The sequence below is a fragment of the Dermatophilaceae bacterium Soc4.6 genome (genome assembly GCA_039889245.1).
GTDB lineage: Bacteria > Actinomycetota > Actinomycetes > Actinomycetales > Dermatophilaceae > Lapillicoccus.
Genome location: JAZGVH010000002.1, coordinates 3,655,884 through 4,578,629, shown reverse-complemented (window position 1 = coordinate 4,578,629; position 922,746 = coordinate 3,655,884). Strand labels below are relative to the sequence as shown.

Sequence of the window (922,746 nt, the reverse complement as noted above, 5' to 3'; positions counted from 1 at the left end):
TGGCGCTCGGCCAGGATCCCGCCTTTGACTCTGCAGGCGGAGGCGTTCCCAGTGACCCGGCGCGGCGACCAGGTGCTGCGCAACGGGCTGCCCTTCGACCTCGGCCCCCGGGACCTGCGCAGGGTGGTGCAGCGCGACGCGGGCGCACGGCGCCTCGAGGTCGAGGGGGTGCAGCTGCGCACGAGCACCGGATGGTCACCCTTCGGCCCGGGTTCGGTCACGGCCTCCCGCGAGGCGGCGCTGATGGCGTCCTCGAGCCACGGTGCGGGTGCCGCGCGGGGCAGCGCGACCTTACCGCTGGCCGTCCACCAGTGCTGGTTGCTCGTCCTGCCCAACGGAAGCGGGGATGCAGCGCAGATCGTCGTCTTCGTCGGGCCCGATCCCGCCGGCGACGTCCGTCAGCGGGTCGCCCAAGACATCCGCGAGCGCGCTCCCCAGCAGTGGCAGGCCCTGGTGACCGAGGACGCCACGGACGACTGGACAGGGACCGGCCCCGGTGGTCCCGGTGACGCCGGGGACCACCCCTGGGCCGACTCCGACCACCCCACCCCGACCCTCCCCACCGTGGTCGGCAGCGGTGCCCCCACCGGGACCGCGGACCAACCACCCGACTTCTCCAGCTTCTCGTGGGACGAGGACACCTGAGTCCCTCTGAGAGCCACCGCCATCCCCGCTGACCGTTCGATGACCTGATCTCACCCAGCACGAGGAGCTCGACCCATGCGCAAGATCCTTTTCGTCGGTTGCGGCGGTACGGGCGGAGCGATCCTGGCCTACCTCATGGACCAGCTGCGCTCCGATCTCGGCCAGCACGAAGTCGGCGACCTCCCGGGTGGGTGGCAGTTCGTGCAGATCGACGTCCCGCAGAACCCCGACCCAGTAGCACCCTCGCTCGGCACGATCGTCGACCAGGGTGGTCGCTACGTCTCCTGCGCCCCCAGTGCTACCGGTTATCCCCTGGTCGACGCCGGGGTATCCCAGCAGCTCCAGAACAGTGGCGGGCTCGGGGCCATCGGCACCTGGGCTCCGGACCGGCCGGAGGCCGTGCAGGTGCCCGTACAGGACGGGGCCGGGCAGTACCGCGCCATCGGCCGGGTGCTCACACTCTCCCGCATCACCCAGCTGAACCGCGAGCTCGAGGCGGCATGGGGGCGGCTGTCGACAACAGAGGCGACGGCGTCGATGCACCGCGCCGCACGGGCCATGCCGGCCCTCGGACCCTACGCCGAGAACGACACCCCGTTGGTGCTCGTGGTCAGCTCGATGGCCGGCGGGTCGGGCGCGTCCATGGCCCTCGACGTCGGTAGGCTGCTGTCGCGGGTCCGTGGCGTCGACGCCAACCTCGTGGCGGTCTTCATGGCCAGCGCCGACGTCTTCGAGAGCCTGCCGGAGCAGAGCCGTCAGGGTGTCCGGCCCAACGCGCTCGCCATGTTCGGAGAGATCATCGCCAGCCAGTCGGCTGCTGCGGGCGACGACGACGCCGATGTCCTGGGCCGGCTCGGTTTCGGGCAGCTAAGCTTTCCCGCCCGACCCTTCGCGCGAGTCTTCCCCATCGGGCGCAACGTCGGTCTGGCGGGCTCGGCGGTGAGGTTCGGGGACGGTACGCCCGGGGCGGTCTACCGGGGGACCGGGCGGGCCCTCGCCGCCCTCGTGTCAAGCGCCTCGGCACTCGACGGGTTCGTGTCCTACGACCTCGGCAACCCCCAGCCGGTCGCCACACGCCGCGAGCTCTTCGCCTGGGGTCAGACGCCCGAGGACACCCAATGGGGGTCGTTCGGATTCGGCTCCCTGTCAATGGGACGGGACCGTTACGCGGAGTACTCCGCGCAGCGGATCGCCCGAACCGCTGTCGACCACCTCCTCGGTGGGCACCTGCAACCCACGAGCCGGGCCGGTGGCCCCGAGCAGGCCCGGGCCCTCGTCGACTCGCAGTGGGGGGTCGTCTGTCAGCGCCTCGGTCTCCCGAGCGGCACCTCACCCGATCTCAGCAGCGAGGTCAAGGCGATGGTGCAGGCGCTGATGGCCCAGGACGACGCCTTGAAAATGGGTGCAGCGGCCGTGGAGTCACAGCTGGTTGGGCACCTTCCCTTGTTTGCGGGGAAGACCCAGGCGAGTGACATCGTGGCCGCCGTGCAGGCGGCGCTGACCGGGTCGAGGCTCGGCCTGCGCGACGAGGTCCAACGCGCTGCCTACGCTCTGGTCCACACCTGGGTCGACGGGTTCGTCCAGCGGGTCGAGTCGACCTCGGAGGACGCCGTCGCCACCCACGGGATGCCCTACGCGCGCACCCTGCTCGAGCGGCTGCGCGAGCACCTCGACTCCTTCGTCGCACCGTCGCTCGAGAGCCTGGGTCGTGGTGCCGGAGCGCCCGTCACCGTGCCGCCAAAGGTTCAGGACCTGCTGGCCCGGCTGCGGGGTGAGGTTGTCAACACCGCGCCGGTCGTCAACGACGTGGTGGCGGAGTACGTCACGCACGCCCGTAACGAGATCCGCCGCGAGTGGTGCGCGCTCGCGGCACCGGTGCTGCGTTCCATGCTCAGTGGGGTTGTCGACCGGCTGGTGCTCGCCCTGTCCGAGTCGATGGCCCTGCTCGAGAACGCCCGCACCGATGAGACCGCCTTCCTCGGGATCGCCCGCATCGAGACGGACGTCTACCGCATGTGGCCGTCCGACGACGACCAGGCCGTGGCCGACCGGTGGGCCGAGGCGACCAACGAGGTCCTCGTCACGCCGTCGAGCGCCTTCATGGCGCAGTACGAGCACGACCTGACCACCTCGTTGGGCACGTCGACGGCCGGGGACGCCCCAGAGCGACGGCGCGCGGTGGTGAGGTCCGTGATCCGGGGAACCTGGCCGACCACCGGGAGCACGCTGCCACCCGGCGGACTGCTCACCCGACTAGCCAATTGGCGCACGCGCGAACTGCCCGTCAACCTGGAGGGAGCACCTACGGTGCCGCAGGTCGCATCGTACGACCTCGCGGTGCGGCCGTCCCAGCTCGTCGCCCGGGCCCGGACCTACGTCAAGCGGCCCGACGCCTCGTTCCACAGTTACACCATGCTGTCGCTGCGTGAGTACGCCAAGGGGGGCGACATATTCGAGGCCGGACGCCCGGCGCGCCAGCAGGACCTGCTGCTGAAGTTCCGGCAGGCGCTGGCGATGGCGCTGCCGCTTATCAGCGTCGACGCAACTGCGGTGCAGACCCTCCACGCCTCGACAGGGGTCCGCTTCCGATACAAGTTCTCCGAGGTGCCCTTCAAGGACCTTCCGGAGCTCGAGACCGGCCTAGTCCGCGTCCTCGTGGACGACTCCCGGACTCACCCCGACAGCCAGGCCAACCTAGAACGCGCACTCGACGGCTCGGACGTCACCCGGCTCGACGTCTTCGGCTCCTACGAGAACTTCGCGCCCCTCGTCTTCGACGGCGTTCTGCGCCCCATCGTGGCCCAGTGGAATGCCTCGGACTTCGGTGCGCGCCAGCAGTTTTGGCGCCTGCGTAGGACACGGAGGCTACCGGCGTGCCTACCAATGGGGCAGTCGGAGCGGCGCTCAATGGTGGCCGGCTGGTTCCTAGGGCAAATGATCGGGCGGGTGACCATCCCGGCACCCCCCTACGACCAGCCCGTGCGGATCTGGGACGAGTCGACCTCGCAGTGGCTCGCCTTCCCCCACCCGCTGCTCACCCCGCCCGAGCGGTTCAAGGCCCTATACGACTGGCTGCCCGCCGTGCTGGAGTCGTCGTTGCTGGCGGTGGCGCGCTTCGGCGACAACCCCGTCGGCAGCTCGATGCGGCCCTACCAGACCCTTCGGCGGCTCTACGATGGCGGACCGGCCGAGCCGGCCAACAACGCCAGCGGCATGTTCCGACTCGCGGCGCAGGACCTGCTGGCGTCTTGGCTCGTGTCGGGGCAGACCGCGCAGGGCGGATTGTCCAGGATCCGTGGGGTGACGCCTGCGAGTACCCCGGACGAGCGCTCCGAGGCGTCGATCGCCTGGCTGGCCACGATCGAATCTACAGCCGAGGGCTACCAAGGCGGTGCCTCCAGCCTCGTCAACCGCGAGCAGGCCGGACGCATCCCCATGTTCGCCGACCTCGCGGAAGACGTCCTCTGGGCCTGTCAGACCCTCGTCCCCATGCTCAAGCCCCCGACGAGCGAGGTGGCCGACGATGTCTTCTGACCTGGTCGTCGTGCTCGTCCCGCCCGCTGGGGCACTGCAGGCCGTCGTCGGCCACCTCGCCGACTGGTGCGCCGCTGGGGTCCTCGGAGAGTTCGTGGTGACCTCGAGTGCCCCGGGCACCGGGCTGGCTGGCACCTTGGGCGCCTCGTGGGTTATCGGGCCGCAGGGACGTACCCCCGTCCGGCTGTCGAGCCACCTCGCCGACCGCGACCCCGGGCGGGTGCGCGTCGTGCTGCTCAGCAGTCCACTGGGCGGTGTCCCTAGCGTGACAGCCGCGTCCGCCCTGACCCTCGTGAGCCTCCTGCGGGAAGCCTCCTCGGCGAGAATAGTGCAGATGAACCTCATCCTGGTGCGGGGTCTGGCCAATTCCGCTCCTCTGGTGCTCGAGGGCTGGCACAACGTGCTCGTCTCGCCTGAACACGGCCGCACCCCCGAGGCCGCGCGGGAGGACCTGCCCGACTACTCGACCCCCGACGACCTCGCCCGCTACGCCACCCCCACGGTCGCCGCGCTTGCGGGACTCGTGCTCGACATCCCGAGCTCCCCGCTCGACGACCTGGTCGCTCCTCCGGGCAACCAGGTGCGGACGGCCCGCAGCTACCTGACGACCCTGGACGCCGGCGAGGTCGAGGAGTTGCTGCGGGACGGCACCGTGAACCTCGGGGGGGTCTTCCCTGCTCCATACGTCGGCACGGCCGGCTCCACCCACGTGGAGAGCACCTCGCTGGCCACGTCCGATATGGCAGAGAAACTGTGGTCGCGGTGGGGGCCCAAGTTGCTGCGTCCTCGCAGCAGGCCCCAGGAGGAGCCACTGCGGGAGGTGAAGGTCCTCGAGGCCCTGCGCATGCTGTTCTCATTCCTCGCCGCCGCTCTCCGGGGTGCGCCCGGGGCATGGTGGCGACGCACCGTGGCTGTCGGCAAGGCCCGGGTCGCGAGCCGGGTCAGCGACCTCGTCTTCGGCAATGCCTCGGCTTACCGCGCCATCATGCCCGGCCAGGCGTACATCCGCAGGGCGCCAGCAGACTGGCAGACCCAGCTACACGAGCTGGGCCAGCTCGGGTCGGTCTTGACGTCGCAGACCACCGGGCACGACGTGCACATCGACCTGTCCTCCCTGTGGAAGGACCTCGCCGAGGGGTGCTTCACGCTGTGTGACGGGCTGGAACGCGACTCGCTCATGCCGCCTTTGGTCATCGGTGAGCAGATCGCGGTGCTGACGCGAGCCTCCGACTGCATGGGCTCGGGGATCGAGGGCTTCGAACTCCCCGCGGGCGGGGTGTCCGTCCGTCTGGGTGAAATAGCGTTGGCCCCATCCGACTACCTCGGAGCGATCGGCCTGCACGAGCAGCTGGGTTATCTCGACCACGACGAGGACCTAGGGCCCGAAGTCGGGTCCGTCGCGCGATCCCTGCAGGCGTGGATGAAGGCGCGCAACCAGACCTTCGGCTTCCAGGTGGCCCGCCGCATCGGGCACGACTACGGCAGGTGCGTCGAAGAGATCCAGGAGTATCTCGGCATCCTGCGGGACGTCGGCACGCACGAGGACGAGGCCCCTGCGTCACAGCGGTCGCTGGCCGCGCGACTGCTGGTCGTGCTCGGGATCACTGTCGCGAGTGTGGTGACCGTTGGCGTCCTCGTCGGCATGGCGATCATCGGCTGGCTCCTGGCCACGGCCCTCGCCGTCGTCCTCGTGGGGGGGTGGCTTATGGCGAGCCTAATTGTCTTCATGTCGAGCCAGAGAGAGCTCTTCCAGCTCCTGCACCGGCGGCGGGCAGCCGCGTCGCGGGCCGAGCTCGCGCAGGCCAACCTGCTCGACGCCGTCACCGATGCCCGCAACCTCGGCGACTGCTACCGGATGTACCTCACCTGGGCCCGAATCCTCGGTGCCTTCCTCGCCGACCCCCTCGCCTCCGGTGCGCACATACGCACCGCCCGTAAGGCGGTGGCCGATCCCCTGCCGCTCTCGGTGCGCTTCGCGCACGCCGTCCCCGACGGGCTACGCGTGGCCAAGGTTGGGCACGTCCTGAAGCAGGGGGCCTTCGAGGCGGGATGGCTGACCTCCGCCTGGGAGAGCTGCCTCAAGCAGGAGGTCGACGACCTCGGGGCCCGTGGGGTCTCGCTGGGGGGCGACCCTCAGCGGCTCTTCCATGCCCGGGTCCCCGACGACTCCCTGGTGAGGGCGGTGGCGGACGCTCTCGACGCCGACGGCGTGGCCACCTCTGGGTCCAGCGTGCTGTGGGCCTCGATCCTCGGCCGGGTGACACGCGACGACCGGCTGCTGGCGGACCTGGTCGGAGAGGTCAAAGTGTCGGGGCGGCGGATCCCGCTGAGCACCTATCGCGTCGCGCAGGAACCCTCGGACGCGCAATACCTGTCCGGCACGCCCTTCTCCCCCACCGGCCGCAACAAAGGATTGCACAAGGTCGCTCAGTCGTGGGAGCGGGTGACCCCTCGTGGTCTGGGCTGGGTGCAGCTCATGGTGCAGTTCTCGGTCGGAGGCTCCGGCGACGACCTCGCGACGATGGGACCCGTCAGCGTGCCGCCCGAGCCGACACCGCCGGCGCAGCCCCCGCCGGAGTCGGTGCCCCAGCGCCACCCCGGGGTCTCGCATGTTACTGGCGAATACCTGCCCACCCCCGATCCCTCCCAGGTTTGGTGAGCAGATGAGTCAGCTGGACGACATACAACGGCTGAAGGCGATCCTAGGCGCCTGGTCGCAGCGCAGCGACGCGACGGGGGACTCCCCTCCGTCCCCTGCCGAGCTCGAGGCCGTGGCCGAGGCGATGGCAGTGGCCCCGGGTGGCTCACCGGAACTCGAGCGCTGGCGCCCGGTGCTCGAGTTCTACGTCACACAGGTCAAGCTGGGGGTCACCGACATCCCCGAGCGCCTCCCGCCGCGGGTGCTTCTGCGGGTGTCCCCCCTGATGGCGGATGGCAGCGTCCGGCAGCCCCCGGTGGCCGAGTCGTCAGGCGGTCGGCCCGCCAGCACCCCGGCCGATCCGGCCCCGCTGCTCGACCGGCTCAAGCAGTGGCAGGACGCGAAGGCGGCGGCCGGCTACGGCGACATCGGACGCCTCCCAGACCGAGCGCTCATCGACATGAAGGGCGCCCTCGAGCGCAGCCGCGGCGTCGACAACGCCAAGCTGAGCCGCAAGCTGCCAGAGGTCGTATACCCGTTCCTCGCTGAGCTGCGCGCCTTGGCCGGTGTCGGCGCGTCCGCGGAGCCGCCCGCCGCCCCTGCGGACGCTCTCACCGCCGACGGGTTCCTTGCGACGTCGGCGGCGGACGTCGCAAGTAACCCAACCGACGGGAGCGCTGCCGGGCAGAGCCCGACCGAGCCGGATCCATCCGAGGCGAGCCGGCCCCAGCCTGGCCAGCCCGCGCCCGCCCAGCCGACCGTCTCCACCCGCGACCTCGCGTTCGCTGCCTACCTCGGTGACGTGCCGGTGGCCCCAAGCATCCCGGTGGCCTTCGACATGGGCGAGGGAGTCGTCCGGTCGAGCTGGTCACCCTTGAGCCCGGCGTCTGGGGTGGTGATCTACCGGGTTGTCTGTCGCGACGACTACCCGCCCTTCACCCCGGAGAACGCGCGTCTAGTGGATGTGACCACAGACCCGACCGCGGTCGACGTCGAGCCCCAGGAGTCGATCCTGCGCCATCTCCAGGTCTGGGTGAACGAGGGGCCGGACGCGCAGTCCGCGGCGTCTTCCCAGCCCCGGCTTCATGCCGCGGGTGTCGTGGTGCAGCCCCTTACCGGTTACTCCGTGAACGAGGACGGCAACCGAGTGATCGGGCACTGGTCGGCTCCTGCAGGGGCCGCTCGGGTGCGGGTGTACCGCATCCCCGCGCGCCTGAGACCCACGGTGACTGTCGCGACGCTGGCGCGGTACCTGATCGGTGCCCAGACCGACCACCTCGGCGGCTTCGTCGATGACGATGCCGCCCCGGGCGAGTCATACGTCTACCGGCTGCAGGTGGTGGCCGAGGCCGACGGCCAGGAGCACGTCGGGCCTGCCCACGACGTGGTAGTGACGCCCCGAGCGGTGCTCACCCCCGTCGAGGACCTGGTGGTCCTCGACTCGGCGGATGGCCGGATCGACCTGGCATGGACCGCGCCGCCCGTTGGTGAGGTCAAGATCTACCGAAGCCCCAAGGGCCCGGCGGCCGGCTCGGAGCACCGCGTGCTGAAGGCGGAGGCGCTGGGCGGTGTCGGTCTGCAGAGCGACATGGAGGTCCGCCACCCCGCAGACGCGGCGCACGGCTCCCGCCGGGTCCGGTGGACGGGGGTCGCCTGGCCCTTGGATCTGGCGCGCATGGTGCTGACGCCGGTGACCGCGCTCGGCGACGAGCGGATGATCGGCACGAGTCGCAGTGCTGTCCGCGTCCCCGCGGTCACTGACCTCAGGCTCATCGAACGGGTGACCGACCAGACCGTGACCTTCCCCTGGCCGACCGGAGCCACTGCGGTCTTCCTCTACCGGGGCAGCCACGGCGGCGACCCGGTCCAGACCGCCCAAAGTAAGCCGATCGAGGAGGTCACGATCGAGCGCTACCGGCGGTTAGGTGGGGTCCACCTCGCCCTGCGACCGGAGGACGACTGCAGGATCGTCGCGACTGCCGTGAGCTTCGACAACGGCCAGCGCCAGGTCAGCAGTCCCACCTGGGTGGACCGCCTGAGCCTGGTGATCATCCGCTACAGCTGCTCGATCAAGAAGCGGTTGATGATGAAGCCCAGCCACGCCCTGGTGAAGGTCTGGTCCGAGGTGCCCGTGCAGGGTGCGCCAGCTTTCTTGTGCATCCACAACCCGGTGCGGATGCCGCTGCATGCTGGCGACGGGCAGGCCCTGCCGGTCCGGCTGCACGCCAGCCAAGACACCCCTGCCAGCACGACCTTCAAGCCGGCGGGCCTCGTCGGAGAGGCCGCGACGCTGGAGTGGCGGGTCGACCTCGGGCCCCTCGGGGGGGGGCCTCTCGGGTGCCTGAGGGTCTTCCCGCAGTTCGACCCGCATCACGAGGTCACCCGCCTCGCGCGCGTAGTGGTGCTCGACCCCCCGGTCGAACAACTGCGACTGGGGAACTGGTGATGCAGGGTCCCAGCGGTGGGGCTGTCGCCGCCGGGCAGCCGACGGTCGAGGGTGGGCGCGACGTCGCCCCGATTGCTCAGCTGGGCTACAGCTCGAGCCTGCGAGGCTACGGTGTTACGACCTCCACGGGAGATCTGTCCGAGCAGGAGCGCACCGCCGTCCTGTCGGCGGTGGTGGCTCAAGTGGACTTTGGGGTTGCCCTGCCGGACTTCCCCACCCCAGCGGAGGTGGCGGCGATCCCCGCCCGGCTGGTGTTCGCCGCCCTGCCTCAACCCGACGACGGCCGAGGGCCGAGCCGCCCGGTGTGGTGGCACACGGCCCCGGCTGGCCGGGACGAGAGCGGTCGCCCCGGCAACGTCTTCGTGCACATCGTGGTTGGGCCGCCGCTGACCGGGTCGATGCGCCCCGTCCAGCTCTGGGGGGCACGGTGGTGGGCCCGTCCGTTCGGCGCCGACGCGGTCGCCGCGACAACCCTGCCTCTCGGCCCCCTGCCGGTGGGGCCGACCAACCGCAAAGGAGCCGTCCAATTCCTCCTCGACCCTTCGGCGTGGCGCCTCGACGTCATCGGGGTCGTCCTCGACGCGGTCGTGACGGCTCAACGCAACCGCGACCGGGCCACCGTCGTCCTCGGTGTTGCTGACACCCATGACGCGGCACAGTGGGTGGCCGCCCTGTCGTTCCTGCTGCCACCCACCACCGCCGCCCACTGGTGCTGGTCGTTGCGGGAGCGGGCATCGGAGGTGCCCCGCGCCAGGAGCCGCCAGCTCGACCTCGTCTGCGTCCCTCTTGTCGAGCTCGACCTGGTGGATCGGACCCCCCAGCTCGTCGTGCTGACCACCGACGAGGACGACTACACCCTCGGGACAGCCCCCGTCGACCACGTCGGTCCGGGCGGCCAGCAGATCCCCTCCACCCCCTTCAGTGAGCTGACCTCGGTGTTGCTCTCGCTGGGTGGGGACGTCGACGGGGTGTTGGCGCTCGCCGACAAGATCGCGGCCTCGGTAGGCCGGGTGCCCGCCCCCTGGTGGCCGCTGGCCGCCGCGATGGCCCAATACGGCGAGACCTATGCCGTGGTCGCGCCCACCCTGCTGAAGGTCCTGTCGACGTCGCCACCGGAGTTCGTCGCTGACCAAGCTCGCTGGGCTCCGGTAGTTGCTCTCCTCGAAAGATCGACGCGCCGGCCCGCAGCCGATCTGTGGCCAATGGTGGAGACCACCGGCGGTGCCTTCGCCGAGCTGATGTGGAAGCGCTACATCCTGGCCGCACTCGACGACGATGAGTGGCTTCGCCGACCGCAGGGGTCCCCTTCGGGGGCGCACATCCGGCAGCTGTCGTCGCACGTCGAGCTCGACGCCTTGGTCACCCACCGCGTGGGGCTCATCCGGCGCGACAAGGGTGAGGACGAGTTGGTCCGGGCCCTGCGGCTGCTCGACTTCGCGATGACGGAGGGCTGGTCCGGTCGGCTCAGCGACCTGCCCGACGACGTCGAGATCCTGGTCGAAACGCAGCTGGCCGACATTACGCACCGGCCCGACCTGCGAGCCCGCCTCAGCGGCCTCTCCGCCACCCTCATGCGCGACCTCGTACGGCGGGTCGTCGGCAACGTCGTGGGCCGCCAGCCCGATGCCTCGTCGCTCGACCCGGAGGTGCTCGCGTGGTTCTACCCAGATCGTGCGTTGCCCGACGATCGGACCTGGACGGTGCTCGACGCCAGGTACGCACGCCACCTTCTGAGCGAGGGGTCGTCGACAGACCGACGGCAGGTGCAGTCGGCGGCCCTGGGGGCGATGGCGCGCACGCCGCTCATGGATGCCGATGTGCCGGTCGTGACCCTGACTCGACTGGCCTTCTGGGACGGGCCGGCTACGTGGCGGACCCTCGCTGCCCTGCCGGCTACCGTCCTCGGCGCCCTGGACGAGCGGGTGGTCGTCTCTGCCCTCACGGCTGTGGATGCGGCCGCGGACCTCATGACCGTGGAGATGGCCGACTTCCTCGAGATGGTCGTCGCCCTCGCCTACAACAGCTCCTTCAGTACCCGGGTGGGCCTGCATTCGGCCCACAAAGATAACCGGATGAGGGCCGCGACCTGCCTGCGGGTCATCGGCCTGAAGCGCTGGGGTGGGGGAACCATGGCGTCGGGTGCTGTGCGGCTCTTGGACACAGCGTACGAGCTAACTCTCGACGGTTACGCCTTCAGCGATCTCATCGTCGGTGAGATCCGTGCGGCGGACACCGTGGCCGCCTGGACCGCCGCACCGCTCCCCCGGGCGGTTGCGACTGCTGGTGCCTTCACCGCCGAGCCGCGAGGGTTGGAGCGCACCTTCGACCGTATGGTCGAGTACATGGTCGAGGCCCAGAGGCTTGTCCGCTTCGACCCCAGCGTGTTGGCCTGCGCGATCGTCACCGCGACGGCGCTCACAACGGGCCCCCGGGCGGGACTCGCGACCCCAGCGGATGTCGCCCTGGAGCGGGCCTTCGGAGCTGACCCATTGGCTGGGCAACTGGCCCATGAGCTCGCGAGGTGGTGGGCGCGCACCCACAAGGAGGACCGGGTGCAGGTGAGGTTGGCCCTGGTGCGCCGGATGGCCATGTCATTGCCGCTGGCCGACAAGGACCAGTTGGACGCTTTGGCCAAGGATGTCGTGGAATGCGTCCGGCAGCTCGCCGGCGAGAAGAAGGGACTCTGGTGACGACGTATGAGCTGACCCGCGACCAAGGGTCGGTGACGCTGTCGAGCGACCGAATCATGGTGCACCTCGATTTGCCGACCACCGGGTGGCACCTCGAGGTGAGGACGGTGCCGTCCTCGGCCGCCTTCCCCGCCCCGCGCCTTCTGGGCGGCCAGTGGCTCCTGCAGAACCCCGCGGCATACGCCATCGACCGCGCCTCGCTGCACGTCGTCAGCGACGGCGTCCCGTTCGCTGCCGGCGTGGAGTGTCGGCCGACGCTGGACGTCGGGGCCACCGGAGCGGGTCCGGCCGTCCGGTTGCCCGCGGTCGACCTCTCGGGCATCCGCTCGGCGATCTTGGTCACCCTCGCCGTCGATGGCGGCGGACCTCACCCCCAGCTCACCGTCGCGCTCCCCGAGGGGCAGGTGGCTCCTACGGACCCCTCGCTGTCGGCCGCCGCCCGGCATGCACTCGCGGAGGTGAGGTCCCGCCTCGACTCCCAGGTCGTCGACGCGTCGGAAAACCTCAACCTGACCGTCTGCGTCGATGCCTCTGCCTCAATGCTGCCGGTGGCCCAAGGGGGAGATCTCGAGGCCCTGGTGAACGCGCTGCACGGGATGTCGCACGTGCTCTCGTGGGGCAAGTCGTTCCGGGTGGGCCTCGTCGATCTCGACGTCACCTGGCTGGGCAGCGGCGCGCCGGGTAGCAGCCCCGGGGCGGCAGTGGCGCAGGAACTTTTGGCCCGGCCCGCCTTTATCGGGGGCCGTCTGGGCCACGAGCAGCTGGTCGCCAACTCCGTCGTCGACAACACGATGACCTACGTGGTGACGGACTCCGTGCCGGCTGATGCCGAGCAGATCGCCCGGTCCGGTGAGGTCGAGGGTGAGGCCCGGCACCTCGTGCTCATGAGCGCCGGTCACGACGATGAGGCCCTGACCGCCGCACTCGGCATGCCGGTTAGTGTCTGGCGGCCGGGTCTCGGGCCTGACGACGCCGACTATCGGAAGACCATCTATGGCCTGCTGCGATCGTGCTTCGATCCGCGGTCCGACTACGCGAAGAGGCTCCTGACATGACGGCGTGCCCATGCTGCTTCCAGGAGCAGAACGACACCTACCGCCGCTGGCAGTGCGACACCCCGAGCTGTCAGAAGCCCGACGAGGTCGCCCAGGCCTGGCTGGGGCCGAAGGCGACGGTGGGTGGCTCCGTCGACTGGGTGCGGGACCCGGCCGTGAAGGCCGCAGCACCCGAGCGCACAGGGTGCCCGACGTGCGGGAGGTCCGCCGGGCCCGCCTGCCCCTACTGCCATTTCCTGTTCCCTCCTTCGTGGCTCGGGTCCACTACCGTCACCGTCGCCATGGCCGGCGCTCGTAACACCGGCAAAAGCGTCTACGTAGGGGTTCTCATCCGCTTCCTGACCGATCTGGTCGGTCGGCACGGCTCGTCGTTCAGCTGGGCGCACCCACTCTCGGCCCGTAATTACCGAGAGACCTACGAGAAGGCGCTCTTCGCCGTCACCGACGCCTTGGGCGAGCCGGTGGAGCCGACGATCATGGGCGCCACTCCGCGAGCGAGCACCGAGTCTTACCAACGCTTTCCGCTCATCATGAACCTCGGGACCCTCGCCCGGCAGCGCACCCACCTGATCCTGCGCGACGTGGCCGGCGAGGACCTGGAAAAGTTCGCTGGCGGCACCCCGGAAGACGCGAACCTGACGTTCTTCGCCTCCGCCGACCTCGTGGTCTATCTTTTCGACCCCCTCACCGTGCCCTATGTCGCGGGGGCCCTGGAGGGGTTGATCCCCCGCCAGATGCAACAGGGCGTGGCCGATCCCGCGCAGGTCCTCGGCACCGTGCTGAGCCTGGTTCAGGCCGGTCGTCCGCGGCTGGCCGTCGTCATGTCGAAGTTCGACGCCGTGCAACAACTGCGGCGCGTGCCCGACACCACCCTCGGCCGAATTATGATCCCGCCCGGGTCGGCCATGGTGCGCAGCCCCGCGCTCACCGGCTCCTACGATGAGCAGGACGCGCAGCTGCTGCACGAGGAGATCCGCGGGCTGTTGCACGAGGTGGAGGCCGACCAGCTCGTCCGGCTGGCGGCGCACTACCGCCACCGCTTCATAGGCCTCTCGTCGCTTGGGGACTTTCCCTTGGGTGAGCGTCTCTCTCCCTACGGCATCTCGCCCTACCGGGTCCTCGACCCACTGCTGTGGATCCTCGCCGAGAAGCGTCTAATCCCGACCGTCTGACCCCTCCAAACACCATACGCACCGCACCTCTCACGCAAAGGACCACAAACCATGGCCATCTCCCTCGCCAAGGGCGCCTCGATGTCCCTCACCAAGGCCGCCGGACCCGTTCCTCTCGACGTGGTGCAGGTGCGCCTTGGGTGGGCGCCGGCCGACGGCGACCAGGACTTCGACCTAGACGCGTCGATGTTGCTGCTCGACCCGCTGGGACGGGTGGGTAACCCCGACGACTTCGTCTTCTATAACAACCTCAGCCACGACTCCGGGTCGGTGGTCCACGCCGGTGACAACCTCGTGGGTGGCGGCGCAGACGACGAGGTCATCGTCGTGACCCTCAACCACGTGCCGACTCGGGTCGACCGGGCGCTCGTGCTCGTGACCATCCACGAGGCGGCCACGAGGGGGCAGCACTTCGGTCAGGTCGACGACGCATACATCCGGGTGGTCAACATGGCGAACGAGCAGGAGCTGGCGCGTTTCGACCTCACCCAGGGAGCGGCAGGAGAGGACTGCCTTGCCTTCGGCGAACTCTACCGTGACGGGGAGGAGTGGGGGTTCGCGGCTGTCGGTGAATACCACAGGGGTGGGCTCGCCGCTGCCCTTGCTAGTTACGGCCTCGCCGCCAGCTGAGCCTTCATTTACCACCGACAGGGACTTCTGGGGCTGTCAATGCCGTCTTCTCACGGGAAAAGTCCCTCGTACGTGAACGGTTGGACTGGAGTGCACGTCGACCAGCGAGCCGCGGTGGGCAGCGCGTCACGGTCCGGGTCAAGGACCTGCTGATGTATGGGCGCTGGTACGCCGCCGCGGCCAGCGTCGTCGTCGAGCTTGAACCGGGTGGGTCCCGCGAGGTGCTCGCCGGAGCCTGAGACCCGCTCATCACACCTACTCGCGGCAGCCGGACGCATTCCTGTCCGACCTGTCGCTGAACCGGAACCCGGCCAGTCGTCGTACCCCCCCGCTGCAGGTCCGGGTCAACGGCGCCGGGTTCCTCATGTCGGGCCCGCCAGCTCGACCCGGGCCCTGTACTCCTGCACGCCGCGATCGCGCTCGACGGCGGGCCCACCCCGGCCGGGACGCGGGTGCTCGAGGCGCTCGCCGTGGCGAACCCCGACCGGCCTGCAAGGCATCGCGGCGGTCCGGGCCGCAGCCGTGTCGCGGGTGCCGGGCCACCACCCCGGCGTTGGTGCTCGCCCGGGCGGCCCACCTTGTGCCCATCTGGCGTTCCCGCCACCAAGGCCAGGATCAGCGCGAGCACGACCAGCGTCGGCCCCCGACGTGAGGGTGCTTCGGCTGGAGTCAGGTGGGTCGCAGCCCTCGGCTTCGACGTCATTGCGGCCGCCCCCTTGGCGGCAACGGTCTCATCGGCCCGGACAGGGGCCTTGCCAACGCCCGGGCAGCGCAGCCGTTTGCTGTCGGGATGCTGGGGAACGTCGCGCTGGCCGTTATCGCCCAGCTCGGCGTACACCTCGCGGCTGGAGACCGGGCACCGATGAATGGCCCTGACGGGAAGGTACACGGGTCAACCCCTCCCCCACTGGGAAAGGATCCCAAGGCCACGACCGGGCGGGTCTCACGACCGCCCTGAGGAAATCTGAATGGCCATCGACAAACCGGCCGATTTGTCGCCAAGTGCGCGGGGTCGCCGGTAGCCGATCTCGCCCCTGCGGTGGCGTGTTGCGGCTGGTCTCCAGCACGAGACGCACCGCTCGAGCTTTCAGCTCGACATCGATCAACTTGGGCATGTGCTCACCCTCCGGACTTAAACAGGAGCGGCATCAGACCTGGGGCGATTCATGGTGCGCCGGTTCTGGGATGGCCCGTTTCATGCGCCCATCGCCGACCCCTGTCATGGTCTCTCCGGCTCAGTCGCCACACGAAGCCTAGAAGACGCACGGCGAGCCGCACCCGCGATGGCGGGCGGCGCCGGGGCGCTGAACCCCTGACGGCGTCACCACTAATGAGCTGGAGAAGATCCACGCGACGGGGTCCCACGACGGCCCGTACAAGACCCTGGCCGACGTCGAGTACGCCACCGTCGGCTGGGTAGCCTGGTACAACGAACGCCGACTGCACACTCGATGGGTTAAGCTCCCCAGGTCGAGTACGAGACCGCCCACTACGCTGCCCTCAACCCCTAGGCACTGACCCGACGTCGAAGCCCTTGGCCCAGATCTGGGAGATGGGCAAACTGCCTAATCAGCCGCTGAAGGGTTCACGCGGGGGCCGCAGTCTGCCGGAGCTGGATCACCTTGGGTGGTCGGCGCCCAAGGTGTTAGCCGTGCACCCGTGGCCAAGAACCTCAGTATTCGATCGTGCTCGTCTTGGATCGCGGTCTTCAGTTTCGATTCAACCTCGCGCTCTTGTCCGGCCACGCACGGCATGCGGTAGCCGATCGTCCATCGCACCCCCGGAGCCTGCCGAACGAAGTCGTGCAATGTTTGGGGTCTGTTCGGGCTCGAGCGCCATTCCAGGGTGATGTGTCGCTCGTGGTCCACGGACGTCACTTCCAACACCGCGGCGACCACGAGGTCGTCGGTGGGCTGGATGACGCAGAGGCGCGACCCGAAGGCGGGGTACGCCGGTGCGTCAGGAACGGAAAGGACGGCCGAAACCTCATGCTCACCCAACATGAAGCTGTGCGGATTCGTCACCAACTGCCACACTTCCTCCAACGGGTAAGGCAGGTAAGCGCTGACGGCTACCTCCACCCGCCCCAGGCGGCCTTGTCGCCTGTCCCACCGAGCTTCCAACCGTCGCATCGAACTCACATCGACATTTTGTCGTATTTGAGTAGTGATCGCTACCAGTGCGGGTCTGTCCGATTAACGGTGTAACTGGCGTTCATGGTTAGAGGCTCTCGGCTGCTGGCAGGCGGTCGGCGAAGGTGACGGCAAAGGCGTTCAGGGCCGGCTTCCACCGCATGCCCCATCGTGCCTGCCCGGTGCCCTTGGGGTCGAGGGACCGGGTGACGTGTGTGAGCAGGTACAGCGTCTTCAGCGCCGCCTGCTCGGTCGGGAAGTGGCCCTTGGTCGTCACGGCCCGCCGGTAGCGGGCGTTGAGCGACTCGATCGCGTTCGTCGAGCACAGCACCTTGCGGATCTCGACGTCGTAGTCGAGGAACGGCGTGAACTCTTCCCACGCGGCTCGCCACAGCTTCGGGATCGCGGGGTAGGGCTTGCCCCACTTCTCCTCGAAGTAGTCCAACGCCTCCGCGGCGGCAGCAGCGGTGGGCGCGGTGTAGATCGGCTTGAGGTCGATCGCGAGCTGCGGCCAGTACCGCTTCGAGGCGTACCGGAACGTGCCCCGGATGAGGTGGATGATGCAGGCTTGGACCGTGGCCTGCGGGAACACCGCGTTCACGGAGTCGGGCAGCCCCTTCAGCCCGTCACAGACAACGAAGAAGACGTCCCGCACCCCGCGGTTCTTCAGGTCGGCCAGGACGCTCATCCAGAACTTCGCGGACTCCCCACCGCCGTGCCCGGCCCACAGCCCGAGGACGTCCCTCTTTCCGTCGAGATCGACGCCGATCGCGGCGTAGAACGGCTGGTTGCCGACCTGACCGTCCCGGACTTTGACATAGATCGCGTCGATGAACACCGCGGCGTACACGGGCAGCAGGGGCCGTGAGCACCACGACTGCATGTCCTCGAGCACGCGGTCGGTGATCCGCGAGACGGTGTCCTTCGAGACCGATGCCCCGTAGACCTCGGCGAAGTGGGCGCTGATCTCACCGGTGGTCAATCCCTTGGCGTACAACGACAGGACGACCTTGTCGACGTCGGTCAGGCGGCGTTGCCGCTTGGCGACGATCACCGGTTCGAACGTGCCCTCGCGGTCGCGGGGCACGTCGATCTCAACCTCCCCGGCGGCGTCGGTCAGGACCGTCTTGGAGCGTTTCCCGTTCCGGGAGTTGCCGTGGTTACGGCCATCGACAGCGTGCTTGTCGTAGCCGAGGTGCTCGTTCATCTCCTCGTCCAGGGCCGTCTCGAGGACGGTCTTCGTCAGGGCCTTGAGCAGCCCGCCCGGGCCGGTCAAGGCGACGCCGCGATTGCGGGCGGCGTTGACCAGCTCGCGGGCCGCGGCCAGTTCCTGCGACGGCGAGGTGCTCTTCCTCGCCGCATCCTTGGGTGGGCTCACGTCCACCAGTGTCTCGGCCGAGCCGCCCATGGTGGGGCCCTCGCTCGTGTTCATCATCTCGGTCATCATCAGACCCTTCTCGCTGACTCCGTCAGCGCGCTGGGCCAGTTACACCGTTCGTCGGACAGTCCCACCGGTGCCCCCCACGACGACGCGCGCTGGCTGACTGGCTGGGGTAAATGCATGGGGAGGGCTTCCGGCGCGACGGTGGGTAGAGGGCCGCGGCGCAAGGCGCCAGTGCCGAAGTTGCCGCGCAGCTGCGCCAGCTGGTGACGGCCAGTGACGAGGACATTCGTGCCGGGCCTGCGCGGACACGGTGGTGTCGTCGAGGGTCACGACCGTCGCGGATGACGAGCCGGTCCCTTAGGTCGATGGCGTGCGACGCAAGGGCCTGCGAGAGGCACTCCACAAACGGGATGCTGTCACCCGGGTGTCCTCGTAGCCGAGGAGGACGGCCTTGTCCGGCCTCCCGCGCAGCAGTGCCGGCACCAGCGACTCGCCCAAGAGGTGCGCGCCATGGGCCGAAGTGCCGTCGGGGAGGTCGACCCTGGCGGTGAGGCCGAGCCAGTCCTCAAGACGACCTTCGACAAGACGTCGATCATGGCCACCATCGAGCAGGGCTTCGGGGCCGCCGCGGTTGCAACCCGCGACGCGTCGGTCTTTGACCTAAGCAGCACGCTCACCGCGGCCGGCGTCTCCCTGCCGTACTCCCCTGCGCTCAGGGCTGGTCACCGCAGCCGCGGTGGCAGCCCGGGGCGCCGCCGGCCTCGACAGGACCAGTCTGATCGGTCCGGGGTCATCCCTCTCGACCTGGAGTACGAGAATGGTTCTCATGAGCGGTTTCGCGGTCGACCTTCCCCGGGTCTCGGGGCGCCACCGGAACCACGCCCTGGCCTCCTCGCGACGGGCGCGGCGATCCGGCTCGTGACGGAGGGAAAGACCTACCAGCAGGTAGCCGACCAGATGGGCTTCAGCAACCGGGGCCCCGTGCATCGTCTGGTGCGAACGGCCCTCGAGAACGAGACCGTCGGCTCGGTCTCCGAGCTGCGCCGGCTCGAGGGTGACCGCCTCGACGCCCTGCTGCGCAGCGTGTGGGATCGGGCGATCGCTGGGGACCTCAACGCCGTCAGGGTAGCCACTGGTGTCGTCATGGCCAGGGTCAAGCTCTTTGGACTCGAAGCTGCGGAGGTCCAGCCGACGGCCGGGCGCACGGTAGTGCTACCGCCGGAGGAGCGTGTCGCCCTGCGGCTCGGCTGAAGTTGCCTACATCGCCGGTCCCGATAGCCACCTCCGGCGTTCGGTGCACCGACGGACCGGGCGTTGTTATCCAGCCGAGTCGACGCCCTGGCCGTTGACGTCCCCCGGCGCGACGTTCCCGCGTGCATGGCTCGAAGTCGCAGTTGAGGCGAGCTCATCATGTTGGGGATCGACGGGATCGACGAGCCGACGTACGGTGGCAGTGTCAATCGGCTCGCCCTCTCAGGCGCGCTCCTCGCTCGCGGCGCTGTAGCCCCAATCCTCCTGTCCTTCTGCGGGTTCTCACCCTGCAGCGCCCGCACGGACGCGCCCTAGGGCCGCGAACGGGTCCGGGCGGCGCCGCACCCGGACCCGGCCTGGCGACCATTGCGTGGGCTCGGAGGGAGTCGCGGTCCTTGCCGAGGTGGCGCCGCGACAACCTCGAGACTCCTCGACGCTGCACCCCCTACTCGGTCTGCGTCACGCCCCCGTACCTTCACCGATGCTAGCGTCCGGTCCGACCCCTATTCCTGCGAGTAGCCCACGACGTCCGCCACCAGATGGGCCGCGCCTGGTGAGGTGTTCTTCAACGCCACCTGGCCGTTCGGACCAACAGGCACCAGGACGAGGTTGGCGACTGTCTGACCGGCGACGAAGTTGAGGTTCGACGACGGGGGGGTACTGGACCCGTCCGGGTACACCGTGATGTACCCCGCCTGTGCGGCCGCGGTAACGGTCACGTTCAGCAGCACGGCAGACACGCCGGTCGCGGGCAGCCCACCTCGGCCCAGGACGGACAGGTGCACGGTGCCGTTCCCGGGAACGGCACCGACGGCGGCACCGGTCCCGAACCGCGTGTCCAACAGTCGCGCCGGGACCAGGGCGGTCGCCGCCCCGGGCGTCGTCGCAGCGCCCGCCATCACCCATCCGGCGACGTCCGCGATCACGTGCGTGGTGCCGGGGGAGCTGTTGAACAGAACCACGCGCCCGTCGGCGCCCACGGGCACGACGACCAGGTTCGCGACCGCGGCTGCCCGGCCGAAGTTGAGGTTCGACGCCTGCGGTCGCGACGCGCCAGACGGGTACACCGTCAGGTAGCCCCCGGCCTGAGCGCCGACGACAGTCACGTTGAGCACCACTGCAGAGGCCCCGTTCGCCGGGACGGGCCCTTGGCCGAGCACGGGCAGGCTGACCCCGGTCGACGGCGCCAACGGGGCCGCGCCCGGGCCTGATCGCGTGTCGAGCAGTCGTGTCGGGCGTACCGGGGTCACCGCCCCTGGCGTGGTGGCGTTTCCGGCGACGACGTACCCGCTGATGTCCGCGACGACGTGCACGGTGCCGGCCCCGCCGTTGGTGATTGCGATCTTCCCGTCGGCACCGACCGCCACCATGGCGAGGTTGGGAACCGTCTGGTGCGCCGAGAAGTTCAGCGTCGACGCGGTGGGCCGTGCCGTGCCGGACGGGTAGGCCACGAGGTAGCCCGAGGTAGTCGAGCTGGTCGCGGTCAGGTTCACCACGACCGCCGACACCCCGCTCGGGGGAAGGCCACCCCGGCCGAGGACCTGCAGGGCCACGGTCCCGCCAGCCGCGAGCGGGCCGGCCGTGGCACCGTTCCCGGTGCGGGTATCGAGCACCCGTGACGGAGTCACACCCACGATCGCGCCGGCGGCCACGGTGACGTTCTTGCAGCCGAGCGAGCTGGTCGCCGGGCCGGCCCCGAGGTTGACGGCGGTCACACACACCTGGTGCGTGCCGGTCGTCAACTGGACCCGGCTGCTGTAGCCGTAGCCCGCGCCGCGGTGGAACACCGCATCGACGTCGGGACGCGGCAACGCGGCCATGTCACTGCGCCCGGGGGCGCCGTCGACCGCCACCTGGACCGTGACTGGCGACATGGAGTTCGGGTCCATGACCCACCCGCTGGCGACCGCGCCACCGGGGACCTCCGTAAGGCCTTCGTAGTTCCCGAACGGGCCACAGGCCAGGTGGTCGCAGTTGTCGATGGCCCAGTCGTCGACGACCACGACGGGTTGGCCACCGCCGTACGGGGCCCAGGAGTTGACGTAGTAGGCGTGGCCGCCGGACACGACCCGGAAGACACGTCCCGTCGTTGCTCCGGAAAGGAACACATCGTTGGGTACGGACCGCAGGTGGACGTAGTTGCCGAACTCCCACGGGTCGAGCGAGGTCGTGGCGACCGAGGCGCCTGCCCCGAACGGGCCGTACGTCGAGACGTACAGCGGGGCTCCTCCCGCGATCCGGTATACCCGCCCGTCCGCGGTGTTCGAAACGAAGGTCCCGTCCGCAGGCAGTGCGCGCAGATGCGACCAGGGCCCACCGCCCCCGGCATTGTCCACGGAGGCCTGGTCGATGGTGACGTACGGCTGGACCCCTCCGAAGCTCGACCAGGTCGAGACCGCTTCGGGGGCGCCTCCGGCGGCCCGGTAGACACCGCCAGCCGTGGTGTTGAGGAAGGTCCCGTCGCGGGGGTAGGCGGGCATCGCGTTGAGCTGGGCCTGCGAAATGTGCGTGACCGGCTGGGAACCACCGAACCCGTTCCACGAGGAGACGTACACCGGTGCACCGCCCGCCATTCGGTACACCTCCCCCGTCTCGTTCACCAAAACGAACGCACCGTCGCCGACCCCCTGCCCGGGCGGGCTGACGTTGATGTACAGGTAGGCGTCGGCGCGCTTGTTGTACGTGATGCTGTAGGTGCCGGTCCCGCCATAGTTGTACTGCTCGACGTTCGCGCTCCCGTCACCGTTCACGCTCGCCACGACGGCGACGTGGCCGAACCCGGCCCCCACCTCGGTTCCCCACCAGGCCACGGCCCCCACGACCGGAACCGTCCCCACCCCGTACCCGCTGTTGATGGCGCCCTGTCTCCACCCGCGGGCATTCCCGTCTGCGCCGGGGAAGGCCAAGGACCCCCATGTGATCCCCAACCGCCACGCCACGAAGTCCGTGCAGTTGCGGTAAGCGAAGAGCCGCGGCGACATGTCAGTTCCGCCCTTACACCAGGAGTAGAGGCCGCCGCACGCCACGGCGTCCTTATCGGGGTAGTCGTCGACGCCGATGGTGCCGCTGAGCGGTCGGACCGCGGATAGCACCGAGGTCGAGACACCGCCCGACACCGCGAGCGGAGCAGGTGCCTTCGGCCGGGCAGCGGATGCGCTGGTGGTGGTTGTCGCGGTGCGCGTCGTCGGGGCAGCGTGCGCCGTCCCGGCCAGACCTGGCGACGCGCCCAGGCCCGCAGTGGCAATCAGAGCGACGACGGCGACAAATCCGCGTGTCAGAAACGAGCTCAACGGTTCCCCCACATTTCACGCCGGCGAGCGGCCGGGTGGCGCCCACCCTAGGGCTGCGTCGCTCACAAGTGGAACGTTTCGCGTGACGCTGCTCGGAAACCGTATCCGTGTAACGGACAAGTCTACCCAACACGGCACTGGCAAGTCCGTGGGCGTACTCGCGCAAACGAGCCGTCCGCGACAGCGCGACCGTAGCTGCTGGCGAGGTTGCTGCGGCTCATCAAGGTGTTGGGTTCTCCGATCCCAGGACATCTCGATCTGGGCTGGCCGTTGCCTGAACTGCGGTGCGTGCCGAGCCCGCAGCGACGCGTGCGCGATGCCGATCTCGTCGAGCACGCGCACGGAGTCGGCCTTGCTCGTGGGCTCGATGATCCGGGCCAGCACCAGCTGCTGGCAGGCCCCGTCGTCGACGACGTCGAACCCGAGCCGCTGGTAAACCGTCGTCAGGACCTGCCGCAGTAGCGCTGACCGCTTCGCGGTGATGACCCCTGGCCGCCGGTCCGCGGGGTGCTCGGGCAGGGGCAGGTCCAAGACGTCCTGCCCGGGGCGCAGCCGGCGCTCGGCTTCAGCTATAAGTGCGGCCAGCTCAACGCCTGGCACAACCTGCGGGCCGCTGCGACCGCCCCCACCTTGAGCACGGCGCCCCGACGGCACCGAGGAAGCACCCCACGTGGAAGATCCGGACAGACCGGCGAGTCCTCCACGCCCTCACGCCGTCACGCCTACATGCCCTACGTCGGCCCTACATCACCCGGTAACAAGGCCCGGACGGTCCCGCCAAAACAGGCCTGGTGGATTCAGGCTGAACTTGACTAAATTCCGATGCGCTGGCACACGGTGCGAAATGGCCGGATATGATTTAGAACAACCTATAGGAGTCTTGAGAGATGCTGAAGCCGGATCCCGTTGATTTATCGATACAGGTCACTCCATCGGGCGCGATTTGACATCTGGCGAACCCTAGGTCGACAACGGTTCCGTACTGCGCCTGCTTGTAGTGCGGCGTCCCCGGCCGAGGGAAGATGGTAAAGACGTCGCCTTGACAGGGGGTCACGGAAGCTTTGCTCCCTGAACCAATCTCGGCCATATTGCCTGGTTCCCCAACTAAACACGGACCATCCGGAGCCGACCACGTTGACTCTATGACCCGGCAAACCACGAGGTCCCCCGGCAAGGAATGAGTATCGGGGTAAGCGGCCATAATGGCGCGGTTCCTGTTCATGCACTCAATATTCCCGGATGGTGATACAAACGCGTATGACTCACTGGTCTTGGGAGTCGTGGTCCCCGTCGTAGTGTGAGACGGGGACGCGGGGGCACCTGGCTTCTTCTGCTGAACAGCGGGAGCTATTGGGAAACTTATCTCCTGCTTGAGGTAAAAGGTGACCCCATTCCATTGGTAGTTGAACCACAAATGGAGCGACGGTGCCTCGGCGAGGGGTTTGGCGGGGTCGTTTGCGATTCCCTGAACGATCAGTTCGTTCTGGTCGGTTACAGCGTAGGAGAGTTCTCGAAGATCAATGGTCTCCTGTAAGTGGCTGGCCGGCACGATACCTAGCAATCGTGGCCGACCGATGGGTGACGCCCCGTCATAGACGGCGACCCGAATGTTGTGGCCGGCGGAAGTGTCGGTAGGGCAGGTACCCACGAGCATGATTTCAGGCTCGCCATCTCCAGTGACGTCGCGGGTTTGACTCCGATTGAGGACCATTTGATTCCAAGTCTCGCCCGTAGCGGGCGCGCACCCGAGATCTGTACGCCCAACGGACGTCCAGTCGACGCCTTCAAACGGATTGCCAAAGCGTCGAGAGGAAAGGTCCGGAAACCTTCCCGCGTCGCTAGCATTGGAACAGTTGGCTTGGTCATGCCAGCACGAAAGCATTCGCTGAGCAAAAGCGTATTGGCCCAGTGTGTTAGGGTGCATGCTTCCGCTAACTGCTTTGTAATCGGTATATGAGTTTCGGAGTCGAAATCGGTTAACCCACCGCGTTGTCGCGGTGCTCGTTACAGCATCTGGGTCGCCAGGACCGCTGTCGGCACACAGACCATGATCACCGGCGGAGCCCACCTTGGCAGATTCTTCTTCGAAAGCGTCGCTCATGTCAACAAAGTCGACATGAGCGACGTCCGCTGCCTCTCGAAGAGAGGCATCGAGTTCATCCACCAGTGCGTTCACCCCATCCCGATCGGCCTGATTAATTGTAGCTAGGCCAACTCCGATCCCGCACGTTCGCCCACTACGTTGCAGGGGGAACAGGCGCGGGTAGGAAGTAAGTATCACTCGAGATTGGGGGGCCTTTGCGGTGATGTCCCGAAGGAGGCTATCTAGTCCGAATGTACCAGGACGCAAGTTTGCAGTGATTTGCTTTCTTGCATCGGCGGATTTCCACGCGCAGAGGTCGGACAATTTGGGGAGGCCATGGATGAACGTCCTTAGCGCCGGACTGAGTATTGGCTCTGCGTCGGCTCCGGCATTGCGTGCGATGCAATACATCACGACTGTAGCGAAGTCGACGTTGTTTCCTCCGAACCCGATCGTGACGAGCTTGGTGTCAAGAGGAAAGGGCTGATCCCGCTGGGCGTTGGATGCCCCGTACTGTATAGGCGTGTTATCAAAGGTGTCTCTAAAGTAACTCTCCGTCTTCGCGCCGCTGCACGCTCGGAAATCAAGTGAGAAGCTGAGTGCGGAGGCCATAATCACCGGGTAAGCGTGGGGGCTACGATGACAGCTGTTGTGGCCGAATTCGTTATTGTAGTCTGTTGGAACGTAGAATCCGGAACTCGGAACCCAGCCTCCTCCTGAGACTTTGTACACGTTATTAAGAGGATCGCCCTCACCGGCGGAGTAACTGTCCCCGAAAGAAACCATAGTCCCTGCCGTCCCGGTGGGGAACCCGGGGGCTTGGGCAAGTCCTGGATTGGGGCACTTGGCACTGATGCTGCCTGTCGGGCAGTGCCGGGACTGCCAGTTATCGTTGACTAAGGCGGCGGGGGTCATGGCGTCCGGCAAGACGCCAGCAGCGTAAGCAGCAGCCGGGATAGCCAGTGCAGTGGCAAGAGCCCCAGCCAGCAACAGTCTTGATCGCATGCGTCCAATGGTATAAGGCTGCCTAGCGGCCTGGGTGTCTATGAGCCCCTTGATTTGCCTGGCAGCCCAGAACCTTGAGTTGAGCCCTCAACACGAGGGTCGGGACGACGACGTGGCCGTGCCGAAGCTGCGGAAGGGCTCGTACTTCCCAGACTGACTCCTGCAACGTCCGCGCCGCTCCGAGGCCGCGCTGACCTCGGTGGTGGCGACGTGTTACCCGCTCGGGGTCAGCACCCGCCGGATGGACAAGTTGGTCCAGTCCCTCGGGATCACCGGCCTGTCCAAGTCGCAGGTCCTGACTCGTGCCACTTAGGTATTCGGGCGGCTTCCCGAAGACGTCTGTGCTGGTCAGGGGGTTGGACGTCTCTTCGTTGACACACCCCGCCGCTGGGTGAAGTCGGTCCGGTGGTGTTCGTCAAGAAGGTCCCCGGCCGCTCGGGCAGCACGAAGGTGCAGGTCGCGGAGCGGCGGGCCGGGCGTCACGTAGCGCTCGAGCACGTCGGGACCGCCCGGTCCGATGCCGAGCTGGCCGTGCTCATGGCCGAGGCCCGCCGGCGGCTCCGCCCCGGGCAGGACGCACTGGACCTGGCGCTGCCGGAGCGCCCGCGGACGGCCGGCCGGGGGTCATCACCGCGAAGCGCTCAGCGCTACTGCCGCAGTTCCTGACGATGGTTTACGACCGGCTGGGTTTCGACGTCATCCGCGACGCCGCGTTCCAGCAACTGGTGCTCGCCCGATCATCTGGCCTACGAGCGAGGCCGACTCCGTGCGGGTCCTCGACGAGATCGGGATCCACACCTCCACACCCAGCCGGACTTCGTGTCAACCGGTCTCCTCGGCGATCTCGCGCAGGCAGGCCGCCCCGGGCTCCTCACCCGCCTCGACGCCACCACCAACCGGGAACCAGAACTGCCGCTGGCCGTGCTCGCTGCCACGCAGCAGAAGGAGTCGGTCTGACTCGTCGAGCAGCAGCACCTTCACCGCCTGACACACCGGACCCACCCGCGGCGATTCCGGCCGTCGTCTCTGCCATAGCCCCTCCTGTCCCAGTCCGCCCGAGCGTGCGTCCGCTCGCTTATTGACATGAGATCGTGCCGTGCCCTCGACGGGGTCTAAGGGAGGCACACCTGGCGCGGTTAGTGCAGACGCGGAGGACCGTCGCCCGTGCAACCGAAAGTGTCGGCCATGCGCCTGAATTCACCGGTCCGGCTGTAGGACGTGATTACACCGCAATTAGAGCGGGGGGTCCGCCGGGCGACTGGCGGTCGCGGCCTCGACCGGCACACCTGACGTCATGAGCATTCACCCCCGAGTCAGCGGCGACCGTTCGACAACCGGGCCCGGTCGGAGGCCCGCGTGTACGACCCGCCCGCGCCCACCGCCACGAAGGCCGCCGCGACCTCGCGCGCATGGGGAAGCCTTAGGTGCGGGAGGTTACGGATCCCGCGTGCTGGTAGACCGGGCCGGGACTTCGCTGCTCCCCGGGGAGGCTCTCCCCGACCTCGCGTGCTGGCTCACTCAACCCTGATCCACCGACGGTGATTTCTGGGGCTCTCGCTGATGTTGGCGGCCGGTGATCTCTTGATCCTGAGCGGGAAGGCGTGGGGCAGCCGCCGGTCTGTCCGGCTCTTACACGTTGGGCGTTCCTTGGGGCCAATGGGCCGGGGTGGTCAAGGTGTCGTGGCGGTGTGTCTCGTACCGGGTCTGATGGAGGCTCTCATTCCACCGAAGGATGAGAGTCATGGCAGCACCCAGGAAGTACCCGGAGGAGCTTCGGGAGCGGGCGATCAGGATGGCCGTCGATCTGCGGCGTGAGCCCGAGACCCGTCGGGGCGCGCTGCGCCGGGTCGGCGAGCAGCTCGGGATCAACCCCGAGACCCTGAGGAACTGGGTCACCCAGGTCGAGGTCGACGACGGGCATCGACCCGGGACGACCACGGCCGAGGCAAAACGCATCGCCGAGCTCGAACGGGAGAACCGCGAGCTGCGAAGGGCCAACGAAATCCTCAAGACGGCATCGGCGTTTTTCGCCGCGGTGGAGCTCGACCGCCGACTGAAGTGACCACCGCGGTGCTCGTCGCCTACATCGACGAGCACCGCAGCCGGTTCGGGGTCGAGCCGATCTGTGAGGTCCTGACGGAAGCTGGGACCAAGATCGCCCCGAGCACGTACTACGCCGCGAAGACCAGGCCAGCCTCGGCCAGGTCCGTGTCGGACGCGGCCACGACCGAGGTCATCCGGACCGTGCATGAGCAGAACTACGGCGTGTACGGCGTCCGCAAAGTTCACGCCGAACTGCAGCGTCAGGGCCACCGCGTGGCCAGGTGCACGGTCCACCGGCTGATGAAAGCCGCCGGCCTGCGGGGGATCTCCCGGGCGAAGGGGCCACGCACCACGATCCCCGGGACCGGGCCGGAGACCCGCCCCGACCTGCTCGACCGCAACTTCACCGCACCGGCGCCGAACCGGGTCTGGGTCGCCGACATCACGTACTGCCGCACGTTCTCCGGGTGGGTGTACGCCGCGTTCGTCGTTGACGTGTTCTCCCGCCGCGTCGTCGGCTGGCAGCTGTCGAAGAACCTGCGCACCGACCTCGCTCTCGACGCCCTCGAGATGGGGCTGTGGACCCGACGGCACGCCGGCCACGACACCGCCGGCGTCATTGCCCACTCCGACAAAGGAGTTCAGTACGTCGCCGTGAGATACACCCAGCGCCTGGCCGAGGCCGGCGCCGTCGCGTCCGTCGGCTCGACCGGCGACAGCTACGACAACGCCCTCGCTGAGGCGTTCATTATCTGGAGCCCTCCGGAGGGTGTGTCCGACGTAGCTCACGAGGCCGATCCGGTGCGTCAGCGACACGTTATCTGGAGCATGTCTTCGACGTCCCCCACGTGGCTGGCGGGTCGGAGTAGAAGAGTAGGTATCCGGCTGGAAGCCGGTGCAGGCCGACCTCGAGGTGGCGGTGCTGGTGAAGGCGCAACGGGTGCTCATGCCGGTGACGGGGGTGGAGTCGTGGACCGTCGTCGACGACGACTTCGGTCCGGTCGAGGCGGCGGAGCGGTACCTGGCGTTCCTGTCCTCGATCGAGCGGTCGCCGAACACGGTGCGGGCGTACGCGCACAGTCTGGCGTTGTGGCTCGAGTTCCTCGCCTTGAGACGCGTCGACTGGGCCAGCGCCGGAGTCGAGGACGTCTCACGGTTCGTGTCGTGGCTGCGGGCACCGGCCGCGAACGTCATCGTGCTGGATGCTGCAACGGCCCGCCGCAGCGAGGCCACCGTCAACCGTCACCTGGCGGGCGTGTTCGGCTTCTATGACTTCCACGCCCGCACGGGTGTGGCCCTGGCTGAGTCGTTGGTCGCGTGGCGCCGTGTACCGAGGGGGTCGTTCAAGCCGTTCCTGCACCATGTCACCAAGGGACGCCCGATCGCGACCAGACCCGTCAAGCTCAAGGCACCGAGGCGGCTGCCGTCCACGCTGAGCGTTGAGGAGGTCGCGGTGATCCTCGGCGCCTGCACGCGGCTGCGAGACAGGTTCCTGCTCGCGCTGCTGGCCGAGACCGGGATCAGGGTGGGTCAAGCGCTCGGGCTGCGCCACAGCGATCTGATCTCTCGTCGGTGCGAGCTGCGGATCGTGCCGCGTGACGACAACGCCAACGGCGCCCGCGCCAAGACCAAAACCGTTGCCGTGCTGCCCGTTTCAGCGCCGCTGGTGCGCCTGTACAGCGAGTACATGCACACCGAATACGGCGACCTGGACAGCGACTACGTCTTCGTCAACCTGTTCGCGGCACCGGTCGGGCGACCCCTGCGGTACGACGCGGTCGCGAAGCTCGTGGCCCGCCTGCGGGCCGGGACCGGGATCGAGTTCAGCCCCCACATGCTGCGCCATACCCGGGCGACGGAGCTGATCCGGGCCGGTGTCCCGATCGAGATCGTCTCGAACATGCTGACCCACCGCTCGGTCGTGACCACGAGCGAAACGTACGTCCATCTCGGTGTCGAGGACGTGCGGGCCGAGCTCGTCCGCGCGGGATTCTGGGTCGAGCGGCCAGCCACTCGCCCGGTCCTGCAGGCGGACCCGTCATGACCATCGCGCTGCACGCCAACCGGGCTGGCGCGCTGAGCCTGCTGGACAAGCTGGGAGCGGCTGTCCGACCGGAGTTCGCGGTCGACCTGATCCACATCGATCCCACCCACCCCGTCTTCGCGCGCGGGCAGTGCCGCGTCACCGACTGCGAACGCGGCGCCTGGACCAAGTTGCTGTGCAACAGCCACTACGGACGGTGGGTCCACGAGGGCCGCCACGACCTGGACCTGTTCGCGGCCACGACCGGCCCGGTGGTCGGCGGTCACAGCGACCGGATCGACGCGTTCGATCTTCGCGGGTTGCCGTTGCAGCTGCGGTTGGAGGTGGCCTACTCCATTCAGATCCGCCACGATCATCGAACGATCCGCCTCGTCCCGATGATGATCAACCGCCTCGTGAGGCTGGTCAGTACCGCCAGGGTCGACTCGCTGCTGGACCACGGGCTGGAGCGCTGGACCTTGCTGGCCCTCGAGCACGGCCTGACCGACACCGGTGGCCGGGCGATGGGCCAGCTGCGTTTCGCGTGGCGGCAGGTGCTCGACCTGGACGAGGGCATCGACGCCGAGGCCGAGTTCGCTCGAGACACCTGGCGGGCAGCCGCACTCGGGGCGCGACCGTCGCCGAAGAAGGTCCCACCCATTCGGTTCGACCACATCCCACAACCGTGGCTGCGTGAGGCGATCAAGCGAGCCTGCCGCTACCGGCTCGGCGCCGGTAAAGCGTTCGGATCGGTCAGCATCGACGAGCGTGCCCTGCGCTGGTTCGCCGGGTTCCTGCATCACCATCACCCGGACGTCGATGATGCCAGCGGGATCAGCCGGCAGGTCCTGGAGCACTACCTGTCCTGGCTCACCGCGGCGCCGCAGTTGTCGGGCAACACGACGAACACCTACCTGGTCATCCTGCGCAGCTTCCTGCAGGCCTGCCACCGCCACGACTGGATGCCCGGCCTCTCCGGTCACGCCGCGCTGTACCTGGACGAGCTGCCACCGCGGCCGCGTCCCCTGCCACGGTTCATCCCCGAGTTCGTGATGGCCCAGCTCGAGGACCCCAACAACCTCGCCCTGCTCCCCGACGAGACCACCCGACACCTGCTGATCCTCATCCAGGAGACCGGCCTACGCGCCAATGACGCCTGCCTGCTCGAGTACAACCCCGTCATCGTCGACAGCGCCGGCTGGCCCTGCCTGAAGTACGTCAACCACAAGATGTCCACCGAGCAGCTCGTCCCGCTGTCGCAGCGGGCCGCCGACGCCGTCCGCGCCCAACAACTGCACCTGAGCAGCCGCTGGCCAGCCGGATGCCCGAAGCTGTTTCCCTCGCCTCACGCCAATCCCGATGGGGCCCAACCATTCTCCTACGCCACCCTGCGCCAGCGCCTAGCCGACTGGCAGGAGAAGATCAGTCTCCACGACGAAGCCGGCCAGGCCGTGTCCGTCACCGCGCACCAGTACCGTCACACCCTCGGGACCCGGTTGATCAACGCCGGTGTGCCGCAGCACGTCGTTCAGAAGATGCTCGGCCACGCCTCACCCCAGATGACCGCCCGGTACGCCACGATCCACGACGCCACCGTCCGCGCGGCCTTCGACGACTACCAGCAGCGGCGCGTGGACATCCACGGTGACCGCCTCCCGTTCGACCCCCACGGTCCCAGCGCCGACGCCGAGTGGATCAAGCACAACCTCGCCCGGGTGCAGGCCAGCCTGCCGAACGGCTACTGCGGACGACCACCGCAGCAGGACTGCCCACACCCCAACGCCTGCCTGACCTGCCCGGACTTCCAAACCACCACGACGTTCCTGCCGATCCACCGGCGCCAACACGACGACACCCTCGAACTGATCGACCTGGCCGAGCACCGCGGCAACCACCGGCTGGCCGACAACCACCGCAAGGTCGCCGACAACCTCACGAGGATCATCTCCGCGCTGGAAACCCTCGAGACCCTCGGGATCCATGACGCCCCAGCCGGACAGGACACCCCCGATGCGCGCTGACAACACCACAGCCCTCACTGCCGCGAGCCGGCACCGAGCCGAATCGGCTCGGGAGCGGGCCCGCGCGGCCATCCATACCCTCGACCACGCTGGCACCCCCATCACCTACGCCGCCGTCGCTCACACCGCCGGCGTCTCGCGGACCCTGCTCTATCGCGATCCCCAGCTCCGCGAGCAAATCAACCGGCTTCGAGCTCCCGCCACCCGCAGCCCCCGTCAACCCGCAGCCCAACGGATGAGCCAAGCCTCCCGCGACGAACAGCTGACCACCCTCCGCCAGGAACTCCACACCCTGCGAGCAGAGAACCACGCGCTCCGCCTGCAACTCGCCACCCGCATCGGGCAGGACCGCACCGCCGGCCGCGACGCCCCCGTCAGCGACATGTAGCCGACGCAGACATGCAGGTCACCGGCCACATCCGACCAAGTGCTCCAGATAACGTTCAACTCTCTCTTCAAGGCCGAGCTCGTCCGGAACAAGGGCCCCTGGGCCGGGATCGACGACCTCGAGATCGCGACCGCCGAGTACATCGACTGGTTCAACCACCGCCGCCTCCACGGCGAGATCGGCACCATCCCACCCGTCGAGTACGAGAACACCTACTACGCTCAGAACCCCGCCACGAGAACGGTCGAGGCGTCAGTTACGAGCCTCCACTAGACCCGGTACGAGACAGTGGCCCAGAGGTTGTCCCAGGCGGACGCCCAGGGCCAGATCGTCGGCAGGTGCAAGGTGAGCCGGCGGGCCGAGGACGCGATCCGGGCGGGGACCGCGACGAGCTGGGTCCGCAGGGTGGCCCACCGGGCTTTCGCGAGACGGGCCGAGGCGGCGGCGCCGGCCGCGCGCAGCAGGTTGAACGCGAGGCAGGCCAGGGCGAGCCAAGCAGCGTTGGCGAGGAACTTCCCCGACGGGGCGTGGGCCAGGGCCCCGCTCTTCAGCTCGGCGATGACCTGCTCGACGATGGCGTGGTCGCGGTGCGTCTCGTCCGCCGCGACCGTCTTGAGGGTGCAGTTGGTGACGAACCTGTGGTGGCGCCACATCGTCAACAGCTCGTCTTGACCGGCCGCCGAGGCGGTGGCGTTGAGGCGTTGGACCCGGCGCACGACGAGCCGGCAGGTGATGTGCCGCTTCATGGCCTGGGAGGTGAACGCGGTGAAGGTGGTCTCGGCAACCTGCGCTTCGGAGATCCACCGCTGCTGGTCCTCGTCCCAGATCGCGCGGGAGTACTCCCGACTCGTGCCACCGGGGTACGTCAGCCGGCGGGCAGGTTGAGGTCGTGAAGGATGGCTTCGGCGGTGTCGGTGAGGGGGTCCTGGGCGAGGTGCTCGTGGCCAGCGATGCGGACGGTGATCTCCTGTAGCGGGCGGAGGGTCCTCACGATCTTGCGAATGCTCAGGCCGGTCGCGTCCTGCAGGTAGCGGGCAACCGCCAGGGCGGCGAACACGATGGTCAGGTGGGCCTCGATCGCGTCGCGGGTGTGGTGGAAGATTGGCCGGGCCCGCAGGTCGGTCTTGCTCATCCGGAATGACGCCTCGACGTGCCACAACTCGTGATAGCTGGCTAAGACCTCGGTCGCGGGCATGAGGGTAGCGGGGATGTTCGTGACGTAGCCCTTGAGCCCGACCAGGCGCCGGGCCCGGGCCAGGGCGGCCTCGTCGAGGGTGCGGGCGCCGTTCTCCACCTGCACGAACCGCGGGGTCCGGGCGCTCTGCTCGCCCGCAATGACGGCCTTGGCCTTGTTCTCCTGCAGGGTGAGGGTCGCGCTGTCGCGGACGGCCCGCTTACGCAAGTACGCCCATACCGCCCGCCACGAGGTGGAGTGCACGGCTGGGTCCCACACCGGCTCGGCCCGTTTCTTCTCGTCGTTGCTCGCCCGAGCCTTCTGCGTGGAGACCCCCGGGGTGATGGTGTCGACGACCTGCCCGTCAACGAACGTGTCGCCGTACCAGCGGAAATGCGATGACAGGTCGTTCGGTGCCTTGACCACACGGGAGCCGACGATGAACCGCAGCCCGGCCTCGTGCAGCTCCTTGAGGTTGCCCGCGGACAACATCCCGGCGTCGGCGACGACGACCATGTCCGCGAGGCTGTGGCGGGCCTTGAAGGCCTTGACCATCGGGATGATCGTTGTGGTATCGGCTCGGTTGCCCTCGTAGCAGCCGATCTCGAGGGGGAACCCGGCCCGGTCGACGATGAGCCCGACGACGACCTGCGGGTCGACTCGGCGTTCCTTGGAGAACCCGACCTTGCGCAGGTCGTCCTCCTTCTCGGCCTCGAAGTAGAGCGTCGTGACGTCGTAGAGACACAACGACACGTCGCCGCTGGCCGCGGCATGGGTGAAGCAGGCCGTCGCGATCCGGGACCGATAGTCCTCGGTGCCCGAGCGGGCGAGAAAGCGGACATGGTCCGCAGCGACGCGTGCGCGATGCCGATCTCGTCGAGCACGCGCACGGAGTCGGCCTTGCTCGTGGGCTCGATGATCCGGGCCAGCACCAGCTGCTGGAAGGCCCCGTCGTCGACGACGTCGAACCCGAGCCGCTGGTAAACCGTCGTCAGGACCTGCCGCAGTAGCGCTGACCGCTTCGCGGTGATGACCCCTGGCCGGCGGTCCGCGGGGTGCTCGGGCAGGGGCAGGTCCAAGACGTCCTGCCCGGGGCGGAGCCGGCGCTCGGCTTCAGCTATCAGTGCGGCCAGCTCGGCGTCGGATCGGGCTGTACCGACGTGCTCGAGGATGACGTTTCGCCCGTCGCGGCGCTCCGCCAACTGGACTTTCGTGGCACCCGAGCGGCTAGCCGACGTCCGGATGAACACCACGACCCGACCCTACCGACGAGCGGGGTACGTCACCCAGCCCGGCCACAAGCCGCTGACCAGCACAAACGTCAGCCGGAGCCCCGATCCGCCATCAAGTGGCACGAGTCAGGTTGCACGCACAGGCGTTTCCTGTCCAGCCTCCTCGTTCTTAAACAAGGTTCGTCGCTCACCACCCCAGGCCCCGCAGGGCGGAACCAGGGCGCTCAAGGCTTCTATTTGAAGTCGGGGACGTTAACCCGCCTGCTGTAGTTCATGAATCTTTGAGATGGCCCTCCGGGTCCGCCCTATGTCTCTCTCTGCTTGATTCTTCTCTGCCCCCGCCAGGGAACCGAAAGTTTGTTCTAGGTCTCTCAGCGCCTTGGCTAGTAATGCCTCAGCAGATGCCCTGGCCGCCTTGGTGGCCGCTTTGTTGCGACGTTTTTGCGTCGCGGCGCCCGCTAAACCAAAAACCGCTGATGCCGCAACTACCGCGAGCCCGGCGATCGCAAATGGTCCACCTAACCCCCCGAGCGCAGGCAGGTTGGCCACTGTGCCACCAGCCTGGATAACATTCAATCCCGCACCTGCGGTCCCACCTGCTAGAGCTCCACTGTCAAAACTTTGGAAACAGGCTCCTGAAAGAACAAGGTCCACTAGGTTCCCTTGTTGCGCCTGCCACTTGTCGTCGGCCCTCCGGCCTCTCGGACGGTATCGTTGCGCTGCACGCACGGTCAGCAAAATCACAAAAAACGCTACCACCGCGATGGTAAGGCTTAGGGCTGTGCTCTCAGCCTCTCCTAGAGGCGAATGGAACCGCTTGGCTGCGACCATGATCAGTAGGATGACCGTCAACCAGCACAGTCGCAGCCACCGACTGCGGTCTATATGCAACCGTCGCTCCGCTGTGTCCAAGACCTGTGTCCGAGCCATGTGCGCCATCGTTCCATGGGGGTGAGTTTTATGCGAGCCCGTGCCGACCCCGGGCTAGGGTCGATGCCACAGCGTCAAGTGAGGGTAGGCAGGGCTCGGTTCAGGGAACACCCACGTACTAGGTCCTAGACGAAAGAAAGCGGTCAAGAGTCTTTCTCGGGTCTCAGGGCGCCAGCAACATCACGCCTTGACCCCGGCCACGTCCCGGGTGCCCAGGTAACAGTGAACAAGGACAGCGGACACCTGACCGACCTGGACACCGGGCTCTGGGACCTGCGATCTCTGGTCGCGGCCGCACGCTGACCCCTCGCCGCGCGGCCGCAGTGGTCAAGGACCACCCCGGTCCTCGCCGTCGTCCGCCAACCAAAGCACGACGTCCTCCGGGCTGTCGACTGCGTCATCGGCTGGTCGACCCGCCTCCGACCAGAGGACGAACACCACGCGATCCTGGCGGGCGCTGATCACGCTGATCACGCTGATCACCGCGTCCGTGAACGTCTCCCAGCCGTGTCCAGCGTGCGAGGCGGACTCGCCCCTGCCCACCGTCAGCGTCGTGTTCAGCAGGAGCACGCTCTGGCGTGCCCAGCCGAGCAACAGCACTCGGGAAGAGCCGCGTAACTCGCAGTACAGCCCGGGGGTGTGGCGCACATCCGCGCCCCGCCCCCGGGTGCCAGCCGTCTCAAAAACGAACGAATTCGAGACGCCCGCCGGTGGTCCGCCTCGCAGGGCCTCTCGCCGTTCACATCTTGTGGCCGAAATCAATGTCCCAGAAGGAGCGCCACCCATGAGTATTGAGAAGCCCACTGACCACACCCTGCTCGGCTACGCCCGCGTGTCAACCCTTGAACAGCATGAAGCACTTCAGGTCGACGCGCTTCGCTTAGCCGGCTGCGTCCGGGTCTTTACCGACAAAGCGTCCGGCAAACTTGAGCACCGCCCGGCGCTCGACGCCCTTCTCGACCAGCTGCGCCCGGGGGACACCGTCGCGGTCTGGCGACTCGACCGGCTCGGGCGCAGCCTGCGCCACCTCATCGGCATCGTTCAGGCACTCGAGACCCGTGGCGTCGCCTTCCGTAGCCTTACCGAGAGCATCGACACTTCGACGCCCGGCGGCAGGCTCATCTTCCACGTCTTCGGAGCTCTCGCCGAGTTCGAGAAGGACCTCATCCGGGAGCGAACCATGGCAGGGCTTACCGCGGCCCGAGCCCGCGGGCGTACCGGCGGCCGGCCTACCGTGTGGACTCCAGAGAAGGTCATGCTCGCCCGGCAGATGTACGACAGCCGGGAACACGACGTTGCCACCATCGCACGCGTCATTGGAGTGAGCCGAGCCTCGGTGTACCGAGCGCTCAGTATCCCGGAAAAGGAGGTGACACCTGTCCCTCCACCTCTCGGCCTCAAGGTCTAGGGTGATGACTCGTATCACGAGCAGCAGTAGGCCACCCTCTCCGAGGCTTAGGCCAACTCGCCGCGTCCGAGATCGGGCGAACCCGGGGGGGCAACCCCGAACCGTGGCCGAGCGCTAGTTGTACCCGGCCATGAGGTTGGTGGCGGGCGCGCCTGCTTGACGTGAGGAGAACCCCCGGGTGGGGTGTGGCTTGTCTAAGGCCCACATCCATCCGGAGGTTCTCGTGTCTCACGGTAGTGCCCGCCTGACCGTCCACGGCCGCAGGTTGATCGTCGAGCGCCACCAGCAAGGGTGGCGTCAGGCCCACATCGCGGCCGCGATGGGCGTCTCGCGCAAGTGCGTCAAGACCTGGATCGATCGGTACGCCACGGAGGGAGACCGTGGCCTGGCCGACCGCTCGTCACGGCCGCACTCGATGCCCACCCGCACCAGCGAGACGGTCGAGGCCACGGTCACCGCCCTGCGGGCTGAGCGACGCGTGGGCCGCGACCAGATCGCCCACGAGCTGGGCTTGGCCCCGCGGACCGTCTCGCGGATCCTGCGCCGACAGGGCGTGCCCCGGCCCGCTGAGTGCGACCCGATGACCGGGGCCGTGATCCGGGCCTCGCGGGCCACGACCCGACGCTACGAGCACCCCTACGCCGGGTCCCTGGTCCGCGGTGATGCCGCTCACCGAAAGTCCCCAGGGTTGCTCAGCGAATGTCCTCACCCTGTGGCGGTGTTGAGGTTAGCCGATGGTGGGGCTGGTGGGGGTGTCGATGAGGTCGGTGATCGCGACGGGTTCGGCGCAGTGGGGGCAGGTCCCGCCGAGGCCGATGCGGGTGCAGGGTTGGTTGCAGTCGTGGCACCACTGCTGTCCGTGGTAGCGGGTCTCGCAGCTGGGGCAGGAGTAGATCGTGACGTCGCGGCGGCGGATCTGTTGGGGGACAGCGGGTTCGGTCGTGAGGGTGGTGCGGGTGTGCCGGCGTGACCAGGCGGTCTTGCGGCAGTTGTCGGTGCAGTACCGCTGGCGTCCGGTCGGGGTGAACGGGCTCCAGCACACCGGGCACTGTGCCCGGCTCGGTCGTGCGGGCAGGGTGGGCGGGGTCGTCGTGCTGTCGTCGTCGCACGGGCTCTCCGGGCTGCCGGGGGTGCCGGGGGTGGGGTCAGCCATGGTGGGCTGCTGCGGTGCGCAGGGTGTGGGTGCGGGCGTGGTGGTCGCGCAGGCGGTAGGAGTCGCCGCTGATGTCGAGGACGACGGAGCGGTGCAGGAGCCGGTCGAGCAGGGCGGCCGCGACGGTGGTGTCGCCGAGGATCTCTCCCCAGGAGGTGATGGGCCGGTTCGTCGTCACGATCGTGGAGGTCTTGGTGTATCGCTGCGCGATGACCTGGAACAGCGCGGACGCGCCCTCCGCAGGAAGCGGGAGGTATCCCAGCTCATCGATCACCAGGAGGGTGGGGCCGGCGAAGAACCGCATCGTCGTGGCCCAGCGGCCCTCGATCGCGGCGCGGTGGCAGCGGGCGGCGAGGTCCGCAGCGGTCGTGACGTATACGCGGTACCCGTCTTCCGCGGCTTGGCGGGCGAGGCCGACCGCGAGGTGCGTTTTCCCGACCCCACCCGTTATCAGGGGGTCAGGCTTGTAGTGGTCATGTTCTTGCAGGTCAGGACGTTGTTGCGATCGATGCGACGAGTCGGGCGGTGGCGGGGGCGCTGGTGAGGGTGTGGCCTCGGCGGGCGAGCTCTCGGCGTAGGTCGAGGTTCTCCCCGTGGGCTTGTTCGAGGGCGGCGCGTAGAGCACGGACTTCCTGACGGTGCCGCTGTTTCAGGGCGGTGATCTGAGCGGTCAGGGCGAGTACGAGGGTGCTCTCGACGTCTGCTGGCGCGGTTGGGGTGCGCGACGGGGGGCGGCTCTGCTCGCGGAGCCGTTCGATGCGGCCGCGGAGTTCGGGGTGGTTGTAGAGGAAGGCGTGGGAGACGCCGGCCTCGCGTTGGACGGCCTGGAAGGTGATGGCCTCGCCGCGTTTGATCAGGGCGCGGAGGGCTTGCTCGGCGGCCGTGGTCTTCGCTGCGGACTTGGCCTTGGCCGCGGCGGTCAGCGCGGCGACGCGTTGGTCACGGTTCGCGGTCACGGGGTGCTCCTTCGGTGGCGGGTGAGGTCGAGGGTGAGCGGGACCGGTCCACCCGGCGGCGTGCCGCAGCCGCCGCCGTGCACGGCTCGGTCGGGGTGGTCGTCGATAAGGCTGAGCAGCCGGGTCAGCGCGGCCTGTTCCGCGCGTCGCTGGGCGAGCCAGATGTTGTCCTCGGGCATGGGGCGTCCGTACTTGTCCTGGAAGGCTGCGGTGCTGCGGGCGATCAGCTGGTCGGTCTCGACCAGCTGACGTGCCAGGGCGGTGTGGTGGGTCTGGTCGGTGACGAAGACCGAGCAGGTCAGACAGGCGTTGCCCTTGTCGCAGGACTGCAGCGGCGGCAGCAGGCACCAGCCGTGTGGCAGGACCCGGTCGGCGCGCTCGAACAGGTGCAGGCTGTCGTAGTCCTCGGAGGAGAACTGCACGCGGGTGCCGTCGGCCTTGAGTTTGGCGGTGGCCAGGAACGCCTGTTCGGCGTGTTCCTGGCGTTGGGCGATGTAGTGCATCGACATGGTCGGGGTGGCGTGGCCGGCGTATCGCTGCAGTACGTGGATCGGCAGCCCAAGCTCGGCGAGCCGGGTCAGCTTGGTGTGCCGGAACCGGTGGGTGTTGCTGAGGTTGACCGCTCGGCCCTTGCTGTCGGTGATCCGAGCCACGTCGCTCAGTTCGCGCAGCATCCAGTTGTAGGTGCCCGACGGGTAGGGCTTGTCGCCGCGGCGGTTGCCGGTGCGCTGGACGAACAGGAACCGCGGCCGCAGTTCGGGGAAGGACTGCCGGACCCAGCGTTGCTGTTCCTCGATGATCTCGGCGACCTCGCGGTCGACGAGGATGCTGTCCGGGGCGATGTCGATCTTGCTTTGGGCGTACCGGAAACGCACGACCTCCTGGCCCGCGGCGTCCTGCGCGGTGGGGGCCGGAAGCTCTGACAGGCAGTCGAACTCGCAGGTGCGGACCTCGCTGGCGCGTCGACCCGTGAGGACCTGCAGCAAGATCATCCGCATCGCCTGCGGGTCGTCCAGCCCGCGGGCAAGCACCTGCTGGCCGTCACCGCGGGTGATGGTCATCTGCTCGTCGCGCGGCAGGCCGAGCAGTGGCAAACCGGCGATGATCTGGGCCATGGCGCGGTCGTCGACGTAGTGGCGGTCGTTGACGGTGGAGGTGTGCGGGATCCGAGTGACCTGACGAAACCAGCTGGCCGCGTGAGTGTCGGTGACGTGCTGCCAGGGCCCGGCGCCGAGGACGCCGCGGGCCTCGCGGGGGTTCGCGGCGACGAACGCGAGCAGTTCCGCGACTGCTCGCAGGTCGTCGTTGACCTGGCGCGGCTGGACCGGTTTGCCGTAGTAGCGTCGGTCGGTCTGACGGGTCATCCGGTTGGTCGGGTCCGCGGTCCAGCGGCGGAACGCGGCAGCGTGCTCGGGCGCCGCGGCCGGGTCGCCGAGGATGTCGCGAGGGTCCTCGAAGGTCACCGAGAGCCAGTTGTCGAAGCGGCGCAGGGACTTGAGCCGTTCCTGGCTGATCGTGGTCCAGCGCAGGACGCCGGACTCCAGCTGGGTGCCCAGGTGCCACTTGACCGCCTCACGCAGCCAGGGCTGGGCGAGGTGCCCGGGTGAGCAGCCGTAGTTCCCCAACGGCTCCCGCCCGGTCAGCGGGATCCGCGGGTCGCAGCGTGGCTGCCAGTCGTCCAGGGTCCACCACGGCCCGTCGTGGCAGCGGGCCAGCAGCGCCAGCCGAGCGAACCCGAACACCACCCGCAGCCGGGCCCGGCTGCCCTGGGGTGGCAGCCGGTTCCATCGGACCGCGTAGAACCAGCCCTGCAACGCCGAGGCGGCGTCCCAGTCCATGGCGCGGATCGAGCCGGGGAAGGGATGGTTGTCCCGGATGGCGCGGCGCAGGATGTTGGCGAGCTGGTTGACCGCCAGCACCGAGGAGCGGGTGCCGTCGGTGGCCTGCCAGTGCGCCATCCACGCCAGCTCGGCGGGGTACGGGTCGGGCAGCCCGCTCAGGTCGATCCTGCGGTCACCGTTCTCGGTCACGGCGGCCCAGTTCTCGATGTCCGGGCCGATGACCGGCCCACGCCACGCCTCCGGGAGCTGCTGCCACAGCCGCCACACCGGGTCGGAGCCGCCGGCCAGGACAAGGTCGGTGCGCTTGTCGGTCATCGGGTCACCTGCCAGTCGGCTACGTAGGAGGTCCACGTCGCGGCGGCACGCAGGGCCTCGTCCTCACGCACCCACCCGTAGAGGTCGAGGGTGGTTTGCACGTGGGCGTGACCCAGGCGTCGGGAGACGACCCATTCGGGGGTGCCGGCCAGCAGCAGTGCGGTGGCGTGGCTGTGCCGGAACCAGTGCGGGGTCCAGCCCGGCGGGCCAATACCTTTGTTGCGTAACGAGGTGGTCTTGTCCCGCACGGTGCCCTCGCGTAACGCGGCCAGCAGCGGCGGCCGCTGCAAGTTGACGAAGAGCGCCGAGTCCGCGGACACCGTCAGGCCGAGCGTCGCGGCGTGGCAGGCCAGATGGGTCAGGTAGTCGGCGAACAGCCGCTCGAGGTCATGGCCGACATAGATCCGGCGAGGGCGCATCATCTTCACCCGCGCACCGTTCGGGTTGTCCTCGCGGGGAACGACCTCGACGTAGGGGGTGTCGCCGCGGCCCATCACGAAGTCGCGGATCCGCATACCCAGCAGCTCACCCAGTCGCATCCCGGTCTCCGCGAGCATCGCGAACACGAGCCGATCTCGCAGGTTCCCCACCCACTCCCCGCTCACCGGGTCCACCGCGGCACAGGAATCGAGGATCTCTTGGATCTGCTGCGGCAGCAGCAGCGGCGGGCGGTCGCCTCGCCGACTCCGTCGCACCCGCACCAGCGAGGAGGGCCCGGGCCTTGTGCGCTGGTCCAGATGCGCCAACAGTCCCCGTGCCGGGGCCTGTCGCGGCGCACCGCGCAGCAGCCTTTGCGCGACCTTCACCCCGAAGACCGCATGCTGCCACCGGTAGAACGAGATCACCGCCGCCAGGCGCGCCTCGAGCGTCTCCGGTGACGGCGCCTCGGTTGGCTCCACGATGGCGTGCTCGACGCGGCGGCCGTTGCGCAACCAGGACAGGAAACCCGAGACCGTCGGCACGCCGACGTCCTGCCACTGCTCGGCCTCGCCGCGCTGCTCCAGGAACGACCACCACTGAGCCATCGAGGTGGCGTAGCTGCGCACCGTGTTAGGCGACCACAACAGCCGGTGCGCCTCCAGCCACTCCTCGACCGGACCCACCGTCCGGTAGGCCTCATCGACCACGGTCCACGTCCGACGCCCATCCGAGGGCCGAACCGCCACACTGATTGCCACAGTTGTCGTTCCATCTCGTCGAAGAACTCCCGCTGATAGCGGAGCAACGACAATGACAAAAGGACCGACAGCAACTCGTCAGCGACGTACCTGCGGGCGGGTCAACTCCCCCTGATAACGGCGGGGCCGATCATCAGCACGTTCGTCGCGGACTCGAGGTAGCGGCCGGTCGCGAGGTCCGCGATGAGGTGCGGGTCGATCCCGGACGCGGCGTCGTAGTCGAAGTCGGCCAGCGTCGCCGGGGTCGGGAGGCACGCGAACCGCAACCGTCCGGTCAGCCGGCGGGCCGCGGTTGCGTTGACCTCGATCGCGAGGAGCCGTTCCAACGTGGCGGTCACGGACAGGCCCTGCGCGGTGGCGTCGTCGAGGACCGCGGGCAGGTGCTCGGCGGCGTCGACGAGCTTGAGCGTTGCCAGGTGGGCCCGCAGCTGTTGGTACACGCTGGCCGGGGCGGCCGTGCCTACCTCCGGCGGCGTGTCCTCGCTCGTCGGTGTGCGCGGTCCTCGAGGACCTCGAGGGGCTGGGGTCGATCTCGGTGTGGTCATGGCTGGTCCGTCTCTTTCACGAGGTGGGTGCTCGGGTTGGTGGTCGGGTCGGGTGTGGTGAGGGTGTTGCGGCCGTGGGCCGCGGCCGCGTAGCGGCCGAGGTCGATCACGACCTGCCCGTCGTCGGCCGTGGCGGTTCCGCTTCTGCTGGGCGTAGGGGTGGGGCCGAGGTTGTTGCGGGCGCGGAGGTGGGCGGCTTCGGCGAGGGCGGTCGGGCTCGGTGGTCGGCGTTCCTTGCGCCGGTGGGGTGGTTCGGTGGTGAACGCGGACAACACGGACGCGGTCAGGGCGGCGACGTGCCCGTCGTCACGGACGGTGGCCCCAGCCCCGGACGGGGCGATCACGTGCCGGGCGATGACGGTAGGGACGGGGCTGATCCGTCCGGGGCCGGGCGTAGCGGCTGTGGCAATGTCGAGGTGGGGGCTGCCGAGGCGGGTGTGGACAGTGACGGTCGTGCCGTGCAGGTGCGGGGGGACGGAGTACCGGTTGCCCCGGTAGGAGACCAGCGCCTGCGCGGACACGACCCGGTCCACCGTCAGGGCCGCGGGGAACGGGGGCGGTAACGGCGCCAACGGTTCCCGTTTCGCGGAGACCGCGACCGAGGACCGTCCGTCCTTCGTCGCTCGGAGGCGGGTGTCACCGCGGGTGGCGCACCACGTATCGAGCCGGGCCTGCGCTTCCTCGATGCTGACGTCGTCAGGCAAGGTCCGCCAGAACCGTTGCGCAGCAACATGGTTGGCCTTCTCGACCACGCCCTTGCGGTTCCCATGGCGAGGGGGGCAGAGGCGGACGGTTACGCCGTAGTGCTTCGCGACGGCCGCGAATGTCGCGGTGACCCGTTTGGTCTCGGGGCTGACCACGGTCGCCATCCGGTCGAACCGCCAGTCCTTCGTGAGCCCGCCGAGGGCGCCGGCGATGTGGTGCAGGCCCTCGATCAGGTGGGCCTGGTCTTCGGACTCGCACAACAGCCCCCGCCACCGGCCGGAGTGACTGAGGGCGCCGACGAGCAGGTGGGCTTCCTTGCCCCAGCCCCAGTGCGCAGGTGGGTCGGGCAGCTCGACCCAGTCCCACTGCGTCTCCTCACCCGGCGGGTGCTCGATGACCGCGACCGGCCGGCCCTTCGTCGGCGCGCACGGCTCACACACCGGACGCAGCCCCCGAACCCGGACGGCCCGGGTCATCGTGGGGTACGACCGGTCGTAGCCGAGGTCGAGGAGCTCGTCGTACAGGGCCGAGGCCCACAGGTGCGGGTCATCAGCCAGGCGTTGCCGAACGTACGCGGTGTAGGGCTCGAACGGGTCGGGCTGTTGGCTGCTGCTGCGGGCCCGGACCCCGGCCTCCCGCCCGGCGAGGTAGGCGCGGATGGTCTTCCGGTCGCGGCCGAGGTGGCGGGCGATCGCGGAGATCGTCCACCCCTGGCGGTGGAGTGCGTGCACGTCGATGTCGTCCTCCCGTGTGAGCATGAGCGGAGGGGCTCCTTCGGGCTGGTAGGTGGTCAGAGACCACCAGCCTCGAAGGAGTCCCGCCCTCGGTGGCGAAGCCACACGGGTGGGGACTTTCAATGAGCAGGTCTGAGGACTTTCAGATGAGCGCCATCAACGTTGACGTCAAGAAGCTCGGCCGGATCCCTGACGGTGGAGGGTGGCGCGTCCACGGCCGCCGCGAAGAGGTCCGCGGGCGAGGCAACGAGTACGACTACATCCACTCCTGCGTCGACGATTACTCCCGACTGGCGTACAGCGAGGTCCTGCCCGACGAGAAAGGCATCACCGCCGCGCGCTTCCTCACCCGTGTCGCCGCCTACTTCACCCGTGCCGGCATCACCCGGATCGAGCGGGTCCTTAGCGACAACGCTCTGGCCTACCGCCGCTCCCAGGACTTCGCTGACGCCGTCACCGCGCTCGGCGCCCGCCAGAAGTTCATCAAGCCCCACTGCCCCTGGCAGAACGGCAAAGTCGAACGGTTCAACCGCACCCTCGCCACCGAGTGGGCCTACCGCCAGGCCTACACCTCCAACACCGCCCGAGCTGACGCCCTTGCCCCATGGCTCGAGACCTACAACACTCGACGACGTCACACCGCCCTCGGCGGGCTCCCCCTGATTAGCCGTCTGTCACCAACGTGATGGCCGGGTACAGCTAGTGAGACGAAGCAGACCGGCGCTACTGGCGTGACCTCCGCACCGCCCTTGCCCCGGCACCGCCCTCGGAGTCCTCCAGGCCGTCAACAGTTACGACCACCACGAGAGCCTGTCCTGGGTGGCACCCGATCCAATGGCGACTTGCTCGGCACCATCACCGGTGCGTACACCACCACCCTCGACCGCGACACCGTCGCCGCTTGCCTCCTGACCCAGGCTGCTTGATCTCGCCCCCTCCCGCCGACACCGGCGGGAGGGGGCCATAGGTCTGCGTTTGGGGGTGCGCCGACCATCCGGAGCTCACGCTCGGGCCCCCATCGGGCCGATCGGTGATGTTGGCGCAGCCGGCGTCCCCGAACCCTGACACAACTTGTCCGAACTGCGCTTTTTGCCATCAGATGCAACCCCTACCCGGGTACGCATGGCCTTGCTAAGGTGCAGGCCCCAGGTTTCGGAATGCTCCAATTAGCCATGAGGTCGCCATGACGTCCGTCCGTCGGTTCTTAGTTGCAACCCTTCTAACATTGGTTGTCTTGGCCCAAGGCATCCTCGACGCTCTCAATCGTGCAAACGCGGACGAAACCCAAGCAATTACCATAGAACAGATCCTTCAGCCCAGAACCGTTTCGCAGCTGATTAAGGATGCTGAAGCGACGCCATCTCGCCCTAATGACTATTTTGTGAGTTGGACGGCAAAATCAGATCAGACCGAACACGTGTTCACACTCGAGCCTGGTGCTACCGCGGCCAGAGGTGCAGGGGCCTCATCCGTTTACCCCGGGCATGTCCCGGCCACTGATCACTGGCAGGGAATCTCGTGGATTGCCGTTCACTACCGCGACTTCAAAGTTCCAGGCTGGAAGGACGAAGAGAGGAATAAATACCGGGCCGCAGCGCAAATAGCCATCTGGGCGCTCGCTGCTTCGTCTACAACCTCGCCCACATGGGGCATTGACGACATCTCGGCGTATGCCAAGACGCTATATCTGCAAGCCGCAGACTCGGAAAATGGCCCGCCGGATAGTAGTTACTACGCTGTCGAAACCGGAAAATTGGATGTCACGCATGGAGACAGCTTTTTCGACGGTGAGAGTCTGAGACTTCGGGTCCTGCTCCCTGACGGACAGTCGCTTCCGGGCCAGTTCCTCACCGTGTCTGATGCAGATGGTCATCCGTACACGTGGGGCAAGACTAATCGAGATGGGTCTCTCCGTGTCGACGTCCCGTGGTCGCTACAGGGACCCCTCAAGATCGAATGGGTGTCAACCATGCAGTCTGGCACCATAATGCAAACGGGTACCAGCCACTTAGTTACGACACAGGCAATGACCATCCAAGACCATCGCGACGTGCCGCACACCGACCCAGGCGCACAGGGGAAGGGTCTTCAAGTGTGGACAGGGGCCAGCCGACAGTTGTCGGGTAGTTTTGGCATGTTTATTCTCGGCGGATATGTCCTACTTTCCCTCCTCGCTCTTGTACTAACAAAGGCGGTCTCTGACCGAGTGGCGAATGGAGGATGGGTTTGGCTAATTTCCGGACTAGTCGCCGTTCTCGTCACTCTGGGTGGGGGCACCGCCCTCGCCCGTAAGCATCAAGACCAGAACTTTCGACCTCAGACGAGTACCGCCCTCCCTAGTTCAACGAACCCTGACCGGGCCCAAGTTGTCTCTGTCTCAAGCACAAGTGCTTTCGACCCGAGCCATCAAGCAGGGTGCGCTACCGACGGCAAAGCTACGACTGCATGGGTTTCAGGTCGTGGCCAAGGGATCGATCAGGTGCTAGACATCAAGCTGTCTCAGCCGGCCGCCATCGCTTCAATCAGCATTGTGCCAGGATATGCGAGCCTTCCCGACGCGTTTCCCAACAACGGCTATCCCTTGCGACTGCAGGTATTGTCCACCGCCGGAGACTACCTAGAGTGGTCCACTAGCAAGAGGCCCAACGCTCCCGACGCCATGCCCGGGGAGGAGCTGACCTTTCCAAATCCGAGCGTCACCGATGACCTTCTAGTCCGAGTAGTGGGCCAAGAACAGAACACATTTAGTTACGCAATATCTGAGGTCACCTTATACTTGGCGCTGCCTGGACAGGGGATTCAATCAGTACCAACAAAAGCTGGCGGTGATTCATCGCTGGGTTGTATCTAGGCCCCCGCCGATGAGCAGCATCCGTAGGCGGTGGTTGTCCTTGTTGCGGAAGCCGTGGGCGACGCGGCAGTGGAGCTCGTGAGCCCCTTGACGGCTTCGGTGCCGCCGTTGTTGGTGCGGCCGACGGTGAAGTACGCCAGGAACGGTGCGCGCCACTGTCTCAACGTCCGGCCGAGGCGGGGGATCTCGGGATCGGGCACAAGGGGAACGAGGCCAGGACGTGCTCGGCGATCCGTCGCCCCTGGGTCAGGTCCTTGCGGCGGAACGCAGAGTGCAGCTCCACGGGGGCGACCCACGCGACGAGGACCTCCACGTGGGCCTCGTGGGCGTCGATCGCGGGCACGATCCGGCCCGTTGCCGCTCGGTCAACCGCTCGACCCCGCAGCGGAGGGCCAGCCTGATTCCGTACAACGGGTCACCCTTACGCCCACGGGGGCCGAGGGTCTGCTGCTGCACACGACGGCAGACCCAGTCGAGGCCTGCCCGCCGAGCTTGACAATGTGGAATGCATCGACGACAGCGACCGCGTCCTCAAGTTCGTCCTCGATGGCGTTCATGTACCCCCTGGAACGGGTCGAGCGTCGCCACCTTCACCTTGGTTGGGCTGGCGGCTGCCGGCACTTGAGGTCGATCACCAGGTGGGAAAACCATTCGGCGTATCCATCGACCAGTGCGGTCTCGGCGGCTAAGCGGGCCCGCCGTGCGCGGTCCAGCGAGTCAGGCACGTCGTGCGGCAACTCGTCCCAGGCCGGGGCTCTGCCAAGGGGATCCTGCAGCACCGCCAGAGCAAGGGTTTTCGTCTAGGACGCGGACTTCACGATCTTCCGTCGGCCTCGTTGTGATCGATTGCCACGGCCCGACCGGCGACCACCGGCCCGTCGTCGCCGGCGGTCGTCGCCTCGCCGCCCAACCATGCGACGCACGCGCGACCTTTGCGGTCTCCTGTGGTCGACCATCTGCCGAAAGCGGTCCAGCAGCAATCGGGTCGCGGCGTCGGAGGCGGCAGGCTTGCTACTTAAACGTGCATTGGTCAGCTCGAAGACCTCCTCGCAGGTCACCACCCGCTCCCGCGCGGGCACTGCCGCCGCCAAGCAGTTGAGCATCGTGGTCTTGCCGGCCTGCGTGCCTCCGGCGACGAGCACGTTGAGGCCCGACACCACCGCCGCCTCGAGGAAGGTCGCTGCCTGCCGGGTCAGGGTGCCGAGCCGCACGAGGTCGTCGAGGTGGTCGGCCTTGACGACGAACTTGCGGATGTTGACGTGCCAGTGCTCGTGGGTGATGTCGGGATCACCACGTGCAGCCGCGACCCGTCCGGCAGCATGGCGTCGACGAAGGGCGAGCTCAGGTCGACGCGCCGCCCCGAGCTGCGCAGCATCCGCTCGACGAGGTCACGCACCTCGCCGTCGGTGAGGATCGTCGTCGTCAGCTCGCTCACCCCGCCGCGCGCGACGAACACCTGCGACGGGGCGTTGATCCAGATCAACGATCGGCTACCACATAGAGTGGTCACGTGAGGACAGCGATATACACCCGCATCAGCCGTGACGAGGCGGGCGACGGCCTCGGCGTCCAGCGTCAGGAGGCTGACTGTCGTGCGCTGTGCAAGCGCCGCGGCTGGACCGTCACCGGCGTCTTCACCGATAACGACACGTCCGCCTACTCCGGCCGCAAACGCCCGCGCTACACCGCCCTGAGCGATGCCATCTCGCGGGGCGCCGTCGACGTCGTGGTGGCGTGGGCTCCCGAGCGACTGCACCGCTCACCACGCGAGCTCGAGGACTTCCTGGAGCTCCTCGAACGCAGTGGGTGTGTCGTGGAGACAGTCAAGGCGGGCGCATGGGATGTCTCAACCAGTCATGGCCGACTGGTAGCCCGCATGCTGGGGGCGGTTAGCCGGGCCGAAAGCGAACGGACCGGGGAGAGGGTCAGTCGCGCTCACCAGCAGGCCAAGGCCAACGGGCGTTGGCGTGGGCCTATCCCCTTTGGGATGCGGGCGTCCAACGTGCCGGGCCTCCCCGAGTCCGACCCTCAGCAGGCCTTGGTGGTTGTTGACATTCTCACCCGTGTCCGACGCGGTGACGCGTTGACCAAGATTGCCAGCGACCTCAACGTCCAAGGCGTCCTCCCCCGCCGCGGAAAGGCTTGGACCCACTCCGGGATCGCCCGCCTCATCGCCTGCCCGGCTCTCGGCGGTCTCGTTGACGTGGACGGCGAGCTCCACGAGGCTGCGTTCGAGGGCGTCGTGGCCCCCGAGGACTGGCGTAGTGCGCGAGCCGCCGTCCGCCGTCGCCCTCGCAGTGAGTGGTCACGCCCTCGCGACTCCCTGAGCCTCCTGGGCGGCATTCTGACCTGCGACGAGCACGGGACCACCTGTTTTGCCGGGTCCACGGGACCGACGCGGACCTACGGGTCTGTCGTGCCAGGGCGCTGCTTCGTGAGCATGAGCCGCCGTGCCGCCGACGCCATCGTGACGAACCTTGTGATCGAGCGCCTGCGACTGCCCGACGCAGCCGAGCTGTTCCGCCCCCACACCAATGGGGACGCGCTAGATCGACAGATCGCCGAGCATCGACAACGCCGCGAGGAAATTGCCGACCTCCTGGCCGAGGGCCTCCTCAGCGCCGCCACCGCCCGGCCTCGGCTGGCCGACATCGCGGAGGCACTCGGCGAGCTGGAGTCACGCCGCTCCCCCACCCTCATCTCTGCCGAGGACCTCATCGACCCCGCCGCAGCGTGGGAGACCTGGACGACCACCCAGCGCCGGGAAGTCATCCGAATCCTGTTCAGCCGACTTGCGATCCGCCACGTCGGCCACAAGAACGGGCCACGGGCGGTCCCCTCCCGCCTCGTCCTTCGATGGAGCACGGAGCCTGGTGCTGAGGTCGGCGAGAACGTCACGTCTTAGGAGGGGTTCTGGCTGACGAACCCACGATTGGTGCACACGTGAACCGGCGTTCCGGGTGAGCGGGAGCGACGGCCGCGGCGGTCTCGCAACCCTGAGGTCTCTCGACGTCAAGACGGCATGTCCCGTGACCCGAGCGGACTCCTTGACACGAGTGTCAAAGGAGCGGTTGAGTCGGTGTCATTAGTTCTGCTGAAGCGCGTCTCGACGCTGACGGAAGCACGGAACGTGCGTCACGCCCAAATCCCTTCGTTAGCAGGCTTGGCGGGAAGCGAGCAGTCATGGGACGTCTAGTTGAGATGTTGGCCCGCGGGGGGCGTGCCGCCGCGGTCGCCGCATTGGCAATGACCGTCTCCCTGGGACTGTCCCTGGGCCCAGCGTCGGCGGTATCAGCAGCCATGGAATCTGGCGCGGGTGCGACGGTCCTTACTGGCGGGGGCCCCTGGATAAAAGTAACGGCCGGGGTGGGTTTTCACACCTGCGGGATCCAGTCCGACCACACCCTGTGGTGTTGGGGGTACAACCTCTACGGGCAGCTCGGGGTCGGGGACACCGTCAACCGGGACGTGCCGACCCAGGTCGGGACCGCCACCACCTGGGCCAGCGTGACCGCCGGATACTACTACACCTGCGGGATCCGGACCGACCACACCCTGTGGTGCTGGGGGAACAATCTCACTGGGCAGCTCGGGGTCGGGGACACCGTCAACCGGGACGTGCCGTCCCAGGTCGGGACCGCCACCACCTGGGCCAGCGTGACCGCCGGGTCTTCCCACTCGTGCGGGATCCGGACCGACCACACCCTGTGGTGCTGGGGGAACAATCTCACTGGGCAGCTCGGGGTCGGGGACACCGTCAACCGGGACGTGCCGACCCAGGTCGGGACCGCCACCACCTGGGCCAGCGTGACCGCCGGGACTTTCCACTCGTGCGGGATCCGCAAGAGTCACAGACTCTGGTGCTGGGGGAATAATTTTCCATGGGGGCAGCTCGGTCTGGGGGACCCACAGTCACCCCGCCGCTTATTGCCGCAACAGGTTGGGACCGCCACCACCTGGGCCAGCGTGAACGCCGGGGACTCCCACACCTGCGGGATCCAGTCCGACTACACCCTGTGGTGTTGGGGGTACAACCCTGACGGGGAGCTCGGGGTCGGGGACACCACCCCCCGGGATGTGCCCACCCAGGTCGGGACCGCCACTACCTGGGCCAGCGTGACCGCCGGGTACTCCTACACCTGCGGGATCCGGACCCACCACACCCTGTGGTGTTGGGGGTTCAATCACGAGGGGCAGCTCGGGGTCGGGGACACCATTAGGAGGTACAGTCCTATCCGCGTCGGGTGACATAGGTCGGCCCCACCCACCCTCGCCACGAAGGCTCCCATGGCCAGGTCTCCGATCTATGTCTCCGTGTTCCTCTGACGACTTGAGCCAGACGAGCTTCGCGGAGACGTTGGCGAGGTCGGTGGTGTTGGCGGCGAGGGCGGCGTAGGCCGAGGAGCCGTGGGTGGCGACGGCGAGGGATGCCAAGTCGCCCGGTCCGGGGGACGCGACTGTCCTTGGGTTAGATTGCGTCTTGACCCCACTGAATATGCGGAGGAGGATCCTCACCTCTGCTCGTGGGCTACCCCAGAGCGACGTCAGCGCACGCCCGGGTCGGTCGGACCCGGGTTGTCGGTGATTGCCGCCCTCCCTGTGAACGCGATGAGGAATCGAGGACTCATGGGACGTTTGGGCACAATTGAATCGCCCCAGGTTTGATGCCGCTCCTGTTTGAGTCCAGGAGGATGAGCACATGCCCAAGTTGATCGATCCCGAGCTGAAGGCTCGAGCGGTACGTCTGGAGCTGGAACACCGAGCCGAGTACCCCACGCTGACTGCTGCCCTGGACGCGGTGGCCCGGCAGGTCGGTGTCGGCAAGGAGAGCCTGCGCCGGTGGGCGGCCCAGGCTGACGTTGACACCGGCCGCCGCGACGGCGTGACCAGCGAGGAGCTGGACGAGATCCGCAAGCTCAAGGCCGAGAACCGGCGCTTGCGCGAGGACGTCGCTGTCCTCAAGGCCGCGACGAGTTTCTTCGTGGGGAAACTCGACCCCCGCAACCGCTGATCATGGGATTCATCGACACCCTGCGCAGCGAGGGCCACGCGGTCGAGTCGGTCTGTCGGGTCCTGCGCGAGCAGGGCTGCCAGGTCGCCACGCGGACCTACCGGGCGTGGCGCCGAGCCCGGCCTGCAGCCCGGACCTTGAGCGACGCCGTCGTCGTCGACGTCGTGCGGGACCTTGCGTGGACCATCGACGCGCGGGGCCGCCGGAAGCTGGCCCGAGAGGGGTTGTACGGGCGGCGGAAGATGACCGCGATGGTCCGTCGCAGCGGCCACCCCGACGCGAGCCCGGGGTCGGTCGACCGGGCCATGAAAGTGTTAGGCCTCAGCGGTGTTCGCCGCGGCCGGGCCCTGCGGACCACGATCCCCAGCAAGGACGGGACCCGTGCGGGCGACCTGCTCAACCGGGACTTCACCGCGGCCGCACCGAACCGCGCCTGGGTCACCGACTTCACCTACTGCCGCACCTGGGCCGGGTTCGTGTACGTCGCGTTCATCGTCGACGTCTTCTCCCAACGCATCGTCGCGTGGCACGCCTCGACGTCGAAGCAGACCGACCTGGTCATGACCCCGCTGCGGATGGCATTGTGGCAGCGCGACCGTGACGGCCATCCTGTCCCTCGACCTGTCGCTCAGGGTGAGGGCCTGATCCACCACTCGGACGCCGGGTCGCAGTACACGTCGCTGAAGCTGACCGAGCACCTCGCGCTCGAGGACATCTGACCCTCGATCGGCAGCGTCGGCGACGCCTACGATAACGCGCTCATGGAGTGCATCAACGGCCTGTACAAGACCGAGTGCATCCGCACGACCGTGTTCCACGACGGCCCGTACAAGACCATCGCCGACGTCGAGTACGCCACCGCCGGCTGCGTCGCCTGGTACAACTACAGGCGCCTGCACAGCTCGCTTGGCTACATCACCCCGATCGAGTACGAGGCCGCCCACTACGCTGCCCTCAAGCTCGAGCCGCAGCCCGTATGAGAGCGGCAGAGAACCTAGGGCGATTCAAAGTGCTCTAACGATCGAAGTCTTCGGACATCCCGGGTGGCTCGCGGCTTTGGGGGGTCACCGGTGCGTTCGTCGGGGATTGACGGTGGGGGTGGGCAGGGGTTGACTGTAGGGCGCAGCGGGGCCCTAACGGGGCGGAGGTCGATGTGGACGTTACCCGGGGTGCTGGTCCGCGGCGCGGGCCCCGACGGAACGCCCAGCACTGGGTGCTGGTGTTCGTAATGGCGCTGGGGCTGGCGGTGACTGCTGTCCTCCCTACAGGCGAGGCGGTGGCCACCGGGACGCTGGACTCGACGAGCGCCTCACCGATTGTCCCGTCGACCGTCAGCCCGGCCGTTCGGGCCGTGACCGACTGGCCGCAGTTCCAGGGCAACTCGGGGCACACCGGTGTTGCCGGTCCGGATGCCACTCTCACCCCGTCGGCCCTGAAGAGCATGAAGCCGGTGTGGTACCAATCGGTTGATGCTCCCAGCGAGTATGACGCTCCGGTCGTAGCCGATGGGATGGTCTACTCCGCGACCAGGGGAGGTGTCGTTGCCTTCCGGGTCACCGACGGCGCCCTCGTCTGGCAGGCCCATCTGACCGACCCAATCTCCAACCAAGACGCATACTCGGTGACTACTCCGGCGGTAAACAAGGGCGTCGTGGTCGTGGCCGGCTTCGCCTACATCGGGCGACGGCCACACGGGCTGGTCTTCGGGGTTGACGCACTGACGGGTGCGGTCAAGTGGCGCAGGGCGTTACCCCATCCGGTCTTCACGGCGCCCACGGTCGTCCACGACGCCGCCCTCGTCATGGCCTTCGGCGGCCCGTTGTTCAAGCTTCGCCTGGGCACCGGGACTCTGCTGTGGACCGCCGACGTGGCCGCCGGCACCGAGGTGGCGGGGTCGTCCGCACCGGTCGTCGACGGAGACAGGGTCGTTGTCGCGGTCCCTGCCGGCCCGCTCGGTGGCGTCGCCCACCTGACCGCTGTCGACCTGCACACCGGCGCCAACGTCTGGGCCGTGCCGCTGTGCTCAGGCCCCTCCGAGGGAGAGGACAAGCCGCTCGTTGCTCGCAACGGGGTGATCTACACAGGTTGTTTCAACGGGGACTTCCGTGCCGTCAAGGCTCGCACCGGGGTCACACTGTGGCAGACGAACATCGCACCGACCCTCGGCTACTGGCCCTTCGTCGTCACCCCCACCCGCCTGATCGCGCAGACCCCCCGGGTGACTGCCCTGGACCGCGCCACCGGCGCCGTCGCGTGGCGAGACCCGCCGAGCACTCCCGTCATGTACGACGTCGCCCCGGTGGTGGTCGGGGACACCGCGATCATCGCCGACGCCACCGGTCTGACCCTGCGATCCGTGGTTGACGGGTCGGGCCTCGGCAGGCTGCCGCTGGGGGACTTCCCTGGGCACCGGGCTGTCGCCGAGGGCCACATCTTGGTCGCCGTACCCTCCGCCAGCTCTGTCTCCCGGACGCTTATCGCGTTCGCCCCCGCTCGTTGACCAGGGCGGAGGGGGGATGGGGAACGGCCGGAGGCAGGGGCGCACGCTATCAGCTCGTCGCTGATCTCCAAGGGCCCGTTGCAAACTACCTGAGCCACTCGGCGCTGCCCAGCCGAACTCGCCCGCAGCTTCGATAGGAGCGGCCCCGCATCCGGTTGAGCCCCGCCGCATTGGGAGCCAGCAGCGCGACTCAGTCGGGTCTGAAAGGAAGACTCCACCGTGACCGTTAGATGTGCCTGTCGTCACCGCCGCCGCCGTCGTCACGCTCGACGATGGGTTTCGTCGAGTTCTCTGGCCCCACCTGCCGTCAGGCGGATTCCAGTCAACGTCGCAACTCCAACGGTGAGTGGAGGTTGCGGTGGAGGAAGCGGTGGAACTAGGACGGCGTCCGAGGCGGCGTCGTCCAGGGGGTGGGGCGACGGACAAGCAGGCACAGTTCGTCCGGTTGATCGAGCAGGGCGTCAGCAACTCCGAGGCGTGCCGCATCGTCGGAATCAACCGCCGGACCGGGACACGCTGGCGGTTTGGGCGCACGATCGCGGACACGGCCGGCCTGCCGGTGCACTATCCCCCCGTGACCATCCCGAGAGCACCCCACGTGCGGCACCCGAGGTACCTGTCCGCTGCGGAGCGGCTGACCATCGCCGACCTGCACCGGGAGGGGAGGAGACTGTGCGAGATCGCCACGGTGATCGGGCGCAGCACGTCCACGATCAGCCGTGAGTTGCGCCGCAACGCGGACCCGGCGACGGGCCGGTACCTGCCCGCCACCGCGGACAAGCTGGCCACCGCCCGGGTCGCCCGTCCCCGCCAGCGGCGGGTCGCTGAGGATGCCGAGCTGCATGCCGTGGTCGTCGAGCTGTTAGGCAAGCGGTGGAGCCCGCAGCAGGTCGCGCACGAGCTGCGGGCGCGGTTCCCCGACCAGCGGTCACGGCAGCTGTGCACCGAGACCCTCTACCAGGCCATCTACGACGTGAGCGTCGAGGTGACCCGCCCGGCGAAACGGCGTCGGCGTCGGCGCCGTCGGCGGATCCTTGGGCTGGAGCGTCGGGGCCGGCTGACGGGGATGACGATGATCGCTGACCGCCCGACGGAGGTCGAGGACCGGGTGCAGGTTGGGCACTGGGAAGGTGACTGCATCATGGGCGCCGGGAACCGGTCAGCCATCGGCACGCTCGTCGAGCGGCGCACCCGGTTCCTCCTGCTGATCCACGTCCCGCTCGAGCAGCCCACCGCCCAGGCCATCCGCGACGGGATCTGCGCGGCCATGGCCGAGCTGCCAGCTCAGCTGCGGCGGTCGGTGACCTGGGACCAGGGCAAGGAGATGGCGCTGCACGCTCAGGTCACCGCGACCATCGGCATCGACATCTACTTCTGCGACGCCCACTCCCCGTGGCAGCGCGGCACCAACGAAAACACCAACGGCCTGCTGCGTGACTACTTCCCCAAGAGCACCGACCTCGGCCCCGTCACGGTCGACGACCTTGCCCGCGTCGCCGACGAGATCAACCACCGACCCCGCAAGACCCTCGACTGGGCCCGACCAGCCGACCTGCTTCACGACGCCATCCACGCTGTCGTCCTCGGCGACGGGACCCAGGCCGTGGTCGTCGCGCAAGCGCCCGGGCGCACCAGCGTCTAGCCCCAGAAGATCGCCGTCGGATCGAGGTCGACCTCCGTCAAGAGCTCCTCCAGCTGCCGCGTGGGCGGCACGAGGTCGTACGCGTGGAAGCGCAGATTCCGGTCGCGCCAGTACAACGACCATCGACCCGTGCTCTGGGTGTACCGCAACCGAGCAAGCGGGTGCCGCGTCCACTCCGTGCTGTCGCCCGCCCACGGGGCTCGGCACTCCACGACTGTCAGGTGCCGCGGTGCCACGTCGACCTCGATCCGCACCTGGTCACGCACCCGGTCGGGCACCCGGGCCCGACACCACCGCTGCACCCGCGCAACGTCCAGCTCCGGCACCGTCATCCCGCTAGTCTGCGACCATCACGTTGCGACGTTGACTGGAATCCGCCGGGGGTCAGTGGGACACCGCGTCCAGCACCCCGCACACCCAGCACCCGGAATGGTTGATCCACTCGTCCGTCGGATACCCGCGTGGGAAATCCCTTCGGCTCGACTCCCGGGTCGACCAGGGCCAGGGCGAGAGCGTCGTGGGCGTTTGCCGCGGCCCTGTCGATCTTGCGGCACGGTCGGGCGTGTAGGACGCCCCGCCCCGGGCGGTGCGGCGGCTTACCTAAGGAGGAGCTCGGCGCCTCCGGGGGGTCGATGGGGACGGAGCGGAACTGGCCCCAGCTGACAGGCCGAGTCGGCTGCACTTGCCCCCGACCCGGGACTGGGCGGGTCATCGGCGGCTGACTGAGTCCCGCTGGGTGGTGGGCTTCGAGGTGGTCCTCGATGCCTACTGACCGCTGGTGATCGCGGCTGGTTCAGTATGGCTGGCGGGGACGCGGTCTGGATAGAGCATGGCCATGGAGGCGTCGGAGAGGTAGCGCCGCTCGTCGGTCTGCCATTCGTCATGGGTGTCGGCCAGTACTGCGCCGGTGAGGCGGATCACGGCGGCCTCGTTGGGAAAGATGCGGACAACGCGGGAGCGTCGTTTGATCTCTTTGTTCAGACGTTCGAGGGGGTTGGTCGACCAGATCTTCTGCCAGTGCGCCCGCGGGAACGTGCTGAACGCCAGGACCTCGGCCTTGCTGTCGTCCATCAGCGGCCCGATCTTGGGGAACCGGGTGGCGAGCTGGTCTCGGACCTGGTCCCACGTGGTGGCCATCGCGGCCCCGTCGGGTTGGGCGAAGATGGTGCGGAACACCGCAGCGACCATCTCGACCTGTCCTTTGCGGACGTGGGCGAGCAGGTTGCGGGCGAAGTGGACCCGGCACCGCTGGTGCGAGACCCCCTGGAAGCTGGGCTTGAGGGCGGCGACGAGGCCGGAGTGCTGGTCGGAGATGACCAGCCGCACCCCGGCCAGGCCGCGCTTCTTCAACCCGGTCAGGAAGGCCCGCCAGAACACCTCGTCCTCGCTGTCGCCGACGTCGAGGCCGAGGACCTCGCGGCGGCCGTCGGCGGTGACCCCGGTCGCGACGACCACGGCCTTCGACACGACCTGCCCGCCCGCGCCGGGCTGGGACCGCACGTGCAGGTACGTCGCATCCAAGTAGACGTAGGGGAACGCGGTGTGGTCGAGGCGGCGGGTGCGGAACGCGCCGACGGCTTCGTCGAGGCCGACGCAGATCCTCGAGACCTCGGACTTGGAGATCCCGGACGCACCGTGCGCGACGACGAGATCGTCGACGGCGCGGGTGGAGACTCCGTGGACGTAGGCCTCCATCACGACGGCGTACAGCGCCTGGTCGATCCGGCGCCGGGGCTCGAGGATGGAGGGGAAGAACGACCCGGCCCGCAGCTTCGGGATCCCGAGCTGGACGTCGCCGGCCTTGGTGGTCAGCATCCTCGGGCGGTGCCCGTTGCGTTCGGTGGTGCGGCCTTCGGTGCGTTCGTAGCGGCCGGCGCCGATGACCTCGGCCGCTTCGGCTTCGATCAGTTCCTGCAGGACCAGGCGCACGGATTCACGGATCAGGTCGACGCCGTCACCGGCGCGGAAGGCGTCCACCAAGTCGGACACGGCAGACGCAGGACTTGGCCATCGGTGAGCTCCTCGGGTAAGTACTTGGCGGTACACACCGAAGATCTCGCCGATGGCCGCCCTCATCCTGAAGGCGCACCGCCAGCCCTCAAACCCCACCACCCCACGGGACTCTGACCGGCGGCTTCGCCGAACGCGTTGACCAGATGCGCTGCGGGGGCATACCGCTCCCGCCGGCCCTGCTCGCGCGCGGCGAGGCCGAACCCGATCAGCAGGTGCGGCTTGCCCCGTGCCCTCGAGCCTTTACGCGTGTTCGGGAGGAATGGGCACTGGACCGCGGGTCGGGTGAAGAGTTTACTGGGACGACTCGGAGAACCCCGTGCTGCGATGCGGGGGCAGGGGCGAGGGGTCGGTCGCGGCGGCGGCCCTTGTGGGTGGTCCAATCCGTCGTGGGAGCGAGGACGACATGCTGCGTCGGGAATTTATACACAGCTGGGGGGCGCGGGCCCGCGCGGCGTCGGTCCTAGCGGTGCTTACGCGAACGGTGACAGCGGTGACCGTGATGGTGCTGGCGTCGTCGATGATGGCCTCGGCGGCGGGGAATACAACCACGACGGGGAGAACGCCCTCGGCGGCACCGGCCGCCGCCAGTAGTTCGTGGCTCAGTGTCGGCGCCGGCGGTCAACACACCTGCGGCATCCGCACCGACCGCACCCTGTGGTGCTGGGGGTGGAACTCGAACGGTGCCCTCGGGGTGGGCGACACACTCGACCGCAACGTTCCGACTCAGGTCGGCACGGCCCGAACCTGGGCCAGCATCACGGGCGGGTCGTACTCGACGGACCACGCCTGTGGGCTGCGTACCGACCACTCCCTGTGGTGCTGGGGAGGGAACGGCTCCGGTCAGCTGGGGCTGGGCGACACCCGGGACAGGCCGGTCCCGGCCCGGGTCGGGACGGCCACGTGGGAACGGGTCACCGCGGGCGACAACCACACGTGCGGTATCCGCACCGACCACACCCTGTGGTGCTGGGGACGGAACATCTACGGGCAGCTCGGAGTCAAGGACCAGTTCGACCGGAGTGTGCCGGTTCAGGTCGGCGTCGGAGCGTCCTGGGCGACCGTCACCGCCGGACTCTGGCAGACCTGCGCCATCCGCACCGGTCAACTGTGGTGCTGGGGAGGCAACTTCGCTGGGCAGCTCGGGCTCGGTGACACCCACCGGCGTCTGGCCCCGGTCCGGGTAGACAAGACCGCGACGTGGGCGTCCGTCGACGCCGGCGGCTTCTTCACCTGCGGAACCCGCACCGACCGCACCCTGTGGTGCTGGGGCGACAACCAGGCCGGACAGATCGGGGTCGGCCCCCCCACGCCACCCTTCCATGTGCTGCTGCCGACCGTAGTTCGGGCGGCCGCGGCCTGGGCCAGCGTCGACGGCGGCGGCTTCTTCACCTGCGGGATCCGTACCAACGCCACCCTGTGGTGCTGGGGCGACAACCAGGCCGGGCAGCTCGGGGCCGGCGACATCCTGGACCGGAGCGTGCCCACGCAGGTCGGCACCACGTCCGACTGGTCCAGAATCAGCGGCGGGCACCCACACGTATGCGGGATCCGCGTAGACGCCAGCCTCTGGTGCTGGGGGTCCAACCAGTTCGGCCAGCTCGGACTGGGGGACAACACCGACCGCGGCGTACCCACCAAGGTCACCGGTTAGTTGTGTCACCGGCTACGTGTACTACCCGGGAGGTTGCCCACCAGGGTGTTCGGACGCCACCCCTAGCTCCCGACCTGCTCCGCGGCGGTACGGCTCATTTAGACCGCCGGTGATGCACCAGCCACCCCGAAAGCGGGCGTGAGGTCCGTTGACACCCGTGTCTGTGGAGCGGGACAGTGGTCAGCGCCGATCCCGGATCGGGACGCCTCGAAACTAGTGGCGCCGGGGTCCGTGACGTGCAGGCGGGAATAGCCGCGACTTCATCGTTCGGCTGACCTGGCGAGAAGCGAGGAATCATGAACCTGTTTGGCGCAAGCTGGTGCAAGCGGGTAGGAGCCACGACGGTCCCCTCGGTGGTCGCGTTCATCGCGGCTGCGGTGCTGGCGGTGACGGGCCCTCCCGCCATGACCCTGACCGCCGTAGCCGCCGGCCCGGTCGCGTTGGACGTCGGTCCCATCTCGACGCCGGCCGACGCCCGCGGCGGGCCGTGGGTCAGCGTGTCCGCAGGGATGTTCCACACGTGCGGGGTCCGCACTGACCACAGTCTGCGGTGTTGGGGGATCAACATCGACGGGGAGCTAGGAATCGGGAAACCACCGTCCATCAAGCGGGTCGTGCCCAGCCAGGTGGGTGCCAGCGCGAACTGGGCCAGCGTCTCTGCGGGATCCGACCACACGTGCGCCATCCGCACGGACCGCTCCCTGTGGTGCTGGGGGTTCAACACCGCCGGGCAGCTGGGATTGGGCCGGCGGCCCTTTGAGGTCGACGTGCCGATACAGGTCGATACGGCCGCCTGGGCCGGTGTCTCCGCCGGCGGTGGCCACACCTGTGGGGTGCGCACCGACCACACCCTGTGGTGCTGGGGGCTCAACAACGACGGCCAGCTCGGCTCGGGAGGGTCCCGAATCGTCACCAAATGGGTCCCGACCCAAGTCGGAACCGGCCGGATCTGGGCCAGCGTCTCCTCGGGCACCTTCGCCACGTGTGGCCTTCGACTGGACCACACCCTGTGGTGCTGGGGGAACAACGACCACGGCCAGCTCGGGCTGGGCGACACCACTAAGCGCCAGTTCCCCCACCAGGTGGGCACGCTGACCAGTTGGGAGCGCCTCGACGTCAGCGGCGGCGGCGTCTGCGCGATCCGCGCCGACGCGACCCTGTGGTGCTGGGGGGCCAACCCGTACGGGCAGCTGGGCCAGGGGGACCTGATCGACCACGCCGTGCCGACCCAGGTCGGGACCGCCACCTGGTCCGATGTCGCCTCAGGGTTGTTCCACACGTGCGGGATCCGCACTAACGACACCCTGTGGTGCTGGGGCCTCAACGACTTTGGGGCACTCGGGGTCGGCGACACCATCGACCGGGGCGTGCCGACCAAGGTCGGGACCGAGGACGACTGGGCCGACGTCTCGGTGTATGGCGAGTACGGGTGCGCCACCAGCCGCAGCGGCAGCCTGTGGTGCTGGGGACTGAACAACCCGTTCGGTCAGCTCGGGACCGGGGACACCCGCAACCGCCACCGGCCCGTGCGCGTCGGCTGACCCAAGCCCCGCCCAGGTGCTCACCGAAGGGAGGGAGGGCTATACGTGCTGCCGGCTTCCTCCCCGGCGCGGGCCAAGGCCCTCCGGAGGTGCGCCGACGGATCCCGGGCTCCGCCAAAACCGACGAGCCCGTTGACGGCACCGCCGCCGTCCTCACCCAGATCATTGATACCCCCGCCAGCAAGGAGTTCACAGACTGGGGGCGATGACCCGCCCCGAGCAGACCCCCGGCAGACCGGCCCACCGGGTCTCCCGGGGACAACTGAACCAGGCCTAAGGAGGACGACCGATGCGGCATGCCCTACAGAGCGGTCTGATGGGTCCGGGGTCATTCCTCTCGACCTGGAGTAAGGAAGAATAGTGCTTATGAGTGCCGTCACAGTTGACCTTCCCCGGGTCTCAGGCCGACACCGAAACCGTGCCTTGGCCTCCGTGCGCCGAGCGCAGGCGATTCAGCTAGTGACTGCAGGCCACACCTACAGCAGGTCGCCGACCGGATGGGCTACAGCAACCGCGGCACGGTCCACCGACTAGTCCGCAACGCCATGGAGAAGGAGACAGCCGACTCCGTCTCCGAGCTGCGCTGGCTCGAGAGTGACCACCTCGACGCGCTGCTGCGCGGCGTCTGGGATCAGGCGATGGCTGGGGACATCGCTGCGGTCAGGACGGCCACGAGCATCGTCATGGCGCGGGTCAAGCTCTTCGGGCTCAACGCCACCGAGGTCCAACCGACGGTTACTGGGCGGACCGTGGTGCTGCCCGAGGAGCGCGCGGCCCTCGCGCTCGACTGAGGTGCTTGTCTGTTCGGCGTCGGTGACGGGGTCGGCCAGCCACCGGTAGTAGGGCTGAGGGTGATCTTCAAGACCCGGCACGTCACCGCCACGGGCACCCTCACGGGGGCGCCCGGCGCGGCCAGCTCACGGGCGAGCGGGTACCTCTGTAATGGTTCCGGCTGGCCTGTGGCCGGCTGCGAGGCTGGAGCCTCGGCCGACGGCAGTGACCCAGGCGTACCTCTGACCCACGTGATGTGGTGTCTTGAAAATGACCCGTCCTGTCCTCGCGGTGAGTGCGGGCGAGGGCGCCGCCGGGGCGCTCGACCGGGTCTGTCGTCTCTCGCGCGGGGTCCTCGCCGACGAGCTCGCCGCCTGCCTGGCCGATGCCCGCGCCGGGGCCAGCCTGCCCGTGGCCCTGCAGGGTCTGGCCGACCGCACCGGCCTGGCCAGCCTGGCGCGGTTCGTCGACGGCATGGTCGTCGCCGTCGAGCGGGGGACGCCCCTCGCCGAGGTCCTGCGCGCCCAGGCCCAGGACGTGCGCGAGGCCGGCCGGCGTCAGGTCATGGAGGAGGGAGGCCGCAAGGAGATCGCCATAATGATGGCAAGCGTCCACATTTACCTGTTTTAAAGCAGGATCCGGCTCTCAGGGGCGGAAGTGAGGCCAGGTCGGCACGTACTCGACAGCGCCGGTAGGGGCTGGACCCAATGCCCTGCGCGCGCCACGCTGTTGATCTCTGCGCAGCACGAGTCGGGCGCATAACATAGTATCCCGAACCATAAGATGGGTTCGGTACCTATACTGGGCTAAACTAAGGTAGTTACTCCAGATGGAGCGTTGATCTTCTGAAAGAGGGCTGATTGCGAGCCACTGGTTCAAGAATGCTGATATCCTCAGAGAAGTCGGAAGCAAAAATATCGAAGTAAATTCCAAATAATCGTCGCACCACTGAGAGCAAGTTTATGAAAAGGTGGACCATGGTAGCGTGACCTGCGTCCAGGTCTGCACGTTCGTCGACGTCGCCGCGAGGAAGCCTCGCAGCTGCCCGACGGCGCCGGTCCCGGTGAGCACCTGCGTGCCGATCTGGCGGGCGTAGTCGGCCGCGAGGTCCTCGAGGATGACCCGGTCAAAGGCCGTCCCGGACTGGTCGAGCAGTTGCTGCGACACGACCTGCTTGCCACCGATCGTGACGACCCCGGACGACAGCGCCGCGGTCGTGAGGTCGGTCTGCGACAGCGCGGTGTTTTGCGTCGACTGCGCGGCTGTCGTCGTGCCCGTCAGGACCCTCGGGAGGTTCACGGACGCCCCGCCGTCGGGCAGGTCGGCCCGGTGGAACAGGTCCGCGGTCACGCGACCCGGCCGCGCCAGCTTGATGAACTCGTCGACCAGCCACGCCGGCGGAGCGAACTCGCCACCCGACCCACCGGTGCCGCCCGTGTTGCCCAGGGCCCGCGACTCGAGGCGGTTCTCGGCGTTGTTGCGCCGCAGCTGGTCCATCGCGTGGAAGTCGCCCTGCTGGGCGTGCCGCAGGTCGCGAAAGAAGCTGGGCGAGGTCTCCCCGCCGTGGTACGTCTCCCCGCCCGAGACATGAAAGCGCGCGCTAATGCACGACCCGAGGTCATCTCCCACGGCCACCGTAGCGACCACCACCTGTCACCAGGAGGCCCTCCAAGTCATGCAAGCCTGAAAACGCCGACGCTCGAGCCGACGAGCCTCAGGACCTGGCTGACGCCGGCCGACGGTGGGGTGGTGTCGATGGCTTCGTTGAGCGCACCGGGTACCGATGGCGGGCGTGGTCCAGCACCTCGGCGCCTTACAAGGCACAGGTCGCCTTGGCTGCCGCCGATGCCCTTATCGTCCACAGCTTGTCCAGCCTCGACGACGTGCGCCAAGCGCTCAGCGAACGCGAGATGCAGGAGGGCTCGGGTATGAAGAGAGCGTGGGTCAGTCTGCCCGGGCAGCGCAGCGGCATCACGTGGAACTACTTCCTGATGCTCGCGGGGATCCCCGGTGTTAAGGCCGATCGGATGATCATCGGGTACACGAACCGAGCCCTCGGACGGAGCGTAACGGCCAAGGAGGCGGGCTCGCTCGTCGGGGTGGTAGCGGACCAGCTGGGCGTGTCGCGGACCCTGCTGGACCATGCCATCTGGCGGTTGGAGTCTGGTCGGCCGGTGTTCCTCGACCCGGGCTACGTCGCGAAATCCTGACTGCACACGCTGGCTGCTGTCCCCGTCAGCTTGCCCGCCACGTCTTTGTCTCCCAGTCTCGAGCGGCGAGGATCTCGCGGGTTCGATCTGACAGTTCGGGCGGGGCGTCGTCGTCGTCCGCGCGGTTGCAGGTCTCGTCGCGAAGGATCCTGGCGGCCTCGTGGTGGAGCCCCTCAGCGGTCGCGACCGCCGCGAGGTCCATTCGAGGGATCTCCTCGTCTGGAGCCGCTGCGGCGGCGGTCTCGGCGGCTAGTCGCGCCAGCTGACAGTCACCGGCTTGGAGACTCGAGGTGGTCACGAGGTGGGCGACGTCGACGACGGCGCAGAGCATGTGGTGGTCGAGGCGGTCGCCTTCGTAGAGCCAGTTCCACCCGCCCGGGCGCAGCTGGTCGAAGGGGCGTCCCCGCACCAGTGACAGTGCGTGGCGCAGGTCGTCGATCCCGTCCGGTCCTCGGGTCGTTCCTCGGAGCCGGAGCCGGCGGAAGAGGTCAACGTCGACGAGCAGGTCGAGGACCTGGTAGACGCTGACGCCACGGTCCCGGGCAGCCGGGGTTCGTCGAGCGTCGGGGACGTGGGGTTCTCCCGTGCGGGGGTTCACGCCGAGCCACTCGCGGACCCGGTTGACGTAGTCGCGGGCTTTCGTGGGGCTGACGTCGAACTGGTCCGTGACCTCGTCCGGTGTCGCCCCGTGAGGTCGGGTGGCCAGGAAGGCTAGCACCTCCGTCAGGTAGGCCAGTTGCTTCGTCGGGGCCTCGCCAGCCGCCCGCGCCCACACCGGACCGAGCAGCGCCAGTCGCGGTAGCGGGCAGTCGTCGTCCCACCACATCGCCAGGTCGTCGTCGAGGCTCGGGTCGACGTCCGCCACGGCGTCCCGCACGCGTTCTGGGACCCTGGGAGCGAGGATCTCGAGGTCGCGTTCGGTGGTCGCCCCTGCGTGGAGGTAGTCCTCGTCCGCCTTGTCCAGCACCGACACCGCCGGCTCGTCGTCCTCCCCGTCGGTGCCGGCGTTGGGCTGGGTCTCCCCGCCAGCTGCATCAGCCGACGCGTCGTGTCGCCCGCGGTGGTGCTCGGCGCGCAGTGCCCCGGCGTCGTCCGCCCAGCCCCGCCACCCGTCGCTGGCATCTGCACTGGCCGGCATGGGCTCGTCCTCCACCTCGTGGCTTTGGGCCAGGAGGGCGGCGCAGCCTTGGGCCTCGTCGCTGGTCAGCCCGACCGCGACCAGGTCGAGGCCGGCATGGGGCAGGCTGATCCGCCCGTCCGGTGTGGCCTGCAGCGTCAGCCCCGGGCTTGGGTCAGCGTCTCCGAGCAGGACGACGGAGGTGCCGGTCTGACCGGCGTGCTGGTCGAGGACGTCCAGCAACTGGGAGAGCTGGTCGCCTCGGTATGCCCCCGGACCGGCGGGGGCAGCGTCGTCCTCGTTGGCGTCGTCGGCGTCGTCGGCGTCGTCGGCGTCGTCGGCGTCGTCGGCGTCGTCGGCGTCGTTTGACTCGTTGGTGTCACTGATACGTGATCGGTCGATGAGCAGCAGGCGCGCCGGCCACGGATCAGCCCCGCTCTGGTAGGCCCGGGCGGTGCTGAGGTCGACACCGGCGTCGGTACTGCGCTCGACCAACGTCCGTGCAGCGGTGAGGGTCGCGCCGGCCGGGTCCTGCGATCCGGACGAGGATCCGTCTGGCTGCCGGACGCGGGGGGCGGTGCGGATGTGGATCCTGTCGGTGTTCATGAGGGCGACGTCGTGGGCGACCCCGACGAGGTCGACGTGGACGCGGTGAGACCACGGGTTGCAGGCGATCTCCGCCACCAGGTAGCGCGCGAAGTCCCGTCCGTAGGTGGGGTCGCCCGTGATGGTGAAGGCGAGGTCCTCCAGGTTGAGCAGCCAGACGTGTCCGTCGTCGCCCGTACCGATCGTCACGAGGAGCGGGTAGGGCGCTGGCTGGTCCCTCACGACCGGCCCTACTGCTTCGAGGACGGCGTGCTGCCAACCCTGCTGGTCGTGCTGGTCGTACTGGTCGTCCTGGTCGCGCCGGTCCTGTTCGTCGAGAGGGAGTGTCCAGTGCGTCTGATCGATGCCGACTTCCCACGGGTGGGTGAGGCGAGCTGGAGCGGTCAGGTGGAGGGTGAGGCGGTCGTGGGCCAGTTCGACGGCGGCGAGCTGTGGCATGGGTGTCTGCTTGTGGGCGGCGCGTGCGGCGAGGCGGCGCAGGATGTCGTCGAGGAGCTCGATGTCGCCGCTGCTCGTGCCGCCGACGGCGGCCAGGGTCTTCTCGACCGGAGCCAGCAGTGGGTCCGGGGTGGCGATGGTGCGTCCGGGACGTCGCATCCGGAACTGGGTACGCCGTCGTCGGCGCAGCAGCAGCAGCATCGCCCCGGCAAGGAGGGCTCCCCCACCGGTCAGACCGGTCAGCACCCAGGAGGGGTGTCCCGTCTGATCCTGGTGAGCGGTGTCCGCCCAGTACCCCTCCGCGCGTGGAGAGGCGGCAGTTCGCGCTTGGCTGGGGCTCGCCGTTGCCGACGCCGCGGACGACTGCGAGGGCTGCGCCGCCTCACGTTGTCCGCGGCCAGTGTTTGGGGCTGGTGCTGACCCCTGAAGGGGGTCGGTGACGGGAGGAGCGGCACTTCGCGGTGCCCTTTGCGGTGGCTGTGTCACCTTGGTGGGTGCGACCGCCGTCGGTGCCGCACCCACCTCAGGGGGCGGGATGGTCAGTTCCCACCCGGGCTGGATTAGGTCGGGATCGCGCAGGTGCTGTCCGTCGGGTTGGAGGGTGCCCTGGGAGGCAGTGAAGATCTCGGGGTAGCGGTCGGCCCGACCGAGCTCCTCCAGCGCGATCTGCGACATGGTGTCACCGGGGTGGACGGTGACCTCGTGCCTCTCGCCGAGCGGGGGCCCGTTCCGTGTCGTCGCACGCACGGGGGGAAGTCGCAGGACCTCGCCCACCCGGAGGAACCCGGGGTTAGGTCCGACCACGTCCTCGTTGAGCTGGACGATCTCGTGATACCTGGCGCCGGCACCAAGGTGGTGTTCAGCGATCGACCAGAGCGTCTCGCCGGGCACAACGGTATGCAGACCCTGCCTGGCTACCGGGGTCCGCGCTGACTCAGCGTCAGCCCCCGCGGTGCGCGTCAAGGTCGGGTGCGCGGCTGCGGTCACAGCAGGTGGGGCGCCTGTCTGTAGGGACGCGCGGACGGGAACGTCGTTACCCGAGGTCGGCATGGATAGGGGGTGGAGGGGGGCAGCGAACAGGAGGATGGCTGCTCCGACGAGGCCGTGGGCGGCGGCTTGCGGTAGGTGCAGACCCGGCAGGGGCGGGGCGTGCACTCCGCGTAGACGAGCCACGATCTCGGCGGCGATCGCGCCGGTCAGGAACAGCCAGGCCGCCCACGCCACGATAGTGAGCGCGGCCAGGGCAAGGGTGCCGTCGTCGGGGCTGGTCATCGCCGACCGGACCTGCGCCAGGGTCGGCAGACTGTGCGGCACCGGCGTCGACCCGACCGCGAACAGCGTCACGGGCAACCCCACGACAAGGGCCAGGATCATCACGCACGCCCCGAGGCCGGTCAGCCGCTCTTGCCAGGTCTGGCGGGTCGGCTGGGCAGGGCCGGTGCGCATGGTCATCGGGCTGCCCCGTCGACGGAACGGGTGATGGTGGCTTCGGCGTGGCCGGTGACGGTGAGCTGGGTGATCCCGATGATGCTGAGGAACTTCGTCGGGTAGACCGCGGTGGTGTCCACGACGACGGTCGTGCCACCGGTCACGCGGGCGGTCCCTGTCAGGTCCGCGGCGGCCAGGTAGGTCCGGGCGACCCGGACGGCGGCGGCCGGGTCGGCCCTGACGCCGAGCCCGCGGATGGCGGGTGCGGGTTGCAGCTGCTGGCCTCCGGCGCGGGCGGCCTGCCGGGCGATGTCCCGGGCGTGTTGCTGCGTGAAGACCTGGCCGCTGAGGTCGACGGCCATCCCGACCAGGATGATCATGACAAGACCACCGGTCGCGACCCAGATGCTGATGGACCCGCCTTCCCTGCCTCCGGCGACTCGCTTGCGTGACGTGCCACCTCCCGCCCGCAGGCCGCCCTCCCTGCGGCACAGTGCGACTGGAGGACTGGGTGTCTGATCAGCCAGCCGGTGATCCGGTGTGGTGGATTCCTGGTACAGCATCGATTTACCGCTCTCGGTAGGTGTCCAGCGGTGATGACATGGTCGCGGTGACGGTGCGGGTGCCGGGGACACCGGGCAGGGCCAGGTCGGCGAGGTCGACGACACAGCTGACGGTCGCCCCCACGCTGGCGGGCGTACCGACGGGGGCGGCGAAGCCGCTGGTGACGATGGTGACGCTGGTGCTGCGGCAACTGAGGCCCTGGTTGGACAGAGCGGTCGCGGCGGCCGTTCTGGCGGCGCCTGCGGCGGGGCCGGCGCTGCGGGAGATGGACGCGGCGCGTGCGGCGTCGTTGGCCGCTGATTCGACGGCCTGGGTGGCGATCGCGACGCGTCCGGCGAAGATGATGAGGCTGACGAAGAGCAGGAACGCAGGGACACCGATGACGGCCTCCACCGCCGCCGATCCTTCCTCGGGATCCGCGCGGCGGAGCCACCACATCCGTGCCCAAACAAGCAACGGAATCGGCCACGACGGCGCAGAGGACAGGGCGGACCGGGCGGCCGTCACTGGGTGATCCGTTCGACCGAGACGCTCGCGCTCTGGGTGACGATGAGTGACCAGCCGGGGATGACGCTGAGCGACACCCCGGTGACGGTCACGGTGGCGGTGGTGGCGCTGCGGCTGGTGGTGACCTGGGGGGCCTCGAGGACGTCGGCGCCGCCGGCGTCGGCGATGAAGCTGTAGGCGTCCTGCGCCCCCGCCGGTGCGGTACCAGTCAGGCCGGCTGCGGTGCGGGCTCCTTCCTGAGCTGCCGCCATGGCCACGGTCCGCGCGTGGTAGACCAGCGCGCCTTGCATGCCGAGGAACATGACCGAGAAGAGGGCAGGCATCAGCACGACGAGCTGGATCGAGGCCGAGCCGTGGTCTCGTCGACGCGCGACCATGTCACCCCGCTCAGGAACCGGGGTGAGGGTGGGGGCGGTCGTCGAGGTCATGATCGCGTCGATGGATTGGGGCGGGCTACTTGATCTGGGCGGACTTGGTGGTGACGTAGTTGGTGATGGCGACCACGACGATGCCGACGATGGCGATGACGGCGACGGCCCAGACGACCTGCTCGATGGTCACCGACCCGCGGTCGGTGCGGGCGAGCGTCTTGCGGCGCTCCAGCAGTTGCTCTTCGAGGCTCTGGGTGGCGTGGATGCCGAGGACGTGGAGTGTGGCACTGAGGTGGTACATGATCTTGTCCCTCGAGTTCTGTGACGGGTGTTGTAGCTGGGTGGCTAGCCGGGCCGGCCGCTGAACGGCGCCGTACGGCTGGGTTGCTCAGGTGGCACCTCCGATGACGCGCAGCAGGGCGGGGGCGACGAGGATGGCCAGGAAGATGACGCCGAGCAGGCTCATGGGGATCGACATCTTCTCCCCGATCTCGTTGGCCCTGGCCTTCTCGGCGGTAAGCATGGCGGTGCGCATACTGGCGGAGCGGGCACGCAGGGTCCGGTAGATCTGGGCGCCTTCCTCCCCGGACAGGCGCATGATGTCGGCCAGGTCGTCGAGCTCGGGCAGGCCGAGCTCGTCAGCGAGGCCGTGCAACGCGTCCCACGGGGTCAGCCCCGACCAGCGGGTCCGGGCCAGCTCCTCCCCCAGCCGGCGGAACACCCACGAGTCCCCAACGGCGGCGGCGACCTCCATGGCCTGACGGGGACCGGCGCCAGAGTTGCGTTCCAGGGCAACGAAGTCGATGTAGGCACCGAGGGCGCGACCGAACTCGGCGCGAGCCTTCGTCGCATCGTCGCGCACGTTATAGTCCGGCAGGAAGAACATCACCCCCGCGAGTACGACGGTGGCCCCGACCGGGATGTAGAGCGGCAGGTGCGCCCCGATCAGGGCGAAGAACGTCGTCAGCAGCGGCGGGATGACCAGACCCAGCGACGCGAACAGCAGCTTCTCGCCGTAGTACCGGCTGATCGGGATCCGCAGGATGGCCAGCTCCCGGGTCGGCGTGACCCCCCAGGCTCCGGCGGGCAGGGTCGTCATCCCCCACCGCCCCAACCGGTCTCGCACGTCGGAGCCACCGACCCCGGCACGGGCGGCGTCGTCCGTCCGGCGTCGGGTGTGCTGCGGGGACAGTCGTTCCAGGGCGTCGGCGAGGTCAGGGTCGACGGGTGCCAGGTGCCAGACCAGCAGCGCCGCGGCGAGACCGATCAGGGCCCCTGCGGCCAGTGCCAGCTGCAGTCCGGTGACCATCACGTCTCCACCGGCCAGGTCATCGGGCTGCGTCCTTCGCGGCGGCCCCGATGAACCGGGGCAACGGGGCACCGGTGGCCATGTGCCGCATCCACAGCAGCGTCGCGACGTACAGGCCGAGCAGCAGCACGAGCAGGAGCTGCCCGATGGGGGACCCGTACGGGGCGATGTAGTCGCCGGTCAGGGCCAGGACCGCCAGGACCGAGACAGTAATGAGGGTGACCCAGCGGGCGGTCGAGCGGGGCTTGGCCCGGTCGGACTCGATCTCGCGGCGGGCGCGGACGTCGGCGGCGACGGACTCGGCCAGGGCCTCCAGGACGCTGGCCACCCCGGCGCCGCGGCGGCGCGCACCAAGGATGAGGTTGCCCGCGATCAGATCACCCGTAGCGTCGTCGAGCTCGTCCGCGAAGACCCTCAGCGCGTCCTCCGTGGCCCACCGCGCCCGCAACCGGGACGCCAGCCGCGTCACCTCCGGGCGGATCGCCTCCGGCGTCGAACGTAACGTCGAGATCAGCGCCTGCTCGAGACCGACGCCAGCGGTCAGGATCCCCGACAGGGAACGGGTCCACTCCTCCATCGCCTCCAGCCGGGTGATCTGACCCGCCGACGCCGGCGCGGAGAGCAGGACGGGCAGCCCCGCCAATGCCGCCGGCACCACGAGGATCGCCACCAGCCACCCGGTCAGGACCGCGACCAGCAGCCCCACCGCGACACCTGCCACCACCAGCACGCGGGTCCGGCGGCTCACCGTCATGACCCGGCCGATGCCCGGGAAGGCACCGCGTCCGGTTCGCGGTAGCCGACCCATCGGCCCAGCAGGGTTGTCAGAGCGGATAGGTCGCAGTGACGTCGCCGCGCCGAGCAGGCCGGCGACAACGAGTGCACCGGCCAGGGCAGGGATCACGGCGGTCATGACGCGGCCTCGCTGGCGCCGTAGAACTCCTGCAGGGCAAAGCCCCACCGTTGCAGGTCCCGGTACTCGTCGGGCAGCACCCCAGGTACGGCGACCCGCGTCCCGGGGGTGGTGCGGAAGACGTGCTGGACGGCGTAGCCCTTCTCGCGTTCCCCGGGGGTGACGGTGATGATCTCGGCGACCCACCGGTCGCGTTGGGCGGTGCCGTCGGGCAGGGGGGTGGTCTCGAGGTGCACGTGGACGATGACGTCGATGCTGGCGGCGATCGCGCGTACCGCGTAGTCGTGGGTGATCTGCGGGCCGGCTTCCATGGCGCAGGTGACGAGCTTGCCGATCGCGGCCTCAGCATTCGGGGCGTGGGTGGTCGAGATCGACCCGGCACCGGACTCCATCGCCTTGAGCATGGCCAAGACCTCGGGACCGCGGACCTCCCCGACGATCTGGCGGGACAGGTCGAACCGGAACGAGTCGAACAGGGCCTGGCTCAGGGTGAACTCCCCCGCCTGCGACCCGTCGGCGGCCCGCTCACCCGACCCGGGGCGGGCTTCCCACGCGAAAACGTACGGGTGCTGGTCCTTCAGCTCGTGCAGGTGCAGCTCGTACTCGGTCTCGAACGTGCCGATGACTTCGTGCCGGGGGATCTCCGCGCACAGCGCCCGCACCAACGTGGTCTTTCCCGCGCTCTGCGCACCGGAGACGACGATGCTGCGCCGGGCCTTGACCGCCGCCGACAGGAACGACGCCGCCAGCTCCGACACGGTGCCCCGGTCCACCAGGTCGGTCAGAGTGACCTGCCGCAGCTGGTGGCGTCGGATGACGACCGAGGGGCGGGGGGTGACCCAGGCCGCGGCCGCGAGCCGCGCGCCGCCATCGAGGCGCAGGTGCAGTCGCGGCTGCGCCTGCGAGAAGGGTCGGGCGTTGACCTCGGACCGGGACGCGAGGAACACGAGGAAGTCGATGAGCTCCTGGTCCGAGTCCGCGACCGCCGGCCCCGGCAGCAGGCGGCCATCGCTGAGCTCTAGGACCACACAGTCGCACCCGAAGATCAGGATGTTCTCCACCCGGTCGTCGTCGACCAGCGGCTGCAGACGGCCCAGCCCGAACAAGGCGTCGTCGACCGCCCGGGCCAGCGCGTCCTGCTCAGCCAGCGACCACGTGTCCTGCCCCGAGCTGACCCGCTCGTCGTGCTCCGCGCGCAGCAGGTCGAAGATGATCGCCCGACCGCGTTCCCGCTGCGCCGCAGGAGGCAGGTGCGCCCGGTCCTCCCCCATCCCCAAGCTCAACCGGTCCGACGCCAACTGACGCAACGCGGCCACCAGTCCCCAGTCGAGCTCGCCGGCCACGGTGTCTCTGAGCAGGCCAGCCTGTCGGGGTAGTCGCGGTCGGCCGTGGGCTGAGGGTGTATCGTTAGGAACGCTGCCCCGTACGGTGTCGCGCGTCGCGCCCGGGGGGTGGGTGTTCGGGGCGGTCATCGAGAACGATCCCCGCACCCGCCCGGGTCGTCGGGGCGTCCCCGGCTGGGGAGTGAGCGCGAACAGGGGCAGGGAGGTCGGGTCGCCGGGGTCAGGCCGGGCGGCCTGGCCGGAGGCGAGGTCGCTGCTCATGCCAGTCCCCCCGCGCTTCCCGCACCGACGGCCGCCAGCTGCTCGCGGTTGGCGGCGGCAGCAGCCTGGACCGCGGTACTCGCCGCAGTCAGGCTGCGCACCAGCGCAGACGAGCCGAACCGGCGGGGAGCCGTCGCCCCCCTCGCGAAGACGGCGGCCGCGTCCGGGTCCCACGGCAGCGAGGCGGTCACGGGGATCTGGAGGACCTTGCGCACCTCCCCGGCCGAGTAGGGCCGACCCTCCCCCACCAGCAGCAGTGACAACGCCGACACCCCACCAACCCGCTCGAACCCGGTCCGCAGCGTCTCGGCCCACGACCGCGCCCCCGCCAGGGACACCAGGTCGGACCGGGCCACGAGCAACGCCACGTCAGCGGCATACAGCAAGGGCTGCGGGCTGCCGACCAACCCGAGCCGTCCCGCGTCGACGATGACGTCCTGCCCGGTGTCCTCGAGCGCGGCGAGCTCCGCAGCCAGCGGCTCCCACAGCCCGGACAGCCCGCGAGCCTGTCCGTGGGCCCGTGTCCCGGGTAGGAGGGACACCGTCGAGACGTCCTCCCCGGACGGCCCGGGAATCCTGATGACCGCGGCGGCGATGGCCGCAGTGAGGTGGCCGTCGCGTGCGGCCAGGGCCAGGTCGACGAGGGAGTCGGTGGGGGCGGACTGCGCCCGCAGGTAGCCCGCGAAGATGGCCGAGCCACCGGTGGGGTCGGCGTCCACCAGCAGCACCGGGCGGGGCCAGGCCAGGGCCAGACCCAACGCTGTCGAGGTCACCCCCGGTGACCCGGAGGCGGAGCAGAGCACGATCACGGCCATGACGTCATCGCCTCACCGTTCGCGGCTGTCGAGGATGAGGGCCACCTTGCCCGTGGCCGAGCGGGCGGCCAGCTCCGCCGCCCGCTCCTGAGGCACCTCGACCGACACGACGGTCTGGTCGCTCTGCCCGTCGGGGTAGACACCGACCACGGTCGCCGGGATCGTCGCGGGGGGCTCTGACCCGACGTCGCCCTGCTGACCGGGGGTCGCCACGACCCGCACCCGGTCGCCAGCGACCAGCGCCTCACCGGGCAGAAGCGACGCAGGAAGGGATACCCCGACCACCGACATGCCCTGACCCGGAAGGACCGTTGCGATGACGTCGTCGCTGGTGACCAGGGACCCGGCCGCCATGTCCAAGGCCGCCCGTCGGCCCACGAGACCGGCGAGCTGGCTGCCCGGGATCGGCTTCAGTGCCGGGTCGACCCCGACCTGCACGGTCATGACGTCGGCTTGGCTGATGGTCTGTCCGCGGGTGATGGTCTGGCGGGCAGCGACCACCTCGTGCGTCGTGCTCGTCGACGTCCATGCCCACACCCCCAGCAAGGCGCCCAGACACACCGCGGCCACCGACGCCACCATCAAGACGGGACGACGCCGAAGCCGAGGCGCAGGCGCCACGGACAATGTCGCCTCGCTCATGCCGTCCTCGGTAGCCGGCCGGCCGAGGCGTCGTCCCGCACGCCAGGAGCTCGAGGATCCCCCGGGAGAAGCGGTGCTCGCCTTCGAGGGTGGGCGCGTGGGCGGGTGAGACCCGGACGTGGCGGACGCCGCTGATGCTGCTGAGGTCGTTGTGGTGGTGGCCATGCCGGTATGCACCCTTCGGGGGTCAGCCGTTGAGCACCTGGGCTTCACCCATGGTGATGGTGGTTGTCGCGGTGAAGGCCAGCGGGATGGTCCCCGTCTGGCCGATGCCAGTCCAGGTCACGACCCAGTAGGTCGTAGCCCGGACCGCGTAGGTCCCCTGCTTCGTGTACGTGTGCCCGCACGTCGGCGACGGTTGCCTGCCGTACACGTCGGCGTACGGGGTGCCGGGGCCGCGACAGGTGACCGTGGCTCCGTCGCCCATCGTCCAGACCGTCCGATCCGCCGTCGCCGAAGCGGTGACCGTGAACCCTCCGGCGCTCGCTGTTCGGGTGAGGGGGCCCAGGCTCTGCGCGTCTGGTGCGGCCGCCCACATCCACGTCGGGAGCCCGATGATCCCGACCCTGCCCGGGCGCGGCTCGGGGACGATCCCGATCGCGATGGCGTGCAGCCGCATTGACGCGACCGCTCGTGTCGCGAGGACGCGGGGGTCGGGAGGAGCTGCCGGCCCCGGCGGCGGCGTCGCAGCCCAGAAGTACGTGACGATCTGACCGCCAGGCGACGCCACCGGTGGCGCACACGCATAGACCGTGCCGTCAACGTGGCCACCCCAGATCGGGTCGGTCTTCGCCGGCTGCGGGCTCATCGCCGAGACATAGCACTGGCGGCCGTTGGACCAGTACCCCGAGGCCGAGGTGCATGGCACCTTGGTAGCCGCGCCCGACCAGCGCGACACGCACTTGGCTGGACTGTTGCCGACCGGCTTGGTCGGCCCACCAGTCCCGCCGCCTCCCCCAGCGCCACCCCCGCCGCCGGGGTCGGTGACGACGATCTGGCACGTGCCGCTGACCGGGTCGAGGACAGAGGGAGGGGTACACACCACCGGGGTGTCTGCCATGGCGGCCCCGTACGGGAGACACGCGACACTGAGCACGACAGCGGCCACAAGCCGCCTCGGCGTCAGCATGAACCAGACGCCTTGTCGCGCGTCACGTAGAACTTCGAGTCACTCCCCTGGACGACGGAATACTGGTAGCGAATCCGAGGGGATCGGTCTGCGGGTACGACCGACTTCCCCTTGCTGTCAACCAGATCCGTGCCACTAACGTCGATGCAGGCCTCCACATCGAACGTTGAGGCACCTGTTCTCCTGGCGACAGCTGTCGCAACCTTGGTTGCGCCGATCTGCCTCAGGCTCTTGACCCGTCGCTGCACGATGAGCTGTTGCCACGTCTGGAACGCGGGGTCGCGGGCGACCTTGGCCAACGCAGCAAGGTCGCTGTTCGGTTCAGCGCTGAGAGCGTCGAGGGAGGTCCAGAAGGAGGAGACAGCTGCCTCAGCCGAGCTAAGGGCGGCGGTAGCAGGACCTGTCGTCGTGGTGGTCGAGGAGGGGACAGAAGTCGTGGGGGTCGAGGGTGAGGCACTGGAGGGCTGCGTCGTCGACGTCGTTGCAGACGGGGTAGGCGTGCTCGAGCACGCCACCAGGCTCGGCAGCATCAAGCCGCCGGCCGCAGTGACGACGGCAGCCGTCATGAGAGCTTGTTTGCCAGCCACGTTTTATCCCCTCCCTTCTACTTGCCTAAAGCCCCAGTGGCAGGCCCAGGGGGACAGCGGCATCGCAGATCGGTTTTTTAACACTAGCCCAGAACACCCAACAGAGGTAGCCCAAGCTCCTACGAACCCAGCGGGTGTCGTTGCGGTGATGCGGCTACGAGGCACGGCGCCCTCCCGGGTGCTCGAATCCGCTGCCACTCAATGGCAGGGCAGATCGCGGCTACGGTGCAGGGGATCAGGCCGATGGGTTCCTAGCGCTGACCCATCCCGGAGGCAGACGCTCCCGGGCGCAGTACGGGAAAGGATAGCCATGGGCATGCCGCGCGTCATCCCCCATCACAGGGACAAGCCGCACGCTCCCCTTCGCCTGGCGGTCGTGACCGGTGCCGGCGGCGGTATCGGGCAGGCCCTTGCTCTCCAGCTGGCGCGAGCGGGCACCTCCCTCGCCCTGCTCGACGTCGACGATGGGTCCTTGTCCGAGACTGCGGCCCTTTGCGCGGGCCACGGCGTCGACATCAGCAGCTGGGTGGTCGATGTTGCCGACCACAAGGCGGTGGCCGAAACCGGAGGACAGATCTTGTCATCGCAGGGCGCCCCCGACGGCTTGTTCAACCTCGCCGGCCTCATCCACGTGGGCCAGCTCGGGGACACCAACATCGCTGACATCCAGCGAGTCGTCGCCGTCGACCTCATCGGCACGATCTCCTGCTGCCAGGTCTTTCTCCCCGACCTCCAGAGCCACCCCTCCGCCCAGATCGTCAACGTATCCAGTGCCTTCGGCCTTGTCGGCGTCGCTGGCTATAGCGCCTACAACGCGGCCAAGTTCGCCGTCCGCGGCTTCACCGAGGCCCTCCAGCAAGAGGTCACCGACCGTGTGACGGTGAGCTGCGTGATCCTCGGAGGGGTGCGCACCGGCATCATGCGCAACGGTCTCTACGCACACCCGACGGACGCCACCGCGATCGAGCACCAGTTCGACAGCCGCATTGCACGCACCTCCGCCGGAGACGCCGCAGCGGCCATCCTCCGGGGCTCAACCCAAGGCCGCCGCAGGATCGTCATCGGCGCAGACGCCCACGCAGCGGATCTCGTGTCACGCCTCTTGGCCGGCAGGTACCAGTTCCTCACCGAGCGTCTGGGGCTGGCTCGGCCCTAGAATCAGCGCGTACAACGAGGTACGAGACGAGGTCGGGGAGATGGCAGACCAGTGGCTGCTCATTGAGACGTTCGGCGGCGACAACGCGCCCAGCGTCATCGGGGTCGGGACCGCCCCTAAACGGATGGTACCCCTGCGCACCGTCCTCAGCCGTGGGCGGTTCCTCACCGCGGTCGAGGAGGCTGTCGCCGACACCATGGCCACCGGCCAGCAAGCAGATCACACCACCCGCGACGGTCAGCACCACGTCGTATGCGAACCACTGATCTCCTTCCGCGGCCACGTGCACGGGGTCTGGGTCTGGACCGGTGGTCTCAACCAAGAACCGCCACCCCGTGACCTCGCCGGGGCCTGGCACTTCAACCTCACTACCGACACCATCGGCGGTAGCGACGGACTGCTCGACCTATATGGAGTCCCGCCGGACCGGCGGCAAACCGAACGCGCGACTGCCGAAGCCTTCACCCGACTCATCCCCAACATCGACGACGCCCAGGCCATGGCGTTGCTCGTCCGGTCCCGACCCGGCGACGAGCACCAAGCTGTGTGGGCTATCCGCCGCGACGATGCTGAGATGCGCGCCGGCCACCTCTCTTGCCGAGCGATCCTCGAGACCCCCAACGGGAACCCTGAGGTCGTCCTGCGAGGAATTACCCATGACATCGGACCCGCGGACGCCACCCCCGCAGCTCCTCCCCCGGCCATCCTCGAACATCGGGTCCTCGAGAGCATCGCCCGACCCGGGGAGCACCGCGCCCTGGTCAACCTCAGCACCCTACGCATCCTGCGGTGGATCGACGGCCCTCTCCCCGATCTGCACTGGACTCACGACCCGGCCCGGCTAGACCCTCGGTGGATCCACCCTCACGACCAACCCGCTGCTCAGCAACTGTCGGACTCCTTGCGCACCGGGCGGACTACCGGTCACCTGCGGCTCGCTCGGATGCCTGACGGCTGGCTCGACGTCGACATCATCGCCAACATCGTCCTACTCGACCAGCACACAACCGCCGGGCTGTTCACCTTCAGCCTCGGGGCGCAGCCCTGATAGCTGCGCTCACCTCGTCAGCGCTCACCCCAAGCACCTCCCCCAGCTCGGCCAACGCCGCCCGAGGGGGCAGGTGCTGGACGCCGCCCCCCTCCCAGCGCTGATAGGTCGTCACCGACACGTGCGCGGCCTTGGCGACGCTTGCGGCAGACTTCCCCACTAGCAGTCGGAGGCGTCGCAGGTCCGGGACGCCAGTGAGGGGGGTCAGAAGATCTATCGGCTGCACGTCGAGTACCGCTGCCAGCCGGTGCAAAGCCTCTGGGCGGGGCACGGCCGCCCCGCACTCCCACTTCGACACCCGGTCTCCACCGGCAACCCCCACCAGGCGTGCCAACTCCTGTTGCGTCAACCCAGCAGCGATTCGTGAGTCACGGATCGCAGCGGGGTCCACTAGGTAGTCCGGCGTCACCGAGACACGCCAAGCACGAGGGCTGAACAGAGGTCACGCGCATCCACCTGCGCTCCAGCGACGGGGCCGGGCCGCTGGCCTCGCGCAGCGCGAGCAGCAAGACCGTCCGCCCCGAAGAAGCAGCACGCGCAAGCGGCGGAGTCGAGGCGTTCCCAGTTGTACTGAACGGGGGGTCTGATCCACGGCACCGGTTGCGGTCGCCAAGAAGGTGCCCCCCCAAGAGTCCGGCGGACGGCGAATGCCCGGACAGTACGCCTCGACACCCACGGCACCGAACCCTCCATCGCCCGCCTCCTCCGGGGCTCGCTCCCGGGTCGCACAACCACCATGCCCGGCATTGTGCCGGACCAAGGGCGGCCGGAGTGCGCGAGCCGCCGCAGCGCCACCCACTCGAGGCGGTGGCACGGCCACGGCACGAATGGTGTGGCCCACCCGCCCACGTCGCGCTCCCGCGAGTAGCTGTCCGGGGGCTCGGATCCGACAGCCGCGTACCCCTGCGTCACTTCGCCCAGTTTGACGCACCGCCGAGACGCGGCAGTCCGCTACGCGCGCGTCGAACGCAGACTCTCCAGGCCGCCGCGACCGGGGTCCGCCACCCTGCAAGACCAGGGACACTGCGTGCCACCCGTGCGTCCTCTTGCTGAAGCCAGCCCTCGGCGGCACGCTTGTCGCTCTTAGACTTTTTCACGGCACCTTCGAAGCGACGAGTCTTGGCTTCATCTGCCCGGCCTTTCGCCTCTTCCAACTGTTGTCTTGAGAAATTCCATACTGTCAGTTAAGGACAATCCCCATGCGCGTCAATGGTGCGGTACCATCGCTCCCAGCATCAGGACAGACTCGGGAGGTTGATTGTGGATTTCACCACTCAAGAGGCAATGCTTGTATCCGCCGCAATCGGGGCAGGATTTAGCCAGGTCACCAATCTCGTCACTGGCAGATTCAACAAGCGAGGGAGGCGGTGGGATGGTGGACTTGGCGTAGCCCTTAAGGAAATTGAGCAACACTGCCAAAACACGGAACGCTCCTTGTATCAACCTTTCTTGGCCTTTGATGGGAGTCCACCGCAGGTAAGCATGCCTTCCAATCAGGCGTGCCAGGAGATTCGCTTAAACATCAAGGGGCGAGTGGCAAACAATCTTTACGCTTACCAAGATGCAATCATCAATTATAACAATACATCTTTCGTTCAAGGTATCGCCGGTAGCGGCGGGCGGTGGAATAAAATGCAGACAGAAGCGATTGTTCGCTTGCGGTCTCAGGCAGAGCAACTCGGGAAAGCGATTCGCGATCTGTACCCTAAGTACTGACTTAGACTGGTGGTGTCAGTACTTCGACCCGGCGCGTCAATGGTGGGGTACCATGCGGCATGAAGAAGTGCGGGTATGCGTGGGCAGTCGTGTATATGGGGCCCTATGAGGTGGACGCAGATCGCAAGACTGACGCGTATCTCCGCACAGGAGACGAGACCCTCACCAAGTCTCACAGAGGATCGGGAGGCGTTCCTGAGATCGAATTCTTGAATATGATTGGTAGCGATGGGTGGAAAGTTATCGCAATCGAAGATAAGAAAGTCATGAAGAGCGGGGCGCTGAAGACACGATATCTTTGCCGAAGGCGCGTTGAACAACGGCCTTAGAGGCTTGGTCCCGAAAGGCCACCCGGCGCATCTGGCAGGCCGGTGATATCCGGCTCTTCACAGTTGAGGGTGTAGGTCCCTTGCCTTGGTGGCTCGGCGCGTCGGTCCCGGGGTAGGTGTCGAGGTCTTCCGATGATCTGGGTTGAGACGGTGGCTTGAAGAATTTCCATCTCAGCCCCTCGGGCCACACCCGTCCCACACGCCACGCCGGTCACACACCCGCAAACCCGCTGGTCACAGCCCTACTTACCGACCTTTTCAGTGCCCTGTTCCTTGGGGGCGCCGTCGTGCTTGGCGCTGATCCCTCACGGGCGGGGCACAGTCTGGACGTCTCATCTGCTACAGGGCGCGTTCCCGCTGCCGCAAGGAGATGAGGTCCTAGATGCCCTACGGCACGCATCGCGATGGCATGCTAGTTTCATCTCATACGGAATCCCGGGCCGGGCACTCACCGTCGGCTCCGGGGCCAGCAACTTCACCGCACGATTGAGCAGCCGCCTCCCTTGGAGGGCTGGCGGCGCGTGGCGGGGCTGGCATGTCGAAGGTCCGGTGACTGACCCATGGCACGCCCACGCGACCGGCCCCCTGATGCGGCCGAATCCGGCCACTGGTATGTACTGGTTCGTGCCGCAGTGACGGTCGGGCTGATCTGCATGGCCGCTCTGTCCCAGGGTGCCCGCAGCGCCCCTCCTGCACGGGCGTTCGGGACCTACGGGGGTGCCCAGCAGCATGTGCACGAGCACATCACTCGGGCCGCTCTCCAATGCCCCGATCGCGTCCCATCGGACACGGAGTGTTTGGACCCGTTGTCCATGACCCAGCTCGCCGGCTCCAACGCAGAGCTGCCCGCTTTCGGGGAGCTTGGCGCAGTCGGTTGGGCCGACTTTCACGAGGTCGTCGGGCACCCGGAGGCCCACTGCGACGACGCAGACTACCTCGCCGCGGTGGCGGCGCAGCATACGCGAGCCGCTGCCACAACCAACTTGAGCAACTGCATCCAACACATGCGGTCCCTTTTCACCCAGGCCGTCGCGGAGGCACCGGGGATGCTCGACTCGAAGGGCCACGTGATCGCCGCACAGGTCGACCCTCATGAACGGTGCGCGAGCCGCTTCGGCGGCGGCGGGGCCTCAGCGAAGTGCCGCACACTGCTGGCCTTCGGCCGCGCGCTGCACGGCGTCGAAGACTTCTACTCGCACAGCAACTGGACTGACCAGGCTGATCCTCCGTACAGCGCCGCCAACCCCCCAGGCCTGGACCAACCTGCGCCGGCCCGGCCGCTGCTCGACCTCAGCGCCACCGGCAAGATCCCGTCCTTCCCCCAGGACTTGTCGACCGGGTGCTACACCATCTTCCCGGACCAGACACCGCTGATTGGGTGCCGAGGGCGCGTGGTCCACGCGAACATCGCCAAGGACAACGGCGCGGTCGACCCCCGCTCCGGCGCGGCGACCGGCCCAACCTTTCCGCGCGGCTGCGGGCCGATGACCGACCACTCCGTACCACCTGCCTGCGGCCTTCCGACATCGTCCGGTGCCAACTTCAAGCGGGCCGTCCAAGGGGCCATCATCGACGTCACGCAGCAGTGGGCAGATCTGCGGCGGGCCCTCGTGCAGGCATACCCCAAGACGGGTAGCCTGCTCGCCTGCGTGATCTCCCACGACGAGCCACAGACCACCTGCCGACCTCCGCATCTGCTCTACCGCGCGGTCGTTCACGGTTCTTACAACTGCAGCGGGCGTTGTGACGACTTCAGCGCCACCGCCGTGCACCACTATCAGGACCGGTGGGCCTTCGACATCTCCGCGGACGTCCCACTGTCCAGCCTTCCGCGCTCCCCGGACGTCGCGTCGGCAACGGGTCACGCCCCTGTGGGCCGCACCACTCTCGTGGGGTTCGAGCCACCTTCTGGCGCGATATCGGACACATACGTGAACGCCCATGTCTCGGGACCCTCTGACCCTGAGTGCCTGTCCGACGTTGATGACGGCCATGACGAGGGAACGTTTGCACGGATTTCCCCGGGCCCGTTCGACGTCGTGGGCCTCGACGCCGTCGGACCTCCAGATGGCCCACCCACGGACTTAGACCTGGTCTACAACATGCTGGACCATCTAGACCCCTCACCCGTTCGGGACCTGTGGTCTACCCGGTTCACAGCGACCGGGCCCCCGCACTGCACGGGCACAATTGTCGTGGATGACAACTCGGAGTTCCTTGCGTACAGCCTTGCAACTGCGACCGACGGCCAAGAGTCCGACGTCTACGGTGGTGGACGCGAGTTGACGGGGTGGACGGTCACTCCGGACGCCCTGGACAACGTCTACGCCCACCGGACCATCAGCTACTCAGGCAGCCCCCGAGCGGGCTACAACGTCACCGTCAGAATCGACTACCAAGTCGTCACCGACGACTCCTGCGTAAGTCCGGGCGTCCCGCCTGCCCCCCTGGTCACATGCTCGTAAGGGTGGGCCCAGCCCAGACGGCCGCCGGTCGTGCGGCCGCGCGCGCGGCCTTCGCCGCCTTTGCCGCGTTTGCCGCGTTTGCCGCGTTTGCCGCGTTTGCCGCGTTTGCCGCGTTTGCCGCGTTTGCCGCGTTTGCCGCGTTTGCCCTGAGCATGGCCGGGTGCACGGGCACCTCGACCAACCCCAACCCGACGACCTCCACCAGAGACCAGCGCGAAGCGGTAGCTGCCATCGTGCGGCAGTGGCACCTCACGATGGCGTCCGCGGACCCCACCACTTCGTGCCAGTTCCTCACCGACCAAGGCCAGGAGGAGCTGGTCGAGGCTACGGGCACCTCGACGTGTGCTGCGGCCGTCACCGAGCTGCGTACCACCTTCGCGGCGGCCGACCTGGCCGCCTACACGGCCGTGACCGTCAGCGCGTCCCCGATCCAGGTGCTCCCCGACGGCGCGATCGTGCCCGCAGGCAGCATCACCTACCCGCCGGGAGGCCAGCCGTGGCTCGAGCTCACAGCCGGCGTGACGCTAGTTGCAACTAGTGGGGCTTGGAAGATTCAGTCCGTCGTCGTCGCAGACGAACACTGACCGCGACAGCTTCAGGACAAACCGCCTGGTGGTCATACGCGTGAGCTAACCAGGCAAGGTGAGTGTCTATGAGCCCGGCTGCCCCCCACGCTGATTGCGGTGTGACTACGAACGCCCCAACGACCGACGGAGGCCAGACCTGCAGCCAAGGAGACTCACTTGGCAGCACGGGCACAGGAGACTGGGAGGACATCGTCGCAGTGACGGGCCTGGAGGAACTACGTCGCCGCATCGACGAGGACCCTGAATCGCCCCAGGTTTGACGCCGCTCCTGTTTGAGTCCAGGAGGATGAGCACATGCCCAAGTTGATCGATCCCGAGCTGAAGGCTCGAGCGGTGCGTCTGGTGCTGGAGCACCGGAACGAGTACCCCACGCTGACGGCTGCCCTAGCGCGCCCCCATCCACTCCTGCAAGGCGGGCGATCTCCTCGTGGAGGTCGCGGGTCGCGGGTGACGACGTGCCGGCGACTGGATCACAAGGGGGTGTCCCGTCGTCGGCGTCGAGAATGTCAACGGCGGGTGAAGATTGATCTGATATCGACGGTTGAAATCTAACCAGCCGGTCTGGTTGGTCATGGTTGGTCGTCGCCGTGCTGGGTGGCGGGGATGCGGCCGAGGTCGCGGTTCTTGAGGCGGTAGGAGTCGCCTTTGAGGGCGATGACGTCGGCGTGGTGGACGAGGCGGTCGATCATGGCGGCGGCCACGACGTCGTCGCCGAAGACCTCGCCCCAGCGGCTGAAGGGCTTGTTCGAGGTGACGATGAGTGAGGCTCGCTCGTACCTGGAGGAGACGAGCTAGAAGAACAGGTTCGCGGCTTCGGGTTCGAACGGGATGTATCCGACCTCGTCGATGACCGGCAAGGGGTAGCGACCCAGGCGGCGCAGTTCGTCCTGGAGGCGTCCGTCGTGGTGGGCGCCGGCATGGCGGTCGACCCATTCGGACGCGGTGGCGTGCAGGACCCGGTGCCCGGCCTGGCAGGCGCGGATCGCGATCCCGGTCGCGAGGTGGGTCTTCCCGGTTCCGGGTGTTATCAGGGGGAGTTGACCCGCCCGCAGGTACGTCGCTGACGAGTTGCTGTCGGTCCTTTTGTCATTGTCGTTGCTCCGCTATCAGCGGGAGTTCTTCGACGAGATGGAACGACAACTGTGGCAATCAGTGTGGCGGTTCGGCCCTCGGATGGGCGTCGGACGTGGACCGTGGTCGATGAGGCCTACCGGACGGTGGGTCCGGTCGAGGAGTGGCTGGAGGCGCACCGGCTGTTGTGGTCGCCTAACACGGTGCGCAGCTACGCCACCTCGATGGCTCAGTGGTGGTCGTTCCTGGAGCAGCGCGGCGAGGCCGAGCAGTGGCAGGACGTCGGCGTGCCGACGGTCTCGGGTTTCCTGTCCTGGTTGCGCAACGGCCGCCGCGTCGAGCACGCCATCGTGGAGCCAACCGAGGCGCCGTCACCGGAGACGCTCGAGGCGCGCCTGGCGGCGGTGATCTCGTTCTACCGGTGGCAGCATGCGGTCTTCGGGGTGAAGGTCGCGCAAAGGCTGCTGCGCGGTGCGCCGCGACAGGCCCCGGCACGGGGACTGTTGGCGCATCTGGACCAGCGCACAAGGCCCGGGCCCTCCTCGCTGGTGCGGGTGCGACGGAGTCGGCGAGGCGACCGCCCGCCGCTGCTGCTGCCGCAGCAGATCCAAGAGATCCTCGATTCCTGTGCCGCGGTGGACCCGGTGAGCGGGGAGTGGGTGGGGAACCTGCGAGATCGGCTCGTGTTCGCGATGCTCGCGGAGACCGGGATGCGACTGGGTGAGCTGCTGGGTATGCGGATCCGCGACTTCGTGATGGGCCGCGGCGACACCCCCTACGTCGAGGTCGTTCCCCGCGAGGACAACCCGAACGGTGCGCGGGTGAAGATGATGCGCCCTCGCCGGATCTATGTCGGCCATGACCTCGAGCGGCTGTTCGCCGACTACCTGACCCATCTGGCCTGCCACGCCGCGACGCTCGGCCTGACGGTGTCCGCGGACTCGGCGCTCTTCGTCAACTTGCAGCGGCCGCCGCTGCTGGCCGCGTTACGCGAGGGCACCGTGCGGGACAAGACCACCTCGTTACGCAACAAAGGTATTGGCCCGCCGGGCTGGACCCCGCACTGGTTCCGGCACAGCCACGCCACCGCACTGCTGCTGGCCGGCACCCCCGAATGGGTCGTCTCCCGACGCCTGGGTCACGCCCACGTGCAAACCACCCTCGACCTCTACGGGTGGGTGCGTGAGGACGAGGCCCTGCGTGCCGCCGCGACGTGGACCTCCTACGTAGCCGACTGGCAGGTGACCCGATGACCGACAAGCGCACCGACCTTGTCCTGGCCGGCGGCTCCGACCCGGTGTGGCGGCTGTGGCAGCAGCTCCCGGAGGCGTGGCGTGGGCCGGTCATCGGCCCGGACATCGAGAACTGGGCCGCCGTGACCGAGAACGGTGACCGCAGGATCGACCTGAGCGGGCTGCCCGACCCGTACCCCGCCGAGCTGGCGTGGATGGCGCACTGGCAGGCCACCGACGGCACCCGCTCCTCGGTGCTGGCGGTCAACCAGCTCGCCAACATCCTGCGCCGCGCCATCCGGGACAACCATCCCTTCCCCGGCTCGATCCGCGCCATGGACTGGGACGCCGCCTCGGCGTTGCAGGGCTGGTTCTACGCGGTCCGATGGAACCGGCTGCCACCCCAGGGCAGCCGGGCCCGGCTGCGGGTGGTGTTCGGGTTCGCTCGGCTGGCGCTGCTGGCCCGCTGCCACGACGGGCCGTGGTGGACCCTGGACGACTGGCAGCCACGCTGCGACCCGCGGATCCCGCTGACCGGGCGGGAGCCGTTGGGGAACTACGGCTGCTCACCCGGGCACCTCGCCCAGCCCTGGCTGCGTGAGGCGGTCAAGTGGCACCTGGGCACCCAGCTGGAGTCCGGCGTCCTGCGCTGGACCACGATCAGCCAGGAACGGCTCAAGTCCCTGCGCCGCTTCGACAACTGGCTCTCGGTGACCTTCGAGGACCCTCGCGACATCCTCGGCGACCCGGCCGCGGCGCCCGAGCACGCTGCCGCGTTCCGCCGCTGGACCGCGGACCCGACCAACCGGATGACCCGTCAGACCGACCGACGCTACTACGGCAAACCGGTCCAGCCGCGCCAGGTCAACGACGACCTGCGAGCAGTCGCGGAACTGCTCGCGTTCGTCGCCGCGAACCCCCGCGAGGCCCGCGGCGTCCTCGGCGCCGGGCCCTGGCAGCACGTCACCGACACTCACGCGGCCAGCTGGTTTCGTCAGGTCACTCGGATCCCGCACACCTCCACCGTCAACGACCGCCACTACGTCGACGACCGCGCCATGGCCCAGATCATCGCCGGTTTGCCACTGCTCGGCCTGCCGCGCGACGAGCAGATGACCATCACCCGCGGTGACGGCCAGCAGGTGCTTGCCCGCGGGCTGGACGACCCGCAGGCGATGCGGATGATCTTGCTGCAGGTCCTCACGGGTCGACGCGCCAGCGAGGTCCGCACCTGCGAGTTCGACTGCCTGTCAGAGCTTCCGGCCCCCACCGCGCAGGACGCCGCGGGCCAGGAGGTCGTGCGTTTCCGGTACGCCCAAAGCAAGATCGACATCGCCCCGGACAGCATCCTCGTCGACCGCGAGGTCGCCGAGATCATCGAGGAACAGCAACGCTGGGTCCGGCAGTCCTTCCCCGAACTGCGGCCGCGGTTCCTGTTCGTCCAGCGCACCGGCAACCGCCGCGGCGACAAGCCCTACCCGTCGGGCACCTACAACTGGATGCTGCGCGAACTGAGCGACGTGGCTCGGATCACCGACAGCAAGGGCCGAGCGGTCAACCTCAGCAACACCCACCGGTTCCGGCACACCAAGCTGACCCGGCTCGCCGAGCTTGGGCTGCCGATCCACGTACTGCAGCGATACGCCGGCCACGCCACCCCGACCATGTCGATGCACTACATCGCCCAACGCCAGGAACACGCCGAACAGGCGTTCCTGGCCACCGCCAAACTCAAGGCCGACGGCACCCGCGTGCAGTTCTCCTCCGAGGACTACGACAGCCTGCACCTGTTCGAGCGCGCCGACCGGGTCCTGCCACACGGCTGGTGCCTGCTGCCGCCGCTGCAGTCCTGCGACAAGGGCAACGCCTGTCTGACCTGCTCGGTCTTCGTCACCGACCAGACCCACCACACCGCCCTGGCACGTCAGCTGGTCGAGACCGACCAGCTGATCGCCCGCAGCACCGCAGCCTTCCAGGACAAGTACGGACGCCCCATGCCCGAGGACAACATCTGGCTCGCCCAGCGACGCGCGGAACAGGCCGCGCTGACCCGGCTGCTCAGCCTTATCGACGACCACCCCGACCGAGCCGTGCACGGCGGCGGCTGCGGCACGCCGCCGGGTGGACCGGTCCCGCTCACCCTCGACCTCACCCGCCACCGAAGGAGCACCCCGTGACCGCGAACCGTGACCAACGCGTCGCCGCGCTGACCGCCGCGGCCAAGGCCAAGTCCGCAGCGAAGACCACGGCCGCCGAGCAAGCCCTCCGCGCCCTGATCAAACGCGGCGAGGCCATCACCTTCCAGGCCGTCCAACGCGAGGCCGGCGTCTCCCACGCCTTCCTCTACAACCACCCCGAACTCCGCGGCCGCATCGAACGGCTCCGCGAGCAGAGCCGCCCCCCGTCGCGCACCCCAACCGCGCCAGCAGACGTCGAGAGCACCCTCGTACTCGCCCTGACCGCTCAGATCACCGCCCTGAAACAGCGGCACCGTCAGGAAGTCCGTGCTCTACGCGCCGCCCTCGAACAAGCCCACGGGGAGAACCTCGACCTACGCCGAGAGCTCGCCCGCCGAGGCCACACCCTCACCAGCGCCCCCGCCACCGCCCGACTCGTCGCATCGATCGCAACAACGTCCTGACCTGCAAGAACATGACCACTACAAGCCTGACCCCCTGATAACGGCGGGGCCGAGGAAGACGACGTTCTCTTTACCGGTGATGAAGTCGAGGGTGCCGAGGTGGGCGATGACGTCACGTTTCAGTCCGCGGGCATAGTCGAAGTCGAAGTCCTCCAATGACTTTTGTGAGGGGAACCGGGCCGCTCGGATCCGCCCTTCGCCGCCGTGGGCGTCGCGGGCCGACACCTCCCGCTGAAGGCAGGCGGTGAGGAACTCCTCGTGCGACCACAGCTCGGCGCGGGCCCGCTCGGCCAGCCGCGGTACCGCTTCACGCAGGGTAGGAGCCTTCAGGGCACGGGTCAGGAACACCAACTCGGCGCTGACGTCACGCCCGGCGTTGCTGGCACCGGCAGCTGCCGGCGAGGTGGTGGAATCGAGGGTCGCGTCTGCTCTCGTCCGTGGCGGCATCAGGCCACGTCCTCACCAGTGAGCCCGAACGCGGAATCGTAGGCGGCAAGGTCACGCTCCTCGACCTCGTCGCTCAGCTCAGGTGCCGGTCGGTGAGCGGCACGGTGAGCGAGCTCGAGCGCGGCCCGGTGGTGCACGGGATCGGTCAGGGTCTGGTGTCGGGCCCAGCACCGCTCGTGGACGCCCACCGTGCGCCCGGCGGCGGTGATCACGACAGCGCCCAGGTCCGCGGACACCTCGACCCGCCGGCCGACAGCGGCCGGGTCGACCGAGTAGTCATTGGCGTCGATCCGGACGTAATGATCCCGCGGGAGCCGGACCTGGGCCCGCCACCCAATCAGTGGAGCTACCGGCGGCAGCGCCAGCATCCCTGCCTGGTCGGCTTCCCACCGCTGGGTGGGTGCGCACCCGATCCGTCGGACCACGCGCGTGTTCGCCAGGGTCAGCCACTGACTCAGCTGGGTGTTGAAGTCGCCCGGCCCGGTGAAGGCTCGCCCGGGTAGGAACGAGGTCTCGAGGTAGCCGTTCGCGCGTTCCACGATGCCCTTGGCCTCCGGGTCACGAGATCGGCACTGGTGGACCCCGATACCCAAGGTCCCACGGAACGCCTCGAACTCGTCGGTCAGCTTCGGCTTCCCCGCCCGCCACGACCCCACGGCGGACTCGTTGTCCAACACCAGCTCCCGCGGCACCGCACCGACCCGTTGCAGCAGCAGCCAGTGCCCCGCGATCAGGTCCGGGCCCTGACGCGTCGGGATCATCACCGCGAACAACATCCGCGAGTACCCAGCCGCCATCACCAACACCGGCGGCCGCCCGACCTGCCCGAAGCCCAGTGGCACGTCGACCGGCGGGAACCACAAGTCGCACTGCATCCGCTGACCCGGCAGGTACACCGTGCGCGAGGCCGGGTCCGGCGGCAGGTACACCGGCCGCAGCTCCCGCACCCGGTCCTTCAACACTGTCAGCGACCGATCCCACCCGATCCGTTGCGCGATCACTGTGGCCGGCATCGTGGGCGTCGCCTGCAGCAACTCCCGGATCGCCAGCTCGAACGCGTCCACAGCCGACCCCGTCACCGGCCGCTCGTACTTCGGCGGATGGTCGCTGGCCAACGCCTTCTTCACCGTGTTCCTCGCGACGCCCAACCGGCGTGCCACAGCTGCGATCGGCAACCCCTCGCCCTGATACAACCGACGGATCTCGGCCCAGTCCTCCACACTGATCACCCTCCACAGGGTCACGCCAGGTGGTCAGATTTCACCCGTCGACACTGATCAGTTTTCACCCGTCGCTGACACCTCCCACTCCGCCGCGTGAGCGGCCGTCCCACACCGCCGCGAGAGCGGCCGTCCCACACCGCCGCGAGAGCGGCCGTCCCACACCGCCGCGAGAGCGGCCGTCCCACACCGCCGCGAGAGCGGCCGTCCCACACCGCCGCGAGAGCGGCCGTCCCACACCGCCGCGAGAGCGGCCGTCCCACACCGCCGCGAGAGCGGCCTCACCACACCGCCGCGCAAGCGGCCGCCCCCATCGCCGCTCGGGCAAGGCCCCTGCTGCAGATCAACCGTTTGCCGCAGCACCCCTCGGGAACCTCAACGCGCGGGGAGATGCGTGACAGAACTACCGCCGCCCTCAAGGTCAACGACTACTACAGCCCGCACCATCGCGTCCCACAGCGGTTCGGCGGGCCTGATGAGGTCCTTCCCCGCCAGGCCGACCCCACGCCACGTGCAGACACGAGGTCCGCGACCGACGCGTGATCGAGCTCGAGGAGCGGTGTCGATCGGGCCCCTCATCGGCTTAGGGACCCGACGCGACGATCCGTCGGACCTCGGCGAGGTCGAGGTCGAACGGGCCGATACGCGTCAGCACCCAAGAGGCGCCGCGGTCCACCCACGTGGCGGGGTCCTGGTCGGGCTGAAGGGCGACCACCACCTCGAAGCCCGGAGGCGGGTCGTGCTCGGCAAGAGCAGCGGTTACCTCGTCAAGGTCATCGGGACCGTCCAGGCCGATGACGAAAAAGCCGTCATGCTTCACGGCCCGGCGCAGCGGCGCCTGGTTGCCGAACCGGCCTGCCAGCCAGACCGGCACAGCAGGAGCCGGGCGGAAGCGGACATCTCGAGCGGCGTAGTGAGCTCCTTCGTAGTCGACGGGGCTTCCGGTCATCAGCGCGGTGAGGACCTCGAGCCCCTCGTCGAGCATCCGGCCGCGCACCATCGGATCTGCTTGGTCGCCGAACGCACTGAACTCTTCGACCCCGTCGTCACCCAGCCCCAGGCCGAGGACGAACCGGCCACTCGAGAGTACCGACAGGCTGGATGCCTGCCGGGCCAGGACCTGGGGTCGGCGCCGCGCCAGCGGGGTCACCATCGGGCCAAACAGCAACCGCTCGGTCCGCATCGCGACGGCCGCGCAACAGGTCCACGCGTCGGCGATCGCGGCGACCCGCTCGCCGTACTGCAGGTGGTCCCAGACGAAGAATCCGTCCCAGCCGGCCGCCTCGGCTTCCCGGGCCAGGTCGCCGACCACCCGCGGGTCAGCCAGGGGATCAAAGGGTGCGACGAAGAGCCCGCGGCGCGTGGTCATGCCACCATCATGCCGATCGCGCAAGGGGGACAAGAGAAGAGTCGTGCCCCGCAGGCCCCGCAGGCCCCGCAGGCCCCGCAGGCCCCGCAGGCCCCGCAGGCCCCGCCTGCCGTGACCACGCGCCACGGCGCCACGTCCTACCGCCGTGTAAGCGGCTGTCCCACACCGCCGCGGAGGGGACCAGTCCCCTCCGCCGCATGCGGACGGGGACGGATCCATCCAACGATCCTCTGCACCTCAAGCAAGCGCCACTGCGCTTCCGAGCGAGCGCGACCGGCGGCTCCAGGGGCCGAGCCTTGTCGGCCCATACCTCGGTGGTGTCTCCCCCGCTGGACCCTGGCGTCCTGTCCGGAGGGTGTTGAACCTTGCCCCGGCGTCTTGACCATCAGCGGTCACTACCGAGGCATTAGCTGGTGAAGGAAGGGGCCACCAACGATGGCAAACACCGCGAGACGAAGCTATGAATCGATCGCCCAGGCCGCCGACCGGATTGGCGTCAGCCAGCGGACACTCCGACGGCGCATTGCTGACGGGAGCCTCCGCGCCTACAGGCTCGGACCGCGCATCATCCGCCTGAACGCCACTGAGGTGGACGACCTGATGGTCCCTGTTCGCTGAGCCTGAACTCAGTCCGGCCTTCGCCAGGAGGCGGCCGTTCGCCCGGCCAACACATCCGTTGAGGAGGGTGACCGGCCCGTCTGGTGGCGCCGAGCCGTGCATGCCAGTGACAAGGCGTTGCGCGAGAAGGTACGGCTGCTACTCGGCCCAGGTGTTCGGGTGGAGCCCATCGTGATAGCCCCTGTCTGGGAGTCCTCACGATGGCGGCCGTCGACCCGCGCAGAACCATCCCGGTGGCCGATGGCCACAGCCCCTCCTTGCTGCTGGCCGGAACGCGAGGAGGTCGCGACGGCTCCCGCCCGTGCACGGCAGCCGGGACGTCGCCTCCGACACTCACTTTCTATCCAGCCCCAAGAGAACACCCGCCGGCCTAGCTCCGTCGTAGCGATGTCTTGGGTGCTCCGCTGATGCGACAGGTCCTTCCATCCGACACGTATCCGACACGGCGAGAGCAAGACAAAGGCCCCTGCCCCGCGTTTCCGCAGGTCAGGGGCCGTGTCGTGCTGGTGGGCGATACTGGGTTTGAACCAGTGACCTCTTCCGTGTCAAGGAAGCGCGCTACCACTGCGCCAATCGCCCTCGGCGGGAGCCCGGGGGCTCCCTGAGTGAGAGGTGGAGACGGGATTTGAACCCGTGTACGCGGCTTTGCAGGCCGCTGCCTCGCCTCTCGGCCACTCCACCGTGTGAGGCTTCTAACCTCCGAGCGGACGACCGGGCTCGAACCGGCGACCTCAACCTTGGCAAGGTTGCGCTCTACCAACTGAGCTACGTCCGCGTGCGCATCGTTTGGTGTGCTGCTTGCTCGATGCGTTGTGAACACTAGCCGATTCGTGGGGGGTTTCCCAAACCGGCGTGGTCGGCGTGGCGCCCCTCAGGAGGCCGACCGGCCGGCGCCTGCGGTGCCGGCCGACGAGGGCTGCTCCTCCCACCGGGGGTCGACGAACTGCCGCTCCTCGGCGAGCACCTCCCGCACCGTCGGGTCGACGCCCTCGGCCCGCGGGGGGACCACCCGCGCCCTGCGCGCCAACGCGGCGAGGCGACGCTCGGAGAAGGCCGTGCGCAGTCGAGCCACGAGGCGTGCCCTCGCGCTCTCGTGGGTCTCGACGGGCCAGACCACCCGCGTCGCCGCGTTCAGGCCCGCCCCGATCAGCACCGCGATGGCGAGGGCGTAGAGCCAGATGAGCACGACGATCGGCGCCGACAGCGGGCCGTAGATCGAGGTCCCGCCCAGCGATGCGTCCACCGACGCTCGCACCACGAAGGACGCCAGCGACCAGATGACCAGGGCGAGCACCGCCCCGGGCACGTCGCGCCACCAGGGAGCCCGCATCGGGGTCGCGATGTGGAAGAGGGTCGTGAGCACCGCGACCGTCGCGAGGACCACGACGGGCCAGTAGAGCAGCCCCACGGCACGGGCCCCCTCGGGCAGCCACGAGTCGATGAGCGACGGACCGAGCAGCAGCAGAGGGAAGATCAGCACCCCGACGAGCATGCCCAGCAGGTAGAGCGAGAAGGACAGCGCCCGGGTGCCGACGATACCCCGCACCCCGCTCTGGCCGTACATGATCGAGATCGTGTCGACGAAGACGTTGAGGGCGCGCGAACCCGACCACAGCGACAGCAGGAAGCCGATCGACACCAGCTCGTAGCGACCGTTGCTGAAGACGTCCTGCACCGTCGGCACGAGCACCTGGCTGATGCTCTCGGCGGTGAGGAAGCGGGCGGCATACCGCTGGATGGCGTCGACGACACGGGCCACCGTGTCGGGCCCCAGCCAGCGCCCGACGTAGCCCACCCCACCGAAGAGCCCGAGCACCAGCGGCGGCAGCGAGAGCAGCATGAAGAACGCCGCCTCGGAGGCCAGCCCGGTCACCCGGTACCGCAGGCAGGCCCGCACGGTCTCGAGCACGAGGCGGGCGAGGGTCGACGCGCCACGCACCCGCTCGAGCCGACGGCTGACGCGGGCACGGAGGGTCACCCGTTCACAGTAGGCGCCCGGCCCCTACCCTCGTGGGATGCCGACCCACGAGGTGACGAACCAGGTGCCGCCCCTGACGGCCTACGACCTCTTCGGGAGCGACCCGGTGCTCACCGAGTCGCTGGCCCGCTGGGGCGACCCCGTCGACGCCGACGGCCTCCACCGCCTCGGCCGCCAGGCCGGCACCGACGAGGCGCAGCTGTGGGGCGACCAGGCCGACCGCAACCCGCCGCGACTGGTCACCCACGACCCGCGGGGTGTGCGCATCGACGAGGTCGAGTTCCACCCCGCCTGGCACGAGCTGCTCGCGGTCGCGGTCGGCCACGGACTCACCGCCGGCCCCTGGCTGCGGCCGGCGGGCACCGGGGCGCACCTGCGGCGGGCCGCCGGCTTCATGGTCTGGAGCCAGGTCGAGGCCGGGCACGGCTGCCCCGTCTCCATGACGTATGCCGCCGCCCCGGCTCTCGCCGCCGACCCCACCCTCGCGGCACGCTGGCTCCCCCTGCTCGCCTCGCGCAGCTACGACCCCGGGCTGAAGCCCGTCTCCCGCAAGTACAGCGCCCTCGCCGGCATGGGGATGACGGAGAAGCAGGGCGGCTCCGACGTGCGGGCCAACACGACCAGGGCCGTGGCGACCCCCGGCGGGCCCCTGCCGGGTGAGACCTACCGCCTCACCGGTCACAAGTGGTTCACCTCCGCCCCCATGAACGACGTCTTCCTCGTGCTCGCCCAGACCGGTGCCGGCCCGACCTGCTTCGTCGTGCCCCGGGTGCTCGACGACGCCACCCGCAACCCCTTCGCCCTGCAACGGCTCAAGGACAAGCTCGGCAACCGCAGCAACGCCTCCTCCGAGGTCGAGCTCGACGGCACCTGGGGCTCGCGCCTCGGCGACGAGGGCCGCGGGGTCCGCGCCATCATCGACATGGTCGGGGCAACCCGCCTCGACTGCGTGCTCGGGTCCGCCGCCACCATGCGCCAGGCGCTCGTGCGGGCCGTGCACCATGCCCGCCACCGGTCGGCCTTCGGGCGGCTGCTGGTCGACCAGCCGGCCATGACCAACGTGCTCGCCGACCTCGCGCTCGAGTCGGAGGCCGCCTCGCTGCTCGGCCTGCGGCTCGCCCACGCCGTCGACGAGGGCGACACCGCCTTCTCGCGCCTCGCCGTCGCCATCGGCAAGTTCTGGGTCTGCAAGCGCACCTCCCCGATGGTGGCCGAGGCGCTGGAGTGCCTGGGCGGCAACGGATACGTCGAGGAGAACCGGCTCGCCCGGCTCTATCGCGACGCCCCCCTCAACTCGGTCTGGGAGGGCTCGGGCAACGTCAACGCGCTCGACGTCGTCAGGGCGGTGTCTCGGGAACCCTTATCGGTCGAAGCCTTCTCCAAGGAAGTGACCTTGGCCCGCGGCGCCGACCCCCTCCTCGACGCGGCCATCGACGACGTCCTCGCGCGGGTGGAGGCGCTCGGCACCGCTGACGATCCCGGCGCCGTGGAGTTCGCGGCCCGGCGCCTGGTGAGCGACCTCGCCCTCACCCTGCAGGCCGCGCTCATGGTCCGGCACTCCCCCGCCCCGGTCGCTGAGGCCTTCGTCGCCAGCCGCCTGGGATCGACGCCCGGGCGCACCTTCGGCTCGCTCGGGACCGACCTCGCCGGCGTGGCGCCGCTCGTCGTCGACCGGGCCTTCGCCGGGCTCTGACCCCCGCCGCCCCCCCGCTACAGGTTGTCGACCGGTTGCCCTCGGATCTCGTCAGCCGGCTCGAAGCCGAAGACCTGGCCGTAGAACGACAGCTGCGCCTCCGTCGCCGCCCGTCGCGTCTGCGCCGCACGGAAGCCGTGCCCCTCCCCGGCGAAGATCCGCACCGCCACCGGCTTGCCCTTGGCGCGCACCGCCTCGGCCATCGAGGTCGCCTGGCCCGGGGGGACGACGGCGTCGTCCGCTCCGTGCAGGAGCAGCATGGCGCAGTCGAGCCGGTCGACGTGGTGCACGGGTGAGCGCTCGACGTAGAGCGCGCGGGCCTCGGGATAGGGCCCCACGAGCCGGTCGGCATACCGCGACTCGAACTTGTGCGTGTCACGCACCAGGGTCTCGAGGTCGCCGATCCCGTAGAGGCTGACGCCGGCGGTGAAGACGTCGCGGAAGGTGAGCGCCGCCAGCGTCGTGTAGCCGCCCGCGCTCCCCCCGGAGATTGCCGTCCGCGCCGGGTCGGCCTCACCACGCTCGGCCATCGCCCGCGCCCCGGCGCAGCAGTCGTCGACGTCGACCACCCCCCACTGCCCGCGCAGCCGGTCACGGTAGGCCCGCCCGTAGGCCGTGCTGCCGCCGTAGTTGACGTCGAGGACCGCGACGCCGCGGCTGGTCCAGTACGCGTGGTCGAGGTCGAGCGCCGGGATCGCGTGGCCCGTCGGCCCCCCGTGGGTCTGGACCACCAAGGGCGGCAGCTCCCCCGCGGGCCCGGTGAACCCGGGGTTGCGCGGCCGGTAGAGGAAGCCGTGCACGTCACGACCCCGTGGGTCCGACCAGGTCACCGCCTGCGCCTGCGGCAGGTAGGCCTGCTCGACCGGCACGTCCGCGCCCGAGCGCAGGACCGTCATCCGGCCCCCGTCCGGCTCGACCCGGACGACCGCGACGGCGTCGCGCTCCCGCCGGGCCACCATCACCACCCCGCCGCCCGACCACGACGGCCGGCTCGTGCTGACGAGCGACACCGCGACGTCGACGGCGTCGCCTCCGGGCGCCACCAGCACCAGCTGGGCTCGGGCGTCGCGCCACTCGCGCAGCAGGATCCGGCCGTCCGGCAGCTCGACCCAGGTGCGCTCACCGAGCACCCAGGCCGGGTCGGAGCAGTCGCGGTCGACGGAGTGAACCGGTGCCCCGTCGATCGTGAGGTTCCAGAAGCCGGAGCGGTCACTGGCATACATCAGCCTGCCGTCGGCCAGCCACCCGACGTCGCCGACCGACACCCCGGCGGCGCCGTCGACGACGCGTGCGTCACCGCCGTGGGCGTCACCGCACCACAGCACGGTGGAGTCCCACGGCATGTCGGGGTGCTCCCAGGTGACCCACGCCAGCTGCTCGCCGTCGGGCGACACCCGGGGGGAGGCGACGAAGTCGTGCCCGCCGACCAGGACGAGCCCGGCCGTGGGGGCGCCGTCGAGCGGGACCGCCACCAGCGTGCTGACGGCCTCACCACCGCCTCGGTGGTCCTCCCGCACGCAGACCACCCGACGCCGGGCCAGGTCGAGCTGCAGGTCGCCGTAGCGCAGCTGCCGACCGGGCAGGTCCGGCGTGAGCGCGCGGATGCCGTCGCCGTCGACCAGGTGCAGCCGACCGTCGGACGCGGTCGAGAAGACGATGACGCCGTCGCGCACGTCGTAGGCGCCCCCGCCGTACTCGTGAACCATCGTGCGGACGCCGACGTCGCCCGGCAGCACCTCCTGCGAGACGGTGCCGCGCAGGCGCACCAGCGCCTCCCGGCCGCCCTCGGTGGGCCGTTGCTCGAGCCAGTAGACGTCGCTGCCGTCGACGGTCACGTCCGACAGGCCCACCCCCGAGGTGGTGAGCAGGTCGGCCGTGATCGGGGAGACCCAGGAGCCGTAGGGCGCCGTCGTCGTCATCGCCGTCAGCTCCAGACGTCCGGCTCGACGCGGACGCTGCCACCCGACTCCGCGGCCTCGCCGATCGCGAGGCCGACCAGGTGGTCGTGACAGGCCTCGGCGAGAGGGTAGGGAGGCTCGCCCTCCCCCCGCACCCACGCGCCGGTCTGCGCGAGCAGCTGCGCCACCGCGAGGTCGTCGTCGGACAGGCGCGCACCCTCGAAGGCGTTGCGCCACACGACCCGACCGTCGAGGGAGACATGGGTCAGGTCGAGGCCCTCGTAGTTCATCCCGGTGCCGGTGCCGGCCCGCTCGAGCCGGGAGGTCATCGGGGTGACCTCGTCGGCCATGCGCACCACCGTCTCGTCCCAGATCTCGCCGGCCGATCCCCGCACGACCAGGTGGTCGGGCCGCAGCGGGTTCCACCACTGGTTGTCGGTGAAGTCGTAGCGACCCATCCGGTCGCCGCCGAAGTCGACCCAGGCGAGCGTCGTCGTCGCCGGCTTCGCCGACGTGTCGTGCGTCCACCCGGCGGGCGTGATGGGGTCGACCAGCTCGGCCGCGAACGTCTGCGCCCGCACCGTCGCCCCTTCCCGCCCGACCCCGAGGAGGCGGCGCATGAGGGCGACCGCGTGGTAGAGGTGGGTCGAGCTGACCAGCGCCGAGCTCGCGGTGCCGATGAGGCCGCTGTCCACGACCGCGAGGCGAGCAGCGTTCAGCGGCATGAGCGCATACTGCTCGGCCACCTGCACGAGCCCGCTCGCACCGACGTCGTGCCACAGCGCGCGCAGCCCCCCGGCGTCGGGCGCCGGAGGCGTCTCCGCGAGCACGGGCACACCGGCGGCGACGAGCTGGCGGGTCAGCTCGGGCGTCACCGGCCACGGCACGCTCAGCACCACGAAGTCGGGCCGGTCTGTCGCCAGCAGGGTCTCGACGTCGCGGAAGGTCGCCACGCCCCACTGCGCCTCCAGCTCGGCACCGGCCTCGGCGCGCCGGGTCACGACCCCGGTCACCTCGAAGCGGTCCGGCATGAGGTAGGCCATCCGCAGGAAGACCGACGCGCGCCAGCCGGCGCCGACGACGGCATACCGGGTGCGTGGGGGCGTCGCGGTCCCCTTGGTGCTGACCGCGGCGGGGGTGGCGCCGGCGGAGATGGAGAACACGGAGACCTCACGGGGATGGGGGGCGCGGGCCGGTCGACCCGCCGCCCACAACCCTAGGCGCCGCGGCGCGACCTCGCCGTCAGACGCGCGCTCCCCTGCTCCCCCTGCTCCCCATCGAGGATCTCGCGCACCACGTCGAGGTGGCCCGCGTGCCGGGCATACTCCTGCACGAGGTGCAGGAGCACCCGCTCGAGGCTCGCCGGCGGCTGACCGGCCCAGCGCTCGGACGGCCGGCCGAGCTCGTCGAGCCGGTGGGCCAGGACGACCTTCCTCGTCAGCTCCGCCCGATCGTCCAGCGTCTCGAGCAGGTCGCCGACGGTGAGTCCGACGGGCACGTGCCACCGGCCGTCACGCTGGTCAGCCCACGGGTCGTCGATCGCCTGGCCCTCGAATCCCCAGTCGAGCCAACGGCGTTCGACGTGGACGAGGTGGTGGACCAGCTCGAGCGGTGACCACCCCGACGGCAGGGACGAGGCCCGCGCCGTCGACTCGTCGAGGTCGGCGACCTTGCTCGAGACCACTGAGCGGAAGTAGGCGAGGTAACCGAGCAGGACCTCTCGCTGGTCAGCCACGGCGGTGGTCGGCTCGGGGAACGGCAGGGTGCCCCGCTCGCTCACGCCCGAGCCCCCCCGAGCCCGAGCACGACCGCGAGACCGAGCGCGCTGCGGGGGTCGTAGGCACCGCGCCAGAGACCGCCGTGCACGGAGCCCTCGGCCTCCTCCTGCCAGGGGGCCCGCAACGACGGGCGGGGCGAGGTGAGGTCGTGCACCAGCAAGGCAGCCATGAGGGTGTTGCTCGTCGCCGGCTCGAAGACCTCGATGCCGAAGCGGTGGGCACCGGTGTAGGCCGCCGCCAGCGCCCTGTTCTTCAGCACCGACCGGGTGCGCGTCGGCGGAGCCACGTGCAGCGAGACGGACATCCCGTCCCGGCGGGCGACCGTGGCCCTCCAGCGCTGCAGCCGTTTGGCCAGAGCGTAGTTCGGGCCCTGCTGCGGCACGACGCTGTCGTTGAGACCCGGGTCGGACCCGGGTGCGTAGTTGCGCTTCAGCAGACGACCACCACTGGCCGCGCGGAACAGCGGGCGCAGGACCCGACCGAGGCCCCCGGTGTCGTCGTAGGCGTGGGTGGCCTGCACGACCGCATCGGCGGGCACGGCGAAGACGTCGGTCGGTGTCGCCAGGAAGGCCAACGAGACGTCGTCGCCACGGCGGCGGCGCAGCTCGACGCTCAGGGCGTCGACGGCCATGGCCACCCGCAGGTTGGTGGCCCCGTCGGCGTAGACGTAGTTGCCCAGGACGAGATCGCCCTCGAGGCCGCTCATCCAGTCCGCGACAGCGGGCAGGTGGTGCAGCAGGTCGGCTCCTGCTCCCTCGGCGAGCTCGACCGCGGGGCCGGTGCCGCCGGCGACCGGCAGGGTCAGGCTGCCCGCCGACTGCTCGGCGACGCGCAGGAGCCGTCGCCACAGGTCGGGGCGGGGCAGGTCGATCCCCACGAGGTCGGCGCCCCAGTCGAGCAGGGCGCGCAGCGGGCCCATCTCGGCCCCAGCCCCGACGACCACGACGCGATGACCCTCGAGACGCAGCCGCTCCGGCTCGGCGGCCACGGTGGCCACGGCCTCGGCCGCGGACGGCTCGAGGATGCCGCGAGCGGTCCAGTCGTCGAGCTGACGAGACAGCGCCGCCCCCTCGAGCCTGGCGCCCCGCATCGGGATGCTGAGCGCGGCCCGGGGCTGCCCGCTCCCGCGGACCGTCGCGGTGCGCAGCGGGCGCTCCACGCCGCCTGGGCGCGCGACGAAGGCGTCGTCGAGCGGCGCCTCGTCCCCGTCGGGGGTCACCACCGTCATCCGCTCGTGCAGAGCGCTCAGCCCGTCGCGCGCGATGCCCACCGCGTCACCCTCCGACGGCAGGCCCGCCTCGACGAGCCGGCGGAAGTGCTCGACGTAGCCCTGACGCCAGTTCGTCTCTCGCAGAGCGGCGGCCGCCCCCACGGGGTCGACCCGGGCGAGGGCCCCCGCGACCACGGCCCGGCCCAGGGCGGAGGTGCTGCGGGGCCCACCCGGCCCGTCGCTCTCGGGTACCACCACGCCGGTCGGTGTCGTCATCGTCATCCTCCGCAGGGCAGGGGCCCGGATAGTCGGTCAGCTCTCGGCGAGCAGGGCCCGCTGCTCGTCGAGGTCGTAGCCGGCCGGCGGCCAGGGCGGGTCCATCCGCTCGAGGGCCTCGAGCAGGAGGGTCTGCACGGCATACCGGGCATACCACTTGTGGTCGGCGGGCACGACGAACCACGGGGCGTCCTTGGTCGAGCACCGGGTGAGCGCGACCTGGTAGGCCTCCATGTAGTCGTCCCAGAAGCCGCGCTCGACGAGGTCGCCGGGGTTGTACTTGTAGTACTTCTCCGGGTCGACGAGGCGGGCACCGAGACGCTCCTTCTGCTCCGCCTTCGAGATGTGCAGCATGACCTTGACGACGGTGGTGCCGTCAGCGACCAGCTCGCGCTCGAAGGCGTTGATCAGGGCGTAGCGCTCACGCCACTGCGACGGCTCGACGAGGTCGTGCACCCGCACGACGAGCACGTCCTCGTAGTGGCTGCGGTCGAAGACGCCGATCCGCCCGGGCCCGGGCAGCGCGTTGCGGATCCGCCAGAGGAAGTCGTGCTCGCGCTCCTCCTTCGACGGCGCCTTGAAGGCGGTGGCCCGCACCCCCTCGGGGTCCATCGCCCCGACGACGTGCCGCACGATGCCCCCCTTGCCGCCCGTGTCCATCCCCTGGATGACGAGCAGCAGGCGACGGGAGGCCCCGGCCGTGGACTCGGCGTGCAGACGCTCCTGCCAGGTCCCCAGCTCGGACGCGCGGTCGGCCAGCGCAGCCTTGCCGTCCTTCTTGCCCCCTGAGAAGCCGGGGGTCGAGCCGGGGTCGACGTCCTCGAGGCGGAAGCCCGTGCCCACCCTGAGCAGGTCCGCCAGCAAGGGTGCCAGCTCGATCTCGCGGTGCTTGCCCTTCGTCTTCTTGGCCATGGCCGCCATCCTGCCTCACCGGGCTGCCCCCGGGCGCCGACGCGCGGGCATACTCCCCGCATGCGTCTGCTGCTCGCCGAGCCCCCCGCCCCGACCTCTCTCCGCTCCGACGACGGCAGCGACGAGCTCGGCCAGGCTGCCCTCCTGCACCTGTATGCCGCACCGCACGGCGCGGGCGGCTGGCTGCGGGCCAATTTCGCGACGAGCCTCGACGGCGCCGTCACCGGAGCCGACGGCCTCTCCGGCACCGTCAACACCGACGCCGACCACGTCGTCTTCGAGCTGCTGAGGGCACTCTCCGACGCGGTGGTCGTGGGTGCGGGCACCGTGCGCGCAGAGGGCTACCCGCCGCTGTCCGTCGCGGCCCCGCTGGCCTCGGCCCGGGCCGCGGCGGGGGCAGCACCCGACCTGCCGCTCGTGGTCGTGACGGCCCGCGGCGAGGTGCCGCCGACGCTGCGCGGAGCCACTCAGGGCAGCGTCCTGCTGGCCACGACCTCGGCTGCCTACGGGCTCGACGAGGCGCGTGAGCTCCTGGGCGCCCAGCACGTGCTCGAGTGCGGGGCCACCGAGGTGGGGCACGACCGGCTCGTCGCCCAGCTGCACGAGCGCGGGTTGACGCGGCTGCTGGCCGAGGGTGGGCCGAGCCTTCTGTCCTCGCTGCTGCAGGCCGGTGTCGTCGACGAGCTCTGCCTGACGCTCGCGCCGCTGGTGGTCGGCGGTGGGGGCCCGCGCATCACCGCCGGGCGTGGGCTCAGCGGAGACTTCACGCCCCGGCTCCTGGTGGAGCAGGACGGCACGCTGATGGGCCGGTGGGTGCGAGCCGACCGCTGACGCAGGTGATCGGGCCGCCGTCCTCAGGGGGTCTCGAGGAACTGCTCGACCGACCGCTCCCAGCGCGCCGGGTCGAGGTTCCACTCCTTGCAGTGACGAGCGGTGTGCCAGCGCTCGAGGGTGACGAGGTCGGGCCGCACCTGCGCCAGGCTCAACGCCGGGCCGGCCGGCACGAACTCGTCGTCGACGGAGACCTGCAGGAGCAGGCGGTGGTGCAGCTCGTGGGCGCGGGCCACCCAGTTGGTGGCCGGGACGTCGACCGGGTCGTGCACCCCGAGCAGCCTCGTCGTCGAGCGCCGCCCCATCATGCTCGTGCCGGCCGCCCCGAGCATGCGCGGCAGGTGGTGCACGCGTGCGTGGTGCGACAGCACGTCGCCCCAGTCGACGACGGGTGAGTCGAGCACGACGGCCTCGACGGCCTCGCTGACGACCGAGCGGGCCAGGGTCTGCAGGATGATCGCGCCGCCCATCGACCAGCCCACGAGCACCAGCCGACGAGCGCCGTGGTCGATGGCATACCGCATCGCGGCCTCGAGGTCTCGCCACTCGCTGAGGCCGAGGGTGTAGCGACCGTCCGGCGCGGGCGGAGCACCGACGTCGTTGCGGTAGGACACGACGAGGCACGTGTAGCCGAGGCGACGCAGGGTCGGCACCGCGCGCAGGCACTCCTCGCGCTGTGCCCCGCGCCCGTGCACCAGCACGGCCCAGCGGCCGTTGGACCGCTCCGGCTCCACGAGCCACGCCGGCAGGGGACCGTCCTCGCCGGGCACGGTCACGTCGCGGTGGGCGACGCCGAGGCTGACCCGCGGGGTGTCCCAGTAGTAGTACTGGTTCCACCGGGCCGGGCCAGGGCGCAGCCGCCCGCTGTCGAGCGCCACGAGGCGGCGGACGACGGCCTGCTCGTCCTGCTCGAGCACCTCGCCGACCCGCGCATGCCCCTCACCACCGTCGAGCCAGAGGCCGTACCGGCCCGGCACCACCGTCTCGGGCGTCGCCGCGAGCGTGACGACGTCGGGACCGACGGCCAGCACCTGCACGTCGTCGGGGCGACGCTGGTCGGGGGTCAGCACGGCCCGGGCGAACCAGGCGGCGACCGCCAGGCCCCCTCCGACAGCGGCGCCGGTCAGGGCCCCGACACCGACAGCGATGGTCTGCAGGGTGCGCCGGGTCGGCGCAGTGGTCGACATGCCTCCCATCGTGACAGGCGTGCGTGGTCTGGCGGCGCAGGTGACCGATGGGGAGACAATGCCCGGGTGGACCAGCCCCTCGACCTGCCCCTGCAGCCCATGCTCGCCAAGGCCGTCGCGACGGTGCCGGCGGCCGACAGCGTGAGCGGTGGCCTCGCCTACGAGCCGAAGTGGGACGGCTTCCGCTGCCTGGTCCTGCGCGACGGCGACGAGGTCGAGCTGGCCAGCCGGGGCAGCAAGCCCCTGACCCGTTACTTCCCGGAGGTGGTGGAGCACGTGCGCCGGCTGATGCCGCCGCGGTGCGTCGTCGACTGCGAGATCGTCGTGCGCGACGGCGACCGCGGCAGCGAGCGCCTGCACTGGGAGGCGCTCTCGGCGCGCATCCACCCGGCGGAGTCACGCATCCGGATGCTATCGGCCCAGACCCCGGCCGAGCTGGTCTGCTTCGACCTGCTCGCCCTGGGCGACGAGAGCCTGCTCGACCAGCCGTTCCGGGAGCGCCGCGCCCGGCTCGAGGCGGCGTTCGCCCACCTCACGCCGAGCGACCCGGTGCACCTGACCGGACTGACGACCGACGCCGACCTCGCCCGGCAGTGGTTCGAGGCCTTCGAGGGCGCCGGCCTCGACGGGGTGGTCGCCAAGCCCCTCGCCCAGCCCTACGCACCCGGCAAGCGCACGATGCTCAAGATCAAGCACCACCGCACCGCCGACGCCGTGGTCTACGGCTACCGGCGGCACAAGAGCGGCGAGGGCGTCGGATCGCTCCTGCTCGGTCTGTACGCAGCGCCCGCCGACGGTGGGGTGCCCACGCTGCGCCCGGTCGGCGGCATCGCCGCCTTCACCCAGAAGCGCCGGCTCGAGCTCGTCGGCGAGCTGGAGCCGCTCGTGGTGCGCGGCGACGACGGGCTCCCGGTGTCGGCGCAGACCGACCGCTCCCGCTTCTCGGCAAGCAAGGACGGGTCCTTCGTGCCGCTGCGCCCCGAGCGGGTCGTCGAGGTGGCATTCGACCAGATGGAGGGGCTGCGCTTTCGCCACGCGGTGACCTTCGTGCGCTGGCGGCCCGACCGCGACCCGAACTCGTGCTGGCTCGACCAGGTGGAGCGGGCGCCGGCCTACGACCTCGCCGACGTGCTCAGCGGGGGCTGAGCGCGACGACCGCTGCGTCGTAGTCGGGCTCCTGGCCGATCTCGGGCACGAGCTGGGAGTGGATCACGGTGCCGTCGGTGTCGACGACGACGATGGCGCGGGCGAAGAGGCCGGCGAAGCCGCCGTCGGCCAGCAGCACGCCGTAGTCGTGACCGAACGACGATCGGAAGGCCGACGCCGCCACGACGTTGTCGAGCCCCTGGGCGCCGCAGAAGCGGGCCTGAGCGAAGGGCAGGTCGGCGGAGACGCAGACCACCGTGGCGTTGTCGAGGCCCGCCGCGAGCTCGTTGAACGTCTTGACGCTCGTCGCGCACACGGGCGTGTCGACGCTGGGGAAGATGTTCAGGATCGTGCGCGTGCCGGAGCTGAGGGTGACCTCGCTGAAGTCCGACCCGACGAGGGTGAACGCGGGCGCGGGGCTGCCCGGCGCCGGGAGCTCGCCGACGGTGTTGACAGGGTTGCCTCCAAGGGCGGTGGTTGCCATGCGCCATTCTTAGCACTGAGCGACGCGCCCGAGGCAGCGTCCCGCGTGGCGCGGCCCAGTTCAGCGGAAAATCGTCGGCGAGCCTCCGTTCAGGGGTTGGCAAATCTGGTATAGACAGGTAGATTTCCGGCGTACGCCCCGCAGTCGACCGACCTGGCACCCCACTCCCGCCAGCCGGTCGCCCCCCACCCAGCGGGCTCGGTGCAACCGACCCGCGGCGAGGACACGACGCATGACCTCCCCCACGCACGCCTCCCCCACGCCCCCGTTCCGACGACCCCTGCTCACCCTGGGCACGATCCTCGCCCTCGTCCTCGCGGTGGTCGTCGGCCCCCTCGCCTGGACCTCGGCCATGGCGATCACGTGGTTCAACCCCGTGTGCGCTGGCTTCGTCTCGTGCAACGCGGCCGGCCTGGGCAGCAACGGCTACGACCGGGTCTACACGACCTCGTTCTGGGGCATGTACCCCGGCCACAACTGCACCAACTACTCGGCCTACCGGCTGGTCGACAAGGGGATCGACGCGTCCTACCTCGCCGGGCAGGGCATGGCCTACCAGTGGGGCACGGTCGCCGCCAGCCACGGCGTCGTCGTCGACAGCTCGCCCCAGGTGGGCGACATCGCGTGGTTCAACCAGACGGCGGGCCTCAGCTCCAGCGGGCACGTCGCCTACGTCGAGGCGGTCGACCTCGCCGCCGGCACGGTCCGCCTCTCGGAGGACAACTACCGTGGTGACTTCGACTGGCGCAGCTACTACATCCGCGACGTCACCGGCTTCATCCACTTCGGCGGCAAGGTCAACACGCCGCCCCCACCGCCCCCACCGCCCCCCGTCGAGGGGTCCTTCGTACGCGTCACCGAGACCGGTGAGGTGGCCCGCATCGCCGGAGGCGCGCCCGTCTGGGTCTCGTCATGGACCGCTTTCGGGGGCCAGCAGCCGACCACGCCGATCAGCGCCGCCCGCTTCGCCACGCTGCCCCAGGTGCCACGTGACGGCACCTACCTGACCGCTACCAGCTCCGGCAAGGTCTACCGCGTCGTCGGCGGGGCACCGCTCTACGTCTCGACCTGGACCGCCCTCGGTGGCACCCAGCCGACCATCACGGTCGACGCCTACAGCATCGACCACGCGGGGGGCACAGGCTCCCTGGGCCACCTGCGGCCGGTGCCCGCCGACGGCACCTTCCTGCGCAACGCCGTCGACGGGAAGGCCTACACGGTCGCCGGCGGCGCACCCATCTGGGTCTCGACGTGGGCCGTCTTCGGGGGCCCGCGGGACACCACCCCGGTCGACTCCTGGGAGCTCACCAACTACGCCCACCTGCGGCGGGTGCCCGCCCCCGTCTTCCTGCGCGGCACCCCCTCGGGCCGCATCTTCGCCGTCAACGGCGGCATGCCCATCCGCGTGCTCGACTGGACACCGTATGGAGGCGTGCAACCGACCGTCACGGTCGACGACGCCGCCCTCACCGCGTGCGACCACCTCAGCTGCACCCCGGTCGGCCACCTCGACGCCGTCGCCGCCACCCCCGGCGGCGCCGCGCTCGTCGGCTGGGCCCTCGACCCCAGCACGCTCGGCCCCCTGACGATGTCCTTCGAGGCCGACGGCGTGCGGGTGGCGACCACCTCGACCGGCACCAGCCGCCTCGACGTCGACCGGATCTACCACGCCGGCGCCAACGTGGGGTTCTCGGGCTTCGCGCCCATGTCGGCCGGCACCCACAGCATCTGCGCCCGCGCCCTGGGCGTCGGCGCCGGTGGCCCCTCGACGATCCTCGGGTGCGCGACGGTCGTCGTCCCCGCGGGCTCGACCGTGCCCGTCTCGCCCAACCGCCTGCTCGACACCCGTAGCGGTGTCGGCGTGGCCACCGCCGGCCCCCGCGCCGCCGGCTCCGTCACGGTGCTGTCAGTCGCCGGTCACGGCCCCGTGCCCGCCGCAGGAGCTGGCGCCGTCGTGCTCAACGTCACGGTCACCGACGCCTCGGCCGGTGGCTACCTCACCGTCTGGCCGACCGGCTCACCGCGGCCGACCGTCTCCAACCTCAACTTCCTGCCCGGTGAGACCGTGCCCAACCTCGTCCTCGCGTCCCTCGGCACCGACGGCACGGTCTCCATCTACAACGGCTCCACAGGCACGACGCACATCGTGGCCGACGTCTCGGCCTACGTCGTCGCCGGCGACGCCCGTGCGCCGGGCTCGACCCTCGCTGGTCGACCCAGCCGCGTGCTCGACACCCGCGTGGGCCTCGGGGTCGCCCGCACCCGGGTGCCCGGCGGTGCCACCTCGACGGTCGTCGTCGCCGGGCACGGCATGGTCCCGGCCACTGGCGTGGCGGCGGTGGTCCTCAACGTCACCGCAGTCAACCCGACCTCGGCCGGCTACCTCACCGCCTTCCCGTCCGGGCAGCCGCAGCCGACCACGGCGAACGTCAACTTCCTCGCCCGTCAGACCGCATCCAACCTCGTCCTCGTGCCCGTCGGCCCGGACGGGGCGGTGACGATCTTCAACGGGTCGAGGGACTCCAGCGACGTCGTGGCCGACATCGCCGGCTTCGTGCTCGCCGGGTCGGTGGCGACCCCGGGAGCGACCTCGGCTGTCACGCCGTCGCGCCTGCTCGACACCCGCCTCGGGACCGGACCGGTCGCGGCCGCGGGCACCACGACGCTCAAGGTCACCGGCCGGGGCTCCATCCCGTCGTCGGGGGTGAGCGCCGTGGTGCTCAACGTGGCAGCCACGCAAGGGGCCCGACCGGGCTACCTCACGGTCTACGCCGGTGGCGCACGACCGACGGCCAGCAGCCTCAGCTACCGGGCCGGGCAGACGGTGTCGAACCTCGTGCTGGCCCCGGTGGCGGCTGACGGCACGGTGACGATCTACAACGGCTCGTCGGGCAGCGCCCACGTCATCGCCGACGTCGCGGGTTACGTGCGTCGCTGACGTCCGCGCAGGTAGCCGCCGTCGGAGCCGGTGTACTGCGCGTCGTCGTAGCGCTGCTTCGACGGCTGCACGCGCGGCGGCTCCCCCGGCATCTTGGGGTAGTCCGGGGGGAAGCTCAGCTCGCCGAGCCCGTCGGCGAGGTCGCGCTCCCACCACGCGAGCGCCGTCGCGAGGGTGCCCGGGTCCTGACCGATCTCGGCCCACGGGTCGGGCTCGGAGGCCACGATCGCGGGCACCGAGTGCACGGTGAAGTCGGCCACCCGCACCTCCCGCAGGCGGTCCCACGCGCACGGCATGCTCACCGGCGCCCCGGGCAGCGGGCGGGGGCTGTAGGCGGAGGCGATGGTGCGGTCGCGGCAGGCCTGGTTGTAGTCGACGAAGACCTTGTCGCCACGCTCCTCCTTCCACCAGGCGGTGGTGACCAGGTCGGGCAGGTGCCGCTCCAGCTCGCGGGCGATCGCGATGACGCCGTGGCGCACGTCGAGGAACTCGTGCTCCGGGCTGATCCGCGCGTAGACGTGCAGACCGCGGTTGCCCGAGGTCTTGACGTAGGCCACGAGGCCGGCCTCGCCGAGCACCTCGCGCAGCGCGAGGGCGGCCTCGACCACGTCGGCGAAGGGTCGCCCCGGCTGTGGGTCGAGGTCGAGGCGCAGCTCGTCGGGCCGGTCGAGCGCCTGCGGGCTGCCGGCGGGGTCGGCGGGTGCCGTGACCGGCCACGGGTGGAAGGTGACGGTGTTCATCTGGACCGCCCACACCGCGGTGGCGACCTCGTCAACGACCAGCTGCGGGTGGCTGCGGCCGGAGGGGTACGTGACGGTGACCGCACGGGCCCAGGCGGGCATCCCGCGAGGGGGGTTCTTGGCGTAGAACTCCTCGCCGCCGACCCCGGAGGGAAAGCGCTGCAGCGTGACCGGGCGGTGGCCCGCGAGCGCGAGGAAGCGGTCGCCGACCGCGACGACGTAGCGCGCGAGATCGAGCTTGGTGATGCCCTCGTCGGCCCACATGGGGCGGTCCGGGCTGGAGATCCTGACGGTGCGCGTGGAGTCCGGACCGGGGACCTCGAGCGAGGTGGCGTCGCTGGCCATGGCCCCACCCTAGGGCCGGGGGGTGGGACACCGCCCGGCCATCAAGTCCGTGCCTGGAATTTACCTGCGTAATACCTGAACCTCGCGTGAGAACTCTACGGTCACGGGGTCCCCCTGCCCCCATTCCCGGGAGTCGCTCCTCCATGTCCACTCTGCGCAGAGTCGTCGTCGCTACGACCTCGACCGCCGCCCTCGTCACCACCGGGCTGGTGGCCGTCGCGCCGCTGGCCCAGGCCGTCGACACCACCTCCCCCGTCGTCATCAGCGAGGTCTACGGCGGTGGCGGCAACACCGGCGCCCCTTACGCCAACGACTTCGTCGAGCTCTACAACACCAGCAACGCGGCCGTGTCCGTGCAGGGGTGGAGCGTGCAGTACGGGGCGGCCACCGGCACGACCTACTCCGGCAAGACCGTCCTGACCGGGTCGGTCCCGGGTCGCGGCTACTACCTCGTGCAGGAGGGTGGCGGCGCCAACGGCTCGGCCCTGCCGGCCCCCGACGCCACGGGCATGATCGGCATGAGCAGCAGCGCGGGCAAGGTCGCGCTCGTCTCCGACGGGACCACCCTCGGGTGCGGCACCAGCTGCGCCGGAGCCGCGGGCGTCGTCGACTTCGTCGGCTTCGGCGGCGCCAACGAGGCCGCCGGGTCGCCGACGCCGCTGCTGAGCAACACGCTGTCCGCCCAGCGCACGATCTCCCCCTTCGCCAACACGGCCGACAACTCGGCTGACTTCGTCGCCGACGCGCCGACACCGAAGGCGGCACCGGCCGGTGGGTCCGGCGGCACCGGCGGCACCGACTGCTCGGCGACCCCGGTCCCCGACGCGTGCGTGCCCGGGGCCACCACCATCCAGGACGTCCAGGGGAACGGTTTCCTCTCACCGCTGAAGGGCCAGTCGGTCGCCCGCGTAGCGGGCATCGTCACGGCTGTGAGCGGCGCGAGCCCACGCGGCTTCTGGATCCAGGACCCCACCCCCGACCCGGCCCGACCGTCCGCGTCCTCCGGCGTCTTCGTCTTCACCTCGAGCTCCTCCCCCCGGGTCGGCGACGCCGTGCTCGTGTCCGGCCTGGTCTCCGACTACTACACGTTGGCCAGTGGCGACACGCTCGCGAGCACTGCGAGCCTGTCCCTGACCGAGCTCACGTCCGTCACCGCCGTGACCACGGTCAGCTCCGACGACCCGATCCCGGCGGCGGTCGCCGTCGACGGCTCGGTCGTGCCCGACCTCTACGCCCCGACCACGGCCAGCGGCAACGTCGAGGAGATCACGACGCTCGACCCGACCCGTTCGGCGCTCGAGTTCTACGAGGCCCACGAAGGCATGCTCATCAGCGTCACCGACGCCGCGGTCGTCGGGCCCGGGCAGGCCCAGTACGGCGAGATCTACGTGACGACCAAGCCGGACCAGAAGCGCACCCCACGCGGAGGCACCTACCTGCCGAGCTACGCCGGACAGCCCTCCGGCCGTCTGCTCGTCAGTCCGCTCACGCGCTCCGTCCCCGCGGCCAACGTCGGTGACACCCTCACCGGCACCACCACCGGCCCGGTCGACTGGTCGCTCTTCGGGGGCTACGACCTGCGGGCGACCACGACCCCCACCGCCCAGGACAACGGCCTGCAGCCCGGCGTCGCGACCACCCCCGCCGCCGACCAGCTGACGGTCGGCACCTACAACGTGCAGAACCTCGCCCCCGTCGACCCGGCCACGAAGTACTCGCGACTCGCGAGCGGCATCGTGACCAACCTCACGTCCCCCGACGTCATCGCCGTCGAGGAGATCCAGGACAACAGCGGCGCCGACAACGACGGCACCGTCGCGGCCGACGTGACCCTCGGCAAGCTGATCTCGGCCATCACCGCCGCCGGTGGCCCGGCCTACGACTACACCGAGATCGATCCGGTCAACAACCAGGACGGGGGCCAGCCGGGAGGCAACATCCGCTCGGTCTTCCTCTATAACCCCGCCCGGGTCGGCTTCACCCCCCGGGGTGTGCCGTCGTCCACTGACGCGGTCACCGTGACCCGGGGTACCGACGGCACGCCGACCCTCTCGACCAACCCCGGTCGCGTCGACCCGACGAACGTCGCGTGGTCCAGCTCGCGCAAGCCCCTGGCCGCCGAGTTCACCTTCCAGGGCCGCACGGCGATCGTCGTCGCCAACCACTTCAACTCCAAGGGTGGCGACCAGACGGCCGACGGCCGCAGCCAGCCGCCGACGCGCTCCTCCGAGATCCAGCGCACGAAGCAGGCCGTCGTGCTCAACGCTTTCGCCAAGGACGTGCTGGGGGTCGACAGCGCGGCCAACCTGGTGCTGGCCGGTGACTTCAACGACTACCAGTTCTCAGGGCCGGTCACGACCCTGACCGACAGCGGGGCGACGCTGACCGACCTGATCAACACGCTGCCGGCGGAGGAGCGATACACCTACGTCTACAACGGCATCTCGCAGGTGCTCGACCACATCATCGTGGCCAAGGGCCTGACCGACGTGGAGTACGACGTGGTGCACCTCAACTCCGAGTTCGCCGACCAGGTCAGCGACCACGACCCGCAGGTGCTGCGGGCCCGGCTCAACGACGTGACAGCGCCCGCGACGCCCTCGGTCGCCGTGAGCCCCAAGCGCCAGAACGCCGGGCAGTACGTCACAGTCAGGGCGATCGCCTTCCCGGGCCAGGACAAGCTGTCGGTCACGCTCGACGGCGCTGGCCCGAGGGCTACGATCCGCACCAACAAGAACGGGGTCGGCGTCACCTCGTTCTTCATCCCGGTCGCCACCGCCAGGGGCGACCACACCATCGTGGTCCGCGCCACCGACGGCACGAGCGCGAGCGTCACCGTGCGGGTGCTCAGCGCCTGCCCGTCCGCGGCCCCCGGCGGCTCCCTGCTGTCGACCAGCACGGCAGGCTGCCTTACGGCCCGCTGACGAGCGGGCACACTCCGGGGCGGGGGGATGAAACCCCCCGCCTCGGCGTGTTGTGATGGGTGATGCTGTTCCGACGACGGAGGACCCCTGTGAGCGACACGACCCCTGTGACCGACCTGACCCCAGGCACCAAGACGTATGCCGTGAGCAAGACCGACGCGCAGTGGCGCGAGGAGCTCACGCCCGCCGAGTACCAGGTGCTGCGCAAGGCCGGGACCGAGCGCCCCTACGCCGGGGAGTACACCGACACCGAGACCGAGGGGGTCTACTCCTGCCGGGCGTGCGGCCACGAGCTCTTCCGCAGCGACACCAAGTTCCACTCGCACTGCGGGTGGCCGTCCTTCTACGCCCCGCTGGCCGAGGAGCGCGTGGAGTACATCGAGGACCGCTCGATGGGTAGCAAGCGGGTCGAGGTGCGGTGCGCCAACTGCGGGTCGCACCTGGGCCACGTCTTCGAGGGGGAGGGCTTCGGCACGCCCACCGACCAGCGCTACTGCATCAACTCGATCAGCATGACGCTGAACCAGAAGGCCTGACCCTCAACGGGACTCGGCTGACCCCCGGCGCCCTCGTCAGCGCAGCGCGTCGACGAGGGCGTCGACCTCGACGCGGGGGCCGGTGTAGAACGGCACCTCCTCGCGCACGTGGTTGCGCGCCTTGGAGGCCCGCAGCTCGCGCATGAGGTCGACGATGCGGTGCAGCTCGTCGGCCTCGAAGGCCAGCACCCACTCGTAGTCACCGAGCGCGAACGACGCGATGGTGTTGGCGCGCACGTCAGGGAAGTCGCGGGCCATCTGCCCGTGCTCGACGAGCATGTCGCGACGCTCCTTGTCGTCGATGAGGTACCAGTCGTAGGACCGCACGAACGGGTAGACGCAGATGTACTTCTTCGGCTCCTCGCCGGCGAGGAAGGCGGGGACGTGGCTCTTGTTGAACTCGGCCGGGCGGTGCAGCGCGGCGACCGACCACACCGGGTCGAGCAGCTCGCCCAGCCCGGTCTTGAGGAAGCGGTGGTAGGCCGACTGCAGCGCCTCGATGGTCTCGGCGTGCCACCAGACCATGAAGTCGGCGTCGGCGCGCAGACCCGCGACGTCGTAGAAGCCGCGCACGAGCACGTCCTCGCCCGCGAGCTCGTCGACCAGCGTGGTGACCTCGGCCGCCATCTGCTCGCGGTCGGCATCACCCACGGGCGCGGCGGCGGCGAACACCGACCACATGGCGTAACGAATCGTGCCGTTGATCTCGCGGACCTGGGACGGTGAGGGCTTGCGGGTGCTCATGCCCTCATTCTCGCGCCTGCGCCTCGAGCCCACGCAGGTGGGTCAGCACGTGTTGCGCGGCGGCGCGGCCCGAGCCGATGCAGGCCGGCACCCCCACCCCGTCGTAGGCGGCCCCGGCGACCGCGAGCCCCGGCACGGAGGCGACGGTGCCACGCACCGTCGCGACCCGCCCGACGTGACCCACGGCATACTGCGGCAGCGCACCCCCCCACCGCTGCAGGTGGTGGTCGACCAGCGGGGGCAGGGCGCCGCCGAGGATCATGCCGAGGTCGTCGACCACGGTGCGCACGATGTCGGCGTCGTCGCGCTGCAGCGTCGCCTCCTCTCCCGCTCGGCCGACCGAGGCCCGCAGGAGCACGAGGTCGGGGTCGAGCGCGTCGACCCACCCCCACTTGGCAAAGCTGAAGGTGGCGGCCTTGAGGGTCACCGGCTCGGTCGGCGGCACGAGGAAGCCCGAGCTGCCGGTGAGCGCCGGCGGGCCCAGCAGGTCGGCGAGGCCACGGCGCGGCACCGCGAGGGTGACGACGGCGATCGAGGCGTACGGCACCTGCGCGAGCACCGTTGCCGCCGCTGGCGCGACACCGCCCAGCAGGCGTGCGGCTGGCGCCGCCGGCACCGCGAGGACGACGGCGTCGGCGGGCAGCTGCTCGGGGGTCGTCGTCGGCCCCGACGTGACGAGCCACCCGTGCACGGCTCGCTCGAGGGACCGCACCGTGACCCCGGTGCGCACCACGACTCCCGCCGCCTCCAGTCGGTGCACGAGGTCGGCGACCATCACCCCGAGCCCGCCGCGATAACCGGCGAAGACCGGGCGCGGCGCCGATACGTCGCCGAGGGCGGCCGCTGCGGCGACGGCGGCGGTGTCGACCACCGACTCACCCCGCCGCCCAGCGGCATACAGCGCAGGTATGGAGGCCTCCAGCGACAGGTGACGGGCGTGACCGGCGTAGACGCCGGCGAGCAGCGGCTCGACCAGGCGGTCGACGACGGCGGCGCCGACCCGCTGCTCGACGAAGTCGCCGACCGACACGTCGTGCTCCAGAGGCGGCAGCGCCCGCTCGCGGCGCAGCCGCTCCACCTCGTCGGGCGTGAGCAGACCGAGCGCCGTGCCGGGGTCGGAGGGCACGCCCATGAGGGTCCGAGGAGGCAACGGGTGGTGGCGGCCCCGCGACCAGATCGTGGCGCCGGAGCCGACCGGGTGCACGACGGGACCCCAGAGCCCGGTCTCGTCCAGCAGCGCCAGGGCCTCGGGGCGGCGGGCGAGCACGGACTCGGCGCCCACGTCGAGGCGATGACCCGCGACCTCACCGGTGCGCAGCTTGCCACCCGCCACGGGTGACGCCTCGAGCACGACGACCTCGAGGGGCTCACGACGGTCACTGCCGTCCGTCGCAGCGGTGAGCTCCCAGGCCGCAGCGAGGCCGGCGATCCCTGCCCCGACGACGACGACCCTGCGCATCCGTCCACTTTCGCAGACACCGAGACCAGGTCGTGACCCGCCACCGGGGAACGACGCGCGGGGCCCGGCGTGTCCTTCCGTCACACAACTCGTTCCCCTCCAGGAGGTCTCCCGTGCACGCATCCGAGTCCCGCCGTCGGCGCCTCGTGGCCACGACCGCGTCCGTCGCCGTGGCCACGCTCTTGGCCCTCGGCGGCTGCAGCGGCAGCGGCAGCACCTCCAGCTCGGCCGACGTCGCAGCGGCCCCGGCCCCCGCCGATGTCAGGGCAGCCGCGCCCCTCGCCGACTCCGCGGTCGCCGGCGCCGGCGCGAACGCGTCGAAGAGCGGCGTCACCTCGTCAGCGCTCGCCGCGAGCACCCAGCGCCTCGTGAAGACCGCCTCGTTGCTGCTGCGGGTCGACGACGTGCTGGCCAGCGCCGTCGACGTGCGCGCCATCGCTGCCGGGGTCGGAGGTGCGGTGACCGCCGAGGATCTCGTGACCGTCGACAGCGGCTCCGACGGGTCGCCCCCGGTGGGACTGGCCACCCCGGACCCGGCGACCGAGCCGGCCAAGAAGGCGGCCTCCACGTCGGCCTCCACGTCGGCCTCCACGTCGGGCGCGACGATCTCCGGCGCCAGGACCTCGGGCACCATGACCGTCTCGGTGCCGGTCGCCCGGCTCTCGGCGACGCTCGACCAGCTCAGCCGGCTCGGCACCGTCACCCAGCGCTCGACCAGCACGCAGGACGTGACCAGCACCTACGTCGACACCACCTCGCGCATCGCGACGATGACGGCGAGCATCGACCGCGTGCGCGCCCTGATGACCAAGGCGTCGGCGATCGACCAGATCGTGTCCCTCGAGGGTGAGCTGAGCCGGCGCGAGGCCGACCTCGAGGCACTCAAGGCCCAGCTCGCCGCCCTCGACGGGCAGACCACGATGGCGACGGTCACCGTCAGCCTCGCGGCCCTCGGCTCCAGCCCGGGCACGCGGAGCGACGACGGCTCGGGCTTCCTGTCGGGCCTGCGCGCCGGGTGGTCAGGATTCGTCACCGTGGCCACCGGGCTCGCGACCGGGCTCGGGGCAGTGCTGCCGTTCGTCGCCGCCGCCGCGATCCTCGGGCTCCCGGTGGTGGCGTGGTGGCGTCGACGCCGGTCGCAGCCGGTCGAGCCTGCCGTCGTCGCGAGTGCTGGCGGCGACGAGAGCCCTCAGCCCCAGCCTCTCCTGGTCGGTGCCCCGGCCCCCGAGGGTGAGGGAGACCCGCACGAGCGGGTCTGAGGCTCGGCAGCCTCCCGCCCTCGGTTGCTGACCCGCGTCTCCTGCGGGTGCTCGACTGGCCGGTCCGGCACGTGCCCCGGGTGGGTGTTGACTCTGAGTTGCTGCACCCGACTGCGCTTCCGGAAGAGGTTGACTCTGAGTCGACCTCACCCTGAGGGCGGTCCCTGCCCGGTCGCGGCCCGACGCGGCGTCCGGAGGGCCCGGCCGACTCCGGCGTAGGGAGGGCTGGCGCGCGTCAGTCGCGCACCGAGATCTCGTGCACGAGCTCGACCACCCGGGTCAGCACCTCGGGGTCGGTGCTGGGCGGCACGCCGTGGCCGAGGTTGAAGATGTGGCCCGGAGCGAGCCGTCCCTCGGCGACGATCTCGCGGACCCGGCGCTCGATCGCCGGCCACGGCGCGAAGAGCAGCGCGGGGTCGAGGTTGCCCTGCACGGCGTAGCGGCCGTCGAGGCGGGCGAGGGCGTCGGTCAGCGACACGCGGAAGTCGACACCGACGACGTCGGCGCCCGCTGCGCCCATCGAGGCGAGCAGCTCGCCGGTGCCGACCCCGAAGTGGATCGTCGGCACGTCGAGGTCTGCCACCGCCGCGAGCGCGACCCGGGAGTGGGGCTGGACGAGGCGCTCGTAGTCGGCACGGGCGAGGGCACCGGCCCACGAGTCGAAGAGCTGCACGACGCTGGCCCCCGCACCGGCCTGCACCCGCAGGAAGGCGCCGGAGATCTGGGCGAGCCTGGCGCACAACGCGTTCCACAGGTCGGGGTCGCCGTGCATGAGGGCCTTGGTGCGCTCGTGACCCTTGCTCGGGCCACCCTCGACGAGGTAGGACGCGAGGGTGAAGGGCGCCCCGGCGAAGCCGATGAGCGGCGTCGCGCCGAGCTGTGCCACGAGCAGCTGAACCGACTGCGTGATGTCGGGCACGTGCTCGGGGGTCAGCTCGGGGAGCCGGTCGAGGTCGGCCCAGCTGCTGAAGGGCTGGGCCACCACGGGGCCGACGCCGGGCACGATGTCGAGGTCGACCCCGACGGCAGCCAGCGGCACGACGATGTCGCTGAAGAAGATCGCAGCGTCGACGCCGTGGCGGCGCACGGGCTGCAGCGTGATCTCGGTGACGAGGTCGGGTCGCCGGCAGGACTCGAGCATCGGCACGTCGGCCCGCACCGCGCGATACTCCGGCAACGACCGACCGGCCTGTCGCATGAACCAGACGGGGGTGCGGCGCACCGGAAGACGCCGGGCGGCCCGCACGAGGTCACTGTCCCGCGCAGTGGTCGCGGGTCTGGTCGGGCGGCCGGTCTCGGTGGTGTCAGCGCTCTCGCGCGCGGTGGTCGTCACGGTCTCCATCGTCCCACGCGGGCCACGCGGGGCCCGCCGGTCACCCCGCCGCGATGGCGACGACGCCGAGCAGCGACACGACCACGCCCACCGCCTGCACCCGCATCAGCCGCTCCTGCAGCACGACGCGGGCCAGCAGGATCGTCGCGACGGGATAGAGCGACGAGAGCACACCGACCACGCTCACCAGGCCCATCCCGGCGGCGATCGCGAAGAGCGCGTTCGCCCCGAGGTCGCCGAGGCCGATCGGCAGCAGCCAGGTCAGGTCGCGCGGCCGCACCCCGCCCACGCTGCGCAGCCGCGCGGCGACGGCGGCGAAGACCAGGGCGCTGGTCAGCCGCATGCCCCACAGCGTGGACACGAGCGACGTGTCGGCCCCCCGGTCGATGAGGAACAGCACCAGCCCGAACCCCACGGCCGAGACGGCGGCCAGACCGACCGGGCGGGCGGACACCCCCCCGCGCAGGTCCGGGCCGCTCGCCAGGACGGTCCCCAGCACGGCGACGGCCATCCCGGCCCACACCAGCGCACTCGGCTGGTCACCGAAGGCGACCCCCAGCAGGACGGGCACGGCCGCCCCGCTGGCGGCGATGGGCGCGACGACCCCCATCGTGCCGCTGGAGAGCGCGACGTAGAACGCGCACAGGGCGAGGGAGCCGACCAGGCCGGCCGGGACGGCATACGGGATCCAGGCCGTGCCGTGCAGGGGATGGCCGGCGAGCACGAAGACGGTCATCGCGAGCAGGCCCACGATCTGCGACGAGCCGACCACCGCGATCGCCGGCAGCCGCTTCGCACAGAGCCCGCCGAGGAAGTCACTGGTCCCCCAGACCAGCGAGGAGAGCAGGGCGAGCAGGGCTGACACCCGCCACACCGTACCGGCGTGGCGTGGGCCCCTGCTCGGCGGTGCGACCTACTCTCGTGGAGTGCGCGAACGATCGATCCCGGGTGACTCCTCACCTGACTTCGCCAGGGCGGTGGCCGCCCTGCGTGACGCGCGGCTGCGCCCCGAGGTGCGCCTGACCGAGGTGCCCGCCCCCCAGCGCATCGCGCCGTATGCCGTGGCCCTCACCGCCGAGGTCGCAGCCGGGGCCGACGACGACGAGCTCGCCTCCGGTCGCTTCGTCCTGCTGCACGACCCCTCCGCCCCTCATCCGTGGGAGGGCGAGTGGCGCATCGTCACCTTCGCCCGCGCCGAGCTCGAGCCCGAGGTCGCCACCGACCCGATGCTCGGGTCGGTGGGCTGGTCGTGGTTGGTCGACGCGCTCGAGACGCGGGGGGTCGACTACCGCAGCGAGGCCGGCACGGTGACCCGCGTCGTCTCCGAGAGCTTCGCCGGTCTCGCCGACCGCGAGCCCAGCGTCGAGATGGAGGTCCGCGCGTCGTGGACCCCCCAGGGGGGCGACGTGGGGCGGCACCTGCTCGCGTGGTCGGACCTGCTGTGCACCATCGCCGGACTGCCCCCGCTGCCCGAGGGCGTCGTCGCCCTCCCTGGCCCCCGACGCTGAGCCCGCCGCATGCGCTGGGCTTAGGGTCAGAGGATGAGCGACGACTCGGGGACCCCAGCCGCGTCGCCGGACGACGGGCCCACCCCCGTCGCAGCCGACGTCGACACCGACCCCCGCACCACCGAGGAGCCCGAGGAGCCCGCGCAGCCCGAGCGCGAGCTGGTGCCACTGCTGGCCCCCGCCGACGGGGTGCCCGACGTGGTCACGGAGGAGCGGGAGCTGCTCGAGGCAGCCGAGGCGATGGCCAGGGGCACCGGGCCCGTCGCCATCGACGCCGAGCGCGCATCCGGTCACCGCTACGGCCAGCGCGCCTACCTCGTGCAGCTGCGCCGCGAAGGGTCGGGCACCTTGCTGATCGACCCGGCTGCCCTGCCCGACCTGAGCCCGCTGGGCGAGGCCATCGGTGACGCCGAGTGGGTCCTGCACGCCGCCACCCAGGACCTGGCCTGCCTCGCCGAGATCGGCCTGCGCCCTCAGCGCCTCTTCGACACCGAGCTCGGCGCCCGCCTGGTGGGCCTGCCGCGGGTGGGCCTCGGCGCCGCCGTCGAGCACTACCTGGGCCTGTCGCTGGCCAAGGAGCACTCCGCCGTCGACTGGTCGACGCGCCCGCTGCCCGAGCCCTGGCTGCGGTATGCCGCGCTCGACGTCGAGGTGCTCGTGCAGCTGCGCGACTGCATCGCCGCCGACCTCGAGGCGCAGGGCAAGCTCGGGTGGGCGCAGGAGGAGTTCCACGCCCTGCTCGACTTCGCCGGCCCCGCTGTGCGCGTCGACCCGTGGCGGCGCACGTCGGGCATGCACAAGGTGCGCAAGCGACGCACCGTCGCCATCGTGCGCGAGCTGTGGGAGGCCCGCGAACGTCTCGCCCAGCAGCGCGACACCTCACCCGGGCGCGTGCTCAACGACGCCGTGCTCGTCGACCTCGCCCTGCTCGCCCCCACGACCCCGACCGACCTCGAGCCCAAGGAGCTGCGCCTGGCCCGCCGCAACCCCCGCCCGTGGCTCGAGGCCGTGCGCAAGGGGCTGGCCGTGCCCGAGGGGCAGCTGCCCCCGCTGACGCTGCCCGCGACCGGGCCACCGCCCCAGCGCTCGTGGGCCGACCGCGACCCGCTCGCGGCCGCGCGACTGACCCAGGCCCGCGACGAGCTGGGGGTCTTCGCCGAGGAGCACGCGGTGCCCCTGGAGAACCTCCTCACCCCCGACACGCTGCGGCGGGTGCTCTGGTCGCCACCCGCGCGGCTCGACGAGGCTGGCATCGCCGCCGCGCTCACGGCCTACGGCGCCCGGCCCTGGCAGGTCGCGGTCGCCGCACCGGTCATCGCTCGCGCCTGCGCCGCGCACGTCGGTGAGGGGCTGGCCGACCCGGCCTCCCTCCCCCACGCTGTCGACCGGGCTGGGAGGTGATGCGGGGGTGCGCGACGTGATGGTGACCGCGGGGATCCGCCTGGGCCAGTTCCTCAAGGTGGCGGACGCCGTGCAGGCCGGCGGCGAGGTGAAGGCGATGCTGGCCGACGGGCTGGTCAGCGTCAACGACCAGCCGGAGCTCAGACGAGGACGCCAGCTGGCCGACGGCGACGTCGTCACCGTCTCGGGACAGTCCCTGCGCGTCAGCATGGTTACCGGCGAGTAGCATCGGGGAGGGCCGACGCCGGCCCGCACCGAACCACGAGGAGTCACCATGCCCCGCACCCTGAGCGAGGTCGTCTTCGTCGAGGGCGTCCGCACGCCCTTCGGCAAGGCCGGCGACCGGGGCATCTACGCCCAGACGCGCGCCGACGACCTGGTCGTCAAGTGCATCCGCGAGCTGCTGCGCCGCCACCCCGAGCTGCCCACGGAGCAGGTCGCCGAGGTCGCCATCGCCGCCACGACCCAGATCGGTGACCAGGGCCTGACCCTCGGCCGCACGGCCGCCCTGCTCTCGGGCCTGCCGAACACCACCCCGGGCTACTCGATCGACCGCATGTGCGCCGGGGCGATGACTGCCGTGACCAACGTCGCGAGCGCGATCGCCTTCGGGGCCTACGACGTCGCGATCGCCGGTGGCGTCGAGCACATGGGGCGCCACCCGATGGGTGAGGGCGTCGACCCCAACCCGCGGATCATGACCGACAAGCTGGTCGACGAGTCGGCGCTCGTCATGGGCGCCACGGCCGAGAACCTGCACGACCGCTTCCCCTCGCTGACCAAGGACCGCACCGACGCCTTCGCCGTCGGCTCCCAGACCAAGCTCGCCGCCGCCTACGCCGCAGGCAAGATCCAGCCCGACCTGGTCGAGGTCGCCCTGCGCCACCAGGAGCTCGGCTGGGGTCTGGCCACGACCGACGAGCCGCCCCGACCGGGCACGACCCTGACGAGCCTGGCCGACCTCAAGACCCCGTTCCGCCCGCACGGGCGGATCACGGCCGGCAACAGCGCCGGCCTCAACGACGGCGCCACCGCCTGCATCATGGCCAGCGAGCAGGCCGCGACCGAACTGGGGCTGCCGATCGGTATGCGCCTGGTCACCTACGCGTTCGTCGGTGTCGAGCCCGAGGTCATGGGCATCGGCCCGGTGCCGGCCACCGAGAAGGCGCTGCGTACCGCCGGCCTCAGCATCGACGACATCGGGCTCTACGAGCTCAACGAGGCCTTTGCCGTCCAGGTGCTCGCCTTCCTCGACCACTTCGGCATCGCCGACGACGACCCTCGCGTCAACGAGTACGGCGGAGCCATCGCCACCGGTCACCCGCTCGCCTCCTCCGGTGTGCGCCTGATGACGCAGCTGGCCCGCCAGTTCGTCGACCACCCCGAGGTGCGCTACGGCCTGACCGCCATGTGCATCGGCATCGGCATGGGTGGCTCGGTCATCTGGGAGAACCCGCACCACGCCGACTACGTCAGCTCGGCTGGGACCGACGGGAAGGTGGCCTGAGATGACCGCGACCGCCACAGCCCCGGGCACGACCACCGGCACCCCGCCCGTGACGCCGACCGCCGCCTTCCCCCAGGAGGTCGTCACCCACACCCCCGTGCGCGACATCACCCTCCCGCGCGGCGCCGGCACCATGGCGCTGGTCACGCTCGACAACGGCTTCGACCACGCCGTGCCCAACACCTTCGGCCCGGCGACCATTTCCGGGCTCGAGGCGACGGTGCGCCACCTCGCCGCCCGCGCGCAGGCCGGTGAGATCCAGGCCGTCGGCTTCACCGGCAAGCCATTCATCTTCGCCGTCGGCGCCGACCTCAAGGCGGTCGCGGGGGCGACCTCCCGCGAGCAGGCGCTCGAGGTCGCGCACGCCGGCCACACGGCATACGGCGCGATCACGGACCTGCCGGTGCCCACCTTCGCCTTCGTCAACGGTGCCGCCATGGGCGGCGGCGTCGAGATCGCCCTGGCCTGCGACTACCGCACGATCTCGGCCGGTGTGCCCGCGATCGCGCTGCCGGAGTGCTTCCTCGGGCTGCTGCCCGGGTGGGGCGGCTGCTACCTGCTGCCGCGCCTGGTCGGGCCGGCCAACGCCCTGCAGGTCATCATCGACAACCCGCTGTCGATGAACAGGATGCTCAAGGGCCCGCAGGCGTTCGCCCTCGGCCTGGGGGACGCGATGTTCGAGGCCGCCGACTTCCTCGAGGAGTCGCTGGGGTGGGCCGCCGGCGTCGTCGCCGGGGCCACCACCGTGCAGCGGCCCGACCACACGGCCGACCAGGCCGCCTGGGACGCCGCCGTGGCCGCCGCCCGCCAGACCGTGCAGGCCAAGACCGGCGGCGTCGCGCCGGCGCCGCTGCGGGCGATCGACCTCGTCGCCGCGGCGCGCACGGCGAGTCGCGACGAGGCCTTCGCGGCTGAGGACGAGGCCCTCGCCGACCTCGTCATGGGGGACGAGCTGCGGGCCGGGCTGTATGCCTTCGACCTCGTGCAACGCCGGGCCAAGCGCCCCGCCGGCGCCCCCGACAAGGCCCTCGCGGCGAAGGTCGGCAAGGTCGGCATCGTCGGCGCCGGTCTGATGGCCAGCCAGCTGGCGCTGCTCTTCGTGCAGCGCCTCAAGGTGCCGGTCGTCATCACCGACCTCGACCAGGCGCGCGTGGACAAGGGTGTCGCCTGGGTGGGCGGCGAGCTGGAGAAGCTCGCGGCCAAGGGCCGGCTGAGCCCCGACGCCCACAACCGGCTGCGGGCGCTCGTGTCGGGCTCGACGAGCAAGGACGGCTTCGCCGACGCCGACGTCGTCATCGAGGCGGTCTTCGAGGAGATGTCGGTCAAGAAGGCTGTCTTCGCCCAGCTCGAGGAGGTCGTCCCCGACACCTGCGTGCTGATGACCAACACGAGCTCGCTGTCGATCACGGCGATGGCCGCTGACCTGCGCCACCCCGAGCGGGTGGTCGGCTTCCACTTCTTCAACCCGGTCGCGGTCATGCCGCTGGTCGAGATCGTCAGGGGCGAGCAGACCTCCGACGCCGCCCTGGCCACCGCCTTCGCCACCGGCAAGGCGCTGCGCAAGACCTGCATCCTCGTCTCCGACTCGCCGTCCTTCATCGTCAACCGGCTGCTGGGCCGCTTCATGGGCGAGGTCGCCAAGGTCGTCGACGAGGGCACGCCGCTCGAGGTCGCCGACGCGGCATTCGCCGGCCTCGCCCCGATGCCGCCCTTCGTGCTGCTCGGTCTCGTCGGCCCGGCGATCGCCCTGCACAACAACGAGACGCTGGCCGCGGCCTTCCCCGACCGCTTCTACGTCTCCGAGGGTCTGCGGCGGGTCGTCGCGGCGGGCAAGACCGGCTTCTACTCCTACGCCACCGGTGTGCCGGTGGTGGACGAGGAGGTGCGGGCCATGCTGCCTGCGCCAGAGCACCCGGTCGAGCTGAGCACCGAGCAGGTGCGCGAGCGGGTGCTGTCGGTGCTCGCCGACGAGTCGCGCCGCATGCTCGACGAGGGGGTCGTCGCCGCGCCGATGGATCTCGACCTGGCCATGATCACCGGCGCCGGCTTCCAGTTCTGGAACGGCGGGCTCACGCCGCTGCTCGACCGCACCGGCGTCGCCGAGAAGGTCACCGGGCAGCGGTTCCTGCCGGCCGGCGCGGCGAGCGTGCCCGTCTGAGCCCGCGTACAGTGGGGTGACCGAACGACGAGCGGGGCCCGCGGCGACACGCCGCCGGCCTCGTTTCGTATTATCTCATATATGAGATAGCGTGCAGGAATGACTGCGACCGCCTCCCTCACCGACACCTACCTCGTGAAGATCGGCACCCTCATCCGGGACGCCCGTCGGCACAAGGGGCTGACCCAGGCCGAGCTCGCGTCGTCGCTGCAGACCAGCCAGAGCGCCGTCGCGCGCATCGAGCAGGGCCAGCAGAACCTCACCCTCGAGATGCTCGCGCGCATCGGCGAGAGCCTCGAGGCCGAGTTCGTCTCGCTCGGCCACTCGGGCCCGCAGCACCTGCGCATCGTGGGCGGTCAGAAGCTGCACGGCAGCATCGACGTCAAGACGAGCAAGAACGCCGCCGTCGCCCTGCTCTGCGCCTCGCTGCTCAACCGCGGGCGCACGACCCTGCGCAACCTCGCCCGCATCGAGGAGGTCAACCGCATCCTCGAGGTGCTCGCCTCGATCGGCGTCAAGACCCGCTGGCTGCCCGACAGCAACGACCTCGAGATCGTGCCGCCCGCCGTGCTCGACCTCGCCGGCATCGACATCGAGGCGGCGCGCCGCACGCGCACCGTCATCATGTTCCTCGGCCCGCTGATGCACGACCTCGACGCCTTCGAGCTGCCGTATGCCGGTGGCTGCGACCTCGGCACCCGCACGGTCGAGCCGCACATGGCGGCCCTGCGCCCCTTCGGGCTCGACGTCGTCGCCACCCACGGCTTCTACGAGGCCAGCGTCGACCGCACCCGCTCGCCGCAGCGCGGCATCGTGCTCACCGAGCGCGGCGACACCGTCACCGAGAACGTGCTGATGGCCGCGGCGCGCCACGACGGCACCACCGTCATCCGCAACGCGAGCCCCAACTACATGGTGCAGGACCTGTGCTTCTTCCTGGAGAAGCTGGGCGTGCGCATCGAGGGCATCGGCAGCACCACCCTGACCGTGACGGGCGTGCCGGTCGTCGACGTCGACGTGGAGTACTCCCCCTCCGAGGACCCGATCGAGGCCATGAGCCTGCTCGCCGCGGCCGTCGTCACCGAGTCGCAGATCACCATCCGCCGCGTGCCCATCGAGTTCATGGAGATCGAGCTCGCGACCCTCGAGGGCATGGGCATGCAGTACGAGATGACCCCGGAGTACACCTCGGCCAACGGGCACACCCGCCTGGTGGACCTCACCACGGTGCCCGGCCCGCTCACCGCCCCCATCGACAAGATCCACCCGCTGCCCTTCCCCGGGCTCAACATCGACAACCTGCCGTTCTTCGCCCTCATCGGGGCCATGGCCCAGGGCACGACGATGCTGCACGACTGGGTCTACGAGAACCGCGCGATCTACCTCACGGAGCTGACCAAGGTGGGCGCCAGGGTGCAGCTGCTCGACCCGCACCGGGTGCTCATCGAGGGCCCGACCCGATGGCGCGCCGCCGAGGTCATGTGCCCCCCGGCGCTGCGTCCCGGCGTCGTCGTGCTGCTGGCGATGCTGGCCGCCCCCGGCACCTCGGTGCTGCGCAACGTCTACGTCATCAACCGCGGCTACGAAGACCTCGCCGAGCGCCTCAACGCCCTCGGCGCCACCATCGAGGTCTTCCGCGACATCTGACCCCGCGACGTCTGACCCTCCTCATACCGACTTGTTGCGGTCGGCGCCGCGAATGTGGCTCTCCGTCGGCCCAGTTCGCAGCGTCAGCCGCCACAAGCGGGTATGGGGAGGGCACCACCACACACCCCACCACGAAGGCCGTCCCGGAGGACTCCATGACCAACCGCGCCATCGCCACCGGGGTCGACGACACCACCCTGGCCGGACTGCGCCGCTGGAACCTCGGGCTCACCGTGCTGCACGCGGCCCAGGCCGCGGCCGTCCTCGCCCTGGCCGGCAGCTTTGCCATCACCGTGACCTCGTCCTACCCGGCGGGTCCCCCCGGGACGGCGGTGCCCACCCCCGAGAAGCTGGTCGACGTCTCCGTCGCAGCGGCCATCGCGGTCTTCCTCGGCCTCGCCGCCCTCGACCACCTCCTGACGGGGACCGTGCTGCGCGGGCGCTACGAGAGCGACCTCCGCCGGGGCATCAACCGCTTCCGGTGGCTGGAGTACTCCGTGAGCTCGACGATCATGGTGCTGCTCGTGTGCTTCTACTCCGGCATCACCGGCATCAGTGCCGTGATCGCCATCGCTGGCACCAACATCTCGATGATCCTGTTCGGCTGGGTGCAGGAGCTGGTCAACCCCCCGGGACGTGAGCGCACCACGATGCTGCCGTTCTGGTTCGGCTGCGTCGCCGGGGCCGCCCCGTGGATCGCCATCGCCGTCAACTTCGCCGGCTCCCCCGAGGTGCCCGGCTTCGTCTACGGCATCTTCGCGTCGCTCTTCGTCTTCTTCATGTCGTTCGCCCTCAACCAGTGGCTGCAGTACCACGGGAAGGGTCGCTGGGCGAGCTACGCCTACGGCGAGAAGGTCTACCTCGTGCTGAGCCTCGTCGCGAAGTCGGCGCTGGCCTGGCAGATCTTCGGCGGCTCGCTCGCCGGCTGAGCGACGTGGGCCGTTGAGGTGATCACGGCAGTCCGTACCGGCCTGATGGTGCTCGTCGTCGCGGCCCAGCCGGTGGCCCCGCTGCGGCTCTGCGTGGTGCCGGTGGTCGTCGCGCTGGCCGCGTCGTCGGACACGGTGGCCTGGTGGCGGTGCGCCGAGGTGGTCTGACGGGCCTCACGGCGTCGGGCACGCAGGACGGTGTCGGGGATCAGCACGACCTCGCCCGTCTCGGGGTGGGTGCGCTGCCGTGCGCGGTGCTCGCTGACCAGCACCTCCCAGTGCTGGGGGTCGAGGGTGGCGGCCACCTGCTCGGCGGTGTACCCCATGTCGGCCATGCCCTCGTGCGGCATCGAACCGGGGTCCGCGAACAGGTGCCCGACCACGAGCAGGGTCCCACCGGGGCGCACCGCCCGGGCGAGGCGGGCGAAGAGGGCGTGCCTCGGGGCCGGGACCCAGTGGAAGTACTGCGCCGACACCAGGTCGAAACGCGCGACACCGGCGTCCCAGGCGCCGAGGTCGGCCTCCTCCCAGGTGACCTCGAGGCCCTCACGACCCGCCTGGGTGGCCGCCCGGGCCAAGGCCGTCGCCGAGAGGTCGACCCCGGTCACGTCCCAGCCACGACGGGCCAGCCACAGCGCGTCGGCTCCCTCACCGCACCCGACGTCGAGGGCGGAGCCCGGCGGCAGGTCGGCCACCTCCGCCACGAGCTGCGGGTTCGGCTGCCCGCTCCAGATGTGGTCGTCGGCCCCGTATCGCTCCTCCCAGCGGGCGCGGGAGAAGAAGTCGGCCGTCGCCCTCGAGCGCTCCACCGCCCTCGTCGTGTCCTCCACGACGAGGTCGCCGTGCACCGCGGCACCCGCGAGCAGCCCCTGCCCGGCGGCGACGACGACCTGAGCCATGGGATCAGTGACGTTGCCCGCCACCCAGACCCCGGGCACCGCGGTGGCTCCCCGGGGATCGGCGGCGACGCGTCGGCCGATGACGGTCTCGCCGACGAGCAGGTCCTCGACCTCCAGCCCGAGCGACTCCAGCAGCGCCGAACGGGCCACGAACCTCGGAGCGACCACGAGCGCCTGCCGCGAGACCACGGTGCCGTCGGCCATCCGGATGCCGACCAGCGCGTCGTCCTCGACGTCCAGACCAGCGACCTCGCCCCCGACCACCCGCACCCCGAGCGCGGACAGCTGCTCGGCATCGACCGTGGTGAGCGGTGGAGCCGTGTGCAGGAACAGCGTCACGTCCGGGCTCAGCGCCCGGAAGAGCAGCGCCTGGTGGACCGCCATGGGCCCGGTGGCGAGGATGCCGATCGCCTGGTCGCGCACCTCCCAGCCATGGCAGAACGGGCAGTGCAGGACGTCACGGCCCCACCGCTGCGCGAGACCCGCCACCTCCGGCAGCTCGTCGCGCAGCCCGGTCGTCACCACGAGGCGGCGCGCAGCGACGGTCGTCGAGGGCTGCGTCCCACGGTCGACCGTCACGACGAACCCGCCACCGGTGGCCCGAGCGGCCGTGGCGGTGCCCTCGACCACCACTCCACCGTAGGCCTCGAGCTCGGCCCGACCACTCGCCAGCAGCTCGCCCGGGGCGACGCCGTCGCGCCCGAGGTAGTTGTGCACCCCGGCCGACGGAGCATTGCGGGGCTCGCCCGCGTCGACCACCACCACCGACCGCCGCGAGCGGGCCAGTGCCGTCGCTGCGCTCAGACCCGCGGCCCCGCCGCCGACCACCACCACGTCCACCTCTGTGCTGCCATTCGTCGTCATGGCGCGACCATGCACCGACACCGCCCAGGTTGACAAGTCCTGTTGCCAGAATGGCAAACTATGGTCATGGAGGACCTGGACCACGTGCTCGACGCCGTCGGACCCCGTCTCAAGGCCTTGCGACTCGACCTCGGCGCCACGCTCGCCGAGCTGTCGGCCAGCACCGGCATCTCGGTCAGCACCCTGTCGCGGCTGGAGTCCGGCGTCCGACGGCCCACCCTCGAGCTCCTCCTGCCGCTGGCCAGGGTGCACAAGGTGCCGCTCGACGAGCTCGTCGACGCGCCACCGACCGGCGACCCGCGGATCCACCCGCGTCCGGTGGTCCGCCACGGCATCACCTTCCTCGAGCTGACCAGGCGTCCCGGGGGGCTGCGGACCTACAAGATGGTGCACCCGCCGCGGTTCCCGGTGGGCGAGCCGGACCTGCGCACCCACGAGGGCTACGAGTGGCTCTTCGTGCTCTCGGGCCGGTTGCGGCTCCTGCTCGGCGAGCACGACGTCGTGCTCCTGCCCGGAGAGGTGGTCGAGTTCGACACCCGGGTGCCGCACTGGCTGGGCAACCCCTTCGACGAGCCGGCCGAGTCGCTCGCCATCTTCGGGAAGCAGGGAGAGCGGGCCCACGTCAGGTCCTCGCCACGGGTCACTCCTAGGATCGAGCCATGAGCGACATCTCCCCCGCCCCCGACCGCACGCCCTCGACCGAGCTGGCGGGCCGCACGGCCATGGTCACGGGCGCGGCATCCGGGATCGGCGAGGCGGTGGCCCGCCGCTTCGCGGCCGCTGGCGCCCGGGTCTACGCGGTCGACCTCGCGGAGGCGGCCCTGGCGCCGCTGGCCGAGCTGCCCGGGGTCACCCCGCTGGTGGCCGACCTCGCCGACCTCGACGGGCTGGCGTCGTTGCCGACCGACGTCGACATCCTCGTCAACAACGCGGGCATCCAGCACGTCAGCCCCATCGAGTCGTTCCCCCTCGAGCGGTTCGACCTCATCATCGCGCTGATGCTCCAGAGCCCGTTCCGGCTGGTCCGACAGACCCTCCCCCACATGTATGCCCAGGGCTGGGGGCGGGTGGTCAACGTCTCGAGCGCCCACGGGCTGCGCGCCAGCCCCTACAAGTCGGCCTACGTCACCGCCAAGCACGGACTCGAGGGACTGTCGAAGACCATCGCCCTCGAGGGCGGTGCGCACGGAGTCACGAGCAACTGCATCAACCCCGGCTATGTGCGAACAGCGTTGGTGGAGAAGCAGATCGCCGACCAGGCCGCGACGCACGGCATCCCGGAGTCCGAGGTCGTCGAGAAGATCATGCTGACCCGGTCCGCGGTCAAGCGGATGCTCGAGCCGTCAGAGGTCGCCGAGATGGCGCTCTTCCTGTGCGGCCCGGCCTCCGCCTCGCTGAGCGGCTCGTCGTTCTCGATGGACGGCGGCTGGACCGCCCACTGACGCTCAGGCGGAGGCGGCGTCCAGGCTGGCCGCGAGCGAGTCGGCGATGGCGTCGGGGGTCAGGCCGATGTCCTCGAGGACCTCGCCGCGGGAGGCGTGGTCGAGGAAGCGCTTGGGGATGCCGTACTGCAGCACGGGGACGCGCAGACCTGCCTGCTGCACGGCATACGCGACCTGCGACCCGACTCCCCCGATCACGAGGTTGTCCTCGAGGACGGCGACGGCACCCGCGTGGCGGGTCAGCTCGACGAGGTCGTCGCTGACCGGCAGGCACCAGCGGGGGTCGACGACGCGGATGGAGTGTCCTTGAGCGGTGAGCTTGGCGGCGACGGCCATCGCCGTGCTCGCCATCTCGCCGAGACCGACGAGGAGCAGGTCCACCGCTGCGTCGTGCGGCTCGAGCAGGACGTCGACGCTGCCGCAGGTGCGCAGCGCGGGCAGGGGCGTCGGGAGGCTCTGCTTCGAGAAGCGGATGACCGAGGGGGCGTCGTCGATGTCGACCGCCTCGTGCACCGCGGCCACGAGGGTGGCCTCGTCGCGAGGAGCGGTCAGGTGCAGCCCCGGGATCATCCCGGTCAGCGTCATGTCCCACATGCCGTTGTGGGAGGCACCGTCCGTGCCGGTCACCCCCGCCCGGTCGAGCACGACCGTGACGCCGGCCCGGTGCAGGCCGGCGTCCATCAGCAGCTGGTCGAAGGCGCGGTTGAGGAAGGTCGCGTAGATGCAGACGACGGGGTGGAACCCGCCGTAGGCCAGCCCGGCGGCCATCGTCAGGGCGTGCTGCTCGGCGATCCCGACGTCGAAGACGCGCGAGGGGAACTCCTGCGCGAAGGGTCGCAGGCCCACCGGGATGAGCATGGCCGCAGTGATGGCGACCACGTCCTCGCGCTGGCGCCCGACCTCGACCATGGTCTCGCTGAACGTGTCGGTCCAGATGCGCCCCTTGACCTGCAGCGGCAGCCCCGTCTCGGGGTTGATCTTGTCGACGGCGTGGAAACGGTCGGCCTCGTCCTCACGGGCCGGCTGGTAGCCCTTGCCCTTCTTGGTCAGCACGTGCACCAGCACCGGCCGACGGTAGGAGCGGGCCTTGCGCAGCGCGCTCTCCACCGCCTGCTCGTCGTGCCCGTCGATGGGGCCGAGGTACTTCAGCCCGAGGTCCTCGAACATCCCCTGGGGGGCGACGATGTCCTTGATCCCCTTCTTCACGCCGTGGGCGGCGCCGTACATGACGCCACCGACCACGGGCGTGCGCGACAGGACGTTCTTGCCCCAGTCGAGGAAGCTCTCGTAGCCCGCGGTGGTGCGCAGGGTGGCCAGGTGCTCGGCGAGCCCACCGGTCGTCAGGCCGTAGGAGCGCTCGTTGTCGTTGACCACGATCACCAGCGGCAGGTCCTTGTCGGCCGCGATGTTGTTGATCGCCTCCCACGCCATGCCCCCGGTCAGCGCCCCGTCACCGATGACGGCCACGGTCGTGCGGTCGAGCTCCCCGGCCAGGCGCCTCGCCCGGGCGATGCCGTCGGCCCAGGACAGCGACGTCGATGCGTGGGAGTTCTCGACCACGTCGTGCGGCGACTCGGCCCGGCTGGGGTAGCCCGCCATGCCGCCCTTCTGCCGCAGCCGGTCGAAGTCGTCGCGCCGGCCGGTCAGCAGCTTGTGCACGTAGGACTGGTGCCCGGTGTCGAAGACGATGGTGTCGCGCGGGGAGTCGAAGACCCGGTGCAGGGCGATCGTCAGCTCGACCACCCCGAGGTTGGGACCCAGGTGCCCGCCGGTCTTCGACACCGACCGGATGAGGAACTCGCGGACCTCGCGCGCGAGGCGGGGCAGCTCGTCCGGCCTCAGCGCCTTGAGGTCGTCGGGTCCGTCCAGAGAGTCGAGCAGTGCCACGTGGGGTCAAGGTCCTTTCGGGGTTCGATCAAGTCTAGGGTGCACTCCCCGTCATCACGCACAGGAGCCCAGCGATCCTTCGTAGCACGACCGACACATCCCCGAAACGCCTGCCTCCTACCTTGTGAACTCATGAGCGCCAACACCACCCGCCTGCAGGCCATCACCAACGTCCAGGCCTACGTGCCGCCGACCGTCAGCTTCGACCCGGGCGAGGAGCCCGGCGAGATCTTCGGCGAGAACGTCTTCAGCGTCACCGTCATGGCCAAGCGGCTGCCGAAGTCGGTCTACAAGTCGGTCCTGGCGACCATCGAGCAGTCCGCCCCCCTCGACCCGGCCGTGGCCGACGCCGTCGCGTCCGCCATGAAGGACTGGGCGCTGGAGAAGGGCGCCACCCACTACGCCCACGTCTTCTACCCGCTGACCGGCCTGACCGCCGAGAAGCACGACAGCTTCCTCGACCCGGTGGGGGACGGCACCGCCTTCGCGTCCTTCTCCGGCAAGACGCTGGTGCAGGGCGAGCCCGACGCCTCCTCGTTCCCCAACGGTGGCCTGCGCAACACGTTCGAGGCGCGCGGCTACACCGGGTGGGACGTGATGAGCCCGGCCTACGTGCTCGAGAACCCCAACGGCAACACGCTGTGCATCCCGACCATCTTCATCTCGATGACCGGCGAGGCGCTCGACCACAAGACCCCGCTCCTGCGCTCCCAGCAGGCGATGGCCGCCGAGGCGGAGCGGGTGCTCACGCTCTTCGGCCACACCCCCGACCGCGTCGTGTCCTTCTGCGGTCCCGAGCAGGAGTACTTCCTGATCGACAGCAACTTCTTCACGGCGCGTCCCGACCTGCTCAACGCCGGCCGCACCCTCTTCGGGGCCAAGCCGCCCAAGGGCCAGGAGTTCGACGACCACTACTTCGGCGCCATCCCCGAGCGCGTGCTCGGCTTCATGATGGACACCGAGCGCGAGCTCTTCAAGCTCGGCATCCCGGCCAAGACCCGCCACAACGAGGTCGCGCCCGGCCAGTTCGAGATCGCCCCGATGTTCGAGCGGGCCAACGTCGCGTCCGACCACCAGCAGCTGCTGATGACGACCTTCAAGTCGATCGCCCGCAAGCACGGGATGGAGTGCCTCTTCCACGAGAAGCCCTTCGAGGGCGTCAACGGCTCGGGCAAGCACGTCAACTTCTCGCTCGGCAACGAGGGCCAGGGCAACCTGCTCCTGCCCGGTGACAACCCGCACGACAACGCCCAGTTCCTCGTCTTCTGCGCCGCGATCATCCGCTCCGTGCACAAGTACGGCGGCCTGCTGCGCGCCTCCGTCGCCTCGGCGAGCAACGACCACCGCCTCGGCGCCAACGAGGCCCCGCCGGCGATCATCTCGATCTTCCTCGGCGAGCAGCTGGCCGACGTCTTCGACCAGGTCGCCAAGGGTGGCGCCACCCGCTCGAAGGAGAAGGGCACGCTGACCATCGGCGTCGACACCCTCCCCGACCTGACCAAGGACCCGGGCGACCGCAACCGCACCTCGCCCTTCGCCTTCACGGGCAACCGGTTCGAGTTCCGCGCGCCGGGCTCCATGCAGACCGTCGCCGGGCCCATGGTCGTGCTCAACACGATCATGGCCGAGGCCCTCGACCACATCGCGACCGTCCTCGAGACGTCGGTCGCCGACGGCACCGACTTCAACGAGGCGGTCCAGACGCTGCTCGCCGACATCATCTCCGAGCACGGGTCGGTCGTCTTCAACGGCAACGGCTACTCCGACGAGTGGCCGATCGAGGCCGAGCAGCGGGGCCTGAAGAACCTGCGCACCACCATCGACGCGCTGCCCGAGCTGATCAGCCCGGAGGCCATCGAGCTCTTCTCGCACTACGGCGTCTTCAGCGAGCGCGAGATGCACAGCCGCTACGAGATCGGCCTGGAGCAGTACATCCTCAGTGTCACCGTCGAGGCCAACCTCATGCTCGAGATGGGCACGACGATCATCGCGCCCTCGGCGGTCCGCTACCAGACCGAGCTGGCCACCAACGTCGCGAGCCTCAAGGCCGCCGGCGTCGAGGCCGACACCTCCGACCTCGCCGCGATCGGGGTCCCGCTGGCCCGGCTGCGCGCCGGTCTGGCCAGCCTGGCCCAGGCGATCGCCCACCCGCACTCCGACGACGCGCTGGCGACGGCGACCTTCTGCCGCGACGCCATGCTGCCGCCGATGGCGATCGTCCGTGCCGCCGCCGACACCCTCGAGGGCCTCGTCGCCGACGACCTGTGGTCGCTGCCGACCTATCAGGAGATGCTCTACATCCTCTGACCCCTGTCGCCACGACGGGCTCGGCCACCACGGCCGGGCCCGTCGACGTGCCGGCTCACAGCCGCGGGACGAAGACCTTGCCGCGCAGCGCCTCGAGCACGAGGCCGGCCGCACGCTTGGCCGCCACCAGGCGCAGCCCCTCGGCCTCGAGGTGGTGCATCACGTCGGCGAGCCCCTCGGCCGGCACGAGCCCACCGAGCTCGACCCGCACCTCGCGGTAGGCCTGCCGCATCGCGGCCACCTGCCCGTCGAGGTGACGGTCGGCGAGCCAGGCGAGGGCCACCGGGTGCCGCCGCCACCCGGCATAGGACCGGTAGTCGGGCGGGCACTGGTCGAGCAGCCAGGCCACGGCCCGGTCCTCCCACCCGGGGCTGTGGGCGGGCGGCACACCGGGGGGCCACCCGGGGGGCACGGCGGAGGACATCCCCTCAGTCTGCCCCCACACCTCGTTGTCCGGTCGGGCGGTCAGGGCCGGACACGGGTGCGCCCGGTGGCCGCGCGCGGCCCCCCGAGCTCGAGGCCCGCGACCCGGCGAGCGCAGGGCATCCGGCCCGTGGACGCACCTCGCGGTCGACTCAGGCGGTGACCAGCGACCGCAGGACGTACTGCAGGATGCCGTCGTTGCGGTAGTAGTCGGCCTCACCCGGGGTGTCGATCCGCACCACCGCGTCGAACTCGACGCTCGGCGCCCCGTCCTTCGTGGCGCTCACGTGCACCGTGCGCGGGGTCGTGCCCTCGTTGAGGGCGGTGATCCCGCTGACCGCGAAGGTCTCGGTGCCGTCGAGGCCGAGTGAGTCGGCGTTCTCGCCCGCGGGGTACTGCAGCGGCAGGACGCCCATGCCGATGAGGTTGGAGCGGTGGATGCGCTCGTAGCTCTCGGCGATGACAGCCTTGACCCCGAGCAGCCGGGTGCCCTTGGCGGCCCAGTCGCGCGAGCTGCCGGAGCCGTACTCCTTGCCCGACAGGATGACGAGCGGGACGCCCGCCTCCTGGTAGGCCGCGGAGGCGTCGAAGATGGTGCTCTGCTCGCCGCCGGCGAGCCAGTTGCGGGTGAAGCCACCCTCGACTCCGTCGAGCAGGAGGTTGCGCAGCCGGATGTTGGCGAAGGTGCCGCGGATCATGACCTCGTGGTTGCCACGGCGCGAGCCGTAGGAGTTGAAGTCCTTACGGTCGACGCCGTGCTCCCCGAGGTACGTGCCTGCGGGGCTGTCGGCCTTGATCGACCCGGCGGGGCTGATGTGGTCGGTCGTGACCGAGTCGCCCAGCTTGGCCAGGACCCGTGCACCCTCGATGTCGCCGACGGGCGTGGTCTCCATGGTCATACCGTCGAAGTACGGGGGCTTGCGCACGTAGGTCGACTCGCCGTCCCAGGCGAAGGTGTCACCCTCCGGGGTGGGCAGAGACTGCCAGCGCTCGTCGCCGGTAAAGACGTCGGCGTAGTCCTTGATGAACATGCCCTGGTTGATCGAGTCGGCGATCGTGGCCTCGACGTCGGTGGGGGCGGGCCAGATGTCCGTCAGGAAGACGTCGTTGCCGTCGCCGTCCTGCCCGAGCGGCTGGGCGTCGAAGTCGAAGTCCATCGTGCCGGCGAGGGCGTAGGCGATGACGAGGGGCGGCGACGCGAGGTAGTTCATCTTCACGTCGGGGTTGATCCGGCCCTCGAAGTTGCGGTTGCCCGAGAGCACCGAGACCACCGCGAGGTCGTTCTCGTTGATCGCGGCCGAGATCTCGTCGGAGAGCGGGCCGGAGTTGCCGATGCAGGTCGTGCAGCCGTAGCCGACCAGGAAGAAGCCGAGCTTCTCGAGGTTGGGCCACATCCCGGCCTTCTCGTAGTAGTCGGTGACGACCTTGGAGCCGGGCGCCATCGAGGTCTTGACCCAGGGGGCGACGGTGAGGCCCTTCTCGACCGCGTTCTTGGCCAGCATCGCGGCCGCCATCATCACCGACGGGTTCGAGGTGTTGGTGCAGCTGGTGATCGAGGCGATCGAGACGATGCCGTGGTCGATCTCGAAGCTGGCGCCCTCGGCCGTGGTGACGAGCACCTTCTTCGACGGACGGCCCGAGCCGTCGCCCTCGTTGGCCGGCTGGGGTCCGCCGTTGCCCTCCAGGGCACCCGAGTCGCTCGCCGGAAAGCTGGGGGCGTCCCCGGGGTCACCCTCGTCGTGCGCGACGTAGGTCGGCAGCACCTTGCGGAAGGCCGCCTTGGCGTCGGTGAGGGAGATGCGGTCCTGCGGGCGCTTCGGCCCGGCGATGGACGGCACGACGGTCGACAGGTCGAGCTCGAGCCGCTCGGAGAAGCGGGGCTCCACCGAGGCGTCGTGCCACAGGCCCTGCTCCTTAGCGTAGGCCTCCACGAGGGCGACCGAGTCGTCGGAGCGCCCCGTCAGGCGCAGGTAGTCGAGGGTGACGTCGTCGATCGGGAAGATCGCGCAGGTCGAGCCGAATTCCGGGCTCATGTTGCCGATCGTGGCGCGGTTGGCCAGCGGCACGGCCGCGACCCCCTCGCCGTAGAACTCGACGAACTTGCCGACCACGCCGTGCTTTCGCAGCATCTCGGTGATCGTGAGCACCACGTCGGTGGCGGTGGCCCCGGCCGGGATCGAGCCCGAGAGCTTGAAGCCGACGACGCGCGGGATGAGCATCGAGACGGGCTGGCCGAGCATGGCCGCCTCGGCCTCGATGCCGCCGACGCCCCAGCCGAGCACGCCGAGGCCGTTGACCATCGTCGTGTGCGAGTCGGTGCCGACGCACGAGTCGGGGTAGGCCACGCCGCCCCGCACCATGACGGTGCGGGCGAGGTGCTCGATGTTGACCTGGTGCACGATGCCGGTGCCCGGAGGGACGACCTTGAAGTCGTCGAACGCGGTCTGGCCCCAGCGCAGGAACTGGTAGCGCTCCCGGTTGCGTCCGTACTCGATCTCGACGTTGCGCTCGAAGGCGTCAGCGCGGCCGAAGACGTCGATGATCACCGAGTGGTCGATGACCATCTCGGCGGGCGAGAGCGGGTTGATCTTCGTCGCGTCGCCACCGAGCTCGACGACGGCCTCGCGCATGGTCGCGAGGTCGACGACACAGGGCACGCCGGTGAAGTCCTGCATGAGCACGCGCGCCGGGGTGAACTGGATCTCGATGTCGGGGTCGGCGGTCTCGTCCCAGCCGGCGAGGGCACGGATGTGGTCGGCCGTGATGTTGGCGCCGTCCTCGGTGCGCAGGAGGTTCTCCAGGAGGATCTTGAGGCTGTAGGGGAGGTTGCTCGCCCCCTCGAGCCCGCCCAGGCGATAGATCTCGTAGCTCTGGTCACCGACCGTGAGCTCGCCCTTGGCACCGAAGCTGTCGACCGAACCGTCCTGAACGCCCACGAGGGGCTCCCTTCATCGAGAACTATCTTGACGTCAAGATAATTCAACCACATCTGACCGCGCGCGTCACTCCCCACCCGGCGTGTCGGGGCGGAAGACCGCGATGCACTCGACGTGGTGGGTCATGGGAAAGGCGTCGAAGGCCCGCAGGGAGCGCAGGCGGTAGCCCAGCCCGGCGAGGTATGCCGTGTCGCGCGCCAGGGCAGCCGGGTCGCACGCGACGTAGGCGACGGCGCGGGGGCGGAGCGCCGCCACCGCCTCCACGACCTCGCGGCCGGCCCCGGTGCGCGGCGGGTCGAGCACCACGAGGTCAGCGGTCAGCCCCTGCTCGACCAGCGCGGCGAGGGCCTCGGCCACCTCGCCCGCCCGGACCTCGACCTGGGGCAGGTCCTGCACGTTGTCGAGCGCGTACTCGACGGCCCGGTCGTCGCCCTCGACGGCGAGGACGGCGCCCTCGGTGCCCACGGCGTCGGCCAGCGCGGTGGCGAAGAGGCCGACCCCGGCATACAGGTCGAGGGCGCGCTCGCCGGGCTGGGGGTCGAGCTCGGCCAGCAGGTGCGCGGTGAAGGTGGGCGCTGCCCCCGGGTGCACCTGCCAGAAGCCGCGGGCCGAGACCCCGAAGGAGCCCGACCAGGTGGGCGTCGCCACGTGCTGGACCACGGTCGGGACGGAGTGCTCGGGCAGGGGCACGACGACGGCGTCGACCGGCTCGTCGGCGGCGACCACGTCGACACCGGTGCACCCGGTCCAGGTCGTGCCCAGCACCCCGGAGTCGATGACGCGGCGGTCGGCGATGAGGCAGTCGTCGACCGGGATCACGTCGTGGGAGCGGTGCCCGCGCAGACCGGGACGCCCGTCGGCGCCGACGGCGAACTCCACCCGGGAGCGCCAGCGCAGACCCTGCTCCTGCTCGGCGTCGCCCGGCAGCGCCTCGACGACGACCTCGACGTCGAGGCCGGCGAGACGGTGCAGCTGCTCGCGCACGACCGTGGCCTTCAGTGCCCGCTGGTGGGCCAGGGTCACGTGCTGGAAGTCGCAGCCCCCACAGCGGCCAGGGCCGGCATACGGGCAGGGCGGGGTGACCCGCTCGGGTGACGCGTCGAGCACCTCGACCGCGTCACCGCGCAGGAAGGAGTCCTTGGCCCGGCCCTCGGTCACGAGCACGCGCACCCGCTCGCCCGGCAGCGCGTGCCGCACGAAGACGACCCGCCCCTGGTGCCGCGCGACGGCGTGGCCGCCGTGGGCGATGGGACCGACCTCGACCTCGACCGTGGTGCCGACGAGGGGGTCGGGCGGCGCACTGGGGCGCGGGGCGCCGCGGCGCTGGCCTCCCCGGCCCTGCGCCGGCCGTCTCGGCCCCGGGGGCGGAGGGGTCACGAGGGGCCCCGCCGCACGGAGCCCACGACCGGGCCGTCGAAGAACTCCTCCTGACCCTCGGAGGAGCGCAGCTGCCACGGCACGCTGGCCACCATCACCCCGGGGGTGAACAGCAGCCGGGCCTTGAGCCGCAGGGCGCTCTGGTTGTGCAGGATCTGCTCGTACCACCGGCCGAGGACGTACTCCGGGATGTAGACCACCACGACATCGCGCGGGCTGCCGCTGCGGAGCGACTTGACGTAGTCGACGATCGGGCGCGAGATCTCCCGATAGGGCGAGTCGAGCACCTTGAGCGGAACGGGGATCTCGAGCTTGGCCCACTGCACCCGCAGCGCCTGCGTGTCGTCGGAGTCGACGTCGACCGTCACGGCCTCGATGAAGGTCGGCCGGGTCGCCCTCGCGTAGGCGAGCGCGCGCATGCCCGGCTTGTGCAGCTTGGAGAGCAGCACGATCGCGTGCACGCGGCTCGGGAGCATCTGCGGCTCGTCGGGGTCGATCTCGAGCTCGTCGCGCACCCGGTCGTAGTGGCGCCGGATGCCGAGCATGAGCACGAAGAGCACGGCCATGGCGGCGATGGCGTAGCGCGCCCCCTCCATGAACTTGGTGATGAGCACGACGACGAGCACCGTGCCCGACATGAAGGCACCGAGCGCGTTGATGACGCGCGAGCGCATCATCCGGGACCGCACCTTGGGGTCGCGCTCGGTGCGCAGGTGACGGTTCCAGTGCCGGATCATGCCGCTCTGGCTGAGGGTGAAGGAGACGAACACGCCGACGATGTAGAGCTGGATGAGCGAGGTCACCGTCGCCTGGTAGGCCACGATCAGCGCCACCGCCCCGGCCGCGAGGATCAGGATGCCGTTGGAGAAGGCCAGGCGGTCACCGCGAGTGTGCAGCTGGCGCGGCAGGTAGCCGTCCTTGGCCAGGATCGAGCCGAGCACGGGGAAGCCGTTGAAGGCCGTGTTGGCGGCCAGGATCAGGATCAGCCCGGTGACGATGGAGATGAAGACGACGCCCGGGGTGAAGCCGCCGAACACGGCCTTCGACAGCTGGCCCAGGACCGGGTCCTGGATGTAGGAGTCGCCCACGGGGACGCCGTTGAGCGTCAGCTGCTCAGCCGGCTGGTCGGCGATCTTGATGCCGGTCAGGCGGCCCAGCACGATGATCGAGGTGAGCATCGTGATGGAGATGGCACCCATCAGCAGCAGGGTGGTCGCGGCGTTCTGGCTCTTGGGCTTCTTGAAGGCCGGGACCCCGTTCGAGATCGCCTCGACCCCGGTGAGGGCGGCGCAGCCGGAGGAGAAGGCCCGCAGCAGCAGGAAGGCCATCGCGACCCCGGCGACCTGCTCGTGACCCGACTCGGGCACGAGCTCGAGCCGCGCGCTCTCGGCCTGACCGAGGTGGCCCGTCGCGGCCTGCGCGAAGCCGTAGAGGGCCATGCCGATGATGCCGAGCATGAAGGCGTAGACCGGCAGGGCGAAGGCGTTGCCCGACTCGCGCACCCCGCGCAGGTTCATCGCGGTCAGGACGACCACCAGCCCGACGGCGACCGGCACCTCGTGACCGCGCAGGGCGGGCAGTGCGGTCGCGGCGTTCTGCACGCCGGACGAGATCGAGACGGCCACGGTGAGCACATAGTCGACGAGGAGGGCGCTCGCCACGGTCACCCCGGCCTTGTCGCCGAGGTTGACGGTGGCGACCTCGTAGTCACCTCCACCCGAGGGGTAGGCACGCACGTTCTGCCGGTAGGAGGCGACGACGATGGCCATGACCGCGACGACGGCGAGGGTGATCTGCCACGAGTGGGTGGTGACGAAGGCGCCACCGGCCAGCCCGAGCATGAGCATGATCTCGTCGGGCGCGTAGGCCACGGACGAGAGGGCGTCACTGGCGAAGATGGGCAGGGCGAGCCGCTTGGGCAGGAGGGTCTCGCCAAGGCGGTCGCTGCGCATGGCGCGACCGAGGAGCAGGCGCTTGAGAACGCGTCCGGAGGAGGCCACGCGCACACTGTATGCCGCGCCACCACCGCGCGTGGTGAGACCTGCGTCGGCGAGACGCCCCGGACCGTGTAGCGTTTCGCAGCGTGCACTTCGTCATCATGGGTTGCGGTCGCGTGGGCTCCACGCTGGCCAAGAGCCTGAGCAAGCGCGGGCACGACGTCGCAGTCATCGACTCCGAGCCCTCGTCCTTCCGACGACTGGGCAGCAGCTTCGAGGGGATGACGGTCACGGGTCTCGGCTTCGACCGCGACACCCTGCGCGCGGCACGGATCGACGAGGCCTACGCCTTCGCCGCCGTCTCGAGCGGTGACAACTCCAACATCCTCGCGGCCCGCGTGGCCCGCGAGACCTTCGGGGTCGAGCACGTCGTCGCCCGCATCTACGACCCCGGCCGCGCCGAGGTCTACCAGCGGCTCGGCATACCCACGGTGGCCACGGTCCGCTGGACCTCCGACCAGATGCTCCAGCGTCTGCTCCCTCAGGGCGCCGTGCCGGTGCTCACCGACCCGAGCGGTCGGGTCGTCATCGCCGAGGTCCCCCTGGCCCGCAGCTGGGTCGGGCGACGGATCAGCGAGGTGGAGTCCCTCACCGGGACCCGCATCGCCTACGTCACCCGGCTCGGCGAGGGGCTGGTCCCCGGTGCCGAGACGGTCTTCCAGGACGGTGACCTCGTGCACGTGGCGGCGGCGACGACCGACCTGCAACGCGTCGAGAAGGCCTACGACCAACCGCCGCCGCCGCACTGACCCACCGCCTCTACCCCCTTACCCATCCCACCCGAGAAGCCCCGGAGAGCAGCCATGCGCGTCGTCATCGCCGGAGCGGGGAGCGTGGGACGGTCGATCGCCCGCGAGCTGCTGCACAACGGGCACCAGGTGCTGCTGATCGACAAGGATGCCGACGACGTGGAGGCCTCGCGGGTGCCCGACGCCGCGTGGCTGCTGGCGGACGCCTGCGAGATCACGGTCCTCGAGGAGGCCCGTGTGCAGGAGTGCGACGTCGTGGTGGCCGCCACCGGTGACGACAAGGCCAACCTCGTCGTGTCGCTCCTGTCGAAGACGGAGTTCGGGGTGCCACGCACGGTCGCCCGGGTCAACAACCCCAAGAACGAGTGGATGTTCGACGAGTCGTGGGGGGTCGACGTGGCCGTCTCGACGCCGCGGCTGATGACCGCCCTCGTCGAGGAGGCGGTGAGCGTCGGCGACCTCGTGCGGATCTTCCAGTTCCAGCAGTCGAAGGCCTCGATGGTCGAGCTCACGATCCCGGCCGAGAGCCCCTACATCGGGCGCCCCATCAGCGAGGTCGCGTGGCCGGCCGACACCGTGCTGGTCGGCATCATCCGAGATGACCGACCCATCGCGCCGAGCCGGGACGACTGCGTCGAGGCCCATGACGAGCTGCTGTTCATCACCACCCCCGACGCCGAGGACGAGCTTGAGCAGCTCCTCTCCCCCGGCAACCGGCTGCCCCGCGGCGAGGAGTAGCGCCCCACACGGGAGCTCGCAGGGTCTCGTGGGGCTCAGGGAGCTGAGGACCCGCCTGGTTCGGGAGCCCGCTCGAGGGGGGTCTGACCGCGCAGGACCACCAGGCCCATGACGAGCACGGCGACGAGGTATGCCGGTGTGCCGAGGACGACCTTGGCGACGCCGAGTGCCGCGACCTGACCCCCGAGGTAGAGCGGGACCATCACGGCGAGCCGGACGACGTCGAGCGCCACGATCACCCAGCCGAGGCGCGAGGCGACGGTCACGATGCCCGGGTGCCTGCGCCACCCCAGGAACGCCTCGGTGAGCGCTTCCTCGTCGCGGGCCGCCGTGGCCCGCGACTGCTCGTCGTCGAGAGCGTCCTTGCGCGACGACGACTTGAGCCGGTCGGACGCCGCCACGAGCTCAGGGTCACCGGCGGCGATCAGGAAGCCGAAGAGCGGCCACCGGGTGAGGTTGGCGACCGTGAGCACCACGAGGGTCGCTCCGGTGCCGATCATCCCCGGGAGGAACGCGTCCTGGGCCCGACCCGACCGGATCGCGAAGAACGCCGCGATCGCCAGCACCACGGCCGAGTAGCCGATGAACCGCACGGTGTCGCGACGCACGAGACGCACCACCGCGAGCGCGGCCAGGGTCAGTCCGGAGGCCACCAGCGTCAGGCGGGTGTCGTGGGTGGCGGTCCACGCCACCACGAACACCAGGGTCGGCAGCGCCGACTCGAGGCCCCCGCGCCAGCCGCCGACGGCCAGACCGATGCGCTCGCGCAGGAGCTCCTCGACCGTCGTGTGGGAGGTCACCGCCTCCAGCCGACCGGGCGTCGGGTGCTGCTCAGCCACTCTTGGGGACGATCTCGTAGAGGGGGTTGAAGATGGTGGCGACGCCCCGGTAGTAGGACACCCGACCCGTCGCCCTCAGGGTCACGCCCGGGGTGATGCCCGCGATCTCGCGCCGCCCGAGCCAGACCAGGTGCAGGGCCCGGCTGCCGTCGTAGAGCTCGCACACCAGGGCCGGGATGTCGGTCCGGGGCCGCAGGGTGACCGAGCGAACGATCCCGCACACCCGGGCCTTCTCGCGGTTGGGAAGGTCGCAGATCGGCGTGGCGCCCACCCGCTCGGCGTCGGCTTTCAGGTCGTCGGCCTCGAGGTCCTCGATGGGCCGGGCGAGCCGATCGGCCCACCTCGACAGGATGCCCCTGCTCGGGGGTCCGCCCGTGGTGGTCGAGCGCCCCTGGACCGTGGGGTCGTGAGCCATGTCTTCGTCTCCTCAGCTCGACGTCAGCGCACTTCGGTGATCTCGGGGCCGCGCTCGAACGGCTTGAGGTCGTCGAGGTGGGGGTCCTCGACGACCTCGTCGTCGAGGGATGGCTGGTCCGGCACCGGGTCGTCCCCGGGCTCGGGCTGGATGTCCTGCGGCAGGGTCAGTGGCAGGACCTCACGGGGAGGCATGGCCTCGTCACCGCGCACGACCACCGTGTTGCGCACGAGCTCGACGAGCGGTGCCGCTGCCGCCTCGTCGATGGCAGCGGGGCCGCTGAACACCGCGCGCAGGAACCACCGCGGCCCGTCGATGCCGGCGAACCGCACCTGGGCGAAGACGGTGCGCCCGTCGACGCCCTGCTGCGGCATCCGGCAGACCAGCTCGCGGCCGAGCTCACCGCGCACGACGTCGGCGGTGCCGCCGCCGGCCGTGATGTTGTCGGCGATCTCGGTGCGGATCTCGGGCCACACAGGCAGTGTGCGAGGCGCGGCGAAGGCCTGGAGCTGCACCCCTGACTCGCCCAGCACGGCGTGCACGGAGAGCACGGTCCCCTGCGCTTCGTCGACCTCGAGGCGCAGCTGCATCCCCTCGATCGGGACGAGGCGCAGGGCGCCGAGGTCGAGACGGGCGACGGGGTCGGCGCCACCGGCCTCGGCCGCCTCGACCTCGGTCAGGTCGAAGGGTCCGCGGGCCCGGTTGAGCGGCTCCTCGTCGAGCTCGTCGAGCTCGTCGAGCCCGTCGAGCCCGTCGGCCTCGGGCAGCACGTCGACCTCCTCGGACGGGCTCACCTCGAGCTCGGACGCCGGCTCCGACCCGGAGGTCTCCGACTCCTGCAGGCCCGGGGCCTCGCTGCCGTTCTCGGTCTTGTCACGTCGTCGGAAGATTCCCACGGGTCCTTCGCCTCTTGTGTCCTCGAGTGGTGTGTGGTGCGGGTGCGGGGTCTGACGTCCCGCCGGGATCAGTCCCCCGGTGGTCCGAAGCCGCCGCTGGCGCCGTGACCAGTGTCCCCCCTGCGACTGTCGGGGAGCGAATCCTGCTCGACGAAGTCGACGCGGGCGACCATCTGCACGACCAGCTGCGCGATCCGGTCACCACGACGCACCGTGAACACCTCGTGCTGGTCGAGATTGACGAGGTTGACCATGATCTCGCCGCGGTAGCCGGCGTCGATCGTGCCGGGTGCGTTGACGATGGTGATGCCGTGCCGGGTCGCGAGACCGCTGCGCGGGTGGGTGAAGGCGGCGTACCCGGCGGGGAGGGCGATGGCCACCCCGGTGGGGACCAGCGCCCTCTCGCCCGGACCGAGGACGACGTCGACGCGGGCCCGCAGGTCTGCTCCCGCGTCACCCGGGTGGGCGTAGGCAGGGGCCGGCAGGTCGGCGTCCAGCCGCTTCAGCAGCACCCGCACCGGCGCACCGTCTGTGATGGCCGTCGGGACAGCAAGAAGGCCGGTCCCCTGCGGAACCGACCCTTGCTGAGGCGTCACGTCAGGAGGCGCAGTCGCGACAGACCATCTGGCCGCGGGACTCGCTGGCCAGCTGGCTGCGGTGGTGCACGAGGAAGCACTGGGCGCAGGTGAACTCGTCGGCCTGACGGGGAAGGACGCGGACCGAGAGCTCCTCGCCGGACAGGTCGGCGCCGGGGAGCTCGAAGCCCTCGGCGGTGTCGTTCTCCTCGACGTCCACTGCCGACGAGGACTTGTCGACGCGGCGGGCCTTGAGCTCTTCGATGGAGTCCTCGGACAGGTCGTCGTCGGTCTTGCGGGGGGCGTCGTAGTCGGTCGCCATGGGGTGTCCCTCCTGGGGTCGTGCGATGGGGTGGGTGCGGGCGCTGTGGCAGGATAGAGCAAACTGGTGCAGTTTGGGACAAAAAGCAACCTGCCGTGCTGTGGTGGAGGGTAGCGTGAACGAGTCGCTCACGTGGCTCGTGGGGTCTAACGCCGCGCCAGGCTCGTTTGTGCCCGCATCGGGGCCCCCCCTCGCGAGGCGCCCGAGTCGCACGACGTCCCTGCCTCCGGCACACGGTGAGGTCGCAAGCCCCCGTTCGACGCACGTGCCCCCTACAGTCGGGCTGTTGCGAGACGACCCCACGCGCTCCACCCGGAGCGCCCCCCTGTGACGGAGGTGCACGATGACTGAGTTCCACACCCGACTCCACGAGCGGGCCCGCGAGGCCCTGGCCGGTCTCGACCGGGCCCGGGACTGCGGCGAGGACTACACCGCCGACGTCCTCACCGGTGAGCTGGAGTCGATCCTCCGGCTCGCTGACGACCACGGGGTGCGGCTGCCCGAGCTCGACGACTTTCGCGTCAGGTCTGCGGCCTGAGCAGCCCCCACCGTCCTCTCAGCGGTCCACGACCGCCGAGAGGGCGGCGTGGACCGCCGGGTTGCCCGCCACGGTCAGGTGGGCGTCGGGGGCGCCGCCGCCCGGCCCGGTGACCACCCCGCCGGCCTCGGTGACGACCAGCCACCCGCCGGCGAGGTCCCACGGGTTGAGCCCGATCTCGAAGAACCCGTCGAGCTGACCCGCGGCCACCGCGCACAGGTCGAGCGCGGCGCTGCCGATCCGGCGGATGTCGCGGATCTCGGGCAGCACCTTCAGCAGCAGCTCGGCCTGGGTGAGGCGGCGCTCGCGGGTGTAGCCGAAGCCGGTGCCCACCAGGGCGCTCCCGAGATCGTCCACGTCACCCACGTGCAGCACGCGTGAGGTGCGCCCGTGGGCGTCTCCCCCGTCGCTGGCCGTACCGGTGGGGACCACCGAGCAGCGGGCCCCCGCCCCCTTGGTCGCGTGGTAGACGAGGCCTCGGGACGGGTCGCCCACCGCCGCCGCCAGCACCTGCCACTCCCCCGCGACCCGCGGGTCCCCGGTCACTGCGGCGATGGACACGGCGTACGCGGGGATCTCGTAGAGGTAGTTGACCGTGCCGTCGATGGGGTCGACGACCCACGTGATGCCCGAGGTGCCGACGTGATCGTCACCCTCCTCGCCGAGGACGCCGTCGTGCGGACGGGCCGCGAGCAGGCGCTCGCGGATCAGCTCCTCGGAGCGGGTGTCCATGACGGTGACGACGTCGGTCGGCGAGGACTTCGTCGCCGACGGGCCCAGCCCGGCCGGCCGCTCGTGCGTGATGAGCCGACCCGCCTCGAGCGCCACCTCGACGGCCAGGGACTCGAGCCCGTCGAGGGCGAGGAGTGCCCGCTCCGCGAGGTCGGCCGTGCGGGCGCCGAGATCGGGGTCAGCGCCGGAGGGGCTCATCAGTCGCTCCCGCACAGGGCCGGACGGGCCGTGCGCAGGTTGGGGCAGCAGCCCGGCGCGCACACCGAGGGACGCACGCCGGGGCCGCTGGGGGCCGGGCCTCCTCGCGCCTCGTCGGCGCGCTCGAGCAGCAGGTCCACCAGCCCTGCCACCCACCCGGGATCGACACCGACCGTCGGCACCCTGGTCATCGTCAGACCCAGCCGGTCGGCCGTCTCGCGAGCCTCGGTGTCGAGGTCGTAGGCCACCTCCATGTGGTCGGAGACGAAGCCGATGGGAGCCACGACCACGGTCGTGACGCCCTCCTTGGCCAGCTCCTCGAGGCGGTCGTTGACGTCGGGCTCGAGCCACGGCTGGCTCGGGGGTCCGGAGCGGGAGCAGTAGACGACCTCGGCCGGCAGGTCCCGACCCAGCTCGGAGGCAGCGCGAGCGGTGACCTCCATGGCCAGCCGGTGGTGCTGCTCCTGGTAGAGCCGGCCGTCGCCGTCACCCGGCCCGGAGGTCTCGTCCATCGCGTCGGGGATCGAGTGCGTCACGAAGAGCAGGCCCAGCTGGGCGTCGGGCACGTCGGCGTGGCTGCGCAGCGCCTCGAGCACGAGCCGGGCGTTGGGGTCGACGAACGCCGGCCGCCCGGCATACGGGCCGACCTTGTCGACGACGACGACGTGGCCCTCGTCGCGCACGGCCGTCACGGCGTCGGCGAGGTTCTCGCGGTACTGCCGGCACGACGAGTAGCACGAGTAGGCGCTGGTCGAGATGACGAGCAGACGGTGCAGGCCCCGCTGCGCCGCGGCGCGGAGGCTGTCGGCGAGGAAGGGCTCGCTGTTGCGGTTGCCCCAGAGCACGGGCAGGTGGATGTCACGGCCGGCGAGCTCGGCCTCCATCGCCGCGATGAGCGCGCGGTTCTGGTCGTTGATGGGGCTCTTGCCGCCGAAGAGGTGGTAGTGGTGTCCCACGGCCTCGAGCCGCTCGTCGGGGATGCCCCGACCGGCGGTGACTCGCCGCAGGAAGGGCATGACCTCGTCGGGGGCCTCGGGCCCGCCGAACGAGAGGAGCAGGACGGCGTCGTACGGCGCGAGGAGGTCGCTGGCGTCGGGTGCGCCCGCCGGAATGGGGTCGGTCATGGGGAAAACGCTACCCGTCCGGCCGCCAACCGGCGTGGCCGCTTCCGGCTGTGCGCTCGGGATGGCACAGTCTGGAGCAGGAACAGGCAGGATGAGCGGGCCACGACGAGGCATGACCAGCGAGCAGGAGGAGTGCGGATGCAGGACCTTCGGCTGGTGGGGGTCCACGACGACGGCACCCACCTGCTGCTCGAGGGTGCCGACGGCACCCGCCTGCGGCTGCCCCTCGACGACACCCTGCGTGCCGCCGTCCGTCAGGACCGGTCGCGGCTGGGCCAGCTGCAGATCGAGCTCGACGGGGGGCTGCGCCCGCGTGACGTGCAGGCCCTCGTGCGGGCGGGGGGGACCGCCGACGACGTCGCGGCACGCGCCGGGTGGACGGTGGAGAAGGTGCGCCGGTATGAAGGGCCGATCCTCGCCGAGCGCGCCCATGTTGCCGACCTCGCCCGGCTCGTGCGGATGCGCACCCGCAGCAGCGGCCCGGATGCGCCGACCCTGATCGCCCGGGTCGGCGAGCGCATGCGAGCGCGCGACGTCGACCCGACGACGAGCACCTGGGACTCCTGGCGGGACGCGGAGGCCGCACACTGGACCGTCGTGATGCGCTTCGTCGCCGGGGGCCGCGAGCGCCGGGCCCTCTGGTCGTTCGAGCTGTCGACCCAGACCGTCACGCCGCTCGACGACGAGGCCCGGTGGCTGACCGAGGAGGAGGCTCCGGCGGTCGCCGGGCCGATCCCCGCTCCGGCCACCCGGGTGCAGACCGCGGTCTACGACGTCGAGGCCGAGGGCGGGGTGGCTGCCGTGACGCGTCGGGCCCCCGACGTGCCCGTCGACCTCGTGACCGCGATGCGTGAGCGCAGCCAGGCCCGCGGTCGACGGACCAAGCGCGGACGGGCGCCGACGGACGTCCCGACGCCGGAGCCCCCGACCGACGCGCTACCGATCACCGGGCTGTCCTACGACCCCGAGGTGCACGGGCTGCCCCCCGCCGCCCATCCTCGCGCGGGCGAGGAGACGCCGCCGCAGGTGTCGCAGACCGACGCTGCGCCGGAGCAGCCGACTACCGAGGCGGTCGCGGAGCCCGCCGACGACCGGTCGACCGGCGGCTCCGACGCTGCGGGCGAGGAGCCCTCACCCGAGGAGTCCCCGGCCGCGCTCGCCGCTGTCGAGGAGGAGTGGCCGGCCGTCGGCGACGAGGCCGGCGACGACAGCGAGGTCGGCGACGAGGTCGTCGACGACAGCGAGGTCGGCGACGAGGTTGGCGGCGAGCAGGACGAGCCCGCTGCCCGCCCCGAGGAGCCGAAGGAGAAGCCACGCCCGAAGGCCGCGGGGCAGCCCGGCCCGGCGGCCCCGGCAGCGGCCGAGACAGCCCGACCGGCGGCGCGTCGGGGTCGACCGCAGGTGCCGTCCTGGGACGACATCATGTTCGGTTCGCGCCGCGACTGACGTCGTGCCTCACGAGGTCAGTGATGGGTCGACTGCCCCACGACGCCGGCTCGTGGTCGTCGCGCCCCTCACCCCCCTCGAGGTCGGCGACCGTTTCGCCACCCGCGACTGGCCCCTCCACGTCACGGTGGTGCCCACCTTCTTCAGCCGGGCGTCGGTGACGCAGGTCGCGACGGCGCTGGCGGCCTCCTGCGGCTCCCTCCCGGCGGTCACCGCCGTGGTGGGCGCAGACGCCCTCTTCGGTCCGCGGCAGACCGTGCCCGTCTCAGAGGTCGTCATGGACCCGGCGCTGCGAGCGGCCCACGCCGTCCTGGTCGAGGGGCTCGGAGACATCGAGCCCGAGTCGCCGGGGTTCTGGGGTGAGGGGTTCAGGGCGCACATCACCCATCGCCGGGACCACCGGCTGCACCCCGGGGACATCGTGAGGCTCACCCAGGTCACCCTCGTCGACATGGAGCCCGGACAGCCCCTCGGGATGCGCGCCGTCCTCGCGGTGAGTCCGCTCCTCACCCCGGGCCCCGCGGTCGGTGCCGAGTCCTCGCCCCGCGCACAGGGCTTCACGTGAAGGCGTGTGCGGGCCAGCGCCCGGTCCCCGCCCGCACACGGCTTCACGTGAAGGCGTGTGCGGCGCGCGCTCAGACGGGCGGCACCGCACACACGTCGAGGTCGAAGGGCAGCACGTCGGGGCTGATCGCGGCGGCCCGGGCCGCGTGCGCGGTCATCCGCCGCATGTAGTGGCGCCGGCAGAGCACCTCGTACTCCACCTGGTGGCTGGAGCGCCCGGCTCGGGCGAGATCCGTCGCCTTCGCGCCCGGGCCCCCCTCGCCGATGTCGCCGACGACGACCTGCTCGCCCTCGACGACCATCGCCCCGTCGACGACCCGCGCGTTGTGGGTGGCCCGTTGACCGCACCAGCAGAGCGCCTCCACCTGCAGCACCTGCACCCGGTCGGCGAGCTCGATGAGCCGCTTGGAGCCGGGAAAGAGCTCGGTGCGGAAGTCTGAGGTGATGCCGAAGGCGTAGACGTCGACCGACATCTCGTCGACCAGCCGGGCGAGCTGGTCGACCTGCGCCGGGGCGTAGAACTGCGCCTCGTCGCAGATCAGGTAGTCGACGCGGGCGCCCGAGCTCGCCAGGGCGACCACGGCCTCCCAGAAGTCGAGGTCGTCGTGCACCTCGCGGGCGCTCGTCTCGAGCCCCAGCCGCGACGACAGCACCGAGTTGCCAGCTCTGTCGAGCTTGGTGAAGATCAGCCCCGAGCGGCCCCGGGCCGCGTGGTTGTGGTCCATCTGCAGGGCAAGGGTCGACTTGCCGCAGTCCATGGTGCCGCTGAAGAAGACGAGCTCGGCCACCACGAGACCCTATGCGCTGCGCGCGGGCACGCGGACCAGGGGCACGGCCCGCTCGTCGGCACTGACCGAGCCGTGCAGACCGAGCAGCGCCAGCACCTCGGGCCGCATGCGGGCCGAGTGGACAACGGCGAAGTTGTCGCGCATGAGGGCGACGACGTCGCCGATGCGTGGGAGCACCTCCTCGCGGACGGCACCGAACCACCCCGCCTCGACCGCCTCGTCACGGCTGAGCACCCATGCGTGGGTAGCCAGCCGCTCGCGCCAGGTCGCGAGCACGTCAGGGGTCGCTCCGGCCTCGCAGTGGAGCTGGGGGCTGCGCGGCTCCCCACCCACGTGCCGGATGCCGCGGTGCAGCTCGGCGTCGTGCGCCAGGTCGATCCGCAGATCGTGCGGGACGTCGACCATGCCGTGGTCGGCGGTGACGTAGACCGCGGTGTCGTCGGGCACCCGCAGGGCGAGGTCACGCAGGCCCGCGTCGACGGTCTCGAGCTCGTCCCCCCACTGCCGCGACTCGCACCCGTGCACGTGGCCGACCTTGTCGAGCTCACCCCAGTAGAGGTAGACGAGTGTCCGCGGGCTGGCGCGCACCGCGGCGACGGCGGCGTCGACCCGGTCGGACAGCCCGCGGGCCGCCGTGAAGCGCCCGCCCCGCAGGGCGGCGTTGGTCAGCCCGGAGCCGTCGAAGAACCCCGGGCCCACCCTCGTGACCTCGACCCCGTGCGACTGCACCTGCTCGAAGACGGTGCGAGCGGGCTGCCAGGCGAAGGGGTCGGGGCCGTCCTCCCAGGAGAGCTCGTTGAGCAGGCGGTCCTGCCCCGGCATCATCACCTCGTAGCCCACCAGGCCGTGGGCGCCCGGAGGCAGCCCGGTGCCGAAGCTGCCCATCGACGTGGCCGTCGTCGAGGGAAAGCCGCAGTCGAGCCGGGCCGCGCGGGGCAGGTGGGAGCGCAGGAACGGTGCGTGCCCACCCCGGCGCAACAGCAGCTCGAGGCCCAGCCCGTCGACCAGGACGACGACCGCCCGGCGGGCGGGCGCGAGTGCGAAGGGGTCGCACCCGGCATACGGGCGGACGCCGAGGCTGTCGGCGACCGCCGGGAGGACGGCGCCCAGGCTGGCCCCGCCGTAGGCCGGCGGGTCGGGGACGGTGCTGCTCACCGGCCGACCGGCGAGGCGGTCATGCGGCGGCGATCGGGCCGCCGATGGACGAGGAGAGCACCCGGGCGAAGTTCAGGGCGTCGGCGAGGGCGTCGTCACCCTCGGCCGCGGCGCTGATCCGCAACGAGATGTCGTCGGAGGCGACCGTGCCCTCGAACCCGTGGTCGGAGTCGCAGTCGGGGTCTCCGCAGGTCGCGGGCACGAGGTCGAGCCGGCTGACCGCGCCCCAGCCGATCGTCAGGGTGAGCTCCTGCCCGAGCGACCCGGTGACGTAGGAGTCGGGCGACGCGACCACGTGGGTGAGCATCACGCCGCGGACGGCGTGCAGGGGCACCGTCTCGCTGGTCGCGGTCACGACCGCCCGGCCCGGCTCGTGCTCGTCGTGGTCGTCGGCGTGCGTGATCACGAGCGTCGAGCCGGTCACGGCCAGCACCGTGAGGTGGCGACGAACGGTCTCCTGGTCGAAGGTCGTCTCCTGGTAGACCAGGTGGGCCACGACCGACTCGGTGCCGAGGGCCGCCGACACGACGTCGGCGACGAGCGTCGGGTAGTAGCCGGCAGTGTCGATGGCAGAGGCCAGCGGAGCAGGGAGGCCCGCCCCGCGGGACTGAGCCGAGGGGGATGGATGCGGCGTCATGCGACACATCCTCTCAGAGCCGGTACCGACCGGTGGCGCACGACGCCCCGTGGACCGGCCAGTGCGTCGCCGACGGGCCGCTGGACCCGCGGGGCGGCTACCCTCGGCCTCGTGCCCGCGTCCGTCCTCGTCGTCGTCCCCGCCTGGAACGAGCAGGCGACCCTGCCCGACGTCCTGCGCGAGATCCGGGCCGCCCTGCCCGAGGTCGACGTGCTCGTGGTCGACGACGGCTCGACCGACGCCACGACCCGCGTCGCGCTGGCGGCGGGCGTGCCGGGGGTCAGCGTGGCCACCCTGCCGGTCAACCTCGGTGTGGGGGCCGCGTTGCGCACAGGCTTCCGTCACGCCCGCCGTCGGGGTTACTCCGTCGTGGTGCAGGTCGACGCCGACGGTCAGCACGACCCGTCGCAGGTGCCGAGGCTCCTCGCCGAGCTCGCGGCCGGCGCCGACATCGCCATCGGCGCGCGTCGCCGCGACGACGAGGCCGCCCCCGGGCACGGCCCGCGCCGCTGGGCCATGACGGTCCTGTCGGTGGTCCTGTCCAGGGTCGCGCACACCCGCCTCACCGACACCACCTCGGGGTTCCGGGCCTGCAACGTGCGGGCGATCGACCTCTTCGCCGCGTCGTTCCCCCCGGACTACCTCGGCGACACCGTCGAGGCGCTCGTCGTCGCCACCCGGGCCGGCCTGGTCGTGCGCGAGGTCGAGGTCTCGATGCGGGCCCGAGCCGGAGGCGAGCCCTCGACCGGGCCCCTGCGCTCGATGGTCTTCCTCGGCCGCGCGCTCACGGCGCTCGCCTTCTCGCTCACCCGGCCGCGGTCCACCCCGCAGGACGCGCACCCCCCCTCCGTCGAGCACCGAGCCCCCCTCGAGACCCACGAGCAGAAGGAGGTGACGCGGTGAGCCTGCGTGACGTCAGTGGCTATCCCTTCGCCATCGGTGTGTGCGTCGTGCTGCTGGTCACGCTGGCCTGGTTGCTGCGCAGCCAGCGGCTGCGCGAGAAGTACTCCGTCATCTGGGTGGTGCTGGTCCTCGGGCTGGTCTTCCTGGGCTTCGTCCCGCAGGTGACCCAGGGGCTGACCCGGCTGACCGGTGTCACGACCCCCATCAACCTCGTCTTCATCCTGGCGTCCCTCGCCCTGCTGGTCGTCTGCATCCAGCTCAGCCTCGAGCTCTCGCGGCTCGAGGAGACGACCCGTACCGTCGCCGAGGAGGTCGCGCTGCTGCGGCTCGACGTCGACCAGCGCTTCGCGGCCGGGGAGGGCCCCCACGCGACCGCACCCGGGCCCGCACCCGGGGCGCAGGGGCCGGGTGCGACGGGCACCCCGTAGCCGTCGCCGGCGGGGTCACCACCCGAGCGCCGACGCCACCGCACGCTCGAGGTAGGGCACGAGGCTCGCCACGTAGGTGGCCGACAGGTGCGACTGGTCGCGGTAGACGACCACGTGACCGATCACCGGCGGGCAGGTCGTCGCGGTGCAGTAGAACGACGTCAGGTCGACCACCTTGGCCCTCGGCACCTGCGCCGCGGCCTCCGTCTGCCCGTCGATCCCGCGCAGTGCCTGGGCCCGGGGGATGGCGCACGCGGTCGCGGCCGCCTTGCCCTCGCGGAGGATGCACGCGGTCGTGCCGGGCGTCATCGCTGGGTTGTCGAGCACGGCGACGATCGGCACGTCGGGCAGCTCGCGCCAGGCGGCGACCAGCCCGTCGACGGTGGCCGCGCGCGTCACCGCACCGGTCGCGTCGATGGCCGGGTGGTCGAGCCGGGAGTGGGTCACGATGACGGCATCGACCTTGCTCGTGCGCGCGATCTCGAGCACAGCCGACCGCCACGCCTCGCAGGCGGCAGAGAGGTCGGCCGACGGCTGCCGCTGCGCCGACGCGGTCAGGTAGCACCCGCCGGTGCCCGTGAGGTCGATGCGCCAGTTGCGCTCCTGCGCGATGCGTCGGTAGGCCCCGATGAAGGTGTTGCTGTGGGAGTCGCCGATGGCGATGAGGTGCTTCGTCCAGCCGGTGGCCGGTCCGAGCGGACACACCCTCGGCTTCCCGTCGCCGTCGCTGCCCCAGCACTCGGGCAGGTTGTCGTCGTCCTTCTCGACCGCGGCCGGGTCCGGGAGCAGGACCCCGTCGAGGCCCGCCTCGACGCAGGGCGACAGGGCCGGGTCCATCGACCGCGCGCCCAGGCAACCGGTCGGGCTGGTGAGGGCGGACCGCGCCGTCGCCAGGCTCCGCTCGTCGACGCCGGCCTGGTAGTGCGACAGACCGAGGGCGAGCACGACCACGACGCTCGTCGCGGCGGCGCACCAGAGCACGACGGCGCGTGGCCGACGGCCGCCGAGCAGCCGGGGGCCGAAGCGAATGGGCTCCTCGACGAAGCGGGTGGACACCCACGCGATCCCGATGGTCAGCGCGACCACGACCAGCTTGTCGGTCGTGGTGAGCGCCCGCCCGGTGGCTTCGGGCAGCAGGGTGAGCAGTGGCCAGTGCCACAGGTAGGCGGCGTAGGAGACCGACCCCAGCAGGGCGACCGGCGCGAGCTGCCCTACCCGGGCGAGGGTCGACCCGGCGCCGGACCACAGGGCGAGCGCGGCACCCGCGACGGGGAGGGCGGCTGCGTAGCCCGGGAACGCCGTGCCCGCCCCGTAGGCGAAGCACCCCACGACGATCGCGCCGACGCCCACCCACGGCAGCACCCGGTGCCGTCGCGCCGAGACGCCGATCGCGGCGAGCAGCGCCCCGGCCACGAACTCCCAGGCGCGGGTGAGGGTGGAGAAGTAGGCCGTGCTCGGTGTCGTCGTGGTCTGGACGACCGAGAGGACGAGCGAGGCCACTCCCACGCCCGTCAGCATCGTGATGACCGGCCCGCGGGCCGGAGACACGCCGAGGTGCCCGCGCGCTCGGTGCACCCGGCCACCCACCCAGTGAGTGAGCAGCAGGAGCAACGGAAGCCCCACGTAGAACTGCTCCTCGACCGAGAGCGACCAGAAGTGACGGGTGGGTGACTCGCCGTTGGCCGACGCCAGGTAGTCGACCGCGTCGTGGGCCAGCCGCCAGTTCTCCAGCTGGACCGCCGAGGCGACGACCTCGGAGAGGTCCTGCGCCCAGCGGTCGCGCGACGCGAAGGCCACGATGCCGGCCGTCGTGGTCAGGAGCACGAGTGCCGACGCCGGCACGAGCCGCTTCATCCGTCGGGCCCAGAACCGCAGTGGACGCAGCCGACCGGTGCGCTCGATCTCCTCGAGCAGGTGGCTGGCGATCAGGAAGCCGCTGACGACGAAGAAGACGTCGACCCCGACGTAGCCACCGGGGAGCCTGGTCGGCCAGAGGTGGTAGAGCACCACCGCCGACACCGCGAGGGCCCGCAGCGCCTGGATGTCGTGCCGGATCCCCTTCCCCGGTGGTGGCCCCCCGGGGGCCGGGCCCTGGGGCGCACGCGTCTCCTGGCTCGTCTGGGTCACCGCAAGAGTGTAGGCGTCGAGCCCACGGTCAGCCGACGGCTACGTCATGGCCCGCCGGTCGGCGTCCTTGCGCCGGGTCAGCTCCGGCCGCACGCAGATCTCGGCGTCGAGCACATCGACCCCGCCCGACCAGGCGTTGACGGGGTTGAGGTGCACCCGCTCCAGCCTGGGCAGGTGGTCGGCGAGCGCCGAGACCCGCGAGACGAGGTCCGACAGGGCGGCCCGGTGCACCGGCATCGACCCCCGGTGGCCGTGCAGCAGCGGCGCCGCGCGGACGGACGAGATGAGGTCGGAGACGTCGACGTCGGTGAGCGGGGGGATGCGGTGGGCCACGTCCCCGAGCAGCTCGGTAGGGGGGCCGGCGACCGAGAAGCTCACGACCGGGCCGAAGAGCGGGTCCTCCTGGGTCGTGAGCACGCAGATCACCCCCGGGAGGGCCATCTGCTGCACGAGCAGGTCACCGGTGGCGAACGACCCCAGGCGCAGCCGCAGCGAGTCGACCGCGGCGCGCACGGCGTCGGGGCCCTCGAGGTCGACCCGCACCCCCGTCGAGCCGGTCTGGTGGCGCAGCACGGGCGACACGGTCTTGACCACCACGGGGTAGCCGAGCCCCTCGGCCGCGACCACGGCCTCGTCGGCTGTCAGCACGCGCTGCGCCGGCCACAGCCTCACCCCGTAGGCCGCGAGCAGCTCGGTCGCCTCCGCACGGGTGAGGGTGCGACCGTCGGGGTCCTGCGTGAGGACCCCCTCCACGACCGCCGTCGCCCGCTCGTGGTCGATGCCCACGGGATCCACCAGGTGACCGCGGTCGCGGTCGCGCCACGCGGCATACCGGGTCGCGGCAGCGAGGGCGCGCACCGCGTCCTCGGGCATGCCGTAGGCGGGCACCACCCGGCGGCGCAGGCCGTCGCCGCCGTCGGGCCGGGCCTCCAGCTGCTCGGTCACGCCGTGCATCCCGAGGAAGGTGGCCAGGCAGGGCTTGGCGGAGCAGGAGGAGACGTCGCGCACTGCGGCGACGACCTGGTCGTCGACCGTCTCGAGCGGGGGGATGAAACAGGTCAGCACGCTGTCGACCTCGGCGTCGGCGAACGCGGCGGTCAGGGCGGCCGAGAAGTCCTCCGCGTGCGCTCCTGACGGCAGGGAGACCGGACCGTGGGTGACCTCCAGACCCCAGCTGAGCGCCGCCTGGGCCGAGAGCGAGCCCAAGGCGTGGGAGTTGCCGACGATGGCCACGCGGCGACCGCGCGGCAGCGGCTGGTGCTGCAGCAGCTGCGCGACGTCGAAGAGCTGGTGGACGTTCTCGGTGCGGATGACCCCGGCCTGGCGCAGCATCGCGTCGAAGGCCTCGGGCGCCACCTTGGTGGGGCGGGTGCGGTGTCCGGGCGGGGCGCTGAAGGCCGAGACGCCCGAGGAGACGACGATGACCGGCTTGGCCCTGGACAGCTGACGGGCGATGCGGGAGAACTTGCGCGGGTTGCCCATCGACTCGAGGTAGAGCCCCACGACGTCGGTGTCGTCGTCGTCGATCCAGTACTGCATGAGGTCGTTGCCCGAGACGTCGGCGCGGTTGCCGGCCGAGACGAAGACGGAGACACCGAGGCCGCGGCGGCTGGCCGAGCCGAGGACGGCGATGCCCAGGGCGCCGCTCTGGGCGAAGAGGCCGAGCGTGCCGCGCCTCGGCACGTCGGTGGCGAGCGAGGCGTTCAGGCGCACGTCGGGGTGGGTGTTGATGACGCCGAACGAGTTGGGGCCCACGACCCGCAGACCACTGGCCCGGGCTCGACGGCGGAGCGACTCCTGGAGCAGGACGCCCTCCTCGCCGCTCTCGGCGAAACCGGCCGAGGCGACCAGCAGCGTGCGCACGCCGGCCCGGGCGCAGTCGTCGACCACGTCGAGCACCTTGTCGGCCGGCACGACGACGACGGCCAGGTCGACGGGCCCGGGCACGTCACCGACCGTGGGGTAGGCCGGGACCCCGAGGATCTCGCTGGCCTCGGGGTGGACGGCATGGAGCGGCCCGGTGAAGCCGCTCCCCTGCTGCCCGATGATGTTGCGCAGGAATCGATGACCGATCGCGTTGGGGCGCCTGCTCGCTCCGATGACGGCGACCGACCGGGGGAAGAGCACCGACCTCACGCTCATCGACTCGGCGCGGTGCTCGCGCTGCAGCCGCACGAGGGTCGACTGCTCGGTCGGGCGGATGTCGAAGGAGAGGGCGATGACGCCGTCCTCGAAGGCGTGGCTGACGTCGTAGCCGGCCTCGCGGAAGACGTTGAGCATCTTGCGGTTCTGCGGGAGGACCTCCGCGGTGAAGCGCTCGACACCGACCTCCTGCGCGATCATCGCCAGGTGCTCGAGCAGCACCGAGCCGACACCTCGGCCCTGGAAGTGGTCGCTGATGTTGAAGGCGACCTCGGCTGTGTCGTGCCCCTCCTGGTCGCCGTGGTCGATCTTGTCGATGCGGTCGAAGCGACCGACACCGACGATGTCGTCACGCACCGTCGCCACCAGCGCCACCCGGTCGTGGTGGTCGACGTGGGTGAACCGGTGGACGTCGCGCGCGCTCAGCTCGCGCAGCGGCGCGAAGAAGCGCAGGTAGGTCGACTCGGGCGACTGGCGCTTGTGGAAGGTCTGCAGGGCCTGCGCGTCGTCGGGACCGATCGGCCGCACGTGCGCGACCGACCCGTCGCGCAGGACGACGTCGGCCTCCCAGGCTGCGGGATAGACCGGCACGGGCAAGGCGTCCGGCGGGTCAGGGACCATGGCGCCATCGTCGCACGAAGCACCCCGTGCCAGCATCAGTCATGGAGTTCTCACACGTCGTCCGCAGCCGTCGCATGGTCAGACGCTACGACCCGGCGCGGCCGGTGCCGCCCGAGGTGCTGCAGGCGTGCTTCGAGAACGCCGTGCGCGCCCCCAGCGCCGGGTTCAGCCAGGGCTGGGACTTCGTGCTGCTGACCGAGCCGCCCGAGCGCACCGCCTTCTGGTCGGCGACCGCCGAGGACCTCGAGCAGCCGGACCGGTGGCTGTCCGGGATGATGAGCGCCCCGGTCGTGATCCTGTGCTGCTCGCACGAGGACGCCTACCTCGACCGCTACAGCGAGCCCGACAAGGGCTGGACCGACCGCGACGACGCCCGCTGGCCGGTGCCGTACTGGCACGTCGACACCGGGATGGCCTCGCTGCTGATCCTGCTGACCGCCGTCGACCACGGCCTGGGCGGCTGCTTCTTCGGCGTCCCGCCGGAGTGCCACGACGAGGTGCACCACACCTTCGCCATCCCCCGCGACCGCACCATCGTGGGTGCGGTCACCCTGGGGTATGCCGCCCCCGGCCCCCGCAGCCCGTCGCTGCGCCGGCACCGACGCACTGCCGACGAGGTGGTCCACCGGGGACGGTTCGGGTCGACGAGGTGATGACGGCCGGGCGTGGCGGGTGCGGACCGACGGACGTCGTGCGAGAGGATGAGACGCCGTGCCGGCAGCCCAGCCCACCGAGCCCACCGAGCCGCACGCGTCCCTGACCGACCAGCACAGGAGCTCCACCGCATGGCCCGTCGCAGCACCACCCCCCCACCCGACGACAGCCCGGTGGTCGAGAAGATCATCGACATCGACGTGGGCGACGAGATGCGCACCGCGTTCCTGGAGTACTCCTACTCCGTCATCTACTCGCGCGCCCTGCCCGACGCGCGCGACGGGCTCAAGCCGGTGCAACGCCGGATCCTCTACGGCATGAACGAGCTCGGGCTGCGGCCCGAGCGCGCCCACGTCAAGAGCCAGCGCGTCATCGGTGAGGTGATGGGCAAGTACCACCCGCACGGGGACCAGGCGATCTACGACGCGCTGGTGCGGATGGCGCAGCCCTTCACGATGCGCCTGCCGCTCATCGACGGGCACGGCAACTTCGGCTCGCTCGACGACGGTCCGGCCGCGGCCCGCTACACCGAGGCGCGGATGGCCTCGGCCGCCATGCTCATGGTCGGAGGGCTCGACGAGGACACCGTCGACTTCGTCCCCAACTACGACGACACCGAGACCCAGCCCGGGGTGCTGCCGGCGGCCTACCCCAACCTGCTCGTCAACGGGGCCAGCGGGATCGCGGTCGGCATGGCCACCAACATGGCCCCGCACAACCTCGGTGAGGTCATCGGTGCCGCCCGGCACCTCATCGCCCACCCGACCTGCTCCCTGGACGACCTCATGAGGTTCGTGCCCGGCCCCGACCTGCCGGGCGGCGGGCGGATCATCGGCCTCGACGGCATCCGCGATGCCTACCTCACCGGCCGTGGAGCGTTCCGCACGCGAGCCACCGTGCGCATCGAGAACGTCACACCGCGCCGCAAGGGCATCGTGGTCACCGAGCTGCCCTACCTCGTCGGCCCCGAGAAGGTCATCGAGAAGATCAAGGACATGGTGAACGCGAAGCGCCTCCTCGGCATCTCGGACGTCAAGGACCTCACCGACCGCTCGCACGGGATGCAGCTGGTCATCGAGGTCAAGAACGGCTTCAACCCCGACGCGGTGCTCGAGCAGCTCTACAAGCTGACGCCGATGGAGGACTCCTTCAACATCAACGCGGTCGCGCTCGTCGAGGGCCAGCCGCGCACGATGGGGCTGAAGGCGCTGCTCGAGGTCTACGTCGAGTTCCGCACCGGTGTCGTGCGCCGGCGCACGGCGTACCGGCTGCGTCGGGCGCAGGAGCAGCTGCACCTGGTGGACGGGCTCCTGACCGCCATCCTCGACATCGACGAGGTCATCCAGCTCATCCGCGGATCCGACGACACGGCCACCGCGCGAACCCGCCTGATGGAGGTCTTCGACCTCGACGAGATCCAGACGAACTACATCCTCGAGCTGCAGCTGCGCCGCCTGACCAAGTTCTCCCGCATCGAGCTCGAGAAGCAGCAGGACGAGCTGCGCGCGACGATCGAGGGCCTGAGGGCGATCCTCGACGACGAGAAGCTGCTGCTGCGCACCGTCTCGTCCGAGCTGGGCGACGTGGCGAAGGCGCACGGCACGCCGCGGCGCACCGTCCTGCTCGAGTCGGCCGGCAACCCCGTCGGCGCCACCGGCCCGTCGAACGCCCTGCCCCTCGAGGTCGCCGACGACCCGTGCTGGGTGCTGCTCTCGTCGACCGGGCTGCTCGCCCGCACGACCACCGACGAGCCGTTGTCGCTCGAGGGTGGGCGCAGCAAGCACGACGTGCTCGTCGGTGCGGTCCGCACCACGGTGCGCGGCGAGGTCGGGCTCGTCACCAGCGCCGGTCGGATGATCCGCCTCTCGGCGCTCGACCTGCCGACACTGCCCCCGACCGCTGGGGCGCCCGCACTGTCCGGCGGTGCGCCGCTGGCAGCCTACGTCGACCTGCCCCGCGGCGAGGAGCCGCTCACCCTCGCGTCCGTCGACCCTGATCGCCCCGGTCTCGCGCTGGGCACGGCCCAGGGGGTCGTCAAGCGGGTCACGACCGACTACCCCAAGGCCGCGGAGTTCGAGCTGATCGGGCTGAGGCCGGGCGACCGGGTCGTGGGGGCGGCCTCGGTCGTCGACGAGTCACACGACCTCGTCTTCGTCTCCAGCGACGCCCAGCTGCTGCGCTTCGCCGCCTCGGCCGTGCGCCCGCAGGGTCGCTCTGCGGGCGGGATGGCGGGCATCAAGCTGACGACCGGGCAGCGCGTGACCTTCTTCGGCGTCGTCGACCCCGGCTCCGACCCGCTGGTCGTCACGAGCAGCGGTGCGTCGGGGGCCCTGCCGGGCACCGAGGCCGGCAGCCTCAAGGTGACGCCGTATGCCGACTACCCCGCCAAGGGTCGGGCCACCGGGGGGGTGCGCTGCCACCGCTTCCTGCGGGGCGAGGACGCGCTGGTCCTGGCCTGGGTCGGCGGCCAGCCCGCACGGGCCGCTGCGGCCAACGGGGTCGCCGTCCAGCTGCCGACCGCCGACGGTCGCCGTGATGGCTCCGGCACCCCGGCACCCGCGGTCATCCACGCCGTGAGCGGGCCGCGCTGAGCGGGGTGAGCGGGGTGGCTCACGGACGCAGCGCCCCCGATGCGTGCTCGGTCGAGTGGGACGGCGCCGAGGGCGAGACCGCCTGGGGCACAGCGGCGCCCGCGACCTTCTGGGTGGCGCTGGAGCAGAACGGCCCCTGGGGCCGCACGGCCGTCACGCAGTCGCGGATGGACCCCGGTGTCGGCCGTCGCCTGGAGCGGGGGTGCGCCGAGCGGGGCGGCCGGCTCACCCTGCTACGCGCCCCCGGGGAGCACGCCGAGCACCCGGGCGCCTCGCACCGGGTCTTCCTGGGGTGGACCGGCACGGCCAGCGCCCCGGCCTTCCTGCTGGGCACGAGCGTGTCGGACCCGTCCGATCTCGACGTCGTCGACCTCGACGCCCTGGCCCGGGGCGACCGTACAGCTGTGGTGGCCAGCCTCCCGTCACTCAGGGAGACGCCCCCGGTGCTCATCGTGTGCACGAACGGGCGGCGCGACGTCTGCTGCGCCGTGCGCGGGCGTCCCGTCGCCCTCGCCGGCCACTGGTCCCACCCCGGCCGGGTCTGGGAGTGCTCGCACACCGGTGGGCACCGCTTCTCCCCCACCGGCGTCCTGCTGCCCTGGGGACGCACCCTGGGCCGCCTCGACGACCGCCTCGTCACGGAGGCGTTGCGGGCAGCCGACGACGGCGCGCTGGCGCCCCGACTGCTGGGGCCCTGGCACGACCGCGGGAGCAGCGCCCTGCCCGCCCGCGAGCAGGTAGCGGAGTCCGCCGTCCGCGCGCTCCTCGGTGAGACTCGCCCAGCGCTGATGGAGACGACGCTCGTGGAGCCGGCTGAGACCCCGGCCGGCGTTGCTGCCCGGGTCGAGGTCGGGCACCCTGACGGGCGCCGGTGGCACGTCGACCTGCGCATCGTCGACGGCCACGCAAGACGCAACTCCTGCGGCGAGGACGCGGTCGCGGCCCGCACCTGGGGCGCGACCGTCACGAGTGCCTCAGCCGAGGAGGACTAGCCGGGCACGGGCCCTGTCGAGCGGCCGGCACACCGGTGCCGGTCAGCGACCGAGCAGCCCACCCAGGGCGCCGCCGACCCCCGACTGCTCGCCGCCGCCCGTGCCGCCGATCAGACCCCCGGGTGGCAGCTCGGAGGGCTGGACCACGACGAAGCCCTGGCCCGAGAACTCCAGGGTGAAGCGCTCCCCCGTGCTGCGGCCGATCAGGGTGCCGAAATTGAGCGAGTCGTTGCTCTTGACCGAGGTGCGCAGGCTCGAGCTCCACGCCACCGCGGCCTGCGGGTCGGCGAAGGTCGGCTGGTCGACGGTGAGCACGACCGGGATGCCGTCGGTCGTGATGGCGATGCGGCCGCGGCCGGTGAAGACGCAGTTGAAGAAGCCGGCGTTGCCGCCCGCTGCCGCGCCCCGCACCCGCTCGATGGTGTAGGAGAGCGTGGGCTCGAAGGCGAGGACGTTGGCCCCGTTGATGGTCAGCCCGTCGTTGCCGTCGAGGTCGATGAGGTGCACGTCTGCGGCGGCGTTGGCGAGGAAGAGGTCACCGCGCCCGGACACCTTCATCAGGGGGACGCCCTCCCCCGTCAGCGTCCGGCGGATGAGGTTGCCCATGCCCCCGGCCCCGAGGGCCTGGAAGCGCAGGTCGCCCTGGTAGGCGACCATCGAGCCCGATCGGGCCATGACCTCACCGGCCATCGTGACCTTGCACATCTTGGAGCCCTGCTTCTGCAGGCCCGGCTCGGACACCTCGGCGTAGCCGGGGGCGAACAGCTCGCTCTTCATGGGGGAGGCTCCTGAGGTCTGGGTCGGGGTGTGGGTCGGGGTGTGGGTCGGGGTCGAGATCGGCGCTGGGCCCGAGACGATGGCCGGGGCGGGCACCGGTGGCGGCCCGGAGGAGGGCGGGTCGTCGACCACGATGCCGAACTCCCGCGCGATCGCGGCGAGCCCGTCGTCGTAGCCCTGCCCCACCGCCCGCACCTTCCACTGCCCCTGGCGCCGGTAGACCTCGACGCAGACGACGGCCGACTCGCTGGTCAGGCCGGTGAGATCGAACCGGATCTCGTCGGAGACCGTCGTGCTGACCGGCCCGGCCGCAGCGAAGGTCGCCGGACCCGAGCCATCGAGGCTGGCCGTGACGACGACCCGGTCCACGTCGTCGGGCAGCGACCGCGTGTCGATGCGCACGACCCGTCCGTCGTAGGCCACCCCGGGCCCGGTCGGGTTGTTGAAGAAGACGAGGTCGGCGTCAGTGCGCACCGCGCCCGTCGCGCCGAGCAGCAGGGCCGACACGTCGACGGCACAGGAGGTGACCACGGTGACCACGAGGCTGTCGGAGGGGACAGGACAGTTCTCCCCACGCGCGAGACTCTTCACGACTCCACCCTAGGGGCTGGTCGCGACGCTCAACCAGTCAGCCGAGGTCGTCGCTGGCTCGCGTCAGGGCGGCCAGGTCGTCGGCGCTCAGGTGGACCGCGGCCGAGTCGACCAGCGGCTGCACCTGCGTGAGGGTGCGAGCGCTCGCGATGGGGGCACCGACCGGGTCCTGCTCGCGCAGCCAGGCCAGGGCGACGGCCGCGACGGAGGTGGCGTGGGCAGCAGCGACCTCGTCGAGCACGCGGAGCAGAGCGGTGGCCCCCGGCCGGGTCAGGTAGGCCGACGCGCTGCCCGAGCGCACCGACGTCACGTCCTGCCCCGGGCGGTACTTCCCCGTGAGGAAGCCGCTGGCGAGCGAGGAGTAGGGCAGTTGCGTGATCCCGCGCTCGCGCAGGGTCGGCACGAGGTCGGTCTCGATGCTGCGCTCGACGAGGTTCCAGAGGTTCTGCGCCACGGTGAACGGCGTGGAGCCCTGTGCCGCTGCGATGTCCAGTGCCGAGGAGAGCCGGGTCGCGGAGAAGTTGGAGGCACCGACCTCACGCACCTTGCCCGCCCTGACCAGGGCGTCGAAGGCGCTCACGTAGTCCTCCTGCGGGACCGACTCGTCGTCGCGGTGGGCGTAGTAGAGGTCGATGTGGTCGGTCTGGAGGCGCCGCAGCGAGTCGTCGACGGCCGCGGCGATGTTGGCGGCAGACAGCCCCGCACGGTCGTGCTTGCCGAAGACCTTGGTGTGCACCTGCACCCGGTCGCGGCTGCCACGGGACGTCATCCACTCACCGATGATCGTCTCGGACTCGCCCCCGCTGTTGCCCGGCACCCGCTGCATGTAGGAGTCGGCCGTGTCGATGGCCACCCCGCCGCTCTCGAGGAAGGCGTCGAGCACGGCGAAGCTGGTGTCACGGTCAGCCGTCCAGCCGAACACGTTGCCGCCGAGCACGAGGGATCCGAAGTCGAGTGAGGTCACGCTGAGAGCAACCGCCTGCGATGGCTGGCCCATTCCCCGACTGACCGCCGTGACGACGCACGCCCCGGGTCACCAGGGTTTGTCGACCGGCGGGCTCGAGGCGCCGCTCGCGTCGCGGTCCCCCTGGGCGCCCTGGGCGCGTTGCGCCTGGTTGTCCTTGGTCTGCTGGTCGAGCTGCTGCTCCTTGTCGCTGCCGGGCTGCTGGGGGTCCTGACCTGGCTGCGGGTCCTGGCCGGGCTGAGGCTGCACCGCGGCGTCGGCCTTCTGCTGGACCCGGCTCTGGGCGTCCTGCAGCTGCTGACCCGTCCCCTGCCCCGCCGGCCGGAAGCACCCGGCCGGGGCTCCGGTCGCGACCTCGGTGAGCCGGTCGTCGTAGGGCTTGGCGGCGGCCGCACCGGACGCCGACCGGGCGGCGTCGCCGAGCCTCTCGAGCGAGAGGACGAGGTTGACCCGCACCTCGCAGGCCTCGAGGCCGTCGGGGGGCGCCTGCGTCAGAGCCTGCTCGAAGCGAGCCCGCGCGGTGTCGACGTCGCCCGCCAGCACGGCGGCGTCACCCAGCGCGAAGGGTGCCTTGTGAGGCTCGAGCAGGTTGAGGAAGCCCATCCGGTCACCGGCCTGCTCGAGGCCCGTGATGCTGCCGCCGGCGTAGGCGGTCTGGGCCTGCTGGCCGGCGGCCAGCATGGTCAGCAGCTTGAGGGCGACCAGCAGCGCCGCGACGACCACCGGTGCCGACCACCCGACCAGCCGCTTGCGACGGGCGAGGCGGGCGGCCCGTGCGGGCCTCGACTCGGCATCGTCCGGCTCGCGTTTGGCGGGCCCTGCGACGGGGAGCGGAGAGGTGGTCGTCGTCATGGCTGACCTCCGGTCGGTGCTGGAGTCCTGGTCGTGGTCCTGGTCGGGGGCCGAGCGTCACGCAGTCGCACCGCTGCCAGGGTCGCGGCCAGCTCCCACGCCGCCACCAGGGCGAGGGCCAGCAGGGCCACCCAGTAGAGCTCGACCCGGCCTGCGGTGGTGCCACCGACCGATGGCACCGACGGCGTGGCGGCGACCTGCCCGAGGCGCACCGAGTCGAGGACCGGCGCGTCCTGCGGCGAGGTCCGGTGAAGGTAGGGCACCCCGAGCTGCTGGGCGATGCCCTGCAGCGCCTTCTCGTCGATCACCGACCGCGCTGGCTGACCGGTGGCGGGGTCGGTGATGTAGGCGTCCCGGCGGGTGCCCGACTCCTTCATCGGCCCGCCGGTTCTGGTGCCGTAGCCCAGCACCGCGCCGCCGCTGACGAGGTCACCGCCCATCGCGAAGGGAGCGGGCGTCGCCGAAGCCGTCTGCTCGCCGTCGCCGAGGTAGAAGACCAGTCGGGCGCGGTCCGGGTGAGCCTGCTGGTCACGCTGGAGGGCGGCGTCGAGGTCGGGGGCGGCGACCGTGATGCTCGAGCCCTGTGAGTAGGTGGAGGTCTCGACCTGCAGCACGTCCATCGCCGTCGCGAGCGCCTGCGAGTCGCTGGTGAGCGGCAGCCTGGTCACGGTCTCGTGGTCGAAGGTGAGCAGGGAGTAACGCGCTCCGGCGAGACCGGTGGCGATGGCGGCGACGTCGGACCTGACCCCGTCGAGACGTGTCCGGGCACCGTCGTAGTCCTCCGCGGCGCTCGACGAGGTCGTGTCGACGAGGAAGAAGACATCGAGGTCGGTGGCCGTGGTCGTGACCGTCCCCCCGGGCAGCCCCGGGCGCAGCGCCGCGACGAGCAGCAGCACGATGGCAGCGCTGCGTCGGAGCCGGCCCCCGAGCGGCTGGGGCGCCTCCGAGGAACCGGGCGGCCACCACACGAGCAGCCCTCCGACCGCGACGAGCAGCAGCAGGAGCGGCCAGGAGGCCACGGGCAGGAGGGTCACGGACGCCACCGGAGCCTCCGGACGAGCAGGAGCAGGCCGAGGGCGAGGGCTCCGAGGCCGATCAGCCCGGCCGGGCCGTCGGTGACCACGAGCTGCGGGGCCGAGGGGATGCGGCCGGCCTCGCGGGAGCTGACCTGGCGCAGGAGGTCGGGCACGGCTCCGAGGTCGGTGAGCGGGTAGTAGACTCCGCCCGTGGCCTTGACCACCGACGCCATCTCGGCTGCCGGCGACGAGGCCGGGCTGTCGGAGGGGTTGAGCCCGTAGACCTGGATACCGCCACGCTGGGCCAGCGCGCCGGCCTCGGGGAGGCTGAAGAGCGAGCGGCCGGCCGCTTCGTTGTCGGTGGCGAGGATGATCGACCGGGCCCGCGTGAGCTCGGGGTGGTCGAAGCTGCGGGCGCAGGTCGCGAGCCCGTCACCGATGAGCGAGCTGCCGTTGCCGTTGAGGGTGCCGGCGAAGAAGCTGTCGGTCGGGTCGAGGGTGTCGAGGGCGTCGGCCGCCCGGCTCAGCTCGGTGCGGACGAACTCGTAGTCGTCGGTGAGCGGGAAGACCGGCACCGCCGTGCTGTTGAAGATCACCAACGAGATCCGCTCGCCGCGGAAGCCGTCGGCCAGCTGCTGGAAGGTCGAGATGACCTGCGCGTCGACGTCGATCATCGACCCGGAGACGTCGAGGCACAGCACGATGTCGCGGTTCTCCTGGCTGCGGGAGACCACGGACCGGTCCTGGGGCCGGGCCGCACCGACGATCGCTGCGACCCCGAGGACGAGCGCCAGACCGGCGACGCACACGGCAGTCAGCCGCTGGCGCACGACCGCCCTGCGGAACTCCGGCAGGCGGCGCAGCAGCGCCGTGTTGGCCACGGCCACGGTGCCCCGCTCCCGACGCCGGCGCAGCAGCCACCACAGCGCCAGGGCGACGACCGCGAAACCGACGCCTGCCGGCCCGAGCACCCACGGCTGCCTCAGCTCCACCGTCGCACCGCCTCACGGGCAGCGACGGCCGCGTCGGTCACGCTCGCCGACTGCTCGGGCCCGAACTCGACCGGGTAGAGCCGGAGCACCACATCGGTCACCGGATCGAGCCGGCGGTTGCCGCTGCGGCCGAGCTCGGTGAGCGTCATCATCGGGGCGTTGACGCCTGAGGCCGCCTGCACGAACTCGCGCACCACGGTGCTGAGCTCCTGGTGCCCCGCCCGCTGGCTCACCCGCCCCTCTGTCACCTCGCGCACCACCTCGTCGATCCGGGCCAGGCAAGCGGTCTTGAGCCGGGCCAGCCGGGCGTCGGAGGCGAGCGGCGGGGGCGGCGGGGTTGGCGGAGTGGGCCGGGTCAGACGCCACACCACGACGTACCACCCGACGACGGTGAGCAGGACGGCCAGGCTGACGACCAGCCAGATCCCGGAGTAGGTCATCGGGGGGTAGAACCCGCCGTCAGCGCCCACGGCGTCGCTGCCTCTGCAGGAGTCGGAAGACCGCGCTCACCGCGTGGTCGCTGTCCCCGACCCGGGTGTGCCCGATCCCGAGGTGGTCGAGGGTGCGCTCGAGCTGGTCGCGCCGCTCCTGCACCGCCACCCCGTAGGCCGCGCGCAGACGCGCGTCGAAACGCACCTCAGGGGGCAGGAGGGCGTCGTCGAGGACGTCGTACGCGTGCTCGCCGGGACCGGCCGTGGTGGGGTCGGCATCCTCGATGACCACCCAGAGGATCTCGTGCTGGGCGAGCAGGCGGCGTACGAGCCGCTCGGTCTCACCCGTGAGGTCCTGGTCGTCGGCGACGACGACGAGCAGCATCCGCTGGCGGTAGGTGTCGGCGACGTAGCGCAGCTGGTCGACCAGCCGGCTGGCGCCGGAGTCGAGTGTCGTGCGCCCGTCGACCTCGCGCAGGAGGCGCTCGAGGTGCGCCTCCGAGCTCCTGCTCGGGTGGGGCCTGGTGCCGGTGGCATCCCCTTCGACCAGACCGACGGTGTCTCCGTGCCGCAACGCCAGGTAGCCGAGCACCCCGCAGACCATGACCGCCACCGACGACTTGGCCTCGCCGCTGGCGGCCAGGGCCGCCATGCCGCGACCGGTATCGACCACGAGGACGACCTTCTGCTTGCGGTTGGCGACGTAGCGCTTGACCAGCGGCGAGCCGTGTCGGGCCGTGGCCTTCCAGTCGATGTCACGCACCTCGTCACCCGGGACGTACTCGCGCAGGTCGTCGTAGTCGAGGCTGCGGCCGCGGAACACGGAGGAGTACTCACCGTCGAGCAGGCCCCAGGTCTTGCGATGGGCCACGATGAAGAGCTTGCTCTTCACCCGGGTCAGCAGTGCGGTCATGAGGGGCCCGGTGCCCGTCAGGGCGTGCGCACGGTGGCGACGAGGGCGTCGACGACGGACTCCACGGGGACACCCTCGGCGATCGCCTCGAAGCCCAGCACCACGCGGTGGCGCAGCACGCGGTGGGCCAGGGCCTTGACGTCGTCGGGCACGACGTGGTCACGGCCGGCCAGCATGGCCCGGGCACGGGCGGCCTGGACGAAGGCGATGCTGCCACGAGGACTGGCCCCGAACTCGATGTAGCGCGCCAGGGTGGGGTCGATGTAGAGCTCGGCGTGACGCGTGACGTAGACGATGCCGACGGCATACCGCACGATCGCCGGGTCGGCGTAGACCCGACGGGTCAGGGCCTGGAGCCGCTCGACGTCGCCGAGGGAGACCACCGGGCTCGCCGGTGTGTCGAAGACGCCGGCGTCGATCCGGTGCAGGACCTCGGCCTCCTCCTCGAGGGTGGGGTAGTCGAGGACGTCCTTGAGCATGAAGCGGTCGAGCTGCGCCTCCGGAAGGGGGTAGGTCCCCTCCTGCTCGATGGGGTTCTGGGTGGCGAGGACCAGGAAGGGCTGCGGCAGGGGGTGCATCCGCCCGCCAATCGAGGTCTGTCGCTCCTGCATCGCCTCGAGCATCGCCGACTGGGTCTTGGCGCTCGATCGGTTGATCTCGTCGAGCAGGACGAAGTTGGCGTGGACGGGGCCGAGGTGGGTCTCGAAGCTGGCCTTCCCGGCGTCGTAGACCTGGGTGCCGACGATGTCGCTGGGCAGCAGGTCGGGCGTGCACTGGATGCGGGTGAAGCTGCCCGTCACCGTGCGGGCCAGGGTCGAGGCCGCGGTCGTCTTGGCCAGGCCCGGCACCGACTCGAGCAGGATGTGGCCACCGGTCAGCAGGCCGATGAGCAGGCTCTCCTGCAGGCGCGCCTGCCCCACGACCTTGGCCCCGAACGCCTGCGAGACGGACCGCAGCGTGCGCTGGGCCCAGTCGACCTCGTCGCGTGACAGGGCCGGTCCGGCAGGTGAGGTCGCGACAGAGCCTGGAGCCGCGGACGCTGCGGGGGTCTGCTCGAGCACCGGGCCGCGCGGACCGTCGTCGTCCATGGATGTGCTCTCCCCTGCGGTCACGTGCGGTCGGGTGCCTGGTCGCGCCACGCGTGGCGACGGGTCGTCGGTCCCCCTCATCGTAAAGGGGGGTACCTGGGCGCCGGGGCGCGCCCTGAGGTCAGGCGTCGATGCGGGCGCGGTCGAGCCCGGCGGCGGAGTCGATGATGAAGTCCTTGCGGGGGCCGACCTCGTTCCCCATGAGCAGCTCGAAGACCGACTCGGCCGCCTCGGCCTCGGTGAGGGTGACCCGGCGCAGGGTGCGGTGGCGCGGGTCCATCGTCGTGTCGGCCAGCTGGTCGGCATCCATCTCGCCGAGGCCCTTGTAGCGCTGCGGCGGCTCCTTGATGCGCTTGCCGCGCTTCTCGATCGAGGCGCGCGTGCGGCGCATCTCGGCCTCGTTGTAGGTGTAGACGTAGTCGTTCTTCTTGCCCTGGTTGATGACCTCGAGCCGGTGCAGCGGCGGGATCGCGGCATAGACCCGGCCGGCATCCACGAGGGGGCGCATGTAGCGGAAGAAGAGGGTGAGCAGCAGGGTGCGGATGTGCGCGCCGTCCACGTCGGCGTCGCTCATGATGATGATCTTGCCGTAGCGGGCAGAGTCGAGGTCGAAGGACCGGCCCGACCCTGCCCCGACCACCTGGATGATCGCCGCGCACTCGGCGTTCTTGAGCATGTCGGCCACCGAGGCCTTCTGCACGTTGAGGATCTTGCCGCGGATGGGCAGCAGGGCCTGGTAGTCGCTGGAGCGGGCCAGCTTCGCGGTGCCGAGGGCGCTGTCGCCCTCGACGATGAACAGCTCCGACCGCTCGACGTCGTGGGTGCGGCAGTCGGCGAGCTTGGCCGGGAGCGACGACGACTCCAGCGCCGTCTTGCGACGCTGCGTCTCCTTGTGCATGCGCGCGCTGATGCGCGACTTCATCTCGGCGACGACCTTCTCCAGCAGGAGCCTCGAGGCTGCCTTGTCGCCCCGCTTGGGGTTGGTGATCCGCTCGGTCAGCTCCTGCTCGACCACCCGCGACACGATCGCGCGCACCGCCGAGGTGCCGAGCACCTCCTTGGTCTGGCCCTCGAACTGCGGCTCGGCCAGGCGCACCGTGACGACCGCGGTCATCCCCGCCGCGATGTCGTCCTTCTCGACCTTGTCGCTGCCGACCTTGAGCGTGCGCGAGTTGACCTCGAGCTGCTTGCGGAAGACCTTCAGCAGCGCCTGCTCGAAGCCGGCCACGTGGGTGCCGCCCTTGGGCGTGGTGATGATGTTGACGAACGACTGCATCCGGGTGTCGTAGCCGGTGCCCCAGCGGATCGCGATGTCGACGACGCACTCGCGCTCGAGCTCGGTGGGGGTCATCCTGCCGGTGGCGTCGAGGATCGGCACCGTCTCACGGAAGGTGCCAGAGCCCTGCAGGCTCCAGACGTCGGTGACGGCCGCGTCCGGAGCGAGGAACTCGACGAACTCGGCGATCCCCCCGTCGTGGTGGAACACCTCCTCGCTGGCCGCGTCGGCCCCCGGCGTGCCCGGCAGGCGGCGCTCGTCGCGGACGACGAGCTGCAGTCCCGGGATCAGGAACGACGTCTGGCGGGCGCGGTCGGCCAGCTGGTCGTAGTCGAGCTCGGAGCCGGCCTCGAAGATCTGATGGTCCGGCCAGAAGCGGATGCGGCTGCCGGTGACACCCCGCCCGGCCTTGCCGACGATGCGCAGCTCGCTCCCGGCCACGAAGGGCGCGAAGGGCGACTCCGGTGACGGCTCTCCGCCGCCGTCGTCGAAGACGCCCGGCTCGCCACGGCGAAAGCTCATGCCGTAGGTCTTGCCGGCGCGGTCGACCTCGACGTCGAGGCGCCCGGACAGGGCGTTGACGACCGAGGCGCCGACGCCGTGCAGACCGCCGGTCGCGGCATACGAGCTGCCACCGAACTTGCCGCCGGCGTGGAGCTTGGTGAAGACGACCTCGACACCGGTCAGCCCCGTGCGGGGCTCGATGTCGACCGGGATGCCGCGCCCGCGGTCGCGCACCTCGACCGAGCGGTCGGCGTAGAGCACCACGTCGATGCGCTCCCCCTGACCGGCCAGTGCCTCGTCGACCGCGTTGTCGATGACCTCCCAGAGGCAGTGCATCAGCCCCTTCTGGTCGCGCGAGCCGATGTACATCCCCGGACGCTTGCGCACCGCCTCGAGCCCCTCGAGGACCTGCAGGTGACGGGCGGTGTAGGCGCCGGTGTCGGTGGAGCGTGCGGGGGTGGACAACAGGAGAGCCTTCTTCGTCGGGGGCAGGCGTCGGACTCGGGCAGCGTATCCGGCCCCTGTGACAGCGTCGGTGAGCCACGCCATCCATCCACTGCCACTGCCACGAATGCCCTGTACGGACATCACCCGAACGGGTGGTTGGCGTACGGCAGACGGCTCGGACCGCGGTCAATGCCCCCCGGGAAGAGACTCACGTGTTTGACTGTTCGTACGGCAGACGGGTGACGCAAGCCAGCGTCACCAGGTGGACGTCATAGAGATATGACCCTCCGGATGTGGCACCACCGACCGTAGACCGCATCCGGGACCGACACAGACGAGAGAAGGCAGACGTGAACACGACTTTGGCCCCGAGCCTCAGCGCAGCGGACCGTTGCGACCGTTGCGGCGCCCAGGCCTACATTCGCGCCCGCCTCACGAGCGGCGGAGAGCTGCTCTTCTGCGCCCACCACGGGCGTCAGCACCTGCCACAGCTGCAGGAGAAGGCGAGCGAGATCCAGGACGAGAGCAACCGCCTCTCGGCCAAGGAGTCGGAGGCAGCCGCCCGCTGACGGATGCGCGCCTCGAGCCTCCTTCACGACCTCTTCCCGTGACCTCTCTCACAGCGGCGACTGCCGCGCAGTGATGTCGACGGGGCCTAGGACTGGTCGGTGTGCCCGGGTCAGAGTGTGGGTGCGAGCTCGTCGCCCCACCCCTGACCCGGGCACACTGCTGTCCAGCCTCGCCCGGGTCGGCGTGGGGCCCGGGGGGGCGAGGTCTCCGTGACGGTCACGCTCCTCGCCGCGACCCTGATGGCCGTAGGTCTGGTCGGCATCGTCGTGCCGGTGTTGCCGGGCCTCGTGCTGGTCATCGGTGGCGTGGTCGTGTGGGCCGCCCTGCACCCTGACCATCGCGCGTGGGCCGTCGTGGCGGTCGCGCTCGTGCCGTTCGTCGCTGGCATGGTGGCGAAGTACCTCGTGCCCGGGCGGCGCCTCAAGGTCGCCGGCGTCGGGCCGTGGACGCTCGGGGCGGCGGTGGTGCTCGCGGTGGGACTGGGGGTGGTGATCCCGCTCGTCGGAGTGCCGCTCGGCTTCGTCGGGGGGATCTTCGCGATCGAGGCCGTGCGTCAGCGCGACCTCGGGAAGTCGTGGCGGGTCACCCGGTCAGCCTTGGCCGCGGTCGGGATCTCGATGCTCATCGAGCTGGCCGCAGGCGGGGCCATCATCACGGCGTGGGTCAGCGGACTGCTCCTCCTGGGCACCGGCTGAGACCTGAGAAGGAAGCAGGTGGTGACTCAGGTCACCAGCTGTCGTTGCGCCGACGGTCCCAACGGGCCTCGATGCGCTGCATGAATCCCTGGCGGCCCGCGCCAGCGCGGTTCTTCCCGCCCGCTGCGGTCTTGCGCACCGTGCCGTCAGCGCCCACGGCGCCGACGACGGCCTTGCGGGTGGGCGTGAAGGCATAGGCACCTCCGGCGACCATGAGCGCGAAGCCGACAGCACCGAGCCAGATCAGCATGTTGAGCACGGAGAGGACCACGAGAGCGAGCCCGGCGACGACACCCAAGCCACCGAGAAGCATCCGCCGCTTGTTCTGGTGCAACCCGTGGTTCGTGATGTGGGTGGCAAAGCGGGGGTCCTCGGCATACAAGGCCTGCTCCATCTGCTGGAGGACCTTCTGCTCGTGTTCCGACAGCGGCACCGTCAAACCTCCCTCACCGACACTGGCCTACATCATTAAGACGTCTGGCGACCCGACAAGGTTCGCCGGAGCGCAGAGGTCTCTTACCCTCTCTTGATCACTGTAAGTCCTCGGGCGCGGCCAGCGCGACAGTGCCCCGGACTTGGTCTCGTCACACCCGGCTGCCTCACGGCGGGGGGACGGCTCGGCCCGTGCGTCCGGGAGGCACCGGAGGTCTGGAGGGTCCGGCGCGACCAGAGGGTCCGGAGCGTCCGGGCACGCCTGGCTCACGCACGAGGGCAGCCGGACGCACCGCCCCGGCCCCGAAGCGGGCGCTGGCGCGGTCGACGGCCCGGTCGGCGTCCCGCCACCCGAAGTCGGGCTCGTCGAGGGTGGCCTGGATGGGGGCGCCCGCCGCCTCGGTGAGGCCCTCCATCCGGACCCCCACGAGCCGGATCCGGGCCCGCTGCAGACCGAGCGCGTCGAAGAGGGAGCGGGCGGTGGCGTAGAGGTCGCGTGAGACGTCGGTGGGGTCGCGCAGGGTCCGCGACCTGGTGATCGTGGTGAAGTCGGCGAACCTCACCTTGACCGTGACCGTGCGCCCGACGAGACCGGCGGACCGCACCCGGGCTGCCGTCCGGTCGCTCAGCCGCAGCAGCTCGCGGTGGATGACGACGGGGTCGTCGACGTCGTGCCCGAACGTCTCGTCCGAGCCGATGCTCTTCTCGCGCTGCTGACGCACCACCGCCCGCTCGTCGCGACCCCAGGCGAGCTGGTGCAGGTGGGTGCCGGTGCCGTCACCCAGCGCGGTGCGCAGGGTCTCGACCGGAGTGTGCGCGATGTCGGCGACCGTGCGCAGCCCCAGTCGCTGCAGGACCTCCTCGGTGCGCTCACCCACTCCCCACAGGGCACCGACGGGCAGCTGGTGGAGGAAACCGAGCACCTCGGCGACGGGGACGACGATCATCCCGTCGGGCTTGGCCAGACCGGAGGCGAGCTTGGCGACGAACTTCGTGGACGCCACCCCGACGGAGCAGGTGATGCCCTGCTCGTCAGCGATGGCGTCGCGCAGCTGCTGGGCGATGTGGGCAGGGGGACCGAGCCGCCGTCGAGCTCCCGAGACCTCGAGAAACGCCTCGTCGAGGGAGAGTGGCTCGACGACGTCGGTGACCGAGTGGAAGGTCGCCATGATCGCCTCGGAGATCTGGGCGTAGCGCGTGAAGTCCGGCTGGATCACGACCGCCTGGGGGCACAGCCGCCGCGCCCGGGACATCGGCATCGCCGAGGTGACCCCGAACCGCCGGGCCTCGTAGGTCGCGGACAGCACGACCGAGCGACCCCCGCCGCCGATGATGACGGGGCGCCCCCGCAGCTCGGGCCGGTCGATGAGCGACGCCGAGGCGTAGAAGGCGTCCATGTCGACGTGCAGCACCGTGCAGCCGGTGTCGTCGGGCTCACCGTCAGCCGTGCGTCGGGGCGCCGTGAACTGTCGCCGGCTCATCGCTGCCTCCGGGGCCGCACCGCGGTGGGGCGGGCCTCAGGTCGAGCGCGCGACGGCGTGGAGGTGGGCGCCCAGGCCACCGAGGACGGCGCCGTGGTCGGGGTGGGTGGAGACGGCCTGCTCCAGCGCGAGGAAGGCCGACTGGTCGGACGGGTCGTCGAGGGCCCCCGCTGGCAGGAGGTCACCGAAGACCCGTACGCCCTGCAGCCGCTGGACGACCAGCCCGGCGTCCTCGAGGAGCCGGCGCAGGCCGGCGAGGTCGAACCGGCGCGGCAGCGGGTCGGCGGCACCCCACCGACCGTCGGCGCTGACGAGCAGCTCGAGCGCCGCCCCGACGTCACCCGCGAGCACCTTGGCCAGGACCGCGGCGAGGCGCCCCGGGACGGTGACCGAGAGATGACCGCCCGGCGCGAGCACCCCGGCGGCGGCGGTGAGGGTGGCGGCCGGGTCGTCGACGACCTCGAGGACCCCGTGACAGCACACCAGGTCGTAGGGCCCGGCGAGACGAGTGGGCTCGGTGGGCTCGGTGGGCTCGGGGCCGACGAGGGGGCTGGTGCCCACGAGCGAGTCGGCGTCGCCCTGCAGGGCGGTGACCCGGTCGGCGACCCCGGACTCGGCAGCCCGACGGGTGAGCGCGGCCAGGGCATCGGGGCTGGGGTCGAGCACGGTGACGGCGTGACCGAGCTCGGCCAGTCGCACGGCGAGACCGCCGGTGCCGCCGCCGAGGTCGAGGACCTGGAGAGGACGACCCAGTCGGGCCTGCTCACCGGTGACGAGGTCGTCGACGGCGGTCGACACCGCGTGGTTGCGCAAGGACGCCGCCCCCACACGCCCTGACGAGCGCCGTTCGTCGGCCATGAGGATCCTTCTCCGCCCTTCGCAGCATGCTGGTGGTCTGGTCGCAACACTAGTGCCCCGAGCTTCCGGGGCTGGAGTGCCACAGCTTGCGAGGAGGCAGGCCGAGCAGCCCGGTGTCGTCGGGCACGACCGAGGGATCGGACAGCTCGCGTGACGACCGGGAACCGGACCCCGCCGGCTTGATGTCGGCGTAGGGGGACTGGACGAACCCCGATGCGTGCACGAGCACTCGACGGGTGTGCACCCCGTCGACGACGTGCCCGACCCCACCGGGAGCCGTGCCGCTCGGCACCTGACGGGAGGGCGCCGAGGCGGCGGCGGCAGCAGCCGGGGCAGCAGCAGGAGCAGGAGCAGGTGAGGCTGACGTGGTGGGGATGCTGCGTGGGCCACCGCCCATGCCGCCGGCGCGACCGCGACGGCCCACACCGCCGGGTCGGACGTCGGCGTACGGGTGGTCGGCGGGGTCCGAGCCGGCCTCGTGGTCGCTCCCAGCCTCGCGGCCTCCCCCCGAGCGCGACACGGCTGCGGGGACGGGCAGCGCACGACCGTCGGCCTCCTGCGCTGCCGTGAGGGCGGCGGCACTGCGGCTCACCGCCTCCTCGTCAGCAGCGCGGAGAGACTGGTGGACGGCCTCGATCCCGCCGCGGGTCCAGGCCTCCCAGAGCCCGGACAGCTCCCAGGCTCCGGTCGCTCGGACCGAGACCCCTCGTGGGCCCGTGCGCCGCAGCACCCCCCGCACGAGGAGCATCCAGGAGTGGAAGACGGTGCTGGCGTAAGGGCCCTGGACGTCCTCGAAGAACGTGGCGTCGGCAGGCCCGGTCGCATCGTCGAGGGTGAGGAAGACCACCCGCCGCCCCGAGCGGACCGGTGGCGTCTGGGTGGCGACCTTGACCCCCGCGACCCAGACCTCACCCCGGTTACGGGCGGTGAGCAGGTCGCGCGAGCGGGTGACTCCGAGGGCGTCGAGCATCGGGACGTAGAAGTCGACGATGTGGGCGCTGGCGTCGAGCCCGAGGATGTCGAGCTCGGCCCTGACCCGCTCGGGGCCCGTCATCTCCGGCAGCCCCGAGCTGCGCTCGAGACGAGGGGTGTCGCCGAGGTCGAGCGTCAGCTGGGTGGCGTGCTGGTCGGCCGGGACCACGGGTCGGGCAGATCGGGACTGGAGGGCCGCGAGCCGGGCGACGTCCTCCCCTGCTCCTGCTCCTGCTCCTGCTCCTCCCTCCCCGTCCTCTCCTTCCTCGCGGACCCGGCTCGTCACCACGGTGCGCGCCGATGCGGACGCCGCCACGACCCGGGGCCGGGCGCGACCCGAGCCCGAGCGCGACCACCGGTCGAGCTCGGCGACGTGCAGGAGCAGGTCGCGGCGGGTCACCCGACCTCGACGCCCCGGGCCGGAGGCGATGGCCCGCTGCGGAGTGAGCGAGCCGATGCCGTAGACGGCATCGAACCCCCCGGCGAGCACAAGCCGCTCGACCGTCGGGCGGGAGACCTGGGCCCGTCGCCAGAAGTCGGCGAGGCCCGCATAGGGCTGGCCGGCCACGATGCGGGCCACCTCGGCGGCGCTGATGCCCTTGACGTCCGACAGGGACAGGCGGATGCCGTGGGCACTGCCGTCCGGCAGGTCGGGGTGCTGGCCGACGTGACCCGACGGCGTGCCGGAGAGACCGGACGGGGCATCGGGTGCGGTGCCGGGAGTGGCGCTGCCGTCGCCGTGAGGTCCGTGGTCGACCCGCTCGACGACGTAGGCACCGGTCGAGGCGTTGACGTCGAGACCGAGGACCGCGATCCCGAGGCTGCGGGCGTCATCGAGGATGAGCCTCTTGGGATACATCCCCGGGTCGTGGGTGAGCACCCCGGAGAGGAAGGCCGCCGGGTGATGGGTCTTCAGCCACGCCGACTGGTAGGTCGGGAGCGCGAACGCCGCCGCGTGCGCCTTGCAGAACCCGAACGACGCGAAGGCCTTGAGGACCTCCCAGATGCGGTCGCAGTCGGCGGGGTCGTACCCCCGGGCCAGGGCGGCCGGGCGCCACCAGGCCTCGAGCTGCTGCTGCCCCGCGGGGGACCCCATCCCCCGGCGCACCTCGTCGGCCTGGGCGAGGGTGACGCCCGTCGTCTCGGCGACGATGAGCAGCACCTGCTCGTGGAAGACGACGACACCCTCGGTCTCGCGCAGCGCCGGGATGAGCGTCGGATGGAGGAACTGCGGCTCGGCCCAGCCCTGCCGGGCGTTGAGGAACGGGACGATCATGTCGGACTTCACCGGCCCGGGACGGAAGAGGGAGATGTCGGTGATGAGGTCCTCGAAGGTCCGGGGGCCGAACTTGCCGATGAGCTCCCGCTGGCCGGGGCTCTCGATCTGGAAGCAGCCCAGGGTGTGGGCCGTGCGGATGAGTCGGAAGGTCGCCTCGTCGTCGAGAGCCACCTGGGTGCGGTCGTCGAGGTCGACCTCCACCTGCTCGACGAGGCGGACCTGCTCGACGGCGTGAGCCATCGCCGACTGCATCCGGATGCCGAGGATGTCGAGCTTGAGCAGCCCGAGGGCCTCGACGTCGTCCTTGTCGAACTGGCTCATGGGGAAGCCGGCATAGCTGGCCTCGATCGGGGTGCGGTCGAGCAGCCCGGAGTTGGACAGGACCACCCCGCACGGGTGGAGGGCGATGTGCCGGGGCAGACCGTCGAGACGCTCGACGAGGTCGAGCATCAGGTCGAGACGCGGGGCGTTCAGGCCGCTCGCACGCAGCTCGGGCAGGTCGGCGATGGCGTGGCGGACGTTGCGGGCCGAGATGTGGGGAAACGCCTTGGCCATCGCGTCGACCTCGGTGGGAGGCAGGCCCAGCGCGGCCCCGACGTCGCGGATCGCGTGACGCACCCGGTAGCTGTCCATCATCGAGACGCAGGTGACCCGCTCACCACCGAAGTGCTCGAGGACCCGCTCGTAGATCTCGGTGCGCCGGGCCGCCTCGACGTCGATGTCGATGTCGGGCAGCTGCGCCCGCAGGGGGGAGCAGAAGCGCTCCATGAGCAGTCCGTAGCGCAGCGGGTCGACCCCCGAGATGCCGAGGAGGTAGTTGACGAGCGACCCCGCGCCCGAACCCCGGGCGGCGACCCGGACCCCCATCTCGCGGATGAGGTCGACGACGATGGCGACGGTGAGGAAGTAGGTGGGATACCCCAACCCACCGATCACCTCGAGCTCGTCGGCGAGCCGGGCCTCGACACCGGCGAGCTCGGACGGGCTGCTCGTGGGGTAGCACTGACCGACGGCGGCGCGGCACCGCTGGGTGAGGACGTCCTGCGGGTCGTCAGAGGGGGCGATGCCGAGGACCGACTGCTCGGGCAGGTGCACGCTGCCGATGCCGAGGTCGAGGGCGGGGTCGAGAGCGCACTCCTGCGCCAGCTCGACCGTCGACGCGAGCAGCGCCGACGCGCCCTCCCTGGCGACCACCCCTCCGCCGCTGATGCCGGGCCCCGAGGCCTGGAGGATGTCGCAGGCCACGGCATACATCGCCGGGGTGGGACCGAGGTGGCCGGCCGTGGTCACCCGGTCGAGGTGCCGCACGTCGAGGGCGACGAGCCGACGGGCCGCGTCGAGGACGTCGACCGTCGCGGCCTCGCTGGGGTCGGCGTGCCGCACGGCGGCGGTGAGGACGACGCGGATGCCGTGCTCACGGGCCAGGGCGTAGAGACGGGCCGCGTGACCGAGGCTGGCCGGGGTGCCCTCCGGCCCGCCGTGGCACACGACCTCGATGGCCAGGGCGTCGTGCGGCAGGAGCGCCTGCCACCGAGCCAGGGCGGCCCGGGCCAGGTCGCGTCGCCGGGCCAGTGCTGCCCGGCCGACGTCGGAGTCGGGCCCGAGCAGGACGACGAGCGGGCTCGGACCTGCACCGGAGGGACCCGGGGAGCGGGCGTGCTCGGCGAGCAGGTCGGGACTCGTCACCGGCTCCCCCCGCCCACCGGCGAGGTGGGTGCGGGTGACGAGGCGGCACAGTCGCCCCCAGCCTGCTCCGGGGTCGAGACCGAGACGACGTCCGCGGGCGAGCACGGTCACCCGCGGCAGCCGGGCGTCCACGGCGGCCCCACCCCGGGTCGGGGTGCGCCCGGTCTCGCGCACCCTGGAGCCGGCCGGCGTCCGCGCAGCCGGGGGTGGCACCGCGCCTCCGGCCCGTCGTCCCCATCCCGACCCCCCAGCCCCGGTCAGGCCGGTCGTGCCGGTCAGGCCGGTCAGGCCGGCGGACCCGTCCCACATCCCTGGCCCGCCCCGGTCACGGCCTCCCGACCGGCGAGCGGGGGCCGTCACGTGCACGGCGAGGTCGACACCGAGGATCGGGGCGACTCCTGCCGCCTCGCAGGCCTGGACGAACCGCACCGCGCCGTAGAGCCCGTCACGGTCGGTGAGGGCGAGCGCCGGCTGACCCCAGGCGGCGGCCCGCTCGACGAGGGCGGCGGGGGTCGACGCGCCGTACTGCAAGGAGTAGCCCGAGGCGACGTGGAGGTGGACGAAGGTGTCGTGCACAGGGTCATCAGCCGTCCTGGCCCCGGGCAGAGGACTGCCCGAGGGAGACGGGTGCGAGGTAGTCGGGCAGCCGATCGGCCCGGAGCACCCCGAGGCTGTCCTGGACGATCTCGAGGAAGACCTCCGCCTGACGCAGCAGGTCGTCGGCCTCCCGGGCGCTGGGGGCTCCCCCGCGCTCGACGACGACCCGGCGCCGGGCCGACCCGGCGAAGAAGGTGGCCCACTCGGTCAGCTCCGGCGCGACGACCGGCAGGACCTCCCACACGCTGCGCGGACGAGAGCGACCGGTGGCCGCACTGCGGGCCGAGAGCAGAGCCGCAGCTGCCCGCAGCGCTCCGAGGTGGGCCTCGAGGTAGCGCTCGGCGCCGTCGCCGGTGCGGCACGCGAGCAGCAGGCTGCCGCGGGCTCGGTCGAGCAGCTCCAGGGTCGTCGCGGCCACGGGAGGGCGACGACCGACGTCAGCGGTCAACGTCGTCCGACCCCGCCGGGCCGCGGCGGCCCTCGGGCTCGTGTGGTGGGTGCTCATACCTGGTCCTCTTCCTCGGGGCGGTCGTTCGGGCCCGCGGCGGCTGGTGCCGGGGGGTGCCCTCACGGGCGGTGCTCGGGCGCGTCGCTCCCGGCCCTCAGTCGGCGACCCCCACGAGGCGCCAGTCACTCTCGCCGGCCCGCGACACCGCGTCGTGGACCAGGTCGAAGACCCCCGCACCCGCCGCTCGGCCGGCACTGGCCTCCACCCGCCACACCTGCTGCTCCAGGCAGGCGACGGCGATACCGGTCTCCTGACCGGGCTGGGGGTCGAGCGCGTCACGCCACCAGGCGCGTCGTTCCCGCCACCGCGAGAGGACCCGGCGCACGACGTAGAGGCGGCCGTGCCAGATGAAGGCCTGGGGAGCGAAGAGCGGCTCCTCCTCGGAGCCGGTGGGCGTGCCGGGAGGGGCACCGACCAGCTCGGCTCCCCCCGGCACCACGGTGGGCAGGATCGTCGTGGCGGACGTGCCACCGGTGGTGGTGACCACGGTGGAGCGGACCTCGATCGGGTCGTCGTACCGACGCATGGCGACATGGCCCCTTCCCGGGCTCGGTTGGGCAGCAGTAGATGGAGCCGCCGGCCCGGCCGGAGCGGGGTCGAGGCGCACCGACCGGGACCGGTCGACCGGTCACCGGCAGGTGGTCATCCGGTGACCCGGAGTCGAACACCTGTTCGATGGCCCCACGGTACATCCCCCCTCGGACAGCCTGTCAAGACGCGCTCAGAAACCTCGCGAACCACCCACCGCGACCAGCCCCCACCCGCTACCGTCGGCTCCATGACGTCACCCGAGGGCCTGGTCTCGACTGCTGCCGGCGCGCGACCCGACGTCCTCGACCACCCCGCGGTCGTCAGGGTCCGTGCGGCCATCGCCGCGCACCTGGTGACGACCACGATCGTGGTCCTCGGCGACGCCGCCCGCACGGCGCAGCAGGCGGCCGACCAGCTCGGCGTCCCGGTCGCCCAGATCGCGAACAGCCTCGTCTTCGCGGCCCGCACCGCCCCCGGGGCCTCCCCCACCCCCCTGCTCGTGCTCACCTCGGGCGCACACCGCGTCGACACCGCCAAGGTCGCCGCCGCCCTCGGCCTGGCGGAGGTCAGCCGCGCCGACGCCGAGTTCGTCTGGGCGAGCACCGGATTCGTCATCGGTGGCGTCGCCCCGGTCGGCCACCTCCATCCGGTGCGCACGGCCATCGACGTCAGTCTCTCGCGCTACGACACCATCTGGGCCGCCGCAGGTCACCCTCACGCCGTCTTCCGCACGACCTACGACGAGCTCATCCGGATGAGCGGCGGGCTCCCCACCGAGGTGGTCTGACCGGGTGGGCCGGACCGTCAGTGCGCCGCCGTGACCCCGAGGTTCTCCCACACCTGCAGCGTGGCGGGCGAGCGGTTCATGGTGATGAAGTGGATGCCCGGGGCGCCCTCGGCGAGCAGCCGCTGGGCCAGCTCGGTCGTGATCTCGACGCCCACCTGGCGCACGGCCTCGGGGTCGCCGTCGACCGCCTGCAGCCGCGCCGCCACGGCGTCGGGCACCGGCTGGCCCGACAGCTGAGTCATCCGCGCGAGCTGCTTGACGTTGGTCACCGGCATCAGCCCGGGGATGATCGGGATCTCCCGACCGCGGGCCGCCACCCGGTCGCGCAGCGCGAGGTAGGCGTCGACGGTGAAGAAGAACTGAGTGATGGCGTAGGACGCCCCGGCGTCGGCCTTGCGCACCAGCACGTCCGCGTCGTGGTCGAGGTCGAGGCTCTCGGGATGCTGGTCAGGAAAGGCCGCCACCCCCACGGTGAACGACCCGAGCGAGCGGGTGAGGGCGACCAGCTCCTCGGCGTGGTCGAGGCCGTCGGCATGACGCTCCCAGGGCTCTCCCGGGCCGCTCAGCGGGTCACCGCGCAGGGCGAGGATGTTGGAGATGCCGGCGTCCGAGAACGACCCCACGACCCCCCGCAGCTCAGAGACCGAGTGCCCGACGCAGGTGAGGTGGGCGAGCGGCAGCAGGCTGGTCTCGCGCGCGATCCGCTCGGTCACCCGCACGGTCCGGTCGCGCGTCGAGCCACCCGCGCCGTACGTCACGGAGACGAAGGAGGGACGGGTCTTCTCCAGCCGCCGGATGGTCTCCCACAGCTGGGTCTCGGCCTCGTCGGTCTTCGGGGGGAAGAACTCGAAGCTGATGCTCGGGTCGGGGCTCGCGAGCGCCACGGGGATGGATCCCCGGGTGGTCGCCGGGCGCGTGGATCCGGGCGGCGAGGTGACCGACATGGTCTCGAGCGTAGTGCCCGACGAGACGGCAGGCCGGGGTGACCGATCGGTGGCCGACCACCTCGGACGCCCGTGAGCGAGGCACCGTAGGCTGGAGGCTCGTCTCGCCGCCCTCCCGGAGGACCCCGTGATCCCGCCCGACCCGCTCGACCGGCTCGCGCTCCGCGCCCGCGTGCAGTCGTGCGTCGACATCCAGATCGCCCACCAGCGCACCGTGCTCGCCCCGGTCGGCGCCGACCTCGAGGTCCTCGTCGACGCGGTGGCGCGGCTGCTCTCCGGTGGCAAGCGCCTACGGGCCGCCTTCCTCTACTGGGGCTACCGGCTGTCCGGTGCCCCCGACTCCGACGCCCTGGTGCGGCTCGCGACCGCGATGGAGGTCTTCCAGGCGGCGGCGCTGCTGCACGACGACGTGATGGACGGCAGTGACACCCGCCGCGGTATGCCGTCGGCGCACCGCGTCTTCGCCGCGTTCCACGCCGAGCGCGGCTGGGCCGGGGCCGGTGACCGGTTCGGTGAGGCCGCAGCCATCCTCGCGGGCGACCTGTGCCTGCAGTGGACCGACGAGCTGTTCGCCACCTCGGGGCTGCCCACCGAGCACCTGACCCGGGCCCGGCCCGTCTTCGACACGATGCGCACCCAGCTGATGGGTGGGCAGTACCTCGACCTGCTGGAGTCGGCCCGCGGCTGGGACGGGCTCGACAGCGCCGGCCGGTTCGAGTCCGTGCGCACCGTGATCCGGTACAAGAGCGCGAAGTACACCATCGAGCACCCCTTGCTCATCGGCGCCACCGCGGGTGGCGTCGATGACGACACCCTCGCCGACCTCTCGCGATACGGCCTCGCGGCCGGCGAGGCGTTCCAGCTGCGCGACGACCTGCTCGGTGTCTTCGGTGACCCCGAGCGCACCGGCAAGCCCGCCGGCGACGACCTGCGCGAGGGCAAGCGCACGCTGCTGGTCGCCCATGCCCTCGAGCAGGCCGACGCCGACCAGACGGCGATCGTCGACAAGCTGCTCGGGCAGCCCGACCTCGACGCCCACGGGGTCGAGGACCTGCGCGAGGTGCTGCACGCGACCGGTGCCGTCGACGCCGTGGAGGAGACCATCACCCGCCTCACCGACGAGGCCCGCAGCGTGCTGACCAGCCTGGCCGGCCGGTCGGGCCTGGACACCGAGGCCCTGATGGTCCTCGACGACCTCGTCACGGTGAGCACCGCCCGCGAGACCTGACGTCGACCTGAGCGCTCGGCGGGTCAGCGCTGGCGCCGACCCCTTCCGCCCAGACGCACCCAGAGCACGCAGGTCGCGAGCACCAGGGCGAAGCCGAAGGCGAGGTCCTCGACCGGGGCGAAGACCAGCCGGCCGTCTCCGACGAGCGGGACGCTGCCGTTGCCGATGATGGCTGCCGGGTCGTAGGTGACGATCCTGCGCCCGGTCAGCCAGCCGTTGGTGACCAGCTGGAAGAAGACGATGATCGCGTAGGCGAACCACCACTGCCTCGTGACCACGAGCCGGGTGCGCACCACCACGAGGTCGAGGGCCAGGGCGACGACGACCCCCAGGGCGGCCGCGGCCGTGTAGGTCACCGACCCGCCTGCCCGTCGTGGCCCGACCGACGGTCGTCTCGCGTGCCCCGTCGGACGGCGCTCCCCACGCCTCCTGCCCGGAGCACGGCACCGACCGCCTCATAGGTCAGCAGACCGGCGAGGGGCACGACGACGAAGAAGGAGAGCTCCTCGAGCGGCAGCCCGAGGACCCTGAGCGGGAGCACCTGGGCGGGGTCGAAGGACCAGTGCCCCGCGGCGGTCGCCGCGACGTCCCACCCGACGAAGACCACGGCGACCGGCAGCACCGACAGCGCCACCCGCCGCACCTGGTGGGCGAGGTCGAGGTCGAAGACCCGGTGCAGCGGCAGGGTGCCGACGAGGACGAACGCGAGCATCGCGGCATACGCGAGGTGACGCATGGGGCTCTTCTTCCGCTCTGGGGCGTCAGTCGGCGATCAGAACGCGAGAAGCATCGCTCGGCGCCGCACCTCGGTCTTGTGACCGGCGACGATCGAGTCGATCGGGGCCCCGGGCACCGGCAGGGAGTCGTCGGGGGTGAAGAGCCAGCGCAGGATGTCGGCGTCGTCCATGCCTCCGTCGCCCAGCACGGTGAAGGTGCCCTTGAGCTCGGGGCGGGGGCCCTCCTCGCCGAAGAACTTGGCGGGCAGGCTCACCACCCTCCGCTCGCCCGTGCGCAGGGCGAGCACCTCACGGTCGTCCACCCACTGACGGACGCGGGCCAGGGACACGCCGTAGCGCTCGGCGACGTCGGGGACCGTGGTCCACTCCCCCACGAGCTCGGCGAGCCCGGTCTCGGGGTCGTCGGGCTGGTCGCTCGCCGAGGGCAGGTCGGAGCCGGGGGTCAGGGGTTCGTGTCTGTTCGGCACCCTCACAGAGTAGAGGCGCCGGGCATGGGACGCGTCGCTCGGGGTGAGTGTCCGACTTGTCAAGCCACCACGCCGTGGTGGGCATGCTGTATCTTCCCTTTTGACCCCAATGGTCACGTCAGCCACGCTGACCCCTCTCGCCACACCCTCCCCACACCACCCAGGAGGCCACGTGCTCCCCGCCGCACTGCCTGCCCAGCCGCCCGTCACGCTCGCTCCCGTCACCTCACCCGCGACCGCGGCCCCCACCGGTTGGCAGCACTACGCCGTGCGTGGTGGTGACACGCTCTGGGACATCGCCCACCGCACCGGCACCACGACCGGTGCGCTCGCCGTCCACAACCGACTGCCGGACGCGGGACGCCACCTGCGGGTCGGCCAGGTGCTGCTCGTGCCCGGCAGCCCGGTCGCCCGGCCCGCGACGACGACGACCGCACGGCCCGCGCCGAGCGCGCCGACCGCGACCTCGACCTACACCGTCCGTGCGGGCGACACGGTCGAGGGCATCGCCCGACGCTCGGGCGTCACCCAGACCTCGATCATCAAGGCCAACAGCCTGCGCACGCCCTACCTGATCCGCATCGGGCAGACCCTGCGCCTGCTCCGGCCGACCCCGGTGGCGCCTGCTGCCTCGACGTCCGCCAACACCTTCGCCGGGCGCACCTACCCCGCCACGACCGTCGCCGCGGCCTCGGCCGCTCGTGCCCGGCTCGCCGCCGCCGCGCAGCCCAGCCGCACCCAGATGCGCGCGATCATCAGCGCCACCGCCACCCGCTACGGCGTCGACCCCCGGCTCGCGCTCGCCATCGCCTACCAGGAGTCGGGCTGGGACCAGCGACAGGTCTCGGTCGCCAACGCCGTCGGAGCCATGCAGGTCATCCCGGACGCCGGCACCTGGGCCTCCCAGCTGGCCGGACGCCGGCTGAACCTGCTCGACGCCCACGACAACGCGACGGCTGGTGTGGTCATCCTGCGGGCCCTGACGCGGTCGGCCCACTCGCTCAACGAGGCGATCGGGGGCTACTACCAGGGCCTCGGCTCGGTGCAGAGCAGAGGCATGTACGCCGACACCAAGGGCTACGTGGCGACCGTCAAGGCCCTGATGGCGAGGTTCTGACCCCGACCGCCCCACGGGCCAGCCTGCGCGGGATCACGCCCAGACCTCTCTACACTTGCGGACATGTCCACCGGCGTGGGTCCGAGCCTTCGTGAGCCGGTCGTCGGCCGCGTGCTCGACGGCCGGTACCGCGTGCTGGAGCACATCGCCGACGGGGGGATGGCCTCGGTCTACCTCGCCCTCGACGAGCGGCTCGACCGCGAGGTCGCCGTCAAGCTGATGCGCCGCGACCTCGTCGCCGACGAGACCTTCGTGACCCGCTTCCGGCGCGAGGCCCGGTCGGCGGCGCGGCTCAGCCATCCGCACGTCGTCGCCGTGCACGACCAGGGTGAGGACCACGGCGACATGTTCCTCGTCATGGAACACGTCCCGGGCCGCACCTTGCGTGAGGTCGTGCAGACCGAGGGGCCACTCACCCCGCGGGCCGCGCTCGACCTGCTCGACCCGGTGCTGCAGGCCCTCGACGCCGCGCACGCGGCCGGGCTCATCCACCGTGACGTCAAACCCGAGAACGTCATCGTCCGCTCCGACGGCACCGTCAAGGTCGCTGACTTCGGCCTCGCGCGGGCGGTCACCGCCGCCACGACGACCAATGCCTTCGGCACGATGATGGGCACGGTCGCCTACCTCTCGCCGGAGCAGGTCGAGCGCGGCATCGCCGATGCCCGCTCCGACGTGTATGCCGCGGGTCTCGTCCTCTTCGAGGTGCTCACCGGCCGCAAGGCCTTCGACGGTGACTCCCCCATCCACATCGCCTACCAGCACGTGCACGGATCGGTGCCGGCCCCCTCGGACCTGGTCGCCACGGTCCCTCCGCAGCTCGACCAGCTCGTCGCGCTCGGCACGGCACGCGACCCCGACCAGCGACCCGCCACCGCCGGCGACTACCTCACCCAGCTGCGTCGGGCGCGGCGGTCGCTCGGGACCGACGAGCTCGACCTGCGCCCGGCGCCACGCGAGCGTGAGCGGGCAGCCGCGACCCCGACCACCGCGATGCCGGCGATCTCCCACGGAGCCACGTCCGTGCTGCCGACGGTCCCGCCGCCGGGGCGGGCGGGCGGCCGCGTGGCCGGCCCCGAGGACCCGGAGAGCGTCGGCGACCCGGACGACTCCGGCGCAGCCCGTCGTCGGCGCTGGCCCGGCATCCTCGTCGCCGTCCTCGCGGTGGTCGTCCTCGCCGGGGGCGGCGCGGGCTGGTGGTTCACCGCCGGACCGGGCGGCAAGGTCGTCGTACCCACCCTGAGCGGCCTCACCCAGCCCGCCGCCGAGCAGGCCCTGCGCTCTCGCGACCTCTCCGCGACCGTGAGCCAGACCTTCAGCGAGACGGTCGCCGCGGGCACGGTGCTCTCGAGCGACCCCAACAGCGGGACGTCGGTGGCCAAGAGCTCACGGGTGGCTCTCGTCGTCTCGCGCGGCCCCGAGCGCTATGCCGCTCCCACCCTCGTCGGCACCCCGGCGTCCGCCGTGGCCGCGGCCCTCGAGAAGGCCAACCTCAAACCCGGGTCGGCCAACCAGGTCTTCAGCGAGACGGTCGCGGCCGGCACCGTGGTCAGCCAGGACCCCGCCCCGGGCACGACGCTCAAACGGGGCGACCCCGTCACCGTGGTCGTGAGCAAGGGCCGGGAGCCGATCCCCGTCCCCGACTTCAGCGGGAAGCCGGCGGCGCAGGCGAAGGACGGCCTCGCCGCCGCGGGGTTCACCGCCGCCGAGGGCACCCCGGTCAACAGCGACACCGTGCCGTTGGGGGCCGTCGTGAGCCAGACCCCGTCGAACGGCACGCTCTACCGCGGCGACAAGGTCACGCTCGTGGTCTCCAAGGGGCCGGTGCTCATCGCGGTGCCGAAGGTGGTCGGCAAGCAGCGCGGCGCCGCGGCGGCAGAGCTGCGCGCGGCCGGTTTCCAGGTCTCCTTCAACGAGGTGCTCGGCGGGTTCTTCGGCACCGTGCGCGGGTCCGACCCCGCCGCGGGCACGATGGTGCCCAAGGGCACGACGATCACCCTGACGATCGTCTGAGCGTTCGTGCCCCTGCCCGACCGGCGCACCGGACTGCTCGCCACCGGCCTGCTGATCGGGCTCACGGCGGTCTGGGGCTCGACCTTCTTCCTCATCCGCGACCTCGTGCAGACCGTGCCCCCGCTCGACTTCCTCGCGGTGCGCTTCGACCTCGCCGCCGTGCTCATGGTCGTGGTCTTCTGGCGCCCGTTGCGGGCCCTCGGCCGGCGAGAGTGGCTGGCCGGACTCGCCCTCGGCGGTCTCTACGGCGTGGCCCAGGTGCTGCAGACCCTCGGCCTGGCCCGCACCGACGCCTCGGTCTCGGGCTTTCTCACCGGCCTGTACGTCGTGCTCACCCCCCTGCTCGGCGCGCTCCTCCTGCGGGAGCGGGTGGGTCGGGCGACCTGGGCCGCGGTGGCCCTGTCGACCGCCGGTCTCGCCGTGCTGTCGCTGCGGGGCGTGGCGATCGGCACGGGTGAGGCGCTGACCCTGGCCTGCGCCGCGGTCTACGCCCTGCACATCCTCGGGCTCGGGCGGTGGTCGACCACCGAGCACGCGACGGGGATGTCGGCGGTGCAGATGCTGGCGATCGCGCTCATCTCGACGGTCGGAGCCCTGCCCGGGGGGATCACCTGGCCGCAGGGCGCCGGGCAGTGGGGCTCGGTCGTCTACATGGCCACCGCCGCCGGCGCGCTCGCCCTCTGGGTCCAGACCTGGGCACAGGCCCGGCTCAGCGCCACCCGCGCGGCGGTCGTGATGACCCTCGAGCCGGTGTTCGCCGCCGTCTTCGCGGTGCTCCTCGGTGGTGAGTCGCTCACGGGCCGGATGCTCGTCGGAGGTGCGTTGGTCGTGGCGGCGATGTATGTCGTCGAGCTGGGTGGGCGGCATACGGAGGCGCGACCACGGGCGATCGAGGCCGAGGTGCGCCACCACGAGGTCGGCTGAGCCGCTCGCAGGTGGGGCGAGGGGAACCATCTCCCCTCGCCCCACCTGCAGCCCGTCGACCCGGCTCAGTCCTCGTCGTCGTCCTCGACCCAGTCCAGGGTCTTGGTGACGGCCTTCTTCCACATCGCGTAGGCCTTCTCCCGGTCGGCCTGCTCCATCTGGGGCTCCCAGCGCTTGTCCTCGGCCCAGTTGGTGCGGATGTCGTCCTCGCTGTCCCAGAACCCGACGGCCAGCCCGGCGGCATACGCAGCCCCCAGGGCGGTCGTCTCTGCCACGACCGGGCGGATGACCGGCACGCCGAGGATGTCGGCCTGGAACTGCATGAGCGTCTCGTTGACCACCATGCCACCGTCCACCTTGAGCTCGGTCAGGTCGACGCCGGAGTCGGCGTTCATGGCGTCGAGGACCTCTCGCGACTGGAAGGCCGTGGCCTCGAGCACCGCGCGGGCGAGGTGACCCTTGTTGACGTAGCGGGTGAGGCCGACGATGGCCCCCCGGGCGTCCGAGCGCCAGTGCGGCGCGAAAAGACCTGAGAAGGCGGGGACGAAGTAGCAGCCGCCGTTGTCGTCGACGGTCTTGGCGTGGTCCTCGATCTCCGCTGCGTCGGTGATGAGGCCGAGGTTGTCGCGCACCCACTGCACGAGCGAGCCCGAGACCGCGATGGAGCCCTCGAGCGCGTACACGGTGGGCTGGTCCCCGATCTTGTAGCAGACCGTGGTGAGCAGGCCGTTCTTCGACGGGACCTTCTCGGTGCCGGTGTTGAGCAGCATGAAGTTGCCCGTGCCGTAGGTGTTCTTCGCCTGGCCGACCTCGAGGCAGGCCTGACCGAAGGTCGCCGCCTGCTGGTCGCCGAGGATGCCGGCGATCGGCACGCCGGCGAGCACACCCCGCGGCCGCACCTCGGCGTAGACCTCGGACGACGAGCGGATCTCCGGGAGCATCGACATCGGGATGCCCATGTCGGCGGCGATGCCCTCGTCCCACGAGAGGGTGTCGAGATCCATCAGCAGGGTGCGGGAGGCGTTGGTGGGGTCGGTGACGTGCAGGCCGCCCTGCGGGCCACCGGTCATGTTCCACAGCACCCAGGTGTCCATGTTGCCGAAGACGAGGTCGCCGGCCTCGGCCCGCTCCCGCGCTCCGTCGACGTTGTCGAGGATCCAGCGCACCTTGGGCCCGGAGAAGTAGGTGGCCAGGGGAAGTCCGACCTTGTCCTTGTAGCGTTCGGCTCCCCCGCCGAGGGCCCCGAGCCGGTGGCAGATGGAGTCGGTGCGGGTGTCCTGCCAGACAATGGCGTTGTAGACCGGCTCGCCCGTGTGGCGGTCCCACACCATCGCGGTCTCGCGCTGGTTGGTGATGCCGACCGCCGCGATATCGGCGGCCTGGAGGTCGGCGTGGGCGAGGGCGCCGGCGCAGACCGACCGGGTGTTCTCCCAGATCTCGACGGGGTTGTGCTCGACCCACCCCGCCTTGGGGAAGATCTGCTCGTGCTCCTTCTGGTCGACCGCGACCACGCGGCCCTCGTGGTTGAAGATCATGCACCGGGTGGACGTGGTCCCCTGGTCGATGGCGGCGACGAACTTGTCACTCATGGGTTGTTCCCTTTCTTCACGGACGACATTGGCGTGAGGCTCCGACGACGGCCGGGTGGCCGGGTCGGTGGGCTGCTACTTGACGGAGGTGACGGCCTTGATGAGGTCGGCGGCGTCGGTGCTCTTGAACACGAGCGTGGCGATGACGGAGCCCACGATCGGGGCGGCGACAGGGATCCAGGCGTAGCCCCAGTCGGACGAACCCTTGCCCTTGATCGGCAACAGGGCGTGGGCGATGCGGGGGCCGAGGTCACGAGCGGGGTTGATGGCGTAGCCCGTGGGGCCACCGAGGGAGGCACCGATGCCGACGACGACGAGGGCGACGGCGAGCGGGCCGACCTGGGTCGGGGTCCCGCCGGCGACGAGCACCCAGAAGATGAGCACGAAGGTGGCGATGACCTCGGTGACGAAGTTCCAGACCGGATTACGGATGGATGGTGCGGTGGAGAAGACGGCCAGCTTGGTGCCTGCGTCCTCCTCCTCGTCGAAGTGGTTCTTGAAGGCCAGCCAGCACACGGCCGCCCCGATGAACGCCCCCAGGAACTCGGCGGCGAAGTAGACCAGGGCCTGGGTGGCGGAGATCGCGCCCATCATCCACTGGGAGACGGTGACGGCCGGGTTGAGGTGACCGCCGGTCGAGAAGGCGACGTAGACGCCGACGTAGACGCCGAGACCCCAGCCAAAGTTGATGAGCAGCCACCCCCCGCCGTGCCCCTTGCTCCCCTTGAGGATCGCGGTAGCCACGACCCCGCAGCCCAGCAGGAGCAGCATCGCCGTCCCCATTGTCTCGTACAGGAAGATGTGACCCAAACTGACGTCGCTCATCGAATAGTCCTCCATTGGACGGTCGGCACGGCGGCCGATGTGGGAATGTAGCGGTGGTGCGGTGGTGCGGTGGTGCGGTGGTGGTGAGGCTCAGGAGTCGGTCGAGCCCCGCTCGGCCGGGTGGTCCGCACCGACGCGGACCTCGGGTGCGCCCATCCGGGCAGCATCGGCCGTGCGGTCGTCGGGCAGGCGCTGCGACTCCCGCTCGGCCTCGACCCGGGCCCGGTAGTGCTCGACCTCGTTGACGACGGCTGCCTCGTCCCAGCCGAGGAGCGGAGCCACGAGGTCGGCGACCTCGGCAGCCGCAGCCGTCCCCCGGTCCCAGGTGTCGACCGAGATCCGGGTGCGGCGGGCCAGTATGTCGTCGAGGTGCAGCGCCCCCTCGTGGGAGACGGCGTACACCGCCTCGGCCTTGAGGTAGATCGGGGCACTCTCGAGCGGCTCGCCCAGTGTCGGGTCCTGTCGGATCAACGCCACGATCTCCTTGATCAGGCTGCCGTAGCGACCGAGCAGGTGGTTGATCCGGCCACGTGGAAGGCCCGTCTCCTCGGCCAGCCGGTCGCGGTTGTCGGACAGGGCGAGGTAGCCCTCGGCCCCCAGCAAGGGCACCCGCTGCGTGATCGACCGCCGCACCTTTCCGGGCAGCTGCTCCGCTGCAGCGTCGATGGCGTCCTCCGCCATGACGCGGTAGGTCGTGTATTTGCCTCCGGCGACGATGACGAGGCCGGGCACCGGCGCGACGACGGCGTGCTCGCGCGAGAGCTTGCTCGTCTGGTCGGACTCGCCGGCCAGCAGCGGTCGCAGGCCGGCGTAGACGCCCACGACGTCGTCACGGGTCAGCGGCTTCTGCAGCAGGGAGTTGGCGTGGTCGAGGATGTAGTCGATGTCGCTCTGGCTCGCGGCCGGGTGCGCGAGGTCGAGGTCCCACGGGGTGTCGGTGGTGCCGATGACCCAGAAGTCGTCGCTCCACGGGCAGGGGATGATGAAGAGCAGGCTCTTCTCGGTCTCGGTGATCAACCCCGTGTCCGAGTCGATGCGGTCGCGCGGCACCACCACGTGCACGCCCTTGGAGGCCGTGACCCGGAAGCTGCCCCGGCCACCGACCATCGACTGGATCTCGTCGGTCCACACGCCCGCGGCATTGACCGTCACCTTGGCCCGCACCTCCAGCTCGCGACCGCTCTCGAGGTCGACGACCGTTGCACCGACGACGCGCTCGCCCTCGCGCAGGAACCCGGTGACCCTGGTGCTCGTCGTCACCCTGGCGTCGTAGGCCGCAGCGGTGCGGGCGATCATCATCGTGTGGCGAGCGTCGTCGACCTGGCCCTCGTAGAACATGATGCCACCGTGGATGGCGCCCTTCTTGCCTCCCCGGAAGCTGTTGAGCGTCGACTTCTTCGACAGATGCTTGAGGTGGCTCGGCACTCCACGGCCGGCGCCGAGCACGTCATAGACGCCCACCCCGGCACCGACGTAGGCCCGGTCCACGAACGGCCGCTCGAGGGGGTAGATGAACCGCACCGGACGCACGAGGTGGGGGCAGAGGGTCTCGAGCATGAGCTTGCGCTCGCGCAGGGCCTCGAAGACGAGCGAGAAGTTGAGCTGCTTGAGGTAGCGCAGACCGCCGTGGATGAGCTTCGACGATCGGCTCGAGGTGCCCGAGGCGAGGTCGCGCGCCTCGACGAGGGCGACCCGCAGACCCCGGCTTGCGGCGTCGAGGGCAGCACCGGCACCGACGACCCCACCACCGATGACAAGCACGTCGAACTCGGTGCTGGCGAGGTCCACGAGGGCCTCTTGTCGCTCCTGGGGGCTGAGTGCCGTGGAGAGCAGGCTCATGAGGACTCCTCGATCGTCGTCATTGGCAGGGTCGCGAACTGCGACGACCCGAAACTAGCCGTCGACGTCCCACGCCGACAAGACCCGTCGTGCGGCATCGCCGAACGATGGCCGGCGAGACCGGGCCGACGCACTGCCGCCCCACCATGCCGGTGTGCCTGAGTCGCGGTGTAGGTACTCTGTCTGCGTGGCGGCAACGGTGCAGTCGGTGGAGCGGGCCGCGGCCGTCATGCGGTTGCTCGCCGGGGAGGATCAGCCCCTGACGCTCGGCGCGATCGCCGACGCCCTCGGCCTGGCCAAAGGCACGGCGCGCGGTCTGCTCCTCACCCTGCAGGATGTGGGCTTCGTCGAGCAGGACCGGGCGGCCGGTCCCTATCGGATCGCCCCCGGGCTGTTCGACCTCGGACGGACCCGCCTCGACCCCAACGAGCTGCGGTCCCTGGCCCTGAACTGGACCGATGCCCTCGCCGCGCGCTCGGGAGAGTCAGTGAGGCTGGCGACCTGGGAGCGTGACTGCGCGGTCGTGGCGCACCACGTCTTCGGCAACGGGCGCCGCCAGGAGTGCGTGACCACGGGGGCGGTCGTGCCGCTCCATGCCAGCGCCCTCGGCAAGGTGATCCTCGCTTACGACCCAGGGGCAGCGCGTAGCACCGTCGGGGTCGAGCTCGAGCCGCTGACCCATCGGACCATCACCGACCGCCGGGTCCTGATCCGCGAGCTGGCCAGGGTGCGAGACGCCGGGTGGGCCGTCTCGGTCGAGGAGGACGAGGTCGGCACGGCGGCCATCGCGGCACCCGTGCGCGACGCCGGCGGGCACGTCGTCGCGGCCGTCGGGGTGCAGGGTCCGTGCGAGGTGCTGTGCGACATCCGGGGTGTGCCGCGGCCGCGTCTGGTCGAGCTCGTCGTCAGCAGCGGCCGGTCGATCTCGGACGAGCTCGGGCACGGACGCTCGTGACCGAGACCTACGTCGCGGCCATCGACCAAGGCACCACCTCGACGCGCTGCATGCTCTTCGACCGCAGCGGGACGATGGTGTCGGTCAGCCAGCGCCAGCACCACCAGCGCCACCCTCATCCCGGTTGGGTGGAGCACGACGCCGCAGAGATCTGGTCGATCGTGCAGGAGGTCGTGCCGCGTGCTCTTGCTGACGCCGCGGTCCGGCCCGAGCAGGTCGTGTCGATCGGCGTCACCAACCAGCGCGAGACGACGGTCGTCTGGGACCCGGCCACGGGGCGCCCGGTCATGCCGGCGATCGTCTGGCAGGACACCCGCACAGGTGCCGTGCTGGAGGACATCGCCACCCGGATCGCGCCGGACGACGTGCTCGCCCGCACCGGCCTGCCGCTGTCGAGCTACAGCTCCGGGCCCAAGCTGCGGTGGGCCCTCCAGTCGGTGCCGGGGCTGCGGGAACGCGCCGAGGCGGGCAACCTGCTCTTCGGCACGATGGACACCTGGCTGGTGTGGAACCTCACCGGCGGAGTCCGGGGAGGGTTGCACATCACCGACGTCACCAACGCCTCGCGCACCATGCTCATGGACCTGCGGACCCTCGACTGGGACGACGGGCTACTGACGGCGCTCGAGATCCCCCGCTCGATGCTCCCGCGCATCGTCCCCACCGTGGGGGTGGTCGGGCGCACCACGGACCCGGTTCCCGGCATCGCCATCGGGGCGGTCGTCGGCGACCAGCAGGCCTCGCTCTTCGGTCACACCGCCTTCGACGTGGGGGAGGCCAAGTGCACCTTCGGCACCGGGGCCTTCCTGCTGCTCAACACGGGCAGGGACGTCGTCGCCTCCCAGCACGGCCTCATCACGACCGTCGCCTACCAGGTCGGCGACGAGCCCGTGGTCTACGCGCTGGAGGGGTCGATCGCGACGGCCGGCGCCCTTGTGCAGTGGGTGCGCGACCACCTGGGCCTGATCCGCACCGTCTCCGAGATCGAGACCCTGGCCCGCACGGTCTCCGACACCGGGGGCTGCTACCTCGTGCCGGCCTTCTCCGGGCTCTTCGCGCCGCACTGGAACCCCTCGGCACAGGGGCTCGTCGTCGGGCTCACGAGCTATGTCACCAAGGCCCACCTCGCCCGGGCGGTCCTGGAGTCGGTCGCCTGGCAGACCCGCGACATCGTCGAGGCCATGGCCGCGGACCTCGGCCAACCGGTGAGCTCACTCACGGTCGACGGCGGGATGACGACAGACAACCTGCTCATGCAGATGATCGCCGACGCGCTCGGCGTCCCGGTGGTCCGGCCGAAGACGGCCGAGACGGTCGCGCTCGGAGCGGCCTATGCCGCGGGCCTTGCCGTCGGCTACTGGCCGGATCGGCGCGTGCTGCGCAGCACCAAGCACCGGGCCGGCCAGTGGGACCCGGCGGCCGACCCGGCGGTCATCGCCCGGACGTATGCCGCGTGGGGCGACGCCGTCGGCCTCGCCGCCCGATGGGGCGACCTGCGCCGCGACCACTGACCGTCACCGGCTCGACGCGGCGTCAGGCAGGTCAGGCAGCCGGCCCCTGGCGCAGTAGTCGCGAGACCACGGCGACGGCGTGGTCGGTCGCGCTGTCGTCGACGTCGAGGTGCCAGACCAGCCGGACCGCCTTCGGCCCCACGGCGTAGAAGCGCACCCCGTGCTCCAGGGCAGCGGCGACGAGGTCCCCCGAGCCCCATCCCGCCACGGAGACGTCGACGACCAGGATGTTGGTCTCCACCGACGCGGGGTCGACGCTGCCGGGAGCGGCCTCGGCGAAGGCGGCTGCCGCGCGCCGGGCCCGGGCGTGGTCGTCGGTCAGTCGCTCGAGGTGGTGCTCGACGGCATACAGACCGGCGGCCGCGAGGATGCCGACCTGGCGCATGCCACCGCCGTAGCGCTTGCGCCAGATGCGCGCCTCGGCGACGGCGCTCACCGAGCCCACGAGCACCGATCCTGCCGGTGCCCCCAGCCCCTTGCTGAGACAGACCGAGACGGTGTCGAACTCCTGCGCGTAGTCGTCGAGCGGCACGCCGCTGGCGACGTGGGCGTTCCACAGCCGCGCGCCGTCGAGGTGCATCGAGACCCCGACAGCGCGGGTGGCCGCCCGCACCGCCCGGATCTGCTCCAGCGGCTGCACCGTGCCTCCACCGAAGTTGTGCGTGTTCTCCAGCACCACGAGCGAGGTGTCGACCTGGTAGGGACCGGAGCCGGTGATCATCAGGTCGATCGGCTGCTGCGCGTCGAGCAGCCCCCGCCGTGAGACCCAGGTGCGCGAGGTGATGCCCGAGAAGGCGGCAGCTGCCCCCAGCTCGGCGCGCACGACGTGGGCGAGCGAGTCACAGACCATCTCCTGCCCGGGCTTGACGTGCAGGCGCAGACCGAGCTGGTTGGCCATCGAGCCGGTGGGGGTGAAGAGGCCGGCCTCGTGACCGAGCAGCTCGGCGACCCGGTCCTCGAGGGCGTTGACGGTCGGGTCCTCGCCGAAGACGTCGTCGCCGACCTCGGCCTGCGCCATCGCCTGACGCATGGCCTCGGTCGGACGGGTGAGGGTGTCGGAGAGCAGGTCGGCACGCACGGCGGTGGTCACGTCTCGCAACCTACCCACGCGGGCCACCACTGCCACCTGCCGTCCGTATGCCGGGTCGCCTCCGTCCTCGCGCCGGCCCGGCGACGCGGCGGGGCAGAGCCCGGCCACGGAGGCACAAAACGGGAGGCGGGGTGTCGGTGCCACCACGTACCGTGGCCGACGTGCTGACAGTCACCCCGGTCGAGGAGCCGACCTCGCGCGTCCCCGTCCCGGGCCTCCCGACCCCGCGCCCGCTGGACCACCGCCGGCTGCGCAGCGCCGGTGCCGCGGCGGCTCTGGTCGCCGCCGGGGTCGCTGCCCTCGGTCAGGCTCTCGGCACGGCGGTGGTGGGGCGCATCGCAGCGCACCCGACCCTCGCCCTCGTGGCCACCCTGGCCCTGTGCCTTGTGGGCGGGGCGGTGCTCGACACCGTCGGACGCACCCTGTGGGCGGTGCGCGTCGACCGCGCCGAGGGGGTCCTGCGTGCCGACCTGCTCGACGCGGTCATGCGGCAGCCCCTGTCCGTCCTGACCGAGCAGTCCGTCGGTGAGGTGCTCGACCGCATCGACGACGACACCCACGAGCTGGGATCCCTCCTGAGGCAGAACGCGTGGATGGTGATCCGGCTCATGCTCTCCGCGGGCCCGCTCCTCGTCGTCGCCGGCCTGACCTTCTGGCCGGCCTGGGTCTTCCTCCCCGTGGTGACGGTGGCGGTCCTGGCCGTCATCCGACCGCTGATGGGCCCGCTCACCGACGCCAAGGTGGTCGAGGAGATCGCCTGGACCGACCACGCCGCCGTCATGGAGGAAGGGGTGGCGGCTCGCAGCGACCTGCGCACCAGCCTCGGTCAGTCGCACGTGGTGCGCCGCTGCGCCGAGCTGGCCGCCGTCGTCCACGCGCGCTTCCACGACGTCGTCGTGCTGGAGGCCCGGATCACCCGCCGCAGCGGCGGGGTCCTGCACGCGATGCTCGCCGGGGTCGCCGTCGTGGGGGTGGTCCTCGCGGTCGACGGCAAGGAGACGGTCGCCGCGCTCGTCACCCTCTTCCTCGTCACCACCACCATCGTGGGCCAGCTCAGCCAGGTGGCCCACCACCTGCCCGACCTGCAGGCCGGGATGGGGGCGCTGCTGCGGCTGCGCACGCTGCTGGCCTGCGAGACCGAGCCCGTGGGCGGCGACCCGCTCCCGCCCGGCGGGCTCTCCCTCGACCTGCGGCGCCTGCGCTTCGCCTACCCCGAGGGCGGGTTCGCCCTGCAGGACATCGACCTGTACGTGCCGCCCGGCACGACCTGCGCGCTGGTGGGGCGCAGCGGCTCGGGCAAGTCCACGCTCGCCTCGCTGATATCCCGAGCCGTCGACCCTCCGCGCGGTTCGGTGCTGCTCGGCGGGGCCGACACCCTCGACCTCGACCTGCAGCAGCTGCGGGGGGCCGTCGGCGTCGTGACCCAGCGCACCGAGATCCTCGCCGGCACCCTGGAGCAGAACATCACGCTCTTCGCCGACCTCCCCCGCGCCCGGGTCGACGACGCGGTCACCGAGCTGGGCATCGGCGACTGGGTGGCCGGCCTGCCCGACGGCCTCGACACGGTGCTCGGTCCGAGCGGCACGTCCCTCTCCGCCGGCGAGGAGCAGCTCGTCGCCTTCGCCCGGCTCCTGGTGCGCCACGTGCGCGTCGTCGTCCTCGACGAGGCCACGGCGAGGATGGACCCGGTGACCGAGTCACGGGTCGTCGCCGCGTCGCAGCGGCTGCTCTCCGGGCGCACCGGGCTGCTCGTCGCCCACCGCCTCAGCACCACGGAGCGGGCCGACCAGGTCGCCGTCCTCGCCGACGGACGCATCGTCCAGCAGGGTCCGAGGGCCGCTCTGGCAGCATCGGAGGGCCCCTTCCGCGAGCTGCTGGCCGCCTCCGACGAGGTCGCCGCGTCTGCGGCGACGACCCCGACACCCGCCCCCGGCACCAGCGATCCCCCCGGGCCGGTGCGGGTGGGCACCGCCCGTCGCCGGGGAGACCCACCGCCGGCCCTCACCGTGGGCACCGGGCCCGGTCTCGCCCGCGGCACCTGGACGGCACTGAGCATCCACCCCCGATGGGGGTGGGTCAGCGTCGCCCTCTTCAGTGCCTCCGCCCTCCTCGGGGCGTACGGCGCCGTGACCGGCTGGATCTGGGGGCACGTCGTCAGCGAGGTCGGCGCAGGCGGGCGACCGTGGCTGCTGCTGAGCCTGCTCGTGCTCGTGCTCCTCCTCGCCCCCCAGCTGCTGGCGTCGGCCATCAGCCGCTATCCGCGGTGGTGGGTGGCCGTGCTGCTCCGAGCCCGCACCAGCGTGCTCGTGGGGCAGACGGCCCAGCACCGTCTGCCTCCGACCCCGCCGGGTGAGGTCGTGGCCCGGGCCATGGACGCCGACCGCTACGCCCGCTACGCCGACCGCTGGGTCGACCTGTCGACCGGGCTGCTCATTGCCCTCGTCACCGGGATCGCCGGCCAGAGCGTCCTGGCCGGTCTCCTCCTGCTCGCGGTCATGGCCCTCACCGCCGTCGCCAGCGCCTTCGGTGCACCCGTGGCCGGACGGTCCGCAGCGGCGGCCTCGGACGCCCGAGCCCGCTTCGGTCGGTCGCTCGTGTCGGCGCTGGACTGCGTGCGCACGGTCAAGCTGGCCGCCGCCACGCGCGACGTCCACCGCCACCTCCAGCAGGTCGACAGCGGCCGCGTCGGCGCCGCCGTGCGCGAGCACCGGGTGCAGTCCGTGCTCGACGGCGTGCCGGTCGTGCTGGTCCAGGTGGCCGTCGTCGCCGCCTGGGCGGCCCACCTGGCCGGCTGGTGGAGCCTGGCCACCGCGCTGCTGGTCTCGAGCGCCGTCTCGGGCTTCGACTGGTTCGGGCGGGTCGCCGGTGCGGTCGTCACCGAGGCCCCGGGGACGCGCGCGTGGCAGCGGGCGATGACCGCACTCGCGGGCGGCGGCGACCTGATGACGCTGCCGGAGGGGGTCGACCTGGTCACCGGCGCCGCCCCCCGCCCAGCCACGGGCGTGGTCGACCGGCTCCATGACCTCGAGCTGCGGGGGCTCACCGCCATCCACGACGACGGCACGATCGGGGCCAGCGACGTCGACCTGACGCTGCGGCGCGGCGAGCTGGTGCTTCTGCTGGGTCAGATCGGGTCAGGCAAGTCGAGCCTGCTCTCCGCCCTCGCCGGTCTCGTCCCCTATCGCGGGTCACTGCGGTGGAACGGCGCCGAGGTCGACGACCCGCAGACCTTCCTGCGACCCGGGCGGGTGGCCCACGTGGCGCAGGTGCCGCGGGTGCTCTCCGGCAGCTTCGCCGCCAACATCCACCTCGACCACCCCCGTGAGGTCAGCGCGGCGGTGCGTGGAGCCCGCCTGCAGCACGACGTCGCCGAGGCTGGCGGCGTCGACGCCCGGGTCGGACACCGGGGCGTTCGGCTCTCCGGAGGTCAGGTGCAGCGGCTGGCCCTGGCCCGTGCGCTGGCCACCGACGCCGAGCTGCTCGTCGCCGACGACGTGTCGTCGGCGCTCGACGCCGTCACCGAGCTGCAGCTGTGGGACTCGATGCGCGAGCGCGGCAGCACCGTGATCGGGGCCACCACCAAGCGGGCCGCGCTCGGGCGGGCCGACCGCGTCGTCGTCCTCGTGGACGGCCGGGTCGCCGCCCAGGGGCCCTGGCGCGACCTCGAGGCCCGCTGGGGTCACCTCGCCGGCTGACCTGGCCCGGCGTCGGGCTGGACCGGGGGCAGCAGGAGCGCCTTCTGCACCTTGCCCATCGCGTTGCGCGGGAGGGCGTCGGTGAAGCGCACCTCACGGGGACGCTTGTGCGCCGACAGGGAGGCACCGACGTGGGCGACGAGATCGGCGGCCAGCGCCTCGGCGTCTGCGGGCAGCGGGACCGACGCGGCCGGCACGACCCACGCCACGATCCGCTGCCCGAGGTCGGCGTCGGGCTCACCGACGACGGCGCACTCGTGCACCGCGGGGTGGGCCAGCAGGGTGGTCTCGATCTCGCCGGCTCCCACGCGGTAGCCGCCGGTCTTGAGCAGGTCGGTGGAGGCTCGGCCGACGATGCGGTGCCAGCCACCCCCGTCGATCACCGCGACGTCACCGGTGCGGAACCAGCCGTCGGCGGTCGTCGAGGCCGCGGTGGCCTCATCGTTTCCCAGGTAACCATCATAGAGCGTGTCCCCCCGCACCTCGAGAGAACCGACCGACTCCCCGTCGTGGGGCACCTGCTCACCGTGCTCGCCCCGCAGCCGGGTCTCGACCCCGGTGACCGGCACGCCCACCCACCCGGCGCGTGGGATCGCATCCGCTCTGGTCGCGACGGTGATCAGGGTCTCGCTCATGCCGTAGCGCTCCACGACGCGGTGGCCGGTCAGCTCGTCGAGGCGCGCGTAGACCGGGGTCGGCAGGGCGGCGCTGCCCGACACCAGCAGTCGAGCCGACCGCAGGGCGACAGCGTGCTCGGGGGCCTCGGCGACCCGCGACCACACCGTCGGCACACCGAAGAAGAGCGTCGCACCGTCGGAGGCGGCCGCGGCATACGCCTGCGGGGTGGGTCGTCCGACGTGGTGCAGCCCGCCGCCCAGACGCAGGGGGCCGAGCACCCCGAGCGCGAGCCCGTGGACGTGGAAGAGCGGCAGCCCGTGAGCGAGCACGTCGGCCGATGTCCAGGCCCAGGCGTCGGCGAGCGCGTCGAGCGCTGCCGCCACCGCACGGTGCGACAGCAGGACACCCTTCGGCAGACCGGTCGTCCCGGACGTGTAGAGCACGAAGGCGGTGGTCGCCGGGTCGACCCCCACCCCGACGTGCGACCCGCGGGCGTCGAGGTCCACGGGCACCGCGGGCAGCCCACCGTCGTCGGTCGGTGCCGGGCCCAGCCACAGCTGCGCACCGGAGTCGTGCACGAGGTGCGCCCGCTCCTGCAGACCGCTGTCGGGAGGCACCGGCACCACCGTCACCCCCGCTCTCACGGCCCCAGCGACCGCGGCGACCGTCGTCATCGTCGGCTCGGCGAGCACGGCCACCCGGGTGCACCCCGACACGCTGTCGGCCACCGCGGCCGCGGCTCCGCGCAGGTCGTCGTACGACGCGACGGTGTCACCCACACGCACGCGCGTCCCACCGCCCCGCGTCAGGCCGGGCAGCAGGTCGAGGGTCACGGCACTCACCCCCGCAACCTACCCGCGCGGTCCGTGACGGTGCGGCGGAGGACGACCGAGCCCACGATCGCCCCGACGACGCTGACCACCACGGCCACCATGCCGGCAACCACCGCGAGGCCCCCCGAGGTGGCGACGCCGCCGACGAGCCGCAGGACGGGTCTGCTGCTCACCGGGCAAGGCTGTTCGGCCCGGCTGCTGCCCCGCGCGCGTCGGCTACACCTGCTCCTGCGGGCACCACCAGGTGGTGCGCCCGCCGACGGTGGCCCGCACCATCTCGGCGCCGCAGCGCGGGCAGTGCCCGTCGTGGCGGCGGTGGCGCACGATCTCGCCGGTGTGCACCCCGCCCTTGCGGATGGCGGTCCGCGTCGAGGCGCGCAGGTGCCTCCTCAGGTCGTCGAGCTCGTCGGTGGTGAGCTCGCCGCAGGGTCGCTGGGGTGACAGGTGCGACTGCCACAGCACCTCGTCGGCCAGCAGGTTGCCGATGCCGGCGATCTTGCTCTGGTCGAGCAGCCGAGCCTTGAGCGGAGCCCTCCCCTTGCCGATGCTCGCCCGGAACTGCGCGCGCGTGATCTCGGCGGCGTCGGGACCGAGCGCGTCGATGTCCGGCTCCAGGCGTACCCGCCCCAGCCGCCTGGTGTCGAGCAGCCGCATCGAGCCGCCGTCCTCGAACCACAGCGTGAAGCGGAACCACACATCCTTGGGCGGCCTGCCTCCCCGGCGCGGCCGCGACCCGACGTAGTCGCCGCCTTCCCGCACCGGCCCGCTGCGGGAGGAGTCCCCGTCGGCGTCGACGGGTGGCGCCACGAGGATCCGGCCACTCATCCCCAGGTGCACGCCCAGGCGAGGCCCCGGCCCGTCGTCGTCGGTCAGCCCCGACGTCTCGCACCACATGCTCTTGCCCCGCCGGAGGGCGGCGGTCAGCTCGCGACCCACGAGGGCGTCACGGATCTCCCCCGGGTGGTGCGGGCGGCACTCGAAGGTGTCGGTGTCGTCGACGTCGGCGATGGTGCGCTGAAGCGCCGCCTTCTCGATGACCTTGCGGGCGGACTCGACCTCGGGCAGCTCTGGCACCTCGCCATCCTCACCCGGCACGCCGGACGGCGCCGCCCTCGGGGCGGGTGAGCTGGGGGCGGGCTCAGTCGCGCCCGAGCATCTCGGCGACGAGGAAGGCCAGCTCGAGACTCTGCTGGTGGTTCAGCCGCGGGTCGCAGACCGTCTCGTAGCGGTTGGCGAGGTCGGCGTCGAGGATCTTCTCGGCTCCACCGAGGCACTCGGTGACGTCGTTGCCGGTCAGCTCGACGTGGATCCCGCCGGGAACGGTGCCCAGGGCCTGGTGCACGTCGAAGAAGCCGCGCACCTCGTCGACGACGTCGTCGAAGTTGCGCGTCTTGTAGCCGCTCACCGACTCGAACGTGTTGCCGTGCATGGGGTCGCAGATCCACGTCACCTCCGCGCCGGAGGCGGTGACGGCCTCGACGATCGGGGGGAGGGCGTCGCGCACGTTCTGGCAGCCCATCCGGGTGATGAGCGTGAGGCGCCCGGGCTCGCGGTGCGGGTCGACCTTGTCGATGATCTTGAGCAGGTCGGTCGGGTCGGCCTTGTTGGAGACCTTGATGCCGATCGGGTTGTGGATGCGCGAGACGAAGTCGATGTGCGCGCCGTCGAGGTCGCGGGTGCGCTCCCCCACCCAGACGAAGTGCGCCGACGTGTCGTAGGCGAGCCCGCTCCGCGAGTCGATGCGCGTCATCGGCCGCTCGTAGTCGAGCAAGAGCGCCTCGTGCGCGGAGAAGAACTCCGTCGTGCGCAGCTTGTCGAAGTCGGCGCCGCACGCCGCCATGAAGCGCATGGCCTTGTCGATGTCGTGGGCGAGCCGCTCGTAGCGGGAGTTCGCGGCGTTGGCGACGAAGCCCTTGTTCCAGTCGTGCACGTGCCGCAGGTCGGCGAAGCCGCCCATCGTGAACGCGCGCACGAGGTTCAGCGTCGAGCTGGCGGCGTGGTAGGCCTGCACGAGCCGCTGCGGGTCGGGTCGGCGCGCCTCCGGCGTGAAGGCGAAGTCGTTGACCATGTCACCGCGGTAGGCCGGCAGCGTGACGCCCTCACGGGTCTCGTTCCCCGAGCTGCGCGGCTTGGCGAACTGCCCGGCCATGCGCCCGATCTTGACGACCGGCACCGACGCGCCGTAGGTCAGGACGGCCGCCATCTGGAGCAGCGTCTTGATGCGGTCGCGGATGTTGTCGGCCGTGGCGTCGGCGAACGTCTCGGCGCAGTCGCCACCCTGGAGCACGAAGGCCTCTCCCCGGGCGGCCGAGGCCATCCGGGCGCGCAGCACGTCGCACTCACCGGCGAAGACCAGCGGTGGGCAGCTCGCGAGGGTGTCGACGGCCGCCCGCACGGCGTCGGCGTCGGGCCACTGCGGCTGCTGCGCCGCGACGAGCCTGCGGCCCGCCTCCTCGAGCTCGGTCCGGAAGAGCGCACTGTCCTGCTGGTTCACGAGGTGAAGTCTAGGAGCGCCGGCGAGACGGCTCCGCCGAGGTCCGTATGCCGGTCGCGCCGACGCGGCGCTAGGGTCCGACGATGACCTTCTCCATCGTGGCCCGACAGGGCTCGTCCTACGGCGTCGCCGTCGCCAGCAAGTTCCTCGCCGTCGGGTCCGTGGTGCCCCAGGTGCGCCTCGAGGTCGGGGGCGTCGCGACGCAGGCCTTCGCCAAGGTGTCCTACCGGGCGGACGTGCTGCGGCTGCTCGAGCTGGGCGTCTCCGCCACCGAGGCGGTCGAGCGGGTGACCGCTGCCGACGAGGGGCGGGCCGAGCGGCAGCTAGGCGTGGTCTCGGCGAGCGGCCAGGCCACCTTCACCGGGGCGGAATGCAACGACTGGGCCGGTGGGGTCGCCGGCGAGGTCGGCGAGGACGGCACGACCACCCGGTATGCCATCCAGGGCAACATCCTCGTGGGTGAGCAGGTCGTCACGGCGATGCAGGACGCCTTCCTCGAGGCGGCAGGCCAGCCACTGGCCCGACGGCTGGTCGCGGCCCTGCTGGCGGGCGATGCCGCGGGCGGCGACGCGAGGGGTCGGCAGTCGGCGGCGCTCGTGGTCGCCAGTCCGGGAGCGGGCTACGACCAGTCGGGTGTCGCGGTCGACCTGCGCGTCGACGACGACCCTGCGGCCCCGTCCAGGCTGGTGGAGCTGCTCGACCTCAGCGACCTCTACTTCGGGAAGCCGCAGGACCTGTGCCCGCTGGACCCCGAGCTGGCAGCCGAGGTCACGGCACGGCTCTCCGCTCTCGGCCACACGGGGGCCGGCGTCGACGAGGCCCTCGCGTCGTGGGCGGGAGTCGAGAACTACGAGCTGCTGCTCGTCCCCGGGCAGATCGACGGGCGGGTCCTGCAGAAGCTGCGCGACGCCGGGTCGGGCACCGACGTCGGCTGAGCCCCCTGGCTCAGCTCGCGGCTCGGTGGTGGGCCGGGCTCTTGCCCTCATCACCTGGGCCAGCTGGAGCACCTGGGCCACCTGAGCCACCTGGGCCACCAACGGCCTTCGCCGTGGCGAGAGGGACAGACTCGTCGGCCTCCTCGAGCGCCTCCTCGAGCTCGCGGGCCGCAGCGCCCGGCTTGGCCGCCTCCTGCAGCTCACGCGCCTTGATCCGGGCCGCCTTGAGCAGCCGGTCCTTGGCCGACGTCGCATACTCGTCGACGTACTCCTGCCCTGACAGCAGCATGAGCTCGTACATGATCTCGTCGGTGATCGAGCGCAGCACGAAGCGGTCGTTCTCCATGCCCTCGTAGCGGGAGAAGTCGAGAGGCGCGCCGATGCGGATGCCGATCCTCATGATCTTGGGCACCATCTTGCCCGTGGGCTGGGCCTTGTCGGTGCCGATCATCGCGACCGGCAGCACGGGTGCGCCGCTCTCGAGCGCCATGCGGGCGATGCCCGTGCGGCCGCGGTAGAGACGGCCGTCGGGCGAGCGGGTGCCCTCGGGGTAGATGCCGAGCAGGTCGCCGCGGCGCAGCACCTTCAGCCCGGAGCGCAGGGCGGCCTCGCTCGCCGAGCCGCCCGAGCGGTCGACCGGGACCTGCCCGACGCCCCGGAAGAAGCCAGCAGTGAGCCGGCCCTTGAGCCCGCTGCCGGTGAAGTAGTCGGACTTGGCGAGGAAGGTCATCCGCCGCGACACGTTGAGCGGCAGGAAGAAGGAGTCGGAGAAGGAGAGGTGGTTGCTCGCGAAGATCGCGGCCCCCGACTCGGGGACGTGCTCGGCACCCTCGACCCACGGTCTGAACAGGACCCGCAGGATCGGCCCGAGGATGATCCTCTTCAGCACCCAGTAGAACACTGCAGGTCCTCCGTCACTCCTGTTGGGACGAGCCGCACTCTACGGCACGGTGGGGCACTATCGGGCGCCCAGCCGCTCGTGCGACGATGTGGCTCGTGCGAGGGGCTTCGTCGTCTCGCGCGGTCCAGCGACGACTCCCCGGGAAGGCTCCTTCGTGTCCGTGATGCCCGGTGCTGAGCCGTTCAGCCACGACGGCAGCGACATCGGCGTGATCGTCAGCCACGGCTACACCGGGTCCCCCCAAGGGGTGCGCCCGTGGGCTCAGCACCTGGCCGACGCCGGCTACAGCGTGCGGCTGCCCCGCCTGCCCGGTCACGGCACGACGTGGAAGGAGCTCGCCACTACCCGCTGGCCTGACTGGTACGCCGCCCTCGACAGCGAGTTCCGTGAGCTGCACGAGACCTGCCGACACGTCTTCGTGGCCGGTCTGTCGATGGGTGGGCTGCTCGCGGCCAAGCTCGCCATCGAGCACGGGCCCCGAGTCAGTGGTCTGCTGCTGGTCAACCCCGTCTTCAAGCACGACAACAAGGCCCTGCCCCTGCTGCCGGTGCTGCGGCACCTGGTCCCCTCGCTGCCGGGCGTGGTGGGCGACATCAAGAAGACCGGCGGAGAGCCCGAGCTCGGCTACGACCGCAACCCGCTCCAGGCGATGCACTCGCAACGGCAGGCGTGGGCCGAGGTCTCGCGCGACCTGCCCGAGGTGACCCAGCCCGTGCTGCTCATGCACTCGCGGGTCGACCACGTCGTGCCGCCGCTGAGCTCTGCGTGGTTCCTGTCGAGGATCTCGAGCACCGACGTGCGGGAGGTCTGGCTCGAGGACTCCTACCACGTGGCGACCCTCGACAACGATGCCCCGCTCATCCACGAGGAGTCGGTGCGGTTCATCGAGCGTCTGAGCGCACAGGAGGGCTGACCGGTGGCTGACAAGGACGTCGACGAGCAGTTCGCCGCGATCATGGCCCACTGGCACGAGGATGCCCGCGGCCTCGACCCCTTCGGTGACCCGACCGAGGCCGCCAGCACGTCAGACGATGCGGACGACCACGCCGCCGAGCCTCCCGGAGCCGACGCCGGAGCCGAGACCGTCGAGACCGTCCAGACCACCGGCACCACCGGCACCACCGGCACCACCGGCACTGCCAACACCGTCGGCGACGTGGACGACGACAGGCCCGACCCGCTCCCCGACGCGCTGGTGACCCGCGCCTCGCCTGCGCCGGCGTCCGGGCTGGCCTGGCGACAGCACGTGCCCGAGTCCGACCAGCACGACCACTTCGTGCCCCCGCCACCGGCCCCGCTGCCCTCGTCCGACGACAAGCACTTCTGGCTGATGCTCGCGGGTCTCGTCGGTGGGCCCCTGCTGTTCCTCTACCTCATCCTGTTCAACCGTGACGGCAACGGGTGGTGGATGGTCGGCGGCATCCTCATGACCGTCGCCGGCTTCGTCCTGCTCGTCCTGCGGCAGCCTTTCGAGCGCGACCAGGACGACGACGGCGTCAGGCTCTGACCCGCGGCCTCCAGCATCGGCAGGCTGCGTACCCGCGTGCCCGTCGGCCGCGCCCAGGCGTTGGCCACCGCCGGGGCGATGGGCGGCACACCCGGCTCTCCCACCCCTCCGGGAGCAGCCGTGCTCGCCATCACCTGCACGGCGATCACCGGCATGTCGCGCATCCGCATCATGCGGTAGCGGTCGAAGTTGTCGGGTGAGGCCTGCCCCTGGGTGAAGGACATCCTCCCCCAGAGCGTGGCCGTCAGACCGTGCACGATCCCCCTGCATCTGGGCCTGCACCGTGTCGGGGTTGACCACCCCACCGCAGTCCACCGCGCACCACACCCGCTCGACCTTGACCGCACCGGCCACCGAGCTGACCTCGGCCACCTGGGCGGCGTAGGAGCCGAACGACGAGGTGATGGCGAGGCCTCTGGCCCGCCCGGCTGCGGGTGGGGTCGACCGGGCCGACATCGTCGCGACCGCCTGCAGCGCCGCAGCAGCCCGCGGCTGCGCCGCCAGCGCCCCGAGGCGGTAGGCCAGGGGGTCGATGTCCGCGGCGAGGGCGAGCTCGTCGACGGCCGACTCGACCGCGAAGCAGTTGAGCGAGTTGCCCACCGACCGCCAGAAGCCGACGGGGACCGCGGCGGGATGCCGCACGTACTCCACCAGGCGGTCGGGCAGCGTGTAGGGCAGCTCCCACCACCCGCTCGGCGACCCGGCCGCGTCGACCCCGGCGCGGATGCGGATGCTGGCCATCGGCCGGTACTGGTCGTGGGTGAAGTCCTCCTCGCGGGACCACGTCACCTTGACCGGCGCGCCCACCGCCTTCGACGCGTGGACGGCGAGCGCCACGAAGTCGGTCTCGAGCTTGCGTCCGAGCCCACCCCCGAGCAGCGTCGTGTGCACCGTCACCGCGGCGGGGGAGGGCGCAGGTGGCTGCTGCTGTCGCGGCCGCGAGGCCGGGGGCCTGGGTCGGTGCCCAGACCTCACAGCCGGTCGACGTGACGCTGGCGGTGCACACCAGCCGCTCCATCGCCGCGTGCGCCAGGTAGGGCAGGTCGTAGGTGGCATCGATCCGTCTGGTGGCGCGACCGATCGCCTTCACCGCGGCGCCGGCCGTGTCCGCGACCGCCGGTGCCCCACTGGTCATCAGGGTGGCCGCCTGCGCCGAGATGGTCTTCGAGCTGAGTGAGGCCGCACCCGCAGGAGGGTTCCACGACACCTGGAGGGCCCGCGCTGCACGCATCGCGTCCCAGGTGGTGGCGGCGACGACGACGACCGCGGCATTCGAGGGGCACGTCAGGAGACCGGTCCCCACGCCAGGTCCTTCGTTCGAGAAGGTAGGGCATTTCGACCACCGAAAACCTGGTCGGCCCGAGGTCGTGAGAAGGGGAACCCCAAGATGACGTCCGCTTGGGGTGTGCTTGAAGGTGTCCGATTCAAGCCTTCGCTTAACCGGGTGTTGACGAGTCGGTGAGGGCGCCCGAGAGTGACCACGACACCGTCGTCGAGGAGGACTCACGCATGCAGGTCCCAGCACCGTTCGAGTACGAACGAGCCACGAGCGTCGATCACGCGATCGGTCTGCTCGAGAGGCTCGGCGACGAGGCCCGGCTCGTGGCCGGCGGCCACAGTCTCATCCCGATGATGAAGCTGCGGCTCACCGACCTCGAGTACCTCATCGACATCAACGACCTGCACACCGAGCTCGGCTACGTGCGCATCAGCGCCGACGAGGTGCGGATCGGTGCGATGACCCGTCACCGCGAGCTGCTGGAGTCGGCCGAGCTGCTGGCCCTGCTGCCGATCTTCGCCGACGCCGAGAACGTCATCGCCGACCCCGTGGTCCGCAACCGCGGCACCATCGGTGGCTCGCTCTGCCAGGCCGACCCGTCCGAGGACCTCTCGGCGGTCTGCACGACGCTCGACGCCTCCTGCGTCATCCGCGGCTCGAGCGGCGAGCGGGTGGTGACGATGGAGGACTTCCACCGCGGGCCCTACGAGACCGCCGTGGGGCACGACGAGATGCTCACCGAGATCCGGATCCCGTTGCGCCCCGGCGGATCCAGCGCCTACGCCAAGGTCGAGCGGCGGGCCGGTGACTGGGCGGTCACCTCGGTCGGCAGCGCGGTCTGGATGGACGGCGACGTCATCGCCGACGCGCGCGTGGGTCTGGCGGCCGTCGGCCCCAACACCACGGGCATCCCGTCCATCTCCGAGGCGCTGCGTGGCCACACACCCTCCGAGGAGCTGTATGCGCAGGCGGGCGCCCTTGCGGCACAGGCCTGCTCACCCACCACCGACGGTCGCGGCACGGCCGACTACAAGCGCCACCTGGCCGACGAGCTCACCCGCCGCACCCTGCGGCGAGCCGTCGAGCGGATCCGCGCAGGCGCCCCGGGCGTCAACGGCAACAGCGACAGGAGCGAGTGACCATGCAGGTGTCGATGACGGTCAACGGCGAGCAGGTCACGCGCGAGATCGAGGGGCGGATGCTGCTCGTGCACTTCCTGCGCGACGAGCTGCGGCTCACCGGCACCCACTGGGGGTGCGACACCAGCAACTGCGGCACCTGCGTCGCCTGGCTCGACGGCGAGCCGGTGAAGACCTGCACGGTGCTCGCGGCGATGGCCGGCGGCCACGAGGTGCGCACGGTCGAGGGCCTCGAGCAGGACGGGGTGCTCGACCCCGTCCAGGAGGGCTTCATGCAGTGCCACGGCCTGCAGTGCGGCTTCTGCACCCCGGGCATGCTCATGACCTGCCGGGCGCTGCTCGACAAGGACCCCGACCCGAGCGAGCAGACCATCCGCGAGGCGATCTCGGGCCAGATCTGCCGGTGCACCGGCTACACCTCGATCGTGCGGTCGGTGCAGTGGGCGGCCGCCAAGGAGCGCGACAACGCTGCGCTGGCCAGCGCCGAGACCGTCGGGAGCCCGTCATGACCGTCACCGAGGACCGCCCCACCGTCGCCGAGGACCTCGCCGAGCTCGAGCGCTCCGACAACGACCACAAGCCGGTCGGATACGGCCGGATGCTGCGCAAGGAGGACCCGCGCTTCATCCGCGGCCTCGGGCAGTACTGCGACGACGTGCAGCTGCCGGGCATGCTCCACCTCGCCATCCTGCGGGCTCCACTGGCCCACGCCCGCATCCTCTCGATCGACACCAGCGCAGCCGAGGCCCACCCCAAGGTGCGGCTCGTGGTCACCGGGGCGATGCTCGCCGAGAAGGGCCTGGCGTGGATGCCGACCCTGTCCAACGACGTGCAGGCGGTGCTCGCCACCGACAAGGTGCGCTTCCAGGGCCAGGAGGTCGCGTTCGTCGTCGCCGAGGACCGCTACTCCGCCCGCGACGCCCTCGAGCTGATCGACGTGGACTACGAGGCGCTCGACCCCGTGGTCGACGTGCGCACCGCCCTCGCGCCCGAGGCCCCGGTCATCCGGGACGACCTCGAGGGCAAGACCGACAACCACTGCTTCGACTGGGAGACCGGCGACAAGGACGCCACCGAGGCGGTCTTCGCCTCCGCCGACGTCGTGACGGTGCAGGACATGGTCTACCCCCGGGTGCACCCCGCCCCGATGGAGACCTGCGGCTCCGTCGCCGACATGGACCGGGTCAGCGGCAAGCTCACCCTGTGGTCGACGACCCAGGCTCCGCACGCCCACCGCACCCTCTACGCGATCGTGGCCGGCATCCCGGAGCACAAGATCCGGGTCATCTCCCCCGACATCGGCGGCGGCTTCGGCAACAAGGTGCCGATCTACCCGGGCTACGTCTGCTCCATCGTGGCATCGCTGCTGACCGGTAAGCCCGTGAAGTGGATGGAGGACCGCAGCGAGAACCTCGTCAGCACGGGCTTCGCCCGCGACTACATCATGCGCGGCGAGATCGCGGCGACGAAGGAGGGCAAGATCCTCGCGATCCGCACCCACGTGCTGGCGGACCACGGCGCCTTCAACGGGGTGGCGTCCCCGGTGAAGTACCCCGCCGGCTTCTTCGGGGTCTTCACCGGCAGCTACGACATCGACGCGGCCTACTGCCACATGACGGCCGTCTACACCAACAAGGCGCCGGGAGGTGTCGCCTACGCCTGCTCCTTCCGCATCACCGAGGCGGTCTACCTCGTCGAGCGGCTGGTCGACTGCCTGGCCTACGACCTCGAGATGGACCCGGTGGCCCTGCGCCGCAAGAACCTCATCCAGCCCGAGCAGTTCCCCTACACGAGCAAGACCGGGTGGGTCTACGACTCGGGGGAGTACGAGCGGGCGCTCGACCTCACCCTCGAGATCGCCGGCTACGACGAGCTGCGTCGCGAGCAGGCGGAGAAGCGCGAGCGCGGCGAGCTCATGGGCATCGGCCTGTCGTTCTTCACCGAGGCGGTCGGCGCCGGCCCCCGCAAGGACATGGACATCCTCGGGCTCGGCATGGCCGACGGCTGCGAGCTGCGGGTGCACCCCACCGGCAAGGCGGTCGTGCGCCTCTCGGTCCAGAGCCAGGGCCAGGGCCACGAGACGACCTTCGCGCAGATCATCGCCGAGGAGATCGGCATCCCGCCGGAGGACATCGACGTCGTGCACGGCGACACCGACAACACGCCCTTCGGCCTCGGTACCTACGGCAGTCGCTCGACCCCGGTGTCGGGCGCCGCGGCGGCCCTCGTGGCCCGCAAGGTCCGCGACAAGGCGCGGATCATCGCCTCGGGCATGCTCGAGGTCTCGATCGCCGACCTCGACTGGGACAAGGGCTCGTTCCACGTCAAGGGCGACCCCGGCCGGTCGGTGACGATCCAGGACATCGCCATGCGCGCCCACGGCGCCGCCGACCTGCCCGACGGGATCGAAGGGGGTCTCGAGGCCCAGATCTGCTACAACCCCGAGAACCTGACCTACCCCTTCGGCGCCTACCTGTGTGTCGTCGACATCGACCCCGGCACCGCCCAGGTGAAGGTGCGGCGGTTCGTCGCCGTCGACGACTGCGGCACCCGGATCAACCCGATGATCATCGAGGGGCAGGTGCACGGCGGCCTCACCGACGGCGTCGGCATGGCCCTGATGGAGATGATCTCGTTCGACGAGAACGGCACCTGCCTCAGCGGGTCCTTCATGGACTACCTCATCCCCACGGCCCTGGAGGTGCCGCACTGGGAGACGGGCCACACCGTCACGCCGTCCCCGCACCACCCCATCGGCGCCAAGGGCGTGGGCGAGTCGGCCACGGTCGGCTCACCACCTGCGGTGGTCAACGCCGTCATCGACGCCCTCAAGCCGTATGGGGTGCGGCACGCCGACATGCCGCTCACGCCCTCGCGGGTGTGGGACGCCATGCGCGGCCAGGCCACTCCCCCGATCTAGGAGACCCCACCCGTGACCGCCGCCATCAGCGACCGCATGGACCAGCTCACCCGCGAGCGCATCCCCTTCGTGCGGGCCACCGTCGTGCGGGCGCAGGAGCCCACGTCAGCCCACGCGGGCGACCGGGCGATCGTGCTCGCCGACGGCTCGGTCGAGGGCTTCGTCGGGGGCCACTGCGCCACCGGCTCGGTCCGCACGGCCGCGCTCGACGTGCTCGCGTCGGGTGAGGGGCTGCTCCTGCGGGTGCTGCCCGACGGCGCGGCCGGCTTCCCGTCGAGCCCGGGGGCCACCGTCGTCGTCAACCCGTGCCTCTCCGGCGGGGCGCTCGAGATCTACCTCGAGCCGCAGCTGCCGCCGGCCCGGCTCCACGTCGTGGGGTCGTCGCCGGTGGCCGACGCGGTGGCCGTCATGGCGCAGGCCGTCGGGCTCGCCGTCGACCGGGCCGGTGCCGGGACCGGGGTGGCGGGGGCGACGGCGCTCGTCGTCTCGAGCCACGACGGGATGGAGGCCGCGCAGGTGCGGGCCGGCCTCGACGCCGGCGTCGGCTTCGTCGCCCTCGTCTGCAGCCGCACCCGCGGCCGGGTGCTGCTCGAGCAGCTGGGGCTGACGCCCGAGGAGCGCACCCGGGTGCACACCCACGCCGGTGTCGACATCGGGGCCCGCACCGCCCCCGAGATCGCGCTGTCGGTCGTCGCCGGCGTCGTGCGGGCGATCCGCGTCGACGGCCTGACCGCCACCCGCCCGTCGGCGCCCCCGTCGCCGACCACCGCGGTCGACCCGGTCTGCGGCATGACCGTGACCGTCGCGGCCGACACGCCGTCCGCGGTGGTGGACGGGGTGACGCAGTGGTTCTGCCACCCGGGGTGCCGTGAGACCTTCCTCGCGTCGCAGGCCTCGTGACAGACCACGGCCCGGTCCGCGACGCGGCCGACGTGCGGGCGCGGCTCGACGCGCAGGACTACCTGGCCGACGAGGGGCTGTCGACGGCGGTCTTCCTCGCGCTCGAGCTCGGGCTGCCGCTGCTGCTCGAGGGTGAGCCCGGGGTCGGGAAGACCGCGGCCGCCCAGGTGCTCGCCCGCGCCCTCGACGCCCCGCTCGTGCGCCTGCAGTGCTACGAGGGACTGACGGCCGCCGAGGCGCTCTACGACTGGAACCACCAGCGCCAGCTCATGGCCATCCGTCTCGCCGAGGTCAACCACGAGCGGCTCGCCGAGGCCGACCTCTTCGCCGAGGAGTTCCTCCAGGAGCGCCCCATCCTGCGCTGCGTCCGCTACGACGGGCCGCGCCCGCCGGTCCTGCTCATCGACGAGGTCGACCGGGCCGACGACCAGTTCGACGCCCTGCTGCTGGAGTTCCTCGGGGAGGGGTCTGTGACGGTGCCCGAGATCGGCACCTTCCGGGCCGCGCAGCCACCGGTCGTCGTCCTCACCTCCAACCGCAGCCGCGACCTGCACGACGCCCTGCGCCGTCGGTGCCTCTACCACTGGCTGGAGTACCCCGCGCCGGAGCGCGTCGTCGAGATCCTGCGCCGCACCGTGCCCACCGCATCCGGGTCGCTCATCGCGTCGGCGGCCGCCTTCGTCGGCCACGTGCGAAGCCTCGGGGTGGACAAGGCCCCCGGCATCTCCGAGGCGGTCAACTGGGTCGCGGCGCTCTCAGTGCTCGGGGTCTCCGAGCTGGTGCGTGACGACCTGGGCGACCGGGTCGGCCTCACTCTCGGTGCGCTGGCCAAGACCCCCGACGACCGCGAGCTCGTGACCGCGGCGCTGGCCGAGGGCGCCTGGTGACCCACGGCCTGGTGGCCGGTGCGACGTCCGTGCTGCACCCGGTCGACCGGGCGGCCTTCGTCACCGGCCTCGGCGCGACACTGCGCCGACGCGGTCTGCCCGTCAGTCTCGCGGCCCTCGGGACCTTCGCGCGCGCCCTCGAGGCCGCTCCCCCACGTGACGTCGGCACGCTCTACTGGTCGGCCCGCCTCACCCTCGTCACCCGGCACGACGACCTCGCCGCTTTCGACGACGTCTTCGACGCGGTCTTCCGCGACGCGGCGCTGCCCCTCGAGGGCCGCCGTCGGGCGCCGGCCGGTGCGGGCTCGCCGACCGACCGTCTCGCCAGCGTCCGGGGAGTCGACGGGCCGGAGGTCGACGGCGAGGGCCTGCCGTGGCACACGCTGCCCCCCGTGGTCGCCCCGGCCGACACCGCCGACGAGGGCCAGCTCGTGCCCGAGCGGCTGCCGAGCGCTGTCGCCGGCCTGCGCGACACCCCCTTCGACGAGCTCGACGAGGCGCAGCTGGCCCTGGTCGGCGCCTGGCTCGAGGGCGTGCTGCCCCGTTGGCCCACGCGGCCCTCGCGACGGCGTCGACCGCACCCGCGGGGTGACCGGGTGGCCCTGCGCGAGACGCTCGCCGCCTCACGCCGCACGGGGTGGGAGCCGGTCGTCCTCGTGCGCACCCGGCCGGTGCGCCGGCCGCGGCCGGTCGTCGTCATCGCCGACGTCAGCCAGTCGATGCAGCCCTACGCCACGGCCTACCTCCACCTGCTGCGTGCGCTCGCCCTCGGCGGCCGCGCCGAGGCCTTCGTCTTCTCGACCCGGCTCACCCGGGTCACGGCGGCCCTGCGCCACCGCTCCGCCGCCGAGGCCGTGACGGGAGCCACGCGACTCGTCGACGACCGGTACGGCGGCACCCACCTCGCCGCCAGTCTGCGCGCCCTCCTGCGCTCACGGCACGGCCACGCGCTGCGTGGGGCCGTCGTCGTCATCGCCTCGGACGGCTGCGACGCCGACCCCCCGCAGGCGCTGGCGCAGGTGATGCGCAGCGTGCACCGGCGCGCCCACCGCGTGGTGTGGGTCAACCCGCGGGCCGGGGTGCCCGGCTACGAGCCGCTGGTCGGGTCCATGGCCGCCGCGCTGCCCTGGTGTGACACCTTCCTGCCCGGCGACACGCTGTCGGGGCTGCAGGCGGTCATCCACGCCATCGTCACCCCCTGATCCCCCTGATCCCCTGATCCCCTGCTCCCTCGACGACGGGCCGAGCCGCAAGGGCGTCGTGGCGCCCTTCGCTCGTGCTGACGGGAATCCGACACGCAGCATCGTCGGTCGTCATGAGCCCGGAAGGGCCTGCCCGAGGTGCGCGGGACCTGCGTCGATCCCGGCTACTTCAGGATGGCGACGCCGTCGATGATAGCCGGGGCGGAGGAGACTGGGCGCAGGGTCAGGGCTCCGCTGCGGGTGGCGAAGGCTGGTAGCCAGAGGACGCGGCGCAGGCTCGTGGTCGGGGTGGTTGTGGAGAGTCGGCCGACACGGGTGGGGCCGATGTAGACGTCGACGGACCCGCACGTCGGGCAGCCCGTCACGTACAGCCCGATCTGTCGGGTCACGACGGTCGCGGAGACCAGCTGTTGGGCGCTGCCGCGGGCGATGGTCCAGGTGCCGTAGAGGTAGCCGGCGCCGGTGCCGCGGCTGCCCGTGCTGCGAAGGCTGCGGTCGTCCACCACGGAGGACGTGCAGCGCTCTGCGCTGTAGCCGCCGAGGTTGCCCGCTCTGTCACGGGCGCGGACGGAGAGGCATGCGGTCGTCCCGGCGGGGACGATGGTCGACAGGCTGGCGGTGGTGCGTCCCTGCCAGGACGGAGGGGAGACGTACCCGCCGAGGCCGGTACCGAGGGCGGCCGTGCGCACCCGGGCGTCGTAGGAGGCCAGGCCCGCTCCGCCGGCGTCCGCTCCGGTCCAGGAGACGGACAGGGTTGTGCCGAGAAGGACGGGTGGCAGCGCGGTCAGGGTGACCGTGGGTGCGGCGGTGTCGACGACCCACGCCACGGACTGGGTGCTGGTCGCTCCTGCCGGGTCCGTGACCGTGACCGTGACGGTGTGCCGGCCGGTGCCGAGCGCAGGCGTCGACCATGAGCGGCCGCAGGACACCGGCGCGCTGCTGTCGATGCGGCAGGTGGTCGACAACCCGGCAAGGGCATGGTCGGGATCGGCGACGGTGGTGACGATCACGGCTCGCGGGCCGGTCACGGCCGGCACGGCCACGGCAACGGACGGGGACGCGTTGGTGGCGACGACCCACGTGCCGGCAACGGCGAACCATGTGAAGGGATGGGAGCTGGTCGCTGCCCCTGAGGTCGCAGACCGAGGAGACCGACCTCTGGTGCGGCCAGGAGCTCCCGACCGTGGCGGAGACAGTCCCCAGCGTGGCGGGCGCGTCCCCGCCGTTGTGGATCACCCAGGAGGAGCTGGTGCTCGCGCCCAGGTCGATGCCGGGCGTTCGTGCCGGGCCCACCACGGTGACCCGGGGCAGCGGGGCCGGTGAGTTGAAGCGCAACGGGTAGTGCGAGGTCTGGCCCTGGCAGACCACGGTGAAGTCGGCGCCGAGCTGGAGGGGGAGACCGGACGCCCCGCGTCTCGTGGACGAGGCGCCCCAGGCCCGGTCAGCTCCAGAGCGTCACGTGCACCGACGGCCGGAAGCGGCCGGGAGCAGCGCCGGTGCCCTTCAACATGGCCTGGGTCGCGCGGGGAGTGGTGATGAAGCGCAGCAGCTCGGCGGCGGCCGGCAGCTGGGCGTGGGCCGGCAGCGTCTGCGCCGACCAGCGACCCCCACCCCGCAGGCCCTGCCCACCCAGGGCGACGAGTCGGCCGGCGGCGAGGTCGCTGGCCACGGCGAAGCCGAGCGCCAGCCCGACGCCATCGGTCCGCCGCATCTCCTCGAGCGCCTGCGCGTCGCTCTGGAAGATCCGCTGGTGCGCCTCGCCCACCCCGATCCGGCGCAGCAGGTCGGGGATGACCCCCATCGCGCTGGCGGCCGATGGACCCAGCAGCCATGTGAGAGAGCGCAGCTGGGACGGATGAGGGTCCTGGCCGACAAGCGGGTGACCCGGCCCCGTCACCGCGACGATCTCGTACTTGAGGAACGTCGTCACGACGAATCCCTCTGACAGCACTACGGGGTGGGGCCCGATGCCCACGTCGACGGCCCGTGACGCGAGCAGCGCGGGCAGCGCGCCACTGTCGTGCACGCTCAGCTCGAGATCGAGGTCCTTCGCCCGGTTGGCGAAGAGCCCGAGCAGGCCGGGGGCGGCGTGCTCGGCAAAGAGGGCAGTCGCAGCGACCCGCAGCATCCGCCGACCCTGCCCGGCCTGACCGACCTCACGCACGGTGCGGTCCTGCAGGCCGAGGATCTCGACCGCCCGACTGGCCAGCCGCAGACCCCCCGGGGTGAACGCGAGACCGGTTGACGCCCGCACGAAGAGCGGGTCGCCGAGCTCCTTGCGCAGCTGCGCCACGTGCAGCGACACCGCTGCCTCGCTCACCTGGAGCACCTCGGCCGCGGCCTTCACGGACCCGCACTGGACGACCGTGGCGAAGGCCCGCAACTGGGTCGGCGTCACGACTGCACCTCGACCCACACCGGGAGGTGGTCCGTCGCCGCACGCAGGTCGGCCTCGTCGAGCGCCACCGGCGACCCCGGTCGCGCGACGAGGTCGGCCGACGCGAAGACGACGTCGAGCGCCTTGTCGGGGTTGCTGGTGGGGAAGGTGAGGGCGGGCTCGCCCACCGCCACCAGGTGCCTCGCCAGCAGGGCGTATGCCGCCGAGCCCGGCTCCTCATTGAGGTCGCCGGCAACGATGGTGCGCACCGGTGCGGCGTCGGCACCGATCTCGGCGAGCAGCTGGTTCACGTGCTGAACCCGTTGGGCTGCAACAAGACTCAGATGGAGGGACACGACCGTCAGCGGGGGGTGACCGGGCAGCGCGACGGTGGCGACGGCATACCCTCGCCGTCGCACGCCGAGCCGCACAGGGAGGCGGTGGTGCGAGCTCTCGCTCACCTCGACCCGGTCGGAGGTGAAGATGGTCACCCCGCCGCTGCCCCGGTGTGCTCCGGCCCAGCGCAGGCCGCAGGCCGTCGCGAAGCGCGCCACCCGCCTCGCGGCGAGAAGCCGTCGTGGCACCTCCTGCAGGCAGAGCACGTCAGGATCGAGGGCGCGCACCACCCGTGCCGCGGCGGCAGCGTCGTCGAGCAGGTCGCGGGTGTTGTACGACGCGACCCGCAGGGTGGGACGGGCGCCGAGCCCGTCGCTCACGGCAGCTCGTCGCCTGCAGCGTCGAGGCGCGAGAGGTCGGCGGCACCGATCAGGCCGGCCTCGTTGCCCAGCTGGGCCACGACGATGCGCGCCTCGGGTCGGTAGCCGCGGCCGGTCAGCTGGCGCCGGAAGGTGTCACGGGCCGGGTCGAGCAGCAGCGGTCCGGCAGCACTGACGCCGCCACCGATGACGAACGTGCCGGGGTCGAAGGCGGCCGCGAGGTTGGCGATGCCGACACCGAGCCAGTGACCGATGTCGGCCAGCAGCTCGATCGCGGTCGGGTCGCCGGCCTGTGCTGCCGCCGTGATGAGCGGCCCGGTCAGCGCGTTGCCGTCGCCGCCGACGGAGGCCAGGAGGTCGTTGACGACTGGCGAGCGGGCGGCGATGAGACCCCGGGCCTCCCGCACCAGGGCGTTGCCGCTGGCGTACTGCTCCCAGCAGCCGCGGTTGCCGCACTCGCACCGCAGGCCGTTGGGCACCACCTGCATGTGGCCGAACTCTCCGGCGATGCCGTGGCGCCCGCGCTGCACCCGGCCGTCGATGACGATGCCGCCCCCGATACCGGTGCCGAGATTGACGATCATCAGGTGCGACTCGCCCTGGGCCGCACCGAACTTCCACTCGGCCCAGGCCGCCGCGTTGGCGTCGTTGTCGACGGTGATGGGCACGTGGACGCGCCGGTTGAGGTTGTCCTCGAGCGGTTCATGCCGCCACGACAGGTGCGGGGCGAAGACCACGGTCTTGCGGTCGGCGGCCACGAAGCCGGCCGCGCCGATGCCCACCGCCACCACCCGCTCGCGCCCGACGAGGTCGAAGAGCTCCTCGACGACGGCGACGATGGTGTCCTCCACGACATCGGGCGACATCGAGCGGTGGGGGGTGTCGCGGCGAGCCCTCGCCAGCACCGAGCCGTCGGGGGCCACCGCTCCCCCGGCGACCTTGGTGCCGCCGATGTCGATCCCGATGGCGAGGTCGGGCTGGGGGGTGCTGCTGGTCATCGTCTGCTCTCCTCTGCTTGGGTGTCGTCGTCGGGGTCGTCGGGGTCGTCGGGGTCGTCGGGGTCCTCGTGGTCCTCGGGGTCCTCGTCGAGGTCGTCCTCGGTGCCGACGACGATGTCCTCGACCTCGACGCCGTGCGGCCCGTTCGCAGCACTGTCCGCCGATCCGGGGGCAGGATGCTCGGGGCGACGGGCGGACGCGACCTCGCGCAGCATGTCGGTGAACGCTCCCGCGAGGTCGGCGAGACGGTCGACGGTCTCGGGTCGCACTGCCCTGGCGACCTCGAGCAGCTGGCAGACCGGGCACAGGTGGCAGGTGCTGGATGGTGAGGGTGGCGGCGCAGACGGAGGCGGCGACCCCGTACCAGCTGGGTCCGGAGCGCCACAGGTGTGGCAGGCCGCAGGTGTCGACGCGTCGGGTCGAGGCGCGTCGACGCCTCCCCCGAGCAGGGCGTCGAGCAGCCGCGCCGTCTCCTCGGCGACCGACCCGACAGGGGCCGGACCCGGCTCGGCGCGGTCAGCCACGGCCGACCTGAGCCCGGGAGGCCACCGGCCAGACCCGCGCGTCCGGGGTGAAGCGCACCCGCAGCGTGCCGTCCTTGACGGCGGCACTGCGCACGAGGCAGCGCGTGAGCGCCGAGGGCAGGGTGAGCACCCGACGGTGTCCGCCGACGGAGACGAGCAGCTCGCTGTCGCGGCGCTTGAGGTCGACCTCCCCGGCCTCGACCAGCGGCAGGGGCAGCGAGAGCACGAAGTCCTCGCCGACCCGGCGGACGACCATGCCGCGCCGGGAGACCGGGTCGAGCAGCGTCGCCGGCTCGTCCCCCGTGCGGGCGTCGGCCAGGGCCGCGAGCGCGTCGGGCCCCACCGGCTCGTGCGCGAGGTACGGGGTGGTCGTGAGCGGGACCCCGGCGAAGGACTCGGCCACCTGCGACAGCCCGTCGCGCTGAGCGTCGTTCCACGCCATCCGCCAGGGGTCCGGGCGCTCCCCGCCATCGGCGGTCGCATCGGGGAACACCCGGTTGACCACCACCTGGTCGACGACGAAGCCATAGAGGCTGAGCGAGGTCCAGGTGCGCCGTGACTCGGCGATCACCACGCGCTCCGGGGTGAGCACGAGGCGCACCGAGGCCTGGTCACCGGTCAGGAGGCGCTGCACCTCGCGCATCCGGGTGAGCCAGCCCCGCACCGTCTCGACGACCTCGAGGCCGGGCAACGGGATCCCGGAGGCGGCCGCCGCGGCCGGTCGCAGCGAGCGCAGGAGCCCCCGCTGGGCCGGCAGGAGCCGCTCCAGGTGCCAGGCCAGGGCCTCGGGCAGGGCCAGCAGGCGCAGGGTCTCGGCGGTCGGCGCGCAGTCGACGACGACGAGGTCCCACCGCCCTGACTCGGCACGATCACGCAGCTCGAGCAGTGCAGCGACCTCCTCGGCACCCGGGAGCGACGTGAGCTCCTCGGCGACGACGGGGTCGACGCCGACGGTGCTCAGCAGCTGCAGGAGGTAGTCCTGGACCACCCGCCACGACGCGTCGACCGCGTGCGGGGTGCTGACCTGCAGGGCATCGAGGTGCGGCTCGATGCCGACCGGTCGCCCGGCCGACCCGGTGCTGCCCAGGGTCGCCCCGAGCGCGTCGCCCAGGGAGTGGGCGGCGTCGGTCGACATCACGAGCGTCGAGATGCCGTGCCGGGCGGCCGCCACCGCGGTCGCGGCTGCCGTGGTCGTCTTCCCGACGCCACCCTTGCCGGTGTACAGGAGGATGCGCACCTAGTCGTCAGCCCTCGACGTGCTTCTTGAGCTCCTTGAGCGCGGTCTCGACGATGACCTTCTCGGCCCGGCGCTTGAGCATCCCGAGCATCGGGATGTTGAGGTCGACCGTGAGGCGGTAGGTGACCAGCGTGCCCTCCGCGCTCGCCTCGAGGGTGTAGCTGCCGTTCATCGCCTTCAGCACGGTCGCCTTGACCAGCTGCCACGAGACGACCCCGGTGCCGTCTTCCTCGACCTCCCAGGCGTAGTCGAGGACGTAGGTGTCCTTGATCACCCCGGCGTCGAGCACGAACTCGACCCGGTCGGCCCAGCCGTCACCCTCCTCGGAGAGCACCGTGACCTTCTTGACGTCGGTCGCCCATGACGGGTAGAGCGGGAAGTCGGCGATGACGTCGAGCACCTGCCCGGGGGCCGCCCCGACGTGGATCGAGGACTCGGTGCGACTGGGCATGGCGGAAGGCTACCCGCCCGGGTGGGTCGAGTCGGTGGGTGACCTCGTACACGCCGTACGGGGTGACGTCGGCTACCGGCGAGTACAGTGCCGAAGCACCACCCGCCGTCGCCCCCAGGAGAAGCACCGACCGTGCAGGACAACGTCGTCGCCCCGCTCGCCATCACCACCACCGAGGGCAACCTCGCGCTCTCCGTCGTGCGCAACGCCGTCGAGCGGCCCCACAAGGTGGTCTTCGCCCGCCGGGCCGGTGCCGGCTGGGCCGACGTCACGGCCGCGCAGTTCAAGCGCGACGTCGACGCGGTCGCCCGCGGGCTGGTCGCGGCCGGCATCGCGGTCGGAGACCGGGTCGGCCTGACGGCGCGCACCCGCTACGAGTGGACGCTGGTCGACTACGCCCTGTGGACCATCGGTGCGGTCACCGTGCCGATCTACGAGACGTCGTCCCCCGACCAGGTGGCCTGGATCCTGCAGGACTCCGGCGCGTGTGGGGTGGTCGTGGAGACCGCGGCCCATGCCGCGGCCGTCGCCGCGGGGCGCGAGGCGGTCACAGCCCTCAAGCACGTGTGGGTGCTCGACGACGGAGCCGTCGCCGACCTCACCGCCCAGGGGACGTCGGTCTCGACCGACGATCTCGAGGCGCGGCGGGGCAGCACCGACCGCACCTCGCTGGCCACCGTCATCTACACCTCCGGCACCACCGGGCGCCCGAAGGGCTGCGAGCTGACCCACGGCAACTTCAAGGACCTGGCGGAGAACGCGGTCGAGCGGCTCGGCCAGGTCGTCGACGCCGAGGGTGCCTCCACCCTGCTCTTCCTGCCGCTGGCCCACGTGTTCGCGCGCTTCATCCAGGTGCTGTGCGTGGAGTCGGCTGCCCGGATGGGCCACTCGGCCGACATCAAGACGCTGCTGCCCGACCTCGCGACCTTCCAGCCGACCTTCATCCTCGCCGTGCCGCGGGTCTTCGAGAAGGTCTACAACTCGGCGGAGCAGAGGGCCGCGGGTGATGGCAGGGGCGCCGTCTTCGCCCGGGCCACCGAGACCGCCATCGCCTGGAGCCAGGCACAGGACACCGGCGGTCCCTCCCTCGTCCTGCGAGCGACGCACACCGTCTTCGACGCACTGGTCTACCGCAAGCTGCGGGCGGCCCTCGGCGGGCACGTGCAGTACGCCGTGTCGGGCGGCGCGCCGCTCGGCACCCGGCTGGGGCACTTCTTCCGTGGGATCGGGGTCACCGTCCTCGAGGGCTACGGCCTGACCGAGACCACCGCACCGGCCACGGTCAACACCCCAGAGCGGGTCAAGATCGGCACGGTCGGCCAGCCGCTGCCGGGCGTCGGCATCCGGATCGCCGAGGACGGTGAGGTGCTCATCAAGGGCGTGAACGTCTTCACCGGCTACCACGGCAACGCCGCGGCCACGGCGGAGGCGATCCGCGACGGCTGGTTCCACTCCGGCGACCTCGGCGAGCTCGACGACGACGGCTTTCTGCGGATCACCGGTCGCAAGAAGGAGATCATCGTCACCGCCGGCGGCAAGAACGTCGCCCCCGCGGTGCTCGAGGACCGGATCCGCGCCCACCCGCTCGTGTCGCAGTGCATCGTCGTCGGCGACGGCAAGCCGTTCATCGGCGCCCTGGTCACCCTCGACGCCGAGATGCTTCCGACCTGGGCCAAGATCCACGGCAAGCCGGGTCTGACGATGGACGCCGCCCTCAAGGACCCCGAGGTGGCGGCCGAGATCGACGGCGCCGTGGCCGACGCCAACAAAGCCGTCAGCAAGGCCGAGTCGATCCGCAAGTACGTCATCCTGCCCGGCGACTTCACCGAGGAGACCGGCCACCTGACCCCCTCGCTCAAGCTCAAGCGCAACGTCGTGCTGCGCGACTACGAGGACGAGGTCGAGGCGCTCTTCACGGGCGCACGGTCCGACTGACCCCCACCCCCGCGTTCCGAACCAGGGAAACCCGTGGTTCTGGGGCCCCCAGCCTCCGGAACCACGGGTTTCCCTAGTTCGGAACGCGGGGGGTGGGTCGCTCACCGGGCCAGCGCCTGCAGGGAGGCGACCCAGTCGGCGGTGAAGGCCTGCTCCGAGACACCGAGCGCTGCCGGGAAGGCCCGAGCCGTCCGGGTGGCGGCATCGGCCGGGGCCGTGTTGGCCGTGTTGGCCGTGTCGGCCGTGTCGGCCGTGTCGGCCGTGTCGGCGACGGCGCGGTAGAAGGCGACGACCCGCGGCTCGCCGTAGCGGGCGGCCATCCGCTCGACCGCTAGCCAGGACGCCGTGTAGGCCGTGGCGATGGCGCCGGTGGCCGGGTCGAAGTCGGCATCGGAGGACAGCTGGGTCGGACCGTGACCAGCGCGCACCTGCGTCAGCAGCGCGGCGGCGATCGTGCGCGGCGGCAGGGCGACGGTGGCGTAGCCGACGTGGTCGGCGAAGCCCTCCGAGAGCCACAGCGGGACGGCCTGCGTGGTCGTCGCCCGCACGGTGACGTGGGTGAGCTCGTGGGTCACCACCTCGCGCCGACCTGCGTCGCTCAGACCGGCGAAGGCGGTGGGGTTGACGTAGACGCGGTCACCGGCGGCGACGTGGCCCGGCTCGAGCGGGCCGTCGGTCACGGCGGCCACCTGGTCGAGCCCGGCGTCGGCACTGCGGTGCAGCTGCTCGACGAGGTCGCGCGCGTCCTTCGGGGCCACCACGACGGATGGCACCGCCGTCCCCCAGACTGCGGCGATCCGCGCGTGGGCGGCGTCGGCCATCGTGAGGTAGCTGCGCAGGGTGGACTCGGGTGCGTTGCCCACGACGAGGGTCGAGGGCGACCGCAGCACCGTGAGCGGGCTGAGGTCCCAGGGCTGGGCGTCGCCCGGACCGGTGATGCCAGCCAGGCGCCACCCGACCGGGGTCCGGGTCACGACGTAGGAGGTGTCGACCGTGCGCAGGCCGTGGTCGAAGCCCGTCAGCTGGTAGGCGATCCTCACCGAGGCGACCCACGCGGTGGCGCCGTAGCGCTGACGCTGCGCCGCGTCGAGGGGTGGACCCGCCTGCAGGCTCTGCTCGCCGTACCGACCGACGGGCAGTCGGGCCATCCGGTCGAACACCGAGGACTGGTCGCTGGCGAAGGCGCTCGCCGGGTCGGCAACGGTCGCCAGCCAGGCCCGCTTGTCGTGGGTGCCCACGGCGGCGGCCCGCTGGGCCATCAGGGCCGAGGCGGCAGCCGTTCGCTCGGCCGTGTCGACGGGCTGGGACGTCTCACGACCGGCCGGTGCCGTGGCGGAGGGCTCGCCGCCCACCGAGTCGGCCGTGCCGACCGAGCCGACCGAGCCGACCGAGCCCACCGAGCCCACCGAGCACCCGGTCGCGGCACCGCTCGAGAGCAGGAGCAGCACCACCGCGACCACCAACCGGGAGGGGATCGGGCGGTGCGGGCGGAGGCACCGACCACCGGGCACGACCCCATCCCGCCCCGCTCGCCCGTGCCTCATCCGTCGATCGTAGGTCGCCGCCCCACCCGGGCTGCGCCGGACGAGGCTCAGCCGACCGCTCGCACCCCGAGGTGCCGCTCGCGCCGCGCGGTGAGCGTGGCGGCGTGCCCGGGGTCGACGAGCCCGGCGCGCACGAACATGCCGACCGCACGCCGCTCGGCGGCGTCGAGGGGCAGCTCGTCGTCGTCCCCCAGGCGACGGTCCACGACCTCGACCAGGGGTCGGGCCGGTGCCGGGCCGAGCGCCGTGACGATGCAGCCGTCACACCGGACGTAACGGACCGGGCAGGTCTGGCAGTCGATGACCATCGGGATATCGGTGCGCATGTCGCCTCCTCGTGAGGGTGGGCTCCCGGGTCGTGCCGGGGAGTCGGAGCGGTGGGGTTCCACCTGACGAGGACGCTAGGGGCGACCACCGACAGGGGTCCTGAGAGACTGCCGGTATGGAGCTCACACACACCGAGACCGTCCGCGTCGCCGCCTCTCCCGAGCAGGTGTACGCCCTTGTCACCGACATCGCCCGCACCGGCGAGTGGAGCCCGATCTGTCAGAGCTGCTGGTGGGACGAGGGTGCTCTCGTCGACGGCGCTCCCCGGGTCGGCTCGGGGTTCACCGGGCGCAACGTCACCCCCGACCGCACCTGGGAGACCCACTCGACCGTGATCGCCGCCGACCCCGGGAAGGCGTTCGCGTGGGAGGTCGGCGAGGGGCTGGTGAGCTGGGCCTACACGATGGCTCCGGTCGAGGACGCCAGCGAGCTCACCGAGCTGACCGAGTCGTGGGCGTTCCTGCCTGCCGGGCTCGAGCTGTTCCGCACGCGGTTCGGTGAGCGCGCTGAGCACGAGATCACCGTCCGGGCCGAGGCTGCTCACGCCGGGATCCCCGTCACCCTCGCGGCGATCCGGGCGGTGGCCGAGCGCGAGACCGCCTGACCCGCGGCCCGAGAGGGTCGTTCCAGGCGCGCCTGACGAGGCCTGTCGGTGGCCCGGCATACGGTCTCGGACATGAAGGCGGTCCAAGGCACGCTCGACGAGCTGGGCACGGCGTTGGCCGGTGTCACGTTCGTCGTCGTCGACCTCGAGACCACCGGCGGCAGCGCCTCCGCCTCCGCGATCACCGAGGTCGGTGCGGTCAAGGTGCGCGGTGGGCAGGTGCTCGGTGAGTTCCAGACGCTGGTCCGTCCGAGTGCGCCCATCCCGGCCTTCATCCAGGTGCTGACCGGCATCACCGACGCGATGGTCGCCGGCGCTCCCCGCATCGAGTCGGTCCTCCCGGCCTTCCTCGAGTTCGCCCGCGACACCGTGCTCGTGGCCCACAACGCGGGGTTCGACATCTCGTTCCTCAAGGCGGCCGCGGCGGGCACCGGCCACCCGTGGCCGGGGTTCCGCGTGGTCGACACGGTGCACCTGGCCCGCCAGCTGGTCAGCCGTGACGAGTGCCGTAACCACAAGCTGTCGTCGCTCGCCGTCCTGTTCGGCGCCACGACCACCCCCGACCACCGCGCCCTGCACGACGCCCGAGCGACTGTCGACGTGCTCCACGGGCTGCTGGAGCGGGTGGGCAACCTCGGGGTGCACACCCTCGAGGAGCTCTCGAGCTACACCTCCCGGGTGACGCCGGCCCAGCGTCGCAAGCGCTTCCTCGCCGACGACCTGCCCACGGCCCCGGGGGTCTACGTCTTCAAGGACGCCACCGGTCGCCCGCTCTACGTCGGCACCTCGCGCAACATCCGGGTGCGGGCCCGCACCTACTTCACCGCGTCGGAGCAGCGCACCCGCATGGCCGAGATGGTGGGGCTGGCCACCAGCATCCAACCCATCGTCTGTCCCACGACCCTCGAGGCCCAGGTGCGCGAGCTGCGCCTGATCGCCGCCCACAAGCCGCGCTACAACCGCCGCTCCACGCACCCCGAGCGCGCGGTGTGGGTCAAGCTGACCGTCGAGGTCTTCCCCCGGCTCTCCGTCGTGCGGCAGGTGCGCAACGACGGCGCCCAGTACGTCGGCCCGTTCCGCACCCGTGCCTCGGCGCAGGAGGCCGTCGCGGCCGTGCACGAGGTCATCCCCCTGCGCCAGTGCACCTCGCGCCTCAGCGCGCGCGGCGGTGGGTCGGAGTGCGTCCTGGTCGAGATGGGGCGCTGCGGGGCGCCCTGCTCGGGTCGTCAGACCGTGCAGGAGTATGCCGAGGTGGTCGCCGAGGCGGTCACGCTGCTCGCCGGCGACGCGCGACCCGCGACCTCGGCCCTGCACCAGCGGATGGCGCAGCTGTCGGAGCAGGAGCGGTTCGAGGACGCCGGAGCGGTGCGTGACCGGCTCCTGCACCTCGTGCGCGGCATGGCTCGCGCCCAGCGCATCGCACCGCTCGCCACGAGCCCCGAGCTCGTGGCCGCCCGGCGTGCCGAGCACGGCGGGTGGGAGCTGGCCTGTGTGCGGCACGGTCGGCTTGCCGGCACGGGGGTCAGCCCCCGGGGCGCCGACCCGCTGCCGTACGTCGCCAGCCTGCGCGCGACCGCCGAGGTCGTGGCGGCCCCCACCGGCCCCGTTCCCGCCGCCACGGCCGACGAGACCGAGCTGGTCCTGCGCTGGCTGGAGCAGCCCGGCACCCGCATCGTCGACATCGAGGGCACGTGGTCGTGCCCGGTCGGAGGCGCGGCAGGGATCCGGGCCCTCATGGAGCCATCGGCGCGCGGCGACCTCGTGCCCTTCGACCGCGACCCGGCACCCGTGACGCCGGCGCCGGCGCCGGCTGACCAGCCCTGGCACGCCGTAGGCTGACGACGTGATCACCGCCATCGTCCTCATCCGCTGTGACGTCGACCGCATCCCCGAGGTCGCCCAGGGCATCGCCGACCTCGACGGCGTCACCGAGGTCTACTCCGTGACCGGTGGCGCCGACCTGATCGCCATGATCCGCGTCCGCCAGCACGACGACCTGGCCGACGTCATCGCCGACCGGCTGAACAAGGTCGACGGGGTGGTGGGCACAGAGACCCACATCGCGTTCCGCACCTACTCGCAGCACGACCTGGAGGCTGCGTTCAGCCTCGGTCTCGACTGACCCGACGGTCCCGAGCGACCCGGGGGGGCCGGCGACCCCTCAGGCCCGGGTAGTGGCCACCCAGCGGTCGACGAGGCCGGCGGCGGCGCCGGAGTCGATGGCCTGCTCGGCCCGATCCATCCCCGCCCGCACGTCGGCGTGCAGGTCGTCGTCGGTGGGACCGCGGTCCGTGGCCGTCAGCGCGAGCGCTATGCCCGCGTTGAGCACCACGGCGTCACGCACGGGGCCGGTCGCCCCGGCGAACACGTCCCGCACGACCTGGGCGTTGTGAGCGGCGTCGCCACCGCGCAGGCTCTCGGTCGGGCTCGTCGCGAGACCCAGCCTCGTCGGGTCGAGGGTCACCGCACGCACCGACCCGGCGCGCACCCACCACACCGACGACGTCGTGGACAGGGTCAGCTCGTCGAGCCCGTCGTCCCCGCGGAAGACGGCTGCGTCGCGCCCGCGCTCAGCGAAGACACCGGCCACGATGGGTGCCATCCGGGGGTCGGCGACCCCGACCGCGGCATACGTCGGCTGGGCCGGGTTCGTGAGGGGTCCGAGGAAGTTGAAGGCCGTCCCGATGCCCAGGGCGCCCCGCGCCTCCGCGGCGTGCCGGAACGACGGGTGGAACACCTGCGCGAAGCAGAAGGTGATGCCGGCCTCCCCCGCCACCTGCGCGACGCGCTCGACCGGCAGCCGCAGGTCGATGCCGAGGGCCTCGAGGACGTCGGCCGAGCCCGAGGACGACGAGGCAGCCCGGTTGCCGTGCTTGACGACCGTGACCCCCGCCGCCGCCGCGACCATGGCGGCAGTGGTCGAGATGTTGACCGTGTGGCGCCGGTCTCCGCCGGTGCCCACGATGTCGAGGCTGGGGCCGGTGACCTCGATGCGGTGGGCGTGGGCCAGCATCCGGTCGGCCAGGGCGCGCATCTCCGCCACCGACTCACCCTTGACGCGCAGGGCCATCAGGAAGCCGGCAACCTGAGCCGAGCTCGCCTCGCCTCCCATGATCGTGTCCATGACCCAGGAGACGTGACGCGCGTCGAGGTCCTCGCGGGCGACCAGCGCCGTGAAGACGTCAGGCCAGGTGACGGCCTCGGCGGGCGGGGGGGTGGCCGGCGCGGGCGTCGTCATGGGGCTCAGGTGGCGCTCGGGGCCCGGCGCCCGAGCTCGGCCACGGCCCGCGACAGGGCCACAGGGTCGAGCGGGTGCGGGACGGCGAGGTCGGCCTGCGACCACGCGGCGAGCCAGCCGTCCTGGGGCCGACCGAGCAGGACGAGCACGGGTGGGCAGTCGAAGACCTCGTTTTTCAGCTGCTTGCACAGACCCAGGCCTCCGATGGGCGACGACTCACCGTCGAGCACGAGCACGTCGAGGCCACCGGCCTCGACGGCGGCCACCGCCGCGGCAGGGGTCGCGACCTCGCGCCACGACGAGATCTCGACGTCCTTCGACGGGCGCTTACCCACCCCGAGACGCACGGCGTCTCGGGTGGCCACGTCGTTGCTGAAGAGCAGGACGCGGACCTGCCGCGGGGCCGACGGACCACCTGCACCCCCGCCGGACGGGGTGGCGAGACGGGTCGAGACATCGGTCGAGGGCGTCGGTGAGACCTGCGCAGCAGCCATGCGCGCGAGCCTACCGGCCCGCGAGCGCAGGCCGGTCACCCGCCACCTCCACACGTCGCGACCCGCCGGTCCCGACCGGCCCTCCGCTCGCTGCCGATGATGTGGCGCGCCTCGCCGGGGGGCCGCGTATCGAACGGCCGGTCGACCGGGCATACTCGTCATTGTGGCGACAGCAACGGCAGCAACTTCAACCCACTCCGCCCCCGGTGGTCAGGGCGCGGTCACGAGGCCGGACATGGTCGCGGTGGGCACGATCGTGTGGCTCTCCAGCGAGCTCATGTTCTTCGCTGGTCTCTTCGCGATGTACTTCCAGATCCGCTCCCTCTCCCCCGAGCTCTGGGCGCAGCAGACCGAGAAACTGAACGTGCCCTTCGCGTCGGCCAACTGCGCCGTCCTCGTGATCTCGTCGCTCTGGTGCCAGCTCGGCGTCTGGAAGGCCGAGGCCGGCCAGGCCGCACGCACCGGCAAGCTGTGGCAGACCGGATTCATCGACGGTCTGCGCCGCGGCGGCAGCAACCGCCCCTCGTGGGGCATGCGTGAGTGGTACGTCGTCACCTACGTCTTCGGAGCCATCTTCGTCTCCGGTCAGGTCTTCGAGTACGCCGAGCTCACCAGCGAGGGCGTCACGCTCGCCTCCGACCGCTACGGCTCGGTGTTCTACATGACGACCGGGTTCCACGGCATCCACGTCACCGGTGGGCTCATCGCCTTCCTGCTGATCATCGCCCGCACCTTCACCACGAAGCGCTACAGCCACACGCAGGCCCTCGGGGCCGTCGTGACGTCTTACTACTGGCACTTCGTGGACGTGGTGTGGGTGGCCCTCTTCGCGACGATCTACCTCCTCAAGTGAGTCGCGCCACCGTGCCGTCTGCCACCGTGTCCGTCTCGACCGAACCCTCGACCACCCCTCACGTGAGGACAGCCCGTTGAACGCCATGGCCGCACGCCGCCGTCACCCCGCCGCGATCGCGATCCTCCTGCTCCTCGGTCTCCTGGCCGTCGGGGCGGCATACTCGCTCCTCGCCCCCAAGCCGGCCGAGGCGTCCGTCGCCGCCGCCGGCAACATGGCCGCGGGCAAGTCGCTCTTCCTCGCGAACTGTGCGACCTGCCACGGCATGAACGCCCAGGGCTCAGCCGCGGGACCGACCCTCGTGGGTGTCGGCGCCGCCTCGGTCGACTTCCAGGTCGGCACGGGCCGGATGCCGCTCGCCGCCCCGGGCGTGCAGGCGCAACGCAACGACGACGTCAAGTACACCCAGCAGCAGATCTCGGACATGGCGGCCTGGGTGGCCTCGCTGGGCCCCGGCCCCGCCGTCCCCGGCACGCAGTACACGAGCGGCAACGGTGCCGACGTCGCCAAGGGCGGCGAGCTGTTCCGCGTCAACTGCGCCATGTGCCACAACTACGCCGGCTCGGGCGGCGCGCTGACCCGCGGCAAGTACGCACCCTCCCTGACCAACGTCGAGGGCAGGTACGTCTACGAGGCCATGGTCAGCGGGCCGCAGTCGATGCCCGTCTTCAATGACGCGAACATCAGCCCCGAGAGCAAGAACGCGATCATCGCCTACCTCAACACGACGCAGAACGAGCAGAACGTCGGCGGGCTGACCCTCGGCAACCTCGGCCCGGTCTCCGAGGGCCTGTTCATCTGGGTCTTCGGTCTCGGTCTGATGCTCGCCTGTGCGGTGTGGCTCGGCCAGAAGGCGGCATGAGCGCCCTCACCTCACCGGCCGCAGGAGCACCCATGCGCTCCGCGTCGGCCTTTGGCACACTTGTTGGTATCCACTCGACAGGATCGACAACGGCATGAGCGACAAAGAGATCACCAGCACGACAGGCACCGAGATGGTGCGCCTCGACGACGGACACCACCTCGGGACCGGCGGCCTCCCCGAGCGCTTCGACGACCCGGGCCTGCCTCCCCACGTGCACCGCATGGCCGACGAGGACCCCAAGGCCGCTGACCGGGCCGAGCGCCAGGTCGCCACGCTCTTCGGGATCTCCATGCTGGCGACGCTGGCCTTCGTCGTGGCCTACTTCGCCATCGACAACCGCGCCTCGGTCTTCATCCCCGGGATCGGTCAGGGCAACGCGCTCAACATCGCTCTCGGCGTGACCATGGCGATCTCGCTCTTCGGCATCGGCGTCGGCGCGGTCCACTGGGCCAAGACGCTGATGCCCGACGACGAGGTCGTCGAGGAGCGCCACGCGCAGGTGTCCGACGACGCGACGCGCCAGAAGGCCGTGGGCATCATCCTCGAGGGTGGTGAGAAGGCCCAGCTCGGACGTCGTCCGCTGATCAAGGCCTCGCTCGGCGGCGCGCTGGGGCTGTTCGCCCTCCCGTTCGTCCTCCAGGTCGCCGGCTCGCTCGGCAACCCGACGAAGGCCCTCGAGGGCCTGCGCTCGACGCTGTGGGACATCCCTACGGGGGGCGAGCCCATCCGGCTCATGCGTGACCCGGAGGGCACTCCCATCAAGGCGAGCGACGTCACCATCGGCTCGGTCTTCCACGTCATGCCCGAGACCCTCAAGGACTCCGAGCACGTGCTCGAGGACAAGGGCAAGGCGGCTGTCCTGCTCATGCGGCTCGACCCCTCGCAGTTCATGCCAGGGGCAGCCGGTGAGAAGTCACAGGCTTGGGGATATCAGGGCATCATCGCCTACTCCAAGATCTGCACCCACGTCGGATGCCCGGTCGGTCTCTACGAGCAGCAGACTCACCACCTGCTCTGCCCGTGCCACCAGTCGACCTTCGATGCGACCAACGACATGAACGTCATCTTCGGTCCGGCGAAGCGTCCGCTTCCGCAGCTGAAGATCCAGGTTGACGACGCGGGATACCTCGTCGCCCCCGAAGGGTTCAAAGAGCCCGTCGGCCCGAGCTTCTGGGAGCGCTGATGACCACCACAGCTGACCGCACCTCCGCCTCCTCGCTGCGTGAGGGCGATCCTGTCCCCGCCAGCGGAGTGATGAGCGACGGTGCCCGCAAGGCCGGCGGCGTCGCCGGCTGGGTCGACGACCGCACTGGCGCCGCCAAGCTCGGCGCGTTCCTGCTGAAGAAGGTCTTCCCGGACCACTGGACCTTCATGCTCGGCGAGATCGCCATGTACTCCATGATCATCTGCCTGCTCTCGGGCACCTTCCTCACCTTCTGGTACATCCCGAGCGCCACCCTGGTCCCCTATGACGGCTCGTACCTCCCGCTCCAGGGCGTCATGGTCTCGGACGCCTACCGGTCCTCGCTCGACATCTCGTTCGACATCCGCGGTGGCCTGCTGATCCGGCAGATCCACCACTGGGCCGCGCTGATGTTCATCGTCTCGGTGACCGTCCACATGTTCCGGGTCTTCTTCACCGGCGCCTTCCGCAAGCCCCGTGAGATCAACTGGGTCATCGGCACGATCCTGTCGATGATGTCCATCGTCGAGGGCTTCGCCGGCTACTCGCTGCCCGACGACCTCCTGTCCGGCACCGGCCTTCGCGCCGCCGAGGGCTTCATGCAGTCGATCCCGATCGTCGGCAGCTACGTCGCATGGATGGTGTTCGACGGTCCCTTCCCGGGCGAGGCGATCATCCCGCGCCTCTACTCGGTCCACATCCTGCTCATCCCGGCGATCCTCGTGGGTCTCTTCACCGCCCACATCCTGCTGGTGCTGATCCACAAGCACACCCAGTACCCCGGCCCGGGTCGCACCGAGAACAACGTCGTCGGCTACCCCCTGATGCCGGTCTACATGGCCAAGGCTGGTGGCTTCTTCTTCATGGTCTTCGGCGTCATCGCCCTCATCTCGGCGCTCGTGACGATCAACCCGATCTGGGCCTACGGCCCCTACGACCCGTCCCCGGTCACCGCTGGGGCTCAGCCCGACTGGTACATGGGCTTCGCCGACGGCGCCCTGCGCCTCGTCCCGGGCTGGTTCGAGTTCGTGGCCTTCGACCGCACCTGGACCATGAACGTCTTCGTGGGCGCCATCCTGCTCATCCCCGTGCTCTACGGCATCGCCGGGGCGTACCCCTTCATCGAGTCGTGGGTCACGGGTGACAAGCGCGAGCACCACCTGCTCGACCGCCCCCGCAACGCACCGACCCGCACCGGCCTCGGCGTCATGGCGATCTCGTTCTACCTCATCCTCTTCTTCGCCAGCGGCAACGACCTCATGGCCATCAAGCTGCACATGTCGATCAACGACCTGACCCAGACCTTCCGGGTCGCCCTGCTCGTGGTGCCCCCGCTGGCCTTCTGGGTGACCAAGCGGATCTGCCTGAGCCTGCAGCGCCACGACCGCGAGACGGTCCTGCACGGTCGGGAGAGCGGCACCATCATCCGCACCCCCGAGGGCAAGTTCTTCGAGAAGCACGAGGAGCTGGATGCCTTCGAGCGCTACGTCTACGTGCAGCACGAGGCGCTCGAGCCCTACGTGCTGGAGTCGAGCGTCGACGCCAACGGCGTCGCCAGCCCGGCGGCGCGCAAGGACAGGCTGCGGGCCAAGCTGGCTCACTTCTACTACACGGACGTCGTCAACCCGGTCACCCCGACCGAGCTGGCTGCGGCGGCTCACCACGGTGACCACGAGGCCCTGCCGGCGGCTCCCGAGAAGGAGTCCACCGCTCTGCCGGCCTCGGAGTACGAGTCGGTCAAGCGTCAGCGCGAGGAGAACCTCTGATCGACGCCTGAGCCCAAATTCGCCGCTGGGGCGGTCACTCCGAAGGATGGAGTGACCGCCCCAGCGGCGTCGAGGTCGGGTGCCCGGCGTGTCTGTGGCTCCTCCCCGGTCAGGTGGACTGCAGGGCTGTCACGATCTGCGCGACCGCCCGGGGGCTGCCGGCGACGTGCCAGACCAGCCCCCGGTGGGCGATCTCGCGCGTGACGCCACCGGCGCCGAGCACGAGAGCCTGACCCGGGTGCCAGTCCCAGGGAAGGACCGAGTGCTGGGCCCAGAGCCCGATCTGCCCGGTCGACAACGTGGCCAGGTCGCAGGAGGAGGAGCCCAGCATCCTGATGGTGGCGACCGAGCGGGCCGCAGCCATCCACGGCTCGAGGATGTCGGGCTGGCTCATGGTGGTCGGGTGCAGGTACGTCGCCAGGCCACAGTCTTCGGCGTCGACGTCCGGAAGGGGCCCGACCGGTGCCCCGTCGAGGGTGGTGGGACGAGCAGGGCCGCCCACCCAGGTATGGCCGGGCACCGGCTGGTGCACAGCTCCCAGGACCACCTCCTGCCCGGCGCACAGGGCGAGGGCGCTGCACCAGTAGTCGGAGCCCGTGAAGAAGTTGTAGGTGCCGTCGACCGGGTCGATGAACCAGGTGCGCCCGGAGCGGCTCTGCCGCCGCGCGCCCTCCTCCCCCACGATGCCGTCGTCGGGCCTGGCGCGCTCCAGGGCCCGGGTCACGAAGGCCTCGGCCGCGCGATCGGCGGCCGTCACGAGGTCAGAGACGGAGGTCTTTTGCTCCGCCTGCAGGCCCTCGTCCCGCAGCCGGGCGGCGAGCCCGCCTGCGCGCGTCACCAGGATGGCGGCCAGCTCGTCGTCGGGGAGCGCAGGGTCGACGGCCTCCACCTCGGCATCGAGGTCCGGCAGGTCGTCGGCGGGTCGCGGGGCAGGAGGGGCGGCAGTGTCGTGGAGCGTCACCCCTTGAGCGTAGGCGGCTCCGCACCGCGGGCGATGCCATGGGGGCCGACGGGCGTGGCACGCTGGGCCGGTGACGGAGCCCAGTGGTCTGACGATGAGCGACGACGACTTCGAGGCGGCCGTCTCCGATGCCCTGCGCCTGATCCCCGACGAGCTGGCCGCCTTCATGACCAACGTCGCCGTCATCGTGCAGGGCGAGCCCCCGCACGAGGAGCCCGACCTGCTCGGTCTGTATGAAGGCGTTCCCCTCACCGAGCGCGACGGCTGGTGGGACGCCGGCTCGCTGCCTGATCGCATCACCATCTACCAGGGCCCGCTGCAACGCCTCTGCCGAGACCGGGAGGAGCTGCTCGACGAGATCGCCGTGACCGTGGTGCACGAGGTGGCCCACCACTTCGGCGTCGACGACGAGCGTCTGCACGAGCTCGGCTGGGGCTGAGCCTGTGTCCTCGCAGACGGAGCTGACCGAGCGTCCCTGGAGGACCCGACGCAGAACCCGGACGCCCGCCGCCTGGTGACCAGGGGCGGGCGTCTCGGGTTCGACGAGGTCGAGGTCGGATCAGTTGGCGTACTCACCCTTGAAGTGCTCGAAGGTCCACCCGCAGATGGCCACGACACCGAAGGAGACGCCGATGATGAACAGCCACCACCCGATGGCGAGACCGGCGAAGACGATGGCTGCCGAGGCCCCCAGCCACAGCGGCCACCACGAGTACGGGGTGAAGAACCCGTAGTCACCCTCCTGCTCCGAGATCAGGGCCCTGGGGTTGTCTTCCGGACGGTCGGTGAACTGGCGCGCCGTCACCCGCAGGTAGAAGGCCACGAGCAGCGCCAGCAGCGCGGTGAGCATCAGCGCGATGAACCCGACCAGGTCGTCACCGCCGTAGGACTTCTCCCACAGGTAGTAGATCGGACCGAGGGGGGCGAAGAAGATGCCGAGGTAGAGGAAGAGCTTGTATTCGACCTTCATCGGTTTACCCGCTCCTCGCCGAGGTCAGCCGACCCCATCACCCCGACCAGGGTTCCCGCGTCGGGCGCCGGACCGTCCGGGGGCGCGGCGTCCGGGTGGTGCAGGTCGAAGGCGGGACGCTCCGAGCGGATCCGCGGGATCGAGTCGAAGTTGTGCCGCGGCGGCGGGCAGGACGTCGCCCACTCGAGCGAGCCGCCGTAGCCCCACGGGTCGTCGGTCTCGACGAGGGGCGCGTAGCGCCACGTCTTCCAGACGTTGTAGAGGAACGGGAGCGTGGACGCGCCAAGGAGGAAGGCACCGACGGTGGAGATGATGTTCGCCGTCTGGAAGCCCTCGGCCGGCATGTAGTCGGCATACCGACGGGTCATGCCCTGGATCCCCAGCAGGTGCTGAATCAGGAAGGTGGTGTGGAAGCCGACGAACAGCATCCAGAAGTGGAGCTTGCCGAGCTTCTCGTCGAGCATCCGCCCGGTGAGCTTGGGCCACCAGAAGTAGAAGCCCGAGAACATCGCGAAGACGACGGTGCCGAACACGGTGTAGTGGAAGTGCGCGACCACGAAGTAGGTGTCGGACAGGTGGAAGTCAAGGGCCGGGCTCGAGAGGATGACACCGGTCAGGCCGCCGAAGAGGAAGGTGACGATGAAGCCGATCGCCCAGATCATCGGGGTCTCGAAGGTCAGGGACCCGCCCCACATGGTGCCGATCCAGTTGAAGAACTTCACGCCGGTAGGCACCGCGATCAACATCGTCATGATCGCGAAGAAGGGCAGCAGCACCTGCCCCGTCGCATACATGTGGTGGGCCCAGACCGAGATCGAGAGGGCGGCGATGGCGATGGTCGCGAAGACCAGCGTCTTGTAGCCGAAGATCGGCTTACGCGAGAAGACGGGCAGGACCTCGGAGATGATGCCGAAGAACGGCAGCGCGATGATGTAGACCTCTGGGTGGCCGAAGAACCAGAAGAGGTGCTGCCACAGCATCGCTCCCCCGGACTCGGCGTCGAAGATGTGGGCTCCGAAGCGTCGGTCGGCACCGAGGCCGAAGAGCGCGGCGGCCAGCACGGGGAAGGCGATCAGCACGAGGATCGAGGTCACGAGGACCGTCCAGGTGAAGATCGGCATCCGGAACATCGTCATCCCGGGGGCCCGCATGCAGATGATGGTCGTGATGAAGTTGACCGCGCCGAGGATCGTGCCGAAGCCACCGAGGGCCAGGCCGAAGACCCACAGGTCGCCACCGACACCGGGGCTGTAGGTGTTGTCCGAGAGCGGCGCGTAGGCGAACCAGCCGAAGGATGCCGCCCCCTGCGGGGTGAGGAAGCCGGCGCCGGCGATGAGGCCACCGAACGCATACAGCCAGAAGGCGAACATGTTCAGCCGCGGGAACGCGACGTCGGGCGCACCGATCTGCAGCGGCATGAACGCGTTGGCGAACCCGGCGAAGAGAGGCGTCGCGAAGAGCAGCAGCATGATCGTGCCGTGCATCGTGAACAGCTGGTTGTACTGCTCGGGGTTGTCGACGACCTGCAGGCCGGGGGCTGCGAGCTCGGTGCGGATGAGCAGCGCGAGCACACCGCCGATGAGGAACCAGATGAACGACGCGATGAAGTAGAGGTTGCCGATGATCTTGTGGTCGGTCGTCGTGATCCACTTGACGACCGTCTGACCCGGCAGCAGTCGCGGGCGGGCCGCGACCCGCTCACCGGTGGAGTACTCGAGCGTGGGGATCGTGGTCGTCGCCATCAGTTGCTCCCGTTGGGGCTGGGCACGAGCTGCTGGTCCTTCGGCAGGACCGGCTCGCGGTTGAGGGTGTTGGGCAGCTGACCGCTCTGCCCGGCGTCGCGCAGCTTCTGCATCTGGGTGTCGTACTCCGCAGGGGACACGACCTTGACCACGAAGAGCATCTGCGAGTGGTAGGCGCCGCAGAGCTCGGCGCACTTGCCCTGGAAGGTGCCCTGCTGGGTGGGCACGATCTGGAACCGGTTGGTCTTGCCGGGGAGCATGTCCATCTTCTGCAGGAACGCCGGCACCCAGAAGTCGTGGATGACGTCACGCGCGTTGAGCACGAACTCCACCCGCTTGCCCTCCGGGAGGAACAGCACGGGCATGGCGTTCTCAGGGACACCCGTCTTGTTGTTGAGCTGGGTCTGCACGCCCGACTCGTAGGTGTTGGCGGTGACGTAGTTGAAGTCCCAGCTCCACTGCTTGGCCACGACGTTGACGGTGACGTCGGGACGCTTCGAGACGTCGATCAACGCCGACTCGTCGCGGGCGGTGTAGTAGAAGAGCACCGCGACCATGAAGACGGGGACGACCGTGTAGAGCATCTCGATCGGCACGTTGTAGCGCAGCTGCGGCGGCAGGCCGGTGTCCTCCTTGCGGCGGCGGTAGCGCACCATCACGTAGACCGTCAGACCCCACACGAGGGCACCGACCGCGAGGGCGGCGATCCAGGTGTAGTTCCACAAGGTGGTGACCCGGGCTGTGTTGGCGGTGACCTCGCCGCCGTTCTGCCCCTGGGGCAGGTAACCGCTGGTGAAGGTGCCGTTGCCGGCGCACCCGCTCAGGAACAGCGCGCAGGCGATGGCCAGGCCCGCAAGGGTGGCTCCGCGCCTACGGCGAGAAGTTCGTTCGTCGTGCTTCCGCACCGGTGTGCACCTTCCGACTGTCACGACCTCTGTCACGCACCAGACTACCGCCCGACGGGCTTCGTGACACGGCAGGGTGGGGTTACCGTGCTCAGGTGCCGATTCCCTTCTGCCGGGACGCGATCCGGCTGGCCCGGTCGGGTCGCCCGTGACCCCGGACCACCGCGCTCGGGCGCTGCTCGACGCCACCCCCGGGCCGATGCACCCGGCCGCCCTCGAGACGCTGATGGCCGCCCTCGACTCGGGCTGGGCCGACCCGCGCAGGCTGCACCGCGAGGGACGCGCGGCCCGGCGTCTGCTCGACACCGCCCGCGAGTCGGTGGCCGCGCAGCTAGGGGTGCGTCCCCCCGAGCTCAGCTTCCTCCCCGGTGGAGCCGCAGCGCTGACGACGGGCCTCGCCGGCCTCCTGCACGCGGGTCGACGACGAGGCGCCCGGGTGGTCGCCTCGGCCGTCGAGCACTCGGCCCTCCTGGTGCCCGCGCGGGCCCTCGCGGCCGCCGCGCAGGACCCCGGACTCCTGGCCGAGGTGCCGGTCGACGCCCGCGGCTGCGTCGACCTCCCAGCCTGGGGTCGGGCCCTGAGCGAGCCCGGCACCACGGTGGCGGCGCTGCAGGTGGCCAACCAGGAGGTCGGTGCCCGCCAGCCGCTGGCGGCGGCGCGCGAGGCGGCGCGGGCACACGGCATACCGCTGCTCGTGGACGCCACCGCGGCGCTGGGTCGTGAGGCGGCACCCAGCGCCTACGACGTGCTGGTGGGAGACGCCCGCTCCTGGGGCGGTCCCGCGGGCGTGGGGGTGCTCGTCGTGCCCGAGCGCACCAGGTGGCGCCGACCTGGAGCGCCGAGCGAGCTGGAGCACGGCCGCACCGACGTCGAGCCGTTCATCCCGCTGGTGCTCGCGGCGGCCGAGGCCTGGCGGCAGTCCGCAGTCGACCTCGACGAGGAGCCGACGGCCCGCGTGCTCGTCGACCGGATCCGCAGCGCCGCCGCGGCGGTGCCCGACACCGAGGTGGTGGGCGACCCGGTCGACCGGCTCCCGCACATCACGACGTTCTCCGCCCTCTTCGTCGACGGCGAGGCCCTCGTCGACGAGCTCGACCGACGCGGCATCGCCGTGGCCTCCGGGTCGGCCTGCACCGCGAGCACCCTCGAGCCGAGCCACGTGCTGCGCGCGATGGGCGTGCTCACCCACGGCAACGTCCGCGTCACCCTCCCCCTCGCGAGCACCCTGCCGGGTGGGCACGGCGAGCGCGAGGCGGCGGTGGACAGGCTGTGTCGCGAGCTGCCCGGAGTGGTCGCCGACGTGCGCGGCCGGCTCGGCGCGGCCGGGCTGTGAGCACCACCGACCCCGACGGCGTCGTGCAGCTCGATGCCCGCGGCGAGCGCTGCCCCCTGCCGGTCATCCGGCTCGGACGACTGGCCCTCGAGCTCGGGCCGGGGGCGCTGGTGCGGCTGCTGGCGGACGACCAGGCGGCGCTCAGTGACGTGCCCGCCTTCTGCCGGATGCGGGGTCACGACCTGCTCGCGACCTCGCTCTGGGCCGGGCCACCGGTGTCACCCGACACCAGGCCCGACACCAGGCCGGACGGGCCAGCCACCGCCTACCTCGTGCGCGTCAGCGCCACGGCGCCGGCAGCGGCGCCCGGAGCGCCTCGGCGAGCAGCTCGCGGTAGCGCGACCGGGACACCTGCGTGATGCCGAGGCTCGCGAGGTGGTCGGTCCGCCACTGCACGTCGACCAGCCGTCTCTGGTCGCCGTCGGCGCCGAGCACGTCGACCAGCCCCATCAGCGCGACCTTGGACGCGTCGGTGGCCCGGTGGAACATCGACTCGCCGGCGAAGAGGCCGCCGAGGGCGACCCCGTAGAGGCCGCCGACGAGGGCACCGTCGCGACGCACCTCGATGCTGTGGGCCCACCCGAGGGCGTGCAGCCGCGCGTAGGCCCGGGCCAGGTCGGGGGTGATCCAGCGACCCTCGCGCCCCGGGTCGGCACAGCCGGCCACGACCTCGTCGAAGGCGGAGTCGACGGTGACCGCGAAGCCGCGGGCCGACCGGCGCATCGAGCGGGACACCTGCAGGTCGGGCAGCCTCAGCACCCCGCGGGGGTCCGGCGACCACCAGCCCATCGGCGGACGGCCCTGTCGCCCCAGGCCCATGGGGAACACGCCGGTCGCGTAGGCGGCGAGCAGGGTGCCCGGCTCGAGGTCGGCTCCCCTGCCGATGAGGTCCTCACCGGGCGGTGCACCGTCGAGGTCGAACGACCAGCCGGAGGGCTCGGGGACGACGGGCATCAGAGGTCTGGACGCCGTCGGGTCAGGCAGTGGTCACGGGCGCCGGCAGGACACGGCGGGGGCGATCTCGGCCGCGGCCCGGGCACCGTACGACGCCTCGAGCCGGGTGAGGAAGTCGGCCTGACCGAGGTGGTACTCCTGCGTGCCGATGGTCTCGATGACGTAGGTGGCGAGCATCGAGCCGAGCTGGGCACAGCGCTCGAGCTGCAGGTCACCGGCCAGGCCCACCAGGAAGCCGGCCCGGAAGGCGTCGCCGACCCCGGTGGGGTCGGCCTTGCGGACCTCGCGGGCGACCGGCACGTGGATGGTCTCCTCGCCCCTGCGGTGGATGGTCACGCCCTGCGCGCCGCGCGTGATGACCCGGGTGCCGACCCGGCGCTCGATCTCGGCCGCGTCCCAGCCGGTCTTCTGCTCGGTCAGGCTCGACTCGTACTCGTTGGTGAAGAGGTAGGTCGCGCCGTCGACGAGCGGGCGGATCGTCTCGCCGTCGGCGAACGCCAGCTGCTGCGACGGGTCGGCGATGAACGGGATGCCCCGGGTGCGGCACTCCTGGGTGTGGCGCAGCATGCCCTCGGGGTCGTTGGCGCCGACCAGGACCAGGTCGAGGCCCCCCACCCGGTCGGCGATCGGACCCAGCTCGATCTGCCGGGCCTCCGACATCGCCCCGGCGTAGAACGTCGCGATCTGCGCCATGTCGTTGTCGGTGGTGCACACGAAGCGCGCGGTGTGCCGGCTCTCGGAGACGTGCACCGAGTGGCAGTCGACGCCATGGCGCTCCAGCCAGGAGCGGTAGTCGGCGAAGTCGGCGCCCACCGCCCCGACGAGCACGGGCGACAGGCCGAGGTTGGCCATCCCGAACGCGATGTTCGCGGCGACGCCCCCGCGCCGGATCTCGAGGTCGTCGGCGAGGAACGAGACCGAGATCTTGTCGAGCTGCTCGACGACGAGGGAGTCGGCGAAGCGGCCCTTGAAGGTCATGAGGTGGTCGGTGGCGATGGAACCGGTCACGGCGATCTGCACCCGGCGAACCTACCCCGACCCGGGCCCGGGCACAGACACGGGCCCGGGAGCGCGTGCTCCCGGGCCCGTGCAGGCCTGCCGATCGTGCGTGGTGGTCCCTCTGACCGCGAGGGTCAGCTGAAGCTGTCACCGCAGGCGCACGAGCTGCCGGCGTTGGGGTTGTCGATGGTGAAACCCTGCTTCTCGATGGTGTCGGAGAAGTCGATCGTCGCGCCCTCGAGGTAGGGGGCACTCATCCGGTCGACGACGACCTCGACACCGTCGTAGTCCTTCACGAGGTCACCGTCGAGGCTGCGCTCGTCGAAGTAGAGCTGGTAGATCAGGCCGGAGCAGCCGCCGGGCTGCACGCCGACGCGCAGCCGCAGGTCGTCGCGGCCCTCCTGCTCGAGCAGGCTCTTGACCTTCGCGGCCGCCACATCGGTCACGAGGACCTTGTGGGTCTCCGTCTCGGTGGTCGTGGCCTGCTGGTCCTGAACGCTCATCCGAATCGTCCTTACGTCTGGCTGGTGGAGGCTTTGGGTAGTCAGTGAACCTCTGGGGCCCGGGATGTGTTCCCCCGTGCCCTGCGCCAAGGATACGTCGCCGCGGCTGGCCACCGAGCCGGTGTCGGCCGGTGTCGGCCGGAGTCGGCCGGAGTCGGCCGGAGTCGGCCGGTGTCGACTCAGCCCGGCGACCACGTCGTGGCCACGCGCGCCGACCGCGCCGACAGGGTCCCGGCCGGGTCGGCGAGCGCGGCCGGCACGTCGCGCGGTCGCTCGACCACCGCGTACGTGCCCGAGAGCCCTGCTGCCATCGCCTCACGACGGCCGACCGTCACCTGGCCGGCGAGCACGACGCAGGGCACGCCCGCCTCGAGGGCGAGCCCCGCCACCTGCGAGACCACCCGCCCCCGCAGGCTGCGCCAGCCGTAGCTGCCCTCCCCCGTCACGACGAGGTCGCAGGCCGCCACCCGGTCCCTCAGGCCGACCGCGTCGGCCACGAGGCTCGCGCCGTCGGCGAACCTGGCGCCCAGCACGTGCAGCGCCCAGCCGAGCCCGCCACCGGCGCCGGCCCCCGGAGCCTTCTCCGGACGGAGCGCGCGACCGCTGAGCAGGTCGGTGCGGGCGGGCCGCACGCGACCGACCACGGCCGCCAGGTGGCCGAACGTCGCCTCGAGCGCCTGCGCCTGCTCGGGGGTGGCCCCACGGCCCTCTGCCTCGACGGCGCTCGCGCCCTGCAGACCGAGCAGGGGCAGCTCGTGGGGGCTGGCGACGACGAGGTCGATGCCGGCGAGCCGCCGGACGACGTCGTCGAGCCCGGCCAGGTCGGCGGGCGCGACGTGCTCGAGGGCGAGACCCCCGCGACCCAGCCGCTCGGGCGCGCCCGCGCCGAGCGCCGCCAGCAGGCCGGCGCCGGCGTCGTGGGTCGCCGTGTCGGCGATGCCGACGACGATGCGCCGGGCCCCCGCCCTCAGGGCGGCGTCGACGAGGTCGCCGACACCCGCCGAGCTGAGGGTGCCGGGAGTGCGGTGGTCGTCACCGACGAGGTGGCGACCGACGGCCTGCGCCGCCTCGATGTAGGCGGTGGGCCCCGGCGCACTCGCGCCCCCTGCCCCGTCCCGTCCGCCCTCGACCAGCAGCACCGCCGCCGGCACCGGGGTGCCGAGCGGGTCACGCACGGTGAGGGCGAGCAGCTCACCACCGAGGGCGGGGCCGAGGACGTCGAGCAGGCCGCTGCCTCCGTCGGACAACGGCTGCACCTCCACGTGGTCGTGTGCGGCGCCTGCGGCCCACCCGACCCGCATCGCCTCGGCGGCTTCGGCGGCGGTCAGGGTGCCGGAGAACCGGTCGGGGGCCAGGAGGACGCGCACACCACCATCGTCCCACCCTCGGCGGTCAGGAGGGCGCGAACCCCCGGGAGGTGGCGGCCAGCCAGCGCAGCGCCTGCGGAAGCACCGACACCCACACCGCGACCCGGTGCCCGGAGTCGACGTCGACGACCGAGGTCACCGAGAGGGGCCCGCGGGCCGCACGCACGAACTGGCGCGACGTGGGATAGGAGAGCCCGTCGGCCTTGCTGGCGAAGTCCCAGATCGCCACCGGGGGTGGCTGCTGCCCGGCCAGGGCGACGAGGTCGTCGCGAGCGGCCTCGAGGCTGCGGGTGGTGAAGGGTTCGTAGCCGGGCTCGAAGCTGGGCTGGAAGTAGCCGGCCAGGACGATGGACGACCCGAAGACGTCGGGGTGGAGCATGGTCGTCAGGGCAGCGCAGTAGCCCCCGGACGAGTAGCCTGCCGTCGCCCACGACGTGCGCGACGAGCGGGCCCGCAGGCGGGTGACCACGAAGTCCGGGACGTCCTGGCCGACCCAGGTCTCCACGGCCGGCAGGCCCCTGCCCCCGTCGACGCACTCGGTGTCGCGCCCGGCGGGGAACTCGATCTGGGGCGACACCACGATCGCGTCGGCCAGCTGGTGCTGCTGGGCCATGGCGTCGAAGGTGGAGGCGAGCCCGGCGGTGTCGAGCCACGACGCCGGGGTCCCCGGATAGCCCTGGAACACCTCGATGACCGGGTAGGTGCGCGTGGCGGCACCCGGGCTGGAGTAGTCGGCCGGCAGCTGCACCAGCACGGTGCCGTGCAGCCCCGACCGGGACCCGTGGACCGTGAAGTGCTGGCGCCGCTGGCCGGGCTCGGGCAGGGGCGGACGCGTCAGGTCGGGTGGCGCGACCGGGGCCAGCCCGGGGCCGGGTGCCGTCTCGGCGAGGGCCCCGGTGGCCGTGGTGCCGCCCCGGGACACGTCCTGGCCACCGCTGTTGCCCAGGAGGTCCCTCCAGCTGGAGAAGAAGCCGTACTGGTCGTTCAGCACCACGCCGGCCAGCAGCAGCACCAGGGCACTCACCCCGATCTGCAGACCGACGCGGGCGAGCAGGCCCCGCAGGGTGCGTGCGGTGCGCGGGGCCACGAGGGCCGCTCCGATCAGCGCAGCGAGCACGAGCACGGACGTGCACACCAGCAGGGCCGGCCCGTCGAGGCTCATCCGCCAAGCGTAGGTCGCGCGCCTGCACGGTGCCTGACGGCAGCATCCGAGCGGCATACGATCGGGAGGTGAGCGCCCAGACGACCCACCCCCGCCCCTCGCTGCTGCCCCTGCTGGTCCTCGGGCAGGGCACCGACCTCGACTCGGAGCGCGGCGTCGAGTGCCCCGGTGACCTGCCACCGGCGTCGGACCCGGCCCTGGTCGAGCGCGCCCGGGCGGCCAAGGCCGCGCTGGGCGGCTCGGTCTTCGTCCTCGGCCACCACTACCAGCGCGACGAGGTCATCGAGTTCGCCGACGTCACCGGCGACAGCTTCAAGCTCGCGCAGCAGGCGGCGGCGCGACCCGACGCGCCCTACATCATCTTCTGCGGGGTGCACTTCATGGCCGAGTCGGCCGACATCCTCACCGGGCCCGGCCAGCAGGTGGTGCTGCCCGACCTGGCGGCGGGCTGCTCGATGGCCGACATGGCCGGTACGGCGCAGGTCGAGGACGCCTGGGACGACCTGGTCGACATGCTCGGCGAGGACGGCGCCGCCGCCGTCACCCCGGTGACCTACATGAACTCCTCGGCCGCGATCAAGGCCTTCACGGGGCGGCACAGTGGCACGATCTGCACCTCGAGCAACGCGGCGACCGCCCTGGCCTGGGCCTTCGACCGCACCGGCGGGAGCGGCGGCGGCGGCAAGGTCCTCTTCCTGCCCGACCAGCACCTCGGGCGCAACACCTGGGTGCGCGACCTCGGCGGCTCGCTCGACGACTGCGTCGTCTGGGACCCGCACCAGCCCCACGGCGGTCTCACCACCGCGCAAGTGCGGGCGGCGCGGATGATCCTGTGGCGCGGTCACTGCTCGGTGCACGGCCGCTTCTCCACCCAGGCCGTCGAGCAGGCGCGGCGCGAGATCCCCGACGTGAGGGTGATCGTGCACCCCGAGTGCCGCTACGAGGTGTGCGAGCTCGCCGACGAGATCGGCTCGACGGAGCGGATCATCTCGACCATCGCCGCCGCACCGGCCGGCACCTCGTGGGTCGTGGGCACCGAGCTCAACCTGGTGAACCGGCTGCGCCAGATGTTCCCCGAACAGCGAATCGCGTTCCTGGAGAAGGATGTCTGCTACTGCTCGACGATGAACCGCATCGACCTGCCGCACCTCGTGTGGGCCCTCGAGTCGCTCGTCGCGGGCCGGGTCGTCAACCGCATCGAGGTCGACCCCGACGTCGCCCACTGGGCGAAGGTCGCCCTCGACCAGATGCTCGCGCTGCCGGGACGCACCCACAGGGACTGACCCCGGGGGCGGCGGACGCGGCGCCGACCCTCGCTACTCCGTGTCGACCGACATCGTGAAGCCGCGCGAGCGCAGGCGGTCGACGAGCGCGCCACCGAGGGCCACGGCCGGGGTGAGCACTCCCCCGCCGGAGGCCCGCGGGTCGAGGGCGAGCGACAGCGTGGACTCGCCGAGCATCACCGCGGTCGCGGCGTAGCCGGGGTCGCCCTGGGCCGCGACCGTGGCGACGTAGCGCCGGCCGGTGTCGGTGGTGGTGCGGGTCTCCGTGCGGAAGCGACCGGTGCGGCGGGCCTCCTCGTCGGGGCCGTCGCCGGGCGCCGGCAGCAGCCGGTCGGCGAGGGAACGGGTCACGCCGTTCGACATCGCCGCCATCCCGAGGCCGAGGCCGGCGGTCAGGCCGTAGGCCGTGGCCCGGGCGCGGGGTCCGGTGCCGAAGGCCATGGCCTCGCGGTAGCGGAACCGCAAACCGTAGGCGTGCCCGAGCAGCGCGTCGCTTCGACGCACGATGCGGGTGTTGTAGGGCGCCATCACGAAGGGTGCCGTCCACTGGCCCGTCCGCTCGTCACGGAAGGGCACCATCAGGTCGCGGTGGGTCACGGTGTCCGGCTTCGAGGGGTCGGCGGCCCGGTCGGGGCTGAGCCCGAAGGGGTCGAGGACGACCGAGCGGCGCGTCGGGTCGGCCGCCACGGCCTCCAGCTGGGCGCGCATCGAGTCGACCGTGCCGCCGCTCACGCCGCCACGCATCCGGGTCACGAGCAGCGTCGTGTCGCCGAGCCCACCGGCGCCGTCGATGCGCGCCCGACGGTGCAGCATCCAGGCCGCCAGGTCGCTGGGCACGGAGTCGAAGCCGCAGGAGGTGACCAGCCGGGCCCCCGACAGGGCCGCGGCCTCGTGGCAGGCTTCGGCGAGGTCGCGCACGTAGAGCACCTCGCCGGTGAGGTCCGCGTAGTCGGTGCCCGCCGCGGCGCAGGCCATCGCCAACGGCAGGCCATAGCGCGCGTAGGGGCCGACCGTCGTCACGACGACGCGGGCGCTGGCCGCGAGTGCCTGCATCTCGTCGGTGCGCGAGGCGTCGGCCACGATCAGGGGCCAGCCCTGGGCGGCGGCGGGCAGCGCGTCCCGGGTGGAGGAGAGGCGCTTGCGCGAGCGGCCGGCCAGGGCGATCCGCGTCCCCGCGGGGGCGTGCTCGGCGAGGTCTGCGGCCAGGAGGCGACCCACGAAGCCCGTGGCTCCGTAGACGACGATGTCGTGCTGGCGGGGCGACGCGGTGCTGCTCATGTCGCGAACCTACCGGCCCCCACGTCAGCCTGGGTACGGAGTCTCGGCGCCCGTCAGCGCGGCATGGCACCGAGGCGGGCGAGCAGCAGCGCCTCGGCCTGGCAGACCCGCTCGAACTCGCCGAGGTGCAGCGACTCGTTGGCGCCGTGCGCACGGGCGTCGGGGTCCTCGACGCCGGTGACGAGGATGGCGGCGTCGGGGAACTTCGCGGCGAAGTGCGCGACGAAGGGGATGGAGCCGCCGACACCGATGTCGACGGGCGCGACCCCCCAGGCGTCGGCGAACGCCGCCCGGGCCTGGTCGTAGACCGGCCCCTGGGCGTCGGCGGCGAAGCCGGGTCCCTCGTCGTCGAGGGTGACCTCGAGCCGGGCCCCCCAGGGCACGTGCCGCTCGAGGTGCGCGAGCACGAGCCGGTAGGCGTCCCTGGGGTCCTCGTCGGGGGCGATGCGCACCGACACCTTCGCCGAGGCCGTCGGCACGAGCGTGTTGGAGGCGGTCTCCACGCTGGGGGCGTTGAGACCGATCGTCGTGGCCGACGGCTTGTTCCACAGCCTGGTCAGGATCGACCCCGAGCCGATCGTCTCCACCCCGTCGAGCAGGCCGCTCTCGCGACGCAGACGCTCCTCGTCGTAGTCGAGGTCGGACGCCTCCCCCGCCTTGAGGCCCTCGACGGCGACGTTGCCGTCCGCGTCGTGCAGGGTCGCGAGCAGCCGGATCAGGGCGGTGATCGCGTCGGGCACGGCCCCGCCGAACATGCCGGAGTGCACCCCGTGGTCGAGGGTGGTGACGCGGACGACGACGCGGATCATGCCGCGCAGCGTGGTGGTGAGGGCCGGCTCGCCGATGTCCCAGTTGCCCGAGTCGGCCAGCACGATGGCGTCGGCGCGCAGCCGCTCGCCGTGGCGCTCGAGGATGGTGAGCAGCGAGTCGCTGCCGACCTCCTCCTCACCCTCGACGAAGACGGTCACCCCGACGGGGAGCGACCCGTTGTGGGCACGCAGCGCGGCGACGTGCGCCATCACCCCGGCCTTGTCGTCGGCCGCGCCCCGGCCATAGAGCCGCCCCTCGCGCTCGGTCGGCTCGAACGGCGCTGTCTCCCAGTCGCGCTCGTGACCGGGAGGTTGCACGTCGTGGTGCGCGTAGAGCATCACGGTCGGCGACCCCGCTGGGCCATCGAGGTGCCCGATCACCGCTGGCGCGCCCCCCTCGCGCACGATCTCGACCTCGAGCCCCTCGGCCCGCAGCAGTTCGGCGACGGCATCGGCGCTGCGGTCGACCTGGGTCTGGTCGAACGAGGCGAGGGAGACGCTCGGGATGCGCACCAGCGCCTCGAGGTCGCCGCGCACCGCGGGCATCAGCGCGGTCACCCGCGCCTTCACGGTCGCGATCTGCTCGGGCATCAGGTGGTCAGGGGTCGTCGAGACGTCGTCACTCACGTGACCCGACACTATCGGCCCCCCGTCGTCGTCCGGCTGGTGGGGGACGGAACGGACAGGCCCGGGGGACGGCATACGCTGGGGAGGTGTTCGGTCGCAAGAAGAGCCTCAAGGAAGAGCTGGCGCAACAGCTCCAGGACGCGCGCCCCGGCGCGAAGAACCGCCCCACGCCCAAGCGGCGGGACCAGGAGGCGGCCAACCGTCGCCCGCTGGTGGTGACCGACCGCAAGGTCGCGAAGGGGGTCGACAAGGAGAAGCGGCGAGCGGCTTACGCCAAGCAGCGTCAGGCCATGGTGACCGGCGACGACTCCGGTCTGCCGGCCCGCGACAAGGGACCGGAGCGTCGCTACATCCGCGACTACATCGATGCCCGGTGGAGCATCGGCGAGATCCTGCTGCCGGTCATGCTCATCGTGCTGCTCCTGTCGCTGGTGCCGTCTGCGCCCGCCCGCTTCGCGGTCTTCGTGCTGGTCTACGGGCTGCTGGCCGCCGCCGTCGTCGACGCCGTCATCATGTGGCGCCGGATCAAGGGCCGCCTCGTCACCAAGTACGGCGCCGACAAGGTGCCGTCCGGCGGAGCCATGTACGCCATCATGCGCACCTTCCAGCTGCGTCCCACGCGGATGCCCAAGCCTCAGGTCAAGCGCGGCAGCTTCCCCTCCTGACCCGTTCACCGCCCGCCTGCGGCGAGGGTGGGCGTGGCCGTCAGCCCGGGCCCAGGTGGGCGAACGCGAGGGGACGGCGGGTCACGGCGTAGGTCGCGAAGTACAGCTTCGCCACCCGGTCGTCGTCGTCGCGCACGATCTCGAGCAGCTCGCCGCGCTCGCGACCCTCCGCCGCCCGGAAGGCGACCTCGGACTCGCGGACGAACCGGGTCTCCCCGAGGGCCCCGGCGCCGACGGAGACCATCCACAGATCACCCTCGCGCACCTCGAGGCGCAGCTCCTCCCCCTCGGACCACCAGGCCCCCAGCAGCTCGTCGAGGTCAGTGTGCCGCTGCTCTGGCACCCATGGTGCGGGGAGCTCGGGGAGGGCATCGAGCACGGCCACCACCAGGTCCCCCGCCAGGGCCAGGGCATCGGCCCGCGACGACGCGTTGGCGCTGACGACCGCCCCCGTCTTCTCCCCCCGGTGCACCCGGAGGCCGGTGAGGAAGCCCGGCATCGCGCCGCCGTGACCGACGAGGACCCGGTCGCCACGCCGTGCCATCCCGAGGCCGAGACCGTAGCCCGCAGTCCACCGGTCGGGGTCGACCATGACGAGGGGACGACACATCTGGCCGAGGGTCTCGGCCGAGAGGACAGCCGGAGCCGGGTCGGCCAGGAACGCGGCGTACCGCGCGAGGTCACCGGTGCTCGACCAGAGGCCCCCCAGGGCCGCGGTGGCCTTTAGGTCGAAGACCTGCTCCTCCTGGGCCGTGCCGGCGAAGGGGTCGACCTGGTAGCCGTAGGCCCGGTCGCGAGCGGGCCGCAGGCCGGTGCGGCCCAGCTTGAGCGGCTGGAGCAACCGCGTGGTGACGGCCTTCTCCCAGCTGGTGCCGTCCACCTGCTCGACCACCTGGCCCAGCAGGGCATAGGCGAGGTTGGAGTAGTGGAAGGCGACGTGCGGGCCGAGCACCCGCTCGGCCTCGTCGAGCTCGGCGAGCAGCCGGCGACCGTCGGGGGCCTCGAGGCTCTCCCAGAGGTAGCCCACCGGCTCGCGCTGGAGGCCCGAGGAGTGGGAGAGCATCTGGCGCACGGTGACGGGCGCGTGCTTCGTGCGCGGCAGCCACGTGCCGAGCGGCGCGTCGAGGTCGAGCTTGCCCTCGTCGCGCAGCTGCAGCACCAGCAGGGCGGTGAACGTCTTGGTGATCGAGCCGATCATGTACTGGGTGTCGTCGTTCGCCGGCCTGCCCGGCCTCCCCGGCTCGAGCCGGGCCGACCCCACGTGCGTCGACCACACGAGCTCCCCGTCGCGCACCACCCCGGCCGACACCCCGGGGGAGCGCCAGTCCCGCTGGGCCGTGCGCACTCGCCGCTCGAGGTCGCGGGTGAGGGACGCCGGAAGCACGGTCGAGGCCATGGCCCGATCGTAGGCCCGTCGTGACGGGCACCGGCCCGTCGCGAGGACCTACTCCGTGCCGTGCAGGCTCATCGGGCCGTAGACGTCGGCGCCGTCCTCGCGCAGGGTCACGGCGTCGACGCCGGAGTCGAGCAGCTGGCGCCACTCCTCACCGATCCACGACTCGGCCTCGCTCTGGGTGGGGAAGACCGCGTCGCCGCCCTCGCGCTGCACCGACAGGCCCTGCGCGTCGGTCATCTGCCAGGTCCAGTCGCTCATCGGGCCAGCGTAGACGTCGGGACGGCCGACGGCGCGGGGGCGGTGTCGGCGGTGACCCAGCCCCAGCGGTCACACGGCCGACGGGTGTCGGTCGCGGCTCGACGGTCAGGTCTGGCGCGTCTGCACCTGGACGAACGGGGGCTTCGTCACGACCGCGACCACGTCGCGACCACGCACGTCGACGACCACCTCGTCACCCACCCCGACCGAGGGCGCGAGCAGCGCCAGGGCGACGCCCTGCTTGAGGGTCGGGGAGAAGGTCCCCGAGGTCACCTCCCCGACAGGCACCCCGTCGACGGACACGCCACAGTGCGCCCGGGGGATGCCGCGGCCCGTGACGAGCAGCCCGCGCGAGACCCGCCGAGGTCCGGTCGTCTTCTCGGCGACCAGGGCGTCCCTCCCCCAGAAGGACTCCTTGGCCCACCCGACCGCCCAGCCCGCCCGGGCCTGCACCGGCGTGATGTCGAGCGAGAGGTCCTGGCCGTGGAGGGGGTAGCCCATCTCGGTCCGCAGCGTGTCGCGGGCCCCCAGCCCGCAGGGCAGCCCGCCGTATGGTGCCGCAGCCTCGAGCAGGGCGTCCCACAGCGCCGTCGCGCCCTCCCACGCCGGCAGCAGCTCGTAGCCCCGCTCCCCCGTGTATCCCGTGCGACAGACGATGAGCGGCGCGCCCTGCCAGTCGACCTCGACGAACGACATGTAGTCGTGACCGGTCGGCAGGCCCAGCGCCTCGAGCACCTCGTCGGACCTCGGCCCCTGCACCGCGATCACCCCGTAGGCGTCGTGCAGGTTGGTGACGGTGACCTCCTCGGGCAGGGCTCGCTCGACGCGTCGGACGACCTCGGCCGTGTTGGCGGCGTTGGGGATCAGGAAGACGTCGTCGTCGGAGAGGAGGTAGGCGATGAGGTCGTCGACGACGCCGCCGGTCTCGTCGCAGCACATGGTGTACTGCGCCTGACCGGGGCCGATGCGCCGCAGGTCGTTGGTGAAGAGGGCGTTCACCGCGTCGACGGCGCCCGGGCCGGAGACCCGCGCCTTGCCCAGGTGGCTGACGTCGAAGACCCCGACGGCGGTGCGCACCGCGGTGTGCTCGGCCACCACGCCACCACCAGGGTACTCGATCGGCATGTCCCACCCTCCGAAGTCGGCCATCCTGGCGCCGAGGGAGAGGTGGCGGGTGTGGAGCGGCGACGTCCGCGCGGGGACGACGGTGAGGGCAGGGGCGGTGTCCGACATGGTCTCCACGCTACTCGCGGCCCGGCGCTGCACCGGGTGGCGTGGCTAGGGTGGCCAGGACCCCTCACCGATCGAAGGACCACCGTGCCGACCCCCACCTCCTCACCGCGCCGCACCCGCCCCACGTCGACGGGCGGTGCGGCCACCGTGGGCGCCCCCGTCGACCTGAGCGTGAGCGACCGCTCCGTCTCCAGTGTCTCGACGCAGGCCCTCGTCATCGGGCTGCGTCGTGGCGAGACGGGGCCGCTCGTCACGAGTGCGGTGGACCTGGCGCCCGAGACGGTCACGCACCTGCAGGACGCTGCGCTAGAGCTCGGTGCGACGGGGCGGCTCGAGGAGCTGACCCGGCTCACCTCGGTGCCGGGCGTCGCGGCCCCCCTGGTGGTGCTCGTCGGCCTCGGCGACGACCCGCACCACGAGCCCGTACGGCGCGCCGTCGGTGCCGCGCTGCGCTCCCTGGCCGGTCGTGCCTCCGCGGCGGTGTGCGTCCCGGCCGTGGAGCTGGTGGCAGCGACCGCCGAGGGAGCCGTCCTCGGCGCCTACGCGGTGCCGCGGGTCACCCGCACCGGGTCGGTGCCCAAGGCGGTGCCGGTGATCGTGGTCCTCGCCCCTGCTGCGCGGTCGCGCGCCGTCCGGACCGCGGTGGCCCGCGCCGCGGCCGTCGGTGAGGGCGTCACCTGGTGCCGGGACCTGGTCAACGCCCCACCCAACCTGCTCTACCCCCAGACCTTCGCCGCCGAGGTGCGCGAGCGCTTCCTCGGCACCGGCGTGCGCGTGCGCGTGCTCGACGAGCGCCAGCTCGAGCGGGGGGGCTACGGCGGGATCGTGGGGGTGGGGCAGGGTTCTGCCCGTCCGCCCCGGCTCGTCGTGCTCACCTGGCGCCCCCGCGGCGCCGCGAAGGACCTCCCCACCGTCGCCCTGATCGGCAAGGGCATCACCTTCGACTCCGGTGGCCTGTCGATCAAGCCCCGCGCGAGCATGCCGGCGATGAAGAGCGACATGTCTGGTGCCGCTGCGGTAGCCGGGACGATGCTCGCGGCCGCCCGTCTGTCGGTGCCGGTCGCGGTGACCGCCTACCTCGCGCTCGCCGAGAACATGCCCGACGCCAACGCCCAACGCGCCGGAGACGTCGTCACCATGCGTGACGGCACGACGGTCGAGGTGCTCGACCCGGATGCCGAGGGACGCATGGTGCTCGCCGACGCGATGGCCCTGGCCAGCGAGAGCCACCCCGACGTCATGCTCGACGTCGCCACCCTGACCGGGGCGCAGGTCCTGGCCCTCGACCGGGTCGGCGCGGCGATGGCCAACGACGACCCCTTCCGGGAGCAGGTCTGCGCGGCGGCCGACCAGGCCGGAGAGGACCTCTGGCCGATGCCGCTGCCGGCCTACCTGCGCGCGCAGCTCGACTCGCCCTTTGCCGACATGGCCCACAAGGGCGACGCGAACGGCGGCATGCTGACCGCCGGGCTGTTCCTGCGCGAGTTCGTCGGCGTCACGAAGGCGGGCGGCCCGATCCCCTGGGCCCACCTCGACATCGCGGGACCCGCATACCACTCGGGCGGTCCCTATGGCTACACGCCCAAGGGAGGCACGGGTTTCGGCGTGCGCACCCTGATCACCCTGCTCGAGACCCTCGACGGGTCTGACGGCTGACCCCCCGGAGGGGCGGAGGCCGGCGTCAGCGGTTCCGGGAGCGGAGGCGGGTCAGCCGCCGGACTTGCGGCGGAACATCTGCTGCGCCTTGGCGGGACCGTGGGCGTCCTGGACCTTGGCCTGGTCGCCGTCGTCGGAGACGTCCTTGCCTGCGTGCGCCTGCTTCTTGTCGAGCGCGGCGCGGAACTTCGCCTTCATCTCCTCGGTGGGACCTGCGGAGGACGTGGGCTTCTTGGCCTTGCCGGACATCGAGGGCTCCTGCTGGTGTCGACGGGTGGAACGGGTCGTGGACGGGCGAGACGGTCAGCCCCGGTCCTTCTTGCGCTGGGCGCTGTTCCACTCTCGCATGCGACGGGGGTATCCGGTGAGGAGCACGTCGTAGACCGGGATGCCCAGTGACGAGGCGACCTCGAAGGCGGCCCGGCGCGAGCCGATCGCCCGTCGCGTCCACTCGCCGTCGGTCGCGATGAGGATCAGGCTCTCGGGGCTGACGTTCGTCGAGGGCTCGACGAAGGCCTCGACCCCGCGCCTGGTCTCGGCGAAGTCCTTGAGGTGGCTCTTCACCGCGGCGCGGTTCACCGCCATGTCGGGGCCGTCGGTGCGGCGAGGGTCGCCGGCCGAACGGCGGCGCAGGCGGTCGAGGAGTCCCATGACGGGAGGATATCGGAGCAGGCCCGGTGACCGCCCCGAGCGCCGCTCGGCGCGCCCCGGTGTCGATCGGTCGGTGCCCGGTGACAGGATGTCGCTCACGCCCCACGGTGCACGCGACCCGTGACCGAGGGGCTCGAGACCGATCCTGCACGAGGGAGCGCCAATGCCGGCTGACACCGAGACGACCTACGACATCGTCGTGCTGGGCGGCGGCAGCGGAGGCTACGCCTGCGCGCTGCGAGCGGTGGAGCTGGGGCTCACGGTGGCCCTCGTCGAGCAGGCCGAGCTGGGCGGGACCTGCCTGCATCGCGGCTGCATCCCGACCAAGGCGCTCCTGCACGCCGCTGAGGTCGCGGACAACGCGCGTGAGGGTGCGAGGTTCGGGGTGCGGTCGAGCGTGGACGGCATCGACATGTCGGGCGTCAACGCCTACAAGGACGGTGTCGTCGCCCGGCTCCACAAGGGACTGCAGGGGCTGGTCGCCGCGGGGGGTGTCGCCCTCGTCACCGGCCGGGGCCGGCTCGAGGCACCGGACACGGTCGCTGTCGGTGACCGGCGCCTGCACGGGCGCCACGTGGTCCTGGCCACCGGTTCCTACGCCCGCACGCTGCCGGGCCTCGAGATCACCGGGCGGGTCATGACCAGCGAGCAGGCGCTGCACCTCGACGCCGTCCCCGACCGTGTGGTCGTGCTGGGCGGTGGGGTGATCGGGGTCGAGTTCGCCTCGGTCTTCCGCTCGTTCGGCTCGGAGGTCACCGTGGTCGAGGCCCTGCCCCGGCTGGTCGCCGCCGAGGACCCTGCGGCCTCGAAGGCGCTCGAGCGGGCGTTCCGCAAGCGCGGCATCACGGTGCGGGCCGGCGTGCGCTTCGCGGGGGCCCGCCAGCACGTCGACAGCACCCACGGCGGCGAGGTGGTGACGGTGTCGCTCGAGGGGTCCGAGCCGATCGAGGCCGACCTGCTGCTCGTCGCCGTCGGGCGTGGACCCGCGACGGCCGACCTCGGCTTCGAGCAGGCGGGGGTGGCGATGGACCGCGGCTTCGTCACCACCGACGCGCGGCTGCGGACCAACGTGACCGGCGTCTACGCGGTCGGAGACATCGTGCCCGGCCTGCAGCTCGCCCACCGGGGGTTCGCCCAGGGCATCTTCGTCGCCGAGGACATCGCGGGCCTCGCGCCCGCGGTCATCGACGAGACCACCATCCCGCGGGTCACCTACAGCGACCCCGAGATCGCGTCGGTCGGGCTCACCGAGGAGGCCGCCCGCACGACCTACGGCGCCGACTGCGTCGAGGTCTACGAGTACAACCTCGGCGGCAACGGCAAGTCTCAGATCCTCGGCACGGCCGGCTTCGTCAAGCTCGTGCGCCGCACCGACGGCCCCGTCGTCGGCGTCCACATGGTCGGTGCGCGGATGGGCGAGCAGGTGGGCGAGGCGCAGCTCATCGTGTCCTGGGAAGCCTTCCCCGAGGACGTCGCTTCGCTCGTGCACGCCCACCCCACCCAGAACGAGGCCCTCGGGGAGGCCCACCTCGCCCTCGCCGGCAAACCCCTGCACGCCCATGGCTGAGCCCGCCGCGTGCGCAGCACGCGCCATGGCCGCCACGCCGCCACTGCACGGACGGTGTGGCCACGCCGACCCCATCCGTGACAGGCTCGACCACAGCATCCCCGGCATCGAGACCGTCCCGCCGGACCCCGCCCCCTGCAGCGCCAGCTGAACCCGAAGGAGACCACCCCTCATGTCTGAACGCGTGACCATGCCGGCTCTCGGTGAGTCCGTCACCGAGGGCACTGTCACCCGCTGGCTGAAGAACGTCGGCGACCAGGTTGCCGTCGACGAGCCACTCCTCGAGGTGTCCACCGACAAGGTCGACACCGAGATCCCTTCACCCGTGGCGGGCACCCTGCAGGAGATCCTCGTCCAGGAGGACGACACCGTGCCCGTCGGGGCCGACCTCGCCGTGATCGGTGACGGTGCCGCTGCGCCCAGCGACGGTGGAGCCTCGGACGCGGCTCCCGCCGCAGCGCCGCAGCAGCCCGCGCAGCCCGAGGAGCCCGAGGAGCCCGCCGCGGCACCGGCCCCCGTCGCCGACGCCCCGTCCACCGAGCAGCCCGTGGCCGCCGAGACCTCCGAGCCCGAGGCCTCGTCCGCAGCTGGCGATGCAGGGTCCGGTGACGACGGCGGTCAGACCGTCACGATGCCGGCCCTCGGCGAGTCCGTGACCGAAGGCACCGTCACCCGCTGGCTCAAGGCCGTGGGCGACGACGTCGCCGTCGACGAGCCGCTGCTCGAGGTCTCGACCGACAAGGTCGACACCGAGATCCCCTCCCCGTATGCCGGCACACTGACCAGGATCCTCGTCGAGGAGGACTCCACGGTGCCGGTCGGCGGCGACCTCGCCGTGATCGGTGGTGGCTCGGCTCCCGCTCCGGCCGCTCCGGCGGCGCAGGCAGCTCCGGCCCCCACCCCGGCCCCCGCCCCGGCCCCCGCGGCTCCCGAGCCGCAGCCCGCCGCCGCCCCGGCGCCCGCGCCCGCGCCGGCGGCGCCCGCTCCGTCGGCTCCCGCAGCACCCTCGCCCGCCGCGGACGCGCCGTCGGCGCCCGCCGAGCCGGCCGCACCCGCTGGCGACGACGCCACCTACGTCACCCCCCTCGTGCGCAAGCTCGCCACGCAGCACGGGGTCGACCTGACGTCGGTGACCGGCACCGGCATCGGGGGCCGCATCCGCAAGCAGGACGTGCTCGACGTCGCGCAGGCCGCTGAGGCCGCTCAGGCTGCCGAGACCGCTCAGGCTGCCGAGGCCGCCCGGGCCGCAGCTGCGGCTCCGGCCGCTTCCCCTGCGCCGGCTGCCGCGGTGTCTGCCCCAGTGGCCGCGGCCCCAGCCAGCGCCCGTCCGGCCTCAGCGGGCACGAGCATCTCGCCCAAGCGCGGCACGACCGAGAAGATGTCGCGGCTGCGCAAGGTCATCGCCCAGCGGATGGTCGAGTCGCTCCAGGTCTCGGCGCAGCTGACGACCGTGGTCGAGGTCGACCTCACCCGGATCGCCCGTCTGCGAGCGAGGGCGAAGGGTGAGTTCGAGGCCCGCGAGGGCGTCAAGCTCAGCTACCTGCCCTTCCTCGCCCTCGCGGCGATCGAGGCCCTCAAGGTCCACCCCGTGGTCAACGCCAGCGTCGACGGCGACGAGATCGTCTACCACGCGGGCGAGCACATCGGCGTGGCCGTCGACACCGAGAAGGGGCTGATCGTGCCCGTGGTGAGGAACGCCGGCGACCTCAACATCGCCGGGCTGGCCCGCGCCATCGCCGACCTCGCCGACCGCACCCGCACCAACCGGGTCATGCCCGACGAGCTGTCCGGTGGCACCTTCACCATCACCAACACCGGCAGCAGGGGCGCGCTGTTCGACACCCCGATCATCAACCAGCCGCAGGTCGCCATCCTCGGCACCGGCGCCCTGGTCAAGCGCCCGGTCGTGGTCACGGACGCTGAGGGTGGCGAGACCATCGCCGTGCGCTCGATGATGTATCTGGCCCTCTCCTACGACCACCGGATCGTCGACGGCGCCGACGCCGCCCGCTTCCTCGACACGATGAAGCGGCGGCTGGAAGAAGGGGACTTCCAGGCGTCGCTGTGACGCTCGGAACCGCGGTGACTCCGCGCGCCACCGCACCCGGCGGCACCCACCACAGGACGGACGAGGAACACCAGGCATGAGCGGGCAGCGCGTTGTCATCACCGGAGCCTCCGGTCTCATCGGCAGCGCGCTGTCGGCGTTCCTCGACGGACGAGGCGACGAGGTCGTGCACCTGGTCCGACGTGACGCCCAGACCGTGGGGGAGGTCTCCTGGGACCCGGCCTCCCGCCACCTCGACCCCACGGCCCTCGACGGGGTCGATGCCGTCGTGCACCTGTCCGGGGCCGGCGTCGGAGACCACCGGTGGACCCCGACCTACCAGCAGGAGATCCTGCGGTCGCGGGTGGACAGCACGACGGCGGTCGCCGAGGCGGTCGCTGCGCGCGGCGGCTCGGTGCGGCTGGTCAGCGGCGCTGCGGTCGGCATCTACGGCTCCGACCGGGGCGACGAGGTGCTCACCGAGCACAGCGAGCCGGGGCAGGGGTTCCTCGCCGACGTCGTCCGGGCGTGGGAGGCGGCCGCACAGCCCGCGGTCGACGCGGGCGCAGCGGTGGCCACCATCCGCACCGGCCTGGTCATGTCGCCGACGTCAGGTGCCTTCCAGCCGCTGGTGCGCCTCGGCAGGCTGGGTCTCGGTGGTCCCCTCGGCTCGGGCCGTCAGTGGTGGCCCTGGATCACCCTCGAGGACGAGGTGCGGGCCATCGCCCACCTGATCGACCACCCCGAGATCGTCGGTCCGGTCAACCTGGTCGGCCCTGCCCCCACCCGCCAGATCGAGATCTCTCGTGAGGTCGGGCGACAGGTCGGCCGACCGGCCGTGCTCCCCGCGCCGACCTTCGCCCTGCGTCTGGTCCTCGGCGGCTTCGCCGACGACGTGGTGGGCAGCCAGCGGGCTCTGCCCGAGGTCCTGCTCGGCAGCGGCTTCACGTTCCGGCACGCGACCCTGAGCGACGCGGTCGCCAGCCTGCTCTGACGACCGACGTCATCCGGTCGAGGCTGCCGGTGCAGGCGACTCAGCGGTGAGGGCACTCAGCCGCCAGCCCGACGCGGTGCGGGTGAGCTGGTAGCGGTAGGTCTCGCCCGTCACCCCCGGCTGGGCGGCCCGGCTCCCCTGGTCTCCCACGAGGGAGTAGCCGTCGCGAGCGACGACGGCGGCGAGCTCCATCCGGGTGTCGCTGCGTGAGCGCACCACGACGTCACGCACGCGGAACCGCAGACCCTCGTAGGACTGCGACGCCTCGACGAGTCGGGTGATCAGCGCTGAGTCGCTGGCAGAGGGAGGCGAGTCGGGGACCTCGGCCCGGTCGAGAGCGGCGGCGTCACGGGTGGAGACCGCCGCGGCCCGCGCGTCGACCAGCCCCTGGAGGAGCTCGGTCGGCGTCGCCGATCCTTGGGCCGTGGGGTCGGCGCCGACCACGCCCGGGGTGCCTGATGACGGCGTCGCCGGCACGCTGGCTTCGCCGGCGGGTGGGCGTCTGGCCAGGACGAAGACGAACCCCCCGACGAAGAGGACGATCGCGAGGACCAGCACCGCGCCCCGCCACCAGGTCGTCACCGACACCGCGCGACGAGGCAGCCCCTCGGTCGGTAGCGCGGCGTGGCGGCCGGTCGGGGGCGGTGCGGCGGGGTCGGGGCCCTGGGCGGCCTCACGACGCCGCAGAGGCGGGGCGTGCTCGAGCGTCGCCTCGCGCGCCCCGGGCAGCTCACCCCATGCTGGCCGCACGACCAGGTGGTCGCCCCACGGGTCGTTGACCGGCTCGTCGCCGGCCACCGGGACGGGCTCGGCCTCGGGAGGGTCGGCGATGACCGCCTCAGGCGAGGACGAGGGCACCACCGGGGGGGCAGGGACCGGCACCAGCTCGAGCGGGAGCGCGGGGGCCGCCCGGTAGATGCGTCCCGCACTGATCCTGGCCCGGGTCCGACGTGAGGGATCGGGCTCGAGCAGGGGCGCCAGCGCGGCACCGAAGTCGGGCCCGAGCACCTCGTCCGCCCGGGCGGCGGCATCGGGCGGGGGCACCTGACCGGTGAGGCAGAACCACCCCAGCGCGCCCAGCGACCAGGCGTCCGACGCCGGTGTCGGCAGCGACCCGAGCCCGATCTCGGGGGCGTCGAACCCGGACGGCTCGCCTCGGGGGTGGCGGTGCTGCTCACCGATCAGTCGCACGGCGTCGAAACCGGTCACGACGGGCTTTCCCTGCTGGGTGATCAGGACCCGCCCCGGGTGCAGCGCACCGTGGACCACCCCGGCGGCGTCGAGCTCGGCCAGCATCGTCGCGAGGGGGGTCAGCACCGTGGTGACCTCACCTCGAGCCAGGGGGCCGCGCTGCTGCACGAGGTCCTCGAGCGACCCGCCACCCGCGGGGTCGCGCACCAGGGCGAGCGCATCGTCGTCCAGCGTGATCACCTCACGCAGGCGCAGCAGGTGCTCACTGGTGACGCGCTGCTGCGCCGCCTCCTCGCGAGCGGCCAGCGCCCGGACGACGACGGAGGGGCGCAGGGCGGGGTCGGTGACCTCGACCGTCTCCTCGTCACCCTCCGGTGACCGGGCGGCATACAGCAGGCCGGTGCGCCCGAGGGGGCGCTCGAGCGTGTGCCCCGGCACCTCCGGTGGCGCGTCGACCATGCCTGTCCCCCTGTGGTGTCTGCCCCGTCTGCCTCGTCCCCCGACCCCGTGCCCCCTCATCCTGCCAGCCTGCCGTCCGGTCCGTGGCCGGTCATCCACAGCTGCCACGACGGCGCTCCGCCCCCCGCCCGTCGGGGGTGAGGCCAGGAGCCTGCGCACCCGGCGTAGCCTTGCCGTATGCGTTTCGAGCACCTGGGCTTCTGCCCGCAGCCGGTGGACTACACCGTGGCCTGGGAGCACCAGCGCGAGGTCCACGCCCAGGTCGCCTCCGGAGCGCTGCCCGACACGACGATCCTGCTGGAGCACCCGGCGGTCTACACCGCGGGCAAGCGCACGCAGGCCCACGAACGACCGCAGGACGGCACACCGGTCATCGACGTCGACCGTGGGGGCAAGATCACCTGGCACGGCCCGGGTCAGGTCGTCGGATACCCGGTCGTGCGGCTGCCCGCCCCCATCGACGTCGTGGCCCACGTGCGCACGCTGGAGGAGGTCATGATCCGGGTGGCCTTCGACCTCGGGGTCGTCGCCGGACGCCGCCCGGGCGACAGCGGCACCTGGGTGATCGCCGACGACCGTGGCCCCGACCGCAAGCTCGGCGCCATCGGCATCCGGGTGAGCCGACAGGTCACGATGCACGGCTTCGCGCTCAACTGCGACCCCGACCTGACGTGGGCCGACGTCATCGTGCCCTGCGGCATCGCCGACGCCGGGGTCACGTCGCTGTCGCGTGAGCTGGGCCGCGACGTCACGGTCGCCGAGGTCCTGCCCCTGCTGACCCGCCACCTCACCGCCCTGCTCGACCCGTATGCCGCCGAGGTCACCCGCCGCCGGCGACTCACCACGGGTGGCACCTCCACCCCCACCCGGACAGGAGTCCCCGCATGACCATCGCCCCCGAAGGCCGCCGTCTGCTGCGCGTCGAGGCCCGCAACAGCGAGACCCCCATCGAGCGCAAGCCCTCGTGGATCCGCACCACCGCCAAGATGGGGCCGGAATACACCGCGCTCCACTCGATGGTCAAGAGCGAGGGTCTGCACACGGTCTGCCAGGAGGCCGCCTGCCCCAACATCTTCGAGTGCTGGGAGGACAAGGAGGCGACCTTCCTCATCGGGGGTGACGTCTGCACGCGCCGGTGCGACTTCTGCGACATCGCCACCGGTCGTCCCACGACGCTCGACCTCGACGAGCCCCGGCGGGTGGCCGAGTCGGTGCGCACGATGGGTCTGCGCTACTCCACGGTGACCGGTGTCGCCCGCGACGACCAGCCCGACGGGGCGGCCGGGCTCTATGCCGAGACGATCCGCCAGATCCACGCCCTCAACCCCGGGACGGGCGTCGAGATCCTGCCGCCCGACTTCGGGGCGGTGCCCGCGCTCGTCGGCCAGGTCTTCGACGCCCGTCCGGAGGTCTTCGCCCACAACCTCGAGACCGTGCCGCGGATCTTCAAGCGGATCCGTCCGGCCTTCACCTACGACAAGTCGCTGCGCGTCCTGAGCATGGCCCGCGCAGCCGAGCTCGTCACCAAGAGCAACCTCATCCTCGGCATGGGTGAGACCGACGACGAGATCGAGGCGGCCATCCGCGACCTGCACGACGCCGGGTGCGACATCCTCACGATCACCCAGTACCTGCGGCCCTCGCCGCTGCACCACCCCATCGACCGGTGGGTCAAGCCGGAGGAGTTCGTGCACTGGTCGACGGTGGCCGACGAGATGGGCTTCAAGGGCGTGATGGCCGGTCCGCTCGTGCGCTCGTCCTACCGGGCCGGCCGCCTGTGGGCGACCGCGATGCGGCGGTGGGGACGAGAGATCCCACCGCAGCTGGCGCACCTCGCCGCCAAGGCCGACGAGCCGGCGCGGCAGGAGGCGGCCACCCTCGTGGCCCGCTCTGCGGCATCCGTCTCGTGAGTGCTCGCCGCTGACCTATCCTGACCTTCATGGCCAAGGACGCGACCCCCAAGGACACCAGCACCCCGAAGAAGCCCGGGCGCTTCGCGCAGCTGCGACAGATCTTCACCGCCGCTCGCGAGGTCGACCCGCAGATCACCTGGTGGATGCTCCTGGCCTTCGCGGTCACCGTGCTCGTCGCCGTCGGCATCGGGCTGCTCGTCGGTCACTGGGTCTACGCCCTGGTGATGGGCATCATCCTCGGCCTGCTCGCGGCCCTGATCACCATGAGCCGCCGCGCCGAGCGGGCGGCATACAAGCAGATCGAGGGCCAGCCCGGGGCGGCCGGGGCCGCCCTGACGTCGCTGCGCCGCGGGTGGTTCTTCGAGCGCGAGCCGGTGGCCGCCGACGCGCAGCGCGCGGGTGACCTCACGTCGGCGGCACTGGTCTACCGGGCGACCGGCCGGCCGGGCATCGTCCTCGTCGGCGAGGGCCCGGGTGCCCGGGTCACGCGCCTGCTCGCCGCCGAGCGCAAGCGGATCGAGCGCGTCGTGCCCGGGGTGCCCGTCACCCTGCTGCGCGTCGGCACCGCCGACGGCGACATCGCGATCACCAAGCTGGCGGGCAAGATCCAGCGCCTCAAGCCCGTGCTCAGCAAGGACGAGGTCTCGGTCGTCAACAAGCGTCTCAAGGCGCTCGGTGGCGTGCGCCCCCCGATCCCCAAGGGTGTCGACCCGCAGCGGGGCGCCCGCATGGACCGCCGGTCCACGCGGGGCCGCTGACCCGAGGTCTCAGCCCAGGAAGGGCTGGTAGGCCGGGTAGGTCGTCGCCGCGACCGGCGTCGCGGTGTGCATCGAGAACGAGCGGTAGGCCGCGGCGGCCGAGATGACGTGCACCTCCACGCGGCCCGAGCCGGTGTTGGCCATGGGCACGAACATCACGTCCGGAGCCGAGCCGGAGCCGGTCGTGGACAGCAGGAAGGTCGCGGCCGCCTGCGTGGTCAGGCCGAGCGGGAGGACCCGGTGGTCGACCCAGGAGTGGTAGCCGCTCGCGGCCGACATCCGGTGCAGCTCGGGGCTGCGTGACCCGGTGGCGGCGAAGGGGATCCAGACGAGGTCACCGGTCGACGGCACGATGAGGAAGCGCGAGGTCGCCGGGGAGGCCGACGCGGGCAGCGCGGTCGCGGCGTGCAGGACCCACGCCGTGTAGCCCGACGACGCCGAGAGGCAGTGCAGCTCGGCCTGTCGCGACCCGGTCGAGCCGGTCACCGCCAGGCAGAGGTCACCAGGGGTGCGTCCCGCGACGGCCTGGACCGTCGTGTCGGGGGCCACGGCCGGGAAGGGGGTGACCGCCCGGGTGAGCGTGCGGTAGGAGGACGACGAGGTCGCCGTGGTGACCTCGACGCGCCCCGAGGCCCCACCGCTCATGCGGACGGCGACGAGGTCGGGTCGGATGCCGTCGGAGCGCCGCCCGGGCAGGAAGCGCCACTGGCTCGCGGAGGCACCGGTGAGCGCGGTCGAGACGGACGCTGCGGCGACCCCGAAGCCGGAGGCGCCGAGCAGCGTCTGCAGCCCCACCGCTCCCCCGGTGCCGGCGGCCACGGCCCCCGTCAGGTCGGGGCGAGTCTGCGCGACGGCGAAGTAGGTCGACCGCAGCCCGAACGCCGACTGCAGGGTCGCCCCGCTGAGGGTCACCGACCCCGCGGTGCCCTGCAGGACCGCGCCGAGGACACGGCCGCCCCAGGTGCCGGCGCCGTCGCGTGAGCTGACGGTGAGCGCCTGGAAGGTGCCGATGGACGGCCAGCGCGCCTGGATGGTGCTCGCCGTCACCGACACGGTCCACGAGTTGCTCGGGTTGGCCGGGTTGACGTCCCAGGGGTCGGCGCCCGCCTGCAGGTAGGGCACGCTGCCGGCCGAGTTCCACCCACCGGTCGAGGCGCCGAACTCGGTGAACGCCGGCTGTCCGTTGTAGCGCAGGGCCTGGCCTGCTGTGGCCGCCACCGCGGCGTCGGTCGAGGCGTAGTAGGCGCGCGCCTGGAAGACCTGGCACGAGGTGGTGTCGCAGATGTCCCAGCTCGACGCCCGCGGGTGAGCCAGCCCGTAGGCCGCGTAGGACCGCGCAGCCACGGCCTGGGCCGCCAGGGCGGCACCCGGCCAGTAGGCGGGCGACTCGTGCGGCACGACCCCCCGCAGGTACTCGTCCATCGCGATGGCCGCCACCGGGACGACGGCGCCGGAGGACATGACGCCCCGGAACTCACCCTTGACCGAGCCGAACCGGTTGGCTGTCTGCGCCCACGCCGTGACCACGCCCGAGGTCGCGTTCGTGACGTTGATCTGGGGCGAGACCGGCCCGACCGTGCCGGAGTGCCCGGCTGCCGTGCTGTAGACCAGGCGCGCGTTCGTCGCGTCGGCGGGCACGACGGAGAAGACCGTGATCGGGCTGCCGTCGCTGCCCATGGTGGGCAGCGTCGCCAGACCGGCGTGCGTGGTGCCGTAGGACGCCCGCAGGCCGCTGGCCGCACCGAAGGCCATCTGACCGAGGTCGCCGCGCACGTCGACCCTGATCGTGGGGTTGCCGATCGCGGTGAGGACCGTGCCGGGGTAGTAGTGACCCACGATGGTCTGCCACGCGATCCCCTGGGACGCGGCGCCGTAGGCACCCCACTGAGACAGGCCGTGGCCGTGGCCGAAGCCCTTGCCCTGGATCGTCACGCCCGGCGACGTGGACGTCGAGACCGCTGAGACCCTCGAGACCGTCGGTGCGAGCGCCGAGGCTGCGGCGACGGCCGAGCCACCCGCCGTCGCGCTCGTGAGCCCAACGGCGGACACGGTGAGCACCAGCCCGAGGGTCCGCGTACGGGAGCGGCGGGGGAGGCGAGGGAAGACTGAATTTCCGGTCATAACACCCCAGACTGCCATATTTCGGTTGATGAGCGTACCGGCCGTATGGTCGTTCTTGCCGGTCAGGACCTCACCAGCACCGTGCTCGCGGCCCGGTCGTGAAGCCCGCGCCCGTCACGGTCCCAGATCAGGGCCGGGATCGCGAGGCAGAGCAGCACCGTGCGCACCAGCACCTGCACGATGGTGGCCCGACCCCCGCCCAGGCGCTCCAGATGGAGGCCGACCAGGCGCTGACCGATCGTGGAGCCGGTGGTGGAGACGAGCAGGAGGTACTCCACGAAAAGCACCGTCAGCGGCTTCCAGCTGCCCGCGCCGCTGGCGTAGGTGAAGCCGAGCAGCAGTCCGGCCACGAGGTTGGCGACCAGCCAGTCCACGAGGATGGCCACCAGACGGCGGCCGAAGCGGGCGATGGAGCCAGGGCCCTCGGGGGGCAGGCCCAGACGTGCGCCCGGGTCCTCGTCGGCCCGGGTACGGGCTCGCGGCCCGTCGAGCCACGACCCCACGTCTTCGCGGTCGACCACCCTCACACCTGCTTCCCGCCACCGTCGTGGTGGCGTCGTTGCTGACCTCGGCGTCTGCTCGTCGACCACGTGGTTGACGGTGGACGTGTTCTCGGTAGGGTCTCACGAGGACCCATGTACGGCCGGTTCGCCCCGTCTCACCGGCTGTCCCACACCTGGAGGTTGGATGTTCAGCAAGCCCGAAGAAGTCCTCGAGTTCATCAAGAACGAGGACGTGAAGTTCGTCGACATCCGCTTCTGTGACCTGCCGGGGGTGATGCAGCACTTCAACGTGCCGGCCAAGACGGTCGACATCGACTTCTTCAGCAACGGTCAGGCCTTCGACGGCTCGTCGATCCGTGGGTTCCAGGCCATCCACGAGTCCGACATGAAGCTCATTCCCGACGTGCGTTCGGCCTACCTCGATCCGTTCCGCGAGAACAAGACGCTCATCATGAACTTCTCGATCGTCGACCCCTTCACCGACGAGCCCTACAGCCGCGACCCCCGCAACGTCGCAGCCAAGGCCGAGGCCTACCTCAAGTCGACCGGCATCGCCGACACCGCGTACTTCGGCGCCGAGGCCGAGTTCTACATCTTCGACGACGTGCGCTTCGAGACCAAGCAGAACGCCGGCTACTACTTCATCGACTCCGTCGAGGCCGCGTGGAACACCGGTCGGGTCGAGGAGGGCGGCAACCTCGGCTACAAGACGCGCTACAAGGGCGGCTACTTCCCCGTGCCGCCGGTGGACCACTTCGCCGACATGCGCGACAAGATCTGCCTCAACCTCGACGAGGTGGGCCTGAAGGTCGAGCGCTCCCACCACGAGGTCGGCACCGCCGGTCAGCAGGAGATCAACTACCAGTTCTCCACGCTGCTGGGCTCCGGCGACGACATGATGAAGTTCAAGTACGTCGTCAAGAACACGGTGTTCGACGCCGGCAAGACCGCGACCTTCATGCCGAAGCCCCTCTTCGGCGACAACGGCTCGGGGATGCACACCCACCAGTCGCTGTGGAAGGACGGCGTGCCGCTCTTCTACTCCGAGTCGGGCTACGGCGGCCTGTCGGACCTCGCCCGGTGGTACGTCGGTGGCCTGCTCAAGCACGCCCCGTCGCTGCTGGCCTTCACCAACCCCACGGTCAACTCCTATCACCGTCTGGTGCCCGGCTACGAGGCCCCGGTCAACCTCGTCTACTCCGCGCGCAACCGCTCGGCCTGCGTCCGCATCCCGATCGCGGGCACCTCGCCCAAGGCCAAGCGCATCGAGTTCCGCATCCCCGACCCGAGCAGCAACCCGTACCTCTCCTTCGCCGCCCAGCTGATGGCCGGTCTCGATGGCATCAAGAACCGCATCGAGCCCCCGGAGCCGGTCGACAAGGACCTCTACGAGCTGCCGCCCGAGGAGCACGAGGCCATCGCGCAGGTGCCCGGCTCGCTCCCGGCCGTGCTCGACGCGCTCGAGGCCGACCACGACTACCTCCTCGAGGGTGGCGTCTTCACCCAGGACCTCATCGAGACCTGGATCGAGTGGAAGCGCCTCAACGAGGTCGACCCCATCCGCTTCCGCCCGCACCCGCACGAGTTCGAGATGTACTACGACATCTGATTTCCGGGTGCTCCCTCACCTGCGATAACCCGTCGGAACGCCGTCTGACCTGCAGTGATGTCTGTCATCACTTTGTAGCGTCAGGCGGTGTTCCGCGTTGAGGTGTGCCATTGATGTGCCATGGCATCCTGGACTGGCACTGCCCACGTCAAAGCTCCGCCACAAACGGGTCTCTGCCGTCTGCGCCGTCGGACAGAGTCAGGAAGGACGTCGTTGGCGCTGTGAGCCACGGCTTCGTGGCCACCGATGCAGCCTGGGCCTTGGTTCAGCCAGCGACTGGCCAAGGCGGCGGCCGGCAAGACCCGCTCGGAAAATGACCCCCGGCATCGACGCATGCGGTGGCTCAGCGCGCACTGTGTCTAACTTCTGCCGGAAACCATGATCGGCGTCGAGTGCGAGTTAGCCGGATCCCAAGCGCCGCTGGTGTCCTGGTTGCAACCAATGCGTGTCGGGTCGCGAAAAGGGGGGGAACCTCAGCCCTGGTGGTGGTCGCGTCCATAGGCTGCAACGATCTCCGCAGGGGTACCAGCGGTCCTGAGGTACTGCCGGTCCAGTAGGGCGGTAAGGTCTTCGACGGCGCTGCGCAGCACTGCCCCCGCCAGTCGTCGTTCATGATCAGTCGCGCCCGCGGCGTCGTCACCGAGAGCCAGCACGGCCGGCAGTGCAACGGCCAGTGAGGTTTCGTGGCCGTCGTGGAAGTAGTAGGTCAGGTTGTACTGCTGCAGGTCGACACGGACCGCCACAAGGTCGGCAGCCAGGCCGTGCAGGACCGACGGCGCCAGGTCGGCTGCCTGCGCCCCCCGCTCGGCCAGCAGGCGCAGCCGGATCGCAAGCGCCCGCCGGGTCGCCAGCGCGGGGTAGATCTGCAGGATCCAGGTCACTGAGGCGGTGAACAGCGCGAAGCCCATCAGCGCCTCGAGCGGGGTGACCAGGCGCAGCCATCCCGACACCGGCACGATGTCGCCGAAACCCAGTGTGGCGCCGACGACGAGCGACAGGTAGAGCGCATCGGCCACGACCGAGCGGCGGGCAGGGTCGAGGCCCGGGCCGTAGGAGAAGGAGCTCGGCAGGTGCGGGAGGTAGATCATCGCCCAGCCAAGAATCGTCAGCACGGCCCACGCCCCGATCACGGCCATCATGGCCAGTGGACCGGCCAGACGCATTCCCGCGGTGCCGCTTCGGCGGGCGAGGAACCATGCGAAGCGGGTAAGGGCCCGAGAGAGCTGGCCGTGGCCCGAAGGGTGAAGCAGTGTGTGGAAGACGTCGCGCAGGACCACCAGGACGACCGCCATTCCCGCCCCACCCACTACCCACGCCGTCACTTCGACGCTCCCTGTCCCCGGACTCCCACGGCCCACCACAACACGTCGCATCTGTCGCTGCCATTCCTGTAGGCGGCACCCGCGAGGCCCCAGCGTGGGCGCGCCGGAGTTGGCCCGATCATCGTCATCGCAGCTTCGACCACGAAGAGCTACGGTACTAGCCCTCCCGTGGTCCACCGAGAGCCGCGCACGGGTGGTTGTCCGCAGTGGGCGTCTTCGCGCCTGCCTGCGGCTTACTGCGCCCGGGTCGCCGCCATGCGACGGGTGTGGCACGTGGCGGCGGCGATGGCCAGGGCCAGGGCCAGGGCGAACGACATCTGCAATCCGGCCCCCACTTGGGGCCCTCATCGCCATGATCGAACTCACCCGCGGCGGACTGTGCCCGCCGCTGCCTCGACGAGCTGCCGCCACCACCGAACGCCCACGGAAGCGTCATAGGAGCCACTTTTTGTACCCATAAGCCTCCCGGATCGTGTTGCCGATATCGACGAACGCCATGCTCCCAGTCCCGGCCGACAGTCGCGGCGCTGCACCGCGAGCCCGACCAGCACTTGGGATGACATCGCGTCGAGCTGCCTCACGTGCTCGAACGTCAAAGGCGGGCGAGAATTTCCCGACCGTCGACGGGTCACTGCTGGGTGGGCTCGACGTGATCGGTCTCAATCCGTCGAACCGGCGTTCCTGACCTGGACGGATCTGTCGCGAGGTCTCCCAGGTCCCGTCATGGTTGCAACCTCTTGCTCCACGCGAGATCACCAATTACTCACCGTGGGAAGGCGGACGATGAAGGTGGCTCCGCAGCCCTTTCCCGCGCTCCGGGCGGTGATAGTCCCGTGGTGAGCTGCGATGAGGGCTCGGGTGATGGTCAGGCCGATCCCGCTGCCGCCCTGGTCGCGGGTGCGGGCGGCGTCGGCTCGATAGAACCGGTCGAAAACGTGGGCGAGAGCCTCCGGACTGATGCCTTCGCCCGTATCTGCGACGGTGATCTCGGCCCATTGTGGGTCTGGGCTCGACGTGGTCACAGTGACGGTGCCACCCGCCGGGGTGTGGCGCCAGGCGTTGTCGAGAAGGTTCCCCAGAACCTGGGCCATCCGCTGGGGGTCGGCGGAAACGAGTGGGGCGTCGACGGCAACGGTGGTGAGACGAATGCCCTTGGTGTCGAACGCGTCCTTGGCGTCGAGGGCAGCCGCCTCGACGAGCACGATCGGGTCGGTGGGGCGCAGCGATGTCTCGAGCTGGCCCTCCTCCGCCCGTGACACGGTTGTGACGTCCTGGGCGAGCCGGCCCAGCCGTCGGGTGCTCCCGCGAAGGACGGCGAAGGTTGGGTCGTCGAGCTCGCACAGCCCGTCCTCGAGGGCCTCTAGATGGGCGTCGATCGTAGCCAGCGGGGTGCGCATCTCGTGGGCCAGGTCGGCGAGCATCCTACGTCTGGTGGTCTCCACCCCTTCGAGCCGTTGCGCGAGCTGGTTGACCGTGACGGCGAGATGATCGAACTCGACGCCGAGGGCGGGGCTCGGGACCCTGGAGCCCGGCCTTCCCTCGGCGATCGCGGAGGCGGCGACGGCAACCGCGACGACCGAGCGCTGCACCCGGCGGGTGAACACCCAGGTGACGGTCAGGGCGATGACCACCGAGACGAGCAGTGCGACGGCGAGCGCGATGATCAGCGCGGAGGCGAACGCCTCCTCGACATGCCTGGCCTCAGTGGATGTGCGCCTGACCCCGGCCTCTTGAAGGTGCTCGTGGAAAATGTTGGGAGCGACGGCCGAGGCGACCAGCCACGTGGTCAAGGCCCCGCCCAGCAGGACCAGGGACTGTGCAGCCAGCAGGCGAGTGGCCAACCCCGGGGAAGGTCGTCGAGCAGCCTGCGCGTAGTCCGGGGTGGTTGGAGTCACTGGCCCGTCCCCATCCGATAGCCGATACCCCGAACGGTGCGGACAAACTTTGAGGTGGTGGCCTCGTCGTTGAGTTTGCGCCGCAGGTGACCGATGTGGACGTCGACGAGGTGCTCGTCCCCTACCCAGCCCGATCCCCATACCTGGTCGATTAGCTGGCGTCGGCTCAAGGCCATCCCGGGGTGCTCGCTCAGCGCGGCGAGCAGGTCGAACTCGGTCCGGGTCAGCGAGACAGGCTCGCCTTCGAGCCACACGTCCCGCCCCAGCAGATCCACAGACAGAGCACCGAAGGTGCGCAGCACCGGCCCGTCGTTGGCGGCGGTCCCCAGTGGCTGGGTGTGGCGCGGACGTCGCAGCAGGGCATGCACCCTGGCGACCAGCTCGCGAGGACTGAAGGGTTTGGTCATGTAGTCGTCTGCGCCCACGGACAGGCCGACCAGCTTGTCGATCTCGTCGTCGCGAGCGGTCAACATCACCACGTACGCGTCGGAGAACGTCCGCAGCTGGCGACACACCTCGATCCCGTCCAGACCCGGCAGACCGAGGTCGAGGATCACGATGTCCGGGTCGACCTCGCGGGCCGACGCGACGGCCGCCTGGCCGTCGTGCCTGAGATACACATCGAACCCCTCACGCTCGAGGTAGCTACCCAACACACCCGCCAAGGCGACCTCGTCTTCCACAACCATCGCCCGGACGCCAGTCGTGCCATTGGGCGGCCGGGCCGTCTGCTTACCGGGGACAGGTGCCATGCCGCCATCGTCGCAGCACGAACCACCCGCACCACCTCTCCCCAGGCATCTTCAGTGAACCTTCACACAAGCACCACCGACACGCCGGTACGGGCCGTGCAGGCTAAGTGAACAAGCCGATAGAAGGAGTTGGACGCCATGTGGTGGAACCACAACGGAATGGACTGGGGCGCGATGAGTGGAGGCGGATGGGTGGTCATGACCCTCCTCATGATCGCCTTCTGGGCGCTGGTCGTGGGCGGCGTGTTCGCCCTTTTCCGCAATGGCCGGCAAGTGACGTCGAAGGGAGAGTCGGACTCGGGCCCGACCGGACCAAGTGCCGAGAACGTTCTCGACGACCGGTTCGCCCGCGGGGAGATCGACGCCGAGGAATACCAAGCACGCCGCGCCCTCCTCAACGCCACCGCAGCGCTAACCACTCCACTACCGTCTCCCCCGCGCCGACTTCGCTGACCCCTGTAGCCCCGTCAGCGAAACTGACCAAGAAGGAAAAGTCTTGACGAACCTCACCCGTCGTTCCCTACTCATCGGATCCTTTGGAGTAGTCGGCACCCTGAGCGTGGCCGGTTTGGCTGGCTGCGGCCGGCCCACTACTGCAGTCGATGCAGGGTCGGCAGCCGTCCGTACCGTGGAAGCCACTCGGCGGCCCACCGGCCAGCGGGTGGTCACTGCCCAGCTCACCCCTAGGGCCACGACCATCGACCTCGGTGGCCTGAGTGTGCCGACGTGGGTCTACGGTGACAGCGTCCCAGGCCCGCTGCTGCGCGCGAATGCCGGTGACCGGTTGCAGGTGGCCGTCAGGAACACCCTTCCGGCACCGACCAGCGTGCATTGGCACGGCATCGCCCTGCGCAACGACATGGACGGCGTCCCCGGGATCACCCAGAAGCCCATCGACCCGGGGGCCGGGTTCACCTATGACTTCACGGCGTCCGACCCGGGCACGTACTTCTACCACCCGCACTCCGGGGTCCAGCTCGACCGCGGACTACACGGGGTCCTGATCATCGACGACCCCCGCGAGCCCGACCACTACGACCAGGAATGGATCGTCGTCCTCGACGACTGGATCGACGGCACCGGCACCACCCCGGACAAGGTCCTGACCAAGCTCAGGGCCACCACCAGCAGCGGTGGCATGGGCGGCATGGGCGGCATGGGCGGCATGGGCGAGACCATGCAGTCGCCGCTGCTGGGCGGGGCGGGTGACATCGCCTACCCGCATTACCTCGTCAACGGCCGGATCCCCACCAACCCGGTCACTCTGGCGGGCAAGCCCGGTCAACGGGTCCGTATCCGCCTCATCAACGCCGGCTCCGACACCGCCTTCCGGGTCGCTCTCGGCGGACACCAGATGACCGTCACCCACACCGACGGCTACCCCGTGCAGCCCGCCGTCGCCGACGCCGTGCTCATCGGCATGGGCGAGCGTTTCGATGTGCTCGTCACCCTCGCTGACGGTGTCTTCCCCCTGGTCGCGTCCGCCGAGGGCAAGACCGGTCAGGGGATGGCCGTCGTTCGCACCAGCCCCGCAGGCGCGGCGCCCGCGGCGACGGCCACCCCGTCGGAGCTCACCCGGCGGGTTCTGCTCGGCACCGATCTCCTCGCCTCAGAGCGGTCCCGACTCCCGGACCGCGCCGTCGACACCAGCCACGACCTCGTCCTGGGCGGGTCCATGACCGGCTACCGGTGGACCCTCAACGGCAAGAGCTTCCCCGACACCGCGCCATTGGAGGTCCGACAGGGAGAACGAGTCAGACTTCGTTTCACGAACCAGACCATGATGTTCCACCCCATGCACGTCCACGGTCACACGTTTGCCCTGACCGCCGGCGGGACGCGCAAGGACACGGTGATCGTCCGACCGATGCAGACGGTGGAGGTCGACCTCCAAGCCGACAACCCCGGTCAGTGGGCCACCCACTGCCACAACATCTACCACGCCGAAGCTGGCATGATGACGACCTTGTCCTACCGGGCCTGAGGCTGTGGGTGAACTGATCGCTTCCCTCATCGTGGGCTGCGTCGACCCGGTGCTTTCGTCTGCCGGAGCAGCATCCATGCCGGCACCTGATGGGGCCGGTCGGGCGCGCCTCGTCGGCTTCGATAGCGCGCCCGGAGGACGTCTGTAGGGGGCCAGGCCAGGCCCTCATCGCCCTCGCCCGCCGCCGGGTCGGCGTCCTGAGGGCCCTCCGGCGCGACAACGGCGTCTTCACCCCAGCCAAACCCGAGCCCCGAGCCGCTTGACAACGTCAGTGTGAATCCACCGACGGTGATTGCGGGGGGTCACGCCGCTGTTCTTGACCGGTGATTCCTCGGTCTTCCGCCGGGTGGCATGGCGTAGCTGCCGGTCTGTCCGGCCCCTTCCACGTCAGGGTCGTTACTCCGGGCCGGTGGGCCGGGGTGGTCAGGGCGTGCGGCGGTGGTGGTGGCCCAGAGGTTGTCCCAGGCGGCTTGCCCAGGGCCAGTTCGCCGGCACGTGCAGGGTGAGCCGGCGGGCCGATGACGTGAAGTGGGCCGGGATCGCAACGAGCTGGGTTTGCAGGGTCGCCCACCGCGCCCTCGCGAGCCGGACCGAGGCGGCCGCGCCGGCGGCGCGCAGGAGGTTGAACTCGAGACAGGCCAAGGCGAGCCAAGCGGGGTCAGCCACGAACCTACCCGACGGGGCGTGGGCCAGGGTGGCCGTTCTTGAGCTCGGCGATGACCTGCTCGACGATGGCGTGGTCGCGGTGGGTCTCGTCCGAAACGGGACTTTGCCGGAGCCCTGGGCCCGGGTGCCCCCCGGGTGCCGGGGCGACCTGGGCGATGGGCCCCTGACCACTCCTTGCCAGAGCACTGCCCTGCCCGTACGGGTGCCTCGAGAAGGTCACGCCTGACTTTGAGAGGGAGGCTCTCGCAACGAGGAGATTCGTTCATTGCGGAGGAGTTCCTCACAGATCAGGAGGCGGCCAGTTCGCAGGGAAACCCGAACAGGGGTCGAAGGTCCCTGTGTCGGCGCTGCGATGGGAGTGAGTCTGGGAGCAGGACAAACCGAGAGAAGGAGACTTGACATGTGGTGGAACGACGGAGTGGGTTGGGGCGGTATGGGCGGGGGGGGATGGGTCGTCATGGCCGTCCTCATGGTGGCCTTCTGGGCGTTGGTCATCGGCGTGATCAACTTGCTTCGCCGGGGCCAGGCGACCAACGTCTCGGACACAGCAAGGGCTACGCCACCGACTGCCGAGAGCGTGTTGGATGAGCGCTTCGCGCGCGGCGAGATCGACGCTGAGGAGTACCAGACGCGTCGAAGCGTCCTGCGCGCCACTGGGCGACGGTAACCACAGGGTGATCAATTCCTGCCCTGTGGTTGCTCCCAAACCATCGTGCGAGCGACGGCGGCAGACCCGGATACCACCCAGCAACAATACGCTTTGACATAAGACCGAGGGAGGTCGAAGCCGGTCGCCTCTCATACGAGCCCACGCGTTCTGAGATATTTCCGACAGCCCTCACGGTTACACCCCCGATTCGAAGCAAGACGTATACGTGCGGCCCTACCCGGTGTGCGCCGTCGGGAGACCACGGGTCGGCGAGGCCCACGATGAATGCGGCCCGGTCTCCGACCATTTCACCATCCGGCAGGTCGTCGCAGTCCGTTAGAGCAACATGCAGCCCGCAGCCCCATCCGCCGAGCGGACATCGGCAAGACGTCACGAACGTTCGACCGTCTTGACGTGCGAGCAGCGTCGGGTGATACACGAACCGGTGCGTGGCTTCCCCGCTGGCTGGGAAGGTGGAAAGAGGCCCGGAGGCCCCGCCGCCATGTTTGAAAGATTCGCGGGGGCATGGCTCGTTGGGTCCGACCTCAAATTTGTAGCGATAACGACGGGATTGGGGCACTGCCTCAGTCGCGAGACCCCCTGTATTCAAAGGAGCAAACAATGTGGCGTCTCATCCAGGAGAACTGGGTCGTGATCACCTTCGTGCTCGCCATGTTGGCCATGCACCTGGGTCACCGCGGTGGGCATGGTGGCGGACAGCATCGTGGTGTTGCCAGCGGATGCGGGGGTCACACCGGGCACCGGGACACACCATCAGCCGAGGAGGCGCAACCCGTCAGCCGCGCCGGCCGCACCCCAAGCCCCAGGACTTGAAACCCCAGGACTCGGGCCACCCCCGCGAAGCGCACGCGGCACTCCCCCCGTCGGCTACCCACCACCGTTGACCGCCTCGGGGTACGGGGTCCACGTCATCACGCCAACCAGACCACACGAAGGGAACACCGTCATGAGCTTGAGCAAACGCCTGGCCCTGATCTTCCGGGCGAAGGCTTCCCGGGCACTGGACCACGCCGAGGACCCGCGGGAAACGCTCGACTACTCGTACCAGAAGCAGATGGAGATGATGCAGAAGGTCCGCCGCGGTCTCGCCGATGTGGCGACCAGCCGCAAGCGGGTTGAGCTGCAGAGCCAGCAGTTGTCCACCCGCACCGACAAGCTGCAGCAGCAGGCGGTCGCCTCACTGGCTGCGGGCCGGGAGGACCTGGCCCGGGAGGCTCTGACGCGCCGGTCAGCCGCGCAGCAGCAGCAAGGCGATCTGGCCCAGCAGCAAGCCGACCTGCAAGTCCAACAGGACAAGCTCACCGCCGCCTTGTCACGGCTCCAGTCCAAGGTTGAGGCCTTCCGGACACGCAAGGAGACGATCAAGGCTAGCTACACCGCCGCCGAGGCGGAAACGCGTGTCGGTGAGGCGGTCTCGGGCATCAGCGAGGAGATGAGCGATGTCGGGCTGGCCATGCAGCGCGCCGAGGACAAGACCGCTCAGATGCAGGCCCGAGCCGGCGCGCTTGACGAGCTCATGGCCTCGGGGGCGTTGGAGGACGCCACCGGGTCGACGAAGGACGACATCCAGGTCGAGCTCGAGCGGATGTCATCGACGTCCGACGTCGAGGCCGAGCTGACACAGCTCAAGACGGCCCTGCCCCCGGGCCGGCCCGGGCCGGACGCGCTGACCCCCGAACCGGCGCAGATACAGAAGGCGACGTCATGATCGTCCGCATCCTCGGTGAGGGACAGCTGGACCTGGGCGAAGAGCACCTGGACGAACTGAACGAGCTGGACGCGGAGCTGTCGGCAGCAGTGACCGCGGGTGACGCGACGCGGTTCGAGCGTGACCTGACGCGGCTGCTGGACCGGGTACAAGCCCTGGGCCGTCCGATGCCCGACAACGACCTCAACGTGTCCGACCTGATCCTCCCCGGCCCCGACAGCAGCCTCGCCGAGGTGACCGCGCTTCTCGGTGAGGACGGGCTGATCCCCGGATGAGTAGGAGCCGGTTCGAGCCCGATCGGGGCCTGACTGCACGGATGCTGGTCACTACGTTCCTCCTCGGCCTGCTGTGGGTGGTCTTCACGGTGGCGCTCATCGTGCTCATCAAGAGCGCGGTGCTCGCCGTCGTGATTGGCGGCGGGCTCCTGTTCGCGCAGTACTGGTTCTCGGACCGGATCGCGCTGTACGCCATGCACGGCCGGATCGTGACCCCTGAGGAGGCACCAGAGCTCCACGGTGTCATCGACCGGCTCTGCGCACTGGCGGACATGCCCAAGCCCGCTGTCGCGATCGCTGACGTCGACGTGCCCAACGCCTTCGCGACGGGACGCAGCCCCGCCCGGGCCGTCGTCTGCGCGACCACCGGCCTCCTGCGCCGCCTCGACACCGAGGAGCTTGAGGGGGTGCTGGCGCACGAGCTGTCCCATGTGGCGCACCGTGACGTCGCCGTCATGACCATCGCGTCCTTCCTCGGCATCCTCGCGGGCCTGATCACCCGTTTCGGCCTGTACGCCGGCCTGTACGGCGGCACGGGCAACCACCGTGGACGCAACTCGAAGCAGGACAACACCGCGTTGGTGCTGATCGCCGTCGTCACGGTCTCGGCCGTGGTCTACGCGCTGTCGTTCCTGCTCACAAGGGCGCTGTCGCGCTACCGGGAGTTGTCCGCGGACCGGTCCGGGGCCCTACTGACCGGTCGCCCCTCTGCGCTCGCCTCGGCGCTGACCAAGGTCAGCGGTGAGATGGCTCGCATCCCCACCCGGGACCTGCGCGAGGCCGAGGCGTTCAACGCCTTCTTCTTCGCTCCGGCGCTCGCCGCAGGATTCAGCCTCACCTCGCTGTTTGCCACCCACCCCCCGCTGGACCGGCGTCTGGACCAGCTAGCCGACCTCTCCCGACAGCTCGGTCAGGTGGTGTAACCCGATGGGCTTCCTGGACTCCCTCCTGGGCCGCTCCACGCCGGCCCCACCCGACCTCGACCAGCTGTTCGCCCTCCCAGCCGCAGCGGTGACCCTCCAGAGCAGCACCCGGTTCCGCCCGACAGGTGTCGGATCGGTGTCCTTCAAGGCCGCCGAAGGCGGCGGCTTCACCGGCCTGCGCGAGCAGGTCGAGCAGCTCCTGGCGCTCGACCAGGGCAAGTACCGCAGCCAGTCCGACCGTTTCGGCTTCACCTGGCTGGTCTGCACCACCGCAGCTGACGACCTCGAGGGTCTGGTCACCGACCTCCACGCGGTCAACAGCAGCCTCGTCGACGCCGGCTTCGGCGCGGCCCTGCTCTGCACGCTCATCGCCTTCACCGACGGCACCCAAACGCTGGGCCTGGTCTACCTGTACAAGCGCGGCACCTGGTATCCCTTTGCGCCCACCGCCACCGACCGCCGCGACACCGGCCTCGAGCTGCAGATCAAGTCCGCGATCGAGCAGGACCTGCGCGTCGAGGCCGACCTCGCGCGCTGGTTCCCCATCGACAACGCCCCCGGCCTGTAAACCACGACTCCCGACCCGCGTGCGCACGGCACGGCGCTCTCATTCCCACTCAGCGAAAGGCTGCACCTCAGCGAGCCGCTGGTCGCTCGCCGTAGCCGACGTCCCACCCTGAAGCTGTTCGGACGCGGGGGAACTGCTCCCCCGCCACCTCCCTCGACGCATGTTCACCGACCTGCCGGTGAACCTGAGCGAGGTAAGATTCCTCACCGCAGTTCGGCCTCACTTAGGCCTCCGTGAGGCCGACCTCGAGGAGCCACCCGGACTGGCCCTGGGGTCACCTTTGGGTGTGGTGGCCTGGTCGATCAGGGAGAGGCACCATTGGGGGTCGGTCAGGGGGAGTAGGTGATCGGCGTGCTGGCAAGTCTCGTGCCGGACATTCGCAAGTCGTCGGGAGAGCGCGCTGGAGCGTCCGGGGACGGGAACGGGATCGCGGGCGCCGTCGGCGATGACGACCGGGGTTCCTCGCTCATCGAGGGCCTGCAGTGCGAGCGCCCATCCGCCGTCGCGGACGAGGCTGGTGAGAGAGCCGGAGAAGCTCGCCCAGGTGTGGTTGACGCCGCTGCGGGCGATCGCGACAGGAAGGTCGGGCCTGGAGACCACTGCCAGCCACGACGCGAGCCCACGGTGGCGGCACGACCAGGCGCAGACTCCCTCAGACACGGCACCCTCGCCCGCAAGGAGAGCCACGAGCGGACCCATAGCCCCCATGCGTGCGTCGGCCTCCGCGCTGGTTCGATACAGCGGCGCTCCGAACGTCACGACTGCGTGTGTCCGATCGGAGTGGGCCGCTGCCCAGCGGATTGCGAGTGCGCCGCCCATCGAGTGGCCGACCACGGTGGTTGGCTGCCGGTCCAGGTCGAGTGCGACGAGGGCGGCGTCGAGGGCGGCCACGTGTGCGGCCGTGTCGTACGGGCCGGCCATGTCCCTCGATCCGCCGAAGCCGAGCAGATCGGGCACGACGACGCGGGCCGATCGTCCCAGGTCGTCGTAAGGGGCGCCGAAGCTGTCGCCGGAGGCGATGAGCCCGTGCAGGAGCAGGATCACGGTCTCCCCCGTGCCGAAGACCCGCACTCGCAGGGGGCCGGCACGCACATCGTCACCGGCCCCGGGTGCCCAACCCCGCACCGCAACTGAGCGGCGGTGACGCACACACCACCAACCGGACAAGGCAAGGGTGACCGCCGTCAGTGACCAGGCGAGCCGGCGCCTGGAACCCAGCCTCAAAGGTCCATCTCCCACGACGGGGTGAACATTCACGATAGTCACCGCGCCTCCTGGATGCGGGTTCCCTGATCCTCGAGAGGAAAGGCGATCGGGGTGGACGAGAGGGCCGGGATCATGGGGGGTCTCCTCGGAGCGTCAGGGCGATCCGATGGGGCCCACCGGGTATGAGCATGCTGGCTTGGGCCTCGACGCACGAGGTAACGAGAGGTTCCGAGCACAGCCGCAACCCGGGCCAGACCCGACCCGACCGCAGCCTCCATTTCGAAGACGACCGCGCGTCGGCCCGGAGGCGCACACCCAGGCCTCCTCGCTGCTCTGGGCCGCTCACGTCGGCTCTGCGCTAGCGGCGGGGTACCGGGCGAGGATGGAACGAAGCTGGGCAGCGAAGCGTAGCGACTCGTCGTGGTCGCGTTGCCAGACATTGCGGCCGTAGATCACCCCGACCGCCCCAGCGTTCATCGCCTCGCGAGTGCGTGACAGCACCGTCTCGTCGTCAACCTTCATCCCGCCGGAGAACACCACGAGGGCGCGTCCGGCTGAGGCGACCACCGCCGCAACAGCCTGTTCGGTGGTGAACAGGCGGTCATAGGGCGCCTTGACGCCCTGCGTGACGGTTGGGTCGGGAAAGTTCACCTTGACGATGTCGGCGCCCAGCTCGGCCGCGGTGCGGGCCGCGTAGTCGATGGCGTAGAAGCTGTCCTGACCTCCCGCGTTGTGCACCGCGCTGCCGCGGGGGTAAGCCCAGACGATGATCGGCATCCCGTACGACTCGGCGTCCTCGCGGACTGTCCGGAACTGGGCGAAGTCCTCCGCCTGCCGGGAGGACCCGACGTAGAGGGTGTACCCGACCGCGTCGGCGCCGAGGCGGACCGCGTCGCGGACCGAGGCGTTGAGGGGCGAGAACGGGGCATCGCTCGGCGGCAGTTCGGTCCGGCCGTTGAGCTTGAGGATGAGCGGCACCTGCCCGGCGTGGTCGCCGTAGAACTTCTCGGCGTTGCCCACCTGAAGCGCGACACCGTTGAAGCGACCCTCCACAGCCAGACGCACGATGTATGCCGGGTCAGCAGCGGGGGGGTTGACGAAGAAGTCCCGAGGCCCGTGCTCCAAGCCCTGGTCGTAGGGCAGGAACATCGCGGTGCCGTTACCGAGGCCATGACCGTACAGGAGACGGTACAACCGGGTCCGCTTCCCGGTGTGTAGCCCCAGCCGCAAAGGCGATCTGAGTTCGCTCATGAGGACGCTCCCTGGTTGGGCCAGGTCCAGTCGTTGATCGCCGGGTGGTCTTCCCCGTGGGCGCGGATGTGGGAGCGGGAGGTCGACCCCGGGACCCGGGTGGCCGGAGGCGAAGTAGTGACCTGAACCGACGATGGTGAACCCCATCAGGTCGATGACGGGCCCGACCCGGGTCGGGCCGGTGGGGTCGTAACGGAACAACCCGTCGTGAGTAGCGAGAAAGAGCTTCCCGTCACCGGGGTCGCGGCCGACGGCGTGCACGTGCTGGCTCGGCAGCGATCCGGCTACGGAACTGGGGGATGTGCCGATGGGTGGAGGGGGCCCGACCGCTGCTTGCTCGGTCGACGCGCACGCCGAGAGCAGAAGGGTGACGAGGCCGCCCGCCGTACCCTGCATGAGGGTACGGCGGGATGACCCCGACGTGCGGGGTGACATGTGGTTCAGCTGCCGAGGGTGGCGAGCAGGGTGGTCATGGTGGTGATCTCCTTGCTCTGGCTGTCGATGATGCTCTGCGCGAGCTGCTTGGCCTCGGTGTTGGCACCGTCGGTGAGCTCGGTCCGGGCCATGGCCACGGCGCCCTGGTGGTGCGCCGTCATCAGCTGCAGCCACAGCTTGTCGAACGCCGCCCCGCTCGTGCCGGACAGCTGCGACATCTGCTGGTCGGACATCATCCCCCCCATCCCCCCAATGCTGCCCATGTCGGAGCCGCCGACCGTCCCGTCGCCCATGGTGCCCGAGGTGGAGGATCCCATCTGGGACATGTCCTGGGTGGGCGCGGGGACGGGCTGGCCCCAGCCGGTGAGCCAGCCTGACATCGTCTCGATCTCGGGGTCCTGGGCTGCCTTGATGGCGGTGGCCAGGTCCTTGATGCCAGGGTTGGTCGCCGTGGTGAGGGCCATCTGCGCCATCGTGACGGCTTGTCGGTGGTGCGGGATCATCCCGGCCGCGAAGGTCACGTCGGCCGGGTTGTGGGGACCGGCCGCCGCGGGTCCGACGGACGCCGAGGTCGTCGCGGGACGGCTGGCGCTGTTCATGCCGGGCATGTCCTGCCCGGGGTTCCCGGCCGAGCTGCCGCCACAGGAGGCGAGGGCGAGCGCGGTGGCCACCGTGACGACGGGCAGGGCGAGAGTGCGCATGGTGAGGTTCATGGGGTGGGTCCTTTGTCGAGTCGCTGAAGGAGGTCATGCAGGACGTGCGCGTATGCCGCCGCGGTAGATCGCCCAGAAGGGCGCGTCGCGGTCGGGCAGCCCGAGGTGGCTCAGGTGCGCAGGATGCAGAGCTTCAGCAAGGACGGACACCGGTACGCCGGCGGAGCCCGATCGCTCCGGACGTTCCCCCACGCGGGGAGGAGCCGTGCCGCGGAACCCAGACCCCGAATTCGGAAGCCCAGCATCCGGGCGATGAGCAGAACGAGGAACGGGAGGACGGCCAGGCACATCGCGGCCATCTGGTGCGACGGATCGACCCCGACCACCGCCCCCACGTCGGCCACCACCGACGTTGTCGCGTGGGCCTCGGAGGACGCGCCCATCCCGGCCATCTGCGTGGTCCCCGCCGACATCGAGTGCCCCGCCGACATCGGCCCGTGTCCGAGGCCGAGGGAGTGCATGGCGACGACCCCCACGATCAGCCCCACCACAGCGAGGAACCGCAGATGTGTCTGGCCCCCCGCAGGCCAGAGGCCGTGCCACGCCAGGCCGGACCGGCGGGTGTGGGCAGGACTCATGGGTCAAGTCTGCCACGGGTCGACGCAGTCGGTTCGCCCCCCCCCGCGGGCCCTGGGGGCAGTCGGAATGGCCCTCTTGGTCTCGGCCAGGGACGTTCGGCCCTGTCCAGGCTGGTCTGACCAGGCGATCGTGGCAGGACCGGAGGACCGTTCACCTCGAATGCTTTACCGGCCAAACCAAACGTGCAACAACGAACAACGAGGAGATCGCCATGATGTGGTGGGGAAACAGTGGTTGGGGTGCCGGCACGTGGACGGTGATGGTCCTGATGATGGTGGTCTTCTGGGGAGCGGCGATCACGGTGGGGGTCTGGGCCATCCGCCGCGCCCGTGCAGGGGTGCGGGAAGGCGGTGCGTCGATGCCGGTCGACCGAGCGGAAAGTGAGCTGGCCGAGCGCTTTGCGCGGGGAGAGATCGACGAGGCACAGTTCACGCGCACCCGGTCCATCCTGCACTCGAGTGACCCGTCGCGCCCCGACTCCGAGGTCTGACCGGCTGCCGGACGCTTGCTTTGATACCCCCAGAGGGTGTGCTTCCGTTATGAGTAGCCGTATTGACGAACCCTCCAGGCCCGGCCAGAGCGACGCGACGTCGGCGGTCGACCCGGTCTGCGGGATGACCGTGGACCCCAGCACGGCCCTGACCGTGGGCCACGACGGCATATCGAGTACTTCTGCTCGGCGGGCTGCAGAGAGAGGTTCGAGACCCCTCCCGGAACCGCTCCTGCGACTGAACCCACGATGGGTGAGGCGGCCGAGGAGGGGATGTACACGTGCCCCATGCACCCGCAGATCCAGCGGCCCGGGCCGGGCGCCTGCCCGATCTGCGGGATGGCCCTCGAGCCGATGACGGTGACCGCGGACCGTGGCCCCAACCAAGAGCTGCTCGACATGACCCGTCGTTTCTGGGTCGGTCTCGCGTTGGCTACCCCGGTGTTCTTGCTCGAGATGGGCAGCCACCTGTTCAGCGCCGTGCAGGACCTGGTCCCGGCGGCGGTCTCGACCTGGGTCCAGTTCGTCCTGGCCACCCCGGTCGTGCTGTGGGCCGGCTGGCCGTTCTTCGTTCGCGGGTGGGCCTCGGTCCGGACCCGCAACCTCAACATGTTCACCCTGATCGCGATGGGCACCGGCGTCGCCTGGGCCTACAGCGTCGTCGCCACCGTCGCGCCGGGGATCTTCCCCCCGTCGTTCCGCACGATGGGTACGGTCGACGTGTACTTCGAGGCGGCGGCGGTGATCACCGTGCTGGTCCTGCTGGGACAGGTGCTCGAGCTCCGGGCCAGAGAACAGACCTCAGGAGCGATCAAGGCCCTGCTCGACCTCACGCCCAAGACGGCTCATCCAGGCTGACCCAGCACCCGTCAAGGAGGAGAGCAGGTGAGTGACACGGTCACGGGAGCCGCTGCCTACGTCCGCAGCCGCCGGGCCGTCGCCCCGTGGTGGTGGCCGGCGCTGGTGCGCTGCCGCCTTGTGGGACCACGTCGTGGGCCTGGCCTCTTTCCCCGGCTTTGCCGAGCTGAAACGCAGCCTGCGTGAACAGCCCCAGCTGGCCGCATTCGGCGTCACCGGCGGCTCCGTCGGCGTCGATGAAGACTGGCACGGCGGCAGCCGCCGACTCAAGAAGTAGCATCACGCGACGCGTCCGCGGCGCCCGGACAGCATGGCTGGGCGCGCGGCACCTGCCGGACCGTGTCCTCTGCACTGCCCCGGGTGAGCGGTGGGTCGGCGGAGGATTGCCGCCTTGTGGTGGGCCTGCCCAGCTAGAGCAGGGAGCCGAGGTCGGATCCGAGGGTGGGGTAGGCGGCGGTGGCTGACCTCAGCCGGCGGGTGGTCAGTCCCAACTTGATGGCCACACCGAGGGTGGTGGCCAGCTCGCCGCACTCGGGTCCGAGCAGGTGGGCGCCGACGACCCGGTCACTCGCCCGGTCGATGAGGATCTTGGCGGCGTCGGTGGACCCCCCGATGCGGTAGCTGGAGTACCAGTTGCTGGTGTCGGAGTAGCGATCTCGACGTCGAGCGCCCGGTCGTTGGCCTCGGCTTCGAACAGGCCGACGCGCACCAGCTCGGGGACGGTGAAGACGGCGGGTCGGGATCCCGGTGTAGTCCGGGGTGGTGGTGCCGTTGAGCATGTTCGACGCGGCGACCTTGGCCTCGGAGACCGCGACCGGGGTCAGCGGCATCCCGGCGGTGTCTGCGGAGTCACCAGCGGCCCAGACGGAGCGGTTCGTGCTGCTCTGCAGGTGGCGTTCGACGTGCACGCCGCGCTCGCCCCACCGCACCCTGGCGGCATCGAGACCCAGGCTGTCGAGGTCGTCGATGCGGCCGGCCCCGTGGACGACGAGGTCGGTCTCGATCGTCTCGCGCCTGCCCGCTCCCTCGAGGGTGACCTGGTACGAGTCGATCCGCGAGGAGTACCTCGGCTACCGCCGGCGCGGTGACGTGCTCGCGGCCGGCTTCCCGCGCGCGTAGGGTCCGCGTCATTCCCTGCCCCCGCGGCGGGCGCTAAGGTGGTGCCCTTGCGGGACCCGACCGCCCGGCCACCACGGTCGAGGCGGGATCCTGGTCCGCACGACGGAGGCTGGCGATGAGCAGTAGCACGGTGCGGTCGGATGCTGCAGTGACGAACGAGCCGGCGTCGACGGCGTTGATGGCCAGGGCGTTCACCGCCCTGCGCATCTTCACCGGGCTGGTCTGGCTAAGCAACGGCCTGGCCAAGCTCATCGGTAAGGCGACCTACGACCTCGGCTTTCTCTCCTTCAACCTCGTCACCCGCGGGGTGGCCGAGAGCATCGCCAAGGATGCGTCGGCCAAGACCTACATCGCGCCGCTCGGGGCCTTCTACCGCGACGTCGTGCTGCCCAACTTCGGCTTCTTCGGCTGGTTCCTCACCGTGGCCGAGCTCGCCGTCGGCCTGGGGCTGGTCCTCGGGGTGCTCCCCCGCGCCGCCGCGCTCGGGGGGCTGCTGCTCATCGGCCCGGTCTACCTCATGCTGCTGCACACCAACCTCTACCTGTGGCAGTACCCCGCGGAAGACCTCTTCCCGCTGGTGCTACTGACGATCGTGCCGACCTGGGGTCGGTGGAGTCTCGCCCAACGGATCCACACCAGCCTGCCGCAACGCTGGCCCTTCTGATCGAGAGCGCCGAAGCGAGGTTGACCCGAGGTGGGGCCCTGATCTGCGGCGACGGTGTCCCGTTGGGTTCCCGATCAGCCAGCACGACCCGCCGCCGGGTTGAAGACCGGGCCCGACGACGCCTTCACAGCCGAGGCTCCGGGCGATCTTGGACCGAAAGCGGGTGCACTATGGGTTGAGGGCAAGGCTGCTTCGCCGAGCTGCCCCAGGGAACAAGTCCGCCGCGGACACTGGTGGCGCATCTGCCATGACGGTCTGGCGTTCAGCTGTGGTGAGGCGGACTCCCTATGCGCGTAGGCAACAACTCGCCGACCGAGTACGCGCACAACTCGTCGTGTGGGTTCCCGAGGTGGTGTCAACCACCCCACACTGCCGTTCCGCCGCCGAACCGTCACCGGACCCCGCCGGGGATGCACGCCACCCAATGTCCCGAGGTGAGTGAGCAGCGCCGTCCTGTCGCCGGGGGTCGATGCCGTCAGCGCACACCCGGTCGAGCGCTTGCTTCTGCTGATCGATGAGCCACCCGTCGTCGAGGAGCGATCCCCGGCCTGCTGGAATCACGGCACGGCCACAACACCCGGGCCGATGCGGCCCAACCGACTCTCGCTGGCGCTCCCGGGCCGTGAAGGTGACGACACTCACCGCGTTCTCAGGGCCCGCCCCCTGGTCGATCCTCCGGCCGTCGGTCAGGCCTCGAGCGCCCGCCGCACCCGCCGTCCGAGGACCTCGCTGAGCAGGCTCACCCCGATCGAGGCCAGCAGCAGGGTGGTCACGACGGGGAAGTCGAAGATCGAGAGGTTCTCGGCGAACAGCTGCCCGAGGCCGGCTGCCCCGACGACGCCCACCACGGCCGTGTCGCGCACGCAGATCTCGAACCGGTAGAGCGAGTAGGTGACGAGGTGCCGGGACGACGGCGGCAGCACCGCCGCGACCGCGGCGGTGGCCGGGCCGATCCCGGCGGCGCGCAGGGCGTCCCGGGGGCGACGGTCGATGCTCTCCCACGCCTCGGCCACCAGCCGGCCGAGGATCCCGCCGGTGTAGAGCCCGAGGGCCAGCGCCCCCGGCAGCACACCCGGAAAGAGCACCAGCAGGGCCAGGGCGGCCCACACCGTCGGCGGGACCGACCGCAGCACCAGCAACGTCATCCGGGCGAGGACGCGGGCCACGGCGACGGGAGCGGCGGCGCCTCGGGAACCGCGCCCCCGGTGGGCGACCGGCCGCACGCGGGTGGCGACGGGACCGACGAGCAGCGACAGGACCACGGCGGCGACCATGGCCAGGACGGCCATCGACAGGGTGTCGAGGACGGCGCCCCCGAGCTCGCCCCACCCGCCACGAGGCAAGGTCGGTGGCAGCATCTCGTGGATGAGACCGGTGGTCAGCGCGTGGGTTCGGTCGGAGAACAGGCCGCCGAGGGAGACGCCCGAGAGGACCCAGGCGGCTACCACCGCCGGCACGATCAGGGCGGCCGACCACCGCGCCCACCGGGTCGGTCCGCCCCTGTCTGCGGCGGCGACCGTGCCGGCCGTCCAGTCGGAGCAGGACGCCACGGACAGGTCGGTCCGCACCCGGGCGCTCCAGACGTCGACGAGGGCCGAGAGCACCACGATCGCGCCGACGAGGGTCCAGACCTCGTCCCAGTTGCGCGACTGCAGGCTGACCACGATCTCGCTGCCGAGCCCGCCGACACCGACGACGCCCAGCACCACGGCCGAGCGGATCGCACACTCGAAGCGGTAGAAGGAGTAGGAGAGCAGCAGCGGCGCCGCGGGCGGCAGCAGCCCGTAGGCGAGGGCCGGAACCGAACCGGCTCCCGCGGCCCGTAGGGCGCGCAGGGCGTGGTGGGGCACGTCGTCGAGGATCTCGGAGAAGACCTTCGCCGTCTGGGCGCCGAAGGGCACCGCGATGGCGAGCACCGCCACCAGGGGGTCGAGGCCGAGGACGCTGACGAACAGCAGCGCCCACACCACCTCGTGCACGGAGCGCATCGCCACGAGCAGACCGCGCACGATCAGCCGCACGGCCCGCACCGCCGGACCCGGCCGGTGGCGCCAGGTCGCGTCGCTGAGCACCAGCGCGCCCGCCGCGCCGAGGACGAGCGCAGCGGCGGTGCCGAGCGCGGCGAAGACGAGCGTCGTGCCCGCCGCGCCCACGACCACGCGCAGGAAGCCGGCGGACAGCGCCGGGTGGGCGACGGCGGACAGCAGGCGCCTCAGCACCGGCAGGCCGCCGGGGTTGACCACGGCCACCCCGGGGGCCAGGGCCCGGACGAGCGCCCAGACGACGGGGACCACGACGAGGGCGGTGCCGGCCAGCCGTCGTAGACCGACCGTGCGCCGCGACGTGCGCGGCCGCGCAGGAGCCGCCGCCTCGGGCGGGCTCCCGCCCGGGCCGGGGGTCTCGTGCAGGGTGAGACTCACCGCAGGGCGTACAGCGCGTCGAGGTCGGACTGCGTCAGCGCATCGACCGGGAGGTCGACGACCACCCGGCCCTGTTGCAGGCCGACGACCCTCGTGCAGTGCCGTCGGGCCAGGTCAGGCTGGTGCAGGCTGACGACGAGTGTGCCGTCGGCCGAGGCGGCCCCCAGCAGCCGGAGCACCTCGGACGCCCGGGAGGGGTCGAGGCTCGAGACGGGCTCGTCGGCCAGCACCACCTCGGGCTCCTGCACGAGCAGGCGGGCGATCGCCACGCGCTGGCGCTCCCCGCCCGACAGTCGTTCGGTGCGCTCGTGCACGGCCCACTCCAGACCGACCCGCTCGAGCGCCGAGTCGACGACCGCGTCGGACCGGGACAGGACCAGGGCGGTGAGCGCCCTGAGGGTGCTCCACCGGCCCAGGCGCCCCGCGTTGACGTTGTGTAGCACGCGCACCTGCTCCACGAGATCGAGGCGCTGGCTGATCGTGCCGATCCGTCGCTGGAGACGGCGCAGGGCGCCCACGGAGAGGAGGGAGAGGTCGCCACCGAGCACCTCCACCGACCCGGAGGTCGGCGACAGCGTCCCGTTGAGCAGGGCCAGCAGGGTGCTCTTGCCGGCCCCGCTCGAACCCAGGAGCGCGACCCGCTCACCCCGCTGCACGGTGAGGTCGACGCCGGTCAGGGCCGCACGGTCACCGAAGCGCCGCTCGACCCCCCGCAGCCGGATGACCGGGTCGCCCTCGCTCACGTGAGTAGTCCCAGCCCCTTCGCGACCGAGGCGAGCTTGTCGTAGTTGGAGTTCTGGGTCGTGATGAACTTCTTGGCTCCGAAGAGGTCGAGGACGACGGCGTCGTCCGGCTTCGTCGGGGTGAGCCCGAGCAGCGCGTCGGTGATCTTCTTCGTGGTGCCCGCGCCGTACTTCTGGTCGACGTCGGGCCGGATCAGCCAGTGGTAGTCGACGAAGCCGGGCGTGCGGAAGAGCGCGGTGACCGCGGACAGGTCGACCTTGCCGGCCTTCTGGGTGGCGGTCCACACCTGCTCATTGACGGCGCCGACCTCGAAGCTGCCCGAGGCCACCGCCTCGATGGTGGCGTCGTGCGACCCAGAGAAGCCCGGCTTGCCCTTGAGGGCAGACAGCTCAAGCCCCGCCTGCTGGATAAAGTACTGCGGCATGAGGCGACCGGAGGTGGAGGTCTCGCTGCCGAAGGTGAGGGAGTGGCCGGCGAGGCTCTTCAGCCCGCTGACGTCAGTGAAGGCCTTCAGTCCCGACGCGGTGTTGGCGATGAACAGGCTGTGGAAGTCGGCGTCGATGTCGCGCTGCGCGATGGCCATCGCGCCCGGCACCCGGGTGCGGGCCTGGACGCCGGTGAGGCCCCCCATCCAGGCCAGCGCGATGTCACCGACGGCGAAGGCGCGCACGACGGCAGGGTAGTCGGTGAGCGGCTCGTACGACATCGGCAGCCCGGTCGCTGCCGTGAGTCGGGAGGCGAGCGCGGGGTAGAGCCGGTTGAGCTTCTCGGGTTTGCTGTCGGGGATGGCCGACAGGGGGAGCCCGGCCCCGGCCCCGGATGCCGATCCGGACGACGTGGTGCTCGAGGTGCCGCAGGCGGCGAGCAGGGAGAGAGAGCCGGCGCCGAGCAGCAGGCTGCGGCGGTCGATGGTGGTCACGAGGTGCTCCTGGGCGGGCAGAGGGGGACGGTCGTGGAGGACGCGGTCGAGGTGGGCTTGGGGGGTGACGATCAGGCGCAGCGGAACACCTCGCGCCCGGAGCGGGTCGCGGCGTCCTGCACCGCCATCGTGTCGTTGACGACCGCGAAGACCTCGTCGATGGGCAGCGGGCTGTCGGCGATCCGCAGGTGCGGGTTGGTCACCGCAACCGGGTGCCACCAGGCCCCGTCGACGGTGATGGTGGGCTCGGGCTCGAGGGTGTCGAGCGAGACGTGCACCCCGGTGTCGGCGAAACCCTCCTGAGCCACCGGGCGGATGACCCGGTCCTCGCGGGCGATGCCCTCGGTGTCGAGGCGGGTGTGGAGCGCCTGCACCGCGCCCGGGTCCTCGTCGTACAGCGTGGCCGCGACCCGCACCCGGAAGCCGAGGGCCCGCGCCTCGCCGATGCCGGTCATCGCCTTGGCCCACGACCCCCTGCCCCGCTGCCGGTCGTGCACCTCTGCGGTGGCCGAGTCGAGGCTGACCTGCAGGGCCACAGTGCGGTCGAGCCCCTCGAGCACCTGGCGGCGGGTGCCCCGAGAGAAGACCATGGCGTTGGTCAGGATCGTGCGGTCGAGGCCCTCGGCAGCCGAAACCAGCTCACCGAGCTCGGGGTGCATGAAGGGCTCACCCCCGGTAAGGAGCAGCTCGCGGCCGCCCATGGCCCGGAACTGCGCGAAGGCCTCGCGGGCGACCTCGGGCGTCAGTCGGCGCGAGGGCGCCTTGGGTGAGGACTGGGCGCAGCAGTAGCCGCAGGCGAGGTTGCAGTCGAAGTTGGTGTAGGCCCACAGCCGCTGGCCGACAGGCGTGCGGTCACCGAGGGTGAACGCGGTGTCGCGCGTAGAGTCGACCACCTTGCGCACGCCGAACCACCAGGGGCCCCCCTCGCTCTCGACGTGCTCCTGCACCACGTCGTGGCCCACCAGCTCGGCCCACACCGGCAGGTCGACGGCGACCGAGCGCTCCTGGCTGCGCACGCCGAGCAGCTGCCCGTGCTCGAGCCGGCGCATCGCGCGGGTGATCAGCAGGAGCAGACCGCTGCCGCAGTCCATGTCGCCGCCGTCGACGAGGCGGGCCACGGGCCCCATGGGCGTGGGGGTGGGAGGGACGACGTCGATGACCATGGGCCCAAACTACGGCCGTCGGCCGGTCCGCGCCCACTCGACGCGGTGGAGAACGGCTTACAGGTTCCTGTCGTTTCGGCCCCTCGACCCCTCCTCCTCTCGCTCCAACGGGGTCCGCGGCCGCTAACGTGGGGGAATGACGAGCAACCAGGGCCCCGACAACGCGCTCTGGCGACCGACCGACGCCGACGGTCGCAAGGACTTCTGGCAGGGCGTGCACGACTCCAAGGACGTCGACGGCGTCTCCTGGTGGCAGTCGGTGCCGGGGCTGTCGCTCGGGCTCGTCAACAAGTCCGGGGTCGTCGCCCACGACCCGATCATCGACGTCGGGGCGGGGTGGTCCACCCTCGTGGACCACCTCGTGGAGAAGGGGTTCTCGGACCTCACCGCCATCGACCTGTCGCAGACAGCCCTGCAGACCGTCCGTGACCGCCTCGGCGAGGCCGGTCGACCGGTGGTCCTGAAGGTTGCCGACGTGCTCGAGCTGCGAATGGGCCGGCTGTACGCCCTCTGGCACGACCGCGCCGTCTACCACTTCCTCACCGAGCCCGACGAGCGCGAGGACTACCTCGCCTCGCTCGAGCGGTCGGTGCGCCCCGGGGGCTGGCTGGTCGTCGCGACCTTCGGGCCCGACGGCCCGACGACCTGCAGCGGGCTGCCGATCGTGCGCTACACCCACGAGGAGCTGGCGGCGCAGTTCCCCGGGTGGGAGCTGGTCGACACCAGCGGCGAGGACCACGAGACCCCGTGGGGCTCGCGGCAGCAGTTCACGGCGGTGCTGATGCGCCGGCGCCCGCCGGCGGCAGGCACCTGAGCGTCGCGGGCACGTCGTACGCTGTCAGGTTGCGCGAGCACGACCGCCGCCCCCGAGCGCACCTTGGCGGCGATGGGGGCGCAGTACGTACACCGAGTGCAGCATCGCCTTGACGGCCGGACCGACCGCGGCGTGACCGACATCAGGTTCGCCGCGTAGTGGGTGCGGGACCGCTGCCCGCTCGCACCGGGCAGCTTCGCGGCCATCGCGTCGACCATCCGGGTGTGCGCGTCGGACCCCACGAGGCGGATCCGGTTCAGGCCGCGGGCGACGAGGTCGGCGAAGAACTCCTGCCACGCCGCCCCGGTCTCGGAGGTCGCGACGCGCAGGCCGAGGACTTCTCGGTGGCCGTCGCCGTTGACGATGGTCGCGACGAGGACGACGGCGTTGACGACGCGTCCCCCCTCGCGGACCTTCATCGTGAGGGTGTCGGCGGCCAGGAACCTGGACGGGCTGGCAGTGTCGAGAGGGCGGTGGCGGAACTGCTCGACGTGCTCGTCCAGGTCGGCCCCATCCGCGAGACCTGCGTCTTGGACAGCGAGTCGATCCCATGGGTCTTGACGAGCTCGTCCATCCGCCGGGTGCTGACCCTGGCGAGGTAGCAGACCGCGACGACGGTGATCAGGGCGGTGTCGGCCCGCTTGCGGTGCTCGAGGAGCCACTCCGGGAAGTACCTCCCCTTCCGCAGCTTGGGGAGCGCGACGGCGACGGTGCCGACGCGGGTGTCGAGCTCGCGGCACCGGTATCCGTCGTTGCAATGGGCAGCGCGGTTCGCTGAGGGTCGGCCGGACTAGGTGTGCTAGCCGAGGACCGCGGAGGACTGTCTCGAGGCCGGGTACGTGGGCTGATGGACCGCTGCTCGATGGCGCAGCCAGTCGTCGAGCTGGGAGGCGGGGACGGGTCGGCAGATGAAGTACCCCTGGGCCTGGTCACAGCCCAGTCGGACCAGCTCGGCGTAGGCGTGGTGGGTCTCGACGCCTTCGGCGACCATGCGCATCCCCAGGCTGTGGGCCAGGGCGATGCTGGAAGACACCAGAGCGGCGGCTCGGACGTCGTCGGTCATCGGGAACACGAAGGACTTGTCGAGCTTGAGCTCGTCCACGGGCAGGTCGCGCAGGTAGCTGAGCGAGCTGTAGCCACTGCCGTAGTCGTCGATCGAGATCTCGACGCCTCCGCCACGCAGCCGGGTCAGGATCCTGCGGGCCCGGTCACGGTCGGCCATCAGGAAGTCCTCGGTGATCTCCAGCTGCAGCGCACTGGGCGGGACGCCTCGGGTGGCCAGCATGCCGAAGACCTCGTCGGGCAGTGCGTCGTCCACCAGGGAGCTGGCCGAGAGGTTGACCGCGATGTTGAGCTGTCGGCCCTGGTCCTGCCAGGTCGCGGCCTGGTCCAGGGCGAGCCCGAGCACGAGCCGGGTCATGGAGCGCATCAGGCCCGAGACCTCCACCAGGCCGACGAAGGCGTCGGGGTAGAGCAGGCCACGAGTGGGGTGCTCCCAGCGGATCAGCGCCTCGACGGCGTGCACTCCACCGGTCGTCAGGTCGACCTTGGGCTGGTAGTGCAAGACGAACTGACCGGTGGTGATGGCGGCCTGCAGGTCGTCGACGGTGCGCAGCCTGGCAGCCCCATCGGCGTTGTCGACGTCGTCGTAGACGTGGGGACCGAGCCCGGAGACCTTGGCCTTGTACATGGCGATGTCGGCCTTGCGCAGCAGAGCGGACAGGTCGAGGCCGTCGTCCGGGAACCGGGCGATGCCGATGCTGACGGTGGAGTGCAGGGTCAGGCTGCCCACGCCCGAGGGTCCCACCGCAGGCGTGAAGGGCTCGGCCAACGTCGCTCTGAGGTCCTCCGCGACTCCATACGCCTCGTCCGCGTCGGCGTCCTCGAGCAGGACCGCGAACTCGTCACCACCCAGCCGCGCCAGCAGGTCGCCGACGCGCAGCCGTGCGCGCAGGCGGGCTCCCACCTCGACCAGTAGCTGGTCCCCGGCGTGGTGGCCGAGGCTGTCGTTGACCTCCTTGAACTTGTCGAGGTCGAGCAGCAACAGTGCCCGGCGCCGGGCGGGCTCGGTGGTCAGCCTCGCCTGTCCGTCGGTGTACAGCCCCCGGCGGTTGCCCAACCCGGTCAAGGCGTCGTGCGTGGCCTCGTAGCCGAGCTTCTGCACCAGGCGGGCGCTCCGCAGAGCCATCGAGAGGTGGCCGGTCAGGGTTTGCAGGAGCGTCAGGTCGTCGTGGGTGAAGGTGGCCGTCTCCCCCAGCCGGTCGGTGACGCGAAGGGTTCCCCGGATGCCGCTCGAGGCCGGAAGGGCCAGCACCATCGCGTCGCGGAACCCGTGCCCGTCGAGCCAGAGCCGCAGCGCGGGATCTTTCGTGGCCCGGGTGGCCAGCAGCGACTCCTGCTCAGTCAGGGTGCGCATGACGACCCAGTCCTCCTGGTCGAACTCCTGGTGGCTGACCTCCAGGACGTCGTCCTCGGCCAGGCCCAGCACCAGCGCCGGGCCGGCGCCCGACACGATCTCGTGGCCCACGTCGGTGTCGTCGATCATCATCTGGATGGCTCCGGCTCGCAGCAGCCGCCGGATCCGGGACAGCAGCTCCTGGGCGAGGCTCTCCAGCGACTGGGCTCCGACGCCACCGGTGACGAACTCGTGGACGAGCGCGAGTGACTGGTGGCGCTGCCGGGCGGCGGCATACGTGCGGTAGCCGGAGGCGAAGACGGTCACGAGCACGGCGGCGACGAACGCCCCGAGAACTCCCTGCTCGACCAGGAGGATCAGGGCGAACGCGAACATCGTCGACGCCACGCTCAGGACCAGCGCAGGCACCATGACCTCGACCGCATCCGCCCGGCTCAGTGGGCCGTTGTGCACCCGGATCATCAGCAGCACCAGAGCGGACATCAGCTGGTCCACGCCCGCGAGGACGGCGATCAGGGTGACGGCGGTCCGTGAGTCGAGTCCCTGGCTGGAGCCGACCAGGAGGTGCGCGAGCAGGGCCCCGGCCGCCGCCTCGAAGGCGTAGGCCGCGGCGTTGTAGGCCATCTTGTCCACCGACGTCCGCTGCCAGACGAACGCCAGCACCGACGCTGCCAGACGGGTCACGACGAAGGCCGTCGGCGACAGGACGAGGACCCCGACGAGCAACGGGACGCCGCCGAGCGTGAACGTGTGCGCCTGACGCCGGAACTCCACATTGAGCTGGAAGTGCTCGGCAGCGAAGAAGCCCGCGCCCAGCGCGACCACGACGACGGCATCCGGCAGGTGGAGGGCCATGATCGGCCCGCCCCCTGACCGAACCGTCAGCATCGTCGCGCCGACAGCCAGGACGGCGCTCATGAGCCACGTGAACTGCGTGGGGCTCAAGGCGCGTTGCATCCGCCTAGGACCCGTCCGACGAAGACCACCGCGACGAGGACCAGCGTGGGGAGGACCAGCGCGACGAGGACCAGCGCGACGAGGACCAGCGCGACGAGTCCCAGTCAGCGGTGCTCCAGCGCGATGAGGACCACCGCGACGAGGACCAGCGCGACGAGGTGAGGCCGTGGGAGTCGGCTTGCCAGTCGTCACCGGTCCAGGTGCTGCCCATCCACTGACCGCCGGACCAGGCCGACGTGCTGGAGGTGGCCGCCCACCAGGCGGCTGCGTCCCAGGGGTTGCCCTGGACGTCGATCTCACCCGACAGGTCGACGCCGTCGACATCGACCAGGACGGATCCGCCTCGAGCGGCGTCGATCGACCCCTGCCCGGTGGAGGCGGGGTAGTCCTGGACGGCCGCCGCCCGCAGGGTCCTGGCCCTCGCATCCGTCCCGCTCAGCCGACCGGCAGTCTCCAGCGCCTGCCTCAGGTCGAGTGCACCGGCTCCGCTCGTGATCTCACTGGCATCCTTGACCGGGTCGGCGGAGGAGGTCAGGGCGTACTTGACCTGGTCCGGTGTCAGGCTCGGGTAGGCCTGCAGCAGCAGCGCGACCGAGCCGGAGACCACGGCGGCCGCCTCGCTGGTGCCACTGCCACGGAACAGCGTGCCGGTGACGTCGCCAGCAGGGCGTCCGGCGGGGTGGTGGACGTCGATGAAGGAGCCGGGAGCCCTGGTGGACACCATCGACGTGCCGGGTGCGACCAGGTCGACGTGCCGGGAGGCCGAGCCCACCTGAGAGAACGACGCCACCGTGGCCTTGTCGGCGCCCCAGCCGTAGAGCGTGTTGTGGTTGTCGGTGGCTCCCACCGCGATGACGTGCGGATCGATCGCCGGGTCGTTGAGCCGACCGTCGTCCGACCCGTCGTTGCCCGCCGAGGTGACGACAACGATCCCGTGCCGCCAGGCGTTCTCCGCCGCCGCCGCCAACGGGTCAGCCAGATAGTCCTGGGTGGAGCTCGTGCCGTAGGAGAGGTTGATGACGCGCACGCGGGTGCCGTCGGGCAGCACCGGGTGCTGGGTGACCCAGTCCAGGGCAGCGATGACCTCTGATACGTCGGTGCTTCCGTCCCTGTTGGCGAGCTTGATGGCCAGGAGCGCCGCGTCCGGGGCCACTCCGAGCTGTGTGCTGGCCGGCGCCTCGGACAGGGACGAGGAGGGGTCCGTCGTCCCCCGGGCGGCGATGATGCCGGCCATGAAGGTGCCGTGGCCGAAGCCGTCGCGCTGGGTCAACGGGCCGTTGGCTTCGATCGACAGGTCAGGGCCGTAGGTGACCTTGCCTGCGCCGGTCAGGCCGGCGACGCGGGCGACTCCGGAGTCGAGTAACGCGACCCCGACGCCCTGCCCGGTCAGCTGACGGCCGGCGTCGTCCTTCTTCGCCCACACCGCGCGGGCACCGATCGCCTTTCCCACCATGAACAGCGAGCCGGGGTCCTTGTCGGACGTGTTCCTCCCGGAGACGTCCTTGCTGACCGCGTCGGCCTTGGCGTCGCCCCACTCGTCACTGTTGAAGCTGCTGGTCGTATGAGCCGCTCGGACCAGCGGCTGCGCCGCCCCCTCGACCGCATCCGGGGAGCCCTGAACCGCCGGAAGACAGGTAGCCAGCCCAGCGACGGCCGCAGCGAGCGCCACCTCCCACCGGGTGGTTCGCGTGGAGTACGTCGAGTGACGTCTCAGGTTCATGACATGCCCCTGGTGGAAAGTGATAAACAGTAAATATCGGTCATAACGATTCTGTCGGGTCCCTGGTCGCTCCCCCATCGCCCGTTCGGCCGGAACGCGACGCAATCGGACAGCCCGGCTCCCGCCCCTCGAGGCCCCTGTCGATTTCGTCGTCAACCACGGTGGACGAGAGCAGCGTCAGGCCCCCAAGATCGTTGTAGACCCGCGTCGGCGGGGTTCGCCCCATGACGTTCGTCGTCGGGTGGGCCCTGGCCCAGGGCTCTCATTCACCCGACCTCGGGCTCGGCAGTGGCAAACCAACGTCACCGTGCGATCCCTCGCGCCCCCATGAGGACTCACATGACCGCCCTGCTCTTCGGCTCCATCGGCACGCTGGCCGATACCTCGGAACTTCAACGCGACGCCTTCAATGCCGCCTTCGTCGAGCACGGCCTCGACTGGCGCTGGGAGCACGACGACTACGTGGAGATGCTGCGCAGCAGCGGCGGCAGCGACCGTGTCGCGGTCTACGCGGCGCAGCGCGGGCAGGACGTCGATGTCGCCGCCGTGCACGCAACGAAGTCTCGCCTCTTCCAGGACCGGCTGGCCAGCGGGGGCGTGTCTCCGCGGGCCGGTGCGGCCGAGGCCATCGACGCCGCCCGGGCGCAGGGCGTGTCGGTCGCTCTGGTCACGACGACCGAGCCGGCCAACGTCGCCGCGCTGCTGGCCGCGCTCAGCCCCCGCATCACGGCCGAGCACTTCGACCTGATCGTCGACACCACGAGCGTGAGCGCTCCCAAGCCCGATCCGGCGGCCTACCTCTACGCCGTGAAGACCCTCGGCCAGGACGCCTCCGCGTGCGTTGCCCTCGAGGACAACGAGGGAGGCCTCGCAGCTGCCGCGGCCGCCGGGGTCACCTGCGTCGCCTTCCCCAACACCAACACCCAGAGCCACGAGTTCGCCGCGGCGGCGACCCGCGTGAGCAGTGTCGACCTCGACCAGCTCACCGCGCTCGTGACCCACGACGGACGGAGCAACTGATGACCACCACCGCGACCCCCACCGCCGGCACCGCCGGCACCGCCGGCACCGCGCCGCTGTCGACCTTCACGGCCTCGGAGCAGGGCTTCCACGTCGAGGCCTACGAGAAGGTGGAGTACAGCCTGCGCTACGTCGACGGCGTCTTCGCCGTCGACAACACCCACCTCGCCGACAGCTACCGCCAGTGGGGTCGCTGCCTCGCCGTGGTCGACGCCACCGTCGAGAGCCTCTACGGCGAGCAGATGCGCGCCTACTTCGCCCACCACGACATCGCCCTCTCGGTCTTCCCGCTCGAGCTCGACGAGCGCACCAAGACCTGGGACACGGTCGAGTCGATCGTCGACGCCTTCGCCGCCTTCGGTCTCGTGCGCAAGGAGCCGGTGCTCGTGGTCGGCGGAGGGCTGACGACCGACGTCGCCGGCTTCGCCTGCGCGTCGTTCCGCCGTTCCACCAACTACATCCGCATCCCGACCACCCTCATCGGGCTCATCGACGCCAGCGTCTCGATCAAGGTCGCCGTCAACCACGGGAAGTACAAGAACCGACTCGGCGCCTACCACGCCTCGCAGCAGGTCATCCTCGACTTCGCCTTCCTGCGCACGCTGCCGGAGGACCAGGTGCGCAACGGCATGGCCGAGCTGATCAAGATCAACACGGTCGCCGACGCGACGACCTTCGACCTCTTGGAGAAGTACGGCGAGGACCTGCTCGCCACCCGCTTCGGGCACCTCGACGGCACGCCAGAGCTGCGGGAGATCGCCCACCGGATCACGTACGACTCCATCGAGAGCATGCTCCGGCTCGAGACGCCCAACCTGCAGGAGCTCGACCTCGACCGGGTCATCGCCTTCGGTCACACCTGGAGCCCGACGCTCGAGCTGGCGCCCGAGGTCCCCTTCTTCCACGGGCACGCCATCAACATCGACATGGCCTTCTCCACGACCATCGCCGAGCAGCGCGGTCTCATCCCCGTCAGTGACCGCGACCGCATCTTCTGGCTGATGTCACGACTCGGTCTGGCTCTCGACAGCTCCTACCTCACGCCCGGGCTCGTCCACCAGGCGACCGACTCGATCCTGCAGACCCGTGACGGGCTCCTGCGCGCCGCTGTGCCGAGCCCGGTGGGCACCTGCGTGTTCCTCAACGACCTCACCCCCGACGAGCTGGAGTCGATCCTGGCCCGGCACCACGAGGTGGTGCGGTCGTATCCGCGCGGCGGCGAGGGTCTCGACATGTTCCTCGACAGCGACCGGTGACCGCCGACACCGAGGCCCCTGCCGCCCCGGCGCTGCGCCCGGTCACGCCCCTGGGGATCCTCGCCGCTCGCCTCGACGTGCTGAGATCGGTTCTCTTGCATAGCCCGTCGGCCGATCCGACCACAGCGGCCCTCCTCGACGAGTGCCGCGCACTGGCCGGTGGTCTCGACCGTTACCTCGAGGAGTGCACGACCCCGGAGTCCCCTGCCCTGGCCCGGCTCGCCCACCTGACGCGGGTGGCCGACTGGAGCGCTCCCGGCGGGGCCGGGGCGGCGCCGCTGGAGGCAGAGATGCTGTCAGGTCACGTGGAGGGCCAGCTGCTGAAGATGCTCGTCCACACCTGCCGCGCCCGTCGGGTGCTCGAGGTCGGCATGTTCACCGGCTACTCCGCGCTGGCGATGGCCGAGGCCCTCCCCCGCGACGGCGAGGTCGTCGCGTGCGAGGTCGACGCCGCCGTCGCCGACTTCGCGCAGCGCGCGTTCGCCGAGTCGAGTGCCGGTCGCAAGGTCACCGTGCGGGTCGGTGCCGCGGCCGACACCCTGCGGGACCTCGCGGCGCGGGGAGAGGTCTTCGACCTCGTCTTCGTCGACGCCGACAAGCCGGGCTACGAGGGCTACGTCGACGCCGTCCTCGACGGTGGCCTGCTCGCCGCTCACGGCCTGGTCTGCGTCGACAACACCCTCATGCAGGGACAGCCGTGGGTGGGGGGAGAGCCGACCCGCAACGGGGACGCCATCGCGCGCTTCAACGCTGCGCTGGCGGCTGACCCCCGGGTCGAGCAGGTGCTGCTCCCCCTGCGGGACGGACTCACCCTCATCCGCCGGGTCGACCGCGACCACGGTGACCGCGCCGACGACCAGGACCCCCGATGACCGAGACCGTGCTGCAGCCCCTCGGGGTGGAGGTCACCGACCTCGACCTCGCCGACCCCGCCCAGGTCACGACGGAGGCGGTGGCCCGTCTGCGCCACCTGCTGGCCGAGCACGGCGTCGTCGTCGTCCCCGGCCAGCAGCACCTCGACGACGCCGCCTTCGTCGCCGTCCTGCACGCCTTCGGCGACCTGATGCCCTCGCCCGGGGAGATCCCCGTCGACGACCTGCACGAGCTCAACGTGATCAGCAACGTCGGCCGCACCACCCCTCCCCGGAGCACGTTCCATGTCGACACCAGCTACGTCAGCCAGCCGCCCGCCTACACGGCGCTGCGCGCGGTCACCATCCCGCACGAGGGTGGTGAGACGCTCTTCAGCAACCAGTACCGCGCCCTCGAGACCCTCGACCCCCAGCTGCGTGCCCGGGTGGACGGGCGCACGATCGAGCACGTCGTCACCGGTGTCGAGCTCGGTCCGGACGACGAGGGGTCGGCTCGTCACCCGGTGGTGCGACCCCATCCGCTGTCGCACCGCGACGCGCTCTACCTCACGACGGCTGCCCGCTGCGCGGACGTGAGCGGGCTGGAGCCCGGCGAGGCACGCGAGCTGGTCGACCTGCTCCTCGAGCACTCGACCCGGCCCGACAACGTCTACCGCCACGTCTGGAGCCCGGGAGACGTCGTCATCTGGGACAACGGCTGCGTCCTGCACCGGGCCGACCACGCGGGGGTCGTGGGAGACCGGGTCATGCACCGCGGCATGGTGGCGGGCTACGGTCCCGCAGCCCCACCCGACGGCTCGTGAGCACCGCACCGCCCCGCGCGGTCGCCCGCGACTGCCTGCGGACCGTCGGGGCGCTCGGACTGCTCGGCCTGGCCCTGCCGGCGAACGTCGCCCTGACCGGTGTGGCGTTGCTGCGCAAGCGGATTCGCACGGGCGGCCAGCAGCAGAGCCCGTCGGGCCACCAGACGCCCCGCAGGACCGTGCTGGTCAGTGGCGGCAAGATGACCAAGGCCCTGCAGCTGTGTCGGTCCTTCGACGCCGCCGGCTACCGCGTCGTGCTCGTCGAGTCCACCAAGTACCGGCTCACCGGGCACCGCTTCTCGACCTCGGTCTCACGCTTTCACACGGTGCCGAGCCCGCAGGACCCGCGCTACCCCCAGGCACTGCTCGACATCGTCGTCTCCGAGCGGGTCGACGTCTACGTCCCAGTGTGCAGCCCCGCGGCCAGCTACTACGACGCCGTGGCCAAGGAGCTGTTGGCCGGACACTGCGAGGTGGTCCACGCCGACCCGGAGACCATCGAGGCACTCGACGACAAGGGCGCGTTCGCCGAGCTGGCGACGCACCTCGACCTGCCGGTGCCGCAGTCGCTCCGGGTCACCGACCCCGAGCAGGTATCGTCCTTCGACTTCGCCTCGAGCGGGCGTGACTTCATCCTCAAGAGCATCCCGTACGACCCGGTGCACCGCCTCGACCTGACCCTCCTTCCGCGCCCGACGCGGGCCTCGACGTCGGCCTTCGCGCACACCAAGCCGATGTCCCCCGAGACCCCGTGGGTCATGCAGGAGTTCGTCTCCGGCCAGGAGTACTGCACCCACGGCACGGCTCGCGCCGGCCGCCTGCAGGTCTACTGCTGCTGCGAGTCGTCGGCCTTCCAGGTCAACTACGCCAGCGTCGACGTGCCCGAGATCGAGCAGTGGGTCACCCGCTTCGTCGAGTCGACCGGCCTGACGGGGCAGTTCTCCTTCGACTTCATGAGGGCAGGCGACGGTCGGGTCTACGCCATCGAGTGCAACCCGCGCACCCACTCGGCCATCACCCTCTTCGACGGCCACCCCGACCTCGCCCCCGCCTACCTCGAGGACGGCCACCCCCTGATCCGCCCGCTGCCGACGAGCCGCCCGACCTACTGGCTCTACCACGAGCTGTGGCGGATGCTCGCGCACCCGTCGACCGCTGCCGCGCGGGCGAGGGTGGTGCGCCACGGCCGCGACGCGATCTTCGACTGGTCAGACCCTCTGCCCTTCCTCCTGGTGCACCACCTGCAGATCCCGTGGCTCCTGCTGCAGAACCTGAGACACGGCAAGGGCTGGATCCGCATCGACTTCAACATCGGCAAGCTCGTCGAGGCAGCAGGAGACTGAGGTGACCCGGCCCCTGCGCGTGCTCCACCTGACCGGCTCCTCGGTCGACGACTTCTTCGGCGACCTCTCCCGGCTCTACGCCGCTGATGCCCTCACGGCGACAGCCGACCCCGAGCGCTACGAGCAGCTGGTCGCCGTCGTCTTCCCCGACGGCCGCTGGAGCTTTCCGTCCGGCCTCGGCGACGACGCCGTCTCGCAGGCCGACCTGCTCTCCCCCGAGGCGGCGATCGCCCACCTGGGCAGCCTCGGTGTCGACGTCATGGTCCCGCAGATGTTCTGCCTGCCCGGCATGACGACCTACCGAGCCCTCTTCGACCTCCTGGGAATTCCTTACGTGGGCAACGCTCCCGACGTCATGGCCCTTGGTGCGCACAAGGCCCGCGCCCGCGCCGTCGTCGCCGCGGCAGGTGTGCCCGTCCCTCGGGGCGAGCTGCTGCGTCCTGGCGACCGGGCGAGCCTGCCTCCGCCCGTGGTCGTCAAACCGGTCGACGCCGACAACTCGCACGGCGTCTCGCTCGTGACGGCAACCGCGGGCTACGAGGCTGCTCTCGCACAGGCCTTCCTCCACTCCGACGAGGTGCTTGTCGAGGAGTTCGTCCCCCTCGGGCGTGAGGTGCGCTGCGGGATCGTCGAGCGCGACGGCGAGCTGGTCGGCCTCCCCCTGGAGGAGTATGCGGTCGACCCCGAGAGCAAGCCGATCCGCGACGCAGCCGACAAGCTGCGCAGGGGCGGTGATGGCGACCTGGAGCTCGTGGCCAAGGACGCCGAGCACGCCTGGGTCGTCGACCCCGGCGACCCCCTCACCGAGAGGGTGTGGGCGGTGGCCCGCGCGGCCCACCGGGCCCTCGGCTGCCGTGACTACAGCCTCTTCGACTTCCGGGTGGACCCCGCCGGGGATCCCTGGTTCCTCGAGGCGAGCCTCTACTGCTCGTTCGCTCGCACCAGCGTGCTGGCGGTGATGGCCCGGGCCGGCGGCACCGAGGTCGGCGAGCTGTTCGAGCACTCGGTGCGCAGCGCCCTCGACCGGTCGGGGACGACCGACATCGCCCCCTGAACAGCCGAACGCCCGGCAAGCCTCGTGGCTGTCCGGGCGACGCAGTCGTTCACGTGCGAGATCGTGGGGGGTGACGAGCGGTCGTGGCCGCTCGCTCGCGGCCCTCAGCCAGCCATCTGCCACAGCATCCGCTGGCGCTCGGCGGCCGTGGTGCCACCCCAGATGCCGTGGTTCTCCGGCACCGCGAGCGCGTGCTCGAGGCACTGGGTGATGACGGGGCAGCCAGAGCACAGCTCCTTCGCGTCACGGGTGCGGCTCACCCGGCGCTTCTGGTTCTGGTCCCGGTCGTCGGTGAAGAACTTCTCCGAGTCCATCCCGCGGCAGCGACCCTGTTCCTGCCACTCGTAGGCCTCGACACGGGCGGGGGGGAGACTGACGCTCGCTCGCATGATCATGGTGTGCACTCCTCGTTGGCGCTCATCCCGAGCGGTGGGACAACCCCCGGTGGATCCCGGGGAAGGCTGTGCCCTCAACTTAGGCAGAAGTTGTGCAAGATACAAGGTCCTTGAACAAGTTTTCGACGTGATCTATCAGTCTTCCCGCGTGAGATTTTCGGTCAAACAGAACTAAGCGCATATAACGACACCCACTTTCGTCCGTAGCGCGAGCATCTCGACCACTGAAGTTGTTCACGCTCCACGATGAGCGGACTGTACCTGCGCAACGGAGAACCCCGCGGCCGCTGATCGTCCGGCACCGGTGAGGACCATGATCATCCCCGGGATGCCGCGGTGCCGGGACCCGCCGGGCCGTCGACCCCGTAGACCCGGGACACCACGGACTCGAGCTGGCGCCGGGGCCACGTCCCACCGACCAGCAGCAGGCCACCCAGGCAGACCACGGCGCAGACGGTCACCGCGGCGGCAGGGGTGGTGTGCTCGGCCAGCCAGCCGGCCACGAGGTAGGCGGCGCCCGACACCCCCACCGACACCGAGGCCGCGAGACCGAGCAGCGTGCCGCGGCGCTCCTGGGGCACCACGAGGGTGAAGGTCGACTGCAGCGGCAACATGAAAGCCTGGAAGACCCCGCTGGCGCACCACAGCAACCAGGTCAGGGCCAGGCTCGGGTGGAACGCCGTCAGGAGCAGGGGCAGGGGCATCAGCACGGCCATCGGCAGCAGCCGCGCGTTGGCCACCCGAGGCGCCCAGCGGCTCACCACCAGGACACCGATCGCGGCCCCGGCGATGGGGGCGCTCATCAGGAGCCCTCCCCACGACCTGTCCTCACCGGCATACGGGATGGCGACGGCCTCGGGGGCGATGACCGCGAGCGTGGAGACCGCGCTCAGGGCGAGGAGCCGCACGAGCACGGGGTCCCTGCCGATGAAGCGCAGACCGGACCTGAGCGAACCCAGCACGCGCAGCCGAGGCGGCGACGACGCCGCGGTCCCGGGTCGCACCACGGCGAGCACGACGACGACCACGACCGCGAAGGTCGCGAGATCCAGGACCAGCCCCGTCGAGACCCCGACGAGACCGATCAACAGACCGCCGAGGGCCAGACCCACCGCCTGGTTGGCCTGGTCAGAGAGGGCCGCGAGGCCCATCGCCCGCACGAAGTGTCGACGATCGGGCAGCAGCTCGGCCCACATCACCTGCGCGGCCGTCGCCGCGGGCGCGCCGAGCAGCTCGAGGAGCACGAGCAGGCACAGCAGCACGAGGAGGGGCAGGCTCAGCTGCACCGCAGTGATCAGGGCGACCACCAGCACGCCACGGGCCGCCGCCGACCCCACGAGGACCGACCGGAAGTGGAAGCGGTCGACCAGGGGGCTCAGCAGGCTCCGGCCGAACACGGCCGGGAGCAGGCTGACGGCCAGGGTGGTGGCCGTCGCGAGCGGCGACTGCGTCCACGCGTAGACCACTGCCGCGACCGCGAGGCGGGCGATGTAGTCACCCCAGGTCGAGAGCGCCTGGACGAGGAACAGCAGGCCCACTCCGGGGACCGCGAAGAGCTCGGTCCACGTCGCGACCTCGGCCGTCTCGGTCCCGGACTCCGTGGAGTCCCCTTGCGTGCCCATCCCTCGTCCTTCGTTGCCTGTCGCCAACCCCCATGACCGGGTCCCGCAGCCACCGCGGCCAGATCCACCGGTGCAGCACCGGCGTGATCAGTCCGCGTAGAAGCTCGACTCCATGGCCGCCCGGCTGCGCCGGCTGATGCGCAGGTAGTCATCCTCCAACGTCGCGCCGCGTCCCGCATCTCGACCGACGATGCGCCCGACACCGTCGGCGTCACGCAGGTCGCTCGGGACGGCATCGACCGCCCGCCCCCGCCACAGCACGGAGGCGCGACGCAGCGAGGTGGCGAAGCCCCACGCCGTGCGCAGGTCGGCGGCAGTCTCGGCCGGGAGCAGACCCGCGGCCTCGGCCGCATCGAGGGCGGCCATGGTCCCCGTGACCCGCAGCGAGGGCACCCGTCCGGCATGCCGCAGCTGCAGCAGCTGCACGGTCCACTCGACGTCGGTGAGGCCGCCGAGACCCAGCTTGAGGTGGGTGCGACGGTCGGCCCCCCGCGGCAGCCGCTCGGCCTCCACTCGGGCCTTCATGAGCCGCACGTCCCGCACCCGGGCTGCGGGCAGCCCCGCCTCGGGATACCTCAGCGGGTCGACCAGGGCCATCATGTCGGCGACGAGCCCGGGGTCCCCGGCCACGGGGAGGGCTCGCAGCAGGGCCTGGAACTCCCAGGTGAGGGCCCACCGGTCGTAGTAGGCGGCATACGAGGCGAGACTGCGCACCAGCGGACCGGCCTTGCCCTCCGGGCGCAGGTCGGCATCGACACCGAGCTGGGGGTCCGGCCCCGGCTCGCCGAGCAGTCGTCGCAGCTCCTGCACCACGGTGAGGGCCCGCTTCTGCGCGACCTCGTCGGGAGTGCCGGGCCGGGGCCGGTGCACGAAGAGGACGTCGGCGTCGGAGGCGTAGCCCATCTCGCGTCCGCCGAGGCTGCCCATGCCGATGACGGCCAGCTCGGTGCCGAGCGGCTCCCCCAACGACTGCTCGACCTGGCGCACGACGGCCTCGAGACAGACCTCGAGGGTCGCCGCGGTGAGGTCGGACAGGGCGTGCCCCACCTCGACGACCCCGATCTGGCCGGTCAGCTGGGCGAAGGCGATGCGCAGCAGCTCGTGCCGGCGGATGGAACGCACGGCCGTCACCCCCACCGCAGGCTCGACCTTGCGCATCGCCGCGCTGCGCATCGTCACCACCAGCTGGTCCTGCGTGCGGGGCAGCAGGCCCCGGTCGTCACCGAGGATCGAGACGCTCTCGGGTGAGCGCACGAGCAGGTCGGCGGCATACCGGCTGCGACCGAGCACGCGGGCGAGCCGCTCGGCCGCTCGGCCCTCGTCCCGCAGCATCTTGAGATACCACGGGATGGTGCCCAGCTCGTCACTGACCCGACGGAAGGCCAGCAGCCCGGCGTCAGGATCGGCCTCGTCGGCCAGCCAGCCCAGCATGACCGGGAGCAGCGTGCGCTGGATCGCCGCGCGGCGCGACACCCCGACGCTGAGGGCCTCGAGATGACGCAGCGCGCCGGCCGGGTCGAGGAAGCCGAGGGCGAGCAGGCGACGGCCGGCCTGCTCCGGGCTGAGTGTCGAGTCGACGGTCCTCATCCGGGCGGCAGCGCCCAGCAGCGGGCGGTAGAAGAGTCGTTCGTGCAGCCGGCGCACCTCTCGGGCGCGTGACTGCCACAGGTCCACCACGGCCTTGGCGGCGTCGATGCGCAGGCCGATCGAGCGCCCCAGCCTCCGCAGGTCGGCGTCACTGGTCGGCATGAGGTGGGTGCGGCGCATGCGGTGCAGCTGGATGCGGTGCTCGAGCGTGCGCAGCAGCCGGTAGGCCTCGTCGAGGGTCGCCGCGTCGTCACGTCCGACGTAGCCGCCCTTCGCCAGCGACGCGAGCGCCTCCAGCGTCGTCGCCGACCTCAGGGTCGGGTCGGAGCGCCCGTGCACCAGCTGGAGCAGCTGCACGGCGAACTCCACGTCGCGCAGGCCGCCCCGGCCGAGCTTGAGCTGTCGACCCGCCTCGGCTGCCGGCACGTGCGCCTCGACCCGACGCCGCATCGCCCGCACGTCCTCGACGAAGTTGTCACGGCCGGACGCCTCCCAGACGAAGGGCCGGATGACCGCGAGGTAGGACTCGCCCACCTCGCGGTCCCCGGCCGACACCCAGGCCTTCAGCAGCGCCTGAAACTCCCAGGTCTTCGCCCAGCGCTCGTAGTAGGCCCGGTGGCCCGCGATGGTGCGCACCAGGGGCCCGTTCTTGCCCTCCGGCCGCAGTGCCGCGTCGACGGGCCACAGGCTCCCCTCGGCCGAGGTGGCCGAGCAGGCCCTCATCAGCGACACCGCCAGCTGGGTGCCCACCTCGATCGCCCGGGCCTCGCTGTGGCCGGCTGCCGGCTCCACGACGAAGATCACGTCGACGTCGGAGACGTAGTTGAGCTCCCCACCACCAGTCTTGCCCATCCCGATCACGGCGAGGCGTGCGGCCTCGTGGCCGGGACCGAGGTCTTCGCGGGCGATGGCCAGCGCCGCCTCGAGCGCCGCCTCGGCGAGCCACGCGAGCTGCTCGGCCACGATGGGCAGGTAGGCGACCGGGTCGCTGGAGGTGAGGTCGAGGGCGGTGATCGAGAGCAGCTGCCGCCGGTAGGCCACCCGCAGGGCGTCGTAGGCCGGCAGCTCGCCCCGGCCCCGTGGGGCCACCGCATCCTGCAGGTCGTTGCGCAGCCCCTCGGCCGTCGGCATCGAGGCCTCGGCGACCGCGCGCCAGTGCTCGGGGTGACGGGCCAGGTGGTCGACCAGCGCGGTCGACCCACCGAGCACCGCCACGAGCCGATCGCGCCCGAGACCGCGGTGACGCAGGGTCGACACCACCTGCAGCCGCTCGACGTCGTCGGCGGCGCCCGCCGGGCTCGGGGTCGCGGCCAGCGACTCGAGCAGGCGCACCAGGCCCAGGAGCGCGAGGTCGGGGTCGGCCGCCCGGCTCAGCGCCTCGACGAGCCCGTCGTCGAAGTGGTCGTCGAGGGGGTCGAGCAGGCCCGCGAGCACCGGGTCGGCCAGCAGGCGGTCAGCCCGCTCCGGCTCCGCGAAACCGAGACGGGCGAGCTGCGCGTGGCTGCTGATCCGGGGAGGCACGAGGCGTCTGGCCGCCGGGGTCAGAGACTCGGCAGGTAGCGGTCGAGCTCGAACTGCGTCACCTGGTGGCGGTAGTCGAGCCACTCCTTGCGCTTGTTGCGCAGGAAGAAGTCGAAGACGTGCTCGCCGAGGGTCTCGGCCACGAGGTCGCTCCTCTCCATGATCTCGAGCGCCCGACCGAGCGAGCTCGGCAGTGGTTGCACCCCCATGGCCAGCCGCTCGCCGTCCGTGAGGCTCCAGACGTCGTCCTCGGTCTCCGGAGGCAGCTCGTACTCGCCCTCGATGCCCTTCAGCCCGGCCGTGAGCAGCACCGCGAAGGCGAGGTAGGGGTTGCAGGCGGCGTCGAGGGAGCGCACCTCGACCCGGCTGGAGTTGCCCTTGTCGGGCTTGTACATCGGGATGCGCACCAGCGCGGAGCGGTTGTTGTGCCCCCAGGTCAGGTGGGCGGGGGCCTCTCCCCCACCCCAGAGTCGCTTGTAGGAGTTGACCCACTGGTTGGTGACGGCGGCGATCTCGGCCCCGTGTCGCAGCAGCCCGGCGATGAACTGCCGGCCCACCCGGCTCAGCTGGTAGGGGGCGCCCGCCTCGTAGAAGGCGTTGGTGTCCCCCTCGAAGAGGCTGAGGTGGGTGTGCATGCCCGAGCCGGGGTGCTCGGCGAACGGCTTCGGCATGAAGGTCGCGTAGATGCCCTGCTCGAGCGCCACCTCCTTGATCACGGTGCGGAAGGTCATGATGTTGTCAGCCGTCGACAGGGCGTCGGCGTAGCGCAGGTCGATCTCGTTCTGCCCCGGCGCGCCCTCGTGGTGGGAGAACTCGACCGAGATCCCCATCGACTCGAGCATCGTGATCGCGGCGCGGCGGAAGTCGTGGCCCATGCCGTGGGGCACGTGGTCGAAGTAACCGGCCTCGTCGACCGGCACCGGGTGACCGCCGGCCGTGTGCGGCTCCTTGAGCAGGAAGAACTCGATCTCGGGGTGGGTGTAGAAGGTGAACCCCATCTCGCCCGCCTTGGTCAGGGCGCGCTGGAGCACGTGGCGCGGGTCGGCCGACGCCGGCGACCCGTCGGGCAGCAGCAGGTCGCAGAACATCCTCGCGGTGCCCGGGTTCTCACCCCGCCACGGCAGCACCTGGAAGGTGCTCGGGTCGGGTCGCACGAGCATGTCGGCCTCGTAGACGCGGGACAGGCCCTCGATCGAGGAGCCGTCGAAGCCGATGCCCTCGGCGAACGCTCCCTCGAGCTCGGCCGGCGCGACGGCGACGGACTTGAGGGTGCCGAGCACATCGGTGAACCACAGCCGCACGAAGCGGATGTCACGCTCCTCGATGGTGCGGAGGACGAACTCTTGCTGACGGTCCATGGTGACATCGTGCCGTATGCCGCGGGCTCGCCGGCGCACAGGCGCGCCCTAGTCGCCCGTCAGCTCCAGGACGGCCCGCGCCGCGTTGTGCCCGGCGATGCCAGAGACCCCGCCGCCACGTCGGGCACCGGCACCCGCCAGGGTGATCCGCGGGTAGCGGGTCTCGCCTCCCCAGCGCCCGACCTCGTCCGGCTGCTCGGCCCACGGCCACTGCAGGGCGCGGTGGAAGATGTTGCCGCCGGGCAGGGCGAGGTCGCCCTCGAGGTCGAGGGGGCTGCGGACCTCGATGGCCGCAAGTCCGTCGGCGTCGCGCAGCAGCAGCGGCTCGAGCGGCTCGCCCAGCACGCCGTCGAGGGCCGTCATGACCGCCCGCAGGGCCTCGTCGCGACGGGTCTCGTGGTCGGGCGCGAAGACCCGGGCGGGGAAGTGGAGACCGAAGAGGGTCAGGGTCTGCGCGTCGGACTCGGCCAGCTCGGGCCCTAGGATCGATCGGTCCGACAGGGTGTGGCAGTAGATCTCGGACGGGCCGCCGGCGGGGACGACGCCCGTGGCTGCCAGGGCATACGCCTCCTGCAGCTGGGTGAAGGTCTCGGCGACGTGGAAGGTGCCGGAGAAGGCGGCCACCGGGTCGATGCGGGGGTCGGCCAGCCGGGGTAGCCGACGAAGCAGCATGTTGACCTTCAGCTGCGACCCCTCGGGCGCCGGCCCGCTCGAGACCGGCCCGGCCCCGGCGGAGGCGAGCAGCCGGTCGAGCACGGCCGGGGCCAGCCCGACCAGGACCTGCCCCCGGGTCGAGCGAGCCCGGCCCTCGTGGGTCCAGGTGACCTCGCCATCGGCCGTCACCGCGGTGACCTCGGCCCCGGTGACGATCGTGGCTCCTGCGTGGGCCGCAGCGCGGGCGAGGGCACCGCTGACGGCCCCCATCCCGCCCACGGGGACGTCCCAGTCGCCTGTGCCACCACCCACCAGGTGGTAGAGGAAGCAGGTGTTCTGGGCCAGGGAGGGGTCGTCGAGGTCGGCAAACGTCCCGATGAGCGCGTCCGAGGCGACGAGTCCCCGCACGAGGTCGTCGTCGAAGGTGGCGCGCAGCAGCTCGCCCAGCGGTCTCGTCGTGAGCGCGTCCCAGAGGTCGTCGTCACCGACGAGGTCACGCAGCTCGGCCGGCGATCGCAGAGGCTGCAGGACCGTGGGCCAGATCTGCCGGGCCAACGCCCCCATCCGAGCGTAGAAGCGTTCCCACGCCTCGAAGTCGCGGTCGTCGCCCGTGACCTCGACGAACGACGCCCTGGTCGAGGCGGGGTCGGCGGTGTCGACCAGGAGGCCGCGACGAGGGTCCGACGGGAGCGGGGTGTAGCTGGAGTAGCGGCGACGGACCAGCCGCAGATCGAGGTCGAGGTCGCGCACCAGCTGCTGCGGGAGGAGCGAGACGAGGTAGGAGTAGCGCGACAGGCGGGCGTCCAGGCCAGCAAAGGCGCGCGCCGAGACCGCAGCCCCGCCGACGTGGTCGAGGCGCTCGAGCACCAGCACGCTGCGACCTGCTCGTGCGAGGTAGGCCGCGGCGGTGAGGCCGTTGTGGCCGGCGCCGATGACGATGTCGTCGTAGGTGGTCACGAGTCACGACCCTACGACCCGGTGACGACCCGCACACCTCTCGAGATCGGTCGTGCCCCGCCAGACCCCTCGTGGCACGAGCCGCTGGTCGACAAAGACCACGAAGGGGTCTCTTTCTCAGGTCAGATCCCGACCTGACCGGAGGATCTCCTGGGCGCCACCGACGCCGGTGACGCGATGCCGGCCGAGGACTTCCACGTCCGTCCCGCGGCCCAGACCCCGCGCACGTCGATCAGCGGCCGGGTCACCGACCCCAGCAGTGGCAACACCCCGCTGGCCGGCGTCGTCGTCCACGTCACGGGCCACGACTCGGGCTACTCGAGCGACTACACCGCCGTCACCAACGGCACGGGCACCTACGTCATCCCGAACGTCTTGCCAGGCACCTACGCCAAGGTCGTCGCGAGCAAGGACGGCTACGAGCTGTCGACCAAGGCGGTCAACACCCGCAAGGCGAGCGACGGCAGCTTCACGCTGCGCCGCGACTGGGCCGCCGCCAGCGGCGGGGCCGATGTGGTCGGCTTCAACGGACCCGACTACTCGAGCTTCTCGTGCGGTCCCCGGGGCGCCATCGACCTGTCCCAGGGCAGCGGCTGGGGCTCGACCACCGGTGACGACAACGGCACCCCGACCAACGTCTTCGTGCCGAAGTACGTCACGGTCGACCTCGGCGCCACGGTCGACGTGTCGTCGTTCGCCGTCGACCCGTCGTCCACCTGTGGCGACCCCGGCAGCTCGGCCACGGGCGCCTACCGCATCGACACGTCGGTCGACGGCACCACCTGGACGACCGCCACCATGGGCACCTTCACGGCCACCGACCGCGGGCGCTACAACCAGGTGCCGGTGGCAGCGAGCGGTGTGCGCTTCGTGAAGCTCTGGATCCTGGGCAGCCAGGTGCCGAGCTTTGCCACCAGCTGTCCCTCGGGGGGCTTCGGTGGCTGCACCTACAGCGACCTCACCGAGCTCCAGGTCTTCGGGTCACCCGCCGCCTGAGGCCTGCTCGGCTCACTCGAGGCCCAGTCTGCGGGCGAGATAGGGAGCCGTCGCCCCGGCTCCGGCGACCGCGACGTCGTACGGCGTGCCGGTGGCGACGACCCTCCCCCCGGCGTCACCGCCCCCGGGGCCGAGGTCGACCACCCAGTCGGCGGTGGCCACGGTGTCGAGGTCGTGCTCGACGAGCACGACGGTGTTGCCCGCGTCGACGAGCCGATGCAGCTGCTCCAGCAGCAGCAGGACGTCGGCCGGGTGCAGTCCGGTCGTCGGCTCGTCGAGCAGGTAGAGGGTGTGCCCGCGTCGAGCCCGCTGCAGCTCCGTGGCCAGCTTGATGCGCTGTGCCTCCCCACCGCTCAGCTCGGTCGCCGGCTGCCCGAGCCGCAGGTAGCCCAACCCCACGTCGCGCAGGGTCTGCAGGCTGCGCAGCACCTGGGGAACACCGGCGAAGAAGAGCGCAGCCTCGTCGACCGACATCGCCAGCACCTCGGCGACGGAGCGCCCGCCGTAGGTCACCTCGAGGGTCTGCGGGTCGTAGCGCGCTCCGTGACAGGTGGGGCAGGGCGCGTAGGTGGCGGGCAGGAACATCAGCTCGACCGAGACGAATCCCTCGCCCTGGCAGGTGCCACACCGTCCCTCGGCGACGTTGAAGGAGAATCGCCCCGCTCCGTATCCCCGACGCCGAGCCTCGTCGGTGCTGGCGAACAGACTACGGACGGCGTCGAAGAGGCCGGTGTAGGTGGCGAGGTTGGACCGGGGGGTGCGCCCGATCGGCCGTTGGTCGACCAGGACGAGTCGCTCGAGCGACTCCATTCCCGAGACACCACCGATGTCGACTGCCGGATCGCTCTCGTCCTGCGGCTCGAGGTCGGATTCCGTTGGCTCAGCGGGATGGCGCGTCAGACCTAGGTGCCGGCGCACGACCTCGGCGAGGACCTGGGTGACCAGCGTCGACTTGCCCGACCCCGAGACGCCGGTGACCGCCGTCATCACCCGGAGGGGCACGTCGAGCGAGACGCCCACGAGGTTGTGCCGTGAGACGTCGTGCATTCGCAGCCATCCGTCGGGTGAGCGCGGGTCGTGCTGGGGGCGCGGCACCCGACCGAAGAGGTGGGCGCTGGTCGGCGACTCGTCCACGTGCTCGAGCCCCGCGACCGGCCCGGAGTAGAGCACCCGGCCCCCGCCCTCACCGGCAGCCGGCCCGATGTCGACCACCCAGTCGGCCCGCCGGACGACGTCCATGTCGTGCTCCACGACGAACAGCGTGTTGCCCGACGCCCTCAGCCGGTCGAGCACCGCGAGCAGCGGCTCCGCATCGGCCGGGTGGAGCCCGGCAGAAGGCTCGTCGAGCACGTAGACCACGCCGAAGAGACCCGAGCGCAGAGCGGTCGCGATCCGCAGTCGCTGGGCCTCGCCGGGTGAGAGCGTGGTCGAGGTGCGGCCCAGCCCGAGATAGCCGAGACCCAGGTCGACCAGCACCTCGAGCCGCGTCACGAGGTCCGAGCTGAGGACGGTGGCCGCCTCGCTCGCCCGGCTGTCTGCCGACCCACCCAGCAGGCTCGCCAGCTCGGTGAAGGGCATCGCGTTGATCTCGTCGATCGCGAGCCCTGCGTAGGTGACCTCGAGGGCCTGCCGCGTCAGCCCGCTGCCGCGGCACGGCCGACAGGGCTCGGTGCGCACGAAGCGCAACGCGCGTGCGCGCATCGTCGGGCTCCCCGAGTCGGCCAGCACGTGGTGCACGTGCTTGCGGGCGCTCCAGAAGGTCCCGTGGTAGTCGCGGCCGGTCGAGTCGTCGCGCTCGCCGCGTCGGGTGACCAGGACCGACGGCTGCTCGTCGGTGTAGAGCACCCAGTCGCGGTCCTCCCGAGAGAGCTCGCGCCACGGACGGTCGACGTCGATGCCGAGGGTGGCGACGATGCGGCGCAGGTTGGCCCCCTGCCAGGCGCCCGGCCAGGCCGCCACCGCTCCGTCACGGATGCTCAACGAGGGGTCTGGGACCAGGAGGTCCTCGGCGACGTCGTGCACGACCCCGAGGCCGTGGCACTCGGGGCAGGCGCCGACCGCCGTGTTGGGCGAGAAGGCCTCGGCCGCGAGGTGCCCCGCGCCCGGCGGGTAGGTGCCGGCCCGTGAGTAGAGCATGCGCATCAGGTTGGACAGCGTCGTGATGGTGCCGACGGTCGAGCGCGAGCTCGGCGCACCACGTCGCTGCTGCAGCGCGACAGCCGGCGGCAGCCCGGTGATCTCCCGCACGTGCGGCGCAGCCACCTGCTGCAGCAGTCGCCGTGCGTACGGGGCGACCGACTCGACGTAGCGACGCTGCGCCTCGGCATACAGCGTGCCGAAGGCCAGCGACGACTTGCCCGAACCGGACACCCCCGTGAAGGCGACGAGCGCGTCGCGCGGCAGGTCGACGTCGATGTCACGCAGGTTGTGCACGCTGGCCCCCCGCACGTGGACGAAGCCGTCGATGTGCGGAGGTGTCGGGGGAGGCATGACGGACATGATGGGCACGCTGTTCACGGGCTATTCCTACCCGTCCGGACACCAGCCCAGCCCGTCCGCACCGGTCGACCGCCCGCCGGGGCCCGCAGATAGGCTCCGGTGCATGGCACAGCTGCGGCTCGCGATGGCCCAGGTCAACCCCACGGTGGGCGACCTCGAGGGCAACGCCGCCATGATCCGCGGGCGGGTGGCCGAGGCAGCCGCAGCGGGCGCGCACCTCGTGGCCTTCCCCGAGATGGTCCTGACCGGCTACCCCGTCGAGGACCTCGCCCTGCGGTCGTCGTTCGTGCGGGCCTCTCAGCAGGCCCTGGGTGCGCTGGCCGTCGCCCTCGCCGGTGACGGCCACGGCGACCTGCCGGTCGTCGTGGGCTATCTCGACACCGCGGTCGACGCCCGCCCCTACGGCGACCGCGACCGCGATCCCAGCCGCACCCTGCCCCAGAACTGCGCCGCCGTGCTCGTGGGCGGCGAAGTCGTGGCCCGCTACGCCAAGCACCACCTGCCCAACTACGGGGTCTTCGACGAGTACCGCATCTTCGCTCCCGGCGAGACGCTCACGGTCGTGCGGGTGCGTGGGGTCGACGTGGCCATCGCGATCTGCGAGGACCTCTGGCAGGAGGGCGGTCCCGTCGCGCAGACCCGCGCGGCAGGCGCCGAGCTGCTCCTGGTGATCAACGGCTCGCCCTACGAGCGGGAGAAGAACGACACCCGGCTTCAGCTGGTGGCCCGCCGTGCGGGTGAGGCCGGCTGCGCGCTGGCCTACCTCAACACGGTCGGGGGGCAGGACGAGCTCGTCTTCGACGGTGACTCGATGGTGGTCGGCCGCGACGGTGAGCTGATCGCCCGTGGCCCGCAGTTCGTCGAGGACCTCGTCGTCGTCGACCTCGACCTCCACTCCTCGACCGTCGACGGCGAGGTGCTGCCCGCCGGCGTCGCCCACGTCGTCGTCAGCGAGGAGGCCCTCGCGCCCTACGAGCCGCTGCCCGCGCGCATCTACCCGAGGCTCGACCCGGTCGAGGAGGTCTGGCGGGCGGTCGGTCTCGGGCTCCACGACTACGTGCGCAAGAACGGCTTCGGCAAGGTGCTGCTCGGGGTCTCCGGCGGGATCGACTCGACCGTCGTGGCCACGCTCGCCGCCGACGTGCTCGGCGGCGAGAACGTCATCGGCATCAGCAACCCGAGCAAGTACTCCTCCCAGGGCAGCAAGGACGACGCACAGCAGCTGTGCGAGAACCTCGGCGCCGACTACCGCGTCGTGCCCATCGAGCCGATGGTCAGCCCCTTCGTCGAGGGCCTGGCCCTGACCGGTGTGGCCGAGGAGAACCTCCAGGCGCGGGTGCGCGGCGTCATCTGGATGGCGATCAGCAACGCCGAGGGACCGCTGGTGCTGGCCAACAGCAACAAGTCCGAGGTCTCGGTGGGCTACTCCACGATCTACGGCGACAGCGTCGGCGGCTACGCGCCGATCAAGGACGTGCCCAAGACCCTGGTCTGGGAGCTGGCGCGGTGGCGCAACCGGTATGCCGTCGAGCACGGTCAGAGCCCCCCGATCCCCGAGTCGACCATCACCAAGCCACCCTCGGCGGAGCTGCGCCCCGACCAGACCGACCAGGACTCCCTACCTCCCTACGAGGTGCTCGACGCGATCCTCGCCGGCTACGTCGGGGTGGCCCACGGCCGCGACCAGCTGATCGCCGACGGCTTCGACCCCGAGACGGTCGACCGCGTCATCCTGCTGGTCGACCGCGCCGAGTGGAAGCGACGGCAGTTCGCCCCCGGCCCCAAGATCTCACCCCTGGCCTTCGGCAAGGACCGACGGCTACCCATCACGAGCCGCTGGCGCGAGCGCGAGGACGACCATCGATGAGCGACGACGAGCAGTCCCCCTATCCCACACCGCCGGCGACCGGACGCGTGCGCCTACCGCTGCTGCAGCGCTGGAAGACCGAGGGTCGGCGGTGGGCGATGCTCACCGCCTACGACCGCTACTCGGCCGAGATCTTCGACGAGGCCGGGATCCCCGTGCTCCTGGTCGGAGACTCGGCGGCCAACACGGTGCTGGGCTACGCGAGCACCGTGCCCGTCACCAGCGACGAGCTGATTCCGCTGGTACGGGCGGTTGCTCGGTCGGCAGCCCGGGCCCTCGTGGTGGCCGACCTCCCCTTCGGGTCCTACGGGTCCACCCCTGAGCAGGGCGCCGCCACCGCCGTGCGCTTCATGAAGGAGGGGCTGGCCCACGCGGTCAAGCTCGAGGGCGGGGTCGACATGGTGCCGACCGTGCAGCTGCTCGTGCGCCTCGGGATCCCCGTCATGGCCCACCTCGGCTTCACCCCGCAGAGCGAGCACACCCTCGGCGGCTACAAGGTGCAGGGTCGCGGCTCCGGTGCCGAGCGGCTGGTCGCCGACGCCCGGGCCCTCGAGGCTGCCGGAGCCTTTGCCGTCGTCCTCGAGATGGTGCCCGCCCCCGCGGCGCAGGAGGTCACCGCCGCGCTGTCCATTCCCACGATCGGGATCGGCGCCGGCAACGGCTGCGACGCCCAGGTGCTGGTGTGGCAGGACATGGCCGGCCTCACCGGTCCTGGTGGCCCACGTTTCGTCAAGCGCTACGCCGACCTGCGGTCGACACTGCGCGACGCTGCCAGTGCGTATGCCGCCGACGTGGCGACAGGCTCCTTCCCCGGCCCCGAGCACACCTTCGACACGTAGCCGCAGGTGGGTCGCTCAGATCGTGAGGACCCGCACGGACCCGCACGGACCCGCACGGTGCGGCCTGGCTCGACGAGCACGGTGCTCACGCCGCGGCACTATCCGCCCGGGCCCTCACACAGGGAAGCCAGCCTCGGTCCTCAGCCGGCCCTGACCACCTGGAGCACCTGCCTCGCGGTGCCTTGGCCCGGATGGCCTCGACCACGGTGCCGTGGGTCGCCGCTAACGCGTCGATCCGGCGCTCTTCTGCTGGCAGACTGGTCAGGTGCACGACCTTCTCCGGCGGGTGGCCCTGGACGTCACCCCGTGGCGGTCCTCGCGCGACTTCCGGCTCCTCTTCCTGGCCGGCACCGTCTTCTACCTCGGCGGCATGGTCAGCTACGTCGCCTTGCCCTACCAGCTCTACCAGCTCACCGGCTCCAACCTCGTCGTCGGCGCGGTCGGCCTCGTCGAGCTCGTGCCCCTCGTCGTCTTCGGCCTGTGGGGCGGGGCCCTGGCCGACCACGTCGACCGTCGGACGCTGGTGCTCTCGACCGGCCTCGCTCAGGCCGTGCTGACCGCGGTCCTGGTCGTCAACGCCCTGCTGCCCCGACCCCAGGTGTGGGTGGTGTTCGTCATCGCCGCGCTGCTGTCGGCGGCCCAGTCGTTGCAGCGGCCGTCACGCGAGGCGCTGCTCCCCCGCACCGTGCGCCACGACGAGCTGACGGCCGCGGTCGCGATGTCGTCGGTCGGCATGCAGACCGGCATGCTCGTCGGTCCGGCGATCGGCGGTCTCCTCGTGGCGACGGCCGGGGTCGCGTGGTGCTTCGTGGTCGACGTCGGTGGGCTCCTCTGCGCCTGTGCGCTGTTCGCGCTGTTGCGGCCCTACCCCCCGCTCGAGGACTCGGAGCCCCCCAGCCTGCGCGGCATCCGCGAGGGCATCACCTATGCCGTCCGCCGCCCCGACCTGCTCGGTACCTACGTGATCGACCTGGTCGCGATGTTCCTCGCGCTGCCGACCGTGCTCTTTCCGGCTCTCGCGCAGGACGTGCTGCGCCAGCCCGGTCTGCTGGGACTGCTCTACTCCGTCGAGACGGTGGGCGGGCTGCTGGCGGCCCTGACCTCAGGGTGGACCACCCGGGTCCACCACCACGGCCGAGCCGTCGTCCTCGCGGCCATCGGCTGGGGGGCGGCGATCGCGCTCGCCGGCACGACTGACCACCCGGTCGTGGTGCTGCTCGGCTTCGCCCTCGGCGGTGCCTTCGACGAGCTCAGCGGCATCTTCCGCGGCACCATCTGGCACCAGACCATCCCCGACTCGATGCGTGGGCGGCTCGCCGGCATCGAGATGCTGTCCTACTCGGTTGGTCCCCTCGGCGGGCAGGTGCGCTCGGGGCTCGTGGCCGACCGCTTCGGCGTGCGTCAGTCGATCGTCTCGGGTGGGATCCTGTGCGTCGTGGGGGTGGGTGCCACCGCCGCCTGGCTACGCGGCTTCTGGTCCTACGACCAGCGCACCGACCCGTATGCCGTGCACGAGCGCCGGGTGCGTGCCGAGCACGAACCCACGGTCTCGTGAGCTGACGAGGGTCAGCCCTTGGTGCTCCCGGCAGCGCCCCACTCGCGGTCGTCGGCGTCCCACTGCTCGGTGCGCTCGCGGGCACTCTGCAGGGCACGCCCGGCGTCGTCGGCCGTGGGGTAGGGACCCATGACCTGTGCCCCCTGGCTCTTGGTCTCGTCGCTCTCGACCTCGCCGCTGTCGACGTTGTACCAGTACTGCACGCGCATCTCCTTCGTCGTGGGGGTCCCGCCTCCTAGACTCCACCGTATGCCGGTCACATACGCAAGCGTCGCCCCCGCCGACGTCTCCCCCCTGCGCCCGGTGCCACGGACGATCGCGCGTCCGGAGTATGTCGGTCGCCCCGCGCCCGCCCCCTTCACGGGTGCCGAGGTCAAGGACGCGGAGACCATCGACAAGATGCGGGCCGCCGGACGGATCGCGGCCCAGGCCATGGCGGCCGCCGCGTCGGTCATCGCCCCCGGGGTGACGACCGAGGAGATCGACCGCGTCGGTCACGAGTTCCTGCTGGACCACGGCGCCTACCCCTCCACCCTCGGCTACCGGGGCTTCCCCAAGTCGCTGTGCACCTCGGTCAACGAGGTCATCTGCCACGGCATCCCCGACGCGCGCCGGCTCGAGGACGGCGACATCGTCAACATCGACCTCACGGCCTTCGTCGACGGCGTGCACGGCGACACCGACGCGACCTATCTCTGCGGCGACGTCGACGAGGAGTCGCGACTGCTGGTCGAGCGCACCCGCGAGGCGATGATGCGTGGTATCAAGGCTGCTCGCGCAGGTCGCGAGGTCAACGTGATCGGCCGGGTCATCGAGTCCTACGCCCGGCGCTTCGGCTACGGTGTCGTGCGCGACTACACCGGGCACGGCATCGGTTCCACCTTCCACAGCGGTCTCATCATCCCGCACTACGACTCGGCCCCGGCCTACGACACCGTGATCGAGGTCGGCATGACCTTCACGGTCGAGCCCATGCTCAACCTCGGCTCACCCGACTGGGAGATGTGGGACGACGGATGGACCGTCGTGACGAAGGACCGCCGCCGCTCAGCCCAGTTCGAGCACACCCTCCTCGTGACGGAGGACGGCCCCGAGATCCTCACCCTCCCCTGATCGCCCACCCCACCCGTCGGACCCACGGCAGACAAGGCTGACCCATGAGCAGCAAGACCTCCAAGCGCGGATTCCCTCTCGGCATCGATGTCGGCGGCAGCGGCATCAAGGCTGCACCGGTCGACCTCGAGAAGGGGTCGTTCGCCGCGAAGCGCAAACGGGTGGACACCCCGCAGCCGGCCACGCCCGAGGCCGTCATCGAGGTCATCGCCCAGCTCGTCGAGCACTTCGCCGACCAGGTGGGCGATGCGCCCATCGGGGTGACCGTGCCCGCGGTCGTCACCCACGGCACCGTCCGCTCGGCGGCCAACATCGACCAGGCGTGGATCGACTTCGAGGGTGAGAAGGCGATGTCGAAGGCGCTCGGGCGCGAGGTCACCCTCGTCAACGACGCCGACGCCGCGGGCTACGGCGAGCTGCACTACGGCGCCGCCAAGAACGAGAACGGCCTGGTCATCCTCACGACCCTGGGCACTGGCATCGGCAGTGCCATCCTCTACAACAACCTGCTGGTGCCCAACAGCGAGCTCGGCCACCTCGAGATCGACGGCAAGGATGCCGAGAAGGAGGCGGCCTCGTCGGTCAAGGACCGGCTCGGTATGAGCTACGAGGACTACGCCCTGCGGCTGCAGCGCTACTACGAGGTCGTGGAGGCCCTCTTCTCCCCCGACCTCTTCGTCGTCGGGGGTGGGATCTCCAAGGACGCCGACCAGTTCCTCCACCTGCTGAGGCTGCGGACCCCGATCATCCCGGCCCTGCTGGAGAACAAGGCGGGCATCATCGGTGCGGCCAGGCTGGCGTCCGAAGCGGCCGGCACCTTCAAGCCGACGCGCCCGACCCCGCTGCACACGGTCAAGGACGACCACCGCTGACGACGCCCCGGCGACGACGTCAGACCTCGTGGGCGAGACCGTCGCCGAGGTCGAGCAGCTCGAGCCCGTCGCCGCCCCAGGTCAGGATGTGGTGCAGGTAGAGACTGCACCCGGCCGGGCTGAGCAGTGCCTGGTGGATGGGAGTGACGACCCGCGGTGCGACGCGCCGGACGAAGTCGATGGACTCGCTGACCTTGCACCACGGTCCGTTGACCGGCACGGCCAGCACGTCCACGTCGCCGGGCTCGCCGTCGTAGGCGTCGCCCGGGTGGTAGAGGCTGGGCTCGCCCGCCGCGCGCACCACGACCCCGACGTTGGTGCAGCGCAGGACGCCGTCGTGGTTGACAGCATGCCTCTCACCCACGGGGTGCAGGGTGACGTCCCCCACCGTGAGCTGCTCACCCTCGACGAGGGCACGAGCGGACGTGATTCCGTCGGCAGCGAGCAGGGCGACCGTCTCAGGGTCGGCGAGGACCACGGCACCGGGGTTGGCCCCCAGCAGCCCGCCCACCCGGTCCCGGTCGAGGTGGTCGGCGTGCTGGTGGGTCGCGATGACCGCGTCGAGACCCGTCAGCTCGTCGAAACCGGCACTGAAGGTGCCGGGGTCGATCAGCAGACGGGTCGATCCCACCTCGACGAGGAGGCAGGCGTGGCCGAGGTGGGTCAGGCGCATGGCACCACCGTAGGTCAGAAGATGCGCAGCATCGGGTCGCGGTAGGGCACGGGGGCCTTGGTGGGCGTGGGGTTCGGTGACCAGGCCGACGTGCGGCGAGGACGGAGGAAGGACGGGATGCGGACGAGGTGGCGCACGTGATCAGCTGCTTCTTGGCGATGAGGTGGTGGACGGGACCGGAGTGGACTCTTCGGGCCTCGATAGGTACAACGAATTTCGAGACGAAACCTTCCACATCGAAATAGTGTGTTGCGTCACAAGCAATCAATCCGGCCCCGCTTCATACGCTAGGGCGGGCGCGCGCGCGCCGCCCGGCGTGGTGACCTACCGTGTGGGGATGGGCCGCTGGAGCAACCTCGCACTGCTCTGGCTCGTGCCCCTCGCAGCGCTGACCGGCTTCGGGGCCTTCGTCGTCGGCGACGCCGGGGCCGTCCCCGCGGCGCTCGTGCACGGGGCCAGTGCCCTGGCCGTCCTCGCCCTGGTGCCTTGGAAGTCGACCGTCGTCCAGCGCGGGCTCCGGCGGGCCCGCCCAGGACGGGCCGGGTCCGTGGTGCTGGGAGTCGTCGTCCTGCTCGCGCTGACGACAGGCCTGCTGCACGTCCTCGGGGTGCTCGCCGACACCCTGCCCGTCACGGTGCTGCAGGCACACGTGGGGGCCGGGCTCGTCGCCGTGCTGCTGACCCTGGCCCACGCGCGAGACCGCCGGGTGCGCGTGCGACGCACCGACCTGTCCCGGCGCACCGTGTTGCGGGCGGGCGCTCTGGCCCTGGCGGGGGGCGCAGCGGCCGGCGTCGTGACGGTGGCCGGTGCCACCCTCGCCTCCGCCGGCACCCGCCGCGCGACCGGGTCCTTCCGCCTGGCCTCGAGCGACGTCGACGCGATCCCGGCCACGTCGTGGCTGCTCGACACCCCGCCGGCCCTCGACCGCGCGAGCTGGCGGGTCACCGTGGTCTCTGGCCAGAGCCGGCGGTCCTGGTCCCTGGACGAGCTGGACTCCAGTGGGCTGACCGACGACCGCGTCAGCGCCGTGCTCGACTGCACCGGCGGCTGGTGGACTGCGCAGACCTGGGGCGGAGCCCGGCTCTCACGGCTCCTGCCACCCGGGACCACCGGGACGGTGCTCGTCACGAGCGCCACCGGCTACTCGCGCAGGCTCCCCCTCACCGACGACCTGGTGCTCGCCACCTCACTCGGCGGCGAACCGCTGCGCACCGGGCACGGGGCCCCGGCGCGGCTCGTGGTCCCTGGCCGCCGCGGTCACCACTGGGTCAAGTGGGTCGTGCGCGTCGAGGTCATGCCCGGCCCGTGGTGGCTGGAGCCCGCCCTCCCCCTGCGCTGACGTCCACGCGACGCTGTCCGCTTCAGCCGACGCCGGCGGCCTGTTGTCGTCGTGCCCGCCTTTCGGCCCTGGCCACGCGCATCGCCTGGTCCGCGTCCTCCAATGCCGCCGGCAGGCCGTGCACGACGGAGGCCGAGGCCCAGCCGACCGAGCCCTCGACCTGCTCGAGCTCCAAGCAGGTGTGGAGGCGCGAGACCGTCTCGGCCGCGGCGACCTCGGTGCAGCCGCGCAGCAGGATGCCGAACTCGTCCCCGCGCAGTCTGGCCACCTCGTCGCACTCCCGCAGCACGGACAGGAGCGCCTGCGCGGCCCGGCGGACGTGGTCGCCCCCGACCTGCTGACCCGGGCGGTCGGCCGTGTCCTCCGGCCCCTCGAGCTGGACGATGGCGATGACCGTCGGGTCGGCGACGGAGGCAAAGAGCTTCGCCTCCTGCTGGAGGGTTCGCTCCCAGGCCCGTCGGTTGGGCAGCCCGGTGAGCGGGTCCGTCTCGTCCCTCACCTGGTCGGCCAGCCGCTCCGCGGCGATCTGGGCCCGCTGCCGCTCGCTGCTCAGCGACATCGTCAACAGCTGCCCCAGCAGCTCCATCACCGGTCCGGCCGCCGCGAGCGCCGCGTCGTCGGTGCGCCGCTCGGGGTCCATTCCGCAGATGGCGCCGAAGACCGTGCCATCGGGCTCGCGGATCGGCACGCCGGCGTAGGTCCCGATCGTCACCGCGTCGTTGACCCCGGCCCGCGCGTACTGCGGGACAGCCTGGGCGTCCGGGGCGATGGCGGGGGTGCGACCGGCAGCCATGTGGACGCAGTAGCTGCTCTCCCAGTCGTGGGACCCACCACGCTGCAGACCGTAGCCGTTCTCCTCCAGATACAGGTAGGTCTGGCGGTCGTTCTCGACCCGGGTCACCGCCCACAACGACAACGGCAACGTCCGATGCAGGTAGGTGAGCACCAGCGTGGACGCCTCCTCGAAGGGCGACCTCGCGCGCTGCTTCACCTCGTACATCGCCTCGTCGGAGCGGCGCAGCACTGCACTGGCGTCCTGCTCACCGCCGGACAGCGACACCCCGATGCTCACGTCGAGCCCGACATCGGCTCCCTCCAGCAGCAGAGCCGGGCTGAGCGCCTCGGCCAGCCGCGCCACGAGCACGCGTGCGTGCTCGAGGTCGACGACGCCCGGACAGCAGACGACGAACTCGTCCCCACCGAGGCGGGCGACGAGGTCACCCGGACGCAGCGCCCCCTCGAGCGCACGGGCGACCTGCACGAGCACCCGGTCGCCGGCCGCGTGACCGTAGGTGTCGTTCACGCTCTTGAACCGGTCGAGGTCGAGGAACAGCACGGCCACACCGGCGTCGCCCGGTTGCTGGAGGAGCCGGTCCAGCTCGGTGTGGAGGCGAGAGCGGTTGGGTAGCCCGGTCAGGGTGTCGTGGTGCGCCATCCGCAGGAGCTCGTCCTGCGAGGAGCGACGACCCGAGATGTCGAGCAGCTGCGCGACGACGGCCGTGGTCCCGTCCACCCCAGGTAGCGCGGACACGTGCAGCTGGGTCCACAGCCAGCCACCGTGGGGCTGGCTGTGCCTGACCTCTCCCTCCCAGCTGGCCGCGTCTCCGCAGGCGATGGCCTCGATGGCGTCCCGGACGGTCGGGGCGTCGTCCGGGTGGCACACCTCGCGCCACCGCATGCCGGAGGGGTCCAGACCCAGGAGCCGGACCATCGCCGGGTTGGGCTCGGTCAGCGACCACCCGCCGTCCACCCCCCTCACCACGACGGCCGTGCTGACCAGCGCCGAGTCACCGACGTTCTTCAGCCTGGTCAACGAGGACGCGAGCCGGGCCGAGACCTCGTCCTTGGAGAGCTGGAGCGTGGCGAGGCTCAGGCCGACGACGAAGACCAGCACGGTGAAGGCCTGCACCAGCAGCGCCCGCGTCTGCACGACCTCGACCCCGGCCAGGGTGCCGTGACCCGCGACGGTCGACACGATGGCGACGCCGGACAGCAGGAGACTCAGCGCGGCGACCCTCGGCACGCCGAGCCGGGTGCCGGCCCACACCGAGATCGCCAGAGCCAGGAACAGGATCGGCAGGTGGGTCGGATTCCAGACGAAGACGAGCAGGTAGACCCCGAGCGAGACGGCGACGCCCAGCGAGAGCTCGAGCACCCGGTCGGAGGAGAGGAGATCGGCCGCCCGGTGCGGGCCCGACATGGACAGGACGACGGCGATCACGACGAAGGTCGTGGCACCGTTGCGTCCCACGATCAGCAGCAGCATGCTCCAGAAGGGTTGGTCCAGCAGCCCGGCGGCGACGAGGGCTGAGGCCAGCCCGCTCGCCGCACCGGCCACCAGGGCCACCAGCAGCAGCCGCAGGACGTCGCCGGGCTCGCGCAGGCCCCGCTCTCGCGGCAGCAGCCGGTGCACCAACAGCATCCCGAGCACGGCGTGACCCGCGTTGATCACGGCGTAGGCCGCGCTCGCCTCCCATGGGCTACCGGTGGCCAGGTTGACGCACAACACCACGGCGCACACAGAGAGGGCCGCGAGCCCGCGCTCGGTCCGGCCCCTGGCCCAGAGCAGGAACCAGACCCCCATACCCGCGGCCGGCCACACGAGTGCGACCTGGCCGCCTGAGGGGCGGGCCGCCCGCCCGAGGTAGGTGGCGACGACGTAGAGGATGACAAACCCGACGAGCACGGCCATCCGTGCCGAACGACGCTGCGGCTGTGTCACACCAGTTCTCCGATCCGACCTCACGACTACCTCCCGTGGACTCGACATCGGCAGGCCAGAGCAGGATGTGAGGGGGATGCCTCTGCCGCCCCGGGGGTCCCCGGCGCAGCATCGAAGTCGCCACCCCGCCCCCTAGACCCTTCGCCCGTGAGCCTCGATGCTGGGTCAACGCGAGACCAGCCAAGGGTGGAGAGATGGCAGATTCCCTCATCTCGGTCGGCGGTGCGGGCTCCGAAGTGGCTGTTCGGGGGTGTACTAATTGGTATAAAACGGGCAAACTACCCGTCATGACAACCTCCCCCAGCCCCTTCGACGTCGTGGCGCTGCGCGTCGCCACCAGTCTGCTCTCCTCCGCACCGGCGCCGTTCAGGCTGCAGCGGATGAGCAGCTTTGCTCACTGGTTCCACGACGCGGACGACGACGTGCTGGTCGCGGTCGCCGTTCCCGGAGCGCCGGCTCGCGCCGCCGCCGAGGTGCTCGCGAGCGGGCTGGCCTGGCGTGGCCACCGGAGCCTGCGGCTGGTGCTGCTGCCGACGCAGGTCACCCAGCTGCGGCTGAAGCTGCCCTGGGTCGAGACCGACGTGCGGGTGTGGACGCTCGCCGAGACTCCTGGCCAGGGGTGGGACGTCACGGCCGTACCGTCGGTGACCCGGGAGCAGGCCCTCGCCGAGACCGCCCCGCGTGCACCGCGCGAGATGTCCCTGGACGGGGTCGCCCCGAGCCAGAGACGGCGCAGCCTCGCGATGGTGGCGGGTGGTGTCCTGCTCCTGGTGGTCGGACCGTGGGTCGGGTCGGCCCATGCGGGGGGGTCGACCCCGTCGGCTCCCACCGGGCTGAACGGGACGACGGGCGCGGCGTCGGTGGGGCTGGACTGGACGGCGCCGGCCTCGGCCGGGTTCACCATCGGCGAGTACCACACGCAATACTCCACGAACGGCGGGTCCTCGTGGAGCGGGAACGCCTACACGGGCACCGCCGTGACCCACCGGACGTACTCGGGCCTCACCAACGGCCAGATCTACGTCTTCCGGGTCCGCGCCGAGAACACGTCCACGGCCGGTGCATGGTCCACGGACTCGGCGCCGATGGTCCCGACCACCTCCCCCTCGCCTACGCCGACCGGCACCACGACGACGACCTCCTCGCCCACACCCACTAGCACCCTGACGCCGCCGCCTTCGTCCTGGTGGTCTCCCGCCCAGGGGACCACGTGGCAGTGGCAGCTGTCCGGCAAAGTGGACACGACGGTCTCCGTTCCGGTCTACGACATCGACGGGGACGCCAACACCGCGGCCACCGTCGCCACGCTGCACGCGGCCGGGGCCAAGGTCATCTGCTACATCGACGCGGGTGGCTGGGAGAACTACCGCAGCGACGCCGCGAGCTTCCCTGACATCGTCAAGGGCAACACGATGGCGGGGTGGCCGGACGAGCGCTGGCTCGACATCCGCCAGACGGGCATCCTCGTCCCCCTCATGGAGAAGCGGGTCCAGACCTGTGTGGCCAAGGGGTTCGACGCCATGGAGTTCGACGTCGCCGACGGGTACACCAACAAGACCGGCTTCCCGCTCACGGGGGCCGACCAGCTGACCTACAACAAGGCGCTGGCCGCGGTGGCCCACCGCTACGGGCTCGGTGCAGCCCTGAAGAACGACGCCGAGCAGGTCGTGGCCCTGCAGCCGTTCTTCGACTTCGCCATCGTCGAGCAATGCTTCCAGTACAAGGAGTGTGCGACCTACTCGCCATTCGTCGCCGCGGGCAAGGCCGTGCTCGAGACGGAGTACAAGGGCACCACGAGCTCGTTCTGCCCGACGATGAAGAGCCTCGGGTTCTCGTCGACGAAGAAGTACCTGCGTCTCGACGCGTGGCGCGAGGCCTGCTGACCGCCGCTCAGCAGGTCTGACGCCAGGGGCCCAGCTCGAGCTCCTTGCGCACGGACGACAGGCCCAGCCGTTGCGAGGTCGGGCAGAACTGCGCGGTGCTCAGGTCGTACTCCGCGTGGAAGACCGCCTTGTCGGCGTCGAGGAACGGGGCGAGGCGGTCGCACTCGTCGTACTGCACGCACTGCTCGTTGACGGCGAAGTCGTAGACGGGCTCGAGGGCGGCCACCTGGTCGAGGTCGTTCTTGAGCCCGATGGCGAGGCCCCGCTCGTGGGCCATCCGGGCCAGCATCCGGTCGTAGGTGAGCTGGTCGTCCGCGGTGAGCGGGAAGCCCGTGGTGGAGGCGTAGCCGTCGACGAGGTCGGCCTCGACGCCGTCGAAACCCTTGGCGGCGCACAGGTCCATCCGGGCGGCCATGATCGGTCCCAGCACCGAGAGCTGACGGATGTCGAGCCAGCGCTCGTCCCAGCCCGGGACGGCCGAGCCTCGGACCGACGTGGGGAAGAGCGCAGAGTCGGGGCGACCCGGCTCCCACGACCCCGCGCTGAGGTAGCAAACCACCCGTCGACCGTCCCGGTGCAGCGAGGCGACCGTCGACGCCGGGGTGTCGACGAGATCGACGTCGTACACCTGCGCGTCGACAGAGGTCTGGATCGGGCCGGACAGCTGCCACTGCCAGGTCGTGCCGCGGCGGGGTTGCCACCTCGCCGCGGTCGGGACCGAGGTGTTGCCCGGCCGGCTCGCCGACGGGGCTGCGGTGGCCGACCCGGGCGGGGCGGCTCCGAAGGGACCCCCGGTGGTCGTCGCGGTGGTTTCGACGCTGCAGGCGCTGAGGCAGGCCACGGCGGCCAGGGTCGCGACCGTGACGGTGAGGGGACCGCCTCGCCGCGGTCCCCTCACCCATCGTCTGGGGGACGCCCGACTCAGCATCCCCTGAGCCCGGTCCCCGGTCACGCGACCGTAATGACCAGGCTCTGGTTGGCGGTACCTCCCGAGCTGGTGGCTCGCAACCTCACTGTCAGGCTGCCACTGGTGCCTAAGATGCCCGAGAGGGTCGCCGTGCCGTCCGGCTGGGCCGTGAAGGTGACGTCCGAGGGCAGCCTCGACCGGAGGCTGACGGTCGGGGTGGGTGTCCCGACCGCCGTGACACCGATGGAGAACGCCGTGTTGGCCGTCACCGTCACGCTCGAGGGGGTGGTCAACGTCGGCGCCGCCTGCACGGTGAGGGTGAAAGCCTGCGTGGCGGTGCCCGCCGCGTTCGTGGCGGTCAGCGTGAGCGGGTAGGTGCCCGCCGTACCGGCGGCGGGAGTCCCCTTGATCACCGCCGACCCACCCGACCGGGGGGTGAAGGTCAGACCCTGGGGCAGCGCCCCCGTCAGGGCCACTACCGGCGCGGGGTAGCCACTCGTCTTGAGTATCGTCGTGCGCGACTTGCCGACCGTCAGCGTGGCGGTGTCCGCGCTGGTGAAGGCCGGCGGTTGCTGGACCACGATCGTCAACGACTGGGTGACCGCTCCCGCGGCGTTGGTCGCCGTCACGCTGACGGGGTATTGGCCCCCGGCGCCGGCGCCGGGTGTCCCCGACAGCGTCGCCTGCCCACCGCCGGTCGCCGAGAAGGTGAGACCCTGCGGCAGGATCCCGACCAGAGCCACCAGCGGTACGGGGCTGCCGACCGCTGTGATGGTGAACGAGCCGGGTGTCGACGTCGTGAAGGTGGCGGTCCGGGGGCTGGTGATGGACAGCTTCTCGACCACCGTCAAGGTGAACGCCTGCACCGTGGTGCCGAACTCGTTGGTCGCCGTGAAGGTGAGCGGGTAGGAGCCGCCCGTCCCCGCGGTCGGGGTACCCGTCAAGGTGGCCCGGCCGTTCCCGTTGTCGGAGAACAACATCCCGCTCGGGAGGGCGCCCGTTTCAGTGACCGTCTGGGCACCTGAGGCCACGACCGGCACGGTGGCGGCGACACCGACCTTGACGCTCGCGGAAGACGGACTGGTGAACGCCGGGACCGGGGCGGCCAGCGTGGTGCTGCCGGAGACCCAGGCCGAGGACTCGCCGCCGTAGGCGCTCCCAAAGGCGGCACCCCCGACGACCGTGGTGCCCACGGGGACGGTCACGGGCGCGGCTGCGGTGGTCGGGTTGCTGATCGTCACGAGCCCGTCCTGGACGTAGCCGCTCACGGCCGACCCGGCGGTCATCCCCGTGCTGGCCCAGGCCGACTGGTAGCCCAGCTGGGCCGCCGCCTGCGTGAGGGTGAGGTTGAGCAGAGGGGCCGAGGTCGTGTAGGCGGCCCGGTAGGTCGACAGGATCGACGACATGAGCGACAGGCCGAGGTAGTCCAGCCCCGTCAGGTTCGCCACGTGGGCGTAGAAGGGCCTCGGGTCGTTGGAGAGGATGAACCCCAGGTCGTTCGCAACGTCCGTGGGCAGGATGTAGTCGTGGAACCCCGTCGCGGGGTCGAGCGCAGCCGGGAGGCAGGTTGCGGTGGCGGGGTTGGCGTCGCAGTAGCCGCTGCCCCCGTTGGAGCTGGAGAGGTAGATCCAGTTGTACTCGTCGACCTCGTCGGCCTGGGTCGACACGTTGTAGTAGACGGCTACCGGGTGGCGGGGCACCGTCGTCGCCGAGCCGACCTGTCGTGGGGCCGGCTCACGCGAGGCGTCGGCCCCGATGGACGTGATCCCGTTGGCGGTGAGGACGGCCCCGAAGTTGGGGTTGTCGACCGGCTGCTGGGGGGTCAGGTACAGGCCCGAGTGCTCACCCGAGAGGTACTCGCTCTTGTCGAACGGCAGGCCCAGCGTGGTGCCCACCGCGATGTTGGTGGAGATCTCGCGGGAGATCGCGGCCTGCGGGACCCAGACGATGTTGCTGCCGTCCGCCGCCGGGGGCTGGCCGTCGGTGGTGACGCAGTGCCAGGGCAGCGTCGTGAAGTCCTGCTGGCAGCCCTGGAAGATGTGCTCGTAGCCGTGGTTGAGCCACCGGATGCTCGTCTTGTTGGCGACGAACGCGTTGGTGAGGGGGTCCTGGCCGTTCCAGGGGTTGCCGTTCGCGTCGAACTGCGAGTAGTAGCCGTTGAAGGGAAGCGTCGGCTGGTAGTCGTTCGCCGTCTGCCAGCTGACGAGGTGGCTGACGTCGGCCGCCGTCATCCGGATGTCGGACGCCGGCACATTGAGGGCGGCCGCGCAGTCCTCACCCGGGGTGCAGTTGTACTGGGCGTTCCAGCGGGAGTCGTAGCTGAACGCGTCGTCGAACTGCTGGCTGTAGAAGTTCCGGTTGTAGCCGAAGTGGATGCCGCGCGTCATCCAGCCGACGATGCCGTGGGCGATCATGCGGAAGTGCTGCTGGGCCGCCGAGAAGGCGCCGGTGATGACGAGCTGCTCGACCCCGTCGGCGTAGGCGCCGACCAATGTGCCGGAGGTGCCCTGACCGGGGATCGGCACCGTCACCAGGGGCGTGAAGGTCGCGCCCGCAGGCAGGGCTGGGGTCGACGTAGCCGTCAGGGGCGTCGAGAGGATCGCGTAGGTGCCTGCGGTGACGGGCACGGGCCCGTTCAGGTAGCCCCAGTTCGACGCCCGGGCGGCCGGGGTCGCCGTGGCGGTGAACCCGTCGAGGCCACCGGCCCAGGTCTGCGAGGTCTGTCCTTGGTACGAGGTCAGACCGACCTGCGGGCCGGGGGTCTCGTCGGCGTCGACCTGACGGACGCCGAACGTCGTCTCGTAGGCGCTGAGGGCCGACATCTCGGCACCGGACAGCCCGGTCACCCCCGAGGTCCAGGCTGCTCCGCTGCTCTGCGGCAGGATGACGGCCTGGTAGTTGGCCTCGGTGCCGCTGGAGAGGAAGTCGGGCGTGATCGTCGCCCGGCCAGGGTCGGCCAGGGGGACGTCGGTGTGCGGCACGCCCTCGATGTCGAGCTGGGCCACAAGGGCGTCGACCATGACGCTCCGGTCGGTGACGACGAGGACCCGCAGGTCGACGCGGTTGGTGGCCGCCTGCGCCGGTGCGGACACCACGAGCAGACCGACGCCGAGGGCGGAGGCGACGAGCACCGAGACCGTACGTCGCAGCCGCCGCCTCACGGGCCGACGGGACGTGACGAGAGCTGACATGTTGTATCCGTTCCTACGATCGTGACTTGCCGAGGGGGACGCGGGGCCGGCGTCGGACGCCGGCTCCGGTGAAGAGGGCTCCTGCGTGCTCACGCGAGACCTGCTGACGCGAGGGACCGTGCCTCACGCAGATGGCCCCAGGGGTTCGCTCCGTCGCCGGAGGTGACGTAGACCAGTGCGCCCAGCTCGCGAGCGAGGGCGTGGGCGCGCTGGTGCTGGTTGCGCGGGACGGCGTAGACCAGATGGGCGATGTCGCGCGAGCTGCGGGCCTTGACCGTGCCCGCGAGGATGCCGCTGCGGTAGGCCCGCCACGGGCCCTCGAAGGCCACGCTGATGTCGACCCCGGTCGTCGCGTCACCGTGGGCCTCGACGCCGGGGTTGGCCACGACCAGCTCGGCGCCCGTGTCGCGCAGCCAGCGCACGGCGCGGGTCGTCGGCGTGGCCGCCGTGGAGGGGAAGCGGTCGAGGAAGAACGAGCGCACGCCGTACACCTTTCGCCACCGCTCGACGTCTGCGCGCAGCAGGTCGCTTCGCCGCGCACCGTAGCCGCAGTCGACGTAGCCCGCGACCCGGACCGAACGCTCGGTAAGCCGAGCGACCCAGGTGACGTACTCGTCGTCGGGCGCGGCCTCCCCAGGCCCGTCGGCGACGTTGACGACGACGCACCTCGCCCCGGGTCCCTCGCGGTGGGCGACCTTCCACGCGCCGGGGTCGACGAGGGGGTGGACGTAGAGCGGGACGACCGCGCCGGTGATCATCGGAGCGCGTGGACGCCCACGAGGTCGCGCATCGAGTCGCAGAGGTCGCGGGTGGGGTACCAGCCGAGCAGCGAGCGGGCGCGGGTCGTGTCGGCGCACTGCCAGTCGACCGCCGCGGACCGGCTCGACGCGGGCCTGTCCTCCACGATGTCGCCGGTGAACCCGGCTGCGGCACAGAGCGAGCCCACCAGACGGCGTACGGGCACGGCCTGTCCTCGCCCGACGTTGTAGACGCCGCGCAGGTCGCCCGGGAGCAGCGCGGCGCGCACGGTGGCGGCCGCGACGTCCCGCACGTCGATGAAGTCGCGGGCAGCGTCCAGCGGCCCGAGCCGAAGGGGCCCTCCGGCGATTCTCACGCGTTCCAGCTCGGCGAGGACCCGACCGGTGAGGCTGCCGGCAGACACTCCGGGCCCGACCGGGTTGAACACCCGCAGGACGACACCCTCCACACGGCCGGCGGCCGCGGCCTTGAGCACGGTCTCGGTGCCGGCGAGCTTGGTGACGGCGTACTCGCTCACGGGGCGGGGCACGGCTGACTCGGTCACGGGAGTCCCGGGGGTGCCGGCGCCGTACTCGGCCGAGGAGCCGATGTGGACGAGCCGGGCCCCGGACCCGGACGCCGCGATGGCGCCGACCAGTGTGCCGACGAGGCCGATGTTGGCGGCGGCCATGACGTCCATCTTCCCGGAGACGGCACCGGCGCAGTTGATGACCGCGGTGGGGTCTAGCCTGCGCAGAAGCCGCTCCAGCTCGAGGTCGTCGGCCTCGACGAGGTCGGCCACCACCTCGGGATACGGAAGCCCCGAATCGGCGGACCGCGTCATGACGGTGAGCTCGACGTCGTCACGCCGCGACAGCTCGTCGAGCACGTGACGGCCCAGGAAACCGGTCCCCCCGACGACGACGACACGCTGGGCCGAGGGTCGCGAACGGGGGTGGCGGTCGATGGTGCGCTGCTTGACCGTGGGCAGGACCGAGGGCAGGAAGGCCGACCGAAGCGACTCGAAGTCCTGGTTGGCGCGGTCGTAGTCCTCGGGGCGCCCGATGTCGAGCCAGTAACCGTCGAACTGGAACGACCGCGGCGGCTCCTTCCTGTCGAGCAGGTCGAGCACGAGGTCGTCGAACCCGAACGGCAGGCCCGGCTCGTAGGCGCGCAGCGTCTCGCGCGAGAGCGCGTAGACGCCCATGCTCACCTGGAAGGGGAGCGTCGGCTTCTCCCGGAACGCCGAGATGTGGTCGTCGACGACGTCGAGCACCCCGAAGTCGACGTGGACGCGGCGGTCGAATGTCGCCACCGTGAGCGGGTCACCGGAGGTGACGTGTCCGCGCAGGAACTCGCCGAAAGGCAGGTCGGTCAGGACGTCGCCGTTCATCACGAGGAAGTGCTCGGGCAGGTCTTCGAGGATGGGCAGGAGGGGCCCGATGGTGCCGAGCGGCGCGTCCTCCTCGACGTAGTCGATCTGGAGTCCCCACCGCGAACCGTCCCCCACGAAGCTGCGGATCAGGTGACCGAAGTGCCCGATGGCCAGGGTCACGTGGGTGAACCCGTTGTGGGCGAGCTGGAGGAGGACGATCTCGAGGATCGAGTGCTCCCCGCCGATCGGCACGAGGGGCTTCGGGATCACCGTGGTGTACGGCCGCAGGCGTACGCCCCTGCCGCCCGCGAGGATGACTGCATGCATGTCGCTTCACTCTCAGATCGTGTACTGGTCGGGGCGGTAGCGGGCGAGGTTGAGCGGGTTGGTGAACCAGTCGACGGTGGCCTTGAGCCCGCTCTGGAGGGAGTGCGCAGGCTGCCAGTCGGTGGCGGTCCGCAGCTTGCTGTTGTCGCACACCAGGCGCTGGACCTCGGAGGCGTCCGGGCGGAGCCGTGACGGGTCCTGCGCCACCTCGATGTCGAGGCCCATCACCTCGGCGATGGTGAGAGCGAGGTCGCCCACCGAGATCTCCTTGCCGTTGCCGGCGTTGAAGACCTGGCCGACGACGTCGTCGGCGGGGGCGGTGCCGACCGCCATGAAGGCGGCTGCCGTATCGGCCACGAAGGTGAGGTCACGGGTCGGGGTGAGCGATCCGAGCTCGATGCGCCGACGGCCGCTGGCCAGCTGGGCCGTGATGGTCGGGATCACTGCCCGAGCCGACTGCCGGGGACCGTAGGTGTTGAACGGGCGCAGCGTCACGACCTGCGTGCCGAAGCTGAGGTGGTAGCTCTCGGCCAACTTGTCGGCGGCCACCTTGGTCGCGGCGTAGGGAGACTGGGCCTGCATCGGGTGCTCTTCGCTGATCGGCACACTGCGCGCGGTCCCATACGTCTCGCTCGTCGAGGTGTGCACGATGCGCGGCGTCTCGAGGGTGCGGGCCGCCTCCAGCACGTTCAGCGTGCCGCTGACGTTGGTGTCGACGTACGACTGGGGGGCGACGTAGGAGTAGGGGATCGCGATCAGGGCGGCGAGGTGGTAGACCACCGCGGCGCCGTCCATGAGGTCACGGACGCTGCGGGGGTCGCGCACGTCTCCCAGGACGGGCTCGACCGACGCCAGCACCTGGGGGTCCAGGGTGTCGAGCCACCCGTACGAACCGAACGAGTTGTACTGCACCATCGCGCGGACGCGGTGGCCGCGGGAGACGAGGGCCTCGACGAGGTGGGAGCCGATGAACCCCTCGGACCCGGTGACGGCGACGATCTGTGACACGTGTGTTTCCGTTCAGAGGTGGACGAGGGGGTTGCGCAGCCGGACGGCCGCGTTGGTCAGCAGGACGACGAACATCAACCCGAAGGTCACGAGGTACGCCGTCGCGGAGGCGAGCAGGGACGTCTGGGCCAGGAGCAGGTAGCTGCCGAGCGCGACGACCATGCAGCAGCCGGCCACGAGGACGCGGCCGATCGCCACGAGGGTGAGAGCGATGAAGAAGCAGGCCGCCAGGGCGGCGTAGCCGGCGACCAGCACGACCTGATCGGTCTCCGGGCGACCGCCCGAGCCGAGGAAGATCGCCAGGACGCTCAGGGCCGCGACGACGGAGAGGTAGTGGCCGATGGCGGTGGCCAGGGCCCGCCGGCTCAGCCGCGCGAACCTGTCGGGCGAGGCCACCGTGCCGAGGTCCATGTGGGTGCGGTGCATGAGCCGCTCGAGCTGGAGCTCGGCGGCCCCCATGCTGAGGACCACCGGCAGGGTGACGTACCACGAGGCCGAGGAGGCGCCACCTCGAAACAGTTCGAGGGTGCTCGGCCCGAGGCCGACCGCGGCCGCGGCGGCGACGCCGTACCCCAGGTGCGGCAGTGCGGCGAGGAGGTCAGCGCGGTCCGGCAGCCAGCGGGGTCGCGTCTGGGTGGTGCCGGAGCCCGTGAGCGCCCGGGTGCTGGTGGCGTGCAGCGCCAAGGCGAGCACCGAGAGCACGGAGAACGCCGCGATGAGACTGTGCACGCTCGCCCCCCACGGTCCGACCCCGAGCAGGAGCAGCACGCCGGCGACGCTGCCCGGCACCAACGCGGCGAGCAGCGCGAGCTCGTCACCGAACACGAGCAGCACGCCGGCCGCGACCATGTAGATCCCGATCGCGCTTCCGCTCGCCGCCGTGCCGAAGGAGGCCCCCGCGAGGCGGGTGGCGACGAGCACGACGACGGGAACGATGACCAGTCCGCACAGCAGACCCGACCGCATGATGGCACGCGCGGCGAGGTCGCCGATCCAGCCGAGGTTGCGGTGTCCCAGGAAGGAGAGGGCCTGGCTCCAGCCCCAGCCCGCTGCCAGGGCGACGATCAGCACCGTCACGGCGGGCGCGCCCCGGTCACTGACGGCTCCGAGGCCCACGATGGCGGGCAGCGCATAGATCAGCCCTCTGAGGAGGCTGAGCCATGGCCTCACCAGCGGTCGACTCGAATCGGTGGGCCGACCGGAGCCACCGCTCGGGACGGCGTCGAAGAGGGCCTCGGCGAGGGCGAACACGTCGGGGTATCCATAGGCGAGGCAGTCCCGGTCACTCATTCCCTGCGCCTCGAGGCCCGCCGCGATCTCCCAGGTGTCGACGGCCGAGGCGCAGAGCGTGTCGTGACGGCGCGAGAGCTCGGCCACGGTGTCGGCGACTCGCCGTTCGCCCCGCTGACCTCGACCGCGGGCCGAGTCCAGCCGGATGACCGAGCCGGTCAGGGCCGTGGTGCTGTCGTCGACGGCGGTCACGCGGTCAGCACCAGGGGAGTGACGATGGCGACAGGAGCCTCGGGCTCGAGAATCTCGTCGTAGATGGCGTTGAGGGCACCCATCGACTTCTCGAGCGTGAACAGCTCCAGCACCCGGGCGCGGGCCGCGGCACCCAGGCGGCTGCGCAGCTCGCCATCACGCAGCAGCGTCACGCAGGCCGCCGAGAACGCCTCGGGGTCGCGCGCAGGGACGACCAGACCGGTGTCGCCGACGGCCTCGAGAACACCGCCGACGTCCGTGCTGACCGTCGGTCGTCCGGTCGCCATGGCCTCGATGACGGTGTAGGGGAAGCCCTCGCTGATGCTCGACAGCACCACGACCTGGCCGGCCGCGTAGGCGTCCCAGGCCGATGCCGACCGGCCCTCGAAGACGACCCTCTCGGCGATCTCCAGCTCGACGGCCAGCTCCTGGCAGCGAGCGAGGTACTGCTGGCCGCCTGCCGGCGCCACCCCGAACACCCGCAGCCGGGCCTGCGGGATCTCGGAGACCGTCAGCGCGAAGGACCGGATCAATGTCTCGAGATCCTTGATCGGGTCGATGCGACCGATGAAGACCAGGGTCGGCTCGGCCGGCTCGTCGCGGGCCTGCGGGAAGTCGCCGGGGTCGACTCCGTTGTAGACGGTGACGATGGACTCGGGGTCTGCCCCCAGCCGCACCTGCCAGCGCCGGTTGTAGACGTTGCCCGGGGCGATCACGTCGGCCTCGGCGTAGAGCAGCTCGGTGATGGCCTTGGTCAACCGCAGCAGTGTGTACTTCACGGCCCAACCCAAGGTGCTCTCGCGGTAGGACAGGTAGCGCTCGCGCAGGTAGACCCCGTGTTCGCTCAGCACCACCGGTGTGTTGTTTGTCCACTTGGCCCCCAGCGCCACCAGGGCCACGAGCCCGTTCGACGTGCAGTGGACGATGTCACCGGTCACCGGAGGAAGGCTCAGGGGTCGGAGCATGTGCTCGACCATCCCCATGACGATGGCCGCCTCTCCCAGGGAGACCGAGGACCGTTGTTCGGGTCCCAGACCGGACCTGCCGAGGCGGGACGCGTCCCACACGTCCGCAACGAGGGTGACGGAGTCCGCGGACGACAGGGCGGCGCTGAGGTTCTCGGTCTGGGCGTACTCGTAGAGCGCGCGCATGGCGGTGGCGAAGTCGGAGGTGGTGGCGGTGGGCGACAGCGTCGCGGCGAGTAGTCGGCCGAAGACCTCGAGGAACCGGTCGCGCACGCGCCCCCGAGGGCCACGGGCGGTCGAGGCCCGCGACCAGATCGGGATGTCGGTCACGGACACCACGTTGCCCGGCAGGTCGAAGACGGGAAGAGCGCGCCCGTGTCCGGTCAGGGCGACGACTCGGAAGTCCCTGCCCGGCATGGCGCGGACGAGCTGGTCACACCAGACGCTGACCCCACCGTTGGCGTAGGGATAGCCGCCCTCGCTCACGAGGATCACGGACGGTCTGGGCGGGTCGGGTGCGACACTCACGCCGGAAGCTGAGTTGCGGGACCGAGGCCGGGCCCGGCTGAAGGTGCGTCGTGCGTCATGACGATGGAGCCCCTTCTGCCTCACCCGGCCACCGCTCCACGCGGGAAGCGGTGTGCGCCCGCCCGTCTGTCGACGATGGTCTCCGCGGTGGTCGCCGACGCAGGGACTGCAGACTCGGGAGACGGGGCCAAATGTGCGGGCGCGAACTGCTGCTGAACCACGACCGTGAGGTCAGGCAACTGCCAGTTGGACCGCCCCCTGCCAGGACGCGTGATCACGTCTGCAATATTTCACGAGAACAGCGCTACCGAGGCCAGTTCGAGGATTTGGGCTTTCAGAAAGCGAACTATGCCCTATTTATCACAAAAGACCGGTCGCAACACGCCATGGACGTGTGTTGGCGTTCAGTTGATGCGCCGCAACATTTTCCCTTGAGGGCCCCAGTGGGAGGACGTTCACGCTTGTGATGGGCCCTTACGCGACGCCCAGTGCCACTCGGGGTCGGCGTGGCGAGCCGGACAGCGTCGTACTGGATGCTTCCGCGAAGGCCCTGTCATGTATCAAAATGCGCATTTATGAGGATCTCACTAGCGTTCTGTCGCTTCAGGATAGGTACCACCCACATGTGGGCATTTTGATGCTCGTAAACCGATGTGGTGGTATTTGACTGATTGGTTGGCTCTCCTGACGAATGTCTAGGTTGATCAAGCGGCTCGGCGGCCTGGTAGGTCGGGTCGGTAGCCGCCTCGCGCGAGCATGGCGAGGACGATGAGGGCGTCGGGGTCCTTGAACCCGAAGGCCATCCGCATCAGGGGCCGGAACTTGGTGTTCGTCGACTCGACCAACGCGTTCGACAGGTCGTGCTCGAGCAGGTTGTCGATCGCTTGCCGGTGGCGGCGGATCGGTGCGACCCGTGCTGGCCCTTGATCCGGATGATCCTGCGGAACGCCTCCTTCAGCTCGTACGCGCGGTGCAACGGCTTGGAGGATGTCAAGTCTTCTGAATGCGTGATCTGGGTAACAGTTGATTTGGGTGGTCTCAAGGGGTTGGAGTTACGCGGTCGGGATAGATCAGGGCGATTCGACCAGGGCGTTGCGCCAGCCGTGGTCGGCGGCCGCCTTCGGCGAGTCGGCCGGGGGCCTTGCGGGCTGGACCTTCGGGGGGCCGGCTTCCTTCGCGCGTTCTCGGGCGCGCTTGTCCTCGATGGTGCGGATCGCGAGCCACAGCAGCTTGATCGCGGCCGTGTCGTTGGGGAAGTGGCCGCGATTCTTGATGATCTTGCACGGCTGATAATTTGAAGAGTCGATGCTCTGTCTTGTGGATGACCTTGCGCAGGGCCGGGGCCGAACGCGAGGAACGGGGTGAATCGGTCCCATGCGTTCTCCCAGGTCGCGACCGCGGCAGGGTGCTTCTTCCCGAGGTTGGAGTCGGCGAACGCGGCTCTGGCCGTTCTCGAGGCGAGGCCTGACTCTCCAGACGTGATGGGGTGGCAAGGAATGGACCGGCGAGTCCAGCGCCACCTCTCAGGTGTGGACTGTCAAGTCCACTGCCCCGTAGGATGCCAGGCATGTCCGCTGCTGCGACCGTGCTCACGGAGCGGGGCCGTGCGACGCGGGATCGGATCGTGGTGGCGGCGGCGACCCTGATCCACGAGCACGGGGTGGCCGGCACCAGCCTGGACGACGTCCGAGCTGCGACAGCCACCAGCAAGTCGCAGCTCTACCACTACTTCACCGACAAGTCCGCGTTGGTGCGGGCGGTGATCGAGCTGCAGGTGCAGCAGGTGCTCACCGCGCAGCAGCCCGAGCTCGCGGACGCCTACTCGATGGAGGGCCTGCGACGCTGGGGCGACCGGCTGGTCACCCTCAACGAGCAGGACGCCCGCGGCTGCCCCCTCGGCCGCTTGGCCAGCGAGCTCACCGACCGCGACCCCGCCGCCAGTGCCGCCCTGACCGCAGGGTTCACCCGCTGGCAGCACCAGCTGGCCACCGGACTCGAGACCATGCGTGGCCACGGCGCTCTCGCCCCGGACGCCGACCCCCAGACGTTGGCTCTCGGTCTGCTGGCGGCAGTGCAGGGTGGCCTGCTCCTCGCCCACGCCACCCGCTCGGTGGCCCCCCTGCAGAAAGCCCTCGACCTGGCCCTGGACTCCATCGAGGCCCGAACAGCGCCATCCGCCGCAGCCTGCACGACCACCAGCGTGGACGACTGAGACCCCACCGATGCCCTGCGCCCAACGTCCGTCCACCGCGGCGATCCGTCGTGCCGGCACCACCCAGGCTGACCCAGCACCCGTGAAGGAGGAGAGCAGGTGAGTGACACGGTCACGGGAGCCGCGGCCCACGTCCGCAGCCGCCGGGGCGTCGCCCCGTGGTGGTGGCCGGCGCTGGTGATGTTCGCGGTGGGATACGGGGCCAACCAGTTCGTCCCCCTGCTGGCGGTGTACCGCACGACGTTGGGGCTCTCCGACGCGCAGGCCACCGCGATCTTCGGTGTCTACGCCCTGGGGCTCATCCCGGGGCTGTTGCTCGCCGGCCCGGCCAGCGACCGCAGCGGTCGGCGTCCGCTGATGCTCGCCTTCGCAGCACTGTCCCTGCTCGCGACGGGGGTGCTCATCACCGGCCAGTGGGGACCCGCGGGGCTCTACGCCGGCCGGCTGCTCACCGGTGTGGTCTCCGGCGGGGCCTTCTCCGTCGGCACCGCGTGGGTCAAGGAGCTCTCCGCCAACGCCCCACCCGGTGCCGGTGCCCGCCGAGGAGCCCTTGCCCTCACCGCAGGGTTCGCCACCGGTCCCCTGATCGGCGGGCTGCTCGCCCAATGGGCACCCGCCCCCGAGCTGCTGCCGTACCTGGTGCACCTGCTGCTCGCCGCGGTGGCGTTGGCGCTGCTACCACGGGCCCCCGAAACTGTCCTGGCCCACACCCGTCTCCCCCTGACCCACACCCCGTCCCGGGCCCTGCTCGCGAGCTCGGCACGGACCCGCCGCTTCACCAGGGTCGTCGTTCCGCTGGGTCCCTGGGTGTTCGGCAGCGTCACCCTGGTGTTCACCACACTGCCCGCCCACGCCTCCGGGCCCGTCCCGGGACTCACGGTGGCCTTCCCCGGGGTGCTCGCCGCGGTTGCCCTCGCCGCGGGTATCGCTATCCAACCCCTCGGACGCCGCCTGCAAAACACCTCGATGGCCCGCGGCACCGCCGATGCCTCAGCCACCGCCCTGGCCCTCGTCACCGCCGGCTGCCTCACCGCCGCGGCCGCCACCTCCCACCCCAGCCCCGCCGCAGCCACCGGGGCAGCCCTCCTGCTCGGAACCGGTTACGGCATGGCCATCCTCTGCGGCCTGCGGGAGGTCGAACACCTCGCCCCCACCCACGAGCTCGGCAGCCTCGTCGCCCTCTTCTATTCCCTCGCCTACTCCGGCCTCGCCATCCCCTACCTGCTCGCGCTCGCCGGACCACACCTGGGCTACCCCACCGGTCTGCTCCTGCTCACCCTGCTTGCCGCACTGACTGCGGTGCTGCTCGCCGTGCAAGGCCGCCGTCACCCACTCACGACATCGAGCACATCACGGGGTACCGCCCCAGGCAGTACCTGACACCCTCCACGCCACAGTGGGTCCACAGCCGGGGACCCCCTATGCGGCTCTTCTCGGGGTCGGTGTGTGCTGCACCCAGGGGCGGGTGCCGCCTCACAACCGACGCAGCAACCCCAGCACCGCCTCCCCGATCTCGGTCGGTGAGTCCTCCGGCACGAAGTGGCTACCGGGCACGGTCACCTCGACCAGGTCGGGCCAGGACCGGGCGACCTCGCGCTGGCGCCCAACCAGGATCGACCCCGGCTCGGCGTTGACGAACGTCTTGGGCAGCCCTGGGTAGGTCCCCAGCCACTGGTCGTAGGCCGCCACGATGTCGTGGACATCGGCGGGGGTGCCCTCGATGGGGATCTCCCGAGGCCAGGTCAACGTCGGCCGACGCGACTCACCGGCCTCGGTGAAGCGGCGTCGGTAGACGGCCATCTCCGCCTCCCCCAGCTCGCGCAACACGCTGGCGGGCAGGATGCGCTCCACAAACACGTTGTCCTCCAGCACCAGCCGCTCCCCCACCCCCGACCGCATCGCCTGGAAGATGCCCGTCGCCGCGGCCGGCCAGTCGTCCCAGGTCACCGGGGTCACGATGGCCTCGGTGAACACGATCCCCACCACCCGGTCGGGGTGGCGTCGGGCCCAGTGGAAGCCCAGTGCCGAGCCCCAGTCGTGGATGACGAGGACCACCGGCCCCTCAGGTACCACGGCGTCGAACCACGCATCGAGGTGCTCGGCGTGGTCGACGAACCGGTAGGACCCCGTCGAGGACACCCCACTGTCCCCCATCCCCACCAGGTCCGGGGCCAGGCAACGGGCGTGCGGTGCCACGACACCGATGACGTTGCGCCACAGGTAGCTCGACGTGGGGTTTCCATGCAAGAACACACACACCGGCTCCGCCCCACCCGGCGCACCTGTATCCACGTACGCCATCGTCGTGCCCACCACGTCCACACGGCGCCGCTCGTAGGGATCCACCGGGTCAATGTTCGCAGCCATGCACCGAACCTAACGGGTCCGCCGCGACCAGACCCCCCACACCCACCGGCCCACCGCCCACCGCAACTGCCACGGCAGAAGCCAGCCCCCGTCCTGCAGATCGCTATGGGTCACACGGGACGGATTTGGAAACTCGTCTCGGCGGCGCGCGCCTCGTGCGCGGCGGTTTCCGCGGTGAAGGGTGAAGGGGCGGACGTTCGTCCATCGGTGCACCTCGCATGATCGCCTCCCAGGGCGCTACTACGCACAGAAGCTGGAGTGGTGCCGAGGTCATCGGGCGAACAAGGCCTTTGTCTACGCTGCCCCCGTTCGAGGCTGGACTAGGGTCCTGCTGTACGCCCGCGCAGTCAGCCACGGTCCCGAACGACGAGGAGCATGACCATGAGCAAGGATCGCAACGTCGCCGCCCAGCAGGCCTTCGGTGAGGCCGTCAACTCGGGCGACCTTGACGCCTTCGACCAACTGGTGGCCCCCGACGCGGTCGACCACGACCCCGCGCCCGGCCAATCGCCCGGCCCGAACGGCTACAAGTCCTTCTTCGGCGAGATGCGCACGGCGTTCCCCGACCTTCATGTCCAGGTCGAGCACCTCGTGGCAGATGACGAGAGCGTCGCTTTCGCCTACACGCTGACCGGCACGCACAAGGGCCTCTTCCAGGGGCACGAGCCGACCGGCAAACAGATCAGCGTCCGTGGCGTCCAGGTCAGCAAGTTCGACGACCTCGGGATGCTCGTCGAGCGCTGGGGAAGCACCGACGAGATGACGCTGATGAACCAGCTCGGCATCGGCGCCTCATGACTGCGACGTCGCCTCTGAGACCGGGCCGCGCCCTCCTGGCGGGGCTCGCGGCCGGGGCAGCAGGCACCACGGCGCTCAACGCCGTCACCTACCTCGACGTCGTGATGCGTGCTCGTGGGGCCAGCAGCACCCCCGAGGACACTGCCGTGAAACTCGCCCAGAAGCTCGGCATCGAGATTCCCGGCGACGAGGCCGAGCGAGCCAACCGCATCGCCGGTCTCGGACCCCTCATGGGGATCGCGGCAGGGCTCGGGGTGGGCGCCACGGTCGGACTCGCCCGAGCCTTTGGCTTCCGGCCGGCTCTCCCACTCGCCGGGATCCTCGCCGGCGGACTGGCCATGGTCGCGACGGACGCGCCGATGGCGGTCCTGCGTGTCTCCGATCCACGGACCTGGGCGCCGACCGACTGGTTGAGCGACGCGGTCCCGCACCTCGTCTACGGCGTGGTCACCACGGTCGTCGTGGCGGCCCTGCACCGCAGCTGACACCCGCGCGGGCACGACCCACGTCACCCACCAAACTCAGATGTTGAACGGCCACGGTGGGTCTCCCGAGGCCAGGACTTTGCTGGGGCGACATATCGCCGCGATCCGGGCGGTCGCTCACGACCTCCCGACGTGATTCCGCTTGCTCCACCACTTCACCCGACTCAAGGCCGTCGGCCGTCGGAGGCTTGCGTCTGGTCCCCGCAAACGCGGGTCAACCGCTGGTGGCCAAGTAAAAGTGGCTCACCTGGGACTGATGTGTGGGTGGATTATGCGGCGAGACGTCCGCCGATGAGGGCGTCGGCGTCCCTGAACCCGAAGGCCATCCTCATCAGGAGCCGGATCTTGGTGTCTGTGGACTCGATCAGGGCGTTGGATAGGTCGTGTTCGAGCATGTTCTCGATCGCGGTTCGGTGGCGGCGGATTTGCGGGCTAGCTCGACGAACGGGGTCAGCCTGGAGCGGGATGCCCAGGCCAGCCAGTCGTCGAGCAGGTGGGAGCCGTGGGCGCCCTTGATCCGGATGACCTTGCGGACCGCCTCCCTCAGCTCGTAGGCGCGGTGCAGCGGCTTGCTCGTGGCAGCAATCCAGGCCAGCTTCACCTGCTGGGGCTGGGTCAGGTCACCGGGGTTCTTCCACAACGCGTACCAGGCGTCGTTCCACACCTGCCGGCGGACCGCGGCCGCGCTTGTACGAGATCTCGTCGATCCCGATCCGCCGCAACCCCTGCAACGGGTCCCGACCCGCCTTCGCCTCGTCCGCGAACCGGGTGACGATCGGCTCGACCGTGCGCCACGCGATCCGCAACAGCTGACACACCGTGTACGTCGCGGTCGCGACCGCCAGCCAGGCGACGGTGTCGTCGAACGCGGTTGTGTGCCCGCGCCGTGCCGCGCCCACGGCACGTGGGCGACCACGACCCCGTGCTCCGGGCACGACACCCGTGGGGGCGTCGGCCTCCAGCCACACCGGCAGCACCCCGGCGTCCACATGCCGCCACCGGCCACGCTGACGACGCCCCGTACGCACCGAGGCGACGATGACTTTCGGTGGTCCTGAGGTGATCGTGGGTGAGCGTAGGTGTCGCCGTTCCCGGTAGCCGAGGTCCTCCACCCGATCCGACCCGAGGAACCCCGGTCGCGGAACCCGTTCAGGGGCAACCCACGTAGGGCGGTTCCAGCGCATCCTGGTTGGCGACGCAGAGCTTCGGAGGCGGCGGTCCCTGGGCTTCCGTGAGCCTGCCGAGCGGTCTATGGTCGATATATGCCTGTCTTCATGATCGAGCGCCAGTTCGCGGAGGAGTTGGAGTCCGTCGATGCGCCGGGTCTGAAGCAGATCAACGACGAGGAGCAGGTGCAGTGGCTGTACTCGTTTCTGTCCAAGGACAAGCGCAAGACCTACTGCCTGTACGAGGCGGAGTCTGCGGATGCAATCCAGGCCGCCGCGCAGCGTGCAGGGATCCCGGCCGACATGATCATCGAGGTCAGCCAGACCATCCAACCGGACGGGACGTACAGCCCACTTCAGGCAAGCCCACCCTGACCTCAGCGCGGGCCTTCCACCTGACATGACCCGAAAGCGTCACTGACCTGTGTCGACCCAGCTGTTGGCCATTGCCAGCATCGCGGCCTGCGTCCGGTTGGCCGCTCCTGTCTTGATCAGGATGCTGCGCACATGGTTCGCGGCGGTGTGCGGGCTGATGACCAGTTGCTCGGAGATGCTCTGGTTCGAGGCGCCACCCACCAGCAGGGCAAGCACCTGCAACTCCCGCGAGGTCAGTTCCGCCCTGCGCACTCCCTTGACCAGTCGAGGAGCGTGTGTGACGAGGGCCGGCTGGTCCAGTAATGCGATCACCTCGTCGACGATGGTCACCACGCGCCGATGACCTACCGGCTCCGCGAGCGCGCGGGCCCGTTCGGCAGCGGCGCGCGCCTCCACCCGGTCGGCTGTGCGCTCGCTGGCGGCCAGATGCCGGGCCCGGGCTGCGAGGGTGGTGGCCAGGTGCACCCGGGAGTCCGACCGAGCGTCCAGGGCCTCCGCCGCATCGAACAGGGGCACTGGGTCGCCCTCCCCGAGTGCTGAATCCACGCAGGCCAGGTAGCGGTCGGCGCTGCCCAGCATGGCGACGAACTGCCCGGAGGCAAGGTTCAGGCCGTGGTACTCCTGCAGCAGTGGCCGCAAACGGCGGAGAGCGACTTCGTCACCGACGAACAGGGCCGCCTCGACGAGGAAGCCCAATACCGCGGGCCACAACGCGGAGTTTCGTGCGTCGTCAGTGATGTCGACGGTCAACGCACTCAGGAGCGCGGATGCGGGTTCGGCCATCTCGAGCGCCGTGTACAGGGCCAGCAGCCCGGGCGCCCAATGCTCGTCCGGGTCCTCGTGGCCGGTGATGAAGGGGCGAACCTCCTCCAGTCGCCCAGTCTCACGTCGGACCATGAACATCTGCACACCGAAGAGCCCCTCGGTGTCGTCGCCCTCCCAGTCGCTGCTGATGCGCCGGACCTGCTCCGCGTCACGCTCAGCGCCGGCGAAGTCCCCACGCATGAATCGCATGCCGTAGCTGATCGTTGCCACCCAGAAGTCGTAGTAGGGCAGGCAGCTGCGTTCGGCGGCCCACCGCATGTCCGCGGATGCGAGGTCGATCTCCTTGCGATCGCCCAGCATGTACCCCAGGGTGCAGCGGAAGAAGCCGGCGGATCCCAGCGTCTCAGAGTCGCGCAGACGCTTGGCCAGATCCGCGAGCTCTTGGGCTCGTGCGAGCGTGATGGGAGCACGGTGGGGGCTCAGCCCGTGCCACAGACCGGCGTCGAGAACGTGGGCCAGCAGCTCGTTGTTGTCGATCTTCCGGGCCCGGGCGAGAGTCGAATCGCTGAGCTCGACGGAGTCGCGGGTCATCCCCACGAATCCGATGGCGCGACCGAGGCTGGCCAGGGCGCGAACGTATGCGGGATCATCGTGGTCCGCGTCGTAGGCGCGTAGGGCGTCGGTCAACAACGCGGCCGACGTCGCTTCACCGAAGCGCCTCCCGGCGCGCTCGTGGGCCGTCGCCGCTGCCAGCCTGGCAGCCGGGTCCGCCGTCTCTTTGGCAACCTGGCGGCTCAACTCCATTGCCGAGGTGAATCGGCCGGCGCTGACCAAGCACGGGACGGCGAGCAGTAGTGCCTCATGACGCTGGACGGGATCGTCGGTCATGTCGGCAGCCTGCTGGAAGTATTGGGCTGCCTCCTCGTGGGCCAGCGCTCGTTCGGTCAGCACGCCGGCTTGGATCAGGTAGTGACCCGCCTTGACTGACATCTCCTTACCCAGCGCGTGCGAGAAGTGGTGGGCCAGCTGTTGGGTCCCGGTTAGCCCCGGTGACGGGCGGGCCTCCAGCGCGTGGCCCGCGCGGGCGTGGAGCCGCGACCTGCGAAGTGGGGGGATCACGTCGAGGACGGCCTGTCGCGCCAGTGCGTGGGCGAACCGGTAGTCCAGCCCGCCGGGGACGGACCCGAGCAGCCCGCCATCGACCGCCCGCTCAAGGCACGCCAGAGTCGTTTCCTCATCCATCGGGGAAGCGCCGAGCAGGAGCGGGACCGGGATGCGCTCGCCCAGGACCGCGGCCAGCTCGACGATCTCGCGGCTCGACTGCTCCAACTGCCCGATCCGCGACGCGTACGCGTCGCGGATCGTCCCGGGGACTCGCGGCGATCCCGCGCCGGTAGACCACCCGGTCTCGGAGCCCAGGTCGCGGCAGATCTCATGGAGGAGGAACGGGTTCCCACCGGTCTCGTCACGCAACCGCGAGGCCAACGGCTTGGCGCGATCCGACGAAAGGTGCGCTTCCAGCCGCAGGAACTCCGTGACGTCGGCTGTGTTGAGCCCCTCCAGGTCAAGCCGATGGACCCCGGGGTTCCGGTACAGGTCCGTGATGGTTGCGACCACCGGCTCGGATCGATCGGGTGGAGTTGGTCGATGGGTGCTGACGATCAGCAGCCGGGCGTCGGTCAGGTGGTTGACCAGATAGGACAGCATCTGCAGCGTGGATCGGGTGGCCCAGTGCAGATCCTCCAGGACCAGCGCGACTGGCTGGACCGCGGCGACCCCACGCAGCGTCTCCACGACAGCGTCGTAGAGGTCCCGAGCCTGCCCGGCGCGCTCCACGGGACCGAGTTCCGGCCGGTCGAGCCCCACCAGCGACGTCAGTCGGTCTCGGACGTCGCCCTGCCACTCGGCTGCGATGACCCAATCGACAGCCGGGATCAGGGACCGGACTGGGTCCCGGAAGGGCTCGTAGGCCACAGGCGAGTCCGACAGGCAGTGCCCGACCAGGACGGCCACCCCCGCCCTGGCGAGTGCCGACGCCGCCTCGCTCACCAACCGGGACTTGCCAGCCCCGGGCTCACCGCCGACGAAGACGACCTGACGGGTACCCCTCTGGGCGGCGGCCCAGATCTCCTCGAGCGCGTCGAACTCCCCCTGTCGGCCGACGAATGCCGGCCCACTCGAACTGGCCCACCACGCTGGCAACGCAGGGGGGACCCAGGCAGACATGTCTCGACGGTAGCGGACGCCACGAACACCGGCGAGGGTCAGAGCCCAGCGGGGACTGTCCACGACTCGCAGAGGATTGACGGGCATAGGCATTTCTGATCACGCACGGACACCCACGGGCTGCCATGACGGGCACTTTTGGTCATGTGCAGGCGCTGCGCTCTCCTTAGCCTCGTTGAGGTCAACACCCACGCCCCGGTAGCCGCCCTGTCGGCCAGAAGGAGAACCCTGATGACAACCCTGGACATGCTTCGCGACGACATAGGCGGAACGGTGATCACCGCCGACGATCCGGGATACGACGAGGCGCGAGCCGTCTACAACTTCATGATCGACCGCCGACCCGAAGCTGTGGCCGTCTGCACATCGACCGACGATGTCGTCGCCGTGGTCAACTATGCCCGCGACACAGGAGCCGACCTGGCCGTGCGGGGCGGGTCTCACAGCGTGCCCGGCTTCGGCACCGCAGACCGAGCCGTCGTCGCCGACCTCTCCGGGATGCGCGAAGTCCGAGTGGACCCCGCCGCTCGCGTCGCCTATGTCCAGGGCGGCGCCACATTCAACGACGTCAACGTCGCCACGGGCGCCCACGGTCTCGCCACCCCGGGTGGGATCATCAGCACGACCGGTGTCGGCGGCCTAACGCTCGGAGGCGGCATCGGCTACCTGTCTCGGGCGTACGGGCTGAGTGTCGACAACTTGCTCTCGGTGGAGATCGTGACCGCGGACGGACAGGTCCGCATTGCCTCCGGGGAGGAGAACCCTGACCTCTTCTGGGCGACCCGGGGCGGCGGAGGCAACTTCGGAGTCGTCACCGAGTTCCGATTCCAGCTGCACCCCGTGGCCGACGTACTGGCGGGCCCGATGTTCTTCGAGCTCGCTGACGGACCGGCGGTCTTCAAGCACTACCGGGACCTGATCGCCGACGCGCCACGGCAATACGGAGGCTTCCCACTGTTCAACCAGGCGCCCCCTCTGCCGTTCATTCCCGAGGACCGGGTCGGCGAGCCGCTGTGCGCGGTGATGAACTGCTGGACCGGCGACGTGGCCGAGGGTCAGGCCCTGATCGACTCGTTCCGGCAGGTGGCCACCCCGGTGGCCGAGCACGTGGGAGTCATGCCCTTCGCGGACGTCAACGCCCTCTTCGACGGGTTGGTCCCGCGCGGGCTGCAGCACTACTGGAAAGCGGCCTTCGTCACCGAGCTCACCGACGACGCCATCGATGCCCACTTCGTGCACGGCCCGGGAGTTCCAGCCATGAACTCGACCATGCACATCTACCCGATCAACGGGGCCTGCCACGACGTCGCGGACGATGACACAGCGTTCGGGCACCGGGATGCCTCCTTCGCGACAGTGATCGCCGGCATGTGGCCCGATCCCGCCGATAACGAAGCGAACACCAAGTGGGTGAAGGACTACTACGCGGCCATCGCCCCGCACTCAGCGGCCGGTGGCTACATCAACTTCGCCGCCGCCGACGACCAAGCACGAGTCCCGGACAACTACGGCACCAACTACGAGCGGCTGCGCGAGGTGAAGCGCACGTACGACCCGCAGAACCTGTTCCACCTCAACCAGAACATCGTCCCGTAGGAAGCTCCTGCCGACTGCCCCGCCACCGATCGGGGCATTCAGCGCATGCGCCCGGCGCGCCCATCAAGTATCTGATCTCCTCGATCGGCCCAACGCCGGTGGTGCAGTCACCTACGACACCGACACCACAGAGAAGAGAAACATGTCGCAGAACCGTGCGCTGTCGGGTGCACCGCCTGGCTCAGCCCTGATCCACCGACGATGATTTCGAGCGTGTCCGATGGCGTCGTCGTCCGGTGATTTCCGGGCCTTGCCGTTGGTGGCGCCCCGACGCCACCTACCGAGATCGTGACGGCCATTGCCGAGATGGTGCCCGCAAGATACCGGGCCATGGTGGTCCTCGTGGCGTCCACAGGGATGCGCCAGGGCGAGGTGTTCGGGCTGACGGTCGACCGGATCGACTTCCTCCGCCGGACGGTGCGAGTCGACCGACAGCTCGTCGGCATCAGCGGCCACGCCCCGGCGTTGGCCCCGCCAAAGACCGACGCGAGCTATCGCACGATCCCGCTCCCCCAGGTCGCCGTCGACGCCCTCGCGACTCACCTCGCCGCCTTCCCCGTGGGGGACGAGGGGCTGGTCTTCACCGGCTCCGAGGGGCAGATGCTGCGCCGGTCCGCCTTCGGCAACGTCTGGCGTCAGGCGACCGACAGCCTCCTGATCCGGCACGGCGGGGTAAACCCGCAGGTCAGGGGCCTTGGGGTGGATGAGTCGGTCGATACGCCGGGGAGTGTTCTGGTCGTTCCGTGACCTGCGGCGATTTGCTCTTATAGGGCACCTGACCTGCAGTTTTACCGTGGATAGACGTTGCCTGTCGATGACAGTTTGTGGCCGTTCTGCGGACTTCCTGCGGACTCGGTGCGGACTAGGGGCTTGACGCCCTTGCGCGTTCGGCGTCCTGCAATCCGAGCATGACCGTGCCAGCTCCCAGCTGCGCTGGCGCCCGAGGTGCGTGCATTGACACCGGTCAGGACCCCACAGTCCACCCTGGCTCGGCCGGACCTACCCCCGCAGAATCACGACGAAGCAAACCAGTTACGACGGACCGTCATGTGTCCGTATTGAGCACGTCCCGAGGGGGACTTGCCCACTAGGGACACACGTCCTCACGGTTGACCTGAGGTGAGTTACCCGAACGGTAGCGATGCGCCCGGCTGGAGCACGGGACGGGCGGTCACACGTGATCGACCGGCGAACCCGACACTTCGCTGAGCGGTGCTGAGCTGTCCAGGCCATCAGCTGTAGGGGTCGGGCACCGTCGTCTCGTCCGCGTGGACAACGATCTCGACGTCACGCTCGAGGTATCGCCCGACGACCGGGGGCAGGCCTGCGGCGTGGGCGAAGCGGGCGTGGACCTTGGGGCAGGACAAGGGGCCACTCGGAGATGGGGTGGCGCCAGTGGACGACGACGAGGCAGCCGTCGGGCGTCGGTACATGAGCGATGCGGGCGATCAGCCGGTTGAGAGCGACGGGGCTGAGAAAGAACCCTGCCTCCGAGAGCACGAAAGATCGAAGTCACCTTCCGGCATCTCGGTCGAGACGTCACCAAGACGTAGCTCCACGTTGCGCAGGCCCTGCGTGAGGGCCGCCGCGGACACCGCCTGAACGGTGGGGTGCAGCGGTCGTCAACTCAGCCACACCCGGCAAGCCATGGGCGGTGAGGGGCCCGGAACAATCATGACCGCAGGTTCCGCTGCGACCGGTCCTCAAACACGTGGGTACTGCCGCAAGATTCCCCTGTCCCAGGTGCCGTTAGGGGGCGGGCTCGAAGCCAGCACGTCCGGCCGCTCCTGGATCCGTGAACCAGAGGTCAGGGTCACCCTGGTCGTAGCCGGAGTCGCCCGGGACGATGAAGGTCTTGGTGGACTCCCACGCCTTGACGGCGTGCCCAAGGGGCATGGCGCCATCGTCGATGGGGGCCGCCGACCCGACGCTGTAACCGCCGTCGCGGACCTCGTCCAGAGAGGACGTACGGCGACCCTCCCCCGCACGATCGAGGGCAGCGGCACCGTGGTCGCCCGACTCCTCCTCACCGTCGGCCGGCTGCCCGATGGAGGTCGCCTCCACGAGGTTGCCCTCTGCGTCCCAGACCCGCCCATCGGGCTCATCAGCCGTCCAGTCACCACGTTGACGCGACTCCTCTCCGGCGGCGATGTCATGCTTGGCCGGATCATGCTGGCGGCCGAACTCCTCGGCGGAGGCCCTTTTCGCCTCCTCGGAGTCCCCGGAGTCCCCGGAGTCCCCGGAGTCCCGAGTTTCCTCCTCGGTCTCGCGGGATCTGTCGGCCGACGCTACCGGCTCGGAAACAGCCGTCGTCGTCTCGGCCGGCCCGAGCGAGTCCTTGTCGCCCCCTGGCGTCGACTCACCGGTCATTCGGGACTCCTGCGTCTCGGTCACTGTCTTGCCCGACTGGTCCGTCACGGTGACTCCTCATGTGAACTGCGGTCAGCTCCGTTGCCTCCCACGTAGCCGAATCAATTCCCAGTCCCGCACCTCGCGAAACACCTGAACCGACGATCACGATCAAGGAACTGACCGGGGGCAAGGACGCCCCGCTCCGGGTGGTCCCACCTCACGAGGGCCTCGAGGCTGGCGCGGCGACCGTCCTCGATCCGCACGACGGGCTGGTACGACAGCCTCAGGTGGTCTTGCCCGACCGCGTCGACGAGGGCTTACCGCGTCCGGCCGTCCAGGTCGCGCTCAAGGGCGCCGTCCGACGAGAGGGTGAGGTGGCCGAGGTCCGGGTCCGCGACCACGACCCGCCCGCCACCGGCCTTCTTCGCGGTGTACATGGCCAGGTCCGCGTCCCGCACGGGGGGTGTCCAGTACGTCGTGCGTGCCGCCGAGCGCGACGCCCAGACTGGCCCGCATCCCGGCGTGTTCCTGCACCGCGCGACGGAACCGGCCCGCGACCACCGCCGCCGCGCGCAGCTGCTGTCGCGCGGTCGACGCCGGCGCCAGGTGCAGCAGCACCGCGAACTCGTCGCCTCCGAGGCGGGCGACGATGTCGTCGCGACGGGCGGTCGCCGCGAGGGCGCGGGCGACCGTCCGTAGCGTTGCACCCCCGGCGTGGTGACCCTGTCCGTTGTTGATCTCCTTGAACCCGTCGAGGTCGACGAAGACCACGGCACACCCACGGCTGAGGGCGAGCTTTACCTGTGCCTGATCAAGCGCGGTCGGGGTGTCCGGGAAAGCCGCTTCGCCGACGCGTTCGCCGGAGGCACGTTCGTGCACTACATGCTGCCGCCCTGGGCTGATCACCGCTTCCACGTGTCGGTCTCCGGCCGGGTCGAGGAGTCCTTCGTCAGCCAGGGCACGGTGGCGGACGGGGAGGGCCTGACCTCTGGACACTCCCTCAGCGGGAGGTCTACATTCATGGTCGTTGCCGTTCTCGCGGTGACGGATCGAGGGAGACGGCCATGCGCGGTCGGTCGGTCAGGGTATTCATCATCATGGGTGTAGCGGCGGTCGTCGCCGCTGTGGGCCCGGCCACCACAGGCCCGGCGGCCATCGGTGCCCCGGCGTCGAGCCCCCCACCTGGCTGGGTCCTGCATGCCCAGCGCTACGGCGGCAGCATCTCGGCCGGAGTGCGGGCCTCGCTCGACCCCGGCGTCGTCTCGGCGAAAGCGTCCGCGAAGTCGGCCGTCACGGCCACGACCGCGGGCGCGGCCGCGGGCGCGGTTAGGCTCCCGAACGTCGTCATGAACGACGACTCCTACCCACCCCTCCCGCAGAACGAGACCGCCGTCGCGGCCAGCACCAAAGACCCGATGGTCGCGGTCGCCGCCGCCAACGACTACGTCAGCGGGGGTGTGGTGGTGATGCGCACCCGCGATGGTGGCGCGCACTGGTCCAGCACCCGGATCATCCCCGAGTTCAAGCCGACCGGAGACTTCTGCAACGGCGGTGACCCCGCTGTGGCGTATAGCCGCCGCGACGGCGTCTTCTTCGTGTCCCAGCTGTGCTTCTTCCGCGAGCTTGCGCACTCAGAGGTCCAGGTGTTCGTCTCCAAGGACGATGGCGCCACCTGGACGGCCGGGCGGGAGGCGGCCCGCGCAGCCTCGACGTGGGACTACGCCACGAACACCGAGGACACGACGAACTTCTACGACAAGGAGTACATCGCGGTCGACAACACCCCGACGAGCCCGCACTACGGGCGCCTCTACGTCACGTACACCAAGTTCCACCTCCTGCCGAGCGGGTTCAGCGACTACTGCCCCATCCAGCTCGCCTACTCCGACGTCGTGCCGGCCATCAACCCCTTTCTGGCCACCTTCGCGCACGTCGCGGTGAGCCCCGACAACCCCGGAGGCAACGGCAGGGGCCCCTCGGCCAACCAGTTCAGCGTCCCCCGGGTCGAGAAGAACGGGGCCCTCGACGTCGCGTTCGTTCAGGAGGACTGCAATAGCTCTCTCGACGCCCACCTGAGGTTCCAGAAGTCCACCACCGGAGGCGCCAGCTTCCTGCCCCGATCCGTGGTCGTCGAGAAGCCGGGACAGTGGAAGGACAACCCCGACCCCGGGGACATCCTGGCCCCAACCGCGTTCCGCGCCCCCGAGACGGAGTCGCTGGCCTACAGCCCCCGTACAGGTACCCTGACCTACGTCGTGGCCAATAGCATCACCAAGCCGACCACAGGCACGAACATCTCGTACTGGCTCTCCCACGACGGGGGACTGACCTGGTCCGACGCCGCGACCCTGAGTACGGCCGCGGCCGGCGCCCCCGGTCCGGCTGCGCCCAATGACCAGTTCCTGCCCTGGGTCGACGCGACCCCTTCCGGGACGATCTATGCGATCTGGTTCGACCGGCGCCGGGACCCCGCCAACCGCAACATCGACACCTGGCAGGCCAGATCCACCAACGACGGACGCACCTGGAGCACCGCCCGTATCAGCACCGCCTCGTGGAACCCCGACCGCGGGTTCTTCACCTCCGGCGCCTTCATTGGCGACTACAACGGCCTCGCCGCCACCGACAGCGCCGTTTACCCGGTCTGGACCGACGGCCGCAACAACGCCATCAACCAGACCGGGATCGGCGAGACCGACATCGTCACCACCATCGAGACCCAATAACCTCAGGCCCGCCTGAATCGGCCTGATGGGCCTCATGGGTCAGGTAGCCCAGCGGTGGACAGGATCAGTCGTTCAGGGTGAACTCAGACCCGCTGCAGAATGTCGGCCATGACGCCGAAGAAGCCCCCTCTGTGGGCAGGACCAGAGTATGAGCCCTCGTGTCCGTCCACCAAAGGTCAAGAACGGCAGCGATCCACTGCGCCTCGGTGGACGCGACGCCGGTGGCGGACCGCACCGCTTGCTGCAACACGGTCCGGTCCAGCGGCGACCGCCCAGTGGTCACGGCTCGCTCGAGGAATCGGCTCGCTCGAGGAATCGGCGGTGCTCGACCATCGTGGACGCCGTCAACGTGCGGGCCGGTTCCTTCCCGACGTCGTGCAACGGGAGGGCGAAGTCGAGTGGCCTCGATGCGGTGCCGCACCGTCCTGGCATTCACGGCGTCCTTGTGGGGGGCGATGCACGCCACCGTGGGCGCAGTGGCGCAGCTTCGCCGGCGTGCCCTGTCTCGTACCGGGTCTGATGGAGGCTCTCATTCCACGAGGGGTGAGAGTCATGGCAGCACCGAGGAGGTACCCCGAGGAACTTCGGCAACGGGTGATCACGCTGGCCGTCGACCTGCGGCGTTACCCCGGAGACCCCTCAGGGCGCATCATGCCGGGTCGGCTAGCAGCTGGGGATCAACCCCGAGGCCCTGACGAACTGGTGACCCATGTCGAGGTCGACGACGGGCACCGGCCCTGGACGACCACGTCTGCGACGAGGACTGGAGCGCCTGTCACCTTGGCGGTCATGGAGCCAGCCCGGGTTGTGGACACCGACCGTGGCCCTGGCATCTCGGGCCCGTTCGAGTTCGTCCAGGCCTATTCGGTGCGGCCGGTTCTGCCGCTGTCGGTCCCCGGGCTCAACTTAGGTGGTGCTCCGGTCGGCCCTGCCAAGGGAGCAAGACGAAGACACCCGACACCGCCGGTGACCGCCCATCGCTGAATCGTGCGGGGAAGGGATGTCTAAACGTTCCCGAAGAACTGCTAATAAGCGTCTCGGCGAGGACGATCTACCCGATGATCCGCATGCACAGCGGGGACACCAACCAAGGGACACCCCGTGATGAACGCTTCGTCTACGACGGCGGGCCTGACGCTGCGCGTCAAGGTCCTGGGCAGCGTGGCTGCCATCGGCACGGCCGCCACCGTGGCCGGGCTGGGCACCTTTGGTGCGTTCACCAGCACCACGTCGGCCGGGCTACCCGCTACCGCGGGGACGGTCGTCATCGCGCTCGGCTCTGCCGGCACGGCCGCCAACCGGCTCACGATTGGCGCCACGGGTCTGGTCCCGGGCGACACGATGCAACGAGCGTTCCAGCTCTCCAACACCGGCAACCAGGCTTTGTCCGCCATCACCCTCAGCACCACCGCCTCGCCATCCAGCCTCCTCGACACCGACGCCACCAACGGCCTTCAGCTCGTGGTCCAGTCATGCTCCACCCCCTGGACCGAGGCCGGGACCGCTCCGGCGTACACGTACACCTGCAGTGGTACGACGACAACCGCCCTCGCCTCAAGGGCGGTCATCGGCTCTAACCTGACCCTGCCCGGCCTCAGCAGCCTGACCGCCGCCGGCACGGACAACCTCATGGCGACCCTGACGTTCCCGGCCGTCGCTGGAAACACCCTCCAGGGCCTGTCGAGCACGGTCACCTTCACCTTCACCGGGACCCAGCGCGCCGCCACCAATAAGTAGTCACGGATGACCGCGCTCACCACTACCGCGTCCGGGCAGGGCCATCGAGTCACCTGGGCGTGGGGCGCGCGCGCGACGGCCCGGTGGACAGGCAACACCGTCGCGGTGCTCGCCACGCTGGCGCTGCTGGCGCTGGGCATCGGACCGCACGTTCTCGACTACCGCACGATGGTGATGCGCACCGGGAGCATGGAGCCGGCGATCAGCCCTGGCGACGTCCTCGTCGTGCGGCCGGAGCCGGTCGCGAGTCTCAGCGCGGGTCAGATCCTGACCTTCGCCGCGCCCGTGGCGGGCAGCCCGGTGTTCTCGCATCGGGTCGTGGCCGTCCAGCGCACCGGCAGCGACACGCTCGTCACGACGAAGGGAGACGCCAACGCCGGCGCGGACCCGTGGCAGGCGCGGATCAGTGATCAGCGGGTGTGGCACGCGGTCTATGTGGTGCCGGGGGTGGGATGGGCTATCGCCGGGCTTCAGCACCCGATTGTGCGGGTCGTCAGTGGCTGGATGATCCCGGGGGTCCTCTGCCTGGAGGTGCTTCTCCGCCTGTGGCGGCGACCGCGTCATCAGCCTGGTCCAGTGGTGAGCGACGAGGTCGCCAGCTGATGTCCTGTCGACCCACCTGCTCCGTCGCCGCAGCCTCTATCACGGTGCTGTGCTGCGCCTTTGGGGTCGCGCCCGCCTTCGCCAGCATGGTCCGCACCACCAGCGCCACCGCCACGGCCTACACCAGCACCACCCTGCAGGCCCCAGGGTCTGCCTCGGCCACCTGCGCACAGGGCGGGACCACCTCGACCGCCACCGTCACCTGGACAGCCTCACCCAGTACCTTCACAACTGGGTACTCGATCACCTCGACACCGGTCTCGAGCACGAAGACCACGGCGGCGGCGACGACCACCACCACCCTCACCGGCCTCACCAAAGGCGCCAGCTACACATTCCGCGTGGTCGCCACCTACAACAACTGGACGAGCGCGGCCCGCGTGACGGCCTCAGTCGCCTGCTGACCTACCGTTCTGGGGTTGACCCCGCCTGGTGGACATCGGGTAAGCGGCTTCTGCCGCGGTGGTGAGCCCGTGCACGGAGGCTACCGGGTTGATGATGAGTGGAGTCCAGCAGAATGGTGTCCGGTGATCCGAGCGGTTGAGCGTGTCCTGCTGACGTAGGCGCGGCCACCGCTGTGATCCTTCGAGGTGCCGATCCCCGTACAGTGCTCTCGATATCCACCATGCTCAAGGAGCCTACGGCCAGGCACCCAACTCGTGGCCGGGTTCGCGGCGTGAGCACGCGCTGCGACATGCGTCCATCCGCCGCGTGTGCGGCCCTGTCATTCTGCCGCCACGAGCTTCAGTGATAAGCCAACCCAACGGCCAGCTTGAGTTCTACGTCGACGACCCGCTGCGAGACGCTGCCGCAAGCCCGGACCGGGCCTCGTCACTTTTGCCGACCGCGGGGAGGGGGTGACCTTCGCCCGGTGTTCTCCGTGTGCCGATGGGGGTGGAACAGGCCGACAGCCCAGCGGTGAGATCCTGTGATTGGCAGGACCAGACTGGTCCGTCACCGGGAGGTCAGGACCGTGCAGTTCAGCGAAGCCGTCGAGCTCGTCGGCAAGGGTATCGATACGGCGGGCGTGGGCATGATGGTCATCGGGGTATTGCTGGCCGCCGCACGCGCGGTGGTCAGCGCCCGACGTCACGTCACCGACGTGTACCGCAGATTTCGCCAGCAGCTGGGTCGGTCGATCCTGCTGGGGCTCGAGCTCCTGGTCGCCGCCGACATCATCCGCACCGTCGCCGTCACCCCCTCGCTGAGCAGCGTCCTGGTCCTGGCCCTGATCGTGGCGATCCGCACCTTCCTCAGCTTCTCTCTCGAGCTCGAGATCACTGGCCGCTGGCCGTGGCAGACCTCACCTACTGCGGCCACCACCACGTCAGGGGGGCCGAGCGCGTAGGTCCCCGCGCCGAGCCGCGAACCGTCGCGCCGTTCGTCCGGTGACGAGGCGTTCGTGGCAACCTTCGCCCGCGACGGCCGTGGCTGCAGCCCCCTGCTGCGCGCCTGCGTCCCGCGCCCGACGCCCCCCGATCGGGGCGAGGAGTACAGCCCCTCCCGGCGCAGGATCTGACCACGCTGCCCGCGGTCCGCGGCGTCCTACTCCGCCACGATGCCCGCCTTGTACTCGGCCGTAACATCCGCCGCTTGGGCCGTTCACCTCAAGGTCCCATGACCCCATCATCGCTGGCGAGATCCGCCGTCGTCATCGTCATCACGCTCCACAACTAACCGCCCTGTGCGGGGGAAGGACATCACCCGACCTGTCTCACCCGATCCTGACGCACAGGGCCCCGGGATCGCGCGTTAGGGGTGAACGGTGCCAGCGCCAAGGCTGAGCTGACTGGGACCCCTAAGCCCCCAGATGCCGGTCGCGGGCTGGCATAGTGCTGGGAGACGATGGTGGACGCAACTGGAGGGAGTGGGTAGTCATGGCCGAGCAGACCTGGACGCTTCTATCTCGCACGCCCACGCCCACTGTCACCAAAATTGTGCGAAGCCACGCCTTTCTGCGCTCCCGAGAGCGCTCGGTCACCATCATCGAAAGCTCAGATGAGCTTCGTGCCCTGGCAGACCTGGTTGACACGCTGGACCAGGCGAGCGGGCCGCTCGCAGCGATAGCAGACCGAGTCGCAGCGGCTGTCCGCTTTCTTCGTGACCAGGCCGATCGTCTCGATAATGCGGCGGCATTGACTCACAACAGCCCCCATGTGGACCATCCCATGAACAGCGACGCCCCCAGTGCAGGCGTCGCGACGCGGGAACGACTCCTTGTCGCCAGCCTTGACTATTTGGTGACCCCCGATGACCTCGTCCCAGACTTTCGAGCGGGTGGGTATGTGGATGACGTTCTCCTCCTGGCCTGGGTGTTCGGCGTCGCTGCCAAGGAACTGGCACGATACCTGGCCGACGAACCCCAGCATTGAGGAACGGTATCCCTCAGGACCGTGGCCTGACGCGAAAGCATATGAACTCGTCGCTCGGGCACATTTTCGGCACCCTCTAAGTGGTGAACGGAGATGGCGGACGCCCCATGCCCCCCCATGCCCCCACGGTACGAGACACTCGTCAGACCGCCGCCACAGCGGCCTGCCGCGGCAACACATTTGGGCACCTGATCTACTTACCGCAGCCCGATGGACATATCCGCCATATCTCGTTGCTTCACTGGGACAATTCGCGGTCGAGCCGATCCAGGAGGGCCTCCAAGGCGCTCTCGAACTCCTCTTGGGTGTGGTCCTCGGCCAGCATCGTGGCGGTCCGGGCGATCGTGGGGAAGTCCGAGACCTCGACGTCCTCGCTGGGTGGCGCGACGTCGGCGTCACCCTCGTCGAGGGGCTCTTCTGCCGGTGCGGTTGACGCGCCGCGGGTGGCCGCTTCGAGCAGGAGATGCCCGAGCAGGAAGCTGGAGAACACCCGGTACGTCTGCACGGCCTGACGGTCGCTGAAGCCACACGCGATCAGCCCCTCGAGGAGGTCCTCGACCACGCGCAGGCTTCGCAACGGCGGACGCAGCCACGGCGCCGCTGGGTGCCGGGTCGCGATGAGCGGAAAGATCGCGGAGTGGTCGATCGCGATCTGCCGTACGCAGTGAGCAGTCCACTGCAGCAGCCCCTGCCACTCGTCGGTCAACGCGGGCTGGCCGTGAAGGGGCTCGTCCGGCCGGACGTGGATCTGCTCTACCAGCGTGTCGACGATGGACTCGAGCAGGTCCTCACGTCCGGCGATGTACCGGTACAACGCCATCGCCTCCACCCCCAGGTGGGCGCCCAGCGACCTCATCGTCAGGGTGTCGAGGCCTGCGCTGTCGTCGATCATCGCGATGGCGGACTCGATGATCAGGGCGCGGGTCAGCGGCTGCTGGGACGCTGCCCTGGGCCCCGAGGCCGTCCTCGGTGTCGCGGTCGAGGCAGATGGCGTTCGTGAGGCCTTCGGGGGGATGACGTCCTGGGTGTCGGACGGGTGGTGGGAGCTCGAGTCTGTGGCCGAATGGGTGTATTGAACAAGTCCGCCCATCCTGTCTGGCCGATAGCCGGCATCGTGAATAGCATTGGGACGGGCTCACCTTCGCCGAGTCACAGCACCTCGCCACCACCCTTGGCCGTGACCTCAGCTGCGATCGGGCATCAGTTGGTCAAGCCTTCCTATTGCCAGCGCCTGCCGGCCGCCAGTCCAGATTCTCTGCTCACTGGCTTGCGCCTCGGCCACTGCCGGATCGTCGACCCCAGCCCTCGACCCCGGCGTCGCCTCACACCTTGGGCAGCTACGGCAGCGTACATCTCTGCTCTAGACCAGCCGTTGTTCCTTGGGGTGCTTGGTGGGACAGTCGAAGGGGTTACCCAGCGGGTTGGGGCAGCGAGTGTCGGCGAATGTGACCCAGATCACAACGTGTGTGGCGTGACACTTCGATCTGACCGGCATCTAACTCCCCGAGGGTCCCGGGTTGTCGTTCGCTCGTTGCGAGTTCTCACATCCCCACCCCACACACCTCAGTTTTCCTCTAAAAAGGAGTCGATCTTCGTGTCGGACACCAGCACCAGCATGAGCAAGCCGTCCACCGATGTGGCGAAGCCGCCGTCCAGCGCCGGCGGTGACCAGTCACTGGTGACCAGCCAGGGCAAGACGACGATCGCGGACACGGTGGTCTCGAAGATCGCTGGCATCGCCGCTCGTGAGGTCTCCGGTGTCCACGCTCTTGGTGGCGGCGCCGCCCGTGCTGTCGGATCCCTGATGGAGCGCATCCCCGGCGGGCGGACCAACCACAGTCAGGGTGTCTCGGTAGAGGTGGGCGAACGCCAGGCCGCTGTCGACCTGGAGCTGATCGCCGAGTACGGCGTGGCCATCGCCGACCTCGCTGCCGGTATCCGCCGCAACGTCATTGCCTCGATCGAGCGGATGACTGGCCTAGAGGTCAGCGAGGTCAACATCACCGTTCAGGACATCTACGTCGAGTCCGATGACGACCAGGACGACCCGGATGACAAGGACTCGGGCAAGGCGCCGCGGGTCCAGTGACCGACTCCCCCCGCAATGCCGCCGGAACGGATAATACGCCGGTAGGGCGTATCGCAAGCTCAAGCCTTGGTGAGCTTGCTGATGCCGTCGCGGCGGCGGCCCGGTCGGTGCCTGGGGTAGCGGACCTGCATACCGGGGTGTTCGGGGAAGTCGCGACTTATCTTCCTGGTCGGCGGGTGAACGGGGTCCGGATCCGGGAGGACGTGACCGAGGTCCACCTCACCCTTATCTGGGGTGCACCCGTCTTGCCCACTGCAGAGGAGGTCCGACGCGTCGTCGCGGCCCTGGTGACGACGCGTGTCGACATCACCGTGGAGGACGTTGTCGCCCCCCGGTCCGCCAGAGAGCCTGAGGCGTAGCGACTTTCGACCAGCTGTAGGTACCGGATCCGGATCCGCCAACCCTGGGGGGTTTGGCGGCAGAACCGGGGTTCCGCTGCACAGCCCGCAGTATCGCTATGCGTCCCCCAGTCCTGCACCCACCGTTTGTGAAGTTTCGTCTTGAAGGAGACACGATGACCACCTCGACCATTGGTTTGTTGGCCGGTCTGCTGCTCGGAATCGCCGCCGCTGTGGGCGGCTTCGGTGGCTTCCTCATTGCCCTGGTCCTCGGCGTCATTGGTTACCTCGTAGGCGGCCACTACGACGGTGAGCTGGACCTGAGCAAGCTCCTCGGGCGTCAGCGTGACTGACAGGTCCTTCGCCGCAGACCAGGCAAGAGGGGTCGTCCGGTCAGCGTTGGCCGAGCCCAGCGAGCGGGGGCGCACCGTCATCGCTCGGGCGGTGGTCGAGCACATCGCGGTCCGGGCTGCGGCCGACGTGGAGGGGGTTGAACCGGCCGGGGCTGGCCTGGAGAAGGTGTTGGGTCGTCGCTACCCCAAGGCTAATGCCGACGTCGCCGGGGGTCGTGCTGGTCTGCGTCTCGACATCGCGGTCGCGTGGCCCCATCCGCTGGCCGACGTCTGCGGGCAGGTGCGGGACACCGTCATGGCCCGTGTCGGCGAACTGACGGGGCTAAGGGTCGACACCGTCGACGTCACGGCCGCCAACGTCGTCCACCCCGCACCGGACACACCCCCCAGGAGAGTCGAATGAGCCGCACCGCACCTGGCCCGTCTGCGAACACAGTGACGATCGACGACGCCGCTGCAGCGCCCACCGCCGGGGACGTCACACTGCGGCGGGCGGACCTGAAGCCCATGGCCGCAGCGAAGACCCCGGTCGGCCCGGGCGTGATCAGTCTCGTCGGGATCGTCTTGGCGCTGCTGGTCATTGCCGCCGGCGTCGTGGGCGCCCAGACCGCCCTGGTGGCCGCGGGAGCCCTCAAGGGCCGGTCGTGGCTGACGAGTGCTGTCACGGCGGTCGACGGGCTGAGCCCGGCGCTGTGGATGCTGCCCGTCGGGATCGTGGTCGCCTTGGTCGGGCTGTGGTTGGTCCTGACCGCCGTCAAGCCCCGCCCCCGCACCGCCGTCGCGCTCCAGGCCGCCACCGGCGTGTTCCTGCGCCCACGTGACGTGGCCCGTCTCGCGGCGGCCGCCGCCGACGACGTCGACGGCGTCCGGGACGCACACGCCTCCGCCTCCCGCACCAAGGTCACCCTGCGCATCACGACCACCACCGCAGATGACACCGCCGAGCAGAACCGGGTGGCCGACGCCGTCAGAAGCGCTGTCGCCCAACGCCTGTCGGCACTCCAGAAGCCGCTACGCATCACCGTCCGCACCCAGGGCGGTCAGCGATGAGCCGCGCCACCATCATCACGAACCGGCTCGCGGCTTTCCTTGTCGGCCTCATCCTTCTCGCCCTCGGCGCAGCCGCCGCCCTGTGGTGGCAAGGAACCCTGACCACCTGGTTCCCCGCCGTCCCCGCGCAACTCCACAGCGGGCGCGTCTCTGATCTGACGAGACAGCGGTGGTGGCCGTGGGCGGTCGGGGTTGCGGGTGTTCTCCTGATCCTGCTCGGGCTGCGGTGGCTGTTCGCTCACCTCCCCAGCCGTGGCGTCAGCCAACTGAAGCTGCCCGGCTCCACCAGCCAGGGCACCCTCACGGCCGAAGTTCGACCCGTCGCGAAAGCCGCGGCCGAGTCCCTTGAGCAGACCCCCGGGATCCGATCCGCCCGCGGCAGCATCCAGGAAGGACGCGGCCAGCTCGTCGCCCGGATCAACGCGACCGTCGAGCAGCAGGCTGACCTGGCAGTCGTGGCTGCCGCCGCCGACCGGGTCTCGGCCCAGCTCGGTCAGGTCCTGCAACGCAACGACCTCGTCTGCCAGGTCAACCTAACCGTTGCCCGCCGCGACCACGCGCTCGCCCGGGTCACCTGACCCGCGAAACCATCGTGGTCACCCACGAGCGTCAACCCATCAGACACACCTGCACCAGAAAAGGAAGCATCCGTCATGAGCGCAGCAGACAAGATCAAGAACGCCGCCGAGGACCTCACGGGCAAGGCCAAGGAGGCCGCCGGCAAGGTCACCGACAACGAGCACCTGGAGACCGAGGGCCAGACCGACCAGACCAAGGCCGACGCCAAGAAGGCCGGCGAGAACGTCAGGGACGTCTTCAAGGGCTGACCTAACCTCTCCCCCGGCCCCGGCGTGACAACCGTCGGGCCCGGGTAAAGGGGATGGTGCGCGGGCGTGACCGGCTTAAGTCTGTCTCCGGGCCTTCCCGCTCTCACCACGAAAGGAGTCACCTCGTGATCTCCGGCATCATTAGCGCCATCATCGTCGGCGCTGTCATCGGCGCCCTCGGCCGCCTCCTGGTGCGAGGCAAGCAGCACATCAGCATCCTCGTCACCATCATCATCGGCATCGTCGCTGCCCTGATCGGCACCTTTATCGCCCGACTCCTTGGAGTCGCCGACACCAACGGGATCGACTGGATCAAGCTTGTCATCCAGGTCGTCCTCGCCGCCGTCGGCGTCTCCCTCTACGCCGGCCGTGGCGGCAAGATCCGCTAAACGCACCAGCCACTCGGAGCACCCGCCGGCGAGGTCGCCCTCGCCGGCGGGTACCTCCCGCCAGAACCTTCACACCGAAGTCCAGCCCACGGCTTCACTCCCCGCCTCACGCCGACACCCGTCGGCACTGCGTCCGGCTCTGACGAGCCGGCGAAGGCCGGTCGTAGTTACGCCGTCATGACCGTGACCTGTGTCGAATCGTCATGCCCTTATGCCGTTAGGCCCAAGGCCCAGCCAGGGACAGGGCTGGTCTCGTACCGTCCCACCCCTCAGGCGTTGATCCGCCACTCCATCGAAAGCGAGTTCCTCATGCAAGAAGCACTGACCAGTGCCTTGACCGCCATTGCCACCTTCGTCCCGAAGCTGGTCCTGTTCGCGGTCATCCTCATCATCGGCGTCATCGTCGCCAAGGTCCTGTCAAAGGCGGTCGCGGCGATCCTGGCGCGTGTCGGCTTCGACCGGGCCATCGAGCGAGGTGGGGTGGGCAAGGCCCTGGAGAAGAGCGAGTACGACCCCAGCGACATCCTCGCCAAGCTCGTCTACTACGCCGTCATGCTCTTCACCCTCCAGCTCGCGTTCTCCGCGTTCGGACCCAACCCGATCAGCGACCTCCTCGCGGCGATCATCGCGTTCCTGCCGCAGGTCTTCGTCGCCATCATCATCGTCGTCGTTGCCTCCGCGGTCGCGGCCGCCGCCAAGACCCTCATCCAGGGCAGCCTCGGTGGCCTGTCCTACGGCAAGACCCTGGCCAACATTGCCGCGGTCTTCATCCTTGGGCTCGGCGTCATCGCCGCCCTCAACCAGGTCGGCATCGCGACCACGGTCACCACCCCCGTCCTGATCGCCGTCCTCGCCACCCTCGCCGGTGTCCTGATCGTCGGTGTCGGCGGCGGCCTGATCAAGCCCATGCAGACCCGGTGGGAGACCTACCTGACCAAGGCCGAGGAAGAAGCCCCCAAGGTCAAGGAACAGGTCGCCAACGCCCCCAGCATCAAGGAACAGGCCGCCGCTGCCAAGGACAAGGCGCAGAACGCCTACCAGTCCGCGGACACCACGAGCAGCGACCCGTACGACCGGCAGAGCGCCGCCACCTCCTGGGACCCCACCCAGCGCTGACCACACCCCCTCGCGACCCCAGCAACTCGGGTCGTATCAGCATCACCAGCATCACCAGCACCACTCATGCCTCACCCACCGCAACGGAAGAAGTGTGCAATGAGCATCACCGAGAACCAGCTGCAGGACGTCATCGGCCAGGACGTATACAGCGCCGACGGCGCCAAGATCGGCCACGCCGGGCAGATCTTCCTCGACGACGTCACCGGCAAGCCCGAGTGGGCCACGGTCCAGACCGGCCTGTTCGGCACCAAGGAGTCGTTCGTCCCGATCGCGACCGCGGACCTGACCTCGGACGGTCTTCGGGTGCCGTTCGACAAGGACACCGTCAAGGCCGCCCCGCGGGTCGACGCGGAGGGGGGCCACCTCTCGCAGGATGAGGAGGCCGAGCTGTACCGCCACTACGGCATGGACTACAGCGACGAGCAGTCCGACTCCGGTCTGCCCGCCGCCGGCACCGCCCCCACCTCGGGGCGCGGCGACCACGACGGCGACGGCGTCTTCGACGACGTGCAGGGCCGCACCGTCGGTCAGGACACCTCGGGTCTGACCACGGACGACGCGATGACCCGCTCGGAGGAGCAGCTCAAGGTCGGTACCAAGAACGTCGCGGCCGGCAAGGCCCGCCTGCGGAAGTTCGTCGTGACCGAGCAGCAGACCGTCACCGTCCCGGTGACCCGCGAGGAGGTCCGCCTCGAGCGGGAGCCGATCTCCCAGGCCGACCAGGCCACCATGGCCAAGGCCATGGACGGGCCGGCGATCTCCGAGGAGGAGCACGAGCTCGTGCTGCACGAGGAGCAGGTCGTCGTCACCAAGGAAGCCGTCCCCGTCGAGCGGGTCAAGCTGGGCGTCGAGACTGTTACCGAGGACCAGCAGGTCACCGAAGAGGTCCGCAAGGAGCAGATCGAGTCCAGCACCGACCTCGACCGCGACCCGAAGACCGACCCTCGGCACTGACGTCGACCAGGCCCGAAACCACGTCGAACCACGCGACCGTCGTGGCCCCACATCTGTTGGCCACCGCCAAATGATGTGGGGCCACGGCCCCCTCGGATCCACCGCGGTCCTGTCACTAATCCGACTTTTTTGACGCCGACGGCAGAGTCTCTCTTGGACCTCACCAGGTTGTGCCGCTGCTCAGCCCGCTACCGGTCATCCCATCCACCCCGCTCATGCTTCCAGGAGATTCTTGTGTCGTCACGCAACACGCTCATCCGTTCGATGCACGACGTCGGGGTGGCCGCCTGGTTCGGCGGGGCCCTGATGGGGGCGGTCGCACTTAACGGCGCCACCCGTCAGGTGCGCGACGACGCCAACCCGATCGCGGTCGCCGCCTCGGGCTGGTCGCGTTGGTCCCCCGTCGCCGCCGCAGCCATCGGCACCCACCTCGTCGGGGGCCTCGGGCTGGTCCTGGCCAACCGGGACCGGGTCACGCATCAGGGGGGCGTCGGAGCCAACACCGTCCTCAAGACCGTCCTGACCGGGGCGGCGATCGCCAGCACCGCCTACTCCGGCATCCTCGGGGCCCAGCTGGCCCATGAGCCCATCGCCTCCGTCGACGCAGCGACCGTCCCGAACCCGTCTACCCCCGAGCACGTGGCCCGTTCCCAGCAGCAGCTGCGGATCCTGCAGTGGCTCACCCCGGTCCTGACCGGGGCCCTGATCGTCCTCGGGGCGCAGCACGGCGAGCAGCAGAAACCGACCGAGATCATCAAGGTCGTCGCGTCCAAGACGATCCGCCGCAGCCGTCGCTGAGCAGGACGCACCCGGTCCGCTCCGACAGCCTGTCGTCGTCGTAGCTCCCGTCACACCCCTACCCCATCCGGAAAGTAGTCCGTCGTGTCTTCCACCCCGCCGTCCGGGCAACCCTCGTCTGTGGACCCACCAGTGGGAGCCACTCGCGTCGTGGGCAAGCCCCGTCGTCGCTGGCCCGTTCTGCTCCTGCTGCTGCTTCTAATCGTGGTGGGGTTGATCTTCATTCTCTCCCGCTGCGGCAACGGCTCGGGCACCCCGTCCTCCGCACCATCCGTGCCCACTGCGGGACTCACACCGACAACGAGCGGGTCATCAGCGTCTTCCATGAGCAGGGCGAGCGCTACCTCGACGGCAGCGACCAGCCCCTCGTCAGGCACCCCAACGGCAGCGACCGGTCCAACACCAATGGGAGACGCCGGAGCCTCTGATGGCGGCTCGACCTCCGCTCCCGGTGGGTCGGCCGGCTCATCGGGGGGGTCATTGGGCGGCTCCGGAGCAGCTGGGGGCATCGTGGCAGCGGGAACGGTGACCTCCGAGGATGCCGTTGTCCTGGGGGCCACTTCCGGTTCCCCGACGACGCTGAGGACCCACCTCGGCAAGGCCGCTGTCGGGACAGCTGTGCGCGTTCAGTCGGTGCCTGCTGACGAAGGCTTCTGGGTGGGGACGTCGGTGACGGACCGGGTGTGGGTGCAGCTAATCGGTGCGGGAGAAAGTCCGTACACCGTCAAGGCTGGGGACACTCTCACCTTCTCCGGGACGGTCACCGCGCACGACGGAAAGTTCGCTTCCCAGGTCGGTGTCGACACCTCGGAGGGTGCAGCCCAATTGACGAGCCAGGCTGCGCACATCACCGTTGCCCAGAACGCGGTGCGGGTCTCAGGCTAGGGCATCGTGAACCGTCTCGCCCTGAACGCTTGTATCCCCTCATGAGCTAGACACGGCTGAAAGGTGCAATCCCCGTGATGCTGCGCAGGATGCTGTATTCGCAGCTGGTCGGTACGGTCCTGTATGGAGGCGACGGCATCCGGGTCGGACAGGTTCGTCGGGTCCTGCTGGACGAGATCACCGGCCGACCCGAATGGGTCGTGGTGTCGACGGGAGCGCTGGGAGCACGGCAGCGTCTGGTACCGATCATGACCGCCGACCTGCAGCCTGGCGGGATACGAGTGCCGTATCCCGCGGCCGTGGTGCTCGCAGCACCCCGGTTCGACCCTCGAGACGCTGCTCCCAGCCAGGGCTGCGAGGAGGAGTTGTACCGCCACTACGCCATGGACGGCACGGACGGTTTGGACGGCACGGGCAGCACGGACAGGGGACAGGAGTCTGCCTCCTTTGCCGGCTTCGACAGCAATCTCGCTGCGAGCAATGGCGTTGGGGCTTCGGCCTCGACGCTGCCCGCCCCCGACCACAGCCCGGACTCGGCGGGGTGGGATCTGGGGAAGCTGCGGAAGCTGCTTGACCTGGCCTTCGCCTACCCGCAGCACCAGCCGCCAGGGCGTACGGGCGAGACATTTCTGGTCGACGCTGCTGAGACCTCGATCGAGTCCGACGACGGAAGGGTTCCCGAATGAAGGGTTGGAGGACGTGTCGATCGTGGTAAACGGCCCGGCCGGGACGGGCGGTGAGTCCTCCCCCGGGGCAGTGGCGCGTTACGCACGGGCCCTCGGCGGCGAAGCTCACCGGACCCGGGTACGTCTGCCCGCCGAGACCCTTCCCGAGTTCCTGGACATCGCGACCGAGGGTGCGGCCATATCGGTCCGGTACCGGCTGCTTCGGGCCCCTCGGACGCGACGCCCCATCACGGACGGACTCGGAGACTACCTCTACGTGCCGCAGCGGAACGTCCCGATCCACCCTGAACCCTGATAAAACGCGCGCGCTAAATCGTGATGACCGCTGAGAGCGCCACTCGCGTCCCAAGGCCAACGCCCATCCACCCCGAACCGCACACAATGCAAGGAGTCCCATGACCACGCCACCGCCTCACCTCGCACAGCACCAGCCGGATACTCGCAGAGGAAGAAGCAAGGTCGGTGAAGGCGCACGCGCCGCCGGGGGGCGACGACGTCCCGGCTTCCACCCCGACACCGCACTGCGGGCGGGCGCCGCGGAAGCCGTCGGGACGTTCTTCTTGATCTACACCGGCACCGCAACCGCCGCCGCCGGGGCACTCGGAAAAGCGACCGCGGGGTCCCCGCCGGACTCTCTCGCCGTCGCTCTCGCGTTCGGTCTCGTCCTCGTGGCCATGGTCGGGGCCCTGGGGCAGGTCTCCGGCGCCCACCTCAACGGGGCGGTCACCATCGGACTCGCCGTCGCCGGCAAGTTTCCCTGGCGCTACGTGCCCACCTACCTGCTCTCCCAGCTCGCTGGCGCCATTGCCGGGGCCGGCGCCACCTGGCTGACCTTTGGATCCGTCGCCCGCGACCAAGCCCACCTCGGCGCCACCGTGCCCTCGGCCGGGGTCAGCGACGGCCGGGCCTTCATTGTCGAGGTACTGATCACCTTCCTCCTGGTCTTCGTGGTCACCGCCGTCGCTACCGACACCCGCGTGCCAGCGGCCCTGGCCGCACCGTCCATCGGGTTCGCCCTTGTCGCTGCCGTCCTGATCGGTGGCGGTATCACCGGCGGAGCCGTCAACCCCGATCGGGCGCTCGGGCCGGCCATCATGGCCGGCACCTACGACTCCCTGTGGCTCTACGTCGTGGCCGACATCATCGGTGGCGTCGTCGCGGCCCTGCTCTATGTCCACGGCGTCGGCATAGCCACAGCCCCCACCGTCGAGGCAGCGGACGTGAGCCATGAGACCGAGAAGGGCGACTGGTCGGATGGGGACGAGGAGACCGGCGCGGGTAACCGAAACGTTCAGTCAGCAACGCACTGACGACGGCCAGCGTCAGACCCGGTTGGGGTCATGAACCCCGCACCGGCCGACCCATACCGGCACAGCCCCCGGTGGCCACCGGCAGTCCCCACCACCATGCTTTCCTCCACCACCCTTGAAAGGGGATCAGCTCATGTGGGTGCTCGTCACTCGTCGCCTCCGCCTCCGGCTCCTCACCGCCGTCGCCTGGCCCATCCTCAGGTGGACTTTCAACCGGGCCGGCCGGCATCTCGAGCAACGCCACGGCCAGACCCGCGTCAGCCCCCTGTGCGTCAGGATGGGGTGAGATAGGCCGGGTGATGTCCTTCCCTCGCACAGGGTGGTGATTGGTGGAGCATGACGATGACGACGGCGGATCTCGCCAACGATGATGGGGTCATGGGACCTCGAGATGGGGTTCCCCACCGGCAAGACTTTCGAGACGTGGGACCCGCAGGTCTCCTCGATCCCGGCCCCGACCCAGCAGGCCCTACGGACCTGGGAGTGGGTCCACCGCCGGGAGAACCTCGTCGTGTGCGGCCCATCGGGCACGGGCAAGACGTTCCTGCTCGAGGCCCTCGGGCAGCAGGCCGTCGAGCAAGGCCTGAAGGTCGCGTGGTTCACCCTCGAGGACCTGGGGATCCTGCTGCGCCGTCACCGCGCCGACGACACCGTCACCCGCGCCATCGCCCGCGTCCTGCGAGCGGATCTCGTCGTGGTCGACGACATCGGCCTGCTCCCCGTGGCCCACGACGCCGCCGAGGGCCTGTACCGCCTCGTCGATGCCGCGTACGAGAAGCGGTCCATCGCGATCAGCTCCAACCTGCACCCGGCTTCGTTCGACGAGCTGATGCCCAAGACCCTCGCGACCGCGACCGTCGACCGGCTCCTGCACCACGCCCACATCTGTCAGACCAGCGGCGACAGCGTCCGACTGACCCAAGCCCTCGCCGGCCAGGGGGTGAACCCTTGACCTGACCCCCCTGAGCCGAGGTTGGCCAGCACTGGGCAGATCCCATGGCCACCACCGGGCACTTCTCGTGACCGTCACCGGGCAGGTCTCACGACCGCCCCTGGGCAGATCTCAATGACCCTTGACAACCTTCCTAAGGTTTGGAGTCTCCGGACATCCCGGGGCGGCTCAGCTTGGACGGCGGCGGTAACGGGTGCACACGGGCGTGACATGTCGCCGCGCCACCGACGCGTTCAGGACCCTTCGGCGCTAGTAGCCGTGAGCAACACCTGGCACCCTCGCCCCCCGCGGTCCGTAGATCGCGTCGTCGATTTTAACGACCGCCCGCCATGTCAGCTGTAGTCAGCTCAGCATCGTGTGGCCCCCGGACGGCGCGGCGCCTGGCAGGCCGCCCGGGGCGAGGTAGGTGACAGTGACAGCGTCCAGCTGGGCTGTCCGACGCGGCCGACGCGGCCGACGCGGCCGGGCGTAGGTTGGGCTGCGGCGTGGCTAGTGGCGGCAGAGAAGGTTCGGTGGGAATGTGCGGTCTGGTCCTGGCTGAGTCGAGTGGGGCGCTCGGAAAGTGGGTAAGCGCTGACCCAACATGCAGCACACCAACGAAACGAGCAGGTGACGGTGTTGACGTCCAAGCCGCGCCTGTCCGAGAACCTCCTCGCGTGCGACGGGCACGCCTCCGGGCCAGTATGTGATGACCGACGCCTACCCTCCGCGCCACCGACCCGAGTCCAGCACCATCTCTCAACTGGGGAGGTACAGGTGCCACCACAGGTTCCGACGGAGGAAGTGCTCGTTCGTGACGCGGCGTTGGGGGACACCGACGCGTTCTCTTTGATTGCGGCTCAACACGGGGCCGGCATGTTCCGGTACGCCCTACGGATGCTGGACGGGGACCTGCATGACGCGGAGGACGCTGTGCAGGAGGCCCTGATCGATGCCTGGGTCAATCTGCCGAAGTTCCGCGGTGAGTCGGCCCTAGGTACGTGGCTCTTCCGCCTCACAGCCAATCGTGTGCTGGCCTCCCGGCGACGACGCCGGCCCGTTCCCGTGGACCACTACCTCCTGAGCACCACCCCGGACGAGGGGCATCGGGGGCCAGGGGCGCAGGTGCAGCATGGTGAGCTGTGGGAGACGCTGGACCTAGCCCTTACTGAGCTGCCTTGGCGGCAACGCGCATCATGGTTACTGCGAGAGGTGGAAGGACTGAGCTACGACGACATCGCGAACATCCTGGAAACAACCCCGACCGTGGTCCGAGGTCAGCTCCACCGGGCCCGCCGGAGCCTCGCGATCCGCATGGAGCAGTGGCGATGACACCCGCTGACCCAACTCCCCCCGATTCGACTGATGTCACCAGCTCTCATTCTCCCCGTCTCACCTCTGACGTGACGCCGGATTCGCCCGCGTCTCAAAGTGCTCCTGAGACCCTGCCGGAAGGAGACTTCGCTGCCCTCGACGCTGCCGCGGCACAGCTGGCCGATCACGTAGATGCCCGATGGGTTGAGGTCGCAGATCTGGTGCTAAACCGTGCCCTGCGAGGCACGCGGCGGTCGCTACCGGTCCAAGCCCAAGGTCTCTTCGGCCCCGTCAAGGTCAGCGAACATGTCCTGACCACCTACGTGCGGGCTGCCATCGCTGATGTCCTGGCCGCGGCGCCGGTCACGATCATTGCCACCGTCGACCAGCAAAACCACTGCACCGGTTTGACCATCGGTATCGTCGTCCAGTACGGACACCCTGTTCTACCCATCGCTGACAAGATTCGCGACCGCGCGGAAACCGTCCTCCACGAAATCCTAGGCTCGGTCATCCTTACCGTCAGCGTACGAGACATGCACGTTCACGTGCACGACGTCACCACGGCGGATCCACACACCGGAAGGCCCCCAGGTGACCACTCCGTCGAGGTTCACCCAGCCTCCGCCGAGGCGAACTGAGCTGAGCGCGTCTGTACTAGCCCGTACTACCCCGGGTCTGCCGCACGAGTGGGTGACAGGTTGGGTCAGGCCACCTGAAGGGCGGGCGAGGTCACGATGGTCTCGTACTGGATGGGGGTCAACCGTCCGAGTCGGTCCTGGCGGTGGCGGCGGCGGTAGTAGGTCCGTTCGATCCAGGTCACGATCGCAGTGCGGACCATTGATGGGGTAATCAACGTCTGCCGAATCATCTGGTCGGCGCCGGAGCGCCGGAGCATCGATGACGGTGTGCCGCACGTAGCGGTCGCGGCATCGACCCGATCAGCCGGGTAGTGGGACCGTTGCAGTTTTACCGCCGTACCCGTTCTTGAGGTCGTGACCCTCGATGGTCACCGAGCCGACTGAGGAGGGGATCCGCACGTTCGTCTGCGTTCGGGTGAACGGTTGTTCTGAGGCATCGTCGTGACCGAGTGTCATCTCACCGAACACCCTGTCGCCGCTCTTCACCCGCCACCCGTCGGCATAGCGGTCTGGAGAGTCGTACGGTGAGCTCATCGTGACGTCGAAGGTCCAGGTGCCGTCCGAGGCGCGTAACGGGGACACCTTGACGACGCTCGGGAACCTCGACTGCGCAGCGGAAGCTGTCAAGCCGACGGGGGCCGGAACTGATGTCGACGCGGTCGAAGAGCAACCCCCGACAGCCAGAGCGCCGGCCGCGATGAGCACGATCACGGATAGTCGATTCATCCCGCAATCATGTCAGGCGTGGCAAGTCTCTGACCGCTGCCCATTAAGCCCGGATCCACCGACGTATGAGTGGTGACGGCGGGTCGTGACACGCGAATGCCCCTGTGGTGCAGGAGAATTGGGCTTGCGACAGTCCGAATCAACCAGTACCGAAGGGGCATCCGACAGATGCAAGCCTGCCACAACATCTCCGCCTCGTTCGATGACCCCAACCTGATCGGTGCGGCGGGTCTGGTCCCGGTCATGCGGTTGGCCGAACGGGCCGGGCTGCAGCAGCTCCTGGAGAACCGGTTGACGGTGCCCTCCCCGAACGCCGGCACCAAGGCCGGGTGCGTGGTCGCGGGCATGATCGCCGGCGCCGACTCGATCGATGACCTCGACGTGCTGCGCCACGGCGCGATGGCCAAGGTCCTGACCGGGGTGCGGGCGCCGTCAACGGTCGGGACGTTCCTGCGCGCCTTCACCTTCGGGCACGTCCGGCAGCTCGACGCGGTCTTCTCCCAGGTGCTGGCCGGGTTGACGGGTGTCGTGCCGCGGCTGCTGGCCGGGACCGAGGCCATGGCGTTTATCGACATCGACGACACGATCCGCGAGGTCCACGGCTACAAGAAGCAAGGCGTCGCGTACGGGTACTCCGGCGTCAAGGGGTTGAACGCGCAGCTCGCGGTCCTGTCCTCGCCGACCTGCGCCCCGCTCATCGCGGCCTCGCGGCTGCGGAAGGGCAACACGATCTCGGGCAAGGGCGGGTCGAAGCTGGTCGGGGACGCGATCGCGACCGCCCGCCGGGCCGGCGTTGGAGGGCAGGTCATGGTCCGAGCCGACTCCGGGTACTACCGCCGCGACCTCATCACCGCCGCGATCCGGGCCAAGGCCTGGTTCTCCGTCACCGTCCGCCGCAACTCCGCAGTCGTGAAGGCGATCGACGCCATCCCCGAGGAAGCGTGGACCACGATCAAGTACCCGAGGGCGATCTGGGATCAGGACGAGAAGCGGTGGATCTCCGAAGCGCAGGTCGCCGAGACCTGGTTCACCGCGTTCACGTCGGCCAAGAAGGCGCAGCAGGTCCCGTGCCGGCTCGTGGTCCGCCGGGTCGAGCGCCTGAACAACACGGCCGCGGCCGCGGGTCAGGACGAGCTGTTCCCGACCTGGCGTCACCACGGGTTCGTCACGAACTCGACCCTGAACGTGGTCGACGCGGACGAGACCCACCGTGACCACGCGATCGTCGAGCAGGTCATCGCCGAGCTCAAGAGCGGGGCCCTGGCCCACGCCCCGTCCGGGAAGTTCGACGCCAACGCGGCCTGGCTGGCCCTGGCGTGCCTCGCGTTCAACCTCCTGCGCGCTGCGGGCGTGGCCGCCTCGGCCCGCCACGCGAAGGCCCGATGGTCGACGCTGCGCACCCACTTGGTCACGGTCCCCGCCCGGGTCGCGTCCTCGGCCCGACGGCTGACGCTGCACCTGCCGACGAACTGGCCCTGGGCCCACGCGTGGGACAACCTCTGGGCCACCGCCACCTCCTGACCGCCCCGCCACCAGGCCCCGAGGAACGACCCCACGTGGAAGAGCCGGACACACCGGCGGCTCCACCACGCCCTCACCCCCAAAGCGAGCAATCACCCCGCTCAGCGCGTCAGCCCACGGCCCCGGAAATCAACGTCGGTGGATACGGGCTGAACGTGCTGTCACTCCCCAGCGTTCAGCACGCTGCCAGATCCCTAAACGATCACCTACGATCTAACGCCCAGGTGCCGCCCCTACAACGACAGTGGCACGTCCCTCAATTCGTCGAATGGGTCGTAGGAGAGGAGCGCAACGGGCGCCCTGCTTAGGGTGCGTCACTTCACCGCCAAGCCGCGCGCCAGTTGTGAAAAACCACCGTCTCTGGTGGTTCGGCTACGGCTGGCGCTAGCCCACGAAGGCGACCGACTAACCGACCCACACCGACTTGAGGTCGGTTATGCGAGCACACGCCAGTTCGCCCGACGCCCCAGTGGCTGCTCGGTGTCGACCACCGCATGCACCCCAACCTGACTCGGAGCTTGATCAAGCATCAGTCCTGTTCCTCAGCACGGAGCGTCGACTGCCATGCGAGCATGTGCCAGTTTGGGTCGGTCCATCCGTACACAGCCGTGTAGTACACCCGCGCCTGCCCCGCTTGGCCTCCCGCCTGAAACTCAATGTCGGCCCGGCCCGTCACGATCCCCGTCTGGCCGTGCCGCCGAATGACTGGCTCCTCGTCCTTGATTGATGTGTAGTGCACCGAACCCGAACGGAGGGCCTCGACCTCCCCTGCCTTGTTCTGAGTCGTGCCGAAAGGACTGTGGAGTGTCATGTCGTCTGCGAGGAAGGCCTCCAGCGCAACAGCGTCCCCAGCTAAGAGCGCGTTCCACCAGCGGCTGTGCGTGGCGGCCACGTCATTCGTCACGCTATTGGTCGTCTTCGTGGTGTCCATCGGGGTCCTCCTTCGAATTGTCCCGACCTGCCGTGCCATCGGCACGAACTGTAACGGCATCGTTGGTGAAAGGGAAGGTGGCACGGGCTTGTGGGTGACCGCCCAACACAGCCGGGAGTCGGCGAGCCGCTCAGGACTGCGAGTGTTGGCCGAAGCCTCGGAGCGCGTCGCGCAGAGCGGCGGCGAAGGCCTCGGGGTGACTCGCGTGCGCGGCGTGTGCACCCGGCACCTCCGTTACGGGCACTCCCAGCGCGTCCGCCAGCCACTGCGACGCCTCGTAGAAGAAGTGCAGCAGCGCGTCCGGCGGGCGGTTGTCCTGTCCAGCGAGGACGACACACGGCAGTCGGACCTGGCGCAGCGCATCGCGGGTGGGAAGATAGTCTTCGCTTTTACCCTCGACCTCGAAGAAGACGTCGACGTTGCTGACGAGGCGATCCCTTACCGACGGGTCCATGGCGTCCCAGATTTCGGCGCCGATCATCAGCCGCGCGAAGGTCTCCAGCGCCGCCTTCGGACCTCCTCGCTTCATGCCCTCGTCGAAGCTGGCATCCATGACCGCGATTGCTGCGTCCGGGTCGGACGTCACCTCAATGAAGCCCGGTTCGTGAAACACCGCACCAGTCAGCAGCTCGGGTCGACGCAACATCAGCTCGGCGAGAATGCCGCTTCCTGAGCTGATACCGAACGCTGCCGCAGGTGCCAGGTTTAACGCCTGCAGCAGTGCGGCGGCGTCGTCGGCCTGTTCCCGCGTGCTGGTGCTGGTCCAGCGTGGCGGCCGTGGACTGCGGGAGTTGCCGCGCCGGTCGTAGGTGACCACCGTGAACTCGTCGGCAAGCAGCTCGGCGACCGGGACGAGGTGGCCGCTGTCTCCAGGCGATCCTGGGATCATCAGCAACGGCGGTCCTTGGCCGCGCAGCTCGAAGAATAGCGACGTCCCGTTGACCTCTAGAAGTGTCATCGCGGCCTCCGACGGTCGATCACGCGGTCCTGCGTGGCGGATCAGGTAATAATAACGCCTCGCGCGGTCGCCGTCCACACGCAGACGGGTCTGACTGTTGCGCCGCTGATGGAGTTGACCCGCTTGTGGGGTGAGTCCCCTGTGGTGGTGTAGTTCGGGCTCCTGATCTTCCAGGCCCGTGTCTCGGTGCCGGATGTAAAGGAGCTACCGCGGAAGGATTCGTGAGAACCCGCCAAGGAACTCACAAAGGACTCTCGCGATGGCCATCGCTGACGATCGAAGAATGAACGCTTGCTACTTGGCTAGCAGGACAGTGGCCGGTGATTCCTCAGGTCTCATGGTGCGTGGCTCTCAGTAGTGCTGCACTGCGCCGACAACACTCCATGTTGAACCAAAGGAGTTCGACCTTCAATCCTGTTGTATCCCAGCCTGATCCAATCGCGCCATCTGCTCTGTGGTCATCACCAGCGTCAACGCATGCAGATTTTCCGTGATTTGCCTTGTCGTGCTTCCGCCGATGATGGGCAGAATGGATGGATTGCCCTGGCGCAACCACGCGATGACGACTTGGTTTGGTGACGACTCAGTTTCGCGCGCAACGGCACGTAAGGTGCTGAGCCGAGCCTCGCTGTCAGGTCCGAGATACTCAGTTGGAAGCGGGCGATCCGGGCGCGTGTATGCACCATTCAAGAGAATGGAGTAGGCGAGCAGGGTGACGTTGGACGTTCGGCAATAGTCCAGAAGCTGCGCATCTGCGGCGACCTGCGGGTCAAAGTCCGCATGTGGATTTGGCCTGAGATAGGTATGGCGGAACTCCAAGGCAGCGTGGCGTGTCCAACCGTGGATATCGCTCAGCAGGCCCGCCTCTGCAAGTCGCCACGTGAACCAGTTGCTTGCGCCAATGAACCGAACTTTTCCTGCTTGAACAAGGCGGTGGAAGGCTTCGAGGATCTCCTCCATAGGCGTTTGGCGATCGTCGATGTGAGCGTAGTAGAGATCAATCGCGTCCGTCTGGAGCCGTTTCAAGCTGCGTTCGCATTCCTGTTCGATTTCGGCTGCTCGCAATCCGCCCGCTGTTCCTGGGAACTGCCCTCCAATCTTGGTTCCAATGAACATTCGGGCACGATTCTGCCGGGCGGCCATCCAACTGCCAATTGTTGTCTCACTCTCCCCGCCGTGGAATCCGGGGATCCAACACGCATACACGTTGGAGGTGTCAATGAAGGTGCCACCCGCCTCGGCAAAGCAGTCTAAGAGCGCGTAAGCGACGGTGGATGAAGTTCGACTGCCGTAATAGTCTGTGCCGAGGCATGCGGCGCTTACCAATACACCGGTGTCACTCAGTGGAACGTACTGCATAGATGCGCCAACCTTTCGCCCATTCGCCTAGCCGGTCCGGGGACGGCCAAGGACTTGGCTCTCCGGGCCAGGACGCGGCGAAAACCAACGAGCGCCGGGTCTCTGCCGACCGGACGGAACCACTCCTGAAACCGGTCGATGTGGACGGACATGATGGCGGTCCGGATGCGAGATCAATCCTTCCCTTGCACCTCGGGTGACGCCCCCGCCGACCCGGACGCGAACCTCAACGTCCTCGTCAACCGGGCGCGCAAGGCCCTGCCCGGTGCGGTCGAGAAGACGGGCCGCGGCTACCGACTGGGCCCGTCGGTGGCGGTCGACGCCGAGCGCTTCGAGGACCTGGTGACCGCGGGCGACGGCGAGGCGGCTCTGCAGCTGTGGCGCGGAGACCCCCTGCCCGACGACGCCTACGAAACGTGGGCGCAGCCGGTGCGGGACCGCCTCATTCGGCTCCACCAGGACGCGCTGGAGCTCGCCGCGGTCGCCGCCCTGGCTGGCGGGTCGGTGCGGCACGCGGCGGACCTTGCCGCTCGTGCCGTCGCGCTGGCCCCGCTCCGGGAGGCGGCGCACCTGCTGCTCGTCCGGGCGCTGGCCGCCTCCGGTGACCAGGCCGCGGCGCTGGCCGCCTACGCCCGGTTGCGCACGGCGCTGGCCGAGGAGCTCGGCGTCGACCCCTCCCACGAAGCCGCCGCGGTGCTCGAGCGGCTGCTGCGCGGGAGCGCTGAGCCCGCGGTCGAGTCGGGCGCGGGCGCCTTCGTGGGCCGCGACCGCGAGCTCACCGCCCTGTGCCGCCTAGACCCGCTGACCGTGGTCGCTGGCCGATCAGGCTCGGGGAAGTCACGGCTACTGGCCGAGGTGACCACCAGGCTGCGTGAGCCGCTCGTCTGCGCCCGCGCCGTGCTCCCCGAGCGCGACGTCCCGTGGAGCCTCGCGCGCGCCCTGCTGAACGCCGCCGAACTCGACGGACTGCCGCAGCGCGCCCGGGTCGCCCTCAAGGCGCTGGTTGAGGACCACGAGCCCGTGGGCGTCGACCCGCAGAGCTGGCGCGCGCTCGTGCTGCAGGGCGCCGCGGCCCTGCTCGCCGGTCACGTCGTGGTCGTCGACGACCTGCAGTGGGCCGACGCGAGCAGCCTCGACCTGCTGCGCCTTGTCATCGATCGTGGCTCGGCCCGGGCGGTTTTGTTCGCCTACCGGCCAGAGGAGGTCCTGCGCACCTCTCCGGTGGCTGCCTTGCTCGCCGACACGGCGGAGCGGGCGAGCGCCGTCGCCGTGGACGCGCTCGACTCGCCGGCCGTGCGCCGGTTGGTCCAGCCCGACGAGGTCGCCGACGTTCTGGCGGCCGAGACCGACGGGACCCCGTTCGCCGTGCTGGCGGCCGTGCGCGCGCTCGGGGCCGTCGCCGAGGCGGACCGCTGGCTGGTAGGCGGCAGCGACCTGGTGGCGCGTGCGCGCACGGCAGCGCAAGCGGGACAGCGCCGGGCCGTGCTGATTCGGGCCGAGCGGTCGTCGGCCACGGCTCAGGAACTGCTTTCCCTGCTCGCCCTGTTGGGCCGGCCCACGCCGGCCTCACTGCTCGCCGCGGCCACCGGACAGCCGATGGCCGCGGTGCTTTCCGCCCTGGTCGACCTCTCGGGCGCGGGCCTGGTCCGCGGTGACCCGCAGGGCTTCGCGCCAGCCCACGACGTCGTGGCCGAGACGCTGCGGGACCAGCTCGACGAGGCGTCCCGCGCGCGCCTGCACGCGCTGCTGGCGCCGACCGTCACGCGGGCCGATGCGCGTGCACGGCACCTGGCCGGCTCCGGAGACGTCGCGGCCGCCTGCGCGGCCTTCGCGCACGCGGCCGACGAGCAGCTACGCGCGTTCGCCCACGACGAGGCGGCGAGCCTGGCCGACGAGGGGTTGGCGCTCGGACCCGAAGCCCCGGCGCGCCTAGCGCTACTCGAGGTCCGGGCCGAGACCCACGTCCGTCAGGGCCGGCCCGCGCTGGCGCGCGAGGACCTGCGCGCCGCGCTCGTCCTCGCGCCCGCCGCGTCGCGCGTTCTCGGCTGCTGGCCCGCCAGTCGCGGCTCGCGTCCGGGGCGGACGACATGGAGCGCGCGTCCGCCCTGGCCGAGCTGGCCCTGGCCGAGGCCGGGACCGACCCGGCAACCCGCGCCGACGGACTCTGCGCCGCAGCGCTCGTCGACATGAACAGCGACCGCTCCTCCCGCGCGGAGCAGCGCTTCTCCGAGGCCCTGCGGCTATTCGAGCAGGTGGGTAACAGCCGCGGTGTGGCCGACGTCCTCGACGGCATGGCGATGCGGCAGTTCATGGACGGCGACGTGACCGGCGCGATCGTCGCGTTCGACCGCGTCGCCGCCCTCGCCCTAGACGTCGGCGACCTGCTGCGCGCGGTGGTCCCGCGCTCTACCGGGGGTCATGCGCTCGTGTTCGCGGGCCGGGCGCTGGAGGGACTTCACCGGACGGAGGAAGCCCTGGACCTGGCCCGCTCCCTCGGGCACGCCGACGGCGAGGCCTTCGCCCTGTGGCACCGCAGCGAGGCCCTGACCGCCGTCGGGCGCCTGGACGAAGCACTCGACGACGCCGGTGCGGCGCGGGCCATCGCCGAGCGCCTCGGTCACCGCGGCTGGACCGCGACGGCGGTGCGGGCTCAGGGCCTAGCGCTGCGCGCCGGCGCCGACCTCGCGCACGCGGAGGACGCCTTCCGCACCTCCCTCGTCCTGAGCGGGCAGGTGCGGCTGTTCGCGTCCTGGGCGCACGCCCAGCTCGCGATGGTGCTCATCGACCGCGGCGCGCTCGACGAGGCCGGCACGCAGGCCGCCGCCGCGCTCGCCGAGGGGCCCGCACTCGCCCACTTCGAGGCGCGGCTCGCGGCCTGCCGGCTCGCCGCCCGCGGTCACGCCGTCGCGGGGGCGCCGGACCTGAGCGCGGCGCTCGCCACCGCCGCGACGAGCGGCCACGGCTCCTCCGCAGCCGAGCTGGCACTCCTGTAGACCTGCCCCGACAGCGCTCACCAGAGCTCCACCGCCTGGGAGTTGCTGCTTCGCCGGTAATCGTTCCTTGACTAGAACTGAGCCAGGCGGTGCACCCGACAGCGCACGGTTCTGCGACATGTTTCTCTTCTCTGTGGTGTCGGGTGTCGTAGGTGACTGCACCACCGGCGTAGGGCCGATCGAGGAGATCAGATACTTGATGGACGCGCCGGGCGCATGCGCTGAATGCCCCGATCGGTGGCGGGGCAATCGGCAGGAGCTTCCTACGGGACGATGTTCTGGTTGAGGTGGAACAGGTTCTGCGGGTCGTACGTGCGCTTCACCTCACGCAGCCGCTCGTAGTTGGTGCCGTAGTTGTCCGGGACTCGTGCTTGGTCGTCGGCGGCGGCGAAGTTGATGTAGCCACCGGCCGCTGAGTGCGGGGCGATGGCCGCGTAGTAGTCCTTCACCCACTTGGTGTTCGCCTCGTTATCGGCGGGATCGGGCCACATGCCGGCGATCACTGTCGCGAAGCAGGCATCCCGGTGCCCGAACGCTGTGTCATCGTCCACGACGTCGTGGCAGGCCCCGTTGATCGGGTAGATGTGCATGGTCGAGTTCATGGCTGGAACTCCCGGGCCGTGCACGAAGTGGGCATCGATGGCGTCATAGGCCGGCATCTCGTAGCCGGCGCCACTCGAAGATCAGCGACGAGTACAGCCCGTGCCGGCGCAGGTACGCCCCGCCCTCGGCCTTCGCGCACGCCGCTTCGTACGCAGCCAGGTGCTCACGCTTCTCGGACAGATTGAACGAGCGCCGGCGCGACGGACCACCGGCACGAGGAGAGGAACCACTCATCCCCTCATCATCGACGACCGGCACGACCGGCACGACCGGGGCGACGGACATCGAGCTGGACAGAACAGAACTACTCATCGGGTCATCGATCCTGGATCTCACCCTGCGGGGCGGACTTGCTGTGAACCACTGGACTCAACTCACCCTGACACGCAGGGATGCGGAGACGCACGTATGAACGCAGGTCGGACCCGTGATAAATGGCGGTAAGCCCCAAGAGACTGACGTATCGCTTCGTGCCGTGACGCACCGGGGTGTATGCGTACGCGAAGCCAACTTGCTGACGTGAGTCTGTTAACCAGCTCGGTGACGGGGCAGCACCAGGTTCGTTACCCGGTTGGTAGTGCCACCCCGCCTAGCGTAACTAGTCGGTGGTTTGCGCGCCCGCCCGATAGGATGGCGACTTCTTAGGATGTTTACCTGCAGGGCGACCGCAGCATGAGTCGACGGCCGGTCCCCGCGGGGACCGGCCGCCGACGTGCGGGCTGATCAGGGAATGATTTGGCTGATCCTGGTGTCCCAGTTGCCCAGGACGCCACGCGTCATCCCGCACGTGGGGTCGGCCGCGTACTGCTGATCAGTGCAGGTCTGACCGATGTACTCGTTCGCCATCCACAGGCCGGTGCCATCGAACGCGGTCGCGCCGTAGTCACCCCAGCGGGGCCGGGGGTGCACTCCATCTGCGGCAAACGCGGCGTACTCGCTGAAGCCATCCTGCGGCCCGACCCCGGCCTGAGCCAGGTGTACCGGGCTCGGGTTCAGTGACGCTGCGTCTACCGTGACGTACGCCGAGGAGGGGAAGTAGTCGGCGCCGGTCAGAGTCATCGCCAAGATGCCCTTGCCAGCATCAGTCACTCCGAACGTCGGGTATGTGACGTTGTTGCCGGCCACACCAAATTGGCCCTGCTTTACCAGAGAGGTCTTGAGCTTCCCGCTGGCGTTGTTACTTGGTTGCACAACGTAGTAGGCGACGCCGGCCTTGTCCTGACCCCCGACGTTCACTACTGTGTCCAGGGCGCCGTAGAGCTTGCCGCCCGCATAGACCGTCTGCATCATCCTGCTGTCGCTGGAGTCCAGATTGCCCTGCGGTTCCCCCAACTTGTCTCCCAGCGGGAGCGTGTTGGGTGCGGCCTGCTTCTGGTCCGACAGGGGCGGGATGCCGTATCGGTCCACGGTGACACCGTCCTGCCGCAGGCTCAGGTTGGGCGTTGCGGTGTCTAGCGAGGCGGTGTTGACGAGCGCCCAGGTATTGATCCGCTGGTCGAAGCCGTTCTTGTTGCCGGCCTCCGGAGTTGCCTGCGACGACAGGAAGTACTCGGTGCCTCCAGCCGAGCGGTCGTACTGCCCAGCCGGGCTGGTGGCCGGGGCCAGGCCGAAGCTGGGTTTTCCCTGAGCGGTCGCACCCAGGATGCGCACCGGCGCGAGTTTGCCGTCATTGGTGGGGTCGGCGAGCTGCCTCTTTGAGAAGGCGTAGAGCTCGGCCCCACCGAACGTGGTCCCGAAAAATGAGTAGGAGTTGGTCGTGATGTAGAAGCCATTAGCGTCTGCGCCGATGTGGGGGTAGTCACCGAGGTTGATGCCGTCGCTGCTGTTGCCGTCCTGGGTGACGTCGAAGGTGTAGTGCAACCAGTCCGCGTAAGCCGTTGACGGGGTGCTGGATCGGCTGACCGCGAGGTCCAGGTGGTTCTTGCCTGTAAAGTTCCCCGACTGATCGACGTCCAGGGTCAAGACCAGGTGGTAGAAGCGCTGGGTGTCCTTGTCGAAGTACGACACGGGGTCGGTCACGAACGGGCCCACTTTTCCGGTCATCCTGTCAATGGCGGAGGCGTAGCCGTAGAACCGGTTCAGACTGGTAGGACCCGATAGCACCGTCCCGGCCTTCGAGTAGGTGCTGATCGTGTCGTTGACCGACTCCAGCACTGAGGTCGGACCAACCGACAGGCCCTGATCCGGAGGCTCCACCGAGAACTGGTTGCCAAGGTCAGCGAGGTACCTCTGCTGATAGAAGTTGATCCCGTCGAAGCTCTGCGCACGTCCGGGGGACGCGCCGTCGACCACCAGCGTCGCCGTTGGGCTGGTGTGCCTCCCCCCGTGGACAGCTTTGCTGCGGTGGGTGGTGCCGCCCGAACCAGCTCCATCGCCTGGGATACCGGGCCCGAATTCTTGCGTTGCGCCAGAGCCCGAGCCTGGACTGGTCGCGCTGGCCGCGGTGGTGCTCAGTTGCGGGGCGATCAGCCCAAGCCCCATCGCTGCTGCGGCAGCCCACGCACACTTGCTTCGTCGGATCGTCACAAAGTTCTCCTCGCTGGCGGTCACCCACCAGGGCGACGCCCTGGACGGTGCCAAGATAAACACATCCACAACTCCTTTGGGAAGATCGGTGACCTGGCGTGATTCCCAGGGAACGAAGGTGGGAGCGCCGTCCACGACCCTCGCGGAGTAGGTCCGACGCACCGGGCCTGGCTGCTTGAGTGAGCAGGGGACGGCGTCGCGGTCCGCGAGGATCAGAGGACTCCTACCTCCTGAACACGAGGGCCTCGACAGAGCGACGCCCGGCACGGCGATTCCCGACTCATCGGCGCAGTAGTAGGTTGCACCGGCTCGCAGTGGGACGCTCGTCAGCGGAGCGAGCAAGATCAGGAGCGGGACGAGGCAACAACCGGTCTTGAGGTCCTTCGGGAGATGGTCGAGCGGACCAACGCCCAAAACCTTGAGGGGCATGGCGGCCTGGATGCACACGGACTACCAAAGCGAGCAGCCCTACCACCCGGCCCGCGGCGGCGGACGCGCGCAGATGAAAGCGAACTGGGGAGCGATCCTCACTGGGGTCTCCGACCTGGGCGCCGAAGTCCAAGACATCGACAGACAGCGCGCGCGCTACCAACCCGTCACCACCTGACGTCCCCGCAACCGTCCCCGCAACCGTCGCCGTCGCCGTCGCCGTCGCCGTCGCCGTCGCCGTCGCCGTCGCCGTCGCCGTCGCCGTCGCCGTCGCCGTCGCCGTCGCCGTCGCCGTCGCCGTCGCCGTCGCCGTCGCCGTCGCTACGGTTTGCCCAGCAGAATCGCAACGTGTGGCGTGGGTTCGGTTTTGTCCGATCCGTCATCGTCGGCCGCCGCCGCAGTCGGAATCCCCTACCAGGGGGTTCTTGCAACGCTGTCCGCGCCGGCTGGCGACCCTTGTTGGAGGTTTGATGAGACGCACCACGCTGACAGTTTTGGCTGCCGTTGCGGCCCCGGCCCTGATGCTGGCTGGAGGTGTGACCGCCTCAGCCCAGCCGTCGACGACCGGGACGGCTCACTCGATGCGCACCTGCGCGAAGCCAGCGGCGGGCAGCGCAGCATGCCACGCACTGGTCCGCGTCGACGCCACGGGGAAGCCTCAGGTGACCGCCACCCCGGCAGGGTTAGGCCCAGCAGACATCCAATCGGCGTATCGTCTCGCCAGCACGTCGACGCCGACCGTGGCGATCGTGGACGCCTACAACGACCCGACGGCCGAGGCCGACCTCGGTGTGTACCGCACCCAGTACGGTCTCGCGGCGTGCACGACCGCGAACGGCTGCTTCCGGAAGGTGAGCCAGACCGGCTCGACTACATCCTTGCCGCGCACCAACGCCGGCTGGGCGACGGAGATCAGCCTCGACCTTGACATGGTCTCGGCCGCCTGCCCTTCGTGCAAGATCCTCCTTGTCGAGGCCAGTTCGGCCAGCTTCAGCGACCTTGGTCTGGCCGTGAACTACGCCGCGACCCAAGGCGTGGCCGCTATCAGCAACAGCTACGGCGGCTCGGACTCAGCCGGCACCCCGGCATACGACCACCCCGGTATCGCGGTGACCGCCTCGACCGGTGACGCCGGCTACGGCATCGAGTCCCCCGCGTCGTTCGGCTCCGTCGTGGCCGTGGGCGGCACCAGCCTGAAGAGGTCGAGCACCGCCCGGGGCTGGACCGAGACCGCGTGGAGCGGCGCCGGGAGCGGCTGCTCGACGATCAACGCCAAGCCCGCGTGGCAGACGCCCGCCACCCAGTGCTCCGGCAAAGCCAACGCCGACGTCTCGGCCGTCGCCGACCCCAACACGGGCGTCGCGGTCTACGACTCGACCTCCTACCAGGGCCGGAAGGGCTGGCAGGTCTATGGCGGGACGAGCGCATCCTCGCCCATCATCGCCAGCGTCTACGCCCTCGCCGGCAACCTGTCCGGTTACCCCGCCGCGTATACGTGGAGCCACACCGGAGGCCTCAACGACGTGACCAGCGGCTCCAACGGCACCTGCCCGACGCCGGTGTGGTGCACCAGCGGCACGGGCTGGGACGGTCCGACCGGTCTCGGCACACCAGCGGGCCTGCTCTCGTTCTGACCCGAGATGGGTGCCGTATCGCACCTGGCTATCTGACCCGCCTAACCACGCCTGACCACGGTGTCCCCCTCTTTCGCACCCGCCGGAAGAGGGGGACACCCGCGTCTGGTCGGGCCAGGCTTCTGCGCGCTCGAACCGGCTCGCCGCGCCCACCTCGACCTACCTCCAGGGCCCCGGCAACGTCGCGTTTCGGCAGGTCAGCCCGGGTAGGGCGAGTAGGGCGGGGTGTTGGGCTTGATGTCGGGTGGCGGCGATGTGGAGGATGAATCCTGGCGTGCGCGTCCCGGAGGACGCGGTGTCAATGGCCAAGTGCAGGTCCCCGCTGGTGGCCAAGTGAAAGTCCCCACCCCTCGCGGTGATGCTCAGGTGATGGGGCGGCCTCCTGTCCCTCTTTTGGCGTCGCGCATGCGGTACGACTGACCGGTCGTGACCACGGGGGTGGCGTGGTGCAGGAGCCGGTCGAGGAGGCTGACGGCGGTCGTGTGCTCGGGTAGGAACCGTCCCCAGTCCTCGAACGACCAGTGCGAGGCGATGGCCAGCGAGCGGCGTTCGTAGGCGGCGACGACGAGGCGGAACAGCAGCTGCGTGCCGGTGTCGTCGAGCGGGGCGAACCCGACCTCGTCGATGAGTAGGACGTCGTGCCGCAGGAGGGTCTCGATGGTCTTGCCGACGCTGTTGTCCGCAAGGCCCCGGTACAGGGTCTCGACGAGGTCGGCGGCGGCGGCGTACTTGACCTTGTACCCGGCGTGCACTGCGACGTGCCCCAGGGCGATGAGGGTGTGCGACTTGCCGGTGCCACCCGTTATCAGGGGGTCAGGCTTGTAGTGGTCATGTTCTTGCAGGTCAGGACGTTGTTGCGATCGATGCGACGAGTCGGGCGGTGGCGGGGGCGCTGGTGAGGGTGTGGCCTCGGCGGGCGAGCTCTCGGCGTAGGTCGAGGTTCTCCCCGTGGGCTTGTTCGAGGGCGGCGCGTAGAGCACGGACTTCCTGACGGTGCCGCTGTTTCAGGGCGGTGATCTGAGCGGTCAGGGCGAGTACGAGGGTGCTCTCGACGTCTGCTGGCGCGGTTGGGGTGCGCGACGGGGGGCGGCTCTGCTCGCGGAGCCGTTCGATGCGGCCGCGGAGTTCGGGGTGGTTGTAGAGGAAGGCGTGGGAGACGCCGGCCTCGCGTTGGACGGCCTGGAAGGTGATGGCCTCGCCGCGTTTGATCAGGGCGCGGAGGGCTTGCTCGGCGGCCGTGGTCTTCGCTGCGGACTTGGCCTTGGCCGCGGCGGTCAGCGCGGCGACGCGTTGGTCACGGTTCGCGGTCACGGGGTGCTCCTTCGGTGGCGGGTGAGGTCGAGGGTGAGCGGGACCGGTCCACCCGGCGGCGTGCCGCAGCCGCCGCCGTGCACGGCTCGGTCGGGGTGGTCGTCGATAAGGCTGAGCAGCCGGGTCAGCGCGGCCTGTTCCGCGCGTCGCTGGGCGAGCCAGATGTTGTCCTCGGGCATGGGGCGTCCGTACTTGTCCTGGAAGGCTGCGGTGCTGCGGGCGATCAGCTGGTCGGTCTCGACCAGCTGACGTGCCAGGGCGGTGTGGTGGGTCTGGTCGGTGACGAAGACCGAGCAGGTCAGACAGGCGTTGCCCTTGTCGCAGGACTGCAGCGGCGGCAGCAGGCACCAGCCGTGTGGCAGGACCCGGTCGGCGCGCTCGAACAGGTGCAGGCTGTCGTAGTCCTCGGAGGAGAACTGCACGCGGGTGCCGTCGGCCTTGAGTTTGGCGGTGGCCAGGAACGCCTGTTCGGCGTGTTCCTGGCGTTGGGCGATGTAGTGCATCGACATGGTCGGGGTGGCGTGGCCGGCGTATCGCTGCAGTACGTGGATCGGCAGCCCAAGCTCGGCGAGCCGGGTCAGCTTGGTGTGCCGGAACCGGTGGGTGTTGCTGAGGTTGACCGCTCGGCCCTTGCTGTCGGTGATCCGAGCCACGTCGCTCAGTTCGCGCAGCATCCAGTTGTAGGTGCCCGACGGGTAGGGCTTGTCGCCGCGGCGGTTGCCGGTGCGCTGGACGAACAGGAACCGCGGCCGCAGTTCGGGGAAGGACTGCCGGACCCAGCGTTGCTGTTCCTCGATGATCTCGGCGACCTCGCGGTCGACGAGGATGCTGTCCGGGGCGATGTCGATCTTGCTTTGGGCGTACCGGAAACGCACGACCTCCTGGCCCGCGGCGTCCTGCGCGGTGGGGGCCGGAAGCTCTGACAGGCAGTCGAACTCGCAGGTGCGGACCTCGCTGGCGCGTCGACCCGTGAGGACCTGCAGCAAGATCATCCGCATCGCCTGCGGGTCGTCCAGCCCGCGGGCAAGCACCTGCTGGCCGTCACCGCGGGTGATGGTCATCTGCTCGTCGCGCGGCAGGCCGAGCAGTGGCAAACCGGCGATGATCTGGGCCATGGCGCGGTCGTCGACGTAGTGGCGGTCGTTGACGGTGGAGGTGTGCGGGATCCGAGTGACCTGACGAAACCAGCTGGCCGCGTGAGTGTCGGTGACGTGCTGCCAGGGCCCGGCGCCGAGGACGCCGCGGGCCTCGCGGGGGTTCGCGGCGACGAACGCGAGCAGTTCCGCGACTGCTCGCAGGTCGTCGTTGACCTGGCGCGGCTGGACCGGTTTGCCGTAGTAGCGTCGGTCGGTCTGACGGGTCATCCGGTTGGTCGGGTCCGCGGTCCAGCGGCGGAACGCGGCAGCGTGCTCGGGCGCCGCGGCCGGGTCGCCGAGGATGTCGCGAGGGTCCTCGAAGGTCACCGAGAGCCAGTTGTCGAAGCGGCGCAGGGACTTGAGCCGTTCCTGGCTGATCGTGGTCCAGCGCAGGACGCCGGACTCCAGCTGGGTGCCCAGGTGCCACTTGACCGCCTCACGCAGCCAGGGCTGGGCGAGGTGCCCGGGTGAGCAGCCGTAGTTCCCCAACGGCTCCCGCCCGGTCAGCGGGATCCGCGGGTCGCAGCGTGGCTGCCAGTCGTCCAGGGTCCACCACGGCCCGTCGTGGCAGCGGGCCAGCAGCGCCAGCCGAGCGAACCCGAACACCACCCGCAGCCGGGCCCGGCTGCCCTGGGGTGGCAGCCGGTTCCATCGGACCGCGTAGAACCAGCCCTGCAACGCCGAGGCGGCGTCCCAGTCCATGGCGCGGATCGAGCCGGGGAAGGGATGGTTGTCCCGGATGGCGCGGCGCAGGATGTTGGCGAGCTGGTTGACCGCCAGCACCGAGGAGCGGGTGCCGTCGGTGGCCTGCCAGTGCGCCATCCACGCCAGCTCGGCGGGGTACGGGTCGGGCAGCCCGCTCAGGTCGATCCTGCGGTCACCGTTCTCGGTCACGGCGGCCCAGTTCTCGATGTCCGGGCCGATGACCGGCCCACGCCACGCCTCCGGGAGCTGCTGCCACAGCCGCCACACCGGGTCGGAGCCGCCGGCCAGGACAAGGTCGGTGCGCTTGTCGGTCATCGGGTCACCTGCCAGTCGGCTACGTAGGAGGTCCACGTCGCGGCGGCACGCAGGGCCTCGTCCTCACGCACCCACCCGTAGAGGTCGAGGGTGGTTTGCACGTGGGCGTGACCCAGGCGTCGGGAGACGACCCATTCGGGGGTGCCGGCCAGCAGCAGTGCGGTGGCGTGGCTGTGCCGGAACCAGTGCGGGGTCCAGCCCGGCGGGCCAATACCTTTGTTGCGTAACGAGGTGGTCTTGTCCCGCACGGTGCCCTCGCGTAACGCGGCCAGCAGCGGCGGCCGCTGCAAGTTGACGAAGAGCGCCGAGTCCGCGGACACCGTCAGGCCGAGCGTCGCGGCGTGGCAGGCCAGATGGGTCAGGTAGTCGGCGAACAGCCGCTCGAGGTCATGGCCGACATAGATCCGGCGAGGGCGCATCATCTTCACCCGCGCACCGTTCGGGTTGTCCTCGCGGGGAACGACCTCGACGTAGGGGGTGTCGCCGCGGCCCATCACGAAGTCGCGGATCCGCATACCCAGCAGCTCACCCAGTCGCATCCCGGTCTCCGCGAGCATCGCGAACACGAGCCGATCTCGCAGGTTCCCCACCCACTCCCCGCTCACCGGGTCCACCGCGGCACAGGAATCGAGGATCTCTTGGATCTGCTGCGGCAGCAGCAGCGGCGGGCGGTCGCCTCGCCGACTCCGTCGCACCCGCACCAGCGAGGAGGGCCCGGGCCTTGTGCGCTGGTCCAGATGCGCCAACAGTCCCCGTGCCGGGGCCTGTCGCGGCGCACCGCGCAGCAGCCTTTGCGCGACCTTCACCCCGAAGACCGCATGCTGCCACCGGTAGAACGAGATCACCGCCGCCAGGCGCGCCTCGAGCGTCTCCGGTGACGGCGCCTCGGTTGGCTCCACGATGGCGTGCTCGACGCGGCGGCCGTTGCGCAACCAGGACAGGAAACCCGAGACCGTCGGCACGCCGACGTCCTGCCACTGCTCGGCCTCGCCGCGCTGCTCCAGGAACGACCACCACTGAGCCATCGAGGTGGCGTAGCTGCGCACCGTGTTAGGCGACCACAACAGCCGGTGCGCCTCCAGCCACTCCTCGACCGGACCCACCGTCCGGTAGGCCTCATCGACCACGGTCCACGTCCGACGCCCATCCGAGGGCCGAACCGCCACACTGATTGCCACAGTTGTCGTTCCATCTCGTCGAAGAACTCCCGCTGATAGCGGAGCAACGACAATGACAAAAGGACCGACAGCAACTCGTCAGCGACGTACCTGCGGGCGGGTCAACTCCCCCTGATAACCGCCGGGCCGATCAGGGCTAGGTTCTCCCGGGCCTGGATCCACTCCAACGAGGTGAGGTACGCCCACGTCGGTGGGGGGATCGAGGACGCGGCGACGTCGAACTCCTCGACGGTCTTGGTCACGGGGAACGTCGCGGCCTTGAGCCGGGCGGCGGTGTTCGAGGCGTCGCGGGAGGCGACCTCGGCCTCGATCAGGGTCCGCAGGATCCCCTCGGGTGTCCAGCGTTGGGTCTTCGCGGTCAGCAGCAGCTCGGGCGCGAGCTGGCGGATCGTCGACAGCTTGAGCCGGCGCAGACCCGCGGCGAGGTCGGCGGGCAGCTCGGGTGCGGTCTTGACGGTCACGACGACACCTCCGCTCGGACAAGAACCGTTGCTACTGTTGGGCGCGGCGGACGAGACCCGCCCGTCCACAAGTAACCACTCGCACGCCGACCAGGGCATCGCCGAGCGGACGTGTGGCTCCTTGGCCCACGCCCGTCGCGCACGTTCGACGCCGACTTCCGCTGGCCTGCGCTGGCCTGCCTCTCGTTCAACATCCTGCGCGCCGCCGGCGTGACCGCCTCCACCCGTCACGCCAAGACGAGGTGCACCACCCTGCGCACCCACCTCGTCGCGGTCCCCGTCACCGCATTCGAGCCCGCGTGCAATGCGGGCACCACGAGGCCTAATTCCATTTGGCACCTTTCGCCCTCCTCAATCCGGAGTGACACCCTGCGGCCCCTGTCAAGGCGCGAACGCAACCTGCAGGCCCGCGGGTCAAGCCACCCCCAACGGTGCTTTCGGCCTCAGGTCACAAGGGGTCACAAGGGTTGAGGGGCACCAGCGCGAACCCTTGTGCTTCCCGTCTCGCTGGACGAGGGTGTACCCCATCACTCGCTTGCCCGACAGGTGCCACGTACCCCCCGGGCCTGTCCCGGCGGCCTCGACTTGAGAGGTCCACATGAAGATAACTAGGTTCCTGGTTGCGCTCGGCGCCCTGACCGCCCTGACCGCACCCGCAACTGCGATCCCAGTAGCCGCCGTGGCTACGGTCCAGCCATTCGTCGCACGAGCGCCGGAGAGCGCCTTCCGGGCGGCCACGGCCAGCGACACCACCGGAGTCGCATGCCAGCGCCCTGCCCCGGACAATCGGATATCGACGATCCTCCACTGCTACCGTCCCGATGACCTGAGGTCGTTCTACGGCCTCGGGCCGCTGGCCACCAGCAACGACGGTGCCGGCCAGACCATCGTCGCGGTCGACGCCTACGGCAGCCCGACAGCGGCCACAGACCTAGCCTTCTTCGCCCAGACCTTCAATGGTCCTGCGCCGAGCTTCGAGACGGCTTTCCCGCTCGGCACCCCGGACTACACCCACGCCACCGGTAACGGCTCGGGGCAGTCCGGCCCCACATCCGCGGACGGGTGGGCCGGTGAGGCGAACCTTGACGTGCAATGGGCCTACGCCATGGCGCCCAAGGCGCACATCGTCCTGCTTGCCACCCCTCCCGCCGAGACCCAAGGCGTGCAAGGGCTGCCCAACCTCATGAAGGCCATCGACTGGGCCATCACGAAGTACCCGCCTGGCACTGTCTTCTCCATGTCGTTCGGCACCGACGAGCAGGCCTTCGCCTCGAGCGCCGCCGCCGCGCAGCAGTTCGCCAAGTTCGACGCCACCTTCAAACGCGGACTGGCGAAGCGCGACACCTTCTTCTCCTCCTCCGGTGACACCGGGTCGGTGGGGGTGATTCGCTCGCACCGAGCGTCAACCGCCGGAACGACACCGGAGGTGAGCTACCCGAACGTCTCCCCGTTTGTCACCTCGGTCGGCGGCACGCAGGTTCAGTCTGGCTGGACATGGAACCCCACGCAGGACAAGCCCTTCCTCGACACCGGGGCCCCCAACCCTGCCTACTGGTCATGGAACCCCGGTGGAAGCACTGAGCCGGTATGGAACGAGAGCTGGGCCGGCATCGCGACCGGCGGTGGCCTGTCCACGATCTACGGACGCCCCTCCTATCAGGACCCGGTGGCCTCGATCGTCGGTCACCAGCGGGGGGTCCCGGACGTCGCCTGGAACGCGGCCGTCAACGGCGGCGTCCTCGTCTTCCACTCCTACTTCCCCGCGATCGAAGGCAGCCCACGGTGGGGAGTCTTCGGGGGGACCTCGGCGTCATCGCCTCAGGTCGCTGCCGTCACGGCGATCGCCAACCAGGCGCGGGCGGCTGCCTCCAAGCCGCCGATCGGGGACCTCAACTCCGTGATCTACAGCCCCTCCTTCGACCGGTCAAGCGCGTTCAGCGACGTTATCCCGCACACCTACGGCACCGCCCCAAGCGGGGTGCTGCAGAACAACAGGATCTGGGACACCGCAGCAAACGGCTTCGTGACGCCCGATCCAGTACCCGGCTACCCGACCACGGCAGGTTACGACCTGACCACTGGCTGGGGAAGCCCGCACGCACCGCAGTACATCCAACAGTTGCTCGCCCACTAGAACCGCCCCACCCGGGAGGCTCGGCGCGGGTTGCCGCCGGGCCTCACCGGGGGCTGGGGTTCCTGCAGCCCACTGCAGGAACCCCTGCGACCCGTGGCTGACCGACGGGTGACTCGACCGAAACCACGGCAACCCTGCGTGGCTGAGGCAATGTGCCGTAGCCCATCCGGGCCGCCGCGCGACCGACCGCGGGTCACACCGTCCCTCAGTTCCGGAGTAGGTTCGGCATCGACAGCACCCCATAGGAGGGGCCATGGGCCTCGCGAGCACCGCCCTACGGTGGGGCAACCATGCTGTGACCGGTCTCTACCGTGGCACCGGCGGTCGGATGATGGCGTCGGTCCAGAAGACCCCCGTGCTCATCCTCACTGTGCCCGGACGCCGGTCTGCCGCTGCGGCCGTCCTCGAGGTCCAGCGAGACCCAGGCGTTGGCAATGAGCCCGGCTCACCTGTCCACCGGGGCCCGAAACCGCGCATACGGAGATAACCATCCACATCACCTTGGAGCCCACGATGACATGCGGAGCCACCCTTACCCCACTCTCCCGGCTGACGACGAGCTGCTCACCCTCACCGAGGTCGCCGCCGTCGTCCGAGCCCCCATAGCCACCCTGCGCTACTGGCGCCACCTCGGTACCGGCCCCCGCAGCTTCCGGCTCGGCCGCCGCGTCGTCTATCGAGCCAGCGACCTCCAGACCTGGATTGCCAGCCAGGACGACGCCACCGGACCACGTGCAGCAACCAGCGAACGCGGCTGACGCGCGGCGGACAAGACCCTGGTCGACGTCACCTTCCGGTCGTACCCTGCAGTCGACGCAGAGAGGTGGTCTGACATGGCACTCATCGACAAGCGTGAGGGGGACGCACGTGGCTAGCATCGCCAAGCGCCCCGACGCCACCTACCGCGCCCGCTACCGGGACAGCTCGGGCAAGGAGCACTCGAGGCACTTCACCCGCAAGGTCGACGCGCAGCGTTGGCTCGATGAGATCACGGCCTCGATCGTCACCGGCTCCTACGTCCACCCGAAGGCCGGCGACGTCACCTTCCGCGACTACGCAGAGTCTTGGCGCTCCAAGCAGGTGCACCGGCCCGGCACGGCCGACCAGGTCGAGCGGACGCTGCGACGGTGGGTCTACCCGCGACTCGGGTCGATGCCGCTGTCCGCCATCCGGCAGTCCGACGTGCAGGGCCTCGTCAGCGCCCTGAGCAAGGGCGAGCGCCCCCTCGCGCCCGCGACGGTCTCCGTGGCCTACCGGCACGTATCGACCATCTTCCGTGCCGCCGTGGCGGACAAAAGGATCCACGAGTCGCCGTGCGCGAAGGTCCGGCTCCCCCGGATCGAGCAGTCCAAGGTCGTCCCGCTCGCTACCGAGGTCGTGACGGCCATCGCCCAGGCCGTGCCCGCAAGGTACCGGGCCATGGTCGTCCTGGCGGCGTCCACGGGCATGCGCCAGGGCGAGGTGTTCGGGCTGACGGTGGACCGGATCGACTTCCTGCGCCGGACGGTGCGGGTCGACCGTCAGCTCGTCGGCATCAGTGGCCACGCCCCGGTGTTCGCCCCGCCGAAGACCGACGCCAGCTATCGCACGATTCCGCTCCCCCAGGTCGCCGTCGACGCCCTCGCGACTCACCTCGCCGCCTTCCCCGTGGGGGACAAGGGGCTGGTCTTCACCGGCTCCGAGGGGCAGATGCTGCGCCGGTCCGCCTTCGGCAACGTCTGGCGTCGGGCGACCGCGAGCGCGGGCGCCGAGGGGGTGGTCTTCCACGCATTGAGGCACTACTACGCCAGCCTCCTGATCCGGCACGGCGAGTCCGTCAAGACGGTGCAAGCACGGCTGGGGCACAAGAGCGCCACCGAGACGCTAGACACCTACAGCCACCTGTGGCCCGACTCGGACGACCGCGCGAGGGACGCTGTCGACGAGGTTCTCGGAACTCCTGCGGACCAGATGCGGACTGCGGTGGGCTCGCCGGGGTAAACCCGCAGGTCAGAGGCCTTGGGGTGGATGAGTCGGTCGATACGCCGGGTTCTGTCCCCCACCGGCGTTACCGCAGTGGTGGGGTGGCGATCATCCATCTAGGCCGGCCATTGCTGACCGGCTCGAGCGCTCTACCCGCAGGCTCGGGCGGGCCGCCCTCGAACGCCTGCTGTCTGAGCTTGCTCCAGGTGGGGTTTACCTAGCCGCCCCCGTCACCGGGGGCGCTGGTGGTCTCTTACACCACCGTTTCACCCTTACCGCGGTGCCTGCCGGCCGAAGCCAGTGGTTCACCGAGGCGGTCTGCTTTCTGTGGCACTGTCCCGCGGATCACTCCGGGTGGCTGTTGGCCACCACCTCGCCCTGTGGAGCCCGGACGTTCCTCGGCAGGTGCCCCGGCCCGAAGGCAGAGACCCTGACGCGACCGCCTGACCGACTCATCCACGCCCAGTCTAGGGGGTGGGCTCAGAGGGGTGGGCTCAGTGCTGCAGACCGTCGCTGCGGGGGTGATGGAGGTCGACGTCCGAGGGGAGCCCGTGCACGTCGACGTGACCGTCTGCGCCGATGGTGACGCGGAACGGGTGCCCCTGGAACCGGACTCCGGTGACGTCGACCTTCCCGAAGGGAGCCGTCGTCGGCGGTTGCACCCGCACCCATCCCGCCGTCGCGTCCGCCGTCAGCCCGAGGGCAACCTGCAACACGACGGCCGAGGCGGCCGAGGCCATCGCCGTCGGGCACGCCGCGCCGGGGACGAGGTGCGCGGGTCGACCATCGGCCCCCCCCGACGAAGACCTCCGGCCACTGGTGGCCGAAGGTCTCCGAGGCGTCGACGAGAGCCCGAGCCAGGAGAGCGGCCTCGTCGACGAACCCGCCGCGCACGAGGCTCCACGCGACGAGAGCCGTCTCGTCGGGCCTGACCTGCTCCGACCCACGCACCCGGATCCCCAACGGGTCGTGCAGCGCCTCGATCATGAGGTCCTCGACCACCAGCGCGGCCTCCGCCTCGTCCAGGGCACCGGTGCCGAGGGTCAGGGCCAGCGACGACCAGCTGCCGTCGAGGGGCACGCCGGTCTCGTCGAGGGCGGCGGCGAGGCGGCGCCCGGCGAGCGAGGTCGACCAGAAGTGCTCCCGCACGCGCTCGGCGAGGGCCATGGCCTCCGCCTCCAGCTCGAGAGCACCGTCGACCTGCAAGTCGTCATAGACCCGGGCGGCGACGAGCAGCGCCTCGACCGCACTCGTCTGCACCTCGAGCCGGACGCGGGCCCCGCCGTCGCTGCCTTCGTCACTGCCTCGGGGAGGGTCGACGAGGAAGCCGTCGGCGAGCTGGTGACGGATCCACGTCACCGCCAGCTGCAGGGCCGGCATCAGCTCGCGCACGCGATGGTCGGCCAGGCCCCAGAGCCTCGCCTCGCCGAGCAGACAGATCCACAGGGCGGTCACCCCGGCCACGTCGTGGGTGGGAGCGTGCGGCGATCCGTGCGCCTGCGGCAGGTGCACCTGGCGGCGGGCCAGCGCACGCAGCGTCCCGAGGGCGAGCTCGACCCCCAGGGGAAGCGTCAGCCGCGCCGCCCACAGCGCCTCACGCGCATCCAGAGCCTGGTGCCACGGGGAAGCGGCGACCGCCACGACGTCGCCGGGCTCGAGCGGGTCTCGCACCAGCAGGTGGCGCAGGTCGTCCAGTGCGTGTCCCACGACGGTCACGAGCCGGTGGTCGTCCGCGGCGATACCCACCGCCTCCCAGTCCACCCCCGACGGCCCCGGGTCGGCGACGAAGGCGCTCACCTGGCGACGCTCGGCCGTGACCGTGACGACCAGGGTGGTGGGCTCTTCGGGCCTCAGCACGACGTCGCTCTCGATCAGGGCAGCCCCGTCGTGCGCCGAGACAGCCAGCGGCGCGGGGTGCTGCGAGACCTGCACCCGGTGGCCGTCGTCGTCGAGCACCACCGCGCAGTCCCGTCCCGATGTCGTCGCCTCGGGGACGCCGTCACGGACAGGACGGTTGGCGACCAGCCCCTCTCTTACCGCAGCCGCCTCGAGCCCGTCCCCCGCCACGACGACCCGCACCCAGGTCGCCACCGTGTGCTCCGCCCGCGAGGTCAGGGTGATGTGGTCGGTCAGCAGCGCGTCGTGCGCCGTGTCGGGGCCGGCACCCAGGGTGCGGCGTCGCTCCACCTCCACGACGGGCACCCCGTCGCCGCCTGTGACGAGCGCGTACTGCGCCTGGGCACCGATGGTCTCGCTCCCCGTCGTGGCGAGCGGTCCGACGCCCACCTGCAGCTCGAGCCGGTCGAGCAGGCGGCGCCCGTCGGCATACAGCCCGTGCGCCGTGCCGGGGACGATGTCGCCCACCGGGCTCGAGACGACCGCCCTCGTCCCGTCGACGAGGGTGCCCTCCCATCCCGCAGGTGCGCCGGGCGAGGGAGCCGGAGGCGAGAGGGCAGGGTGCGGTGCAGCACTCGGGGACACGACGCGGCCTCCAGGAGGGACGATGCGATGGGGAGGTGGGGTGTGCGACGGGGCAGAACCGTCGCACACCTCGTGGCCGACCCGCCCTGGCGTCGTCGCCTTACGCGCAGACTAGGGCCTGCCGGGCCCGCGCGTGGGGCAACCCGCCAGAGCGGGTCGGTTCGTGCCGTGCCGGGGTGGGTCAGTCACCCTTGACGTTGACGATCTGCCGCAGCACGTGCCGCACCTCGACGAGGTCCGCCGCGTCGGCCATCACCTGGTCGATGTCCTTGTAGGCCATGGGGATCTCGTCGATGAAGGCATCGGTGTCGCGGTACTCGATGCCCACCATCGCCGCCTTCAGCTGCTCGCGCGTGAAGGTCGCGCGCGCCCTGGTCCGGGAGTACTCCCGCCCCGCCCCGTGCGGCGCCGAGTGCAGCGCGACCGGGTTGCCTCGGCCCGAGACGACGTATGACGCCGTGCCCATCGACCCGGGGATGAGCCCGGGCCGCCCCGCCTCCGCGTTGATCGCGCCCTTGCGCGAGACCCACACCTGCCTGCCGAAGTGCTTCTCCGACTCGGTGTAGTTGTGGTGGCAGTTGATCTCCTGGGTGCTCTCGACGTCGGCGCCCACCCACTCGGCGACGCACGAGACGACCCGGTCCATCATCTCGGCACGGTTGGCGAGCGCGTAGTCCTGCGCCCACCGCATCTGCCGGATGTAGGCCCAGAACTCGTCCGTGCCCTCGACGAGGTAGGCAAGATCCTTGTCGGGCAACGGGATCCACCACTTCGCACACAGCTCCCGTGCGACGGCGATGTGCTTCTGCGCGATCCGGTTGCCGACGCCCCGCGAGCCCGAGTGCAGGAAGAGCCAGACCCGGTCCTCCTCGTCGACCGAGACCTCGATGAAGTGGTTGCCCGAGCCGAGGGTGCCGAGCTGCAGCTCCCAGCGAGCGGCGTGCGCGCCGGGCTCGAAGCCCGCTCCCTGTGCGGCCGCGGTGAGCACCTCGAGCCTGGACCGTGTGTGCTCGAGCGTGACCGCGCGGTTGGCCGCACCGGCACTGAGGGGCACGGCCCGCTCGATGGCCTCGCGCACGGGGCGCCGGTCGCGGGGCAGGTCGTCCTGGTGCCACTGGGTGCGCACGGCGATCATGCCGCACCCGATGTCGACACCGACGGCTGCCGGCATGACGGCGCCGAGGGTGGGGATGACCGACCCGACCGTCGCGCCGAGACCGAGGTGGGCGTCGGGCATGAGGGCGAGGTGGGGGTGGATGAACGGCATCGTGGCCGTCCGCACCGCCTGCTCGCGGGTCTGCTGCTCGAGGATCGAGGCCCAGCTGAGGAGCCTCGCGTTGATCTTCTCCATGGTCCTTCCCTGTCTGGGGGTGCCCGCGGCGCCGGTGGTGCACGGGCCTGTCGTGGCCTGCAGAACCTAGGCGTCCAGCGGGCGGCGCGCCACCCGTTTAGGCTCGCCCGTATGCCGTCGCCCACCTTCCGCAAGGCTGGCTCGGCAGTGCCTCTGGGCTACTTCCCCTGGGAGGCCGCAGGACTGCGCTGGCTCGCCGACGCTCCTGGGGGCGCCGCCGTCGTGGAGGTGCTGGAGGTCGACGACGACCACCTCGAGCTCGTGCGGCTCGCGACCGTCGCCCCGACCGCGGCGGCGGCGGACGCCTTCGGGCCCCGCCTGGCAGCCACCCACCTCGCCGGTGCGCCGGCCCATGGCAGTCCCCCGCAGGGATGGCCCGGGGACGGCTGGCTGGGCCCGCTCGCCGATCCCCACCCCCTGCTCCTGCGGCCGGTCGCCACCTGGGGCGAGTTCTTCGCCGAGCAGCGCGTGCGCCCGCTGCTCGACGAAGGCGTGCGCCGCGGCGTCTACGGCACCGACGACCGCCGGCTCTTCGAGGCCCTCGCCGACCGGGCGACCGACGGCGCCTACGACACCGGAGACTCCCCGTCGCGGCTGCACGGCGACCTGTGGGCGGGCAATGCGATGTGGACCCCCGACGGCATCGTGCTGATCGACCCCGCCGCCCACGGTGGCCACCGGGAGGCCGATCTGGGCATGTTCACCCTCTTCGGGGCGCCCCACCTCGAGCGGATCCTCGCCGCCTACGACGAGGCCGCACCCCTGGCCGACGGCTGGCGCAAGCGCCTCCACCTGCACCAGGTGCACCCCCTGATGCTGCACGCGTGCCTCTTCGGCGGCTCGTTCGTCGAGCAGAGCCGAGAGGCGGCGCGCGCCTGGGTGTGACGGGGGCGTGACGGGGTGTAGACAGCAGGTTCATCGAGGTCCACCCGGCACCAGGGGCAGTCATGACGACGTACCTGATCTACTTCAACCAGCAGTGGGTGGGCGACCACACGCAGGAGTGGTTCGGCGGGCGCGGACCGCTCGCCCGCGCGGTGGTCACCGAGATGAGGCAGGCCGGGGTGCACGTCTTCTCCGGTGGGCTGGAGGAGGAAGACGGCCCGGTGTACCACGCCGACCCCACGAGCGGCACCGTGGTGGTCAGCGACGGGCCCTACGTCGAGACCACGCAGTTCCTGGGCGGGTTCGCCGTGGTCGACGTGGCCGATGACGAGGCCGCCACGATGTGGGCGGCCAAGGTCGCGCAGGCCTGTGGCTGGCCTCAGGAGGTGCGCCGCTTCAAGCCGTAGGGGTGCACCACAGCCGACGACCGTTGCCTGAGCGCGGGGGGCCCGACCCCGCCGCCGTCAGACGAGGCGGAGCGCGACCGTGCCGCTCGAGACGTCGGCGCCCTCGCACCGCACGTGCACCTCGGCGCCCGGCTCGGCACTGCCCTGCGCCTGGCCGAGGATGGCGGGGTCGCTCAGCTGCACGACGACCGCACCCTTGCGGCCCGGCTCGACGACGACCGCGGGGAAGGTCTGCCCCACGTGGGCCGACATCACCGCCGCCTCCACCGCGTCGGTGATGGCCCGCTCCACCGCCGACGCCTGGTGCCCGCCGGACCGCATGAGCTCGGGCAGCAGCGGGAGCGCCTCGCGGGCCCAGCCGGGCACCTCGGCTCCGCGGGCGAGCGCCTCGCAGACGACCAGCCCGAAGCGGTCGACCAGACGACGCAGCGGCGCGGTCACGTGGGCATACGGCGCGGCGACCGCCGCGTGCGTGCTCGGCGACGGGGGCGCCCCGTCGAAAGGCGTGTACCCCGCCCCGCGGAAGAGAGCGGTCGCCTCGTGCACGAGCGCCAGGTGCTGAGGGTTGGTGCGGTCGAGGCCGCGCAGCAGCTCGCCGTACGCCTGCCCCGACGGCCACTCGACGCCGAGCGCACCGGCCTGCCGACGAAACCGCGCCACCGCGGCCGGGTCGGGGTCGGGCATGGTGCGCAACAGTCCGAGGCCCCCGTCGAGCATGATGCCGGCCGCGGCCATGCCGGTCATCAGCGACAGCTGGGCGTTCCAGTCCTCGGCGGGCACCGGCGGCCGGAAGGAGAGCACGTAGTCGCCGTCGGCGTCCTGGCTGACCTCCTGCTCGGGCAGCGGCAGGCTCGCCCCCCCGCGACGCCGCTCGAGCTCGATGCGCCGCTGCCCCACCTCACGCAGCAGGACCAGGCGCCGGTCGTCGGTGCCGGCATCGACCGCCTCCTGCACGCGGCGGTAGTCGAGGCGGTCGGTGCTGCGCACCACCGCCCGGTAGAGGTCGGTGCGGGTGACCTCACCCTCGGCATCGAGGGCCAGGTCCCACACGAAGGCCGGACGAACGACCCCTGGGAGCAGGCTGGCCGCTCCCTCACTGAGCTGCGGAGGATGCAGAGGCGCCCGCTCGTCGGGCGCGTAGACCGTCACCGCCCGCCTGCGGGCCTCGACGTCGATGGCGCCACCGGCCATGACGAACGCCGGCACGTCGGCGATCGCGTAGCGCACCCGGAAACCCTCACCGGCCCGCTCGATGTGCAGGGCCTGGTCGAGATCCATGGAGCCCACCGGGTCGATGGTGCAGTAGGGCACGGCCGTCTCGTCGCGGTCGGGGAGGACGGCCGACGCCGCGGCCCGCTCGGCCTCCGCGAGCACCGCGGGCGGGAAGTCGCGCGGCACCCCCTGCTCCTCGCGGATGGCCCGGAAGCGTGCCACCAGCGCGCCCGCGTCGGGCAGGGCGGCCGTGGCCGCCACGGGGGTCGAGGTGCGATACCGCAGGACGCGCGAGGCCATGGACGCACTCTAGGGCCGCACGTGACCGGTCCACCCGATCGGGCTAGTGTCGGCTCGTGCTCGTCCTCCTGCCGCCCTCCGAGGGCAAGACCGCCGCACGTCGCGGCAGGCCACTCGACCTGGGTGTCCTCACCTTCCCCGAGCTCAGCGACACGCGACGGGCCGTGCTCGAGGCCGTGGCGCAGGCGAGTGCCCGACCGGACGCCCTCGACGCACTCGGGGTGCCCCCCACCCTCGCCGCCGAGGTCGAGCGCAACACCCGGCTCGAGACCTCCGCCACCGCGTCGGCCGGCAAGACCTACAGCGGTGTGCTCTACGAGGCCCTCGACCTCGCCACGCTCGACCCCGCAGCCCGACGGCGCGCCAACCGCTGGCTCCTCGTCGTCTCCGCCCTCTTCGGTGCGGTGCGTCTCGGCGACCGCATCCCCGCCTACCGGCTGTCCATGGCCGTCAACCTGCCGCCCCTCGGGCCACTCGCCTCGGTCTGGCGCGGGCCGCTCGCGCAGGTGCTGCCCGAGGCGGCCGGCCGTGGGGTCGTCGTCGACTGCCGCAGCTCGACGTATGCCGCGGCGTGGGTCCCGCAGGGCCCCCTCGCGCGCCGTTGGGTGCACGTGCGAGTGCCCGGCGCGACCCACATGGCCAAGCACACACGCGGGCTGGTGGCCCGTCACCTGGTCGAGGTCGGGCTCGACGTGCGGACCCCGCGGGGGCTGGCCGACGTCGTCGCCCGGCGCTTCGACGTGCACCTCGCCGAGCCGGCGAAGCCCGGCCAGCCCTGGGTGCTCGACGCCGTCTCGCGGAGCTAGGCGGGCCTGGGCGGTGTCGTCGACCGAGCTCGCAGATCTCGCTGCCCGGGTGCTGCCCGTGCTCGGCTTCCTCGTCGCCATCACGGTCGTCGCCGAGGCCTCCGACCTCGCCGGGGTCTTCGACGTCGCCGCCCACTGGGCGGCCCGAGCAGGGCGCCAGCGCGTCTGGGCGCTGTGGCTGCTGGTCGTGGGTCTCGCCTGCGTGTGCACGATCGTGCTCAGCCTCGACACGACCGCGGTCCTGCTCACGCCGGTGGCCGTGACCGTGGCGCGGCAGGTCGGTCTGCCGCCGCTGCCCTTCGCGATGACCACCCTGTGGCTGGCCAACACCGCCTCGCTGCTCCTGCCCGTCTCCAACCTCACCAACCTGCTCGCGCTGCACCGCCTCGGCGCCCTCGGGGTCGGGCAGGCCGGCTACCTGAGGCTCGCCTGGGCGCCCGCCCTCGCGGCGATCGCCGCCACCGTGGTGCTGCTCGCGCTGCGCCACCGTCGGGCGCTCTCCGGCACCTACACCCCACCGGCGGCTCCCGAGCCGCGCGACCGGGTGCTGCTGGTGGTCGCCGGCGCCTGCTGCCTCGCCCTCGGTCCCGCCTTCGTCGCCGGGCTCACGCCATGGGTCCCCTCGAGCATCGCGGCACTGGTCCTGGTCGTCACCCTCCTCGTCCGCGACCGCTCGCTGCTGCGCCGCATCTCGGTGCCGTGGCAGATGGTGATCGGCGTCAGCGTGCTCTTCGTCGTCGTGCAGCTTGCCCTCGACCACGGCCTCCAGGCGCTGCTCGCGTCGCTCGTCGGCACCGGCGGCGGGGCAGGAGCCCTCTTCCGCGTCGGCGCGGTGGGCGCCCTGGCCGCCAACGTCGTCAACAACCTCCCGGCCTACCTCGCGCTGGAGTCGGTCACGTCCGACGCCGCACCGCGCCTGCTGGCGCTGCTCGTCGGGGTCGACGTCGGCCCGCTGGTCACCGTCTGGGCCTCGCTCGCCACGCTGTTGTGGCGTCAGCGCTGCCGGTCAGCCGGCCTCGAGGTCAGCACGGCCTACCTCGCCCGCGAGGGCCTGCTGTGTGCCGTCGTGGCAGGAGCCGCGTCGGTCGCCGCGCTCGTCCTGCTCACCTGACCCTCCCTACCCAGCGGGTCAGACCGTCGCGAGGGCGGCCGTCACGTCGTCGACGAGGTCGCGCACGTCCTCGAGCCCCACCGAGATGCGGATGGTGCCGTCGGTGATGCCGACCGCCGCGCGGGCCGCCGGGGTGAGCCGGCGGTGGGTCGTCGTCGCCGGGTGCGTGGCCAGCGACTTGGAGTCGCCGAGGTTGTTGGAGATGTCGATGACGTGGAGGGCGTTCAGGAAGCGGAACGCCTCGTCCTTGCCCCCGTCGAGGAAGAAGGTGACGACCGTGCCTCCGCCCCCCATCTGGGCCTTGGCCAGCTCGTGCTGCGGGTGCGAGGGCAGGAAGGGGTAGAGCACCCCGGTGACCTTGGGGTGGGCCTCGAGCGCGGTGGCGAAGGTCAGCGCGCTGGCGGCCTGGCGCTCCACGCGCAGGCTCATCGTCTCGAGTCCCTTGACGAGGGTCCAGGCGTTGAAGGGCGACAGCGAGGGGCCGGTGTGGCGCATGAGGTTCTTGACCGGGCCCATCACGAAGTCGCGGGGCCCCAGCACGGCGCCACCGAGCACGCGGCCCTGCCCGTCGATGTGCTTCGTGGCGGAGTAGACGACGATGTCGGCGCCGTGCTCGAGCGGCTTGCTGAAGACGGGAGTGCCGAAGACGTTGTCGACCACGACCTGCGCGCCGGCGGCGTGCGCCAGCTGTGACACCGCCTCGAGGTCGACGAGCTCCTGCATCGGGTTGCTCGGCGTCTCGAAGAAGACCGCCGTCGTGGGCACGCTGAGGGCCTCACGCCACTGCTCGAGGTCGGACCCGTCGACGAAGACCGACTCGACCCCCCAGCGCGGCAGGATCTCGTCGAGGATGACGAAGCACGAGCCGAAGAGCGCCCGCGAGCTGACCACCCGGTCGCCCTGGCCGAGCAGGGCGCCGAGGGCCACGAAGACCGCCGACATGCCCGATGCCGTGGCGAAGCAGGCCTCGGCCCCCTCGAGCAGCCGCAGCCGCTCCTCGAACATCGAGACCGTCGGGTTGCCGTAGCGGCTGTAAACGAAGCGGTCGATGTCCTCCTTGAAGGCCGACTCGGCCTCCTCGGCGCTCGAGTAGACGAAGCCGCTCGTGAGGTAGAGCGCCTCCGACGTCTCGTCGAACCCGCTGCGGGTCAGCCCGCCACGCACAGCGAGGGTGTCGGGGCGCAGCGGGCGCGGGTCGTCGGTCACCGGGTCAGCCCTGCTTCCACGGGAGCCCCGCGACCTTCCAGCCCGCGACCGCGCGGTGACCGTGCGCGTCGTGGCCGCCCTCGAAGCCGTCGAGCACGTTGTAGGCCGGTCCCAGACCCTGGGCCGTGGCCGCCTCAGCCGCCGCCACCGAGCGGACCCCGCTGCGGCAGAGGAAGTAGACCGGCGTCCCCTCCTGCACCCCCGCCGACCGCAGCTGCTCGACGAAACCCGGGTTGCGGGCGCCGTCGGGATAGGTCGTCCACTCGATGGTCACCACCGGCCGTCCCAGGCCGCTCAGGTCGGGCACCCCGACGAACTGCCACTCGGCCCGCGTGCGCACGTCGACGAGCACCGCGTGCTCGTCGGACTCCAGCGCGTCGTAGGCGTCCTGCGGGGTGACGTCACCGGCATAGCTCATGCGCTCGACGATAGCGCCGTCGGCGAGACCGTCACGGGACGGTCCGGCTGCCGGGCGGGCACCCGGACGGGCAGGCTTCGCACGGGCAGCCTTCGGACGGGCAGCCGATCAGACGGGCAGGCCACTCTCGGGGGTGCGCACGAGGATGCGCCCGCACTCCTCGCAGCGCACGACCTCGTCGGGGGCCGCCGTGGTGATGCGTTGCAGGTCTCCGCCGTTGAGCTCGAGCCGGCACCCGCCGCAACGGCGCTGGCGCAGCTCTGCTGCCCCGACCCCGCCACTGTTGCCGCGCACCTTCTCGTAGAGCGCGAGCAGGGCCTCGTCGACCCCGGGCCGGATGGCGTCGCGCTGGCTCGCCACCTGCTCGCGCTCGCTCGCGAGCGTGCTCAGCCCGGCGTCGCGGGCGGCCTCGAGCTCGCCCAGGGTGACGGTGAGGTCGGCCCGCGAGGCCTCCAGGGCCGAGGCGCGGGCCGACAGCTCCTCGGCCTTCTCCATGATGTCGATCTCGGCGTCCTCGAGCTCGAGCTGACGCCGGGCGAGCGACTCGAGCTCGTGCTGCAGGGCCTGCAGGTCCTTCGGTGAGCCCGTGCCGGCGTCGAGCCGCGACTGGTTGCGGGCGGCACGGTCGCGCACGAGCTGCACGTCGGCCTCGGCCTTGTCGACGTCGCGCTGCACGTCGCTCACGGCGACGCGGGCGTTGGCGAGGTCCGTGTCGAGGTCGCGCCCCTTCTCCTGCAGCATCGCGATGTCCTTCAGCTGCGGCAGGGTGACCGTGGCGTGGGCGATCTGGTCGAGTCGGGTGTCGACGGCCTGCAGGTCGAGCAGCCGCTGCTGCTGGGCGGGATCGGCTTTCAGGGGGTACCTCTCAAGGTGTGGTCGCGGCGTTCGCCCCGACGACGAAGGTCCAGGGCTCCGTGCGCAGGGTGGAGACGTGGGTCTCCAACCTAGACGACTCCGGCTCACCCGCGTCCAGGGTCGCCCGCAGCCGACGCTCGGCACTGGCCAGCCAGACCCACTCGCTGGCCCAGTGGCCGGCGTCGACGAGGAACGGCCGACCGCCACGGCTCTGCTCGCGCTCCTCGAGGACGGGGTGGTGGCGCAGGTCGGCGGTGACGAAGACGTCGGCGCCCGTGGCCCGCACCTGCTCGAAGCGGTCGTCCCCCGAGCCGCCGACGACCGCGACGCGGCACACGGTCGCCTCGGGGTCGCCACTGACCCGCATGCCGCCCGCCGTCGGCGGCAGCACGCGCGCCAGGCGCTCGGCGAAGGCCCGCAGCGTGACCGGCTCGGCCAGGTCACCGACCCGGCCGAGCGCGTGCGGTCTTTCCGGGGTCGACGGGGTCAGCGGCTGTGTCTCGACGAGTCCGCAGGCCTCTGCCAGCGCGTCGCACACGCCCGGGCGGGCGAGGTCGGCACTGGTGTGCGCGCAGTAGATCGCGAGGTCGCCGAGGACGGCGCGGGTGACGGTCTCGCCCTTGGCCGTCACCGTCGCGACCGAGTGGATGCCGCGCAGCAGCAGCGGGTGGTGGGTCAGCAGCAGGTCCGCACCGGCGTCGATCGCCTCCTTCACGACGGCGAGGGTCGGGTCGACGGCGAGGTGGACCCGTCGGACTGGCTGGTCGAGGTCTCCCGTCACCAGCCCCACCCGATCCCACGACTCGGCGGTCTCCGGCGGATAGAGACGCTCGATGGCGGCGACGACGTCACGCAACGAGAAGCCCTGCAGTGGAACGCTGCTCACCGAGGCCGCCGAGCTCGGGCCGCGGTGACGGCGACGACGGCCAATGGCCAGAGCGACTGGGCGCCGGCCACGACCCGCTCGGACAGCCCGATGCGGGAGCCGCCCAGCTCCAGCCCGAACCACACGAGCAGCGCAGACAGGGTGCCCGCCGCGACCCACCCGACCCGCCGGCTCGGCAGGGCCGCGGCGGCCGGCCAGACGGCGAGCAGCACGAAGCTGGCGGTCGCCACCGGCGCGTGCACCGGCGAGGGCAGGGCGAAGACGGCGACCAGCCCGGCGCTGACTCCGCCCACCCCCAGCGTCACGCGCCCCCAGGGAGCCGCCTCGTCGAGCGACCACGCGGTGCCGACGTGCGCGAGACCGGTGAGGGCCAGCCCGGTCGTCATGATCCAGCGGTTCGGGGCGTCGACGGCGGCGAGCTCGCTGATCGTGTCGGCCACGGAGTCGAAGCCGGGCCGCTGGGCGGCGGCGAGGGTCCAGCCACCGATGAGGGCGAGGGGGGCGAGGGGGGCCGAGAGCAGGGCGAGGGACTTCACGAGCCCGAGTATGCCGCCCCGCCGCGCCCCCACCCCGGCTTCCCGACAAGGCGCTGTCGAGGCCGCACCGAGACATCCGACGGCGCAGGCGGTAGGAATGAGGGGTGGCGGGGTAACACCCGACGCAGGCACGACGACGTGCCACTCCCGCAGAACGAAGGAGCAGTCCATGAGCGAGACCCCCATCGAGGACCCGACCACCGAAGGTCCCGCCGACGGCGGAGCCGACGCAGCCGGTCACGACGGCGGCGCTGACGGCGGCGCAGGCGAGGGCCCGGCCGACGGCGGCGCCGACGCAGGCGGCCACGACGGCGGTGCCGACGGCGGCGCCGACGGCGGCGCCGACGGCGGCGCAGACGGCGGTGCGGGCGAGGGTCCGGCTGACGGCGGCGCTGACGCGGGCGGTCACGACGGCGGGGCCGACGGCGGCGCCTGAGTGAGCACACCGACCGGTGTGGGGGTGCCCGTCCACCTGGACGGGCACCCCGCTCTCTCGCGTCTCGTCACGCTCCCTGTCGACGAGTTCGCTTCTCGCGTATGGGGTCGCGAGCCTCTGCTCTCGTCGGCAGCTGAGCTCGGATGCGGGTTCGACGACCTGCTGACCCCGGCCGCCGTCGACGAGCTCGTCTCCCAGCATGGCCTCCGCACGCCCTTCCTGCGCGTCGCCAAGGGCGGCTCGACCTACGCCGACAGCCAGTTCACCGACGGCGGAGGCGTGGGTGCCGCGGTAGCCGACCAGGTGAGCGACGACAAGCTCCTGCGGCTCTTCGCCGAGGGCGCCACGATGGTGCTCCAGGGACTGCACCGCACGTGGCCCGCGATCACCGCCTTCGCGCAGCAGCTGTCGGCCGACCTCGGTCACCCCGTGCAGGCCAACGCCTACGTGACGCCGCCGCAGAGCACCGGCTTCAGCGACCACTACGACGTGCACGACGTCTTCGTGCTGCAGATCTCGGGCGAGAAGCGCTGGCGCATCCACACGCCGGTCCACGCTCTCCCCCTGCGTGACGAGCCCTGGGCCGACCACCGAGCCGCGGTCGAGACCGCTGCCGCGACCCCGCCGCTGATCGAGACGACCCTGCGGCCGGGTGACTGCCTCTACCTCCCCCGCGGCTACCTCCACGCCGCCACGGCGATGGGCGGGGTGAGCACCCACCTGACGCTCGGCGTGCACACCTGGACGGTGCGCCACGTCGCTGACGCGATGATCGAGCAGGCCGTCCGACGGGCCAGCGCCGGCTCCGTGCTGCGCCAGTCGCTCCCCCTGGGCGTCGACCTGGGCGACCCGGACGATCTCGGCGCCGCCACCGAGGCGGCCCGTGCCGAGCTGGTGCGCGCGATCGAGGCTCTCGATGCCGGCGACCTGGCGCAGGCCCTCGGCGTGCGATCTCGCCGCAGCCAGCGCGCCGCTCCGGTCGCCCCTGTGGCCCAGACGCAGGCGGCGGCCCGCGTGGGCGAGCTCGGTCGCGTGGCCCTGCGCCCTCACCTGATGGCGAAGATCCAGGTGGGCGCCGACGGCGTCACGCGCCTGGTGAGCCGGGCTGCGCCCGTCGATCTCGACGCCACCTCGGTCGTCGCGGTCCGTCGGCTGCTGGCCGAGCGCGAGGCCGTGGTGCCCGACCTCGGCACTGACCTGACCCGTCGGCTGCTGCTGGCCGGGGTGGTCACGCCCGCGTGAGCTCGGCAGCATGGCTGAGCCCGACGGGTCACCCGCACCAGCCTCCCGGCGGCCGGCTGACGAGGGCGTCATCCCGCCCCTGCCGACAGCGATCGCCTCGCGCTCGTTGATCGGCGAGAAGGTCGAACGCCGCGTCGAACCGTTGCTCGCCACGCCCGTGTCCGACGTCGACGTCCTGCTCGCCCAGGCGCTGGCGGCCGTCGTTCCCTCCGTGATGTCGATGTGGATGGTCGTCGAGGCGGCAGCTGCAGGGGGCACTGGGTCGTCGTGGTCGGGCGGTGACGACAGACCTGGCCAGCGCCCGGTCGTGCGACGTCGCCAGTCCCGCCGGCGTCACAAGCAGTACTGGGAGGGCTGCAGCACGGCGTTGGCGGCGAACCAAATGCCCGGTACGGCGGCGACAGCCCCCGCGCCGAGCAACCACGGTCTGCGCCACCGCAAGGCGAGCATCCCCCAGACCACCAGGCCGACGGCGGCGAACCCGGAGAAGGCGAGGACCATCACCCGCACGCGCGCGGTGGCGTCGGCATTGGTGCAGGCAGGCCCGGCTTCGGCCAGCACCCGGATCGTGTTGGGCTCGCCACCGGGGCGGTTGGGCTCAGCCCGGAGCGGCAGGTAGTCGGGGTAGCCGGGGGCACCGAGCTGCGCGGCGTAGTAGAAGAGGTCGTCGGCGACGTGCTCAGCGGTCTCCCAGCAGTCCCACTCCAGGTCACCGGCGCGGACCGACCAGTCGGACCCCGCGGCTGATTCCAGGGCGTCGACGGCGGCGGCAACTGCCGCGGTCACGTCGTCGGCAGACACACTCACCATCGCACCCTATGCGCGCGCGCGCGCACGCGCGCTCGGCTACGCGCACGCCTCCTGAGCTCGACCCTCACTCGGCCTCGTCGAGCCACCAGCCGGCGGTGAGGCCCGCATTCCGGCCGGGCTCGATGTAGAACTCGTGACCGAAGGCCATCGCGAAGACGGCGGGCTCCATCGCCAGCATCATGCCGACGTCGGAGGTCTGGCTCGCGTGGCACGCGAGGGCGGCCCGCTTGGTGGCCACGAGGTCGCCCAGGTCGACGTCCCAGTGGATATCGGCTTCGGGCGTGCCCACCGGGTTGCCGTCGTCGGCGGCGGCGTCCGGGTCCCAGTCGGAGTCCATCCCCGCTGCCTTGGCCATCTCGAACATGCCGCGCATCCGGTCGCGGTTCATCGTCGCCTGCAGCTCTCGGGGGCGTCGCGCCGCGAGACCCAGCGCCCGCTGGACGACGTCGTGCACCTTGACGTGGTCGGGATGGCCGTAGCCGCCGTGCCAGTCGTAGCCGATGACGACGTCGGCGTCCTCCTCGTCGAGCACTGCGGCGACGCGGGCTGCCGCCTCGTCGACGTCGGCCGCGTGGAACGAGCCGTCGGCGGAGTTCTGCTCCCACCCCGTCATCCCCGAGTCGGCGTACCCCAGCCAGACGACCCGGGCGGTGCCGGTCACCCGCGCCGACGCCTCCGCCTCGAGGCGCCGGCGCTGGACGACGGTCTCGCCCGGCGCCAGGTCGTCGGGCGCCGACCCGTGGTCACCGTTGGTCGCGTAGACCACGACCACCCGGTGCCCCTCGGCCGAGGCCCGGGCCATGGACCCGGAGGTGCCACTGGCTTCGTCGTCGGGGTGGGCGTGGACGAAGACGAGGGTGCTCACGTCGACGATCATGTCAGCCCCCACCGACATCCGGAGCCCGATCGGGGTGTGAAGTCGCATCCCTCGGGTAGGTAGAACCTCACGGCAGCAATCTTCCCGGGGGGATTGCATGTCGAGCTCCGGCGGCTTCAGCCACGAGGCCGCCGGGGCACTCACACGGCGTCGGAGAGCCAGCCCACCCCGTCGGTGAGGTCGCGGGCGGCGGGCGGCCCCTCGCTCCCCGGCTCGTAGGCGACCGGGTCGGGCATGTCGGCCAGCAGGTCGGCGGCGTGCGACCAGGCCGCCTCGAGACCGGCGCTGCTGGTGAAGAGCGAGCGGTCACCGAGCACCACGTCGTGCAGCAGCGAGACGTAGGGAGCGAGCGCGGCACCGTCGCCGACAGCGCCCAGGTCGACCGCGGTGCGGGTGACGGCCAGCTCGAGGTCGGGGCCCGGCGCCTTGACGACCAGCTGCACGTCGATGCAGCCGGTGCCCGAGAGGGAGAACTGGAGGATCGTGTGGCCGGGGGCCCGGGTGACCGGGCCGTCCTGCGGTCGCAGGAGCAGGCTCACGACCTGCTTGCTGGTGCCGAGCTGCTTGCCCGAGCGCAGCACGAAGGGCACCCCGTGCCACCGGTCGGTGTCCACCCACATCCGGACCGCGGCGAAGGTGTCGGTGCGGGAGTCGTCGGGCACGTCCTCGAGGTCGGTGTAGCCGGCATACTGCCCGAGCACGGTGTCCTCGTGCCGCAGCGGCCGGAAGGCCGCCAGCACCGACTCCCTGGCCGACTGCAGGTCAGCGGCCCCCAGGGTGGTCGGCGGCTCCATCGCGACCTCGGCGGCCACCTGGAAGAGGTGCGTGACGATCATGTCGCGGAAGGCGCCGGTCTCGTCGTAGAACACCGCGCGGTCGGCGACGTCGAGCGTCTCGGGCACGTCGATCTGCACCTGGGCCACGGCGTCGCGGCACCACGATCGGCCGATCAGCTCGTTGCCGTAGCGCAGCACGTGGAGGTTCTGTGTGGCCTCCTTGCCCAGGAAGTGGTCGATCCGGTAGACCTGCTCCTCGTCCATCACCGAGTGGACCAGCTCGTCGAGCTCGCGGAAGCTCTGCAGCGACTGCCCGTAGGGCTTCTCGTAGACCACCCGCGACCCCGTGAGGAGGTCGTGCTCGGCCAGGCCCTCGGTCACCTTGGTGAAGGCGGTCGGGGGGATCGCGAGGTAGTGGATGTAGCGCGCGTCGCCGATGTCGTCGCGGGCGTCCTTGAGCACGTCGAGCAGGCTGCCCGGGTCGGTCTTCTCGAAACCGCCACCGGCGAAGCGCAGGTGCGAGCTGAAGTCGTCCCACTCCTGGCCGTCGGGGGTGCCGCCACCGAAGTCGGTGAGCACCTGCTTGACGTGGGCGTGGAAGTCCTCGTGCGAGACGTCGCCACGGCCGTTGCCGACCAGGCGCCACTGGGCGGGCATCAGCCCGCGGGTGTGCAGCTCGTAGAAGGCGGTCAGGACCATGCGCTTGGCGAGGTCGCCGGTGGCTCCGAAGAGGACGAAGACGATCGAGTCGTTGCTGGCGGTGTCGGTGGAGGTGGTCACTCCTGATGTGTACCCCGTCCGGCTGGGTGTCGCACAGGTGGGTCCCGGGAAGCGGGTGGGGGGGCGGTGCTCTACTGGCAGCATGCGATACGTCGAGTCGGTCCCGACCACCAAGCCCTACAGCGTGATCGGCCTCGGCACGTGGCAGTTCGGCTCCAAGGAGTGGGGATACGGCGACGCCTACGCCACCGACCGCGCACGCGCGATCGTGCGCCGCGCGCTCGAGCTCGGCATCACCCTCTTCGACACCGCCGAGGTCTACGGTTTCGGGCGCAGCGAGCGCATCCTCGGTGCGGCCCTCGGCGACGATGCCGAGCGGGTCGTCGTGGCCACGAAGGTCTTCCCCGTGCTGCCCACGGCACCGGTCGTCGAGCAGCGTGCGGTCGCCAGCGCGAGCCGGCTCGGGGTGCGCCACCTCGACCTCTACCAGGTGCACCAGCCCAACCCGGTCGTCCGTGACACGACGACCATGCGTGGCATGGGCGCCCTGCAGGACGTGGGCCTCGTCGGCGAGGTGGGCGTCTCGAACTACTCCCTCGCCCGCTGGCAGGAGGCCGAGGGGGCACTGGGTCGCCGGGTGCTCAGCAACCAGGTGCAGTACAGCCTCGTCGACCGCCGCCCCGAGCGTGAGCTCGTCCCCTGGGCCCGGGCCTCGGGCCGTTTGGTCATCGCGTGGAGCCCGCTCGGCCAGGGCCTGCTCAGCGGCCGCTACGACGCCGACAACCGCCCCACCAACGGGGTGCGCCGCTACAACCCGGTCTTCCTCCCCGAGAACCTGCGCCGCGCGCAGCCGCTCGTCGACTCCCTCCGTGAGGTCGCTGCCGCCCACGACGCGACCCCGAGCCAGGTCGCCCTGGCCTGGCTCGTCCACGACCCGCACGTGATCGCCATCCCGGGCGCCTCCAGCGTCGAGCAGCTCGAGGCCAACGCCGCCGCGGCCGACCTGCGGCTGGCCGACGACGAGCACGCAGCCCTCACCCGCGCGTCCGACCGCCTGCACCTGCTCACCGGCGCTGCCACCGTGCGGCCCCTGCTGCGCCAGCTCGCGGGCCGCTGACCCGGCATCCGCGCGCCTCGGAAGGCCCTCAGTCGCCCAGGACCCGGCGCAGGTAGGTGTTGGCGAACACCAGGTCCGGGTCCAACCGGTCACGCACGGCGACGAAGTCGTCGAAGCGGGGGTAGCGCTGCGTCAGCTCGTCCGCCGCTTGGAAGTGGATCTTGCCCCAGTGGGGCCTCCCGCCCAAGGACCGCATGAGGGCATCCACGGCACGGAGGTAGGGCAGGTGGTCGTCACGCCAGAGCGGTGCACCGCAACGTAACCCGAGGCCCGACCGTAGGCCGTCGACAGCCAGACGTCGTCGGCTGCAGCCACCCGCACCTCGACGGGGAAGCTGATGCGCCACCCCTCGCGCTCGACGAGCGCCTTCAGCGCCCGCACGGCATCCGGCACCACCTCGACCGGCAGGGCGTACTCGCACTCGCGGAAGCGGACCCAGGTCGGCGACCGGCGCCTGCCACGCGAGCCCGAGCTCGGCCGCGAGCAGATCGAGCAGCTCGTGCGCCAGCGCGTGGTAGCGCGTGTACTGCTCCTCGGCGAGACCGTTGAGGTCCGGGTCCGCAGGGGGTGCTGGGTGAGCTCGAACATGCCCTGCTCGCGCCCCGGGTACAGGGGCGACGACCGTTGCCGCCAACACGGTGGGGACGTCAGGGGAGGGAGGTGTTCAGGTGAGGAGGCCGAGGAGAAAGGCTTCCTCGGCTTCTGGTTGTTCACCGGCTGCCTCGGCGAAGGACGCGAGCACGGAGGCGAGGGTGCGGCGCCGTGAGGCGGGCATCGCGTCCATCACGGTGGAGATGGCCTGCCGTCGGTGGTTCATGACCTTCGTGACGATGTCGTGCCCGGTCGGGGTCACGGTAAGCGTGAGGTAGCGCCGGTCGGCTAGGTCGTCAGTTCGTTCCACCAGTCCCGCAGTGACGAGCTTGTCGACCATTCGTGTCGCGTTCGAGGGATGAACCCCCAGATGTCGGGCGACCTCACCCAGGTTGAGGGGTCCGCGACTGGCAATCACCACGAGCATCCGGAACTGGACGAACGTCACCTGGTCCTCGACCGCGGAGATCGACTGCGCCACCACCGCCCCGAGCACCCGTGAGGCCCGCATCACCGCATCGACCTGTACCCGCTCCTCGTCCGCCCTGTCACCTGCCATCCACCGACCCCGTTCTCTTGCGTCCTCATCGTGTCGTCGTTCGCGCCACCGGTGACGCGCCACCGGGGTTGCTAGGACCCAGTATGCCGGTAATTGCGCCTACTCAACGTTTGCGCCACCTCGACCGTGGGTACTATTGTTTGCACAGCGCAACGATTGCGCTACGACCACTATGCGGGGCGGTTCTCTGGAGCGACGCCGGGGCGGTCGGACCCGATTGTTCAAGCGAAGGGAGCGACGTTGTGACATCACTGGTTCTGGCTTCCGCGGTGCACTTCGGGACCGGAGAACGGACCTTCGCCCACATCCGGGGGACGGGAGCGCGCCCTACCCCGTTGGTCTTGGGGGTGGGTAGGGCTTTCGGAGGGTGGCACTCCGTTCGTCATCTCGCGATCCTCATCGCCGAACAACCGTGAAGTGTCCGCAGCCAAGAACAGCGACACGGATAGCCACCGGCCGCCCCCCCACGACTCGACCGACGCAACGTGCCAGGCCGGCGACCAACCGCGTAACCCACCACATACGTCAGGAGTGCCCAAATGACCGCCTGCCCCGGGCACCCACTGACAACGGTCAGCCCCCCTCGGTCCCGTAAGAACGTCGCGCCGACCTCGCGTGGCAGGCAGGAGGCTGGGGTACCGGCCACCAGTACGGGCGCGTCGGGCGACCGGATCCAGGTCGTTGCTTTAGTCACCACCCAAGACCCGCCCCAGCCAACGCCAAGGAGGCACAGATGAATGCTCGCTCGGATGTCATCGACCAGCTACACACCACCCTCGCCGAGCACGAGGGATTGCGCGAGCTGCTCGAACGCTCGTTAGCCAGGACGAGGGAGCGCGCCGAAGCTGATCTTGACGACGACCTGTTCGAGGCGCTCGAGTGGCCGCGCAACCTTGCGGAGTACGAGCAGTACCTTCGCCGTTTCCTGGCGTGGATTCCCCAGGAGAGCGGCGACCAGGCCTGGAAGAAGCAGGACGGGGGCACGACGTCGTCCCGGGAGATCAGCGACCGCCTCGCCCACTTCTTCTGGCTGATCGACCAGAAGGTCGGCGAGAACAACTCTGCGATCGGCGAGAGCTACCCCGCGTTCCGGCAATGGTGCACCGCCTTCGCGCGGGAATGGGGTGACTTCCTCGACACCCCCGCGTCGTTCAGCCCCGACATCCTCGAGTCGTTCATCACCAACTCCCCCGAGTACACCGTCGAGGAGTCGATGGTCGGAGGCCGACCCAACGCCCCCAGCGGGTGGCTCACCTTCAACCAGTTCTTCGCCCGCGAGCTCAACCCCGGCCGTCGCCCCATCGCCGCGCCGGCCACCAACCTGGTCGTCACCTCGCCCGCCGACTGCAGCTTCCAGCACAGCTACGCCATCGGCGAGGACTCGCAGATCCCACCGACCACCGTCAAGGGCACCCACACCTACGGCAGCATGGACCAGCTCTTGGAGGGCAGCCGCTTCGCCGACACGTTCGCCGGGGGCACGTTCGTGCACTACATGCTGCCGCCCTGGGCCTACCACCGCTTCCATGTGCCGGTCTCCGGCCGGGTCGAGGAGTCCTTCGTCATCCAGGGCACGGTGGTGATGGAGGTTGACCTTGAGGATCACGAGCTGGTCTCCAGCGACGCCACCACGACCGGGTTCGAGTTCTCCCAGACCCGTGGGGTGCTCACCATCGACACCACCAACTCACCCGGCGGCAACCTCGGGATCGTCGCGGTGGTCCCCGTCGGCATGTCCCACGTCGGGTCCGTGGTCCTCACCGCCACGCCGGGCACCGACCTCAACAAGGGTGACGAGTTCGGCTACTTCCAGTTCGGCGGGTCCGACATCATCATCCTCTTCCAAGCCGGCGTCGTCACCGACGTCGACACCGACCCCGCACCCCGCAAGGTCGGGTCCACCGTCGTCCGCGCAGCTCCTTACAGCAACCTGACGCAGAGTGAGAGGAGCCTGCAGGACCGGTCGCCGGATGAGGAGGTCCGATGACCTCGGTACGAGATTCGACGGCCCGCGGTGCGCAGCATCGGTGGATGGGAACACCCCTGCGAGACTTTCCTTGGGTGCATCTGGGTCTTGGCCTGGTGGGCAACACCTTGTTCGTCATTGGTAGCGTGATGTTCTTCTGGGCAAACGTGAAGACCCTGGCTATCTGGCTGTTCCTGCTCGGTAGTCTTGGCATGCTCCTCGGCTCGGTAGGCGAGCTGCTGGTCCGCATCGACAAGCGACGGCGAGGAGACGACTAGTGTCGCGTGTTGTCAGACTTCCTCCGGTGGGGTGACGGTTTGACGGGGCTGATGATCTCGTCGGCGTTCTTGGTCCACGTGAACGGGTAGGCCGCTTCGTTCCACCCGTCTCAACCAGGACCCGCTGGTCGGGGTGAAGCTCAGGTGGACCCGGGGGTTTTTCACCAGCCAGGTCTTGATGTTGTCGCGCTTGTCGGAGGTCCTCCTCATGTCCAGCAGGCTCGCCCGTCACCAACGTCCGTGGTTTCAGCCCGGAACGGGCTGCCCGGAAGGGCCAAGGGGACTAGACGGTGGACAGGGGGACGGCGCCAGCGATCCTGCCCTGCACCCAGTCGTGGAACTCACCGATGTGGTGCTCGCTGGGCACGAGGACGCCGCCGGCGGCGTACACGCGCGAGCTCATGGCCGGCTGGCATCGCTCGCAGGCATCGAAGTCCTGCTGGTTCACGCGGTGGAAGAGCTCTACCGACCCGTCCACGTCCTTGCCGCTCTCGACGACGCCGGGCAGGTAGAGCCAGTCGCACTCAACCACGGTGCGGTCGGCCGACACGGGGTACATGCGGTGGAAGATCACGTGGTCGGGCACCAGGTTGATGAACACCTGCGGCTTGATCGTGATGGCGTAGTAGCGCCGGTCCTGGTCGTCGGAGAGCCCGGGGATCCGGTCGAGGCCCTCGGACCCGTCGACGGTGAAGCCCTTGATGTCGTCGCCGAACTCGGCACCGTGGCCGACGAAGTACTGGGCGGCGTAGCCGTCAGCGAACTCAGGCAGGACCTCCGTGAGCTCCGGGTGGATGGTCGCGCAGTGGTAGCACTCCATGAAGTTCTCGACGATGAGCTTCCAGTTGGCCTTGACGTCGTAGACGATGCGTCGCCCGACCGCGAGGCTGTCGACGTCATAGGCCTCGATCGACTCCAGATCGCCCAGTCGCTCGACGACGGCACGGCGAACCGTCTCGTCGAACGACGGCGGCTCCGGGGCCAGACAGACCCAGATGTAGCCCAGCCACTCCTGCACCGCGATCTTGGCCAGCCCGTACTCGACGCGGTCGATGTCGGGCATCTTGGTCAGGTTCGGTGCGGCGACGAGCTTGCCGTCGAAGTCGTAGGTCCAGGCGTGGTACGGGCACTGGAACGACCGCTGGACCTGGCCGGACTCCTCGGTGCACAGACGTGCACCGCGATGCCGGCAGACGTTGAAGTAGGCGCGCACCTCGTCTTTGCGGTTGCGGGTGAGCAGCACGCTCTCGCGGCCTACCTCGACGGTCCGGAACGAGCCCGGCCCGGTCAGGTCGCTCGAGCGGGCGGCGCAGAACCACATCGCCTCGAAGATCCGCTCCTGCTCCGCGGCGAACACGGCTTCATCCGTGTACGCGGCACCGGGAAGGGTGGCGATCAGGCTGGGAGATATCTCGGCGAGGGTCATGAGGGCTCCTTGACGACTACAGAACAACGACCACTTGTTGAGTATTATGCAACTCTAAGTACGATACGCAACAGCATGCTGCGCTGCAGCATCGCTGTCAAGAGTGTTCGCAGGAGGGGTGGCGACCGTCAGGTGGCGGCGGGCACCGGCGCCGCGGCCAGCGCCCGGCGCCATCGGGTGAAGGCCCGGGGCTGGTTCATTCCCAGCACGGCCGCGGGCTCGTCGCCGCGCCGGTAGACCGCCAGGAAGCTGCGGTCCGCGGGGTCCCCCTCCTCGACGGTCACGACGTCGCCGTTCGCGGCATGGCCGGCGAACTGGATGCGTACGTCATACTGATCGGACCAGAAGTAGGGCGGCGGGACGTCGGGGCCTGCGCTGTTCCCCGACAGCAGCGTCGTGACGGCCCGCTTGGGCCGGTCTAGAGCTCCGGCCCAGTGCTCGACCCGGTGCGGGCGAGCCAGCCGGTTGTCGTGCCACGCCGCGCAGTCACCCACCGCCACCACGCCAGCCACGCTGGTCATCCCACCGGCGTCGCAGACGACGCCGTTGCGCACGACGAGCCCTGAGCCCTGGAGCCACTCCACGTTCGGCTGCGCGCCGACGCCGACGAGCACGACGTCAGCCGGCAGGATGCGGCCGTCGTCGAGCTCGACACCGTCCACCCTCCCCGCCCCCGTGAACCGGCGGACCCCCGTGCCACACAGCAGCCTGACGCCGTGGTCGGCGTGCAGCGAACCGACCACCGCGCCCATCTGCGGGCCGAGCGGCCCCGCGAGCGGGGTGGCCATGGCTTCGACGATCGTGACGTCGAGACCGAGGGCTGACGCCGTGGAGGCGGTCTCGGCGCCGATGAAGCCCGCACCGATGACGACCAGGCGCCGTCCCGGCTCGAGCTCCGTCCGCAGGGCGAGCGCGTCGTCGAGCGTGCGCAGCGTGTGGATGCCGGCAAGCCCCCGGGAGCCGGCCAGGTCTCGCGCCCGAGCGCCCGTCGCGATGACGAGGCCGTCGACCCGTACCCGTGCGCCGTCGGCCAGGACCACGCTCCGCTCGGCCAGGTCGAGGCGGGCGGCTCGGACTCCCAGCAGCCACTCGGCCTCCAGGCCCTCATCGTCGTCCTCGAGGGCGATGTCGGCTGCGGTGACCTTGCCAGCCAAGAACTCCTTGGACAGCGGTGGGCGGTCGTACGGCCGGTGCGGCTCGTCGCCGACCACGACGATGCGGCCGTCGAAGCCCTGCGTGCGGAGCGCCCGCACGGACGAGAGCCCGGCCAGCGACCCGCCGACGACGGCGACGGTCCTCACGCCCCACCCCCCGCCCTCGGGCTCGTGACGCTCACGCCGGGCGGGAGGTTCGGCTCATCCGTGGAGAGCTCGACGAAGATGTGGCCGTCCTCAACCAGGACTCGGTGGGTCCGCACGGGCCTTTTGGCCGGAGGCGCGTCCACCCGCCCGGTACGCAGGTCGAAGCGGGAGGCGTGCAGGGGACACTCCACCTCGCAGCCTTCCAGCCACCCGTCGGCGAGCGAGGCATCCTGGTGGGTGCAGGTGTCATCGATCGCGAAGACCTCGCCGTCCTCGGTATGGAACACCGCGATGGGGGGGTCCGCCTGGACGCGCAACGCGTCCCCACGAGCCAGCGACGACAAAGGACAGACCGACAGCACGGCGACCACCTCGATGCAAATAGCACAACAGAAAGCACGATGCGCAACAGTCTGAGTCTGCAGTCATAGACTGTCAAGCGGCTCGTGGCGGTAGAACTGCGCGTGCGCCGGTGGCAGCGGGGTGTTGCCCAGGATCAGGTCGGCCGCCTTCTCAGCGATCATCATCACCGGGGCGTAGATGTTCCCGTTGGTGACATAGGGCATCACCGAGGCATCAACGACCTTCAGTCCCTGAAGGCCGTGCACGTCCATCGAGAGCGGGTCGACGACCGACCTGTCGTCCACCCCCATCCGCAGGGAGCACGACGGGTGCAGAGCGGTCTCGGCATCCTCGGCCACCCACCTCAGGATCTCTTCGTCGGTCTCGACCGAGGAGCCGGGAGAGATCTCGCCGGCATTGAAGGGGTCCATCGCCTGTTGGGTCAGGATGCTCCGCGCGACCCGCACGGCCTCGACCCACTCGCGGCGGTCCTGGTCAGTGGACAGGTAGTTGAACCGCAGGGCGGGGTGCTCTCGGGGGTCCCTGCTCTTGATCTTGACCGAGCCGACGGCATCGGAGTACATCGGGCCGACGTGGACCTGATACCCCTCCCCGCCCTCGGGCGCCGACCCGTCGTAGCGCACCGCGATCGGGAGGAAGTGGAACATGAGGTTGGGGTAGGTGACATCGTCGTTGCTGCGGACGAACCCGCCGGCCTCGAAGTGGTTGGTCGCGCCAGGACCCTTGTGCCGGAACAGCCAGTTGGCACCGATCCAGGGCTTGTAGCGGTGCTTGAGGTAGCGCTGCATGGTGACCGGCTGCTTGCAGGCGTACTGAATGTAGACCTCCAGATGGTCCTGTAGGTTCTCCCCCACTGCCGGCAGGTCGTGCACGACGTCGATGCCGAGGCGGGAGAGCTCCTGGGCGTTGCCCACCCCGGAGAGCTGCAGCAGCTGAGGCGAGTTGATCGCTCCCCCGCTCAACACCACGGTCCTGGCCCGCACCTGGGTGGGGGCACCACGTCCGCGCTGGTACTCCACCCCGACGGCGGTCGTGCCCTCGAACAGCACTCTGGTGACGAGGGCCCTCGTCACCACGTCGAGGTTGGGCCGGTGCATCACCGGGTGGAGGTAGGCGCGCGCCGCCGAGAGCCGCCGGCCGTGGCGAATGTTGCGGTCGAAACGGGCGAAACCCTCTTGGCGGTATCCGTTGACGTCGCTCGTCCGGGAGTAGCCCGCCTGCTCCGCAGCCCGGAAGAACGCCTCGAACAGCGGGCTGGTCGCCGGGCCCCGCTCGAGCGCCAGCGGGCCGTCGTGGCCGCGGAAGGGGTCGTCCGGGTCAGCAGCCAGGCAGTTCTCCATCCGATTGAAGTAGGGCAGACAGTGCGCGTAGTCCCACGTCGCCATGCCCTGGTCCGCCGCCCAGCGCTCGTAGTCCATCGGGTTGCCGCGCTGGAAGATCATCCCGTTGATGCTGCTGGAGCCGCCAAGAACCTTGCCCCTCGCGTGGTACACCCGGCGACCATTCATGTGCGGCTCGGGGTCGGACTCGTACTTCCAGTCGTAGAACCGGCTTCCGATGGGGAAGGGCAAAGCAGCCGGCATGTGGATGAACACGTCCCAGAGCGAGTCGTTACGGCCCGCCTCCAGCACCAGGACCTTGTTGGCCGGGTCGGCCGAGAGCCGGTTCGCCACGGCGCAGCCGGCTGAGCCACCTCCCACGATGACGAAGTCGTATTGAGCGGACGCCATGGTTTCCTCCGAACTGTGGACCGCGGGGCGAGCTGCGGTGCTCAAGAGAGTCGGCCGCTGGGCTATCCAGAACGTGACCCAACGGGGCCGACGGCAGGAGACGACTCTATCGGAAGTAGCGGACTACGCACCATATCTCGCGATACGCAACTACCACCATTCTCACCCTGTGGAGATCGCCAGACCCGTGGTGGCCCCGGCAGCGTGACCGGGCCGTGGCGAGATAAGGTTGCGTCATGAGCAACAAGGCGCAAGAGGGGAGCGGTGGCGTCCAGTCGGTCGACCGAGCTGTCCGCGTCCTGGAGATCCTCGCGCGGACCGGCGGTTCAGGGGTGAGCGACCTGGCCACCGAGCTGCAGGTGCACAAGTCCACGGCCTTTCGGCTGCTTGCTGCCCTGGAGGAGCGCACCCTTGTCGAGCAGAACGCCGACCGCGGCAAGTACCAGCTGGGGTTCGGGATCCTGCGCCTGGCCAGCGCGATCCCCGGCCGGCTAGATCTCGTCCGTCAGGCCACGCCGATGCTCGACGAGCTGGCGGCCCAGCTCGGGGAGACGGTCAACCTCGCGGTCATCCGGGAGCACTACGCGGTCAACGTGGCCGAGGCGTCGGGGCCACTGGCCATCTCGGCCCAGACCTGGATGGGCCAGCTCACCCCGTTGCACGCCACGTCCAGCGGTAAGGTCCTGCTGGCCCACCTCGACGGGGCTCAGCGTGACACGGTCCTCGACGCGTCGGGCCTGCCTCGGCTCACCGCCGACACGGTCACCTCCCGTGGGGTGCTCGACACGCAGCTCGAGCAGGCCTTGAGCGACGGTTACGCGAGCACGTTCGAGGAATACGAGGTCGGGCTGAACGCGGTCGCCGTTGCGGTGCGGGACCACACGGGCGGGGTGGTTGCTGCCGTGAGCGTCTCCGGGCCGGCCTTCCGGCTCACGTCGGGCCGAATGCGGGAGGTCACCGCCGCACTGCAGGTCGCGGGCAGCCAGATCAGCCGCCGGATGGGCTACCTCGGCACCTGAGTCGGGCCCTCAGTCGCTCCCGGGGAGCAGCCCGGCGGACGGCATCGGGCGCCAGCTCGTGAGCAGGTCTCTCAGCACTCCACGACGTTGACCGCCAGGCCGCCGCGGGAGCGCCGTCCCGGCCGCGTCGGTCGCCCGGACCGACATACCGTGGGGGTGGAACGGCAGCGTCTTTCGCCGGTGCAGCACGACGTCGCCCGGGCTGAAGTCGATCTCGTGCCGTCCGGCCAGTCTCAGGCGGTGCTCGGTGGCGACCCGGTCGGCCCGCGGCTGCGCGGCGGTCGGGTCCACCAGGTCGGGGCGTTGCCCTCGAGACCGAGGACGACGGCTTTGACGCTGCCGTGGCCGTGACCTGTCGCTTCCCACGAGCCGAAGAGCTCCACCTGCACCCTGGCGCACTGATGCAGCAGACCGTCGTCCACGAGCTGGTTGACGAAGGTGCACGCCGCCCGCATCGGTCCGACGGTGTGGGAGCTCGACGGACCGATGCCGATCGAGAACAGGTCGAGGACACTGATGGTCACGCGCTGGAGGCTCCGTACTCGAGGCAGGCGTCCAAGAGCCAGTCGGCGACGTAGGTCGCGAAGGACGCTCGGACGAGCAGCCAGTACGCCGGGTGGTCGCCCTCCCGGGTGACGAGAAGGATCGGTGCCTGCGCGAGGAGCACCTGGGCGCAGCTGCCGGGCGAGAACACCGTGGGGTGCAGGTCGAGGGCGCAGCCCTTGGCGAGCACCTCGCTGGCGCGCTCCCCGGTGAGCTCGACCGTGGTCCGGTGCGCCGAGAGGTCGACGACCGTGCCACCCTCGGTGCCGATCGCGTGGCGCAGCGCCTTCCCCAGGCTCTCCTGGCGTCCCTGCGGGGCGAGCACCAACCACTCGTCGGGACCGAGCCACAGCGCCGTCACCTCCCCCGCGGTGACTGACGTGTTGGCCTGTCTCGGCAGCGCCGTCCCGAGGAGGTCGGCGACAGCTCCAGCGGCTGGACCAGCCGGGTCGATCCGCAGGTTGATCTGGGTGAGGAACGGCAGCTCGGCCAGGGCGACGCCGGGTGGCGCCGCCGCCAGCTGCGTGGTCAGGTGTCCTAGCGGGCTGCGGCGCCCAGCAGACTCAGCCGTCACGACGGGCTCCTTCAGGGTCGTAGAGGACGGGTTCGGTCACGGTCACCGGCACCAGCTCGTCGGCCACCGTCGCATGCAGCGTGTGCCCGATCCGGTCGCGACCGCCCTTGACCAAGGCGAGGGCGAAGGTCCCCTCGAGCGCGGCGCTGCGGTAGCTCGACGTGACGTGCCCGACCATGGGGACCGGCGGGGGGCCGGGCTCACTGTCGACGATCAGCTGCGCCCCCTCGGGGAGCAGGACGTCGCGCTGCACCGGCAGCAGGCCGACGAGGTGCTTGCGGTCGGGACGGAGGTTGTCCGGTCGACTGAAGGAACGCTTGCCGACGAAGTCGGGCTTCTTCTTCGACACGATCCACGACATTCCCAGGTCCTGCGGCGTGACCGTGCCGTCGGTGTCTTGCCCGATGATGGGGTACCCCTTCTCGGCGCGCAGCACATGCATCGTCTCGGTGCCGTAGGGCGTGATCGCGGCGTCCGCGCCGGCGGCCAGCAGGGCCTCCCACAACGTCACCGCATCCCAGCCGCTGACGTTGACCTCGAAGGCGAGCTCGCCCGAGAAGCTGATCCGGCAGATCCGTGCGGACACCCCGGCGACCATCGCGTCGCGCCAGGTCATGAACGGGAAGGAGGCGTTGTCGACGGACAGCTCGGGTGCCACCCGGGCGAGCACCTCGCGGGACCGGGGTCCGACGAGCGCGACGGTTGCCCACTGCTCGGTCACCGAGGTCAGCCGGACGGCCAGGTGCGGCCACTCGGTCTGCAGCCACTCCTCCATCCAGTCGAGGATCTTGGCGGCGTTGCCCGTGGTGGTAGTCAGCAGGAACCGGTCCGCAGCCAGCCGCATCACCGTGCCGTCGTCGATAACCATGCCGTTCACACCGCACATCACGCCGTATCGGATGGAGCCGACCTTGAGCGAGCTCATCAGGTTGGTGTAGAGCCGGTCGAGGAGCTCACCCGCGTCACGCCCCTCGACCTCGATCTTGCCCAAGGTCGAGGCGTCCATCATGGCGACAGACTCCCTCGCCGCCCGGCACTCGCGGAGCACCGCGGCCTGCATGTCCTCACCCGGTCGGCGGAAGAACCACGGCCGCTTCCACTGCCCCACGTCCTCGAACTCTGCCCCGGCCGCCTCGTGGAGCCGGTGCAGCGTCGTGACCCGCTCGGGGTCGTGCAGGTGCCCGCGGTCACGGCCGGCGAGGGCCGCGAACGACACGGGAGTGTAGGGCGGCCGGAACGTCGTGGTGCCGAGGTCGCCGATGCCGGCGCCCAGGAACTGCGCGACCAGGCCCGAGGAGATGATTCCTGACGTCTTGCCCTGGTCATGCGCCGTGCCGATGGTGGTGTATCGCTTGACGTGCTCGACCGAGCGCAACCCTGCTCGGGTGGCCCGCAGCACATCGGCGACGGTGGCGTCCCGCTGCAGGTCGACAAACTGCGTGCGGCCGGGGTGCTGCCGGTCGGGGTCTGGGACCGACCAGAGGGTCAGAGACGGGTCCGCCGCTGTCGGCTGGGTCTCGGGGAGCTCGGTCCGCTCCGGCGCCGTGTGGCCCGTGCTCGCCAGGGCCCGCTCGGCAGCGTCGACGCCGTCGCCCAGGCAGCCGGCGAGGTCGAACGTTCCGCAGGCCGCCCCGGTGACGGTGACGTGCTCGAGGGTGCTGCTCGGCACGAAGGCTCCGAGCGTCTCGTCGTAGCAGAGTCGGCCGCCGGCCTGGCTGAACAGGTGCACCGCGGGGTTCCATCCGCCGGACACGAGCAGTACGTCGCAGCCGATACCGGTCCGCGGACCTGGCCGGTCATCGACCCAGTCGGCTACGTGGACCCGAGTCACCCGGTCCCGCCCCGAGGTGCCGGTGACCACCTGACCGGCGCGGACCGGGATCCCCCGCTCTGCGCAGCGGGCAGCCCAGTGCGCCGGGGCCTGGGGCCTGGCGTCGACGACGGCGGCGACGTGCACGCCCGCGTCAGCCAGGTCGACCGCGCTCTGGTAGGCGCTGTCGTTGGTCGTGAACACCACCGCCGTCTCGCCGCAGCGCACGCCATAGCGGTGCAGGTAGGTACGGGCACTGGCGGCCAGCATGGTGCCGGGGCGGTCGTTGTCGGCAAACACGACGGGGCGTTCGTGGGCACCCGTCGCCAGCACCACGTGCTTGGCCCGCAGCCGCCAGATCCGCTGGCGCGAGACCTCCGTGGGGGCGGCAAAGCCGAGGTGGTCGGTGCGTCGCTCGAGGGCGAGCACAAAGCCGTCGTCGTAGAAGCCGAAGGCGGTGGTGCGGGACAAGATCCGGACCTCGGGGAGGCTCCCGAGCTCGGCAACGGCGTGGGCGACCCATGCCAGGGCTGGACGCTCGTCGATGAGGTCGTCGGTGCCCAGGAGGGTCCCTCCCGGCTCAGGCTGGTCGTCGAGCAGCACGACGCGAGCGCCGGAGCGGGCTGCGGTCAGTGCGGCGGAGAGGCCGGCCGGCCCAGCGCCGACCACGAGCACGTCACAGTGCTGGTGCATCGCGTCGTACCGCGCTGGGTCCGGCTCGCTCGCCAGCCGGCCCTGGCCGGACAGCCCCCTCGCCACCAGCCCGTCATACAGCTCCACGGTCGTGGCGGTGAGCATCGGCTCGGGAAAGGGGGTCTCGATCTGGACGAGCGCGTTCGGGTCCTCGGGGCCGGCGGCCATGATGCCGCGGGGGCGGCCGTACTTGATGCTCGTCGCGACATGGTGCACGCCGTTGGCCAGGAGCGCGGAGGCCAGGGTGTCGCCCGTGTAGCCCGTGTGGTCGATTCCGTTGAAGGTGAAGTGCAGTTCCTGCGACGGGTTCACCCGACCGGTGTTGGGCAGACGGAGCCGGGCGCCACTCATGCGACCACAGCCTTCGGCTCGCCCTGGCCGTAGACCGCCAAGAACTCGTGGGTGGCAGTGTTGCGGATCGCGTTGAACCAGCGCCGGCACGACGCGCTGTGGCACCAGCGTTCTGCGAACGGGCCCTTGGGGTTGTCGCGGAAGAACACGTAGCGCGCCCACTCCTCGTCGGACAGCGCCTGCGGGTCCTCGGGGTAGGGAACGTGGGCCGCGCCGCCGTAGGTGAACTCCACCTCGTCGCGGGGTCCACACCACGGGCATGGGATGAGCTGCATCGTTCTGCTCCTGCTTGGGGCGTTGGGTGAGTGAGACTCGGCGCTCAGTGGGCCACGGCAGCGGCGCCGTGCTCGTCGACGAGCGCGCCGCTGGTGAACCGTTCGAGGGTGAACGCAGCCGTCAGCGGGTGCGACCGGCCATGGGCCAAGGTGTCGGCGAAGCACCATCCGATCCCGGGGGTGGCTTTGAACCCGCCCGTGCCCCAGCCGCAGTTGACGTAGAGGTCGTCGACCGGAGTGAGGCTGACGATCGGGGACGCGTCCGGGGTGGTGTCGACGATGCCCGCCCAGGTCCGCAGCAGGTGTGCCCTGGCGAAGACCGGGAACAGCTCCAAGGCTGCCGCCATCTGTCGCTCGATGATGTGGAAGGCGCCTCGTTGTCCGTAGCCGTTGTAGCTGTCGATGCCGGCGCCCATGACGAGCTCGCCCTTGTGCGCCTGCGAGACGTAGACGTGGACGGCGTTGGACATGACCACGGTGGGATGCACGGGCTCCAGCAGCTCGGAGACCAGGGCCTGCAGCGGGTGGGACTGGATCGGCAGCTCGAGGCCCACCATCTCGGCGAGCACCGAGGAATGCCCTGCCGCGCACAGCGCGACTCGGCCCGCGCCGATCGTTCCGCGGTTGGTGCGAACCGCCGAGACCCGACCACCGACGGTCTCGATGCCGGTGACCTCACAGTCCTGGATCAGGTCCACGCCCATCGCATCCGCGGCGCGGGCGAAACCCCAGGCGACGTAGTCGTGCTTGGCGATGCCGGCCCGCGGCTGGTACGTCGCGCCCAGCACCGGGTAGCGCACGTCTTGGGAGATGTTGACGATCGGGCACAGCTCCTTGACCTGCTGGGGGTCGACCCACTCGGCGTCGACGCCGTTGAGCCGGTTGGCGTTCACGCGACGGACGCTGTCGCGCACGTCCTGCAGGCTGTGAGCCAGGTTGAGCACCCCGCGCTGGCTGAACAAGATCGGGTAGTCCAGCTCGTCGTCGAGGGTCTCCCACAGCTTCAGCGAGTGCTCGTAGATGCCGACGCTCTCGTCCCACAGGTAGTTGGACCGGATGATCGTGGTGTTACGGGCCATGTTGCCGCCGGCCAGCCATCCCTTCTCGAGGACGGCGACATTGGTGATCCCATGGTTCTTGGCGAGGTAGTAAGCCGTCGCCAGGCCGTGGCCCCCACCGCCGATGATGACGACGTCGTAGTGCTTCTTGGGCGCCACGTTGCGCCACAGGAACGACGGGTGCTCCGGCAGGTCGGCACCTGGAGTCGACCCTGCGCCCATGTGGCTGGTGCTCAAATCGGCGGTCCGAGGCGCACTCCGGTCACGCAGGGTATCGCTGGTCGTCATGGGGAACCACCTTGTCTGACACTGTTCGACTATTAGTATACCAGTCTGTGGTCTAACGTAGGGTAAGCCACCGCACGTGGTCAAGGGCTTGCCAGGAGCCCCGCGGTTCCAGGCGGGGAGGAGAGGAAAGTGACGGTGACCAGCGCCTCGGTGACTGACGGTGACGTGACCAGCGTGGAGTCGGCGGGAGTGGGCGCTGGGCAATGGGACGGTGAGGAGAAGGTGTCCCTGGCAGAGCGGGCCTACCTCGACATCCGCGACCGCCTGGTGATGCTGGACATCCGCCCCGGGGCTCCTCTCAATGACGACCTGCTGGCTCGGGCTCTGGGCACCGGGCGGACGCCAGTGCGTGAGGCCCTCAAGCGGCTGGAGTACGAGCGGCTCGTGGTCGCCTTTCCCAGACGGGGCACCTTTGCCACGGAGGTCAACATCACCGACCTCGCCCACATCTCGGAGGTGCGTCAGCAGCTGGAGCCCTCGGCGGCCGCGAGCGCCGCGCGCCGCGCCACCGCGGCCGACCGGTCCCGACTCGCCGAGGTCCTGGGCGAGCTGGGGCAGCCGACACGGATCGACCGGCCCAGAGATGCCCTCCTGCGTCTGGACATGCGTGTGCACCGCAGCATCTACGCGACGACGCACAACCCCTATCTCGAAGACACCCTGGTCCGCTACGACAACCTCGCCACGCGGATCTGGTGCCTGTTCATCGACCGGCTTCCGGATATCGGCGGCCACGTCGCGGAGCACCGTCCCCTGTTGAGCGCCATCATCGATGGCGACGCGGCGCAGGCAGCAGAACTGACTGCTGGTCACATCCGTCACTTCGAGGAGTCCATCCGCTCATCGATCTGAAGGGGTGGGGGCCACGCCGACCCAGGTCGGCGTGCCCCTGAGCGCTAGCGGCGAAGACGCTCCATGGCCGGGTCGAACAACGGCTCGGCGGTCACCACCGCCCGCACCCGCTGGTCGAAGTACCCGATCTCGAGCTCGGTGCCGACTTCAGCGAGCTCGACCGGGAGCCAGGCGTACGCGACTGCCCTGTTGATCGTGTAGCCGTACGCGGCACTGGTGACGTACCCGACGCACCGGTCGGCGGCGTACACGGGCTCCTTGCCGAGCACCATGTCGCCAGGCTCCGGCAGGGTCAGGCAGGTGAGCCGGCGGGGGCTGGAGTCCTTGCGGGCCAGCAGTGCCTCCCGCCCGACGAAGTCGCCCTTGTCGAGCTTTACGGCGAAGCCGAGCCCGGCCTCGTAGGGGTCGTGTTCGGCGGTCATGTCGGCGCCGTAGGAGCGGTAGCCCTTCTCCAGTCGCAGGCTCGAGAAGGCGCCGCGTCCAGCCGCAATGACGCCGTGCTCCTGCCCCGCCTCCCACAGGAGGTCCCACAGTCGCTGGCCGTGCTCCGCCGTCGTGTAGATCTCCCAGCCGAGCTCCCCGACATAGGAAAGGCGCATGGCCGTGACGGGGACGGTGCCGATGTAGGCCCTCGTGGACCGGAAGTACTTCAGCGCCGCGTGGCTGAAGTCGGTGTCGGTCAACGGCTGGATGAGGTCGCGAGCCCTGGGGCCCCACAGCCCGATGCAGCAGGTGCCCGCGGTGATGTCGCGGACCTGCACGGTGCCATCAACGGGAAGGTGACGGCTGAGCCAGTCGAGGTCCCCGTTGCCGTTGGCTCCGACCTGGAACCTGTCGACGGAGAGCCGGGCTACCGTGATGTCGCTGCGGATACCGCCGTTGGGCTCGAGCAGGAGGCAGTAGGTCACGGACCCGACCGACTTGTCGACGTCTCCGGTCACCAGGCTGTTGAGGTATGCCGCGGAGCCGGGACCGGTGACCTCGAGCCGTTTGAGGGCGGTCATGTCGTACATCGCGACCAACTCGCGTGTGACCTGCGCCTCGGCGGCGACGATCGGTGACCAGTGCCTGGCCGCCCAGTCGTTCGGGACGGGGATGTCGCGGCCGGCCACGAGGCCGGCGTTGGCGGCATACCACTGCGGGCGCTCCCACCCCGAGGCCTCGAGGAACTCGGCGCCCAGCGCCTGTTGACGGGCGTAGAACGGGCTGGTCCGGATGGGCCGTGGGCTACCCGTGGGCTGTAGCGGGTGCAGGATGTCATAGACCTCCACGAAGTTCTGGCAGTCGCGGGTGAGCACGTACTCGGGCGACAGCTGGTGCTCTTCGAAGCGGTTAAGGTCGCACTCGTGCAGGTCGAAGCTCGAGCAGTAGCCGTCGACCAGCAGCTCGGCGACCGCCCGGCCGACCCCGGCGGAGTGGGTCACCCAGACCGCCTCGGCCACCCAGAAGCCGCTGACGTCCGGCGACTCCCCGATGAGCGGCATGTTGTCGGTGGTGAAGGAGAACAGTCCGTTGATGCCCTCCTCGATCTTGGCGTCGCGCGTGGAGGGCAGCAGGATCTGGGTCTGTTTCCACGCTTCTTCGAAGTCCTCCGCAGTGAACTCGAGGACCGAGGGCATCTGCGCCGACTCCCCGGGCCGCGCGATCTCCTCGGCGCGCATCGGCATCGGACGGTGGCCGTAGTAGCCGATGCCGATGGTGTCGAACCGCTCGCGGTAGTAAAGGTCCTGGTCCTGGTGGCGCAGGATCGGCAGCGTCGCCTCCCGCGCGGCGCCGGCCAGCTGGGGCACCGGGGAGGTCCAGGCGAGCTGGTGGGCGAGGGGGGTCAGCGGTAGGCGCATACCGACCTTCGCCGCAATGACCGGTCCCCAGATGCCCGCACAACACACGACGATGTCTGCGGGGATCTCGCCCTTGTCGGTGACCACGGCGGTGACCTTGCCGTCCTCGACGGTGAAGTCGAGAACCTCGTGGCGGGGAAGCAACCGGGCGCCGCGCGACGCGGCCCTCCGGGTCTGGGCATCGACCGCGTTGACCGCCTTGGCGAGCCCGTCCGTCGGGATGTGCAGTCCGGCGAGGACCACCTCGGGGTCGAGCAGGGGGTACATCGCCACGGTCTCGGCGGCACCGAGAAGGTGGGACTCGACCCCCCAGGCGGTCAGCCAGCCGTGCCGCCGTTGCAGCTCGGCGGCCCGCTCGGGGGTGGTGGCGACTTCGAGCCCACCGACCTGCAGGAAGCAGGGGCCGGCCTCGGCCTCGAGCGAGGAGAGCTTCTCGACGGTGTAGCGGGCCAGCTCGGTCATCGTCTTGGAGCCGCTGGCCTGGAAGACCAGCCCAGGGGCGTGCGAGGTCGAGCCGCCCGGAGCAGGCAAGTCCCCCTGGTCCACCACCGTCACGTCATCCCAGCCGCGAGCCGTGAGCTCGTCGACCAGCGCTGCGCCGACCACGCCGGCACCGATGATGACCACCTTGGGACCCGTCATACCAACCTCCGATTATGCGTGCTACGCAACAGCATGCGTTGTACGCAACAATATTCGTGGACGCCCGCTACGCTGTCAAGCGCTCGGCGACGCCCTGGTCATGGCAGAGGGACCGGGGCGTGGCGCGAGAGCGGGGCACGCCACGACAAGGGGAGGAAAGGGCTCAGCTTCCCAGCCACGCCTTGACCTGGCCCGGGTTGGCCTCGACCCACTTCTTGGCCGCCGCGTCGTCCGACATCCCGCCCTGGATGGACTTGGCGACCGCGTTCTGGTCGTCGTTGGTCCAGTGAAAGCCCTTGACCAGCCGGTATGCCGGGCTGCCGGACTGGGCGAACTTCGTGCTGACGACCTTGTTGAGGTTGTAGGGCGGGTAGTCGCAGCCCACCTTGGCCGGGACAGCGTCACAGCCCGTGGTGTACGGGGGCAGGTTGACCTTGACCAGCGGCACGTCGGCGAGGAACCACTGCGGAGAGTAGAAGTACCCGATCATCGGCTTCTGGGTGCTCTCCGCCATGCGGAAGCTGGTGATGAGGGCCGCCTCGGAGCCGGCGTAGACCACCTTGTAGTCGAGATTCAGATTCTTGACGAGGGCGCCGTCGTTCGTGACGAAGCCCGGGTCGCCGTCCAGTAGCTCGCCCTTGCCCCCCGACTCCGAGGTCTTGAACAGGTCGGCGTACTTGTTGAGGTTCTTCCAGTCCACGATGTCGGGGTGCTCCTTGGCTAGGAACGGCGGGACGTACCAGCCGATCACGCCGATGTTGCCGGTCTGGCCGGCATCCTGCGCCACCTTCTGCTCGGTGATGTACTTCTGAGCCAGGTCCTCGTGGCCCCAGTTCTCCAAGATCGCGTCCACCTCGCCGGTGCCGAACCCCTGCCAGGAGACCTGCTCGTCGAGGTTCTTCTTGACGACCTTGCAGCCAAGCTGATGCTCCGCGACGTAGGAGACGACAGCGGCATCGGCCCGGTAGCCGACCCAGGCGTTGACGGCCAGGTTGACGCTGCCGCACTTGCCGGATCCCCCGCTCGGGGCGGCGGTGTCCTGACCCACCTTCGCGCCGCCGCAGGCGCTGATGGAGAGGGCCATGGCGGCCACGGCGGCGAGGCCGGGAAGGATGCGGGCTCGGGTCGACGCATTGGTCGAGGTGGGGATCATGTCGGGTTGCCTTTCGATCGGCGCTGGTGTGTGGGGGGTGCTGGGGGGCCGCGAGGCTCACGGTGTGGCTAGGGGTGGCTGTGGTCAGTGCGGGCATCGGCTCGCCGGGCTACGGACTGGGTCAGCCGGTCGAGCATGAGGCCGAGCAGGACGATGGCCAGGCCAGCTGCCAGCCCCTTGCCGAAGAGGGCGTTCTGGCGAAACCCGGCCACCACGTCGTAGCCGAGCGCCCCGCCGCCGACCAGGCCGCCGACCACGACCATCGACAGCACGTAGATCAGACCCTGGTTCATAGCCAGCCCCAGTGTGCGCAGCGACAAGGGCAGCTGCACCTTGGTGATGATCTGCCAGCTGCTCGAGCCCGCCGCGGTAGCCGCCTCGATGGTGGTGGGCGACACGGCCGCGATCCCGTCGGCGATGATCTTGATGACCACTGGCGCGGCATAGACGACACCGGCGGCGATTCCCGTGAATCGGCTGGCGGCGAAGAGGGCGACGAAAGGCACCAGGTAGACGAAGGACGGCATCGTCTGGGCGGCATCCAGGGCGGGTCGGATCACCCGGTCAGCCCGCCGGCTGCGGCCCATCCACACCCCGAAGACCAACCCGAGCGCCATCACCGCGATGGTCGCGAGGAGCGTCGCGGCCAGGGTGCTCATGGCGTCGGACCACAGCCCCGTGCCCACGATCAGGAGCAGACAGGTAGCGGTGGTCAGGGCGCCCCGGATGCTGCCCGCTATCGCCGCCAGCGCGACGAGCACGAACGTGAGCAGCCACCACGGAGAATCGGTGAGCAGGCTCTGGAACGGGTTGAGGAGGTCGTTGGTGACGACGTCCTTGAAGTCGCCGGTCAGGACGCTCAGGTGCACCTGAGCCCAGTCGGTGACGGAGGTGGCGAACCCGCTGATCGGGCTCCCCAGATCAATGCCCGTCGGGAACTCCGCGGCCCAGACGTAGGTGTAGGAGAGATACAGACAGAGCGCGGTGCCCACAGCGCCGACGACCAGGCCGACCTTGCGCACCGAGGCTGCCCGTTCGCTGCCGGTGCGCCGGGCCAGTTCCACCCGGACGCTGGCCGCTGTGGTGACCCGGTCGAACACGATGGCCATGATGACGATCGAAAGTCCCGCGTTGAACGCGGTGCCGACGTCCAGTGACTGCAGTGACTGCAGCACGACCCGTCCGAGCCCCGGCGCATCGATCAGCGCGGCGATGGTGACCATCGACAGGGCGGCCATGATGGTCTGGTTGACACCGATGACGATCGTCCGCTTGGCCATCGGCAGCATCACCTTGGCCAGCATCTGAGGACGTGTGGTGCCGAGGGACCCGGCCGCCTCGACCGTCTCCGGCGGCGTCTGCCGGATGCCGTGGGCGGTGATCCTGATCACCGGGGGCGCGGCGTAGATGAGGGTGGCGATCACCGCCGAGGCCGGTCCGATGAGGAAGACGAGTGTCAGCGGAGCGAGATAGACGAAGGTCGGCATGGTCTGCATGAAGTCCAGGAGGGGGGTCACGACCCGATTGACCCGGTCGGACACCCCAGCCCAGACGCCGAGGGGTATGCCGACGACCAGGGCCACGAGGACCGCAGCAAGAGTGAGCGCGAAGGTGTCCATGCTCTCCTGCCACAGGCCCTGGAGCCCCATGAAGATGAAGCCGACGACGGCCAGCAAACCGACCTTGAGGTTGCCCAGCGCCCAGGAGCCAAAACCCAGCACGGCCACCACGCCGAGCCAGCCGGCCAACGGGACCGGCCGTCCGTACGACGGCTGCGAGACCAGGGCCGAGATGAAGAGGGTGAGGTGATCGATCACCAGGCGGATCTCATTGAAGAAGTACAGGAACAGCGGGTTGCTGTTGCGATTCGCCCCAACCGCGTCGTTCAGGTCGTTGAGCCGGGTGTGCAGGGACGTGACGTCGGCAGCGCCGAGCGTCAGGGTGTCCTGTCCGCGCAAGACGGTGAACGCAAGGAGCCAGACAAGCAGGACCCCGATCGTGATCGCACCTCGGAACGGGCGGACACCGGTGCGGACGGCGGTGATCGCCGTCATGAGTTGGCAACCACCGAGAGGATCTCGGCGTCGCCGACGACACCGAGCAGCTGTCCGTTCTCTACGACCTTGATCGGGCCGTCACACTCGAGGACTGCGCGCACCGCCTCGCGGACCACGAGGTCCGGGCCGCGCTCCGGACCGTCCAGACGGTCGTCGGGGCGCGGCGGACGCATGATCCAGCGCAACGTGAGGACGTGCGAGCGCGGCACCTCCCGGACGAAGTCGCGCACGTAGTCGTCGGCCGGGGCGGCGACGAGCTCCGCGCCGGTGCCCACCTGCACCAGCCGACCATCCCGCATGATGAGGATCCGGTCGCCGAGCTTGAGCGCCTCGGAGAGGTCGTGGGTGATGAAGACCATCGTCTTGCCGACCTCGTGGTGGAGGCGGATGACCTCGTTCTGCATGTCGCGGCGAATCAAGGGGTCGAGCGCCGAGAACGGCTCGTCGAAGAGCAGCACCTCAGGATCGCCGGCCAGCGCCCGGGCGAGACCGACGCGCTGCTGCATGCCGCCGGAGAGCTGGTCGGGGAAGGAGTTCTCGTAGCCGGACAGCCCCACGAGGTCGATGACCTCGGCGGCCCGCTTCGCGCGCTCCTTCTTTCCGGTCCCGCGGATCTCCAGACCGTAGGAGACATTGTCCACGACCCGGCGGTGTGGCAATAGGCCGAAGTGCTGGAAGACCATCGAGATCTTGTGCCGGCGCAGCTCGCGCAGCGACCGCTCGCTCGCCTCGAGGATGTCTTCGCCCTTGAACACCACCCGTCCGGCGGTGGGCTCGATGAGCCGGGTGAGGCAGCGCACGAGGGTGGACTTCCCGGAACCGGAGAGACCCATCACGACGAAGACCTCTCCCGGGGCGACGTCGAAGCTGAGGTCGCAGACGGCGGCGACGCATCCGGTGCGCTCCTTGAGCTCCCTGCGGGACAGGTCTCTCAGCTCGTCCGACCTCGGGACGTCCGCCCCCTTCGCGCCGAACACCTTCCACAGGTTCTGGACCGAGATCACGGGGTCCGTCGCTGAGACCGCAGAGGGGTCGAGGAGCTGGTCGGGGATGGCCGTTGTCACGTGGGTCTCTCCTGCGCTGGGCTCGCTGGTCGCCGACCGGGTGAACTGCGAGGGGATGCTCATCCGTCGAACCACCTTTGCGCCGTCGGGCGGATGTTCTGCCAGATGTGCTTGGTCTCGCGGTACTCGGCGAGCCCGGCCTGGCCCAGCTCACGTCCTACTCCGGACTGCTTGAACCCCCCCCACTCCGCCTGGGGGACGTAGGGGTGGTAGTCGTTGATCCACACCGTGCCGTGTCGTAGCCGCTGGGCGACCCGCTGGGCCTTGCCACCGTCCTGGGTCCACACTGCCCCAGCCAGACCGTAGGCGGTGTCGTTGGCGATGCGGACCGCGTCCGCCTCGTCGGTGAACCGCTCCACGGTGAGCACCGGTCCGAACGACTCCTCCAGGATGACCTGCATACCGGCATGGCACTCGTCGAGCACCGTGGGCCGGTAGAAGTAGCCGTCCTTGAGGTCGCCGGTGTCGGGGCGGAAGCCGCCACACCGCAGCACGGCGCCTTCGGCGACACCAGCCCTGACATATCTCGCGACCTTCTCCAGATGGGCGGCGGAGATCAGAGCCCCGGTCTCGGCCCTCTCGTCGAACGGACCACCCAGCCGGATCGTCTCGGCTCGGTGCACGATCTCGTCGACGACGAGGTCGTGCACCTCATCCTGCACGATGAGCCGGGACCCGGCTGAGCACACCTGGCCGGAGTGCAGGAACACCGCCGTGAGCGCGAAGTCGACAGCCGTCTCGAGGTCGGCGTCGGCGAAGATGATGTTGGGGTTCTTGCCTCCCAGCTCCAAGGCGACCTTCTTCACCGACGCGGCGGCAGCCGCCATGATCCAGCGGCCGGTGTCAAGACCACCGGTGAACGACACCAGGTCGACGTCAGGGTGCTCGGCCAGCGGTGCTCCCACTTTGTCACCGGCCCCGAGGACGAGGTTTCCGACGCCGGCGGGCAGGCCTGCCTCCTGCAGGCTGCGCATGAGCAGGATGGCCGTCGACGGCGCGAGCTCACTGGGCTTGAGCACGAACGTGTTGCCGGCCAGCAACGCGGGGGCGACCTTCCAGGAGGTCTGCAGCAACGGGTAGTTCCACGGGGTGATGAGGGCGCAGACGCCCACCGGCTCGTGGACCACCCGGCTGATCGCGTCGTCGCGGCCGGTGTCGATCACGCGCCCGGCGTCGGAGCCGGCGATCCCGCCGTAGTACCGGAAGCAGGCGATGACGTCGTCGATGTCGTACTCCGACTCAACCAGCCGCTTGCCCGTGTCCAGGCTCTCGGCCCGGGCGAACTCCGCCTTGTCACGCTGCAGCAGGTCGGCGGTCCGCAGCAGGAGGGCGCCGCGTTCGGCCTCGGGCAGGCGCGGCCACGGATCGTCGTCGAAGGCGCGCCGCGCCGCGCCGATCGCGCGGACTGTGTCCTCCCGAGCGCCTTCTGAGACGGTGGCGACGAGGCGCCCGTCGGCCGGACATCGGATCTCCCGGCTGTCACCGGCGATGGGCTCGACCCACTGGCCCTCCAGGTAGAGCTCTGGCACTGCGACACCCTTCCTCAGGGAATGAGGCGGAAAGAAGCTTGTTGCTTACTGCGCATCCGAATGCCTGTAGAGCAACAGAATGGTTGCGCCCACCGGCCCTGTCAAGACTTGAGGGCGCAGTCTCGCCAAACACGGTCACGGGCGGGCGCGGCACGCAGGCCCGGATGGAGAAGGTTGGGCGGCCCCTTGACCCTCGCGGACCGACCCGGCAGGCTGTTGCGTATCGCTCATCGTGTTGTGTAATACGCACAGTCTGGAGAACCTCAATGGCACCTCGTCCCGCGCCCGGCCGCGAGTACGTCCTCACCGTCACGTGTCCCGACACCCCCGGCATCGTGTATGCCGTGAGTAGCTTCCTGGTCCAGCACGGGGGGAACATCAGCCAGAGCCAGCAGTTCGACGACCGGCTTCAGGACCAGTTCTTCATGCGGGTCCAGTTCAGCGTCGACAACGGCCTCCTCACCGACCTGCGCGAGGCCTTCACCCGAGTGGCCGACGCCTTCCAGATGGCGTGGCAGATCCACGACGCCGGGACCCCGACCCGCACCCTTGTCCTCGTCTCCAGGTTCGGGCACTGCCTCAACGACCTGCTGTTCCGGTCCAGCATCGGTGCTCTCAACGTCGAGATCCCGGCGATCGTCTCCAACCACCGCGACTTCGAGAAACTCGCCGGGGCGCACGGCGTCCCGTTCCACCACATGCCGATCACCCCCGACACCAAGCAGGAGTCGGAGAGCCGTCTCCTGCAGCTCGTCGACGAGCTGGACATCGACCTCGTCGTGCTGGCCCGCTACATGCAGGTGCTGTCCAACGACCTGTGCCACAAGCTTGAGGGGCGCGTCATCAACATCCACCACTCGTTCCTTCCCAGCTTCAAGGGCTCCAAGCCCTACCACCAGGCTCACGCCCGGGGCGTGAAGCTCATCGGCGCCACGGCCCACTACGTGACCCCTGACCTGGACGAAGGGCCCATCATCGAGCAAGATGTCGCGCGCGTGGAGCACTCCCTCGAGCCCGACGACCTGGTGGCTGCCGGCCGCGACGTCGAGGTCCAGGTCCTTGCCCGGGCGGTGACCTGGCACGTCGAGCACCGGGTGCTCCAGGGACAGAACCGCACCGTGGTCTTCCGATGAGCTCCCGGCGCATCCCCCTCGTCCTCACCACCTCCGTCGCCGCACTGCGCCGCCAACCGGCCTTCGCCGACCTGTCACGCTCAAGCAGTCCCTCATGCCCAGCACCGTCAAGGCAGTCGTCGCCTTCGCCAAGCGCGCACTGGTCCAAATCGTGGAGGTCTAGGGACTGGTCGTGAGGTTCCTGGCGTACACGGGACTCAGGTGGGGAGAGGGCCGCGATCCGGGTCACGGATGTCGACCCGCTGCGACGGCGCATGCACATCGCCCGCTCGGTGACCGGGGACCACGGCCGCCTCGTCTTCGACACCACCGAGACGGATGAGGAACGCACGGTCCCGCTCCCCCGCTTCCTCGCGAACAGGTCACTGCGTCGGTCCCCGGCTAGGGTCCTGACGACCTCGTCTACGAGGGCACCCGAGGCGGAGTATCGCGTAACGGCAATTTCCACCGACGCACGTTCGGGCCGGCGGCCCGGCCCATCGGCGAGCCGGACCTCACACCGCACGGGCTCCAGCACACCGGGCGGGCTGCGGCGCAGGATTCTTGCGGTCAATCTGCGGCCAGACGGCCAACGAGGCCATTGCAGGCAAAGAGCGGAGGCCCCCTGAAACAGCCCCTGACCTGCGGTGATGTCGGTGGGCCCGGCCGGGATCGAACCGACGACAGCCGCGGTGTAAACGCGGTGCTCTACCAGCTGAGCTACAGGCCCCTCACCCGTGACGCCGGGCGCCGATCAGTGTGCCAGAGACCGCAGGTCTGCGAGCGCGACCCTGAACTCGTCGAAGTCGCGGGCGGCCCCGGTTGCGCTCGTCGCCGACCAGCGCAGGATGCCGTCGCGGTCGATGAGGAAGGTGCCTCGCAGGGCGAAGCCGTTGTCCTCGGAGAAGACGCCATAGGCGCGCGCCACCTCGCCGTGCGGCCAGAAGTCGGACAGGAGCGGGAAGAAGTAGCCCTCGATGTCGGCCCACACCCGCATCGAGTAGATCGAGTCGCAGGAGACGACCAGGACGGTGACGTCGTCGCCCTCGAAGTCCTCGAGCCGGTCCCGGATCTCGCGCAGCTCACCGGTGCAGATGCCGGAGAACGCAAAGGGCACGAAGACCAGCACGACGTTGCGGGTCCCGAGCTGGTCGTCGAGCGAGACGGGGGTGCCGTGCTGGTCCAGCAGGGTGAAGGACGGCACCCGGTCGCCGACGGCGAGCACGGCGCAGTCAGGCGCGGTGGTGGTCGCGGTCGTCATACGCCCATCCTGCCAGTCCAGCTGGGGCCTGTCAGGCCAGAAGGCGCCTTGCTGCCACCGGCACCTGGCACCCGGTGGGGCTCAGCGGCGCTGGCCCTTCGGGCTGACCAGCCGCACGGCCGACCAGGCGCTCGAGACGTTGGCGACGCCCGCGGTGTGCAGTCCGGCGGTCACGGCCGACTCCTCGATGTCGCTGGCCTGCACGAACCCATCGCGACCCGCACGGGGCGTCAGCAGCACGAGGAAGCCCTCGTCGCCGAGGTTGGTGAGGCAGTCGACCAGCTCGTCGACCAGGTCGCCGTCGCCGTCGCGGAACCACATGAGCACGGCGTCGGCGACATCGGCGTAGTCCTCGTCCTCGAGGTCGGTGGTCGTCACGTCCTCGACGGCGAAGCGCAGGTCGTTGTCGACGTCGTCGTCCCAGCCGACCTCCTGCACCACCTGGCCCGCGGCAAAACCGAGCCGCCTCAGCACAGGGTCCTGCGAGGCCGCCTCGGCGGTCGTGGTCACGGGTCTCTCCTCCTCGGGTGGTGCAGCACCCCGTCGTCGGGGCTGCTCCTCCCCACGGTAGAGGACCGCGACCCCGCAGGTCACCGTCCCGCGCCCCGAAATGGTGGCTGACCTACAGTGGGCGTCATGGGTCGCGTCACGAGCAGGGTCCGCGCGACGAGGGTCGACCTCGCCGGGGACGGTCACATCGGCGAGCGGGTCGAGACGCTCGTGGTCGAGGCGCCGATGGAGGTGCGCGTCGAGGGCGAGTCGTTCTCGGTCACCATGCGCACCCCGGGTGACGACTTCGACCTCACGATCGGCTTCCTCCTGTCGGAGGGGGTCATCACCTCTGCTGCCGACGTCCGCGCCCTGATGCACTGCCAGGACGAGGACGAGACCGGCTCCCCCACCTACAACGTCGTCGACGTCGCCTTGGCCGACGGGGTGACCCGGCCGGCTCCCGAGGACGGTCGCCGGGTGCTCACCACCAGCGCCTGCGGCGTCTGCGGTACGGCGAGCATCGACGCCGTGCGCACGACCGGCCGCTACGACGTCGCGGCCGACGAGACGTCGTACGACCCCGACGTGCTCGTGTCGCTGCCCGATGCCATGCGCGAGCACCAGAAGGTCTTCGACCGCACGGGCGGGGTGCACGCCGCCGGGCTCTTCACCGCCGACGGCGAGCTGGTGGTGCTGCGCGAGGACATCGGGCGGCACAACGCCGTCGACAAGGTCGTCGGCTGGGCCGCCCGCGAGGGTCTGCTGCCGCTCACCGGCCACGTGCTGGTGGTCAGCAGCCGGGCCAGCTTCGAGCTGACCCAGAAGGCCTACGTCGCCGGCATCCCCGCGCTCGTCGCCGTGTCGGCGCCCAGCTCGCTGGCCGTCGACCTCGCCCGTGAGGTGGGGCTCACGCTCGTCGCGTTCGTGCGCGCCGGCCGGCTGACGGCGTACGCGGGGGTGCAGCGACTGCACCTCGGGTCGCGGCAGCCCGACGCGGCGGACGGCTCGACGGGTGACACCGCGGTCTCATGGACTGGGTAGTAACAAACCCGGGTGTGACCTGCGCCGCAGCAGGGGTAGAGGATGGGCAGAGGACCTCCGCCCACCCCGCGGCGGTCGCACGCGTTCACTCGCGTCATGAGAAAGGACTGCACCCGTGGCAGGACACGAAGCCTCCGGACCCATCCTCAACGGCATCCCCACCCAGCTGCCCGACATCGACCCCGATGAGACGCAGGAGTGGCTGGAATCGCTCGACGCCGTCCTCGACGAGTCGGGCCGCACGCGCGCTCGCTACATCATGCTCAAGCTGCTGCAGCGCGCCCGGGAGATGCAGGTGGGGGTCCCGTCCCTGACGGCGACCGACTACGTCAACACCATCGGCCCCGAGCAGGAGCCGTGGTTCCCCGGTGACGAGGAGGTCGAGCGCGAGTACCGCCGCTACCTGCGCTGGAACGCCGCGATGCTCGTCCACCGCGCCCAGCGCCCCGGCGTCGGCGTCGGCGGGCACATCTCGACCTACGCGTCGGCCTCCACGCTCTACGAGGTCGGCCTCAACCACTTCTTCCGCGGCCAGGACCACCCGGGTGGCGGCGACCAGGTCTTCTTCCAGGGGCACGCCTCCCCCGGCATGTATGCCCGGGCCTTCCTCGAAGGGCGCCTCTCGGAGGACGACCTCGACGGCTTCCGCCAGGAGAAGAGCCACATCGTCGACGGCGAGATCCGCGCGCTGCCGTCCTACCCGCACCCGCGCCTCATGCCCGACTTCTGGCAGTTCCCGACGGTGTCGATGGGCATCGGGCCCATGAACGCGATCTACCAGGCGCAGTTCAACAAGTACCTCCAGGGCCGCGGCATCAAGGACACCTCGCAGCAGCACGTGTGGGCCTTCCTCGGTGACGGCGAGATGGACGAGCCCGAGTCGCGGGGGCTGCTGCAGCTCGCCGCCGGCGAGGAGCTCGACAACCTCACCTTCGTCGTCAACTGCAACCTGCAGCGGCTCGACGGCCCCGTGCGCGGCAACGGCAAGATCGTCCAGGAGCTCGAGGCGTTCTTCCGCGGCGCCGGGTGGAACGTCATCAAGGTCGTCTGGGGCCGCGGGTGGGACCCGCTGCTCGCCGGGGACCGTGACGGCGCCCTCGTGCACGTCATGAACTCCACCAGCGACGGCGACTACCAGACCATGAAGGCCAACGACGGTGGCTACGTGCGCGAGCACTTCTTCGGTCAGGACCCGCGAACGCGCAAGATGGTCGCCGACATGTCGGACGCCGACATCTGGAACCTCAAGCGCGGCGGTCACGACTACCGCAAGGTGTATGCCGCCTACAAGGCCGCCATGGAGCACACCGGCCAGCCCACGGTCATCCTCGCGAAGACCATCAAGGGCTACGGCCTGGGCAAGCACTTCGCCGGTCGCAACGCGACGCACCAGATGAAGAAGCTGACGCTGGAGGACCTCAAGGCCTTCCGCGACGAGCTGCGCATCCCCATCACCGACGAGCAGCTCGAGGCCGATCCCTATCAGCCGCCGTACTACCACCCGGGCAAGGACGACCCCGCGGTACAGTACATGCTCGAGCGCCGGGCCAAGCTCGGTGGCGGCGTGCCTCTGCGCCGGGTGCAGCACGAGTCGCTCAAGCTGCCCGGCGACGACGCCTACGCGCAGATGAAGAAGGGCTCCGGCAAGCAGGAGATCGCCACGACGATGGCGTTCGTCCGGCTGCTCAAGGACCTCATGCGCGACAAGGAGTTCGGCGCCCGCGTCGTGCCGATCATCCCCGACGAGGCGCGCACGTTCGGCATGGACTCGTTCTTCCCGACGATCAAGATCTACAACCCGCACGGGCAGAACTACACCCCGGTCGACAACGAGCTGATGCTGGCCTACCGCGAGGCGAAGAACGGCCAGATCCTGCACCTCGGCATCAACGAGGCCGGCTCGATGGCGGCCTTCACCGCCGCGGGGTCGTCCTACGCGACGCACGGCGAGCCGATGGTGCCGATCTACGTCTTCTACTCGATGTTCGGCTTCCAGCGCACCGGCGACTCGATCTGGGCGGCCACCGACCAGATGGCCCGTGGATTCCTCGTGGGCGCCACCGCGGGCCGCACGACCCTCACGGGTGAGGGCCTGCAGCACGCCGACGGCCACTCACCGCTGCTCGCCTCGACCAACCCCGGGGTCGTGTCCTACGACCCGGCGTTCGGCTACGAGATCGCGCACATCGTGCAGGACGGCCTGCGGCGCATGTACGGCGACAACCCCGAGAACGTCGTCTACTACCTCACGGTCTACAACGAGCCGATCCGTCAGCCCAAGGAGCCCGACGACGTCGACGTCGAGGGCATCGTGCGCGGCATGCACCTGCTCAAGCCGGCGGAAACCGAGGGCTGGCAGCACGAGCCTGCCCGCGCCCAGCTGCTCGCCTCGGGGGTCGGCGTCGCGTGGGCCCTCGAGGCCCAGGAGCTGCTGGCGACGGACTTCGGCGTCGCCGCCGACGTCTGGTCGGTGACGTCGTGGAGCGAGCTGCGACGCGACGGGATGGCCTGCGACGAGGCGGAGTTCCTCCACCCCGACAAGGAGGTGCCGGTCCCCTGGGTCACGCAGAAGCTCGCCGACGCGCCCGGCCCGGTGCTCGCGGTCTCCGACTACATGCGCGCCGTGCAGGACCAGATCGCGCAGTACGTGCCGGGTGACTACATGTCCCTCGGGGCCGACGGCTACGGTTTCTCCGACACCCGCGCCGCCGCCCGCCGCTTCTTCCACATCGACGGGCCATCGCTCGCCGTGCGGACGCTGCAGCAGCTGGCCAAGCGCGGCGAGGTCCCCGCCGAGTGGGCCACCAAGGCCGCCGCGATGTACCGGCTCGACGACGTCACCGCCGGCACCTCCGGCAACGCCGGCGGCGAGAGCTGAGCGACCCCGTACGACGCGTGACGCCCGGGTGAGCCACACGGCTCACCCGGGCGTCGTCGTACCCCCCACCCCCTCCTCGTCCACTTGTTGCGGTGGGCGCCGGGCATTTCGGTCCCGCAACCGGGGGTTCGCGGCGCTCGGCGCAACACGTGGGGATGGAGCGCCCCGGTGGCCTACCCCGGGAAGGGTATGTCGGCGCACGACTCCCACTCCCCCACCGTGCCGGGGATGACCATCGAGTCGGGGGCCGGGCCGATGATGCTGGCGCCCATGCGCTGGTGGGTGCGGATCCACGGGTCGATGCACAGGCCGTCGGGGCGGGTCCAGGTGCGTAGCGGGCCATCGACACCGTGGGGTAGCGGCTCTTCCAGGTCGGACGGATGGGGGCGAAGACGCGGCCGATCCCGCTCTCGCGGGCCCGGCTGACCAGCGCGGTGAGCGCCCGCTGGGCCAGACCCTGACGGTCGTGGTCCCGGTGGACGGCGGCGGCCATGAAGCTGAACGCGGTCGGAGCGCGGTCGGAGCGCGGTCGGAGCGCGGTCGGAGCGCGGTCGGAGCGCGGTCGGAGCGCGGTCGGCCTCGGGGTCCTCGACCGCTCGCACCAGCGCGTCGTCGTAGCCGCCGGGCAGGTCGAGCGCGTCGGCGTCGAAGGCGAACGGAACCCCCCAGCCGCCTGCTACCACCCGCCCCTGGCCGAGCAGCAGGACGTCGTACTGCGGGAAGTACTCGCGCACTCGAGGCAGGTACACCGGCGGGACCGGGTCGTGGAAGATGAACTCCGGCCACCGCTCCCGGAACGCGGCGCCGGCCTCCTCGTCGAGGTCCGGTCGTGAGCTCGAAGTGACGCATTCAAGAGCCATGCCCCGGACCATGGCAGAGAGACGTGCTCGCGGCCACGGGTTTACCGACGCCCCTGCGCGGCCACGGCCGGTGACCAGGACGGTGCCCCGGTGAGGCGGGCGGCTCACCGGGGCACCGAACGCGCTCCCGCAGGATCAGGCCTTCGGGGGCGTGGTGCCCCCCTTGGCGTAGAAGCTCACACAGGCCCCCTGGTTCTTGAACGTGCCAGGAGCGAAGGTCGTGGCCCACCCACCGTCCTTGCAGTCTGCTCCGGTCAGGACCCGTGGGCCGAAGTCGAAGGTCTTACTACCGATGGTGAGACCGTCGACGGCGCTGGTGAGGCCGGCGTTGCCGCTGCCCTGGTTGAAGCCGTAGCCCTCGGGCAGGATCGTGGCGTCGGGGTTGGCGGCGCTGATCGCGTCGATGTTCGGACCGTTGTTGGGGTCGAAGGCCGTCATCCCGGGGAAAGTGCGGGTAGACCACCACCTGGCCGTGGGCGCGGAGCCGTCCCACTTCTGCCACGTCCCAGGGACGAGGGCCTGCGGCTGATAGACGGGCTCGAGGATGAGCGGGGCGTACGAGTAGTCGGTTCCTGGACCGTCGGGGTCGATGAAGAGGTTGAGCGACGCCACCTGGGGGGGCATCTTCGGGTCCGCCGCGACCTGCTTGGCCCAGTAGCTGATGCTCCCCTTGACGTCGCTGAGCTTGACGCCGGCGTCCTGGCCGGTCAGCATCTGGACCTTGGCGATGACGTCGGCCGTCACGAGCTCGAGGGCGCCGGTGCCGAAACCTGCCGGGGCGCCGTACGCCGTGGTGAAGGCGTAGGAGCCGCCTGGACGAGTGTCCTGCTTGCCGGTGTTCCAGTCGACGCCGATATTGGCCTCGGTGACGGTGGCGGTGGCCGCGAACGCCGGGGCGGCGACGCCGACGGCGGCCGCGACGGCGACGAGGGGCAGGGCGAGCATGGTCGTGCGCACGGGAGTACCTCCGGGTAGTCGGATCGGGCCCGGTCGCACCCCTCGACCCCCACGCTCCACAGCGAGCGGTGGTGTCGTCGGGTCTGCTCGTGCCCTGCGCTGCTGCGCAAGCCAGAACGTAGCCGAAAGCACCGTCTTCCGTCGCTGTTTTGTGAATCTTTCACACCAGTGGGGCCTCCTTGCCGGCGAGGAAGTCCTTGCGGGCCTCGAGGCCGATGTCGGGCTGGCCGCCGAACCTGCCGTCGATGCCGGGTCTTCAGGAAGGCGACGTCCTCGGTGGGGTTCTCGGCCCGGAAGGTGCACGGCAGGACCCGGTGAGGCGGGCGGACCTGAGGCGAGCGCCGGGCCACGGACAGCTGAGCTCCTCCCCGGGCGGGGGGCCTCTGGCCGGGGCCCTAGGCTGGCCCTCGTGTCCAAGGTCCTCACTTCCCTGCCCGTCGGCGAGCGCGTCGGCATCGCCTTCTCCGGAGGGCTCGACACCTCCGTGGCCGTCGCGTGGATGCGCGACAGGGGGGCGGTGCCGTGCACCTACACCGCCGACCTCGGGCAGTACGACGAGGACGACATCGAGGGCGTCCCCGGCCGCGCGGCGGCGTACGGCGCCGAGATCTCCCGCCTGGTCGACTGCAAGCCCGCGCTCGTCGAGGAGGGCCTGTCGGCCATCGCCTGCGGCGCCTTCCACATCCGCTCGGGCGGGAAGGTCTACTTCAACACCACCCCACTGGGGCGCGTCGTGACCGGCACCCTGCTCGTGCGCGCGATGGAGCAGGACGGCGTCTCGATCTGGGGCGACGGCTCGACCTACAAGGGCAACGACATCGAGCGGTTCTACCGCTACGGCCTGCTGGCCAACCCGTCCCTGCGCATCTACAAGCCGTGGCTCGACGCCGACTTCGTCACCGAGCTCGGCGGGCGCAAGGAGATGTCGGAGTGGCTCGTCGCCCACGACCTGCCCTACCGCGACTCCACCGACAAGGCCTACTCCACCGACGCCAACATGCTCGGTGCCACCCACGAGGCCAAGACCCTGGAGCACCTCGACACCTCGCTCGAGACGGTCACGCCGATCATGGGCGTCAAGCACTGGGACGGCTCAATCGCCATCGACACCGAGGACGTGACGATCGGCTTCGAGCAGGGCCGCCCGGTCACCATCAACGGCCAGACGTATCCCACGCCAGTCGACCTCGTCCACGAGGCCAACGTCATCGGCGGCCGTCACGGCCTGGGCATGAGCGACCAGATCGAGAACCGCATCATCGAGGCCAAGAGCCGCGGCATCTACGAGGCCCCGGCCATGGCGCTGCTGTTCATCGCCTACGAGCGACTGCTCAACGCGATCCACAACGAGGACACCCTCGCCCTCTACCACCAGGACGGCCGCCGCCTGGGTCGCCTTCTCTACGAGGGCCGCTGGCTCGACCCGCAGTCGCTGATGCTGCGCGAGGCCCTGCAGCGGTGGGTCGCCTCCGCCGTCACCGGCGAGGTCGTGCTGCGCCTGCGCCGCGGAGACGACTACTCCGTCGTCGACACCCGCGGCCCCCACTTCTCCTACCACCCCGACAAGCTCTCGATGGAGCGCACCGAGGACGCCGCCTTCGGCCCCGTCGACCGCATCGGTCAGCTGACCATGCGCAACCTCGACATCGCCGACACCCGTGCCAAGCTCGAGCTGTATGCCGCTCAGGGCCAGCTCGCGGGCGGCCGCACCGCCGACCTCGTCGGCGAGCTCGAGCAGGGTCGCGCCGACTCCATCGCCGCCGGCACGACGCCGCGCGACCCGGATGCCGCCGAGGCGCTCGATGAGGCGCAGGAGCGCAGCTCGTTCGAGTCCGGCACCGACTGACCGCCCGCCCCCACGTCAGCTCCCACCCCGTGAGCCTCCCTCCAACCCTGCTGCTGCGCGCCGTGCGGATCGTGCCGGTGCGTGGGCCGCTGCCTGCCCAGGCCGGCGACGACCCCGTCGACGTGCTCGTCGAGGGCGACCGGGTCGTGGCGATCGCCCCCGACCTGCCGGCCCCCCCGGGCGCCAGGCTGCTCGACGGCGAGGGCCGGTGGCTCGTGCCGGGGCTGTGGGACCAGCACGTGCACATGACCCAGTGGGGCCGCACCGCCGGGCGCCTCGACGTCTCGGGCACGACCGGCCCGGACGGCGTGCTGGACCTGGTCGGTGACCACCTGCGCTCTGCGACAACAGGATCCGGCTCCCTCGTCGGCTACGGCTACCGCTCCGGAGGCTGGAGCGTGGCGACCTCCACGACCGCTCTCGACGCCGTCACCGGTGACCGACCGGTCGTGCTCGTCTCAGGCGACGGCCACAACGGCTGGCTCAACTCGGCTGCCCAGCGCTTCTTCGGGGTCACCCACCGCGAGGACGCCTTCGACGAGGACGACTGGTTCCACCTCTGGGGTCACCTCGACGACCTGCCCGGCTCCGGTGACGAGGCCGCGCGCGGTCTGCGGGCCGCCGTCGACGACGCCGCGTCACGGGGGGTGGTCGGCATCGTCGACATGGAGTGGGGCATCACGCCCGACCGCTGGCGGCAACGCGTGGTCGACGGTCTCGACCTGCTGAGGGTGCGCACTGCGGTCTACCGGGACTTCCTCGACGACGCGATCGCCGCGGGGCGGCGCACCGGCGACGTCGTCGCCGACACGGGCGGCCTGGTGACCATGGGCCCCCTGAAGGTCATCAGCGACGGCAGTCTCGCCACCCGTACGGCGCACTGCCACCAGCCCTACCCCGCCCGCACCGGGGAGGAGCCGCACGGCGGCGAGCACCCCGTGTCGCCCTACGGGAAGCAGAACGTCGGCCTCGCCGACCTGACCGACCTGCTGTCGGCGGCCCACCGCCACGGCCTCGAGGCCGCCGTGCACACCATCGGCGACGCGGCGGCCGAGATCGCGATCGACGCGTTCACCGCCTCCGGGGCCGCGGGCTCGATCGAGCACGCCCAGCTGGTGACCCGTGCCGTCGTGCCGCGGATGGCGGCGCTGGGCCTGCGCGCCAGCGTGCAGCCGGCCCACCTGCTGGACGACCGCGACCTCACCGAGGCGATCTGGCCTGGGCGGGAGGACCGGTGCTTCATGCTGCGCACGATGCTCGACGCGGGGGTCGAGCTAGCCCTTGGCTCCGACGCGCCCGTCGCCCGCCTCGACCCCTGGCTGGCCATGTCCGCGGCCGTGCACCGCGCCGACGGCGACGGCGACCCGTGGGTGCCGGCCGAGCAGATCACGGCCACCGAGGCACTGGCGGCCAGCGTCGACGGCGCACCGACGGTGGGAGTCGGCTCACTGGCCGACCTCGCCCTGATCGATGCCGACCCGCTCGCCGGCGACCCGGCTGCGACGTCGGCCGCGACCCTGCGTGGGATCCGGGTGGCCCTCACGGTCCTGGGCGGACGGGTGACCCACGACGCTCGGTGACACCGGCGCTCGGTGACCACCGACCCCGACCTGCGGCGCAGAGCGGGTCGCATACGGCAGGATCAGCGCCATGGTGAGCGGGTTCGGCGTCCTCTTCGTGATGGTGCTGGCTCTCGTCGTGGTGGCCGTGGTCTGGCAGTGGCGTCGTCGGGCCGAGGTGCTCCGTCAGCGCGCCGCCCTGGCTGCCGCAGCGGGCTGGGCCTTCGTCCCGAGCGACCCCTCACTTGTGGACAGCTGGCGCTGCGACCCCTTTGGCACGGGTAGGGGGAGGAAGGCGGAGAACTGCGTCTCGGGCACCTACCGCGGTGTGCCCTTCACCGCCTTCGAGTACCGCTACTTCACCGAGAGCAGCTCGACCGACGGCCAGGGCAACCGGACCACCTCGCGCCAGAACCACCGCTTCGACGTCGCCGTGCTCCGCCTGCGGGCCAACGTGCCCGACCTCGACCTGCGGCCCGAGGGCGCGCTCACTCGCCTGACCGGCGTCTTCGGCGGGAACGACGTCGACCTCGAGTGGGAGGCGTTCAACCGTGCCTACCGGCTCACCTGTGCCGACCGGAAGTTCGCCTTCGACACCTTCAGCGCCCGCACGATGGAGATGCTCGTCGCCCGAGGCCAGGTCCGTTTCTGCTTCACCGGGGGTGACGTGCTGCTCTTTCGCAAGAGCACCGGCAACGACCCGACCATCTGGGGCCCCGGCGACCCCACCACCGCGGTCGACCAGTCCACCGCCCCGCTCGACGTCGCGCTCACCGTGCTGCGCGGCATACCGGCCTTCGTCTGGCAGGACCGCGGGGGGCTGCCACCGACCCTCGCCCAGGCTCAGTGGTGAGTGCGTCAGAGATCGCTGCGGTCGTCGGTATCGCCGTGGCCGCCGTGGGGCTCGTGCTGGGGCTCTGGTGGCTCGCTGCCCACAACCGCTTCGTCCGGCAGCGGCAGCACGTCGACGAGTCGTGGCGCGACGTCGACGTCGAGCTGCGTCGGCGCCACGACCTCGTGCCGCGCCTGGTGCGGGTCGTCGAGGCCCACGCCGCCCACGAGCGGCGGCTGCTCGAGCTGCTCACCCGGGAGAGGGGAGAGCTCAGCGCCGAGGTGGCGGCCACCGCGCAGGCCTATCCAGGCCTACGAGCCGATGCCCTCTTCGTCGACCTGCAGCACCGGCTGCTCGAGACGGAGGCCCGGCTCGCCGCCGCCCGGCGGATCCACACCTCCAACGTCCAGGCCTACAACACGCGGGTGCAGTCGGTGCCGACCAACCTCGTCGCCCGCGCCGGCCGCTTCACCCACCTGAGCCTCCTGGAGCCGGAGGCGCCCGCCTGACCTGCGGGGGCCGCCCCCCGTCCGACCGCGGGCCCGCCGCGCGCCCGCCATGGGTCGAGCGGGAGGGCGATGTGCGAGCCGGTTGTCGACGTCGTACAAATAGACTGCCCCGATGACCGCTTCGCAGCGACGCCGGCTGAGCGCCGAGACGCACCGTCGCCTCGAGGGGGGCGCGACCACCCTCACCGGCTCAGCGCTGCGCCGGATGGAGAGCGACCACCCCTGGTACGTCGCACTGTCCGCCGCGGACCGGTCGTGGGTCGCGCTCGTCGTGCAGGCCGCCATCGCCTCCTTCGTCGACTGGCTGCGGGCCGACGACGAGGGCACGGCCCTGGGCGGCGCGCCCGAGGCGGCCCTGTCGGCGGTCTTCGCCGAGGCGCCCCGTGAGCTCACCCGGGCGATCAGCCTCCACCAGACGCTCCAGCTGATCAGGACGGTCGTCGACGTCGTCGAGCACGAGGTGGGGCAGGTGGCCGGCCCGACCGACGAGCAGGCCCTGCGCGAGGGGGTGCTGCGCTACTCCCGCGAGGTCGCCTTCGGCGCGGCCGAGGCGTATGCCGCCGCCGCCGAGTCCCGGGGCGCCTGGGACGCGCGGCTGGAGGCCCTGGTCGTCGACGCAGTCGTGCGGGGAGAGGCCGACGACTCGATGCAGAGCCGGGCGACGGCCCTCGGCTGGGGGTCGGTCTCGGGAGTCGCCGTGGTGGCGGGCTCCCCCGCGCCGAGTGACAGCGCCGCGGCTGCGGTCGACGCGGTGCGGCGGGCGGCGGCCCGGGCCGGCGTGGAGGCCCTCGCCGCCCTCCAGCGCCGACGCCTCGTCGTCATCCTCGGCGGCGTCGGCGGCGGCGTCGGGGACGTCGGGGACGTCGTCCGGCTCATCGACGAGCACTTCGGCGACGGCCCGGTGGTCATCGGGCCCGTCGTCCCGCACCTCTTCGCGGCCGGTAGGTCGGCCCGCGCCGCCCTCAGCGGGCTCGCCGCGGTGGCCGCCTGGCCCGACGCTCCCCGCCCGGTCACGGCCGACGACCTCCTGCCCGAGCGGGTCCTCGCCGGTGACGGCCCCGCCCGGCGCACCCTCGTCAACCGGGTCCACCACCCGCTCGAGCAGCACCCGTCGCTGGTGCGCACCGCCACGGTCTACCTCGAGACGGGGTGCCGGCTCGAGGCGACAGCCCGGCTGCTCTTCGTGCACACCAACACGGTGCGCTACCGCCTCGCGCGGATCGCCGAGGTCGTGGGATACGACCTCACGACCCCCCGAGAGGCCCTCACCGTGCAGGTCGCCCTGGCCGTCGGTCGGTTGGCCGAGCCCGAGGCACGACCCTGGCGCGCGGGTGTCGCCCGACGACCCGTCGAGACTGAGACCGACGCGCAGGACCCTACCTCCTTGGAGGAAACCTCCATACGGGGTGCGGATACTTCGTGGACTTCGACGCCGTCGTCGCCGGTCGTGACACGGCAGGCTTGAGCCGTGCTCGCCATCGTGTGCCCCGGACAGGGCTCCCAGACTCCCGGCTTCCTCGCCCCGTGGCTCGAGATCGACGGGCTGCGCGAGCGGCTGGCCGGTTGGTCGACCTCGCTCGGCACCGACCTCGTGGCCCATGGCACGACGAGCGACGCCGACACGATCAAGGACACGGCGGTGGCCCAGCCGCTGATCGTGGCCGCCGGGCTGCTGACCCTCGACGCGCTCCTTGCTGACCCCCCCGAGGGGGTCGGCGCGGCGCTCGCCTCGTCGACGGGCGTGCTCGCCGGTCACTCGGTCGGGGAGTTCACCGCCGCCGTCTGTGCCGGGGTGCTCACCGCGACCGACGCCATCGACCTGGTCGGAGTGCGCGGTCGCGCCATGGCCCAGGCCAGCGCCGTGACCCCCACCGGCATGAGCGCCGTGCTCGGGGGCGATCCCGCCGAGGTGCTCGAGGCCCTCGAGCGGCACGGGCTCACCCCGGCCAACGTCAACGGCGCCGGTCAGGTCGTCGCCGCTGGCACCACCGAGCAGCTGGCCGCCCTGGCCGCCGACCCGCCCGCCCGCGCGCGGGTGATCGCCCTGTCGGTCGCCGGCGCCTTCCACACCCACCACATGGCTCCGGCCGTCGAGGCCCTCGAGGAGGCTGCGACGCAGGTCGTGCCCTCCGAGCCGGCTGTCACCCTGCTCTCCAACGCCGACGGGGCGCCCGTCGTCACCGGGGCCGACGCGCTGGCCCGGCTGGTCAGCCAGGTCAGCAACCCGGTGCGCTGGGACCTCACCATGTCGACCATGGTGGCGATGGGTGTCACGGGCATGCTCGAGCTGGCTCCGGCAGGCACCCTCACCGGGCTGGCCAAACGGGCCATGAAGGGGGTCGAGCTGCTCGCCCTCAAGACCCCCGACGACCTCGACGCGGCCCGGGCCCTCGTCGCCGCGCACCGACCCGTGGAGGACCACCGATGAGCCAGACCCCCACCACCCCCCAGCCCAAGGGGACCGGCGTGCTCAGCGCCCTCGACGGCTCGCGCCACGCCCGCATCCTCGGGGTCGGTGGCTACCGCCCGGAGCGGGTGGTGCCCAACTCCGAGCTCGTGGGACGCATCGACTCCTCCGACGAGTGGATCCGCGAGCGCTCCGGCATCGTCAGCCGGCGGATGGCGGCCCGCGACGAGTCGGTCATCGACATGGCCGAGCACGCGGCGCGCGAGGCGCTGGCCATGGCTGGTCTCGAGCCCTCCCAGGTCGGTGCCATCGTCATCGCCACGGTCACGCACCTGCTCACCACCCCGGCCGCCGCGCCGATGCTCGCGGAGCGGCTCGGCGTGCAGTGCCCGGCCTTCGACGTGTCGGCGGCCTGCGCCGGCTACTGCTACGGCATCTCCCTCGCCAACGACATGGTGCGCGGCGGCAGCGCCGACCACGTGCTCGTCATCGGCGTCGAGAAGCTCTCCGACTTCACCGACTACGACGACCGGGGCAGCGCCTTCATCTTCGGTGACGGCGCGGGCGCGGCCGTCGTCGGCCGCTCCGACACACCCGGCATCGGTCCCACCGTGTGGGGATCCGACGGAGCGCAGTGGGAGGCCATCCGCCAGCGCGAGCCCTACCTCGACGCCGCCGGCTCCCCCGCCCCGTCACGAGCCGTGCTCACCATGGCCGGCCAGACCGTCTTCCGCTGGGCGGTCTGGGGCATGGCCCCCGTGGCCCGCAAGGCCGTCGACGCGGCGGGCATCACCCTCGACGACCTCGATGCCTTCATCCCCCACCAGGCCAACATGCGCATCATCGACGCGATGATCAAGCAGCTCAAGCTGCCCGCCGACATCCCGGTGGCCCGCGACATCGCCGAGACGGCCAACACCTCAGCCGCCTCCATCCCCCTGGCCACCGAGCGGATGATCCGTGAGGGCGAGGTGCCGCGCGGCGGGCTGGCGCTGCAGATCGGCTTCGGTGCGGGGCTGGTCTACGCCGCGCAGGTGATCGTCCTGCCGTGAGCAGGTGACCCACCGGCATACGGTGGGTGAGTTCGAGCTCCCGCGTCCCGCGGGTCATCACGGGACACCACCACACACGACGCCCTCCACCACCACGGGGGGCGCGCAACCCAAGGAGACACCACATGGCGCAGAGCGAGCAGGAGATCCTCGAGGGTCTGGCCGAGATCGTCAACGAGGAGACCGGCATCGAGACCACCGAGGTCGAGGCCGGCAAGTCCTTCACCGACGACCTCGACATCGACTCGCTGTCGATGATGACCATCGTCGTCAACGCCGAGGAGAAGTTCGGCGTGCGCATCCCCGACGACGAGGTCAAGAACCTCAAGACGGTGCAGGACGCAGTGACCTTCATCGCCGGCGCCCAGGCCTGAGCCGACAGCACCATCGATACCGGCGAGTCGCCCCCCGGTCCTGCTCGCAGGACCTCGGGGTGACTCGCCGGTACGCCGTCTGCCGCATACGCTGACGACCAGTCGCCGCCGACCCCACCCGGGGGACGGCGCCTCGACCGGTCAAGGAGCACCCCCTCATGAGCACCTCCCCCGCCGACCAGCGCATTGTCGTCACGGGCATCGGCGCCACGACACCCCTCGCGGGCAACGCCCCCGACACCTGGGCGGGCATCCTCGCCGGACGGTCGGGCATCGCGCCGATCGAGGCCGACTGGGTGAGTAAGTACGAGCTCCCCGTGACCTTCGCCGGAGAGCTGGCGGTGAAGCCCTCCGAGGTGCTGGCCAAGGTCGAGACGCGGCGGCTCGACCCCACCTCGCAGTACGCCCTCATCGCCGCCCGCGAGGCCTGGCAGGACGCGGGTGCCCCGGAGGTCGACCCCGAGCGCTTCGCGTGCGCCATCGGCTCCGGCATCGGTGGGGTCTGGACCTTGCTCGACCAGTGGGACACGTTGCGCGAGAAGGGTCCCCGGCGGGTCTACCCGCTCTCGGTGCCGATGCTGATGCCCAACGGGCCGGCCGCCACCGTCTCGCTCGACCTCGGCGCCCGCGCCGGCGCGCACACGCCCGTCAGCGCCTGCGCCTCCGGCGCCGAGGCCATGGGCCTGGGCGCGTCGATGATCCGCTCCGGTCGCGCCGACATGGTCATCTGCGGCGGCACCGAGGCGGCGATCCACGCGATGCCGGTCGCCGGCTTCGCTGCGATGCACGCCCTGTCGACCCGCAACGACGACCCGACCCGTGCATCGCGGCCCTATGACCTCGCCCGCGACGGCTTCGTGCTCGCCGAGGGCGCAGCCGTCATCGTGCTCGAGACCTACGAGCACGCCGTAGCCCGCGGCGCGACGATCTACGCCGAGCTCGCCGGCCTCGGCATGTCGTCGGACGCCTACCACGTCACCTCGCCCGAGCCCGAGGGTGCCGGTGCCCACCGTGCGATGCGCGAGGCCCTCACCCAGGCCGGGGTCGCCCCCGAGGAGCTGTCGGCGATCAACGCGCACGCGACCTCGACGCCGGTCGGTGACCTCGCTGAAGCCAAGGCCATCATGCGGGCCTTCGGTGACACGGCGTCGTCCATCCCCGTCAGCGCCACCAAGTCGATGACCGGGCACCTGCTCGGCGCGGCCGGGGCGCTCGAGGCAGTCTTCTCGATCCTGTCGGTGCGCGACCGCATCGCCCCGGCGACGATCAACATCGACGACCTCGACCCGGCGATCCCCCTCGACGTCGTGCGCGGCGAGCACCGCGTGCTCGGCGCCGACGGCGGGCCGGTCACCGTCCTCGACAACTCGTTCGGCTTCGGCGGCCACAACGTCGCCGTGCTCTTCCGCAGCGTCTGACCAGCGTCTAGCCAGCGCCTGGCCGGTCGGGTTCGGTCGGCCCGAGCCCTAGGCTGAGACGTATGCCGTTCCCCGCCAAGTTCCCCGGCGCCTGCAAGGTCTGCTCCCGCCCCATCACGGTCGGCGACCCGATCGTCAAGGGGGGTGGGGGTTACGTCCACGACGGGTGCAGCCAGGGCTCGCTCGACCTCGGCCTCGCCGAGTCCCCGGTCGTGACCGGGTCGGTGCCGACGGTCTCCGGCTCAGGCACCGGAGGGGGTCTCCGGGTGTGGACGGACGGTGCCTGCTCCGGCAACCCCGGCCCCGGTGGGTGGGGATGGGCGACGCAGGACGGCAGACAGGGCGGCGGCAGCGCCCCGCACACGACGAACCAGCGGATGGAGATCCAGGCCGCCCTCGAGGCGGTCACCACCCTGACCGAGCGCCCGATCACCGTGGTGAGCGACTCGACCTACGTCGTCAACTGCTTCCGCAACAGCTGGTGGCGCTCCTGGCTGGCCAAGGGCTGGGTCAACAGCGCCAAGAAGCCGGTGGCCAACCGCGAGCTCTGGGAGCCGCTCATCGCCGCCTTCCAGGAGGGCGGCATCTCGTTCGAGTGGGTCAAGGGCCACTCGGGCGACCCGATGAACGACCTCGTCGACCGCATCGCCGTCGAGGCCGGCAAGGCCCAGGCGTCCTGACCTCCCGATCTCCCGATCTCCCGACGTCAGCCCACCTTGTGGAGCCAGCGGACGGGAGCTCCGTCGCCGGCATACCGGAAGGGCTCGAGCTCGTCGTCCCAGGCGGCGCCGAGCACGCGGTCGATCTCGACCGCCAGGGCTGACGGGTCTCCCCCGCTGGCCCGCACCGCGTCGCGCAGCCGGTCCTCGGGCACCATGGCGTCACCGCTGGCGCTGGTGAGGGTGTGGTGGATGCCGAGGCTCGGGGTGTGCGACCAGCGCGAGCCGTCGACGCCCGGTGAGGGCTCCTCGGTCACCTCGTACCGCAGGTTGTCCCAGCCGCGCAGCCCGCTGGCGACGGTGGCGCCGACACCGGGTCTCCCGGTCCAGCTGAGCTCGGCGCGCACCAGGCGCGGACCGGCGGGCTGCGGGGTCCAGTCGAGGTGCACGCGCTGGCCCAACGCCGACTCGAGCGCCCAGACGATGTGAGGGCACAGAGCGGTGGGGGCGGAGTGGATGAAGACCACGCCCCGGGTGACGCGATCGATCGCGGCAGACATCCTGGACCTCCTTGAGTGCGAGGGACGTCTTCCCCACGAACCTGCACACCCGGTGAGACCGGCACTGACGGTGATCGAACCACGGTAGAACTCTGTCGTTGTGAGTCTCAGTGTGCACCACGTTGCTCACGGACACCACTGACCACACCGGTGGGTGTCGAGGAACAACACGGACACGTCCCCCGGACCTACAGGGTCCGGGGGACGTCGGTGCCGTGAGTGCCGCGATCGGGGCTCAGCAGCCGGAGGTCGCCGTGGGGCTGCTGACGGACGGCGCGCTCGACGAGCCGTTCCACAGGTTGCCGACGGAGGCCCAGTAGCCCACGAGCGACTTGTTGAAGGACCACGTGCGCACGAAGTTGCCACTGAAGCTGCCCTCCGCCATCGCGCCCGCCTGCACGTCGACCGTGCTGTTGAAGGCGCTGTTGCACCGCACCTGCGTCATGAAGGAGCTGGTGTCGCGCGAGGGAGTGGTGAGCTTGATGTCCTCCATACGGAAGCTGAAGGCCGCGACGCGGGCGTTGTTGGCGACGTTGTAGCTCCAGGTGTTGCCCCAGCCGGACATCTGCTCGTTGAAGGCGATGTCGACGCTGTTGACCCGGTTCTGCGTGATGAGGTTCCACGAGCTGTCCTGGTCGGTGGTGATTCCCCGCCCACCGGCGGGCAGGTCGCGCACGCGGTTGCCGACGACGACGTTGTAGTCGGAGCCGTTGCCGAGACGGATGCCCTCCTGCATGTAGTGGATCGTCGTGGAGGCGGCCACCCGGGCCACGTTGTTGCCGCTGATGACGTTGGCCCGTGAGTAGTTGGCCAGCCACAGACCCGGGCCGGTGCCGCAGGCGATGTCGGAGACGGTATTGCCCGAGATCACGCTCTCGAGTGCCATCCGACCGAAGATGCCCTTGCCGGTGATCGTGTTGTCGAGCAGCTGGATGCCCTGCGACGGGGAGATCTTGGCCCCTAGGGTGCGCATGAAGTACGCCAGCTGGCCGCGGGCCTCGAGGGCATCGCGGGCGGCCGTGCCGGGGACCGTGCGCCGGCTCGTCCAGCTGTGGTTGGTCACCGCCTTGGACTGCCAGTTCTGCACGGTGTCGGCGTTCTTCGAGGCGATGATGACGCCACCGTCGATCGTCAGCCCCTGCACCACCCAGTTGCTCGCGCCCGAGGTGAAGGCGAGCGTGCGGTCGGAGTCGGGGCCCGTGGCGCCGCAGCGGGGGTAGACGAGCGGCGCCGTCAGGACCACGTCGGCGCCGGCGGCCGCTCGCACGACGATCGGGTGCTCGCGCGTCCCGGACACGGCGGCCTGGAAGCGTCCGCTGTAGGTGCCGGCCGCGAGGACGATGTCGTCACCCGCCGCGGCCCGGGCGAGTGCGCTGACGAGCTGGCCGGTAGACGCGACGGGCACCACGCGCAGGGGCGCGCTGGCCGGGTTGGCGTAGCCGCCGGCGCCGGTGACCGCCAGGTACTCCGACGGGTCGACCACGCCGAACGTCGCGAGGGTCGCGATGGGGGCCTTGGCGGCGGTCGCGCCGACGGCCGGGGAGATGCCGAGACCAGCGAGCCCGACGGCGGTGACGGCGACCACGCCGACCACCGCTGGCAGACGGGTGGAGCGGGAGGAGCGCAGACGGGAGGTCAGGGAAGAGGTCATGTGAGGTTTCCTGTTCACGGGCGCGGAGTCGTGACGCGACCCCGGGACAGTGAGGTGGGGGCGCGCGCGAGTCAGCGGTGGGGGTCGTGGGAGGTCTCGCGGATGCGACGGGGTGAGGTACCGAGGCGAGGGCGAGCTGGCTGCTGAGAGACCGACGGAGTGGGGCACCGCCGGCGTGGAGTGGGACAGGTGGAGGACGAGTCCGATATATAGATATTAGCCGCATTTAGGGCATGGCTCATCGGTCGTTCAGTCTCATTCGGCAGACGACTGATCCCGCCGAGACCCCAAGGGTCTCGACGGGATCGGGTGTCAGGTGGGTGTCAGCAGCCGATCATGGTCGACGGGCTGCTGATCGACGGGATGCTGCTCGAGCCGTTCCACGTGTTGCCCTCGGCGGTCCAGTAGCTCGCGAGCTGCTTGTTGAACTTCCAGGTCGAGAAGGCGTTCGACGTGAACGTGGCGCCCGACAGGGCCCCGGCCTGGAAGTCCATCGGGCTGTCCACCGTGAGGTTGCAGCGGATCACGGGCTCGTAGGTGCTCGAGTCGCGCGACGGGGCGCTGAGCCCGATGTCCTCCATACGGAAGCTGAAGCCGGCGATGCGCGGGTGGAGGGCGACGTTGTAGCTCCACGTGTTGCCCCAGCCGGACTGCTGGTCGTTGAAGGCGATGTCGACGCTGTTGACCTGGTTCTGCGTGAAGAGGTTCCACGAGCTGTCCTGGTCGGTGGTGAGTCCCCGCCCACCGGCGGGGAGGTCGCGCACGCGGTTGCCGACGACGACGTTGTAGTCGGAGCCGTTGCCGAGCCGGATGCCCTCCTGCATGAAGTGGACAGCGGTCGAGGCCGCGACCCGGGCCACGAAGTTGCCGCTGATGACGTTGCCGTGCGAGTAGTTGGCCAACCACAGACCCGGACCGGTGCCGCACTCGATGTCGGTGATCTTGTTGCCGGCGATGACGTTGTAGCTGGCCAGGCGGCCGAAGATACCCTTGCGGGTGATCGTGTTGCCGAGCACCTGGAGGTCCTCCGACGGCAGCACCTGAGTGTTGAGCAGCCCGTTGAAGTAGGCCTCCTGCTCGCGCGACTTCATCGCATCGCGCTGGCCTGCACCCGGCACGGCGCGGCGCACCTCCCACGACTTGCTGTTGATGTTCTTCGCCTGCCAGTCCTGGACCGTGTTCGCGTTCTTGGACGAGATGGTCAGTCCGCCGTCGATCGCCAGGCCCTTGAGCGCCCAGTGGCTCACTCCTCCGTTGAAGGAGAAGGTGCGGTCGCCGTCGGGACCCTTCGCGCCACAGGAGGGCGCAGAGAGGTTGGCGGTCAGGGTCACCGCTGCCCAGCTGGCGGGACGGACCACGACGGGGTGCTCCAGCGTGCCCGAGACGGTGGCGCTGAACGGGCCGACGTAGGTGCCGCCGGCGAGCAGGATGTTGTCCCCCGGCCGCGCTGCCCGCAGCGCGGCGGTCAGCTCGAGCCCGGTCGTGACGTTGACGACCCGCAGCGGCGGCGTGTCGATCGACGCGTAGGCAGTGGCCCCGGTGAGGGCGAGGTAGTTGGTGGGGTCGACGGTGCCGACGGTGCCGACGGTGCCGACGGTGCCGACGGTCGCCGGGGTGCTGGCGGACGCCGTCTGGGCGGTGGCGGTCCCGAGGGCCGAGAGCCCCAGCGCCGAGAGGGTGACGACGCCAACGGCGACGCGGCGAGCGGAGGCGTGCCGAATGCGGGTGTGGGGGAGGCTCATTGCTGCAGTCCTGTTCAGGAGGACGCCGACGTGCGCGACTCACTGGTCGCGACGTCGGCGAGGGTGGGGGAGGCGGCCGACCCGGTGACGGTGGGGAGCACTGAGTCGCCTTGGGAACAAAATAGCGACAATTTTGGCAAACCGCCATAGTGCGCCTGCTCTAGGTGGTAGGCGGTGCTCCACGCTGCCAGCTCATGGAGCACCGCCCGACCTGCCCGGACCTCTCGGTGCCGACCCTCAGCCTCCCGGTGCCGACCCTCAGCAGGTGATGGTGCTGGGGCTGCTGACTCCCGTGCGTGGGGCCGTCGTCGAGGAGTTCCACGTGTCGCCCACCGTGGCCCAGTAGGCCGCGAGCCGCTTGTTGAGCATGTACGACACGAAGGCGTTGCCGGCGAAGCTTCCGTGGGCGATCGCCCCGGCCTGGAAGTCGACGGCCCCGACCGACGACGCCACCGAGCTGTTGCAGGACATCTCCACGAAGAACGAGCTGCTGTCCTCGGTCGGCGTCAGGAAGCGCCCGTCCTGCATGCGGATGCTGTACGCAGCCACCGTGGCGTTGGTGACCGAGTTGTGGGACCAGACGTTGCCCCATCCGGACTGCTGCTCGTTGAAGCCCATGTCGACGTGGTCGGCCGTGTTGTCGGTGAAGACGTTCCACGACGAGTCCTGGTCGGTCGTGAAGGCCCGGCCGCCGACGGCGAGGTCGTGCACCCGGTTGCCGGTCACGACGTTGTAGTTGGAGCCGTTGCCGAGCCGGATACCCTCCTGCATGAAGTGCTTGACGGTCGAGGCGGCGACCCTCGAGACGTCGTTGCCCGTGATGACGTTGCCGTGGCTGTAGTTCGAGAGCCAGACGGCTGGCCCGGTGCCGCAGGCGATGTCGGTGAACGTGTTTCCGGAGACGACGCCGTAGCGCGCCATGCGCCCGAAGATGCCGCGCCCCGTCAGGACGTTGTCAGTGATCTGCACGTCGGCCGACGGCAGGATCGGTTGACCGAGCAGAGCCGCGAACCAGTCGACGACACCGCCCCCGGCACCCGGGTCGCGGGTGGCGGCGCCGGGCACCGATCGGCGTGCAGCCCAGTCGTGCTGGTCGATCTTGGTCGCCTGCCACTGCTGGGTGAGGTTGGCGCCCTGGGACGACACCTTGACGCCACCGTCGACGCGCACCCCGCGCAGGACCCAGTGGCTGGCGCCGCGCTCGAAGGAGACGGTGCGGCTCTCGTCGGGCCCCTTGGCGTCGCACGCCGGGTAGGGCAGGTCGGACGTGAGGGTGACGGTCGCGCCGGCGGCAGCCCGGACGACCACCGGGTGGGCCGTCGTGCCCGAGCGGCCGACGGAGAAGGGACCGACGTAGGTGCCGGCGGCGAGGACGATGTCGTCACCCGGGAGCGCCGCCGCGAGGGCCGTGGTCAGCTGCGCGGCCGTCCCGACGGACACGCTCCGCAGGGGGACGGTGGTCGGGTCGGCGTTGCCCGTGGCACCGGTGACAGAGACCAGGCTTGCCGGGTCGACCACCTGGGTGCCGGTGCGGGCACCCGGAGCGCCGGGGGTGGTGGTGTCGGCGAGCGAGGTACCGGCGCTCAGGGCGCCGAGCGACAGGGCGAGAGCGACGGCCCCAGCCACCCGGCGGACCGGGCGAGGGGGTGCGGTGGTGGTGTCGCGAGAGGAGGGCATGCGGGAGCGGGCGTCCGTGTCCATAGGGGCAGTCCTTTGCGAACGGGCCGGGCACATCAGGGTCGTCCTGACCCCGAGCCACGGCTCGGTGAGGGTGGGGAAAGACCGGCAGAGCAGGAGTGAGGGCCTGCGCTGCCCGTGAGACCGGGGCGTCACCGCGACGGCGGGCACCCGGCGAAGGATGGTCGAGCCCTGTGTGCATCGGGGTGAGGTACCGAGGCCAGGGTGTGATTGCGGTGCTCAGACCGACGGGGTGGGGTACCGAGGGTCCGGTGTCGCCTGAGCGCTCAGGAACGACACTCCTCAGGTTAGCCCACCAGACGGGCAAAATCTATAAAAAGAATATAAAGCCTAAAGTGGGGCGACTCGGGCTTGAACCGAGGACCGACGGATTATGAGTCCGCTGCTCTGACCGGCTGAGCTACCGCCCCTGGCGGCGACCACACGGCATACGACCAGGTCGTATGCCGTGGAGCATGGCGCCGCGGAGAGCCTACCCGCCCGCGGGTGGCTCAGGAGGAGCGACGGGCGTCAGTGGTGTGACCGTCCGCCCTCCTCGTCGCGGATGCAGTGCAGCACGGCGTTGATCAGCGCGAGGTGGGTGAACGCCTGCGGGAAGTTGCCCAGGTGCTGACCGTTGTGGGGGTCGATCTCCTCGGCGTAGAGCTCGAGCGGACCGGCGAAGGAGAGCAGCTTGGCGCACAGCTTGCGGGCCCGCTCCTTCTCGCCGATCTCCGACAGGGCCGACACCAGCCAGAAGGAGCAGATGGTGAAGGAGCCCTCCTCCCCCGTGAAGCCGTCGTCGGTCTCGTCGACCTTGTAGCGCAGAACCAGCCCGTCGACCGTGAGCTCGTCGGCGATCGCGAGCACGGTGGCCCGGATCCGTGGGTCGTCCGGAGGCAGGAACCGCATCAGCGGCGCAAGCAGGAGCGAGGCGTCGAGCGCCGTGCTGCCATAGAACTGCATGAGCACTCCGCGCTCGTCGACGCCGTGCTCGAGGATGTCCTGCTTGATCTCCTCGGCTGCCTCCTCCCACAGCGCCGCCTCAGCGGACCGGCCGATCATCGAGGCGAGCTTGGCCCCGCGGTCGACGGCGACCCAGCACATGATCTTGCTCGACGTGAAGTGCTTCAGCTCGCCGCGCACCTCCCAGATGCCGGCGTCGGGCTCGCGCCAGTGCTTCAACGCGGCGCCGACCTGGTTGCCCAGGATCGGCCAGATCCGGCTGTCGAGGTGGTCGGCCGCCCGGGAGTGCAGGTAGACGCTGTCGAGCAGGGCACCCCAGACGTCGTGCTGCCTCTGCGTGCTCGCGGCGTTGCCGACGCGCACCGGGCGCGAGTTGGCGTAGCCCGGCAAGTGGTCGAGCTCGATCTCCGACAGGTCGCGCTCGCCCCCGACGCCGTACATGATCTGCAGGTCCTCGTCGCGCTCGGCGAGGTCGGCGATGAAGGAGAAGAAGTCGACGGCCTCCCAGTCGAAGCCGAGGGAGTGCATGGCCCACAGGGCGAAGGTCGCGTCGCGGATCCAGGTGTAGCGGTAGTCGTAGTTGCGCCCTCCCCCCGGGGACTCCGGCAGCGACGTCGTCGCCGCCGCCGCGATGGCGCCGGTCGGGGCGTAGGTCAGGCCCTTGAGCGTGAGGGCACTGCGCTGGAGCTGGCTGCGCCACGGGTGGTCGGGGAAGTGGCCGCGGGCCAGCCAGTGCTGCCAGTGGTGGGCCGTCCAGACCATGCGGCTGTGGGCCTCCGCATAGTCAGTCGGCGGCTCCTCGCCACCCCAGGAGAGCGCGACGTAGCGCACGTCGCCCTCCTTGAGCAGGGTGCGCGCGGTGGCCTGACCGCCCTCGAAGCCCAGCCGCATGTCGGTCGTGAGGGTGAGCTCGGGCAGCCCCCCGACCCCCGCGGTCGCCCGCGCCTGGTGGTAGCCCTCCTTGGTGTGCTCCCACCGCACGCTCTCACGGCCGTAGTCGAGCGCCGGCTCGCATTCCATGACCACCTGCACGTCGCCGGAGACGCAGCTGATCGTGCGCAGGAGCACCTGCTCGGCGTCGTAGTCGGTCGGGGTGCGGCGATGGGTGTGGGACAGCTCGTGCTCGTCGCGCCACGGCCCGATCAGCAGCGCGTCGCACACGATGATCCAGCCGCTGCCCGTGCCCCACGAGGTCTCGAGGATCATCGTGCCGGGCAGGTAGCGGCGGGCGGCGGGCACGAGCGTGTCGGCGGGGGCAATGCGGAAGCTGCCCGCGTGGCCGCCGAGGATCGCACCGAAGACGCTCGGTGAGTCGATGCGGGGCAGGCACATCCAGTCCACCGAGCCACCCGGGGCGACGAGTGCCGTGACCTCCCCGTCGGACAGGAAGCCGTAGTCGCCGATCGGCACGGTGCGGGAGCTGCCGAGGGTGACACCGTCACGACGGGAGGCGCGGGAGGCTGCGGTCATCCACCGATGATGGCGGGTCGACCCGCTGGCGGCCAGCACCCCGGGCTGAATCGTCCCTCACGATCGGGTGACAACCGGCTGGGAGAATCCCCAAAATTCACTGAGCCCGTATAGGTTGCGTCAATGACTGACGGACCCTCGCGCACGCCCATGGTGGAGATCGCCGGCGTCAACAAGCACTACGGCGACCTGCACGTCCTGCAAGACATCGACCTCACCGTCGGCAAGGGTGAGGTCGTCGTCGTCCTCGGTCCCTCCGGCTCCGGCAAGTCGACCCTGTGCCGCACGATCAACCGGCTCGAGACGTTCGAGACCGGCGCGATCTCGATCGACGGGGTGGCTCTCCCCGAGGAGGGCAAGGCGCTGGCGCAGCTGCGGGCCGACGTCGGCATGGTCTTCCAGAGCTTCAACCTGTTCGCGCACAAGACGATCCTCGAGAACGTCACCCTCGGCCCCATCAAGGTGCGCGGTCGCCAGAAGGCCGACGCCGACCAGCGAGCCGCCGAGCTGCTCGAGCGCGTCGGCATCGCCCACCAGGCCTCGAAGTACCCCGCCCAGCTCTCGGGCGGCCAGCAGCAGCGGGTCGCGATCGCCCGGAGCCTGGCCATGGACCCGAAGGTCATGCTCTTCGACGAGCCGACCTCGGCGCTCGACCCCGAGATGATCAACGAGGTCCTCGACGTGATGGTCGAGCTCGCCGGCTCGGGCATGACCATGATCGTCGTCACCCACGAGATGGGCTTCGCCCGCAAGGCCGCTGACCGCGTGGTCTTCATGGCCGACGGACAGATCGTCGAGGCCGGAGAGCCCGAGCAGTTCTTCACGCACCCGAGCAGCGACCGGGCCAAGGACTTCCTCGGCAAGATCCTCACCCACTGACCATCTTCTTCCACCAGCACCCGCCTGACACCACGAGGAGCACATCCATGAAGCTCGCCCGTATCACCCTCGCCGCGATAACGGCCCTCGGCGCGAGCGGTCTCGCTGCCTGCGGCAGCGGTTCGCCCGCCAGCACCGCCGGAGGCACCGCCGGAGGCGGCCAGACGGTCAAGGTCGGCATCAAGTTCGACCAGCCCAACATGGGGCTCAAGAGCGGCTCCACCTACGAGGGTTTCGACGTCGACGTCGCCAACTACATCGCCAAGAAGATCAACGTCACGCCCGAGTTCGTCGAGGCCATCTCCTCGCAGCGCGAGAGCCTGATCAAGACCGGTCAGGTGAAGTACATCGTCGGCACCTACTCCATCACCGACAAGCGCAAGGTCGACGTCGACTTCGCCGGCCCCTACTTCATCGCCGGCCAGGACCTGCTCGTGCGCAGCGACGACACCGCCATCACCGGGCCCGACACCCTCGCCGGCAAGAAGCTCTGCTCGGTCAAGGGCTCGACCTCAGCCTCCAACCTGCAGGCCAAGTACCCCGGCATCAACCTGCAGGAGTACAACACCTACACGCTGTGCGTCGACGCCCTGAAGGCCGGCAGCGTCGACGCGCTGACGACCGACAACACCATCCTCGCGGGGTATGCCGCGCAGGACGCGAACAAGGGCAAGCTCAAGGTCGTCGGCACGACCTTCTCCACCGAGAACTACGGCGTGGGCCTGAAGAAGGGCGACACCGCCTTCTGCAACCAGGTCAACGACGCCATCAAGGAGTTCATCTCGTCCGGCGAGTGGCAGAAGTCGGTCGACAAGTGGCTCGGCCCGGCCGGCTTCAAGCCGGGCGAGGGCAACCCGCCCACCCCCGCCGCCTGCTCCTGAGCACCACATGGGTGACCTCTTCGCCGCCTACCCGATCTTCGGGGCCTTTGGCGTCACGCTGCTGCTGACGTTCTTCTCCGCCATCGGCGCGACGATCCTCGGGGTGGTCGTGGTGATCCTGCGGGTCTCGCCCGTGCCGTTGCTGCAGAAGCTCGGGGCGCTCTACGTCAACATCTGGCGCAACACGCCGCTGACGCTGATCATCATCGCCGCCAACATCGTGATGATCGTCAACCTCGGCTTCAGCTTCAGCGAGAGCTTCAGCCGCGACAACCTCATCTGGGCGGTCATCGCGCTGTCCGTCTACCACGCGGCCTTCGTCTGCGAGGCGCTGCGCAGCGGCGTCAACACCGTCCCCGCCGGGCAGGCCGAGGCGGCCCGCTCGCTCGGCCTGACCTTCAGCCAGAGCCTCACGCTCGTGCTGCTGCCCCAGGCCATCCGGGGCGCCATCACCCCCTTGGGCAACACCCTGATCGCCCTGACGAAGAACACCACGGTGGCCACGGCCATCGGCGTGGCCGAGATCAGCGGCCTGCAGAAGACGATGATGGAAGACCGACCCGACCTCTTCGTCGTGATCGTGCTCATCGTGGCGGTCGGCTTCGTGGTCATCACCCTGCCGATGGGGTTGTTGACGAGCCACCTGTCGGCCCGGCTGGGGGTGCGGCGATGAGCGACATCGTGCTCTTCGACGCGCCGGGCCCGGTCGCGCGGGCCCGTCACCGGCTGCTGGCCGCCGTCGGCGCCGTACTGGTCCTGGCCTTCCTGGCCTTCGCGCTCTACAAGCTCGGAGAGAAGGGCAACCTCGCGGCCGACAAGTGGACGCCCTTCTTCACCGCGTCGATGTGGGTCGACTACCTCCTGCCCGGCCTAGTCAACACCCTCAAGGCGGCCGCCATCTCGGTGGTGCTCGCGGGGGCCTTCGGTCTGCTCTTCGGCATCGGTCGGATGTCGCAGATCGCCCCGGTGCGGTGGCTCTGCACGGGGGTCATCGAGCTCTTCCGGTCCATCCCCGTGCTCGTGATGATGATCGCGGCCTTCCAGTACTTCACCTACAACAACGTCTTCGTCAGTGACATCTCCCCGCTCGCCGCGGTGGTCACCGGCCTGACGCTCTACAACGGCTCGGTGATCGCCGAGCTGCTGCGCTCAGGGGTCTCCAGCCTGCCGTCCGGGCAGCGGGAGGCCGGTCTGTCGATCGGGCTGACCCCGTGGCAGACGCTGCAGCGCATCCAGCTCCCGCAGGCCATCACCGCCATGCTGCCGGCCCTGGTCGGTCAGCTGGTGGTCGTGCTCAAGGACACGGCCCTCGGCAACATCGTGCTCTATCCCGAGCTGCTGACGAACTACCAGCGGATCGGGTCCAACTGGTCGAACATCGTGCCGGCCATGATCGTCATCGCCGTGATCTACATCGGCATCAACTACACGCTGACCGTCATCGCCGGCCGGGTGGAGCAGCGCATGCGCCGCTCGCACGGTGGTGGCGGGGGCGCGGTGACCGGTGGGGCCGCCGGCCCGCCGTCGCTCGCGGTGGAGACCGCCGTGCTCGAGGCCGACGAGCCACGGCTCGGCGCTCGCTAGGGCACCAGGCGCAGAAGAAGGAGGGCGGCCCCACTCGGGGTGCCGCCCTCCTTCATGCGCTCCCCCGACTGGACTCGAACCAGTAACCTGCCGATTAACAGTCGGCTGCTCTGCCAATTGAGCTACAGGGGAATGCTGCTCGAGCGGCACAGACCGAGCCGGTGAGCCCGCTGTGGTGCGCCGGGCAACAATAGCAAAGGTCGGCCGCCGGGGAGAAAACGGCCTCCCGACCGTGCAGGCCCGCGGTTCAGCCCGGCATCCCGACCTGCTCGCGCAGCCACGCCAGGGCCACGGTGGCAGCCGCCTCGGTCTCGGCGTCCTCACGGACCCCGCGGCCGAGCACGACCTGCTCGACCAGGTCGCCGGTGGTGAGGTCCTGACGGATGACCGCCCGGCCCGTCCGGCGCCCTGCGAGGCGCAGGTCCTGGGCCAGCACGACGCTGGCCTGCACGCGCTCGCGCAGCACCTGGAGGAAGAGCGCCTCCTCACCGAGACGCCACTGGCCCGGGCGCGCCGACGACGCGGCCCAGGTGATGGTGAGCTGGCTGCTCTCGCGGGCCCAGGTGCCCCGGTCGACCTCGTGCCACGGGCGCCGCCACGTCACGGCGAGCTGTCCGTCCTCGGTGACGGCCGACGGGTCGACCAGGGCCACCGCATACGTCGTGGCGAGCAGCCAGGCACCGGTGTCGGTGTCCCGCGCGGCCGCCAGGACCTTCTCGTGCGCCTGGAGGTCGAGCGCGCCGCGCACCTGGGCGGGCAGCTCGGGGATGCCGCGGCTCGAGCCGGGCAGCAGCCGGGTCAGTCGGGTCGGCAGGGACGGGGGTGGCATGTCAGGTCTCCTCTTGGGTCTGCAGGTCGACGCGCTCGCGCTGGAGCGCCGAGAGCTCGACGCTGAGCTCGCGCGCCCGGGCCGGGTCACCCTCGCCGGAGGCATCGAGGCGCCGCAGGGCACTGAGGGCGTCGGAGATCTTGCGAGTCAGGGTCATCTCGCGCAGCCGCATGCTGAGCGAGGCGGCATACCGGCGGCTCGGCATGCCGGTGGTGCGGTCCATCGTCACCGGAAGCGGAGCAACGGCGAGCTCGGACACGAGCGCGTGCACGGCCTGGGGGGCCGCCTGGGTCACCCGGTCGGTCCAGGCTGCCGACGACAGGTCGCGCGGCAGGAGGCCGGCTCCCTCGACGCCGTCGAAGACCGCCCGGTGGGCCGGTGCCGAGAACGCCGTGGAGTCGATGCCCGCGAGGTCGTCCTGGCCGATGAGCGAGGGGAACTGCAGCACGAGCTGGAGCAGTTGGCGCTCGAGCATCACGACGGGGTCGCGCAGGTCGGGCCGGGGCACGGCGCCGGCGAGCTCGTCGGCCGAGGGCTCGAGGGTGGCCTCCGCCGGCTCACCCGACCGCTGGTCGCGGGAGTCGTCGTACGACGGCTTGACCCCGGCCTTCACGGCGCGGTTGACCTCGCCGGTCACCTGCTCGACCTCGAGCCCCAGCAGCCCGGCGAGCACGCGGGCGTACTCGGGGCGCAGGGAGTGGTCGCGGATGCTCGCGACGATGGGGGCGGCAGCCCGCATGGCCTGGATGCGGCCCTCGGCGGTCTCGAGGTCGAAGCGGCGCAGGGTGGTGCGTACGGCGAACTCGAACATCGGCACGGCGTCGTCGACGAGCCCGCGCACGGCGAGGGGTCCGTCGGACTGGCGCAGCTCACACGGGTCCTTGCCGGACGGCTCGACCGCGACGAACGACTGCGAGGCCCAGCGCTGGTCCTCACCGAACGCGCGCATGGCCGCCTTCTGGCCGGCCGCGTCGCCGTCGAAGGTAAAGACGACCCGGGCCGGGGCGAGGTCGGCCTCGTCGCGCATGATGCGGCGCAGCACCTTGATGTGGTCGAGGCCGAAGGCGGTGCCGCAGGTGGCGACGGCGGTCTCGACGCCCGACAGGTGGCAGGCCATGACGTCGGTGTAGCCCTCGACGATGACCGCGGTGCGGTCGCGGGCGACGGCCTTCTTGGCCAGGTCGAGGCCGTAGAGCACGGTGGACTTCTTGTAGATCGGCGTCTCGGAGGTGTTGAGGTACTTCGCCTCGATGCGGTCGTCCTCGAAGAGCCGACGGGCCCCGAAGCCGACCGTGTCGCCGGTGATGTCGCGGATCGGCCAGACCAGGCGGCCCCGGAAGCGGTCGTAGAGGCCCCGGGCTCCGCGGCCGGAGAGCCCGCCGGTGACGATCTCGTCGTCGGTGAAGCCCTTGCCGCGCAGGTGGCGGGTGAGGTCCTCGCCGCCGCGGGGGGCGAAGCCGACCCCGAAGAGGCGCACGGCGTCGCTGTCGAAGCCGCGCTCGCGCAGGAAGTCGCGGCCGGTGCGGGCCAGCGCGTTGGCCGGGTCGAGCAGCTGCGCGGTGTAGTAGTCCTCGGCGACGCGGTGCGCCTCGAGCAGGCGGGAGCGGCGGCCGAGCGAGCCCTCGTCGCGGGCAGGTCCACCGCCCTCCTCGTAGTGCAGCTCGATGCCGTTCTTCTGCGCGAGCCGCTCGACGGCCTCGGCGAAGGTCAGGTGCTCGACCTTCTGCACGAAGGAGATGACGTCGCCCCCCTCACCGCAGCCGAAGCAGTGGTAGGCGCCGACGGCCGGGCGCACGTTGAACGACGGCGACTTCTCGTCGTGGAAGGGGCACAGGCCCTTCATCGAGCCCGGGCCGGCCGGGCGGAGGGTCACGTGCTCACGCACGACGTCCTCGATGTTGGCGCGGTCCTTGACGACGGCGACGTCCTCCGCCTTGATCCGTCCCGCCACGAGCCGCCTCCTTCTCCTCCGTCGTCAGTCTAGGTGGCGGGTCCGGCGGCGGGCGGGCGGGCGGGCCGCATACGCCTTCACCTGAAGCCGTGTGCGCGCGATCTGGCGGCAGGCTCCCGCATCCTCCTTCACGTGCAGGCGTATGCCGTCAGGACGGGTCAGGACCAGACCCGGGCCAGCTGGATGGCGCGGCGGTCCGTGAGCGAGGCGACCTGGTCGACGACCACCCGCAGGCGCTCGTCGTCGTCGACCGAGCCCTCGAAGTCGGCGCGCAGCTCGGGGTCGAGCCGGCTGGGGTCGTCGCCGAAGGCCGCGCACAGGGCCACCACCATGTCGCGCTGCTCCTGCATCACCGAGACCCGCTCGGAGGCATTCATCACGAAGTGTGCGGCCACCGCCTTGAGCACCGAGCACTCGGCCCGCACCTCGTCCGGCACGACCAGGTCGGCGGCGTACCGGGTGAGCACCCCGTCGCCGTGCTTGGCGCGGGTGGCCTGCTCGACGATCAGCACGAAGCGCCCGACGAGCCGGCTGGTCATGTCCTTGACCGCGGCGAGATCGACCCGCGACCCGGTGAAGCTGCCCGGGACGACGCCGGTCGCCAGCAGCCGCTGCAGCGCCTCGGCGAGGAACCCGGCCTCGAGGTCGGGGGCGTAGGCAGCGCGGGCAACGTCGTGCACCACCGTCATCTCGTCGCGACTGTGCAGCACCCGCGGGTCGACGCGCCCCGAGGCGATGGCGTCCTCGACGTCGTGCACGGAGTAGGCGACGTCATCGGCCCAGTCCATGACCTCGGCCTCGAGGCACCGCGCCCCGTCGGGCACGCCGTCACGGAACCACTCGTAGACCGACAGGTCGGCCGCATACACGCCGAACTTGGGGGTGGCCGGGCTGCGCGGCCAGGGGTACTTCGTGGCCGCGTCGAGGCTGGCCCGGGTCAGGTTGAGCCCGGCCGAGCGGCCGTCGGGGTGGAAGCGCTTGGCCTCGAGCCGTGTGAGCACCCGCAGGGTCTGGGCGTTGCCCTCGAAGCCGCCGATGGTCTGCGCGACGGCCGCGAGCGCCGTCTCGCCGTTGTGGCCGAACGGCGGGTGGCCGAGGTCGTGGGCCAGGCAGGCGGTGTCGACGACGTCGGCGTCGCAGCCGAGGGCGGCCCCGAACTCGCGCCCGATCTGGGCGACCTCGAGGCTGTGGGTGAGCCGGTTGCGGGCGAAGTCGCTGCTCGTGGGCTGCACCACCTGGGTCTTGGCCGAGAGGCGGCGCAGGCTGGCGGAGTGGATCAGCCGGGCGCGGTCGCGGGCGAAGTCGTCACGGTCGGCACGCTTGTGCGCAGGGTCCTCGGAGACCCACCGCTCCTGGTCGCGCACGTCGTAGCCTGGGCGCTCCCCCGGCTCGCGTGCGCGCTCGACCCCGCTCACCCCCCGACTGTATGCCGTGGCGCCGCGACTCGTGCATGCGTCGCAACCACCGGGGCCTACGTCGCCTGAACTCGAAGATCTTCGAGCCAGAGCGAGCGGACCCGTAACCGGTCAGCGCTCCCAGCGACCCTCACGCACGCGCACCAGGTGGGCGAGCACCCCCGGGACCCATCCCTGCTGGCCGCCCATCCACCGGGCGCCGACGAGGTTGGCCGGGACCACGACGAAGTCGTCCTCGCCTCCCGCGACCGCGAGGTCGGTGCCGAACGCATCGTGCACCAGCGACCACTCGAGGTCGGTGTGCCGCACGAGGTGCTCGCCCAGACCGATCACCCACGGCTCGCGGCGGGCGTCCTCGTCAGCCCGTCGGCGCTCGGGCGTGGCGGTCCACTCGCCCATCGCCGCGTCGAAGCCGGCTCCGAGCGACGCCAGGTCGTCGACGTCGACGCCGAGGGCGTCGAGCTCGGCCAGCCCCGCGGTGACCCGGGCGACCTCGGCGTCACCGACCGGCCGCACGCGGGGCCGCATCGGGACGCTCGGGTCGTACTCCGGCCCGTCGTCCCCCTCGGCCACACCGGCTCCGTCGGCTCGACGGCCACCCTCGTCACCCGACCCACCGGCGTCACCGGCACCCTTGTCCGTGCGTGAGAACCAGCCCATCGCCTCACCCTACGACGATCGTCAGGCCCGGAGCGTGATCCTCAACAGCTTGTCTGCGTCACCGTTGGTCGTCGTGACGTAGAGCGCGCCGTCCGGTCCGACCCGGGCGGCCCGCAGCCGACCGTAGGGCCCGTTGGTCGAGGCCGGGATCGTCACGTCGGCCAGGGCCCCACCCGAGTCGAGGCGCAGCAGCAGGAGCTTGGCGCCCTTGAGCGCGGTGACCACCAGCGCCCCCTCGTAGGCGCCCCACGGGGAGCCCGTGAGGAAGGCCGCCGCGCACACCGCCTGGGTCGTCGCCCCCGACTCCCACACCGCGGGCACGGCATCGGGAAAGCGCTCGGTGTCGGTCATCGGCACGGTCTCGTCGTAGCCGCCGACGGTGCCGCCCCGGGACGGGTCCCAGCCGTAGTTGGCCCCGGCACGGATGCGGTTGACCTCGTCGTTGGAGCTCGGGCCGTGCTCGGCGGTGTAGACCACGCCAGTGCCGGGCTGGATCGCGACGCCCTGCAGGTTGCGGTGGCCGTAGCTGTAGACGTAGCGCTGCCTCTGGTCGCTGGCCGAGGCAAAGGGGTTGTCGGGCAACGGCTTCCCCGTTTCGAGGTCGAGCCGCAGCACCTTGCCACCGAGGCTCATGAGGTCCTGGGAGATCGCCCCCTGGGCGGTGTCACCGGTGCCGACCAGCAGCGCCCCGTCAGCGGCGATCGTCGGACGACAGCCCGAGTGGCGGCCGGTCGAGATCGGCAGCCCGGTCAGCAGCGCCTTCTCCCGGGCGGCGGACCGCCCGTCGGCCGACAGGCGCCAGGTCACGAGCCGGATGTCGACCGCCCGGCCGCCCTCCTGGTGGGTCTGGCAGGTGGTGAAGCGTCGGGTCGTCGCGAAGTCCGGGTGCACGACCATCCCCATGAGCCCGCCCTCGCTCTGCACGAAGAGGTCGGACAGGTCGGCCTGCACCGTCGTCGCGGTCGCCCCCTCCCGCAGCCCCGACACGAGGGCGATCCGGCCGGGCCGCTGGGTCACCAGCGCCCGGCCGTCGGGCAGGAAGCCGATGTCCCAACCGTGGGTCAGCCCCGCCGTCACCACCTCGACGTCGAGAGCCGGGGGCGCCTTCGCCGCGGCCGGTCGCGGGGCGGGGACCCTCCCGGTCGACGGCACCTGCCCCACGTCGTCGCCCCCGCCACTGCTCTGGGTGCACCCGCCCACGGCGGCCAGCCCCACGAGCAGGGCGACCCCCAGCACCCGCGCTCTCCGACGGCGACCTCGAGACGGACGGGAAGAGGAGCTCATCCCCCATCCTCACCCGCTGCCGCCTGCGCCGCAGCCACGGCCGCAGCCCGCGCGACCCACCCGGGCTGGGTGCCGTAGCGCTGGCTCGGGATGAGCCTCCCGGCCGCACAGTGGGCGAGCAGCTGAGCCATCCGCCTGTCGTTGGTGGCCGCGGTCTTGGCCGAGGTCACCCACCAGGTCGCGATCTTGCGGTAGCCGGGCGTCGCCTCGGCCCAGAACGCCGTCGCGGCTGCGTCGGCCGTGAGCTGCGCCGCATACGGCTCAGGGAGGGTGAGCTCTCCCTGCTCGAACGAGTAGATGCCGGAGCGCTCGGGCCGACGCCGCTCCCAGGCGGCGAGGCCGGCAGGCCGCATGAGCCCCTGGGCCGTGAGCCTCTCGACGAGGGCGAGGTTGACGCTCGACCAGACGCTGGTCGGCTTGCGGGGGGTCCACCGCTGGCGCACGGCCTCGTCGTCGATGCGCTGCACCTGGCTGTCGATCCACCCGAAGCACAGGGCCTCGGGCACCGCCTGCTCCCAGACCAGCCCACGGTCGGGCACGTGCTTCTTGCGCAGTCCCATCCAGAGCTCGGTCGCGCGCTCGTGGTGCTCCTCGAGCCACTCACGGAAGTCGGGCGGGCCGTCGAAGAACAGCGCTGGCCGGTCGGGTGTCCCCCCCTGCTGGCTGCCCACGACCGACCCCGACCGCTCAGCCGCCGGAGACGGACAGCTCGGCCTGGGCGACGACTGCGCGCTGGCTCTCGCTCAGCTCGCGGGAGTCGAGCCAGCCCTCGGGCAGGATGACGCGCCGCGGGCTGCCGGACCGACCCCGCTGCCCCTCCGCTCCCTCGGTGGGCCAGGGGGCATCGCGTTCGAGGGTGACGAGCAGCGCGTCGAGGTCGGCGAGGCTGTTGACGAGCGCCAGGCTGTGCCGCAGCGTCGACCCGGCGGGAAAGCCCTTGAGGTACCAGGCAATGTGCTTGCGGATGTCGCGGCAGGCCCGACCCTCGTCGTCGTAGAAGCCGGTCAGGTAGGTCGCGTGCCGCCTCAGGGTGTCGGCCACCTGGCCGAGCGTCGGGGTGACCCGCACGTCGGAGCCCGCGAAGGCGGCGGCGAGGTCGGTGAAGAGCCACGGGCGCCCCAGGCATCCGCGACCGACGACGACGCCGTCGCAGCCGGTCTCGGCCACCATGCGCAGCGCGTCCTCGGCCGACCAGATGTCGCCGTTGCCCAGCACCGGGATGCTGGTCACCGTCTGCTTGAGCCGGCGGATCGCCGACCAGTCAGCGGTGCCGGAGTAGGCCTGGGCGGCGGTGCGCCCGTGCAGCGCGACGGCGGCGACGCCCTCGGCCTCGGCCGCCAGCCCCGCGTCGAGGTAGGTCTCGTGGTCGGCGTCGATGCCGATGCGCATCTTCACCGTGACGGGCACGTCACCGCGCGCCCCCTCCTCGACGACGGCTCCGACGATGGAGCGAAAGAGGTCGCGCTTCCACGGCAGGGCCGAGCCGCCACCCTTGCGGGTCACCTTGGGCACGGGGCAGCCGAAGTTGAGGTCGATGTGGTCGGCGCGGTCCTCTGAGACCAAGATGCGGGCGGCGGCGCGGGCCGTGGCCGGGTCGACGCTGTAGAGCTGGATCGAGCGCGGGTTCTCCTGCGGGTCGTGCTCGATGAGCCGCATCGTCTCGGCTCCGCGCTCGACGAGGGCGCGGGTCGTGATCATCTCGCTGACGTAGAGCGAGGTCGCCCCGCTGGCCCCGCCGGCGGCCGAGCCCTCGCTGCCGTACTCGCGACACAGCCGGCGGAACGCGCGGTTGGTGATGCCGGCCATGGGGGCGAGCACCACGGGAGACCCGATGACGTGACGCCCGATCCTCAACGGGGGCAGGGGCCCCCGGCTCGCGGACGGGTCGACGTGAGCGTCGGCAGGAGCGGTGACGGGAGGGGTGGTGGTGGCGGTCATGGCCCCTCCATGGTGCCACGGCGCGCAGCGTCGTCAGCCACCTGCGCGATGAGCCGGGCGACGGGCTCAGGGCGGTCGAGCCCGGCGAGGTGCCCGGCACCCGGGATGCGCACGACCCGGCCGTCACGGGCGGCTCGGGCGAAGCGACCCGCGTCGATGTTCAGCTGGTCGAAGGCTCCCCCGGCGACGACCACGGGGCAGGTGACGGCCCGCAGCATCGCCGGACGGCAGCGGTCCATGACCTCCTGCCAGGCGGCCCCGGTGACGGCGAAGTAGTAGCCGCCCTCGATGATCTCGTCGAGCGTGCTGAGCCCGGCGCCGTAGAGCCGGCGCAGCACCCGGTCGTTGACCCGGGTCATCCGCTCCGGCCCCGCAGCATCGGTCACCCGCGCCACCAGCCGGTATGCCGCCGCCCCCGGCCCCACGGGCACGGCCCCGCTGCCGAGCAGCAGCAGGCCGCCGAGTCGGCGGGGGAAGGTCGCGGCGTACGCCATCGCGGCGTAGCCGCCGAGGGAGTGACCGACGAGGACGACCGGGGCCGTGGGGTCGCCGCGCTCGACCGCCTCGGCGATCGCCCCGACGGCCCGCTCGAGGGTGAACGGCTCGTCGGCGCGAGCGCCGTGACCGGGCAGGTCGGGCAGCACGAGGTCGAGGTCGGCGCCGCGCAGCAACGCCTCCTGCGGTGCCCACTGCGTGTGGGAGAGCCGGCTGCCGTGCACGAGGACGACGCGGGGCCGCGGGGCGCGCGACGGCGGGGCGATCAGAGCCAGCCGTTCTCGTCGGCGACCCGCACGGCGTCGCCCCGGTTGCGGGCGTCGGTCTTGCCGATCGCGGCCGAGAGGTGGTTGCGCACCGTGCCCTCCGAGAGGAAGACCGCGCCGGCGATGTCGGCGACGCTGCCCCCGCCGCGGGCCGCTCGCAGCACCTCGGTCTCGCGGACGGTGAGCGGCGACTCCCCGACGGCCAGGCTGTCGGCGGCCAGCACCGGATCGACGACCCGCAGGCCCGAGTGCACGCGGCGCACGGCGTCGGCGAGCTGCCGCGCGGGGGTGTCCTTGACGACGAAGCCGGAGGCTCCGGCCTGCAGGGCCCGGCGCAGGAAGCCGGGTCGGCCGAAGGTGGTCACGATGAGCACGCGCACCCCGGGGAGCGCGGCGTGCAGGGCGCGGGTGGCCTCGATGCCGTCGAGCCCGGGCATCTCCACGTCGAGCAGCGCCACGTCGGGTCGGTGCTCGATCGCGGCGGCCACGACCTCGTCGCCGCGGCCGACCTCGGCCACGACCTCGAGATCCGACTCGAGCCCGAGCAGCGTGGCGAGCGCACCGCGCACGAGCGCCTGGTCGTCGGCGAGCAGCAGGCGAATGGTCACGCGACGACCACGGACCCCGGGGCGTGGACGGTGAGCAGGAAGCCGCCTTCGGCGCCGGACTGGGTCACGAGCCGGGCGCCCTCGGCGGCCGCCCGCTCGCGCAGCCCGACGAGACCGTTGCCGACCTCACTGGCCTGGCCCGGGCAGCCGCGCCCGTCGTCGGCGACGGTGACGTGGTCGACGGCGATCGAGACGGTGCAGTGCCTGGCTCCGCTGTGCCGCACGACGTTGGTCACGCCCTCGCGCACCGTCCAGGCGAACAGCTCACGCCACTGCGTGGGCACCTCCTCGGCCGTGCCGGGGAGGGTGGCGTCGATCTCAGCGGCCTCGAGGGCGACTCTCGCCCGGGCGATCTCGCCGGGCAGCGTGAGGTCGCGGTAACCCTCGACGGTGCGCCGCACGTCGGCGAGGGCGTCGCGCGACAGCCGCTCGAGGTCGGCGAGCTCGGCCCGGGCCCGGGCGATGCCGGCGGCGTCGCCGACGTCGAGCATCCGACCGGCCAGCTCGGCCTTGACGGTGATCACGGTGAGCGAGTGACCGAGGATGTCGTGCAGGTCACGGGCCATGCGGGTACGCTCCTGCCCCACCATCAGATGCGAGTTCTCCTCCTGCGCTGCGACGAGGTCCATGCTGCGGCCGATGGCCTGCGCGATGCCCCAGACCGCGAACGACGCGAGGAAGACCGACAGCCCGATCCCCTGCGCGTCGGACCACCCGGGCACGAGGCGGGCCACGGCCTCGCTCGCCACAGCCAGCACGCCCGCCTGGCCGAGAGCGACCCACTGCGGAAAGAGGAAGATGCCGGCCACCGCGACGTAGACCACGCAGGCGATCCCGCCCGGGTGGACCAGCGCGGTGACGAGGACCGCCAGCACGCACAGGGTCGCGTAGGCGGGCACCGTCCCCGGGTGGGTCGTGGTCGACCCACGCGCCGCGACGCGGCGTCCCTGACGCCACACCAACGTGCCCAGGTAGGCGCCCACGAAGACGGCCAGCGCGACCAGCGAGAGGGCGCCTCGCACGCCGCCGAACGCGATGGCGTCCTGGGCGACGGGCACGAGGAACACCGTCCAGACGACGGCGCCGATGAGCGCCCAGCCCCGGAACCTCCCACCGAACCGGACCCCTTGGTCGCGGGCCCGCTCGGCACCCGATCCGAGGTCGACGTCGAGGTCGACCTCGGAGCGGGACCACGGCGTGGACAGCCTCATCGGGCGACCCTATCCACAGGGGCCCCGTGGTGCCTGCCCCTCGGCCTCGGCACGCTCACACCCGGTCGGTGTCGCGGCTCATCAGCAGCGCAGCCCCACCGGCGAAGACGGCGAGCCACACGGCGATGTTGAGCAGCCACCACCACTGGAAGGCGTCACCGGTGAGCGGCAGCCGGGCGAGCTTGGCGACGCCGTACATGGGGGTGAAGCGGGCGAACATCTCGAAGCCGCTGCCATCGGTGAGCGGGATGAAGACGCCTCCGCCGAAGGCGAGCAGGGCCAGACCGGGGCCGACCACCTGCATGACGTTCTCGCTGGGGAGCAGGTAGCCCACGAAGAGGCCGAAGGCGGCGAAGACGAGCGACCCGGCCCAGGCGATGAGGGCGGTCGTGACCACGATGGACGGACGGTCGACCTCGGCCCCCGTGCTGAGACCGAGCACGTAGACGACGGTGATGGCGATCAGGCCCATCAGCAGCGCGACGACCACCTTGACCACCACGTAGGCCACGGGCCGCAAGGGGGTCAGACGCAGCTGGCGGCTCCAGCCCTGGGCCCGCTCGGTGGCGACCATCGCGCCGGCACCGGTGGTGGCGATCATCGCACCGTAGAGCGCCATCGAGACCATGACGTAGGCGGTGACGTTGCCTCCGGCCGCGCGCTGGCTGCCGTAGTCCTGGCCGACGCCGAAGATGAGGAAGAAGGCGGCCGGCATGACGATGGTGAAGATCATGCTGCGCCGGTTGCGCAGGAGCCGCTTGAGCTCGATGCCGACGAGGGTGCGGTTGACGCCGCCGAAGCGGGGCACCAGGCGCTCGGTTGGGACGACGGGGGTGGTGGCGAGGTCGGTCATGCCGAGGCCTTTCCGCTGGTGGGTCCGGTGGTGGGTCCGGTGGGGTGGCTCGAGGTGAGCGCGATGAAGGCGTCCTCGATGCCGCGGGCGGCGATCTCGAGGTCGTGGGCGGCGGTGTGCGTCAACAGGTAGCGGGCGACCGCATCGGTGTCGGCGCTGTGCACGAGCACCGTGTCGCCGCGGATCTCGATGCCGTCGGCTCCCGGCACCCCGGCGAGCGACTCGGCGCTGGCACCGGGAAGCGTGGCGCGCACGGTGCGACCGGCGGCCATGGCCTTGATCTGCGACCCCGTGCCGTCGGCGACGACCTCGCCCTGTCGCACCAGGACGATCCGGTCGGCGTAGGCGTCGGCCTCCTCGAGGTAGTGGGTGGCGAAGACGACGGTCCGCCCGCGGCCGGCGTCCTCGCGGATCGCGGCCCAGAAGTCGCGCCGTCCCTCGACGTCCATCCCGGTCGTCGGCTCGTCGAGCACCAGCACGTCGGGGTCGCAGAGCAGGGCCATGGCGAAGCGCAGCCGCTGCTGCTGTCCGCCGGAGCACTTGTCGACCCGTCGACCCGCGATGTCGGTGATGCCGGCCCGGGCGAGCACGCTGTCGACGGTCGTCGTGTGGGTGAAGAGCGACCCCACCAGCTCGAGGGTCTCGCGCACGCTGATGTCCTTGAGCAGGCCCGCGGTCTGCATGACCGCGGCGACGAGCCCGTGCGCGACGGCGTCGCGGGGGCTCCGTCCGAGCACCTGGATGGTCCCCGCGGTGGGTCGCGACAGCCCGAGCAGCATGTCGATCGTCGTGGTCTTGCCGGCACCGTTGGGGCCGAGGAAGGCGACGATCTCGCCCTGCTCGACCACGAGGTCGATGCCGCGCACGGCGTCGACCGAGCCGAAGGACTTGTGCAGGCCACGGATCTCGATGGCCGGTATGGGGGCGCCCGGGGCCCGGGTGGAAGGGAGGAGTGCTGTCGTCGTCATGCCTTCACCGTCTCGCGGGGAGTCCCCCGGGACCTGCGCCGTGAGTCACGGCCCACCCGTGAGGTTTGTCAGGCTCCCGTCAGTCACGTGAGGTGGGGAGGTCGAGCCGGTGCCGCAGCAGCCCCAGCGACCGGCCCACGGCGTCGCGCCCCGTGCGCTCCTCGTCGTCGCGGACGGCCTCGAGCCGGGGCAGGTGCTCGTTGCTCCCCCACGACGGACAGCGTGCGCGCCGAGGCCACCCGCACCCGCCACGACGAGGCGCCAAGCGCCGCAACGGGATCGGGGGTGGCCCGGTCCTGCCACACGTGGAGGAGGGTGCGAGCGGCCCGCACCCGCGGCCGGCGAGCCAGCCGGGGTGGGGAGCAGACGGCTCGCCGTACGCGACCTCTTCGTCCGAGCAGGTCGGGCACCGGCCCGGTCATCCCGCCCGTGCCGCCCGACGCGCCCGAGACCCGTGGCCAGAGGGGATCAGCAGCCGATCAGGCGCTGGGCCAGGTAGCCCTCGACCTGGTCGAGGGCGACGCGCTCCTGCGCCATCGAGTCGCGCTCGCGGATCGTCACCGCCTGGTCGTCGAGCGTCTCGAAGTCGACGGTGATGCAGTAGGGCGTACCCACCTCGTCCTGGCGGCGGTAGCGCTTGCCGATGGCGCCGGCGTCGTCGAAGTCGACGTTCCAGTGCTTGCGCAGTGCCGCCGCAAGGTCCCTCGCCTTCGGCGACAGGTCGGCGTTGCGCGACAGCGGGAGCACCGCGGCCTTGATCGGCGCCAGCCGGGGGTCGAGCCGAAGACTGACCCGCTTGTCGACCCCGCCCTTGGTGTTGGGGGCCTCGTCCTCGGTGTAGGCGTCGACGAGGAAGGTCATCAGCGAGCGCGAAAGACCGGCCGCCGGCTCGATGACGTAGGGGGTGTACTTCTCACCGCTCGCCTGGTCGTAGTAGACCAGGTCGGTGCCGGAGTGCTCGCTGTGGGTCTTGAGGTCGAAGTCGGTGCGGTTGGCGATGCCCTCGAGCTCGCCCCACTCCGACCCGGCGAAGCGGAAGCGGTACTCGATGTCGACGGTGCGCTTCGAGTAGTGCGAGAGCTTCTCGGCCGGGTGCTCGAAGATGCGCAGGTTGGCGGGGTCGATGCCGAGGTCGGTGTACCAGGCCATGCGGGTGTCGATCCACTGCTGGTGCCACTGCTCGTCCTCCCCCGGCTTGACGAAGAACTCCATCTCCATCTGCTCGAACTCGCGGGTGCGGAAGATGAAGTTGCCCGGCGTGATCTCGTTGCGGAACGACTTGCCGATCTGGGCGATGCCGAACGGGGGCTTGCGACGCGAGCTGCCCATGACGTTGAGGAAGTTGAGGAAGATGCCCTGCGCCGTCTCGGGGCGCAGGTAGTGCAGGCCGCCCTCGTCCTCGACCACGCCGAGGTAGGTCTTGAGCAGGCCGGAGAACTGCTTCGGCTCGGTCCACTGACCGCGGGTGCCGCAGTTCTGGCAGACCAGCTCGGTGAGCGCGATCGTGTCGGGGTCGACCTGCTCCTGCCCGCTCTTCTTCGCCCGCTTCTCGGCCTCCGCCTCCTGGAGGTGGTCGGCCCGGAAGCGCTTGTGGCACGAGAGGCACTCGACGAGCGGGTCGCTGAAGGTCGCGACGTGGCCCGAGGCCACCCAGGTCTCGCGCGGCAGGATGATCGAGGAGTCGAGCCCCACGACGTCGTCGCGCTGGGTCACCATCGACTTCCACCACTGGCGCTTGATGTTGTCCTTGAGCTCGACGCCGAGGGGGCCGTAGTCCCAGGCCGACCGCGTCCCGCCGTAGATCTCGCCACAGGGGAAGACGAACCCCCTGCGCTTGCAGAGGCTGACAACGGTGTCGACGGTGCTGGTCTCCTTGGCCATGCGGGCAAGGCTATCTGCCGTGGCCACCGGCTTTCACCACCCGTGCGCCGCACCCGCCCACCCCAGCCCGCCCCGTACCCTTGCGCTGTGAGCCTGCCCTTCCGCTCCCGCGTCGAGCACCGGACCCATCCCCTCCTCGAGCGCCTCAACGCCGCGCCCCGGCTGATCGTGGCCCTCGTCGTGGCGGCGCTGCTCGCCGCCGGCTTCTTCGTGCCCCGGGTGGGGTTCGTCGCCACTGCGGTGGTCGTCGCCTTCGTGGGCTTCCTCGTGTGGTCGACCTGGCCGCGCTGCACGCTGCCCGAGCGGCTCCTGCGGCTGGCCGTCCTCGCCATCACCGTCGCCCTCACGATCGTCCAGGCCTTCCCCCGCGGCTGACCGCCGGAGGGCGATATTGACAATCATTCTCATCTTGGTGCAGGATCGGGACATGAGCTCAACCCGCACCCTCACCTCGCTCGCCGTCGCCACCACCCTGCTCGCCGGGGCCGTCGCCGGGTGCTCGAGGACGGCGGGTGCGGGCGGCCCGCCGGGCAGAGGGACCGTGCGGGTCGTGGCCTCCTTCTACCCCATCGAGTACGCCGTGGAGCAGATCGGCGGCAGCCTCGTGAGCGTCACGAGCCTGACCAAGCCGGGCGCCGAGCCGCACGACATCGAGCTGTCGCCGCAGGACGTCGCCTCCGTCGCCGACGCCGACCTCGTCACCTATGCCGCGGGCTTCCAGCCCGCTGTCGACGAGGCCGTCGCCCAGGAGGGCGCCGACCACGCCCTCGACGTCGCCCCCGCCGCCGACCTCACCCTCGCGGCGCCCCCCGAGGGCGGCGTGCCGGCCGCGGCCGGCGCCAAGGATCCCCACTTCTGGCTGGACCCCCAGCGGTTCGAGGCCGTCGGTCGGGAGATCGGGGCCCGGCTCGCGCAGGTCGACCCGGCGCACACGAGCGACTACGCCGCCGGCACCACACGCTTCGTCGCCGCCCTGACCGCGCTCGACGCGCAGCTCACGGCCGGCACGGCCTCCTGTGCCCGCAAGGACCTCGTCACCAGCCATGCCGCCTTCGGCTACCTCGCGCAGCGCTACGGCTTCACCCAGGTGCCGATCACCGGGCTCGACCCCGAAGTCGAGCCGTCGGGCTCGACCCTTGCCCGGATCAGCGACTTCGTGCGGTCGACGGGCGTCACGACCATCTACGCCGAGACCCTCGTCGAGCCGAAGTTCGCTGACACCATCGCCCGCACGACCGGCGCGACGGTCGCCACGCTCGACCCGATCGAGGGCATCACGACAGCCTCGAAGGGTCGCACCTACCCTGAGGTCATGCGTGCCGATCTCACCGCTCTCCGCGCCGGGCAGGGGTGCTCGTGAACGCCGCCCCCACCATCAGCCCGCATCCACCCCAGCAGCCGGGCGGCGCGAGCGTGCCGGTCCTGGCGCTGCGGGACGCCTCCTTCGGCTACGGCGACCGCGCGGTCGTCTCGCACGCCTCCCTCGAGGTTGCGCACGGCGAGGTCGTGGCGGTGCTCGGCGCCAACGGTTCGGGCAAGTCGACGCTCGTGCGGGGCGTCCTCGGCCTGATCGACCAGCTGGGGGGCGAGGTCGAGCTCTTCGGGGTGCCGCGCCGCTCGTTCCGCGAGCACACCCGGGTCGGCTACGTGCCGCAGCGGCACACGCTGTCGACCTCGGTGCGGGCCACCGCCCGCGAGATCGTGGCCACCGGACGGCTCGGCCACCAGGGCTGGTGGGGGCGCAGCTCCCGTCAGGACCGGCTGGTCATCGACCGCTCCCTCGACCTCGTCGGGCTCGCCGACCGGGCCACGACCGACGTCTCGACCCTCTCGGGCGGCCAGCAGCGACGGGTGCTCATCGCCCGGGCGCTGGCCTCCGAGCCCGAGGTCCTGATCATGGACGAGCCCACGGCGGGGGTCGACGCGGCCAACCAGCACGTCCTGGCGCAGGTGCTCGAGCGCCTGGCCGCGACCGGCGTGACCATGCTCATCGTCACGCACGAGATGGAGGCCTTCCGAGACGTGGTGACCCGGGTCGTGGTGGTCGACCTCGGGGCCCTGACGTGGCAGGGGTCCCTGGCCGACTTCACCGCGCACGCCGACGAGATCCTCCACGAGCACCACTCCCACCACCACGACGACGAGCTCGGCGCCCGCGGGCGCCGGCCCGGCCTGCCGAGCGCCGGCCCGCTCGACCCCGTGGCCCCCGGGGAGCGCCGCGAGCCCGCCGACCGCCGCAGGACGCACCGTGCTTGACCTGCTGTCCTACGACTTCATGCAGCGCGCCCTCGTGGCCGCCGTGCTCGTGGGTCTCGTCGCCCCCCTCGTGGGCATCTTCCTGATCCAGCGCAGGCTGTCGCTCATCGGCGACGGGATGGGTCACGTCGCGCTCGCCGGGGTGGCGATCGGCCTGTTCACCAGCACCTCGCCCGTGTGGGCGGCCCTCGTGCTCGCGGTCGCCGCGGCCGTGATCATCGAGCTGATCCGGGCTGGCGGCCGCACCAGCGGTGACGTCGCCCTCGCACTGATCTTCTACGGAGGCATCGCTCTCGGGGTGGTCATCATCGCGAAGGCGCCGGGAGGCACCCCCGCCAACCTCACGGCCTACCTCTTCGGCGCCATCACGACCGTGCGCCCCGACGATCTCTGGGTCTTCGCGGCGCTGGCCCTCGTCGTGCTGCTCGGCACGAGCCTGCTGCGGCCGCGGCTCTTCGCCGTCGCCAACGACGAGGAGTACGCCCGCGCCAGCGGGATGCCGGTGCTGCCGCTCAACATCACGGTCGGCGTGCTCACCGCCGTGACGGTCGTCGTCTCGATGCGCATCGTGGGGCTGCTGCTCATCAGCGCCCTGATGATCGTGCCCAACGCCGCGGCCCAGCTCTTCGCCCGCAGCTTCGCCAGCGCCATGAGATGGGCCTCGCTCATCGGCCTCGTGGCCGCCGTGGGTGGCGTCGTCGTCTCCTACGAGGCCGACACCCCCTCGGGCGGCACGATCGTGCTGCTCGCGATCGGCCTCTTCCTGCTCGTCGCAGCCGGAGTGAGCCTGCGCAGCCGGGTGCTGTCGAGGGTGCATGCGGCGGTGAGGCGCCACCCGCACGAGCACGGACTGGACTGCGGGCACCCGGCCGTCGCCCACGGCGACCACGTCGACTACCTCCACGACGGGCACCGGCACGCGCCGCACGAGGAGCACTACGACGAGCACGACGAGCGCACGCACGAGCACGAGCACGACGGCGACCGCCCGGGTGAGCCCGCACCGCAGGGCCGAGGGGGTCGCCCGTGAGCGCGCGCACGACACGTCGTCCCACCCGTCAGCAGAGTCTGGTGGCGCAGGCGCTGCTCGAGGGCCGCGAGTTCACCTCGGCCCAGGACCTGCACGCCCGCCTGCGGTCCACCGGCCACACCATCGGGCTGGCGACCGTCTACCGCACGCTCCAGGGGCTGGCCGCCGAGGGCGACGTCGACGTGCTGCGCACCGGCGACGGCGAGGCCGTCTACCGCAGCTGCAGCACCGGCCACCACCACCACCTCGTCTGCCGCCACTGCGGCCGCACCGTCGAGGTCGAGGGCCCCGCCGTCGAGCGGTGGGCCGCGTCGGTGAGCGCCGAGCACGGCTTCCGCGACGTGGAGCACACCCTCGAGATCATCGGCACCTGCTCCGACTGCGACTGACGGTCACCTCGAGCGGCGGGCCTCCAGCAGACGCAGCCAGACCTCGCTGACCGTCGGATAGCTCGGCACCGCGTGCCAGAGGTCGGCCAGGGTCACGGACCCGACGATGGCCACGGTGGCCGAGTGCAGCAGCTCGGCGCTGCCGTCACCGACGAAGGTCGCGCCGACCAGGGTGTCGCGCGACCGGTCGATCACCAGCTTGGCCCGACCGACGTAGTCGTCGCGCAGCAGGGCCGACCCGGCGACGGAGGCCATGTCGTACTCCACGGTCTCGACGTCGACGCCCGCCGCCACCGCAGCCGCCTCGGTCAGACCGACGCTGGCCACCTCGGGTGCGGTGAAGGTCACCGACGGGACGGCACGCTCGCTCGAGAGGTCGCGGTACTCCTTGCCCGCCACCCGCTCGCCGCGCGCGCGGGCCGCGATGACGGCGCCCGCGATGCGGGCCTGGTACTTGCCCATGTGGGTGAGCAGGGCGCGACCGTTGACGTCGCCCACGGCATACAGCCAGTGCCCGGGCACGCCCTCGACCTCGAGGCGGTCGTTGACCGCGACATAGCCGCGGTTGGCCGCGACGCTGTCGGCGATGCCGAGGGTCTCGAAGCCCAGGTCGGCCGTGGAGGGGGTGCGCCCCGTCGCGACGACGACCTCGTCGGCGACCACCCGGCGCCGCCCCAGCTCGAGCGTGACGCTCCCACCCGCGACGTGCCCCACGCCGCGCTCCCTCGGCTCGCGACGCGTGACGCCGGTGACCGACCGACCCGTGAGCACCGTCGCCCCGCGTGCGCGCAGCCCTGCCCGCACGAGCTCGCCCGCGAACGGCTCGGCCCGCCCGAGCAGCCGCTCCCCCGGCTCGACCAGGGTCAGCTCCTCGACCCCGAGACCCAGCAGCCAGCTCGCGGCCTCGCACGCGACGACACCCCCGCCGATCACCGCGACCCGGCGCGGCACCTCGTGCAGGTTGGTGACGTCGCGCGAGGTCCACGGCAGGGCCTCGGCCAGGCCGGGGATCGGAGGGACGGAGGCCGTCGTGCCGGTGGCGAGGATGACGGCCTCACGGGCGTGGATCGTGCGCGGCGCTCCGGCGCCCTCGACCTCGACGGTGCGTATGCCCTTGAGCCTCGCTCTCCCTCGCACCACGTCGATGCCCGCGCCCTTGGCCCACTTCACCTGGCCGGCGTCGTCGAGGTGCGAGGTGAAGGAGTCGCGCCGAGCGAGCACCGCCTTGACGTCGATCCCCCGCGAGCTGATCCGGCCGGCCAGCCCCGGCAGCCCGGTGGCGATCCGGGCGACCTCGACCGAGCGCAGCAGGGCCTTGCTGGGCATGCAGGCCCAGTAGGAGCACTCGCCGCCGACCAGCTCCGACTCGATGATGACAGCGGTGCGGGAGGTGCCCCGGATGGCGTAGTCGGCGGCGTTCTCCCCCGCCGGCCCACCACCGATCACGACGACGTCCCAGGTGTCGGGCTCGGTCTTGCGGGCGGTGTCTGCTCGAGTGGCCATGCGCCCACCGTATGACGCGGGTCAGGCCTGTGGGGTGTCGACCGCTCCGCCGTAACGGCGGTCGCGCGCGGCATACGTCTCGATGGCCTGCCACAGGTGACGGCGGTCGTAGTCGGGCCACAGGGTGTCCTGGAAGACCATCTCGGCGTATACCGACTGCCAGACAAGGAAGTTCGAGGTGCGCTGTTCCCCCGAGGAGCGCACGAAGAGGTCGACGTCGGGCATCGACGGCACGTCGAGGTGGCGCCGGATCGTCCTCTCGTCGATGGACGACGGCTTGATCCGGCCGGCCCTGACCTCCTCGGCGATGCGCTGGACGGCGTCGGCGATCTCGGCCCGGCCGCCGTAGTTGACGCAGAAGTAGAGGGTGAGGCCGGTGTTGTCCTTGGTCAGTTCCTGCGCGACCTCGAGCTCCTTGACCACGGAGCGCCACAGCCGGGGGGTGCGCCCGACCCAGTGCATGCGCACTCCCCACTCGTGCAGCTGGTCCCTCCGGCGCCGGATGACGTCGCGGTTGAACCCCATGAGGAAGCGCACCTCGTCGGGCGACCGGCGCCAGTTCTCGGTCGAGAAGGCGTAGGCCGACAGGTGCGTCACGCCGATGTCGATCGCCCCGGCCACGACGTCGAGCAGCGACGCCTCACCGGCCTCGTGGCCCTTGGTCCGGGGCAGCCCGCGGGCATTCGCCCAGCGTCCGTTGCCGTCCATGATGAGCGCGACGTGACGGGGCACGAGCTCCGGCGGGAGCACGGGCGGGGTCGCCCCGCTCGGGTGCGGGAAGGGTCGGGCGTAGGTGCGGGTCACACGGGCTCCTTGGCGGCCTCGGCGAGGTGCTGGTCGAGGGCGGGGTGGCGGTCGAGCGGGGGCTGCACCCGGCTGAGGTCGACGGCTCCCAGCCCCTCGAGCTCGAGGGTCGGGATCGCCCGCACCACGGGCACCGGGCCGTCGCGGTCGACGTGCCGCAGCGACCGCACACCCCGCTCCAGGTGCCACTGCAGGAACGCCGAGACCAGCCCACTGCCCTCGCGCCGGCTGCGCAGTGGGGTGGAGTCGGCCGTGCCCCAGTCGCCGCTGAGCAGTGAGGCCAGCAACCGCATGGTCTCGTCGGACGGGGCCGCCGACCCGGGTGTGCGGCACACGAGGCAGACGGTGCCCCCCGAGGCGATGTTGAAGCTGCGGTGCGGGCCGGGGGCACCGCACTTGGCGCAGTCGTGAAAGCTCGGAGCCCACCCGGCCACGGCGAGCGAGCGCAACAGGTAGGCGTCGAGGACCAGAGACGGGTCGTGCTCGCCGCCGGTCAGCGAGCGCAACGCCCCGGCGAGCAGCAGGTGCTGCTGAGGCGCGGGCTCGTGCTCCTCGGTGAGCCGGTCGGCGGTCTCGACCATGACGGTCGCCGCGGTGTAGGCGGTGTAGTCGCGGCAGATGGCGTCGCCGTAGGGCGCGAGGGTCTCGACCTGGGTGACCGTGTCGAGGTTGCGACCCTCGTAGCACTGCAGGTCGACGACCATGAACGGCTCGAGCCGCGCGCCGAAGCGCGAGCGGGTGCGCCGCACCCCCTTGGCCACCGCCCGGACCTTGCCCCGGCGGCGCGTGAGGAGCGTGATGATGCGGTCGGCCTCGGCGAGCTTGTGCGTCCGCAGGACGACCGCCTCGTCTCGGTAGAGCGGCACCCCACCATTCTCACCCGCGCGGGGCCGGATGCCGCGCCGACCCGCGGGGACCGGCCAGGGGAATCGGACAGGTGTTCGATGACTCGGCTACGCTCGACGCATGTCGTGGACCATGCAGGCGTCGTTGCTCGACCTCGACGACCCGTGCGAGCTGCTCCCCCTCGTCCCGGGCACCGAGCGGCGCACCCTCGGCCACGGTGCCTGGGTCGACCTGCGGAGAGGCTGGCTGCGAGGGGCCGACGGCCTCCTGGAGCAGCTGCTGGCTCAGGTGCCGTGGCGGGCCGAGCGGCGCCAGATGTACGACGCGGTGGTCGACGTGCCGCGGCTGACGGCGTTCTACGCTGCCGACGACCTCCTGCCCCATGCGACCCTGGTCGCAGCGCGTGAGCTGCTGTCGGACCACTACGAGGCCGAGCTGGGCGAGCGCTTCCGCACGGCGGGGCTCTGCCTCTACCGCGACGGACGCGACAGCGTGGCGTGGCACGGCGACCGCATCGGCCGCTCCCGGGTCGAGGACACCATGGTCGCCATCCTGTCGGTCGGCTCCTCCCGGTCCCTCCACCTGCGCCCGCGTGACGGCGTGGGCGCCACCGTGCGCCTGCCGCTCGGCCCCGGAGACCTGGTGGTGATGGGCGGCTCCTGCCAGCGCACCTGGGACCACGCAGTGCCGAAATCACGTAGCGTGTCCGGGCCGCGCATCTCGATACAGTTTCGCGTATCGGGCGTCAGGTAAGGCTCATCGCCGGGATCGTCTTGCACGGGCCCAGCCCACCATCGGCTGGGTGAGCCCTCCCCCCGGCGCGAGGTCGGCCCTGGTCGGCGAGGCGCGACACCTACCGGATCGTCTGCCGGATCAACGCCCGCACCGAGGAGATCAGCGTGGTGCGGAGCAACCACCACGCCCACGTCTACCGCCCTTGAGGGGCGCCCGGGCGTGCAGAGGTCGGCCGATCGCCTGACCATCGCGTGCCGACCGTCCTACCGCCAGATGTCCCATGGTCGTCAGTCGAGCGCCCGGGGCGCGCCCGGCACGACGCCAGTAAACGAGCAACGGCGGTGAAGTCGATGAACTCGCCCACTGACTCGGAGTTGTCGGCCTCGACGCCACGCTCGGCCACCGTGACTGAGCGGCTTCCGCCGCAGGCAGGGCCGCCCGCTCGGGTCTCTGCAGTGTCTCTCTGTAGGGATCCGGATTTCGTGTCGGAGTTCCACTTTCGTGTCGGCGGCGTGTCGGTGTTCCGGGTTTGTGTTGGTGCCAAGGACGCAGGCGGGCGAGGGCTCGACGTGCCGGCCAGTGGTATGTTTCCCGCATGGGGCACCCGTGCGGGAATCTTTTCCGGGCGGGTCTTGCAAGACACCTCTGCGGGCGCACGGCGCCCGACCTGTGGCGTTCCCGTATGGGGTTCGGCTTGCGGACAAGATCGCGTAGGGGGGCAGCGCGGGCCGTCGGCCACATGGCGCCGCGAGAGGCGAGCAGCCTACCAATCCAAGCCGGAGCCCTGGAGGACATCGTGCTCAGTTTGTCCGGCCTTGTCATTGTTACGCGCTATCCGGTGGTGAGGGTGGCGCCCCAGTAGCCGAGGATCCTGCCAAGGATGGTGTAGCCGCAGGAGCCATCGCTGAAGTAGCTCTGGTCGATCCCGATGGCGATGGCGCCACCGCTGCCGTTGGTTGCGAAGACGGGGCTGCCGCTGTCGCCCGAGCCGCAGAGGGTGCCGCTGGTGGGGCTGACCTTGACGATGCCGCACGAGTAGTCTCCGGAGACCAGGAAGCAGGTGCCGATGCTGGGGTCACTGCTGTCGATCTTGCCCAAGGACTGGCCGGTGAAGGAGCCGTTGAAGTAGACGTTGCAGTACCCGCAGGAGTATCCGAGCGACTTCACCGGGATGGAGGTGGTCGAGGTGGTGGATCCGGTGAAGATTCTTGCGGAGTAGCTGGCACCGCTGATGAGTTCGTTGTCAAGGTTGTCACTGCCGTAGCGGCGGAAGGTGACCTTGCCGAGGGAGGCGCTGCCGGTTCCGTTGTAGACGGTGTCGTTCTGGGCGAAGCAGTGGCCGGCGGTGACCATGTAGCCGACGCCGTCGCTCCCAGTGATGCGGAATCCGCTGGTGCACGCGCGTCCGTCGGTGGTGCGTTTGATGCGGCCGCCGCCGTAGAACGGGTCGCTGTCGCTCTGTCGGCCTGAGGCTGCCGTGCCCTCGGTGCCGTACTTGACGAGCACCTGGTCGGGGTAGGCGGCTTCTACAGACGGGCGGACCTGGTCGGGGGTGGGGCTGTAGACCTCGACCTTGTTGGCCAGCACGTCGACACCGGTGCCGACCAGGCCGGGCCGCTTTCCGGCGACGATCTCGTCATTGAGTGCGGTCTGCAGGGCGAGGAGCTGGGTTAACGAACGGCCCACGGCACGGGTACGCATCGTTCCTGACCCGATGGACACCAGGGCGGTGCCTGTGGCGTCGACGCCAGCAGTGCCAGCGGCGACGGCGCCGGAGGCGGCCCGGGTGAGCGCCTGGGTGGCGGCCCGGTTCGCCGTGGGACCCGCAACCACCATCACGGTGACGTCCTCGGGCCCGTTGGCGGCGATGCCCGCGTACTCGTCACCGTTGGCATGAACGAGGCTGTACAGCGCCTCGATGTTGGGCCCGGACACCGGGGTTGCTGAGGCTGTCGGGGACCCAACCGCTGTCGGCTGCATCTCGGCTACGGTCGCCAACGCTGGTGACTGGCCAAGCACACCCGCCGACACTGCGCCGACCACCAGCGCCATCGACAACTTACGTCGAATCATCACAACGGCACCCCAAGCCTTCAGTCCACGCTGACGCGCTTTGCCGTGCGGCAGGCGCCGCCACGGACATCCACCCCATCACCACGTCGAAGCAAGGATCAGGGGTGAAACAGCCGCAGCACAGGATGCTGCAGGAGACCTTCGGTATAAAGGCAGCCAGTGGCCTGCTATCGGCCGGGCAGGGTCAGAGTCGTGGCGTTGATGGTAAGCGTGGTGGCCGCGCTCTGGTCGACGACGGCCGGTACGCCCACCACCGCGGTAGCCGGGGCTGCGTCGGCGGTGCAGCCGTCTCCGCTGGGGTTGAACGCCTTGGTGGTAACGGTAATGGTGTGTGCGGTTCCTGTTACCGAGTCGGGAAGCTGTGGACAGCCGGAACTGGCCCAGGTGACGATCCGCAGCTGACTAGGTGCGCCCCATGCTGCCGTGACCCGGACCGGGCCGTCGCCGTAATCGACCGCGTCCGTCGTCGGCTCCGCAATGTCGGCTGCCTTTGCCGCCGTCCAGGTGATCACCGGCGACGGCGCCGCAGATCCCCCCGAGGCCCCGGAGCAGCCGCCGGCCCCCACGACACATCCAATCAGCACGCCCGCGCCCCACACCCTCGATGGCCGGTACCCGCCCACGACAACACCACCCTCAGTCGCGCGCTCATCGCGCTCCGGGAACAACGAGAAACTCTCATCTGCAAGGGTACGGGGCCCCAGGTCAGAACTGGGACCGAGGACACCGCAGCTCGGGGCGCCGAGCTTGGCACGGCCACGACCGAGAGACGCTCAACAGGATGCTTGGCTCTCTGCGGCTTGTGCGTGAGCAGGGTCGTGACGTCATGAGGACTGACCGAGCAGTTTGCGGCTCGTCCCGGTCGAGGATCCTTCACTAGGACACCTCAGGGCGGTGTCCAGCCTGTCGCCTATCGTGCAGCACACTCGAGGTCCCGTCATTTAAGATACGTTCGCGATACGGATCCGGTGATGGCACTTAGTGATGTCGATCCGACAGGCGCGACTAGCACGAGAGGCGAAACTCAATGCCCTAACAAGTAAATTGTTGGATCAAGCTATCTGATATTCACGGCATAGCCTTGAGAGCGCAACCCCCCAATAATAGATTCATTATTGAACCCGGCAAAGTAGTGGCGAGCATCTCGACGAGTCACAATTTGTATTCCCGCCGACCAGATAAGAAACCCGCCGCCACCATAAGATATGGATCGAATGTCTTCCCGATGGATAACTGCTTCCCGAAAGATAAGCCCTAGGTCGAAACTGAAGTTGATCACGCGTAACCGTTAAACGAACAAGAGGCCCGCTGAATTTTATTCCTCGCTTGAACCAACTGCCCACGAATGTGAGGGCTGGCTGGTTTTTGGGAGATTCCGAGGTCATCGCACGAACTGCCTTCGAACGTACTGCTTTGAATGCATCGAATACGTTGATCTTACACTGGTCCCCGTGGTTGTGTTACTGATCCCTCCGTAAGCGTTGCCTAGAGTGAGGGCTTGCTATCTTTGGGTCTCATCGTCACTGGGGGGTTGAGAGTTCGTCACGGCAGACTCCTGTACTCGCAGGTGGAAGCCAACATTACAGCCTAGAAGTCCGGCGACAACGGACAACGCCCTGCCTCGTAGGCGCTACGGGCGCCAGCTCGGGTGTCGTCCCGGTCAGGGATCCCCGAGCGGGACAAGCGCTGCCCACGCCCTGAGTGGAGTTGGGTCGCGACAGCTGTCGGTGGGGTTGCCTATGCCACGAGGTCAGAGACCGCCCGGATTGCTCCCTCGATGCCCGGCAGGGCGGAGATCTCGGTGCGCACCGCATCCAGCTTCTGAGCGATGGCAGCCGACGTGAGGACGGCGGCGACGGCGTCACGTACCTGGTCGACGTCCGCTTCGTCGGCGGTGAGCGTCATACCGAGTCCAAGTGCCTTCAAGCGATCGGCATTGAGCTGCTGATCAGCGCCCATGGGCAGGCTGACGGTGGGCAAGGCCTGGCTGAGGGCACCAAGGACCGTCCCTGAGCCGGCGTGACTGACGACGAGGTCGCACTCCGACAAGACGGCGTCCTGTCTGACGAACCGGTGCACAGCCACGTGACGCGGCAGCTGACCCAGGACGGCCGGATCGAGGTACTCTCCGGTCGCGACGATGACCCTTTCCACTTCGGGGCAAGCGGCCGCGCCCAATGATGCTGTTCGCAGGAGGTCGCCCGACTCGGTGTTAAAGATCGTCCCGAGCGTGACGAAGGCCGCTGCGCCGTCCTGTCTAACCGTGCTCCTCGGCGGCGCCTGGAGGTGGTAACCGACGACGTTGCCGGGTAGCCGGTCACTGGGGTGCCGAAACGATGCGGGGAACGGGGTCAGAGTCAGCTGTCCGTGGCGGAGCTCGGCGTTGCCGCGGGGGTCGACGTCGAAGTCCGATGACAGGCGCGCCAGGGGTTCTTGCACGAGCTCGGCGAGGATGAAGCGGCCTGCGCCGATGACGATGACGGACACGTGTGGCAGCCCGGCTGCCTCGGCCGCGACGGCAGCCCCGAAGTCGACCTCGTCATGAACGACGACATCTGGTCGCCAGGCCCGGCACAGGTCAAGGACCGCTGTCGCGCGAGAGTGACCGAGCTGAGCCACGAAGTAGTCAGCGACGACCCGCCGCTCCTTGTCGAGAGAGTGGACGACGAGGGGCGCGTGGATGGGCTTCAGGTCAGGGCCGGTTGGGGCAAACGCCAGGCCACGAGAGGTCACGTGCCCGGCGAGTGACGCAGCCGCAGTCACGAGGACCTCGTGACCAGCGCGAGCGGCCTGCTCCGCCAGAGGCAGCAACGGCTGCAGGTGCCCGTGGCCGCCCGCAGCGGTGAACAGCATGCGTCGAGTCACCCGCGCATCGTAGGGGGTCGGTCCGGTAGCCGATCCCTTCCCAAAACACCTCAGGGCGTGTCCTGCCGGTCTCCGCCCCGTGCAGCAGACTCGCCCATGGCATCAGAAGCGATCGCCGGTAAGGTACCAAACGGTCAGGGCGGCGGGGACGGTGCAGATCCAGGCGTGGCGTAGCGCCAACCCGAACAGATGTCGCCGTGCTGATCGGCGCCAGGCCTCGTGGGTGAGGAAGCCGGGCCGCAGGTAGAGCTAGAACGAGATGACGGTGAGAACGCCAGCAAACACAGCCGCGGCGCCGACGGTCCGGTAAAACGGGCTTGCGGTAGTGTTGACCACCGCCGTGACGCCGACGATGACGAGCCACACGGTCCCGCAGGCGATGAAGGCGAGGACACGCACGGCGCCCGGCTGGAGGCGGTTGAGACCAGAGGCGTCCACGACAGGCAGGCCGCGGTGACGACCGCGATGGTCCCTCGATTAGTTTCGCGGCACCTCATGATGATCGCATTTTCGGTTGGGTGCCGTGGGATGTTCGCAAGAGTTGCGGCGGCCGCTGGGCGTTCCCGCAAGCCGAACCCCTGCGGGAGCTGCGGAGGGCAACCTTGGTCCGCCGCAGTTGGCGTCCCGCTTAGCCCGTCCGGATCGGTGCCCCGGGACCGGGGCGTCCTGCGGTATGCCGCAACTGAGGATCTGGACAAGATAGTGAGAAAGCGAGCGTCTCAGCTTCTTGTCAAACCGCAGGCCAGAGCGCTGCTCCGACGACAGATCACGCGGGAGCCTACATCTCCTGACCGCCCCAGGTACCTGCGCGTACAGCAAGGCGCATGGTTGTGCGACCACGCCGTCCCCAAGACGTCGGCCGCGGTGGGACCGCGGGTGTCCGTGCAGTTCAGGGTGCAGGGCGTGCGCTGAGTTCCGACGGAGACCGCGCGCGACGACCACTCAGACGTCCCCGAGCTGGTAGCCGACACCGCGCACGGTGCGGACGACGCGGCGGTCGAGCTTGCGCCGCAGGTAGTGCACGTAGGTGTCGACCAGCCCGGGATCGCCAGCCCCGTCGAAGACCCCGGCCAGCAGCTCCTCGCGCGTGAAGACCCGCCGGGGGAAGCGGGCGAGCTGGCACAGGAAGAGATGCTCGCGCGCTGACAGCTCGACCCGGACGCCGCTGTCGCGCAGGACTTCTGGTGCCGACACCGACACCGATCCGCCAGGGATCGGCAGGCGCTCGGCCCGCTCCTCGTGCCGTCGGCGCAAGGCCCGGAGCCGGGCGAGCAGCTCCTCGATGTCGAAGGGCTTGACCAGGTAGTCCTCGGCACCGGCGTCGAGGCCCTCCACCCGGTCGCGTGCCGTGCCGAGGGCCGACAGGACGAGCACGGGGACGAAGCGGCCGCGGCGGCGCAGGCGGGACAGGAGGTCGAGGCCGTCGAGGACGGGTAGGCCACGGTCCAGGACCACGACGTCGTACTCCCTGGTCAGCCCGAGGTCGAGACCGTGTGGCCCGTCGCGGGCGACGTCGACGGCGTATCCTTCGCCTCGGAGGATCTCCTCGAGCATCAGCACCAGCTCGAGGTCGTCCTCGACGAGCAGGAGCCGAGGTGGCGGTGCCATGTCCTCCACCATAGAGCGGCGCCACCGGGGCCGTGGCCCGGGTCGCCGCCCATCGTTTCTGGGCGATTCTCAGAGCGGCACACGGGGCGGACAGGTCCGTCTCACGAGCCACCAAGGCGCACCCGCCATGGTGGGGGGACCCACCCGGCCCCGAGCCCGACCAGCGACCCGAGGACGACCCCGACATGCCGACGAACCATCCCCGCGCCCTCACCGTCACCCGGGCCATCTCACGCAGCGTCATGGCGCTCTCCCTCGCTGGAGTGGGAGCCCTCAGCACCCACCTCGCCATCGACCACACAGCCACCGTCGGCGCCTCCGCCCGGGTGAGCGCAGCGCAGGCTGCAGCCACCACTGCAGCCGCTCAGCGGGCGACGGCCCGTAGGGTGGCCGCCCAGAAGGCGGCCACTCAGGAGGCCGCAGCCAGCGAGGCCGCCGCGCTGGCGGCACAGCAGGCGGCCCAGGCCAGGTCAGCAGCCCAGCAGGCAGCCGCGGCGCAGGCCGCCACCGCAGCCCAGGCGGCCGCTGACGCAGCTGCAGCCCAGGCGGCCGCGGCGCAGGCGCAGAGCTTTTCGCCGGTCTCCCCCGTGGGTCCGGCCGCGGGTAGCGGCGGGACCACCACCAGCGGGTCCTGACCCACAGCCACGATGGACGGGTGGCACCAATGAACGAGCTGCTCTGGTACGTCTCGCGGGCCACCGGCGTGGCGAGCATCGTGCTGCTCACTCTCGTGGTCTGTCTGGGGGCTGTCGTGGCGTCGAGACGCCCACCCCGCGCCACTCGTGCCGCCGTCGTCATGGGCCTGCACCGCTCGCTCAGCCTCGGCCTGCTGGCGTTCCTCCTGACGCACGTCGCGACGGCCGTCGCGGAGACCTTCGTCTCGATCGACCTGATCTCGGCGCTCGTACCCTTCACCTCCGGATACGAGCGGGTGTGGGTGGGGCTCGGCACGATCGCGGTCGACCTGGTGGTGGCGGTCGTCGTCACCTCGGTGTGGCGACACAGGCTGCCTGAGCCGCTGTGGCGCGCCGTCCACTGGCTCAGCCTCCTGCTCTGGCCGCTGGCCGTCGTCCACGGACTGCTGCTGGGCACCGCGGACGAGCTGGGCCTGCGGCATGCGACGGTGGCCTGCGGGGTAGCAGGGCTGCTCACCCTCGCCTGGCGGGCAGCGAGCGCCGACCCCCATGCCGAGCATCGCGAGCGGATCGCCGACGGTGAGTGGCGCTGACTCGGGCCGGTGTCGCGGTCAGGCGGCCGGGAGGCTGATCGTGAAGGCAGCGCCCGCCTGACCGTCCGCGCGAGGAGCGACGCGCACCGTGCCGCCGAGCGTCTCGACGACCTCGGCGACGAGGGCCAGACCGATCCCGTGGTGGGTGCGGCTCCTGGCTGCTCCCGCCCCACCCGGCCGGTGGTGGAAGCGGGCGAAGACCAGCTGGCGCTCCTCGTCGTCGGCCCCGGGGACCCCCGGTCCGTCATCGGCGACGAGCACGACCACGCGCGCCCCCTCGCGGCGCACCTGCACGTCCACCCTGGTGGACGCGTGGTCGATCCCTCCGTCGATCAGGGCGGTGATCGCCCGACGCAGGGCCACCGGCACGGCGACCACCCTCGTGTCGGACCCCCTCGATATCGACCCGTCCGCGCCCTCCCGATCGACCGCGTCCCGGACGGTCACGACGACGTCGACACCCTGCGAGGCCGCGTGGGCCTGCGCCGACTCGCTCACCTCACGAGCGAGGTCGCCGACCCTGATGGTCTCCCACACCCGGTCGGCCTCGGGATCCGCCGCTAGCAGGAGGTCGTCGAGGATGGAGGAGAGCACGGAGACGTCGCGCACCAGGGCCTCGAGGTCGTCCCGGACCGCGACGTCCTCGCCCCCGCGCGCGTGCCGCCGCGCCAGCAGCTGGGCCCTCGTGCTCAGCAGGGTGAGCGGCGTACGCAGCTCGTGGCTCGCGTCCGCCACGAAGCGACGCTGCGCAGCGATGACGGCGACGAGGGGTCGTGCGGCGCGCCGGGCCACCACGCTGGCGACTGCCGCCGCCAGCACGGCTCCGATCCCGACGGCGAGGACGAGCGCGGCACGGAGTCGCTCCTGAGCCTCCTCGGTCTGCGTGTGGTCGACGACCGCCTGCACCACGAGACCCTCCCGACGCATCGTGCGCACCACGTAGTAACGAGCACCGGAGGTGGTGTCGACATCGATGACGCCCTGCTCGGTCGGCCCTCCAGCGGCCACCCGGTCGAGAGCGTCACGGTCGGGCAGGCCGGCCGGGATCCCGGGGGTGACCGCCAGACCGTCCGGGCCAAGCGTCACGAGGTAGGTCCCCGGCGCCGCGAGCGCCGGATCGCTGCTGCGTGCGACGGACTGGGTGAGCAGGTCGTTCGTCTCGCTGTCGGTGGCGCGCGAGAAGGCCCACGCGACCGCCAGGGCCGTGAGGGCGACGCTGGCGAGGACGAGCACCCCGGTCACCAGACCGAGCCTCCAGGTCGTGCGGCGCAGCCGGCCGCCCTCGCTCGACGACGGCCGGAGGCCTCCGGGTCTCATCCGAGCAGGATACGAGCCCGGGCCGCGCACGCTCCCACCCCTGCGCGCGGCACCTGTCCGGTCAGTGCAGGCGCACCAGGCAGGTCGGGCGCGACCAGCCGACAGCGCTCGGTGCACCGTCGACGGGGTCGAGCCGCACCACGAGATCGGACCGCTCGGCCGCCACGAGCAGCTCGCCGTCCGGACCCCACGCGAGGTCCCGCGGCCAGTGACCTCCGGCGGCCTGGAGGGTGTCCCGCCGCAGCCCTCCCCCCACCTCGACGTCGAAGACGGACACGGTGTCGTCGCCTCGGTTCGACGCCAGCACGCGGCATCCGTCCGGGCTGACGAGCAGGGCTGCGGCGAGGTTGTCGAGCTGCCGGTGCGGAGCGCGCGTGGAGACCGAGGTCAGGGGGGTGACGACCGGGCCGTCGACCCGGCAGGTCACGACGGTGGACGTCAGCTCGCTGACCACCCAGGCCGTGCGTCCGTCACCCGACACGGCGAGGTGCCGGGGACCGGAGCCAGGGGCGAAGGTGGATCGGGCGACCTCGCGGAGCCGGCCGTCCTGCGACAGCGCGTAGCCGATGACGCAGTCGAGACCGAGGTCGCACACGAGCACGTGCCCGTCGCGCGTCACCGTCACCTGATGGGCGTGCGGGCCGTCCTGCCGCTTCCGGTTGGGTCCTACCGGGCCCACGTGCTGCACGAGATCCGTTCTCGCGCCGACGGACCCGTCAGCGAGCAGCGGGTGGACGCTGACCGATCCGGACCCGTAGTTCGCCACCAGGAGGTGTCGAGCGTCGGCACTGACCGCCAGGTGACAGGGGAAGGAGCCACCGGTCTCCTGTTCGTCGCCCAGGAGGGCCCACGGGTGCTCGTCACCCGAGCCGACCCGCCACGCGGCGACCCCGCCGACCTCTCGCTCGGCCACGGCGTACACGGTCCGACCGTCGGGTGACAGGGCGACCCACGAGGGGTCGTCGGTCTCGGCGACCACCCGGGGTCGGCCCCACACACCGCTGACGAGCTCGACGACACCCAGACCCTGACCCGGGCCCTGGGTGTAGCCCCCCAGGAGGTAACGCGCTCCGGTGCCACTCATCGTCGGCGACCGCTCACGAACCGTCGCGCAGAGCCCGGTTCACCGCCGAGACGATGGCCTTGAGCGACGCGACGACGATCGAGGAGTCGAGACCCACACCCCACAGCACTCGCTCGCCGACGGCGCACTCCACGTATGCCGCCGCCCTGGCGTCGCCGCCCGACGACAGCGCGTGCTCCTGGTAGTCGAGGACCCGCACGTCGACACCGAGCGTGCCCATGGCCTCGGCGAAGGCGGCGATGGGCCCGTTGCCGGTGCCCTCCACCGTGATGGACGACCCGGCATCGACCAGCCCGACGTGCAGGGTGGTCGCCCCCTCGGACGCCGACTCGGCACGGACCGTCTGGAGCGCGAAGCGTCCCCACGACGCGGCCTGGGCGGGGAGGTACTCGTCGGAGAACTTCTGCCAGAGCGCGTCGGGGGCCACCTCGCCTCCGTCGGCGTCGGCGCCCTTCTGCACGACGGCGGAGAACTCGATCTGCAGCCGCCGCGGCAGGTCGAGCTGGTGCTCGCTCTTGAGGATGTAGGCGACGCCGCCCTTGCCGGACTGGCTGTTGACGCGGACCACGGCCTCGTAGGAGCGCCCGATGTCGTGCGGGTCGATCGGCAGGTACGGCACGCCCCAGACCAGCTCGTCGACGGACCGCCCGGTCGACGACGACTGGCGCTCCATGTCCTCGAAGCCCTTCTTGATGGCGTCCTGGTGCGAGCCGGAGAAGGCGGTGTAGACGAGGTCACCACCCCAGGGGTGGCGCTCACCCACGGGCAGCTGGTTGCAGTACTCCACGGTGCTGCGGATGCCGGCCATGTCGGAGAAGTCGATCTGGGGGTCGATCCCCTGGCTGAACAGGTTCATGCCCAGCGTGACGAGGTCGACGTTGCCCGTGCGCTCGCCGTTGCCGAAGAGGCAGCCCTCGATGCGGTCGGCCCCCGCGAGGTAGCCCAGCTCGGCCGCCGCGACCCCGGTGCCGCGGTCGTTGTGCGGGTGCAGTGACACGACGACGGACTCACGGCGGTCGAGGTGGCGCACCATCCACTCGATCGAGTCGGCGTAGACGTTGGGCGTCGCCATCTCGACCGTGGCCGGCAGGTTGATGATCATCCGGTGGTCGGGCGTCGGGTCGATGACGTCGATGACCGCGTTGCAGACGCGGACGGCGAAGTCGAGCTCGGTGCCGGTGTAGGACTCCGGGGAGTACTCGTAGTAGACGTCGGTGTCGGGGATGGTCTCCTCGAGCTTCTTGACCAGTCGTGCGCCCTGCACGGCGATGTCGACGATGCCGTCCTGGTCGAGGCCGAAGACGACGCGCCGCTGCAGCACCGAGGTCGAGTTGTAGAAGTGCACGATCGCCGCCCGGGCGCCGCGGATCGCGTCGAAGGTGCGCTCGATGAGGTGGTCACGGCACTGCGTGAGCACCTGGATCGTCACGTCCTGCGGGATGTGACCGCCGTCGATCAGCTCGCGGCAGAAGTCGAAGTCGGTCTGGCTCGCCGATGGGAAGCCGACCTCGATCTCCTTGTAGCCCATGCGGACCAGGAGCTGGAACATCCGCAGCTTGCGCTCGGCGTTCATCGGGTCGATCAGGGCCTGGTTGCCGTCGCGCAGGTCGACCGCGCACCAGCGCGGGGCCGTCGTGATCGTCCGGGTCGGCCAGGTGCGGTCGGGCAGGTCGACCGCGATCTGCTCCTGGAACGGCAGGTACTTGGCGATCGGCATGGGGCTGGGCTGCTGGGGGTGCTTCACGGTGCTCTCTCAGTTCTCGTCTGCGGGGGTGGTCCGGCCGGACACACACGACTCCGCGACGAGGGGGGCCGTGTCAGGCCTCGTCGCGGCAGCGAAGGAGGAGCAGCTCAAAACGCACGGCTCGACCATAGCACCGGGCTCACCACGGCAGGTGGGCCTCGAGCCGCCTCCCCGCGAGGGGCGCCACGTTCCACGTCGCCTGCAGCACCGAACCCGTGCCCGTCAGGCGAATCCGGTGAGGGGTCTCGATCAGGACGAGGTCGGCCTCGAAGGTCTCCGCGGTCGTCCACCCGCCCCGGCACACCACCGGCGTGGGCGGCATCGGCGACAGGGCCCGCGGGCCGCGAGCGACACCCGGAGCCGACCCCAGGCGGCCCTCGGCCCAGCGCCCCCGGCCGCACGGGACCCGCAGGGTGACGTCGCCGAGCACGAGATCGAGCAGGGTGTCACCATCGGGCGCATCGGGCGCGTCGGGCGCGCCGGGGCTGACGGTGAGCGAGGCCCCCGGGGCCAGCGGCCCATCGGGCGACCAGGACCCTGCCGGGATGGGAGAGGCATACGGCCCGGTGGGTCCGGGCTCGACGGTGAAGGTGACCGGCTGTCGCGGGGCTGCTGCGGCCTCGAGGGTGCCTGTCACGACCGGCAGGGCAAGGGCCTCTAGCCGGTCGGTGAGCTGCAACTGCGCCGCCGCCTCGCCCGCCTCGCCGGCCTCGCCGACCTGGACCGTGTCGAGACCGGGCAGGAGCACGTCCCAGAACACGTCGAGCACGGCCTGCATGTCTTCGGTGCAGCCGGTCGTGGCGATGACCAGGTCGGCCTCGGGCACCACGACGCAGAACTGGCCGAAGGCCCCGTCACCCCGGTAGCCGTGGCGTGACCGCCAGTACTGGTAGCCGTAGCCCTGCGACCAGTCGGCGTTGCCACCCGGGTCGCGGTTGTCGACGTGCCTGCCGGTGGCGAGCTCGACCCATCCGGCGGGCAGCAGCTGCTCGCCCTGCCACCTCCCCCGTTGCAGGAGCAGCTGCCCGAAGCGGGCGATGTCGTGCGTGCGCTGGTGCAGGCCCGAGAAGCCGAGAGCCCGGCCACCGGCGTCGGCGTCCCACCGACCGGGCCGGATACCCAGGGGCTCGAGGAGCCGCGGACGCAGGTAGTCGAGCAGGAACTGGCCCGAGCGCTCCTGCACGACGAGCCCGGCCACGTAGGTGCAGGCGTTGTTGTAGGCGTGCCGCGAGCCGATCGGGTCGTCGGGTCGCAGCCGCAGGAAGCCCTTCGCCACATCGTGCGGCTCGAGGGCGTAGGCACGGTCGAGGGTGTCCTCGCGGTGACCCGTCGACATCGACAGCACGTCGTGCAGGGTGAGGGCGGCCACGCGGTCGTCGAGGTCTGCCGGCACATGGTCGGGCAGCAGGTCGACGACGAGGTCGGTGAGCGAGCAGAGGCCCTCAGCGACGGCGAACGCCACCGCCGACGAGGTGAACGACTTGCTGAGGGAGTAGAGCAGGTGCACCCGGTCAGGGCTGTATGGAGCCCACCACCCTTGCGCCGCAACCGATCCGTGGCGGACCACCATCAGGCTGTGCAGCTCGAGCCCTCGGGCGTCGAGCTCGTCGAGCACGCCGAGCACCGAGGCGGCGGGGATGCCCACCGCGGCCGACGGCGAACGAGGCAGTGGCGGGGCGCTCGGATCCTGGGTCACGTCTGGCAACCTACCCGGCTCACCCGCCCCGGTTTCCTGGGCCACCTCGCTGCCCTCGTCACCTACGATGACGGCGTGACCGACTCGACCCGCAGACCCGGGCAGATGAGGGTGGGACACCGCGAGCGGGAGGCCACCGCCCAGGTGCTGAGACTCGCCGCGTCCGAAGGCCGGTTGAGCGAGATCGAGCTCGCCCAGCGCCTGGATGCCGCCGAGGCCTCGGTGACGTATGCCGACCTCGGCGCGCTGGTTGGCGACCTGCCGCCGCTGCCGCAGCCGGCCGGTGGCCTGCAGACCTATCGGCCCGGGAGGCCCGGGTCGGCTCCGGACCGCCGGCTCGTGCTGGCGGGCGGGGTCTCGAGCCACAAGCAGTGACGGGTGTGCGCAAGGGCACGGGCAGCGTGCGCACCCGGGTCGACTCCGTGCTGGCGCCGGGCCTTCCCCTGCTGCTCCTGCACGGCCAGGCGGCGATCGGGTCGGTGACGGTGCGGCGCCCCCGTCACCTCGAGCGTCGGGCCGCGGGCCGGCTGCTGAGGCAGCGCGGTGACGACGGGTCGGCGCACCGGAGCGAGCCGACCGGGTCTGTGGCCGGGGCCGAATCCCCCCAGGATGCGTCCGCGCAGGACTGGGACCGCCGCCCCTGACGGGTCGTCGACCGGTCGTGGCCCCGAGGGCCGGGGGTCCACAGCGACTCCGAAGGTGCTGGCTCTTGAGCCCTGTCGGTGGTCTGCGCCACGGTGGTGCCATGACATCACCGACTCGTCCGACGCCCCCGTGCCAGATCCTCCCGCCCTACCTGCTGGCCCGGCTGGCCGAGGCAGACGGAGACGGACTCGCCGAGAGCGTGCAGCGCACCCTGTCCCTCGACACCCGGATGCGCGACCACCGCGAGGTCGTCACCGAGCGCGGCTCCGCCGAGAACCGCCGGCTGCTGCCCGGGGCCATCACCCCCACCCGTGAGCTGCGCGCGCCCAGGCCCGCGCCGGCGCCACGGCCGGCGGCCTCCGAGGCAGCGGTGCAGCGCGAGATCCACGACGCCGGCCACGCCACCGCCCTCCCGGGCGCCCTCGTGCGGGCGGAGGGAGCGCCCCAGACCACCGACGTCTCGGCCACCGAGGCCTACGACGGTCTCGGCGACACGTGGACCCTGCTGCACTCGGCCTACGGGCGGGACTCGCTCGACGGAAAGGGTCTGCGTCTCGTGGCCACGGTCCACTACGACCAGGCCTACGACAACGCCTTCTGGGACGGTGAGCAGATGGTCTTCGGTGACGGGGACGGGGTCTACTTCAACCGCTTCACCGCCTCCGTCGACGTGATCGGTCACGAGCTCACCCACGGGTTGACGCAGTACACGGCGGGTCTGACCTACGTCGCGCAGTCGGGCGCGCTCAACGAGTCGCTCTCCGACTGCTTCGGCTCGATGGTCAAGCAGATGTCCCTCGGTCAGGACGCCGCCGACGCCGACTGGCTCATCGGCGAGGGCCTGTTCACCAGCAAGGTCAACGGCGTCGCCCTGCGCTCCATGAAGGCCCCGGGCACCGCGTACGACGACCCGCAGCTCGGCAAGGACCCGCAGCCGGCCGACATGGACGGCTACGTCGACCTGCCGCACGACAGCCAGCACGACAACGGCGGTGTGCACACCAACTCCGGCATCCCCAACCGCGCCTTCCACCTCGCCGCCACCGGCATCGGCGGACGCTCGTGGGAGGGCGCCGGACAGGTCTGGTACGACGTGCTCACCGGGGGCCGGCTGGTCAAGGACGCGACGTTCGTCGCCTTCGCGACGCTCACGGTGGACGCCGCGACGGCGCGCTTCGGCGCGGCCAGCACGCAGGCCGCCGCCGTGCAGTCGGCGTGGTCGACGGTCAAGGTGCTCTGACGCCGAGCGTGGCCGAGGGCGAGCAGCCGCCCCCGGAGGTCCGGGGGCGGCCGGCCAGGCGTCTCACGGGCCTGGCGAGCGCCGACTCAACCGATGGTCTGCAGGACCAAGGTGTCGTCGTCGAGCCGGAAGAAGGGCGAGGTCGCCCCGCCGACGATCTGCGCCTCGATGCTGAAGGTGTGTGCCCCGGCACCGAGGCCGGCGACATAGCGGTCGATCGAGTGCGCCTCGTCGGTTGAGGTGGAGTCGGAGTCGTCGAAGGCCGCGCTGGCACCGGAGCCGCCGGCCATCTCGACGCCGTCGACCAGGATGCGCACCGCGCACCACGCCGCACCGGAGCAGTAGGACTCGGCAGCGAAGCGGGCGACGACCTTGGCACCGGACGACACGCTGAAGGTCGTGGACGCCACGCTCTACCAGGTGTCGGGGACCGAGGTGCTGAAGGTGGCCAGGTCGACGAACTGACCGGCGCTGGTCGGACCGGCGGGACCCTGGGGCCCGGTGGCCCCCGTCGCCCCGTCGCCCCGGTGACCCCGGTGGTCGGTGGCGACGGCACCGACGGACGGGTCGTCCCTCGTCTGGGCCGCCGCCCCCGCGACGCCTACGCCGACACCACAATGAGTCTTCCCAGCCGTGGTGGACAGCTCCCAGGGAGCAGCTTTCTCGCGGCCACGCCTGCGTGGCAGGCTGCTGGCATGAATGACTACTCCACCCTCGGCTGGTCCGTCCACGACCGCATCCTCACCCTCACCCTCGCGCGGTCCGACCAGCTCAACGCCTTCACGGTGCAGATGGCCGACGAGCTCGTCGACGCCTACGAGCGGGCCTCCGCCGACGACGAGGTTGCTGCGGTGGTCGTCACGGGGGCTGGACGTGCGTTCTGCGCCGGGATGGACCTGCACGAGGGTCGCGACGGCAACGTCTTCGGCCTCGACGAGAGCCTGGACCCCACGCCGGCCGAGCTGGTCGACCGATTCGACGACGAGGACATCGTGCGCGGGGTCCGCGACACAGGAGGGCGGGTCTCGCTCGCGGTCTACGCCTGTCGCAAGCCGGTGATCGGAGCCATCAACGGCGCCGCCGTGGGTATCGGCGCGACGATGACCCTGCCCATGGACGTGCGGCTCGCGTCCACCACAGCCCGGATCGGCTTCGTCTTCGGCCGCCTGGGCATCGTGCCGGAGGCCGCGTCGTCGTGGTTCCTGCCCCGACTCGTCGGTATCTCCCGCGCGCTCGAGTGGACCTACTGCGCTGACCTCCTCAGCGCTGACGAGGCCCTGGCCGGGGGTCTGGTGCGCTCGGTGCACGAGCCGGACGACCTGCTCCCCGCGGCCTACGAGCTGGCCCACCGCTTCGTCGACCACCGCTCGCCCGTGGGGATCGCCCTGACGCGCCAGCTCATGTGGCGCGGCCTCGGCGCCCCGGACCCGGTCGAGGCCCACCGGGCCGACTCGCTCGCCATGCTGGCCACCTCGAGGGGCGACGGCAAGGAAGGGGTGGCGGCCTTCCTGGCCAAGCGCCCGGCGCAGTTCACGAGCCTCGCTTCCCAGCTGCCGGAGGTCTTTCCCGGCTGAGCGACGATGCTGCTGCTACCTTCAGCGACGTGCAGATCGCCGCGTTCGTCGTCGCCGCCCTGGCCGCCGTCCTCCACGTCGCCATCTGGCGGATGGAGTCGCTCACCTGGCGCCAGCCCGCGACCTGGCGGCGCTTCTCCGTCCCGAGCCAGAGCGACGCCGACACCCTCGCGTCGATGGCCTTCAACCAAGGCTTCTACAACCTCTTCCTCGCCGCCGAGGTCGCCCTGGGCATCGGCCTCGTCGCCACCGGCCACCACCGGGCGGGGTGGTCGTTGATCCTCTTCGGCTGCGCCAGCATGGTCGCTGCCGCGGTCGTGCTGCGGACCGGTGGGCGCCACTACACCCGGGCCGCGGTGACCCAGGGGACGCTGCCACTGGTCGCGATCGGGCTCGTCCTGCTCTCGAGCGTCGCGAGCTAGAAGCCGAGGCGCTGCATCTGCTTGGGGTCGCGCTGCCAGTCCTTGGCCACCTTGACGTGCAGGTCGAGGTAGACCTTCTGGCCGAGCAGGGCCTCGATGGCGGCCCGGGCGTTCGTGCCGACCTCCTTGAGGCGGGCGCCGCGCCGACCGATGATGATGGCCTTCTGGCTGTCTCGCTCGACGAAGACGTTGACCCGCACGTCGAGCATCGGGTCACCCTCTCGTCGGTCCTCGCGCGGCACCATCTCCTCGACGACCACCGCCAGCGAGTGGGGCATCTCGTCGCGCACGCCCTCGAGCGCCGCCTCGCGCACGAGCTCGGCGATCATGATCGTGTGCGGCTCGTCGGTCAGCACCCCATCGGGGTAGAGCTGCGGCGAGTGCGGCAGGTGCGACACGAGCACCTCGCGCACCACCTCGACCTGGTCCCCCCGGGTGGCGCTGCACGGCACGATGTCGTCCCACGACCCCAGCTGGTCGATGGCGATGAGGTGCTCGGCCAGCCGTCCCCGGTCGACCCGGTCGGACTTGGTGGCGAGCGCGACGACCGGCCGACGCCGGGCCTGCTGCAGCTCGGCGAGCTCGCGCGCGATGAAGGCGTCACCGGGGCCGATCTTCTGGTCCGCGGGCAGGCAGAAGCCGATGACGTCGACCTCCAGCAGGGTCTCGCGCACGAGGTCGTTGAGCCGCTCCCCCAGGAGCGTGCGCGGCCGGTGCAGACCCGGGGTGTCGACGAGGATCAGCTGCGCACCGGGGCTGGTCGTGATCCCGCGGATGGTGTGCCGCGTCGTCTGCGGCTTGCTCGAGGTGATCGCCACCTTCTGCCCCACGAGCGCGTTGGTCAGCGTCGACTTGCCGGCATTGGGCCGGCCCACCAGGCAGGCGAAGCCCGCGCGGTAGTCAGCACCCGAGGTGCCCACGGGGACGAGGTCCCCGCTGTGGTCGGCGCTGCCAGTGCTGTCGGTGCCGTGGGTGCTGTCATTGCTGTCATTGCTGTCATTGCTGTCAGTGGTCATGCGCATGCTCTCGCTCGTCGTGGCGGGCCCTGGTCCCGGTGGTGCCGGTGGTGCCGGTGGTGTGGGTGGTCCCGATGGGAGCCGCCGGCTCGAGGCGTCGCACGATGACCGAGGCCAGCCGGTGACGCCGCCCAGCCATCTTCTCGCCCACGAGCTCGATCCCGGCCACCTCGGCGCGTGAGCCGGGGATCGGCACCCGCCCGATGAGCTTGGAGAGCAGCCCGCCGACGGTGTCGACCTCATCCTCCTCGATCTCGACCTCGAAGAGGTCGGCGAGGTCGTCGATGTCCATCGTGGCGGGCACCCGGGTGCTCCCGTCGTCGAGCTCCTCGACTCCGGGGGCCTCGCGGTCGTACTCGTCAGAGATCTCGCCGACGATCTCCTCGAGGATGTCCTCGATCGTGACGATGCCCGCCGTGCCGCCGTACTCGTCGACGACGACGGCGAAGTGGGTCTGGTCGCGCTGCATCTCGCGCAGCAGGTCGTCGACCGGCTTGCTCTCGGGGACGAAGTGCACCGGCCGCATCAGCTGGTCGACGTGCTGCGAGACCGCCTCGTGGTCGGCGTTAGTGCGACGCACGACGTCCTTGAAGTAGAGCAGGCCACGCACGTCGTCGCTGTCGTCACCGACGACCGGCACGCGCGAGAACCCGGTGCGCAGGAAGAGCGACATCGCCTGACGCAGCGACTTGTCGCTGGCGATGGTGATCGTGTCGGTGCGCGGCACCATCACCTCGCGGGCCAGCGTGTCACCGAGCTCGAAGACGGAGTGGATCATCTCCCGCTCCTCGGAGTCGATCACCGACGAGTCACCGGCCTGGTCGAGCAGGTCGCGCAGCTCGGCCTCGGTCTGGAAGGGGCCGTCGCGGTAGCCCTTGCCGGGGGTGACCGCGTTGCCCAGGGCGACCAGCACCCGGGCCACGGGCCCGAGCACCGTGCGCAGCGCGACGGCGACGGGGGCGGCATACAGCGCCACGGTGTCGTAGTGCTGGCGCCCCAGCGTGCGCGGTGAGACACCGGTGATGACGAACGAGACGACCGCCATCACGGCGATCGAGATCAGCAGACCCACCGTGGTGTTGTCGACGTGGTCGAGCACGGCCACCGTGATCAGGACCGCGCTCGCCGACTCGGCGACGACCCGCAGGAAGGCCAGGACAGCGAGGTATGCGGCGGAGTCGGCGATGACGGCCATCAGCGAGGCCGCCCCGCCGCGCCCCTCGTCGAACAGCTCCTCGGCCCGCACCCGTGACATGCGGAAGATCGCCGCCTCGGAGGCGGAGATGCAGAACGCGACGACCACGGCCAGGAGCGCCAGCACGACCATCTGGGTCATCGGGTCACCGGGAGGTCGTCGGGCGACCGCGACCGGCGAGGAAGGTGAGCAGCAGCTGACGCTGCAGCTCGAACATCTCCTTCTCCTCGTCGGGCTCGGCGTGGTCGTAGCCCAGCAGGTGGAGGATGCCGTGGGTCGTGAGGAGCAGCAGCTCCTCCTCGGTCGTGTGCCCGGCCTCGCGCGCCTGCCGGGCGGCGACGCCCGGGCAGAGGACGATGTCGCCGAGCACCCCCCCCTGCGGCTCGGACTCCTCGGCCCCCGGGCGCAGCTCGTCCATGGGGAAGCTCATCACGTCGGTCGGGCCGGGGAGGTCCATCCACTGCACGTGCAGGGTCTCCATCGCGGCCTCGTCGACGAGGGTCAGGCACAGGTCGGACTGCGGGTGGACCTTCATCTGCGACAGCACGTAGGCCGACAGGGCCACCAGCTCGAGCGGGTCGACCTCGTGCTCGGTCTCGTTGAGGACGTCGATGCTCATGGGCTGCTCAGGCGCTCTCGGGGGTCAGGGAGGGGGCTCAGGAGGTGGTGGACGCGGCGGTGCGACGAACCTCGCGGGCCTGGGCCCGCTGCTCGTCCGACCGCTCGTAGGCATCGACGATGGCGCTGACCAGCCGGTGGCGCACGACGTCGGTGGAGTTCAGCTCGGCGAAGTGGACGTCGTCGACCCCGGTGAGGATGTCACGCACCTGACGCAGGCCCGACGTCGTGCCGCTCGGCAGGTCGACCTGGGTGACATCGCCCGTGACGACCATCTTGGCCCCGAACCCGAGTCGCGTGAGGAACATCTTCATCTGCTCGGCCGAGGTGTTCTGGGCCTCGTCGAGGATGATGAAGGCGTCGTTGAGGGTGCGACCGCGCATGTAGGCGAGCGGGGCCACCTCGATGGTGCCCGACGCCATCAGCCGCGCGATCGACTCCGGGTCGACCATCTCGTGCAGCGCGTCGTAGAGCGGCCGCAGGTAGGGGTCGATCTTGTCGTTGAGCGTGCCGGGCAGGAAGCCCAGCCGCTCGCCGGCCTCGACCGCCGGCCGCGTCAGGATGATCCGGTTGACCTGCTTGGCCTGCAGCGCCGCGACGGCCTTGGCCATGGCGAGGTACGTCTTGCCCGTGCCGGCAGGGCCGATGCCGAAGACGATCGTGTGGGTGTCGATGGCGTCGACGTAGTGCTTCTGGTTCAGCGTCTTGGGCCGGATGGTGCGGCCGCGGCTGCTGAGGATGTTCATCGTCAGCACATCGGCCGGTCGCTCACGGGTCTGCTCGCGCAGCATCGAGATCGAGCGCTCCACGGCGTCGCGGTTGAGGGGCTGACCGGCCTCGATGATCGTGAGCAGCTCGTCGACGAGCCGCTCGACGAGCGCGACGTCGCCGGCCTCGCCCCGCAGGTTGAGCTCGTTGCCCCGCACGTGCACGTCGAGCCGGGGGAAGGCCCGCTCGATCGTGCGCAGCAGCTCGTCGCGTGGCCCCAGCAGCGTCACCATGGCCACCACGGGCGGGATGGTGATCGAGTGCGTGGCCTCCGCGGACGCGGCCTCGGGCACGTCGGTCAGGTCGGTCGTGGTCGTCGGGAGGCCGTCGTGAGCGTCTGTCATCGTGGCCCCAGTCTACGGGGAGAGCGGCGCCCGCGGCGATCCAGATGCTGCCAGGCCCCACCTGCTGCCCGCCTCAGCCCGGAGGCCAGCCGAGGTCGCGGCCTCCGAGCACGTGGAGGTGGGCGTGGTAGACCGTCTGACCGGCTTGCGAGCCCGTGTTGGCGATGACGCGGTAGCCGTGGTCGAGCCCCTCGGCCCGGGCCACGTCGCGAGCCAGCCTCACCGCGTCGGCCAGGTCGTCGGGGTGCTCGGCGAGCTCACCGAGGTCGGCGACGTGACGGCGCGGGATCACCAGCACATGCGTCGGCGCCTGCGGGCTGAGGTCGCGAAAGGCGAGCGACAGCGCAGTCCGGCTCACCACCTCGGCGGGGACCTGCCCCTCGACGATCCGACAGAAGAGACAACCCGGGGCGATCATGGCGCCACAGTACTGCCGTCGGCTGACTCGATCTCGACGTCACCAGGGCCGGGGCTGCCACCCGTCGGGCCGGAGAGCTCGCGGCGTGTCAACCTCCAGTGTGGCTGGAGCGTCGAGAGCACATGAGACCGTTGGGTGTGGCCGAGCGCAGCGCGGCGTCTGGCGAGCGCTCGATCGGCGCCCTCCGGGCGGACGACGCCCTCACTGACCTGTATGCCGCCCACTGGGCGCCACTGGTGCGGCTGGCCTGGATGCTCGTGCACGACCAGGCGAAGGCGCAGGACGTCGTCCAGGACGTCTTCGTCGCCAGCCATCCGCGGCTCGCCGAGCTGAGGGACCGGGGCACCGCCTTGGCCTACCTGCGTCGCGGTGTCGTCAACCGGTGCACCTCCACGCACCGTCACCGCACCGTGGAGGACCGTGGCCTGCGGTCCGTCGCCAACGACCCCCGCTCCCTCGGGAGAGCACAGGTCGCCAGCGCCGAGGAGCAGGTGGTGGCGCGCAGCGACGGCGGCCGGCTCATCTCCGCCCTGCGGCTCCTGCCCGAGCGGCAGCGGCAGGTCGTCGTCCTGCGCTACTACGCGGATCTCAGCGAGCACCAGACCGCCGAGGCGCTCGGCATCACGACCGGAGCAGTCAAGTCGCATGCGCACCGCGGGCTCACCGCGTTGCGCGACGTGCTGGGAGGCACCCGATGAGCCCTGAGCCCTCTGACCTCGACGCCCTCGACGACCTCGAGGCGAGGTTGCGGCGGCATCTGCACGAGGAGTCGGAGGCGATGACGCCCGACGACCGACTGAGCGAGATCCGCGACGAGGTAGGTCGGCGACGACGACGCCCCGACTGGCTGTGGCCGGTCGCATCGGCTGCCGCCGTCGCCCTGGTGGCGGTCGGTGCCTGGGCCACAGTCGGCCGCGGGACGGCCCCCGCGCCGTCCGTCGGGGCCTCGACGACCTCCGTGCCGATGACGGCGACGCCCACACCACGCGCCGCCGGCACGCCCGCGACGACCTCGGGCGCACCGACGACAGGGCCGACGACCGTGCCGGGAAAGCCGGTGGCGGCCAGCACCCTGCCCGCGTACTTCGTCGAGCCAGTGGCTGGCGGGCAGTACGGCCTCGTGCGTGAGTTCCTGGCGGCCGACGCCGTCCCGTCCGCCGGGGCCCCCACCTACGCCTTCCGGCTGGGCACGGTCGAAGCCGCCCAGCAGGCGGCGCGCCTGTCGATGGTGGCCACGCCGAGGCACGCCACCGCGACGCCGGTCGTCGCGTGGGACCCGTCCACGACGGTGACCGTCTCGCTGCGCGCCCCCGAGATCGACGTGCTCCTGTCGCGGCCCGGCCGCACCGGCCTGACTCCGGATCAGCAGCGCCTCGCCGTGCAACAGGTGGTCTGGGCGGTCACCGCCGGGCTGCAGCAGAACGGCCCGGTGGGCATCGTCGTGGCGAGCGGCGGCCCGATCTTCGAGACGATGCCGGCCAGCGTCTACAAGCGCCCCGCGACGGACCAGGCCGGCCGGGACGTGGCTCCGATCTGGATCGACTCGCCTGCGGACGGGGTCACCGTGGCACCGACGCAGGAGCTCGCCGTCCGCGGTCAGGCCTGCACCTTCGAGGGGGTCGTCGCCTGGGTCCTCCAACGGGACGGGCAGCAGGTGCGCAGCGGGTCCACCAAGGCCTCGTCGGGGTGCCCCGTCACCGGCAGCTGGTCGGTGACCCTCGCCCCGCTGCCCGCGGGCAGCTACGTCTTCCACGCCCGTGAGCGCTCGGCGAAGGACGGCTCGGTGCGTGGCGACCAGCTGGTGCGCGTCGTCTCACGGTGAGGACGGCGAGATCCACGGGTGACCCGTGGCGTCCGCGTCGACGCGGGTTCCAGACCTCGTCGACGCGGACGCCGGGCCTCTAGCGCCAGCGGCCGAGCGCGTTGAGCACGGCGAGAGCCGCTGGTCCGGCCGTCGAGGAGCGCAGTACCTCCGGGCCCAGCCGCACCGACCGGGCGCCCACCTCGGCGAAGGCCTCGAGCTCGGCGGGGGTGATCCCACCCTCCGGACCGACGACGAGCACGACGTCGCCGGCGCTGGGCAGGGCCACCCCGGCGAGCCCGGTGGTGCCCTCCTCGTGGAGCACCAGCGCGAGGGCGGCGGCCTCTAGGCGCCGCCGCACCCCCGGCATCCGCTCCAGGGGCTCCACGACGGGCACCCGGGCCCGCCGCGACTGCTTGGCGGCGGCCGTCACGACCGCCGCCCAGCGGGCGCGGCCGCGGGCCTCCTTCTCGCCCCGCCACTGCACGATCGAGCGTTCCGCCTGCCACGGCACCACGACGTCGACCCCCAGCTCGGTGGCCGCTTCGACGGCCTGCTCGTCGCGGTCGCCCTTGGCCAGGGCCTGCACGAGCACGAGGCGCGGGCTCGGCTCGGGCACGACCTCGAGGCCGGTGAGGCGTACCGAGAGCTCGTCGCGGCTCGCGCTCACGACCTCACCGGTGCCGCGGCGCCCGGCCCCGTCGGCCACCAGCACCGTCTCGCCCACCCCGAGTCGCACGACCTGCACGGCGTGCCGGGCCTCGGGGCCGGTGAGGGCCACGACGTCACCGACGCCGGCGCTGCCCCAGGCGCCGGGGGGCAGCAGGAAGAGCCGCAGCGTCATCTCGTGCCCTCCTTCGACTCTGGTGACGGTCAGTGGGCCTTGAAGGCGTCGCGCAGCTTGCCCAGGATGCCCCCGCGCTCCTCGAGCGAGGCCAGCCGCCCCTCGGGGCGCTCCTCGCCGCGCAGCGTCGCGAGCTCGCGCAGCAGCGCCTCCTGCTCGGGCGTGACCTTGGTCGGCGTCTTGACGTCGAGGTGCACGATCAGGTCACCTCGGCCCGAGCTGCGCAGGTGCGTGACGCCGAGGGCGCGCATCGTCTGGGTGTCACCCGGCTGCGCGCCGGGGGCCACATCGAGGTCCTTCGTGCCGTCGAAGGTGCTCAGCCCCAGCTGGGTGCCGAGCGCCGCCGCCGTCATCGGCAGCTCGAGCGTGACGTGCAGGTCGTCGCCCCGGCGCACGTAGGTCTCGTGCGGAGTGACGTTGACCTCGACGTAGAGGTCACCGGCTGGGCCGGCCCCGAGGCCGACCTCGCCCTCGCCGCGCAGCTGGATGCGGGTGCCGGTGTCGACACCCGCGGGCACGCGCAGCTTGAGGGTGCGACGGGTGCGGACGCGGCCCTGGCCGGAGCACTCGAAGCACGGGTGGGCGATCGTGGTGCCGAAGCCCTGGCAGGCCGAGCACGGCCGGCTGGTCATCACCTGGCCGAGGAACGAGCGCTGCACCGACTGCACCTCACCGCGGCCCTGGCAGACCGAGCAGGTGGTGGTGCCGGTGCCCGGCTGGGCGCCCTCGCCGTCACACGTGGTGCAGGCGATCGCGGTCTCGAGCGTGACCTCCTCGTCGGCGCCGAAGACGGCGGCCGAGAGCTCGATGTCGAGCCGCACGAGGGCGTCCTGCCCGCGCTGCCGGCGCGAGCGCGGCCCGCGGGAGGTCGCGGCGCCGCCGCCGAAGAAGGCGTCCATGACGTCACTGAAGTTGAAGCCCTGACCGAAGCCGTCACCCCCGCCGCCGGCGGCGGCATACGGGTCGGCGCCCATGTCGTAGGCCTGCTTCTTGTCGGCGTCGGAGAGCACGTCGTAGGCCCGGGACAGGACCTTGAACTGCTCCTCGGCGTCGGGGCCGGGGTTGACGTCGGGGTGCAGCTTGCGCGCCTGACGACGGTAGGCACGCTTGATCTCCTCGGCCGAGGCGTCGCGCGAGACACCGAGGTCTTGGTAGTAGTCGCTCACAGGTTTGGGGATCCTTGTCGTACGAGGTGGTGGGGCTGAGGTCGAAGGTCAGGGGCCGAGCAGCTCGGAGACGTAGCGGGCCACGGCCCGCACCGACGCCATCGTCGTGGGGTAGTCCATGCGCGTGGGCCCGAGCACGCCGAGGCCGGCGACCAGCTCGGCCCCCGCGGCATACCCGGTCGAGACCATCGAGGTGGTGACGAGCCCCACGTGGGGGTTCTCGCGCCCGATCCGCACCGCGACCGCGTCGTGGTCGTGGCCGAGGGTGCCGAGCAGCTTGAGCAGCACGACGTGCTCCTCGAGCGCTTCCAGGACGGGCCCGATGCTGAGGGGGAAGTCGGTGCCGAACCGGGCGAGGTTGGAGGTGCCGGCGAGCACGACCCGCTCCTCGCGCTCCTCGGCGAGCGCCTCGTCGAGCGCGCGGGTGACCGCGCGGACGAGGTCGCGGTGGGCGGGCTCGAACTGCTCGGGGAGCGACTGGAGCCGGGCGGCGGCCTCGGTGAGGGGACGCCCGACGGCCTCGCCGTTGAGAGCCGTGCGCACGGCCGAGACGACGACCTCGCCCTGCTCACCGGTGAGCGTGACCGCCGAGTCGACGACCCGCTGCTCGACCCGGCCGGTGTTGACGATCAGCACCACCATGAGCCGCTCCGCGCCGATCGGCACGAGCTCGATGTGGCGCACGCTCGAGCGGGTGAGCGAGGGGTACTGCATCACGGCGACCTGATGGGTGAGCGTGGCCAGGAGCCGCACGGTGCGGTCGACGATGTCGTCGAGGTCGACCGCGCTCTCGAGGAAGCGACTGATCGCGGCCCTCTCGGCCCCGCTCATCGGCTTCAGGGTGCTGAGACGGTCGACGAAGAGGCGGTAGCCCGCGTCGGTCGGCACCCGGCCGGCCGACGTGTGGGGGGCGTGGATCAGCCCCTCCTCCTCGAGGATGGCCATGTCGTTGCGCACGGTCGCCGCCGACACCCCGAGGTGGTGGCGCTCGACGAGGGCGCGGCTGCCGACGGGCTCGGAGGTCGCGACGTAGTCCTGCACGATGGCGCGAAGGACGGCGAGACGGCGTTCCTCCGTCATCGATCCACCTCCTGCTGCTGGCCGCCGGGGTGCGGGCCGGCCGCACCGGCGGCTGGCACTCGCTCCATACGAGTGCCAAGTCTACGGCGTCCGCCCCCGGCGGGTCGCCACGCCGGGACGATCCCCCCGACCTAGCCTGACGACATGACCCCTCCCCCGCCTCCCGCCGCGGCCTCGGGCGGCGCCGGCCGCTACGGCGCCGACGTGCTCGCCGGCGACTGGCGCGCCCCGAAGAACGGCCGGTCGCAGGACGTGGCCGCCGAGCCCGGTGTCGTCGTCGAGGACGTCGAGACCGGCTGGTGCGGCGCGGTGGTGCGCGTCGAGAAGGCCGGGGGGGTGCACGTCGTGCACCTCGAGGACGCCCGAGGACGCCTCAAGGGCTTCCCGCTCGGCCCGGGATTCCTCATCGACGGCCGACCCGTCGTGCTGACGCCGCCGGTGGCGGCGGCCCGCGCCCGGCTCGCCGACGTCCGCCAGGCTGGGGCGCGCACGGCCAGCGGCTCGGTCGCCGTGCACGACGTGAAGGCGCGGGTCGCCAGCGGCAGCCGCATCTTCGTCGAGGGCCGTCACGACGCCGAGCTGGTGGAGAAGGTGTGGGGCGACGACCTGCGCATCGAGGGGGTCGTCGTCGAGCTGCTCGAGGGCGTCGACGACCTGAGCGCCGTCATCGCCGACTTCGAGCCGGGGCCGGGGCGGCGGATGGGGGTCCTCGTCGACCACCTCGTGCCCGGCACGAAGGAGACCCGGCTCGTGCAGGCGGCGCTGGCGCTGCCCGCGGCCCGTCATCACGTCACGGTGCTCGGGCACCCGTATGTCGACGTGTGGCAGTCGGTGCGACCCGAGCGCCTGGGCTGGACGACGTGGCCGGTCATCCCGCGCGGCACCTCGTGGAAGCACGGGATCTGCGCCGAGCTGGGTTGGGCGCACGCCACCCAGGCCGACATCGCGCGGGCGTGGAAGCAGATCCTCGGCACCGTGCGCAGCTACGCCGACCTCGAGCCCACACTGCTGCGCAGCGTCGAAGCGCTCATCGACTTCGTCACCGACCCCACCTGACTCCGTCACACGCCGAGCAGGTGGCGGACCACGGTGTCGGCGAGCAGGCGCCCCCGCAGCGTGAGGCGCACACGTCGCTGGGCGAGCGCCGCGGTGCCGTCGACCAGACCGTCGGCGATCAGGCCCGCTACGGCGGCTCGGCCGTCGGCCTCGAGGTCGTCCACCGGCAGGCCCTCGACGAGCCGCACCCCCAGCAGCACCCGCTCGTCGAGCCGCTGCTCCGGGGTGAGGGTCTCGCGCGCGGCGGCGGGTGAGGTCTGCGAGGCGAGCCGGCCGGCGTACGCCGTGGGGTGCTTGACGTTCCACCAGCGCACGCCGCCGACGTGGCTGTGGGCGCCGGGGCCGAGGCCCCACCAGTCGCCGCCGGCCCAGTAGCCGACGTTGTGGCGGCACCGGTCGGCGGGCGTGCGGGCCCAGTTGCTCACCTCGTACCACCCGTAGCCGGCCGACGTCAGCACCGTGTCGGCCAGCTCGTACTTCGTGGCCTCGTCGTCGTCGAGCGGCGCCGGGACGAGCCCGCGACGCACCTGGGCCGCGAGCTTCGTGCCCTCCTCGACGACGAGCGCGTAGGCCGAGACGTGGTCGGGCTCGAGCGTCACCGCCGCCTCGAGGCTGACGCGCCAGTCGCCCACGCTCTCGCCCGGCGTGCCGTAGATCAGGTCGAGGCTGACCGCCAGCCCGGCCTCGCGCGCCCACCCCACAGCCCGCGCGACGTTGGCCGGGTCGTGGGTGCGGTCGAGCACCCGCAGCACGTGCGGGACGGCGCTCTGCATCCCCAGGCTCACCCGGGTGAAACCGCCAGCAGCCAGCTGCGCCAACGACTCCCGCGTCACGGAGTCGGGGTTGGCCTCGGTGGTCACCTCGGCGCCGTCGGCCAGCCCCCACTGCTCCCGGATGCCGTGCAGCACCTCGACGAGGTCTGCTGCCGCCAGCAGGGTGGGCGTCCCCCCGCCCACGAAGACGGTGTCCACCGGCGGGCCCGCGTCACCCAGCACCGTTGCGGCGAGGGCGAGCTCGGCCAGCGCAGCCTCCGCGAAGGTGTCGGTGCCGGTGCCGGGCAGCGTGCCGTCACCGAGCTCGGAGAGGGTGTAGGTGTTGAAGTCGCAGTAGCCGCAGCGCACCGAGCAGAAGGGCACGTGCACGTAGACCCCGAAGGGCGCCGTCCCGAGGTGGGCGAGGGCGTCAGGGGGCAGCTCACCCGACGCGGGGGCGGGGTCGCCGTCAGGCAGGGCACTCGGCATACCGCCCATTGTCGCCCGCGGGGCGGGGTCGGGCCGACCTCGGTGGGGCGGGTCGAGCGGGTCAGCCGGTGCGCGTCGTCACGCCATCGCGTCCTCGGGTGCGCAGGGCCCACCAGGTGACCCGGGCTCCGACGTCGTCCTCCTCTCGATCCGGCGACGAACCAGGGTGACGTCACGTTGGCTGAGAGCCCCGAGGACCGCACGTCGACGCGCGGCTAGGGTCAGAGGGTGACCTCCGAGCCCCACCACCCCACCACAGCCGCCTCCCGTCTCCCGACGTGGATCGAGCTCGACGGCGTCGTCAACATGCGTGACGTCGGAGGCCTCCCGACCGACGACGGCTCGACCATCGCGCGTGGCCGGCTGATCCGCTCCGACAACCTGCAGGAGCTGCCGCCCGCGTCGGTCCGGCACCTCGTCGACGAGCTGGGGGTCACCGACGTCGTCGACCTGCGCACCTACGTCGAGGTGGCCAAGGAGGGAGACGGCCCTCTGGTGAGCCGTCCGGAGGTGACCATCCACCACCTCACGCTCTATCCGGAGGAGTCGGCCGAGACGGGTATCCCGGCCGGCGAGCGCGAGCTGCCGTGGCACCGAGACCCGCACCTCGGCGACACGGCGCGGACGGTGCGGATCGAGGCGCGCGACGACCGTGAGGGGTCGCAGAAGCACGATGCCTACTGGTCGCAGCACTACCTGGCCTACCTCACCAAGCGCCCGGACAACGTGGTGGCCGCGCTGCGCGCCATCGCCGGGTCGCCCGGTGCGGTGATCGTGCACTGCGCTGCCGGTAAGGACCGCACGGGCACCGTGATCGGGCTCGCACTCAAGCTCGCAGGCGCCACCGACGACGCGGTCGTCGCCGACTTCGAGGCCTCGGCGCAGCGGGTGCCGCAGATCCTCGCCCGGCTCGCGGGCCGCCCGGCCTACTCGGCCAACCTCGACGGCAAGACGGTGCAGCAGCAGTCACCACGGGCCGAGACGATGCGGATGATGCTGGACGTGCTCGACCGCGACCACGGCGGTGTCGAGGGGTGGCTCACCACGCAGGGGTGGACGTCCGACGAGACGGCGCTCCTGCGCGCCAAGCTGCGCGACTGAGCCCTACTTCTTGGCCTTCTCGCCGTCGTTCGACAGGGCGGAGATGAACGCCTCCTGGGGCACTTCGACACGACCGACCATCTTCATCCGCTTCTTGCCCTCCTTCTGCTTCTCGAGCAGCTTGCGCTTGCGGGTGATGTCACCGCCGTAGCACTTGGCGAGCACGTCCTTGCGGATGGCCCGGATCGTCTCCCGGGCGATGATCCGCGAACCGATGGCGGCCTGGATCGGCACCTCGAACTGCTGCCTCGGGATGAGCTCGCGCAGCTTGCCGGCCATCTGCACGCCATACGCGTAGGCCTTGTCCTTGTGCACGATGGAGCTGAAGGCGTCGACCTGCTCGCCCTGGAGCAGGATGTCGACGCGCACCAGGTCGGCCACCTGGTCGCCGTCGGGCTCGTAGTCGAAGGACGCGTAGCCGCGGGTGCGCGACTTGAGCTGGTCGAAGAAGTCGAAGACGATCTCGGCCAGCGGCAGGGTGTAGCGCATCTCGACGCGCTCCTCGGAGATGTAGTCCATGCCCCGCAACGTGCCTCGGCGCTGCTGGCACAGCTCCATGATCGCGCCGATGAACTCCGACGGGGCCAGGATGGTGCCGCGCACGACCGGCTCGTGCACCTCGATGATCTTGCCGTCGGGGTACTCGCTCGGATTGGTCACCTCGACGTGCTTGTTGCCCTCCATCGTGACGTCGTAGAAGACGCTCGGCAGGGTGGAGATGAGCTCGAGGTCGAACTCGCGCTCGAGCCGCTCGCGCACGATCTCGAGGTGGAGCATCCCGAGGAAGCCGACCCGGAAGCCGAAGCCGAGGGCCACCGACGTCTCGGGCTCGTAGACCAGCGCGGCGTCGTTGAGCTTGAGCTTGTCGAGCGCCTCGCGCAGGGCGGGGTAGTCGGAGCCGTCGATGGGATAGAGGCCCGAGAAGACCATCGGCTTGGGGTCGCGATAGCCGCCGAGGGCCTGGCTGGCCGGCTTGGCGGCGTTGGTCACGGTGTCGCCGACGCGCGACTGGCGCACGTCCTTGACCCCGGTGATGAGGTAGCCGACCTCGCCGACGCCGAGGCCCTTGCCGGGCACGGGCTCCGGCGAGATCACGCCGATCTCGAGCAGCTCGTGGGTGGCTTTCGTCGACATCATCGCGATCTTCTCGCGCGGGTTGAGGTCGCCGTCGATGACCCGCACGTAGGTGACCACGCCGCGGTAGGTGTCGTAGACCGAGTCGAAGATGATCGCCCGGGCGGGGGCGTCGGGATCACCCTTCGGCGCCGGCATCTGGCGCACGATCTGGTCGATGAGCGTGTCGACGCCGACCCCGGTCTTACCCGAGACGCGCAGGCAGTCGTCGGGCTCGCACCCGATGAGCTTGGCCAGCTCCTCGGCGAACTTCTCCGGCTGCGCCGCCGGCAGGTCGATCTTGTTGAGCACCGGCACGATCGAGAGGTCGTTCTCCATCGCGAGGTAGAGGTTGGCCAGGGTCTGCGCCTCGATCCCCTGGGCGGCGTCGACGAGCAGGACGGCCCCCTCGCAGGCAGCGAGCGAGCGGCTGACCTCATACGTGAAGTCGACGTGGCCGGGGGTGTCGATCATGTTGAGGCAGTAGGTCTCGCCCTCGAACTCCCAGGGCATGCGCACGGCCTGGCTCTTGATCGTGATGCCCCGCTCACGCTCGATGTCCATCCGGTCGAGGTACTGCGCGCGCATGTCGCGGCCGTCGACGACCCCGGTGGCCTGCAGCATGCGGTCGGCCAGCGTCGACTTGCCGTGGTCGATGTGCGCGATGATGCAGAAGTTCCGGATGAGGTCGGGCGGCGTCGCGTGCGGCAGCAGCGCGGTGCGGGCCATGGGTGACACGGTGCGGGTAACCTCGCGGAACGTCTAGGGGTCGGGCGGACTCCCCATCATTTCACGCCGTCCCGTATGCCGTGACCGCCTCACCCGGCCCCGCCCCCCGGCCCGCTCGACGCAGCGTCCAGTGCTCGCCGGGTCGTCGCCGGTTCGTCACCGGGTCGTCACTGGCAGGTGCAGGGGCCCGCGGATGGTCGTCGACCCTCGCATGGTGACGTCGCCCGCCCGGCGCAGACCCGGCATCCGCTCGGCGAGCACCCGCAGGGCCACGGTCGCCTCGAGCCGGGCCAGCGGCGCGCCGATGCAGTAGTGGATCCCGCTGGAGAAGGCCAGGTGCTCGACGCCCGGGGTGCGGGTGATGTCGAAGCGGTTCGGGTCGGCGTAGACCTCGGGGTCGCGTCCCGCGGCCGCCAGCAGCAGGACCACCCACTGGTGCTTGCGCACCGTCTGCCCGGCGAGATCGGTGTCCTCGAAGGCCACCCGACCGGTCTCCTGCACGGGCGGCAGGTAGCGCAGCGTCTCCTCGACCGTCGGGCCGGCCAGCTGGGGGTCGGCCACGAGGAGATCCCACTGGTCGGGGTGGTCGGTGAGCGCGATGACGGCGTTGCCGATGAGGTTGACCGTCGTCTCGAAGCCCGCGACCAGCAGCAGCTGGCACATCGGGGTCAGCTCCTCGGGGCGGATGCGGTCACCGCGCTCGGCCACCAGGGTGCTGACGAGGTCGTCGCGGGGCTCGCGCTCGCGCAGGTCGAACAGCGAGGAGAAGATGCGATCGAGGGAGTGGACCGCGCGCAGCACGTCGCGGGCGTGTCCGAGCGAGTTGAGCCCGTCGAGGGCGCTCGCGAGCGAGGCTCCGTACCGCTGGAAGGCCTCTTCGTGCTCGTTGGGCACCCCGAGCATCTCGGAGATGACGGCGATGGGCAGCGGCGCCGCGAGGTCGGTCACGAGGTCGAAGCTGCCCCGCCGCTCGGCCTGGTCGATGAGCTGGTGCACCGTCTTCTCGATCATCGTGTCGTAGGTGCCCATCATCTTCGGACTGAAGGCGGGCGTGGCCAGCCGGCGCAGGCGGGTGTGGTCCGGCGCGTTGAGCCCGAGGAAGCTGAGGTCGAACTCGCGGCTGATCCCGCCCTGCACGATGTCGCGCTCCGGGTCGCGCACGCCGAAGGTGCGGCTGCGCAGCACCTGGTTGCTCAGCTTGTGGCTCGTCGTGACCCAGTAGCCCGCGCGGGTGCGGGTGAGCGGCCCTTGTGCCCGGATGCCCTCGTAGACGGCATAGCGGTCGTCGCGTCCCTCCTTCAGCCGCGTCCGGGCGAGGCCGTCGCCCCGGACGCGCCCGTTGTACCACTGGCGGCCACGCTGACCGTAGAGCGTCGCGGCGAAGGCGGCCGCCTGGCGGGCCTGGGCGGCGGTGGGCAGCGAGCTCATCGGGATCTCCTGTCGGGGAACGGCAGCGGGGGGGCGGGGATCGAGGCGAGGGTGGCGCCGGCGGGGTGCGGGCCGGCGGCCCCACCGATCCCGGTGAAAAGGGTGTCGAGCACGAGGTCGGTCGCGTCGAGCCGGGCCAGGCGCCCGCCCTGCACCGACTCCCAGGCGATGTAGACCGTGGCGAGCAGCACCTGCTCGAGCCACCAGGTCGACACCTCGCGCAGCACGCCCGCACGCCGGGCGGCGCCGAGGGCGTCACCCAGCGAGTGCCAGAGGGCCTCCTGGGCGCGGCTGACGTCGTCGTCGACGTCGGGGCTGCGCGTGCGCCAGACGAAGTTGAGCTGGGGTCCGACCGGCAGCAGGGCCGTGACCAGCGCCCGCAGTCCCCCGTCGGTGTCGCCGTCGTCGCGCGCGGTGCGCCGGGCCGTGTCGACCGCCGCCTGACAGACCGTCATCGCGCGCAGCGCGACCGCCTGCTCGAGCTCGTCCCGGGTCGCGAAGAGCTTGAAGAGCGTCGTGCGACCGATGTCCGCGGCGGCCGCGATCTGGGCGAGCGACGCCCGCGGGTGCGCGACGAGGTAGCTCACGGCCACGTCGAGGAGGGCCGCCTGGCGGGCTCGCTCAGGGTCGTCCACGAGCTCGGGCGGGTCGGGCCAGGCTGCCGTCACGGGCAGAACCGTACGCTGCTGTTCGCTCACGAACAAGAGTGTTCACCCCTCCCTCCCGTATGAAGCCCCGCCCGCCTCCTCCCGGGGGCTGTCACCCCTCGGCGCTAGCGTCGAGCGCATGCTCACCACCGTCGCCGTCGGCGGCTACCGCTCCCTGCGCGAGGTCCTCGTGCCACTGCACGGTCTCGATGTCGTGACGGGGGCCAACGGCAGCGGCAAGTCGAGCCTCTACCGGGCGCTGCGGCTGCTCGCCGACTGCGGCGCCGGTCGGGTCATCGGCTCGTTGGCCCGCGAGGGTGGGCTGCAGTCGGCGCTCTGGGCCGGGCCCGCAACGCTCGGTGGCACCCGCCGCGAGGGTCATCCCGTGGAGGGCACCGTGCGCAAGGGCCCGATCAGCCTGCGCCTGGGCTTCGCGGCGTCGAGCGGCTTCGGCTATCTCGTCGACCTGGGCCTGCCGCAGATGATGCCGTCGGTGCCATCGGCCTTCGACCGCGACCCGATCGTGAAGCGCGAGGTCGTCTTCAGCGGTCCCGTCGCCCGCCCGGGAGCCGTGCTCGTCGAGCGCAAGGGACCCCTCGTGCGGATGCGCGACGGTCGCGACTGGGTGGAGCTGACCCGCGACCTGCGCACCCACGAGAGCATGCTCACCGAGCTGGCCGACCCGTCCCGCACTCCCGAGCTGCTCGAGGTGCGCGACGAGCTGCGGTCGTGGCGGTTCTACGACGGCTTCCGCACCGACCGTGACGCACCGGCCCGCACCCCCCAGGTGGGCACGCTCACGCCCGTGCTCGACCACGAGGGCGCCGACGTGGCCGCCGCCCTGCAGACCATTCACGAGATCGGCGACTCTGCGGCCCTCGACCACGCCATCGGGGACGCCTTCGACGGGGCACGGCTGAGCATCATGGTCTCGGGTGGTCGATTCGACGTCGGGCTGCTGCAGCCCGGCATGCTGCGCCGCCTCGGTGGGGCCGAGCTCAGCGACGGCACCCTGCGGTACCTCCTGCTCGTGGCCGCCCTGCTCACCCCTCGACCGCCACGCCTCATGGTGCTCAACGAGCCCGAGACGAGCCTGCACCCCGACCTGCTGCCCCCGCTCGCGCGCCTCATCCGCCAGGTGTCGGCGTCGACCCAGGTCGTCGTCGTCTCGCACGCCCCGGGGCTGATCGCCGCGCTCGAGCCCCGGCGGGACGATGACGACGACCCGGACGACGACACCTCGGGCGGGTCGTCCGAGCGAGGGGTGGCGGCCCACGGCGTCCACCTGACCAAGGACCTGGGCGAGACCCGCGTCGAGGGGCAGGGGCTGCTCACCGCCCCCGCGTGGCACTGGGGCTCGAGGTAGTGCTCAGACCGAGTCGGGGTTCCGTCGCCCGACGACCACCGAGATCCCCGCGATGCCCAGCCCCAGCACGGCGAGCCCGGCCCCGATGCGGCTCGGCCACTCGTAGCCCAGACCGGCGGCCAGCACGATGCTGCCGAGCCAGGCGCCGAGGGCGTTGGCGATGTTGAGGGTCGAGTATTTGAGGGCGGCCGCCAGCGACTGGCCGTCTCGGGCGACGTCCATCAGGCGGGTCTGCAGCAGCGGCACGAGCACCGAGGGCAGGAATCCGAGCAGCAGGGCGAAGAGGATGGCCAGCGCCTTGACGTGGACAGCGTAGCCGAAGAGCGCGAGCGCGACCGCGATCAGGCCCATCGAGACGACCATCATCCGCATGACGCCGTATCGGGCGATCCGGCCCGCCACCCACATGCCGGCGACCTGCCCGACGCCGTAGATCCCGAGGATGACGGGTACGAAGCCCAGCGGAAAGCCGGCGAGCTCGGTCATCGTCGGAGTGATGTAGGCGTAGGTGGCGAACATGCCTCCGAAGCCGACGGTGCCGAGCAGCAGCGCGAGCCAGACCTGCAGGCGGGTCAGGGCCTTGAGCTCACCGCGCATCGACTCCTCTCCGGTGGCCGGCTGGCGAGGGATCCACAGGGCGACAGCGACCATGGTCAGCGCGCCGATGACGCCGACGACCCGGTAGGGCGTCTGCCAGCCGAGCGACTGGCCGAGCACGGTCGTCAGCGGTACCCCGAGCACGTTGGCCACCCCGAGGCCGATCAGCATCATCGCGACGGCCTGGGTGCGCTTCTCCCGGGGCACGAGGCTGGCGGCGACGACCGAGCCGATGCCGAAGAAGGCGCCGTGCGGCAGGCCCGACAGGAACCGGGCGCCCATCAGCTGCCCGTAGGTGTGCGCGAAGCCCGAGGCCGAGTTGGCGACCGCGAAGAAGGCCATCAGACCCAGGAGCACGAGCTTGCGGGGGGCCTTGGCGAAGAGCACCGCGATCAGGGGTGCGCCCACCACGACCCCCACGGCATACGACGACACGTAGTGGCCGGCTGTGGGGATGTCGACGCCGGTGCCGGCTGCCACCTGGGGCAACAGACCCATCGTGACGAACTCGGTCGTGCCGATGGCGAACCCGCCGCTGGCGAGCGCGAGCAGGGCCAGTCTCACGCGGGACGGCGAGACGGGCGCCGGTGCGTCCGGCCGGTGCAGCCGGGCAGGCGTGGCCACGGTGTCGGTCATCGGTGGTGGTCCTCGGGGGTCGGTGCACAGGGGTGCGATGGGAGGCAGCAGGGGGGCCGGGTCTGCGCTGACCGAGACGGTGTCTCCATGCTAGGCGTCGTCACCGGGGGCGACCGTCCACGACGAGGCGGGCGCCACGGGCCGCCGGACGATACGGTTCCGTGCATGGTCGAGGGTTTCGCGAGCCGGATGCGTCGCAGGCTGGCGGGGATGAGCCGTCCCCCTGAGACGGTCGATGCGGTCGACGCCGAGGGGGTCAGTGCTGGGGGCAGCAGGGTCGACGAGTCCGGTCCGCACGAGGACCACCGCGGGTCACCACGCCCGCTCGCGATGCGCGCCTACCCGGGCGACTTCCCCGGGGTGCCCGCCATGCACTACGCGCCCGAGCCCGACGGCCTCCCCGACCCGGGCGAGGTGGTGTGGACCTGGGTGCCCTTCGAGGAGGACCCGAGCCTCGGCAAGGACCGTCCGGTGCTGCTCGTGGGTCTCGACGGGGACTGGCTCCTCGGGGTGATGCTCACCAGCCGCGACCACGACGCCTCGCGCGAGCGCGAGCACCGGTCAGGGCGTGAGTGGGTCGACGTCGGCACCGGGGCCTGGGACAGCCGGGGCCGTGAGAGCGAGGCCCGGACCGACCGCATCGTGCGGGTCGACCCCGACGCCATCCGTCGTGAGGGGGCCGTGCTCGACCAGCAGCGGTTCGACCTCGTGGCGGACGCGATCCGCCGCACCGCCTGACCCACGACGGTCGGCCCCGGACGCGACAAGGACGGCCACAGGGCCCGTCACCTCGTGGAGGTGACGGGCCCTGTCGGCTGAGCGCAGATCAGAGAGCAGAGGCCTTCTTGGCCATCGCCGACTTCTTGTTGGCCGCCTGGTTGGCGTGGATGACGCCCTTGGAGACGGCCTTGTCGAGCTTGGTGGAGGCAGCCTTGAGGGCTTCCTGCGCCGCAGTGGCGTCACCGGTGTCGGCGGCGTCGCGGAACTTGCGGACCCACGTGCGGAGCTCGCTCTTGACCGCCTTGTTGCGCTCGGTGCGCTTCTCGTTGGTCTTGATGCGCTTGAGCTGCGACTTGATGTTTGCCACGAAGAGTGTCCTTGGTCGTAGAGAAGAAGGTCTGAGGGAGTGAGCCGCCGAGCAGGCGGCAGAAGCGTGCTGGCGCACACGACCCCAGCGCGCACGCGAGAGCTGAGACTACCAGCGAGGAGACCGGACCCCCAAAACGCCGAGTGGGCGACGGGCCCGCACCTCGGAGCTCACCGGCTGCCCCGGGCTGCGGTGATGGCGAGGACGGCACGCTCGACCGCATAGACCGGGTCGCGGCCCCCGCCCTTGACCTCGAGATCGGCGGCGGCGACGGCCTGGATGGCGCGCCCCAGACCGGTCCCGTCCCATCCCTGCAGCGAGCGCCGCGCCCGGTCGACCTGCCAGGGCGCCATCCCCAGCTCGCGGGCGAGGTTGGCCGAGCTACCCCGACCGGCCGACCCGACGCGAACGAGCTGGCGCAGCTGCGAGGCGAGCACCGCGACGATCGGCACGGGGTCGACCCCCGTCGCGATCGCGTGCCGCAGCAGGGCCAGCGCCTCACCGCGGTCTCCCCCGACCGCCGCGTCGGCGACCTTGAAGCCGCTCGCCTCGACCTTGCCCCCGTGGTAGGTCTCGACCACGCTCTCGTCGATCAGGCCGCCGGTGTCGGCGACCAGCTGGCTGCAGGCGGACGCGAGCTCGCGCAGGTCCTTGCCGATCGCCTGCACGAGGGCCTGGACGGCCTCGCCCGTGACCTTGCGCCCCGCCCGGCGGAACTCGTGCGTGACGAACTCGGCCTTGTCTCGGTCGGACTTGACCGCCGGCGCCTCGAAGACCCGAGCGCCCTGCTTGCGCAGGGCGTCGAGCACCTTCTTGCCACGGTTGCCCGCGCGGTGGGTGACCACGAGCGTCACGTCGTCGGCCGGGGCGGCGAGATAGGCCAGCAGGTCGCTCTGCAGCTCGTCGGTCGTCTCCTCGAACCCCTCGACCACGACCGCCTTGGCGCCGCCGAAGAGAGACGGGCTGGTGTGCAGCAGCAGCTGCCCGGCCTCGTAGGTCGACGCGGTGAGCCTGATGACCTCGAGCTCGGGCAGCGTGTCACGCAGCTCGTGCAGGACGGAGGTCACGGCCCGGTCGGCGAGGACCTCCTCCGGACCGGAGACGAGGAGCAGGGCTGGCAGCGGCACGTCGTCAGCCTAGGTGGTGGCGCCGACAGCGGCCGTGCCGTCGTGGTCCTTTGGTCTCCTCGACTCCAGGCCGCCCGGTATGCCCCGGGAAGACGCCCGGACGAAGCGGACAGGTGGAGGTCGAGGAGACCACCGCTACGACCCGAAGCCGAGCGTCGCCTCGCCGAGCCGTAGCCCCAGCTGCTCGAGCCGCACTGACACGACGTCGGGCGTGAGCTCGAGGTGGTCGCACAGCTCCTCGAGGCCGACTCCGGCGTCGACCGCGTCGCGCAGCTCCTCGTCGGCCTCGGCCGTCCACGCGTGGCCCGAGGTGACCGCGGTCCGAGGTGCCGGCGCTGCCGGCGGTGGTCCGGCCACCGGCCGGTGGTCGACCGCGGGCGACGCAGCGGCTGCGGCCGGGCCCAGACCCGAGGACGAGGACGAGGACGAGGACGAGGACGCGAGCGTCCCGGTGAGCCCGCGCAGCGCGGGCTCGGCCACCGGAAGCACCGGCGCGGCGGTCTCGTCGAGCCGGCGGAGGGCGGCGATGACCATGTCCTGGTCGGTGGTCGGCCAGAAGGGGGGAAGTGAGCGCTGGAGGAAGCCGGCATACCGGGCGGTCATCATGCGCGAGTCGAGGAAGGCGACGACCCCGCGGTCGTCGCCGCGCCGCACGAGCCGCCCGGCGCCCTGGGCCAGGCGAAGCGCGGCATGGGTGGCGCTGACGGCCATGAAGCCGTTGCCTCCCCGGCGGGCGATCTCCTCCGAGCGCGCCGACGCGAGCGGGTCGTCGGGACGGGGGAAGGGGATGCGGTCGATGATGACCAGCTGGCACGAGGTGCCGGGCACGTCGACGCCCTGCCAGAGGGTGAGGGTGCCGAACAGGCACGTGGTGGCCGTGCGCGCGAAGTCGCGCACGAGCGTGGTGATCTGGTCCTCGCCCTGGCACAGGATCTCGATCGTCGTGCCGTCCTTGGTGAAGCGGGCCCGCAGCTGCTCAGCCGCCGCCTGCGCGGCGCGCATGGAGGAGAAGAGCCCGAGGGTGCGACCACCCGCGGCCCGCACGAGCGTCTCGATCTCGTCGAGCGTCTCGGGCGCGGCACCGTCGCGGCCCGGGGCGGGCAGGTGCTGCGCGACGTAGGCGATGGCCTGGCGCGGGTAGTCGAAGGGGCTGCCGACGTCGAGCCCCTGCCACGCCGGGGCTCCCTCACCGCGCAGGCCGATGGTGTCGGCGACGGCGTCGAACGTGCCACCGAGCTCGAGGGTCGCCGACGTGAGCACGACGGTGCGCTCGTGGAAGACCCTCTCCCGCACCAGCATCGCCACGCTCATCGGCGCCACGCGCAAGGTGGTGGTGCCCCGCCGCGGGTCGCGCCCGACCCACACCACGTCGAGCTCGCGCTGCTCGAGGATGCGCGCGGCGTTCTCGTTGACCTCGTCGATCGCCGCCCGCGCGACCTGCCGGGCGCCGTCGCCCTCGGCGCCGGGCTGGGGCTTGAGGTCGGACTGCACGCGTCGGGTGGTGTCGCGCACCCGCTCGAGCGCCAGCGTCAGCCCGTCGGAGAGGCCGGGCAGCCGCCCCTCGGGCAGCTGGGCGAGCACGTCCTCGAGCAGGACGCCCGCGTCCTCGACCTCGCCGACCTGGTCGGAGAGCTTGGCCGCACGACGGGCGGCCGACGTGACGATGCCTGCACTCAGCTCGTCGGTGACGGTGGAGGTCACCCGGTCGACCAGCTCGTGCGCCTCGTCGATGACCAGGACGTCGTGCTCGGGCAGCATCTGACGACCCTCGAAGGCGTCGATCGCCATGAAGGAGTGGTTGGTGACGATGACGTCGACCTCCTTCGCCGCCTCGCGCGAGCGCTCGACGAAGCACTCCGCCACCATCGGGCACTTGCTGCCGAGGCACTCGTGCGAGCTGACCGAGACCTGGCGCCAGGCCCGCTCGCTCACCCCCGGCACGAGCTCGTCCCGGTCACCCGACTCGGTCTCGTCGGCCCACGACCGCAGCCGCAGCACCTCCTCGCCCAGCCGCGACATCGCCCGGTCGACCTGGCCCACCGACAGCAACGAGTCGTCGTCGTCGGGGAAGCCGCCCTGCAGCTTGTGCGCGCACAGGTAGTTGCGTCGGCCCTTGACCAGCGCGTAGGTCGGGCGACGCCCCAGCACGGGGGCCAGCGCCTCCGCCACGCGCGGCATGTCGCGGTCGACGATCTGCGACTGCAGGGCCAGGGTCGCCGTGGCGATCACGGCCGGCTTGCCGCTCTCGACGGCGTGCTTGACCGCCGGCACCAGGTAGGCCAGTGACTTGCCCGTGCCGGTGCCGGCCTGCACCAGCAGGTGCTCACCAGTCTCGACGGCGTGCTCGACGGCCTTGGCCATCTGGGTCTGCCCGGGACGCTCGGCGCCCCCCACCCCCACGACCGCGGCGTGCATCAGGTCGTCGAGGGAGGCACTCACACGGCACAGCGTATGCCGCGCAGCCCCTTCTCCTGTCGGCCCTCCACAGGGCGCGGGCAGCCACTCCCGCGCCGGCGGGTCAGCACCGGTCAGGGGCGACCGTCGGCGACGGGCAACCCACCCTGCGGACGCCGAGCGAGGTGCACCTCGTCACCGCGCTCCCCCCCTGGCAGCTCGATCCCGTAGGGCAGCCGCCCCACCTCGTTCCAGCCCCACCGCGCGTAGAAGCGGCCGAGGCCCCGACCGCTGCGGTAGTCGGCGCACCACAGCTGGGTCTGCGGCGACCACCGGCGGGCCAGGCCGTGCATCCCCGACAGGAGCAGGCCGCCCATCCCCCGACCCTGCTCGGCGGGCTCGACCATGACCCGCCACAGCTCCAACCGGTGGGCGAACCCCGACCACGCGCCGCGCTGCCAGAACGCCGAGCCGAGCAGGCGGTCGTCGGGCGCCCGCAGCAGACCGAGCACCGCGCGACCCTCGGCGAGCAGGGCCGCGTGGCCCGCGAGGCGATCGGCGACCGCCGCCCGCGGTGCACCCGCCGAGAACCCCACGGCCCCACCCGCCTCGTTGACCCGCACCCACAGGTCGAGCACCTCAGCGAGCACCGACTCGTCGACCGAGGCCAGCGAGGTCAGGTGCGGGGCCTCGAGCACCACCGACGCCGAGTCCGGCTGGTCGTCCGGCTGGTCGTCCGGCTGGTCGGCGGGCACGTCGACCTCGACGAGGCCGGCGGCCCGAGCGGTCGCCAGCGACGCGGCGTGGTGGCTGCCGATGCGCGCCCGCACCCGCCGCGCGGGCTGCTCCTCGACCGCGGCGGCGACCACGGCGCAGACGAGGTCGCGCCCGAGGCCCTGCCCGAGGGCGTCGTACGCAAGGCGGTAGTAGAGGTTGAGCGGGCCGCGAGGGGCGGCGGCGGCTTCGCAGACCCCACCCCAGCCGACCAGGAGGCCGCTGGCCCGGTCCTCGACCGCGAGGTAGCCGAAACCGTAGGCCGCCCAGTGCGCCAGGTCAGCGTCGAGACGGTCCCGGCAGCCCTCGGCGTCGGGCATCGACGCCGGCGCGTGCGCATACGTGCGGGGGTCCGTGTGCAGTGCGGTGTAGGCCTCGAGGTCGAGCCCGGTGGGGCGGCGCAAGCGCAGGCGGGGCATCTCCTGCTCGAACGGCATCCGGCCTCAGACGTGGTCGCGCCAGCTGTGCTGGGGCGCGAAGCCCAGCACGCGGCGGGCCTTGTCGATCGACAGCAGCGTCTCGTGCTCACCCAGCTCGTGCCGCACCGCGACGCCGGGGAAGACCTCGGCGACGAGCGAGGCGCTCGAGCGGCTCATGACGGTGTCGGCGTTGGCGACGATGAAGACCTCGGCCCCGGGGGTGCTGTGCTCGAGGCTGAGCCGCACGGCCTGGGCGCCGTCGCGGGCGTCGATGTAGCCCCAGAGGTTCCACTTGCGGGTCATCGCATCGGTGTCGTACGAGGGGAACTGCGCGTAGTCCTCGACGTCCATGACGTTGGAGAAGCGCAGGCCGATCATGGACAGCTCGGGGTCCCACCGGCACAGCTGCCGGGCCAGCTCCTCCTCGAGCGTCTTGGTGAGGGAGTAGGTGCTCTCGGGGCGGGGCGGGTAGTCCTCGTCGACCGGCACGTAGGGCGGTGGGGTGTCGAAGGGCAGGCCGAGCACGGTCTCGCTCGAGGCCCAGACGATCTTCTTCAGCCCGGCCCGACGGGCGGCCGACACGACCGAGAAGGAGGCATTCATGTTGTTGGTGAAGGTCGCGTGGTCGGGCACCAGCCCGGGCGCCGGCACGGCGGCGAGGTGGACCAGCGCGTCGACGCCGTCCCACCGCTCCTCGACGCCGAGCATCGCGTCGAGCACCTGGCCGTAGTCGGTGAGGTCGACGGGCAGGTAGTCGACGTGGGCCAGCACCTCGTCCGGCAGGCCCGTCGGCCGGGCCCGGTCGAAGAGCGCGACCTCGTGGCCGTGACCCGCGAGGTCGGCGACCACCGCCCGACCCAGCTTGCCCGAACCACCGGTCACCACTACTCGCGCCATCGCGTTCCTCCTTGGTCGCCCCCGAGCTGCCGTCCTCGCCATTGCACCATCCCCCGCTCGCTCGCCCGCGGCCGGGCAGCCGCAACGACCGTCAGGCAGCCGGCGCCAGCCGCGTCCACACGCTCGTCAGCTCCACGCCGGCCCGGGCGAAGAGCTGGCTCACCGGGCAGCGCCGGGTGGTCTCCGTCTTGAGCACCTGGACCTGCTCGTCGCTGGCGTGCGTGACGACCTCGGCGGTGATCCGCACGTTCTGGAAGGTCGTCTCGCCCTCGCGGTGGACCCCGGTGGTCATCGTCGTGGGGTTGAAGTCGGCCTCGACCCGGAACGACACGTGCTCGAGCACGAGCCCGAGCTCCTTGGCGACGATCGACGCGGTGACCTGGCTGCACGACGAGAGCGAGGCCAGGGCGAAGGCCAGCGGGCTCGGGTGGGCGTCGCGCCCACCGAAGGCCGGGTAGGCGTCGGTCTCGATGGTGTAGTCGGCGCCGTCGACCGAGACGGTCTGGGCGACGCCGCTGCCACGACCGGTGACGGCGAAGGGGATGAGGGGCACGAAGATCTCCTGGGGTTTCAGCCTGCGTTCGGGAGCGGCCACCACACCGACGAGGCGCCGGACGGGGCACCTGTGGTGGCTCTGCGGTCTGAGCGAAACACGACGCCCGGGGCTGCGCCACCCTTTCTCACCCCGCGGTCACCCCCGGTGAGCCCCGGTGAGCCCCGGCGCAGATGAGGTGGGCGACGAGCGCCGTCCACCCCGTCTGGTGCGAGGCACCCAGCCCGACGCCGGTGTCGCCGTGAAAGTACTCGCTGAAGACCGGGTGCGCCGACCACAACGGGCCGTCGCCGTGGTCGCGCGGGTCGCCCGGGCGACGGCCGTCGGGTCCGGGGCGGAAGAGCGAGACGAGCCGCTCCTCGAGGTCGCACGCCACCGCGTGCAGGTCGCGCACCCTCCCCGACCCGGTGGGGTGCTCGACGGTGAGGTCGGAGCCGGACCCGGCGGCATACGTGTGGAGCGCGTCGACGAGGAGCACGTTGACGGGGAACCAGACCGGGCCGCGCCAGTTGCTGTTGCCGCCGAAGAGCCCGGTATCGGACTCGCCGGGGGCGTAGCGCAGGGTCACCTGATCGCCCGCGACGTCGACCGTCACCCCGTCGCGGTGGGCCGCCGAGAGCGACCGGATGCCGTGGGGCGAGAGGAACTCGCCCTCGTCGAGCAGTCGCGTGAGAAGTCGCACCAGGCGGTCGGGGTGGACGACCGCGAGGGTCGAGGCCCGTCCGTCACCCGCGGGCGACAGGAGGCTCTCGCACTCCCGGGCCCGGTGCCGTTGCAGCCAGCGCAGGGCGCCGGTGAAGTCGGGCAGCTCATCGGCCACCCACGCCGGCACGTTGGCCACGGCGAGGAGGGGCAGGAGCCCGACCAGGGACCGCACCCGCATCGGCTCGACCTGGCCGTCGGGCCCGACGAGGGCGTCGTAGAAGAAGCCGTCACCCTCGTGCCAGAGGTTGACCTCCATCGAGCCGAAGGAGTCGAGGGCCCGGGCGATGGCCAGGAAGCGCTCGAGGAAGGTCGTCGCGAGGTCGTCGTAGGCATGGTCGTGTCGCGCGATCTCCTGCGCGATCCGCATGAGCGACAAGCACATCGCGGCCATCCACGCGGTCGCGTCGGACTGCTCGAGCCGCCAGCCGGGCGGCACTCCCTTGGTGCGGTCGAAGGGCCCGATGTTGTCCATTCCGAGGAATCCACCCTCGAAGAGGTCGGAACCGTCGGCGTCCTTGCGGTTGACCCACCAGCTGACGTTGAGCAGCAGCTTGGACAGGACCTTCTTGAGGAAGCCGGTGTCCTGCGAGCCGTCGAGGACGTAGACCTGCCAGGCCGCCCAGGCGTGCACCGGCGGGTTGACGTCGGAGAACGACCACTCGTAGGCCGGCAGCTGCCCGTTGGGGTGCTGGGCCCACTCGCGGGTGAGCAGCAGCAGCTGCGACTTCGCGAAGGCCGGGTCGACGTGGGCCAGGGTCACCGCGTGGAAGGCGAGGTCCCACGTGGCGAACCAGGGGTACTCCCACTCGTCCGGCATCGAGATGACGTCGGCGAGAGCGAGATGACGCCACGCGGAGTTGCGACCCCAGGGCTCGCGACCGGCTCGCTGCGGCGGGGGGACCGGCCCGGCCGGGTCCCCTTCGAGCCACTGCGCCACGTCGTAGCGGTAGAGCTGTCGGCCCCAGAGCAGGCCCGCGAAGGCGCGGCGCGCGGTGAGTCGATCGGGACTCGACACCGGCTCGGGGATGACGACGTCGTAGAAGGCGTCGGCCTCGGCCCGGCGGTCGGCGACGACCGTGTCGTAGGACGCGAACGGACGGGGCGGACGCGGGCCCGCGACCAGTCGCAGGCGCACGGTCACCGACTCCCCCGGCTCGACCGAGTCCCACGACCAGTGCAGCGCTGCCTTGGTCCCTACGCCGTCGGTGGCCAGCGCCGACGGGTCACCGTGGACCACGGCACGGTCGATGGCGTCCTTGGGGTGGGCCGGCCCGCCCGGCGCACCCCACAGGCCCACCGCGTCGGTCTCGTTGTCGCACAGCAGGATCCGCGGATGCCCCTCGGCAAAAAGGGTGTATCGGCCGAGGAGACCGTGCTCGGCCTCGACCGCGCAGACGTCACCGACCTCGAGCTCGCCGGGCCCCTCGGGCTCCCGGATGGCCGCAGGCTCGAGCGACCGGATCACCGGGCGACGGTCGTCGCGCCCCCACGACCACGTGTTGCGGAACCACAGCTGCGGCAGCACGTGCAGGGGGGCTGCGTCGGGCCCGCGGTTGGTGACGGTCACGGTGACCAGCACGTCGTCGGGCGAGGCCTTGGCGTGGGTGACCTCGACGTCGAAGAACCGGTCGTCGTCGAGCACCCCGGTGTCCGTCAGCTCGTACTCCGGCTGGTCGCGGCCGCGGTGGGCGGGGTCGTTCTGGTCCAGGAGGTCGGCATACGGGAAGGCGGCCTGGGGGTAGCGGTAGAGCCACTGGCCGAAGGCGTGGGTCGGGGTCGCGTCGAGCGGCCACCAGTGCTCCTTGACGTCCTCGCCGTGGTTGCCCTGCGGGTTGGTCAGGCCGAAGAGCCGCTCCTTGAGGCGGTCGTCGTGGCCGTTCCACAGCGCGACGCCGAGGTTGAGGAAGCCGTAGCGGTCGCTGAGCCCGGCGAGCCCGTCCTCGCCCCAGCGATAGGCCCGCCGGTGGGCGTGGTCGAAGGGGAAGCTGGCCCAGGCGTCGCCGTCGGCGGAGTAGTCCTCGCGCACGGTGCCCCACTGCCGCCCGGAGACGTAGGGGCCCCAGAGCCGCCACGGGTCGGCGTCACCGGGCGACTGCGCCAGCCGGGCGTGCTCGGCAGTCGGCGGGAGCGGGCCGGACGGCCTGCTCATCGACCGGCCCGCAGGGCGCGGCCCTCGATCTCGCGCAGCGCGTCGTCGGCCACCTCGGGGCTGACCCGCCCCCGGCGACGCTGGTCGACGACGTGGTCCCGCTCGGCGCCGGCGGCCCGGCGCATCCACTCCGTCAGCAGCTCGCCGACGTCGTCTTCGTGGCCCTCGGGGTCGTGCTCGCGCAGGTCCTGGAGCGCGGTCTGGGCCGCGATGAAGCCTTCGTACTGCTCGAGCACCGCCGTGCGCACGGAGGTCGGCACGCCCTCACCGGTCTCGTCGAGCGAGTGGCGCACGAGGCGAAGGGCGGCCTCGGCGGCGCTGCGACGCAGCGCGACCAGCTCGCGCGCGGCGTCGTCGGACTTCCCGCCGACCCCGAGGCGTGCGGTGAGGGGACCGAGGGTGAGCCCCTGGAGGACGAGGGTGACGAGCACGCACGCGAGCGCGATGACCACGATCTCGTCGCGCTGCGGGAAGGTGGCGCCGGAGTCGACCACCAGGGGGACGGACAGCGCGGCGGCGACCGTGACCACCCCCCGCATCCCGGCCCAGGAGACGACCGCCGACTCGCGCCAGCCGGTGGGGACGGGGTCGTCGCGACGACGGGCCCGGACGCGCGCCAGTGCGGCGGACGGGAAGATCCACAGGGCGCGGAAGGCGATGAGGGTCACCGCGACCAGCCCGGCGTGCCACAGGGTCGTGGCGTCGAAGCTCGACCGCCCGATGACCTTGACCAGCTCGAACCCCACGAGCGCGAAGACGAGGCTGGTGATGAGGAAGTCGATGTAGGCCCACACCGACCGCCCCAGCAGCCACCCCTCGGAGGTGGTGGACGGGTGGCTGAAGGTGGTGAGCCAGAGCCCGGTCGCCAGCACCGCGAGCACCCCCGAGCCCCCGAGGTGCTCGGCCCCGACGTAGGCGGCGTAGGGCACCAGCAGGGTGATCGTGGTCTCGGCCGAGCCGTCGTGCACCCAAGCCAGCGCCCGGGTCGTGACCCAGCCGAGGATCACCCCCGCCACGAGCCCCACGCCGATCGCGAGCACCATCTCGAGCACGGTGCCCGCGACGGAGAAGCCGCCGGTCAAGGCGGCCGCGAGGGTGACCTTGAACGCCACGAGGGCCGTGGCGTCGTTGAACATGCCCTCGCCCTCGAGGATGGTGACGAGGCGCCCGGGCAGGTGCAGGCGGCGGGCCACCGACGTCGCCGCGACCGGGTCGGGGGGCGAGACGATGGCGCCGAGCACCCAGGCAGCGGTCCACGGCACGCCGAGCCCGTGGGCGACCACGGCCACGACACCGACGGTTGCCAGGGTGAGGCCGACGGCCAGCAGCAGCACCGGACCGGCGTGGTTGCGGAACTCGCGCACCGTGGTGCGCTGGGTCGCCGCGAACAGCAGTGGCGGCAGCACCACCGGCAGCACCAGCTCGGGCTGGAGGTCGAGCTGGGGCGTGAAGGGCAGGAACGCGAGCACCAGGCCGAAGACGGTCAGCAGCACCGGCTGTGGGACCCGCACCCGGTCGGCCAGCGGGGTGAGCACGACGACACCGACGACCAGGACGACGACCAGCAGCAGAACGGACATCGGGCTCGCTCAGACCCCGTATGCCGCGAGCTCGGCCTCGAGGGTCGGTGACACCTTGGCGTGCACGAAGGTGCCGTCGTCGCGGTGCTCGACGGCCAGGACCTCGGCGTCGCTGTGCAGGCGGCTGACCAGGTCGCCACGGTCGTAGGGCACGACCGCCTTGACCTCGATCTCGGGTCGGGGCAGCTCGTCGGCCACGAGCTCGAGCAGGGCGTCGATGCCCTCGCCGGTGCGCGCCGAGACGACGAGGCAGTGCTTCTCGTGGCGTCGGAGCCGGTCGAGCACCTCGGGGTCGGCGGCATCGGCCTTGTTGACGACGATGACCTCCTTGACGTCGGCCGCGCCGACGTCGGACAGCACGCCGCGCACGGCCGAGATCTGGCCTTCGGGGTCGGGGTGCGAGCCGTCGACGACGTGCAGCAGCAGGTCGGCGTCACCGACCTCCTCGAGCGTCGAGCGGAAGGCCTCGATGAGCTGCGTCGGCAGGTGCCGCACGAACCCGACGGTGTCGGCGAGGGTGTAGTCGCGCCCGTCAGCCGTCTCGGCCCGGCGGACGGTCGGGTCGAGGGTGGCGAAGAGGGAGTTCTCGACCAGGACGCCGGCGCCGGTGAGGCGGTTGAGCAGCGACGACTTGCCGGCGTTGGTGTAACCGGCGATGGCGACGCTGGGCACCGCGTGAGCGGTGCGCGATGCGCGTTTGGTGTCGCGGGTGGTCTTCATACCGGCGATCTCGCGCTTGAGCTTGGCGACGCGGGTGTTGATGCGGCGCCGGTCGAGCTCGATCTTGGTCTCACCGGGGCCACGCGAGCCCATGCCCTGACCGCCTGCGGCCTGGCCACCGGCCTGGCGAGACATCGACTCGCCCCATCCGCGCAGTCGCGGGAGGAGGTACTGCAGCTGGGCCAGCTCGACCTGGGCCTTGCCCTCGCGGCTCTTGGCGTGCTGGGCGAAGATGTCGAGGATCAGCGCGGTGCGGTCGATGACCTTGACCTTGACGACGTCTTCGAGGGCGCGCCGCTGGCCGGGGCTGAGCTCGCCGTCGCAGACCACGGTGTCGGCGCCCTCGGTGACGACGATGTCGCGCAGCTCGAGGGCCTTGCCCTTGCCGAGGTAGGTCGCCGTGTCAGGCTTCTGGCGGCGCTGCATGACGCCCTCGAGCACCGTCGAGCCGGCGGTCTCCGCGAGCGCGGCGAGCTCGCGCATGGAGTTCTCGGCGTCGTCGAGCGTGCCCTCGGTCCACACGGACGCGAGGACGACGCGCTCGAGCCGCAGCTGGCGGTACTCGACCTCGGTGACGTCCTCGAGCTCGGTCGACAGGCCGGAGACGCGACGCAGGGCGGCGCGCTCCTCACGCTCGAGCTGCTCGCCGTCGTAGAGCCCGGGGCCGGGGTCGTCACCCTCAACGAGGTGCCGGGTGTCGTCGGAGTCGGCCTCGGCACTGATGGCCGCAGCCCTGTCGGCAAGAACCTGTGATCGCTTCGTCATGTCTCCCCAAGGGTCGCATGCGGCAACGACAGGGTCGATTCCTTTATGCCGTGTCGTCCCCCACCGCCGCCCCTGGACCACGGCGCGACGCCGCTGCCCGGACGTCGGCGCGGGTCAGGCCCGGGGGTCGTGCCGGGCGAGGAACCCGCCGACGACCTCGAGGAAGGCCTCGGGCTCCTCGACGTGCGGCATGTGGCTGCAGCCGGGGAAGACGTGTGAGGTGGCTCCCGGGATCCGCTCGACGAAGGGCGCCCACACCATGGGCCGTGCCTCGTCGTGCTCGCCCGCGACCACCAGGGTCGGCACGGTGACCGCCTCGAGGCGCTCGACCACCGACCACTCGCGCAGGGAGCCCACGACAAAGAACTCACTGGGCCCGTTCATCGTGTGGTAGACCGTCGGCTCGGCCTGGATCTGGGCGAAGCTGTCGGTCACCTCCGGCGGGTTGGGGACCACGCGGCACACGTGACGGGCGTAGAAGACCTCCATCGCCTCGAGGTAGGCCGGCGAGTCGGTCGTGCCGGCCTCCTCGTGCTGCCGCAGCGTCTGCTCCACCTCGGGCGGCAGGTGGGTGCGCAGCTCCTCGGCCGCCGCCATCCACAGCGCCATCGAGGCTGGGGAGTCGCAGATGGTCAGGCTGAGGACGCCGGTGTCGTCGGAGAGCACGACCTCGGGTGCGAGCATCCCGCCCCACGACTGACCGAGCAGGTGGAAGCGCTCGATGCCGAGGTGGGCGACGAGCGCCCGCAGCTCCTGCACGAAGAGCCCGACCGTCCAGGTCTCCGGCGGTGCGTCGGGAAGGTGGGTGCTGGCCCCGCAGCCGATCTGGTCGTAGTGGACGACCGCCCGGACCGGCCGCGCCGGGTCGCTGGTGGCATCCGCCCGCGCGAGGTTGGCCATCATCAGCGTGTAGTTGTGGGCGGCGCCGGCCCCGCCGTGCAGCACCACGAGGGGCGCGGGCGCGTCGCTTCCCAGCGAGGGCAGCTCGCCGGTGACGCGGTACCAGGTGCGGCCGAGGGCGGTCTCCAGATAGCCCTCCCGGTCGGCGCCGGGAAACCTCGGGTCGACGGTGGTAGCCACGTCTGGCTCCTCAGCTCGGGGGTGGGGCCGGAACGACAGCCGTGGGGCGACACCCCGCGCGGCGTGGGGCAGGGGGGTGTCGCCCCACAGGGGAAGGAGTCAACCACCATAAAGGTCTGATGACAATACCTTTGGTCGGCTGGGCGGGACCGTCCCCGCTCCTAGACTCCCCGGATGGAGAGCCGACACCACGACGACGCGGAGCGGATGCTGGCCCCCGTGGCCCCCGCCGTGCGGGCCAGCGCGACGGCCTCGGTCGCTGACCGGCTCGTCACCGGCATCGCCATCGGCGCCTTCTCCCCCGGTGAGCGGCTACCGGCCGAGCGCGAGCTGGCGCAGCGTCTCGAGGTCAGCCGGGCCACGCTCCGGCAGGCCCTGCACCAGGTGGCGGAGCAGGGGCTCATCGAGGTGCGGCGCGGACGCGACGGTGGCAGCTTCGTCGCTGCCGTCTCGTGGGAGCGGGTCGCCCCCGAGGTCGCCCGCCGCGTGCTGCAGCACGAGCTGCCGCGGCTGGTCGACCTCTTCGACTACCGGTGCCTGGTCGAGGGCATGATCGCCCGGGCTGCCGCCGAGCGTCGCTCCGACGACGACGTCGCGCAGCTCCAGGGGGGGCTCGACCAGTTCCGCGCCGTCGGCTCGATGATCGACGCCCGCGCTGCCGACCGCCGCCTGCACGGGCTGGTCGGCGCGGCCGCACGCAACCGCCACCTGGTCGCGGAGAGCGTGCGGCTCACCACCGCTGTCACCCTCGGCTTCGGGGCCGAGCCCTACGAGCAGGAGTTCTTCGACCGGGCGCTCGCGGAGCACGAGGAGCTGGTCGGGCACCTGGTCGCCGGGCGGGTCGAGGCCGCCGGCGCCTGCGCGCAGGCGCACTTCGCCCTGACCCTGGAGGGCATGCAGGCGAGCCTGCGCAGAGCGGCAGCCTGGCCGGAAGACGACCGACCGGGCCAAGAACGACGGCCCGCTCGTGACGGTCAGGAGGGCTGACGCGGCATACTGTCGGCGCGTGAGTGACCACTACTTCTCTGCCGAGCCGGCCAGCCCCGAGCGACGACGCACCCTGAGCGTCGAGCTCGCGGGGCAGCGGGTCGAGGTCCAGACCGCCGGTGGCACCTTCTCGCCCGACCGCGTCGACATCGGCACGGGGGTGCTGCTGCACGAGGCGCCACCACCGCCGCCCCAGGGCGTGTTCCTCGACCTCGGCTGCGGCTGGGGCCCGATCGCGCTGTCGCTCGCGCTGCGCTGCCCCGCCGCCCACGTGTACGCCGTCGACGTCAACGAGCGGTCGCTGCGACTGACCCGTGACAACGCGCAGACCGTCGGCGTCGCCGACCGGGTCACCGCCGCCACCCCGCAGGCGGTGCCGGCCGACCTCACCTTCGACCTGATCTGGTCGAACCCGCCGATCCGCGTGGGCAAGGAGGCGCTGCACGAGATGCTCGAGACCTGGCTGCCGCGCCTGCGACCCGAGGGGGTGGCCCACCTCGTCGTGCAGAAGAACCTCGGCTCCGACTCGCTGCAGCGCTGGATCCGCTCGCACGACGGCGCGCTGACCGGCCTCGAGTGCGAGCGGGTGGCTCACGCCCGAGGGTTCCGGGTGCTCGAGGTGCGCTGGCGCTGACCCCCAGGGCGCGTCAGGGCTCGTCAGGGCGCGCAGTGCCCCCCGGCTGGCGGCGCGACGTCGAGCGACGGGTTGCGGTCGAAGAAGCCGAAGGGCTTGAGCTCGAAGCGCACGACGTCGACGGGCATGATTGGCCAGTCCTCGGGTCGGGTGACGTGGTGGATGCCGAAGACGTACCACAGCACGACGTCGGTGTTGCGTGTGACCCTCCCAGCCTTCACCCACTCGGGCAACCCGCGGTCGACCGTGCTCTGGTTGACGAACTCCCCACTGGGCCAACGCTGCCCGGCATCGTAGGGCGTGACCCAGACGCTGTGCGAGATGACGCCCGCCCGCTCCAGCAGCGGTGAGCCCGGGGGGAACATCGGGGGGATCGCCGCACCGGGCACGAGCTTGTAGGCGGGGTGGGTGCCGAGGCCGTTGGTCGTCTGCTCGTTGACCACCTTCCACCCGCGCTGCGTCTCCCACGACATGTCGTCGTAGCCCTCGGTCTCGATCGGGGTCTGGTCCTGGACCAGCGCGAGGCCGTAGGGGTTGTCGGGGCCGATCGGCAGCGCCCGGGTCTCGCTGCGCATGACGGTGTTGCTCGGCCCGTCGACGTCGAGGTCGAGCCGGGCGACGAGGAAGTGCTGGTGGAACGGCGCGTAGGTGCGCTCGTCGACCAGTGTGCCGTGGGGGTGCGGCTGGCCCTCGGCCACGTGGGTGACCACCATGATGCCGGTCGCCCGGACCTCGCACTCGATGTTGCCGTCCTGGTAGAACCGCCAGTAGACGAGGTACTCGTAGTTGGCGACCGTGACGTGGCACGAGACGACGAAGCGTCGCGAGCGCCGCACCTCGGCGCCGGCGTCGTGGTCGACGTGCTTCCACAGGATCGCGTCGTCCTCCTCGTGGAGGCAGACGGCGTTGCGGATCGTCGTGGGAGCGCCGTGGCTGTCGTGCAGCGTCGCGTCGAGGTAGCGGATCTCGCCGAGGCAGTCGCACCCCAGCTCGAGCGAGGTGGTCATGAAGCCCAGGCCCCACTCCCCGATGTCGAACGCGGTGCGACGGTAGTGGTCGACCGACGGGTCGCGATAGGGCACGACCATCTCGGCGAAGGACAGCTTGTTGGCGATCGAGCGCGCCCGGTCACCGTCCTGGAAGGTGATCCGGTGCAGGGTCAGGCCCTCGCGGTGGTTGAAGCCGACCCGCAGGCTCCAGCCCTGCCACTGCACGAGGTGCCCGTCGACGCTGAAGCCCGGCCCGTCGGGTTGCACGACGTCGAGGGCCGCCACGGGCGGTCGGGTCGAGCGCTGCCGGATCCGCTCGGGCACCAGCGACGGGACGTACTCGCCCATCACCTCGGGGCGCTCCGCCGCCGGCGTGTCCTCGATCTCGAGCAGCTCCATCGAGCCGAGGTCGAGCACGCAGTGCAGTCCACCGACCGGGCCGGCGTAGGGGTTGGCGCCGGCCTCGCGCTTGACCCAGCTGTCGCTCCAGCCGAGGCGACGCCCGGCATACTGCGGCGGCACGAGCGCGCCGCCGTAGGTCCACGTGTCCATGAAGACCAGGTCGAGGTCGGTGATGCCGCGGGCCGCCAGCGCCGCGATGACGTCGGGGTGCGAGCGGAGCATCGCGTCGGCCTCGGTCCACTCGTCGACCGTGACGTTGGGCTGCACCCCCTCGTGCGTCTCCCACGACTCGAGGGTGGCGACCACCTCGCCGTCGCCTGCGAGCGCGAGGACGGCCACGTGCGTCAGCGTCGAGACCCGGTCGTAGGCCACGACCCGGGCCCGTCGCAGCGGAGCCGGGACCTCACCCCTCTCGTGGGCCGCGAGCTCGGCCTTGGGCGGCTCGGGCACCTCCATCGACGTGACCCGCCATCCCACCCCGACCCCGTGCTCGCGAGCCAGCGTGGCGGTCACGGCCGTGATCTCGGCAGCGGAGATCGGGTCGAGGGGGTGCGTGCTCATGGTGCTCTCTTCGGGATCGGTGGTGGAACGGCTGTGGGCCGGCGGGAGCCGGCCGAGGCCGGCGTCAGCAGGCCGGGGGCCGGCGTCAGTAGGCCGGGGGCCGGCGTCAGTAGAGGGAGACGTGTCCGTCGGCCACGAGGACGGCCGGTCCGGCCAGCTCGACCCGGTGCCCGGGCTGCGCCGTGACGGTCAGCCGACCACCGGGGACGTCGACGGTCCAGGTGGCGGCGTCGAGGCTCTCGGCGTCGAGGGCGTCGTCCACCTGCGCCTCCCACCACCGCACGGCGAGCGCGGCCGCGGCCGCGCCGGTGCCGCACGACCGGGTCTCCCCGACCCCGCGCTCGTGCACCCGCATCGCGATGTGGCCGGGCGCGATGGCGCGCACGAACTCCACGTTGGTGCCCTCCGACGGGGTCGGGCTCACCTCGGGCGCCCGGCTCAGGTCGAGGTCGTCGAGGTCGATCTGCGGCGGCAGGACCACCACGGCGTGCGGGTTGCCCAGGTCGATCCGCAGGGCGGGCAGCTCGGGGCCGCCGTGCGGGCGGACTGTGGCGTCGAAGCCCCGACGACGCGCACCGACGGGGTCGATGACCCGCCACGGGCCGAGGTCGACGGCATACCCGTCGGTGGTGAGGGAGACGGCCTTGACGCCGCCGCGCGTCGCGATGGCGAAGGAGTCGGACTCCTCGAGGCCCTCCCGGCGCAGGTAGGCCGCGAAGACCCGCGTGCCGTTGCCGCACATCTCGGCGGGCGTGCCGTCGGCGTTGCGGTAGTCCATGAACCACCGGGCTGCCGAGGCCTGGTCGCGCACGTCCTCGTCGGCCGCGAGCGCCGTGGGCACGACGCGGATGACGCCGTCACCGCCGACTCCGCAGCGGCGGTCGGCGAGGAAGCGCACCTGCTCGGGGGTGAGGTCCAGGGCGCCGGTGGGGTCGGGCACGAGGACGAAGTCGTTCTGGGTGCCGTGGCCCTTGGTGAAGGGCAGGCTCGTGGGGATCACGGGGTCAGTCTGGCAGGGCCGATCACGGGTTCGCCGCCCTGACACCCGTGTCGGCTGCCGTGACCTCGGCCAGCGCCCGGTCGAGCAGGTCGGGCGCGTCGTGCGGCAGCCAGACCACCCGGGGGTCGGGGGTGAACCACGACTGCTGTCGGCGAGCCAGACGCCTCGTGCCCGCCGCGGTCCCGGCCCGGGCCTGCGCCCCCGTCAGGACGCCGTCGAGCTGCCCGACGGCCTGGGCGTAGCCGATGGCCCGCGACGCCGTGCGGCCCTCCCGCAGGCCCTGCCCGAGCAGCGACTCGACCTCGTCGAGCAGGCCGGCGTCCCACATGCGCTCGACCCGCGCCTCGATCCGGGCATCGAGGGTCGCTCGCTCGGCGTGCAGACCGAGGATGACCGTGGGGCGGGCGAGCTCGCGGCTCGGCAGCGTGGCCGAGAAGGGCCGACCGGTCAGCTCGATGACCTCGAGGGCCCGCACCAGGCGGCGCCCGTTGCTCGGATCGATGGCCTGGGCCGCAACGGGATCCAGCCGCACGAGCCGGTCGCGCAGCGACGCCGTGCCGTCACGCTCCAGCTCATCGCTCAGCCGGGCCCGCACGGCCGGGTCGGTCGGGGGGATCTCGAGCGTGTCGAGGGCGGCGCGGACGTAGAGCCCCGACCCGCCGACGAGGACGGGTCGTCGTCCCCTCCCCGAGATGGCGGCGACGTCGGCGCGCGCCTCCCGCTGGTAGGCCGCGACGCTGGCCTCGTCGCGCGCGTCGAGCACGTCGAGCTGGTGGTGAGGTATGCCGCGGCGCTCGGCCGTCGTCAGCTTCGCCGTCCCGATGTCCATCCCCCGGTAGAGCTGCATCGCGTCGGCTCCGACGACCTCGCCGCCGAGGCGCTCCGCGAGGTCGAGCGCGAGGTCGGACTTGCCCGTCGCGGTCGGGCCGACGACGGCGATGACGACCAGCTCGACCTGGTCGCGCCCTTCGGCAGGCTCGAGGGGGTCGAGCGGGAGCGGGGTGAACGGCATACGGGGCGCGTCGAGGTCAGACGAGACGCTGGTCGTGCTCGAGGTCGCCGTGGCCGGCGGCCACGTGGTCGCAGCCCTCGTGCTCGTCGTGCTCGTCGTGATCGTCGTGGCCGAAGGGGTCGACGTCGACGCCCGGCATCCAGGTCAGGCCCGGGGTGCCCCAGCCGTTGGCCTTGACTGCCTTCCTGGCCTTCTTGGCCCACCGGCCGTCGAGCCGGTCGACGTAGAGCTTGCCGTTGAGGTGGTCGAACTCGTGCTGCATGCAGCGGGCGAACCAGTCGGTGGCCTCGAAGTCGAGCGGCTCGCCCCAGGCGTTGAAGCCCTGCACCCGCACGTGGTCGGCGCGCACGAGGGGGAAGGACTCCCCCGGCACCGACAGGCAGCCCTCGGCGTCGTCGTCAGGGTCGGGTCGCACGTCGGGCACCCGGCCCACGGTGAGGATGGGGTTGACCACGACCCCACGGGCCGGCACGCCGTCGTCGTTGGCGAGCTCGTAGGTGAAGAGCCGCCGACCGACCCCGATCTGGGGGGCAGCGAGACCGACGCCGTGCGCGGCGTCCATGGTCTCGAACATGTCGGTCACCAGCTCGGCGAGGACCTCGTCGAAGGCCTCGACACGGGCGGCGGGGCGGTGGAGCACGGGCTCCCCGCAGATGACGACGGGACGGACGGCCATGGGACCAGTCAACCAGTCGGGGGTGCCGTGGCCCGAGCGGGGCCACGGTGGGACACCAGCGACACCCCGGCCCGGGTCACCGAGGTGTCGGGTCGGGGCGGGGGTGCCGGCACCGGTCGGCGGCGAGGGATCGTCCCGACGTGGGGCGGGCCGAGCACGCCGGCGGTGAGGGTCGACAGGCAGCCGAGGAACCCCTGGGCGTGGGCCGGGTCGAGCGCTGCGAGCACGTCGCCGTAGACGCGGCCCACCACGACGTGGGCCTGCTCGAACAGGGCGTGTCCCCGGGGGGTGACGTCGACGACCCGGGCTCTCCGGTCGCTCGGCAGGACCCGACGCCTCGCCAGCCCGGACCTCTCTAGCCCGTCGAGCGTCACGACCATCGTCGTCTTGTCGAGGCCCGCCAGCTCGGCGACCTCGACCTGGGTGCGCTCCCCCTGGGCGGCGCGCCAGAGCACGGCATAGTCGCGGGCCGAGAGGCCGAGGTCGACCAGCTCGGCGCCGACCCGGGCCGTCAGGGCGTGGGACGCCTGGCCGAGCAGTGACGCCAGATCGAGCGGGGGTGGCTCGGCGGTGTCGACCATGGGGCACAGGGTAGCCACCCCGGGGCAGTCAGTGCGTGCTGCAGCCAGGGCTCTCCGCAACGGCCGCGGGGCGACCGACCGCGGGCATCCCGAGCGAGACACCGGGCTTGGCGTGGCCCGAGGCCTGGAGAGCGGCCCACGCCTCGCCGCCGCGTGTGCTGCGCACGGCATACGGACCGCCGGTCAGGCCGGAGTCGGCGACGAGGTGGTGCGGTGCGCCGTAGGTGACGGCGACGTCGACGACGTCGCCCGGGCGCGGCTCCACGGCGCCGTCGGGCACCGCGAAATGGACCAGCCGGTTGTCTCGGGCGCGCCCGGACAGCCGTCGGGTGGCTGCGTCCTTGCGACCCTCGCCCGTCGCGACGAGGACCTCGAGGGTGCGGCCCTCGAGCGCGCGGTTGCCGGCCCAGGAGACTTCCTCCTGCACGGCGAGGAGGCGGTCGTAGCGGTCCTGGACCACCGCCTTGGGCACCTGGTCGTCCATTGTGGCCGCGGGGGTGCCGGCGCGGATGGAGTACTGGAAGGTGAAGGCGCTGCTGAACCGCGCCGCGCGCACGACATCGAGGGTCTGCTCGAAGTCGGCCTCGGTCTCGCCGGGGAAGCCGACGATGATGTCGGTGGTGATCGCGGCGTCGGGGATCTGGGCGCGGACCGTGTCGATGATGCCGAGGAACTTCTCGCTGCGATAGGACCGTCGCATCGCCTTGAGCACCGTGTCGGAGCCCGACTGCAGCGGCATGTGCAGGCTGGGCATGACGTTGGGGGTGGCCGCCATGGCGTCGATGACGTCGTCGGTGAAGGCCGCCGGGTGGGGGCTGGTGAACCGCACCCGCTCGAGACCCTCGACCTGCCCGCAGGCTCGCAGGAGCTTGCCGAACGCGAGGCGGTCACCGAACTCGACGCCGTAGGAGTTGACGTTCTGCCCGAGGAGGGTGACCTCGATGACGCCCTGGGCGACGAGGGCCTCGACCTCGGCGAGGATCTCACCCGGACGCCGGTCGACCTCCTTGCCGCGCAGGCTCGGGACGATGCAGAAGGTGCAGGTGTTGTTGCAGCCCACCGAGATCGACACCCACGCGGCGTAGGCGGAGTCACGGCGGGTCGGCAGCGTCGAGGGGAAGACCTCGAGGCTCTCCTTGATCTCGACGGCCGCCTCGTGGTTGTGGCGCGCCCGGTCGAGCAGCGCCGGCAACGAGCCGATGTTGTGGGTGCCGAAGACGACGTCGACCCACGGCGCCCGCTCGACGATGGTGCCCTGGTCCTTCTGGGCGAGGCAGCCACCGACGGCGATCTGCATGTCGGGGTTCTTCAGCTTGGCCTGCCGCAGGTGCCCCAGGTTGCCGTAGAGCTTGTTGTCGGCGTTCTCGCGCACCGCGCAGGTGTTGAAGACGACGACGTCAGCCGTCTCGGGTCGCTCACCGCGCAGCCCGTTGATGTCGACGTAGCCCGCCGTCTCGAGCAGGCCGGCGAGGCGCTCGGAGTCGTGGACGTTCATCTGGCACCCGTGGGTGCGCACGTCGTAGGTCTTCGCGGGGCTGGGCGTCGTCTGGGTGGTCTGGCTCGTCATGGCGAGTCAAGGGTATGCCGTGCGCCCGGCCGCAGGCGACGGCGCCGGCTGGTCAGGTGCGGGGGTGGACGACCCCGCAGAACCTGAGAACCGGGTTTGCCGCGTCGTGGCAACGGTCGCGAGCCAGGTGACCGCCGTCGCCGATCCCACCTGTCGGTGCGCCACCACGTGAGCAGGCCGTCTCAGTCGCGCTGATGCTCCCGTGCATCGTTGACGGCAGCGCGGACCACGGCGTAGACGACCGAGGGCGGGTAGCCCTTGCGGGCGAGCATGCCCGAGAGCCGACGCGACTGGACCTGCGGGTCGAGACCGGCCATCGTGCGCATCTTCTTCGCGGCCAGCTCCTCGGCCCGGGCCCGCTCGGACTCGGGGTCGATGGAGGCGAGCGCGTGAGCCACGAGCTCGTCGTCCACCCCCTTCTGTTGCAGCTCCTGCGCGAGGGCGCGCTTGGCCAGCCCGCGGCCGGCCTGCTTCGAGCGCACCAGCATCTCGGCGTAGGCCTGGTCGTCGACGAGCCCGACGGTCGCCATCCGGTCGAGCACGGCCGCGGCGATGTCGTCGGGGCAGTCGCGCCGGCGCAGCTTGTCCTCCAGCTGGCGACGGGAGCGTGGACCCATCGCCAGCTGGCGCAGCACCACCTGACGGGCTCCTTCGACATCGAGCGGTGTCCGGGCTGCTGACCCCAGGTCCAGATGGCCACTGGCCCCCAGCCCGGCCTCAGCCGGATCGGACAGCCCGTCGACCCATCGCTGTGCGGCCTCGGTCGCCCTGCTGTTGGGCTCGGGCAGAGGACGGCGAGCCGATCCGCTGGGCGCTCGGGCCGCCTCCTCCGCAGCCGCCAGTACCCTGCCGGCTGCGGCGAGGCGCTCCTGCTGCGACGTGACTCCCGCCACCTCGAGCTGCTCGTGCGTCATACGACGTGCCGCTTCGCTCAGAAGTCGACCGGGACGTCGGCGACCGCCGGCTTGTCGACCTGCGGCCCGATGCCGAGCTTCTCCTTGATCTTCTTCTCGATCTCGTCAGACAGGTCGGGGTTGTCCTTGAGGAACGTGCGGGCATTCTCCTTGCCCTGCCCGAGCTGGTCACCCTCGTACGTGTACCAGGCGCCGGCCTTGCGCACGAAGCCCTGCTCGACGCCCATGTCGATCAGGCCCCCCTCACGGGAGATGCCGTGGCCGTAGATGATGTCGAACTCGGCCTGCTTGAACGGTGGGGAGACCTTGTTCTTGACGACCTTGACCCGGGTGCGGTTGCCGACGGCGTCGGAGCCGTCCTTCAGCGTCTCGATGCGACGCACGTCGAGCCGGACCGAGGCGTAGAACTTCAGCGCCTTGCCACCGGTCGTGGTCTCGGGCGAGCCGAACATCACGCCGATCTTCTCGCGCAGCTGGTTGATGAAGATCGCCGTGGTGCCGGTGTTGTTGAGGGCGCCGGTGATCTTGCGCAGGGCCTGCGACATGAGGCGGGCCTGCAGGCCGACGTGACTGTCCCCCATCTCGCCCTCGATCTCGGCGCGGGGCACGAGGGCCGCCACCGAGTCGATGACGATGATGTCGATGGCGCCGGACCGGATGAGCATGTCGGCGATCTCGAGCGCCTGCTCACCCGTGTCGGGCTGGGAGACCAGCAGGGCGTCGGTGTCGACACCGAGCTTCTTCGCGTACTCCGGGTCGAGGGCGTGCTCTGCGTCGATGAAGGCGGCGATCCCGCCGGCCTTCTGGGCGCTGGCCACCGCGTGGAGGGCCACGGTGGTCTTACCGCTGGACTCCGGGCCGTAGATCTCGACGACACGCCCACGAGGGAGCCCACCGATACCGAGCGCGACGTCGAGGGCGATCGACCCCGTGGGGATCACCTCGATCGGCGGCCGGATGTCGTCACCGAGACGCATGACCGCGCCCTTGCCGTGCTGCTTCTCGATCTGACCGAGAACCGTTGCGATCGCCTGGTCACGATCGGGCGTCTTGACCGCCATGTCACACCACTTCCTGTTTGCTCGTCGGATGCCGTCCACCTGCGACCCGCTGCTCCACCCCGGTGTTGCCGGGTCGGACGGTGCTGCTGCCGAAAACGTGGCTGCGGGTCAGACGTTAGGAGACGGCACCGACAACGGTCCGAGACGACGGTGCCGCCTGTGGATCGAGGTGTCGGGCCGACCCCTTGTGGACAACCTAGCCGAACACCTGTTCGAGACCGGAGGCGACACGCACGACACGCCGACACCAGATCGGTCCCGGGTCACGCCCGGCCCCGCAGGCGGTCAGCGTCGCTTCGGCCTCTGGGGCTCCCGACCGAGACGGTGCTCCGCCGCCACGTCCATCGCGTCGCACACGGCCTCCCAGACCTCACGGGCCGGGATGCCCGCCTCGATCGCCTCGTCGACCGTGCGGTCGCCGAGGGCGAGCAGCGTGTGGTCGTGGGCGAGTGACCTGGAATACGACGACCCGAACTCGTCGTCCATCAGGGTCCAGAACACGCTCAGCCGCATTCCGCCGAGTCTGGCACGTGCCCACGAGGGGTCACGACACCGGCGCGGTGGCCCCTGTCGGTGGTGGGTGGCAGGGTTGGTCACCTGATGGCAGCTGACGTCCTCGACCGCTTCTCCCCCGCCACCTCCGCATGGTTCCGGGGGTCCTTCAGCACGCCCACCGCTGCACAGGCCGGGGCGTGGGAGGCCATCAGCTCGGGTCATCACGCACTCGTCGTGGCCCCCACGGGGTCGGGCAAGACCCTGTCGGCCTTCCTCTGGGCCATCGACCGCCTGGCCAGCACGCCCCCGCCCGAGGAGCGCCTCGAGCGCTGTCGGGTGCTCTACATCTCCCCGCTCAAGGCCCTCGCGGTCGACGTCGAGCGCAACCTGCGCAGCCCCCTCGTCGGCATCGGGCACGCCGCCGACCGCCTGGGCGAGACGATGTCGCCGATCGCCGTCGGCGTCCGGTCAGGTGACACCAGCGCCCAGGAGCGGCGGGCGATCGCGCGCACGCCCCCCGACATCCTCATCACGACTCCCGAGTCGCTGTTCCTCATGCTCACGTCCAAGGCGCGGGAGGCCCTCGCCGGGGTCGAGACGGTCATCCTCGACGAGGTCCACGCCGTCGCCGGCACCAAGCGCGGGGCCCACCTGGCGCTCAGCCTCGAGCGGCTCGACGCCCTCCTGCCCAAGCCGGCGCAGCGGGTCGGCCTGTCGGCGACCGTCCGCCCGGTCGAGGAGGTCGCCCGGTTCCTCGCGGGCGGTCGCCCGGTCGAGGTCGTCCAGCCCGAGTCGACCAAGCAGTGGGACCTCGAGGTGGTCGTCCCCCTGGCCGACATGTCGGCCCTCGGCGAGGTCGTCGAGCAGGACCTCAGCGGGCCGGCCGCCGGTCAGCAGCAGCGGGCCTCGATCTGGCCCCACGTCGAGGAGCGCATCGTCGACCTCGTCTCCCAGCACCGTTCGACGCTGGTCTTCGCCAACTCGCGCCGGCTCGCCGAGCGCCTCACCTCCCGGCTCAACGAGATCTGGGAGGGGCGGGTCGAGGAGGCGACCCTCAGTTCGTCAGACGCCGAACCGGTGTCCACCGGTCGCCGCACCCCCGCGCAGACGATGGCGCAGGCCGGGACGTCGTCCGGGGCGCCACCGCTGCTGGCCAGGGCCCACCACGGCTCGGTCAGCAAGGAGCAGCGAGCCGACATCGAGAACGCCCTCAAGGCCGGCCAGCTGCCTGCCGTCGTCGCCACCAGCAGCCTCGAGCTCGGCATCGACATGGGCGCCGTGGACCTCGTCATCCAGGTCGAGTCACCCCCGAGCGTGGCCAGCGGCCTGCAGCGCGTCGGCCGAGCGGGGCACCAGGTGGGCGCGGTCTCGCGGGGGGTCGTCTTCCCCAAGTTCCGCGGAGACCTCGTGCAGACCGCCGTCGTGGTCGAGCGGATGCGGGCTGGGAGCATCGAGGCTCTCGCCGTCACGGCCAACCCGCTCGACGTGCTCGCCCAGCAGGTCGTGGCCATGTGCGCCCTCGACGACTGGGCCGTCGACGACCTCGAGAAGCTGGTCCGCGGCGCCGCGCCCTTCGCCTCGCTGCCCCGGTCGGTGCTCGAGTCGGTGCTCGACATGCTCGCCGGACGCTACCCCTCCGACGAGTTCGCCGAGCTGCGCCCGCGCGTGGTCTGGGACCGGGTCACCGGGGTGCTCTCCGGGCGCCGAGGGGCCCAGCGCCTCGCCGTCACCTCCGGCGGCACCATCCCCGACCGCGGTCTGTACGGCGTCTTCCTCGCCGGCTCCGAGGGCGCCGGTCGGCGGGTGGGAGAGCTCGACGAGGAGATGGTCTACGAGTCGCGCATCGGTGACGTCTTCACCCTCGGCACCTCGAGCTGGCGCATCGAGGACATCACCCACGACCGCGTCCTGGTCTCCCCCGCCCCCGGCGTGCCGGGCAAGCTGCCGTTCTGGAAGGGCGACACCCTCGGCCGCCCGACCGAGCTCGGGGAGGCGGTCGGGCGCTTCGTCCGGGAGGTCGGTGGCCTGTCTCCCGAGAAGGCGCGGGAGCGGGTAGGCCGGGCCGGGCTCGACGAGTGGGCCACCGACAACCTGCTCGCCTACCTCGGCGAGCAGAAGGAGGCGACCCGCCACCTGCCGAGCGACCGGACGATCGTGGTCGAGCGCTTCCGCGACGAGCTGGGTGACTGGCGCATCGCGGTCCTCTCGCCCTACGGCGCGCCGGTTCACGCCCCATGGGCCCTGTGCGTCTCCGCGCGGATGCGCGAGCGGTTCGGGGTCGACGTGCAGGCCATGCACGGTGACGACGGCATCGTCTTCCGCCTGCCCGACCTCGAGTTCGACGAGATCACCGCCGGAGACGACGACGACCTCGGATCCGAGCGCTCGCGCCGCCGCTCCGGCTCCAAGGTGGGTGACGAGCTGATGTCGCTGATCCTGCTCGAGCCCGACGAGGTGCACGACCTCGTCACCGAGCAGATCGGTGGCTCAGCCCTCTTCGCCTCCCGTTTCCGTGAGTGCGCAGCGCGGGCCCTGCTGCTCCCGCGCCGACGCCCCGACCGGCGTCAGGCCCTGTGGCAGCAGCGTCAGCGCTCGGCCCAGCTGCTCGAGGTCGCCAGCCAGTACCCCTCCTTCCCGATCATCCTCGAGGCCGTGCGCGAGTGCGTCCAGGACGTCTTCGACGTGCCCGGTCTCACCGAGCTCATGCGCCGGATCGGGTCGCGCGAGGTGACGCTGGTCGATGTCGAGACCGCGAGCCCGTCCCCCTTCGCCCGGTCGCTGACCTTCGGCTACGTCGCGCAGTTCATCTACGAGGGAGACTCGCCCCTGGCCGAGCGTCGCGCCGCCGCGCTGTCGCTCGACCCGACGCTGCTCGCCGAGCTGCTCGGCCGCGGAGACGGCCTCTCCCTGCGCGACCTGCTCGACCCCGAGGCCGTCGCCCGCACCGAGGCCGAGCTGCAGAGGCTCGACGACAGCCGTCGTTGCCGTGACGCCGAAGACGTGGTCGACCTGCTGCGGGCGCTCGGGCCCCTCACGCACGACGCGATCCTCACCCGCTGCGAGGACGGCACCACAGCCCGCACGGTGGGCGAGTGGCTGGTCGACCTCGAGGTGACCCGCCAGCTCATCCGGGTGCGGATCGGCGGGGACGAGCGGTGGGCGGCGGTCGAGGACGCCTCCCGGCTGCGCGACGCCCTCGGCTCGTCGTTGCCCGTCGGTGTCCCCGACGTGTTCCTCCAACCGGTGCCCGACCCCCTCGGTGACCTCGTCGCCCGTTACGCCCGCACCCACGGCCCGTTCCCGGTCGCCGACGTCGCCGCCTGGCTGGGCCTGGGCACCGCTGTCGTCAGGGACGCCCTGCGTCGACTCGTCTCGACCGGGCGGCTGGTCGAGGGAGCCCTGCGCCCCGACCCCACGGGCGCGGGCGCGGGGGGTATCGACTACTGCGACGCCGGCGTCCTGCGGACCCTGCGGCGACGGTCGCTCGCGGCGCTGCGCGCCGAGGTCGAGCCGGTCACCGGCACCGACCTCGCCCGCTTCCTGCCCTCGTGGCAGGGCGTCGGCGGTCAGCTGCGGGGCCTCGAGGGCCTCGTCAGGGCGGTCGAGCAGCTCGGCGGGGCCGTCGTCCCCGCGAGCGCCCTCGAGACGCTCGTCCTGCCCGGCCGCGTCGCCGGATACGCCCCGGGCATGCTCGACGAGCTCACCTCCAGCGGTGACGTGGTCTGGCGCGGCCACGGCTCGCTCCCCGGCGACGACGGGTGGGTCTCGCTTCACGTCGCCGACCTCGCCCCGCTGACCATGCCTGCTCCGGACGAGTCACGCGAGCTCGGCGACCTGCACCACGCGGTGCTCGACGCCCTCGCCGGTGGGGGCGCCTACTTCTTCCGCTCCCTGTCCGACGCCGTGGGCAGCACCGACGACGAAGGGCTGGCTCAGGTGCTGTGGGACCTCGTCTGGTCGGGTCGCCTGACCAACGACACGCTGACGCCGCTGAGGGCCCTGCTCGGTGGCGGGCGCACCGCCCACAAGCGCCGCCAGGTCGGGCCCCGACGCGGCCGGTATGCCGGGCGCGCCGGTGCCCTCGGTGGCATGGGCGGTGCCCGGTCAGGGCTCGCCCGGCCGTCGCTGCCCGCCCGGGTCGGCCCACCGTCTGCGGCGGGTCGGTGGTCGTTGCTCCCGCCGGTCGAGCCCGACGCGACCCTCGTCGCCTACGCGACGGCCGAGGTGCTGCTCGACCGCTACGGCGTCCTCACCCGCGGCTCGGTCATGGCGGAGTCGGTGCCCGGTGGCTTCGCCGCCGTCTACCGGGTGATGGCAGCGGCCGAGGAGTCCGGCCGGGTGCGCCGGGGGTACTTCGTCGAGGGGCTCGGTGCTGCGCAGTTCGCCTCCAGCGGTGCCGTCGACCGGCTGCGGGCGCAGGCTCGCTCGATCGGTGACACCGGCCGCGAGCGAGACGAGGCGCCCGCGGTCGTCCTGGCCGCCTGCGACCCCGCGAACCCCTACGGCGCCGCCCTCACCTGGCCCGACCGCACCACGTCCCCCCTCGACCCCGACACCGGCGACGCGACGACCACCGTCACGGCCCTGAGGGCTCCCGGCGGCACCGGTGGCACCGGCAAGGCCGACAGGAGTGCCCCCCGCGGCCACCAACCAGGCCGCAAGGCCGGTTCGCTCGTCGTGCTCGTCGATGGTGACCTGGTGCTCTACGTCGAGCGCGGGGGCAAGACGCTGCTGACGTGGACCGACGAGCCGTCGGCCCTGCAACGAGCCGCGGACGCGCTGGCCCTGTCAGTCCGTGAGGGTGCGCTGGGCCGGCTCACGGTCGAGAAGACCGACGGGGCGCAGGTGCTCGGCTCCGGCCACCCGCTGGCCGACGCGCTGGCCCGCGCGGGGTTCCACGCCACGCCCCGAGGGCTCCGGTTGCGCCGATGACCGACGTCATCGCCGCCGGTCACACCGCCCTCGCCGGGGTCGGCGTGCTCCCCTGTCCTCCGGAGGGTGCGTCCCGTGCCCGAGGGTGACACCGTCTACCGCACCGCCGACCGACTCGACCGAGCGCTGCGTGGAGCACCGCTGACGATGACCGACCTGCGGTGGCCCGAGCTGTCGACGATCGACCTCGTCGGTCGGCACACGCTCGAGGTCGTGCCCCGGGGCAAGAACATCCTGCAGCGCGTCGAGGGCGGGGTCACGATCCACTCCCACCTGCGGATGGAAGGGCAGTGGCGGATCGAGCACCCTGACTCGCCCGGCGCCCGGCGCTTGGGCAACCCCCAGATCCGCGCAGTGATGGCGACCACCACCTGGACCGCGCTCGGGCTGCGCCTGGGCGACCTGCACGTCGTGCCGACCGACCAGGAGCACACGCTGGTGGGACACCTCGGGCCTGACGTGCTCGGTCCCGACTGGGACCCCGAGGAGGCCGCCCGACGCCTGCGGGCGAGCCCGATGACCATCGGCGCCGCCCTGCTCGACCAGCGCAACCTCGCCGGCGTCGGCACGATGTATGCCGCCGAGGCACTCTTCCTCGAGCGCCTCCCCCCGTGGTCACCGGCCGACGAGCTGGACCCCGAACGCGTCGCCTCGCTCGTCGCCCGCGCCCACCGCCTGCTCGACCGGGGCAAGGAGGGCGCCGTCCAGGTCACCACCGGTCGCGGCAGGCGTGGTGAGTGGCACTACGTGCACGCGCGTTCCGGCCAGCCGTGCCAGCGCTGCGGGACGACGGTCCGGGTCGCCATGATCGGCCAGGCCCCGCGCGAGCGCACGATGTTCTACTGCCCGAGCTGCCAGGGTGGGATCGGACCCAGCGACGACGGCCGGGCGCAGCGCCCCCTCGGTTCGGGTGGCGGCAAGCAGCGCACGACCTACCGCCCCCGCCGATGACCCAGCGAGGGCGCGTCGGCGATCGGTGCCCAGCACCCAACGACGTCCACGGACAAGCGGTTCAGCCGTGGGTGAGCCCAACGAGATCGACCGCGGACGCGAGGAAGCGGATCTCGTAGCGGGTCCAGCAGTCCGTGCGCATCATCCCGACGACCGCGTGGCAGTGGTCGCACGAGCGGTTCGGGCCGTCGCACCCGTCCGACCCGCAACAACCGGTGTCCCTTCCGCTGGAGCACAGGCAGCGGGTGCTGGCGGGGTGCACGACCAGTGAGCCGGCCGGCACCTCCTCCCGGGGCGACTCGGTGCGGTCTCGCGGCCCACTGACCCACACCACGACGGGCTCCGGGTCTCGGCACACGAGGCCGGCTCCGATCGTCGGCACCCCGCCGGTCGCCTCGCGGTCGAGCAGGCTCGGGGCGGCCCTGTCGACCCGGTCGCTCAGCCGGCAGCGGCACCGGCGGCAGGCCACGTGGCCCCCGGAGGTGGCCCGGCCGTCGTCCGCCGGCGGAATGCTCACCGTGGGCCCGCTGCGGTCGAACCAGCCGCCGGACGCAACGCCGTCACGCCCAGGCCGGGGGCGTCGGGCAGGGTGAGGGTCGGGCCGTCGTACGTCACTCCGCCCTCGAAGGGCGGGCGGGCCGCCCACCACGCGGCGTCGAGGTCGTTCGTGGTGGAGGTAGGCAGCGCCGCCGCCAGGCTGGCAGCCGCGCCGACCCCGATCTGGCTCTCCATCATCGTGCCCACCAGGGTGCCGAGCCCTGCTCCCGCGGCGCGCTCGAGCAGGAGGGCACCGACGGCCAGCGAGCCGCACTTGGCCAGCTTGACGTTGACCAGGTCGGCGGCGCCGAGCCGCAGGATGCGGTCGAGGTCGATCACGGAGTAGAGCGACTCGTCGGCCATGATCGGCAGGCCCACGCGGCTGCGCACCCAGGCCAGACCCTCGACGTCGTCACCGGCCACGGGCTGCTCCACCAGGTCGACGCCGAGGTCGGCCTCCTCGAGGGCTCGGATGACCTCGACGGCCTCCCCGCGGGTCCAGCCCTGGTTGGCGTCGAGGCGCACGACGACGTGGGGGCCGACCCGCTCACGCACGGCCCGCACCCGGGCCACGTCGGTCGCCGCATCGGTGCCGATCTTCATCTTCAGGGTCGAGAAGCCGTCGGCGACCCGGGCGGCGGCGGCCTCCCCGAGATCCTCCGCCGACCCGGCCGACAGGGTGACGTCGGTCGACACCAGCAGCCCGATCGGAGCAGCGCCCGCAGGTGCGGCGGCGGCATACGTCCGGGCCAGGAGCTGCGGCAGCGGCAGGCCGGCGCGCCGGGCCACGAGGTCGTGCAGGGCGGTGTCGACGGCCGCCTTGGCGCCGTGGTTGCGGGCCACGGCGCGCTGCACCGTGGCCGACACCTCACACCAGTCGTCGACGTCACGCCCGACGAGCACCGGCGCCAGCATCTGGTCGACACAGGCCTGTGCCGACGCGAGCGACTCCCCCGTGACCTGCCACACCTGCGGGGCCTCACCCCACCCGACGACCCCGTCGGAGTCGGTGACCCGCACGACCAGGGTCTCGCAGGAATCGGTGCGGCGAAGCGCCGTGACGAAGGGCGTGTGCAAGGCGACGCTGAGATGCAGACAGACGACGGAGACGACCGACGAGCCGGCCACGAGACTGCCGCTCAGGCGGCGGACGCCACCGGCGAGGCCACCGCGATCGGCAGCGGCACGGGGGCGGTCAGTGCCTCCGTCTCCGCGATGCGGGTCGACACCTCACCGAGGACCTCGGAGAGCGGAAGGCCGAGAGCGCCGCAGATGGAGGCGAGCAGCTCGGACGAGGCTTCCTTCTCTCCGCGCTCGACCTCACTGAGGTAACCGAGGGAGACTGCCGCAGAGGCCGAGACGTCACGCAGGGTGCGGCCCTGCCGGCGGCGTCCCTCGCGCAGCACGTCGCCGAGCTCGCGTCGCAGCAGGATCATGGGGCTCCTCCCTGGTCATCGGTCAGTGGTACGGGTGTGTTCCACCTTAGGCCCGACCCGGGCCCGACGCACCGGCGGGTGAGGGTCGAGGCCGAGGCTGTGACCATGATGTCGCATAACGAGCTACTGCCACCAGATAGTCCGCGACTCAGCCCTGCTGGGCGACCCAGCTGGCGTGCAGGCCGGTGTAGACGCCCTGCCGGTCGACCAGCTCGCTGTGGTGCCCGCGCTCGACGATGCGGCCGGCGTCGACGACGATCACCTCGTCGGCAGCCTGGGCCGTGGAGAGGCGGTGGGCGATCGCGATCGAGGTGCGCCCCCTGGTCAGGCTGTCGAGGGCCCGCTGGATGCGGACCTCCGTGCTGGGGTCCACGGCCGAGGTCGCCTCGTCGAGCACCAGCAGGTCGGGGTCGGCGAGATAGGCCCGGGCGAGCGCCACCAGCTGACGCTCCCCCGCAGAGAGCGACTCCCCGCGCTGCCCGACCTCGGTGTCGAGCCCCTCCGACAGCGACTCGAGCCAGCCGTCGAGCCCGAGCTCGGTCAGCGTGAGCAGCACGTCGTCGCGGCTCGCCCCGGGCGTGCCGAAGACGATGTTGTCGAGGAGGCTCGCGTCGAAGAGGAAGCCCTCCTGCGGGACGAGCACGACCCGGGCCCGCAGCGACCCGAAGCGCACCTGCCGGAGGTCGACCCCGTCGATCAGCACCCGGCCGCTGCTCGGGTCCATGAGCCGGGTGAGCAGCTTGGCGAAGGTCGACTTGCCGGAGCCGGTCTCGCCGACGATGGCCACCCGCGAGCGCGGCTCGATCTGCAGCGAGACGTCGTGCAGGACGGTGCCCCCGCCCGGGTAGGCGAAGGACACTCCGTCGAAGGCTGCGGTGATCGGTCCGCGAGGCAGGTCCACCCCGTCGGCGCCCGGGTCGGCCACGTCGGCGCGGGTGTCGATGATGCCGATGACCCGACGCCAGCCGGCCACGGCGTTCTGCATCTCGTTGAGGATCTCGGTGGCCTGCTGCACCGGGGTGGTGAAGAGGTTGACCAGGAAGAGGAACGCGAGCAGCTCGCCGAGGGAGAGGTCGCCGCGGACGGCGATGAGCGTGCCGACGACGATCACCACGGCGGTCGTCAGACCCGAGACGAGCTGCCCCGACGTGAAGGCGACGACCGCGCGGGCCTGCGCCCCGATGGCCGCCCGCCGATGGTCCTCGATCGCGGTGTCGATGCGCTGGGCGGTGCGGTCCTCGACCGCGTAGGCCCGGATCGTCGACGCCCCGACGACCGCCTCGGAGATGCCCCCGAGCATGTCGCCGACCCGCTCCCGCACCCGGGTGTAGGCCCGGCCCACGACGCCCTGGAAGGTGCGGATGATGATGAAGAGCGGGATGTAGCAGACCCAGACCACGAGGGTGAGCAGCGGGCTGTAGAAGAGCATGAGCACCGTCGCGAGCGTGAGCTGCGCGAGGTTGACCATGAGCATCAGGCCGCCGAACTGGACGAAGGCCGAGATGGTGTCGACGTCGGAGGTGACCCGCGAGACCAGGGACCCCCGGCGCTCGGTGTTCTGGGTGAGCATCGACAGGTCGTGGATGTGGCGGAAGGCTCGGATCCGCAGCGACGACAGACCGTTCTCCGAGGCGGTGAAGAGCCGCACGTTGACGAAGTAGGAGCTGACGGCCGTGACCGCCACGCCGAGCACCGCGAGCAGCACGTACCGCAGGACGACCGCCGGGTCGGGCCCACCGGTGCCCAGGATGCCGTCGTCGGTGGTGCGCTGCACCACGAAGGGGATCAGCACCCGTCCGAGGGTCGACAGCATCGCCAGGGCCAGGGTCACCCCGATACCGCGACGCAGCTCGGGTGACAGCTCGACCCCCCGCTTGAGGGTCTGCCAGGTGCCCTGCTCGCGCCCGGCCTCGATGCCGGAGTGGTCGGTCAGCGGTTGGCTGCGGACGCTCACGACTCGGCCCCCGCCCGCTCGTCGGCCCGTTCTTCGTCGGCGGCCACGGCTGCCCGCTCGGCGGCTTCGCGCGCATACGCGCTGACGAGGTGCTCGTAGCCGGCGCACCGCGCCCGCAGCTGCTCGTGGGTGCCGTGGTCGACGACTCGACCCTCCTCGACGTAGACGACGTCGTCGGCGAGGGCGATGGTCGCCATCCGGTAGGCGACGACGAGGACGGTGGTGCCGGTGCTGCTGGCTCGCAGGGCACCCAGGATCGCCTGCTCGACGCTCGGGTCGACGGCCGAGGTCGCATCGTCGAGCACGAGCAGCTGGGGGGTGCGGATGACCGCCCGGGCCAGGGCGACGCGCTGACGCTGACCCCCCGAGAGGCTGGTGCCGCGCTCGCCCACCCGGGTGTCGAGGCCCTTCCCGAGGGCGCGGACGAAGTCCTCGCCCTGGGCCACGCGCAGCGCGGCCCACACCTGCTCGTCGGAGTGGTCGAGACCGAGCGTGACGTTGCCGCGCACGGTGTCGTCGAACATGAAGGTCTGCTGCGGCACCAGCGCGGCCACGTCGGCCACGCCACCGCGCCGCACGGTGCGCAGGTCGACGTCGTCGAGCACGACGGCACCCGTGTCGGGGTCGACCAGACGCATGATGACGCTCGTGAGGGTCGACTTGCCGGAGCCGGTCGGGCCGACGATCGCCGTCGTCCCGCCCGCGCGCACGTCGAGGGTGACGCGGTCGATCGCGACGTGGCGCTCGCGCTGGCGGCTGCCCCCGTCGTCGGTCTCTCCCTCGTAGGCGTAGGTGACGTCCTCGACGAGGAGGTGGCTGGCGCCGGCGTGGGCCGGCTCGGTCGCTCCGTAGGTCATGGTGCCGCGGGCCTCGAGGACGGCCGTGACACGCTCCCAGCCGACGACGGAACGAGGCAGCTCGGCCAAGACCCAGCCGAGCGAGCGGACCGGGAAGGCGAGCAGCGAGAAGAGGTAGGCGATCTGCACGACCTCGGCCGCCGACAGGTTGCCGGTGGAGACCCGCCAGACGCCCACCATCAGCACGGCCAGGGTGCCCAGCTGCGGGATCGCCTCGATGACGGGGTCGAAGCTGCCGCGGGTGCGGCCCACCTCGATGTTGGCGTCGCGCAGCTCGTGGGTGACGACGCGGAAGCGCTCGGCCTCCTGGTCCTCGCGCCCCAGGCTCTTGACCACGAGGCCCGCCTCGAAGCTCTCGTGCGCCACCTCGGAGACCTCGGCGCGCAGCTGCTGGGCGCGGGTCGCCTTCGGTGACATCCGGCGCTGGAAGGCGATGTTGGCCAGGAAGAGCAGCGGGAAGACGGTGAAGCCGACGATGGCGAGGAAGACGTCGACGACCAGCATCTGCACACCGGCGAAGACGAGCATCACGACCACCCCGATGGCCATTGGCAGGGGGTTGAAGACGTTCCACGTCGACTCGACGTCGGCGTTCGCGTTGGACAGCAGCTGACCCGAGGGGTGGCGGTGGTGCCAGGCCAGGGGCAGCCGCAGGTACTGCCGGGTCACCTTGCGGCGGTAGCTCGCGCCGAGGTTGAACACGACGATGCCCGCGGCGACCCGGCGCACGATGACGCCCACGACGTTGAGCAGCACGACGGCCACCAGGAGCAGGGCCGCGTGGGTGAGCTGGGCGCTCGTGACCGATTTCGCCGCGACCGCGGGCGCGATGGTGTCGTTGACGACACGGCCGATGACCCAGGCCGTGCCGCCGGTCATGATGCCGTAGACCGCGCTGCCGACGACGGAGATCGCGAACCACCGCTTCTCCTCGCGGATGCCGCGGGCCAGGATGCCGAAGCCTCGACGGAGCGTGCTGGCCGTGGGGTTCGGCAAGAGGGTGGACACCGGAACAAAGCTCCATCAGTCACGGGTGGATGGGCGGCGGATCACACCCTCTCACGCACAACCGACAGGCGGGCGCGACGATTCCCCGGCCCTATGACGCCGGGGTCGCGACGAGCTGCCCCACCGGCCTCTTCCGGATCGAGGCGCACAGCGCGGCCGCGACGACGCAGAGGCAGCCCGCGGCATACCAGGCCAGGTCGTAGGTGCCGAGCTTGTCGCGCACGAGCCCGGCGAGACCGGCGGCGATGGCCGCGCCGATCTGGTGCGAGGCGAAGACCCAGCCGAAGACGACGGGTGCCCGCGCGCCGAAGGCGGTGCGGCACAGGGCCATCGTCGGCGGCACCGTGGCCACCCAGTCGAGCCCGTAGAAGAGGATGAAGGCGAACATGCTGGCGTGCACGCCGTCTCCGAAGAGCGACGGCAGGAGGAAGAGCGAGGCCCCGCGCAGCGTGTAGTAGAGCGCGAGCAGGAAGCGCGCGTCGACCCGGTCGGTGAGCCAGCCGGAGAAGATCGTGCCGACGACGTCGAAGACGCCGACGAGCGCCAGCAGCCCGGCCGCCGTCGTCTCGGCCATCCCGTGGTCGTGGGCCGCGGGGATGAAGTGGGTGCCGACGAGCCCGTTGGTCGAGGCGCCACAGACCATGAAGCTGCCGGCCAGGAGCCAGAACACGCGGTGCCGTGAGGCGTCGCGCAGCGTGGCGACCGCCGCCCGCGCCGGGTTGCCGGCCACGCGCGGCGGTACGGCGACCGGCGTCCCCTCGGGTGCCCCGTAGGCCGTGACGCCCACGTCGCTGGGATGGCTGTGGAATCGCCACAGCACCACCGGGACGACGGCCGCCGCGCCGGCTGCGGTGGCGATCGCCGCCGAGCGCCAGCCGTGGTTAACCGCCAGCCAGGCCAGCAGCGGCAGGAAGACCAGCTGCCCGGTGGCTCCGGCCGCGGTCAGCACCCCGGTGACCAGCCCGCGACGGGCGACGAACCACCGGCCGGTGACCGTCGCAACGAGGGACATCGACATGGCCCCGGTCCCGAGGCCGACGAGGACGCCCCAGCAGAGAACGAGCTGCCAGGACGCCGTCATCCAGACCGGCAGGAGCGCGCCGACGGAGACGAGCAGCAGGGCGCAGGCGACGACCCTGCGGATCCCGAGCGTCTCCATGAGCGCGGCCGAGAAGGGTGCGGTGAGCCCGAAGAGCACGAGGTTGACCGAGACCGCCCCGCCGATCACGCCGATGGGCCAGCCGAACTCGTCGTGCAGCGGGGTGATCAGCACGCCCGGGGTCGAGCGGAAGCCGGCGGCGCCGATCGCGGTCAGGAACGCGACAGCGGCGACCCACCAGGCAGGGTGGATGCGGCGGTCCCGCGAGCTGCTGCGCGGGAGGCGGGCTGAGGTCGGCGCGGTCACGACACGAGTGTGGGCCACCGCGGAGAGCCGCGGCCAGTGGCCGACGAGACAATGTGTGAAAAGATCCGGCCATGCCCACGTCGTCCGTCGAACCCCACCGGGTGGTGGTGCTCGCCCTGCGCGGGGTCGTCGCCTTCGAGCTCGGGCTCCCCCACCGCTTCCTGCGGGCCGGCGAGCTGGCCGACGAGAGCCAGGACACGACCCGGCCGCCGGCGTACGACGTGAGGATGTGCACTGTCGACGACGGGCCGGTGCTCACCTCGGCGGGCTTCGAGGCCCTGCCGACCCACGCCGGCACGGCGCTCGCGAGCGCCGACACCATCGTGGTGCCCGGCATCACCAGGGGGCGCCTGCTCCACACCGGGCGAATGCCCGACGACCTCGCGGCGCTCCTCGCCACCGCCCGGCCCGGAGTGCGCTGGGTCTCCATCTGCACCGGCGCCTGGGTGCTCGCAGCGATGGGCCTGCTCGACGGCCGGCGGGCCACGACCCACTGGGCCCACGCCGACGACTTCCGCCGCCTCTTCCCCACCGTCGACCTCGACCCCGACGTGCTGTGGGTCGACCACGGCGACGTCCTCACCTCGGCCGGCAACGCCGCCGGCATCGACCTTCTCCTGCACCTGCTGCGCACCGACCACGGCTCGGAGGTCGCCAACCGGGTGGCCCGTGGCGCCGTGGTCGCGCCGTGGCGCGACGGCGGCCAGGCGCAGTTCATCGACCAGCCGCTGCCCCCTCCGGGCGACGACGGCACCGGCCCCACCCGGGCCTGGGCCGTCGACCGGCTCGCCGAGCCCCTCGACCTCACCGCGCTCGCCACGCACGCCCGGATGAGCGTGCGCACCTTCACCCGCCGCTTCCGTGAGGAGACTGGTGAGAGCACCGGCGCGTGGCTGGCGAGGGTGCGGGTCGAGCGCGCGCGGCACCTGCTCGAGACGACCGACCTGAGCGTCGACGAGGTCGCCTCCCGCTGCGGCTACGGCACGAGCGCGTCGCTGCGCAACCAGCTCGGCGCCGCCGTGGGCTTGTCCCCTCTGGCCTACCGCCGCACCTATCGACGGACCAGCGCCTGACGTCGCGGGTGGCACCGCTCGGTCAGGTCAGGGCGATCCAGTAGCGGCGCTTGTCGTCGCGGACGTCCTCGAGCACCCCACCGTTGCCCTCGATGGTGCGGGCCGAGCCGACGTTGTCGTCGTCGCAGGTGACCAGGGCCCGCTCGAGGCCGCGGGCGCGGGCGACCTCGAGCATCGCTGCGAGGGCCGCTGTGGCCACACCCCGGCGGCGCGCGGTGGGGCGCACGGCATACCCGATGTGCCCGCCGACCTGCAGCAGGAACGGGTTGAGCTCGTGCCGCAGGCTGACGGTCCCGACCAGGCGGCCCTCGGTCTCGACCCAGCGCAGGGTCGAGGCGACGAAGCCGTCGGGCACCTGCTCCCCACGCTCCTGGGCCCGCAGCGTCTCGACCCACTGCGCGAACGCGTGCGGGTCGGCCAGCTCCGCGGCGGTCACGCCGAAGAACCCTCCGCCGTCGACGTGCCCCCCGTCGAACTCCGCCACCAGCTCGAGCCACTCCTGCTGGCGCTCGGTGCTCGGCTCGACGAGGATGACGGTCGTGGGGCTCACCGCCTCACCGTATGCCGCGTCGGCCCGCCACGCCCACGGCTTTTCGTGGGGCCGGCGGGTGACACGATGGGCTCATGACCCGCTACGCCCAGCAGGAGCGCCACGCTCTGAGCGACTCGCTGCTCGCCCTCGGCCCGGATGCGCCCACCCTCGACGACCCATGGCTCGCAAGGGATCTCGCCGCCCACATCGTGATCCGTGACGGTCGGCCGGACCTCGCGCTGGGGATGTTCGTGCCCGCCCTCAAGGGCCGGCTCGACGCCGGGATGCGCTCGTACGCCGCCCGCGACTACCCCTCGCTGGCGCAGCAGGTGCGCTCGGGCCCGCCCGCCTGGTCGCCGGTGCGGATCCCCGCGGTCGACGAGGCGGCCAACCTCGGCGAGTTCTTCATCCACCACGAGGACCTCCTGCGCGGGGCGCCCGACTTCACGCCGCGCACGATCGACGCCGGGCTGGAAGCCGCTCTCTGGAAGGGGCTGCGCACGATGTCGAGGCTCTTCCTCGGCAAGGCGCCGGTGGGCGTCGAGCTCGTCGCCCCGGGCTACGGGCACCTGGAGGCCAAGCAGGTCAGCGGCGCGGAGACGGCGATCATCACGGGTGCGCCGGGCGAGCTGATGCTCTTCGTCTCCGGGCGTCAGCGGGTGGCCGACGTCGCCCTCAGCGGCCCGCTCGCAGCTCAGGACGCGATCCGTGGGGCGGCCCTCGGGGGCTGAGGCCGCACGTCCGCCTGAAACGGCCTCAATCCTCGTCCGACCAGATCTTCGCATCACTAGCAGGTTCGTTGGTGCCTTGAGCGCTCAGCGCACGGTAACGCCCTCCGCGCGCAGCGCGTCCTTGACCTGCCCCACCGTGAGCTCGCCGAAGTGGAACACGCTCGCCGCCAGCAGGGCGTCGGCCCCGGCCGCCACGGCGGGGGCGAAGTGCTCGACCGCGCCCGCTCCCCCGCTGGCGATGACGGGCACCCGCACGGCGGCCCGCACCCGCGCGATGAGCTCGAGGTCGAAGCCGTCCTTGGTGCCGTCGGCGTCCATCGAGTTGAGCAGGATCTCGCCGGCGCCGAGCTCGGCCGCGCGTGCGCACCACTCGATCGCGTCGAGGTCGACGGGTGTGCGCCCGCCGTGCGTCGTCATGACGAAGTCGTCGGTCAGCCTCCCGTCGTCTCCCCGGCGGCGGCGCACGTCGGCGGAGAGCACGAGCACCTGCGCCCCGAAGCGGTCGGCGATCTCGGCGATCAGCTCGGGCCGCGCGATCGCGGCGGTGTTGACCCCGACCTTGTCGGCTCCGACCCGCAGCAGCCGGTCGACGTCGTCGACCGAGCGCACACCACCGCCGACGGTGAGCGGGATGAAGACCTGCTCGGCCGTTCGCGTCACGACGTCGTAGGTCGTCGCGCGGTCGCCGCTGCTCGCGGTGACGTCGAGGAAGGTGAGCTCGTCGACCCCCTGCGCGTCGTAGAGCTGGGCCAGCTCGACGGGGTCGCCTGCGTCACGCAGGTTCTCGAAGTTGACCCCCTTGACGACGCGGCCCGCGTCGACGTCGAGACAGGCGATGACCCGGGTGGCGACACTCACGGGGCAACCCTACGGGGCCCACCGCCGCCCGCTCGCCTACTCTCGCGCCATGACGTCCGACGCGCTGGGGCCGGTCCGGGCCGACCCGGCCGCCGTCGACGCCGTCGCTGCCCTCGCGGCAGCCGCAGCCCCCCGCTGCGGCTCCGTGCTCGTCATCGCCGTCGATGGTCCGAGTGGGGCCGGCAAGACGACGCTCGCCCGCGCCCTCGGTCGCCGGCTCGACGCCCGCGTGGTCCACATGGACGACATCTACCCCGGCTGGGACGGCCTGGCCGAGGCCGTGCCGCTCGTGGCCGAGCAGGTGCTGGTGCCGCTCTCGCGCGGTGACGACGCGGCCTACCGGCGGTGGGACTGGGTGCGGCACCGGTGGGCCACTCGCCCACGCGACGTGCCGTGGGTGCCGCGGCTCGTGCTCGAGGGAGTGGGCTCGAGCGTGCTGCCCGCAGGGTCGTATGCCGCCGTGCGCGTGTGGGTGGAGGCCTCCCGCGAGGTGCGCCACGCCCGGGGGATCGCGCGCGACGGCGAGGCCTACCGCCCGCACTGGGAGCGGTGGGCGGCCCAGGAGGATGCCCTCTTCGCTGCGGATGGGACGCGCGCCCGTGCCGACCTCGTGGTCTCGACCGACCGCGAGCTCCGGCCCGACGTTTGAGACACTGGATCGGTGGCGACCACCTTCACCTACTCCAACGACAGCGGCCGCCCCACCGGGCCGTTCCTGCGCACCATGGGCCGCCTCTTCCCCGGGGTGCGGGCGGTGCAGGAGCACATCGCGCCGTATGCCGCGGCCTGGGAGCGTGACAACGCCGAGGCCCTGACCCGGACCGGGCCGCTGTGGGTGGCCCTCGGCGACTCGATGACGCAGGGCATCGGCGCGAGCTCGCACCGGGGCGGATACGTCGGCCAGCTGAGCACCACCCTCGCCGACCGCGGCTGGTCGCACCGGCTGGTCAACCTGTCCTTCAACGGTGCTCGCGTGCAGGACGTGCTCGACCGGCAGCTGCCGGCGCTGCGCGAGATCACCGACGAGCAGGGTGACGCCGCGCTCGTGACCCTCATCATCGGCTCGAACGACCTCGTCGCGAAGGCCCACCGCGAGCACCTCGTCGAGCGCTTCACCCGGCTGCTCGAGCAGCTGCCCCGTGGCACCGTCGTCTCCAACCTGCCGAACCCCCGTCGCGAGGCCGTCGCCGTCGACGACCTGCTGCGCGAGGCCGACGCCCGCGGTGACATCGTGCTCGTCGACCTGCGACGTGACGGCGCCAAGAGCTGGCGGGGGCGCCTCGCGCCAGACATGTTCCACCCCAACGACCGCGGCTATGCCGACATGGCAGCCGGGGTGGAGCGCACGCTCACCCGAGCCGGTCTCCCGCGGCGATCGTGAACACCGTCTCGCGACAGCGCTTCGAGGGCCGCATCGCGGGTGTGGGCACGACGTCGGGCTCGCGGCTGGTCGTCGGGCGTTGGGAGCACACGCCGCTCGGGCCCTTTGCCGACGTCATGGTCGAGCGGGCCGACGGGCATCGCATCCTGCTCGCGCCAAGCCAGGAGGTCATCGACGTCATCGAGGCGACGTACGTCTTCGACGAGGTGCGTATGGAGCCGGTGCGGGTCACCGAGGTCAGGCGCAGCGCCGGCAGGACCTGGCGGGTGACCTCGCCCAGCCTCGACCTGTCGCTCGTCGTCGGCGGCCGCGCCCCGCTGGGCCTGCTGCTGCGGCTCGTCCCGCGGCGCATGGCCACGAGCACCCGCTGGGCCACGGCGATCAGCCCGGTCGCCGGCCTGGTGGTCCGCGGGGTGCGCACCCGCGGGGTCGCCCGCCCAGGACGACAGGAGTGGTACGGCGCGACCGACCTGCACCACGTCGTGTCGGCCCGGGGCACCCTCGACGGCCGCGACCTCGGCTCGCTCGCTCCGGTCGACCCGCCGTGTCGGTTCGGGTTCAGCTCGACGCCACGCAGCCCGTCGGTGACGCACGTCGTCACGACGATCGAGCAGCAGTCTTCTACCTGCGCGCCTCCCCCAGCGCCTGCACCAGCGCGGCCAGCCGTGACGCCTCGGCCGCCGCGCCCGGCCCGTCGGCCCGCTGGATCGCCATGACCGCGAGCTGGTCGGTGTCGTCGAGGTCGAGGGTCACCCAGGGGGCTCCGTCGCCGAACTGCACCCGCAGCACCTGCGCCCAGGTCAGGCGCCGCGTGGTCATGAGGTTGCGGACGACGATCCCCTCGCGGGTGACCAGCGCGCTGATCGTCGCGTAGCGCCAGCACATGACGGCGATCACCACCCCGAAGGCGGCGATGAGCACGGCGTCGGTGGGGGTCCGTCCGGGCAAAAGCGCCGCGATCGCGCCGAAGATGACGAGGGAGAGGACGCCGAGCGTCGTCGCCACCGCTCGCCCACGGCGCGAGCGGAAGGGCCGGAAGGGGTCAGGGGTGCCGTCGGGTCGCGGGGCTGGCTCGGTCACGTCGGTGGCGTCAGATCCGGCAGGCGGCGATGTCGGTGACGAGGATCGCTCGCGCGCCGAGGTCCCACAGCTCGTCCATCACCCGGTTGACCCCTCGCCGGGGCACCATGGCGCGCACCGCGCTCCACGCCGGGTCCTGCAGGGGTGAGACCGTGGGCGACTCGAGGCCCGGGGTGACCGAGCAGGCGGCATCGACGAGGTGCGCGGGGCAGTCGTAGTCGACCATCACGTAGGACCGGGCCGTGACCACGCCGGTCAGCCGGCGCCTGAGCACACCGAAACCGGGCGACGACGAGACCGTGCCGTTCCCGGAGCCGACGTCCTGCGCATCGCGGGCGATGAGCACGGCCTCACTGCGCAGGATGGGGTCGCCGAAGACGGCCAAGCCCTGGCTGCGCAGCGTCGCCCCGGTCTCGACGACGTCGGCGATGACATCGGCCACACCGAGGGTGATCGCCGTCTCGACGGCGCCGTCGAGACGGACGACCTCGGCGGTGATGCCGTGTCGGGCCAGGTCGGTGCGCACCAGCTCGGGATAGCTGGTCGCCACCCGCTTTCCGTCGATGTCGGCGACCTTGGCCACCTCACCCGGGCGACCGGCATACCGGAAGGTGGAGGCGCCGAAGCCGAGCGGCATGACCTCGGCGGCGGCGCTGCCGGAGTCGAGCAGCAGGTCGCGACCCGTGACGCCGGCGTCGACCGTGCCCGAGCCGACGTAGACGGCGATGTCACGCGGACGCAGGTAGAAGAACTCGACGTCGTTGTCGGTGTCGATGACCACGAGCTCCTTGCTGTCGCGGCGGGTCTTGTAGCCCGCCTCGCGCAGCATCTCGACCGCGGCCTCCGACAGCGACCCCTTGTTGGGGACGGCGATGCGCAGGGAGGCAGCCCCGGTGACGGACGTGGACACGGCGCCGGTGCTCACAGGTGGGCGTAGACGTCGTCGAGGGTCAGGTCGGTCGCGAGCATCAGCACCTGGAGGTGGTAGAGCAGCTGGCTGATCTCCTCGGCGGTGCGCTCACGCCCCTCGTGCTCGGCGGCCATCCACACCTCAGCGGCCTCCTCGACGATCTTCTTGCCGATGGCGTGGACACCGGCATCGAGCTCGGCGACGGTGCCCGACCCCGGTGGCCGCGTCGCGGCCTTCTCGCCGAGCTCGGCGAACAGCTGCTCGAAGGACTTCACAGGAGACGAGCCTACGTGGGCCCAGCGGCCGCCCGTGCCCGGTCCCACGCTGCGGACCTGTGCGGGTGGCTCGGAGCGGGAATCGCTCGGACGCCGCGCCCGATGCCTCGACGCTTCGTGCAGCCGGAAGACCACCACCGGAGAGCGTTGGCGAACAGCCGCCGTCGTCACCAGTGATCGTGACGGTGGTGTGGTGTCACGCCGGTGTTGCTGCGGCAAGCTGCCGCAGGGTGACGGCGGTCGCGACGGCAGCGGTCGCGGCCTCGTGGCCCTTGTCCTCGTGCGAGCCCTCGAGGCCGGCCCGGTCGAGCGCCTGGGCGTCGTCGTCGCAGGTGAGCAGGCCGAAGCCGACAGGCACCCCGGTGCGGACGGCCACGTCGGTCAGGCCCAGGGTGGCGGCCTGGCAGACGTAGTCGAAGTGGGGGGTGCCCCCGCGGATGACGACGCCCAGCGCCACGAGCGCGTCGTACGACGGCGCCAGCCTGGCGCAGGCGACGGGCAGCTCGAAGGCCCCCGGCACGCGCACGACCTCGACGTGTGCGACGCCGGCGTCGGCGAGTCCCCGGCGGGCCCCGTCGACCAGGCCGTCCATCACGGTCGTGTGCCACGAGGCGGCCACGACGGCCACCCGCAGCCCGGCGCCGTCGACCCGCAGGTCGGGCGCACCGCCGCCGCTCATGCGGACACCGGGCGCTGCGGCCGGGTCTCGTCGAGGAGCAGGTCGTGGCCCATCCGGTCACGCTTGGCCCGCAGGTACGCCGTGTTGTCGAGGGTCGCCGGCGTGACGAGCCGCTCGGACGAGACCGTCAGGCCCAGGTCGCGCAGGGCCGACACCTTGTCGGGGTTGTTGGTCAGCAAGCGCACGTGGTCGACCCCGAGGTCGGTGAGGATCGCAGCGCCGACCGAGTAGTCGCGCGCGTCGACGGGCAGCCCCAGCACCGTCTGGGCGTCGACCGTGTCGAGACCGGCGTCCTGGGCGGCATACGCCCGCAGCTTGTCGACGAGCCCCACCCCGCGGCCCTCGTGGCCGCGCAGGTAGACGACGGCGCCGCCGTCGCTGGCGACGCGGGCCATGGCCCGCTCGAGCTGCGGGCCGCAGTCGCAGCGCTGTGAGCCGAAGGTGTCACCGGTCAGGCACTCGGAGTGCATCCGCACGAGGGTGCCCGGCGCCGACGAGCCGGAGCCGCGAGCACCCTGCAACCCGTGCGGGCTCACGAGGGCGACGTGCTCGATGCCGGTGACGAGGTCGCGGTAGCCGATGATCCTGAACTCGCCGTGGCGGGTGGGCAGCCGGGTCTCGACGACCCGCTCGACCCGGTCGTGGCGCTGACGGTGCGCGACGAGGTCAGCGATGGTCACGACCGGCAGGCCGTGCTCAGCACCGAGGTCGAGCACGGCCTCGGCCCGCATCATCGACCCGTCGTCGTGGACGAGCTCGCCGATGGCGCCGACCGGTGCGAGACCCGCGAGCCGGGCCAGGTCGACGGCCGCCTCGGTGTGGCCGGGCCGGACCAGCACGCCGCCGTCACGCGCGCGCAGCGGCAGCACGTGCCCCGGTCGCACGAAGTCGAGCGGCGTCGCGTCGGGGTCGGCGAGCAGACGGATCGTGAGCGCACGGTCTGCGGCGCTGATGCCCGTGGTGACACCCGAGGCCGCGTCGACCGACACCGTGTAGGCCGTGCGCAGCGGGTCAGTGCTCTCGCGCACCATCGGCGGCAGGTCGAGCCGGTCGGCGATCTCGGCCGTGACCGGCGCGCACAGGTAGCCCGAGGTGTGGCGCACCGTCCAGCCCAGCCACTCGTCGGTCAGGGTCTGCGCGGCGAGGATGACGTCGCCCTCGTTCTCACGGTCGGCCGCGTCGAGCACGAGCACGGGGCGACCCGCGCGCATCGCGGCGAGCGCGTCATCAATGCTGGAGAACCGGTGGGACAAGGTGGTGCTCATGCGGTGACCTCCTGGTCGCGGTGCGTGAAGTCGTGGGCGTCGAGGTCGGGCTGCTCGGTGCGAGTGGCCTTGAGCCACACCGTGAAGCCCCAGACGACCAGCCCGCCGTAGACGACGTAGAGGATCGCCGAGGGGTAGTAGGTCGAGTGCCACAGCAGCGGCACCCCGACGAGGTCGACGCCGATCCAGGCCAGCCAGAACTCGTTCCATCCGCGGGCCATGGCGTAGGTCGCGACGATCGACCCGACGAAGATCCAGGCGTCGCACCAGTAGTACCAACGGGGGGCGGGGAAACCGGCGCCGACGGCGAAGAAGGCCTGCTGGGCCACGACCAGGCCGACCACCCAGAAGACCGCGATGCTCATCCGCTCACGGGTGGTCGCCCAGCGGGGGGTGATGACCGGGGCGCTGCTGTCGTGCGTCATCGCGCGCAGCTGGCGCCAGCGGTACCAGCCGTAGACGCTCGTGATCACGAAGAAGACCTGACGCGCGGCCTGCCCGAAGAGCGGCGGCTGCGACGAGCCCAGCGCGACCCCGAAGAAGACGGTGAAGAGCAGGACGTTGCCGACGATGCCGGCCGGCCACGCCCACACCCGACGGCGCATGCCACCGATCGCGGACAGGAAGCCGAAGAGGTTGCCGACGATCTCGCGCCAGTAGATGGGGTGGCCCGCGACGACGAGCTGGGCGTCGAACAGACGCTGCAGGAGGGTCATGCGAGGTCGCCTTCCGCTGCTGACGCGACCGGCGCGGCCGGCGTGCTGGAGCCGTCGCGAGCGCCGAGCAGGCGCTCGACGTACTTCGCGAGCACGTCGACCTCGAGGTTGACCGGGTCACCCACCTGACGTGAGCCGAGGGTGGTCAGCGCCAGGGTCGTGGGGATGAGCGAGACCTCGAGCGAGGTGCCGTCGTCGCGGTCGTGGAGCGCCGACACCGTGAGCGAGACCCCGTCGATCGTCACCGAACCCTTGACGACCACGTAGTGCGCCAGGTCGGCGGGCACGTCGATCTCGACGACCTCCCACCGGTCACCAGGGGTGCGGGCGCGGATGGCACCGACCCCGTCGACGTGGCCCTGCACGACGTGCCCACCGAAGCGGCCGTCCGCGGCCATCGCGCGCTCGAGGTTGACGCGGTCGCCGACCTGCAGGGCGCCGAGGCTGCTGCGGCGCAGCGTCTCGGCCATGACGTCGACCGCGAAGGTCTCGGCGTCGTGGTCGGTCACCGTGAGGCACACCCCGCTGACGGAGATCGACGCACCGTGCTGCGCGTCCGAGACGACCAGCGGGCCGCGCAGACGCAGCCGGGCCGAGTCCGCGCCCATCTCGAGGTCGACGACCTCACCCAGCTCTTCGACGATGCCGGTGAACATCAGTGGCGCTCCTTGGTCGGGCGGGTGGTGACGGGTCGAGCGGTGAGGCGCACGTCGGGGCCGATGACGGTGACGTCGGTGGGCTCGAGCCTCAACGCTGAGTCGATGGTGGTGATTCCGAGGTCGGCGACGGTGCGGGCGCCCGCCCCGAGAAGGACCGGAGCGACGTAGGCGACCACGTCGTCGACGAGCCCGGCCGACAGGAAGGCAGCCGCCAGCGTCGGACCTCCCTCGAGGAGCACGTGACGGATCCCTTTGTCCCACAACGTCTTCACGACGTCCTGGGGCTGGTGGGTGCGCAGGTGCAACGACGGCCCCGACCCGTCGGCGACCGCGGCACCGGGCGGCAGGTCGCGCTCCCCCACGACCACCCTCAGGGGCTGGCGGTCGCGCAGCGAGCCGTCCGGCCAGCGCGTCGTCAGGTGGGGGTCGTCGGTGAGCACCGTGCCGGTGCCGACGACGACGGCGTCGCAGGTGGAGCGCAGGTCGTGCACGTCGGCCCGCGCCTGCGGGCTCGTGATCCACCGGCTGGAGCCGTCGGCGGCGGCCGCGCGACCGTCGAGGGTCGTGGCCAGCTTCCACGTGACCACCGGGCGCCCGAGCCCCTGGGCCCGGGTCCATGTCGCGTTGAGAGCCAGGGCCTCGGCGGCCAGCACCCCGCCGATCACGGTGACCCCGCCCGCGCGCAGCACGTCGGCGCCACCACGGGCCAGTGCGGTCGGGTCGTGCTGCGCATAGACGACGCGGGTGATCCCGGCGGCGAGCAGCGCCTCGGCGCAGGGGCCAGTGCGACCCGTGTGGGAGCACGGCTCCAGGCTCACGTAGGCCGTGCCGCCCCTCACGTCGGCGCCCGCCGCCGCCGCGTCGGCGAGGGCCACGACCTCGGCGTGGGGAGTGCCCGCGCCGGCATGGGAGCCCAGTCCGACGACGGCGCCGGTGCCGTTGGTGACGACGGCACCCACCCGGGGGTTGGGGTCCGCCAACAGGCCCCGCGCGGCGAGGTCGAGTGCGCGGCGCAGCAGGACGAGGTCACGGGGGTCGCCGCTCGCGGTGGGCGTCGCGCCCGCCCCTTCGCTGTCGTCGTACGTCACTGCTGCCTCCTCCCTCGTGCTCTGCCAGATGGGGCGAGCTCCGGGAGTGGGCGCAGACGACGGCCCCGACGGCCGCCGCCACAGGCACGCGAGGTGCCGGTTGACGACGTGGTCGGTGGCCGACACTGGTGCCGACGAGACCACCACCCTGGATCGGGTGAGGACCTCAACACGCTGCCTACCATCCGGACTTTCACCGTCGGTCCTGGAGTTACACCAGGTCAACCGGCCGCTGGCTGCGGTCGGGTCGCGGACTGTCACCGCCGGTTCGGAGTTACACCGACCCCGGAGCGCGTTCTCGGCCAGTATGCCACCCGACCCGGTGCCTGAGCCGAGGATCAGCCGTGACGGCCGCCACTGGTTCATCAGCAGCCGAGCACGTCCTGGCGGGCTAGCGGTGGTAGACGTGGTGCTCGACTGCCGGCTCGTGCAGGAGGACGTGGTCGACGACCTCCCAGAACTCGCGGATCCGCGGGTGGGCCAGCGCGTCGGCTCGGCTGAGCTTGCGACCCCAGAACTCCGACTGCCCGTACGGTGCCGCGGCGTCGACCGCCGTGGCGGCCGGGTCGCGGGACCCGTCCACGGGGCCCACCCGACAGCCGAAGGTGACGTGGTCGACCGCCCCCTCGACGAACGTGCCGAAGACGACGTCGACCCAGGCCTCGGGGCCGTCGTGGTCGTGCAGGGCCGTCTTGGTCACGCAGTGGGCCGAGCCGTTCACCAGCAGGTACGACGTGACCAGCAGGTAGGGACGCCCGCACCGGTCACACGTCTGCTCGCGCACGTCGCTGTCCCCGTCGAGCTCCAGTCCCGGAAGCACCGGCGTCGAGGCCCGACGGCGCGGCCACCATCTCGCCATGGTCAGGATCTCGTCATGGTCAGGCGTGCGTGTGCCGGGCAGCGAGGGCTCGCAGGTCGTCGACGGCCGCGGCGGCGTCCTCGGCGCCGTAGACCGCCGAACCGGCGACGAAGACGTCGGCTCCGGCCTCGGCGCACTGCTCGATGGTCTGCGCGCTCACTCCCCCGTCGACCTGCACCCACACCTCGCCGCCCGACGCCCGCACCGACTCGCGCACCGCGCGCACCTTGGGCATCTGGTCGGCCATGAAGGACTGGCCGCCGAAGCCGGGCTCGACGGTCATGACCAGCACCATGTCGAGGTCTGGCAGCAGGTCGGCATACGGTGCCCACGGCGTGTTCGGCTTCAACGCCATCCCCGCCCGCGCCCCGGCAGCCCGCAGGGTGCGGGCGAGGGCGCGTGGGTCGCGGGCCACCTCGACGTGGAACGTCACCGACTGCGCCCCGGCCTCGGCGTACTCCGGGGCCCAGCGGTCGGGATCGTCGATCATCAGGTGGCAGTCGAGCGGGATGGGGGAGACCCTCAGCAGCGCCTCGACCACGGGCAGGCCGAGGGTCAGGTTGGGCACGAAGTGGTTGTCCATCACGTCGACGTGGGCCCAGTCGGCGTTGCCGATCAGCCGCAGCTGCGCCTCGAGGTTGGCGAAGTCGGCGGACAGGATGCTGGGCGAGATCTGCACCCGGCGAGCCTAGCCACCGCACGCCCCGAGCCGTGCGGTGGCTGGCTCGCGCGGGTCACATCTGCTGCGACCCGGTGGTGATGGCCTCGCGGATGCGGGCGTAGGTGCCGCACCGGCAGATGTTGCGGATGCCGTCGAGGTCGCTGTCGGCGATCGCGCGACCCTGGGCGTGCACCAGGTTGACCAGCGCCACCGCCGCCATGATCTGGCCGGGCTGGCAGTAGCCGCACTGCACGACGTCACGGTCGAGCCACGCCTGCTGCATCGGGTGCAGCGCCTGCCCGGAGGTCTGGGCGAGCCCCTCGATGGTGGTGATCTCGTCGGTCGGGGCGATGTCCTTGACCTGCACGGAGCAGGGGTTGAACGCCTTGCCGTTGATGTGGGACGTGCACGCCTTGCAGACGTTGATCCCGCAGCCGTACTTGGGGCCGGTGACCCCGAGGACGTCACGGAGCACCCAGAGCAGGCGCACCGAGTCCTCGACGTCGACGGTGACCTTCTGCCCGTTGAGCATGAAGCTGTGCTTGGCCATGATGACTCCTTTGTCGAAGCAGGGGCAGAAGGTCAGTAGGTGTACTTGAGACCGTCGGTCGGAGACGGCGGGATCGGCGGGACGAAGGGCTTGGGCACGAACGAGAGCGTGCCGTGGTTGACCGGGAACCGCGTGGGCACCGTGCCGGTGGCCCGGGCATACGCGCACGCCGTGGCCGCGACGGTCGCGGGCACACCGGCCTCGCCGGCCCCACCGGGCACCGTGCCGTTCGACGGCATGATGACGACCTTCGTCGAGAGCGGGGTGTTCCACTGACGGGTGTAGAAGTAGTTGTCCCAGCTGCCCTCGAGGAAGGCTCCGTCCTGGAGGTGGTTGCTGCTGGTGAGCGCGAGGGCGATCCCGTCGTTGATGCCGCCCTGCATCTGCGCCTCGAGACCGGTGGGGTTGACCACGAGCCCGGCGTCGACGACCAGCGTGACCTTGGTCACCCGCGGTCCGGTGACGCCGTCGCGGATCGGGCGGTTCACCGTCTTGGGGCGGCAGTCGATCTCGACGAGCACGGCCGTCGCGCCCTTGTACTCGCTGTGCACCGCGATGCCCTGGGCGGTGCCGGCTGGCATCTTCCGGCCCCACTGGCCCACCTGAGCGGCCTTGGCCAGCACCGCCTTGACCCGCTCCAGCCGCAAGAACTCCATCCGGAAGGCCAGCGGGTCCTTTCCGAGCTTCTTGGCCAGCTGGTCGATGAAGAGCTCGTTGGCGCACGCGACATCGGGTGAGTAGATCGCCCGCATGCTGCCGGTGTTGAAGGGCAGGTCGACCTCGTTGAGCAGCTGGGTGACCACGCCGAAGTTGTAGGGCAGCTCCTGGGTCAGGGTGAAGATGCTCTCCGAGAGGCCCAGGCCACCGAGGTTGGCCGGCAGGTCGGCGGCCAGCGCGGTGAGCCGCTCCCCCAGGCCGTGCGAGAAGTCGGTCTTCACGCTGGTGTGGCGCTGCTCGAAGGTGAGCACGTTGCCCGCGAGCACGGTGGCCCGGATGCGTGACGTCGCCAGCGGGTGCACGCGTCCCTCCCGGGGCTCGTCGCAGCGGTGCCACATCAGCTTGACCGGCTTGCCCATCGCCTTCGAGATCTTGGCCGCCTCGATGGCGCCGTCACCGAAGAGCTTGTGACCGAAGGACCCGCCGCCGCTCACGACGTTGACGGTGACCGCGGTCTGGGGCAGGCCGACAGCCCGAGCGATGTTGACCTGGGCCACGATCGGCGACTTCAGCCCCGCCCACACCGTGGCGCGGTCGGAGCGCACGTCGGCGATGGCGCAGTTGGGCTCCAGGGCGGCGCTGCTGCGGAACATGAACTCGAAGCGCATGTCGATGGTCTGCGTGAGGATCGGCACCGAGGGCACCAGCATGGGCAGCTCGGCCGCCTTCACCGTGGCCAGGATCGTCTCGTCCGACTGTCCCTCGACCGAGCCCGGGTTCCACTCGCACCGCGCGACCTGCACTGCGTCGATGCACTGGCCGAAGGTCTGGGCCCTGATCGCGACCCCCGTGTCGACGAGGACGACGTCGGTCACACCCGGCATGGATGTGATCTTGGCGAGGTTGAGGATGCGCTTCGGTGACCCGTTGAGCGTGGGGGCCCGGCACACCATCGTGGGGAGCGCGTCCGGCACGACCATGTCGAGGAGGAACTTCTTCTTGCCGGTCACCGCGTCGAGCGCGTCCACCCTGTTGCGGGGGCGCCCGATGATCGCGAAGGCGCTGGGGTCCTTGAGGGTGACGTCCACGGCGCGCGTGGTCGAGCTCGCGGCGGCCGTCGCGAGCTGGCCGTAGGTCAGCGAGTTGCCGAGCGCGTCGGTGACGACCCCGGCCTTGGCGGTCAGTGTCGAGACCCCGACACCCAGCTGGAGGGCCGCGGCCTCGAGCAGCGCACCCCGCGCGAGGGCCGCAGCCACGCGGATGGGGGTGAACATCGAGTTCATCGTGTTGGAGCCACCGGTGAGCTGGTTGAAGACCAGCTCGGGCCGCGCCGGGGCGAGCGTGACGTCCACCTTGCCGATGGGGATGTCGAGCTCGTCGGCGATGATCATCGCCGCGGCAGTGGTGATGCCCTGACCGACCTCGGCCCGGGGCATCGCGAAGTGGGCCACGCCCTTGGTGTCGAGCGTGATCGTGATCAGCGCCGACGTCGGCAGGGCCGAGAACGTCTCGAGGTCCTCGAGGTCGAACAGCTCGGGCACCGACGGCGGCGACGGGATCGCGGCGCCGGCCGACGAGGCGCCGGCCGACAGGTCGACCGCGACGGCGAGCGTCGTCCCGGCGAGGACGAACCCGAGGAACGAGCGGCGGCTGGTGCCGTCGGCCGGCGGTGCGCCCTGCGCCTCGCCTCGTCCCTGACGGGACCTGGATGAGATGGCGGTCATGGTGTGTACCCCTCGCGTCGTTGCGTGATCGGTCAGACCCCCTGCACCCGTGGTTCGGCGCCGTCCGAGCGACGGATGGGGCCAGACGGAGAAAACTTTCGACCGCGCCAGAGCCGGCGAGACGGAAGCACGTCACCTGTCCCGATAGCCTGAGCCCGTGCGCGCCCTCGACCTGCTGGAACACCATCCGATGGTGTCGACCACCACCGACGCCCGTGAGGCGGTGCGGCTGATGGTGGAGCGCGAGCTGCCGGCGCTCGTCGTGCGCGGGGACGCGCGGCGGCCCTACTCGGTGCTGCCCGCCCACCTGGTCATGAGCTTCATCGTGCCCGAGTACGCCAAGGACAACCCCGCGCTGGCCCGCGTCGTCGACGAGAAGACCGCCGACACCATCGCCCGGGCCCTCGATGGCCGCACGGTCGGCGACCTGCTGCCCCACCGCGACCACCTGACCGCCGTCCCGAGGGTCAACCACGACGACACCCTGCTCGAGGTCGCTGCCGTGATGGCCGGCAGCCGCAGCCCCCTGGTGGTGGTCGGCCAGGGCGACGAGATCATCGGGGTGATCACCACGCGCACGCTCCTGGGCGTGCTGTTCCCGCCGACGGACGCCCTGCCGTCGGACCCCTCGGCGGCAGACCTCACCTCGTGACCACGGTGCTGGTCGTCACCGCCTTCCTCGCCGCCTACGTCCTGATCGCCACGGAGCGCATCCACCGGGTCGCGGCTGCCCTCTGGGGCGCCGCGGCGATGGTGGTGCTGGGGGCCGCCGGGTCCCAGTCGGCGTTCTTCTCCGAGGAGACAGGCATCGACTGGAACGTCATCTTCCTGCTGCTCGGGATGATGGTCATCGTCGGCATCGTCAAGCAGACCGGGGTCTTCGAGTTCGTGGCGATCTGGGCGGCGAAGCGGGCCCGCGGGCGGCCCTTCGTCGTCATGGTCATGCTGATCGTGCTCACGGCGGTCGCCTCGGCGCTGCTCGACAACGTCACGACGGTGCTCCTGGTCGCCCCGGTCACGCTGCTCGTGTGCGAGCGGATCGGCACCCCGGTGGTGCCCTTCCTCCTCGCCGAGGCGATGGCGTCCAACATCGGCGGCACGGCCACGCTCATCGGCGACCCGCCCAACATCATCATCTCGGGCCGCTCGGGCCTGAGCTTCAACGACTTCGTCCTCAACCTCGGCCCGGTCGTCGTCGTCCTCCTGCTCGTCTTCATCGCGCTCGCCTGGCTCCTGTGGGGCCGACGGATGAGCGTCGACCCCGAGCGGGCCGCGTCCGTGATGGACCTCAACGAGCGCGAGGCGATCCAGGACAAGCGGCTGCTGGTCCAGTGCGGTGTGGTGCTCGCGCTCGTCCTCGGAGGCTTCGTGCTGCGCCCCGTCGTCGGGCTCGAGCCGTCACTGGTCGCACTGCTCGGCGCCGGGCTGCTCGTGGCGCTCTCGCGGTCAGAGCCGAGGGTCTACCTGCACGAGGTCGAGTGGTCGACGCTGGTCTTCTTCGGCGGGCTCTTCGTCATGGTCGGTGGGCTCGTCCACGTCGGGGTCGTCGAGTCGGTCGGCCAGTATGCCGCCGGCGCGGTCGGCGACAACAAGCTGCTGGCTAACTCGGTGCTGCTGCTGGGGTCGGGGGTCGTCTCGGGGATCGTCGACAACATCCCCTACGTCGCCACCATGGGTCCGATCGTCGAGCAGCTCGTCGTGGCGCCCAACAGCCTCGATCCCTCGCTGTGGTGGTCGCTGGCCCTCGGCGCCGACCTCGGTGGCAACATGACGGCGGTCGGCGCGAGCGCCAACGTCGTCATCCTCGGCATCGCTGCGCGCAACGGTGTGCCCATCAGCTTCTGGCGCTTCACCAGGGACGGTCTCGTCGTCGGCACCGTCACCCTGCTGGTCGCGTGGGGCTACGTGCTGCTGCGCTACGGCGGCTGATCCGAGCCCGAGCGCTCAGCCGGCGCGACGCAGCAGCGCCAGGAACATCCCGTCGGTTCCCTGCCGGTGGGGCCACAGCTGCACCATCGGGCCGTCACCCAGGTCGGGGACGGGGCTGCCGTCGGGGCGGGTGACGTAGGGGCGGGCGTCGACCAGCTCGACGTCGTCGCGACGCTTGAGCACGTCGCGCACCACGAAGAGCGTCTCGTTGAGGTGCGGGCTGCACGTGGCGTAGGCGACGACCCCCCCGACGCGGGTGGCGTCGAGGGCGCTGGCCAGCAGCTCGCGCTGCAGGGTCGCCAGGGCGGTCACGTCGTCGGGCACGCGGCGCCACCGGGCCTCGGGCCGGCGGCGCAGCGCGCCCAGCCCGGTGCACGGGGCATCGACCAGCACCCGGTCGTAGGTGCCGGGTGCATCGGTCCCCGCGTCGCGACCATCGGCGACCCGCACCTCGATCCGGTCTCCGCCGGGAGCCCGGAGCGCGGCCGCCAGGGTCTGGCGCACGAGCTCGGCCCGGTGCGGGCTCACCTCGTTCGCGACGAGCGAGGCCCCGCGCTGCAGGGCGAGGCCGGCGAGCAGACCTGCCTTGCCGCCAGGTCCTGCGCAGAGGTCGAGCCACCACTCCCCGCGGTGCGGCGTCGGGCCGGGGGCGGGCGCCTCCACGGGCACGGCAGCCAGCGCGAGCGCGACGAGCTGCGACCCCTCGTCCTGCACCGCCGCACGACCCTCCCGCACTGCCCGGATGCCGCCCGGGTCACCCTCGCGAAGCACCACGGCGGTGCGAGCGAGCCGACCCGGCTCCCCTCCCGCGGCGATGAGCTCGGCCGGGTCGACGAGGCCCGGACGGGCCACGAGGGTCACTCGGGCCGGCGCGTTGTCGCTGTCGAGCAGGGCGTCGAGGTCAGCGTCGACCGTGGCGGCGGTCGAGGCGCCGTGGCCCACCAGGGCGGCGCGCAGCGCACGCACCACCCACTCGGGGTGGCTCGCGCGAATGGCCCGGCGGGCCTGGGGCTCGAGGGTGTCGGGGGCGACGAGGTCGACCCACTCCTCGCGGGTGCGCTCCGACACCCGCCGCATCACGGCGTTGACGAAGCCGGCCGCTCCGGCGCCGTTGACCTGCCGCGCGAGCGCCACGGTCTCGTCGACGGCCGCGTGGATGGGCACCCGCATACCCAGCAGCTGGTGCGCCCCCAGGCGCAGCGTGTCGAGCACGTTGACGTCGATGGCCGAGAGCGCGCGCCCGGCAGCGACGGCGATCACGGCGTCGTACAGGCCGTGCATGCGGGTGGCGCCGTAGGCCAGCTCGGTGGCGAAGGCCGCGTCGCGACCGCTGATCTTCTTGTCGCGCAACACTCCTGGCAGCTCGAGGTTGGCGTAGGCGCCGTCGGACACGGCGCGCATGACGGTGTAGGCCGCGAGCCGGGGAGGGTCGGTGCGTCGGCTGCGCTCGGCGGGGACGGTCACCGAGCGCCGGACCGGTCGCGGGCCGCGACGGCCGGAGCCCGGGGCTCGGCCGGCGTCAGACATCGCCCAGCCGTTCGCCGGACTGCAGGCGCACACCGCGGGCCCAGTCGGCCGCGGGCATGGCCTTCTTGCCGTGCGCCTGCACGCCGCCCAGCGCCACCGCACCCGACCCGGTGCCGACCACGACCGACCGCTTGGTCGCCTCGACGACACCCGGGGCGGGCGCCTCGACGTCGGGCGCGAGCGCTATGGGCTGCAGCTTGAGCCGCTCACCGCGGAAGGTGGTCCAGGCGCCCGGGGCCGGGGTGCACCCCCGCACGAGCCGGTCGACCACGTGGGCGGGCAGGGCCCAGTCGACCCGGGCGTCGTCGACGCCGAGCTTGGGGGCGAGCGAGACCCCTTCGGTGGGCTGGGGCAGACCCACGAGGTCACCCGACTCGAGGCCGTCCATGGTCGCGACCAGCAGGCCGGCCCCGGCCTGCGCGAGGCGCGCCAGCAGGGCACCACTCGTGTCGTCGGCGCGGATGGTCTCGGTCATCACGCCGAGCACCGGGCCGGTGTCGAGCCCCTCCTCGATCAGGAAGGTGCTGGCCCCGGTGACCTCGTCACCGGCCATGACGGCGCGCTGCACGGGCGCAGCGCCCCGCCAGGCCGGCAGCAGCGAGAAGTGCAGGTTGACCCAGCCCAGGCGCGGGATGTCGAGCGCTGACCGGGGCACGAGGGCGCCGTAGGCGACGACGGGGCAGGCGTCGGGGGCGAGGTCGCGCAGGGCGGCCTGGAAGTCGGGGTCCCGGGGGCTGCGGGGCGTGAGCACGGGCACGCCGAGCTCGTCGGCGCGCACGCGCACCGGGGAGGGCACGAGGGTGCGGCCACGGCCGGCGGGGGCGTCGGGCCGGGTGATGATCCCGACGAGCTCGTGGGGCGACGCGGCGAGGGCGTCGAGGGCGGGCAGGGCCACCTCGGGGGTGCCGGCGAAGACGAGGCGCACTAGCGCCCCTTGCTGACGCCGAAGACGCTGCCGGAGAAGGTGCCCGCGTGCGGGCTGAACTTCACCGGGGGCGGCGTGCCACCGCCCCAGTCGCTCTCGCGGATCGCCTTCATGGCCGCCCGCCGCTGCTCGGGGTCGAGCCGGTCGACGAAGAGGACGCCGTCGAGGTGGTCGGTCTCGTGCTGGAGGGCACGGGCCAGCACGTCGCTGCCCTCGATGCGCACGGGCTCACCGTGCACGTCGAAGCCCGTGGCCACCACGCTGAGGGCCCGCCGGCAGTCGAACGTGAGGTCCGGGATGGACAGGCACCCCTCCGGGCCGAACTGCGTCTCGTCGGACAGGGTCAGCGTCGGGTTGACCAGGTGACCCACCTCGTCGTCGACCCACCAGGTGAAGACCCGCAGACCCACCCCGATCTGCGGGGCGGCCAGCCCACGGCCCGGGGCAGCGAGCATGGTGTCGGTGAGGTCGGCCACCAGCTTCTCGAGCTCGCGGTCGAAGTCGGTGACCAGGGCGGCGGGGGTGCGCAGGACCGGGTCACCGAAGAGGCGGATATCGGTGACGGACAAGAAGGTGGCTCCAAGCTCGGGGTGGACAGACCCGTCAGTCTAGGTGGCGCCCCCAGGGGTGCGCGTCGGCCGCCCTGAGGGCCGGAAACCTGCTCGACGCCCTCCCTACACTCGAGACGTGTCTCTTCCTGCGTCCCGACCCCAGCCCGGGAGCGACCTCGTCGTGCCCGCCGGGCCGGGGCTGCGGGCCGGTCTGGTGATCCCCGCCAGTGAGCTGACCGAGCGGTTCTCCCGGTCGTCCGGGCCGGGTGGGCAGGGGGTCAACACCACCGACAGCAGGGTCGAGCTGCTCTTCCGACCGGCGACGTCGACCGCGGTGCTGGCGCTGCCCGAGGCCGCCCGCCACCGACTGCTGGCCGCCCTCGCCCCCCGGCTGACCGGCGACGAGGTCGCCATCGCGGCGTCTGAGCACCGCTCGCAGCGTCGCAACCGGGCGGCCGCACGAGAGCGCCTGGTGGCCCTGCTGCGCGACGCGGCCGCTCCCCCGCCGCCCCCCCGTCGCGCGACCCGGCCCACCCTCGGCTCGCAGCGCCGCCGGCTGGCGGGCAAGAAGGCGCGGGGCCAGACCAAGGCCCGGCGGGGCACGGTCACCGGCGAGGACTGACGCGGCCGCCGGTCGCGCCGCTCAGTAGGCGGTCTCGACCGGGTCCATCCGCACGAGCACGCTGTCGGGCTCCTTGCGGGCGCTGCGCCCGGCGCGCACCGCCTGCAGGGCCCGGGCGAGCGTCGGCGCCTGCGCGCGGGTGGCGCGCAGCAGCACCTGCACGAGCGGCTCGTCGCCGTCGACGTCGGCCCCCGCCAGGTCGTAGGGAGCCCCCCGCTGGCTCCCCACGGGCGGGCGCGCCACCCGTCGGCGGAAGGGCAGCGGCCCGAGCCGCTCCACCGAGGGGTCGAGCTGGCCCTTGGCGAGGGCGGCGAGGACGGCCGCTCTGGGCCCGACGACCTGGGCCATCACCGCAGCCGGCGGCAGACCCAGGGCCGTGCGCTCGTCCAGCTCACGCGCGGCCAGCCAGGCCGGGTCCCAGCGCACGAGCGCCTCGACCGGCGGCAGGGTCGTGTGCGCCGGGACCCCGGCCAGCACCACGAGGCCGCCCTCGTCCGACCCCCGGGTGAGGGCGGCCGCGCCGGTCCAGCGCCGCAGGGCCTCCGCGGCGGCGTCGAGCGAGGCACGGTCGAGCAGGGCCCAGGCGTCGAGCAGGAGGGTCGCGGCATACCGGCCGTCGGCGACGGGCTCGGCGCCGGGGGTGGCGATGACCAGCGCCGGCTCGGGCCCCACGGCGGCGAGCACCTCACCGGAGCCGGACGTGCGCACCGGCACGCCGGGGAAGGCCCGCCCCAGCTCCTCGGCGGTGCGTCGGGCACCGATGACCCCGGTGCGGAACGCCGTGGCCTCGCAGTGCGGGCAGCGGAAGCCGGCCGGCCCGAAGGTGGCGCCGCACCACCGGCAGGTCGGCACGCCGCCGCCGCCGGGCACGCCCATCGGGCCGTGGCACCGCGGGCACCGGACCGGCTCGCGGCACTCGGCGCACGAGAGCGACGGCAGGTATCCCCGGCGAGGCACCTGCACGAGCACGGGCCCCCGCTCGAGCGCCTGCTTCGCGGTGCGCCAGGCCACCGAGGGCAGGTGGGCCCGGGCCGCCGGCCCGTCGCGCTCGACCTCGTGGTCGTCGCCCGCCACGATCACCCGCGGGGCCGCCAGGCGCACCTGCGCGGGGGCGGCCGCCACAGGGGCGAGCACGCCGTCGCGCACGAGCAGCTCGGCCTCGACGCTGCGCGAGAACCCGCCCAGGAGCAGGCCGGCGCCCGTGTGCCGGGCCCGCTCGATCAGCACGTCACGCACGTGGGGGTAGGGCGAGCGCAGCTCGGTCATCAGGTCGTCGCCGTCGTCCCACGCGGCGAGGAGCCCGAGGTCGCGCACCGGGGCGAAGGCCGCAGCACGGGTGCCCACCACGCACCGCACGTGCCCCCTGAGCAGCTTGAGCCAGGCGGTGTAGCGGGCCTGCGGCCCCTGGTCCGCGGTCAGCCGCACGTGGGCCCCTCGGCCGAGCACCTGCGTGAGTGCGGCGTCGAGCCGGTCGACGTCGCGGTGGTCGGGCACGACCACCAGGGCGCCCCGACCGGACGCGAGCGTCGCGGCCGCAGCGACCGCGAGCGCGGTCGGCCAGTCATCGGTGGGTGCGCGACCGGGCAGCGCCAGCCAGGCGGCCTTCGGGGCCTGACCCGAGGCGAGCCGCCGCAGGAACGACGCCCCCGCCGGGTAGGCGGTCCACGGACCGGGCTCGGGTGCCGCGATGGCAGGAGGCTCGACGGTCACCGGGAGCGCCTTCTCGGCGGCGGCGTGGCGTTTCGGCACCGCGAGGCGCAGCACGTCGCCCAGGGTGCCGGCCCCGCGGTCGGCCACGGCCCGCGCGGTCGCGAGCACCTCGGGCAGGAGCACCGGCTCGGGGCTGACGACCCGGCGCAGGGGGTGCAGCCGACCCTCGTGCTCGGCGTGAGCCCGCCGGACGACGACGAAGCCGTCGAGGTCGCGACCGGCGAACCGCACCCTCACCCGTGCCCCAGGCACCGCGTCGGGGTCGAGCGCGGACGGGACGCTGTAGTCGAAGACCCGGTCGAGGTGCGGCAGCCCCGTGTCGACGACGACCCCCGCGACCGGCAGCGCCTGCGCCTGCGCGACCGGGGACGCCGAAGCCTTCGTCGCCGCAGGGGCGGCGGGGGCCTCGAAGAGTCGCTCCGTCTCGGTCACGGCCCCATCCTCACAGAGCCCACCGACCGCCTCGGAGGTCGTCCCCAGCCCTCGTGGCGTCACCACCCGGGTCCGAGGAGCCCGTAGGCGGCCTCAGCCGCGCACGGCCGCCTGGAGGGCCTCGACGCGGTCGGTGCGCTCCCACGGGAACGCGCCGTCGAGGCCGGGGGCCGAGGTCCGGCCGAAGTGGCCGTAGGCCGCCGTGGCCTCGTAGATCGGGCGCAGCAGGTCGAGCTGATCGACGATCGCCCCCGGTCGCAGGTCGAAGACCGACGAGATGGCGGACTGGATCTTGTCGGTGGGGGCGGTCTCGGTGCCGAAGGTCTCGACGTAGAGCCCGACCGGCTTCGAGGCGCCGATCGCGTAGGCGACCTGGATCTCGCAGCGCGCAGCGAGGCCGGCGGCGACGACGTTCTTGGCCACCCAGCGCATCGCGTAGGCGGCGGAGCGGTCGACCTTGCTCGGGTCCTTGCCCGAGAACGCACCGCCACCGTGGCGGGCCATGCCGCCGTAGGTGTCGACGATGATCTTGCGACCGGTGAGACCGGCGTCACCCATCGGGCCGCCGATCTCGAAGCGACCGGTGGGGTTGATCAGGGTGCGGTAGCTCGACACGTCGAGGTCGGAGCCGGTGGCCTGGAGCTCGTCGAGCACCGGCGTGATGACGTGCTCGAGGATGTCGGGCTGCAGCAGCCCCTCGAGCGAGATGTCGGCGGCGTGCTGGGTCGACAGCACGACGGTGTCGAGCCGGACGGCCTTGTCGCCGTCGTAGGCGATGGTGACCTGGGTCTTGCCGTCGGGACGCAGGTAGGCGACCTCGCCGCTCTTGCGCACGGCGGTCAACCGCTCGGCCAGGCGGTGCGCGAGGTGGATCGGCAGCGGCATGAGCTCGGCCGTGTCCTGGCAGGCGTAGCCGAACATCAGGCCCTGGTCGCCAGCGCCCTGCTTGTCGAGCGGGTCGACGCCACCGGTGCGGTTCTCGTAGGCGGTGTCGACGCCCTGGGCGATGTCGGGAGACTGCTGGCCGATGGAGACCTCGACCCCGCAGGAGGCACCGTCGAAACCCTTGGTCGACGAGTCGTAGCCGATGCGCAGGACGGTGTCGCGCACGATCGTGGGGATCTCGACGTAGGCCTGGGTCGTGACCTCGCCAGCCACGTGGACCAGACCGGTGGTGACCATCGTCTCGACGGCGACCCGGCTGCCCGGGTCCTGCTCGAGCATCGCGTCGAGGATCGCGTCGCTGACCTGGTCACAGATCTTGTCGGGGTGGCCCTCGGTGACGGACTCGGACGTGAACAAGCGCGACAACGTGATCTCCTCGGGAGGTGGTGGGGTGGAGCGGCGGGACCCGGCCCGCGGACCGCGCTCGAGTCTAGTGCTGGGGCAGCAGCAGCTCGACGCCGTCCCACACGGCTGCGGCGATCTGCTGCTTGGAGGCGGGGCCGGCGACGCGGTCGGCGGGCGCCCCGGGCCCCGCCGCGAAGAGCAGGTGCACGGTGTTGTCATCGGTGCCGAAGGCGAGACCGCCGCCGACCTCGTTGACCACCAGGAGGTCGCAGCCCTTGCGGACCAGCTTGTCGCGCGCGTGGTCGAGCACCGATCCCTGCGCGTCGCCGGTCTCGGCCGCGAAGCCCACGATGACCGGGGCCGGCGAGCTGCCACGGGCCGCGACGAGCCCGGCGAGCACGTCGGGGTTGCGGACCAGCTCGATCGTGGGCGCAGACTCGTCGACCGGCCCGGGCCCTCCCACCGCGCTGCGGTCGTGGGTCTTCTTGATCTTGGCGACCGCCACGTCACGAGGTCGGAAGTCGGCCACGGCGGCCGCCATCACGACGACGTCGGCGTCGGCCGCGGCGGCGGTCACGGCCGTCTGCAGCTCGAGGGCCGTCTCGACCGTCATGACCTCGACTCCCGCGGGTGCCGCGAGTCCGGTGGCGGCGCTGACGAGGGTCACCCGCGCGCCACGAGCCAGGGCGACCTGGGCCAGGGCATAGCCCTGCTTGCCCGACGAGCGGTTGCCGAGGAATCGCACCGGGTCGAGCGGCTCACGCGTGCCTCCGGCGCTGACGACGACGTGGCGGCCCGCGAGGGCCGACTCCGGCTCGGTCGTGGGCCCGTTCGTGGCCACGTCCGAGGCCCCGGCGTCGGCGTCGACGCGGGCCGCCAGGACGTCGAGGCACGCGGCATACAGGTCCTCGGGGTCGGGCAGGCGACCGGGGCCGGTGTCGGAGCCCGTGAGCCGTCCGGCGGCGGGCTCGATGACCACCACCCCGCGGGCCCGCAGGGTCGCGACGTTGGCCACCGTGGCCGGGTGCTCCCACATCTCGGTGTGCATGGCCGGCGCGAAGACGACCGGGCAGCGGGCGGTGAGCAGGGTCGAGGTCAGCAGGTCGTCGGCCATCCCGGCTGCCGCCCGCGCCATCAGGTCGGCCGTGGCCGGGGCCACCACGACGAGGTCGGCGTGCTTGCCGATGCGCACATGGGGCACGGAGGGCACGTCACCCCAGACCTCGCTGGAGACGGGCTTTCCGGAGAGAGCCTCCCAGGTGGGGGCCCCGACGAACCGCAGGGCGGCCGCCGTCGGCACCACGGTGACGTCGTGCCCGGCCTCGGTGAAGAGGCGCAGCAGGGACGCGACCTTGTAGGCCGCGATGCCTCCACCGACGCCCAGCACGACTCGGCTGCCGCGGCCGACCCGGGCCACCCGGCCGACCTGACCGGACGGGGTGGAGGGCTCGGTCACTCCTCGACGGCCTGCGCGCTCAGCAGGTTCTGGTTGATCTCGCGCAGGGCGATCGACAGCGGCTTCTCGTGCACCTCGGTCTCGACCAGGGGCCCGACGTAGTCGAGCAGGCCCTCCTGCAGCTGGCCGTAGTACGCGTTGATCTGGCGCGCGCGCTTGGCGGAGTAGATGACGAGGGCGTACTTGCTGTCGGCCACCTCGAGCAGGTCGTCGATCGGCGGGTTGGTGATGCCGATGGGATTCGCGACGGTTCCGGACATGGGCGCTTCTCGTTTCGTCGGGTGCGGTGTGCGTCGTGGAATCAGCCCGAGGGCTGATGCGACCTCATCAATGATACGAGGTGTTCGCTGGCCCGCCGGACGTCGTCGTTGAGGACCTCCTCGTCGAACTCCGGAGCGGCCGCCAGCTCGCGCTGCGCGGTGGTCAGCCGCACCTCGCGCTCGTCGGCGGTCTCGGTGCCCCGACCGACCAGCCGGCGCACCAGCTCGTCCCACGACGGCGGCTGGAGGAAGACGAAGAGCGCGCCGGGCATCGTGTCACGCACCTGCCGGGCGCCCTGCAGGTCGATCTCGAGCAGGGCGAGGCGATCCTCCGACAGTGCGCGCTCGACCGGACCGCGGGGCGTGCCGTACTTCGCTCGCTGGTGGACCACCGCGTGCTCGAGGAACTCGCCCGCTCCCACGAGGCGGTCGAACTCCTCGTCGTCGACGAAGTGGTAGTGGACACCGTCGACCTCACCGGGGCGCGGCTGGCGTGTGGTCATCGACACCGAGAGCCAGACCTGCGGGAAGTGCGCCCGCACGTAGGCGGCGACCGTGCCCTTGCCGACCGCCGTGGGGCCGGCCAGGACGGTCAGTCGCCCGGTCACGCCGAGGGGGTGTCGAACCGGGCGATCAGGGAGGCCGCCTGGTTGGCACCGAGCCCTCGCACGCGACGCGACTCCGAGATACCGATCTCCTCCATGATCTGGCGGGCCCGCACCCGGCCCACCCCCGGCATCGACTCGAGCAGCGCACTGACCTTCATCTTGCCGATGACCTCGTCCTCGCGTCCCCGGGTGATGACCTCGGAGAGCGACCCCTGGGAGTACTTCAGCCGATTCTTCACGGTCGCCCGCTCTCGGCGGGCGATGGCCGCCTTCTCCAGCGCTGCCGTGCGCTGCTCCGGGGTGAGCGGGGGAAGGGCCACGTCGGTGTCTCCTGGTGGGTCGGCCGGGGCTCGGCAGGGGCGGTGCACCGACCAGGGTCCTGGCGATCGGCTGCCCCGAACCTACTCATCGCTCTGGAGCGGTGCAACGAGGGGTCGGGCCTCAGCGTCGGCGCCGGTGACGTCGCCACCGGGCCAGCACGACGCCGAGCGCTCCCCCGACCACGACTCCGAGCGTGAGCCCGCCCGCGAGCCGACCCGTGACCGGGCCGACGGGCGGCGCCCGGCGCAGGCCCGGTGGGCTCGGGAGTGAGGGGACGGGCAGGGGCGGGGCATCGGGGACGGAAGCGCGGAATCCGACGAGGGCAGCGGGAGCCAGGCTCGTCGACCGCGTCAGCGCCCGGCCCGGCCACCCGCTGCGTGGGCCGACGACGAGCAGCAGGGCGGGCACGAGGAGCGAACGGACGAGGAAGGCGTCGATGAGGATGCCGCACGTCATCGCGAACGCCAGCTCGCGGAACGGGGTGAGAGGGATGATGGCGAGCATCCCGAAGCTCACGGCCAGCGTCATCCCTGCGGCGGTGATGGCCCGGGAGGACTCCGGAACCGCCTTCAGCACCGCCGCTCGCAGCGGGAGGTGACGGGCTTCCTCCCAGACCCTCCCGACGCCGAAGATGTTGTAGTCCGAGCCGAGCGACACCAGGAGCACGGCGGCAGCGAAGGGTACGTAGAACGTCACGCCCTCGTGGTGGCCCAGCACCATGAAGACGAGGACCATCATCCCCAGGGACGCCGTGAGGGCGAGCACGCTGGAGGCGAGAAGGAACAGCGGGGCGACGAGGGCCCTGAGGAAGAACACGAGCAGGAGCAGGTTGACCAGGATGCCGGCGACGGCGATCCGCCCGAGGTCGCCGCCGGTCGAGCTCACCAGGCCCTCGGCGAGCGCCGTGTCACCGCCGAGGCTTACCCTCGCGCCGCTCAGACCGCTGCGGGCGGCCATCTGCGGCAGCTGGGTCCGCAGGGCGGTCAGGTCGTCGATGGCGACGGCATCCAGCGGGTCGTGGTCGAAGACGACGAGCATCCGGGCGGCGTTCCCGCTGCGGGCGAGGACGATGTTCTGCGCCTTGAGGGTGAAGTTCTGGGCGGGTCCGATGACCGCTGCCACCCCCTTGGCCTGGCCGATGAGGCTCTGGAAGGTGGCGAGCGCACCAACGTCCGACGTGACCCCCGGCTTCTCGAGGAGGATCGTCGTGGGTGAGGTGATCCCTGGGGCGAAGGCCATTCCGGCCGCGGCTGACGCGCGGCTGACGGGGTTGCTGTCCGGCAGCGAGCTCGTGAAGCCGACGCCGAGGTCGAGGCGCACGACGGGGATGGCGGCCAGACCGAGGACCCCGACGCACAGCAGCAACGAGGCCCACGCCGTGCGACGTCCCCTCAGGAGCCGCACCAGCGGCTGCTGGGGGGACGGCCTCATCCTCCGCAGGCCGGTAGAGGCCTGGGGGGATGGTGCGCTGGGCGCCCGGATCCTCATGCCGGGCCACAGGACCCTGGGTCCGAGGATGGCCAGCAGGGCCGGCACGAGGGTCACGGACACGGCGAGCCCCACGACGACCGCGAGCGCCATCGCGGGCCCGAACCCCCGGAAGAACGGCGAATTCGCCGCGAGGAGCGCGGCCGTCCCGGCTGCGACCGTGATCCCGGCGGCGAGCACGATGGGCGTGTCCGCTGCGACGGCCTCCGTCACCGCGTCGCGCCAGTCGTCGTGCTCGGGCAGCCGGGTGCGCAGAGCCGTGAGGTAGAAGATCGTGTAGTCGGTGACGACCCCGAGCAGCAGAGCCACCAGGAGCGGCTCCAGCTCGGCCGGTGCGGCGACCCCCAGCAGCCCGCCGACCGTCTCCGACAGGTGCGTCGTCGCCACGAAGGACAGACCCGATGCCAGCAGCGCGATGACCGGGGCGAGCACGGAGCGGAACGTCACACCCACCAGGAGCAGGATCGCCAGCACGGTGAGCAGCTCGAGCCGCGGCAGGTACTCGGCGACGAGGGAGGCCTGTTGCGCCCGCGCCGGGATCGAGCCCGCGACCCCCACGACGTGGTCCTGCGGACGCTCGAGGTGGGCGGCTATGTACCGTCCGGCGGCCTCCTGCTGGCGGGCGAAGCTGCTCGTCGGGTCCATGAAGAGGTAGGTGAGGACAGCGGTGTTGGTCTCCCCGCTGGTCCCGCCCAGCCGCAGGGTGTTGGTCAGCGGCAGGGCTCCCAGCAGCGGGTAGTCGGTACCTCCCCGCTGGTCGAGGGCGACCGCATCGAGCACCGACTCAGCCTGCACGTACGGCGAGAGCCCCTCCGGGTCGCGCTGGATGACAGCGGTGCGGCTGGACAGGGGATAGCCGAACTCTGCGACCGAGCGCAGCTCGGAGGCCACGGCGGGGCTGTCCAGGGGGATGATGCTGGCCAGCTCGTTACCGCCCGTCGCCACGGGTGGCGCGACGAGGAGCAGGCCGAGCCCGACCAGCCAGCCGCCGATGATCCACCAGCGGCGACGAGTGGTGAATCGGGCGTAGCGCTTGGCCAGGGGGTGCCGACTCGCGGCCTGTGGGACCCGTCGTCGGCCCCCGATGGTCACGGTCGGTCCTCAGCGTGCGCCGAGAAGGGTCTGCGCCAGTCCCAGCCGGTGCATCTCCGCACGGGCGAGGTGCTCGTGGCGACCCGCGGCGAGGTCGCCCTCGGGGTCGGCGCTCACCTCCGCGAGCCGGGCGAAATCCAGGTTGCCCACGGCACGGCGCGCGAGGTGCGCCACCGCCTGGGTGGCACGGGCGGGGTCGCGCAGGGCCGCCTTCAGGGCCCGGTTCTCGCGCCGCCTGCCTGCCCGGGCGGGGAGGTAGAGCAGCAGCACCGGCCCAGTGGGGGCCAGCGCGATGACGATGCCGGTCAGCAGAGCCAGGACGCGGATGCTGCCACCGGCCCGCGTGCCACTGTCGACGATCGAGCCCCCGGTACCGGCGACCTGGTCGCCCAGCTGTCCCGTGCGGTTGCCGATGAGCGGCAGCCCGGAAAGGTCCTGCAGGGCCTGTCCTGCGGTGCCGAGGGCGCGACCGGAGTCGACGGCGCTCTGGCTCAGGCCGGTGAGCTGCCACATCTCGTAGGCCACCACGCCGCCGATCACGACCCACAGCACGACCCAGAAGAAGACCACACCGTCCCACGCCCGACCCGCCTTCGCGTCTGCCGCCCAGCTGCGTACCGCCATCGTGTCCCGCCCCTCTTGCCCGTGGACCCTCAGCCCGGTGAACCTCGTGGTAAGAGTGTGCCCACCAGCGATGAGGGGCACACTCTCTAGACAACCACGTCTAGCGAAATCGGGAGGTTGCCGTGAGCGAGAAGTCCACGACAGGGGCAAAGTCGACAGGTGAGGGCACGGGGCGGCGATGGGGATGGCTCATCCCGGGGGTGACCTTCCTCGTCGGAATCGTGCTCGGAGGGCTCGTGGTCTTCGCGCAGCAGTCGGGGCAGGACACCGCGTCCTCCGGCGGGAGCAGCACCCCGAGCAGGAGCGTCACGGCCACCCCGACCGACTCCTCGTCCTCCTCGGCGGTGGCCGTGGTGCGGGTGCCCAAGGAGTGCCTGACCGTGGCGGACGACTCACAGGCCCTCGTCGACGTGGCCACAGGCGCCGTGACGGCCGCGCGCAACCTCGATGCCGCGGCTCTGGCCGATGCGGTGCGACAGCTGGATGCGGCCCAGAAGGCCGTCACAGCCAGCGCAGCCGCCTGCCGACAGGTGCAGGCGTCCTTGCCCACCGTCACCTCGACGGACGCGGCCACGACGACCCCCGGCGGCTGAGCCCGCAGGGCAGGGACCTGTCTGGCTCAGCCGCTCGGGCTCTCCCGCTGCTCGCTCAGGTCTCGCAGCAGGTGGGCGGTTCCGACCGCAGAGGCTCGCAGCGCGCGCAGGTCAGGACCGGCCGAGAGCACCTCCCGGCTGCTGCTGGCCAGCACCTGCGGCAGGGCTGAACCGAAGACCGCACGCAGGCTCTGGAGGCTGCCGCCCTGGGCCCCCAGTCCGGGCGCGAGCACCGGCGTGCCCGCAGCCACGAGGTCGAGACCGAGCTGGTCGACGGCCGGGCCGACGGTGGCCCCGATGACGAGGCCGACGTGGCCGAGCTCGCCGGCGGCGACCGCCTCGGCGTTGTCTGCGGCAGCGCCGTCGACGACCGACCCGGCGACGGAGAGCCCGTCACGCACTGCGTGCTGCACCTGCGGACCCTCCGGGTTGGAGGTGAGGGCGAGGACGAAGACCCCCCGGCCGGTCTGCTGTGCGAGGTCGAGGGCGGGGCGCAGCGAGCCGTAGCCGAGGTAGGGGCTGACCGTCACGGCGTCGGCGACGATCGGGGAGTCGTCTCCCAGGTAGGCCTGTGCGTAAGCGGCCATCGTCGAGCCGATGTCGCCCCGCTTGGCGTCGAGCAAGACCAGCGTGCCTGCCTCCCGCAGACCGCGGATCGCCCTCTCCAGCAGCGCGATCCCGGCTGAGCCGAAGACCTCGAAGAAGGCCGACTGGGGCTTCACGACGGCGACGTGGCCACCGAACGCCTCGACGCACGTCATGGTGAAGCGCTCGAGCCCCGACAGAGAGTAGGGCAGCCCCCAGCCCTCGACGAGCCCACGGTGGGGGTCGAGGCCTGCGCAGAGCGGGCCGCGCTCGTCCATGGCGGCCCGCAGCCGCACCCCGAACGGGGTGGGCTGCGCCGCAGGGGTCGGTGTGGTCTCGCCGGTCATCGGGTCTCCTCGGGTGGGTGGCAGCTCGCCTACGACGTGTCGGACGTCAGCTCGGGTGGGCCGCACCGACCACGTCGGTGAAGGCCACGATGCCCTTGTCCTCGAGCAGCTGCTCGAGCTCACGCAGCACGCGCACGGGCGCGGTCGGGTCGTTGAAGGTCGAGGTGCCGACCTGGACCGCACTGGCGCCGGCCGCGACGAGCTCGAGCGCGTCGTGGCCGGTGCGCACGCCGCCGACGCCGATGATCGGCGCGACGGGCAGCCGACCGGTGAGCATCGCCGAGCGCACCTGCCAGATCGCCCGCACGGCGACCGGCCGGATCGCCGGGCCCGACAGACCGCCGGTGACGCCGCCCAGGTGCGGGCGCATCGTGTCGATGTCGATGCTCATGCCGAGCAGGGTGTTGACCATCGTCAGGCCGTCGGCGCCTGCCTCGAGGCAGGCGGAGGCGATCGTGACGAGGTCGGTGACGTCGGGGCTGAGCTTGGCGAAGATCGGCACCTCGGCCGGCAGCTGGGACCGCACCAGCGACACGACGGCCGACGACGACCCGGGGTCGCAGGCGAAGACGAGGCCGCGGTTGGCGACGTTCGGGCACGAGATGTTGACCTCGACGCCCGCCACGGAGCCGAAGGAGGAGCTGTCCCGCAGCCGGCGCGCCACCTCGGCGAACTCCTCGCTGTCGGATCCGGCGATCGAGACGAGCGACCGGGCGCCCACCGACGCCAGCCAGGCCAGGTCGTCGTCGACGAAGGCGTCGATCCCCGGCCCCTGCAGGCCGATCGAGTTGAGCATCCCCGAGGGCGTCTCGGCCATGCGTGGGGTGCCGCGGCCCGATCGCGCCCCGAGCATGACCGACTTGGTCACGAAGGCCCCGAGGTCGGCGACGTCGAAGAAGCGATGCAGCTCACGGCCGTTGGCCGCGCACCCGGAGGCGGTCATGAGCGGGTTGGGCAGCCGGGCCCCGGCGAGGTCGACCGTCATCGACACCATCAGTGCCCCCCTCCCCCGGCGGCCACCGGTGCCCCGACGGCGTCGGCGGGCACGACCGCGTGACCGTCGACGAACGCGTCCCAGCGCACCCGGTCACCCCGGAACGTGGGGCCCTCGACGCACGAACGCACCATCTTGGTCGTGCCGTCGCTGCTGCGCACCGGCATCACGCAGGTCATGCAGACGCCGACCCCGCAGGCCATCGCCTCCTCGACCGCGACCTGGGCGACCGCGCCGTGGGCGGCCGCGAGCTCGCTCACCGAGCGGAGCATCGCCATCGGGCCGCAGGCGTAGACGACCTGCGCGTCGGCCCGGGCCATCACCTCGGGCAGCACGTCGCTCACCCAGCCCTTGACCCCCTGCGACCCGTCATCGGTGGTCACGGTCACGCCGTGGCTCGCCCGCTCGTCGTCCGAAGTCTGCGGGGCCCCGAAGAGCCGGTCGCGACTGGCGGCACCGAGCACGATCTCGACGCCGCACCCTCGCTCGCGCAACAGCTCGGCCAGCCAGAAGAGCGGCGCGCTGCCGTAGCCACCGCCGACGAGGACGCAGCCCACCGCCTCGGTCGGCAACGGGAAGGGCTTGCCCAGCGGCCCGATGAGGTCGACCTCCCCCTGCACCGGCACCTGCGTGAGCCACCGCGACCCCGGGCCGGCATCGGCCACGACGAGCTCGACCGTCCCGCTGCCCGAGCCGCCCTCGCGGGCGTCCGGCGTCACCCGGTGGATGGAGAAGCAGCGACGCAGCAGGGTCGCCGACGTGGGCCCGCCCACGGCGAGCGCCACGAACTGGCCGGGTCGTGCGAGGTCGGCGACCTCCGGGGCCAGGAGCGTCAGGTGCTGGTAGGCACCGACCACCCTCGAGGCCACGAGCTCGGCCCGCACGGTCGCGACACCCGATCCGGGACGGCTGGTCACGAGCCCACCCCGGCTGAGTCCCCCACGGCCTCGGTCTTCACGGCCTCGGTCTTCACGGCCTCGGTCCTCTCGGCGGCTTCCTCGGCCGCCGCGCGCACGCCGTAGAGGTCCAGGTCGCGCGCGTGCTCCTGCAGCGGCTTGACCCTCAGCACGCCGTTGCGGCGGGCCTCGATGCCCTGGACCGCGGCCCACAGCTCCTGCACCGTGGTGATGATCGGCTTGTCGGCGCTCGACGTCGCCGCCCGGATCTCGTAGCCGTCAGCCCGCTCGGCCTGACCGGTGGGCGTGTTGACGACCATCTGGATCTCGCCCGCGTTGATGAGGTCGACGATCGTGCGCTCCCCCGGCTCGAGCTCGTCGCGCTCACTGATCTTGCGCACCGGCGTCGCCTCGATCCCGTTGCGGCGCAGCACGTCTGCGGTTCCGACGGTGGCGTAGATGCGGAAGCCGAGGTCGGCCAGCCGCTTGACGGGGAAGATCATCGCGCGCTTGTGCCGGTTCGCGATCGAGACGAAGACCGACCCGCTGTCCGGCAGCCCGCCCGAGCTCATCTGGCTCTTGGCGAACGCGGTGCCGAAGTCGACGTCGATGCCCATGACCTCACCGGTGGAGCGCATCTCCGGGCCGAGCAGGCTGTCGACGACCTTGCCCTCCTTGGTGCGGAAGCGCTTGAAGGGCAGGATCGCCTCCTTGACCGACATCGGCGAGTGGGCCGGCATCCGGCCGCCGTCACCGGTCGGAGGGAGCATCCCCTCGGCCCGCAGCTCGGCGATGGTGGCGCCCAGCATCACGCGGGCGGCGGCCTTGGCGATCGGCACCCCGGTGGCCTTCGCCACGAAGGGCACCGTGCGCGACGCGCGGGGGTTGGCCTCGAGCACGTAGAGCACGTCCTGGGCCAGGGCGAACTGCACGTTCATCAGCCCACGCACGCCGATGCCCTGCGCCAGCTTGAGGCTCGACTCGCGCACCCGGTCGAGCTCGCTCGCGCCGAGGGTGACCGGCGGCAGCGTGCAGGAGCTGTCTCCGGAATGGATCCCGGCCTCCTCGATGTGCTCCATGATGCCGCCGATGTACATGTCCGTGCCGTCGTAGAGCACGTCCACGTCGATCTCGATGGCGTCGTCGAGGAAGCGGTCGACGAGCACCGGGTGCTCCGGCGACGCGACGGTCGCCCGCTCGACGTAGCCCGACAGGGTCACGTCGTCGTAGACGATCTGCATCCCGCGGCCACCGAGCACGTAGGACGGGCGCACCAGCACGGGGTAGCCGATCTCCCGGGCGACTGCCACGGCCTCCTCCGCGCTGTAGGCCGTGCCGTAGCGCGGCGCCGGGAGCCCCGCCTCGGTGAGCACCCGCCCGAAGGCGCCACGGTCCTCGGCGAGGTTGATCGCCTCGGGCGAGGTGCCGACGATCGGCACCCCCTCGTCCTTGAGCGCCTGCGCGAGACCGAGCGGCGTCTGGCCGCCGAGCTGCACGATGACGCCGGCGATGGGGCCGGCCTGCGACTCGGCGTGCACGACCTCGAGCACGTCCTCGAGCGTCAGCGGCTCGAAGTAGAGGCGGCTGCTCGTGTCGTAGTCGGTGGAGACCGTCTCGGGGTTGCAGTTGACCATGACAGTGTCAAAACCCTTGTCGCGCAACGCGAACGACGCGTGCACGCAGGAGTAGTCGAACTCGACGCCCTGGCCGATGCGGTTGGGACCCGAGCCGAGGATGATGACGGCCGGCTTCTCGCGCGGCAGCACCTCGGTCTCCTCGTCGTAGGACGAGTAGTAGTAGGGCGTGCTCGCGGCGAACTCGGCCGCGCAGGTGTCGACCGTCTTGTAGACCGGGCGCACCCCGAGGGCCCGCCGGACGCCGCGCACCACCGCCTCCGGCATCCGCCTCAGCCCCGCGATCTGGCTGTCGGAGAAGCCGTGACGCTTGGCCAGGCGCAGCAGTGCGGGCGTCAGCTCGCGCGCCGCAGCCACTTGGTCCGCGACGGCGTTGATCAGGGCCATCTGGTCGAGGAACCACGGGTCGATGCCGGTGGCCTCGTGCACCTGCTCGACGCTGGCTCCACCGCGCAGCGCCTGCTGCACGGTGACGATGCGACCGTCGGTCGGCACGCCGGACAGCTCGAGCAGCTCGGCCAGCCGCTGGGGGTCGCTCGGGGTGGGGCCGTCCCAGTGGAAGGTCGCGCCGCTGCGCTCCATCGAGCGCAGGGCCTTCTGCAGCGCCTCCGTGAAGTTGCGCCCGATGGCCATCGCCTCCCCGACCGACTTCATGGTCGTGGTGAGGGTGGCGTCGGCCGCGGGGAACTTCTCGAAGGCGAAGCGCGGAACCTTGACCACGACGTAGTCCAGGCTCGGCTCGAACGACGCCGGGGTCACCCGCGTGATGTCGTTGGGCACCTCGTCGAGGGTGTAGCCGATCGCCATCTTGGCCGCGATCTTCGCGATCGGGAATCCGGTCGCCTTCGACGCGAGGGCCGACGAGCGGGAGACGCGCGGGTTCATCTCGATGACGATGATGCGGCCGTCGTAGGGGTTGACGGCGAACTGGATGTTGCAGCCACCGGTCTCGACCCCGACCTCGCGGATGACGTCGATCGAGATGTCGCGCAGTCGCTGGTACTCGCGGTCGGTCAGGGTCAGGGCCGGGGCGACGGTGATGGAGTCACCGGTGTGCACGCCCATGGGGTCGAGGTTCTCGATCGAGCAGACGACCACGACGTTGTCCTTGTGGTCGCGCATGACCTCGAGCTCGTACTCCTTCCAGCCCTTGATCGACTCCTCGAGCAGCACCTCGGTCGTGGGGCTCGCCTGCAGCCCCTGGCCGGCCATCCTGCGCAGCTCGGTCTCGTCGTTGGCGAAGCCCGAGCCCAGCCCACCCATCGTGAAGGAGGGGCGCACCACCACCGGGTAGCCGAGCTCGTCGGCGGCCGCCAGCACCTCGTCCATCGTGTGGGTGATGAAGGAACGGGCGCTCTCGGCGCCACACCGCTGCACGACCCCCTTGAAGGCCTCGCGGTCCTCACCAAGCTGGATGGCGGCGACGTTCGCACCGATCAGCGGGCAGTTGTACTTCTCGAGGACACCGTTCTCGTGCAACGAGATCGCGCAGTTGAGGGCGGTCTGACCGCCCAGGGTGGCGAGCACCGCGTCGGGGCGCTCACGGGCGATGATCGCCTCGACGACCTCAGGGGTGATCGGCTCGACGTAGGTCGCGTCGGCGAACTCGGGGTCGGTCATGATCGTCGCCGGGTTGCTGTTGACGAGGACGACGCGGATGCCCTCCTCCTTGAGCACCCGGCAGGCCTGGGTGCCCGAGTAGTCGAACTCGCACGCCTGACCGATGACGATCGGGCCGGAGCCGATGACGAGGACGCTGCGGATGTCGTCGCGCTTGGGCATCAGGAGGCTCCCTGGGTGATGGACTGGTGCTGGGTCATGAGCTCGACGAAGCGCTCGAAGAGGTAGCCCGCGTCGTGCGGTCCCGCCGCCGCCTCCGGGTGGTACTGCACCGAGTAGGCCGGCCGGTCGAGGCACTCCAGGCCCTCGACCACGTCGTCGTTGAGGCACACGTGCGACACCCGCACCCGCCCGTATGCCGTGTCGCTCTCACGATCGGTGGGCGCCTGCACGGCGAAGCCGTGGTTGTGCGCGGTGACCTCGACCTTGCCGGTCGTGCGGTCCATCACCGGCTGGTTGATGCCACGGTGGCCGTACTTCAGCTTGTAGGTGCCGAAGCCGAGTGCGCGGCCCAGCAGCTGGTTGCCGAAGCAGATGCCGAAGAACGGCACCTGCGCGTCGAGCACCTGCCGCAGCAGCGCCACCTCGGTGTCGGCCGTGGCCGGGTCACCGGGGCCGTTGGAGAAGAAGACCCCGTCGGGCTGCACGGCCTGCACCTGCTCCCAGGTCGAGGTGGCCGGCAGCACGTGCACCTCAATCCCCCGCTGGGCCATCAGGTGCGGCGTCATCGCCTTGATCCCGAGGTCGAGCGCGGCGACGGTGAAGCGCTTCTCCCCCACCGCCGACACGACGTAGGGCTCGGCCGTGCTGACCTCGGTGGCGAGCGCCGCGCCCGACATCGGCGGCGCCTCGCGCACCCTCTCGGTGAGCGGGCCGACCGCTCCGGACGGGAGCTCCGCGGCATACGCCTCCCCGCTGAAGATGCCCACCCGCATGGCGCCGCGCTCGCGCAGGTGACGCGTGAGGGCGCGGGTGTCGATGCCGCAGATGCCGACGACGCCCTGCTCGGTCAGCTCGTCCTCGAGGGTCGAGGTCGAGCGCCAGCTCGAGGGTCGCAGCGCCGGGTCGCGCACGACGTAGCCGGCCACCCAGATCCGGCGCGACTCCATGTCGTCGGCGTTCATGCCGGTGTTGCCCACGTGCGGGGCGGTCATGACGACGACCTGGCGGTGGTAGCTGGGGTCGGTGAGCGTCTCCTGGTAGCCGGTCATGCCGGTGGAGAAGACTGCCTCGCCGACGGTCTCACCGCGGGCGCCGTAGGCCTCGCCGCGGAAGGCGCGGCCGTCCTCGAGCACGAGCACGGCCGGCTCACGGGTGGCGAGCAGGTCGAGGGGGGGATGGGCAGATGTCACAGGAGCTCCTCGGACGGGACGGGCACGGGGGTCGGGTCGGTGCGTCGACCCCGCAGCCAGGTGGAGTGCACGGCACCGGTGAGGGTGCGGCCGTGCCAGGGGTTGTTGCGTGACAACGAGACCGAGGCTCCGGCGTCGACGACGACGCTGCGGTCGGGGTCGACCAGGGTGAGGGTGGCTGGCTCCCCGACGGCGAGCGAGCCGCCGTGGCCGGCGAGCCCGGCGATGCGAGCCGGGGTCTGCGACATCACCCGGGCCACCCCGGCCCAGTCGAGCAGCCCGGTGCGCACCATCGCCTCGGCAACCACCGACAGCGCCGTCTCGAGCCCGACCATGCCGAAGGCTGCGTCGACGAAGGCGTGCTCCTTGTCGTGCCGCGCGTGGGGTGCGTGGTCGGTGGCGACCGCGTCGATCGTGCCGTCGGCGAGCGCCGCCCGCAGGGCGTCGACGTCCTCCTGCGGCCGCAGCGGTGGGTTGACCTTGAAGACCGGGTCGTAGCCGGTCAGCAGGTCGGTGGTCAGCATCAGATGGTGCGGCGTCACCTCGGCGGTCACGGCGACGCCGGCGGCCTTGGCCCACCGCAGCACCTCGACGGTGCCGGCGGTGGAGACGTGGGCGACGTGCACCCGGCTGCCGGTGTGCCGGGCGAGCATGACGTCGCGCGCGACGATGCTCTCCTCGGCGACGCCGGGCCACCCCGGCAGCCCGAGACGGCCAGAGACCTCGCCCTCGTGGCAGCAGGCCTCGCGCCCGGCGAGCGTCGGGTCCTGCGCGTGCTGGGTGACGACCCCCCCGAAGGCCTTGACGTACTCGAGCGCCCGGCGCATCACCCGGGCGTTGGCGACGCAGTGCCCGTCGTCGGAGAAGACCCGCACGCGCGCCCGCGACCGGGCCATGAGTCCGAGCTCGGCCAGCTCGTGACCCTCGAGCCCCTTGGTGACGGCTCCGACCGGCTGCACGTCGACCAGCCCGACGGCCCGACCGAGGTCGAGCACCCGCTCGGCGGCCTCGGCGGTGTCGGTGACCGGATCCGTGTTGGCCATGGCCAGCACCGCGGTGAAGCCCCCCGCGGCAGCTGCGGCTGACCCGCTGGCCACGGTCTCGGCGTCCTCGCGGCCGGGCTCGCGCAGGTGCACGTGGAGGTCCACCAGCCCGGGCAGCGCGACCAGTCCGTCGGCGTCGACCACGTCGTGCGCGCCGGTCACCGACAGGGACCCCACCTCGACGACGATGCCGTCGGCCAGGAGCAGGTCGGTCGGGGCTCCGCCGAGCAGGCGGGCCCCGCGGACGAGGGTGCGGGTCGGGCTGGGAGAGCTGGTCATGCGGAGGCCTCCTGCGAGTCTGAGCCGGCCAGCAGGTGGTAGAGCACGGCCATCCGCACGGCCACGCCCGCCGACACCTGGTCGAGCACCCTCGACTGCTGCGAGTCCGCCGCGTCGGCGGTGATCTCCAGCCCGCGGTTGATCGGCCCGGGGTGGAGCACGGCGACGTCGGGCTGCGCCTGCACGAGGCGCTCCATACGGGACCTCGTCAGGCCGTAGCCCACGGTGTACTCGCGCGGGGTGGGGAAGTATCCGCCGGACATGCGCTCGCGCTGCACGCGCAGCATCATCAGCGCGTCGACGTCACCGGCCCGCCCGCCGAGCACCGCGTCGAGGTCATACGACGTGCCGAAGCCCGCGGCCTGCGACCACGGCCCGACCCCGCTGGGCATGAGCGTCGGCGGGGCGACCACCGTCACCCGGGCCCCGAGCCGGGTGAGGGTGATGACGTTGCTGCGGAAGACCCGCGAGTGCGTGAGGTCGCCCACGATGACCACGTGGCGCCCGTCGAGCGCGTCGGCGTCGCCACCGAGGTGGTGGCGCAGCGTGTAGGCGTCGAGCAGGGCCTGCGTGGGGTGCTCGTGGGTGCCGTCACCCGCGTTGATGACGCTCGCGTCGACCCACTGGGCGACCTGATGGCAGGCGCCCGAGGCCGCGTGCCGGACGACGAGCGCGTCGACCCCCATGGCGGCGACGGTGCGCACGGTGTCGCGCAACGACTCGCCCTTGCTCGTCGAGCTGCCCTTGCCGGTGATGTTGATGGTGTCGGCCGACATCCACTTGCCCGCGATCTCGAAGGAGCTGCGGGTGCGCGTGGAGTCCTCGAAGAAGAGGTTGATGACGGTGCGGCCGCGCAGGGTCGGGATCTTCTTGACCTCGCGGCGCTGCACGTCGTGCATCGACAGCGCGGTGGTGAGGATCGCGTCGACCTCGTCCCGGTCGAGGTCGGCCGAGCTCAGCAGGTGGCGGCTCATCGCCCACCACCGCTGATCTTGACGCTGTCATCCTCGCCGTCCACCTCGGTGAGGCGCACGTGCACCCGCTCGCTGCTGGCCGTCGGGAGGTTCTTGCCGACGTGGTCGGCGCGGATCGGCAGCTCACGGTGACCCCGGTCGACGAGGACGGCGAGCCGCACCACCCGCGGGCGACCGAGCTCGGCGATCGACTCGAGCGCAGCCCGGATCGTGCGACCGGAGTAGAGCACGTCGTCGACCAGCACCACGACCTGGTCGTCGAGTCCGCCGGTCGGGATCTCGCTGCGCGCCACGGTGCGCACAGGCTGGCTGCGCAGGTCGTCGCGCTGCATCGTCACGTCGAGGGTGCCGACGGGCACCTCAGTGCCCTCGACCTGCGCCATGACCGCGACGAGCCGGCGGGCCAGCTGCACCCCCCGCGAGGGGATACCGAGCACGACGAGGCCCTCGGGTCCCTTGTTGGCCTCGAGGATCTCGTGGGCGATGCGACGCAGGGCCCGGGACACGTCACCGGAGGTCATGACGACACGTGCGTCGTCGGGGACCGGCCGCCCGACCGGGCTCGCCGATGAGGGCTGGTCAGCAGCCGACATCAGAGCCTCCTTCCCCGCCTCACAGGACGGTGATTTAAAGGATTGTCTGTACGGTCGCCCACCCTACCCGAGCGGGGGACGGGCCCCCGCCGGAGTCCGGCGGGGGCCCGTCGTGCGGGGCGGGGCTGGGCTCAGTTGTCGGCGTTGGCGACCGGGACCGCGGCGGCGCCCGGCACCTGCTGCGGCAGGAGCACCGTCTCGTCACCCGGGTAGGGCGTGGCGAAGTGGCTGGTGGAGTACCAGATGTCGCGGTTGAGCTGACCCATGTCGACCATGTCCTCGGAGTGGAAGTCCTGCTTGGCCGACCACGCGGCCCAGGCCTGCTCGACCGGGCCGGCGGTCTTCGAGACCGCCGGGTTGGTCGAGGTCAGGGGGATCTGGTTGGGTCGCGCGTCGTACGGGGTCAGGTCGGCCTGGTCGGTGAACACGTTGCGCATCGGCTCGGCCGTGAGGTCCTGCTGGTTCATCGGGGGCAGGCCGAGGATCTGCTCGATCGTGCGCATGACGTTGAGCTGGCTGTAGTAGGTGTGGTCGACCGCGCCCCGCTTGGCGTAGGGGCTGACGACGAAGGTCGGGTTGCGGTGGCCGTCCACGTGGTCGACACCGTTCTGGGTGTCGTCCTCGATGACGAAGATCGCGCTGTCCTTCCAGTACGGGCTGTGCGAGATGGTGTCGATCATCCGCCCCGTCGCGAGGTCGTTGTCGGCGACGTAGGCCGACGGCGTGATCGCGCCGGGCGAGGTACCGGCCGTGTGGTCGTCGATGACCCAGGCCAGGTTGAGCGCCGGGAGGTTCGCGTTCTTGACGTAGCGCGCGAAGTCCCGCTGGAACAGGTCGGCGCGGTACTGGTCGGGGATGTTGAGGTCGAAGTTCGGGAAGTTCGGCTTCGTCACCTGCTGGAGGGAGGGGATGTCGGTCTTGGCGGTGTAGGTGCCGATGGGGTAGGCGAGCGGGCCGGGGGTCTTGCCCTCGAGCACCCGCGAGTCGTGGTACCAGGTGGGCCAGCTGCCGGCGGTGGTGCCGTTGCCGGCCTTGTCGACGTAGGAGTCGATCTGCTCGCCCCAGTTGGTGACCGACTTGCCATGGGCCAGTGCGTTGTCCCAGATCCAGCCGGTCTTGGCGTTGCTCATCGGGTCACCGGTCTGGTACGACCGCGTGTAGTTGCCGTACATCTGCTGCATGTAGTTGTTGACGGTGGCCTGGTCGAGCCAGTGATGGCCCTCGGCCGAGTTGGTGCCGTCGGAGTAGAGGTTGTCGATGAGGGGGAACTGCCTCGCCAGTGCATGGAAGTTCGGCGTGGTCGCCCCGCCGAACTGGGCGAGTGACGGGTCGCCGTGGCCGCGCGGGTCGTCCCCGAGCACCTGGTCGTAGGTGCGGTTCTCCTTGATGATGAGGAACACGTGCTTGATCGTCGACGGGTCGCCGACGTGCAGGGGCACCGGAACCGGAGTGGCGCGGCCGCTCCCGGCGCGGTTGCGCTCGAGCAGTCCGTTCCACTGGTTGTTGGCGAAGACCTGCCTGGTGTAGGCCGCCATCTGCGCGTTGGTCGGCACCGGCACGGTCTGGACCGTGCCGACGAAGTTGTAGCCGAGGTGAGAGGTCGCCGGTCGGGTGCCGACGCCCTGGAGGTTGGTCCCGAGAGCACCCACGGATCCGAGGCCCTGCTCGCTGCCCACGACGAGACGCCCCAGCGACGCGCTCCAGGCCAGGCCGGTCGGGTAGGAGCCGGTCGGGATCAGACCCTCGAAGCTCGGCTGCGTGTAGGCCCCGGTGTACGAGTACACCGCGACCGCGTTGTCCCGCCCGAGGCTCACGGCCAGGTGCGTGGGATCGAGCATGGCCAGCCCGTTGGGCGAGGCACCACTGGGCGAGCCGGGCGCCGGGTTGGCCACGAAGGTGCGGCCGACCCGCTGCTTCACGGTGTCGATGCTCGTCACGGTGTCGTCGTCGGTGTTGGTCACCAGCACCGTGCCGCCGACGGCGAGCAGGGCGCTCGGCTGGATCCCCACCCTGAACGTCGTGACCTCGCGCCCTGCGCGGTAGTCGACCTCCGACACCGAGCCGGTGGACGGCACGGCCGAGCGGTTGTTCGTGACGATCGGCGTGCCGTAGGACAGGTCGGTGCGGTCACCCGCCGTGGCCGGACGGCCACCCTGGTTGCTGACGTAGGCCTTGCCGTCCACGACCACCACGGAATTCGGGACGTTGCCGACCGGGATCTGACGGGTCACCGTCCCCGTCTTCGTGTCGACGACCGCGAGGGTGTTGTTGGCGCTGAGGGTGACCAGCAGATCACGTCGGTTCGGCGCCCACGCCATCCCGGCGGGGACGGGTTGGCGTCCGTCGACCCCGGGCAGGGCAATCGTCGTCTGGTGCGACAGGGTGCCATCCCGGGCGACGTCGAAGCGAGCGAGCCCGTCCGGCTCCGCGGCATACAGGCTCTGACCGTCCTCGCCGTAGAGGATGCCGCCGTCGGAGATGCGGCCCGTGCCGAACTGCTGCTTCACCGCGTGAGTGACCAGGTCGAAGACGGTCACGACCCCCGTGGTCGCCCCACCGGTGTTGAGGGCGGCGGCGGTCTTGCCGTCGGGGGCGAGGGCGAGTCCGAATGGACGCCCGGCCTCCTTGATGACGTCGCCGGCTGGTGTCACGAACTGCCCCGTCTGCACGAGGTTCGACCCGTCGGGCTGGGCGCCGACGGTCTTGCTGGCAAGGGGCGTGTTTCGATCGGTCGCCGCAGCGTATGCCGCGCTGCCGCAGACCGCTACGGCCGTCGCCGCAGCAACCGTCGTGAGTGTCCTCTTACGAGCTCTGTGTGCCATGGTCCCTGTCCTTCACGTCGTCCGGGTTGACGAGTGACGACGCTAGGGACGGCGTCTGGGAAGGGCCTCCGAGGACGGCGCCTGGGGCGTGACTTCTTGGCGACGGCTGGGTGACCAGCAGGTCACCGGGCGTCCACCGCAGGGTCATGGGTGAGTCAAACCCCGAGGTCAGCCCCGGGGTGGGCCCAGCGCACCGGAGCGGGATCAGACGAGGGTCGGCTTGACCTCGGCCAGGCGGCCCAGCAGCCCGTTGACGAAGCCCGGCGAGTCGTCGGTGGAGAGCGACTTGGCCAGCTCGACGGCCTCGGAGATCGCGACCGCGTCGGGCACGTCGTCGTTCCAGACGACCTCCCAGGCCCCGATGCGCAGGATGGCGCGGTCGACGCCGGGCATCCGGTCGACCGTCCAGCCCTGGCTGTAGGTGGTCAGCAGGTCGTCGATGTCCGACCACTTGTCCACCACCCCCTCGACGATGTCGACGGTGTAGGGGGTGACGGGCGACGGCGCACCCGGCTCGATCAGGCGCGCTGCCAGCAGCTCAGTGACGTTGAGCCCGCGCTGGTCGGCCTCGAAGAGGAGGTCGAGCGCGCGCTTGCGGCTCTTGCTGCGGGCAGCCATCTCAGCTCAGATCAGTGGTGGTGGGAGGTCAGTCGTTGACGCGGCCGAGATACGACCCGTCGCGGGTGTCGACCTTGATCTTGGTGCCCTGCTCGAGGAAGAGCGGCACCGCGATCTGGGCGCCGGTCTCGAGGGTGGCGGGCTTGGTGCCACCGGTGGAGCGGTCGCCCTGCAGGCCGGGCTCGGTGTAGGAGATCTCGAGGACCACCGAGGCGGGCAGCTCGACATACAGCGGGGCGCCGTCGTGGGTCGCCACGATCGCGTTCTGGTTCTCCAGCATGTAGTCGGCGGCCGTCCCCACCACCACCGTGTTGACGTAGAGCTGCTCGAAGGTGTCCGTGTCCATGAACACGTACTCCTCGCCGTCCTTGTAGAGGTACTGCATCGTGCGCTTGTCGACGTTGGCCGTCTCGACCTTGGTGCCGGCGTTGAAGGTCTTGTCGACGACCTTGCCCGACAGCACGGCCTTGAGCTTCGTGCGGACGAAGGCCGGCCCCTTGCCGGGCTTGACGTGCTGGAACTCCACGACCGACCAGAGCTGTCCGTCGATGTTGAGGACGAGGCCGTTCTTCAGGTCGTTGGTCGACGCCACGTGAGGGACCGCTTTCGGTGTGTGCTGGCGTCGCCGCGGCTCGCACCTCGCGGGCGCGAGGGGCCGGGGACACCGGGATGCGTAGGGGCGTGGCCGGAGGCCTCGCCCGAGGAACCACGGAAGTCTACCCGCGCAGGTGCCTCGCGAAGAACTCGTCGATCCTGCCCCAGGCCACGGCCGCCGTGGCGGGCTCCGGACCCATGCCCGCGAGCCGCAGCACCGGCCGCAGGAACCACGGCCCACCCATCTCGTCGTTGAGGAAGGAGTGCCCGGCGTCGGGGTACTCGGTGACCTCGTGCTCGACCCCCACCCGGGTCAGCTCGCCGTCGAGGGTCGCCGCCGCACCACTGAGGCTGCGGTCCTTGCCCCCGTAGGAGCCGAGGACCGGACACCCGCCGGCGAGGACGTCGAACGACGCCGGCAGCCGACCGTAGTTGACCGAGCTGGCCCCGAAGCCCCGCGCCGGCGCGGCGCACAGCAGCGCGAACGCGCCGCCCATGCAGAAGCCGATCACGCCTACGGCGTCGGTCGTGTCGTCGCGCTCGAGCACCGACTGCCGGGCGGCCGCGATGTCGGCGAAGGCCCGCCCCTGACCGCTGCGCATGGCCGAGAAGGTGGACTTGAGGCACCGCATCGCCCCACCCTCGCTGAAGAGGTCGGGGACGATGACGACGTAGCCCATCTGCGCCACCCGGTCGGCCGACCGGCGCGCGTTGTCGTCGAGGCCGAAGGCCTCGTGGAGCAGCACCACGCCGGGCAGTCGCTCCGCACTGGCAGGACGGGTCACGTAGGCCGTCAGGCTCGGTGACGCGTCGGGCACCGTCGTGCGGGTCATGACCTCGATGAGCTCTCCCATGGGGTCAGCCTGCCATCCTCGGCCCAGCCGCGTGCGAGGGCTCGCCCGTTCACGGCCGCGGGTCTTCCCCCGCAGGTCCCCGGCGTCAGCTCTCGGACACCGCGGCGTAGGCGGCCTCGAGGTCGGCCGTCACCGGTCCCTCGAGACGGACCGGCCGCCCGACGTCATCGAGGACGACGAACCGCAGCAGGTCACCCCGGGCCTTCTTGTCACGGCGCATCGCGGGGAGCAGGACCGGCCAACGGTCGCCGCGGTAGGACGTGGGCAGACCCAGGCTCGTGAGCACGGCCCGGTGCCGGTCGACGACCGCGGCGTCGAGGTGGCCGGTCAGCCGGGCCAGCTCGGCGACGTAGACCATGCCCACCGCGACGGCGTCGCCGTGGCGCCAGGAGTAGCCCTCCACCTGCTCGATCGCGTGGCCGAAGGTGTGCCCGTAGTTGAGGATCTCGCGCAGCGAGGCCTCGCGCAGGTCTGCGGCCACCACCCGCGCCTTGACCCGCACGGCCCGCTCGACCAGTTCGCGCAACCGCGCCCCCTGCGGCCGCGCGGCGTCGACAGGGTCGGCCTCGACGAGGTCGAGGATCACCGGGTCGGCGATGAAGCCGCACTTGACCACCTCGGCCAGCCCGGCGGTGAGGTCGACCGCAGGCAGCGTGGCCAGCACGTCGAGGTCGCAGACCACCCCGGCCGGCGGGTGGAACGAGCCGACGAGGTTCTTGCCCTCGGGCGTGTTGATCCCGGTCTTGCCGCCCACGGCCGCGTCGACCATGGCCAGCACGGTGGTCGGCACCTGCACGACGGCGACCCCCCGCAGCCACGTGGCGGCGACGAATCCGGCGAGGTCGGTGACGGTGCCTCCACCGAGACCGATGACGGCATCGGTGCGGGTGAACCCCGCCCGGCCGAGCTGGCCCCAGAGGTCGGCCGCCACCGCGGCCGTCTTGGCCGACTCGGCGTCCGGCACCTCCGCCAGGTGCACCCGCGCTCCGGCGGCCTCCACGGCGTCGCCGAGCCGGCGGGCGAGCCCGGACAGCGGTGCCGGGTGGACCACGAGCACGCGGCTGACACCGGTGGGCAGCAGCCGGGTCACGACGGTGGGGTCATCGAGCAGCCCACGCCCGACGAGGACCTCGTAGTCGTCCCCGACCGGGATCACGGTGGGCTCGGTGGACTCGGTCATGACCCCTCCTCGTCGTCGCCAGGGGTGGCGATCAGCTGCGCCACGCTCACCGCGACCTCCGACGCGGAGCGGCCGTTCGTGTCGACCCGGTGGGTCGCTGCCGCCTCGTAGAGCGGTCGCCGCTCGTTCATCATGGCGATCCACGACCCGCGGGGGTTGATCGACAACAGGGGCCGCGAGGCGTCGAAGCCGATCCGTCTCGACGCGTCGGCGATGGTGACGTCGAGGAAGACCACGCAGTGACCCCGCAGCAGGTCGCGGACCTCGGGCTGGATCGGCGCACCGCCGCCGAGGGCGACCACGCCCCTGTGCGTCGAGAGCGCCTGCACGACCGCCTCGCGCTCGAGGGCCCGGAAGGCGGCCTCCCCGTCGTCGACGAAGATCTCGGAGACGGAGCGCCCCGACGTCGCGACCACGCGCTCGTCGGTGTCGAGGAAGGGCACGCCGAGCAGCTCGGCGAGCGCCCGGCCGGTCGTCGTCTTGCCTGCCCCGGGGGGCCCGATGACCACGGCGACCGGCGCGGTGGCTCCCGCGGTCACCACGTGCGCAGCCGCTCGGGGACGGCCGCGAGGTAGCCCTCGAGGTTGCGCCGGGTCTCGGCGACGCTGTCTCCGCCGAACTTCTCGAGGCACGCCTCGGCCAGGACCAGGGCGACCATGGCCTCGGCCACGACACCCGCAGCCGGCACGGCGCACACGTCGGAGCGCTGGTGGATGGCCTTGGCCGGCTCGTCGCTGACGGTGTCGATCGAGTCGAGGGCCCGCGGCACCGTCGAGATCGGCTTCATGGCAGCACGCACCCGCAGCACCTGCCCGGTGGACATGCCGCCCTCGGTGCCTCCGGCGCGCCCGGTGCGGCGGCGGATGGTGCCGGACTCGTCGCGCTCCATCTCGTCGTGGGCCTGCGAGCCGCGACGGGCGGCGGTGCGGAAGCCGTCTCCGACCTCGACCCCCTTGATCGCCTGGATGCCCATGAGGGCGCCGGCCAGGCGGGAGTCGAGCCGCCGGTCCCAGTGCACGTGCGAACCGAGGCCCGGTGGCACGCCGTACGCGAGGACCTCGACGACACCACCCAGGGTGTCGCCGTCCTTCTTGGCCGCCTCGACCTCGGCGACCATCGCCGCCGAGCCCTCGGCGTCGAGGCTGCGCACGGGGTTGGCGTCGAGGCGCTCGACGTCGTCGGGCGTCGGCAGGAGGGCGTCGTCGGCCACACCGGCGGCGCCGATCGCGACCGTGTGGGAGACCAGGCGGATGCCGTAGGCCTGGTGCAGGAGGCGCGCAGCGACCTCACCGAGGGCGACCCGTGCGGCCGTCTCGCGGGCCGACGCTCGCTCGAGCACGGGACGGGCCTCGTCGAAGCCGTACTTCTGCATCCCGACGAGGTCGGCGTGACCGGGCCGAGGCCGGGTGAGCGGGCGGTTGCGGGCCAGCTCCTTCTCGGCGCCGACGTCGTCGGCGGCCGCGAGGTCGTCGGCCGCGACCGGGTCGGGGCTCATCACGGTGCGCCACTTGGGCCACTCGCTGTTGCCGATGCGGATGGCCACCGGAGACCCCAGGGTCAGGCCGTGCCGCAGGCCGCCCAGGAACTCGACGGCGTCCTGCTCGAACGACATCCGGGCGCCGCGACCGAAGCCGAGACGTCGCCGGGCCAGCGCCGCACCGACGTCGGCGCTGGTCACCTGCACGCCTGCGGGCAGGCCTTCGATGACAGCCGTCAGGGCCGGGCCATGGGACTCACCGGCGGTGATCCACCGCAACTGGGACATGGGGTGGAGTCTCCCACGCACGCCCGCAGCCGCCGTCAGGCACCCGGATGCTGAAACCCCACGAGGACGGCGGCGAGCAGGCCCAGCACGATGAAGGGTCCGTAGGCGACGGACCCCTTGAGCGTCACCCGGCGCAGGACCAGCAGCACGATCGTCCCGACGCCGCTCACGAGGATGGAGAAGACCAGTCCCTGAGCGGCGAGGACCCAGCCGACGTATCCGAGCGGCAGCGCCACCAGGCCCCCCAGCGTGGCGTCACCCAGCCCCAGCCCCCCCGGCCTGATCAGCGCCAGCACCACGTAGACCAGCCACACGGCGGCCCCCGCACCGACCGCCCGCAGCGGCGCCCACCAGTCACCGGAGGTCGCGGACGCGATCGTCAGGAGCGCGAGGATCGCCGGCAGGCTCCACAGCGTCAGCCCCTCGGGCAGCCGGTGCACGTCGACGTCGATCCAGGCCAGGGCGACCCCCAGGGCACCGACGAGCAGGTATGCCGGCAGGACCGCCCCGCGCTCCAGCCCACCCACCTGCCACGTCAGCAGCGCCCACACCAGCGACACTGCGGCCGTGACGACGCCCGGGTGGGTCGGCGCCGGCCCCTGCTCGTCGTCGAGGCGGTACTCCAGCGTCGCGAGCCGACGCGAGAGCCCCCACCCCACGCCCAGCCCGGCCAGGGCGACCACCAGCACGAGCCACCAGTGCGGGTGCGGCGCGACGACCGCGGTCACCGCTCGGGCTCCGCCACAGCTGGGGTCGGGGCCGTCGCGCGTGTCGTCAGGGCGGCGTCGAGGGCCTGCCGCATGGTGTCGACGGGGGCGGGACGGCCGGTCATCAGCTCGACCTGGCGGGCGGCCTGGTGCAGCAGCATCGCCGTGCCGGGGACGGCGGCATACCCCAGCCGGCCGGCGGCCGTGGTCAGCGGCGTCGGACCGTCGGCGTAGACGACGTCGAGGACCGCTCTCCCGCCCGGTGGCAGGCGGTCGGCCCAGGCGGCGGTGGACGCGGGCGGCACCGTGCTGACGACCACGTCGACATCAGCCGGCCACTCCCCCTCGGCGACCTGCTCGACCACGAGGCCGGCGGTGCGGGCCTGGAGCAGGGTGACGGGGCGCACCTGGCCGCGCACCATGAAGGTGACGTGCCCGGCCCCGAGGGCGCTCGCCGCCGCCACCGCCGACCGGGCGGTGGCTCCGGACCCGACGACCAGGAGGCGCGCGGCCCGGTCGACCCCGGCCTCACCGAGGGCGGCCACGAGACCGTGGACGTCGGTGTTGTCACCCCACCAGGCTCCCGCTCCCCCACCTCCACCAGCAGGACGGCGCACCAGGGTGTTGACCGCGCCGGTGGCGAGCGCGATCGCGGAGACCTCTCCCGCCACCGCGAACGCGGCCTCCTTCAGTGGCATCGTGAGCGAGAGACCGACCCAGTCGTCCCCGAGCCGGCTGACGTGCTCGACGAGGCCGGCGGCCTCGACGCGCGCCGCATCGTAGGTCCAGCCCTCCAGGCCGAGCGCCGCGTAGGCCGCTCGGTGCAGCACCGGCGAGAGGGAGTGCGAGATGGGTGACCCGAGGACACCGGCGTGCCGAGCGGTCAGCACGTGCCGGGGTGGTCGGCGCACCAGCGCTGGAACTGCGCCACGTTGGCGGCGTGCTCGGACGCCGTCGTGGCGAACTTCGTCTCGCCGGTCTTCGGGTTGACCGCGACGAAGTAGAGCCAGGGTCCGTCAGCCGGGGCCTGGGCGGCCTGGATGGCCGCCGCACCCGGGTTGCTGATCGGCCCGACCGGGAGGCCGTCGCGGGCATAGGTGTTGTAGCCGTTGGAGCGGGCCCGCTCTGCGTCGGTGGTCGTCAGGGCTCGCTTCTGCACCCCATAGCTGACCGTGGAGTCGAGCTGCAGGCGCATGGGCAGCGCCAACCGGTTGTCGACCACTCGAGCGATCTTCGGCAGGTCCTCGGGGCGACGGCCCTCGGCCTGCACGATGCTGGCGATCGTCAGGACCTTCTCGGTGTCGCCCTCGGCCACCCCCAGCGACGTGAGCTGCTCGACGGTCTTGGCCACCATCGCCTGCAGCTGCTCGGCTGCCGAGGAGCCCGTGGGGAACTCGTAGGTCGCGGGGAAGAGCCAGCCCTCGACGTTGCCCTTGGCCGCCGCCGGGAGCCCCAGCCCCGCAGCGTCCTTCGCCGCCGTGACGTAGTCGGACACGGGCCGGCCCGACGCCTTGGCCAGGACGGCGAAGGTCTCGCTCTTCCACAGCCCTTCGCGGACGGTCACCCTGGGCACCGTGCGGTTGGCCGGGTCGACGAGCACCGCCAGAGCAGCCGCCGCCGTCATCTGGGAGCGCAGGGTGTATCCCCCGGGCTGGATGGAGGTGCCCTTCGGGTCGGCGGCTGCCGCCTGGGCGAACGCCTTGGCGGTCTTGACCACGCCCGCCTTCTCCAGGGTCGCCCCGATGGCGGTGGCGGTGTCACCATTGGCGACGGTCACGTCGACCGATCCGGTGCCCGGGCCGGGGTAGTCACCGCTGTCCGAGCTGAGGGTCAGCAGCGGCTTGATCTTGTCGAGGGCCACGGCCCCGGCCCCGGCCACGACGGCCAGCGCGAGCAGGAGGACGACGGCGCTCTGCAGTCGCCGACGACGAGCGGTGCGCCGGTGCCCGTTGACCTGGCGTCGCGAGCTCCAGGTCGAGGCGGGGGCCCCCGCGTCGTGACCCTGCTCCGGGGCGTCGTACAGGTCGTGCTCGTCGAGACCGTCGCCGACGTCGGGCTGGTCGAACACGTCGATGTCGTCGCGGTCGTCGTACTGGTCCTCATCGGCGGGGTGGTGATCAGGGCCCCAGGCCCGGTGCGCGGTGGGATCGGAGTCCTCCACCGGTGGCGGCGGGAGAAATCCCTGTGGCGCGTAGCGGGAGGCGGGGCCGGGCCGGTCGTAGCGGTCCTCACCGCGGACCGGGTCGAGACCACCGCGCGCGGGGTCGCGTGGGTCGCTCATCGTGTCGGGTCCTTCGTGTCCGGGGAGGGCCCGCGACCCGACGTGTCGTCCGGTCGCGATGCGCGTGTCTTGGTGCGGCGTCGACGGGTGAGGACGAGCTCCCCCGGGGGCCCGCCCGACAGCCGTTCGGCATCGAGAGCGCCCTGCAGGATGAGGACCGCTGCAGCCTGGTCGACCACGCCGCGGTGCGCTCGTCCTGCAACGCCGCTCGTCCGTAGTGTGCGGTGCGCGTCGACCGTGGTCAAGCGCTCGTCGACGAGCCGCACCGGCACCGGCGCGAGGACCAGCGCGAGCTGAGTGGCATATGCCCGGACTGTCTCGGCCGCCGGCCCCTCACCACCGGACAACGACCGCGGGAGACCCACGATCACCTCGATGGCTGCCCGCTCGAGGGCCACCTCGTGGATCCGGCGCTGGTCCCCTGCCGCCGCGAGGTCGCGAGGCACCGTCTCCACGGGCGACGCGAGCAGCCCCGTGGGGTCGCTCGCCGAGAGCCCGACCCGCACGCTCCCCACGTCCACCCCGAGCCGGACACCGTGGCGCACGGTGACCCGGCTCGCCCCCGAGGGCTCGTCAGCCCCGCTCACGCAGCGCGATCTCGACGGCCCCGAGCGCGTCCGACACCTTGGCCGGATCGGTGCCGCCACCCTGGGCGAGGTCGTCCTTCCCGCCGCCGCCACCGCCGAGGGCCGCTGCCGCGATCCTCACCAGTGCCCCCGCCTTGACACCGGCCCGGCGGGCCGGCTCGTTGGTCGCCACCACGACCACGGGTCGTCCGGAGGCCGCTGACGCCATGGCCACGACGCCCGCCCTGTCCGTACCCAGGCGCTGGCGCACGTCGAGCACCAGGGTGCGCAGGTCGTCGGCGCCGACGTCTCCGGCGTCGTGGCTGACGAAGCTGATGCCCCCGAAGTCGCGAGCCGTCGAGACGAGCCCGGCGGCCGCCGCGAGCGTGCGCTCCTGACGGGCCGCGGCGATCTCACGCTCGGCCTCCTTGAGCCGGGCCAGGATCCCGGAGATGCGCTCCGGGAGCTCCTCCGGACGGGCCTTGACGACCTCGGTGAGCTGCCCGACGATGGCGTGCTCACGGGCCAGGAACGCGTAGGCGTCGGCTCCCACGAGCGCCTCGACACGACGCACCCCGGAGCCGATGGACGCCTCGCCGAGCAGCTTGACCAGCCCGAGCTGGCTGGAGTGCAGGGCGTGCGTCCCGCCGCAGAGCTCGCGGGCCCAGTCACCCACCGACACCACGCGCACGGCATCTCCGTACTTCTCGCCGAAGAGGGCCATGGCCCCGATGTCGCGGGCCTGCTGCTGGGTCATCACCTCGGCGTGCACCGGCAGGTCGTCGAGCAGCGCTGCGTTGACCTTGGCCTCGACGTCGCGCAGCACCGACGCGGGCAGCGCCTGCTGGGCGTTGAAGTCGAAGCGGAAGCGACCCGGGGCGTTCTCGGAGCCGGCCTGGGTAGCCGTCTCGCCCAGCGCCTCGCGAATCGCCTTGTGCACCATGTGCGTTGCCGTATGGGCCCGCGAGATCGCGCGTCGCCGCTCGATGTCGACGGCGGCCTGCGCGAGGTCTCCGGCCGTCACCTCGCCGAGCACCACAGTGGCCCGGTGCACGGTCAGACCCGTGATCGGCTTCTGCACGTCGCGCACCTCGAGCACGGCCCCGCCGGCGAGCTCGATGCGCCCACCGTCCGCGAGCTGGCCACCGCCCTCGGCGTAGAACGGCGTGCGGTCGAGGACGATCTCGATGTCGTCGCCGGTCACGGCCCGCTGCACCCCGACGCCGTCGCGCACGATGCCGGCGACGTGGCCCTCGGAGACCACCTCGTCGTATCCGGTGAACTCGACCTCGCGGCCCAGTGCATCGGCGATCTCGCGGTAGACGCTGGTGTCACCGTGGGCGCTCTTCTTGGCCTTCGCGTCGGCCTTGGCCCGGTCGCGCTGCTGCGCCATCAGCGCACGGAAGCCCGGCTCGTCGACCTGCACACCCTGCTCGCCCGCCATCTCGAGCGTGAGGTCGATGGGGAAGCCGTAGGTGTCGTGGAGGGCGAACGCCTGCGCGCCGCTCAGCACGCGCACGGCGTCCGGCGCCTCCGGGGCCGCGGGCTGGCCCTTGAGCCGGCTGACGGCGGTGTCGAGGATGGTGGTGCCCGAGGCCAGCGTGCGGCGGAAGGCCTCCTCCTCGGCGTACGCGATCGACGAGATGCGACCGAAGTCGGTACGCAGCTCGGGGTAGGAGCTGCTCATCCGCTCCATGCTGACCGGCAGCAGGTGCGGCAGGCTGGGGTCGTCGTAGCCGAGCAGACGCATGGAGCGGACGGCGCGCCGCAGCATCCGCCGCAGGACGTAGCCGCGGCCCTCGTTGCCGGGGGTCACCCCGTCACCGATGAGCATCAGCGAGGTGCGCACGTGGTCGGCCACGACCCGCAGCCGCACGTCGTCGGGATGGCTGCGGGAGGCGACGTGGCTCGGGTTCGCGCCATACCGCTTGCCCGTCATCTCGGCCGCGCGGTCGAGGACCGGGCGCACCTCGTCGATCTCGTAGAGGTTGTCGACCCCCTGCAGCACGCTGGCGATGCGCTCGAGGCCCATGCCGGTGTCGACGTTCTGCGCCGGCAGCGGGCCGCGCACGTCGAAGTCGTCCTTGGCCCGGACGGCAGAGAGCTCGTACTGCATGAAGACGAGGTTCCAGATCTCCATGTAGCGGTCCTCGTCGACCGCCGGGCCGCCCTCGGTGCCGTACTGCGGGCCGCGGTCGTAGAAGATCTCGCTGCAGGGGCCACCCGGCCCGGGGATGCCCATGTGCCAGTAGTTGTCGAGCTTGCCGCGGCGCACGATGCGGTCGGCCGGCAGGTCGGTGAGCTCGCGCCAGAGCCCGGCAGCCTCGTCGTCGTCCTCGTAGACCGTGGCCCAGAGCCGGTCGGGGTCGAGCGCGTAGCCGCCCTCGGCGAGGGAGCTGGTCATCAGCTCCCAGGCATACGAGATGGCCTGCTCCTTGAAGTAGTCACCGAAGGAGAAGTTGCCGTTCATCTGGAAGAACGTGCCGTGCCGGCTGGTCTTCCCGACCTCCTCGAGGTCGGGCGTGCGCACGCACTTCTGCACCGAGGTGGCCCGGGTGAAGGGCGGGGTCTCCTGGCCCACGAAGTACGGCACGAAGGGCACCATGCCGGCAGCGACGAAGAGCAGGTTGGGGTCGTTGAACGGCAGCGGGGCACTGGGGACGACCGTGTGGCCGCGGCTCTCGAAGAAGCTGAGCCAGCGGCGCCGGATCTGCGTGGTTTCCATAGGGTTCTCCTGCCGGTGGCGCGCGGGGCGCGCCGGGTGGGGTCTCGGGCGGGCCGATCAGGGGCGGGGTGTGGGCGGGGACCCTGAGCGGGCCGGACCGACGTCCCTACCGGGCTCGGGGACCGGCCGGGTCGTCGAGCAGCGTGCGGATGCCGTCGCCGTCGGGCCGTTGCCCCTCCGGCAGGGTCTGGGTGTCGAGCCCGAGCGCGTAGCGCAGCTCCCCCTCGCGCTCGTCCATCCCCTCGCGGACGGCAGCCGCCAGCTCGCGCAGGCCCTGCGCGACCGAGGCGAGGCTGTCGGACACCCCGGCCGGGGTGTACTGCCGCACCACGCGCCGCCCACGGCGCACGACGAGGACTCCGGCCACGGCTCCGACCCCGATCCACAGCGCCCGGCTCACGTCAGTGCCTCCGGGTGCTGCGGCTGCGGGAGCGTCCGCGCACGGCATTGCGCACGCCGTAGCTGAAGGCGGCGACCTTGACGACCGGCGAGCCGAGGGTGGCCGCGAAGAGCGAGGTCAGGGCGTTGACGTTGGTCGACATCGTCGCCACGTTGGTGGTGATGGTGTCGACGCGCACGAGCTGCTCGTTGGTCGCGGTCACCGTGTTGGTCACCTCACCCAGCAGCGGCACGGCCCCGTCGGAGAGGCCCTTGACGCCGAGCCGGGCCTCCTCGAGGATCTCGCCTGCCTTGCCCACCACCCGGCCGATCCGGAAGATGAGGTAGGCGAAGGCGAGAGCGGCGATGACGCCGGCGATGTCAGCCAGGGTGACGTCGGCGAGTTTCATGGTGACACCTCGGGTGTGGAGCGCTGAACAACGAGTGGACGACGAGCGGTGATCACCCTAGCCGACCGGCGTCAGGAGGCCTCGGCGGTCAGGTCGCGACGGATCTCGGGGAAGTGGCAGGCGATGAGCTGGCCCGGGCCGCCGCCCGGTTGGGCCTGCAGCGGGGGCTCCTGCGCCGCACAGACGTCCTGGGCCTTCCAGCAGCGGGTGCGGAAGCGGCATCCGCTCGGCGGGTCGATCGGGCTCGGCGGGTCACCCTGCAGCCGGATCCGGGTGCGCGGGGGCGCCCCGCGGACCACGTTGAGGTCGGGCGCAGCCGAGAGCAGGGCCTGGGTGTAGGGGTGCTGGGGTGACTCGTAGATGTCGTGCTTGGCGCCCTGCTCGACGATCTTGCCGAGATACATCACGGCGATGGAGTCGCAGAAGTGCCGGATGACCCCCAGGTCGTGGGCGATGAAGACGAAGGACAGGCCCAGCTCGTCGCGCAGCCTCGCCAGCAGGTTCATCACCTGCGCCTGGATCGAGACGTCGAGGGCCGAGACGGGCTCGTCGGCGATGATCAGCTTCGGCTCGACCGCCAGGGCGCGGGCGATGCCGATCCGCTGACGTTGCCCCCCCGAGAACTCCGAGGGATAGCGGTTGACGTGCTCCGGGTTGAGCCCGACCAGCTCGAGCAGCTCCTGGGTGCGCTGCTTCTCGCGGCCCTTGGCCAGCCCGTGCACCTGGAGCGGGGTGCGCAGGATCGCCCCGACGGTCTGGCGCGGGTTGAGCGACGAGTAGGGGTCCTGGAAGATCATCTGGATCTCGCGCCGCAGCGGTCGCAGCTGCTTCTCCTTCAGCCGGGCGATGTCGTTGCCGCGGAAGCGGATCGCGCCGGACGTCGGGTCCTCGAGCCGCGTGATGAGCCGGCTCGTGGTCGACTTCCCGCACCCTGACTCACCCACGATGCCGAGGGTCTCGCCCTGCCGCAGCGTGAAGGTGATGTCGTCCACCGCCTTGACCGTGGCGCGCAGCATGGACAGGCCCTGTACCTCACGCACGGCGAAGTGCTTGACCAGGTGCTCGACCTCGAGCAGCGCGGGGGCGCTTGAGAGATCCCGCTGTACGGGGATGGTGGTCATGCGCGGTCCTCCTGGGCCAGGACGTGCTCGGGGTCGTCGAGGTGGCACCGCACCCGCCGTCCGTTGGGCAGGGTGCGCAGCACCGGCAGGCTGGTCACGCACCGGTCGCCGGGCACCTGGGCGCGCACGTCGCAGCGCGGGTGGAAGGAGCAGCCGCTGGGCAGGTGGACGAGGCTGGGTGGGGTGCCCCGGATGGCCTTGAGCTGCAGCACCTCCTCCGACGCGGAGGGCACGCTCTCGAGCAGGCCCATCGTGTAGGGGTGGTTGGGCTGTGAGAGCACGTCGCGGGCGCTGCCCCGCTCGACGGCACGCCCGGCGTACATGACGAGGATGTCGTCGCTGACCTCCGCGACCACTGCGAGGTCGTGCGTGATGAGGATGACCGCCGAACCGAACTCCTTCTGCAGGTCGGCGATCAGGTCGAGGATCTGGGCCTGCACGGTCACGTCGAGCGCGGTGGTGGGCTCGTCGGCCACCAACAGCTTGGGGTCGTTGACCAGCCCGAGGGCGATCATCGCCCGCTGGCGCATACCGCCGGAGAACTCGTGCGGGTACTGCGCGGCCCGGCGCTCCGGGTTGGGGATGCCCACACGGTCCAGCATCTCGACGGCCCGCTTCGCGGCGACGCCCCTCGAGACGCTGTGGTGCGCGCGGTAGGCCTCGGCGATCTGCTTGCCGACCTTGTAGAAGGGGTGGAGCGACGACTGCGGGTCCTGGAACACCATGGCCACGGTCTCGCTGCGCAGACGCCGCATCGTGTCCTCGCTGGCACCCACGATCTCCTGGCCGTCGAGCCGGATGCTCCCGCTGATCATCGACCGCTTCGGGTTGTGCAGCCCGAGCAGGGTCATCGACGAGACCGACTTGCCGGACCCCGACTCACCGACGATGGCCAGCGTGCGCCCCAGTCGCGCCTCGTAGCTGAGGTCCTGGACGGCGTTCACCGGGCCCTCGTCGCTCGGGAAGCGGACCGTGAGGTCCTCCACCCGCAGGACGACGTCACCCTCGGCCTGCGCCGTCTCGGAGGTGCGGTGCGGGGTGGTGGCGGTCACGAGAGCCTCACGCGGGGGTCGATGGCGGAGTAGAGGATGTCGACGAGGAAGTTCATCGCCACGACCACGACGGACGACAGCAGGACGCACCCCATGATGATGGGCAGGTCGTCCTGGCGCAGCGAGTCGATCGAGAGCTTGCCGACCCCGTCCAGCCCGAAGATCGACTCGGTGATCAGGGTGCCCGACAGGAGCGCCGCGAGGTCGAGCCCCAGGATCGTCAGCACCGGGCTCAGGGCCGCGCGCAGCGCGTGCCGGTAGGTCGTCGCCCGCACCGAGATCCCCTTGGAGCGCGCCGTCCGCACGTAGTCCTGCGAGAGCGTGTCGACCATCTGCGCGCGGGTGTAGCGCACGTAGGACGTCGCGGTCACGAGCCCGAGGATCAGGGCGGGGGCGAGCAGTCCGACCAGCCAGGGGCCGACCCCCTCGGAGTAGCTCGCCGCCCGGGGCAGGACCGGGTAGAGGACGGTCAGGTAGAGAGCCGACAGCAGGGCGAGGATGTAGTAGGGGATGGCCCCGAAGACCTGGGAGAACCCCACGACGAAGCGGTCGAGCCGGCTCCCCCGCCGTTGGGCGGCGTAGATGCCGGTCGTCACCCCCACGAGCAGGGTGACGAGCATGCCGAGCACGGCGAGGGCCGCCGTCGTCGGGAACCGGCTGAAGACCTCGCCCTTGACCTCCCTGTGGCTGCGGAAGGAGTAGCCCAGGCAGGGGGCCGAGCAGTGCAGGGTGTTGCCGCCGTCGATGACGTCGCGGCCGACGAGGAGGCCGCCGAAGTACTCGCTGAACTGCACCGCGACCGGGCGATCGAGGCCCATCGAGGCCCGGATCTCGACGAGCTTCTGCGGGTTGCAGCGCAGCTCACCGCACAGGGACTGGGCCGGGTCGGACGGGCCGGCGAAGAAGACCAGGAACGTCGTGACCAGCGTGACGAGGATGACGCTGAGCGCCATGGCCAGTCGTCGGACGGTGTAGAGCAGCATGGGTTCTGTTCGACCTCAGGGGAAGAAGGGGTGGCGCCCCTCGGGCCGCGACCGGTGGGTGGTCGCGGCCCGAGGGCGGGTGGCAGGACGCGTCAGGAGTCCAGCCAGATGTTGTCGAACATCGGCATGCCGTGGTTGGGGTCGTTGAGCACGTTCTTCACCTTCGTGCCGAAGGTGTCGTTGCCCTTGTCCCAGTACCACGGCAGGACGGGGAGGTAGTCCTCCATGAGCATCTTGTCGAACTTGCCCCACTCAGGGCCCTGGTCGGCGATCTTGAGCGTCGAGATCCGCGCGAGCTCGGCGTCGATCTTGGGGTCGTGCAGGTTGCCCCAGTTGGTGCCGCCGGCCGTGATCTGGGTCGAGGCCACGGTGGGCGGGAAGATCGCGTCGGCCGACGGCCAGTCGAAGCACCAGCCGCTGGCGGGCGACTGGCCCATGTTGGTCGGGGCCTTCGGGTCGGCGACGAGCTTGCGGCGCTCCTTGGCCGGGACGCCCAGGTCCTTGACCTTGAAGCCAGCCGCGACCAGCGCCGTCTTGCGGACCTGGTTGACCGTCTGGGCGATCTGGTTGTCGTTCGTGTAGTAGTAGCTGAGCTCGAACTCCTTGCCCGGGCCGAAGCCGGCCGCCGCAAGCATCTCCTTCGACTTGGTGCCGTCCCCGACGCCCGTGCCCGTCAGGTCCGGCAGGGTGTAGTCGAGCCAGCCCGGGATCTGGGGCGGGATGATGGTGTGCGCGGGCGAGGTGCTCAGCTCGGTGTTGCCGCTGGCCTTGTTGAGGGCGTCCCAGGGATAGGCCACGGCGAGGGCCTTGCGCACCTCGAGCGGGATCTTGTTGGTGTCGAGGTTGACGGCGACGGTGCACGACGACGGCCCCGAGACGAACTGGTCCTTCTTCGGGCCGGTGACCTGGTCGATGAAGGACGAGTCGATCGAGTCGATGTTGAGGCTCGTCGCGTCGATGCCGTTGCTGGCCAGGATGCCGGTCTGGGTCTTGACCTCGTCCTGCCCGAACTTGAAGTCGTAGGCGTCGACGTACTGCGTGCGGGACGGGTCGGTGGTCGCGTCCCAGTTCGGGTTCTTCTTCAGCTTCAGCTCGGAGCCCTGCGTGAAGGAGTCGATCATGTAGGGCCCGGTCGTCGGGGCCTTGTCACCGTAGGAGCGGTCCTTCGTGTCCTTGGCCTGCGGGATCGGCGAGACCTGGGTGAAGGTGCCGAAGTAGGGCAGCGTCTCCCAGGGCTTGGCCAGGTGGAAGACCACGGTGCCGTCGTCCGGCGCCTCGACCCCCTCGAAGCTGTCACCGGACTTGTAGGGACCTTGGTACTTGTCGCCGCCCTTGAGGAACTCGACCTGGTAGGTCGGGCCGGTGTCGGTGAAGGCGAAGGAGCGCTTCACGGCATACGCGATGTCCTTGGCCGACACGACGGCACCGTCGCTGTACTTGATGCCGGGCTTCAGCTTGAAGGTCCAGGTCAGTCCGTCGTCGGAGACCTGGCCGAGGTCGGTCGCGAGGTCGGGGACCAGCACCATCTTGCCGTCACGCTGGACGAACGAGGTGAGCGAGCGGTGCAGCAGCCTGGTCATGATCTGGCCGGAGTCCTGGTAGAACTGCGCGCTGGGGTCCATGTCGGCGATCGAGCTGGCGTAGGGGACGGTCAGCGTGCCGCCGTTCTTGGCGCCGTCCACGCGAGGAGCAGGTCCCTTGGCGTTGGCGTCGAGCGCGGCACTGGCCTGCTGGACGGGGCCCTGGGAGGCACTGCCCGAGGCACTGGCATCGTTGCTCGCGGGGGCGGAGCACGAGGCCACCAGCCCGACGGAGGCCACCGCTCCGGCAGCCAGGACGTGGGTCCAACGCATGTATTGCTCCTTCTCGAGGGGTTCAAGGACCCGGGGTCGTGACCGGGGCCGTGCTGCGGCGACGCGTCGTCACCGGCGGGTGTTGGGGTCGAAGGCGTCGCGGACCGACTCTCCGAGCAGGCTCAGGGCCAGGACGAGCAGCGCGATGGCGACGACCGAGGGCCAGAGGTAGAGCGGGTAGGCGGCATAGGTGTTCTGGGCGAGGGCGACGGTGCGCCCCCAGGACGCCGTCGGCTCGACCAGACCCGCTCCGAGGAAGGAGAGGGTCGCCTCGTAGGTGATGTAGGCAGGCACGGCGATCGACGCCGAGACGATGATGGGCCCGACGAGGTTGGGCAGGATCTCGCGGAAGAGGATCTGCCTGGTCGGCACCCCGATGACCTTCGCGGCCTGGACGAACTCGCGCTCGCGCAGCGAGAGCACCTCGCCCCGGATCAGCCGGGCCAGTCCGGTCCAACCGAACACGACGAGGATCACGATGAGGGTGTTGAAGCGCACGGTCGACGTCTCCTCGCTGCTGAGGATCTCCCCCCCGCCGACACGGTTGGTGACGATCGGCACGATGGCGATGACGAGGATGAGGACCGGCACGCAGAGCAGGAAGTCGATGACCCACGAGATGACCCGGTCGGCCACTCCCCCGAGGTATCCGGCGACCAGCCCGAGGACGACGCCGACCACCGTGGAGGCGACCGCCGCGATGAAGCCGATCGCGAGCGAGGGGCGCGCGCCGTAGGCCCACAGGGTGAAGAGGTCGCGACCGGTGCGGGGCTCGACACCGAACCAGTGCGAGGAGGTCGAGCCGATGACCGGCAGCGTGTTGCGGGCGGAGATCAGATCGGGGTTGAACGCGTTGAGGGTGTTGCCCGACAGCGTGGTGAGCAGGGGGGCGGCCAGGGCGACCACCACGAAGAAGACGACGATGAGCGTCGACCCGATCGCGACCTTGTCACGACGCAGCCGCTCCCAGGCGATGCGCCCCGGGGAGCGCCCGGCCCGGCGGTCGTCGCCCGGCCCGGCCCCGGGACCGCCAGGCTCCCCGCTCTGGGTGGCGAGCTGGCTTCCCTGCGACACGCGGTGCTCCGTCCTGCACGATGGCGGGCAGCTCGATCGATGAGTGAGGCCGGTCATCCGGCCCAATGGGTGGGCGCCAGACTGCCACAGCGAGGCTGGTCCCTCCGAGGGCAGATGAGCGCTCGATGTCAGATCGTTACACCGCACACACGGGCGAAACACGCCCTTCGCCGGCGTGACACACGTACGGAGGTCCTCCGACCACCGCCCGCGCAAACAGGAGATCGTGCGGTCTACTAGCGCCGCCGAAGCCGATCCTTCAACCAGACCGTTCTGGCCGCCAGTCGCTCCTCGAACCCCCGACCGGTCGGGCGGTAGTACTCCACTGCGGGCTCGGAGGCGGCCAGGTCGTCCGGGAGATACTGCTGCGCCGCCACCGCGTCGGGCTCGTCGTGGGAGTAGACGTAGCCGTCCCCGTGCCCCAGACGGGCCGCACCGGCATATCCGCTCCCCCGCAGGTGCGCGGGCACAGGGCCGCCGCGGCCGGCCCGCACATCGGCGATCGCCGCGTTGATGCCGAGGTAGGCGGCGTTGGACTTGGGCGCCAGCGCGTTGTGCACGACCGCCTGCCCCAGGATGATCCGGGCCTCGGGCATCCCGATCTGCGCGACGGCGTGCATGGCGGCCACCGCCGTTTGCAGCGCGGTGGGGTCGGCCATCCCGACGTCCTCGCTGGCCGAGATGACGATGCGCCGGGCGATGAAGCGCGGGTCCTCCCCGGCCTCCAGCATGCGCGCGAGGTAGTGCAGGGCTGCGTCGACGTCGCTGCCGCGCATCGACTTGATCAGGGCCGACGCGACGTCGTAGTGCTGGTCGCCTGCACGGTCGTAGCGGACCGCGGCCTGGGCCACGGCCTGCTCGACGTGGGCCAGGGTGATCTCCACCGGGCCGCGGCCCCCCTCCGGCGGCGCGCTCGGTGGGTGGGCGTCGAGGGCCACCCCCGCACCCGCCTCGAGCGAGGTCAGCGCCCGGCGGGCGTCACCGCCCGCCAGCCGCACCAGGTGGTCGCGCGCGTCCTCGGTCAGGGTGTGCGCCCCGGCCAGCCCGCGCTCGTCCACGAGGGCGGCCCCGAGCAGGTCGGCCACCTCGTCGTCGGCCAGCGACTCGAGCGTGACCAGCACCGAGCGCGACAGCAGCGGCGCGATGATGCTGAAGGACGGGTTCTCGGTGGTCGCCGCCACGAGGATGACGGTGCGGTTCTCCACGCCGGGCAGCAGGGCATCCTGCTGGGCCTTGGTGAAGCGGTGGATCTCGTCGAGGAACAGCACGGTCTGACGCCGGTAGAGGTCGCGGTCCCTCGCGGCCTGCTCGAGCACGACCCGCACGTCCTTTACCCCGGCCGTCACCGCCGAGAGCTCGACGAACCGACGCTCGGCCGAGGTGGCGACCAGGTGGGCCAGCGTGGTCTTCCCGGTGCCGGGCGGCCCCCAGATGATCGCCGAGAGCGGGCCGGCGCTGCCGCCGCTGCCCTCGATCAGCCGGCGCAGCGGGCTGCCCCGGCGCAGCACCGATCGCTGGCCACGCACCTCGTCGAGGGTGCGAGGACGCATCCGGACGGCCAGAGGTGGGGCCACCGGGCTCGAGGGGTCGGGACGGTCGTGCTCGTCCGCAGCGCGTGACACCGCGAAGAGGTCGGGTGCCCCGCCCGTGGCGGCGTCGTCACTCATCCTCACCAGCGTATCCACGACACGGTCGGGCGAGGTGCCACGACCCCCGGGCATGCGACCCTGTGGCGTGCTCGACGTCCCGCCGACCCGTCTGGCCCGGCTGGGTGCCGCCTCGGCCAGGCACCCGTGGCGCTTCGTCGTCGTCTGGCTGCTGCTCACGCTCGCGGCCTTCGCCGTCGCGGTGGGCGGGGTGAGCGGCCAGTCCCTCTTCGAGCGGCTCAACACCGGCGCCCCCTCCGCGCCCGGAGAGGCGACGCGCGCCGCGGACATCCTGCGAGAGCTCGACCCGCAGCTGCAGTCGCTCACCCTGCAGGTCGACGGGGCCGACCTCGCCGCGACCGCGGCCGTCACCGCCGCCACCACGGCGACCCGCGCGCTAGCCGCGACCCCCGGCGTCACCTCGGTGAGGTCGCCCCTGCTCGTGCCCGGCGGTGTGACCTCGCCGGCCGCAGCGACCCTGCTCGCGGACGGCCGTCCGACGAGCCGGGGCTTCGTCACCGTGGTCGCGTTGTCGCCCTCGGTCGACACGGGCGTCGACACCGGTGGCGACACCCTCATCCGAGAGCGCATGAGAGCCGTCGCCGCGCCGTTCGCCGGCGCGACGGCCAGGGTGAGCGGCACCCAGGACCTCATCACCGCCGTCACGTCGCAGATCGAGAAGGACCTGAGATTCGGCGAGGGCATCGCCCTGCCGCTGTCGTTCCTCGTGATGTTCGTCGTCTTCGGCGGCTTCGTGGCCGCCGGCATGCCGGTCGCCGGGGCGGTCGTCTCGATCGGTGGGGCCCTCGCGTCCCTGTGGGTCTTCTCCCACGTGATCGACCTCGACGCCAGCGTGGTCAACGTCGTCACCCTGCTCGGTCTGGGCCTGTCGATCGACTACGGCCTCCTCACGGTCAGCCGCTACCGCGAGGAGCTGACCGCGATCACTGCCGACAAGGTCGCCCGGGGCCAGGGCACCCGGCGTCTGCGCTTCACCGACGACGACATCGTCACGGCGACCGCGCGCACCGTGGCCACGGCCGGTCGCACCGTCCTGTTCTCCGGGCTCACCGTCGCCATCGCCCTCAGCGGGCTGCTCACCTTCGACGCCCAGATCATGCGCGCCATCGGGTCGGCCGGTGTCTCCGTGGTCCTGGTCGCGCTCGTGGTCGACCTGACGCTGCTCCCGGCGCTGTGCGCGCTCGGGGCCCGACGCCTGGCCGGCCGTCGTCGGGGCGTCGAGGCCTCCGGTGACACCGGGGTGTTCTCCCGCCTGGCCCATGGTGTGCAGCGCCGACCCGTCATCGTCTCCGTCGCCTCGGTCGCCGTGCTGCTGGCTCTCGCCGCACCGGCGCTGTCGATGCGGCTCACCGGCTCCACCACCCAGCTGCTGCCGGTGGGCAACCCGGCGCGCGTCTTCTTCGACGACCTCGACCGGGGCTACCCGGCCTTCCGCTCCCCCGACCTCACCGTGGTGGCCCACGCCCCGATCACCGAGGCCGAGGCCTATGCGCGCACCACCGTCAGCCGCATCAAGGGCGTGACCGGAGCCACCGCACGGGCGCTGTCACCGACGCTGACCGCGGTCTCGGTGGCCGTCTCCGACGGCCCCACCGGGCCCCTGACCGACGGCGTCATCACGAGCCTGCGCGACAACCGGCCGGCCTTCACGACCGAGGTGACCGGTCGTCAGGCGGGGCAGCGTGACTTCCTCACGGCGATGCGCGCGGGGGCTCCGTACGCCATCGCCCTGGTGGTGCTCGGCACCTTCGTGCTGCTCTTCCTCATGACCGGGTCGCTGGTGCTGCCCCTCAAGGCGCTGCTGCTCAACGTCGTCTCGTTGGGGGCCGCGCTCGGCTCGGTGGTGCTCGTCTTCCAGGACGGGCACCTCGAGGGCATCCTGCAGTTCACGTCGGTCGGGGCCGTGGAGTCGGTCATCCCGTTCCTGGCCATCGCGTTCGGCTTCGGGCTGTCGATGGACTACGAGGTGTTCCTGCTCGCCCGCGTGGCCGAGCTCTACCGGGCGGGCCACCCCAACAACGAGAGCGTGTCACTCGGGCTCCAGCGATCGGGACGCATCATCACGTCGGCAGCCCTGCTGGTCATCATCGTCTTCGGCGGGTTCGTGGCCGGGCAGCTGTTGGTCATCAAGGAGATCGGCTTCGCCCTCGTCGTCGCCGTCGCTCTCGACGCGACCCTCGTGCGGATGCTGCTCGTGCCGGCGACGATGACCCTGCTCGGCCGCTGGAACTGGTGGGCCCCGGCGCCCCTCGCACGCTGGCACGCGAGGCACGGCATCACCGAGTGACCCGCGGCAGGGGTATCAGCAGGCACCCCTGACCCTCCTTACGTGCAGATGTCGCTCCTCCCGGCGACTTACTCCACGAGAGGAACTCCCATGAACGTCCGTCCCTCCCGCCGTCTGCGCCGCCACCTCGGCGTGGCCCTCGCCGGTGCCGCCCTCGCGCTCGGTCTGGCCGCGACCGGGTCTGCCCAGGCCGCAACCGCCCCCTCCGCCGAGTCAGGCACGACGCGCGCGTCGTTGTCACCCGACGCCCTCGTCTCCCCCTCGGGCGCCGTCGTGACCCCGGCGGCGGCCCGGGCGGCCCTCAGCGCCAAGGGCGCTGTACCCCAGGGGTCGTCGCCGTCGGCGGGGCCGAGCCGTGGCCTGACCGCCACCGCCGTGTCGCCGGACCGCCTCTCACCGAGCTCGGTCATCGGCGCCGACAACCGCTTCCAGGTGACGGCGACGACGTCGTACCCCTTCTCGTCCACCGTGCTCATCGAGCGCAACGGAGCCCTGCACTGCACCGGGTGGATGATCAGCAAGGACACGATGCTCACGGCCGGCCACTGCGTGCACACCGGCGGGTCCGGCGGTTCGTGGTACTCCGGGCTGACCTTCAAGCCGGGCAGCAACGGTGGCACCGCGCCCTACGGCACCTACACCTCGCGTGGCACCTGGGCCCTCAACGGCTGGCTGAGCAGCGGGTCGTCCGACTACGACGCGGCGATCATCAAGCTGAGCAGCCCCGTCGGCAACAGCACCGGCTGGTTCGGCATGTGGTGGCAGACCGCGTCGCTCGACAACACCTTCACCCGCGTCTCTGGCTACCCCGGCGACAAGCCGTCGACCCAGTGGATGTCCTACGACAGCGTGCGCGCCTCGCAGACCTACCGGATCTTCTACGACAACGACACCATCGGCGGCGAGAGCGGCTCGCCCGTCTGGCAGTACCGCGGCAGCACCGCCGCCTACTGCGCCAACGGTCCGTGCGCCATGGCCATCCACACCAACGGCCTCGGCAGCCTCAGCTCGACCCACAACAGCGGCACCCGCATCACGCAGGCCAAGTTCACGACCTTCATGAGCATCGTCAACCTGCCCTGAGCGGAGGCTCAGCGCCCGTGTCTCTGGCAGCGACCCGGCCGCCCGGGACCCCGACGGAACGATCGGGGTCCCGGGTGGCTCTCTCCTGATGACGGGCCCGTAGGCCGGCACGACCCGCACACCCCACCCTGACCCGAAGGAGCGAGCGCCCATGACCACCAGACGACGTCACCGCCCCGGCCTCTGCGGCCGCAGGCTGACGACGACGGCCGCGATCGCCCTCGCCGCCGCATTGCTCGCAGCCTGCGGCTCGGTCCCGTATGCCGCGGACGCCGGGTCGGCGACCGCCTCGCCTGCAGGTGGGGGGGTTGCCGGGTCGACCGGCGGGAGCACGGGCGGCGATGCGAGCACCGGCAGACCGGCCTACGACGCGGCGGCTGGGCCGGACACAGCCGTCTCGTCCGTCGACCAGCCGGGGCAGGGCGAGTGGACCCCGGCCATTGCCGGGAGGGTGACCGACGGGGCGGGGAAACCCGTCAGCGGGCTGCTGGTCAGCGTCGTGAGCCACGGCGACCCGATGGTCGCCGTCCCGGAGATCGGGGTGCTGACGGGCGACGACGGTCGCTACGCCTGGCCCGCCCTGCCCCCCGGCCCGTGGGAGGTCCAGGTGACCCGCGACGGTCAGACCGCCTCGGTGACGGTCACCCTCGAGGCCGGACGCACGGCGACGGCCGACCTCGTGCTGCGCTGACCGCCCCCCAGGCGAGCGTGACGCTGCGTCGAGTGCGCCGAGGATCAGGCCGTGGGGGCAGCCGCCGGCTCCGCCTTCGGGGCCTCGGGCCTGGCGTCGACCCCGGCCTCCTTGCGCTGCTGCGCCGTGATGGGGGCCGGCGCCTGGGTCAGCGGGTCGTAGCCGCCACCCGACTTGGGGAAGGCGATGACCTCGCGGATGGAGTCCATCCCCGACAGCAGCGCGCAGATCCGGTCCCATCCGAAGGCGATCCCGCCGTGCGGCGGGGCGCCGTAGGCGAAGGCGTCGAGCAGGAAGCCGAACTTCTCCTGGGCGTCGGCCTCGCTCAGGCCCATGATGGCGAAGACCCGCTCCTGCACGTCGCGCTGGTGGATACGGATCGACCCGCCACCGATCTCGTTGCCGTTGCACACCATGTCGTAGGCGTGGGCCAGCGCCTCACCGGGCCGCACGTCGAAGGTGTCGAGGAACTCCGTCTTCGGCGAGGTGAAGGCGTGGTGCACAGCCGTCCAGGCGCCCCCGCCGACGGCGACGTCACCGGCCGCGACAGCCTCGCTGGCGGGCTCGAAGAGCGGCGCGTCGTGCACCCACAGGAAGGCCCAGGACGACTCGTCGATGAGCTCGCAGCGGCGGCCGATCTCGAGCCGCGCCGCACCGAGCAGGCCCCGGGTCGCCTTGGTCGTGCCGGCCCCGAAGAAGACGCAGTCGCCCGGGGCGGCCCCGACCTGGGCGGCCAGCCCGGCCCGCTCGCCCTCGCTGAGGTTCTTCGCCACGGGGCCGCCGAGCTCGCCGTCCTGGCCGACGAGCACGTAGGCCAGGCCCTTCGCGCCGCGCTGCTTGGCCCACTCCTGCCAGGCGTCGAGCTGCTTGCGCGGCTGGGACGCCCCACCGGGCATGACGACGGCACCGACGTACTCGGCCTGGAAGACGCGGAACGGCGTGTCGGAGAAGTACGCCGTGCAGTCGACGAGCTCCTGCCCGAAGCGCACGTCGGGCTTGTCGCTGCCGTATCGGGCCATCGCGTCGGCGTAGGTGAGCCGCGGGAAGGGCGTCGGCAGGTCGACGCCGATGAGCGTCCACAGCGCGACCGCGAGCTCCTCACCGAGGGCGAGGACGTCGTCCTCCTCGACGAAGGACATCTCGATGTCGAGCTGGGTGAACTCCGGCTGACGGTCGGCGCGGAAGTCCTCGTCGCGGTAGCAGCGCGCGATCTGGTAATAGCGCTCCATACCGGCGACCATGAGCAGCTGCTTGAACAGCTGGGGGCTCTGCGGCAGGGCGTACCACGAGCCCGGCTGCAGGCGGGCCGGCACGATGAAGTCGCGGGCGCCCTCGGGCGTCGAGCGGGTCATCGTCGGGGTCTCGATCTCGACGAAGTCGTGAGCGGCGAGCACCGTACGGGCAGCTGCGTTGACCTTCGAACGCAGGCGCAGCGCGGCGCCCTGGGCAGGGCGGCGCAGGTCGAGGTAGCGGTACTTGAGGCGTGCCTCCTCGCCGACGGTCACGTAGCTGTCGATCTGGAAGGGCAGCGGCGCGCTGGGGTTGAGCACCTCGATGTGCTCGGCGCTGACCTCGATCTCGCCAGTCGGCAGCGAGGCGTTGGCGCTGCCCTCGGGCCGCAGGCCGACGACGCCGGTGACCCGTACGCAGTACTCGTTGCGCAGGTCGTGCGCGCCACCCTGCTCGAGCACCTCGTCGCGCACGACCACCTGGGCGACGCCCGAGGCGTCGCGCAGGTCGAGGAAGGCCACCCCACCGTGATCGCGCCGGCGAGCGACCCAGCCCGCGAGCGTGACGTTCTGGCCGGAGTGGTCGGCACGCAGGGTGCCGGCCTCGATGGTGCGGAGCACGGAGGAGTCCTTCGGGGTGAGAGTCGTCGGGCCGGGCGGCCAGGGCGCCCCCTCATCCTAGGGACTGGGGTCGGGCGCCCACGAACCCGCTTCCGGTCGCCACACCTCGCAGATCTTCGACCTTCTGCGACCCGAGACGGCAATCCCGCGCCATCGCTCGTCGATCTTAGAAAGGGCGCCCGCACCACAGACCGCACAGGCGGGACGCCGCACAGCCACCTGCCGTACCTTCGCCGCATGACCACGTCAGCGCCCCGGGGGCGCCTCGCCCTCACGGCGCGTCGACGCTGGGCCGTCGTCACCGCCCTCGTGGCCGTGCTCGTGATCCTGCCGCTCGTCGTCCGCGCCTTCCCCGTCGCGGGCGCCGCGTCCCCGGCCACCGCCCTCCTCTCGCGCATCCACGCCGCAGCGCAGCACCCGTATGCCGGCTACGCCGAGACGACCGGCAGCCTCGCCCTGCCGGTGACGACGGGCCTCGGCGACGTCGCCTCGCTGCTGGGGGGCATCACGCAGCAACGGGTGTGGTGGCGCGGTGCGCAGGACTGGCGCTCCGACACCCTCAGCGCGACCGGCGAGCTCAGCGCGCGCACCTCGCCCGCCGGCACCCAGGTCTTCGACTTCGAGGACAGCGACGTGGCGCGCACGGGGCCCGACCCGGCCGGGGCGGTGCGCCTCCCCCGGGCCACCGACACGCTGCCGCCCCTGCTGGCGGACCGCCTGCTGAGCCAGGCGACACCAGCCCAGGTGACGTCTCTGCCGTCCCGACGCGTCGCCGGGCGCCCGGCCGACGGCCTGCAGCTGCTGCCGAACGAGCCGCTCAGCAGCATCGCGCGGGTCGACGTCTGGGCCGACCGGGCCTCCGGCGTCCCGCTGCTCGTCGAGGCCTACAGCCGGTCGAGCGCGGGCGCAGGCGGCGGCACGAGTGCGGTCCCGGCCATGTCGAGCACCTTCCTCGACTTCACCGACGCGACCCCGGGCCAGCAGGTCGTCGACTTCGCACCACCCCCCGGCGCCCCGGTCTTCGACCGTCGTCGTCTCGACCTCGCTCAGGCCATCGGGCGCGTGCCCGACACCGCCCTGCCCTCCAGCCTCCTCGGCTTCCCCCGTTCCGCCTCTCCGCCGGGCCTCGAGGGCATCGGGCAGTACGGCCGCGGGGTCACCCAGCTGGCCGTCGGCGAGCTGCCCGACCGGGTCGCCGGATCCCTGCGTGACCAGCTGCGCTCGGTCGTCGGCGTCACCACCCTGCCCGAGGGTGTGGCCGTGACGGTCGGCCCGATCGGTCTGCTCGTCACCGACCCGGCGGTGACCGGCCGCACCCTGCTCGTGACCGGCACCCTGACCCCTGCGGGCCTGGCTCAGGTCGCGAGGGGCCTGCGCCCGGGAGCCGCCTCGTGAGCCCCGCGGGAGCGGACACCACCGAGGTCGTCATCCGCACCAGCGCGCTCCGCAAGCAGTACGGCACCGTCGCGGCCGTGGACGGCATCGACCTGCAGGTGCACGCGGGTGACGTCTACGGCTTCCTCGGGGCCAACGGCTCGGGCAAGACGACCACCGTTCGCTGCCTGCTCGGGCTGGTGCTGGCGACCTCGGGTGAGATCGAGCTGCTGGGCGAGCCCATGCCGAGGGCGGCCGCCGGTGTGCTGCCCCGGGTCGGTGCGCTGGTCGAGGGGCCGGCGGCATACGGGCACCTGTCGGGCCGGGCCAACCTCGTGCTCCACGACGCCAGTGGCAGAGCACCGCAGGGCCCGCACGGCGGCGGCCGGCGCGACCGCAGTCGACGCGCCGGCGAGGTGCTCGAGCTGGTCGGCCTCTCGGCCGTGGGCCGGCGCCCGGTGCGCGCCTACTCCCTCGGGATGCGCCAGCGCCTCGGGCTCGCAGCCGCGCTGATGCGTCGCCCCGAGCTGCTCGTGCTCGACGAGCCGACCAACGGCCTCGACCCCCAGGGCATCCGCGAGATCCGAGAGCTGCTGCTGCGCCTCAACACCGAGGGTACGACGATCTTCCTCTCCAGCCACCTCCTCGCCGAGATCGAGCAGATGTGCACGCGCATCGGCCTGCTCGACCGCGGCCACCTCGTGCTGCAGGAGTCGCTCGCGACCCTGACGGCACCCACCGGCCGCACGATGCTCGTCACACCCGACCCGGCGGCCGCTGTCGCCCTGCTGGACGGGCAGCTCGAGCAGCGGGACGGCGAGCGCCTGCTCGTGCGTACGCCTGACCCCGCCGCGCTCAACGCGCGCCTCGTCGCCGGCGGGGTGCGGGTGAGCGAGCTCGGCCCCGAGCGCCACACCCTGGAGGACGTCATCGAGCACCGCACGCGAGCCCGCGCCGTCGACGAGGTGCCGCGATGAGGGTCGAGCTGGTCAAGCTCTTCGGTCGCCGACGCACGTGGGTGGCGCTGGTGCTGCTCAACCTGCTGCCCACCGTCGTGGCGGGTCTGCTCGCGTGGACCCGGCTCGCCCCGCGGCCCGGCACGGGCCCGGCGTTCCTGTCGGCCGTCGTCGCCGACGGGTCGCTCTTCGCCATCGCCGCGTTGGCCATCGTGCTGCCGCTCTTCCTGCCGATCTCTGTGGCGGTGGTCGCCGGTGAGGCCGTCGCGGGCGAGGCGCAGGCCGGGACGCTGCGCTACCTGCTCATCCGCCCGGTCGGGCGGACGCGCCTGCTGGTGCGCAAGCTGGTCGCCGTCGTCGCCTTCGTGCTCGCCGCCGTGGTGTCGGTGGCGGCGATCGGCTTCCTCGTCGGCCGCCTGCTGCTCGGTCCGGGCACCCTCGAGGGCGGCATGATCAGCCTCTCGGGCTCGGTCCTCACGCCCACCGACCTGGCCTGGCGCACGCTCGTGGCCGTCCTCTACGTCACCGTCTCGATGCTCGGGGTCGCCGCCCTCGGGCTGTTCCTGTCGACCCTGACGGACTCCCCCCAGACCGCCAGCCTCGGCGCCATGGCCTTTCTCATCGGCAGCTCACTGCTCCTGACCGTCGACGCGGCGCGGCCGGTGCAGCCCTACCTCCCGACCCGCTACTGGCTCTCCTTCATCGACCTCTACCGCGACCCCGTGCTGTGGTCCAACCTCGAGCGCGGGGCCGGTCTCCAGGTGGTCTACGTCGTCGTCTTCCTCGCTGCCGGGTGGGCCAACTTCACGACCCGGGACGTCACGAGCTGAGCCTGGAGCAGTCGGTCGGCCCCCAGGTGGGCGGCCGGGCGACGGCGACCGCCTCGGCGACGAGCGACTGCACCAGGCGATCGCCCGGCAGACCCCCGTGGCGCACCGTCGAGGCGGGGCAGATGCTCTGCAGCGATGGGCTGGCCACCCCCGCCAGGACGGCCGACTCGGGCGGGAGGACCACGTCGTCCGAGGTGCTCCACAACGAGACGGCGACGACGCCGGTCGGGATCGGCTCCCGCGCCAGTCGCGCGAGCACGGCGTTGCCGGGGGCCAGCTGCTGGCAGGCCGTGGGACAGGCACCGGCGACGAGGGTGCCCAGCTGGGCCAGCTGCGTCCCGGCGTGCGGCGACCCGAGCGTCACCAGCCGACGGGTGCGCGCCGCCCCGCCGTCCTCGACCACCCACAGACGGGCCACGACCCCGCCCGCGGAGTAGCCGACGAGGTCGACGGAGGAGGCCGCCGTGCGGGCGAGCGCCGCGTCGACGGCGTCCCCGAGGGCCCGCGCCTGCTCGCCCAGGTCACCGAGCGCGGAGTCGGGCAGCGAGACGACCGTGACGTCGCGCCCCCCGGCCCGCAGCGCGATGGCCAGTGGCGCGAGCGAGCGCTCCGACCCGCCGTACCCCGGCACGAGCAGGAGCGGCCCCGGCCGCGACTGGTCGACGTCGGCCGCCGGACGGCTCCGCAGCACGAGCGCGACAGCCAGGGCGACCACGAGCGCCACGACCAGCACCAGCGCGGTCAGCACGACCCGGCGACGGGCGGGAGCGAGTCCAGACAGCACCACGCCATCATGCGCGAGCCACCTGGGCGCCCGGCCGCGCCACAGCCAGGGTTGTGGCGCGGCTCACATGGGTCCATAGTCCCTTCGTGCGCCTTTCTCCCCGCGTCACGCACCGTCGCGTGACCCAGCCCCATGTCCTGATCCCTACGGTCGCTGCAGCAGCCCTTGCCGCGCTTCCCCTCCTGCCGGTGCTCCCGGCCCAGGCTGCCCCGCCCGGCCTCTCCGCGGGCGTCGCCGCCGCCGACGGCTCCCCCGGCGCGATGAGCCACTTCGGCCTCGCCCGCAAGGACTGCCTCGGCACGGCCGCAAACCGCACGTCGAAGGTCTGGTACACCGTCGCCAACGGTGTGCTCTCCGACGTCTACGCCCCGACGGTCGACAACACCAACGTCGAGACCCTGCAGCTCGCGGTGACCGACGGCTCGACCTTCACCGACCTGCAGTCGCGCGACACGACCTACACCGTGCGCACCACCGACCGGTCGGGAATGGCCTGCGAGGTCACGAGCCGGGCCAAGAGCGGTCGCTACACGCTGGTCACCGACTACGTCACCGACCCGGTGCGCGACGCCGTGGTCATGAAGGTGCGGCTGATCACCCGCGAGCCCGGGCTGCAGGTCTACGTGCGCTACGACGCGTCGGTCAACGGCAACGGCGGTGGCGGTGACGCCACCACCCAGAACGGCGGCGCCGACGACGCGGTCGTCGACGCGTCCACCACCGCGCTCGTCAGCTCCGACACCAACACCAGCAGCCAGGCGGTCAACCGCGACTACGCCGTCCCGCTCTTCGGTGCGCTCCGGGCCGACAAGCCCTTCCTCAGCGCGCAGAGCGGGTATGCCGGCACGTCCAGTGACGGCCTCACCCAGCTCGACGCCGCGCACCGGCTCACCTCCACGACGACGACCGCCCGCCAGGGCAACGTCGTCCAGACGGCCCGGCTCGACCTCTCCAGCGGCGGCACCAGCACCCTCGCCCTCGGCTACGGCACCCGCCGCAATGCCGCGATCGACGTCGCCGGGGCCAGTGCGGCGACCTCGTACGGCGACACCCGCGCCGCCTACGTCAAGACCTGGACCGACTACGACGCCGGTCTGGTCGCGCCGCCGTACCGCCTGCCGGGCCTGACGCCCGCTGCTGCCGAGCGCGCCCGTGCGGCCTACTGGCTGTCGGTCAACGTGCTCAAGGCCAGTGAGGACAAGACCTTCCCCGGGGCCGTCGCCGCGGGGCTGGGCAGCCCGTGGGGGCAGGCGGTCGAGGCCGGCACCAAGGTGGACGGCAAGCCGGTCTACTTCGGCTCCTACCGCGAGACCTTCGGCCGCGACCTCTACGAGGCCTTCACCGGCTTCCTCGCCGCCGGCGACGTCGCGACCGCGCAGGACACCACGCGATTCCTCTTCCTGCGACAGCAGCTGCCCGACGGGCGGATGCCGCGCAACAGCCTCCCCAACGGCAAGACCGCGCCCGACACCGGCGGCGACCAGCTCGACGAGACCAGCTACCCCATCCTCATGGCGCTGCTCTCGGGGCTCGACACCGACCAGGGCCTCTACCGCAACCACATCAAGAAGGCCGCCGACTTCGTCGTGAGCCACGGCCCGTCCTTCGGCTCGGAGCGGTGGGAGGAGCAGGGCGGCTACTCGCCCTCGACCATCGCCGCCGAGATCGCCGGGCTGGTCGCTGCCGCGCGCATCGCCGACACGAACGGCGACGCCGCGTCGGCGCGGGTCTACCGGGCCACGGCCGACCACTTCCAGCGCAGCATCAAGGGCTGGACGGTGACCACCACCGGCCCGTATGCCACCGGCCGCTACTTCATCCGGCTGTCGAAGACGGGCGATCCCAACGCGGGGACGACCTACAACCTCGGCAACGGCTCGGTCGACTCCGACCAGCGCGCGGTCATCGACCAGGGCTTCCTCGAGCTGACCCGGCTCGGCGCCCTGCCCGCCAACGACGCCGACGTGCGCCGCTCGCTCCAGGTCGTCGACCAGGTCATCCGCCGCGACACCCCGACCGGCACCGGCTTCTACCGCTACGGCACGGACGGCGCGGGCTCCGAGGACGGCTACGGCGACTGCTGGACGCCCGACCCGACCGACTGCCCCGTCGACGGTCAGCCGTGGCCGACCACCGGGCACGGATCGGGCCACCTCTGGCCGGTGCTCGCCGGCGAGCGGGCGGAGCAGCTGATCGGCACGGGCAACCTCCCCGCTGCCAGCAGCCTGCTGCGCACCATCGACCGCCAGAGCTCCGGTGTCGGTCTGGTGCCCGAGCAGGCCTGGGAGGACCCGGCCGTCGCGGCCTCACCCTTCGGCACCGACCCGGGTCTCGCCTCGATCGGCTTCGAGCCGGGCCGGCCCACCGGCTCTGCCGCTCCGCTCACCTGGGCCCAGGCCCAGGAGGTGCGACTCGTGCGCTCCCTCGCGGAGGGTCACCTCGTCGACCAGCCGCAAGCCGTCGCCAGCCGGTATGCCGCCGGGTCGGTGACCGCGGTCCCCGTCACCATCACCTCGCCGGTGACCAACACCCAGGTCGAGACCGCCGCGACCCAGGTGGCCGGGACGTCCTCCGCGGGCGCCACGGTGACCGTGGCGACGACGGCGACCGACGCCGGTGGGGCCACGGCCACCCGGCAGACCCGCGCCGCGCGTGACGGGTCGTGGAGCCTGACCGTGCCCACCCCGACCGGGACCAGCGTGATCACCGCGGCGGCCAGCCTGGGCTCCGGCACCGGCTACGCCCAGGTGACCGTCGTCTCGACCCTCGTGACGGGCACCGTGGTGCAGGACGTCACGGACCCGACCGGGGACGACAACGGGCCGGGCACCTACGCCTACCCGACGGCCGGCGACTTCCACCCCGGAGCCTTCGACCTCACCCGCTGGCGGGTCCTCGACAGCGGCGACCAGGTCGTGCTCCAGGCCAGCCTCGCCGACCTGTCACCGACCTTCGGGTCATCGCTCGGGGCCCAGCTGCTCGACGTCTACGTGCACACCCCCACCGGGTCGCCCACCTCGACGTCGGCCGCCTACGCCAGCCGCAACTACGAGATCGCGGCTGGTGACGCGTGGAGCCAGCGCATCGAGGTGCAGGGCTTTGCCGACCCGGTCTGGGTCGACGCCAACGGCACCTCGCTGGGCCGGCCCGGAGTCATCGCGAGCGGTCCCGCGAAGACCGTCACCATCACCCTCGACAAGGCGTCGCTCGGTGGCACCCCGGGCCCGGGGTGGTCGTTCGCGGTCGTCCTGACCGGTCAGGACGGTTTCAGCGGCGACAAGGCGCGCGGCTTCAGCCCCACGCCCGGCGGCTACTCCTTCGGCGTCTGCGCCGAGGGCGGGACGAGCCCGATCTGTGCGCTCGACCCGAACACGGTGCCCAAGGCGGTCGACGTGCTCACCCCGGCCGGGGTGAACCAGGCGGACGAGCTCGACCCGACCGCTCCACCGGTCACGGTGGCCGCGGTCCCCGTCGGCTGACCTGCGGCTGCGTCCGCGTCGCGGTGGGTAACAAACCCCCTCGACGCGGACGCAGCCGTCCGCCACCGCCAGCCCGATGCCGTAGGGAGAGCCCCGCGTGCCGGTGCCGCCTCGTGGGGTGCCGGCGTGCGATCCTCGTCGCATGACCCGCACGAAATGCGAGCTTTCTCCGCGACCTCGTCGTCGAGGCACGACGGTGCTGCGCGTCGGACTGCTGACCGTGGTCGCCCTCGCGGTGACCGCGTGCGCGCCGGCCCCCCTGTCCGGCTCGGCGCTGACCGGGGTCAGCCCCGCCGGCAGCACCTCCGGCGCGCCACCCACCTCGGGCCCGCCCGGCCCGACGGGTCCGACGGGTCCGACGCCGACCGTGCCGACCGTCCCGGCCGCGCCGGCCGGGTCGACCGAGACCCCCGGCCCGACCGTGACGACGCTACCGTCGTCGAGCGGTTCCCCCGCGGCGACGACGCGGCCGGTCCCTCCGCCGACGACCCGCTCCACCCCGGTGCTCACCGGCAGCTCGTCCCCCACCGTCGTGGACGCGACGGGTCACGTCGAGACCGCCTTCGCCACCGCCGCCGGCGGCATCGTCTGCGCGGTGTCGGCCGATGGCCCGCAGGCTCGCTGCGACCTCGAGAGCAGCACCTGGACGCCGCCGCCGACGCCCCCCGACTGCCACGGCGCCTGGGGCGCCGGCATCTCCCTCACGGCTCGCGGCGCCGAGCTCACGTGTACCACCGACACCGTGCTGGCCGACGCGGCCCGAGGCGGCGCAGGCACCTGGTGGGAGGGCCTGCCGGCCTCGAGGCTGGTCTCCCGCGCCAGTGGGCAGCAGGAGGTCACTCTCGCCACCGGTGCCGCTGTCGTCGCCGGCAGCGGCTCGTCACGCCTCACCTGCCGCAGCGACAGCACCACCGTCACCTGCACTCTCGGCTCGGGGCGCTTCAGCGTGTCGCGCCAAGCCTACTCGCTGCGCTGACGGGCAACCCGACGAGCCCGTCGGACGGCGACGGCCACCGCTCGAGCCAGCATCCAGCGCGAGCGCAGGATCGTCGGCAGGCTGCGCCAGTGCAGCGGGGTCTGGTTAGCCTCGTGCAGGCGCCGCTGCACCGATGGTCGCTCGAGGTGGGTCATCTCGCCGAGCACGTTGCCCACGACCCCCAGCCACAGGTCGTGCGACTCGTGCACGAACGCCGGGATCGGCAGTGCGACGGCCAGCACGTCACGTCGCACGCCCATGGCGCAGCCGAAGTACCACCGTGCGCCGACCATCACGAGCCCGAGGTTGAGCAGCCGCCGACCGGAGTCGCGCGCCCTCAGCGGCCACCGCGGCGGCTCGAGGGGCTCGCCCAGCACGGCCACGCTCGTGGCGACGACCCCGTGGTGACGCAACGCCCCCACCATCGCCTCGAGCCGTCCCGGCACCCACACGTCGTCCTGGTCGGCGAGCAACAGCCAGCGGCCCCGGCTCAGCGTCATCGCCCGCTCGAACGTGCGCACGCTACCGAGGTTGATCTCGTTGCGGTGCAAGGAGATCCGCGAGTCGCCCAGTGCCTGCACCCTGGCCACGGTGTCGTCGCTGCTACCGTCGTCGACCACCACCACCTCGTCGTCCGGCCCGAGCTGCGCGAGCACCGAGGCCAGCAGCTCCTCGATCCACGCGGCACCGTCGTACGACGCCAGGCACACGCTGACCGAGGCCCGGTCCACCCGTGGCGTGGTCGATCGGGACGGGTCGGCAGGAGGACTCACGGGTCCAGCATCCCGCAGTACCGGGGCGTCAGATCGGTGGCCCCTTCCCCACTTGACTCAGCGTCGTCGCGCTTGACGCATGGCCTGCCCTGAGTCAGCGACGTCGCCGTCCGCCGCTCCCAACGGGTGCGTTGTCAACCTGCGCCGGTCCTCGTGCGTCTTCCAGTGGTGGACGCGGCCGGTCGGGCAGCGCCCCCGACGAAGGAGAAGGAGCCATGAAGCGTTTTCTCAGGATGTGTACGGTGCTGGCGCTCGCGCTGGCAGCAGGGGTTCCGAGCGGTGCCGCGAGCGCGGCCACGCCGTACTGCGGGATCACCTGGGGGTCGCTCCCCCGCGCGGCGAGCGGAGCGGACGGGGTCTCGGTCACCGACGTGCGGGCAGGGAAGCACGCCTGCTACGACCGTCTCGTCATCGACGGGGCCTCCTGGGCCCGGGTGGCCTACGTGGGGCAGGTCGGGCACGACGGATCCGGAGCGCCGGTCCCGCTGCGCGGTGGCGCCTTCCTGCAGATCATCACGACCCGTTCGGACGACACGTACCGCGTGACCTACGACCCCGCCACCCCGAACGAGATCGTCGACGTGACCGGCTACCGCACCTTCCGGCAGGTGGCCTTCGCCGGCAGCTTCGAGGGCCAGACGACGCTGGGGCTGGGCGTGCGGGCGCGCCTGCCGTTCCGCGTCTTCGTGCTGGAGGCGACGGGTGTGCCACCGCGGGTCGTCATCGACGTGGCGCACCTCTGGTCGAGCTGACCCGCCGGCCGTCGGCGGCGTCTCAGCCCCGGTAGGCCGGGTGCCACGGCCACGGCGCGTCGTACGACCGCAGCGGTGCCCACTCGCGAGCCCTCGCACCCCACGCCGCCATGAGGCCGACGACCGCCCCCGAGTTGTGCACCTGACCGGCCAGCACGGCGTCGTAGGCGTCGTCGAGCGGCACCCAGCGAGCGGTGATCTCGGCCTCCTCGCCGTGCCGCTCGTAGTCGCCGTCCTCCGGCCCGACGGGCCTCACGTCGCGGGCGAGGAAGACCCGCAACGACTCCGAGACCCCACCCGGTGACGAGTAGAAGTCGAGCAGGACGTGCCACCGCCGAGCGACGAGGTCGACCTCCTCGCGCAGCTCGCGGGCGGCGGCGAGCCACGGCGCCTCCCCCGGCTCGTCGAGCAGCCCCGCGGGCAGCTCCCACTCGATGGTCCGCACCGGGTGCCGGTACTGCCGGATCAGCACGACGTGGTCGACCCCGTCGACCTCGCGCAGGGCCACGACGACGACCGCTCCGGGGTGCTCGACGTACTCCCGGGTCACCTGCCCGGCGTCGCCGAGGTCGACGACGTCGCGCTGCACGTCCCAGACCATCCCCTCGTACGCCGTGCTGCGGTCCACCACCCGCCGGTCGACGACCTCGTCGACCAGCTCCGGGCGACCACCGAGCGGGATGTCCACGCAGCCCCCTCAGACGCCGGCGTCGGCGGGCGCACCCACTGCGGCGGCCGCGGCGTCGGCCGTGTGCCGTTCCACCTCCACCAGGCGCTCGGCGCGCTGCCGGTCGAGCGCGGCCCCGACGAGCCCGGCGAAGAGCGGGTGGGCCCGGTGCGGCCGGGAGAGGAACTCCGGGTGCGCCTGGGTCGAGACGTAGTACGGGTGGACGTCGGCCGGCAGCTCGACGAACTCCACCAGCTCGCGGTCGGGCGAGAGCCCGGAGAAGACCAGCCCGGCCTCCTCGAGGCGGGCGCGGTAGGAGTTGTTGACCTCGTAGCGGTGCCGGTGGCGCTCGTGCACGAGCTCGGTGCCGTAGGCCGCGGCGACGACGCTGCCCGGAGCCAGCGCGGCGGGGTAGAGCCCCAGCCGCATCGTGCCCCCGAGGTCACCGGCGCCCTCGACGAAGGCCTTCTGCTCCTCCATGGTCGCGATGACCGGGTCGGGCGTCTCGGGGTCGAACTCCGACGACGAGGCACCCTCGATGCCAGCGACGTTGCGGGCGTACTCGATGACCATGCACTGCAGCCCGAGACAGATGCCGAGGGTCGGCACCTGACGCTCGCGGGCCCAGCGCAGCGCGCCGAGCTTGCCCTCGATGCCACGCACCCCGAAGCCGCCGGGGACGAGCACCGCGTCGACACCGCCGAGCGCGCGCTGCGCCCCAGCCTCGGTGCGGCAGTCGTCGCTCGCGACCCAGCGCACGTGCACCTTCGCGTCGTGGTGGAAGCCACCGGCGCGCATCGCCTCGGTCACCGAGAGGTAGGCGTCGGGCAGGTCGACGTACTTGCCCACCAGCGCGATCTCGACCTCGTGCTCCGGGTCGTGCACCCGTTGCAGCATGAGGTCCCAGTCGTGCCAGTCGACGTCGCGGAAGGCCAGCCCGAGCCGACGGATCACGGTGGCGTCGAGCCCCTCGCGGTGCAGCACCTTCGGGATGTCGTAGATGCTGGGGGCGTCGACGCACGCGGCCACCGAGTCGGCGTCGACGTCGCACATCAGCGAGATCTTGCGCTTGATCCCCTCGGGGATCTCGCGGTCGGCCCGCAGCACCAGCCCGTCGGGCTGGATGCCGACCTGGCGCAGCGCGGCCACCGAGTGCTGGGTCGGCTTGGTCTTCAGCTCGCCGCTCGGGGCGAGGTAAGGCACGAGCGAGACGTGCAGGAAGAAGACGCTGTCGCGGCCGATCTCGTGGCGCACCTGGCGCGCGGCCTCGAGGAAGGGCAGCGACTCGATGTCGCCGACGGTGCCACCGACCTCGGTGATGATCACGTCGGGCGCATCGGGCAGCCCGGTCGCCTCGGCCCGCATGCGCGACTTGATCTCGTTGGTGATGTGCGGGATCACCTGCACCGTGTCGCCGAGGTACTCCCCCCGACGCTCACGCGCGATGACGGCGTTGTAGATCTGCCCGGTCGTGACATTGGCCGACCCCGCGAGCTCGACGTCGAGGAAACGCTCGTAGTGCCCGATGTCGAGGTCGGTCTCGGCCCCGTCGTCGGTCACGAAGACCTCGCCGTGCTGGAACGGGTTCATCGTGCCCGGGTCCACGTTGAGGTACGGGTCGAGCTTCTGCATCGTCACCCGCAGACCCCGTTGTCGCAGGAGGTGACCGAGGCTGGAAGCCGTCAGTCCCTTGCCGAGAGAGGAGGCCACACCTCCGGTCACGAAGATGTGCTTCGTCTGGTCCACCACGGGATCTCAGTCTAGGTCATCAACCGGGGGGCCCGAGTACCACGCCCGCCACTGGCGCGCCGTGGCCGCCCCGTCGGGCCACGAGCCCGCGACCACCCGCCCCCGCGCACCCTGCGCCGCGAGCCCGTCGGGATCACGCCGGAAGTCGTCGACGAGACCGTCGAGGGCGGCCGCCAGCGCCCTCGCCGACCCGGGCCGCACGAGCCGCCCGGTCCCCTCCAGCAGCCCCGGTATGCCGCCCACCTCTGTCGCGACCACCGGCACCCCGGCCGCCATCGCCTCCTGCACGACGAGCGCCCGCGCCTCCCAGTCGCTCGTGACGACCAGGGCCGAGGCGGCACCCAGCAGGGCTGGCACGTCGTGACGCGCACCCAGGAACCGCACACCAGTGCTCTCGGCCGCCGCGCGCAGGATCGTCAGCTCGGCGGGGTCACCCGCTCCGGCGACCGCCCAGACCACATGGGCCCCGTGACGCATCAGCGCTGCGGCGTCGACGACGAGGTCGAGGCGCTTCTGCGGGGCGGCCCGAGCGACCGTCAGCACCAGCGGCCGGTCGGCTCCCGCTCCGAGACCGAGGGCCGACGCGCGGACGGCGCGCTCGGCGACGCCGATCGCCGGCTGGTCCAGCAGGGACGGCACCGAGGGGGACGGCACGGGCGCCAGCACCGAGTGGCGCGCACCGAGACGACGGGCGAGGTCGACGAGGTCGACGCTGGCGCCCGTGACGAGGTCCGCCCGTCGCAGGCCCCAGGAGGCCAGCGCGGACGCGACCCGACCGCGGAGCCCGGCACCCGTCGGTGGCGGGTTGTGCAGCGACACCACCACCCTCGCCCGGTGGCGACCCCCGAGACCGAGACCGAGCGCCACGGCGGTCGCGGCCTGCAGCCCGTGGGCGTGCACCGCGTCGGCGCCCCTCACCAGGTCGCGCAGCCGGCCTGGCCACGTAGCGAGGCTGCGCCCGTCGTCGGGCCACCACGTGAGGGCGTCGTGCCAGCCGAAGTGCCGTGCCGTCGAGGCGAGCGTCACCACCACCACCTCGACCCCCACGGCCCGCAGGTCGTCGCGCAGCTGACCGACGTGGGTGCCGATGCCCCCCGTGCTGCGCCCCAGCACCATCACGACCCTCATGACGACCCTCGCCAGGGCCCGCCCACGAGCCGCGTCACGACCCCGACCGCCGGACCTGCCGCAGCACCAGCTGAGCGGTCGGCCGGTCGACCGAGCCCATCACGACCACGAGCAGCGCGAGCGCGACCACGCCGACGACCACGGCCTGGGTGACAGCGGGGAGCAGCCCGGTGACCACCCAGACCCGGGTCAGCACCGTGCCGGCGGCGGCGGCCACGAGCGCGGCCACGAGACCGGCGGCCGTGGCTCGTCGCAGGCCGCTGAGCGCCTCGTGGCCCCACGCCCGGGCGGTCGCCGCCGCGAGCTCGAGACCCGCCAGCGTCAGACCCACCGAGCTCGCCAGCCCGAGCACCACCAGGGCCCGCCCCGGGGTCGACCCCGGGGGGACGAGCACCAGCGGCACCGACCCCGCGAGGAGCCACCCCCCGGCGACCGCGGCGCCGGCCAGCAGCGGCCGTCCCCGCACGTAGAGCGCACGGGTCAGCAGAGCGGCCACGCAGAAGGCGGGCAGGCCCGGCACGAGGGCGAGCAGGGCGTTCGGCAGCTCGACGAGGGCGCTGCGACCGCCAGCGCCCGTGCGGCCCGCGTCGAGCTCACCGAAGAAGGTGCCGAGCGGGGTGGCCACGGCGGCGAGCAGCCCGGCCCCGGCGAAGCCGAGCAGCACGGTGGCCCGCAGGGTGCGGGCGAGCACCGGGGCCACGTCGTCGGTCCGTGGCCCGGAGCGCCGCACCAGCTCGGGCGTCTCGGGCGACCCACCGCGGGCACCGGCCGCTCCGGCCATGGTGGCGAGCGCCGGGAAGGCGGAGACCGCGAGCGGCACCGCGAGCACGGCATACGGCAAGAGGTAGAGGGTCTGCACGTAGGTGCTGACGTTGAGCACGCCCGTGCCCGCCCGGCGCGTCGTCACGAGGGTGGCGAGCACGGCGTACTGCTGGGCGACCAGCGCCAGCAGCCCGGCGCCGGCGAGCGACCCGAGCCGCCGGGCCACCCCCGACGGGAAGCGGAAGGTCGGTCGCAGCCGGATGCCCAGCCGCAGCACCGGCACGACCAGCGGCAGGCTCAGCAGCACGACCCCGGCCGTGGTTCCACCGGCCAGGACCAGCACCGCCTGCGCCGGCACGTTCTCGATCGACCGAGCCCCGTCGGCGAGCCGTCCGTAGGCCGTGTAGGACCCGATGACCACGAGGCTCGACAGCAGCGGGGCGAGGGCGGCAGCGAGGAAGCGACGGTGCGACTGCAGGATGCCGCCGAGCACGATGCCGAGCCCGTAGAGCGGCACCTGGGGGGCGAAGAGGCGCAGCATCGTGGTCGCCAGGTCCCGGCTGCCGGGGCACGCCCCCTCGCCGACCAGCAACGAGGCCGCCCGGGGGGCGAGCACCACGAGCACCACGGAGCAGGGCACGAGGAGCGCGAGGGTCCACGTGAGCAGCGCCGACCCGATGCGGTCGGCCTCGGTCCGCCGTCCGCTCCCGAGTGCGCCACCGATGAGCGGGACGGCGACGGCCGCGAGCGCTCCCCCGGCCGCGACCTCGAACAGCACGTTGGGCAGCGAGTTGGCGCTCTGGTAGACGGTGCCGACGCACGTGGCCCCCACCGAGCGCGAGAACTCCAGCCAGCGACCGAAGCCGACCATCCGCGCCAGGAGGGTCACGACGGCCACCAGACCGGCCGCCGCGACGATGCCCCGTGGGCTCCGCGGGGCACTAGCGCCGTCGTTGGCGCCGTCGTTGGCGCCGTCGTTGGCGCCGTCGATGTCGCTCACGCGGGGTGCGCGGTCGGGGCGCCTCACGACCGCGACCTCACGACCCGGGTCCGACCACGGCGCTCCGGCGACGGCCCCAGGAGTCGAGCTCGCGCAGGCCGGGCGTCGACTCGATGACCCGGGTGAAGCTCACCCGCTCCGAGGCCAGCGTGAGGCCGACCAGCAAGGTCAGGGTGACGACCCGCGCACGGATGGGCAACCGGTCGACGACCGCGGCGCCGACTGCGGCGCCGAGGGCGTTGGCTCCGGCGTCACCGAGCATCCGCTCCCCTGCCAGGTCGGCGGGCAGGGCCACCAGGGCGGCGCCCGCTGCCGCGCCGGCAGTCGGGGACCCCGACGCGACCAGCGGCAGCGCCAGGGCGACGACCACCTTGAGCGCCCGGCCGGGCCGCAGGTCGAGAAGGTTGACCAGGTTGGCGGTGCCGGCGACCACCCCCACGTCGACGGCGAGCGCCGCACCGGCGGCCAGCCGCCCGGCGCCGGTGGCGAGCCCGGGCCCCTGCGCCGAGCAGGCCCGCGTCAGGGCGACGGTCGCGCCGGCCGCCGCGAGCCCCGCGATCTTGAGGGACCCAGTCGTCACCCGCCCCTGCCGCAGTGCGCTGAGGTGCCCACGCAGCCCCCTCGTGGTCGCGTCGCCCGCGAGGTCGTCGAGGGCACCGACCGCGCCCGCAAGCAGCACGGCTCCGCCACCCGCGAGGCCGCCGGTGCAGACGCTGAGCAGCCCCCAGCCCGCGTCGGCCTCGCGGGGGCCCGGTGAGGCGCGCCATGCCCCCGCCACCGCTCCGGTCACGCAGCCGACCACCACCGCCGGCCCCTCCAGCAGCGTCACCCGCCGTCCGGCGTGGTTGGTGCGGCTCCACCGGGGCGCACCGCCGGGAGGACGACGGGCGAGCACCGCGTATGCCGTGCGGGCTGCACCTGCCGCCACCAGGGTCGCCACAGCGGTGGCGACGGCCGGGGGCAGGGCGCCCCCACCTCCGGGGCCGCGGGCGGTCGTCACGTCGTCGGGGGGACGTCGGCCTTGGCGTCGGCCGAGATGCCGTAGTGGCCGGCGCGGCCGCCTTCCTGGGCGGCCAGGGCGAGCACGACGACACCGGCCCCGACGACGGAGTCGGCGTGGTCGACGCTCGACAGCGAGCCGGCCAGGCGTCCGTCGGCTCGCACCGCGGTCACCAGGTTGGTCGTCGTCTCCTGCCCCACCGCCGTCGTCGGAGCGCCTGAGCCGACCACGACGCCGCCCGTGGCGGAAGCGAGGACGCGCAGCAAGGCCGTCATCGTGGCCGTCTGCGCGGTCACCGAGGTCGTCGTGCCCGAGATGGGCCCGCCCAGCACCACCGCAAGACTCGCGGGGGCCGGGTTGTCGTTGGTGAGGTCGAGCAGCCCGGCCGAGCCCAGTGTCCTGAGAGCGGATGCCGACGCGAGCTGCCCGGTGCCCTCGCCGGACACCCTCGTCGACGACGCTGACGGCAGGCCCGGGGTGGTCGGACCGGTCCCGGAGCCCGCCGGCCGCTGCACCAGCGCCGACGTCAGCACCTGGGCGAGCAGCTCGTCGGCATCCGACGTCGGGGTCAGCCCCATCGCAGCGGCGGCGGTGGTGGCCGCGGTGAGCCGGTCCGGTGCGGACTCCGGAGCACGGAAGGCGTCCTTGAGGGTGACGACCGTGGTCACGGTGGCGCCGGCCTGCTGCAGGGCCGTCGTGGTCAGCTCGGCGAACTTGCCGGCGGCGTCGGACGAGACGAGCAGGGCGACGGTCTGTCCCTTGAGCCGACCCGAGAGCGCCGAGGACGCGACGGCGGCGGCGTAGCCCTCCTGCGCCGTGACGGTCTTCGCGTTGTCGTCGCGCTGGGTGCGCAGCGTCTCCATGTCCTGCCGCAGCTGCGAGACCTGGTCGGTCAGCTGCGTGCCGATGCCCCCCTGAAGGGGCCCGGCCCCCAGCACGATGCCGACCGCGAGCGCGACGAAGATCGAGACGATGGAGACCAGGTGGTAGCGGAAGTCGATCACGAGAACACCCCCAGGAGACGGGCCCAGACGCCGTCCCACCTGGCCCCGAGCACCTGCAGCAGCGCCTGGCCGCCGGGGGTGGCGGCGAGGGCGACGCCCAGGGCGAGGAGACCGACCAGCATCGTGGCGACCAGGGCGAGGGCCGAGATGCGTGGGCGGTAGAGCCGGCTGACGCCCTTGGCGTCGACGAGCTTGCCCCCCACCCGCAGCCGGGTCAGGAACGAGCTGGCCATGCCCGAGCGCCCCTTGTCGAGGAACTCCACCAGGGTGGCGTGCGTGCCCACCGCCACGATGAGGGTGGCGCCGCTGTCGTCGGCCAGCAGCATGGCGACGTCCTCGCTGGTGCCCGTGGCGGGGAAGACGACCGGGTCGAGACCCAGGTCGGTGACGCGCTGCAGACCGGGGGCCCGACCGTCGCGGTAGGCGTGCACGACGATCTCGGCTCCGCATCGCAGCGCCTTGTCGGAGACCGAGTCCATGTCGCCGACGATGAGGTCGGGGCGGTGGCCGTTCTCGAGCAGGGCGTCGGCGCCACCGTCGACCCCGATGATCACCGGCTTGTACTCCCGGATGTAGGACCGCAGGGCCTGGAGGTCCTCGAGGTAGTGGTAGCCGCGCACGACGATCAGGGCGTGACGTCCGTCGATCGGGGTGCGGATGTCGGGCACCCCGACCCCGTCGAGCAACAGCTCGCGCTCTCGCTTGAGGAACTCCATCGTGTTGCCCGCGAAGGCCTCGAGCTGCTCGGCCAGACCTTCGCGGGCCGCCTCGGTCTGCTCGGCGACCGAGTCGGCGCTCATCCGCGCACCGCGCGCCACCACCCTGCCGCGCACGACGAGGGTGTCGCCGTCGATCACCGCCAGGTCGCCCTCCTTGACGGCCGACATCACGGTGTCTCCGACGGCGTCGAGCAGCGGGATGCCGGCGTCGACCAGGATTCCCGGCCCCAGGTTGGGGTAGCGCCCCGAGATGGATGCGGCGGCATTGACGACGGCGGCCGGCCGGATCGCCACCAGGGCCTCCGCACTGACCTTGTCGATGTCGACGTGGTTGATGACCGCGACGTCGCCGGCGCGCAGTCGCTTGGTGAGGTTCTTGGTGCGGGCGTCCACGCGCACCGGTCCGCCCCGCTCGGAGGGCTCCGAGGGGCGTCCGCGACGCAGGCGCAACGAGATCGACATCGTGGGCCATCGTGCCACGTGCCGATGGGTCTCCTTCCCGAGGCGCGACAGAGCCGCACTGTGATCTACCCGGAGGTCCCCACGGCCTGTGTATGGTGCCGTGCCGGTCACCCCGGCGTCGTGCCCGCCCCGGCCGGGGCGGGCGGCCGGCCCGCCTTGGACGGTCTGGGCGCCCGGGCACGCCTGGTCGGCGTGGTTCCCGGTGCGGGGGCCGGGTCGACGGCCCCGGGCTCCGCCCGGGTCTGGGACGCGCGGGCGACATCGGCCTGGGCGACGAGCTCGCGGGCGTGCTCGAGGCCGGCCCCCGAGGCGGGGTCGCCGCCCATCATCCGCGACAGCTCGCGCAGCCGCTCGTCGGCGCTCACCTGCGTCACCGAGCTCGAGGTCACGCTGCCGTCGTCCTGCTTGTGGACCACGAGGTGGCGGTCGGCGAAGGCGGCGACCTGAGCGAGGTGCGTCACGACCACGACCTGCGCGGTGCGGGCCAGGACCGCCAGGCGGGCACCGACGTCGAGGGCGGCGCTGCCGCCCACCCCGGCGTCGACCTCGTCGAAGACGAACGTCGGCACGCTCTGTCCCCCGCCGGCGCCGGTGACCACCTCGAGCGCCAGCATCACGCGGGAGAGCTCTCCGCCGGAGGCCGCCTTGGCGACGCTGCGGGCGGGTGCCCCCGCGTTGGCCGCGAGGAGGATCTCCACCTCGTCGACGCCGTGCCGGCCGTATCGCACCGCCGCCGCACCACGGGACGTGGGCTCGGCCTCGAGGGCGAGGCCGTCGGGGTCGGGGTGGGTCGTCACGCTGACCTCGACCCGAGCCCGCCCCATCGCCAGGTGACCGAGCTCGGCCGTCACCTTCTGCCCGAAGTCCTCGGCGGTCGCCACCCTGGCCGCGTGGAGGGCGAGCGCCCGGGACCCGAGGTCGCGCTTCAGCACGACGGTCTGCTCCTCGAGCTCGGCCACCCGGTCGTCGGCGCCGAGGATCTCGTCGAGGCTGACCGCCGCCTCCTGGGCCCACTGCAGCACCTCGTCGACGGTGTCGCCGTAGACCCGGGTCAGCGCCGCCAGGTCGGCCCGTCGCTGCTGCACCACAGCCAGGCGGGCGGGGTCGACGTCGACGTCACCGAGGTAGGACGCGAGGTCGGCGCCGAGGTCGGTCACGAGGTAGGCCACCTCGGCGACGCGGCGCTCGAGGTCGGCGAGCGCGGCGTCGTGGGTGGCGAGCGGCGTCAGCGCCCCGCGGGTCGAGGCGAGCAGCTCGGTGACACCGGCGCTCGCGGGGGCGCCGGCATACCCGTCGTCCTCGCCGGTGAGCAGGGCGTGCGCCTGCTCGGCCGCCAGGCGCAGGCCGTCGACGTGACCGAGCCGCTCGTCCTCGGCGCGCAGCTCGACGTCCTCGCCGGGTCGGGGGTCGACGGCCTCGATCCGCTCCAGGCCGGCCCGCAGCACGTCGACCTCGCGGGCCCGGTCGCGGGCCAGGCGCCGCAGGCGGTCTCGCTCGGACGCCGCCACAGCCAGGGCATCGAAGGTCTCCTCGTAGCGCTCTCGCAGCGCGCCGAGCGCTGCGCCCCCGACGTCGTCGAGGACCTGGCGGTGCTGGTCACCCTGACGTAGACGCCACTGGTCGGCCTGCCCGTGCACCGCGACGAGCAGCTCACCGAGCTCGGCCAGCACACCGACCGGGCTGCTGCGGCCTCCGACGTGCGCCCGCGATCGGCCCTCGCGGGTGACGGTGCGAGCGAGGACCAGGTCGTCGTCGACGTCGGCCCCCGCCTCGGCCGCCCGCACGAGGGCCGGGTGCCCGGCCGGCAGGGTGACGATGCCCTCGACCAGGGCGGACGCCACCCCGCTGCGCACCAGGCCCGAGTCGGCCCGAGCCCCCAGGAGCAGGCCGAGACCCGACACCACCATGGTCTTGCCGGCACCGGTCTCGCCGGTGACGACGTTGAGGCCGGGGCTCAGCTCGAGAACAGCGTCCTCGATGACGCCGACGCCGCGGATGCGGATCTCCTGGAACACGGTCGCCAGCCTAGGGCCGACCGGCGTCAGGGCCGCGGCCGCGCCAGCCTTCGGTGGACAGGTGGAACTTCGCGACCAGCCGGTCGGTGAAGGGTGAGGCCTTGAAGCGGGCCAGCCGCACGGGCACGTCGCCGCGCCGGATGTCGATGCGGGCACCGGGGGGGAGCCCGACCTGCCGACGTCCGTCGCACCACACGACGCCGTGGGCCTCGGAGTGCGGGATGACCTCGATGGCCAGGGTCGAGCTCGGGCCCACGACGAGCGGCCGAGCGAAGAGGGCGTGGGCGCTGTTCGGCACGACCAGGATGGCCTCGACGTCGGGCCACACCACCGGTCCGCCCGCGGAGAACGCGTAGGCGGTGGACCCGGTGGGCGTCGAGACGACGACCCCGTCACAGCCCCAGGTCGACAGCGGTCGGTCGTCGATCTCGAGCGAGACCTCGAGCACCCGCTCACGGGCGGCCTTCTCGACGCTCACCTCGTTGAGGGCCCACGACCGCCACGTCGGACGACCGTCCTCGTGCACCACCACGTCGAGGGTCATGCGCTCCTCCACCGAGTAGTCACGGTCGAGGATGTGGTCGACCGTCACCCCCACCTCCTCGCGCTCGGCCTCGGCCAGGAAGCCGACGTGGCCGAGGTTCACCCCCAGCAGCGGCGCGTCCGAACCGCGCGAGCACTCCGCCCCCCGCAGGATCGTCCCGTCCCCCCCGAGGACGACGACCAGCTCGCAGCCACGGGCTGGTTCGACCGGGTCTGAGGCCGAGACAGGCCCGATGTCGATGCCGGAGAAGGACTCCTGCTCGGCTGGGGGGAGGGCGACCTCGACCCCGGCGTCCACCAGCCGCTGGACCACACCGCGGGCGATGGCGACCACCTCGGGTCGCCCGGGGTGGGCGACGAGGAGGATGCGTCGGGTCACGGTGTTCCTTCCACCTTTTCGGTGCTGTCGGGTCTATCGGTGCTGTGGGTGCTGTCGGAGCCCTCGACGAGCTCGATCAGCGAGTCGGTGTCAGTGACCACTGCGGCGTCGTCGGCACGGGGCGTCACCCAGAGTAGGTACTCCCGGTTTCCGTCCCCACCCCGGAGGGGGCTGCGCACCAGGCCGAGCACGTGCAGGCCCAGCTCCCTCGCCGCACCCACCACGGAGCGCAGCGCCCGGCGACGCTCCTGCGTGGAGCCGACGACACCCGTGCGACCGATGTTGTCCCGACCGACCTCGAACTGCGGCTTGACCAGGACGACGAGGTCGCCCTGCGGGTCGGTCTGCTCCACCATCGACGGCAGCGCGAGGCGCACCGAGATGAAGCTGAGGTCGGCCACCACGAGGTCGTAGGGTGCGCCCAGCTCGCCCGGGTGGACGTCGCGGATGTTGGTCCCCGACACCTCCTGCACGCGTGGGTCCTGCGCGATCAACGGGACGAGCTGGCCGTGACCGACGTCGAGCGCGGTCACGCCGGTCGCGCCCCGCTCGAGCAGCACCTGCGTGAAGCCCCCCGTGCTCGCGCCGACGTCGAGGCAGCGCCGGCCCTCGACCACCAGGCCCCGCGGCCCGAAGGCGTCGAGCGCGCCGAGCAGCTTGTGCGCCGCGCGACCCACCCAGTGCTCGGGCTCGTGCAGGAGAGCCACCTGCATGAGGTCCGTGACGGGTAGTGCCGGTCGGGTCGTCACGACCCCGTCGACGACGACCCCGGCCGCGTCCAGCAGCTCACGGGCCTGGCCGCGCGAGCGAGCGAGGCCGCGCCGCACCAGCTCGACGTCGAGGCGTCGCGCACCGCCCGGGGCACCGGGCGCGTTCACGCCGTCCCGAGGTCGTCCAGGCGGGCCTGGAGCTCACGGTGCGCCCGTTCGCCGGCTGCCACCTGCGCGTCCAGGTCGTCGTCCCGGGCTCCCTGCTCGAGGTCGGCGAGCGCCTGGTCGACCGCCTCGTCTCCCGTGTGCGGTGCCACCGAGACCGGCGCGGGAAAGAGCCCGTCGTCGTCACCGGGGGCCGTCTCGACGTCTGCGTCGGGGGCCTGATCCTGCTCGGTGTCCGGCGACGGCCAGTGGGCGGAGTCGTCCAGCTGGTCGCCCATCGTCACTCTCTCGAGGGGTCGGACTGCGTGACCGACGTCTTCGTGGCGGGGGTGGCCTTCGTCGGGGCAGCCTTCTTCACCGGGGCGGCCTTCTTGGCGGTGGCCGTCTTCTTCACGGGGGCGGCCTTCTTCGCGGTGGCCGTCTTCTTCACGGGGGCGGCCTTCTTCGCGGTGGCCGTCTTCTTCACGGGGGCGGCCTTCTTCGCGGTGGCCGTCTTCTTCACGGGGGCGACCCTCTTCGCGGTCGTCGCCTTCCTCGCGGGGGGCGGCGTCGTCCCGGCCGCCACCTTCGTGGCAGGGGTCGTCGTCGGCGTCCGATCCGGCGTCGCCGCAGGAACCGTCCTCCGGGCCTCTCCCCCCAGTCCGCGAGAGGCCTGCGCGCCGAGCGCGGCCACGCCGGTGCGCACGATCTCCGGAGCGGGTCTGCTGAGGGCGGCGGCGACCGCCCGCTCGACCTCGTGGCGCACCAGGGCTCTCAGGCTCTCACGGTTCGCCCGGGCGGCCTCGAGGATCTCCTCGGCCAGCGCACCCGCCTGCCCGACCGGCGCCACGGACACGACGGAGGTGCCGAGGGAGATGAGTGACTCCGCGGCATCCACCGCCCGGGCCCTGGTCACGTCACCCAGTCCGGATATCAGCTGCAGGTAGCCGCGCAGCGGCTCCAACGGGCCCAACGTCGTCATGGAGATCCCTCTCTGGATCTGCTGGGTGCCGGATGACCCGACACCGGTGAGTCGTGCAGATCCCGACACTAGCCCCCGGCGGTCGACGCCGGCAGCCCCGCCTGCGCCGCGACCGAGCGGGCCAGGGCCACGAGGCGCTGGGTCGTGTGGTCGTCCAGTGGCCCGTCGACCAGGTCGTCGATGGCGGCCTGCAGCAGGTGCAGCCCGGCGTTCAGCACCGCCAGGCTGCCGGCGACGTCGTCCTCCCTCACGCCGGCTGGCGCCGAGGTCGTTCCGGAGCGGTGGCCGACCCGGACCCGCGGCAGACCTTCCCGGTCGTGGAGCCCTTCCACGCTCCAGCCAGCGCACTCCCAGACCTGGCCTTCACGCGACACGACGGGGACCTCGAGGTCGAGTGCGCGCAGGTCGGCCGCGACATAGGTGGGACGCGGTCGACCGTCGGCCGTGACGAGAGCCTCGAGGTCGTCGACGCCGGTGAGGACCCAGAGGGAGTCGATGCCCGCCGCCATCGCCCCGAGGATGTCGGTGTCGAGCCGGTCTCCGACTCCCAGCACCACCCGGGTGCCCAACCTGTCGCAGGCCAGGTCGTAGAGGTCACCCTGGGGCTTGCCGGCCACCGACGGTGTGACCCCGCTCGCTCGTTGTACGGCAGCGACGAGCATGCCGTTGCCCGGGGCCACGCCGCGGTCGGTCGGGAGGGTGGCGTCGGTGTTGGTGGCCACCCACGGCACCCCACCTGCCACGAGGTAGCTCGCCTGGGCAAGGTCGTCGGCGGTGACGTCTGCCCCGTACCCCTGCAGCACGGCCACCGGTGGCGCCGCCGGGGAGTCTGCCTGGTCGCGCTCGCGCACCTGTCGCGGAGAGACGGGCTCGAGCCCTGCCTCCCGTAGGGCCTGCGACACACCCACGCCACCGACGGCGAGGACCGCAGACCCTCCGGGCACCACGGCGAGGAGCCGCCGTGCGCCGGCCTGTGAGCTGGTCACGACCTGTGCTGGAGCCACCTCGAGGCCGAGCCGCACCAGGTGCTCGGCGACCAGCTCGGGTGGACGCGACGCGTTGTTGGTGGCGTAGACGACCGCTGTGTCCGGGCGACCGAGGGCCTCGACCGCGTGGGCCACCGGCGCCGGTCCGCGATAGACCACCCCGTCGAGGTCACAGACGAACCCGTCGTACCGCTGGCGGAGCGTGCTCAACGACGGTCTCCACGGTCGTCGAGACCCTGCTCACCGGTCTCCTCGTCGTCGTCGCCCATGAGGTCTGTCTGGCTGATGCCGTCGAGCTCGTCGAGCCGCTCCGACGCGTCGGTCTCGAGGTCCGTATCGGAGTCGACGGCGACGGCGAACCAGCGGCGGGCCTCCTGCTCGTCACCGAGCGCGAGCACCGCCTCCGCGTAGGCGTAGGCCAGGCGCGCCGTCCAGGCCCGCACGGGCTTCGGTGTCAGCTCAGCGATCCGCAGTCCTGCCGCCGCCGCGTCGAGCTGCCCGAGATCCCGCCGGATGCCGGAGACGACGATGGCCAGCTCCACCCGTTCGTCGCGGGCGAGGGTGGACGCCTCAGGTGACTGTGCGAGGTCCAGCGCCTTCTCGTGCCGACCGAGGCCACGCTCGGCATCGACCATCAGGGGCAGGAGGTGCGACGAGCCACTCAGTCGACGGACGGTACGGAACTCGGCCAGAGCCTTGGCCCAGTCCCCCATCCGGTAGGCGACCAGCCCCATCGCCTCACGCGCCGCGGGCACTCGGCCGGCCCTGCGCACCGCCGTCTCGGCGTGCGCCTTGGCCGCCTCGATGTCTTCGTCCATCAGCAGGGCCGCCATGACCAGGTGCTGGGCGACGCCCTCCGCGTTCTCCTTGGAGAGGGTGCGCAGCTGGGTCCAGACCGAACGGTCGAGCTCCTTGCCCGTGACCCCCTCCTCGATACGCGGCTCCGGCAACCGTGGGGTCCGCGGGCCCGGTCGCTCCGCGCGATCCGTGCGCGGTCCGCGGTCGCCCTGACGGGCCCCGGCCGACGTGCCTCGACCAGTGTCTGCGCCACGCGTCTGGCCGGCGCCAGATCGATTCGCACCCGCCCGGGGTGAGTGGCCGCCGCGCTGATCGCCACGAGCACCTTGACCCTGCTCCCGACGTGGCCCACCCTCTCGAGGGGCGCCGCCACCGTATCCGTCCGCAGCCATGTTCTCTTCTCTCGTGTCGTCCTGCAGGAGCCATCCTAGGCACCGGCGTGTGGACATGCCGCTGGGGATGACGAAGCGCCCCGCTCGGATGGTGGTCCGGGCGGGGCGCTCGCTGTTTCAATGGTTGTCCGGCTGCGTCCTACTCTCCCACACCGTCACCAGTGCAGTACCATCGGCGCTGAGGGGCTTAGCTTCCGGGTTCGGAATGGGACCGGGCGTTTCCCCCTCGCTATGACAGCCGTAACTCTATGGAGATATGTGTTCACCCGACCACTCACCCCCACACAGGGGGGGCAAGGGTCAGGACCCGACCGTATCTCGGGAACTGCACAGTGGACGCGAAGCATCAAGCGACCCCCACAAGGGGTGAAGATGTAATCAAGTTATCGGCTTATTAGTACCGGTCAGCTTCATGCATTACTGCACTTCCACATCCGGCCTATCAACCCAGTAGTCTAGCTGGGAGCCTCTCGGGGCAAAGCCCCATGGAAACCTCATCTTGAAACGTGCTTCCCGCTTAGATGCTTTCAGCGGTTATCACTTCCGAACGTAGCTAATCAGCCGTGCCCTTGGCAGGACAACTGACACACCAGAGGTTCGTCCAACCCGGTCCTCTCGTACTAGGGTCAGCCTTTCTCAAGTTTCCTACGCGCACAGCGGATAGGGACCGAACTGTCTCACGACGTTCTAAACCCAGCTCGCGTACCGCTTTAATGGGCGAACAGCCCAACCCTTGGGACCTACTCCAGCCCCAGGATGCGACGAGCCGACATCGAGGTGCCAAACCATGCCGTCGATATGGACTCTTGGGCAAGATCAGCCTGTTATCCCCGGGGTACCTTTTATCCGTTGAGCGACGGCGCTTCCACAAGCCACCGCCGGATCACTAGTCCCGACTTTCGTCCCTGCTCGAGATGTCTCTCTCACAGTCAAGCTCCCTTGTGCACTTACACTCAACACCTGATTGCCGACCAGGCTGAGGGAACCTTTGGGCGCCTCCGTTACTTTTTAGGAGGCAACCGCCCCAGTTAAACTACCCACCAGGCACTGTCCCTGATCCGGATCACGGACCGAGGTTAGATATCCAGAACGACCAGAGTGGTATTTCAACGTTGACTCCACAGACACTGGCGTGCCCGCTTCACAGTCTCCCACCTATCCTACACAAGCCGTACCGAACACCAATACCAAGCTGTAGTAAAGGTCCCGGGGTCTTTCCGTCCTGCTGCGCGTAACGAGCATCTTTACTCGTAGTGCAATTTCGCCGAGTTCGTGGTTGAGACAGTGGAGAAGTCGTTACGCCATTCGTGCAGGTCGGAACTTACCCGACAAGGAATTTCGCTACCTTAGGATGGTTATAGTTACCACCGCCGTTTACTGGCGCTTAAGTTCTCAGCTTCGCCTTGCGGCTAACCGGTCCCCTTAACGTTCCAGCACCGGGCAGGCGTCAGTCCGTATACATCGTCTTGCGACTTCGCACGGACCTGTGTTTTTAGTAAACAGTCGCTTCTCCCTGGTCTCTGCGGCCATTCAGGCTAGAGCGCAAGGCTCTTCACCGTCCAGGCCCCCCTTCTCCCGAAGTTACGGGGGTATTTTGCCGAATTCCTTAACCACGATTCACTCGATCGCCTTGGTATTCTCTACCTAACCACCTGAGTCGGTTTGGGGTACGGGCGGCTCGAACCTCGCTAGAAGATTTTCTTGGCAGCATAGGATCACCCTACTTCCCGCATACGCGGTCACTATCAGGTCTCAGACTCGCAATCCAATGCAGAGGTGCGGATTTGCCTACACCTCGCCCTACACCCTTGGACGTGGACTACCATCGCCACGCGGAGGCTACCTTCCTGCGTCTCTCCATCGCTTACGTACTACCAGCTCGGGTCGTGCGCTCCGCTGACACGACTCCGAAGAGTCCCACCAGTTTCAGGCACTTAGCATCACAGGATTCTGTATGGGCGGTTCTTCGCCGGTTCCGGAATATCAACCGGATGTCCATCGACTACGCCTGTCGGCCTCGCCTTAGGTCCCGACTTACCCAGGGCAGATTAGCTTGACCCTGGAACCCTTGGTTATTCGGCGGACGGGTTTCTCGCCCGTCATTCGCTACTCATGCCTGCATTCTCACTCGTGTGGCCTCCACGGCTGGATCACTCCGCCGCTTCCCTGGCCACACGACGCTCCCCTACCCATCAACACGCTTGGACCATGGACCCTCAGGTGCCACGGCCGGGCAAAGTGTCAATGCCACAGCTTCGGTGGTGTGCTTGAGCCCCGCTACATTGTCGGCGCGGAATCACTTGACCAGTGAGCTATTACGCACTCTTTAAAGGGTGGCTGCTTCTAAGCCAACCTCCTGGTTGTCAATGCAACTCCACATCCTTTCCCACTTAGCACACGCTTAGGGACCTTAGATGGTGGTCTGGGCTGTTTCCCTCTCGACTACGGAGCTTATCCCCCGCAGTCTCACTGCCACGCTCTCACTTACCGGCATTCGGAGTTTGGCTAACGTCAGTAACCTGGTGAGGCCCATTAGCTATCCAGTAGCTCTACCTCCGGTAAGAAACACGTGACGCTGCACCTAAATGCATTTCGGGGAGAACCAGCTATCACGGAGTTTGATTGGCCTTTCACCCCTACCCACAGCTCATCCCCTCAGTTTTCAACCTAAGTGGGTTCGGTCCTCCACGCAGTCTTACCTGCGCTTCAACCTGGCCATGGGTAGATCACTCCGCTTCGGGTCTAGACCCAGCGACTCAAACGCCCTATTCGGACTCGCTTTCGCTACGGCTTCCCCACACGGGTTAACCTCGCCACTGAGCACTAACTCGCAGGCTCATTCTTCAAAAGGCACGCTGTCACCCCACAAGGAGGCTCCAACGGATTGTAGGCACACGGTTTCAGGATCTATTTCACTCCCCTCCCGGGGTACTTTTCACCTTTCCCTCACGGTACTTGTCCGCTATCGGTCACCAGGGAATATTTAGGCTTAGCGGGTGGTCCCGCCAGATTCACACGGGATTTCTCGGGCCCCGTGCTACTTGGGATGATCCTCTGGAGTCAACAAGATTTCGTCTACGGGGGTCGCACCCTCTGTGCCGGGCCTTTCAATGCCCTTCGACTATCACGATGATTTCTTACTCCATGCCAGCTCATCAGCGCCGACTGAGAAGTCCCACGACCCCGTACCTGCAACGCCTGATGGCTATCACACAGGCACGGTTTAGCCTGATCCGCTTTCGCTCGCCACTACTCACGGAATCGCGGTTGCTTTCTCTTCCTGTGGGTACTGAGATGTTTCACTTCCCCACGTTCCCTCCACTCGCCCTATATATTCAGACGAGGGTGACTGGACTTGCCTCCAGCCGGGTTTCCCCATTCGGAAATCCTCGGATCACAGTCTGGTTATCGACTCCCCGAGGCTTATCGCAGATTCCTACGTCCTTCTTCGGTTCCTGGTACCAAGGCATCCACCGTGTGCCCTTAAAAACTTGGCTACATACAATACAAGATGCTCGCGTCCACTGTGTAGTTCTCAACATACGGGCGGTACCCGTCCCTGACAGAGCGCCTCCTCCGACCCACCCCCATCGCGCACCACGTGCACCACGAAGACCTGACGAAGCGGTTCGACTCACGGGACCGGTCCAACCGGTCGTATCCGGCCTGAGAAGTCACAGCCAACACACCCCAACCCGAAGGCCAGCCGCGTGTTGCCCGATCCCTCAGGACCCAACAACGTGTCAAGCACCCACAGCCCCCCGCCCGCTTTCCACAACCCCCCACCCGGAAAAACCAGGAGAGGAGCTTGTACTCACGACACGAGACGCTCGGCGCCAACTAATCGATGTTCCACCCTTGAGCACCCACCGTGAAGCATTCGTCCACGGCCAGGCTCTGGACCGACACGCTTACGCGCCGCCGGCCAGTGCTCCTTAGAAAGGAGGTGATCCAGCCGCACCTTCCGGTACGGCTACCTTGTTACGACTTAGTCCCAATCGCCAGTCCCACCTTCGACGGCTCCCCCCTTTACAGGTTGGGCCACCGGCTTCGGGTGTTACCGACTTTCGTGACTTGACGGGCGGTGTGTACAAGGCCCGGGAACGTATTCACCGCAGCGTTGCTGATCTGCGATTACTAGCGACTCCGACTTCATGGGGTCGAGTTGCAGACCCCAATCCGAACTGAGACCGGTTTTTTGGGATTCGCTCCACCTTACGGTATCGCAGCCCTTTGTACCGGCCATTGTAGCATGCGTGAAGCCCAAGACATAAGGGGCATGATGATTTGACGTCATCCCCACCTTCCTCCGAGTTGACCCCGGCAGTCTCCTATGAGTCCCCACCATCACGTGCTGGCAACATAGAACGAGGGTTGCGCTCGTTGCGGGACTTAACCCAACATCTCACGACACGAGCTGACGACAACCATGCACCACCTGTACACCGACCTTGCGGGGCACCCATCTCTGGATGTTTCCGGCGTATGTCAAGCCTTGGTAAGGTTCTTCGCGTTGCATCGAATTAATCCGCATGCTCCGCCGCTTGTGCGGGCCCCCGTCAATTCCTTTGAGTTTTAGCCTTGCGGCCGTACTCCCCAGGCGGGGAACTTAATGCGTTAGCTGCGGCACGGACCTCGTGGAATGAGACCCACACCTAGTTCCCAACGTTTACGGCATGGACTACCAGGGTATCTAATCCTGTTCGCTCCCCATGCTTTCGCTTCTCAGCGTCAGTAATGGCCCAGAGACCTGCCTTCGCCATCGGTGTTCCTCCTGATATCTGCGCATTTCACCGCTACACCAGGAATTCCAGTCTCCCCTACCACACTCTAGTCTGCCCGTACCCACTGCAAGTCCGGGGTTGAGCCCCGGATTTTCACAGCAGACGCGACAAACCGCCTACAAGCTCTTTACGCCCAATAATTCCGGACAACGCTCGCACCCTACGTATTACCGCGGCTGCTGGCACGTAGTTAGCCGGTGCTTCTTCTGCAGGTACCGTCACTTGCGCTTCTTCCCTGCTGAAAGAGGTTTACAACCCAAAGGCCGTCATCCCTCACGCGGCGTCGCTGCATCAGGCTTGCGCCCATTGTGCAATATTCCCCACTGCTGCCTCCCGTAGGAGTCTGGGCCGTGTCTCAGTCCCAGTGTGGCCGATCGCCCTCTCAGGCCGGCTACCCGTCGTCGCCTTGGTGAGCCATTACCTCACCAACAAGCTGATAGGCCGCGAGTCCATCCCAGACCGAAAAACTTTCCACACGATAAACATGCGTCTCCGTGTCATATCCGGTATTAGCTACGGTTTCCCGAAGTTATCCCAGAGTCTGGGGCAGGTTACTCACGTGTTACTCACCCGTTCGCCACTGATCACCCCGGAGCAAGCCCCAAAGATCACCGTTCGACTTGCATGTGTTAAGCACGCCGCCAGCGTTCGTCCTGAGCCAGGATCAAACTCTCCATTGATGTTTAGCACCACACCACACAACCGAAGTCGACATGACATGGAAACTGAAACCCACTAAAGGGCCGTCACACTGACCGAGAGCAAACAACCAGCACACCGACCCGAAAGCCGGCGACAAAAGTTGTTCGACAAACAATCAAAAGAAATTCATAGCAGCACCGACCAGAAGGCCGACACCACCACGAGGTAATTGGCATCGATTTTTGACACGCTGTTGAGTTCTCAAGGATCGGACGCACACCATCCACCCACCCCACAAACCACAGGGCAAACATCCGGGACAACCACACAATCCGGTACCACCACCAACCTGCATCTTGGACAAACAAACCGCGACCCGCTCTTCAGAACGGCCGGCTCACTCGCACTTGGCTCTCGGCTGGAGTCCCTACCGTAGCAGGCCCTGGGGCCAACTCCAACCACCTCGCGGTGGCTGCTGGGAGGGTGTCAGTCCTCGACGAAAAGGAACGGCCTGCTTCGGGGGACCTGAGTCCACCCCGTGGTGTCCGTTCCTCCCTCTCGGGCTGACATCCAGAACTGTAGACGGAGGCCGCCCCCTACGCCAAATCGGGGGTGGCGGATGCAGCGTCAACGACGAGTTCTGTTGTGCCACAACGGGTCGAGCCGCCCAGACGGATCCTCAGCCCAGTCGAGCCGCAGCCAGCGCCTTGCGTCCGCGCTTGAGCAGGGCCACCCGCCCGTGGAGGAAGTCGCCGGCGCTCAGCGGCTGCTCGGGATCGGTGATCTTGACGTTGTTGAGCGACGCGCCCCCGTCAGCGATCGTCCGCCGCCCGGCGTTGCGGGAGTCCACCAGCCCCACGGCCACGAGCGCGTCGACGACGCTCGTGCCAACCGTGACCGGCGCCCCCGGCAGCTCGCCCGTCGCGTCGATCAGGGTGCTCGCGTCGAGGGCGTGCACGTCCCCCCGCCCGAACAGCGCCTCTGAGGCCGCCTGCACGGCCTGCGCGGCGCTGCTCCCGTGCACCAGGGTGGTGATGTCACCGGCAAGGGCCCGCTGGGCCTCTCTGCGGAACGGGGCGTCCTGCATCGAGCGCTCGAGCTGCGCGACCTCGTCCTCGGAGCGGTCGGAGAACACCTTGAGCAGGCCCACGACCGAGGCGTCCTCGATGTTGAGGAAGTACTGGTAGAAGGCGTACGGGCTGGTCATGTCGGCCGAGAGCCACACGGCGTTGCCCTCGGACTTGCCGAACTTCACGCCGGAGGAGTCCTCGAGCAGGGGCGTGGACAGCGCGTGCACGCTTGCGCCCTCCGCCCGGTGCACGAGGTCGACGCCTGCGGTGATGTTGCCCCACTGGTCGCTCCCCCCGGTCTGCAGCGTGCACCCGTGAGCGCGGTAGAGCTCGAGGTAGTCCATCGCCTGCAGCAGCTGGTAGCTGAACTCCGTGTAGGAGATCCCCTGCTCGCTCGCGAGCCGGGTCGCGATCGCGTCCTTCTTCACCATCTGGTTGACCCGGAAGTGCTTGCCCACGTCGCGCAGGAAGTCGATCGCCGACATGGGCGCCGTCCAGTCGAGGTTGTCCACCAGCAGGGCCGCGTTCGCCCCCTCGAAGTCGAGGAACGGCCGCACGAGGTGCGTGATGCGTACGACGCTGGCGGCCGTCTGCTCCTTGGTCTTCAGCACCCGCTCGCTGGTCGGCCTCGGATCGCCGATCAGCCCGGTCGACCCCCCGATCAGGCAGATCACCCGGTGACCGGCGCGCTGCAGGTGGCGCAGCACCACCAGCTGCACCAGGTTGCCGAAGTGCAGCGACGGTGCCGTGGGGTCGAAGCCGCAGTAGACCGTGACCGGCCCGTCGGCGAGGGCCTGGCGCAGTGCGGTCTCGTCGGTGGACTGCGCTACCAGCCCCCGCCACTGCAGCTCGTCGAGGATGGTGCTCACGGTGCTCGGACCTCCGTCGTCGGACGCGACCCCGGTGGCCACGGCTCCATCCCCCAGCCTGCCCTACCCCGGCCGGCGTGCGGCACGGGGTTTCGCCGGACGGTACGGCGACACGGTCGGCTCGCCCTCGATCCAGAAGCGCCACGGGTACGACGCCCCCTCGCCGCCGGGGCCCGACACCCCCACCCGGGGGCCGGTGCCGACGCAGACCGGCTCGCCCTGCGCACGGTGACGGATGACGAGGCCCGACCTCCGAGCGCCCAGCTCGAGACCCGAGAGGCGCCCGTCGACGGCGAGCGCGCTCGCGAGTCGGGCTGGTCCGCGGCACCAGTCACGCTCACGCACGCCGGGGCGTCGTGCGTCGGCGACGTCGTGGCCGTCGACCACCTCACCGGCGCGCAGCAGGACCGCCTCGGCCCGGCCGGCGGGGCCGGTCACGAGGTTGAGGCACCAGTGCATCCCGTAGGTGAAGTACACGTAGGCCACTCCCCCGAGGTCGAACATGGGAGCGGTGCGCGGAGTCGGCCCGCGGAAGGCGTGCGACCCCGGGTCGCCCCCCACCCCGCCGTAGGCCTCGACCTCGGTCAGGCGCACGGTCACCCCCGCGTGCGACACGGTGCACCCCAGCAGGGCCGGGGCGACGGCGAGGACCTCCTGGGTGAAGAAGCGCCGCCCGACGGCGCGGGGCATCAGGCTCCGCGGTGCAGCGGCGCCGTGAAGGCCCGGGAGGCGGCTGCGGCCTCCGCGACGCGGGCGAGCTGCTCGCGCACCCGGACGGGTGCTGTCCCGCCCAGGGAGTCACGCGACGACAGCGAGCCCTCGACGCTGAGGACGTCGCGCACAGCGGGGGTCAGGTGCGCGCTGATGGCGGCCAGGTCGTCGTCGGTCAGGTCCCACAGCTCGACTCCGCGCTCCTCGCAGGCCCTCACGCAGGCGCCGGCCAGCTCGTGCGCGACCCGGAACGGCACTCCCTCGCGCACCAGCCACTCCGCGACGTCGGTCGCGAGCGCGAACCCCTGCGGCGCCAGCGAGCTGAGGCGGTCGGTGTGGAAGGTCATGGTCGCCACCATGCCGGCGAAGGCCGGCAGCAGCACCTCGAGCGTGTCGACCGCGTCGAACACGGGCTCCTTGTCCTCCTGCAGGTCGCGGTTGTAGGCCAGCGGCAGCGCCTTGAGCGTCGTCAGCAGCCCGGCGAGGTCACCCACGAGTCGGCCGGCCTTGCCCCGGGCCAGCTCCGCGACGTCGGGGTTCTTCTTCTGCGGCATGATGCTCGACCCGGTCGAGTAGGCGTCGTCGAGGGTGACGTAGGAGAACTCCTTCGTGGCCCAGATGACGACCTCCTCGGCCAGCCGGGAGACGTCGATGGCGATCATCGCGGCGACGAAGGCGAACTCGGCGGCGACGTCTCGGCTCGCCGTCCCGTCGATGGAGTTGTCGACCGACCGCGAGAACGCGAGCTCGATGGCGACGGCCTGCGGGTCGAGCCCGAGCGAGCTGCCCGCGAGCGCGCCCGAGCCGTAGGGGGAGGCGTCGGCGCGCGCGTCCCAGTCACGCAGTCTCTCGACGTCTCGCAGCAGGGGCCAGGCGTGGGCCAGGAGGTGGTGGGCCAGCAGCACCGGCTGGGCGTGCTGCAGATGGGTGCGCCCCGGCATCGGGACGTCGACGTGGGTCGTGGCCTGCGCCACGATCGCGTCGACGACGTCGAGCACGAGCCCGGCGATGGTGCGGGCCTCGTCGCGCAGGTACATCCGCAGCAGCGTGGCGATCTGGTCGTTGCGGGAGCGACCGGCCCGCAGGCGTCCACCGACGTCGGCACCCGCCCGCTCGACGAGACCCCGCTCGAGCGCGGTGTGCACGTCCTCGTCCTCGGGCGCGGCCGTGAAGGCGCCGCTGACGACGTCTGCGTCGAGGGCGTCGAGCCCGACGAGCATCGCCGTCAGCGCCTCGTCGTCGAGCAGCCCGGCCCGGTGCAGCACGCGGGCGTGGGCGCGGGAGCCGGCCAGGTCGTGACGGGCGAGCCTCCAGTCGAAGTGGGTGCTCTTCGACAGGGCCGCGAGGGCCTGGGCCGGGCCACCGGAGAACCGTCCACCCCACAGGCTGGCGCCGGCTGCGGCGGGGGCGGGGTGCTCGTCGGTCATGACGGACGTCCTTCGTGGTGGTGGGGAGCCCGGCTGACCGGGCAGCGTCGGCTGGCTGGGTGTCATTCCGCCGCGAGGGCGAGGAGCCGCCCGGCGACGGCCTTGGCCGTCGCCGACGACGGCGTGATCACGAGGATGGTGTCGTCGCCGGCGATCGTGCCGACGACGTCCGTCACCTGGGACTGGTCCAGGCACGAGGCGAGGTAGCCCGCGGCACCGGGTGGGGTGCGCAGCACCACCTGGTTGGTGCAGGGGGACGCGCTGACCAGCAGCTCCTCCACCGCCCGACGCAGACGGGCCGGCAGCTGCTCTCCGGTCGTCCCCGTGGGGAGTGCGCCGTCGGGACCCGGCACGGCGTAGACGAGCGTGCGGCCCCGGCGTACACGCACCGCACCGAGCTCGACCAGGTCGCGCGAGAGGGTGGCCTGGGTGACGTCGACCCCCTCCGCCGCGAGCAGGGCGAGCAGGTCACCCTGCGACCGCACCTCGTGCCGACGCAGCAGCTCGACGACCCGCGACTGGCGCGTGGCGCGGGTGGTGCTCATGCCGGCTCGGCGCCGTCGAGGATGCCGGGGAGCGCGGCGAGGAAGGACGCGACCTCGTGCTCACCTAGCACCAGCGGCGGGGCCAGGCGCAGGGCATCCGGGGCCACCGCGTTGACGAGGAAACCGGCCTCGCGCGCCCGCGCCATGGCCGACGCGGCCACGGGCTCGGTCAGGGTGATCGCCAGGAGCAGCCCGCGACCACGGACCCCGGCGACCCGCGGGTGGTGCAGGGCGAGCACCCCCTGGCTGATGGCCTCACCGGTGTGCGCGGCGTGGGCCAGCAGCCCGTCGGACTCGATGGTGCGGATCGTCGCGAGCCCGGCGGCGCAGGCCAGGGGGTTGCCGCCGAAGGTGGAGCCGTGCTGCCCGCCCTCGAGCATCCCCGTCACGCGCGGGCCGTAGGTCACCAGGGCGCCGATCGGCACCCCGCCGGCGAGGCCCTTGGCCAGGGTCACGGCATCCGGGACCACGTCGGTGGCGTGATGGGCCAGCCACTGGCCGGTGCGCCCCATGCCGCACTGGATCTCGTCGAGGACGAGCAGCGCCCCAGCCTGCGTGGTGAGGTCTCGGGCCAGCCGCAGGTAGGCGGGGTCGAGGGTGATGACGCCGGCCTCGCCCTGGATCGGCTCGAGCAGGACGGCCGCCAGGTCGTCACCGAGCTCGGCGACCGTCGCACGCAGGGCGTCCGCGTCGCCGTACGGCACGTGGACGACGCCGGGGACCAGGGGCTCGAAGGGGGCTCGGTAGGCCTCCTTCCAGGTCAGCGAGAGCGCGCCCATGGTGCGCCCGTGGAAGGCGTGGTCCATCGCGATGATCCGCGAGCGCCCGGTGCGGCGCGTGAGCTTCATGGCCGCCTCGATGGCCTCGGCGCCGGAGTTGGCGAAGAAGACCCCCGACCCCTCGGGTGCACGGCACACCCGCAGCAGGGCCTCGGCCAGCTCTACCTGCGGCTCGGAGGTGAAGAAGTTGGAGATGTGCATGACCTGCGACGCCTGCTTGGTGATCGCCTCGACGAGGGCGGGGTGGCCGTGGCCGAGGGTGTTGACCGCGATGCCGCCGAGCAGGTCGAGGTAGCGCTTGCCGTCGACGTCGACGACGTAGCACCCGTCGCCGTGCGACAGCACCGTCTGCGGCACCCCGAAGACGGGCACCAGCGCGGCACGGTAGCGCGCCAGCAGCTCGTCGCTGTGGCGGGTCGGCACGTCGTGCTCGGTGGTCACGGGTTCTCCTGCGAGGCGTCGGGGTGGGGGCCGAGGTCGTGGTCGTGGTCGGGGTCGGGGTCGGGGAGCACCATGGTGCCGATCCCCTCGTCGGTGAAGACCTCGAGCAGCAACGAGTGCGGCTGACGCCCGTCGATCACGTGGGCCTGGGGCACGCCCCCACGGACGGCGCGCACGCAGGCCTCGAGCTTGGGGACCATCCCCGCGTCGACGCGGGTGAGCAGCTCGTCGGCCTCGGTGACCGACAGCTGCGACAGCAGCGAGCCGCGGTCGGGCCAGGCGGCATACACGCCCTCGACGTCAGTGAGGACGACCAGCTTGCGCGCGCCGAGGGCGACCGCGAGCGCCGAGGCCGCCGTGTCGGCGTTGACGTTGAGTACCTGGCCCTCGTGGTCGAGGTCGGGCGCGACCGTCGAGACGACGGGGATGCGGCCGGCGGCGAGGATGTCGTTGACGGCGTCGGGGTTGACCGTCTCGACGTCGCCGACGAGCCCGATGTCGATGGAGTCGCCGTGCTCGTCGACGTGGGAGCGGATGCGGGCTCCGAGCAGGCCGCCGTCCTCGCCCGAGAGGCCGACGGCGATCGGGCCGTGCTGGTTGAGCAGGCCGACGAGCTCGCGACCGACCTGGCCGGTGAGCACCATGCGCACGACCTCCATGACCTCGGGGGTGGTCACCCGCAGGCCGCCCTTGAACTCGCTCTCGAGGCCGAGGCGCGCCAGCATGGCCGCGATCTGCGGGCCGCCGCCGTGGACGACGACCGGACGCAGCCCGGCATACCGCAGGAAGGCGACGTCCTGCGCGAAGGCCCGCTTGAGGGAGTCGTCGGTCATGGCGTTGCCGCCGTACTTGACCACGACGAGCGCCCCCCGGAACTCCTCGAGCCAGGGCAGCGCCTCGACGAGGGTGAGGGCCTTGCTGGCGGCGACGCGCAGGGCGGCGGCGTCGATGGCGACGCGCAGCGCGCTCGTGTGCGTCGGCCCGGGTGCGGTGCTCATGTGCTGTAGGCCGAGTTCTCGTGGACGTACTCGTGGGTGAGGTCGTTGGTCCAGATCGTCGCCGCGGCGTCACCGGCGTGGAGGTCGACGGTGACGCGGACCTCGCGGGTGGTGAGGTCGACGAGGGTGCGGTCGGCGCCCACTCCCCCGGCCCGGCACACCGGAACGCCCTGCATGGTGACGTCGAGCGCGTCGGGCTCGAAGGTGGCGCGGGTGGTGCCCACGGCGGCGAGGACCCGTCCCCAGTTGGGGTCACCGCCGTAGACGGCGCACTTGAAGAGGTTGTTGCGGGCGACAGCCCGCGCGACCTCGAGGGCATCGGTCTCGTCGGCGGCTCCCACGACCTCGATGGCGATGTCGTGGTGGGCGCCCTCGGCGTCGCCGATGAGCTGGCGCGCGAGGTCGGCGCAGACCTCACGCACGGCGGTGTCGAGCTCGTCGGGTGTCGGGGCCACGCCACTGGCGCCCGAGGCGAGCAGCAGGACGGTGTCGTTGGTCGACATGCAGCCGTCGGCGTCGACCCGGTCGAAGGTGACGGCCGTCGCCGCCCGGAGCGCACGCTCGAGGTCCTGCGGCTGCGCGACGGCGTCGGTGGTGACCACCACGAGCATCGTCGCCAGCGCGGGAGCGAGCATGCCCGCCCCCTTGGCCATCCCGGCGACCGACCAGCCGTCACCGGTGTGGCCGGCCTGCTTGGGCACGGTGTCGGTCGTCATGATCGACCGCGCGGCGTCGGCGTGCTGCCCCGTCTCGAGGGCCGAGGCCGCCGCGTCGACGCCGGCGAGGAGCGTGTCCATGGGCAGGAGCTCACCGATGAGACCCGTGGAGCAGACGGCGACGTCGCCCGCGGACAGCCCCAGCACCCCGGCGACGTGCTCGGCGGTGCGGTGGGTGTCGAGGAACCCCTGGGCGCCCGTGCACGCGTTGGCACCACCGGAGTTGAGCACGACGGCGTCGACCCGGCCGTCGGTGACGACCTGACGGGTCCAGGTGACGGGGGCGGCCACCACGCGGTTGCTCGTGAAGACGGCAGCAGCGTGGTGCAGCGGACCGTCGTTGACCACCAGGGCGAGGTCGGGGCGACCGCTGGCCTTGAGGCCCGCGGTGACGCCTGAGGCCCGAAAGCCTTGGGGCAGTGCCACATCGGGGGCGGGGGTGACGGTGGGCAGGTCAGGGCTGTCGTAGGTGGTCACGGTGCCACTCCTGCCACCGGCAGGCCGGCCGTCTCGGGCAGCCCGAGGGCGAGGTTGGCGCACTGGACCGCCCCTCCCGCCGTGCCCTTGGTGAGGTTGTCGACGGCCGCGACGACGATGACCCGTCCGGCGCCATCGTCGACGGCCACCTGCAGCTGGACGCTGTTGCTCCCGAGGACGTCGGCCGTGCGCGGCCACTGCCCCTGCGGCAGGAGGTGGACGAAGGGCTCGTCGGCGTAGGCCGCGGCATACGCGGCCCGCACGGTCGCGGGGTCGACGGCCTCGGCGAGGCGAGCCGTGCAGGTCGCCAGGATGCCGCGGGCCATCGGGGCGAGGGTGGGGGTGAAGGACACCGAGACCGGCACCCCGGCCGCGGCGCTGAGGTTCTGGACGATCTCGGGCGTGTGGCGGTGGCCGCCCCCGACGCCGTAGGGCGACATCGAGCCCATCACCTCAGACCCCAGCAGGTGCGGCTTGAGCCCCTTGCCGGCCCCCGAGGTGCCGCTCGCGGCGACGATGACCACGTCGGCGGGATCCAGCAGGCCGGCGGCGAGGCCCGGGGCCAGGGCCAGCGAGCAGGCCGTGGGGTAGCAGCCGGGGACGGCGACCCGGCGGGCGCCGACGAGCGCGTCGCGGGCCCGACCTCCCCCTGCGAGCGGGAGCTCGGGGAGGCCGTAGGGCCACGACCCGGCATACGGGGTGTCGTAGAAGCGCAGCCAGGCCTCGGCATCGGTGAGGCGGAAGTCGGCCCCGCAGTCGATGACCACGGTGTCGTCGGGCAGCTGGGCGACGAGGGCGGTGGAGGCCCCGTGCGGCAGCGCGAGGAACACCACGTCGTGGCCTCCCAGCGTCTGCGGTGTGGTGGGCTCCAGCTCGACACCGGCCAGGGGCACGAGGTGAGGGTGGATGGTGCCGAGCAGCCGCCCGGCGGAGGAGTCGGCGGTGAGGGCGCCGATGGTGATGTCGGGGTGGCCGAGCAGGAGCCGGAGGATCTCTCCCCCGGCATACCCGCTCGCGCCTGCGACCGCTGCCGTCTTCATCTGCATGACTATACACGCTATGCGAAGTTATGCATGGCTGGCGTTTTACCCCCCTGCGTAGGGGGGTGATGTCTCGCTCGTGGGAGCGACGTCTTACCCCGGTGTCAGCGAGGTAAAACGCCGACCCGGGTCAGCGCTGCTGGGCGCCGACCGCCGCGGCCGCGGACGCCACCGCGGCGTCTCGGAACGCGTTGACCTCGTCGGTCGTCAGGGTGCGGTCCGGGGCGCGAAAGGTCATGCGGTAGGCCAGGGAGCGGCGACCCGACCCGACCTGGTCGCCCTCGTAGACGTCGAACAGCGTGACCGACTCGAGGCACTCGCCGGCCCCGCTGCGGAGCGCACTGTCGACGGCGGCGGCGGTGACCCCGGCATCGACCACGAGGGCGACGTCGGTGAGCGCGACGGGGTAGTCGGAGAACGCAGCGAACTGCGTGGTGGGCTCGCTCGCCGTCGTCAGCACGTCGACGTCGAGCTCGGCGGCACAGGTGCGGGCCGGGAGGTCGAGCGCCGCGCAGACCTGCGGGTGCAGCTCGCCGGCATGGCCGACCAGGGTGCCGTCGGCCAGGGTCAACCGCGCGCAACGCCCCGGGTGCCAGGGCGCGTGGTCACGGTCGGCCGTCACCACGACGTCGACCTTCAGGGCGGCGGCGACAGCGAGGGCGGCGTCGACCAGGTCGGACCAGTCGACGGCACGACCCGGCCCCCACCAGCCCGAGCGCTCTGCCTCACCGCACGCGAGCAGGCCGACGTGGCGGGGCTGGCGCGGCAGGGCCGCCTCGATCGCGGCGATGGTCGCGTCGTCGGGGCGAGCGGCCACACCGGGCACCGGCGCGGGCTCGGGGACGGCGGCACCGGGGCGGGTGACCAAGCCCAGCTCGAAGATCGCGAGGTCACGTCGGCCGCGGGAGACGTTGCGCCGCAACGCTTCTACCAGCGAGCCGATGACACTGGTGCGCATCAGCGGCGCCTCGTCGCTCAGCGGGTTGGCCACCCGGACGGCGTGGCGCCGGTCGTCGTCGGGCGCGAGCCCGAGCTGGTCGGAGAGCTGCTCGGACACGAAGGGATAGGTGAGCACCTCGGTGAGGCCGCGGCCCACGAGGGCCGTGGCGACCACGCGGCGCACCTTCTGGCCGTGGGTCAGGCCCCGGCCGTTGGACGGTGCGGGCACGAGCGACGGGATGCGGTCGTAGCCGTCGAGGCGCGCCACCTCCTCGGCGTAGTCGGGCCCGTCGACGAGGTCGGGGCGCCAGCTCGGCGGGGTCACCGCGACCACGCCGTCGACGGGGTCCCCCACGTCGGCGCCGAGGTCACGCAGCAGACCCACGACGCGCTCCGGCGGGTAGTCGACCCCCACGACCCGCGAGGGCAGGGCGAGGTCGAGCCCGTAGGCCACCGGCGCGGGCGTGCGGTCGACGTCGGTGACGTCGTCGCTGGCCGTGCCGCCACCGTGGGCGACCAGCAGGTCGACGACGAGCTGGGCGGCAACGGGTGCGAGCTGCGGGTCCACCCCGCGCTCGTAACGCTTGGAGGCCTCGCTGACGAGGCGGTGGCGTCGGCTGGTGCGCGCCACCGTGGTCGGGTCGAAGTGCGCGGCCTCGACCAGCACGTCGCGCGTCGCGTCGTCGATCTCGGAGGTGGCCCCGCCCATGACCCCGGCGAGGGCCAGTGGCAGGGTGCCGCCGTCGGTGACGAGCAGGTCCTCGGGGTGGAGCGTGCGCTCGACCCCGTCGAGGGTGGTGAGCCTCTCGCCTGCAGACGCCCGGCGCACCACGATGCTCCCGCGCAGCTTGGCCAGGTCGTAGGCGTGCAGGGGCTGCCCGGTCAGCAGCATGACGTAGTTGGTCACGTCGACCGCGAGCGAGATCGGGCGCATCCCCATCTGGGTGAGTCGCTTCTGCATCCAGGCCGGCGACGGCGCCTGCGGGTCGACGCCGCGTACGACCCGCGTGACGAACCGGTCGCACCCGTCGCGCCCGCCGAGCGGGGCGTCGTCGGCGAGCTCGACGGCATACCCCGTCGCAGTGGGTGCGGGGACGACGACGGAGGCCGGGTCGCGGAAGGCGCCGGGCACCGAGCCCCTTGCGTGCCAGTACTCGCGGGCGAGCCCACGCAGGGAGAAGCAGTAGCCGCGGTCGGGGGTGACATTGACCTCGACGACCTCGTCGGCGAGCCCGAGCAGGGCGATGGCGTCGTCGCCGGGCGAGGCCGCCGCGGAGGCCTCCTGCCCGAGGTAGCGCTGGAGCACGATGATGCCGGTGTGGTCGGCGCCGAGGCCGAGCTCGTCCTCGGCGCAGATCATGCCGTTGGACACGTGGCCGTAGGTCTTGCGCGCGGCGATCGCGAAGCCGCCGGGCAGCACGGCTCCGGGCAGGACGACCACGACGAGGTCACCGACCTCGAAGTTGTCGGCACCGCAGACGATCTCCTGCGGGATGCCGTCACTGGCCATCTGCCCGTGCGGGCCGACGTCGAGCGTGCACCACCGGATGACCTTGCCGTTCTTCTGCGGCTCGTCGGCGATGGTGAGCACGCGGCCGACCACGAGCGGGCCGGTGATGTCGCCGCCGTGGAGGTCCTCCTCCTCGAGACCGACGGAGACGAACGAGGCTGCCACCTCGCGGCCGGTGGCCGCGGCGGGGACGTCGACGAGCTCGCGGAGCCAGGACAGGGGGGCGCGCACGTCAGACCTCCAGGCCGAACTGCTGGGAGAAGCGGACGTCGCCCTCGACGATGTCGCGCATGTCGGTGACACCGTGCCGCAGCTGCAGCGCCCGCTCGATACCGAGTCCGAAGGCGAACCCGGAGTAGACGTCAGGGTCGATGCCGCAGGCGGTCAGCACCTTGCGGTTGACCATCCCCGACCCACCGAGCTCGATCCAGCCCGAGCCACCGCAGGTGCGGCAGGCCACGCTCGCGCCCTTGGCGTCGGTGACGCGACCGTCGCCGTGGCAGGCGAAGCAGCCGAAGTCGGTCTCCATCGAGGGCTCGGTGAAGGGGAAGTACGACGCCCGCACGCGGGTGCGCGTGTCGGGCCCGAACATCACCCGCACGAAGTGGTCGATGGCGCCGCGCAGATGGGCCATGGTCAGGCCCCGGTCGACCGCGAGCGCCTCGATCTGGTGGAAGACGGGGGTGTGCGTCGCGTCGAGCTCGTCGGTGCGGAAGACCTTGCCCGTGCCGACGACGTAGATCGGGGGTGTGCGGGTGAGCATCGTGCGGATCTGGATCGGCGACGTCTGCGTCCGCAGCACGATCCCCCCGTCGGGGGGGTCGACGAAGAACGTGTCCTGCATCTGGCGCGCCGGGTGGTCGGGGCCGATGTTGAGGGCGTCGAAGTTCATCCACTCGGACTCGACCTCAGGGCCCTCGACGACCTCCCACCCGGTGCCGACGAACGCGTCCTGCAGGCGCTCGGTCGTGAGCTCGAGGGGGTGGCGGGCGCCGAGCGCCCGCCGACCCACCGGTCGCGTGACGTCGACCGCCTCCTCGTCGAGGATGCGTCGGTCGCGCTCGGCCTCGAGCTCGGCCGTGCGAGCGGCGAGGGCCCGCCCGAGCTCGGCCTGGGCCGTGCCCACCCGCTTGCCGGCCTCTGCCTTCGCCGTCGGAGGCAGAGCCCCGATCTCGCGGCGGGCCAGCGCGACCGCCCCCTTGTCGATGTGGGCCAGCCGGGCCGCCTTCAGCGCCTCGAGGTCGCCGGCCGCGGCGAAGGCGGCGCGAGCGGCGGCGACCGCAGCGTCGAGCTGCGCAGGGTCGAGGGCAGCGACCTCGACGGGGTCGTACGGCGTGTTGGGTCCAGACATCGCTTCACTTCTCGGGCAGCTCGCAGGCAGCGTGGGCAGGCGGCCCCGAGTCTAGAGGGGGCGAGCAGGCCAGCTCGGCGACGGGTCAGGCGAGGTGCTCCGGCGGACCCGCGGGCAGCGTGAAGCGGAACCGGGCTCCCCCACCGTCGGCCCGGTCGACAGAGATGTGCCCCCCGTGGGCCTCGACGAGACCGCGGACGACGTAGAGCCCCAGGCCCGTGCTCCCGCGCCGCTGACCGTGCCAGAACCGGTTGAAGATCAACGGCAGGTGCGCCAGGGCCACCCCCTCGCCCTCGTCGGTGACCTCGACCTGCACCTGGGAGCGACCGTCGTTGGCCGCCTCGGGGGCCGGGCCGACCTGGACCCGGATCTCGCCCTCGCCGTGGCGCAGGCCGTTCTCGAGGAGGTTGGCGAGGATCTGGTTGAGCCGGTCGGGGTCGGCCCACACCTCGGGGAGCCCGTCGCGCGCCGAGACGCTGATCGGCCGGTCGGCGTACTCGTCCTGGGCGCGGAGGCGCTCGGCGTGCCGCTGCGCCATCGCGACGACGTCGACCGGCTGCGGGCGCACGTCGAGACGGCCGGCGTCGATGCGCGAGACGTCGAGCAGCTCGGTGATCAGCCGGGTCACCCGGTCGGCATCGGTCTCGATCGTCTCGATCATGAAGCGCTTCTGCTCGTCGGTGAAGCGGTCCCACCGCCGCAGCAACGTGGTCGAGAACCCCTTGACCGACGTCAGGGGCGAGCGCAGCTCGTGGGCGATGGTGGAGATCAGGGCCGCGTGGTCCTGCTCGGCCCGCTGGCGTCCCTTGGCGTCACGGATCGAGAGCATGACCAGCTCGACCGGGCCCCGGAGACCGACGCGCACGTACCGTGCCGTGACCAGCACCTCGACCCCGTCCTCGGTCCACAGGAGCTTCTCGCGGTGGCCCTTGACGATGTGCAGGGTGCCCCACGGGTCGGCGACCTCCCACCACGCCCGCCCGTCGTTGTCGCGCAGGGCGACGGCCTGCTGCAGCGGCTGGCCCATCCGGCCGGGCAGGTCGATGCCCAGGACGCGACCTGCTCGGCTGTTGGCGAAGACGAGCCTCGCCTCGCCGTCGGCGACGACCAGACCGTCGGGCAGCACCTCGGACAAGGTGGTGACGTCGGCCGGGATGCCGACGGAGACGCCGACGCCCGTGGTCTCGACCATGGGCCTGACTCTATCGAGGTCGCCCACGGCGAACGAGGTCGCACCCACCGGCAGGCAGTGACGTCGGGCACAGGCGCGTCCCCGGGGGGCGGTCGGCGACCGTGTCCCCGCGGTCAGCGACGCTGGGCCGCCGCCGAGGCGTAGAGGCACACGGTCGCGGCCATCGCGAGGTTGAGCGACTCGGCCAGGCCGTGGATCGGCACGCGAACGACGTCGTCGCACAGGTCGCGGACGGACGAGGGAAGGCCCCAGGCCTCGTTGCCGAAGAGCCAGGCGTGCGGCGGCACGAGATCGGCGTCGGGTAGGAGCAGGTCCCCCGCCCCGTCGGCGGCCAGGACCCGCAGCCCGGCCTCGCGGACGGCGACCACGACCTCCTCGACCGGGATCCCCGTCACCACCGGCAGGTGGAACAGCGAGCCCGCCGTCGAGCGGACGACCTTGGGCGCGTGCAGGTCGACGCTCTGGGTGGTGATGACCACGGCGTCGGCCCCGGCCGCGTCGGCCCCGCGCAGCACGGTGCCGGCGTTGCCGGGGTCGCGGACGCTGCTGAGGACGCACAGGAGACGCGGACGCTGCTCCAGCACCTGCGCCAGCGTCGTGGTCTCGATCCGGCACACGGCGAGCAGACCCTGCGGGGCCACCGCAGCCTGCTCGTCGCCCATGGCGGCGAGCACCTCGTCGGTGACCTCGGTGACCGGGACCCCCACGGTGAGCGCGGCGTCGATCACCGCGGCATACCGGGCGGAGGCCACCGGGGTGACGTAGAGGTCACGCACCCACGACGGCCGGTGGGTGACCGCCTCGCGGACGGACTGCGGCCCCTCTGCGAGGAACAGACCCTGCCGCTGACGCACTGCGCGCCGGGACAGAGACCGGACCGCCCTGACCCGGTCGGACCTGGTGTTGGTCAGCACGGGCAGGGAGTCCCGGAGTCGTCCCGGCGCGCGAGGCGTACGGCGAGCAGCAGCCTCAGGCTGCGCTCGAGGTCTCACCGGCGGCGGGCACGTTGGCCCGCGACAGCTCGACGAGCGCGACGAACGCCACCTCGTCGTGCACGGCGAGGTCGGCCAGGATCTTGCGGTCGACCTCGACCCCGGCGATCTTCAGCCCCTGGATGAAGCGGTTGTAGGTCATGCCGTTGGCGCGAGCCGCAGCGTTGATCCGCTGGATCCACAGGCGACGGAAGTCGCCCTTGCGGGCGCGGCGGTCACGGTAGGCATAGCCCAGCGAGTGGGTGACCTGCTCCTTCGCCTTGCGGTAGAGCCGCGAGCGCTGGCCGCGGTAGCCGCTGGCGCGCTCGAGGGTCACCCGGCGCTTCTTCTGGGCGTTGACCGCCCGTTTCACGCGTGCCACGTGAGTTCTCCTTGTCCGTCTGGTGCTTCAGGGTGCGACGTCGTGGACGTCTGCGAGGTGGGGTGCGGCCTACTTGCCGAGGAGCTTCTTGATCTTCTTCGCGTCAGGCTTGGACAGCTCGAGGTCGCCCGAGATGGAGCGCATCTTCTTGCTCGACTTGTGCTCGAGGAGGTGGCGGCCGCCGGCCTGCTCGCGCATGACCTTGCCCGTCCCCGTGAGACGGAAGCGCTTCTTGGCGCCGCTGTGGGTCTTCATCTTCGGCATGGCTGCCGATCTCCTTTGACTCGAGGTGTCGTGCTGGTCCGTCGGGCAGGGATGGTCCCCGACCGGTGGTGGTGGATGAGGTGGAAAATCAGGCGGTGGCGTCGACCGTGGCCGGGTCGGCCACGGACTCGTCGGAGACGGCGTCGTCGGGGACGGCGTCGTCGGTGACCTCGGAAGCGGTGACGTCGGAGGCGGTGACCTCGGCTGCGGTGACGTCGGCTGCGGTGAGCTCGTCGGTGGGCTCGTCCAGCACGTCGTCCTGGAGGTCGTCGCCGGAGGCCTCTCCGGTGCGGGCGTCGTCACGACGACGGCGCTCCTCGGCCTTGGCCTCGGACTTCTTGCGGGTCGGCCCGAGGACCATGATCATGTTGCGGCCGTCCTGCTTGGGCGCCGACTCGACGAAGCCGAGCTCGATGACGTCCTGGGCCAGGCGCTGCAGGAGGCGGAACCCGAGCTCCGGGCGCGACTGCTCGCGACCACGGAACATGATGGTCACCTTGACCTTGTCACCGGCCTTGAGGAACCGCTCGACGTGGCCCTTCTTGGTGCCGTAGTCGTGCGGGTCGATCTTCGGACGGAGCTTGATCTCCTTGATGACCGTGTTGATCTGGTTCTTGCGGGCGGCTCTGTCCTTCATCGCGGCTTCGTACTTGAACTTGCCGAAGTCCATGAGCTTGGCGACCGGTGGACGAGCCATGGGGGCGACCTCGACCAGGTCGAGATCAGCCTCCGCGGCCAGTCGCAGCGCGTCCTCGACGCGCACGATGCCCACCTGTTCGCCGTTGGGACCGACCAAGCGCACTTCCGGGACCCGGATGCGCTCGTTGATGCGAGGCTCGCTGATGTGGTGCTCCTTCGTGTCGGGGTGTCGTGACCAGCACGGGCTCTGAGCAACCCCTCCCACGGAAGAAGGCTCCTCGATCACCGAACGGTGCGCGAGGAGCCTCGAGGCCCTGGGGTCCACCGACGTCCCGCCCGACCCCGAGGGGACAGCCGTCCGTCGTCGCGACGACGTGACCCCGCAGGATCAGCCGCCACGTGGACCGGAACCCGCAACCGAGGTCGGCGCGGGTGGAAGCCCGAGGGCTCCTCTTGCACAGTGGGCCCGATGCTGGCACCCACTTGGTCTCCTCCAGACTACCAGTGACTCGGCCCCCGACCGAACGGCCACCCGGCGCCCCCTCCGAAGCGGACGCCGGGTGACCAGCGGGCGGTGTCAGGGCACCGCGACCGTCGTGCACCCCAGCAGGGGGTTGTGCGCCGGTTGCTGCACGGCTATCCCGTAGACGCACACGTTGCTGGCTCCCGAGCCTGCGGTGGGCACACCGCCGAGGTAGCCGGTCAGGGGTCCGGACCAGGCGAACGTCCGGGCGACGTCCGACCGGGCACCCCCGGTGGTCAGGGCCGTGAGCGTGTGGCTTCCGTTGGGGGCGAACACGTAGACGTGCACCGTCATCAGGGCCGTCGGGTTGGTGGGGTCGACCGCCCAGCCGGACACGTGCACCTGCCCTCCGGAGGCGCTGGCGCCGTCGAGGTGGCCCATGGGGCTGGGGATGTCGACGGTGCGGCACCCGATGCTGCGGTGGGCCCCGGCCCCGATGTTGATCACGTAGAGGCAGAAGGAGTGGCGCCCCGGCGTCGGTGCCATCACGGTCGAGTAGCCAGTGCCCACCCGCGTGCCGGGGTAGGCCGCGGAGACGTCAGCACGCGCTCCGCCGGTGGTGAGCCGGACGCCGGAGACCGAGCCGTCGGGCCGGTGGTCGTAGACGTCGACGTTCACGGCGTCCTGCGGTGCGCTGGGGTCGAACGCCCATCCGCTCACCGAGTACCGAACGCCGGCGGGGGTGGCGACCAGGCCGCCGCCGTCCCACGAGAGCACGGGGTTCTGGTCGGGCGCAGGGGGGTTCGCGCCGACGACGACGGTGCCCGAGGCATACGCCGTGGTCGACCCACCGGCCCGGGTGATGCGCAGGCAGAGCCAGTAGACGCCACCCCGCAGGCCCCGCGTGTTCCACACCGTGCGGTTGGTGCCGGCCGCGACAGGCACGTTCGAGGCCACCGTGGTGCCGTCGCACCCGGTGCGGTCGGTGTCGGCCACGAGAGTGGCGACTCCTCCGGGGGCGTAGGCGGCATCCGTCCAGCTGACCACGAAGTCACCGGTGGTGCGGAAGTCCGAGCGGAGCTGGACGCTGCGCAGGTACCAGCGACGCGGCCCCCGGTCCTCGTTGGGGTCCCACCGCAGGAGGGACACCCGCGCCGAGCTGTTGTAGGGGACGCTGACGGCATCGGGCTCGAGGACGAGGCTGGCGGGGCCGGCCAGGTCGGCCATGATGGTGCTCGAGCCGCTGTAGGTCAGCAGGTCGTTGGTCTGGCCCCACCCGTGGTCCGTGCGCTGCCACTGCACCCGAGCCATGGTCCCGCCGCCGGCGACGTCGCGCAGGTCGAAGGGGCCGGAGTAGGCGGAGCTGACCGTCAGGTGCCGGTAGGTCGTCCCGTCGATGCCACCGGACCCGATCCGCATCATGGCGTAGGGGTCGTTGGTGGTGTTGGTGGCGGAGAACTGCCCACCCGCCCAGCTCGCCGCCGTGGCGTTGCCGAGCGCAGCGAGGTCGGAGCTGTTGCGGAAGTCCCACGGGTCGTGGAGCACCTGGGTCGCGTAGTCGCGGTCACCGCCCTCGTTGGGCGTGAGGATGCGCGGCAGCGGCTGGCTCAGCGTCACCTGGTGCCAGGCGGCGACCGATCCCCTGCTGTCGGCGACGCCCACCTGGTAGGTGCCCGCGGGCAGCTCGCTCACGTTGATCGTGCCGGAGGTCCCCGAGACGGTGCCGAGCGAGCCCGCACCCGGCTGCGCCGACGTGACGGTCCTCCACAGGACCGAACCCGTACCGCCGCTGGGGTTGACCCACGAGACGTTGGTCCCGGACCCGGGCTGGACCACCCGCATCCAGTCGAGACGCAGGTCGATGCCCGGCGTGGACGCCAGACGCAACCCGTTGACCGAGCCGCCCCAGGCGAGGTTCCACCCGTTGTACCTCGAGGCACCGGGGGTGATGACGTAGGTGTGCCAGCCGGCCTGGAGGGTGAAGGGCATCCCCCCACCGCAGGACTGCGACACACCGCCGCCGGCGCAGTTGAACCAGAGCAGGCCCGCGGCAACGGTCGCGCTGCTGTACGCCTGGAAGGCGACCGTGCGGTAGGTGCTGGTGACCAGCTGGTTGCCATCACGGGCGCCGTCACGCCCGAGCAGCATCGACCCGCCGTACCCGCCCCAGATGGGGGAGACGTACCCGTTGCCGGAGAAGTGGACGGCGAGCGAGCCGCCGGACATCCCGATGCTCGACATGCCGAGGGCCGGCCCGGCATCGGTCAGGATGTCGGAGGCGTTGCTGTAGTCCCACGGATCGCCGAAGTGGTCGACGGCGTAGTCGTGGCCGGCGGGACCGGAGACCGGCGGGGGGGCACCGACCGCGGGCGAGGCGGACGCCGGCAGCGCGAGGGCAGGGAGAAGGACCGCGGCCAGGACGGCGACGAGGGCGGCCAGGACGACGAACGGCACCAGGGGCACCGGGGGCAGGGAGGAGTGACGTGGGGTGTGGGGGGGCATGGGGGGCTCCGGGGTTTGCGCCGCGCACCGGGGGCGTTCGGAGACCAGTGAGGTCAGAGCGGGGAGAGGTGGGGGGATGTGGGGAGGCAGAACGCACGAGCGGTGCACGGCGAACAGCAGGGTGGGAGAAATACCTTTATATCAGGATTCTTCGGTCGGATACGCGTTAGCAATCAGGAACTTCGGGCGGGGCCGACTCAGCCGGCGACGACCGCGACCGCGTGGATGACGAGACCGACCAGGCCGCCCACGATAGTGCCGTTGATGCGGATGAACTGCAGGTCCCGGCCGACGAAGAGCTCGACCCGGCGCGCGGTCTCGCGCCCGTCCCACCGGTTGATGGTCGACGAGATGACGTCGGTCAGCTCCTGTCCGTAGCGCTCGACGGCGAAGACGGCGAGGTCGGCGAGGTAGCGGTCGAACCGGTCGCGCAGGACCTCGTCCTCGCTCACCTGGGTGGCCGCGCGCACGAGCTCCTCCCGGGCCCGGGTCCGCAGCGGCCCATCCGGTTCGGCGAGCGCCGCCACCAGCGCGGATCGGAAGGCCCGCCACAGCGACAGCGCGGTCTCGACCAGCTGAGGGTGGTCGAGGACACGCAGCTTGAGGCGCTCGGCGCGCTCCATCGTCTCCTCGTCGTGCAGCAGGTCGCTCGAGAGCTGGGTCAGCAGGTCGTCGAGGGCCAGGCGTGCATGGTGGGCGGGGTCGTCGCGGATGTCGGCCACCCAGCGCAGCGCCTCGACGTGAGCCCGGTTGATGACGAAGTCGTTGACCATCTGAGGAACCCAGGTCGGCGCCCTCTCCTGCAGGATCTGGCCGAAGGCCGCCCGGTTGAGGGAGAGCCAGCGGTAGGCCTCGCCCAGGCCGAGATCGACCAGACCGTAGTGGGCCTTGTCGGCCACCACCTCGGCGAGGAGGCTGCCGGCCACCGGGCTGATCGGCTCCTGCCGCAACCGGGGCAGGACCGCCTCCTGCACGAGCTCGCTGACCGACTCGTCCTTCAGCCGGTGCAGGCCCGAGGTGAGGACCCCCGCCGCCTCGTCGACCGCCCGGCGGGCGTTGGTCGGCACGAGGAGCCACCGCGCGACGCGCGCCGCGACCTTCGCCGACAGGACCCGCTCGCGGATGATCTCCTCGCGCAGGAAGTTCTCCCCCATGAAGTCCTGCAGGCTGCGCGCGAGCATCTCCTTGCGCCTCGGGATGAGCGCGGTGTGCGGGATGGGGAGTCCGAGCGGGTGGCGGAAGAGCGCGGTCACTGCGAACCAGTCGGCCATGGCGCCGACCATCGAGGCCTCCGCGCCCTTGTGGACGAACCCGACGACCGAGGCCGGCTCCGCGTGCAGCGTGAGCAGGAAGACGACGGCGGCGGCGAGCAGCAGGGCGAGCGCGACGAGCCGCATCTGGCGCAGGCCCCGCGCCCGCTCCGCGTCGGCGACCGGGTCGGACGCGATGGCCAGACCGGGGGCGGGGCCCCCCGCACTGCTGTGGCTCACGTGGTCTCCTCGTCGTCTGGGACCCGAACCTATCCGAGGCCGGTCCGTCAACGCGCCAGCGCGCGGTAGCGTGCCCGACGTGACGATCTACCACCTGGCCGACCCCACCGAGTGGGCGCAGGCCCAGCGGGCCGGGGAGTACACCCGCTCGACCCGGGGACGCTCGCTGCAGGAGGAGGGCTTCATCCACTGCAGTGACGCCGAGCAGTGGCCGGTCGTGCGTCGCGCCTTCTACGGCGACGTCAGCGGGCCCCTGCTGCTGCTGGAGGTCGACGAGTCCGCCCTGACGAGCCCGGTGGTCCGCGAGATCGGCAACCCCGCGACCGGGGAGGTCTTCGCCCACGTCTACGGCCCGCTCGACCTGGCCGCCGTGGTCGGCACGATCGAGCTCGCTCCCCCGCACGCCTGAGGCGACACACTGCGCGTCCGCCCACCCGCGCCGCCGTAGGCTGCCGGGGTGCCGTCCGATCCGCCGCCCCCAGGAGAGCCGACGCAGGTCCTCGTCGTCGAGGACGACCCCTCCATCGCCACGATGATCACCTTGCAGCTCGAGCTCTCGGGGTACCGGGCGCACGTCGAGCGGGACGGGATCGCGGGCCTGGCGGCCGTGCGCTCGCGGCGGCCCGCCGTCGTGCTGCTGGACATCGGGCTGCCCGGTCTCGACGGCATCGAGGTGTGCCGGGCCCTGCGGGCCGAGGGGGACTGGACACCGATCCTCTTCGTCACCGCACGCGACGACGAGGTCGACCGGGTGGTCGGGCTCGAGCTGGGGGCCGACGACTACGTGACGAAGCCCTTCTCCCCGCGCGAGGTGATCGCGCGCATCGGCAGCATCCTGCGCCGGAGCAGCTTCGCCGCTCGAGACCAGGAGGAGCGCGAGGCCGACGACAGGCTCGTCCTGGGTCAGGTGCGGCTGCTGCCCCACGAGCGCCGGGTGACCGTGCGGGACGTCGACGTCCCCTTCACCGCCACCGAGTTCGACCTGCTCGCCCACCTCATGGCCACACCGGCGCGCGTCTGGACGCGCGAGCAGCTGCTCGACCAGGTCTGGGGCTCCGACACTCCCTCCGGGAGACGCACCGTCGACGTGCACGTCGCCCAGGTGCGGGCCAAGCTCGGGGACGACGACGTCATCCGCACCGTCCGCGGCGTGGGCTACTGCGCGCAACCGCCGCGCGGCGTCGCCTCGCGACAGCCGACCTGAGTGGTCACGACAGCGGCGGACGGCGCATCCCGCACCAGCCTGGCGGCCAGGATCGCGGCCCTGGCCGTCGGGGTGGCGCTGTTCACCTCGCTCGTCGGCGGGGTCATCAGCGTCAACCTGCTGCAGCGGGCCAGCGAGCAGACGGCCCGCGGTGCCCTGGCCGCCATCGCCGACGAGGCGGAGGCGACTGCCGCCACCGGTGCGAACGCCGAGGCCGGTCAGGCGAGGGCCCGCCGGGCGCTGCAGTCGCTCAACATCCAGATCGCGGTCCTGCGTGTCGTGGGCTCCGGTGCGCAGGTCCTGGTCGGCGACCCTCTGGCCCGTCGCTCGCTGACCCCCGAGCAGGTGCAGTCCGTGGCCGCCGGCAGGTCGCTCTCGTTGCGGCTCGACCGCGACGACGGTGTCGTCCTCGTCGAGGCGAGGGCGACCGAGGCGGGTGGTCTGGTGCTGGCGCAGCGCCGAGGGGACGCCACGGCGCTGAGCCGCGATGCGCTCACGCAGCTCACCTGGTCGCTCGTGGTCACCGGCGTCGTCGCGGCCGGGCTGGCGCTGCTCGTCGCGTGGCGCCTGGCCCTGCCCCTGCGCCGCACCGTCGCCGCGGCCCAGGCCCTGGCCGCCGGCCACCGCGACGTCGCCGTCCCGGAGACCGGCCCGCGTGAGGTCGCCGACGTGGCCGGTTCGGTCAACCACCTGGCGGCCGCGCTCTCCCACTCCGAGGCCCGTCAGCGGGAGTTCCTCCTCTCCGTCTCGCACGAGCTGCGCACCCCCCTCACTGCGGTCACGGGCTACGCGGAGTCCCTGGCCGACGGCGTCATCCCACCCGAGCGGCTGACCGAGGTGGGTCGGGTCATCGGCGCCGAGGCGGCCCGTCTGGAGCGGCTGGTCGCCGACCTGCTGGACCTCGCGCGCCTCGACGCGCGCGAGATGAGCATCCACCTCGTGGGCGTCGACCTGGTCACCGTCGCCGACGAGGTCGCCCGCGTCTGGCAGCAGCGCTGTGCCGCCCAGGGAGTGCCGTTCACCGTCGAGCGGCGGGCCGAGGCCCTTCCGGTCCTGGCTGACCCGCAGCGCCTGCGGCAGGCGGTCGACGGACTGCTCGAGAACGCCCTGCGGGTGACCCCGGCCGGACGTCAGATCGTCGTCTCCGTGGGGTATGCCGGGCGGCTGCCCACCGGTGCGGGCTCGAAGGGGGCGGCGGGGGCGGAGGGGCCACCGTCGGCCTCGATCGAGGTGCGGGACGGGGGCCCCGGGCTCACCGACGCCGACCTGCCGGTCGCCTTCGACCGCTCCGTGCTCTACGAGCGCTACCGGGGCATCCGGGCGGTGGGCACCGGACTCGGCCTGGCCATCGTCCAGCGCATCGTCACGCGCCTCGGAGGGGCCGTCGAGGCCGGGCACGCGCCCGAGGGTGGCGCGAGGTTCACCATCACGCTGCCCCTCAACCGCTGAGGCGCCCGGATCATCCTCGCTTCAGCTCGACGTCAGGCACCACGAACATCGCGTTTTGAACAAAGCGACAACGCGGATCGTCACAATTCGGCATCCTGTAGCCATGGGGGGACGTGACACGTGGTCGGCGACGGCGCGGTTGATGCGCCGAGCGGGCTTCGGGGCGACGGGCAGCGAGGTCGACTCCGTCGCCGGCACCGGACGCTCGAGGTGGCTCGCCGACGCCCTGGCCGCCGACCCGGCCACCGACCCCGGGTCGTTGTCGACCCCGCCACCGCTCCTCGAGCCGGTCCCCGCGCTGACGCCGGATCCCACCCGCAGCGAGCGCCGCGCGCGCAACGGCGTGCTGCGCGAGCAGCGCGACTCTCTCGCGAGCTGGTGGGTCCGCCGGATGGTCGCCACGGGGACCCCGGTCACCGAGCGTGTCACCTTCGCCTGGCACCACCTCTTCGCGACCGACGCACGCGTGGTGCGCGATGCCCGGATGATGCTGGCGCAGAACGAGACCCATCGCCGCCTGGGTTGCTCGACCTACACCGGTCTCCTGACCGCCATGGTCACCGACAGTGCGCTGCTCACCTATCTCAACGGCTCCGCCACGGCGGCCGGCCGGCGCAACGAGAACCTTGCCCGCGAGCTGCTCGAGGTCTTCTGCCTCGGCCGCCAGGCCAGCTGGACCGAGCTCGACGTGCAGGAGACGGCCCGAGCCCTCTCGGGCTGGGTCGTCGACCCAGACGGCACGACGGGCTTCACCCCGGCCTGGCACGACAGCGGTGTGAAGACCGTGCTCGGTCGCACCGGACCGCTCGACACCCACGACCTGCTCGCCACCGTCCTGGCCCACCCGGCTGCGGCGCCGCACCTCGTGGGTCGGTGGTGGACCGTGCTCGTGTCGTCGACGTCGACGGCGCCCGCCGGCGTGCAGCGCCGCGTGGCCGCGGCCTACGGACCCGGGCACGACCTCAGCGCGATGCTCACCTCGCTGCTCACCGACCCCGAGGTCGAGGCTCTACCCGCCTCGCTGGTGCGTCCTCCCGTCGACTGGCTCGTCGGGGCCGCCCGCTCGCTGCACCTGTCGCTCGACGACGACGGCGCCCGGACGGCTGTCGCCGCGCTGAGGGCGCTCGGTCAGGAGCCCTTCTCCCCGCCCAACGTCGGCGGTTGGCCCGCCGGCCGCGCCTGGCTTTCGACGGGCGCCGCCGAGACGCGGCTCACGACCGCCGGGTGGCTCGCCGGTCTGGCCGAGCTCGACGGCCTGGAGGCGACCTCACCGTCGGGACGGGTCGACGCGGTCGCCCACCTGCTCGGCCTCCCCGGCTTCTCGGACCGCACGGTCGTCGGTCTGCGCACCCTGGTCCGGGACCCCGCGGCCCTCGTCGCCGCGGCGCTGGTCTGCCCCGAGAACATGGTCGTCTGATGCCACTCCTCCCCCCTGCGGACCCCCGTCTGCCCCTCGACGGCCTCACCCGACGCATGCTGCTGCAGGCGTCGTGCGGGCTCGCGTCGGCCGGGATCATCGCGGGGGCCGCGCAGGTCGGGTGGGAGCAGGTGCTCGGCCAGGCCGAGAGCAGGCCCCTCGACGTGGGCACCCCGATCCTCGTGCTCGTGACCCTCTACGGCGGTAACGACGGGCTCAGCACGGTCGTCCCCTACGCCGACGCGGCTTATCACGACGCCCGCCCCGGTCTGGCCTTCGGCGCCGCCGAGGTCATCGCCCTCGACGAGTCTCACGGGCTCAACCCGGGCCTGTCCGGCTTGGCTGGGCAGTGGTCGACGGGGCGGCTCGCGGTGGTCCGGGGCGTGGGTCACCCGCAGCTCGAGCGCAGTCACTTCCGCGCGATCGACGTGTGGCAGACCGCCTCGCCGCAGACCCCCGTGCCTACCGGCTGGGTGGGCCGGTGGCTCGACACCCGCCGGGCGGGTCCGGACGACCCGCTGCTGGCCCTGCACGTCGGCGCCGTGCTGCCACCCCTCGCCGTCGGCGCCACCCACACGGCCGCCGCGCTGGCGGGCGCGCCCATGACCCTGCCCGACGGGACGTCCGCCAGCGCGGTGCTCGCCCACTTCGCCGCACCCGACCGCTCCGACTCCCCCGCCCTGGCCGACGTGGTGGCGTCGTATGCCGCGGCCGGGTCCGTGCGGGCGACGCTCCGCCCCCTGCACGGCGAGCTGACGGCGGGGCCGACCTTCGCCGAACAGCTCGACGTCGTCGCGCGCTGCATCCGCCTCGGGGTACCCACCCGCGTCTACTCCGTGTCGCTCTCCGGCTTCGACACCCACGCCGACGCGAAGGACTCCCAGACCACCCAGCTCACCCGGCTCGACCAGGGGCTGTCCGCCCTGCGCGATGCGCTCGCCGACCACCCACGCGCAGCCGACGTGGTCGTCATGGCCTACTCGGAGTTCGGGCGGCGCGTGCGGGCCAACACCTCGCACGGCACCGACCACGGCACGAGCGGGCCCGTGCTGATCACCGGTGATCGGGTGGTCGGCGGCTTTCACGGCGACGCGCCGTCCCTCACGGACCTCGTCGACGGCGACCTGCGCACCACGACGGACTTCCGCCGGGTCTACGGCGACGTGCTTCGTCAGGTGCTGCGCACCGACCCCGAAGCGGTGCTCGGCAGCGACCCCGAGCCCCTCGGGCTGTTCCGCACCTGACCCCCGCCAGACCTTGACCGGGCCCTGACCCTCCTCGAACACTGCGGGGTGATGCTGTCGTCCATGACCACATCGACCGACTGGGCCACCACGGCTCGGCTCCTGCGCCGGACCGGCTTCGGGGCGACCGGGAGCGAGGTCGACGCCGCCGTGCGGAGCGGCGCCGGCCGGTGGCTCGACGCGGCGCTCGCCGCCGACCCGAGCACCGACCCGGGGACGCGGTCCACCCCTGCGCCGACGCCGGCCGCGGTGCCGGCGGGAGGCAAGGACCAGACCCGGGAGCAGCGTCAGCGGCGCAACGAGGTGGTGCGCACGAACCGCGCAGCAGCGACGGGCTGGTGGCTGCGCCGGATGGCGGCGACCGGTCAGCCCTTGGTCGAGAAGGTCACCTTCGGCTGGCACAACCACTTCGCGACCGACATCCACAAGGTGCGCGACGCCCGGCTGGTGCTGGCCCAGAACGCCACCCTGCGTCGCCTCGGCAGGGCGTCGTTCACCGAGCTCGCCCGGGCCCTGGTGGTCGACCCGGCGATGCTGGTCTGGCTCGACGGGCAGAAGAGCACGGCCACGGCTCCCAACGAGAACCTCTCGCGCGAGTTCATGGAGCTGTTCACCCTGGGGCACGGCAGCGGCTACACCGAGCAGGACGTGCGCGAGGGGGCGCGGGCGCTCACGGGCTGGAAGGTCACCGCCGACGCGACGGCCACGCTCGTGGCCAGCCGCCACGACAGCAGGAGCAAGACCGTGCTCGGGCGCACCGGCGACCTCGACGCCATCGGCTTCGTCGACGCGGTGCTGGCCCAGCCGGCCTCGGCCCGTTTCGTCGCGACCCGCTGGTGGCAGCTGCTCGTCTCGCCCACCCCGCCGACGGCCGAGCAGCTGGTGCGGGTGACGGCGGCCTATGGCTCAGGTCGTGACCTGAGCGCGATGTTCCGGGCGATGCTCACCGACCCCGCCATGGCGGCGAGCACCGGCTCGCTCGTCGTGTCACCGGTCGAGTGGGCGATCGGTGCCGTGCGTGCCTTGCAGGTGCCCATGACGGACGACAAGCAGGTCAAGGCGCTGGTCTCGACTCTCAACGGGCTCGGGCAGGTGCCCTTCGCCCCTCCGAACGTCAGCGGCTGGCCGAGCGGCCAGGCGTGGCTGTCGACCGCCGCTGCCCAGACCCGTCTGCGGGCGGCGACCAGGCTCGCCGGCGCCGGTGACCTCGACGCCATCCGCTCGACCGCCCCGGGCACGCGCATCGAGGCCGTCGCGCACCTGCTGGCGATCCCCTCCCTGTCCGACCGCAGCGTCGTCGCGCTGCGGACCGTCTCCAGCGACCCGATGAAGCTCGTCGCCGCGGCGCTGGTCAGCCCCGAGTACCTGGTGAACTGATGCCCGCGATCCCCCGACTGGACCCGAAGAAGCCGCTGGACGGTCTCACCCGACGCACCCTGCTGCGGGCCTCCTGCGGCATCGCGGCAGCCGGTGTGCTCGCCGGCGCCGCGAAGGTGACGTGGGACGACGTCGTGCACCGGGCCGCCGTCGACCCGCTCGCCGCCGGCTCCGCCGTGCTCGTGCTCGTGACGATGTACGGCGGCAACGACGGCCTCAACACCGTCATCCCGTATGCCGACCCGGCCTACCAGAGCGCCCGACCCGGGCTCGCCTACGGCGCCGACGAGGTGATCCACCTCGACGAGGCCCTGGGGCTCAACCCCGGCCTCACCGGCCTCGGCCAGCTGTGGGAGGACCGGCAGCTCGCGGTCGTGCGCGGGGTCGGCTACCCCCGGCCTGATCACAGCCACTTCCGCTCGATGGACATCTGGCAGACCGCCTCACCGGACGCGCCGGTCAACACCGGCTGGATCGGCCGCTGGCTCGACACCGCCGGCGACGACCCGCTGCTGGCCCTCAACATCGGTGACGTGCTCCCGCCGCTGGCGGTCGGCACGAGTGCGACCGCGGCGGCCCTCTCGGTGGGGCGGGCGCCCGTCGGGAGCGGGCGCGAGCCTATCCTCGGGCACTTCGCGGCCAGCGACCCGAAGGACTCCGTCGCCGCCCGGCAGGTGGTCGAGTCCTACGCCGCGGTCCAGAGGGTCCAGACGACCTTCGCCCCCGTGGTCAGCGGGGCCAGCGCCGAGGCCGCCGGAGCCGGTGCCGGGGCGGAGGCCAGGGGCGCCGACGCGCTCGCCCAGCAGCTCGGCCTGGTCGCCCGGTGCATCCGGATGGGAGCGCCGACCCGCGTCTACACCGTGTCGCTCGGCGGGTTCGACACGCACGCCGACGAGAAGGGCACCCAGACCACCCAGCTGACCCTGGTGGACAAGGCGCTGTCCGGCTTCCGGACGGCGCTCGGTGACCACCCGAGGGCGAAGGACGTCGTGACCATGGCGTACACGGAGTTCGGTCGACGGGTCAGGGCCAACGCCTCACAGGGCACCGACCACGGCACGGCCGGCCCGGTGCTCGTGATGGGGACGGGAGTGACGGGCGGGTTCTACGGCGACCAGCCCTCGCTCACCGACCTCGACGACGGTGACCTCAAGGTCACCACCGACTTCCGCTCCGTCTACGCCGACGTGCTGCGGTCGGTCCTGGAGGCCGACCCTGCGCGGGTGCTGGGCGCGGACCGGGCTCCGCTGGGCCTGTTCACCTGACGTCCGTCCCGCGCGAGCCTCGCCGGGGCCGCCCACGACGAGGTCAGGTCGTGCCCGGGGCGGGCTCGAGGGCGAAGGCCAGGCCGTCGACCCGGGCCCGCAGCTCACCGTCGGTGGCGAGGCGCTCACCCACCCGCGTGGCCAGCGCCTCGACGGACGGCCCGTCGAGACCGGGCCGCAGGGCCAGGACGACGCGGAGCACGCCCTGACCGGGCGGTGAGCCGTCCTCGAGCCGCGTGGTGACGACGGCTGGCTCCGACGCGACCGCGACCGCGACCGCCTTCGCGACGAACGGGTCGGTCGACGCCGGGAGCCAGGAGGCACGCTGGGCCAGGGCCCAGACCATGCTGGGGCGCAGCTCGGTCGGTCCCTCGCTCCCCACGTCGACCAGGAGCACGTCGCAGCCCTCGGCGACCGCCGCCTGGGCGGCCCGGTCGGCGGACACGGGCACCGGGCGGGCCGACGCGTCCCAGCGTGCGAGGGCCGCAGCGGAGGTGAAGACCGGCAGCGCCCGTCGTCCGTCGGGCCCCACGATGGTGACGACCGCCATGTCGGTGCGCTTCTCGACCAGCAGCCCGGTCTCGCCGGTCTCGGTCTCTGCCGGGGCCGCGACCACCGGCACGATCCACCGGGCGGCCCGGACCAGTGCGAAGAGGGCGACATCGGTCTCGGGCGAGGGGTCGGCCCCGCGAGCCGCGAGGGACGCCAGCAGCGCTGCGTCGGCCGACCCGTCATCGTCCTCGAAGCCGGAGGGGGTGAGGTCACGGCCGGCCCAGGGCAGCCCGGCGCTGTCGGACGGGCCCGGCCGGTCGGCCCGGCTCATACCGGGGCCTGCTCGGGTCGCGGGAGGCTGGTGGCGGCACCGACGACCGCCTCGACCTCGATCTCGACCCGCATGTCAGGGTGCAGCAGACCTGCCACGACGACCATCGTCGCGACCGGTCTGACGGCGCCGAAGAGCTCGCCGTGGGCGCGGCCGATGGCCTCGCAGTCACGGCGGTGCGTGACGTAGAGGCGGGTGAGGACGACGTCGTCGAGCGTGCCCCCGAGCTCGGAGACGGCGGCCAGAGCCGTCTCCGCGGCCAGCCGCAGCTGGGCGGCCGGGTCGGAGGGGAAGTGGACGACCCCGTCGCGGGTCGAGGTGCACCCGGAGACGAGGATGCGGCTGCCGACCCGGACGGCGCGGGAGTAGCCGAACGCCTGCTCCCACGGCCCGCCAGAGCCGAGGCGGGCCTCGCTCACGGGCGACCGGCCACGTCGAGGGCGTCGGGCAGGGTGAAGCCGCCCCGGTAGAGGGCCGAGCCGACGATGGCGCCCTCGACCCCTCGGGCCACCAGATCCCGCAGCGCCCGCAGGTCCTCGAGGGTGGACACCCCGCCGGAGGCGAGGACCGGGCGGTCGGTGAACCCGCACACCTCGGCGAGCAGCTCGAGGTTCGGGCCCGCCAGCATGCCGTCCTTGCGCACGTCGGTGACGACGTAGCGGGCGCAGCCCTCGTCGTCGAGTCGCTCGAGGGTCTCCCACAGGTCGCCGCCGTCCTGGGTCCAGCCGCGAGCGGCGAGCGTGGTCCCGCGCACGTCGAGACCGACGGCGATCCGGTCGCCGTGCGCGGCGATCGCGGAGGCCGTCCAGGCGGGGTCCTCGAGGGCGGCCGTCCCGAGGTTGACCCGGCGGCACCCGGTGGCCAACGCGGTGGTCAGCGACTCCTCGTCGCGGATGCCGCCCGACAGCTCGACGAGGATGTCGAGCCGGCCCACGATCTCGTCGATGACCTCGCGGTTGCTGCCGCGGCCGAAGGCGGCGTCGAGGTCGACGAGGTGCAGCCACTCCGCGCCCTGCTCCTGCCACGCCAGCGCCGCCGCGAGCGGCTCGCCGAACTCGCCGCCCGAGCCGGCCACCCCCTGCACCAGCTGGACGGCACGGCCACCGGCGACGTCGACGGCGGGCAGCAGCTCGAGCCGGCCGGCGGCGGGAGCACCGGTCGACGAGGGGGCGGTCGGGCTGGGCTGGGTCACGATGGATGCGTCTCCTGCGAACGAGGGGGGCCGGACGGGGTGGGTGGCACGGGCTAGAGCGACCGGACCCAGTTCTCGAGGAGGTGGGCTCCGGCGTCGCCCGATTTCTCGGGGTGGAACTGCGTGGCGGTGAGCGGTCCGTTCTCGACGGCCGCCACGAAGGGGCCCCCGTGCTCGGACCAGGTGACGACCGGGGCCACCACGGCGAAGGAGCCCTCGGGGTGGAGGCTCCACTGCTGGGCGGCGTAGGAGTGCACGAAGTAGAAACGCTCGTGCTCGACACCGGCGAAGAGGCGCGAGCCGGCGCCCGCCTCCACCGTCGACCAGCCCATGTGGGGCACGACGTCAGCCGCGAGCCGGTCGACGGTGCCCGGCCACTGGCCGAGGCCTTCCCGTGGTGCGGCAGCCGGCTCGCTCGACCCCTCGAACATCACCTGCATACCGACGCAGACCCCGATCACCGGGCGGCCCCCCGACAGGCGGATGTCGATCAGGCGCGGGCCGTTGGCCCGGTGCAGCCCGGCAAGACAGGCGTGGAAGTTGCCCACTCCCGGTACGAAGAGCCCGTCCGCCTCCAGCGCCTGCTCTCGGTCGGCCGTCAGCACCACCTGCGCCCCGACCCGCTCGAGGGCCCGCACGACCGAGTGGACGTTACCGCTGCCGTAGTCGAGGACCACGACGGTGGGCGATGAGCCGCTCATGTCGACCTGCCTCCCATCTCGGCGCGCCAGGACGCGTCGTCGCTCACCATCCGCCCGAAGGCGGCGACCCCCTTGTCGGACGCCGGGACCACCCGCACCTCCGGGCCCCACGGGCCGTCCGCCGGTGCGCCCAGCAACCCGGCACCGGGAAGGTGCAGCGCGGCGAGCAGGCCCTGCAGCACCTCCAGGGGGCTCCCGACGTCGTCGTGCACGAGGTCGGCAACCGCCGCGAGAGCATCGGGGTCGTCGACCTCGGCCAGGTGCACCAGCGCCGCGAGCCGCATGGTCGGCAGGCCGCCGGGCACCACGAGCCCGGTGCCGGGGCGCCAGGCGACCCAACGCTGCACGGGCCGCCACCCGCCCGGGGTGGCGGTGAGCAGAGCCTGGTCGTGCACGACGGTCATACCGAAGCTGGGACGCAGGGCCCGCGGAACGGGGCGGCCGAGCAGCAGCCCGATCGGGTCGTCGTACGGCGCGGCGAGGGGGCTGGTCACCGCGGCGGGCAGCAGCCCGCACCACCCACGCTCGAGCGGGACCACCCGTAGGGACACGAGGCCCTTGGCCGCCCAGGCCGCCACGGTCTCGGCACCGCCGCGCACCAGCAGGAGCCCCACCGGCGGAGAGGAGCGGCGGGCGGCCGGTCCGGAGGGGGTGGTCAGGGCGTCGGACATCGGACCCGCACGCCTAGAGACTGCCCTTGGCACTGGGGACGCCGATGACCCGGGGGTCGCGCTCGACGGCCGACCGCAGGGCCCGGGCGAAGGCCTTGAACTGCGCCTCGACGATGTGGTGCGGGTCGCGGCCCGACAGCACGCGCACGTGCAGGCAGATCGCCGCGTGGTGGACGATGCTCTCGAAGACGTGCCGGGTCATCGACCCGGTGAAGTGGCCCCCGATGAGGTGGTACTGCTGGCCCTCGGGCTCCCCCTCGTGCACGAGGTACGGCCGACCGGAGACGTCGACGACAGCCTGCACGAGGCACTCGTCGAGGGGCACCGTCGCGTCGCCGAAGCGGCTGATGCCGCGCTTGTCGCCGAGCGCCTCGCGCAGTGCCTCGCCGAGCACGATCGCGACGTCCTCGACCGTGTGGTGGGCGTCGACGTGCGTGTCACCCGTGGCGCGGACGGTGAGGTCGACCAGGGAGTGCTTGGCCAGGGAGCGCAGCATGTGGTCGTAGAACGGCACCCCGGTGGAGACGTCGGACTCGCCCGTGCCGTCGAGGTCGAGGGTCAGCTCGACCGACGACTCGCTGGTCGTGCGGCTGATCGTCGCGGTGCGGGCGCCGGTCACGAGAGTGGCTCCTGAGGCTGAGTCTGGGTCTGGGTCTGGGGCTGGGGTTGGGCGCGGGTGACGCGCCGGTGGGAGTCTGGCAGATCGGCGACGGCCGCGAGGAACGCGTCGGTCTCGGTCGGTGTGCCGGCGGTGACCCGCAGGTAGCCCGGGAGCCCGACGTCACGCACCAGCACACCCCGCTCGAGCAGGGCCTGCCAGGTGGCCGGGGCGTCGTCGAGACCGCCGAAGAGCACGAAGTTGGCGTCGCTCGGCTGGGGTGGGTAGCCCAGGGCCTCGAGCTCGGTGACGATGCGGTCGCGCTGCGTCTTGATCGCCTCGACGGTGTGCAGCAGGCTCCGGACGTGGGTGAGGGCAGCGAGGGCGACCGCCTGCGTCGGGTCGGACAGGTGGTAAGGCAGGCGGACCAGACGCAGCGCGTCGAGCAGCGCGGGCGCACCGGCGAGGTAGCCCAGGCGGGCGCCGGCGAGGGCGAACGCCTTGCTCATCGTGCGGGTCACCACCAGCAGCGGGTGGTCGGCCAGGAGGCCGACCGCGCTCGGTGTGCCCGGTCGGGCGAACTCGGCGTAGGCCTCGTCGACGACCACGAGCGAGCGCGGTGCCGCATCGAGCACCGCCTCGACCACGGCGGGGTCGAGCGCCGTGCCCGTGGGGTTGTTGGGCGAGCAGAGGAACACCAGGTGGGGCTGGTGCGCCCGCACCTGCGCAGCCGCCGACTCCGGGGTCAGGTCGAAGGCGCCGGACGGCGCCCCGCGCAGGCCGTCGACCCAGGTCGTTCCCATGGTGCGCACGATGATGGGGTGCATGGAGTAGGCGGGGGTGAAGCCGAGGGCGGTGCGCCCGGCTCCGCCGAAGGCCTGCACGAGGTGCTGGAGCACCTCGTTGGAGCCGTTGGCGGCCCAGAGCTGGTCGGCGGCGAGTGCCACGCCGGTCTGGCTGGCGAGGTAGGCCGCGAGCGCCGCACGCAGGGCGAGGAACTCGCGGTCGGGGTAGCGGTTGAGGTGCACGGCGACGCCGGTCACGGCAGCCGTGATCGCCGCCACGACGTCGGCCGGCACGTCGTAGGAGTTCTCGTTCGTGTTGAGCCGCACCGCGACGTCGAGCTGCGGCGCACCGTAGGGCGTCTGACCGCGCAGGTCGTCACGCAGCAGGGCGTCGACCAGGTCGGCCGGAGACTCCCTCGTCTGCGCGCTCACGAAGCCGGGGCGGGAGCCGGGCCGGGGAGCCGGTCGCCGAACCGGGCGGTCACGGCTTCGCCGTGGGCCGGTAGGTCCTCGGACTGCGCGAGGGTGACGACGTGGTGCGCGACGTCACGCAGGGCGGCCTCGTCGTAGGTGACGACGTGGACCCCCCGCAGGAACGACTGCACCGACAGTCCGCTGCTGTGGCAGGCGCAGCCGGCGGTGGGCAGCACGTGGTTGGAGCCCGCGCAGTAGTCACCCAGGCTCACCGGAGCCCAGGGTCCGACGAAGACGGCCCCGCCGTTGCGCACGCGAGCAGCCACGCCGGCGGCGTCGCGGGTCTGGATCTCGAGGTGCTCGGCGGCATACGCGTTGACGACGGCCAGACCGGCGTCGATGTCGTCGACGAGGACGAGACGCGACTGGCGGCCACCCAGGGCCGTGGTCACCCGCTCACTGTGCTTGGTCTGCGGCACCCGTCGAGCGAGCGCCTCCTCGACCGCGTCGACCAGGGCCTCGCTGTCGGTGACGAGCACCGCTGCCGCGAGGGGGTCGTGCTCGGCCTGGCTGACCAGGTCGGCGGCGACGTGCTCGGGGTCGGCGCTGTCGTCGGCGAGGACGGCGATCTCGGTCGGACCGGCCTCGGCGTCGATGCCGATCAGACCCTTGAGCAGCCGCTTGGCCGCGGTGACGTAGATGTTGCCGGGACCGGTCACGAGCGACACGGGCTCGCAGACGACGCTCCGGTCACCCTCGGTGTCGGTGAACCCGTAGGCGAACATCGCGACCGCCTGCGCACCGCCGACGGCATAGACCTCGTCGACACCGAGCAGGGCGCACGTGGCGAGGATGGTGGGGTTGGGGTAGCCGGCGAAGACGCCGACGTTCTCCCTCTGGGGTGGGCTGGTCACGGCCAGCGAGGGGACCAGGGCCAGCTGAGCCGGCACGACGTTCATCACGACGCTGCTGGGGTAGACCGCGAGGCCGCCCGGCACATAGAGCCCGACGCGGTCGACGGGCACCCAGCGCTCGGTGACGGTGCCGCCCTCGACCACCTGCGTCGTCGTGTCGGTGCGGCGCTGGTCGGCGTGCACCAGACGAGCCCGCCGGATCGACTCCTCCAGTGCCGCCCGCAGGTCGGGGTCGAGCTGGTCGAGGGCCGCCTGGAGCACGGCAGCAGGCACCCGCAGGTGCTCGGGGCGCACCCCGTCGAAGCGCTCACCGAGGTCGCGGAGCGCGTCGGCGCCGCGATGACGCACGTCCTCGACGAGAGGCCGCACCTGCGAGAGGGCGGCCTCGACGTCGAACTCGGCACGGGGAAGGGCCTCCCGCAGGTCGCGCACCGTGAGCGGTGCACCCCGCAGGTCGAGTCTGGACATCATGGGACCAGTCTAGGCGGGGTGCGCCGACGCCTCCACGCGGCGTCCGGCGGGCAGGAGGAGGCAGTGCAGGCGCCCGTCCCGACCGGGCGTCTTACCCCGCAGTCAGCGGGGTAAGACGCCGGGGGTCAGCGGGCGCTGACGCGCACCAGCTTCCGGTTGGCGAACTCGTCCATGCCCCAGGCCCCGAGCTCTCGCCCGAAGCCGGAGCGCTTGACCCCACCGAAGGGCAGGCCGGGCAGCGTGGTGCCGTGCTCGTTGACGAAGGCCATGCCGACGTCGAGGCGCTCGGCGACCGCCTGCGCCGTGGCGGTGTCGCCGCTCCATACCGAGCCCGAGAGCCCGTAGGGAGAGCTGTTGGCGAGGGACACGGCCTCGTCGGCGTCCTTGACGCGGTAGACGACCGCGACCGGCCCGAACAGCTCCTCGGAGTAGGCGTCCATCGACGGCGTGACGTCGCCGAGCACCGTGGGCTGCACGAAGGCGCCGGGCCCCTCGATGCGCTCGCCGCCGGCGATCACGGTGGCGCCCTGGGCGACGGCGGTCTCGACCTGCTTGACCAGCCCGTCGGCGGCGGCCTGAGACGAGAGCGGGCCGATGACGGTGCCCTGGACGAGCGGGTCGCCGGGGATGATCGCAGCGAACGAGGCGGCCAGCTTGGCGACGAACTCGTCGTAGACGGCGTCGAGCACGACAATGCGCTTCGCGGCGTTGCAGGCCTGGCCGGTGTTGCTCATCCGCCCCCGGGTCGCCGCCTTGACGGTGGCGTCGAGGTCGGGCGCGTCGAGGACGATGAAGGCGTCGGACCCCCCGAGCTCGAGGACGACCTTCTTGAGGTTGCGACCGGCCACCTCGGCGACGGCCGCACCGGCACGCTCGCTGCCGGTGAGGGAGACGCCCTGCACCCGGGGGTCGGCGATCATCGTCGCCGCCTGCTCGTTGCTCGCGAAGACGTTCTGGTAGGCCTCCTGAGGCACGCCGGCGGCGAGGAAGATCTCCTGCATGACGAGAGCCGACTGGGGGGTGATGGGCGCGTGCTTGAGCAGGATCGCGTTGCCCAGCATGAGGTTCGGGGCGGCGAAGCGGGCCACCTGGTAGTGGGGGAAGTTCCACGGCATGATCCCGAGGATCGCGCCGACGGGGGTGCGGCGCACCACGGTGCTGTCGGCGCCGGGCACCTGGAGGGTCTCGTCGTCGAGCAGCCCGGGTCCGTGCTCGGCGTACCAGGCCCAGATCATCGAGCACAGCTGGAGCTCGCCCAGCGCCTCGCGCAGGGGCTTGCCCATCTCGCGCGCCATGAGCGTCGCGAGCTCCTCGGCGCGGTCGGTGTAGGCCTGCGAGATGGCGCTCAGCACAGCCGCCCGCTCGGCGACGGGCACGGCACGCCAGGCCTCGTAGCCGGTGTGTGCGGCGGCGAGCGCCTGCTCGACGCCGGCGTCGTCGAGGGTGTCGAACTCGGCGAGGGTCTCGCCGGTGGTGGGGTTTGTCGAGATGTAGAGGCTCATGGCTGCGACGCTACCCCTGCGCCGGTCCAGGCACGGGGGCGGTCAGCGCAGGACGTCGCGGGCGCACAGCTCGAGGGTGATCAGCACCGCCACCGACTGCACGAGCAGCAGGGCGGCCAGGACGACGAGCTGGACCGCGGCCGCCTGCAGCGGGGTCGCCCCGCCGAGCAGGACCCCGACGAAGGCACCCGGCAGCGTGACGATCCCGACGGTGCGCGTCTGGTCGAGGCCGGGCAGCAGGGCGAGGGCCGCGTCGTCGCGCGCGACCAGGACGCGGGCGTCGCGGGTCCCGAAGCCGATGGACAGGGCCGCCTCCACCTCACCGCGCCGACCCGAGAGGGCGTCGAGGGTGCGACGACCCGCGAGGGTCGTCGCCGTCATCGCGTTGCCGACGAGGATGCCGAGGACGGGCACCACCGACACCTCGGCCAGCGGGATGAGGCCGGAGGCCATCAGCGCCAGGCCCACCGGCACGGCCGCCGCCCACACCGGCACCGCGGCGACCCACCAGCGACCGTGCGGCACGAGGCGGCGACCCGAGGTCACCGAGGCCACGGTGAGCATGAGGGCGACGAACGCCGCGGTCAGCCACCACGACCTGAGCACGACGGTGATCAGCAGACCGACCGCCCCGAGCTGCACGGTCGCGCGCAGGGCCGCGCTCAGGTCCGTGCGGGCCGGCTGCAGCCGGCCCAGGTGGCTGACGAGCGCGGCGAGCCCGGCCAGCACGGCCACGACGGCCACCAGCCGCACGTAGCCCGAGACCCCCGAGACGTCGACCAGGGTCGCGGCGGGGACGGCGGCCGGCGTCAGGACCACCGGCTCAGCCGGTGCAGCGGTCGATCACGACCGCCCACTCCCACGCGAGCTGCCGCCAGGCGTCGTAACGTCCCGACAGGCCCGCGTGGCCTGCGGTCAGCTCGGTGCGGAAGAGCACCGGTGCGACCGCGGGGTCGCTGGTCGAGCGGTCTCGCAGACGGGCCACCCACTTGGCCGGCTCGGTGACGAAGACCCGCGTGTCGTTGATGCTCGTGGTGACGAGCACGCTGGGATAGTCCTGGGCGCGGAGGTTCTCGTAGGGCGTGTAGGCGCGCATCCGGGCATACACCTGCGGGTCGTCGACGGGGTTGCCCCACTCCTCCCACTCCCCCACCGTCAGCGGCAGGCTGGGGTCGAGGATCGTCGTGAGCGCGTCGACGAAGGGCACCTGCAGGTGGATCAGCGCGAAGCGGTCGGGAGCCGTGTTGGCCACGACTCCCATGAGCAGGCCGCCGGCCGAGCCGCCCTCTGCCGCAAGGCGACCACGAGCCACGAGCCGCTCGCCGAGGAGGTGGTCCGCACAGGCCACGAAGTCGGTGAAGGTGTGCTCCTTGTGCTGCATCTTGCCGTCGTCGTACCACCCCCGGCCCATCTCGGAGCCGCCTCGCACGTGGGCGACCGCGAAGACGAAGCCGCGGTCGAGCAGCGACAGCCGGGCCACGGAGAACCACGGGTCGAGGCTGATGCCGTAGGAGCCGTAGCCGTAGAGCATCCCCGGCGCGGTGCCGTCGAGAGGGGTGTCGCGCCGGTGGACGACACTCATCGGCACCGACGTGCCGTCGGGCGCGGTGGCCCACTCGCGGCGCTGGACGTAGTCGGCGGGGTCGTACCCCCCGAGCACCTCCTTGCGCTTGACCAGGGTCAGCGTGCCGGCCGCCACGTCGTAGTCGTAGATGCTCGACGGCGTGACCAGCGAGGTGAAGCCGATCTGCAGGACCTCGGTGGACGGGTCCGGGTTGTCGCCGGTGCCGACGGCCCGGACGGGCTCGTCGAACGCCACGTCGGTCGGGGCGCCGAAGCCGGTCGCCGTCGCACCGTCGCGCGGCAGGATGCGGACGGCCGTCTGCCCGTCGGAGCGCAGCGACACCACCACGAAGTCGCGAAAGGCCTCGACCCCCAGGACGTACTCGTCCTCGGTGCTGACGTCGAGCGGCTGCCAGGGTCCGACCGTGCCGTCGGTCACGACGGCCCGGGCGACCTCGAAGTTGAGCCGGCTGCGGTTGTGCACCAGGAGCACCTCGTCGCCCAGCGGCTCGACGTCGTACTCCACGCCCTCGACCCTCGGGGCCACGACGAGCAACGCCCCGAGCGGGTCGCCGGCATCGAGCAGGTGGTACTCGCTCGTGGTGCGCGAGCCGATGCCGATGACGACCCAGCGGTCGTCGCGCGAGACGCCGACCCCCAGGGTGAACCGCTCGTCCGCCTCCTCCAGCACGAGCACGTCGGTGTCGGCCGGGGAGCCCACCTCGTGGCGCCACACCTGGAAGGGCCGCCAGGCCTCGTCGACCCGCGTGTAGAAGAGGTGACGCGCGTCGAGCGACCACGCGACGCCGTAGCCGATCTGGGTGACCGCGTCGTCGAGCACCTCACCGGAGTCGATGTCGCGCACCCGCAGCGCGAAGCGCTCGTCGCCCTCGACGTCGACGGCGTAGGCCAGGAGCCGGCCGTCGGGTGAGACGTCGCTCGCCCCGACGGAGAAGAAGTCGTGCCCGCGGGCTTCGACGTTCTCGTCGAGGACGACCTGCTCCCCCGCGGGTGCGGCGTCGCCGTCGAGCGTGGGGCGCTCCGGGTGGGTCGCCACCGCGACCCGGCCGTGGACGGCGTACTGCTCGCCCTCGATGGTGCGGGAGTAGTACCACCACCCCCCGTGCCGGACGGGCACGCTGAGGTCGGTCTCCTTGGTGCGGGAACGGATCTCGCCGAAGACCGCCTCGGCCAGGGGACCCAGGTGGTCGGTGCGGGCGGCGGCGTAGGCGTTCTCGGCCTCGAGGTAGGCGCGCAGGTCGGGGTCGTCGCGGTCGGCCATCCAGGCGTACTCGTCGGTGACGACGTCACCATGGGTGGTGCGGGTGGACGGACGGCTGGGTGCCGTGGGCAGCTCGGACGGCTCGGTCAGCTGGGGCAGGGGGGACGGCAGGGGCGACGACACGCGTTTCACTCTAGGCGGTGGCCTTCGTCATCCCTGATCGAGCACCTGCCGCAGCTCGTCGCAGGACCACCCGCGCAGCCCCTGACGGCTGGTGAAGCGGCGCGGGGTGTGCTCGACCGGGTCGGTGAGGACCAGCCGGGCCGCGAGCAGCTGGAGGGGTGAAGTGTGGTCGTCCAGGCCAGGGGACGGGTCTGGCGGGGCGTCGCCGTAGAGGGGGTCGCCGACGATCGGCGCGCCGAGCCAGGCAAGGTGTGCCCGCAGCTGGTGCGTGCGCCCGGTGACCGGCTCGAGCCGGTAGAGACCCAGACCGTCGCGGCGACTCAGCAGCTCGACCCGGGTCTCGCTGTTGGGGCTCTCGTGCTCGACGACTCGCGTGCGCAGGCAGTCGCGCTCCTTGCGCAGGTGCACGCGCACCGTGACGGGCCGGGTCAGCCGCGGCAGCGTCGGGGCCACGGCGAGGTAGGTCTTGGTGACCAGACGCTGAGCGAAGAGCTGCTGGTAGGCCCCCCGCAGCGCGGGGTCGGCCACGAGCAGCAGCACGCCGGCCGTGAGCCGGTCGAGCCGGTGCGCGAGGGCGAGCGCCGGCATCCCGAGCTCGTGGCGGGCGCGCGCCAGGGCCGTCTGCGTCACGTGCTGCCCGCGCGGCATCGAGGCCAGGAAGGCTGGCTTGTCGAGCACGACGAGCCGGGCGTCGCGGTGGAGCACGGTGAGCGGCCCGGGGTGCACCGGCTCCGGGAGCAGCTCACGCTCGACCCACAGGACACCCCCCGGCTCGTAGGCCGTGTCGTCGGTCACCGGCCGACCGGTGCGGTCGAGCACGCGCCCCGACCGCAGCAGGCTCTCGACCCCGCCCGGCCCGAGAGGGGTCAGTCGGTCACGCAGGTGGGCGCCGACGGTCGTCCACGCTCCGGTGGCCGGAAGCACCAGGCGGGCCGCGTCGACCCCCTGCCGCTGCGGGACGGGCGACAGCGCCCGTGCTCGTCTGCGGGTCACGGCACCGCTCCCCGGTGCTCCGGGGCGGACCAGACGAGGTCGACCTCTCGCTCGAGGAAGCGACCGTAGGCGCCCGCGACCCTCTGGGTGCGACGCACGGTGGCGGCGGTGGGCGCGTGCCACGGCGTGACGGTGACGACCACCCGCGACGGGGTCAGTCGTCGGCCCCAGGTGCCGGCGACGACACCCCCGACCACGAGGGTGGGCAGGAAGATGCCGTTGCCACCGGGCACCACGAGGGCCTCCTGCACAGGGGTGAGCATCGCGGAGCGGTCCTGGTAGCCGAGGAGGTACTCGTCGAAGCCGGGCAGCAGGTGGACCTCGCCGGCAGCCTCCGGCTGCGGGGCGTCGACGTGCACGAGACGGGGCGTGCCGTCGGAGGCCTCGACCCGGAGGCAGTCACCCGCGAGGGCGACGGCCTCGCGGGTGAAGGTCAGCGTCTGGCCGGTCCAGCGCGCCAGGTCGCGCTCGGTCACCGGCCCGTGGCTACGCACGAAGCGCTGCGCCACGGTGGCCATCGCCTCCTCGCGCCCCGGGAGCCACTGCTGCGGCGCCCACTGCTCGAGCAACGCGAAGGTCGGCTCGCTGCCCTGCGGGGCCCCCTGGCAGAGCAGGCCCTCCATACAGAAGCGGGCCAGCAGGAGGTAGCCGCGCTGGCCCGTGGGGTCGACCCCGCACCCCGCGAGCACGTCGAAGAGCGTCGAGCGCCTCAGTCCCTCGTGACCGGGGGCCTCGAGCGCCCGGACCACCTCACGGCGGGCCCGGGCGAGGTCGTCGTCGCCGAGACCGAGCTGGGTGCAGCGAGCCCTGTTCGCCACCAGGGGCCGGGTCGTCAGCAGCGCGCACGTCCACGCGAGGTCGCGGCTCGCGACGAGGTGCAGTGTGCCCCGCATCGGCCACGAGCGGGTCACCGCGTGGGCCCCCCACGCCGCGAGCACCTGGGCGTGCGTGGCACCGGTGCGCACACCGACCGACCAGAGCGCCCCCGGGAGGTCCTGAGCCTGCATCGCCAGGTGACCACCGACCACGCGCGCGACCGCGCCGGCGGCATCGGCCGCCGCGTCGTCACCACCGCTGTTCGGCGGGCCGGTGACGCCCGCGACGCCCGTGACCCCCGACGACGAGAGCCGGCGTCGGCCCAGCTCGCGACGGGCCCGCAGGTCCGAGGCGGCGGGCGGGGTCATGGGAGCAGCCTGCCGCACGCACGTCGCGCGTCGCACGAAGGGTGCCGCCCCCCACGGCCGACACCCTCGCGCACGGACGGCGCACCGACGCATCGGAGCAGCCTTCGCGTCCGTCGACACTAACAGCGCCTCCCGACCCCTCAGGGGGACTCGGCGTCCGGCTCACCCTCGGGCGAGGTGCGTGCCGCGCGCACGTGGTTCATGTGACACGAACCAGCCCCTCACATCCACGCAGGTTGCTCACGACCTGGCCGGCGTCGGCAAGACCAGGCGGGATCAGGTCATCAGGCACGACGGCCCGAGCAGGGCCTTCAGGTCGCCGAAGAGCGCGGGGCCGGCACTGACCCGCAGCGTGTCGTCGAGCCGCATCAGGGTCGACCGCCCGGGCTGGGTGAGCTTGAGGTGCACCTCGGTCACCCCGGGGTGCTCGCGCAGGGTCTGGCGCAGCCGCTCGGCCAGGGCGTCGGTCGCCCGGACCAGCGGCAGGTTGAGCACGACCGGACCCCGGGGGCCCTCCTTGATGTCGGGCAGCGCGAGGTCCTGGGCGTAGATCGAGACGCTGTCGTCGCGGGCGTTGAGCTTGCCCTTGACCACGCAGACGACGTCGGTGCCGAGCATGGTCGAGAAGTTGAGGTAGGCCGACGGGAAGAAGAGGCACTCGATGGCTCCGTCGAGGTCCTCGACCGTGGCGATGGCCCAGAGGTCGCCCTTCTTGGTGCGCTTGATCTGGAGCCCCGTGATCAGGCCCGCGATGGTCACGCTGCCACCCTCGGACGGCGGGTCGTCGCCGGTCAGGGCCGCGATCGAGGTGTCGGCGTGCTGGGCCAGCAGGTGCTCGATCCCGAGGAGCGGGTGGTCGCTCACGTAGAGCCCGAGCATCTCGCGCTCGAAGGCCAGCAGCGTCGACTTCTCCCACTCCGCGAGCGGCACCGGAGGCAGCCCGTCGAAGGGGTCGGCCCCGGCACCGGAGTCGTCGTCACCGAAGCTGCCGAAGAGGCTCTCCTGACCGATCGCCTCCTGACGCTTCACCTCGACCAGGGCCTCGATGAAGGTCTCGTGCACCTCGAGCATGCCTCGGCGGCTCTCGCCCAGGCTGTCGAAGGCCCCCGACTTGATCAGGGACTCGACGGTGCGCTTGTTGCAGACGACGGCCGGCACCTTGCCGAGGAAGTCCTTGAAGGAGTAGTAGGCGCCCTTCTCGGTGCGGGTGCGGATGATCGCCTCGACGACGTTGGCGCCGACGTTGCGGACGGCCTCCATCCCGAAGCGGATGTCGGTGCCCACTGCGGCGAAGTTGCCGATCGACGAGTTGACGTCGGGGGGCAGCACCTTGATCCCCATGCGGCGGCACTCGTTGAGGTAGAGCGCGGACTTGTCCTTGTCGTCACGCACGCTCGTGAGCAGCGCGGCCATGTACTCCGCGGGGTAGTTGGCCTTGAGGTATCCGGTCCAGTACGACACCAGGCCGTAGGCGGCGGTGTGCGCCTTGTTGAAGGCGTAGTCGGAGAAGGGGACGAGCACACCCCACAGGGCCGCCACCGAGGCCTCGTTGAAGCCCTGCGCCTTCATCCCGTCGGAGAAGGGCACGTACTCCGCGTCGAGGACCGACTTCTTCTTCTTGCCCATGGCGCGACGCAGCAGGTCGGCGGTGCCGAGGGTGTAGCCCGCGAGCTTCTGGGCGATCTCCATGACCTGCTCCTGGTAGATCACCAGCCCGTAGGTCGTGCCGAGGATGGGCTCGAGGGCCGTGACCATCTCGGGCTGGAGCTTGCCCTTCAGCTGGGGGTCGAGCGGGATGAGCTCCTGCTTGCCGTTCTTGCGCAGGGCGAAGTTGGTGTGGGCGTTGACGCCCATCGGACCCGGCCGGTAGAGCGCGAGGGCGGCCGAGATGTCCTCGAAGCTGTCGGGCTGCATGAGCTTGAGCAGCGTGCGCATGCCGCCACCGTCCAGCTGGAAGACCCCGAGGGTGTCGCCCCGGCAGAGCAGCTCGTAGGTGGGCCGGTCGTCGAGGGTCTTGGTCAGGACGTCGAGGTCGATCTCCTCGTCGCGGTTGGAGCGGATGTTGTCGATGGCGTCGTCGAGGATCGTGAGGTTGCGCAGGCCCAGGAAGTCCATCTTGACCAGGCCGAGCGTCTCGCAGCTCGGGTAGTCGAACTGGGTGATGACCTGGCCGTCCTGCAGGCGGCGCATGATCGGGATGACGTCGACCAGCGGCTCGCTGCTCATGATCACCCCGGCCGCATGCACCCCCCACTGGCGCTTGAGCCCTTCGAGACCCTTGGCGGTGTCGACGACCTCGAGCGCCCCTGGCTCGACCTCGACGAGCTGGCGGAACTCGCCGCCCTCGTTGTAGCGAGGGTGCTCCGGGTCGTAGATGTCCGCGAGCGGTACGCCCTTGCCCATGACGTCAGCGGGCATGGCCTTCGTGAGCTTGTCGCCCATCGAGAAGGGATGGCCGAGCACCCGGCCGGCGTCCTTGACCGCCTGCTTGGCCTTGATGGTGCCGTAGGTGACGATCTGCGCGACCCGCTCGGCGCCGTACTTCTCCGTGACGTAGCGGATGACCTCGCCCCGGCGGCGCTCGTCGAAGTCGACGTCGAAGTCGGGCATCGAGGCCCGCTCGGGGTTGAGGAATCGCTCGAAGATCAGGCCGTGGGGCACTGGGTCGAGGTCGGTGATCCCCATGGCGTAGGCACACATCGAGCCGGCACCCGATCCACGACCCGGGCCGACCCGGATGCCGTTGTCCTTGGCCCAGTTGATGAAGTCGGCGACGACGAGGAAGTAACCGGGGTAGCCCTTGCCGACGATGATGTCGATCTCGTAGGCCGCCTGCTTGGTGGCGTAGTCGGGGACCCCGTCGGGGAAGCGGCGCACGAGGCCGGTGGTGACCTCCTTGACGAACCACGAGGTCTCGTCCTCGCCGGGAGGGCAGGGGAAGCGGGGCATGTACAGCCCCTCGCCCTCGGTGAACGACACCTCGCACATCTGCGCGACCAGCAGGGTGTTGTCGCACGCCTCGGGGAGCTCGCGCCACAGGTGGCGCATCTCCTGCGCCGACTTGAGGTAGTAGCCGTCGCCGTCGAAGGCGAACCGGTTGGGGTCCATCAGCGTCGACCCGGACTGCACGCAGAGCAGGGCGCCGTGCGCCTTGGAGTCCTCCTGCCGGGTGTAGTGCAGGTCGTTGGTGGCCAGCAGCGGCAGCCTGAGGTCCTTGGCCAGGCGCAGCAGGTCGTCGCGGACCCGGCGCTCGATGTCGTTGCCGTGGTCCATCAGCTCGCAGAAGTAGTGCTCGGCGCCGAAGATGTCGCGGAACTCGGCGGCGGCCTCCCGCGCCTTGTCGTACTGCCCGAGGCGCAGGCGCACCTGGACCTCGCCCGACGGGCACCCGGTCGTGGCGATCAGGCCCTGACCGTAGGTGCTCAGCAGCTCGCGGTCGAGCCGGGGCCACTTGGCGTAGACGGCGTCGAGGGACGCGATCGACCCCATGCGGAAGAGGTTCTTCATGCCCTCGTTGTTGCGCGCGAGGATGGTCATGTGGGTGTAGGCCCCCCCACCGGAGAGGTCGTCACCCGGGCGGGTCTTCTCGTCGCCCCACTTCTGCCGGGTCTTGTCGCTGCGGTGCGTGCCGGGCGTGACGTAGGCCTCGAGCCCGATGATCGGCTTGATGCCGTGCTTGCGGGCCTTCGACCAGAACTCGTAGGCCCCGAAGAGGTAGCCGTGGTCGGTCATCGCCACCGCCGGCATGCCCATCTCGACGGCGGCAGCCATGAGCTCGTCGATGCGGGCCGCCCCGTCGAGCATGGAGTACTCGGTGTGGTTGTGCAGGTGGACGAAGCTGGGCTCGGTGGAGGAGGCGGTGGTGGTCATCGGGCGGCTCTGGTGTCTCGGGCGGCGGCGTTCGGCATCGGGGTGATTCTAGGCCGGGGCGGTGACAGCCCACGACGGGCGGGGGCGCCGTCTCCGGTGCTCCGGCGTGTCGCCCGGCTCGGCGCCGTCAGACGGCCGAGACGACGTCGAGCGCGTGCTGCAGGTCGTCGGGATAGCTGCTCTCGTAGGTGACCCACTCACCGGAACCGGGGTGCTCGAAGCCGAGCCCCATCGCGTGCAGCCACTGCCGGTCGAGTCCGAGTCGGGCCGCCAGCGTGGGGTCGGCGCCGTAGGTCAGGTCGCCGCAGCAGGGATGGTGCAGCGCGGCGAAGTGCACCCTGATCTGGTGCGTGCGCCCGGTCTCGAGGTGGATCTCGAGCAGCGAGGCCCGACGGAAGGCCTCGAGCACCTCGTAGTGGGTGACGGCGGCCTTGCCCGACTCCATCACGGCGAACTTGTAGTCGTGGCCCGGATGACGCCCGATCGGCGCGTCGACCGTGCCCACCAGTGGGTCGGGCAGTCCCTGCACCAGCGCGTGGTACGTCTTGTCGACCGTGCGCGCCTTGAAGGCCCGCTTGAGCAGCGTGTACGCCCGCTCGCTCTTGCACACCACCATCAGGCCCGAGGTGCCGACGTCGAGGCGGCTGACGACGCCCTGACGCTCGCTGGCCCCCGAGGTCGAGATCCGGTAGCCGGCGGCCGCGAGACCGCCGAGGACGGTCGGGCCTGTCCAGCCGACGGACGGGTGGGCCGCGACCCCGACCGGCTTGTCCACCACGACGATGTCCGCGTCGTCGTGCACGATGCGCAGGCCGGGGACCGGCTCGGCGACGACCTGGACCACGCTCACCGGCGCAGACGGGATCGAGACCTCGAGCAGGTCTCCGGCGCTGACCCGGTGCGACTTGCCGACGACGGTCTGTCCCACGCTCACCTCGCCCGCCGCGGCGAGCTCGGCGGCACGCGTGCGCGACAGACCGAAGAGCCTGGCGATGGCGGCGTCGACTCGCTCGCCCTCCAGACCCTCGGGGACGAGGACCGCGCGCTCGTCAGACATCGGCGCGGGGTGCTGCGTCCGGAGCGGTGGGCTGGCCCTCGCGCCGACCGTCGACGCCGGTGCCCCGGACCGCGAGCAGGGCGATCAGGGCGGCGGCAGCGACGATGGCGATGTCGGCGACGTTGCCGATGAACCACGTGCTGTAGGCGATGAAGTCGACCACGTGACCACGGCCGACTCCGGGCTCGCGCACGAGCCGGTCGGTGAGGTTGCCGAGGGCGCCACCGAGCAGCAGGCCGAAGGCCCAGGCCCAGCCCCTGCTGCCCAGCCGGCGGCTCACCCGCACGATGACGACCAGCACGGCCATGGCGATGAGGGTGAGCACCCAGGTGCTCCCCGTGCCCAGGGAGAACGCGGCACCGGGGTTGCGGATCAGCTGCAGCTGCAGGAAGGTGCCCACGACCTGCGTCGAGTGGCCCGGGGTCAGGTGCGCGACCGCCCAGACCTTGGTCAGCTGGTCGAGGCCGTAGGCGACGACAGCGACCACCGTGAGGAGGACGACGAGATGCCGATGGCTCACGCGGCGGGCGGTGGGTGGGGTCTGGCTCATGCGCTCGGTCCTGCCGGGGGCAGGAGCGCTGCTGTCAGGATGGATCAGCGACTCTCCTGCCGGGTCTTGCAGTCCACGCACAGCGTGGCCCGTGGGGCGGCCTGGAGCCGCAGCTTGCCGATCGGCTTGCTGCACGACTCGCAGATGCCGTAGGTGCCGTCCTCGAGCCGCTCGAGGGCGTGCTCGATCTGGTCCAGCTTGTCACGCTGCCCGGCCGCGAGGGTCATCTCGTAGTCACGACCACCGATGCTCGCGCCCGCGTCGGCCTGGTCGTCGCCGGCTCCGTCGCCGGCCTCCCGCAGCAGGCCCTGCAGGTCGCGTTCGGCGATCTGCAGATCGGCCTCCGCCCGTGACCGCTCGGTCTGGAGCTCCTCGCGGAAGTCACGAAGCTCGGCGGCCGTCCACGGGCTGCGGTCGGACGGCCCGGTCGTCGCCGCCTTCCGAGCCGCGCTCGACCTCGCCGGGGTCGCCTTCGTCGCCGCGGCCGCCTTCGTGGGAGCGACCGACGTGGCCCGGGCGGAGGTCTTCGCCGGAGCGAGCTTCTTCGCCGGAGCGAGCTTCGTGGCCGGGGCCGCCTTCTTGGCCGGGGCCGCCTTCTTGGCCGGGGCTGCCTTCTTGGCCGGGGCTGCCTTGGTGGTCACCGCCGCCGCCTTCTTGGTCGCCGACGAGGACGTGGTAGCCGCGGCCGCCGTCGCCGGAGGCTTCGTCGTGCCAGCGCCCTTGCGGGCGGTCGTCGCTGCGGCCATGTCGCGGCCTCTCTGGTGAAAGGGTCCTCTGGTGCGTGGCGCTGAGGATAAGGCGCGAGCCGTGCTCCGGCCAAACCGACGCACCGTCGGGCGCTCAACCAAGGCGGGCCCGGGTCTGTGCGACCCGGGCCCGCCGTGGTGCACCACTGCGACGAGCGGTCAGCCCCGGTCGGCCGAGGCCGGCTCCTGCTCCACGGCCGTGTGGTCCAGCTCCTCGAGCTGGCCCTGCAGGTAGGACTTCAGCTGCGAACGGTAGTTGCGCTCGAAACCGCGCAGCTGGTCGATCTGCTTCTGCAGCCGGGACTTCTCGGTCTCGAGCTCACCGAGCACCGCCGCCTTGCGCTGCTGCGCCTCGGCGACCATGCCCGTGGAGCGCTCACGACCCTCGGTGATGAGCTCCTCGTGGCGGGCCGTGGCCTCGGCGATGAGCTGGTCGTGCTGGGCCTGGGCCGTGGTGAGCAGCTCGTCGTGCTGCGTCTGGGCCGTGCCCACCAGCTCGTCGTGCCGGGCCTGACCCACCGAGACCAGCTCCTCGTGCTTGGCCCGCGCAGAGCTCACCAGCTGGTCGTGCTCGACCGTCGCCTTCCCGACCAGCTCGTCGTGCCGGGCCTGGGCCGTCGCCACGAGCTCGTCGTGACGTGACTGTCCCTCGGAGATCAGGCGGGTGCGGGTGCTCTCACCCTGACCGACGTGCTCGTCGTGCAGACGCTGCGCCAGCTCGATCAGGGAGGCAGCGCTCGCTCCACCACCGGCGCCCGAGGCAACGGCGCGCATGACACCGGTGTTGCTGCCCTCTCCTGCGGGCGCTGCCGACGTGGACGCCAGCGCCTGCTGCTCGGCCGTGGCCGCGCGCTCCTGCGCCGACGCCAGCTCCTCCTGCGCCGACTCCAGCTGCTGCTGGAGCTCGGCGACCCTGGCCTCGGCGGACTGCTTCGCGGCGGTCGCCTCGCGAGCCGCGGTCTCGGCGGTCTCGAGGCGCTCCTGGACGGACTTGTCGATCGCCCCCGTGCGGTCGCGGAGCGCGGCCTCGGCGTTGCTGACCTCGGTGGTGACCCGCGACAGGCGGGCAGCGGCGTCGCGCTCCTGCGTCTCGGCACTCGCGATCCGGCCGCGGAGGTCGGCCAGCTCGGCCTGGGCCGCCTCGAGGGCCGCGGTGTCGGGGGGGGCCGGCATGGCCGTCGTCGAAGGCGTCGAGGGCGTGGAGACGCTGTCCTGGGTGCGGTCGCCGGCGGCGAGTCCCCGGCCGGCGCGGCAGTCGTTCAGCTGCTGCTTGAAGTCGTCGCGCTGTGCCACCAAGGTGCGCATCTCGGCGACGATCTCGTCGAGGAAGTCGTCGACATCGCGCTCGTCGTAGCCCTTCCGGAACTGGGTCGTCTGGAAGTGCTTGTTGAGGATCTGCTCGGGTGTGAGCGCCATGGTTCCACCTCGGTCGTCGGGCCGGTCGGGGGCAACGTTAGCGAACGGCGTGCACCACACCAACATCACGGGGCACACGACCCCGGGCGCACCGGCCGAAGAGCCGGCGAATCACAGGTTGAGCAGCACCGAGGTGATGATCATCAGCACCAGGAAGGCGAAGTCGATGCGCATCCCGCCGAAGCTCAGCGAGGGGATCACCTTGCGCAGGGCACGCAGGGGAGGGTCGGTCACCGAGTAGGCCCCCTCGGCGAGGACCAGCACGGCTCCCCGAGGTCGCCACTCGCGAGAGAGGACCTGCACCCAGTCGATGACCAACCGACCGATCAAGGCGATGAAGAAGAGGAAGACCACGGTTTTGAACAGCGACAGGACGATTCCCATGTCACCAGTGTGGGGGACAGATCTGTGGACGGGGGCGATCTGCCTCGGCAGCGTGCTCAGCTCTGGTTGAAGAAGCCCCTGGCCTGCCGGGGGACCTCGGGGCTGACCTCGCTGCTGACCTCGACGTGCGCCGGCGAGAGCAGGAAGACCTTCGACGTCACACGCTCGATCTCGCCGTGCAGACCGAAGATCAGACCAGCGGCGAAGTCGACCAGGCGCTTGGCGTCGTCGTCGGCCATGTCGGAGAGGTTCATGATCACGGGGGTGCCGGCGCGGAACGCCTCACCGATCTTCTTGGCCTCGTTGTAGGTGCGCGGGTGGATCGTCGTGATGCGCGTCAACGCGCTCACCTCCGTGTCGCGCACGACCCGGGCGACGGGGGTCTGTCGCTGCGGCAGCGACGTGACCTGGGCGCGGTGCTCCTGCTCGGGCACAGCCGCACGACCCCGGTCGTCGCCCTCCTGACGAGCGCGGTCGTCGTCGAGGTCGTCGTACCCCTCGTAACGCTCGTCCTCCTCGGCCATCCCCAGCCAGACCATCGACTTGCGCAGTACCCCAGCCATGGGTGAGCTCCCTTGAGTGTCAATCCGACGCTAGTCAGACGCTTGTCGGACGTGCGTGCCACACGTGCGTGTTGAGACCTCGTACGCGGGCCGGCTGGCCCTGCCTCGCTTGCGACGTTAGCGAACTGCCGGCCGCGAGCCGAGGATTGCGGACCCGACACGCAGGTGTGTCGCCCCATGCCGGACTGCGGTCTCGAGGTCACCGCTCATTCCGGCCGAGACGACGACGGCGTCGGGATGGGCTTCCCGGATGCCGCGTGACACCTCGGCGAGGCGCGTGAACGCCTCGTCGGGCTCGCCTTCGCGGGGCGCTACGGCCATCACCCCCGCCAGTCGCAGCGTCGGCTCCTGCGCGACGAGGTCGGCGAGCTCGGCCGCTCGCGGGGCCGCGATCCCGCCTCGCTCCCCGGGCTCGCCGGGCGCCGCCAGGTCGGGCGGCTCCAGCGAGACCTGGACCAGCACGGACTGGCACGTCTGCGCCGCCTCGGCCGCCCGGGCGAGGGCTCGCACGAGCCGGGAACGGTCGACGGTGTGGATCAGGTCGGCCCACCCGACGACCGCAGCCGCCTTGTTGGTCTGCACCTGACCGATGAAGTGGGTCGCGACCCGCTCACGGACGGAGGCGAGCAGGGGGTCCTCGAGCTTGCCCAGCGCCTCCTGGGCACGGCTCTCGCCGAGGTCGCGCACCCCGAGGTCGACGAGCAGGCGCACATCGCGGGCGGGGAAGAACTTGGTCACCACGACGAGGGTGACCTCCGACCGTGCGCGACCCGCCTCGGCGCAGGCCGCGGTGACGCGCCCCTCAACGGCGGCCAGCCCGGCCGCGAGCTCGGCGGCCCGGGCCGGCGCACCCTCTGCGGTCTCGCTCACGCCGTGGCCCCGGTGAGGGCGGGCAGGAGGCGGATGACCCCGGCATACCGACCGGTGACGCCCTCGCGCCGGTAGGAGTAGAGCTCGGGGTCCTCCCGTGAGCAGCCGGGCACCCAGGTGACCGTGACCCCGGCCGCGACCAGCTGGTCGACCACCCCGGCGGCCACGTCGACCGCCGGTGTGCCGACCCACGAGAGGGTCGACGAGACCGGGCTGCGCCGGGCCGCGTCCGCCCGCAGGGCCTCCGGGACCTCATAGCACCGACCGCAGATGGAGGGGCCCACGAGGGCCGACACGGCGGTGGCCCCCAGGTCGCGCATGGCCGAGACGGCCAGCGCGACGACGCCGTCGGTCATGCCGGGGCGGCCGGCGTGGACGGCGCCCACGACCCCGGCCCGGGCGTCGTGCAGCAGGACCGGGGTGCAGTCGGCGACGAGGGCCGCGAGGGCCAGGTCGTCGTGGGTGGTCACGATCGCATCGCACGACGGTGCCTGACCCGGCCACGGACCCTCGACGCGCTCGACCCGTGTGCCATGACACTGCTGCATCAGCACCAGTCGCTCCGGGGTCACACCGACGGCGCCGGCCACCCGGGAGCGGTTGGCGAGCACGTGACCGACGTCGTCGCCCACTCCCCCGCCGAGGTTGAGCCCGGTCCACGGCGGGAGGCTCGCGCCGCCCTCACGCGTGGTGAAGCCGGCCCACACGCCGGGCCGCTCCACCGTCGCGTCGAGCCGGAGCGCGCCCCGCCACGAGACGGCTGCAGCCTCCACCGCGGGCCGCCCCCTGCTACTTGAGGAAGTCGGGCACGTCGAGGTCGTCGGCGTCCTCGAAGGTGACCGTGCGCGGTGGGGCGGTGGGAGTCGCCGGAGCGGGCGGCTGCGACGGGGGCTGCACCGCATCCCCGCCACCGACGGGCGGCGGGGTCGAGGCGACATACGACAAGGTGGACGGCGCGGTCGCGGTCGTCGGCGGCGAGGTCACCGGGGCCGGCGGGCCGGCGGCCGGCGTGCCCGGGCGTCCCCCGGTGGAGATCGTGCCGAGCGCCCCGTCGTTGCGCTTGACCGGGCCACCCCCGTCGAACCCGGCGGCGATGACGGTGACCCGCACCTCGTCGCCGAGCGCGTCGTCGATGACCGTGCCGAAGATGATGTTGGCCTCGGGGTGGGCAGCCTCCTGCACCAGCCGCGCCGCCTCGTTGATCTCGAAGAGCCCGAGGTCGGAGCCACCGGAGATCGATAGCAGCACCCCGTGCGCACCGTCGATGCTCGCCTCGAGCAGCGGCGAGGAGATGGCCAGCTCGGCCGCCTGCACGGCGCGGTCCTCACCACGGGCCGAGCCGATGCCCATGAGCGCCGACCCGGCGCCCTGCATGACCGACTTGACGTCGGCGAAGTCGAGGTTGATCAGACCGGGGGTCGTGATCAGGTCGGTGATGCCCTGCACACCGGACAGCAGCACCTGGTCGGCCGAGCGGAAGGCGTCCATCATCGAGACGTTGCGGTCGCTGATCGACAGCAGCCGGTCGTTGGGGATGACGATGAGGGTGTCGACCTCCTCGCGCAGGCCGGCGATGCCGGCCTCGGCCTGGTTGGCGCGGCGCCGCCCCTCGAAGGTGAACGGGCGGGTGACGACACCGATGGTCAGGGCGCCGAGCTGCCGGGCGATCCGCGCCACGACGGGGGCTCCACCGGTGCCGGTGCCACCACCTTCGCCGGCGGTGACGAAGACCATGTCGGCGCCCTTGAGCACCTCCTCGATCTCCTCCTGGTGGTCCTCGGCCGCGCGTCGCCCGACCTCGGGGTCGGCCCCGGCCCCGAGGCCGCGGGTCAGCTCGCGACCCACGTCGAGCTTGACGTCGGCGTCGCTCATCAGCAGTGCCTGGGCATCGGTGTTGATGGCGATGAACTCGACGCCCTTCAGGCCGACGTCGATCATCCGGTTGATGGCGTTGACGCCACCACCCCCGATGCCGACGACCTTGATGACGGCGAGGTAGTTGTGCGGGTCTGCAGCCACAATCGGGCCCTTCCTCCGTGGCGGAGCTGGCGCACTCCTCCAGGAGTGCAGGAATCTCGGTCTGACCCGATCTCGACGGGGTCGAGGTCGAGCGGTAAAGTCTAGATGTCTACGTGAGGGTGAGCGTTGAGGGAGACCATCGGCCACCCCGTGCTCGACCGACCGTATGCCGATGCGCCCCGTGCACCAACTCCTGACACGGCGTGTCCTCGACCTGAGGTCGACATCGACGTCCCCGATGGTAGCCGTGGGGTCCGTGTGACTGGTGGGGCGGTGTCAGGTCGTCGTCGGGGTATCCGGGGCGCTGACGTCGATCGTCGTCGGCGACGTACGCAGCAGGACCTGGAGGACCGCCAGCTTCTTCGCCCCGTCGGCGAGACCACCCCAGCGCACCGTGACCCCGCCCAGGGTGAAGGTCACCAGGTCGGCGCTCGTCACGGTCACGCCGCCCACCTTCGCCCGCAGCGACGACGGGAGGATGGTCAGGACGCTGGCGGCCGCCTGCAGTCCCTCAGGGGCCGGCGTGGCGGCGCTCGAGGTGACGAGGGGGACCCCTCGCGGGACGGACGCGACCGTCGAGTAGGCCAGACCCGTGGCGTCGACGAGCTGGATCCGCGAGCTGGGCAACCGCACGGCCAGCACGGGCTGGCGGCGGGTGACGGCGACCACGATCGTGCCCGGCCAGCTCCGGCTGACCTTGACCTCGCCGACGGTCGGGATCTCGGTGACACGTGCGGCCACCGCGCCCGTGTCGACCCTTGCCAGTGGTGTCCCGGCGACGACCGCCGCGGCGGCTGTGGCAGCGGAGCGCTCGCGAGCGTCGGTCAACCCGGTGACCGTGACGGTGCGCACGGCGAAGAGCGAGCTGATGGCCAGCGCCCAGACGACCACGGCCGCCGCCACCACCAGGGCCAGGGCCGCCGCCGCCACCCGCCACGGGCGGCGGCGCACCCGTGAGGCACGGCGCTCGAAGCGTCGACGAGCCGAGTCGAGGCCGCGGGTGCGGGACACCCTGCGGGTGGCCGCTCGCCCCGGGCGGCCACGCGTTCCCAGCGTCATCGTTGCGTCTCCTCCTGATCGGGGTCCACGAGGCCCGCCAGGCCCTCGAGCACGAGCGGGCCGATGGCCGTCACGTCGCCGGCCCCGACGGTGAGCACGAGGTCGCCCGGCTCGACCAGGGCCACGACGAGGGGTGCGACCCGCTCCCACTGCGGCTCGTAGTGCACGGTGCACCCGGCCGTCGCGGCGTCGGCGACCAGCCGGCCGGAGACGCCGGGGACCGGGTCTTCGCGAGCGGCGTAGACGTCCATGACGACCACCACGTCGGCGGGAGCCAGCGCCGCCCCGAGCTCGCGGGCGAAGTCGCGGGTGCGCGAGTAGAGGTGCGGCTGGAAGACCACGACGAGCCGCCCCGGCTCACCCCGGGAGCCCGCCTCGTCGACCAGGCGGCGGCCGGTGCTGACGACAGCCGTGAGCTTGCCGGGGTTGTGGGCGTAGTCGTCGACCACCGTCACCCCGGCGGCCGCACCGCGCGGCTCGAAGCGGCGTCCGGTGCCGGCGAAGGCCGCGAGACCGGCGAGGGCGGCCTCGGCGGCCTCACCGACCCCGATCACCGCCGCACCGAAGGCGGCGGCGGCGTTGAGGACGTTGTGGTGGCCGGGCACCTGGAGCGAGAGGGGGTACGACGTGCCGTCCCACGACAGCGTGGCCCGCGAGGACAGGCCGTCGTGGTGCACGTCGGTGACCCGCAGGTCGGCGTCGGCCGACTCGCCGTAGCCGACCACACGCAGGCCCAGGGTGCGGGCGTGCTCGCCGAGGGCCCGGGCACCGGGGTCGTCGACGCAGACCACGACCAGCCCGTCGCTCGACACGGTCTCGACGAAGGCGGCATACGCCTCCCGCACGGTGGCGAGGTCGCCGTAGAAGTCGAGGTGGTCGGGCTGCACGCTGGTCACGACCGCGACGTGAGGTCGGTAGGCGAGGAACGAGCCGTCGCTCTCGTCAGCCTCGACGACGAAGACGTCCCCGGCGCCCAGGTGGGCATTGGTGCGCAGCGCCGTCAGCTCGCCACCGAGGGCGAACGACGGGTCTGACCCGTCGGCCCGCAGCGCCATGGTGAGCAGCGAGGTGGTCGTCGTCTTGCCGTTGGCGCCGGCCACCGCGACGCGACGGGAGCCGGCCATCGTGGCGGCGAGCGCCTGGGCCCGGTGCAGCACCCGGAGCCCGGCCGCGTGGGCGGCCGCCAGCTCGACGTTGGAGTCACGGATCGCCGACGAGACGACCACGGTGTCGACGCCCTCGACGACCGCGGCATCGTGCCCGACGTGCACCGACGCACCCTCCTGAACGAGGGCCGAGAGGAGCGGGGAGTCGCGCGCGTCGGACCCGCTGACGGCGACCCCGGCGGCGAGCATCAGCCGGGCCACCGCCGACATGCCTGCGCCGCCGATCGCGATCAGGTGCACGCGCCCGAGCTCACCGACCGCGGGCACGGCGGCCGTGAAGTCGAAGCGGGTGGGGGGCAGGGTCACGAGGCCCTCTCCGCGGCGGCGACGCCGCCGGCGAACGCCTCCTGGACGAGGTCGGCGAGGGCCTCGTCGGCTCCCCGCTCGCCCACCGTCGCGGCGGCGGTCGCCATCTGCGCGATCCTGGCGCGGTCGGTGGCCAGGCCGAGCAGGTCGGTCGACACCCACCGCGGTGTGAGGTCGGCGTCGTCGACCAGCAGGCCGCCCCCGACGGCGACGACGTGCTCGGCGTTGGCGCGCTGCTCACCGTTTCCGATCGGCAGCGGCACGTAGACCGCAGGCAGGCCGACGGCCGTGAGCTCGCAGACCGTGTTGGCCCCCGCGCGGCAGACGACGAGGTCGGCCGCGGCGTAGGCGAGCTCCATCCGGTCGACGTAGGGCACGACGACGTACGGCGCTCCTCCCTGGTCCGCACCCGGCACGTCGACCGTGAGCTCCTTGCCACGGCCGGTGACATGGAGCACCTGGACCCCTGCCCCGCTCAGGCTGCCCGCCTCGGCGGAGAACGCCTCGTTGAGCCGCTGGGCCCCGAGGGAGCCACCGGTGACGAGCAGGGTGGGCCACTGCGGATCGAGCCCGAGGGCGGCCATCGCCTCGAGGCGGAGGACCGAGCGGTCGAGGGTCGCGATCTCGCGCCGCAGCGGGATGCCCAGCACCCTCGCGTGGGCGAGCCGGGTGCGCGGGAAGGTGGTGGCGACGTAGCGGGTGAGCCGGGCACCGACGCGGTTGGCCAGCCCGGCGGTGGAGTTCTGCTCGTGCACGACGATCGGGATCCGGCGACGCCGGGCCGCGAGGTAGGCCGGGGTGCTGACGTAGCCCCCGAAGCCGACGACCACCTGCGCCCCGCTCTCGTCGATGGCGCGCCCGGCCGCCTCGACCGCCGCCCGCAGCGAGCCGGGCAGGCGGAGCAGGGCGGCCGTGGGGCGCCGAGGCATCGCGACCTTGGGCACGAAGCGCAGGGGGTAGCCGCGGGCGGGGACCAGCCGGGCCTCGAGGCCCGCCTCCGTGCCCAGGGCCGTCACCCGCACGTCGGGGTCTCGACGGACGAGGGCGTCGGCCAGCGCGAGCAGCGGCGAGACGTGGCCGGCACTGCCTCCGCCGGCCAGGAGCACCGAGGAGGGCCGCGAGGTCGTCATCAGCGGCGCCTGCGGCTCGGCAGGACGGAGAGGCCTGCGCGCACCAGGCTGGGACGGGCAGCGAGCATCGCGCGGGCGCCTGGCTCGGCCCGGGCGAAGGAGAGCAGCATGCCGAGGGCGGCCAGGGTCATGATCAGCGCCGACCCGCCGGACGACACCAGAGGCAGCGGCAGACCGATCACGGGGAGCAGCCCGATGACGACGCCGATGTTGATCGTGGCCTGCACCATGATCCACGCCATGACGCCGGCACTGGCGAGCCGCACGAAGTGGTCGCTCGAGCGCACCACGAGACGGTAGCAGGCCCAGGCGAGCAGACCGAAGAGCCCGAGCACGACGAGGGTGCCGGGCAGCCCGAGCTCCTCGCCGATGATGGCGAAGATGAAGTCGTTTTTGGCCTCCGGCAGCCAGCTCCACTTCTCCTTGCTCGCTCCGAGACCCACACCCCACCAGCCGCCGTCGGCGAGGGCGTAGAGGCCGTGCACCGACTGGTAGCAGGAGGCCGCCGCGTCGGAGGTGCAGCTCCCGCCCAGGAAGGCCTGGATGCGACCCATGCGGTTGCCGCTGGAGGTCACCAGCGCGAGCACCGCGAGCGACGCGACGGCAGCGGCCGCCACGAAGAAGCGACCGGGGACCCCTGCGGCATACAGCAGGGCGGCGACGATGGCGACCAGGACGAGGGTGGTGCCGAGGTCACCCCCCCGCAGGACCAGCCCGAGGGCCAGCACCACGCAGGGCACGAGGAAGGGCACGAGCACGTGGCGCAGGTCGGACAGCAGCCTGCGCTTGCGGGACAGGACGAGCGCACCGACGAGCACGAGGGCGATCTTGAGCACCTCGGAGGGCTGCATCTGCAGCGGCCCCAGCTTGATCCAGTTGCGGTTGCCGTTCACCGACACCCCGATGTGGGGGACGAAGACCAGCAGCTGCAGCAGGACCGCACCACCGAAGACCGGCCAGGCGGCGCGGCGGTACCAGGTCACCGGCACGCGCGAGGCAGCGGCCGCGATGACGAGCCCGGCCACGGCGTAGACGAGCTGCTGGCGGAAGTCGGTGTAGGCGGAGCCCCCGGCCTCCATCGAGGTGATGGTCGAGGCCGAGAGCACCATGACGAGACCGAAGACCACGAGCATGCCGGTGGTGCCGAGCAGCACGTAGTAGGTCGTCACCGGCGACTCCGCCCGCTGGCGCAGCGGGTCGCCCGACGCGGTGTCCCGCCTCGTGGCCCGGGCGGGCTCGGAGGTCCGCCGCGTGGTGGTGGTCACGAGCCACTCCCCGCTCCGGGCTCGCCGAGCGCATCGGGGCCGTCGGGGTCGTGCGGGTCGTTGCCGGAGCTGTGCAGGCGGTGGCGCTCCACGGCGGCAGCGAAGGCGTCGCCCCGGGCGCCGTAGTCACGGAACATGTCCATCGAGGCGGCGGCGGGCGCGAGCAGCACCACGTCGCCGGGGCTCGCCAGTCGGGCGGCACTCTCGACCACGAGGTCCATGACGTCGACACCCGGCATGTCCTCAGTCTCCGACGGATCGAGGTCGACCACGGGGACATTCGGTGCGTGTCGGGTCAGCGCCTCGGCGATCCGCGCGCGATCGGCGCCGATGAGCACCACGCCCCGCAGGCGTCCGGCCACCCGGGCGACGAGGTCGTCGACGTCGGCGCCCTTCAGCAGCCCGCCGGCGACCCACACCACGGACTCGAAGGCGCTCAGCGAGGCGCCGGCCGCGTGCGGGTTGGTCGCCTTGGAGTCGTCGACGTAGCGCACGCCCGCGACGCTGCCGAGCTCGGCGATGCGGTGCGGGTCGGGTCGGAAGGCCCGCAGGCCGTCGCGGACCGACAGTGGCCCGACGCCGTAGGCGCGCGCCAGCGCCGCTGCGGCCAGGGCGTTGGCGACGTAGTGGGGGGCCACGCTCGGGGCGTCGCCCTGCAGGTCGGCCAGGACGGCCAGCTCGGCGGCGGAGTTCTGGCGCTGCTCGACGAACGCCCGGTCGGCGAGCACCTCGTCGACCATGCCGAGCATCGACGGGGCGGGCACGCCGAGGGTGAAGCCGACGGCGCGGCACCCGTCGACGACCTCGGCCTCCATCACGAGCTGCTCGGTGAGCGGGTCGGCGACGTTGTAGATGCAGGCCAGGTGGGTGTGGTCGTAGATCTTGCCCTTGGCCCGCAGGTACTCCTCGAAGGAGCCGTGCCAGTCGAGGTGGTCGGGCGCGACGTTCAGGCAGGCCGACGCCACGGCCGAGACCGACCGCTGCCAGTGCAGCTGGAAGCTGCTGAGCTCGACGGCGAGCACATCGTAGGGCTCGGGGTGGAGCACCGCCTCGAGGATGGGGGTGCCGACGTTGCCGGCGCTCGTGGCCCGCAGGCCGGCCGCGCGCAGGATGGTGGCGAGCATGTTGACCGTCGTCGTCTTGCCGTTGGTGCCGGTGACCGTCAACCAGGGCGCGGCGCCCTCCTTGGCCCGCATCCGCCACGCCAGCTCGACCTCTCCCCACACGGGGATGCCGCGGGCCGCCGCCTCGAGCAGCAGGGGCTGGTCGGGTCGCCAGCCGGGCGAGGTGATGACGAGGTCGACGTCCTGGGCCGGCATCCCGGTCGTGTGCTCCTCGCCCTGGCGCACGGTCACGTCGAGGATGTCGAGGATGTGCGCCCGCTCGTCGTTGGTCCGCCGCGCGCCGGGGGGCAGCGCGTCGACCAGGGTGAGCGTCGCGCCCCGCTCGGCCAGTGCGTCGGCGGCAGCGAAGCCGCTGACCCCGAGCCCGGTCACGAGCACGCGCAACCCGGCCCAGTCGGCGTCGCGGTGGGTCAGGCCCGGCCGGGGCTCGTAGGACGGGTCGCCGACCGGGGCTCCATACGGGTCGTCACTCATCAGCTGCCCACCACCCACTCTGCGTAGAAGAGGCCGAGACCGGCGGCGGCGCACAGCCCGGCGATGATCCAGAACCTGATGACGACGGTGATCTCGTTCCACCCCAGCAGCTCGAAGTGGTGGTGCAGAGGCGCCATCCGCAGCACCCGCTTCCGGGTGAGCTTGAACGAGGTGACCTGCGCGATGACCGACAGGGCCTCGAGCACGAAGAGACCGGCGAGCACGATGACCATCAGCTCGGTGCGGGTGGTGATGGCCAGCCCGGCGATGGCGCCGCCCAGGGCCAGGGACCCCGTGTCGCCCATGAAGATCTTGGCCGGCGAGGCGTTCCACCACAGGAAGCCGAAGCAGGCGCCCATGCCTGCCGCCGCCACCACGGCGAGGTCCTGGCTGTCGCGCACCTCGTAGCACTTGATGCCCGGGGTGGACTGACAGTTCTGGTTGAAGGTCCAGATGCTGATGAGGACGTAGGCGCCGAAGACCATCGTCGAGGCACCGGTGGCGAGACCGTCGAGACCGTCGGTGAGGTTCACGCCGTTGGATGTCGCCGAGATCATGATGTTGGCCCAGATGACGAACAGCACCACCCCGCCGACCGTGCCCGCGAAGGCGAGGTTGAGGTGGGTGTCGCGCACCGTCGAGATGAACGGCGCGGCCGGAGTGCGTCCCTGCGCGTTGGGGAACTGCAGGGCAAGGAACGCGAACACCACTCCCACGAGGCCCTGCCCGAGCAGCTTCTGCTTCGAGCGCAGCCCGAGACTGCGCTGCCGGCTGATCTTGATGAAGTCGTCGAGGAATCCGATGAGCCCCAGCCCCGCGGTCAGGAACAGCACCAGCAGCCCGCTCGCACTCGGCGGCGTCAGGGTGAGCAGGTGGGAGAGGGCGTAGGCGAGGATCAGCGCGGCCAGGATGACGGCCCCACCCATCGTCGGGGTGCCGCGCTTGGTGTGGTGCGAGGTGGGCCCGTCGTCGCGGATGAACTGGCCGTAGGAGCGCCTCACCAGGAAGCGGATGAAGAGGGGCGTGCCCAGCAGGGCGATGACGAGGGCGAGCGACCCGGCGAGGAGGACGACCTTCATCCGGGCACCTCCAGCCCGACGAGGCGGTCGCCGAGCCAGCGCAGGCCGGCGTCCCGGCTCGACTTCAGCAGCACGACGTCGCCGGCGCGCAGCGACTGCAGCACCTCGTAGGCCGCGTCGACGTCGGCGACGACCTGCGTCGTCGCGGGGTCACTGCCCTCGGCGATGGCTGCGGCGCCCTCGCCGACGACCACGACCAGGTCGACGCCCAGCTCGGTGCAGAGGCGCCCGACCTGCGTGTGCGCCGATGGCGACTCCTCCCCCAGCTCGAGCATCGCACCGAGCACGGCGACCGTGCGGCGCGGTGGCGTGGTGGTGTCGGCGATCGACCGCAGCGCGCGCAGCGCCGCGGCGACGGAGTCGGGGTTCGCGTTGTAGGCGTCGTTGACCACCGTCACCCCGTCGGGGCGCTCGTGGACCTCCATGCGCCAGCGGCTGGTGCCGGTCGCCCCGGCGAGGGCGCGGACGGCATCCTGCGGGGTGAGCCCGCACTCGACCGCGGCCGCGACGACAGCGAGGGCGTTGCCGACCTGGTGGGCACCCGACACCGCGAGCGTCGTCGGGAGGCGGTGGCCCCAGCCGTGGAGGGTGAAGGTGGCGCGCCCGAGCGCGTCGAGGGTGACGTCGGTGGCGACGACGTCGGCCGGCCGGCTGACCCCGACGGTCACGACGCGGGCCGTCGTGCGTGAGGCCATGGCCGCGACCCGCGGGTCGTCGGCGTTGAGCACGGCGACGCCGTCGGGGGCGAGCGCCTCGACGAGCTCGCCCTTGGCCTGCGCGATCGCGTCTCGCGAGCCGAACTCCCCGAGGTGAGCGGTGCCGACGTTGAGCACGATCGCGACGTGCGGCGGTGCGATGCGGGTGAGGTGGGCGATGTGGCCGATCCCCCGAGCCCCCATCTCGGCCACGAGGAAGCGGGTGCGCGAGGTGACCCGGCAGACGGTGAGCGGCACGCCGACCTCACCGTTGAGCGAGCCCACCGGGGCGACGGTCTCGCCGGCGGTCGCGAGCACCTGGGCGAGCAGGTCCTTGGTGCTGGTCTTGCCGGAGGAGCCGGTGATGGCGACCGTGCGCATACCGGCCGAGGTGGCCCGGTCGTGGACCCCGCGGGCCAGGAGACCGAACGCCACCTCCGGGTCGTCCACGACGACGGCAGGCAGCTCGTCGACCGGGCGGCCGGTGAGGGCGGCCACGGCACCCAGGGCGCGGGCGGCGCCGACGTAGACGTGCCCGTCGGCGTGCTCGCCGACCCGGGCGACGTAGAGCGCCCCGGGTCCGCTCTCACGCGAGTCGGTGACCACCGCCCCGTCGACGACGAGCTGCGCGGTCGCCCCCGTGTCGGGGTGCAGCGAGCCGCCGGTGAGCGCCAGGACCTCGCGCAGGGTGAAGGAGATCATGCAGGGTCTTCCGGTCGGTAGGGCGTGCCGTCCAAGGCTGCCCGCAGGGCGTCCCGGTCGTCAAAGGGGTGGATGGTGCCCCCGATGTCCTGGCCGCTCTCGTGGCCCTTGCCGAGGACGAGGACGGTGTTGCCAGAGGGCGATTCGCCCTCGCGGGCCCGCGCCACCGCCGCCGCGATCGCGAGCGCCCGGCGCTCGAGGTTCGCGACCGTCGGGGCACGGCCGACGTGCGACGAGAGGACGGCCCGGGCGCCCTCCTCCACCTGACCCCGGATGGTGGCGGGGACCTCGGTGCGGGGGTTGTCGTCGGTGATGAACACGTCGTCGGCCCACTGGGCCGCCGCTGCCCCCATGGCGGGACGCTTGCCCCGGTCGCGGTCTCCGCCGGCGCCGAGGACGACGACGAGGCGCCCGGCGGTGGTCGGGCGCAGCGCCCGCAGGGCGGCCCCGACGGCGTCGGGGGTGTGGGCGTAGTCGACGACCGCGAGGGGGTCGCTGTCGCTCGGGGTCGTGGCCCGCACGCGCTCCATCCGCCCGGGGACCGCGGGCTCCTGCGCCATGGCCTCCTGCACGGCGGCCGGGTCGTGACCGAGGGTGATGAGGGTGACGGCGGCCATCGCGGTGTTGGTGACGTTGAAGTCGCCGGGCAGGTGGCAGGACAGGGCGAGCACGACGTCGGGACCGTGCAGGCTGAAGTCGGGCCCGTCGAGGCCGTGCACGTGCCAGTCGGCGGCGTCGCCGGGGTGGGTGGCGAGGGTGGTCACGGGCACCGCGGCGGTCCCGGCCAGACGTCGGCCCCACTCGTCGTCGACGCAGACGACCCCGCGGCGGCTGTGCGCGGGCGTGAAGAGACCGGCCTTGGCCGCGAAGTAGTGCTCCATGTCGTGGTGGTAGTCGAGGTGGTCCTGCGAGAGGTTGGTGAAGAGGGCCACGTCGAAGACGGCACCGTCGACGCGGTGCTGGGCCAAGGCGTGGCTCGAGACCTCCATGACGGCCACCGAGGTGCCGGCCTCGCGCATCAGGGCGAAGATCGCGTGCAGGTCAGGGGCTTCGGGGGTGGTCCGCGCCGACGGGAGCCGGTCGGTGCCGATGCGCGTCTCGACCGTGCCGATGAGACCGATCGACCCGCCCAGGTGGCGCAGCCCCGACTCGACGAGGTAGGCCGTCGTCGTCTTGCCGTTGGTGCCCGTGATGCCCACCAGCGCGAGGGCCTCGGTCGGTCGGCCGTAGACCTGCGCGGCCAGGTCGCCGAGCACCGCTCGCGGCTGCTCGACGAGCAGGACCGGCAGGTCGACGTCCGCCTCGCGCAGCAGCAACGCTCCGGCGAGGTCGGTGAGGACCGCGACGGCGCCCCGGTCCCTGGCCGACGCGGCGAAGACCGCACCGTGGGTGGCGAGGCCCGGCAGGGCGGCATACAGGTCGCCGGGGCGGACTGTGCGCGAGTCCAGGGTCACGCCGGTGACCACGACGGAGCCCGCCATGGACGTGGGCGGCGTGGGTGGCGTGGGGGACGCGCCCACGAGGGCCGACAGCACGTCGAGGGAGACCCCGGGGGTGCGGCGGGGGCGCGGAGACGACACGACGGCGAGGCTACTAGTTCCGCTTCGTGCCATTGAGGACCGCGGGGTCCTGGGGGTCCCAGGCCGTGTCGGACTTGAGCGGCAGGACCGGCGCGAGCTGGCCGGAGGGCGGGATCTGGTGCCGCTGCAGCAGGTAGGTCATGACCTTCTGGAAGATCGGCGCCCCCAGCTGCCCACCGAAGTGGCCCTGCAGCGGCTTCTGGAGGGTGACGCTGATGACGTACTTGGGGTCGTCTGCGGGGGCGAAGCCGATGAAGCTTGCGGTGTAGCCGCTGTAGCCGCCGACCGTGGGGTCGTAGCGGTTGGCCGTGCCGGTCTTGCCGGCCACGCGGTAGCCCTCGATCTTGGCCTTGGGCGCCGTGCCGTTCGGACCGACGACCTCCTCGAGCATCTGCGACACCTGCGTCGCCGTCTGCTGCGAGACGACCCGGGTGCCCTGCCGCTGGGGGGTGGGCGTGACGGTGCCGTCGGCGGCGGTCGTGCTCTCGATGAGGGTCGGGGGGATGCGCACGCCGCCGTTGGCGATGGTCTGGTAGACCCCTGTCGCCTGGATGGCGTTGAGTGAGTAGCCCTGACCGAAGAGCGTGGTGTATCGCTGGGTGCCGCTCCAGTCGGCGGCCTTGGCGAAGATGCCCGGCGACTCGCCGGGGTAGCCGACGCCGGACAGGGTACCGATGCCGAACTTGCGGAACGACGCCTCCATGGCAGCCGGGGCGACACCCTCCGTCGCGAGCATGGTGCCGATGTTGCTCGACTTGGCCAGCGCACCCGCGACGGTGAGGTTGAGGGTCGCGTGGTCCTCGTCGTCCCGGAAGGCCTCACCGGAGCGAGGGAGGCGGTTCGGGACGACGAGCTTGGTCTCCGGGGTGATCTTTCCCTGGTCGATCGCGGTGGCGATCGACATGACCTTGCCGGTCGAGCCCGGCTCGTAGACGTCCTCGAAGGCGTGGTTCTGCAGCTGGAACGTCGTGGCCTTGCCCGCGTGGTCGGGGTCGAAGGTGGGGTAGGACGCCACCGCCCGCAGCTTGCCCGTCTTGACCTCCTCCACGACGACGTAGCCCGACAGGGCCTTGCTGCTCGTCACCGTGTTGGCGATCGCGTTCTGGGCGAACCACTGGAGGTCGGCGTCGATGGTGAGGTTGACGTCGTGCCCCGGCGTCGCGGGCACGTTCTGCTCCAACGCGTACGGGATCATCTCGCCCCTGGAGCCGCGCTGGTAGATCTGCCGGCCGGCGGTGCCCTGCAGGACGGAGTTCTCCATCACCTCGACCCCCCCGCCGGCCCTGCCGTCCCCGAGCACGAAGCCGACGAGCGGTGCGGCCGACTGCCCCCCGGGGTAGACCCGCCTCGTGGTGAGCTCGCTGTAGACCCCGGGGATGCCGAGGGCCGAGATCGAGCGCCAGGTCAGCGGGGTCACCTCCTTGGCGATGGGGCGGTACTTCGCCGTACCGGTCAGCTGGGGCACGAGGGCGGCTGCGGTCACGCCCAGCAGGGGGGCCAGACGCTCGGCGGCGCCGACGACCCCGACGGTGACGGACTGCTTCTTCCCCGCGACCACGAGGGTGCGGGCGTAGGTCGGCAGCGCCGTCTGGTCGACCGTGACGGTGCGCCGCTCGACGCTGGAGGCCAGGACGACCCCGTTGGTGTCGCGCACCTCGCCGCGACCGGCCGGCAGCAGCACGTCGGCCAGACGCCGCTGCTGGGCCGCGTTCTGCACGCTCGAGGCGTCGAAGGCCTGCACCCGCAGCAGCTGGCCGCCGAAGACCGTGAGCACGAAGAGCCCGGAGACGAGCATGGTCCGGGCCCGACGGCGGGGGTTGGCCACCCGGGGGCGACGGGCAGTCACCTCGTCACCGCCCGACCGGGGCGGCCGCCCCGGCAGGGGTCGGGGAGGTCACGATGGTGAGCCGCGCAGCCGGGCTGGCCGGCTCGGCGCTGCCGATGATCTTGCCGTCCGAGAGGCGGAGGAAGGCCATGCTCTGTGCCGGCACGAGCCCGAGCTGCTGGGCGGCCGCCGCCAGCGAGCGGGGGGAACGCTGCTCGTCGATCGACGCGGTGAGCTGCTGCTGGGTGTCGGTGAGCGTGCCCGACGACTTCGTCAGGTCGGACAGGTCGAAGGCCCCCTGGGCGAGGCTCGTGTTGAGCAGGAGCAGGGTCACCAGACCGGCGACCATGAGCGCCACGCAGATCCCGGCGAAGGCGGCGTTCCCCGTGCGCTGGATGGCCCCCGGCACGACCCGCAGCGGGGCGGGGCGTCGCCCGGGTCGGGCCGCCGTGCGCGGTGCGGCGCGAGCGGTGGTGCGGAGTGCGGTCTGCTGGCTCATCGGGTTCCCCTGCGGGTCGGGCGGGTGGGGCGGGTCGCCGGCAGGCCAGGTCGGCCGTCGGGACGGGTCGTGCGGCGCGTGGCAGGGTGCCCACCCGCGCGGGTGCGGAGGGCGGCCCGCAGGCGCACCGAGGCGGAGCGGGGGTTGGCGGCGACCTCGGCCTCGCTCGCCTCCTCTGCGCCGCGGGTCAGCAGCTGCAGGTAGGGCGCGTGCTCGGGCAGCTCGACGGGCAGGCCGGCCGGCGTGCTGGAGGTGGCGCCCTCGGCGAGGACCTGCTTGGTCACGCGGTCCTCGAGGGAGTGGTAGCTGAGCACGGCGAGCCGGCCGCCGACGGCGAGGGCGTCGACCACCGCGGGGAGAGCACGCTCCCAGACGGCGAGCTCGCCGTTGACCTCGATGCGCAGGGCCTGGAACGTGCGCTTGGCCGGGTGTCCTCCGCTGCGCTGCGAGGCCATCGGGACGGCGCCGCGCAGGAGCTCGACCAGGCGCGCGCTCGAGGTGAAGGGCTCGGTCTCGCGCTCGCGCACGATCGCGCTGACGATGCGCTTGGCGAAGCGCTCCTCGCCGTAGTCGCGCAGGATGCGCAGCAGCTCGCCGGGCGGGTAGGTGTTGACGACCTCGGCGGCCGTGACGCCCTGCTGCTGGTCCATCCGCATGTCGAGCGGCGCGTCGACCCTGTAGGCGAAGCCGCGGTCGTCCTCGTCGAGCTGCAGCGAGCTGACGCCCAGGTCGAAGAGGCTGGCGTCGACGGCGTCGACGTGCAGGGAGGCGAGCACGTCGGTCAGCTCGTCGAAGACGGCGTGGACGAGGTCGACCCGGTCGGCGTGGGCGGCGAGCCGCTCGCCTGCCAGCGCCAGCGCCTCGTGGTCGCGGTCGACGCCGATGACCCGGGCCTGCGGGTGGGCCTCGAGCACCGCGAGCGCGTGCCCGCCCATGCCGAGCGTGCCGTCGAGGTAGACCGCACCGGGGCGCTGCAGCGCCGGACCCAGCAGCTCGACGACCCGGTCGCGCAGGACCGGCACGTGCCGGTCGGCGGGGTTGCCTCGCGTGGTCATCGGTCCTTCTCGGTGAGGGGGTGCGTATGCGTCGTGCCGGTCGGGTGTCCGGCCTCCCGGTCCCCATCCGCTCGGCCCGGCCCGGATCGGGGGAAGTCGTCCCGGGACGGTCTGAGCGGCTGGAGGCCGCGGGGTCGGTGGGTGGGGTGCGGGGGTGGGAGGGATGGGACGGCGACGCTCAGAAGAGTCCGGGGACGACCTCCTCGGACTGCTCCGCGAAGGCGGCCTCGGTGCGGCCGAGGTAGGTCTCCCAGGCCTGCGAGTCCCAGACCTCGACCCGGTTGCCGGCGCCGATGACCGTGCACTGGCGCGAGAGACCCGCATACGTGCGGAGGGTGGTGGGGATCGTGACCCGTCCCTGCTTGTCGGGCACCTCGTCAGACGCCCCGGAGAGGAAGACGCGGACGTAGTCGCGGACGGCCTTGCTGGAGGTCGGTCCCTGCTGCATCGCCGTGGCGACCCGGTCGAACTCGGCGAGGTCGTAGACGTAGAGGCAGCGCTCCTGGCCCTTGGTGACGACCAGGCCCTCGGCCAGTCGGTCGCGGAACTTCGCGGGCAGGAACAGGCGTCCCTTGTCGTCGAGCAGGGGCGTGTGGGTGCCGAGGAACACCGGTCACCTCCCCTCGTCTCGACCCGAGTGACGGCGATCCACGTTCCTCCGTCGGGCTCCACGCTACTCCACTTTCCTCCACACACAACGTCTCACGCGCAGAATGTCCCTTTCAATAGGCAGCGGACGCCGTCTTCTCGCAGGTCAGCGCCGGTGGAGTGGAGTGGTGGACCCTCGCGACGGACCGGAGCGTCCGGCGAGCCAGACCCTCCGCTCGAGGCCCCTCCGCGGGCCGGAACCGGCCGCAGACGCCCCCGACCGGTCAGAAGTGGGAACCGATGTCGGTTGTCGCTGGTTGGGTGGAGGGAAGTGGGGGAAGATCTCCGCATGCCCTCTCGGGCACCCACCGCACATCCAGCACCGGCCGCAAGGGGACGAGCGTGACGAACGTGACTGACCAGACCGTGTCGGGGACGGCGGGGACGGCGGGGACGTCCCAGCTGAGCACCCCCGAGGCGCTGGCCGAGGTGCAGCACGTCGCGCGTCTGATCAGCGAGTCGATGACCCACGTCATCGAGGGCAAGGACGCGATGGTGCGCATGGCTGTGACGGTGCTGCTCGCCGAGGGGCACCTGCTGCTCGAGGACGTGCCGGGTGTCGGCAAGACCATGCTGGCCAAGTCCCTGGCGCGCTCGATCGACTGCTCGGTCCGCCGTATCCAGTTCACGCCCGACCTGCTGCCGAGCGACATCACGGGGGTGAGCATCTTCAACCAGGACGTGCGTGACTTCGAGTTCCGCCCCGGGGCGATCTTCGCCAACGTCGTCGTCGGCGACGAGATCAACCGCGCCTCCCCCAAGACGCAGTCGGCGCTGCTGGAGTCGATGGAGGAGGGGCAGGTCACGGTCGACGGCCACACCTACGAGCTCTCCGCGCCCTTCATGGTGATGGCGACGCAGAACCCCATCGAGATGGAGGGCACCTACCCGCTGCCCGAGGCGCAGCGAGACCGGTTCATGGCCCGCATCTCGATGGGCTACCCCTCTCCGGCCGCCGAGGTCAAGATGCTCGACAACCACGCTGGCACCTCCCCCCTGCTCGACCTGTCGCCCTGCACGGACGCGGCGACGGTGGCCCGGTTGATCACCGTGGTGCGCGACGTGTGGGCGAGCGCGGCGATCCGGCAGTACGTCGTCGACATCAGCGTCGCGACCCGCGCGAGCAGCGGCCTGCGTCTCGGGGCCTCCCCCCGCGCCTCCCTGCACGTGCTGCGCGCGGCCCGGGCCGTCGCGGCCCTCGAGGGGCGCGACCACGTCCTGCCCGACGACGTCCAGGAGGTCATCCTGCCCGTGCTGTCGCACCGTCTCCTGCTCTCGGGCGAGGCCCAGCTGGCGCGACGGACCACCAACGACATCCTGCGCGAGATCGTGCGCCGGGTGCCGGTCTCGGCGCGCTGAACCACCGGGGGGTGAGCAGGTTGCGCGATGTCCTCACCACCCGCGGACAGGCCTTCGCGGCTGCCGGGGTGACGCTGTTGCTGTGCGGGTGGGGGCTGGGCTTCCCCGACATCAGCCGCGTAGGGGTCCTGCTCCTCGTGCTCCCCCTCGCGGCGGCGTTCACGGCGAGACGTCGACCGACCGACCTGCGCATCGAGCGACGCCTGCTGCCCAGCCGGGTGGCGGTCGACGAGCTGGCGACGGTCACGGTCGTCGTCGAGAACACCTCGGTGCACCGCTCCCCCCTCATGCTCGTCGAGGAGCGGCTCGACTACGTGCTGGGTGACCGACCACGGTTCCTGCTCGGGCGCATGTCCACCGGCGAGCGGCGCCAGATCGACTACGCCATCCGGTCCCACCTGCGTGGTCGGCACACGCTCGGACCGCTCACCGTGCAGGTGCGCGACGCCTTTGGCCTGACCAACCGCTTCGCCGAGGTCGGAGGAACCGACGAGGTCGTCGTGCTGCCCCGCATCCACCCCCTGACCGGCGGCACCCCTGCGGGCAGCGGTCTCGGCACGGAGGGTGAGACGCCGCACATGGTCTCCCTCCACGGAGAGGACGACCAGTCGATCCGCGAGTACCGCGACGGTGACGACCTGCGCCGCATCCACTGGCCGGCCACCGCCCGCACCGGTGACCTGATGGTCCGTCAGGAGGACCGCCCCGCCCGCCGCCGGGCCGTCATCCTGCTCGACCCCCGGGCCTCCGGCCACCAGGGCACAGGCGTCGGGTCGTCCTTCGAGTGGGCGGTCAGCGCCGTCGCCTCCCTGCTCACCCACCTCGCCGACGCAGGGTATGCCGTGCACCTCGTCAGCGCCGAGAGCATCCGCTCGGGAGTGGTGGCCTCGGTGGCCGAGCTCGACACGGCCCTCGAGATGCTGGCCGAGGCCTCGACCAGCGACGACCGGGCCCTCGACGAGCTCGTGCGCGCCGCCGGGACGGTCGCGGCCACGGGTGGCCTCGTCGTCGCAGTGCTGGCTGACCACGACGACGAGGCCTTCCGACGCGTCGCCTCCCTGCGCCAGTCGGGTGGCACCGGTCTCGCGGTCGTCCTCGACAGCGCGAGCTTCGGCGACGGGCCGGGTGCTGGTGGGGCCGGCCACGACGGTGAGGCCCGGGCGCTGGCCGAGCTGCTGCACCTCAGCGGCTGGTCGGCCGTCACGGTGCGCGCCGGCGGCTCGATGGCCTCAGCCTGGGCCGCCCTGACGACCCGCGGGCTGGTGCGCCGATGAGGTCCCGCGCCCTGGATGCCGCCCTCGCCCTGGTGGCGACGCTGTCAGCGGCGCTCGGCCTCACGACCCTGACGGTCTCCGGGTCGTGGCTGGCGCCGAGCCTGTGGTGCGGCCTGGCCGTGAGCGGGGCGGGGGTGCTCCTGCGCCGGTGGACGACCCACGACGTGCTGGTCCTGCTCGGACAGCTGGCCGTCGGCGCCGAGGCCGTGCTCCTGCTCACCGTGCCGGACAGCCTGCGGGGTGGGCTGCCCGGGTCCTGGACGGTCGAGCCCGTCGTGACGCTCACGACGGACGTCACCCAGGTGATGCAGCGGTATGCCGCACCCATCCCGACCACTACGGGCGTCATCGCCATGCTCGTCGCGGTCACCACGGTCCTCGCCCTCGTCGTCGACTACGTCGGCGTGACCCGGCAGGCGCCGGCGGTCGCCGGGCTCCCCCTCCTGGCCGTCTTCCTCACGGCCGTCGCCAACAGCGGGTCGTCGCTCGCACCGGGATACTTCCTCGTGGCCGCGCTGGCCTGGCTGCTCCTGGTCACCCGCACCACGAGCACCGCGGTGCGTCGCTGGTCGACCACGGTTGCCTCGCCGCGCACCCCGACGAACCTCGAGGACGCCGAGGTCGGCGCCCTGTCCGGACTCGGGTCGAGCGCCCGGCGGCTGGCGGTGGCGGGCCTCGCTGCCGCGGTGGTGCTGCCCGCGGTGCTCCCCCACCTGCCGACCCGGTTCGTGCTGGACGGTCTGGGGCGCAGCGACCAGGCCGTCGGTCGCGGCGGCCGGGTGGGATTCTCCTCGACGCTCGACCTGACCCGCAGCCTGCAGAGCGGATCGCTCAACCCTGTCGTCACCTACCGCACGACGGCCCCCGGCACCCCGCCTCCCCTGCGCGTCGTCGTCGCCCCGACCTATGTCGACGGCCAGTGGCGCAGCGGGCCGACCGACTTCCCCTCGCGTCGGCTCACCGCCGGGTCCCGCATCTCTCCCGACGTCTCCGTGCAGGAACGCACCGTCTCGGTGACCAGCAACTCGCTCGACGCCCCCCACGTCGCGGCCCCGCAGCCGGTGTCGACGGCCGACCTCGGCGACACCGCGTGGTCGGCCGACACCGACACGGGTGACCTGTTCGTGCGGTCCCGGCCCGCGGCCTACACCGTCAGCTACGAGGAGGTCGACGTCGCCGCCGCGCAGCTGCGGGCGGGGATCGCCGGAGGGGACTCCGGCGACACCGACCCACTGGTGAGCGGGTCGCTCGCGCTCGACCCCGGCTCGGCCTCGCAGGTGCGTGCGCTCACCGCGAAGGTCGCCGGCGCGGCGAACACTCCGTGGGACGCGGCCGTGGCCATCCAGACCTACCTTCGTGGGCCCGACTTCACCTACTCCCTGACGCTGCCGCCTCCCCCGAAGGACGCGCGGGGGGTTGTGGTCGACGACCCCGTCGTCAGCTTCCTCACGACCAGACAGGGCTACTGCGTCCAGTTCGCGACGGCGATGATCATGATGGCCCGCGCCCGCGAGATCCCAGCCCGGATGGCGATCGGCTTCCTGCCGGGGTCGGCCACGGACGGCGTCTACACCGTGCGGTCCGCGGATGCCCACGCGTGGCCGGAGCTCTACTTCGCCGGGGCCGGGTGGCTCCGGTTCGAGCCGACTCCGGCGCAGCGCACCGGCTCGGTCCCTGCCTACACCGTCCTGCCCGACGCCACCCCGGGCCCGAGCGGGGGTCGCGAACCCGGTGCGAGCGCCACGTCGACCGGGGCACCCACCTCGGGCACGGGCCGCAAGCCGCTCCCCGAGGCCGACTCCGGAGCAGTGGCCTCGCCGGCGCTCGGTGACCGCGTGCTCGGGGTGCTGACCTCACCCGTGAGCCTCGTCGTGCTGGCCCTCCTGCTCGGGCTCCTCGGGTCGCTGGTCCTGCCCCTGACCGCGCGGCTCGTCCACCGACGGCGCCGCGCTCACGCGGCCGACGCCACCGCCCTCGCGGAGGCCCAGTGGGCCGAGCTGGTCTCGCGGCTCGGTGACCTGGGTCTGCACCCACCCAGCGGCGGCACCCTGCGGGAGTGGCGGGCCCACTACGTGAAGCACGGCTACCTCGACGACGACGTCGACGCGTCGATCAGCCGGGTCGTCGCCACGGTGGAACGCACCCGCTACGCCCGGCCCGGGGTCGACGCGGTCGACCTCCACCCCGACGTCGAGGTCATCACCCAGGCGGTCTCGCAGAGCCGCCCGCTGCCGCAGCGCCTGCGCGCGTTCTTCGTCCCTGCCGCCGGTGTCGGCTGGTGGAGCGCGCACGCGGGCACGACGACCCAGCTACCGGCCCGCTGGTGGGCCGTGGTGGCGCAGCGCCTGCCCCGTCGCCGCTGAGCGCGGCTCGAAGGCAGGGCTCGCAGGACCTCCCCCGTGACCCCCTCGGAGGCGTAGCCTCAGGTCACGGAGCCGCCCGGCTCCCCATGAGGGAGCAGACCAATGGCCGACAAGTCACCGAAGAACACGATGTCGAAGAAGGCTGGCAAGTCCATCAAGGAGAAGCGGGCCGAGAAGCACGCCAAGGCCGACAAGATGGCGCACCCCAGTATCGTGCCACCCGCCCCCAAGCGAGGCTGAGCCAAGGTCGAGCGAGGCCGGCAGAGCGCGGGAGCCCTGACCACGACGAGGTGGTCGGGGCCTCCGCGGCGTCGCACTCCGCCAGGATCAGGGCGCAGGCGTAGGTTTGGCACCAGTCCCGATCACAGGAGATCCACGATGACCCAGGTCGCACCGCAGCGCACGTCACCCGAGTCGGTGGGGATGAGCGCCGGCCGCCTCGAGCGGATCGCGCCCGCCCTGCAGAAGTACGTCGACGAGCGCGGCTATGCCGGCTTCATGACGTTGGTGTCGCGCCGCGGGCAGCTCGTCCACTCCGAGTGCCTCGGGTGGCAGGACCGCGAGGCCGGCGTGCCCACGGCAGAGGACACGATCTACCGCCTGTACTCGATGACCAAGCCGATCATCTGCACCGCGCTGATGACCCTCTTCGAGGAGGGGAGGTTCCAGCTCGTCGACCCGGTCGCCAAGTGGATCCCCGCCTTCGCGGCGACGAAGATCGCCGGGCCGGGCGGGACGCTCGAGGACCAGTCGCTGCTGCGCCCGATGCAGGTCCGCGACGTGATGAGCCACACCAGCGGGCTCACCTACGACTTCCTCGAGGACTTCCCGGTCGCGGAGCAGTACCGCGAGAAGCGGATCGGCAACGACCCGACGCGCACCCTCGAGCAGTTCGTCGACGAGGTGGCCACTCTCCCGCTCGCGTTCGCGCCTGGGACGCAGTGGCACTACAGCGTCGGCATCGACGTCGCGGCCCGCCTGATCGAGGTGATCTCGGGCCAGAAGCTCGGGGAGTTCCTCTCGGAGCGCCTGTTCGGGCCGCTCGGGATGACCGACACCGGCTTCGGCGTGCCGCCGTCGGAGCGTGGCCGTCTGGCCGCGATGTACGGCCTGCCGGACATCGTGGGAAAGGACATGACGTTCACCAAGCTCGCGATGGCCTTCGCCACGGGCGACGTCGGCCGCCGGGAGGTGGACGCGACGTACCCGAGCGACACCCCGGACGTCTTCCAGCGCGGTGGCCACGGCCTGTTCGGCACCGGCTCGGACTACCTGCGGTTCGCGACCATGCTGCTCACGGGCAAGGCCGAGGACGGCACCCGCATCCTCGGCCGCAAGACGCTCGAGCTGATGCACACCAACCACCTCGCGCCGGCGCTGCTCCCGTACACCCTCGGCGGCGTGGCAGCGCCCGGCTACGGGTTCGGTCTGGGCTCCCGCGTCGCGATGGACATCGGCCAGAGCGCGCTCGCTGGCTCGGCCGGCGAGTTCGGCTGGGCCGGTGCGGCCAAGACCTACTTCTGGGTCGACCCGGTCGAGGAGGTCGTCGGCGTGCTCATGACGCAGCACATGGTCGGCTTCGACTTGCCCGAGGCCGACTTCCGCTCGGTCGTCTACCAGGCCATCGACGACTGACGTCTGGGCCGATGGGCCCGGTGCCGCGGCGGAGACGCCGTGGTAGTCGCGTTGTGGGGAGGCCTGTGCGCTGTGCTGACGTGCTGAACAAGCATGCAGGCTCGGAGCGCTGTGCCATGAATCATCCTGACCTGAGATACCGCGATGACCAAGGTTGTGTCGATCAGGGGCTGCTCCTAGATGAATGATCCGGGTCCCCTTCGCAGATCAGGGTGTAGGTCCGTCGCCCGGGTGGGTCGGCGCATCGGTCCCGCGGTCTCCCGGTGACGGGGGTTCCCCCACAGCGTCTGGAAGACCCGGGCAACGCCTCGAACCCGGCCGGGCGGTCCTTGGGTGCCGGGTCGTGGAACCCGACCGGTGGTACCGCTGCGGGTGCGAGGGTGCAGCCCGCGACACCGTGGTCCGTCGGCTGGCGCACGAACCTTCTAGGAAGACCCTGCACACCAGCAACGACCTGCTCACCGACCCCCAGCCGGAGCGGCTGATCGCGTTGGTCGCGAACCGAAAGCACATAGAGGTCGAAGCGACCCGGGGCACCTACCAGCGGATGGTCGCCGGGTACCGCACACCCGACCGCAAGCCCGGGCGTGAGCTGATGGCTGCGCTCATCGCCTCCTCGACTCGAGCACCTGCGTGGCTACGCCCTCGGGTTCCGAAACCTCACCAACCACATCGCCCGCTCCCCCTCGAGAGCGGCGGCTTCAGACCCCCACGACACGCTGCCTGGTGAAGAGCCGCATAACCCGGTGCGCGCGTGAGACGCGAGCACCCTCCGGCCATCGGTGGTCGGCACAGGCCGGATGCTGGCGGCGGCTCAGCAGACGGGCCTCTGAGCCTGGCGTTGGGGTCGTCTTGTTTTGGGGGTTGACACCCCCGTGGGTCAGTGCTTCGTTGGTCAAGGCCAGCCTTACCTAGGCGGCCCCCTTGAGGAGGTTCGATGACCACCAACATCGCGTATGGCATGTCGTTCCCGACCCGCTCCACGTCGCGCACCCGCACCCTCAGCGCCTCCGCTGCCCTCAGCCTCGTCGTGGCGGGCAGCCTCATGGCTGCCCGCCCGGCCCACGCCGCCCCACCAACCGATGCAGACGGCGCGCGCGTGACCGTCGTCGCCCGCAACCTCGACAATCCTCGCGGCCTGGCCTTCGGCTCCCACGACGACCTCTACATTGCCGAATCAGGTCACGGCGGAAGTCTGTGCCTGGGCAACGGACCGGAGGGGCCCCAGTGCGCGGGGCTGACGAGCGGGGTGAGCAAGCTGGCAGACGGGCGGCTCACCAAGGTCCTCGACGGCCTGATCTCGGTGGCATCGCCGGACGGGACCGCCGCTGGAGGCCTCTCGGCGGTGTCCACCCAGGGCAACCGCCTCTACGGGCAGATGGCGGCCAACGGCGCCGGCGTCCCACCGAACGCACCCCCGGGACCCGTCGTCCGCGCCGCCAAGGCCGAGCTGGGTCGGACGATCACCATCGATCGGCACGGCTCGTGGAGCGCGCTGGCGCCCACCGGCAACCGGGACTACGCCTGGACCAACCGCCACCAGGACCTGCAGCCCGACCAGTTCCCCGACGCGAACCCCAACGCCCTGATGACCATCGGCCGTACGCACTACGTGGCCGACGCCGGCGCCAACCTCATCGCGAAGGTCGACGACCAGGGACGGGTCTCGACGTTGACATACCTCCCGGTTCCCGCCGGGGCGGTCACGGACGCCGTCCCGACGTGCATCGCGAAGGCTCCTGACGGGTCCTTCTACGTCGGGGAGCTCCTCGGCGGGGACTACGCGCCAGGACACGCACGGGTGTGGCGCATCGCCAACGGCGTGGCGTCCGTCAAGTGGAGCGGCTTCACCGGGATCCAGGGCTGCGGCTTTGACGACTCGGGCAACTTCTACGCCACCGAGTTCCAGGCCAACGGCATGTTCGGTCCAGACCCCTCCGGTGCGCTCATCAAGGTTGCGCCGAATGGCACCCGCACTACCCTCGGGGCTGGCCAGCTGTCGTTCCCCTCGGGGTTCGCCTACGACGACGGCGCGGTCTACGTCTCCAACTGGAGCATCATGCCCGCGTCCAACGGCGGTGGTCCGACGGGCGAGGTCGTGAGAATCTCCGTCGACGACTGACGAGCCCACCTCGGGTACCGCACCGGCCGGCAGGCCAGCACGGCCTGCCGGCCGGTGCCTGCTCGACGGCACCCGACCAGATTGACCGGCTGACGGGGGCGCGTCCATCGCACACCCGATGGACCGATTGCCTCCCCGGCGCCGTCGACGGCCTCGTGGACGTTGACGGCGAGCTTCATCAGGCTGCGTTCGAGGCATCGCGAACGCCGAGGGCTGGCTCGCTGCCCGAGCCGCCGTCCGCCGTCGCCCTCGCCCTCGCAGTGCTGCTTCGTGAGCATGAGCCGCCGTGCCGCCGACGCCATCGTGACGAACCTCGTGATCGAACGCCTGCGACGGCCCCACGCAGCCGAGCTGTCCCGCCCCCACACCAACGGGGACGCGCTAGATCGACAGATCGCCGAGCATCGACAACGCCGCGAGGAAGTTGTCGAACTCCTGGCCGAGGGCCTCCTCAGTGCCGCCACCGCTCGGCCTCGGCTGGCCGGCATCGCGGAGGCACTCGGCGAGCTGGAGTCGCGCCGCTCCCCCACCCTCATCTCGGCCGAGGACCTCGTCGAAAGGGCGAGCGGGCAGAGGGGGTCAGGCGACGACCGGCTCGACGTCGCGGGTGCAGTACAGGCACACGCTGGCGTCGACGGGGATGAAGCTTTTGCAGTGGTCGCACTCGCGGTTGCCTTGTGCGCCCACGGCCTCGACGCCGGTGAGGTGCTTGATGAGCTTCACGAGCAGGAGGATGACCAGGGCCAGCAGCAAGAAGGCGATGGGTCTGTCAGGAAAGTTCCGTACTCGATCTGAGCATTTCCCCGGATCGTGGCGTGCAGGCTGTCGAAGTCGGGTGCGCCGACGAGGTCCGCCACTCGCGGCAGGATGAGGTTCTTGACCATCGGAGCGACAACGCCAGCAAAGGCGGCGCCGATGGCAATCCCGATTGCCAAGTCGAGGAGAGAGCCGCCGAACGCGAAGGCCCTGAAGTCTCTCAGCAACGTCTTCCTGCGCGACACGATACCCACGAGGACCCACGTCGGGATGCGATGTCGCAGGTCGCTGTTCCGTGAGCCGGGTAGGGGGTCCTTTCGGGTCCTGCCAAGGGCCTGCCGCCGTCGATCAATCCGGGCTGCGCTTGGACGAGCGGCCCCGCCCTGAGCAGAAGCGCCTGATATGCGAGAGCGGGCCGGCATGGGCGGTGGCGGGAGGCGTCCCCCAATTCGCCTTCACCCGCCCGCACACTCCATGAGACCCTTGCCGGCGGATGAGACGCGGTAGAGACATCGTACGCCGCGCGATATCAGAGGCGAGATGGCGCAGTCTGGTCGGCGACAGCCGCACACCGAGCGGGGTCAACAGAGCTCTTCAGGACTCGTGCACGCGGGCGAGTCACTGACCCTTGTGCCGTCGCATACCGGTGGCCTAACGGAACGTCAGGTACCCGGTCCCGATATAGCCGGACGCGTGGGCCTTCACGGTGATCTTCTCCCCCGACTTCGGGGCCGTGTCCTTGACCTCAGCGGAGCAGGTCCCGGCAGAGCTGGTGTAGCAGGGGGTCTGGTTGACCCGAAAATGTGCGTCCTTGACGTCGGAATCGCCCCAGACGACCTTGACTCCCGCCACGGGCTGCCCGCGGCCGTTCCTGACCAGCGCCGTGTAGGTCTGCGTCCCGTCCGGCACATAGTTCAGGCACGAGTTTGGGGCGAGCTGTCGCTCCGGCTGGGACTTGGGCACGTCACACGTGACTGTCACGCTCAGCACAAGGGCACTGGCTGGGAGCGCCGACCCCATCACACTCCCCATGGTCAGCGTTGTCATGAGGCAGAGAGCAAGTGGAGTGCGCATCCCTCAATCTAGAGCACCCTTCGACGTCCCACAGCCCACTCAACCAGACCGGGCTCAACCGTCCTGCTCTATCTACTCTGCCCCCGCCAACCGCTTCCTTCCGGCCCGCGGACATCGTCTACGCCAGGAAAACCACCAGCATCGTCCTGGCCGCCAGGGTGAAGATCTTCCGACTCCGAGACCGCAGGTGCACCGACGACCACGCTCCTGGGGCTTCTGCAGAAGCAGCTGTCCGGACGACTCGGCTGAGGGCAGGTGCTAGCGGCCCCTCAGATCACGTGCAGCAGGACCTTGTGGGCGGCGGCGACCTCGGCACCGCACCTCCACGCTCCTGCTGCGGCAGGGGATCTTGTGGTCGGGCGGGACGGCCTGGACCGGCGCTCACGAGCAGTGGCTCGGCCAGCAGCGGTTCGAGCTGCCCGGGTTGCAGGCCGCGTACGACACGACGCTGGAGACGGTGCTGCCGGCGACCTCGCGCCGGGCCCGGCTCGACAAGGCGATCATCGAGATGGCCCCCGAACCGCAGTGGTGGCCGACGGTGTCGCGGCTGCAGTGCCTGCGGGGGGTCTCGACGCTGACCGCGTTCGGGCTCACCGTCGAGGTCGGCGACTGGAGCCGGTTCACCGGTTCCACGATCGGGGCCTACCTCGGGCTCGTGCCGACCGAGAGCTCCAGCGGCGAGGGCCGCCGCCAGGGCTCGATCACCAAGACCGGCAACACCCACGCCCGCCGGCTGCTGGTGAGGCCGCCTGGCACCACCGGCGGCCCTACCGCCCGACCAAGGCCATGCGCGACCGCTGGGACCTGGCCCCAGCCGCCGCGCGAGCCCGCGGCCATGCCGGCAACCAGCGTCTGCACGAACGGTGGCTACGGTTCAACGACCGCAAGAAGCTCACCGTCATCGCGAACGTCGCGGTGGCGCGTGAGCTTGGGCTACGCAACCGGGGCACCGTGCATCGTCTGGTGCGGACGACCCTCGAGAACGAGACCGTCGACTCGGTCTCCAATTTGCGCCGGCTCGAGGGTGCCCGCCTCGACGCGTTGCTGCGCAGCGTCTGGGACCAGGCGATGGAGGGCGACGTTGACGCCGTCCGGGCTGCCACCGGCATCGTCATGGCGAGGGTCCGGCTCTTCGGGCTCAACGCCGCAGAGGTCCGGCCGACGGTTACTGGGCGGACGGTGGTGCTGCTGCCCGCGGAGCGCGCGGCCCTCGGACCTCGAGGGACTTCACACTGACCCGCCCGGCGGCATGCTCGGGCACAGTGGTCTTCGGCCGGCGTTCTCGGCGCCGGAGTGGACGACGTCGATGTAGCGGGCGGCGGTCTGACCGAAGGGGTGTGTGGACGTAGCAACCTGCACCGCAACAGCCAGCTTCAACGGGACGCGAGGACGGGTGTTGGACGCGGGACCTGCCGGCAGGCAGGTGAGCGCGCGCCCTGCGACCAATGATGACTCTGAGATTCGAGCCCGATTCGCGTCCCCCTGGCGGCTCATGTCCGGCGTCGTGCTGGGGCAGCTTTCGGTGGACTCCCCGTGGTGGGCCGCGGTCCCGGCGTCGCGTCGAGGAGGGCGGACTGCAGGAGTCGGTTGACCAGGTCGACGTAGTCGCGCGTCGACCAGCCGGCGCGCTCGAGGAGTGCTTCGGGGAGGTGGCCCGAGACAGCGAGCATGATGTCCCGGGCCTGCGCGGTCGAGAGCCCGGGCCGCAGCGCGCCGGTCCCGGCGAGCAGCTGCGCGTTGTGCGTCATCCGCTCCGTCCGGGACTGCTCGATGCGGTCGTAGAGGTCGCTGACCGCGGGGTCCACCACGGCCAGGGACCGGATGAGGACGAACAAGCGACCGGTCTCGGCACCGACCTCCGCCGAGAGCGCCGCCCAGGTCGCGAGCATGACGTCAGCATCCCCGCCCTGGGCGGCGCTGTCGGCTCGTTCTTCGGCTGGCCGCTCTCCCTGACCCTCCAGGGCACGCCACCAGGCCGCCTCCAGCAAACCCACCTTCCCGCCGAAGGTCTTGAAGATCGTGTCGACCGACACCTGCGCGTCCGCCGCCACCGACGCGACAGTGGTCGCGGCGTACCCGTCGGTGAGGAACCGCTGACGTGCGGCGACGACGATCCGCTCGCGGCGGAGCGCTGCCCCCTCACGACGGCCGGTCGCGTTGTACCTGCGGGCCTTGACGTGCGGTGTCGGCAAGTGGATCATCCTCCCTATCCGTTCTAGTCTACTGGAATCAAAGAGGAGCGCTCGTGTCCAACCCATCTGCCACGCCGGGCGACCTGGTCGCGCGGCTGTTCGACCGGACCAACGCCCACGACCTGGACGGGCTGGTCGCGTGCTTCGGGCCGGACTACACGTTGAGCAACCCGGTCCACCCAACCCGCGACTTCGTCGGCCCCGGTCAAGTCCGCCGAAACTGGACCGCCCTGTTCGCCGGCGTCCCGGACCTCGTCGCCGTCGCGCACCAGGTCGTCGCCGATGGCGAGCAGGTCTGGGTCGAGATGATGATGAACGGGACCCGCCGGGACGGCAAGCCCGTGCACCTGGCCGGCGTGCAGGTCTTCACGGTCCGCGGCGGCCTCATCCGCGGCTGCCGCTTTTACGTCGAGCCGGTCGAAGCAGCCGGTGTCGACGCAGACGGCGCCGTCCAACAGTCGGCGGGGCGGCCGTGATCACCCTGGTGGGGGGCACCGGGCGCCTGGGCCGACAGGTGGCCGCTGCGCTGGTGGCGCAGGGCAGAGCGGTCCGGGTGGTCTCCCGTCACGCCGGGACCGAGGGCGCGGACCCTGAGCGGGCCGTGGCTGAGCTCGTCGCGGCGGATGTCGCCGACCCGCGCCAGGCTCGCGCCGTCGTCGACGGCAGCACGGCGATCGTCGCGGCCATGACGGGCATGGACCCGCGTCGTGGCGCCGGGCCGCGGGCCGTGGACCGCGACGCGGCGATCAACCTGATCGACGCTGCCGCAGAGTTCGGCTGCCACCTCGTTCTCGTGTCCGTTGTCGGAGCCGCCCTCAACAGCCCGATCGAGCTCTTCCGGATGAAAGCGGCCGCCGAGGCACACCTGAAGGCCCGCGACCTGCCCTGGACGATCGTGCGGGCCACCGCGTTCGCCGAGACCTGGGCCGACATCATCACCGCCTCGACGGGCCGCGACGGCCGCCCCCGACTCCTCGGTCCCGCCCGGAACCCGATGAACTTCGTCCCTGTCGCCGATGTCGCCGCCACGGTCATCCGGGCCATCGACGCCGCCGCCCTTCGCGGACGATGCGTCGAGGTCGACGGGCCCGAGAACCTCTCACTGACCGACCTTGCCGCCCGTCTCACCGGCCGCCCACCCCGCCATCTACCCACCCCCTTGGTCCGAACCCTCGGCTGGGCCGCGCGCCCCCTGGCCCCCGGGCTGGCCAGGATCGCCCGCCAGGCCATCGCGATGGAACACCTCGACCTCACCCGAGATGACCACCCTCTCCAGCGTCACGGCCGGTGACGCTGACCGTCCCAAGATCTCTCAGGGCGCCCTGCAAAGGTCTCCCGCTGTGCAAGACCGCGCGTGACCGTGACAACGTCGCCCAGCCACCGGGGGTCTCCCGACGCGCAAGGATGCCCCTTCCTGTTCGGTGGCAACACGCCCGTCACTCGCGGCTCAGGACTTGCTCAGCGTTGACCGCCTTGCGCTCCTCCGCGAGCCGACCTGCCGTAAGCGGCCCTTCGCAGTTGAGCGGGCAACCAGGTCCAGCCTGGTGACCGCGCGGCGCCCGTGGCCTCGTGATCATGGCTGGTGTCAGGCCAGTTCATGATCACGAAGGTGAGGTCACGGGCGTGGTTCCGCGTTGAGCGCTGCGGTCGGGGTGTGAGGCTCCCCCAGATCTCTGGCGACATCGAACGTCGCCTGCTCGTCAACTACAGGGTCGACCCCGCGGCCCCGGCCGGGATCCTGCCTTCTCGCTTGCGGCCTCAGCTCATCGACGGGCGGGCGGTAGCTGAGGATCTGTCTCATACGTCTCGGCAGCCTGCGTCCCAAGGGACTCCCCGCGATCGTCGGCGTCACTACCGAGAATGCTGCACACCGGATCGCCGTCGAGTGGGATGGCATCGAGGGAACCCGGACGGGCGTCTTCATCCCTCGCCGCGACACCGACTCTCGGCTGACCGTTCTGCTCGGCGGACGGATCTCACGTTTCTTCGAGGATGCGACGAGGTTTCGCGCCCGGGATCGCCGAGCTGGACTGCGCCCTCGTGATGCGCAAGGTCCCCGCCATCTGGGAGTCGGTCCCGGACCTGATCGCAGCCAGCGTCTGACCTGACATTGCAACACGGCAAACCCGGACGTTGCCGGGCCTTCCCGGGCTGGCAGGCGTGCAGCAGCGCCTTGAGTTGGTCGTCGGTCACCGGCATCACCGGGTTTCACCCGCACCGGTTCGACGCCGGCGGTGTCGAGCTTGGGGGCGGTCATGCCCAGGAAGGGGTCGGTCGGCAGCTCACCCTCCTCAGCGAGCCAGGCGGTGAACCGGCTCACGGAATGCTGGCGGGCCCCGGGCTGTGGCGGGGCGGTTGGCACCGTTTATCAGCTCGGGCACCCAGGCCCGCAGGCTCCCCGTTCGAGGGGTGCGGCCCGGGCGCTGTCGCACCAGCGCAGGTAGAACCGGACCCCGCCGCCGTAGACCTTGAGCGTCTGCGGGCTCTTGCGGTCGGCCCGCAGCGACAGCAGCCACGAGGGCAGCAGGACCGTCAGATCGGGGGGCGAGGGCGCCTTGGGCATGCCGCTGCGCGGCGACCAGTGTCTGGACTGGGAGCGCTGTGCCGATCAGAACTGAAGCAGGTCAGGCGCCCCATAAGGCACCTGACCTGCATCGATGCCTCCAAGGGCGTCAGGCCGTCAGTCGAGGTAGTCGCGCAGGACCTGCGACCGGCTCGGGTGGCGCAGCTTGCTCATCGTCTTGGACTCGATCTGGCGGATCCGCTCGCGGGTCACGCCGTAGACCTTGCCGATCTCGTCGAGGGTCTTCGGCTGCCCGTCGGTCAGACCGAACCGCATCGACACGACGCCGGCTTCCCGCTCCGACAGCGTGTCGAGCACGGAGTGGAGCTGCTCCTGGAGCAGGGTGAAGCTGACGGCATCCGCAGGCACGACGGCCTCGGAGTCCTCGATGAGGTCACCGAACTCGCTGTCACCGTCCTCACCGAGGGGGGTGTGCAGCGAGATGGGCTCGCGGCCGTACTTCTGGACCTCGACGACCTTCTCGGGGGTCATGTCGAGCTCCTTGGCCAGCTCCTCCGGGGTGGGCTCGCGCCCGAGGTCCTGGAGCATCTGGCGCTGCACGCGGGCCAGCTTGTTGATGACCTCGACCATGTGCACGGGGATGCGAATGGTGCGGGCCTGGTCGGCCATGGCGCGGGTGATGGCCTGACGGATCCACCACGTGGCGTAGGTCGAGAACTTGTATCCCTTGGTGTAGTCGAACTTCTCGACTGCCCGGATGAGGCCGAGGTTGCCCTCCTGGATCAGGTCGAGGAAGAGCATCCCGCGGCCGGTGTAGCGCTTGGCCAGCGACACCACGAGTCGCAGGTTGGCCTCGAGCAGGTGGTTCTTCGCCTTCTTGCCGTCACGGGCGATCCAGTCGAGCTCACGGCCGACCTTGGAGAACTTCTCCTTGGACGTCATGGTCGACAGCTGCTCCTCGGAGAACAGGCCGGCCTCGATCCGCTTGGCCAGCTCGACCTCCTGCTCGGCGTTGAGCAGGGCCACCTTGCCGATCTGCTTGAGGTAGTCCTTGACCGGGTCGGCCGTGGCACCAGCGGTGACGACCTGCTGCGCCGGGGCGTCGTCCTCGTCGTCGTCGCGGATGACGAAGCCGGCCTCCTCGGACTCCTCCTCGGGCTTGGCCTTGGGCCTGCCCGTTCCGTCCTCGTCGTCACCGTCGTCGTCATCGGTGTCGGCAGACGAGGTCTCGGCGACCTTGCCCTTCGCTCCGGCGGACGTGGCGGCGGGAACCGGCTGGTCGGTGTCGGCCTCAGCCAGGGCCGCCTTCTTCGCTGCGGCCTTGGTCACCCTCTTCGCGGCGACCTTCTTGGCGGGCACCGGCGCCGCCTCGACAGGAGCGGCCTCGACCGCGGGAGCGGCCATGGCGACGGCCTTCTTGGCCGCGGCCTTCTTGGCTGCGGGCTTCGCCGGCGCATCGTCAGCCGGGGGCGGGCTGGCCTCGCTGTCCGTGCCGGCACCCGTGGTGCTGGTCGTCGTCGGCGCCGCCTTCTTGGCCCGGGACGTGGTCGTACGGCGGGTGGTGGTCGTCGCGACGGCGCGGTGCGCCGTCTCCTCGTCGAGGGTGACGGCGATGCCGTGGTCGTCGAGGGTGCGCAGTACCACCTTCATCCGCGCCGGAGCGATGGCGGCCGTCTCGATCGCCTCTCGCAGCTGACCCCCGGTCACGCTCCCGCGGGTCGTGCCGGAGGCGAACAGCTGCTGCAGTGCAGGGTGCCCGAACTCCTTGGGCAGCGCCGCTGCACCGTTCTTGACGTCCTGACTCCCTGGGGAGACCTTCGACACTGACACCGATTACCTTCCGGTTGCATGGCATGGAGACGACACCAGCAGGCGGCTCCCGGAGGAACACGGTGGCTGGTGACGCGGAAATGGTCCGGACAGATCCGGGAGGAGGGAATCGCTGAAGGCCAGCGCCCTGACCCGGCCCGATGACGTCAGACCCTTGCTGAGCCCTTCTCTCACCATTATAAAGCCCGCACCCCCACGGATGCTAAACAGGACCGCCCGACCGACGGGTCGGGGGCGGATGGGTCAGCTCTTGACCGCCAGCACGGGGCAGGTCGCGTCGAGCAGGATCCTCTGGGCGTTGGAGCCGAGGATGAGCTTGCCCACCGGGGTGCGTCGTCGCAGCCCGATGACGATGAGCTCGGCCTCCACGTCGTCGGCCACCTCGAGCAGGTCGTCGGCGGCGTCGCCGGAGGCGGTCATCTCGCGGGTCTCGAAACGCCGTCCGGCGGCGTCGAGCTCGGCGGTCAGGTCGGCGAGGTCGGCGGCGAAGGCTGCCGCGGTCTCGGGGTCGAAGGCCGAGCTGGCCCTGATGGTGCGCACGACGACGAGATCGGCGTCACGACGTCGACACTCCTGACCCGCTCGGCTCAGCGCGGCGCGGCCCTCCTTGGTCGGGACGTACCCCACGACGATGGTCACGTGCAGCCTCCTTGGCGGGTCCGCAGCGGGACGCGACGGGTGAGTGCGAGGAACGGCGGCAGCCGCCTCCGTCGTGACGCTACCCGAACCTGCCCCAGAAGCAACGTCGCCCCTTCCTCGACTCCCCGAGTGACCCGTCAGACGGACGGCTCCAGGTCGCCCAGCAGATCGCGCAGCACCGCCCCCACCTGCTCGACCTCGACCAGGAAGCCGTCGTGTCCGTGTCGCGAGCTGATGGTCCGCAGCTCGGCCCCCGGTATCGCCTCGGCGAGATCGGCGCTCAGCCGCACCGGATAGAGCCGGTCGCTGTCCACACCGACCACCACGGTGCGGGCGCTCACTGCAGCCAGCGCCGCCGAGTCACCGCCACGGCCTCGACCGACGTCGTGCGAGCTCATGGCCTCGGTCAGCACGACGTACGAGTTGGCGTCGAAGCGGCGCGACAGCTTGCCCGCGTGGTGGTCGAGATAGCTCTCCACCGCATACCGGCCGGCGGCTCCGAGCGGCTGCTCGCCCGGCTGTGGCTCGCGGCCGAACCGGTCGTCGAGCTCGAGGCCGCTGCGGTAGGTGACGTGGGCGATGCGTCGGGCGATCCCCAGACCCCCGTGGGGCCCGGTGCCCTCGGCGTAGTAGTCGCCGCCGCGGAAGGCGGGGTCCGCCCGGATCGCCAGGAGCTGTGGCTGCGCCCACGCGATCTGGTCCGCTGTCGCGTGGGCGGTGCTGGCGAGCACCAGCAACCCGGCCACCCGGTCGGGGAAGGTCACCGCCCACTCGAGGGCCCGCATCCCGCCCATCGAGCCGCCGAGCACGGCGGCCCAGCACCGGATGCCGAGCCGGTCGGCGACCCGAGCCTCGACGGCGACCTGGTCGCGGACCGTGACGAACGGGAACCGGCTGCCCCAGGCCCGACCGTCGCTCGTGGGCGTGGCCGGCCCGGTCGTGCCCTGGCATCCGCCGAGGACGTTGGTGGCCACCACGAACCACCGCTCGGTGTCGAGGGGCTTCCCCGGTCCGACCAGGCCGTCCCACCACCCGGGTGACGCGTGCCCCGGGCCCGCAGTCCCCACGACGTGGCTGTCCCCGGTGAGGGCGTGCTCGACGAGCACCGCGTTGTCGCCCGCCGCGTTGAGGGTGCCCCACGCCTCGTAGGCGACCTGCACCCCGGGGAGCAGGCCACCACGCTCGAGCTCGAGGTCGCCGACCTCGACGAAACGACGGTCGCCCACCGGGTGACCGGGCAGCCACGCGCCCGACGGACCGGGTCGGTCGGGCTCGGGGCCGGAAGCGGAGGGGGACTGGGACACAGACAATTCACCCCGGGTCACGGTCATCGATCGACTCCTCGTGCTAGCGCTTGCCCGACGAGACAGTCGGGCCCGGTCATCACCCGGGGCACCCCACCGCACAGGAGGGTTGCCGTCCAGCGAGCCGGGGCTTCGCGCTGGCACTCATGACCTCCCCTGACTATACCGAGAGACCACACCGCCGCGTCGTCCACACCTCCCCCCCTCGAGTCGCCCGTCCACAGCCTTTCGTCGGCCGGGTGACCGCGCCGCGCCCGGGGTCGACGATCGGCTCATGACCTCACCTGACCAGTGCCTCCCCCACCTGCCGGAGCCCCCGACCCTCCCCGGGACGATCAGCCTGCGGGGCCCGGCCGACGTCGTCGCCACCCTGCCCTATCACCTGGGCTACCAACCCACGGACTCGTTGGTGGTGATCGGGCTCCACTCGCCTCCCGGGACGCAGCGTCCATCGTCCGGTGCCCACGGCACCCAGCTCGGGTTCGTCGCCCGGATCGACCTCCCGACCAGGTTGGACGAGGTGTGGCCGACCGCCGACCACGTCGTGAGCCGGGTGCTCGCCCAGACCCCGCAGGAGGTGCTGCTCGTCGCCTACGAGAGCGGGCCGGCAGGCAGTCGCCCCTCGGGGCCCCTCTCGAGCGCGGTGCGCGACCTGCTGCGTGACGCCGGGGTCGAGGTGGCCGAGCGGCTGCTCGTGCGTGACGGTCGCTTCTGGTCGCTGGACTGCGCCGCCACCTGCTGCCCCGTCGAGGGGCTGCCGGTGCCCGACCCGGTGGAGGTGCCAGCCGTGGCGGACTACGTGCTGCTGGGGCGGTCGCCGTTGCGGCACCGGGACGAGCTCGCCGGTCTCATCGCCCCCTCGGAGGAGGATGGAGCGCAGGACGACGGACGCCGTGCCACGGTGGTCGAGCTCGGGCGCGCGTTCCAGCGCAGTGGCCCGAGAGGACCTGCCACCGGGCCGCGCCTCGTCGGGCGCTCCCGCCGCAGGCAGCTGCTGCGGGACTGGGGCCTCGAGGCGTGGCGCAGCCTCCTCACCGAGGGGTCACCCCCGTCACGTCTCGACGGGGCAGACCGGTGGTCGCCGCTCGCACCGGCACCGGCTGCCCCCGCGGGGTCGGGCCTGGCCCGTCCGCCCGACATCGGGGTGCTGCTGGCCGCCTCGCTGCGTGACGTGACCCTGCGCGACCTCGTCATCACCTGGCTGTGCCCCGGCTCGCTCGATCTCGGTCTGCTCGACCCGGATCTCGTGGCTCGGGCACAGTCCGTGCTGCCGGCCGACCCACCGCAGGAGTCGAGCGTCGTCCACCGCCTCGCAGCCCTGTGCCGTTCGGCGCCGACCGGGACGGCGGCGGCCCCGCTCACGGTGCTCGCCAACGTCGTGTGGTGGCACGGTGACGGGGCCCTGGCCAGCACCGCACTCGACCTGGCGCTGGCCGACGAGCCGGACTACCGTCTGGCGGTGCTGCTCGAGCGGATGCTCGACCTCGCCATCTCGCCTCGTCGTCAGCCGACGACGTGACCCCGCACCGTGTCGTCCGGCCGGTGGTCAGGCGCATCCTGCGGCCGACCCCACGCGTCGCGGTGGCCGGTGCCGTCGTGACCCGTCGCCGTCCGCGTCCGCTCCCAGGTCAGGAAGCCCTCGGTGTCGTGCACGAGCGTGGCCGCGAGCCACGTCACGACGATGGCGTCGTCAGCGAGCCCGAAGAGTCCGAGCAGGCCCTCAGGCACCAGGTCGACCGGTGACACGACGTAGACGGCCGCGAGCAGAAGCATGCCGAGGTGTCCACGGCTGACGCCGACGTAGTCACCCCTCGCCACCGCCTTGACCAACCGCGGGATCGCCGCGCCACGCTCAGCCACGCCGGGGGTGCCCGGCCGCAGGGCCGTGCGTAGCGCGGTCACCACGTTGCGCAGCAGACCCGTGCGCGATCGGGGTCCGGGACGGCCGGGGTGCGACGTTGCGGGCATGGTTTCTGACTCCTCGAGTGCGGGTGGGTCGTGGGTGGGCGCGGGCCGCGCACGGTTCTGCCGACGGCCGGCCTCCTTGACTCTCAACGTCGTCCTCCCCCGTGGTGATCCCCCGGGACCGGGCAGGGGGCCCTCATGTGACCCGTTCGTGACACCTCAGAGCGGCGGGAACTCACGGCGGGCGTGGTCGGCGATGCGCCTGAGCAGGTAGACGTCGAGCCCGGCACCCACCGCACCTCCGACGAGCGGGACCGCCTTGCCGAGGCGGGCCAGGGTCGAGCGCCCGACCTGCGAGACGAGCCGGAATCCGATGCCCTTGTTGACCACCATGAGCGCTGGGCCGGGCAGTCGCTGGGCGGCGAGATTCGTGAGCCGGTGACCCCCGCCCGCGACCCCCGCCTTCTTGAGCAGGTCGTCGGCGTCGGCACCGACGAGGGTGAGCAGGACCGCGGTGCGGATCTGCGGGGTCCGCAGGTCGTAGCCGCGCAGCGCTGCGATGGCGGCCACCATGCGGGTCGCCACGAGGTAGAACTCCAGCACGTTGGCCGGGAGCGCCACCGGCATGGTGACGAAGCCTCCGAGACCGGTGACGAAGCCGCCTGCCCCACCGGCCGCGAGGTGGGCTCGCACCACCTTGTCGATAGCGCTCTCGGTGTCGGCAGCCCCCCGACGGGCGGCCTGCGCGACCGTGGCCGCCCCGTCGAACGGGCGTCGCCCGTCGATGCCGGTGTCGAGCAGCCGCTCGACCAGACCCGCCGCGGCGCCGGAAAGGCCCCCGGGTGACCTGTGCCCCGCCGCCCGCTCCAGTGCCGTGCCCGGCGCCGATGCGGTGTCACCACCCTTGCTGCCGAAGATCCCCACGGTGCTGCTCCCTGTCGTCGTGGCGCCCGGTCGGACGTCGTGCTCATCCAACTGGGAGGTCTCGACGTCCGCAACTGCGCCGTTGTCGAGCGGCGGCTGGGTCGGGATGTCGCAGGGGTCGGACAGACTGGTCCCGTGATCCCCCTCCTCTGCGTCGGCGACCTGGCCGTCGTGGGCAGCGGAGCCGATGCGGTGGTGGGGTCGACCGCCGAGGTGATCGAGCTGGTCGCCGACCGCGAGCGCCTCGGTGCGACTCGCCTGCTGGTGGCTTCGGCCTCCGTCGCTCGAGCGGTGCTCACCGGGCCGGGGGTCCACGTCCCACGGTTGTGGGACGTCGCCGAGGCCCACCGGATCCTCCACGGCGGGTGGGCTGCCAGCCCGTCCCTGGCGTGGGCCGTGGCTGCCGGGCTCGATCCGGCCACCGTCCCCACCGCGGTCGGTGGCGACCTCTTCGACTTCGCCCACGCGACCCACGGCACCGACCACGGAGACGGCGATGACCCGGAGTCACCCGTGCGGGCCGACGGCCACCTGCGCCCCGACGCCTTCGACCCGAGCTGGGCCTCCACCCCCGCGCGACTCACCGCCGCAGCCGGCGCCCTCGCCGAGCTGGGCCGCCGCCAGGCGCTGCTCATCGCCGGTCTGGGCGCGCGGGCCACGAGCACTGCCCACTCCGAGTCGGCGGCGGCGCTGCTGTGCCTCGAGCTCGAGCGCGACGGGCTCCCGGTTGACCGACCGACCGCCGTGGCGCTGATCGAGGGCAGCGCCGGCCCCCGCCCCCACGACGACACCGACGCCCTGCGCATACGGCGGGCCCGTGACCGTGAGGTGCTGCGACACGCGCCCGGGCGGGAGTCGGTCGACCTGCGCAACCCCACCCAGGTCCGTGACCTCCTCACGGCGGTGGGGGTGAGCGTGCCCAACACCCGGGCTCACGTGCTCCAGCCCTTTGCCTCGACCCACCCCTTGGTCGAGGCGCTCCTGCAGTGGCGCAAGGACGAGCGGATCGCCACGACCTACGGATACCGGTGGCTCGACGAGAACGTGGGGGCGGACGACCGTCTGCGGGGAGCCTGGAGCGCCTGCGACGGTGCGGCCGGCCGGATGACGGCCCAGAACGGCCTGCACAACCTGCCCGCCCCCCTGCGCCCCGCAGTGGCCGCCCGTGCCGGGCACGTCTTCGTGCGGGCCGACCTCGGGCAGGTGGAACCTCGCGTGCTGGCGGTCGTCTCGGGCGACCGCGCCTTCGCCGAGGCCAGCGCGGCCGACGACCTCTACGCCCCGGTCGCCGCGAAGCTGCGGGTCGAGCGGTCGGTCGCCAAGATCGCCGTCCTGGCCGCGATGTACGGGCAGCGGTCCGGTGCTGCCGGTGAGGCCCTCAAGGACCTGGAGCGCGCCTACCCCGTGGCCATGAAGCTGCTCGACGACGCGTATGCCGCGGGGGTGGCGCGTCGCCCCCTGCGCACCTTCGGCGGGCGCCTGCTCCCCTTCGACCGGGTCATCCCCGGCGTCGCGTCGTCTCCATCGGGAGCCGACGGCGCTGGCGGGGCCGACGGCGCTGACACTGCTGACGGGGCCGACAGGTCGAGGGACCGGGCGGTCGACTCGGCCCGTGGTCGCTTTGCCCGCAACGCGGTGATCCAGGGGGCGGCAGCCGAGCTGTTCAAGGCGTGGGCCGCGACCGTGCGCCACGCGATCACCCCTCTCGGGGCCCAGATCGTCCTGTGCCTGCACGACGAGCTGCTGGTGCACAGCCCCGAGGCTCGCGCTGCCGAGGTGGCCGACCTGCTCGATCGGTGCCTCATCGACGCCGCGAGGCGGTGGGCGGGCGGGGACCACGTGAGGTTCGTGGCCGATACCAGCATCGTCACCCGCTGGTCGCAGGCGAAGGACTGAGCCCCCCTCTCCCCCGCCGGTCAGGCGGAGCCGTCTGCCTCGTCAGGCCCGTCGGCGCCGTCAGCCCCGTCAGCGCCGCCGACCTCCGCGAGGAAGGCCTCGAGCTCGGCGCCGATCTCGTCGGCCGAGGGCAGCTCGGAGATCTCGGTGGCGAGCAGGCTCGGCCGCTGACGCCCCTCCATGAAGGTGTCGTACTGGCGCTCCAGCGCCTCGACGACGCCCTGGACCTCGTCGGAGCCGGCGACCTCGGTGGCCAGCTGGGCGCGGTTGAGGCCCGCCGAGGCCGCGAGGTCGGCGGTGACGAGGTTGAGGCCGGTGGCGGCGATGACCGCACCGAGGCCGGCCAGGGCAGCGTCGGGGAACTCGGCCTGCCCGAGGTAGTGCGGCACGTGCACGGCGAAGCCGAGGGCGTCACGACCGGACTCACCCAGGCGCAGCTCGAGCAGCGACGACAGGCTGCCGGGCACCTGCACCGCACCGAAGACGCTCTCGTGGACGGAGATGAGCCGGGGGTCCGTCGCGTGGGCCGTCAGACCGATCGGACGGGTGTGCGGCACCGCCATCGGGATGCCGTGGACGCTGACCGTGAGGTCGACGCCGAGGACCCGGATCAGGCCGGTGACCGCCTCGACCACCCGCTCCCACTGGTAGTCGGGCTCGATCCCCGCGAGCAGCAGGAAGGGTGTGCCGTCGCGGTCGACCAGGCGGTAGAGCAGCAGGGACGGGTCGTCATAGCTCGTCCAGCGGTCACGGTCGAACGTCATGGCCGGTCGCCGCTGCCGGTAGTCGAGCAGCTGGTCGACGTCGAACGACGCGACGACGCTGTGCTCGTGCGTCTGCAGCAGGTGGTCGGTAAAGACCTGCTGGGTGCGCCCGGCGTCGACGAAACCGCCGAGCGACACCATCAGCACCGAGGCACTGGCCGCACCGGGGTGCGTGTCCGTCTCGAAGCGGTAGAGGGCGGTGGGATCCTGCACGGCGAGCCTTCTTCCTCGGTCTGCTGGGTGTCACTGGTGGTGCGCGGGGACTACCCGGCTCCACGTCCTGCTCAACGCCCGGTGGGGGCGGGTGATTCCGTGGACCTGCCCGGTCGCGTCCCGGTCACCTGCACCCAGTGTGCCGTCAGTCGCGGGTCACCGCAGCGACTGCCCGAAGGATCCGTTTGACCGAGACCGGGTGGGCCGTACCGAGACGCTGGGCAAAGAGCGAGACCCGCAGCTCCTCGACCATCCAGCCGATGGCCACGACGGGGTCACTCGCCCGCTGCGCCGGCCGCAGGACCTCGAGCAGCTGCGCGTAGGCCCGCTCGGCCACCAGCACCTCGTCGAGCGACGTCCCGTCGCGGGCGGGATCGGTGGGCGCGCGCTCCAGCCGCACGAGCACTCCCTCGAGGTAGCGGTCGAGGTCGCGCAGCCGGGTGAAGCCGGTCTCGGCCACGAACCCGGGGCGCACGAGCTCGGCCAGCTGCGACCGCACGTCGGCCACGAGGTCTCGTAGGGCTGGCGAGCGCAGGGCCTCGAGCTGGTTGACCGCCTTCAGGTGCTTGGCCAGCACGGGCTCGACCAGCCCCACGACCTGCAGGACCCGGCTGGCCGCGTGGGTGCGCACCGCGGCCAACGCTGCGTCGAAGTCGGCCTCGCTGCGCACCTCGTGCGGCACGTGCTCGGCGCTGATCGCGTCCACCGCGCACTCCAGGCAGTCGGCGAGCAGCGCCGCGACCGAGCCGTGGGGGTTGTGCCCCAGCGCGAGCTTCTGCGTGTTGGTCAGACGCGCGAGCACCTGCTTCCAGGGCGGTGACGTCCCGAGCACGAGCAGGCGTCGGACGCCGACCCGGTGCTCGGTGCGGGCCTCGGTGAGGGTCGGCAGCACCTGCAGCGAGACCGATCCGCCGTCGTCGACGAGGGCGGGGAAGCCCTGGACCGTGAGCCCACCGGACCCTGAGGTGGTCACCTCGACCGGCACGTCGCCGACCGTCCACGAGGTCAGCCCCGAGCGGGCCAGGCCGACTCCGGCCCGGGCCACCTGCTGGCGCAGCTGAGGGGCGGCAACGGCCCGGAGGGCCTCGAGGTCGGGGCCGGCCGCGATCACCCGTCCCCGAGTGTCCTCGACGGAGAAGGTGACGCGCAGATGGGCCGGCACGCGCTCGAGGTCCCAGTCGGCCTGGGCGATCATCACGCCGTGCGTCTGGCGGAGCACTCGCGGCAGGACGGTGACGAGCGGGCCGTCGGCCACCCCGAGGCCCCGCTCCCGCAGCGCCCGCACCGTGGCGGCCGCGTGCTCGGGCGCCGGCACCAGGAGCCGGCGGGTGATCTTCGGCAGGGTGCGCAGCAGGGCCGTGACCAGCTCTTCTCGCAGACCGGGCACCTGCCAGTCGAAGCCGTCGGCGCTGACCTGGTTGAGCACCTCGACGGGCACGTGCACGGTGACACCGTCCTCGGCGACCCCGGGCTCGAACTGGTAGGTCAGGGGCAGGCTGAGGTCGCCCTGCACCCAGGTCGACGGGTAGGCGTCGCGGTCGACGGAGCGGGCGCTGTCACGCACCAGCAGCTCTTCGGTAAAGTCGAGCAGCGTCGGCCGGCGACGTGACTCGCGCTTCCACCAGGTGTCGAAGTGTCGGGCCGAGACGATCGCCTCGGGCAGTCGCTCGTCGTAGAACGCCTGCACCGTCTCGTCGTCGACGACGATGTCGCGGCGCCTGGTGCGCGCCTCGAGCTCGCGCAGCCGTTCGACCAGCCGGACGTTGTCGGCGTAGAAGCGGTGCCGCGTCGTCCAGTCGCCCTCGACCAGCGCCCGCTGGATGAAGAGCCGCCGGGCCTCGACCGGGTCGACCGCGGCGTAGCCCACCGTGCGGGCGGTGACGATCGGCACGCCGTACAGGGTGACGCGCTCCGTGGCGACGGCGCTGCCGCGCCGCGACGACCAGGTGGGCTCGGAGTAGGAGCGCTTGACGAGGTGGGCACCGAGGTCCTCGGCCCAGGCCGGGTCGATGCGCGCGCAGGCGCGCGCCCACATGCGGTTGGTCTCGACGAGCTCGCCGGCCATGACGAACTGAGGCGGCTTGCGCGCAAGGGTGCTGCCGGGCGAGAGCGAGAAGTGCACGGAACGGGCGCCGAGGTAGTCGCGCTTCACCTCGTCGCGGCTGCCCACCTGGGAGAGCAGGCCCGAGAGCAGCGACTGGTGCACGGAGTCGAGGTCGGGCTCGGCGTCCTCCTCGGCCGTGCGCTGCGAGGTGTCGAAGCCCGACTGCCTGGCCGCCGCCCGCAGCTGGCTGTGCAGGTCCTGCCACTCGCGGATGCGCAGGAAGTGGAGGTACTCGGACTTGCACAGGCGACGAAAAGCGCTGCCGGACAACGACTTCTGTTGCTCCATGAGATAGGTCCACAGCCGCAGGTAGGCACCGAAGTCACTGTCGTCGACCGCGAAGCGTTTGTGCGAGGCGGCAGCCAGCTCCCGCTTGTCGAGGGGCCGCTCGCGCGGGTCCTGGATCGACAGGGCCGCGACGATGACGAGCACCTCGCGCAGGCAGCCTCGTCGGTCGGCCTCGATCACCATCCGCGCCAGGCGCGGGTCGACCGGCAGCAGGGCGATGGTGCGACCGTAGGCCGTGAGCCGGCGAGTGCGGCTCGCCGCACCGCCCTCCCCCGGCCGGTTCGAGACCTCCTCCGGCTCGATCGCCCCCAGCTCCTCGAGGAGCCGGACCCCGTCGATGACCGAGCGGGAGTCAGGGGGGTCGACGAAGGGGAAGCGGGCGACCTCACCGAGGCCCAGCGAGGTCATCTGCAGGATGACCGATGCGAGGTTGGTGCGCAGGATCTCGGGGTCGGTGAACTCCGGCCGCGAGAGGAAGTCGTCCTCGGAGTAGAGCCTAATGCAGATGCCGTCGGAGACCCTGCCGCAGCGGCCCTTGCGCTGGTCGGCGCTGGCCCGGCTGACCGCCTCGATCGGCAGGCGTTGCACCTTGGTGCGCTGGCTGTAGCGCGAGATGCGCGCCGTGCCCGTGTCGACGACGTAGCGGATACCGGGCACGGTCAGCGAGGTCTCGGCGACGTTGGTGGCCAGGACCACCCGACGGTTGACGCCCGATGGGCGCCGACCGAAGACCCGGTGCTGCTCGGCCGCAGAGAGCCGACCGAAGAGCGGGAGCACCTCGGTCATCGGCAGCGCGAGGGCCTCCAGCGCCTCGGCAGCGTCACGGATCTCCCTCTCGCCGCTGAGGAAGACGAGGATGTCGTCGTCGTCGCCGTGATGGCGCTCGGTCCACAGCTCCATCACGGCGTCGGTGATGCCGGTGGTCTGGTCGCGGTCCTGCGTCTGACGCTCCCCCGGGTCGTCCTCGTCGGCGTCGGCGGCCGGCTCGGTGGCGAGGGGACGGTAGCGGACCTCAACCGGGAAGGTGCGGCCCGACACCTCGATGACCGGCACCGGGTGTCCGGGCGTCGCGAAGTGGTCGGCGAACCGCTGCGGGTCGATGGTGGCCGAGGTGATGATCACCTTGAGGTCGGGCCGGCGCGGCAGCAGCTGCGCGAGGTAGCCGAGGATGAAGTCGATGTTGAGGCTGCGCTCGTGGGCCTCGTCGATGATGATCGTGTCGTACCGGCGCAGCTCGCGGTCGCGCTGCAGCTCGGCGAGCAGGATGCCGTCGGTCATGACCTTGACCAGGGTGTCGCCGCTGGAGTGGTCGGTGAACCGCACCTGGTAGCCGATGGCCCCACCGAGCGGCACGCCGAGCTCGTCGGCGATGCGCTCCGCGACCGACCGGGCCGCGATCCGTCGCGGCTGGGTGTGCCCGATCATGCCCTCGACCCCTCGGCCGAGCTCGAGACAGATCTTGGGGATCTGGGTGGTCTTGCCCGAGCCCGTCTCCCCCGCGACGACGACGACCTGGTGGTCGCGGATCGCGGCGGCGATGTCCTCCCGGCGGGCCGTGACCGGCAGGTCGGGGTAGGTGATGGGCGGCACCGCGGCCCGGCGTCGCTCGATCCGCTCGATCCGCTCGGCCCCGCGGCCGGTCGGTCGCCGGGCGCCGACGGGCGGGCTCGCCGGGGCCGTGCCGTCGGGCGGGGCCGCCGGCGTCCGGGGCCGGCGCCTCCCGCGGCGTCGACGCCCCGCCTCGGGCGCAGGATCGGGCGGGGCAGGCACGAGGGACGAGTCTACGTAGGGCGAGCGTCGGCACGCTCCTCGCCTCGGGGCGTCCGGCCGCCGGGGTGCACGATGCGCGCGTCAGACCTCCGGCAGGGCGTCCAGCAGGACGTCGAGGCTCGGCCACGGGTCTTCGAGCTCGGCGCCGTGGGAGAAGAGCAGGCGGGTCCCGCGGAAGGTGCGCAGCAGGTGCAGCGACTGCTCGGCCCGCCGGGCATCCGCGGTGAACTGCTCGGGGGCCCTGACGAGGACGGCGCCCACCGAGCCCAGGCAGTCACCCACGAGCAGCACGCCCCCAGCTTCGTCGAGGAGGCTCAGATGTCCCGCCGTGTGGCCCGGGGTGGCCACGGCTCGCAGCCTCCCCACCCGCTGACCGTCCACGAGGGACTGCGCCTCCGCGACCGCCTCGAGGGGGTGCGCGAGCACCGTGGCGGCCGGTGCGGCCCGACGGACGTGGTCGAGCGCACCGACGTGGTCGGGGTGGGCGTGGGTGACGACAACGTGGGAGACGTCGGACCACGAGGCGCCCGACCGGGCGAGCGCGGCGTCGAGGTCTCGCCCTGACGGGTCCATGCCGGTGTCGACGAGGACCAGGCCGGTCTCGTGCGGCGAGAGGTGAGCGCGCACCTCGAGCCGCACCGGCTCAGGACCCAGCGCACCGGCCGGGACCACGTGCTCCATGGGGATCTCGATGACGCCGCCGTCCATGACGAGACCCTACTGCCGAAGATCCGTCAGCTGACGCCCAGCGCGCAGGTCTGCGCCAGGTAGCGTCAGGCCGTCGGCCAGACGCCCCGCGCGTACTGGTCCGGCCAGCCGACGTCCTCGACCGGCACGCCGAGCTCGTGGGCAGCCCGCAGCGGCCAGGCGGGGTCGCGCAGGGCGGCCCGGGCGAGCAGGACGACGTCGGCCTCGCCGTTGGCGACGATCTTCTGGGCCTGCGCCGGCTCGGTCACGAGACCGACGGCGCCCGTTGGGACGTCGGCACCCGCCCGGACGCCCGCTGCGAGGGGCACCTGGTAGCCCGGGCCGACGGGGATGGACGCCGGGGCGTTGCCTCCCGACGAGACGTCGACGAGGTCGACCCCGTGCTCCCGCAGGTGGACCGAGAGCCGGGTGCTCTGCTCGAGGTCCCAGCCACCCTCGAGCCAGTCGGTGCCGGAGATCCGCACCAGCAGGGGCATGGAGTCGGGGATGACGGCGCGCACGGCGTCGACCGTCTCGAGCACGATGCGGGTGCGGCCCTCGAAGGACCCTCCCCACGCGTCGTCGCGGCGGTTCGACAGGGGTGAGAGGAACTGGTGCAGGAGATAGCCGTGGGCCGCGTGCAGCTCGACCGTGTCGAAGCCGGCGGCGACCGCCCGCACCGCGGCGTCGCGGAAGGCCCTCACCACCTCGGCGATCCCGTCTGCCGTCAGTGCCTCGGGCTCGGCATAGTTCGGGTAGGGGACCGCAGAGGGCCCGAGGGGCGACCAGCCGCCGTCGCCCACCGGGACGCTGCCGTGGTGCGGAGCCCAGGGTCGGTAGGTCGAGCCCTTTCGCCCCGCGTGCGCCAGCTGCGTGCCGATCAGGGCACCCTGGGCGTGGACGAAGTCGACGACCCGTGACCAGGCGCCGGCCTGCTCGTCGGTCCAGAGGCCGGCGTCCTGCGGCGAGATGCGACCCTCGGGTGTCACGGCCGCCGCCTCGGTCAGCAGGAGGGAGAAGCCTCCAGTCGCCCGGGCGCCGAGGTTGACCAGGTGCCAGTCGCCCGGCACACCGTCGACGGCGGAGTACTGGCACATCGGGGCCAACCACACCCGGTGGCGGGCGGTCAGCCCTCGCAGGGTGATCGGGTCGAAGAGGTCGGGCACGGGGGCTCCTTGGCAGGGATGACGGAACGACGGGGGGACGGGGCCGGCAGCCTGCCGATCCGTCCTCCCGCAGCAACCCCCCGCCACCGGGGGTCATTCCGTCAGCGCGAGCGGACCTCGGGCGACGAGGTCAGGCCCAGCCGGCCGATCCGCCCCGACTGCGCGGGGGACGGCTTGCTCGTGACCGCAGGGGCGAGTGGCTGGCTCGCGACGGGGCTGGTGAGGTCGAACCTCTCGAAGGAGGTGCCACCCGTGGCCAGGTCGATGGTGCGCGCGTAGACCACGTCGCCCGCGACGGTGAGAGCCGTGCCCGCCCGGCCGGTCAGCGACCTGCGCAGAACCTCGGCGCCGGTGACCGCGTCGACACCGAGCAGGTTCGAGCCGCCGCCGGAGTCGAGGGCCGCCCGGAAGACCACGCCGCCGGCGACGGCGAGGAACCCGGCTGCGTCGTTGGCACCCTGGTCGGTCTGCCACAGCAGGCGTCCCGTGGCCGGGTCGTAGGCGCGCAGCTCGGCCGCACGGTCTCCCACCGGGACGACGAGCACGCTCTGGGTGGACATCAGGTTGCGCCACGCCGGCTGCGGGAGTGTCTGCGTCCAGACCACGTCACCGGTCGTGGCCTCGAGGGCCCAGACGTCGGAGTTGACGGTGCCGACGAAGAGCCGACCCCCGATGAGGTTGGTGGCGAAGCCGTCGAGCGTCTGGCCGCTGCCCGGGCCGAGGGTGCGGGTCCAGAGCTGCGCACCGGTCGCCTCGTCGAGTGCCGCGACCTGCTCGCCCCCCGACCAGCTGATGTAGACCGTCTTGCCGTCGGTGGTGGGCGAGCTGACGAAGCCGAAGCGCGCCGAGGGTGCCGTCCACCGCCAGGCGACCGTGCCGGAGGCGAGCCTGATGGCCTCGACCGTGCGGTCACCGACGCCCACGAAGACCCGACCTCCGCGGATCGACGGCGAGGACAACGACATCTGGGCCAGGTCGTGGGTCCACAGGAGCACACCCGTCGCGGCGTCGACCGCCACCACGGCGGGAGTCGGACCATCGGCGACGGCGACCACGATGCCGTTCCAGTAGGCCGGGGTGGTCGGGAAGCCCCACCCGTAGGAAACGGACCAGACCCGGCCCCCGGTGCGGGTGGAACGGCGGTTGAGCGTGCGTCCGCCGGAGTAGACGGCATCGCCGACGACCGCGGCCGCCGAGAACTGGGTCGTCGTGGAGGCCGGTGTCGTCCACGCCGCACGCAACCCCGAGACGGTGGCCGGTGCGAGTGTCGACGGGGCCCGGTTGGAGGCCTCGTGGTAGCTGCCGCGACCACCCATCGGCCAGTCGGTGAGAGCGGCCGGCGGGCCCGGCCACACCTTGGTCGCGTTGGACGCCCACTCCGGGGTGTCGACCAGGGGTGGCGCCTGGGCCGCCGGTGCCGCCGCGTCGACCGGAGCCGCCGACACGACGGTCAACGCGACCGCGACCACCAGGCCCCACGCCTGCAGGCGATGGACCCGGCCTCGACGTCCCCCGACCTGATGCGTCCGACGACCGATCACGGCCAACCACCCTCTCCCCGAACCAGGACGACGCCGTCCGATGACCACGTGCCAGCCCTGCACGGCTCGAAGCGTAGACCCGCCGGGCAATCCGGGTAGTGGTTTTCCACAAGGCCGTGACGAACCCGTTTCGGGACGTCCGCGAGGCCCCCGCGCCGGCCTCAGCCGGCCGCCGAGGCGCCGACCGGGACGGCTGCGGCGCGGGCCGCGGCGAAGCCCAGCTCGAGGTCGGCCAGGATGTCGTCGACGTGCTCGATCCCCACTGAGAGCCGCACGAGGCCGGGGGTGACGCCCGCCGCCAGACGGTCGTCGTCACCACCTTGGCTGTGGGTCGTCGAGGCCGGGTGGATCGCCAGCGAGCGCACGTCACCGATGTTGGCCACGTGGCTGTGCAGGCGCAGTCCCTCGACGAACTTCTTGCCTGCCTCGAGGCCTCCGACGATCTCGAAGGAGAGCACGGCACCGGCCCCCGCGGGCACGTACTTCTGGGCCAGGTCGTAGGACGGGCTGTCGGGCAGGGACGCCCAGACGACCTTCTCCACCTGGTGGTGACCCTGCAGGAACGACGCCACCCGCGCGGTGTTCGCGAGGTGTCGCTCCAGACGCAGGCTGAGGGTCTCGATGCCCTGCCCGATGAGGAAGGCGTTGAAGGGGGAGATGGCGGCGCCGGTGTCACGCAGCAGCTGCACCCGTGCCTTGAGGATGAAGGACAGGTTGGCACCGAAGGCGCTCCCGACGCCGAGGTCACGCCCGTAGACCAGGCCGTGGTAGCTCTCGTCAGGGGTGTTGTAGTTCGGGAAGCGCTCGGGGTCGCGCGTGTAGTCGAACGTGCCACCGTCGACGATCACCCCGGCGACCGTCGTGCCGTGCCCACCGAGGTACTTCGTCGCGGAGTGCACGACGACGTCGGCGCCCCACTCGAGCGGCCGCAGCAGGTAGGGCGTGGCGATGGTGTTGTCGACGACGAGCGGCACCCCCACCTCGTGGGCCACGGCGGCCACGCCCTCGATGTCGAGGATCTCCGACTTGGGGTTGGCGATGGTCTCGCCGTAGAAGAGCTTGGTCGTGGGGCGGACGGCGGCTCGCCAGGAGTCGAGGGACGTGGGGTCGTCGACGAAGGTGACCTCGATCCCGTACCGGGGAAGCGTGTGCTTGAGCAGGTTGTAGGTGCCGCCGTAGAGCGAGGGGCTGGCGACGACGTGGCTGCCGGCCTCCGCGATGTTGAGGATGGCCAGCGTCTCCGCCGCCTGACCCGAGGCCAGCAGCAGCGCCCCCACCCCGCCCTCGAGCGAGCTGATCTTCTGCTCGATCGCATCCTGCGTGGGGTTCATGATGCGCGTGTAGATGTTGCCGAACTCGCTGAGGGCGAACAGGTTTGCCGCGTGGTCGGTGTCGCGGAACTGGTAGGACGTCGTCTGGTAGATCGGCAGGGCCCGGGCGCCGGTCGTCGGGTCGGGGGCCTGGCCGGCGTGGATCTGCCTGGTCTCGAAGGCCCAGGTGCTGGAGTCGGTCATGAGGATGGAGCTCCTTCGGTGTCGGTCGATATCGCCGTCACCGGTGCGGGCCCTGGCGGTCCATCGACAGGACGCGCACCGATGACGGTGCGGGAGCCGAGGCCCCGCGCTTGCCGCGAACCCGGGAGGGTGCACGGCCAGGTCTTCACCCGGGGCACCCCACCGCAGGTGGAGGGTTGCCGGTCAGCGAGCCGGGGCTTGTCGCTGACACTCATGACCTACCGCGATCGTAGGACATCGCGGGTCCACCCCGCGAGCCCCCGGTCTTGCCATGCGGACACGCGACGCCGCCGCCCGGCGGGCAGACTGTGCGCATGAGCGACCCGACCCCGCCAGCGCCGTCCCACGTCGCCGGCACCTCGGCGACGCGGCTGCACCACGGGCTCGTCATCGGCACGTTCTACCCGCCGCACGCCGGCCATCTCGCCCTCATCCGCGCCGCGCTGTCACGGTGCGACGTCGTCACGGTCGAGGTGCTCGGCGGCAGCACCGAGTCGATCGCGGTCACGCTGCGCCTGGACTGGCTGCGCGAGGAGGCGCCGACCGCGCGCATCGTCGGGGTGGTCGACGACGCCGAGATCGACTTCGAGTCGGGGGCTGCGTGGGACCACCACACCGGCGTCATCCGCAGCCTGCTCGACCCGGCCGACGGCGCCGTCGAGGGGGTCTTCACCTCCGACGCCTACGGCGAGGAGCTGGCCCGGCGGCTCGGGGCGCAGTGGGTGAGGGTCGATCCCGACCGCTCGTCCCTCACCGTCTCTAGCACCGCCGTGCGAGCCGACGTGGCGGCGCAGTGGTGGGCCCTGCCGGCACCCGTGCGCGCCTGGCTCGCGCGCCGGGTCGACGTCGTCGACCCCGACGTCGGGCGGGGCGAGCGACGGGGTCGGCTCCTCGCCGACGCTCTGGGTGTGCCGTGCGTCGTCGGCGGCGACGACGACCACGCCGTACGGCGCTCTCCCCGGCCGCTGGTCGTGCGCTGCGGGCCGCCACCGACTGGTCCCGCCGGCTCGGCGCAGGCAGCGCCGCTGACCCTGGGAGTCGACCCGGGCGAGGACGACGGCGCGTGGCTCGCGGCGTCCGTGGTCGAGGTGGCGGACCTCCTCGCTGACGGCTTCGGGCTCGTACCCTCCCTCGAGCAGCAGCAGGCGGCCGCGCGACGCGACGCGCCATCGTGAGATCGTGGGCACCGAGGTGCAGGATGGCCCCATGACCTTCCGAGTCGACGACTACCAGGCCTCTCCCTCGCGCTACGACACCGTGCCCTACCGCCGGTGCGGCAGCAGCGGCCTCGACCTCCCGGTCGTCTCGCTGGGCCTGTGGCACAACTTCGGTGACGACGTCTCGCTCGAGCAGCAGCGGGCCACCGTGCGGAGGGCCTTCGACCTCGGGGTGACGCACTTCGACTTGGCCAACAACTACGGCCCGCCCTACGGGTCGGCCGAGCGCAACTTCGGTACCATCTACGCCCAGGACCTCGCGCGCTACCGCGACGAGCTGGTCATCAGCAGCAAGGCGGGCTACGACATGTGGCCGGGCCCCTACGGGCAGGGCGGCGGATCGCGCAAGTACCTCCTCGCCTCGCTCGACCAGTCGCTGACGCGGATGGGGCTCGACTACGTCGACATCTTCTACAGCCACCGCTTCGACGAGACCACGCCGCTCGAGGAGACCATGGGCGCGCTCGACTCGGCCGTGCGGCAGGGCAAGGCGCTGTACGTCGGCATCTCGTCCTACTCGGGCCCGCGCACCGCCGAGGCGGTCGAGATCCTGCGCGCGATGGGCACGCCGCTGCTCATCCACCAGCCGTCCTACTCGATGCTCAACCGCTGGATCGAGGAGGACCTGCTCGACGTGCTCGGGGTGACGGGCACCGGCTGCATCGCCTTCTCGCCGCTGGCGCAGGGCATGCTCACCGACAAGTACCTCAAGGGTGTCCCGGCCGGGTCGCGGGCGGCCCAGGGCAAGTCCCTGTCCCCCGAACTGCTGACCGACGAGGCCCTCAAGCACGTGCGGGCCCTCAACCGGATGGCCAAGGCCCGGGGCCAGTCGCTCGCGCAGATGGCCCTGGCCTGGGCTCTGCGCGACCACCGCGTCACCTCGGTGCTCGTCGGCGCGTCGAGTGTCGCGCAGCTCGAGGACTCCGTCGGCGCCACCGCCAACCTCGACTTCACCCCCGAGGAGCTCGACAAGATCGACCGGCACGCGGTCGACGCGGGCATCAACCTGTGGAAGACCTCCTCCTCCCACTGATCCCACTGATCCCGCTGATGCCCCTGACGGCGACCGACCACCGCCTACGACGACGTCTGCCGCAGGCGGCGTCGGCCGCTTTGAGAGGAACCCGCGTGGCCACGGCCAGTAGCGACGACGAGATCTCGGCCCTGACCGCCGCAGAGCTGGGAGCCCACTACGCCGCGGCCTCCCTGTCCCCCGTCGAGGTGCTCGAGGCCCTCGAGCGGGTCGTCGACGCCCGCGAGCCGGTCGTCAACGCCTTCTCGGTGCGCACGAGCGAGAGCGCCCGGGCCGAGGCCGTCGCCAGCGAGCGACGCTGGGCCGGCGGCGAGGCGCGTGGGCCCCTCGACGGCATCCCGGTGACCATCAAGGAGAACCTCGCCCGGGCGGGCGTGCCCATGTCGGCCGGGCACGCCGCCGCCGACCCCGTCGTGCCCCGGCACGACTCCCCCGTCGCCGCCCGGATCGCCGAAGCAGGTGGCGTCGTCCTCGGGTCGACCGTGATGCCCGACTGGGGCATGCTCTCGTCGGGCGTCTCGAGCCGGCACGGCATCACCCGCAGCCCGTGGGACCCGGCGTGGACCACCGGCGGGTCGTCATCGGGTGCGGGGGCGGCGGCAGCGGCGGGCTACGGTCCGCTGCACGTCGGCACCGACATCGGAGGGTCCATCCGCCTGCCGGGCACGTGGCTCGGTCTGGCGACCCTCAAGCCGAGCGCCGGTCGCGTGCCGCTCGACACGCCGTACCTCGGGCGCGTCGCCGGACCCCTCACCCGCACGGTCGACGACGCGGCCCTGCTGCTGTCGGTCGTCTCGCGTCCCGACCCCCGTGACTGGACGGCGCTGCCGCCCACCGTCCTGCCGCTGGACGACCTCTCGCTCGACGTCTCGGCGCTGCGGGTGGGCGTCCTGCTGAACGCTGGCTGCGGAATGGCGGTCAACCCCGAGGTCGCCTCGGCGGTGGGGATGGTCGCCGACGCGTTCGCATCGGCCGGGGCGCGGATCGAGCCCATGTCGCCGTGGATGGAGCCTCACCTGCTGCACGACCTCGACCTGTTCTGGCGGGTGCGCTCGTGGGCTGACGTGGAGGCACTGCCCGCCGACGGACGCGAGCGCCTCCTGCCCTTCGTTCGTCGGTGGGCACAGGGAGGAGCCACGGCCAGCGGCACCGACGTGATCCGCTGCTACGCCTCGATCCTGGAGATCCAGCGGCGCACCGTGCAGGCGACGGAGGCCTACGACCTCGTCCTCAGCCCCGTCGCGCCCGACGCCGCCTTTCCCGCGGAGTGGCCCATGCCCTCCGGGCACGAGGACCACGGGATGGCTCACATCGGGTTCACCGCTGCCTACAACATGTCGGGCCAGCCCGCCGCCACCGTCAACTGCGGCTTCACCGCCGACGGGCGACCGATCGGCGTGCAGGTCGGGGGCCGCCGGCTCGACGACGTCGGGGTGCTCGCCGCGGCGCGCTGGTACGAGGGTGTGCGACCAGCGGTAGCCGTGCCGCAGTGGCCGCTCGGGCTCTCCGGGCCCGGCCTCAGGCGGTGACCCTGCCGGCCATGGCGAGGGGGAACGGCCGCACGACGTGCCGGGTCACGAGGAACATGCCGAGGAGCGGCACGCCCTGAGCGCGGCATGCGGCCCGCGCCTCCTCGTGCCAGGCGCGGTCGTCGTCGGTCACGAAGGGCCCGGACTCGCGCACCACCGACACGACGATGCCGATGTCGGGGGCGAGCCCGGCGGCGATCGACGCGAGCCTCGTCATGCCCATCCCGCGATCGACCGGTGTCGCCGGATGGCCGAGCTCGAGGAAGAGCGGCTGGGCGAGACGCCCATCCTGAGTGAAGAGGACCGCGATCCCACCCCGGCGTCGGTCGGCGTCGCTGACGATCAGGTCGAGCACGTCAGCGGCGAGGGCGGGGTCGTCGAGGGAGCGCAGCTCCCAGTCGGTGGGCAGGTCGTGGAAGGTCATGCCACCAGCCTGGCCCGCTCACGAGGCCCGAATCCGGTTGTCCACAGGGCAGATCAGACCAGCACGTGCCATCTGGCAGGGGGCGTGATGTCATGGAGACCATGACGATCTCTTCTTCCGACAGCCCCGCGGGCTCAGCCGAGGACGACTACGCGCCCAGCCCCGCCGAGTGGGTCCGACAGCAGGTGGCAGCCATCGAGGCGGCCGGCGACACCAACGCCGTCGACCTCAACGGGCTGCCGGTGATGGTCCTGACGATGCGGGGGGCCAAGAGCGGCAAGATCCGCAAGGTGCCGCTGATGCGGGTGGAGCACGACGGGGTCTACCTCGCCGTCGCGAGCAAAGGCGGCGCCCCCAGCGACCCGCAGTGGTATCTCAACCTCAAGGCCGACCCGGACATCGTCGTGCAGGACGGCACGGTGAAGCACGACGTGCGCGCGCGCGAGCTCGAGGGTGCCGAGCGCGAGCAGTGGTGGGAGCGCGCGGTCGCGGCGTTCGCCCCCTACGCGGAGTACCAGCAGAAGACGTCGCGCACCATCCCGGTGCTGCTCCTCGAGCCGCGCTGACCCGCAGCTAGAGTGAGGTGGTGCGACCAGCCACCGGCCCCCGGCGCGAGCTCACGGACGGCGCCGTCGTGCTGCGAGAGCGCGATGACGAGGACCCGGCGATGGTCTCCTTCGTCGTCGTCGTGGGCAGCAACGACGACTCCCAGCCCGGTCAGGCCGCGGGCGTGGTGGGCGTCCGCACCACCGACCCCGGCGTCGGCGACCTCTCGTGGGAGCTCACCGAGCCGCACCGTGGGCGCGGCTTCGGCAGCCGGGCCGTGCGCCTGCTCGTCGACTGGGCGCTGACGCACGAAGGCCAGGGCGGGCTCGGCCTGGTGAGGGTCAGGGCCAGGGTCGGCACCGGCAACGCGCCCGCCCTGCGGGTGGCGACCCGGTCGGGGCTGATGCGCGAGGGCGTCGAACGGGTGCCCCGGGGCACGGGGGTCGACCCGGCGAGCACCGAGCAGGTGCTGCTCGGTCGCCTTGCCACCGACGTGCCGCTCAGCGACCCGACGAGCTTCCGCACCCTGCTGAACTCCTTCCTGCCGCGCAAGCGGGGCATCGCCCAGATGCTCGTGCGTGACGAGGCCGGGCGCGTGCTGATGTGCCAGCTGACCTACAAGCGCGACTGGGACCTGCCGGGTGGGGTCGTCGAGGTGGGCGAGTCACCCCGGCTGGCGGTCTCTCGTGAGCTCGAGGAGGAGCTCGGCCTGACGATCGAGGCCGGCGACCTCCTGCTCACCGACTGGCTGCCCCCGTGGGGCGGCTGGGACGACGCCCTGTGCCTCGTCTTCGACGGCGGGGTTCAGCCGGGCGACGTGGTGACACGGATCGTCAAGCAGGAGCGCGAGATCCGCGACGCGCAGTTCCTCGACCCGCAGCAGGTGCGCGAGCGCGCCACCGACTTCACCGCCCGCCGCGTGGCGGCCGCCCTCGAGGGTGGCCGCGGCTACACCGAGTCCGGTCACTGACCCCTCCCCGTCGACTCGACGCTGCGTCGAGTCGACGAGGGTCAGGGGGGGTCAGGGGGGTCAGGCAGGGGGTGGGGTGGAGCTGGGCGCGAGGAGCAGGTAGGCCTGAGCCGCGAGGATGACGGCCACCGCCACCCACGACCCGGTCGGGAGGCGCACGCCGTACCTCACGTGGTCGACGACGAGCAGGGCCACCTGCAGCGCGACGATCCAGCCGAGGGTGACCAGCGCGAGCTCGGCGTACTGCAGGGCCGACGCGTAGACCCAAAAGAGGGTGAGGAACGCGACGACTCCAGTCAGGAGCGGCCTGGTGTCACCGCTGCGCGACCACTCCTTGGCGGCGACGGCGCCCACGAGGTCGAGCAGGGCGAGCGCAACCATCGCGCTGGCACCGATGACCCACGGTGGCCACGACTCCGGGGCCCTGAGCAGGGGGATGGTGGGCGCGCTGGTGGCGCTGGCGAGACGGTTGACGACGTTCACGGGGCACCTCTGGCTCGGGGTCACCCGACAGGAGGCCTCGGCCCACGCGCCTGATACCTCAGGGCCCGCCGACGTCGGCCTGACGCGCGATGGTCGCCGCGGCGCGCCGGACCGCGGCTCCGGTCGCGAGGGTCGCGTCGTCGGGCAGGATCCCGTCGAGGAAGGCGAAGCGGCGACGGACGGCCGCGGCATACGACGTCGTCGCGGGCTCGTCCCGGATGCCGTGCCACCAGTCGGCGATGTCGCCCCAGCCGGGTGCCGCGAGCGAACCACCGAACTGCTGCACGGCGAGCGACGAGCACAGGGTCGCGAAGGCCAGCCGTTCGGTCAGGGCCCAGCCGCTCAGGGTGCCGAGCACGAGCGATGCGGCGAACACGTCACCGGCGCCGGTGGGGTCGAGGGCCGGCACCCGCAGCGCCGGCACCGACGCCTCCTCCCCCGTGGTGCCGTCGATCGCGATGGCTCCACCGGGGCCGAGGGTGACCACAGCGAGCGGCACGCGGTCGGCGAGGTCGTAGAGCGCGTCGTGCGGCGTGTCGGCCCGGGTGTAGGCCATCGCCTCGACGGCGTTGGGCAGGAAGGCGTGGCAGTGGGCGAGCCGGTCGAGCACTCGGGGCGACCAGGACCCCGTGGCGTCCCAGCCGATGTCCCCGAAGACGAGCGCACCGTCGTCCGCGGCCATCTCGACCCACGAGGGGCCGTCGTCGTCGGACCCGTCGCCGAAGGCCTCGGCGAGGTCGACGAGCACGCTGCGGGTCAGGGGCGGGCGGCCGATCAGCTGGGTGGACGACATCGGGGGTGCGTGACCGTGGGTGACCATCCCGCGGTCGCGGTCGATGCTCATCGAGACCGTCACCGGCGAGTGCCAGTCGGCGATCCGCTGCGAGCGGGAGAGGTCGACCCCCTCCTGCTCCGAGAGGGTCCGCCAGCAGAAGTCGGCGTAGTCGTCGTCACCGAAGGTGGCCGCCAGGGACGTGCGCAACCCGAGCCGGCTGGAAGCGATCGCGAGGTTGGCGATGCCTCCCGGGCAGGAGCCCATCCCGTCGGCCCACACCTCGGTCCCCCCCACGGGCAGTGCGGCGAGCCCGGTGAAGATGATGTCGAGGAAGACCGTGCCCGCGAGGAGCACGTCGAACCTCGGCCCGTCGCCGGTGCGGTGCGATGCCAAGGGGTCGTATCCGCTCACCCACCCATCCTCTCGTGCCGCGGCCCGTCGCGGGGGTCACGCGTACCGCGAGCGAGGTCAGCTCCGGCGCGTCCGCCGCAACCAGAGCAGGCCGAGGACGGGGAGCACGAGCGGCACGTAGCCGTAGCCCGAGCCGAAGTGCGACCACACGGTCTTGTCGGGGAAGTCCGCGGGCGCGAGGTAGGACAGCAGGCCGACCAGCAGGACCCCGACCAGCTCGACCGAGATCGCCGCCTTGGCCACCCGCAGGGAGGTGCGGTCGTCGCGCGCGAGCGCGACCGTGGCCACGAGGTAGATGACGGCAGCGAGCGCCGAGAGCAGGTAGGCCACCGGGGCCTTGGAGAACTCCGAGATCAGCTGGTACGACGCCCTGCCCGTGGCCGCGAGCGCAAAGAGTGCGTAGAGGGCGACAAGGACGATGCCGAAGCCGCGACCCGCGGGTCGGGCGTCTCCGGCTCCGGCTCCGGCTCCGGAGGCAGCGGGGTGGGGAGCGGGGTTCGGGTCAACCATGGAGGGTCCACATCTGGGTCAGCCGGGCCAGGAAGACTGCGATCACGACGGCCGAGCCGGCGACGACGCCCATGGCCCATCGGGTCTTGTCCTTGAGCGCCAGGAGGGTCACGAAGGGGGGCACGAGCGGGAGGGTGCCCAGGTAGGCGTAGAACACGGGCGCCTCGAAGTCGCGCGTGGTGTTCAGGCCCTGCACGATCCCGACGACGACCTGGGCCACCAGGAGCACCTCGAGGGCTGCGGCCGCCAGCAGGAGACGGTCGTCGACCACGGTGTCCCGCAGCACGTGGACGAGAGCGATGACGCCGTAGAGGACGGCCACGACGAGCACCGCGACGGTGAGCCAGGACAACACCCCCTCAGGGTAGTCAGCCGCTCTCCCGACCGCTGAGCCGGCTGCCTCCCGCCAGGCGTCGGGCCAACCCGCTCGCCCGTTGGGCCGGGCGCTCGACCGCCGCTCGCACCTCCTCCGGGGTGCCGACCACCGTCACCCGTGACTGGGCCCTCGTCACCGCGGTGTAGAGCAGCTCGCGGGTGAGCAGCGGTGAGTCGGCAGGCGGCAGGATCACCGTCACCGCGTCGAACTGGCTGCCCTGGCTGCGGTGCACCGTCATGGCATACGCGGTCTCGACCTCGGCCAGACGGCTCACCGCCATCGCCCGCCCCTGCGGGGTGCCGTCAGCCACGCGAGCGACGAGGAGACCGTCCTCGCCGCGGACGACGACGCCGGTGTCGCCGTTGAACAGGCCCAGGCCGTAGTCGTTGGCCGTCACGAGGAACGGCTCGCCGGCCGTGCGCTCGGCTCCGAGCGGGCCGGCGAGGCCTTCCTCACGCAGCCAGCGCTCGACCCGGCGGTTCCAGTGCGCGACGCCGTACTCACCCACCCGGTGCGCTGTGAGGAGTCGGTGCCGTTCCAGGGCCACGAGGGCTGCGACCGGGTCGCCGGCCCGCCCCGCGCGGGCGAGCTGTCGCGCGCCGGCGAGCACCTCGGCGTCGGCGGCTCCGGGCTCGACCAGACGGGCCGCGGGTGACGCCGCGAGGGCCTCGAGGGTCGCTTCGACATCACCGTGCCGGATGGCCTGCGCGAGGTCGCCGATGGCGTCGCCGTAGCGGTGGGATCGCCCGAGCCGAGCCACGGTCGGCTCGCCCCCGAGGCTCGTCAGGGCATCGAGCCCCTCGACGAGATCGTGCAGCACGGCCCCAGCGTCGACCGAGGCGAGCTGGTCGGCGTCGCCGACCAGAACCAGACGGGCCTGTGGCCGCAGCGCCTCGAGCAGGCGAGCCATCAGGGTGAGCGAGACCATCGACGTCTCGTCGACGACCACCACGTCGTGCGGAAGCGGGTTGCCCCCGTGGTGTCTGAAGCGGGTGTGCGAGCCGGGCCGCCACCCGAGGAGCCGGTGGAGGGTCGTGGCGGAGAGCCCGTCGAGGACGGCTCGGTGGGTGGCCGGGAAGTCGGGGCGGGCGACGGCGTCGCGCAACGCCTGTGTCATCCGGGCGGCCGCCTTGCCCGTAGGAGCGGCGAGGGCCACCCGCGGGGCCCGCCCGGGCCGGGTGGCACCGAGAGGTCCGTCGACGGGTCCGACAGGGGACCCGGCGGGGGGCCCGTCGAGGTCGAGCAGGGTGCCGAGCAGCCGCGCGACCGTCGTCGTCTTGCCGGTGCCGGGGCCGCCGGTGATGACGGTGGTGCCGTGGCGGGCGGCGAGCTCGGCGGCAGCCCGCTGCTCGCGGTAGTCGGGGGCCCCGGGCTGAGCCGGGTCGGTCGCCATCGGCGAGCCGGACGGCTCGTGCGGCGACACGGCCACGGGGAAGTGCGCGTCGAGCGCCGCGCCGAGCCGAGCGGCGTCGACCGTCGGGGACGGGAGGGCACGGCGACGGCTCAGGTCGTCGTCGACCTGCACCTCCTCGCGCCAGTAGCGCTCGAGATAGACGAGGCCCGCGTCCACCCGGACCGCCCCGGCGGCCACGACGACACTGGAGGCGACGAGGTCGGTCCAGCCCTCACGGTCGGGCCAGACGGGCCCGCCACCCCTGGAGGACGACGTCGATCCCGGGCGCGTCGTGTCGGTCCCCGAGTCCGCGTCCGGCGCCTGATCGGCGACCGGGAGGTCGACCGAGCCCAGGTCGACGCAGACCGAGCCCTGGCGGACGGCACGCACCGCGAGGGCGACGGCGAGCAGCACCGCCTCCAGGCGCTCACCGGTCACCTCGCCGAGTCGGGCCGCGACGTGGACGTCGGACGCCTCGAGCACACCGGCCTCGTTCGCGGCGCGCAGCAGACCGGTGGCGCGACGCGCGAGTCGACGGTCGAAGGGGTCGCCGGCGGTCGCCGGCCCGGACGCGGGGGCGCTCACGACAGCTCTCCGTCCGGGCCCGGCGCGACCCCGTCGAGCAGGTCGGACAGCCCCTCGACCAGCGCGACGGGAGGACGCCACGAGAACACCCCGCAGGGGTGTCCGTCGACCAGGGGGGTCTGCGGACCGCACATGCCCCGCACGTAGAGGTAGAGCACGCCACCGAGGTGGTGGGCCGGGTCGTAGCCGCGGACCCGCCACCGCAGGAAGCGGTGCAGGACCACGGCGTAGAGCAGCGCCTGCAGGGGGTAGCTCGAGTGGCCCATCGCCGTCGCCAGCCGATCGGGCGCATAGTCCTGCGCATCGAGGCGGGGCGCGTCCCGGCCGACCTCGTCGAGGTCGCCCAGCCAGTTGGTCTTGTAGTCGGCCACGAGGTATCGCCCACCGACCCGCAGCACGAGGTCGAGCGAGCCGTTGAGGTAGCCGCGCAGGTCGAGCCCGTAGGCCGCGTCGTCGACGACGTCGGCGTAGGGCGCGAGCGGGTCGTCGGCGGCGAGGTGCCGGCGCATCAGCGGGGCGAGGTCCCGCAGCGTCACCGGCTGCGCCGTATGCGCGGCGTCGCGGTCGTCACCACCCGAGAGCGGGAGCTCGAAGTCGAGCTCGCACAGCCGGTCGCCCCTGCTCACCTGACGCAGCGTCGTGGCCGCCAGCGGCCCCAGCGGGGTGTCGTTGACGGCGACGAGGGCGTCGACGAGGACCGCCGGGTCGAGGGTCACGGGCCATCGCACCAGCTGCTCGCGCACGTGGTGGGCCAGCTCGGCCCGCCAGTCACCGCCGTGCTCGGTGGCTGCGGGATCCGCGTGCTCGAGCACGGCGTGGACGAGCGAGCCGAAGGTCGCCCCGACGGGTAGGTCGGCCATCGGCGAGCGCATCGTCTCCTCGTGCTCGACCGGTCTGGTCACGATCTCGGGCTCGTCGTCGCGCGGGACGCTCTCGGGCTCGCTGGTCGGGCCGAGCGGGTCCGGCACACCGGCCGACTCGGCCGCCGTGGTGAGCCCGGTGTAGGACGTGCGGGTCCACCCGTGGTCGATGTCGCGCTGGAGGGTGCGCACACCGAGCGTCGCGCCGCCTGCCCCTGCCGGTGGGGACGGGGCCACCCCGGGCCTCGCAGGCTCGACGACCGGCCCGCCCAGCGACTGCCACTCGCGAGCCCGCAGGACGACGGTGCGGTCGTCGGGGACGGCTGCCTGGTCAGGCACCTGCGCCTCCCCCGGTCCTCGGCCGAAGAGCACCCGGTGCAGCGGCGAGGCCGTGGTGTTGCGGGCGCTCGGGAACCACCAGGCGACGACCTGCGACTGGGCCCGTGTCAGGCCGACGTAGAGGACCCGCAGCTCCTCGGCGAGCTCTTCGCGGCGCACCCGCTCCACGACGTCGAGCGTCGGGTCGCCGCCGACGTCGAGGCAGCGGATGCCGTCGTCGTCGTGGTAGCGCAGGGTGCGGGGGGTGCCCCCGGCATAGAGGTCGCTCTGGCCCGGCAGGTAGACCACGGGGAACTGCAGGCCCTTGCTCACGTGGATGGTCATCACCTGCACGGCCGAGGCGTCGGAGTCGAGGCGCCGGGCCCGCTCGGAGGCGACGGCGACGTGCTCGTCGGACATCTGCTGGCGCAGCCAGCCGATGAGGCCCGGCAGACCCAGACCATCGCGTCGAACGGCCGTGTGGAGCGCTTCGCCCGCGTGCCGCAGGTCGGTCATCAGCCGCTCGCCCCCGGGGTGGGCCAGCACGCGGGAGGCCAGGCCGCCACGGGCCGAGGCCACCTCGAGGACCGCGGCCACACCCCGAGCCCGCAGGAGCACGGCCCAGTCACGCACGGTGTCGGCGACCCGGTCGGTGAGCTGCTCCCCCTCGGCGTCGAGGTCGTCGACCGTGTGGCCGAGGAACGGCGTCAGCGCGGCGGCGCGGACCCGGTTGCTGCGGTGTGGCTGCTCCATCGCCTCGAGCAGGGTGAGCCAGGCCGCCGCCGCCTCGGCGGGGCGACCGGTGGCGTCGGGACGGAAGACCGACCCGGCACCGGTGTAGACGCACCGCACCCCGACCGACTCGAGGGCCGCCTGCACGACCCGGCACTGGGCGGCGGTGCGGCAGAGGATCGCGACATCGCGCGGCAGCAGCGCCCGGTCGTCGAAGGTCGCGCCCGCGGCCAGGAGGGTCGCGACGTCGGCCGCGAGGTCCTTGGCGACCTCCTCGCGCAGCTCGGCCACCGATGCCGTCTTGCCGGGGTCGAGACCCATGGAGTAGCGGTCGAGGATCCGCAGACGGAAGGGAGCGGCGGACGGGGCCCCCCGCAGACGGCTCTCGCCGTGGGCGGCGGAGACCTCGCGGACCACGATCCGCCCGTCGCCGAGCGCGGCACCCCTGAGCACGGTCTGTAGGCCGGAGAGGAGGGCCGCGTCGCTGCGCTGGTTGGTGCCGAGCGTGCGCGACTGCGAGGCCGTGTCGGCGGCCGCGAGGTAGGTGACGATGTCGCCACCGCGGAAGGCGTAGACCGCCTGCTTCGGGTCACCGATCAGCACCATCGTCGCGTGGCCGCTGAAGGCCCGGTCGAGCACCTGCCACTGCACCGGGTCGGTGTCCTGGAACTCGTCGACGAGCACCACGTGCCATCGCTCGCGCATCCGCTGCCGGGCCGGGGCCTGCTCGTCGGCGAGCGCGTCGGCAAGCTGGCTGAGCAGGTCGTCGTAGCCGAGCACCCCGAGCCGTCGCTTGCGGCGGTCGATCTCGGCGCGCACCCGCCGGGCGAACGCGACGCGCGCTCCGACGGGGGTCGCCGGGTCGGCCTGCGCGGGCTCGAGCCGGGCCTGCGGGTCGCTGACGACCTCACGGGCGAGGGTGAGCGCCTCCCCCCTCGTGAGCGACCGGGCCCCCGCCGGTTCACCCGCAGCACGACCGGGACCCGCCGTGTGGTCGGCGAGGACGAGGTCGTCGACCACCTCCACGAGCAGGTCGTCGAGATCGTCGACCAGGCGGGCATGCGCATCGGTGTCGCCGGCGATGCCGAGCCCGTCGAGCACCTGGTGGCAGAACTGGTGGGTCGTGGCGATCGTGGCGGAGTCGACGTCGGCCAGCGCGGTGCGCAGACGGCGCAGCCGCAGGTCGAGCTGCTCGTCGTCACCCTCGAGCAGGACAGGCAGCAGCGGCCGTATGCCGCGGGGCAGGGCCTCGGGCAACAGCGCTCGCCGGTCGGGCGCGGACAGCACCCGCGAGGCCTCGACGAGCTGCTCGCGCACCCGCTGGCGCAGCTCCTGGCTGGCCGCCCGACCGAAGGTGACGACGAGCATCTGCCCGAGCAGGCAGTGCCCGTCGGCGACGTAGCGGGTGACGAGCGAGGCGATCGTCCACGTCTTGCCGGTGCCGGCACTGGCCTCGAGCAGCGTCGTGCCCGTGGTGGGCAGGCCGTCGGTGATGTCGAAGGTCGGCAGGTCGAGCGGAGGGTGGGCCGTCACAGCAACCACGTCCGCTCGTGCCGCAGCAGGGGCTCCCACAGGCGGACGGCGAGACGTCCGAGTCGTGAGGGCTGGTCGTTCCATCGCTCGTCGAGACCGGCGGCCCCGGCCCCGGCGTTCTTGACGTCGTCGAAGGGCAAGCGTGACCCGTGCACGAGCACGTGCGCCGCGTCGTCCTGCTCGCCCGGCACCATCGCGTCAGCCGCGGTCTCCCACTCTCGCCTGGCGCCGTACTCCGCGGGACGCCGTCTGACGGCGGCCTCGGCCCAGGCCGCGGAGGTCTTGACGGCCATCGGCAGCGGCTCTCGCATCGCGCGGTCACGCAGGTCGACCAGCTCGACCAGCACGTCGAGGGCGTCCTGCGGCGCGCGCAGCTCGCTGGCCTGGGGGCGTTGGTCCCGCCCTCCGCGCCACCCGACGGTGGCGACGGTCCACGGCTGCTCGGGATGGGTGACCGCGACGGCCAGCAGGTCGAGCCAGGAGGCCAGTCGGTGCTTCGCGGCCAGCGCCGAGTAGTGGACCCGCACGAGGCGGTGGCCACGGGCACCGGCGACGACACCGGTGAGCCGTCGCCCGTCGGGCAGGGTCACGTCGATGTCGAGGCTGCGCGATGGGGTGAGCCGGATGTCGGCGGTGCCCTGCGCCAGTGCGGCCGACCGGCCCGCGACCTCCATGAAGAGAGCCTCGGACAGGTCGCCCGGGGGGAGCTGACCCCGTCGCTGCTCGGCGTCGAAGACCGAGCCGGGGTCGGCCCCGTCGAGCAGCCGCTTCAGCAGACGGTCGCCCACCGCCCACTTCTGCAGGCTGTCGAGCTCGAGGGGGATCGCGTCCGAGGGCTCGTGGTCCTCGCGGGGAACAGCGATGTCGAGGCGCTGGCGCAGGAACGCCCTGGCCGGGTGGGCGAGCACGTCCTGCAGGTCGGAGAGGGTGACGTCCTGCTCGAGCAGTGGGGGCAGCCGGTGGTCGAGCAGGCCCCTGCGCGCTCGACGCTCGCCCGAGGGCGTGCCGGCCTGCTGGGCGGCGAGGACGGCGCTGACCTCGGCGCCGGCGAGCGCGGCCCGGTCGAAGGTGAAGGGTGCGGAGCCGACGAGGCCGCCGGGGGTCAGGGCGCGGGGGTCGTAGGGCTGCAGGGGATGGTGCACGACGACCCTCTGCTGCACGGCCACGCCGTCCGGCGTGGTCGCGGTCGTGTCGAGGGCGTCGAGCAGCTCACCGAGCGGCACGGCGGGCGGCCGCGGTTGGCCGCTGACCTCATCGGCTCCGGAGTAGGTGACGACGAGCGCCTCGGTGGCGGCGAGGACGGCGTCGAGCATGAGCTGCCGGTCCTCGCTGCGGGCGTCGCGCTCACCGGTCAACGGTGAGCGGGCCAGCACGTCGTCGCCGTCCGTGCCCGTCGCGCGGGGGAAGAACCCGTCGTCGAGACCGACGAGGGCGACGACGCGATGCGGCACCGAACGCATCGGCACCATGGTGCAGACCGTGAGGGACCCCGTGCGGAAGCTCGCCCGGGTGGGGCGGGCGCCGGTCCGGTCGTCGAGCAGGGCCCGGAGGTCGCTGAGGGCCAGCTGCGGCTCGTCGGCCCCCGGCCCACCGGTGCCGGCGTCGAGCACCGCGCTCAGCTCGCGCTCGAACTGCGCGACCTGCCAGGCATCCTGAGGTGCGGCGGAGCCCAGGCCGAGGACCCCCTCGCGCAGGACCTCGAGCCACTCGCCGAGACCCGTGGACGCGCGCAGCTGCTCGACGGCGGCCTCGACGCGGTCCACCAGCTCGGCGGCCCGGCCGACCAGCTCGACCTGGGCGCTCGAGACGTCGTCGAGTGGCAGCACCCCCGCGACGAGGGAGCCGCTCTCGGCGACCGCGACACCGGTGAGCAGCCGGTCGGTGCCCGCGCGCCAGGTGTTGTCGCCGACGGTGGACAGCCCGTAGTCGCTGCGCAGCGCGGCGGTGAGCCCCCACCGCACCCCCGAGTCAGCGGCCCACGAGGCCAGCGTGTCGAGGTCGTCGTCACCGAGGGCCCACCGATGGCGCACCGGGGCGCTCCCGGCGAGGGCGAGGACCCCGCTGAGGGTGGCTCGCCCGGCCGCGAGGTCGAGCACGGCCGCCGCGAGGGCGAGGAAGGGATTGGTCAGCGCCGTGCCCCGGTCGGCGAGCCTCAGCCGCAGCCGGTGGGCCGGGTGACCCCCTTCGCCGGGCTCGAGCACCCCTGCGAGACCGAAGGCGGCGTGGAAGAGCGGGGCGTAGGTGTCGATGTCGGGGCACATGACGACGATGTCTCGCGGCTCGAGCGTCGGGTCGTCGGCGAGCAGGCCGACGAGCACGTCGCGCAGCACCTCGACCTGGCGCGCCGTGCCATGGGCGGCGTGCACCTGGACCGACCGGTCGCCAGCGACGACGACCCGGTCCGACCGGGTCGTGGACGAGGGCTCGCGGTCGTGCCGCAGGTCGTCCTGGAGCCATCCGAGGAGGGTGTCCGGCGACGACGACGGCTCGAGCACGGTCGTCGAGACCCCTCCCCCGCCGACCCCGCCTCCCCCCTCGACGACGGAGAGCGAGCGCCGCAGCTCTCGGGTGTCGCGCCCGAGCGACGAAAGCAACGGGTGCGACACCAGCACCGCCGACTCGTCGGCGGTGCGCGCGACGGCGCCCGACGCCACGTGCGGCCCGAGCCGCTCCCAGAGGGCCGGCGAGGGTGTCGGCAGCCAGAGGTGGACCTCGCGCACCTCACCGACGGCGCGCAGCAGCTCGACCTCGCTGACCGGCAGCCGCGTGTGGCCGAAGAGCGAGAGCCGGTGCGGCAGGTCGAGCGGGCTCCCCCCGACGATCGCGGCGATCGTGCGCACGTGGCGCTCGTGCGGGGCAGGTGCCTCGACCCGGGCCTGCACCGCCCGCCAGAGCGGGGCCTGCCAGCGCAGGTCGTCGGGCAGGTGGGCGCCGGCGCCGTCGTCGTCGCGTCCCTCGCTCCACCCCTGCAGCAGCGTCGGCCGCTGCACGGCGTAGGCGGCGAGGAGGCCGGCCAGCCGACGGGCCACGGACCAGCGACGGCCACGGCGCAGGTCGCGCTCCTGACCCTGCCGTCCCTCACCGAGGTGCGAGGCCAGGGCCCGGCACCACGGCTCACCGAGAGAGGCGTCGATCGCGGCGAGCACCGGCCACACGAGCCGCTCGGGGTCCCACGGGTCGGAGCGCTCGGTCCCGGTCAGAGTTGCCACCAGGGAGCGTGGGCTGCGGAAGTCGACGCCCGCGCAGACCCCGTCGGTGCCGCGCGCGCCCGCGCCGAGCCGGTGCGACAACCGCTGGCTCAGCCAGCGCTCGACCCCCTTGGCCGGGACGACGACGAGCTCGCTCGCAAAGGGGTCGTCACCGACGTCGGCGAGCAGGTCGCCGAGCTGGTCGGCCAGCCGGTCGGTCCGGTCACCGATGTGCACGTGCAGCGGCACGACTCCCCCCTCTCCTCAACGCTCCTGGACTTGTCGATCCGGGCCGGGTCCGCCTCCCGCGCCCGTGCCGCCCAACCTATCGAGCCCCACCGACACGCCCCGGGTCGCGCGCCGGCTCAGCCCCCGAACACCGGCTGCTCCTTGGCCAGGAAGGCCCGCACCCCCTCGCGGAAGTCGGCGCTGCCGTAGACCGCGGAGAGCCGCGAGTCGTCGGCTTCCTGGTCGTATCCCACGGCTCCGGCGCGCAGCTGCTCCTTGGTGGCGGCGATGGTCAGGGGTGCCGCCCTGCGCACCCCGTCGATGACGCTCCAGACCTCGGCGTCGAGGTCCTCCGGGGAGACGACGGCGAGCAGGGCACCGACGGCGTACGCGCGGTCGGCTCCGACGAGGCGGGAGGCGAGGATCATCTCGCGGGTCACGGGGTCGCCGAAGACCTCGGCGCACCGCAGCACGAAGGGCGCCGAGAGGGCGTTGCCGAGGGTGCGGGCGATCGGGTAGCCGAAGCGGCTCGAGGGCGTCGCCACCCGCAGGTCGCACATGGTGGCAACCGCCAGACCTCCGCCCACGCAGATGCCGTCGACGGCGGCGATCGTCAGCTGGGGCAGGGCATACCAGCGATCGAGCACCCGCCGGACCCCGGCCTCGTAGGCCACTCCCTCGGACCCCTGTGTGAAGCCGGCGAAGGAGGAGATGTCGTTGCCGGCCGCGAAGGCCCGGCCGCCGACCCCTCTCACTACCACCACGCGCACCGAGGGGTCGGCGGCGACCTCGGCGCACAGCTCGAGCAGACCGCCATACATCTCCTCGGTGAAGGAGTTGTGCTTGTCGGGACGGTTGAAGGCCACCTCGACGGCGCCCGGAGCCTGGCGCAGCAGGAGCTGGCCGGACGCGATCGGTGTGGGCTCGCCCCACTCGGGCACGGCGGTCGGGGCTGCGGTCACCGCCCGAGCCTAGAAGGCCCCCTCCCCACCCGTGACGGCACGGGCGCCCGTCAGCCGTTCGGCAGGTGGTGGAGTCCCTTCGCCCCACTGACGACGGACCGATTAATCCGTAAAATCCTATTTATGAGCCCGGCGTGGGGGCACGCCGGGCGACCGCCCCCCTACCCCCACTCACGTCAGGCGGCACCATGCCCACCACTGTCACCGTCAACGGTGTCTCCCACACCCTCGACATCGACCCGTCGATGCCCTTGCTCTGGGCCCTGCGGGACGTCCTCGGCCTCACCGGCACCAAGTACGGATGCGGCATCGAGGTCTGCGGCGCCTGCACCGTGCTGCTCGACGGGGAGGCCGAGAAGAGCTGCGAGATCAAGGTCAAGCAGGTGAGCCGCAAGCAGGTCACCACCATCGAGGGACTGTCGCCCACCGGCGACCACCCGGTGCAGAGAGCCTGGGTCGCCGAGCAGGTGCCCCAGTGCGGCTACTGCCAGTCCGGCATGATCCTCGCCGCCGTCGAGCTGCTGAGACGCACCCCGAAACCCACCGATGCGCAGATCGACGACGCCATGCGCAACCTCTGCGTGTGCGGCACCTACCAGCGGGTACGCGCCGCCATCCACCGGGCGGCCGGACAGTGAGCACCGACACGAGCACCGACGCGACCACCGACGCGCCCACCCGGCCCCTCGACGGCGGAGCACTCTCCCGCCGGGGCTTCCTCACCGCGGTCGGCGTGGCCGGCGGTTTCGCCGTCGGGTTCGCCACCCCCGCAGCAGCCGCGGACCGGCGCGCTGTCGTCACCGCCTCGGCCCCCGCCCGCGCCTCGGTCAACGCGGTCACCTCGCTGACCCCGGTGACCACGTGGGTGCGCATCGGCGCCGACGAGTCGGTCACGATCCTCGTGGGCGCGGCCGAGATGGGTCAGGGCGTGCACACCAGCCTCGCCCAGCTGGTCGCCGAGGACCTGATGGTCGACTGGACGTCCGTGCGCGCCGAAGCCGCACCCGCCGACCGGGCCTACGCCAACCCGGCGACCGGCAGCCAGCTCACCGGCGGCAGCATGAGCATCCGGGGCTACCACAGCGCCCTGCGGCTCGCGGGCGCGGCGGCGCGCGACATGCTGCGTGCTGCTGCCGCCGCCCGCTTCGGTGTCGACATCTCGCGGTGCGTTGCCTCCGGCGGTGTCGTCTCGGTGACCGGCACCTCCTCGTCGGCCACCTACGGCCAGCTCGCGGCTGCAGCCGCCACCCAGCCCGTGCCGCAGGACCCGGCCCTGACCCCTGACGACGCGCTGCGGATCGTGGGCCACCCCGTCCCGCGGGTCGACATCCCCGACAAGGTGCGTGGGGCCGCCGTCTACGGCATCGACGTCAGGGTGCCGGGGATGCTGCACGCCACCGTGCGCCACAGCCCGATGGTGGGCGGGACGGTCAGGTCGACCGGCCCCACGCCGGCCAGGGCCCTGGCCGTCGTCGACGCCGGCGACGCGGTCGTCGTCGTCGCCCGCACCACGTGGGACGCCATGGTCGCCGCCCGCTCCCTCAAGGCCACCTGGAACGCCCCCGCCACCACGACGTCGTCGACGTCGTCGACGATCGCCGCCCAGGCCGCCACGCTGATGGCCACCGGGACGGCTCAGGTCGCCGACACCGCGGGGTCGGTGGGCGACGCCCTCGGCCGTGCGACCCGACACGTCGACGCCACCTACGACCTGCCCTACCTCGCGCACGCAGCGATGGAGCCGCTGGCGTGCACCGCGAGCGTCACCGCGAGCGGCTGCGAGCTGTGGGCCCCGACCCAGGCGCCAGGGCTCGCGGCGGCCGCGGCCGCGGCGATCTGCGGACTCACGCCCGACCGGGTGATCGTCCACTCGACCATGCTGGGCGGCGGGCTGGGCCGCAAGTTCGAGACCGACTTCATCGCCCACGCCGTGCGTGCCTCCCGGGCCGTCGGCGCCCCCGTGAAGGTGACCTGGTCCCGCGAGGAGGACTTCACCCACGACCAGTACCGCCCCATGGCCCAGATCCGCGTGCGAGCGGGCGCCGACGCCACGGGCGCGCCCACGGCGGTGTGGACACGAGTCGTCTCACCGTCCATCCTCGGCCAGCGCGGCTGGCTGCCCGCTGGTGCGGTCGACTCTCAGGCCGTCGACGGCGCCGTCGACCTCCCGTATGCCGTGCCGTCCCGGCTCGTCGAGTACGTCCGCCACCAGGCGGCGGTCCCCGTCGGCTTCTGGCGGTCGGTCGGCAACTCGCTCAACTGCTTCGCGGTGGAGTCGGCCCTCGACGAGCTCGCGCTCTCGACGGGACGCGACCCGGTCGAGCTGCGGCTGTCCCTGCTCGAGGCGCAGCCCCGGGTCGCGGCCGTGCTGCGGACCGTCGCCGACGCCTCGGGGTGGGGGACGTCGTCGCCGACCGGCACCGCACGGGGGGTCGCCCTCACCCACTCCTTCGGCACCATCGTGGCGCAGGTCGCCGAGGTGACCCAGCCCAGCCCGGGCCGCATCGCGGTGACGAGGGTCTGGTGCGCGGTCGACTGCGGCCAGGTCGTCAACCCCGACACGGTGCGCGCCCAGATGGAGGGCGGGATCGTCCACGGGCTCAGCGCCGCCCTGTGGGGACGCATCACCTTCGACAAGGGCGTGGCCTCGCCGCGGAACTTCGACGGCTACAAGATGGTCCGGATGCGTGACATGCCGCGGGTCGCGGTGACGATCGTGCCCAGCACCGAGCCCCCCGGTGGGGTCGGTGAGCCCGGCGTGCCCGCGGTGGCCCCGGCCGTCGCGAACGCCTGGGCCAGCCTGACCGGCACCCGCGTCAGGCGCCTGCCGCTGCAGTAGCACACGCAGGCCGGGACGCCCGGCACGCGGAGCACGACGAGACGCCCGACCCCCCCGGGGCCGGGCGTCTCTCGTGGCGCGTCCGCCGCCGCCTACCGGGTGATCAGCACCCGCACCACCGACTTCGAGCGCGAGCGGAGGACGAACGCGGCCAGCGGGGTCGCCACCGTGACGGTCGAGCACCCGAAGGCGACGTCGTGCCCCAGACCGACGTTGAGCAGGTCGACGCACACCCGGTGCTCCCCCGCGGTGGCGGCGACCGTCGCCGAGAAGCCGTGGTAGTGGCTGCGGCCCGGGTGGGTGCGGGCGACGTCGGGGCGGTAGGTGTTGGCGGTCGTCGTCGTGGCGACGCCGTCGACGGTCACCCGCACGCCCAGGGTGGCGTCACTCTCGCCGTCGACGCCCCAGCCCGAGGCGGAGATCGCGGTGGTGCCGGCGGCGGCGACGCGGTCGAGGTGCCCCGTCGGCACCGAGGCCGCGAGCACGGCGGCACCCGTGGTGGCCCGCCACGTCGCGACATCCATCACGCCCGTCTGCGGGAGCCTGCGGGCAGCCTGGTAGGACCGCAGCCGGGTCGTCGTGTCGCCCGTCCAGGTCGTGCCGGCGCCGAGCCCGAGCAGCTCGTTGACCGCACCGACCGGGGTGCCGGACGAGCCCGGCCCCAGCAGGGCGCCCGAGGCGGCGATCAGTCGCACGGTCAGCGACGAGGCCCCTGCGGGGACCGGGACCGCGGGGTAGCCGGGGCACGGGGTGGTACGGGCGGCGGCATACGGGGGGGCCCAGGTGAGGTCGGGCACCCGGCAGGGTCCGTAGTCGGGGACGGCCGCGCGGCCGGTCCAGTAGGAGGTGCGGCCCATCCCGCCCTCCCAGGTCAACGAGATGTGGACGTGGTCGCGGTGGCAGGCGGTGTCCCAGCTCGACTCGGGGTGCGACGCGCACGAGCTGTAGGGCCGCCACCCGTCGGTCGGGCGGTAGGCGCCCCAGATCCGGTTGTTCCAGATGAGGTACATGATCCCCAGACGGCGGGCCTCGGCGAAGGCGTTGCCCTGGGAGTCGGTGGCGAAGAGCCACGCGATGAACGCGTCGGCGCGGGCGGCGCCCTCGGGGGTGCGCACCGGGGTCATCCAGTCGACGGCCCGCCCGTCGTAGTGCTCGCTCACCGACCCGTCGGTCCCACAGGCCCGCGCGGTGCCGACGACCGTCCCCGGCCAGGTCGCGGTGAGCAGGGAGGCGAGCCGGGCGGTGCCCGGCTTGGTCGCGGCGTCGCAGGAGGCGTCGGCGACGTAGCCGCCCATGGCCTCGATGGTGGCCGTCGCCGCCGGCCCGGGGGGCGGCACCGCCGCCGCCACCGCCGCCGATGCGGCGCGCGCGGGCAGGGCAGCCTGGGGCGCCAGCAGCACGGCCGCGAGGGCAGCCACGAGGGCGGCGGCGAGCGGCGTACGACGTCGCGACGGGCGCAGCTCGCTCGTCTCGCTGGGGGGGCCCGCGTGGGGTCGGGCCGTGGGGATCAGGGGCATGGGGGGCCTTCGGGCAGGACGACGCGACGTCGTCGTCGGTGGGGGCTCGTTGCCCCATCATGCCCGATATAAGCTATTTGTCGCTCATCCGGATGGGCAGGAGACTGCCACCGCACGGGGCGGGATACTGGCGCCATGACCACCGTCGACGCCCTCGAGCTCGGTTTCGACCCCCGCGACCCCGCGTTCGTCGCCGACCCTTACCCGGTCTTCGCCCGGCTGCGGGCCGCGGGCCGCGTGGTGCCGGATGCCGCCTCGGGGCTGCTCCTGCTCTCTCACCACGCCGACGTCCACGCGGCCCTGCGGCACCGCGGCCTCGGGCGGGTCGAGCACGGGCACGCGCCCGGTGCCGCCCGTGGGCAGCCTGCGCCGCACCCCCGGTGGGAGCAGTCCGAGCGCTGGTCGCTGCTCAACCTCGAGCCGCCCGACCACACCCGCATCCGGCGGCTCGTGAGCAGTGTCTTCACCGCGCGGGCCGTGGCCGCTCTCCGCCCCCTGGTCGAGGAGCTGGCCGATCGGCACCTGTCCCGCGCCGTGAGGCTCGCCGCGACGACCGGCGGGGTTTTCGACCTCGTCGCCGACTACGCCCAGCCGTTCTCCATCGACGTCATCTGCCAGTGGCTGGGCGTGCCCGCTGAGGACGGCCCCCTCCTCCTGCGCTGGTCGCACGCGATCGTCAAGATGTACGAGCTTCATGCCGGACCGCTCGATCGCGAGCGTGCTGAGCGGGCCGCCGACGAGTTCATCGAGCACGTGGAGCGCCTCATCGAGGCCCGCCGCGGCGAGCCGCGCGACGACGTCGTCAGCGCCCTGCTGGCGGCCGCCGACTCGGGTGAGCACCTGACCAGCGACGAGATCGTCTCGACGGTGATCGTGCTGCTCAACGCGGGCCACGAGGCCACGGTCAACACCCTCGGCAACGGCATGCGCACCGCCCTGGCGCACCCCGACCAGTGGGCCAGGGTCCGCTCCGGCGAGGTCAGCCCGCTCACGGCGGTGGAGGAGCTCGTGCGCCACGACGCCCCGCTCCAGCTCTTCGAGCGGTGGGTGCGCGACGAGGTGGTCGAGCTCGCCGGGCACACGTTCGTGCGCGGGCAGCGCCTCGGCCTGCTCTTCGGGTCGGCCAACCGCGACCCCGCCCGCTTCGAGGCGCCCGACCGCTTCGACATCGGTCGGGGCGACGCGGGGCACATCGGCTTCGGCGGTGGGGTGCACTTCTGCATCGGCGCCCCGCTGGCCCGCCTCGAGCTCGAGGCGTCGGTGGCGGGCCTGGCCCGGCTCGGTGAGGCCCTGCGCCCGGCGGGCGATGCGGCCTACCGCCCGTTCTTCGTCATCCGTGGGCTGCAGGGCCTGCCCCTGCGGGTGGACTGACCCGGGGAGGTCAGCCGATGGCCTCCGCGATGGGTACGTCGCCGGTGTTGAAGTCGATGGTGGTGCGGCGCAGCGTCGGCAGGGCCAGCACCCGCGCGGCGACGGCGGCGACGTCGTCGCGGCTGACCGAGCTGGCCGAGACGCCTTCTCCCGTCTCGATGCTGCCGGTGCCCGGGTCGTCGGTCAGGCTGCTGGGGCCGAGGATGACCCAGTCGAGGTCACTGCGACGCACGGCGTCATCGGCCTCGGACTTCGCTTCGGCATAGGCGTGGAAGTCGCTCTCCGGGGGCACGCCGTGGTCGGGCTTGGCGTAGAAGTAGGACACCATCACGAAGCGCCTGACCCCGGCCGCCACGGCCGCGTCGACGGCCCTCGTGGCGGCGTCCCGGTCGACCGCGAAGGTGCGCTCGGCGCTGCCACCCCCGGCTCCCGCCGTCCAGACGACGGCGTCGGCGCCGGCCAGCGCAGTGGTCATGTCGTCGAGGCTCATGGCCTCGAGATCGGCGCGGCGAGGCGTAGCCCCGGCAGCCTCGACGTCGGCGTCGTGGTCGGGGTTGCGCACCCAGGAGGTGACCGTGTCGCCACGCGTCGAGAGCAGCCTCGCCAGCCGCAGGGCGACCTTGCCGTGTCCACCGATGATCGTGATCTCAGCCATGCACCCACGGTAGGGGGCAGGTGGTGCTGCACCGAAACGGTGATCCTCGCGAGATCAGTCGTATACCCGACTAAAAGGTACGACTCAGTCACGTTCAGCGGTGGCCCACGCCCACCGGGGGTCGAAGGTCGGGCGTGCGTGCAAGGGCCAAGAAGGTCGTCGCGGCCCTCGCGCCGCTGTCCGGTGGTCGACGGCGCCACGGGCTCGGTGCGCACCGACCTCGTCGTCAGCCAGGACGCGACGACGGCAAGGTCTGTGCTCGACGTGACCAGGGTGACCGTCGGCTGGGCCCCGTCACCGACCCCGGTCGCCGCCCCGCTGCGCGGCGACGTGGTCGTGCGACTCGGCCGTGGCCCGGTCTCGACCCTGCAGATGGCCGCGCTGCGCCGTCACGCGTATGCCGTCACCGTGCGCACCTCGACCCTCCTGACGGTCGTGAGCCCGTCCGGGGCGTCGTCCACCATCACCCTCGGTGAGGAGCTGTCGGCCAGGAAGCAGATGGGTTTCTCTTTCGCGCAGGACGGCTCGGGCCTTGCATCAGCCGACCTTCATCCTCGACGGCGACGCCTCCTGGGTGCGCACGGTCAGCGACGTCACGCAGATCGTCATCACCTCGTAGCGATGCCCAGCCGTCGGGCCACCTCGTCACCCCCGACCGCCCGGACGACCGCGGGGTCGCCGACGACGACCAGCTGGTCGGTCGCCCGCGACATCCCGACGTAGAGCTTCTCGCGCAGCCGCTCGGTGTCGGCGCCCGAGTTGACGCACAGCACCACGACCCGACGCTCGAGCCCCTTGCAGCCGAGCACGTGACCGTAGAAGACGTCGTCGTCCTCCCAGAAGAGCCGCCAGTAGCCGACCTGGCCCAGGCTCTCCTGCCGCTCCCCCTGCACCGGGTGGCGCGACCCCGTCGTCAGCAGCGCGACGTCGCGGGGGCGCCACTGCTCCAGCAGCAGCTCGACCTGCTCGTCGGCCGCGTCGAGCGCCCCGTCGCGGTCGGATGCGACGAACTGCACCTCGTCACCGTCGCCACCGCGCAGTCGCATCCTCATGGGGGCGAGGGGCGAGAAGGCCTGCGCGATCTGGCGGGTGTTGCGCAAATTGTGGTCGAGCACGAGGGGCACGAGGGGCACCGGCGGTCGGCCGTAGCGGGGGAAGATGCGCTGGTTCTCGTCGGAGTAGACGTAGAGCCCACCCACCTCCTCGTCCCGTAGGGCGGCCATCACGGGTCGCCACCACAGGTCGGCGAAGTCCTGGGCCTCGTCGACCACGACCGCGTCGAAGCGCTGGGCCTCGGGCAGGGCGCGCGCCAGCTCCTCCATCCGCGCCGGGAGCTCGTGCTCCCAGAAGTCGCTCGTCCCGTCGCGGCCGGGCACGTCGGTCAGTCCCCACGATGCGGCCAGCTCCTCGAAGGAGCCGACGAATGCCGGTCGGTGGCGGCGCGGCACGCCTTCCATGCACCGCTTGAGGTACTGCGACAGACCGAGCGAGTAGCACAGCAGGGCCGTGCGCTGGGGCGCCCGACCGTCGCGCCCGCGGGTGAGGTCCTTAGCCTGGGTCACCGCGAGCACCGTCTTGCCGCTGCCCGCGCCGCCGCGCACCTCGACCCGGGTCAGCAGCCGGGTCGCGCCCAGCAGGGCTGCCTGCTCGAGCGTCAGCCGGTCGGCACGGTCGGCGAGCTCGTCCGACTCGGCCAGCTTGTCGTGGTCGGGGCGCATCCTGCCCTGCAGGATCTCGAGCACCAGCTCGACGTCGTCCGCGTCGAGGACCCGGTTGGCCGTCTCCTGCTGCGCCGGCACCGCCAGCAGCCGGTCGGCCAGGTGGTCGAGGTCGCCCCGGCCCGAGACCATCCAACGGGGGCAGGCCAGGAGGGTGAAGCCGGGGTCGAGGTCGGTGTAGGGGCACACGACCGCGTGCGCCCACCGCACCCGGCTGCGCGACGACTCGCGCCAGCGCGGGTCCCGCTCGACGTGCGCCCGCAGGGCGTACTTGAGGTCGCGGGCCTGCCCGACGGGGTCGCTCGGCACCTCACGACCAGCCCGGCGCACCCACCACCGTCCCTCGTCGTCGACCTTGACCGAGCCTCCTTTCACCTCGATGACGATGATGCCGAAGCCGGGGGCGAGCACCACGAGGTCGGCCTCGTAGTCCTTCTTCGCGTCGGTGAGCCGCAGGTTCGACAGCAGGACGCAGTCGGCCGGCAGCTGGGCCCGCACCCGCTCCCACACCTCCCGCTCAGACCCGGTCTCGAAGTGCGGCTCCTGCGGCCGACAACGCACCACCACGAGGACTCCCCCCACTACCGCGGGCCGTGCGCCCGTCCGTCACCGCATCGTGGCACGGGGGTGAGACACGGTGGTGGAGATCGACGGCTCCGGGGTCGGGAGTCAGCCCGGCAGCCAGTGCAGCAACGCCGCCGTCACCAGCGGGTGGCTGAAGTAGGAGCCGTGGTCGACGCCCTCGCTCGCGACGAGCACGAGCGGGTCGGCGACGGGGAATATCGCCGCCCCCGGCACGGGCCCGGTCTCCGTCGGCGATCAGGTCGTCTACTCCTTGTCCACCGGCCAGGCGTCGCCGGTCGCCCGCTGGCAGCTGGGCTGGGACGAGGGGCAACCTCGACGTGTTCGTCGTAGTCACCGACCACACAGCCACCACCGCAGACCCGGCGCGACCCGAGGCGGCGTGGAAGGGCGACAGGGCGAGCTTCAAGATCGGGCGCTGGCTCGAGCAGGTGTCCACCACGGTCCTCGAGAGCGGCGACAGCCACGTCATCGTCGCTCCGCTGCCCGGCGACCGTGCCGTGCTCGCCCGCAACGTGCCGCGCGGTGGCTCCCTGGTGGCCGGTCCACCCCTGACCGGGGTCGACTACCGCGCCGTGGCCCGACCCGACGGCTACACGGTGGAGGCGTCGTTCCCGTGGGCGAGCCTGGGTCTGGGCACCCCCCGTGCGGGCAGCATGCTCGCCCTCAACCTCGACGTCAGCGACGCCGTGGCCTCAGGACCCCAGCGCGGACAGCTGGCGCCGCTGGTCTCGACCAACCCCCGCCGCACGAGCAACGACGCGGCAGGCCGGGGCCGGTGGGGAGAGCTCACGCTGTCGGAGTGACCGCGCGGCTGACGGCAGTCAGCTGGTGATGCCGAGGTGTCGGTCGAGGTTGCCGGCAAAGCGGTTACCGGTCTGGAGCATGACGGTGCGCATGACCCCCTCGACGGCCCGCGCCGACAAGCGAGGCAGGGGCAGCTCCACGGTCAGCACGATCGTGATGGCCAGGTGGGTGCCGTCCGCGTGATCGGCCAGCACGTAGGACCCGGTTGCACCCGCCCGCTCGTGCGTCCCGGCGGGGGGCTCGTGGTGGTAGTCGATGCGCCTCGACGGGTCGAACCGCATGCGCTCGGTGAACGACGGGTCGACCGTCACGCCCAGCACGCTGAGGCTGGCCAGCCTCCAGCGCCACAGGTCGCCCTGCGTCTCGATCGACTGGATCAACGGTGTGAGACGGGGGAGGACCTCGGGGTCGGTGATCGCGGCCCAGATCTCGTCCTTCGGGGCCTTGACCACGGCGGTCGACTCGTTGGTCGCGGTGAAGCTGGCCACAGGGCGCATCCTTGTCGATCGGGGCGGGCCGCGCAGCGGCTGCCACCCGAGACACCCCAGGAGCGACCACCCCGCGTCGTCCACGGAGGCTACTGCGACCCGCGTCCCCGTGCTCGGGCAGGTCGGGGCGACCCCTGTGGATGACGAACGGTGGGTGGAGTCACCGGTGCCTAGGCTGGCTCCATGAGGGATGCAGAGGGAGGCGGGCTGACCTTCGCCGTGGTGGTCGAGCAGCTCGGAGAGGCGGCGCGGGGGGTCCGGTCCGTGACCCAGGTGGCGCAGGCGGGCGCGGTCGAGGGGCTCCCCCAGGCGGTGTCACTGGGCCACGACCGCCTGACCCAGGTGCTCATCGACTTCTGCGGCCGGTGGGACCGCGGGCTCTCCCTGCTGGTCGGTGACAGCACGGCCATGGCCGACACGCTCGAGGAGACTGCCGCCGACTACCGACGGCGGGAGGAGGAGATGCAGACCCGCTACCGCGGCGCCCCCGCCCGGTGAGGCGGGGCGCCCTCCCGGCCGGTCAGAGCCTGGTCTGGTTGGCCTGCAGCTGGGCGTTGTAGGTCTGGAGCGTCGCGAGGTCCCACTTGGTGTAGCCGACCGGGAGCTCGATCGACAGCGCCCCGACCTTCACGGCCGAGCTGAGCGCCTGCTTCCAGTCGTTGATCTTCACGTTGGTCGCGGTCTGGATGTAGATGGGAGCCTTGAGGCTGGTCATCATGGCGTAGAGGGCGTTGTAGGAGGCGCCGCGGGCGCCGCCCTTCATCGAGTTGTTTCCCAGGACGCAGCGCTGCCCCAGCTGCTGGATGCAGTAGGTCGCGATCTCCTTGGGCACCACCACGCTGGAGCTGGCGCTGGCCGCAGTCTTGTCGTTGGCGCCGGTCGAGCTGATCGACTGGTAGGGATTGAAGGCCATCGCCATGTTGGTGGTCTTCCAGTCGGCCTTGACGATGTCGATCGTCTTGCGCAGGCACTGCTCGTTCGATGCGTCGGTGTAGCCCTTGCCCTTGGCCTGGGTCGTGTTGCTGGTGACGTTGAACTGCCGGATGAACGGCTCGGCGAAGTTGGTGGTGCACAGACCGACCACGACCTCGCGCACCTCGGGCACCGGGTCGTACCTCGCCGCGAGCTTGGCGTCGAAGGTCGCGAAGAGCTGCTGGAACGCCGCCCCCCAGAAGACGGGGACGGTGTAGGACTTCGGGCCACCGTTGCCCTCTGACCCCTGCCACGGCAGGCTGCCCCCCTGCTTCAGCACCCAGCCCGGGGAGTTGTAGCCCGCGTAGACCCGCATCCGCACGGGCAGGTTGTGCTCCTTGGCGAAGGCGACCTGCTGATCGATCTTCGTCGTGACGAAGTCACCCGGACCGTTGGGCTGCACGTCCTTCCACAGCACCTGGATCACGAAGCCCTTGACGAGCGGCTTACCGTCGTGGGACAGCAGGTCGGTCGAGGGCGGGCCCTTGCGGTCCATCAACCCGACGATCCACGGCTTGGCGGTGCCGGGCGCGGCAGTGGCACCGCCGGTCGCCGACGACGCGGAGGGCGTAGGCGTCGGCTGAGACGGCGAGCCGGTGCACCCGGCGACGACAAGGGCCGTCAGGGCAGTGGCGGCAGCGAGGACGCCGAGGCGACGCCGGGGGGTGGTCGGGGTTTTCACGTGCTCACCACACTCCCTCCATGATCGAGACCGGTACGGCGCACCTGTGCCGCACCTGTGACTGCGGGCAGGGTGGTCACCGCCGGAGCGCCCGGGCGGCGTCGGGAGTGCAGGGGACGCCGCCGCGGGGCTCCGGCTCGCTTACGCCACGCGGCGCTGGGGCGCGGTCTCCCTGGTCTTGCCCGGGTCCTTCTCCACGATGTCGCCGAGCACGTCGTCGATCTTGCTCATCAGCTCCGGCTCGAGCGTGACCCCGGCGGCCTTGACGTTCTCGCCGACCTGCTCGGGGCGAGAGGCCCCCACGAGAGCGGCAGCGACGTTGGGATTCTGCAGGACCCACGCGACGGCGAGCTGGGCCATGGTCAGGCCGGCCTCGTCGGCGATCGGCTTGAGGCCCTGCACGCGGGTGAGCACGTCGTCGTTCATGAAGCGCTTGATCATGTCGGCGCCGCCCTTCTCGTCGGCGGCGCGCGAGCCCTCCGGAGCCTTCTGCCCGGGAAGATACTTCCCGGTCAGCACTCCCTGGGCGATCGGTGACCAGACGATCTGGCTGACCCCCAGCTCGTCACACGTGGGGACGACCTCGTCCTCGATGACCCGCCAGAGCATGGAGTACTGCGGCTGGCTCGAGATGAGCTGGAAGCCCAGCTGCCTGGCCAGTGCGACACCGTCACGGATCTGCTCGGCGGTCCACTCGCTGACGCCGATGTAGAGCGCCTTGCCCTGACGCACGATGTCGGCGAAGGCCTGCATCGTCTCCTCGAGCGGGGTCTCGGTGTCGAAGCGGTGCGCCTGGTAGAGGTCGACGTAGTCGGTCTGCAGCCGCTCGAGCGAGCCGTTGATCGACTCCATGATGTGCTTGCGTGACAGGCCGGTGTCGTTCTTTCCGGCCGGGCCGGTGGGCCAGTAGACCTTGGTGAAGATCTCGAGGCTCTCGCGCCGCTCGCCCTTCAGCGCCTCGCCGAGCACCGTCTCCGCCTTCGTGTTGGCGTAGACGTCTGCGGTGTCGTAGGTGCTGATGCCCGCGTCGAGCGCAGCGCGGACGCACTGGGTCGCGACGTCGTTCTCCACCTGGGACCCATGGGTCAGCCAGTTGCCGTAGGTGATCTCCGAGATCTTGAGCCCGCTGTTGCCGAGGTATCTAAACTCCATACCTGCACCGTATGCCGCGACGAGGCCGACGTCACATCCGCCACCGTTGTGTCCGCGCCGAGGAGGCCTCTACCCCTCCTCGACGCGGACGTAGGCGCGGCCGGGTCGCCTAGCCGAGCGAGATCTCGACCCCACCCGAGAACGCCGAGTCGTGCAGTTCGAGCTTGGCGAGCTTGGTGCCCTGGGGAACATCGAAGTACACATTGCCCTTCACGCTGTTGCCTGGGTTGATCTCCTGGTATAGCAGCTTCGAGTCGTCCGCGTAGATGCCCGCCTCAGAGTCAGCTGAGAACTTGTGGTCGGCACCGTCGAAGGCGACCTGCGCGTTGGCAAAGATACTCTGCGCCTCGTCACCGATATTCTTCACGGTCATTGAGACAGCACAGAACTGGCCCTGCGCGGCCTTGTTCAGGTACTGGTTCCCCACCTTGGCGATCCCGCACTTGATCCCTGTGACGACGAACTCGAATTTTCCGTCGCGGACCGGCGATCCGATCTTGGGGGCGTCCTTCGTCTCCTCAACCGAAGGCGCAACAGGGGCCGCCTTTGACCCTCCCGACGTTGCCTTGGCGGTTGATGTCTTAGACGCCGCGGCCGGAGTGGCTGGGGATTCGTTCTTTCCCCCGATCTGGCTGAATGCCCCAATCAGAATTATCGCACCGACCGGTATCAAGACGCGCTTCTTCGCGTACCACTTGCGAGAGCGGACCTCGGAGGGTAATAGGGGCACCGGGCCCACCGCCGCCATGGGCGCCATAGGCGCGTTCCCCACTGAGCCCGGGGCGAGGTGCTCAGTCCACTGCCGACCGTCCCAGTACCGTTGCTGACCGTCCGGCTGTGGGTACCAGCCGGGTGCGGCGTTCTGGGGATTTGATGGGGTGTTGGTCACGCGTTGTCTCCGTCGTCTCATGGTTTCGGGGGACACCCTTGCGCCTGCGCCCCCCCGCTGGCTTGACCTTCAGAAGAGGTCAGGTGCTGCAACCCTATTCGAGCGTTCAGCTTTTGGTCAGGATTCACTCAGATTCGGGAGGACGACCCAGCGGACCCCAGCCGCTTCCTCCCGCGACGAGCAGCGCAGGGGTTCGCCTGGTCGCGTCAGGCCGGGCTGGCGTCGTAGGGAGAAGCCCGGCTTCCCGACTGGCAGCGGCCTCCACCCAGCAAGGCGAGTCTCCGCAGGTCACCCGATCCCCCGTCGGTGCGTCCGGTGTTGGTCGGAGCCATGAGCTGCGTTCGCGGTGCTGACGCCGTGCACCTGGCGACGCCCCTCGCCTCGGGTCACACGACGGGAAGTTCGCGTCGCGGGACCAACGCCAGCGCGACGCTGTCGCCGGGTCGGCCCGTCTGACCCCGGTCTCGATCGGCTGAGAGGGCTACGACGCCTGGGGCGGGGCCCCACGCTGCACGAAGTCCTGCTGCCGGATGAAGACGAGGCTGACGACTCCGCACACGAAGGCGATCACCGCGCCGATCAAGATGATGTGGTTGAGCGAGTCGACGACTGCCGTCGTCCCGACAGCCTGCACGAGGTCGTGCGCCTGGGCCCCGAGTGACGCTCCGCCCTGGGCCGTCGCTGCTGACCGCGCTCCCTCGGCCGCGGCCTGCACCTGACCGCCGGAGAGCGCCGCGGTCAGCCCGTCGAGGGCCTGCGCCGGCACCTTGCCCTCCAGCGCGGGTCGGGCGCTGTCGGCGACCTGATGGCTGAAGATCGAGCCCAGCGCCGCGATGCCGGTGGCGATACCCACCTGCCGGAAGGTCGAGTTGACTCCGCTCGCCATGCCCGAGCGCTCCACCGTCACCACCCCGACCGCGGTGGAGGCGAGCGGCGGGTTGATCAGGCCGATCGCGAGGCCGCACACGACGAGCCCGGGGATCAGGTGGGTCCATGACGAGTCCTCCCGGATGCCGAGCAGCAGCACGAGCCCCACGCCCAGCAGCAGGAAGCCGGGGCCGATCAGCCACCGCACCGGCACCCGCTCGGTGAGGCGACCGGCGACGGCCGCGGTGAAGAAGGAGGCCACGGAGAGGAAGAGCAGGCGCACGCCGGCGCCGACGGCGGAGTAGCCGAGCACGTTCTGCACGTAGATCACGAGGTAGGCCAGCAGCGAGAAGATCGAGGCGGAGATGCCGAAGGACGCCACCAGCCCGGCGTCGAAGGTCGGCTTGCGCAGCAGTGACAGGTCGAACATCGGCTGCGCCTGCCGGGCCTGGCTGACGACGAAGACGGCGAGCAGTACGGCGGCCACGACGAAGAGCACGACGACCTGCTGGTCACCCCAGCTGCGCTGACCCGCCTGGATGAGGCCGACGACCAAGGCACCGAGGGCCACCGAGAAGGTGACGAACCCGATCCAGTCGGGCCGTCCGGCGCGCGGGTCCTTCGACTCCTCCACCCGGCCCGTGGTGACGACCAGGGCGACCAGGCAGATGGGGATGTTGACAAAGAAGATCCAGCGCCAGGACAGGCCACTGGTCAGCACCCCGCCCAGCACCGGGCCGATCGCGACCGCGATCCCCGTGGTGGCACCGAAGACCGCGAACGCCGTCCCCCGGTCCCTCCCACGGAAGGCGCTGGCCAGCAGCGCGAGGCCGGTGGCGAACATCGCTGCCCCGCCGATCCCCTGGAAGGCCCGCGCCATCTGCAGCTGGAAGACGCTCTGCGCCGCACCGCATGCGATCGAGCCCACCGTGAAGACCACCAGGCCGATGGCGAAGACCCGCCTGCGGCCGTAGAGGTCGGCGAGCGACCCGGCCGTCAGCAGCAGCGCGGCGAGGCTGAGGGCGTAGGCGTCGATGACCCACTGCAGGTCGGAGAGTGACGCCTTCAGCTCGCTCTGGATGTCGGGGAGGGCGACGTTGACGATCGTGACGTCGAGCAGCAGCATGAAGATGCCGGTGCAGACGGCCACGAGGGTCCACCACTTGGGATCGCGGTGGCTCGTGGTCGACTCCGGAGCGTCGGTGGAGGTCTGGTCGGTGGTCACGGCTGCTACCCATCGGTTGATCGCGCACACAAGAGTTCGAGGTCGAAGTGACCGGTTACAACGATGACACAGGCCACCGACAGGCGCAGGCGTGGTTAGCTGCCAGGCATGGCGTCGCGCGACCGGGGGATGATCGAGGGGCTCTACGAGAGCCTCGTGACCCGCGAGCTGCTGACCCGCCTCTCGGGCCGGGCCGACCTCGAGCCGGCCTGGGGTGACGTCGACGACGCCGACCAGCCCGAGGTGCTCGCCCGCCACGTGCGCGACGTCGTCCGCCGCGCCCTCACCACCAGCAGGCGCGCGGACGCGCGCCTCGAGCTGGTCAACCGCGTGCTCGCGGTGGTCGACTCCGACGACGAGACGGTCGTACGGGCCAGCCAGCTGCTGTCGGCGGCGCTCCCTGCGAGACCGGGGCACGCGGCCTACGACACGCGACGGCCGGCCACCCCCCTGTCGGACGCGTCGCTGCTGACCAACGCCGCGGGTGAGCCGGGAGTCGGCGCCGAGATCCGTGCCGAGCTGCCGAGCGCCGACTCCGTCGACGCGATCATCGCCTTCGTCAAGTGGCACGGCCTGCGGGTCATCGAGCCGGAGCTGCGGCTGCTGGCCGCGCGGGGGGTGCCGCTGCGCATCATCACCACGACCTACATGGGAGCGACCGAGCGGGTCGCCCTCGACCGGCTCGTGCGCGAGCTGGGGGCGAGCGTCAAGATCCAGTACGACTCGCAGCGCACCCGGCTGCACGCGAAGGCGTGGCTCTTCCGTCGCGACACCGGCTTCGACACGGCGTACGTCGGGTCGTCGAACCTGTCGCGCGCCGCGATGCTCGACGGGGTCGAGTGGAACGTGAGGCTGTCGGCGATCGCGACACCGTCGATCCTGGCGAAGTTCAGCGCGACCTTCGACAGCTACTGGGCCGACCCCACCTTCGAGACCTATCACCCGGACCGTGACCGTGACCGGCTCGACGACGCGCTGGCGCACACCGCCGCGGACAAGCCCCTGACCCTGTCGGGGCTGCAGGTGCGTCCCTACCCCTACCAGGCCGAGATGCTCGAGCAGCTCGACGTGGAGCGGGTCGTGCACGACCGGCACCGCAACCTCGTCGTCGCCGCGACCGGCACGGGCAAGACCGTCGTCGCGGCGCTCGACTACCGCGACCTGTGCGAGCGAGCCGGGCGCCGGCTGCCGCTGCTCTTCGTGGCCCACCGCAAGGAGATCCTCACGCAGTCGAGGCGCACCTACCAAGAGGTGCTCGGCGACGCAGGCTTCGGTGAGCTCTACGTCGACGGCGCGCGACCCGAGCGCTGGGAGCACGTCTTCGCGTCGGTGCAGTCGCTGTCGGCCTACGGGCTGGGCTCCATCCCCGCCGACGCCTTCGACGTCGTGGTCATCGACGAGTTCCACCACGCGCAGGCCGGCACCTACCGCGGCCTCCTCGAGCACCTGCGTCCCACCGAGCTGCTGGGTCTGACTGCCACCCCCGAGCGGGGTGACGGCATCGACGTGCGCGACCTCTTCGGGGGGCACGTCGCGGTCGAGCTGCGCTTGTGGGACGCACTCAAGGCCGACCTGCTCACACCGTTCCACTACTTCGCCGTTGCCGACGGCACCGACCTGCGCCGGGTCGACTGGTCGTCGGGGTCCTACGACGCCACCGGGCTGTCGCAGGTCTACACGGGCAACGACGTGCGCGCGCGCATCGTGCTGACGGCGTTGCGCGACAAGGTTGCCGACCTCGAGTCGATGAGGGCTCTCTGCTTCTGCGTCTCGGTCGAGCATGCGCAGTTCATGGCGGATCGCTTCACCACGAGCGGGATTCGCTCCGCGACGATCACGGGCCACACCCCGTCGGCCGAGAGGGAACGACACGTAGATAATCTGCGGTCTGGTCGGCTGCAGGCCATCATGGCCGTCGACGTCTTCAACGAGGGCATCGACGTGCCGTCGATCGCCACGGTGCTCTTCCTGCGGCCGACCGAGAGCTCGACCATCTTCCTGCAGCAGCTCGGTCGCGGGCTGCGACGGGCGCAGGGCAAGGCCGTGCTGACGGCGCTCGACTTCGTCGGCCACCACCGACAGGAGTTCCGCTTCGACCGCCGCTTCCGCGCGATGACGGGCAGCACCCGCAAGCAGCTCGAGCGCGACGTGCAGCACGGCTTTCCCTTCCTGCCGGCGGGGACCCAGATCGTGCTCGACCGCACGAGCCAGGACCTCGTGCTGGCCAACATCCGATCGCAGGTCACGACCCGGTGGGCAGGCATCCTGGCCGAGCTGAGGGCGCACCCCACCACCGATCTCGGGCGGTTCCTCGACGAGTCGGGGGTCGACCTCGCCGACGTCGTGCGCGACGGCCGGTCGTGGACCCGGCTCCGGCGTGAGGCCGGGGTCGTCGTGCCTGAAGGCGGAGGGCGAGAAGCCCTGCTGCTGCGACGAGTTCGCGCTCTCGCTCACGTCGACGACCCCGGCCGGGCGGCCGCCTACCTGACCTGGCTCGACGACGACGCCCCGTCGTACGACGACGCACCCGCGGCACTCCAGGCCTACGGCCGGATGCTGCTCTTCTCGCTCTGGCCCGACGGTGGCGGCTTCACCTCGTATGCCGCGGGCCTGGCCGCGCTGCGCGACGAGCAAGCGGTGCGGCAGGACCTTGCGGCGGTGATCCGGCTCGGGATCGGCGGGGCGCAGCGACTGACCACCCTCCTGCAGGGTGCGCTGGCGGAGCGACCGCTGCGCGTGCACGGGCGCTACACGCGCGAGGAGATCGTGGCGGCGCTCGGCTACGTCAGCCTCGAGGGACGCAAGGCCAACAGCGTGCGCGAGGGCGTCATGTACTCCCCCGAGGCGGCCGCCGACGCCTTCTTCGTGACGCTCCACAAGTCGGAGGCCGACTACTCGCCGACGACGATGTACCACGACTACGCGCTGAGCCGTGAGCTCTTCCACTGGGAGTCGCAGTCGGGCACGACGCTGGCGTCGCCGACGGGGCAGCGCTACCTGCACCATGACGAGCAGGGCTCGCACGTGCTGCTCTTCGCCCGCCCGAGCAAGGTCACCGAGCTCGGTGGCGGCGCGCCCTACCTCTTCCTCGGGGAAGCCAGCTACGCCAGTCACCGCGGTGAGCGGCCCATCGCCATCACGTGGCGGCTCCATACGCCCATGCCCGTCATGGACTTCGAGGTCGCCAAGGTCGTCGCCTGACGCACCGGGACGACTGACGATGGCACGATGAGCTGGTGCGCGAGCTGCTCATCGCCAGGAACCCCGACCCCGAGTCGTCGCTGGGCTTCCTGATGCGCCTGCCCCTCGGTGACGGGATGGTCTTCCGCACCTCGGGCACCTGGCCGCGCGAGAAGGCGCTCTACTGCCACCCCGTCCACCTGCGGGAGTGGCCCGACGAGCCTGAAGTCGTCGAGCGGATCGCCGTGCGCTCGTGCGAGCGGCGGGGTGCCGCCATCGACCTGGTGGTCGACCGCGGGCGCGAGCACCGCTCTCAGATCGTCTACACGACGGCCCGTGGTCGGCAGATGGTGTTCTGGCAGTCACCGAAGACACGCAAGCAGTCGAAGCCACGGGTGACCCTGCCGACCGCACGCGCGGCCGGCCTCGCCGACCTGCAGATCGTGGTCGACAGCCACGAGCAGTACCCGTATCGCTTCCCGGGACAGCAGGTGAGCACGGAGCGGGGCCCGTTGCGCTGTGGTGACTACGGGCTCGTCGTCGACGGCGAGCTCGTGGGCTCGGTGGAGCGCAAGTCGGTGACCGACCTGGTCTCGACCATCTCGGGCGGACGCATGGGTTTCGCCATGGGCGAGCTGGCCTCACTTCCCCGGGCGGCCGTGGTCGTCGAGGAGCGCTACTCGGCCCTGCTCACCCAGACCTGGATGCGGGCGGCGACGGCGGCCGACGCGGTCGCCGAGCTGCAGGTGCGCTACCCCAACGTGCCGATCGTGTTCTGCGACAACAGGAAGCTCGCCGAGGAGTGGACCTTCCGCTTCCTCGGCGCGGTGCGGGTCTGGTGGGAGACCGAGCAGGTCCTCGTCCACGCTGTCGGTGGCACCGAGCCGACCCTGCTCACTCAGCCGCGTCGGGTAGCGTCTTCGGGGGACGGTGAGCCGACGACCGCGCAGGTGCGCGCATGGGCCCGCGGCACCGGGGTCGAGGTGCCCGCGCGCGGGCGGCTGCGGCCCGAGGTGTGGGCCGCCTGGCGGGCGGCCAACCCGCCCACCTCCTGACCGCCCAGCCGCTGATGCGCGCGCTGGCGCTCGATGCGTACTTGCTGTCCCTCGTGGACAGCTCAGGACCGTTCAGGCCGCTGACGCCGCTTTGCCGCAGACGACGTAGGCGCTCACCCCGACAGGGCCGTCCGAGCCGTTGTTCTGGTAGGAGCGCCAGCCCGTGCCGAGCGGTCCTGTCGAGTTGAGGTTGACCTTGACCGAGTGCGACCCCGAGAAGTGGCCACCGCCGAAGGGCACGGTGCCGGCGGGACAGGTGGCCGTCGACGAAGCCTGGGTCGAGGGGTTGTGCAGGGTGGTCGTGCCGGCCACGATGAGGTACTTGCCCGGCTTCTTGCCACAGACGATATAGGCCGTCACTGTCGTGTCGCTTGCGGTCGCGTTGTTCGCGTCGACGCGCCACCCGGTGGATGTGGGGATGCTGCTGTTGAGGTTTGCCGCCGTGGAGCTGGAGCCCACGATTCCGCCGCCGCCGAGAGCCACCGTGCCGATGGGGCAGGTCACCGACGCGGCCGTCTGGACGCCCGCCGCGCTGAGGATCGCGGCGCCGGGGACGACCGTGTAGAGAACGATGCCCGCAGCGCAGTTGGCGAAGACGACGAAGGTGCCATTGGTCGAACCGGCGTTGTTGACCCAGACGCGCCAGCTCTTGCCGTCGACCGCCGGAGCCGAGCTGTTGATGCTCTCGCTCAGGGAAGAGCCGGCGACGACCGCGCCGCCACCGATCACCTTCGTGCCCGGGGGGCAGGCGACGCTGGCGAAGCTCTCCTGGCCGGCTGCATCGGTGAAGGAGGCCGACGAGACCTTGGTGTAGGCGGTGACGAGCGCGTGCACCGTCGACGGCGTCTTGGCCGTCGCAGGCGGTGCTGGCGCGGTCAGCGCCGGGAGGCCCTTGCCGAGGGAGCCGGGGTTGGTGGCAGCGGAGGCACTGGGCACCACGGCCAGGCCAGCCACGAGGGTCGCGGTGGCGAGCAGGCCGGTAGCGGCGAGAGTGCGACGGCGGGACGAGATGGTGATGGGGTGCTCCGATCAGGGGCGTGGCGCGACGTGGCACCGGTGGGTGTCACGGCAGAGGAGCCCACAGGGAGCCCCCTGATACATCGCCGTCGAGACCCATACGACCTCGCTCCTCTGCGTCAGTCGGCCGGCATCCCGGGCGTCAGCCCGCTGCCGCCGACTCGAGATCGAGGTCGACCAGGAGCTCGTCGGCCAGCCGCTCGAGCTCGCTGCGCACCTGCTCGACGTCGACGTCGAGCGAGACCGACAGCCGGGCTCTCGCCTCGAAGAGCACCCCACCGGCCATCGGCGCGTCGCGCACCTGCGTCTCGAGCTCGTCGATGCTGACCCCTGCGCGAGCCAGCGCACCAGACACCTCGGCGACGATGCCGGGCCGGTCGGAGCCGATCAGGTGGAGCAGCCACACGCGCTGGGCGCGGGTCTCCTCGTCGGTCCGGGCCACGGTGACCTGCAGACCCTCGGCCGCGAGAGCGGTCAGGTCGCGCTCGAGGTCGGCGACCCGGTCGTCGGGCACGCTCACCTGCACGATGCCGGCGAACTTGCCCGCCAGCCGGGCCAGCTGACTGCGGTGCCAGCTGCCTCCGTGGCTCTCCACCGGGGCAGAGACCGCCCGCACGAGTCCGGGTCGGTCGTCTCCGATGACGGTCAGCACGAGGCCACGCGGACAGGCTACCCGCCGTCGCGCGCCCTGGGCGCCCGGCGCGAAGCTGGCCCCCCCTGTGGATAACGTCGGGGACCACTGCCGCGACTTCGGTTGACTTGCCCCATGACCACAGGGGTGATCACCGGCACCGACGAGCAGATCCTGGCCACCGGCGGCGGCCCCGAGGCCCTCGTGCCCGGCTATCCCTGGCAAGCCCACCAGCTCGCCCACACGCTCACCACGTATGCCACCACCCTCACCGACACCGCCCACACCCTCGCCCGCGTCGAGATCACCGGCTGGACCGGTCAGGCCTCCGACGCCGCACACACCCGCCTCGGGCAGGAACCCACCCGCTGGGCCACCGCCGCCGCCGCCTTCGACACCGCCGCCAACGCCCTGACGCGGTACGCCGACGCCTTCACCCCCGCCCGACGCCTCGCCGCCGAGGCGGCCGCGCTCTACGACGCCTACCTCCACACCTGCCACCTCATCGCCTCGACCCTGAGCGGCAGCCCGGTGCCCACCGAGACCGAGACCACCACCAGCATCGGCCAACGGATCAGCCTGCTCCAGACCGCCGACCGCGACCCCACCACGCAGAGTGCCGCCTGGGACGCCGAGCACCTGCGCCGCGCCGCGATCGAGACCCTTACCCGCGCCCGCACCATCCTCCAGGTCGCCGGCGACGACGCCGCCGACGCCCTCGTCCGAGCACTCAGCAACGCCCCGCACGCCCGCACCTTCTGGCAGGCCACGATTCGACCCCCCGGCGCCGAAGGCGCCGCTCACGCCGGCCTCGACGCCTTCTCCCTCATCCCCGGCTGGGCGGGCGCCACCGCCACCCTCCTCAACGCCAGCTGGCTCTACACCGAGGGACGACACACCGACGCCGGCACCACCCTCGCCGCCGGCATGGTCCCCTTCGTCGGCAAAGGCCTCAAAGAAGGCCTGGCCACCCGAGACGTGCTGCCCACGGCGGCACCAGCAGTGGTGGGTCGCATCGCCGAGGCGAGCGCCACACGGATCGCCGACGGACACGCATGGGCCAAGCACGTGATCGACAAGGGCGAGTTTCCCGAGATCACGACACGGCAGCAGTTCGCCGACCTCGTTCAGGACGTGATGCTCACCGGTGAGGCCCGCCCGAGCACGGCCTACCCCGGAAAGACCTACTACTGGAAGGACGACACCTTCGTGGTCATCGACCCCAAGAATCCCGACGGGGGCACCGCCTTCAGACCCACGCAGGGTCGCGAGTACTTCGACGACCAGGAGTAGGTTCCATCAGTGCGCACCATCGACCTCACCCTCATCGTCCCTGGGCCGGGTTGGCTGAGCCTACGCAGCTGCGTGACCGAAGCCTTGGAGATCGTCGACCCGGGGGCGTTCTTCGATCGGGTCGGCTTCCCCCGCGACAGGGCGTTTGCCCTCCGGTCAGCGTTGCGCACGCAGTCGCTGTCCACTCGATCGCTGTCCGACGACGACCTCGCCCTAGCCATCGCCTGCATCGACCTGGCCTGCGAGCTCGTCGACGACGTGGAGTTCGAGACCCGGGTCGGCATCGACAAGCCTGCCGCACGCCGGCTGGCCGCGACCCTTCATACGGCCGCAGCACGCTGACCCCGAAGGTCCAACTACCCGCGCGACCCTCGCCTGACGTCTGCAAACCCTCCGGCCCACTTGACGCAGCGTCGAGTCAGTCCTGGGTGCGCGCCGGGTCCAGGAGCTGCGCGAGGTGGAGTGACGGCCGGTCGCGCAGGTCGGCGACCTGGGTGCGGCAGGAGAAGCCGTCGGCCAGCACGACCGCCGACGCGTCCGCGTCCAGCGCGGGCAGCAGCTGCTGCTGTGCGACGGCGACGGACACCTCGTAGTGCCCTTGCTCGACCCCGAAGTTGCCGGCCAGACCGCAGCACCCGGACAGCCGTCGGACAGCGACCCCCGTGCGACGCAGCAGCGCCTCGTCGGCAGCCCAGCCCAGCACCGCGTGGTGGTGGCAGTGGGGCTGGGCGATGACGCTCGTCCCCGCCAGCTGCGGGGGCTCCCAGCCCTCGGTCTGGGTCAGCAGCTCGGCGAGGGTGCGGGTCGCGTCGGCCACGAGCCGGGCGTCGGCCTCCAGGGGCGTGCCGGCGAAGAGCTCGACCGCGTCGGAGCGCAGCACCGCGGTGCACGAAGGCTCGATCCCCACGATCGACATCCCCTGTCGCACATGGGCAGCCAGCTCTCGCACGGTCTTTCCCAGGATACGACGTGCACCGTCGAGCTGACCCGTGGTGATCCACGTGAGCCCGCAGCAGAGCGACGAGCCGGGCAGCCTCGGCGCGTAGCCGGCACCCTCCAGCACCCTCACTGTCGCCGCGGCGACCTCGGGGTCGAAGGCATCGCTGAAGCTGTCGGCGAAGAGGACGACCGGCACCCCCCCGCTGTCGCTGCTCTGCCAGGCGGAATGGAAGGGAGTGGCCGCGAACGCCGGCACCGAGCGCCGGTGGTCGACCCCGGCCCCCGCCTTGGCCAACCGGCCCAGCCCAGGAGCCCGCAGCGACGCGTTGGCGACGGCGGCGAGGCCCGGCACGCGCCCCACGAGTCGCGCCCAGCGCGGCAGCCACCCGAGGGCGTAGTGCGACCGCGGCCGCAGCCGGCGCCGGTAGGTCTGGTTCAGCACCTCCGCCTTGTAGGTCGCCATGTCGACGCCGGTGGGGCAGTCGGAGGCGCAGCCCTTGCACGACAGGCACAGGTCGAGGGCGTCGTGCACGGCGTCGTCGCGCCACGACAGGTCGCCGCGCACGACGTCCTGCAGCACCCGTGCACGCCCGCGGGTCGAGTCCTTCTCCTCCCGCGTTGCGAGGTAGGACGGGCACATGACCCCGTTGGAGCCGGCGTTGTCGGCGCGGCACTTGCCGACGCCGGTGCACCGGTGCACGGCCTGAGCCAGGTCGCCCCCGTCGTGCGGGTAGGCGAAGCCGAGTGCACGAGCACCGTTGCTGCGCAATGGCTTCACACCGTCGAGGCGCACATGGGCGTCGACCGCGTCCGGGTCGACCAGCACCCCCGGGTTGAGCAGGTGGTCGGGGTCGAACGCCCGCTTGACGGCCCCGAAGAGCGCGATCGCGTCCGGGGAGTACATCCTCGGGAGCAGCTCACTGCGGGCCCGTCCGTCGCCGTGCTCCCCCGACAGCGAGCCGCCGTAGCGGCCGACCAGGTCGGCCGCGTCGGTGAGGAACGCGCGCAGCACCTTCGTCCCGTCGGGCCGGTCGAGGGGGTAGTCGAGCCGCACGTGTAGGCACCCGTCGCCGAAGTGCCCGTAGGGCGCCGAGGTCATGTCGTAGGACGAGACCAGCGCGTCGAAGTCGGCGAGGTAGGCGCCCAGCATCTCGGGTGGCACCGCGGCGTCCTCCCACCCGGGCCACGCGGGCCGGCCGGACGGGGCGCGCCCGGCGAGACCGGCACCGTCCTCGCGGATACGCCACAACCGCGCCTGCGTCGCAGGGTCCTCGACCACGAGGGACTCGATCCCGAGCCCGGCACCGGCCAGCCGCTGGGCCCGGTCGAGCAGCTCGCCACGCTCGTTGCCCGCCATCTCGACGAAGAGCCACGCCTCCCCGCGGGGCAGCGGCGGGACGGCACCTGCGCCGCGCTGCGCGAGCAGCACGTTGACCAGCCGGCGGTCGAGCCCCTCGCAGGACGTCGGCCCGTGCGCGACGACCGCGGGCGCGGCCTCGCCGGCGGCGACGATGGTCGGGAAGCCGATCGCGACGACGACGCGGAGCGGCGGGTCGGTCACGAGCCGCACCGTCACCTCGGTGAGCACGCCGAGGGTGCCCTCCGACCCGACGAGCGCCTTGGTCAGGTCGAAACGCTCGGGCAGCAGGTGGTGCGAGGCGTAGCCCGAGACCTGACGACCGAAGCGGCCGAGCTCGGTGCGGGCCGTGGCAAGGTAGGGAGCCACCGCCTCGCGGGCGGCGACCACGACGCCGTCGGCGCCGCGCGCGAAGGGCACACCGGCGGCGTCGTAGCCGGTGTGCAGGGTCTGTCCTGCGGCGGTCAGCAGCCGCAGGCCGGCGACGTTGTCGTCGGTGCGGCCGTAGGCGAGGGAGTGCGACCCGCAGGCGTTGTTGCCGACCATTCCGCCGATCGTGCACCGCGGGTGGGTCGAGGGGTCAGGACCGAAGCGCAGGCCGTGCTGCATGGCCTGCTTCTGCAGGACGGCGTGGACCACGCCCGGCTGCACGACCGCCGTGCGCGCCCCCGGGTCGAGGGACAGCACCCGGCCGAGGTGTCGGGAGAAGTCGACCACGATGCCCGGGCCGACCGCGTTGCCTGCCACGGAGGTGCCGGCGCCACGCGACGTCAGCGGCGTGCCCGTCTCCCGCGCGACCGCGAGGGTGGCCACTACCTCGTCGATGTCACGCGGGCGCACGACGACCAGCGGAGGGATGCGGTAGAGCGAGGCGTCGGTGGAGTACATCGCGCGCGTCCCGGCGTCGTCGTGTGCCTCGAGCCCGTGGGCCCGCAGGGCTGCGACGACGTCTGCGGAGGCGCTCGCCCCGGGACGCAGCGTGGGGGTGGCGAGGTCCGTCATGAGTAACATGTTACTCATGACCAGTGACTCCGTCCGTCTCGGCCTCCAGCTGCCGGCGCAGGCGCCGTCCCTGGCCGACGGGGTCGCCGCAGCGGTCCGAGACGGGGTGGCCCGCGGGCTGCTCGTCCCGGGCACCACCTACTCCGTCTACCGTCTCGCCGAGGAGCTGGGCGTCTCGCGGAGTCCCGCTCGCGAGGCCCTCGTGCGCCTCGGCGACGCCGGCCTGGTCACCATCGTGCGCAACCGCGGCTTCCACGTCGTGCGACCCACGGCGCACGACGTGGAGGAGATCTTCGAGGTCCGCCTCGCGCTCGAGCCCGCCGCCGCCCGCCGGCTCTGCGAGCGCGCCCACGACGACGCGGTGGCCGCCGTCGGCGCGGCATACGACGACCTCGCCGCTGCCGCTGCGTGTGGCGACGAGCCAGCCTTCTGGCGCGCTGATCGCGCGGTGCACGACCTCATCCTGCGGGGGGCCGGCAACGCGCGCGCCGCGGTCATCGTCGAGCAGCTGCGCGCCGCCATCGTCCTGCTCAGCGCGCCGACCACCACGACCGGGCGGTCGCTGCGCGAGGTCGGCGCGGAGCACGAGCCGGTCGTGCGGGCGGTCCTGGCCCGCGACGGAGCCGCCGCCGAGTCCGCGATGCGCGAGCACCTGACGCGCACCGGCGAGCTGCTTGCGGCGGCGGCCGGCTGACACCCGCACCGCCCGGTGGACGTCCTCGACCACTGGCCGACTCAACCCAGCCCGGTGGTCACGGTGCAACGGGAGCATCCAGCGGCAAGGCGCGCCCCTCGACTGCGGCGGCACCCAGAGCGGGATCGCGGACGCGACGGATCCCCGCCACACCGAAAAGCATTGCGCCGAGACCCGCCCACGCGGCCAGGGCCAGCCACGGACCACGCGTACCGGCACCACCGAACCCGGAGATGCCGCGCAGCAGGTCGACAGTGGACCCGAGGGGCATCCAGTGCCCGATCGCCCCCCACGGCTGGGGCAAGAGCTCGGGAGCACTGGTCGCTGCCGAGAACGGGTTGCCGACCATGATCAGCACCAGGTCGATCCCGACCAGAGCGGCCCGGCCCCCGAGCGCATACGCCCCGATGATGACGAGCCCGATCGCGCCCACACCCGACGACGCGGCGGCCCATTCGACCCAGGGGTTGCCTACCAACGAGCCGAACACGCCGTGGAGCACCGCGACGAGAACGGCGCCCATCGTCAACGAGCTCGTCACGACGACGCCGACCCTCGCCGACGTCCTGGAGACGAGCAGGGCGGCGAGCGCCCCGGTGAGGATGCCGCCGATGGTGATCGGGAGCGCACCCCCGGCCAACCCCGCCCCGCGAGGGTCGTCCCGCGGGGCCGCGACGACGTCGCGGACGGCGACGCCCTCGAGCTGGCCGGCGAGCCCGGTCAGCACCTGCGCGACGGCCGGGGCGGCGGCCGACGCGACGAGCACCTCTGCCACGGCAGGCCCCCGCGTCACCAGCGCGCCGTAGACGGCGCGGTCGCGGATGAGAGCCTCCGCGCCGGCCGTGTCGGCCACGGCGACGACGGTGAACCCACCGGGGACCTGCGACTGCAGGCGTGCCGAGACCGCGCCCGCCGCCTGCTCTCCCCCGGTGACCGCCAGTGGGAGATCTCGTGGCGCGACCTTGGTGCCGGAGCCGGCGAAGGCGACCACGAGCAGTGCGACCAGGGCTGCGGCAGCCGCGATGGCGCCGACGACCCTGACCCGAGCAGTCCAACCAATCGAAGTGGAACGTTCGTTATCCATAGAAGGGAGTGTGGGAGCAGTCCAGCGACTTGTCAACAACGAACGTTCATTCCATGCTGGGGTCATGCCATCGTCACCCCAGGCCGCCAGTTCCCTGCCCCCTGCGCTCCGCTCGGCAGCCGCTGCCGCCCGCAGCCCGCGCGGCGGTCGACGGCAGCTCGTGCTCCGCGCCGCCCTGCGCTGCTTCGAGCGCGAGGGCTTCCACCGCACGAGCATGGCCACGGTCATCGAGGAGGCGGGCGTCTCCGCCGGCACGGTCTACCGCTACTTCCCCTCGAAGACCGACCTGATCCGGGCCTGTGCCGACGAGGTGTCGGTCAGCGTGGCCGAGGTCGTCGAGGGCTTCCGCGGTCGCGAGACACCGCCCGGCCCGCAGGAGGTGGTGGGTCGCCTCCTCGAGGCCGCCTTCGACGTGGGTAGGCGATACGACGTCGACCTCACCCGCATCGTCGTCAGCATCTGGGCCGAGGCGTTGCGCGACCCGCCGCTGCTCGAGAGCGTGCGGGAGCTCTATCTCGACCTCCGGACGGCCATGGCCGACCTCGCCCGCACCTGGATCGCGCAGGCCCCACCGGCATCGGCATCCGAGCTGCCCGTCGACCCCGATCTCGTGGCCCAGGCCCTCTTCGGCGCGGTGCCGGGCTACATCGTGCAGCACCTGCTGCTCGGTGGCATGGACGTCGCGAGCTACACCCGCGGCCTCGCCGACCTCGCGCGGTTCGCCGACCCGCGATGAGCCCGTGGGCCGGATCCGGTGGCGCGCGAGCCGTGCTCAGTGCTGCCGGTAGGCCGCGTCCGGCACGTCGCTGACGAACATGAAGCCCGGCGCGTGGGTGATGGCAAACGGTGGCCTGGACGCCATCAGGGCGGCTTGCGGGGTCACCCCACAGGCCCAGAAGACCGGCACGTCGCCGGGCTGGAGGTCGACGGCGTCACCGAAGTCGGGCGTCGCCAGGTCGGCGATGCCGAGCACCTCGGGAGCCCCGACGTGCACCGGAGCCCCGTGCACCTGCGGCATCCGACCGGTCACCTGCACGGCGGTCACGACCTGCGCCGCGGGCACCGGCCGCATCGACACCACGAGCGGTCCGGACAGGCGACCGGCGGGACGGCAGTCGACGGTGGTGCGATACATCGAGACGTTGCGTCCCTGCTCGATGTTGCGCACGGGCACGCCGGCGTCGAGCAGCGCCGTCTCGAAGCTGAAGCTGCACCCAATGAGAAAGCTGACGAGGTCGTCGCGCCACAGGTCGACCACGTCGGTCGGCTCGTCGACGAGCAGGCCATCACGCCAGACCCGGTAGCGGGGCAGGTCGGTGCGCAGGTCGGCTCCAGGCGCCAGGACGGTCTCGGTCGTGCCCGGCTCGGTGACGTCGAGCAGCGGCACCGGCCGCGGGTTGCGCTGACCGAAGAGCAGCATGTCGAAGGCCCAGTCCTTGGGCAGCACAACGAGATTGGCCTGAGTGAACCCTGGCGCCCAGCCCGAGGTCGGCACCGACAGCCCGTCACGGTAGCGGCCGCGAGCCTGCGCCGGTGACGACCCGGATGCCTCCGTCGCCTCGGTCGCCTCGGTGGTCATGCTTGCTCCGTCAGTGCGTCGAGCAGCTCGGCGAGCGAGTCACGCAGGTAGTCCTCGAGCAGGTGGGCGGCGGGCTCGTACTCCCCCGCCACCAGCAGGTCGAGCAGCTCTCGGTTGCGGTCGACGTACTTGCCGTGCAACCGCTCCGGGCTCGCGGCCGCGTGGAAGGCCAGGCGCACCTCGGCCAGCAGCCGCTGCATCGTCTGATCGGTGCGGGGGCTCTTCGCGAGCGCGACGAGGTCGTGGTGGAACGCCATGTTGGCCGTGCCGACCGCGACCCAGTCGCCACGCGACGACGCCGAGACCGCCAGCGAAAGATCGGTGTGCAGCGCGCCCAGGTCACCCGGCGCACCCTGCGCGAGCGACCGGATGACGCCGCACTCGATCATCAGCCGCAGCCGGTAGAGGTCGCGCAGGTCGGCCTCGTCGACCTCGCGGACGAACACGCCCCGGTGCAGCTCGTGCACCAGCAGCCCCTCGTGCGACAGCATCCGGAAGGCCTCGCGCAAGGTGTTGCGCGAGACCCTGAGCGCCGCGATCAGCTGCTCCTCGGGCAGGTGCGCGCGCGGCGCGAGGTCACCCTCGGTGATCCGGCGCCGCAGCACGTCGGCCACTCTCTCGGCCGTGCTGCTGCGCTCGAGGGCCCCGACGTCGCGAGCGACCCTCTGCACCCACGCGGGCGAGGGGGTCGGCTCAGCGGCATCCGGGGCGCGGTGGTGGGAGGTCGACATGCCACCCATGATCCCTCGTGCCGGCTCAGACCTCAACAGATCGTCCTACGAAACTCTTGTGGGATTGTTGAACGATCGCTACCTTGAGGTGATCCAAGGCCCCCGAGACATCGGATCATGCGGCCTCGTCGACCCCCTTTGGAGCGCACATGTCGCCCAGCTCGTCGGACCTCCCAGCAGGCGCCCCCCTCAGTGGGCGCAGCAAGTTCCTCGGAGCCATGTTCCTCATGGCCACGTCGGCGATCGGCCCGGGGTTCATCACCCAGACCGTGACGTTCACCGACTCGATGAAGGCCGCCTTCGCCTTCGCCATCGCCGTCTCGATCCTCTTCGACGTCGCCATCCAGCTCAACGTCTGGCGGGTCATCGGCGTCTCCGGCCGCCGTGCCCAGGACCTCGCCAACAGTGTGGTGCCCGGTGCCGGCTACGCCCTCTCGGCCCTCGACGTGCTCGGCGGCCTCGTCTTCAACATCGGCAACATCGCGGGGACGTCGCTCGGGCTCAACGCCATCTTCGGTCTCGACGTGCGCATCGGTGGAGGCCTGTCGGCCCTCGTCGCCATCGCCATCTTCCTGGTCCGCCGGGCCGGGGTCGCCATGGACCGCGTCGTCGTGCTGCTCGGCGCCGTCATGATCGCGCTGACGACGTTCGTCGCGATCAAGACTCAGCCCCCGCTCGGTGAGGCGCTGCGCCAGACCGTCTCCCCCGACACCGCGAGCTTCCTCGTGATCACCACCCTCATCGGCGGCACCGTCGGCGGCTACATCGTGTATGCCGGTGCGCACCGGTTGGTGGACAACGGGATCCAGGGCGAGCGCTACGTCAAGCAGATCACCAGGAGCTCGATCACCGGCGTGGCCATCACGGCGGTGATGCGGGTGCTGCTCTTCCTCGCCGTGCTCGGCGTGGTCTCCGGTGGCGCGCCGCTCGACAAGCTCAACCCGGCCGCCGACGCCTTCTCGCAGGCCCTCGGCGAGGGCGGCAAGGTCGTCTTCGGCGTCATCATGTGGTCGGCGGCCGTCACCTCGGTGGTCGGCGCTTCCTACACCTCGACGTCGTTCCTGAAGGTGATGGGGCCGTGGGTGACGCGCTACGAGCGGTGGGTGGTCTGCGGGTTCATCGTGGTCTCGACCACCGTCTTCCTGATCGCGGCCACGACCCCGGTCAAGCTGCTTGTCTTCGCCGGCGCCTTCAACGGTCTCATCCTGCCCTTCGGGCTCGGGATCCTGCTGTGGATCGCCGCCCGGCGGCGCGACCTGATGGGCGGCTACCGTTACCCCGTGTGGCTCATCGTCATCGGCGCGATCGCCTGGGTCGTGACCATCTATCTCGGGTGGAACTCGCTGACCGGCATCAAGGCGCTGTTCTGATGACCGCGACGACGACGATCGACCTCAACAGCGACCTCGGCGAGGGCTTCGGCCAGTGGCAGCTCGGCGACGACGAGGCCCTGCTCGAGGTGGTCACGAGCGCCAACGTCGCGTGCGGGTTCCACGCCGGCGACGCGTCGATCATGCGGGCCGTCTGCGACCGGGCAGCCTCGCGTGGGGTGGCGATCGGTGCGCAGGTCGGCTATCACGACCTGCTCGGCTTCGGCCGCCGCTTCATCGACATCGAGCCGGCGGCCCTGACCCAGGACGTGGTCTACCAGGTGGGCGCGCTGCAGGCGTTCGCCCGCATCGCCGGGGCGCGGGTGGCCTACGTCAAGCCGCACGGCGCGCTCTACAACGCGATCGTGCACCACGAGGAGCAGGCGGCGGCCGTCGTCGCCGCGATCGTCGACCTCGACCCGAGCCTCCCGGTCCTCGGCCTCCCGGGGTCGGTGTGGTTGGGGGCGGCGCAGGAGGCCGGGCTGACGACGGTGTGCGAGGCCTTCGCCGACCGCGCCTACACCCCCGAGGGCACCCTGGTGTCGCGGCGGCTCCCGGGGGCGGTGCTGACCGACCCCGACGAGATCGCCCGACGCTGCGTGGCCATCGCCACCGGTCAGCCGATCACCGACGTCGACGGTGGCTCGCTCCAGCTGGCCGCGGACTCGATCTGCGTGCACGGCGACACCGCCGGTGCGGTCGAGATCGCTCACCGCGTCAAGGCCGCCCTGCACGCGTCCGGTGTCACCGTCACCTCGTTCGCGCCCTGATGCGCGTCCTGCCCAGCGGCTCGACGGCCCTCCTCGTCGAGGTCGACGACCTCGACGAGGTCATGGCGCTGTATGCCGCGCTCGTCGACGACCCGCCCCCGGGTGTCGTCGAACTCGTGCCGGCCGCCCGCACCCTGCTGCTGGTCACCGACCCGGGCGCCACGTCGCTCGCCGAGGTGGAGCGGGCGGTGCGGACGGCGAGCCCGCGTGCCGACCAGCGCAACCACGGCGAGCTCGTCGAGATCCCGGTGACCTACGACGGGGAGGACCTCGCCGAGACTGCAGACCTGTTGGGCAGCAACGCTGCTGACCTCGTCCGACGCCACACGTCGGTTGAGTGGACCGTCGCCTTCTGCGGCTTCATACCGGGCTTCGGCTATCTGACGTCGTCGTCGTGGACGGTGTCGATGGCGCCGGTGCCACGCCGGGCGACCCCTCGCACCAAGGTGCCGGCCGGAGCGGTGGCGCTGGCGGGAGAGTTCAGCGGGGTCTACCCGCGCGAGTCGCCCGGCGGCTGGCAGCTGCTCGGGCGCACGTCGCTGACGATGTTCGACCCCACCCGGTCGGAGCCGGCGATCCTGCGCCCCGGGGTGCGAGTGCGCTTCGTCGACGAGCAGGCGTCGTCATGACGCCGCCTGCGACGGTGACGGTGACGGTGCTCGAGACCGGCCCGCTGACGACCGTGCAGGACGCCGGCCGGTCGGGCCGGGCCGCGCTCGGTGTCGGTCGATCGGGCGCCTGCGACAGGGCGTCATGCCGTCTGGCCAACCGGCTGGTTGGCAACGCTGCCAACGCTGCTGCGCTCGAGGTAACGTATGGGGGCCTTGCGCTGCGGGCCGACGTCGATGTCGTCGTCGTGACGACCGGTGCCCGGTGCGCGGGCGGCACGGCGCACAACGCACCCCTGCTCCTGCGGGCGGGGCAGGTGCTGAGGCTCGGGCCACCGGCCAGTGGGCTGCGCACCTACGTCGCCGTGCGGGGCGGCTTCGACGTCGAGCCGGTGCTGGGGTCGCGGGCGACCGACGTGCTCAGCGGGCTGGGGCCACCCGTGGTGACGCCGGGTCTCGTTCTGTCCGTGGGTTTCTCCGAGCTGCCGCACCCCGGCGTCGACCTGGCTCCGGCACTCGACCCGGAGTCGGGTGACCTGGCGGTGCGGGTGACCCCGGGCCCGCGGCGCGACTGGTTCTCCGACGAAGCGTGGGCCTCGCTGCTCGGGCAGCCGTGGGGCGTGACCTCCGACAGCAACCGGGTGGGGCTGCGGCTCGAGGGGCAGGCGCTCGTGCGCGGTCGTGAGGGCGAGCTGCCCAGCGAGGGGATGGTGCGCGGGGCCCTGCAGGTGCCCGCGTCCGGCCAGCCCGTGCTCTTCCTCGCCGATCACCCGGTAACGGGCGGCTACCCGGTGATCGGCTACGTCGACGACGTCGACGTCGACCGGTGCGGGCAGCTGCGGCCGGGGCAGCGGCTGCTGCTGCGGGACGGCCGGGCGAGCGGTCGCTGAGGCGCCGCCTTCCCCGCTGACACCGCCGGGGCAGACCCGTCCTGACGACCTGAGAGGGTTCCCGCCCGCAGCGGTCGCAAGACGGACGCTACTCGACCGCCATCTCCCCCAGCGCCGACCACCCGTCGACCGTCGTGTTGATGATGTCCGGGGTCCGCGACAGGTACTGCGGCAGCTGCTGCGTCGCCTTGATGAAGTGTGCCGACTGCACGTGCGCCCCGCCGGCCGCGTCGTCAGCGAACGCCTCGATGAGCACGTACTCGTTCGGGTCAGCCAACGAACGGGCCCACTGGAAGAACAGGCACCCCTGCTCTGCGTTGCAGGCGTCGGTGAACTCGCGTGACAGCTCCGGCCACGCATCGGCGTGCTCGGGCTTCACGGGGAACTTCGCGGTGATGAAGATCAACGTCTCTCTCCTTGTGTGGTGGTTGGTCGCGGTGACGTCACTCTGCCGACGCGTCACCCTCGGGCATCTCGTCGTAGTCCGATGGCACGTCGACAACCTCGGTGGCCGGCACGAAGGACGGATCCATCCGCACAAGGTCCCACTCGTTGATCCACGCCCGCACGTACTGCCGCATCCGCGTGGCGCCGAGCCGCTCGAGACCGGCGACCTCGGTCGGCTTCCACCCGTAGGCCGCGCCGTGCAGCCTCTTGAGGGTGGAGTAGGCCCGGTCGAGCTCCGCCGTGTCTGGCGGCACCAGCCGCACGAGGTCACGCTCGATGTGCCGCATGCCGGCCTCGGCGAGCGAGGCCATCTCGGCGTACTCGTCGGTCTGCTTGCCGCGCAGTCGAGTCGGGAGCACCTCACGGTCGTTCTTGCCGATCAGCACCGCGGCCTCGAAGTCGTCGGTCATCGCCCCGACCACGACGACCGGCTCGCCGGTGTCGTCGCGCTCGCCGTCGAGCCACCGGGCCAGCTCGGCATAGGCCCGGCCGCGTTGCAGCAGGGAGTATCGACCCATGAGCTCGACCTCGTCGAGCAGGATGACCCACCCTGGCCGACCGGCAGCACGCAGCAGCCGCGGCAGGAAGCGCAGCCGCTGCCGGGCGAGCTCGCGCGCTCGCACGGGCGAGAAGGTGAAGGTGTTGCCCTCGCCGATGGCCTTGAGCTGGCGCCGGACGTCGGGCACCGGCAGCGGGTCGCCTGACCAGAACCGCACGATGGAGTCGACGAACTCCTCGTCGCCGCCGGCCGCGTCGGTACCGAGCCTCTGGTGCAGCAGGAGCGTGGCCTCGAAGCGCTCGTTGAGGTCGCGACCGGGGCCGCGCAGCCAGCGCAGCAGGTCGGCGTAGGCGAGGCTGTCGGGGTCGAGCGCGGCCGCGGCCTCCGCGACGACGTCTCGGCCACCATCAGGGGCAGTGGCCGAGGCGACCGCGGCCTGCAGGATCTTGGCCGGGTCGTAGAGCGGGGTCTCCTTGCTGATGACCACCGGTGAGACGACGTAGCCGGCCGACCTGGCCAGGTGGCCGAGGTGGGTCAGCAGGTGGCTCTTGCCCTCACCGAAGCCCCCGCCCAGCAGCAGCGACGCCCGGGGACGCGAGCCGTCCCTCCCGGCCGCGACCTGCTCGAGCAGGGCGCTGAAGCGGTCCTCGATGGCGCTCTGACCGGAGCCCAGGGCGGTGACCGCGTCCGCGTTCGGCACGCCGCTGCGCAGGGCCTCGACCGCTCGGCGGCGGCTGAGCCGCTCGGCGTCCCAGACGTCCACCGGATTCTGCTTCGGCTTGGGCTTCTTGGCTGCAGGGCTCATCGCACGGCCTCCAGCCGGACCTCGAGGCGGACCAGGGACGCAAAGGGGTTGGCCCGGCGGGCGTCGCGCACCTCGTCGGCGACGCGCAGCTGCAGCGCGGCATACGAGGGGAGGCCGCGGGCCTCGTCGGTCACGAGCTGCGGGGGGACGACGGCGACCACGAGGATGCCCTCGAGGTCGTCGGTGGCGTCGATGAGCTGCCGGAGCAGCTCGTAGGCGTCGAGCACCGCCGCCTTGCTGTAGTAGATGCCGGTGCGGTCGTCCAGCGGGGGGCGACGCGCCTCGGCGAGGCGGCTGAGGTCGAGGTGGAGCACCAGACCGCCGTGGCCCGCCTGCAGGAGCAGCCGCCCGACGCAGGTGAGCAGGTCGCGGGCGTTGTGCCGACCGACCCGGCTGTAGATGAGTGCCTCCTTGAGGTCACGCAGCGCAGCGGGCTCTCCGACCAGCCAGTCGCGCACGACCTGCGCCTCGTGGGGGGTGACGTCACCGTGACCGAGGGCGGCCTGCGCGAGGCGCAGCAGTGCGCGCCGCAGCTCGCGCGGCAGGCTGGTGTCGTGCAGCAGCGTGCGCTCGAGCTGGCGCCGCACGCTGCGGTAGAGCTCGCGCGGGTCGATGTCGTGGTCCTGCGCGACCTCGGCGACCGACAGCCGACCGTCGCTGGCCGGGAAGGCGATCGCGTCGTAGGCGGCGACGACGATGGCGGCCGCCACCTGGTCCCAGTCGACCTGGCGCGCGACGGCGAAGAACACCTGGTCGACGAGGTGCGCCTTGGTCGACTCGGCCGAGACGAGCACGGGCAGGCACGAGGCCGAGAGCGCCGCAGCGTGCAGCGCCTGCGCGAAGCGGTCGGCGACGTCGGGGTCACCGGCGACCACGAGCTTCACCGAGCCGCCGCCGGCGGGCAGGTAGCCCGCGAGGTACTCGTCGGCAAGGAACTGTGCGTAGTCGTCGGAGGCCATCACTCCCCCACCAAGCACCGCGAGACCGTCGCGTGAGTCGCTCACGACGCCTCCGCGAAGGACAGGCCCCAGTAGAGCTGCTGCTGACCGCTCTGGGCGACGGTGACCAGCGTGCCGCTGCCCTTGGTGCCGGTGCTGGCGTGCCATCGCATGACGCGGCCCGCCCTGGTCGTCGCGACGCCGCTGGCGTCGAGCAGGTAGAGGTCGCGGGCGAACTCGGGCCTGGTGTACTCGCTGCGCTGGCTGGGCAGCAGGGTGAGCACCGACCACAGGTCGACCAGCGGCAGCACCACGCCGTCGCGGTGGCCCTGCTTGCTGCGCACCAGCTCGTAGGCGGTCTCGAGACTCTCGAGGAAGGGCTCGGCGCGGAAGCGCGGCGGCTTCTTCTGAGCCGTCGCCAGCAGGTCGACGAGCACGGAGGGCCGCAGGCGCTTCTCGCGGCGGCGGTCGATCTCGACCGCGGCGTCACCCGCCAGGACCTTGATCAGGGAGGGGTAGCACAGCAGGCGCTGGTCTCGCTCGACCATCGTCACGTCGCTGGCCGCGGCCGCCGCGACGAGCTCCTGCGCGAAGGCGCCCGACTCGAGGTGGCCCTTCTCGTCGAAGTCGAACGACGCCTGCGCGGTGGTGGCGGCCGCTGAGGCCTGCTCGGCGGCGTCGACCGCCGCCGACAGGGCCTTCCGCAGGTCGCGCACCTGCCCCCTGGCCGCCCCGGCCTTGGCCTTGCGCAGCTCACGGGTGACCGCTGCGGCCGCCTTCAGGGCGGCATCCACCTCGTCCTCGGTCGCCGACAGGGCGCCCTCGAGTCCTCCACCAATACTCACTGCGGCTGCTCCTTCGTGGTCGTCGTCCCGGCCTACGCGCTGGACCCGGGGATCGTGGGCACGAGGCTATCCGGTGGGGGTGACACCGAGATCCGTCGAAGAACTGTGGATAACTTCGCGGGCCTGATCCGCGGATTCGGTTGACTTGCCCACATGGCACCAGGGGTGATCGACGGCACCGAAGAGCGGGCCCTTGCCCTGGGCGGCGGCCCCGACACGCTCGTCCCCGGTTACCCCTGGCAGGTCCAGTCCGTCGCCGACACCCTCACCGCGTATGCCGCCGCCCTCGACGACACCGCCAGCTGCCTGGCCCGCATCGAGGTCACCGACTGGATCGGCCCGACCGCGACCGTCGCCCACACCCGCCTCGGGCAAGAACCCACCCGGTGGGCCCGCGCCGCCACCAGCCTCGCCACCGCAGCCAACGCGCTGAGCCGGTATGCCGCCGCCTTCCCACCGGCCCGCGACCTCGCCACACGGGCCCAACAGCTCTACGACGACTACGTCGCCGCCTGCCTGGGCATCGCCCAGACCTTCGCGGTCGCCTCCCCCACCAGCATCGGCGAGCGCATCAGCCTGCTCCTCGCCGCCGATGCGCACCCCACGACGCACGAGGCCGTGTGGGCCGCAGAAGCCCTGCGCCACAGCGCCGTCGACGACCTCGCCCGCGCCCGCGACCTCCTGCGCACCGCTGGAGACGACACCGCCGCCGTGCTCGCCGGCGCCATGACCGACGCACCCGAGGCCCGCACGTTCTGGCAAGGCACCATCCGACCACCCGGCGCCGAGGGCGCTGCTCACGCAGCCCTCGACGCGCTGTCGACGGTCCCCGGCTACGTCGGCCCGCTCGCTGCCAGTGTCAACACCCTGTGGTTCCTGTCCGAAGGACGCCGCACCGAGGCCGGCTGGGCTGCTGCCGGCGCAGTGCCGTTCGGCAGGGTGGCTCACGGCGTGCAGGACGGGGCCGAGGCCCTGCAGCGGGCGCGGACCTTCGCCACCAAGCCCGACCTGCTCGCCCGGGAACGCACCGACCTCGACCGCCTGGCCACCGACTTCGGCCTTACGAAGATCGGCGACCAGACCTATCGAAGTGACTCCGGGCTGGTGCTCCGGCCCATCCCGGGATCGGCCTACGACGAGGGTCACCGGCTCACCCACCTCCTGGCGCACGGTCTAGCGAACGAGGCCAAACCGAGTCACAGTGTCTTCCTCATGGGCACCACCGACATCATGGAGCTGATCGACCGAGCGTGGGCGCGCCATCCCCCGCCCACGCCGGGTGACCCGCTCCGTTTTGAGGTTGACATGGGTGCCCAGATCGGCACTCTGGGCGAACGGCGCGTCGCACTCATCGTCAAGCCCGGGCCTCCGGCCTACCTGATCAGCGCATATCCCATCCCCTGAGAGGATTCAGCCATGACGACGGCCGCCCTGTGTCCGCGCTGTCAGCAGGACGACCTGCGTTTCTGGACTCTGGTGTCGACGAACGAACAGATCGCGCTGTGCCCGGAGTGCGACGCGACCTGGCTGGCCGAGCAGACGCCCACACTGTCGACCTATACCGACTTCGAGGACTTCCTCGCGACTCGAGGGCTTCCCTACAGCTTTGACACCCTGCGGGCCGACACGTGAGCGACTGAGGTCTCCCTGACACCCACCTGTCCGCTTCGCCCCACCTTTCGTATGCGCATACCGGACAGCTGGGTGTCGCGGAGACCATCGGTGCACCGACGGACCGGCGCCACTCCGACTCCTACCGCCCAGCACCCGTCAAACCGGACTCCTGCCGCTCTGTCGGTGCACCACCGAACCACCGAACCACCGGACCTACGAGTCAGCGCCGCGACAGCTCGACCACCGGGATGACGCGCGTCGTCTTCTCCTGATAGGACCGGAACCCCTCCGACGCGGCCTCGAACCGCGCCCACGCAGCGTCGCGCTCGTCGCCCGCGAGGACCCGGGCCCGCACCTCGACGGACCCCTGTCCCGGCGCCTCGAGGCTGACCTCGGGGTGGGCGAGCAGGTTGTGGTACCAGTCAGGGTTGTCGGGTGCGCCGGCCTTCGAGGCCGCGATGAGCCAGACCCCCTCATCGGTCGCGATGGCGGCGAGCGGGGCGATCCGCTCGGTCCCGCTCTTGGCCCCGATGTGGTGGAGCAGCACGAGCCCGCGGCCGAAGCCCATCGTGGCGACCGTCCCGTCGTTCGCCCGGAACTCCTCGATGATCTGCTGGTTCCAGTCGGACATCAGCTGTTCTCCACTTCGGTGTGGTGGCGACGGAAAATCGTCGCGCCAACTCTAGTGTCGCGTGTCGTTGAAGACTTTCTGGTCGTGGGTTGAGACAATGGCTCATGTCACGTGTGGAGCCGTTGGTGTTACGGGTCGGGGACGAGAAGGTCCTGCGGGGGTGGCTGCGGTCCTCGACGGTGTCGGCGGGGTTGGCGCAGCGGGCACGGATCCTCGTTTTGGCGGCCGAGGGTCACAGCAACGCCGAGATCAGTCGGCGGGTCGGAGTGAGCCTGCCGACCGTGCGGCTGTGGCGGAACCGTTACACCGCAGGCGGGTTGGAGCAGCTGGACGACCTGCCCCGGCCGGGACGCCAGCCGGTGCACGACGAGCAGACGATCATCGCGGCCACGTTGGAGCCGCCGCCGGACCGTCTCGGGGTGACGCACTGGTCGGCCCGGCTGCTGGGCGACCACCTGGGGGTCAGCTTCGCGACGATCGCGCGCATCTGGCGCCGGTGGGGCCTCAAGCCGTGGAAGGCCGAGACGTTCAAGTTCTCCACCGACCCCGAGCTCGAGGCGAAGATCCGCGACGTCGTCGGCCTCTACCTCGACCCGCCCGCCAAGGCCGTCGTGGTCTGCATCGACGAGAAGACCCAGATCCAGGCATTGGACCGGACCGCGCCAATCCTGCCCCTGCGGCCGGGCATCCCGGAGAAGCAGACGCACGACTACAAGCGGAACGGGACGACCACGCTCTTCGCGGCGCTCGAGGTCGCGACCGGGCTGGTGACCGACCGGTGCTTCCAGCAGCACACCAACGTCGAGTTCCTGACCTTCCTGAAGCAGGTCGCGAAGGCCTACCCCCGAGTCCCGCTGCACGTGGTGTGCGACAACTACGCCACCCACAAGCACCCCAACGTGCGTGCCTGGCTGGCGAAGAACCCCCGCGTCCACCTGCACTTCACCCCCACGTCCGGGTCGTGGCTGAACATGGTCGAGATCTTCTTCGGGATCATCACCCGACAGGCGATCCGCCGCGGCACGTACCACTCCGTCGCCGACCTCGAGGCCGCGATCGGCACGTACATCGACGGCTGGAACGAGCGAGCCCACCCGTTCACGTGGACCAAGAACGCCGACGAGATCATCGCCCACGCCAAGCCCTCACCCCACCGGAAGAAGTCCTACGACACGCGACACTAGTAGCGGAACGTGCCGACGAGCTGGGTGAGATCCGCGGCAAGTCCGGAGAGGTTGGCCGCCGCGTGCTGGGTGGTCGTGGCACTGCCGGCGGTGGAGGCCGCGACGTCGGCCACGCCGTTGATGGTGTCGGCGACCCCCGCGCTGCTGGCGGCGACCTCCGCCACGGTGCGGCTCATCTCGCTGGTCGTGGCGGTCTGCTCCTCCACGGCCGACGCGATGGTCATGGTGAAGTCGCTGATCCTGGTGATGACCTCGGCGATCTCGGTGATGGCGGTCGCTGCCGAGACGCTGGAGAGCTGGATGGCCCCGATCCGGTCGCTGATCATCTGGGTCGCCTGCGCGGTCTGGTGCGCGAGCTCCTTGACCTCGGAGGCGACCACGGCGAAGCCCTTGCCGAACTCGCCCGCACGGGCCGCCTCGATCGTCGCGTTGAGGGCGAGCAGGTTGGTCTGCTCGGCGATGGTGCTGATGAGCTTGACGACGTCGCCGATCTCGGCGCTGGCCACGCCGAGAGCGCCGACCTGCTCGTTGGTGCGCTGAGCCACGGCCATGGCCTCGGAGGCGACCTGGGCGGCCTGGGTGGCGTTGGAGGCGATCTCGGTGATCGAGGCCCCCATCTGGTCGGCGCCGGCGGCGATCGACTGCACCCCGGCACTGACCTGCTCACTCGCCGAGCTGGCCGTCCCCACCTGGTGGGAGGCGTCGGCGGCCCCGGACTGCAGCTGAGCACTCACGGTGTCGAGCTGCTGCGCCGCGCTGGTCAGCTGCGCCGTCGACTCGGCGATGCCCCGGATGGTGGTGGCGACCTTCTCGATGAAGCGGTTGAACGCGTCGGCCAGGTCGCCCGCCTCGTCGTCGCTGACCACGGCGCGCTGGGTCAGGTCTCCCTCGCCGTCGGCGATCTCAGCCATGCGGTCGCGCAGCCGCACGATCGGCCGCACGATCGTGCGGGCCAGGAAGTAGGCCACCAGGGCGGCGATCAGCACCGCGGCCAGCGCGATGAGGATGCCGGTGGTGCGGGTGCTGTTCGCCGCGGCGACGATGGTGGCTGTCGGCACGGAGATGACGAGCGACCAGGTGTCACCCGCCCCCAACCGCACGGGGACGGCGACCTGCAGCGTCTCGGCGCCGCTGACGTCGAGGGTGCGTTCGGCGCTCTTCCCGGTCTTGACCGAGCTGGCCGCGAGGGCCCGCAGACCCTCGTCAGCCGGCTTGCCGACATCCTGGCTGCTCCCGCCACCGACCACGTTGCCGGACGTGCTGAGCAGCGTCGCACTGCCGGTGCCCAGGGGGCGGATGCCACTGATCACCGCTTGCAGGCTGGCCAGCGTCAGGTCGACCCCCGACACCCCGACGACCTTCCCGCCCCGGATCATGGGCACCGCCACCGACGTCATGAGCACGTCCTTGCCGCCGATCTGGTAGACGTACGGCTCGAGGACCTTCTCCCTGCGGCTGGTCGCGGCGATGGCATACCAGTCGTTGGCACCGGCCTTGGTGTAGTCGACGAGCGGGGTCTGGCTGATGGCGCCGGCGTCGCGCACCCAGTAGGGGATCAGCCGACCCGTCGCGTCGTCGCCGGCGCCGGCGTTGCGGAAGCTCGCGTCGCGTCCGTCGAACGCGTTGGGCTCCCAGCAGGTCCACGTGCCGAGGTATTCGGGGTGGGTCGAAAGCACCGACCGCAGCTCGGCGTTGACCACCCGCCGGTCCCGACCCGTGGCTGAGTTCGCCAGCAGCATCGGCGCGAGGTTCTCCGCGGTGTCGAGGGCGCCCTGCATCACTCGCTGCGCCGCCGCCGCGTTGCGCTGGGCGACCTCGTCGGCATACGCGAAGCCGGCCCGTCGGGCCTCGTCGGCACTGCGACCGGTGATGTAGGAGACCACTCCCACCATCGAGACCACCAGCATGAGCACCATGGCCGCGACGATGCGCGCCTTGATCGTGAACCGGAACCTGCGCACCACACACCCCACGAGGACGACTGACTGACGGCGGAAGATGCCTCCCACTCCCCGATCGGCAGGGCCGACCCGATCCATGAGCCGTTCGGCCGCCGAGCTTCCCGCGCCGATCCCGACGGGGTTGGCTAGGGTCACTGCTGTACACGCGGCCCGACGGGCTTCCTCCGGGACACGCCCCCACCCGCACGATGACATCGTGCTGTCTGGGGACCCGACCTGTGACACTCTTCCGCACCACCGCCGGTGCCTTCTCACCCGTCGAGCAAGGCCTCGTCGCACGACTGGTGACCGAGATGCGAGTCAAGGCAGGACGCACCCCCAGCCCCGGTGAGCGGTTGTCGTGGGAGCGAAGCCTGCCCGCCCTCGCGGCCGACCTGCTGACCGCGGGCCTGGGTGACGTCGAGATGCTCATCGAGTACCAGCTGCCACTCACCAGCAAGCGCGCCGATGTCGTGCTCTCCGGGCAGCACCCGACGACGGGCGGCGCGTCATACCTCGTCGTCGAGCTCAAGCAGTGGAGCGACGCCGAGCTCTTCGAGGGCGACGACTCCCTCGTCACCATCAAGGCGTATGGAGCCCGCCCGGTCACCCACCCCGTGCTGCAGGTCCGGGGCTACTGCGACTACCTGCGTGACTTCACCGCCGCTCTCGCCGAGGAGCCCGCGGCCCTCGCCGGAGTCGCCTACCTGCACAACGCCACCGACTCCGGGGTCTCCGAGCTGCTGCGGATGGCACCGGACCAGCACGGGCGCCTCTTCACCGGGCAGCGCCGCGGAGACTTCGTCGAGTTCCTCCGCTCGCGCTTCGCGAGCGGGGTCGACGGCACGCCGTACGGCGACGCGTTGCTCGGCAGTCGCATCACCCCGTCCCGGCAGCTGCTGCAGGTCGCGGCCGAGGAGGTGCAGCGGCGGGAGGTGTTCGTGTTGCTGGGGGAGCAGATGGACGCCTTCCACCACGTGCTGCACGCGGTCGACCGGGCACGACGCGAGGACTCGAAGTCGGCCGTCGTCATCACCGGTGGGCCGGGCAGCGGCAAGAGCGTCATCGCGCTGTCGCTGCTCGGTGAGCTGTCACGCGAGGGGCGGTCGGTGCTGCACGCCACGGGCTCGCGCTCCTTCACCCAGACCCTGCGCAAGGTGGCCGGCGCGCGGGCGCCGAGGGTGCAGAGGATGTTTCAGTACTTCAACTCGTTCATCACCGCTGAGCCCAACGACCTCGACGTGCTCATCCTCGACGAGGCCCACCGCATCCGCGAGACCTCCGTCAACCGGTGGACCAAAGCCGAGCAGCGCACGGGACGCCCGCAGATCGACGAGCTCTTCGCGGCCGCACGGGTGCCCGTCTTCCTGCTCGACGAGCACCAGGTCGTGCGCCCGGGCGAGCTCGGCACGGTGGACGACATCGAGAAGCACGCAGCGCAGCTCGGGATCATGGTGGAGCGGATCAGCCTCGACGAGCAGTTCCGCTGTGGCGGGTCGCAGGCCTACGTCGCGTGGGTGCAGCGGCTGCTCGGGCTCGAGCCCGGCGGCCCCATCCCCTGGTCGGGCGACGACCACTTCGCCGTCGAGGTCGTCGACTCCCCCGCCGAGCTGGAGCACGGGCTGGCCACCACGCACCAGCAGGGGTATGGCGCCCGGATGGCCGCCGGATACTGCTGGCCCTGGAGCGATCCGGGCCGCGACGGCACGCTCGTGCCCGACGTGTCGATCGGCGGGTGGTCGCGGCCGTGGAACCTCAAGGGCGACCGGTCGGTCGGCGGCGCTCCCGCCGCCGCGCTGTGGGCGACGGACCCGGCCGGGTTCGGGCAGGTCGGGTGCGTCTACACCGCGCAGGGGTTCGAGTACGACTACGCCGGCGTCATCATCGGGCCCGATCTCGTGTGGCGAGAGGGGCGCTGGGTGTCGGTGCGGAGCGCCAACCGCGACCCTGACTTCAGGAACCGCAGCACGGTCTCGGACGCCGACTTCGACCGGCTGGTGCGCAACGTCTACAAGGTGCTGCTCACGCGCGGGATGCAGGGGGTGAGCATCCACTCGACCGACGGGCCGACCAACGACTTCCTGCGCCACCTCACGGCGTAGTCACCACGCGACACCGACTGGCTTCCTCGGGAAACGCTACCGTCGCGCCTCTGAGAATGGGGGCACTGTGAGGCGCCCGCACGACGGCCGGCGCCCACACGCGAAGATGGGTCCATGGCGCTGGTCATCGACGGTCTGCTCAGCGAAGCGGCCCTGCTCACCCACTCCTCCCCTGACGAGTACGCCGCGGGGCAGGAGGCGGCCGACCTCGTCGAGGACGTCTTCGTCGAGCCGGGTCGGGCCGGTGGCGTCCACCCGCACCTGGCTCCGGCGATCGTGGTGCTCGAGTGGTCACGTGGCCGGCTGACCAACAGCTGCCCGTCCCGGCGGCGCGGGGTGAGCAGCCTGTGCGAGCACACGGTCGCGGTCGGCCTGGCGGCCCTCGACTACGCCCGCCCGCTCGCCTTCCTGCCCCGACCGCCCGAGCCCACGGCGACCGAGCAGTGGCTGGCCTCGCTGGACGCTGACGAGCTGCGCACAGCCTGCTTTTGACCGACGACCTCCCTCCCTTGGAGGGCGAGCTGGCGATCAGTGCCGCCAGCCTGGCGGAACTCAGTTTCGGAGTGTTGGTCGCGCAGCACCTCGAGGTGCGGACGGAACGACTGCGCCGCCTGTCCATCCTGCAGGCCAGCTTCTCACCGCTGCCCGTGGATGCGGCGGTCGCGACCACTTACGGTGCGCTGGCTTCGGCCGTGGTGGCGGTCGGTCGCCAACCCCCGCAGCCGGGTCTTGGACCTGCTCATCGCCGCTACGGCGCACGTCCACTCGGCCAGGCTCTACACCCGCAACTCCAGGGACCTGCGTGGGTTGGAAAACCTGGTCGAGATCGTGTCCGTCTGACAACGAACGGCGCATAAGCCCGCATAAGCCCGCATAAGCCCCGCTCCGGCCCCAAGGACCATGGGCGGGGCCGATCACGAGTCGCCAGCAGTCAGCTGCTTGACCGCCGGCTCCCCCAGCCCAGACCAGCCGTCCACCTTCACGTTGACGATGTCGGCCGACCGCGACAGGTAGCCCGGCGGCTCCTCCCCCGCCCGGACGGATCGTGCAGGGCATACGCTGGGCCATGAAGGGAGGGGCGATGACGCCACCCGATGACCCGCTGCTGCCCCTGCGGGCGAGATCGCCGTACGGTGTGCCGACGGCCGTCTCCCGGCGCCTGCTCGCGTCGTGGCAGCGCAGTGAGGACTACGGGGTGGACCTCGACGAGGTCGACCCGATCTGGGCGGGCACTTCGGCGGCTGACTCGCTCTTCTTCGAGTGCGGTGATGAGGTGCTCAGCGGGCTGCACCAGACGCTGGCCAACGAGCCGATCGCCCTGATGCTCACCGACGCCGACGGGCTGGTGCTCAACCGGCTCAGCGGTGACACCTCACTGCTGCGGGCGCTCGACCGCGTTCACCTCGCCCCGGGGTTCGCCTACTCCGAGCGGGCTGCCGGCACCAACGGGCTCGGGCTTGCGCTGGCCGACCGGGCGCCGACGCTGGTGCGCGCCGACGAGCACTACTCGGCGAGCTTGTGCACCTACACGTGCGCCGCCGTCCCGGTGCTCGACCCCCATTCCGGCCGGCTCGAGGGCTGCGTCAACATCACCACCTGGGCGCGCTCGTCGACCGATCTGCTCCTGGCGCTCGCCCAGTCGGCCGCCGGCACCACCTCGGCCCTGATGCTGGCCCGCTCGCACGGCCACGTCGCCCGCCCCCAGCCGCGTGGTGGGGTCTTCCGCGCGCAGACGGCGCGGCTAGAGCCCGGCTCGGGCACGCTCGGGGCGATGTCGACCGCCTGGACCGACGCGCTGCACCTCGCCGTGCTCGCCCTCGAGGCGGGCCGGGTCGTCGCCGCGGTCGGCGAGCCGGGGTGCGGCCGGGCGACGTTGCTGGCGCAGGCGATGCGGCGCACCCGTCCGCACGACCGCATCCTCAGCGCGGCCACCCCCGCGCCCGACGACGTAGAGGCCTGGCTGTCGCTGTGGACCCCTGAGCTCGGCAAGGAGCGCACCGGCGTCATCGTCGAGGGCGTCGACAGCCTCACCGCGTGGGGGGCGCGCACTCTGCATGACCGGGCGGTGGCCGCTCGCCTATCGATGCCGAGGACCTCGTCCGGGACGGTACCGGCCCTGCCGTGGGCGGTGACCACCGAGCGGCTGGATGCCGTGCCCGAACCGCTGCGGGCGTTGGTCGACGCGGTCATCGAGGTGCCGCCACTGCGCGAGCGGCCTTCTGACGTCATGCCGCTCGCGCGCTACGCCGCCCACCACACCCGCTCTCGAGAGGTCGCGTTCACCGCGGCCGCAGAGCGGGCCCTGACCAGCCACGGCTGGCCCGGCAACGTCGACGAGCTCATGGGTGTGGTGCACGATGCGGCCCTGCGGACCGAGGTCGTCGACGTCCGCCACCTGCCGGCTGACATCGTTGGTCACCACCGCACCCGACTCACCCGAATGGAGCAGGTCGAGCGCAACGAGATCCAGCGTCACTTGTCCCGCCCCGCGGTCTCCGTCACGGCCGTCGCCGCGGAGCTGGGCATCAGCCGGGCCACGCTCTACCGCAAGATCGCGCACTACGGTCTCCAGCGCCCCCGGTAGCGCCGTGCCGTCGCCAGCAGCCCGCTACCTGACCGCCAGCTCCCCCAGCTCAGACCACCCGTCGACCTTGACGTTGACGATGTCCGGCGTCCGCGACAGGTAGCCCGGCAGCTCCTCCCCCGCCCGCTTGAACGCGGCCGATCCCACGTGCGCCGCCGCGGCATCGTCGTCGCGGAAGGCCTCGAGCAGCACGTACTCGTTGGGGTCGGCGACCGAGCGGGACCACTGGAAGAACAGGCAGCCCTCCTCGGCGTTGCACGCGTCGGTGAACCACTGCGAGATCTGCGGCCAGTCGTCGGCGTGCTCGGGCTTCACGGGGAACTTGGCGGTGATGAAGATCAACGTCTCTCCTAGATCGAGGTGGTGGGGCGGCCACCCTCGGCCGCCCCACGACAGGGGATACCCCAGTCGGGGCAGACGGTGGTCGCGGCCCCCACACGGGATGCCGCGACCACCCTCCCGGGTCAGGCCACCGTGGCCGACGGCCCGACAGAGCTGGTGGGCACCGGCGGTGACAGCCGGGCCTGGATGGCGCCGCCGAGGAGCCCCGAGGCATGGCCGAAGAGCCCCCCGATGACGAGCGCGACGACGGTGGGCCAGAAGGAGAACGTCGTCCCGAAGTAGGACGCCGCCCCGATGAACGCGCCGGGGATGAAGCTCAGCACCGAGATGCTGGCCTGCAGGCACATCAGCAGGGCGATGACGGCCACCGCGATGGCGAGATTGCCCTTGAAGGCCACCGCGCCGACGAAGGCGACGACGAGCCACCCGTAGACGGCTCCCGAGACGTTCGACGCCACCGACTTGGTCAGCCCGGTGATCCCAGCCCCGGCAGCGAAGTAGGTCGCCCAAGCGGCGAAGCCGACCCAGGTGATGAGCGGCATGCTGGTCATGATGATGTTCGTGCTGAGAGCGGTCCAGATGCCGGCGAGGACGCCGATCGAGATCCCGATCCCCAGGTAGTTCTTCACAGGGACTCCTTTGTCCGAGAAGGAAAGCAGGGTGTGGATGAAGCCCGCCCTCACCGGGCCGGATGCACCTCGGCTCAGGGCACGAGGATGGCGCGACCCCGCACCTTGCCGGCGTCGAGGTCGGAGATCGCCGACTGGAAGTCGTCGAGAGCGTACTTCTGGGTGTGCAGGGTGACCGCCCCGGATGCGGCGAGGGCCATGAGGTCCTGCAGGTCGTTGTAGGACCCGACGAGGTTGCCGATGACGTTCTTCTCCGAGGACACGAGGTCGATGGTCGGCACGTCGACGTTCTCCCCGTAGCCGACGACGTGGTAGTCGCCTCCCTGCCGCGTCATCGCGATGCCCTCCGACGTGGAGCCGTTCTCCCCGACGAAGTCGACGACCACCTCGGCGCCGAAGCCGTGGGTGAGGTCGAGCACCGCCTCCACCTGCGACCCGTCGCCGAGCACGCCGACGTCGGCGCCGATCGACTTCGCGAGCTCGAGCGCATCCGGGTTGCGGTCGATGACGACGAGCCGGGCCGGTGACAGCGCCTTGAGCACCTGGATCCCGATGTGCCCCAACCCTCCTGCGCCGATGACGACGCAGGTGTCCCGCGGGGTCAGCCGCTTGGCCGCCTTCGCGGCCGCGTGATACGCGGTCAGCCCGGCGTCGGCGAGAGCCGCCACGTCGGCCGGCTCGAGCGAGTCATCGATCTTGACGACCGAGCGTGCCGACGTGAGGAGGTACTCGGCATACCCGCCGTTGTGGCTGATCCCCGGGAACTGGTTGTTCTCGCAGTGCACGTCGTCGCCCGAGCGGCACGCGCGGCACAGGCCGCAGGTGATGAGCGGGTGGAGGATGACCTTGTCGCCCTCGGCGACGTTGGTGACGGCCGAGCCGATGGCGTGCACCCACCCGGCGTTCTCGTGGCCGATCGTGTAGGGCAGCGTGACCTGCGACTTCTCGGCCCACTGCCCCTCGAGGATGTGCAGGTCGGTGCGGCACACGCCGGCCCCACCGATCCTCACGACGACGTCCCACGGGCTGGACGCCTGCGGGATCGGGACCTCGGCCATCTTGAGGTCCTGGTGGTAGCCGACCACCTGGACGGCTCGCATGGTGCTCATGCGCGGGTCTCCTTCACTGTCAACGAAAGTAGCTGGTGGTGGGTGGCAGGCTCCGCACCGTCGGGCCGAGCGACCTGGTCGCCGTCCGCCCCGGGGTAGCGGGTGGCGAGCAGCCCCCGACAGAAGTGCGCGTTGCCGTCGATCGAGATGCGCGTCGAACGCGCCCGCCGCAGCGCCATGGGCACCGCGTCGGGGGCGTAGCCGTGCCCCTCGTGGTCGACCATGACGAGCGCCTCGGGGTCGTCGGTCAGCCCGAGGGCCGCCCGCCGCCGGAGCAAGGCGTCCGTATGCCGCGCCGCTGGCAGCTCACCAAGCCGCACCTGCCCCACGCTGGCCTCAGCCAGCGTGGGGTCGGAGCGGAGCAGCCCCGTAAGGCACCGCTCCATCGCGGCTGTGTGGGCCTTGCGCTGGAAGGTCGCCCGCAGCTCCTCGAGGTCGTGCTCGGCCTCGTGCCGGAACGTGCCCTTGTAGCCCGCGTCGGCCGCGAGCCCAGTGTTGATGAGGTCGGAGTCGTGGTGGTCGTCGAGCTCGACGACCACGTGCCCCACCCCCTCCATACCGGTGATCGCGTCCTTGGCGTCCGAGGCCATGAGATAGGCGAAGTTGGGCGAGCAGAACGACGTCGGCAGCCGCAGGTGCACGCGCACCTCCGCCTCCGACACCTCGATCGACCGCACGAAGCCGAGGTCGGTGATGGGCTCGTCGAGCTCGGGGTCGATGACGACGTCCAGCGCCCGCCGGACGTCGTCCTCCCCCACCTGCCCGTGGTCAACCCGTTCCCTGGTGAGGACGGTCATCGCTCAGGCGTTCACAAGCTGGGCGTCGGCCTGCGCCTCGCGCGGGCCGGTCTCTGTCTCGTTGGCGTCGGGCAGCTGCAGCTCGGCCGGCACCTCGAGGCCGTACATCTTGGCCGCGTTGAGCCCGAGGATCTTCTTCTTCTGGTTGGTCGTGATGGGGGCGTACTCCGTCAGCTCGGCGGGGATCTGGAAGTCGACGAACTGCTCGACCAGCCACTTGGGCGTCCAGATGGCGTAGTCGCTGGAGAAGAAGATGCGGTCCTCCCCGATCCAGTAGAGGAGCTCGCCGAGGATCTGGCCGAAGTACTTCGGGCGGGTGTGCATGAAGGGCATCGCGACCGCGAGCCCGCCGTAGACGTTGGGCTCCTGCGTGGCGATCCAGCAGAAGTCCTCCAGGCGCGGCAGGCCGACGTGCTCGACGATGAAGTTGAGGTCGGTGAAGTCGCTGGCCGCCCCGTCGATGTCGGCGACGTCGAAGGCGTCGCGGTCGAGCGGGCGGATCGTCGGGCCCTTGTGGACGTGGATGTTGGTGATGCCGAGCTCGCGGCAGACCTCGAAGTAGCGGTAGGACCACGGGTCGGTGAGCTTCCACCCGCGTGAGTCGCCGTGCCACTCCGCGGTGTAGAGCTTGACCCCCTTGAACCCCATCGCCTCGTGGTCGGCCCGCAGCTGGTCGAGGCCGGCCTCGCCGTTTCGCGGGTCGAAGTGGTGGTTGTAGGTCAGCTTGGTGGGGTTGGCCTTGGCCAGCTGGTAGGCCTCGTCGGTCTGGCCGAAGCCGGTCTTGTAGAACTCGCCGAGGTGGGCCGGCTGGAAGATCGCGTGGTCGACGTAGCCGTCCTCGAAGAGGTCCTTCTTCAGCCGCTCCCCACCCTGGTAGAGGTAGTCCTCGTAGGACCAGACCTCGGACTCGGGGCTGAGGTTGCGGTGGTAGTCGTAGAAGCAGTCGATGAACTGCTTGCCGTGGATGTTGAGCTGGTTCTCCGGCCGGGCATCCCAGAGCGCGATGTGCGCGTCCACGATGTAGTAGCTCTCGCCGTCCTTGCTGTACATGCGGTGTCTCCTCCACTCGCGACGCCGTCGTCGCGGACACCACTCACCGTATGGAGCCGCAACCGGCCGTGGCAGGGGCCGCTCGTCTCAGTCTGAGACACCTGAGAGATGGGCCTGCAGACGGCCGACTCGACGCACCAAGGGCGTCCTGACCACGGTTGAGCCACTCCTGACAACTGACACAGCACCCTCGCCCTTCAGCCCGGATCCACCGTCCCTGATTTCGGGGGTGTCCGCTGACATCGTCGGCCGGTGATCCCGGGCCTTGCCGGACGGTGGCGCGGTGGAGCCGCCGGTCTGTCCGGCTCTTCCACGTCGGGTCGTTCCTCGGGGGCCAGGTGGCCGGATGGTCAGGTAGCGGTAGCGGTGGCGGTGGCCCAGAGGTTGTCCCATGCATTCGCCCAGGGCCAGTTCGTCGGTAGGTGCAGCATTAACCGTCGGGCCGAGGACGCGACCCTGCCCGGGACCGCGACCAGGTGGGTGCGCAGGGTGGCCCACCTCGCTTTAGCGTGGCGGGTCGAGGCGGCGACTCCCGCGGCGCGCAGGAGGTTGAACGCGAGGCAGGCCAGGGCGAGCCACGCTGCGTTGGCGTCGAACTTGCCTGACGGTGCGTGGGCCATGGCCCCGCTCTTGAGCTCGGCGATGACCTGCTCCACGATCGCGTGGTCCCGGTGGGTCTCGTCCGCGGCGATCGCGGTCAGGGTGGAGTTGGTGACGAACCCGTGATGACGCCAGCTGGCGAACAGCTCGTCTTGACCCGCAGCGACGGCGACCTTGTTGAGCCGCTGCACGCGGCGGACCACGAGTCGGCAGGGGACCTGCTGGTCCTTGCGGGCGGACGTGAACGCGATGAACTCGGTTTCGGCGACCTGCGCTTCGGAGATCCACCGCTGCTCGTCGTCGTCCCAGATCGCCCGGGGGTACTTGATCGTGGTCCACGCATCCTCGGGGATGGCGCCGATCGCCCGCACCACAGCAGGATTCATCCGCACGGTGACCGAGAACCAGGCCTTGGCCTTGAGGGCGGCGGTGACCAGGTCGCGGCGGTAGTACCCGGAGTCAGCCCGGACCATCACCTGCCCGCACGCCCCCGCGCGGCGGGCGGTGGCGACGGCGTCCCCGACCAGCTTCGCGCCGCCCTGCCCGGAGATCGTGTTGCCCTTGCGCAGCCGGCACGCTGCGATGACCGGTGCGCAGGTCGGCGACGACAGCACGGCCAGCTGCGCGTTCAGCCCCTTGACGCCGGAGTACCCGTACGCGACGCCCTGCTTCTTGTACCCGTGGACCTCGCGGATCGTGTCGTCGATGTCGACGAACGCCATCGCGTCGGTCCCGGCCAGGAGCCGCGGGACCACACCCGCGAGCCCGGCCAGGACCTGGGAGGAGATCGCGTCGAGCTGCCGGACGTGTCCGAACGTGAAGGTGCGTAGGAACGTCCCGACCGTCGAGGGGGCCCGCACCCCGGTCACGACCTTGCTCATGCCGCCGTGGCGCAGCACGTCGAGGTCGTCGATGCTGTCGGCGCCGGCGATCATCCCCGCGACCACGCACCCGGCCTTGACCGCCGCGTTGGGCGACGACACGGTCAACCGCTGCGTCAGCAGGCGCTGCAGCCCGGCGCGTTCGGCCAACCGCATCACCGGGACCAAACCCGCCACACCGATCAGGTTGGGGTCATCGAAAACTGCGTCGATCGTGTGGAATGCTTGCATCTGTCGGATGCCCCTTCGGAGCCGGTGATCTTGGACCTTCGCAAGCCCAATTCTCCTGCACCACAGGGGCATTCGCGTGTCACGACCCGCCGTTACCGCTCACACGTCGGTGGATCCGGGCTCAGGAGTGGAGTACTCGGGCGGGATGATCACCGGCATCACTGACCTCCAGATCGTCAACGGGGGCCAGACAACCGCGTCGCTCTTCTATGCCACACAGGGAGGTCGTGACGCCGACCTGGCCGACGTCTTCGTGCAGATGAAGCTGGTCGTGGTCACGGTGGACGATGCCGTGGCGATGGTACCCCTGATCAGCCGATACGCCAACAGTCAGAATGCCGTGAGAGAGGACGACTTCTTCTCCAACAGCCCGTTCCACGTGCGGATGGAGGAGCTCTCGAAGCGTGTGCTAGTCCCAACGAGATCAGGAGTGAGCTTCCAGACCAAGTGGTACTACGAAAGGACCCGCGGGCAGTACCTCAACGATCGCAACCGACGGTCCACTTCTGAGCAGAAGAAATTCGAAGCCGAGTTCCCCCGGGCACAGGTCATCACCAAGGTCGACGCGGCGAAGTACGTCGTGGCATGGGAGAGGCAGCCCCACCTAGTTAGTGGCGGGGCCCAGAAGAACTTCAAGGCGTTTGCCGCGTTGGTCTCCGAGCAGTACTCCAAGCAGCCCGAGGCCTTCAACGAGAACTACTTCCGACGGCTCGTCGCCAAGACCATCCTTTTCAACTCCATCCGAACGGCGATCTCCAAGGCCGACTGGTACGAAGCCGGCTACCTCGCGAACCTAACCGCCTACGCGATGGCTAAACTGTCACTGGAAATGTCGAGGGACGCACGGGTGTCAGGGTTCGACCTACTGCGAATATGGGACAATCAATGTGTGGGCGAGGCCATGCTGGCAGAGGCGGTCACCGTCGCACGCCTAGCACTCGACGTCCTCACTAGCGACGACCGGCTCGTCGTGAACGTCACCGAATGGGCAAAGCGTGACTCCGCATGGAAGCGGCTCGCGGAGACGCCCCATGAGTTGAGCTCCGGCTTCGTCCGCGAGTGCATCCCCATCACCTTGAATGCCGTCGGCGAGAGGACGGTCACGGTCAACTCGCGCTTCCCCCATGATGTCCCCGAGATGATGCACCTTGAGGAGATCGAGGAGGGCACGTGGCGCAAGATCAGAACCTTCCTCAGCGGGCAGTCACAACTAAGCAGCGCGGATGACCGCCGCCTTCGCGAGGTCATCCCCATGCGGCGCGGCTGGTTTGAGCGCGACGCCGCTCGAGAACTTCTGGCGATCTACGTTAAGGCACTTAACAGCGGATGGCGGGAGGAGTTGTAGCGTTTCACGTGGTGCGAGTTCTCTCCGTGGGGCGGGCATTCGTCGGGGCGATAAAAATCATCGTCCTTTTGATCCGGCACGTTGAGGGGCTTGGTACTTATGACCGATAGGGGTGACAGCTGGGCGTCAGGTACCGCGAAACACGCGAGAAGGTTCTGGTACTGCCTAAAGGTCTGGGAATGCCTCTCGCAGTACGTCTGATAACTTCCGAGCCATCGCTTGATCAACCTGCAGGGACTGGCTACTTTTGGGCTTACTGTCGCGCTGATCTGAACCCGGATCCACCGACGTGTGAGCGGTAACGGCGGGTCGTGACACGCGAATGCCCCTGTGGTGCAGGAGAATTGGGCTTGCGAAGGTCCAAGATCACCGGCTCCGAAGGGGCATCCGACAGATGCAAGCATTCCACACGATCGACGCAGTTTTCGATGACCCCAACCTGATCGGTGTGGCGGGTTTGGTCCCGGTGATGCGGTTGGCCGAACGCGCCGGGCTGCAGCGCCTGCTGACGCAGCGGTTGACCGTGTCGTCGCCCAACGCGGCGGTCAAGGCCGGGTGCGTGGTCGCGGGGATGATCGCCGGCGCCGACAGCATCGACGACCTCGACGTGCTGCGCCACGGCGGCATGAGCAAGGTCGTGACCGGGGTGCGGGCCCCCTCGACGGTCGGGACGTTCCTACGCACCTTCACGTTCGGACACGTCCGGCAGCTCGACGCGATCTCCTCCCAGGTCCTGGCCGGGCTCGCGGGTGTGGTCCCGCGGCTCCTGGCCGGGACCGACGCGATGGCGTTCGTCGACATCGACGACACGATCCGCGAGGTCCACGGGTACAAGAAGCAGGGCGTCGCGTACGGGTACTCCGGCGTCAAGGGGCTGAACGCGCAGCTGGCCGTGCTGTCGTCGCCGACCTGCGCACCGGTCATCGCAGCGTGCCGGCTGCGCAAGGGCAACACGATCTCCGGGCAGGGCGGCGCGAAGCTGGTCGGGGACGCCGTCGCCACCGCCCGCCGCGCGGGGGCGTGCGGGCAGGTGATGGTCCGGGCTGACTCCGGGTACTACCGCCGCGACCTGGTCACCGCCGCCCTCAAGGCCAAGGCCTGGTTCTCGGTCACCGTGCGGATGAATCCTGCTGTGGTGCGGGCGATCGGCGCCATCCCCGAGGATGCGTGGACCACGATCAAGTACCCCCGGGCGATCTGGGACGACGACGAGCAGCGGTGGATCTCCGAAGCGCAGGTCGCCGAAACCGAGTTCATCGCGTTCACGTCCGCCCGCAAGGACCAGCAGGTCCCCTGCCGACTCGTGGTCCGCCGCGTGCAGCGGCTCAACAAGGTCGCCGTCGCTGCGGGTCAAGACGAGCTGTTCGCCAGCTGGCGTCATCACGGGTTCGTCACCAACTCCACCCTGACCGCGATCGCCGCGGACGAGACCCACCGGGACCACGCGATCGTGGAGCAGGTCATCGCCGAGCTCAAGAGCGGGGCCATGGCCCACGCACCGTCAGGCAAGTTCGACGCCAACGCAGCGTGGCTCGCCCTGGCCTGCCTCGCGTTCAACCTCCTGCGCGCCGCGGGAGTCGCCGCCTCGACCCGCCACGCTAAAGCGAGGTGGGCCACCCTGCGCACCCACCTGGTCGCGGTCCCGGGCAGGGTCGCGTCCTCGGCCCGACGGTTAATGCTGCACCTACCGACGAACTGGCCCTGGGCGAATGCATGGGACAACCTCTGGGCCACCGCCACCGCTACCGCTACCTGACCATCCGGCCACCTGGCCCCCGAGGAACGACCCGACGTGGAAGAGCCGGACAGACCGGCGGCTCCACCGCGCCACCGTCCGGCAAGGCCCGGGATCACCGGCCGACGATGTCAGCGGACACCCCCGAAATCAGGGACGGTGGATCCGGGCTGAACCAAACGTCGAGAGATGTACGAACTTTTCTCCTGATGGTCCCACAACGATCTGGTGGAAACAGTCCACCTCCGATGGGTGAACCGCTACGTTCTGAATACCCAGTTCAAGAGAGCGAACTCGCGCCATCAATATCACCTTAGTTAGTGGTAGTTGCTGGAGAATTCCAGGGATGCTCACAAGGGGAAGGCGCGGGGCCATGGCTGCAGACCCCGCACCTCACTGTCGGGCCCTCAGCTGCAGCCGCTGGTGCTCCCGCACCCCTCGCACACGTAGCAGGACCCCGCCGGGCGCATCTTCGTCCCGCAGGTCATGCACATGGGGGCGTCGGCCGACTTGCCCTGGAACTTCTCCATGAGCTCGGCGGATGAGTGGATCTCGCTGCTGACGACCCGGGCCGAGGCCGCACCGGCGCCCGACTTCACGTCGTCGGCGGCGACCGTCGCGGACGACTCCGCCTCGGCCGGCTTGGCCTTGGTGACGGGGGCGGACTGGGAGTAGGACTCCAGCTCGTCCTCGAGGTCGTCGCTGTCGCCGTCGTCGGCCTGGTAGGAGCCGGTCTCGAGCTGGAGGGCCCGCTCCGCAGCGGTGTGGATGCCCATGTAGCCGCGGGTCTCGAAGTCCATGTAGTCCAGCGCCAGGCGACGGAACACGTAGTCCATGATCGACTGCGCCATCCGCACGTCGGGGTCGTCCGTGAGGCCGGCCGGCTCGAAGCGCAGGTTGGTGAACTTCTCGACGAAGGTCTCCAGCGGCACGCCGTACTGCAGGCCGATGCTGACGGCGATGGAGAAGGCGTCCATGACGCCGGCGAGGGTCGAGCCCTGCTTGCCGAACTTGAGGAAGATCTCCCCCAGCTCACCGGTGTCGTAGGTGCCGGCCGTGAGGTAGCCCTCCGCTCCCCCGACGGCGAACGACGTCGTCTGCGAGCCGCGACGCTTGGGCAGGCGACGACGGACGGGGCGGTACTCGATGACCTTCTCGACCTTGACGGCGCCGGCCGAGGCCGCCGCGGCAGCCTTGTCGGTGGCCTTGTCCTTGGCGGTGGACCCGCCGTCGGAGAGGGGCTGGCCGACCTTGCAGTTGTCGCGGTAGACCGCGAGCGCCTTGAGGCCCATCTTCCAGCCCTGGAAGTAGACGTCGGCGATCTCGTCGACCGTGGCGTCCTCGGGCAGGTTGACCGTCTTGCTGATCGCGCCGGAGAGGAAGGGCTGCGTGGCGGCCATCATCTTGACGTGGCCCATTGCCGAGATGGAGCGGGCGCCCATCGCAGTGTCGAAGACCTCGTAGTGCTCGCGCTTGAGGCCGGGGGCGTCGATGACGTGACCCTTGTCGGCGATGTACTCCACGATCGCCTCGACGGTCTCGCCGGTGTAGCCCATCTTCTTCAGCGCACGCGGGATGGTGAGGTTGACGATCTGCATCGACCCGCCACCGACGAGCTTCTTGAACTTCACGAGCGAGAAGTCGGGCTCGATGCCGGTGGTGTCGCAGTCCATCATGAAGCCGATGGTGCCGGTCGGGGCGAGCACCGACGCCTGGGCGTTGCGGTAGCCGTGCTTGTCACCCAGCTCGACGACGTCGGTCCAGGCCTTGGTCGCCAGCTGGTGGACGTCGCGGTCCATGACGTCGAAGGTCTTGATCTCGTCGTTGGCGGACCGGTGCTTGCGCATGACCCGCTTGTGGGCGGCCTCGTTGCGGGCGTACCCGGCATACGGGCCGACGACCGACGCGATCTCGGCGGAGCGCTTGTAGGCGGCGCCGGTCAGCAGCGAGGTGATGGAGGCGGCGAGGCTGCGGCCTCCGGGCGAGTCGTAGCCGTGGCCGGTGGCCATGAGCAGCGCGCCGAGGTTGGCGTAGCCGATGCCGAGCTGGCGGTAGTCACGCGTGGTCTGGCCGATGGGCTCGGTCGGGAAGTCGGCGAAGCAGATCGAGATGTCCATCGCGGTGATGACCAGCTCGGCGACCTTCTGGAAGGTCTCGCCGTCGAAGGTGTCGTCGTCGCGCAGGAACTTGAGGAGGTTGAGCGAGGCGAGGTTGCACGAGGAGTTGTCGAGCGACATGTACTCCGAGCAGGGGTTGGACGCGGTGATGCGGCCGGTCTCGGGGTTGGTGTGCCAGTCGTTGATCGTGTCGTCATACTGCATGCCGGGGTCGGCGCACTCCCAGGCGGCCGTGGCGATCTTGCCCCAGAGGGTGCGGGCATCGACGGTGTCGATGACGGAGTTGTCGGTGCGGCTGCGCAGACCGAAGTCGGTGCCTGCCTCGACTGCGCGCATGAACTCGTCGTTGACCCGCACGGAGTTGTTGGCGTTCTGGTACTGCACGGACACGATGTCCTTGCCACCGAGGTCCATGTCGAAGCCGGCGTCACGCAGCGCGCGGATCTTGTCCTCCTCGCGCGCCTTCGTCTCGACGAACTCCACGATGTCGGGGTGGTCGACGTCGAGCACAACCATCTTCGCCGCGCGGCGGGTCGCGCCGCCCGACTTGATGGTGCCCGCGGACGCGTCGGCGCCACGCATGAAGGAGACCGGGCCGGAGGCCGTGCCACCGGAGGACAAAAGCTCCTTGGAGGAGCGGATGCGCGAGAGGTTGAGGCCGGCGCCGGAGCCGCCCTGGAAGATCTTGCCCTCCTCGCGGTACCAGTTGAGGATCGAGTCCATCGAGTCGTCGACCGAGAGGATGAAGCAGGCGCTGACCTGCTGCGGGCTCTTGGTGCCGACGTTGAACCAGACGGGCGAGTTGAACGAGAAGACCTGGTGGAGCAGGGCGTAGGTCAGCTCGTGCTCGAAGAGCTCGGCGTCGTCGTCGGTGGCGAAGTAGCCGTGGCTCTTGCCGGCCTTGACGTAGGTGAGCACGACGCGGTCGATGAGCTGCTTGAGACTGGTCTCGCGCTGCGGGGTGCCGACGGCGCCGCGGAAGTACTTCGTGGTAACGATGGTGGAGGCGTTGACCGACCAGAAGTCGGGGAAGTCGACACCGCGCTGCTCGAAGATCGTCGCGCCCGTCTTCCAGTTCTGCTGGACGACGTCGCGCTTCTCCCAGGTCACCTCGTCGTAGGGGTGCACCCCGGCGGTGGTGAAGATGCGCTCGATCTGCACGCCCTTGCCGCGGGGGCCCTTGCGGGTGGCGGCGCGGTTCGCGGTCTCGGTCATGGTGGTTCCCCTTAACCCCGGGCCCGGCCCGGGTCTTCTGGTGGTGGAGGTGAGGTGCAGTCTTGCTGGGGGGTCTGACAGAGCCGGCCGAACGGCATACGGGCTCTGTCGTGCTGTGAGACGGGTGAAGGCTCTACTGGGTGCGGCGGGCGGGCTCGAGGCCCGTGGCGTCGCGCTCGGCGCGGAGCAGGGTGATCGCCGACTCGAAGTCGTCGAGGGTGGAGAAGGCCTGGTAGACGGAGGCGAAGCGCAGGTAGGCGACCTCGTCGAGCTCGCGCAGCGGCTCGAGCACGGCCAGGCCCACCTCGTGGGCCTCGATCTCGGCGCTGCCCTGTTGGCGCACCGTCTCCTCGACCCGCTGGGCGAGGACGGCGAGCTGGTCTTCGGTGACCGGGCGGCCCTGACAGGCCTTGCGGACGCCGACGAGGACCTTGGAGCGGCTGAACGGCTCGCTCGCGCCGCTGCGCTTGACGACCGACAGGCTCGCGCTCTCGAGGGTCGTGAAGCGGCGGCCGCACTCCGGGCACTGACGGCGGCGGCGGATCGCGGTGCCGTCGTCGGTCGTGCGGGAGTCGATGACCCGGGAGTCCGTGTGGCGGCAGAACGGGCAGTGCATGGTCTGTCTCCTTCGGGGCTCTGGGGTGGTCTGGACGCTGCGAAACCAGGCCTCTTGTGGACGACCCGGGGGACATCGTGTGAACAACCTGGGGAGAACTGCTCATCCCGTGTGGACTACATGTGGATGACTTACAGGTGTGTAACTACTAGATGTAGGGGTGACAGTACGCCGGGTGTGACGTGGGATGCAAGGCGGCTCGACGGATGATTTCGGGCTTTTCGGCTCGCATTGTGGTTGGTCGTGGCGCGGACGAGGCAACGGTGCAGGTCAGGGGCGGTGCTGTGACTCGTGGGGCTGGTGGGACTGGATTGGGGCGTCGGCGTGTCGTGGGTGGCGTCGGCGTGTCGCGGGTTGGGCGCGGAACAGAACCGTCAGAAGAGTCCCAGGGTCGGGAGCAGCTGACGAGCGGCGTCGACGATGTCGGCGGCGTCCTCGATCGCCTCACGAGCCTCAGCGAGCGTGGTGGTCTCGTGCACGGCGCTTGGGTACTCGAGCTCGTTTCTGCGGCGGCGCAGCGCACCGAACGCTCGGAACCCCGAGCCGAACTGAGCGCGGAGCGCAACTTCGACGGCGTAGTGCCCGCCGGCGGTGGTCGGCCTCAGTCCTTGGTGCGCCAATAGAGCCGTTGCGGCGTAGCGCGCGGCGTCATACGCCAAGACGAAGGCGCTGTCCGGGTCGTCGGCGCAGATCGTCCTCGAGGTCGCCAGGGTGCGACTCGCCTTCTCCATGAGGTGACCACCGTTGGCCTGACCGCCCTGCACCTTCTGCAGACCTGGCTGTCGGGCCGCGATGAGCTGCTCGATATCGGCCTCCCCGATCGGCCAGCGACTCACCGCGCACCCTCTCCCTCGTCCGCCGTCACGTCGACGGAGTCGGATGCCTTGATCTGGACGACGAGAGGATCAGTGGCCTTGTCCCACTGCTCGACGGAGCGCAACACAGGATTGACCGGCAGGCCCAACCGGGCCTGGGCGCGGTCGGCGGCTTCATACAGGTCGGCTCGTATGGGGGTGCCGAGCACGAGGACGTCGACGTCGCGAGGGGCCTTGCCGACCGTTCCGTGGAAGCGCTCGGCCCAGGAGCCGAAGATCAGCACGCGCTCGGCGCCTGGGATGACGAACTCCTCCCCCACCACCACCTGCGGGCCGAAGCTGAGCTCGAGCAGCTGCGTCAGGGGTGCGGCGGCGCGGTGGTCGGTGTTGGCGCGCAGGAGGCGGGCTCGACCGACCGAGCGGTCCCGGAGGAGGCCGGCGTCGACGAGGCGGCCCGCTTCCCGCTGCACGGTGGTGAGCGGTGCGCTGAGCCGTCGGGCGAGGTCGGTAAGGGTGTACTCGTCGTCGGGGTGCATGAGGAGGCACGCCAGCAATGCCGCTTGGTGCTGGGAGCGGAAGATCGGCATGAGGGGAGGCGCTTCACTACGCATAGATGGAAGATATCATCTGTCTAACGGAAACTAGGGTAAATGACGTTGACGTCGATCCGTGCAGCCTGTCTGACAGGTCCGGAAGGACTTCGGGTGTCAGCGGGCTCGGTTCCAGATGGGCGTCTCTCGCATCTCGGTGAGGGTCGTCCGCTCAAGGTCGCGAGCGCTGCCGCTGACCCTGCTCGGCTCTCTTGACGGCATCGAGGCCGGCCTCCGACAGCTGCGACGCACCCGCCCGCTCGAGGTCGAGGAGGTCACGGTCGGCGAGGGCCAGATCCTGTGGGTGCCGACGCTCGAGGAGATGTTGCGGGTCAAGGCCTACCTGGTGGTGCAACGCAACCAGGTCCGCGACTACCTCGACGTCGTCGCGCTCGCCGACCGGCTCGGGTCTCAGGCACCCCTGATGCTCCTAGGCCTGGACCGCTACTACCGAGACCGCTCAGGTGACGACGACTCGGTGCAGACCGTTCTCGTGCAACGCCTGTCGCAACCCCTCCCCCGCGACACCCGCGTGACGCAGCAGCTGTCGGCCTACAAGGGGCTCGACCCCCGGTGGCACACCTGGTCGTCGGTCGTCGGCGCGTGCACCGACCTGGCCGACGCGATGGTCGACCGTCTGGAGCACCCGTGACCACGTCGTTCCGCAACGTCGACGTCGCCGTCGACGCCCCCCTGGAGACCTCGCCCTACGAAGCCCTGGTCACCCTCATCGAGCGCGGGACCCTGCGCGACTGGGTGCGGATCACCAGCGCCGTCGACGACGACCCGTGGGGCACGGTCGCGCACCAGATCGAGGACCACCTGACCCACGAGCAGCCGCAGGGCGTCGCACCCCTCATGACCCGGGCCATTGCCCGCGCCCGCACGAAGGCTGAGGTCGGCGAGCGCAACGAGGTCGCGCAGGAGATCGCCCGGCTCATCAAGCAGTCGGGCCTGACCATCGCCGAGCTCGCCACTCGGGTGGGCACCTCCCGCCCGCGCGTGTCGACCTACCGCACCGGATCTGTCATCCCCTGCGCCGCCTTCCTGGTGCGGCTGCGGCGGGTCGTCGGTCAGCTCTCGTGAGGCTGAGGGCTCGAAGGTCGTCGTAGCGCGGCGAGCAGGTCACGGGCGTCGACGAGGTGGACGCTGGGCGTCGCCGCCGCGAGATCCTTCAGCCCGCGGGTGAAGCCGCTGCGAGAGGCGAGGACGATCTCGGTGTCGACGGTCGTGAAGCCGGCTTGGTCGAGAGCCGGCAGCTTGTAGTCGATCAGGTCGGTGAGCACGTCGGCGCCCATCGGCTTGCTGGTCCACTTCGCCTCGGCGACCGCGGCGACGGTCTTGCCGCGCAGGACGACGGTGTCGATCTCCTCGGTGAAGCGTTCCTTCTTGGCGCGCAACGGGTTGAGTGCGCTCCCCCACCACGGGCCGACCTCGGTCGCGCCCGAGTAGCGGTTGCGCATCCAGGTGGTGACGACCTCCTCGAAGACCGGCGCCGTGTGCTCGGCCAGGTGGGGCAGGACGTTGGCCTTGACGTGGGCGACGGGGTCGGCGCCGGACTCCAGCTCGGACTGGTAGCGCTGGACGAAGCGGAACCAGAAGCGGATGAAGTGGTCGGTGCACCTCCACTGGCTCACTCGGGACGAGGGGCCTGCGCCCACGGGTCGGTGGCGGGCGACGAGGCGTAGCGACTCGAGGGTCGCGAGGTACATGGCGAGCTGCTTGGGCTCCATACGCAGAGCTGCGGCGACGGAGGCGACGTCCTGCGGGTTGCCGGCGAGCTGCGACAGGATGGAGAAGTAGACGGCTGGCTCGCGCAGCTCGCTGTAGAGCAGGTTGCGGGGCTCGGAGAACAGCTGACTGTGCGGGTCGACGACCGTGCGGGCGATCGTCGTCGCCAGGACGCCGCCGGCGAGCGCCTCGAGGTAGTGCGGCATCCCTCCGGCGATGGAGTAGCGGGTCAGCTGGTCGAGCACGTCGGAGTCGTGCAACAGCAGGGTTGCTGGCGCGAAGGGCATCGGCCAGAGCGACAGCGGGCGGAGCCGGCCGTGGAGCGGGTTCTTCTCGGCCTGGAGGTCTTCCATCTGGGAGATCGTGGAGCCGGTGAGGATGAGCTTGAGCTTGGAGCCGTCACGCTTGCGCTCCATGACGGCCTGGATGGAGGTCAGGGTGCGCTGCTGCTCGGCGGTGGTCGTGCCGAGCAGATAGGGGAACTCGTCGATGACCACGAGCACCTTGCGACGGGCGGCCAGGTCGTAGAGGACGGTGAAGAGATCGGCCACGGTGTCGAGCTGGGGGCGCACGTCGAGGACAGCGGCGAGCTCCGCGGCCATCTGGGTCAGCTGCTGCCCGGGGACGGCTCGCTCGGCGACGAGGATGACCGCCGGCTTGCCGTGGGCGAACCGGCGGCACAGCCAGGACTTGCCGACCCGGCGGCGCCCGTAGAGGCTGATGGGATCGCGACTGGTCGAGACCCACCAGGCCTCGAGCTCGGCGGTCTCCTTGGTGCGGTCACGGAACTCGCCCAGGGCTGGCCATCGGTAGGTCCTGACCGGCACGCTCTCCTCCTTGGCCTCATCTAGATTAGCCTAATCTAGATGAGGCTATCGTCCCAGCGATGCCAGGCGGGCGATGACCGCGAGACTTCCTACCTACAGCGTCGTCACTCAGGCTGGGGGGTATGCCGACACCTATGACCTCCACCCCCGAGGACCCCTACCCCGGCATCCAGTCCGAGCGCGTGCAACACCTCCAGGAGGGCGAGCCCTCCGGGGACGGTGCGTACGTCCTCTACTGGATGCAGCAGTCGGTGAGAGCCGAGCTCAACCACGCGCTGGAGTATGCGGTCCACCGGGCCAACGACCTCGGGCTGCCGCTGCTGGTCGCCTTCGGCCTCATGGACGACTACCCCGACGCCAACGCGCGGCACTACGCCTTCCTGCTCGAGGGGCTCGCCGACGTCTCGAAGGCCCTGCACACGCGGAAGATCCCCTTCGTGGTGCAGCGGGGGGCTCCATACGACGTGGCGGTCGAGCTGGCCGGCGACGCCGCGCTCGTGGTGGTCGACCGGGGCTACCTGCGTCACCAGCGGCAGTGGCGCGATCAGGTGGTCGCGCGCGTCGACGTGCCGGTCGTGCAGGTCGAGTCCGACGTCGTCGTGCCCGTCGAGCTCGTCTCCGACAAGCGCGAGCACGCCGCACGCACCATCCGGCCGCGGATCACCAAGCACCTCGGGCGCTTCGTGGTGCCGCTGAAGAGCGCGAAGCTCAAGCACACGAGCGTGCCCGACGTCGACGGTGAGGACGTCTCCGACCCCGCCGCCTACCTCGCCGGTCTCGACGTCGACGGGTCGGTGCCACCGGTGCCGCTCTTCGAGGGCGGCACGTCCGCCGCCACGCGCACCCTGCGGGGCTTCCTCCGGGACGGGTTCGCCGACTACTCCGACCACCGCAACCAGCCGCAGACCGACGACGTATCGTACATGAGCATGTACCTCCACTACGGGCACATCTCCCCCGTCGCGATCGCCCTGGCGATCGACGAGGCCGGTGGGCCGAACGCCGCTGACTACCTCGAGGAGCTCATCGTGCGGCGGGAGCTGCCGATGAACTTCGTCTACTACGAGAAGGACTACGACAGGTACTCCGCTCTGCCCGACTACGCGAAGAAGACGCTCGCCGAGCACAAGGACGACCCGCGCGAGCACACCTACACCCGGGCGCAGCTGGAGAGGGCGCAGACGCACGACGACTACTGGAACGCCGCGATGCGCGAGATGGTGCACACCGGCTACATGCACAACTACATGCGGATGTACTGGGCCAAGAAGATCATCGAGTGGTCAGCCACCCCGGAGGGCGCCTACCGCACCGTGCTCCACCTCAACAACCGGTACTTCCTCGACGGCCGCGACGCCAACTCGTATTCCAACGTCTCGTGGGCCTTCGGCAACCAGGACCGCGGCTGGACCGAGAGGCCAGTGATCGGCGAGGTGAGGTGGATGTCGGCGGGTGGGCTCGAGCGCAAGTCCAAGCCGAAGGAGTACGTCACCAAGGTGGACGCGCTCGTCGAGCAGGTGGAGCGGCTGCGTCGGGAGGGCTGACGCACTCGAGCTGATCGGGCCGCGGCCAGGCGCCTCCTGTTGCCGGGACGCAACACCAAAGGGGGGTCGGCGTCGGTGACACCCGGTCACGACGAACGCCATCCCCGCCACCGCCACCGCAGGAAGGCGAGGGAGTCCTCGCCATTCCGGGCAGCTGCAGCCGCCGACGGCGAGGAAGGCCACCTCCGGACCACTCCCGACCCATCACACCGGCGGGCCCACCCACGACGGATCCCGCCCGATGAAGGCGATCAGCCGGTCCTGCGGGCCGGCGTCCACCGGCACCAGCACGCGCGGGCCGTACTGCCCGGACGAGCGGAGCAGCTCGTCAAGGGGCTCCATACCGGTCAGCAGGTCTGCGCAGAGCTGTGGGTCGAGGCGGTCGTCCTGACCTGTCGCGCGGGCCAGGTCCCAGCTGTGCAGGAAGACGTCGGTCGTGTAGAACCGGTCGACCGCCTGGTCCACTGGCAGCCGCCCGAGGTGGGGGTTCTCGAGCATCCGCCCGGCAGTGGCCGGGTCGTCCAGCAGGGCCTGCACCGCGGCCGCGTGGGCCAACCAGGAGGCCGTCGGGTCGTCGTCGCTGACGACAGTAGCCAGCTCGATCCCCGCTCCCCCAGCCAGCAGCGGCGGGAGCCAATCGACGAGGTGCGCCACCACGTCGCGGGCCTGCCACCCCTCCACTGGGGCCGGCGCGTCCCAGTCGACGGTGCCGAGCACTCGCTCGGTGAATCCCCCAGCCAGGTGCCGGTGCCGCTCGGCGGGCTGGTCAGAGCTCGCCACGGGTCACCAGCCCGGCCCGCTTGTCGTAGCCCTCGTTGATCCCCGACTCCATGACCCATCGCAAGCAGAGCTCGGAGTCGGTGTGGGCGCCGGTGGTCGTGAAGGGGGTGATCATCATGCTGGCTCCTCGTCGGGGTGGCTGGTGCTCTGGGTGTCGTCGGTCTGCGCGGGCGGTGTCCGGCTCGGTCAGTCCCCGCGCAGCTCGCTCGCCGTCCTGGCGCCGAGACCGTGCAGCCAGGTCACCACGTCATGGGCGCCGCTGCGGGCGGCCGCGTCGAGCGGGGTCAGCTCCTCCCACCCGGGGAGCCGGCTCAGCTCGGCGCCGTGGTCGAGCAGGTAGGCCGCGGCGGCGAGCTGGCCGCCGTGGCAGGCGGCCCAGAAGGCGTCGCTGACCCGATCGGGGTCGGCTGGGTCTGTTCCCGAGACATGAGCCAGCTCGGGCATCAGCCCCAGTGACGCGGCGGCAAAGAGGTTGACCCGGGCACCGCGCTCGACCAGTCGTCGCGCCGCGTCCCACTGGGCGAACGCGGTCGCGTCGTCCAGCGGGGTACCGCCCGCGATCACCGCACCCGACGCGTCGATGTCGGCACCCGCGTCGAGCAGCGCGTCGAGCACGGAGACGTCGTTGCTGCTGGCCGCCCAGTGCAGGGGCGTCTCACCGTGGCGGCCCCGGAACCGGGCATCGACCTCGGCCCCGGCCGCTACCAGTGCCGCCACCGACTCGGCCCCGCACGGGAAGTGGCCTGGCCAGTCCGTCGCCACGTGGAGCAGCGTGCGCGACATCCCGACTCGGTCGTCGTCTCCGATCCTCGACGCGGCCAGACCAGCATTCTCGGCCAGCAGCAGTCGCAGCGCCGTCACGTCGCCGCGGTGGATCGCGGTCACCACCGCGATCGCGAGCGGGTCCTCCGTGCTGATGGTCGCCATGTCGGTCACCTTCCTCGGGCCCCGGCACCCTCCCGAGGAACAGCCCCATCACCAGTATGGAGTCGCCCAGTGCGGTGATGGTCTGGTGATGGTCGGTCGTCTAACGCCGGACACCGGTGGGTGACGCGCTCATGAGGGGCGCGCGGTGTGACGACGGCGAGCCCACAGCGGTCCGCACCCGCCTACGGTGGGCGCATGTACCTCGAGAACCTCGTCGTCGACGCCCTCGACCCGCAGCGACTGGGCCGCTTCTGGAGCGCAGCGCTGGGGGCCGAACCCCTGACCGACGAGCCCGGTATCTACGAGACGCGGCTCAGCGTCGAGGGCGGGCCGGAGCTCGACCTGTGCTTCCAGCCCGTCTCCGAGCCACCCTCTGTATCGCCGCGGCTGCATCTCGACCTCCTCGGCGGGGCTCGTCAGGGCGAAGAGGGCGACCGGCTGGTCGCACTGGGCGCCCGCCCCCTCGACATCGGCCGAGGGTTTAGACGCGTCTGCTGTCCTGGTCTCCCCGTTCGTCACCTCGGCGGAGGCGGGACGACTGCTCAGCCATGCTGCTGCCGACAGATCCGCTGGCGAGCCCGGAGGCGCCGGCCCCTCACATCCTCCGACGCAGCCGCAGGTCGAGCGGTCGCCCGTCGGGGTCGTAGACCAGCCGGTAGAGCGGGGTCGCCCAGGCCAGAGTTCGTTTCCCGAGATCGGGTTCGTCGAGCGGACGCAGCTGGCCCGGCGGGCGGGGGCCCCGGCGGCCGGCGCGGCTCCATACGTCGAGGGCGTCGGCGCTCTGGGCGAAGAGCAGGGGCAGCTCGTCGATGCCCACCTCCTCGTCGGCCTCGATCCCGAGGTGCTCGCGCACCAGCTCGTGGCGCAGCGCCCGGGCGTAGCCCGGGTGCACGACGGCCGCGGAGACCTCGGAGTCGTGGGTCCACGAGCGCCGGTTGAAGTTGTCGGAGCCCACCGACGCCCACTCGTCGTCGATGACGCACACCTTGGAGTGGACGTAGATCGGTGTGCCCGCAGCGTTCTCGAGGCCGTAGACCCCCACCCGTCCCGGCCCGGCCGCATGCAGGTCGCGCAGCAGCTGCTGGCGCCCGACGAGGTTGGGCGGCTGGCTGAGGCGGCCGTCCTGGTCGGGCACCCGGGGCAGCACGGCGACCAGCCGCAGCCGCGGGTTGTCGCGCAGCGCCTCGGCAAGGAGCGAGGAGACCTCGGGCGACCAGAGGTACTGGTCCTCGAGGTAGATCAGCCGACGGGCCCGCCGCAGCGCCTTGGCGTAACCGCGGGCCACGCTGCGCTCCCCCCGTGGGGCGAAGGGGTAGCCGCCGAGCCGCCGCCCGTAGGTGCGCAGGAGCTGCACCGGGTGCTCCCCGGTGGGCGCCGGGTCGGGCAGCTGTGGGGGCAACGGCGAGCAGTCGGTGTCGCTTGCCCGGATCCGGTCGACGACCCGCCGGTACGGCGAGCGGCTGAGCGGTTGGCGGTCGTCCCACCGCTCGCGGAAGACGGTCTCGACGTCGCCCACGGCCGGCCCGGCGATGGCCAGCTGCACGTCGTGCCAGGGCGGACGCGACCCGAACGCCTTGGCCATGGGCTGCTTCTGCGGGTCGCCCCCGTGGTGGGCGTCGTCGCGGCGGCTGTGGCACAGGTCGATCCCGCCGAGGAAGGCGACGTCGCGATGTGGTTGGCCGGGGTGGCGCAGCACCACGAACTTCTGGTGGTGCGAGCCGCCCGTGCGCACCCGCATGTCGAGCACGACCTCCCCTCCGGCCTCGTTGACCACGTCACAGAGGTTGCGGTTCTGCTCGCCCGAGAAGGCGAGCTTGTCCCAGTGCGATCGCCAGACCAGGCCCCGGACGTCGACCCCCCGACGGGCGGCGCCGGCCAGCAGGGTGCCGACCTCGCTGCCCGCCTCGCGGAGCAGGCGCTCGTCGGGGTCACCGCGCCAGTCGACGAACATCAGCAGGTCACCGGGCGCCATCGCGCTCACGCACCGGTGCAGCTCGGCGAAGTACGTCACCCCGTGCACGAGCGGGCGCACCGTGTTGCCCTCTGTCCAGGACCGGCCGTCGGCGTGGCGCGAGTCGAGCACGGTGTGGCGGTTCCCGCGCTCTCGGGGCGATAGGAACCAGTCGGTTGCGGACATCACGCGAGCGACAGTGGAGTCGAGGCAGGGTCGGAGCGGTAGCCGTCGTGGTCAGGGGAGGTGAGGGCACCTTGAGCGTTTTGGCGCACCTCGCCGATCGGGACCCCGTCGAGGTAGGTGTGCAGGATCCGAACCGATCTCGCCATCAGTGCTGGGTCAAGTAGGCAAAGGGGTCGGTGTCGAGGGGGGTCGTCGATGGCCCACCGCCCGCAGGCGGGTCGCCGTGTGCGGTGAGGTCGAGGGTCACCCCTAGGGCGACGAGCGCGTCGAGCACCCGTTGGGCTTCGAGGCGCGGGTGACCCTGCTCGAGGCGGATGACCCAGTCGCGAGAGACCTCGAGTCGGTCGGCGAGAGCTGCCTGGGTGAGGCCCTGCGCCTGCCGCTGGGCGCGCACGAAGGACCCCAGTGCATAGACGGTGTCGACCAGCACAGGTGGCCTCCTGATCTGAGCAAGGTGTTGCCGTACGACAACATCTCTCATGCTAATCGTTCGACGACCTTTCGAGAAGCAGTAGATCACTGACATCGATCTCGCCAACCGCCGATTCCGGCACAGCCAGCCGTCCTGACGTCGCCACCGGATGAACGTGCTGAGCGGCTGACCAACCGAACCCTGGGACCAGGCGGACCGGGCAGACCGGGCGGACCGCAGAACGTCGAAGATCTTCGAGCTAAGGCGACCGGATCAGCCCGAGGGCCGCCATTCCCCGAAGATCTTCTAGTTCCGGCGACTGGCGACGACCGGGGACAACTGCGGACGACCGCGGTCACCGTCACAGGAGGGCCGGACCCACGCGCTCGGTCCGGCCCTCCCGCCCCTCCCGCCCTCGCCGGGCGCTGCAGATCAGGTGCAGGTCAGCGTCGGCACCGCCCAGTCGCCGGGGTCGATGCCGTTCCCGTCTCCGCCGTCGCCGCCGTCGCCGACGACGAGCTCGACGACCTGGGCGCCCGTGACGTCGACGTCGAGCGGCACAGCGGTCGCACCGCCCTTGAGGGTCGGAGTGGTGACGAGGGTCCTGCCGTCGGCGACGACCGAGAAGGTCACCGATCCCGCGCCGCGCGTCTCGTCGCCCACGCCCACCTGCGCGGTGAGACGGGTGCAGTGACCCGCGAGGTAGAGGCTGACGTCGCTGTCCGCGTTGGTGCCGAGCCCCTTCGCGTAGGTCGTGCCGGCGATGGTGAGGGTCGCACCGTCACCCGGCTTGTTGTCACCGTTGCTGGTGTCGCGCTCGACCGGGCCCCAGCCGTTGGTCGCCGACAGGAACGTCAGTGAGCTGACGGGCACCGACCCCGACCCGGTCACCGGAGGCACGGCGTTCACCACCCGCTCGTCGGTCGCGCTCCGATGCACCGACCCCTGGATGAAGCCCACCTTGGTAGACAACGTCACCGCGGAGGGCAGCGTCCCGGAGGGCACCGTCACCCGCGAGCTGACCGTGAAGGTCTGGCCGGCCCGGAGTCGGCCCGCCGTGACCGGCGTCAGCGCCGTTGCCGTCCAGCCGTCGGGCACGGCCAGACTGGAGCGAAGGGACGCGTCGGCCGGCGACCCGGCCCGCACCGTCGTGACGCTCGTCGCCGTGAAGCTCTCGCCGGCGGCGAACTGACCGGGCACGGGGGTGATGAGACATGCGTCCGCCAGGATCGGTCTTCCTCGACAGATATCCACCGAAACGCACCGAATCTAACGCCTCTGGATGGACCACACCACAGGTCCCTGCCACCCGCCACCCCAGAGGGAAAACTTTCTCGCCTGGACCTCCGGCGACGTCGATTCCTCCCCAGGTCAGCCGACGACGGTGACCGAGTAGCCCCCCGTCTCGTCCCGCTCCGGGTCGGTGTGCGAGAACCGCAGCAGGTGGGCGAACGGGCCACCGTCGGTCAGCGCGGCCGCCAGGTCGGTCGCGGCGAGCCCGTCGAGGCCCCACAACCGGCCGAGTCCCTCGAGGAGCGCCTCGCCGGGGTCCCCGCTGGTCAGGACCCCCACCTTCCCCACCCCGTCGAAGCCGACCCGCTCGATGACCCGCTCGATCACCTGCCGGCTCCCGAGCGGCATCCCGAAGGGGTGACCGCCGCCCTTCTCACCCCCGCGCTCGACGACGCCGAGCTCGACGGCGAGGCTCCATGCGCGCGCGCTGTCGGCCACGAGCCAGCCCTTGTCGGTGAGGAACATCGTCATCAGGTGCTGCCCCGACTCGGTCGACACACCGTGCCGGAGTCGCTCGGCCGGCGGCGCCAGCACCGTTGTCGCCGTGCCGAACTCGGTCTTCGTCTCGCCGACCACGCCTTGGAGGAGCGCCGTGACGGCGTCACCTCCGTGCCGCAGCTCGAGCGTTCCCGTCCCGGTCACGAGCTGGCCGAGGGTGAAGAACAGCTCCTTCGCGTCGTCCGTGCCCGCGAGGATGGTGAGGTTGCGCTGCCCGACGTGCCGGTCGTTGTTGGCGTCGAGCACCCCACCCCACTCGTCGAGCGGGCAGCTCGCCGTCACCATCAGGCACTCGTGCCCGGTCAGCGTCAGCGGGATGTCCCAGGTGTGGTCGAGCTCGACGACCTGCATCGCGCCGGGCTTGGTCCGCTCGTCGAGCTCAGGCACCACGACCATGCCGATGGGCTGCGGCGCGTAGGCCGGGTTGTGGGGGTCGCCCCCGAAGAAGCCGGGGTTGACGTACCACCCACGCACGAAGACGCCGACCGCCGGCAGCAGCCCGAGGTTCCACACCCGCACGAAGACGCGGTAGCGGCGGCCCGCCGTCGGGCTGCCCACCAGCTGCGAGAGGGAGAACGGGCCGGTGTAGGCCGCGTCGATCAGCAGGACATCGGGTGACTCCCAGCAGGGGGTGCTCGGCCAGATCGGCCGGGCCGCACGGTCGCCCGGGCTGGAGGCGCGGACGAGGAGGTAGGGGTAGACGTCCTCGCGGCGCGGTCGGCGGTCGCCGCCGATCTTCTTGATCAGGCCCTCGGCGGCGTCCCTGACGTCGTTGCTGGGAGCCCAGCCCGGGTCGAGGTCACCGCTCGGCACGTCGGTGTGACCGAACGAGCCGGGCGAGCTGCCGCCGCGCTGCTGAGAATCCTCCTTCTCGGTGAGGACGGGGTGCTGCGGGCCGTCGTGGTCGAGTGGCATGGCTCAGCCCTTCTTGTGGTCGAGGCGCAGGCGCCAGTCGGGGTCGGTGTTGCGGTCGTGCGTGTGCGGCGGATCGCACTGTGCGGGGCCGGCGCCGGGCAGGTAGTGGACCGCGAGGTCCTCACCCTCCTCGTACCAGCGACCGGGCGCCGACGGGCAGTCGTGGTCGGCGTGGAAGAGCTGCGGCGACGTGCACGGCTGCGGGTAGCCGTAGTCCTCCGAGCCGACCGGGTTGATGTCCGGGACACATCGCACGGCGTTGCGGTCCCAGTCCCAGGTGCGCCAGGCGTAGCCCCGGTCGGAGTCGAGGTTGAAGTCGGGGACACCGAAGTCCTTCTGCCCCACCTCGTTCGCCATCCGCCCGATCAGGTAGAGCCCGTAGTCGACCGGTCCACCGAGGTGCTGGTCGGCGGCCAGTCGGGTGTCGAGGACCTTCTCGGTCTCGGCGGGCGACGACGCCTTCTCCAGCTCGTGCCTCGCCCCGTCGTCACCAACGACACCGGAGAGCAGGACCGTGGAGCTGGACCCGACCTCATACGGACCAGCATGGGTGGGAGCGCCCTCCTGGGCGACGCCGTCACCGGCCTGGTTGGTCAGTGGATAGCGCCATGGCGCAACCCATTCCGACGGTTTGAGCTCATCGCTCGCCGCGTCGCCGGCGTATCGCAGCGGTGACGTCAGACCCAGTGCACCGGCGAGGTCGAAGCGGCCGATCGCCGACGGCAGGTCTCGCACGATGCCTCGAGGGTAGGCGTGGTCGAGCCCCTGGGTGTCGGTCGCGGTGAAGCGCCCCGATGGCTCGGTGATGGCCGTCAGCGCCGTCGGGAGGCCGATGGGGCTGTCGAGGGCGGACGCGACGTCGTAGGTGCCGGTGCGGCCGAGCGTCGTGAGTCCGGTGTTGATCTCGCCCGGCTTGGGCACCGCGAAGCCCGACATCACCAGAGCCCGACGGGACAGCAGGTAGAGGTTCCACGCTGGCACGATGACTGCCCAGTAGATGACTTCCCGGGCAGGGAACGTGGTGACGTCGAGGATCAGACCCGGCAGGATGGTCGCGAGCCAGATGACCACCTGGGCGAGGTAGACCACCCACGCAAAGAGCGCGAGCAGCAGGTCGAGCAGGGTGAACGAGTCGTCGTCGTCGACATCGGCCCCCCGAGAGGGGTCGTCGTCGATGCCGGATCCACCGCCCCCCGGAGGCGTCGGGAAGGAGTGGTCGGTGAAGACCGACGGAGGTGGCGGCAGACGCAGGCTGATGGCGTCGCTGCTCGTCATCTTGAGGTAGCGGTAGACGATCTCCCACATCTCCCCCAGCGCCGCGTCGTTGGGGCGCCCGTCGGGTTGCCCGGTCACGGGGTCGGTGGCAGAGAAGGGAGGGTCCTGCAGCAGGATGTGCGGGCCGTCCGTGCCGTAGACGTCGCGCATCGCGTCGAGCAGTCCCTCGACGAGGTGCTCCGGCAGCGGCCCGGTGTCGAGGTCGAAGAAGGTGTGACGGAATGCCGTTGCGGTGGGCCCGTCCCCGTTGTCGTAGGCGGGGAAGCCACTCCAGTAGTCGTAGGCCGGCGCGTCGTCCCGCCCGTTATAGGGCGCGTCGGTGCGGTGCCGGAAGGCGAGACGGAAGTGCAGCGCCGACGTGCCGTACTCGCCGTAGAGGGGGCCGGCGTTGCGGGCCCCGTAGTTCTCGGCATCCATGTGGTTCTCGACGAGGTGGTGGCGCTGCCAGTGGTCGCGGTAGGGCCCACCCGCCTTCGCGTTGGTGAAGGGGTGCCCGGTGACGTCGGTGGCGCAGTGCGACATCCAGCCCACGGCGAAGGCGACCCTCGCCTCGGCGTCCTGTCGTTCGTCGTCCGTCGTCGCCGCCGCGAGCGCGGCCTGGGCCTGCTGGAAGAGCACGAAGGGGAACTGGTAGGTCTTGCGGTAGTGGAACATGTCCGACCAGTAGAAGGCGTCGTCCCCGAAGCCCTGCGGCACGCCGGAGGTCAGCACGCCGAACCAGTCGCCCATCTCGGCGAGCAGCCCCTTGAAGGCGTTCATGATCGCCGACGTCAGCGAGTCGAGCACCTGGGCGAGCTGCGTCGACAGGCCCCCGGTCAGCTGCGAGGCGAGCTGGGCGTTGTTGGTCGACATCGGGCCGATCCACTTCTCCCACTTGCTGACGAACTCCGCGTCGACGACCTCCCAGACGTCGAGCGCCCACTTGACGACCTGACGGATCACCTGCCCCGTCGTGTTCTTGAAGTCGGGCAGCAGGTAGAAGAGGTCGGGGCCGAGGGAGCCGAGCGCGAGGTAGTTGCGCCACGTGTGGCACAGCTCGCCGATGACGGTGGCCTGCGCCGGGTCGATGGCGAGGCTCGGCGGCACGTTGCCGTCGCGCAGGTCGCGGGCGGTGTCGTGGGCCGCCTCGAGGTGGACGTACCAACCGGGCATGACTGACTCCTTCGCCGTATGAGGACCGGGTGGTCCGTCCCGAGGAGGAGGCCGTGGCCGGCAACCTGATACGCCTGTGGACAACCTGGAGGGAGTGTCCGGGGGCTGGCCGAGGCTGGCTCTCGCACCGGAGGGGCAGGCAAGCCGTCACCTTCGACCGTGAGTTCTGTTGCCACCACACGTCTTCGAAGGTGGCTCGGCTCTGCGTGTCACGTCGGAGGGAAGGCGTCATGGACCACTCGCCCGCTACCAGCCACGTCAGCAAGATCGCCTGCCCCCGGTGCGGACGCGACTGGCTGCGCCTGTGGGCCCTACCCGACGATCGTCAGGTCTACGTCTGTGACGAGTGCCGGGCGGTCTGTCTGGCCACCGACCCGCTGGTCAGCACCACCCACACCTGTTGCGCCGACTTCCTGCAGGACCTGGGGCTGGACCCCACCGCCGACGTCTTCAGGCCCGTCGAGGTGGCCGGGTCGCCGTGGAGCGTCGACCCGCATCCGACGTGAGGTCAGGACGCGTGCCCGGCCGGAGTCGGAGGCCTCAGACCCCGACGCGCGCAGCCAGGAAGTCCTCCCACGTGCGCGTACCGGTCTCGGTGACCGGGGAGAGGTTGTCACCCGCTCGGTAGGCCCGGCCGATGGCGCCGGGCAGCCGCAGCGGGACGACGAGCCTGCGCTTCCCCACTGCGGTCAGGTAGCTGCGCACGAGGTCGACGAGCGGATAGGTCACGGGGCCCGGCAGGTCGGGCACGATCCCTGTCGACGGCCCCGACGCGATCTCGACGAGGCGCGCTGCGACGTCGTCGGCGTCGACCGGCTGCAGCTGCACGCCCGTCGGGATGGCGAGCACCGGTGAGGCCGCGACCTTTAGCGTTAGCGTCAGCACGAGGTCGTGGAACTGCGCCGCCCGCACGATGGTGAACGGCACTCCCGACTCGAGCAGCTCGCGCTCGGCCCTGACCTTGGTGCGGTAGAACCCGAGGGGGAGCTTGTCGGCGCCGATGATCGAGATGAGGACCAGGTGCGAGACCCCGGCTCGGGCGGCCGCCTGTGCGAGGTGCCGGGTCGCGACGTCATCGCCTCGGGGCCCGCCGGCCAGGTGCAGCACCGTCGAGATGCCGGCGACCGCCTCGTCGAGACCGACGTCCTGCACGAGGTCACCGACGACGGGCTCGACGTCGGCACTGGTCCCCGGTCGGCGGCTGAGCACCCGCACCGGCTCCCCCGCCGCGAGCAGACGAGCGACGACGAGACGGCCCAAGGTGCCCGTCCCGCCGGTGACGAGCACAGAGGTCGTCATGCGAGCCCTCCTCCTTCGTAGGTGTCGGTGGTGCGGATGCTCCCACTTTGTCACCCCCACGTCGAAACGGGCCTGGGGACAACTTCCAGCGCCTACTCACCTTCGGGCCATAATTGGCCGCGACACGCCCCCACGGGGCGCACGCACCAGATGAGGGGCCGACCGATGCCACACCTTCCGTATGCCGCCGGGCTCGCGGGCGTCGCCGCTTTGCTCCTCAGTGCCTGCAGCGGGGGGTCGGCCGCCCCGACGCCGTCGAGCACGGCGGTCGGCTCTGCGTCGACGGGAAGCGGGACGAGCACGACGAGCTCACCCACGTCGAGCGCGTCCACCGGGTCGGCGACGACGAGTGCTGGCGGGGACCCGAACGTGCCCGCTGCTGCGCGCGCGAACACAGCGGCGGGAGCAGAGGCCTTCACGACCTACTTCATGGCGCAGGCAAACTCTGCCTACAGAACGGCGCGACCAGAAATATTCGACCAACTGGTCACGACAGGTTGCAAAACCTGTACCGGACTTCGCGAAGCGGTCGAAGAAATGTCTCAGAAGTCTCAGCACTACGACGGAGACTTCGGAACGCCGACCTCGATTAATGTGGCAACCTTTTCAAGCTCCACCGCTAAAACCTTTGTGACCACCAAGACGGCTCAATGTAATGTTCGGGGTGCTTCAGATCAAATCGTCAACACAGTTCCGGCAGATGACTCGAGTCTCTCTTTCTTCATGAAATTTGATGGAGCCTGGCGTATCACGGAAATAAAGCTCGCCGCATGAGAAGGCCATTTCTCAAAGTGCTGATGGCGACCTGTCTCATTTCGTTTTCGGTTCCTAGTCTTGCGAATGCGGATTCAAGTCATTGTGGCCGCTACAATTGCAGTGGAGACAGAGGGGGAATTGACACCTCCAGCAGTCGCGAGACCGTCACCAACCTCCCCGACCGTCCGGACAGCGACGGAAGCCCGGTGCCCGCCGGCTACAAGGGACCACGATACGAATACTCCACCACCACCGCCTGCACGACGAGCGAACCCGGCGGCCCCGGAGCCGAGACGCTGTGCACCCGCGCCATCACCGCCTGCACCGACCCTGCACGAGGACTCGGACCCCTGACCCGCATCTGGCGCCGGACCCTGACCGACGGCAAACCCCCGAGCAACTGGACCCTGCTCGGGGTCACCTGCTGGGCCGACGCCATTCCCGGCAGCAAACCGACCTTGACCATGGCCGACATCATCAAGGCCTTCCACACCACCCCCTGGTCCCAACCCCAGATCACCACCCAACCCGTCGGCGGCACCACCCTCATCGGCCTCCCCGTCTACTACCAGATCAACTGGACCCCGAAGGGCTACCAACCCGGCGAAGCCGACTCCATCACCCTTCTCGGCTTCCCGGTCCAGATCCGCCCCCGCCTCGACCACTTCACCTACACCTTCGGCGACGGCGACACCTTCGGACCCACCACCGAAACCGGCGGCGTCTACCCCACCGGCACCATCACCCACCCCTACCTCAAGGCCGGCAGTTACGGAACACGCGTCGACACCACCTTCGCCGCCGACTTCCGCGTCGGCAATGGCCAGTGGGCCCCCATCCCCGACACCGTCACCGTCCCCGGACCCACCACCACCATCACCGTCCGCACCGCCGACAACCACCTCGTCAGCAACTGACCGAACAGTGCCATCGGGTTGCGTCGGCCCCGGACGATCTGGTTGTGACAGCGGCCGGCAGCGGCACGATGTCCGGGTGGCCAGATTCGAGCCGGCGTCGCCCTCACCGTCCCCGCCGCCCCGGGTTCTGAGCCTGCACCCCCGCCCCCGGCCGAGCTGTACAGGTCGGCTTCGGTCACTCACTACGCCCGTCCGTACTCTCACGGGACGATGCAGCCGTACGCCGTCGACGGCTACGCATTCGAGCAGGAGGATGAGCCCGGCCCCGGGTCAGGCCCGCACCTCCTCCACCCCTATGGCTCCGGGGCCTTCATGTGGATCTTTCGGGCCACGGGCACAAGTGGGGAACAGCCCAGATCGACGTCATGGTGACGGACGCCATCGACGAGGACCCCGGGCTCGACGTCACTGAATGGGAGGACGTCGACCGAACCGTCATGACGCTTCCCGGAGGCGGGCTGCTGCTGACTCAGTTCATGCAACATGAGCCACCCCCACTGATAGACGACGACGTGGCGGGTACAGGCCGGGCCCGCGTTCGGGTCGCCGGGCGGCTGCGGGGGCCGAGCGAGGGGGACGACGAGCCCCTGACGAGGAGTACCTGATTCAGATCTGGCCGACGCCGTCGTGACCACCTGCACCGAGGGGGGCTGGCGGGCGGGCGCGGCACATCCGAGCGGGCCGAGGCTCGGGGACTCACCGAGTCAGGTCTTGAGGACATCGTCGACGAGGTGCACGAATGTGCAGTGGAGAAGCGGACCTTACCCCCGCCCCCACGATCGCCAGCGGGCGGCCGTGCGTCACCATCGCCGGATCCTCCACCCCTGTGGCGCGGCACCCTGAACACCACTCCGCAACCCCGGGGTCCGCACCCTCAGGCCAGCGCGCGCCCGACCGCCCGACGCCTCATGTCCGGTGCCACCAACCGCTCGGCGTTCGCCTCCTGGTCCTCCTGCGCGCGCTGCGAGTCGCGCTCTGCGGTGACACGGGCCTGATAGGCCTCCACCTCGTCGCGCACCCGCTCCTCGTCCCAGCCCAGCACCGGCGCGACGATGGCCGCGACCTCCGGGGCGCTGTCGGAACCGCGGTCCGGTGTCTCGATCGAGATGCGGGTCCGTCGGGCGAGCACGTCGTCGAGGTGCAGCGCCCCCTCGTGCGTGACGGCGTAGCGAGCCTCCACCCTCAGGTACTCCGCTGCCTTCTCGAGCGGCTGCCACAGCCCCGGCTCCTGCTCCGCCAGCGCGACGAGCTCGGAGAAGAGCGACCCGTAGCGGTCGAGCAGCCGCTGCACCCGCCACTGCGGGATGCCGTGCTTCACCGCGAGCCGCGGCACCTGGTTGACCAGCGCCTGGTAGCCCTCGGCCCCGACCAGCGGGATGTCCTCGGTCACGCTGTCGGGCACACCGCTCGGCAGGTCCTGGCGCGCCGCGTCGACGGCGTCCTGTGCCATCACCCGGTAGGTCGTGTACTTCCCACCGGCGATCGAGATCAGCCCCGGCTGCGGTCGCGCCACCGCGTGCTCGCGTGAGAGCTGAGACGTCGAGTCGTCCTCGCCGGAGAGCAGGGGCCGGAGCCCGGCATACACGCCCTGGATGTCGTCGTGCGTCAGCGGCGTCGAGAGCACGCGGTTGACCTGCTCGAGGACGTAGTCGATGTCGGTGCGGCTCGCGGCCGGGTGGGCGAGGTCGAGGCTCCAGTCGGTGTCGGTCGTGCCCACGATCCAGTGCGTGTTCCACGGGATGACGAAGAGCACCGAGGTCTCCGTGCGCAGGATCATCCCCACCTCGGAGTTGATCCGGTCGCGCGCCACCACGAGGTGCACGCCCTTCGACGCGCGCACGTGGAAGCGCCCGCGGCCCCCGGCCAGCGTCTGGATCTCGTCGGTCCACACCCCGGTCGAGTTGATGACGACGCTCGCCGCGATCGTGTGCTCCTGCCCCGACTCGACGTCGAGCACCCGTGCCCCCACGACGCGCTCACCCGCGTGCTCGAGCCCGATGACCCGGGCCGAGGTGAGCACCGACGCCCCGTAGGACGCCGCCGTCCGCGCCACCATCATCGTGTGGCGCGCGTCGTCGGCCTGCGCGTCGTAGTAGGCCAACGCCCCCGCGAGCGCGTCCCCCCTGAGCCCCGGCGCGAGCCGCAGCGCCTGGGTGCGGGTCAGCTGCTTGTGCCGCGGCAGCGAGCTCTTGCCCCCCATGGCGTCGTAGAGCGTGAGCCCGGCAGTCACGTAGGGCCGCTCCCACACCCGGTGCTGCAGCGGATAGAGGAAGCGCACCGGCTTGACCAGGTGAGGCGCCAGCCGGGTGAGCATCAGCTCACGCTCGCGAAGAGCCTCGCGCACGAGCGAGAAGTTCAGCTGCTCGAGGTAGCGCAGCCCCCCGTGGAAGAGCTTCGAGCTGCGGGACGAGGTGCCCGCCGCGAGGTCCGACTGCTCGACCAGCACCACCTTCAGCCCGCGCGTGGCGGCGTCGAGGGCGATACCCGCACCGGTCACCCCTCCCCCGATGACCAGCAGGTCGGCGGGCTCGGCCGTGACCCGGCTCCAGGTGTCGGCGCGGTAGACGGGGTCGAGGGCGACGGGACCAGACATCAGGTGGATCCTCCTTGGGGGAAACAGGACTTCAGTGACTCATCACAAGCATCGGGTACGACGTGGCGCGCCGCCCGGGCGGGCGGCTCCGGCGGGCAGCTCGGGCGGGCGGGTCACGCGGGCGGATCAGACGACGTCGTCGTCCATCCAGTCAAGCGTCTTCGTCACCGCCTTCTTCCAGTTGCGGTAGAGCCGGTCGCTCTCCTCCTGCGGCATCTGGGGGCTCCAGCGCTTGTCCTCGCCGCAGTTGGCCCGCACCTCGGCCTCGTCGGCCGAGTATCCGACGGCCAGCCCGGCGGCATACGCGGCCCCGAGGGCCGTGGTCTCGGCCACCTTGGGGCGCACGACGTCGACGCCGAGCAGGTCGGCCTGGAACTGCGTCAGCGTCTCGTTGACGACCATGCCCCCGTCGACGCGCAGCTCTCGCAGCGGCACCCCGGAGTCGGCGTTCATCGCGTCGAGCACCTCGCGCGTCTGGAAGGCGGTCGCCTCGATCACGGCCCGCGCGATGTGGCCCTTGTTGACGAATCGGGTCAGGCCCACGAGCGCACCGCGGGCGTCGGCCCGCCAGTGCGGGGCGAAGAGGCCGGAGAAGGCGGGCACGAAGTGGGCGCCGCCGTTGTCGTCGACGGTCGCCGCCAGGGTCTCGATCTCGGCCGCCGACCCGATCAGGCCCAGGTTGTCGCGCACCCACTGCACGAGTGAGCCCGTCACCGCGATCGAGCCCTCGAGCGCGTAGACGGCTGGCTGCTCGCCGAGCTTGTCGCAGACCGGCGTCAGCAGCCCGTTCTCCGACGGCACCGGCTCCTCACCGGTGTTGAGGAGCATGAAGTTCCGGTGCCGTAGGTGTTCTTGGCCTCGCCCTTGCTCAGGCATGCCTGGCCGAAGGTCGGCGCCTGCTGGTCGCCGAGGATGCCGGCGACGGGCGTGCCGTTGAGGATGCCGGGCCGGCACACCCCGTAGACCTCGGACGAGCTGCGGATCTCGGGCAGCATCGACATCGGGATGCCCATGTCTGCGGCGATCGACTCGTCCCACGCCAGGGTCGACAGGTCCATCAGCAGGGTGCGGCTGGCGTTGGTGACGTCGGTGACGTGCACCCCCTCGTGCTGCGCACCGCCCGTCAAGTTCCACAGCACCCAGGTGTCGGTGTTGCCGAAGAGCAGGTGGCCTGCCTCGGCCTTCTCGCGCGCCCCGTCGACGTCGTCGAGGATCCACGCCACCTTCGGGCCGGAGAAGTAGGTGGCGAGCAGTAGGCCGACGGTGGCCTTGTACCTCTCGGCCCCCTCGTCGCCGGCGAGGCGCTCGACCATGCCCTGCGTGCGCGTGTCCTGCCACACGATCGCGTGCTAGACCGGCTGGCCGTCTCGCTTGTCCCAGACCACCGCGGTCTCGCGCTGGTTGGTGATCCCGACAGCAGCGATGTTCTTGCTGTTGAGGTTGGCGTGGGTCAGGGCGCCGCCGATGCCGTCGCGGGTGTTGCTCCAGATCTCGAGGGCATCGTGCTCGACCCATCCGGCCCGCGGCAGGATCTGCTCGTGCTCGGTCTGGTCGACCGCGACCACCGAGCCGGAGTGGTCGAAGATCATCGCGCGGGTCGAGGTGGTGCCCTGGTCGATGGCCAGGATGTAGGTGTCAGTCATGGTGCGGTCCTCTCGTCGGTGAGCGGGATCGTGGTCACAGGGCTCGGTATGCCGTGGGGTCAGCCGGACAGCGGCTGCCCGTCGAAGAGGGTGGCGTCGTCAGCGGCCGCCAGCCCGGCCGACCACCCCTCGGCGTCGGTCACCGACCCGGCCGAGCGGGTCACCATCCCCGGGAAGAGCGACTCGACGCGCGCATCGACCTCTGAGTCGCGCTCCGCGAGCACCTGCACGAGCGCCCTCGACGGCCCGGCGCTGCCACGCGACGCCTGCGCCTCCTCACGGGTCGCGGCCGACGTCTCCTCCTGCGTCACCTCGGCCAGGCGCTGTCCGATGCGGTGGGCGAAGGCGGTGAGGAACGACTTGCGGAAAGCTGTCGTGCGTGACTGCCCGGCCCTGGTCGCTCGCGACCCGTGCCCCGACATCGCGTGCGTCGACTGCACGAGCAGCGACGTGAAGATCGTCTCGGTCGCGTCGATGTCGTCGTCGAAGCCCACGACCGTCACGAAGCCGAAGCCCTTCGACCACACCGTGCGACACCGGTTGGCTGAGGCGACGACATCGAGCAGGAGCACCTTGGGTGCTTCGTACGGGCGCTCGATGCCGACCCGGCGGGCCGACGGGGCGGACGCGCCGCCGATGCTGGTGGCGGCCAGCATGGCCCGGTCGATGCTGTGCCGCGCCATGAGCTTCTGAGCGGCCGCGGTGAAGGTGTCGGCCTCAGCCTCGTAGGGAGTGTTCTCGGCCTTGGCCAGCAGGGCGCGCACCCGGTCGAGCAAGCGCCCGTCGAGCGGCTCGACCGCCCGAGCGGCCCTGGCGCGCGACGGTCTCCACGTGCCCGGCAGCGGGTCGATGACCTGCAGCTGCGGCAGGTCCGCGAGCCGGTCGAGCGCGCTCATGGCCCCGGCCAGGAGCCCCCGCCACCCCCGGTCGTCGATCCGGGCCCGCGCCGTGAGGGGGTCGCTCTCACGGGGCCACCAGGTCGAGACCTCGGCCTGCGCGAGCTGCTCGTGCCACGACGGCGCGACCGTCGACACGGCATACGTGCTGAGCTGTCTCGCGATCGCGTCGCCGACCACCGCGGCCCCCGTCGGTCGCAGGTCGCGCGACGCCACGCGCACCAGGTCAGCCGGCTGCCAGCCGCCGCGCCACAGGGACTCGACCATGCCGGCCAGCGCGAGGTTGAGGTGCCCGACCAGCGCACGTCGGCCCGTCGGCGACGCAAGGGTCGCCTCGACGTCGAACCACGCCTCCTCGGCCCGCTCGTGCTGCCCCTCGGCGTCGAGCCTCAGGGCCCGGCGCAGGAAGGTCAGGCCGAGGTCGAGCTCACGGCGCTCACGGTCGTGAGGGTCCCGGGCGCCCATCGACCCGGCGAAGATCCCGGCGGCCCACTCGCCGACCGGCGGCCCACCGAAGGCCGACCCCCCGTGCGCCGCGTGCCGCCTGGCCCTCTCCTTGGCCTTCGCTGCCCGTCGCTGCTGGTTGTTGCGCCCCACGTGCCACCTCCGATCCGTCCTCGTGCCGCTGCCCGCTCAGCCTGTCACGAGTCACTGACAGGGTGCCGCGACAAGTCCACACGCACGGTCTCGGCCGTGTCCTCCGAGGTGGACGTACCGCCTCATCCGACAACCCGGGGGTGCCGCGCACACCCACCCCGGCGGTCCAGGGATCGTGCCATGCGGCCGTGGCTGGAACCCCACACAGGGAGCTCGTCGCCAATCGCCCTGCTAGGTACCGTTTACACCGTTTTGCGAAGCTCCTCTCGGCGGCGGCCCGCTCCGCGCGGTACTCGTTGGTGAATCCGAGCCCCACCCTCGCGACGAGGATGAGGCCGATGATGACCGGCTCGGTGTCGTTTCCCAGGAATGCCGAGAGCAGGCGGGCCCGGGCGGCGGACCGGACGCCGACGCGGTGACTGCCATGCCCTCAGGCTCGCCGAGCCGGTCTCGTCCCGGGAGGACCTAGGTCCCGCCGTCCATCGTCACCCGTCAGACTCAGGCGAAGGCCGACTGCCCCGTCAGCGCCCGCCCGATCGTCAGCTGGTGCACCTCGCTCGTGCCCTCGTAGGTGAGCACGGACTCGAGGTTGGCCGCGTGGCGGATCGGGCTGTACTCCAACGAGATCCCGTTGGCACCGAGGATGGTGCGGCACTCACGGGCGATGGCGATGGACTCGCGCACGTTGTTGAGCTTGCCCAGGCTGATCTGCTCGGGCCGCAGCGTGCCAGCGTCCTTGAGTCGGCCCAGGTGCAGCGCCAGCAGCATCCCCTTGCCCAGCTCGAGGGTCATGTCGGCGAGCTTCGCCTGGGTCAGCTGAAAGCTGGAGAGGGGCCGGTCGAAGACGATGCGGTCCGCGGCATACGACAGGGCGGTCTCGAGGCTGTCGCGGGCGGCGCCCAGCGCGCCGAAGACGATGCCGTAGCGCGCCTCGTCGAGGCACGACAGCGGGCCGCGCAACCCGGCGACATCGGGCAGCAGCGCCGAGGACGGCACGCGCACCCCTTCGAGCACCAGCTCACCGGTGACCGACGCGCGCAGCGAGAGCTTGTGGTGCACCTCGCGCGACGAGAAGCCGGGCGTGCCGGTCGGCACCACGAAGCCGCGGATCTTGTCATCTGTCTGGGCCCAGATCACGGCGACGTCGGCGACCGAGCCGTTCGTGATCCACATCTTGGAGCCGTCGATGACCCAGTCGTCGCCGTCCTGACGGGCGCGGGTGCGCATGCCGCTCGGGTTGCTGCCGAAGTCGGCCTCGGTCAGACCGAAGCAGCCGATGGCCTCGCCCGCCGCCATCCGCGGCAGCCACTCCTGCTTCTGCTCCTCGGAGCCGAACTTCCAGATCGCGAACATCGCGAGCGATCCCTGCACCGACACCAGCGAGCGCAGGCCCGAGTCACCGGCCTCGAGCTCGAGGCAGGCCAGCCCGTATGCCGTGCCGGACGCCCCGGCGCAGCCGTAGCCCTCGAGGTGCATGCCGAGGACGCCGAGCGACCCGAGCTCCTTGGCCAGGTCGCGGACCGGGATCTCGCCGTCCTCGAACCACTGCCCGATCTCGGGCTTGATCCGCTGATCGACGAAGCTGCGCACCGCCAGCTGCAGGTCGCGGTCGTCCTCGCCGATCAGGGCGTCGGTGCCGAAGAGCTCGAGCGGGGTCTGCGAGGGGGTGGCCATCAGCCCATCCTGCCACTCGACACCGCCAGAGGCACGGTCGCGGCGGCGTGACTCAGGCCGCAGATTCCCGAGGCGATGGTCGTTGTCATTCCTGCTGCGCCTGCCTACGCTCGATGACACGACCACATCGACGAGGAGGTCTCGTGGGGTCACCGGGCACGAGCACCGACCTGACCCTGACCCGGGGTGGCTGTGGCTGACACGCCCGACGGGTCGATCGTCATCGGCATCGCCCTCGCGACCGGCACCGTGCGGTGCGTGGCGCTCGACGCCTGGACGGGCGACGTGCTCGCCTCCGTGTCGACCTCGCTCGCCGAGCCGGCGCGCTCTCCGGAAGGCCACAGCACCCAGGAGCCGGGCTATGCGGCAACGGCGCTGGGGCTCGTGGCCCGGGTGGTCGGCTCACTGGGCGCCTCGGCCAACCGCATCCGCGCCATCTCGGCGACCGGCACGTCCGGCACGGTCGTGCCTCTGGACGCGAGTGGGCACCCCGTCGGTCAGGCCCTCCTCGCCGATGACACCTCGGGCAGGGGCCTGGCTGCCGCCCACGGGCTCCCGGACGACTCGATGCTGGGCCGGATGGCCTCCGCGATGGGCTCGGCGTGTGCCGGAGGGGCTTCGGTGGCGAGACTCGCCTCCACCGCCGACGTCGTGCACGCTGCTCTCGTCGGTGGGCTCGTCGCTGCCGACACCTCGCACCTCCTCGAGGCCGGGATCGACCCGGAGGCGCGAACGTGGCCGCGCGCCACGATCACCCTCGGCCTCGAGGGCCTGGTGCCGACCCTCCTGGCCCCCGGCTCGGTGCTCGGAGTGGTGAGCGCCGACTGCTCGCGCCGCCTGGGCCTCCGAGCCGATGTGCTCGTCGTCGCCGGGATGACCATTCGGTGCACGGCCCAGATCGCCACCGGCGCGACCCACCTGCGGGACAGCGTGGGGGTGCTGGACACCACCCTGTCCCTCATGGCGGTCGCCGGCACCGAGGTGACCTCGCCCGACGGGGCGGTCCGCAGCCACCGCGCGCCGGACGGCGCCTGGTGGGCCGGGGCCACCTCGAACGTCGGGGCTGGGGCCTTTGCTGCCTACCGCTCCGGCATGACGACCCGCGAGCTGGCGGTGCTCGGCATGCGCGCCGCCAGACGCGGTCCGGCCACGGTGGTCTGCTACCCACTCGCCCGGTCGGGCGAGCGCTTCCCGGTCGCCGAACCCTCGCTCCAGGCCCTGTGGAGCGGCCGACCGGCCGACGACGTCGAGGCACACCGCGCGATCCTCGAGGGGGTCGCCTTCGTCGAGCGGCTCGGGCTCGAGACGCTGGGCGACCTGGGGGCACCGAGCCGACGACACGTGCTGGCCGGTGATGGCAGCCGCAGCACGGTCTGGGCCGCCATCCGCGCGACCCTGCTCGCGGGCCGTGACGTCTCGCTGGCGGGCAGAGGTGACAGCGCCACCGGGGCCGCCGTGCTCGCGGCCGTCGGTCTGGGCCGCGAGCCCTTCGGTCAGGTCGTCCACCGACTCGTCGACCCACCACGCCCGGTCGAGGTGACCGACACGGAGATCGAGACCCTCGAGGCGTCGTACGCGACCTTCCTGCGTCTGGTCGCCATGGCGACCGGCAGGGATGGAGGGCCCCCGGTCTGACCGTGCCGACCGTGCCGACCGTGCCGACCGGTCTGACCGTGCCGACCGTGCCACTGCACAGGAAAGCGCCACCCGCATCACGCGGATGACGCTGTCCCCTGTCACAGGGTGGGCAGCCAAGGGGTCGAGGCTTGGCTGCCGTCTGCTCCCGGACCCCGATCCGGGAAGTGGTGGCGGTGCGGTGCTGCGCGCTTCAGCGCAGCGACGGGATCGCGAGCCGCTGCCCGGCGTGCACCTGTGAGGAGCTGAGGTCGTTGGCCAGCTCGAGCTGCATGACGCCCTCGGCCACCGACACCTGCGGCAGCTCGCGCGACGCGATCTGCGACAGGGTCTGCCCCGTCGAGACCGTGACCGTGTGATCGATCGTGGCCGAGGCCGCTCCGGCGCCGACGACCGAGACGGCCAGCATCACGGCCACCGCCACGACACCCAGGGTCAGCAGGAGTCGCCCGAAGCGGGTCAGCCGCAGCGGAGGCGACGTCGTCGGGGAACCCGCGCAGACCAGACGAAGATCGGGACGGCGGTCGGTGCCATCCACGAGGGAGGCGACGGGGACGGTGTCCCAGACTGCTACTGCGCTCATGGTGGGCTCCTCAGGGATGTTGACGGTGACGGTCGAACGCATGTGCGAAGAAACGTCTAGACGATTTGTAGCACGCCTGTTCGAGAAAGTCGAGACACGCCTCGAACAGGTGTTTGGAAACTCTGTTCGAAGGTCGTAGGGTCTGATCATGCGCACCAGTGCAGCAGGAGGGTCTGACAGGCCACCTGACCTGCACTGATGTCAGGGAGACCCAGACGAATGAGGAGCTGAGATGGCGAAGGTGCACGACATGCCCGAGCGCGGGCAGGGCGACGGGCTCACCGTGCGGCAGCGGCGCGTGCTCGAGGTCATCCGCAACTCCGTCGACCGTCGCGGCTATCCCCCGAGCCTGCGTGAGATCGGTGAGGCGGTCGGGCTGACCAGCCCCAGCAGCGTGGCCCACCAGCTGTCCACGCTCGAGCGCAAGGGCTACCTGCGCCGCGACCCCAACCGCCCCAGGGCCATCGAGGTCGTATCGCCCGACGCCACCGCGGAGGAGCGGGGCTACCGCTCAGGCGACTCGGCCCAGGAGCACCTCGCCGAGGCGGCCGCCCTGGCCGGGGTCGGTGGCGGCCCCCAGGCCGACCTCGAGACCGACTCCGGCAACGCGAGGCCCGAGGCGTCCTACGTGCCCGTGGTCGGGCGCATCGCCGCCGGCGGCCCGATCCTCGCCGAGGAGGTCGTCGAGGACGTCTTCCCCCTGCCCAAGCAGATCGTCGGCGAGGGCTCGCTCTTCCTGCTCAAGGTCGTCGGCGACTCGATGATCGAGGCGGCGATCTGCGACGGCGACTGGGTCGTGGTGCGCCAGCAGCCCACGGCCGACAACGGCGACATCGTCGCGGCGATGATCGACGGCGAGGCGACCGTCAAGACCTTCAAGCGCACTGCCGGCCACGTGTGGCTCATGCCGCACAACCCCATCTACTCCCCCATCGACGGTGACCACGCCACGGTCCTCGGCAAGGTCACCGCGGTCCTTCGACGCATCTGAGTGGCCCCGTGCGGCGGCTCACCGCAGGGCAGCGGTCAGCCGGCGGAGCGTCTCGCCGAGAGGCGAGTGAAGACGGATCGTGGCCTCGCCGTCACCGCGGCTCGGTCCCGCGGTGACGATGGCCACCGGCTTGCCGTCACGGTGGGCCCGTCGCACGAAGCGGTAGCCGCTCATCACCGCGAGTGACGAGCCGAGCACGACCAGCGACCTCGCGCCGTCGACGAGGGCGAAGGCTCGCTCGACGAGGTCCTTCGGCACCGACTCGCCGAAGAAGACGACACCGGGCTTGAGGGTGTCGTGCCCGCAGACGAGGCATCCCTGTAGGTGGAAGGTGGCCACGGCGGCGTCGTCGAGGACGATGTCGCCGTCCGGCCGGATCTGGCTGGTCACCTGTGAGGCGTCACCCACGGTGCTCAGCACCCGCTCGGCGAAGCCGGGGTTGGCCTGCGCCATCCGCTCGTGCAGGCTCGCCCGGCTGGTGCGGTCGCCGCAGGTGAGGCAGACGACCTGGTCGAGGCTGCCGTGCAGCTCGATCACGTTGCTGGCTCCGGCCTCCTGGTGCAGTCCGTCGACATTCTGCGTGACCACCCCCTTCACCGCGCCTCGGGCGACCAGCGCCGCCACCTCCTGGTGACCGGCGTTGGGGGCGGCGCGGGCGAACCGCTGCCAGCCGACGAAGCTGCGGGCCCAGTAGCGCTGCCGTGCGGCAGAGGAGGCGACGAACTCGCCGTACTGCATCGGCACGACGCGTCGGGTGCCGTCGGGCCCGCGGTAGTCGGGGATGCCCGACTCGGTCGACAGGCCGGCACCGGTCAGCAGCGCAACGTCGCCGACGGCGACCAGGTCGACGAGCTCGTCGAACGACTGCGGGCCCTCGACCGCTCCGCCGGCGGCGGGGCGCAGGACCCACGACGGGCGTGGTGAGAGCGTCACCCCACGAGTATGCGACGACTGCACCGGCTGCTGGCAGGCCGAGGCCGCCATGGATCACATCGACACTCGATTACTGGCCAGATGATAACGCTGCGTTATAGGCTGAGGGGATGTTGGATGCTGCGGCCATGCGTGTCATGCGGGCGATCTCCGACGAGGGCAGCTTCACCGGCGCGGCAGTGAGTCTCGGATACTCCCAGCCGGCCATCTCGCAGATGGTGCGCCGCCTGGAGCAACGGCTCGGCACGGTGCTGGTCGAGCGGATCGGGCGCAACGTGCGGCTCACCGAAGCCGGTCAGGTGCTCGCCCGGCATGCCGTCGGGGTGCTGTCGGCTCTCGATGCTGCCGAGGAGGAGGTGGCCGCGATCGCCGGGCTGCGCTCCGGGCGGGTGCGGCTCATGGCCTTCCCCTCGTCGTCGGCCACGCTCGTGCCCCGTGCCCTCTCCCTGGTGAAGCAGCGCTTTCCCGACGTCACGGTCACCTTCAGCGAGGGTGAGCCGCCGGAGTCGATCGCGGCTCTGCGCGCCGGCGAGTGCGACCTCGCGGTGGCGTTCGCCTACCAGGGCGACGACCTCGGGCGGCCCGACGACCTCGACCAGTTCGTCAGCACACCCCTGCTGGAGGACGAGGTGAGGCTCGCGGTGCCCCGCGACCACCCGCTCGCCGGGGCCGGCGAGGTCGACCTCTCGGCCTTCGCTGCCGAGTCCTGGATCGCCGGGTGCCCGCGGTGTCGCGGTCACCTCCTCGCCCTTGCTCACGGCTCCGGCTTCACCCCGACCGTGTCGTTCGAGACCGAGGACTACGTGGCCGTGCTCGGCCTGGTCGGGGCCGGCCTCGGGGTCGCCCTCGTGCCCGACCTGATCCTCGCAGCCGCCAAGAACTCCGAGGTCGCGACGCTCTCGCTCAAGCCCGCCTCCCGACGCACGATCACTGTCGTCACCACCGAGGACCTGCAGCGGGTGCCGGCGGTGCGCGCCACCCTCGACGCCCTCGCCGAGAGCGCCGCCGCCCACGCGCTGGCCACCTCCTCCGCGCCCCGCGCCTAGGACACCGCACGCACCCAACCCATCCGGTTCTCGCCGGAGCGGTCGGTGTCTTGCTGGCCATCCGTCGCGTTCTGAGAGCGGTCCTCCCGCTGCCGCCCGACGAGCACTGCCGTAGCCTTCCTGCCCGACCCGCCGCCCGTACGACGTGTCGTCGCAGGCAATGGTCGTCGGCCGGCACCTGACCCAGGGGTTGGCTCGGACCTGACTCGCACGATGTCCGGGTTTTGCCGTGCCGGTGGGTGAGTCCGGTCCCGGCAGGCCGTGGCCGGTCCCGCTGCCGGTGGCCTAACAGGGCCGGCTCGACGGGGTCGGGCTAGCCGCCCGACTGGGTCGCCACCGACACGTGCCCCCGCTGACCCGTGACCGCGATGTCACCGACGAGATCGGTGCGCAGCACCCGGAAGCCGTCTCGCTCGAGCAGCGCCACCGTGCTCGGCGCCGGGTGCCCGTAGTCGTTGCCCGCGCCCACGCTGATCAGGGCCAGCGGTGCGGCGGCCGCGGCATACAGCCCGTCGTCGCGGTTGGAGGAGCCGTGGTGGGCGACCTTGACCACGTCGAAGCCACCGGCGAGGGCGGCGGGGTCGCCGCGGAGCCGGCGCAGCACCTCCGCCGCGGCCTCGCGCTCGACGTCGCCGAGCAGCAGCAGGCGCAGACCGTCGACCTCGACGGTGAGCACCAGCGACGCGTTGTTGGGCTCGGAGCCCGCGTGGATGATCCGCGCGGGCCACCACACCCGGGCGGTGATCCCTGGCCAGGAGAGGCGGTCGTCGGCGTAGAGGTGCTGCATCGGGACCCGGTTGGCGGACGCCTCGCGCCCGACCTCGGCGGCCTGCATCGGCGGCGCCTCCAGCGGCGTGGTGAGGACGCGCCCGACGGTCCGGCCCTCGAGGACACCGTTCAGTCCGTCGACGTGGTCGGCGTGGTCGTGGGTGATTAGCACGGCGTCGACGGCGCTCACCCCCAGTCGGGCGAGGCACCCGTCGACCAGGACGGGGTCGGGTCCGGCATCGACCACCACCACCGCGCCCTCGGCGCTGCGCAGCACCATCGCGTCACCCTGCCCGACGTCGCACATGACGTAGCGCCAGTCAGGAGGCGGCCAGGCCATCGACGTCGTGGGCGCACCACTGGCCAGGCCGAGCACCCCGCACGCGCAGGCCACCAGCGGCCGCCGCCGGGAGTGGTGCACCACCCAGGGCCCGCACAGGACGACCGTGACGCTGAGGACGGCCAGCGCGCAGGCGCCCGCCGCTCCGGACGGCCAGGGCACGGCACCCCAGGGCACCCGGGCGCCGACGCGGGCGACCCACGCGATGCCCAGGGTCGGGAGCGCGGGCACCCACGCCAACCACGACGCCAGCCCGGTCGAGACCACCGACAGGGCGGCAGTCGCCACCCCGACGATGGTCGCCGGTGCGACGAGGGGCCCGGCGAGCAGGTTGGTGGCGACTCCGACGACCGACACCGAGCCCTGCAGCAGCACGATGACCGGCCCGCACACCGCCTGGGCGGCGAGGGGCACCGCGAGCGCCGGCCCGAGCCCGGCGAACCGGGGAGGGAGCCGTCGGCCGAGGGCGGTCCCCCACGGAGCGGCCAGCAGGAGGAGCCCGAGGGTCGCCAGGGTCGAGAGCACGAAGCCGAACGACCGCGCCAGCCACGGGTCCCACACCAGCAGGGCGAGCACGGCGCCCGCGAGCGCCGGCACGCCCTCACGACGGCGCGACACGCTGAGGCCGAGCAGACCCACCGAGCCCATCGCCGCGGCACGCACCACGCTGGGCTCGGGACGCACGAGCACGACGAAGCCGAGCAGAAGGACCAGCGCCACCAGGGGGCGCCACCGCCGCCCCACCCCCAGCCAGCCGCAGAGCCAGAGGGCCGCGCCCAGCACGAAGGAGACGTTGCTGCCGCTGACCGCACTGAGGTGGGTCATACCAGTGGCCTGCATCGCCGCTCTGAGGTCGGCCGGGGTGCGGGTGGTGTCCCCGATGACCAGCCCCGGCAGCAGGCCACGAGCATCGGACGGCAGTCGCGCGGTCGCGGTGGCGAACCGACCTCGCACCACCTCGGCCGACCGGTCGACGAGGCCGGGCCGCCCGGTCACCTCGACCGGTCCCCGGGCGGCGAGGACAGCGACCACGTCGTCAGCCGGGTCGTCGGTCGACCCCAACCGCCCAGTGAGCCGCACGACCTCGTGCCAGTGCAGGCTCATCAGCTCGGGCGGCCCGATGAGCAGGACGGGGCACTGCACGGCCGTCGTGGACCCCCGCCCCGTCACCTCGTGCAGGTCGAGGGTGAGGACGACGAAGGGGCGAGGCCCCGCTCCCAGGTCTGCCGACGTGCTCCCCGCAGAGCCAGTGCCACCCGCCCCAGGGCCACCCGCCACCGGGTGAGGATCGGTGGCGACCGTCGCCACGACCGACACCACCGCCTGCTCCTGCGCGAGCTCACGGACCGGGCCGCTCTCGCGCACCGCGGTCCAGGCGATCACCGCGGTGACGGCGAGCAGCACTGCTCCGCAGCTGAGGGCGACCAGGGCGCCCCACCGCTCCAGCCGTCGTCGCCGCCACGTCACGACACCCAGGGCGACGCCCGTCGCGGCGGCGACGACCACGGCGGTCGACGCAGGCTGACCGAGCAGGTACGCCACGACGGCCCAGGCCACGAGGGCCGGGACGAGCAGACGCACGTCGGTGTGCCGCTCCACCAGCACCGGCGGCTCCACGTCGTCGTCCAGACCCGTCGACGTCGCCACGGAGCCCGTCAGGCCCGAGCCCGTCAGGCCCGAGCCCGTCATGCCGGAGCCCGCCGCAGCCGGCTCGTCACAGCGTGACGAGCGGACGCAGGGTGGCCAGCACCTTGTCGCCGATGCCGCTCACCTCGCCGAGCTCGTCGACGCTGCTGAACCTGCCGTGCGCGGTGCGCCAGTCGAGGATCCGTTGAGCCAGCACCGGACCGACGCCCGGCAACCCGTCGAGCGCGCCGAGGTCGGCCGTGTTGAGGCCGACGGGACCAGACGCCCCCGTCGGCGGCGAGCCGGCTCCGCCCCCTCCTGACCCTCCCCCTCCTGACCCGGCACCACCACCGCCGCCCGGTGCGACCGGGCCCAGCAGCGGTGGCGGCTCCTGACCGGGGGCCGGCACGTAGAGCCGCTCTCCGTCGACGAGGACCCGGGCCAGGTTGAGCCGGGTCAGGTCGGCGCCGGGCCTGGGACCACCCGCAGCCGCGAGGGCATCGGTCACCCGGGCGCCCCCGGCCAAGGACCGCACACCCGGCCGGAGCACCAGACCGGCCACGTCGACGACCACATGCGTCGACGTGGCCACGACCACGTCCCCGGGCGTCGACGCCGAGGACGCAGGAGAATGCTGGCCCGCGGTCGTCGAGGAGGCAGCACCGGCGGGAGGGAAGCCGGTCGGCGTCGCGGTGCGGGTCAGCTGCGTGGATTCGGTCACGTCGGCCGGACGCGGCTGCCCAGCCGCTCGCGCGGCCCCCACCCGCACCGCGAACACGGCAATGGCCACCACGAGCAGGGCCACCACGCCGACGGCCGCGGGCCAGGAGACTGCGGCCCTCGCCCGGTCGAGCGAGACCGGGACCGTCACCAGTCGCGGGCCGGTTGCCGGAGCGCGGTGCCGCCCGCCCCGAGCCGCGCCGGGAGGAGCGTCTCCGCCCGTGCTCGCGCCCCCGCCGCCCCACTCGTCGTCATCATCATCGTCATCGACATCGACATCGGGGTCGGGGTCGGGGTCGAATTCGGGGTCCGGTGCCGACGGCACCCACCCTCCATCCGGGCGATCCCCCGGCGCGGGGTCGAGCGCCCCCTCCGGCGCGGCGGGCAGCTCGAGCAGGGCGGTCAGGCGGTCGGCGACGGTGGTGGGCGGGGGTCGACGCGGCATACGCCGACGGTAGGCAGGCCGAGGCCTCCCGCCCAGGCTCTCGGCGGCAGCCTGTGGACAACGATCTGGGCCCCGGGGGCTGTGGATGCCCTCGCCCGCTCCGCCGGTCAGCGCTCCCGTCGCAGGTGCCACCAGCCCTGCAGGTTGCGCCGGTGCCGCACCAGCACGACTGCCGCCAGGACCACCGCGAACACGGTGGTGCTCCAGCCCCGGCCACCCAGAGGCCCGGTCCACCCCGGGCCGGCCGCCAGGCCGAGCAGCACCAGCACCGCGGCCGCCGTGACGGATGCCCCGGCCACCCACCGCGTCGTGGCCACGACGACGACGAAGACCGCGAGCATCACGAGGGCGAACCACGGCAGCACCCCGAGGACCACCCCGAGCGTCGTGGCCACCCCCTTGCCGCCGCGGCCGCGCAGGAAGGGCGACCAGACGTGGCCGAGGACGGCCGCGACACCCACGACACTGGCTGCGACCGGCCCGGCCAGGTGCAGGGCGATCACCGTCGGCACCAGGCCCTTGGCCACGTCGAGCACCCCGACGACGACCCCCCATCGCGCCCCCAGGACTCGACCGGCGTTGGTGGCTCCAGGGTTGCCCGACCCGGCGCCCGCGAGGTCCCGACCCCGCAGACGGGCCACGATGGTCGCGGGGTTGACCGACCCCACGAGGAAGGAGACCCCCGCCGCGACCGCGAGGACGACCAGCCCTCCCAGCATCGATCCCCACCCCGTCATCGCGTCAGCACCGGTCAGGCCAGCCGGGGGCTCACCACGACGGCGAGGGTGCCCGGGCCGACGTGCGCCCCGACGACCGCGCCGAGCTCGCCGACGACGAGCTCACCCAGCCGGTCGGGCGGTACGGCCCCGCGCAGCTGCTCGGCCAGGGCCTCCGCCCGGGGGGCCGAGTCGAGGTGCTGGATGGCGACGTCGACGACCGTGGTCGCGCGCTTGGCCGCGTCGAGGGCCAGCTCGGCCAGCCGGGCCAGCGCTCGGCTCGAGGTGCGCACCCGCTCGAGTGGCTCGATCGACCCGGCCCGCAGGGTGAGGATCGGCTTGATGGCGAGGGCGGAGCCCAGCAGCGCCGAGGCCGCGCCGATGCGGCCGCCCCGGCGCAGGTGCTCGAGCGTGTCGACGTAGAAGGCCACGCTCGCCCCGGCGGCTCGGGCGGTGGCGACCGCCGCCACCTCGGCCACCGTGCCCCCGTCGGCCGCGCGTCGGGCGGCCGCGAGCACGGCGAAGCCCATCGCCATCCCGAGGGAGCGCGAGTCGACCACCTCGACGGTGAGGGGGGCCTGCCCCGCCGCGAGCCGGGCCGACTGCACGGTGCCGGACATGTCGGATGACAGGTGTACCGACACGACCCCGGTGGCTCCCTCGGCCGCGAGCTGCTCGTAGCAGTCGAGGAACGCCTGGGGCGTCGGCCGGGAGGTGCTCACCGGGGTGAAGGACCGCAGGGCCGACGCCAGGTCCTGTATGGAGACCTCGACCCGGTCTCGCAGGTCGGCCCCCCCGATGACGACGTGCAGGGGCACGACCGTGATCGGCGACGCCGCGGCCGCCAGGAGCTCGCGCGGCAGGTAGGCCGTGGAGTCGGTGACGACGGCGATGCTCACGCCCTGACGCTAGCCCACCTACCGGCTCACAGGGGCACGATGTTGACCAGTCTCGGCGCCCGCACGATGACGGTGCGGATGCCGTCGGGCGTGGCGGCGACGACCTTCTCGCGGGCGAGCACGAGCTCTCGAAGGTCGTCCTCGCTGATGCCGGCCGCGACCTCGACCCGGTCACGGACCTTGCCCTTGATCTGGATGACGCAGGTGACCTCGTCGTCGACGAGCAGCGCCGGGTCGGCGACCGGGAAGGGCACGAAGGTCACGCCCCCTTCATGGCCGAGCCGCTGCCACAGCTCCTCGGCGATGTGCGGAGCCATCGGCGCGAGCATGACGACCATGGGCTCGATCACGGCGCGTGGCACCGCCTCGAGCTTGGTCACGGCGTTGTTGAGCTCGATGAGCTTGGCCAGCGCCGTGTTGAAGCGCAGCTGCTCGTAGTCCTCACGCACCCCCGCGATGGTCTTGTGCAACGCGACGTCGATCGCCCGGTCGGGCTCGACATCGACGACGACCAGCTCGCCCGACTGCTCGTCGATCGCGTTGCGCCACAGACGTTGCAGGAACCGCTGCGCCCCCACGACCGCCCGCGTCTCCCACGGCTTGCTCAGCTCGAGCGGCCCCATCGACATCTCGTAGACGCGGAAGGTGTCGGCGCCGTAGGCGTCGTACATCTCGTCGGGGCTGACGGAGTTCTTCAGCGACTTGCCGATCTTGCCGTACTCGCGCTGCACGGGCTCACCGTGGAACGTGTAGGTCACGTCGTCACCGGTCCCGCGCTCCTCCACCTCACGGGCCTCGACGTACTGCCCCCGGGCGTCCTGGTAGGCATGGGCCTGGATGTAGCCCTGCGAGAAGTAGCGCCGGAACGGCTCCTCGCTCGAGACGTGCCCGAGGTCGAAGAGCACCTTGTGCCAGAAGCGCGCGTAGAGCAGGTGCAGCACCGCGTGCTCGACGCCACCGACGTAGAGGTCGACGCCACCGGGGTCGCTCGCCCCCGCCGGCGCACCGGCCACAGGGGTCGCCTGGGGCCCGACCCAGTAGCGCTCGTTGGCCGGGTCGACGAAGGTCTCGTCGTTGGAGGGATCGAGGTATCGCAGGTAGTACCAACAGGATCCGGCCCAGTTGGGCATGGTGTTGGTCTCGCGGCGGTAGCGGCGCTCGCCACGCCCGTCACCGAGGTCGAGCGTCACCTCGACCCACTCGGGGACGCGGGACAGCGGCGGCTCGGGCAGGCTGTCGGCGTCGTCCGGCGCGTAGGTCTTGGGCGAGTAGTCGGGCACGTCGGGCAGCTCGACGGGCAGCATCGAGTCGGGCACGGCGTGCGCGACGCCGTCCTCGTCGTAGACCACGGGGAACGGCTCGCCCCAGTAGCGCTGGCGGCTGAAGAGCCAGTCGCGCAGCCGGTAGTTGACGGTGCCCTCGCCGATGCCCCGCGCCTCGAGGTGCTCGATGACGAGCGACTTCGCCTCGGCCACGCCCAGCCCGTCGAGCGAGACATCGGCGTTGGCGGAGTTGATCGCTGGCCCGTCACCGGTGAAGGCCCGGTCGTGCGGGTGCCCCTGCGACGGCTGCACCGTGCGCACGATCGGCAGCTCGTAGGCCACGGCGTAGGCCCAGTCGCGCTCGTCCTGCGCCGGCACCGCCATGATCGCCCCGGTGCCGTAGCCCATGAGCACGTAGTCGGCCACGAAGACCGGGATCGCCTCTCCCGTCAGGGGATTGGTGGCGAATGCTCCCGTGAAGACCCCCGTCTTGGCCTTGTCGTCCATCTGCCGCTCGACGTCGCTGCGACGCGAGCTCGCCCTCCGGTACGAGGCCACCGCCTCGCCCGGAGACGCCGTCTCGTCGGCACCGACGACCTCGCCGCCCTTCCAGACCTCCTTGGTGCCCTCTGGCCAGGCCACGGGCACGATCGTCTCGAGCAGGGGGTGCTCGGGCGCCAGCACCATGAAGGTCGCCCCGAAGAGGGTGTCGGGTCGCGTCGTGAAGACTTCGATCTCCTCGACCCCGCCGACGACCGCGAAGCGCACCTGCGCTCCCTGCGAGCGCCCGATCCAGTTGCGCTGCATGGCTTTGACCTTGTCGGGCCAGTCGACCCGGTCGAGGTCGTCGGCCAGCCGGTCGGCATACGAGGTGATGCGCATCATCCACTGACGCAGGCTGCGGCGGAAGACGGGGTAGTTGCCCCGCTCCGAGCGGCCGTCGTTGGTGACCTCCTCGTTGGACAGCACCGTGCCCAGCCCCGGGCACCAGTTCACCGGCGCCTCCGAGGTGTAGGCCAGCCGGTAGCCGTCGAGGAGCGTGCCCTGCTCGGCCGAGGTGAGGTCGCTCCACGCCCGTCCCCGCAGCTCGGGCACCGACCGGGTGCCGGCGACGAGGGCGTCGACCAGCTCGGCGATGGGGCGCGCCGCACCCTGACTGCCGTCGGCGCGCACCACCTCGGGGTCGTACCAGGCACCCCAGATCTGGGTGAAGATCCACTGCGTCCAGCGGTAGTACTCCGGGTCGATCGTCGCGTAGCTGCGCCGCTCGTCGAAGCCGAGCCCCAACCGTCGCAGCTGACGACGCATGGTGACCATGTTGGCCTCGGTCGTCAGCCGCGGGTGCTGGCCGGTCTGCACGGCATACTGCTCCGCCGGCAGGCCGAAGGCGTCGAAGCCCAGGCAGTGCATGACGTTGCGGCCGAGCATGCGGTGGAAGCGCGAGTAGACGTCGGTCGCGATGTAGCCCAGGGGGTGCCCGACGTGCAGGCCCGCGCCACTGGGGTAGGGGAACATGTCGAGCACGACGAGCTTCTCACCGAGCGCTGCGACGCCAGCCGGGTCGGCCCATGGGCCGGCCGGGTTCGGCGCCTCGAAGGTGCCGTCACGCAGCCAGCGGTCCTGCCACCTGGTCTCGATCTCCTGGGCCAGCGCGGCGCTGTAGCGGTAGGGAGTCTCCTCGCTCATGTCCTTCGTCCTTCGTGGTGCGGGTCGTGACCGGGGCAAAAAAGAACCCCTCGCAGGGAGGGGTGGCCGCGCTGGTGTCGATGTGGTCAGCGCGGCTGGCCAAGGAGGAGCTGACGGGTCATCTGCGTAGGCTACCGCACGCGTCTCAGCGCGCGTCGCCCTCAGGCGGTCAGGTCGGGACGCACGACCCCGACCACGACGAGGGCCGTGCCGAGGTGACGGACCAGCAGCCCGGCGACGAGCAGCTGCTGGGGCACGCCGCGACGCGAGAGCCACGACCACCCCAGCACGAGGTCGGCCACCGCCAACGCGTAGAGCCCGACTGCGGTGAGCAGCACCCGTGCCACACCACGAGCGCCACCCCCGCGAGCGCGACCACACCGTAGGCCGTCACCACTCCTCGCGCCGCCGGGTCGCCGGCGCGAGCCCGCAGCCGCCACAGGGCAGCGCCGCCCACGGCGAGGGCGAGCAGCAGGCCCAGCACCGTCGGACCCGTCGGACCACGACCGTTGCCGGGCAGCGCGAGCGACGCACCGACCACGAGCAGCCGGGCCAGGAACGTGGCCGCGAGAGCCGACACCGTCTGTCGTCCGGCCTCCTGCGCCCGACGCAGCAGCGGTTCGCCGACGAGGGTGAGCAGCAGAGCGAGCAGCAGGAGCCGACCGGCACCGGTGGCCCGAGCGCGGGGGCTGCCTGCCGCTGGCGCAGGGCCACGCGGGCGTCAACGACGGCGACGGCCGCCACCGCACCCAGCAGCACCCACCCGAAGAGATTCACGAGCCCCACTCTCGTGGGAGCGGCGCGACGAAGCCGCCCGGCACGCGCGCGGGGCACCGGGTCCTGCCGATCGGGTCATGGGCGCGGCCCACCGCGTCTACGCTGGCCCGGATGACTTCCTACCTGCGCACCGTGACCGACGCCGACACCGCCGAGCGTCTGGGCAGTGGCGACATGCCCGTGCTCGCCACCCCCCGCCTGATCAACTGGTGCGAGCGGGCCGCCTTTACCGAGGCGGCCGCCGACCTCGAGGAGGGTCAGACGACCGTGGGCACCACCGTGCGGATCGACCACGTCAAGGGCACCCCGGTCGGGGCGACGGTGACGGTCAGCTGCTCCAAGCCGCGCAACGACGGCCGACGACTGATCTTCCACGTCAAGGTCGTGGACGAGTCGGGCGAGGTCGTCGCCAAGGGCGAGGTGCACCGCTCCATCGTCGACCGCGACCGCTTCCTGCGGCGCCTGTCAGCAGCCGTGGCACCCACCGCTGCAGACGCCTGACGGGTCCAACCCCTGACGTCCAGTCAGGACGCCGAGCGAGGCGGATCGAGCGCCGCCGGCGTCAGCCGCCGACGGTGGCCGTCGGGGTCGGGTCCGTGGTGGGGAGCGCCGTCGGGTCGGTGGTCGGGGCCGCTGTCGGGTCCGCGGCGCGCATCTCGGTGCCGATGGGTGAGCCTGTCGTCGAGCCCGCCGCCTGCTTCTCGGTGCCGATCGGCGCGTTCGCAGGCTGGTTCTCGGTGCCGATCGGGGGCGGCTCCGTCGTCGTCGGGTCCGGCGCCGGCGTGGTGGTTCCCGGGTCGGTGGGCACCGGCGGCTGCGTGGGCTCGGTCGTCGGCGGTGGCGGTGGCGGTGGCGGCGGGTCCACTGTCGGAGGTGTCGTGGGGTCCGGCGCTGATGACGATGACGGCGACGTGTCGGCCGGCGCTGGGGCGGGCTCGGTGCCCGTCGGACCCGCGGAGGGGGCCGCCGTCGACGACGTCGTCTCCGGGACGCTACCGCCGGGGGTCGTAGTCGGGTCGGCAGCGGCGGGAACGGAGCTCGTTGACGGGCTGCTCGAGGCCACCGACTGTGCGGGCACCGGCACGGACGCCCGCGCCTCGGTCGCGACGGTCGGCAGCTCGAGCGTGAGGACGATCAAGGACTGGGTGGCCGACAGCCCGCTGAGCACGCCGGAGGTCGCCCCACAGGCCTGCTGCCCGAAGGGGAGCTCGGGGCACACGATCGAGGTCGTGCTGGCGCCACCGACCACCTGGTAGCTGACAGGGAGTGCGTCGAGCCCGACGCTCATGAGGGGGTGCAGCGCCGTGGCGCCGCGGGTGCTGCCGTCCGCCGACCTGGAGAACGCGCCGCTCAGGACGTATGTCAGCCTGACCGAGCTGGCCTTCTTGCGGAAGTCGATCCTCGTCCTTCCCTTGAGCTCGACCGTATCGAAGTACTGATTGTCGACCCAGATGATGACCTGCCGCACCTGCGGTCGCAGGCCGTCGAACTGCGCACCGGCGCCGGCGATCGACGGTGGCTTAAGGTCCACGAACGTGCGGGGGCTGGCGAAGGTCGCGGTCTCGCTCATCGTGATCGTGCTGTCGGGATGTGGTGTGGCCGTGACCCGCAGGCCGGGTGCCGCGGCCGACGGCAGGGTCTGCCGCACGTGAACATCGCTCGCGAGGACGAAGGAGGGACGCACCTCGGAGCGGGTGACGGGTCCGGGACCGGTCTTCGACCCGATCGCACCGGACGCGACGACCGGGGTCTTGACGGGCGGCACGGGGGTGCTCAGCACCAGACCCGAGACCACCACGAAGCCCAGAGCCACCCCGAGGGCGCTTCGGACACGCCGCCCTTGAGGCACGCGCACGGCATACTGGACCACTGTTCACGCACTCCTTCTCGACGGCACCGTGACATCGGCGACCATGGCAGCTTCGTTCCCCGTGCCGACTCTGCATGATCCGACACCTCAAAGCATAGGCCGCGTCACACGGGGCCGTGCCCGTTTTCCCCAAATTTGACCGTTGGGACTAGTCCATCGGGAGGGGCCTGCATACAACCGAAGCCGAACCCTTGACAGGGCCCGGCTTCCGGTCTGGATCGGGTGGAGCTGAGGGGATTCGAACCCCTGACCCCCTCCATGCCATGGAGGTGCGCTACCAACTGCGCTACAGCCCCGTGCGATGACTCGCGGGGAGCCACCCCGTCTCCGGAGCAGCCTCGCCGAGTTTAGCCATTGGCGTGCCCACCGCCCAAATCGGTGGGTGACCAGGACGCCGCGGGCTCGTCGGCGACGGCACCGCCGCCGATGTTCCACTGCTCGATCCGCCACGGCGGCGGGCCAGCGTCGCCGCCGGCTCGGCCGGCCTCGCTCACCCGCGCCCAGTGGCAGTTGTCGAGCCCGCGAAGGACCCGCCCGGCCTGCATCTGGTCGAGGCCGACGAGCGAGGCCACGAGGGCCCGCGAGGTGATGCCGTGGCACACGATCAGACCGGTCTGGCCGGGAGCCAGCGCGGCGACCACCTCGTCGGCCGCCGCGCGGGCGCGCAACGCGAGCTCGGCGACCGTCTCTCCCGAGTGACCACGCCGTGCGTCGATCCCCTTCGAGAGCGCTAGGAGGGTCGCCGGATCGGACTCGCGCACCTCGGCCGCGGTCCGGCCTCCCCACCGCCCCACATCGATCTCCCGCAGGCGGGCGTCACGGGTCACGGGCACCCCGAGCCGGGCGGCCACGGCGTCGGCCGTGTCGGCTGCTCGACGAAGGTCCGACGACACGACGACGCTCGGCCGCAGCGCCGCCACCACCGGCGCCGCCAGCCGGGCCTGCTCCCGACCGGTGGCGGACAGCCGGCTGTCGCGGTGGCCCTGCCAGATGCCAGCAGCGTTGTCGTCGGTCTCCCCGTGGCGCATGACCACGAGGTGGCGGCTCGTCACGGCGGGCCGCGTCAGGTCGCGTCGGCGACCGACAGGTCGATCAGGGGGCAGTCCTTCCAGAGTCGCTCGAGCTGGTAGAACTCGCGCTCCTCCTCGTGCTGCACGTGCACGACGATGTCACCGAAGTCGATGAGGACCCAGCGACCCTCCCGCTGGCCCTCACGGCGCAGCGGCTTGGCCCCGATGTCGCGCAGCCGGTCCTCGATCTCGTCGACCACGGCGCCGACCTGGCGCTCGCTGTCGGCCGAGGCGATGACGAAGACGTCGGTGAGGGCGAGGTGGCCGGTGACGTCGAGGGCGATGACGTCGTGCGCCACCTTGTCCTCGGCGGCAGCGGCAGCGGTCTTCGCGAGGGACAGGGCGCGGGGTGAGGCGGTCACAATGCTTCGAGGGCCTTCTCGTGGAGGAACGGCAACGGGGAGCTGCCGTAGAGGGAGTACTTGTGGATGTATTGGACGACACCGTCGGGCACGAGGTACCAGACCGGTTGACCTGCGACGACGCGGGCCCGGCAGCCGGTCGAGCTGATGGCCATGGCCGGCACCTCCTGCAGGCTGATCGTGTGGGTCGGCAGCCCGGTGTCGCTGAGCACGTGGCCGGGCCGGGTGACCCCGACGAAGTGGGCGAGGTCCCACAGCTCGTCGACGTCCTTCCAGGTGAGGATCTGGGCCAGCGCGTCGGCGCCGGTGATGAAGAACAGGTCGTCGTCCGGGTGCAGCTCGCGCAGGTCACGCAGGGTGTCGATGGTGTAGGTGATGCCGGGTCGGTCGATGTCGACGCGGCTGACGGTGAAGCGGGGGTTGGACGCCGTCGCGATGACGGTCATGAGGTAGCGGTGCTCAGCCGGTGTGACGGCACCCCCGGCCTTCTGCCAGGGCTGTCCCGTCGGCACGAACAGCACCTCGTCGAGGTCGAATCGCGCCTGGACCTCGCTCGCAGCAACGAGGTGGCCGTGGTGGATGGGGTCGAACGTCCCCCCCATCACCCCGAGCCGCTTGCTCAGTGCTGGCCCCCGGCAGGGGGCTGGCCGGAACGGCCGGCCTTCGCGGCGCGGACCCGGGCCTCCTTGTCGGCCACCTTGGCCGCCGTGTTGCGGAAGGACCACAGGACGCCCAGCCCGGCGAGGAAGGTCGCGAACGCGATCAGCGCGTAGGCGAAGGGAGGCATCGGCAGCGCAGACGCCGCTTCGGCGGAGACGAGGGCGGGGACGACGATGGCGGGCATTGCTCCAGCCTACCGCCGACGCAGCCTCCCGAGGGCCATGCCGGCACCGCGCGACACCACGACCCCCCCTCACAGACGCGTCCCACTCGCCCCACAGGTGCCGCAGTGGTCTCGCCGTACATTGGACGACATGAACCCGGAGCTGTCGGTCGTCATCCCGATGTACAACGAGGAGGACGTCCTCCCCCTGCTCGTCGACCGGCTGCGTCCCACCCTCGAGGCCACCGGAGCGACCTACGAGGTCATCGCCGTCGACGACGGCAGCACCGACCTGACCGCGGCCCTGCTGCAGCGGCTGCACCGTGAGTGGGACGCCGTGCGCGTGGTGCGGCTGCGCGCCAACGCCGGCCACCAGGCGGCGATCTCGGCCGGGCTGGTCAGCGCGCGGGGCGACTACGTCGTCACCATCGACGCCGACCTGCAGGACCCCCCCGAGGTCATCGGAGAGATGCTCGACAAGGCCCGCGACGAGGGGCTCGACGTCGTCTACGGGGTGCGCGGCGACCGCTCCACCGACACCTTCTTCAAGCGGGTCACAGCCCGCGCCTTCTACCGGACGATCCAGCGCCTGAGCGCCACCAGCGCGCAGAGCGACGCGGGCGACTTCCGCCTGATGTCCCGGGCCACGGTCGACGCGATCACCGTCCTGCCCGAGCACAACCGGGTGCTGCGCTTCATCGTGCCGGCCCTGGGCTTCCCCTCGGGCACGGTCGAGTACCGCCGCGAGGAGCGGGCTGCGGGCGTCTCGAAGTACCCCTTCCTCAAGATGGTCAAGCTCTCGGTCGACTCGGTCACCGGCTTCTCCATGGCCCCCCTGCGCCTGGCGACCCTCCTCGGCATCGGCGGCGGCGTCCTCGCCGTGCTCCTCGGCCTCTTCGCCATCATCGAGAACGCCGCGGGCAAGGCCGTCGCCGGCTGGACCTCGACCGTCGTCATCGTCGCGGCCGTGGGCGCCGCCCAGCTGCTGTGCCTCGGCCTGCTCGGCGAGTACATCGGGCGGATGTACACCCAGATGCAGGGCCGGCCCACCTACTTCATCGCCTACGACTCCCTGCGGGCCGCCGACGCGCGTCGCGGGCCGACCGACACCCCCCTGCCCCCCGTACGACGAGCCGCAGGCGCCCCGCTTGTGGCGCGCACCCCCGACCCCCGGGCGGTGCCCGTCACCGACCCGACCGGGCCAGGTGGGTCGTCAGCGCCGGGGGCGGGCGGTGACGAGCAGGCTCACACCGGGCAGCTGCTTGACCGGTAGGTAGCGCTCGGCGGTGATGACCGCGCGCAGCCCGGCGTTGACCACCGGGTGCAGGTCATCGAGGTCGCTGCCGCTGCTGCTGCGACGACGCATCGCGACCACCGGGCGCAGCAGGACGTTCCACGAGTCCATGCTGACGACGTCGAAGCCGCCCCGCACCAGCACGTCGCGCAGGGTCTCGCGCGTGTAGCGGCGCACGTGGTCGACCGCCTCGTCGTGGGCCGACCACAGGCGCGGGTCGGCCGGGACCGCCACGAGGTAGGTGCCCCCCGGTCGCAGGGTGCGGCGCACCTCGGTGACCGCGCGCGTGTCGTCCTCGATGTGCTCGAGGATGTCGAAGGCCACGACGAGGTCGAGGCTGGCATCGGCCACGGGCAGCCGGGTCGCGTCAGCCCGCATCGTCGCGAGACCGCGCTCGTGCGCCACCCGCGCCCCGTCCTCGCCGTACTCGAGCGCCGCGGGCCGCCACCCCAGGTCGCGCAGCACGCGGGTGTTGCCACCCCCGGCGGCGCCGATGTCGAGGGCGTCACCGGGCGCCAGCCCCTGCAGGGCCTTGGCCAGCAGATGGCGCCGCTCGCGGTACCACCAGTGGCTGTCCTCGAGCGCGGCGAGCTTACGGACCTCGGTGCCTTCCACGCGCCGATCATGCCAGCGGACGGCCCCGGAGCGCGCATCACGACCACCCTCCGGCCTGTCGAGCCTGAGGGACCGGAGGCGGGACCGCTCAGGCGCGCACCTGACCGTCGCCCTCGACGAGCCACTTGGTCGTGGTCAGCTCGGGCAGCGCCATCGGGCCGCGCGCGTGGAGCTTCTGCGTCGAGATGCCGATCTCGGCGCCGAAGCCGAACTCGCCGCCGTCGGTGAAGCGGCTCGAGGCGTTGACGACGACGACCGCAGCGTCGACCTCGGCCTGAAACCGACGGGCGGCCGCGCGGTCACGCGTGACGATGACCTCGGTGTGCATGGTGCCGTGGGTGGCGATGTGCGTCATCGCCGCGTCGAGGTCGGGCACGATGCGCACGCCGAGGTCGAGGGAGTACCACTCCCTGTCGAAGTCGCCCTCCCCCGCCATCGCGTGAGCTGCACCGGCGGCCTCGGCATACGGCGTCACCTCGGGCCCGGTGTGCACGGTGACCCCGGCCGCGCCGAGGGCGGCGAGGACCTTGGGCAGGAAGGCGGCGGCCACCGCCTCGTGGACGAGCATCGTCTCGGCGGCGTTGCAGACGCTCGTGCGCTGGGTCTTGGAGTTCAGGACGATGGCGAGGGCCTCGTCGAGGTCGGCGCCGGCGTCGACGTAGACGTGGTTGACCCCCGTGCCCGTCTCGATCACCGGCACGGTGGACTCGCGCACGACGGTCGCGATCAGGTCGGCGCCACCGCGGGGGATGACGAGGTCGACCAGGCCACGCGCCGTCATCAGGGCCCGGGCGTCGTCGTGGCTGCCGGTGTCGAGCAGGGAGACGGCTGCAGGGTCGAGACCCTGGGCAGTGAGGGCGGCGCCCATCGCGTCGACGATCGCGCGGTTGCTCGACCCGGCCGCAGAGCCGCCCCTCAGGATGACGGCGTTGCCGCTCTTGAGCGCCAGGGCCGCCGCGTCGACGGTGACGTTGGGCCGCGCCTCGTAGATCATGCCGAGCACGCCCATCGGCACCCGCACCTGGCGGATCTGCAGGCCGTTGGCCAGGGTCGAGCCGCGCACCACCTCGCCGACCGGGTCGGGCAGGGTGGCCACGTCGCGCACGGCGGCGGCGATCGAGGCGATCCGCTGCTCGTCGAGCATGAGTCGGTCGAGCAGGCCCGGGGCCAGGCCCTTGTCGCGCCCGCGGGCCAGGTCGTCGGCGTTGGCCGTCACGATCAGCGGCGTGGCCTCGACGAGCGCGTCGGCGACCGCGTGGAGCAGCTCGTCCTTCGCCGCCCGGGTCAGCTGGGCGAGGCGGCGTGAGGCGACCTTGGCCGCCGTCGCGACCTGCGCGACCTGGGAGACGACCTCGGGGTCGATGGGGCGCGCAGCGGTGGTGTCGGCCATGAGCCCAGCCTAGGTCAGCCGGCTTCGCTCACCCGCACGCTTTCGCGCACCCGCTGGAGCACCCGCAGCGAGCCGGTGACCGACCGCTCCTCGAAGCCGTCGGCGAGCGCGGCGAGGTAGAGGTGGTAAGGCGCCTGGCCGCCGTCGGCCGGGTCGGGGAAGACGTCGTGCACCAGCAGCACGCCGCCCACGCGCACGTGGTGGGCCCACCCGGCGAAGTCGGCCTGCGCCGCCTCCTCGGTGTGGCCACCGTCGACGAAGAGCAGGTCGAGCGGCGTCCGCCACCAGGCGGCGACGACCGCGGAGCGGCCGACGACCGGCGTCACGACGTCGGTCAGGTCGGCCAGGCGCAGGGTGCGGCGCAGGTGGGGCAGGGTGTCGAGCCGACCGGTCTCCGGGTCGACGAGCGAGGTGTCGTGGTACTCCCAGCCCACCTGGTGCTCCTCCGAGCCGGTGTGGTGGTCGAGCGTGACCAGCGCGGCGCCGGCCTGCCGGGCGGCGTCACCGAGCCACACCGTCGACCTGCCGCAGTAGGAGCCGATCTCGAGCCCGAGACGAGGCGTCAGGCCGTCATACGGCGCGAGGTGGGTGAGGGCCGCCGCGTGCAGCGCCTCCCCCTCGTCGTCGGGCATGAAGCCCGTGACGTCGGCGAGAAGGCTCAGGAGGCCAGGAGGCAGGGGCACAGGTCGACCTCGTCGTCGGAGTGGGAGTCGGCGGCGCGGAGCCCGTCACCGCGGAAGAGACCGGCAGCGGGCGTCGCACCGCTGATGGCATCGACCGCCAGCAGCACCGTGGCGCCGGTCCAGGTCGTGCGCTCGACGGGCCACCGCTTGCCGTCGGCGTAGACCAGACCCGTCCAGTAGGACCCGTCGTCCTCACGCAGGTGCTGCATCGCCCCGAGCAGGGCCCGGGCGTCGGCGTCGCGGCCGATCGCCGCGAGCGCGAGCACCAGCTCGGCGGTCTCGCCCCCGGTGACCCACGGGTGGTCGCTGACGCAGTGCACGCCGAGGTCGGCGACGACGAACTCCTCCCAGCGTGCGGCCAGGTGGCGGTGGGCCTCGGCGCCCGAGAGGGCTCCGGTGAGCACGGGGTAGTACCAGTCCATCGCATGGGTCGGCTTGGGACAGAAGGCTTCTGGGTGCTCGCGTACCGCGTGCCGCAGCTGGGTGAGCGGCCCCAGCCACTGGGGGCGGGGGTCGTCGACGACGTCGGCGAGGGCCACGGCGCAGCGCATGCTGAGCTGCATGCTGGCGCACCCGGTCAGGAACGCCTCGTCGGTCGGGCGGCCGCCCTCCCCCACCGCCCAGGCGATGGACCCGTCGTCGCGCTGCAGTCGCAGCACGGCCTCGGTCGCGGCATCGACGGTCGGCCACAGACGCTCGACGAACCGACGGTCGCGGGTCGCCCGCCAGTGGTGCCACACCCCGGTCGCGAGGTAGGCCCCGAAGTTGGCGTCGGCGTGCGGGTCGGTCACCCGGTCGCCGTCGTAGGCCATGGCCCAGGTACCGTCGGCGCGCTGGGCGGAGCGCGACCAGTCGTAGGCGGCGACGGCCTCCTCGTGCCGACCGGCGACGGTCAGACCCATCGCGCCCTGCACGTGGTCCCACGGGTCGAGGGGGCCCGCGGCATACCAGGGGATGGCGCCCGAGGGCAGCTGGGCGGCGACGATGCTCGCCGCCGTGAGGGCCGCCTGCTGCGGTGTGAGCACTCCCGCGACGGCGAGAGCCGTCATCGGCCCACCGGCTTGCGGAAGTAGAGGGCGACGCTCTTGCCGATCAGCGGGTCGAGGGTGCGCTCGGCGATGCGGGTCAGGGCGGGCGCCTTCATCATGTCCCACACCAGCATCCGGTGATAGGCGCGCACGGCTGGGTGGTCGTCGTCGTGGACCCCGACCGCGCACTTGAGCCACCAGAACGGCGCGTGGAGGGCGTGGGCGTGATGGCTGTGGGTGAAGACGAGGCCCGCCGCCTCGAGCTTGCCGCGCAGCTCGTCGGCGCGGTAGATGCGGATGTGGCCGCCCTCGTTGGCGTGGTACTCGTCCGACAGGGCCCAGCAGACCTTCTCGGGGAGCCAGCGCGGCACGGTCACGGCGAGGGTCCCGCCGGGGGCGAGGATGCGGGTGAGCTCGGAGATCGCGGCGACGTCGGCCGGCACGTGCTCGAGGATCTCGGAGGCCAGCACGACGTCGAAGCTCGCGTCGTCGAAGGGCATCTCGAGCGCGTCGCCCACGACGACCTCGCCGGTGCCGCCCGGCGGCACCTCACCCTCCAGCTCCATGGCCGCGAACCTGCCCTTCACGCCCTCGAGCTCGCTCTCGTCGAGGTCGTAGGCCGTGACGCGGGCCCCGCGGCGCAGCGCCTCGTAGCTGTGGCGGCCGGCGCCCGCCCCGACGTCGATGAAGCGGGTGCCACGACCGACCCGGAGGCGGTCGAAGTCGACGGTCAGCACGAGAGGTCCTCCGAGAGGATGGCGGGAGAGGCGGATGCAGCTGAAGAGGTGGGCTGGGAGGCGGCCACGGCGTCGACGTAGGCCTCGACGGTGCGCCGGGCGACCGAGGCCCAGCTGTAGAGCGCGAGGACGCGCTCGCGGCCGGCGGCGCCGAGGCGGGCCCGCTCGCCCTCGTCGTCGAGCAGGGCGCGCACGGCGGCGGCGATCGCCTCGGGGTCGCCGGGCGGCACGAGCACGGCGGCGTCGCCGACGACCTCGGGCAGGGCGCCGGCGCGGCTGGCGACGACGGGGGTGCCGCACGACATCGCCTCGACCGTCGGCAGCGAGAACCCCTCGTAGAGCGAGGGCACGCACATCACCTCGGCCGAGGCGAGGAGGGCCGCCAGCGCCGCGTCCGTGAGGTCGCTCGTGACCGTCACGGCGTCGTCCAGGCCGAGCTCGGTGATCCTGCGGCGGGTGGGGCCGCCGGGCTCGAGCCGGGCGACCAGCTGCAGCTCGACCGGTCGCTCGGCGCGCAGCTTGGCCACGGCCTCCAGCAGGTGGACCACGCCCTTGAGCGGCCGGTCGGCACTCGCGACCGCGACCAGCCGCCCCACCACCCGCTCCCCCGCCGGCGCGAAGAGCGCGGTGTCGACGCCCAGGGGCACGACCCGGATCTGCCCCGGAGCGAGGGCGAAGTCGGCGGTCGCGTCGGCCGCCGCGACGTCGGAGACCCCGAGCACCACCGGCAGGCGACGGGCGACCTGCGCCTGCATCGCGACGAAGGCATACCAGCGCCGCAGGGCGACCCGGCGCCGACGGGTCGGCGCCTCGGCGAGGTCGACCGCGCGGTCGCGGCTGATCGGGTGGTGCAGCGTGGCGACGAGGGGGATGCCCCGGCGGGCGAGCGCCAGCAGACCGTAGCCGAGGCTCTGGTTGTCGTGCACGACGTCGTACCGGCTCGGGTCGGCGCGTAGGAGGCGCGCGGCGCGCAGGCTGAAGCCCAGCGGCTCGGCGAAGCAGCCGGTGAGCATCGTGGCGTACTCCACCACGTCGGCGACGCTGCGGAACTCTGCGAGACGCGGCGTGCGGAAGGGGTCCGGCTCGCGGTAGAGGTCGAGGCTCGGGACCTCGACCAGCCGCACCCGCGGGTCGAGACGCGCGGGGTAGGGCTGGCCGCTGAGGACGTCGACCTCGTGCCCGAGGTCGGCGAGGGCTCGGCTGAGGTGGCGGACGTAGACGCCCTGGCCGCCGCAGTGCTCCTTGCTGCGGTAGGACAGCAGTGCGACGCGCACGACACCTCCGGTTACCACTGAGTAGGACAGGGAGGGACCAGTCAACCATCACGGCTGCCAGGGAGCCCTCCCGTCCCGGAATCCGACCCTTCCCCCACTTTCCGCTTGTTGCTCCGGATGCGCCCGAACCGGCGGGATCGGGGATAGTCGGGCCGATCAGGAGGAACGTGCGGACGTCAGAGCAGGACGAGGTCGTCGCGGTGCACGACCTCGCGCTCGTAGTGCTGGCCCAGCTCACGGGCGAGCGCCTTGGTCGAGCGCCCCAGGAGGGCGGGCAGCTCGTCGGAGGAGTAGTTGACGAGGCCGCGGGCCCGCGGGCGTCCGTCGAGGCCGACCAGGTCGACCGGGTCACCCTCGAGGAAGCGGCCCTCCACGGCAGTGATCCCCGCCGGTAGCAACGACTTCCGCCGGTCGACGACTGCGGCGACCGCCCCGTCGTCGAGCACCAGCCGGCCGCGGGGGGTGGTCGCATGCGCCAGCCACAGCAGCCGGGACGGGCGTCTGGTGCCGGTGGGGAGGAAGAGCGTGCCGACCTCGTCGCCGGCGAGGGCGGCATACGCCTGCTCGGCCGAGGTGAGCACGGTGGTGATGCCGGCAGCGGTGGCGATGCCGGCGGCCTCGATCTTGGTCGTCATGCCGCCGGTGCCGACCTTGCTGCCCGAGCCCTTGATGACGATGCCCTCGAGGTCGGCGGGGCCGGCGACCACGGGGACCCGGGTCGAGCCCGGGCGGGAGGGCGGCCCGTCGTAGAGCGCGTCGACGTCGGAGAGCAGCACGAGGGCGTCGGCGTGCACGAGGTGGGCGACCAGCGCGGCCAGCCGGTCGTTGTCGCCGAAGCGGATCTCCTGCGTGGCGACCGTGTCGTTCTCGTTGACCACCGGCACGGTCGCGAGGTCGAGCAGCCGGTCGAGGGTGCGGCGGGCGTTGGCGTAGTGGGTGCGGCGGGTGACGTCGTCGGCGGTGAGCAGCACCTGCCCGACCGTCAGACCGTGGGTGGCGAACGCCGCCTGGTATGCCGCCACCAGGGCACCCTGCCCCACGCTGGCCGCGGCCTGCTGGGTCGCGAGGTCACGCGGGCGCGAGGCCAGGCCGAGGGGGCCGAGGCCGGCCGCGATGGCCCCCGAGGAGACGAGCACCACGGAGTCGCCTGCGGTGCTGCGCGACGCGACGGCGTCGACGAGGCTGACCAGCCGCGCCCCGTCGAGCTGACCGTCGGATCCGGTCAGCGACGACGACCCGACCTTGACGACGAGCCGCTTCGCCTGCTGGATCACGGACCGGGTCACGCAGCCGAGTCTAGGGTTGTGACGGAGGCACCCCCTCCCCCACCCACTTGTTGCGGAGGGCACCGGTCAGGTGGGGCAATCAGCCCTCGAAACCCATCTCTCACCGCAACAAGTCGGTATGGAGGGGGGCGGTCAGGCCTCGGGGTTGGCTTCGCTCACGGTCGGGGACTCGTCGAACTTGTCCTCGCGGCCGTCGGCCGTCGCCCAGTGCCCCGACTGGCGCTCGGCCTCGAGCTCGGCCTGGGTGCGCTGACGGGCGACGTAGCGGTCGCGGGCGGCTTCACGCTTCTCGCGCGTGCTCAGGCGGGTGCTCGGGTCGAGCCGCAGGTCGGTGCCGCGCTGGCCCAGCAGCTCGGCGCCGGTGACCATGGTCGGCTCCCAGTCGAAGACGACCGCGTCGTCGGAGGCGCCGATGAGGACCGTGTCACCGGCGACGGCGCCCGACTTCAGGAGCGCCTGCTCGACGCCGAGCCGGCCGAGCCGGTCGGCGAGGTAGCCGACCGCCTCGTCGTTGGAGAAGTCGGTCTGGCGCACCCAGCGGGTCGGGCGCTCGCCCACCACGCGGTAGGCCGGGCCGTCGGGGGTCTCCTCGCGCACGATCTTGAAGCCGCTGTCGTCGACGGCGCGCGGGCGCAGGATGACGCGGCGGGGGGTGACGACAGGGGCGTCGGCCCGGGCCTGCAGCACCAGACGCGACAGGGCGAAGGTCAGCTCGCGCAGGCCGGTGCGGGCCACCGCAGACACGATGTGCACCTCCAGCCCGCGGGCCTCGAGGTCGCCCTTGACCAGCTCGGCCAGCTCGAGGGCCTCGGGGACGTCGGCCTTGTTGAGGACGACAACCCGGGTGCGCTCGGCCAGGGGCCGACCGCCGAGGTCGGCATCGGGCACGTAGAGCGACAGCTCGTTCTCGATGACGTCGAGGTCGGTCATCGGGTCGCGGCCCGGCTCCAGGGTCGCGCAGTCGACGACGTGCACCAGGACCGAGCAGCGCTCGATGTGCCGCAGGAACTCCAGCCCGAGACCGCGCCCCTCGTGGGCGCCGGGGATGAGCCCGGGCACGTCGGCGACGGTGAAGCGCTCCTCGCCCGCCTCGACGACGCCGAGGTTGGGCACGAGGGTGGTGAAGGGGTAGTCGGCGATCTTGGGCCGCGCGGCCGAGATCACCGAGACCAGCGAGGACTTGCCCGCCGAGGGGAAGCCGATGAGCGCGACGTCGGCGAGCGACTTCAGCTCGAGGACGACGTCCAGGGTGTCGCCGGGCTCACCGAGCAGGGCGAAGCCGGGCGCCCGGCGCCGAGGCGAGGACAGGGCCCGGTTACCCAGGCCGCCGCGTCCCCCGCGAGCGATGACGTGCTCGCTGCCCGCCCCGACCAGGTCGACGAGGATGCGGCCCTCGGCGTCCTTGACGACCGTGCCGTCGGGCACCGCCAGGACGATGTCGGCGCCGTCAGCGCCGTTGCGCTCGTCGCCGGCACCCGGCTTGCCGTGCCCGGCCACCCGGTGCGGGTGGCGGTGGTAGTCGAGCAGGGTGGTCGCCTGCGGGTCGACCCGCAGCACGACCGAGCCTCCCCGGCCCCCGTTCCCGCCGTCGGGGCCGCCGAGCGGCTTGAACTTCTCGCGCTTGACCGAGGCCACCCCGTGGCCGCCGTGACCGGCGCTCACGTGGAGCACGACCCGGTCGACGAAGGTGGTCGCCATGGTCACTCCTTCCGTGAGGCCGCTGGGGCCTCGTCATCCGTCTGATCCGTGGACGGGGGTGCGCCCCCGGGGCGTCGTACGACGTGCTGCGTGCGGCGGCCCAGCTGGTGGTGGGCACGCGTGAGGGGGCGGACCCGTGCGGCCCGCCCCCTCACGTGTGCACGCGAGCACTGGTCTGCGAGGAGGCTCAGGCCTCCGTGCTCACCAGCACCGGCTGCTCGATGTTGACCGTCTTGCGGCCGCGCTTGGTGCCGAACTTGACGGCGCCGGCGACGAGGGCGAACAGCGTGTCGTCCTTGCCGCGGCCCACGCCCATGCCGGGGTGGAAGTGCGTGCCGCGCTGGCGAACGATGATCTCGCCCGCGTTGACGAGCTGACCACCGAAGCGCTTCACGCCGAGGTACTGGGCGTTGGAGTCGCGACCGTTGCGGGTCGAGGACGCACCCTTCTTGTGTGCCATGTCAGTGTCTGCCTTTGTCTTCGAAGAGGAGTGGTCTAGATCGGGATCAGCCGGTGATGCCGGTGATCTTGACCTGGGTCAGGTGCTGACGGTGGCCCTGGCGCTTGCGGTAGCCGGTCTTGTTCTTGAACTTCATGATGGTGATCTTGGGGCCCTTGGCCGGCTTGACCACCTCGGCCGTCACCTTGACCTGGGCGAGCTTGGCGGCGTCGGACGTCACCGTCGACCCGTCGACGAGGAGCAGCGCCGTGAGGTCGATGCTGTCGCCTGCCTCACCGCGGACCTTGTCGATGATGAGGACATCGCCGACAGAGACCTTCTCCTGCCGACCACCAGCGCGAACAATCGCGTACACGTCGAGCTCACTCTCTTCTGTCGGTCACCTGGAGTGACCATTGCTGTCTAGGTGGTGCACGCTCTCGTGGACCGTCACGTAGCGCCTGCTCCGGCAGCCGGTGGACGTCGACTCAGGGAGTCGGCGCCGGGGCTGGGAGGAGCGGGGCACAGATCGGTGGGCGCACCGAGGGTCTAGGCTACCGGCCCCGGTGGCGTGCCACCAAACCGGGAAGGTCACGCGGGGCTCCCGTGCTCCCCCGAGTCGGCTGATCCCTGCTCCGACCCCGCGCGTGGCGGGCCCGCAGGTGCGACGACACGCCCGCGGCGACGCCGTCCACGAGCCGGGGCGGCCGCGTCGGACTCCACCGGCTCCGAATGGTCGGGCGCCGACTGGGCGCGCACGGCCTCGACGGGCGCGACCTGGACCGGCTCGGGTGTCGCGGGCTCGGGGGCAACAGGCTCCGGTGCGACCGCCTCCGACGTCGACTGCTCGGGGGCAGACGCCTCGGGTGACGCCTCGCGGGAGCCTCCCGCACTGCGTGACCGACGCGGCTGACGCTGACGCCCCCGACCACGAGGCGCGACCTCCGCCTCTGGCTCGGCAGCCGGGTCGGCCGGGCCCACCTCGTCCACCTCGGCAGGACTCAAGGCGAGCACCTGGGTCACGGCCTCCTCGACCGCGGCCAGCGCGCTGTCCAGCTCCGCGGCGTCGGCACTCGAGGCACTCTCGAGGACCTCGCCCGTGGTGGCCGGGTCGGCCGGGTCCTGCTCCTCGTACGACGCGCTCTCGGCCGCTGCGGTGCCCTCGACCGCCTTGACGGCCGCGGCGTGCGCCGCGGCGGCGATCTGGGCGGGGGTGGGACCGCCGGCGCGGGCGGCGGGCGCGGGCTCGGGCTCCGACCGGCCGCGACGCGAGCGCGGGGCACGGGCCGACGTCGGCTGCTCCCCGGCGGGGGCGCCGCCGTGACCCCCCTGGCTCGGGAGGCTGCCGCCAGCGCTGCCGCTGCGGTCGACCGGGTCGGTGTGCACGATGATCCCTCGCCCGGCGCAGGCCTCGCAGTTCTCGGAGAAGACCTCGATCAGGCCCGAGCCGACGCGCTTGCGCGTCATCTGCACCAGCCCCAGCGAGGTCACCTCGGCGACCTGGTGCTTGGTGCGGTCACGCCCGAGGCACTCGAGCAGGCGGCGCACGACGAGGTCGCGGTTGGCCTCGAGCACCATGTCGATGAAGTCGACGACGATGATGCCGCCGATGTCACGCACCCGCAGCTGCCGCACGATCTCCTCGGCGGCCTCGATGTTGTTCTTGGTGACCGTCTCCTCGAGGTTGCCACCCGACCCGACGAACTTGCCGGTGTTGACGTCGATGACGGTCATCGCCTCGGTGCGGTCGATGACCAGCGAGCCACCGGACGGCAGCCAGACCTTGCGGTCCATCGCCTTGGCGAGCTGCTCGTCGATGCGGTAGTGGCTGAAGAGATCGTCCTCGCGGGTCCACCGGGTCACCCGTGCGGCCAGGTCCGGGGCCACCGAGTCGACGTAGTCGGACACCTCGTTCCAGGCCGCCTCCCCCGCGACCACGAGGGAGCCGAAGTCCTCGTTGAAGACGTCGCGGATGACGCGCACCGTCAGGTCCGGCTCCCCGTGCAGCAGCACCGGGGCCGACCCGCCCTTGGCCTTGCCCTTGCTCTTGCTGGTGGCACCACCGGCGGCCTCGACCTTGGCCTGGATCTCCTCCCAGGTGCGGGTGAGGCGCTCGACGTCGGCTCGCAGCTCCTCCTCGGAGGCCCCCTCGGCGGCCGTGCGCACGATGACGCCGGCCGACGCCGGGACGACCTCCTTGAGGATCTTCTTCAGGCGGGCGCGCTCGATGTCGGGCAGCTTGCGCGAGATGCCGGTCATCGAGCTGTCGGGCACGTAGACGAGGTAGCGGCCCGGCAGCGAGATCTGCGAGGTCAGGCGGGCACCCTTGTGCCCGATGGGGTCCTTGGTGACCTGGACGAGCACGCTCTGGCCGGAGCCCAGGGCGTTCTCGATCCGCTTGGCCGAGCCGTGCTCGAGACCCGCGGCGTCCCAGTTGACCTCACCGGCATACAGGACCGCGTTGCGGCCCTTGCCGATGTCGACGAACGCGGCCTCCATCGACGGCAGCACGTTCTGCACGCGGCCGAGGTAGATGTTGCCGGCCATCGAGACGTTGGTCTCGCGGGAGATGTAGTGCTCCACGAGCACGTCGTCCTCGAGGACGCCGATCTGGGTGCGGTCGTCCTTGTGCCGCACGACCATGACCCGCTCGACGCTCTCGCGCCGGGCGAGGAACTCGGCCTCCGTGATGACCGTACGCCGACGCCCGGCCTCACGGCCCTCGCGGCGACGCTGCTTCTTGGCCTCGAGACGGGTCGAGCCCTTGACGCCGGTCACCTCGTCGCTCTGGCGGCGCGGCTCACGCACCCGGGTGACGACGTTGGGGGCGTCGTCGGACTCCGCCGACCCGCCTCCGCTGCGGCGACGGCGGCGGGTGCGACGGCGCGTGGCGCCCCCACCCTCGCCCTCACCGGGGTCGCTGTCGGTCTGCGCGTCGTCGGTCTGCGCGTCCTCGTCCGAGGAGGAGCCGTCTGCGGCGTTCGAGGCCCCGTCGCTGCCACCCTGGTCGTCGCCGGAGGAGCCCCCACGGCCCCGGCGGCCCTTGCCACCACGACGGCGGCGCCTGCGCGGCTGGTCCGGCGTCTCCTCCCCGTCGGCCGGGTCGGTCGCCTCGTCGGAGTCGTCCGAGTCGTCGGAGTCGTCCGAGTCGTCCGAGCCGTCGTCGGGCGCGTCGTCCTCGACCGGCTCGACCGGCTCGACGGCCGCATCGAGGTCGACCGTCGTCGCGGCAACGACCTCGTCGGGCACCGGTGCGACAGCCTCGGGGAGCTCTGGAGCGGCCGGCTCGGCGGCCGCCTCGTCGAGCGTGGTGGAGACAGGAGCATCGAGCGTGGGCTGGCCGACCGGAGCAGACGCCCGACGACGACGGCGCGCCGGAGGGGTCGGCGGCTGGGACACGAGGCCGAAGGCCGACGGGGCGGGCGGCTCGGCGTCAGGGACCGGCTCCGGGGTGGGCGACTCGACGGCAGGGGCCTGAAGGTCGGCATCCGGGAGGGCGGTGGTCTCCGCAGGGGCGGCGACCTTGCGGCTGGCACGCTTGCGGGGAGCCCGCTTGACCGGCGCGGGCCCCTGCGCGGTGTCGGCCTCGGTGTCGGCCTGGGCAGTCGCCTCTGCGCCCAGCACGGCGGACTCCACGGGGCTCTCGAGCTGGCCGGAGTCGGGCTCTACCGGCTCGGTGCTGAGCTGCGAGTCGGGGGCAGCGGCCGTCGTCTTCTTGGCCGCCCGCTTGCGTGGGGCAGCCACCTTCTTGGCCGCGACCTTGCGTGTACGCCGGGCGGGGGCAGCGGTTTCCGCCGTGCTGTCGGTGCTGCCGGCGCTGTCGCCGGCCCCGGTCGCTGCTGCCGGGTCCGCGCTCGCACCGGTCGGGGTGGTGGGGGTGTGGTCCTGCTCGGAAGCCATGCGGCGTCCCTCTCAGGTACGCACGCGACGATCCACACCGGGGCTCTCGCCCATCCCTCTCGTGGGTACCGGTTCTCGTGCTCGTCACCCGCGGTCGCGGGCGGCGGAAGTCGTCATCCTGCAGCCGGTCCGGTTCGCGGAGTGCGCGGCCCCGGGATCAGCTGCCGCCGACCTTCTCGTCGGCGGCCAGTGGATCGGTCACCCTCGCGGATGCGTCCAGCGGGCCCTGGGCCAGACGAGTCACCAGGGGTGGTCTCGGAGGCTCCAAGGTCGCGACTGCACGCAGCGCGGTCAGAATGTCGTCGGGCCGGACGGCAGGTGTGGTGTGTCGTACGACCAGTCGCAGTATCGCACAGTCGGCGCCCACCGCCGGGATCGCGTCCGGCACCGTGTCGCGCAGGTGGCGCAGGACGTCGTCGTCACCGACGCTCAGCGACACCACCGCCTCACGCACGTCGAAGGTGCGCGGGCCGGTCTTGAAGGTGCGCGACACCTCGACCCGATCGTGCGCGAGGAACACGCTGACGACGTCACGCAGCTGTGCGGCCGGCACACCGGCGAAGGCGAGGACCCAGTCGCTGGCCTGCAGCCGGTCGGCGAGGGCGCCGGGCGCCGCCTCGACGACCTGGAGCAGGTCGAGGCCCAGGGGGAGGGCATCGTCGAGGGCACGTCGCACGGCCTCCGGGTCGACGCGCACAGTCACCGAGATCTCGACGTACTCCGCCTCGCTCGCGGTGCCCGTGGGTGCCGCGTTGGCGTAGGAGATCTTCGGGTGTGGGTGGAACCCTGCGCTGAAGGCCATGGGCACACCGGCCCGACGCAGCGCCCTCTCGAGTGCGCGTTGGAAGTCACGGGTCGAGGAGAAGCGCAGCCGCCCCCGCTTGGCGTAACGGATGCGCAGCTTCTGCACGGCCGGATCGGGAGCCGGACCCTCGGGGACGCGCTGACGAGACATGGTCCGCAGGCTACGGGAGAGCACGGGCTCGGGAGGGCGGCCGGGTCCCGTCGCCGCGGCGGTCGACGCGAGCCCGGCCGCAGTGCTCCATTCGGCGACGAGGAGACGACCCGCTTGCTAGCGTGGCCTCTCGCCCACCCCGACCCGGAGGTCACGTGCCCCGCTTACGACGGACCCTCGGCGTCCCCGCGCTGGCCGCTCTCGCGCTCGGCGCGGCCCTGCTCGCCACCTCCGGCAGCGTCGCTGCCGCGACCCCCGGCGCGACGGCCGCACCCGCCACGAGCACCACGATCACCGCCGATGCTCCCTGCGGTGCGCTCGCCGGGGCGCCCGTCGTCGTCCACCACGTCGTCTGGGTGGTGTTCGAGAACAAGAGCCTGCCGATGTTCACCACCAGCCCCGCGACGAACGCGCCCTACCTCTCCGGTCTGGCCGCCCGGTGCGGGTCGGCGACGCAGTACACCGCGACCCCCTACTACGGCGCCAAGCTGGCCATGACGAGCGGCTCCGCCTGGGGCAGCACGGGCGACGTCAAGAAGGTGCCGGGCCCCGACCTCTTCAGCCAGCTGGCTGGCGACTGGAGGGTCTACATGGGCGACATGCCCTCCGCCTGCTCGGCGACCAACACCAAGACCTACTTCGCCCGGCACAACCCAGCCATCTGGTATGCCGATGCCGCGGCCGACTGCGCCACCCGAGACGTGCCCCTGCCGGGCACCCCCGGCGACCTCGACCTCTCGGCCTCCTTCACCTGGGTGGAGGCCAACGTCCCCCAGTCGATGCACGGGTGCAAGAGCCTGTGCCCCACCAGCCAGCAGAAGCGCCTGCTCCTCGGTGACACGTGGGCCTCGACCTGGGTGGACGGCATCCTGGCGTCGCCGCAGTACCTCGCCGGCGACACCGTCGTGCTCGTCTCGTGGGACCAGGCGACCCCGAGCCAGTCGCTGGCACCGCTCGTCGTGGTGTCGCCATGGACGACTCCGGGCACCGTCTCGTCGTTGGCCCACAGCCACTACAGCCTGCTCCGGGGCACCCAGGACCTGCTGGGCCTGCCCCCGTTGCAGGGCTCCGGAGGCGTCACCACCTCGGTGGCCGCCGACTTCGGGCTCGCTGGCTGACCCCGGTCGTCGACCGCTGACCGGTCGTCGACCCGGGTCAGATGGTGGCGGAGTCCTCCGTCGCTCCACGCACCGGCAGGTCGTCGAAGACGGCCGGGGGCTCGCTCCATACGGGAGGCAGGGTGCCCTCGTGCGCGCGGTGGCAGGCCTGCAGCACCCGCTGGGGGGTGAGCGGCATGTCGAGGTGCCGCACCCCGAGGTGGCTGAGCGCGTCGATCACCGCATTGTGCACGGCAGGGGTCGAGCCCACCGTCGCCGACTCGCCGATCCCCTTGGCGCCCAACGGGTTCAGATGGGTCGGGGTCTCGGTGTTGGCGGTGACGTAGCTCGGCAGCTCGGTCGCCGCGGGGATGGCGTAGTCGGCGAAGGTCGCCGTGAGCGGCTGGCCCGCGGCGTCGTAGCAGAACTCCTCCCACAGGGCCTGGGAGATGCCCTGGGCGATGCCGCCGTGCTGCTGCCCCGCGACGAGGAGGGGGTTGAGCACGCGCCCGCAGTCGTCGACCGCGACGTGGGCGACGGGGGTGACGAGCCCGGTCTCGGTGTCGACCTCCACGACGCTGACGTGCGCGCCGAAGGGGAAGGTGGCCCCGTGACCCACGAAGTCGTGGTCGGAGCGCAGCGGGCTGTCCTCCTGCGCACACTGCGTCGCGACCTCGGCCCAGCCGAGGCTCGGCTCGGGCACGCCGATGACGCGGAACCGGCCCTCCGAGAGCTCCACGTCGGCGACTGCCGCCTCGAGCAGCGAAGCCGCGACCTCGGTGGCCCTCGCCACCACGTCGTCGGCGGCCCCGGCGACGGCACTGCCCCCCAGCTGGAGCGAGCGGGAGCCGCCGGTGCCCGACCCCCGGGGCACGAGGGCGGTGTCCGACTGCTCGAAGCGCACCTGCGACAGCGGCACGCCGAGCCGGTCGGCCACGATGGTGGAGAAGGCCGTGGCGTGACCCTGGCCATGGCTCGAGGTGCCGGCGCGCACGGTCACGCCACCCGCTTCGTCGACCTCGACGACCCCGAGCTCGCCGCCGCCTCCACCGGTGATCTCGGCGTAGACCGACAGCCCGATACCGAGCTGGAGCACGTCGCCGCGCTCTCGGCGCACGGCCTGCTCCGCCCTCAGCGCGTCGTAGTCCGCGAGCCGGAGCGCCTCGCGCAGCGGCAGGTCGTAGTCACCGTTGTCGTAGGTCATGCCGGCCAGCGTGGAGAAGGGAAAGGCATCGGGGGGGATGAAGTTGCGACGTCGGATCTCCACCGGGTCGAGGCCCAGCTCGTCGGCCGCGAGGTCGACGAGACGCTCCAGCATCTCGGCCGCCTCGGGGCGCCCCGCACCCCGGAAGGCCCCCACCGGAGCGGTGTTGGTGAGAGCGGCCACCCCGGCGTAGTCGAGGGCACCGATGTCGTAGACCCCCGGCGCCATGATGTAGGTCGTGCTGTAGGCGAAGCTGCCGCCGAACCCGGCGTAGGCACCGCAGTCGCCCACGATCCGGCACCGCAGTCCCAGGAAGCGACCGTCGCCGTCCAGCCCCAGCTCGAGGTAGTCGACCTGGCTGCGTCCCTGCATCGAGAGCATGGCCTCGGAGCGGGTCTCCACCCACTTCACCGGCTGGCCGAGGTGGCGGGCAGCGGCGATGGTGACGAGGTGCTCGGCCCCTGCACCGGCCTTGCCACCGAAGGCCCCGCCGACGTCGGGGGCGATGACCCGGACGCGGTCGCGCTCCAGACCGAAGGTCCTGGCGATGACCCGTTGCGCTCCGTGCGGCATCTGCGTCGCCAGCCAGGCCGTGACGTCGTGGTCGTCCTCGGGCAGGCCGGGCACGGCGAGGATCGCGTTGCCCTCCAGGGGGGCGACGGCGAGCCGGTTGTTGCGCATCCGCAGTCGCACGATGTGCGCGGCACCGTCGAGCACGTCGGCGCCGGGTGCGCTGCGCTCACCGCCCGCGAGGTTGCGGGCGACGGCCTCGAACTGCAGGGGTGCACCGTCGGCGAGCGCGTCCTCGGGGTCGACCACGGCGGGCAGCGGCTCGTAGTCGACGTCCACCAGCTCAGCCGCGTCGACCGCCTGGGCCCGGGTCTGCGCCACGACCACGGCGACCGGCTCACCGACGAAGCGCACGCGGTCGGTGGCCAGCGGCATCCGGGGGCAGTCGGCGTTGACGGGCACGAAGGGGATGACCGGCCCCAGGTCGAGGTCCGCCGCGGTGAGGACCGCCAGCACCCCCGGGGCGGCGCGAGCCGCCTCGACGTCGAGCGACTGCACCCTCGCGTGGGCGACGTAGCTGCGCACGAACACGGCGTGCAGCACCCCGGTCACCGACCGGACGTCGTCGACGTAGGTGCTCCGTCCACGCAGCAGGTCGGGGTCCTCGACCCGGCGGACGGCGTTTCCCAGCAGTGATCCGGCCATGTTCGGCACTCTAGGACCCATGCCCGACGGATGGCGCGTCAGGCGCGGCGACGGCGCTCGGACGCCTCGGCGGCGGTGGCCGCCTCGAGGGTCGGGGCCGAGCCCCCCAGCCGGGCCGGCAGGAAGATCCGCTCGTCACCGGTGAGCGGCTCGTAGGCCGCCTGCGCCCGGTGGAGCATCCCGGTCATCGTCTGACGCACGGCGGCGGTCACGGCGTCGACGTCGTCGTCGCGCCCCACCGGGACCGGGGCGCCGATGTCGACGGTGATGGGCACGTGGTGGCGACCGAGCCGCTTGGGGTGACCCTTGGTCCACACGCGCTGCGACCCCCAGATCACGGTGGGCAGGAGGGGGACGCCCGCCTCCCTGGCCATCCGGGCGGCGCCGTTCTTGAAGTCCTTCAGCTCGAACGACTGCGAGATGGTGGCCTCGGGGAACACGCCGACGATCTCACCCGCGCGCAGCACGTCGACGGCGGTGCGGTAGGACTGCGCGCCCTGGGCGCGGTCGACCGGGATGTGCTTCATCCCGCGCATCAGCGGCCCGCTGATGCGGTGGCGGAAGACGCTCTCCTTGGCCATGAACCGCACGTAGCGGTGGGCGGGCTGGGCCGCCCACCCGGCATACGTGAAGTCCATGTAGCCGGTGTGGTTGATGACCATGACCGCTCCCCCGCTGCGCGGCACGTGCTCGGTGCCCGTGAGGGTGAACTTCAGGCCTTCGACCGCGAAGAGGGTGCGCGCGAGGGCGATGACCGGCGCGTAGACGGGCTCCATGCCGCCAACCTACTGGGCGGCGACGGCCGACGTCAGGGCCGTGCCGGTGAGACGTCGCCCACCCGTCGTCCGTCGACCAGTCGAGGCCCGTCAGCGCCGTCGCGCAGGGTCTGCGGGAGCGCGTCGTCGGGCAGCCCCTGGAAGGCGACCGGCCGCAGGAAGCGCGCGACCGCCGCCGTCCCCACCGAGGTCGTCGCGCTCGCCGTGGAGGCCGGGTAGGGCCCTCCGTGGTGCTGTGCGTCACTGACCGTCACCCCGGTCGGCCAGTCGTTCCAGAGCACGCGACCGGCGTGCTCGGCCAGCAGCGGGACGAGCTCGCGGGCCAGGGTGTCGTCTTCTCCGCCGGCCTGCACGGTGGCCGTCAGCTGGCCGCCGAGCTCGTCGACCAGCTGCAGGAGCTGCTCGCGGTCGCGGTAGCCGACGAGCAGGGTCGACGGCCCGAAGCACTCGGCCGAGAGGATCTCGGGGTGGGCCAGGGCGGCGGCGCCCGTGGCCGTGAGCACGGCTGCCCCCGGTGCGTCGTATGCCGTGCCGTCGCCACGGCGGGCGACCTCCACCCCGGGCTGCGAGGCCAGGGCCTCGACGGCGGAGACGAAGCCCTCCGCGAGCGCCGGGGTGAGCATCTGCGCGCCGGAGACCGGCGGCAGCGCCGCGAGGAGGCCGGCGACGTCGGGCACGAGGACGACGCCGGGGTTCGTGCAGAACTGGCCGGCGCCCAGGGTGAACGACGCCGCGAGGCCCGCCGCGATCGCCTCCCCGCGCTCGCGCCAGGCTGCGGGGGTGACGACGACGGGGTTGGTGCTGCCGAGCTCTCCGTAGAAGGGGATGGGCACGGGTCGGGACTGGGCCAGGTCGAACAGGTGCCGACCGCCGCGGAGCGACCCGGTGAAGCCGACCGCCTTGACGCGGGGGTCCTGCACCGCGGCGACCCCCGCCTCGACACCCTCCACGAGACCGAGGACCCCGTCGGGCGCGCCCGCTGCCCGCAGGGCGTCCGTGACGACGCTCGCGGTGGCCCGGGACAGCTCGGGGTGGCCGGGGTGGGCCTTGACCACGACCGGGCACCCCGCCGCGAGCGCGCTGGCGGTGTCACCCCCCGCGACGCTGAACGCGAAGGGGAAGTTGCTGGCCGCGAAGACGACGACCGGGCCGAGCGGCACGAGGGTGCGCCGCAGGTCGGGTCGGGGGCCCATGGGCCAGGCGGGGTCGGCGTGGTCGATGCGCACGTCGTCGAGCAGGCCGCTGCGCACCCGGTCGGCGAGCAGCCGCAGCTGGAAGGTGGTGCGGGCGAGCTCGCCGCGCAGCCGGGGCGGCGGCAGGTGCGTCTCGGCGAGCGCCAGGGGCACGAGCTCGTCGGCGCGCGCGTCGAGCGCGTCGGCCACGGCCTCGAGCGCTCGAGCCCGGTGGTCGGGAGTCGTGGACGCCCAGGGGCGAGCGGCCCCGGCGGCGGCGGTGAGGACCTGCTCGAGGGCGGTGGTGACCGAGGTGTGCACCTGCCCAACCTACGGGCGCCGAGCCCGCGCCGGGTGGTCGACCGGCACCGCGCTGCGGGGGCGTCGGCGGGGGCCGCCGTCAGTCGGTCTCGTCCGGGCCGTCGGCGAGCGTGCGCAGGAGCCGGGCCAGCAGCGACCGCTCGACCGGGGAGAGCACCGCGAAGACCTCGTCGGCCCGCGCGGTGCGGGCGGCGCGCACCTCGGCACTGACCCGCCGGCCCTCCGGCGTGGCCACCACCCGGGTGGCCCGACGGTCGTCGGGATCGGCGGCGCGCTCGAGCAGGCCCAGCTCGACGAGCCCGTCGACGACCTCGGTGGCCGATCGGGGGGCGATCCGCAGCGCCTCGGCGAGGTCACCGACCCGCAGCGAGCCGTCGACGGTGACCACCCGCAGGGCCCGACCCTGATGGGGCGACAGCCCCCACGGCGCCAGCCCGTGCGCCCACTGCCGCCGCAGCCGCCGCGAGACCGACAGGAGCAGGTCGTCGAGGGGCGGCTCGTCGGTCTGCGCGGCCTGCGCGGTCTCCGCGGTGCCGTCGGCGGGTGTGCGGGGGGAATGCATGTCCCCAGCCTACCGTTGACGAGGTTGCCTCATGATGAGGTAACCTCATCATCAGCCCTCCTCCTCGACCGTCTCCCGAAAGCCCGATGCCCATGCAGAGCACCTTCTCCGATCCCGTCCAGACCGCGGCCCGCTCCGGCTCCCGCGGCCGTCCCGGCGGATCCTCCTCCGCCCGCAGGGTCTCCCCCGCCGACCGCGCCCAGCTGGCCGAGTCACCGGTCTCGTGGCCGCGCGTCGCCGCCCTCTTCACGCCCTACCGGTGGTCGATCGCCGCCGTGCTGGCCCTCATCGTCGCCTCCAGCACCATCGCTCTGGCGACCCCCTTCCTGCTGCGCGAGGTGATCGACGTCGCCCTCCCGCAACGCGACACCCGCCTGCTGCTGCTCGCTGTCGGCGGCATGCTCGCCGTCACGGTGGTCACGTCCGTGCTGGGTGTGCTGCAGACCTGGCGCTCGACCCTGGTCGGTCAGCGCGTCATGCACCGCCTGCGCACCGACGTCTTCGCCCACCTGCAGCACCAGTCGCTGGCCTTCTTCACCCGCACCCGCAACGGCGAGATCCAGTCGCGCCTGACCAACGACGTGGCCGGCATGCAGTCGGTGGTGACCTCGACCGCCACCTCCATCGCGTCCAACCTCACCACGGCGGTCGGCACCGTGCTGGCCATGGTGGCCCTCAGCTGGCGACTGTCCCTGCTGTCCCTGCTCGTCCTGCCGCCCGCGATCTGGCTCTCGCGCCGGGTGGCCCTCCTGCGCCGCGAGCTGACGGCCCGGCAGCAGCGCACGATGGCCGAGCTGCTGACCCAGGTCGAGGAGGGGCTGTCGGTCAGCGGTGTCGCCCTCAGCAAGAGCCTCGGCGCCGGCCAGCGCGTCTCGCAGCGGTTCTCGGCCACGTCGCACGAGCTGGTCGACCTCGAGGTGCAGTCCCAGCTCGCGGGACGGTGGCGCATGTCGACGATGTCGATCGTCTTCGCGGCCATCCCGGCCCTGATCTACCTCGCCGCCGGCTTCCCCGCGACCGCGGGCGACATGAGCATCGGCACCCTGGTGGCGTTCACGGCGCTGCAGACCGGGCTCTTCCGACCGATCATGGGTCTGCTCGACGTCGGCGTCTCGGTCGTGTCCTCGATGGCCCTGTTCAGCAGGATCTTCGGCTACCTCGACCTACAGACGAGCGTGCCGGCCCCGACCCACCCGGTGCCGCTCCCCGCAGGTGGCGTGGTCGGTGAGGTGCGTCTCAAGGGCATCTCGTTCCGCTACGACGACGCGGCGACCCTCGCGCTCGAGCACGTCGACCTGGTCGTCCCCGCCGGCACCAGCCTCGCCCTCGTCGGCGCCACCGGCTCGGGAAAGTCGACCCTGGCCGGCCTGGTCTCGCGCCTCGCCGACCCGAGCACCGGCCGGGTCACCCTCGACGGCACCGACCTGCGAGACCTCTCGTCCGACGACGTCGCCGACAGCGTCGGCGTGGTCTCGCAGGACACCTACCTGCTGCACGCCTCGGTGCGCGCCAACCTGCTGCACGCCCGTCCCGAGGCAGGTGACGACGAGCTCTGGGCGGCGCTCACCGCAGCGCAGGTGGCGCCGTTGGTGCGCTCGCTCCCCGCCGGGCTCGACACGGTCGTCGGCGCCCGCGGTCTGCGCTTCTCCGGTGGCGAGCAGCAGCGGCTGGCCCTGGCCCGCACGCTCCTGCGCGACCCCCGGGTGCTGGTGCTCGACGAGGCCACCAGCGCGCTCGACAACGACACCGAGCGCGAGGTCCAGTCGGCGCTCGACGCCGCTGCCCGCGGGCGCACGACCATCACCATCGCGCACCGCCTGTCCACCGTGCGCCACGCCGACCAGATCGCCGTGCTCGAGCACGGTCGGGTCGTCGAGCTGGGCACGCACGACGACCTGCTGGCCCGCGACGGGCGGTATGCCGCGCTCGTCCGAGCCGGTGAGGGCAGCCGTGACCTCGTCGGGGCGGCCGTCGGGGCCGCTGCACCCGAGTGGACGGAGCGAGTGACCATGCGTGGGTAAGGACGTTTCATCGCGGCCACCGCGGGATGGGACACTGGCGCCATGACGACCAGCTCGCCCAGCCGCGCCACGACGATCCCCGACAGGCCCACCGTCGACGGGCTCGAGGAGAAGTGGGCCGCGGTCTGGAAGGAGCAGGGCACCTACACCTTCGACCGGGCCGCGGCCCTCGCCGGCGGCCGCGAGGGCATCTGGGCCATTGACACCCCACCGCCGACCGCCAGCGGGTCGCTGCACATCGGGCACGTCTTCGGCTACGCCGAGGCCGACTGCATCGCCCGCTACAAGCGGATGACCGGCCACGAGGTCTTCTACCCCATCGGCTGGGACGACAACGGCCTGCCGACCGAGCGCCGGGTGCAGAACTACTACGGCGTGCGCGGCGACGCGACCCTGCCCTACGACTCCGCGTTCGTGCCGCTCCAGGAGGGCGGCGAGGGCGGCTCTTCCAAGGCCGCCGACCAGCGGCCGGTCAGCCGGGCCAACTTCATCGAGCTGTGCGACGTGCTGACGGTCAAGGACGAGGTGACCTTCGAGGAGACCTTCCGCCGGCTCGGCCTGTCGGTCGACTGGGACATCTCCTACCGCACGATCGACACGCGGTCCCGCGCCGTGTCGCAGGCCTTCTTCCTGCGCAACCTCGCCCGCGGCGAGGCCTACCAGGCCGAGGCGCCGGGGCTGTGGGACGTCACCTTCCAGACCGCGGTGGCGCAGGCCGAGCTCGAGGCCCGCGACTACCCGGGTGCCTACCACCGGGTCGCCTTCCACCGGGGCGACGGCACCCCGGTCTTCATCGAGACGACGCGCCCCGAGCTGCTCCCCGCCTGCGTCGCGCTCATCGCCCACCCCGACGACGAGCGGTATGCCGGTCTCTTCGGCACCACGGTCACCTCGCCGATCTTCGGCGTCGAGGTGCCGGTGCTGGCTCACCCGCTCGCCGAGATGGACAAGGGCGCCGGCATCGCCATGTGCTGCACCTTCGGTGACCTCACCGACGTGCAGTGGTGGCGCGAGCTGCAGCTGCCCACCCGCTCGGTCATCACCCGCGACGGTCGTATCCAGGGCGAGACGCCCGAGTGGGTCACGACCGACACCGGCCGGACGCTCTTCAACGAGATGGCGACGAAGACGACCTTCTCGGCCCGCACCGCGGTCGTCGACGGGCTGCGCGCGAGTGGCGACCTCGACGGCGAACCGACGGTGACCCAGCGCAAGGCGAACTTCTTCGAGAAGGGCGACAAGCCGCTCGAGATCGTGACCTCGAGGCAGTGGTACATCCGCAACGGCGGGCGTGACGCCGCCATCCGTGGGGAGATGCTCGAGCGCGGCCGCGAGCTCGACTTCCACCCGGCCTTCATGCGCAGCCGCTACGACAACTGGGTCGGTGGGCTCAACGGCGACTGGCTGGTGAGCCGCCAACGCTTCTTCGGTGTGCCGATCCCCGTCTGGTACCCCGTGCTGCCCTCGGGCGACGTCGACCACGAGCACCCGATCGTGCCCGCCGAGGCGGCACTGCCGGTCGACCCCGTCGCCGAGGCCCCGGCAGGCTTCGACGAGAGCCAGCGCGGCCAGCCCGGTGGCTTCGTCGGTGACCCCGACATCATGGACACCTGGGCCACGAGCTCCCTCACCCCGCAGATCGCCGGCGGCTGGCTCGACGACCCCGAGCTGTTTGCCGCGGTCTTCCCGATGGACCAGCGCCCGCAGGGGCACGACATCATCCGCACCTGGCTCTTCGCCACCGTCGTGCGCTCCCACCTCGAGCACGGCTCGTTGCCCTGGCGCAACGCCACGCTCAACGGCTGGATCCTCGACCCCGACCGCAAGAAGATGAGCAAGTCCAAGGGCAATGCCACGACGCCGATCGGGATGCTCATCGAGCACGGCACCGACGCCGTGCGCTACTGGGCGGCCTCGGCCCGGCTCGGCATCGACACCGCCCTCGACACCGCGCAGATGAAGGTCGGCCGCCGCCTGGCCATCAAGCTGCTCAACGCCAGCAAGTTCGCCCTCGGCTTCGGTGACGTCGAGGGGGTCGACGCCACCGACCTCGTGGCCCTCGGCGCTCTGGTCACCGAGCCGCTCGACCGCAGCATGCTGGCGGCGCTCGCCGACGTCGTCGACAAGGCGACGACGGCCTACGAGGGCATGGACTACACCCGGGCGCTCGAGGTGAGCGAGACCTTCTTCTGGACCTTCTGCGACGACTACCTCGAGCTGGTCAAGGACCGGGCCTACGGCGGCCGCGAGGTGCCGGTCTCCCCCGAGGCGGCTGCGTCGGCCCGCGCTGCCCTGCGCATCGCGCTCGACGTGCAGCTGCGCCTGCTGGCCCCCGTCATCGTGTTCGCCACCGAGGAGGTGTGGGCGTGGTCGCACGACGGCTCGGTGCACCGCGCCTCCTGGCCCACGCGCGCCGAGCTGTGCGGTGGCGCCGAGGGTGACGCCGCCGTGCTCACCGCGGTCGGTGAGGCTCTCGCGGGCGTGCGCAAGGCCAAGTCGGAGGCCAAGGTCGGCATGCGGGCCGAGATCTCGTCGATGGTCCTCGCCGGACCGGAGGCGACCCTCGACCGCGTCCGCGCTGCGGCCAGCGACCTCGCCGCCGCAGGCCACATCACCGCCTTGACGTATGCGGCGGCCGACACCCTCGAGGTCCGCGACGCGACCATCGTCCCCCCGGAGCCCCGCACCAAGGCCTGACCGGGCACCGGCCCTGGACTTGACTCTGGCGGCCCCCCGTCATAGCCGTCTGGGTGGTTCAGCGCTTTCGGGGCTGCGAGGATCGGCCATGGCCCCTGACACCGACCTGCCCGGCGGGTGCCTGGTGGTCGGTGACCTCGAGGCCACCCGGATGACGTGTCGGCTCCTCACCGAGTCCGGCCACCCGGTCGTCCACCTGACCCGTCCGACCGACGCGGCGGTGCGGACCGCCCTGGCGTCACCGACCGGGCGTGCCGTTGCCACCGGGATCAGCACGGTCGTCGTGATCGTCCGCTCCGACGTGCAGGCGCTGCGCTGGGCGCTGCTGGTGGAGCACATCGTGCCCGGGATCGCTCTCGTCGTGTCGGTCTTCGACCGCACGGTGGCGCAGCAGCTGCGGCGGGTCGTGCCCCACTGCCTGGCCACCTCGGCCGCCGAGGTGGCCGCCCCGGCCATCGTCGCGGCGGTCACCGGTGACGCGTTGGCGGTGCTCCCTGACGGTCGTCTGCTGCTGGCCGGGTCCCTCGGTGGGCCGGGCGAGGAGGCCCTCTCCACCTCGCGGGTCCAGACCGCCGCCTTTGCGCCGCCCACCGCACCGTGGTGGCACCACCTCACGGCCTGGGTGCCGCGCCGACAGGAGGGGTCTGCCGCCCTCATGCTCGCGGGCGTCACCAGCCTGCTCGCCATCCTCGTGCTCGACTGGGCCCTGACCGTCGTGGTCCTGCACGAACCACCGCTCCGGGCCCTGTATGCCGCGACCCGCGTGGTCACCACCGTCGGCCCGGCCGATGCCGTCGGACACCAGCCCCCCGGCTGGTACCTCGTGGTCGCCGTGGTCCTCATGCTGTCGACCCTTGTCGCCACCGGGTCGTTCGTCGCCGGCCTCGTCGACTGGCTGCGCTCGTCCCGGTCGGTCGGCCTGCTCGGACGCCGCTCGCTCCCACGCTCGCACCACGTCGTCGTCGCCGGGCTCGGGCAGGTGGGTCTGCGCGTCAGCCTCCTCCTGCGATCGCTGAACGTGCCTGTCGTCGTGGTCGAGCGGGAGGCCGACGCCCCCAACCTGCGGCTGGCTCGCGCCGCACGCATCCCGGTCGTCATCGGCCACGCCGACGACCGAGCCGTCATGCAGCGGCTCGGTCTGCCACGGGCGCTCGGCCTGGCCGCCCTCGGCAGCGACG

At 71.3% G+C, this 922,746-nt stretch carries 792 protein-coding genes, 7 tRNA genes, 3 rRNA genes, 1 other RNA gene, 22 pseudogenes, 3 riboswitches and 1 other annotated feature (2 of these 829 running past the window's edge); of the genes and pseudogenes, 311 read left to right on the top strand and 514 right to left on the bottom strand.

What is annotated here, in order from left to right; genetic code table 11:
- From V3N99_21325 to V3N99_21285, 9 genes are all read left to right on the top strand, one after another.
- A protein-coding gene (locus V3N99_21325) for a VWA domain-containing protein (GenBank protein MEO3939264.1) crosses the window boundary here: on the top strand, positions 1-645 show its end. The gene continues 2,076 nt to the left of window position 1, outside the view; 645 of the gene's 2,721 nt are visible here — the last part of the coding sequence; its start codon lies beyond the left edge, outside the window; it ends in the stop codon at positions 643-645.
- A gap of 75 nt (positions 646-720) precedes the next feature.
- Positions 721-4,179 (top strand): tubulin-like doman-containing protein, encoded by a 3,459-nt coding sequence (locus tag V3N99_21320; GenBank protein MEO3939263.1) that lies wholly within the window; start codon positions 721-723, stop codon positions 4,177-4,179.
- Complete coding sequence (locus V3N99_21315; GenBank protein ID MEO3939262.1) at positions 4,169-6,838, top strand: hypothetical protein; 2,670 nt, start codon at positions 4,169-4,171, stop codon at positions 6,836-6,838. Before V3N99_21320 ends, V3N99_21315 begins: the two co-directional genes overlap by 11 nt.
- A gap of 4 nt (positions 6,839-6,842) precedes the next feature.
- A complete protein-coding gene (locus V3N99_21310) occupies positions 6,843-9,263 on the top strand; it encodes a hypothetical protein (protein MEO3939261.1) in 2,421 nt (806 codons plus the stop codon).
- Positions 9,263-11,953 (top strand): hypothetical protein, encoded by a 2,691-nt coding sequence (locus V3N99_21305; protein ID MEO3939260.1) that lies wholly within the window; start codon positions 9,263-9,265, stop codon positions 11,951-11,953. The genes V3N99_21310 and V3N99_21305 overlap by 1 nt, the downstream gene beginning before the upstream one ends.
- Positions 11,950-13,008, top strand: a complete 1,059-nt coding sequence (locus V3N99_21300; GenBank protein MEO3939259.1) for a hypothetical protein — start codon at positions 11,950-11,952, stop codon at positions 13,006-13,008. Before V3N99_21305 ends, V3N99_21300 begins: the two co-directional genes overlap by 4 nt.
- Positions 13,005-14,180 (top strand): hypothetical protein, encoded by a 1,176-nt coding sequence (locus V3N99_21295; protein MEO3939258.1) that lies wholly within the window; start codon positions 13,005-13,007, stop codon positions 14,178-14,180. The genes V3N99_21300 and V3N99_21295 overlap by 4 nt, the downstream gene beginning before the upstream one ends.
- Before the next feature lie 51 nt (positions 14,181-14,231).
- On the top strand, positions 14,232-14,810 hold the full coding sequence (locus tag V3N99_21290) for a TerD family protein (GenBank protein MEO3939257.1): 579 nt from the start codon (positions 14,232-14,234) through the stop codon (positions 14,808-14,810).
- An 80-nt stretch (positions 14,811-14,890) separates the two neighbouring features.
- Positions 14,891-15,049, top strand: a complete 159-nt coding sequence (locus tag V3N99_21285) for a hypothetical protein (protein MEO3939256.1) — start codon at positions 14,891-14,893, stop codon at positions 15,047-15,049.
- Between the two features lie 1,981 nt (positions 15,050-17,030).
- On the opposite strand, the gene V3N99_21280 is transcribed toward V3N99_21285, so the two are convergent.
- Positions 17,031-18,389, bottom strand: coding sequence for an IS256 family transposase (locus V3N99_21280; GenBank protein ID MEO3939255.1), 1,359 nt, complete (start codon positions 18,387-18,389; stop codon positions 17,031-17,033).
- A 447-nt stretch (positions 18,390-18,836) separates the two neighbouring features.
- On the opposite strand from V3N99_21280, the gene V3N99_21275 reads away from it, so the two are divergent.
- Complete coding sequence (locus V3N99_21275) at positions 18,837-19,577, top strand: hypothetical protein (GenBank protein MEO3939254.1); 741 nt, start codon at positions 18,837-18,839, stop codon at positions 19,575-19,577.
- Positions 19,578-20,080: 503 nt separating this feature from the next.
- Here the strand turns inward: V3N99_21275 and V3N99_21270 are convergent.
- Positions 20,081-22,558 carry a CHAP domain-containing protein gene (locus V3N99_21270; GenBank protein ID MEO3939253.1) on the bottom strand — a complete coding sequence of 826 codons (2,478 nt, stop codon included), beginning with the start codon at positions 22,556-22,558 and terminating at the stop codon, positions 20,081-20,083.
- Positions 22,559-23,074: 516 nt separating this feature from the next.
- On the opposite strand from V3N99_21270, the gene V3N99_21265 reads away from it, so the two are divergent.
- The 3 genes and pseudogenes from V3N99_21265 (at position 23,075) to V3N99_21255 (ending at position 26,621) form a co-directional block, all read left to right on the top strand.
- Positions 23,075-23,329: a hypothetical protein gene (locus V3N99_21265; protein MEO3939252.1), complete on the top strand. Its 255-nt coding sequence runs from the start codon at positions 23,075-23,077 to the stop codon at positions 23,327-23,329.
- A gap of 2,735 nt (positions 23,330-26,064) precedes the next feature.
- Positions 26,065-26,250, top strand: a pseudogene (locus tag V3N99_21260) (transposase).
- A gap of 110 nt (positions 26,251-26,360) precedes the next feature.
- The gene (locus V3N99_21255; GenBank protein MEO3939251.1) at positions 26,361-26,621 is read left to right on the top strand and encodes a hypothetical protein; all 261 of its coding nucleotides are present in this window, start codon (positions 26,361-26,363) and stop codon (positions 26,619-26,621) included.
- A 156-nt stretch (positions 26,622-26,777) separates the two neighbouring features.
- On the opposite strand, the gene V3N99_21250 is transcribed toward V3N99_21255, so the two are convergent.
- Positions 26,778-26,948: an NUDIX domain-containing protein gene (locus tag V3N99_21250; protein MEO3939250.1), complete on the bottom strand. Its 171-nt coding sequence runs from the start codon at positions 26,946-26,948 to the stop codon at positions 26,778-26,780.
- Positions 26,949-27,696: 748 nt separating this feature from the next.
- Between V3N99_21250 and V3N99_21245 the strand changes: the two genes are divergently transcribed.
- Entirely contained in the window at positions 27,697-28,017 is a 321-nt protein-coding gene (locus tag V3N99_21245; protein MEO3939249.1) for a transposase, read from the top strand.
- Positions 27,975-28,118 (top strand) — a sequence feature (AL1L pseudoknot). Its footprint overlaps the gene before it by 43 nt.
- Positions 28,119-28,258: 140 nt before the next feature.
- Here V3N99_21245 and V3N99_21240 read toward each other — a convergent pair.
- Positions 28,259-28,543, bottom strand: coding sequence for a hypothetical protein (locus tag V3N99_21240; protein MEO3939248.1), 285 nt, complete (start codon positions 28,541-28,543; stop codon positions 28,259-28,261).
- A 350-nt stretch (positions 28,544-28,893) separates the two neighbouring features.
- Between V3N99_21240 and V3N99_21235 the strand changes: the two genes are divergently transcribed.
- The 4 genes from V3N99_21235 to V3N99_21220 are packed head-to-tail and all read left to right on the top strand — an operon-like array spanning position 28,894 to position 32,703.
- Positions 28,894-30,042 carry a tyrosine-type recombinase/integrase gene (locus tag V3N99_21235; GenBank protein MEO3939247.1) on the top strand — a complete coding sequence of 383 codons (1,149 nt, stop codon included), beginning with the start codon at positions 28,894-28,896 and terminating at the stop codon, positions 30,040-30,042.
- The gene (locus V3N99_21230) at positions 30,039-32,042 is read left to right on the top strand and encodes a tyrosine-type recombinase/integrase (protein MEO3939246.1); all 2,004 of its coding nucleotides are present in this window, start codon (positions 30,039-30,041) and stop codon (positions 32,040-32,042) included. Before V3N99_21235 ends, V3N99_21230 begins: the two co-directional genes overlap by 4 nt.
- On the top strand, positions 32,032-32,430 hold the full coding sequence (locus V3N99_21225; GenBank protein MEO3939245.1) for a DUF6262 family protein: 399 nt from the start codon (positions 32,032-32,034) through the stop codon (positions 32,428-32,430). Before V3N99_21230 ends, V3N99_21225 begins: the two co-directional genes overlap by 11 nt.
- A 39-nt stretch (positions 32,431-32,469) precedes the next feature.
- A complete protein-coding gene (locus tag V3N99_21220) occupies positions 32,470-32,703 on the top strand; it encodes an IS3 family transposase (GenBank protein ID MEO3939244.1) in 234 nt (77 codons plus the stop codon).
- Here the strand turns inward: V3N99_21220 and V3N99_21215 are convergent.
- Both V3N99_21215 and V3N99_21210 read right to left on the bottom strand, forming a co-directional pair.
- The gene (locus tag V3N99_21215) at positions 32,700-33,176 is read right to left on the bottom strand and encodes a transposase (GenBank protein MEO3939243.1); all 477 of its coding nucleotides are present in this window, start codon (positions 33,174-33,176) and stop codon (positions 32,700-32,702) included. The two genes, V3N99_21220 and V3N99_21215, sit on opposite strands and share 4 nt — an antisense overlap.
- A gap of 119 nt (positions 33,177-33,295) precedes the next feature.
- Positions 33,296-34,399, bottom strand: a complete 1,104-nt coding sequence (locus V3N99_21210; protein MEO3939242.1) for an IS1634 family transposase — start codon at positions 34,397-34,399, stop codon at positions 33,296-33,298.
- Positions 34,400-34,461: 62 nt separating this feature from the next.
- Here V3N99_21210 and V3N99_21205 point away from each other — a divergent pair, with 62 nt between their 5' ends.
- Positions 34,462-34,614 (top strand): hypothetical protein, encoded by a 153-nt coding sequence (locus V3N99_21205; protein ID MEO3939241.1) that lies wholly within the window; start codon positions 34,462-34,464, stop codon positions 34,612-34,614.
- A gap of 1,479 nt (positions 34,615-36,093) precedes the next feature.
- Here V3N99_21205 and V3N99_21200 read toward each other — a convergent pair.
- Positions 36,094-36,366 carry a hypothetical protein gene (locus V3N99_21200; protein ID MEO3939240.1) on the bottom strand — a complete coding sequence of 91 codons (273 nt, stop codon included), beginning with the start codon at positions 36,364-36,366 and terminating at the stop codon, positions 36,094-36,096.
- A gap of 184 nt (positions 36,367-36,550) precedes the next feature.
- Between V3N99_21200 and V3N99_21195 the strand changes: the two genes are divergently transcribed.
- Both V3N99_21195 and V3N99_21190 read left to right on the top strand, forming a co-directional pair.
- Positions 36,551-37,174, top strand: a complete 624-nt coding sequence (locus V3N99_21195) for a recombinase family protein (protein ID MEO3939239.1) — start codon at positions 36,551-36,553, stop codon at positions 37,172-37,174.
- A gap of 178 nt (positions 37,175-37,352) precedes the next feature.
- Positions 37,353-37,655, top strand: a pseudogene (locus V3N99_21190) (leucine zipper domain-containing protein).
- Between the two features lie 246 nt (positions 37,656-37,901).
- Here V3N99_21190 and V3N99_21185 read toward each other — a convergent pair.
- The 7 genes from V3N99_21185 to istA (V3N99_21155) form a co-directional block, all read right to left on the bottom strand.
- The gene (locus V3N99_21185; protein ID MEO3939238.1) at positions 37,902-38,327 is read right to left on the bottom strand and encodes a hypothetical protein; all 426 of its coding nucleotides are present in this window, start codon (positions 38,325-38,327) and stop codon (positions 37,902-37,904) included.
- Positions 38,320-38,778 (bottom strand): ATP-binding protein, encoded by a 459-nt coding sequence (locus V3N99_21180; GenBank protein MEO3939237.1) that lies wholly within the window; start codon positions 38,776-38,778, stop codon positions 38,320-38,322. Before V3N99_21180 ends, V3N99_21185 begins: the two co-directional genes overlap by 8 nt.
- Positions 38,779-38,815: 37 nt before the next feature.
- Positions 38,816-39,283 (bottom strand): DUF6262 family protein, encoded by a 468-nt coding sequence (locus tag V3N99_21175; GenBank protein ID MEO3939236.1) that lies wholly within the window; start codon positions 39,281-39,283, stop codon positions 38,816-38,818.
- Positions 39,280-41,439 carry a tyrosine-type recombinase/integrase gene (locus V3N99_21170; GenBank protein ID MEO3939235.1) on the bottom strand — a complete coding sequence of 720 codons (2,160 nt, stop codon included), beginning with the start codon at positions 41,437-41,439 and terminating at the stop codon, positions 39,280-39,282. The genes V3N99_21175 and V3N99_21170 overlap by 4 nt, the downstream gene beginning before the upstream one ends.
- On the bottom strand, positions 41,436-42,566 hold the full coding sequence (locus tag V3N99_21165; protein ID MEO3939234.1) for a tyrosine-type recombinase/integrase: 1,131 nt from the start codon (positions 42,564-42,566) through the stop codon (positions 41,436-41,438). The genes V3N99_21170 and V3N99_21165 overlap by 4 nt, the downstream gene beginning before the upstream one ends.
- 152 nt (positions 42,567-42,718) lie before the next feature.
- Positions 42,719-43,057 (bottom strand): ATP-binding protein, encoded by a 339-nt coding sequence (locus tag V3N99_21160; protein MEO3939233.1) that lies wholly within the window; start codon positions 43,055-43,057, stop codon positions 42,719-42,721.
- 101 nt (positions 43,058-43,158) lie between these two features.
- Complete coding sequence (istA, locus tag V3N99_21155; protein MEO3939232.1) at positions 43,159-44,625, bottom strand: IS21 family transposase; 1,467 nt, start codon at positions 44,623-44,625, stop codon at positions 43,159-43,161.
- A gap of 131 nt (positions 44,626-44,756) precedes the next feature.
- Between istA (V3N99_21155) and V3N99_21150 the strand changes: the two are divergent.
- A pseudogene (locus V3N99_21150) lies at positions 44,757-45,287 on the top strand (integrase core domain-containing protein).
- 2,325 nt (positions 45,288-47,612) lie between these two features.
- On the opposite strand, the gene V3N99_21145 reads toward V3N99_21150, so the two are convergent.
- Together V3N99_21145 and V3N99_21140 are read right to left on the bottom strand one after the other, a co-directional pair.
- Entirely contained in the window at positions 47,613-47,795 is a 183-nt protein-coding gene (locus V3N99_21145) for a hypothetical protein (protein ID MEO3939231.1), read from the bottom strand.
- Positions 47,796-48,483: 688 nt separating this feature from the next.
- Positions 48,484-48,932, bottom strand: a pseudogene (locus V3N99_21140) (ATPase, T2SS/T4P/T4SS family).
- A 30-nt stretch (positions 48,933-48,962) separates the two neighbouring features.
- On the opposite strand from V3N99_21140, the gene V3N99_21135 reads away from it, so the two are divergent.
- The 4 genes and pseudogenes from V3N99_21135 to V3N99_21120 all read left to right on the top strand — a co-directional run bounded on the left by V3N99_21135 (position 48,963) and on the right by V3N99_21120 (position 56,605).
- Positions 48,963-50,357, top strand: a complete 1,395-nt coding sequence (locus V3N99_21135) for a recombinase family protein (GenBank protein ID MEO3939230.1) — start codon at positions 48,963-48,965, stop codon at positions 50,355-50,357.
- A gap of 1,794 nt (positions 50,358-52,151) precedes the next feature.
- Positions 52,152-53,443 (top strand): annotated as a pseudogene (locus V3N99_21130) (IS3 family transposase).
- A gap of 296 nt (positions 53,444-53,739) precedes the next feature.
- Positions 53,740-54,963, top strand: coding sequence for a PQQ-binding-like beta-propeller repeat protein (locus V3N99_21125; GenBank protein MEO3939229.1), 1,224 nt, complete (start codon positions 53,740-53,742; stop codon positions 54,961-54,963).
- A gap of 574 nt (positions 54,964-55,537) precedes the next feature.
- The gene (locus V3N99_21120; GenBank protein ID MEO3939228.1) at positions 55,538-56,605 is read left to right on the top strand and encodes an IS30 family transposase; all 1,068 of its coding nucleotides are present in this window, start codon (positions 55,538-55,540) and stop codon (positions 56,603-56,605) included.
- Here V3N99_21120 and V3N99_21115 read toward each other — a convergent pair.
- Positions 56,602-56,937 carry a DUF3024 domain-containing protein gene (locus tag V3N99_21115; GenBank protein MEO3939227.1) on the bottom strand — a complete coding sequence of 112 codons (336 nt, stop codon included), beginning with the start codon at positions 56,935-56,937 and terminating at the stop codon, positions 56,602-56,604. The genes V3N99_21120 and V3N99_21115 overlap by 4 nt on opposite strands.
- 433 nt (positions 56,938-57,370) lie before the next feature.
- On the bottom strand, positions 57,371-58,594 hold the full coding sequence (locus V3N99_21110; GenBank protein MEO3939226.1) for an IS256 family transposase: 1,224 nt from the start codon (positions 58,592-58,594) through the stop codon (positions 57,371-57,373).
- A gap of 523 nt (positions 58,595-59,117) precedes the next feature.
- Here V3N99_21110 and V3N99_21105 point away from each other — a divergent pair.
- From V3N99_21105 to V3N99_21090, 4 genes and pseudogenes are all read left to right on the top strand, one after another.
- Positions 59,118-60,269 carry a hypothetical protein gene (locus tag V3N99_21105; protein MEO3939225.1) on the top strand — a complete coding sequence of 384 codons (1,152 nt, stop codon included), beginning with the start codon at positions 59,118-59,120 and terminating at the stop codon, positions 60,267-60,269.
- A gap of 353 nt (positions 60,270-60,622) precedes the next feature.
- Entirely contained in the window at positions 60,623-61,810 is a 1,188-nt protein-coding gene (locus V3N99_21100; protein ID MEO3939224.1) for a hypothetical protein, read from the top strand.
- Between the two features lie 497 nt (positions 61,811-62,307).
- Positions 62,308-62,601, top strand: a complete 294-nt coding sequence (locus V3N99_21095; protein ID MEO3939223.1) for a hypothetical protein — start codon at positions 62,308-62,310, stop codon at positions 62,599-62,601.
- A gap of 265 nt (positions 62,602-62,866) precedes the next feature.
- Positions 62,867-63,184 (top strand): annotated as a pseudogene (locus V3N99_21090) (type II secretion system F family protein).
- Positions 63,185-63,541: 357 nt separating this feature from the next.
- On the opposite strand, the gene V3N99_21085 reads toward V3N99_21090, so the two are convergent.
- Positions 63,542-64,210, bottom strand: a complete 669-nt coding sequence (locus V3N99_21085) for a phage major capsid protein (protein MEO3939222.1) — start codon at positions 64,208-64,210, stop codon at positions 63,542-63,544.
- A gap of 236 nt (positions 64,211-64,446) precedes the next feature.
- Between V3N99_21085 and V3N99_21080 the strand changes: the two genes are divergently transcribed.
- Positions 64,447-64,791 carry a hypothetical protein gene (locus tag V3N99_21080; protein ID MEO3939221.1) on the top strand — a complete coding sequence of 115 codons (345 nt, stop codon included), beginning with the start codon at positions 64,447-64,449 and terminating at the stop codon, positions 64,789-64,791.
- Between the two features lie 25 nt (positions 64,792-64,816).
- Here the strand turns inward: V3N99_21080 and V3N99_21075 are convergent, their stop codons facing one another.
- The 12 genes from V3N99_21075 to V3N99_21020 all read right to left on the bottom strand — a co-directional run bounded on the left by V3N99_21075 (position 64,817) and on the right by V3N99_21020 (position 76,744).
- Complete coding sequence (locus tag V3N99_21075; protein ID MEO3939220.1) at positions 64,817-68,398, bottom strand: LysM peptidoglycan-binding domain-containing protein; 3,582 nt, start codon at positions 68,396-68,398, stop codon at positions 64,817-64,819.
- Between the two features lie 2 nt (positions 68,399-68,400).
- A complete protein-coding gene (locus V3N99_21070) occupies positions 68,401-68,787 on the bottom strand; it encodes a pilus assembly protein TadG-related protein (protein ID MEO3939219.1) in 387 nt (128 codons plus the stop codon).
- A 160-nt stretch (positions 68,788-68,947) separates the two neighbouring features.
- On the bottom strand, positions 68,948-69,337 hold the full coding sequence (locus V3N99_21065) for a TadE/TadG family type IV pilus assembly protein (protein MEO3939218.1): 390 nt from the start codon (positions 69,335-69,337) through the stop codon (positions 68,948-68,950).
- Positions 69,338-69,447: 110 nt separating this feature from the next.
- Positions 69,448-69,879: a TadE family protein gene (locus V3N99_21060; GenBank protein MEO3939217.1), complete on the bottom strand. Its 432-nt coding sequence runs from the start codon at positions 69,877-69,879 to the stop codon at positions 69,448-69,450.
- Between the two features lie 25 nt (positions 69,880-69,904).
- The gene (locus tag V3N99_21055; GenBank protein ID MEO3939216.1) at positions 69,905-70,123 is read right to left on the bottom strand and encodes a hypothetical protein; all 219 of its coding nucleotides are present in this window, start codon (positions 70,121-70,123) and stop codon (positions 69,905-69,907) included.
- An 87-nt stretch (positions 70,124-70,210) separates the two neighbouring features.
- Entirely contained in the window at positions 70,211-71,131 is a 921-nt protein-coding gene (locus tag V3N99_21050; GenBank protein ID MEO3939215.1) for a type II secretion system F family protein, read from the bottom strand.
- Between the two features lie 19 nt (positions 71,132-71,150).
- Positions 71,151-72,044 carry a type II secretion system F family protein gene (locus V3N99_21045; protein ID MEO3939214.1) on the bottom strand — a complete coding sequence of 298 codons (894 nt, stop codon included), beginning with the start codon at positions 72,042-72,044 and terminating at the stop codon, positions 71,151-71,153.
- Entirely contained in the window at positions 72,041-73,315 is a 1,275-nt protein-coding gene (locus V3N99_21040; GenBank protein MEO3939213.1) for an ATPase, T2SS/T4P/T4SS family, read from the bottom strand. The genes V3N99_21045 and V3N99_21040 overlap by 4 nt, the downstream gene beginning before the upstream one ends.
- A 329-nt stretch (positions 73,316-73,644) precedes the next feature.
- The gene (locus V3N99_21035; protein ID MEO3939212.1) at positions 73,645-74,463 is read right to left on the bottom strand and encodes a hypothetical protein; all 819 of its coding nucleotides are present in this window, start codon (positions 74,461-74,463) and stop codon (positions 73,645-73,647) included.
- Positions 74,464-74,475: 12 nt separating this feature from the next.
- Positions 74,476-74,964, bottom strand: coding sequence for an SAF domain-containing protein (locus V3N99_21030; GenBank protein MEO3939211.1), 489 nt, complete (start codon positions 74,962-74,964; stop codon positions 74,476-74,478).
- Between the two features lie 328 nt (positions 74,965-75,292).
- A complete protein-coding gene (locus V3N99_21025; GenBank protein ID MEO3939210.1) occupies positions 75,293-76,165 on the bottom strand; it encodes a hypothetical protein in 873 nt (290 codons plus the stop codon).
- A gap of 447 nt (positions 76,166-76,612) precedes the next feature.
- Positions 76,613-76,744 (bottom strand): hypothetical protein, encoded by a 132-nt coding sequence (locus V3N99_21020; GenBank protein ID MEO3939209.1) that lies wholly within the window; start codon positions 76,742-76,744, stop codon positions 76,613-76,615.
- 387 nt (positions 76,745-77,131) lie between these two features.
- On the opposite strand from V3N99_21020, the gene V3N99_21015 reads away from it, so the two are divergent.
- The 5 genes from V3N99_21015 to V3N99_20995 all read left to right on the top strand — a co-directional run bounded on the left by V3N99_21015 (position 77,132) and on the right by V3N99_20995 (position 84,119).
- Positions 77,132-77,977 carry an SDR family NAD(P)-dependent oxidoreductase gene (locus V3N99_21015; protein MEO3939208.1) on the top strand — a complete coding sequence of 282 codons (846 nt, stop codon included), beginning with the start codon at positions 77,132-77,134 and terminating at the stop codon, positions 77,975-77,977.
- Between the two features lie 40 nt (positions 77,978-78,017).
- The gene (locus V3N99_21010; protein MEO3939207.1) at positions 78,018-79,025 is read left to right on the top strand and encodes a GAF domain-containing protein; all 1,008 of its coding nucleotides are present in this window, start codon (positions 78,018-78,020) and stop codon (positions 79,023-79,025) included.
- A gap of 1,260 nt (positions 79,026-80,285) precedes the next feature.
- A complete protein-coding gene (locus tag V3N99_21005) occupies positions 80,286-80,741 on the top strand; it encodes a hypothetical protein (protein MEO3939206.1) in 456 nt (151 codons plus the stop codon).
- A gap of 1,141 nt (positions 80,742-81,882) precedes the next feature.
- Positions 81,883-83,535 (top strand): hypothetical protein, encoded by a 1,653-nt coding sequence (locus V3N99_21000; protein MEO3939205.1) that lies wholly within the window; start codon positions 81,883-81,885, stop codon positions 83,533-83,535.
- Positions 83,536-83,537: 2 nt separating this feature from the next.
- Positions 83,538-84,119 (top strand): hypothetical protein, encoded by a 582-nt coding sequence (locus tag V3N99_20995; GenBank protein ID MEO3939204.1) that lies wholly within the window; start codon positions 83,538-83,540, stop codon positions 84,117-84,119.
- 572 nt (positions 84,120-84,691) lie between these two features.
- On the opposite strand, the pseudogene V3N99_20990 reads toward V3N99_20995, so the two are convergent.
- Positions 84,692-85,144: pseudogene (locus tag V3N99_20990) on the bottom strand (ATP-binding protein).
- Between the two features lie 171 nt (positions 85,145-85,315).
- On the opposite strand from V3N99_20990, the gene V3N99_20985 reads away from it, so the two are divergent.
- From V3N99_20985 to V3N99_20975, 3 genes are read left to right on the top strand one after another with little or no spacing between them, the layout of a single operon-like run.
- On the top strand, positions 85,316-86,446 hold the full coding sequence (locus tag V3N99_20985; GenBank protein MEO3939203.1) for a tyrosine-type recombinase/integrase: 1,131 nt from the start codon (positions 85,316-85,318) through the stop codon (positions 86,444-86,446).
- Positions 86,443-88,602, top strand: coding sequence for a tyrosine-type recombinase/integrase (locus V3N99_20980; GenBank protein ID MEO3939202.1), 2,160 nt, complete (start codon positions 86,443-86,445; stop codon positions 88,600-88,602). The genes V3N99_20985 and V3N99_20980 overlap by 4 nt, the downstream gene beginning before the upstream one ends.
- Complete coding sequence (locus V3N99_20975) at positions 88,599-89,066, top strand: DUF6262 family protein (protein ID MEO3939201.1); 468 nt, start codon at positions 88,599-88,601, stop codon at positions 89,064-89,066. The genes V3N99_20980 and V3N99_20975 overlap by 4 nt, the downstream gene beginning before the upstream one ends.
- A gap of 18 nt (positions 89,067-89,084) precedes the next feature.
- Here the strand turns inward: V3N99_20975 and V3N99_20970 are convergent, their stop codons facing one another.
- The 3 genes from V3N99_20970 to V3N99_20960 form a co-directional block, all read right to left on the bottom strand.
- Positions 89,085-89,513, bottom strand: coding sequence for an ATP-binding protein (locus V3N99_20970; protein ID MEO3939200.1), 429 nt, complete (start codon positions 89,511-89,513; stop codon positions 89,085-89,087).
- Complete coding sequence (istA, locus tag V3N99_20965) at positions 89,513-90,742, bottom strand: IS21 family transposase (protein MEO3939199.1); 1,230 nt, start codon at positions 90,740-90,742, stop codon at positions 89,513-89,515. The genes V3N99_20970 and istA (V3N99_20965) overlap by 1 nt, the downstream gene beginning before the upstream one ends.
- Positions 90,743-91,316: 574 nt before the next feature.
- A complete protein-coding gene (locus V3N99_20960) occupies positions 91,317-92,102 on the bottom strand; it encodes an LLM class flavin-dependent oxidoreductase (protein MEO3939198.1) in 786 nt (261 codons plus the stop codon).
- 435 nt (positions 92,103-92,537) lie between these two features.
- On the opposite strand from V3N99_20960, the gene V3N99_20955 reads away from it, so the two are divergent.
- Entirely contained in the window at positions 92,538-92,720 is a 183-nt protein-coding gene (locus V3N99_20955; GenBank protein ID MEO3939197.1) for an excisionase family DNA-binding protein, read from the top strand.
- A 504-nt stretch (positions 92,721-93,224) separates the two neighbouring features.
- On the opposite strand, the gene V3N99_20950 is transcribed toward V3N99_20955, so the two are convergent.
- The 4 genes from V3N99_20950 to V3N99_20935 form a co-directional block, all read right to left on the bottom strand.
- Positions 93,225-93,299, bottom strand: a tRNA-Val gene (locus V3N99_20950).
- 31 nt (positions 93,300-93,330) lie between these two features.
- A tRNA-Cys gene (locus tag V3N99_20945) sits at positions 93,331-93,401 on the bottom strand.
- 21 nt (positions 93,402-93,422) lie between these two features.
- Positions 93,423-93,495 (bottom strand) — tRNA-Gly (locus V3N99_20940).
- 96 nt (positions 93,496-93,591) lie between these two features.
- A complete protein-coding gene (locus V3N99_20935; GenBank protein ID MEO3939196.1) occupies positions 93,592-94,698 on the bottom strand; it encodes a YihY/virulence factor BrkB family protein in 1,107 nt (368 codons plus the stop codon).
- A gap of 37 nt (positions 94,699-94,735) precedes the next feature.
- Here V3N99_20935 and V3N99_20930 point away from each other — a divergent pair, with 37 nt between their 5' ends.
- Complete coding sequence (locus tag V3N99_20930; GenBank protein ID MEO3939195.1) at positions 94,736-96,391, top strand: acyl-CoA dehydrogenase family protein; 1,656 nt, start codon at positions 94,736-94,738, stop codon at positions 96,389-96,391.
- Between the two features lie 17 nt (positions 96,392-96,408).
- Here the strand turns inward: V3N99_20930 and V3N99_20925 are convergent, their stop codons facing one another.
- From V3N99_20925 to V3N99_20905, 5 genes are read right to left on the bottom strand one after another with little or no spacing between them, the layout of a single operon-like run.
- Complete coding sequence (locus V3N99_20925) at positions 96,409-98,310, bottom strand: prolyl oligopeptidase family serine peptidase (protein MEO3939194.1); 1,902 nt, start codon at positions 98,308-98,310, stop codon at positions 96,409-96,411.
- Between the two features lie 5 nt (positions 98,311-98,315).
- Positions 98,316-99,452 carry a Gfo/Idh/MocA family oxidoreductase gene (locus V3N99_20920; GenBank protein MEO3939193.1) on the bottom strand — a complete coding sequence of 379 codons (1,137 nt, stop codon included), beginning with the start codon at positions 99,450-99,452 and terminating at the stop codon, positions 98,316-98,318.
- Positions 99,453-99,505: 53 nt separating this feature from the next.
- Positions 99,506-100,069, bottom strand: coding sequence for a DUF664 domain-containing protein (locus V3N99_20915; protein ID MEO3939192.1), 564 nt, complete (start codon positions 100,067-100,069; stop codon positions 99,506-99,508).
- The gene (locus V3N99_20910; protein MEO3939191.1) at positions 100,066-101,553 is read right to left on the bottom strand and encodes a hypothetical protein; all 1,488 of its coding nucleotides are present in this window, start codon (positions 101,551-101,553) and stop codon (positions 100,066-100,068) included. Before V3N99_20910 ends, V3N99_20915 begins: the two co-directional genes overlap by 4 nt.
- Positions 101,554-101,589: 36 nt before the next feature.
- The gene (locus tag V3N99_20905; protein ID MEO3939190.1) at positions 101,590-102,465 is read right to left on the bottom strand and encodes a polyphosphate kinase 2 family protein; all 876 of its coding nucleotides are present in this window, start codon (positions 102,463-102,465) and stop codon (positions 101,590-101,592) included.
- Positions 102,466-102,525: 60 nt separating this feature from the next.
- Between V3N99_20905 and V3N99_20900 the strand changes: the two genes are divergently transcribed.
- Complete coding sequence (locus V3N99_20900; protein ID MEO3939189.1) at positions 102,526-103,296, top strand: dihydrofolate reductase family protein; 771 nt, start codon at positions 102,526-102,528, stop codon at positions 103,294-103,296.
- A gap of 23 nt (positions 103,297-103,319) precedes the next feature.
- Here V3N99_20900 and V3N99_20895 read toward each other — a convergent pair whose 3' ends face one another.
- A complete protein-coding gene (locus V3N99_20895) occupies positions 103,320-104,483 on the bottom strand; it encodes an alpha/beta fold hydrolase (GenBank protein MEO3939188.1) in 1,164 nt (387 codons plus the stop codon).
- A gap of 99 nt (positions 104,484-104,582) precedes the next feature.
- Between V3N99_20895 and V3N99_20890 the strand changes: the two genes are divergently transcribed.
- On the top strand, positions 104,583-105,629 hold the full coding sequence (locus V3N99_20890) for an ATP-dependent DNA ligase (protein MEO3939187.1): 1,047 nt from the start codon (positions 104,583-104,585) through the stop codon (positions 105,627-105,629).
- Here the strand turns inward: V3N99_20890 and tpx are convergent.
- A complete protein-coding gene (tpx, locus tag V3N99_20885; GenBank protein ID MEO3939186.1) occupies positions 105,616-106,113 on the bottom strand; it encodes a thiol peroxidase in 498 nt (165 codons plus the stop codon). The two genes, V3N99_20890 and tpx, sit on opposite strands and share 14 nt — an antisense overlap.
- 232 nt (positions 106,114-106,345) lie before the next feature.
- Between tpx and V3N99_20880 the strand changes: the two genes are divergently transcribed.
- Positions 106,346-109,051 carry a CHAP domain-containing protein gene (locus tag V3N99_20880; GenBank protein ID MEO3939185.1) on the top strand — a complete coding sequence of 902 codons (2,706 nt, stop codon included), beginning with the start codon at positions 106,346-106,348 and terminating at the stop codon, positions 109,049-109,051.
- Here V3N99_20880 and ligD read toward each other — a convergent pair.
- Positions 109,036-110,136 (bottom strand): non-homologous end-joining DNA ligase, encoded by a 1,101-nt coding sequence (gene ligD, locus V3N99_20875; GenBank protein ID MEO3939184.1) that lies wholly within the window; start codon positions 110,134-110,136, stop codon positions 109,036-109,038. The two genes, V3N99_20880 and ligD, sit on opposite strands and share 16 nt — an antisense overlap.
- Positions 110,137-110,279: 143 nt before the next feature.
- On the opposite strand from ligD, the gene V3N99_20870 reads away from it, so the two are divergent.
- Together V3N99_20870 and msrB are read left to right on the top strand one after the other, a co-directional pair.
- Positions 110,280-113,060, top strand: coding sequence for a lamin tail domain-containing protein (locus V3N99_20870; GenBank protein ID MEO3939183.1), 2,781 nt, complete (start codon positions 110,280-110,282; stop codon positions 113,058-113,060).
- 116 nt (positions 113,061-113,176) lie between these two features.
- Positions 113,177-113,596 (top strand): peptide-methionine (R)-S-oxide reductase MsrB, encoded by a 420-nt coding sequence (msrB, locus tag V3N99_20865; GenBank protein ID MEO3939182.1) that lies wholly within the window; start codon positions 113,177-113,179, stop codon positions 113,594-113,596.
- A gap of 36 nt (positions 113,597-113,632) precedes the next feature.
- Here the strand turns inward: msrB and hemQ are convergent, their stop codons facing one another.
- Both hemQ and hemG read right to left on the bottom strand, forming a co-directional pair.
- On the bottom strand, positions 113,633-114,340 hold the full coding sequence (hemQ, locus tag V3N99_20860) for a hydrogen peroxide-dependent heme synthase (protein MEO3939181.1): 708 nt from the start codon (positions 114,338-114,340) through the stop codon (positions 113,633-113,635).
- A 4-nt stretch (positions 114,341-114,344) separates the two neighbouring features.
- Positions 114,345-115,799 (bottom strand): protoporphyrinogen oxidase, encoded by a 1,455-nt coding sequence (hemG, locus tag V3N99_20855; protein ID MEO3939180.1) that lies wholly within the window; start codon positions 115,797-115,799, stop codon positions 114,345-114,347.
- 113 nt (positions 115,800-115,912) lie between these two features.
- On the opposite strand from hemG, the gene V3N99_20850 reads away from it, so the two are divergent.
- Complete coding sequence (locus V3N99_20850) at positions 115,913-117,058, top strand: DUF4349 domain-containing protein (protein MEO3939179.1); 1,146 nt, start codon at positions 115,913-115,915, stop codon at positions 117,056-117,058.
- Positions 117,059-117,293: 235 nt separating this feature from the next.
- Here the strand turns inward: V3N99_20850 and hemE are convergent, their stop codons facing one another.
- Both hemE and V3N99_20840 read right to left on the bottom strand, forming a co-directional pair.
- Positions 117,294-118,400: a uroporphyrinogen decarboxylase gene (hemE, locus tag V3N99_20845; protein MEO3939178.1), complete on the bottom strand. Its 1,107-nt coding sequence runs from the start codon at positions 118,398-118,400 to the stop codon at positions 117,294-117,296.
- A 31-nt stretch (positions 118,401-118,431) separates the two neighbouring features.
- On the bottom strand, positions 118,432-119,256 hold the full coding sequence (locus V3N99_20840) for a DMT family transporter (GenBank protein ID MEO3939177.1): 825 nt from the start codon (positions 119,254-119,256) through the stop codon (positions 118,432-118,434).
- Positions 119,257-119,317: 61 nt separating this feature from the next.
- Here V3N99_20840 and V3N99_20835 point away from each other — a divergent pair, with 61 nt between their 5' ends.
- From V3N99_20835 to heR, 7 genes are all read left to right on the top strand, one after another.
- The gene (locus V3N99_20835; GenBank protein ID MEO3939176.1) at positions 119,318-119,899 is read left to right on the top strand and encodes a DUF3000 domain-containing protein; all 582 of its coding nucleotides are present in this window, start codon (positions 119,318-119,320) and stop codon (positions 119,897-119,899) included.
- Between the two features lie 33 nt (positions 119,900-119,932).
- Entirely contained in the window at positions 119,933-121,300 is a 1,368-nt protein-coding gene (locus V3N99_20830) for an HRDC domain-containing protein (GenBank protein MEO3939175.1), read from the top strand.
- Positions 121,301-121,307: 7 nt separating this feature from the next.
- Positions 121,308-121,526 carry an RNA-binding S4 domain-containing protein gene (locus V3N99_20825; GenBank protein ID MEO3939174.1) on the top strand — a complete coding sequence of 73 codons (219 nt, stop codon included), beginning with the start codon at positions 121,308-121,310 and terminating at the stop codon, positions 121,524-121,526.
- Positions 121,527-121,574: 48 nt separating this feature from the next.
- Complete coding sequence (locus V3N99_20820; protein ID MEO3939173.1) at positions 121,575-122,807, top strand: thiolase family protein; 1,233 nt, start codon at positions 121,575-121,577, stop codon at positions 122,805-122,807.
- 1 nt (position 122,808) lies between these two features.
- Positions 122,809-124,965, top strand: a complete 2,157-nt coding sequence (locus V3N99_20815) for a 3-hydroxyacyl-CoA dehydrogenase NAD-binding domain-containing protein (GenBank protein ID MEO3939172.1) — start codon at positions 122,809-122,811, stop codon at positions 124,963-124,965.
- 99 nt (positions 124,966-125,064) lie between these two features.
- Complete coding sequence (locus V3N99_20810) at positions 125,065-126,612, top strand: UDP-N-acetylglucosamine 1-carboxyvinyltransferase (GenBank protein ID MEO3939171.1); 1,548 nt, start codon at positions 125,065-125,067, stop codon at positions 126,610-126,612.
- A gap of 155 nt (positions 126,613-126,767) precedes the next feature.
- On the top strand, positions 126,768-127,541 hold the full coding sequence (gene heR, locus V3N99_20805; GenBank protein ID MEO3939170.1) for a heliorhodopsin HeR: 774 nt from the start codon (positions 126,768-126,770) through the stop codon (positions 127,539-127,541).
- Here heR and V3N99_20800 read toward each other — a convergent pair.
- A complete protein-coding gene (locus V3N99_20800) occupies positions 127,469-129,304 on the bottom strand; it encodes a methyltransferase domain-containing protein (GenBank protein MEO3939169.1) in 1,836 nt (611 codons plus the stop codon). The two genes, heR and V3N99_20800, sit on opposite strands and share 73 nt — an antisense overlap.
- 66 nt (positions 129,305-129,370) lie before the next feature.
- Here V3N99_20800 and V3N99_20795 point away from each other — a divergent pair, with 66 nt between their 5' ends.
- Together V3N99_20795 and V3N99_20790 are read left to right on the top strand one after the other, a co-directional pair.
- Entirely contained in the window at positions 129,371-129,967 is a 597-nt protein-coding gene (locus tag V3N99_20795) for a cupin domain-containing protein (GenBank protein MEO3939168.1), read from the top strand.
- Positions 129,964-130,746, top strand: coding sequence for a 3-hydroxybutyrate dehydrogenase (locus V3N99_20790; GenBank protein ID MEO3939167.1), 783 nt, complete (start codon positions 129,964-129,966; stop codon positions 130,744-130,746). The genes V3N99_20795 and V3N99_20790 overlap by 4 nt, the downstream gene beginning before the upstream one ends.
- Before the next feature lie 3 nt (positions 130,747-130,749).
- Here V3N99_20790 and dxs read toward each other — a convergent pair whose 3' ends face one another.
- The gene (dxs, locus tag V3N99_20785; GenBank protein ID MEO3939166.1) at positions 130,750-132,633 is read right to left on the bottom strand and encodes a 1-deoxy-D-xylulose-5-phosphate synthase; all 1,884 of its coding nucleotides are present in this window, start codon (positions 132,631-132,633) and stop codon (positions 130,750-130,752) included.
- 132 nt (positions 132,634-132,765) lie between these two features.
- On the opposite strand from dxs, the gene V3N99_20780 reads away from it, so the two are divergent.
- Complete coding sequence (locus V3N99_20780; protein ID MEO3939165.1) at positions 132,766-134,940, top strand: glutamine synthetase III; 2,175 nt, start codon at positions 132,766-132,768, stop codon at positions 134,938-134,940.
- Positions 134,941-134,995: 55 nt separating this feature from the next.
- On the opposite strand, the gene V3N99_20775 is transcribed toward V3N99_20780, so the two are convergent.
- The 4 genes from V3N99_20775 to V3N99_20760 all read right to left on the bottom strand — a co-directional run bounded on the left by V3N99_20775 (position 134,996) and on the right by V3N99_20760 (position 141,628).
- A complete protein-coding gene (locus V3N99_20775; protein MEO3939164.1) occupies positions 134,996-135,364 on the bottom strand; it encodes a hypothetical protein in 369 nt (122 codons plus the stop codon).
- 151 nt (positions 135,365-135,515) lie between these two features.
- Entirely contained in the window at positions 135,516-138,299 is a 2,784-nt protein-coding gene (gene acnA / locus V3N99_20770; protein ID MEO3939163.1) for an aconitate hydratase AcnA, read from the bottom strand.
- A gap of 66 nt (positions 138,300-138,365) precedes the next feature.
- Positions 138,366-139,676, bottom strand: coding sequence for a class I SAM-dependent RNA methyltransferase (locus tag V3N99_20765; protein MEO3939162.1), 1,311 nt, complete (start codon positions 139,674-139,676; stop codon positions 138,366-138,368).
- Positions 139,673-141,628, bottom strand: coding sequence for an APC family permease (locus tag V3N99_20760; protein ID MEO3939161.1), 1,956 nt, complete (start codon positions 141,626-141,628; stop codon positions 139,673-139,675). The genes V3N99_20765 and V3N99_20760 overlap by 4 nt, the downstream gene beginning before the upstream one ends.
- A gap of 131 nt (positions 141,629-141,759) precedes the next feature.
- Here V3N99_20760 and V3N99_20755 point away from each other — a divergent pair, with 131 nt between their 5' ends.
- Together V3N99_20755 and V3N99_20750 are read left to right on the top strand one after the other, a co-directional pair.
- Positions 141,760-142,422 carry a TrkA family potassium uptake protein gene (locus V3N99_20755; GenBank protein MEO3939160.1) on the top strand — a complete coding sequence of 221 codons (663 nt, stop codon included), beginning with the start codon at positions 141,760-141,762 and terminating at the stop codon, positions 142,420-142,422.
- Between the two features lie 54 nt (positions 142,423-142,476).
- On the top strand, positions 142,477-143,160 hold the full coding sequence (locus tag V3N99_20750) for a TrkA family potassium uptake protein (protein ID MEO3939159.1): 684 nt from the start codon (positions 142,477-142,479) through the stop codon (positions 143,158-143,160).
- A 35-nt stretch (positions 143,161-143,195) separates the two neighbouring features.
- On the opposite strand, the gene V3N99_20745 is transcribed toward V3N99_20750, so the two are convergent.
- The 5 genes from V3N99_20745 to V3N99_20725 all read right to left on the bottom strand — a co-directional run bounded on the left by V3N99_20745 (position 143,196) and on the right by V3N99_20725 (position 146,207).
- Positions 143,196-143,960: a DUF3159 domain-containing protein gene (locus V3N99_20745; protein ID MEO3939158.1), complete on the bottom strand. Its 765-nt coding sequence runs from the start codon at positions 143,958-143,960 to the stop codon at positions 143,196-143,198.
- Between the two features lie 31 nt (positions 143,961-143,991).
- A complete protein-coding gene (locus V3N99_20740; GenBank protein ID MEO3939157.1) occupies positions 143,992-144,414 on the bottom strand; it encodes an OB-fold nucleic acid binding domain-containing protein in 423 nt (140 codons plus the stop codon).
- Positions 144,415-144,437: 23 nt separating this feature from the next.
- A complete protein-coding gene (locus tag V3N99_20735) occupies positions 144,438-145,310 on the bottom strand; it encodes a DUF3710 domain-containing protein (protein ID MEO3939156.1) in 873 nt (290 codons plus the stop codon).
- Positions 145,311-145,378: 68 nt separating this feature from the next.
- Positions 145,379-145,828, bottom strand: coding sequence for a dUTP diphosphatase (dut, locus tag V3N99_20730; GenBank protein MEO3939155.1), 450 nt, complete (start codon positions 145,826-145,828; stop codon positions 145,379-145,381).
- 79 nt (positions 145,829-145,907) lie between these two features.
- Positions 145,908-146,207 carry a DUF4193 domain-containing protein gene (locus V3N99_20725; protein ID MEO3939154.1) on the bottom strand — a complete coding sequence of 100 codons (300 nt, stop codon included), beginning with the start codon at positions 146,205-146,207 and terminating at the stop codon, positions 145,908-145,910.
- 343 nt (positions 146,208-146,550) lie between these two features.
- On the opposite strand from V3N99_20725, the gene V3N99_20720 reads away from it, so the two are divergent.
- Positions 146,551-146,745, top strand: coding sequence for a hypothetical protein (locus V3N99_20720; GenBank protein MEO3939153.1), 195 nt, complete (start codon positions 146,551-146,553; stop codon positions 146,743-146,745).
- An 18-nt stretch (positions 146,746-146,763) separates the two neighbouring features.
- Here V3N99_20720 and V3N99_20715 read toward each other — a convergent pair whose 3' ends face one another.
- On the bottom strand, positions 146,764-147,675 hold the full coding sequence (locus V3N99_20715; GenBank protein ID MEO3939152.1) for an inositol monophosphatase family protein: 912 nt from the start codon (positions 147,673-147,675) through the stop codon (positions 146,764-146,766).
- Complete coding sequence (locus V3N99_20710) at positions 147,675-148,799, bottom strand: ferrochelatase (protein MEO3939151.1); 1,125 nt, start codon at positions 148,797-148,799, stop codon at positions 147,675-147,677. Before V3N99_20710 ends, V3N99_20715 begins: the two co-directional genes overlap by 1 nt.
- A gap of 138 nt (positions 148,800-148,937) precedes the next feature.
- Between V3N99_20710 and sepH the strand changes: the two genes are divergently transcribed.
- Both sepH and V3N99_20700 read left to right on the top strand, forming a co-directional pair.
- Entirely contained in the window at positions 148,938-150,245 is a 1,308-nt protein-coding gene (gene sepH / locus V3N99_20705) for a septation protein SepH (protein MEO3939150.1), read from the top strand.
- 52 nt (positions 150,246-150,297) lie between these two features.
- Entirely contained in the window at positions 150,298-150,810 is a 513-nt protein-coding gene (locus V3N99_20700; protein MEO3939149.1) for a 2'-5' RNA ligase family protein, read from the top strand.
- A 70-nt stretch (positions 150,811-150,880) separates the two neighbouring features.
- Here the strand turns inward: V3N99_20700 and V3N99_20695 are convergent, their stop codons facing one another.
- The 3 genes from V3N99_20695 to V3N99_20685 are packed head-to-tail and all read right to left on the bottom strand — an operon-like array spanning position 150,881 to position 153,389.
- Positions 150,881-151,597, bottom strand: a complete 717-nt coding sequence (locus V3N99_20695) for a thymidine kinase (protein MEO3939148.1) — start codon at positions 151,595-151,597, stop codon at positions 150,881-150,883.
- Between the two features lie 9 nt (positions 151,598-151,606).
- Positions 151,607-152,752 carry an alkaline phosphatase family protein gene (locus V3N99_20690; protein ID MEO3939147.1) on the bottom strand — a complete coding sequence of 382 codons (1,146 nt, stop codon included), beginning with the start codon at positions 152,750-152,752 and terminating at the stop codon, positions 151,607-151,609.
- A 19-nt stretch (positions 152,753-152,771) separates the two neighbouring features.
- Entirely contained in the window at positions 152,772-153,389 is a 618-nt protein-coding gene (locus V3N99_20685; GenBank protein MEO3939146.1) for a DUF5998 family protein, read from the bottom strand.
- Positions 153,390-153,500: 111 nt separating this feature from the next.
- Here V3N99_20685 and V3N99_20680 point away from each other — a divergent pair, with 111 nt between their 5' ends.
- The gene (locus V3N99_20680) at positions 153,501-154,292 is read left to right on the top strand and encodes a glycosyltransferase family 2 protein (GenBank protein ID MEO3939145.1); all 792 of its coding nucleotides are present in this window, start codon (positions 153,501-153,503) and stop codon (positions 154,290-154,292) included.
- Positions 154,289-154,720, top strand: a complete 432-nt coding sequence (locus tag V3N99_20675; protein MEO3939144.1) for a DUF2304 domain-containing protein — start codon at positions 154,289-154,291, stop codon at positions 154,718-154,720. Before V3N99_20680 ends, V3N99_20675 begins: the two co-directional genes overlap by 4 nt.
- A 15-nt stretch (positions 154,721-154,735) precedes the next feature.
- Here the strand turns inward: V3N99_20675 and V3N99_20670 are convergent, their stop codons facing one another.
- Both V3N99_20670 and V3N99_20665 read right to left on the bottom strand, forming a co-directional pair.
- Positions 154,736-156,847 carry an acyltransferase family protein gene (locus tag V3N99_20670; protein MEO3939143.1) on the bottom strand — a complete coding sequence of 704 codons (2,112 nt, stop codon included), beginning with the start codon at positions 156,845-156,847 and terminating at the stop codon, positions 154,736-154,738.
- A 39-nt stretch (positions 156,848-156,886) separates the two neighbouring features.
- Positions 156,887-159,610 (bottom strand): GNAT family N-acetyltransferase, encoded by a 2,724-nt coding sequence (locus tag V3N99_20665; protein MEO3939142.1) that lies wholly within the window; start codon positions 159,608-159,610, stop codon positions 156,887-156,889.
- A 41-nt stretch (positions 159,611-159,651) separates the two neighbouring features.
- Between V3N99_20665 and V3N99_20660 the strand changes: the two genes are divergently transcribed.
- From V3N99_20660 to V3N99_20650, 3 genes are all read left to right on the top strand, one after another.
- Positions 159,652-160,263: a nitroreductase family protein gene (locus tag V3N99_20660; GenBank protein ID MEO3939141.1), complete on the top strand. Its 612-nt coding sequence runs from the start codon at positions 159,652-159,654 to the stop codon at positions 160,261-160,263.
- 132 nt (positions 160,264-160,395) lie between these two features.
- A complete protein-coding gene (locus tag V3N99_20655; protein ID MEO3939140.1) occupies positions 160,396-162,855 on the top strand; it encodes a DNA topoisomerase IV subunit A in 2,460 nt (819 codons plus the stop codon).
- A gap of 14 nt (positions 162,856-162,869) precedes the next feature.
- On the top strand, positions 162,870-163,847 hold the full coding sequence (locus V3N99_20650; GenBank protein MEO3939139.1) for a sucrase ferredoxin: 978 nt from the start codon (positions 162,870-162,872) through the stop codon (positions 163,845-163,847).
- A gap of 42 nt (positions 163,848-163,889) precedes the next feature.
- Here the strand turns inward: V3N99_20650 and V3N99_20645 are convergent, their stop codons facing one another.
- From V3N99_20645 to V3N99_20605, 9 genes are all read right to left on the bottom strand, one after another.
- On the bottom strand, positions 163,890-165,215 hold the full coding sequence (locus V3N99_20645; protein ID MEO3939138.1) for an AIM24 family protein: 1,326 nt from the start codon (positions 165,213-165,215) through the stop codon (positions 163,890-163,892).
- Between the two features lie 37 nt (positions 165,216-165,252).
- Positions 165,253-166,179, bottom strand: a complete 927-nt coding sequence (locus V3N99_20640) for an aldo/keto reductase (protein ID MEO3939137.1) — start codon at positions 166,177-166,179, stop codon at positions 165,253-165,255.
- Positions 166,180-166,248: 69 nt separating this feature from the next.
- Entirely contained in the window at positions 166,249-167,031 is a 783-nt protein-coding gene (locus V3N99_20635; GenBank protein ID MEO3939136.1) for a hypothetical protein, read from the bottom strand.
- Positions 167,028-168,065, bottom strand: a complete 1,038-nt coding sequence (locus tag V3N99_20630) for a VWA domain-containing protein (protein ID MEO3939135.1) — start codon at positions 168,063-168,065, stop codon at positions 167,028-167,030. Before V3N99_20630 ends, V3N99_20635 begins: the two co-directional genes overlap by 4 nt.
- Positions 168,062-169,039, bottom strand: coding sequence for a VWA domain-containing protein (locus V3N99_20625; GenBank protein MEO3939134.1), 978 nt, complete (start codon positions 169,037-169,039; stop codon positions 168,062-168,064). The genes V3N99_20630 and V3N99_20625 overlap by 4 nt, the downstream gene beginning before the upstream one ends.
- Entirely contained in the window at positions 169,030-169,509 is a 480-nt protein-coding gene (locus tag V3N99_20620; protein ID MEO3939133.1) for a hypothetical protein, read from the bottom strand. The genes V3N99_20625 and V3N99_20620 overlap by 10 nt, the downstream gene beginning before the upstream one ends.
- Positions 169,499-170,383: a DUF58 domain-containing protein gene (locus V3N99_20615; GenBank protein MEO3939132.1), complete on the bottom strand. Its 885-nt coding sequence runs from the start codon at positions 170,381-170,383 to the stop codon at positions 169,499-169,501. Before V3N99_20615 ends, V3N99_20620 begins: the two co-directional genes overlap by 11 nt.
- Before the next feature lie 17 nt (positions 170,384-170,400).
- Positions 170,401-171,471 (bottom strand): AAA family ATPase, encoded by a 1,071-nt coding sequence (locus V3N99_20610; protein MEO3939131.1) that lies wholly within the window; start codon positions 171,469-171,471, stop codon positions 170,401-170,403.
- A 121-nt stretch (positions 171,472-171,592) separates the two neighbouring features.
- Positions 171,593-173,716: a DNA topoisomerase IV subunit B gene (locus tag V3N99_20605; GenBank protein ID MEO3939130.1), complete on the bottom strand. Its 2,124-nt coding sequence runs from the start codon at positions 173,714-173,716 to the stop codon at positions 171,593-171,595.
- A gap of 332 nt (positions 173,717-174,048) precedes the next feature.
- Here V3N99_20605 and V3N99_20600 point away from each other — a divergent pair, with 332 nt between their 5' ends.
- Complete coding sequence (locus V3N99_20600; protein ID MEO3939129.1) at positions 174,049-174,267, top strand: hypothetical protein; 219 nt, start codon at positions 174,049-174,051, stop codon at positions 174,265-174,267.
- Between the two features lie 210 nt (positions 174,268-174,477).
- Positions 174,478-174,963, top strand: coding sequence for a DUF456 domain-containing protein (locus V3N99_20595; protein ID MEO3939128.1), 486 nt, complete (start codon positions 174,478-174,480; stop codon positions 174,961-174,963).
- A 31-nt stretch (positions 174,964-174,994) separates the two neighbouring features.
- On the opposite strand, the gene V3N99_20590 is transcribed toward V3N99_20595, so the two are convergent.
- The 6 genes from V3N99_20590 to V3N99_20565 form a co-directional block, all read right to left on the bottom strand.
- Positions 174,995-175,396 carry a DUF3040 domain-containing protein gene (locus V3N99_20590; GenBank protein MEO3939127.1) on the bottom strand — a complete coding sequence of 134 codons (402 nt, stop codon included), beginning with the start codon at positions 175,394-175,396 and terminating at the stop codon, positions 174,995-174,997.
- A 166-nt stretch (positions 175,397-175,562) separates the two neighbouring features.
- Positions 175,563-176,876, bottom strand: coding sequence for a DNA polymerase IV (gene dinB, locus V3N99_20585; GenBank protein ID MEO3939126.1), 1,314 nt, complete (start codon positions 176,874-176,876; stop codon positions 175,563-175,565).
- Positions 176,877-176,912: 36 nt separating this feature from the next.
- Positions 176,913-177,734, bottom strand: a complete 822-nt coding sequence (locus tag V3N99_20580; protein MEO3939125.1) for a methyltransferase domain-containing protein — start codon at positions 177,732-177,734, stop codon at positions 176,913-176,915.
- A 49-nt stretch (positions 177,735-177,783) separates the two neighbouring features.
- Complete coding sequence (locus tag V3N99_20575) at positions 177,784-182,247, bottom strand: PHP domain-containing protein (GenBank protein MEO3939124.1); 4,464 nt, start codon at positions 182,245-182,247, stop codon at positions 177,784-177,786.
- A gap of 7 nt (positions 182,248-182,254) precedes the next feature.
- Positions 182,255-182,773 (bottom strand): SAV_6107 family HEPN domain-containing protein, encoded by a 519-nt coding sequence (locus V3N99_20570; protein MEO3939123.1) that lies wholly within the window; start codon positions 182,771-182,773, stop codon positions 182,255-182,257.
- A 97-nt stretch (positions 182,774-182,870) separates the two neighbouring features.
- The gene (locus V3N99_20565) at positions 182,871-183,302 is read right to left on the bottom strand and encodes a DUF6504 family protein (protein MEO3939122.1); all 432 of its coding nucleotides are present in this window, start codon (positions 183,300-183,302) and stop codon (positions 182,871-182,873) included.
- Positions 183,303-183,554: 252 nt separating this feature from the next.
- Between V3N99_20565 and V3N99_20560 the strand changes: the two genes are divergently transcribed.
- The gene (locus tag V3N99_20560) at positions 183,555-184,094 is read left to right on the top strand and encodes a YbaK/EbsC family protein (GenBank protein ID MEO3939121.1); all 540 of its coding nucleotides are present in this window, start codon (positions 183,555-183,557) and stop codon (positions 184,092-184,094) included.
- A 17-nt stretch (positions 184,095-184,111) separates the two neighbouring features.
- Here the strand turns inward: V3N99_20560 and metF are convergent, their stop codons facing one another.
- Positions 184,112-185,038: a methylenetetrahydrofolate reductase [NAD(P)H] gene (gene metF, locus V3N99_20555; GenBank protein MEO3939120.1), complete on the bottom strand. Its 927-nt coding sequence runs from the start codon at positions 185,036-185,038 to the stop codon at positions 184,112-184,114.
- A gap of 127 nt (positions 185,039-185,165) precedes the next feature.
- Between metF and V3N99_20550 the strand changes: the two genes are divergently transcribed.
- Positions 185,166-186,266 (top strand): polyprenyl synthetase family protein, encoded by a 1,101-nt coding sequence (locus tag V3N99_20550; protein ID MEO3939119.1) that lies wholly within the window; start codon positions 185,166-185,168, stop codon positions 186,264-186,266.
- Positions 186,267-186,289: 23 nt separating this feature from the next.
- Here the strand turns inward: V3N99_20550 and V3N99_20545 are convergent, their stop codons facing one another.
- From V3N99_20545 to V3N99_20535, 3 genes are read right to left on the bottom strand one after another with little or no spacing between them, the layout of a single operon-like run.
- The gene (locus V3N99_20545; GenBank protein ID MEO3939118.1) at positions 186,290-186,622 is read right to left on the bottom strand and encodes a lycopene cyclase domain-containing protein; all 333 of its coding nucleotides are present in this window, start codon (positions 186,620-186,622) and stop codon (positions 186,290-186,292) included.
- Positions 186,619-187,002: a lycopene cyclase domain-containing protein gene (locus V3N99_20540; protein MEO3939117.1), complete on the bottom strand. Its 384-nt coding sequence runs from the start codon at positions 187,000-187,002 to the stop codon at positions 186,619-186,621. The genes V3N99_20545 and V3N99_20540 overlap by 4 nt, the downstream gene beginning before the upstream one ends.
- 36 nt (positions 187,003-187,038) lie before the next feature.
- Positions 187,039-187,470, bottom strand: a complete 432-nt coding sequence (locus tag V3N99_20535) for an Rv2175c family DNA-binding protein (GenBank protein MEO3939116.1) — start codon at positions 187,468-187,470, stop codon at positions 187,039-187,041.
- Positions 187,471-187,642: 172 nt separating this feature from the next.
- On the opposite strand from V3N99_20535, the gene V3N99_20530 reads away from it, so the two are divergent.
- The 3 genes from V3N99_20530 (at position 187,643) to V3N99_20520 (ending at position 191,524) form a co-directional block, all read left to right on the top strand.
- Positions 187,643-188,587, top strand: coding sequence for a LysM peptidoglycan-binding domain-containing protein (locus V3N99_20530; GenBank protein ID MEO3939115.1), 945 nt, complete (start codon positions 187,643-187,645; stop codon positions 188,585-188,587).
- A 63-nt stretch (positions 188,588-188,650) separates the two neighbouring features.
- Positions 188,651-190,600, top strand: a complete 1,950-nt coding sequence (gene pknB / locus V3N99_20525) for a Stk1 family PASTA domain-containing Ser/Thr kinase (protein MEO3939114.1) — start codon at positions 188,651-188,653, stop codon at positions 190,598-190,600.
- A 6-nt stretch (positions 190,601-190,606) separates the two neighbouring features.
- The gene (locus V3N99_20520) at positions 190,607-191,524 is read left to right on the top strand and encodes a DMT family transporter (GenBank protein MEO3939113.1); all 918 of its coding nucleotides are present in this window, start codon (positions 190,607-190,609) and stop codon (positions 191,522-191,524) included.
- 65 nt (positions 191,525-191,589) lie between these two features.
- On the opposite strand, the gene glpK (V3N99_20515) is transcribed toward V3N99_20520, so the two are convergent.
- From glpK (V3N99_20515) to V3N99_20505, 3 genes are all read right to left on the bottom strand, one after another.
- Positions 191,590-193,113 carry a glycerol kinase GlpK gene (gene glpK / locus V3N99_20515; GenBank protein MEO3939112.1) on the bottom strand — a complete coding sequence of 508 codons (1,524 nt, stop codon included), beginning with the start codon at positions 193,111-193,113 and terminating at the stop codon, positions 191,590-191,592.
- A gap of 75 nt (positions 193,114-193,188) precedes the next feature.
- On the bottom strand, positions 193,189-193,938 hold the full coding sequence (locus V3N99_20510) for an MIP/aquaporin family protein (protein ID MEO3939111.1): 750 nt from the start codon (positions 193,936-193,938) through the stop codon (positions 193,189-193,191).
- 90 nt (positions 193,939-194,028) lie between these two features.
- On the bottom strand, positions 194,029-195,777 hold the full coding sequence (locus V3N99_20505; protein ID MEO3939110.1) for a glycerol-3-phosphate dehydrogenase/oxidase: 1,749 nt from the start codon (positions 195,775-195,777) through the stop codon (positions 194,029-194,031).
- A gap of 187 nt (positions 195,778-195,964) precedes the next feature.
- Between V3N99_20505 and V3N99_20500 the strand changes: the two genes are divergently transcribed.
- Complete coding sequence (locus V3N99_20500; GenBank protein MEO3939109.1) at positions 195,965-196,732, top strand: IclR family transcriptional regulator; 768 nt, start codon at positions 195,965-195,967, stop codon at positions 196,730-196,732.
- Entirely contained in the window at positions 196,729-198,243 is a 1,515-nt protein-coding gene (glpK, locus tag V3N99_20495) for a glycerol kinase GlpK (GenBank protein MEO3939108.1), read from the top strand. The genes V3N99_20500 and glpK (V3N99_20495) overlap by 4 nt, the downstream gene beginning before the upstream one ends.
- Positions 198,244-198,274: 31 nt before the next feature.
- Here the strand turns inward: glpK (V3N99_20495) and V3N99_20490 are convergent, their stop codons facing one another.
- Positions 198,275-199,333 carry a GntG family PLP-dependent aldolase gene (locus tag V3N99_20490; protein ID MEO3939107.1) on the bottom strand — a complete coding sequence of 353 codons (1,059 nt, stop codon included), beginning with the start codon at positions 199,331-199,333 and terminating at the stop codon, positions 198,275-198,277.
- 161 nt (positions 199,334-199,494) lie between these two features.
- On the opposite strand from V3N99_20490, the gene V3N99_20485 reads away from it, so the two are divergent.
- Positions 199,495-203,028, top strand: a complete 3,534-nt coding sequence (locus V3N99_20485) for an ABC transporter ATP-binding protein (protein ID MEO3939106.1) — start codon at positions 199,495-199,497, stop codon at positions 203,026-203,028.
- Here the strand turns inward: V3N99_20485 and V3N99_20480 are convergent.
- The 4 genes from V3N99_20480 to V3N99_20465 all read right to left on the bottom strand — a co-directional run bounded on the left by V3N99_20480 (position 203,013) and on the right by V3N99_20465 (position 206,973).
- Positions 203,013-204,488 (bottom strand): AMP-binding protein, encoded by a 1,476-nt coding sequence (locus tag V3N99_20480; protein ID MEO3939105.1) that lies wholly within the window; start codon positions 204,486-204,488, stop codon positions 203,013-203,015. The genes V3N99_20485 and V3N99_20480 overlap by 16 nt on opposite strands.
- A complete protein-coding gene (locus V3N99_20475; protein ID MEO3939104.1) occupies positions 204,485-204,652 on the bottom strand; it encodes a hypothetical protein in 168 nt (55 codons plus the stop codon). Before V3N99_20475 ends, V3N99_20480 begins: the two co-directional genes overlap by 4 nt.
- 43 nt (positions 204,653-204,695) lie before the next feature.
- On the bottom strand, positions 204,696-205,553 hold the full coding sequence (locus V3N99_20470; protein ID MEO3939103.1) for a DNA-formamidopyrimidine glycosylase family protein: 858 nt from the start codon (positions 205,551-205,553) through the stop codon (positions 204,696-204,698).
- Positions 205,554-205,617: 64 nt separating this feature from the next.
- On the bottom strand, positions 205,618-206,973 hold the full coding sequence (locus tag V3N99_20465; protein MEO3939102.1) for a 3-deoxy-7-phosphoheptulonate synthase class II: 1,356 nt from the start codon (positions 206,971-206,973) through the stop codon (positions 205,618-205,620).
- An 83-nt stretch (positions 206,974-207,056) separates the two neighbouring features.
- Here V3N99_20465 and V3N99_20460 point away from each other — a divergent pair, with 83 nt between their 5' ends.
- On the top strand, positions 207,057-207,908 hold the full coding sequence (locus V3N99_20460; GenBank protein MEO3939101.1) for a DUF1028 domain-containing protein: 852 nt from the start codon (positions 207,057-207,059) through the stop codon (positions 207,906-207,908).
- 10 nt (positions 207,909-207,918) lie between these two features.
- Here V3N99_20460 and V3N99_20455 read toward each other — a convergent pair whose 3' ends face one another.
- The gene (locus tag V3N99_20455; protein ID MEO3939100.1) at positions 207,919-208,809 is read right to left on the bottom strand and encodes a lysophospholipid acyltransferase family protein; all 891 of its coding nucleotides are present in this window, start codon (positions 208,807-208,809) and stop codon (positions 207,919-207,921) included.
- A gap of 163 nt (positions 208,810-208,972) precedes the next feature.
- On the opposite strand from V3N99_20455, the gene V3N99_20450 reads away from it, so the two are divergent.
- The 9 genes from V3N99_20450 to V3N99_20410 all read left to right on the top strand — a co-directional run bounded on the left by V3N99_20450 (position 208,973) and on the right by V3N99_20410 (position 218,643).
- A complete protein-coding gene (locus V3N99_20450) occupies positions 208,973-209,722 on the top strand; it encodes an alpha/beta fold hydrolase (GenBank protein ID MEO3939099.1) in 750 nt (249 codons plus the stop codon).
- Positions 209,723-209,725: 3 nt separating this feature from the next.
- Positions 209,726-210,316, top strand: a complete 591-nt coding sequence (locus V3N99_20445; GenBank protein MEO3939098.1) for a hypothetical protein — start codon at positions 209,726-209,728, stop codon at positions 210,314-210,316.
- 36 nt (positions 210,317-210,352) lie between these two features.
- Positions 210,353-210,496 carry a hypothetical protein gene (locus V3N99_20440; protein ID MEO3939097.1) on the top strand — a complete coding sequence of 48 codons (144 nt, stop codon included), beginning with the start codon at positions 210,353-210,355 and terminating at the stop codon, positions 210,494-210,496.
- Positions 210,497-211,825: 1,329 nt separating this feature from the next.
- Positions 211,826-212,734 (top strand): xanthine dehydrogenase family protein subunit M, encoded by a 909-nt coding sequence (locus V3N99_20435; GenBank protein ID MEO3939096.1) that lies wholly within the window; start codon positions 211,826-211,828, stop codon positions 212,732-212,734.
- 2 nt (positions 212,735-212,736) lie between these two features.
- Complete coding sequence (locus V3N99_20430) at positions 212,737-213,243, top strand: (2Fe-2S)-binding protein (GenBank protein MEO3939095.1); 507 nt, start codon at positions 212,737-212,739, stop codon at positions 213,241-213,243.
- Positions 213,240-215,654, top strand: coding sequence for an aerobic carbon-monoxide dehydrogenase large subunit (locus tag V3N99_20425; GenBank protein MEO3939094.1), 2,415 nt, complete (start codon positions 213,240-213,242; stop codon positions 215,652-215,654). The genes V3N99_20430 and V3N99_20425 overlap by 4 nt, the downstream gene beginning before the upstream one ends.
- Positions 215,655-215,666: 12 nt before the next feature.
- Positions 215,667-216,554 carry an XdhC family protein gene (locus V3N99_20420; protein MEO3939093.1) on the top strand — a complete coding sequence of 296 codons (888 nt, stop codon included), beginning with the start codon at positions 215,667-215,669 and terminating at the stop codon, positions 216,552-216,554.
- Positions 216,551-217,441 (top strand): MoxR family ATPase, encoded by an 891-nt coding sequence (locus tag V3N99_20415; GenBank protein MEO3939092.1) that lies wholly within the window; start codon positions 216,551-216,553, stop codon positions 217,439-217,441. The genes V3N99_20420 and V3N99_20415 overlap by 4 nt, the downstream gene beginning before the upstream one ends.
- Positions 217,438-218,643: a VWA domain-containing protein gene (locus V3N99_20410; protein MEO3939091.1), complete on the top strand. Its 1,206-nt coding sequence runs from the start codon at positions 217,438-217,440 to the stop codon at positions 218,641-218,643. Before V3N99_20415 ends, V3N99_20410 begins: the two co-directional genes overlap by 4 nt.
- Before the next feature lie 164 nt (positions 218,644-218,807).
- Here V3N99_20410 and V3N99_20405 read toward each other — a convergent pair whose 3' ends face one another.
- From V3N99_20405 to V3N99_20375, 7 genes are all read right to left on the bottom strand, one after another.
- Complete coding sequence (locus tag V3N99_20405) at positions 218,808-219,671, bottom strand: hypothetical protein (GenBank protein MEO3939090.1); 864 nt, start codon at positions 219,669-219,671, stop codon at positions 218,808-218,810.
- Positions 219,672-220,084: 413 nt separating this feature from the next.
- Entirely contained in the window at positions 220,085-221,041 is a 957-nt protein-coding gene (locus tag V3N99_20400; GenBank protein ID MEO3939089.1) for a LysR family transcriptional regulator, read from the bottom strand.
- On the bottom strand, positions 221,038-221,736 hold the full coding sequence (locus V3N99_20395; GenBank protein MEO3939088.1) for an endonuclease/exonuclease/phosphatase family protein: 699 nt from the start codon (positions 221,734-221,736) through the stop codon (positions 221,038-221,040). Before V3N99_20395 ends, V3N99_20400 begins: the two co-directional genes overlap by 4 nt.
- A complete protein-coding gene (locus V3N99_20390; protein MEO3939087.1) occupies positions 221,733-222,734 on the bottom strand; it encodes an ROK family glucokinase in 1,002 nt (333 codons plus the stop codon). The genes V3N99_20395 and V3N99_20390 overlap by 4 nt, the downstream gene beginning before the upstream one ends.
- Entirely contained in the window at positions 222,731-223,258 is a 528-nt protein-coding gene (locus V3N99_20385) for a hypothetical protein (protein MEO3939086.1), read from the bottom strand. The genes V3N99_20390 and V3N99_20385 overlap by 4 nt, the downstream gene beginning before the upstream one ends.
- Complete coding sequence (locus tag V3N99_20380) at positions 223,251-224,495, bottom strand: ArsA family ATPase (GenBank protein ID MEO3939085.1); 1,245 nt, start codon at positions 224,493-224,495, stop codon at positions 223,251-223,253. Before V3N99_20380 ends, V3N99_20385 begins: the two co-directional genes overlap by 8 nt.
- Before the next feature lie 7 nt (positions 224,496-224,502).
- A complete protein-coding gene (locus tag V3N99_20375; GenBank protein MEO3939084.1) occupies positions 224,503-224,946 on the bottom strand; it encodes an SRPBCC family protein in 444 nt (147 codons plus the stop codon).
- A 132-nt stretch (positions 224,947-225,078) separates the two neighbouring features.
- On the opposite strand from V3N99_20375, the gene V3N99_20370 reads away from it, so the two are divergent.
- On the top strand, positions 225,079-226,881 hold the full coding sequence (locus tag V3N99_20370) for an AMP-dependent synthetase/ligase (protein ID MEO3939083.1): 1,803 nt from the start codon (positions 225,079-225,081) through the stop codon (positions 226,879-226,881).
- A gap of 101 nt (positions 226,882-226,982) precedes the next feature.
- Here V3N99_20370 and V3N99_20365 read toward each other — a convergent pair whose 3' ends face one another.
- Together V3N99_20365 and V3N99_20360 are read right to left on the bottom strand one after the other, a co-directional pair.
- Complete coding sequence (locus V3N99_20365; protein ID MEO3939082.1) at positions 226,983-228,425, bottom strand: hypothetical protein; 1,443 nt, start codon at positions 228,423-228,425, stop codon at positions 226,983-226,985.
- 47 nt (positions 228,426-228,472) lie between these two features.
- Positions 228,473-228,751, bottom strand: a complete 279-nt coding sequence (locus V3N99_20360) for a hypothetical protein (protein ID MEO3939081.1) — start codon at positions 228,749-228,751, stop codon at positions 228,473-228,475.
- 116 nt (positions 228,752-228,867) lie between these two features.
- Between V3N99_20360 and V3N99_20355 the strand changes: the two genes are divergently transcribed.
- The 3 genes from V3N99_20355 to V3N99_20345 all read left to right on the top strand — a co-directional run bounded on the left by V3N99_20355 (position 228,868) and on the right by V3N99_20345 (position 231,478).
- Positions 228,868-229,356, top strand: coding sequence for an SRPBCC family protein (locus tag V3N99_20355; protein ID MEO3939080.1), 489 nt, complete (start codon positions 228,868-228,870; stop codon positions 229,354-229,356).
- Between the two features lie 72 nt (positions 229,357-229,428).
- On the top strand, positions 229,429-231,195 hold the full coding sequence (locus V3N99_20350) for a DEDD exonuclease domain-containing protein (GenBank protein MEO3939079.1): 1,767 nt from the start codon (positions 229,429-229,431) through the stop codon (positions 231,193-231,195).
- Between the two features lie 4 nt (positions 231,196-231,199).
- The gene (locus tag V3N99_20345; protein MEO3939078.1) at positions 231,200-231,478 is read left to right on the top strand and encodes an Lrp/AsnC ligand binding domain-containing protein; all 279 of its coding nucleotides are present in this window, start codon (positions 231,200-231,202) and stop codon (positions 231,476-231,478) included.
- A 39-nt stretch (positions 231,479-231,517) separates the two neighbouring features.
- Here the strand turns inward: V3N99_20345 and trpD are convergent, their stop codons facing one another.
- Positions 231,518-232,594 (bottom strand): anthranilate phosphoribosyltransferase, encoded by a 1,077-nt coding sequence (gene trpD, locus V3N99_20340; GenBank protein MEO3939077.1) that lies wholly within the window; start codon positions 232,592-232,594, stop codon positions 231,518-231,520.
- A gap of 5 nt (positions 232,595-232,599) precedes the next feature.
- Positions 232,600-233,088, bottom strand: coding sequence for a hypothetical protein (locus V3N99_20335; GenBank protein MEO3939076.1), 489 nt, complete (start codon positions 233,086-233,088; stop codon positions 232,600-232,602).
- Between the two features lie 235 nt (positions 233,089-233,323).
- Between V3N99_20335 and V3N99_20330 the strand changes: the two genes are divergently transcribed.
- The 4 genes from V3N99_20330 (at position 233,324) to V3N99_20315 (ending at position 237,755) form a co-directional block, all read left to right on the top strand.
- Entirely contained in the window at positions 233,324-233,941 is a 618-nt protein-coding gene (locus tag V3N99_20330; GenBank protein MEO3939075.1) for a heme-copper oxidase subunit III, read from the top strand.
- Between the two features lie 76 nt (positions 233,942-234,017).
- Entirely contained in the window at positions 234,018-234,803 is a 786-nt protein-coding gene (locus V3N99_20325; GenBank protein MEO3939074.1) for a cytochrome c, read from the top strand.
- Positions 234,804-234,897: 94 nt separating this feature from the next.
- Complete coding sequence (locus V3N99_20320; GenBank protein MEO3939073.1) at positions 234,898-235,989, top strand: Rieske 2Fe-2S domain-containing protein; 1,092 nt, start codon at positions 234,898-234,900, stop codon at positions 235,987-235,989.
- A complete protein-coding gene (locus V3N99_20315; GenBank protein ID MEO3939072.1) occupies positions 235,989-237,755 on the top strand; it encodes a ubiquinol-cytochrome c reductase cytochrome b subunit in 1,767 nt (588 codons plus the stop codon). Before V3N99_20320 ends, V3N99_20315 begins: the two co-directional genes overlap by 1 nt.
- 109 nt (positions 237,756-237,864) lie before the next feature.
- Here V3N99_20315 and V3N99_20310 read toward each other — a convergent pair whose 3' ends face one another.
- Positions 237,865-238,716: an inositol monophosphatase gene (locus V3N99_20310; protein ID MEO3939071.1), complete on the bottom strand. Its 852-nt coding sequence runs from the start codon at positions 238,714-238,716 to the stop codon at positions 237,865-237,867.
- Between the two features lie 94 nt (positions 238,717-238,810).
- Between V3N99_20310 and V3N99_20305 the strand changes: the two genes are divergently transcribed.
- Positions 238,811-239,155 carry a metallopeptidase family protein gene (locus tag V3N99_20305; protein MEO3939070.1) on the top strand — a complete coding sequence of 115 codons (345 nt, stop codon included), beginning with the start codon at positions 238,811-238,813 and terminating at the stop codon, positions 239,153-239,155.
- A gap of 120 nt (positions 239,156-239,275) precedes the next feature.
- Here the strand turns inward: V3N99_20305 and V3N99_20300 are convergent, their stop codons facing one another.
- Genes V3N99_20300 through coxB form a run of 3 tightly spaced genes read right to left on the bottom strand, consistent with a single transcriptional unit; the run spans position 239,276 to position 242,333 of the window.
- On the bottom strand, positions 239,276-239,686 hold the full coding sequence (locus V3N99_20300; protein MEO3939069.1) for a cytochrome c oxidase subunit 4: 411 nt from the start codon (positions 239,684-239,686) through the stop codon (positions 239,276-239,278).
- A complete protein-coding gene (gene ctaD / locus V3N99_20295; GenBank protein ID MEO3939068.1) occupies positions 239,683-241,428 on the bottom strand; it encodes a cytochrome c oxidase subunit I in 1,746 nt (581 codons plus the stop codon). Before ctaD ends, V3N99_20300 begins: the two co-directional genes overlap by 4 nt.
- Entirely contained in the window at positions 241,428-242,333 is a 906-nt protein-coding gene (gene coxB / locus V3N99_20290) for a cytochrome c oxidase subunit II (GenBank protein ID MEO3939067.1), read from the bottom strand. The genes ctaD and coxB overlap by 1 nt, the downstream gene beginning before the upstream one ends.
- Positions 242,334-242,481: 148 nt before the next feature.
- Between coxB and V3N99_20285 the strand changes: the two genes are divergently transcribed.
- Together V3N99_20285 and V3N99_20280 are read left to right on the top strand one after the other, a co-directional pair.
- Entirely contained in the window at positions 242,482-243,666 is a 1,185-nt protein-coding gene (locus V3N99_20285) for an aminotransferase class V-fold PLP-dependent enzyme (GenBank protein MEO3939066.1), read from the top strand.
- Entirely contained in the window at positions 243,663-244,025 is a 363-nt protein-coding gene (locus tag V3N99_20280; protein ID MEO3939065.1) for a sulfurtransferase TusA family protein, read from the top strand. The genes V3N99_20285 and V3N99_20280 overlap by 4 nt, the downstream gene beginning before the upstream one ends.
- On the opposite strand, the gene aat is transcribed toward V3N99_20280, so the two are convergent.
- The 5 genes from aat to V3N99_20255 form a co-directional block, all read right to left on the bottom strand.
- Positions 243,946-244,620 carry a leucyl/phenylalanyl-tRNA--protein transferase gene (gene aat / locus V3N99_20275; GenBank protein MEO3939064.1) on the bottom strand — a complete coding sequence of 225 codons (675 nt, stop codon included), beginning with the start codon at positions 244,618-244,620 and terminating at the stop codon, positions 243,946-243,948. The two genes, V3N99_20280 and aat, sit on opposite strands and share 80 nt — an antisense overlap.
- 33 nt (positions 244,621-244,653) lie before the next feature.
- Positions 244,654-245,640: a carbohydrate kinase family protein gene (locus tag V3N99_20270; protein MEO3939063.1), complete on the bottom strand. Its 987-nt coding sequence runs from the start codon at positions 245,638-245,640 to the stop codon at positions 244,654-244,656.
- A 113-nt stretch (positions 245,641-245,753) separates the two neighbouring features.
- Positions 245,754-246,122: an iron-sulfur cluster insertion protein ErpA gene (gene erpA, locus V3N99_20265; GenBank protein MEO3939062.1), complete on the bottom strand. Its 369-nt coding sequence runs from the start codon at positions 246,120-246,122 to the stop codon at positions 245,754-245,756.
- Positions 246,123-246,301: 179 nt separating this feature from the next.
- Positions 246,302-247,489, bottom strand: a complete 1,188-nt coding sequence (locus V3N99_20260) for a glycerate kinase (protein MEO3939061.1) — start codon at positions 247,487-247,489, stop codon at positions 246,302-246,304.
- A gap of 25 nt (positions 247,490-247,514) precedes the next feature.
- The gene (locus V3N99_20255) at positions 247,515-248,651 is read right to left on the bottom strand and encodes an alpha/beta hydrolase-fold protein (protein MEO3939060.1); all 1,137 of its coding nucleotides are present in this window, start codon (positions 248,649-248,651) and stop codon (positions 247,515-247,517) included.
- Positions 248,652-248,719: 68 nt separating this feature from the next.
- Here V3N99_20255 and nadA point away from each other — a divergent pair, with 68 nt between their 5' ends.
- Positions 248,720-249,934 carry a quinolinate synthase NadA gene (gene nadA / locus V3N99_20250; protein MEO3939059.1) on the top strand — a complete coding sequence of 405 codons (1,215 nt, stop codon included), beginning with the start codon at positions 248,720-248,722 and terminating at the stop codon, positions 249,932-249,934.
- Between the two features lie 33 nt (positions 249,935-249,967).
- On the opposite strand, the gene V3N99_20245 is transcribed toward nadA, so the two are convergent.
- Both V3N99_20245 and V3N99_20240 read right to left on the bottom strand, forming a co-directional pair.
- Positions 249,968-251,212, bottom strand: coding sequence for a saccharopine dehydrogenase NADP-binding domain-containing protein (locus V3N99_20245; GenBank protein ID MEO3939058.1), 1,245 nt, complete (start codon positions 251,210-251,212; stop codon positions 249,968-249,970).
- 53 nt (positions 251,213-251,265) lie between these two features.
- Positions 251,266-252,612: a dipeptidase gene (locus V3N99_20240; GenBank protein MEO3939057.1), complete on the bottom strand. Its 1,347-nt coding sequence runs from the start codon at positions 252,610-252,612 to the stop codon at positions 251,266-251,268.
- A gap of 122 nt (positions 252,613-252,734) precedes the next feature.
- Here V3N99_20240 and V3N99_20235 point away from each other — a divergent pair, with 122 nt between their 5' ends.
- Positions 252,735-253,313: a DUF3043 domain-containing protein gene (locus V3N99_20235; protein MEO3939056.1), complete on the top strand. Its 579-nt coding sequence runs from the start codon at positions 252,735-252,737 to the stop codon at positions 253,311-253,313.
- 40 nt (positions 253,314-253,353) lie between these two features.
- Here V3N99_20235 and V3N99_20230 read toward each other — a convergent pair whose 3' ends face one another.
- From V3N99_20230 to gcvT, 3 genes are all read right to left on the bottom strand, one after another.
- Entirely contained in the window at positions 253,354-254,709 is a 1,356-nt protein-coding gene (locus V3N99_20230; protein MEO3939055.1) for a serine hydrolase domain-containing protein, read from the bottom strand.
- A gap of 48 nt (positions 254,710-254,757) precedes the next feature.
- Positions 254,758-254,967 carry a hypothetical protein gene (locus tag V3N99_20225; GenBank protein MEO3939054.1) on the bottom strand — a complete coding sequence of 70 codons (210 nt, stop codon included), beginning with the start codon at positions 254,965-254,967 and terminating at the stop codon, positions 254,758-254,760.
- Between the two features lie 105 nt (positions 254,968-255,072).
- A complete protein-coding gene (gcvT, locus tag V3N99_20220) occupies positions 255,073-256,200 on the bottom strand; it encodes a glycine cleavage system aminomethyltransferase GcvT (protein ID MEO3939053.1) in 1,128 nt (375 codons plus the stop codon).
- 84 nt (positions 256,201-256,284) lie between these two features.
- Here gcvT and V3N99_20215 point away from each other — a divergent pair, with 84 nt between their 5' ends.
- Positions 256,285-257,856, top strand: a complete 1,572-nt coding sequence (locus V3N99_20215; GenBank protein MEO3939052.1) for a leucyl aminopeptidase — start codon at positions 256,285-256,287, stop codon at positions 257,854-257,856.
- 51 nt (positions 257,857-257,907) lie between these two features.
- Here the strand turns inward: V3N99_20215 and V3N99_20210 are convergent, their stop codons facing one another.
- Both V3N99_20210 and V3N99_20205 read right to left on the bottom strand, forming a co-directional pair.
- Positions 257,908-258,105: a DUF5302 domain-containing protein gene (locus tag V3N99_20210; protein ID MEO3939051.1), complete on the bottom strand. Its 198-nt coding sequence runs from the start codon at positions 258,103-258,105 to the stop codon at positions 257,908-257,910.
- A 54-nt stretch (positions 258,106-258,159) separates the two neighbouring features.
- Positions 258,160-258,507, bottom strand: a complete 348-nt coding sequence (locus tag V3N99_20205; GenBank protein ID MEO3939050.1) for a hypothetical protein — start codon at positions 258,505-258,507, stop codon at positions 258,160-258,162.
- A 163-nt stretch (positions 258,508-258,670) separates the two neighbouring features.
- On the opposite strand from V3N99_20205, the gene lpdA reads away from it, so the two are divergent.
- The 3 genes from lpdA to V3N99_20190 all read left to right on the top strand — a co-directional run bounded on the left by lpdA (position 258,671) and on the right by V3N99_20190 (position 263,115).
- The gene (lpdA, locus tag V3N99_20200; GenBank protein ID MEO3939049.1) at positions 258,671-260,074 is read left to right on the top strand and encodes a dihydrolipoyl dehydrogenase; all 1,404 of its coding nucleotides are present in this window, start codon (positions 258,671-258,673) and stop codon (positions 260,072-260,074) included.
- 172 nt (positions 260,075-260,246) lie between these two features.
- Positions 260,247-262,142 (top strand): 2-oxo acid dehydrogenase subunit E2, encoded by a 1,896-nt coding sequence (locus V3N99_20195; GenBank protein ID MEO3939048.1) that lies wholly within the window; start codon positions 260,247-260,249, stop codon positions 262,140-262,142.
- Positions 262,143-262,218: 76 nt separating this feature from the next.
- Positions 262,219-263,115: a TIGR01777 family oxidoreductase gene (locus tag V3N99_20190; protein MEO3939047.1), complete on the top strand. Its 897-nt coding sequence runs from the start codon at positions 262,219-262,221 to the stop codon at positions 263,113-263,115.
- Positions 263,116-263,124: 9 nt separating this feature from the next.
- On the opposite strand, the gene V3N99_20185 is transcribed toward V3N99_20190, so the two are convergent.
- Positions 263,125-264,765, bottom strand: coding sequence for a protein kinase (locus V3N99_20185; protein ID MEO3939046.1), 1,641 nt, complete (start codon positions 264,763-264,765; stop codon positions 263,125-263,127).
- Between the two features lie 177 nt (positions 264,766-264,942).
- Between V3N99_20185 and lipB the strand changes: the two genes are divergently transcribed.
- The 3 genes from lipB to V3N99_20170 are packed head-to-tail and all read left to right on the top strand — an operon-like array spanning position 264,943 to position 267,436.
- Positions 264,943-265,653 (top strand): lipoyl(octanoyl) transferase LipB, encoded by a 711-nt coding sequence (lipB, locus tag V3N99_20180; GenBank protein ID MEO3939045.1) that lies wholly within the window; start codon positions 264,943-264,945, stop codon positions 265,651-265,653.
- Complete coding sequence (gene lipA, locus V3N99_20175; protein ID MEO3939044.1) at positions 265,650-266,675, top strand: lipoyl synthase; 1,026 nt, start codon at positions 265,650-265,652, stop codon at positions 266,673-266,675. Before lipB ends, lipA begins: the two co-directional genes overlap by 4 nt.
- A gap of 29 nt (positions 266,676-266,704) precedes the next feature.
- Entirely contained in the window at positions 266,705-267,436 is a 732-nt protein-coding gene (locus tag V3N99_20170) for a DUF4191 domain-containing protein (GenBank protein MEO3939043.1), read from the top strand.
- Positions 267,437-267,445: 9 nt separating this feature from the next.
- Here V3N99_20170 and V3N99_20165 read toward each other — a convergent pair whose 3' ends face one another.
- Together V3N99_20165 and V3N99_20160 are read right to left on the bottom strand one after the other, a co-directional pair.
- Positions 267,446-269,494 carry a SpoIID/LytB domain-containing protein gene (locus V3N99_20165; protein MEO3939042.1) on the bottom strand — a complete coding sequence of 683 codons (2,049 nt, stop codon included), beginning with the start codon at positions 269,492-269,494 and terminating at the stop codon, positions 267,446-267,448.
- Between the two features lie 125 nt (positions 269,495-269,619).
- A complete protein-coding gene (locus V3N99_20160; GenBank protein ID MEO3939041.1) occupies positions 269,620-270,078 on the bottom strand; it encodes an RDD family protein in 459 nt (152 codons plus the stop codon).
- 166 nt (positions 270,079-270,244) lie between these two features.
- Between V3N99_20160 and glnA (V3N99_20155) the strand changes: the two genes are divergently transcribed.
- On the top strand, positions 270,245-271,669 hold the full coding sequence (gene glnA / locus V3N99_20155) for a type I glutamate--ammonia ligase (GenBank protein ID MEO3939040.1): 1,425 nt from the start codon (positions 270,245-270,247) through the stop codon (positions 271,667-271,669).
- 473 nt (positions 271,670-272,142) lie between these two features.
- Here the strand turns inward: glnA (V3N99_20155) and V3N99_20150 are convergent, their stop codons facing one another.
- The 3 genes from V3N99_20150 to V3N99_20140 all read right to left on the bottom strand — a co-directional run bounded on the left by V3N99_20150 (position 272,143) and on the right by V3N99_20140 (position 275,575).
- On the bottom strand, positions 272,143-272,961 hold the full coding sequence (locus tag V3N99_20150) for a potassium channel family protein (protein ID MEO3939039.1): 819 nt from the start codon (positions 272,959-272,961) through the stop codon (positions 272,143-272,145).
- Positions 272,962-273,743: 782 nt separating this feature from the next.
- Positions 273,744-274,832, bottom strand: coding sequence for an ATP-binding protein (locus tag V3N99_20145; GenBank protein MEO3939038.1), 1,089 nt, complete (start codon positions 274,830-274,832; stop codon positions 273,744-273,746).
- Between the two features lie 50 nt (positions 274,833-274,882).
- On the bottom strand, positions 274,883-275,575 hold the full coding sequence (locus V3N99_20140) for a response regulator transcription factor (GenBank protein MEO3939037.1): 693 nt from the start codon (positions 275,573-275,575) through the stop codon (positions 274,883-274,885).
- Between the two features lie 261 nt (positions 275,576-275,836).
- On the opposite strand from V3N99_20140, the gene V3N99_20135 reads away from it, so the two are divergent.
- Entirely contained in the window at positions 275,837-276,091 is a 255-nt protein-coding gene (locus V3N99_20135; GenBank protein MEO3939036.1) for an SHOCT domain-containing protein, read from the top strand.
- Between the two features lie 208 nt (positions 276,092-276,299).
- Positions 276,300-277,622 carry a multicopper oxidase family protein gene (locus V3N99_20130; GenBank protein ID MEO3939035.1) on the top strand — a complete coding sequence of 441 codons (1,323 nt, stop codon included), beginning with the start codon at positions 276,300-276,302 and terminating at the stop codon, positions 277,620-277,622.
- Between the two features lie 423 nt (positions 277,623-278,045).
- Here V3N99_20130 and V3N99_20125 read toward each other — a convergent pair whose 3' ends face one another.
- Positions 278,046-278,288: a hypothetical protein gene (locus tag V3N99_20125; GenBank protein MEO3939034.1), complete on the bottom strand. Its 243-nt coding sequence runs from the start codon at positions 278,286-278,288 to the stop codon at positions 278,046-278,048.
- Positions 278,289-278,688: 400 nt separating this feature from the next.
- Here V3N99_20125 and V3N99_20120 point away from each other — a divergent pair, with 400 nt between their 5' ends.
- From V3N99_20120 to V3N99_20100, 5 genes are all read left to right on the top strand, one after another.
- The gene (locus V3N99_20120) at positions 278,689-278,955 is read left to right on the top strand and encodes an SHOCT domain-containing protein (protein MEO3939033.1); all 267 of its coding nucleotides are present in this window, start codon (positions 278,689-278,691) and stop codon (positions 278,953-278,955) included.
- A 949-nt stretch (positions 278,956-279,904) separates the two neighbouring features.
- Positions 279,905-280,666 (top strand): PspA/IM30 family protein, encoded by a 762-nt coding sequence (locus V3N99_20115; GenBank protein ID MEO3939032.1) that lies wholly within the window; start codon positions 279,905-279,907, stop codon positions 280,664-280,666.
- A complete protein-coding gene (locus V3N99_20110) occupies positions 280,663-280,941 on the top strand; it encodes a hypothetical protein (protein MEO3939031.1) in 279 nt (92 codons plus the stop codon). Before V3N99_20115 ends, V3N99_20110 begins: the two co-directional genes overlap by 4 nt.
- Positions 280,938-281,864: a zinc metalloprotease HtpX gene (gene htpX / locus V3N99_20105; GenBank protein MEO3939030.1), complete on the top strand. Its 927-nt coding sequence runs from the start codon at positions 280,938-280,940 to the stop codon at positions 281,862-281,864. The genes V3N99_20110 and htpX overlap by 4 nt, the downstream gene beginning before the upstream one ends.
- A 4-nt stretch (positions 281,865-281,868) precedes the next feature.
- A complete protein-coding gene (locus V3N99_20100; protein ID MEO3939029.1) occupies positions 281,869-282,432 on the top strand; it encodes a hypothetical protein in 564 nt (187 codons plus the stop codon).
- Between the two features lie 219 nt (positions 282,433-282,651).
- On the opposite strand, the gene V3N99_20095 is transcribed toward V3N99_20100, so the two are convergent.
- The 4 genes from V3N99_20095 to V3N99_20080 form a co-directional block, all read right to left on the bottom strand.
- Positions 282,652-283,476, bottom strand: coding sequence for an alpha/beta fold hydrolase (locus tag V3N99_20095; protein MEO3939028.1), 825 nt, complete (start codon positions 283,474-283,476; stop codon positions 282,652-282,654).
- Between the two features lie 504 nt (positions 283,477-283,980).
- Positions 283,981-284,832, bottom strand: a complete 852-nt coding sequence (locus V3N99_20090) for an aldolase (protein MEO3939027.1) — start codon at positions 284,830-284,832, stop codon at positions 283,981-283,983.
- A gap of 497 nt (positions 284,833-285,329) precedes the next feature.
- Entirely contained in the window at positions 285,330-286,037 is a 708-nt protein-coding gene (locus V3N99_20085; GenBank protein MEO3939026.1) for a DUF305 domain-containing protein, read from the bottom strand.
- 110 nt (positions 286,038-286,147) lie between these two features.
- A complete protein-coding gene (locus tag V3N99_20080; protein MEO3939025.1) occupies positions 286,148-286,615 on the bottom strand; it encodes a DUF6153 family protein in 468 nt (155 codons plus the stop codon).
- A gap of 212 nt (positions 286,616-286,827) precedes the next feature.
- Between V3N99_20080 and V3N99_20075 the strand changes: the two genes are divergently transcribed.
- The 3 genes from V3N99_20075 (at position 286,828) to V3N99_20065 (ending at position 288,241) form a co-directional block, all read left to right on the top strand.
- Positions 286,828-287,106: an SHOCT domain-containing protein gene (locus V3N99_20075; protein ID MEO3939024.1), complete on the top strand. Its 279-nt coding sequence runs from the start codon at positions 286,828-286,830 to the stop codon at positions 287,104-287,106.
- A 288-nt stretch (positions 287,107-287,394) separates the two neighbouring features.
- Positions 287,395-287,964, top strand: a complete 570-nt coding sequence (locus tag V3N99_20070) for a heavy metal-binding domain-containing protein (GenBank protein ID MEO3939023.1) — start codon at positions 287,395-287,397, stop codon at positions 287,962-287,964.
- A 133-nt stretch (positions 287,965-288,097) separates the two neighbouring features.
- Positions 288,098-288,241 (top strand): hypothetical protein, encoded by a 144-nt coding sequence (locus V3N99_20065; protein MEO3939022.1) that lies wholly within the window; start codon positions 288,098-288,100, stop codon positions 288,239-288,241.
- A gap of 133 nt (positions 288,242-288,374) precedes the next feature.
- Here V3N99_20065 and V3N99_20060 read toward each other — a convergent pair whose 3' ends face one another.
- The gene (locus V3N99_20060; GenBank protein ID MEO3939021.1) at positions 288,375-288,872 is read right to left on the bottom strand and encodes an NAD(P)/FAD-dependent oxidoreductase; all 498 of its coding nucleotides are present in this window, start codon (positions 288,870-288,872) and stop codon (positions 288,375-288,377) included.
- Positions 288,873-288,930: 58 nt separating this feature from the next.
- Here V3N99_20060 and V3N99_20055 point away from each other — a divergent pair, with 58 nt between their 5' ends.
- Positions 288,931-289,083, top strand: a complete 153-nt coding sequence (locus V3N99_20055; protein MEO3939020.1) for a hypothetical protein — start codon at positions 288,931-288,933, stop codon at positions 289,081-289,083.
- A 115-nt stretch (positions 289,084-289,198) separates the two neighbouring features.
- Positions 289,199-289,747, top strand: a complete 549-nt coding sequence (locus V3N99_20050) for a hypothetical protein (GenBank protein ID MEO3939019.1) — start codon at positions 289,199-289,201, stop codon at positions 289,745-289,747.
- Positions 289,748-290,433: 686 nt separating this feature from the next.
- Here V3N99_20050 and V3N99_20045 read toward each other — a convergent pair.
- The 4 genes from V3N99_20045 to V3N99_20030 all read right to left on the bottom strand — a co-directional run bounded on the left by V3N99_20045 (position 290,434) and on the right by V3N99_20030 (position 294,993).
- Positions 290,434-292,167 (bottom strand): ABC transporter permease subunit, encoded by a 1,734-nt coding sequence (locus tag V3N99_20045; GenBank protein MEO3939018.1) that lies wholly within the window; start codon positions 292,165-292,167, stop codon positions 290,434-290,436.
- Complete coding sequence (locus tag V3N99_20040; protein MEO3939017.1) at positions 292,164-292,910, bottom strand: ATP-binding cassette domain-containing protein; 747 nt, start codon at positions 292,908-292,910, stop codon at positions 292,164-292,166. The genes V3N99_20045 and V3N99_20040 overlap by 4 nt, the downstream gene beginning before the upstream one ends.
- On the bottom strand, positions 292,907-293,830 hold the full coding sequence (locus tag V3N99_20035) for a putative selenate ABC transporter substrate-binding protein (protein MEO3939016.1): 924 nt from the start codon (positions 293,828-293,830) through the stop codon (positions 292,907-292,909). Before V3N99_20035 ends, V3N99_20040 begins: the two co-directional genes overlap by 4 nt.
- A gap of 71 nt (positions 293,831-293,901) precedes the next feature.
- Entirely contained in the window at positions 293,902-294,993 is a 1,092-nt protein-coding gene (locus tag V3N99_20030) for a radical SAM protein (protein ID MEO3939015.1), read from the bottom strand.
- A 136-nt stretch (positions 294,994-295,129) separates the two neighbouring features.
- On the opposite strand from V3N99_20030, the gene V3N99_20025 reads away from it, so the two are divergent.
- Positions 295,130-295,807 (top strand): class I SAM-dependent methyltransferase, encoded by a 678-nt coding sequence (locus V3N99_20025; protein ID MEO3939014.1) that lies wholly within the window; start codon positions 295,130-295,132, stop codon positions 295,805-295,807.
- A gap of 110 nt (positions 295,808-295,917) precedes the next feature.
- On the opposite strand, the pseudogene V3N99_20020 reads toward V3N99_20025, so the two are convergent.
- The 3 genes and pseudogenes from V3N99_20020 to V3N99_20010 form a co-directional block, all read right to left on the bottom strand.
- Positions 295,918-296,594: pseudogene (locus V3N99_20020) on the bottom strand (transposase).
- Positions 296,595-296,606: 12 nt separating this feature from the next.
- Positions 296,607-299,141, bottom strand: coding sequence for an EAL domain-containing protein (locus V3N99_20015; GenBank protein MEO3939013.1), 2,535 nt, complete (start codon positions 299,139-299,141; stop codon positions 296,607-296,609).
- A 43-nt stretch (positions 299,142-299,184) separates the two neighbouring features.
- Positions 299,185-300,900, bottom strand: a complete 1,716-nt coding sequence (locus V3N99_20010; GenBank protein ID MEO3939012.1) for a S8 family serine peptidase — start codon at positions 300,898-300,900, stop codon at positions 299,185-299,187.
- 339 nt (positions 300,901-301,239) lie between these two features.
- Between V3N99_20010 and V3N99_20005 the strand changes: the two genes are divergently transcribed.
- From V3N99_20005 to V3N99_19980, 6 genes are read left to right on the top strand one after another with little or no spacing between them, the layout of a single operon-like run.
- Positions 301,240-301,920 carry an HAD-IA family hydrolase gene (locus V3N99_20005; protein ID MEO3939011.1) on the top strand — a complete coding sequence of 227 codons (681 nt, stop codon included), beginning with the start codon at positions 301,240-301,242 and terminating at the stop codon, positions 301,918-301,920.
- Entirely contained in the window at positions 301,920-303,176 is a 1,257-nt protein-coding gene (locus V3N99_20000) for a sedoheptulose 7-phosphate cyclase (protein MEO3939010.1), read from the top strand. Before V3N99_20005 ends, V3N99_20000 begins: the two co-directional genes overlap by 1 nt.
- Positions 303,173-304,048, top strand: a complete 876-nt coding sequence (locus V3N99_19995) for a class I SAM-dependent methyltransferase (protein ID MEO3939009.1) — start codon at positions 303,173-303,175, stop codon at positions 304,046-304,048. Before V3N99_20000 ends, V3N99_19995 begins: the two co-directional genes overlap by 4 nt.
- The gene (locus tag V3N99_19990; GenBank protein ID MEO3939008.1) at positions 304,045-304,851 is read left to right on the top strand and encodes a TauD/TfdA family dioxygenase; all 807 of its coding nucleotides are present in this window, start codon (positions 304,045-304,047) and stop codon (positions 304,849-304,851) included. Before V3N99_19995 ends, V3N99_19990 begins: the two co-directional genes overlap by 4 nt.
- The gene (locus V3N99_19985; GenBank protein ID MEO3939007.1) at positions 304,848-306,194 is read left to right on the top strand and encodes a hypothetical protein; all 1,347 of its coding nucleotides are present in this window, start codon (positions 304,848-304,850) and stop codon (positions 306,192-306,194) included. The genes V3N99_19990 and V3N99_19985 overlap by 4 nt, the downstream gene beginning before the upstream one ends.
- Position 306,195: 1 nt before the next feature.
- Positions 306,196-307,248, top strand: coding sequence for a hypothetical protein (locus V3N99_19980; GenBank protein MEO3939006.1), 1,053 nt, complete (start codon positions 306,196-306,198; stop codon positions 307,246-307,248).
- A 104-nt stretch (positions 307,249-307,352) separates the two neighbouring features.
- Here the strand turns inward: V3N99_19980 and V3N99_19975 are convergent, their stop codons facing one another.
- The 5 genes from V3N99_19975 to V3N99_19955 form a co-directional block, all read right to left on the bottom strand.
- Positions 307,353-307,643 (bottom strand): WhiB family transcriptional regulator, encoded by a 291-nt coding sequence (locus tag V3N99_19975; protein ID MEO3939005.1) that lies wholly within the window; start codon positions 307,641-307,643, stop codon positions 307,353-307,355.
- Between the two features lie 317 nt (positions 307,644-307,960).
- Positions 307,961-309,265, bottom strand: coding sequence for an MFS transporter (locus V3N99_19970; GenBank protein MEO3939004.1), 1,305 nt, complete (start codon positions 309,263-309,265; stop codon positions 307,961-307,963).
- Between the two features lie 87 nt (positions 309,266-309,352).
- Positions 309,353-312,373: a bifunctional [glutamine synthetase] adenylyltransferase/[glutamine synthetase]-adenylyl-L-tyrosine phosphorylase gene (locus V3N99_19965; protein MEO3939003.1), complete on the bottom strand. Its 3,021-nt coding sequence runs from the start codon at positions 312,371-312,373 to the stop codon at positions 309,353-309,355.
- 20 nt (positions 312,374-312,393) lie between these two features.
- Positions 312,394-313,731 carry a type I glutamate--ammonia ligase gene (gene glnA, locus V3N99_19960; protein MEO3939002.1) on the bottom strand — a complete coding sequence of 446 codons (1,338 nt, stop codon included), beginning with the start codon at positions 313,729-313,731 and terminating at the stop codon, positions 312,394-312,396.
- 48 nt (positions 313,732-313,779) lie between these two features.
- Positions 313,780-315,342: an NAD(P)/FAD-dependent oxidoreductase gene (locus V3N99_19955; GenBank protein ID MEO3939001.1), complete on the bottom strand. Its 1,563-nt coding sequence runs from the start codon at positions 315,340-315,342 to the stop codon at positions 313,780-313,782.
- 177 nt (positions 315,343-315,519) lie between these two features.
- Here V3N99_19955 and V3N99_19950 point away from each other — a divergent pair, with 177 nt between their 5' ends.
- Positions 315,520-316,338, top strand: a complete 819-nt coding sequence (locus tag V3N99_19950) for a carboxypeptidase regulatory-like domain-containing protein (GenBank protein MEO3939000.1) — start codon at positions 315,520-315,522, stop codon at positions 316,336-316,338.
- Positions 316,339-316,350: 12 nt separating this feature from the next.
- On the opposite strand, the gene V3N99_19945 is transcribed toward V3N99_19950, so the two are convergent.
- Positions 316,351-318,828 carry an excinuclease ABC subunit UvrA gene (locus V3N99_19945; protein MEO3938999.1) on the bottom strand — a complete coding sequence of 826 codons (2,478 nt, stop codon included), beginning with the start codon at positions 318,826-318,828 and terminating at the stop codon, positions 316,351-316,353.
- A 112-nt stretch (positions 318,829-318,940) separates the two neighbouring features.
- On the opposite strand from V3N99_19945, the gene V3N99_19940 reads away from it, so the two are divergent.
- The 3 genes from V3N99_19940 (at position 318,941) to V3N99_19930 (ending at position 323,098) form a co-directional block, all read left to right on the top strand.
- Positions 318,941-320,704 (top strand): NAD+ synthase, encoded by a 1,764-nt coding sequence (locus V3N99_19940; protein MEO3938998.1) that lies wholly within the window; start codon positions 318,941-318,943, stop codon positions 320,702-320,704.
- Positions 320,701-321,543 (top strand): 3-methyl-2-oxobutanoate hydroxymethyltransferase, encoded by an 843-nt coding sequence (gene panB, locus V3N99_19935; protein ID MEO3938997.1) that lies wholly within the window; start codon positions 320,701-320,703, stop codon positions 321,541-321,543. The genes V3N99_19940 and panB overlap by 4 nt, the downstream gene beginning before the upstream one ends.
- A 265-nt stretch (positions 321,544-321,808) precedes the next feature.
- Positions 321,809-323,098, top strand: a complete 1,290-nt coding sequence (locus V3N99_19930; GenBank protein ID MEO3938996.1) for an MFS transporter — start codon at positions 321,809-321,811, stop codon at positions 323,096-323,098.
- 11 nt (positions 323,099-323,109) lie between these two features.
- Here the strand turns inward: V3N99_19930 and V3N99_19925 are convergent, their stop codons facing one another.
- The gene (locus tag V3N99_19925) at positions 323,110-323,301 is read right to left on the bottom strand and encodes a methionine aminopeptidase (protein MEO3938995.1); all 192 of its coding nucleotides are present in this window, start codon (positions 323,299-323,301) and stop codon (positions 323,110-323,112) included.
- A 46-nt stretch (positions 323,302-323,347) separates the two neighbouring features.
- Between V3N99_19925 and map the strand changes: the two genes are divergently transcribed.
- Positions 323,348-324,211, top strand: coding sequence for a type I methionyl aminopeptidase (gene map, locus V3N99_19920; protein MEO3938994.1), 864 nt, complete (start codon positions 323,348-323,350; stop codon positions 324,209-324,211).
- 44 nt (positions 324,212-324,255) lie between these two features.
- Positions 324,256-325,083, top strand: a complete 828-nt coding sequence (locus tag V3N99_19915) for an ROK family protein (protein MEO3938993.1) — start codon at positions 324,256-324,258, stop codon at positions 325,081-325,083.
- Positions 325,084-325,102: 19 nt separating this feature from the next.
- On the opposite strand, the gene V3N99_19910 is transcribed toward V3N99_19915, so the two are convergent.
- Both V3N99_19910 and V3N99_19905 read right to left on the bottom strand, forming a co-directional pair.
- Entirely contained in the window at positions 325,103-325,756 is a 654-nt protein-coding gene (locus tag V3N99_19910; GenBank protein MEO3938992.1) for an MBL fold metallo-hydrolase, read from the bottom strand.
- 14 nt (positions 325,757-325,770) lie between these two features.
- Positions 325,771-325,893, bottom strand: a complete 123-nt coding sequence (locus V3N99_19905; GenBank protein ID MEO3938991.1) for a hypothetical protein — start codon at positions 325,891-325,893, stop codon at positions 325,771-325,773.
- A gap of 200 nt (positions 325,894-326,093) precedes the next feature.
- Here V3N99_19905 and V3N99_19900 point away from each other — a divergent pair, with 200 nt between their 5' ends.
- A complete protein-coding gene (locus V3N99_19900; GenBank protein MEO3938990.1) occupies positions 326,094-327,095 on the top strand; it encodes a molybdopterin-dependent oxidoreductase in 1,002 nt (333 codons plus the stop codon).
- A gap of 22 nt (positions 327,096-327,117) precedes the next feature.
- Here the strand turns inward: V3N99_19900 and V3N99_19895 are convergent, their stop codons facing one another.
- Positions 327,118-329,817, bottom strand: coding sequence for a diguanylate cyclase (locus tag V3N99_19895; GenBank protein MEO3938989.1), 2,700 nt, complete (start codon positions 329,815-329,817; stop codon positions 327,118-327,120).
- A gap of 287 nt (positions 329,818-330,104) precedes the next feature.
- Here V3N99_19895 and V3N99_19890 point away from each other — a divergent pair, with 287 nt between their 5' ends.
- Positions 330,105-331,700, top strand: a complete 1,596-nt coding sequence (locus V3N99_19890; GenBank protein MEO3938988.1) for an endo alpha-1,4 polygalactosaminidase — start codon at positions 330,105-330,107, stop codon at positions 331,698-331,700.
- Positions 331,701-331,707: 7 nt separating this feature from the next.
- Here the strand turns inward: V3N99_19890 and V3N99_19885 are convergent, their stop codons facing one another.
- The 9 genes and pseudogenes from V3N99_19885 to V3N99_19845 form a co-directional block, all read right to left on the bottom strand.
- On the bottom strand, positions 331,708-332,541 hold the full coding sequence (locus V3N99_19885) for an endo alpha-1,4 polygalactosaminidase (protein ID MEO3938987.1): 834 nt from the start codon (positions 332,539-332,541) through the stop codon (positions 331,708-331,710).
- Between the two features lie 107 nt (positions 332,542-332,648).
- A complete protein-coding gene (locus V3N99_19880) occupies positions 332,649-335,798 on the bottom strand; it encodes an Ig domain-containing protein (protein ID MEO3938986.1) in 3,150 nt (1,049 codons plus the stop codon).
- 89 nt (positions 335,799-335,887) lie between these two features.
- Positions 335,888-336,556 (bottom strand): spherulation-specific family 4 protein, encoded by a 669-nt coding sequence (locus V3N99_19875; protein MEO3938985.1) that lies wholly within the window; start codon positions 336,554-336,556, stop codon positions 335,888-335,890.
- Positions 336,553-338,238: an NAD-dependent epimerase/dehydratase family protein gene (locus V3N99_19870; protein ID MEO3938984.1), complete on the bottom strand. Its 1,686-nt coding sequence runs from the start codon at positions 338,236-338,238 to the stop codon at positions 336,553-336,555. Before V3N99_19870 ends, V3N99_19875 begins: the two co-directional genes overlap by 4 nt.
- A gap of 12 nt (positions 338,239-338,250) precedes the next feature.
- Positions 338,251-339,246: a GDP-mannose 4,6-dehydratase gene (locus tag V3N99_19865; GenBank protein MEO3938983.1), complete on the bottom strand. Its 996-nt coding sequence runs from the start codon at positions 339,244-339,246 to the stop codon at positions 338,251-338,253.
- 12 nt (positions 339,247-339,258) lie between these two features.
- Positions 339,259-340,728, bottom strand: coding sequence for a hypothetical protein (locus V3N99_19860; GenBank protein MEO3938982.1), 1,470 nt, complete (start codon positions 340,726-340,728; stop codon positions 339,259-339,261).
- Positions 340,725-342,221, bottom strand: a complete 1,497-nt coding sequence (pelF, locus tag V3N99_19855; protein MEO3938981.1) for a GT4 family glycosyltransferase PelF — start codon at positions 342,219-342,221, stop codon at positions 340,725-340,727. The genes V3N99_19860 and pelF overlap by 4 nt, the downstream gene beginning before the upstream one ends.
- A 704-nt stretch (positions 342,222-342,925) precedes the next feature.
- Positions 342,926-343,123: a transposase gene (locus V3N99_19850; GenBank protein MEO3938980.1), complete on the bottom strand. Its 198-nt coding sequence runs from the start codon at positions 343,121-343,123 to the stop codon at positions 342,926-342,928.
- 136 nt (positions 343,124-343,259) lie between these two features.
- Positions 343,260-343,659: pseudogene (locus V3N99_19845) on the bottom strand (transposase).
- A gap of 129 nt (positions 343,660-343,788) precedes the next feature.
- On the opposite strand from V3N99_19845, the gene V3N99_19840 reads away from it, so the two are divergent.
- Complete coding sequence (locus V3N99_19840; protein ID MEO3938979.1) at positions 343,789-344,433, top strand: TetR family transcriptional regulator C-terminal domain-containing protein; 645 nt, start codon at positions 343,789-343,791, stop codon at positions 344,431-344,433.
- Positions 344,434-344,532: 99 nt separating this feature from the next.
- Entirely contained in the window at positions 344,533-345,813 is a 1,281-nt protein-coding gene (locus V3N99_19835; GenBank protein MEO3938978.1) for an MFS transporter, read from the top strand.
- 93 nt (positions 345,814-345,906) lie between these two features.
- Here V3N99_19835 and V3N99_19830 read toward each other — a convergent pair whose 3' ends face one another.
- Complete coding sequence (locus V3N99_19830; GenBank protein ID MEO3938977.1) at positions 345,907-346,800, bottom strand: haloalkane dehalogenase; 894 nt, start codon at positions 346,798-346,800, stop codon at positions 345,907-345,909.
- Between the two features lie 381 nt (positions 346,801-347,181).
- Here V3N99_19830 and V3N99_19825 point away from each other — a divergent pair, with 381 nt between their 5' ends.
- Together V3N99_19825 and V3N99_19820 are read left to right on the top strand one after the other, a co-directional pair.
- Positions 347,182-347,598: an ester cyclase gene (locus tag V3N99_19825; protein MEO3938976.1), complete on the top strand. Its 417-nt coding sequence runs from the start codon at positions 347,182-347,184 to the stop codon at positions 347,596-347,598.
- Positions 347,595-348,083 (top strand): hypothetical protein, encoded by a 489-nt coding sequence (locus V3N99_19820; GenBank protein ID MEO3938975.1) that lies wholly within the window; start codon positions 347,595-347,597, stop codon positions 348,081-348,083. The genes V3N99_19825 and V3N99_19820 overlap by 4 nt, the downstream gene beginning before the upstream one ends.
- A 290-nt stretch (positions 348,084-348,373) precedes the next feature.
- Here the strand turns inward: V3N99_19820 and V3N99_19815 are convergent.
- Positions 348,374-349,084: pseudogene (locus V3N99_19815) on the bottom strand (transposase).
- A gap of 261 nt (positions 349,085-349,345) precedes the next feature.
- Between V3N99_19815 and V3N99_19810 the strand changes: the two are divergent.
- On the top strand, positions 349,346-349,624 hold the full coding sequence (locus V3N99_19810; protein MEO3938974.1) for a DUF4242 domain-containing protein: 279 nt from the start codon (positions 349,346-349,348) through the stop codon (positions 349,622-349,624).
- Between the two features lie 39 nt (positions 349,625-349,663).
- Here V3N99_19810 and V3N99_19805 read toward each other — a convergent pair whose 3' ends face one another.
- Positions 349,664-352,615 carry an AAA family ATPase gene (locus tag V3N99_19805; protein MEO3938973.1) on the bottom strand — a complete coding sequence of 984 codons (2,952 nt, stop codon included), beginning with the start codon at positions 352,613-352,615 and terminating at the stop codon, positions 349,664-349,666.
- A gap of 231 nt (positions 352,616-352,846) precedes the next feature.
- Here V3N99_19805 and V3N99_19800 point away from each other — a divergent pair, with 231 nt between their 5' ends.
- Together V3N99_19800 and V3N99_19795 are read left to right on the top strand one after the other, a co-directional pair.
- The gene (locus tag V3N99_19800) at positions 352,847-354,211 is read left to right on the top strand and encodes an FAD-binding oxidoreductase (GenBank protein ID MEO3938972.1); all 1,365 of its coding nucleotides are present in this window, start codon (positions 352,847-352,849) and stop codon (positions 354,209-354,211) included.
- 288 nt (positions 354,212-354,499) lie between these two features.
- Complete coding sequence (locus tag V3N99_19795) at positions 354,500-354,958, top strand: site-specific integrase (protein MEO3938971.1); 459 nt, start codon at positions 354,500-354,502, stop codon at positions 354,956-354,958.
- A gap of 485 nt (positions 354,959-355,443) precedes the next feature.
- On the opposite strand, the gene V3N99_19790 is transcribed toward V3N99_19795, so the two are convergent.
- The 5 genes and pseudogenes from V3N99_19790 to V3N99_19770 all read right to left on the bottom strand — a co-directional run bounded on the left by V3N99_19790 (position 355,444) and on the right by V3N99_19770 (position 357,334).
- Entirely contained in the window at positions 355,444-355,578 is a 135-nt protein-coding gene (locus tag V3N99_19790; protein MEO3938970.1) for a hypothetical protein, read from the bottom strand.
- Positions 355,579-355,960: 382 nt separating this feature from the next.
- Entirely contained in the window at positions 355,961-356,629 is a 669-nt protein-coding gene (locus V3N99_19785) for a hypothetical protein (protein MEO3938969.1), read from the bottom strand.
- A gap of 53 nt (positions 356,630-356,682) precedes the next feature.
- Positions 356,683-356,865: pseudogene (locus V3N99_19780) on the bottom strand (EAL domain-containing protein).
- A gap of 15 nt (positions 356,866-356,880) precedes the next feature.
- On the bottom strand, positions 356,881-357,021 hold the full coding sequence (locus V3N99_19775) for a hypothetical protein (GenBank protein ID MEO3938968.1): 141 nt from the start codon (positions 357,019-357,021) through the stop codon (positions 356,881-356,883).
- An 88-nt stretch (positions 357,022-357,109) separates the two neighbouring features.
- Positions 357,110-357,334: pseudogene (locus V3N99_19770) on the bottom strand (diguanylate cyclase).
- Here V3N99_19770 and V3N99_19765 point away from each other — a divergent pair.
- The 7 genes from V3N99_19765 to V3N99_19735 all read left to right on the top strand — a co-directional run bounded on the left by V3N99_19765 (position 357,278) and on the right by V3N99_19735 (position 364,001).
- Entirely contained in the window at positions 357,278-357,670 is a 393-nt protein-coding gene (locus tag V3N99_19765) for a hypothetical protein (protein MEO3938967.1), read from the top strand. The pseudogene V3N99_19770 and the gene V3N99_19765 overlap by 57 nt on opposite strands.
- A complete protein-coding gene (locus V3N99_19760; GenBank protein ID MEO3938966.1) occupies positions 357,661-359,289 on the top strand; it encodes a sialidase family protein in 1,629 nt (542 codons plus the stop codon). The genes V3N99_19765 and V3N99_19760 overlap by 10 nt, the downstream gene beginning before the upstream one ends.
- Before the next feature lie 1,104 nt (positions 359,290-360,393).
- Entirely contained in the window at positions 360,394-361,026 is a 633-nt protein-coding gene (locus tag V3N99_19755) for a TasA family protein (GenBank protein MEO3938965.1), read from the top strand.
- A gap of 6 nt (positions 361,027-361,032) precedes the next feature.
- Positions 361,033-361,629 (top strand): signal peptidase I, encoded by a 597-nt coding sequence (locus tag V3N99_19750; GenBank protein MEO3938964.1) that lies wholly within the window; start codon positions 361,033-361,035, stop codon positions 361,627-361,629.
- Positions 361,629-362,033, top strand: coding sequence for a fibronectin type III domain-containing protein (locus V3N99_19745; GenBank protein ID MEO3938963.1), 405 nt, complete (start codon positions 361,629-361,631; stop codon positions 362,031-362,033). Before V3N99_19750 ends, V3N99_19745 begins: the two co-directional genes overlap by 1 nt.
- Before the next feature lie 569 nt (positions 362,034-362,602).
- Positions 362,603-362,977 carry a DUF1622 domain-containing protein gene (locus V3N99_19740; protein MEO3938962.1) on the top strand — a complete coding sequence of 125 codons (375 nt, stop codon included), beginning with the start codon at positions 362,603-362,605 and terminating at the stop codon, positions 362,975-362,977.
- A 529-nt stretch (positions 362,978-363,506) separates the two neighbouring features.
- A complete protein-coding gene (locus V3N99_19735; GenBank protein ID MEO3938961.1) occupies positions 363,507-364,001 on the top strand; it encodes a YkvA family protein in 495 nt (164 codons plus the stop codon).
- 238 nt (positions 364,002-364,239) lie between these two features.
- Here V3N99_19735 and V3N99_19730 read toward each other — a convergent pair whose 3' ends face one another.
- A complete protein-coding gene (locus V3N99_19730; protein MEO3938960.1) occupies positions 364,240-364,893 on the bottom strand; it encodes a TetR/AcrR family transcriptional regulator C-terminal domain-containing protein in 654 nt (217 codons plus the stop codon).
- Between the two features lie 4 nt (positions 364,894-364,897).
- On the opposite strand from V3N99_19730, the gene V3N99_19725 reads away from it, so the two are divergent.
- Positions 364,898-365,077 (top strand): hypothetical protein, encoded by a 180-nt coding sequence (locus V3N99_19725; protein MEO3938959.1) that lies wholly within the window; start codon positions 364,898-364,900, stop codon positions 365,075-365,077.
- Between the two features lie 487 nt (positions 365,078-365,564).
- Here the strand turns inward: V3N99_19725 and V3N99_19720 are convergent, their stop codons facing one another.
- Positions 365,565-365,738 carry a hypothetical protein gene (locus V3N99_19720; GenBank protein MEO3938958.1) on the bottom strand — a complete coding sequence of 58 codons (174 nt, stop codon included), beginning with the start codon at positions 365,736-365,738 and terminating at the stop codon, positions 365,565-365,567.
- Between V3N99_19720 and V3N99_19715 the strand changes: the two genes are divergently transcribed.
- The 16 genes from V3N99_19715 to V3N99_19640 all read left to right on the top strand — a co-directional run bounded on the left by V3N99_19715 (position 365,680) and on the right by V3N99_19640 (position 377,685).
- Positions 365,680-366,090 (top strand): Asp23/Gls24 family envelope stress response protein, encoded by a 411-nt coding sequence (locus V3N99_19715; GenBank protein MEO3938957.1) that lies wholly within the window; start codon positions 365,680-365,682, stop codon positions 366,088-366,090. The two genes, V3N99_19720 and V3N99_19715, sit on opposite strands and share 59 nt — an antisense overlap.
- Entirely contained in the window at positions 366,087-366,449 is a 363-nt protein-coding gene (locus tag V3N99_19710) for a hypothetical protein (GenBank protein MEO3938956.1), read from the top strand. The genes V3N99_19715 and V3N99_19710 overlap by 4 nt, the downstream gene beginning before the upstream one ends.
- A 155-nt stretch (positions 366,450-366,604) precedes the next feature.
- The gene (locus V3N99_19705; protein ID MEO3938955.1) at positions 366,605-366,781 is read left to right on the top strand and encodes a hypothetical protein; all 177 of its coding nucleotides are present in this window, start codon (positions 366,605-366,607) and stop codon (positions 366,779-366,781) included.
- Complete coding sequence (locus V3N99_19700) at positions 366,774-367,184, top strand: Asp23/Gls24 family envelope stress response protein (protein MEO3938954.1); 411 nt, start codon at positions 366,774-366,776, stop codon at positions 367,182-367,184. Before V3N99_19705 ends, V3N99_19700 begins: the two co-directional genes overlap by 8 nt.
- Entirely contained in the window at positions 367,181-367,831 is a 651-nt protein-coding gene (locus tag V3N99_19695; GenBank protein MEO3938953.1) for a DUF6286 domain-containing protein, read from the top strand. Before V3N99_19700 ends, V3N99_19695 begins: the two co-directional genes overlap by 4 nt.
- Entirely contained in the window at positions 367,828-368,409 is a 582-nt protein-coding gene (locus V3N99_19690) for a hypothetical protein (GenBank protein MEO3938952.1), read from the top strand. The genes V3N99_19695 and V3N99_19690 overlap by 4 nt, the downstream gene beginning before the upstream one ends.
- A 75-nt stretch (positions 368,410-368,484) precedes the next feature.
- Positions 368,485-368,658 carry a CsbD family protein gene (locus V3N99_19685; GenBank protein MEO3938951.1) on the top strand — a complete coding sequence of 58 codons (174 nt, stop codon included), beginning with the start codon at positions 368,485-368,487 and terminating at the stop codon, positions 368,656-368,658.
- Between the two features lie 125 nt (positions 368,659-368,783).
- Complete coding sequence (locus tag V3N99_19680) at positions 368,784-369,047, top strand: GlsB/YeaQ/YmgE family stress response membrane protein (GenBank protein ID MEO3938950.1); 264 nt, start codon at positions 368,784-368,786, stop codon at positions 369,045-369,047.
- A 177-nt stretch (positions 369,048-369,224) separates the two neighbouring features.
- Complete coding sequence (locus tag V3N99_19675) at positions 369,225-370,163, top strand: hypothetical protein (GenBank protein MEO3938949.1); 939 nt, start codon at positions 369,225-369,227, stop codon at positions 370,161-370,163.
- Between the two features lie 99 nt (positions 370,164-370,262).
- A complete protein-coding gene (locus V3N99_19670) occupies positions 370,263-371,120 on the top strand; it encodes a PRC and DUF2382 domain-containing protein (GenBank protein ID MEO3938948.1) in 858 nt (285 codons plus the stop codon).
- Positions 371,121-371,354: 234 nt separating this feature from the next.
- A complete protein-coding gene (locus V3N99_19665; GenBank protein MEO3938947.1) occupies positions 371,355-371,918 on the top strand; it encodes a hypothetical protein in 564 nt (187 codons plus the stop codon).
- Between the two features lie 974 nt (positions 371,919-372,892).
- Positions 372,893-373,489, top strand: a complete 597-nt coding sequence (locus V3N99_19660; protein ID MEO3938946.1) for a PRC-barrel domain-containing protein — start codon at positions 372,893-372,895, stop codon at positions 373,487-373,489.
- A gap of 395 nt (positions 373,490-373,884) precedes the next feature.
- Entirely contained in the window at positions 373,885-374,799 is a 915-nt protein-coding gene (locus V3N99_19655) for an aquaporin (GenBank protein ID MEO3938945.1), read from the top strand.
- 367 nt (positions 374,800-375,166) lie between these two features.
- Entirely contained in the window at positions 375,167-375,751 is a 585-nt protein-coding gene (locus V3N99_19650) for an ATP-binding protein (protein MEO3938944.1), read from the top strand.
- 609 nt (positions 375,752-376,360) lie between these two features.
- A complete protein-coding gene (locus tag V3N99_19645) occupies positions 376,361-377,062 on the top strand; it encodes an RNA polymerase sigma factor (protein ID MEO3938943.1) in 702 nt (233 codons plus the stop codon).
- Positions 377,059-377,685 carry a hypothetical protein gene (locus V3N99_19640; protein ID MEO3938942.1) on the top strand — a complete coding sequence of 209 codons (627 nt, stop codon included), beginning with the start codon at positions 377,059-377,061 and terminating at the stop codon, positions 377,683-377,685. Before V3N99_19645 ends, V3N99_19640 begins: the two co-directional genes overlap by 4 nt.
- Positions 377,686-377,985: 300 nt before the next feature.
- On the opposite strand, the gene V3N99_19635 is transcribed toward V3N99_19640, so the two are convergent.
- A complete protein-coding gene (locus V3N99_19635; GenBank protein MEO3938941.1) occupies positions 377,986-378,396 on the bottom strand; it encodes a hypothetical protein in 411 nt (136 codons plus the stop codon).
- A 183-nt stretch (positions 378,397-378,579) separates the two neighbouring features.
- On the opposite strand from V3N99_19635, the gene V3N99_19630 reads away from it, so the two are divergent.
- Complete coding sequence (locus V3N99_19630) at positions 378,580-379,932, top strand: IS1380 family transposase (protein ID MEO3938940.1); 1,353 nt, start codon at positions 378,580-378,582, stop codon at positions 379,930-379,932.
- Positions 379,933-380,461: 529 nt separating this feature from the next.
- Here the strand turns inward: V3N99_19630 and V3N99_19625 are convergent.
- The 3 genes from V3N99_19625 to V3N99_19615 all read right to left on the bottom strand — a co-directional run bounded on the left by V3N99_19625 (position 380,462) and on the right by V3N99_19615 (position 383,180).
- Positions 380,462-380,863: a nuclear transport factor 2 family protein gene (locus V3N99_19625; protein MEO3938939.1), complete on the bottom strand. Its 402-nt coding sequence runs from the start codon at positions 380,861-380,863 to the stop codon at positions 380,462-380,464.
- Between the two features lie 130 nt (positions 380,864-380,993).
- Positions 380,994-381,821: an alpha/beta hydrolase gene (locus V3N99_19620; protein MEO3938938.1), complete on the bottom strand. Its 828-nt coding sequence runs from the start codon at positions 381,819-381,821 to the stop codon at positions 380,994-380,996.
- Positions 381,822-382,229: 408 nt separating this feature from the next.
- Entirely contained in the window at positions 382,230-383,180 is a 951-nt protein-coding gene (locus V3N99_19615) for an aldo/keto reductase (protein ID MEO3938937.1), read from the bottom strand.
- 165 nt (positions 383,181-383,345) lie between these two features.
- Between V3N99_19615 and V3N99_19610 the strand changes: the two genes are divergently transcribed.
- Both V3N99_19610 and V3N99_19605 read left to right on the top strand, forming a co-directional pair.
- Positions 383,346-385,370, top strand: coding sequence for a BTAD domain-containing putative transcriptional regulator (locus V3N99_19610; GenBank protein ID MEO3938936.1), 2,025 nt, complete (start codon positions 383,346-383,348; stop codon positions 385,368-385,370).
- Positions 385,268-386,173: a hypothetical protein gene (locus V3N99_19605; GenBank protein MEO3938935.1), complete on the top strand. Its 906-nt coding sequence runs from the start codon at positions 385,268-385,270 to the stop codon at positions 386,171-386,173. The genes V3N99_19610 and V3N99_19605 overlap by 103 nt, the downstream gene beginning before the upstream one ends.
- A gap of 263 nt (positions 386,174-386,436) precedes the next feature.
- Here V3N99_19605 and V3N99_19600 read toward each other — a convergent pair whose 3' ends face one another.
- From V3N99_19600 to V3N99_19590, 3 genes and pseudogenes are all read right to left on the bottom strand, one after another.
- Positions 386,437-386,775: a BBE domain-containing protein gene (locus V3N99_19600; GenBank protein MEO3938934.1), complete on the bottom strand. Its 339-nt coding sequence runs from the start codon at positions 386,773-386,775 to the stop codon at positions 386,437-386,439.
- A gap of 46 nt (positions 386,776-386,821) precedes the next feature.
- Positions 386,822-387,010: pseudogene (locus tag V3N99_19595) on the bottom strand (IS3 family transposase).
- Positions 387,011-387,499: 489 nt separating this feature from the next.
- Positions 387,500-389,326 carry a hypothetical protein gene (locus tag V3N99_19590; protein ID MEO3938933.1) on the bottom strand — a complete coding sequence of 609 codons (1,827 nt, stop codon included), beginning with the start codon at positions 389,324-389,326 and terminating at the stop codon, positions 387,500-387,502.
- 403 nt (positions 389,327-389,729) lie between these two features.
- Here V3N99_19590 and V3N99_19585 point away from each other — a divergent pair, with 403 nt between their 5' ends.
- A complete protein-coding gene (locus V3N99_19585) occupies positions 389,730-389,909 on the top strand; it encodes a hypothetical protein (GenBank protein ID MEO3938932.1) in 180 nt (59 codons plus the stop codon).
- Here the strand turns inward: V3N99_19585 and V3N99_19580 are convergent.
- Entirely contained in the window at positions 389,899-390,114 is a 216-nt protein-coding gene (locus V3N99_19580) for a hypothetical protein (GenBank protein ID MEO3938931.1), read from the bottom strand. The two genes, V3N99_19585 and V3N99_19580, sit on opposite strands and share 11 nt — an antisense overlap.
- Before the next feature lie 366 nt (positions 390,115-390,480).
- Between V3N99_19580 and V3N99_19575 the strand changes: the two genes are divergently transcribed.
- Positions 390,481-391,365 (top strand): hypothetical protein, encoded by an 885-nt coding sequence (locus tag V3N99_19575; protein ID MEO3938930.1) that lies wholly within the window; start codon positions 390,481-390,483, stop codon positions 391,363-391,365.
- A gap of 362 nt (positions 391,366-391,727) precedes the next feature.
- On the opposite strand, the gene V3N99_19570 is transcribed toward V3N99_19575, so the two are convergent.
- The 5 genes from V3N99_19570 to V3N99_19550 all read right to left on the bottom strand — a co-directional run bounded on the left by V3N99_19570 (position 391,728) and on the right by V3N99_19550 (position 396,471).
- Positions 391,728-392,171: an ATP-binding protein gene (locus V3N99_19570; protein MEO3938929.1), complete on the bottom strand. Its 444-nt coding sequence runs from the start codon at positions 392,169-392,171 to the stop codon at positions 391,728-391,730.
- Positions 392,172-392,208: 37 nt separating this feature from the next.
- Positions 392,209-392,676 carry a DUF6262 family protein gene (locus tag V3N99_19565; protein MEO3938928.1) on the bottom strand — a complete coding sequence of 156 codons (468 nt, stop codon included), beginning with the start codon at positions 392,674-392,676 and terminating at the stop codon, positions 392,209-392,211.
- The gene (locus V3N99_19560; protein MEO3938927.1) at positions 392,673-394,832 is read right to left on the bottom strand and encodes a tyrosine-type recombinase/integrase; all 2,160 of its coding nucleotides are present in this window, start codon (positions 394,830-394,832) and stop codon (positions 392,673-392,675) included. Before V3N99_19560 ends, V3N99_19565 begins: the two co-directional genes overlap by 4 nt.
- On the bottom strand, positions 394,829-395,959 hold the full coding sequence (locus tag V3N99_19555) for a tyrosine-type recombinase/integrase (protein MEO3938926.1): 1,131 nt from the start codon (positions 395,957-395,959) through the stop codon (positions 394,829-394,831). The genes V3N99_19560 and V3N99_19555 overlap by 4 nt, the downstream gene beginning before the upstream one ends.
- Positions 395,960-396,111: 152 nt before the next feature.
- Entirely contained in the window at positions 396,112-396,471 is a 360-nt protein-coding gene (locus V3N99_19550) for an ATP-binding protein (protein ID MEO3938925.1), read from the bottom strand.
- A gap of 598 nt (positions 396,472-397,069) precedes the next feature.
- On the opposite strand from V3N99_19550, the gene V3N99_19545 reads away from it, so the two are divergent.
- From V3N99_19545 to V3N99_19535, 3 genes are all read left to right on the top strand, one after another.
- The gene (locus tag V3N99_19545) at positions 397,070-398,605 is read left to right on the top strand and encodes a S53 family peptidase (protein ID MEO3938924.1); all 1,536 of its coding nucleotides are present in this window, start codon (positions 397,070-397,072) and stop codon (positions 398,603-398,605) included.
- 518 nt (positions 398,606-399,123) lie between these two features.
- A complete protein-coding gene (locus V3N99_19540) occupies positions 399,124-399,363 on the top strand; it encodes a helix-turn-helix domain-containing protein (protein ID MEO3938923.1) in 240 nt (79 codons plus the stop codon).
- Between the two features lie 109 nt (positions 399,364-399,472).
- Positions 399,473-400,585, top strand: a complete 1,113-nt coding sequence (locus V3N99_19535) for a tyrosine-type recombinase/integrase (protein ID MEO3938922.1) — start codon at positions 399,473-399,475, stop codon at positions 400,583-400,585.
- Between the two features lie 24 nt (positions 400,586-400,609).
- Here the strand turns inward: V3N99_19535 and rnpB are convergent.
- The 3 genes from rnpB to V3N99_19520 form a co-directional block, all read right to left on the bottom strand.
- An RNA gene (gene rnpB / locus V3N99_19530) (RNase P RNA component class A) lies at positions 400,610-401,022 on the bottom strand.
- A gap of 25 nt (positions 401,023-401,047) precedes the next feature.
- Positions 401,048-403,048, bottom strand: a complete 2,001-nt coding sequence (locus tag V3N99_19525; protein MEO3938921.1) for a glycogen debranching N-terminal domain-containing protein — start codon at positions 403,046-403,048, stop codon at positions 401,048-401,050.
- A gap of 181 nt (positions 403,049-403,229) precedes the next feature.
- Positions 403,230-404,399 (bottom strand): RtcB family protein, encoded by a 1,170-nt coding sequence (locus V3N99_19520; GenBank protein MEO3938920.1) that lies wholly within the window; start codon positions 404,397-404,399, stop codon positions 403,230-403,232.
- 111 nt (positions 404,400-404,510) lie between these two features.
- Between V3N99_19520 and V3N99_19515 the strand changes: the two genes are divergently transcribed.
- Positions 404,511-405,284 (top strand): fructosamine kinase family protein, encoded by a 774-nt coding sequence (locus tag V3N99_19515; GenBank protein MEO3938919.1) that lies wholly within the window; start codon positions 404,511-404,513, stop codon positions 405,282-405,284.
- A gap of 62 nt (positions 405,285-405,346) precedes the next feature.
- The gene (locus V3N99_19510; GenBank protein MEO3938918.1) at positions 405,347-405,691 is read left to right on the top strand and encodes a YciI family protein; all 345 of its coding nucleotides are present in this window, start codon (positions 405,347-405,349) and stop codon (positions 405,689-405,691) included.
- A gap of 57 nt (positions 405,692-405,748) precedes the next feature.
- Here V3N99_19510 and V3N99_19505 read toward each other — a convergent pair whose 3' ends face one another.
- Positions 405,749-407,203, bottom strand: coding sequence for an RNB domain-containing ribonuclease (locus tag V3N99_19505; GenBank protein MEO3938917.1), 1,455 nt, complete (start codon positions 407,201-407,203; stop codon positions 405,749-405,751).
- Positions 407,204-407,259: 56 nt separating this feature from the next.
- On the opposite strand from V3N99_19505, the gene V3N99_19500 reads away from it, so the two are divergent.
- Positions 407,260-408,009: a peroxide stress protein YaaA gene (locus V3N99_19500; GenBank protein ID MEO3938916.1), complete on the top strand. Its 750-nt coding sequence runs from the start codon at positions 407,260-407,262 to the stop codon at positions 408,007-408,009.
- A 13-nt stretch (positions 408,010-408,022) separates the two neighbouring features.
- The gene (locus V3N99_19495; GenBank protein MEO3938915.1) at positions 408,023-409,120 is read left to right on the top strand and encodes an SLC13 family permease; all 1,098 of its coding nucleotides are present in this window, start codon (positions 408,023-408,025) and stop codon (positions 409,118-409,120) included.
- Between the two features lie 18 nt (positions 409,121-409,138).
- Here the strand turns inward: V3N99_19495 and V3N99_19490 are convergent, their stop codons facing one another.
- The 5 genes from V3N99_19490 to V3N99_19470 form a co-directional block, all read right to left on the bottom strand.
- Positions 409,139-410,326, bottom strand: a complete 1,188-nt coding sequence (locus V3N99_19490; GenBank protein ID MEO3938914.1) for an O-succinylhomoserine sulfhydrylase — start codon at positions 410,324-410,326, stop codon at positions 409,139-409,141.
- 4 nt (positions 410,327-410,330) lie between these two features.
- Entirely contained in the window at positions 410,331-410,744 is a 414-nt protein-coding gene (locus tag V3N99_19485; GenBank protein ID MEO3938913.1) for a rhodanese-like domain-containing protein, read from the bottom strand.
- Between the two features lie 108 nt (positions 410,745-410,852).
- Entirely contained in the window at positions 410,853-411,485 is a 633-nt protein-coding gene (locus V3N99_19480; GenBank protein MEO3938912.1) for a C4-type zinc ribbon domain-containing protein, read from the bottom strand.
- Positions 411,486-411,609: 124 nt separating this feature from the next.
- Positions 411,610-412,485: a Nif3-like dinuclear metal center hexameric protein gene (locus V3N99_19475; protein MEO3938911.1), complete on the bottom strand. Its 876-nt coding sequence runs from the start codon at positions 412,483-412,485 to the stop codon at positions 411,610-411,612.
- The gene (locus V3N99_19470) at positions 412,482-413,021 is read right to left on the bottom strand and encodes a DUF998 domain-containing protein (protein ID MEO3938910.1); all 540 of its coding nucleotides are present in this window, start codon (positions 413,019-413,021) and stop codon (positions 412,482-412,484) included. The genes V3N99_19475 and V3N99_19470 overlap by 4 nt, the downstream gene beginning before the upstream one ends.
- A gap of 169 nt (positions 413,022-413,190) precedes the next feature.
- On the opposite strand from V3N99_19470, the gene V3N99_19465 reads away from it, so the two are divergent.
- Entirely contained in the window at positions 413,191-413,457 is a 267-nt protein-coding gene (locus tag V3N99_19465; GenBank protein MEO3938909.1) for a hypothetical protein, read from the top strand.
- The gene (locus V3N99_19460; protein ID MEO3938908.1) at positions 413,458-414,699 is read left to right on the top strand and encodes a cupin domain-containing protein; all 1,242 of its coding nucleotides are present in this window, start codon (positions 413,458-413,460) and stop codon (positions 414,697-414,699) included.
- A gap of 333 nt (positions 414,700-415,032) precedes the next feature.
- Here V3N99_19460 and V3N99_19455 read toward each other — a convergent pair whose 3' ends face one another.
- From V3N99_19455 to V3N99_19445, 3 genes are all read right to left on the bottom strand, one after another.
- Positions 415,033-415,506, bottom strand: coding sequence for a hypothetical protein (locus V3N99_19455; protein MEO3938907.1), 474 nt, complete (start codon positions 415,504-415,506; stop codon positions 415,033-415,035).
- A gap of 67 nt (positions 415,507-415,573) precedes the next feature.
- Positions 415,574-416,374: a PIG-L family deacetylase gene (locus tag V3N99_19450; protein ID MEO3938906.1), complete on the bottom strand. Its 801-nt coding sequence runs from the start codon at positions 416,372-416,374 to the stop codon at positions 415,574-415,576.
- A gap of 152 nt (positions 416,375-416,526) precedes the next feature.
- Positions 416,527-417,942 (bottom strand): glucose-6-phosphate dehydrogenase, encoded by a 1,416-nt coding sequence (locus tag V3N99_19445; protein ID MEO3938905.1) that lies wholly within the window; start codon positions 417,940-417,942, stop codon positions 416,527-416,529.
- Positions 417,943-418,024: 82 nt separating this feature from the next.
- Here V3N99_19445 and V3N99_19440 point away from each other — a divergent pair, with 82 nt between their 5' ends.
- Complete coding sequence (locus V3N99_19440) at positions 418,025-418,999, top strand: aldo/keto reductase (protein MEO3938904.1); 975 nt, start codon at positions 418,025-418,027, stop codon at positions 418,997-418,999.
- A 28-nt stretch (positions 419,000-419,027) separates the two neighbouring features.
- Here the strand turns inward: V3N99_19440 and V3N99_19435 are convergent.
- Positions 419,028-419,434 (bottom strand): annotated as a pseudogene (locus V3N99_19435) (D-arabinono-1,4-lactone oxidase).
- A gap of 229 nt (positions 419,435-419,663) precedes the next feature.
- The gene (locus V3N99_19430) at positions 419,664-420,149 is read right to left on the bottom strand and encodes a MarR family transcriptional regulator (protein ID MEO3938903.1); all 486 of its coding nucleotides are present in this window, start codon (positions 420,147-420,149) and stop codon (positions 419,664-419,666) included.
- A gap of 733 nt (positions 420,150-420,882) precedes the next feature.
- On the opposite strand from V3N99_19430, the gene V3N99_19425 reads away from it, so the two are divergent.
- Positions 420,883-422,136, top strand: a complete 1,254-nt coding sequence (locus tag V3N99_19425; GenBank protein ID MEO3938902.1) for a phosphatidylserine decarboxylase — start codon at positions 420,883-420,885, stop codon at positions 422,134-422,136.
- A gap of 44 nt (positions 422,137-422,180) precedes the next feature.
- Entirely contained in the window at positions 422,181-422,393 is a 213-nt protein-coding gene (locus V3N99_19420) for a YrhK family protein (GenBank protein MEO3938901.1), read from the top strand.
- Here the strand turns inward: V3N99_19420 and V3N99_19415 are convergent.
- From V3N99_19415 to betA, 5 genes and pseudogenes are all read right to left on the bottom strand, one after another.
- A pseudogene (locus V3N99_19415) lies at positions 422,390-422,576 on the bottom strand (hypothetical protein). The gene V3N99_19420 and the pseudogene V3N99_19415 sit on opposite strands and share 4 nt — an antisense overlap.
- Positions 422,577-422,676: 100 nt before the next feature.
- Positions 422,677-423,819 carry an aromatic ring-hydroxylating dioxygenase subunit alpha gene (locus V3N99_19410; protein MEO3938900.1) on the bottom strand — a complete coding sequence of 381 codons (1,143 nt, stop codon included), beginning with the start codon at positions 423,817-423,819 and terminating at the stop codon, positions 422,677-422,679.
- Positions 423,820-423,947: 128 nt separating this feature from the next.
- Complete coding sequence (locus V3N99_19405; protein MEO3938899.1) at positions 423,948-425,120, bottom strand: FAD-dependent oxidoreductase; 1,173 nt, start codon at positions 425,118-425,120, stop codon at positions 423,948-423,950.
- Positions 425,117-425,482, bottom strand: a complete 366-nt coding sequence (locus V3N99_19400) for a bifunctional 3-phenylpropionate/cinnamic acid dioxygenase ferredoxin subunit (GenBank protein ID MEO3938898.1) — start codon at positions 425,480-425,482, stop codon at positions 425,117-425,119. The genes V3N99_19405 and V3N99_19400 overlap by 4 nt, the downstream gene beginning before the upstream one ends.
- Positions 425,483-425,545: 63 nt before the next feature.
- Positions 425,546-427,213 (bottom strand): choline dehydrogenase, encoded by a 1,668-nt coding sequence (betA, locus tag V3N99_19395; protein MEO3938897.1) that lies wholly within the window; start codon positions 427,211-427,213, stop codon positions 425,546-425,548.
- 236 nt (positions 427,214-427,449) lie between these two features.
- Between betA and V3N99_19390 the strand changes: the two genes are divergently transcribed.
- Positions 427,450-428,232 carry an IclR family transcriptional regulator gene (locus V3N99_19390; protein ID MEO3938896.1) on the top strand — a complete coding sequence of 261 codons (783 nt, stop codon included), beginning with the start codon at positions 427,450-427,452 and terminating at the stop codon, positions 428,230-428,232.
- 9 nt (positions 428,233-428,241) lie between these two features.
- On the opposite strand, the pseudogene V3N99_19385 reads toward V3N99_19390, so the two are convergent.
- The 5 genes and pseudogenes from V3N99_19385 to V3N99_19365 form a co-directional block, all read right to left on the bottom strand.
- Positions 428,242-428,687: pseudogene (locus V3N99_19385) on the bottom strand (serine dehydratase beta chain).
- Between the two features lie 65 nt (positions 428,688-428,752).
- A complete protein-coding gene (locus V3N99_19380) occupies positions 428,753-429,349 on the bottom strand; it encodes a sarcosine oxidase subunit gamma family protein (protein MEO3938895.1) in 597 nt (198 codons plus the stop codon).
- Positions 429,339-432,203, bottom strand: a complete 2,865-nt coding sequence (locus V3N99_19375; protein MEO3938894.1) for a 2Fe-2S iron-sulfur cluster-binding protein — start codon at positions 432,201-432,203, stop codon at positions 429,339-429,341. The genes V3N99_19380 and V3N99_19375 overlap by 11 nt, the downstream gene beginning before the upstream one ends.
- Complete coding sequence (locus tag V3N99_19370) at positions 432,200-432,478, bottom strand: sarcosine oxidase subunit delta (protein ID MEO3938893.1); 279 nt, start codon at positions 432,476-432,478, stop codon at positions 432,200-432,202. Before V3N99_19370 ends, V3N99_19375 begins: the two co-directional genes overlap by 4 nt.
- A gap of 44 nt (positions 432,479-432,522) precedes the next feature.
- Positions 432,523-433,758: a sarcosine oxidase subunit beta family protein gene (locus tag V3N99_19365; GenBank protein ID MEO3938892.1), complete on the bottom strand. Its 1,236-nt coding sequence runs from the start codon at positions 433,756-433,758 to the stop codon at positions 432,523-432,525.
- A 255-nt stretch (positions 433,759-434,013) separates the two neighbouring features.
- Here V3N99_19365 and V3N99_19360 point away from each other — a divergent pair, with 255 nt between their 5' ends.
- Positions 434,014-434,676, top strand: coding sequence for a GntR family transcriptional regulator (locus tag V3N99_19360; protein MEO3938891.1), 663 nt, complete (start codon positions 434,014-434,016; stop codon positions 434,674-434,676).
- A gap of 44 nt (positions 434,677-434,720) precedes the next feature.
- Here the strand turns inward: V3N99_19360 and V3N99_19355 are convergent, their stop codons facing one another.
- The 5 genes from V3N99_19355 to V3N99_19335 all read right to left on the bottom strand — a co-directional run bounded on the left by V3N99_19355 (position 434,721) and on the right by V3N99_19335 (position 442,962).
- Positions 434,721-437,159 carry an FAD-dependent oxidoreductase gene (locus V3N99_19355; GenBank protein MEO3938890.1) on the bottom strand — a complete coding sequence of 813 codons (2,439 nt, stop codon included), beginning with the start codon at positions 437,157-437,159 and terminating at the stop codon, positions 434,721-434,723.
- A gap of 163 nt (positions 437,160-437,322) precedes the next feature.
- Positions 437,323-438,312 (bottom strand): ABC transporter substrate-binding protein, encoded by a 990-nt coding sequence (locus tag V3N99_19350; protein ID MEO3938889.1) that lies wholly within the window; start codon positions 438,310-438,312, stop codon positions 437,323-437,325.
- A gap of 68 nt (positions 438,313-438,380) precedes the next feature.
- Positions 438,381-440,366: an ABC transporter permease subunit gene (locus tag V3N99_19345; protein ID MEO3938888.1), complete on the bottom strand. Its 1,986-nt coding sequence runs from the start codon at positions 440,364-440,366 to the stop codon at positions 438,381-438,383.
- Complete coding sequence (locus V3N99_19340) at positions 440,363-441,496, bottom strand: glycine betaine/L-proline ABC transporter ATP-binding protein (GenBank protein ID MEO3938887.1); 1,134 nt, start codon at positions 441,494-441,496, stop codon at positions 440,363-440,365. Before V3N99_19340 ends, V3N99_19345 begins: the two co-directional genes overlap by 4 nt.
- Positions 441,493-442,962, bottom strand: coding sequence for an aldehyde dehydrogenase family protein (locus tag V3N99_19335; protein ID MEO3938886.1), 1,470 nt, complete (start codon positions 442,960-442,962; stop codon positions 441,493-441,495). Before V3N99_19335 ends, V3N99_19340 begins: the two co-directional genes overlap by 4 nt.
- Before the next feature lie 266 nt (positions 442,963-443,228).
- Between V3N99_19335 and purU the strand changes: the two genes are divergently transcribed.
- Positions 443,229-444,095 (top strand): formyltetrahydrofolate deformylase, encoded by an 867-nt coding sequence (gene purU, locus V3N99_19330; protein ID MEO3938885.1) that lies wholly within the window; start codon positions 443,229-443,231, stop codon positions 444,093-444,095.
- 636 nt (positions 444,096-444,731) lie between these two features.
- Here purU and V3N99_19325 read toward each other — a convergent pair.
- The 3 genes from V3N99_19325 to V3N99_19315 all read right to left on the bottom strand — a co-directional run bounded on the left by V3N99_19325 (position 444,732) and on the right by V3N99_19315 (position 445,845).
- A tRNA-Val gene (locus V3N99_19325) sits at positions 444,732-444,804 on the bottom strand.
- A gap of 24 nt (positions 444,805-444,828) precedes the next feature.
- Positions 444,829-445,335, bottom strand: a complete 507-nt coding sequence (locus V3N99_19320) for a peroxiredoxin (protein ID MEO3938884.1) — start codon at positions 445,333-445,335, stop codon at positions 444,829-444,831.
- Positions 445,336-445,416: 81 nt separating this feature from the next.
- Complete coding sequence (locus V3N99_19315; protein ID MEO3938883.1) at positions 445,417-445,845, bottom strand: DUF3052 domain-containing protein; 429 nt, start codon at positions 445,843-445,845, stop codon at positions 445,417-445,419.
- Between the two features lie 126 nt (positions 445,846-445,971).
- Here V3N99_19315 and fdhD point away from each other — a divergent pair, with 126 nt between their 5' ends.
- On the top strand, positions 445,972-446,868 hold the full coding sequence (fdhD, locus tag V3N99_19310) for a formate dehydrogenase accessory sulfurtransferase FdhD (protein ID MEO3938882.1): 897 nt from the start codon (positions 445,972-445,974) through the stop codon (positions 446,866-446,868).
- 115 nt (positions 446,869-446,983) lie between these two features.
- A complete protein-coding gene (aceE, locus tag V3N99_19305) occupies positions 446,984-449,746 on the top strand; it encodes a pyruvate dehydrogenase (acetyl-transferring), homodimeric type (GenBank protein ID MEO3938881.1) in 2,763 nt (920 codons plus the stop codon).
- A 173-nt stretch (positions 449,747-449,919) separates the two neighbouring features.
- Here the strand turns inward: aceE and V3N99_19300 are convergent, their stop codons facing one another.
- On the bottom strand, positions 449,920-450,606 hold the full coding sequence (locus tag V3N99_19300; protein MEO3938880.1) for a hypothetical protein: 687 nt from the start codon (positions 450,604-450,606) through the stop codon (positions 449,920-449,922).
- 135 nt (positions 450,607-450,741) lie between these two features.
- Entirely contained in the window at positions 450,742-451,563 is an 822-nt protein-coding gene (locus tag V3N99_19295; protein MEO3938879.1) for a hypothetical protein, read from the bottom strand.
- Between the two features lie 409 nt (positions 451,564-451,972).
- Here V3N99_19295 and argG point away from each other — a divergent pair, with 409 nt between their 5' ends.
- From argG to V3N99_19245, 10 genes are all read left to right on the top strand, one after another.
- Positions 451,973-453,409 carry an argininosuccinate synthase gene (gene argG, locus V3N99_19290; GenBank protein ID MEO3938878.1) on the top strand — a complete coding sequence of 479 codons (1,437 nt, stop codon included), beginning with the start codon at positions 451,973-451,975 and terminating at the stop codon, positions 453,407-453,409.
- Positions 453,410-453,438: 29 nt separating this feature from the next.
- The gene (locus tag V3N99_19285) at positions 453,439-454,989 is read left to right on the top strand and encodes an amidohydrolase family protein (protein ID MEO3938877.1); all 1,551 of its coding nucleotides are present in this window, start codon (positions 453,439-453,441) and stop codon (positions 454,987-454,989) included.
- 70 nt (positions 454,990-455,059) lie between these two features.
- Entirely contained in the window at positions 455,060-455,821 is a 762-nt protein-coding gene (locus tag V3N99_19280; protein ID MEO3938876.1) for a hypothetical protein, read from the top strand.
- Positions 455,818-456,309 (top strand): LemA family protein, encoded by a 492-nt coding sequence (locus tag V3N99_19275; GenBank protein ID MEO3938875.1) that lies wholly within the window; start codon positions 455,818-455,820, stop codon positions 456,307-456,309. The genes V3N99_19280 and V3N99_19275 overlap by 4 nt, the downstream gene beginning before the upstream one ends.
- A 112-nt stretch (positions 456,310-456,421) precedes the next feature.
- Positions 456,422-457,774, top strand: a complete 1,353-nt coding sequence (locus tag V3N99_19270) for a helix-turn-helix domain-containing protein (GenBank protein ID MEO3938874.1) — start codon at positions 456,422-456,424, stop codon at positions 457,772-457,774.
- 3 nt (positions 457,775-457,777) lie between these two features.
- Complete coding sequence (locus V3N99_19265) at positions 457,778-458,737, top strand: ACP S-malonyltransferase (GenBank protein MEO3938873.1); 960 nt, start codon at positions 457,778-457,780, stop codon at positions 458,735-458,737.
- The gene (locus V3N99_19260; GenBank protein ID MEO3938872.1) at positions 458,734-459,768 is read left to right on the top strand and encodes a beta-ketoacyl-ACP synthase III; all 1,035 of its coding nucleotides are present in this window, start codon (positions 458,734-458,736) and stop codon (positions 459,766-459,768) included. The genes V3N99_19265 and V3N99_19260 overlap by 4 nt, the downstream gene beginning before the upstream one ends.
- Before the next feature lie 125 nt (positions 459,769-459,893).
- Positions 459,894-460,142, top strand: a complete 249-nt coding sequence (locus tag V3N99_19255) for an acyl carrier protein (GenBank protein MEO3938871.1) — start codon at positions 459,894-459,896, stop codon at positions 460,140-460,142.
- 158 nt (positions 460,143-460,300) lie between these two features.
- On the top strand, positions 460,301-461,560 hold the full coding sequence (gene fabF, locus V3N99_19250; GenBank protein ID MEO3938870.1) for a beta-ketoacyl-ACP synthase II: 1,260 nt from the start codon (positions 460,301-460,303) through the stop codon (positions 461,558-461,560).
- 62 nt (positions 461,561-461,622) lie between these two features.
- Positions 461,623-462,240, top strand: coding sequence for a ribonuclease H (locus tag V3N99_19245; GenBank protein MEO3938869.1), 618 nt, complete (start codon positions 461,623-461,625; stop codon positions 462,238-462,240).
- A 26-nt stretch (positions 462,241-462,266) separates the two neighbouring features.
- Here the strand turns inward: V3N99_19245 and V3N99_19240 are convergent, their stop codons facing one another.
- The 6 genes from V3N99_19240 to V3N99_19215 form a co-directional block, all read right to left on the bottom strand.
- Complete coding sequence (locus V3N99_19240) at positions 462,267-462,779, bottom strand: DUF3145 domain-containing protein (GenBank protein ID MEO3938868.1); 513 nt, start codon at positions 462,777-462,779, stop codon at positions 462,267-462,269.
- Between the two features lie 235 nt (positions 462,780-463,014).
- A complete protein-coding gene (locus tag V3N99_19235) occupies positions 463,015-464,430 on the bottom strand; it encodes a hypothetical protein (protein ID MEO3938867.1) in 1,416 nt (471 codons plus the stop codon).
- A 323-nt stretch (positions 464,431-464,753) separates the two neighbouring features.
- Positions 464,754-466,172 (bottom strand): hypothetical protein, encoded by a 1,419-nt coding sequence (locus V3N99_19230; GenBank protein ID MEO3938866.1) that lies wholly within the window; start codon positions 466,170-466,172, stop codon positions 464,754-464,756.
- 258 nt (positions 466,173-466,430) lie between these two features.
- On the bottom strand, positions 466,431-467,873 hold the full coding sequence (locus V3N99_19225) for a hypothetical protein (protein ID MEO3938865.1): 1,443 nt from the start codon (positions 467,871-467,873) through the stop codon (positions 466,431-466,433).
- 333 nt (positions 467,874-468,206) lie between these two features.
- Positions 468,207-468,280 (bottom strand) — tRNA-Ile (locus tag V3N99_19220).
- Between the two features lie 100 nt (positions 468,281-468,380).
- Positions 468,381-470,285 carry a glycoside hydrolase family 15 protein gene (locus tag V3N99_19215; protein MEO3938864.1) on the bottom strand — a complete coding sequence of 635 codons (1,905 nt, stop codon included), beginning with the start codon at positions 470,283-470,285 and terminating at the stop codon, positions 468,381-468,383.
- A 150-nt stretch (positions 470,286-470,435) separates the two neighbouring features.
- Between V3N99_19215 and V3N99_19210 the strand changes: the two genes are divergently transcribed.
- From V3N99_19210 to V3N99_19195, 4 genes are read left to right on the top strand one after another with little or no spacing between them, the layout of a single operon-like run.
- A complete protein-coding gene (locus tag V3N99_19210) occupies positions 470,436-471,164 on the top strand; it encodes an amino acid ABC transporter ATP-binding protein (GenBank protein MEO3938863.1) in 729 nt (242 codons plus the stop codon).
- Positions 471,165-471,211: 47 nt separating this feature from the next.
- Positions 471,212-472,045 carry a glutamate ABC transporter substrate-binding protein gene (locus tag V3N99_19205; GenBank protein MEO3938862.1) on the top strand — a complete coding sequence of 278 codons (834 nt, stop codon included), beginning with the start codon at positions 471,212-471,214 and terminating at the stop codon, positions 472,043-472,045.
- A gap of 7 nt (positions 472,046-472,052) precedes the next feature.
- Positions 472,053-472,718 (top strand): amino acid ABC transporter permease, encoded by a 666-nt coding sequence (locus V3N99_19200; GenBank protein ID MEO3938861.1) that lies wholly within the window; start codon positions 472,053-472,055, stop codon positions 472,716-472,718.
- Complete coding sequence (locus V3N99_19195; protein MEO3938860.1) at positions 472,715-473,629, top strand: amino acid ABC transporter permease; 915 nt, start codon at positions 472,715-472,717, stop codon at positions 473,627-473,629. Before V3N99_19200 ends, V3N99_19195 begins: the two co-directional genes overlap by 4 nt.
- 59 nt (positions 473,630-473,688) lie before the next feature.
- Here V3N99_19195 and V3N99_19190 read toward each other — a convergent pair.
- The 14 genes from V3N99_19190 to V3N99_19125 all read right to left on the bottom strand — a co-directional run bounded on the left by V3N99_19190 (position 473,689) and on the right by V3N99_19125 (position 487,988).
- A tRNA-Asn gene (locus tag V3N99_19190) sits at positions 473,689-473,761 on the bottom strand.
- A gap of 115 nt (positions 473,762-473,876) precedes the next feature.
- The gene (locus V3N99_19185; protein MEO3938859.1) at positions 473,877-474,458 is read right to left on the bottom strand and encodes a hypothetical protein; all 582 of its coding nucleotides are present in this window, start codon (positions 474,456-474,458) and stop codon (positions 473,877-473,879) included.
- Position 474,459: 1 nt separating this feature from the next.
- Complete coding sequence (dnaG, locus tag V3N99_19180) at positions 474,460-476,409, bottom strand: DNA primase (protein ID MEO3938858.1); 1,950 nt, start codon at positions 476,407-476,409, stop codon at positions 474,460-474,462.
- Positions 476,410-476,567: 158 nt separating this feature from the next.
- On the bottom strand, positions 476,568-477,824 hold the full coding sequence (locus tag V3N99_19175) for a deoxyguanosinetriphosphate triphosphohydrolase (GenBank protein ID MEO3938857.1): 1,257 nt from the start codon (positions 477,822-477,824) through the stop codon (positions 476,568-476,570).
- Positions 477,825-477,935: 111 nt separating this feature from the next.
- Positions 477,936-478,484 carry a DUF3806 domain-containing protein gene (locus V3N99_19170; GenBank protein MEO3938856.1) on the bottom strand — a complete coding sequence of 183 codons (549 nt, stop codon included), beginning with the start codon at positions 478,482-478,484 and terminating at the stop codon, positions 477,936-477,938.
- A 21-nt stretch (positions 478,485-478,505) separates the two neighbouring features.
- Positions 478,506-479,768, bottom strand: coding sequence for a PQQ-dependent sugar dehydrogenase (locus V3N99_19165; protein MEO3938855.1), 1,263 nt, complete (start codon positions 479,766-479,768; stop codon positions 478,506-478,508).
- A complete protein-coding gene (locus tag V3N99_19160) occupies positions 479,765-480,439 on the bottom strand; it encodes a YdeI/OmpD-associated family protein (GenBank protein MEO3938854.1) in 675 nt (224 codons plus the stop codon). The genes V3N99_19165 and V3N99_19160 overlap by 4 nt, the downstream gene beginning before the upstream one ends.
- 16 nt (positions 480,440-480,455) lie before the next feature.
- Positions 480,456-481,706 carry a tRNA dihydrouridine synthase DusB gene (dusB, locus tag V3N99_19155; GenBank protein ID MEO3938853.1) on the bottom strand — a complete coding sequence of 417 codons (1,251 nt, stop codon included), beginning with the start codon at positions 481,704-481,706 and terminating at the stop codon, positions 480,456-480,458.
- Positions 481,703-482,467 carry an alpha/beta hydrolase gene (locus V3N99_19150; protein ID MEO3938852.1) on the bottom strand — a complete coding sequence of 255 codons (765 nt, stop codon included), beginning with the start codon at positions 482,465-482,467 and terminating at the stop codon, positions 481,703-481,705. Before V3N99_19150 ends, dusB begins: the two co-directional genes overlap by 4 nt.
- Positions 482,467-483,075, bottom strand: coding sequence for a response regulator transcription factor (locus tag V3N99_19145; protein MEO3938851.1), 609 nt, complete (start codon positions 483,073-483,075; stop codon positions 482,467-482,469). The genes V3N99_19150 and V3N99_19145 overlap by 1 nt, the downstream gene beginning before the upstream one ends.
- Entirely contained in the window at positions 483,072-484,286 is a 1,215-nt protein-coding gene (locus tag V3N99_19140) for a histidine kinase (GenBank protein MEO3938850.1), read from the bottom strand. Before V3N99_19140 ends, V3N99_19145 begins: the two co-directional genes overlap by 4 nt.
- A 55-nt stretch (positions 484,287-484,341) precedes the next feature.
- Positions 484,342-485,139 (bottom strand): ABC transporter permease, encoded by a 798-nt coding sequence (locus tag V3N99_19135; GenBank protein MEO3938849.1) that lies wholly within the window; start codon positions 485,137-485,139, stop codon positions 484,342-484,344.
- Positions 485,136-486,107, bottom strand: coding sequence for an ABC transporter ATP-binding protein (locus tag V3N99_19130; GenBank protein ID MEO3938848.1), 972 nt, complete (start codon positions 486,105-486,107; stop codon positions 485,136-485,138). Before V3N99_19130 ends, V3N99_19135 begins: the two co-directional genes overlap by 4 nt.
- A 468-nt stretch (positions 486,108-486,575) precedes the next feature.
- Positions 486,576-487,988, bottom strand: a complete 1,413-nt coding sequence (locus tag V3N99_19125) for a glycine--tRNA ligase (protein ID MEO3938847.1) — start codon at positions 487,986-487,988, stop codon at positions 486,576-486,578.
- An 87-nt stretch (positions 487,989-488,075) separates the two neighbouring features.
- Between V3N99_19125 and V3N99_19120 the strand changes: the two genes are divergently transcribed.
- From V3N99_19120 to V3N99_19100, 5 genes are read left to right on the top strand one after another with little or no spacing between them, the layout of a single operon-like run.
- Positions 488,076-488,363, top strand: a complete 288-nt coding sequence (locus V3N99_19120) for a DUF6703 family protein (GenBank protein ID MEO3938846.1) — start codon at positions 488,076-488,078, stop codon at positions 488,361-488,363.
- Positions 488,364-488,415: 52 nt separating this feature from the next.
- On the top strand, positions 488,416-489,348 hold the full coding sequence (locus V3N99_19115) for a metal ABC transporter substrate-binding protein (GenBank protein MEO3938845.1): 933 nt from the start codon (positions 488,416-488,418) through the stop codon (positions 489,346-489,348).
- Positions 489,345-490,244 carry an ATP-binding cassette domain-containing protein gene (locus tag V3N99_19110; GenBank protein MEO3938844.1) on the top strand — a complete coding sequence of 300 codons (900 nt, stop codon included), beginning with the start codon at positions 489,345-489,347 and terminating at the stop codon, positions 490,242-490,244. Before V3N99_19115 ends, V3N99_19110 begins: the two co-directional genes overlap by 4 nt.
- Positions 490,237-491,274, top strand: a complete 1,038-nt coding sequence (locus V3N99_19105; GenBank protein ID MEO3938843.1) for a metal ABC transporter permease — start codon at positions 490,237-490,239, stop codon at positions 491,272-491,274. Before V3N99_19110 ends, V3N99_19105 begins: the two co-directional genes overlap by 8 nt.
- A complete protein-coding gene (locus V3N99_19100; protein MEO3938842.1) occupies positions 491,271-491,663 on the top strand; it encodes a Fur family transcriptional regulator in 393 nt (130 codons plus the stop codon). Before V3N99_19105 ends, V3N99_19100 begins: the two co-directional genes overlap by 4 nt.
- A gap of 3 nt (positions 491,664-491,666) precedes the next feature.
- Here the strand turns inward: V3N99_19100 and V3N99_19095 are convergent, their stop codons facing one another.
- From V3N99_19095 to recO, 3 genes are read right to left on the bottom strand one after another with little or no spacing between them, the layout of a single operon-like run.
- Positions 491,667-493,166: an NAD(P)/FAD-dependent oxidoreductase gene (locus V3N99_19095; GenBank protein ID MEO3938841.1), complete on the bottom strand. Its 1,500-nt coding sequence runs from the start codon at positions 493,164-493,166 to the stop codon at positions 491,667-491,669.
- 21 nt (positions 493,167-493,187) lie between these two features.
- Positions 493,188-493,970, bottom strand: coding sequence for an isoprenyl transferase (locus tag V3N99_19090; protein MEO3938840.1), 783 nt, complete (start codon positions 493,968-493,970; stop codon positions 493,188-493,190).
- Positions 493,967-494,836 (bottom strand): DNA repair protein RecO, encoded by an 870-nt coding sequence (recO, locus tag V3N99_19085; protein MEO3938839.1) that lies wholly within the window; start codon positions 494,834-494,836, stop codon positions 493,967-493,969. The genes V3N99_19090 and recO overlap by 4 nt, the downstream gene beginning before the upstream one ends.
- A gap of 100 nt (positions 494,837-494,936) precedes the next feature.
- On the opposite strand from recO, the gene V3N99_19080 reads away from it, so the two are divergent.
- Positions 494,937-495,569: an alpha-ketoglutarate-dependent dioxygenase AlkB gene (locus V3N99_19080; GenBank protein MEO3938838.1), complete on the top strand. Its 633-nt coding sequence runs from the start codon at positions 494,937-494,939 to the stop codon at positions 495,567-495,569.
- A gap of 813 nt (positions 495,570-496,382) precedes the next feature.
- On the opposite strand, the gene V3N99_19075 is transcribed toward V3N99_19080, so the two are convergent.
- The 5 genes from V3N99_19075 to V3N99_19055 form a co-directional block, all read right to left on the bottom strand.
- A complete protein-coding gene (locus tag V3N99_19075) occupies positions 496,383-497,486 on the bottom strand; it encodes a hypothetical protein (GenBank protein ID MEO3938837.1) in 1,104 nt (367 codons plus the stop codon).
- Between the two features lie 305 nt (positions 497,487-497,791).
- Positions 497,792-498,136: a hypothetical protein gene (locus V3N99_19070; GenBank protein MEO3938836.1), complete on the bottom strand. Its 345-nt coding sequence runs from the start codon at positions 498,134-498,136 to the stop codon at positions 497,792-497,794.
- A 1,225-nt stretch (positions 498,137-499,361) separates the two neighbouring features.
- Positions 499,362-500,477 carry a glycosyltransferase gene (locus V3N99_19065; GenBank protein ID MEO3938835.1) on the bottom strand — a complete coding sequence of 372 codons (1,116 nt, stop codon included), beginning with the start codon at positions 500,475-500,477 and terminating at the stop codon, positions 499,362-499,364.
- A gap of 261 nt (positions 500,478-500,738) precedes the next feature.
- Positions 500,739-500,927, bottom strand: a complete 189-nt coding sequence (locus V3N99_19060; GenBank protein ID MEO3938834.1) for a hypothetical protein — start codon at positions 500,925-500,927, stop codon at positions 500,739-500,741.
- Positions 500,928-501,431: 504 nt separating this feature from the next.
- Positions 501,432-502,097 (bottom strand): response regulator transcription factor, encoded by a 666-nt coding sequence (locus V3N99_19055; protein ID MEO3938833.1) that lies wholly within the window; start codon positions 502,095-502,097, stop codon positions 501,432-501,434.
- A gap of 185 nt (positions 502,098-502,282) precedes the next feature.
- Here V3N99_19055 and V3N99_19050 point away from each other — a divergent pair, with 185 nt between their 5' ends.
- Together V3N99_19050 and V3N99_19045 are read left to right on the top strand one after the other, a co-directional pair.
- Positions 502,283-502,732 (top strand): hypothetical protein, encoded by a 450-nt coding sequence (locus V3N99_19050; GenBank protein MEO3938832.1) that lies wholly within the window; start codon positions 502,283-502,285, stop codon positions 502,730-502,732.
- A 29-nt stretch (positions 502,733-502,761) separates the two neighbouring features.
- Positions 502,762-503,325, top strand: a complete 564-nt coding sequence (locus V3N99_19045) for a ferric reductase-like transmembrane domain-containing protein (protein ID MEO3938831.1) — start codon at positions 502,762-502,764, stop codon at positions 503,323-503,325.
- Positions 503,326-503,343: 18 nt separating this feature from the next.
- On the opposite strand, the gene V3N99_19040 is transcribed toward V3N99_19045, so the two are convergent.
- The 4 genes from V3N99_19040 to V3N99_19025 form a co-directional block, all read right to left on the bottom strand.
- Complete coding sequence (locus V3N99_19040; protein ID MEO3938830.1) at positions 503,344-504,642, bottom strand: HAMP domain-containing sensor histidine kinase; 1,299 nt, start codon at positions 504,640-504,642, stop codon at positions 503,344-503,346.
- A gap of 61 nt (positions 504,643-504,703) precedes the next feature.
- Positions 504,704-505,726, bottom strand: a complete 1,023-nt coding sequence (locus tag V3N99_19035; GenBank protein ID MEO3938829.1) for a lactonase family protein — start codon at positions 505,724-505,726, stop codon at positions 504,704-504,706.
- A 13-nt stretch (positions 505,727-505,739) separates the two neighbouring features.
- A complete protein-coding gene (gene leuA / locus V3N99_19030) occupies positions 505,740-507,470 on the bottom strand; it encodes a 2-isopropylmalate synthase (GenBank protein MEO3938828.1) in 1,731 nt (576 codons plus the stop codon).
- A gap of 139 nt (positions 507,471-507,609) precedes the next feature.
- Positions 507,610-509,166 carry a serine hydrolase gene (locus tag V3N99_19025; protein ID MEO3938827.1) on the bottom strand — a complete coding sequence of 519 codons (1,557 nt, stop codon included), beginning with the start codon at positions 509,164-509,166 and terminating at the stop codon, positions 507,610-507,612.
- Positions 509,167-509,241: 75 nt separating this feature from the next.
- Between V3N99_19025 and V3N99_19020 the strand changes: the two genes are divergently transcribed.
- From V3N99_19020 to V3N99_19010, 3 genes are all read left to right on the top strand, one after another.
- The gene (locus V3N99_19020; GenBank protein ID MEO3938826.1) at positions 509,242-509,541 is read left to right on the top strand and encodes a DUF1707 domain-containing protein; all 300 of its coding nucleotides are present in this window, start codon (positions 509,242-509,244) and stop codon (positions 509,539-509,541) included.
- A gap of 5 nt (positions 509,542-509,546) precedes the next feature.
- Positions 509,547-509,810, top strand: a complete 264-nt coding sequence (locus tag V3N99_19015; GenBank protein ID MEO3938825.1) for a hypothetical protein — start codon at positions 509,547-509,549, stop codon at positions 509,808-509,810.
- Between the two features lie 101 nt (positions 509,811-509,911).
- Positions 509,912-511,051 (top strand): M4 family metallopeptidase, encoded by a 1,140-nt coding sequence (locus V3N99_19010; GenBank protein MEO3938824.1) that lies wholly within the window; start codon positions 509,912-509,914, stop codon positions 511,049-511,051.
- 86 nt (positions 511,052-511,137) lie between these two features.
- Here the strand turns inward: V3N99_19010 and V3N99_19005 are convergent, their stop codons facing one another.
- Positions 511,138-511,461 carry a hypothetical protein gene (locus V3N99_19005; protein MEO3938823.1) on the bottom strand — a complete coding sequence of 108 codons (324 nt, stop codon included), beginning with the start codon at positions 511,459-511,461 and terminating at the stop codon, positions 511,138-511,140.
- Between the two features lie 285 nt (positions 511,462-511,746).
- On the opposite strand from V3N99_19005, the gene V3N99_19000 reads away from it, so the two are divergent.
- Both V3N99_19000 and V3N99_18995 read left to right on the top strand, forming a co-directional pair.
- Positions 511,747-512,625, top strand: coding sequence for a crotonase/enoyl-CoA hydratase family protein (locus V3N99_19000; protein MEO3938822.1), 879 nt, complete (start codon positions 511,747-511,749; stop codon positions 512,623-512,625).
- A 29-nt stretch (positions 512,626-512,654) separates the two neighbouring features.
- Positions 512,655-513,047 (top strand): DUF1304 domain-containing protein, encoded by a 393-nt coding sequence (locus V3N99_18995; GenBank protein ID MEO3938821.1) that lies wholly within the window; start codon positions 512,655-512,657, stop codon positions 513,045-513,047.
- Here the strand turns inward: V3N99_18995 and era are convergent.
- The 5 genes from era to V3N99_18970 all read right to left on the bottom strand — a co-directional run bounded on the left by era (position 513,044) and on the right by V3N99_18970 (position 517,406).
- A complete protein-coding gene (gene era, locus V3N99_18990) occupies positions 513,044-514,069 on the bottom strand; it encodes a GTPase Era (protein ID MEO3938820.1) in 1,026 nt (341 codons plus the stop codon). The genes V3N99_18995 and era overlap by 4 nt on opposite strands.
- A complete protein-coding gene (locus V3N99_18985; GenBank protein MEO3938819.1) occupies positions 514,053-515,399 on the bottom strand; it encodes a hemolysin family protein in 1,347 nt (448 codons plus the stop codon). Before V3N99_18985 ends, era begins: the two co-directional genes overlap by 17 nt.
- 4 nt (positions 515,400-515,403) lie before the next feature.
- A complete protein-coding gene (gene ybeY / locus V3N99_18980; protein MEO3938818.1) occupies positions 515,404-515,877 on the bottom strand; it encodes an rRNA maturation RNase YbeY in 474 nt (157 codons plus the stop codon).
- A 37-nt stretch (positions 515,878-515,914) separates the two neighbouring features.
- Positions 515,915-516,988 (bottom strand): PhoH family protein, encoded by a 1,074-nt coding sequence (locus V3N99_18975; protein MEO3938817.1) that lies wholly within the window; start codon positions 516,986-516,988, stop codon positions 515,915-515,917.
- Positions 516,989-517,061: 73 nt separating this feature from the next.
- Positions 517,062-517,406 (bottom strand): HIT domain-containing protein, encoded by a 345-nt coding sequence (locus tag V3N99_18970; protein MEO3938816.1) that lies wholly within the window; start codon positions 517,404-517,406, stop codon positions 517,062-517,064.
- A 137-nt stretch (positions 517,407-517,543) separates the two neighbouring features.
- Between V3N99_18970 and V3N99_18965 the strand changes: the two genes are divergently transcribed.
- Positions 517,544-518,104 (top strand): SigE family RNA polymerase sigma factor, encoded by a 561-nt coding sequence (locus tag V3N99_18965; protein MEO3938815.1) that lies wholly within the window; start codon positions 517,544-517,546, stop codon positions 518,102-518,104.
- Complete coding sequence (locus V3N99_18960) at positions 518,101-519,228, top strand: Gmad2 immunoglobulin-like domain-containing protein (GenBank protein MEO3938814.1); 1,128 nt, start codon at positions 518,101-518,103, stop codon at positions 519,226-519,228. Before V3N99_18965 ends, V3N99_18960 begins: the two co-directional genes overlap by 4 nt.
- Before the next feature lie 79 nt (positions 519,229-519,307).
- Here the strand turns inward: V3N99_18960 and V3N99_18955 are convergent, their stop codons facing one another.
- The 3 genes from V3N99_18955 to hrcA are packed head-to-tail and all read right to left on the bottom strand — an operon-like array spanning position 519,308 to position 522,297.
- Entirely contained in the window at positions 519,308-520,051 is a 744-nt protein-coding gene (locus tag V3N99_18955; GenBank protein ID MEO3938813.1) for a 16S rRNA (uracil(1498)-N(3))-methyltransferase, read from the bottom strand.
- A gap of 29 nt (positions 520,052-520,080) precedes the next feature.
- Positions 520,081-521,217 carry a molecular chaperone DnaJ gene (dnaJ, locus tag V3N99_18950; protein ID MEO3938812.1) on the bottom strand — a complete coding sequence of 379 codons (1,137 nt, stop codon included), beginning with the start codon at positions 521,215-521,217 and terminating at the stop codon, positions 520,081-520,083.
- A gap of 48 nt (positions 521,218-521,265) precedes the next feature.
- Positions 521,266-522,297 (bottom strand): heat-inducible transcriptional repressor HrcA, encoded by a 1,032-nt coding sequence (hrcA, locus tag V3N99_18945; GenBank protein ID MEO3938811.1) that lies wholly within the window; start codon positions 522,295-522,297, stop codon positions 521,266-521,268.
- A 144-nt stretch (positions 522,298-522,441) separates the two neighbouring features.
- On the opposite strand from hrcA, the gene V3N99_18940 reads away from it, so the two are divergent.
- The gene (locus tag V3N99_18940; GenBank protein ID MEO3938810.1) at positions 522,442-523,353 is read left to right on the top strand and encodes a DUF3097 domain-containing protein; all 912 of its coding nucleotides are present in this window, start codon (positions 522,442-522,444) and stop codon (positions 523,351-523,353) included.
- Between the two features lie 5 nt (positions 523,354-523,358).
- On the opposite strand, the gene hemW is transcribed toward V3N99_18940, so the two are convergent.
- Complete coding sequence (hemW, locus tag V3N99_18935) at positions 523,359-524,594, bottom strand: radical SAM family heme chaperone HemW (GenBank protein MEO3938809.1); 1,236 nt, start codon at positions 524,592-524,594, stop codon at positions 523,359-523,361.
- 228 nt (positions 524,595-524,822) lie between these two features.
- On the opposite strand from hemW, the gene V3N99_18930 reads away from it, so the two are divergent.
- Positions 524,823-525,695 carry a tyrosine-protein phosphatase gene (locus tag V3N99_18930; protein MEO3938808.1) on the top strand — a complete coding sequence of 291 codons (873 nt, stop codon included), beginning with the start codon at positions 524,823-524,825 and terminating at the stop codon, positions 525,693-525,695.
- 3 nt (positions 525,696-525,698) lie between these two features.
- On the opposite strand, the gene lepA is transcribed toward V3N99_18930, so the two are convergent.
- From lepA to V3N99_18915, 3 genes are all read right to left on the bottom strand, one after another.
- On the bottom strand, positions 525,699-527,537 hold the full coding sequence (lepA, locus tag V3N99_18925; GenBank protein ID MEO3938807.1) for a translation elongation factor 4: 1,839 nt from the start codon (positions 527,535-527,537) through the stop codon (positions 525,699-525,701).
- Between the two features lie 156 nt (positions 527,538-527,693).
- Positions 527,694-528,965, bottom strand: a complete 1,272-nt coding sequence (locus tag V3N99_18920; GenBank protein ID MEO3938806.1) for a cytochrome P450 — start codon at positions 528,963-528,965, stop codon at positions 527,694-527,696.
- Positions 528,962-529,663 carry a hypothetical protein gene (locus V3N99_18915; protein ID MEO3938805.1) on the bottom strand — a complete coding sequence of 234 codons (702 nt, stop codon included), beginning with the start codon at positions 529,661-529,663 and terminating at the stop codon, positions 528,962-528,964. Before V3N99_18915 ends, V3N99_18920 begins: the two co-directional genes overlap by 4 nt.
- A gap of 88 nt (positions 529,664-529,751) precedes the next feature.
- Here V3N99_18915 and V3N99_18910 point away from each other — a divergent pair, with 88 nt between their 5' ends.
- Positions 529,752-530,978 (top strand): AAA family ATPase, encoded by a 1,227-nt coding sequence (locus V3N99_18910; GenBank protein MEO3938804.1) that lies wholly within the window; start codon positions 529,752-529,754, stop codon positions 530,976-530,978.
- A 3-nt stretch (positions 530,979-530,981) separates the two neighbouring features.
- On the opposite strand, the gene V3N99_18905 is transcribed toward V3N99_18910, so the two are convergent.
- Complete coding sequence (locus V3N99_18905; GenBank protein ID MEO3938803.1) at positions 530,982-532,211, bottom strand: MFS transporter; 1,230 nt, start codon at positions 532,209-532,211, stop codon at positions 530,982-530,984.
- Positions 532,212-532,421: 210 nt separating this feature from the next.
- On the opposite strand from V3N99_18905, the gene V3N99_18900 reads away from it, so the two are divergent.
- Positions 532,422-532,949 carry a type II toxin-antitoxin system PemK/MazF family toxin gene (locus tag V3N99_18900; protein ID MEO3938802.1) on the top strand — a complete coding sequence of 176 codons (528 nt, stop codon included), beginning with the start codon at positions 532,422-532,424 and terminating at the stop codon, positions 532,947-532,949.
- Positions 532,950-533,037: 88 nt separating this feature from the next.
- Here V3N99_18900 and rpsT read toward each other — a convergent pair whose 3' ends face one another.
- From rpsT to V3N99_18850, 10 genes are all read right to left on the bottom strand, one after another.
- Positions 533,038-533,298 (bottom strand): 30S ribosomal protein S20, encoded by a 261-nt coding sequence (gene rpsT, locus V3N99_18895; GenBank protein MEO3938801.1) that lies wholly within the window; start codon positions 533,296-533,298, stop codon positions 533,038-533,040.
- Positions 533,299-533,468: 170 nt separating this feature from the next.
- Positions 533,469-534,425, bottom strand: coding sequence for a DNA polymerase III subunit delta (gene holA, locus V3N99_18890; GenBank protein ID MEO3938800.1), 957 nt, complete (start codon positions 534,423-534,425; stop codon positions 533,469-533,471).
- A gap of 135 nt (positions 534,426-534,560) precedes the next feature.
- Positions 534,561-536,840 (bottom strand): ATP-dependent DNA helicase, encoded by a 2,280-nt coding sequence (locus V3N99_18885; protein MEO3938799.1) that lies wholly within the window; start codon positions 536,838-536,840, stop codon positions 534,561-534,563.
- A gap of 113 nt (positions 536,841-536,953) precedes the next feature.
- Positions 536,954-538,030, bottom strand: coding sequence for a GNAT family N-acetyltransferase (locus V3N99_18880; GenBank protein MEO3938798.1), 1,077 nt, complete (start codon positions 538,028-538,030; stop codon positions 536,954-536,956).
- Between the two features lie 6 nt (positions 538,031-538,036).
- Positions 538,037-538,909 carry an NAD(P)-dependent oxidoreductase gene (locus tag V3N99_18875; GenBank protein MEO3938797.1) on the bottom strand — a complete coding sequence of 291 codons (873 nt, stop codon included), beginning with the start codon at positions 538,907-538,909 and terminating at the stop codon, positions 538,037-538,039.
- Between the two features lie 91 nt (positions 538,910-539,000).
- On the bottom strand, positions 539,001-539,462 hold the full coding sequence (locus tag V3N99_18870) for an OsmC family protein (protein MEO3938796.1): 462 nt from the start codon (positions 539,460-539,462) through the stop codon (positions 539,001-539,003).
- 127 nt (positions 539,463-539,589) lie between these two features.
- Positions 539,590-542,316, bottom strand: a complete 2,727-nt coding sequence (locus V3N99_18865) for a glucosidase (GenBank protein MEO3938795.1) — start codon at positions 542,314-542,316, stop codon at positions 539,590-539,592.
- Entirely contained in the window at positions 542,313-543,896 is a 1,584-nt protein-coding gene (locus tag V3N99_18860; protein MEO3938794.1) for a Na+/H+ antiporter, read from the bottom strand. The genes V3N99_18865 and V3N99_18860 overlap by 4 nt, the downstream gene beginning before the upstream one ends.
- 9 nt (positions 543,897-543,905) lie before the next feature.
- Positions 543,906-545,381 carry a GTPase HflX gene (gene hflX, locus V3N99_18855; GenBank protein ID MEO3938793.1) on the bottom strand — a complete coding sequence of 492 codons (1,476 nt, stop codon included), beginning with the start codon at positions 545,379-545,381 and terminating at the stop codon, positions 543,906-543,908.
- Between the two features lie 114 nt (positions 545,382-545,495).
- Positions 545,496-546,461 carry a proline iminopeptidase-family hydrolase gene (locus tag V3N99_18850; protein ID MEO3938792.1) on the bottom strand — a complete coding sequence of 322 codons (966 nt, stop codon included), beginning with the start codon at positions 546,459-546,461 and terminating at the stop codon, positions 545,496-545,498.
- A 174-nt stretch (positions 546,462-546,635) separates the two neighbouring features.
- Between V3N99_18850 and V3N99_18845 the strand changes: the two genes are divergently transcribed.
- Together V3N99_18845 and V3N99_18840 are read left to right on the top strand one after the other, a co-directional pair.
- On the top strand, positions 546,636-547,448 hold the full coding sequence (locus V3N99_18845) for a GntR family transcriptional regulator (protein ID MEO3938791.1): 813 nt from the start codon (positions 546,636-546,638) through the stop codon (positions 547,446-547,448).
- A gap of 19 nt (positions 547,449-547,467) precedes the next feature.
- Positions 547,468-548,082, top strand: coding sequence for a methyltransferase (locus tag V3N99_18840; protein MEO3938790.1), 615 nt, complete (start codon positions 547,468-547,470; stop codon positions 548,080-548,082).
- Between the two features lie 23 nt (positions 548,083-548,105).
- Here the strand turns inward: V3N99_18840 and V3N99_18835 are convergent.
- The 9 genes and pseudogenes from V3N99_18835 to V3N99_18795 form a co-directional block, all read right to left on the bottom strand.
- Positions 548,106-550,037, bottom strand: a pseudogene (locus V3N99_18835) (primary-amine oxidase).
- Positions 550,038-550,140: 103 nt separating this feature from the next.
- Positions 550,141-551,031 (bottom strand): diaminopimelate epimerase, encoded by an 891-nt coding sequence (gene dapF / locus V3N99_18830; protein ID MEO3938789.1) that lies wholly within the window; start codon positions 551,029-551,031, stop codon positions 550,141-550,143.
- Between the two features lie 25 nt (positions 551,032-551,056).
- Complete coding sequence (gene miaA / locus V3N99_18825; GenBank protein ID MEO3938788.1) at positions 551,057-552,046, bottom strand: tRNA (adenosine(37)-N6)-dimethylallyltransferase MiaA; 990 nt, start codon at positions 552,044-552,046, stop codon at positions 551,057-551,059.
- A gap of 16 nt (positions 552,047-552,062) precedes the next feature.
- The gene (locus V3N99_18820) at positions 552,063-552,722 is read right to left on the bottom strand and encodes a peptide deformylase (protein MEO3938787.1); all 660 of its coding nucleotides are present in this window, start codon (positions 552,720-552,722) and stop codon (positions 552,063-552,065) included.
- An 8-nt stretch (positions 552,723-552,730) separates the two neighbouring features.
- Positions 552,731-553,303 (bottom strand): MarR family transcriptional regulator, encoded by a 573-nt coding sequence (locus tag V3N99_18815; GenBank protein ID MEO3938786.1) that lies wholly within the window; start codon positions 553,301-553,303, stop codon positions 552,731-552,733.
- Between the two features lie 28 nt (positions 553,304-553,331).
- Complete coding sequence (miaB, locus tag V3N99_18810; GenBank protein ID MEO3938785.1) at positions 553,332-554,870, bottom strand: tRNA (N6-isopentenyl adenosine(37)-C2)-methylthiotransferase MiaB; 1,539 nt, start codon at positions 554,868-554,870, stop codon at positions 553,332-553,334.
- A gap of 182 nt (positions 554,871-555,052) precedes the next feature.
- Positions 555,053-555,784 carry a regulatory protein RecX gene (locus V3N99_18805; GenBank protein ID MEO3938784.1) on the bottom strand — a complete coding sequence of 244 codons (732 nt, stop codon included), beginning with the start codon at positions 555,782-555,784 and terminating at the stop codon, positions 555,053-555,055.
- A gap of 17 nt (positions 555,785-555,801) precedes the next feature.
- Entirely contained in the window at positions 555,802-556,845 is a 1,044-nt protein-coding gene (gene recA / locus V3N99_18800) for a recombinase RecA (GenBank protein ID MEO3938783.1), read from the bottom strand.
- Between the two features lie 285 nt (positions 556,846-557,130).
- Entirely contained in the window at positions 557,131-557,358 is a 228-nt protein-coding gene (locus V3N99_18795; GenBank protein ID MEO3938782.1) for a DUF3046 domain-containing protein, read from the bottom strand.
- Between the two features lie 87 nt (positions 557,359-557,445).
- Between V3N99_18795 and V3N99_18790 the strand changes: the two genes are divergently transcribed.
- A complete protein-coding gene (locus tag V3N99_18790; protein MEO3938781.1) occupies positions 557,446-562,272 on the top strand; it encodes an ATP-dependent helicase in 4,827 nt (1,608 codons plus the stop codon).
- 75 nt (positions 562,273-562,347) lie between these two features.
- Positions 562,348-563,223, top strand: coding sequence for a DNA-formamidopyrimidine glycosylase family protein (locus V3N99_18785; protein ID MEO3938780.1), 876 nt, complete (start codon positions 562,348-562,350; stop codon positions 563,221-563,223).
- Between the two features lie 61 nt (positions 563,224-563,284).
- On the opposite strand, the gene V3N99_18780 is transcribed toward V3N99_18785, so the two are convergent.
- From V3N99_18780 to V3N99_18755, 6 genes are all read right to left on the bottom strand, one after another.
- Positions 563,285-563,740: a hypothetical protein gene (locus V3N99_18780; protein ID MEO3938779.1), complete on the bottom strand. Its 456-nt coding sequence runs from the start codon at positions 563,738-563,740 to the stop codon at positions 563,285-563,287.
- Entirely contained in the window at positions 563,737-564,888 is a 1,152-nt protein-coding gene (locus V3N99_18775; protein ID MEO3938778.1) for a dipeptide epimerase, read from the bottom strand. Before V3N99_18775 ends, V3N99_18780 begins: the two co-directional genes overlap by 4 nt.
- Positions 564,889-564,899: 11 nt before the next feature.
- Positions 564,900-565,196: a helix-turn-helix transcriptional regulator gene (locus tag V3N99_18770; GenBank protein MEO3938777.1), complete on the bottom strand. Its 297-nt coding sequence runs from the start codon at positions 565,194-565,196 to the stop codon at positions 564,900-564,902.
- 148 nt (positions 565,197-565,344) lie between these two features.
- Entirely contained in the window at positions 565,345-567,150 is a 1,806-nt protein-coding gene (locus V3N99_18765) for an ABC transporter ATP-binding protein (protein MEO3938776.1), read from the bottom strand.
- Entirely contained in the window at positions 567,147-569,015 is a 1,869-nt protein-coding gene (locus V3N99_18760) for an ABC transporter ATP-binding protein (protein ID MEO3938775.1), read from the bottom strand. Before V3N99_18760 ends, V3N99_18765 begins: the two co-directional genes overlap by 4 nt.
- Before the next feature lie 91 nt (positions 569,016-569,106).
- Complete coding sequence (locus V3N99_18755; protein ID MEO3938774.1) at positions 569,107-570,420, bottom strand: MFS transporter; 1,314 nt, start codon at positions 570,418-570,420, stop codon at positions 569,107-569,109.
- Between the two features lie 71 nt (positions 570,421-570,491).
- Here V3N99_18755 and V3N99_18750 point away from each other — a divergent pair, with 71 nt between their 5' ends.
- A complete protein-coding gene (locus V3N99_18750) occupies positions 570,492-571,493 on the top strand; it encodes a helix-turn-helix domain-containing protein (protein MEO3938773.1) in 1,002 nt (333 codons plus the stop codon).
- Positions 571,494-571,515: 22 nt separating this feature from the next.
- Here V3N99_18750 and V3N99_18745 read toward each other — a convergent pair whose 3' ends face one another.
- Positions 571,516-572,043 (bottom strand): GNAT family N-acetyltransferase, encoded by a 528-nt coding sequence (locus tag V3N99_18745; protein ID MEO3938772.1) that lies wholly within the window; start codon positions 572,041-572,043, stop codon positions 571,516-571,518.
- Between the two features lie 74 nt (positions 572,044-572,117).
- Here V3N99_18745 and V3N99_18740 point away from each other — a divergent pair, with 74 nt between their 5' ends.
- Positions 572,118-572,756: a TIGR03085 family metal-binding protein gene (locus V3N99_18740; GenBank protein MEO3938771.1), complete on the top strand. Its 639-nt coding sequence runs from the start codon at positions 572,118-572,120 to the stop codon at positions 572,754-572,756.
- 84 nt (positions 572,757-572,840) lie between these two features.
- Here V3N99_18740 and hisF read toward each other — a convergent pair whose 3' ends face one another.
- On the bottom strand, positions 572,841-573,614 hold the full coding sequence (hisF, locus tag V3N99_18735) for an imidazole glycerol phosphate synthase subunit HisF (GenBank protein MEO3938770.1): 774 nt from the start codon (positions 573,612-573,614) through the stop codon (positions 572,841-572,843).
- Positions 573,615-573,663: 49 nt separating this feature from the next.
- On the opposite strand from hisF, the gene V3N99_18730 reads away from it, so the two are divergent.
- The 3 genes from V3N99_18730 to V3N99_18720 are packed head-to-tail and all read left to right on the top strand — an operon-like array spanning position 573,664 to position 575,711.
- Complete coding sequence (locus V3N99_18730; protein ID MEO3938769.1) at positions 573,664-574,263, top strand: (d)CMP kinase; 600 nt, start codon at positions 573,664-573,666, stop codon at positions 574,261-574,263.
- 12 nt (positions 574,264-574,275) lie between these two features.
- Entirely contained in the window at positions 574,276-574,995 is a 720-nt protein-coding gene (locus tag V3N99_18725) for an SGNH/GDSL hydrolase family protein (protein ID MEO3938768.1), read from the top strand.
- On the top strand, positions 574,992-575,711 hold the full coding sequence (locus V3N99_18720) for a hypothetical protein (GenBank protein MEO3938767.1): 720 nt from the start codon (positions 574,992-574,994) through the stop codon (positions 575,709-575,711). The genes V3N99_18725 and V3N99_18720 overlap by 4 nt, the downstream gene beginning before the upstream one ends.
- On the opposite strand, the gene V3N99_18715 is transcribed toward V3N99_18720, so the two are convergent.
- The 12 genes from V3N99_18715 to V3N99_18660 all read right to left on the bottom strand — a co-directional run bounded on the left by V3N99_18715 (position 575,617) and on the right by V3N99_18660 (position 586,118).
- Positions 575,617-576,075, bottom strand: a complete 459-nt coding sequence (locus V3N99_18715; GenBank protein MEO3938766.1) for a PH domain-containing protein — start codon at positions 576,073-576,075, stop codon at positions 575,617-575,619. The genes V3N99_18720 and V3N99_18715 overlap by 95 nt on opposite strands.
- A gap of 10 nt (positions 576,076-576,085) precedes the next feature.
- Positions 576,086-576,985, bottom strand: coding sequence for an ATP phosphoribosyltransferase (gene hisG, locus V3N99_18710; GenBank protein ID MEO3938765.1), 900 nt, complete (start codon positions 576,983-576,985; stop codon positions 576,086-576,088).
- Positions 576,986-576,996: 11 nt separating this feature from the next.
- Positions 576,997-577,260, bottom strand: a complete 264-nt coding sequence (locus V3N99_18705; protein ID MEO3938764.1) for a phosphoribosyl-ATP diphosphatase — start codon at positions 577,258-577,260, stop codon at positions 576,997-576,999.
- Between the two features lie 196 nt (positions 577,261-577,456).
- Positions 577,457-577,939 carry a 6,7-dimethyl-8-ribityllumazine synthase gene (gene ribH, locus V3N99_18700; protein MEO3938763.1) on the bottom strand — a complete coding sequence of 161 codons (483 nt, stop codon included), beginning with the start codon at positions 577,937-577,939 and terminating at the stop codon, positions 577,457-577,459.
- The gene (ribB, locus tag V3N99_18695; GenBank protein ID MEO3938762.1) at positions 577,936-579,204 is read right to left on the bottom strand and encodes a 3,4-dihydroxy-2-butanone-4-phosphate synthase; all 1,269 of its coding nucleotides are present in this window, start codon (positions 579,202-579,204) and stop codon (positions 577,936-577,938) included. Before ribB ends, ribH begins: the two co-directional genes overlap by 4 nt.
- Positions 579,201-579,920 carry a nicotinamide riboside transporter PnuC gene (gene pnuC, locus V3N99_18690; GenBank protein MEO3938761.1) on the bottom strand — a complete coding sequence of 240 codons (720 nt, stop codon included), beginning with the start codon at positions 579,918-579,920 and terminating at the stop codon, positions 579,201-579,203. Before pnuC ends, ribB begins: the two co-directional genes overlap by 4 nt.
- On the bottom strand, positions 579,917-580,576 hold the full coding sequence (locus V3N99_18685) for a riboflavin synthase (GenBank protein ID MEO3938760.1): 660 nt from the start codon (positions 580,574-580,576) through the stop codon (positions 579,917-579,919). The genes pnuC and V3N99_18685 overlap by 4 nt, the downstream gene beginning before the upstream one ends.
- Positions 580,576-581,667, bottom strand: a complete 1,092-nt coding sequence (ribD, locus tag V3N99_18680) for a bifunctional diaminohydroxyphosphoribosylaminopyrimidine deaminase/5-amino-6-(5-phosphoribosylamino)uracil reductase RibD (GenBank protein MEO3938759.1) — start codon at positions 581,665-581,667, stop codon at positions 580,576-580,578. The genes V3N99_18685 and ribD overlap by 1 nt, the downstream gene beginning before the upstream one ends.
- 169 nt (positions 581,668-581,836) lie before the next feature.
- Positions 581,837-581,965: riboswitch (FMN riboswitch) on the bottom strand.
- Between the two features lie 93 nt (positions 581,966-582,058).
- Positions 582,059-582,526, bottom strand: a complete 468-nt coding sequence (locus V3N99_18675) for a hypothetical protein (protein MEO3938758.1) — start codon at positions 582,524-582,526, stop codon at positions 582,059-582,061.
- A gap of 19 nt (positions 582,527-582,545) precedes the next feature.
- Positions 582,546-583,205 carry a ribulose-phosphate 3-epimerase gene (gene rpe, locus V3N99_18670; protein MEO3938757.1) on the bottom strand — a complete coding sequence of 220 codons (660 nt, stop codon included), beginning with the start codon at positions 583,203-583,205 and terminating at the stop codon, positions 582,546-582,548.
- 55 nt (positions 583,206-583,260) lie between these two features.
- On the bottom strand, positions 583,261-583,737 hold the full coding sequence (locus V3N99_18665; GenBank protein MEO3938756.1) for a (2Fe-2S)-binding protein: 477 nt from the start codon (positions 583,735-583,737) through the stop codon (positions 583,261-583,263).
- A 32-nt stretch (positions 583,738-583,769) separates the two neighbouring features.
- On the bottom strand, positions 583,770-586,118 hold the full coding sequence (locus V3N99_18660; protein MEO3938755.1) for a molybdopterin cofactor-binding domain-containing protein: 2,349 nt from the start codon (positions 586,116-586,118) through the stop codon (positions 583,770-583,772).
- 157 nt (positions 586,119-586,275) lie between these two features.
- Here V3N99_18660 and V3N99_18655 point away from each other — a divergent pair, with 157 nt between their 5' ends.
- A complete protein-coding gene (locus V3N99_18655) occupies positions 586,276-586,770 on the top strand; it encodes a CBS domain-containing protein (GenBank protein MEO3938754.1) in 495 nt (164 codons plus the stop codon).
- The gene (locus V3N99_18650; protein ID MEO3938753.1) at positions 586,767-588,047 is read left to right on the top strand and encodes an ArsB/NhaD family transporter; all 1,281 of its coding nucleotides are present in this window, start codon (positions 586,767-586,769) and stop codon (positions 588,045-588,047) included. The genes V3N99_18655 and V3N99_18650 overlap by 4 nt, the downstream gene beginning before the upstream one ends.
- 15 nt (positions 588,048-588,062) lie before the next feature.
- On the opposite strand, the gene V3N99_18645 is transcribed toward V3N99_18650, so the two are convergent.
- Genes V3N99_18645 through def form a run of 3 tightly spaced genes read right to left on the bottom strand, consistent with a single transcriptional unit; the run spans position 588,063 to position 591,068 of the window.
- A complete protein-coding gene (locus tag V3N99_18645) occupies positions 588,063-589,574 on the bottom strand; it encodes a transcription antitermination factor NusB (protein MEO3938752.1) in 1,512 nt (503 codons plus the stop codon).
- Positions 589,567-590,499, bottom strand: a complete 933-nt coding sequence (gene fmt, locus V3N99_18640; GenBank protein MEO3938751.1) for a methionyl-tRNA formyltransferase — start codon at positions 590,497-590,499, stop codon at positions 589,567-589,569. Before fmt ends, V3N99_18645 begins: the two co-directional genes overlap by 8 nt.
- Positions 590,499-591,068 (bottom strand): peptide deformylase, encoded by a 570-nt coding sequence (gene def, locus V3N99_18635; GenBank protein ID MEO3938750.1) that lies wholly within the window; start codon positions 591,066-591,068, stop codon positions 590,499-590,501. Before def ends, fmt begins: the two co-directional genes overlap by 1 nt.
- A 118-nt stretch (positions 591,069-591,186) precedes the next feature.
- Here def and arfB point away from each other — a divergent pair, with 118 nt between their 5' ends.
- A complete protein-coding gene (gene arfB / locus V3N99_18630) occupies positions 591,187-591,672 on the top strand; it encodes an alternative ribosome rescue aminoacyl-tRNA hydrolase ArfB (protein ID MEO3938749.1) in 486 nt (161 codons plus the stop codon).
- Positions 591,673-591,693: 21 nt separating this feature from the next.
- Here the strand turns inward: arfB and V3N99_18625 are convergent, their stop codons facing one another.
- The 8 genes from V3N99_18625 to V3N99_18590 form a co-directional block, all read right to left on the bottom strand.
- Positions 591,694-593,814, bottom strand: coding sequence for a primosomal protein N' (locus tag V3N99_18625; GenBank protein ID MEO3938748.1), 2,121 nt, complete (start codon positions 593,812-593,814; stop codon positions 591,694-591,696).
- Between the two features lie 93 nt (positions 593,815-593,907).
- Entirely contained in the window at positions 593,908-595,125 is a 1,218-nt protein-coding gene (gene metK / locus V3N99_18620) for a methionine adenosyltransferase (protein MEO3938747.1), read from the bottom strand.
- Positions 595,126-595,189: 64 nt separating this feature from the next.
- Positions 595,190-596,521, bottom strand: coding sequence for a bifunctional phosphopantothenoylcysteine decarboxylase/phosphopantothenate--cysteine ligase CoaBC (gene coaBC / locus V3N99_18615; GenBank protein MEO3938746.1), 1,332 nt, complete (start codon positions 596,519-596,521; stop codon positions 595,190-595,192).
- Positions 596,522-596,556: 35 nt separating this feature from the next.
- Complete coding sequence (gene rpoZ / locus V3N99_18610; GenBank protein MEO3938745.1) at positions 596,557-596,820, bottom strand: DNA-directed RNA polymerase subunit omega; 264 nt, start codon at positions 596,818-596,820, stop codon at positions 596,557-596,559.
- Between the two features lie 41 nt (positions 596,821-596,861).
- A complete protein-coding gene (gmk, locus tag V3N99_18605) occupies positions 596,862-597,428 on the bottom strand; it encodes a guanylate kinase (GenBank protein ID MEO3938744.1) in 567 nt (188 codons plus the stop codon).
- Positions 597,425-597,748, bottom strand: coding sequence for an integration host factor, actinobacterial type (mihF, locus tag V3N99_18600; GenBank protein ID MEO3938743.1), 324 nt, complete (start codon positions 597,746-597,748; stop codon positions 597,425-597,427). Before mihF ends, gmk begins: the two co-directional genes overlap by 4 nt.
- A 121-nt stretch (positions 597,749-597,869) precedes the next feature.
- Positions 597,870-600,329 carry an MMPL family transporter gene (locus V3N99_18595; GenBank protein MEO3938742.1) on the bottom strand — a complete coding sequence of 820 codons (2,460 nt, stop codon included), beginning with the start codon at positions 600,327-600,329 and terminating at the stop codon, positions 597,870-597,872.
- A gap of 9 nt (positions 600,330-600,338) precedes the next feature.
- Positions 600,339-600,953 (bottom strand): hypothetical protein, encoded by a 615-nt coding sequence (locus tag V3N99_18590; GenBank protein MEO3938741.1) that lies wholly within the window; start codon positions 600,951-600,953, stop codon positions 600,339-600,341.
- 122 nt (positions 600,954-601,075) lie between these two features.
- On the opposite strand from V3N99_18590, the gene V3N99_18585 reads away from it, so the two are divergent.
- Positions 601,076-601,546: a hypothetical protein gene (locus tag V3N99_18585; GenBank protein ID MEO3938740.1), complete on the top strand. Its 471-nt coding sequence runs from the start codon at positions 601,076-601,078 to the stop codon at positions 601,544-601,546.
- A 26-nt stretch (positions 601,547-601,572) separates the two neighbouring features.
- Here V3N99_18585 and pyrF read toward each other — a convergent pair whose 3' ends face one another.
- The 28 genes from pyrF to V3N99_18445 all read right to left on the bottom strand — a co-directional run bounded on the left by pyrF (position 601,573) and on the right by V3N99_18445 (position 634,513).
- Complete coding sequence (pyrF, locus tag V3N99_18580) at positions 601,573-602,478, bottom strand: orotidine-5'-phosphate decarboxylase (protein MEO3938739.1); 906 nt, start codon at positions 602,476-602,478, stop codon at positions 601,573-601,575.
- A gap of 46 nt (positions 602,479-602,524) precedes the next feature.
- A complete protein-coding gene (locus V3N99_18575) occupies positions 602,525-603,472 on the bottom strand; it encodes a dihydroorotate dehydrogenase (protein ID MEO3938738.1) in 948 nt (315 codons plus the stop codon).
- Entirely contained in the window at positions 603,472-604,389 is a 918-nt protein-coding gene (locus V3N99_18570; GenBank protein ID MEO3938737.1) for a dihydroorotate dehydrogenase electron transfer subunit, read from the bottom strand. Before V3N99_18570 ends, V3N99_18575 begins: the two co-directional genes overlap by 1 nt.
- Positions 604,386-607,784, bottom strand: coding sequence for a carbamoyl-phosphate synthase large subunit (gene carB, locus V3N99_18565; protein MEO3938736.1), 3,399 nt, complete (start codon positions 607,782-607,784; stop codon positions 604,386-604,388). Before carB ends, V3N99_18570 begins: the two co-directional genes overlap by 4 nt.
- Entirely contained in the window at positions 607,784-608,974 is a 1,191-nt protein-coding gene (carA, locus tag V3N99_18560) for a glutamine-hydrolyzing carbamoyl-phosphate synthase small subunit (GenBank protein MEO3938735.1), read from the bottom strand. The genes carB and carA overlap by 1 nt, the downstream gene beginning before the upstream one ends.
- Positions 608,971-610,296, bottom strand: coding sequence for a dihydroorotase (locus V3N99_18555; GenBank protein MEO3938734.1), 1,326 nt, complete (start codon positions 610,294-610,296; stop codon positions 608,971-608,973). The genes carA and V3N99_18555 overlap by 4 nt, the downstream gene beginning before the upstream one ends.
- Complete coding sequence (locus V3N99_18550) at positions 610,293-611,270, bottom strand: aspartate carbamoyltransferase catalytic subunit (protein ID MEO3938733.1); 978 nt, start codon at positions 611,268-611,270, stop codon at positions 610,293-610,295. Before V3N99_18550 ends, V3N99_18555 begins: the two co-directional genes overlap by 4 nt.
- Positions 611,267-611,863 (bottom strand): bifunctional pyr operon transcriptional regulator/uracil phosphoribosyltransferase PyrR, encoded by a 597-nt coding sequence (gene pyrR / locus V3N99_18545; GenBank protein MEO3938732.1) that lies wholly within the window; start codon positions 611,861-611,863, stop codon positions 611,267-611,269. Before pyrR ends, V3N99_18550 begins: the two co-directional genes overlap by 4 nt.
- Positions 611,864-611,994: 131 nt before the next feature.
- Positions 611,995-614,685 (bottom strand): alkaline phosphatase family protein, encoded by a 2,691-nt coding sequence (locus tag V3N99_18540; protein ID MEO3938731.1) that lies wholly within the window; start codon positions 614,683-614,685, stop codon positions 611,995-611,997.
- A gap of 204 nt (positions 614,686-614,889) precedes the next feature.
- Positions 614,890-615,303, bottom strand: coding sequence for a transcription antitermination factor NusB (nusB, locus tag V3N99_18535; GenBank protein ID MEO3938730.1), 414 nt, complete (start codon positions 615,301-615,303; stop codon positions 614,890-614,892).
- A 28-nt stretch (positions 615,304-615,331) separates the two neighbouring features.
- Entirely contained in the window at positions 615,332-615,895 is a 564-nt protein-coding gene (efp, locus tag V3N99_18530; GenBank protein ID MEO3938729.1) for an elongation factor P, read from the bottom strand.
- 124 nt (positions 615,896-616,019) lie between these two features.
- On the bottom strand, positions 616,020-616,751 hold the full coding sequence (locus V3N99_18525) for a dienelactone hydrolase family protein (GenBank protein ID MEO3938728.1): 732 nt from the start codon (positions 616,749-616,751) through the stop codon (positions 616,020-616,022).
- Between the two features lie 85 nt (positions 616,752-616,836).
- Complete coding sequence (gene aroB / locus V3N99_18520) at positions 616,837-617,931, bottom strand: 3-dehydroquinate synthase (GenBank protein ID MEO3938727.1); 1,095 nt, start codon at positions 617,929-617,931, stop codon at positions 616,837-616,839.
- The gene (locus V3N99_18515) at positions 617,928-618,473 is read right to left on the bottom strand and encodes a shikimate kinase (protein MEO3938726.1); all 546 of its coding nucleotides are present in this window, start codon (positions 618,471-618,473) and stop codon (positions 617,928-617,930) included. Before V3N99_18515 ends, aroB begins: the two co-directional genes overlap by 4 nt.
- Positions 618,467-619,696, bottom strand: coding sequence for a chorismate synthase (gene aroC / locus V3N99_18510; GenBank protein ID MEO3938725.1), 1,230 nt, complete (start codon positions 619,694-619,696; stop codon positions 618,467-618,469). Before aroC ends, V3N99_18515 begins: the two co-directional genes overlap by 7 nt.
- A 35-nt stretch (positions 619,697-619,731) precedes the next feature.
- Complete coding sequence (locus V3N99_18505) at positions 619,732-620,424, bottom strand: prepilin peptidase (protein ID MEO3938724.1); 693 nt, start codon at positions 620,422-620,424, stop codon at positions 619,732-619,734.
- Positions 620,421-621,293, bottom strand: a complete 873-nt coding sequence (locus tag V3N99_18500; GenBank protein MEO3938723.1) for a shikimate dehydrogenase — start codon at positions 621,291-621,293, stop codon at positions 620,421-620,423. The genes V3N99_18505 and V3N99_18500 overlap by 4 nt, the downstream gene beginning before the upstream one ends.
- The gene (gene mltG / locus V3N99_18495) at positions 621,287-622,684 is read right to left on the bottom strand and encodes an endolytic transglycosylase MltG (GenBank protein MEO3938722.1); all 1,398 of its coding nucleotides are present in this window, start codon (positions 622,682-622,684) and stop codon (positions 621,287-621,289) included. Before mltG ends, V3N99_18500 begins: the two co-directional genes overlap by 7 nt.
- Positions 622,681-623,271, bottom strand: a complete 591-nt coding sequence (gene ruvX, locus V3N99_18490; protein MEO3938721.1) for a Holliday junction resolvase RuvX — start codon at positions 623,269-623,271, stop codon at positions 622,681-622,683. The genes mltG and ruvX overlap by 4 nt, the downstream gene beginning before the upstream one ends.
- Positions 623,258-625,975, bottom strand: coding sequence for an alanine--tRNA ligase (gene alaS, locus V3N99_18485; protein MEO3938720.1), 2,718 nt, complete (start codon positions 625,973-625,975; stop codon positions 623,258-623,260). Before alaS ends, ruvX begins: the two co-directional genes overlap by 14 nt.
- 106 nt (positions 625,976-626,081) lie before the next feature.
- Positions 626,082-626,375: a DUF6167 family protein gene (locus V3N99_18480; protein ID MEO3938719.1), complete on the bottom strand. Its 294-nt coding sequence runs from the start codon at positions 626,373-626,375 to the stop codon at positions 626,082-626,084.
- A gap of 1 nt (position 626,376) precedes the next feature.
- Positions 626,377-626,763, bottom strand: coding sequence for a DUF948 domain-containing protein (locus tag V3N99_18475; protein ID MEO3938718.1), 387 nt, complete (start codon positions 626,761-626,763; stop codon positions 626,377-626,379).
- Between the two features lie 71 nt (positions 626,764-626,834).
- On the bottom strand, positions 626,835-627,884 hold the full coding sequence (locus V3N99_18470) for a dipeptide ABC transporter ATP-binding protein (protein MEO3938717.1): 1,050 nt from the start codon (positions 627,882-627,884) through the stop codon (positions 626,835-626,837).
- Entirely contained in the window at positions 627,881-628,936 is a 1,056-nt protein-coding gene (locus tag V3N99_18465; protein ID MEO3938716.1) for an ABC transporter ATP-binding protein, read from the bottom strand. Before V3N99_18465 ends, V3N99_18470 begins: the two co-directional genes overlap by 4 nt.
- Positions 628,933-629,919, bottom strand: coding sequence for an ABC transporter permease (locus tag V3N99_18460; GenBank protein MEO3938715.1), 987 nt, complete (start codon positions 629,917-629,919; stop codon positions 628,933-628,935). Before V3N99_18460 ends, V3N99_18465 begins: the two co-directional genes overlap by 4 nt.
- A 92-nt stretch (positions 629,920-630,011) precedes the next feature.
- Positions 630,012-631,772, bottom strand: a complete 1,761-nt coding sequence (locus V3N99_18455; protein ID MEO3938714.1) for an ABC transporter substrate-binding protein — start codon at positions 631,770-631,772, stop codon at positions 630,012-630,014.
- 69 nt (positions 631,773-631,841) lie between these two features.
- Positions 631,842-632,846, bottom strand: a complete 1,005-nt coding sequence (locus V3N99_18450; GenBank protein ID MEO3938713.1) for an ABC transporter permease — start codon at positions 632,844-632,846, stop codon at positions 631,842-631,844.
- 236 nt (positions 632,847-633,082) lie between these two features.
- The gene (locus V3N99_18445; GenBank protein ID MEO3938712.1) at positions 633,083-634,513 is read right to left on the bottom strand and encodes a replication-associated recombination protein A; all 1,431 of its coding nucleotides are present in this window, start codon (positions 634,511-634,513) and stop codon (positions 633,083-633,085) included.
- A 67-nt stretch (positions 634,514-634,580) separates the two neighbouring features.
- Between V3N99_18445 and V3N99_18440 the strand changes: the two genes are divergently transcribed.
- The 3 genes from V3N99_18440 to V3N99_18430 all read left to right on the top strand — a co-directional run bounded on the left by V3N99_18440 (position 634,581) and on the right by V3N99_18430 (position 638,574).
- Positions 634,581-636,800, top strand: coding sequence for an MMPL family transporter (locus V3N99_18440; GenBank protein MEO3938711.1), 2,220 nt, complete (start codon positions 634,581-634,583; stop codon positions 636,798-636,800).
- Between the two features lie 90 nt (positions 636,801-636,890).
- Complete coding sequence (locus V3N99_18435; protein MEO3938710.1) at positions 636,891-637,883, top strand: trypsin-like serine protease; 993 nt, start codon at positions 636,891-636,893, stop codon at positions 637,881-637,883.
- Between the two features lie 151 nt (positions 637,884-638,034).
- The gene (locus tag V3N99_18430; protein ID MEO3938709.1) at positions 638,035-638,574 is read left to right on the top strand and encodes a carboxypeptidase-like regulatory domain-containing protein; all 540 of its coding nucleotides are present in this window, start codon (positions 638,035-638,037) and stop codon (positions 638,572-638,574) included.
- Positions 638,575-638,618: 44 nt separating this feature from the next.
- Here V3N99_18430 and aspS read toward each other — a convergent pair whose 3' ends face one another.
- Positions 638,619-640,424: an aspartate--tRNA ligase gene (gene aspS / locus V3N99_18425; GenBank protein MEO3938708.1), complete on the bottom strand. Its 1,806-nt coding sequence runs from the start codon at positions 640,422-640,424 to the stop codon at positions 638,619-638,621.
- 237 nt (positions 640,425-640,661) lie between these two features.
- Here aspS and V3N99_18420 point away from each other — a divergent pair, with 237 nt between their 5' ends.
- The 3 genes from V3N99_18420 to V3N99_18410 are packed head-to-tail and all read left to right on the top strand — an operon-like array spanning position 640,662 to position 643,584.
- Positions 640,662-641,819, top strand: a complete 1,158-nt coding sequence (locus V3N99_18420; GenBank protein ID MEO3938707.1) for a hypothetical protein — start codon at positions 640,662-640,664, stop codon at positions 641,817-641,819.
- Complete coding sequence (locus V3N99_18415; GenBank protein ID MEO3938706.1) at positions 641,816-642,775, top strand: ATP-binding cassette domain-containing protein; 960 nt, start codon at positions 641,816-641,818, stop codon at positions 642,773-642,775. Before V3N99_18420 ends, V3N99_18415 begins: the two co-directional genes overlap by 4 nt.
- Positions 642,772-643,584, top strand: a complete 813-nt coding sequence (locus tag V3N99_18410) for an ABC transporter permease (GenBank protein MEO3938705.1) — start codon at positions 642,772-642,774, stop codon at positions 643,582-643,584. The genes V3N99_18415 and V3N99_18410 overlap by 4 nt, the downstream gene beginning before the upstream one ends.
- Here V3N99_18410 and V3N99_18405 read toward each other — a convergent pair.
- Positions 643,574-644,368 (bottom strand): hypothetical protein, encoded by a 795-nt coding sequence (locus V3N99_18405; GenBank protein MEO3938704.1) that lies wholly within the window; start codon positions 644,366-644,368, stop codon positions 643,574-643,576. The two genes, V3N99_18410 and V3N99_18405, sit on opposite strands and share 11 nt — an antisense overlap.
- Positions 644,369-644,487: 119 nt before the next feature.
- Between V3N99_18405 and V3N99_18400 the strand changes: the two genes are divergently transcribed.
- Positions 644,488-647,847 carry a glucodextranase DOMON-like domain-containing protein gene (locus tag V3N99_18400; GenBank protein MEO3938703.1) on the top strand — a complete coding sequence of 1,120 codons (3,360 nt, stop codon included), beginning with the start codon at positions 644,488-644,490 and terminating at the stop codon, positions 647,845-647,847.
- A 142-nt stretch (positions 647,848-647,989) separates the two neighbouring features.
- Positions 647,990-648,823, top strand: a complete 834-nt coding sequence (locus tag V3N99_18395; GenBank protein ID MEO3938702.1) for a hypothetical protein — start codon at positions 647,990-647,992, stop codon at positions 648,821-648,823.
- Here V3N99_18395 and V3N99_18390 read toward each other — a convergent pair.
- Positions 648,808-649,596, bottom strand: coding sequence for a glycosyltransferase (locus V3N99_18390; GenBank protein MEO3938701.1), 789 nt, complete (start codon positions 649,594-649,596; stop codon positions 648,808-648,810). The genes V3N99_18395 and V3N99_18390 overlap by 16 nt on opposite strands.
- Positions 649,597-649,811: 215 nt before the next feature.
- On the opposite strand from V3N99_18390, the gene V3N99_18385 reads away from it, so the two are divergent.
- Positions 649,812-650,348, top strand: a complete 537-nt coding sequence (locus V3N99_18385) for a hypothetical protein (GenBank protein ID MEO3938700.1) — start codon at positions 649,812-649,814, stop codon at positions 650,346-650,348.
- Positions 650,349-650,370: 22 nt separating this feature from the next.
- Here V3N99_18385 and V3N99_18380 read toward each other — a convergent pair whose 3' ends face one another.
- The 34 genes and pseudogenes from V3N99_18380 to V3N99_18215 all read right to left on the bottom strand — a co-directional run bounded on the left by V3N99_18380 (position 650,371) and on the right by V3N99_18215 (position 691,990).
- Positions 650,371-651,036, bottom strand: a complete 666-nt coding sequence (locus tag V3N99_18380; GenBank protein MEO3938699.1) for an NUDIX hydrolase — start codon at positions 651,034-651,036, stop codon at positions 650,371-650,373.
- A gap of 9 nt (positions 651,037-651,045) precedes the next feature.
- Positions 651,046-652,764 (bottom strand): CTP synthase, encoded by a 1,719-nt coding sequence (locus tag V3N99_18375; GenBank protein MEO3938698.1) that lies wholly within the window; start codon positions 652,762-652,764, stop codon positions 651,046-651,048.
- A 6-nt stretch (positions 652,765-652,770) separates the two neighbouring features.
- Entirely contained in the window at positions 652,771-653,892 is a 1,122-nt protein-coding gene (locus tag V3N99_18370) for a glycosyltransferase family 4 protein (GenBank protein MEO3938697.1), read from the bottom strand.
- 34 nt (positions 653,893-653,926) lie between these two features.
- Entirely contained in the window at positions 653,927-655,681 is a 1,755-nt protein-coding gene (locus tag V3N99_18365; protein MEO3938696.1) for a lipid II flippase MurJ, read from the bottom strand.
- A gap of 10 nt (positions 655,682-655,691) precedes the next feature.
- Entirely contained in the window at positions 655,692-656,654 is a 963-nt protein-coding gene (locus tag V3N99_18360; protein ID MEO3938695.1) for a hypothetical protein, read from the bottom strand.
- Complete coding sequence (locus V3N99_18355; GenBank protein ID MEO3938694.1) at positions 656,651-657,658, bottom strand: copper transporter; 1,008 nt, start codon at positions 657,656-657,658, stop codon at positions 656,651-656,653. The genes V3N99_18360 and V3N99_18355 overlap by 4 nt, the downstream gene beginning before the upstream one ends.
- Positions 657,655-658,839: a putative cytokinetic ring protein SteA gene (steA, locus tag V3N99_18350; GenBank protein MEO3938693.1), complete on the bottom strand. Its 1,185-nt coding sequence runs from the start codon at positions 658,837-658,839 to the stop codon at positions 657,655-657,657. The genes V3N99_18355 and steA overlap by 4 nt, the downstream gene beginning before the upstream one ends.
- A 107-nt stretch (positions 658,840-658,946) precedes the next feature.
- Complete coding sequence (recN, locus tag V3N99_18345; protein MEO3938692.1) at positions 658,947-660,854, bottom strand: DNA repair protein RecN; 1,908 nt, start codon at positions 660,852-660,854, stop codon at positions 658,947-658,949.
- 10 nt (positions 660,855-660,864) lie between these two features.
- On the bottom strand, positions 660,865-661,776 hold the full coding sequence (locus V3N99_18340; GenBank protein ID MEO3938691.1) for an NAD kinase: 912 nt from the start codon (positions 661,774-661,776) through the stop codon (positions 660,865-660,867).
- Positions 661,773-662,654 carry a TlyA family RNA methyltransferase gene (locus tag V3N99_18335; protein ID MEO3938690.1) on the bottom strand — a complete coding sequence of 294 codons (882 nt, stop codon included), beginning with the start codon at positions 662,652-662,654 and terminating at the stop codon, positions 661,773-661,775. The genes V3N99_18340 and V3N99_18335 overlap by 4 nt, the downstream gene beginning before the upstream one ends.
- The gene (locus tag V3N99_18330) at positions 662,651-662,929 is read right to left on the bottom strand and encodes a hypothetical protein (protein MEO3938689.1); all 279 of its coding nucleotides are present in this window, start codon (positions 662,927-662,929) and stop codon (positions 662,651-662,653) included. Before V3N99_18330 ends, V3N99_18335 begins: the two co-directional genes overlap by 4 nt.
- A 2-nt stretch (positions 662,930-662,931) precedes the next feature.
- A complete protein-coding gene (locus tag V3N99_18325; protein ID MEO3938688.1) occupies positions 662,932-663,612 on the bottom strand; it encodes a hypothetical protein in 681 nt (226 codons plus the stop codon).
- Between the two features lie 68 nt (positions 663,613-663,680).
- Complete coding sequence (locus V3N99_18320; GenBank protein MEO3938687.1) at positions 663,681-664,808, bottom strand: HAD-IIA family hydrolase; 1,128 nt, start codon at positions 664,806-664,808, stop codon at positions 663,681-663,683.
- The gene (locus V3N99_18315) at positions 664,805-665,548 is read right to left on the bottom strand and encodes a hypothetical protein (GenBank protein ID MEO3938686.1); all 744 of its coding nucleotides are present in this window, start codon (positions 665,546-665,548) and stop codon (positions 664,805-664,807) included. Before V3N99_18315 ends, V3N99_18320 begins: the two co-directional genes overlap by 4 nt.
- Positions 665,549-665,914: 366 nt before the next feature.
- Positions 665,915-666,031: ribosomal RNA gene (gene rrf / locus V3N99_18310) — 5S ribosomal RNA — on the bottom strand.
- A 131-nt stretch (positions 666,032-666,162) separates the two neighbouring features.
- Positions 666,163-669,285 (bottom strand): 23S ribosomal RNA (locus V3N99_18305).
- 442 nt (positions 669,286-669,727) lie between these two features.
- Positions 669,728-671,252: ribosomal RNA gene (locus V3N99_18300) — 16S ribosomal RNA — on the bottom strand.
- Together the 16S, 23S and 5S rRNA genes form the textbook arrangement of a ribosomal RNA operon.
- Positions 671,253-671,893: 641 nt before the next feature.
- Entirely contained in the window at positions 671,894-673,153 is a 1,260-nt protein-coding gene (gene tyrS / locus V3N99_18295; GenBank protein MEO3938685.1) for a tyrosine--tRNA ligase, read from the bottom strand.
- A 63-nt stretch (positions 673,154-673,216) separates the two neighbouring features.
- Positions 673,217-673,843, bottom strand: a complete 627-nt coding sequence (locus V3N99_18290; protein ID MEO3938684.1) for a DNA-3-methyladenine glycosylase — start codon at positions 673,841-673,843, stop codon at positions 673,217-673,219.
- The gene (gene argH / locus V3N99_18285; GenBank protein MEO3938683.1) at positions 673,843-675,291 is read right to left on the bottom strand and encodes an argininosuccinate lyase; all 1,449 of its coding nucleotides are present in this window, start codon (positions 675,289-675,291) and stop codon (positions 673,843-673,845) included. The genes V3N99_18290 and argH overlap by 1 nt, the downstream gene beginning before the upstream one ends.
- A 62-nt stretch (positions 675,292-675,353) precedes the next feature.
- Positions 675,354-675,836: an arginine repressor gene (locus tag V3N99_18280; protein MEO3938682.1), complete on the bottom strand. Its 483-nt coding sequence runs from the start codon at positions 675,834-675,836 to the stop codon at positions 675,354-675,356.
- Positions 675,833-677,056, bottom strand: coding sequence for an acetylornithine transaminase (locus tag V3N99_18275; protein MEO3938681.1), 1,224 nt, complete (start codon positions 677,054-677,056; stop codon positions 675,833-675,835). Before V3N99_18275 ends, V3N99_18280 begins: the two co-directional genes overlap by 4 nt.
- Positions 677,053-678,054, bottom strand: a complete 1,002-nt coding sequence (argB, locus tag V3N99_18270) for an acetylglutamate kinase (GenBank protein ID MEO3938680.1) — start codon at positions 678,052-678,054, stop codon at positions 677,053-677,055. The genes V3N99_18275 and argB overlap by 4 nt, the downstream gene beginning before the upstream one ends.
- The gene (gene argJ / locus V3N99_18265) at positions 678,051-679,196 is read right to left on the bottom strand and encodes a bifunctional glutamate N-acetyltransferase/amino-acid acetyltransferase ArgJ (GenBank protein MEO3938679.1); all 1,146 of its coding nucleotides are present in this window, start codon (positions 679,194-679,196) and stop codon (positions 678,051-678,053) included. Before argJ ends, argB begins: the two co-directional genes overlap by 4 nt.
- Before the next feature lie 47 nt (positions 679,197-679,243).
- Entirely contained in the window at positions 679,244-680,287 is a 1,044-nt protein-coding gene (argC, locus tag V3N99_18260; protein MEO3938678.1) for an N-acetyl-gamma-glutamyl-phosphate reductase, read from the bottom strand.
- 130 nt (positions 680,288-680,417) lie between these two features.
- Positions 680,418-682,967: a phenylalanine--tRNA ligase subunit beta gene (pheT, locus tag V3N99_18255; GenBank protein ID MEO3938677.1), complete on the bottom strand. Its 2,550-nt coding sequence runs from the start codon at positions 682,965-682,967 to the stop codon at positions 680,418-680,420.
- Position 682,968: 1 nt separating this feature from the next.
- On the bottom strand, positions 682,969-684,087 hold the full coding sequence (pheS, locus tag V3N99_18250; protein MEO3938676.1) for a phenylalanine--tRNA ligase subunit alpha: 1,119 nt from the start codon (positions 684,085-684,087) through the stop codon (positions 682,969-682,971).
- Between the two features lie 85 nt (positions 684,088-684,172).
- Positions 684,173-685,279: an ATP-binding protein gene (locus V3N99_18245; GenBank protein ID MEO3938675.1), complete on the bottom strand. Its 1,107-nt coding sequence runs from the start codon at positions 685,277-685,279 to the stop codon at positions 684,173-684,175.
- A 113-nt stretch (positions 685,280-685,392) separates the two neighbouring features.
- The gene (locus V3N99_18240; GenBank protein ID MEO3938674.1) at positions 685,393-686,193 is read right to left on the bottom strand and encodes an RNA methyltransferase; all 801 of its coding nucleotides are present in this window, start codon (positions 686,191-686,193) and stop codon (positions 685,393-685,395) included.
- A gap of 55 nt (positions 686,194-686,248) precedes the next feature.
- On the bottom strand, positions 686,249-686,632 hold the full coding sequence (rplT, locus tag V3N99_18235) for a 50S ribosomal protein L20 (GenBank protein MEO3938673.1): 384 nt from the start codon (positions 686,630-686,632) through the stop codon (positions 686,249-686,251).
- Between the two features lie 69 nt (positions 686,633-686,701).
- The gene (gene rpmI / locus V3N99_18230) at positions 686,702-686,896 is read right to left on the bottom strand and encodes a 50S ribosomal protein L35 (protein ID MEO3938672.1); all 195 of its coding nucleotides are present in this window, start codon (positions 686,894-686,896) and stop codon (positions 686,702-686,704) included.
- A 298-nt stretch (positions 686,897-687,194) separates the two neighbouring features.
- A pseudogene (gene infC / locus V3N99_18225) lies at positions 687,195-687,740 on the bottom strand (translation initiation factor IF-3).
- A gap of 372 nt (positions 687,741-688,112) precedes the next feature.
- On the bottom strand, positions 688,113-690,500 hold the full coding sequence (locus V3N99_18220) for a hypothetical protein (GenBank protein MEO3938671.1): 2,388 nt from the start codon (positions 690,498-690,500) through the stop codon (positions 688,113-688,115).
- Positions 690,501-690,697: 197 nt separating this feature from the next.
- Positions 690,698-691,990: a DUF445 domain-containing protein gene (locus tag V3N99_18215; protein ID MEO3938670.1), complete on the bottom strand. Its 1,293-nt coding sequence runs from the start codon at positions 691,988-691,990 to the stop codon at positions 690,698-690,700.
- A gap of 79 nt (positions 691,991-692,069) precedes the next feature.
- Between V3N99_18215 and V3N99_18210 the strand changes: the two genes are divergently transcribed.
- The 7 genes from V3N99_18210 (at position 692,070) to V3N99_18180 (ending at position 699,946) form a co-directional block, all read left to right on the top strand.
- On the top strand, positions 692,070-692,399 hold the full coding sequence (locus tag V3N99_18210; GenBank protein MEO3938669.1) for a DUF952 domain-containing protein: 330 nt from the start codon (positions 692,070-692,072) through the stop codon (positions 692,397-692,399).
- A gap of 48 nt (positions 692,400-692,447) precedes the next feature.
- Positions 692,448-693,194: a response regulator transcription factor gene (locus V3N99_18205; GenBank protein MEO3938668.1), complete on the top strand. Its 747-nt coding sequence runs from the start codon at positions 692,448-692,450 to the stop codon at positions 693,192-693,194.
- Entirely contained in the window at positions 693,195-694,643 is a 1,449-nt protein-coding gene (locus tag V3N99_18200; protein MEO3938667.1) for a HAMP domain-containing sensor histidine kinase, read from the top strand.
- Positions 694,644-694,746: 103 nt separating this feature from the next.
- Positions 694,747-696,060, top strand: a complete 1,314-nt coding sequence (locus V3N99_18195; GenBank protein ID MEO3938666.1) for a DUF1800 family protein — start codon at positions 694,747-694,749, stop codon at positions 696,058-696,060.
- Complete coding sequence (locus V3N99_18190) at positions 696,060-697,304, top strand: DUF1501 domain-containing protein (GenBank protein MEO3938665.1); 1,245 nt, start codon at positions 696,060-696,062, stop codon at positions 697,302-697,304. The genes V3N99_18195 and V3N99_18190 overlap by 1 nt, the downstream gene beginning before the upstream one ends.
- Before the next feature lie 63 nt (positions 697,305-697,367).
- On the top strand, positions 697,368-698,681 hold the full coding sequence (locus V3N99_18185; protein MEO3938664.1) for a DUF1800 domain-containing protein: 1,314 nt from the start codon (positions 697,368-697,370) through the stop codon (positions 698,679-698,681).
- Positions 698,681-699,946, top strand: coding sequence for a DUF1501 domain-containing protein (locus V3N99_18180; protein MEO3938663.1), 1,266 nt, complete (start codon positions 698,681-698,683; stop codon positions 699,944-699,946). The genes V3N99_18185 and V3N99_18180 overlap by 1 nt, the downstream gene beginning before the upstream one ends.
- 43 nt (positions 699,947-699,989) lie before the next feature.
- On the opposite strand, the gene V3N99_18175 is transcribed toward V3N99_18180, so the two are convergent.
- The 35 genes from V3N99_18175 to mraZ form a co-directional block, all read right to left on the bottom strand.
- A complete protein-coding gene (locus V3N99_18175) occupies positions 699,990-700,769 on the bottom strand; it encodes an SseB family protein (protein ID MEO3938662.1) in 780 nt (259 codons plus the stop codon).
- Positions 700,766-701,188, bottom strand: a complete 423-nt coding sequence (locus V3N99_18170) for a RidA family protein (GenBank protein ID MEO3938661.1) — start codon at positions 701,186-701,188, stop codon at positions 700,766-700,768. Before V3N99_18170 ends, V3N99_18175 begins: the two co-directional genes overlap by 4 nt.
- Complete coding sequence (gene priA, locus V3N99_18165) at positions 701,185-701,961, bottom strand: bifunctional 1-(5-phosphoribosyl)-5-((5-phosphoribosylamino)methylideneamino)imidazole-4-carboxamide isomerase/phosphoribosylanthranilate isomerase PriA (protein ID MEO3938660.1); 777 nt, start codon at positions 701,959-701,961, stop codon at positions 701,185-701,187. Before priA ends, V3N99_18170 begins: the two co-directional genes overlap by 4 nt.
- Positions 701,962-702,014: 53 nt before the next feature.
- The gene (gene hisH, locus V3N99_18160) at positions 702,015-702,662 is read right to left on the bottom strand and encodes an imidazole glycerol phosphate synthase subunit HisH (GenBank protein MEO3938659.1); all 648 of its coding nucleotides are present in this window, start codon (positions 702,660-702,662) and stop codon (positions 702,015-702,017) included.
- A complete protein-coding gene (locus V3N99_18155) occupies positions 702,659-703,333 on the bottom strand; it encodes a hypothetical protein (protein ID MEO3938658.1) in 675 nt (224 codons plus the stop codon). Before V3N99_18155 ends, hisH begins: the two co-directional genes overlap by 4 nt.
- Before the next feature lie 13 nt (positions 703,334-703,346).
- Positions 703,347-703,952, bottom strand: coding sequence for an imidazoleglycerol-phosphate dehydratase HisB (gene hisB, locus V3N99_18150; GenBank protein MEO3938657.1), 606 nt, complete (start codon positions 703,950-703,952; stop codon positions 703,347-703,349).
- Positions 703,949-705,148, bottom strand: a complete 1,200-nt coding sequence (locus tag V3N99_18145; GenBank protein MEO3938656.1) for a histidinol-phosphate transaminase — start codon at positions 705,146-705,148, stop codon at positions 703,949-703,951. The genes hisB and V3N99_18145 overlap by 4 nt, the downstream gene beginning before the upstream one ends.
- Positions 705,145-706,515, bottom strand: a complete 1,371-nt coding sequence (gene hisD, locus V3N99_18140; GenBank protein ID MEO3938655.1) for a histidinol dehydrogenase — start codon at positions 706,513-706,515, stop codon at positions 705,145-705,147. The genes V3N99_18145 and hisD overlap by 4 nt, the downstream gene beginning before the upstream one ends.
- A 125-nt stretch (positions 706,516-706,640) precedes the next feature.
- Entirely contained in the window at positions 706,641-708,017 is a 1,377-nt protein-coding gene (locus tag V3N99_18135) for an NAD-dependent succinate-semialdehyde dehydrogenase (GenBank protein MEO3938654.1), read from the bottom strand.
- Between the two features lie 42 nt (positions 708,018-708,059).
- Positions 708,060-708,836 (bottom strand): ABC transporter permease, encoded by a 777-nt coding sequence (locus V3N99_18130; protein ID MEO3938653.1) that lies wholly within the window; start codon positions 708,834-708,836, stop codon positions 708,060-708,062.
- A 4-nt stretch (positions 708,837-708,840) separates the two neighbouring features.
- Complete coding sequence (locus tag V3N99_18125) at positions 708,841-710,985, bottom strand: S9 family peptidase (protein MEO3938652.1); 2,145 nt, start codon at positions 710,983-710,985, stop codon at positions 708,841-708,843.
- 27 nt (positions 710,986-711,012) lie between these two features.
- Positions 711,013-711,978, bottom strand: a complete 966-nt coding sequence (locus V3N99_18120) for a pseudouridine synthase (protein ID MEO3938651.1) — start codon at positions 711,976-711,978, stop codon at positions 711,013-711,015.
- The gene (locus V3N99_18115) at positions 711,975-713,162 is read right to left on the bottom strand and encodes a winged helix DNA-binding domain-containing protein (GenBank protein MEO3938650.1); all 1,188 of its coding nucleotides are present in this window, start codon (positions 713,160-713,162) and stop codon (positions 711,975-711,977) included. The genes V3N99_18120 and V3N99_18115 overlap by 4 nt, the downstream gene beginning before the upstream one ends.
- 276 nt (positions 713,163-713,438) lie before the next feature.
- The gene (dnaE, locus tag V3N99_18110; GenBank protein ID MEO3938649.1) at positions 713,439-717,032 is read right to left on the bottom strand and encodes a DNA polymerase III subunit alpha; all 3,594 of its coding nucleotides are present in this window, start codon (positions 717,030-717,032) and stop codon (positions 713,439-713,441) included.
- Positions 717,033-717,159: 127 nt separating this feature from the next.
- Entirely contained in the window at positions 717,160-718,089 is a 930-nt protein-coding gene (locus V3N99_18105) for an RluA family pseudouridine synthase (protein MEO3938648.1), read from the bottom strand.
- Positions 718,082-718,639, bottom strand: coding sequence for a signal peptidase II (gene lspA, locus V3N99_18100; protein ID MEO3938647.1), 558 nt, complete (start codon positions 718,637-718,639; stop codon positions 718,082-718,084). Before lspA ends, V3N99_18105 begins: the two co-directional genes overlap by 8 nt.
- Before the next feature lie 44 nt (positions 718,640-718,683).
- A complete protein-coding gene (locus V3N99_18095) occupies positions 718,684-719,385 on the bottom strand; it encodes a TraR/DksA C4-type zinc finger protein (GenBank protein MEO3938646.1) in 702 nt (233 codons plus the stop codon).
- Between the two features lie 159 nt (positions 719,386-719,544).
- A complete protein-coding gene (locus tag V3N99_18090) occupies positions 719,545-720,801 on the bottom strand; it encodes a DivIVA domain-containing protein (GenBank protein ID MEO3938645.1) in 1,257 nt (418 codons plus the stop codon).
- A 111-nt stretch (positions 720,802-720,912) separates the two neighbouring features.
- Complete coding sequence (locus tag V3N99_18085; GenBank protein ID MEO3938644.1) at positions 720,913-721,185, bottom strand: YggT family protein; 273 nt, start codon at positions 721,183-721,185, stop codon at positions 720,913-720,915.
- A 56-nt stretch (positions 721,186-721,241) separates the two neighbouring features.
- Complete coding sequence (sepF, locus tag V3N99_18080) at positions 721,242-721,748, bottom strand: cell division protein SepF (protein ID MEO3938643.1); 507 nt, start codon at positions 721,746-721,748, stop codon at positions 721,242-721,244.
- A gap of 117 nt (positions 721,749-721,865) precedes the next feature.
- Positions 721,866-722,618, bottom strand: a complete 753-nt coding sequence (locus V3N99_18075) for a YggS family pyridoxal phosphate-dependent enzyme (protein ID MEO3938642.1) — start codon at positions 722,616-722,618, stop codon at positions 721,866-721,868.
- The gene (locus tag V3N99_18070; GenBank protein ID MEO3938641.1) at positions 722,615-723,391 is read right to left on the bottom strand and encodes a polyphenol oxidase family protein; all 777 of its coding nucleotides are present in this window, start codon (positions 723,389-723,391) and stop codon (positions 722,615-722,617) included. Before V3N99_18070 ends, V3N99_18075 begins: the two co-directional genes overlap by 4 nt.
- A gap of 16 nt (positions 723,392-723,407) precedes the next feature.
- The gene (gene ftsZ, locus V3N99_18065) at positions 723,408-724,637 is read right to left on the bottom strand and encodes a cell division protein FtsZ (GenBank protein MEO3938640.1); all 1,230 of its coding nucleotides are present in this window, start codon (positions 724,635-724,637) and stop codon (positions 723,408-723,410) included.
- A 276-nt stretch (positions 724,638-724,913) separates the two neighbouring features.
- Positions 724,914-725,696 carry an FtsQ-type POTRA domain-containing protein gene (locus V3N99_18060; protein MEO3938639.1) on the bottom strand — a complete coding sequence of 261 codons (783 nt, stop codon included), beginning with the start codon at positions 725,694-725,696 and terminating at the stop codon, positions 724,914-724,916.
- Entirely contained in the window at positions 725,693-727,168 is a 1,476-nt protein-coding gene (murC, locus tag V3N99_18055; GenBank protein ID MEO3938638.1) for a UDP-N-acetylmuramate--L-alanine ligase, read from the bottom strand. Before murC ends, V3N99_18060 begins: the two co-directional genes overlap by 4 nt.
- Positions 727,165-728,298, bottom strand: a complete 1,134-nt coding sequence (gene murG, locus V3N99_18050; protein MEO3938637.1) for an undecaprenyldiphospho-muramoylpentapeptide beta-N-acetylglucosaminyltransferase — start codon at positions 728,296-728,298, stop codon at positions 727,165-727,167. Before murG ends, murC begins: the two co-directional genes overlap by 4 nt.
- Complete coding sequence (gene ftsW / locus V3N99_18045) at positions 728,298-729,563, bottom strand: putative lipid II flippase FtsW (protein MEO3938636.1); 1,266 nt, start codon at positions 729,561-729,563, stop codon at positions 728,298-728,300. Before ftsW ends, murG begins: the two co-directional genes overlap by 1 nt.
- Positions 729,560-731,161: a UDP-N-acetylmuramoyl-L-alanine--D-glutamate ligase gene (gene murD / locus V3N99_18040; GenBank protein ID MEO3938635.1), complete on the bottom strand. Its 1,602-nt coding sequence runs from the start codon at positions 731,159-731,161 to the stop codon at positions 729,560-729,562. Before murD ends, ftsW begins: the two co-directional genes overlap by 4 nt.
- Positions 731,161-732,240 carry a phospho-N-acetylmuramoyl-pentapeptide-transferase gene (mraY, locus tag V3N99_18035; protein ID MEO3938634.1) on the bottom strand — a complete coding sequence of 360 codons (1,080 nt, stop codon included), beginning with the start codon at positions 732,238-732,240 and terminating at the stop codon, positions 731,161-731,163. The genes murD and mraY overlap by 1 nt, the downstream gene beginning before the upstream one ends.
- On the bottom strand, positions 732,237-733,637 hold the full coding sequence (gene murF / locus V3N99_18030) for a UDP-N-acetylmuramoyl-tripeptide--D-alanyl-D-alanine ligase (GenBank protein ID MEO3938633.1): 1,401 nt from the start codon (positions 733,635-733,637) through the stop codon (positions 732,237-732,239). The genes mraY and murF overlap by 4 nt, the downstream gene beginning before the upstream one ends.
- Positions 733,634-735,217: a UDP-N-acetylmuramoyl-L-alanyl-D-glutamate--2,6-diaminopimelate ligase gene (locus V3N99_18025; protein MEO3938632.1), complete on the bottom strand. Its 1,584-nt coding sequence runs from the start codon at positions 735,215-735,217 to the stop codon at positions 733,634-733,636. The genes murF and V3N99_18025 overlap by 4 nt, the downstream gene beginning before the upstream one ends.
- 13 nt (positions 735,218-735,230) lie before the next feature.
- On the bottom strand, positions 735,231-737,063 hold the full coding sequence (locus V3N99_18020) for a penicillin-binding protein 2 (protein ID MEO3938631.1): 1,833 nt from the start codon (positions 737,061-737,063) through the stop codon (positions 735,231-735,233).
- Between the two features lie 4 nt (positions 737,064-737,067).
- The gene (locus V3N99_18015) at positions 737,068-737,541 is read right to left on the bottom strand and encodes a hypothetical protein (GenBank protein MEO3938630.1); all 474 of its coding nucleotides are present in this window, start codon (positions 737,539-737,541) and stop codon (positions 737,068-737,070) included.
- Positions 737,538-738,596 carry a 16S rRNA (cytosine(1402)-N(4))-methyltransferase RsmH gene (rsmH, locus tag V3N99_18010; protein MEO3938629.1) on the bottom strand — a complete coding sequence of 353 codons (1,059 nt, stop codon included), beginning with the start codon at positions 738,594-738,596 and terminating at the stop codon, positions 737,538-737,540. Before rsmH ends, V3N99_18015 begins: the two co-directional genes overlap by 4 nt.
- A 178-nt stretch (positions 738,597-738,774) precedes the next feature.
- Positions 738,775-739,206 (bottom strand): division/cell wall cluster transcriptional repressor MraZ, encoded by a 432-nt coding sequence (mraZ, locus tag V3N99_18005; GenBank protein MEO3938628.1) that lies wholly within the window; start codon positions 739,204-739,206, stop codon positions 738,775-738,777.
- 440 nt (positions 739,207-739,646) lie between these two features.
- Here mraZ and V3N99_18000 point away from each other — a divergent pair, with 440 nt between their 5' ends.
- The 8 genes and pseudogenes from V3N99_18000 (at position 739,647) to V3N99_17965 (ending at position 748,792) form a co-directional block, all read left to right on the top strand.
- Positions 739,647-740,603, top strand: a complete 957-nt coding sequence (locus V3N99_18000) for an AAA family ATPase (GenBank protein MEO3938627.1) — start codon at positions 739,647-739,649, stop codon at positions 740,601-740,603.
- Between the two features lie 11 nt (positions 740,604-740,614).
- The gene (locus tag V3N99_17995; GenBank protein MEO3938626.1) at positions 740,615-741,877 is read left to right on the top strand and encodes a DUF58 domain-containing protein; all 1,263 of its coding nucleotides are present in this window, start codon (positions 740,615-740,617) and stop codon (positions 741,875-741,877) included.
- The gene (locus V3N99_17990; protein ID MEO3938625.1) at positions 741,874-744,240 is read left to right on the top strand and encodes a DUF3488 and transglutaminase-like domain-containing protein; all 2,367 of its coding nucleotides are present in this window, start codon (positions 741,874-741,876) and stop codon (positions 744,238-744,240) included. The genes V3N99_17995 and V3N99_17990 overlap by 4 nt, the downstream gene beginning before the upstream one ends.
- A gap of 102 nt (positions 744,241-744,342) precedes the next feature.
- On the top strand, positions 744,343-744,480 hold the full coding sequence (locus V3N99_17985; protein ID MEO3938624.1) for a hypothetical protein: 138 nt from the start codon (positions 744,343-744,345) through the stop codon (positions 744,478-744,480).
- 138 nt (positions 744,481-744,618) lie between these two features.
- Positions 744,619-745,875 (top strand): serine hydrolase domain-containing protein, encoded by a 1,257-nt coding sequence (locus V3N99_17980; GenBank protein MEO3938623.1) that lies wholly within the window; start codon positions 744,619-744,621, stop codon positions 745,873-745,875.
- A gap of 424 nt (positions 745,876-746,299) precedes the next feature.
- Positions 746,300-746,605: pseudogene (locus V3N99_17975) on the top strand (ISL3 family transposase).
- A gap of 207 nt (positions 746,606-746,812) precedes the next feature.
- Positions 746,813-747,997, top strand: coding sequence for a ScyD/ScyE family protein (locus V3N99_17970; GenBank protein MEO3938622.1), 1,185 nt, complete (start codon positions 746,813-746,815; stop codon positions 747,995-747,997).
- Positions 747,998-748,267: 270 nt separating this feature from the next.
- Positions 748,268-748,792 carry a hypothetical protein gene (locus V3N99_17965; GenBank protein ID MEO3938621.1) on the top strand — a complete coding sequence of 175 codons (525 nt, stop codon included), beginning with the start codon at positions 748,268-748,270 and terminating at the stop codon, positions 748,790-748,792.
- A gap of 612 nt (positions 748,793-749,404) precedes the next feature.
- Here the strand turns inward: V3N99_17965 and V3N99_17960 are convergent.
- Positions 749,405-749,800 (bottom strand): hypothetical protein, encoded by a 396-nt coding sequence (locus V3N99_17960; GenBank protein ID MEO3938620.1) that lies wholly within the window; start codon positions 749,798-749,800, stop codon positions 749,405-749,407.
- Positions 749,801-750,401: 601 nt separating this feature from the next.
- Between V3N99_17960 and V3N99_17955 the strand changes: the two are divergent.
- Together V3N99_17955 and V3N99_17950 are read left to right on the top strand one after the other, a co-directional pair.
- Positions 750,402-750,512 (top strand): annotated as a pseudogene (locus tag V3N99_17955) (transposase).
- Positions 750,513-750,613: 101 nt separating this feature from the next.
- Positions 750,614-751,063: a hypothetical protein gene (locus tag V3N99_17950; GenBank protein ID MEO3938619.1), complete on the top strand. Its 450-nt coding sequence runs from the start codon at positions 750,614-750,616 to the stop codon at positions 751,061-751,063.
- Positions 751,064-751,317: 254 nt separating this feature from the next.
- Here the strand turns inward: V3N99_17950 and V3N99_17945 are convergent, their stop codons facing one another.
- Entirely contained in the window at positions 751,318-752,019 is a 702-nt protein-coding gene (locus V3N99_17945; GenBank protein ID MEO3938618.1) for a TetR/AcrR family transcriptional regulator, read from the bottom strand.
- Positions 752,020-752,072: 53 nt separating this feature from the next.
- On the opposite strand from V3N99_17945, the gene V3N99_17940 reads away from it, so the two are divergent.
- Both V3N99_17940 and V3N99_17935 read left to right on the top strand, forming a co-directional pair.
- Entirely contained in the window at positions 752,073-752,495 is a 423-nt protein-coding gene (locus V3N99_17940; protein ID MEO3938617.1) for a nuclear transport factor 2 family protein, read from the top strand.
- A complete protein-coding gene (locus V3N99_17935) occupies positions 752,492-753,310 on the top strand; it encodes an NAD(P)H-binding protein (protein MEO3938616.1) in 819 nt (272 codons plus the stop codon). Before V3N99_17940 ends, V3N99_17935 begins: the two co-directional genes overlap by 4 nt.
- A 1,077-nt stretch (positions 753,311-754,387) precedes the next feature.
- Here the strand turns inward: V3N99_17935 and V3N99_17930 are convergent.
- From V3N99_17930 to V3N99_17915, 4 genes are all read right to left on the bottom strand, one after another.
- Positions 754,388-754,582, bottom strand: coding sequence for a hypothetical protein (locus tag V3N99_17930; GenBank protein MEO3938615.1), 195 nt, complete (start codon positions 754,580-754,582; stop codon positions 754,388-754,390).
- Between the two features lie 117 nt (positions 754,583-754,699).
- Positions 754,700-756,373: an RNA polymerase sigma factor gene (locus V3N99_17925; protein MEO3938614.1), complete on the bottom strand. Its 1,674-nt coding sequence runs from the start codon at positions 756,371-756,373 to the stop codon at positions 754,700-754,702.
- Positions 756,374-756,616: 243 nt separating this feature from the next.
- Entirely contained in the window at positions 756,617-757,012 is a 396-nt protein-coding gene (locus tag V3N99_17920; protein ID MEO3938613.1) for a universal stress protein, read from the bottom strand.
- 137 nt (positions 757,013-757,149) lie between these two features.
- Complete coding sequence (locus tag V3N99_17915) at positions 757,150-758,343, bottom strand: homoserine O-acetyltransferase (GenBank protein ID MEO3938612.1); 1,194 nt, start codon at positions 758,341-758,343, stop codon at positions 757,150-757,152.
- A 14-nt stretch (positions 758,344-758,357) separates the two neighbouring features.
- A riboswitch (SAM riboswitch) is annotated at positions 758,358-758,468 on the bottom strand.
- 122 nt (positions 758,469-758,590) lie between these two features.
- Here V3N99_17915 and V3N99_17910 point away from each other — a divergent pair.
- Positions 758,591-759,835, top strand: a complete 1,245-nt coding sequence (locus V3N99_17910; GenBank protein MEO3938611.1) for a DUF4192 domain-containing protein — start codon at positions 758,591-758,593, stop codon at positions 759,833-759,835.
- Here V3N99_17910 and V3N99_17905 read toward each other — a convergent pair.
- Entirely contained in the window at positions 759,820-760,284 is a 465-nt protein-coding gene (locus V3N99_17905) for a YkvA family protein (protein ID MEO3938610.1), read from the bottom strand. The genes V3N99_17910 and V3N99_17905 overlap by 16 nt on opposite strands.
- Before the next feature lie 156 nt (positions 760,285-760,440).
- Positions 760,441-761,196, bottom strand: a complete 756-nt coding sequence (locus V3N99_17900) for an EcsC family protein (protein ID MEO3938609.1) — start codon at positions 761,194-761,196, stop codon at positions 760,441-760,443.
- An 84-nt stretch (positions 761,197-761,280) separates the two neighbouring features.
- On the opposite strand from V3N99_17900, the gene V3N99_17895 reads away from it, so the two are divergent.
- A complete protein-coding gene (locus tag V3N99_17895) occupies positions 761,281-763,041 on the top strand; it encodes a DNA polymerase (GenBank protein MEO3938608.1) in 1,761 nt (586 codons plus the stop codon).
- Between the two features lie 20 nt (positions 763,042-763,061).
- On the opposite strand, the gene V3N99_17890 is transcribed toward V3N99_17895, so the two are convergent.
- The 6 genes from V3N99_17890 to V3N99_17865 all read right to left on the bottom strand — a co-directional run bounded on the left by V3N99_17890 (position 763,062) and on the right by V3N99_17865 (position 773,088).
- Positions 763,062-764,018, bottom strand: a complete 957-nt coding sequence (locus V3N99_17890; GenBank protein ID MEO3938607.1) for a PAC2 family protein — start codon at positions 764,016-764,018, stop codon at positions 763,062-763,064.
- A 145-nt stretch (positions 764,019-764,163) separates the two neighbouring features.
- On the bottom strand, positions 764,164-768,030 hold the full coding sequence (gene hrpA, locus V3N99_17885) for an ATP-dependent RNA helicase HrpA (GenBank protein MEO3938606.1): 3,867 nt from the start codon (positions 768,028-768,030) through the stop codon (positions 764,164-764,166).
- A gap of 231 nt (positions 768,031-768,261) precedes the next feature.
- Positions 768,262-768,888 carry an MBL fold metallo-hydrolase gene (locus V3N99_17880; protein ID MEO3938605.1) on the bottom strand — a complete coding sequence of 209 codons (627 nt, stop codon included), beginning with the start codon at positions 768,886-768,888 and terminating at the stop codon, positions 768,262-768,264.
- A gap of 65 nt (positions 768,889-768,953) precedes the next feature.
- Positions 768,954-770,033, bottom strand: coding sequence for an NADH:flavin oxidoreductase/NADH oxidase (locus V3N99_17875; protein MEO3938604.1), 1,080 nt, complete (start codon positions 770,031-770,033; stop codon positions 768,954-768,956).
- A gap of 101 nt (positions 770,034-770,134) precedes the next feature.
- Positions 770,135-771,574, bottom strand: a complete 1,440-nt coding sequence (locus tag V3N99_17870; GenBank protein ID MEO3938603.1) for a PQQ-binding-like beta-propeller repeat protein — start codon at positions 771,572-771,574, stop codon at positions 770,135-770,137.
- 161 nt (positions 771,575-771,735) lie between these two features.
- The gene (locus V3N99_17865; protein MEO3938602.1) at positions 771,736-773,088 is read right to left on the bottom strand and encodes a bifunctional o-acetylhomoserine/o-acetylserine sulfhydrylase; all 1,353 of its coding nucleotides are present in this window, start codon (positions 773,086-773,088) and stop codon (positions 771,736-771,738) included.
- A 101-nt stretch (positions 773,089-773,189) separates the two neighbouring features.
- Positions 773,190-773,307: riboswitch (SAM riboswitch) on the bottom strand.
- A gap of 95 nt (positions 773,308-773,402) precedes the next feature.
- Between V3N99_17865 and V3N99_17860 the strand changes: the two genes are divergently transcribed.
- The 3 genes from V3N99_17860 to V3N99_17850 all read left to right on the top strand — a co-directional run bounded on the left by V3N99_17860 (position 773,403) and on the right by V3N99_17850 (position 776,867).
- A complete protein-coding gene (locus tag V3N99_17860) occupies positions 773,403-774,263 on the top strand; it encodes a hypothetical protein (GenBank protein MEO3938601.1) in 861 nt (286 codons plus the stop codon).
- A 31-nt stretch (positions 774,264-774,294) separates the two neighbouring features.
- Positions 774,295-775,338 carry an L-glyceraldehyde 3-phosphate reductase gene (gene mgrA, locus V3N99_17855; GenBank protein ID MEO3938600.1) on the top strand — a complete coding sequence of 348 codons (1,044 nt, stop codon included), beginning with the start codon at positions 774,295-774,297 and terminating at the stop codon, positions 775,336-775,338.
- Between the two features lie 95 nt (positions 775,339-775,433).
- Positions 775,434-776,867: an amidase gene (locus V3N99_17850; GenBank protein ID MEO3938599.1), complete on the top strand. Its 1,434-nt coding sequence runs from the start codon at positions 775,434-775,436 to the stop codon at positions 776,865-776,867.
- Here the strand turns inward: V3N99_17850 and V3N99_17845 are convergent.
- Positions 776,857-777,291 (bottom strand): hypothetical protein, encoded by a 435-nt coding sequence (locus tag V3N99_17845; protein MEO3938598.1) that lies wholly within the window; start codon positions 777,289-777,291, stop codon positions 776,857-776,859. The genes V3N99_17850 and V3N99_17845 overlap by 11 nt on opposite strands.
- 92 nt (positions 777,292-777,383) lie before the next feature.
- On the opposite strand from V3N99_17845, the gene V3N99_17840 reads away from it, so the two are divergent.
- The gene (locus tag V3N99_17840; protein MEO3938597.1) at positions 777,384-777,857 is read left to right on the top strand and encodes a nitroreductase family deazaflavin-dependent oxidoreductase; all 474 of its coding nucleotides are present in this window, start codon (positions 777,384-777,386) and stop codon (positions 777,855-777,857) included.
- Positions 777,858-777,877: 20 nt separating this feature from the next.
- Positions 777,878-778,807: an NUDIX hydrolase gene (locus tag V3N99_17835; GenBank protein MEO3938596.1), complete on the top strand. Its 930-nt coding sequence runs from the start codon at positions 777,878-777,880 to the stop codon at positions 778,805-778,807.
- Positions 778,808-778,867: 60 nt separating this feature from the next.
- Here V3N99_17835 and V3N99_17830 read toward each other — a convergent pair whose 3' ends face one another.
- From V3N99_17830 to V3N99_17795, 8 genes are all read right to left on the bottom strand, one after another.
- Positions 778,868-779,290, bottom strand: coding sequence for a hypothetical protein (locus V3N99_17830; GenBank protein MEO3938595.1), 423 nt, complete (start codon positions 779,288-779,290; stop codon positions 778,868-778,870).
- Positions 779,291-779,348: 58 nt separating this feature from the next.
- Entirely contained in the window at positions 779,349-780,476 is a 1,128-nt protein-coding gene (locus tag V3N99_17825) for a PfkB family carbohydrate kinase (protein MEO3938594.1), read from the bottom strand.
- 57 nt (positions 780,477-780,533) lie between these two features.
- On the bottom strand, positions 780,534-780,986 hold the full coding sequence (locus tag V3N99_17820; GenBank protein ID MEO3938593.1) for a hypothetical protein: 453 nt from the start codon (positions 780,984-780,986) through the stop codon (positions 780,534-780,536).
- Positions 780,979-781,341 carry a hypothetical protein gene (locus V3N99_17815; protein ID MEO3938592.1) on the bottom strand — a complete coding sequence of 121 codons (363 nt, stop codon included), beginning with the start codon at positions 781,339-781,341 and terminating at the stop codon, positions 780,979-780,981. The genes V3N99_17820 and V3N99_17815 overlap by 8 nt, the downstream gene beginning before the upstream one ends.
- Positions 781,342-781,354: 13 nt before the next feature.
- Positions 781,355-783,340, bottom strand: a complete 1,986-nt coding sequence (recD, locus tag V3N99_17810) for an exodeoxyribonuclease V subunit alpha (protein MEO3938591.1) — start codon at positions 783,338-783,340, stop codon at positions 781,355-781,357.
- On the bottom strand, positions 783,337-786,792 hold the full coding sequence (locus tag V3N99_17805; GenBank protein ID MEO3938590.1) for a UvrD-helicase domain-containing protein: 3,456 nt from the start codon (positions 786,790-786,792) through the stop codon (positions 783,337-783,339). The genes recD and V3N99_17805 overlap by 4 nt, the downstream gene beginning before the upstream one ends.
- Complete coding sequence (gene recC, locus V3N99_17800) at positions 786,780-790,220, bottom strand: exodeoxyribonuclease V subunit gamma (GenBank protein ID MEO3938589.1); 3,441 nt, start codon at positions 790,218-790,220, stop codon at positions 786,780-786,782. Before recC ends, V3N99_17805 begins: the two co-directional genes overlap by 13 nt.
- Positions 790,221-790,336: 116 nt before the next feature.
- Positions 790,337-791,161 (bottom strand): enoyl-CoA hydratase-related protein, encoded by an 825-nt coding sequence (locus tag V3N99_17795; protein MEO3938588.1) that lies wholly within the window; start codon positions 791,159-791,161, stop codon positions 790,337-790,339.
- A gap of 188 nt (positions 791,162-791,349) precedes the next feature.
- On the opposite strand from V3N99_17795, the gene V3N99_17790 reads away from it, so the two are divergent.
- Entirely contained in the window at positions 791,350-791,799 is a 450-nt protein-coding gene (locus tag V3N99_17790) for a (2Fe-2S)-binding protein (GenBank protein MEO3938587.1), read from the top strand.
- On the top strand, positions 791,796-794,000 hold the full coding sequence (locus tag V3N99_17785; protein MEO3938586.1) for a molybdopterin cofactor-binding domain-containing protein: 2,205 nt from the start codon (positions 791,796-791,798) through the stop codon (positions 793,998-794,000). Before V3N99_17790 ends, V3N99_17785 begins: the two co-directional genes overlap by 4 nt.
- Positions 794,001-794,092: 92 nt before the next feature.
- Here V3N99_17785 and V3N99_17780 read toward each other — a convergent pair whose 3' ends face one another.
- Positions 794,093-795,517: a hypothetical protein gene (locus V3N99_17780; GenBank protein MEO3938585.1), complete on the bottom strand. Its 1,425-nt coding sequence runs from the start codon at positions 795,515-795,517 to the stop codon at positions 794,093-794,095.
- A 135-nt stretch (positions 795,518-795,652) separates the two neighbouring features.
- Here V3N99_17780 and V3N99_17775 point away from each other — a divergent pair, with 135 nt between their 5' ends.
- Positions 795,653-796,888, top strand: coding sequence for a cytochrome P450 (locus V3N99_17775; protein ID MEO3938584.1), 1,236 nt, complete (start codon positions 795,653-795,655; stop codon positions 796,886-796,888).
- A 10-nt stretch (positions 796,889-796,898) separates the two neighbouring features.
- Here V3N99_17775 and V3N99_17770 read toward each other — a convergent pair whose 3' ends face one another.
- A complete protein-coding gene (locus tag V3N99_17770; GenBank protein ID MEO3938583.1) occupies positions 796,899-797,543 on the bottom strand; it encodes an NAD(P)H-binding protein in 645 nt (214 codons plus the stop codon).
- Between the two features lie 183 nt (positions 797,544-797,726).
- Here V3N99_17770 and V3N99_17765 point away from each other — a divergent pair, with 183 nt between their 5' ends.
- Positions 797,727-798,266, top strand: a complete 540-nt coding sequence (locus V3N99_17765; protein MEO3938582.1) for a hypothetical protein — start codon at positions 797,727-797,729, stop codon at positions 798,264-798,266.
- Here V3N99_17765 and V3N99_17760 read toward each other — a convergent pair.
- Together V3N99_17760 and V3N99_17755 are read right to left on the bottom strand one after the other, a co-directional pair.
- Positions 798,152-799,828, bottom strand: coding sequence for an NERD domain-containing protein (locus V3N99_17760; GenBank protein MEO3938581.1), 1,677 nt, complete (start codon positions 799,826-799,828; stop codon positions 798,152-798,154). The two genes, V3N99_17765 and V3N99_17760, sit on opposite strands and share 115 nt — an antisense overlap.
- A gap of 102 nt (positions 799,829-799,930) precedes the next feature.
- Positions 799,931-800,059: a hypothetical protein gene (locus V3N99_17755; GenBank protein MEO3938580.1), complete on the bottom strand. Its 129-nt coding sequence runs from the start codon at positions 800,057-800,059 to the stop codon at positions 799,931-799,933.
- A 104-nt stretch (positions 800,060-800,163) separates the two neighbouring features.
- Between V3N99_17755 and V3N99_17750 the strand changes: the two genes are divergently transcribed.
- Positions 800,164-800,649 (top strand): sugar-binding protein, encoded by a 486-nt coding sequence (locus tag V3N99_17750; GenBank protein MEO3938579.1) that lies wholly within the window; start codon positions 800,164-800,166, stop codon positions 800,647-800,649.
- Positions 800,650-800,667: 18 nt separating this feature from the next.
- Here the strand turns inward: V3N99_17750 and V3N99_17745 are convergent, their stop codons facing one another.
- Entirely contained in the window at positions 800,668-801,138 is a 471-nt protein-coding gene (locus V3N99_17745; GenBank protein MEO3938578.1) for an SRPBCC family protein, read from the bottom strand.
- A gap of 183 nt (positions 801,139-801,321) precedes the next feature.
- Between V3N99_17745 and V3N99_17740 the strand changes: the two genes are divergently transcribed.
- Positions 801,322-801,636 (top strand): hypothetical protein, encoded by a 315-nt coding sequence (locus V3N99_17740; protein ID MEO3938577.1) that lies wholly within the window; start codon positions 801,322-801,324, stop codon positions 801,634-801,636.
- A 22-nt stretch (positions 801,637-801,658) separates the two neighbouring features.
- Here V3N99_17740 and V3N99_17735 read toward each other — a convergent pair whose 3' ends face one another.
- The 4 genes from V3N99_17735 to V3N99_17720 form a co-directional block, all read right to left on the bottom strand.
- Complete coding sequence (locus V3N99_17735) at positions 801,659-802,792, bottom strand: hypothetical protein (GenBank protein MEO3938576.1); 1,134 nt, start codon at positions 802,790-802,792, stop codon at positions 801,659-801,661.
- Positions 802,793-802,933: 141 nt separating this feature from the next.
- Positions 802,934-803,944: an aldo/keto reductase family protein gene (locus V3N99_17730; protein MEO3938575.1), complete on the bottom strand. Its 1,011-nt coding sequence runs from the start codon at positions 803,942-803,944 to the stop codon at positions 802,934-802,936.
- 109 nt (positions 803,945-804,053) lie between these two features.
- The gene (locus V3N99_17725) at positions 804,054-804,833 is read right to left on the bottom strand and encodes a DUF4352 domain-containing protein (GenBank protein MEO3938574.1); all 780 of its coding nucleotides are present in this window, start codon (positions 804,831-804,833) and stop codon (positions 804,054-804,056) included.
- A gap of 481 nt (positions 804,834-805,314) precedes the next feature.
- Positions 805,315-806,925 (bottom strand): MFS transporter, encoded by a 1,611-nt coding sequence (locus V3N99_17720; protein MEO3938573.1) that lies wholly within the window; start codon positions 806,923-806,925, stop codon positions 805,315-805,317.
- A gap of 129 nt (positions 806,926-807,054) precedes the next feature.
- Between V3N99_17720 and V3N99_17715 the strand changes: the two genes are divergently transcribed.
- Entirely contained in the window at positions 807,055-810,126 is a 3,072-nt protein-coding gene (locus tag V3N99_17715) for a DUF3427 domain-containing protein (protein ID MEO3938572.1), read from the top strand.
- A gap of 35 nt (positions 810,127-810,161) precedes the next feature.
- Complete coding sequence (locus V3N99_17710) at positions 810,162-811,160, top strand: ERCC4 domain-containing protein (protein ID MEO3938571.1); 999 nt, start codon at positions 810,162-810,164, stop codon at positions 811,158-811,160.
- 72 nt (positions 811,161-811,232) lie between these two features.
- Here V3N99_17710 and V3N99_17705 read toward each other — a convergent pair whose 3' ends face one another.
- Complete coding sequence (locus V3N99_17705) at positions 811,233-812,114, bottom strand: hypothetical protein (protein MEO3938570.1); 882 nt, start codon at positions 812,112-812,114, stop codon at positions 811,233-811,235.
- Between the two features lie 205 nt (positions 812,115-812,319).
- On the bottom strand, positions 812,320-812,829 hold the full coding sequence (locus V3N99_17700; protein MEO3938569.1) for an ACT domain-containing protein: 510 nt from the start codon (positions 812,827-812,829) through the stop codon (positions 812,320-812,322).
- A 114-nt stretch (positions 812,830-812,943) separates the two neighbouring features.
- On the opposite strand from V3N99_17700, the gene V3N99_17695 reads away from it, so the two are divergent.
- Both V3N99_17695 and V3N99_17690 read left to right on the top strand, forming a co-directional pair.
- On the top strand, positions 812,944-814,101 hold the full coding sequence (locus V3N99_17695; protein MEO3938568.1) for a hypothetical protein: 1,158 nt from the start codon (positions 812,944-812,946) through the stop codon (positions 814,099-814,101).
- 9 nt (positions 814,102-814,110) lie between these two features.
- Positions 814,111-814,443 carry a hypothetical protein gene (locus tag V3N99_17690; GenBank protein ID MEO3938567.1) on the top strand — a complete coding sequence of 111 codons (333 nt, stop codon included), beginning with the start codon at positions 814,111-814,113 and terminating at the stop codon, positions 814,441-814,443.
- A 76-nt stretch (positions 814,444-814,519) separates the two neighbouring features.
- Here V3N99_17690 and V3N99_17685 read toward each other — a convergent pair whose 3' ends face one another.
- Entirely contained in the window at positions 814,520-817,399 is a 2,880-nt protein-coding gene (locus tag V3N99_17685) for an FAD-binding and (Fe-S)-binding domain-containing protein (GenBank protein MEO3938566.1), read from the bottom strand.
- A gap of 16 nt (positions 817,400-817,415) precedes the next feature.
- On the opposite strand from V3N99_17685, the gene V3N99_17680 reads away from it, so the two are divergent.
- Positions 817,416-818,093, top strand: a complete 678-nt coding sequence (locus tag V3N99_17680) for a GntR family transcriptional regulator (protein ID MEO3938565.1) — start codon at positions 817,416-817,418, stop codon at positions 818,091-818,093.
- A gap of 58 nt (positions 818,094-818,151) precedes the next feature.
- On the opposite strand, the gene V3N99_17675 is transcribed toward V3N99_17680, so the two are convergent.
- Positions 818,152-819,177: a hypothetical protein gene (locus V3N99_17675; protein ID MEO3938564.1), complete on the bottom strand. Its 1,026-nt coding sequence runs from the start codon at positions 819,175-819,177 to the stop codon at positions 818,152-818,154.
- Positions 819,178-819,241: 64 nt separating this feature from the next.
- On the opposite strand from V3N99_17675, the gene V3N99_17670 reads away from it, so the two are divergent.
- Positions 819,242-819,913 (top strand): TetR/AcrR family transcriptional regulator, encoded by a 672-nt coding sequence (locus V3N99_17670; protein ID MEO3938563.1) that lies wholly within the window; start codon positions 819,242-819,244, stop codon positions 819,911-819,913.
- 36 nt (positions 819,914-819,949) lie between these two features.
- On the opposite strand, the gene V3N99_17665 is transcribed toward V3N99_17670, so the two are convergent.
- Together V3N99_17665 and V3N99_17660 are read right to left on the bottom strand one after the other, a co-directional pair.
- A complete protein-coding gene (locus tag V3N99_17665) occupies positions 819,950-820,756 on the bottom strand; it encodes a putative hydro-lyase (protein MEO3938562.1) in 807 nt (268 codons plus the stop codon).
- Entirely contained in the window at positions 820,753-821,487 is a 735-nt protein-coding gene (locus V3N99_17660) for a GntR family transcriptional regulator (GenBank protein ID MEO3938561.1), read from the bottom strand. Before V3N99_17660 ends, V3N99_17665 begins: the two co-directional genes overlap by 4 nt.
- A 149-nt stretch (positions 821,488-821,636) precedes the next feature.
- Between V3N99_17660 and V3N99_17655 the strand changes: the two genes are divergently transcribed.
- Genes V3N99_17655 through V3N99_17640 form a run of 4 tightly spaced genes read left to right on the top strand, consistent with a single transcriptional unit; the run spans position 821,637 to position 825,125 of the window.
- Complete coding sequence (locus tag V3N99_17655; protein ID MEO3938560.1) at positions 821,637-822,857, top strand: NRAMP family divalent metal transporter; 1,221 nt, start codon at positions 821,637-821,639, stop codon at positions 822,855-822,857.
- Positions 822,857-823,627 (top strand): 5-oxoprolinase subunit PxpA, encoded by a 771-nt coding sequence (locus V3N99_17650; protein MEO3938559.1) that lies wholly within the window; start codon positions 822,857-822,859, stop codon positions 823,625-823,627. The genes V3N99_17655 and V3N99_17650 overlap by 1 nt, the downstream gene beginning before the upstream one ends.
- Positions 823,627-824,256, top strand: coding sequence for an allophanate hydrolase subunit 1 (locus tag V3N99_17645; protein MEO3938558.1), 630 nt, complete (start codon positions 823,627-823,629; stop codon positions 824,254-824,256). Before V3N99_17650 ends, V3N99_17645 begins: the two co-directional genes overlap by 1 nt.
- Positions 824,253-825,125 carry a biotin-dependent carboxyltransferase family protein gene (locus V3N99_17640; GenBank protein MEO3938557.1) on the top strand — a complete coding sequence of 291 codons (873 nt, stop codon included), beginning with the start codon at positions 824,253-824,255 and terminating at the stop codon, positions 825,123-825,125. Before V3N99_17645 ends, V3N99_17640 begins: the two co-directional genes overlap by 4 nt.
- Before the next feature lie 88 nt (positions 825,126-825,213).
- On the opposite strand, the gene V3N99_17635 is transcribed toward V3N99_17640, so the two are convergent.
- Genes V3N99_17635 through V3N99_17620 form a run of 4 tightly spaced genes read right to left on the bottom strand, consistent with a single transcriptional unit; the run spans position 825,214 to position 828,659 of the window.
- Positions 825,214-825,531 (bottom strand): putative quinol monooxygenase, encoded by a 318-nt coding sequence (locus V3N99_17635; GenBank protein ID MEO3938556.1) that lies wholly within the window; start codon positions 825,529-825,531, stop codon positions 825,214-825,216.
- A gap of 37 nt (positions 825,532-825,568) precedes the next feature.
- Entirely contained in the window at positions 825,569-826,876 is a 1,308-nt protein-coding gene (locus tag V3N99_17630) for a BREX system ATP-binding domain-containing protein (GenBank protein ID MEO3938555.1), read from the bottom strand.
- On the bottom strand, positions 826,873-827,880 hold the full coding sequence (locus V3N99_17625) for a BREX system ATP-binding domain-containing protein (protein ID MEO3938554.1): 1,008 nt from the start codon (positions 827,878-827,880) through the stop codon (positions 826,873-826,875). The genes V3N99_17630 and V3N99_17625 overlap by 4 nt, the downstream gene beginning before the upstream one ends.
- Positions 827,877-828,659, bottom strand: a complete 783-nt coding sequence (locus V3N99_17620; GenBank protein ID MEO3938553.1) for a hypothetical protein — start codon at positions 828,657-828,659, stop codon at positions 827,877-827,879. The genes V3N99_17625 and V3N99_17620 overlap by 4 nt, the downstream gene beginning before the upstream one ends.
- 153 nt (positions 828,660-828,812) lie before the next feature.
- On the opposite strand from V3N99_17620, the gene V3N99_17615 reads away from it, so the two are divergent.
- Entirely contained in the window at positions 828,813-830,063 is a 1,251-nt protein-coding gene (locus V3N99_17615) for a hypothetical protein (protein MEO3938552.1), read from the top strand.
- A gap of 12 nt (positions 830,064-830,075) precedes the next feature.
- Positions 830,076-830,291: a hypothetical protein gene (locus V3N99_17610; protein MEO3938551.1), complete on the top strand. Its 216-nt coding sequence runs from the start codon at positions 830,076-830,078 to the stop codon at positions 830,289-830,291.
- A 202-nt stretch (positions 830,292-830,493) separates the two neighbouring features.
- Here the strand turns inward: V3N99_17610 and V3N99_17605 are convergent, their stop codons facing one another.
- On the bottom strand, positions 830,494-830,904 hold the full coding sequence (locus V3N99_17605) for a nitroreductase family deazaflavin-dependent oxidoreductase (GenBank protein MEO3938550.1): 411 nt from the start codon (positions 830,902-830,904) through the stop codon (positions 830,494-830,496).
- Positions 830,905-831,008: 104 nt separating this feature from the next.
- Between V3N99_17605 and V3N99_17600 the strand changes: the two genes are divergently transcribed.
- Positions 831,009-832,088 carry an IS630 family transposase gene (locus V3N99_17600; protein MEO3938549.1) on the top strand — a complete coding sequence of 360 codons (1,080 nt, stop codon included), beginning with the start codon at positions 831,009-831,011 and terminating at the stop codon, positions 832,086-832,088.
- Here V3N99_17600 and V3N99_17595 read toward each other — a convergent pair.
- On the bottom strand, positions 832,085-834,049 hold the full coding sequence (locus V3N99_17595) for a methyl-accepting chemotaxis protein (GenBank protein MEO3938548.1): 1,965 nt from the start codon (positions 834,047-834,049) through the stop codon (positions 832,085-832,087). The two genes, V3N99_17600 and V3N99_17595, sit on opposite strands and share 4 nt — an antisense overlap.
- Positions 834,050-834,267: 218 nt before the next feature.
- Here V3N99_17595 and V3N99_17590 point away from each other — a divergent pair, with 218 nt between their 5' ends.
- The 3 genes from V3N99_17590 to V3N99_17580 all read left to right on the top strand — a co-directional run bounded on the left by V3N99_17590 (position 834,268) and on the right by V3N99_17580 (position 838,714).
- Positions 834,268-836,130 carry a DUF2075 domain-containing protein gene (locus V3N99_17590; GenBank protein MEO3938547.1) on the top strand — a complete coding sequence of 621 codons (1,863 nt, stop codon included), beginning with the start codon at positions 834,268-834,270 and terminating at the stop codon, positions 836,128-836,130.
- A 114-nt stretch (positions 836,131-836,244) separates the two neighbouring features.
- Positions 836,245-836,622: a hypothetical protein gene (locus tag V3N99_17585; protein MEO3938546.1), complete on the top strand. Its 378-nt coding sequence runs from the start codon at positions 836,245-836,247 to the stop codon at positions 836,620-836,622.
- Between the two features lie 589 nt (positions 836,623-837,211).
- Positions 837,212-838,714, top strand: coding sequence for a GAF domain-containing protein (locus tag V3N99_17580; GenBank protein ID MEO3938545.1), 1,503 nt, complete (start codon positions 837,212-837,214; stop codon positions 838,712-838,714).
- Positions 838,715-838,738: 24 nt separating this feature from the next.
- Here V3N99_17580 and V3N99_17575 read toward each other — a convergent pair whose 3' ends face one another.
- The 6 genes from V3N99_17575 to V3N99_17550 form a co-directional block, all read right to left on the bottom strand.
- Complete coding sequence (locus V3N99_17575) at positions 838,739-839,056, bottom strand: antibiotic biosynthesis monooxygenase (protein ID MEO3938544.1); 318 nt, start codon at positions 839,054-839,056, stop codon at positions 838,739-838,741.
- A 122-nt stretch (positions 839,057-839,178) separates the two neighbouring features.
- On the bottom strand, positions 839,179-839,685 hold the full coding sequence (locus tag V3N99_17570; GenBank protein MEO3938543.1) for a DUF1097 domain-containing protein: 507 nt from the start codon (positions 839,683-839,685) through the stop codon (positions 839,179-839,181).
- Positions 839,686-839,759: 74 nt separating this feature from the next.
- Positions 839,760-840,794, bottom strand: coding sequence for an NAD(P)-dependent alcohol dehydrogenase (locus V3N99_17565; protein MEO3938542.1), 1,035 nt, complete (start codon positions 840,792-840,794; stop codon positions 839,760-839,762).
- Positions 840,791-841,591, bottom strand: a complete 801-nt coding sequence (locus V3N99_17560; GenBank protein MEO3938541.1) for an iron-sulfur cluster assembly protein — start codon at positions 841,589-841,591, stop codon at positions 840,791-840,793. The genes V3N99_17565 and V3N99_17560 overlap by 4 nt, the downstream gene beginning before the upstream one ends.
- Positions 841,592-841,594: 3 nt before the next feature.
- Entirely contained in the window at positions 841,595-842,641 is a 1,047-nt protein-coding gene (locus V3N99_17555; GenBank protein ID MEO3938540.1) for an amidohydrolase family protein, read from the bottom strand.
- A gap of 350 nt (positions 842,642-842,991) precedes the next feature.
- A complete protein-coding gene (locus V3N99_17550; GenBank protein MEO3938539.1) occupies positions 842,992-844,353 on the bottom strand; it encodes an IS1380 family transposase in 1,362 nt (453 codons plus the stop codon).
- Positions 844,354-844,498: 145 nt separating this feature from the next.
- Between V3N99_17550 and V3N99_17545 the strand changes: the two genes are divergently transcribed.
- Together V3N99_17545 and V3N99_17540 are read left to right on the top strand one after the other, a co-directional pair.
- Positions 844,499-845,698, top strand: coding sequence for an AIPR family protein (locus V3N99_17545; protein MEO3938538.1), 1,200 nt, complete (start codon positions 844,499-844,501; stop codon positions 845,696-845,698).
- 394 nt (positions 845,699-846,092) lie between these two features.
- On the top strand, positions 846,093-847,454 hold the full coding sequence (locus V3N99_17540) for an IS1380 family transposase (GenBank protein ID MEO3938537.1): 1,362 nt from the start codon (positions 846,093-846,095) through the stop codon (positions 847,452-847,454).
- A 386-nt stretch (positions 847,455-847,840) separates the two neighbouring features.
- Here the strand turns inward: V3N99_17540 and V3N99_17535 are convergent, their stop codons facing one another.
- The 4 genes from V3N99_17535 to V3N99_17520 form a co-directional block, all read right to left on the bottom strand.
- Positions 847,841-850,765 (bottom strand): vitamin B12-dependent ribonucleotide reductase, encoded by a 2,925-nt coding sequence (locus V3N99_17535; protein MEO3938536.1) that lies wholly within the window; start codon positions 850,763-850,765, stop codon positions 847,841-847,843.
- 133 nt (positions 850,766-850,898) lie between these two features.
- Entirely contained in the window at positions 850,899-851,381 is a 483-nt protein-coding gene (nrdR, locus tag V3N99_17530) for a transcriptional regulator NrdR (GenBank protein MEO3938535.1), read from the bottom strand.
- A gap of 374 nt (positions 851,382-851,755) precedes the next feature.
- Complete coding sequence (locus V3N99_17525; GenBank protein ID MEO3938534.1) at positions 851,756-852,217, bottom strand: HEPN domain-containing protein; 462 nt, start codon at positions 852,215-852,217, stop codon at positions 851,756-851,758.
- On the bottom strand, positions 852,214-852,807 hold the full coding sequence (locus tag V3N99_17520) for a winged helix-turn-helix domain-containing protein (protein MEO3938533.1): 594 nt from the start codon (positions 852,805-852,807) through the stop codon (positions 852,214-852,216). The genes V3N99_17525 and V3N99_17520 overlap by 4 nt, the downstream gene beginning before the upstream one ends.
- 115 nt (positions 852,808-852,922) lie before the next feature.
- Here V3N99_17520 and V3N99_17515 point away from each other — a divergent pair, with 115 nt between their 5' ends.
- Both V3N99_17515 and V3N99_17510 read left to right on the top strand, forming a co-directional pair.
- Positions 852,923-853,438 carry a hypothetical protein gene (locus V3N99_17515; GenBank protein ID MEO3938532.1) on the top strand — a complete coding sequence of 172 codons (516 nt, stop codon included), beginning with the start codon at positions 852,923-852,925 and terminating at the stop codon, positions 853,436-853,438.
- Positions 853,435-853,872 (top strand): helix-turn-helix transcriptional regulator, encoded by a 438-nt coding sequence (locus V3N99_17510; GenBank protein MEO3938531.1) that lies wholly within the window; start codon positions 853,435-853,437, stop codon positions 853,870-853,872. Before V3N99_17515 ends, V3N99_17510 begins: the two co-directional genes overlap by 4 nt.
- Here V3N99_17510 and V3N99_17505 read toward each other — a convergent pair.
- Positions 853,860-855,344, bottom strand: coding sequence for an ATP-binding protein (locus V3N99_17505; GenBank protein ID MEO3938530.1), 1,485 nt, complete (start codon positions 855,342-855,344; stop codon positions 853,860-853,862). The genes V3N99_17510 and V3N99_17505 overlap by 13 nt on opposite strands.
- A 134-nt stretch (positions 855,345-855,478) precedes the next feature.
- On the opposite strand from V3N99_17505, the gene V3N99_17500 reads away from it, so the two are divergent.
- Positions 855,479-856,888 (top strand): deoxyribodipyrimidine photo-lyase, encoded by a 1,410-nt coding sequence (locus V3N99_17500; protein ID MEO3938529.1) that lies wholly within the window; start codon positions 855,479-855,481, stop codon positions 856,886-856,888.
- A 204-nt stretch (positions 856,889-857,092) separates the two neighbouring features.
- Here V3N99_17500 and V3N99_17495 read toward each other — a convergent pair whose 3' ends face one another.
- From V3N99_17495 to V3N99_17485, 3 genes are all read right to left on the bottom strand, one after another.
- Positions 857,093-857,668, bottom strand: a complete 576-nt coding sequence (locus V3N99_17495) for a TIGR03086 family metal-binding protein (GenBank protein MEO3938528.1) — start codon at positions 857,666-857,668, stop codon at positions 857,093-857,095.
- Positions 857,655-857,786: a hypothetical protein gene (locus V3N99_17490; GenBank protein ID MEO3938527.1), complete on the bottom strand. Its 132-nt coding sequence runs from the start codon at positions 857,784-857,786 to the stop codon at positions 857,655-857,657. The genes V3N99_17495 and V3N99_17490 overlap by 14 nt, the downstream gene beginning before the upstream one ends.
- Before the next feature lie 68 nt (positions 857,787-857,854).
- Positions 857,855-858,595: an ankyrin repeat domain-containing protein gene (locus V3N99_17485; protein ID MEO3938526.1), complete on the bottom strand. Its 741-nt coding sequence runs from the start codon at positions 858,593-858,595 to the stop codon at positions 857,855-857,857.
- 195 nt (positions 858,596-858,790) lie between these two features.
- On the opposite strand from V3N99_17485, the pseudogene V3N99_17480 reads away from it, so the two are divergent.
- Positions 858,791-859,060: pseudogene (locus V3N99_17480) on the top strand (VOC family protein).
- Positions 859,061-859,190: 130 nt separating this feature from the next.
- On the opposite strand, the gene V3N99_17475 reads toward V3N99_17480, so the two are convergent.
- The 6 genes from V3N99_17475 to V3N99_17450 all read right to left on the bottom strand — a co-directional run bounded on the left by V3N99_17475 (position 859,191) and on the right by V3N99_17450 (position 866,277).
- Positions 859,191-860,732, bottom strand: a complete 1,542-nt coding sequence (locus V3N99_17475) for a phospholipase D-like domain-containing protein (GenBank protein ID MEO3938525.1) — start codon at positions 860,730-860,732, stop codon at positions 859,191-859,193.
- Positions 860,732-860,878 (bottom strand): hypothetical protein, encoded by a 147-nt coding sequence (locus V3N99_17470; protein ID MEO3938524.1) that lies wholly within the window; start codon positions 860,876-860,878, stop codon positions 860,732-860,734. Before V3N99_17470 ends, V3N99_17475 begins: the two co-directional genes overlap by 1 nt.
- Complete coding sequence (locus V3N99_17465; protein ID MEO3938523.1) at positions 860,878-861,162, bottom strand: helix-turn-helix domain-containing protein; 285 nt, start codon at positions 861,160-861,162, stop codon at positions 860,878-860,880. Before V3N99_17465 ends, V3N99_17470 begins: the two co-directional genes overlap by 1 nt.
- Before the next feature lie 414 nt (positions 861,163-861,576).
- Positions 861,577-862,344: an NPCBM/NEW2 domain-containing protein gene (locus V3N99_17460; GenBank protein MEO3938522.1), complete on the bottom strand. Its 768-nt coding sequence runs from the start codon at positions 862,342-862,344 to the stop codon at positions 861,577-861,579.
- A gap of 171 nt (positions 862,345-862,515) precedes the next feature.
- Complete coding sequence (locus V3N99_17455) at positions 862,516-863,850, bottom strand: hypothetical protein (protein ID MEO3938521.1); 1,335 nt, start codon at positions 863,848-863,850, stop codon at positions 862,516-862,518.
- Between the two features lie 3 nt (positions 863,851-863,853).
- On the bottom strand, positions 863,854-866,277 hold the full coding sequence (locus tag V3N99_17450) for a zinc dependent phospholipase C family protein (protein ID MEO3938520.1): 2,424 nt from the start codon (positions 866,275-866,277) through the stop codon (positions 863,854-863,856).
- A gap of 230 nt (positions 866,278-866,507) precedes the next feature.
- Here V3N99_17450 and V3N99_17445 point away from each other — a divergent pair, with 230 nt between their 5' ends.
- Positions 866,508-866,783, top strand: coding sequence for a hypothetical protein (locus tag V3N99_17445; protein ID MEO3938519.1), 276 nt, complete (start codon positions 866,508-866,510; stop codon positions 866,781-866,783).
- Positions 866,784-866,817: 34 nt separating this feature from the next.
- On the opposite strand, the gene V3N99_17440 is transcribed toward V3N99_17445, so the two are convergent.
- Positions 866,818-867,576 carry an NAD(P)H-binding protein gene (locus V3N99_17440; GenBank protein MEO3938518.1) on the bottom strand — a complete coding sequence of 253 codons (759 nt, stop codon included), beginning with the start codon at positions 867,574-867,576 and terminating at the stop codon, positions 866,818-866,820.
- Positions 867,577-867,945: 369 nt separating this feature from the next.
- Between V3N99_17440 and V3N99_17435 the strand changes: the two genes are divergently transcribed.
- The 3 genes from V3N99_17435 (at position 867,946) to V3N99_17425 (ending at position 869,854) form a co-directional block, all read left to right on the top strand.
- Positions 867,946-868,350 carry a DUF6318 family protein gene (locus V3N99_17435; protein MEO3938517.1) on the top strand — a complete coding sequence of 135 codons (405 nt, stop codon included), beginning with the start codon at positions 867,946-867,948 and terminating at the stop codon, positions 868,348-868,350.
- A gap of 188 nt (positions 868,351-868,538) precedes the next feature.
- The gene (locus tag V3N99_17430) at positions 868,539-869,249 is read left to right on the top strand and encodes a hypothetical protein (protein MEO3938516.1); all 711 of its coding nucleotides are present in this window, start codon (positions 868,539-868,541) and stop codon (positions 869,247-869,249) included.
- Positions 869,250-869,614: 365 nt separating this feature from the next.
- Positions 869,615-869,854 (top strand): hypothetical protein, encoded by a 240-nt coding sequence (locus V3N99_17425; protein MEO3938515.1) that lies wholly within the window; start codon positions 869,615-869,617, stop codon positions 869,852-869,854.
- A 269-nt stretch (positions 869,855-870,123) separates the two neighbouring features.
- Here V3N99_17425 and V3N99_17420 read toward each other — a convergent pair whose 3' ends face one another.
- The 4 genes and pseudogenes from V3N99_17420 to V3N99_17405 all read right to left on the bottom strand — a co-directional run bounded on the left by V3N99_17420 (position 870,124) and on the right by V3N99_17405 (position 876,652).
- The gene (locus V3N99_17420; protein MEO3938514.1) at positions 870,124-871,842 is read right to left on the bottom strand and encodes a glycerol-3-phosphate dehydrogenase/oxidase; all 1,719 of its coding nucleotides are present in this window, start codon (positions 871,840-871,842) and stop codon (positions 870,124-870,126) included.
- A gap of 126 nt (positions 871,843-871,968) precedes the next feature.
- Positions 871,969-873,485 (bottom strand): annotated as a pseudogene (glpK, locus tag V3N99_17415) (glycerol kinase GlpK).
- Between the two features lie 59 nt (positions 873,486-873,544).
- Positions 873,545-874,978, bottom strand: a complete 1,434-nt coding sequence (locus tag V3N99_17410; GenBank protein ID MEO3938513.1) for a DUF2786 domain-containing protein — start codon at positions 874,976-874,978, stop codon at positions 873,545-873,547.
- Positions 874,979-875,476: 498 nt separating this feature from the next.
- Complete coding sequence (locus V3N99_17405) at positions 875,477-876,652, bottom strand: acyl-CoA dehydrogenase family protein (protein MEO3938512.1); 1,176 nt, start codon at positions 876,650-876,652, stop codon at positions 875,477-875,479.
- A gap of 186 nt (positions 876,653-876,838) precedes the next feature.
- Here V3N99_17405 and V3N99_17400 point away from each other — a divergent pair, with 186 nt between their 5' ends.
- On the top strand, positions 876,839-878,287 hold the full coding sequence (locus V3N99_17400; protein MEO3938511.1) for a hypothetical protein: 1,449 nt from the start codon (positions 876,839-876,841) through the stop codon (positions 878,285-878,287).
- A 193-nt stretch (positions 878,288-878,480) separates the two neighbouring features.
- On the opposite strand, the gene V3N99_17395 is transcribed toward V3N99_17400, so the two are convergent.
- On the bottom strand, positions 878,481-878,870 hold the full coding sequence (locus tag V3N99_17395) for a LysM peptidoglycan-binding domain-containing protein (protein MEO3938510.1): 390 nt from the start codon (positions 878,868-878,870) through the stop codon (positions 878,481-878,483).
- A gap of 232 nt (positions 878,871-879,102) precedes the next feature.
- Here V3N99_17395 and lexA point away from each other — a divergent pair, with 232 nt between their 5' ends.
- Positions 879,103-879,861, top strand: a complete 759-nt coding sequence (gene lexA / locus V3N99_17390; GenBank protein MEO3938509.1) for a transcriptional repressor LexA — start codon at positions 879,103-879,105, stop codon at positions 879,859-879,861.
- A gap of 18 nt (positions 879,862-879,879) precedes the next feature.
- On the opposite strand, the gene V3N99_17385 is transcribed toward lexA, so the two are convergent.
- Positions 879,880-880,794, bottom strand: a complete 915-nt coding sequence (locus V3N99_17385; protein ID MEO3938508.1) for a Sir2 family NAD-dependent protein deacetylase — start codon at positions 880,792-880,794, stop codon at positions 879,880-879,882.
- 110 nt (positions 880,795-880,904) lie between these two features.
- On the opposite strand from V3N99_17385, the gene V3N99_17380 reads away from it, so the two are divergent.
- Positions 880,905-881,840, top strand: coding sequence for a LysR family transcriptional regulator (locus tag V3N99_17380; protein MEO3938507.1), 936 nt, complete (start codon positions 880,905-880,907; stop codon positions 881,838-881,840).
- A 313-nt stretch (positions 881,841-882,153) separates the two neighbouring features.
- On the opposite strand, the gene V3N99_17375 is transcribed toward V3N99_17380, so the two are convergent.
- The 6 genes from V3N99_17375 to V3N99_17350 all read right to left on the bottom strand — a co-directional run bounded on the left by V3N99_17375 (position 882,154) and on the right by V3N99_17350 (position 890,640).
- Positions 882,154-884,637, bottom strand: a complete 2,484-nt coding sequence (locus V3N99_17375; protein ID MEO3938506.1) for a ComEC/Rec2 family competence protein — start codon at positions 884,635-884,637, stop codon at positions 882,154-882,156.
- Positions 884,638-884,662: 25 nt separating this feature from the next.
- Positions 884,663-885,739 carry a helix-hairpin-helix domain-containing protein gene (locus V3N99_17370; protein MEO3938505.1) on the bottom strand — a complete coding sequence of 359 codons (1,077 nt, stop codon included), beginning with the start codon at positions 885,737-885,739 and terminating at the stop codon, positions 884,663-884,665.
- 107 nt (positions 885,740-885,846) lie between these two features.
- Positions 885,847-886,476: a glycerol-3-phosphate acyltransferase gene (locus V3N99_17365; protein ID MEO3938504.1), complete on the bottom strand. Its 630-nt coding sequence runs from the start codon at positions 886,474-886,476 to the stop codon at positions 885,847-885,849.
- Positions 886,477-886,490: 14 nt separating this feature from the next.
- Positions 886,491-887,354, bottom strand: coding sequence for a DegV family protein (locus tag V3N99_17360; GenBank protein MEO3938503.1), 864 nt, complete (start codon positions 887,352-887,354; stop codon positions 886,491-886,493).
- Positions 887,355-887,380: 26 nt separating this feature from the next.
- The gene (locus V3N99_17355) at positions 887,381-890,302 is read right to left on the bottom strand and encodes a class I tRNA ligase family protein (protein MEO3938502.1); all 2,922 of its coding nucleotides are present in this window, start codon (positions 890,300-890,302) and stop codon (positions 887,381-887,383) included.
- A 161-nt stretch (positions 890,303-890,463) separates the two neighbouring features.
- Positions 890,464-890,640 carry a hypothetical protein gene (locus V3N99_17350; protein ID MEO3938501.1) on the bottom strand — a complete coding sequence of 59 codons (177 nt, stop codon included), beginning with the start codon at positions 890,638-890,640 and terminating at the stop codon, positions 890,464-890,466.
- A 2-nt stretch (positions 890,641-890,642) separates the two neighbouring features.
- Here V3N99_17350 and V3N99_17345 point away from each other — a divergent pair, with 2 nt between their 5' ends.
- Complete coding sequence (locus V3N99_17345) at positions 890,643-891,194, top strand: hypothetical protein (GenBank protein MEO3938500.1); 552 nt, start codon at positions 890,643-890,645, stop codon at positions 891,192-891,194.
- Positions 891,191-891,580 carry a hotdog domain-containing protein gene (locus tag V3N99_17340; protein ID MEO3938499.1) on the top strand — a complete coding sequence of 130 codons (390 nt, stop codon included), beginning with the start codon at positions 891,191-891,193 and terminating at the stop codon, positions 891,578-891,580. Before V3N99_17345 ends, V3N99_17340 begins: the two co-directional genes overlap by 4 nt.
- A 61-nt stretch (positions 891,581-891,641) precedes the next feature.
- Here the strand turns inward: V3N99_17340 and V3N99_17335 are convergent, their stop codons facing one another.
- From V3N99_17335 to V3N99_17310, 6 genes are all read right to left on the bottom strand, one after another.
- Positions 891,642-892,892: a hypothetical protein gene (locus V3N99_17335; protein ID MEO3938498.1), complete on the bottom strand. Its 1,251-nt coding sequence runs from the start codon at positions 892,890-892,892 to the stop codon at positions 891,642-891,644.
- A 280-nt stretch (positions 892,893-893,172) separates the two neighbouring features.
- Positions 893,173-893,245: transfer RNA gene (locus V3N99_17330), tRNA-Ala, on the bottom strand.
- A gap of 51 nt (positions 893,246-893,296) precedes the next feature.
- On the bottom strand, positions 893,297-894,001 hold the full coding sequence (locus V3N99_17325; GenBank protein MEO3938497.1) for a histidine phosphatase family protein: 705 nt from the start codon (positions 893,999-894,001) through the stop codon (positions 893,297-893,299).
- Positions 894,002-894,012: 11 nt separating this feature from the next.
- Positions 894,013-894,381, bottom strand: a complete 369-nt coding sequence (gene rsfS / locus V3N99_17320; GenBank protein ID MEO3938496.1) for a ribosome silencing factor — start codon at positions 894,379-894,381, stop codon at positions 894,013-894,015.
- Positions 894,378-894,986, bottom strand: a complete 609-nt coding sequence (gene nadD / locus V3N99_17315; protein ID MEO3938495.1) for a nicotinate-nucleotide adenylyltransferase — start codon at positions 894,984-894,986, stop codon at positions 894,378-894,380. The genes rsfS and nadD overlap by 4 nt, the downstream gene beginning before the upstream one ends.
- Positions 894,987-895,000: 14 nt before the next feature.
- A complete protein-coding gene (locus tag V3N99_17310) occupies positions 895,001-895,225 on the bottom strand; it encodes a hypothetical protein (GenBank protein MEO3938494.1) in 225 nt (74 codons plus the stop codon).
- A 130-nt stretch (positions 895,226-895,355) separates the two neighbouring features.
- Between V3N99_17310 and V3N99_17305 the strand changes: the two genes are divergently transcribed.
- Entirely contained in the window at positions 895,356-896,477 is a 1,122-nt protein-coding gene (locus tag V3N99_17305) for a glycosyltransferase family 2 protein (GenBank protein MEO3938493.1), read from the top strand.
- On the opposite strand, the gene V3N99_17300 is transcribed toward V3N99_17305, so the two are convergent.
- From V3N99_17300 to V3N99_17245, 12 genes are all read right to left on the bottom strand, one after another.
- Positions 896,418-897,113: a class I SAM-dependent methyltransferase gene (locus tag V3N99_17300; protein MEO3938492.1), complete on the bottom strand. Its 696-nt coding sequence runs from the start codon at positions 897,111-897,113 to the stop codon at positions 896,418-896,420. The two genes, V3N99_17305 and V3N99_17300, sit on opposite strands and share 60 nt — an antisense overlap.
- An 88-nt stretch (positions 897,114-897,201) precedes the next feature.
- Positions 897,202-898,503, bottom strand: a complete 1,302-nt coding sequence (locus V3N99_17295) for a glutamate-5-semialdehyde dehydrogenase (GenBank protein ID MEO3938491.1) — start codon at positions 898,501-898,503, stop codon at positions 897,202-897,204.
- A gap of 14 nt (positions 898,504-898,517) precedes the next feature.
- Positions 898,518-899,186, bottom strand: coding sequence for a class I SAM-dependent methyltransferase (locus V3N99_17290; GenBank protein ID MEO3938490.1), 669 nt, complete (start codon positions 899,184-899,186; stop codon positions 898,518-898,520).
- A complete protein-coding gene (locus V3N99_17285) occupies positions 899,162-900,235 on the bottom strand; it encodes a prenyltransferase (protein MEO3938489.1) in 1,074 nt (357 codons plus the stop codon). The genes V3N99_17290 and V3N99_17285 overlap by 25 nt, the downstream gene beginning before the upstream one ends.
- On the bottom strand, positions 900,232-900,951 hold the full coding sequence (locus tag V3N99_17280) for a class I SAM-dependent methyltransferase (GenBank protein ID MEO3938488.1): 720 nt from the start codon (positions 900,949-900,951) through the stop codon (positions 900,232-900,234). Before V3N99_17280 ends, V3N99_17285 begins: the two co-directional genes overlap by 4 nt.
- Positions 900,945-902,225, bottom strand: a complete 1,281-nt coding sequence (locus V3N99_17275) for a glycosyltransferase family 4 protein (protein ID MEO3938487.1) — start codon at positions 902,223-902,225, stop codon at positions 900,945-900,947. Before V3N99_17275 ends, V3N99_17280 begins: the two co-directional genes overlap by 7 nt.
- A 176-nt stretch (positions 902,226-902,401) precedes the next feature.
- Positions 902,402-903,511, bottom strand: a complete 1,110-nt coding sequence (gene proB, locus V3N99_17270; protein ID MEO3938486.1) for a glutamate 5-kinase — start codon at positions 903,509-903,511, stop codon at positions 902,402-902,404.
- Between the two features lie 132 nt (positions 903,512-903,643).
- The gene (gene obgE, locus V3N99_17265; GenBank protein ID MEO3938485.1) at positions 903,644-905,209 is read right to left on the bottom strand and encodes a GTPase ObgE; all 1,566 of its coding nucleotides are present in this window, start codon (positions 905,207-905,209) and stop codon (positions 903,644-903,646) included.
- A 187-nt stretch (positions 905,210-905,396) separates the two neighbouring features.
- Positions 905,397-905,669 carry a 50S ribosomal protein L27 gene (gene rpmA, locus V3N99_17260; GenBank protein ID MEO3938484.1) on the bottom strand — a complete coding sequence of 91 codons (273 nt, stop codon included), beginning with the start codon at positions 905,667-905,669 and terminating at the stop codon, positions 905,397-905,399.
- A gap of 46 nt (positions 905,670-905,715) precedes the next feature.
- Positions 905,716-906,024 (bottom strand): 50S ribosomal protein L21, encoded by a 309-nt coding sequence (rplU, locus tag V3N99_17255; GenBank protein ID MEO3938483.1) that lies wholly within the window; start codon positions 906,022-906,024, stop codon positions 905,716-905,718.
- Positions 906,025-906,239: 215 nt separating this feature from the next.
- Entirely contained in the window at positions 906,240-909,548 is a 3,309-nt protein-coding gene (locus V3N99_17250) for an Rne/Rng family ribonuclease (GenBank protein MEO3938482.1), read from the bottom strand.
- 157 nt (positions 909,549-909,705) lie between these two features.
- Positions 909,706-910,503, bottom strand: coding sequence for a TIGR03936 family radical SAM-associated protein (locus V3N99_17245; protein MEO3938481.1), 798 nt, complete (start codon positions 910,501-910,503; stop codon positions 909,706-909,708).
- A 155-nt stretch (positions 910,504-910,658) separates the two neighbouring features.
- Between V3N99_17245 and V3N99_17240 the strand changes: the two genes are divergently transcribed.
- Complete coding sequence (locus tag V3N99_17240) at positions 910,659-911,621, top strand: hypothetical protein (GenBank protein ID MEO3938480.1); 963 nt, start codon at positions 910,659-910,661, stop codon at positions 911,619-911,621.
- A gap of 37 nt (positions 911,622-911,658) precedes the next feature.
- On the opposite strand, the gene V3N99_17235 is transcribed toward V3N99_17240, so the two are convergent.
- From V3N99_17235 to V3N99_17220, 4 genes are all read right to left on the bottom strand, one after another.
- Positions 911,659-914,019: a xanthine dehydrogenase family protein molybdopterin-binding subunit gene (locus tag V3N99_17235; GenBank protein MEO3938479.1), complete on the bottom strand. Its 2,361-nt coding sequence runs from the start codon at positions 914,017-914,019 to the stop codon at positions 911,659-911,661.
- 38 nt (positions 914,020-914,057) lie between these two features.
- Positions 914,058-914,795, bottom strand: a complete 738-nt coding sequence (locus tag V3N99_17230) for a lysophospholipid acyltransferase family protein (GenBank protein MEO3938478.1) — start codon at positions 914,793-914,795, stop codon at positions 914,058-914,060.
- 32 nt (positions 914,796-914,827) lie between these two features.
- The gene (locus tag V3N99_17225; protein MEO3938477.1) at positions 914,828-916,288 is read right to left on the bottom strand and encodes an aldehyde dehydrogenase (NADP(+)); all 1,461 of its coding nucleotides are present in this window, start codon (positions 916,286-916,288) and stop codon (positions 914,828-914,830) included.
- A gap of 79 nt (positions 916,289-916,367) precedes the next feature.
- Positions 916,368-916,850 carry a MarR family winged helix-turn-helix transcriptional regulator gene (locus tag V3N99_17220; GenBank protein ID MEO3938476.1) on the bottom strand — a complete coding sequence of 161 codons (483 nt, stop codon included), beginning with the start codon at positions 916,848-916,850 and terminating at the stop codon, positions 916,368-916,370.
- Between the two features lie 92 nt (positions 916,851-916,942).
- On the opposite strand from V3N99_17220, the gene V3N99_17215 reads away from it, so the two are divergent.
- The 3 genes from V3N99_17215 to V3N99_17205 form a co-directional block, all read left to right on the top strand.
- Positions 916,943-918,871, top strand: coding sequence for an ABC transporter ATP-binding protein (locus V3N99_17215; GenBank protein ID MEO3938475.1), 1,929 nt, complete (start codon positions 916,943-916,945; stop codon positions 918,869-918,871).
- Positions 918,872-918,913: 42 nt separating this feature from the next.
- The gene (gene valS, locus V3N99_17210) at positions 918,914-921,568 is read left to right on the top strand and encodes a valine--tRNA ligase (protein ID MEO3938474.1); all 2,655 of its coding nucleotides are present in this window, start codon (positions 918,914-918,916) and stop codon (positions 921,566-921,568) included.
- Positions 921,569-921,656: 88 nt separating this feature from the next.
- Positions 921,657-922,746, top strand: the 5' portion of a protein-coding gene (locus V3N99_17205) for an NAD-binding protein (protein MEO3938473.1). Its footprint extends 302 nt past the window's final position; 1,090 of the gene's 1,392 nt are visible here — the first part of the coding sequence; the start codon lies at positions 921,657-921,659; its stop codon lies off the right edge, out of view.

Coding starts and splice junctions, on each gene's coding strand:
- hemW (MEO3938809.1), bottom strand. CDS start 524,594: ATGCCGAGTGCCCTGCCTGACGGCGACCCCGCCCCCGCGTCGGGTGAG.
- V3N99_20790 (MEO3939167.1), top strand. CDS start 129,964: ATGAGCGACATCTCCCCCGCCCCCGACCGCACGCCCTCGACCGAGCTG.
- V3N99_17555 (MEO3938540.1), bottom strand. CDS start 842,641: ATGTACAGCAAGGACGGCGAGAGCTACTACATCGTGGACGCGCACATC.
- V3N99_20510 (MEO3939111.1), bottom strand. CDS start 193,938: ATGAGCGACGTCAGTTTGGGTCACATCTTCCTGTACGAGACAATGGGG.
- V3N99_20030 (MEO3939015.1), bottom strand. CDS start 294,993: ATGGTCATCGACGTCGTCCCTCCCACCCCCACGCCCATGGGGCCCGTG.
- argC (MEO3938678.1), bottom strand. CDS start 680,287: ATGAAGACGGCAGCGGTCGCAGGCGCGAGCGGGTATGCCGGGGGAGAG.
- V3N99_17485 (MEO3938526.1), bottom strand. CDS start 858,595: ATGGCGACCATCAGCACGGAGGACCCGCTCGCGATCGCGGTGGTGACC.
- V3N99_21050 (MEO3939215.1), bottom strand. CDS start 71,131: ATGGTCACCGGACTGCAGCTGGCACTGGCCGCAGGGGCCCTGATCGGT.
- V3N99_17675 (MEO3938564.1), bottom strand. CDS start 819,177: ATGGATAACGAACGTTCCACTTCGATTGGTTGGACTGCTCGGGTCAGG.
- V3N99_17440 (MEO3938518.1), bottom strand. CDS start 867,576: ATGACGACCTCTGTGCTCGTCACCGGCGGGACGGGCACCTTGGGCCGT.
- V3N99_18590 (MEO3938741.1), bottom strand. CDS start 600,953: ATGGCGGTACGCAGCTGGGCGGCAGACGCGAAGGCGGGTCGGGCGTGG.
- valS (MEO3938474.1), top strand. CDS start 918,914: ATGACGACCAGCTCGCCCAGCCGCGCCACGACGATCCCCGACAGGCCC.
- V3N99_17470 (MEO3938524.1), bottom strand. CDS start 860,878: ATGGCGAGATCGGTTCGGATCCTGCACACCTACCTCGACGGGGTCCCG.
- V3N99_18325 (MEO3938688.1), bottom strand. CDS start 663,612: ATGACGACGTTGGGCCCGTTGGAGCCGCTGCGCGGCTACCTGCAGCTG.
- V3N99_17295 (MEO3938491.1), bottom strand. CDS start 898,503: ATGGCCGACACCACCGCTGCGCGCCCCATCGACCCCGAGGTCGTCTCC.
- V3N99_19670 (MEO3938948.1), top strand. CDS start 370,263: ATGAGCATCACCGAGAACCAGCTGCAGGACGTCATCGGCCAGGACGTA.
- V3N99_20955 (MEO3939197.1), top strand. CDS start 92,538: ATGGCAAACACCGCGAGACGAAGCTATGAATCGATCGCCCAGGCCGCC.
- rpoZ (MEO3938745.1), bottom strand. CDS start 596,820: ATGTCCGGAACCGTCGCGAATCCCATCGGCATCACCAACCCGCCGATC.
- V3N99_18865 (MEO3938795.1), bottom strand. CDS start 542,316: ATGAGCAGGCCGTCCGGCCCGCTCCCGCCGACTGCCGAGCACGCCCGG.
- V3N99_17545 (MEO3938538.1), top strand. CDS start 844,499: ATGATCACCGGCATCACTGACCTCCAGATCGTCAACGGGGGCCAGACA.
- V3N99_18190 (MEO3938665.1), top strand. CDS start 696,060: ATGCCACTCCTCCCCCCTGCGGACCCCCGTCTGCCCCTCGACGGCCTC.
- V3N99_17405 (MEO3938512.1), bottom strand. CDS start 876,652: ATGGCCACCCCCTCGCAGACCCCGCTCGAGCTCTTCGGCACCGACGCC.
- ligD (MEO3939184.1), bottom strand. CDS start 110,136: ATGGCCAGCGACGCCACCTCGCTCGAGGTCCCCGGTCCGGACTCCACG.
- rpmA (MEO3938484.1), bottom strand. CDS start 905,669: ATGGCACACAAGAAGGGTGCGTCCTCGACCCGCAACGGTCGCGACTCC.
- nusB (MEO3938730.1), bottom strand. CDS start 615,303: ATGGCTGCCCGCAGCAAGAGCCGCAAGCGCGCGCTCGACCTCCTCTTC.
- steA (MEO3938693.1), bottom strand. CDS start 658,839: ATGTCGATCTCGTTGCGCCTGCGTCGCGGACGCCCCTCGGAGCCCTCC.
- V3N99_19950 (MEO3939000.1), top strand. CDS start 315,520: ATGCCGGCCGAGGACTTCCACGTCCGTCCCGCGGCCCAGACCCCGCGC.
- V3N99_19300 (MEO3938880.1), bottom strand. CDS start 450,606: ATGGCTCTTGAATGCGTCACTTCGAGCTCACGACCGGACCTCGACGAG.
- V3N99_19010 (MEO3938824.1), top strand. CDS start 509,912: ATGACATCACCGACTCGTCCGACGCCCCCGTGCCAGATCCTCCCGCCC.
- V3N99_17910 (MEO3938611.1), top strand. CDS start 758,591: ATGACCTCACCTGACCAGTGCCTCCCCCACCTGCCGGAGCCCCCGACC.
- V3N99_20780 (MEO3939165.1), top strand. CDS start 132,766: ATGAGCGCCAACACCACCCGCCTGCAGGCCATCACCAACGTCCAGGCC.
- V3N99_17550 (MEO3938539.1), bottom strand. CDS start 844,353: ATGCAAGCATTCCACACGATCGACGCAGTTTTCGATGACCCCAACCTG.
- V3N99_17215 (MEO3938475.1), top strand. CDS start 916,943: ATGCAGAGCACCTTCTCCGATCCCGTCCAGACCGCGGCCCGCTCCGGC.
- V3N99_19745 (MEO3938963.1), top strand. CDS start 361,629: ATGTCCTGTCGACCCACCTGCTCCGTCGCCGCAGCCTCTATCACGGTG.
- obgE (MEO3938485.1), bottom strand. CDS start 905,209: ATGGCGACCACCTTCGTCGACCGGGTCGTGCTCCACGTGAGCGCCGGT.
- V3N99_20300 (MEO3939069.1), bottom strand. CDS start 239,686: ATGAAGGTCGAATACAAGCTCTTCCTCTACCTCGGCATCTTCTTCGCC.
- dnaE (MEO3938649.1), bottom strand. CDS start 717,032: ATGACCACCACCGCCTCCTCCACCGAGCCCAGCTTCGTCCACCTGCAC.
- V3N99_17740 (MEO3938577.1), top strand. CDS start 801,322: ATGAGGGATGCAGAGGGAGGCGGGCTGACCTTCGCCGTGGTGGTCGAG.
- V3N99_18845 (MEO3938791.1), top strand. CDS start 546,636: ATGGAGAGCCGACACCACGACGACGCGGAGCGGATGCTGGCCCCCGTG.
- miaB (MEO3938785.1), bottom strand. CDS start 554,870: ATGACGAGCCAGACCACCCAGACGACGCCCAGCCCCGCGAAGACCTAC.
- ribB (MEO3938762.1), bottom strand. CDS start 579,204: ATGAGCACCACCTTGTCCCACCGGTTCTCCAGCATTGATGACGCGCTC.
- V3N99_20195 (MEO3939048.1), top strand. CDS start 260,247: ATGTCTGAACGCGTGACCATGCCGGCTCTCGGTGAGTCCGTCACCGAG.
- V3N99_19390 (MEO3938896.1), top strand. CDS start 427,450: ATGAGCAACAAGGCGCAAGAGGGGAGCGGTGGCGTCCAGTCGGTCGAC.
- V3N99_17585 (MEO3938546.1), top strand. CDS start 836,245: ATGGCGCTGGTCATCGACGGTCTGCTCAGCGAAGCGGCCCTGCTCACC.
- V3N99_19510 (MEO3938918.1), top strand. CDS start 405,347: ATGACGACGTACCTGATCTACTTCAACCAGCAGTGGGTGGGCGACCAC.
- carB (MEO3938736.1), bottom strand. CDS start 607,784: ATGCCCAAGCGCGACGACATCCGCAGCGTCCTCGTCATCGGCTCCGGC.
- V3N99_20010 (MEO3939012.1), bottom strand. CDS start 300,900: ATGAACCTGAGACGTCACTCGACGTACTCCACGCGAACCACCCGGTGG.
- V3N99_19050 (MEO3938832.1), top strand. CDS start 502,283: ATGCCGACGAACCATCCCCGCGCCCTCACCGTCACCCGGGCCATCTCA.
- V3N99_19910 (MEO3938992.1), bottom strand. CDS start 325,756: ATGCGCCTGACCCACCTCGGCCACGCCTGCCTCCTCGTCGAGGTGGGA.
- V3N99_20100 (MEO3939029.1), top strand. CDS start 281,869: ATGGGCTTCCTGGACTCCCTCCTGGGCCGCTCCACGCCGGCCCCACCC.
- V3N99_21075 (MEO3939220.1), bottom strand. CDS start 68,398: ATGCGCACCGGCCCTGCCCAGCCGACCCGCCAGACCTGGCAAGAGCGG.
- V3N99_20135 (MEO3939036.1), top strand. CDS start 275,837: ATGACCCTCCTCATGATCGCCTTCTGGGCGCTGGTCGTGGGCGGCGTG.
- V3N99_20360 (MEO3939081.1), bottom strand. CDS start 228,751: ATGCGCACCGATATCCCGATGGTCATCGACTGCCAGACCTGCCCGGTC.
- V3N99_21035 (MEO3939212.1), bottom strand. CDS start 74,463: ATGGCCGTGATCGTGCTCTGCTCCGCCTCCGGGTCACCGGGGGTGACC.
- V3N99_19280 (MEO3938876.1), top strand. CDS start 455,060: ATGGTGAGCGGGTTCGGCGTCCTCTTCGTGATGGTGCTGGCTCTCGTC.
- V3N99_20895 (MEO3939188.1), bottom strand. CDS start 104,483: ATGTCGACCACTGCGCCGACCCGGCGCACCCTGCAGACCATCGCTGTC.
- V3N99_19720 (MEO3938958.1), bottom strand. CDS start 365,738: ATGCCAGCGATCTTCGAGACCACCGTGTCCGCGATCGTCGTCTTGCCC.
- V3N99_18090 (MEO3938645.1), bottom strand. CDS start 720,801: ATGGCGCTCACACCCGAGCAGATCCTCAACAAGCACTTCCAGACGACC.
- recA (MEO3938783.1), bottom strand. CDS start 556,845: ATGGCGGTCAAGACGCCCGATCGTGACCAGGCGATCGCAACGGTTCTC.
- V3N99_20740 (MEO3939157.1), bottom strand. CDS start 144,414: ATGGCTCACGACCCCACGGTCCAGGGGCGCTCGACCACCACGGGCGGA.
- V3N99_19520 (MEO3938920.1), bottom strand. CDS start 404,399: ATGGAGAAGATCAACGCGAGGCTCCTCAGCTGGGCCTCGATCCTCGAG.
- V3N99_17640 (MEO3938557.1), top strand. CDS start 824,253: ATGACGCCGCCTGCGACGGTGACGGTGACGGTGCTCGAGACCGGCCCG.
- V3N99_21270 (MEO3939253.1), bottom strand. CDS start 22,558: ATGTCGCCGCGGCTCTTCGCTTACCGCAACTGCACGGACTTCGTGGCG.
- lexA (MEO3938509.1), top strand. CDS start 879,103: ATGGCGAAGGTGCACGACATGCCCGAGCGCGGGCAGGGCGACGGGCTC.
- gcvT (MEO3939053.1), bottom strand. CDS start 256,200: ATGTCGGACACCGCCCCTGCCCTCACCGTCGTCCCCGCGCGGACGTCG.
- V3N99_18015 (MEO3938630.1), bottom strand. CDS start 737,541: ATGAGCCAGCAGACCGCACTCCGCACCACCGCTCGCGCCGCACCGCGC.
- V3N99_18115 (MEO3938650.1), bottom strand. CDS start 713,162: ATGACCCCGCCCGCCGCCTCGGACCTGCGGGCCCGTCGCGAGCTGGGC.
- V3N99_19830 (MEO3938977.1), bottom strand. CDS start 346,800: ATGGCTGCGAACATTGACCCGGTGGATCCCTACGAGCGGCGCCGTGTG.
- V3N99_19425 (MEO3938902.1), top strand. CDS start 420,883: ATGAATGCTCGCTCGGATGTCATCGACCAGCTACACACCACCCTCGCC.
- V3N99_17845 (MEO3938598.1), bottom strand. CDS start 777,291: ATGACCTTCCACGACCTGCCCACCGACTGGGAGCTGCGCTCCCTCGAC.
- V3N99_19915 (MEO3938993.1), top strand. CDS start 324,256: ATGAGCAGCAAGACCTCCAAGCGCGGATTCCCTCTCGGCATCGATGTC.
- V3N99_17915 (MEO3938612.1), bottom strand. CDS start 758,343: ATGACCGTGACCCGGGGTGAATTGTCTGTGTCCCAGTCCCCCTCCGCT.
- V3N99_20715 (MEO3939152.1), bottom strand. CDS start 147,675: ATGAGCCCCTCCGGCGCTGACCCCGATCTCGGCGCCCGCACGGCCGAC.
- glnA (MEO3939002.1), bottom strand. CDS start 313,731: ATGGACCGTCAGCAAGAGTTCGTCCTCCGCACCATCGAGGAGCGTGAC.
- hrcA (MEO3938811.1), bottom strand. CDS start 522,297: ATGACGGAGGAACGCCGTCTCGCCGTCCTTCGCGCCATCGTGCAGGAC.
- V3N99_20980 (MEO3939202.1), top strand. CDS start 86,443: ATGACCGACAAGCGCACCGACCTTGTCCTGGCCGGCGGCTCCGACCCG.
- era (MEO3938820.1), bottom strand. CDS start 514,069: ATGCGCATGACCACTGACAGCAATGACAGCAATGACAGCAATGACAGC.
- pyrF (MEO3938739.1), bottom strand. CDS start 602,478: ATGACCGGCGAGACCACACCGACCCCTGCGGCGCAGCCCACCCCGTTC.
- V3N99_21170 (MEO3939235.1), bottom strand. CDS start 41,439: ATGACCGACAAGCGCACCGACCTTGTCCTGGCCGGCGGCTCCGACCCG.
- V3N99_19540 (MEO3938923.1), top strand. CDS start 399,124: ATGCGGAGCCACCCTTACCCCACTCTCCCGGCTGACGACGAGCTGCTC.
- V3N99_19170 (MEO3938856.1), bottom strand. CDS start 478,484: ATGGGCTGGTTCTCACGCACGGACAAGGGTGCCGGTGACGCCGGTGGG.
- V3N99_17230 (MEO3938478.1), bottom strand. CDS start 914,795: ATGGAGCCCGTCTACGCGCCGGTCATCGCCCTCGCGCGCACCCTCTTC.
- V3N99_19750 (MEO3938964.1), top strand. CDS start 361,033: ATGACCGCGCTCACCACTACCGCGTCCGGGCAGGGCCATCGAGTCACC.
- pyrR (MEO3938732.1), bottom strand. CDS start 611,863: ATGTCGGCTGCTGACCAGCCCTCATCGGCGAGCCCGGTCGGGCGGCCG.
- V3N99_19685 (MEO3938951.1), top strand. CDS start 368,485: ATGAGCGCAGCAGACAAGATCAAGAACGCCGCCGAGGACCTCACGGGC.
- V3N99_19225 (MEO3938865.1), bottom strand. CDS start 467,873: ATGGACACGGACGCCCGCTCCCGCATGCCCTCCTCTCGCGACACCACC.
- V3N99_17605 (MEO3938550.1), bottom strand. CDS start 830,904: ATGTCCGACTGGAACCAGCAGATCATCGAGGAGTTCCGGGCGAACGAC.
- nrdR (MEO3938535.1), bottom strand. CDS start 851,381: ATGCACTGCCCGTTCTGCCGCCACACGGACTCCCGGGTCATCGACTCC.
- V3N99_19430 (MEO3938903.1), bottom strand. CDS start 420,149: ATGGCAGGTGACAGGGCGGACGAGGAGCGGGTACAGGTCGATGCGGTG.
- V3N99_20005 (MEO3939011.1), top strand. CDS start 301,240: ATGACCGCCCTGCTCTTCGGCTCCATCGGCACGCTGGCCGATACCTCG.
- V3N99_20210 (MEO3939051.1), bottom strand. CDS start 258,105: ATGTCCGGCAAGGCCAAGAAGCCCACGTCCTCCGCAGGTCCCACCGAG.
- hemQ (MEO3939181.1), bottom strand. CDS start 114,340: ATGAGCACCCGCAAGCCCTCACCGTCCCAGGTCCGCGAGATCAACGGC.
- V3N99_18220 (MEO3938671.1), bottom strand. CDS start 690,500: ATGCCCCCCCACACCCCACGTCACTCCTCCCTGCCCCCGGTGCCCCTG.
- V3N99_19345 (MEO3938888.1), bottom strand. CDS start 440,366: ATGACGGCGATCACCGCCGTCCGCACCGGTGTCCGCCCGTTCCGAGGT.
- V3N99_19810 (MEO3938974.1), top strand. CDS start 349,346: ATGCCTGTCTTCATGATCGAGCGCCAGTTCGCGGAGGAGTTGGAGTCC.
- V3N99_21295 (MEO3939258.1), top strand. CDS start 13,005: ATGACGGCGTGCCCATGCTGCTTCCAGGAGCAGAACGACACCTACCGC.
- V3N99_18105 (MEO3938648.1), bottom strand. CDS start 718,089: ATGTCTGACGAGCGCGCGGTCCTCGTCCCCGAGGGTCTGGAGGGCGAG.
- V3N99_18370 (MEO3938697.1), bottom strand. CDS start 653,892: ATGAGGGTCGTGATGGTGCTGGGGCGCAGCACGGGGGGCATCGGCACC.
- V3N99_20900 (MEO3939189.1), top strand. CDS start 102,526: ATGCGTCTGCTGCTCGCCGAGCCCCCCGCCCCGACCTCTCTCCGCTCC.
- V3N99_21060 (MEO3939217.1), bottom strand. CDS start 69,879: ATGACCTCGACGACCGCCCCCACCCTCACCCCGGTTCCTGAGCGGGGT.
- V3N99_17730 (MEO3938575.1), bottom strand. CDS start 803,944: ATGGAGTTTAGATACCTCGGCAACAGCGGGCTCAAGATCTCGGAGATC.
- V3N99_17950 (MEO3938619.1), top strand. CDS start 750,614: ATGCGCGACCGCTGGGACCTGGCCCCAGCCGCCGCGCGAGCCCGCGGC.
- V3N99_21195 (MEO3939239.1), top strand. CDS start 36,551: ATGAGTATTGAGAAGCCCACTGACCACACCCTGCTCGGCTACGCCCGC.
- V3N99_20810 (MEO3939171.1), top strand. CDS start 125,065: ATGACTGCGACCGCCTCCCTCACCGACACCTACCTCGTGAAGATCGGC.
- V3N99_20435 (MEO3939096.1), top strand. CDS start 211,826: ATGCAGGTCCCAGCACCGTTCGAGTACGAACGAGCCACGAGCGTCGAT.
- V3N99_20910 (MEO3939191.1), bottom strand. CDS start 101,553: ATGACGACACCGACCGGCGTGGTGGTACCCGAGAGCGACGGGCCGGGT.
- V3N99_18540 (MEO3938731.1), bottom strand. CDS start 614,685: ATGGCACACAGAGCTCGTAAGAGGACACTCACGACGGTTGCTGCGGCG.
- V3N99_18095 (MEO3938646.1), bottom strand. CDS start 719,385: ATGGCCGCAGCGACGACCGCCCGCAAGGGCGCTGGCACGACGAAGCCT.
- V3N99_20110 (MEO3939031.1), top strand. CDS start 280,663: ATGATCGTCCGCATCCTCGGTGAGGGACAGCTGGACCTGGGCGAAGAG.
- murG (MEO3938637.1), bottom strand. CDS start 728,298: ATGACGACCTCGCGGCCCTCCTCGGTGCTCCTGGCCGGCGGAGGCAGT.
- V3N99_19705 (MEO3938955.1), top strand. CDS start 366,605: ATGACCACCTCGACCATTGGTTTGTTGGCCGGTCTGCTGCTCGGAATC.
- V3N99_17770 (MEO3938583.1), bottom strand. CDS start 797,543: ATGGCTGAGATCACGATCATCGGTGGACACGGCAAGGTCGCCCTGCGG.
- V3N99_19410 (MEO3938900.1), bottom strand. CDS start 423,819: ATGACCCTCGCCGAGATATCTCCCAGCCTGATCGCCACCCTTCCCGGT.
- V3N99_20890 (MEO3939187.1), top strand. CDS start 104,583: ATGCTCGCCAAGGCCGTCGCGACGGTGCCGGCGGCCGACAGCGTGAGC.
- V3N99_20560 (MEO3939121.1), top strand. CDS start 183,555: ATGACGTCACCCGAGGGCCTGGTCTCGACTGCTGCCGGCGCGCGACCC.
- V3N99_17840 (MEO3938597.1), top strand. CDS start 777,384: ATGGAGACCATGACGATCTCTTCTTCCGACAGCCCCGCGGGCTCAGCC.
- V3N99_21290 (MEO3939257.1), top strand. CDS start 14,232: ATGGCCATCTCCCTCGCCAAGGGCGCCTCGATGTCCCTCACCAAGGCC.
- alaS (MEO3938720.1), bottom strand. CDS start 625,975: ATGGAAACCACGCAGATCCGGCGCCGCTGGCTCAGCTTCTTCGAGAGC.
- V3N99_19245 (MEO3938869.1), top strand. CDS start 461,623: ATGCCGTTCCCCGCCAAGTTCCCCGGCGCCTGCAAGGTCTGCTCCCGC.
- glpK (MEO3939112.1), bottom strand. CDS start 193,113: ATGAGTGACAAGTTCGTCGCCGCCATCGACCAGGGGACCACGTCCACC.
- aat (MEO3939064.1), bottom strand. CDS start 244,620: ATGCCCGTCGTCCCCGAGCCCTCCGGCTGGTCGTTCGACCTCGACGGT.
- V3N99_19800 (MEO3938972.1), top strand. CDS start 352,847: ATGACAACCCTGGACATGCTTCGCGACGACATAGGCGGAACGGTGATC.
- V3N99_18435 (MEO3938710.1), top strand. CDS start 636,891: ATGAACGTCCGTCCCTCCCGCCGTCTGCGCCGCCACCTCGGCGTGGCC.
- V3N99_18060 (MEO3938639.1), bottom strand. CDS start 725,696: ATGACGCTGGGAACGCGTGGCCGCCCGGGGCGAGCGGCCACCCGCAGG.
- V3N99_17500 (MEO3938529.1), top strand. CDS start 855,479: ATGACCTCCACCCCCGAGGACCCCTACCCCGGCATCCAGTCCGAGCGC.
- V3N99_18880 (MEO3938798.1), bottom strand. CDS start 538,030: ATGCCGTTCGAGCAGGAGATGCCCCGCCTGCGCTTGCGCCGCCCCACC.
- mraY (MEO3938634.1), bottom strand. CDS start 732,240: ATGAAGGTCGTCCTCCTCGCCGGGTCGCTCGCCCTCGTCATCGCCCTG.
- V3N99_20570 (MEO3939123.1), bottom strand. CDS start 182,773: ATGAGCACCCACCACACGAGCCCGAGGGCCGCCGCGGCCCGGCGGGGT.
- V3N99_18795 (MEO3938782.1), bottom strand. CDS start 557,358: ATGCGGCTGAGCGTGTTCTGGACCCTGATGGACGACGAGTTCGGGTCG.
- V3N99_19690 (MEO3938952.1), top strand. CDS start 367,828: ATGAGCCGCGCCACCATCATCACGAACCGGCTCGCGGCTTTCCTTGTC.
- V3N99_20205 (MEO3939050.1), bottom strand. CDS start 258,507: ATGGGACTCCTCGACCGCCTGCGCCGCCGTTCGGCCGGCGACCCTCGC.
- V3N99_17520 (MEO3938533.1), bottom strand. CDS start 852,807: ATGCGTAGTGAAGCGCCTCCCCTCATGCCGATCTTCCGCTCCCAGCAC.
- fabF (MEO3938870.1), top strand. CDS start 460,301: ATGAGCACCTCCCCCGCCGACCAGCGCATTGTCGTCACGGGCATCGGC.
- V3N99_18660 (MEO3938755.1), bottom strand. CDS start 586,118: ATGACCGCCATCTCATCCAGGTCCCGTCAGGGACGAGGCGAGGCGCAG.
- V3N99_19890 (MEO3938988.1), top strand. CDS start 330,105: ATGACAACCTCCCCCAGCCCCTTCGACGTCGTGGCGCTGCGCGTCGCC.
- V3N99_19975 (MEO3939005.1), bottom strand. CDS start 307,643: ATGATCATGCGAGCGAGCGTCAGTCTCCCCCCCGCCCGTGTCGAGGCC.
- V3N99_18445 (MEO3938712.1), bottom strand. CDS start 634,513: ATGAGTGACGACGCCGCCACGGGCGGGGCACCCGACCTCTTCGCGGTG.
- V3N99_19320 (MEO3938884.1), bottom strand. CDS start 445,335: ATGACGACCGCGACCACCACCGCGCCTGACTGCGCCGTGCTCGCCGTC.
- V3N99_17985 (MEO3938624.1), top strand. CDS start 744,343: ATGGCCGACAAGTCACCGAAGAACACGATGTCGAAGAAGGCTGGCAAG.
- V3N99_20720 (MEO3939153.1), top strand. CDS start 146,551: ATGACTGAGTTCCACACCCGACTCCACGAGCGGGCCCGCGAGGCCCTG.
- V3N99_20350 (MEO3939079.1), top strand. CDS start 229,429: ATGAAGGCGGTCCAAGGCACGCTCGACGAGCTGGGCACGGCGTTGGCC.
- V3N99_19760 (MEO3938966.1), top strand. CDS start 357,661: ATGGGTGTAGCGGCGGTCGTCGCCGCTGTGGGCCCGGCCACCACAGGC.
- V3N99_18885 (MEO3938799.1), bottom strand. CDS start 536,840: ATGCACGCCGCGGTCGTGGGGGTGGGGGGCGCCGAGCGTCCCGGGCAG.
- fdhD (MEO3938882.1), top strand. CDS start 445,972: ATGGGTCGCGTCACGAGCAGGGTCCGCGCGACGAGGGTCGACCTCGCC.
- V3N99_17235 (MEO3938479.1), bottom strand. CDS start 914,019: ATGGCCGGATCACTGCTGGGAAACGCCGTCCGCCGGGTCGAGGACCCC.
- V3N99_20615 (MEO3939132.1), bottom strand. CDS start 170,383: ATGACCGCACTGCTGACCCGGGTGAAGAGCAAGCTCTTCATCGTGGCC.
- trpD (MEO3939077.1), bottom strand. CDS start 232,594: ATGACGACGCCCGCGCCGGCCACCCCCCCGCCCGCCGAGGCCGTCACC.
- V3N99_21105 (MEO3939225.1), top strand. CDS start 59,118: ATGGTGCTGGCGTCGTCGATGATGGCCTCGGCGGCGGGGAATACAACC.
- V3N99_20390 (MEO3939087.1), bottom strand. CDS start 222,734: ATGACCAGCAGCACCCCCCAGCCCGACCTCGCCATCGGGATCGACATC.
- V3N99_19125 (MEO3938847.1), bottom strand. CDS start 487,988: ATGGCCAAGGAGACCAGCACCGTCGACACCGTTGTCAGCCTCTGCAAG.
- V3N99_18085 (MEO3938644.1), bottom strand. CDS start 721,185: ATGGGAATCGTCCTGTCGCTGTTCAAAACCGTGGTCTTCCTCTTCTTC.
- lipB (MEO3939045.1), top strand. CDS start 264,943: ATGCGTTTCGAGCACCTGGGCTTCTGCCCGCAGCCGGTGGACTACACC.
- V3N99_18955 (MEO3938813.1), bottom strand. CDS start 520,051: ATGACGCTGCGGCTCTTCCTGCTGCCCCCCGGCGCCTGGGGCAGCGCC.
- V3N99_18135 (MEO3938654.1), bottom strand. CDS start 708,017: ATGAGCCTCTACATCTCGACAAACCCCACCACCGGCGAGACCCTCGCC.
- V3N99_17455 (MEO3938521.1), bottom strand. CDS start 863,850: ATGCCACTCGACCACGACGGCCCGCAGCACCCCGTCCTCACCGAGAAG.
- V3N99_21215 (MEO3939243.1), bottom strand. CDS start 33,176: ATGAAGCGGCACATCACCTGCCGGCTCGTCGTGCGCCGGGTCCAACGC.
- V3N99_19230 (MEO3938866.1), bottom strand. CDS start 466,172: ATGAGCCTCCCCCACACCCGCATTCGGCACGCCTCCGCTCGCCGCGTC.
- V3N99_17980 (MEO3938623.1), top strand. CDS start 744,619: ATGACCCAGGTCGCACCGCAGCGCACGTCACCCGAGTCGGTGGGGATG.
- mgrA (MEO3938600.1), top strand. CDS start 774,295: ATGACCTTCCGAGTCGACGACTACCAGGCCTCTCCCTCGCGCTACGAC.
- V3N99_18245 (MEO3938675.1), bottom strand. CDS start 685,279: ATGGTCGAGACCACGGGCGTCGGCGTCTCCGTCGGCATCCCGGCCGAC.
- V3N99_19240 (MEO3938868.1), bottom strand. CDS start 462,779: ATGTCTGCCGCGATCGATCGCGTCACCCGGGGCGTGGTCTTCATCCAC.
- V3N99_19505 (MEO3938917.1), bottom strand. CDS start 407,203: ATGGCCTCGCGCGTCCTGCGGTATCGCACCTCGACCCCCGTGGCGGCC.
- V3N99_17535 (MEO3938536.1), bottom strand. CDS start 850,765: ATGACCGAGACCGCGAACCGCGCCGCCACCCGCAAGGGCCCCCGCGGC.
- V3N99_20930 (MEO3939195.1), top strand. CDS start 94,736: ATGCCGACCCACGAGGTGACGAACCAGGTGCCGCCCCTGACGGCCTAC.
- V3N99_18900 (MEO3938802.1), top strand. CDS start 532,422: ATGAGCCGTCCCCCTGAGACGGTCGATGCGGTCGACGCCGAGGGGGTC.
- V3N99_19235 (MEO3938867.1), bottom strand. CDS start 464,430: ATGACCTCTTCCCTGACCTCCCGTCTGCGCTCCTCCCGCTCCACCCGT.
- V3N99_19725 (MEO3938959.1), top strand. CDS start 364,898: ATGGCGGACTCGATGATCAGGGCGCGGGTCAGCGGCTGCTGGGACGCT.
- V3N99_19560 (MEO3938927.1), bottom strand. CDS start 394,832: ATGACCGACAAGCGCACCGACCTTGTCCTGGCCGGCGGCTCCGACCCG.
- V3N99_19735 (MEO3938961.1), top strand. CDS start 363,507: ATGGCCGAGCAGACCTGGACGCTTCTATCTCGCACGCCCACGCCCACT.
- V3N99_20075 (MEO3939024.1), top strand. CDS start 286,828: ATGATGTGGTGGGGAAACAGTGGTTGGGGTGCCGGCACGTGGACGGTG.
- V3N99_17695 (MEO3938568.1), top strand. CDS start 812,944: ATGACCACAGGGGTGATCACCGGCACCGACGAGCAGATCCTGGCCACC.
- V3N99_19135 (MEO3938849.1), bottom strand. CDS start 485,139: ATGACCGACCTCGCCACCACCCCCGTCGTCCCAACCGAGCGCCTGGTG.
- aroB (MEO3938727.1), bottom strand. CDS start 617,931: ATGACCGAGTCCACCGAGCCCACCGTGATCCCGGTCGGGGACGACTAC.
- V3N99_17790 (MEO3938587.1), top strand. CDS start 791,350: ATGCCCACCACTGTCACCGTCAACGGTGTCTCCCACACCCTCGACATC.
- V3N99_18330 (MEO3938689.1), bottom strand. CDS start 662,929: ATGGGCGACCAGCTGGACGACTCCGCCCACTGGCCGTCGCCGGACACC.
- V3N99_21000 (MEO3939205.1), top strand. CDS start 81,883: ATGACCCAGCTCGCCGGCTCCAACGCAGAGCTGCCCGCTTTCGGGGAG.
- V3N99_18730 (MEO3938769.1), top strand. CDS start 573,664: ATGACGTCCGACGCGCTGGGGCCGGTCCGGGCCGACCCGGCCGCCGTC.
- V3N99_17450 (MEO3938520.1), bottom strand. CDS start 866,277: ATGCCCGGTTGGTACGTCCACCTCGAGGCGGCCCACGACACCGCCCGC.
- V3N99_17340 (MEO3938499.1), top strand. CDS start 891,191: ATGACTTCCTACCTGCGCACCGTGACCGACGCCGACACCGCCGAGCGT.
- V3N99_18985 (MEO3938819.1), bottom strand. CDS start 515,399: ATGACCCAGATGGTCGTGCTGGCGCTCCTGGCCGTGGTCGTCGCGTTC.
- V3N99_18475 (MEO3938718.1), bottom strand. CDS start 626,763: ATGAAACTCGCCGACGTCACCCTGGCTGACATCGCCGGCGTCATCGCC.
- V3N99_20070 (MEO3939023.1), top strand. CDS start 287,395: ATGCACCCGCAGATCCAGCGGCCCGGGCCGGGCGCCTGCCCGATCTGC.
- V3N99_17310 (MEO3938494.1), bottom strand. CDS start 895,225: ATGCCCGCCATCGTCGTCCCCGCCCTCGTCTCCGCCGAAGCGGCGTCT.
- V3N99_20355 (MEO3939080.1), top strand. CDS start 228,868: ATGGAGCTCACACACACCGAGACCGTCCGCGTCGCCGCCTCTCCCGAG.
- rsmH (MEO3938629.1), bottom strand. CDS start 738,596: ATGACCACGCGAGGCAACCCCGCCGACCGGCACGTGCCGGTCCTGCGC.
- V3N99_20760 (MEO3939161.1), bottom strand. CDS start 141,628: ATGCGCAGCGACCGCCTTGGCGAGACCCTCCTGCCCAAGCGGCTCGCC.
- V3N99_19605 (MEO3938935.1), top strand. CDS start 385,268: ATGGAGCGCGCGTCCGCCCTGGCCGAGCTGGCCCTGGCCGAGGCCGGG.
- V3N99_19370 (MEO3938893.1), bottom strand. CDS start 432,478: ATGCAGCTCATCCCATGCCCGTGGTGTGGACCCCGCGACGAGGTGGAG.
- V3N99_18805 (MEO3938784.1), bottom strand. CDS start 555,784: ATGACGCACGAGCAGCTCGAGGTGGCGGGAGTCACGTCGCAGCAGGAG.
- V3N99_17670 (MEO3938563.1), top strand. CDS start 819,242: ATGCCATCGTCACCCCAGGCCGCCAGTTCCCTGCCCCCTGCGCTCCGC.
- V3N99_17600 (MEO3938549.1), top strand. CDS start 831,009: ATGTCACGTGTGGAGCCGTTGGTGTTACGGGTCGGGGACGAGAAGGTC.
- V3N99_19350 (MEO3938889.1), bottom strand. CDS start 438,312: ATGATCCCCACCTCGACCAATGCGTCGACCCGAGCCCGCATCCTTCCC.
- V3N99_19140 (MEO3938850.1), bottom strand. CDS start 484,286: ATGAGGCTGTCCACGCCGTGGTCCCGCTCCGAGGTCGACCTCGACGTC.
- argH (MEO3938683.1), bottom strand. CDS start 675,291: ATGACCGACGAGCACCCCGCCCCCGCCGCAGCCGGCGCCAGCCTGTGG.
- V3N99_20080 (MEO3939025.1), bottom strand. CDS start 286,615: ATGAGTCCTGCCCACACCCGCCGGTCCGGCCTGGCGTGGCACGGCCTC.
- V3N99_18455 (MEO3938714.1), bottom strand. CDS start 631,772: ATGCGTTGGACCCACGTCCTGGCTGCCGGAGCGGTGGCCTCCGTCGGG.
- miaA (MEO3938788.1), bottom strand. CDS start 552,046: ATGCCGTTCACCCCGCTCCCGCTCGACCCCCTCGAGCCTGCCGAAGGG.
- V3N99_21055 (MEO3939216.1), bottom strand. CDS start 70,123: ATGTACCACCTCAGTGCCACACTCCACGTCCTCGGCATCCACGCCACC.
- V3N99_19600 (MEO3938934.1), bottom strand. CDS start 386,775: ATGAACTCGACCATGCACATCTACCCGATCAACGGGGCCTGCCACGAC.
- V3N99_19625 (MEO3938939.1), bottom strand. CDS start 380,863: ATGGACACCACGAAGACGACCAATAGCGTGACGAATGACGTGGCCGCC.
- V3N99_18750 (MEO3938773.1), top strand. CDS start 570,492: ATGCCCACGTCGTCCGTCGAACCCCACCGGGTGGTGGTGCTCGCCCTG.
- V3N99_18550 (MEO3938733.1), bottom strand. CDS start 611,270: ATGAGCCGCCACCTGCTGAGCTCGGCCGACCTCGACCGGGACGAGGTC.
- V3N99_17665 (MEO3938562.1), bottom strand. CDS start 820,756: ATGACCACCGAGGCGACCGAGGCGACGGAGGCATCCGGGTCGTCACCG.
- V3N99_19115 (MEO3938845.1), top strand. CDS start 488,416: ATGAGCTCAACCCGCACCCTCACCTCGCTCGCCGTCGCCACCACCCTG.
- V3N99_20830 (MEO3939175.1), top strand. CDS start 119,933: ATGAGCGACGACTCGGGGACCCCAGCCGCGTCGCCGGACGACGGGCCC.
- V3N99_19990 (MEO3939008.1), top strand. CDS start 304,045: ATGACCGAGACCGTGCTGCAGCCCCTCGGGGTGGAGGTCACCGACCTC.
- V3N99_19200 (MEO3938861.1), top strand. CDS start 472,053: ATGGGTGACCTCTTCGCCGCCTACCCGATCTTCGGGGCCTTTGGCGTC.
- V3N99_19820 (MEO3938975.1), top strand. CDS start 347,595: ATGACTGCGACGTCGCCTCTGAGACCGGGCCGCGCCCTCCTGGCGGGG.
- V3N99_17220 (MEO3938476.1), bottom strand. CDS start 916,850: ATGCATTCCCCCCGCACACCCGCCGACGGCACCGCGGAGACCGCGCAG.
- V3N99_18395 (MEO3938702.1), top strand. CDS start 647,990: ATGACCCGCACGAAATGCGAGCTTTCTCCGCGACCTCGTCGTCGAGGC.
- V3N99_17650 (MEO3938559.1), top strand. CDS start 822,857: ATGACCGCGACGACGACGATCGACCTCAACAGCGACCTCGGCGAGGGC.
- V3N99_20305 (MEO3939070.1), top strand. CDS start 238,811: ATGAGCGACGACGACTTCGAGGCGGCCGTCTCCGATGCCCTGCGCCTG.
- V3N99_19615 (MEO3938937.1), bottom strand. CDS start 383,180: ATGCAGTACGTTCCACTGAGTGACACCGGTGTATTGGTAAGCGCCGCA.
- V3N99_19165 (MEO3938855.1), bottom strand. CDS start 479,768: ATGAGCTCCTCTTCCCGTCCGTCTCGAGGTCGCCGTCGGAGAGCGCGG.
- V3N99_17615 (MEO3938552.1), top strand. CDS start 828,813: ATGGCACCAGGGGTGATCGACGGCACCGAAGAGCGGGCCCTTGCCCTG.
- V3N99_17445 (MEO3938519.1), top strand. CDS start 866,508: ATGGACCACTCGCCCGCTACCAGCCACGTCAGCAAGATCGCCTGCCCC.
- V3N99_17370 (MEO3938505.1), bottom strand. CDS start 885,739: ATGCCGCGTCGACCCCCGCCCACCACCGTCGCCGACCGCCTGACCGCC.
- sepH (MEO3939150.1), top strand. CDS start 148,938: ATGCAGGACCTTCGGCTGGTGGGGGTCCACGACGACGGCACCCACCTG.
- V3N99_20795 (MEO3939168.1), top strand. CDS start 129,371: ATGGAGGACCTGGACCACGTGCTCGACGCCGTCGGACCCCGTCTCAAG.
- V3N99_19695 (MEO3938953.1), top strand. CDS start 367,181: ATGAGCCGCACCGCACCTGGCCCGTCTGCGAACACAGTGACGATCGAC.
- V3N99_20120 (MEO3939033.1), top strand. CDS start 278,689: ATGTGGTGGAACGACGGAGTGGGTTGGGGCGGTATGGGCGGGGGGGGA.
- V3N99_19630 (MEO3938940.1), top strand. CDS start 378,580: ATGCAAGCCTGCCACAACATCTCCGCCTCGTTCGATGACCCCAACCTG.
- ybeY (MEO3938818.1), bottom strand. CDS start 515,877: ATGAGCATCGACGTCCTCAACGAGACCGAGCACGAGGTCGACCCGCTC.
- V3N99_19195 (MEO3938860.1), top strand. CDS start 472,715: ATGAGCGACATCGTGCTCTTCGACGCGCCGGGCCCGGTCGCGCGGGCC.
- V3N99_20660 (MEO3939141.1), top strand. CDS start 159,652: ATGGAGTTCTCACACGTCGTCCGCAGCCGTCGCATGGTCAGACGCTAC.
- V3N99_19875 (MEO3938985.1), bottom strand. CDS start 336,556: ATGATCACCGGCGCGGTCGTCCCGCTCTACGTCCACCCCCTCGTCGAC.
- V3N99_20655 (MEO3939140.1), top strand. CDS start 160,396: ATGGCCCGTCGCAGCACCACCCCCCCACCCGACGACAGCCCGGTGGTC.
- V3N99_19255 (MEO3938871.1), top strand. CDS start 459,894: ATGGCGCAGAGCGAGCAGGAGATCCTCGAGGGTCTGGCCGAGATCGTC.
- V3N99_18675 (MEO3938758.1), bottom strand. CDS start 582,526: ATGGCGAGATGGTGGCCGCGCCGTCGGGCCTCGACGCCGGTGCTTCCG.
- V3N99_21040 (MEO3939213.1), bottom strand. CDS start 73,315: ATGGGGGAGGACCGGGCGCACCTGCCTCCTGCGGCGCAGCGGGAACGC.
- istA (MEO3939232.1), bottom strand. CDS start 44,625: ATGCTCACACGGGAGGACGACATCGACGTGCACGCACTCCACCGCCAG.
- metF (MEO3939120.1), bottom strand. CDS start 185,038: ATGTCGGTCACCTCGCCGCCCGGATCCACGCGCCCGGCGACCACCCGG.
- V3N99_20970 (MEO3939200.1), bottom strand. CDS start 89,513: ATGCCGCCACGGACGAGAGCAGACGCGACCCTCGATTCCACCACCTCG.
- V3N99_19375 (MEO3938894.1), bottom strand. CDS start 432,203: ATGAGTGGCGCCCGGCTCCGTCTGCCCAACACCGGTCGGGTGAACCCG.
- V3N99_17395 (MEO3938510.1), bottom strand. CDS start 878,870: ATGAGCGCAGTAGCAGTCTGGGACACCGTCCCCGTCGCCTCCCTCGTG.
- V3N99_20365 (MEO3939082.1), bottom strand. CDS start 228,425: ATGAGGCACGGGCGAGCGGGGCGGGATGGGGTCGTGCCCGGTGGTCGG.
- V3N99_21230 (MEO3939246.1), top strand. CDS start 30,039: ATGACCATCGCGCTGCACGCCAACCGGGCTGGCGCGCTGAGCCTGCTG.
- V3N99_20905 (MEO3939190.1), bottom strand. CDS start 102,465: ATGGCCAAGAAGACGAAGGGCAAGCACCGCGAGATCGAGCTGGCACCC.
- V3N99_18940 (MEO3938810.1), top strand. CDS start 522,442: ATGACCCCTCCCCCGCCTCCCGCCGCGGCCTCGGGCGGCGCCGGCCGC.
- V3N99_21185 (MEO3939238.1), bottom strand. CDS start 38,327: ATGGCTGACCCCACCCCCGGCACCCCCGGCAGCCCGGAGAGCCCGTGC.
- V3N99_18740 (MEO3938771.1), top strand. CDS start 572,118: ATGACCCGCTACGCCCAGCAGGAGCGCCACGCTCTGAGCGACTCGCTG.
- V3N99_19095 (MEO3938841.1), bottom strand. CDS start 493,166: ATGGCCACTCGAGCAGACACCGCCCGCAAGACCGAGCCCGACACCTGG.
- V3N99_18905 (MEO3938803.1), bottom strand. CDS start 532,211: ATGACCGACACCGTGGCCACGCCTGCCCGGCTGCACCGGCCGGACGCA.
- V3N99_17565 (MEO3938542.1), bottom strand. CDS start 840,794: ATGAGCACCATGCGAGCCGTCCAGGTGGTCGGCTACCACCAGGACCTC.
- tpx (MEO3939186.1), bottom strand. CDS start 106,113: ATGGCAACCACCGCCCTTGGAGGCAACCCTGTCAACACCGTCGGCGAG.
- V3N99_18910 (MEO3938804.1), top strand. CDS start 529,752: ATGCTCACCACCGTCGCCGTCGGCGGCTACCGCTCCCTGCGCGAGGTC.
- V3N99_19185 (MEO3938859.1), bottom strand. CDS start 474,458: ATGCCACCCCCGTCCCTGCCGACCCGACTGACCCGGCTGCTGCCCGGC.
- V3N99_20375 (MEO3939084.1), bottom strand. CDS start 224,946: ATGCCCAGTCGCACCGAGTCCTCGATCCACGTCGGGGCGGCCCCCGGG.
- V3N99_18685 (MEO3938760.1), bottom strand. CDS start 580,576: ATGTTCACCGGCATCGTCGAAGAGCTGGGTGAGGTCGTCGACCTCGAG.
- purU (MEO3938885.1), top strand. CDS start 443,229: ATGGCACCTCGTCCCGCGCCCGGCCGCGAGTACGTCCTCACCGTCACG.
- V3N99_20225 (MEO3939054.1), bottom strand. CDS start 254,967: ATGAGCGACTGGACCTGGCAGATGACCGACGCGCAGGGCCTGTCGGTG.
- V3N99_19675 (MEO3938949.1), top strand. CDS start 369,225: ATGACCGTGACCTGTGTCGAATCGTCATGCCCTTATGCCGTTAGGCCC.
- V3N99_18790 (MEO3938781.1), top strand. CDS start 557,446: ATGGCAGCTGACGTCCTCGACCGCTTCTCCCCCGCCACCTCCGCATGG.
- lipA (MEO3939044.1), top strand. CDS start 265,650: ATGACCATCGCCCCCGAAGGCCGCCGTCTGCTGCGCGTCGAGGCCCGC.
- V3N99_18770 (MEO3938777.1), bottom strand. CDS start 565,196: ATGATCCTGCTGCGACGCGAGCTCGGCGACGTGCTGCGCGAGGGACGC.
- V3N99_21315 (MEO3939262.1), top strand. CDS start 4,169: ATGTCTTCTGACCTGGTCGTCGTGCTCGTCCCGCCCGCTGGGGCACTG.
- V3N99_20245 (MEO3939058.1), bottom strand. CDS start 251,212: ATGAGCAGCACCGCGTCGCCCCGCCAGCACGACATCGTCGTCTACGGA.
- V3N99_20960 (MEO3939198.1), bottom strand. CDS start 92,102: ATGACCACGCGCCGCGGGCTCTTCGTCGCACCCTTTGATCCCCTGGCT.
- V3N99_21275 (MEO3939254.1), top strand. CDS start 18,837: ATGGGCCGAAGTGCCGTCGGGGAGGTCGACCCTGGCGGTGAGGCCGAG.
- V3N99_20610 (MEO3939131.1), bottom strand. CDS start 171,471: ATGGACGACGACGGTCCGCGCGGCCCGGTGCTCGAGCAGACCCCCGCA.
- V3N99_21320 (MEO3939263.1), top strand. CDS start 721: ATGCGCAAGATCCTTTTCGTCGGTTGCGGCGGTACGGGCGGAGCGATC.
- V3N99_20820 (MEO3939173.1), top strand. CDS start 121,575: ATGCCCCGCACCCTGAGCGAGGTCGTCTTCGTCGAGGGCGTCCGCACG.
- V3N99_18875 (MEO3938797.1), bottom strand. CDS start 538,909: ATGGCGCGAGTAGTGGTGACCGGTGGTTCGGGCAAGCTGGGTCGGGCG.
- V3N99_20055 (MEO3939020.1), top strand. CDS start 288,931: ATGCGGCCGGCCCCGTGGACGACGAGGTCGGTCTCGATCGTCTCGCGC.
- V3N99_20115 (MEO3939032.1), top strand. CDS start 279,905: ATGAGCTTGAGCAAACGCCTGGCCCTGATCTTCCGGGCGAAGGCTTCC.
- V3N99_20880 (MEO3939185.1), top strand. CDS start 106,346: ATGACCTCCCCCACGCACGCCTCCCCCACGCCCCCGTTCCGACGACCC.
- V3N99_17680 (MEO3938565.1), top strand. CDS start 817,416: ATGACCAGTGACTCCGTCCGTCTCGGCCTCCAGCTGCCGGCGCAGGCG.
- V3N99_17990 (MEO3938625.1), top strand. CDS start 741,874: ATGAGGTCCCGCGCCCTGGATGCCGCCCTCGCCCTGGTGGCGACGCTG.
- mltG (MEO3938722.1), bottom strand. CDS start 622,684: ATGAGCGACCCACGCGACCCCGCGCGCGGTGGTCTCGACCCGGTCCGC.
- V3N99_18175 (MEO3938662.1), bottom strand. CDS start 700,769: ATGAGCCGGGCCGACCGGCCGGGCCCGTCCGACAGCGCCGGGCTGCCC.
- V3N99_19355 (MEO3938890.1), bottom strand. CDS start 437,159: ATGACGGGTCCCAAGGTGGTCATCATCGGTGCCGGCGTGGTCGGCGCA.
- V3N99_17880 (MEO3938605.1), bottom strand. CDS start 768,888: ATGGACGGCGGCGTCATCGAGATCCCCATGGAGCACGTGGTCCCGGCC.
- V3N99_17580 (MEO3938545.1), top strand. CDS start 837,212: ATGACGCCACCCGATGACCCGCTGCTGCCCCTGCGGGCGAGATCGCCG.
- V3N99_18665 (MEO3938756.1), bottom strand. CDS start 583,737: ATGGCCAAGCACAGCTTCATGCTCAACGGGCAGAAGGTCACCGTCGAC.
- rpmI (MEO3938672.1), bottom strand. CDS start 686,896: ATGCCGAAGATGAAGACCCACAGCGGCGCCAAGAAGCGCTTCCGTCTC.
- V3N99_17860 (MEO3938601.1), top strand. CDS start 773,403: ATGAGCGACCCGACCCCGCCAGCGCCGTCCCACGTCGCCGGCACCTCG.
- dinB (MEO3939126.1), bottom strand. CDS start 176,876: ATGAGCCGGCGACAGTTCACGGCGCCCCGACGCACGGCTGACGGTGAG.
- V3N99_18970 (MEO3938816.1), bottom strand. CDS start 517,406: ATGATCGCCCCGGGTTGTCTCTTCTGTCGGATCGTCGAGGGGCAGGTC.
- V3N99_21015 (MEO3939208.1), top strand. CDS start 77,132: ATGGGCATGCCGCGCGTCATCCCCCATCACAGGGACAAGCCGCACGCT.
- argB (MEO3938680.1), bottom strand. CDS start 678,054: ATGAGCACCGCACCCGGGCCGACGCACACGAGCGCGCTGCGCGTCGCC.
- V3N99_20635 (MEO3939136.1), bottom strand. CDS start 167,031: ATGACGACGACCACCTCTCCGCTCCCCGTCGCAGGGCCCGCCAAACGC.
- V3N99_19655 (MEO3938945.1), top strand. CDS start 373,885: ATGACCACGCCACCGCCTCACCTCGCACAGCACCAGCCGGATACTCGC.
- map (MEO3938994.1), top strand. CDS start 323,348: ATGCCGGTCACATACGCAAGCGTCGCCCCCGCCGACGTCTCCCCCCTG.
- V3N99_18385 (MEO3938700.1), top strand. CDS start 649,812: ATGAAGCGTTTTCTCAGGATGTGTACGGTGCTGGCGCTCGCGCTGGCA.
- pnuC (MEO3938761.1), bottom strand. CDS start 579,920: ATGACCCTCCTGCAGCGTCTGTTCGACGCCCAGCTCGTCGTCGCGGGC.
- V3N99_19055 (MEO3938833.1), bottom strand. CDS start 502,097: ATGGCACCGCCACCTCGGCTCCTGCTCGTCGAGGACGACCTCGAGCTG.
- V3N99_20315 (MEO3939072.1), top strand. CDS start 235,989: ATGACCACCACAGCTGACCGCACCTCCGCCTCCTCGCTGCGTGAGGGC.
- V3N99_19805 (MEO3938973.1), bottom strand. CDS start 352,615: ATGTCTGCCTGGGTCCCCCCTGCGTTGCCAGCGTGGTGGGCCAGTTCG.
- V3N99_18575 (MEO3938738.1), bottom strand. CDS start 603,472: ATGGTGTCGATGACGGTCGACCTCGCCGGGGCCCGGCTGCCCAACCCG.
- V3N99_20430 (MEO3939095.1), top strand. CDS start 212,737: ATGCAGGTGTCGATGACGGTCAACGGCGAGCAGGTCACGCGCGAGATC.
- V3N99_18280 (MEO3938682.1), bottom strand. CDS start 675,836: ATGAGCACCACCCGCGCCACGCGCCAGTCGCGGGTCGTCGAGCTGCTG.
- V3N99_19130 (MEO3938848.1), bottom strand. CDS start 486,107: ATGACGACGACAGCACTCCTCCCTTCCACCCGGGCCCCGGGCGCCCCC.
- V3N99_20870 (MEO3939183.1), top strand. CDS start 110,280: ATGTCCACTCTGCGCAGAGTCGTCGTCGCTACGACCTCGACCGCCGCC.
- ribH (MEO3938763.1), bottom strand. CDS start 577,939: ATGAGCGGCGGCGGTGCGCCCGACCTGCGGGTCGACGGCGCCGGGCTG.
- hisH (MEO3938659.1), bottom strand. CDS start 702,662: ATGAGCGGCTCATCGCCCACCGTCGTGGTCCTCGACTACGGCAGCGGT.
- lepA (MEO3938807.1), bottom strand. CDS start 527,537: ATGGCCCGCACCGCGCTGCTGCCGCACGCGACGCCGCCCGACCTCATC.
- V3N99_17780 (MEO3938585.1), bottom strand. CDS start 795,517: ATGCCCCTGATCCCCACGGCCCGACCCCACGCGGGCCCCCCCAGCGAG.
- V3N99_18525 (MEO3938728.1), bottom strand. CDS start 616,751: ATGGGAGAGCTCATCGAGGTCATGACCCGCACGACGGTGCCCGACGCG.
- V3N99_18920 (MEO3938806.1), bottom strand. CDS start 528,965: ATGAGCTCGCTGCCCACCGCCGCCCAGGCCCGCCAGGCGGCCGCCTTC.
- V3N99_19340 (MEO3938887.1), bottom strand. CDS start 441,496: ATGAGCATCCCCTCGCAGTTCACCCGGTCGGCGACCAGCGAGCCCAGC.
- lpdA (MEO3939049.1), top strand. CDS start 258,671: ATGCCGGCTGACACCGAGACGACCTACGACATCGTCGTGCTGGGCGGC.
- V3N99_20815 (MEO3939172.1), top strand. CDS start 122,809: ATGACCGCGACCGCCACAGCCCCGGGCACGACCACCGGCACCCCGCCC.
- aroC (MEO3938725.1), bottom strand. CDS start 619,696: ATGTCCCAGTTGCGGTGGATCACCGCCGGTGAGTCCCATGGCCCGGCC.
- V3N99_20230 (MEO3939055.1), bottom strand. CDS start 254,709: ATGGCCTCGACCGTGCTTCCGGCGTCCCTCACCCGCGACCTCGAGCGG.
- hflX (MEO3938793.1), bottom strand. CDS start 545,381: ATGACGAAGCGATCACAGGTTCTTGCCGACAGGGCTGCGGCCATCAGT.
- pknB (MEO3939114.1), top strand. CDS start 188,651: ATGTCCACCGGCGTGGGTCCGAGCCTTCGTGAGCCGGTCGTCGGCCGC.
- V3N99_17515 (MEO3938532.1), top strand. CDS start 852,923: ATGGGCGTCTCTCGCATCTCGGTGAGGGTCGTCCGCTCAAGGTCGCGA.
- V3N99_18860 (MEO3938794.1), bottom strand. CDS start 543,896: ATGTCCGTTCTGCTGCTGGTCGTCGTCCTGGTCGTCGGTGTCGTCGTG.
- V3N99_20665 (MEO3939142.1), bottom strand. CDS start 159,610: ATGGTCCCTGACCCGCCGGACGCCTTGCCCGTGCCGGTCTATCCCGCA.
- V3N99_21310 (MEO3939261.1), top strand. CDS start 6,843: ATGAGTCAGCTGGACGACATACAACGGCTGAAGGCGATCCTAGGCGCC.
- sepF (MEO3938643.1), bottom strand. CDS start 721,748: ATGGCTGGGGTACTGCGCAAGTCGATGGTCTGGCTGGGGATGGCCGAG.
- V3N99_19730 (MEO3938960.1), bottom strand. CDS start 364,893: ATGATCGACGACAGCGCAGGCCTCGACACCCTGACGATGAGGTCGCTG.
- V3N99_20565 (MEO3939122.1), bottom strand. CDS start 183,302: ATGCGTCGGTACGACGACCCGATCGAGGTCCGCTCCACCGTGGTCACC.
- V3N99_17630 (MEO3938555.1), bottom strand. CDS start 826,876: ATGAGCCCTGCAGCCAAGAAGCCCAAGCCGAAGCAGAATCCGGTGGAC.
- V3N99_20150 (MEO3939039.1), bottom strand. CDS start 272,961: ATGGCGGTCGTCCTGGTGGTCCTGCGCGACGTCTTCCACACACTGCTT.
- V3N99_17660 (MEO3938561.1), bottom strand. CDS start 821,487: ATGTCGACCTCCCACCACCGCGCCCCGGATGCCGCTGAGCCGACCCCC.
- V3N99_20330 (MEO3939075.1), top strand. CDS start 233,324: ATGGTCGCGGTGGGCACGATCGTGTGGCTCTCCAGCGAGCTCATGTTC.
- V3N99_19270 (MEO3938874.1), top strand. CDS start 456,422: ATGACCGCTTCGCAGCGACGCCGGCTGAGCGCCGAGACGCACCGTCGC.
- V3N99_18185 (MEO3938664.1), top strand. CDS start 697,368: ATGACCACATCGACCGACTGGGCCACCACGGCTCGGCTCCTGCGCCGG.
- V3N99_19365 (MEO3938892.1), bottom strand. CDS start 433,758: ATGGGCGCAGGGTCGACTCCAGGTGCCGACCTGCCGGAGCACCCGTCG.
- V3N99_20425 (MEO3939094.1), top strand. CDS start 213,240: ATGACCGTCACCGAGGACCGCCCCACCGTCGCCGAGGACCTCGCCGAG.
- V3N99_18420 (MEO3938707.1), top strand. CDS start 640,662: ATGACCACGTCAGCGCCCCGGGGGCGCCTCGCCCTCACGGCGCGTCGA.
- V3N99_19040 (MEO3938830.1), bottom strand. CDS start 504,642: ATGAGACCCGGAGGCCTCCGGCCGTCGTCGAGCGAGGGCGGCCGGCTG.
- V3N99_18410 (MEO3938705.1), top strand. CDS start 642,772: ATGAGGGTCGAGCTGGTCAAGCTCTTCGGTCGCCGACGCACGTGGGTG.
- V3N99_19480 (MEO3938912.1), bottom strand. CDS start 411,485: ATGCTGCAGGAGAAGGGGCGCGACCTCGACACGGACCTCGCCAACGCC.
- V3N99_17380 (MEO3938507.1), top strand. CDS start 880,905: ATGTTGGATGCTGCGGCCATGCGTGTCATGCGGGCGATCTCCGACGAG.
- V3N99_17365 (MEO3938504.1), bottom strand. CDS start 886,476: ATGACGGGGTGGGGATCGATGCTGGGAGGGCTGGTCGTCCTCGCGGTC.
- V3N99_20925 (MEO3939194.1), bottom strand. CDS start 98,310: ATGACGACGACGGCGCCCTACGGCTCCTGGGTCTCCCCGATCACGGCC.
- V3N99_19650 (MEO3938944.1), top strand. CDS start 375,167: ATGATGGGGTCATGGGACCTCGAGATGGGGTTCCCCACCGGCAAGACT.
- V3N99_19900 (MEO3938990.1), top strand. CDS start 326,094: ATGGGCCGCTGGAGCAACCTCGCACTGCTCTGGCTCGTGCCCCTCGCA.
- V3N99_19045 (MEO3938831.1), top strand. CDS start 502,762: ATGAACGAGCTGCTCTGGTACGTCTCGCGGGCCACCGGCGTGGCGAGC.
- V3N99_21225 (MEO3939245.1), top strand. CDS start 32,032: ATGCGCGCTGACAACACCACAGCCCTCACTGCCGCGAGCCGGCACCGA.
- V3N99_17820 (MEO3938593.1), bottom strand. CDS start 780,986: ATGGTTGACCCGAACCCCGCTCCCCACCCCGCTGCCTCCGGAGCCGGA.
- V3N99_19880 (MEO3938986.1), bottom strand. CDS start 335,798: ATGTCAGCTCTCGTCACGTCCCGTCGGCCCGTGAGGCGGCGGCTGCGA.
- panB (MEO3938997.1), top strand. CDS start 320,701: ATGAGCGACGACGAGCAGTCCCCCTATCCCACACCGCCGGCGACCGGA.
- V3N99_19205 (MEO3938862.1), top strand. CDS start 471,212: ATGAAGCTCGCCCGTATCACCCTCGCCGCGATAACGGCCCTCGGCGCG.
- V3N99_18645 (MEO3938752.1), bottom strand. CDS start 589,574: ATGTCTGACGCCGGCCGAGCCCCGGGCTCCGGCCGTCGCGGCCCGCGA.
- V3N99_18460 (MEO3938715.1), bottom strand. CDS start 629,919: ATGCTGCTCTACACCGTCCGACGACTGGCCATGGCGCTCAGCGTCATC.
- betA (MEO3938897.1), bottom strand. CDS start 427,213: ATGGCGTCCGCTCAATACGACTTCGTCATCGTGGGAGGTGGCTCAGCC.
- V3N99_20335 (MEO3939076.1), bottom strand. CDS start 233,088: ATGGCTGCTGCGCAGGTCTCACCGACGCCCTCGACCGATGTCTCGACC.
- V3N99_20725 (MEO3939154.1), bottom strand. CDS start 146,207: ATGGCGACCGACTACGACGCCCCCCGCAAGACCGACGACGACCTGTCC.
- heR (MEO3939170.1), top strand. CDS start 126,768: ATGACCAACCGCGCCATCGCCACCGGGGTCGACGACACCACCCTGGCC.
- V3N99_19440 (MEO3938904.1), top strand. CDS start 418,025: ATGCGATACGTCGAGTCGGTCCCGACCACCAAGCCCTACAGCGTGATC.
- V3N99_19940 (MEO3938998.1), top strand. CDS start 318,941: ATGGCACAGCTGCGGCTCGCGATGGCCCAGGTCAACCCCACGGTGGGC.
- V3N99_19580 (MEO3938931.1), bottom strand. CDS start 390,114: ATGACGGATCGGACAAAACCGAACCCACGCCACACGTTGCGATTCTGC.
- hisD (MEO3938655.1), bottom strand. CDS start 706,515: ATGATGTCCAGACTCGACCTGCGGGGTGCACCGCTCACGGTGCGCGAC.
- V3N99_19465 (MEO3938909.1), top strand. CDS start 413,191: ATGAGCGAGACCCCCATCGAGGACCCGACCACCGAAGGTCCCGCCGAC.
- V3N99_21095 (MEO3939223.1), top strand. CDS start 62,308: ATGGGCTACAGCAACCGCGGCACGGTCCACCGACTAGTCCGCAACGCC.
- V3N99_19080 (MEO3938838.1), top strand. CDS start 494,937: ATGTCGTGGACCATGCAGGCGTCGTTGCTCGACCTCGACGACCCGTGC.
- V3N99_21045 (MEO3939214.1), bottom strand. CDS start 72,044: ATGACCGCCGTGATCCCTGCCCTGGCCGGTGCACTCGTTGTCGCCGGC.
- glnA (MEO3939040.1), top strand. CDS start 270,245: ATGTTCAGCAAGCCCGAAGAAGTCCTCGAGTTCATCAAGAACGAGGAC.
- erpA (MEO3939062.1), bottom strand. CDS start 246,122: ATGAGCGTTCAGGACCAGCAGGCCACGACCACCGAGACGGAGACCCAC.
- htpX (MEO3939030.1), top strand. CDS start 280,938: ATGAGTAGGAGCCGGTTCGAGCCCGATCGGGGCCTGACTGCACGGATG.
- V3N99_17540 (MEO3938537.1), top strand. CDS start 846,093: ATGCAAGCATTCCACACGATCGACGCAGTTTTCGATGACCCCAACCTG.
- V3N99_20085 (MEO3939026.1), bottom strand. CDS start 286,037: ATGAACCTCACCATGCGCACTCTCGCCCTGCCCGTCGTCACGGTGGCC.
- V3N99_20190 (MEO3939047.1), top strand. CDS start 262,219: ATGAGCGGGCAGCGCGTTGTCATCACCGGAGCCTCCGGTCTCATCGGC.
- V3N99_19260 (MEO3938872.1), top strand. CDS start 458,734: ATGAGCCAGACCCCCACCACCCCCCAGCCCAAGGGGACCGGCGTGCTC.
- dusB (MEO3938853.1), bottom strand. CDS start 481,706: ATGACCGCCACCACCACCCCTCCCGTCACCGCTCCTGCCGACGCTCAC.
- V3N99_20540 (MEO3939117.1), bottom strand. CDS start 187,002: ATGCGTCACCTCGCGTATGCCGCGATGCTCGCGTTCGTCCTCGTCGGC.
- V3N99_20460 (MEO3939101.1), top strand. CDS start 207,057: ATGACCTTCTCCATCGTGGCCCGACAGGGCTCGTCCTACGGCGTCGCC.
- V3N99_18555 (MEO3938734.1), bottom strand. CDS start 610,296: ATGACCAGCTCTCCCAGCCCGACCCGCACCCTCGTCCGCGGGGCCCGC.
- V3N99_17490 (MEO3938527.1), bottom strand. CDS start 857,786: ATGATGATCACCCCCTTCACGACCACCGGCGCCCACACCGACTCCGAG.
- V3N99_19210 (MEO3938863.1), top strand. CDS start 470,436: ATGGTGGAGATCGCCGGCGTCAACAAGCACTACGGCGACCTGCACGTC.
- V3N99_21280 (MEO3939255.1), bottom strand. CDS start 18,389: ATGATGACCGAGATGATGAACACGAGCGAGGGCCCCACCATGGGCGGC.
- V3N99_20025 (MEO3939014.1), top strand. CDS start 295,130: ATGACGAGCAACCAGGGCCCCGACAACGCGCTCTGGCGACCGACCGAC.
- ctaD (MEO3939068.1), bottom strand. CDS start 241,428: ATGGCGACGACCACGATCCCCACGCTCGAGTACTCCACCGGTGAGCGG.
- V3N99_21010 (MEO3939207.1), top strand. CDS start 78,018: ATGGCAGACCAGTGGCTGCTCATTGAGACGTTCGGCGGCGACAACGCG.
- V3N99_17475 (MEO3938525.1), bottom strand. CDS start 860,732: ATGTCCGCAACCGACTGGTTCCTATCGCCCCGAGAGCGCGGGAACCGC.
- lspA (MEO3938647.1), bottom strand. CDS start 718,639: ATGAGCCAGACCCCACCCACCGCCCGCCGCGTGAGCCATCGGCATCTC.
- V3N99_20240 (MEO3939057.1), bottom strand. CDS start 252,612: ATGCCCGAGCAGATCGCGACCGTGAAGGCGCGGGTGACCGCGCTGATG.
- V3N99_20140 (MEO3939037.1), bottom strand. CDS start 275,575: ATGGTTGTGGAAGACGAGGTCGCCTTGGCGGGTGTGTTGGGTAGCTAC.
- V3N99_18430 (MEO3938709.1), top strand. CDS start 638,035: ATGACCACCAGACGACGTCACCGCCCCGGCCTCTGCGGCCGCAGGCTG.
- V3N99_18155 (MEO3938658.1), bottom strand. CDS start 703,333: ATGTCCGACGCCCTGACCACCCCCTCCGGACCGGCCGCCCGCCGCTCC.
- V3N99_19420 (MEO3938901.1), top strand. CDS start 422,181: ATGGGAACACCCCTGCGAGACTTTCCTTGGGTGCATCTGGGTCTTGGC.
- V3N99_19620 (MEO3938938.1), bottom strand. CDS start 381,821: ATGACACTTCTAGAGGTCAACGGGACGTCGCTATTCTTCGAGCTGCGC.
- V3N99_20320 (MEO3939073.1), top strand. CDS start 234,898: ATGAGCGACAAAGAGATCACCAGCACGACAGGCACCGAGATGGTGCGC.
- V3N99_20580 (MEO3939125.1), bottom strand. CDS start 177,734: ATGGCCGACGAACGGCGCTCGTCAGGGCGTGTGGGGGCGGCGTCCTTG.
- V3N99_19215 (MEO3938864.1), bottom strand. CDS start 470,285: ATGACCGCAGCCTCCCGCGCCTCCCGTCGTGACGGTGTCACCCTCGGC.
- V3N99_19065 (MEO3938835.1), bottom strand. CDS start 500,477: ATGCTGTTCACCGCTGCGGGCGGCCACGGGCACCTGCAGCCGTTGCTG.
- V3N99_18180 (MEO3938663.1), top strand. CDS start 698,681: ATGCCCGCGATCCCCCGACTGGACCCGAAGAAGCCGCTGGACGGTCTC.
- V3N99_17960 (MEO3938620.1), bottom strand. CDS start 749,800: ATGACAACGCTGACCATGGGGAGTGTGATGGGGTCGGCGCTCCCAGCC.
- V3N99_17375 (MEO3938506.1), bottom strand. CDS start 884,637: ATGACGGGCTCGGGCCTGACGGGCTCGGGCCTGACGGGCTCCGTGGCG.
- V3N99_19515 (MEO3938919.1), top strand. CDS start 404,511: ATGCCGTCGCCCACCTTCCGCAAGGCTGGCTCGGCAGTGCCTCTGGGC.
- V3N99_20050 (MEO3939019.1), top strand. CDS start 289,199: ATGAGCAGTAGCACGGTGCGGTCGGATGCTGCAGTGACGAACGAGCCG.
- V3N99_19825 (MEO3938976.1), top strand. CDS start 347,182: ATGAGCAAGGATCGCAACGTCGCCGCCCAGCAGGCCTTCGGTGAGGCC.
- V3N99_17645 (MEO3938558.1), top strand. CDS start 823,627: ATGCGCGTCCTGCCCAGCGGCTCGACGGCCCTCCTCGTCGAGGTCGAC.
- V3N99_20505 (MEO3939110.1), bottom strand. CDS start 195,777: ATGAGCCTGCTCTCCACGGCACTCAGCCCCCAGGAGCGACAAGAGGCC.
- V3N99_17905 (MEO3938610.1), bottom strand. CDS start 760,284: ATGCCCGCAACGTCGCACCCCGGCCGTCCCGGACCCCGATCGCGCACG.
- V3N99_20185 (MEO3939046.1), bottom strand. CDS start 264,765: ATGGTCGACGCGCCACCGGAGGTGCCGGGGCACACGCTCGAGCGCCCC.
- V3N99_19640 (MEO3938942.1), top strand. CDS start 377,059: ATGACACCCGCTGACCCAACTCCCCCCGATTCGACTGATGTCACCAGC.
- V3N99_19035 (MEO3938829.1), bottom strand. CDS start 505,726: ATGAGTGGCACCGGAGCGCGTTACCTCCTGGGGGGCTACACCCAGGGC.
- V3N99_19945 (MEO3938999.1), bottom strand. CDS start 318,828: ATGCCTCCCCCGACACCTCCGCACATCGACGGCTTCGTCCACGTGCGG.
- hemE (MEO3939178.1), bottom strand. CDS start 118,400: ATGGAGACCGTGACGACCACCGCGCGCGAGAGCGCTGACACCACCGAG.
- V3N99_19840 (MEO3938979.1), top strand. CDS start 343,789: ATGTCCGCTGCTGCGACCGTGCTCACGGAGCGGGGCCGTGCGACGCGG.
- V3N99_19870 (MEO3938984.1), bottom strand. CDS start 338,238: ATGCATGCAGTCATCCTCGCGGGCGGCAGGGGCGTACGCCTGCGGCCG.
- V3N99_20000 (MEO3939010.1), top strand. CDS start 301,920: ATGACCACCACCGCGACCCCCACCGCCGGCACCGCCGGCACCGCCGGC.
- V3N99_20170 (MEO3939043.1), top strand. CDS start 266,705: ATGGCCAAGGACGCGACCCCCAAGGACACCAGCACCCCGAAGAAGCCC.
- V3N99_20685 (MEO3939146.1), bottom strand. CDS start 153,389: ATGACGCCGCATCCATCCCCCTCGGCTCAGTCCCGCGGGGCGGGCCTC.
- V3N99_17655 (MEO3938560.1), top strand. CDS start 821,637: ATGTCGCCCAGCTCGTCGGACCTCCCAGCAGGCGCCCCCCTCAGTGGG.
- V3N99_19610 (MEO3938936.1), top strand. CDS start 383,346: ATGCGAGATCAATCCTTCCCTTGCACCTCGGGTGACGCCCCCGCCGAC.
- murD (MEO3938635.1), bottom strand. CDS start 731,161: ATGAGTGACGACCCGTATGGAGCCCCGGTCGGCGACCCGTCCTACGAG.
- V3N99_17420 (MEO3938514.1), bottom strand. CDS start 871,842: ATGTCTGGTCCCGTCGCCCTCGACCCCGTCTACCGCGCCGACACCTGG.
- V3N99_19485 (MEO3938913.1), bottom strand. CDS start 410,744: ATGAGCTATGCCGGTGACGTCACCCCGCAGGACGCCTACGACGCGCTG.
- V3N99_18960 (MEO3938814.1), top strand. CDS start 518,101: ATGAGCCCTGAGCCCTCTGACCTCGACGCCCTCGACGACCTCGAGGCG.
- V3N99_19755 (MEO3938965.1), top strand. CDS start 360,394: ATGAACGCTTCGTCTACGACGGCGGGCCTGACGCTGCGCGTCAAGGTC.
- V3N99_18195 (MEO3938666.1), top strand. CDS start 694,747: ATGGGGGGACGTGACACGTGGTCGGCGACGGCGCGGTTGATGCGCCGA.
- V3N99_20710 (MEO3939151.1), bottom strand. CDS start 148,799: ATGACCGACCCCATTCCGGCGGGCGCACCCGACGCCAGCGACCTCCTC.
- V3N99_21025 (MEO3939210.1), bottom strand. CDS start 76,165: ATGGCAGACACCCCGGTGGTGTGTACCCCTCCCTCTGTCCTCGACCCG.
- V3N99_17970 (MEO3938622.1), top strand. CDS start 746,813: ATGACCACCAACATCGCGTATGGCATGTCGTTCCCGACCCGCTCCACG.
- V3N99_20255 (MEO3939060.1), bottom strand. CDS start 248,651: ATGAGCCTCGACGGGCCGGCCCTGCTGGTGTGCACGTCCGTGCTCGTG.
- V3N99_18975 (MEO3938817.1), bottom strand. CDS start 516,988: ATGACAGACGCTCACGACGGCCTCCCGACGACCACGACCGACCTGACC.
- hemG (MEO3939180.1), bottom strand. CDS start 115,799: ATGCGCAGGGTCGTCGTCGTCGGGGCAGGGATCGCCGGCCTCGCTGCG.
- V3N99_17685 (MEO3938566.1), bottom strand. CDS start 817,399: ATGACGGACCTCGCCACCCCCACGCTGCGTCCCGGGGCGAGCGCCTCC.
- V3N99_17775 (MEO3938584.1), top strand. CDS start 795,653: ATGACCACCGTCGACGCCCTCGAGCTCGGTTTCGACCCCCGCGACCCC.
- V3N99_19000 (MEO3938822.1), top strand. CDS start 511,747: ATGAATGACTACTCCACCCTCGGCTGGTCCGTCCACGACCGCATCCTC.
- V3N99_17560 (MEO3938541.1), bottom strand. CDS start 841,591: ATGACCGTCCTCACCAGGGAACGGGTTGACCACGGGCAGGTGGGGGAG.
- V3N99_21245 (MEO3939249.1), top strand. CDS start 27,697: ATGGCAGCACCCAGGAAGTACCCGGAGGAGCTTCGGGAGCGGGCGATC.
- V3N99_18815 (MEO3938786.1), bottom strand. CDS start 553,303: ATGGTCGACACCGCCGAGCCACCCCCGCTCGATCTGGCGTCACTGCTC.
- V3N99_20775 (MEO3939164.1), bottom strand. CDS start 135,364: ATGTCCTCCGCCGTGCCCCCCGGGTGGCCCCCCGGTGTGCCGCCCGCC.
- V3N99_21305 (MEO3939260.1), top strand. CDS start 9,263: ATGCAGGGTCCCAGCGGTGGGGCTGTCGCCGCCGGGCAGCCGACGGTC.
- V3N99_17930 (MEO3938615.1), bottom strand. CDS start 754,582: ATGCCCAAGGCGCCCTCGCCCCCCGATCTGACGGTCCTGCTGCCCTCG.
- V3N99_21115 (MEO3939227.1), bottom strand. CDS start 56,937: ATGACGGTGCCGGAGCTGGACGTTGCGCGGGTGCAGCGGTGGTGTCGG.
- V3N99_17305 (MEO3938493.1), top strand. CDS start 895,356: ATGAACCCGGAGCTGTCGGTCGTCATCCCGATGTACAACGAGGAGGAC.
- V3N99_17250 (MEO3938482.1), bottom strand. CDS start 909,548: ATGGCTTCCGAGCAGGACCACACCCCCACCACCCCGACCGGTGCGAGC.
- V3N99_17425 (MEO3938515.1), top strand. CDS start 869,615: ATGGTGACGGACGCCATCGACGAGGACCCCGGGCTCGACGTCACTGAA.
- V3N99_18820 (MEO3938787.1), bottom strand. CDS start 552,722: ATGGCCGTCCGTCCCGTCGTCATCTGCGGGGAGCCCGTGCTCCACCGC.
- V3N99_18470 (MEO3938717.1), bottom strand. CDS start 627,884: ATGACCACCATCCCCGTACAGCGGGATCTCTCAAGCGCCCCCGCGCTG.
- V3N99_19585 (MEO3938932.1), top strand. CDS start 389,730: ATGGCGGCCTGGATGCACACGGACTACCAAAGCGAGCAGCCCTACCAC.
- V3N99_20800 (MEO3939169.1), bottom strand. CDS start 129,304: ATGACGACGAATGGCAGCACAGAGGTGGACGTGGTGGTGGTCGGCGGC.
- V3N99_20015 (MEO3939013.1), bottom strand. CDS start 299,141: ATGAGCGCCGTCCTGGCTGTCGGCGCGACGATGCTGACGGTTCGGTCA.
- V3N99_20750 (MEO3939159.1), top strand. CDS start 142,477: ATGCGCGTCGTCATCGCCGGAGCGGGGAGCGTGGGACGGTCGATCGCC.
- V3N99_17610 (MEO3938551.1), top strand. CDS start 830,076: ATGACGACGGCCGCCCTGTGTCCGCGCTGTCAGCAGGACGACCTGCGT.
- V3N99_17355 (MEO3938502.1), bottom strand. CDS start 890,302: ATGAGCGAGGAGACTCCCTACCGCTACAGCGCCGCGCTGGCCCAGGAG.
- pheS (MEO3938676.1), bottom strand. CDS start 684,087: ATGTCTGGACCCAACACGCCGTACGACCCCGTCGAGGTCGCTGCCCTC.
- V3N99_17285 (MEO3938489.1), bottom strand. CDS start 900,235: ATGACGGCTCTCGCCGTCGCGGGAGTGCTCACACCGCAGCAGGCGGCC.
- V3N99_19970 (MEO3939004.1), bottom strand. CDS start 309,265: ATGGGCACGCAAGGGGACTCCACGGAGTCCGGGACCGAGACGGCCGAG.
- murF (MEO3938633.1), bottom strand. CDS start 733,637: ATGATCTCCTTCACCCTGCGCGAGGTCCTGGCGCTCACCGGCGGCTCG.
- V3N99_19660 (MEO3938946.1), top strand. CDS start 372,893: ATGCTGTATTCGCAGCTGGTCGGTACGGTCCTGTATGGAGGCGACGGC.
- V3N99_19545 (MEO3938924.1), top strand. CDS start 397,070: ATGAAGATAACTAGGTTCCTGGTTGCGCTCGGCGCCCTGACCGCCCTG.
- V3N99_18290 (MEO3938684.1), bottom strand. CDS start 673,843: ATGCCCCGCGCCGTCGGGCGGCGCTTCTTCACCCAGGAGGTCCTCGCC.
- V3N99_17245 (MEO3938481.1), bottom strand. CDS start 910,503: ATGTCTCGTCAGCGCGTCCCCGAGGGTCCGGCTCCCGATCCGGCCGTG.
- V3N99_20450 (MEO3939099.1), top strand. CDS start 208,973: ATGCCCGGTGCTGAGCCGTTCAGCCACGACGGCAGCGACATCGGCGTG.
- V3N99_17715 (MEO3938572.1), top strand. CDS start 807,055: ATGATCGAGGGGCTCTACGAGAGCCTCGTGACCCGCGAGCTGCTGACC.
- V3N99_17865 (MEO3938602.1), bottom strand. CDS start 773,088: ATGACCGACTCCAGCACCTGGGCCTTCGAGACCAGGCAGATCCACGCC.